This window comes from Actinokineospora sp. UTMC 2448 (assembly GCF_024760565.1).
Taxonomy (GTDB): domain Bacteria; phylum Actinomycetota; class Actinomycetes; order Mycobacteriales; family Pseudonocardiaceae; genus Actinokineospora; species Actinokineospora fastidiosa.
Map to the genome: position 1 here is coordinate 5,255,823 of NZ_CP031087.1, position 913,671 is coordinate 6,169,493.

The 913,671-nt window shown below is 72.4% G+C and carries 863 protein-coding genes, 6 tRNA genes and 6 pseudogenes (2 of these 875 running past the window's edge); 369 read left to right on the forward strand and 506 right to left on the reverse strand.

Annotation, left to right across the window (positions count from 1 at the left end; all coding sequences use genetic code 11):
- Together Actkin_RS23930 and Actkin_RS23935 are read left to right on the forward strand one after the other, a co-directional pair.
- On the forward strand, nt 1-999 hold the 3' portion of the coding sequence (locus tag Actkin_RS23930) for an argininosuccinate synthase (protein WP_258904340.1). The gene continues 195 nt to the left of window position 1, outside the view; only the last 999 of its 1,194 coding nucleotides appear in the window; the start codon falls outside the window, past its left edge; it ends in the stop codon at nt 997-999.
- Between the two features lie 109 nt (nt 1,000-1,108).
- A complete protein-coding gene (locus Actkin_RS23935; protein ID WP_258904341.1) occupies nt 1,109-1,495 on the forward strand; it encodes a RidA family protein in 387 nt (128 codons plus the stop codon).
- A gap of 133 nt (nt 1,496-1,628) precedes the next feature.
- Here Actkin_RS23935 and Actkin_RS23940 read toward each other — a convergent pair whose 3' ends face one another.
- The 11 genes from Actkin_RS23940 to Actkin_RS23990 form a co-directional block, all read right to left on the reverse strand.
- On the reverse strand, nt 1,629-2,066 hold the full coding sequence (locus Actkin_RS23940) for a hypothetical protein (RefSeq protein ID WP_189211645.1): 438 nt from the start codon (nt 2,064-2,066) through the stop codon (nt 1,629-1,631).
- Nucleotides 2,067-2,813 carry a 4-hydroxy-tetrahydrodipicolinate reductase gene (dapB, locus tag Actkin_RS23945; RefSeq protein WP_258904342.1) on the reverse strand — a complete coding sequence of 249 codons (747 nt, stop codon included), beginning with the start codon at nt 2,811-2,813 and terminating at the stop codon, nt 2,067-2,069. It abuts the gene before it with no gap.
- Nucleotides 2,810-4,162, reverse strand: a complete 1,353-nt coding sequence (locus tag Actkin_RS23950; RefSeq protein WP_229787010.1) for a M16 family metallopeptidase — start codon at nt 4,160-4,162, stop codon at nt 2,810-2,812. Before Actkin_RS23950 ends, dapB begins: the two co-directional genes overlap by 4 nt.
- Nucleotides 4,163-4,239: 77 nt before the next feature.
- Nucleotides 4,240-6,486, reverse strand: coding sequence for a polyribonucleotide nucleotidyltransferase (locus Actkin_RS23955; protein WP_189211647.1), 2,247 nt, complete (start codon nt 6,484-6,486; stop codon nt 4,240-4,242).
- Between the two features lie 205 nt (nt 6,487-6,691).
- Complete coding sequence (gene rpsO, locus Actkin_RS23960) at nt 6,692-6,961, reverse strand: 30S ribosomal protein S15 (protein ID WP_189211648.1); 270 nt, start codon at nt 6,959-6,961, stop codon at nt 6,692-6,694.
- An 85-nt stretch (nt 6,962-7,046) separates the two neighbouring features.
- Nucleotides 7,047-7,529, reverse strand: a complete 483-nt coding sequence (locus tag Actkin_RS23965) for a 2'-5' RNA ligase family protein (protein ID WP_258904343.1) — start codon at nt 7,527-7,529, stop codon at nt 7,047-7,049.
- Nucleotides 7,526-7,999, reverse strand: coding sequence for an XRE family transcriptional regulator (locus tag Actkin_RS23970; protein WP_189211650.1), 474 nt, complete (start codon nt 7,997-7,999; stop codon nt 7,526-7,528). Before Actkin_RS23970 ends, Actkin_RS23965 begins: the two co-directional genes overlap by 4 nt.
- 71 nt (nt 8,000-8,070) lie before the next feature.
- The gene (locus Actkin_RS23975) at nt 8,071-9,000 is read right to left on the reverse strand and encodes a bifunctional riboflavin kinase/FAD synthetase (protein WP_189211651.1); all 930 of its coding nucleotides are present in this window, start codon (nt 8,998-9,000) and stop codon (nt 8,071-8,073) included.
- A gap of 58 nt (nt 9,001-9,058) precedes the next feature.
- Nucleotides 9,059-9,955, reverse strand: coding sequence for a tRNA pseudouridine(55) synthase TruB (gene truB / locus Actkin_RS23980; protein ID WP_258904344.1), 897 nt, complete (start codon nt 9,953-9,955; stop codon nt 9,059-9,061).
- Nucleotides 9,956-9,966: 11 nt separating this feature from the next.
- Nucleotides 9,967-11,229, reverse strand: coding sequence for an MFS transporter (locus Actkin_RS23985; protein ID WP_258907981.1), 1,263 nt, complete (start codon nt 11,227-11,229; stop codon nt 9,967-9,969).
- A gap of 142 nt (nt 11,230-11,371) precedes the next feature.
- Nucleotides 11,372-12,652, reverse strand: coding sequence for an MATE family efflux transporter (locus Actkin_RS23990; RefSeq protein ID WP_258904345.1), 1,281 nt, complete (start codon nt 12,650-12,652; stop codon nt 11,372-11,374).
- A 61-nt stretch (nt 12,653-12,713) separates the two neighbouring features.
- On the opposite strand from Actkin_RS23990, the gene Actkin_RS23995 reads away from it, so the two are divergent.
- The 3 genes from Actkin_RS23995 to Actkin_RS24005 all read left to right on the forward strand — a co-directional run bounded on the left by Actkin_RS23995 (nt 12,714) and on the right by Actkin_RS24005 (nt 16,054).
- Nucleotides 12,714-13,220: a CGNR zinc finger domain-containing protein gene (locus Actkin_RS23995; RefSeq protein WP_258904346.1), complete on the forward strand. Its 507-nt coding sequence runs from the start codon at nt 12,714-12,716 to the stop codon at nt 13,218-13,220.
- Between the two features lie 499 nt (nt 13,221-13,719).
- On the forward strand, nt 13,720-15,072 hold the full coding sequence (locus Actkin_RS24000; RefSeq protein WP_258904347.1) for a cytochrome ubiquinol oxidase subunit I: 1,353 nt from the start codon (nt 13,720-13,722) through the stop codon (nt 15,070-15,072).
- Nucleotides 15,062-16,054, forward strand: a complete 993-nt coding sequence (locus Actkin_RS24005) for a cytochrome d ubiquinol oxidase subunit II (RefSeq protein ID WP_258904348.1) — start codon at nt 15,062-15,064, stop codon at nt 16,052-16,054. Before Actkin_RS24000 ends, Actkin_RS24005 begins: the two co-directional genes overlap by 11 nt.
- A gap of 189 nt (nt 16,055-16,243) precedes the next feature.
- On the opposite strand, the gene Actkin_RS24010 is transcribed toward Actkin_RS24005, so the two are convergent.
- The 16 genes from Actkin_RS24010 to rimP form a co-directional block, all read right to left on the reverse strand.
- A complete protein-coding gene (locus Actkin_RS24010) occupies nt 16,244-16,528 on the reverse strand; it encodes an alpha/beta fold hydrolase (protein WP_258904349.1) in 285 nt (94 codons plus the stop codon).
- A complete protein-coding gene (locus Actkin_RS24015) occupies nt 16,528-17,637 on the reverse strand; it encodes an ABC transporter ATP-binding protein (RefSeq protein ID WP_189211658.1) in 1,110 nt (369 codons plus the stop codon). Before Actkin_RS24015 ends, Actkin_RS24010 begins: the two co-directional genes overlap by 1 nt.
- A gap of 22 nt (nt 17,638-17,659) precedes the next feature.
- Nucleotides 17,660-18,595, reverse strand: coding sequence for a carbohydrate ABC transporter permease (locus Actkin_RS24020; protein WP_189211659.1), 936 nt, complete (start codon nt 18,593-18,595; stop codon nt 17,660-17,662).
- Nucleotides 18,596-18,606: 11 nt separating this feature from the next.
- Nucleotides 18,607-19,578 (reverse strand): carbohydrate ABC transporter permease, encoded by a 972-nt coding sequence (locus Actkin_RS24025; RefSeq protein WP_258904350.1) that lies wholly within the window; start codon nt 19,576-19,578, stop codon nt 18,607-18,609.
- Nucleotides 19,578-20,984 carry an ABC transporter substrate-binding protein gene (locus Actkin_RS24030; RefSeq protein WP_258904351.1) on the reverse strand — a complete coding sequence of 469 codons (1,407 nt, stop codon included), beginning with the start codon at nt 20,982-20,984 and terminating at the stop codon, nt 19,578-19,580. Before Actkin_RS24030 ends, Actkin_RS24025 begins: the two co-directional genes overlap by 1 nt.
- A gap of 268 nt (nt 20,985-21,252) precedes the next feature.
- Complete coding sequence (locus tag Actkin_RS24035; RefSeq protein ID WP_258904352.1) at nt 21,253-21,678, reverse strand: hypothetical protein; 426 nt, start codon at nt 21,676-21,678, stop codon at nt 21,253-21,255.
- Between the two features lie 47 nt (nt 21,679-21,725).
- Nucleotides 21,726-22,517 carry an alpha/beta hydrolase gene (locus Actkin_RS24040; RefSeq protein ID WP_258904353.1) on the reverse strand — a complete coding sequence of 264 codons (792 nt, stop codon included), beginning with the start codon at nt 22,515-22,517 and terminating at the stop codon, nt 21,726-21,728.
- A 72-nt stretch (nt 22,518-22,589) separates the two neighbouring features.
- The gene (locus Actkin_RS24045) at nt 22,590-23,060 is read right to left on the reverse strand and encodes a nitroreductase family deazaflavin-dependent oxidoreductase (RefSeq protein WP_309569080.1); all 471 of its coding nucleotides are present in this window, start codon (nt 23,058-23,060) and stop codon (nt 22,590-22,592) included.
- Nucleotides 23,061-23,379: 319 nt separating this feature from the next.
- Complete coding sequence (locus Actkin_RS24050) at nt 23,380-24,372, reverse strand: NAD(P)-dependent alcohol dehydrogenase (protein ID WP_258904354.1); 993 nt, start codon at nt 24,370-24,372, stop codon at nt 23,380-23,382.
- Between the two features lie 94 nt (nt 24,373-24,466).
- Nucleotides 24,467-25,135, reverse strand: coding sequence for a TetR/AcrR family transcriptional regulator C-terminal domain-containing protein (locus Actkin_RS24055; protein ID WP_229787016.1), 669 nt, complete (start codon nt 25,133-25,135; stop codon nt 24,467-24,469).
- Nucleotides 25,132-25,587: a 30S ribosome-binding factor RbfA gene (rbfA, locus tag Actkin_RS24060; RefSeq protein ID WP_189211664.1), complete on the reverse strand. Its 456-nt coding sequence runs from the start codon at nt 25,585-25,587 to the stop codon at nt 25,132-25,134. The genes Actkin_RS24055 and rbfA overlap by 4 nt, the downstream gene beginning before the upstream one ends.
- Nucleotides 25,588-25,600: 13 nt before the next feature.
- Nucleotides 25,601-25,897 (reverse strand): DUF503 domain-containing protein, encoded by a 297-nt coding sequence (locus Actkin_RS24065; protein WP_189211665.1) that lies wholly within the window; start codon nt 25,895-25,897, stop codon nt 25,601-25,603.
- 60 nt (nt 25,898-25,957) lie between these two features.
- Complete coding sequence (gene infB, locus Actkin_RS24070; protein WP_258904355.1) at nt 25,958-28,981, reverse strand: translation initiation factor IF-2; 3,024 nt, start codon at nt 28,979-28,981, stop codon at nt 25,958-25,960.
- A 90-nt stretch (nt 28,982-29,071) separates the two neighbouring features.
- Nucleotides 29,072-29,428, reverse strand: coding sequence for a YlxR family protein (locus Actkin_RS24075; RefSeq protein WP_308425898.1), 357 nt, complete (start codon nt 29,426-29,428; stop codon nt 29,072-29,074).
- A gap of 21 nt (nt 29,429-29,449) precedes the next feature.
- Nucleotides 29,450-30,463 carry a transcription termination factor NusA gene (gene nusA / locus Actkin_RS24080; protein WP_258904356.1) on the reverse strand — a complete coding sequence of 338 codons (1,014 nt, stop codon included), beginning with the start codon at nt 30,461-30,463 and terminating at the stop codon, nt 29,450-29,452.
- Nucleotides 30,460-30,978 carry a ribosome maturation factor RimP gene (gene rimP, locus Actkin_RS24085; RefSeq protein ID WP_258904357.1) on the reverse strand — a complete coding sequence of 173 codons (519 nt, stop codon included), beginning with the start codon at nt 30,976-30,978 and terminating at the stop codon, nt 30,460-30,462. The genes nusA and rimP overlap by 4 nt, the downstream gene beginning before the upstream one ends.
- 203 nt (nt 30,979-31,181) lie before the next feature.
- Here rimP and Actkin_RS24090 point away from each other — a divergent pair, with 203 nt between their 5' ends.
- A complete protein-coding gene (locus Actkin_RS24090) occupies nt 31,182-31,613 on the forward strand; it encodes a hypothetical protein (protein ID WP_258904358.1) in 432 nt (143 codons plus the stop codon).
- Nucleotides 31,610-32,059 (forward strand): ferritin-like domain-containing protein, encoded by a 450-nt coding sequence (locus Actkin_RS24095; protein WP_258904359.1) that lies wholly within the window; start codon nt 31,610-31,612, stop codon nt 32,057-32,059. The genes Actkin_RS24090 and Actkin_RS24095 overlap by 4 nt, the downstream gene beginning before the upstream one ends.
- Here the strand turns inward: Actkin_RS24095 and Actkin_RS24100 are convergent.
- The gene (locus Actkin_RS24100; protein ID WP_258904360.1) at nt 32,050-32,820 is read right to left on the reverse strand and encodes a hypothetical protein; all 771 of its coding nucleotides are present in this window, start codon (nt 32,818-32,820) and stop codon (nt 32,050-32,052) included. The two genes, Actkin_RS24095 and Actkin_RS24100, sit on opposite strands and share 10 nt — an antisense overlap.
- Nucleotides 32,821-32,854: 34 nt before the next feature.
- The gene (locus Actkin_RS24105; protein WP_258904361.1) at nt 32,855-33,901 is read right to left on the reverse strand and encodes an aminotransferase class V-fold PLP-dependent enzyme; all 1,047 of its coding nucleotides are present in this window, start codon (nt 33,899-33,901) and stop codon (nt 32,855-32,857) included.
- A gap of 24 nt (nt 33,902-33,925) precedes the next feature.
- Between Actkin_RS24105 and Actkin_RS24110 the strand changes: the two genes are divergently transcribed.
- Nucleotides 33,926-34,330, forward strand: a complete 405-nt coding sequence (locus Actkin_RS24110) for a YjbQ family protein (RefSeq protein WP_189211889.1) — start codon at nt 33,926-33,928, stop codon at nt 34,328-34,330.
- Here Actkin_RS24110 and Actkin_RS24115 read toward each other — a convergent pair.
- A complete protein-coding gene (locus Actkin_RS24115) occupies nt 34,315-35,241 on the reverse strand; it encodes a YhgE/Pip domain-containing protein (RefSeq protein ID WP_258904362.1) in 927 nt (308 codons plus the stop codon). The two genes, Actkin_RS24110 and Actkin_RS24115, sit on opposite strands and share 16 nt — an antisense overlap.
- A 107-nt stretch (nt 35,242-35,348) precedes the next feature.
- On the opposite strand from Actkin_RS24115, the gene Actkin_RS24120 reads away from it, so the two are divergent.
- A complete protein-coding gene (locus Actkin_RS24120; RefSeq protein WP_396122819.1) occupies nt 35,349-36,089 on the forward strand; it encodes an HAD family hydrolase in 741 nt (246 codons plus the stop codon).
- Here Actkin_RS24120 and Actkin_RS24125 read toward each other — a convergent pair.
- Nucleotides 36,086-37,834: a proline--tRNA ligase gene (locus Actkin_RS24125; protein WP_258904364.1), complete on the reverse strand. Its 1,749-nt coding sequence runs from the start codon at nt 37,832-37,834 to the stop codon at nt 36,086-36,088. The genes Actkin_RS24120 and Actkin_RS24125 overlap by 4 nt on opposite strands.
- A 70-nt stretch (nt 37,835-37,904) precedes the next feature.
- Nucleotides 37,905-38,852, reverse strand: a complete 948-nt coding sequence (gene mtnA / locus Actkin_RS24130) for an S-methyl-5-thioribose-1-phosphate isomerase (RefSeq protein WP_258904365.1) — start codon at nt 38,850-38,852, stop codon at nt 37,905-37,907.
- A 39-nt stretch (nt 38,853-38,891) separates the two neighbouring features.
- Between mtnA and Actkin_RS24135 the strand changes: the two genes are divergently transcribed.
- The 4 genes from Actkin_RS24135 (at nt 38,892) to Actkin_RS24150 (ending at nt 43,613) form a co-directional block, all read left to right on the forward strand.
- A complete protein-coding gene (locus Actkin_RS24135; protein ID WP_258904366.1) occupies nt 38,892-39,254 on the forward strand; it encodes a VOC family protein in 363 nt (120 codons plus the stop codon).
- A gap of 208 nt (nt 39,255-39,462) precedes the next feature.
- Nucleotides 39,463-40,185: a YaaA family protein gene (locus Actkin_RS24140; protein WP_258904367.1), complete on the forward strand. Its 723-nt coding sequence runs from the start codon at nt 39,463-39,465 to the stop codon at nt 40,183-40,185.
- 248 nt (nt 40,186-40,433) lie between these two features.
- Nucleotides 40,434-41,393, forward strand: a complete 960-nt coding sequence (locus Actkin_RS24145) for a serine protein kinase RIO (protein WP_373292407.1) — start codon at nt 40,434-40,436, stop codon at nt 41,391-41,393.
- A 249-nt stretch (nt 41,394-41,642) separates the two neighbouring features.
- Nucleotides 41,643-43,613 (forward strand): DEAD/DEAH box helicase, encoded by a 1,971-nt coding sequence (locus tag Actkin_RS24150; protein ID WP_258904368.1) that lies wholly within the window; start codon nt 41,643-41,645, stop codon nt 43,611-43,613.
- A gap of 64 nt (nt 43,614-43,677) precedes the next feature.
- Here the strand turns inward: Actkin_RS24150 and Actkin_RS24155 are convergent, their stop codons facing one another.
- A complete protein-coding gene (locus Actkin_RS24155; protein ID WP_258904369.1) occupies nt 43,678-44,286 on the reverse strand; it encodes a hypothetical protein in 609 nt (202 codons plus the stop codon).
- A 52-nt stretch (nt 44,287-44,338) separates the two neighbouring features.
- Between Actkin_RS24155 and Actkin_RS24160 the strand changes: the two genes are divergently transcribed.
- Complete coding sequence (locus tag Actkin_RS24160) at nt 44,339-44,947, forward strand: TetR/AcrR family transcriptional regulator (RefSeq protein WP_229787023.1); 609 nt, start codon at nt 44,339-44,341, stop codon at nt 44,945-44,947.
- Here Actkin_RS24160 and cobA read toward each other — a convergent pair.
- The gene (gene cobA / locus Actkin_RS24165) at nt 44,921-46,144 is read right to left on the reverse strand and encodes a uroporphyrinogen-III C-methyltransferase (RefSeq protein ID WP_258904370.1); all 1,224 of its coding nucleotides are present in this window, start codon (nt 46,142-46,144) and stop codon (nt 44,921-44,923) included. The two genes, Actkin_RS24160 and cobA, sit on opposite strands and share 27 nt — an antisense overlap.
- A gap of 49 nt (nt 46,145-46,193) precedes the next feature.
- On the reverse strand, nt 46,194-46,673 hold the full coding sequence (locus tag Actkin_RS24170) for a winged helix-turn-helix domain-containing protein (RefSeq protein ID WP_189211679.1): 480 nt from the start codon (nt 46,671-46,673) through the stop codon (nt 46,194-46,196).
- Nucleotides 46,674-46,948: 275 nt separating this feature from the next.
- Here Actkin_RS24170 and Actkin_RS24175 point away from each other — a divergent pair, with 275 nt between their 5' ends.
- Nucleotides 46,949-50,458: a carboxypeptidase regulatory-like domain-containing protein gene (locus Actkin_RS24175; protein ID WP_258904371.1), complete on the forward strand. Its 3,510-nt coding sequence runs from the start codon at nt 46,949-46,951 to the stop codon at nt 50,456-50,458.
- A 118-nt stretch (nt 50,459-50,576) separates the two neighbouring features.
- A complete protein-coding gene (locus tag Actkin_RS24180; protein ID WP_258904372.1) occupies nt 50,577-51,512 on the forward strand; it encodes a sporulation protein in 936 nt (311 codons plus the stop codon).
- A gap of 1 nt (nt 51,513) precedes the next feature.
- Here the strand turns inward: Actkin_RS24180 and Actkin_RS24185 are convergent, their stop codons facing one another.
- The 4 genes from Actkin_RS24185 to Actkin_RS32660 form a co-directional block, all read right to left on the reverse strand.
- Nucleotides 51,514-52,314, reverse strand: a complete 801-nt coding sequence (locus Actkin_RS24185) for a hypothetical protein (protein WP_258904373.1) — start codon at nt 52,312-52,314, stop codon at nt 51,514-51,516.
- Nucleotides 52,315-53,160, reverse strand: coding sequence for an alpha/beta hydrolase-fold protein (locus Actkin_RS24190; protein WP_189211684.1), 846 nt, complete (start codon nt 53,158-53,160; stop codon nt 52,315-52,317).
- Between the two features lie 178 nt (nt 53,161-53,338).
- Complete coding sequence (locus Actkin_RS24195) at nt 53,339-54,256, reverse strand: bifunctional cobalt-precorrin-7 (C(5))-methyltransferase/cobalt-precorrin-6B (C(15))-methyltransferase (protein ID WP_258904374.1); 918 nt, start codon at nt 54,254-54,256, stop codon at nt 53,339-53,341.
- A gap of 182 nt (nt 54,257-54,438) precedes the next feature.
- Nucleotides 54,439-56,232 carry a cobalt-precorrin-4/precorrin-4 C(11)-methyltransferase gene (locus tag Actkin_RS32660; protein WP_309569081.1) on the reverse strand — a complete coding sequence of 598 codons (1,794 nt, stop codon included), beginning with the start codon at nt 56,230-56,232 and terminating at the stop codon, nt 54,439-54,441.
- 75 nt (nt 56,233-56,307) lie between these two features.
- Here Actkin_RS32660 and Actkin_RS24205 point away from each other — a divergent pair, with 75 nt between their 5' ends.
- Nucleotides 56,308-57,450 carry an 8-amino-7-oxononanoate synthase gene (locus Actkin_RS24205; RefSeq protein ID WP_258904375.1) on the forward strand — a complete coding sequence of 381 codons (1,143 nt, stop codon included), beginning with the start codon at nt 56,308-56,310 and terminating at the stop codon, nt 57,448-57,450.
- 133 nt (nt 57,451-57,583) lie between these two features.
- On the opposite strand, the gene Actkin_RS24210 is transcribed toward Actkin_RS24205, so the two are convergent.
- A complete protein-coding gene (locus Actkin_RS24210) occupies nt 57,584-58,009 on the reverse strand; it encodes a GNAT family N-acetyltransferase (RefSeq protein WP_258904376.1) in 426 nt (141 codons plus the stop codon).
- A 12-nt stretch (nt 58,010-58,021) separates the two neighbouring features.
- On the reverse strand, nt 58,022-58,819 hold the full coding sequence (locus Actkin_RS24215; protein ID WP_189211688.1) for a S1 family peptidase: 798 nt from the start codon (nt 58,817-58,819) through the stop codon (nt 58,022-58,024).
- 133 nt (nt 58,820-58,952) lie between these two features.
- On the opposite strand from Actkin_RS24215, the gene Actkin_RS24220 reads away from it, so the two are divergent.
- Nucleotides 58,953-59,846 carry a M15 family metallopeptidase gene (locus Actkin_RS24220; RefSeq protein ID WP_258904377.1) on the forward strand — a complete coding sequence of 298 codons (894 nt, stop codon included), beginning with the start codon at nt 58,953-58,955 and terminating at the stop codon, nt 59,844-59,846.
- 1,105 nt (nt 59,847-60,951) lie between these two features.
- Here Actkin_RS24220 and Actkin_RS24225 read toward each other — a convergent pair.
- Nucleotides 60,952-61,998, reverse strand: coding sequence for a M48 family metallopeptidase (locus Actkin_RS24225; protein WP_189211689.1), 1,047 nt, complete (start codon nt 61,996-61,998; stop codon nt 60,952-60,954).
- A 104-nt stretch (nt 61,999-62,102) separates the two neighbouring features.
- On the opposite strand from Actkin_RS24225, the gene Actkin_RS24230 reads away from it, so the two are divergent.
- From Actkin_RS24230 to Actkin_RS24245, 4 genes are all read left to right on the forward strand, one after another.
- A complete protein-coding gene (locus Actkin_RS24230; RefSeq protein ID WP_258904378.1) occupies nt 62,103-63,230 on the forward strand; it encodes a VanZ family protein in 1,128 nt (375 codons plus the stop codon).
- Entirely contained in the window at nt 63,227-63,763 is a 537-nt protein-coding gene (locus Actkin_RS24235; protein WP_258904379.1) for a YbhB/YbcL family Raf kinase inhibitor-like protein, read from the forward strand. Before Actkin_RS24230 ends, Actkin_RS24235 begins: the two co-directional genes overlap by 4 nt.
- A gap of 44 nt (nt 63,764-63,807) precedes the next feature.
- Nucleotides 63,808-65,175 carry a mycothione reductase gene (locus tag Actkin_RS24240; RefSeq protein WP_258904380.1) on the forward strand — a complete coding sequence of 456 codons (1,368 nt, stop codon included), beginning with the start codon at nt 63,808-63,810 and terminating at the stop codon, nt 65,173-65,175.
- Nucleotides 65,176-65,319: 144 nt separating this feature from the next.
- A complete protein-coding gene (locus tag Actkin_RS24245; protein ID WP_258904381.1) occupies nt 65,320-66,000 on the forward strand; it encodes a FadR/GntR family transcriptional regulator in 681 nt (226 codons plus the stop codon).
- A 3-nt stretch (nt 66,001-66,003) separates the two neighbouring features.
- On the opposite strand, the gene Actkin_RS24250 is transcribed toward Actkin_RS24245, so the two are convergent.
- A complete protein-coding gene (locus Actkin_RS24250) occupies nt 66,004-67,518 on the reverse strand; it encodes a cobyric acid synthase (RefSeq protein WP_258904382.1) in 1,515 nt (504 codons plus the stop codon).
- Nucleotides 67,519-67,568: 50 nt separating this feature from the next.
- Between Actkin_RS24250 and Actkin_RS24255 the strand changes: the two genes are divergently transcribed.
- Nucleotides 67,569-68,246, forward strand: coding sequence for an alpha/beta fold hydrolase (locus Actkin_RS24255; RefSeq protein WP_229787026.1), 678 nt, complete (start codon nt 67,569-67,571; stop codon nt 68,244-68,246).
- Here the strand turns inward: Actkin_RS24255 and map are convergent.
- The 6 genes from map to dxr are packed head-to-tail and all read right to left on the reverse strand — an operon-like array spanning nt 68,233 to nt 75,392.
- The gene (map, locus tag Actkin_RS24260) at nt 68,233-69,090 is read right to left on the reverse strand and encodes a type I methionyl aminopeptidase (RefSeq protein WP_189211695.1); all 858 of its coding nucleotides are present in this window, start codon (nt 69,088-69,090) and stop codon (nt 68,233-68,235) included. The genes Actkin_RS24255 and map overlap by 14 nt on opposite strands.
- Before the next feature lie 14 nt (nt 69,091-69,104).
- Nucleotides 69,105-70,901 carry a penicillin-binding transpeptidase domain-containing protein gene (locus Actkin_RS24265; RefSeq protein WP_189211696.1) on the reverse strand — a complete coding sequence of 599 codons (1,797 nt, stop codon included), beginning with the start codon at nt 70,899-70,901 and terminating at the stop codon, nt 69,105-69,107.
- Nucleotides 70,902-70,948: 47 nt separating this feature from the next.
- Entirely contained in the window at nt 70,949-71,797 is an 849-nt protein-coding gene (locus Actkin_RS24270) for a GNAT family N-acetyltransferase (RefSeq protein WP_258904383.1), read from the reverse strand.
- 57 nt (nt 71,798-71,854) lie between these two features.
- On the reverse strand, nt 71,855-72,979 hold the full coding sequence (gene ispG, locus Actkin_RS24275) for a flavodoxin-dependent (E)-4-hydroxy-3-methylbut-2-enyl-diphosphate synthase (RefSeq protein ID WP_258904384.1): 1,125 nt from the start codon (nt 72,977-72,979) through the stop codon (nt 71,855-71,857).
- Nucleotides 72,980-73,011: 32 nt separating this feature from the next.
- Complete coding sequence (locus tag Actkin_RS24280) at nt 73,012-74,229, reverse strand: M50 family metallopeptidase (protein WP_189214464.1); 1,218 nt, start codon at nt 74,227-74,229, stop codon at nt 73,012-73,014.
- A complete protein-coding gene (gene dxr, locus Actkin_RS24285; RefSeq protein WP_189214465.1) occupies nt 74,226-75,392 on the reverse strand; it encodes a 1-deoxy-D-xylulose-5-phosphate reductoisomerase in 1,167 nt (388 codons plus the stop codon). The genes Actkin_RS24280 and dxr overlap by 4 nt, the downstream gene beginning before the upstream one ends.
- A 177-nt stretch (nt 75,393-75,569) precedes the next feature.
- Between dxr and Actkin_RS24290 the strand changes: the two genes are divergently transcribed.
- Both Actkin_RS24290 and Actkin_RS24295 read left to right on the forward strand, forming a co-directional pair.
- Nucleotides 75,570-75,836 carry a GlsB/YeaQ/YmgE family stress response membrane protein gene (locus Actkin_RS24290; protein ID WP_189214466.1) on the forward strand — a complete coding sequence of 89 codons (267 nt, stop codon included), beginning with the start codon at nt 75,570-75,572 and terminating at the stop codon, nt 75,834-75,836.
- Nucleotides 75,837-75,934: 98 nt separating this feature from the next.
- The gene (locus Actkin_RS24295) at nt 75,935-76,210 is read left to right on the forward strand and encodes a DUF2631 domain-containing protein (RefSeq protein ID WP_229787852.1); all 276 of its coding nucleotides are present in this window, start codon (nt 75,935-75,937) and stop codon (nt 76,208-76,210) included.
- Nucleotides 76,211-76,214: 4 nt separating this feature from the next.
- Here Actkin_RS24295 and Actkin_RS24300 read toward each other — a convergent pair whose 3' ends face one another.
- From Actkin_RS24300 to rlmN, 3 genes are read right to left on the reverse strand one after another with little or no spacing between them, the layout of a single operon-like run.
- Nucleotides 76,215-76,565, reverse strand: coding sequence for a type II toxin-antitoxin system PemK/MazF family toxin (locus tag Actkin_RS24300; protein ID WP_309569082.1), 351 nt, complete (start codon nt 76,563-76,565; stop codon nt 76,215-76,217).
- Nucleotides 76,562-76,807, reverse strand: coding sequence for a ribbon-helix-helix domain-containing protein (locus Actkin_RS24305; RefSeq protein WP_258904387.1), 246 nt, complete (start codon nt 76,805-76,807; stop codon nt 76,562-76,564). The genes Actkin_RS24300 and Actkin_RS24305 overlap by 4 nt, the downstream gene beginning before the upstream one ends.
- A gap of 31 nt (nt 76,808-76,838) precedes the next feature.
- Nucleotides 76,839-77,942: a dual-specificity RNA methyltransferase RlmN gene (gene rlmN, locus Actkin_RS24310; RefSeq protein ID WP_189214470.1), complete on the reverse strand. Its 1,104-nt coding sequence runs from the start codon at nt 77,940-77,942 to the stop codon at nt 76,839-76,841.
- Between the two features lie 110 nt (nt 77,943-78,052).
- Between rlmN and Actkin_RS24315 the strand changes: the two genes are divergently transcribed.
- Nucleotides 78,053-78,697 carry a PadR family transcriptional regulator gene (locus Actkin_RS24315; protein WP_189214471.1) on the forward strand — a complete coding sequence of 215 codons (645 nt, stop codon included), beginning with the start codon at nt 78,053-78,055 and terminating at the stop codon, nt 78,695-78,697.
- On the opposite strand, the gene Actkin_RS24320 is transcribed toward Actkin_RS24315, so the two are convergent.
- The gene (locus Actkin_RS24320) at nt 78,694-79,431 is read right to left on the reverse strand and encodes a class I SAM-dependent methyltransferase (RefSeq protein WP_258907983.1); all 738 of its coding nucleotides are present in this window, start codon (nt 79,429-79,431) and stop codon (nt 78,694-78,696) included. The genes Actkin_RS24315 and Actkin_RS24320 overlap by 4 nt on opposite strands.
- A gap of 79 nt (nt 79,432-79,510) precedes the next feature.
- Between Actkin_RS24320 and Actkin_RS24325 the strand changes: the two genes are divergently transcribed.
- Nucleotides 79,511-80,356, forward strand: coding sequence for a VOC family protein (locus Actkin_RS24325; RefSeq protein ID WP_258904388.1), 846 nt, complete (start codon nt 79,511-79,513; stop codon nt 80,354-80,356).
- Here Actkin_RS24325 and Actkin_RS24330 read toward each other — a convergent pair.
- The 5 genes from Actkin_RS24330 to rpsB all read right to left on the reverse strand — a co-directional run bounded on the left by Actkin_RS24330 (nt 80,353) and on the right by rpsB (nt 84,323).
- Entirely contained in the window at nt 80,353-81,189 is an 837-nt protein-coding gene (locus Actkin_RS24330) for a phosphatidate cytidylyltransferase (protein ID WP_258904389.1), read from the reverse strand. The genes Actkin_RS24325 and Actkin_RS24330 overlap by 4 nt on opposite strands.
- A 25-nt stretch (nt 81,190-81,214) precedes the next feature.
- A complete protein-coding gene (frr, locus tag Actkin_RS24335; protein WP_189214474.1) occupies nt 81,215-81,772 on the reverse strand; it encodes a ribosome recycling factor in 558 nt (185 codons plus the stop codon).
- Nucleotides 81,773-81,798: 26 nt separating this feature from the next.
- A complete protein-coding gene (pyrH, locus tag Actkin_RS24340; protein WP_189214475.1) occupies nt 81,799-82,521 on the reverse strand; it encodes a UMP kinase in 723 nt (240 codons plus the stop codon).
- Between the two features lie 79 nt (nt 82,522-82,600).
- Nucleotides 82,601-83,416, reverse strand: a complete 816-nt coding sequence (gene tsf, locus Actkin_RS24345) for a translation elongation factor Ts (protein WP_189214476.1) — start codon at nt 83,414-83,416, stop codon at nt 82,601-82,603.
- A gap of 79 nt (nt 83,417-83,495) precedes the next feature.
- Nucleotides 83,496-84,323: a 30S ribosomal protein S2 gene (gene rpsB / locus Actkin_RS24350; RefSeq protein ID WP_189214477.1), complete on the reverse strand. Its 828-nt coding sequence runs from the start codon at nt 84,321-84,323 to the stop codon at nt 83,496-83,498.
- Between the two features lie 942 nt (nt 84,324-85,265).
- Between rpsB and Actkin_RS24355 the strand changes: the two genes are divergently transcribed.
- Complete coding sequence (locus Actkin_RS24355) at nt 85,266-85,739, forward strand: murein hydrolase activator EnvC family protein (protein ID WP_258904390.1); 474 nt, start codon at nt 85,266-85,268, stop codon at nt 85,737-85,739.
- Here Actkin_RS24355 and Actkin_RS24360 read toward each other — a convergent pair whose 3' ends face one another.
- From Actkin_RS24360 to ffh, 19 genes are all read right to left on the reverse strand, one after another.
- Nucleotides 85,740-86,591: a FliA/WhiG family RNA polymerase sigma factor gene (locus Actkin_RS24360; RefSeq protein WP_229787858.1), complete on the reverse strand. Its 852-nt coding sequence runs from the start codon at nt 86,589-86,591 to the stop codon at nt 85,740-85,742.
- A 13-nt stretch (nt 86,592-86,604) separates the two neighbouring features.
- A complete protein-coding gene (locus Actkin_RS24365) occupies nt 86,605-87,528 on the reverse strand; it encodes a tyrosine recombinase XerC (protein ID WP_258904391.1) in 924 nt (307 codons plus the stop codon).
- A 429-nt stretch (nt 87,529-87,957) separates the two neighbouring features.
- Nucleotides 87,958-89,082 (reverse strand): DNA-processing protein DprA, encoded by a 1,125-nt coding sequence (gene dprA, locus Actkin_RS24370; RefSeq protein WP_258904392.1) that lies wholly within the window; start codon nt 89,080-89,082, stop codon nt 87,958-87,960.
- A 546-nt stretch (nt 89,083-89,628) separates the two neighbouring features.
- Complete coding sequence (locus Actkin_RS24375; RefSeq protein ID WP_258904393.1) at nt 89,629-91,191, reverse strand: YifB family Mg chelatase-like AAA ATPase; 1,563 nt, start codon at nt 91,189-91,191, stop codon at nt 89,629-89,631.
- Nucleotides 91,191-91,547 carry a YraN family protein gene (locus tag Actkin_RS24380; RefSeq protein WP_189213319.1) on the reverse strand — a complete coding sequence of 119 codons (357 nt, stop codon included), beginning with the start codon at nt 91,545-91,547 and terminating at the stop codon, nt 91,191-91,193. The genes Actkin_RS24375 and Actkin_RS24380 overlap by 1 nt, the downstream gene beginning before the upstream one ends.
- A gap of 90 nt (nt 91,548-91,637) precedes the next feature.
- On the reverse strand, nt 91,638-91,961 hold the full coding sequence (locus Actkin_RS24385) for a DUF2469 domain-containing protein (protein ID WP_189213320.1): 324 nt from the start codon (nt 91,959-91,961) through the stop codon (nt 91,638-91,640).
- Between the two features lie 40 nt (nt 91,962-92,001).
- A complete protein-coding gene (locus tag Actkin_RS24390) occupies nt 92,002-92,739 on the reverse strand; it encodes a ribonuclease HII (protein WP_189213321.1) in 738 nt (245 codons plus the stop codon).
- Nucleotides 92,736-93,533: a signal peptidase I gene (gene lepB, locus Actkin_RS24395; protein ID WP_189213322.1), complete on the reverse strand. Its 798-nt coding sequence runs from the start codon at nt 93,531-93,533 to the stop codon at nt 92,736-92,738. Before lepB (Actkin_RS24395) ends, Actkin_RS24390 begins: the two co-directional genes overlap by 4 nt.
- A gap of 6 nt (nt 93,534-93,539) precedes the next feature.
- On the reverse strand, nt 93,540-94,334 hold the full coding sequence (gene lepB / locus Actkin_RS24400; protein WP_258907984.1) for a signal peptidase I: 795 nt from the start codon (nt 94,332-94,334) through the stop codon (nt 93,540-93,542).
- A gap of 51 nt (nt 94,335-94,385) precedes the next feature.
- On the reverse strand, nt 94,386-95,321 hold the full coding sequence (gene lepB / locus Actkin_RS24405) for a signal peptidase I (protein WP_396123006.1): 936 nt from the start codon (nt 95,319-95,321) through the stop codon (nt 94,386-94,388).
- A 1,512-nt stretch (nt 95,322-96,833) separates the two neighbouring features.
- Nucleotides 96,834-97,193: a 50S ribosomal protein L19 gene (rplS, locus tag Actkin_RS24410; protein ID WP_189213324.1), complete on the reverse strand. Its 360-nt coding sequence runs from the start codon at nt 97,191-97,193 to the stop codon at nt 96,834-96,836.
- 133 nt (nt 97,194-97,326) lie between these two features.
- Entirely contained in the window at nt 97,327-98,094 is a 768-nt protein-coding gene (trmD, locus tag Actkin_RS24415) for a tRNA (guanosine(37)-N1)-methyltransferase TrmD (RefSeq protein ID WP_258904394.1), read from the reverse strand.
- Nucleotides 98,095-98,096: 2 nt separating this feature from the next.
- Nucleotides 98,097-98,612, reverse strand: a complete 516-nt coding sequence (rimM, locus tag Actkin_RS24420) for a ribosome maturation factor RimM (protein WP_189213326.1) — start codon at nt 98,610-98,612, stop codon at nt 98,097-98,099.
- Nucleotide 98,613: 1 nt separating this feature from the next.
- Nucleotides 98,614-98,853, reverse strand: a complete 240-nt coding sequence (locus Actkin_RS24425) for an RNA-binding protein (RefSeq protein ID WP_054050002.1) — start codon at nt 98,851-98,853, stop codon at nt 98,614-98,616.
- Nucleotides 98,850-99,302 carry a 30S ribosomal protein S16 gene (gene rpsP / locus Actkin_RS24430; RefSeq protein ID WP_189213327.1) on the reverse strand — a complete coding sequence of 151 codons (453 nt, stop codon included), beginning with the start codon at nt 99,300-99,302 and terminating at the stop codon, nt 98,850-98,852. The genes Actkin_RS24425 and rpsP overlap by 4 nt, the downstream gene beginning before the upstream one ends.
- A gap of 145 nt (nt 99,303-99,447) precedes the next feature.
- Complete coding sequence (locus tag Actkin_RS24435; RefSeq protein WP_258904395.1) at nt 99,448-100,194, reverse strand: LamB/YcsF family protein; 747 nt, start codon at nt 100,192-100,194, stop codon at nt 99,448-99,450.
- Nucleotides 100,191-100,937: a CPBP family intramembrane glutamic endopeptidase gene (locus Actkin_RS24440; protein WP_189213329.1), complete on the reverse strand. Its 747-nt coding sequence runs from the start codon at nt 100,935-100,937 to the stop codon at nt 100,191-100,193. The genes Actkin_RS24435 and Actkin_RS24440 overlap by 4 nt, the downstream gene beginning before the upstream one ends.
- Nucleotides 100,938-100,985: 48 nt before the next feature.
- Nucleotides 100,986-102,068 carry an amidohydrolase family protein gene (locus tag Actkin_RS24445; protein ID WP_258904396.1) on the reverse strand — a complete coding sequence of 361 codons (1,083 nt, stop codon included), beginning with the start codon at nt 102,066-102,068 and terminating at the stop codon, nt 100,986-100,988.
- Entirely contained in the window at nt 102,065-103,597 is a 1,533-nt protein-coding gene (ffh, locus tag Actkin_RS24450) for a signal recognition particle protein (protein ID WP_189213331.1), read from the reverse strand. The genes Actkin_RS24445 and ffh overlap by 4 nt, the downstream gene beginning before the upstream one ends.
- Nucleotides 103,598-103,713: 116 nt before the next feature.
- Here ffh and Actkin_RS24455 point away from each other — a divergent pair, with 116 nt between their 5' ends.
- A complete protein-coding gene (locus Actkin_RS24455) occupies nt 103,714-104,298 on the forward strand; it encodes a dihydrofolate reductase family protein (RefSeq protein ID WP_258904397.1) in 585 nt (194 codons plus the stop codon).
- A 32-nt stretch (nt 104,299-104,330) separates the two neighbouring features.
- Nucleotides 104,331-105,824 carry a hypothetical protein gene (locus Actkin_RS24460; RefSeq protein ID WP_258904398.1) on the forward strand — a complete coding sequence of 498 codons (1,494 nt, stop codon included), beginning with the start codon at nt 104,331-104,333 and terminating at the stop codon, nt 105,822-105,824.
- 181 nt (nt 105,825-106,005) lie between these two features.
- Here Actkin_RS24460 and Actkin_RS24465 read toward each other — a convergent pair whose 3' ends face one another.
- Genes Actkin_RS24465 through Actkin_RS24475 form a run of 3 tightly spaced genes read right to left on the reverse strand, consistent with a single transcriptional unit; the run spans nt 106,006 to nt 110,036 of the window.
- The gene (locus Actkin_RS24465) at nt 106,006-108,369 is read right to left on the reverse strand and encodes a [protein-PII] uridylyltransferase (RefSeq protein WP_258904399.1); all 2,364 of its coding nucleotides are present in this window, start codon (nt 108,367-108,369) and stop codon (nt 106,006-106,008) included.
- A 3-nt stretch (nt 108,370-108,372) separates the two neighbouring features.
- On the reverse strand, nt 108,373-108,711 hold the full coding sequence (locus tag Actkin_RS24470; RefSeq protein ID WP_189213334.1) for a P-II family nitrogen regulator: 339 nt from the start codon (nt 108,709-108,711) through the stop codon (nt 108,373-108,375).
- 5 nt (nt 108,712-108,716) lie between these two features.
- Nucleotides 108,717-110,036, reverse strand: a complete 1,320-nt coding sequence (locus Actkin_RS24475) for an ammonium transporter (protein ID WP_229787512.1) — start codon at nt 110,034-110,036, stop codon at nt 108,717-108,719.
- A 164-nt stretch (nt 110,037-110,200) separates the two neighbouring features.
- Here Actkin_RS24475 and Actkin_RS24480 point away from each other — a divergent pair, with 164 nt between their 5' ends.
- Together Actkin_RS24480 and Actkin_RS24485 are read left to right on the forward strand one after the other, a co-directional pair.
- On the forward strand, nt 110,201-110,779 hold the full coding sequence (locus Actkin_RS24480) for a (2Fe-2S)-binding protein (RefSeq protein ID WP_258904400.1): 579 nt from the start codon (nt 110,201-110,203) through the stop codon (nt 110,777-110,779).
- Entirely contained in the window at nt 110,779-111,609 is an 831-nt protein-coding gene (locus Actkin_RS24485; RefSeq protein WP_258904401.1) for an NAD-dependent epimerase/dehydratase family protein, read from the forward strand. Before Actkin_RS24480 ends, Actkin_RS24485 begins: the two co-directional genes overlap by 1 nt.
- Here Actkin_RS24485 and Actkin_RS24490 read toward each other — a convergent pair.
- Complete coding sequence (locus Actkin_RS24490) at nt 111,567-112,352, reverse strand: inositol monophosphatase family protein (RefSeq protein WP_258904402.1); 786 nt, start codon at nt 112,350-112,352, stop codon at nt 111,567-111,569. The genes Actkin_RS24485 and Actkin_RS24490 overlap by 43 nt on opposite strands.
- Nucleotides 112,353-112,361: 9 nt before the next feature.
- Nucleotides 112,362-113,024, reverse strand: coding sequence for a helix-turn-helix transcriptional regulator (locus tag Actkin_RS24495; protein ID WP_189213338.1), 663 nt, complete (start codon nt 113,022-113,024; stop codon nt 112,362-112,364).
- A 77-nt stretch (nt 113,025-113,101) separates the two neighbouring features.
- Here Actkin_RS24495 and Actkin_RS24500 point away from each other — a divergent pair, with 77 nt between their 5' ends.
- Genes Actkin_RS24500 through Actkin_RS24510 form a run of 3 tightly spaced genes read left to right on the forward strand, consistent with a single transcriptional unit; the run spans nt 113,102 to nt 115,322 of the window.
- The gene (locus tag Actkin_RS24500; RefSeq protein WP_258904403.1) at nt 113,102-113,521 is read left to right on the forward strand and encodes a hypothetical protein; all 420 of its coding nucleotides are present in this window, start codon (nt 113,102-113,104) and stop codon (nt 113,519-113,521) included.
- Nucleotides 113,518-114,120 carry a GTP cyclohydrolase I FolE gene (folE, locus tag Actkin_RS24505; protein ID WP_258904404.1) on the forward strand — a complete coding sequence of 201 codons (603 nt, stop codon included), beginning with the start codon at nt 113,518-113,520 and terminating at the stop codon, nt 114,118-114,120. Before Actkin_RS24500 ends, folE begins: the two co-directional genes overlap by 4 nt.
- Nucleotides 114,121-114,131: 11 nt before the next feature.
- The gene (locus Actkin_RS24510; RefSeq protein WP_258904405.1) at nt 114,132-115,322 is read left to right on the forward strand and encodes an NAD(P)/FAD-dependent oxidoreductase; all 1,191 of its coding nucleotides are present in this window, start codon (nt 114,132-114,134) and stop codon (nt 115,320-115,322) included.
- A 191-nt stretch (nt 115,323-115,513) separates the two neighbouring features.
- Here Actkin_RS24510 and Actkin_RS24515 read toward each other — a convergent pair whose 3' ends face one another.
- The 9 genes from Actkin_RS24515 to ftsY form a co-directional block, all read right to left on the reverse strand.
- Nucleotides 115,514-115,948 carry a GreA/GreB family elongation factor gene (locus tag Actkin_RS24515; protein ID WP_258904406.1) on the reverse strand — a complete coding sequence of 145 codons (435 nt, stop codon included), beginning with the start codon at nt 115,946-115,948 and terminating at the stop codon, nt 115,514-115,516.
- A gap of 121 nt (nt 115,949-116,069) precedes the next feature.
- Nucleotides 116,070-117,323 carry an NAD(P)/FAD-dependent oxidoreductase gene (locus tag Actkin_RS24520; RefSeq protein ID WP_189213343.1) on the reverse strand — a complete coding sequence of 418 codons (1,254 nt, stop codon included), beginning with the start codon at nt 117,321-117,323 and terminating at the stop codon, nt 116,070-116,072.
- A gap of 675 nt (nt 117,324-117,998) precedes the next feature.
- Nucleotides 117,999-119,504: a PucR family transcriptional regulator gene (locus tag Actkin_RS24525; protein ID WP_189213344.1), complete on the reverse strand. Its 1,506-nt coding sequence runs from the start codon at nt 119,502-119,504 to the stop codon at nt 117,999-118,001.
- Nucleotides 119,505-119,544: 40 nt separating this feature from the next.
- Nucleotides 119,545-120,027 (reverse strand): carboxymuconolactone decarboxylase family protein, encoded by a 483-nt coding sequence (locus tag Actkin_RS24530; RefSeq protein WP_189213345.1) that lies wholly within the window; start codon nt 120,025-120,027, stop codon nt 119,545-119,547.
- An 88-nt stretch (nt 120,028-120,115) separates the two neighbouring features.
- Nucleotides 120,116-121,108 (reverse strand): allantoicase, encoded by a 993-nt coding sequence (gene alc, locus Actkin_RS24535; protein WP_258904407.1) that lies wholly within the window; start codon nt 121,106-121,108, stop codon nt 120,116-120,118.
- Complete coding sequence (allB, locus tag Actkin_RS24540) at nt 121,105-122,403, reverse strand: allantoinase AllB (RefSeq protein WP_258907986.1); 1,299 nt, start codon at nt 122,401-122,403, stop codon at nt 121,105-121,107. Before allB ends, alc begins: the two co-directional genes overlap by 4 nt.
- 2 nt (nt 122,404-122,405) lie before the next feature.
- Nucleotides 122,406-123,614, reverse strand: coding sequence for a DUF6986 family protein (locus Actkin_RS24545; protein ID WP_189213347.1), 1,209 nt, complete (start codon nt 123,612-123,614; stop codon nt 122,406-122,408).
- Between the two features lie 2 nt (nt 123,615-123,616).
- Entirely contained in the window at nt 123,617-125,134 is a 1,518-nt protein-coding gene (gene aceB / locus Actkin_RS24550; RefSeq protein WP_258904408.1) for a malate synthase A, read from the reverse strand.
- A 111-nt stretch (nt 125,135-125,245) separates the two neighbouring features.
- Nucleotides 125,246-126,622, reverse strand: coding sequence for a signal recognition particle-docking protein FtsY (gene ftsY, locus Actkin_RS24555; RefSeq protein WP_189213349.1), 1,377 nt, complete (start codon nt 126,620-126,622; stop codon nt 125,246-125,248).
- A 140-nt stretch (nt 126,623-126,762) separates the two neighbouring features.
- Between ftsY and Actkin_RS24560 the strand changes: the two genes are divergently transcribed.
- Together Actkin_RS24560 and Actkin_RS24565 are read left to right on the forward strand one after the other, a co-directional pair.
- Nucleotides 126,763-127,947 carry an anhydro-N-acetylmuramic acid kinase gene (locus Actkin_RS24560; protein ID WP_189213350.1) on the forward strand — a complete coding sequence of 395 codons (1,185 nt, stop codon included), beginning with the start codon at nt 126,763-126,765 and terminating at the stop codon, nt 127,945-127,947.
- Entirely contained in the window at nt 127,934-129,496 is a 1,563-nt protein-coding gene (locus Actkin_RS24565; RefSeq protein ID WP_258904409.1) for a sodium:solute symporter, read from the forward strand. Before Actkin_RS24560 ends, Actkin_RS24565 begins: the two co-directional genes overlap by 14 nt.
- On the opposite strand, the gene Actkin_RS24570 is transcribed toward Actkin_RS24565, so the two are convergent.
- Nucleotides 129,493-130,893 carry an FAD-binding protein gene (locus tag Actkin_RS24570; RefSeq protein WP_258904410.1) on the reverse strand — a complete coding sequence of 467 codons (1,401 nt, stop codon included), beginning with the start codon at nt 130,891-130,893 and terminating at the stop codon, nt 129,493-129,495. The two genes, Actkin_RS24565 and Actkin_RS24570, sit on opposite strands and share 4 nt — an antisense overlap.
- Before the next feature lie 43 nt (nt 130,894-130,936).
- Nucleotides 130,937-131,863, reverse strand: coding sequence for a GNAT family N-acetyltransferase (locus Actkin_RS24575; protein WP_258904411.1), 927 nt, complete (start codon nt 131,861-131,863; stop codon nt 130,937-130,939).
- Nucleotides 131,864-132,012: 149 nt separating this feature from the next.
- Here Actkin_RS24575 and Actkin_RS24580 point away from each other — a divergent pair, with 149 nt between their 5' ends.
- A complete protein-coding gene (locus Actkin_RS24580; RefSeq protein ID WP_189213354.1) occupies nt 132,013-132,417 on the forward strand; it encodes a hypothetical protein in 405 nt (134 codons plus the stop codon).
- Here the strand turns inward: Actkin_RS24580 and smc are convergent.
- The 4 genes from smc to Actkin_RS24600 form a co-directional block, all read right to left on the reverse strand.
- On the reverse strand, nt 132,414-136,019 hold the full coding sequence (smc, locus tag Actkin_RS24585; protein ID WP_258904412.1) for a chromosome segregation protein SMC: 3,606 nt from the start codon (nt 136,017-136,019) through the stop codon (nt 132,414-132,416). The two genes, Actkin_RS24580 and smc, sit on opposite strands and share 4 nt — an antisense overlap.
- A gap of 92 nt (nt 136,020-136,111) precedes the next feature.
- On the reverse strand, nt 136,112-136,726 hold the full coding sequence (locus Actkin_RS24590) for an anti-sigma factor family protein (RefSeq protein WP_189213356.1): 615 nt from the start codon (nt 136,724-136,726) through the stop codon (nt 136,112-136,114).
- A gap of 8 nt (nt 136,727-136,734) precedes the next feature.
- Nucleotides 136,735-137,226, reverse strand: coding sequence for a sigma-70 family RNA polymerase sigma factor (locus Actkin_RS24595; RefSeq protein WP_229787516.1), 492 nt, complete (start codon nt 137,224-137,226; stop codon nt 136,735-136,737).
- A gap of 89 nt (nt 137,227-137,315) precedes the next feature.
- Entirely contained in the window at nt 137,316-137,576 is a 261-nt protein-coding gene (locus Actkin_RS24600) for an acylphosphatase (protein ID WP_189213595.1), read from the reverse strand.
- Nucleotides 137,577-137,732: 156 nt separating this feature from the next.
- On the opposite strand from Actkin_RS24600, the gene Actkin_RS24605 reads away from it, so the two are divergent.
- Together Actkin_RS24605 and Actkin_RS24610 are read left to right on the forward strand one after the other, a co-directional pair.
- A complete protein-coding gene (locus Actkin_RS24605; protein WP_258904413.1) occupies nt 137,733-138,260 on the forward strand; it encodes a hypothetical protein in 528 nt (175 codons plus the stop codon).
- A 74-nt stretch (nt 138,261-138,334) separates the two neighbouring features.
- Complete coding sequence (locus tag Actkin_RS24610) at nt 138,335-139,021, forward strand: CAP domain-containing protein (protein WP_258904414.1); 687 nt, start codon at nt 138,335-138,337, stop codon at nt 139,019-139,021.
- Here the strand turns inward: Actkin_RS24610 and Actkin_RS24615 are convergent.
- The 6 genes from Actkin_RS24615 to Actkin_RS24640 all read right to left on the reverse strand — a co-directional run bounded on the left by Actkin_RS24615 (nt 139,018) and on the right by Actkin_RS24640 (nt 142,933).
- Nucleotides 139,018-139,698, reverse strand: coding sequence for a response regulator (locus tag Actkin_RS24615; protein ID WP_189213359.1), 681 nt, complete (start codon nt 139,696-139,698; stop codon nt 139,018-139,020). The two genes, Actkin_RS24610 and Actkin_RS24615, sit on opposite strands and share 4 nt — an antisense overlap.
- Before the next feature lie 34 nt (nt 139,699-139,732).
- Nucleotides 139,733-140,596 carry a bifunctional DNA-formamidopyrimidine glycosylase/DNA-(apurinic or apyrimidinic site) lyase gene (mutM, locus tag Actkin_RS24620; RefSeq protein ID WP_258904415.1) on the reverse strand — a complete coding sequence of 288 codons (864 nt, stop codon included), beginning with the start codon at nt 140,594-140,596 and terminating at the stop codon, nt 139,733-139,735.
- Nucleotides 140,580-141,326 carry a ribonuclease III gene (gene rnc, locus Actkin_RS24625; RefSeq protein ID WP_189213361.1) on the reverse strand — a complete coding sequence of 249 codons (747 nt, stop codon included), beginning with the start codon at nt 141,324-141,326 and terminating at the stop codon, nt 140,580-140,582. Before rnc ends, mutM begins: the two co-directional genes overlap by 17 nt.
- A gap of 3 nt (nt 141,327-141,329) precedes the next feature.
- Nucleotides 141,330-141,512: a 50S ribosomal protein L32 gene (rpmF, locus tag Actkin_RS24630; protein ID WP_189213362.1), complete on the reverse strand. Its 183-nt coding sequence runs from the start codon at nt 141,510-141,512 to the stop codon at nt 141,330-141,332.
- A 46-nt stretch (nt 141,513-141,558) separates the two neighbouring features.
- The gene (locus Actkin_RS24635) at nt 141,559-142,137 is read right to left on the reverse strand and encodes a YceD family protein (RefSeq protein WP_189213363.1); all 579 of its coding nucleotides are present in this window, start codon (nt 142,135-142,137) and stop codon (nt 141,559-141,561) included.
- 85 nt (nt 142,138-142,222) lie between these two features.
- Nucleotides 142,223-142,933, reverse strand: a complete 711-nt coding sequence (locus Actkin_RS24640) for a DivIVA domain-containing protein (RefSeq protein WP_189213364.1) — start codon at nt 142,931-142,933, stop codon at nt 142,223-142,225.
- A gap of 96 nt (nt 142,934-143,029) precedes the next feature.
- Between Actkin_RS24640 and Actkin_RS24645 the strand changes: the two genes are divergently transcribed.
- Nucleotides 143,030-143,488, forward strand: coding sequence for a GNAT family N-acetyltransferase (locus tag Actkin_RS24645; protein ID WP_258904416.1), 459 nt, complete (start codon nt 143,030-143,032; stop codon nt 143,486-143,488).
- On the opposite strand, the gene Actkin_RS24650 is transcribed toward Actkin_RS24645, so the two are convergent.
- Genes Actkin_RS24650 through rsmD form a run of 3 tightly spaced genes read right to left on the reverse strand, consistent with a single transcriptional unit; the run spans nt 143,463 to nt 145,720 of the window.
- Nucleotides 143,463-144,584, reverse strand: a complete 1,122-nt coding sequence (locus tag Actkin_RS24650; RefSeq protein WP_258904417.1) for a hypothetical protein — start codon at nt 144,582-144,584, stop codon at nt 143,463-143,465. The genes Actkin_RS24645 and Actkin_RS24650 overlap by 26 nt on opposite strands.
- A 59-nt stretch (nt 144,585-144,643) precedes the next feature.
- Nucleotides 144,644-145,126 carry a pantetheine-phosphate adenylyltransferase gene (coaD, locus tag Actkin_RS24655; RefSeq protein WP_189213367.1) on the reverse strand — a complete coding sequence of 161 codons (483 nt, stop codon included), beginning with the start codon at nt 145,124-145,126 and terminating at the stop codon, nt 144,644-144,646.
- A 30-nt stretch (nt 145,127-145,156) separates the two neighbouring features.
- The gene (rsmD, locus tag Actkin_RS24660; RefSeq protein ID WP_258904418.1) at nt 145,157-145,720 is read right to left on the reverse strand and encodes a 16S rRNA (guanine(966)-N(2))-methyltransferase RsmD; all 564 of its coding nucleotides are present in this window, start codon (nt 145,718-145,720) and stop codon (nt 145,157-145,159) included.
- Between the two features lie 140 nt (nt 145,721-145,860).
- Between rsmD and Actkin_RS24665 the strand changes: the two genes are divergently transcribed.
- Nucleotides 145,861-147,939 carry a HelD family protein gene (locus tag Actkin_RS24665; RefSeq protein WP_258904419.1) on the forward strand — a complete coding sequence of 693 codons (2,079 nt, stop codon included), beginning with the start codon at nt 145,861-145,863 and terminating at the stop codon, nt 147,937-147,939.
- 314 nt (nt 147,940-148,253) lie between these two features.
- Here Actkin_RS24665 and Actkin_RS24670 read toward each other — a convergent pair whose 3' ends face one another.
- A complete protein-coding gene (locus Actkin_RS24670) occupies nt 148,254-149,006 on the reverse strand; it encodes an ArsR/SmtB family transcription factor (protein WP_189213370.1) in 753 nt (250 codons plus the stop codon).
- Between the two features lie 59 nt (nt 149,007-149,065).
- Here Actkin_RS24670 and dinB point away from each other — a divergent pair, with 59 nt between their 5' ends.
- Nucleotides 149,066-150,259 (forward strand): DNA polymerase IV, encoded by a 1,194-nt coding sequence (dinB, locus tag Actkin_RS24675; protein ID WP_258904420.1) that lies wholly within the window; start codon nt 149,066-149,068, stop codon nt 150,257-150,259.
- A gap of 3 nt (nt 150,260-150,262) precedes the next feature.
- Here dinB and Actkin_RS24680 read toward each other — a convergent pair whose 3' ends face one another.
- The 4 genes from Actkin_RS24680 to Actkin_RS24695 all read right to left on the reverse strand — a co-directional run bounded on the left by Actkin_RS24680 (nt 150,263) and on the right by Actkin_RS24695 (nt 155,691).
- Nucleotides 150,263-150,706: a hypothetical protein gene (locus Actkin_RS24680; protein ID WP_258904421.1), complete on the reverse strand. Its 444-nt coding sequence runs from the start codon at nt 150,704-150,706 to the stop codon at nt 150,263-150,265.
- A 15-nt stretch (nt 150,707-150,721) separates the two neighbouring features.
- Nucleotides 150,722-151,321 carry a hypothetical protein gene (locus Actkin_RS24685; protein WP_258904422.1) on the reverse strand — a complete coding sequence of 200 codons (600 nt, stop codon included), beginning with the start codon at nt 151,319-151,321 and terminating at the stop codon, nt 150,722-150,724.
- A gap of 102 nt (nt 151,322-151,423) precedes the next feature.
- Complete coding sequence (locus tag Actkin_RS24690) at nt 151,424-154,801, reverse strand: pyruvate carboxylase (protein WP_258904423.1); 3,378 nt, start codon at nt 154,799-154,801, stop codon at nt 151,424-151,426.
- A gap of 134 nt (nt 154,802-154,935) precedes the next feature.
- A complete protein-coding gene (locus Actkin_RS24695) occupies nt 154,936-155,691 on the reverse strand; it encodes a discoidin domain-containing protein (protein WP_258904424.1) in 756 nt (251 codons plus the stop codon).
- A 270-nt stretch (nt 155,692-155,961) separates the two neighbouring features.
- On the opposite strand from Actkin_RS24695, the gene Actkin_RS24700 reads away from it, so the two are divergent.
- The gene (locus Actkin_RS24700) at nt 155,962-156,834 is read left to right on the forward strand and encodes a pentapeptide repeat-containing protein (protein WP_258907987.1); all 873 of its coding nucleotides are present in this window, start codon (nt 155,962-155,964) and stop codon (nt 156,832-156,834) included.
- A gap of 173 nt (nt 156,835-157,007) precedes the next feature.
- Here Actkin_RS24700 and Actkin_RS24705 read toward each other — a convergent pair whose 3' ends face one another.
- Nucleotides 157,008-158,126 (reverse strand): S8 family peptidase, encoded by a 1,119-nt coding sequence (locus Actkin_RS24705; protein ID WP_258904425.1) that lies wholly within the window; start codon nt 158,124-158,126, stop codon nt 157,008-157,010.
- 257 nt (nt 158,127-158,383) lie between these two features.
- Here Actkin_RS24705 and Actkin_RS24710 point away from each other — a divergent pair, with 257 nt between their 5' ends.
- Entirely contained in the window at nt 158,384-159,781 is a 1,398-nt protein-coding gene (locus Actkin_RS24710) for a coiled-coil domain-containing protein (protein ID WP_189213377.1), read from the forward strand.
- A 491-nt stretch (nt 159,782-160,272) separates the two neighbouring features.
- Here the strand turns inward: Actkin_RS24710 and Actkin_RS24715 are convergent, their stop codons facing one another.
- From Actkin_RS24715 to Actkin_RS24730, 4 genes are all read right to left on the reverse strand, one after another.
- Nucleotides 160,273-161,031 (reverse strand): S1 family serine peptidase, encoded by a 759-nt coding sequence (locus Actkin_RS24715; RefSeq protein WP_189213378.1) that lies wholly within the window; start codon nt 161,029-161,031, stop codon nt 160,273-160,275.
- 97 nt (nt 161,032-161,128) lie between these two features.
- Nucleotides 161,129-163,318, reverse strand: a complete 2,190-nt coding sequence (gene recG, locus Actkin_RS24720) for an ATP-dependent DNA helicase RecG (protein WP_258904426.1) — start codon at nt 163,316-163,318, stop codon at nt 161,129-161,131.
- Between the two features lie 52 nt (nt 163,319-163,370).
- Nucleotides 163,371-163,913, reverse strand: a complete 543-nt coding sequence (locus Actkin_RS24725; protein ID WP_189213380.1) for a DUF3515 domain-containing protein — start codon at nt 163,911-163,913, stop codon at nt 163,371-163,373.
- A gap of 19 nt (nt 163,914-163,932) precedes the next feature.
- Nucleotides 163,933-164,166 carry an Lrp/AsnC family transcriptional regulator gene (locus Actkin_RS24730; RefSeq protein ID WP_189213381.1) on the reverse strand — a complete coding sequence of 78 codons (234 nt, stop codon included), beginning with the start codon at nt 164,164-164,166 and terminating at the stop codon, nt 163,933-163,935.
- A gap of 103 nt (nt 164,167-164,269) precedes the next feature.
- Here Actkin_RS24730 and Actkin_RS24735 point away from each other — a divergent pair, with 103 nt between their 5' ends.
- The 4 genes from Actkin_RS24735 (at nt 164,270) to Actkin_RS24750 (ending at nt 167,786) form a co-directional block, all read left to right on the forward strand.
- Nucleotides 164,270-165,223, forward strand: coding sequence for a thiamine-phosphate kinase (locus Actkin_RS24735; protein WP_229787520.1), 954 nt, complete (start codon nt 164,270-164,272; stop codon nt 165,221-165,223).
- Between the two features lie 30 nt (nt 165,224-165,253).
- The gene (locus Actkin_RS24740) at nt 165,254-165,733 is read left to right on the forward strand and encodes a GNAT family N-acetyltransferase (RefSeq protein WP_258904427.1); all 480 of its coding nucleotides are present in this window, start codon (nt 165,254-165,256) and stop codon (nt 165,731-165,733) included.
- Between the two features lie 133 nt (nt 165,734-165,866).
- Nucleotides 165,867-166,538, forward strand: coding sequence for a uracil-DNA glycosylase (locus Actkin_RS24745; RefSeq protein ID WP_229787521.1), 672 nt, complete (start codon nt 165,867-165,869; stop codon nt 166,536-166,538).
- A 60-nt stretch (nt 166,539-166,598) separates the two neighbouring features.
- Nucleotides 166,599-167,786, forward strand: coding sequence for an MFS transporter (locus Actkin_RS24750; protein WP_258904428.1), 1,188 nt, complete (start codon nt 166,599-166,601; stop codon nt 167,784-167,786).
- Nucleotides 167,787-167,814: 28 nt separating this feature from the next.
- Here Actkin_RS24750 and rpmB read toward each other — a convergent pair whose 3' ends face one another.
- Nucleotides 167,815-168,006 carry a 50S ribosomal protein L28 gene (gene rpmB, locus Actkin_RS24755; protein ID WP_189213385.1) on the reverse strand — a complete coding sequence of 64 codons (192 nt, stop codon included), beginning with the start codon at nt 168,004-168,006 and terminating at the stop codon, nt 167,815-167,817.
- Nucleotides 168,007-168,137: 131 nt separating this feature from the next.
- On the opposite strand from rpmB, the gene Actkin_RS24760 reads away from it, so the two are divergent.
- Nucleotides 168,138-169,760, forward strand: a complete 1,623-nt coding sequence (locus Actkin_RS24760; protein WP_258907988.1) for a fatty acid kinase ATP-binding subunit FakA — start codon at nt 168,138-168,140, stop codon at nt 169,758-169,760.
- A 1-nt stretch (nt 169,761) separates the two neighbouring features.
- On the opposite strand, the gene Actkin_RS24765 is transcribed toward Actkin_RS24760, so the two are convergent.
- The gene (locus Actkin_RS24765; protein WP_258904429.1) at nt 169,762-170,838 is read right to left on the reverse strand and encodes a D-alanine--D-alanine ligase family protein; all 1,077 of its coding nucleotides are present in this window, start codon (nt 170,836-170,838) and stop codon (nt 169,762-169,764) included.
- Nucleotides 170,839-170,949: 111 nt separating this feature from the next.
- The gene (locus Actkin_RS24770) at nt 170,950-172,380 is read right to left on the reverse strand and encodes a MocR-like pyridoxine biosynthesis transcription factor PdxR (protein ID WP_258904430.1); all 1,431 of its coding nucleotides are present in this window, start codon (nt 172,378-172,380) and stop codon (nt 170,950-170,952) included.
- Nucleotides 172,381-172,449: 69 nt separating this feature from the next.
- Between Actkin_RS24770 and Actkin_RS24775 the strand changes: the two genes are divergently transcribed.
- The gene (locus tag Actkin_RS24775) at nt 172,450-173,088 is read left to right on the forward strand and encodes a pyridoxamine 5'-phosphate oxidase family protein (protein WP_258904431.1); all 639 of its coding nucleotides are present in this window, start codon (nt 172,450-172,452) and stop codon (nt 173,086-173,088) included.
- Here the strand turns inward: Actkin_RS24775 and Actkin_RS24780 are convergent.
- Nucleotides 173,075-173,503 (reverse strand): cysteine dioxygenase, encoded by a 429-nt coding sequence (locus tag Actkin_RS24780; RefSeq protein ID WP_258904432.1) that lies wholly within the window; start codon nt 173,501-173,503, stop codon nt 173,075-173,077. The genes Actkin_RS24775 and Actkin_RS24780 overlap by 14 nt on opposite strands.
- 251 nt (nt 173,504-173,754) lie before the next feature.
- On the opposite strand from Actkin_RS24780, the gene Actkin_RS24785 reads away from it, so the two are divergent.
- Both Actkin_RS24785 and Actkin_RS24790 read left to right on the forward strand, forming a co-directional pair.
- Complete coding sequence (locus Actkin_RS24785; protein WP_258904433.1) at nt 173,755-174,354, forward strand: sigma-70 family RNA polymerase sigma factor; 600 nt, start codon at nt 173,755-173,757, stop codon at nt 174,352-174,354.
- Nucleotides 174,351-175,088, forward strand: coding sequence for an anti-sigma factor (locus Actkin_RS24790; protein WP_258904434.1), 738 nt, complete (start codon nt 174,351-174,353; stop codon nt 175,086-175,088). Before Actkin_RS24785 ends, Actkin_RS24790 begins: the two co-directional genes overlap by 4 nt.
- Here the strand turns inward: Actkin_RS24790 and Actkin_RS24795 are convergent.
- Genes Actkin_RS24795 through Actkin_RS24805 form a run of 3 tightly spaced genes read right to left on the reverse strand, consistent with a single transcriptional unit; the run spans nt 175,085 to nt 177,896 of the window.
- A complete protein-coding gene (locus Actkin_RS24795; protein WP_396122825.1) occupies nt 175,085-176,182 on the reverse strand; it encodes a cystathionine gamma-lyase in 1,098 nt (365 codons plus the stop codon). The two genes, Actkin_RS24790 and Actkin_RS24795, sit on opposite strands and share 4 nt — an antisense overlap.
- The gene (locus tag Actkin_RS24800; protein ID WP_258904436.1) at nt 176,182-177,180 is read right to left on the reverse strand and encodes an NAD(P)H-dependent glycerol-3-phosphate dehydrogenase; all 999 of its coding nucleotides are present in this window, start codon (nt 177,178-177,180) and stop codon (nt 176,182-176,184) included. The genes Actkin_RS24795 and Actkin_RS24800 overlap by 1 nt, the downstream gene beginning before the upstream one ends.
- Nucleotides 177,177-177,896, reverse strand: a complete 720-nt coding sequence (locus Actkin_RS24805) for a lysophospholipid acyltransferase family protein (protein WP_189213393.1) — start codon at nt 177,894-177,896, stop codon at nt 177,177-177,179. Before Actkin_RS24805 ends, Actkin_RS24800 begins: the two co-directional genes overlap by 4 nt.
- A gap of 91 nt (nt 177,897-177,987) precedes the next feature.
- On the opposite strand from Actkin_RS24805, the gene cofC reads away from it, so the two are divergent.
- The 3 genes from cofC to Actkin_RS24820 are packed head-to-tail and all read left to right on the forward strand — an operon-like array spanning nt 177,988 to nt 181,658.
- Complete coding sequence (cofC, locus tag Actkin_RS24810) at nt 177,988-178,581, forward strand: 2-phospho-L-lactate guanylyltransferase (protein WP_189213394.1); 594 nt, start codon at nt 177,988-177,990, stop codon at nt 178,579-178,581.
- 49 nt (nt 178,582-178,630) lie between these two features.
- The gene (locus Actkin_RS24815; RefSeq protein WP_189213395.1) at nt 178,631-180,793 is read left to right on the forward strand and encodes an RNA degradosome polyphosphate kinase; all 2,163 of its coding nucleotides are present in this window, start codon (nt 178,631-178,633) and stop codon (nt 180,791-180,793) included.
- 4 nt (nt 180,794-180,797) lie between these two features.
- The gene (locus Actkin_RS24820) at nt 180,798-181,658 is read left to right on the forward strand and encodes an NUDIX hydrolase (RefSeq protein ID WP_258904437.1); all 861 of its coding nucleotides are present in this window, start codon (nt 180,798-180,800) and stop codon (nt 181,656-181,658) included.
- A 398-nt stretch (nt 181,659-182,056) separates the two neighbouring features.
- Here the strand turns inward: Actkin_RS24820 and Actkin_RS24825 are convergent, their stop codons facing one another.
- The 3 genes from Actkin_RS24825 to leuC all read right to left on the reverse strand — a co-directional run bounded on the left by Actkin_RS24825 (nt 182,057) and on the right by leuC (nt 184,987).
- On the reverse strand, nt 182,057-182,722 hold the full coding sequence (locus tag Actkin_RS24825) for an HU family DNA-binding protein (RefSeq protein WP_189213397.1): 666 nt from the start codon (nt 182,720-182,722) through the stop codon (nt 182,057-182,059).
- Nucleotides 182,723-182,969: 247 nt separating this feature from the next.
- Nucleotides 182,970-183,572 carry a 3-isopropylmalate dehydratase small subunit gene (gene leuD / locus Actkin_RS24830; RefSeq protein ID WP_258904438.1) on the reverse strand — a complete coding sequence of 201 codons (603 nt, stop codon included), beginning with the start codon at nt 183,570-183,572 and terminating at the stop codon, nt 182,970-182,972.
- 11 nt (nt 183,573-183,583) lie between these two features.
- Nucleotides 183,584-184,987 (reverse strand): 3-isopropylmalate dehydratase large subunit, encoded by a 1,404-nt coding sequence (gene leuC / locus Actkin_RS24835; RefSeq protein WP_258904439.1) that lies wholly within the window; start codon nt 184,985-184,987, stop codon nt 183,584-183,586.
- Nucleotides 184,988-185,051: 64 nt separating this feature from the next.
- Here leuC and Actkin_RS24840 point away from each other — a divergent pair, with 64 nt between their 5' ends.
- Nucleotides 185,052-185,753, forward strand: coding sequence for an IclR family transcriptional regulator (locus Actkin_RS24840; protein WP_189213400.1), 702 nt, complete (start codon nt 185,052-185,054; stop codon nt 185,751-185,753).
- A gap of 1,400 nt (nt 185,754-187,153) precedes the next feature.
- Here the strand turns inward: Actkin_RS24840 and Actkin_RS24845 are convergent.
- From Actkin_RS24845 to gltX, 4 genes are all read right to left on the reverse strand, one after another.
- A tRNA-Glu gene (locus Actkin_RS24845) sits at nt 187,154-187,226 on the reverse strand.
- A 73-nt stretch (nt 187,227-187,299) separates the two neighbouring features.
- A tRNA-Gln gene (locus Actkin_RS24850) sits at nt 187,300-187,371 on the reverse strand.
- Between the two features lie 98 nt (nt 187,372-187,469).
- Entirely contained in the window at nt 187,470-188,261 is a 792-nt protein-coding gene (locus Actkin_RS24855) for an HAD family hydrolase (protein ID WP_258904440.1), read from the reverse strand.
- Between the two features lie 135 nt (nt 188,262-188,396).
- Complete coding sequence (gene gltX, locus Actkin_RS24860; RefSeq protein WP_258904441.1) at nt 188,397-189,881, reverse strand: glutamate--tRNA ligase; 1,485 nt, start codon at nt 189,879-189,881, stop codon at nt 188,397-188,399.
- A 100-nt stretch (nt 189,882-189,981) separates the two neighbouring features.
- Here gltX and Actkin_RS24865 point away from each other — a divergent pair, with 100 nt between their 5' ends.
- The 5 genes and pseudogenes from Actkin_RS24865 (at nt 189,982) to Actkin_RS24885 (ending at nt 196,281) form a co-directional block, all read left to right on the forward strand.
- Complete coding sequence (locus tag Actkin_RS24865; protein WP_258904442.1) at nt 189,982-191,208, forward strand: FAD-dependent oxidoreductase; 1,227 nt, start codon at nt 189,982-189,984, stop codon at nt 191,206-191,208.
- Nucleotides 191,209-191,233: 25 nt separating this feature from the next.
- Nucleotides 191,234-192,286, forward strand: a pseudogene (locus Actkin_RS24870) (aminotransferase class V-fold PLP-dependent enzyme); the annotation flags it as partial.
- A 104-nt stretch (nt 192,287-192,390) separates the two neighbouring features.
- The gene (locus Actkin_RS24875; RefSeq protein WP_258904443.1) at nt 192,391-193,137 is read left to right on the forward strand and encodes a hypothetical protein; all 747 of its coding nucleotides are present in this window, start codon (nt 192,391-192,393) and stop codon (nt 193,135-193,137) included.
- The gene (locus Actkin_RS24880) at nt 193,134-194,069 is read left to right on the forward strand and encodes a hypothetical protein (protein WP_189213405.1); all 936 of its coding nucleotides are present in this window, start codon (nt 193,134-193,136) and stop codon (nt 194,067-194,069) included. Before Actkin_RS24875 ends, Actkin_RS24880 begins: the two co-directional genes overlap by 4 nt.
- A 22-nt stretch (nt 194,070-194,091) precedes the next feature.
- A complete protein-coding gene (locus Actkin_RS24885; protein ID WP_258904444.1) occupies nt 194,092-196,281 on the forward strand; it encodes a P-loop NTPase family protein in 2,190 nt (729 codons plus the stop codon).
- On the opposite strand, the gene Actkin_RS24890 is transcribed toward Actkin_RS24885, so the two are convergent.
- The 4 genes from Actkin_RS24890 to fxsA all read right to left on the reverse strand — a co-directional run bounded on the left by Actkin_RS24890 (nt 196,241) and on the right by fxsA (nt 202,309).
- Nucleotides 196,241-197,353 (reverse strand): cation:proton antiporter, encoded by a 1,113-nt coding sequence (locus tag Actkin_RS24890; RefSeq protein ID WP_258904445.1) that lies wholly within the window; start codon nt 197,351-197,353, stop codon nt 196,241-196,243. The genes Actkin_RS24885 and Actkin_RS24890 overlap by 41 nt on opposite strands.
- A 1-nt stretch (nt 197,354) precedes the next feature.
- The gene (locus tag Actkin_RS24895) at nt 197,355-198,305 is read right to left on the reverse strand and encodes a hypothetical protein (RefSeq protein ID WP_258904446.1); all 951 of its coding nucleotides are present in this window, start codon (nt 198,303-198,305) and stop codon (nt 197,355-197,357) included.
- Nucleotides 198,283-202,005, reverse strand: coding sequence for an FxSxx-COOH system tetratricopeptide repeat protein (gene fxsT, locus Actkin_RS24900; protein ID WP_258904447.1), 3,723 nt, complete (start codon nt 202,003-202,005; stop codon nt 198,283-198,285). Before fxsT ends, Actkin_RS24895 begins: the two co-directional genes overlap by 23 nt.
- A gap of 115 nt (nt 202,006-202,120) precedes the next feature.
- Nucleotides 202,121-202,309 (reverse strand): FxSxx-COOH cyclophane-containing RiPP peptide, encoded by a 189-nt coding sequence (gene fxsA / locus Actkin_RS24905; RefSeq protein ID WP_189213410.1) that lies wholly within the window; start codon nt 202,307-202,309, stop codon nt 202,121-202,123.
- Nucleotides 202,310-202,477: 168 nt separating this feature from the next.
- Here fxsA and Actkin_RS24910 point away from each other — a divergent pair, with 168 nt between their 5' ends.
- Together Actkin_RS24910 and Actkin_RS24915 are read left to right on the forward strand one after the other, a co-directional pair.
- Nucleotides 202,478-203,572 carry an FxsB family cyclophane-forming radical SAM/SPASM peptide maturase gene (locus Actkin_RS24910; RefSeq protein WP_229787529.1) on the forward strand — a complete coding sequence of 365 codons (1,095 nt, stop codon included), beginning with the start codon at nt 202,478-202,480 and terminating at the stop codon, nt 203,570-203,572.
- Nucleotides 203,569-204,735, forward strand: a complete 1,167-nt coding sequence (locus Actkin_RS24915) for an aKG-HExxH-type peptide beta-hydroxylase (protein ID WP_258904448.1) — start codon at nt 203,569-203,571, stop codon at nt 204,733-204,735. Before Actkin_RS24910 ends, Actkin_RS24915 begins: the two co-directional genes overlap by 4 nt.
- Before the next feature lie 326 nt (nt 204,736-205,061).
- On the opposite strand, the gene Actkin_RS24920 is transcribed toward Actkin_RS24915, so the two are convergent.
- Nucleotides 205,062-206,288 (reverse strand): helix-turn-helix domain-containing protein, encoded by a 1,227-nt coding sequence (locus Actkin_RS24920; protein WP_258904449.1) that lies wholly within the window; start codon nt 206,286-206,288, stop codon nt 205,062-205,064.
- 56 nt (nt 206,289-206,344) lie between these two features.
- On the opposite strand from Actkin_RS24920, the gene Actkin_RS24925 reads away from it, so the two are divergent.
- Nucleotides 206,345-206,920 carry an NUDIX domain-containing protein gene (locus Actkin_RS24925; protein WP_189213413.1) on the forward strand — a complete coding sequence of 192 codons (576 nt, stop codon included), beginning with the start codon at nt 206,345-206,347 and terminating at the stop codon, nt 206,918-206,920.
- 91 nt (nt 206,921-207,011) lie between these two features.
- On the opposite strand, the gene Actkin_RS24930 is transcribed toward Actkin_RS24925, so the two are convergent.
- From Actkin_RS24930 to Actkin_RS24945, 4 genes are all read right to left on the reverse strand, one after another.
- Nucleotides 207,012-207,263, reverse strand: coding sequence for a hypothetical protein (locus tag Actkin_RS24930; protein ID WP_189213414.1), 252 nt, complete (start codon nt 207,261-207,263; stop codon nt 207,012-207,014).
- 86 nt (nt 207,264-207,349) lie between these two features.
- The gene (locus Actkin_RS24935; RefSeq protein WP_258904450.1) at nt 207,350-208,126 is read right to left on the reverse strand and encodes a fumarylacetoacetate hydrolase family protein; all 777 of its coding nucleotides are present in this window, start codon (nt 208,124-208,126) and stop codon (nt 207,350-207,352) included.
- 9 nt (nt 208,127-208,135) lie between these two features.
- Complete coding sequence (gene cimA, locus Actkin_RS24940; RefSeq protein WP_258904451.1) at nt 208,136-209,755, reverse strand: citramalate synthase; 1,620 nt, start codon at nt 209,753-209,755, stop codon at nt 208,136-208,138.
- 274 nt (nt 209,756-210,029) lie between these two features.
- Nucleotides 210,030-210,767, reverse strand: a complete 738-nt coding sequence (locus tag Actkin_RS24945; protein ID WP_189213417.1) for a class I SAM-dependent methyltransferase — start codon at nt 210,765-210,767, stop codon at nt 210,030-210,032.
- Nucleotides 210,768-210,838: 71 nt separating this feature from the next.
- Here Actkin_RS24945 and Actkin_RS24950 point away from each other — a divergent pair, with 71 nt between their 5' ends.
- Nucleotides 210,839-211,417, forward strand: a complete 579-nt coding sequence (locus Actkin_RS24950) for a CGNR zinc finger domain-containing protein (protein WP_258904452.1) — start codon at nt 210,839-210,841, stop codon at nt 211,415-211,417.
- A gap of 53 nt (nt 211,418-211,470) precedes the next feature.
- Here the strand turns inward: Actkin_RS24950 and Actkin_RS24955 are convergent, their stop codons facing one another.
- The 4 genes from Actkin_RS24955 to Actkin_RS24970 all read right to left on the reverse strand — a co-directional run bounded on the left by Actkin_RS24955 (nt 211,471) and on the right by Actkin_RS24970 (nt 216,839).
- Nucleotides 211,471-212,508 carry a 3-isopropylmalate dehydrogenase gene (locus tag Actkin_RS24955; RefSeq protein WP_189213419.1) on the reverse strand — a complete coding sequence of 346 codons (1,038 nt, stop codon included), beginning with the start codon at nt 212,506-212,508 and terminating at the stop codon, nt 211,471-211,473.
- Between the two features lie 170 nt (nt 212,509-212,678).
- Nucleotides 212,679-214,274 carry a phosphoglycerate dehydrogenase gene (gene serA, locus Actkin_RS24960; RefSeq protein ID WP_189213420.1) on the reverse strand — a complete coding sequence of 532 codons (1,596 nt, stop codon included), beginning with the start codon at nt 214,272-214,274 and terminating at the stop codon, nt 212,679-212,681.
- A 131-nt stretch (nt 214,275-214,405) separates the two neighbouring features.
- Entirely contained in the window at nt 214,406-214,684 is a 279-nt protein-coding gene (locus tag Actkin_RS24965) for a hypothetical protein (protein WP_258904453.1), read from the reverse strand.
- A gap of 1,879 nt (nt 214,685-216,563) precedes the next feature.
- The gene (locus Actkin_RS24970; RefSeq protein WP_258904454.1) at nt 216,564-216,839 is read right to left on the reverse strand and encodes a DUF397 domain-containing protein; all 276 of its coding nucleotides are present in this window, start codon (nt 216,837-216,839) and stop codon (nt 216,564-216,566) included.
- A 98-nt stretch (nt 216,840-216,937) separates the two neighbouring features.
- Between Actkin_RS24970 and Actkin_RS24975 the strand changes: the two genes are divergently transcribed.
- The gene (locus Actkin_RS24975) at nt 216,938-217,648 is read left to right on the forward strand and encodes a hypothetical protein (RefSeq protein ID WP_258904455.1); all 711 of its coding nucleotides are present in this window, start codon (nt 216,938-216,940) and stop codon (nt 217,646-217,648) included.
- A gap of 124 nt (nt 217,649-217,772) precedes the next feature.
- A complete protein-coding gene (locus tag Actkin_RS24980; protein WP_258904456.1) occupies nt 217,773-219,248 on the forward strand; it encodes an alpha/beta hydrolase in 1,476 nt (491 codons plus the stop codon).
- A 42-nt stretch (nt 219,249-219,290) separates the two neighbouring features.
- Here the strand turns inward: Actkin_RS24980 and ilvD are convergent, their stop codons facing one another.
- Nucleotides 219,291-221,135 carry a dihydroxy-acid dehydratase gene (gene ilvD / locus Actkin_RS24985; RefSeq protein WP_258904457.1) on the reverse strand — a complete coding sequence of 615 codons (1,845 nt, stop codon included), beginning with the start codon at nt 221,133-221,135 and terminating at the stop codon, nt 219,291-219,293.
- 75 nt (nt 221,136-221,210) lie between these two features.
- Entirely contained in the window at nt 221,211-221,606 is a 396-nt protein-coding gene (locus Actkin_RS24990) for a PH domain-containing protein (RefSeq protein WP_258904458.1), read from the reverse strand.
- A 279-nt stretch (nt 221,607-221,885) separates the two neighbouring features.
- Between Actkin_RS24990 and Actkin_RS24995 the strand changes: the two genes are divergently transcribed.
- The 5 genes from Actkin_RS24995 to Actkin_RS25015 all read left to right on the forward strand — a co-directional run bounded on the left by Actkin_RS24995 (nt 221,886) and on the right by Actkin_RS25015 (nt 227,146).
- The gene (locus Actkin_RS24995; RefSeq protein ID WP_258904459.1) at nt 221,886-223,718 is read left to right on the forward strand and encodes an acetolactate synthase large subunit; all 1,833 of its coding nucleotides are present in this window, start codon (nt 221,886-221,888) and stop codon (nt 223,716-223,718) included.
- Between the two features lie 2 nt (nt 223,719-223,720).
- Nucleotides 223,721-224,227, forward strand: coding sequence for an acetolactate synthase small subunit (gene ilvN / locus Actkin_RS25000; protein ID WP_189213427.1), 507 nt, complete (start codon nt 223,721-223,723; stop codon nt 224,225-224,227).
- Between the two features lie 30 nt (nt 224,228-224,257).
- Nucleotides 224,258-225,271, forward strand: coding sequence for a ketol-acid reductoisomerase (gene ilvC / locus Actkin_RS25005; RefSeq protein ID WP_189213428.1), 1,014 nt, complete (start codon nt 224,258-224,260; stop codon nt 225,269-225,271).
- A 121-nt stretch (nt 225,272-225,392) separates the two neighbouring features.
- Nucleotides 225,393-226,298 (forward strand): DNA-processing protein DprA, encoded by a 906-nt coding sequence (locus tag Actkin_RS25010; RefSeq protein ID WP_258904460.1) that lies wholly within the window; start codon nt 225,393-225,395, stop codon nt 226,296-226,298.
- A 2-nt stretch (nt 226,299-226,300) separates the two neighbouring features.
- Complete coding sequence (locus Actkin_RS25015; protein WP_258904461.1) at nt 226,301-227,146, forward strand: ComF family protein; 846 nt, start codon at nt 226,301-226,303, stop codon at nt 227,144-227,146.
- Nucleotides 227,147-227,151: 5 nt separating this feature from the next.
- Here the strand turns inward: Actkin_RS25015 and Actkin_RS25020 are convergent, their stop codons facing one another.
- Complete coding sequence (locus Actkin_RS25020; RefSeq protein WP_189213429.1) at nt 227,152-227,772, reverse strand: DoxX family protein; 621 nt, start codon at nt 227,770-227,772, stop codon at nt 227,152-227,154.
- 17 nt (nt 227,773-227,789) lie between these two features.
- A complete protein-coding gene (locus Actkin_RS25025; RefSeq protein ID WP_189213430.1) occupies nt 227,790-228,701 on the reverse strand; it encodes a 2-hydroxyacid dehydrogenase in 912 nt (303 codons plus the stop codon).
- Nucleotides 228,702-228,795: 94 nt separating this feature from the next.
- Here Actkin_RS25025 and Actkin_RS25030 point away from each other — a divergent pair, with 94 nt between their 5' ends.
- Nucleotides 228,796-229,959, forward strand: coding sequence for a PQQ-dependent sugar dehydrogenase (locus Actkin_RS25030; RefSeq protein WP_189213431.1), 1,164 nt, complete (start codon nt 228,796-228,798; stop codon nt 229,957-229,959).
- A 211-nt stretch (nt 229,960-230,170) separates the two neighbouring features.
- Here the strand turns inward: Actkin_RS25030 and gatB are convergent, their stop codons facing one another.
- From gatB to gatC, 4 genes are read right to left on the reverse strand one after another with little or no spacing between them, the layout of a single operon-like run.
- On the reverse strand, nt 230,171-231,673 hold the full coding sequence (gatB, locus tag Actkin_RS25035) for an Asp-tRNA(Asn)/Glu-tRNA(Gln) amidotransferase subunit GatB (protein ID WP_189213432.1): 1,503 nt from the start codon (nt 231,671-231,673) through the stop codon (nt 230,171-230,173).
- Nucleotides 231,670-231,867, reverse strand: a complete 198-nt coding sequence (locus Actkin_RS25040; protein ID WP_189213433.1) for a hypothetical protein — start codon at nt 231,865-231,867, stop codon at nt 231,670-231,672. Before Actkin_RS25040 ends, gatB begins: the two co-directional genes overlap by 4 nt.
- Entirely contained in the window at nt 231,867-233,369 is a 1,503-nt protein-coding gene (gene gatA / locus Actkin_RS25045; RefSeq protein WP_258904462.1) for an Asp-tRNA(Asn)/Glu-tRNA(Gln) amidotransferase subunit GatA, read from the reverse strand. Before gatA ends, Actkin_RS25040 begins: the two co-directional genes overlap by 1 nt.
- On the reverse strand, nt 233,366-233,665 hold the full coding sequence (gatC, locus tag Actkin_RS25050) for an Asp-tRNA(Asn)/Glu-tRNA(Gln) amidotransferase subunit GatC (RefSeq protein ID WP_189213435.1): 300 nt from the start codon (nt 233,663-233,665) through the stop codon (nt 233,366-233,368). The genes gatA and gatC overlap by 4 nt, the downstream gene beginning before the upstream one ends.
- Before the next feature lie 206 nt (nt 233,666-233,871).
- Here gatC and Actkin_RS25055 point away from each other — a divergent pair, with 206 nt between their 5' ends.
- Complete coding sequence (locus Actkin_RS25055) at nt 233,872-234,513, forward strand: ACT domain-containing protein (protein ID WP_189213436.1); 642 nt, start codon at nt 233,872-233,874, stop codon at nt 234,511-234,513.
- Between the two features lie 65 nt (nt 234,514-234,578).
- On the opposite strand, the gene ligA is transcribed toward Actkin_RS25055, so the two are convergent.
- The 8 genes from ligA to Actkin_RS25095 form a co-directional block, all read right to left on the reverse strand.
- Nucleotides 234,579-236,702, reverse strand: a complete 2,124-nt coding sequence (gene ligA, locus Actkin_RS25060; protein ID WP_258904463.1) for an NAD-dependent DNA ligase LigA — start codon at nt 236,700-236,702, stop codon at nt 234,579-234,581.
- A 35-nt stretch (nt 236,703-236,737) separates the two neighbouring features.
- The gene (locus Actkin_RS25065) at nt 236,738-237,328 is read right to left on the reverse strand and encodes a hypothetical protein (protein WP_258904464.1); all 591 of its coding nucleotides are present in this window, start codon (nt 237,326-237,328) and stop codon (nt 236,738-236,740) included.
- Nucleotides 237,329-237,895: 567 nt separating this feature from the next.
- Nucleotides 237,896-238,180: a ubiquitin-like small modifier protein 1 gene (locus tag Actkin_RS25070; protein WP_189213439.1), complete on the reverse strand. Its 285-nt coding sequence runs from the start codon at nt 238,178-238,180 to the stop codon at nt 237,896-237,898.
- Nucleotides 238,181-239,260 carry a WD40/YVTN/BNR-like repeat-containing protein gene (locus Actkin_RS25075; protein WP_258904465.1) on the reverse strand — a complete coding sequence of 360 codons (1,080 nt, stop codon included), beginning with the start codon at nt 239,258-239,260 and terminating at the stop codon, nt 238,181-238,183. It lies immediately after the preceding gene.
- A 135-nt stretch (nt 239,261-239,395) separates the two neighbouring features.
- Nucleotides 239,396-239,794 carry a hypothetical protein gene (locus tag Actkin_RS25080; protein ID WP_258904466.1) on the reverse strand — a complete coding sequence of 133 codons (399 nt, stop codon included), beginning with the start codon at nt 239,792-239,794 and terminating at the stop codon, nt 239,396-239,398.
- 285 nt (nt 239,795-240,079) lie between these two features.
- Nucleotides 240,080-240,817, reverse strand: a complete 738-nt coding sequence (locus tag Actkin_RS25085; protein ID WP_258904467.1) for a succinate dehydrogenase/fumarate reductase iron-sulfur subunit — start codon at nt 240,815-240,817, stop codon at nt 240,080-240,082.
- Nucleotides 240,814-242,727: a fumarate reductase/succinate dehydrogenase flavoprotein subunit gene (locus Actkin_RS25090; RefSeq protein ID WP_258904468.1), complete on the reverse strand. Its 1,914-nt coding sequence runs from the start codon at nt 242,725-242,727 to the stop codon at nt 240,814-240,816. The genes Actkin_RS25085 and Actkin_RS25090 overlap by 4 nt, the downstream gene beginning before the upstream one ends.
- Nucleotides 242,724-243,326: a succinate dehydrogenase cytochrome b subunit gene (locus Actkin_RS25095; RefSeq protein ID WP_258904469.1), complete on the reverse strand. Its 603-nt coding sequence runs from the start codon at nt 243,324-243,326 to the stop codon at nt 242,724-242,726. The genes Actkin_RS25090 and Actkin_RS25095 overlap by 4 nt, the downstream gene beginning before the upstream one ends.
- Before the next feature lie 132 nt (nt 243,327-243,458).
- Here Actkin_RS25095 and Actkin_RS25100 point away from each other — a divergent pair, with 132 nt between their 5' ends.
- A complete protein-coding gene (locus Actkin_RS25100; RefSeq protein ID WP_258904470.1) occupies nt 243,459-244,370 on the forward strand; it encodes a LysR family transcriptional regulator in 912 nt (303 codons plus the stop codon).
- Here Actkin_RS25100 and Actkin_RS25105 read toward each other — a convergent pair whose 3' ends face one another.
- A complete protein-coding gene (locus Actkin_RS25105) occupies nt 244,371-245,246 on the reverse strand; it encodes a serine/threonine dehydratase (protein ID WP_258904471.1) in 876 nt (291 codons plus the stop codon).
- Nucleotides 245,247-245,271: 25 nt separating this feature from the next.
- Between Actkin_RS25105 and Actkin_RS25110 the strand changes: the two genes are divergently transcribed.
- Nucleotides 245,272-246,303 carry a methionine synthase gene (locus Actkin_RS25110; protein ID WP_258904472.1) on the forward strand — a complete coding sequence of 344 codons (1,032 nt, stop codon included), beginning with the start codon at nt 245,272-245,274 and terminating at the stop codon, nt 246,301-246,303.
- Nucleotides 246,304-246,308: 5 nt separating this feature from the next.
- Here Actkin_RS25110 and Actkin_RS25115 read toward each other — a convergent pair whose 3' ends face one another.
- The 4 genes from Actkin_RS25115 to Actkin_RS25130 all read right to left on the reverse strand — a co-directional run bounded on the left by Actkin_RS25115 (nt 246,309) and on the right by Actkin_RS25130 (nt 251,276).
- Nucleotides 246,309-247,682: a helix-turn-helix transcriptional regulator gene (locus Actkin_RS25115; protein ID WP_258904473.1), complete on the reverse strand. Its 1,374-nt coding sequence runs from the start codon at nt 247,680-247,682 to the stop codon at nt 246,309-246,311.
- A gap of 642 nt (nt 247,683-248,324) precedes the next feature.
- Nucleotides 248,325-249,608: an ABC transporter permease gene (locus tag Actkin_RS25120; protein WP_258904474.1), complete on the reverse strand. Its 1,284-nt coding sequence runs from the start codon at nt 249,606-249,608 to the stop codon at nt 248,325-248,327.
- Nucleotides 249,605-250,294, reverse strand: a complete 690-nt coding sequence (locus Actkin_RS25125; protein ID WP_258904475.1) for an ABC transporter ATP-binding protein — start codon at nt 250,292-250,294, stop codon at nt 249,605-249,607. The genes Actkin_RS25120 and Actkin_RS25125 overlap by 4 nt, the downstream gene beginning before the upstream one ends.
- Nucleotide 250,295: 1 nt before the next feature.
- Nucleotides 250,296-251,276, reverse strand: coding sequence for an efflux RND transporter periplasmic adaptor subunit (locus Actkin_RS25130; RefSeq protein WP_258904476.1), 981 nt, complete (start codon nt 251,274-251,276; stop codon nt 250,296-250,298).
- A gap of 95 nt (nt 251,277-251,371) precedes the next feature.
- Between Actkin_RS25130 and Actkin_RS25135 the strand changes: the two genes are divergently transcribed.
- Complete coding sequence (locus Actkin_RS25135) at nt 251,372-251,683, forward strand: hypothetical protein (RefSeq protein ID WP_189213452.1); 312 nt, start codon at nt 251,372-251,374, stop codon at nt 251,681-251,683.
- Here Actkin_RS25135 and Actkin_RS25140 read toward each other — a convergent pair.
- The 10 genes from Actkin_RS25140 to Actkin_RS25185 form a co-directional block, all read right to left on the reverse strand.
- Complete coding sequence (locus Actkin_RS25140; RefSeq protein ID WP_258904477.1) at nt 251,673-253,454, reverse strand: AMP-dependent synthetase/ligase; 1,782 nt, start codon at nt 253,452-253,454, stop codon at nt 251,673-251,675. The genes Actkin_RS25135 and Actkin_RS25140 overlap by 11 nt on opposite strands.
- A 230-nt stretch (nt 253,455-253,684) precedes the next feature.
- Nucleotides 253,685-256,258 carry a CHAT domain-containing protein gene (locus Actkin_RS25145; RefSeq protein ID WP_189213454.1) on the reverse strand — a complete coding sequence of 858 codons (2,574 nt, stop codon included), beginning with the start codon at nt 256,256-256,258 and terminating at the stop codon, nt 253,685-253,687.
- A 92-nt stretch (nt 256,259-256,350) separates the two neighbouring features.
- Nucleotides 256,351-258,054 carry a S8 family peptidase gene (locus Actkin_RS25150; RefSeq protein ID WP_258904478.1) on the reverse strand — a complete coding sequence of 568 codons (1,704 nt, stop codon included), beginning with the start codon at nt 258,052-258,054 and terminating at the stop codon, nt 256,351-256,353.
- A gap of 214 nt (nt 258,055-258,268) precedes the next feature.
- Nucleotides 258,269-259,348 carry a tRNA 2-thiouridine(34) synthase MnmA gene (gene mnmA, locus Actkin_RS25155; RefSeq protein ID WP_258904479.1) on the reverse strand — a complete coding sequence of 360 codons (1,080 nt, stop codon included), beginning with the start codon at nt 259,346-259,348 and terminating at the stop codon, nt 258,269-258,271.
- Nucleotides 259,348-260,538 carry a cysteine desulfurase family protein gene (locus Actkin_RS25160; protein WP_189213457.1) on the reverse strand — a complete coding sequence of 397 codons (1,191 nt, stop codon included), beginning with the start codon at nt 260,536-260,538 and terminating at the stop codon, nt 259,348-259,350. Before Actkin_RS25160 ends, mnmA begins: the two co-directional genes overlap by 1 nt.
- 113 nt (nt 260,539-260,651) lie before the next feature.
- The gene (locus Actkin_RS25165) at nt 260,652-261,998 is read right to left on the reverse strand and encodes an MFS transporter (RefSeq protein ID WP_189213458.1); all 1,347 of its coding nucleotides are present in this window, start codon (nt 261,996-261,998) and stop codon (nt 260,652-260,654) included.
- Nucleotides 261,979-262,866, reverse strand: coding sequence for a lysophospholipid acyltransferase family protein (locus Actkin_RS25170; RefSeq protein ID WP_258904480.1), 888 nt, complete (start codon nt 262,864-262,866; stop codon nt 261,979-261,981). The genes Actkin_RS25165 and Actkin_RS25170 overlap by 20 nt, the downstream gene beginning before the upstream one ends.
- A 2-nt stretch (nt 262,867-262,868) precedes the next feature.
- Entirely contained in the window at nt 262,869-263,633 is a 765-nt protein-coding gene (locus Actkin_RS25175) for a GNAT family N-acetyltransferase (protein WP_189213460.1), read from the reverse strand.
- A gap of 49 nt (nt 263,634-263,682) precedes the next feature.
- The gene (locus tag Actkin_RS25180; RefSeq protein WP_258904481.1) at nt 263,683-264,990 is read right to left on the reverse strand and encodes a sensor histidine kinase; all 1,308 of its coding nucleotides are present in this window, start codon (nt 264,988-264,990) and stop codon (nt 263,683-263,685) included.
- Nucleotides 264,987-265,658: a response regulator transcription factor gene (locus Actkin_RS25185; protein ID WP_258904482.1), complete on the reverse strand. Its 672-nt coding sequence runs from the start codon at nt 265,656-265,658 to the stop codon at nt 264,987-264,989. Before Actkin_RS25185 ends, Actkin_RS25180 begins: the two co-directional genes overlap by 4 nt.
- A gap of 103 nt (nt 265,659-265,761) precedes the next feature.
- Here Actkin_RS25185 and Actkin_RS25190 point away from each other — a divergent pair, with 103 nt between their 5' ends.
- Entirely contained in the window at nt 265,762-267,879 is a 2,118-nt protein-coding gene (locus Actkin_RS25190; protein ID WP_258904483.1) for an MMPL family transporter, read from the forward strand.
- Here the strand turns inward: Actkin_RS25190 and Actkin_RS25195 are convergent.
- Both Actkin_RS25195 and Actkin_RS25200 read right to left on the reverse strand, forming a co-directional pair.
- Nucleotides 267,762-268,463, reverse strand: a complete 702-nt coding sequence (locus Actkin_RS25195; protein ID WP_258907989.1) for a creatininase family protein — start codon at nt 268,461-268,463, stop codon at nt 267,762-267,764. The genes Actkin_RS25190 and Actkin_RS25195 overlap by 118 nt on opposite strands.
- Nucleotides 268,435-269,820, reverse strand: a complete 1,386-nt coding sequence (locus Actkin_RS25200) for a helix-turn-helix domain-containing protein (protein WP_258904484.1) — start codon at nt 269,818-269,820, stop codon at nt 268,435-268,437. The genes Actkin_RS25195 and Actkin_RS25200 overlap by 29 nt, the downstream gene beginning before the upstream one ends.
- Nucleotides 269,821-269,912: 92 nt before the next feature.
- On the opposite strand from Actkin_RS25200, the gene Actkin_RS25205 reads away from it, so the two are divergent.
- Entirely contained in the window at nt 269,913-270,524 is a 612-nt protein-coding gene (locus tag Actkin_RS25205; RefSeq protein ID WP_189213464.1) for a hypothetical protein, read from the forward strand.
- A gap of 54 nt (nt 270,525-270,578) precedes the next feature.
- Here the strand turns inward: Actkin_RS25205 and Actkin_RS25210 are convergent, their stop codons facing one another.
- The 5 genes from Actkin_RS25210 to Actkin_RS25230 form a co-directional block, all read right to left on the reverse strand.
- Nucleotides 270,579-271,547: an electron transfer flavoprotein subunit alpha/FixB family protein gene (locus tag Actkin_RS25210; RefSeq protein ID WP_189213465.1), complete on the reverse strand. Its 969-nt coding sequence runs from the start codon at nt 271,545-271,547 to the stop codon at nt 270,579-270,581.
- 27 nt (nt 271,548-271,574) lie between these two features.
- Complete coding sequence (locus tag Actkin_RS25215; RefSeq protein WP_189213466.1) at nt 271,575-272,360, reverse strand: electron transfer flavoprotein subunit beta/FixA family protein; 786 nt, start codon at nt 272,358-272,360, stop codon at nt 271,575-271,577.
- 282 nt (nt 272,361-272,642) lie between these two features.
- Nucleotides 272,643-273,020: a hypothetical protein gene (locus tag Actkin_RS25220; RefSeq protein WP_189213467.1), complete on the reverse strand. Its 378-nt coding sequence runs from the start codon at nt 273,018-273,020 to the stop codon at nt 272,643-272,645.
- Nucleotides 273,017-273,235: a DUF397 domain-containing protein gene (locus tag Actkin_RS25225; RefSeq protein ID WP_258904485.1), complete on the reverse strand. Its 219-nt coding sequence runs from the start codon at nt 273,233-273,235 to the stop codon at nt 273,017-273,019. The genes Actkin_RS25220 and Actkin_RS25225 overlap by 4 nt, the downstream gene beginning before the upstream one ends.
- A gap of 159 nt (nt 273,236-273,394) precedes the next feature.
- A complete protein-coding gene (locus Actkin_RS25230; protein WP_258904486.1) occupies nt 273,395-274,258 on the reverse strand; it encodes a Sco1979 family transcriptional regulator in 864 nt (287 codons plus the stop codon).
- A gap of 114 nt (nt 274,259-274,372) precedes the next feature.
- On the opposite strand from Actkin_RS25230, the gene Actkin_RS25235 reads away from it, so the two are divergent.
- The 6 genes from Actkin_RS25235 to Actkin_RS25260 are packed head-to-tail and all read left to right on the forward strand — an operon-like array spanning nt 274,373 to nt 280,203.
- Nucleotides 274,373-275,197: an SAM-dependent methyltransferase gene (locus Actkin_RS25235; RefSeq protein ID WP_189213469.1), complete on the forward strand. Its 825-nt coding sequence runs from the start codon at nt 274,373-274,375 to the stop codon at nt 275,195-275,197.
- 28 nt (nt 275,198-275,225) lie between these two features.
- Nucleotides 275,226-275,993, forward strand: a complete 768-nt coding sequence (locus tag Actkin_RS25240) for a class I SAM-dependent methyltransferase (protein WP_396122833.1) — start codon at nt 275,226-275,228, stop codon at nt 275,991-275,993.
- Nucleotides 275,990-277,498 (forward strand): 1,4-alpha-glucan branching protein domain-containing protein, encoded by a 1,509-nt coding sequence (locus Actkin_RS25245; RefSeq protein ID WP_189213471.1) that lies wholly within the window; start codon nt 275,990-275,992, stop codon nt 277,496-277,498. The genes Actkin_RS25240 and Actkin_RS25245 overlap by 4 nt, the downstream gene beginning before the upstream one ends.
- Before the next feature lie 10 nt (nt 277,499-277,508).
- Nucleotides 277,509-278,732, forward strand: a complete 1,224-nt coding sequence (locus tag Actkin_RS25250) for a glycosyltransferase family 4 protein (protein WP_258904488.1) — start codon at nt 277,509-277,511, stop codon at nt 278,730-278,732.
- A gap of 8 nt (nt 278,733-278,740) precedes the next feature.
- A complete protein-coding gene (locus Actkin_RS25255; RefSeq protein ID WP_258904489.1) occupies nt 278,741-279,595 on the forward strand; it encodes an NAD-dependent epimerase/dehydratase family protein in 855 nt (284 codons plus the stop codon).
- The gene (locus tag Actkin_RS25260; RefSeq protein ID WP_258904490.1) at nt 279,592-280,203 is read left to right on the forward strand and encodes a class I SAM-dependent DNA methyltransferase; all 612 of its coding nucleotides are present in this window, start codon (nt 279,592-279,594) and stop codon (nt 280,201-280,203) included. Before Actkin_RS25255 ends, Actkin_RS25260 begins: the two co-directional genes overlap by 4 nt.
- Here Actkin_RS25260 and Actkin_RS25265 read toward each other — a convergent pair.
- Nucleotides 280,200-280,943, reverse strand: coding sequence for an acyltransferase (locus Actkin_RS25265; protein ID WP_189213473.1), 744 nt, complete (start codon nt 280,941-280,943; stop codon nt 280,200-280,202). The two genes, Actkin_RS25260 and Actkin_RS25265, sit on opposite strands and share 4 nt — an antisense overlap.
- Before the next feature lie 294 nt (nt 280,944-281,237).
- On the opposite strand from Actkin_RS25265, the gene Actkin_RS25270 reads away from it, so the two are divergent.
- A complete protein-coding gene (locus tag Actkin_RS25270; RefSeq protein WP_258904491.1) occupies nt 281,238-282,185 on the forward strand; it encodes a nucleoside hydrolase in 948 nt (315 codons plus the stop codon).
- Here the strand turns inward: Actkin_RS25270 and Actkin_RS25275 are convergent.
- The 7 genes from Actkin_RS25275 to Actkin_RS25305 all read right to left on the reverse strand — a co-directional run bounded on the left by Actkin_RS25275 (nt 282,182) and on the right by Actkin_RS25305 (nt 299,328).
- Nucleotides 282,182-282,859: a hypothetical protein gene (locus tag Actkin_RS25275; protein ID WP_258904492.1), complete on the reverse strand. Its 678-nt coding sequence runs from the start codon at nt 282,857-282,859 to the stop codon at nt 282,182-282,184. The genes Actkin_RS25270 and Actkin_RS25275 overlap by 4 nt on opposite strands.
- A 10-nt stretch (nt 282,860-282,869) precedes the next feature.
- A complete protein-coding gene (locus Actkin_RS25280) occupies nt 282,870-288,581 on the reverse strand; it encodes an RHS repeat-associated core domain-containing protein (protein ID WP_258904493.1) in 5,712 nt (1,903 codons plus the stop codon).
- A gap of 8 nt (nt 288,582-288,589) precedes the next feature.
- The gene (locus tag Actkin_RS25285; protein ID WP_258904494.1) at nt 288,590-295,201 is read right to left on the reverse strand and encodes a LamG domain-containing protein; all 6,612 of its coding nucleotides are present in this window, start codon (nt 295,199-295,201) and stop codon (nt 288,590-288,592) included.
- A 381-nt stretch (nt 295,202-295,582) separates the two neighbouring features.
- The gene (locus Actkin_RS25290) at nt 295,583-296,737 is read right to left on the reverse strand and encodes a THUMP-like domain-containing protein (RefSeq protein WP_258904495.1); all 1,155 of its coding nucleotides are present in this window, start codon (nt 296,735-296,737) and stop codon (nt 295,583-295,585) included.
- Nucleotide 296,738: 1 nt separating this feature from the next.
- The gene (locus Actkin_RS25295; RefSeq protein ID WP_258904496.1) at nt 296,739-297,692 is read right to left on the reverse strand and encodes a class I SAM-dependent methyltransferase; all 954 of its coding nucleotides are present in this window, start codon (nt 297,690-297,692) and stop codon (nt 296,739-296,741) included.
- On the reverse strand, nt 297,682-298,461 hold the full coding sequence (locus Actkin_RS25300; protein ID WP_189213478.1) for an enoyl-CoA hydratase/isomerase family protein: 780 nt from the start codon (nt 298,459-298,461) through the stop codon (nt 297,682-297,684). The genes Actkin_RS25295 and Actkin_RS25300 overlap by 11 nt, the downstream gene beginning before the upstream one ends.
- A 51-nt stretch (nt 298,462-298,512) precedes the next feature.
- Nucleotides 298,513-299,328: an ABC transporter ATP-binding protein gene (locus tag Actkin_RS25305; protein ID WP_189213479.1), complete on the reverse strand. Its 816-nt coding sequence runs from the start codon at nt 299,326-299,328 to the stop codon at nt 298,513-298,515.
- A gap of 87 nt (nt 299,329-299,415) precedes the next feature.
- Between Actkin_RS25305 and glgX (Actkin_RS25310) the strand changes: the two genes are divergently transcribed.
- On the forward strand, nt 299,416-301,551 hold the full coding sequence (gene glgX / locus Actkin_RS25310; RefSeq protein WP_229787547.1) for a glycogen debranching protein GlgX: 2,136 nt from the start codon (nt 299,416-299,418) through the stop codon (nt 301,549-301,551).
- A 199-nt stretch (nt 301,552-301,750) separates the two neighbouring features.
- Here glgX (Actkin_RS25310) and Actkin_RS25315 read toward each other — a convergent pair whose 3' ends face one another.
- From Actkin_RS25315 to Actkin_RS25355, 9 genes are all read right to left on the reverse strand, one after another.
- Complete coding sequence (locus Actkin_RS25315) at nt 301,751-302,287, reverse strand: HAD domain-containing protein (protein WP_258904497.1); 537 nt, start codon at nt 302,285-302,287, stop codon at nt 301,751-301,753.
- The gene (locus Actkin_RS25320; protein ID WP_189213482.1) at nt 302,287-302,871 is read right to left on the reverse strand and encodes a phosphoribosylanthranilate isomerase; all 585 of its coding nucleotides are present in this window, start codon (nt 302,869-302,871) and stop codon (nt 302,287-302,289) included. The genes Actkin_RS25315 and Actkin_RS25320 overlap by 1 nt, the downstream gene beginning before the upstream one ends.
- A 73-nt stretch (nt 302,872-302,944) precedes the next feature.
- Entirely contained in the window at nt 302,945-304,408 is a 1,464-nt protein-coding gene (locus Actkin_RS25325; protein WP_258904498.1) for a neutral zinc metallopeptidase, read from the reverse strand.
- Between the two features lie 74 nt (nt 304,409-304,482).
- On the reverse strand, nt 304,483-305,859 hold the full coding sequence (locus Actkin_RS25330; protein WP_229787549.1) for a neutral zinc metallopeptidase: 1,377 nt from the start codon (nt 305,857-305,859) through the stop codon (nt 304,483-304,485).
- 36 nt (nt 305,860-305,895) lie between these two features.
- Nucleotides 305,896-308,067 carry a 1,4-alpha-glucan branching protein GlgB gene (gene glgB, locus Actkin_RS25335; protein ID WP_258904499.1) on the reverse strand — a complete coding sequence of 724 codons (2,172 nt, stop codon included), beginning with the start codon at nt 308,065-308,067 and terminating at the stop codon, nt 305,896-305,898.
- A gap of 6 nt (nt 308,068-308,073) precedes the next feature.
- Nucleotides 308,074-308,499 (reverse strand): CBS domain-containing protein, encoded by a 426-nt coding sequence (locus Actkin_RS25340; RefSeq protein WP_189213485.1) that lies wholly within the window; start codon nt 308,497-308,499, stop codon nt 308,074-308,076.
- Between the two features lie 107 nt (nt 308,500-308,606).
- Nucleotides 308,607-309,956 carry a maltokinase N-terminal cap-like domain-containing protein gene (locus Actkin_RS25345; RefSeq protein ID WP_189213486.1) on the reverse strand — a complete coding sequence of 450 codons (1,350 nt, stop codon included), beginning with the start codon at nt 309,954-309,956 and terminating at the stop codon, nt 308,607-308,609.
- Entirely contained in the window at nt 309,953-311,746 is a 1,794-nt protein-coding gene (gene treS / locus Actkin_RS25350; RefSeq protein ID WP_189213487.1) for a maltose alpha-D-glucosyltransferase, read from the reverse strand. Before treS ends, Actkin_RS25345 begins: the two co-directional genes overlap by 4 nt.
- Nucleotides 311,747-311,859: 113 nt before the next feature.
- The gene (locus tag Actkin_RS25355; protein ID WP_229787551.1) at nt 311,860-313,827 is read right to left on the reverse strand and encodes an alpha-1,4-glucan--maltose-1-phosphate maltosyltransferase; all 1,968 of its coding nucleotides are present in this window, start codon (nt 313,825-313,827) and stop codon (nt 311,860-311,862) included.
- A 268-nt stretch (nt 313,828-314,095) separates the two neighbouring features.
- Here Actkin_RS25355 and glgP point away from each other — a divergent pair, with 268 nt between their 5' ends.
- Nucleotides 314,096-316,639 (forward strand): alpha-glucan family phosphorylase, encoded by a 2,544-nt coding sequence (gene glgP / locus Actkin_RS25360; RefSeq protein WP_258904500.1) that lies wholly within the window; start codon nt 314,096-314,098, stop codon nt 316,637-316,639.
- Here glgP and Actkin_RS25365 read toward each other — a convergent pair whose 3' ends face one another.
- The 4 genes from Actkin_RS25365 to Actkin_RS25380 form a co-directional block, all read right to left on the reverse strand.
- Nucleotides 316,640-317,734 (reverse strand): hypothetical protein, encoded by a 1,095-nt coding sequence (locus tag Actkin_RS25365; RefSeq protein ID WP_258904501.1) that lies wholly within the window; start codon nt 317,732-317,734, stop codon nt 316,640-316,642.
- Between the two features lie 381 nt (nt 317,735-318,115).
- Nucleotides 318,116-319,081: a tetratricopeptide repeat protein gene (locus Actkin_RS25370; RefSeq protein WP_189213491.1), complete on the reverse strand. Its 966-nt coding sequence runs from the start codon at nt 319,079-319,081 to the stop codon at nt 318,116-318,118.
- Nucleotides 319,082-319,313: 232 nt separating this feature from the next.
- A complete protein-coding gene (locus Actkin_RS25375; RefSeq protein WP_258904502.1) occupies nt 319,314-320,192 on the reverse strand; it encodes an SCO6745 family protein in 879 nt (292 codons plus the stop codon).
- A gap of 10 nt (nt 320,193-320,202) precedes the next feature.
- A complete protein-coding gene (locus Actkin_RS25380) occupies nt 320,203-320,499 on the reverse strand; it encodes an MTH1187 family thiamine-binding protein (protein WP_189213493.1) in 297 nt (98 codons plus the stop codon).
- Nucleotides 320,500-320,544: 45 nt separating this feature from the next.
- Here Actkin_RS25380 and Actkin_RS25385 point away from each other — a divergent pair, with 45 nt between their 5' ends.
- The 4 genes from Actkin_RS25385 to Actkin_RS25400 are packed head-to-tail and all read left to right on the forward strand — an operon-like array spanning nt 320,545 to nt 323,641.
- Nucleotides 320,545-321,579, forward strand: a complete 1,035-nt coding sequence (locus tag Actkin_RS25385; RefSeq protein ID WP_189213494.1) for a DNA polymerase IV — start codon at nt 320,545-320,547, stop codon at nt 321,577-321,579.
- Nucleotides 321,580-321,606: 27 nt separating this feature from the next.
- Entirely contained in the window at nt 321,607-322,110 is a 504-nt protein-coding gene (locus Actkin_RS25390; RefSeq protein WP_189213495.1) for a MarR family winged helix-turn-helix transcriptional regulator, read from the forward strand.
- Nucleotides 322,110-322,871 carry a class I SAM-dependent methyltransferase gene (locus tag Actkin_RS25395; RefSeq protein ID WP_258904503.1) on the forward strand — a complete coding sequence of 254 codons (762 nt, stop codon included), beginning with the start codon at nt 322,110-322,112 and terminating at the stop codon, nt 322,869-322,871. The genes Actkin_RS25390 and Actkin_RS25395 overlap by 1 nt, the downstream gene beginning before the upstream one ends.
- Nucleotides 322,862-323,641, forward strand: coding sequence for an SDR family oxidoreductase (locus Actkin_RS25400; protein ID WP_258904504.1), 780 nt, complete (start codon nt 322,862-322,864; stop codon nt 323,639-323,641). Before Actkin_RS25395 ends, Actkin_RS25400 begins: the two co-directional genes overlap by 10 nt.
- Before the next feature lie 392 nt (nt 323,642-324,033).
- On the opposite strand, the gene Actkin_RS25405 is transcribed toward Actkin_RS25400, so the two are convergent.
- The 3 genes from Actkin_RS25405 to Actkin_RS25415 are packed head-to-tail and all read right to left on the reverse strand — an operon-like array spanning nt 324,034 to nt 326,347.
- Nucleotides 324,034-324,351: a DUF3817 domain-containing protein gene (locus tag Actkin_RS25405; protein ID WP_258904505.1), complete on the reverse strand. Its 318-nt coding sequence runs from the start codon at nt 324,349-324,351 to the stop codon at nt 324,034-324,036.
- Nucleotides 324,352-324,395: 44 nt separating this feature from the next.
- On the reverse strand, nt 324,396-325,439 hold the full coding sequence (locus Actkin_RS25410) for an ABC transporter permease (RefSeq protein ID WP_258904506.1): 1,044 nt from the start codon (nt 325,437-325,439) through the stop codon (nt 324,396-324,398).
- Nucleotides 325,436-326,347 carry an ABC transporter ATP-binding protein gene (locus Actkin_RS25415; RefSeq protein WP_189213500.1) on the reverse strand — a complete coding sequence of 304 codons (912 nt, stop codon included), beginning with the start codon at nt 326,345-326,347 and terminating at the stop codon, nt 325,436-325,438. Before Actkin_RS25415 ends, Actkin_RS25410 begins: the two co-directional genes overlap by 4 nt.
- 79 nt (nt 326,348-326,426) lie before the next feature.
- On the opposite strand from Actkin_RS25415, the gene Actkin_RS25420 reads away from it, so the two are divergent.
- Complete coding sequence (locus tag Actkin_RS25420) at nt 326,427-328,076, forward strand: hypothetical protein (protein ID WP_258904507.1); 1,650 nt, start codon at nt 326,427-326,429, stop codon at nt 328,074-328,076.
- Between the two features lie 13 nt (nt 328,077-328,089).
- On the opposite strand, the gene meaB (Actkin_RS25425) is transcribed toward Actkin_RS25420, so the two are convergent.
- The gene (gene meaB / locus Actkin_RS25425) at nt 328,090-329,049 is read right to left on the reverse strand and encodes a methylmalonyl Co-A mutase-associated GTPase MeaB (RefSeq protein WP_189213502.1); all 960 of its coding nucleotides are present in this window, start codon (nt 329,047-329,049) and stop codon (nt 328,090-328,092) included.
- 2 nt (nt 329,050-329,051) lie between these two features.
- On the reverse strand, nt 329,052-330,239 hold the full coding sequence (locus Actkin_RS25430) for an acetyl-CoA C-acetyltransferase (protein WP_189213503.1): 1,188 nt from the start codon (nt 330,237-330,239) through the stop codon (nt 329,052-329,054).
- Nucleotides 330,240-330,369: 130 nt separating this feature from the next.
- On the opposite strand from Actkin_RS25430, the gene mce reads away from it, so the two are divergent.
- Both mce and Actkin_RS25440 read left to right on the forward strand, forming a co-directional pair.
- Complete coding sequence (gene mce, locus Actkin_RS25435) at nt 330,370-330,816, forward strand: methylmalonyl-CoA epimerase (RefSeq protein ID WP_189213504.1); 447 nt, start codon at nt 330,370-330,372, stop codon at nt 330,814-330,816.
- On the forward strand, nt 330,813-331,118 hold the full coding sequence (locus Actkin_RS25440) for a hypothetical protein (protein ID WP_258904508.1): 306 nt from the start codon (nt 330,813-330,815) through the stop codon (nt 331,116-331,118). Before mce ends, Actkin_RS25440 begins: the two co-directional genes overlap by 4 nt.
- A 20-nt stretch (nt 331,119-331,138) precedes the next feature.
- On the opposite strand, the gene Actkin_RS25445 is transcribed toward Actkin_RS25440, so the two are convergent.
- Nucleotides 331,139-332,074, reverse strand: a complete 936-nt coding sequence (locus Actkin_RS25445) for a LysR family transcriptional regulator (RefSeq protein ID WP_258904509.1) — start codon at nt 332,072-332,074, stop codon at nt 331,139-331,141.
- Nucleotides 332,075-332,212: 138 nt separating this feature from the next.
- Between Actkin_RS25445 and Actkin_RS25450 the strand changes: the two genes are divergently transcribed.
- On the forward strand, nt 332,213-333,472 hold the full coding sequence (locus Actkin_RS25450) for a M64 family metallopeptidase (RefSeq protein WP_189213507.1): 1,260 nt from the start codon (nt 332,213-332,215) through the stop codon (nt 333,470-333,472).
- 51 nt (nt 333,473-333,523) lie between these two features.
- On the opposite strand, the gene Actkin_RS25455 is transcribed toward Actkin_RS25450, so the two are convergent.
- On the reverse strand, nt 333,524-334,987 hold the full coding sequence (locus tag Actkin_RS25455; RefSeq protein ID WP_258904510.1) for a peptide MFS transporter: 1,464 nt from the start codon (nt 334,985-334,987) through the stop codon (nt 333,524-333,526).
- A 69-nt stretch (nt 334,988-335,056) separates the two neighbouring features.
- Nucleotides 335,057-335,428 (reverse strand): SPW repeat protein, encoded by a 372-nt coding sequence (locus Actkin_RS25460; protein WP_189213509.1) that lies wholly within the window; start codon nt 335,426-335,428, stop codon nt 335,057-335,059.
- Nucleotides 335,429-335,627: 199 nt separating this feature from the next.
- Between Actkin_RS25460 and ccrA the strand changes: the two genes are divergently transcribed.
- Together ccrA and Actkin_RS25470 are read left to right on the forward strand one after the other, a co-directional pair.
- A complete protein-coding gene (gene ccrA / locus Actkin_RS25465; protein WP_258907990.1) occupies nt 335,628-336,935 on the forward strand; it encodes a crotonyl-CoA carboxylase/reductase in 1,308 nt (435 codons plus the stop codon).
- A 39-nt stretch (nt 336,936-336,974) separates the two neighbouring features.
- On the forward strand, nt 336,975-338,132 hold the full coding sequence (locus Actkin_RS25470) for a coiled-coil domain-containing protein (RefSeq protein ID WP_189213510.1): 1,158 nt from the start codon (nt 336,975-336,977) through the stop codon (nt 338,130-338,132).
- A 180-nt stretch (nt 338,133-338,312) separates the two neighbouring features.
- Here Actkin_RS25470 and Actkin_RS25475 read toward each other — a convergent pair whose 3' ends face one another.
- Entirely contained in the window at nt 338,313-338,747 is a 435-nt protein-coding gene (locus Actkin_RS25475) for a nucleoside deaminase (RefSeq protein ID WP_189213511.1), read from the reverse strand.
- 84 nt (nt 338,748-338,831) lie between these two features.
- Between Actkin_RS25475 and Actkin_RS25480 the strand changes: the two genes are divergently transcribed.
- Both Actkin_RS25480 and Actkin_RS25485 read left to right on the forward strand, forming a co-directional pair.
- Nucleotides 338,832-339,284 (forward strand): universal stress protein, encoded by a 453-nt coding sequence (locus Actkin_RS25480; RefSeq protein WP_189213512.1) that lies wholly within the window; start codon nt 338,832-338,834, stop codon nt 339,282-339,284.
- Nucleotides 339,281-340,360, forward strand: coding sequence for an adenylate/guanylate cyclase domain-containing protein (locus Actkin_RS25485; protein WP_189213513.1), 1,080 nt, complete (start codon nt 339,281-339,283; stop codon nt 340,358-340,360). Before Actkin_RS25480 ends, Actkin_RS25485 begins: the two co-directional genes overlap by 4 nt.
- A 45-nt stretch (nt 340,361-340,405) precedes the next feature.
- On the opposite strand, the gene Actkin_RS25490 is transcribed toward Actkin_RS25485, so the two are convergent.
- The 4 genes from Actkin_RS25490 to Actkin_RS25505 are packed head-to-tail and all read right to left on the reverse strand — an operon-like array spanning nt 340,406 to nt 342,862.
- Nucleotides 340,406-341,176, reverse strand: a complete 771-nt coding sequence (locus tag Actkin_RS25490; RefSeq protein WP_258904511.1) for a class I SAM-dependent methyltransferase — start codon at nt 341,174-341,176, stop codon at nt 340,406-340,408.
- Nucleotides 341,173-341,877, reverse strand: a complete 705-nt coding sequence (locus tag Actkin_RS25495) for an alpha/beta fold hydrolase (protein ID WP_258904512.1) — start codon at nt 341,875-341,877, stop codon at nt 341,173-341,175. The genes Actkin_RS25490 and Actkin_RS25495 overlap by 4 nt, the downstream gene beginning before the upstream one ends.
- Nucleotides 341,878-341,881: 4 nt before the next feature.
- The gene (locus Actkin_RS25500) at nt 341,882-342,565 is read right to left on the reverse strand and encodes a hypothetical protein (RefSeq protein WP_189213515.1); all 684 of its coding nucleotides are present in this window, start codon (nt 342,563-342,565) and stop codon (nt 341,882-341,884) included.
- A gap of 18 nt (nt 342,566-342,583) precedes the next feature.
- On the reverse strand, nt 342,584-342,862 hold the full coding sequence (locus Actkin_RS25505) for an Rv1322 family protein (protein ID WP_189213516.1): 279 nt from the start codon (nt 342,860-342,862) through the stop codon (nt 342,584-342,586).
- A 35-nt stretch (nt 342,863-342,897) separates the two neighbouring features.
- On the opposite strand from Actkin_RS25505, the gene Actkin_RS25510 reads away from it, so the two are divergent.
- Nucleotides 342,898-343,098, forward strand: a complete 201-nt coding sequence (locus Actkin_RS25510) for an FmdB family zinc ribbon protein (RefSeq protein WP_189213517.1) — start codon at nt 342,898-342,900, stop codon at nt 343,096-343,098.
- A gap of 4 nt (nt 343,099-343,102) precedes the next feature.
- Here Actkin_RS25510 and Actkin_RS25515 read toward each other — a convergent pair whose 3' ends face one another.
- From Actkin_RS25515 to nucS, 8 genes are all read right to left on the reverse strand, one after another.
- On the reverse strand, nt 343,103-344,881 hold the full coding sequence (locus Actkin_RS25515; protein WP_258904513.1) for a 3-hydroxyacyl-CoA dehydrogenase family protein: 1,779 nt from the start codon (nt 344,879-344,881) through the stop codon (nt 343,103-343,105).
- Nucleotides 344,882-344,978: 97 nt separating this feature from the next.
- Nucleotides 344,979-345,851 (reverse strand): aminoglycoside phosphotransferase family protein, encoded by an 873-nt coding sequence (locus tag Actkin_RS25520; RefSeq protein ID WP_258904514.1) that lies wholly within the window; start codon nt 345,849-345,851, stop codon nt 344,979-344,981.
- A 45-nt stretch (nt 345,852-345,896) separates the two neighbouring features.
- Nucleotides 345,897-346,559, reverse strand: coding sequence for a dihydroxyacetone kinase phosphoryl donor subunit DhaM (gene dhaM / locus Actkin_RS25525; RefSeq protein WP_258904515.1), 663 nt, complete (start codon nt 346,557-346,559; stop codon nt 345,897-345,899).
- Nucleotides 346,556-347,152, reverse strand: coding sequence for a dihydroxyacetone kinase subunit DhaL (gene dhaL / locus Actkin_RS25530; RefSeq protein ID WP_258904516.1), 597 nt, complete (start codon nt 347,150-347,152; stop codon nt 346,556-346,558). The genes dhaM and dhaL overlap by 4 nt, the downstream gene beginning before the upstream one ends.
- Nucleotides 347,152-348,153, reverse strand: coding sequence for a dihydroxyacetone kinase subunit DhaK (gene dhaK, locus Actkin_RS25535; RefSeq protein WP_258904517.1), 1,002 nt, complete (start codon nt 348,151-348,153; stop codon nt 347,152-347,154). The genes dhaL and dhaK overlap by 1 nt, the downstream gene beginning before the upstream one ends.
- Nucleotides 348,154-348,244: 91 nt before the next feature.
- The gene (locus Actkin_RS25540; protein WP_258904518.1) at nt 348,245-348,517 is read right to left on the reverse strand and encodes a hypothetical protein; all 273 of its coding nucleotides are present in this window, start codon (nt 348,515-348,517) and stop codon (nt 348,245-348,247) included.
- 10 nt (nt 348,518-348,527) lie between these two features.
- Nucleotides 348,528-350,201 carry a sodium:solute symporter family protein gene (locus tag Actkin_RS25545; protein WP_189213524.1) on the reverse strand — a complete coding sequence of 558 codons (1,674 nt, stop codon included), beginning with the start codon at nt 350,199-350,201 and terminating at the stop codon, nt 348,528-348,530.
- A 64-nt stretch (nt 350,202-350,265) separates the two neighbouring features.
- Nucleotides 350,266-350,925, reverse strand: coding sequence for an endonuclease NucS (gene nucS, locus Actkin_RS25550; RefSeq protein WP_258904519.1), 660 nt, complete (start codon nt 350,923-350,925; stop codon nt 350,266-350,268).
- 16 nt (nt 350,926-350,941) lie between these two features.
- Between nucS and Actkin_RS25555 the strand changes: the two genes are divergently transcribed.
- On the forward strand, nt 350,942-351,487 hold the full coding sequence (locus tag Actkin_RS25555; RefSeq protein ID WP_258904521.1) for an NUDIX domain-containing protein: 546 nt from the start codon (nt 350,942-350,944) through the stop codon (nt 351,485-351,487).
- A gap of 724 nt (nt 351,488-352,211) precedes the next feature.
- Nucleotides 352,212-353,984: a gamma-glutamyltransferase gene (gene ggt, locus Actkin_RS25560; protein ID WP_258904522.1), complete on the forward strand. Its 1,773-nt coding sequence runs from the start codon at nt 352,212-352,214 to the stop codon at nt 353,982-353,984.
- Between the two features lie 1,170 nt (nt 353,985-355,154).
- Here ggt and Actkin_RS25565 read toward each other — a convergent pair.
- A complete protein-coding gene (locus tag Actkin_RS25565) occupies nt 355,155-355,445 on the reverse strand; it encodes a hypothetical protein (protein ID WP_229787559.1) in 291 nt (96 codons plus the stop codon).
- 235 nt (nt 355,446-355,680) lie between these two features.
- On the opposite strand from Actkin_RS25565, the gene Actkin_RS25570 reads away from it, so the two are divergent.
- The 7 genes from Actkin_RS25570 (at nt 355,681) to Actkin_RS25600 (ending at nt 363,040) form a co-directional block, all read left to right on the forward strand.
- Nucleotides 355,681-357,705 (forward strand): ethylmalonyl-CoA mutase, encoded by a 2,025-nt coding sequence (locus Actkin_RS25570; RefSeq protein ID WP_189213529.1) that lies wholly within the window; start codon nt 355,681-355,683, stop codon nt 357,703-357,705.
- Between the two features lie 92 nt (nt 357,706-357,797).
- Nucleotides 357,798-358,679, forward strand: coding sequence for an ectoine/hydroxyectoine ABC transporter substrate-binding protein EhuB (gene ehuB / locus Actkin_RS25575; RefSeq protein ID WP_229787561.1), 882 nt, complete (start codon nt 357,798-357,800; stop codon nt 358,677-358,679).
- Nucleotides 358,680-358,683: 4 nt separating this feature from the next.
- A complete protein-coding gene (gene ehuC / locus Actkin_RS25580) occupies nt 358,684-359,370 on the forward strand; it encodes an ectoine/hydroxyectoine ABC transporter permease subunit EhuC (protein ID WP_258904523.1) in 687 nt (228 codons plus the stop codon).
- A complete protein-coding gene (gene ehuD / locus Actkin_RS25585; RefSeq protein WP_189213532.1) occupies nt 359,367-360,017 on the forward strand; it encodes an ectoine/hydroxyectoine ABC transporter permease subunit EhuD in 651 nt (216 codons plus the stop codon). The genes ehuC and ehuD overlap by 4 nt, the downstream gene beginning before the upstream one ends.
- A gap of 4 nt (nt 360,018-360,021) precedes the next feature.
- Entirely contained in the window at nt 360,022-360,786 is a 765-nt protein-coding gene (gene ehuA, locus Actkin_RS25590) for an ectoine/hydroxyectoine ABC transporter ATP-binding protein EhuA (RefSeq protein WP_258904524.1), read from the forward strand.
- A gap of 187 nt (nt 360,787-360,973) precedes the next feature.
- Entirely contained in the window at nt 360,974-362,170 is a 1,197-nt protein-coding gene (locus tag Actkin_RS25595; RefSeq protein ID WP_258904525.1) for a lipase family protein, read from the forward strand.
- 102 nt (nt 362,171-362,272) lie between these two features.
- On the forward strand, nt 362,273-363,040 hold the full coding sequence (locus Actkin_RS25600; RefSeq protein WP_189213535.1) for an enoyl-CoA hydratase-related protein: 768 nt from the start codon (nt 362,273-362,275) through the stop codon (nt 363,038-363,040).
- A 69-nt stretch (nt 363,041-363,109) separates the two neighbouring features.
- Here Actkin_RS25600 and Actkin_RS25605 read toward each other — a convergent pair whose 3' ends face one another.
- From Actkin_RS25605 to Actkin_RS25615, 3 genes are all read right to left on the reverse strand, one after another.
- Nucleotides 363,110-364,597, reverse strand: coding sequence for a chitinase (locus Actkin_RS25605; protein WP_258904526.1), 1,488 nt, complete (start codon nt 364,595-364,597; stop codon nt 363,110-363,112).
- A gap of 155 nt (nt 364,598-364,752) precedes the next feature.
- Nucleotides 364,753-364,944, reverse strand: coding sequence for a hypothetical protein (locus Actkin_RS25610; protein WP_189213537.1), 192 nt, complete (start codon nt 364,942-364,944; stop codon nt 364,753-364,755).
- Nucleotides 364,941-365,504 (reverse strand): hypothetical protein, encoded by a 564-nt coding sequence (locus Actkin_RS25615; RefSeq protein ID WP_258904527.1) that lies wholly within the window; start codon nt 365,502-365,504, stop codon nt 364,941-364,943. Before Actkin_RS25615 ends, Actkin_RS25610 begins: the two co-directional genes overlap by 4 nt.
- A 127-nt stretch (nt 365,505-365,631) precedes the next feature.
- Between Actkin_RS25615 and Actkin_RS25620 the strand changes: the two genes are divergently transcribed.
- Both Actkin_RS25620 and Actkin_RS25625 read left to right on the forward strand, forming a co-directional pair.
- On the forward strand, nt 365,632-366,777 hold the full coding sequence (locus tag Actkin_RS25620) for a sensor histidine kinase (protein ID WP_258904528.1): 1,146 nt from the start codon (nt 365,632-365,634) through the stop codon (nt 366,775-366,777).
- On the forward strand, nt 366,774-367,418 hold the full coding sequence (locus tag Actkin_RS25625; protein ID WP_258904529.1) for a response regulator: 645 nt from the start codon (nt 366,774-366,776) through the stop codon (nt 367,416-367,418). Before Actkin_RS25620 ends, Actkin_RS25625 begins: the two co-directional genes overlap by 4 nt.
- Here the strand turns inward: Actkin_RS25625 and murA are convergent.
- On the reverse strand, nt 367,397-368,683 hold the full coding sequence (gene murA / locus Actkin_RS25630) for a UDP-N-acetylglucosamine 1-carboxyvinyltransferase (protein WP_189213540.1): 1,287 nt from the start codon (nt 368,681-368,683) through the stop codon (nt 367,397-367,399). The genes Actkin_RS25625 and murA overlap by 22 nt on opposite strands.
- Before the next feature lie 43 nt (nt 368,684-368,726).
- Between murA and Actkin_RS25635 the strand changes: the two genes are divergently transcribed.
- From Actkin_RS25635 to Actkin_RS25650, 4 genes are all read left to right on the forward strand, one after another.
- Nucleotides 368,727-369,299: a cob(I)yrinic acid a,c-diamide adenosyltransferase gene (locus Actkin_RS25635; RefSeq protein WP_189213541.1), complete on the forward strand. Its 573-nt coding sequence runs from the start codon at nt 368,727-368,729 to the stop codon at nt 369,297-369,299.
- 184 nt (nt 369,300-369,483) lie between these two features.
- Nucleotides 369,484-370,476, forward strand: coding sequence for a toll/interleukin-1 receptor domain-containing protein (locus tag Actkin_RS25640; protein WP_258904530.1), 993 nt, complete (start codon nt 369,484-369,486; stop codon nt 370,474-370,476).
- A gap of 232 nt (nt 370,477-370,708) precedes the next feature.
- On the forward strand, nt 370,709-370,948 hold the full coding sequence (locus tag Actkin_RS25645) for a hypothetical protein (protein ID WP_258904531.1): 240 nt from the start codon (nt 370,709-370,711) through the stop codon (nt 370,946-370,948).
- A 1-nt stretch (nt 370,949) separates the two neighbouring features.
- Nucleotides 370,950-371,888 carry an ATP-grasp domain-containing protein gene (locus Actkin_RS25650; protein WP_258904532.1) on the forward strand — a complete coding sequence of 313 codons (939 nt, stop codon included), beginning with the start codon at nt 370,950-370,952 and terminating at the stop codon, nt 371,886-371,888.
- Between the two features lie 23 nt (nt 371,889-371,911).
- Here the strand turns inward: Actkin_RS25650 and Actkin_RS25655 are convergent, their stop codons facing one another.
- From Actkin_RS25655 to Actkin_RS25700, 10 genes are all read right to left on the reverse strand, one after another.
- On the reverse strand, nt 371,912-372,343 hold the full coding sequence (locus Actkin_RS25655) for a DUF2550 domain-containing protein (RefSeq protein WP_229787565.1): 432 nt from the start codon (nt 372,341-372,343) through the stop codon (nt 371,912-371,914).
- 30 nt (nt 372,344-372,373) lie between these two features.
- Entirely contained in the window at nt 372,374-372,739 is a 366-nt protein-coding gene (locus tag Actkin_RS25660; RefSeq protein ID WP_189213545.1) for a F0F1 ATP synthase subunit epsilon, read from the reverse strand.
- 149 nt (nt 372,740-372,888) lie between these two features.
- Nucleotides 372,889-374,322, reverse strand: a complete 1,434-nt coding sequence (gene atpD / locus Actkin_RS25665; protein WP_258904533.1) for a F0F1 ATP synthase subunit beta — start codon at nt 374,320-374,322, stop codon at nt 372,889-372,891.
- 3 nt (nt 374,323-374,325) lie between these two features.
- On the reverse strand, nt 374,326-375,276 hold the full coding sequence (locus Actkin_RS25670) for a F0F1 ATP synthase subunit gamma (RefSeq protein ID WP_189213547.1): 951 nt from the start codon (nt 375,274-375,276) through the stop codon (nt 374,326-374,328).
- A 6-nt stretch (nt 375,277-375,282) separates the two neighbouring features.
- Nucleotides 375,283-376,929, reverse strand: a complete 1,647-nt coding sequence (gene atpA, locus Actkin_RS25675) for a F0F1 ATP synthase subunit alpha (RefSeq protein ID WP_189213548.1) — start codon at nt 376,927-376,929, stop codon at nt 375,283-375,285.
- Nucleotides 376,930-376,970: 41 nt separating this feature from the next.
- Nucleotides 376,971-377,786 (reverse strand): F0F1 ATP synthase subunit delta, encoded by an 816-nt coding sequence (locus tag Actkin_RS25680; protein WP_189213549.1) that lies wholly within the window; start codon nt 377,784-377,786, stop codon nt 376,971-376,973.
- A gap of 15 nt (nt 377,787-377,801) precedes the next feature.
- Entirely contained in the window at nt 377,802-378,338 is a 537-nt protein-coding gene (locus Actkin_RS25685) for a F0F1 ATP synthase subunit B (protein WP_258907991.1), read from the reverse strand.
- A gap of 44 nt (nt 378,339-378,382) precedes the next feature.
- Entirely contained in the window at nt 378,383-378,634 is a 252-nt protein-coding gene (locus tag Actkin_RS25690) for an ATP synthase subunit C-like protein (RefSeq protein ID WP_258904534.1), read from the reverse strand.
- Nucleotides 378,635-378,701: 67 nt separating this feature from the next.
- Nucleotides 378,702-379,493 (reverse strand): F0F1 ATP synthase subunit A, encoded by a 792-nt coding sequence (atpB, locus tag Actkin_RS25695; protein ID WP_258904535.1) that lies wholly within the window; start codon nt 379,491-379,493, stop codon nt 378,702-378,704.
- Between the two features lie 359 nt (nt 379,494-379,852).
- Nucleotides 379,853-380,302 carry a helix-turn-helix transcriptional regulator gene (locus Actkin_RS25700; protein WP_258907992.1) on the reverse strand — a complete coding sequence of 150 codons (450 nt, stop codon included), beginning with the start codon at nt 380,300-380,302 and terminating at the stop codon, nt 379,853-379,855.
- Nucleotides 380,303-380,837: 535 nt separating this feature from the next.
- On the opposite strand from Actkin_RS25700, the gene Actkin_RS25705 reads away from it, so the two are divergent.
- From Actkin_RS25705 to Actkin_RS25735, 7 genes are all read left to right on the forward strand, one after another.
- A complete protein-coding gene (locus Actkin_RS25705) occupies nt 380,838-381,494 on the forward strand; it encodes a class I SAM-dependent methyltransferase (RefSeq protein WP_258904536.1) in 657 nt (218 codons plus the stop codon).
- Nucleotides 381,491-382,489, forward strand: a complete 999-nt coding sequence (gene lxmK / locus Actkin_RS25710) for a class V lanthionine synthetase subunit LxmK (RefSeq protein ID WP_258904537.1) — start codon at nt 381,491-381,493, stop codon at nt 382,487-382,489. Before Actkin_RS25705 ends, lxmK begins: the two co-directional genes overlap by 4 nt.
- Nucleotides 382,486-383,427: a T3SS effector HopA1 family protein gene (locus Actkin_RS25715; RefSeq protein ID WP_258904538.1), complete on the forward strand. Its 942-nt coding sequence runs from the start codon at nt 382,486-382,488 to the stop codon at nt 383,425-383,427. Before lxmK ends, Actkin_RS25715 begins: the two co-directional genes overlap by 4 nt.
- Nucleotides 383,424-383,597 (forward strand): LxmA leader domain family RiPP, encoded by a 174-nt coding sequence (locus Actkin_RS25720; protein ID WP_258904539.1) that lies wholly within the window; start codon nt 383,424-383,426, stop codon nt 383,595-383,597. Before Actkin_RS25715 ends, Actkin_RS25720 begins: the two co-directional genes overlap by 4 nt.
- 82 nt (nt 383,598-383,679) lie before the next feature.
- Nucleotides 383,680-384,564 carry a phosphotransferase family protein gene (locus Actkin_RS25725; protein WP_258904540.1) on the forward strand — a complete coding sequence of 295 codons (885 nt, stop codon included), beginning with the start codon at nt 383,680-383,682 and terminating at the stop codon, nt 384,562-384,564.
- Nucleotides 384,561-385,568, forward strand: a complete 1,008-nt coding sequence (locus tag Actkin_RS25730; protein ID WP_258904541.1) for an LLM class flavin-dependent oxidoreductase — start codon at nt 384,561-384,563, stop codon at nt 385,566-385,568. Before Actkin_RS25725 ends, Actkin_RS25730 begins: the two co-directional genes overlap by 4 nt.
- A 62-nt stretch (nt 385,569-385,630) precedes the next feature.
- Nucleotides 385,631-386,332 carry a class I SAM-dependent methyltransferase gene (locus tag Actkin_RS25735; protein WP_258904542.1) on the forward strand — a complete coding sequence of 234 codons (702 nt, stop codon included), beginning with the start codon at nt 385,631-385,633 and terminating at the stop codon, nt 386,330-386,332.
- A 278-nt stretch (nt 386,333-386,610) separates the two neighbouring features.
- Here the strand turns inward: Actkin_RS25735 and Actkin_RS25740 are convergent, their stop codons facing one another.
- Genes Actkin_RS25740 through Actkin_RS25755 form a run of 4 tightly spaced genes read right to left on the reverse strand, consistent with a single transcriptional unit; the run spans nt 386,611 to nt 389,736 of the window.
- The gene (locus Actkin_RS25740; protein WP_258904543.1) at nt 386,611-387,063 is read right to left on the reverse strand and encodes a Cg1360 family ATP-synthase-associated protein; all 453 of its coding nucleotides are present in this window, start codon (nt 387,061-387,063) and stop codon (nt 386,611-386,613) included.
- 20 nt (nt 387,064-387,083) lie between these two features.
- Nucleotides 387,084-388,229 (reverse strand): glycosyltransferase family 4 protein, encoded by a 1,146-nt coding sequence (locus Actkin_RS25745; protein ID WP_189213554.1) that lies wholly within the window; start codon nt 388,227-388,229, stop codon nt 387,084-387,086.
- A gap of 30 nt (nt 388,230-388,259) precedes the next feature.
- Nucleotides 388,260-388,910 carry an L-threonylcarbamoyladenylate synthase gene (locus Actkin_RS25750; protein ID WP_189213555.1) on the reverse strand — a complete coding sequence of 217 codons (651 nt, stop codon included), beginning with the start codon at nt 388,908-388,910 and terminating at the stop codon, nt 388,260-388,262.
- Between the two features lie 10 nt (nt 388,911-388,920).
- Complete coding sequence (locus Actkin_RS25755; protein WP_258904544.1) at nt 388,921-389,736, reverse strand: tetratricopeptide repeat protein; 816 nt, start codon at nt 389,734-389,736, stop codon at nt 388,921-388,923.
- Nucleotides 389,737-390,038: 302 nt separating this feature from the next.
- Between Actkin_RS25755 and Actkin_RS25760 the strand changes: the two genes are divergently transcribed.
- Complete coding sequence (locus Actkin_RS25760; protein WP_258904545.1) at nt 390,039-390,515, forward strand: serine/threonine kinase C-terminal domain-containing protein; 477 nt, start codon at nt 390,039-390,041, stop codon at nt 390,513-390,515.
- On the opposite strand, the gene prmC is transcribed toward Actkin_RS25760, so the two are convergent.
- From prmC to argS, 13 genes are all read right to left on the reverse strand, one after another.
- Nucleotides 390,512-391,375, reverse strand: coding sequence for a peptide chain release factor N(5)-glutamine methyltransferase (prmC, locus tag Actkin_RS25765; protein WP_258904546.1), 864 nt, complete (start codon nt 391,373-391,375; stop codon nt 390,512-390,514). The two genes, Actkin_RS25760 and prmC, sit on opposite strands and share 4 nt — an antisense overlap.
- Before the next feature lie 79 nt (nt 391,376-391,454).
- A complete protein-coding gene (locus Actkin_RS25770; protein ID WP_258904547.1) occupies nt 391,455-392,873 on the reverse strand; it encodes an alpha/beta hydrolase family protein in 1,419 nt (472 codons plus the stop codon).
- A gap of 95 nt (nt 392,874-392,968) precedes the next feature.
- Nucleotides 392,969-394,048 (reverse strand): peptide chain release factor 1, encoded by a 1,080-nt coding sequence (gene prfA / locus Actkin_RS25775; protein ID WP_189213559.1) that lies wholly within the window; start codon nt 394,046-394,048, stop codon nt 392,969-392,971.
- An 81-nt stretch (nt 394,049-394,129) separates the two neighbouring features.
- Entirely contained in the window at nt 394,130-394,351 is a 222-nt protein-coding gene (gene rpmE / locus Actkin_RS25780; RefSeq protein ID WP_189213560.1) for a 50S ribosomal protein L31, read from the reverse strand.
- A gap of 318 nt (nt 394,352-394,669) precedes the next feature.
- Complete coding sequence (locus tag Actkin_RS25785) at nt 394,670-395,998, reverse strand: glycosyltransferase 87 family protein (RefSeq protein WP_258904550.1); 1,329 nt, start codon at nt 395,996-395,998, stop codon at nt 394,670-394,672.
- Between the two features lie 77 nt (nt 395,999-396,075).
- Nucleotides 396,076-396,573 carry an SRPBCC family protein gene (locus Actkin_RS25790; protein WP_258904552.1) on the reverse strand — a complete coding sequence of 166 codons (498 nt, stop codon included), beginning with the start codon at nt 396,571-396,573 and terminating at the stop codon, nt 396,076-396,078.
- Nucleotides 396,557-396,901 carry an ArsR/SmtB family transcription factor gene (locus Actkin_RS25795; RefSeq protein ID WP_189213563.1) on the reverse strand — a complete coding sequence of 115 codons (345 nt, stop codon included), beginning with the start codon at nt 396,899-396,901 and terminating at the stop codon, nt 396,557-396,559. Before Actkin_RS25795 ends, Actkin_RS25790 begins: the two co-directional genes overlap by 17 nt.
- 91 nt (nt 396,902-396,992) lie before the next feature.
- On the reverse strand, nt 396,993-399,029 hold the full coding sequence (rho, locus tag Actkin_RS25800; RefSeq protein ID WP_258904554.1) for a transcription termination factor Rho: 2,037 nt from the start codon (nt 399,027-399,029) through the stop codon (nt 396,993-396,995).
- 413 nt (nt 399,030-399,442) lie between these two features.
- Nucleotides 399,443-400,315, reverse strand: coding sequence for a homoserine kinase (thrB, locus tag Actkin_RS25805; protein ID WP_189213565.1), 873 nt, complete (start codon nt 400,313-400,315; stop codon nt 399,443-399,445).
- On the reverse strand, nt 400,312-401,388 hold the full coding sequence (gene thrC / locus Actkin_RS25810) for a threonine synthase (protein ID WP_258904555.1): 1,077 nt from the start codon (nt 401,386-401,388) through the stop codon (nt 400,312-400,314). The genes thrB and thrC overlap by 4 nt, the downstream gene beginning before the upstream one ends.
- Complete coding sequence (locus Actkin_RS25815; RefSeq protein ID WP_258904556.1) at nt 401,385-402,701, reverse strand: homoserine dehydrogenase; 1,317 nt, start codon at nt 402,699-402,701, stop codon at nt 401,385-401,387. Before Actkin_RS25815 ends, thrC begins: the two co-directional genes overlap by 4 nt.
- Nucleotides 402,698-404,134 carry a diaminopimelate decarboxylase gene (gene lysA / locus Actkin_RS25820; RefSeq protein WP_189213568.1) on the reverse strand — a complete coding sequence of 479 codons (1,437 nt, stop codon included), beginning with the start codon at nt 404,132-404,134 and terminating at the stop codon, nt 402,698-402,700. The genes Actkin_RS25815 and lysA overlap by 4 nt, the downstream gene beginning before the upstream one ends.
- A gap of 12 nt (nt 404,135-404,146) precedes the next feature.
- Entirely contained in the window at nt 404,147-405,793 is a 1,647-nt protein-coding gene (argS, locus tag Actkin_RS25825) for an arginine--tRNA ligase (protein ID WP_258904557.1), read from the reverse strand.
- A gap of 59 nt (nt 405,794-405,852) precedes the next feature.
- Here argS and Actkin_RS25830 point away from each other — a divergent pair, with 59 nt between their 5' ends.
- The 3 genes from Actkin_RS25830 to Actkin_RS25840 all read left to right on the forward strand — a co-directional run bounded on the left by Actkin_RS25830 (nt 405,853) and on the right by Actkin_RS25840 (nt 408,092).
- Entirely contained in the window at nt 405,853-406,551 is a 699-nt protein-coding gene (locus tag Actkin_RS25830) for a thioredoxin-like domain-containing protein (protein WP_258904558.1), read from the forward strand.
- Nucleotides 406,552-406,617: 66 nt separating this feature from the next.
- Nucleotides 406,618-407,430 carry a thioredoxin-like domain-containing protein gene (locus Actkin_RS25835; protein ID WP_189213571.1) on the forward strand — a complete coding sequence of 271 codons (813 nt, stop codon included), beginning with the start codon at nt 406,618-406,620 and terminating at the stop codon, nt 407,428-407,430.
- Nucleotides 407,427-408,092, forward strand: coding sequence for a DUF305 domain-containing protein (locus tag Actkin_RS25840; protein ID WP_189213572.1), 666 nt, complete (start codon nt 407,427-407,429; stop codon nt 408,090-408,092). Before Actkin_RS25835 ends, Actkin_RS25840 begins: the two co-directional genes overlap by 4 nt.
- 1 nt (nt 408,093) lies before the next feature.
- Here the strand turns inward: Actkin_RS25840 and Actkin_RS25845 are convergent, their stop codons facing one another.
- Both Actkin_RS25845 and Actkin_RS25850 read right to left on the reverse strand, forming a co-directional pair.
- Nucleotides 408,094-408,987: a cation diffusion facilitator family transporter gene (locus Actkin_RS25845; protein WP_189213573.1), complete on the reverse strand. Its 894-nt coding sequence runs from the start codon at nt 408,985-408,987 to the stop codon at nt 408,094-408,096.
- 317 nt (nt 408,988-409,304) lie between these two features.
- Nucleotides 409,305-410,366, reverse strand: a complete 1,062-nt coding sequence (locus Actkin_RS25850; protein ID WP_258904560.1) for an alkene reductase — start codon at nt 410,364-410,366, stop codon at nt 409,305-409,307.
- A gap of 84 nt (nt 410,367-410,450) precedes the next feature.
- Between Actkin_RS25850 and Actkin_RS25855 the strand changes: the two genes are divergently transcribed.
- Complete coding sequence (locus Actkin_RS25855; RefSeq protein WP_258904561.1) at nt 410,451-410,966, forward strand: MarR family winged helix-turn-helix transcriptional regulator; 516 nt, start codon at nt 410,451-410,453, stop codon at nt 410,964-410,966.
- Nucleotides 410,967-411,842: 876 nt separating this feature from the next.
- Here the strand turns inward: Actkin_RS25855 and Actkin_RS25860 are convergent.
- A complete protein-coding gene (locus tag Actkin_RS25860) occupies nt 411,843-412,277 on the reverse strand; it encodes a nitroreductase family deazaflavin-dependent oxidoreductase (RefSeq protein WP_189213575.1) in 435 nt (144 codons plus the stop codon).
- A 205-nt stretch (nt 412,278-412,482) separates the two neighbouring features.
- Here Actkin_RS25860 and Actkin_RS25865 point away from each other — a divergent pair, with 205 nt between their 5' ends.
- The 7 genes from Actkin_RS25865 to Actkin_RS25895 all read left to right on the forward strand — a co-directional run bounded on the left by Actkin_RS25865 (nt 412,483) and on the right by Actkin_RS25895 (nt 422,062).
- Entirely contained in the window at nt 412,483-412,767 is a 285-nt protein-coding gene (locus tag Actkin_RS25865) for a hypothetical protein (protein ID WP_258904562.1), read from the forward strand.
- A 60-nt stretch (nt 412,768-412,827) separates the two neighbouring features.
- Entirely contained in the window at nt 412,828-414,375 is a 1,548-nt protein-coding gene (locus Actkin_RS25870) for a SulP family inorganic anion transporter (protein WP_258904563.1), read from the forward strand.
- Nucleotides 414,372-417,086, forward strand: coding sequence for a DUF2309 domain-containing protein (locus tag Actkin_RS25875; protein WP_258904564.1), 2,715 nt, complete (start codon nt 414,372-414,374; stop codon nt 417,084-417,086). The genes Actkin_RS25870 and Actkin_RS25875 overlap by 4 nt, the downstream gene beginning before the upstream one ends.
- 484 nt (nt 417,087-417,570) lie before the next feature.
- Entirely contained in the window at nt 417,571-418,653 is a 1,083-nt protein-coding gene (locus Actkin_RS25880) for a proton-conducting transporter transmembrane domain-containing protein (RefSeq protein ID WP_258904565.1), read from the forward strand.
- Nucleotides 418,650-419,723 (forward strand): hypothetical protein, encoded by a 1,074-nt coding sequence (locus Actkin_RS25885; protein ID WP_258904566.1) that lies wholly within the window; start codon nt 418,650-418,652, stop codon nt 419,721-419,723. Before Actkin_RS25880 ends, Actkin_RS25885 begins: the two co-directional genes overlap by 4 nt.
- A gap of 18 nt (nt 419,724-419,741) precedes the next feature.
- Nucleotides 419,742-421,667, forward strand: coding sequence for a glycogen debranching N-terminal domain-containing protein (locus Actkin_RS25890; protein ID WP_258904567.1), 1,926 nt, complete (start codon nt 419,742-419,744; stop codon nt 421,665-421,667).
- Nucleotides 421,668-421,750: 83 nt separating this feature from the next.
- On the forward strand, nt 421,751-422,062 hold the full coding sequence (locus Actkin_RS25895) for an STAS domain-containing protein (protein WP_189213582.1): 312 nt from the start codon (nt 421,751-421,753) through the stop codon (nt 422,060-422,062).
- Here Actkin_RS25895 and Actkin_RS25900 read toward each other — a convergent pair.
- The 3 genes from Actkin_RS25900 to Actkin_RS25910 form a co-directional block, all read right to left on the reverse strand.
- Entirely contained in the window at nt 422,051-422,521 is a 471-nt protein-coding gene (locus tag Actkin_RS25900; RefSeq protein WP_189213583.1) for an MSMEG_6728 family protein, read from the reverse strand. The genes Actkin_RS25895 and Actkin_RS25900 overlap by 12 nt on opposite strands.
- On the reverse strand, nt 422,521-423,000 hold the full coding sequence (locus tag Actkin_RS25905) for a TspO/MBR family protein (protein ID WP_258904568.1): 480 nt from the start codon (nt 422,998-423,000) through the stop codon (nt 422,521-422,523). The genes Actkin_RS25900 and Actkin_RS25905 overlap by 1 nt, the downstream gene beginning before the upstream one ends.
- Before the next feature lie 154 nt (nt 423,001-423,154).
- Complete coding sequence (locus Actkin_RS25910) at nt 423,155-423,796, reverse strand: HSP18 transcriptional regulator (RefSeq protein WP_258904569.1); 642 nt, start codon at nt 423,794-423,796, stop codon at nt 423,155-423,157.
- A 114-nt stretch (nt 423,797-423,910) separates the two neighbouring features.
- On the opposite strand from Actkin_RS25910, the gene Actkin_RS25915 reads away from it, so the two are divergent.
- Complete coding sequence (locus Actkin_RS25915) at nt 423,911-424,336, forward strand: Hsp20/alpha crystallin family protein (RefSeq protein ID WP_189213585.1); 426 nt, start codon at nt 423,911-423,913, stop codon at nt 424,334-424,336.
- A gap of 51 nt (nt 424,337-424,387) precedes the next feature.
- Nucleotides 424,388-424,792 carry a DUF6292 family protein gene (locus Actkin_RS25920; RefSeq protein WP_258904570.1) on the forward strand — a complete coding sequence of 135 codons (405 nt, stop codon included), beginning with the start codon at nt 424,388-424,390 and terminating at the stop codon, nt 424,790-424,792.
- Between the two features lie 46 nt (nt 424,793-424,838).
- Here Actkin_RS25920 and Actkin_RS25925 read toward each other — a convergent pair whose 3' ends face one another.
- The gene (locus Actkin_RS25925; protein ID WP_189213587.1) at nt 424,839-425,936 is read right to left on the reverse strand and encodes an ABC transporter ATP-binding protein; all 1,098 of its coding nucleotides are present in this window, start codon (nt 425,934-425,936) and stop codon (nt 424,839-424,841) included.
- A gap of 283 nt (nt 425,937-426,219) precedes the next feature.
- Between Actkin_RS25925 and Actkin_RS25930 the strand changes: the two genes are divergently transcribed.
- The 4 genes from Actkin_RS25930 to Actkin_RS25945 all read left to right on the forward strand — a co-directional run bounded on the left by Actkin_RS25930 (nt 426,220) and on the right by Actkin_RS25945 (nt 429,520).
- The gene (locus Actkin_RS25930; RefSeq protein ID WP_189213588.1) at nt 426,220-427,527 is read left to right on the forward strand and encodes an ABC transporter substrate-binding protein; all 1,308 of its coding nucleotides are present in this window, start codon (nt 426,220-426,222) and stop codon (nt 427,525-427,527) included.
- A gap of 60 nt (nt 427,528-427,587) precedes the next feature.
- On the forward strand, nt 427,588-428,559 hold the full coding sequence (locus tag Actkin_RS25935) for a carbohydrate ABC transporter permease (RefSeq protein ID WP_189213589.1): 972 nt from the start codon (nt 427,588-427,590) through the stop codon (nt 428,557-428,559).
- A complete protein-coding gene (locus tag Actkin_RS25940; RefSeq protein WP_189213590.1) occupies nt 428,556-429,380 on the forward strand; it encodes a carbohydrate ABC transporter permease in 825 nt (274 codons plus the stop codon). The genes Actkin_RS25935 and Actkin_RS25940 overlap by 4 nt, the downstream gene beginning before the upstream one ends.
- 68 nt (nt 429,381-429,448) lie before the next feature.
- Nucleotides 429,449-429,520 (forward strand) — tRNA-Arg (locus Actkin_RS25945).
- A 578-nt stretch (nt 429,521-430,098) separates the two neighbouring features.
- On the opposite strand, the pseudogene Actkin_RS25950 reads toward Actkin_RS25945, so the two are convergent.
- The 3 genes and pseudogenes from Actkin_RS25950 to Actkin_RS25960 form a co-directional block, all read right to left on the reverse strand.
- Nucleotides 430,099-431,376, reverse strand: a pseudogene (locus Actkin_RS25950) (recombinase family protein); the annotation flags it as partial.
- Nucleotides 431,377-431,891: 515 nt separating this feature from the next.
- Complete coding sequence (locus Actkin_RS25955; RefSeq protein ID WP_258904571.1) at nt 431,892-433,718, reverse strand: hypothetical protein; 1,827 nt, start codon at nt 433,716-433,718, stop codon at nt 431,892-431,894.
- Nucleotides 433,719-434,092: 374 nt separating this feature from the next.
- The gene (locus tag Actkin_RS25960; protein ID WP_258904572.1) at nt 434,093-434,419 is read right to left on the reverse strand and encodes a hypothetical protein; all 327 of its coding nucleotides are present in this window, start codon (nt 434,417-434,419) and stop codon (nt 434,093-434,095) included.
- Between the two features lie 104 nt (nt 434,420-434,523).
- On the opposite strand from Actkin_RS25960, the gene Actkin_RS25965 reads away from it, so the two are divergent.
- On the forward strand, nt 434,524-434,904 hold the full coding sequence (locus Actkin_RS25965) for a GntR family transcriptional regulator (RefSeq protein WP_258904573.1): 381 nt from the start codon (nt 434,524-434,526) through the stop codon (nt 434,902-434,904).
- Between the two features lie 221 nt (nt 434,905-435,125).
- Here Actkin_RS25965 and Actkin_RS25970 read toward each other — a convergent pair whose 3' ends face one another.
- Nucleotides 435,126-435,380 (reverse strand): hypothetical protein, encoded by a 255-nt coding sequence (locus Actkin_RS25970; RefSeq protein WP_258904574.1) that lies wholly within the window; start codon nt 435,378-435,380, stop codon nt 435,126-435,128.
- 107 nt (nt 435,381-435,487) lie between these two features.
- Here Actkin_RS25970 and Actkin_RS25975 point away from each other — a divergent pair, with 107 nt between their 5' ends.
- Complete coding sequence (locus tag Actkin_RS25975) at nt 435,488-436,417, forward strand: hypothetical protein (RefSeq protein WP_258904575.1); 930 nt, start codon at nt 435,488-435,490, stop codon at nt 436,415-436,417.
- A 6-nt stretch (nt 436,418-436,423) separates the two neighbouring features.
- Here the strand turns inward: Actkin_RS25975 and Actkin_RS25980 are convergent, their stop codons facing one another.
- From Actkin_RS25980 to Actkin_RS26010, 7 genes are all read right to left on the reverse strand, one after another.
- The gene (locus Actkin_RS25980) at nt 436,424-436,846 is read right to left on the reverse strand and encodes a hypothetical protein (protein WP_258904576.1); all 423 of its coding nucleotides are present in this window, start codon (nt 436,844-436,846) and stop codon (nt 436,424-436,426) included.
- A 1-nt stretch (nt 436,847) separates the two neighbouring features.
- The gene (locus tag Actkin_RS25985) at nt 436,848-438,680 is read right to left on the reverse strand and encodes an EndoU domain-containing protein (protein WP_258904577.1); all 1,833 of its coding nucleotides are present in this window, start codon (nt 438,678-438,680) and stop codon (nt 436,848-436,850) included.
- Between the two features lie 416 nt (nt 438,681-439,096).
- Nucleotides 439,097-439,414: a hypothetical protein gene (locus Actkin_RS25990; RefSeq protein WP_258904578.1), complete on the reverse strand. Its 318-nt coding sequence runs from the start codon at nt 439,412-439,414 to the stop codon at nt 439,097-439,099.
- Nucleotides 439,415-440,122 (reverse strand): hypothetical protein, encoded by a 708-nt coding sequence (locus Actkin_RS25995; protein WP_258904579.1) that lies wholly within the window; start codon nt 440,120-440,122, stop codon nt 439,415-439,417.
- Nucleotides 440,123-440,143: 21 nt separating this feature from the next.
- Nucleotides 440,144-440,404 (reverse strand): hypothetical protein, encoded by a 261-nt coding sequence (locus tag Actkin_RS26000; protein WP_258904580.1) that lies wholly within the window; start codon nt 440,402-440,404, stop codon nt 440,144-440,146.
- A gap of 98 nt (nt 440,405-440,502) precedes the next feature.
- A complete protein-coding gene (locus tag Actkin_RS26005) occupies nt 440,503-440,763 on the reverse strand; it encodes a hypothetical protein (protein WP_258904581.1) in 261 nt (86 codons plus the stop codon).
- Between the two features lie 12 nt (nt 440,764-440,775).
- Nucleotides 440,776-441,144 carry a hypothetical protein gene (locus Actkin_RS26010; protein ID WP_258904583.1) on the reverse strand — a complete coding sequence of 123 codons (369 nt, stop codon included), beginning with the start codon at nt 441,142-441,144 and terminating at the stop codon, nt 440,776-440,778.
- A gap of 234 nt (nt 441,145-441,378) precedes the next feature.
- On the opposite strand from Actkin_RS26010, the pseudogene Actkin_RS26015 reads away from it, so the two are divergent.
- Both Actkin_RS26015 and Actkin_RS26020 read left to right on the forward strand, forming a co-directional pair.
- Nucleotides 441,379-441,546, forward strand: a pseudogene (locus Actkin_RS26015) (helix-turn-helix transcriptional regulator); the annotation flags it as partial.
- 195 nt (nt 441,547-441,741) lie between these two features.
- Nucleotides 441,742-442,713: an NsdA family TPR-like regulatory protein gene (locus tag Actkin_RS26020; RefSeq protein WP_258907993.1), complete on the forward strand. Its 972-nt coding sequence runs from the start codon at nt 441,742-441,744 to the stop codon at nt 442,711-442,713.
- A 70-nt stretch (nt 442,714-442,783) separates the two neighbouring features.
- On the opposite strand, the gene Actkin_RS26025 is transcribed toward Actkin_RS26020, so the two are convergent.
- A complete protein-coding gene (locus Actkin_RS26025; protein WP_258904585.1) occupies nt 442,784-443,041 on the reverse strand; it encodes a helix-turn-helix domain-containing protein in 258 nt (85 codons plus the stop codon).
- Nucleotides 443,042-443,341: 300 nt separating this feature from the next.
- A complete protein-coding gene (locus Actkin_RS26030) occupies nt 443,342-444,427 on the reverse strand; it encodes a hypothetical protein (RefSeq protein ID WP_258904587.1) in 1,086 nt (361 codons plus the stop codon).
- A 632-nt stretch (nt 444,428-445,059) separates the two neighbouring features.
- Here Actkin_RS26030 and Actkin_RS26035 point away from each other — a divergent pair.
- Nucleotides 445,060-445,920, forward strand: a complete 861-nt coding sequence (locus Actkin_RS26035; protein ID WP_258904588.1) for a helix-turn-helix domain-containing protein — start codon at nt 445,060-445,062, stop codon at nt 445,918-445,920.
- Nucleotides 445,892-446,086 carry a DUF397 domain-containing protein gene (locus Actkin_RS26040; protein ID WP_258904589.1) on the forward strand — a complete coding sequence of 65 codons (195 nt, stop codon included), beginning with the start codon at nt 445,892-445,894 and terminating at the stop codon, nt 446,084-446,086. The genes Actkin_RS26035 and Actkin_RS26040 overlap by 29 nt, the downstream gene beginning before the upstream one ends.
- Before the next feature lie 80 nt (nt 446,087-446,166).
- Here the strand turns inward: Actkin_RS26040 and Actkin_RS26045 are convergent, their stop codons facing one another.
- The gene (locus Actkin_RS26045; RefSeq protein ID WP_258904590.1) at nt 446,167-447,360 is read right to left on the reverse strand and encodes a protein kinase family protein; all 1,194 of its coding nucleotides are present in this window, start codon (nt 447,358-447,360) and stop codon (nt 446,167-446,169) included.
- A 207-nt stretch (nt 447,361-447,567) separates the two neighbouring features.
- Here Actkin_RS26045 and Actkin_RS26050 point away from each other — a divergent pair, with 207 nt between their 5' ends.
- From Actkin_RS26050 to Actkin_RS26065, 4 genes are all read left to right on the forward strand, one after another.
- Complete coding sequence (locus tag Actkin_RS26050; protein ID WP_258904591.1) at nt 447,568-448,179, forward strand: DUF8453 domain-containing protein; 612 nt, start codon at nt 447,568-447,570, stop codon at nt 448,177-448,179.
- A 56-nt stretch (nt 448,180-448,235) separates the two neighbouring features.
- Entirely contained in the window at nt 448,236-449,345 is a 1,110-nt protein-coding gene (locus Actkin_RS26055) for a hypothetical protein (protein ID WP_258904592.1), read from the forward strand.
- Between the two features lie 886 nt (nt 449,346-450,231).
- Complete coding sequence (locus Actkin_RS26060) at nt 450,232-450,981, forward strand: hypothetical protein (RefSeq protein ID WP_258904593.1); 750 nt, start codon at nt 450,232-450,234, stop codon at nt 450,979-450,981.
- Nucleotides 450,971-452,275: a DUF4407 domain-containing protein gene (locus tag Actkin_RS26065; RefSeq protein WP_258904594.1), complete on the forward strand. Its 1,305-nt coding sequence runs from the start codon at nt 450,971-450,973 to the stop codon at nt 452,273-452,275. Before Actkin_RS26060 ends, Actkin_RS26065 begins: the two co-directional genes overlap by 11 nt.
- A gap of 194 nt (nt 452,276-452,469) precedes the next feature.
- Here the strand turns inward: Actkin_RS26065 and Actkin_RS26070 are convergent, their stop codons facing one another.
- From Actkin_RS26070 to metK, 5 genes are all read right to left on the reverse strand, one after another.
- The gene (locus Actkin_RS26070; RefSeq protein ID WP_258904595.1) at nt 452,470-452,898 is read right to left on the reverse strand and encodes a hypothetical protein; all 429 of its coding nucleotides are present in this window, start codon (nt 452,896-452,898) and stop codon (nt 452,470-452,472) included.
- 463 nt (nt 452,899-453,361) lie between these two features.
- Nucleotides 453,362-453,706 (reverse strand): Imm8 family immunity protein, encoded by a 345-nt coding sequence (locus Actkin_RS26075; RefSeq protein ID WP_258904596.1) that lies wholly within the window; start codon nt 453,704-453,706, stop codon nt 453,362-453,364.
- A 596-nt stretch (nt 453,707-454,302) separates the two neighbouring features.
- Nucleotides 454,303-456,483: an RNA polymerase recycling motor ATPase HelR gene (gene helR, locus Actkin_RS26080; protein WP_258904597.1), complete on the reverse strand. Its 2,181-nt coding sequence runs from the start codon at nt 456,481-456,483 to the stop codon at nt 454,303-454,305.
- A gap of 123 nt (nt 456,484-456,606) precedes the next feature.
- Entirely contained in the window at nt 456,607-457,587 is a 981-nt protein-coding gene (locus Actkin_RS26085; RefSeq protein WP_258904598.1) for a carbohydrate kinase family protein, read from the reverse strand.
- On the reverse strand, nt 457,584-458,765 hold the full coding sequence (gene metK / locus Actkin_RS26090; protein WP_189214124.1) for a methionine adenosyltransferase: 1,182 nt from the start codon (nt 458,763-458,765) through the stop codon (nt 457,584-457,586). The genes Actkin_RS26085 and metK overlap by 4 nt, the downstream gene beginning before the upstream one ends.
- 124 nt (nt 458,766-458,889) lie before the next feature.
- Here metK and Actkin_RS26095 point away from each other — a divergent pair, with 124 nt between their 5' ends.
- Nucleotides 458,890-459,504: an RNA polymerase sigma factor gene (locus Actkin_RS26095; RefSeq protein ID WP_189214104.1), complete on the forward strand. Its 615-nt coding sequence runs from the start codon at nt 458,890-458,892 to the stop codon at nt 459,502-459,504.
- Nucleotides 459,501-460,265 (forward strand): methylated-DNA--[protein]-cysteine S-methyltransferase, encoded by a 765-nt coding sequence (locus Actkin_RS26100; RefSeq protein WP_258904600.1) that lies wholly within the window; start codon nt 459,501-459,503, stop codon nt 460,263-460,265. Before Actkin_RS26095 ends, Actkin_RS26100 begins: the two co-directional genes overlap by 4 nt.
- Nucleotides 460,266-460,270: 5 nt before the next feature.
- Here Actkin_RS26100 and Actkin_RS26105 read toward each other — a convergent pair whose 3' ends face one another.
- Nucleotides 460,271-461,071, reverse strand: coding sequence for an AfsR/SARP family transcriptional regulator (locus Actkin_RS26105; RefSeq protein ID WP_309569083.1), 801 nt, complete (start codon nt 461,069-461,071; stop codon nt 460,271-460,273).
- Between the two features lie 314 nt (nt 461,072-461,385).
- Here Actkin_RS26105 and Actkin_RS26110 point away from each other — a divergent pair, with 314 nt between their 5' ends.
- Nucleotides 461,386-462,186 (forward strand): AfsR/SARP family transcriptional regulator, encoded by an 801-nt coding sequence (locus tag Actkin_RS26110; RefSeq protein ID WP_258904602.1) that lies wholly within the window; start codon nt 461,386-461,388, stop codon nt 462,184-462,186.
- Nucleotides 462,187-462,214: 28 nt separating this feature from the next.
- The gene (locus Actkin_RS26115) at nt 462,215-463,627 is read left to right on the forward strand and encodes an MFS transporter (RefSeq protein WP_258904603.1); all 1,413 of its coding nucleotides are present in this window, start codon (nt 462,215-462,217) and stop codon (nt 463,625-463,627) included.
- A gap of 46 nt (nt 463,628-463,673) precedes the next feature.
- Here the strand turns inward: Actkin_RS26115 and Actkin_RS26120 are convergent, their stop codons facing one another.
- From Actkin_RS26120 to Actkin_RS26185, 14 genes are all read right to left on the reverse strand, one after another.
- Nucleotides 463,674-464,309: a cupin domain-containing protein gene (locus Actkin_RS26120; RefSeq protein WP_189214099.1), complete on the reverse strand. Its 636-nt coding sequence runs from the start codon at nt 464,307-464,309 to the stop codon at nt 463,674-463,676.
- A gap of 38 nt (nt 464,310-464,347) precedes the next feature.
- Nucleotides 464,348-465,640: a class I adenylate-forming enzyme family protein gene (locus Actkin_RS26125; RefSeq protein WP_189214098.1), complete on the reverse strand. Its 1,293-nt coding sequence runs from the start codon at nt 465,638-465,640 to the stop codon at nt 464,348-464,350.
- Between the two features lie 16 nt (nt 465,641-465,656).
- A complete protein-coding gene (locus Actkin_RS26130) occupies nt 465,657-466,730 on the reverse strand; it encodes a 3-dehydroquinate synthase II family protein (RefSeq protein WP_258904604.1) in 1,074 nt (357 codons plus the stop codon).
- Nucleotides 466,727-467,539: a 2-amino-3,7-dideoxy-D-threo-hept-6-ulosonate synthase gene (locus Actkin_RS26135; protein ID WP_258904606.1), complete on the reverse strand. Its 813-nt coding sequence runs from the start codon at nt 467,537-467,539 to the stop codon at nt 466,727-466,729. The genes Actkin_RS26130 and Actkin_RS26135 overlap by 4 nt, the downstream gene beginning before the upstream one ends.
- Nucleotides 467,540-467,596: 57 nt before the next feature.
- Nucleotides 467,597-469,294 (reverse strand): class I adenylate-forming enzyme family protein, encoded by a 1,698-nt coding sequence (locus Actkin_RS26140; protein WP_258904607.1) that lies wholly within the window; start codon nt 469,292-469,294, stop codon nt 467,597-467,599.
- A gap of 26 nt (nt 469,295-469,320) precedes the next feature.
- The gene (locus Actkin_RS26145) at nt 469,321-472,176 is read right to left on the reverse strand and encodes an FAD-dependent monooxygenase (RefSeq protein ID WP_258904608.1); all 2,856 of its coding nucleotides are present in this window, start codon (nt 472,174-472,176) and stop codon (nt 469,321-469,323) included.
- Complete coding sequence (locus tag Actkin_RS26150) at nt 472,166-473,800, reverse strand: FAD-dependent monooxygenase (protein ID WP_258904609.1); 1,635 nt, start codon at nt 473,798-473,800, stop codon at nt 472,166-472,168. Before Actkin_RS26150 ends, Actkin_RS26145 begins: the two co-directional genes overlap by 11 nt.
- Nucleotides 473,801-473,804: 4 nt before the next feature.
- Nucleotides 473,805-474,800 (reverse strand): methyltransferase, encoded by a 996-nt coding sequence (locus Actkin_RS26155; protein ID WP_258904610.1) that lies wholly within the window; start codon nt 474,798-474,800, stop codon nt 473,805-473,807.
- A 124-nt stretch (nt 474,801-474,924) separates the two neighbouring features.
- Nucleotides 474,925-475,473: a flavin reductase family protein gene (locus Actkin_RS26160; RefSeq protein WP_396122845.1), complete on the reverse strand. Its 549-nt coding sequence runs from the start codon at nt 475,471-475,473 to the stop codon at nt 474,925-474,927.
- Nucleotides 475,474-475,476: 3 nt separating this feature from the next.
- Entirely contained in the window at nt 475,477-475,941 is a 465-nt protein-coding gene (locus Actkin_RS26165; RefSeq protein WP_189214090.1) for an acyl-CoA thioesterase, read from the reverse strand.
- A 10-nt stretch (nt 475,942-475,951) separates the two neighbouring features.
- A complete protein-coding gene (locus Actkin_RS26170) occupies nt 475,952-477,211 on the reverse strand; it encodes a polyketide synthase dehydratase domain-containing protein (protein WP_258904611.1) in 1,260 nt (419 codons plus the stop codon).
- Between the two features lie 174 nt (nt 477,212-477,385).
- On the reverse strand, nt 477,386-478,708 hold the full coding sequence (locus Actkin_RS26175) for a PQQ-dependent sugar dehydrogenase (protein WP_258904612.1): 1,323 nt from the start codon (nt 478,706-478,708) through the stop codon (nt 477,386-477,388).
- The gene (locus Actkin_RS26180) at nt 478,705-480,321 is read right to left on the reverse strand and encodes a BamB-related PQQ repeat family beta-propellar protein (RefSeq protein ID WP_258904613.1); all 1,617 of its coding nucleotides are present in this window, start codon (nt 480,319-480,321) and stop codon (nt 478,705-478,707) included. The genes Actkin_RS26175 and Actkin_RS26180 overlap by 4 nt, the downstream gene beginning before the upstream one ends.
- A 188-nt stretch (nt 480,322-480,509) precedes the next feature.
- Nucleotides 480,510-480,839 carry a YciI family protein gene (locus tag Actkin_RS26185; RefSeq protein WP_189214086.1) on the reverse strand — a complete coding sequence of 110 codons (330 nt, stop codon included), beginning with the start codon at nt 480,837-480,839 and terminating at the stop codon, nt 480,510-480,512.
- Between the two features lie 279 nt (nt 480,840-481,118).
- On the opposite strand from Actkin_RS26185, the gene Actkin_RS26190 reads away from it, so the two are divergent.
- Together Actkin_RS26190 and aroH are read left to right on the forward strand one after the other, a co-directional pair.
- Entirely contained in the window at nt 481,119-481,916 is a 798-nt protein-coding gene (locus Actkin_RS26190) for a TIGR03084 family metal-binding protein (protein ID WP_258904614.1), read from the forward strand.
- 56 nt (nt 481,917-481,972) lie between these two features.
- A complete protein-coding gene (aroH, locus tag Actkin_RS26195) occupies nt 481,973-482,374 on the forward strand; it encodes a chorismate mutase (RefSeq protein ID WP_258904615.1) in 402 nt (133 codons plus the stop codon).
- A 355-nt stretch (nt 482,375-482,729) separates the two neighbouring features.
- Here the strand turns inward: aroH and Actkin_RS26200 are convergent, their stop codons facing one another.
- Together Actkin_RS26200 and Actkin_RS26205 are read right to left on the reverse strand one after the other, a co-directional pair.
- Nucleotides 482,730-485,756, reverse strand: a complete 3,027-nt coding sequence (locus tag Actkin_RS26200) for a non-ribosomal peptide synthetase (protein ID WP_258904616.1) — start codon at nt 485,754-485,756, stop codon at nt 482,730-482,732.
- A 33-nt stretch (nt 485,757-485,789) separates the two neighbouring features.
- On the reverse strand, nt 485,790-487,043 hold the full coding sequence (locus tag Actkin_RS26205) for an acyl-CoA dehydrogenase family protein (RefSeq protein ID WP_189214083.1): 1,254 nt from the start codon (nt 487,041-487,043) through the stop codon (nt 485,790-485,792).
- A gap of 193 nt (nt 487,044-487,236) precedes the next feature.
- Between Actkin_RS26205 and Actkin_RS26210 the strand changes: the two genes are divergently transcribed.
- Nucleotides 487,237-488,577: an extracellular solute-binding protein gene (locus tag Actkin_RS26210; RefSeq protein WP_258904617.1), complete on the forward strand. Its 1,341-nt coding sequence runs from the start codon at nt 487,237-487,239 to the stop codon at nt 488,575-488,577.
- Nucleotides 488,578-488,647: 70 nt separating this feature from the next.
- On the opposite strand, the gene Actkin_RS26215 is transcribed toward Actkin_RS26210, so the two are convergent.
- Complete coding sequence (locus tag Actkin_RS26215) at nt 488,648-489,379, reverse strand: DUF2306 domain-containing protein (protein ID WP_258904618.1); 732 nt, start codon at nt 489,377-489,379, stop codon at nt 488,648-488,650.
- Between the two features lie 51 nt (nt 489,380-489,430).
- On the reverse strand, nt 489,431-490,504 hold the full coding sequence (locus Actkin_RS26220; protein ID WP_258904619.1) for a DUF2855 family protein: 1,074 nt from the start codon (nt 490,502-490,504) through the stop codon (nt 489,431-489,433).
- Between the two features lie 248 nt (nt 490,505-490,752).
- On the opposite strand from Actkin_RS26220, the gene Actkin_RS26225 reads away from it, so the two are divergent.
- On the forward strand, nt 490,753-492,336 hold the full coding sequence (locus Actkin_RS26225; protein ID WP_258904620.1) for a 4-hydroxyphenylacetate 3-hydroxylase family protein: 1,584 nt from the start codon (nt 490,753-490,755) through the stop codon (nt 492,334-492,336).
- Nucleotides 492,337-492,389: 53 nt separating this feature from the next.
- On the opposite strand, the gene Actkin_RS26230 is transcribed toward Actkin_RS26225, so the two are convergent.
- Nucleotides 492,390-493,256, reverse strand: a complete 867-nt coding sequence (locus Actkin_RS26230) for an LLM class F420-dependent oxidoreductase (protein ID WP_258904621.1) — start codon at nt 493,254-493,256, stop codon at nt 492,390-492,392.
- A 292-nt stretch (nt 493,257-493,548) separates the two neighbouring features.
- Between Actkin_RS26230 and Actkin_RS26235 the strand changes: the two genes are divergently transcribed.
- Nucleotides 493,549-495,111: an MFS transporter gene (locus Actkin_RS26235; protein ID WP_189214077.1), complete on the forward strand. Its 1,563-nt coding sequence runs from the start codon at nt 493,549-493,551 to the stop codon at nt 495,109-495,111.
- A 1,351-nt stretch (nt 495,112-496,462) separates the two neighbouring features.
- Here the strand turns inward: Actkin_RS26235 and Actkin_RS26240 are convergent.
- From Actkin_RS26240 to cmdF, 4 genes are all read right to left on the reverse strand, one after another.
- Nucleotides 496,463-497,845, reverse strand: a complete 1,383-nt coding sequence (locus Actkin_RS26240; RefSeq protein ID WP_258904622.1) for an FAD-binding oxidoreductase — start codon at nt 497,843-497,845, stop codon at nt 496,463-496,465.
- A gap of 210 nt (nt 497,846-498,055) precedes the next feature.
- Complete coding sequence (locus Actkin_RS26245; protein ID WP_258904623.1) at nt 498,056-499,567, reverse strand: FAD-binding oxidoreductase; 1,512 nt, start codon at nt 499,565-499,567, stop codon at nt 498,056-498,058.
- A gap of 20 nt (nt 499,568-499,587) precedes the next feature.
- A complete protein-coding gene (locus Actkin_RS26250; RefSeq protein ID WP_258904624.1) occupies nt 499,588-500,943 on the reverse strand; it encodes a condensation domain-containing protein in 1,356 nt (451 codons plus the stop codon).
- A 27-nt stretch (nt 500,944-500,970) separates the two neighbouring features.
- Nucleotides 500,971-502,572, reverse strand: coding sequence for a tyrosine 2,3-aminomutase (cmdF, locus tag Actkin_RS26255; RefSeq protein WP_258904625.1), 1,602 nt, complete (start codon nt 502,570-502,572; stop codon nt 500,971-500,973).
- Between the two features lie 278 nt (nt 502,573-502,850).
- Here cmdF and Actkin_RS26260 point away from each other — a divergent pair, with 278 nt between their 5' ends.
- Together Actkin_RS26260 and Actkin_RS26265 are read left to right on the forward strand one after the other, a co-directional pair.
- On the forward strand, nt 502,851-504,005 hold the full coding sequence (locus Actkin_RS26260; RefSeq protein ID WP_189214069.1) for an epoxide hydrolase family protein: 1,155 nt from the start codon (nt 502,851-502,853) through the stop codon (nt 504,003-504,005).
- A gap of 196 nt (nt 504,006-504,201) precedes the next feature.
- Entirely contained in the window at nt 504,202-505,401 is a 1,200-nt protein-coding gene (locus tag Actkin_RS26265) for an acyltransferase family protein (RefSeq protein ID WP_258904626.1), read from the forward strand.
- A 53-nt stretch (nt 505,402-505,454) separates the two neighbouring features.
- Here the strand turns inward: Actkin_RS26265 and Actkin_RS26270 are convergent, their stop codons facing one another.
- Nucleotides 505,455-506,219, reverse strand: a complete 765-nt coding sequence (locus Actkin_RS26270; RefSeq protein WP_258904627.1) for a TylF/MycF family methyltransferase — start codon at nt 506,217-506,219, stop codon at nt 505,455-505,457.
- 159 nt (nt 506,220-506,378) lie between these two features.
- Between Actkin_RS26270 and Actkin_RS26275 the strand changes: the two genes are divergently transcribed.
- Both Actkin_RS26275 and Actkin_RS26280 read left to right on the forward strand, forming a co-directional pair.
- Nucleotides 506,379-506,624 (forward strand): phosphopantetheine-binding protein, encoded by a 246-nt coding sequence (locus Actkin_RS26275; RefSeq protein ID WP_229787736.1) that lies wholly within the window; start codon nt 506,379-506,381, stop codon nt 506,622-506,624.
- A gap of 31 nt (nt 506,625-506,655) precedes the next feature.
- Complete coding sequence (locus tag Actkin_RS26280; protein ID WP_258904628.1) at nt 506,656-507,510, forward strand: phytanoyl-CoA dioxygenase family protein; 855 nt, start codon at nt 506,656-506,658, stop codon at nt 507,508-507,510.
- A gap of 487 nt (nt 507,511-507,997) precedes the next feature.
- Here the strand turns inward: Actkin_RS26280 and Actkin_RS26285 are convergent, their stop codons facing one another.
- The 15 genes from Actkin_RS26285 to Actkin_RS26355 all read right to left on the reverse strand — a co-directional run bounded on the left by Actkin_RS26285 (nt 507,998) and on the right by Actkin_RS26355 (nt 523,749).
- Complete coding sequence (locus tag Actkin_RS26285; RefSeq protein WP_189214064.1) at nt 507,998-508,804, reverse strand: alpha/beta fold hydrolase; 807 nt, start codon at nt 508,802-508,804, stop codon at nt 507,998-508,000.
- Nucleotides 508,805-508,940: 136 nt separating this feature from the next.
- The gene (locus tag Actkin_RS26290) at nt 508,941-510,179 is read right to left on the reverse strand and encodes a cytochrome P450 (RefSeq protein ID WP_189214063.1); all 1,239 of its coding nucleotides are present in this window, start codon (nt 510,177-510,179) and stop codon (nt 508,941-508,943) included.
- A 2-nt stretch (nt 510,180-510,181) separates the two neighbouring features.
- Nucleotides 510,182-511,183: a methyltransferase gene (locus Actkin_RS26295; RefSeq protein ID WP_189214062.1), complete on the reverse strand. Its 1,002-nt coding sequence runs from the start codon at nt 511,181-511,183 to the stop codon at nt 510,182-510,184.
- A 117-nt stretch (nt 511,184-511,300) separates the two neighbouring features.
- The gene (locus tag Actkin_RS26300; RefSeq protein WP_189214061.1) at nt 511,301-511,687 is read right to left on the reverse strand and encodes an acyl-CoA thioesterase; all 387 of its coding nucleotides are present in this window, start codon (nt 511,685-511,687) and stop codon (nt 511,301-511,303) included.
- Nucleotides 511,688-511,721: 34 nt separating this feature from the next.
- The gene (locus Actkin_RS26305; protein ID WP_258904629.1) at nt 511,722-513,017 is read right to left on the reverse strand and encodes an MFS transporter; all 1,296 of its coding nucleotides are present in this window, start codon (nt 513,015-513,017) and stop codon (nt 511,722-511,724) included.
- 85 nt (nt 513,018-513,102) lie between these two features.
- The gene (locus tag Actkin_RS26310; protein WP_189214059.1) at nt 513,103-513,528 is read right to left on the reverse strand and encodes a nitroreductase family deazaflavin-dependent oxidoreductase; all 426 of its coding nucleotides are present in this window, start codon (nt 513,526-513,528) and stop codon (nt 513,103-513,105) included.
- A gap of 83 nt (nt 513,529-513,611) precedes the next feature.
- Nucleotides 513,612-515,165, reverse strand: a complete 1,554-nt coding sequence (locus Actkin_RS26315; RefSeq protein WP_258904630.1) for a benzoate-CoA ligase family protein — start codon at nt 515,163-515,165, stop codon at nt 513,612-513,614.
- A gap of 15 nt (nt 515,166-515,180) precedes the next feature.
- The gene (locus Actkin_RS26320) at nt 515,181-515,381 is read right to left on the reverse strand and encodes a DUF6052 family protein (protein ID WP_189214058.1); all 201 of its coding nucleotides are present in this window, start codon (nt 515,379-515,381) and stop codon (nt 515,181-515,183) included.
- Nucleotides 515,368-516,666, reverse strand: coding sequence for a phenylacetate--CoA ligase family protein (locus tag Actkin_RS26325; RefSeq protein WP_258904631.1), 1,299 nt, complete (start codon nt 516,664-516,666; stop codon nt 515,368-515,370). The genes Actkin_RS26320 and Actkin_RS26325 overlap by 14 nt, the downstream gene beginning before the upstream one ends.
- Nucleotides 516,666-518,414: an FAD-dependent monooxygenase gene (locus Actkin_RS26330; protein WP_258904632.1), complete on the reverse strand. Its 1,749-nt coding sequence runs from the start codon at nt 518,412-518,414 to the stop codon at nt 516,666-516,668. The genes Actkin_RS26325 and Actkin_RS26330 overlap by 1 nt, the downstream gene beginning before the upstream one ends.
- Entirely contained in the window at nt 518,404-519,228 is an 825-nt protein-coding gene (locus Actkin_RS26335; protein ID WP_258904633.1) for a tryptophan synthase subunit alpha, read from the reverse strand. The genes Actkin_RS26330 and Actkin_RS26335 overlap by 11 nt, the downstream gene beginning before the upstream one ends.
- Nucleotides 519,210-519,923, reverse strand: a complete 714-nt coding sequence (locus Actkin_RS26340) for an alpha-hydroxy-acid oxidizing protein (protein ID WP_189214054.1) — start codon at nt 519,921-519,923, stop codon at nt 519,210-519,212. Before Actkin_RS26340 ends, Actkin_RS26335 begins: the two co-directional genes overlap by 19 nt.
- A 109-nt stretch (nt 519,924-520,032) precedes the next feature.
- Nucleotides 520,033-521,391 (reverse strand): FAD-binding oxidoreductase, encoded by a 1,359-nt coding sequence (locus Actkin_RS26345; protein WP_258904635.1) that lies wholly within the window; start codon nt 521,389-521,391, stop codon nt 520,033-520,035.
- A gap of 19 nt (nt 521,392-521,410) precedes the next feature.
- On the reverse strand, nt 521,411-522,799 hold the full coding sequence (locus Actkin_RS26350; protein WP_258904636.1) for an FAD-dependent oxidoreductase: 1,389 nt from the start codon (nt 522,797-522,799) through the stop codon (nt 521,411-521,413).
- 131 nt (nt 522,800-522,930) lie between these two features.
- Nucleotides 522,931-523,749: an SAM-dependent methyltransferase gene (locus Actkin_RS26355; RefSeq protein ID WP_258904637.1), complete on the reverse strand. Its 819-nt coding sequence runs from the start codon at nt 523,747-523,749 to the stop codon at nt 522,931-522,933.
- Nucleotides 523,750-523,977: 228 nt separating this feature from the next.
- Between Actkin_RS26355 and Actkin_RS26360 the strand changes: the two genes are divergently transcribed.
- A complete protein-coding gene (locus tag Actkin_RS26360; protein ID WP_258904638.1) occupies nt 523,978-525,531 on the forward strand; it encodes a class I SAM-dependent methyltransferase in 1,554 nt (517 codons plus the stop codon).
- A 43-nt stretch (nt 525,532-525,574) separates the two neighbouring features.
- Nucleotides 525,575-526,822 carry a cytochrome P450 family protein gene (locus Actkin_RS26365; protein ID WP_189214049.1) on the forward strand — a complete coding sequence of 416 codons (1,248 nt, stop codon included), beginning with the start codon at nt 525,575-525,577 and terminating at the stop codon, nt 526,820-526,822.
- Nucleotides 526,823-527,913: 1,091 nt separating this feature from the next.
- Here Actkin_RS26365 and Actkin_RS26370 read toward each other — a convergent pair.
- The 7 genes from Actkin_RS26370 to Actkin_RS26400 form a co-directional block, all read right to left on the reverse strand.
- Nucleotides 527,914-528,939, reverse strand: coding sequence for an alkylhydroperoxidase AhpD-related protein (locus tag Actkin_RS26370; protein ID WP_258904639.1), 1,026 nt, complete (start codon nt 528,937-528,939; stop codon nt 527,914-527,916).
- Nucleotides 528,940-528,949: 10 nt separating this feature from the next.
- Nucleotides 528,950-530,149, reverse strand: coding sequence for a class I SAM-dependent methyltransferase (locus tag Actkin_RS26375; RefSeq protein WP_258904640.1), 1,200 nt, complete (start codon nt 530,147-530,149; stop codon nt 528,950-528,952).
- 33 nt (nt 530,150-530,182) lie between these two features.
- Nucleotides 530,183-531,565: a cytochrome P450 gene (locus Actkin_RS26380; protein WP_189214045.1), complete on the reverse strand. Its 1,383-nt coding sequence runs from the start codon at nt 531,563-531,565 to the stop codon at nt 530,183-530,185.
- Complete coding sequence (locus tag Actkin_RS26385; RefSeq protein ID WP_229787747.1) at nt 531,562-532,587, reverse strand: enediyne biosynthesis protein; 1,026 nt, start codon at nt 532,585-532,587, stop codon at nt 531,562-531,564. Before Actkin_RS26385 ends, Actkin_RS26380 begins: the two co-directional genes overlap by 4 nt.
- Nucleotides 532,588-532,595: 8 nt before the next feature.
- The gene (locus Actkin_RS26390; RefSeq protein ID WP_258904641.1) at nt 532,596-534,560 is read right to left on the reverse strand and encodes a CRTAC1 family protein; all 1,965 of its coding nucleotides are present in this window, start codon (nt 534,558-534,560) and stop codon (nt 532,596-532,598) included.
- Nucleotides 534,557-535,540: a DUF1702 family protein gene (locus tag Actkin_RS26395; protein WP_258904642.1), complete on the reverse strand. Its 984-nt coding sequence runs from the start codon at nt 535,538-535,540 to the stop codon at nt 534,557-534,559. Before Actkin_RS26395 ends, Actkin_RS26390 begins: the two co-directional genes overlap by 4 nt.
- Nucleotides 535,541-535,608: 68 nt before the next feature.
- On the reverse strand, nt 535,609-536,628 hold the full coding sequence (locus Actkin_RS26400) for a DUF1702 family protein (protein WP_189214042.1): 1,020 nt from the start codon (nt 536,626-536,628) through the stop codon (nt 535,609-535,611).
- A 286-nt stretch (nt 536,629-536,914) separates the two neighbouring features.
- Between Actkin_RS26400 and Actkin_RS26405 the strand changes: the two genes are divergently transcribed.
- The 5 genes from Actkin_RS26405 to Actkin_RS26425 all read left to right on the forward strand — a co-directional run bounded on the left by Actkin_RS26405 (nt 536,915) and on the right by Actkin_RS26425 (nt 547,648).
- Nucleotides 536,915-542,671 carry a type I polyketide synthase gene (locus tag Actkin_RS26405; protein ID WP_258904643.1) on the forward strand — a complete coding sequence of 1,919 codons (5,757 nt, stop codon included), beginning with the start codon at nt 536,915-536,917 and terminating at the stop codon, nt 542,669-542,671.
- A complete protein-coding gene (locus tag Actkin_RS26410; protein WP_189214040.1) occupies nt 542,668-543,135 on the forward strand; it encodes an acyl-CoA thioesterase in 468 nt (155 codons plus the stop codon). The genes Actkin_RS26405 and Actkin_RS26410 overlap by 4 nt, the downstream gene beginning before the upstream one ends.
- A gap of 117 nt (nt 543,136-543,252) precedes the next feature.
- Complete coding sequence (locus Actkin_RS26415; RefSeq protein WP_258904644.1) at nt 543,253-544,374, forward strand: hypothetical protein; 1,122 nt, start codon at nt 543,253-543,255, stop codon at nt 544,372-544,374.
- Nucleotides 544,375-545,649: 1,275 nt separating this feature from the next.
- Nucleotides 545,650-546,990 carry a TrkH family potassium uptake protein gene (locus Actkin_RS26420; protein ID WP_258904645.1) on the forward strand — a complete coding sequence of 447 codons (1,341 nt, stop codon included), beginning with the start codon at nt 545,650-545,652 and terminating at the stop codon, nt 546,988-546,990.
- Nucleotides 546,983-547,648 carry a potassium channel family protein gene (locus Actkin_RS26425; protein WP_258904646.1) on the forward strand — a complete coding sequence of 222 codons (666 nt, stop codon included), beginning with the start codon at nt 546,983-546,985 and terminating at the stop codon, nt 547,646-547,648. The genes Actkin_RS26420 and Actkin_RS26425 overlap by 8 nt, the downstream gene beginning before the upstream one ends.
- Before the next feature lie 190 nt (nt 547,649-547,838).
- On the opposite strand, the gene Actkin_RS26430 is transcribed toward Actkin_RS26425, so the two are convergent.
- Both Actkin_RS26430 and Actkin_RS26435 read right to left on the reverse strand, forming a co-directional pair.
- Complete coding sequence (locus tag Actkin_RS26430) at nt 547,839-549,566, reverse strand: glycosyltransferase (protein WP_258904647.1); 1,728 nt, start codon at nt 549,564-549,566, stop codon at nt 547,839-547,841.
- Complete coding sequence (locus tag Actkin_RS26435; protein ID WP_229787732.1) at nt 549,563-549,973, reverse strand: DUF6653 family protein; 411 nt, start codon at nt 549,971-549,973, stop codon at nt 549,563-549,565. Before Actkin_RS26435 ends, Actkin_RS26430 begins: the two co-directional genes overlap by 4 nt.
- Nucleotides 549,974-550,044: 71 nt before the next feature.
- Here Actkin_RS26435 and Actkin_RS26440 point away from each other — a divergent pair, with 71 nt between their 5' ends.
- Together Actkin_RS26440 and Actkin_RS26445 are read left to right on the forward strand one after the other, a co-directional pair.
- Nucleotides 550,045-550,494, forward strand: coding sequence for a GbsR/MarR family transcriptional regulator (locus tag Actkin_RS26440; protein ID WP_258904648.1), 450 nt, complete (start codon nt 550,045-550,047; stop codon nt 550,492-550,494).
- Between the two features lie 49 nt (nt 550,495-550,543).
- Entirely contained in the window at nt 550,544-550,825 is a 282-nt protein-coding gene (locus Actkin_RS26445) for a hypothetical protein (protein ID WP_258904649.1), read from the forward strand.
- Here the strand turns inward: Actkin_RS26445 and Actkin_RS26450 are convergent.
- From Actkin_RS26450 to Actkin_RS26470, 5 genes are all read right to left on the reverse strand, one after another.
- Complete coding sequence (locus tag Actkin_RS26450; RefSeq protein WP_258904650.1) at nt 550,807-551,544, reverse strand: class I SAM-dependent DNA methyltransferase; 738 nt, start codon at nt 551,542-551,544, stop codon at nt 550,807-550,809. The genes Actkin_RS26445 and Actkin_RS26450 overlap by 19 nt on opposite strands.
- 145 nt (nt 551,545-551,689) lie before the next feature.
- Nucleotides 551,690-551,977, reverse strand: a complete 288-nt coding sequence (locus Actkin_RS26455; RefSeq protein WP_189214033.1) for a hypothetical protein — start codon at nt 551,975-551,977, stop codon at nt 551,690-551,692.
- A gap of 261 nt (nt 551,978-552,238) precedes the next feature.
- Nucleotides 552,239-552,553, reverse strand: a complete 315-nt coding sequence (locus Actkin_RS26460) for a DUF3040 domain-containing protein (protein WP_189214032.1) — start codon at nt 552,551-552,553, stop codon at nt 552,239-552,241.
- 54 nt (nt 552,554-552,607) lie between these two features.
- Nucleotides 552,608-555,106 (reverse strand): alpha/beta hydrolase domain-containing protein, encoded by a 2,499-nt coding sequence (locus Actkin_RS26465; protein ID WP_258904651.1) that lies wholly within the window; start codon nt 555,104-555,106, stop codon nt 552,608-552,610.
- Between the two features lie 86 nt (nt 555,107-555,192).
- Nucleotides 555,193-555,744, reverse strand: a complete 552-nt coding sequence (locus tag Actkin_RS26470) for a QsdR family transcriptional regulator (RefSeq protein ID WP_258904652.1) — start codon at nt 555,742-555,744, stop codon at nt 555,193-555,195.
- Between the two features lie 84 nt (nt 555,745-555,828).
- On the opposite strand from Actkin_RS26470, the gene Actkin_RS26475 reads away from it, so the two are divergent.
- Nucleotides 555,829-556,434 (forward strand): class F sortase, encoded by a 606-nt coding sequence (locus Actkin_RS26475; RefSeq protein WP_258904653.1) that lies wholly within the window; start codon nt 555,829-555,831, stop codon nt 556,432-556,434.
- Nucleotides 556,435-556,510: 76 nt separating this feature from the next.
- On the opposite strand, the gene Actkin_RS26480 is transcribed toward Actkin_RS26475, so the two are convergent.
- Nucleotides 556,511-556,831: a hypothetical protein gene (locus Actkin_RS26480; protein WP_189214126.1), complete on the reverse strand. Its 321-nt coding sequence runs from the start codon at nt 556,829-556,831 to the stop codon at nt 556,511-556,513.
- Between the two features lie 289 nt (nt 556,832-557,120).
- Nucleotides 557,121-558,059, reverse strand: a complete 939-nt coding sequence (locus tag Actkin_RS26485) for a hypothetical protein (protein ID WP_258904655.1) — start codon at nt 558,057-558,059, stop codon at nt 557,121-557,123.
- A 283-nt stretch (nt 558,060-558,342) separates the two neighbouring features.
- On the opposite strand from Actkin_RS26485, the gene Actkin_RS26490 reads away from it, so the two are divergent.
- The gene (locus tag Actkin_RS26490) at nt 558,343-559,305 is read left to right on the forward strand and encodes a DNA polymerase domain-containing protein (RefSeq protein WP_258904656.1); all 963 of its coding nucleotides are present in this window, start codon (nt 558,343-558,345) and stop codon (nt 559,303-559,305) included.
- Nucleotides 559,306-559,308: 3 nt separating this feature from the next.
- Here Actkin_RS26490 and Actkin_RS26495 read toward each other — a convergent pair whose 3' ends face one another.
- Nucleotides 559,309-560,508 (reverse strand): FAD-dependent monooxygenase, encoded by a 1,200-nt coding sequence (locus Actkin_RS26495; protein WP_258904657.1) that lies wholly within the window; start codon nt 560,506-560,508, stop codon nt 559,309-559,311.
- Nucleotides 560,509-560,586: 78 nt separating this feature from the next.
- On the opposite strand from Actkin_RS26495, the gene Actkin_RS26500 reads away from it, so the two are divergent.
- The gene (locus Actkin_RS26500) at nt 560,587-561,111 is read left to right on the forward strand and encodes a TetR/AcrR family transcriptional regulator (protein ID WP_189214026.1); all 525 of its coding nucleotides are present in this window, start codon (nt 560,587-560,589) and stop codon (nt 561,109-561,111) included.
- 653 nt (nt 561,112-561,764) lie between these two features.
- Here Actkin_RS26500 and Actkin_RS26505 read toward each other — a convergent pair.
- Nucleotides 561,765-562,190: a DUF6194 family protein gene (locus Actkin_RS26505; protein WP_258904658.1), complete on the reverse strand. Its 426-nt coding sequence runs from the start codon at nt 562,188-562,190 to the stop codon at nt 561,765-561,767.
- A gap of 98 nt (nt 562,191-562,288) precedes the next feature.
- Here Actkin_RS26505 and Actkin_RS26510 point away from each other — a divergent pair, with 98 nt between their 5' ends.
- The gene (locus Actkin_RS26510; protein WP_258904659.1) at nt 562,289-562,975 is read left to right on the forward strand and encodes a MerR family transcriptional regulator; all 687 of its coding nucleotides are present in this window, start codon (nt 562,289-562,291) and stop codon (nt 562,973-562,975) included.
- Nucleotides 562,976-563,030: 55 nt separating this feature from the next.
- Here Actkin_RS26510 and Actkin_RS26515 read toward each other — a convergent pair whose 3' ends face one another.
- The 5 genes from Actkin_RS26515 to Actkin_RS26535 all read right to left on the reverse strand — a co-directional run bounded on the left by Actkin_RS26515 (nt 563,031) and on the right by Actkin_RS26535 (nt 569,527).
- Nucleotides 563,031-564,494, reverse strand: a complete 1,464-nt coding sequence (locus tag Actkin_RS26515) for a S8 family serine peptidase (RefSeq protein ID WP_258904660.1) — start codon at nt 564,492-564,494, stop codon at nt 563,031-563,033.
- A 90-nt stretch (nt 564,495-564,584) separates the two neighbouring features.
- Nucleotides 564,585-565,568 carry a TIGR03842 family LLM class F420-dependent oxidoreductase gene (locus Actkin_RS26520; RefSeq protein WP_258904661.1) on the reverse strand — a complete coding sequence of 328 codons (984 nt, stop codon included), beginning with the start codon at nt 565,566-565,568 and terminating at the stop codon, nt 564,585-564,587.
- A 12-nt stretch (nt 565,569-565,580) separates the two neighbouring features.
- Nucleotides 565,581-566,966 carry a dihydropyrimidinase gene (hydA, locus tag Actkin_RS26525; protein WP_258904662.1) on the reverse strand — a complete coding sequence of 462 codons (1,386 nt, stop codon included), beginning with the start codon at nt 566,964-566,966 and terminating at the stop codon, nt 565,581-565,583.
- Nucleotides 566,966-567,817, reverse strand: a complete 852-nt coding sequence (locus tag Actkin_RS26530) for a nitrilase-related carbon-nitrogen hydrolase (protein ID WP_258904663.1) — start codon at nt 567,815-567,817, stop codon at nt 566,966-566,968. The genes hydA and Actkin_RS26530 overlap by 1 nt, the downstream gene beginning before the upstream one ends.
- Before the next feature lie 126 nt (nt 567,818-567,943).
- Nucleotides 567,944-569,527, reverse strand: a complete 1,584-nt coding sequence (locus Actkin_RS26535) for a PucR family transcriptional regulator (RefSeq protein ID WP_258904665.1) — start codon at nt 569,525-569,527, stop codon at nt 567,944-567,946.
- A 97-nt stretch (nt 569,528-569,624) separates the two neighbouring features.
- On the opposite strand from Actkin_RS26535, the gene Actkin_RS26540 reads away from it, so the two are divergent.
- Together Actkin_RS26540 and Actkin_RS26545 are read left to right on the forward strand one after the other, a co-directional pair.
- Nucleotides 569,625-570,896: an aspartate aminotransferase family protein gene (locus Actkin_RS26540; RefSeq protein WP_258904666.1), complete on the forward strand. Its 1,272-nt coding sequence runs from the start codon at nt 569,625-569,627 to the stop codon at nt 570,894-570,896.
- Entirely contained in the window at nt 570,893-572,359 is a 1,467-nt protein-coding gene (locus Actkin_RS26545; protein ID WP_258904667.1) for a CoA-acylating methylmalonate-semialdehyde dehydrogenase, read from the forward strand. The genes Actkin_RS26540 and Actkin_RS26545 overlap by 4 nt, the downstream gene beginning before the upstream one ends.
- On the opposite strand, the gene Actkin_RS26550 is transcribed toward Actkin_RS26545, so the two are convergent.
- Nucleotides 572,356-573,150: a hypothetical protein gene (locus Actkin_RS26550; protein WP_258904669.1), complete on the reverse strand. Its 795-nt coding sequence runs from the start codon at nt 573,148-573,150 to the stop codon at nt 572,356-572,358. The two genes, Actkin_RS26545 and Actkin_RS26550, sit on opposite strands and share 4 nt — an antisense overlap.
- Nucleotides 573,151-573,611: 461 nt before the next feature.
- Complete coding sequence (locus Actkin_RS26555) at nt 573,612-578,150, reverse strand: type I polyketide synthase (protein ID WP_258904670.1); 4,539 nt, start codon at nt 578,148-578,150, stop codon at nt 573,612-573,614.
- Between the two features lie 415 nt (nt 578,151-578,565).
- Between Actkin_RS26555 and Actkin_RS26560 the strand changes: the two genes are divergently transcribed.
- Nucleotides 578,566-579,243 (forward strand): ScbR family autoregulator-binding transcription factor, encoded by a 678-nt coding sequence (locus tag Actkin_RS26560; protein WP_189214014.1) that lies wholly within the window; start codon nt 578,566-578,568, stop codon nt 579,241-579,243.
- Nucleotides 579,203-579,889, forward strand: a complete 687-nt coding sequence (locus Actkin_RS26565; RefSeq protein WP_258904671.1) for an HAD family hydrolase — start codon at nt 579,203-579,205, stop codon at nt 579,887-579,889. The genes Actkin_RS26560 and Actkin_RS26565 overlap by 41 nt, the downstream gene beginning before the upstream one ends.
- On the opposite strand, the gene Actkin_RS26570 is transcribed toward Actkin_RS26565, so the two are convergent.
- Entirely contained in the window at nt 579,866-580,732 is an 867-nt protein-coding gene (locus Actkin_RS26570; protein ID WP_258904672.1) for an SDR family NAD(P)-dependent oxidoreductase, read from the reverse strand. The two genes, Actkin_RS26565 and Actkin_RS26570, sit on opposite strands and share 24 nt — an antisense overlap.
- 211 nt (nt 580,733-580,943) lie before the next feature.
- Between Actkin_RS26570 and Actkin_RS26575 the strand changes: the two genes are divergently transcribed.
- The gene (locus tag Actkin_RS26575; protein ID WP_258904673.1) at nt 580,944-581,327 is read left to right on the forward strand and encodes a bacteriophage spanin2 family protein; all 384 of its coding nucleotides are present in this window, start codon (nt 580,944-580,946) and stop codon (nt 581,325-581,327) included.
- Between the two features lie 62 nt (nt 581,328-581,389).
- Here the strand turns inward: Actkin_RS26575 and Actkin_RS26580 are convergent, their stop codons facing one another.
- The gene (locus tag Actkin_RS26580) at nt 581,390-581,929 is read right to left on the reverse strand and encodes an EF-hand domain-containing protein (RefSeq protein ID WP_189214010.1); all 540 of its coding nucleotides are present in this window, start codon (nt 581,927-581,929) and stop codon (nt 581,390-581,392) included.
- A 293-nt stretch (nt 581,930-582,222) separates the two neighbouring features.
- On the opposite strand from Actkin_RS26580, the gene Actkin_RS26585 reads away from it, so the two are divergent.
- The 8 genes from Actkin_RS26585 to Actkin_RS26620 all read left to right on the forward strand — a co-directional run bounded on the left by Actkin_RS26585 (nt 582,223) and on the right by Actkin_RS26620 (nt 592,015).
- Complete coding sequence (locus tag Actkin_RS26585) at nt 582,223-583,578, forward strand: glycoside hydrolase family 16 protein (protein ID WP_258904674.1); 1,356 nt, start codon at nt 582,223-582,225, stop codon at nt 583,576-583,578.
- A gap of 111 nt (nt 583,579-583,689) precedes the next feature.
- Nucleotides 583,690-584,985 carry an ABC transporter substrate-binding protein gene (locus tag Actkin_RS26590; protein ID WP_258904675.1) on the forward strand — a complete coding sequence of 432 codons (1,296 nt, stop codon included), beginning with the start codon at nt 583,690-583,692 and terminating at the stop codon, nt 584,983-584,985.
- Entirely contained in the window at nt 584,982-585,968 is a 987-nt protein-coding gene (locus tag Actkin_RS26595; RefSeq protein ID WP_189214007.1) for a carbohydrate ABC transporter permease, read from the forward strand. Before Actkin_RS26590 ends, Actkin_RS26595 begins: the two co-directional genes overlap by 4 nt.
- 7 nt (nt 585,969-585,975) lie before the next feature.
- Nucleotides 585,976-586,800, forward strand: coding sequence for a carbohydrate ABC transporter permease (locus tag Actkin_RS26600; protein WP_189214006.1), 825 nt, complete (start codon nt 585,976-585,978; stop codon nt 586,798-586,800).
- Nucleotides 586,797-588,116, forward strand: a complete 1,320-nt coding sequence (locus Actkin_RS26605) for a GH1 family beta-glucosidase (protein ID WP_258904676.1) — start codon at nt 586,797-586,799, stop codon at nt 588,114-588,116. The genes Actkin_RS26600 and Actkin_RS26605 overlap by 4 nt, the downstream gene beginning before the upstream one ends.
- Nucleotides 588,113-589,117, forward strand: a complete 1,005-nt coding sequence (locus Actkin_RS26610) for a LacI family DNA-binding transcriptional regulator (protein WP_189214004.1) — start codon at nt 588,113-588,115, stop codon at nt 589,115-589,117. Before Actkin_RS26605 ends, Actkin_RS26610 begins: the two co-directional genes overlap by 4 nt.
- A gap of 858 nt (nt 589,118-589,975) precedes the next feature.
- A complete protein-coding gene (locus tag Actkin_RS26615) occupies nt 589,976-590,917 on the forward strand; it encodes an acyl-CoA desaturase (protein ID WP_189214003.1) in 942 nt (313 codons plus the stop codon).
- 144 nt (nt 590,918-591,061) lie between these two features.
- Nucleotides 591,062-592,015, forward strand: a complete 954-nt coding sequence (locus Actkin_RS26620; protein ID WP_189214002.1) for a protein kinase domain-containing protein — start codon at nt 591,062-591,064, stop codon at nt 592,013-592,015.
- Here Actkin_RS26620 and Actkin_RS26625 read toward each other — a convergent pair.
- A complete protein-coding gene (locus tag Actkin_RS26625; RefSeq protein WP_189214001.1) occupies nt 591,997-592,962 on the reverse strand; it encodes a hypothetical protein in 966 nt (321 codons plus the stop codon). The genes Actkin_RS26620 and Actkin_RS26625 overlap by 19 nt on opposite strands.
- A gap of 174 nt (nt 592,963-593,136) precedes the next feature.
- Complete coding sequence (locus tag Actkin_RS26630) at nt 593,137-593,442, reverse strand: hypothetical protein (protein ID WP_189214000.1); 306 nt, start codon at nt 593,440-593,442, stop codon at nt 593,137-593,139.
- A 67-nt stretch (nt 593,443-593,509) separates the two neighbouring features.
- Between Actkin_RS26630 and Actkin_RS26635 the strand changes: the two genes are divergently transcribed.
- Complete coding sequence (locus tag Actkin_RS26635; protein WP_229787722.1) at nt 593,510-593,722, forward strand: helix-turn-helix domain-containing protein; 213 nt, start codon at nt 593,510-593,512, stop codon at nt 593,720-593,722.
- Between the two features lie 3 nt (nt 593,723-593,725).
- On the opposite strand, the gene Actkin_RS26640 is transcribed toward Actkin_RS26635, so the two are convergent.
- Together Actkin_RS26640 and Actkin_RS26645 are read right to left on the reverse strand one after the other, a co-directional pair.
- Entirely contained in the window at nt 593,726-594,265 is a 540-nt protein-coding gene (locus Actkin_RS26640) for a TetR/AcrR family transcriptional regulator (RefSeq protein ID WP_189213999.1), read from the reverse strand.
- Nucleotides 594,265-594,588 (reverse strand): DMT family transporter, encoded by a 324-nt coding sequence (locus Actkin_RS26645; RefSeq protein WP_189213998.1) that lies wholly within the window; start codon nt 594,586-594,588, stop codon nt 594,265-594,267. Before Actkin_RS26645 ends, Actkin_RS26640 begins: the two co-directional genes overlap by 1 nt.
- A 56-nt stretch (nt 594,589-594,644) precedes the next feature.
- On the opposite strand from Actkin_RS26645, the gene def reads away from it, so the two are divergent.
- Nucleotides 594,645-595,196: a peptide deformylase gene (gene def / locus Actkin_RS26650; RefSeq protein ID WP_258904677.1), complete on the forward strand. Its 552-nt coding sequence runs from the start codon at nt 594,645-594,647 to the stop codon at nt 595,194-595,196.
- Nucleotides 595,193-596,113 (forward strand): o-succinylbenzoate synthase, encoded by a 921-nt coding sequence (locus Actkin_RS26655; RefSeq protein WP_258904678.1) that lies wholly within the window; start codon nt 595,193-595,195, stop codon nt 596,111-596,113. Before def ends, Actkin_RS26655 begins: the two co-directional genes overlap by 4 nt.
- On the opposite strand, the gene Actkin_RS26660 is transcribed toward Actkin_RS26655, so the two are convergent.
- The gene (locus Actkin_RS26660) at nt 596,097-597,062 is read right to left on the reverse strand and encodes an ArsR/SmtB family transcription factor (RefSeq protein ID WP_258904679.1); all 966 of its coding nucleotides are present in this window, start codon (nt 597,060-597,062) and stop codon (nt 596,097-596,099) included. The genes Actkin_RS26655 and Actkin_RS26660 overlap by 17 nt on opposite strands.
- A gap of 64 nt (nt 597,063-597,126) precedes the next feature.
- On the opposite strand from Actkin_RS26660, the gene Actkin_RS26665 reads away from it, so the two are divergent.
- Nucleotides 597,127-597,915 (forward strand): aldo/keto reductase, encoded by a 789-nt coding sequence (locus tag Actkin_RS26665; protein ID WP_258904680.1) that lies wholly within the window; start codon nt 597,127-597,129, stop codon nt 597,913-597,915.
- Nucleotides 597,916-597,963: 48 nt separating this feature from the next.
- Here Actkin_RS26665 and Actkin_RS26670 read toward each other — a convergent pair whose 3' ends face one another.
- Nucleotides 597,964-598,152 carry a hypothetical protein gene (locus tag Actkin_RS26670; RefSeq protein ID WP_258904681.1) on the reverse strand — a complete coding sequence of 63 codons (189 nt, stop codon included), beginning with the start codon at nt 598,150-598,152 and terminating at the stop codon, nt 597,964-597,966.
- A gap of 6 nt (nt 598,153-598,158) precedes the next feature.
- Entirely contained in the window at nt 598,159-600,735 is a 2,577-nt protein-coding gene (locus tag Actkin_RS26675; RefSeq protein ID WP_258904682.1) for a type 2 lanthipeptide synthetase LanM family protein, read from the reverse strand.
- 632 nt (nt 600,736-601,367) lie between these two features.
- Between Actkin_RS26675 and Actkin_RS26680 the strand changes: the two genes are divergently transcribed.
- Nucleotides 601,368-602,663, forward strand: coding sequence for a helix-turn-helix domain-containing protein (locus Actkin_RS26680; RefSeq protein ID WP_189213991.1), 1,296 nt, complete (start codon nt 601,368-601,370; stop codon nt 602,661-602,663).
- On the opposite strand, the gene Actkin_RS26685 is transcribed toward Actkin_RS26680, so the two are convergent.
- Nucleotides 602,660-605,551 carry a helix-turn-helix transcriptional regulator gene (locus tag Actkin_RS26685; protein ID WP_258904683.1) on the reverse strand — a complete coding sequence of 964 codons (2,892 nt, stop codon included), beginning with the start codon at nt 605,549-605,551 and terminating at the stop codon, nt 602,660-602,662. The two genes, Actkin_RS26680 and Actkin_RS26685, sit on opposite strands and share 4 nt — an antisense overlap.
- A gap of 457 nt (nt 605,552-606,008) precedes the next feature.
- Between Actkin_RS26685 and Actkin_RS26690 the strand changes: the two genes are divergently transcribed.
- A complete protein-coding gene (locus Actkin_RS26690) occupies nt 606,009-606,473 on the forward strand; it encodes an acyl-CoA thioesterase (RefSeq protein ID WP_189213989.1) in 465 nt (154 codons plus the stop codon).
- A complete protein-coding gene (locus Actkin_RS26695; RefSeq protein ID WP_189213988.1) occupies nt 606,470-606,931 on the forward strand; it encodes an ester cyclase in 462 nt (153 codons plus the stop codon). Before Actkin_RS26690 ends, Actkin_RS26695 begins: the two co-directional genes overlap by 4 nt.
- A 34-nt stretch (nt 606,932-606,965) precedes the next feature.
- Here Actkin_RS26695 and Actkin_RS26700 read toward each other — a convergent pair whose 3' ends face one another.
- Nucleotides 606,966-607,160 (reverse strand): hypothetical protein, encoded by a 195-nt coding sequence (locus Actkin_RS26700; RefSeq protein ID WP_258904684.1) that lies wholly within the window; start codon nt 607,158-607,160, stop codon nt 606,966-606,968.
- A gap of 308 nt (nt 607,161-607,468) precedes the next feature.
- Between Actkin_RS26700 and Actkin_RS26705 the strand changes: the two genes are divergently transcribed.
- Entirely contained in the window at nt 607,469-608,227 is a 759-nt protein-coding gene (locus Actkin_RS26705) for a thioesterase II family protein (protein WP_258904685.1), read from the forward strand.
- Here the strand turns inward: Actkin_RS26705 and Actkin_RS26710 are convergent.
- On the reverse strand, nt 608,211-608,588 hold the full coding sequence (locus Actkin_RS26710; protein ID WP_258904686.1) for a hypothetical protein: 378 nt from the start codon (nt 608,586-608,588) through the stop codon (nt 608,211-608,213). The genes Actkin_RS26705 and Actkin_RS26710 overlap by 17 nt on opposite strands.
- Nucleotides 608,581-608,964 (reverse strand): hypothetical protein, encoded by a 384-nt coding sequence (locus Actkin_RS26715; RefSeq protein ID WP_258904687.1) that lies wholly within the window; start codon nt 608,962-608,964, stop codon nt 608,581-608,583. Before Actkin_RS26715 ends, Actkin_RS26710 begins: the two co-directional genes overlap by 8 nt.
- Nucleotides 608,965-609,041: 77 nt before the next feature.
- On the opposite strand from Actkin_RS26715, the gene Actkin_RS26720 reads away from it, so the two are divergent.
- The 3 genes from Actkin_RS26720 to Actkin_RS26730 all read left to right on the forward strand — a co-directional run bounded on the left by Actkin_RS26720 (nt 609,042) and on the right by Actkin_RS26730 (nt 613,550).
- Nucleotides 609,042-611,057, forward strand: a complete 2,016-nt coding sequence (locus tag Actkin_RS26720) for a CHAT domain-containing protein (protein WP_258904688.1) — start codon at nt 609,042-609,044, stop codon at nt 611,055-611,057.
- The gene (locus Actkin_RS26725; RefSeq protein WP_258904689.1) at nt 611,050-612,438 is read left to right on the forward strand and encodes an esterase/lipase family protein; all 1,389 of its coding nucleotides are present in this window, start codon (nt 611,050-611,052) and stop codon (nt 612,436-612,438) included. The genes Actkin_RS26720 and Actkin_RS26725 overlap by 8 nt, the downstream gene beginning before the upstream one ends.
- Nucleotides 612,439-612,563: 125 nt before the next feature.
- Nucleotides 612,564-613,550: a polyprenyl synthetase family protein gene (locus Actkin_RS26730; RefSeq protein WP_258907994.1), complete on the forward strand. Its 987-nt coding sequence runs from the start codon at nt 612,564-612,566 to the stop codon at nt 613,548-613,550.
- On the opposite strand, the gene Actkin_RS26735 is transcribed toward Actkin_RS26730, so the two are convergent.
- Nucleotides 613,551-614,213, reverse strand: a complete 663-nt coding sequence (locus Actkin_RS26735) for a YwaF family protein (protein WP_258904690.1) — start codon at nt 614,211-614,213, stop codon at nt 613,551-613,553.
- 109 nt (nt 614,214-614,322) lie between these two features.
- Between Actkin_RS26735 and Actkin_RS26740 the strand changes: the two genes are divergently transcribed.
- The 4 genes from Actkin_RS26740 to Actkin_RS26755 all read left to right on the forward strand — a co-directional run bounded on the left by Actkin_RS26740 (nt 614,323) and on the right by Actkin_RS26755 (nt 615,892).
- Nucleotides 614,323-615,552, forward strand: coding sequence for a hypothetical protein (locus Actkin_RS26740; RefSeq protein ID WP_258904691.1), 1,230 nt, complete (start codon nt 614,323-614,325; stop codon nt 615,550-615,552).
- 53 nt (nt 615,553-615,605) lie between these two features.
- A tRNA-OTHER gene (locus tag Actkin_RS26745) sits at nt 615,606-615,689 on the forward strand.
- A 16-nt stretch (nt 615,690-615,705) separates the two neighbouring features.
- Nucleotides 615,706-615,789, forward strand: a tRNA-OTHER gene (locus Actkin_RS26750).
- Between the two features lie 16 nt (nt 615,790-615,805).
- A tRNA-OTHER gene (locus tag Actkin_RS26755) sits at nt 615,806-615,892 on the forward strand.
- A gap of 8 nt (nt 615,893-615,900) precedes the next feature.
- Here Actkin_RS26755 and Actkin_RS26760 read toward each other — a convergent pair.
- Genes Actkin_RS26760 through Actkin_RS26785 form a run of 6 tightly spaced genes read right to left on the reverse strand, consistent with a single transcriptional unit; the run spans nt 615,901 to nt 622,799 of the window.
- Nucleotides 615,901-617,484 (reverse strand): class I adenylate-forming enzyme family protein, encoded by a 1,584-nt coding sequence (locus Actkin_RS26760; RefSeq protein ID WP_258904692.1) that lies wholly within the window; start codon nt 617,482-617,484, stop codon nt 615,901-615,903.
- Nucleotides 617,481-618,233: a class I SAM-dependent methyltransferase gene (locus Actkin_RS26765; RefSeq protein WP_189209941.1), complete on the reverse strand. Its 753-nt coding sequence runs from the start codon at nt 618,231-618,233 to the stop codon at nt 617,481-617,483. The genes Actkin_RS26760 and Actkin_RS26765 overlap by 4 nt, the downstream gene beginning before the upstream one ends.
- Nucleotides 618,226-619,542, reverse strand: a complete 1,317-nt coding sequence (locus Actkin_RS26770; protein ID WP_258904693.1) for a protoporphyrinogen/coproporphyrinogen oxidase — start codon at nt 619,540-619,542, stop codon at nt 618,226-618,228. The genes Actkin_RS26765 and Actkin_RS26770 overlap by 8 nt, the downstream gene beginning before the upstream one ends.
- Entirely contained in the window at nt 619,539-620,486 is a 948-nt protein-coding gene (locus Actkin_RS26775; RefSeq protein ID WP_258904696.1) for a UbiA family prenyltransferase, read from the reverse strand. Before Actkin_RS26775 ends, Actkin_RS26770 begins: the two co-directional genes overlap by 4 nt.
- A gap of 10 nt (nt 620,487-620,496) precedes the next feature.
- On the reverse strand, nt 620,497-621,609 hold the full coding sequence (locus Actkin_RS26780) for a DegT/DnrJ/EryC1/StrS family aminotransferase (protein ID WP_189209938.1): 1,113 nt from the start codon (nt 621,607-621,609) through the stop codon (nt 620,497-620,499).
- Nucleotides 621,606-622,799: a DegT/DnrJ/EryC1/StrS family aminotransferase gene (locus Actkin_RS26785; protein WP_258904697.1), complete on the reverse strand. Its 1,194-nt coding sequence runs from the start codon at nt 622,797-622,799 to the stop codon at nt 621,606-621,608. The genes Actkin_RS26780 and Actkin_RS26785 overlap by 4 nt, the downstream gene beginning before the upstream one ends.
- 196 nt (nt 622,800-622,995) lie before the next feature.
- Here Actkin_RS26785 and Actkin_RS26790 point away from each other — a divergent pair, with 196 nt between their 5' ends.
- From Actkin_RS26790 to Actkin_RS26820, 7 genes are read left to right on the forward strand one after another with little or no spacing between them, the layout of a single operon-like run.
- Entirely contained in the window at nt 622,996-623,967 is a 972-nt protein-coding gene (locus Actkin_RS26790) for a Gfo/Idh/MocA family oxidoreductase (protein WP_258904698.1), read from the forward strand.
- A complete protein-coding gene (locus Actkin_RS26795; protein ID WP_258904699.1) occupies nt 623,964-624,779 on the forward strand; it encodes a sugar phosphate isomerase/epimerase family protein in 816 nt (271 codons plus the stop codon). Before Actkin_RS26790 ends, Actkin_RS26795 begins: the two co-directional genes overlap by 4 nt.
- Nucleotides 624,780-625,988, forward strand: coding sequence for a M20/M25/M40 family metallo-hydrolase (locus Actkin_RS26800; RefSeq protein ID WP_258904700.1), 1,209 nt, complete (start codon nt 624,780-624,782; stop codon nt 625,986-625,988).
- Nucleotides 625,985-627,094, forward strand: coding sequence for an Ldh family oxidoreductase (locus tag Actkin_RS26805; RefSeq protein ID WP_258904701.1), 1,110 nt, complete (start codon nt 625,985-625,987; stop codon nt 627,092-627,094). Before Actkin_RS26800 ends, Actkin_RS26805 begins: the two co-directional genes overlap by 4 nt.
- The gene (locus Actkin_RS26810; protein WP_258904702.1) at nt 627,094-628,062 is read left to right on the forward strand and encodes a Gfo/Idh/MocA family protein; all 969 of its coding nucleotides are present in this window, start codon (nt 627,094-627,096) and stop codon (nt 628,060-628,062) included. The genes Actkin_RS26805 and Actkin_RS26810 overlap by 1 nt, the downstream gene beginning before the upstream one ends.
- Nucleotides 627,992-628,378: a DUF6917 domain-containing protein gene (locus Actkin_RS26815; RefSeq protein ID WP_258904703.1), complete on the forward strand. Its 387-nt coding sequence runs from the start codon at nt 627,992-627,994 to the stop codon at nt 628,376-628,378. The genes Actkin_RS26810 and Actkin_RS26815 overlap by 71 nt, the downstream gene beginning before the upstream one ends.
- Complete coding sequence (locus Actkin_RS26820; protein WP_258904704.1) at nt 628,375-629,664, forward strand: FAD-dependent oxidoreductase; 1,290 nt, start codon at nt 628,375-628,377, stop codon at nt 629,662-629,664. Before Actkin_RS26815 ends, Actkin_RS26820 begins: the two co-directional genes overlap by 4 nt.
- Nucleotides 629,665-629,723: 59 nt before the next feature.
- Here Actkin_RS26820 and Actkin_RS26825 read toward each other — a convergent pair whose 3' ends face one another.
- Nucleotides 629,724-630,260, reverse strand: a complete 537-nt coding sequence (locus Actkin_RS26825) for an EF-hand domain-containing protein (protein ID WP_189209929.1) — start codon at nt 630,258-630,260, stop codon at nt 629,724-629,726.
- A gap of 352 nt (nt 630,261-630,612) precedes the next feature.
- On the opposite strand from Actkin_RS26825, the gene Actkin_RS26830 reads away from it, so the two are divergent.
- Both Actkin_RS26830 and Actkin_RS26835 read left to right on the forward strand, forming a co-directional pair.
- Complete coding sequence (locus Actkin_RS26830; RefSeq protein ID WP_258904705.1) at nt 630,613-630,738, forward strand: hypothetical protein; 126 nt, start codon at nt 630,613-630,615, stop codon at nt 630,736-630,738.
- Nucleotides 630,739-630,741: 3 nt separating this feature from the next.
- Nucleotides 630,742-631,974 carry a nucleotide sugar dehydrogenase gene (locus Actkin_RS26835; RefSeq protein WP_258904706.1) on the forward strand — a complete coding sequence of 411 codons (1,233 nt, stop codon included), beginning with the start codon at nt 630,742-630,744 and terminating at the stop codon, nt 631,972-631,974.
- On the opposite strand, the gene Actkin_RS26840 is transcribed toward Actkin_RS26835, so the two are convergent.
- Nucleotides 631,971-632,672 (reverse strand): MerR family transcriptional regulator, encoded by a 702-nt coding sequence (locus Actkin_RS26840; protein WP_258904707.1) that lies wholly within the window; start codon nt 632,670-632,672, stop codon nt 631,971-631,973. The genes Actkin_RS26835 and Actkin_RS26840 overlap by 4 nt on opposite strands.
- 90 nt (nt 632,673-632,762) lie before the next feature.
- Here Actkin_RS26840 and Actkin_RS26845 point away from each other — a divergent pair, with 90 nt between their 5' ends.
- Nucleotides 632,763-633,881, forward strand: coding sequence for an erythromycin esterase family protein (locus Actkin_RS26845; protein ID WP_258904708.1), 1,119 nt, complete (start codon nt 632,763-632,765; stop codon nt 633,879-633,881).
- Here the strand turns inward: Actkin_RS26845 and Actkin_RS26850 are convergent.
- Nucleotides 633,830-634,348 (reverse strand): methylated-DNA--[protein]-cysteine S-methyltransferase, encoded by a 519-nt coding sequence (locus tag Actkin_RS26850; RefSeq protein ID WP_229786715.1) that lies wholly within the window; start codon nt 634,346-634,348, stop codon nt 633,830-633,832. The two genes, Actkin_RS26845 and Actkin_RS26850, sit on opposite strands and share 52 nt — an antisense overlap.
- Nucleotides 634,349-634,489: 141 nt before the next feature.
- Here Actkin_RS26850 and Actkin_RS26855 point away from each other — a divergent pair, with 141 nt between their 5' ends.
- Entirely contained in the window at nt 634,490-634,696 is a 207-nt protein-coding gene (locus Actkin_RS26855; RefSeq protein ID WP_189209924.1) for an antitoxin, read from the forward strand.
- Between the two features lie 340 nt (nt 634,697-635,036).
- On the opposite strand, the gene Actkin_RS26860 is transcribed toward Actkin_RS26855, so the two are convergent.
- The gene (locus Actkin_RS26860; protein ID WP_258904709.1) at nt 635,037-635,261 is read right to left on the reverse strand and encodes a hypothetical protein; all 225 of its coding nucleotides are present in this window, start codon (nt 635,259-635,261) and stop codon (nt 635,037-635,039) included.
- 244 nt (nt 635,262-635,505) lie between these two features.
- Between Actkin_RS26860 and Actkin_RS26865 the strand changes: the two genes are divergently transcribed.
- Both Actkin_RS26865 and Actkin_RS26870 read left to right on the forward strand, forming a co-directional pair.
- Nucleotides 635,506-636,591: a S1 family peptidase gene (locus tag Actkin_RS26865; protein ID WP_258904710.1), complete on the forward strand. Its 1,086-nt coding sequence runs from the start codon at nt 635,506-635,508 to the stop codon at nt 636,589-636,591.
- A gap of 65 nt (nt 636,592-636,656) precedes the next feature.
- Complete coding sequence (locus tag Actkin_RS26870) at nt 636,657-637,049, forward strand: DUF1707 SHOCT-like domain-containing protein (protein ID WP_258904711.1); 393 nt, start codon at nt 636,657-636,659, stop codon at nt 637,047-637,049.
- 1 nt (nt 637,050) lies between these two features.
- Here Actkin_RS26870 and Actkin_RS26875 read toward each other — a convergent pair whose 3' ends face one another.
- Nucleotides 637,051-639,648 carry a helix-turn-helix transcriptional regulator gene (locus Actkin_RS26875; protein WP_258904712.1) on the reverse strand — a complete coding sequence of 866 codons (2,598 nt, stop codon included), beginning with the start codon at nt 639,646-639,648 and terminating at the stop codon, nt 637,051-637,053.
- Nucleotides 639,645-641,264, reverse strand: a complete 1,620-nt coding sequence (locus tag Actkin_RS26880; RefSeq protein ID WP_258904713.1) for an Hsp70 family protein — start codon at nt 641,262-641,264, stop codon at nt 639,645-639,647. The genes Actkin_RS26875 and Actkin_RS26880 overlap by 4 nt, the downstream gene beginning before the upstream one ends.
- A gap of 269 nt (nt 641,265-641,533) precedes the next feature.
- Between Actkin_RS26880 and Actkin_RS26885 the strand changes: the two genes are divergently transcribed.
- The 4 genes from Actkin_RS26885 (at nt 641,534) to Actkin_RS26900 (ending at nt 647,680) form a co-directional block, all read left to right on the forward strand.
- Nucleotides 641,534-643,270, forward strand: coding sequence for an IniB N-terminal domain-containing protein (locus Actkin_RS26885; protein ID WP_258904714.1), 1,737 nt, complete (start codon nt 641,534-641,536; stop codon nt 643,268-643,270).
- Between the two features lie 105 nt (nt 643,271-643,375).
- A complete protein-coding gene (locus tag Actkin_RS26890; RefSeq protein ID WP_258904715.1) occupies nt 643,376-645,115 on the forward strand; it encodes a dynamin family protein in 1,740 nt (579 codons plus the stop codon).
- A complete protein-coding gene (locus Actkin_RS26895; RefSeq protein ID WP_258904716.1) occupies nt 645,112-646,245 on the forward strand; it encodes a hypothetical protein in 1,134 nt (377 codons plus the stop codon). The genes Actkin_RS26890 and Actkin_RS26895 overlap by 4 nt, the downstream gene beginning before the upstream one ends.
- Before the next feature lie 679 nt (nt 646,246-646,924).
- The gene (locus Actkin_RS26900; protein WP_258904717.1) at nt 646,925-647,680 is read left to right on the forward strand and encodes a class I SAM-dependent DNA methyltransferase; all 756 of its coding nucleotides are present in this window, start codon (nt 646,925-646,927) and stop codon (nt 647,678-647,680) included.
- Here Actkin_RS26900 and cutA read toward each other — a convergent pair.
- The gene (gene cutA, locus Actkin_RS26905) at nt 647,661-647,975 is read right to left on the reverse strand and encodes a divalent-cation tolerance protein CutA (protein ID WP_258904718.1); all 315 of its coding nucleotides are present in this window, start codon (nt 647,973-647,975) and stop codon (nt 647,661-647,663) included. The two genes, Actkin_RS26900 and cutA, sit on opposite strands and share 20 nt — an antisense overlap.
- A gap of 35 nt (nt 647,976-648,010) precedes the next feature.
- On the opposite strand from cutA, the gene Actkin_RS26910 reads away from it, so the two are divergent.
- On the forward strand, nt 648,011-648,454 hold the full coding sequence (locus Actkin_RS26910) for a DUF2867 domain-containing protein (protein ID WP_258904719.1): 444 nt from the start codon (nt 648,011-648,013) through the stop codon (nt 648,452-648,454).
- Here the strand turns inward: Actkin_RS26910 and Actkin_RS26915 are convergent.
- From Actkin_RS26915 to Actkin_RS26925, 3 genes are read right to left on the reverse strand one after another with little or no spacing between them, the layout of a single operon-like run.
- A complete protein-coding gene (locus Actkin_RS26915) occupies nt 648,420-649,286 on the reverse strand; it encodes a sucrase ferredoxin (protein ID WP_189209914.1) in 867 nt (288 codons plus the stop codon). The two genes, Actkin_RS26910 and Actkin_RS26915, sit on opposite strands and share 35 nt — an antisense overlap.
- Nucleotides 649,283-650,500, reverse strand: a complete 1,218-nt coding sequence (locus Actkin_RS26920) for a cupin domain-containing protein (RefSeq protein ID WP_189209913.1) — start codon at nt 650,498-650,500, stop codon at nt 649,283-649,285. Before Actkin_RS26920 ends, Actkin_RS26915 begins: the two co-directional genes overlap by 4 nt.
- Nucleotides 650,500-650,769 (reverse strand): hypothetical protein, encoded by a 270-nt coding sequence (locus tag Actkin_RS26925; protein WP_258904720.1) that lies wholly within the window; start codon nt 650,767-650,769, stop codon nt 650,500-650,502. Before Actkin_RS26925 ends, Actkin_RS26920 begins: the two co-directional genes overlap by 1 nt.
- Nucleotides 650,770-650,781: 12 nt before the next feature.
- On the opposite strand from Actkin_RS26925, the gene Actkin_RS26930 reads away from it, so the two are divergent.
- The 5 genes from Actkin_RS26930 (at nt 650,782) to treZ (ending at nt 658,646) form a co-directional block, all read left to right on the forward strand.
- Nucleotides 650,782-651,675, forward strand: coding sequence for a hypothetical protein (locus Actkin_RS26930; protein WP_258908095.1), 894 nt, complete (start codon nt 650,782-650,784; stop codon nt 651,673-651,675).
- An 18-nt stretch (nt 651,676-651,693) separates the two neighbouring features.
- On the forward strand, nt 651,694-652,551 hold the full coding sequence (locus Actkin_RS26935; protein WP_189209911.1) for a protein kinase domain-containing protein: 858 nt from the start codon (nt 651,694-651,696) through the stop codon (nt 652,549-652,551).
- Between the two features lie 82 nt (nt 652,552-652,633).
- A complete protein-coding gene (gene glgX, locus Actkin_RS26940) occupies nt 652,634-654,748 on the forward strand; it encodes a glycogen debranching protein GlgX (RefSeq protein WP_189209910.1) in 2,115 nt (704 codons plus the stop codon).
- On the forward strand, nt 654,745-656,937 hold the full coding sequence (gene treY / locus Actkin_RS26945) for a malto-oligosyltrehalose synthase (RefSeq protein WP_258904721.1): 2,193 nt from the start codon (nt 654,745-654,747) through the stop codon (nt 656,935-656,937). Before glgX (Actkin_RS26940) ends, treY begins: the two co-directional genes overlap by 4 nt.
- Nucleotides 656,937-658,646 (forward strand): malto-oligosyltrehalose trehalohydrolase, encoded by a 1,710-nt coding sequence (gene treZ / locus Actkin_RS26950; protein ID WP_258904722.1) that lies wholly within the window; start codon nt 656,937-656,939, stop codon nt 658,644-658,646. The genes treY and treZ overlap by 1 nt, the downstream gene beginning before the upstream one ends.
- On the opposite strand, the gene Actkin_RS26955 is transcribed toward treZ, so the two are convergent.
- The 6 genes from Actkin_RS26955 to Actkin_RS26980 all read right to left on the reverse strand — a co-directional run bounded on the left by Actkin_RS26955 (nt 658,621) and on the right by Actkin_RS26980 (nt 663,104).
- Nucleotides 658,621-659,043 (reverse strand): hypothetical protein, encoded by a 423-nt coding sequence (locus tag Actkin_RS26955; protein ID WP_189209907.1) that lies wholly within the window; start codon nt 659,041-659,043, stop codon nt 658,621-658,623. The two genes, treZ and Actkin_RS26955, sit on opposite strands and share 26 nt — an antisense overlap.
- A gap of 42 nt (nt 659,044-659,085) precedes the next feature.
- A complete protein-coding gene (locus tag Actkin_RS26960) occupies nt 659,086-659,523 on the reverse strand; it encodes an SRPBCC family protein (protein ID WP_309569146.1) in 438 nt (145 codons plus the stop codon).
- A gap of 795 nt (nt 659,524-660,318) precedes the next feature.
- On the reverse strand, nt 660,319-660,939 hold the full coding sequence (locus Actkin_RS26965) for a histidine phosphatase family protein (RefSeq protein WP_258907995.1): 621 nt from the start codon (nt 660,937-660,939) through the stop codon (nt 660,319-660,321).
- A gap of 53 nt (nt 660,940-660,992) precedes the next feature.
- On the reverse strand, nt 660,993-661,526 hold the full coding sequence (locus Actkin_RS26970; RefSeq protein WP_258904724.1) for a GNAT family N-acetyltransferase: 534 nt from the start codon (nt 661,524-661,526) through the stop codon (nt 660,993-660,995).
- A gap of 10 nt (nt 661,527-661,536) precedes the next feature.
- Entirely contained in the window at nt 661,537-662,610 is a 1,074-nt protein-coding gene (locus tag Actkin_RS26975; protein WP_258904725.1) for an MBL fold metallo-hydrolase, read from the reverse strand.
- A 35-nt stretch (nt 662,611-662,645) separates the two neighbouring features.
- The gene (locus Actkin_RS26980; protein WP_189209904.1) at nt 662,646-663,104 is read right to left on the reverse strand and encodes a hypothetical protein; all 459 of its coding nucleotides are present in this window, start codon (nt 663,102-663,104) and stop codon (nt 662,646-662,648) included.
- A gap of 255 nt (nt 663,105-663,359) precedes the next feature.
- Here Actkin_RS26980 and Actkin_RS26985 point away from each other — a divergent pair, with 255 nt between their 5' ends.
- Nucleotides 663,360-663,974, forward strand: a complete 615-nt coding sequence (locus Actkin_RS26985; RefSeq protein WP_189209903.1) for an LPXTG cell wall anchor domain-containing protein — start codon at nt 663,360-663,362, stop codon at nt 663,972-663,974.
- Nucleotides 663,975-664,022: 48 nt separating this feature from the next.
- Here Actkin_RS26985 and Actkin_RS26990 read toward each other — a convergent pair whose 3' ends face one another.
- From Actkin_RS26990 to Actkin_RS27000, 3 genes are all read right to left on the reverse strand, one after another.
- Nucleotides 664,023-664,496 carry an Lrp/AsnC family transcriptional regulator gene (locus tag Actkin_RS26990; RefSeq protein WP_189209902.1) on the reverse strand — a complete coding sequence of 158 codons (474 nt, stop codon included), beginning with the start codon at nt 664,494-664,496 and terminating at the stop codon, nt 664,023-664,025.
- A gap of 43 nt (nt 664,497-664,539) precedes the next feature.
- Nucleotides 664,540-665,691: a trans-sulfuration enzyme family protein gene (locus Actkin_RS26995; protein ID WP_258904726.1), complete on the reverse strand. Its 1,152-nt coding sequence runs from the start codon at nt 665,689-665,691 to the stop codon at nt 664,540-664,542.
- A 277-nt stretch (nt 665,692-665,968) separates the two neighbouring features.
- On the reverse strand, nt 665,969-666,592 hold the full coding sequence (locus Actkin_RS27000; protein ID WP_189209900.1) for a TetR/AcrR family transcriptional regulator: 624 nt from the start codon (nt 666,590-666,592) through the stop codon (nt 665,969-665,971).
- Nucleotides 666,593-666,633: 41 nt separating this feature from the next.
- Here Actkin_RS27000 and Actkin_RS27005 point away from each other — a divergent pair, with 41 nt between their 5' ends.
- The gene (locus Actkin_RS27005; RefSeq protein ID WP_258904727.1) at nt 666,634-667,068 is read left to right on the forward strand and encodes an HIT family protein; all 435 of its coding nucleotides are present in this window, start codon (nt 666,634-666,636) and stop codon (nt 667,066-667,068) included.
- 58 nt (nt 667,069-667,126) lie between these two features.
- Nucleotides 667,127-667,840 carry an SMP-30/gluconolactonase/LRE family protein gene (locus Actkin_RS27010; RefSeq protein WP_258904728.1) on the forward strand — a complete coding sequence of 238 codons (714 nt, stop codon included), beginning with the start codon at nt 667,127-667,129 and terminating at the stop codon, nt 667,838-667,840.
- A gap of 161 nt (nt 667,841-668,001) precedes the next feature.
- On the opposite strand, the gene Actkin_RS27015 is transcribed toward Actkin_RS27010, so the two are convergent.
- Genes Actkin_RS27015 through Actkin_RS27025 form a run of 3 tightly spaced genes read right to left on the reverse strand, consistent with a single transcriptional unit; the run spans nt 668,002 to nt 669,821 of the window.
- Nucleotides 668,002-668,562, reverse strand: a complete 561-nt coding sequence (locus tag Actkin_RS27015; RefSeq protein ID WP_258904729.1) for a DUF3558 family protein — start codon at nt 668,560-668,562, stop codon at nt 668,002-668,004.
- 20 nt (nt 668,563-668,582) lie between these two features.
- Entirely contained in the window at nt 668,583-669,524 is a 942-nt protein-coding gene (locus Actkin_RS27020) for a hypothetical protein (protein WP_258904730.1), read from the reverse strand.
- 6 nt (nt 669,525-669,530) lie between these two features.
- Complete coding sequence (locus tag Actkin_RS27025) at nt 669,531-669,821, reverse strand: hypothetical protein (RefSeq protein ID WP_258904731.1); 291 nt, start codon at nt 669,819-669,821, stop codon at nt 669,531-669,533.
- A 158-nt stretch (nt 669,822-669,979) separates the two neighbouring features.
- On the opposite strand from Actkin_RS27025, the gene Actkin_RS27030 reads away from it, so the two are divergent.
- Nucleotides 669,980-670,798 (forward strand): hypothetical protein, encoded by an 819-nt coding sequence (locus Actkin_RS27030; RefSeq protein WP_258904732.1) that lies wholly within the window; start codon nt 669,980-669,982, stop codon nt 670,796-670,798.
- Here the strand turns inward: Actkin_RS27030 and Actkin_RS27035 are convergent.
- The 5 genes from Actkin_RS27035 to Actkin_RS27055 form a co-directional block, all read right to left on the reverse strand.
- Nucleotides 670,795-671,955 carry a beta-1,3-glucanase family protein gene (locus Actkin_RS27035; RefSeq protein ID WP_229786709.1) on the reverse strand — a complete coding sequence of 387 codons (1,161 nt, stop codon included), beginning with the start codon at nt 671,953-671,955 and terminating at the stop codon, nt 670,795-670,797. The genes Actkin_RS27030 and Actkin_RS27035 overlap by 4 nt on opposite strands.
- A gap of 373 nt (nt 671,956-672,328) precedes the next feature.
- Complete coding sequence (locus Actkin_RS27040) at nt 672,329-672,997, reverse strand: XRE family transcriptional regulator (protein ID WP_189209897.1); 669 nt, start codon at nt 672,995-672,997, stop codon at nt 672,329-672,331.
- 56 nt (nt 672,998-673,053) lie between these two features.
- Entirely contained in the window at nt 673,054-674,013 is a 960-nt protein-coding gene (locus Actkin_RS27045; protein WP_189209896.1) for a LysR family transcriptional regulator, read from the reverse strand.
- A 64-nt stretch (nt 674,014-674,077) separates the two neighbouring features.
- A complete protein-coding gene (locus Actkin_RS27050) occupies nt 674,078-674,371 on the reverse strand; it encodes a hypothetical protein (protein ID WP_258904733.1) in 294 nt (97 codons plus the stop codon).
- A 46-nt stretch (nt 674,372-674,417) separates the two neighbouring features.
- Entirely contained in the window at nt 674,418-674,918 is a 501-nt protein-coding gene (locus tag Actkin_RS27055) for a hypothetical protein (protein ID WP_189209894.1), read from the reverse strand.
- Between the two features lie 73 nt (nt 674,919-674,991).
- Here Actkin_RS27055 and Actkin_RS27060 point away from each other — a divergent pair, with 73 nt between their 5' ends.
- Nucleotides 674,992-675,411 (forward strand): SRPBCC family protein, encoded by a 420-nt coding sequence (locus tag Actkin_RS27060; protein ID WP_258904734.1) that lies wholly within the window; start codon nt 674,992-674,994, stop codon nt 675,409-675,411.
- A gap of 66 nt (nt 675,412-675,477) precedes the next feature.
- Nucleotides 675,478-675,678: a DUF5302 domain-containing protein gene (locus Actkin_RS27065; RefSeq protein WP_189209892.1), complete on the forward strand. Its 201-nt coding sequence runs from the start codon at nt 675,478-675,480 to the stop codon at nt 675,676-675,678.
- Between the two features lie 51 nt (nt 675,679-675,729).
- Here the strand turns inward: Actkin_RS27065 and Actkin_RS27070 are convergent, their stop codons facing one another.
- Nucleotides 675,730-677,097: a WS/DGAT/MGAT family O-acyltransferase gene (locus Actkin_RS27070; RefSeq protein ID WP_189209891.1), complete on the reverse strand. Its 1,368-nt coding sequence runs from the start codon at nt 677,095-677,097 to the stop codon at nt 675,730-675,732.
- A 797-nt stretch (nt 677,098-677,894) separates the two neighbouring features.
- Complete coding sequence (locus Actkin_RS27075) at nt 677,895-679,307, reverse strand: serine/threonine-protein kinase (RefSeq protein WP_229786708.1); 1,413 nt, start codon at nt 679,305-679,307, stop codon at nt 677,895-677,897.
- Nucleotides 679,308-679,531: 224 nt separating this feature from the next.
- Between Actkin_RS27075 and Actkin_RS27080 the strand changes: the two genes are divergently transcribed.
- The 3 genes from Actkin_RS27080 to Actkin_RS27095 all read left to right on the forward strand — a co-directional run bounded on the left by Actkin_RS27080 (nt 679,532) and on the right by Actkin_RS27095 (nt 685,119).
- The gene (locus Actkin_RS27080) at nt 679,532-680,251 is read left to right on the forward strand and encodes an FAD-binding oxidoreductase (RefSeq protein WP_309569084.1); all 720 of its coding nucleotides are present in this window, start codon (nt 679,532-679,534) and stop codon (nt 680,249-680,251) included.
- A 91-nt stretch (nt 680,252-680,342) separates the two neighbouring features.
- Nucleotides 680,343-684,425: a LamG-like jellyroll fold domain-containing protein gene (locus Actkin_RS27085; protein ID WP_309569085.1), complete on the forward strand. Its 4,083-nt coding sequence runs from the start codon at nt 680,343-680,345 to the stop codon at nt 684,423-684,425.
- A gap of 82 nt (nt 684,426-684,507) precedes the next feature.
- Nucleotides 684,508-685,119 carry a class I SAM-dependent DNA methyltransferase gene (locus Actkin_RS27095; RefSeq protein ID WP_189209887.1) on the forward strand — a complete coding sequence of 204 codons (612 nt, stop codon included), beginning with the start codon at nt 684,508-684,510 and terminating at the stop codon, nt 685,117-685,119.
- A 1-nt stretch (nt 685,120) separates the two neighbouring features.
- On the opposite strand, the gene Actkin_RS32785 is transcribed toward Actkin_RS27095, so the two are convergent.
- Complete coding sequence (locus tag Actkin_RS32785; RefSeq protein WP_396122875.1) at nt 685,121-685,321, reverse strand: hypothetical protein; 201 nt, start codon at nt 685,319-685,321, stop codon at nt 685,121-685,123.
- A 136-nt stretch (nt 685,322-685,457) separates the two neighbouring features.
- Entirely contained in the window at nt 685,458-686,024 is a 567-nt protein-coding gene (shbA, locus tag Actkin_RS27100) for an RNA polymerase sigma factor ShbA (RefSeq protein ID WP_258907997.1), read from the reverse strand.
- 659 nt (nt 686,025-686,683) lie between these two features.
- Between shbA and Actkin_RS27105 the strand changes: the two genes are divergently transcribed.
- From Actkin_RS27105 to Actkin_RS27115, 3 genes are all read left to right on the forward strand, one after another.
- On the forward strand, nt 686,684-687,646 hold the full coding sequence (locus tag Actkin_RS27105) for a D-2-hydroxyacid dehydrogenase (RefSeq protein WP_258904735.1): 963 nt from the start codon (nt 686,684-686,686) through the stop codon (nt 687,644-687,646).
- Between the two features lie 102 nt (nt 687,647-687,748).
- Entirely contained in the window at nt 687,749-689,044 is a 1,296-nt protein-coding gene (locus Actkin_RS27110) for an acyl-CoA dehydrogenase family protein (RefSeq protein WP_189210172.1), read from the forward strand.
- 20 nt (nt 689,045-689,064) lie between these two features.
- Nucleotides 689,065-690,273 (forward strand): acyl-CoA dehydrogenase family protein, encoded by a 1,209-nt coding sequence (locus Actkin_RS27115; RefSeq protein ID WP_189209884.1) that lies wholly within the window; start codon nt 689,065-689,067, stop codon nt 690,271-690,273.
- Between the two features lie 52 nt (nt 690,274-690,325).
- Here the strand turns inward: Actkin_RS27115 and Actkin_RS27120 are convergent, their stop codons facing one another.
- Nucleotides 690,326-690,958 (reverse strand): TetR/AcrR family transcriptional regulator, encoded by a 633-nt coding sequence (locus tag Actkin_RS27120; RefSeq protein WP_258904736.1) that lies wholly within the window; start codon nt 690,956-690,958, stop codon nt 690,326-690,328.
- An 89-nt stretch (nt 690,959-691,047) separates the two neighbouring features.
- Between Actkin_RS27120 and Actkin_RS27125 the strand changes: the two genes are divergently transcribed.
- Complete coding sequence (locus Actkin_RS27125) at nt 691,048-692,523, forward strand: MFS transporter (RefSeq protein WP_189209882.1); 1,476 nt, start codon at nt 691,048-691,050, stop codon at nt 692,521-692,523.
- Nucleotides 692,524-692,632: 109 nt separating this feature from the next.
- Here the strand turns inward: Actkin_RS27125 and Actkin_RS27130 are convergent, their stop codons facing one another.
- Nucleotides 692,633-692,995, reverse strand: coding sequence for a PLD nuclease N-terminal domain-containing protein (locus tag Actkin_RS27130; protein WP_189209881.1), 363 nt, complete (start codon nt 692,993-692,995; stop codon nt 692,633-692,635).
- 73 nt (nt 692,996-693,068) lie between these two features.
- Between Actkin_RS27130 and Actkin_RS27135 the strand changes: the two genes are divergently transcribed.
- On the forward strand, nt 693,069-693,818 hold the full coding sequence (locus Actkin_RS27135; protein WP_258904737.1) for an SAM-dependent methyltransferase: 750 nt from the start codon (nt 693,069-693,071) through the stop codon (nt 693,816-693,818).
- 218 nt (nt 693,819-694,036) lie between these two features.
- Here Actkin_RS27135 and Actkin_RS27140 read toward each other — a convergent pair whose 3' ends face one another.
- From Actkin_RS27140 to Actkin_RS27155, 4 genes are all read right to left on the reverse strand, one after another.
- On the reverse strand, nt 694,037-695,194 hold the full coding sequence (locus Actkin_RS27140) for an acyl-CoA dehydrogenase family protein (RefSeq protein WP_189209879.1): 1,158 nt from the start codon (nt 695,192-695,194) through the stop codon (nt 694,037-694,039).
- Nucleotides 695,191-697,170 carry an acetyl/propionyl/methylcrotonyl-CoA carboxylase subunit alpha gene (locus Actkin_RS27145; protein WP_258904738.1) on the reverse strand — a complete coding sequence of 660 codons (1,980 nt, stop codon included), beginning with the start codon at nt 697,168-697,170 and terminating at the stop codon, nt 695,191-695,193. Before Actkin_RS27145 ends, Actkin_RS27140 begins: the two co-directional genes overlap by 4 nt.
- Nucleotides 697,171-697,172: 2 nt before the next feature.
- A complete protein-coding gene (locus tag Actkin_RS27150) occupies nt 697,173-698,777 on the reverse strand; it encodes a carboxyl transferase domain-containing protein (protein ID WP_258904739.1) in 1,605 nt (534 codons plus the stop codon).
- Nucleotides 698,778-698,898: 121 nt separating this feature from the next.
- Nucleotides 698,899-699,684, reverse strand: a complete 786-nt coding sequence (locus tag Actkin_RS27155) for an SGNH/GDSL hydrolase family protein (protein WP_189209876.1) — start codon at nt 699,682-699,684, stop codon at nt 698,899-698,901.
- Nucleotides 699,685-699,859: 175 nt separating this feature from the next.
- Here Actkin_RS27155 and Actkin_RS27160 point away from each other — a divergent pair, with 175 nt between their 5' ends.
- The 18 genes and pseudogenes from Actkin_RS27160 to Actkin_RS27245 all read left to right on the forward strand — a co-directional run bounded on the left by Actkin_RS27160 (nt 699,860) and on the right by Actkin_RS27245 (nt 722,623).
- Nucleotides 699,860-700,459 (forward strand): SACE_7040 family transcriptional regulator, encoded by a 600-nt coding sequence (locus Actkin_RS27160; RefSeq protein ID WP_189210171.1) that lies wholly within the window; start codon nt 699,860-699,862, stop codon nt 700,457-700,459.
- 90 nt (nt 700,460-700,549) lie between these two features.
- Nucleotides 700,550-701,320, forward strand: coding sequence for an SAM-dependent methyltransferase (locus Actkin_RS27165; RefSeq protein ID WP_229786776.1), 771 nt, complete (start codon nt 700,550-700,552; stop codon nt 701,318-701,320).
- The gene (locus Actkin_RS27170; protein WP_258904740.1) at nt 701,301-703,403 is read left to right on the forward strand and encodes a diguanylate cyclase domain-containing protein; all 2,103 of its coding nucleotides are present in this window, start codon (nt 701,301-701,303) and stop codon (nt 703,401-703,403) included. Before Actkin_RS27165 ends, Actkin_RS27170 begins: the two co-directional genes overlap by 20 nt.
- A gap of 57 nt (nt 703,404-703,460) precedes the next feature.
- Nucleotides 703,461-703,958, forward strand: a complete 498-nt coding sequence (locus tag Actkin_RS27175; protein WP_189209874.1) for a hypothetical protein — start codon at nt 703,461-703,463, stop codon at nt 703,956-703,958.
- Nucleotides 703,959-703,983: 25 nt separating this feature from the next.
- A complete protein-coding gene (locus Actkin_RS27180; protein ID WP_258904741.1) occupies nt 703,984-704,829 on the forward strand; it encodes an SGNH/GDSL hydrolase family protein in 846 nt (281 codons plus the stop codon).
- Nucleotides 704,830-705,078: 249 nt separating this feature from the next.
- Nucleotides 705,079-705,921 carry an SGNH/GDSL hydrolase family protein gene (locus Actkin_RS27185; RefSeq protein WP_258904742.1) on the forward strand — a complete coding sequence of 281 codons (843 nt, stop codon included), beginning with the start codon at nt 705,079-705,081 and terminating at the stop codon, nt 705,919-705,921.
- 11 nt (nt 705,922-705,932) lie between these two features.
- A complete protein-coding gene (locus Actkin_RS27190; RefSeq protein ID WP_189209872.1) occupies nt 705,933-707,396 on the forward strand; it encodes a PucR family transcriptional regulator in 1,464 nt (487 codons plus the stop codon).
- A 117-nt stretch (nt 707,397-707,513) separates the two neighbouring features.
- The gene (ald, locus tag Actkin_RS27195; RefSeq protein ID WP_258904743.1) at nt 707,514-708,629 is read left to right on the forward strand and encodes an alanine dehydrogenase; all 1,116 of its coding nucleotides are present in this window, start codon (nt 707,514-707,516) and stop codon (nt 708,627-708,629) included.
- A 403-nt stretch (nt 708,630-709,032) separates the two neighbouring features.
- Nucleotides 709,033-709,230: an LppA family lipoprotein gene (locus tag Actkin_RS27200; RefSeq protein ID WP_258904744.1), complete on the forward strand. Its 198-nt coding sequence runs from the start codon at nt 709,033-709,035 to the stop codon at nt 709,228-709,230.
- Nucleotides 709,230-709,520, forward strand: a complete 291-nt coding sequence (locus tag Actkin_RS27205) for a hypothetical protein (RefSeq protein WP_258904745.1) — start codon at nt 709,230-709,232, stop codon at nt 709,518-709,520. Before Actkin_RS27200 ends, Actkin_RS27205 begins: the two co-directional genes overlap by 1 nt.
- Nucleotides 709,521-709,598: 78 nt before the next feature.
- Nucleotides 709,599-710,861, forward strand: coding sequence for an ABC transporter ATP-binding protein (locus Actkin_RS27210; protein WP_258904746.1), 1,263 nt, complete (start codon nt 709,599-709,601; stop codon nt 710,859-710,861).
- Nucleotides 710,861-711,763, forward strand: coding sequence for an ABC transporter permease subunit (locus tag Actkin_RS27215; protein ID WP_189209867.1), 903 nt, complete (start codon nt 710,861-710,863; stop codon nt 711,761-711,763). Before Actkin_RS27210 ends, Actkin_RS27215 begins: the two co-directional genes overlap by 1 nt.
- 63 nt (nt 711,764-711,826) lie before the next feature.
- Nucleotides 711,827-713,643, forward strand: a pseudogene (locus Actkin_RS32790) (ABC transporter ATP-binding protein); the annotation flags it as partial.
- 888 nt (nt 713,644-714,531) lie between these two features.
- Nucleotides 714,532-716,421, forward strand: a pseudogene (locus Actkin_RS27225) (ABC transporter ATP-binding protein); the annotation flags it as partial.
- Nucleotides 716,422-716,978: 557 nt separating this feature from the next.
- On the forward strand, nt 716,979-718,292 hold the full coding sequence (locus tag Actkin_RS27230) for a PLL family lectin (RefSeq protein ID WP_258904749.1): 1,314 nt from the start codon (nt 716,979-716,981) through the stop codon (nt 718,290-718,292).
- Between the two features lie 166 nt (nt 718,293-718,458).
- Nucleotides 718,459-722,136 carry a multifunctional oxoglutarate decarboxylase/oxoglutarate dehydrogenase thiamine pyrophosphate-binding subunit/dihydrolipoyllysine-residue succinyltransferase subunit gene (locus Actkin_RS27235; RefSeq protein ID WP_258904750.1) on the forward strand — a complete coding sequence of 1,226 codons (3,678 nt, stop codon included), beginning with the start codon at nt 718,459-718,461 and terminating at the stop codon, nt 722,134-722,136.
- Nucleotides 722,137-722,169: 33 nt separating this feature from the next.
- Nucleotides 722,170-722,349 carry a DUF6104 family protein gene (locus Actkin_RS27240; protein ID WP_189209863.1) on the forward strand — a complete coding sequence of 60 codons (180 nt, stop codon included), beginning with the start codon at nt 722,170-722,172 and terminating at the stop codon, nt 722,347-722,349.
- 1 nt (nt 722,350) lies between these two features.
- Nucleotides 722,351-722,623, forward strand: a complete 273-nt coding sequence (locus tag Actkin_RS27245) for a hypothetical protein (protein ID WP_189209862.1) — start codon at nt 722,351-722,353, stop codon at nt 722,621-722,623.
- Here Actkin_RS27245 and Actkin_RS27250 read toward each other — a convergent pair.
- The 13 genes from Actkin_RS27250 to Actkin_RS27310 all read right to left on the reverse strand — a co-directional run bounded on the left by Actkin_RS27250 (nt 722,613) and on the right by Actkin_RS27310 (nt 735,406).
- Nucleotides 722,613-723,203 (reverse strand): class I SAM-dependent methyltransferase, encoded by a 591-nt coding sequence (locus Actkin_RS27250; protein WP_258904751.1) that lies wholly within the window; start codon nt 723,201-723,203, stop codon nt 722,613-722,615. The genes Actkin_RS27245 and Actkin_RS27250 overlap by 11 nt on opposite strands.
- Before the next feature lie 51 nt (nt 723,204-723,254).
- On the reverse strand, nt 723,255-723,983 hold the full coding sequence (locus Actkin_RS27255; protein ID WP_258907998.1) for an MBL fold metallo-hydrolase: 729 nt from the start codon (nt 723,981-723,983) through the stop codon (nt 723,255-723,257).
- Entirely contained in the window at nt 723,977-724,969 is a 993-nt protein-coding gene (locus Actkin_RS27260; protein ID WP_258904752.1) for an aldo/keto reductase, read from the reverse strand. The genes Actkin_RS27255 and Actkin_RS27260 overlap by 7 nt, the downstream gene beginning before the upstream one ends.
- A 35-nt stretch (nt 724,970-725,004) precedes the next feature.
- Entirely contained in the window at nt 725,005-725,439 is a 435-nt protein-coding gene (locus Actkin_RS27265; protein ID WP_258904753.1) for a hypothetical protein, read from the reverse strand.
- The gene (locus tag Actkin_RS27270; protein WP_258904754.1) at nt 725,436-726,662 is read right to left on the reverse strand and encodes a hypothetical protein; all 1,227 of its coding nucleotides are present in this window, start codon (nt 726,660-726,662) and stop codon (nt 725,436-725,438) included. The genes Actkin_RS27265 and Actkin_RS27270 overlap by 4 nt, the downstream gene beginning before the upstream one ends.
- On the reverse strand, nt 726,662-726,973 hold the full coding sequence (locus Actkin_RS27275; protein ID WP_258904755.1) for a hypothetical protein: 312 nt from the start codon (nt 726,971-726,973) through the stop codon (nt 726,662-726,664). The genes Actkin_RS27270 and Actkin_RS27275 overlap by 1 nt, the downstream gene beginning before the upstream one ends.
- Before the next feature lie 72 nt (nt 726,974-727,045).
- Entirely contained in the window at nt 727,046-728,206 is a 1,161-nt protein-coding gene (hutI, locus tag Actkin_RS27280; RefSeq protein WP_258904756.1) for an imidazolonepropionase, read from the reverse strand.
- A complete protein-coding gene (locus tag Actkin_RS27285; protein ID WP_258904757.1) occupies nt 728,203-729,480 on the reverse strand; it encodes a formimidoylglutamate deiminase in 1,278 nt (425 codons plus the stop codon). Before Actkin_RS27285 ends, hutI begins: the two co-directional genes overlap by 4 nt.
- Nucleotides 729,477-730,676, reverse strand: coding sequence for an allantoate amidohydrolase (locus tag Actkin_RS27290; RefSeq protein ID WP_258904758.1), 1,200 nt, complete (start codon nt 730,674-730,676; stop codon nt 729,477-729,479). The genes Actkin_RS27285 and Actkin_RS27290 overlap by 4 nt, the downstream gene beginning before the upstream one ends.
- Complete coding sequence (hutU, locus tag Actkin_RS27295) at nt 730,673-732,310, reverse strand: urocanate hydratase (RefSeq protein ID WP_258904759.1); 1,638 nt, start codon at nt 732,308-732,310, stop codon at nt 730,673-730,675. Before hutU ends, Actkin_RS27290 begins: the two co-directional genes overlap by 4 nt.
- Nucleotides 732,311-733,825 carry a histidine ammonia-lyase gene (hutH, locus tag Actkin_RS27300; protein WP_258904760.1) on the reverse strand — a complete coding sequence of 505 codons (1,515 nt, stop codon included), beginning with the start codon at nt 733,823-733,825 and terminating at the stop codon, nt 732,311-732,313. It lies immediately after the preceding gene.
- 70 nt (nt 733,826-733,895) lie between these two features.
- A complete protein-coding gene (locus Actkin_RS27305) occupies nt 733,896-734,918 on the reverse strand; it encodes a hypothetical protein (RefSeq protein ID WP_258904761.1) in 1,023 nt (340 codons plus the stop codon).
- Nucleotides 734,915-735,406 (reverse strand): SigE family RNA polymerase sigma factor, encoded by a 492-nt coding sequence (locus Actkin_RS27310; protein WP_189209851.1) that lies wholly within the window; start codon nt 735,404-735,406, stop codon nt 734,915-734,917. The genes Actkin_RS27305 and Actkin_RS27310 overlap by 4 nt, the downstream gene beginning before the upstream one ends.
- 67 nt (nt 735,407-735,473) lie before the next feature.
- Between Actkin_RS27310 and Actkin_RS27315 the strand changes: the two genes are divergently transcribed.
- Nucleotides 735,474-736,259, forward strand: coding sequence for an IclR family transcriptional regulator (locus Actkin_RS27315; RefSeq protein ID WP_258904762.1), 786 nt, complete (start codon nt 735,474-735,476; stop codon nt 736,257-736,259).
- An 81-nt stretch (nt 736,260-736,340) separates the two neighbouring features.
- On the forward strand, nt 736,341-738,245 hold the full coding sequence (locus Actkin_RS27320; protein WP_258904763.1) for a M28 family peptidase: 1,905 nt from the start codon (nt 736,341-736,343) through the stop codon (nt 738,243-738,245).
- Between the two features lie 50 nt (nt 738,246-738,295).
- On the opposite strand, the gene Actkin_RS27325 is transcribed toward Actkin_RS27320, so the two are convergent.
- From Actkin_RS27325 to Actkin_RS27350, 6 genes are all read right to left on the reverse strand, one after another.
- Entirely contained in the window at nt 738,296-739,363 is a 1,068-nt protein-coding gene (locus Actkin_RS27325) for a hypothetical protein (protein WP_258904764.1), read from the reverse strand.
- Nucleotides 739,364-739,489: 126 nt separating this feature from the next.
- Nucleotides 739,490-741,430, reverse strand: a complete 1,941-nt coding sequence (locus tag Actkin_RS27330; protein WP_258904765.1) for an NACHT domain-containing protein — start codon at nt 741,428-741,430, stop codon at nt 739,490-739,492.
- Nucleotides 741,431-741,565: 135 nt separating this feature from the next.
- Entirely contained in the window at nt 741,566-742,480 is a 915-nt protein-coding gene (locus Actkin_RS27335; protein WP_258904766.1) for an ABC transporter substrate-binding protein, read from the reverse strand.
- A 12-nt stretch (nt 742,481-742,492) separates the two neighbouring features.
- Complete coding sequence (locus tag Actkin_RS27340) at nt 742,493-743,179, reverse strand: ABC transporter permease (RefSeq protein WP_189209846.1); 687 nt, start codon at nt 743,177-743,179, stop codon at nt 742,493-742,495.
- Nucleotides 743,176-743,814: an ABC transporter permease gene (locus tag Actkin_RS27345; protein WP_189209845.1), complete on the reverse strand. Its 639-nt coding sequence runs from the start codon at nt 743,812-743,814 to the stop codon at nt 743,176-743,178. The genes Actkin_RS27340 and Actkin_RS27345 overlap by 4 nt, the downstream gene beginning before the upstream one ends.
- Entirely contained in the window at nt 743,811-744,950 is a 1,140-nt protein-coding gene (locus Actkin_RS27350; RefSeq protein WP_258904767.1) for an ABC transporter ATP-binding protein, read from the reverse strand. Before Actkin_RS27350 ends, Actkin_RS27345 begins: the two co-directional genes overlap by 4 nt.
- A gap of 144 nt (nt 744,951-745,094) precedes the next feature.
- Here Actkin_RS27350 and Actkin_RS27355 point away from each other — a divergent pair, with 144 nt between their 5' ends.
- Entirely contained in the window at nt 745,095-746,522 is a 1,428-nt protein-coding gene (locus Actkin_RS27355) for a bis-aminopropyl spermidine synthase family protein (protein ID WP_258904768.1), read from the forward strand.
- A gap of 153 nt (nt 746,523-746,675) precedes the next feature.
- Here the strand turns inward: Actkin_RS27355 and Actkin_RS27360 are convergent, their stop codons facing one another.
- From Actkin_RS27360 to Actkin_RS27370, 3 genes are all read right to left on the reverse strand, one after another.
- Complete coding sequence (locus Actkin_RS27360) at nt 746,676-747,161, reverse strand: SRPBCC family protein (RefSeq protein WP_189209842.1); 486 nt, start codon at nt 747,159-747,161, stop codon at nt 746,676-746,678.
- Nucleotides 747,162-747,234: 73 nt separating this feature from the next.
- Entirely contained in the window at nt 747,235-749,772 is a 2,538-nt protein-coding gene (locus tag Actkin_RS27365; RefSeq protein ID WP_189209841.1) for a bifunctional diguanylate cyclase/phosphodiesterase, read from the reverse strand.
- 63 nt (nt 749,773-749,835) lie between these two features.
- Nucleotides 749,836-751,020, reverse strand: coding sequence for an NAD(P)-dependent malic enzyme (locus Actkin_RS27370; RefSeq protein WP_258904769.1), 1,185 nt, complete (start codon nt 751,018-751,020; stop codon nt 749,836-749,838).
- A gap of 359 nt (nt 751,021-751,379) precedes the next feature.
- Between Actkin_RS27370 and Actkin_RS27375 the strand changes: the two genes are divergently transcribed.
- The gene (locus Actkin_RS27375; protein ID WP_258904770.1) at nt 751,380-751,973 is read left to right on the forward strand and encodes a dTDP-4-dehydrorhamnose 3,5-epimerase family protein; all 594 of its coding nucleotides are present in this window, start codon (nt 751,380-751,382) and stop codon (nt 751,971-751,973) included.
- On the opposite strand, the gene Actkin_RS27380 is transcribed toward Actkin_RS27375, so the two are convergent.
- On the reverse strand, nt 751,970-752,224 hold the full coding sequence (locus Actkin_RS27380) for a S26 family signal peptidase (protein WP_189209838.1): 255 nt from the start codon (nt 752,222-752,224) through the stop codon (nt 751,970-751,972). The genes Actkin_RS27375 and Actkin_RS27380 overlap by 4 nt on opposite strands.
- A gap of 144 nt (nt 752,225-752,368) precedes the next feature.
- Here Actkin_RS27380 and sodN point away from each other — a divergent pair, with 144 nt between their 5' ends.
- Nucleotides 752,369-752,770, forward strand: coding sequence for a superoxide dismutase, Ni (gene sodN, locus Actkin_RS27385; protein WP_229786774.1), 402 nt, complete (start codon nt 752,369-752,371; stop codon nt 752,768-752,770).
- Between the two features lie 805 nt (nt 752,771-753,575).
- Nucleotides 753,576-754,979, forward strand: coding sequence for an ATP-binding protein (locus tag Actkin_RS27390; RefSeq protein WP_258904771.1), 1,404 nt, complete (start codon nt 753,576-753,578; stop codon nt 754,977-754,979).
- Nucleotides 754,980-755,095: 116 nt separating this feature from the next.
- On the opposite strand, the gene Actkin_RS27395 is transcribed toward Actkin_RS27390, so the two are convergent.
- Nucleotides 755,096-755,533 (reverse strand): NUDIX hydrolase, encoded by a 438-nt coding sequence (locus Actkin_RS27395; protein ID WP_258904772.1) that lies wholly within the window; start codon nt 755,531-755,533, stop codon nt 755,096-755,098.
- Between the two features lie 69 nt (nt 755,534-755,602).
- On the opposite strand from Actkin_RS27395, the gene Actkin_RS27400 reads away from it, so the two are divergent.
- From Actkin_RS27400 to Actkin_RS27440, 9 genes are all read left to right on the forward strand, one after another.
- Entirely contained in the window at nt 755,603-756,382 is a 780-nt protein-coding gene (locus Actkin_RS27400) for a GntR family transcriptional regulator (protein ID WP_258904773.1), read from the forward strand.
- 120 nt (nt 756,383-756,502) lie between these two features.
- Nucleotides 756,503-756,970, forward strand: a complete 468-nt coding sequence (locus Actkin_RS27405; RefSeq protein ID WP_258904774.1) for a hypothetical protein — start codon at nt 756,503-756,505, stop codon at nt 756,968-756,970.
- A 403-nt stretch (nt 756,971-757,373) separates the two neighbouring features.
- Entirely contained in the window at nt 757,374-757,658 is a 285-nt protein-coding gene (locus tag Actkin_RS27410) for an AMED_5909 family protein (protein ID WP_258904775.1), read from the forward strand.
- A 362-nt stretch (nt 757,659-758,020) separates the two neighbouring features.
- Nucleotides 758,021-759,505: an FtsK/SpoIIIE domain-containing protein gene (locus Actkin_RS27415; protein WP_258904776.1), complete on the forward strand. Its 1,485-nt coding sequence runs from the start codon at nt 758,021-758,023 to the stop codon at nt 759,503-759,505.
- Nucleotides 759,502-759,933: an AIM24 family protein gene (locus Actkin_RS27420; RefSeq protein ID WP_258904777.1), complete on the forward strand. Its 432-nt coding sequence runs from the start codon at nt 759,502-759,504 to the stop codon at nt 759,931-759,933. The genes Actkin_RS27415 and Actkin_RS27420 overlap by 4 nt, the downstream gene beginning before the upstream one ends.
- Nucleotides 759,930-761,519 carry a replication initiator gene (locus Actkin_RS27425; RefSeq protein ID WP_258904778.1) on the forward strand — a complete coding sequence of 530 codons (1,590 nt, stop codon included), beginning with the start codon at nt 759,930-759,932 and terminating at the stop codon, nt 761,517-761,519. The genes Actkin_RS27420 and Actkin_RS27425 overlap by 4 nt, the downstream gene beginning before the upstream one ends.
- Nucleotides 761,520-761,577: 58 nt before the next feature.
- A complete protein-coding gene (locus Actkin_RS27430; RefSeq protein WP_396122886.1) occupies nt 761,578-761,733 on the forward strand; it encodes a helix-turn-helix transcriptional regulator in 156 nt (51 codons plus the stop codon).
- Nucleotides 761,733-762,989, forward strand: a complete 1,257-nt coding sequence (locus Actkin_RS27435; protein ID WP_258904780.1) for a tyrosine-type recombinase/integrase — start codon at nt 761,733-761,735, stop codon at nt 762,987-762,989. The genes Actkin_RS27430 and Actkin_RS27435 overlap by 1 nt, the downstream gene beginning before the upstream one ends.
- A gap of 154 nt (nt 762,990-763,143) precedes the next feature.
- The gene (locus tag Actkin_RS27440) at nt 763,144-763,404 is read left to right on the forward strand and encodes a hypothetical protein (protein ID WP_258904781.1); all 261 of its coding nucleotides are present in this window, start codon (nt 763,144-763,146) and stop codon (nt 763,402-763,404) included.
- On the opposite strand, the gene Actkin_RS27445 is transcribed toward Actkin_RS27440, so the two are convergent.
- Nucleotides 763,401-763,862 carry a hotdog fold domain-containing protein gene (locus Actkin_RS27445; protein ID WP_189209835.1) on the reverse strand — a complete coding sequence of 154 codons (462 nt, stop codon included), beginning with the start codon at nt 763,860-763,862 and terminating at the stop codon, nt 763,401-763,403. The two genes, Actkin_RS27440 and Actkin_RS27445, sit on opposite strands and share 4 nt — an antisense overlap.
- Before the next feature lie 38 nt (nt 763,863-763,900).
- Between Actkin_RS27445 and Actkin_RS27450 the strand changes: the two genes are divergently transcribed.
- Nucleotides 763,901-764,455 carry an acid phosphatase gene (locus Actkin_RS27450; protein WP_258904782.1) on the forward strand — a complete coding sequence of 185 codons (555 nt, stop codon included), beginning with the start codon at nt 763,901-763,903 and terminating at the stop codon, nt 764,453-764,455.
- 12 nt (nt 764,456-764,467) lie between these two features.
- A complete protein-coding gene (locus Actkin_RS27455; RefSeq protein ID WP_258904783.1) occupies nt 764,468-764,938 on the forward strand; it encodes a GNAT family N-acetyltransferase in 471 nt (156 codons plus the stop codon).
- Here the strand turns inward: Actkin_RS27455 and Actkin_RS27460 are convergent.
- Nucleotides 764,929-765,321 (reverse strand): hypothetical protein, encoded by a 393-nt coding sequence (locus Actkin_RS27460; RefSeq protein ID WP_229786702.1) that lies wholly within the window; start codon nt 765,319-765,321, stop codon nt 764,929-764,931. The two genes, Actkin_RS27455 and Actkin_RS27460, sit on opposite strands and share 10 nt — an antisense overlap.
- A 288-nt stretch (nt 765,322-765,609) precedes the next feature.
- Here Actkin_RS27460 and Actkin_RS27465 point away from each other — a divergent pair, with 288 nt between their 5' ends.
- Both Actkin_RS27465 and Actkin_RS27470 read left to right on the forward strand, forming a co-directional pair.
- Nucleotides 765,610-766,524, forward strand: a complete 915-nt coding sequence (locus Actkin_RS27465; protein ID WP_258904784.1) for a diacylglycerol/lipid kinase family protein — start codon at nt 765,610-765,612, stop codon at nt 766,522-766,524.
- 221 nt (nt 766,525-766,745) lie between these two features.
- Entirely contained in the window at nt 766,746-767,000 is a 255-nt protein-coding gene (locus Actkin_RS27470) for a WhiB family transcriptional regulator (protein WP_258904785.1), read from the forward strand.
- A gap of 80 nt (nt 767,001-767,080) precedes the next feature.
- Here the strand turns inward: Actkin_RS27470 and Actkin_RS27475 are convergent, their stop codons facing one another.
- Nucleotides 767,081-768,556 (reverse strand): sensor histidine kinase, encoded by a 1,476-nt coding sequence (locus tag Actkin_RS27475; RefSeq protein ID WP_189210166.1) that lies wholly within the window; start codon nt 768,554-768,556, stop codon nt 767,081-767,083.
- Between the two features lie 115 nt (nt 768,557-768,671).
- Here Actkin_RS27475 and Actkin_RS32795 point away from each other — a divergent pair, with 115 nt between their 5' ends.
- Nucleotides 768,672-768,746, forward strand: coding sequence for a 50S ribosomal protein bL37 (locus Actkin_RS32795; RefSeq protein WP_096498094.1), 75 nt, complete (start codon nt 768,672-768,674; stop codon nt 768,744-768,746).
- 41 nt (nt 768,747-768,787) lie between these two features.
- On the opposite strand, the gene rsrA is transcribed toward Actkin_RS32795, so the two are convergent.
- Entirely contained in the window at nt 768,788-769,072 is a 285-nt protein-coding gene (gene rsrA, locus Actkin_RS27480; protein WP_189209829.1) for a mycothiol system anti-sigma-R factor, read from the reverse strand.
- A complete protein-coding gene (locus Actkin_RS27485; protein ID WP_308425862.1) occupies nt 769,069-769,677 on the reverse strand; it encodes a sigma-70 family RNA polymerase sigma factor in 609 nt (202 codons plus the stop codon). The genes rsrA and Actkin_RS27485 overlap by 4 nt, the downstream gene beginning before the upstream one ends.
- Nucleotides 769,678-769,856: 179 nt before the next feature.
- On the opposite strand from Actkin_RS27485, the gene ybaK reads away from it, so the two are divergent.
- Complete coding sequence (gene ybaK, locus Actkin_RS27490) at nt 769,857-770,333, forward strand: Cys-tRNA(Pro) deacylase (protein ID WP_258904786.1); 477 nt, start codon at nt 769,857-769,859, stop codon at nt 770,331-770,333.
- 39 nt (nt 770,334-770,372) lie between these two features.
- Nucleotides 770,373-771,302, forward strand: coding sequence for a pentapeptide repeat-containing protein (locus Actkin_RS27495; RefSeq protein WP_258904787.1), 930 nt, complete (start codon nt 770,373-770,375; stop codon nt 771,300-771,302).
- 1 nt (nt 771,303) lies between these two features.
- On the opposite strand, the gene Actkin_RS27500 is transcribed toward Actkin_RS27495, so the two are convergent.
- On the reverse strand, nt 771,304-771,915 hold the full coding sequence (locus Actkin_RS27500) for an alpha/beta hydrolase family protein (RefSeq protein WP_258904788.1): 612 nt from the start codon (nt 771,913-771,915) through the stop codon (nt 771,304-771,306).
- The gene (locus tag Actkin_RS27505) at nt 771,912-772,670 is read right to left on the reverse strand and encodes an SOS response-associated peptidase (RefSeq protein ID WP_189209825.1); all 759 of its coding nucleotides are present in this window, start codon (nt 772,668-772,670) and stop codon (nt 771,912-771,914) included. The genes Actkin_RS27500 and Actkin_RS27505 overlap by 4 nt, the downstream gene beginning before the upstream one ends.
- Nucleotides 772,671-772,774: 104 nt before the next feature.
- Here Actkin_RS27505 and aroA point away from each other — a divergent pair, with 104 nt between their 5' ends.
- Complete coding sequence (gene aroA, locus Actkin_RS27510; protein WP_258904789.1) at nt 772,775-774,037, forward strand: 3-phosphoshikimate 1-carboxyvinyltransferase; 1,263 nt, start codon at nt 772,775-772,777, stop codon at nt 774,035-774,037.
- A 2-nt stretch (nt 774,038-774,039) separates the two neighbouring features.
- Nucleotides 774,040-775,074: a ribosome small subunit-dependent GTPase A gene (rsgA, locus tag Actkin_RS27515; RefSeq protein ID WP_258904790.1), complete on the forward strand. Its 1,035-nt coding sequence runs from the start codon at nt 774,040-774,042 to the stop codon at nt 775,072-775,074.
- 525 nt (nt 775,075-775,599) lie between these two features.
- Here rsgA and Actkin_RS27520 read toward each other — a convergent pair.
- Nucleotides 775,600-776,355: a helix-turn-helix domain-containing protein gene (locus tag Actkin_RS27520; protein WP_258904791.1), complete on the reverse strand. Its 756-nt coding sequence runs from the start codon at nt 776,353-776,355 to the stop codon at nt 775,600-775,602.
- A gap of 146 nt (nt 776,356-776,501) precedes the next feature.
- Here Actkin_RS27520 and Actkin_RS27525 point away from each other — a divergent pair, with 146 nt between their 5' ends.
- Nucleotides 776,502-777,347: an SCO4651 family lipoprotein gene (locus Actkin_RS27525; protein WP_258904792.1), complete on the forward strand. Its 846-nt coding sequence runs from the start codon at nt 776,502-776,504 to the stop codon at nt 777,345-777,347.
- 59 nt (nt 777,348-777,406) lie between these two features.
- Here Actkin_RS27525 and pruA read toward each other — a convergent pair whose 3' ends face one another.
- The 3 genes from pruA to Actkin_RS27540 are packed head-to-tail and all read right to left on the reverse strand — an operon-like array spanning nt 777,407 to nt 780,889.
- Nucleotides 777,407-779,035 (reverse strand): L-glutamate gamma-semialdehyde dehydrogenase, encoded by a 1,629-nt coding sequence (pruA, locus tag Actkin_RS27530; protein ID WP_258904793.1) that lies wholly within the window; start codon nt 779,033-779,035, stop codon nt 777,407-777,409.
- A gap of 56 nt (nt 779,036-779,091) precedes the next feature.
- Entirely contained in the window at nt 779,092-779,595 is a 504-nt protein-coding gene (locus Actkin_RS27535; RefSeq protein ID WP_189209819.1) for a DUF6912 family protein, read from the reverse strand.
- Between the two features lie 4 nt (nt 779,596-779,599).
- Complete coding sequence (locus Actkin_RS27540; RefSeq protein ID WP_258904794.1) at nt 779,600-780,889, reverse strand: wax ester/triacylglycerol synthase family O-acyltransferase; 1,290 nt, start codon at nt 780,887-780,889, stop codon at nt 779,600-779,602.
- Between the two features lie 34 nt (nt 780,890-780,923).
- On the opposite strand from Actkin_RS27540, the gene Actkin_RS27545 reads away from it, so the two are divergent.
- Nucleotides 780,924-781,682, forward strand: a complete 759-nt coding sequence (locus Actkin_RS27545; protein WP_229786701.1) for a TrmH family RNA methyltransferase — start codon at nt 780,924-780,926, stop codon at nt 781,680-781,682.
- On the opposite strand, the pseudogene Actkin_RS27550 reads toward Actkin_RS27545, so the two are convergent.
- Nucleotides 781,659-782,030, reverse strand: a pseudogene (locus Actkin_RS27550) (HAD-IA family hydrolase); the annotation flags it as partial. The gene Actkin_RS27545 and the pseudogene Actkin_RS27550 overlap by 24 nt on opposite strands.
- Before the next feature lie 70 nt (nt 782,031-782,100).
- On the reverse strand, nt 782,101-784,980 hold the full coding sequence (secA, locus tag Actkin_RS27555) for a preprotein translocase subunit SecA (RefSeq protein ID WP_258904795.1): 2,880 nt from the start codon (nt 784,978-784,980) through the stop codon (nt 782,101-782,103).
- 232 nt (nt 784,981-785,212) lie between these two features.
- Here secA and Actkin_RS27560 point away from each other — a divergent pair, with 232 nt between their 5' ends.
- Complete coding sequence (locus Actkin_RS27560) at nt 785,213-785,872, forward strand: ComF family protein (RefSeq protein ID WP_258904796.1); 660 nt, start codon at nt 785,213-785,215, stop codon at nt 785,870-785,872.
- A 1,522-nt stretch (nt 785,873-787,394) separates the two neighbouring features.
- On the forward strand, nt 787,395-788,018 hold the full coding sequence (hpf, locus tag Actkin_RS27565; protein ID WP_189209813.1) for a ribosome hibernation-promoting factor, HPF/YfiA family: 624 nt from the start codon (nt 787,395-787,397) through the stop codon (nt 788,016-788,018).
- Nucleotides 788,019-788,067: 49 nt separating this feature from the next.
- Here hpf and Actkin_RS27570 read toward each other — a convergent pair whose 3' ends face one another.
- From Actkin_RS27570 to ahcY, 6 genes are all read right to left on the reverse strand, one after another.
- Nucleotides 788,068-789,795: an LpqB family beta-propeller domain-containing protein gene (locus tag Actkin_RS27570; RefSeq protein WP_258904797.1), complete on the reverse strand. Its 1,728-nt coding sequence runs from the start codon at nt 789,793-789,795 to the stop codon at nt 788,068-788,070.
- On the reverse strand, nt 789,792-791,438 hold the full coding sequence (mtrB, locus tag Actkin_RS27575) for an MtrAB system histidine kinase MtrB (RefSeq protein ID WP_189209811.1): 1,647 nt from the start codon (nt 791,436-791,438) through the stop codon (nt 789,792-789,794). Before mtrB ends, Actkin_RS27570 begins: the two co-directional genes overlap by 4 nt.
- A gap of 7 nt (nt 791,439-791,445) precedes the next feature.
- Nucleotides 791,446-792,123: an MtrAB system response regulator MtrA gene (gene mtrA, locus Actkin_RS27580; protein ID WP_189209810.1), complete on the reverse strand. Its 678-nt coding sequence runs from the start codon at nt 792,121-792,123 to the stop codon at nt 791,446-791,448.
- A 50-nt stretch (nt 792,124-792,173) separates the two neighbouring features.
- Nucleotides 792,174-792,803 (reverse strand): dTMP kinase, encoded by a 630-nt coding sequence (locus tag Actkin_RS27585; RefSeq protein ID WP_189209809.1) that lies wholly within the window; start codon nt 792,801-792,803, stop codon nt 792,174-792,176.
- 42 nt (nt 792,804-792,845) lie between these two features.
- A complete protein-coding gene (locus tag Actkin_RS27590) occupies nt 792,846-793,601 on the reverse strand; it encodes a lantibiotic dehydratase C-terminal domain-containing protein (RefSeq protein ID WP_258904799.1) in 756 nt (251 codons plus the stop codon).
- 356 nt (nt 793,602-793,957) lie between these two features.
- Nucleotides 793,958-795,436, reverse strand: coding sequence for an adenosylhomocysteinase (gene ahcY / locus Actkin_RS27595; RefSeq protein WP_258904800.1), 1,479 nt, complete (start codon nt 795,434-795,436; stop codon nt 793,958-793,960).
- A gap of 108 nt (nt 795,437-795,544) precedes the next feature.
- Here ahcY and Actkin_RS27600 point away from each other — a divergent pair, with 108 nt between their 5' ends.
- The gene (locus Actkin_RS27600) at nt 795,545-797,863 is read left to right on the forward strand and encodes a hypothetical protein (RefSeq protein WP_258904801.1); all 2,319 of its coding nucleotides are present in this window, start codon (nt 795,545-795,547) and stop codon (nt 797,861-797,863) included.
- Here Actkin_RS27600 and Actkin_RS27605 read toward each other — a convergent pair.
- The 8 genes from Actkin_RS27605 to Actkin_RS27640 form a co-directional block, all read right to left on the reverse strand.
- Nucleotides 797,860-799,077, reverse strand: coding sequence for a glutamate mutase L (locus Actkin_RS27605; protein WP_396122896.1), 1,218 nt, complete (start codon nt 799,075-799,077; stop codon nt 797,860-797,862). The genes Actkin_RS27600 and Actkin_RS27605 overlap by 4 nt on opposite strands.
- A gap of 72 nt (nt 799,078-799,149) precedes the next feature.
- On the reverse strand, nt 799,150-799,365 hold the full coding sequence (locus Actkin_RS27610) for a hypothetical protein (protein ID WP_189209805.1): 216 nt from the start codon (nt 799,363-799,365) through the stop codon (nt 799,150-799,152).
- 53 nt (nt 799,366-799,418) lie between these two features.
- Nucleotides 799,419-800,345, reverse strand: a complete 927-nt coding sequence (locus Actkin_RS27615) for a cation diffusion facilitator family transporter (protein WP_189209804.1) — start codon at nt 800,343-800,345, stop codon at nt 799,419-799,421.
- 67 nt (nt 800,346-800,412) lie between these two features.
- Nucleotides 800,413-801,621, reverse strand: coding sequence for a mannose-6-phosphate isomerase, class I (manA, locus tag Actkin_RS27620; RefSeq protein ID WP_258904802.1), 1,209 nt, complete (start codon nt 801,619-801,621; stop codon nt 800,413-800,415).
- Between the two features lie 16 nt (nt 801,622-801,637).
- Entirely contained in the window at nt 801,638-802,735 is a 1,098-nt protein-coding gene (locus Actkin_RS27625) for an SIS domain-containing protein (RefSeq protein ID WP_189209802.1), read from the reverse strand.
- Entirely contained in the window at nt 802,732-802,929 is a 198-nt protein-coding gene (locus Actkin_RS27630) for a Trm112 family protein (protein ID WP_258904803.1), read from the reverse strand. Before Actkin_RS27630 ends, Actkin_RS27625 begins: the two co-directional genes overlap by 4 nt.
- 109 nt (nt 802,930-803,038) lie before the next feature.
- Nucleotides 803,039-804,388, reverse strand: coding sequence for a phosphomannomutase/phosphoglucomutase (locus Actkin_RS27635; protein ID WP_189209800.1), 1,350 nt, complete (start codon nt 804,386-804,388; stop codon nt 803,039-803,041).
- Nucleotides 804,389-804,446: 58 nt separating this feature from the next.
- Nucleotides 804,447-804,806: a DUF3499 domain-containing protein gene (locus Actkin_RS27640; protein WP_189209799.1), complete on the reverse strand. Its 360-nt coding sequence runs from the start codon at nt 804,804-804,806 to the stop codon at nt 804,447-804,449.
- A 108-nt stretch (nt 804,807-804,914) separates the two neighbouring features.
- Here Actkin_RS27640 and Actkin_RS27645 point away from each other — a divergent pair, with 108 nt between their 5' ends.
- A complete protein-coding gene (locus tag Actkin_RS27645; protein ID WP_189209798.1) occupies nt 804,915-805,379 on the forward strand; it encodes a metallopeptidase family protein in 465 nt (154 codons plus the stop codon).
- Here Actkin_RS27645 and Actkin_RS27650 read toward each other — a convergent pair.
- Both Actkin_RS27650 and Actkin_RS27655 read right to left on the reverse strand, forming a co-directional pair.
- On the reverse strand, nt 805,376-808,717 hold the full coding sequence (locus Actkin_RS27650; RefSeq protein WP_189209797.1) for a glycosyltransferase family 2 protein: 3,342 nt from the start codon (nt 808,715-808,717) through the stop codon (nt 805,376-805,378). The two genes, Actkin_RS27645 and Actkin_RS27650, sit on opposite strands and share 4 nt — an antisense overlap.
- An 85-nt stretch (nt 808,718-808,802) precedes the next feature.
- Complete coding sequence (locus Actkin_RS27655; RefSeq protein ID WP_373292345.1) at nt 808,803-809,186, reverse strand: WhiB family transcriptional regulator; 384 nt, start codon at nt 809,184-809,186, stop codon at nt 808,803-808,805.
- Nucleotides 809,187-809,342: 156 nt separating this feature from the next.
- Between Actkin_RS27655 and Actkin_RS27660 the strand changes: the two genes are divergently transcribed.
- The 6 genes from Actkin_RS27660 to Actkin_RS27685 all read left to right on the forward strand — a co-directional run bounded on the left by Actkin_RS27660 (nt 809,343) and on the right by Actkin_RS27685 (nt 813,750).
- The gene (locus Actkin_RS27660; protein ID WP_189209796.1) at nt 809,343-810,092 is read left to right on the forward strand and encodes a site-2 protease family protein; all 750 of its coding nucleotides are present in this window, start codon (nt 809,343-809,345) and stop codon (nt 810,090-810,092) included.
- 35 nt (nt 810,093-810,127) lie between these two features.
- Nucleotides 810,128-811,126, forward strand: a complete 999-nt coding sequence (cofD, locus tag Actkin_RS27665) for a 2-phospho-L-lactate transferase (protein WP_189209795.1) — start codon at nt 810,128-810,130, stop codon at nt 811,124-811,126.
- Nucleotides 811,119-812,447: a coenzyme F420-0:L-glutamate ligase gene (locus tag Actkin_RS27670; protein WP_258904804.1), complete on the forward strand. Its 1,329-nt coding sequence runs from the start codon at nt 811,119-811,121 to the stop codon at nt 812,445-812,447. Before cofD ends, Actkin_RS27670 begins: the two co-directional genes overlap by 8 nt.
- A complete protein-coding gene (locus Actkin_RS27675) occupies nt 812,444-812,980 on the forward strand; it encodes an NUDIX hydrolase (protein WP_189209793.1) in 537 nt (178 codons plus the stop codon). Before Actkin_RS27670 ends, Actkin_RS27675 begins: the two co-directional genes overlap by 4 nt.
- Nucleotides 812,977-813,339 (forward strand): GntR family transcriptional regulator, encoded by a 363-nt coding sequence (locus Actkin_RS27680; protein ID WP_258904805.1) that lies wholly within the window; start codon nt 812,977-812,979, stop codon nt 813,337-813,339. Before Actkin_RS27675 ends, Actkin_RS27680 begins: the two co-directional genes overlap by 4 nt.
- Nucleotides 813,340-813,429: 90 nt before the next feature.
- Nucleotides 813,430-813,750 (forward strand): hypothetical protein, encoded by a 321-nt coding sequence (locus Actkin_RS27685; RefSeq protein WP_258904806.1) that lies wholly within the window; start codon nt 813,430-813,432, stop codon nt 813,748-813,750.
- Nucleotide 813,751: 1 nt separating this feature from the next.
- On the opposite strand, the gene Actkin_RS27690 is transcribed toward Actkin_RS27685, so the two are convergent.
- A complete protein-coding gene (locus Actkin_RS27690) occupies nt 813,752-814,651 on the reverse strand; it encodes a DNA-3-methyladenine glycosylase family protein (protein WP_396123009.1) in 900 nt (299 codons plus the stop codon).
- A 54-nt stretch (nt 814,652-814,705) separates the two neighbouring features.
- Between Actkin_RS27690 and Actkin_RS27695 the strand changes: the two genes are divergently transcribed.
- Together Actkin_RS27695 and Actkin_RS27700 are read left to right on the forward strand one after the other, a co-directional pair.
- Entirely contained in the window at nt 814,706-815,800 is a 1,095-nt protein-coding gene (locus Actkin_RS27695) for a mannose-1-phosphate guanylyltransferase (protein ID WP_258904808.1), read from the forward strand.
- 82 nt (nt 815,801-815,882) lie between these two features.
- Entirely contained in the window at nt 815,883-816,245 is a 363-nt protein-coding gene (locus Actkin_RS27700; protein ID WP_189209788.1) for a hypothetical protein, read from the forward strand.
- On the opposite strand, the gene Actkin_RS27705 is transcribed toward Actkin_RS27700, so the two are convergent.
- From Actkin_RS27705 to Actkin_RS27715, 3 genes are all read right to left on the reverse strand, one after another.
- Nucleotides 816,242-817,099 (reverse strand): glycosyltransferase family 2 protein, encoded by an 858-nt coding sequence (locus Actkin_RS27705; protein WP_258904809.1) that lies wholly within the window; start codon nt 817,097-817,099, stop codon nt 816,242-816,244. The genes Actkin_RS27700 and Actkin_RS27705 overlap by 4 nt on opposite strands.
- 20 nt (nt 817,100-817,119) lie before the next feature.
- Entirely contained in the window at nt 817,120-818,271 is a 1,152-nt protein-coding gene (locus Actkin_RS27710) for a glycosyltransferase family 4 protein (protein ID WP_258904810.1), read from the reverse strand.
- Nucleotides 818,272-818,332: 61 nt separating this feature from the next.
- Entirely contained in the window at nt 818,333-819,361 is a 1,029-nt protein-coding gene (locus tag Actkin_RS27715) for a glycosyltransferase family 4 protein (RefSeq protein ID WP_258904811.1), read from the reverse strand.
- Nucleotides 819,362-819,384: 23 nt separating this feature from the next.
- Between Actkin_RS27715 and Actkin_RS27720 the strand changes: the two genes are divergently transcribed.
- Complete coding sequence (locus Actkin_RS27720) at nt 819,385-820,248, forward strand: glycosyltransferase family 2 protein (protein WP_189209784.1); 864 nt, start codon at nt 819,385-819,387, stop codon at nt 820,246-820,248.
- Here the strand turns inward: Actkin_RS27720 and Actkin_RS27725 are convergent.
- From Actkin_RS27725 to Actkin_RS27740, 4 genes are read right to left on the reverse strand one after another with little or no spacing between them, the layout of a single operon-like run.
- The gene (locus Actkin_RS27725; protein ID WP_189209783.1) at nt 820,245-821,126 is read right to left on the reverse strand and encodes a hypothetical protein; all 882 of its coding nucleotides are present in this window, start codon (nt 821,124-821,126) and stop codon (nt 820,245-820,247) included. The two genes, Actkin_RS27720 and Actkin_RS27725, sit on opposite strands and share 4 nt — an antisense overlap.
- 1 nt (nt 821,127) lies before the next feature.
- Nucleotides 821,128-821,454: a type VII secretion target gene (locus tag Actkin_RS27730; RefSeq protein ID WP_258904812.1), complete on the reverse strand. Its 327-nt coding sequence runs from the start codon at nt 821,452-821,454 to the stop codon at nt 821,128-821,130.
- A gap of 12 nt (nt 821,455-821,466) precedes the next feature.
- Nucleotides 821,467-821,892 carry a YbaB/EbfC family nucleoid-associated protein gene (locus Actkin_RS27735; RefSeq protein WP_189209781.1) on the reverse strand — a complete coding sequence of 142 codons (426 nt, stop codon included), beginning with the start codon at nt 821,890-821,892 and terminating at the stop codon, nt 821,467-821,469.
- A gap of 58 nt (nt 821,893-821,950) precedes the next feature.
- Nucleotides 821,951-822,406: a DUF6346 domain-containing protein gene (locus Actkin_RS27740; RefSeq protein WP_189209780.1), complete on the reverse strand. Its 456-nt coding sequence runs from the start codon at nt 822,404-822,406 to the stop codon at nt 821,951-821,953.
- A gap of 96 nt (nt 822,407-822,502) precedes the next feature.
- Here Actkin_RS27740 and Actkin_RS27745 point away from each other — a divergent pair, with 96 nt between their 5' ends.
- Both Actkin_RS27745 and Actkin_RS27750 read left to right on the forward strand, forming a co-directional pair.
- Nucleotides 822,503-824,992: a glycosyltransferase gene (locus Actkin_RS27745; protein WP_258904813.1), complete on the forward strand. Its 2,490-nt coding sequence runs from the start codon at nt 822,503-822,505 to the stop codon at nt 824,990-824,992.
- A 38-nt stretch (nt 824,993-825,030) separates the two neighbouring features.
- Nucleotides 825,031-826,110 (forward strand): glycosyltransferase family 4 protein, encoded by a 1,080-nt coding sequence (locus Actkin_RS27750; protein ID WP_189209778.1) that lies wholly within the window; start codon nt 825,031-825,033, stop codon nt 826,108-826,110.
- Here the strand turns inward: Actkin_RS27750 and rfbD are convergent.
- Both rfbD and rfbB read right to left on the reverse strand, forming a co-directional pair.
- The gene (rfbD, locus tag Actkin_RS27755) at nt 826,100-826,981 is read right to left on the reverse strand and encodes a dTDP-4-dehydrorhamnose reductase (protein WP_258904814.1); all 882 of its coding nucleotides are present in this window, start codon (nt 826,979-826,981) and stop codon (nt 826,100-826,102) included. The genes Actkin_RS27750 and rfbD overlap by 11 nt on opposite strands.
- The gene (gene rfbB / locus Actkin_RS27760; RefSeq protein ID WP_189209776.1) at nt 826,978-827,961 is read right to left on the reverse strand and encodes a dTDP-glucose 4,6-dehydratase; all 984 of its coding nucleotides are present in this window, start codon (nt 827,959-827,961) and stop codon (nt 826,978-826,980) included. The genes rfbD and rfbB overlap by 4 nt, the downstream gene beginning before the upstream one ends.
- 162 nt (nt 827,962-828,123) lie before the next feature.
- Between rfbB and Actkin_RS27765 the strand changes: the two genes are divergently transcribed.
- The 4 genes from Actkin_RS27765 to Actkin_RS27780 all read left to right on the forward strand — a co-directional run bounded on the left by Actkin_RS27765 (nt 828,124) and on the right by Actkin_RS27780 (nt 832,374).
- Nucleotides 828,124-829,647 carry an LCP family protein gene (locus Actkin_RS27765; protein WP_258904815.1) on the forward strand — a complete coding sequence of 508 codons (1,524 nt, stop codon included), beginning with the start codon at nt 828,124-828,126 and terminating at the stop codon, nt 829,645-829,647.
- Nucleotides 829,648-829,750: 103 nt separating this feature from the next.
- Nucleotides 829,751-830,926, forward strand: a complete 1,176-nt coding sequence (locus Actkin_RS27770; RefSeq protein WP_258904816.1) for an LCP family protein — start codon at nt 829,751-829,753, stop codon at nt 830,924-830,926.
- Nucleotides 830,927-830,935: 9 nt separating this feature from the next.
- Nucleotides 830,936-831,598, forward strand: a complete 663-nt coding sequence (locus Actkin_RS27775) for a TIGR03089 family protein (RefSeq protein WP_258904817.1) — start codon at nt 830,936-830,938, stop codon at nt 831,596-831,598.
- Nucleotides 831,595-832,374, forward strand: coding sequence for an SDR family NAD(P)-dependent oxidoreductase (locus tag Actkin_RS27780; protein ID WP_189209773.1), 780 nt, complete (start codon nt 831,595-831,597; stop codon nt 832,372-832,374). The genes Actkin_RS27775 and Actkin_RS27780 overlap by 4 nt, the downstream gene beginning before the upstream one ends.
- On the opposite strand, the gene Actkin_RS27785 is transcribed toward Actkin_RS27780, so the two are convergent.
- Complete coding sequence (locus Actkin_RS27785) at nt 832,315-832,542, reverse strand: hypothetical protein (protein WP_189209772.1); 228 nt, start codon at nt 832,540-832,542, stop codon at nt 832,315-832,317. The two genes, Actkin_RS27780 and Actkin_RS27785, sit on opposite strands and share 60 nt — an antisense overlap.
- Before the next feature lie 119 nt (nt 832,543-832,661).
- Nucleotides 832,662-833,171 carry a DinB family protein gene (locus tag Actkin_RS27790; RefSeq protein WP_189209771.1) on the reverse strand — a complete coding sequence of 170 codons (510 nt, stop codon included), beginning with the start codon at nt 833,169-833,171 and terminating at the stop codon, nt 832,662-832,664.
- Nucleotides 833,172-833,285: 114 nt separating this feature from the next.
- On the opposite strand from Actkin_RS27790, the gene Actkin_RS27795 reads away from it, so the two are divergent.
- The 3 genes from Actkin_RS27795 to Actkin_RS27805 are packed head-to-tail and all read left to right on the forward strand — an operon-like array spanning nt 833,286 to nt 835,527.
- Nucleotides 833,286-834,278 (forward strand): toll/interleukin-1 receptor domain-containing protein, encoded by a 993-nt coding sequence (locus tag Actkin_RS27795; protein WP_258904818.1) that lies wholly within the window; start codon nt 833,286-833,288, stop codon nt 834,276-834,278.
- Entirely contained in the window at nt 834,275-834,769 is a 495-nt protein-coding gene (locus Actkin_RS27800; protein ID WP_258904819.1) for a type II toxin-antitoxin system death-on-curing family toxin, read from the forward strand. The genes Actkin_RS27795 and Actkin_RS27800 overlap by 4 nt, the downstream gene beginning before the upstream one ends.
- Before the next feature lie 44 nt (nt 834,770-834,813).
- The gene (locus tag Actkin_RS27805; RefSeq protein ID WP_258907999.1) at nt 834,814-835,527 is read left to right on the forward strand and encodes an SAM-dependent methyltransferase; all 714 of its coding nucleotides are present in this window, start codon (nt 834,814-834,816) and stop codon (nt 835,525-835,527) included.
- Here Actkin_RS27805 and Actkin_RS27810 read toward each other — a convergent pair.
- A complete protein-coding gene (locus Actkin_RS27810) occupies nt 835,517-836,683 on the reverse strand; it encodes a right-handed parallel beta-helix repeat-containing protein (RefSeq protein WP_309569086.1) in 1,167 nt (388 codons plus the stop codon). The genes Actkin_RS27805 and Actkin_RS27810 overlap by 11 nt on opposite strands.
- A 385-nt stretch (nt 836,684-837,068) precedes the next feature.
- Here Actkin_RS27810 and Actkin_RS27815 point away from each other — a divergent pair, with 385 nt between their 5' ends.
- Both Actkin_RS27815 and Actkin_RS27820 read left to right on the forward strand, forming a co-directional pair.
- The gene (locus Actkin_RS27815) at nt 837,069-837,287 is read left to right on the forward strand and encodes a site-specific integrase (RefSeq protein WP_258904820.1); all 219 of its coding nucleotides are present in this window, start codon (nt 837,069-837,071) and stop codon (nt 837,285-837,287) included.
- Nucleotides 837,288-837,294: 7 nt separating this feature from the next.
- Nucleotides 837,295-838,029 carry a restriction endonuclease gene (locus Actkin_RS27820; protein WP_258904821.1) on the forward strand — a complete coding sequence of 245 codons (735 nt, stop codon included), beginning with the start codon at nt 837,295-837,297 and terminating at the stop codon, nt 838,027-838,029.
- An 89-nt stretch (nt 838,030-838,118) separates the two neighbouring features.
- Here Actkin_RS27820 and Actkin_RS27825 read toward each other — a convergent pair whose 3' ends face one another.
- Genes Actkin_RS27825 through Actkin_RS27840 form a run of 4 tightly spaced genes read right to left on the reverse strand, consistent with a single transcriptional unit; the run spans nt 838,119 to nt 841,861 of the window.
- Nucleotides 838,119-839,273 carry an acyl-CoA dehydrogenase family protein gene (locus Actkin_RS27825; RefSeq protein WP_258904822.1) on the reverse strand — a complete coding sequence of 385 codons (1,155 nt, stop codon included), beginning with the start codon at nt 839,271-839,273 and terminating at the stop codon, nt 838,119-838,121.
- A gap of 51 nt (nt 839,274-839,324) precedes the next feature.
- Entirely contained in the window at nt 839,325-839,813 is a 489-nt protein-coding gene (gene purE, locus Actkin_RS27830; RefSeq protein ID WP_189210159.1) for a 5-(carboxyamino)imidazole ribonucleotide mutase, read from the reverse strand.
- A 30-nt stretch (nt 839,814-839,843) separates the two neighbouring features.
- A complete protein-coding gene (locus Actkin_RS27835) occupies nt 839,844-841,022 on the reverse strand; it encodes a 5-(carboxyamino)imidazole ribonucleotide synthase (protein ID WP_258904823.1) in 1,179 nt (392 codons plus the stop codon).
- 17 nt (nt 841,023-841,039) lie between these two features.
- On the reverse strand, nt 841,040-841,861 hold the full coding sequence (locus Actkin_RS27840) for a GGDEF domain-containing protein (RefSeq protein WP_189209765.1): 822 nt from the start codon (nt 841,859-841,861) through the stop codon (nt 841,040-841,042).
- Nucleotides 841,862-842,018: 157 nt separating this feature from the next.
- Here Actkin_RS27840 and Actkin_RS27845 point away from each other — a divergent pair, with 157 nt between their 5' ends.
- The 3 genes from Actkin_RS27845 to Actkin_RS27855 are packed head-to-tail and all read left to right on the forward strand — an operon-like array spanning nt 842,019 to nt 845,436.
- Entirely contained in the window at nt 842,019-844,310 is a 2,292-nt protein-coding gene (locus Actkin_RS27845; protein WP_258904824.1) for a sigma-70 family RNA polymerase sigma factor, read from the forward strand.
- A 56-nt stretch (nt 844,311-844,366) separates the two neighbouring features.
- Nucleotides 844,367-844,903 carry a GtrA family protein gene (locus Actkin_RS27850; RefSeq protein WP_189209763.1) on the forward strand — a complete coding sequence of 179 codons (537 nt, stop codon included), beginning with the start codon at nt 844,367-844,369 and terminating at the stop codon, nt 844,901-844,903.
- A 26-nt stretch (nt 844,904-844,929) separates the two neighbouring features.
- Entirely contained in the window at nt 844,930-845,436 is a 507-nt protein-coding gene (locus Actkin_RS27855) for a GtrA family protein (protein WP_189209762.1), read from the forward strand.
- Here Actkin_RS27855 and Actkin_RS27860 read toward each other — a convergent pair.
- Together Actkin_RS27860 and Actkin_RS27865 are read right to left on the reverse strand one after the other, a co-directional pair.
- Entirely contained in the window at nt 845,433-846,710 is a 1,278-nt protein-coding gene (locus Actkin_RS27860) for a sensor histidine kinase (RefSeq protein ID WP_189209761.1), read from the reverse strand. The genes Actkin_RS27855 and Actkin_RS27860 overlap by 4 nt on opposite strands.
- Nucleotide 846,711: 1 nt before the next feature.
- Nucleotides 846,712-847,386: a response regulator transcription factor gene (locus Actkin_RS27865; RefSeq protein WP_189209760.1), complete on the reverse strand. Its 675-nt coding sequence runs from the start codon at nt 847,384-847,386 to the stop codon at nt 846,712-846,714.
- Between the two features lie 33 nt (nt 847,387-847,419).
- Between Actkin_RS27865 and hisN the strand changes: the two genes are divergently transcribed.
- Nucleotides 847,420-848,190: a histidinol-phosphatase gene (gene hisN / locus Actkin_RS27870; protein ID WP_258904826.1), complete on the forward strand. Its 771-nt coding sequence runs from the start codon at nt 847,420-847,422 to the stop codon at nt 848,188-848,190.
- Here hisN and Actkin_RS27875 read toward each other — a convergent pair.
- From Actkin_RS27875 to Actkin_RS27920, 10 genes are all read right to left on the reverse strand, one after another.
- Complete coding sequence (locus Actkin_RS27875) at nt 848,176-848,445, reverse strand: hypothetical protein (protein WP_189209758.1); 270 nt, start codon at nt 848,443-848,445, stop codon at nt 848,176-848,178. The two genes, hisN and Actkin_RS27875, sit on opposite strands and share 15 nt — an antisense overlap.
- Complete coding sequence (locus Actkin_RS27880) at nt 848,442-851,270, reverse strand: glycohydrolase toxin TNT-related protein (RefSeq protein WP_258904827.1); 2,829 nt, start codon at nt 851,268-851,270, stop codon at nt 848,442-848,444. The genes Actkin_RS27875 and Actkin_RS27880 overlap by 4 nt, the downstream gene beginning before the upstream one ends.
- 2 nt (nt 851,271-851,272) lie before the next feature.
- Complete coding sequence (locus Actkin_RS27885; protein WP_189209756.1) at nt 851,273-851,581, reverse strand: WXG100 family type VII secretion target; 309 nt, start codon at nt 851,579-851,581, stop codon at nt 851,273-851,275.
- On the reverse strand, nt 851,578-852,012 hold the full coding sequence (locus Actkin_RS27890) for a YbaB/EbfC family nucleoid-associated protein (protein WP_189209755.1): 435 nt from the start codon (nt 852,010-852,012) through the stop codon (nt 851,578-851,580). The genes Actkin_RS27885 and Actkin_RS27890 overlap by 4 nt, the downstream gene beginning before the upstream one ends.
- Nucleotides 852,013-852,091: 79 nt before the next feature.
- Nucleotides 852,092-853,411, reverse strand: a complete 1,320-nt coding sequence (locus Actkin_RS27895) for a M20 family metallopeptidase (RefSeq protein WP_189209754.1) — start codon at nt 853,409-853,411, stop codon at nt 852,092-852,094.
- Nucleotides 853,412-853,669: 258 nt separating this feature from the next.
- Nucleotides 853,670-853,918, reverse strand: a complete 249-nt coding sequence (locus Actkin_RS27900; protein ID WP_189209753.1) for a hypothetical protein — start codon at nt 853,916-853,918, stop codon at nt 853,670-853,672.
- Between the two features lie 89 nt (nt 853,919-854,007).
- Nucleotides 854,008-854,991, reverse strand: coding sequence for a methylmalonyl Co-A mutase-associated GTPase MeaB (gene meaB / locus Actkin_RS27905; RefSeq protein ID WP_189209752.1), 984 nt, complete (start codon nt 854,989-854,991; stop codon nt 854,008-854,010).
- The gene (gene scpA / locus Actkin_RS27910; RefSeq protein WP_258904828.1) at nt 854,984-857,167 is read right to left on the reverse strand and encodes a methylmalonyl-CoA mutase; all 2,184 of its coding nucleotides are present in this window, start codon (nt 857,165-857,167) and stop codon (nt 854,984-854,986) included. The genes meaB (Actkin_RS27905) and scpA overlap by 8 nt, the downstream gene beginning before the upstream one ends.
- A complete protein-coding gene (locus Actkin_RS27915) occupies nt 857,164-858,990 on the reverse strand; it encodes a methylmalonyl-CoA mutase subunit beta (RefSeq protein ID WP_258904829.1) in 1,827 nt (608 codons plus the stop codon). Before Actkin_RS27915 ends, scpA begins: the two co-directional genes overlap by 4 nt.
- 43 nt (nt 858,991-859,033) lie before the next feature.
- Complete coding sequence (locus Actkin_RS27920; RefSeq protein WP_258904830.1) at nt 859,034-859,324, reverse strand: helix-turn-helix domain-containing protein; 291 nt, start codon at nt 859,322-859,324, stop codon at nt 859,034-859,036.
- Between the two features lie 123 nt (nt 859,325-859,447).
- Between Actkin_RS27920 and Actkin_RS27925 the strand changes: the two genes are divergently transcribed.
- From Actkin_RS27925 to Actkin_RS28015, 19 genes are all read left to right on the forward strand, one after another.
- The gene (locus Actkin_RS27925; protein ID WP_258904831.1) at nt 859,448-859,684 is read left to right on the forward strand and encodes a hypothetical protein; all 237 of its coding nucleotides are present in this window, start codon (nt 859,448-859,450) and stop codon (nt 859,682-859,684) included.
- Between the two features lie 254 nt (nt 859,685-859,938).
- Nucleotides 859,939-860,382, forward strand: coding sequence for a hypothetical protein (locus Actkin_RS27930; protein ID WP_258904832.1), 444 nt, complete (start codon nt 859,939-859,941; stop codon nt 860,380-860,382).
- Nucleotides 860,379-860,771: a hypothetical protein gene (locus Actkin_RS27935; protein ID WP_258904833.1), complete on the forward strand. Its 393-nt coding sequence runs from the start codon at nt 860,379-860,381 to the stop codon at nt 860,769-860,771. Before Actkin_RS27930 ends, Actkin_RS27935 begins: the two co-directional genes overlap by 4 nt.
- Entirely contained in the window at nt 860,768-861,301 is a 534-nt protein-coding gene (locus tag Actkin_RS27940; RefSeq protein ID WP_258904834.1) for a hypothetical protein, read from the forward strand. The genes Actkin_RS27935 and Actkin_RS27940 overlap by 4 nt, the downstream gene beginning before the upstream one ends.
- Nucleotides 861,298-861,660: a hypothetical protein gene (locus Actkin_RS27945; protein WP_258904835.1), complete on the forward strand. Its 363-nt coding sequence runs from the start codon at nt 861,298-861,300 to the stop codon at nt 861,658-861,660. Before Actkin_RS27940 ends, Actkin_RS27945 begins: the two co-directional genes overlap by 4 nt.
- The gene (locus Actkin_RS27950) at nt 861,660-862,478 is read left to right on the forward strand and encodes a hypothetical protein (RefSeq protein ID WP_258904836.1); all 819 of its coding nucleotides are present in this window, start codon (nt 861,660-861,662) and stop codon (nt 862,476-862,478) included. Before Actkin_RS27945 ends, Actkin_RS27950 begins: the two co-directional genes overlap by 1 nt.
- Entirely contained in the window at nt 862,475-862,645 is a 171-nt protein-coding gene (locus Actkin_RS27955) for a hypothetical protein (RefSeq protein ID WP_258904837.1), read from the forward strand. Before Actkin_RS27950 ends, Actkin_RS27955 begins: the two co-directional genes overlap by 4 nt.
- Nucleotides 862,642-862,998 (forward strand): YfdP family phage-associated protein, encoded by a 357-nt coding sequence (locus tag Actkin_RS27960; RefSeq protein WP_258904838.1) that lies wholly within the window; start codon nt 862,642-862,644, stop codon nt 862,996-862,998. Before Actkin_RS27955 ends, Actkin_RS27960 begins: the two co-directional genes overlap by 4 nt.
- Nucleotides 862,999-863,079: 81 nt before the next feature.
- Nucleotides 863,080-864,027, forward strand: a complete 948-nt coding sequence (locus tag Actkin_RS27965) for a hypothetical protein (RefSeq protein WP_258904839.1) — start codon at nt 863,080-863,082, stop codon at nt 864,025-864,027.
- Nucleotides 864,028-864,341: 314 nt separating this feature from the next.
- Complete coding sequence (locus tag Actkin_RS27970) at nt 864,342-864,479, forward strand: hypothetical protein (RefSeq protein ID WP_258904840.1); 138 nt, start codon at nt 864,342-864,344, stop codon at nt 864,477-864,479.
- A 38-nt stretch (nt 864,480-864,517) separates the two neighbouring features.
- A complete protein-coding gene (locus tag Actkin_RS27975; protein ID WP_258904841.1) occupies nt 864,518-864,730 on the forward strand; it encodes a hypothetical protein in 213 nt (70 codons plus the stop codon).
- Nucleotides 864,731-865,937: 1,207 nt separating this feature from the next.
- The gene (locus tag Actkin_RS27980; RefSeq protein ID WP_258904842.1) at nt 865,938-866,288 is read left to right on the forward strand and encodes a PNPOx family protein; all 351 of its coding nucleotides are present in this window, start codon (nt 865,938-865,940) and stop codon (nt 866,286-866,288) included.
- Nucleotides 866,289-866,328: 40 nt separating this feature from the next.
- The gene (locus tag Actkin_RS27985; RefSeq protein ID WP_258904843.1) at nt 866,329-866,712 is read left to right on the forward strand and encodes a DUF7694 domain-containing protein; all 384 of its coding nucleotides are present in this window, start codon (nt 866,329-866,331) and stop codon (nt 866,710-866,712) included.
- A gap of 9 nt (nt 866,713-866,721) precedes the next feature.
- Nucleotides 866,722-866,913 (forward strand): hypothetical protein, encoded by a 192-nt coding sequence (locus tag Actkin_RS27990; protein ID WP_258904844.1) that lies wholly within the window; start codon nt 866,722-866,724, stop codon nt 866,911-866,913.
- Nucleotides 866,910-867,125 carry a hypothetical protein gene (locus Actkin_RS27995; protein ID WP_258904845.1) on the forward strand — a complete coding sequence of 72 codons (216 nt, stop codon included), beginning with the start codon at nt 866,910-866,912 and terminating at the stop codon, nt 867,123-867,125. The genes Actkin_RS27990 and Actkin_RS27995 overlap by 4 nt, the downstream gene beginning before the upstream one ends.
- A complete protein-coding gene (locus Actkin_RS28000; protein ID WP_258904846.1) occupies nt 867,122-867,511 on the forward strand; it encodes a hypothetical protein in 390 nt (129 codons plus the stop codon). Before Actkin_RS27995 ends, Actkin_RS28000 begins: the two co-directional genes overlap by 4 nt.
- Nucleotides 867,512-867,527: 16 nt before the next feature.
- On the forward strand, nt 867,528-868,475 hold the full coding sequence (locus Actkin_RS28005) for a hypothetical protein (RefSeq protein ID WP_258904847.1): 948 nt from the start codon (nt 867,528-867,530) through the stop codon (nt 868,473-868,475).
- A 122-nt stretch (nt 868,476-868,597) separates the two neighbouring features.
- Complete coding sequence (locus tag Actkin_RS28010) at nt 868,598-868,879, forward strand: helix-turn-helix domain-containing protein (RefSeq protein ID WP_258904848.1); 282 nt, start codon at nt 868,598-868,600, stop codon at nt 868,877-868,879.
- Between the two features lie 60 nt (nt 868,880-868,939).
- Nucleotides 868,940-869,542: an RNA polymerase sigma factor gene (locus Actkin_RS28015; RefSeq protein WP_258904849.1), complete on the forward strand. Its 603-nt coding sequence runs from the start codon at nt 868,940-868,942 to the stop codon at nt 869,540-869,542.
- 189 nt (nt 869,543-869,731) lie between these two features.
- Here Actkin_RS28015 and Actkin_RS28020 read toward each other — a convergent pair whose 3' ends face one another.
- Nucleotides 869,732-870,076 (reverse strand): hypothetical protein, encoded by a 345-nt coding sequence (locus Actkin_RS28020; RefSeq protein ID WP_258904850.1) that lies wholly within the window; start codon nt 870,074-870,076, stop codon nt 869,732-869,734.
- A 275-nt stretch (nt 870,077-870,351) separates the two neighbouring features.
- On the opposite strand from Actkin_RS28020, the gene Actkin_RS28025 reads away from it, so the two are divergent.
- The 30 genes from Actkin_RS28025 to Actkin_RS28170 all read left to right on the forward strand — a co-directional run bounded on the left by Actkin_RS28025 (nt 870,352) and on the right by Actkin_RS28170 (nt 892,526).
- Entirely contained in the window at nt 870,352-870,606 is a 255-nt protein-coding gene (locus Actkin_RS28025; protein ID WP_258904851.1) for a hypothetical protein, read from the forward strand.
- A gap of 35 nt (nt 870,607-870,641) precedes the next feature.
- Complete coding sequence (locus Actkin_RS28030) at nt 870,642-871,034, forward strand: hypothetical protein (protein WP_258904852.1); 393 nt, start codon at nt 870,642-870,644, stop codon at nt 871,032-871,034.
- Between the two features lie 7 nt (nt 871,035-871,041).
- Complete coding sequence (locus tag Actkin_RS28035; protein WP_258904853.1) at nt 871,042-871,500, forward strand: AAA family ATPase; 459 nt, start codon at nt 871,042-871,044, stop codon at nt 871,498-871,500.
- A 274-nt stretch (nt 871,501-871,774) separates the two neighbouring features.
- Complete coding sequence (locus Actkin_RS28040) at nt 871,775-872,167, forward strand: hypothetical protein (RefSeq protein WP_258904854.1); 393 nt, start codon at nt 871,775-871,777, stop codon at nt 872,165-872,167.
- A complete protein-coding gene (locus Actkin_RS28045) occupies nt 872,124-873,554 on the forward strand; it encodes a terminase large subunit domain-containing protein (protein ID WP_258904855.1) in 1,431 nt (476 codons plus the stop codon). Before Actkin_RS28040 ends, Actkin_RS28045 begins: the two co-directional genes overlap by 44 nt.
- 23 nt (nt 873,555-873,577) lie before the next feature.
- Nucleotides 873,578-873,796, forward strand: a complete 219-nt coding sequence (locus Actkin_RS28050) for a hypothetical protein (RefSeq protein ID WP_258904856.1) — start codon at nt 873,578-873,580, stop codon at nt 873,794-873,796.
- 1 nt (nt 873,797) lies between these two features.
- The gene (locus Actkin_RS28055; protein ID WP_258904857.1) at nt 873,798-875,240 is read left to right on the forward strand and encodes a phage portal protein; all 1,443 of its coding nucleotides are present in this window, start codon (nt 873,798-873,800) and stop codon (nt 875,238-875,240) included.
- Nucleotides 875,240-875,944 (forward strand): HK97 family phage prohead protease, encoded by a 705-nt coding sequence (locus Actkin_RS28060; RefSeq protein ID WP_258904858.1) that lies wholly within the window; start codon nt 875,240-875,242, stop codon nt 875,942-875,944. Before Actkin_RS28055 ends, Actkin_RS28060 begins: the two co-directional genes overlap by 1 nt.
- A 17-nt stretch (nt 875,945-875,961) precedes the next feature.
- Nucleotides 875,962-877,488 (forward strand): hypothetical protein, encoded by a 1,527-nt coding sequence (locus tag Actkin_RS28065; RefSeq protein ID WP_258904859.1) that lies wholly within the window; start codon nt 875,962-875,964, stop codon nt 877,486-877,488.
- 57 nt (nt 877,489-877,545) lie between these two features.
- On the forward strand, nt 877,546-877,986 hold the full coding sequence (locus tag Actkin_RS28070) for a hypothetical protein (RefSeq protein WP_258904860.1): 441 nt from the start codon (nt 877,546-877,548) through the stop codon (nt 877,984-877,986).
- 2 nt (nt 877,987-877,988) lie between these two features.
- The gene (locus Actkin_RS28075; RefSeq protein ID WP_258904861.1) at nt 877,989-878,222 is read left to right on the forward strand and encodes a hypothetical protein; all 234 of its coding nucleotides are present in this window, start codon (nt 877,989-877,991) and stop codon (nt 878,220-878,222) included.
- Nucleotides 878,222-878,611 (forward strand): SAP domain-containing protein, encoded by a 390-nt coding sequence (locus Actkin_RS28080; RefSeq protein WP_258904862.1) that lies wholly within the window; start codon nt 878,222-878,224, stop codon nt 878,609-878,611. Before Actkin_RS28075 ends, Actkin_RS28080 begins: the two co-directional genes overlap by 1 nt.
- Nucleotides 878,608-878,871, forward strand: a complete 264-nt coding sequence (locus Actkin_RS28085) for a hypothetical protein (protein WP_258904863.1) — start codon at nt 878,608-878,610, stop codon at nt 878,869-878,871. The genes Actkin_RS28080 and Actkin_RS28085 overlap by 4 nt, the downstream gene beginning before the upstream one ends.
- 6 nt (nt 878,872-878,877) lie before the next feature.
- Nucleotides 878,878-879,906, forward strand: coding sequence for a hypothetical protein (locus Actkin_RS28090; RefSeq protein WP_258904864.1), 1,029 nt, complete (start codon nt 878,878-878,880; stop codon nt 879,904-879,906).
- A gap of 5 nt (nt 879,907-879,911) precedes the next feature.
- Nucleotides 879,912-880,292 (forward strand): hypothetical protein, encoded by a 381-nt coding sequence (locus Actkin_RS28095; RefSeq protein ID WP_258904865.1) that lies wholly within the window; start codon nt 879,912-879,914, stop codon nt 880,290-880,292.
- Nucleotides 880,293-880,338: 46 nt separating this feature from the next.
- Entirely contained in the window at nt 880,339-880,689 is a 351-nt protein-coding gene (locus Actkin_RS28100; protein WP_258904866.1) for an SAP domain-containing protein, read from the forward strand.
- A 1-nt stretch (nt 880,690) separates the two neighbouring features.
- Nucleotides 880,691-881,158: a hypothetical protein gene (locus Actkin_RS28105; RefSeq protein ID WP_258904867.1), complete on the forward strand. Its 468-nt coding sequence runs from the start codon at nt 880,691-880,693 to the stop codon at nt 881,156-881,158.
- 22 nt (nt 881,159-881,180) lie between these two features.
- A complete protein-coding gene (locus Actkin_RS28110) occupies nt 881,181-881,927 on the forward strand; it encodes a hypothetical protein (protein ID WP_258904869.1) in 747 nt (248 codons plus the stop codon).
- The gene (locus tag Actkin_RS28115) at nt 881,927-882,352 is read left to right on the forward strand and encodes a hypothetical protein (RefSeq protein WP_258904870.1); all 426 of its coding nucleotides are present in this window, start codon (nt 881,927-881,929) and stop codon (nt 882,350-882,352) included. Before Actkin_RS28110 ends, Actkin_RS28115 begins: the two co-directional genes overlap by 1 nt.
- Nucleotides 882,353-882,355: 3 nt before the next feature.
- Nucleotides 882,356-882,769, forward strand: a complete 414-nt coding sequence (locus Actkin_RS28120; protein WP_258904871.1) for a hypothetical protein — start codon at nt 882,356-882,358, stop codon at nt 882,767-882,769.
- Nucleotides 882,769-883,245 (forward strand): hypothetical protein, encoded by a 477-nt coding sequence (locus Actkin_RS28125; RefSeq protein WP_258904872.1) that lies wholly within the window; start codon nt 882,769-882,771, stop codon nt 883,243-883,245. The genes Actkin_RS28120 and Actkin_RS28125 overlap by 1 nt, the downstream gene beginning before the upstream one ends.
- A gap of 12 nt (nt 883,246-883,257) precedes the next feature.
- Nucleotides 883,258-885,537: a phage tail tape measure protein gene (locus Actkin_RS28130; RefSeq protein ID WP_258904873.1), complete on the forward strand. Its 2,280-nt coding sequence runs from the start codon at nt 883,258-883,260 to the stop codon at nt 885,535-885,537.
- A complete protein-coding gene (locus Actkin_RS28135; protein ID WP_258904874.1) occupies nt 885,537-888,257 on the forward strand; it encodes a hypothetical protein in 2,721 nt (906 codons plus the stop codon). Before Actkin_RS28130 ends, Actkin_RS28135 begins: the two co-directional genes overlap by 1 nt.
- A 13-nt stretch (nt 888,258-888,270) precedes the next feature.
- On the forward strand, nt 888,271-888,717 hold the full coding sequence (locus Actkin_RS28140) for a hypothetical protein (RefSeq protein WP_258904875.1): 447 nt from the start codon (nt 888,271-888,273) through the stop codon (nt 888,715-888,717).
- A gap of 43 nt (nt 888,718-888,760) precedes the next feature.
- Complete coding sequence (locus tag Actkin_RS28145; RefSeq protein ID WP_258904876.1) at nt 888,761-888,985, forward strand: hypothetical protein; 225 nt, start codon at nt 888,761-888,763, stop codon at nt 888,983-888,985.
- Between the two features lie 80 nt (nt 888,986-889,065).
- Entirely contained in the window at nt 889,066-889,623 is a 558-nt protein-coding gene (locus Actkin_RS28150; protein ID WP_258904877.1) for a collagen-like protein, read from the forward strand.
- Nucleotides 889,624-889,625: 2 nt separating this feature from the next.
- Entirely contained in the window at nt 889,626-890,525 is a 900-nt protein-coding gene (locus Actkin_RS28155) for a glycoside hydrolase family 25 protein (RefSeq protein WP_258904878.1), read from the forward strand.
- On the forward strand, nt 890,522-890,815 hold the full coding sequence (locus tag Actkin_RS28160) for a hypothetical protein (RefSeq protein WP_258904880.1): 294 nt from the start codon (nt 890,522-890,524) through the stop codon (nt 890,813-890,815). Before Actkin_RS28155 ends, Actkin_RS28160 begins: the two co-directional genes overlap by 4 nt.
- Nucleotides 890,812-892,041, forward strand: coding sequence for a right-handed parallel beta-helix repeat-containing protein (locus Actkin_RS28165; protein WP_258904881.1), 1,230 nt, complete (start codon nt 890,812-890,814; stop codon nt 892,039-892,041). Before Actkin_RS28160 ends, Actkin_RS28165 begins: the two co-directional genes overlap by 4 nt.
- A gap of 38 nt (nt 892,042-892,079) precedes the next feature.
- Entirely contained in the window at nt 892,080-892,526 is a 447-nt protein-coding gene (locus tag Actkin_RS28170; protein WP_258904882.1) for a hypothetical protein, read from the forward strand.
- Between the two features lie 81 nt (nt 892,527-892,607).
- Here the strand turns inward: Actkin_RS28170 and Actkin_RS28175 are convergent, their stop codons facing one another.
- From Actkin_RS28175 to Actkin_RS28195, 5 genes are all read right to left on the reverse strand, one after another.
- Nucleotides 892,608-893,057: a helix-turn-helix domain-containing protein gene (locus Actkin_RS28175; RefSeq protein WP_258904883.1), complete on the reverse strand. Its 450-nt coding sequence runs from the start codon at nt 893,055-893,057 to the stop codon at nt 892,608-892,610.
- Complete coding sequence (locus tag Actkin_RS28180) at nt 893,054-893,536, reverse strand: helix-turn-helix domain-containing protein (protein ID WP_258904884.1); 483 nt, start codon at nt 893,534-893,536, stop codon at nt 893,054-893,056. The genes Actkin_RS28175 and Actkin_RS28180 overlap by 4 nt, the downstream gene beginning before the upstream one ends.
- A 24-nt stretch (nt 893,537-893,560) precedes the next feature.
- The gene (locus Actkin_RS28185; protein ID WP_258904885.1) at nt 893,561-893,800 is read right to left on the reverse strand and encodes a hypothetical protein; all 240 of its coding nucleotides are present in this window, start codon (nt 893,798-893,800) and stop codon (nt 893,561-893,563) included.
- A gap of 175 nt (nt 893,801-893,975) precedes the next feature.
- Complete coding sequence (locus Actkin_RS28190; protein ID WP_258904886.1) at nt 893,976-894,194, reverse strand: hypothetical protein; 219 nt, start codon at nt 894,192-894,194, stop codon at nt 893,976-893,978.
- Between the two features lie 86 nt (nt 894,195-894,280).
- The gene (locus Actkin_RS28195; RefSeq protein WP_258904887.1) at nt 894,281-894,679 is read right to left on the reverse strand and encodes a hypothetical protein; all 399 of its coding nucleotides are present in this window, start codon (nt 894,677-894,679) and stop codon (nt 894,281-894,283) included.
- 195 nt (nt 894,680-894,874) lie between these two features.
- On the opposite strand from Actkin_RS28195, the gene Actkin_RS28200 reads away from it, so the two are divergent.
- Together Actkin_RS28200 and Actkin_RS32665 are read left to right on the forward strand one after the other, a co-directional pair.
- A complete protein-coding gene (locus Actkin_RS28200) occupies nt 894,875-895,777 on the forward strand; it encodes a helix-turn-helix domain-containing protein (protein ID WP_258904888.1) in 903 nt (300 codons plus the stop codon).
- A gap of 25 nt (nt 895,778-895,802) precedes the next feature.
- Nucleotides 895,803-895,913, forward strand: coding sequence for a hypothetical protein (locus Actkin_RS32665; RefSeq protein WP_309569087.1), 111 nt, complete (start codon nt 895,803-895,805; stop codon nt 895,911-895,913).
- A gap of 108 nt (nt 895,914-896,021) precedes the next feature.
- Here Actkin_RS32665 and Actkin_RS28210 read toward each other — a convergent pair whose 3' ends face one another.
- Together Actkin_RS28210 and Actkin_RS28215 are read right to left on the reverse strand one after the other, a co-directional pair.
- Nucleotides 896,022-896,900 (reverse strand): tyrosine-type recombinase/integrase, encoded by an 879-nt coding sequence (locus Actkin_RS28210; RefSeq protein ID WP_258904889.1) that lies wholly within the window; start codon nt 896,898-896,900, stop codon nt 896,022-896,024.
- 252 nt (nt 896,901-897,152) lie between these two features.
- Entirely contained in the window at nt 897,153-897,308 is a 156-nt protein-coding gene (locus Actkin_RS28215; RefSeq protein WP_258904890.1) for a hypothetical protein, read from the reverse strand.
- Nucleotides 897,309-897,584: 276 nt separating this feature from the next.
- Here Actkin_RS28215 and Actkin_RS28220 point away from each other — a divergent pair, with 276 nt between their 5' ends.
- Nucleotides 897,585-899,243, forward strand: coding sequence for a serine/threonine-protein kinase (locus Actkin_RS28220; protein ID WP_258904891.1), 1,659 nt, complete (start codon nt 897,585-897,587; stop codon nt 899,241-899,243).
- Nucleotides 899,244-899,426: 183 nt separating this feature from the next.
- On the opposite strand, the gene Actkin_RS28225 is transcribed toward Actkin_RS28220, so the two are convergent.
- The 4 genes from Actkin_RS28225 to Actkin_RS28240 all read right to left on the reverse strand — a co-directional run bounded on the left by Actkin_RS28225 (nt 899,427) and on the right by Actkin_RS28240 (nt 902,374).
- Nucleotides 899,427-900,188: an ESX secretion-associated protein EspG gene (locus tag Actkin_RS28225; RefSeq protein ID WP_189209747.1), complete on the reverse strand. Its 762-nt coding sequence runs from the start codon at nt 900,186-900,188 to the stop codon at nt 899,427-899,429.
- Between the two features lie 8 nt (nt 900,189-900,196).
- Nucleotides 900,197-901,396, reverse strand: coding sequence for a PPE domain-containing protein (locus tag Actkin_RS28230; RefSeq protein WP_258904892.1), 1,200 nt, complete (start codon nt 901,394-901,396; stop codon nt 900,197-900,199).
- Complete coding sequence (locus Actkin_RS28235; protein WP_258904893.1) at nt 901,393-901,731, reverse strand: transcriptional regulator; 339 nt, start codon at nt 901,729-901,731, stop codon at nt 901,393-901,395. The genes Actkin_RS28230 and Actkin_RS28235 overlap by 4 nt, the downstream gene beginning before the upstream one ends.
- Before the next feature lie 130 nt (nt 901,732-901,861).
- Nucleotides 901,862-902,374: a GNAT family N-acetyltransferase gene (locus tag Actkin_RS28240; RefSeq protein WP_189209744.1), complete on the reverse strand. Its 513-nt coding sequence runs from the start codon at nt 902,372-902,374 to the stop codon at nt 901,862-901,864.
- Between the two features lie 61 nt (nt 902,375-902,435).
- Here Actkin_RS28240 and Actkin_RS28245 point away from each other — a divergent pair, with 61 nt between their 5' ends.
- The gene (locus tag Actkin_RS28245) at nt 902,436-904,346 is read left to right on the forward strand and encodes a SpoIIE family protein phosphatase (RefSeq protein ID WP_258904894.1); all 1,911 of its coding nucleotides are present in this window, start codon (nt 902,436-902,438) and stop codon (nt 904,344-904,346) included.
- A gap of 3 nt (nt 904,347-904,349) precedes the next feature.
- Here Actkin_RS28245 and Actkin_RS28250 read toward each other — a convergent pair whose 3' ends face one another.
- Nucleotides 904,350-904,754: a DUF1707 SHOCT-like domain-containing protein gene (locus tag Actkin_RS28250; protein WP_258904895.1), complete on the reverse strand. Its 405-nt coding sequence runs from the start codon at nt 904,752-904,754 to the stop codon at nt 904,350-904,352.
- A gap of 37 nt (nt 904,755-904,791) precedes the next feature.
- Nucleotides 904,792-906,552, reverse strand: coding sequence for an acetyl/propionyl/methylcrotonyl-CoA carboxylase subunit alpha (locus Actkin_RS28255; RefSeq protein WP_189209741.1), 1,761 nt, complete (start codon nt 906,550-906,552; stop codon nt 904,792-904,794).
- Between the two features lie 136 nt (nt 906,553-906,688).
- Here Actkin_RS28255 and Actkin_RS28260 point away from each other — a divergent pair, with 136 nt between their 5' ends.
- Nucleotides 906,689-907,375 (forward strand): hypothetical protein, encoded by a 687-nt coding sequence (locus Actkin_RS28260; RefSeq protein ID WP_258904896.1) that lies wholly within the window; start codon nt 906,689-906,691, stop codon nt 907,373-907,375.
- A gap of 46 nt (nt 907,376-907,421) precedes the next feature.
- Here Actkin_RS28260 and Actkin_RS28265 read toward each other — a convergent pair whose 3' ends face one another.
- The 7 genes from Actkin_RS28265 to Actkin_RS28290 form a co-directional block, all read right to left on the reverse strand.
- Nucleotides 907,422-908,762 carry a dicarboxylate/amino acid:cation symporter gene (locus tag Actkin_RS28265; protein WP_189209739.1) on the reverse strand — a complete coding sequence of 447 codons (1,341 nt, stop codon included), beginning with the start codon at nt 908,760-908,762 and terminating at the stop codon, nt 907,422-907,424.
- Nucleotides 908,763-908,811: 49 nt separating this feature from the next.
- The gene (locus Actkin_RS32800; protein WP_396122897.1) at nt 908,812-908,904 is read right to left on the reverse strand and encodes a putative leader peptide; all 93 of its coding nucleotides are present in this window, start codon (nt 908,902-908,904) and stop codon (nt 908,812-908,814) included.
- Between the two features lie 96 nt (nt 908,905-909,000).
- The gene (locus Actkin_RS28270) at nt 909,001-909,612 is read right to left on the reverse strand and encodes a Maf family protein (RefSeq protein WP_258904897.1); all 612 of its coding nucleotides are present in this window, start codon (nt 909,610-909,612) and stop codon (nt 909,001-909,003) included.
- An 11-nt stretch (nt 909,613-909,623) separates the two neighbouring features.
- Nucleotides 909,624-911,180: a DHA2 family efflux MFS transporter permease subunit gene (locus Actkin_RS28275; protein WP_258904898.1), complete on the reverse strand. Its 1,557-nt coding sequence runs from the start codon at nt 911,178-911,180 to the stop codon at nt 909,624-909,626.
- Nucleotides 911,181-911,667: 487 nt separating this feature from the next.
- Nucleotides 911,668-911,874, reverse strand: a complete 207-nt coding sequence (locus tag Actkin_RS28280; RefSeq protein ID WP_258904899.1) for an acyl-CoA carboxylase subunit epsilon — start codon at nt 911,872-911,874, stop codon at nt 911,668-911,670.
- Nucleotides 911,871-913,508: an acyl-CoA carboxylase subunit beta gene (locus Actkin_RS28285; RefSeq protein ID WP_189209736.1), complete on the reverse strand. Its 1,638-nt coding sequence runs from the start codon at nt 913,506-913,508 to the stop codon at nt 911,871-911,873. Before Actkin_RS28285 ends, Actkin_RS28280 begins: the two co-directional genes overlap by 4 nt.
- A gap of 37 nt (nt 913,509-913,545) precedes the next feature.
- Nucleotides 913,546-913,671 carry the 3' portion of a hypothetical protein gene (locus Actkin_RS28290; RefSeq protein WP_258904900.1) on the reverse strand. 69 nt of this gene lie beyond the right edge of the window, so the window shows 126 of its 195 coding nt (coding positions 70-195); the start codon falls outside the window, past its right edge — the gene reads right to left on this strand; the stop codon is at nt 913,546-913,548.

The window sequence follows — 913,671 nt, forward strand, 5'->3', positions numbered from 1 at the left end:
CTGACCGACTACGCGTTCCGCGCCCTGCGCGCCGACGCGGTGTTCGAGACGCGCTACCACATGGCGGCGTCGCTGAGCAGGCCGCTGATCGCCAAGCGGCTGGTAGAGATCGCCAAGGCGGAGAACGCCCACGCCGTCGCCCACGGCGCGACGGGCAAGGGCAACGACCAGGTCCGGTTCTTCGCGGGCATCGCCGCGCTCGCCCCGGAGCTGCGGGTGATCGCGCCGGTCATGGAGTGGGACCTCACCACCCGGGCCCGGCAGATCGCCTTCGCCGAGGAGAACGCGGTGTCCATCCCGGCGTTCAAGTCCAGCCCGTACAGCCGCGACACCAACATCTGGGGCACCAGCGTCGAATGCGGCCCGCTGGACGACATCGCGCTGGCTCCGCCGGAGGAGGTCTACACCATCACCCGGTCGCCGGAGTCGGCGCCCGACCGCCCGCTGCTGGTGCGGATCGGGTTCGAGAACGGCGTGCCCTGCCTGGTGGACGGCGAGCGGCTCGACCCGGTCACCCTGGTGCGGCACCTCAACCAGGTCGCGGGCGAGCACGGGGTCGGGCGCATCGACATCATGGAGAACCGGCTGGTGGGCATCAAGGTGCGCGGGGTGTACGAGGCGCCCGCGGCCGCCGTGCTCTACGAGGCCCACCGCGAGCTGGAGAACCTGGTCCTCGAACGGGACCTGTTCCAGTACAAGGCTCTGCTGTCGAAGAAGTACGCCGAGCTGGTGTACGACGCCAAGTGGTTCTCGGCGCTGCGCGGCTCCCTCGACGCGTTCTTCGACGACGTGCGCAGGCGGGTGACGGGCGAGGTGACGGTCAAGCTCTACAAGGGATCGGCGACGGTCGTGGCGCGCCAGTCGGAGAACTCGCTGTACCACCTGGACTTCGCCTCGTACGAGTCCGAGGCGGCGTTCGACCACAGCGCGGGCACCGGGTTCTCCTACATCTGGTCCATGCCCGGCCGCGTCTCGGGCCTGCGCGGCGCGATCGGCTGACCGGGCCGTCACCTTCGGGTGACACGACGGCGTGGGAGGGCGGTCTCGACGAGCTCGGGTGTCGATCCTGGGCGGGTATCCCAGGATCGACACCCGAGGAGTCCCGGTCATGCGCACCATCCAGCACAGCCCGACCGACGGCATCTACCCCGCCACCCCGGACTACGTCCACGCCATGGAGGTCCGCGGCGCCGAGCGCCTGCTGTTCATCGCGGGCACGATGGGCCTGGACCCCCAGGGCACACCGGGCGCGACCCTGGAGACGCAGCTGGACCTGATCTGGTCGAACATCCGGCGCGTGCTGGCGGACGCGGACATGACGGTGGCCAACATCGTCCGCATCACCAGCTACCTCCGCGACGCCTCCTACGCCGAAGCCAACGCCGCGGCCCGCACCAAGGCCCTCGATGGCCGCGTCGTACCGACCACGGCCATCGTCGCCCAGACCCTCTCGGAGGACTGGCTGGTCGAGGTGGAGGTCATCGCCGCGGGCTGAGCGCGCGGAAGCAGACCGATGTGATCGGTCAGAGCGCGGGCAAGGGGGCCAGGCCAAGAACTGCCGTCGTGGTCGCGCTGATGGGGCCACCAGCCACCACACGGACCGGCTGACCTGACCGGACCAGGTGGAGTCAGCCTGCCAGGTCGATGGCCCTGCGCATGGCCTGGCGGCCGCGGCCGCGGTCGCCTGCGATGTCGTAGGCGACTGCCAGGCGGTACCAGGCGCGCCAGTCGTCGGGGGTGGCCTCGACCTCGGCGCGGCGTTCGTCGAACCAGGCGTCCGCGGCGGCGCGGTCTACTCGGCCGGAGGGGAGGCGGGGCAGGGTCGAGGTGTCGGGTAGGCCGTCTTCGGCCGCCAACCGGCGGCCGAGTTCCTGGGTGCGGATGCCGAAGCGCAGCGTCGACCACAGGACCCACGCGCCGACCAGCGGCAGCAGCAGGACGCCGACGCCGAAGACGACCGCCACCGGCCTGCCGTCGCGGAACAGTTCGAGCGCGCGGCCGCCGAGCAGCACGAAGTAGACCACGACCACCGCGGCCAGGACCCACGACACCGTGCGCGCGGACACCTACAGCTCCAGCACGTTCTCCAGGCCCACGACCAGGCCCGACAGGTCCTGCACCGCCCGCACGCCGTGCAGCACGCCGGGCATGAACGACGTGCGGTCCAGCGAGTCGTGGCGCAGGGTCAGCGTCTCCCCCGAGCCGCCGAACAGCACCTCCTGGTGGGCGACCAGGCCGCTCAGGCGCACCGAGTGCACCCGGACGTCATCGACCGACGCGCCGCGCGCGCCGTCCACTTCGGACGTCGTCGCGTCCGGGACCGGGCCGAGGCCCGCCGCGGCGCGCGCCTCGGAGACCAGCCGCGCGGTGTGCGCCGCCGTGCCCGACGGCGCGTCCGCCTTGCGGTTGTGGTGCAGCTCGATGATCTCGACGGTCTCGTAGTAGCGCGCCGCGATCTGGGCGAACTTCATCGACAGCACCGCGCCGAGCGCGAAGTTGGGGGCGATCAGCACGCCCAGCCCTGGCTTGTCCGCCAGCCACCCGCGCAGCGTGGCGACCTTGTCGTCGCCGAAGCCCGAGGTGCCGACGACCGCGCGGATGCCGTGCTCGACGCAGAAGCGCAGGTTGTCCATCACCGCGTCCGGGTGGGTGAAGTCGACCACGACCTCGGCGCCCACCTCGGTGAGGTCGGACAGCTCGTCGCCAGCGTCGACCTTGGCCACGACCTCCATGTCCGGCGCGGCCTCGACCGCCCGGCACACCTCCGCGCCCATGCGGCCCCGGGCGCCCAGCACCCCCACCCGAATCGTCACCTGGTCACCTCATGCAGTTCGAGCGGCACGTCGTCGGTGTGAGCGTAGGGCCCGACCACGGCGGCGGCGAGGGGACGGGTCAGGATCTCGCGGGCGAGCCGCGCCACATCCTCCGGCGTCACCGCCGCGATGCGGTTCAGGGTCTCCTCGACGGAGAGGTAGTCGCCGTAGGCCAGCTCGCCCTTGCCGATGCGCGACATCCGCGAGCCGGTGTCCTCCATGCCCAGCACGAGCCCGCCGCGCAGCTGGCCCTTGCCGCGGGCCACCTCGGCGTCGGTCAGGCCCTCGCGGGCGACCTGTCCGAGCACCTCGCGCACGACCCCGGCGACCTCGCCGAGCCGGTCGGGCTGGCATCCGGTGTAGACGGACAGGTGGCCGGTGTCGGCGTACGAGGCCACCGACGAGTACACCTGGTAGGCCAGCCCGCGCCGCTCCCGCACCTCCTGGAACAGCCGGGAGCTCATCCCGCCGCCCAGCGCCGCATTGAGCACGCCCAGGGTGAACCGGCGCTCGTCGTGCCGGTCGAGCGCGCGCACGCCCAGCATGAGGTGCGCCTGCTCGGTGTCGTCGGTGTGCAGCACCAGCCGGGGCTGGTTGCCGACCCGCGCCCGGCCCGCGCGCGGCGCGACCGGGGTCTTGTCCCCCGCCAACCGGTCGCGCAAACCCTTGCGCACCAGCGAGAGCACCTGCCGGTGCTCGATGTTGCCCGCGACCGCCAGCACCATGCGCGGCATGGTGTAGCGGCGGCGGTAGAAGCCGTTGAGCGCGCCGCGGGTCATCGCGGTGATCGACTGCTCGGTGCCCAGGACCGGCCTGCCCAGCGGGTGGTCGGCCAGCAGCGCGCCGCAGAACGCGTCGTGCAGCAGGTCCTCGGGGTCGTCGTCGCGCATGGCGATCTCTTCCAGCACGACGCCGCGCTCGGTCTCCACATCGGACTCCGCGCACAGCGCGTCGAAGACCACGTCGGAGACTAGGTCCATCGCCAGCGGCAGGTCCTCGTCGAGGACGTGCGCGTAGTAGCAGGTGTGCTCCTTGGCGGTGAACGCGTTCAGCTCGCCGCCGACGGCGTCGATCTCCTCGGCGATCTGCGCCGCGGAGCGCTTGGCCGTGCCCTTGAACAGCAGGTGCTCGAGGTAGTGCGCAGCGCCCGCGACCGACAGCGGCTCGTCGCGCGAGCCGACGGCGACCCAGATGCCGATGGCCGCCGAGCGCACGCCGGGCATGCGCTCGGTGATCACCCGCATGCCGCCGGGCAGCAGGGTCCGCTTGACCTCGGAGCCCTCCGCGGTCCGGTCGAGCAGGACGGTGCTGCCGACGCGCTGCTTGTGGCCTGGCGTCGAGATCCCCACCGGACCTCGGGCGCCGGTGCTGCGTGGAGAACGGCCGCGGACACCGCCGGTGTCCGCGGCCGTCGACGTGCGCGATGTCACGACTGGGTGGTCGCCTCTGCTGAGTCGTCGGTGGTGGACCCGGCGGCCTCGGCGGACTCGGCGTTCTCCTCGTCCTTGACCAACACCAGGCTGATCTTGCCGCGCTGGTCGATGTCGGCGATCTCCACGCGGAGCTTGTCGCCGACCTTGACCACGTCCTCGACCTTGTTGATCCGCTTGCCCCCGCCGAGCTTGGAGATGTGGATCAGGCCGTCCTTGCCGGGCAGCAGCGAGACGAAGGCGCCGAACGCTGCCGTCTTCACCACGGTGCCGAGGAACCGCTCGCCGACCTTGGGCAGCTGCGGGTTCGCGATGGCGTTGATCAGGCCGATGGCCGCCTCGGCCGAGGGGCCGTCCGCCGCGCCGACGTAGATCGTGCCGTCGTCCTCGATGGAGATGTCGGCGCCGGTCTGCTCGGTGATCGAGTTGATCATCTTGCCCTTGGGGCCGATCACCTCGCCGATCTTGTCGACCGGGATCTTCACCGAGGTCACGCGCGGGGCGTAGGCGCTCATCTCGTCCGGGCGGTCGATGGCCTCGGCCATGACCTCCAGCAGCGTCAGCCGGGCGTCGCGGGCCTGGCCGAGCGCGCCTGCCAGCACCGCGGACGGGATGCCGTCGAGCTTGGTGTCCAGCTGCAGCGCGGTGACGAACTCCTTGGTGCCCGCGACCTTGAAGTCCATGTCGCCGAAGGCGTCCTCGGCGCCGAGGATGTCGGTCAGCGCGACGTACTCGGTCTTGCCGTCGACCTCGTCGGAGACCAGGCCCATGGCGATGCCCGAGACCATGGCCTTCAGCGGGACACCGGCGTTGAGCAGCGACATCGTGGACGCGCAGACCGAGCCCATCGAGGTCGAGCCGTTGGAGCCCAGCGCCTCGGAGACCTGGCGGATGGCGTAGGGGAACTCGTCGCGCTTGGGCAGCACGGGGATGAGCGCCCGCTCGGCCAGCGCGCCGTGGCCGATCTCGCGCCGCTTGGGCGAGCCGACCCGGCCGGTCTCACCGGTGGAGTACGGCGGGAAGTTGTAGTGGTGCAGGTACCGCTTCGTCGTCTCCGGGGAGAGCGAGTCGATGGTCTGCTCCATGCGCAGCATGTTCAGCGTGGTGACGCCCATGATCTGGGTCTCGCCGCGCTCGAACAGCGCCGAGCCGTGCGCCCGGGGCACCACGGCCACCTCGGCGCCGAGCTGGCGGATGTCGGTCAGGCCGCGGCCGTCGATGCGGACCTTCTCGCGCAGGATGCGCTGGCGCACCAGCTTCTTGTTCAGCGCCCGGAACGCGGCGCCGATCTCCTTCTCCCGGCCGGAGAACGCGTCGTTGGTGGCCAGCTTCTCCAGGCACAGCGCCTTGACCTCGTCGAGGCGGCTCTCCCGCTCCTGCTTGCCCGCGATGGTCAGCGCCTGGGCCAGCTCGTCGCTGACGGCGGCGGCGACGGCCTCGAAGGCGTCGGGCTGGTAGGCGGGGAACACCGGGAACTCGGCGGTCTCCTTGGCGGCCAGGGAGGCCAGCTCGGCCTGGGCCTCGCACAGCACCTTGATGAACGGCTTGGCGGCCTCCAGACCGGCGGCCACGACCTCCTCGGTGGGCGCCTGCGCGCCCGCGCCGATCAGGTCGATCACGTTGTCGGTGGCCTCGGCCTCGACCATCATGATCGCCACGTCGTCGCCGACCACGCGCCCGGCGACGACCATGTCGAACACGGCCTTCTCGAGCTGCTCGTGGGTCGGGAACGCCACCCACTGGCCCTCGATCAGCGCGACGCGCACGCCGCCGACCGGGCCGGAGAACGGCAGGCCCGCGAGCTGGGTGGAGGCGGAGGCGGCGTTGATGGCCACCACGTCGTAGAGGTCCTGCGGGTGCAGGCTCATCACGGTGACGACGACCTGGATCTCGTTGCGCAGACCGTCGACGAAGGACGGGCGCAGCGGCCGGTCGATCAGGCGGCAGGCCAGGATCGCGTCGGTGGAGGGACGGCCCTCGCGGCGGAAGAACGCGCCGGGGATGCGGCCCGCGGCGTACATGCGCTCCTCGACGTCCACCGTCAGCGGGAAGAAGTCGAACTGCTCCTTCGGGTGCTTCGACGCGGTGGTCGCCGAGAGGAGCATGGTCTCCTCGTCGAGGTAGGCGACGACGCTGCCCGCGGCCTGGCGGGCCAGCCTGCCGGTCTCGAAGCGGACGGTGCGGGTGCCGTAGGCGCCGTTGTCGATGGTCGCCGTGGTCTCGTGCACGGTGGGTTCGGTCATGATTCTCCTCATCCTGTGGGCGCGCGGGGGCACATGCAGGTGCGCGGTTCGGACGAGGCCGGTCATCGATCGAAGCCACCGGGTTTCCCCACCCGGAAGCCACTACCGAGGACCGGCGAACCTGTCCTGAAGTGCGCGAGCCCGTTTTCTCGTTGTCGTTGTGGACGGGGGGAGCGACCGGTGTCGGTCACCCCCCCCTGATGGCCTAGCGGCGCAGGCCGAGCCGCTGGATCAGCGACCGGTAGCGCTCGATGTCCACCTTGGTCAGGTAGTTCAGCAGCCGCCGACGGCGGCCCACCAGCAGCAGCAGACCGCGCCGCGAGTGGTGGTCGTGCTTGTGCGTGCGCAGGTGCTCGGTGAGGTCGCGGATACGCTTCGTCAGCAGCGCGACCTGCGCCTCGGGGGATCCGGTGTCCGAGTCGTGCACGCCGTACTCGGTCAGGATCGACTTCTTCTCAGCGGTGGACAGCGCCACTCGTGTGCTCCTTGATCAGGTGTGCCGTGCGATTGGTACGTCGGTACCGGCCGCCACGGACCGCAGCCGGACCCAAAACGCAAGGTTAGCAGGTGGGGGCGGACCGGAGCCGCACGCCACCCACCCGGGTGTAGCGCCCCTGCTCACTGGAGTACAACACCACTTCGGGGGCGATCCATTCCGGGCCGCGGTAGTCGGCCAGGTCGGGCGCCCATTCTTCGGGGCGCGGCTGCCTGCCGATGGTGACATGCGGGACGTACGGGCGCGACTCCTTTTTCGCCGTCGCCGCCTCGGCGATGGCGTCGAGGTCGGCGTCCACGCCCATCCAGGTCACGCCGGGGAAGCCGCCGACGCCGCTCAGCCGCACGCGGGGCGCGGGGTGGTCATGAACACGCTCCGTGAGCCAGGTCAGGCGGGCGTCGGGGTCGTCGGGGCCGTAGTAGGCGAGGGTGATGTGCCAGTGGTGGCGGGGCTCGGGCCGGACCGCGGCGGGGAACGGCGGCAGGGCGGCCGCGAGGTGGTCGGCGACGGGGTCGGGCAGCGGGAACGCGGCGAAGTACCTCGTCACACGCGGTGCCTTCCGGCCCGGCGGAGCAGGTCGGCCAACTCGGGGAAGCGCGGGTCCAGCAGGTCGGCGGCCTGGGTGAGGTCGTCGGCGGCGATGAGCCTGCGCAGGGCCATGATCGCGCTGCGGCCGACGTCGACCGGGAGGCTGTCGCGGGTCACGGCGGGCTTGGAGACGCGCACGTCCTCCAGGGCCTTCTGCAGGTGCTCCTTGGCGCCGGAGGCGACCTCCGGGGTGAGGATCTTGCGCTCCAGCATGATCAGCCTGGCCAGCACTGCCGGGTTGCCGATCTTGGCCCGGCGGCCGCTCATCACCTGGCTCAGCATCGGCGCGCTGATCCCCAGCACGTCGGCCAGGTTCGCCTGCGAGGTGTCGAAGGCCACCACCAGCCTGCGCACCCGATCGCCCAACGGCTCCCCATACCATTCGCGCTGCAGCGCGATGTTGCGCTGGACGATCTTGTGGTCCTCCACTTGATGGCCTCTCTCCCTACGACCCGGCCGTATCTTGCCAGGTCTTGGTCACCTTCCGTAGGGATTCGCCGCTATTCGGCGTCGAGGAGTTCGCGGGTGCGGGCCACGTCGCGGTGCATCTGCTCGACGAGCGCCTCGGTGGAGTCGAACTTCTCCATGGCGCGCAGGCGCTCGTGGAAGTCCAGGGCGACGCGCTGGCCGTAGAAGTCCTCGTCGACGTCGAGGACGAAGGCCTCCACGCGGCGCTCGCGGCCGGAGAAGGTGGGGTTGGTGCCCACCGAGACCGCGGCCGTCATCGGGGCGCGGTTGGGCAGGTGGAACTTGCAGGCGTAGACGCCGTCGGCGGGGATGGCGGTGTAGCGGGGGGTGGAGAGGTTGGCGGTCGGGAAGCCGAGCTGGTGGCCGCGCCGGTCCCCGCGCACGACGATGCCCTCGATCCGGTGCGGCCGCCCCAGCGCCGCCTCGGCCGCCCGCACGTCCCCGGCGTCGATGCAGGCGCGGATGTAGGTGGAGGAGAAGGTGATCTCCCCGCCCACCAGGCTCGCCCCCTCGGTGGCGAACCCGAACCGCTTGCCGTACTTGGTGAGCAGCTCGACGTTGCCCAGCGCGCGGTGGCCGAAGGTGAAGTTCTCCCCCACCACCACGGCGGCCACGTGCAGCCGCTCGACGAGGAACTCGTGCACGAACTCGTCAGCGGGCACTTTGGACAGCTCGGGGGTGAACGGCAGGACGCAGAACACGTCCACGCCCAACTGCTCGACCAACTCGGCCTTGCGCGCGAGCGTGGTCAACTGCGCAGGGTGACTACCCGGCCGCACGACCTCGGCCGGGTGCGGGTCGAACGTCACGACCACACTCGGCACGTTCTTCTCGGCGGCGAGCTTCACCGCCCTGCTGATCAGCGCCTGGTGCCCCCGGTGCACCCCGTCGAACACCCCGATGGTGGCGACACAGCGCCCCCACCCGCCGGGCAGGTCGTCAAGCCCACGCCATCGCTGCACGGGGTCGAGCCTAGTCCGCCCTTCCGCGGCGTTCATCGCGCATGGGACGTAGTCCGGCCTAGACCGCCAGGGCGACCAGGGCCTTGGCGGTCTTCCCCTCGTCCACCCCCAGCGCCAGCGCCTTGCCCGTGGGGTCGAACATGCCGTACGTGCCGGTGATGCCTGCCGCGGGGAGGCGTTTGCCGTGGGAGAGGGCCGCCGACTCGACGCGGTCTAGGTCGCGGCGGGGGAAGGCGGTGGCTACGGCGGCGTCGAGGTCCAGGGAGAGGCCGGGGGCGTCCTGGAGGGCCTCCAGCGTGCGGGCGACGCGCAGGTCGAAGGGGCCGACGCGGGTGCGGCGGAGTTCGGCGAGGTGGCCGCCGGTGCCCAGGGCGATGCCGAGGTCGCGGGCCAGGGCGCGGACGTAGGTGCCCGATGAGCACTCGACCATGACGTCGAGGTCGATGGCCTTGTCGTCGCGGCGGGTGCCGAGGATGTCGAAGCGGTACACCGTGACCGGGCGGGCGGGGATGACGACGTCCTCGCCCGCTCGGACGCGGGCGTAGGCGCGCTTGCCGTCGATCTTGACGGCGCTGACGGAGCTGGGAACCTGCTCGATCGGGCCGGTCAGGGCGGCGACCCTGGCGGCGATGGCCGCATCGGTGACCGCGGCCAGCACGGCGGGGTCGGGCTCGGAGAGGTGCTCGCCCTCGGCGTCGTCGGTCGTCGTGGCCGTGCCCAGGCGGATGGTGGCCAGGTAGACCTTGCGGTCGAGGGCCAGGTGGCCGAGGAGCTTGGTGGCGCGCTCGATCCCCAGGACGAGGACGCCGGTGGCCATCGGGTCCAGGGTTCCGGCGTGGCCGACCTTGCGGGTGCCGAGGATGCGGCGGACCCGGGCGACGACGTCGTGGGAGGTCATGCCGGGCGCCTTGTCGACGACGACAAGCCCCGGCGGCACAACAGGGCGAGAGGACACGACGGTGAATATTACGCCGCGCGGGTGATGTCCCAGGCACGGCGGCGGATCTGCACCGGCACGGTCTCCCCCGCCTCCACCTTGGCCAGCACGACGGCCCGGGCGCGCAGCCACCACACCGTCGTGCGCCACGCGCCCGCGACGAGCATGGCGAGCACGGCAGCGAAGGCAAGGCGGAAGTCGTCGGCGCCCGCCGCGGCGGCGTCCCCGCCGATGAGCACGCCGACGGCCAGCGAGGCGACCGTCGTCGCGCCGAAGCCGCCGACGTTGGCGATGCCGCTGGCCGTGCCGACCCTCCGCAGCGGGTTGTAGTCGCGGACCAGGGCGAACGCGATGCCCGACATCGGCCCGCCAGCGGCGAGCACGGCGATGGCGGTGACGGTGACCGGCGTGGGCAGCGAGCCGGACCACGCGACGATGACGGTCCAGATGACCGTCGCCATCCCGAGGTAGCCGAGCACGATGGGCATCCGCGCGGCCGGGTGGCGGCCGATGAGCTCGCCGACCGCGGGGCCGCAGACCATGGCGACGATGACCATCAGGCTCAGCACGACGCCCGCCTGCGGCTCGGTGAGGCCCTGCACCTGGACCAGGTACGGCAGGCCCCACAGCAGCCCGAGGACGTTCGGGGCGAAGCAGGTGGACATGTGCACCCAGAACCGGAGCCGGGTGCCGGGCACCCGCCAGGCCTGGCGGACCTGGTCGAGGGTCTGGCGCACGCCGACGGCGTCGCTGCGCTGCGGCTCCTCGCCGTGCGGCGCGTCGCGGACCCGCCACACGACGATCCCGGCGTAGGCGGCGGTGAGCAGGCCGACGACGGCGAAGGCCGTGGTCCAGCCCGCGTCCGCGAGCAGGAGCGTCAGGGGGACGGTGGCGGCGAAGTTGCCGACGGACCCGAGCGCGGCCGTCGCGGCGGTCAGGGTCGGATAGCGCCGGGGCGAGTAGTGGGCGGCGACCAGCCGCAGGACGCTCACGAAGGCGAGCGCGTCGCCCAGGCCGAGCACGCCTCGGGCGAGGAGCGCGGGGACGTAGCTCTCGGCGTAGGCGAAGAGGAGCTGGCCCGATCCCATGAGCAGCGCGGCGCAGCTGAGCGTCACCCTCGGGCCGAACCGGTCGACGAGGAGCCCGGTGGGGATCTGCATCGCGGCGTAGACGCCGATCTGCAGCACGGTGAACCCGGCGAGCGCGGCCGCGCCGATGTCGAACCGCTGCGCGGCCTCCAACCCGGCCACCCCGAGGGTCGTGCGGTGGAAGACGGCGAGCAGGTACACCATCACCGCCGTACCCCACACCGCCAGCGCACGACGCTGGGCGGGACTCACAGGGACCACTCCACTCCGCGACGGGGACTCACCTATTACAGCGGCCGAGCGCCGAGATAGTTAGCCATGCTCAGGGTGCGGTTGCTCACAGCGGTCACACACTGGCTCCGGTGACCGCCCAGGTCGAGGTGCGGGCGCGGATCAGGAGGGCGGCCAGGCGCAGGACCATGAACGCGGACAGGCCCGTCCAGATCCCGACGAGGCCCCAGCCGAGGACGTGGGAGATCCAGATCAGGGGGAGGAAGCCGACGATGGCGGACAGGAGCGTCGTGGTGCGCAGGTAGCGGGTGTCGCCCGCGCCGAGGAAGACGCCGTCCAGGGCGAAGACGACGCCCGCGATCGGTTGCAGCGCCACGAAGAACCACCAGGCGTTCGGGATCTCGGCGAGCACGGCGGGATCGGCGGTGAACACGCGCGGCAGCACGCCCGCGACGGCGGCGAACGCGACGCCCGAGACCACCCCGCACAGCAGGCCGTAGCCGGTCAGGCCCCGCGCCAGGACCCGGGCGCGCCGGGCGTCGCCCGCGCCGAGGGCCGCGCCGACCAGCGACTGGGCGGCGATGGCGAGCGAGTCCAGCACCATCGCCAGGAACGTCCACAGTTGCAGGACGACCTGGTGCGCCCCCGCCGCGGGGATCGAGTGGCGGGCGGCGACGGTGATCGCGGAGACGAAGCAGGCCTGGAAGGCCAAGCTGCGCAGGACGAGGTCGCGGCCGAGGACGATCTGCCTGCGCATGATGTCCCACCGGGGACGCAGCGGGGCCGTGCGGATCGCGCGCAGGAACAGGGCAGCGGCCACCGCCTGCCCGGCGACGTTGGCGTAGGCCGAGCCGTTGAGGCCCCATCCGGCGCCGTGCACCAGGATCGGGCAGAGCGCCGCGGAGACGCCGTTGCCCGCGAGCACGTACCGCAGGGGCGATCGGGTGTCCTGGACGCCGCGCATCCAGCCGTTGCCCGCCAGCGTGACCATGATCAGCGGGGCGCCGCAGATGGCGATGCGGACCCAGGACGCGGCCGCGTCGGCCAGGTCGCCGGGGCCCGCCATGGCGCGGACGATGGGACCGGCAGTCAACTGTCCGATAAGGACGATCAGGAGGCCGAGCCCGAGCGCGAGCCAGGTGGCCTGGACGCCCTCGACGACGGCGTCCTCGCGGCGGCCCGCGCCGTACAGGCGGGCCGCGCGGGCGGTGGTGCCGTAGGACAGGAACGTGAACTGGGTCGACAGCTGCGCCAGGATGATCGCGCCGATGCCGAGCGCGCCGAGTTCGAGGCCGCCGAGCCTGCCGACGACGGCGGTGTCGACGAGCAGGTACAGCGGCTCGGCGGCCAGCACCGGCAGCGCGGGCACGGCCAGCGCGAGCACCTGACGCCGCACGGCGACCCCCGTAAGATACGAACGACAACTTTGCCCCTTACCGTACGCGTAAGGACCGGGAATGGACAACGCCGATTACCTCGACGTCGCGCTCCGGCTCGCCAACGCCGACCTGACCGACCTCCCGGCCCTGCGCGCCGCCCTCCACGACGAGCCGTGGTGGGCCGACCGCACGACCGAGGCCGACCTGCTCGCGCTGCGCTCCGTCGCCGACGGCCTCCGCCACGCCCTGGACGCCGCCACCGACCGCGACGCCGACGCCGTGCTCGCGCGCGTCAACGCCCTGCTGAGCGCGCATCCGCCCCGCCCTCGGCTGTCCGGGCACACCGGCACCTGGCACGTCCACGTCGCCGACGTCAACGCCCCACCGGCCACCGAGGTCGCCGCCGCGGCGGCATGGGGCCTGGCCCAGGCCATCGTCCGCCACGGCGTGGACCGCTGGGGCCGGTGTCCGTGCGGCAACCACTTCCTCGACGCCTCCACCAACCGCGCCAAGCGCTTCTGCTCCACCCGCTGCGCCAACCGCGCCAACGTCGCCGCCTTCCGCGCCCGCCGCACCCGCGCGTGAGAGCCGACGGGACGGGTTGAAGGGCTAGGGCGCCGAGGTGGGCGGTGCCGGACAGGCCGAACCGCTGTGCGTCTGAAGCACCGCGGCTGAGGCGGGCAGAACTGCCGCCCGCCGACGTGCACTCAGCGCGCCGCCCGGACCGACTCGCGGGGCCGGAGGGATGGTCGTGCGCGAGGCCGAGCGCGCCGAGCGTCGCGGTGTGTGGGACCGATGTGCCTGAAGCAGCGCAGCCGAAAGCAGGCAGAACCACCGCCAGCCGCCCTGGCTCGGCGCGCCGCCAGACCGCCTTGCGGAGCCCGAGCGGATAGGGACCCGCGGAGCCAAGCGCCCACGCGTCGCCGTGTCGGAGGAGTAGGAGCGGTGTGGGTGGGGTACTGCGGCTCCCTGGCGGGCGGGATCGTGGCCGCTGTGTGGGCTCGGGGCGCTGTCGGGCCGACTGGCGGGGGTGCGGGGCCGCGCGCACGATGGGTGGGCAGCCGAGCGTGGAGGGGGCGTCAGCGTGCTGGTCGAGGTGTTGGCCGACGCGGCGACGCCGGGGGATCTGGTCGCGGCGCGGACGCAGATGGCGTTCTCCCTCGGGTGGCACATCATCATCGCCTGCTTCGGCGTCGGGATGCCGGGGCTCGTGGTGTTCATGGAGTGGCGGGCCCTGCGCACCGGCGACGCGGCGTTCGAGGTGCTGGCGAGGACCTGGGCGCGGGCCATGGGCGTGCTGTTCGCCGTCGGCGCGGTGTCCGGGACGATCCTCAGCTTCGAGATGGGGCTGCTGTGGCCGGGGCTGATGGGCAGCTACGGCGAGGTCATCGGGCTGCCCTTCACGCTGGAGGGCTTCGCGTTCTTCATCGAGGCGATCTTCGTCGGGATCTACCTCTACGCCTGGGACCGGCTGCCGCCGAGGACGCACCTGCTCACCGGGCTGCCGATCGTGGTGGCGGGGGTCGCCTCGGCGTTCTTCGTCGTCACCGCGAACGCCTGGATGAACCAGCCGCGCGGGTTCGACCTCGTCGACGGCGAGGTCACCGACGTGCGGCCGTGGGAGGCGATGTTCAACCCCGCCACCCCGCCGCAGACCGTGCACATGATCGTCGCGGCGTTCATGGTCGCCGGGTTCGGCATCGCCGCGGTGTACGCGGTGGGGATGCTGCGCGGCAGGCGGGACCGGCACCACCGGCTGGGTTTCCTGGTCCCCTTCACCGTCGCCGCCGTCCTGGCCCCGGTGCAGGTCGTGGTGGGCGACTGGGCGGCGCACTTCCTCGCCGACTACCAGCCGCTCAAGCTCGCCGCGATCGAGGGCCTCGCGGAGACGACCGCGGGCGCGCCGCTGTCCCTGGGCGGCGTCTACATCGACGGTGAGCTGCGGTACGCGCTGGAGATCCCGAACGCCCTGTCGCTGCTGGCCCACTGGGACCCCGACGCCGTCGTCCTGGGCCTGAACGAGGCGCCCGCGCACCTGCGGCCGCCGGTCAACGTCGTGCACCTGAGCTTCCAGCTGATGGTGGCCATCGGGTTCGGGCTCGTCGCCCTCGGCGCCTGGCTCGCCGTCGCCTGGCTGCGCCGCCGCGACCTGCCGCGCGCCCGCCTGTTCCTCTGGGCCGCCGCGCTCGCGGGCCCGGCCGCGGTCCTGGCGATGGAGGCCGGGTGGGTCGTCACCGAGGTCGGCCGCCAGCCCTGGATCGTCTACGGCCACATGCTGACCCGCGACGCTGTCAACCCGCAGCCGGGGCTGCTGGTCGGCCTGGGGATCGTGCTCGCGGTCTACGCCGTGCTGACGGTGGCCACCGTCTACGTCCTGCGGCTGCTGGCCCGCCGGGGCCCGGTGCGCGCCCCGCAGGAGGAGAGCCATGAGCGCTGACATCCTGCTCGCGGTGCTCTGGATCGGCCTGACCCTGTACGCGCTGTTCGGCGGCGCGGACTTCGGCGGCGGCCTGTGGGACCTGCTCGCGGGCGGCAGCGAGCGCGGACGCCCGCAGCGCGAGCTGATCGAGCACTCGATCGGCCCGGTCTGGGAGGCCAACCACGTCTGGCTGATCTTCGTGATCACCCTGTTCTGGACGGCGTTCCCGGCAGCGTTCGCGCCCTTCGCCGCCACGCTCTACATCCCGCTGACGCTGGCCGCCCTGGGGATCATCGCCCGCGGCGCGGCGTTCGCGTTCCGCAAGGTCAGCGACCGGCTGTGGCAGCGGCGGCTGTTCGGCGCGGCGTTCGCGTTCTCCTCGGTGGTCACGCCGTTCTTCCTCGGGGCCACGCTCGGCGCCGTGGCCTCCGGCCGGGTGCCGGTCGGGATCGACGCGGGGGACATCTGGACCAGCTGGTGGAACCCGACCTCGGTGACGACCGGGCTGATCGCGGTCGGCGCGTGCGCGTACCTGGCCGCGGTGTACCTGACCGCCGACGCCCGGCGCGCGGGCTCGACCGCGCTCGCGGAGGCGTTCCGCCTGCGGGCCCTGATCACCGGCCTCGCGCTGGGCGCGTTGACGCTGGCCGGTTTCCCGGTGCTGCGGGCCGACGCGCCGGCGCTGTTCGACGGGCTGGTGGGGACCGCGCTGCCGTTGGCGATCACCAGCGTCGCGGCGGGCGTGCTGTCGCTGGGCCTGCTCGTGGCGCGGCGGTACCTGCTGGTGCGGCTCACCGCCGCGATCGCGGTGACGGCGGTGCTGTGGGCGTGGGGCGTGGCGCAGTACCCGGTGATGCTTCCGGGGCTGACCGTGGACGGCGCCGCGGCGTCGTCCAGCGTGCTGACCCCGGTGCTGTGGGTGCTGGGGATCGGCTCGGTGCTGCTGGTCCCGTCGCTGGTGTACCTGTACTCGGTCTTCCAGCGGTCACCTCAACGGTAGGAACTGCGCCGCGGTCCGGGCGCGTCGAGGTCAGGCCAGGAACCGACTCAACGCCCCCAGCCACGCGCCCGGCTGGTTGATCGGGCCTCGGCGTCCGGCACGCGGACCGGGGGCAGGGCGCCTGCCTCCCCAGGCGCGGCCCCAGCCGCCGGACGCGGTGGGGGGCCGTCAGGGTCAGGCGCTGGGCGATCAGGCCGCCGGTCGAGAAGCCGAGGACGTGCGCCCGAGGGACCGCCAGGGCGTCGAGCACGGCCAGCAGGTCGGGCACCACCCCGTCGACCGCAGGCCCCGGGTTGAGCGGCCGCGCAGGTCGGGCAGCAGGACGCGGCGGTCGAGGTCGTGGAGCGGGGTGCGCAGGTACGTGTGGTCCCAGTCGGGGCCGCCGTGGATGACCAGCAGGGGCGAGTGCCCGGGTCTGCCGGCGACGAACAGTTCGACGCCGTCGGACACCCGCACCCGCCGGTCGGTCCACATCAGTCGGGCAGGCGGTCGCCCGTGGCGGCGTCGAAGAAGTGCACGGCGCCCGCCTGCGGGGTCAGGGCGAGCTTGTCGCCCCGGTGCCAGCCGGACATGCCGGGGGCGCGCACGGTGAACGCGTGCGGCGCCTCGCGCTCCTCGGCGCTCTCGGCCACCTCGACGTGCGGGATGTCGGCCGAGCAGTACAGGTACTGGTCGCTGCCCAGCTCCTCGACGACCTCCACCACGGCGGAGACGCCCGACGAGCCGATCGACCAGCCCTCCGGCCGGATGCCGACGACGACGCGGTCCGAGGTCAGCGCCGCGCGCTGCGCCGGGGTCAGCGGGATGGACATGCCGCCGACGGTCGCCGACTCCCCCGACACCGCCGCCGGGATCAGGTTCATGCCCGGCGAGCCGATGAACCCGGCCACGAACACGTTGGCGGGCCGGGAGAACAGGCCGATCGGGGTGTCGCACTGCTGCAGGATGCCGTCGCGCAGCACCGCGACCCGGTCGCCCATCGTCATCGCCTCGGTCTGGTCGTGGGTCACGTAGATCGTGGTCACGCCCAGCCGCCGCTGCAGCGACGCGATCTGCGTGCGGGTCTGCACCCGCAGCTTCGCGTCCAGGTTGGACAGCGGCTCGTCCATGCAGAACACCTGCGGGCGGCGCACGATCGCCCGGCCCATCGCCACCCGCTGGCGCTGGCCGCCGGACAGCTTCGCGGGCTTGCGCTCCAGGTACTGCTCCAGGTCCAGCAGCGCGGCCGCCTCGCGCACGCGCTTGACCCGCTCCTCCTTCGGCATCTTGGCGATCTTCAGGTGGAAGCCGATGTTGTCGGCCACCGTCATGTGCGGGTACAGCGCGTAGTTCTGGAACACCATCGCGATGTCCCGCTCCTTCGGCGGCAGGTTCGTCACGTCCCGCTCGCCGATGCGGATCGCGCCGCCGTCGATGCCCTCCAGGCCCGCCAGCATGCGCAGGGTGGTCGACTTGCCGCAGCCGGACGGGCCGACCAGCACCAGGAACTCGCCGTCGGCGACCTCGAGGTCGAGGGTGTCCACGGCCGGGGTCGGGTTGCCCGCGTAGTAGCGGGTGGTCCCGTCGAAGGTGACCGTTGCCATCAGTTCTCCCCTTCCGCCACGGTCACTTGCCCGCGCCGAGGGTCAGGCCGGTGATGATCCGGCGGGCCAGCAGGATGTACATGACCAGCATCGGGAGCACGACGATCGCCACGCCCGCGATCAGGCCGCCGTACTCGGACTGGTAGCTCGCCGCGCCGTAGAGCGTGAACAGCGCGCGGGCGAGGGTGAAGTTGGCGTTGTCGGTGAGGAACACGATCGCCAGCAGCGTCTCGTTCCACAGCCCGATCGCGTTGAGGATCAGCGCGGTGATCAGGCCGCCGCGGGCCAGCGGCAGCATCACCGTGAAGAACGTGCGGAACGGCGAGGCGCCGTCGATGGCGGCGGCCTCCTCCAGCTCGTCGGGCAGCGACTTGAAGAAGCCCGTCAGCAGGAACACGGTGAACGGCAGCGACAGCGCCACGTACACCAGGAACATGCCGAACAGGTTGTTCGTCAGCCCCAGGTCGGCCATCCCGATGAACAGCGGGATCACCAGCGTCTGGAACGGGATGCCCATGCCGATGGCGAAGAAGTTCGTCATCGGGTTGCTGCCGCGCACGCCCAGCCTGGTCAGCGCGTACGCCGCGGGCGCCGCCACCGCCACGATGACCACCGACGACACCGCCACCAGCGCCACCGTCACCAGGAACGCGTTGCCGAAGCCCGCGTTCTCCCAGGCGTAGCGCAGGTTGCGGAACGGGTCGCCCCGCTCGAACCAGGTGTAGGGCAGGTGGAACGGCTTGTTGAAGATCTCGATCGGCGTCTTGAACGCCGCCGTCACCAGCCAGTACAGGATCACCACGTTCAGCGCGGTGAACAGCCACACGAACGCCATGCCGACGATGCGCAGCGGGCTGAACCCGCGCGCGGTCGGGGCCGGGCGCGGCTTGCGCGGCGGTGTGCGGTGCTCCCGGCGGACCCGGGTCTCGGGCGCGGACTCCGGCGCGGACACGGTCATGTCCTCCCCCTTTAGAACTGGATGGTCTCGCGGCGCATGAGCCTGCGCAGCGCGACGACGAGGACGGACACCAACGCGATCATCATCACGGCCGCCGCGCACGCCATGCCGTACTCCGGCGAGCCCGCGGTGCCGAAGGACCGGTCGAACACGTAGAGGCCCAGCGTCCACGACTCGATCGGCGGCGAGTAGGTGCCCGGCCCGGCCAGGACGAACACCAGCTCGAAGATCTTGATCGCGCCGATCGTCCAGAGCACGCCTGCCACGCCGATGACGTCCCAGGTCAGCGGCAGGGTGACGTTGCGGAACTTCTGCCACGGCGTCGCGCCCGCGATGTCGGCGTCCTCGTAGAGGTACGGCGGGATGCGGTCGACCGCGGCCATCAGGATGGTGATGTAGAAGCCCGCGCTGGCCCAGATCAGGCAGCCGATCACGACCCAGGTCACGTTCTCCGGGGCCAGGAACTTCACCGCGTCGACGCCGATGCTCTCCAGCAGGTAGTTGACCAGGCCCTGCCGGTTCGGCCGGTAGATCATGATGATGCTGAAGAACATGCCCAGCGCGACCGGCGCGACGATGTTCGGGAAGAACAGGATCGCCCGCACGAGCTTCCCGCCGCGCATCTCGCGCAGCACCATCGTGAACAGGAACGCCAGCAGGAACGTGCCCACGCCCGCCACGAAGATGTAGAGCAGCGTGTTCAGGAACGAGTAGAGGAACGCGTCGGAGGCGAACAGCTCGGTGAAGTTGCCGACGCCGTTGAACTCCGGGGTGTCGCCCGCGCCCTGCCACGACGTGAAGCCCAGCACGACCGTCGCCACCGTGGGCACGACCATGAACAGCACGTACAGCCCGATCGCGGGCAGCAGGAACGGCCAGAACAACCGCTTCTTGCGGACCAGGTGCGCCCCGGAGGCGGACGTGACGTCCGCCTCCGGGGAGGTGACCGGCGCCGGACGTGACGTCTGCGGCGAAGCCGCCATCAGCCCGCTGCCTTCCAGAACTCGGCCTGCTTGGCGGCCAGGCCGTCGATGAACTGCTGGGCGCTGATGTTGCCCTTCAGCAGGTCGTTGTTGAGCGGGTAGAACACGTTGTCGACCCACTTGCCAGCGGCCAGGCCGTCGAGGCCGTCCATGAAGATCGCCCGCTCGGCGCTGTCGTCCTCCAGGGCGGCCTTGACGTCCTTGAGCGAGTCCGGGACCGCCAGGTCGGGGCGCGGGGTCAGGTTGTCGGCCACGGCCGGGATGCCGGAGAGGATGTCCTTGTTGAGCACGTAGGCGATGAACGCCTTGGCGGCCTCGGGGTGCGCTGCCTTCTTGGTGACCGAGAACCCGATGGGCAGCTGCTCGACGATCTTGTGCGGGGCGTCCGACGGCGTCGGGAACTGGAACGAGCCGTAGCTGATGCCCTTGTCGCCGCCCTGCTTGTTCAGGTACTCGCGGGTCTCGCTCGGACCCCAGGAGCCGACGAACAGGAAGGCCGCCTCGCCGTCCGCCCAGCGCTGCTGGACCTGCGGGAACTTGGAGGCGTCCCAGCCGTCGATGAAGTAGCCGCCGTCGCCCATGCGCTCGACCAGCGCGGCGGCCTTGGCGAAGCCGGGCTCGGTCTTCCACGCCTGGCCGGTCTTGTCCTGCGCGGCCTCGGACAGGCCGCCGGGGCCGACGTAGCGGGCGGCGATCTGGGTGAAGAAGTAGGCGTTGTAGAAGTTGATGTCGCCGTCCTGGGCGATGGCGGCCATGCCGTCGGCCTTCGCCTTGTCGAACAGGGCGAACAGGTCGTCCATGGTCTGCGGCGGCTTCAGGTCCGGGAACAGGTCCTTGTTGTACCACCAGGCGTTGCCCAGGATCTCGTACGGCACCGAGAAGAGGGCGCCGTCGTCCTGCTTGGCCTGGGGCATGTCGTAGAAGCTCGCGGGCACGACGTCGCGGACGGTCTTGTCGCCCTCGCCGACCTTGTAGTCCAGCACGTCCTGCACCGACTGGGTCCCGCCCGCGGCGACGACGGCGGCGCGCACCTGGCTGATGTCCTGGTCGAACAGGTCGGGCACGGTGTCGGTGTTCAGCGACGGCGCCACGTTCTGGGTCAGCAGCTTGCGGCCGAGCCACTGGACGTTGACCTTGACGCCGGTCTTGTCCTGGAAGCAGCGGATCGCCTTGCTGAGGACCTTGCCCTGGGGCTCGTCCTCGGTCCACATCGACCAGTAGGTGAACTCCTTGTCGGTGGCGGGCTTGGTGCCGACCTCCGGACACGGGGCGTTGAGGTAGTCGTCGACACCGGGAAGGGTGAGCGGTGCTTCCCCGCCGCCGCCACCCGCATCGGACCCACCGCCGCATCCCGCGAGCGTCAGCACGGCTGCCGCCGCCATGACCGTCAACCTGGTCGAACGCATGATCACCACCTGATCGAGGATGCCAATCTGCGACCTGGGCCACACACCGGCTGCATGTTTTTGCGCAGTTTGGTCTCGTTTAGAGCATCTGTCAACACTCAAGCGCGCATCATTCGACACACGGGCGAGTAACGATTGGTTTATACCACTGCCGATCGCCCCGACCTAACCCCCGAATCGGTCGAGATACCCGACGAGGGTGGGAAATTTCCGGACATGACGACAGGACGGCATCACCGAGATGATGCCGTCATTCAAGCGCGAACGCTCAGCAGCCGTCGACGGCGTCGGGGTGCAGGTAGGCGTCGATGAGCCAGCCCTCGGGGGCCGACAGCGCCTTCATCGCGCCGACGCCGCAGCCGCTCATCTCCACCACGGTCTCGCTGTCGCGGATCGTCGAGTCGGGCGCCTTCGCCGCGAACGCGGCCGGGTCGCCGACACCGCCCGCCGCCTCGGTCACCCCGAGGTCGCACTGGGCGACGCCCCACTCGTCCTGGAACGCGACCCGGCCGGACGGGGTGAACAGGGCGCACACGCCCGGGCCGTCGGCCCGCGCGAGCCGGGCGACGAACTCGCCGTAGAGGCGCTCGGGGGACTCCTGCGGCGCCGGGCCGTCCGCCTTCATCGGCGGCGCCTCCGGCGACGTGCACGCCGTCAGCGACAGCAGGAGCAGGGCGGCCAGGACGCGGGTCACAGGGAAGAACCTAGCCCCGCGGACCGTCTTGATCGATCCGTTGCCGGTTAACCGATGGACTTCCCGATGTGGCGGAGCACGTCGGGCATCACCGACGCCCAGTACTCCTCGGTGTGGCCCGCGCCCGGGGCGAAGAACGACTCGGCGTCCGTGCGGGCCGCCAGCGCGCGGGCGGCGTCGGCCAGCTCGTCGTCCTCGCCGCACCAGACGGCGATGGGGACGCTGGAGGTGCCCGTCAGCGGGTTGGTCTCGGCCCAGCGGACCTCGTCGCGCAGGCCGAAGTCGGAGGCGGCCGCCCAGTCGGGGAACACCGCGGGGCTCACCATCGCGACCACGGTGGGGCCGGGCTCCTGGGCGTAGGTGTAGGCGGCGACCGCGCCGGTGGAGATGCCCATGACGGCGAACGGCGTGGGCGCGAGCCCGGCCGCGACCAGCCAGCCCGGCAGCTCATCGACCAGCATCCTCTGGGCCTCCGCCGTCCACTCGCCGCCGTCGACGGCCACCACCGCGAACGGCGGCAGGCCCGCCCGGTCGGTGGCGGTGAGCAGCGGCGGCAGCCCCAGCTCGACGAACTGCCGGGCGTCCGCGCCGAAGCCGTGCAGCGCCAGGCACACCGGCAGCTCGCCCGCCACGTCGCGCGGGCGCATGATCACCACCTGCACGTCGCCGATGGACGACCGGTACACCAATTCGCTCAGCGACGGGGTCGCCAGGGTCGGCGGGGTGACGGTGAGCTCGGCGGCCGGGGTGACCGGCGCCGCGGGCGCAGGCCGCTTGCCACACGCCGCCAGCAGTGCCAACGCGCCGAACCCGAGCAATCTTCGTCTGCTGAAGTCCACAATGGTCCTCTCGCCTCGCCGACCGGGCGGCCGAGTATAGGTCTGGACCATTACGGTGCGGCACCGGTTCGATCACGCTCGCCGCATGCGCAGGAAGTCGGTCACGCCGAACAGCCGGTGGGCCCGCCGTTCGCCTGGGTCGAACAGGTCCTCGACCTCGGGCCCCGACACCAGCTCCGGCCGCGTGACCTGGAACGACTCGCCGTCGTGGTCGACGGTCGCCCCGCCAGCGGCGAGCACGTTGCGCACCCAGTCGGCCCGAGGACCGTACGGGAGGGCGACCACGAGCCCCTGCCCGTGCGCCACCGCCACGACCGGCGTCCGGTAGGCGGCGCCGCTGCTCCGCCCGGTGTGGTGGACGACGGAGGCGTAGGCGCCGACAGAGCCCGCCGTCCGCAGTTGGCGGGGGTTGAGCACCCTGCGGTTCATCCGACGGACCAGGTCCTGGACAAGCCGGACCTTGGTCCGCATGGTCACCAGGAACGCCAGGCCGAGCACCGCCACCACGCCCACGACCCAGGCCACGATCACCAGGACCGTCACCGCTCACCCCTCCCCAACCACAACGGAACCTTGCCCCGCACCGCCACCCCAAGCGCCGCCATCGCGCCAAGGACCCAGACCCCAATCACCAGGACCATCACCACTCACCCCTCCCCGACCCGACGACAACCTCGCCCCGCACCGCCACCCCAAGCGCCCCCACCACGCCAAGGACCCAGACCCCAATCACCAGGACCATCACCACTCACCCCTCCCCGACCGCGACGACGACGTTGACCCACAGCGCCGCCAGGAACGCCAGGCCCAGCACCGCCATCGCGCCAAGGACCCAGGCCGCAATCACCAGGACCGTCACCACTCAGCCCTCCTCAACCGCGACGACGACCTTGCCCCGTGCCGTCCCGCCCGCCAGGTGTGCCACGGCGGCCGGGGTGTCCGCCAACGGGAACACCCGGTCGACCGCGGGCCGGACGTGGCCGTCCTCGATCAGCCTCGTCAGCGCGTCGAGGTCGGCGCCGCTCGGCTTCGCCACCAGCGGCGCCAGCCGCTGGTTCACCACCAGGTTGAGCGCCATCATCCGCAGCAGCCGCCCGAGCGGGCCGAGCCAGACGTCCTGGCGGCGGCCGAACGAGGCCAGGTAGGTCGCCCCCGGCAGCAGCACCCGCCGCCACGCGCTCGGCGAGTGGTCGCCGCCGTTGTCGAGCACCAGGTGGAAGCCCGGCCGCAGGCGGGTCGCGTCCTCCGCGGCGCGGTCCACCACCTCGTCCGCGCCGAGCGAGCGGACCATCGCGACCTTGTCGCGGCCGCACACGCCCGTCACCCACGCTCCCCGCGCCTTGGCGATCTGCACGGCGAAGCTGCCCACCCCGCCCGCCGCCCCGTTCACCAGGACGCGCTGGCCCTCCCGCACGTCGCGCATCGCCTGCAGCGCGGTCGCCCCCGCCAGCGGGACAGCGGCGGCCTCCACGGCGGACAGCCCGGCGGGCCTCAACCGCACGGAGTCCGCGGAGACCCGCACGTACTCGGCCACCGCCCCCATCGCGGGCAGGATCCCGCGCTGGTCCACCCGCCCGTAGACCTCGTCGCCCGGCCTGACCGCGGTCACCCCCCGCCCGACGGCCTCGACCTGGCCCGCGAAATCGCTGCCGACACCGCCCACCCGGGGCCGCATGCCCAACTGGAACGGCCGCATCACGTACGGCACGCCGTTGAGGATGTGCAGGTCCGCGGCGTTGAGGCCGGCCGCGCGCACCCGGACCAGCACCTCGCCCTCGTCCTCCCCCGGCACCGGCACCTCGGCTAATCGCAGCACCTCGGCCGCGCCGTACCGGTCGAATCTGATCGCTTTCATCGCTCCCCCTCCATCAGGCTTACGCCGTAAGGCTAGTCTTACGCTGTAAGGCCGTCAATGGGCGCGCGGCGGCCCGGCGGGAGCGAAGCGGGAATCAGCCCTCGGCGCGCAGGCGCTCCAGGCCGGAGAGGATCAGGTCGAGGCCGAACTCGAACTCCGCCTGGTGGTCGCACCAGCCCAGCGCGCTGTCCGGGTCGTCGTGCGCGATCTCGGCCACCATCGCGGCCAGGTGCGGGAAGTGCTCGGCCAGCTCCTGCACCATCGCCTCGGCCTCGGCGTCGGCCGCCGGGTCGGAGAGGTCGAACAGCTCCTGGGAGAAGCCCAGCGCCCGGCTGCCGAGCGCGTGCAGCGCGCGGTGGGCCAGGTCGTAGGAGAAGCCGCCAGCGCGGAAGATCGCCAGGACCCCGTCGTAGTACGCGATCACCCCGGGGCTGATCGACGTGCGGGTCTCCAGCACGCGCGCGGCCCAGGGGTGGCGCAGGAACACCTGGCGGGCGGTGAGGACGCGGGCGCGCATCGCCGCCTGCCAGTCCTCGACCACGGGCTCGCCCACCGCCTCGGCGATCTCGGCCATGACGACCTCGATGACGCCGTCCAGCAGGGCTTCCTTGTTGGCGACGTGGTGGTACAGCGACATCGCCTCGACACCCAGGTCCTGGGCGAGACGGCGCATGGTGAGGGCGGCGATACCGTCCCGGTCGGCGATGGCGACGGCCGCGCCCAGCACGCGCGCGCGGCTCAGCGGGACGCGCTCGGCCGTCACTGGTCGTCTTCTGGCTCGGCTTCCCGCGGCGCCTTGTACGGGTCCGCCTCGCCCGCCGGGGTCGCGCCGGAGGCCAGGGCGGCCACCTCGGCGTCGGCCGCGCGGGCCTGGGCGAGCAGGTCGTCGATGCGGCGGGAGTCCTCGGGGATGGTGTCCGCGATGAACTGCAGGGTCGGGGTGAACCGCACCCCGGTCTGCTGGCCGACCTTGCTGCGCAGCACGCCGCGCGCGCTGTTCAGGGCGGCCGCCGCGCCCGCCATGTCCGGCTCGGTGTCGATGCGGTCGCCGAGGACGGTGTAGTAGACCGTCGCCTCGCGCAGGTCGGCGGTCACCCGGGCGTCGGTGATGGTGACCCGGGCCAGGCGCGGGTCCTTGACCTCGTGCTCCAGGGCCGAGGCCACGATCTGGGTGATGCGCTTCGCCAGTTTGCGAGCGCGCGGTGCGTCGGCCACGACAGCGTTCCTTCTAGTCGTCGTCCGGCCCGAGCAACCGGTGCCGGGCGGACAGGAGTTCCAATTCGGGGCGGCCCGCGACCAGGCGCTCGCACGCGTCCATGATGTCGCGGACGTGCCCGGCGTCCGCGGCCGCGACCGCCACGCCGATGAGGGCCCGCCGGTGCAGGTCCAGGTGGCCCGCCTCGGCGGCGGAGACCTCGAACCGGCGGCGCAGCTCGGCGATCACGGGCCGCACGGCGGACCGCTTCTGCTTCAGGGAGTGGACGTCGCCGAGCAACACGTCCAACTCAAGAGCACCTACATACATGGGTGAGGGTGTTGGTCGGACCGGGGGCGCTCCACGGGTGGAGCGCCCCCGGTCGGCTGACTACGACCGCGGCTTCTCGCGCATCTCGTAGGTCTCGATCACGTCGTCGACCCGCAGGTCGCCGTACGAGCCGAGGGTGAGACCGCACTCGAAGCCCTCGCGGACCTCGGTCACGTCGTCCTTGAACCGCCGCAGCGTGCCGACGGTCAGGTTCTCCTGGATGACGACGTTGTCGCGCAGCAGGCGGGCCTTGGAGTTGCGCCGGATCTCCCCGGACATCACCAGGCAGCCCGCGATCGTGCCGACCTTCGAGGACTTGAAGACCTCGCGGATCTCGGCGCGGCCGAGCGCGACCTCCTCGTAGATGGGCTTCAGCATGCCCTTGAGGGCCTGCTCGATCTCGTCGATCGCCTGGTAGATGACCGAGTAGTAGCGCACGTCGATGCCCTCGCGGTTGGCCAGCTCGGTGGCCTTCCCCTCGGCGCGGACGTTGAAGCCGATCACGATGACGTTGTCGGCGATCGCGAGGTTGATGTCGCCCTCGGTGATGCCGCCGACGCCGCGGTGGATGACCCGCAGCTCGACCTCGTCGCCCACGTCGATCTTGGTGAGCGCGTCCTCAAGGGCCTCGACCGTACCGGAGTTGTCGCCCTTGATGATCAGGTTGAGCTGGCTGGTCTCCTTCAGCGCGGAGTCCAGGTCCTCCAGGCTGATCCGCTTGCGCTTCTGCGCGTTCTGCGCCGCCCGGGTGCGGGCCGCGCGCCGCTCGGCGATCTGCCGGGCGATGCGGTCCTCCTCGACGACGAGGAACGTGTCGCCAGCGCCGGGCACCGACGTGAAGCCGATGACCTGGACCGGCCGCGACGGGTACGCCTCGGTGACGTCCTCGTTGTGCTCGTCGACCATGCGCCGGACGCGGCCGTAGGCGTCGCCCGCCACGATCGAGTCGCCGACGCGCAGCGTGCCGCGCTGGACCAGCACCGTGGCCACCGGACCGCGACCGCGGTCGAGGTGGGCCTCGATCGCCACGCCCTGGGCCTCCATCTCCGGGTTGGCCCGCAGGTCGAGGGTGGCGTCGGCGGTCAGCAGGATCGCCTCGAGCAGACCGTCGATGTTGATCGCCTGCTTGGCCGAGATGTCGACGAACATCGTGTCGCCGCCGTACTCCTCGGCGATCAGGTTGTAGTCGGTCAGCTGCTGGCGGATCTTCTGCGGGCTCGCGCCCTCCTTGTCGATCTTGTTCACCGCGACCACGATCGGCACGTTCGCCGCCTGGGCGTGGTTGATCGCCTCCACCGTCTGCGGCATGACGCCGTCGTCGGCCGCCACCACGATGACCGCGATGTCGGTCGCCTTGGCGCCGCGGGCACGCATGGCGGTGAACGCCTCGTGACCCGGGGTGTCGATGAACGTGATCGCCCGCTCGTTGCCGTCGAGCTCGGTGACGACCTGGTAGGCGCCGATGTGCTGGGTGATGCCGCCCGCCTCGCGCTCGTGCACGTTGGAGGAGCGGATCGTGTCCAGCAGTCGGGTCTTGCCGTGGTCGACGTGGCCCATGACGGTCACGACCGGCGGCCGCGCCTGCAGGTCGTCCTCGTCACCGGCGTCCTCGCCGTAGGTGATGTCGAACGAGTCGAGCAGCTCGCGGTCCTCCTCCTCGGGGGAGACGACCTGCACGTTGTAGTTCATCTCGGAGCCGAGCAGCTCCAGGATCTCGTCGGAGACCGACTGCGTCGCGGTGACCATCTCGCCGAGGTGGAACAGCACCTGCACCAGCGACGCCGGGTTGGCGTTGATCTTGTCGGCGAAGTCGGTCAGCGAGGCGCCTCGGGCCAGCCGGATCGTCTCGCCGCTGCCCTTGGGCAGGCGGACGCCGCCGACGCTGGGCGCCTGCATGTTCTCCATGTACTCCTGGCGCTTCTGCCGCTTCGACTTGCGGCCGCGCTTGGAGGGTCCGCCGGGACGGCCGAAGGCGCCAGCCGCGCCGCCGCGGCCACCGGGGCCGCCACCGCCGGGACGGCCGCGGAACCCGCCGCCACCACCGGCCGGGGCGCCAGCGCCACCGCCGCCACCGCCGCCACCGGGACGGAAGCCACCGCCGCCGCCACCGCCGGGACGGAAGCCGCCACCGCCGCCACCGCCGCCGCGGAAGCCGCCGCCACCGCCGCCGCCGGGGCCGCCACGGCCACCCGGGCCGCCACGACCGCCGCCGGGGCCGCCGCCAGGACCGCCGCGACCGGCGCCCGCGGGACGCGGGGGCCGGGGCGGCATCATGCCGGGGTTGGGCCGGGGCGGCATCATGCCCGGGTTCGGGCCGCCGGGACGCGGACCGGCGGGCCGGTCGCCGCGCGCGGCGGCCGGACGCTCGCCGCCGGGACGCGGGCCGCGCTCCTGCCGGTCGCCGCCACCCGGGCCAGCCGGGCCGGGACGGGGGCCGGAGGGACGCGGCGCGGGCGCACCGGCGCCGACGCCGAAGGGGTTGTTGCCGGGCCGCGGCGCGCGCGGACCGGGCTTGGGCGACTGCGGCCTCGGCGGCACGACGGCGCCGCCGGGACCGGTCTGCGCCGGGGGCTGCTGCTTCGGGCCGGGCCGGGGGCCGGGCGCCGGAGCGGGCTTGGTCGGGCTCGCCGGACCGGCGGCCGCGGCGGGCCGCTGCTCGCGGGCGGGCTCGCGGACCGGGGCCTGCTGCTGCGGCTCGGGCCGGGGACCGGCCTTGACCCCGGGCTTGGGGCCCTGGTTGGCCGGGCCCTGGCTCGCCGGACGCGGTCCGGGCGCGGGCGCGGGCTTGCTCGCCGCGGGCGCCGGGGCCGAGGCCGCTGCCTGCGGCTGCGGGGCCGGGGGTCGGGGGCCGGGCTTGACGCCCGGGCGGGGGCCGGGCTTCACGGCGGGCTTGGCCTCGCCGCTCGCGCCGCCCTTGTCGCCCTTGCCCTGGTAGGTGTCGCGCAGCCTGCGCGCGACGGGCGCCTCCACGGTGGAGGACGCCGACTTCACGAACTCGCCCATGTCCTTAAGACGGGCGAGAAGATCCTTGCTTGTGACGCCGAACTCCTTGGCGAGTTCGTGCACGCGGGCCTTGCCTGCCACTGCTCTCCTCATCTGGTGAGGTCGGCGGGCATGGGTCCCGTCGACCTCGTCCTAACGTCGCGCGTTCATGTCTTCAGCTTCACGGCTGACTCATGACGGGTCGACCTGCCTTCTGTCCTTCACAGCGGCGCGGGAAGATCCCGCGCCTGCACGGCCTGCGATCCGGTCGATCTCCGACCGGAGGCCCTCGACGCCGACCGCCCCCGGGGCCCGGAGGGCCCTGGGGAACGCGCGCCGCTTCTCGGCCTTGGCCAGACACTCGGGCTGGGGGTGTATCCACGCCCCCCGACCGGGCATCCGCCGCCGCGGGTCGGGGATGGCCTCCCCGTCCGCGAGCACCACTCGCAGCAGTTCCGTGTCCACCGCCCGGGTGCGGCATCCGACGCAGGTCCGCACCCGCTGGGCTGGACCGGGACGCGCGGAAACCGGTTCCGGACGATGAACCACGGGAAGTCTATCTCGTTTCGTTCAGTCAGCCGAACCGGATACCGGCCCGGCCTGGGCGCCCGCCGCCGCGTCGCTGCGGATGTCGATGCGCCAGCCGGTCAGCCGGGCCGCCAGCCTGGCGTTCTGACCTTCTTTCCCGATGGCCAGGGACAGCTGGTAGTCCGGCACGACGACCCGCGCGGTCTTCGCGCGCTCGTCGACGACCGTGACAGAGACAACCTTCGCGGGCGACAGGGCATTCCCGACGAAGGTCGCCGGGTCGTCGGACCAGTCGATGATGTCGATCTTCTCACCGGCCAGCTCGCTCATGACGTTGCGCACGCGCGCGCCCATCGGGCCGATGCACGCGCCCTTGGCGTTGACGCCGGAGACCGTCGACCGCACGGCGATCTTCGAGCGGTGCCCGGCCTCGCGGGCGACCGCGGGGATCTCCACGGTGCCGTCGGCGATCTCGGGCACCTCCAGCGCGAACAGCCTGCGCACGAGGTTGGGGTGCGTGCGGGAGAGGGTGATCTGCGGGCCGCGCGCGGTGCGCGAGACGCCGACGACGTAGCACTTGAGCCGCGCGCCGTGGGTGTAGGACTCGCCGGGGACCTGCTCGACGGCGGGCAGCACGCCCTCGGTGTCGCCGACCTGGACCACGACCATGCCGCGGGAGTTGGCCCGGGTGTCACGCTGCACCACGCCCGCGACGATCTCGCCCTCCTTGGCGGCGAACTCGCCGTAGGTGCGCTCGTGCTCGGCGTCGCGCAGCCGCTGCAGGATGACCTGGCGGGCGGTGGTCGCGGCGATGCGGCCGAAGCCCTCGGGGGTGTCGTCCCACTCCTCGACGACCTCGCCGTCGGGACCGGGGGTGAAGGCCAGCACCCGGACCACGCCGGTGCGCCGGTCGATGTCGATGCGGGCGTGCGGCTGGTGGCCGTCGGTGTGCTTGTACGCGGTGAGCAGGGCGGTCTCGATCGCCTCGATCACCGTCTCGAACGGGATGTCCTTGTCGCGCTCGATGGCCCGCAGCGCCGCGATGTCGACGTTCACCGCGCGTCCTCCTCCGTCCCGGACGCCCGACCCTCGAGCATCGCCATTTCCGCCACCGGCGGCTGTTTGAACTCCACCTCGACGACGGCCTTGGCCACGTCGGCGTAGCGCACCGCGCGCAGCGCGCCGTCGACCAGCATCTCGACCTCGTCCTCGCCCGCCGCGCCGACCCGCCCCACGAACTCGGGCCCCTCGTGCGGTCGGACCTTCACCAGGCGCAGCCGTGCGCGCCGCCAGTGGCGCGGCCTGGTGAGCGGGCGGTCGGTGCCGGGCGAGGTGACTTCCAGGGTGTACGGGCCGCCGAGCACCGCGTCGTGCTCGTCGAGCACCGCGGAGACCGCGCGGCTGACCTCGGCGACCTCGTCGAGGCCGACGCCGTCGTCGCCGTCCACCACGACCTTGACCAGCCGCCTGCGGCCCGCCTGCTGCACGTCGAGCTGCTCGAGCTCGAAACCGGCTGTGGCGACGGCCTGGGCGACTATCGGCTCCAAGTCGCGTTCTTGCTGGTTGCCCACGTGGACGGCGCCCCCTGTTTCTGGTCGGCCTTGCGGTTGTCGGCCGGTCGGCGGTACCGCACGCCGACCGTGGTCGCCTAGCGTATCTCGCCCGCGCGGAGAGGGCCGCCGCAGGCGATCAACTCGTCTCCGGCATGGTCGGACTCGGCGACCTGGCAGGATGACTTTCCGTGAGGATCAACTCCGGCGTACCCCGGCGGACTGTGCTAGTGGGCGTCGCGCTCGGCGCGGCCGCGGGCTGCACGGACCCCGGCCCGCCGCCCCCGCCCGACCCGCTGGCCGCCCTGGCCGACCGCGCCCGCGCCGACGCGGCGCAGGCCGCCGCGATCGCCTCGGCCGTGCCGTCGCTGGCCGAGGGCGCCGGGGAGGTGGCCAGGGTGCGCGGCGAGCACGCGACCGCGTTGAAGGCCGAGGTGGAGCGCGAGCGGCCGCCGGTGTCGACGACCGCGTCCGCGCCGCCCACCACGCCGCCTACTGCGCCCAAGGACGAGAAGGCCGCGCTGAAGGCGCTCACCGACGGGCTGACCGCGGCGCAGAAGGAGGCCGCAGGCCTGGTGCCCGCGCTGCCGAGGTACCGGGCCGGGCTGGTGGGATCGGTCACGGCGGCGTGCGCGAGTCTGCGGGAGGTGCTGTGAGCCAGCCGGGGATGCCCCAGGAGACGGTGGCGGCCGTGCAGGCCGCGCTGGGGGCCGAGCACGCGGCGTTGTGGGTGTACGGGCTGGTGAGCGCGTTCCTGCCCGCCGCGTACGACAAGGCGCTGCGCGAGGGGGTCACCGAGCACCGCGAGCGGCGGGACGCCACGGCCGAACTGCTGGCCGCGGCCGGGATCACCCCCGCGCCCGCCGAGGCCGCCTACGTCCCCCCGGAGCCGGTGGAGGACGAGGCGTCGGCCGCGAAGCTGGTCGCCACCGCCGAGACGGACGCCACAGTCGCGTGGCGCGCCGTGCTGGAGCGCTGCGACGACAAGGCGCTGCGCGAGTCCGCGCTGGCCGCGCTGACCGGCTCCTCGGTCAGGACGACCCGCTGGCGGACGGCGGCCGGGGTGGACCCCGCCGTGCCGTCGTTCCCGGGTCAGCCCTGAGCGAACTCCACGCCGAAGCGGACCGCGTCGGCGCTGACCTCGGTGAGGAACTTGTCCTCCTCGGCGGTCCGCTTACCAGCAGGCGCCCAGTCGGACTCCACGATGATCACGTGCGGGCCGTTGCGCTGGGAGAAGTACCCGCCCCGGCCCAGCGACTCGAGTCCCTTCACGGTGACAATCTCCGCGCGCAGCGGGTCGTTGACGTTCCCCGTGTTGTCCGTCTCGGCCAGCGCGTGGAGTTCGCTGGCCAGTTCCTCGGTGGGCATCTCCACGACGGCGACCCAGGTGTAGATGGTCTTGTCCTGACCGGGCGGCTTGCTCGTGTAGAGCGCCCTGGTCAGGTCGACGCAGGCGTTCTTCCTGAGGAACTTCTGCACGTCGTCGTAGGCGTTGGCCGCGCAGTCCTTGTCGTGCCGGGGGTCGGCCATGTCCTCGTGCGGGGTGAACGCGAAGCGCCCTGCGGGCGCCTCGGTCGTGGTGTCGCCGCCCGCGGTCGGGTCCGACGCCGGGGCGTCGCCCTGCAGCAGCGCCCAGACGAAACCGGAGACCACGGCGACGGTGACCAGGCCGACGATCCGCAGCGCCCAGGTCGCGCCCGGGTTGGGCGGGCGCTCCCCGGGGGGCGGCTCCTCGAACCGGATCGGCTCGTCGCGGCGGGGCTGCTGGACGCGGGGGATCCACTCCGTCGCGCCCGGGCCGCCGTGTCGGGGCGGCGGTGGCGGCCAGGGGGGCGGGGAGCCGGGGCGCTGGGGGGCGGACACGGGCAACCACGGTAATCGGTGTCCCCCGACCGTGTCAGATCGACTCGGAGATTTGTCCGTTTCCCCTGGTCAGCGCGCTGATCGCGCGGTCGAGGTCGTTCTCGTCGGAGTACAGGTGGAAGGCCAGCCTGGCCCGGCCCGCCCGCAGGGCGCAGCGGATCCCGGCCTCGGCGAGGCGCTCCGCGACGCCCTCGCCCGCGATCGAGACGATGGCCGAGCCGCGCGGTGGCAGGCCGAGGGCGGCGAGCAGGGCGTCGGCGAGGCCGACGGCGTGGTCGCGGACGGCGGCCAGGTCCAGGCCCGCGATCCAGGGCAGCGCGGCGGCCGCGCCCGCCTGGGCCAGCCAGCCGGGCGAGAGGTCGTAGGCGCGGGCGTCGGGGGCCAGGCGCAGCGGGAGGTCGTAGACGGTCTTCCACGGGTCGTCCCCGGCGTACCAGTTGGCCGCGACGGGCAGCGTCCAGTCGGCGGCCTCCGGGCGCACCGCCAGCCACGCCGAGCCGCGCGGGGCGAGCAGCCACTTGTAGCCCGCGCCGACCACCCAGTCCGCCCAGGCCAGGTCCTGCGGGAACCAGCCGAGGGACTGGGAGACGTCCAGCAGGACGCGCGCGCCGCTCGCGCGCAGGCCGTCGAGGTCCACCACCGCGCCGTCGGCGGACTGGACCACCGCGACGGCCACGAGGTCGAAGTCCGCGGCGCGCTCGGCCAGCCGGTCCAGCGGCGCGGCCGTGACCGTGACCCCACGCGCGGCCTGGGCGGCGAACGGGAAGGACACGCTGGTGAACTCGCCCTCGGCGACGAGCACCCTGGCGCCGTCCGGCACGCCCGCGGCGACCTGCGCGACCAGCGGCGAGACGCCCGACCCGCTGGCCACCCGCTCGACCGGGACGCCGATCAGCTCGGCGAAGGCCGTCCGGGCCTGGCGGACCGGGAGGTCGTAGTCGGGAGCGTCGGCCTGGCCCGCCGCCCACCGGCTGACGGACGCGGCGACGGCGTTGGCCGTGGTGACGGTCGGGATGCCGAGGGAGGCGGTGTTGAGGTAGCCGGGCGGGACGTCGAACTTCTCTCCGAAGGCGGTGCGCACGCCACCCACCCTAGGCTGGGCGGCGTGCGAAGCGAGGAGATCGAGATCCGCACCGGCGCGGCCGAGGTGGTGCGCGACCTGACCGACGAGTGCGCCCGGTTCGTCGACGGCGAGGGCGACGGCCTGCTGCACGTCTGGGTGCCGCACGCCACCGCCGGTCTCGCGATCGTCGAGACCGGCGCGGGCAGCGACGACGACCTGCTGGCGGCCCTGCGCGACCTGCTGCCGAAGGACGACCGCTGGCGGCACCGGCACGGCTCGCCCGGACACGGCCGCGACCACGTGCTGCCCGCCTTCCTGCCGCCGTACGCGACGATCCCGGTGCTGGGCGGACGGCTCGCGCTGGGCACCTGGCAGTCGGTGTGCCTGGTCGACACCAACGTCGACAACCCCGTGCGCAAGGTCCGGCTGAGCTACCTGGCGGGCTGACGCGCCGGGATCGCGAGCGCGGCGAGCCCGGCGACGGCGATGCCGCCGAGGACGAGCACGCCGTGGAGCACGTCCGGCGCGTCCGGCGTGCCCTGCAGGAGGCTGCGCAGCCCTTCGGTGGAGAACCGGAACGGCGTCCACGACCACAGCAGAGCGCGGTAGACCGGGTCGAGCAGTTCGGGCACCGTGCCCGCGACCGCGGGCGCGATCAGGTAGAGCGGGCCGAGGACGCCCAGCGCCCGGATGCCCAGGAACTTGAGCAGCGCGCCCTGGGCGGCGGCGAAGGCGACCCCGATCAGCAGCAGATAGCCCAGGACGTCCCAGCCGAGCGGCACCGTCGAGTCCCACAGCGCGGTCAGGCCGACGACCGCGCCCGAGGCGACGACGGCGACCCCGCCCACGAGCGCCATCCGGTGACCGGTCGTCGGCTCGACGCCTTCCCGCCTGCCCAGCAGGAACAGCCCGGCGGACGCGGCGAGTCCGCCGATCCACAGCAGCGCGCTCGCCGCCAGCGGGATCGTCCGGCCCGCGGCCGTGGCCGGGTGCAGCGTCTCGACGGTGAACGGCACGCCCGCCGCCTGGGCGACCCCGGTCATGACCTGCTGGGCGAGCTGCGCGCCCGCCGGGTTGACCGCGCCGGAGACGACGACCGTGGCGGGGTGGCCGAGTTCGAGGACGCCGTAGACCTCCTTGTCGAGCAGGAGCTCCCGGGCCTCCTCCGGGCCCGCGACCCGCCACCGGACCGCCTCCGCGCCGCGGGCCGCGATCTGCTCGGCGCCGGGCCCGGACACGGCCAGCGGCACGCCGTCGGGCCGGACGCTCGCCTGAGCGCCGAAGGTGAGCAGGCCCAACACGGTGGCGACGACGCCGCCGAGCAGGGCGACGGCCGCGACCAGGCGGCTTGGGGACATGGCATCCTCCCGTTGTTCATCAGTCGTTGAATTACGGTAGGCGGCCGGGACGGATAAATCAACAGGCGTTGAAAACGCAGTGCGGGCAGACGTCCGGTCATGCCACGATGGGCAGCGTGACCGATCCTCGTGTTCCCGGCCCCGACCTGCTCGTCCTGTGGGACATCGACCTGACCCTGGTCGACTACAGCGGCATCGGCCGCGACTGGTACGGCCAGGCGATGACCGCTGCCCACGGCCTGCCCATCCGGCACGTGCCGACGTTCCCCGGGCGCACCGAGCGCGCGATCACCGCCGAGCTGCTGGAGGCGCACGGGATCGCGGTGACCGAGGAGACCGTGCAGGCGCTGTTCGCCGAGCTGGTCGCCATCGCCGACGCCGCCCGCGCCGACATGCCGACCCTGGGCCGCGCGCTGCCCGGCGCCGCCGCCCTGCTCGCCGCGCTGGCCGAGCACCCGGGCGTCGTGCAGTCACTGGTGACCGGCAACCTGCCGGAGCTGGCGGCGTGCAAGCTGGAGGCGTTCGACCTGCACCACCACCTCGACTTCGAGGTCGGCGGCTACGGCGGCGTCTCGCCCGACCGGCACGAGCTGGTCAAGACCGCCATGCAGGCGGCGAGCGCGAAGTACGGGACCGACTTCGAGCCGGGCCGCGTCGTCGTCATCGGCGACACGCCCCACGACGTCGCCGCCGCCCTGCACCACGGCGCGATCGGCGTCGGCGTGGCGACCGGGCGCTCGTCGGTGTCCGAGCTGCGGGACAGCGGCGCGCACCTGGTCCTCGAGGACCTGTCCGACACCCCGGCGGTGCTGGCCGCGCTGGTGGGCGCGGCCAGCCGCACGGCCTAGCCGCGGACGAGGCCCAGCAGCGTCGGGACGACCTCGTCCACCGGGACGTCCTGGCGCTCGCCGGTGCGGCGGTCCTTGACCTCGATGACGCCGTCGGCCAGCCCGCGGCCGACGACCACGATGGTCGGCACGCCGATCAGCTCCGCGTCGGCGAACTTGACGCCCGGGGACGCGGCGCGGTCGTCGAAGAGGACGTCGAGGCCCGCGGCGGACAGCTCGGCGGCCAGCTTCTCCGCGGCGGCCTTCTGGGTCTCGTCCTTGCCCGCGACCGCGAGGTGCACGTCGTACGGCGAGACGTTGCGGGGCCAGATGATGCCGCGCTCGTCGTGGCTCTGCTCGGCGATCACCGCGACCAGGCGGGAGACGCCGATGCCGTAGGAGCCCATGGTGACGCGGACGGGCTTGCCGTCCTTGCCCAGGGCGTCGAGGGAAAACGCGTCGGCGTACTTGCGGCCGAGCTGGAAGATGTGGCCGATCTCGATGCCGCGCGCGGCCTCCAGGATGCCGGAGCCGTCGGGGGCGGGGTCGCCAGCGCGCACCTCGGCTGCCTCGATCGTGCCGTCCGGGGTGAAGTCGCGGCCCGCGACCAGGTCGATCACGTGGTGGTCGACCTTGTCCGCGCCGGTGACCCACGCCGTGCCCTCGACCACGCGGGGGTCGACGAGGTAGCGGACACCGTTGTCGAGCAGCGCCTTGGGGCCGATGTAGCCCTTCACCAGGAACGGGTGCCGGGCGAAGTCGGACTCCTCCAGCATCGCGAACTCCGCGGGCGACAGCGCCGCCTCCAGCCGCTTCACGTCGACCTCGCGGTCGCCGGGCAGGCCGATGGCCAGCAGCTCCCACTCCGCAGCGCCCGGCATCCTGGTCTTGACCAGGACGTTCTTGAGCGTGTCGGCCGCGGTGAAGGTGCGGCCGAGCCCGGCGGCGTTGAGGAAGTCGACCAGGGTCTCGATGGTCGGGGTGTCGGGCGTGTGGTGCACCTGCGCCTCGGGCAGCCCGGCCAGCGGGATCGCCGGGGGCGCGGGCGTCACGACGGCCTCGACGTTGGCCGCGTAGTCCGACCCGGTGCTGCGCACGAAGGTGTCCTCGCCGGTCGGCGCCTCGGCGAGGAACTCCTCCGACGCCGAGCCGCCCATCGCGCCCGAGGTCGCCTTGACGACGACGTACTGGAGGCCGAGGCGGTCGAAGATCCGGATGTAGGCAGCGCGGTGGGCCTGGTAGCTGGCCTCCAGGCCCTCGTCGTCGAGGTCGAAGGAGTAGGAGTCCTTCATCAGGAACTCGCGGCCCCGGAGGATGCCCGCGCGCGGGCGCGCCTCGTCGCGGTACTTCGTCTGGATCTGGTACAGCGTGACCGGGTAGTCCTTGTACGAGGTGTACTCGCCCTTGACGGTGAGGGTGAACAGCTCCTCGTGCGTGGGCCCGAGCAGGTAGTCGCCGCCCTTGCGGTCCTTGAGGCGGAACAGGTTCGGGCCGTACTCCGTCCAGCGGTTCGTCGCCTCGTAGGGCTCGCGGGGCAGCAGCGCGGGGAACTGGATCTCCTGCGCGCCCATCGCGTCCATCTCCTCGCGGACGATGGCCTCGATGTTGCGCAGCACGCGCATGCCGAGCGGCAGCCAGGAGTACCCGCCCGGGGCGACGCGGCGGACGTACCCGGCGCGGACCAGCAGCTTGTGGCTGGGCACCTCGGCGTCCGCCGGGTCCTCGCGCAGGGTGCGCAGGAACAGCGACGACATCCTGGTGATCACGGCATGGCTCCTCGGCGGCAGCGGTTGTGCCTGGCAGCGTAGTGACACCGCCGCGGCCAGCGCATTCGGGTTAGAACACGCGCGCCTCGGTCACGATCGCGCTCACCAGGTCGCGCGGGGTGACGTCGAAGGCGTAGTTGAGCGCCCTTGTCCCCTCCGGCGCGACCCTGACCCCGGCGAACGCGGTCACCTCCGCGTCGGCGCGCACCTCGATCGGCACGTCCGCCCCCGTCGCCGTCGCCATGTCCACTGTGGACTCCGGGGCGGCGACCACGAACGGGATCCCGGCCCGGTGCGCGGCCAGCGCCAGCGGGTAGGTGCCCACCTTGTTGACCACGTCGCCGTTGGCGGCGATCCGGTCCGCGCCCACGACCACGGCGTGCACGAGCCCGTTGGCGATCACCGACGGTCCGGCGGAGTCGGCGACGAGCGTGTGCGCCGCGCCCATCTCGGCCAGCTCCCACACCGTCAGCCGCGCGCCCTGCAGCAGCGGGCGGGTCTCGTCGGCGTAGACGTGGCCGAGCGCGTCGCGCTCGTGGAGCGCGCGGACGACCCCGAGCGCGGTGCCCCACTCCACGCACGCCAGGGCGCCCGCGTTGCAGTGCGTGTGGATGTTGAGCGGGCCGTCCACGCGGTCCAGCAGCCACTCCGCTCCCCTGGCGCCCAGGGCGCGGGAGGAGGCGATGTCGTCGTCGCGGATGCGCAGCGCGGCGGCGAGCATCGCGTCGGCGCCGCGGTGCCGGAGGACCTGGTCGACGCCCCAGGCGAGGTTGACCGCCGTCGGTCGGGCGGCGCGCAGGCGGGCGGCCGCGGCGGGGACGTCGTCGGTCGTCCGCGCCGCCAGGGCGACGCCGAGCGCGCCCGCGACGCCCAGCGCGGGCGCGCCGCGCACCGCGAGCGTGCGGATGGCGTCGATCAGCTCGTCGACGGTCCGCAGGTCGAGCAGCACGACGTCGTGCGGGAGACGGGTCTGGTCCAGTGCCACGATCCGGTCGTCTACCCAGTCCAAGGTGCGCACGGGTCCATATTGTCGGTCCCCCTGGCTACCGTCGACCGCATGAGCATCGAGTTGGGCGGCGTGACGATCGATTGCGCCAATCCGCGCAAGCTGGCGGAGTTCTGGACCGCCGCGCTGGACTTCGAGGTCGGCGCCGACTACGACGGCGAGTTCCTGTTCCTCACCCCCCGGGGCACCAAGCTCGGGGAGTCGACCGCCGTGGCGCTGCAGCGCGTCGACGAGCCCAAGTCGGGCAAGAACCGGGTCCACATGGACTTCCACGGCGAGGACCGCCGGGCCGAGGTCGACCGGCTGGTCGGACTGGGCGCGACGGTGCTGGACGAGCACACCGTCGAGGGCATGGCGTGGACGGTCCTGGCCGACCCGGAGGGCAACGAGTTCTGCGTCACGGCTGACCACTGACGGCTGAACCGCCGGACGGCTGAACCACTGGACGGCTCAGCCGCCCGGCTGGACCGCCGTACGGCCGACCGCCGCCCCGCTGGACCGGCGGTCGACAGACCGCCGGCCGGCCGGATCGCCGGTCGGCCGGATCGCCGGTCGGCCGGATCGCCGGTCGGCCGGATCGCCGGTCGGACGGGTCGTTCGTCGGCTGAATTACGCTGTCCGGGTGCTCGTGCTGCTTCCCCCGTCGGAGACCAAGGCCGACGGCGGCTCCGGCGCGCCCCTGGACCTGGCCGCGCTGTCCTTCCCCGAGCTGAACCCGGTCCGCGACCGGCTGGCGAGCGCGCTGGCCGGTCTCGACCCGGCGCGCGCGATGGCCGCGCTCGGCCTGTCCGAGCGCCAGGCCGACGAGGTCGAGCGCAACGCCCGGCTGCGGGAAACGCCGACCATGCCCGCGATCGAGCGCTACACCGGCGTCTTGTACGACGCGCTGGGCTACGGGTCCTTCACCCGGGCCCAGCGCGCGCGGGCCGGACGGCGGCTGGCGGTGGCGTCGGCGCTGTTCGGCGTGGTCCGCGCGGACGACCCGATCCCGGCCTACCGGCTCTCCGGCGGCACCGTGCTGCCCGGGGTCGGCGGCCTGCGCGGGGTGTGGCGGGCGGATCTGGAGAAGACGCTGTCCGCCGCGGACGAGCTGGTGATCGACCTGCGCTCGGGTCCGTACGCCGCGCTCGCGGCGATCCCGCACGCGATCACCGTCAAGGTGGTCACCGGGAGCGGCGCGGCGGTCAGCCACTTCAACAAGGCGCACAAGGGCAGGCTCGCGGCGGCCCTGGCGTGCGCGCCGCGCGAGCCGGGGACGGTCCGCGGCGTGGTGTCGATCGCCGCGGCGGCCGGGTTGCGGCTGGTCCCGGCCGGTCGGACGGCGCTGGAGCTGGTGGTCGGATAAATCGGTTGCCCGGGGTCTCGCCGCCCCGGCAGACTGCGCTCGTGTCCCAGCGGAGTGCTGGGTGGACAAGAGGAGGTGCCGTCATGGGTATTGCCGCCCGGGTGGTCGAGGCACCGGCCCTTCCACCAGCCTCGTCGCGCTGACCTCTTTCCCGGCACGCACAGCCCCGGCGGTCATGGACCGCCGAGGAGGCTGTTCGCCATCACAGCGCGGTGGGGCTCCCCAGACTCAGCTTGGAGAACCCACCAGTGCGAGAGCACGACTTCGCCTCTGCCCACGACGCAGAGGATTTCCCTGACACCCGCCGTCCCCAGCGCATGCGCAGGCGGCGCTTCGACGACGAGGTCCAGCCCACCCGCTCCGGCAGGCTGACCGAGGCCGAGAAGGAACGGCTCGCCCGGGTCCGCGAGGACACCGGCCCCGAGCTGCCCGACGGCGCCGACCGCTGGTCGACCTGGCTGGACGCCGACCAGGGGCCGCACCCCCGGCCGTCCTGGCTGGTCACCGACGGGGCCGCGGCCGACACCGACCTCGGCATCCTCAAGACCGGCAAGGAGGCCGACGTCTTCGTCGTCGAACGGGCAGTGCCCGGCGGCGCGGCCTGCCTCATGGCGGCCAAGCGGTACCGCAGCAGCGAGCACCGCATGTTCCACCGGGACGCCGGATACCTCGAGGGCAGGCGGATGCGCCGCTCCCGCGAGATGCGGGCGATGGCCAACCGCAGTTCCTTCGGCCGCAACCTGATCGCCGAGCAGTGGGCGGTCGCGGAGTTCGCCGCGCTGTCGCGGCTGTGGTCGGTCGGCGCCCCGGTGCCGTACCCGGTCCAGCGCGACGGCACCGAGCTGCTGCTGGAGTTCCTCGGCGACGCCGACGGCCAGGCCGCGCCCCGGCTGGCCCAGCTGCGTCCGGAGCCCGACGAGGCGCTGGACCTGTGGGAGCAGCTGGTCACCGCGATGGAGATCATGGCGGGCCAGGGCCTCACCCACGGCGACCTGTCGGCGTACAACCTGCTGGTGCACGACGGCCACCTCATGCTGATCGACCTGCCGCAGGTCGTCGACCTGGTGGCCAACCCGGCGGGGGCGGGGTACCTGACCCGGGATGTGACTTCCGTCGCAGCGTGGTTCCGCTCCCGCGGCGTGCCGGATTCCCTGGTCGACCCGCAGATCGTGAGCGAGCGGCTGCTCGCCGCCGCGGGGCTGGGCTAGGGTGTGGGCGGCGCCCGCGGGTGGTCTGTCCGACCTGGTCGGGTAGGCTTGACCGAGCACCACGAGCGGCGGGCGCCGCTCCCTGCCCGGCCACACCGGCCGCGCAGCGAAAACCATCGCCGCGGATCGCGGCCCGACGACAGTGACCATTGGCGCGACGAATGCGCCGGGCCCGTCCGTGTTCTTTCCGAGGGTTTCACCCGCTCGGGAGTCCTGACGCGACGTGCCACGCGTCCCCGAGAGGACCCCGTGCTTAACCCTGAACTGACGTTCGCTTCCCTCGGCCTGCCCACCGAACTGGTGGACGCCCTCGCGACGGCGGGCATCGACAGCCCGTTCCCCGTGCAGGCCGTGACCATCCCCGACGCCCTCGCCGGGCGCGACGTGCTGGGCCGTGCCCGCACCGGCTCCGGCAAGACGCTGGCGTTCGGCCTTCCCCTGCTGACCCGGCTCGCCGAGGGCGGCCCCGTGCGGCCCAAGCGGCCCCGCGCCCTCGTGCTGGTGCCGACCCGCGAGCTGGCCCTGCAGGTCGTCGACGCGCTGACCCCGCTGGCCCGGCCGCTGGGCCTGTGGTGCCGCGCCGCCGTCGGCGGCATGTCCTTCGTCAAGCAGGTCGAGGCCCTGCGCCGCGGGGTCGACCTGCTGGTCGCCACCCCGGGCAGGCTCTCCGACCACGTCCGCCAGGGCACCTGCGAGCTCGGCGACATCGCGCACGTGGCCATCGACGAGGCCGACCAGATGGCCGACATGGGCTTCCTGCCGCAGGTCCGGGACATCCTGGACCTCGTCGACCGCTCCGCCCAGGTGCTGCTGTTCTCGGCGACCCTGGACGGCGACGTCGACACGCTGGTCAAGTCCTACCTGACCGACCCGGTGACCCACTCGGTCGTCTCCGACGACAGCGACGTCGCCGCGATGGAGCACCACCTGCTGTTCGTGTCCAAGCAGGACAAGCCCGACGTGGTGGCCGAGATGGCCGCCCGCGAGGGCCGCACGATCATGTTCGTCCGCACGAAGCACCACGTCGACCGGCTGGCCGACAAGCTCCGCTCGGTCGGGGTGTCCGCGGGCGCGCTGCACGGCGGCAAGACCCAGGGCGCGCGCAACCGCGTGCTGAGCCGCTTCCGCGACGGCGACCTGCCCGTGCTGGTGGCCACCGACGTGGCCGCGCGCGGCATCCACGTCGACGGCGTCGACCTGGTCGTGCACGTCGACCCGCCCGCGGACTCCAAGGACTACCTGCACCGCGCCGGTCGCACGGCCCGTGCGGGCGAGTCGGGCACGGTGGTGACCGTGGTGACCCACGACCAGCGCCGCACCGTCCTGCGGCTGACCGACCGCGCTGGCGTGTCCCCCAGCACCGCGAAGGTCCGCCCGGGCGACGACGAGCTGGTCCGCATCACCGGCGCGCGCACCCCGTCGGGTGTGCCGCTGGGCCCGGACATCGCCCCCGCCCCGGCGCGCTCCCGCCGCTCGGACGGCGACCGCCCGCGGCGTTTCGACGGCGACCGCCCGCGCCGCTTCGACGGCGGTGACCGTCCCCGCCGGTTCGAGGACCGCCCGCGACGCTTCGACGACCGCAGCGGCGCCCCGCGCCGGTTCGAGGACCGCCCGCGCTTCGAGGACCGGCCGCGCCGCGACGACCGCCCGCGCTTCGACGCCGACCGTCCGCGCCGGTTCGAGGACCGCACCACCACCCCGCGCCGCGCCGAGGACGGCGACCGCCCCCGCCGCTTCGACAGCGGTGACCGACCCCGTCGGTTCGAGGACGGCGACCGGCCGCGCCGCTTCGACGGCGACCGCCCCCGCCGGTTCGAGGACAGCGACCGCCCGCGCCGTTTCGAGGACCGCACCGCGGCCCCGCGCCGGTTCGAGGACGGCGACCGTCCCCGCCGTTTCGAGGACCGCACCGCGGCCCCGCGCCGGTTCGACGACCGCCCCCGCCGCGACGACCGGCCGCGCCTCGACGGCGACGACCGCCGGTTCGGCAACCGCCCGCAGAGCGGCCGGTTCGAGGACCGCGCCCGCCGCGACACCCCGCGTGAGGGCGGCTTCCACGCCAAGCCCTTCCGGGACGACCACCGCGTGGACGACCGCCCGCGCAAGCCGCGGCACAGCCAGGCCCGGCACGACCGCCCGGCCGACACCCAGCACAGCGACCGCCGCACCCCGCGCGGCTGGCGCGAGGGCGACCGCCGGTCGAAGACCAAGCGCTTCTGAGCCGACGTGACCGGAAGGGGCCTGCCGCAGCGACGGCAGGCCCCTTCCGGCGTCTCCGGGACGGCTAGGCCACCGTCTCGTTCGCGGCGTACGTGTCCCGACACCCCACAGCGCAGAAGCCCACGGTCTTCCCGTCGCGCTCCAAGGTGATCGCGCTCGGGCCCAACCGCACCCGCATGCCGCAGATCGGGTCCCGGACGACGCCGTCCGGCAGGTCCTCATCGGGCCGCTCGGCAGCGCGGTACTCCTCGGTCATGTAGTTGACGACATCCCGGGCGGTCGCGGGTGAGCCGTTCAGCCCGATGTCGCCGTCGGCGATCCCCACCACGGTGATCCACACGTCGCCACCCGCCCGGACGTGGCCCCGCGCCTCGTCATGGCGCCTGAGTGCCGCGCGGACGATGCCCATGCACGGGCGGGACACGTCGGCGCGCCAGGCCTCCGGGACGGTGATCGTCACCAGGAAGGGCGGCGGGTCGTCGACCGGGCCGTCCCCGGTGGACCAGGACGCCGCCTCATGGAACAGCACATGGGTCATGCGACGCGCCCGGCGCAGGGTCTCCGGCGGGATCTCGTCGGTGCCCAGCAGGCCGGTGGCGATCCGCTCCGCGATCGCCGTGCGGGCCGCCGGTTCCAGTGCCCCCTGCGGGTAGGTGATTTCGATCAGGTTCACTCGACCACCTCCATTTACGTACACTTGTACCTAAATAGTAGCGTCCCCGCCGGTGGGACGACGAGCGAAGTTCAGCCGCGCCGAGATCGAGGACGCGGCCATCGCGGTGGTCGACGAGCACGGGCTCGGCGGCCTCACCATGCGCGCCGTCGCCACGCGCGTCGGCACCGGGCCGATGACGCTCTACAACTACGTCGACGACCGCACCGGGCTCGACGCGCTGGTGGTCGACGGCGTCCTCCGCGACATCACGATCCCCCCGGCCACCGACGACTGGCGCGCGGACCTGCGCGCCATCGCCACCGAGGTCTGGCAGGCCGTGCGCCGCCACCCCAACGCGATCCCCCTGGTCCTGGCCCGGCGCAGCCATTCGCCGGTCTTCCTGGACGTCGCCGAGGCGCTGGTGGCCGCGCTCGCCCGGTCCGGGCGGACGGGAGCGTCCCTGCTCGCCGCCTTCCGCGCCGTCACGACACTGGCGACGGCCTTCGCCCAGACCGAGCTCGGCGCGGACAGGGACTCGACGATCGGCCGGTTCCGGGCGCTGCCCGCCGACCGCTACCCGCGCCTGCTGGATCTCGCTGGCGCCGCCCAGGCCAGCACCCCGGAGGCCGAGTTCGACGCGGCCGTGACCGCGCTACTCGACGGGCTGGGGCAGCTCTGAGGCCAGGCCCGCCACCGGTCCGATCACCGTGACGGCGGGCGGCCGGATGCCAGCCGTCACGACGTCGTCGGCCACCTTGTCCAGAGTGGACCGCAGGACCCGCTCGGTGCGCATGGTGCCCTCCTGGATCACCGCGACCGGCGTGTCCGGCGACCGTCCATTGCGGACCAGGGTGGCGGCGAACAGTGGAAGCTTCTCCACACCCATCATCAGCACGATCGTGCCGTGCAGCCGGGCCAGCGCGGACCAGTCGGTCAGCGACGCCGAGTCGTCGGGGGCCACGTGGCCGGACACGACGACCACCTCATGGGCCACGCCGCGGTGGGTGACGGGCACGTCCGCCAGGGCGGGGACGGCGAAGGCCGAGGTCACGCCGGGCACCACCGTGACCGGGACGCCCGCCTCCGCCAGCGCGATCAGCTCCTCGAAGCCGCGGCCGAACACGTAGTTGTCGCCGCCCTTGAGCCGCACCACGAACTTCCCGGCCCGCGCGTGGGTGATCAGGGCGTCGTTGATCGCCCGCTGGGTCGCCGCGCGGCCGTAGGGGATCTTGGCCGCGTCGATCACCTCGACGTGCGGGGGCAGTTCGTCGAGCAGGTCGCGCGGGCCCAGCCGGTCGGCCACCACGACGTCGGCCTGGGCCAGCAGCCTGCGGCCGCGCACGGTGATCAGCTCCGGGTCGCCGGGTCCGCCGCCGACCAGCGCGACGCCCGCGGGCGGCGCGGCGGCGCGGTCGTCGATCGCGCCCGACCGCAGCGCCGTCAGCAGGCCGTCGCGCACCGCAGCCGAGCGGGAGTGCTCCCCGCCCGCGAGCACCCCGACCAACAGGCCCTCGTACGACCCCGTCGCGGGCGTGACCGCCGAGCCCTCCGACCCGGCGTCCGCGCGCACGCAGAACACCCTGGCGCGGTCCGCGGCCGCGGCGACCTCGGCGTTGACCGCCGAATCCGAGGTGCAGGTCAGCACGTACCACGCGGCGTCGAGATCGCCGTCGGCGTAGCGCCGGGGCACCCAGGTGATCTCCCCCGCGTCGGCCATGGCCTGCACGGACGGGGTCACCGACGGCGAGATGACCTCGACCCGCGCGCCTGCGGCGATGAGCTTGGGCAGCCTGCGCTGCGCCACCGTGCCGCCGCCGACCACGACCACGCGCTTGCCCGCGAGGTCGAGCCCGACCAGGTAGTGCTGTTCAGCCATGCGGGTAAGCATGCCGGGTGAACGCGGAAAGACCGCAGCGCGACACCGGTCAGTGTGACGGAGCAGGCACCGCGAGCCGATAGCCGACGCCGCGCACCGACTCCACCCGGATGCCCGGCGTGCTCGCGCGCAGCGAGCGTCGCAAACGTTTGATCGCCGACACCACGGCCTGGCTGTCGCCCACGTACGTGCGGCCCCAGACGTGCTGGGTCAGCTCGGCGAAGGACCACACCCGGCCCGGCTCCCCCGCGAGGGTGACCAGCAGGTCGAAATCCCGGGCGGACAGCGGCAGCGGCGCGCCCGCCCAGGTGGCTTCCCGCAGCGCGGCGTCGAGCCGCAGCGCGCCGCACTCGACGATCCGGTTGATCCGGCCCTCGATGGCCGAGCGCAGCGCGTGCGCGTCCGGGACGTAGAGCAGGGCGACGCCGCCGCCCCCGGCGGCGGCGATGGCGGCGAGTTGGTCGGCGGAGGTGCCGACGCAGACCACCAGGGGTAACTCGGAGCCGTCCAGCGAGCGGAGAACCGTCACGCGCCACCCCCAGTGCCGACCGAACGTGAGTCCTTCACAACAACCGTCGCTCCCGCCGTCATTCCGTTACAAAGATCAGGGCCGTCCGACCGCGAATCGACCCGATACCGCCCCGGACGACACCTTCACCGCACCCGCGCTTTCCGGCAGCGTCGAGAGAACCGGCAGTCATCGCACGGCTACCGGAGGTAGACGCGCGCTACCCCCTGCAGCGCGCGGGATGGGAGCCACCCGCTTTGTCTCCACGACCCCACCGCGTCAGAGGGCGGACCTGGTTGGCCGCGGTTACCACCGCGCTCACCGCGTCCGCGCTGCTGACGACCCCGGCGCTCGCGGCGCCGACCGACGACAAGATCGAGCCCCAGCTGCTGCAGGCGCTCGACGCCAAGGACAGCACCGACTTCTGGGTGCTGTTCGGCGAGCAGGCCGACCTGGCGCCCGCCACCAAGATCACCGACTGGACCGCGCGCGGGCAGGCCGTGCTCGACGCCTTGCGCGGCACCGCCGACCGCGCGCAGGCGGCCGTGCGCGCCGACCTCGACGCGGGCAAGGTCGACTACGACTCGTACTTCATCGCCAACGCGCTGCACGTCAAGGGCGGGTCGCAGGCGCTGGCCGAGTCGCTGGCCAAGCGCGCCGAGGTCGCCGAGATCCTGGCCCCGCGCGCGTACTCGCTGCCGGAACTGACGCCCGGCGAGGTCCAGGCGACCGTGGACGCTGTCGAATGGGGCGTCGCGGCCATCAACGCCGACGACGCCTGGGCCGACTTCGGCGCCCGGGGCGAGGGCATCGTCGTGGGCAACATCGACTCCGGGGTGCAGTTCGACCACCCCGCGCTGGTCGGGAAGTACCGCGGGAACAACGGCGGCGCGTTCGACCACCAGTACAACTGGTTCGACCCGAGCGAGGTGTGCCCGACCGCCGCGCCGTGCGACAACAACGGCCACGGCACGCACACCATGGGCACGATGGTCGGCGGCGACGGCGCCAACCAGATCGGCGTCGCGCCCGGGGCCAGGTGGATCGCGGCCAAGGGCTGCGAGAGCAACGGCTGCTCGGAGGCCGCGCTGCTGGCCTCCGGCCAGTGGATGCTGGCGCCGACCGATCTCGCGGGCCAGAACCCGCGGCCGGACCTGCGCCCGCACATCGTCAACAACTCCTGGGGCGCGTCCAACGGCTCCGCGGTGGACCCGTGGTACCGGGCGACCGTGCAGGCGTGGCGGGCGGCGGGCATCTTCCCGTCGTTCTCCAACGGCAACTCCGGCCCGAGCTGCAACACCTCCGGCTCCCCCGGCGACAACGTCGAGTCCTACGCGTCCGGCGCGTTCGACATCAACGGCGCGATCGCGTCGTTCTCCAGCCGGGGACCGGGCGAGAACGGCGACATCAAGCCGAACCTGGCCGCCCCGGGCGTCAACGTCCGCAGCGCCCTGCCCGGCGGGGCCTACGGCGCGAACAGCGGCACGTCGATGGCCGCGCCGCACACCTCGGCGACCGTCGCCCTGATGTGGTCGGCGGCCCCGACGCTGGTCGGCGACATCGCCCGCACCGCGGAACTGCTCGATGACACCGCCGTCGACGTAGATGCCCTGACCTGCGGCGGAACCGTCGATGACAACCACGTCTTCGGCGAGGGCAAGCTGGACGCCCACGCCGCGGTCGACCGCTCCCCGCGCGGCCCGGTCGGCACGCTGGCGGGCACCGTGACCGACGCCGCGACCGGCACCCCGGTCTCCGGCGCGAGTGTCACCGTGACGGGCCCGAGCAACCGCACCCTGGCCACCGGGACCGACGGCGCGTACACCTCGACGCTCCCGGTGGGCGAGTACGCGGTGGCGGCCACGGCGTTCGGCTACGGCCAGGCGACCGGGACGGCCACGGTCACCGAGGCGCAGACGGTCACCGTCGACCTCGCGCTGACCCCGGCCGCCCGCGACACCGTCTCCGGCGTGGTCCGCAACGCCCAGGGCGGCGTGGTGGCGAACGCGACCGTGCAGATCCTCGGCACGCCGCTGGCCGCGGTCACCACCAATGGCGAGGGCGCGTACTCCATCGCCGACGTCCCGCACGGCACCTACCAGATCCGGGCCACCGCGGGCGGCTGCAACGACCCGCGGCAGGTGGAGCTGGTGGTCGACGGCGCCGAGGCGCTGGACTTCGAGCTGCCCGCGCGCGGCGACTCGTTCGGCCACCACTGCGTGCTGGAGCCCTCGTCCTATGTGGAGGGCGACACGCCGCTGGCGCTGACCGGCGACGACCAGGCGACCGCGGTCGACCTGCCGTTCGGCTTCTTCTACTACGGGGCCACCTACCGGCAGGCGCACGTGGCGACCAACGGCCACGTGAACTTCCTGGCCCGCAGCACCTCCTTCGGCAACACCGGCATCCCGGGGACGGCCGCGCCGAACGCGGCGGTCTACCCGTTCTGGGACGACCTGCTCATCGACGCCCAGAGCCAGGTGCTGACCAAGACCGCGGGCACGGCGCCCAACCGGTCGTTCACGGTGGAATGGCGCAACGCCACCATCTACCAGCAGACGACGACCAGGCTGGACATCTCGCTGACGCTGTCGGAGAACGGCGAGATCGCGATGAGCTACCGCAACCTCGACGCGGCGAACCCGCGCGAGACCGGCAACTCCGCCACCGTCGGCATCGAGAACGCGACGGGAACGGTGGCGCTGCAGTACTCGCTCAACACGCCCACCCTGTCCAACGACACCACGGTCCGGTTCAAGCCCCCGGCGTCGGGCACGGTCGCGGGCGAGGTCACCGACGCCAACGACCGGGGCGCGATCGAGGGCGCCACCGTCAAGATCCTCAGCGGCGGGGCCACCGTGGCGACGGCGACGACCGGGGCGGACGGCCGGTACTCGATGCGCCTGCTCGCGGGCGACTACACCGTGGAGGTGTCCAAGCAGCACTACGTCTCCGCCACGGAGACCGTCGCGGTCGACGGCGACGAGTCGGCCGACTTCGCGCTGCGGACCCCGGGCGCGGAGCTGACCGGCGGCCCGCTGACCTTCCTCGGCGAGGCGGGCCAGCTCCGCTCGTCGACGGTCAGCCTGGCCAGCACCAGCGACCTCACGCTGGACTACACGCTGTCCAGCGGCGCGTCGTGGCTGTGGGCGGTGCCGGGGACGGCCGCGGTGAAGCCGGGCGGCACGCAGGCGATCACCGTGCGCGTGGACCCGGTCGGCCTGACCCCCGGCGTGCACGAGAGCACGGTGACCGTCACGACCAACGCGGGCCGCACCCCGACCATCACCATCCCGGTGAAGCTCGTGGTCCCGGCCTACCGCAAGGGCCTGGACGTGGGCGGCGGCGGGCTGACCGACCGCAACGCCGACGTCTGGGTCGGCGACCAGGCGTGGCAGCCGGGCGGCTTCGGCTACCTCAGCGGCGGCCCGGTGGTCAAGAGCGGGAAGGCCATCGCGGGCACCGAGGACGACACGCTGTTCCAGACCCAGCGGGAGAGCCCGGGCGGCTACCGGTTCGACGGCCTGCCCGCGGGCACCTACCAGGTCGAGCTGGGCTTCGCCGAGCTGCGGGCCGGTTTCGTCCCCGGACGCCGCGTGTTCGACGTGTCGGTCAACGGGACGAAGGTGCTGCCGCGCTATGACATCGCGGCGAGCGTCGGCGTCCTGACCGCGGACACCCACGAGTTCTGGGTGACCGTGCCCGAGGGCGGATCGATCTCGGTGGAGCTGGCCGCGCTGCGCGGCAAGTCCGTGCCGGTGATCAACACCCTGCGGGTGACGCACCGTCCGGATCGGACGAGCTGATGGACCGGCGGCCCCCGACCCTGACCCGGTCGGGGGCCGCCGTCACCCGGACGGGGGTGATCTTCGCTGGTACCGTCGATTCCGCGACCTTCCCCCGGCCCGTGGAGGACACATCCCGATGTTCAAGCGCATGCTCGCCGCCTTCGGGGTCGGCGGGCCCTCGGTCGACACCGTGCTCGGCACGCCCTCGGTCATGCCGGGTCAGCCCGTCGCGGGCACGGTCCGCATCCAGGGCGGCAGCGCGGACGTCACCATCGACCAGGTGGCGCTGTCGCTGGTCACCCGCGCCGAGCTGGAGCACGGCGACCACGAAGCCACCGGGCGCGCCGAGTTCCACCGCGTCGTCGTCGGGGCGGACGTGCGGGTGAGCGCCAACCAGCCGCTGGACATCCCGTTCCGGTTCGACGTGCCGTGGGAGACCCCGATCACCGCCGTCGGCCCGACGCCGCTGCCCGGCATGGTGGTCGGCGTGCGCACCGACCTGGTGATCTCCGGCGCTCCCGACAAGGGCGACCTGGACGCGCTCACGGTGCACCCGCTGCCGTCGCAGGACGCGGTGCTGGACGCGTTCGGCAGGCTGGGCTTCCAGTTCCGCTCCGCCGACGTCGAGGTCGGCAGGCTGCGCGGCGTGCCGCAGGCGCTGCCGTTCTACCAGGAGATCGAGTTCTTCCCGCCCCCGGCGTACCACGGCAGGATCACCGAGGTCGAGCTGACGTTCGTGGCCACGCCGCACGAGCTGCACGTCGTCCTGGAGGCCGACAAGCGCGGCGGTTTCCTGCGCGCGGCCACGGACGTGATCGGCAGCTTCCGCATGGCGCACCAGGAGTCCGAGCGCACGGACTGGACGCCGGTGATCGACCGCTGGCTCGCCCAGATCGCCGCGAGCGCGGCGAACCCGGCCTTCGGCGGGCACCACGACCCGCGCCACCACCACCGGCGCGGTCCCGGCATGGGCGCCGTCGTCGGCGGCGCGGCCGCAGGCCTGGTCGGCGGCATGATCCTCGGTGACATGCTGGGCGACATGGGCGAGGACGGCGGCGACTTCGAGGAGTGAGTCAGCCCGCGGTCCGCCACAGCCCGTCGATGCCCTCCACCCCGGAGCGGGCGTCGATGTAGAGCAGCGCGTGCAGGGCCATCGTCCACGGCGAGACGACGGTGGCCACCAGCACCGACCCCAGCGACTCGGCGAGCGCGGACCCGCCGCTGATCGCCTCGAACAGCATCAGCGTCGGCGCGCGCAGCGCGACCCCGGCGACGCTGGCGATGAGCGCGACGACGAACACCCGCCACCAGCCGCCGGTGCCCTCGTGCACGAGCGCCTGCGACCGGCGCAGCGCCGCGACCGGCGACACCCGCTCGATCACGGCCGCGGACGGCGCGAGCATCAGCGCCACGCTCAGATACAGCACGCCCACCAGCAGGGGCAGGGCGAGCACGAGCCCCAGGGGGCCGAGCTTCGTCGTCAGCAGGCCGAGTGCGCCGAGGCCGCCGATCAGCAGGCCGGTCAGCACGGTCACGCCGACGAGCGCGGGCAGCGCGGACGCCCCGGTGCGCAGCGCGAGCCGCGCGCTGGTGGCGTGGCCGAAGACCGCGCGTGGGACCACCACGTTCACCACGGCCGCGAGGACGATGCCGACCAGGCCAGCGACGCCGAGCCGGACCAGGTTCTCCAGCAGGGGTGACGGTTCGGCGACGGCGAGCAGCGCCCAGGCCGCGAGCTCGGCGGACACCGCGACGCCGAAACCGACGCCCAGCAGCGCGCCCGGGTGGCGGCGCACGGCGTCGACCGATCCGCGCAGCAGGTCGGGGATGGTCAGCGGGCGCAGCGGGACGATGCCCAGGCGCACCTCGGTCATCTAGAGGTGCTCGCCGACGTACTTCAGCGCCTCGGGCAGTGCCTTCTTCCAGTACGCGGCGTTGTGGCCGCCCGGAGCCCAGTGGCCCTTGGCGCCGACCTTGCCCGCGAAGTCCTTGGCGGTGTCCAGGAACGCCTCGTCCTCGGTGCCGCACCAGACGGCGACCTTGAGGTTGGCGAACTCCCTCGGGTGCCGCAGCGGCTCCTTGGCCTCCCACTGGGCGCGGCTCTCGAAGTCCTTGGACTGCTCGGCGAACGCCCAGCTCTCGTACAGCGTCGGGCTGATCGCGGCGACGACCTCGATGCCGGTGCTCTTGCGGCCGTGGTTGAGCGCGCCCACCGCGCCCTCGCCGATGCCGACGGCGGCGAACGGGGTGGTGGCCAGGTCGTGGTACTCCAGCCACTCGGGGAGGTCCTCCTCCAGCATCCGCATCGGCTCGTCGTCCTTGTCGCCGATCCAGTTGCCGCCGTCGGCAGCGGCGATCGCGAACGGCACGCTGCTGTAGCGCACCAGCTCGGTCAGCACGTCGGGCACGCCGAGGTCGAGGAAGGAGCGCGCGCCGCCGACCTTGTCGTGCAGCGCCACACACACGGGGATGGGGCCCGGCGGGATGCCCGCGGGGCGGATCAGCACGATGTCGACGTCGCGGTAGCGGCCTGCTGCGATCTTGCGGTCGATCGTGACCGGCTGGGATGTCGAGGTCGGCGGCTTCGTCAGGGCCAGCTCGTTGCGCGGATCGACCTCCGGGGTCTTGGCCTGACAGCCGGTCAGCAGACCCGCGCCGACGCCCAGCCCGCCCAGCAGGGCGGCCCGGCGGGACAGCCGAACATTTCGCACAGTGTTCACAAGTTCTCCGCTCGTCACGGACCCCTCGGGCGATCTTATGGGGCTACCGCCCGCCCCCGACCAGTACCACGGACAAACCTCACTAATCGGGAGCGCTCTCTCATCCGTCTGCCACAAGGAGCGCACATTACCTGCTCGCATAGCGAACAGAATGTGCCGTTTGGACCAATCGCGTACGTCATTCGGCGGCTTCCGGGTCGATTCGCGCGCCCCAAACCAGGAAGGAGGACTCCGCAGGGCGCACCATCGTTCCCCCATCCGGCCCATCCCCGAACCCGGCAGCGCTGAGCTGACACCCGTCGACGGCGTACCCGGCCCCGGCCAGCGTCGTGCGCACCATGCCCAAGTGGTCTAGTTCCGACACCATCACGACGACCCGGTCCGCACCCGCGCCCGCGCAGGCGCGCACGAGATCGGGGGTGGAGCGGGCGAGGAAGACGGCGTCCGGCTTGGGCAGCGCGCGCAGCGCCCGCGGCAGCTCACCGTCCTCCAGCCGGACGTCGACACCGTGCGCGTTGGCGTTGGCCACGATCCGCACACACAACGCGGCGTCCCGCTCGACCGCGACCACGGCGGCGCCGAGCATCCCGGCCTCGACGCCGAGCGCACCCGAACCCGCGCAGACATCCCACACGAGCACCCCGGGACGCGGGGCGAGGCGGGCGAGCGCGAGGGCGCGGACGTGCTCGGGGATCCAGTGCCCCTCGCGGGTGGCGAACGCGGTCATCGGCAGCGCCCACCCCCTGCCGTCGCCGTTCGGCTCGCCGGCGATCCAGCGGTGGGTCTCGCGGGTTTCGAGGGAACTGAGGCAGAGCACGAGATTGGGCGTGCGCCAGGCTTTCCGCTCAGCCTCGGTGGCGTCCACAATGGAGAGTTGTTCGGTCTTTCCGCCGACGTTCTCCAGCACCGCCAGATACCGATGCCAGCCGACCAGCTCGCGCGCCAACTCCGCGGGCCCCGCCCCCGGCGCCGTCCGCACCATGACGGCAGACCGCGCCCGACAGACGTTGACCGCCCGGCGGAAGTCCCGCCCCTCGGCCTCCACGACGGTGATCTCAGCCCACGGCCGCTTGACCATCTCGGCCAACCTGGACATATCGGACACGGATCCCGCCATGGCCCATTCGACCACGCCACCCGCCCCCAGGGAAACCGGCCAATCCCCATTCCGAAACGATTGCGCCGATTTCCCCAGATGATGCCATCATCCGAATGGTCGCGTCATATGTTCGGATCATTCGAACGATCATTCAGATGACGAGATCATCCACTCCAGCCTCAGGACTTCTTAACCCCCCGCTTAGCCCCAGCCCGAGCAGTCCGCTTCCCCTGCCCCCGCACCGCCTTGGCCCCCCGCGAGCCCGCGTCCCCCGCAGCCTCCCCGACCCCAACCTCGGCCTTCCCAACCCCGACGCCACCGGCCCCGGCGTCTCCGATTCCGAGTCCACCAACCCCGGCCTCTCCAACCCCGCCCCCACCAACCACCCGCTCCTCCGCGGACGCGCCCGCGCCCTGCAGGTCGCCCTGCCGCCCAGAAGCCTTCTCCTCGGCCCCCTGCCCGGAGGAACGATCAGCCGCCCCACCCTGCGCACCCGCGCCACCCGCCGCCCCCTGAGCGGACACCCCACTTCGCCCGGACAAGCCCCCGCCCGAACCTCCTTGACCGGAACCGCCTCCCGCCGCTCCCGCGGCGGCCGAGCCCTCGCCCTGGCCTGACACCCCCTCACCGGAACCACCCGGCGCGGACACCGTCCCAGCAGAGCCGTTCTGCGCCGACAGCCCCGCGCCAGAACCACCCTGAGCGGCCCACCTACCCCCAACCCCCTGGCCCGACGCCTTCCCAGCGCCCCCATTCCGCCCCGCCGAAGCACCCTGAGCGGCCGACCCACGCCCAAGCCCCTGCTCCGACGCCTTACCGGCAACGCCATTGCGCCCCGCCGACCCATCCCCAGCGGCAGGCTCCTGCTCCGAGGCGGTGCCAACAGCACCCGACCTCGACAATCCTGCACCCGAGTCGCCTTTCGCGGCCCACCTGCCCGCGCGGGTCTGCTCCGATGCCTTCCCAGCAGCACTGTCCCGTCCCGACAGCCGTCCCGCCGAAGCACCGTGAGCGGCCCACCTGGCCGCAGGTTCCTGCTCCGACGCCTCCCCGCCGCCACCCCGTCCAGAAGATCGGGCGGCGGAGGCGCCTTGGGTCCACCTGCCAGCCCGCACCTTCTCAGCAGCGCCGTTCCGCCCCGAAAGCCGTGCCGTGGAAGCGGGCTCCGGTTCCTCCCGCACCGGCTCGGCGGCCTCGGCGCGGCGTTCGGCCCAGGTCTTGCGGGGTTCGTCGGTGGGCCTGCGCCAGGAGCGGGCGGTCCAGCGGGGGGCGGGGTCGTCGGTGCGGGGTTTGCCGGTGGTGCGCAGCGTGTCGCCGATGAGGAAGAGGGTGGTGCGCCACAGGTTGTGCTTCTTCACCTCGGCGACCAGGTCGGCGACGGTGGTGTGGATGATCGTCTCGTCCGGCCTGCTGACCTTGTCCGCCACCACGGCCGGAGTGTCGTCGGGGACGCCCGCCGCGGAGAGGGCTTCCACCAGGTCGGCGGTGCGGGCGGCGGGCGCGCGGACGGCGAGGGTCCGGTCGACCGCAGCCAGGGCGCGGATGGGGGCGAAGTCGGTTTCCACCGTCGTGATCGACACCGAGTCGATCGCGCCCGCCTCGAGCAGGGCGGTTCCCGTCGCCGAGATCGGGGAGACGCCGGGGACGACCTCGACGTCCAGGCCCAGTCGGGCGCACAGGTCCAGTTGCTCGCGCAGCCGCGGCGACAGCGCCGGGTCCCCGCTCACCAGCCGGACGGCCGTACCGCGCCTGCTGGCCAGTCGGCGGTAGTGCTCGGCGATCTCGTCAGGGCCGAGACGGGCGCAATCGATCAGTTCCGCGTCAGGTCCGGTGTGCTCGCGCAGCCAGGTGGGATCGGTCACCCCCGAGGCGTACAGCACGAGGTCCGCGTCGGCGATCCGCTTGGCCCCGCGCAGGGTCAGCAGGTCGGCAGCGCCCGGTCCGGCTCCCACGAAACTCACCGTGCCACGCATGCGCCGACCGTATCGTTCCGCGCGCGGCCGACCCGGACGCGGGTCCGGCCTCCCCGCGGTGCGAGACTCGCGGGCGTGAGCGACACCGTGTTCGACTGGCTCGACGCCCACGCCGAGGATCGGCGCAAGGCGGGTCTGGCCAGGCAGCTGCGCCCGCGCACGCCCGACAACGGCGTGCTGGACCTCGCGGGCAACGACTACCTCGGCCTCGCGCGCGACAAGCGCGTCACCGGCGCGGCGGCCGCGGCGGCGCTGCGCTGGGGCGCGGGATCGACCGGGTCGCGGCTGGTCACCGGCAGCACCGAGCTGCACGCGGAGCTGGAGTTCGAGCTGGCCCGCTTCTGCGGCACGCAGGCCGCGCTGGTGTTCTCCTCCGGCTTCGCCGCCAACCTCGGCGCGGTCACCGCGCTGTCCGGTCGCAACTGCTCGATCGTCACCGACTCGGCCATCCACGCGTCGCTGATCGACGGCTGCAGGCTCTCCCGCGCCGAGATCGCCGTCGTCGGCCACAAGGACCCGGTCGCAGCCGAGCGCGCCCTGGCCACCCGCCGCACCGAGCGCGCCGTCGTCGTGACCGACACCGTCTTCTCCGTCGACGGCGACCTCGCCCCGCTCCCGGACCTCATCGCCGCCTGCCGCGCCCACAACGCCGCCCTGATCGCCGACGACGCCCACGGCCTCGGCGTCCTCGGCGACGGCGGCCGCGGCGCCGTGCACGCCGCGGGCCTGGCGGGCGCGCCGGACGTGGTCACCACGATCACCCTGTCGAAGTCCCTGGGCGCGCAGGGCGGCGCGGTCCTCGGCCCGCGCCGCGTGATCCGTCACCTGGTGGACAACGCCCGCAGCTTCATCTTCGACACCGGCCTCGCCCCCTCCAGCGCCGCCGCCGCGCTGACCGCGCTGTCGATCCTCAAAGAGGAACCAGACCGCGCCGAACGAGTGCGCACGGTCGCCATCGACCTCGCCAACCGCCTCCGCGCCGCGGGCCTGCACGCCAGCGAACCGGAAGCCGCGGTCGTGTCGGTCCGCGCCCCCTCCCCGGAAGCCGCCCTGCGCTGGTCCGACGACTGCCGCGCCGCCGGGATCTGGGTCGGCTGCTTCCGCCCCCCGTCGGTCCCCGACCAGATCTCCCGCCTCCGCCTGACCGCCCGCGCCGACCTCACCGAATCCGACATCACCCGCGCGGTCCAGGTGATCACCGACCACGCCCCCCGCTGACACCACGCCCACCCAACCAGCCATTGGTGGCAAATACCGCTCGAATCCGCGCCCACGAGGTTGTCCACACCCGACCAATCGCAGCGGCACTCCCTCTCCCCCACTGGATAACCTGGCGGCGGGGGGCCGGACGTCACCTGCGGCGGCGCATGGCGATGTGCGGGATGCCGTCCTCCAGATAGGACTCGCCCTCGGGGGTGTAGCCGAAGCGGGCGTAGAGGCCCTGGGCCTGGACTTGGGCGCCCAGGACGCTTTCGCGGTCGCCGATCCGGTCGACGGCGGCGGCCATCAGTTTCGCGCCGACGCCGGTGCCGCGGGCGGACGCGGCCGTGCAGACCCTGCCGACCCGGACGACGTCGCCCTCGTCGAGGAGGCGCAGGCAGCCCAGGACCTCCGTCTCCGGGCGCCACCACAGGTGGATGGTGCTCTCCAGCAGGTCGCGGCCGTCCAGTTCGGGGTAGGGGCACTCCTGCTCCACGACGAACACGTCGACCCGGAGGCGGAGCAGGTCGTAGAGGTCAACGGTCGTCAGCGACGTTCCGGAGGCGGCGTACAGCACGCCCCCGGTCTATCACGGCGCGGGCGTTGTCGGCGGCGCGGGTTCGAGGGCGGCGGCGATGTCGGCGGCGTAGGTGGACACGCGGGTGTAGACGCCGGGGTTGCCCGGCTCCGCGCAGCCCTCGCCCCACGACGAGATGCCGACCAGGGTGTCGTCGACCACGAGCGGGCCGCCGGAATCGCCCTGGCAGGTGTCGACGCCGCCCTCGGGCAGGCCCGCGCACACCATCGGCTCGGGGGCGAAGTCGGCGTAGGCGGCGGCGCAGTCGTCGTCGGCGTAGAGCGGGACCTCGGCCTTGAGCAGGAACTGCGAGGACTCGCCGCCCGCCGACGTCCGGCCCCAGCCGAGGATCGTCGCCATCTCGCCCGCGGCGTACAGCGGGTCGGAGTCGGCGCCCGCGATGGGCAGCAGGCGGTAGGGCAGCGGGTCGGCGAGGGTCAGGACGGCGACGTCGTAGCCCTCGGTCACGCTCCGGTACTCGGGGTGGACCCAGGCCTCCGTCACCGGGCGCACCTCGCCCGCGGTGGCCTCCTTGTCCTCCCGACCGCCGACGACCTTGATGTCGGTGACGGCGAAGGGCGTGACGCAGTGCGCGGCGGTGACGACCTTGTCCGGCGCCACCAGGGTGCCGCCGCAGTACTGGCGGCCGTCCGGGTCGGCGAGGAACACGACGTAGGGGTGCTTCGCGATGGAGGCGCGGGACCCGCCGACGATGTCCTCGCCGGCGTCGGCGACGAACTGCGCGAACATCGCGGCCAGCACGGCCAACGCGGCGGCGACGCCCAGGATGCGGCGGCTCTTTCCGCCCATGGCTGCTCTCCTGTCGGGGGATCGACAACGGTCCGTGCTTCTCGGGACACGCTATGTCAACCCGTCGGTCCGCTGGTAGCGACGCCATGTCGCTCGAACGGGTGGACCTTGGGCGGTGCGGCATGCTGGAGCTGTGCGCTCCCACCGCCTAGCCGCGCTCGCTGTCGCGCTCATCGCGCTGGCAGGCTGCACGACGCCCGCCGAGCAGCGCGCCCAGCGCAGTTCGGCGTCTCCCACTTCCCCTTCGGCGGCTTCCACTTCGCGGCCCGCGCCGGTCTCGACGTCCTCGTCAGCCGCGTCGACCTCGTCGCCGGTCCCCACGACGACCCGCCCGGTGTGGGTGGTCGGCGCCAAGCCCCTCCCCCTGCGCCCGGACGGCTTCGGCCAGATCCTGCCCACCCCGCCCGTCCTCGCCAACCGCGCCTTGCCCACCACCGACATCCTGCCCCCGCCCCGGGACGACAGGTACGCCTCGACGATCGCCGCCGTGCCGCCGGATGTGCTGGCCCGCAGCACCTGGCAGCCGGAGTGCCCGGTGGCGGCGGCGGACCTGCGCTACCTGACGATGACGTTCTGGGGCTTCGACGGCCGCCACCACACAGGCGAGATGATCGTCCACAAGCGCGTCGCCGAGGGCGTGACCCAGGCCTTCGCCAGCCTCCACGCCGTCCGCTTCCCACTCGAGGAGATGCGCGTCACCACCCGCCCCGAACTAGACCTCCACCCGACGGGCGACGGCAACAACACCACGGCGTTCGTCTGCAGGCCCGCGGTCAACCTCAAGACCTGGTCAGCACACGCGTCCGGGCTGGCCATCGACGTCAATCCGTTCTGCAACCCCTACATCCGGGGCGACTTGGTCCTGCCGGAGCTGGCGTCGTCCTATGTGGATCGGGGATGGCGGCGGCCGGGCATGCTGTACGCCGGTGACGAGGCCGTGCGCGCCTTCACCGCAATCGGCTGGTCGTGGGGCGGAAACTGGACATCACCGGTAGACATCCAACACTTCACCGCCACCGGCCGCTGAACGTTCCGGAGCACGGTTGCCAGTAGCGGCGGGCAGTCCGGCGGTTTAACGGGCTGGGCGGACGTCCTCGTCGGTGACTCGGGCAGCTAACGCAAGTCGCTGGGGGTGAGGGTTGGCGGTCGGCGGTCGGACCCTGGGGTTGGGAGGATGGGGGTCTGGGCCGAGCGCTGGGGGTGGGTTGGCGGCTGGCCGCTGGAGTGGGTTGGCGGCCGAACGTTCGGGTCGAGGAGTCAGCGGACTGAGCACCGGGGTGTGTAGGCGGTCGGGCCACTGGCGCTGGTGGTGGCGCCAGCGCCGAGCACCGGAGTTACGAGCGGTCGGCGGCCGAACGCACGAGTCGAGAAGTCAGCGGACCGAGCACCAGAGTGGGTCGGCGGCCGGGCCACTGGCGCTGGTGGTGGCGCCAGCGCCGAGCACCGGAGTTACGAGCGGTCGGCGGCCGAACACTCGAGTCGAGAAGTCAGCGGACCGAGCACCAGAGTGGGTCGGCGGCCGGGCCACTGGCGCTGGTGGTGGCGCCAGCGCCGAGCACCGGAGTTACGAGCGGTCGGCGGCCGAACACTCGAGTCGAGAAGTCAGCGGACCGAGCACCAGAGTGGGCTGGCGGCCGGGCACTGGCGCTACGGGGTGGGTCAGCAGTCGGCCGCTGGGGTGGGTCAGCGGTGGGGCGCTGGAGTGGATCAGCGGTCGGGCGGTGGAGTTGGAGGGCTGGGTCAGCGGTCGGGGGCTGGGCTTGGGCGGCGGCCGAGCGCTGAGCTTGGGCGGCGCCGAGCGCGGGCGTTGGGGTTGGGGTCAGCGGTCCGGCGTTGGGGTGCGGTTGGCGGTGAGGGTGGGTGGGGCGGTGAGGTGGAGTGGAGTGGGCGGTGGGGCAATGGTGCGGGAGGGTCGCGGCTGGCCGTTGGCGTTGGTGGGGTGGCACCGACGCCTGCGGCCCTGCCGCGACCCTGTAGGACGAGGGCGCCTTGGGCGGGTGTGGCCGCTTGCGGCGGTGGCTCCGTCGTGGGTCGTTAAGGGTGGTTGTGGACGGGGCTCGGCCCGATGGGTGGGACATCGGGCCTGCGCTCTTGCCGCATCCGTGCGGGGAGCTTGCTCCCCGAGCGGGTGGTCAGGTGCCGTTGGAGTCCCGGGAGGTGCCGAACCTGCTGAAGACCTTGCCTGCGGCGTCGGTTACGGCGCCGCCTACGTCGCTGAGGATCTTCATGAGGGGGTCGGTGGAGTTGGCCATGGAGTCCTTGTAGGACTTGGCCGCCGAGCGGAGGTCGTCGGTGAAGTTGGCGGAGCCGCTGTCGTCGTCGCGGCGTTGGTAGGTGCCGGTGAGGATCTCGCGGTACTCCTCGCTCGCGGCCCAGCGCTGGAGTTGGGCGGCGCGGACGACGGCGAAGGGGTGGCCCATGGTCTCGACGTTGCGCAGCTTGTGGATGCTGTCGCGGACGTCGTCCACGTTCTCGTACTCGCTGGCCTGCTGCAGGAACGACGGGATGTCGATCTGCGACAGGTCGGTGCCGCCCGCCAGGTACACGTGGGTGCGCAGGGCCGCGGCCGGGTCCTGGCCGCAGAGCAGGCCCGCCCGGTCGCAGGTGAGCTCCGCCTTGCGGAACCACTCGCGCAGGGCGGCGATGACCGCGCGCAGGCCCAGCGCGCCCATGGGCACGAACGCCACCGTCTGCTGCAGGTTGAGCAGGCGGATCAGCAGCGTGCGCAGCACCGCATGGCCGGACAGCACGTGACCCATCTCGTGCCCGATGACGAACCGCAGGCTCTCGGTGTCCAGGGCCTCCACCAGGCCCGTGGTCAGCACGATGAACGGCTCGTCGATGCCGATCGTCATCGCGTTGGCCACCGGGTCGCGGGCGACGAAGACGTTGGGCACCCGCTCGATGTCCAGCGTCTCGGCGCACTCGACGCGCATCTGGTTGATCCTCGGGTACTGCTTCTCGCCCACCCGGATCGCCGAGGCCAGCGCCATCAGCCGCTCGCCGCGCTCGGGGAACAGGCCCGCCACGCCCTTGAGCACGTCGCCCACGCCCGGCACTGCCCGCAGCGTGGCCATGGCGCCGCGGTCGGCCGGGTGCTCGTAGGCCCTCGGGCTGATCCGCGGGAAGCGGACCCTGGTGGAGCGCGACACCTCGTCGGCGCCCTGGTTCTCGGTCATCGTTCCTCCTCGTCCTGAATCCCACAGTAGGCGGATTCGCCGGGACGGGTGGTCGTTTATCCACAACCCGGCCGGACGCCCTGGACGCTCGTAGATTGCGTTCCGTGAGCGATCCGGGCGTATCCGCACTGTTGGCGTTCATCGGCGGGACCGCGCTGGCCGCGCTGCTGGTCGTGCCCTACATCGCCTGGAGCTACCGCAAGCGCGGGCGATTCGGGCCCGGCCACGCGGTCCTTGCCTTCGGCATGCTGGTCTACGCGCTCGCCCTCTGGACCTACACGCTGCTGCCCGTGCCGGACACGACGCCCGAGTGGTGCGCCCGGAACGCGGTCCGGGTTCCGCAGCTGGACCCGCTGCGCTTCATCGCCGACTTCCAGGAGGAGCGCATCGGCAGCGGGCTGGGCGCGACCCTGCGCAACCCCGCCCTCCAGCAGGTGGTGTTCAACGTGGCGCTGTTCGTGCCGATGGGCATGTTCGGCAGGCACATGCTCCACCGCGGCCTGCCCACCGTCGTCGCGATGGGCGCGCTGACCTCGCTGTTCATCGAGTTCACGCAGCTCACCGCCGTCTGGGGCCTGTTCGCCTGCCCATACCGGCTGTTCGATGTGGACGATCTGATCGCCAACACCGCGGGCGCGGCCATCGGCTACGCGCTGGCCCCGCTGCTGCGCGTCGTCCCCGGCCAGCGCGTCGAGGCGCCGCCGGGCGAGCCGCGCCCGGTCACCACCGGACGCCGCCTGCTCGGGATGGCCGTCGACGTCGTGTCGGTGACGTTGCTGGGCGGCCTGCTGTCGGTCGCGGCCAACGCGCTGTGGATCTACGGCTTCGGCGCCGTCACCGCACCGCAGCAGCTGCACTGGCTCCTCAACTACGCCCTGCCCGTCAGCCTGCTGCTCCTCGTCGTCCCGCTCGCGGGCAACGGCGCCACGTTCGGCCAGCGCGTCGTCCTGATCAACCCGGTCGGACCCGACGGCGGCAAGCCCGGGATCGGCCGGATGCTGGTCCGGTTCGCGGTCGGCTCCGGCGGCTACTTCACCCTCGACGCGCTCGGCCTCGGCCTCCCGGCCGTCGCACTGCTGCTGGTCAGCGCGGTCGCGGCAGGCTGGACGCGCGGGCACCGCGGCCTCTCCGGCGCGGCAGCGGGCCTGCGGCTGGTCGACACGCGGGCCGCGAACGCCCGGACTAGCCTGGTCGCCGAAGATCGCAGGCCAGCCCCGGAGGAATCCCCATGAGCCTCGACCGCCCGGTCGCGCCCGACCCGTACGCGCTGCTGCCGAAGGTCGGCACGTTCACCGTGACCTCGACCGACGTCCGCGACGGCGAGCTGACGGACATGAAGCACGTGCACACCTCCGCGGGCGGGGAGAACGTGTCCCCGCAGCTGTCGTGGAGCGGCGCGCCGGAGGGCACGCGCAGCTACGTCGTCACCTGCTTCGACCCGGACGCGCCGATCCCGGGCGGGTTCTGGCACTGGATCGCGGTCAACCTCCCCGCCGACTGCAAAGAACTGCCCTCGGGCGCGGGCAAGGACGACGCCTCGCTGCCCGGCGACGCCTTCCACGTCCGCAACGACATGTCCTCCCGCGACTACGTCGGCGCCGCGCCGCCGCAGAACGACCAGGACCACCGCTACTACTTCGTCGTGCACGCCGTGGACGTGGACAAGCTCGACGTCGACGAGAACGCCAGCGCCGCCGTGGTGAGCTTCAACCTGGCGTTCCACACCCTGGCCCGGGCGATCATCACGCCGGTCTTCCGGCACTGACCCTCGGGAATGCCGGGGCCCGGGCGCCGGGGTTGGATGGGGTTGTGCGCCACTTCGACCTGGTGATCGTCGGCACCGGCTCCGGCAACTCCCTGCTCGACTCCCGCTTCGCCGACTGGGAGGTCGCGCTCGTCGAGCGCGGGACCTTCGGCGGGACCTGCCTGAACGTCGGCTGCATCCCGACCAAGATGTACGTCCACGCCGCGGACCTGGCGGCCACGCCGGAGCACGCCGGACGCCTCGGCGTCGACCTGACCCTGGACGGCGTGCGCTGGCCGGAGATCCGCGACCGGATCTACGGCCGCATCGACCCCATCGCCGCCAACGGCGAGCGGTACCGCCGCGACCACCCCGACAACGCCCACGTCAGCGTCTACACCGGGACCGCGCGGTTCACCGGCGAGCGCAGGCTGGAGATCGACGGCGAGACGATCACCGCGGACCGGGTCGTGCTGGCCGCGGGCAGCAGGCCGATGGTCCCCGCCGTCCCCGGCCTGGCCGACGTCCCGTTCCACACCAGCGACACGATCATGCGCCTGGCTGCCCTGCCCCGGCGGCTGGCCATCCTCGGCGGCGGGTTCATCGCCGCGGAGTTCGCGCACGTCTTCTCGTCCTTCGGCGTCGAGGTGTCGCTGGTCGTGCGCTCGGACGGGCTGCTGCGGCGCGAGGACCGCGACATCAGCATGCAGTTCACCAAGCTGGCCGCCCAGCGCTGGGACGTGCGCCTCGGCCGCGAGCCCGAGCGCGTGGAGCGGCGCGGCGACGGCGTGCGGCTGCACCTCGACGACGGCGCGACCGTGGACGCCGACGCGCTGCTGGTCGCCATCGGCCGCACGCCCAACTCCGACCTGGTCAACGCCGCCGCTGGCGGGATCGAGCTGAGCCCGTACGGGTACGTGATGGTCGACGCCGAGCAGCGCACGACCGCCGAGGGCGTCTGGGCGCTGGGCGACATCAGCTCGCCCTGGCAGCTCAAGCACGTGGCCAACCACGAGGCGCGGGTCGTCCAGCACAACCTGCTGCACCCAAACGACCCGATCGAGTCCGACCACCGGTTCGTCCCGCACGCGGTGTTCACCGCGCCGCAGATCGCGTCGGTGGGGCTGACCGAGCAGGAGGCGCAGGAGCGCGGGGTGGCCTACGTGACGGCGACCCAGGCGTACTCGGGCATCGCCTACGGCTGGGCGATGGAGGACGGCACCGGCTTCGCCAAGCTCCTGGCCGACCCGCGGACCGGCCTGCTGCTGGGCGCGCACGTGATCGGCCCGCAGGCGGCGACGGTGATCCAGCCGGTCATCCAGGCGATGAGCTTCGGCCTGGACGCGCGCAGCATGGCGCGCGGGCAGTACTGGATCCACCCGGCCGTGCCGGAGGTGATCGAGAACGCCCTGCTGAACCTCCCACTGCCCTGACCTCGATCTTTGCCAACTCCCTGCTTGCGCCGGGACCGGGCATGGCACTCTGGACTCCCGCCACGTCCGCCGCGGCGGCGCCGGAGCCGCGGCAGCACGGACGTGGATGCCGTGTGGCGAACGCCTGAGTGAAGGGATTCTGACGTGCCGCTGGCCACTACCCGCCGGACCGGCCTGGTCGACCAGGTGATCGAGCAGATGCGGTCGGCCATCGCGACCGCGGAGTGGAAGGTCGGCGAGCGCATCCCGACCGAACCCGAACTGGTCACCGCCCTGGGCGTCGGCCGCAACACCGTCCGCGAGGCCGTGCGCGCCCTCGCCCACGCTGGCCTGCTGGAGGTCCGCCAGGGCGACGGGACGTTCGTCCGCGCCACGAGCGAGTTCTCCGGGGCCCTGCGCAGGCTCGTCGGCTCGGAGCTGCGCGAGGTCCTCCAGGTGCGCCGCATCCTGGAGGTCGAGGGCGCGCGCCTGGCCGCGGTGAACCGCACCGAGGAGGAGCTGCGCGAGCTGACCGAGGTGCTGAGCGCGCGCGAGAAGTCCATGGAGGCGCGCGACTACACCGTCGGCGTCGACAAGGACGCGGAGTTCCACGGCGCGGTCATGCGCTGCTCGCACAACACGCTCCTGACCGAGCTCTATCAGGGCCTCACCGAGGTAGTACGCGCCTCGGTCGCCACGACGGTGCGGGAGGCCCCGCACAAGGCGAACGTCGACCACCGCGGCCTGCTGCGCGCGATCACCGAACGCGACCCCGACCGCGCCGCCGCCGAGGCCGCGGGCTTCCTGGACGAACTCCTCGCCGAGCTCGCCGACTCCGACGTCTAGCGCTCACGGACTCCCCGGAGGGAGGAACGGCAGGCCAGCGGGGGCGCCGTCGTCGATCAGGGCGCGGAGGGCCCGGGTGTCGAGATGGTCGGCGACCAGGTCGGCCAGCAGGTCCACCTGGGCGGCGCGCGTCTCGGCGAAGGACACCTCGCCCGGGGTGAACGACCGGCCCGCCAGGTCAGCGGCCCAGCGCAGGGCCTGCCGACGGACGGCGTCGTTCTCCAGCAGGCCGTGCCAGTGCGTCCCCAGCACGGGGCCCGACACCGCGCCCTCACCCGTCCCGTCGGCCGTGGTCACCAGGGGCGATTCCGCGTTCCGGCGCACCCGGCCGTGATGGATCTCGTAGCCCGTCGCGGGGTGGCCGAAGGCGTGCCCGCTGGGACGGCCCAGGGTCTTCTCGGGGGCGAACTCCACCTCGACGTCCAACAGGCCCAGACCGGGCGCCTCGCCCGAGCCGGACTCGACATCGTCGACGATCACCCGCCCCAGCATCTGGAAACCGCCGCAGATCCCCATGACCGGCCTGCCCCGGCGCGCGTGCGCCACGACCGCGTCCGCCAGGCCGCGCGAGCGCAGCCACGCCAGGTCCGCGACGGTCGACTTCGAGCCGGGCAGCACCACCAGGTCCGCGTCCGCCAGGCCCGCAGGCGAGGTCACGAACCGCACCGAGACGCCGGGCTCGCAGGCCAGCGCCTCGACGTCGGTGGCGTTGGAGATCCGGGGAAGGCGCACGACGGCCACCCGCAGCCACTCCGCGCCCACCGGCTCGCTCGGGCGGCCGACCACGCCGTCGGCGGCGTAGGACAGCGAGTCCTCCGCGTCCAGCCACAGCTCCTCCCGCCACGGCAGCACGCCGAGCACGTCGCGGCCCGTCAGGCCGCGCAGCTGGCGCAGCCCTGGCTCCAGCAGCGCCGGGTCACCGCGGAACTTGTTGATCACGAACCCGGAGATCAGCGCCTGGTCGGCCGGGTCCAGCAGCGCGACCGTGCCGAACAGGTGCGCGAAGACCCCGCCGCGGTCGATGTCGCCGACCACGATCACCGGAAGCCCGGCCGCACGCGCGAGGCCCATGTTCGCGATGTCCGTCGCCCGCAGGTTGATCTCCGTCGGCGACCCCGCCCCCTCGCACACCACCACGTCGTACTCCGAGCGCAGCGACGCCAGGGACGACAGCACCACGTCGAACAGCTCGGCCTTGCGCTCCCGGTACGACAGCGCCGAGACCGTGCCCACCGGCTTCCCCAGCACCACCACCTGCGACGACCGGTCCGACCCCGGCTTCAGCAGCACGGGGTTGAACCGCACCGACGGCTCCACCCCGCACGCGTGGGCCTGCAGCGCCTGCGCCCGCCCGATCTCGCCGCCGTCGAGGGTGACGAACGAGTTGTTGGACATGTTCTGCGCCTTGAACGGGGCCACCCGCACACCCGAGCGTGCCAGCCAGCGGCACAGGCCCGCGACGAGCACGCTCTTGCCCGCGTCCGATGTCGTCCCCGCGACCAGCAGCGCCCCGGCCATCCGCTCCATCCTCTCCCCGGCTGTCGGCCGGGACTGCCATCATCGCCCCCATGCCCATCACCGCCGTCCTGGTGCACAGCCCGTTCCTCGGCCCGGCCAGCCTGCGCCCGCTGGCCGACGCGCTGGCCGCGCTCGGGCACCCGGCGGTGCTGCCCGACCTGCGCCCCAGCGTGGTCACCCCGCCGGTGCACCAGCGGCTCATCGGCGCGTTCGCCGACGTGATGTCCGACGCGCTCCCGCTCGGCCCGGTCGCCCTGGTCGGCCACAGCGGCGCTGGCCCGCTGCTGCCCGCCTTCGCCGAGGAGATCGACGACGCGGGCGGGCAGGTCCGCGGCCTGGTCTACCTCGACGCCGGGCTGCCGACGCCGGGCCGCAGCTGGCGCGACACCGTGCCCGCCGAGCTGTACGCGCGGTTCCGCTCCGTCAGCCCCGACGGCCTGCTCCCCCGCTGGCCCGACTGGTTCCCCGAGATCACCGTGGACCCCGCCATCGCCGAGGAGGCGCCGGAGGTGCCCATCGCCTTCCTCAAGGAGCCGCGCCCGTCGGTGGACTGGGAGGGCCCCTCCGGGTACGTCCTGCTCTCCCCCGCCTACGCCGACGACCTCGCCGACGCCCGCGCCCGCGGCTGGCCGACCCGGGCGCTGGACCTGCACCACCTGGCCGCCGCGACCGACCCGGAGCCGACCGCGGCCGCCGTACTCGAGGTCCTGCTCGCTACGGCAGGGTGAGGATCTCCGCGCCGGTCTCGGTGACCACGATCGTGTGCTCGAACTGGGCGGTCCAGCTCTTGTCCTTGGTGGTGACCGTCCAGTCGTCGGCCCAGATGTCGTAGTCGATGCCGCCCAGGGTGATCATCGGCTCGATGGTGAAGGTCATCCCGACCTCCAGCTCGGTGGTGACGCTGGGCTCCTCGTAGTGCAGGATCACGAGTCCACTGTGGAAGGACTCGCCGATGCCGTGCCCGGTGAAGTCGCGCACCACGCCGTAGCCGAAGCGCTTGGCGTAGCTCTCGATGACCCGCCCGATGACGTTGAGCGCGCGGCCCGGCCGGACCGCCTTGATCGCGCGCATCGTCGCCTCGTGCGTGCGCTCGACCAGCAGCCGGGCCTCCTCCCGGACGTCGCCCGCGAGGAAGGTGGCGTTGGTGTCGCCGTGCACGCCGCCGATGAACGCGGTCACGTCGATGTTGACGATGTCGCCGTCCTCGATCACCGTCGAGTCCGGGATGCCGTGGCAGATGACCTCGTTGAGCGACACGCAGCACGACTTGGGGAACCGCCGGTAGCCCAGCGTCGAGGGGTAGGCGCCGTGGTCGAGCAGGAACTCGTGCACGACGGCGTCGATGTCGTCGGTGGTCGCGCCGGGCTTGACGGCCTCGCCGCCCGCGGCGAGCGCCTGCGCGGCGATCCGCCCGGCGACCCGCATCGCCTCGATGGTCTCCGGCGTCTGCACATACGAGCCGGTGTGGCGCTTGGGCGCGGGCTTGTCCACGTACTCCGGCCGCGGGATCGCGGGGGGCACGGGGCGGCGCGGCGACTGGACGCCGGGGGTCAACGGGGCACGAACGGACATGCCCTCCACCTTAATCAGCCCAGGCCGCCGAGGAATCGCCCACTGGCAGCGACCGCCGGGCCCGAGGTGCCCGCGTCGGTGACCAGGACCGCGAACGCCAGGTCGCCTCGGTAGCCGACGAACCACCCGTGCGAGTGGGTGCCGTCACCGAACTGGGCGGTCCCGGTCTTGCCGTGGGTGTCGGGGAAGCGGTTGAGCGCCGTCGCGGTACCGCCGGTGACCACCTCGCGCATCATCTGCCGGATCGGGGTCAGTACGGCGGCGGGCAGCGGCTCGGGCGTCATGTTCGCCTGGGTGGTGGCGCCCTCCATCAGCGTCGGCGGCGTCAGCCGCCCGGACACCACGGTCGCGGTGACCACCGCCATGCCGAATGGGCTGGCCACGACCTTGCCCTGGCCGAAGCCATCCTCGGCGCGCTCGACGATGTCGGTCGCGGGCGGCACCGAGCCGGTGATGGTGGTGATGCCCGGGACCACGAAGTCCACGCCCAGGCCCAGCCGCGTGGCCATGTCGGTCAGCGTCGACGGCTGCATCTTCACCGCGAGGTCGGCGAAGGTCGTGTTGCAGGAGAACGCGAACGCCGAGTGCAGCGGCACCGTGCCCTTGTCGAAGCGGTCGCTGTTGGGCACCACGCGGCCGTTGATCGTCGTGGTCGGCGGGCAGGGCAGCGGGGTGTCGGCCTTGGCCAGGCCGCTCTCGATCGCCGCCGCGGCGGTCACGATCTTGAACGTGGACCCGGGCGGGTAGCGGCCCATCAGCGCGACCGGGCCCTCCTTGTCCGCCGCGGGGTTCTGCGCCACGGCCAGCACGTGCCCGGTCGACGGCTGGATGGCCACCAGCATCGCGGGCTTCTGCTCCGCCGCCAGCGCGCGCTCGGCCGCCCGCTGCGTCTTGGCGCTGAGCACGGTGCGCACGGCGTCGGCGGGCTCGGCGTCCTCGGCGAACAGCTCGGTCACCTCGGCGCCGTTGCTGTCGACGGTGTGCACCCGCCAGCCTGCCTTGCCCTCGACGACGGCCTCCACCTGGTCGCGGATCGCGGGCACCAGCGCGGGCGCGAACGACTTGTCCGGGGCCAGCAGCCGGGTCTCGCTGGTGAACCGCACCCCGGGCAGCTCGTAGATCGCCGGGCGCACCTTCTGGTAGTCGGTCTCCCGCAGCACGACGACGGTGTAGGTCGCGGCCTCCGCCGCGCCGTCGAGGATCGACTGCTTGGTGATCGACCGGTCGATGCCCGACAGCGCGCGGGCCAGGCTCGCGGCCACCGCGTCCGGATCGCCCGCCTTCGCCTTCTCGAACAGCACCGAGATCACCCGGATGGGCGACAGCACGGCCGTGCCGTCCCGGTCGAGCACGGGCGCCAGCGGGGACTCCAGCGTCTCCACGGCGAGCGACTGGCCCGCCGACAGCCTCGGGTGCAGCACGTTCGGCGCCCAGTGCACCTTCCACGCCTCGTCGCCCCGGCGCAGCTCGAAGGTCGAGTCGTAGGTCCAGAGCCTGCCTTTGCCCAGGTCCCACGTGATGGTGTACCGGGCGTCGCTCACCTCGCCGTCGCCCTCGGTCACCTCGACGACCGACGCGCGCACGGTCGACGGCTTGAGCTTGTCGCGGACCTGGTCCATCAGCGCCCTGGCCGACTCCGGGGAGTCGGTGTGCGCGGCCGCGGTGCCCGCGTCGCCGCCCGCGAAGGCGGCGAGGAACTGGGCGGCCACGTCCCTCGGCCCGGAATCCCCGCCGAAGAGGGTGCACGCGGTCAGCGGGAGCACGGCGATCAGGGCGGCGGCCAGCGCGGCGGGACGGCGGAGTGAGCGCACGTCCCGCAGTATGCCCGTTTCGCCGGGGGCGACGCGCCGCCGGACCGTCAGAACAACACGGTCGCGTACTGCCCGACCTGGACGAACCCGATCCGGTTGTAGACCGCCCGCGCGGGCGTGTTGTAGGAGTTGACGTACAGGCTCGCCGTTCGGCCCAGGCCCTCGACCAGCCTGCGGACCACCGCAGCGGTGCCCGTCGCGCCGTAACCGTGGCCGCGCTTGTCCGGGTGCACCCACACGCCCTGGATCTGGCCGACCGTGCGCGACATCGACCCGATCTCGGCCTTGTAGACGACCTCGCCGTTCTCGAACCGGGCGAACGCCCGGCCCGCGGCGATCAGCTCGGCCACCCGGGCGCGGTAGCCCGCGCCGCCGTCGCCGAGCCGGGGGTCGACGCCGACCTCCTCGATGAACATCGCGATCGCGGCGGGCAGGTAGCGCTCGATCTCGTCGGGCCGCACCGGGCGCACCTTGGGGTCCGGCTTGACCCTGGTCGGGCCGTTGATGGCCAGCAGCGGCTGGTCCTCGCGCACGTCGCGGGCCGGTCCCCACTCCGGGGCCAGCTCCGACCACATGCCCATGACCTGCTCGGCGGGCCCGACCAGCGACGAGCACAGCCTGCGCCTGCGGATCGCCCGCTCGGCGAAGGCGCGCACGGCCGACGGCCGCCCGGCCAGCGGCACCAGGTTGGGCCCGGCGAAGCAGAGCGAGTCCAGCCTGCTGCCCGCCCGGATGCCGCAGCCCCACAGCTCGCCGCCGAGGCGCCACGGATCAACCCCCGCCGCCTCCACCCGGGAGGCGACCATGCAGGACGCGATGTGATCGGCGGCCAACACGGCCTTGACCGCCTGATTGTCCCGCTCGTCGAGCAGTCGAGCTCCCGCGAGGCGCAACATTCTTCAAGCGTGCCAGATTCACCCCGTTTGCGGGGAACGGCAATCGGGGAGAATCGATCAGGACACGGATACGGTAGGGGCCTCTCCCGGCTCCATGGTCTCCGCGAGGCGCATGGCCTCCTCGATCAGCGTCTCCACGATCTGGTGTTCGGGCACGGTCTTGATGACCTCGCCCTTGACGAAGATCTGGCCCTTGCCGTTGCCGGAGGCGACGCCGAGGTCGGCCTCGCGGGCCTCGCCGGGCCCGTTGACCACGCAGCCCATGACCGCCACGCGCAGGGGCACCTCCATGCCCTCCAGACCGGCGGTGACCTCGTCGGCGAGCTTGTAGACGTCCACCTGCGCGCGCCCGCACGACGGGCAGGACACGATCTCCAGCTTGCGCGGGCGCAGGTTGAGCGACTGCAGGATCTGCTGGCCGACCTTGACCTCCTCCACCGGCGGCGCCGAGAGCGAGACCCGGATCGTGTCGCCGATGCCCTGGCGCAGCAGCGCCCCGAAGGCCACCGCCGACTTGATCGTCCCCTGGAAGGCGGGCCCGGCCTCGGTGACGCCCAGGTGCAGCGGGTAGTCGCAGGACTCGGCCAGCAGCTCGTAGGCGCGCACCATCACGACCGGGTCGTTGTGCTTGACCGAGATCTTGATGTCGTGGAAGTCGTGCTCGGCGAACAGCGAGGCCTCCCACAGCGCCGACTCCACCAGCGCCTCCGGCGTGGCCTTGCCGTGCTTGGCCAGCAGCCGCGGGTCCAGCGACCCGGCGTTGACCCCGATCCGGATCGGCGTGCCGTGATCGCGCGCGGCGGCGGCGATCTCCTTGACCTTGTCGTCGAACTTCCTGATGTTGCCCGGGTTCACCCGCACCGCGGCACACCCGGCCTCGATCGCGGCGAAGACGTATTTCGGCTGGAAGTGGATGTCGGCGATCACCGGGATCTGCGACTTGCGCGCGATCGCGGGCAGCGCCTCCGCGTCATCCTGCGACGGACACGCCACCCGCACGATGTCACACCCGGCCGCGGTCAACTCCGCGATCTGCTGCAACGTGGCATTCACATCCGCGGTGAGCGTGGTCGTCATCGACTGCACGGAGATGGGGAACTCGCTGCCCACCCCCACGGTCCCGACCTGGAGCTGCCGGGTCTTCCGCCGCTCGGCGAGCACGGGCGGCGGGAGGGTGGGCATACCTAGCAGCACGTCGTTGGACACGGGGCCTCTCACTCGGGTAGTCGGATGGGGTTGACGATGTCCGCGGTGACCGTGAGCAGGACGATCGCGCCGCCGATGAAGACCAGCACCATCGTCACGCCCGCGAGCTTGTTGTAGTCCACCGGGCCGCCCGGCGCCTTCCCGCGCACCCGGCGCAGGGCGTCGCGGACCTTCTCGTAGAGCGTGACCGCGATGTGGCCGCCGTCGAGCGGGAGCAGGGGCAGCAGGTTGAACACGCCGACGAAGAAGTTCAGCGCGGCGAGCATGAGGATGAAGATCTCCCAGATGCCCTGCTCGGCGGCGTCGGCGCCGATGATGCTCGCGCCGACCACGCTGACCGGGCGCTCCGGGTCGTCCTCGCCGCCGATGGCCCGCACGACCGCGGGGATCTTCTCCGGGAACTTCATCAGGCCTTCCCAGGTCCTGACGAACATGTCGCCGGTGAAGTCGACGGTCGCGCCGATCGCGGGGACGAAGCCGTACTCGACCGTGGGGCTCTTGGCGATGCCCACCGCGCCGACCTGCTCGAGCGCGGTGGTCTTGCCCGGCTCCGCCCCGACGGGCACGCGCTGGACGGTGGCGATGTCGACGGTGATCGTGCGCTGCTCGCCGTCGCGCTCGATGAGGAACTCGGTCGGGCCGCTCAGGTCGCGCACGCGCGCGACCAGCTCGCGCCAGCCCGCGACCGGCGTGCCGTTGACGGCCAGGATCTCGTCGTCCTCGACGATGCCCGCGCTCGCCGCGGGCGACGGGTCGCCGGGGCCGCAGGCGGGGAGCTCGTGGGTCGTGGGGTCCTGGGTCGGCGCGGCGCATCCCGTCGCCCCGACGACCGCGCGGCCGTCGCCGTCGGGCAGGCCCAGGGTCGTGGCCATGGCCAGCAGGATCAGGAAGCCGAGGATGAAGTGCGTGATGGAGCCCGCGGACAGCACGACGACGCGCTTCCACACCGGGAACTTCCACATCGCCCGCGGCGCCTCGTCGGGGGTGACGGGGTCCAGCGCGGTCATGCCCGCGATGTCGCAGAAGCCGCCTGCGGGGATGGCCTTGAGCCCGTACTCGGTCTCGCCGCGGCGGAAGGAGAAGATCTTCGGACCGAAGCCGATGAAGTAGCGGCGCACCTTCATGCCGAAGGCCTTGGCGGTGAGCATGTGCCCGGCCTCGTGCAGCGCGATGGACGCGCAGATGCCCAGCGCGAAGAGGACGAGGCCAAACAGCCACGCGATCACGGTCGGTTCCCTCCCTGGTCGGCAGGGGTGCCCAGCAGCCCGCGCGCCCGCGTCCGCGCCCACTCCTCGGCGGCGAGCACGTCCGCGACGTCGCGCGGCGGACCGGTCCAACCGTGCGCGGCGTCGAGCACCCTGCCGACAGTGTCCACAATGTCTGTGAAAGCAGCGTGGCCTTCGCGGAAGGCGGCGACCGCCTCCTCGTTGGCCGCGTTGTAGACCGCGGGCAGGCAGCCGCCGGTCGTGCCCGCGGCGCGGGCGAGCCGGATCGCGGGGAAGGTCTCGTCGTCGACCGGCTCGAAGGTCCAGGTCGACGCGGTGCTCCAGTCGCACGGCCGGGCCGCGCCGGGCACCCGGTCCGGCCAGGCCAGGGCGAGCGCGATGGGCAGGCGCATGTCCGGCGGGCTCGCCTGGGCGAGGGTGGAACCGTCAACGAATGACACCATCGAGTGAACGATGGACTGCGGGTGCACGACGACGTCGATGCGGTCGTAGGGCACGCCGAACAGCAGGTGCGCCTCCATCAGCTCCAGCGCCTTGTTGACCAGGGTCGCGGAGTTGATGGTGATGACCGGGCCCATCGCCCAGGTCGGGTGCGCCATCGCCTGCTCGGCGGTCACGGCGGCCAGCTCGGCGCGCGTGCGGCCGCGGAACGGGCCACCGGACGCGGTCAGGATCAGCCGGTCGACCTCGTCCTCCCGGCCGCCGCGCAGCGCCTGGGCCATGGCCGAGTGCTCGGAGTCCACCGGCACGATCTGCCCGGGCCTGGCCGAGGACAGCACCAGCGGGCCGCCCGCGATCAGCGACTCCTTGTTGGCCAGGGCCAGCGTCGCCCCGGTCTCCAGGGCCTTGAGCGTGGCGGGCAGGCCGACCGAGCCGGTGATGCCGTTGAGCACGACGTCGGCGCCCGCGGCGTCGATGAGGTCGGAGACGGCGTTCGGGCCGCTGAACACCTTGGCGTCGGTGCCGGGCACGTCGCCGCCGGGCACGGCCACGTACGGGACGCCGTGCGCGGCGGCCTGCTCGGCCAGCAGCGCGCGGTTGCCCCCGCCCGCGGCGAGCCCGACCACGCGGAAGCGGTCGGGGTTGGCGGCCACCACGTCGAGGGCCTGCGTGCCGACGGACCCCGTGGAGCCGAGCACGAGAAGGGAGCGCTGCGCAGTCATCTCCTCCATTGTCCCTGACCCCGATGGCGCATCCGCGCGCCGGGGCGTGTCACCGGTCATACCGCCGTTCGGCGCAATCCACCCGAATCGGTGATTGAAGCGGGCGGGGACAGGGCACTTCCGCGACAGGAACAACGCGCTCGCCGCGATGCGGTGGCGCACCTGGAAGGAGTACCGATGGGCATTCTCGGCTGGATCGTTCTCGGCCTGCTGGCCGGACTCATCGCCAAGGCCATCATGCCTGGTAGGGACCCTGGCGGCATCATCATCACGATCCTGATCGGCGTGGTCGGCGCCATTCTCGGCGGCTTCATCGGCAGCGCGATCTTCGGCCGCGGCATCGGGGAGTTCTTCGACCTCGGCACCTGGCTGCTCGCCATCGGCGGCGCCCTGATCCTGCTGGCGATCTACCGCGTCGTGGTCGGGAACCGAGCCAGGACCTGACGCGCGACCGGGCTCACACCGGGCACGGCGGCCCCCGCCGTGCCCGGTGTGCCACTATGTCGGCGATCGAACCCGGACTTGATTCAGGAGGCCCCACCGTGGGAAGCACCGCACTGGAGAAGCGGAAGTCGACCGCCGTCTCCGGCCACACGGTGAGCCCGGCCGACGAGCCGTCGGCCGAGTGGGGCTGGCACGGCACCTTCCGCGTGGGCACCCCGGCCGCGGGCATCTTCGTCGGCTTGGCCATGTTCGCCATGCTGATCGGCAACCACGAGGGCTGGACCGAGAACCTCTGGCTCATCGGTATGGGCGCGGGCCTGCTCGCGGGCGTCGCCTGGATGATCCACAAGCGCCGCACGTCCTGGCGGCGCTAGCCCGTCAGTCCGACCGCAGGCCCATGACGCGGCGCAGTCCCGCGTCGACCTCGCGCATCAGGCTGGGCGGAAGCGTGGCCACGGCATCGCTCAGGTCGTCCTTGTCGAGGGTGACCACCGCGGTCACGTTGACCACCGAGTCACGGGGCAGACCCGTCGCCGCGGCGGAGAGGAAGACGTTCCCCGGCGCGGTCGCCAGCTTCGTATTGGACGTGATCACGGCGACCAGGACGGTCGCCAGTCTGCTGCGGTTGTAGGGGTCGGCCTGGACGACCAGCACCGGGCGCCGCTTGGCTGGCCGGGACCCCTGGGCGTCACCGAGGTCGGCCCAGTGGACGCCGCCTCGTCTGATCACCACTCATCGTCCGACATGGCCAGCGCGCGCCTGCCCGCCGCGGCCGCCACCGCGCCGGAGTCGTCGTCGCCCGCGAGGTCGAGCGCGGCGTCGATCTCGTCGGTCAGGGACTGTTCTTCCAGATGGGCCAGGTAGTGCCGGGCCGCGCGCACGTAGAACTCCGAGCGGGTGAGGCCCAGGTTGCGCACCTTGTCCTCCACCTCGGCGAACGTGTCGTCGGGCACGGAAATCGCGGTCTTCACGCCACCGAGTATAACCCGGTATAACCGCTTGTCAGCCCTCCGCGGCGAGCTGGCCGCAGGCGGCGGCGATCTCCTGGCCGCGGGTGTCGCGGACCGTGCACGACACGCCCGCGGCGTTGACGCGGCGGACGAACTCGCGCTCCACCGGCTTCGGTGAGGCGTCCCACTTGCTGCCCGGGGTCGGGTTCAGCGGGATGACGTTGACGTGGGCCAGCTGCCCCAGGTGCCTGCGCAGCAGCTTGCCCAGCAGGTCGGCGCGCCACGGGTGGTCGTTGATGTCGCGGATCAGCGCGTACTCGATGGACACGCGCCTGCCCGTGCGGTCGGCGTAGAGGCGGGCGGCGTCGAGCACCTCGGCCACCTTCCAGCGGGTGTTCACCGGCACCAGGGTGTCGCGCAGCTCGTCGTCCGGGGTGTGCAGCGACACCGCCAGCCGCACGCTCAGGCCCTCCTCGGCCAGCTTCCGGATCGCGGGCACCAGGCCGACCGTGGAGACCGTCACCGAGCGCTGGGAGATGCCCAGGCCGTCGGGGGCCGGGTCGCAGATGCGGTGCACGGCGTCGATCACGCGCCGGTAGTTCGCCAGCGGCTCGCCCATGCCCATGAAGACGATGTTGCTGAGGCGTCCCGGCTCGCCCAGCTCGCCGTCGCGCATGGCGGCGGCGGCCGCGCGGACCTGGTCGACGATCTCGGCCGTCGACAGGTTGCGCTGCAGGCCGCCCTGGCCGGTGGCGCAGAACGGGCAGGCCATCCCGCAGCCCGCCTGCGACGACACGCACAGCGTGGTGCGGTCGTGGTAGCGCATCAGGACGCTCTCCAGCAGCGTTCCGTCGTGCGCGCGCCACAGCGTCTTGCGGGTGTCGCCGTCGTCGCAGGTCACGTGGCGGACCGGGGACAGCAGCGGGGGCAGCAGGGCCGAGGCGAGGCGGTCGCGGGCGGCGGCGGGGATGTCCGTCATCGCCGCCGGGTCGGCGGTCAGCCTGCCGAAGTAGTGCGTGGAGAGCTGCGCGGCCCGGAACGGCTTCTCGCCCAGCTCGGCCACCGCGTCGCGGCGCTGCGCGGTGGAGAGGTCGGCGAGGTGGCGCGGCGGCAGGCCGCGCTTGGGCGCGTCGAAGACGAGGGGAAGAGAGGTCATGGCCGCTCCATTGTCCCATGCCGGGGAGACCAGCCTCACCGTTGCATCGGCGATAGGTTCCGATATATCGTTGAGCTATCGCGAAGCAACGCGACCCATCAGGAGGAAGAATGCGTACCCGACACCACCACCGCCGCGGCCCCTGGCACAGGCACGAGCACCACTTCGCCGCGGAGCACCACTTCGACCCGGAGGACCACCCCATGACCCCGCCGTTCCCCCCGATCATTCCGCCGGGGCCGCCAGCGCCGCCGCCCTTCGGCGGGTTCGGCCCCTTCGGCCGGGGCCACCGCGGCCCGCACGGCCGCAAGCGCCGGGGTGACGTGCGCGCCGCCGTCCTCGCCCTGCTCGCCGACCGGCCCATGCACGGCTACGAGATGATCCAGGAGATCGCCGCCCGCAGCGGCGGGTACTGGAAGCCCTCCCCCGGCTCGGTGTACCCGACGCTGCAGCTGCTCGCCGACGAGGGCCTGGTCCGCGGCGTGGACGGCGACGGCGGCAAGCGGCTCTTCGAGCTGACCGACGACGGCCGCGCCGCCGCGGCCGCGCTCGGCGACAGCCCGCCGTGGGAGCAGGCCGCCGAGGGCGTCGACCCGGTCGACCGCTCGCTGCGCGAGGCGCTCGGCGGGCTGGCGACGGCGGTCATGGGCGTCGCGCAGGCGGCCAGCAGCGACCAGAAGTCGCGCGCGGTGGACGTCCTCGACCAGGCCCGCCGCCAGCTCTACGCCATCCTCGGCGAGGACACGCCCCGTTAGAGGATCAGCCCGGCGGGCTTGGTGCGCGCGAGCACGCGGTAGCCGACGGTGAACTCCAAGCCGTCCACCTCGGCCGCCGCGCGCGCGGCCACCGCCGCCGAGAACTCGATCCGCAGCACCGACACCAGCGTCTCCCGGTCGGGGAACCGCCACACGGTCGCCACCCGGTGCCGCTGGAAGCCCTGGGCCTCGAAGAAGGCGTCGACCGCCGGGGCGTCGTAGGACGGGATGTCCGCGCGCAGCCAGCGTCCGTAGGGCGGGCGCGCGGCGTCGAGGTCCACGATCACCAGCGACCCGCCGGGCCGCAGCACGCGGTCGGCCTCGCGCAGGCCGGGCTCGCAGCCCGGGCCGAAGAAGTACGCCGTGCGCGCGTGCACGACGTCCGCGCTGCCGTCGGCCAGCGGCAGCGCCTGCGCGGAGCCGGGCAGCACCGTGATCGGCAGGCCCGCGACCCGGGCGCGGGCCTGCTCCACGAGCGGCCCGTGCGGCTCGACGCCGACGACCGAGCGCGCCCGCTCGGCGAAGCGCGGCAGGTGGAAGCCGCTGCCGCAGCCGACGTCGACCACGTCGCCGGTCCAGTCGGCCAGCGGCTCCAGCACGCGCCAGACCGCGCCGTGGACGTCCTGGGCGCGGTTCTCCGCCTCGTACACCGCGGGCCAGTGCCAGATGTTCGGACTCGGCACGATGTGCGGCGCGCGCAACGCCGAGACCAGCTCCCGAGCCCGCGCGACCATGCCCACGCCCCCAGGAAAGCACAGATCGGCAACGCCGCGCGGCGTGCGGAACTTCACCCGATCTAGCTAATGTCACGACATGGTCACCGACGCGATCAGTGCCGCTGAGGACTTACCCGAGGGCACCCCCGGAAAGCCGTGCTGGGTGGAGGTCGCCACGCGCGACCCCGCGGGCTCCGCGGCCTTCTACGGGGCGCTGTTCGGCTGGGAGTTCCGCATCGGCGACGACGGCTACCGGGTCGCGCTCGTCGACGGCGTCCCGGTCGCGGGCCTCTACACCCCGCAGGGCGACCAGCCCGGCGAATGGACCCTCTACCTCACGATCCACGACACCCACAACACCGAGGAACGGGTGCGGCTGCTCGGCGGGGAGATCCTGGCCGCGCCCCGGGAGATCCCCGGCCAGGGCGGGCTGCTCGTGGCCACCGACCCCAGCGGCGGGCCGATCGGCTTCTGGCGCCAGGACCGCGGGTGGGCCCTGGGCACCGGCTTCCCCGGGGCCTTCACCTGGGCCGAGCTCTACACCTGGGACGGCGCGGCAGCCGACGCGTTCTACACCGCCCTGTTCGGCTTCGAGACCACCCAGATCGGTGACGGCACGGTCTACGACTACACCACGTGGTCCATGAACGGCGAGGACGTCCTGGGCAGGCTGCGCATGGGCAAGGAGTTCCCCCGCGAGCGCCCGCCGTACTGGATGGTGTTCTTCGAGGCCGCGCCCGAGATCGGCGTGGACGCGCTGGCCGAGAAGGCCGCCGCGCTCGGCGGCACCGTGGCCGTCCCGCCGTTCGACTCCCCGTACGGCCGCACAGCGGTCCTGCGCGACCCGCGCGGCGCGGAGTTCAGCGTGCTGGACCGGGCGGTCACCATCGAGGCCGACGAGAGCGAGATCGGCGCCGAGGTCGACGACCCGTACGCCGACTAGACCGGCACGAACAGCTGCAGCAGCAGCCAGGACACCACGGCCGACGGGAGCAGCGAGTCCATCCGGTCCATGAGCCCGCCGTGGCCGGGCAGCAGCGTGCCCATGTCCTTGATGCCCATGTCCCGCTTGATCACCGACTCGACGAGGTCGCCCAGCGTCGCCACCGCGACCAGGGCGACGCCGAAGAGGACGCCCTGCCACACCTCGCCGCCGAGCAGGAAGCGCACGCTCAGCGCCCCGGCGACGATGCCCGCGACCATCGAGCCCGCGAAGCCCTCCCAGGACTTCTTGGGGCTGATCGTCGGCGACATGGGGTGCTTGCCGAACAGCACGCCCGCGATGTACCCGCCGGTGTCGGAGGACACCACCAGGATCATGAAGCACAGGACGCGCGCGGCGCCGTCCTCCGGGATCACCAGCATCGCGGCGAAGGCGGCGAACAGCGGCACGTACGCGGCGGTGAAGGCCGACGCGGTCACGTCCCGCACGTAGCCCTGCACGCCGCCGCGGAACCGCCAGAGCAGCACCGCCAGGATCGTCACCACGAACGCGGCCAGCACGCCGTTGCGGCCGAACGGCCAGGACAGCCACACCATCGCCTGGCCGCCCACCAGCACCGGCCAGAGCGCCACGCGGATGCCCGCCGCCCGCTCCAGCGCCCCGGCCAGCTCCCAGGTGGCCACCGCGACCGCGGCGGCGACGATGCCGACGAAGACGTGCCGCACCGTCAGCAGGGCCAGCAGGATCCCCCCGCCGAGCAGCACCCCGACCGCTATCGCGGCGGGCAGGTTGCGTCCGGCCCGTGAGCCCGCGCCCACCGCGTCCGTGGTCACTGTCGTTCTCCCCCTCAAGGCCCGATCAGACCTCGAGCAGCTCGGCTTCCTTGTGCTTGACCAGGTCGTCGACGGAGTGGACGTACTTGTCGGTCAGGTTCTGCAGTTCCTTCTCGGCGCGCACGACGTCGTCCTCGCCGGACTCGCCGTCCTTCACCAGGCGGTCGAGCTCCTCCTTGGCCTTGCGGCGCACGTTGCGGATGGAGATCTTGGCGTCCTCGCCCTTGGACTTGGCCAGCTTCACCATCTCCCGGCGGCGCTCCTCGGACAGCTGCGGGAACACCACGCGGATGATCGAGCCGTCGTTGGACGGGTTGACGCCGAGGTCGGAGTCCCGGATCGCCTTCTCGACCGCGTTGAGCTGGTTGGGCTCGAAGGGCTTGACGACGGCCATCCGCGCCTCCGGGATGGAGATGCTGGCCACCTGGTTCAGCGGGGTGGGCGAACCGTAGTAGTCGAGGTGGATGCGGGAGAACATGGCGGGCGTGGCGCGGCCGGTGCGGATGGTGGACAGCTCGTCCTTGGCGACCGTCACCGCCTTCTCCATCTTCTCCTCGGCGTCGAACAGGGTCTCCTCGATCAAGTCAGGCTCCTCGGCTCTCGGCGGGCTCATGCGGCGGGGGTGCTCACCACGGTGCCGATCCTCTCACCACGCACCGCTCGGGCGATGTTGCCCTCGGTCAGCAGGTTGAACACGATGATCGGCATGTTGTTGTCCATGCACAGGCTGAACGCGGTCGCGTCGGCGACCTTGAGGCCGCGCTCCAGGACCTCGCGGTGGGTGATCTCGGTGAACATCTTGGCGTCGGGGACCACGCGCGGGTCGGCGTCGTAGACCCCGTCGACGGCCTTGGCCATCAGCACCACGTCGCAGCCGATCTCCAGCGCGCGCTGGGCGGCGGCGGTGTCGGTGGAGAAGTAGGGCATGCCGACGCCGCAGCCGAAGATCACCACGCGGCCCTTCTCCAGGTGCCGCTCCGCGCGCCTGGGGATGTAGGGCTCGGCGACCTGGCCCATCGTGATCGCCGTCTGCACGCGCGTGTCGATGCCTTCCTTCTCCAGGAAGTCCTGCAGCGCCAGGCAGTTCATGACCGTGCCGAGCATGGCCATGTAGTCGGCCCGGTCGCGGTCCATGCCGCGCTGGCTCAACTCGGCGCCGCGGAAGAAGTTGCCGCCGCCGATGACCACGGAGGTCTGCACCCCGCTGCGCACGACGTCGGCGATCTGGCGGGCCACGGCGTAGACCACGTCGGGGTCGACCCCGACCTCGCCGCCGCCGAACATCTCCCCGCCCAGCTTGAGCAGCACCCGGCGGAATCCGCTCTGCGCCACGTAAGACCCTCCTTCGTGACTATGCCCCGCCCTCGGCGTCGCCGTGGGCGGGGCACAACCCTAATCCGCGGCCGGAACCTCAGGCCTGGCCGACCTCGAACCGGGCGAACCGGGTCACGGTCACGCCAGCCTCGTCGAGGATGGCCTTGACGGTCTTCTTCGAGTCCTGGACCGAGGACTGCTCCAGCAGGACGACGTCCTTGTAGAAGCCGTTCACCCGGCCCTCGACGATCTTGGGCAGCGCGCCTTCCGGCTTGCCCTCCTCGCGGGCGGTCTCCTCGGCGATGCGGCGCTCGTTGGCCACGACGTCCTCGGGGACCTCGTCGCGGGTGACGTAGCGCGGGCGCATCGCGGCGATCTGCATGGCCGCAGCGCGGGCCGCGTCCTCGCTGTCGCCGGTGTACTCGACCAGCACGCCCACGGCGGGGGGCAGGTCGGAGGAGCGGCGGTGCAGGTAGGTGCTGACGGCGCCGTCGAAGACGGCGACCCGGCGCAGCTCCAGCTTCTCGCCGATCTTGGCCGAGAGCGCCTGCACGGCGTCGCCGACGGTGGCGCCGTCGAGCTCGGTGGCCCTGAGGGTGTCCAGGTCGCCCGCCTTCGCGGCCTTGGCGGCCTCGACGATCCGGGCGGCCAGCTGCTGGAACTCGTCGTTCTTGGCGACGAAGTCGGTCTCGCAGTTCAGCTCGACCATGACACCGTCCGCGGCGGCGACGAGGCCCTGGGCGGTGGCCCGCTCGGCGCGCTTGCCCACGTCCTTGGCGCCCTTGATGCGCAGCAGCTCGACGGCCTTCTCGAAGTCGCCCGCGGACTCCTCGAGCGCCTTCTTGCAGTCCATCATGCCTGCGCCGGTCATGTCCCGGAGCCGCTTCACGTCGGCCGCGGTGAAGTTCGACATCGTGCGTTGTTCCTTACGCGCGTTGATGTGGTCGTGTGGCGGCCGTCCGGGGCCCGTGCGGGCCCCGGACGGTCGTGGCTCAGCTCTCGGCGGGGGCGGCGGGCGGGGTCGCCGGGGCCTCGGCGGCGCTCTCGGCGCCCGCCAGCAGCTCCTGCTCCCACTCCGGCAGCGGCTCGCTGCCCGCGACCTCGGGCTTCTCCGCGCCGTTGCTGCGCGCGCCGGAGCGGGCCATCAGACCGGCGGCGACGGCCTCGGCGACGACCTTGGTCAGCAGCGCGGCGGAGCGGATCGCGTCGTCGTTGCCCGGGATCGGGTAGTCGACCTCGTCCGGGTCGCAGTTGGTGTCCAGGATCGCCACGATCGGGATGTTGAGCTTGCGGGCCTCGCCGACGGCGATGTGCTCCTTCTTGGTGTCCACGATCCACACGGCGGAGGGGACCTTCGCCATGTCGCGGATACCGCCGAGGGTGCGCTCCAGCTTGTCCTTCTCGCGGGTGAGCATCAGGATCTCCTTCTTGGTGAGACCCTGGAAGCCACCGGTCTGCTCCATCGACTCCAGCTCCTTGAGCCGCTGGAGGCGCTTGTGCACGGTGGAGAAGTTGGTGAGCATGCCGCCCAGCCAGCGCTGGTTCACGAACGGCATCCCGACCCGGCGCGCCTCGTTGGCGATCGCCTCCTGCGCCTGCTTCTTGGTGCCGACGAACAGGATGCTGCCGCCGTGGGCGACGGTCTCCTTGACGAACTCGAAGGCCCGGTCGATGTAGGTCAGCGTCTGGCGCAGATCGATGATGTAGATGCCGTTGCGGTCGGTGAGGATGTACCGCTTCATCTTCGGGTTCCAGCGGCGGGTCTGGTGCCCGAAGTGCACGCCGGAATCCAGCAGCTGCTTCATGGTGACGACGGCCATGGCCGAAATCGCACCTCTCACTTGGGCGCGTCGGCCCGGTGCTGGCCCGACGCGCGAACTCGGTTGCCGCGACGGCCCCGGTGGGACCGCCGCCCTGGTGCCGCGCGGGTCCCCGGACCCACCGGTGTCACCACCCGCAGGACCGCCGGGCACCCTGCTCGCCATCTAGACAGACGCACGGCACGCGAAGTCACCCCGATCGGGGTGCGCTGAGAAGTGTACGCCGCCCCCGAAGCGAAGGTGAACCGCGCCTCGCAGGCCGAGTTATCCACAGACCGCCGGTTTCGGTGGCGGGCCTGCGGTGACCTTCCGGATCCTGGTCATATGACCACTGACCAGCTAGAACACCACCCCACCGCGCCGCTCGCCCACCCCCAGCCGCACCTCGCTCACCCCCAGCCGCACCTCGCTCACCTTCAGCCGAACCTCGCCGACCCCCAAGCGCAGTTCACCGACTCCCCATCACAGCCCGCCCACTCCCAACCGCACCTCACCCAGCCCCGATCACACCCTGCTCACTCCCACCCGCACCTCACCGACCCCCAGCCACACCCCGCCCAACCCCAACCGCACCCCGCTCACTCCCACCCGCACCTCACCGACCCCCGACCGCACCACGCCAACCCCCAACCGCATCTCCACCAATCCCAACATCAACCCGCCGAACCCCAGCCGCGCCTCATCCACGCCCTCCGCCACTCCTCCCGCTCGACCCACCACGACGATCTCGGCCCTCTCCCCTCGAACCCGGAGCACCACGGCCCAACTCGAGACTCGCCTGATCAAGCCCCAGCCTCTGCCTCCCCGCCCCGCCCGGACCACTCGCCCCAAGCGCCCGGCGCCCGCCATCCCTCCGCTCATCCACCCCAGCCGCTGGCTGACGTTCGTCGGCTTTCTGCTGGCCGCGCCCTCCGGCTGCGGGTTCTCGCCATCCTCGTCGCCGTGACGACGCTGCTGCTCGTGCTCCCCGGCGGGGCTCGGGTCAGCGCCGACGCTCGGGACGGGCCGGGGCGGTTCGTGTGGCCGCTTGAGCCTGTTCCGGTCGTCTCGCGGCCGTTCGAGGCGCCGCCGGGGCCGTATGCGGCGGGGCATCGGGGTGTGGACCTGGTGGCGTCGCCGGGTGCCGTGGTGCGGGCGGCGGGCGACGGGGTCGTGGTGTTCGCGGGGCGCGTTGTGGACCGGGAGGTGGTGTCGGTGGCGCACCGGGGTGGGTTGCGGACGACGTATGAGCCGGTGTCGCCGTCGGTCGAGGTGGGGGCGCGGGTGCGGGCGGGTGACCGGTTGGGAGTGCTCGTCGACGGGCATCGAGGGTGTCCGGCGGCGGCGTGCCTGCACTGGGGCTTACGCCGGGAAGGGGTGTACCTCGATCCGCTGCAACTGCTCGTGCCGCTGCGCGTGCGGTTGTTGCCGCACTGACTAGACGTCCACGGTTTCCATCAGCTTCGCGCGGAGGCGCAGGACCGCGCGTGTGTGCAGTTGGCACACGCGGGACTCCGTCACGCCCAGGACGCGGCCGATCTCGGCGAGAGTGAGGTTCTCGAAGTAGTACAACGTGACCACGATGCGATCGCGCTCGGAGAGCCTGCCGATCGCGGCGGCGAGTTGGCGGCGGTTGTCCTGGTCGACCAGGGTGGCCACCGGGTCGTCGGCGCGCTCGTCCTCCAGGATGTCGGCGAGCGAGGTGGTGCCCCGGCCAGCGGCGGCCAGCTCGTCGAGGGCGATGACGCTGGTGAGCTGCAGCTGCGCGTAGACGTCACGCAGTTCGGACAGCGACAGGCCCAGCTCGTCGGCGAGTTCGGCGTCGGTCGGGGTGCGCTGGAGCTTGCCGCCGAGGCGTTCCATGGCGCGCTCGATCTCACGGGCACGCCCCCGGACGGTGCGCGGCACCCAGTCCTGGGCGCGCAGGTCGTCGAGGATGGCGCCGCGGATGCGCTGCATGGCGTAGGTCTCGAACTTGAGGCCGCGCTCGGGCTCGAACTTCTCGATCGCGTCGACCAGGCCGAAGATGCCGGACTGGATCAGGTCGGCGACGTCGACGTGCGCGGGAAGGCCGGTGCCCACCCGTCCGGCGACGTACTTGACCAGCGGCGCGTAGTGCAGCACGAGCCGGTCCCGCAGGCCCTGCTCGCGGTGGCCGCCGTACTGGCGCCAGAGCGCGACGATGCCCGCTTCCACGTCGTCGGCGGTCCGCTGGTCGCCGGGCAGGACGCCTGCGTGGGCGTGGCCGTTCACCCGGCCCACGGGCTCCGGGCGTACCGGTGTCCGCATACCTTCCCCGGGGTCATCGGGAGCGGGGATGGGTTCGGTCATGGATCGCCTTCAGCCGGTCGACGGTCACGTGAGTGTAAAGCTGGGTCGTTGACAGCGTAGCGTGACCGAGTAACTCCTGGACGCTACGAAGGTCAGCTCCCCTCTCCAGCAGGTGCGTGGCCGCGGAATGCCGCATCCCGTGCGGCCCGACCCCCGGCACCCCGGACACCGCATCGACAGCGTCCCGCACGATCCGCCGCACGCTTGCAGGCTGCAATCTGCCGCCGCGAGCCCCCAGCCACACTGCCGGCGGAGAGTAGTCCCGGGCAAGGGTCTGCCTGCCCTTATCGAGCCAGAGCCCGACCGCCTCGGCCGCGGGCGCGCCGAACGGGACGACCCGTTCCTTGTTCCCCTTGCCCACCACGCGGACCAGCCGTTTAGCGCGATCGACGTCGTCGATGTCGAGTCCGCACAGCTCAGCCACCCGCACCCCGGTCGCGTACAGCATCTCCACGATGGCGTGGTCACGCAGAGCCACCGGATCAAGTTGCTCGGCCCCGGCCGCCGACGCCGCCATCACCTCCCGCGCCTGGTCCTCTCTGAGCACGATCGGAAGCTTCCGGTCGCGCTTCGGCGCGACCAGCCGCAGCCCCGGATCGGTCGCCAGGTGCTCCCGCCGGTGGGCCCACGCGGTGAACGTCCGCACCGCGGCCGCCCGGCGGCCGAGGGATGTCCGCTGGGCGCCGTCCTCCCGCTGCCGCGCGAGCCAGCTGCGCAGGATCCCCAGGTCGACACCCGCGACGCCGACGCCGGACTGCTGGGCGTGCCCCAGCATCGAGACGACGTCACCGACGTAGGCCCGGACGGTGTGCTCGGAGAGCCCGCGCTCCAACCCGAGGTGCCGCTCGAACTCGTCGACCACCCGCCGGTCCGCCTCCGGCAAACCGGCCCGCACCGCGCGAAGCTCCCCCCGCGCCGCCCCAGTACCCACCCCTCCGACGCTGCGCCACCAACGTCCCCAGGTCAAGTACCGCCACGCCCGCAAGATCGGATTCACGCCGCCCGCCCGGTCATCGCCCCAGGTCGCAGCCCAGCACAACCGCACCGTCCCCGCACCCGGCCGAATCCCGGCACACCCGCACGGTCGTCGCTCGCACCGTCCTCGCTCGCATGGTCGCTCGCTCACACGTCGTCGCTGGCATGTCGTCGCTGGCATGTCGTCGCTCGCACGCCGTCGCTGCAGGCCGAGTCTCGGCACGCCCGCCCGGTCACCGCACCTGGCCGGTTCGCTACACCCACACGGTCGCCGCTCCAAGTCGGGTCCCGGCACTCGCGCGGGTGACCACACCAGGTCGAAGCCCGGCACGCCCGCACCGTCACCACATCACGCCCTCCTCCATCCGGAATCGCCGCGGATCGCCAATCCGGTGATCTCCAGGTCGGTCAGGAGGGCGCGGGTGCGGTCGAGGGGAACGCCTGCGTCGGCGGCCACGGCGGTCTCGCCCAACTCCTTCCGCGCCCGCAGAGCGTCGTGCACGCGCAACGCCTCGTCGCCCAGGCCGTCGGTGGCCCGCTTCGGGGACGATGCCGGTTCGGCGGCGAACTCACCGACCGCGCCCACGGCCTCCAACACGTCGGCGGTGGACTCGACAAGGTCGGCCGCCTGTGTGCGGAGCAACGCGTGACACCCCACTGACTGCGCCGAAGTCACCGGCCCGGGGACGACAAGGACCCGCTTGCCCAGTGAGCCCGCAGTCGACGCGGTGTTCCGCGACCCACTGCGCCGCCCCGCCTCCACGACCACCGTCCCGGCCGTGAGAGCGGCGATGAGACGGTTGCGCACCAGGAACCGGTGCTTCGCCGCGCTCACGCCGGGCGGATACTCGCTCACCACGAGCCCCCGGTCGGCGATGTGCTCCAACAGCCGCGCATGAGCCATCGGATAGGCGATGTCGATGCCGCACCCGAGAACGGCGATCGTCCGCCCCCGAGCACTCAACGCCCCCCGATGCGCCGCCGCGTCGATCCCGAAGGCGGCCCCGGAGACAACCGTCATCCCCGCCAACGCGATCCCCTGCCCGAAGTCGCTCGCGACGTGCTCGCCATACGCCGTAGCCGCCCGCGCACCGACGATCGCCACCGACCGATCGAGGCTGTCCCCCAATGAAGGACTCCCCCGAACCCACAACGCGAGCGGAGGCGCGGCCCACCGCAATCCCCGGTTGAACGCGTTGCTCAGCGAGAGCAACGGCCATGACGGCCACTCCTCGTCCTCCGGAATCACCAGCCGCGCCCCGACCGCCGCTGCGGCCTCGAGATCAGCCGCAGCCATGTCCTTCTCCCGTCTGGCACTGGTTTCGGCCGCGACATCGGGCTGCACTTCCCCAAGCCGCACGCGCCGAGCGGCTTCCAGCGGACCGACCCGATCAACCAACGCCGCCAACCCGGGAGCAGGCGGCTCGGCGACTCGGCTGAGGTAGGCGCGGGCAAGACGGAGTTCGTTGTTCATGGTGATTCCTTTCTTGGGCAGACAGGGTTGATGGAGTTGGGCAAGCACCAGCAGGGACGACGAGGGCAGAGGCGGGACGATCGGCGAGGGGGCAAGGACGGCGAGGGCGAAGGGCGGCGGGAACGTTAAGGACGGGGCGGCGAATGCGGGATCAACGGAACAGTGACGGCAGGGGCGACGAAGGGCGGGATGGGGGCGGGGCGGCAGTGTGGGTTGAGGGCGGCGGGGCCGGGGTGGGGTTGGGCGCGGCGGGGGTAGGGCGCGGCGAAGACAGGGCTGAGGTTGAGGGGGCGGCTGGTTGGCGGGCTAGCGGGGTTGGCGGAACGGGACGGCATGTGACGGGGTGGAGGCGGCAGTGACGGGGCAGGTTTGGGGACGGCGAGGCAGGTGTGGGGACAGCAGGGCGGGATGGGGACGGCAGGACAGGTTGGGGGCGGGGCGGCAGGGTGGGTTGGGGGACGGCGGGGCAGGTTGGGGGCGGCGGGTTGGGGCGGCGAGGTTGGGTGGGGTACTGGGCTTGGATTGGAATTCGGGTGGGAATAGGGGTTAGCCAAAGCGGGCTCTTGATTTGGGGTGGGTGGGGCGGGAGGGGGTGGGTTGGAGGGTTAGGCGGTCGCGGAAGTGGAGGGCGGCGGCTATGTGGTCGGCGATGGGGGTGGGGGCTTCGGCTAGGTCGGCGAGGGTCCAGGCGACTCGGATGCAGCGGTCGGCGCCTCGGGCGGTTAGGGCGCCGGTGGCTAGGGCTCGGTCGAGCATGACCATGGCTTCGGGTGGGGGTGGGAACTCGCGGCGGAGGGCGGGGCCGGGGACTTCGGCGTTGGTGTGCCAGCCGTTCTCGCGCCAGCGGTGGGTGGCGCGGGCGCGGGCGGCTCGGACTCGGGCGGCTACGGTTGCGGACGTTTCGGGGGTGTCCTCGTGGGGGGCCATGGCGGTGATGGCGGGGATGCGGATCTGGAGGTCCACTCGGTCCAGTAGTGGGCCGGAAAGCCTTGTCAGGTAACGCCTTCTGGCTACCGCCGTGCACATGCAGTCGCGGTCCTTGATGGGCGCGCACGGGCACGGGTTGGTGGCCATGACCACCTGGCAGGCGGCGGGATAGCGGACGATGCCGTCTCGGCGGGCTAGGCGGACTTCGCCTTCCTCCAAGGCCGTTCGCAGGCATTCGAGGCGGTCGGCGGCGAACTCGCAGACCTCGTCGAGGAACAGGATTCCCCGGTGGGCCTTGCTCATCGCGCCGGGTTTGGCTAGGCCTACGCCGCCGCCGGTTAGGGCGGCTACCGAGGTGGTGTGGTGGGGGGCGATGAACGGGGGGACGGTGATCAGGGGGTTGTCCGTCGACAGGCCGCCGACGATGGAGTGGACCGCGGTGACCTCCAGGGCCTGTTCGGGAGTCAGGTCGGGCAGGATGCCGGGGAGGCGGCGGGCGAGCATCGACTTGCCCGCGCCGGGTGGGCCGATGAACAGCAGGTTGTGGCCACCGGCCGCGGCGACTTCCAGGGCCCATTTGCCTTCCTGTTGACCGACCACGTCGGACAGGTCCGGCACGGCGGGGGCCGGACGGGGCGCGGATTCGGTGGGGTGGTGCAGCGTGTCCTCGGCGCCGCGGATCCAGCGGAGGACCTCGGTGAGCTGGTCGGCGCCCAGGACGGCCATATCCCGCACGAGTGCGGCTTCCGGGAGGACCGAGCGCGGCACGACGGCTCGGGTTATGCCGGATCGGCGGGCCGCCATCAGGCACGGCAGGACGCCGCGGACCGCGCGGAGGCGGCCGTCCAACGCCAGTTCGCCGATGAAGACCGTGTCGGACAGCGGTCGGCATTCGGCGGGGTTGTCGGCTATCTGGACCGCGACGGCCAAGGCCAGGTCGTAGCCGGAGCCGCCCTTGGGCAGCGCGGCCGGGGACAGGGCCAGGGTGATCGCCTGATCGGGCCAGAGCAGGCCGGAGTTGCGGGTCGCGGCGCGCACCCGGTCCTTGGCCTCGTTGAGTGCGGCGTCGGGCAGGCCGACGATCTGGGTCCGGGGTTTGCCGCCGCCGATGTCGGCCTCGATCTCCACCGGGACGCCGTCGACGCCCACGAGCGCGACGGACCACACGCGGGTCAGGCCCATCAGAACGCCCCGATCAGGTGGCGGACGGACGGGAGCCCGCCGCGCGGCCAGAGGATCGCGACGATGTCGAATCTCGTCGGGCACGGCGGTATGCCGTGATCCCGCCGCCACCGCAGGGCGAGCGCGCGGATACGGCTCGCCTTCTCCGCGCTCACCGATTCAGCAGGCGTGCCATAAGCGGTCGAGCGGCGCGTTTTCACCTCGCAGACGACCAATTGCGCGCCGTCCGCGGCGATGATGTCCAGTTCGCCGAGTGGACAGCGCCAATTGCGGCCGAGGATGCGCATGCCGAGCCGCTGCAGATAGCGGGCGGCGACGGACTCCCCGGCGGCGCCGAGTTCGCGGTGATCGCTCATCATCAGTTCCCTTCATCGCGGGATCACTGATTTCGAGCGTGCCGAACCCCGGGTCACCCGCGCACGGGCAACTCCGGGGCTGTGGATAACTCAGCCGTTGAAGGGGCCGTCCTCCGGGAGGCGCAGGTCCGGCTTGTCGAGTTCCTCGACGTTGACGTCCTTGAAGGTGATCACCCGGACGTTCTTGACGAAGCGCGCCGGGCGGTACATGTCCCACACCCAGGCGTCGGACATCCGCACCTCGAAGTAGACCTCGCCCTCGGCGTCGCGGACCTGCACATCCACGCCGTTGGCCAGGTAGAAGCGCCGCTCGGTCTCCACGACATAGGCGAACTGGCCGACGATGTCCCGGTACTCCCGGTAGAGCTGCAGCTCCATCTCGGTCTCGTACTTCTCGAGATCCTCCGCGCTCATGTGCCGCGCGCCCCTCCTGGTCGTACTCCGGGACCGCCGCTCACTGCGGCGACGTCCCATTCTGGACCACGGCCGCCGCCGCGACACTCAGCGCCACCCGGTGTGGCGCGCGAAGCCCGTGCTTGCGCCCGGCGGACGCGACGTTGACGAACGACCAGCGGTGCTCCGGGGTGGGCCCGTGCTCGTCGAGCGCCCGCGCGTGCAGCGGCGTGCAGTAGCCCTTGTGCACGTCGAAGTGGTACTCGGGCAGCCGGGAGTGCAGGTCTTCCATGATCCGGTCGCGGGTCACCTTGGCCAGCACCGACGCCGCGGCGACGCAGGCGGCGGCCTGGTCTCCCTTGACCACCGGCATGTGCGGGGCCGTCAGCCCCGGCACGCGGAAACCGTCGACCAGCACGTACCCCGGGTGCACCGTCAGCCGGGCGACCGCCCGGCGCATGCCCTCGATGTTGGCCGCGTGCACGCCGCGACCGTCGACCTCCGCAGGCGGGATGACCACGACGGCGTAGTCGACGGCACGCGCCTTGACCAGGTCGAACATCCGGTCGCGGGCGGCCGCCGTCATCAGCTTGGAGTCGGTGAGCCCGTCGAGGCGGGCGGCATCTCCTGGGCGCAGCACGCAGGACGCGACCACCAGCGGCCCGGCGCACGCGCCCCGCCCGGCCTCGTCCACGCCCGCGACGGGCCCGAGCCCGCGGCGGTGCAGAGCGGTCTGCAGGCCCCAGTTCCCCGCGTCGCGCCGGAGAATGGCGCGGGGCGGACGGAACGCCGTGGTCACCCGAGCCCTCCTCTCCTGCGCAGCAGCCACCACACCGGCACGGCGGCCACCAGGCCGATGCCCGCGGGCAGCAGACCCGCCGCCTGCGGGTTGTCGTCGCCGACGCCGCCCCAGCGGGACGGCGGGAGAATGATCGCACGCGCCTTCCCGATGACATTCTCCACCGGCACGAGCCCGTTGCGCCCGCCCCCGCCCTGGGTCCGCGAGTCGCCGGAGTTGTTGCGGTTGTCGCCCATCACGAACAGCATGCCCTCGGGCACCGACACCGGCGCGAACTCGGCCTGGCGGGCGCTGCCGCGGTCGGCGTCCCAGAAGATGTAGGGCTCGTTCAACGGCTTGCCGTCGACCAGGACGCGGTTGCGGTCGTCGCAGCACTCGACGGTCTGACCGCCGACCGCGATCACGCGCTTGACCACGTCGTCGTCGTCCGGCTCGGCGAGCCCGAACGGGGCGAACATGTCCTGCAGCCAGTCGACGAACGCGTTCTGCGACTCGTCCGACCCCCGCGTCCAGGTGGCGGGCCGCTCGAACACTACAACCTCGCCCGGCGTCGGCTCGCCGAACCAGTACACGACCTTGTCGACCAGCACGCGGTCGCCGTAGCAGCCCGGACAGCCGTGCAGGGTCCGCTCCATCGACTCCGACGGGATCAGGAACACCCGGGCGAAGAACGTCTGGATGACGATCGTCAGGACCAGCGCGATGCCCAGCAGGATCGGCAGCTCGATCCAGAACGGCCGCTTCTTCCTGACCCGGCCCGCAGGCGGCTCCTCCGGTGCGGATTCCTCCGACACGGCCGCCTACCTGCGCAAGCGGCGTCCCAGCGCCACCACCGGGAAGGCCAGCGCGAGCCCGATGCCCGCCGGGATGCCCGCCTGCCACGCCGGGGCGGACAGCGCCTGCGGGTCGTGGTCGCCCACGCCCTGCCAGCGCGACGGCGGCAGGATGATCGTGCGCGCCTTCCCGATGACGCTGTCGATCGGGACCATGCCGTTGAGCCCGCCACCGCCCTGCGAGCGCGAGTCGCGGGAGTTGTTGCGGTTGTCGCCCATCACGAACAGCATCCCCTCGGGGACGGTGATCGGCTCGAACTGCGACTGCTCCATGCCCGGGTCCGGCAGGTACACGTACGGCTCGTCCAGCGGCTTGCCGTTGACCAGGACGCGGTTGCGCTCGTCGCAGCACTCGACGGTCTGGCCGCCGACGGCGATCACGCGCTTGACGATGTCGTCCTCGCTGGGCTCGGCGAGACCGAACTGGGCGCCGAAGTCCTGGAACCATGACACGATCGGGTTATCCGAGCGGGACGCGCCACCGAAGTGGTCCCAGGTCCCCGGGCGCTCGAACACCACGACGTCGCCGGGACTGGGGTCGCGAAACAAGTAAGTGATCTTGTCGACGAGCACGCGGTCGCCCGTGCAGCCGGGGCAGCCGTGCAGGGTCCGCTCCATCGACTCCGACGGGATCACGAAGACGCGCGCGATGAACGTCTGGATCAGGATGGTCAGCACCAGCGCCACGCCGAGCAGGATCGGCAACTCCACCCAGAAGGGGCGCTTCTTCTTCGCTTTCTTCTCCGGCTCGGCGACATCCACCTGCTCGGCGCCGTGGTCGGAGTCTTCCCCGGCACCGGTTGCGTCCGACACCTATTCCGCCTTCCTGCTGGTCAGGGACTTCTTGACGCGGCGGCCGAGCCACAGCACCGGCCACGCCGCGGCGAACCCGAGCCCGGCGGGCAGCCCCTGCTGCCATGCGGGCGCGGCGATCGCCGGGGGCGCCTGCGGGTTGTGGTCGCCGACGCCCTGCCAGCGCGATGGCGGCAGAACGATGGCCCGGACCTTCCCGATGACCTTGGTGATCGGGACGACGCCGCGGATGCCGCCGCCGCCCTGGATGCGCGAGTCGGCCGAGTTGGCCCGGTTGTCCCCCATGACCCACAGGGTTCCCTCCGGCACCGTAACGGGTGCGAAGCGCTGGCGCTCGTCGGGGCCGCCGCTCTCCCAGTAGATGTAGGGCTCGTCGAGCGGCTTCCCGTCGACCATGACGCGCATCTTGTCGTCGCAGCACTCGACGGTCTGGCCGCCGATCGCGATGACCCGCTTGACGAAGTCCCGCTCGTCCGGCGGGGCGATGCCGATCAGCGAGCCCATGTACTGCAGGCCCTTCACGATCGGGTTGTCCTCGTCGCCGGTGGCGTCGACCTGCTCGCCGGTCCAGGAGTTCGGGCCCTGGAAGACGACGACGTCGCCGGGCAGCGGGTCGCGGAAGTCGTAGATCATCTTGTCGACGAAGACGCGGTCGCCGGTGCAACCGGGGCAGCCGTGCAGGGTCTGCTCCATTGAGCCGGAGGGGATGGAGTAGACGCGGCCGACGAAGTGCTGGATGAGGAAGGTCAGCAGGAGGGCGACGCCGACCAGGGTGACCAGCTCGCGCCACAGGGGCTGCTTCTTGTGCTTGCGGTGCTTGCCGTGGCGGGGTTGGTCGTCGTCCTGCTCGGAGGGCTCCGGCTCGGGTTCGGGGGTCGCGCGGCGGGGGGTGTAGGCGGTGGGGTCGGCGGGCTCGGGGCGGGGGACGGTGGGGATGACGGCGGTGTTCTCGTCATCGGGGGTCTTGCGGGCGACGGGCTCGGTGCGGTGGTCGAGGGGGGAGAACCGCAGGGAGGGCGAGTCGGCTGGGGTGGGCCAGCGTGGGGGGTCGTCGGGGTCGGGCTGGTCTGTGGGGGTCGATGGGGTGAGGAACGCGGACGGGGGTCCTGGGTCTTCGGGGTCGGGTGCGGTGAAGAACGCGGAGGGTGGTCCGGCTTCGGTGGGGGCGGGTGGGGTGAAGAACGCGGACGGAGGTCCGGCGTCGTCAGGGTGGCTCGCCGGGTCGGGCTGGGCGAAGAACGCGGACGGAGGTCCGGCGTCGTCAGGGTGGGTCGCCGCGTCGGGCTGGGCGAAGAACGCGGAGGGTGGTCCAGCGTCGCCCGGACGGGTCGCCGCGTCGGGCTGGGCGAAGAACGCGGACGGAGGTCCGCCTTCGGTGGGGTGGGTCGCCGCGTTGGGCTGGGTGAAGAGCGCGGAGGGTGGTCCGGTGGGGGCGCCGGTGTCGTCGTGGTCTGCCGGGTCTACCGGGGTGAAGAAGGCTGAGGGCGGGCCCGCGTCGGTGGGACGGCCGTTGCCCCGGTGGGTGGGGGCGAAGAAGGCGGTCGGATCGGCCGGGTGGAAGGCGGAGGGGCCTGGGTCGGACGGGTCCGGGTGGAAGGCAGCCGGATCGACAGGGCCACCGGGGGGGCGGTGGAGGGCGGACGGGCCCACATCGGCCGGGTCCCGGTGGAAGGCGGCCGGGCCAGTGGGACCGGCCTGGTCAGGGCGGGAAGCCAGCGCACCGGTGTCGGCCGGGTCCCGGTGGAGGGCGGCTGGGCCAGTGGGGCTGACCTGGTCACGGCGGGAAGCCAGCGCACCGGTGTCGGCTGAGTTCCGGTGGAAGGCGGCTGGGCCAGTGGGGCCTGCGTGGTCGCGGCGGAGAGCGGGTGGGCCTGCGGCCGGGGTCCGGTTGTCCTGGTGGAAAGCGGCTGGGCTGGCGTCGACCGTGGCTCGACTGTCCGGGCGGAAGGGGGCTCCGGAGTCGGTGGGGGCGCTTCGGGCCGGGGTGGTGCCGTTGGGGTGGAAGGGGGCCGGGGGCGCGCCGTTGGGTGGGTCTACCGGGGTGAAGAAGACCGAGGGCTTGCCCAGGTCGGCCGGGCCGCGGCGGCCTCGGTCGCCGGGGGCGCCGGTGTCGGGGCGGGGTGGGGCCGGGGGTGGGTAGCGGGTGTCCGCAGGGGTGGGGGGCAGCATGCCCTGCGGGACCGGGTGGCCGTTGCGGGGCTTGTCCAGCGGGGGGAGGGAGTCCTCCGGCAGCGGGTCGCCGAACCAAAAGGTGGCGTCTGCCGGGGGACGGCGAAAGCCCGAGGCGCCGTTCACCGGTGTCCCGTTGTGGGGTGGTGTGTGGGCCTCGGGCTTACGGTCGTCCGGGCCTCCCGGGCGCTCCTGGGGTGAGCGGGCACCCGGGGGCACACGACGAGAGGGACGGTCGACCACGCACGTCAGGGTACGTGAGCCGATGTGCTCCCCGTGTCAGGAAGTGCGCTGCGGCTCGCGCTTCTCCTTGATCTTGGCGGCCTTGCCGCGCAGCTCGCGCAGGTAGTACAGCTTGGCGCGGCGCACGTCGCCTCGGGTGACGACCTCGATCTGGGCGATGTTCGGCGTGTGCACCGGGAAGGTGCGCTCGACGCCGACGCCGAAGGAGATCTTGCGGACCGTGAAGGTCTCGCGGACGCCGCCGCCGTGGCGGCGGATGACCACGCCCTGGAACACCTGGACGCGCTCGCGCGTGCCCTCGATGACGCGGACGTGAACCTTGAGGGTGTCACCCGGGCGGAAGTCCGGGACGTCGGAACGCAGCGATTTGGCGTCCAGGGCATCCAGGGTGTTCATGGGGTAATCCGTCCTTAAGCAACTGGGTCGTCTGCCAGACCGACCGCGGGACGGCGTGCAACCGAACAGCCGGCCATGGGGTGGTCTGCGGCGCGCATCGGCTGGTGCCGGGCGCGGCAACCCGGAAAGTATGTCAGACGGACTCACCGGATTCGAAATCGACCCCCGTCAGCGACTGCAGCAGCGCGCGATCCCGCTGGTCGAGGGCGCCTTCCGGCAGCGCGGCGAGCAGGTCCGGCCGCCGGTCCAGGGTCCGTTCCAGCGCCCGGTCGCGCCGCCAGCGGTCGATGGCGGCGTGGTTGCCCGAGCGCAGGACGTCGGGCACGGACAGGCCGCGCCAGACCTCCGGGCGGGTGTAGCTGGGGCCTTCGAGCAGCCCGTCGGAGAACGAGTCCTGCTCCGCCGACTGCGGGTTGCCCAGCACGCCGGGCAGCAGCCGGGCGACGGCCTCGACGATCACCATGACCGCGACCTCGCCGCCGACCAGCACGTAGTCGCCGATGGACACCTCGTCGACCGGCATGCGCCGGGCGGCGTCCTCGATGACCCGCTGGTCGATGCCCTCGTACCGGCCGCAGGCGAACACCAGGCGCGGGACCTGGGCGTACTCGCGGGCCATCGCCTGGGTGAACGGGCGCCCGGCCGGGGTCGGCACGACCAGCCTCGGCGGCTCGCCAGCGCAGACCTCGTCCAGCGCCTCGCCCCAGACCTGGGGCTTCATGACCATGCCCGGGCCGCCGCCGTACGGGCTGTCGTCCACGGCGCGGTGCACGTCGTGGGTCCACTTGCGCAGGTCGTGGACCTCGATGCTGAACAGGCCGCGCTCGATGGCGCGGCCCAGCAGCGCCGCGCGCAGCGGCTCCAGGTACTCGGGGAAGATCGTCAGGACGTCGACGCGCACGGCTACTCGATCAATCCCTCTGGCGGGTCGAGCACGATCCGCCCGCCCGCGACGTCCACCTCGGGGACGATCGCGGACACGAACGGGACGAGCACGTCGTCGGCGCCGTCGCGGGCCACGACGAGCAGGTCGCCGCCGGGGCCGTGCTGGATGTCGGAGACCCGGCCCACGACCGCGCCGTCGGCCAGCACGGCGGCCAGGCCGATCAGGTCGTGGTCGTGGAACTCGTCGGGGTCCTCCGGCGCGGGCAGCGCCGCGGGGTCGGCGAGCAGCAGCGCGCCGCGCAGGGTCTCCGCGGTGTCGCGGTCGGGCACCTGGTCGAAACGCACCAGCAGCCGCCCGGTGTGCCACCGGGCGGCCGCGATGGTCAGTGCGCGGACGGTGCCGTCCTTGAGCCGGGCGTCGACGGGGGCGCCTTCGGCGAAGCGGACCTCGGGCGAGTCCGTGTGCACGTCCACGGAGAGCTCCCCGCGGATGCCGTGCGCCTTGGCGACCCGGCCGACGACGACCTCGGCCATATCAGTGGTCGGTGTCGACCACGTCGACGCGGATGCCGCGCCCGCCGACCCCGGCCATCACCGTGCGCAGCGCGGTCGCGGTGCGCCCGCCCCTGCCGATGACCTTGCCCAGGTCCTCGGGGTTGACGTGCACCTCAAGCGTGCGGCCGCGACGGGTCGTGACCAGCTCCACCTGGACGTCGTCGGGGTGATCGACGATGCCTCGGACCAGGTGCTCCAGGGCGTCCGCGAGGGCGCTCACTCGGCCGCGGCCTCGGTCTCAGCGGCGGGCTCGGCCTGCTCGGCCTTCTCCGCCTTCTTCGGGGCGGACTTCTTCTTCGGGCTGATCGCCTCGGTGGTGGGCTCCTCGCCCGCCGCCTTCAGCGCGGCCTCGAACAGCTCCTGCTTGGTCGGCTTCGGCTCGGCGACGCGCAGCGTGCCCTCGGCGCCCGGCAGGCCCTTGAACTTCTGCCAGTCGCCGGTCACCTCCAGCAGGTGCTTCACCGCGTCGGTCGGCTGCGCGCCGACACCCAGCCAGTACTGGGCGCGGTCGGAGTCGACCTCGATCAGGCTCGGCTCGGTCTTGGGGTTGTAGCGGCCGATCGTCTCGATGGCCTTCCCGTCGCGGCGGGTACGGGCGTCGGCGACGATGATGCGGTAGAACGGCGCGCGGATCTTGCCGAGGCGCTGCAGCTTGATCTTGACAGCCACGGGTCTGCTTGCTCCTGTGTTTCGACGTCGGGTCTGGACGCGGGTGGCCCCGTGGGGTCGAGCCGTCACATCCGGTGGTGCGTGGGCGCCGCGGCACGGTGAGAGGGTCCGGCCGCCGCGGACAGCCGCCAATTGTGCCAGACGACTACCCGGCGAACGGAATCACCTCCACCCCAGCGCCGTTCAGGGCGCTGCGGACGGCTCGGGCGTGGGCGACCGCGCCGGGCGTGTCGCCGTGCAGGCAGAGGGAGCGGGCTGCCACTCGCAGCACAGTCCCGTCGACGGCGACCAGCTCGCCGCGGGTGGCCAGGCGCACCGCGCGCTCGACGACCCCGGCCGTCTCGGTGATCAGCGCACCCGGCTGCGACCTGGGGACGAGCGTGCCCTCGGGGGTGTAGCCGCGATCGGCGAACGCCTCGGGCACGGCGGCGTCCCCGGCGGCGGCGAGCAGTCGCGACCCGGGCAGGCCGAGCACCGGGAGGTCGCCGTACGCGCGCGCACCGGCCACGACGGCGTCTGCCTGGGCCTGGTGGTGCACGGTCGCGTTGTAGAGCGCGCCGTGCGGCTTGACGTACGCCACCCGCGTGCCCACCGCCCTGGCGAACGCGTCCAGCGCCCCGATCTGGTAGAGCACCTCGTCGGCGAGCGTGACGGGGTCCACATCGATGAACCGGCGGCCGAAACCCGCGAGATCGCGGTAGGAGACCTGCGCGCCGACCGCCACGCCCCGGCGCGCGGCGGACGCGCAGACCGCGCGCATCGTGGACGCGTCGCCCGCGTGGAAGCCGCAGGCGACGTTCGCCGACGTGACGACGTCGAGCAGGGCGTCGTCGTCGCCGAGGCGCCAGACGCCGAAGCCCTCGCCGAGGTCGGCGTTGAGGTCGATCGTCACGGGGTCATCACCCCGAGGGAGATCAGCAGGACGGCCAGCGCTGGCAGGAAGTTGTTGACCTGGTGGGCCACGATGCTCGCGCCGAGGCGGCCGGTCCAGAGCCGGGCCAGGCCGATCGGGATGCCGATGACGAGCAGCAGCGAGGTGCGCAGCGGTTCGAGGTGGCTGATGGCGAAGATCACGGTGGTGAGGCCGAACACGGCCCAGCGGCCCCAGTGCAGCCGTTCGAGCGCGCCCCAGAGCAGGCCGCGGTAGATGATCTCCTCGCAGAGCGGGCCGACCAGCCAGACGTAGAGGAACAGGGTGACCGCGGCGATGACCGGCATGCGCTGGTCGTCGACCAGGCTGCCCAGCGACGACGTCGCGTTGTCCTCGCCGACGACGCGGGTCCACACCGCGGCGGCGGCCGTGGTCACGACCAGCCCGATGACGCCGAACTTGAACCCCGCCCTGAGGTCGTCGCGGCGGAACGACCAGCGCAGGTCGGCTCTTGGCCCGTTGCCGCGCAGCTTGGTGACCAGCAGCGCGGTGCCCGTCGCGAGCAGGGTGGGCACGATCGTGCCGACCAGGATGACGGTGATCGAGTCCTCCGCGCCGGGCCTCGGGTTGCCGATCAGCACGCCGATGACGACCGCGGACATCACGAAGACCGCGTACACCGCGAGGAAGGCCCCGAAGCCCCAGCGGTGGTCCCGGGCGGGCGGCGGCGGGGCCGCCGACGCGGCGTCCGGCAGCGACACCATCACACCTCCGACAGTCCGGCTCCCCCGGGCGGTCCGAGGCCAACGGGATCACCGTACGGTTTGGCGGACCACCCGTCCCCGCAACACGACGAGAGCGGGGTTGCGCAATGTCTCCAAGTCTTCCCGGGGGTCGTCGGCGAACGCCAGCAGGTCCGCTGCGGCGCCCTCGGTCAGTCCCGAGTACCCCAGCCAGGCGCGCGCACTCCACGAACCGGCCGCGATCGCCTGCTCCGCGCTCATCCCGGCCCGGTGCAGGGCGATGACCTCGTCGACGATCCGGCCGTGGGCGATGCCGCCGCCTGCGTCCGTGCCCGCGTAGACCGGCACGCCCGCCTCGATGGCGTGGGCGACGGTGCGGGTGACGTTCTCGTAGAGGTCGAGCATGTGGCGGGCGTAGGACGGGAACCGCTCGGCGCCCGCGGCGATGCCGGGGAAGTTCTCGATGTTGATCAGGGTCGGGACCAGCGCGGTGCCGCGGCGGGCCATCTCGGCCGTGGTCTCCGGGGTGAGGCCGGTGCCGTGCTCGATGCAGTCGATGCCCGCCTCGATCAGGCCGGGCAGGGCGTCCTCGCCGAAGACGTGCGCGGTGACCCTGGCGCCCGCGTCGTGGGCGACCCTGATGGCCTCGGCCAGCACGTCGTCGGACCACAGCGGGGCGAGGTCGCCCTTCTCCCGGTCGATCCAGTCGCCGACCAGCTTGACCCAGCCGTCGCCCGCCGCCGCCTGCCTGGCGACCTGGTCGGGCAGGTCGTCGGGCTCGATCTCGACGCCGAGGTGGCGGATGTAGCGGCGGGGGCGGGCGATGTGCCTGCCCGCGCGGATGATCCTGGGCAGGTCCAGGCGCTCCTGCAGCGGCGTGGTGTCGATCGGCGAGCCGCAGTCGCGGATGAGCAGCGTGCCCGCGTCCCGGTCGATCTCGGCCTGCCCGGCCGCGGTGTCGAGGTCGACCGGCCCCCCGGGGCCGATGCCGACGTGGCAGTGCGCGTCGACGAACCCGGGGATCAGGTAGCCGCCGTCGAGGACCGTGGTCGCGCCCGGGACCTCGGTCGTGCGGACCCGGCCGTTGACGACCCACAGGTCCCGCTCGCCGCCGTCGGGCAGGACGGCGCCGCGCAGGTGCAGCGCGGTCACTTCTTCGGGAACTTGAGCTTCGACGGGTCGAAGCCGGGCGGGAGCTGGTCCATGCCGCCGAAGCCGGGCGGCAGCTGCTGCAGGCTCGGCGGCATGCCGGACAGGTCGGGCATGCCCGCGGGGAAGCCGCCGCGCACCCTCGGCTGGGTCGGGCCCTTGCCCTTGCCCTTCTTGCCCTTGCGGCCCTTGGGCTGCTTCTTGGTGGCGCTGCGCCCGCCGGGCATGCCGAAGCGGCCCGCCATCTGCTGCATCATCTTGCGGGCCTCGTAGAACCGGTTGACCAGGTCGTTGACGTCGCGGACCTGCACGCCGGAGCCGTTGGCGATGCGCACGCGGCGGGAGGCGTTGATGATCTTCGGGTCCTGCCGCTCCGCCGGGGTCATGCCGCGGATGATCGCCTGCAGGCGGTCGATGTGCTTCTCGTCGACCTGGGCGAGCGCGTCCTTCATCTGGCCCGCGCCGGGCAGCATGCCCAGCAGGTTGGCGATCGGGCCCATTTTGCGGACGGCGAGCATCTGCTCGAGGAAGTCCTCCAGCGTGAGCTCGCCGGTGCCGATCTTGGCCGCGGCCTTCTCCGCCTGCGCCTGGTCGAAGTGCTGCTCGGCCTGCTCGATCAGGGTCAGCAGGTCGCCCATCCCGAGGATGCGGCTGGCCATCCGGTCGGGGTGGAAGGCGTCGAAGTCCTCCAGCTTCTCGCCGTTGGAGGCGAAGAGGATGGGGACGCCGGTGACCTCGCGGACCGACAGCGCCGCGCCACCGCGGGCGTCGCCGTCGAGCTTGGTGAGGACCACGCCGGTGAAGCCGACGCCGTCGCGGAACGCCTCGGCGGTGGTGACCGCGTCCTGGCCGATCATGGCGTCGACGACGAAGAGGACCTCGTCGGGGTTCGTGGCTGCCCGGATGTCGGCGGCCTGGCGCATCATCTCCTCGTCGACACCGAGACGTCCCGCGGTGTCGACGACGACGACGTCGTAGTGGGAGCGCTTGGCCTCATCGATGGAGCGGCGCGCGACCTCGACCGGGTCGCCGACGCCGTTGCCGGGCTCGGGCGCGAAGACGGTGACGCCCGCCCGCTCGCCGACGACCTGCAGCTGGGTGACGGCGTTGGGGCGCTGGAGGTCGCAGGCGACCAGCAGCGGGGCGTGGCCCTGGGCCTTGAGCCAGCGGGCCAGCTTGCCTGCCAGGGTCGTCTTGCCTGCGCCCTGGAGACCGGCCAGCATGATCACGCTCGGCGGGGTCTTGGCCAGGTTGAGCCGCCGGGTCTCGCCGCCGAGGATGGCGATCAGCTCGTCGTTGACGATCTTGACGACCTGCTGCGCCGGGTTGAGCGCGGCGGACACCTCCGCGCCCTTCGCCCGTTCCTTGACCTTGGCGATGAAGGCGCGCACCACCGGCAGGGCGACATCGGCCTCCAGCAGCGCGATGCGGATCTCGCGGGCGGTGGTGTCGATGTCGGCGTCGCTCAGCCTGCCTTTGCCACGCAGGTTCTGCAGGACCGATGAGAGCCGGTCGGAGAGGGTGTCGAACACGGGTGCGGCACTCCATAGCTGTTGCGGGACGTCCCCCGAGCGTACCGGGGGTCAGCGGGACGGCACTCACGTAGACCGAACGCTGTCGATTCCGCTCGCTCCCGTTCGTCGGCCCGGTGACGGATCGAATGAAGGAGACCGTGGTGGGCAAGCTGGTGGTCACGCAGTTCATCTCCCTCGACGGGGTCATCGAGGACCCGGCGGGCGTGGAGGGGTCGCCGCACGGGGCGTGGAGCTTCCGGGCCGACGCCCCCGACGGCCTGCGGTTCAAGCTCGACGAGCTGATGGCGGCGGACGCGCAGCTGCTCGGCCGGGCGACCTACGAGACGTTCGCGGCGTCGTGGCCCCAGCGGCGGGACGCGGCGGGGTTCGCCGAGCGGATGAACTCGATGCCGAAATACGTCGTGTCGTCGACGCTCAAGGCGGCGACGTGGAACAACACCGAGGTGATCTCGCTCGATAAGGTCGCGGCGGTCAAGGAGTGGCACGCCCGGGACATCATCGTCCCGGGCAGCGCGCGGTTGGTGCACGCGCTGCGGGAGCGGGGGCTGGTCGACGAGTACCGGTTGATCGTGCACCCGGTCGTCCTCGGCTCCGGGAGGCGGCTGTGGGAGGGCGGGACGACCGAGCTCGAGCTGGTCGAGTGCCGGGCGGTCGGGCCGCACGTCGTACTGCAGGTCTACCGGCCCGCCCAGTGGTAGCTTCCGGCCCTTGATCCACAAGGGGGCCCGGGATGCTGGACGCGAAGGCGGCCGCGGCCGCGCTGCTGGGGATGGTCGCCGTCGCGGGGTACGCCCTGCTGCCCGACCTGCGGGTGGCCGTCGCCGCCGTGTTCGTGGTCGTCGGGCTGCTCGTCCGGCCGGTCAGCAGGGACGGCGTGGAGCACGGGGCCGCCACGGCCGCCGTGCTGATCGGGGCCGGGCTGCTGGGGCAGGTGCTCGTCGTCGCCGTTGACCCGGCGCCGCGGTTCGCGGTGGCGCTGGTGCTCGCTCCCCTGGCCGTGGCGCTGCTGGTGCTGTGGGACACCGTGGGCTGGGTCGGGTTGGGCCTGGTCGTGCCGGTGATCGTGGCGGCGCTCAGCGGGGAGTGGGCGGCGGCGCTGCTGGCCGGGCTGGCGGTGGTGGCCGCGCTGATGGCCGTCACCGGGACGTTCTGGACCGTCCTGGGCGCGACGGCCGCGGCGCACGCCGTCGGCGGTGGCGCCGCGCCGGTCGTCGCGCTGACCGGGCTCGCGGGCGCGCCGCTCCCCGTCCACCCGGTCACGGCCGCCGTGGGTGTGCTCGTGCCGGTGGTGGTGGGGCTGGTCGCGGCGGTGCGGCGCGATCTGCCCGGCGGGCTGGCCGCGGCGGCGGCGCTCGCGGCGCCCGCGCCCGGGGCGGGTCCCGTGCCGCTGGTCGTCCTGCTCGCGGTCGGCGCCGCGGCGGCGCTGGCGCTGGGTCCGCTGCGCGGCCTCGCGGACCGGGTGGCCTGCTGGGCGCGCGGCGCGGGCGGGATCTCCCGGGAGGCGTTGATCGCCGCGTTGGGCGGGGTGGCCGTCCTGCTCGCGGGGTACGGGGTGCCTGCGTTAGGGCTGGATCAGGCGGCTCGGGGCGGGATCGGGCTGGTGTTGCTCCTCGGGGCGGCGGGGGTGGCGTACTGGTTGCCCACGCGGCTCGGTGGCGCGCTCGGGGGGTTGGTGCTGGCCGGGTTCGCGGTCACTGGGCCTTGGCAGCGGTTGGGGTTGGTCAGCACCGACTCATCCCTGCTGGAGTTGGCGTTGGTCCTCTTCTCCGCGATCGGGATGGTGGTGACGGCCGCTGTCGTGGCGGCGCTGTGGCTGCGGCACCGGCATGCGGGGGTTGTGGCGGGGGGCGCGCTGCTGGTGCTGCACGACCTCGCCTGGTTGCTCTCCGCTGACCTTTCGGCCCCGCCGGGTCCGTTGGCCGTGGTCGGACCGTTGATCGCCCTTGGGGTGGTTGCCATCGGGGTGCGGGCGGCGCGGGGGGTCGTGCTCGGGGCGGCCGGGTTCACGCTGGCGGCGATGACCGCTCGGACGTTCAGCGGCCAGGGTGTGGAGTTGCCGCGGATCGCGCCGCTCACGCCGACCGATGTCCTGCTGAACGCGCAGTTGCCGGACAACCCGGCCTGGATCGTCCCCCTGCTGCTGATCGCCCTGCTCTGCGCGCGCAGCGCGGCCGTGCCGCTGGTCGTCGTGTTCGGGACGCAGGCCCTGCTGGTGGCGCTCTAGGTCACCGGGATGGGGCCCGACCCCTCGACGGGCCCCTTCCCGGCTGCGTCCGCCCCCTCCAGCCGTCCCGGTCCCCCAACCGGTCCGGCGTGGCCGCTCTCGCTCGGACACCGCAAAGCCTGCCCTTATTCCCGGCCCGGCCCCAGCGTGGACGCCCGCGTATGCGGCTGAGTAACACTACTCATCCGCATGCCCGCAAGACCGCGTTCTCGATCGCCCGCCGCCACCCCGGTCCGGCGCCCTTGGGGATGCCGAAGGAGTCGACGACCGACCCGCCCAGGGTCGCCACCCTGGCCCAGCGCACGTCCACCCCGCGGCCCTCCAGCGCGTCGGCGACGCTGTGCAGCAGGCCGATCCGGTCCGCGCAGCGCAGTTCCATGACCACGACGTCCGGGCTGCCCGCCTCGTGGTCGAACCACAGAACCCTCGGCTCGGGCGGGTCGGCCGCGACGCCGCCGTAGTCGCGCTCCTTGGCGGCCAGCTGCTCGGCCAGCGGGAGCGTGCCGGCCACGGCGCGGGCGAACTGCTCGCGCAGCAGCGACGGGTCGGGCATGGAGCCGAACCGCGGCGTCACGGTGAACACGCCGACGGCGACCCCGGCGTGCGCGCCCATCGTGGCCGCGTGCACCTCCAGCGAGTTCAGCGCGAGCACGCCCGCCGCGCGCGACAGCACGCCCGGGCGGTCGACGGTGGCGATGGTGACGGTCGCCGGGCGCGTCCCCGCCACGAGCACGTCCGGCTTCCCGGACGCCGCCGTCGACTCGGCCAGCGCCCGCTTGTCCGCAGCCAACGGCACACCGTCGGGCAGCGGTTCACCGGCCATGGCAGCGCGGGTCTTGCGCACGAGGTCGCCGACGAGCGCCGCCTTCCAGTCCGTCCACACGCCCGGCCCGGTGGCGAGGGAATCGGCCTCCGCCAGCGCGTGCAGGATGTCCAGCAGGACGGGATCGCGGTCCAGGGTCTCGGCCATCCGCTCGGCCGTCGCGGGGTCGTCGATGTCGCGGCGGGTCGCGGTGTGCGGCAGCAGGAGGTGGTGGCGCACCACGGCGGCGAGCGTGTCGACGTCCTGTTTGGACAGCCCGAGCCGGTGGCCGACCTGCGTGGCCAGCGCCGCGCCGACGACGGAGTGGTCGGCGTCGCGGCCCTTGCCGATGTCGTGCAGCAGCGCGCCGAGCAGCAGCAGGTCGGGGCGCGAGACCGAGGTGACCCGCCGGGCGGCGTTGACGGTCGTGCGCACGAGGTGCCGGTCGACGGTCCAGATGTGCGCCATGTCGCGGGGCGGCAGGTCGCGCACGGCGCCCCACTCCGGGAACAGCCTGGCCCACAGGCCGGTGCGGTCCAGCGCCTCGACCACGTCGGTCAGCCCCTCCCCCGCGCCCAGCAGCGCCACGAGGTCCTGGCGGACCTCGGCGGGCCACGGGGCGCGCAGTTCGGGGGCCGTCTCGCCCAGCCGCGACAGCGCCGCGGGCGCGATCGGGTGCCCGGTGCGGACGGCGGCCGCGGCGACGCGCAGCAGCAGGCCGGGGTCCTTGCCGGGCTCGGCGTCGCGGGCGAGCACCACCTCGCCGGCGTGCAGGACGACGCCGTCGGCCAGCGGACGGCGTTCCGGCGCGCGGCGCAGCACCCCGAGCACCCGCCGCTGCGGCTGGGCCGACGACACCGCGCGCAGCGCGACGTCCACCGCGTACGCCACGGTTCGGCCCGCGCCGGACAGCGCGCGCACCAGGGTGAACCGGTCGCCCAGCCCCAGCGCGGACGCGACCTCGTCGCCGTCCTGCGGGCGCAGGACGTCCCGGGGACGGCCCACCACGCGGCGCAGTTCGGTGCGGGTGTCCAGCAGCAGGGTCCGGGCCGCCTGGACGTCCTCGCCCGGCCGGTCCACCAGCTGCGCGACGGCCAGCGCGTCGAGGACGCCGAGGTCGCGCAGCCCGCCGCGGCCGTGCTTGAGATCCGGCTCGACCCAGTGCGCGACCTCCCCCGCCCGCGCCCAGCGCTTGCGCACGGACTCCAGCAGCTCGCCCAGGCGCTTGCGCGCGCCCGCCCGCCAGGAGTCGCGGGCCGCGCGTGCGAGCCGCACGCCGATCTCGGCGTCGCCTGCCATGTGCCGGGCGTCCAGCAGGCCGAGCGCGACCCGCAGGTCCGTCCCCGCCACCTCCAGCGCCTCGCCGACGGTGCGCACCGAGTGGTCCAGCCCGACCCCGGCGTTCCACAGCGGGTACCAGAGCCGTTCGGCCACGTCGGCGACCGGTTTGCGCCCGTCGTGCACCAGGACCAGGTCGAGGTCGGCGTACGGGACCAGTTCGCGCCTGCCGAGGCCGCCGACGGCGAGCAGCGCGACGCCCTCGCCGCGCCCGCCGATCCCGGCCTGCGCCGCGTGCGCGGTGAGCCAGAACTCGTGCAGGTCGGCGAGGGCCTCGCGGAGCGCGGGCGGGCTCAGCCGGTGTCCCCCGGACGCGCCGACGGACCCGGCGCGCCCGCGACCGAGCAACCGGTCGCGGGCGAGCACCAGGTCCGCGGCGTTCGGGGCGTGCTCCCCCTGGGTCATGGGCTAGATCGCGTCCGTGCCGCGTTCCCCGGTGCGCACGCGCACGACGGTCTCGACCGGGGTGACCCAGACCTTGCCGTCGCCGATCTTGCCGGTGCGCGCTGCCTCGACCACGGCGTCGACGACCTTGTCGCCCATGACGTCGTCGACGAGGACCTCGACGCGGATCTTGGGCACGAAGTCCACCGAGTACTCCGCGCCGCGGTAGACCTCGGTGTGGCCCTTCTGCCTGCCGTAGCCCTGGACCTCGCTGACGGTCATGCCGAGCACGCCGATCTGCTCCAGCGCGGCCTTCACGTCGTCGAGGGTGAAGGGCTTGATGATCGCGGTGACCAGCTTCATGTCGCTCAGCCTTCCTTGCCTGCGGAGACCTTCTGGGCCAGCATGTCCGCGGTCTTGCCGAGGGACGACCCGCCGCCGCGCAGGCTGGAGAACTCGTAGCCGGACTCGGCGTGCTCGGACTCGTCGATGCCGGTGGCCTCGGCCTCTGCGGAGATCCGGAAGCCGATCGTCTTGTTGAGGATGAAGCCGATGATGAAGGTCAGCACGAAGCTGTAGGCCATCACCACGGCCGCGGCGAGCGCCTGCTTGCCCAGCAGGGTCGCGCCGCCGCCGTAGAACAGGCCGTCCTGGCCCGCGGCGTTGACGCCGGTCGTGGCGAGCAGGCCGATCATCAGCGTGCCGACGAGGCCGCCGACGAGGTGCACGCCGACCACGTCGAGGGAGTCGTCGTAGCCGAGCTTGTACTTGAGGCTGACGGCGAGCGCGCAGAGGACGCCCGCGACGAGGCCGATGGCGATGGCGCCCAGCGGGCTGACGAACCCGGCGGCCGGGGTGATGGCGACCAGGCCCGCGATCGCGCCGGACGCCGCGCCCAGCGTGGTGGGCTTGCCGTCGCGGACCTGCTCGACGATGAGCCAGCCGAGCACGGCCGCGCCTGTGGCGACGGTGGTGGTGACGAAGGCGACGCCCGCGAGCTCGTTCGCGCCGACGGCGGACCCGGCGTTGAAGCCGTACCAGCCGAACCAGAGCAGACCCGCGCCGAGCAGGACGAACGGCAGGTTGTGCGGGCGCATGGGCTCGCGCGGCCAGCCCTTGCGCTTGCCGAGGACCAGGGCCAGCGCGAGGGCGGCGGCGCCCGCGTTGATGTGCACGGCGGTGCCGCCCGCGAAGTCCAGCGCGCCGAGGGTGTTGGCGATCCAGCCGCCGACCTCGCCGGTGAGGCCGTCGAAGTCGAAGACCCAGTGCGCGACGGGGAAGTACACCACGGTGGCCCAGATCGCGATGAAGATCGTCCAGGTCCAGAACTTGGCGCGGTCGGCGATCGCGCCGGAGATCAGCGCCGCGGTGATGATGGCGAACATCAGCTGGAACACGACGAAGACCACGTGCGGCAGGGTCCCGGTCGCCGTGCCGAGCACGCCGTCGAGGCCGAGGAAGTCCCCGCCGCCGAGCAGGCCGCCGCCGACGTCCTCGCCGAAGGCGAGCGAGTATCCGTAGAGCACCCACAGCACGCTGACCACGGCCAGCGAGATGAAGCTCATCATCAGCATGTTGAGCACGCTCTTGGCCCGCACCATGCCGCCGTAGAAGAACGCGAGTCCCGGCGTCATGAGCATGACCAGGGCGGCGCTGGCCAGCACCCAGGCCGTGTCTCCTGTGTCCACACTGTCCTCCATCACCGATCGATTGCCCGGAATCATTGGAGTGGCCTGTTTCGCCGGATGACGCGCGAGGTTTCGCCGCCGTGAACTGTCGGTCCCGTCGTGTTACGGCCACGTTGCGTGCGTGCTCCGCCACGGTGGGCGCGGCTGTAACGTGATCCATCGAGATGAGCGACGTGGCGGCGGTGGGCGACCCGGAGTGGGTGGCCGGGCGGATCGGGTCGTCCCGGTCGCGCTACCCGGGGGCCGACGCCCGGGTCCTGGGCACGCTGTGGTGGTACGAGGCGAGTTCGGCGCTGGTGGGGCCGGTCGTGGAGAGCGCGGTCGCAGGCGGTCCGGTCGCCGACGCCTGCTCGATGGTGCTGTCGGTGACGCCCGACGGGCGGGTGGCGGACGCGCGGGCGCGGGCGGTCCGGGCCGATCCGGGGCCCGCGCTGCGGGAGGTGCTGGCGGCGGGGATCGCGGCGGTGTCGGCGGTCAGCGGCGCGGCGGCGCGGTCGCTGTGGGCGATCGCGACGGACTCCGTGGGCAACCGGACGCTGTGGGCGGGCGGGACCCCCGCGCACGCGGTGGCGGTCGCCGCTGCCGTCGGCCCGGACCTGCCGGTGCCGCGGTTCGCGGTCGCGGGCGGGCGGCTGGTGGTGCGGCGGGCGTCGTGCTGCCTGATCTACCGGGCGGGCGAGCCGAAGTGCGTCAGCTGCCCCAGGCAGACTCCCGAGGTGCGCGCACGGCGGCTGGAGGGCTGATGGGCAGGGTGGTGATCACGGGGTCGTCCGGGATCGTGGGCTCGGCCGTCGCGGCGGAGCTGCACGCCTCGGGGTGGACGGTCCTGGGGTGGGACGCCCGGCCGGGGCGGTGGACCGACCACGTCGGCGATCTGCGCGACCCGGCCTTGCGCGCCCGTGCCCTGGCGGGGGCGGACGCCGTGGTGCACGCGGCCGCGCTGCACGCCCCGCACGTCGGGCGGGTGCCGGACGAGGACTTCCGGTCGGTCAACGTCGAGGCCACGGCGGCTCTGCTGGACCAGGCCGTCCGCTGCGGGGTCCGGCGGTTCGTCTACACGAGCAGCACGTCGGTCTACGGGCACGCACTGGTCCCCCGCGACCGCGCGGTGTGGGTCGACGAGACGCTGGACCCGCTGCCGCGCGATATCTACGACGAGACCAAGCTCGCGGCCGAGACCCTTGTCCGCGCCCATGAGGCCCTGTCGCCTGTCGTCCTGCGGATAGCCCGCTGCTTCCCGGAGCCGCGGCCGATCCGCGCGGCGCACCGGCTGCACCGCGGCGTCGATCCGCGGGATGTGGCTCAGGCGCACCGGATGGCGGTGGATCGCACCGGGGTCGACGGCGTGTTCACCATCGCCGGACCGGTCGTGTTCACACGGTCGGATGTCGAGGAGCTGTGGCGCGACGCCGCCGCCGTCCTCGGCCGCCGCGCGCCGGAACTCGTCGCGGTGTTCGAGCGCAACGGGTGGCCGGTGCCCGAGCGGATCGACCGCGTCTACGACTCGTCCGCCGCTACGGCGAAATTGGGCTATCGGCCGGTGCACGGCGCCGCGTCGGTCGCTGCGGCCTGATCGGCGGCGATCACCGCGACCAGGTCGGCGTGGGTGCGGGCGTCGGCGGCGGCCACCAGGCCTTGGACGCCGGTGTGCAGCGGTCCGCCCACAAGGTTGGAGACGACGCACCCGGCCGCCTGGCAGAGCGCGATGGCCGCGCTGAAGTGCACGCTGTCGCGGAGGTGGCCGTCGGTGACGTAGCCTGCGCGCTTGCCAGCCGCGACCCAGGCCAGCGCCAGGGACGTCGACAGCACCCGGGGCCGGAAGCGGGCGGTGAACGCCGGGTCGGCGAGCAGCCGGGCCGCGCTGAACCAGTCCCGGTTGGGGAACGGCGGATCGATGTCGACGTCCACGATCCGGCTGGCCGGGTCCGGGGCGAGGGCGCCGTCGGTCCGGAAGACCTCGCCGGAGAAGGGGTCGGCGACGGCGGCTGCGGTGATCTCGCCGTGGACGCGCAGGGCGACGTTGACCGCCACCAGCGGCGTTCCGACGGCGTAGTTGTGGGTGCCGCACAGCGGGTCGACCAGCCAGGTGCGGTCGGCCTGGCCGGTGGCGCCCAGTTCCTCCCCGACGACAGCGTCATCCGGGCGGGCGGCGCGCAGGACCGCGAGGATGGCGCGTTCCGCCGCCACGTCCGCCTCGGTGGCGAAGTCGTCGGCGTCCTTGGCGAACCGCCGCAGGGCGCGCCCGCGCAGCGACCGGACGACCTCGGCGCCCGCCTCGGCCGCCCTGGCCGCCAGTTCGGCGTCGGTCTCCCCCATGCGGGCAGCCTAGGCGGGGGCGATGCGCACGCAGCAGTGGCCGGGGGCCGGGTCGAGGCGGGCGGTCAGGCCGGACTCGGCCATCCCGTCGAGCAGGCCGTCGAGCAGGCAGAGGTTCATGCCGCAGACGAGTTCGGTGTGCTGCTGGGCCAGGCTGTGGAAGGGGCAGTTGGCCATGACGATCTCGCCGCCCGCGGTGCGCGGCTCGAAGCCGAAGGCCTCCAGCGCGCCCAGCACGTCCCGGTCGTCGGTGCGCGCGGCCTCGCCGATGTCGCGGCCGAGCGCGCGGGCGCGGCGGTCGAGGACGGCGCGCGGCGGCTCGCCGGACGCCTGGGCCTCCTGGAGGGCGTCGGCGAGCAGGTGTCCGGCCAGTTCGTAGCGGCGGTCGGGCAGGGACACCGCGATCTGCCGCGGTGAGCGCCGGTACAGCTTGGCCGGGCGGCCCGCGCCCGGACCCGTGCGGCCGGTGCGGCGTTCGTGGACGACCTCGAGCAGGCCCTCGCCGACCAGGCGGTCGAGGTGGAACGCGACGGTGGTGCGGGGCGCGCCCACGGCGTCGGCGGCTTCGTCGCGGCTCACCGGGGCGGGGCTGCGCACGACGAAGTCGTACAGCCTGCGCCGGGTCGGCTCGTCGAGCGCGGCGACGGCGGAGACGTGGGACGGGTCGCCCATTCTAAAAACCACTCCTATTGACGAAATTCGGCCTGCGGTTCTAACGTTAGCCCATCTTGTCGTTAGAAGGAGGAGTCATGGCCACCGACGTGTCCGGCATCCGCTCCGCGCTGCGGTCCGACCCAAGCCACCAGGCGTTCCTGCTGCTGCGGACGGTGTTCACCGTCGCGCCGGTGCTGTTCGGCCTGGACAAGTTCTTCAACGTGATGGTCGAGTGGCCGGTCTACCTCGCCGGGTGGATCGACGGGCTGCTGCCGGGCACGGCGCAGCAGGCGATGTACGGCATCGGCGTCGTCGAGATCGTCGCGGGCCTGGTCGTCGCCGTCGCGCCGCGCTTCGGCGGGCTGCTCGTGGCCGCGTGGCTGACCGGGATCATCGTCAACCTGCTGACCCTCCCCGGCTTCCACGACGTCGCGCTGCGCGACTTCGGCCTGCTGGTGGCCGCGCTGGCGCTGGCCAGGCTGGCCGTGGAGCGCGCCCCGGGGAAGACGGCATGACCGAGGCGCTCACCCGCCACCTCCAGGTGGTGCCCGGCCGCAACGGCGTCGACATGGCGGCCGCGGAGCGGGCGGTGGCCGACCTGCTCGTCGCCCTCGGCCGCGACCCGGACACCGAGCACCTGGCCGACACGCCCCGCCGGGTCGCCCACGCCTACGCGGAGATGCTGACGCCGCGGGAGTTCGACCTGACGACGTTCCCCAACGACGAGGGCTACGACGAGCTGGTCCTCGCCCGCGACATCCCCGTGCAGTCGCTGTGCGAGCACCACATGCTGCCCTTCCACGGCGTGGCGCACGTGGGATACCTGCCCGGGGCGCGGATCCTGGGGCTGTCGAAGCTGGCGCGCGTGGTCGAGCTGTTCGCCCGCGATCTGCAGGTGCAGGAACGCCTCACCAAGCAGGTGGCCGAATGGCTGCAGCGCCACCTCGCCCCGCACGGCGTGGGCGTGGTGATCGAGGCGGAGCACCTGTGCATGTCGCTGCGCGGCGTGCGGGCGGCGGGGACGCGCACCGTGACCTCGGCGCTGCAGGGCCTGTTGCGCGAGGATCCGAGGTCGCGGCAGGAGTTCTTCGCCCTGGCCGGGGTCAACGCGTGAAGGAGGAGGACATGGACGAGGTGTTCGTGATCGTCGGGGCGGGGCTCGCCGCGGCGAAGGCAGCGCAGGCGCTGCGCGACGAGGGCTTCGCCGGACGCGTGGTGGTGATCGGCGACGAGGCCGACCGGCCCTACGAGCGCCCGCCGCTGTCGAAGGGCTACCTGCTCGGCGACCAGGAGCGCGCCGCGGTGTTCGTGCACGGCGAGGACTGGTACGGGCAGAACTCGGTCGAACTGCGCCTCGGCAGCCCGGCGGTCGGGCTGGACCGGGCGGCGCGGGTGGTCGAGCTGGCCGACGGCTCGCGGATCGGCTACACGAAGCTGCTGCTGGCCACCGGGTCGACGGCCAAGCGCGCGCCGGGGCTGTCCGGCGTGCACTACCTGCGCAGGCTTGAGGACTCCGACCGGCTGCGCGCGGCGCTGGAGACCGGCGGCCCGGTCGTCATCGCGGGCGCGGGGTGGATCGGGCTGGAGGTCGCCGCGGCCGCCCGCACGCGCGGCTGCCCCGTCACCGTCGTCGAGCCCGCGCCGACGCCGCTGCACGCGGTGCTCGGGCCGGAGCTCGGCGGCTTCTTCGCCGACGTGCACCGCGGGCACGGGGTCGAGTTCCGCTTCGGCGCTCAGCTCTCCGCTGTCCGGGACGGGGTGGCGGTGACCTCCGACGGGGAGGAGATCGCGGCGACGACGGTGGTCGTGGGGATCGGGGCGCGGCCCAACACGGAGTTGGCTGAGAAGGCCGGGCTCGCTGTGGACAACGGCGTTGTCGTGGACTCGGGGCTGCGTACTGAGGATCCCTATATCTACGCTGCCGGTGATGTGGCCAGTGTGCCGAACGCCTTGTACGGCAAGCGTTTGCGGGTGGAGCACTGGGGCAACGCTCTTGCTGGTGGTGAGGCCGCGGCCAAGGCGATGGTGGGGCAGGACGTTGTGTACGACGAGCTGCCGTACTTCTTCTCTGATCAGTACGACGTGGGGATGGAGTTCGCCGGGTTCGTGGCGCCTGGGTCGTACGACCGGGTGGTGCGGCGTGGGGAGGGGACGGAGTTCCACGCGTTCTGGCTGGCCGGGGATCGGGTGGTCGCGGGGATGCACGTCAATCGGTGGGATGAGGGGATCGGGGATGTGCAGGCGTTGATCCGGTCTCGGCGGGCGGTGGATGTCTCTCGGTTGGGGGATGTGTCTGTGCCGTTGTCGGCGCATTAATCGCTGGGGGTGCTGCTCCCTCGGCCTCAAGTGTTTAACCCTGGGAGGGCGGAGTAAAGGGCGCCTTCGGCGTCGCTGCGCGACAGGCTTCGCCTGCCCTTGACACCGCCCTCCCAGGGTTAAAGACGGCCAGGACGAGGGAGCAGGGGGGAGTCCGGTCGACTGGGGCCTGGCAGTGGGGTGTTGGGTGCTCAGTCCTGTGGAGTTGGCTGGCGGTAGGGGACTGCGTCTACGAGGGTGATCTTGACTGTGCTGCCGTTGGGGACCTGGTATTCGCACTGGTCGCCCTTGCGGGTGCCGGTTAGGGCGCGGCCCAAGGGAGAGTCTGGGGAGTAGACCTCCAGGTCCCCGTGTTCGGCGTGGCGGACGCCCAGCAGGAAGGTCTCGGTCTCGCCGGTGTCGTCGTAGCGGACGGTGAGGACCATGCCGGGTTCGGCGATGCCGTCGTCTGCGGGGGCTTCGCCCACCACGGCGTTGTTCAGCAGGTCGCGGATTTCGCGGATGCGTTGGTGGCGGGTGCCGTGCTCGTCGTCGGTGGCGGTGGGTGGGGTCAGCAGGTCGGCCAGTTCGGCGCGGAGGCGGTCGTGGGCCTCGGGGGTCAGCCAGGTGCGGTGGGTGCTCGTCATCGGTGTTCTCCAGGTGCTGAGGCGCCGTCAGGGCGGTGGGGTAAGGCCGCCCTGACGGCGATGTGCCCGTGCGGTCCGGGCTCTCGGCGCCGGACCGCACGGACTGGGAGGTGGTTCGGGGTCAGCGCAGCGGGTCGAACTCGCGCAGCGCGGCGGGCTGTTTGCCGGTGGTGACCTGTTCGGCCAGCAGGCGGCCGGTGATCGGGCCGTGGGCGAGGCCCCACATGCCGTGGCCGCTCGCGACGTAGACGTTCGGCGCGCGCACGGCCCCGATCAGCGCCCGTCCGTCCGGGGTGACCGGGCGGGGGCCCACCCAGACGTCGGTGCGCTCGTCCCAGCGCACGCCGTCCAGCAGCGGGCGGGCGGAGGCGATGATCGCGTCCAGCCTGGCGGGCACGCCGGGGGCGTCCGGGTCGCGGAACTCCATCGTGCCCGCGACGCGCAGCGCGCCCTGGTAGGGCGTGCACGCGACCCGCACGTCGGGGAGGTAGACCGGGCCGGGGACGGGGTGGTCGACGGGCACGGTGAACGAGTACCCGCGCCCCGCGCGGACCGGCACCCGCACGCCCCACTCGCGGGCCATCCGGGACAGCCACGCGCCGGTCGCCACGACGGCGACGTCAGCGGACACCGCCGGGCCGGTGCGCGGGTACACGGTGACGCCCTGGCTGTGCGTGCGCACGCCCGCCGCCTCGAACAGCCGGATCGTCGCGCCGCGGGCGACGACCGCCCGCCCGAGCGCCTGGACGAACGCGCCGGGGTCGAGGTAGCGCTGGCCCTCCACGCGCACGCCGGTCGTGAGCGCCGAGGAGGCGAGCGGCACGTGCTCGCGCAGCTGGTCGACCGTCAGCTCGGTGTGCGCGATGGGCTGGCCCGCGTCGGCCATCCTGCGCAGCTCCCGCAGCAGGCCCTGCGCCTGCCGCTGGGTCCGGAAGGCGGCGGTGATCGGGGCGTCGATGGTGGGCGCGTCCACGCCGTTGGCGGTGAGAACGTCGAAGGCCTCGATGCACTCCTCGTTGAACGGCAGGTTCGCCCGGACCGCGCGCGTCCAGGACGACCACCGGCAGTTCGCGGCGAAGCGGGTGAGGAACGCCCACAGGCCCGGGTCAGCGGTCACCGGGATGTGCAGGGGCGCGGTCGGGCTGAACAGCGACCGCAGCCCGTACCGCAACACCGACGGCTCGTTGAGCGGGATCGCCAGCCCCGGCGCGATCCACCCGGCGTTGCCCCAGGAGGCCCCCGCGGCCACCGAGGCCCGGTCGACGACGGTCACCTCGACCCCGCGCTCCTGCAGGAACCAGGCCGTGGACAACCCCACGATGCCCGCGCCGACCACGACCGCCGACCGCGGACCGCCATCGATGCGCCCGACCATGACCAACCTCCAGAAATCGCCCGTCCAGACCAGCATGGATCGCCAAGCGCACCGGACCGTTGTCCGTTCCCTACAGTCCGGAAGGGGTCTGCTGTCGGTTCCCTACAGCTGGGGTGGGGGCGGAGCGAGGCTGGAGAGGGGGCGGTGGGTTGCCATCGCCGCCGCCGGGCCGGGCGGGACGGGAGGACAAGGGCAGGTCTGCGCCCGACTGGACAGGCCGGGGTAGGCAATAAGGGCACGCTGGGCCGTGGCGAGCCGCGCCCGGCCCGCCGCCTCGGGGCGAAGAGTGGATATGGCACGGCTCGCCGATGAGCGACGTCAGCCAGCACCCGACCGGGCAGACCGGGGTAGGCAATGAAGGCCCGTTGGGCCGTGGCGGTCCACGTCCGACCCGCCGCCCTGGGGCAATGAGCGGGTTTCGGGCACGCTCGCCGATGAGCAAGGTCAGCCTGCACCCGACCGGGCAGGCCGGGAGGCGCGTTGCACCGATGAGCAGGTTTCTGCGCGACTTGACGATGAGCGAGGTCGGTCTGCGCCCGTCCTGTCGCCGACGGATGGGTGGGGCGACGGGTCGGTGTGGGCACGGCGCTTGCCGGTCAGCGTGCCCAGGCTGCGACATGCCTGCGCTGGTGGGGGCGGCGGGGGTCGGGCGGGCGCGCCGCATCCGGTGGGCGGTTACAGCTCGCCGGTGGCGGCTAGGTCGATGATCATGCCTAGGCGTTTGCGGGGGTCGGCTAGGTCGAGGGTCGTCACCTCGGACATCTTGCGGAGGCGGTAGCGGACGGTGTTCTGGTGGATGCCGAGGAGGTCGCCCGCCTCGGCCAGGTCGCCCTGGGCCTCCAGCCAGGCTCGGAGGGTGGCGGCGTACTGGGTGCCGTGTTCGCGGTCGTGTCTGCGGAGTTCGGCCACCGGGCCTCGGGCGGGGGTGCGGCCGGTGCGGGCGGCGGCGCGGAGGCGTTGGAGGAGGATGTCGTCCCACGACTCGTCGTAGGCCGGGGGTGGGGAGGCGGGGTCGCGGGCCTCGTGGAGGGCCAGGCACTCGTCGGCCTCCTGGCGGCAGGCGGGGAGTTCGGCCGCCGACGCCGAGCCGCCGATCCCGGCCCAGACGGCCAGCTCCGCGTGCAGCGCGGCCACCCACTCGCGGGCGGCGGCCACGTCCTCCCCGGGCAGGACCGTGTAGAGCGTCGTCCCGGACAGGGCGCTGCGACCGGGGCGCGACCAGCCGAAGCCGGTGGTGGCGCGCTCGAAGGCCAGCAGCAGCGCGGCGTGGCGCTCCTCGTGCGGGCGCAGCGCGATCACCCGCAGCGGGCCCGGCGGCAGGCCCAGCCTGCTGACCACCGTCGCCGCGTCCGCCGTGCCCTCCAGCAGGCGGATGACCAGGTCCGACTCCACCTGCCGCTCCAGGTCCGCGCTCGCCCGGGAGCGCAGCAGGTGCAGGGCGACGGTGCGCGCGCCGTCGGTCAGCGCGGTGCGGTGGGCTCCGGTCAGGGGCTCGCCGCAGGTCACCCAGACCGAGCCCAGCACCTCGCGGCCCGCGCGCACGGCCACGACCATCCGGCCGGTCAGGCCGTGCTCGGCGGCGCGGTCGACGAACAGCGGCTCGGTGGACGCTGCCAGGTGCGCGGTCACGCCCCGGGCGTCGAACAGCGCGCGCAGCCGTTCGGGCGCCCGGCGGCCCAGGATCGTCTCCGAGCGCGCGGCGTCGGCGCGCTGCTGGGAACGCGAGTACGCCAGCACCCGGGAGGACCGGTCCTCGATGGTGACCGCCCCGCCGACGGCGTCGGCGAGGCTGTCGGCGAGGGCGAACAGGTCCGTCGGCCCCCGCCCCGACTCGGTCTCCCTGCCCTCCAGGACGAGCCCGTAGACCACGCCCGCGAGCTGGCTCCAGGAGACGGCGGGATCGACGACCAGCACGGCGATCCCGGCGGCGGCCCCGACCACCGCGGCCTCCCGCTCGGCCTCGACGCCGCCGTGGACGAGCACCGCGCTCGCGCCCGCCGCCCACGCCACGGCCTGGCCGACGGATTCCGCGCCGATGGCCAGGAAGACGTCGCCGCCGACATCGCCTGCGTCCTCGCGCATGGCGACGCTGCGCAGCTCGACCGAGCGCGAGACCGGACAGCACGCCAGCCGGACGCCGTAGCCGCCCAGCACGTTCACCAGGCGGTCCAACCGCACCATGGCCTCTCCCGTCCTCGGGGAGAGTCCACAGTAAGCGGTTCTACTTCAGGTGGTCGTACTGGCCGGGCTGGTAGTCGCCCGCTGGCTGGCGGGTCATGACGTTCACCCGGTTGAAGGCGTTGATGAGGGCGATGGTGAGCACGATCGAGGCGAGCTGCTCGTCGTCGAAGTGCTTGGCGGCGTTCGCCCACACCTCGTCGCTGACCCCGCCAGCGGCGTCGGCGATCCGGGTGCCCTCCTCCGCCAGCTCCAGGGCGGCGCGCTCGGCCTCGGTGTAGACGGTGGCCTCGCGCCAGGTGGCGACCAGGTTGAGGCGCACCGCGGTCTCCCCGGCGTGCGCGGCGTCCTTGGTGTGCATGTCGATGCAGCCCGCGCAGCCGTTGATCTGGCTGGCGCGGATCTTCACCAGCTCCAGCGTCGCGTGCGGCACCGTCGAGTCCTCCACGGCCCGGCCCGCGGCGATGATGTGCTTCATCGCCTTCAGCACGATCGGGTTGGCCATGAGGTTCAGACGCGCGTCCACGGTGATCTCCCTTGCCGTTGTCGATGGGTACGCCCTTACGACCACGCAGACCCGGGATTTGTGACAGCCGTGGATGTGAGGCCCGTCGCTACGCGCCGCGGAACGTCTCGATCAGGTCGAGCCCCGCAGGGGTGAGGGAGCCGAACAGCCGCAGCCGGGCCATGCCGCCGTCGGGATAGATGTCCAGGCGGACGTGCGTGGCCGGGACCGCGTCGGTGATGCGGAAGCGGTGGCGCGTGTCGGGTTGCAGGCGCGTGCGCGGCAGGAGATGGGCCCAGTCCGCGGAGTCGGACTCCTCCGGGTGGCCCGCCGACAGCGCCGCCCACCCGGGCGCGTTCCCCTTGAAATGCGTGGTGTCCAGCTCCGCGAAGCGGATGACGCCTTCCGCGGCGAGGCGGACGACGGCCCAGTCGTTGCCGTGGTCGCGCCTGCGGCGGGTCTCCCAGCCCTCGCCCATGGAGACCGCCATGCCCGGGGCGATGAGGTTGCTCGGCGAGGAGTAGAACATGTCGCTGCACGCGATCACGCGGGCGCCGTTCTCCAGCGCGGCGAGGTCGAGCGCGGCCGGGTCGAGCAGCGCCGGGTCGGGGACGGGGTGGCCGTGCACGCGCAGCCGGGCGATGCCGCCGTCGGGGTGCATGGTGAGGCGGACGTGGGTGAACCGACGCGGGTTGTCGACCTCGAACTCCGTGCGGCTGTCGCCGGTCAGCGGCACCCGGGTGAGCAGTGGTTCCCACGGCCCGAGTTCGGCCGGGTCGGGGTAGCCGGAGGCGGCGCACGCGGCGACGGAGCAGGCGGGCGGGTAGTTGCCGGTGAAGAACGACGTGTCCACCACGACGCCGCGGATCACCCCGGGCATGCCGAGCCGGATGACCGCGCTGTCGTCGCCGTGGACGCGCCTGCGCCGGGTCTCCCAGCCGTCGTAGATCTGGCCCCGGTGGCCGAAGGTGTGGGGCTGGTAGCCGGGCGGGGCCGTGGTGATCAGGTTCTCCTTCTCGGCGAAGGTCTCGTCGTCGGCCCAGACGACGGAGCCGCCGAAGCGGCGGACGGCGAGGTCGGGCAGGGCCAGCCAGTCGGTCATGCGGTTCCCCGTTCCAGCAGTTCGCCGCGCGGGCGCTCGGCCGCCGGTTCGCCGCGCAGCCAGGTTGTCCGCACGACGCCGCGCAGGCGCAGACCGTGGTAGGCGCTGACGGGGTTGCGGTGCAAGAGGGTCCGGGCGTCCACAACGGACTCCTCGTCCGGCGCGAACGCGACCAGGTCAGCGTCGCACCCCTCGGCGATCCGCCCCTTGCGGCGCAGGCCGACGAACTCGGCGGGAGCGGTCGCCATCCACCGGACGACGGTGGTCAACGGGATGCCGCGCGCGTGCGCGGCGGTCCAGACCGCGGACAATCCCACCTGCAGCCCGGCGATCCCGCCCCACGCCGCGCCGAAGTCGGGCCGCTTCAGCTCGGGTGTGCACGGCGAGTGGTCGCTGACCACCATGGAGATCGTGCCGTCGAGCAGGCCCTGCCAGAGCGCGTCGCGGTTGGCGGCGTCGCGGATGGGCGGGCAGCACTTGAACGCGGTCGCGCCGTCGGGGATGTCGTCGGCGTGGAAGACCAGGTAGTGGGGGCAGGTCTCGGCGGTGACGCGCACGCCGGACGCCTGGGCGGCGGCCAGCAGCGGCAGCGACCCCGCGGCCGACAGGTGCACGACGTGCGCGCGGGCCGAGGTCCGGCGGGCCGCGGCGATGACCAGCTCCACCGCGTTGGTCTCCGCCTCGGCGGGCCGGGAGGCGAGGAAGCCGGGGTAGTCGCGGCCTCGGGCGCGGCCGATCACCGCGCCGTCCTCGGCGTGGCAGAGCATCGTGCTGTCGAGGTCGGCGATCACCGCCAGGTGCTCCTCCAGTTCGGCCGGGCGCAGGCAGCCGAACTCGGCGACGCCGGAGTCGAGCAGGAAGCACTTGAACCCGAACACGCCCGCCCGGTGCAGCGCGGGCAGTTCGCGGGCGTTGCCCGGCACCGCCCCGCCCCAGAAGCCGACGTCGACGTGGCAGCGGCCGCGCGCGGCGGCCCGCTTGATCTCCAGCGCCCGCGCGTCGGTGGTCGGCGGGAGGCTGTTGAGCGGCATGTCGATCAGCGTCGTCACCCCGCCCGCGGCGGCCGCGCGGGTCGCGGTGGGGAAGCCCTCCCACTCGGCGCGGCCGGGGTCGTTGACGTGGACGTGCGTGTCGACCAGGCCGGGGAGCAGCACCTCGTCGTCGGCGAGGTCGACCACGTCGTCCGCGCCCGCGTCGGCGTCGAACGGCTCGACCGCGGCGATCCGGCCCGCGCGCACGCGCACCGCCGCCGGGACCTCGCCCGCCGGGGTGACGCAGCGGCGCGCCCGGATCAGGGTCACGGGCGCACCAGCGCGGCCAGGTCCTCGGCCGCGAGGCCGGTGTGCGCGCCGACCTCCTCCGCGGTCAGCGCCCCGCAGTCCACCGCGCGGCGCAGCGATCCGGCCAGCGCCGCCGCGGTGGCGGGCTCGTCCTGCACCGGGCCCGACCCCGAGCCCAGGTACGCCGCCAGCCGCCGCCCGTCGGCCTCGGCCGTCTCCAGGTGGTGGGTGTAGACGGCGGCGTAGCGGGTGACCAGCTGGGCCGGGTGCAGGTCCCAGCCCTGGAAGAACCCGTGCGACAACGCGCGGCGCACCAGCCGGTAGTGCGTCTGCCAGCCGTGCCGGACCGAGGCGAGGTCGCCGACCGGCAGGACGTTGGTCGAGCCGTCGGACAGCCGCACGCCCGTCCCCGCCGCGGAGACCTGCATGACGTTGCGCGCGAAGTCGCACGCCGCGTGCGCTAAGTGCTGGTCGGCCGCGGACAGCCCGCAGGCCGCGGTGTAGTCGTAGGTGCCGAAGTGCAGGCCGGACACCCGGCCGCGGCCCGCGGCGATCATCGCGGGCACGGCGAGGCGCCCGTCGGCGGACACCACCGAGCGGGGCGTCTCGACCTGGATCTCGAACCGCAGCACCCCGCGGGGCAGGTCCAGCCGCTCCTCCAGCACGTCGAGCACCTCGGCCAGCGCCGCCACCTGGTCGGCCGACGTCACCTTCGGGAAGGTGACCGCGAACCCGGCGGGCGGGCGGCCGAGCCGGGTCAGCACCAGGTCCAGGGTCCGCATGGACCGCATCAGCAGCGCCGTGGTGTCGAAGGACTTCACCCGCAGGCCCGCCGACGCCAGGCCCCACCCGGCGAGCAGGTCGGCGGCGCGCGCGGCGTGCGCGTCCTCGACGGAGTCGTCCCGGACGCCGTAGCCGTCCTCGAAGTCCAGGCGCAGGTCCTCCACCGGCTCGGTCTCCAGCTTGGCGCGCACCCGCTCGTACACCGTGGGCGCCAGGTCCGGCGGCAGGCCGACGATCGCGGCCAGCGCGGCGGCGTCCGGCGCGTGCTCGGCCAGCGCGGCCAGCGCGGCGGCGCCCCAGCGGGCGGGCAGGTCGGCGTCGGCCCGGTCGGCGGGCACGTAACAGGTGTGCACGGGCTGACGGCCCGCCGCCGTCTTCTGCTCCGGTGTGGACAGTCGGGAGGCGATGCCGGTCAGCAGCGCCCCGTCGAGCGTGGTGCGCATGGTCAGATCCGTTCGTAGGCGGGCACGGTGAGGAAGTCCGGATAGCGCTCGGCCATGGCGACCTCGGCGAACAGCTCGACGGCCGCCGCGCTGCCGGGCAGCGCGGCGCCGACCTCGGCCAGCACATGGCGCACCACGTCCGCGGTGACGCGCTGGCCGGTGTCGAGCACGACGCCGTTGCGCAGCCACTGCCAGACCTGGGAGCGGGCGATCTCGGCGGTGGCGGCGTCCTCCATGAGGTTGTGGATGGCCGCCGCGCCCGTCCCGCCGAGCCAGGACATCAGGTAGCGCACGCCGACGTCGACGGCCGAGCGCAGGCCCGCCGCCGTCGCCTTGCCGGGGGTCGAGGCGACGTCGAGCAGGTCGGCCGCGGTGACGGTCCCGTCGGGCACGACGTGACGCTGGTCGGAGGCGTCGCCGAGGACGCGGTCGAAGACCTCCCGGCAGACCGGCACCAGGTCAGGGTGGGCCACCCAGGACCCGTCGAAGCCCGCGCCCGCCTCCCGTTCCTTGTCCGCGCGCACCTTCGCCAGGGCCCGCTCGGTGACCTCCGGGTCGCGCCGGTTCGGGATGAACGCCGCCATGCCGCCGATCGCGTGCGCGCCGCGGCGGTGGCAGGTGCGGACGAGCAGCTCGGTGTAGGCGCGCATCATCGGCGCGGTCATGGTCACGCTGTCGCGGTCGGGCAGCACGTAGTCCGGACCGGCGTCGCGGAAGAACTTGATGACGCTGAACAGGTAGTCCCAGCGGCCCGCGTTCAGGCCCGCGGCGTGCTCGCGCAGCTCGAAGAGGATCTCGTCCATCTCGAAGGCCGCCGGGATGGTCTCGATCAGCACGGTCGCCCGGATGGTGCCGTGCGGGACGCCGAGGTCGGCCTGCGCCTTGGTGAACACGTCGTTCCACAGCCGGGCCTCGAGGTGGCTCTCCAGCTTCGGCAGGTAGTAGTACGGGCCGCGGTTGTGGAAGAAGTGCAGGCCGAAGTCGACCAGCGCGGCGGGCACGCGCCGCCCGTCGACCTCGATGTGCTTGTCGTCCAGGTGCCATCCGCGCGGCCGCACGACGATCACCGCGGGCCTCTCGGCCGTCACCGCGTAGTGCTTGCCCTCCGGCGAGGTGTGTTCGAGCACGCCGAGGGCGGCGTCGCGCAGGACGACCTGGCCGCCGACGACGTTGTGCCAGTGCGGGGTGTTGGCGTCCTCCAGGTCGGCCAGCCAGACCCGGGCGCCGGAGTTGAGGGCGTTGACGGCCATCTTCGGCTCGGTCGGCCCGGTGATCTCGACCCGCCGGTCCCGCAGCGGCCCGGGGACGGGCGCGACGGTCCAGTCGTCCTCCCGGACCGCCCGGGTGTCGGCCCGGAAGTCGAGCACCCCCAGCGCGCGCCGCCTTGCCCGTTCGGCCAGCAGTTCGTCCCGCCTGCCCGCGAACTCACGATGCAGCCCGGCGACGAACCCCAGCGCCTCGGGGGTCAGGATCTCCGTCCCCCGCCGGACCGGTCCGCCGAGCACCTGGATGTCGGCCATTAGGACATAGTGACCCGCCGATGGCCGAACGGGTACCCACCACGCGGTCGCACTCCGTTCCGACATCCGAACGGCCCACCCCCGTCCAGGGGCGGGCCGTGACGGTCAGGGTCAGCCGAGCAGGGCGTCGACGAAGGCGGACGGGTCGAAGGGGGCCAGGTCGTCGGCGCCCTCGCCGAGGCCGACCAGCTTCACCGGGACGCCCAGCTCGCGCTGGACCTGGAAGACGATGCCGCCCTTGGCGGTGCCGTCGAGCTTGGTCAGCACGATGCCGGTCACGTCGACGACCTCGCCGAACACGCGGGCCTGGGTGAGGCCGTTCTGGCCGGTCGTGGCGTCCAGGACCAGCAGCACCTCGTCGACCGGGCCCTGCTTCTCCACCACGCGCTTGACCTTGCCCAGCTCGTCCATCAGGCCGGTCTTGGTGTGCAGGCGGCCCGCGGTGTCGATCAGCACCGTGTCGACGCCGGACTCGCGGCCGCGCTTGACCGCGTCGAAGGCGACGGCGGCGGGGTCGGCGCCCTCCGGCCCGCGGACGACCTCGGCGCCGACCCGCTCGGCCCAGGTCTGCAGCTGGTCGGCGGCGGCGGCGCGGAAGGTGTCGGCCGCGCCCAGCACCACCGTGCGGCCGTCGGCGACCAGGACGCGGGCCAGCTTGCCGGTCGTGGTGGTCTTGCCGGTGCCGTTGACGCCCGCGATGAGCACCACGGCCGGGGTGCGGGTGTCGCCGTCGCCGTGGGGCAGGGCGCGCACGGCGCGGGTCATCTCCGGGTGCAGCGCCTCGATGAGCACGGAGCGCAGCACGGCGCGGGCCTGCTCGGGGGTGCGGACGGCACGCTTGGAGAGCTCGGTGCGCAGCCGCTCGACGATCTCCATCGTGGTGGCCGCGCCCAGGTCGGCCATCAGCAGGGTGTCCTCGACCTCGGTCCAGGAGTCCTCGTCGAGGTCGCCCGCGCCGAGCAGGCCCAGCAGGCCCTGGCCGAAGACCGAGCGCGACCGCGAGAGCCGCCCGCGCAGGCGCTCCAGCCTGCCCTCGGTCGGGGCGATCTCCTCGGCGGCGCGGGCCTCGGGGATGGCCACCGGGGGCGCGCCCTGGGCCGGGACCTCCGGCTCATCGACGACCGGGCCCGGCTGCGCCGGGATGCGGTCGGTGGGCGGGGCGTCCTGCACGGGGATGCGGTCGGTGGCCGGGGTGTCCTGCTCGGGCAGGTCGACGTCGACGAAGCCGCGCTTGACGGAGTCGCGCGGGACGGCGGCGTCGTCGCCGACGCCGGGCTGGCCGTCGACCTCGGTGCGCTCGCCCGCCGGGTGCCCGCCCGGGGCCAGCGAGATCCCGCCGGTGGCCTGGTACCCCTTCGGCCTCTCCTCGACCTGCGGCTTCGTCTGGCCCAGGTCGATGCGCCTGCGGCGGGCCAGCAGCACGCCCGCGACCACGGCGGCCACCAGCACGACGACGGCGACGATAATGATGATCTGGGTGCTCGACACGCGGCCATCCTCGCATCCGCGCCCCGGACCGGCCGGGATGGGCACGACGACTGTCACTAATGCACCGTTTGGACGCAAGTTCAGTAAATTTCCAACTCACCTCTTGCGCTTCCGCTGAGTGTGGAATAGACCACAGTTCCATGTGGCTTCGCGTGGTCGGCCTGATCTCCGGGACGTCGATGGACGGCATCGACGTGGCGGTCGGCGACTTCGCCCGCGACGACGACGGCGCGATCCGGCTGCGCCCGGTCCGCCACGCCGCCGTCGAGTACCCCGCCGACCTGCGCTCGGCCCTGGTCGACGCGCTGCCGCCCAACGGCTGCACCGCCGAGCGGCTGTGCGTGCTCGACACCGGCGTCGGCCAGGCGTTCGCGCGCGCGGCGGCGGGCATGGCCGAGGGCGCCGACCTCGTGGCGTCGCTCGGGCAGACGATCTACCACTGGGTCGAGGGCGCCCGCTGCCGCGGCACGCTCCAACTGGGCCGGTCGGCGTGGATCGCCGAGGCGACGGGCCTGCCGGTGGTGAGCGACCTGCGCGCCCGCGACGTCGCCGCAGGCGGCCACGGCGCTCCCCTGGCCCCGGTGCTCGACCGGCTCCTGCTCGGCGCCCCGGACGTGCCGACGGCGGCGCTGAACCTCGGCGGCATCGCCAACGTGACGATCCTGCGGCCGGACGCGCCCGCCGTCGCCTTCGACACCGGCCCGGCGAACGCCCTGCTGGACGCCGCCGCCCGCGCGCTGCTCGGGACCGACCAGGACAGCGGCGGGGCGCTGGCCGCCCGCGGCCGGGTCCGCGACGACCTGCTCGCCGTGCTGCGCGCCGACCCGTACTACGCCGCCGACCCGCCGAAGTCGACCGGCAAGGAGCACTACAACGCCGGGTACCTCGGCGAGACGCTGGGGCGCCTTCCGGTCGTGGCCGACGCCGACGTGATGGCCACGCTCGTCGCGCTGACCGCGACCACGGTCGCCGACGCCTGCCGCCGCTTCGGCGTGCGCCGGGTCCTGGCCTCCGGCGGCGGCGTGCGCAACCCGGTGCTCATGGCGGCGCTGGCCGACGCGCTCGCCCCCGCGACGCTCACCACCACCGACGAGCTGGGCATGCCGACGGACGCCAAGGAGGCCTACCTGGCCGCGCTGCTGGGCTACCTCGCCTGGCACGGGATGCCCGTCGACCCGGGCACCGGCGCGGCAGGCCCCCGGGTGCACGGCACGATCACCCCCGGCGCCGGGCCGCTGCGGCTGCCCGAGCCTGCCGCCCGAGCGGCGACCGGACTGCGGATCACCGTCCCCGAACCGACAGGAGGCCCCCGTGCGCGCCGTTGACCTGCTGATCATCGCGGTTTTCCTGGTCGGCATGCCGCTGCTGGGCATCCTCATCGGGGGCAGGCAGAAGTCGGCGAACGACTACTTCGTCGGCGACGGCAAGATCAAGTGGTGGGTGGCCTGCCTGTCGGTGGTCTCCGCGGAGACGTCGACGCTGACGGTGCTGAGCGTGCCGACGGTGGCGTACCTGGGCGCGTTCACCTACCTGCAGCTGGCGATCGGCTACATCATCGGGCGGATCGTGGTCGCGTTCGTCCTGCTGCCGCGCTATGTCGCGGGCAACATGACCACGGCGTACAACTTCCTGGGCAAGCGGTTCGGCCCCGGGCTGCAGGGCACCGCGTCGGTGACGTTCCTGCTGACCCGCCTGCTGGCCGACGGCGTGCGGCTGTTCGCCACCGCGATCCCGATCAAGGTCGTGCTCGACGCGTACGGGGTCGACGCCGCCTACTGGCAGATCGTCGCCGTGCTGGGCGTGGCGATGGTGGTCTACACCTTCTTCGGCGGCGTGCGCGCGGTCGTCTGGGTCGACGCCATCCAGATGCTCTGGTACGTCGTCGGCGGGGTCGCGGTGATCGTGGTCCTGTCGGGCAAACTCCCGGACGGCTGGTTCGGCGCCGCGGTCGACGCGGGCAAGACGCAGCTGCTGGACTTCGGCTCGGCACCGGTCAGCAACGCCTACGCGTTCATCACGGCGGTCCTGGGCGGCGCGGTCCTGTCGATGGCATCGCACGGCGCCGACCAGCTGATCGTGCAGCGGCTGATGGCGTGCAACGACGTCCGCGCGTCGCAGAAGGCGCTCATCGCCTCGGGCGTGGTGGTGTTCCTGCAGTTCGCGCTGTTCCTGTTCATCGGGACCATGCTGTGGTCGTTCTACAAGGGACTCGACCCGGTCTCCGAGCTGGGCCTGGCTGCCAACGACGAGCTGTTCGCCACGTTCATCGTGACCGAGCTGCCCTCGGGGCTGTCCGGCTTCGTGATCGCGGGCATCCTCGCCGCCGCTTTGAGCTCGTCGCTGGGCGCGCTCGCCTCCTCGACGGTGACCGACGTCTACCAGCGGATCAGCAAGCGCAAGCTCAGCGACGCGGACCTGCTGCGCCAGGGCCGCATCTGGACGGTGGTCTGGGCGGGCGCGCTCGTGGTGTTCGCGTCGATGTTCACCACGACGAAGAACCCGATCGTGGAGACCGCCCTGGCGATCACCGGCTACACCTACGGCGCGCTGCTGGGCGCGTTCCTGCTGGGCCTGCTGTTCCGCCGCGCCCGCCAGTCCGACGCCATCGTGGCGTTCGTGACGACCGTGGCGGTGATGGCGTTCGTCATCCTCGGCCTGAAGTTCAGCGCGCAGACCGGCACGTTCCTCGGCGTGGACTTCGGCAAGCCGGACCCGGGCCTCGTCGCCGCCCCCGACAAGGCCGTCGCCCTCGCCTTCCCCTGGTACACCCCGATCGGCGTGCTGATCACGCTGGTGGTGGGCGGTCTGCTGGCGCTGCGCCGCCGCAGTCCCGAGGAGACCGCCCCCGTCCCCGAGCGGGCGCCCGCCGCCTAGTCGAAGACGTGCTGGCCGGGGGTGAGGACGCGGCGCGGGTCGTACGTCGCCTTGTCGGCCAGCACGCGGCGGTACCGGGCGCCGTAGTGCCGCTGCCAGTCGGCCGGGGTGACCGGGATCGAGCCGATGGGGTACTGCGTGCCGCCGATCCGGACGGCGTCGTCGTACATCGCGCGGTTGTCGGCGAGCAGGGCGTCGACGGTGGCGTCGTCGGCCGGGAGCGCGCGCAGGATGGACAGCAGGAACACCAGGTCGGTGTCCGGGAGGCGGACCATGGGGCGGGTCATGCGGGCGCGGTGGAACGGGTACAGCAGGATCGGGCCGCCACCGACCTCGGCCGGGGTCAGCCGGGACAGCACGTCCGCGACGAAGCCGTCGGTCCCGGCGTCGGGGAGGAACAGGTTGACCCACGGGTTGGGCAGCCGCAGCGGGCGGATCTGGTCGACCACGTCGGTGATCCGGTTCAGCCAGGCGCGGTAGGGCAGGTCGGTGATCTCGGCGTCGGCGGGCGGCAGACCGGCCAGCAGCTTCGCGTCGTCGGGCTCGGTGTCGTGGTAGGACGCCGCCTCCAGCACATACGCCCAGCCGCCCTCCGCTGGCACGATCTGGCCCTCCACATAGGAGAAGCGGCCGTCGCGGACCGCGATGCGCTGGGCGGCGGTCAGGTCGGTCAGGTGGTCGTAGGTCAGCTTGTAGACGCGGGCCGTCGCGGCGGCGGGGACCAGGTCGAGCCAGGCGCGCACGATCAGGCCGTACTGGCCGAGTCCACCGAGGACGGCGTCGAACAGCCGGTCGCCGGGCGCGCAGCGGACGAGGTCCCCGGTGCCGGTGACGACCTCGAGCGACCGGACGGTGTCCACCTGCAACCCGTGGTGCTGGCTCGCCCCGCCGATCCCGCCGACGGACAGCGTTCCGCCGATGGACAGGCCCAGGTAGTCCGTCGCCACGGGCGGGGTCATGCCGTGCGCGAGCGCGGCGTCCACCAGCGATCCCCACGTCGCCCCGGCGCCGACGACGGCCGTCGTGCCGCGGACGGCGATCTCCGACAGCGGGCGCGAGTCGATGACCACGCCCGCCGACTGCGCCTGCCCGAACGTCGAGTGCCCCTGGCCGCGCATGGCGACGGCGATCCGGTGCCGGTTGGCGAACCGCACCATCCTGACGACGTCCCGGGTGGACCCGGGCCGCAGCACCGCGCGCGGGGACCGGTGGACGAGCTGGCCGTAGTCCTCGGCCGCCTCGGCGAGCGCCGCCGGGTCCGTCAGCAGCTCGCCGTCGAGGTCGGGGACCGCGACGGTCCCCGGCGTCGCCTGCGCCACCCACCGCAGCCCCAGCGGATCGAACGCGACCACCGCGGCCGCCCCGGTGACCAGGAATCGACGCCGACCCACTCTCATGCGGACACTCCAGGTGCAGAAGGGTCCCCCAGGCAGATTCACCCTATCCGGTGATCGCGCGCCGCCGGTAACCCACCAACTCCAAGTGCAGCTCGAACCCGAGCGCGGTGAACATCCGCTCGGACGCGTCGTTGCCCAGCATGATCACCGCGGCGGCGCGCTGGTTGGGACCATTCGCGACGGCCAACTCGCGCAGCAGCCCGCGCACAACGGCCCGGCCCGCCCCCGCCGAGCGCATGCCGGGGACGACACCCACATAGTCCACATAGAACTCGCCCGGCTGGGTGAAGCCCGCGGCGTAGCCGATGAGGCCGTCCGCGCCCGACAGCGCGACCACGGTGTGCCCCCGGTCGCCGTCGACCAACTGGCGTCCGGTCGCGGTGCGGTTGGGGAAGCACCGCTCGTGCAGGTCGATCACCTCGGCGCGCAGCGGATCGCCCGGCTCCAGCCTGCGCGGCCCGTCCGGGTCCGCCTCGCTGACCAGCACCGCGCGCAGCGCGGGCCCCGACAGGGTGAACACCCGACTCGTCTCGCCCGAGGCGAACCCGTGCCGGGCGGCGAAGTCGGCGAGCAGGCGGTGCTGGCGGTGCCCGTACAGCTCCAGGTCGGCGAACCCGTCCAGGCGCGGCAGGGCCGTGACGGCGTCCAGCAGTTCGTCGGCGGTGCGGTGCCACAGCTGCCTGCGCACCGGGTGGTCCTCCGGCACCGCGACGTACGGGCCGAACAGCCAGGCCCGGCCGACCTCCGCGTCGGCGTCGGCGGTCAGCACCGCGCCGATCTCGCCAGCGGCGTTCACCCCCACGACGGCGCCGCTCGCCCAGTCGGGCTTGAGCCCGTCGAGTTCGTCGGCCACTTCCTCGGCCGTGACGCCGTGGTAGCCGATGTGCTGCTCGGGGTCGGCCTGCAGCCGGACCACGAGGTCGATGACCTGGTCCCGGTCGCCTGCCGATGCTGGGCGGATCGCGTACATGGGTGCATCGTGCGCGTCGCGCCGCCGGGAAGCGAGCGGTTTACCCGTCACGCTATTCCGCCCGGGGACGATCAGGTTCATACTTGCCGCGCGCGCGTGCCCTCCGGACGGCACGCTTCGTCATACCCCCAGTTCAGAGAGGTCCACTCATGGCCAACTTCGACCCCAAGACCGTCACGCCGATCGAGTGGACCGGTATCGGCGCGGGGGCGGCGGCGTTCCTGTTCAGCTTCTTCCCGTGGATCTCGCTCGGCTTCCTCGGCGGCTTCTCGGCGTGGAACGCTGGCTTCCTCGCCTGGTTCCCCGTGCTGCTGCTGATCGGCGCGGGCGTCGTGGTGCTGCTGCCCCACCTGGGGACCGAGGTGCGCAACCGCACCATGCTGTGGCTGGGCCTGTCCGGCGCGGCCGCGGTGCTCATCCTGCTGCGCTGGCTGACCTACGGCGAGTTCATGGGCGCGGCGGGCATCGGCCTGTTCCTGACCCTGCTCGCCGCCGGGGTGTCGGTCGCGGGCGCGTACCTGTCGTTCAAGGCAGCCAAGCGCCCGGCCGCCTAGTCCTCGATCGGAACGGGTTCCTCCCGGCGCTGTTGCAGGCGCTGGGAGATGACCTGGGTGATGCCGTCGCCGCGCATGGAGACGCCGTAAAGCGCGTCGGCGATCTCCATGGTCGGCTTCTGGTGGGTGATGATGATCAGCTGCGAGCTGGCCCGCAGCTGCTCGAGCAGGCCGATCAGGCGGCGCATGTTGGTGTCGTCCAGCGCCGCCTCGACCTCGTCCATCACGTAGAACGGCGAGGGGCGGGCGCGGAAGATCGCCACCAGCATGGCCACCGCCACCAGCGACTTCTCGCCGCCGGAGAGCAGCGACAGGCGCTTGACCTTCTTGCCGGGCGGGCGGGCCTCGACGTCCACGCCGGTGGTCAGCATGTCGTCGGGCTCGGTCAGGACCATCCGGCCCTCGCCGCCGGGGAACAGCACGTCGAAGACGACCTCGAACTCGCGCGCCACGTCGTGGTAGGCCGAGGTGAAGACCTCCAGGATCTTCTCGTCGACCTCCTTGACCACGGTGAGCAGGTCGCGGCGGGTGTCCTTGAGGTCCTCCAGCTGGGTGGACAGGAACTTGTAGCGCTCCTCCAGCGCGGCGAACTCCTCCAGCGCCAGCGGGTTGACCTTGCCCAGGGTGGCCATGTCGCGCTCGGCGCGCTTGGCGCGGCGGGCCTGGGTGTCGCGGTCGTACGGCAGCGGCGGGGGCGCGCTGACGTCCTCGCCGCGCTCGCGGGCGGCCTCGTACTCGGCCAGCTCCGCAGGCGAGGGCGGCACCGGCTGGTCCGGCCCGTACTCGGCGACCAGGTCGTCGAGGCCGATGCCGAACGTCTCGGCGATGCGGGTCTCCAGCTGCTCCAGCCGCAGCCGCTGCTCGGCGCGCAGGACCTCGTCGCGGTGCACCGCGTCGGTCAGCTTCTCCAGCTCGACGGACAGCTCGCGCACCTTGGCGCGCACCTCGGCCAGCACGCGCTCGCGGTCGGCGCGGCGGGCCTGCACGATGTCGCGCTCCTCGGCGGCGCGGGCCAGCGACAGCGCGATCCGCTCCAGCGCCAGCTCGCCGCCGTCCACCACGGCCTGGGCGACCGCGGCGCCGCGCTTGCGGGCGGCCATCGCCCGGGCGGCGCGCTCGCGGGCCTCCCGCTCGGCGCGGGCGGCGCGGCGCAGCTGCTCGGCCTTGCCCTGCAGCGCGCGGTGGCGCTCCTCCGCGGTGCGCAGCGACAGCCGCGCCTCCATCTCCTCCTGCCGGGCGGACGCCAGGGCGGCGGTGTACTCGTCGCGCTCGCTGGAGTCGGGCTCGTCGTCGACCGGCTGCTCGGAGACGACCGCCAGGCGCTCCTCCAGGTCGGCGAGCTTGGCCAGGGCCTCCTCGCGGGCCTGCTCGACCTTGGCCCGCTGCCGCTCGGCCCGCTCGACCTCGGCCTCGGCCGAGCGCAGGGCCTGGCGCATCCGGTTGAGCCGCTCGGCGGAGCGGGCCGCGCGCACCTTGGCCTCGCCCATCTCGTCCTTGATCGCGCCGACCTCGGCGCGCCTGGCCTGCTGCTCGGCGCGGGCCCCGGCCAGCGCCGCCGACGCCGACTCCACCGCCCGCTCGGCCGCGTCCAGCCGGGCCCTGGCCTCGTCGACGGCGGCCTGCACCTCGATGACGCTCTGCGCGCGCTCCGAGCCGCCGATCGCCCACTCCGCGCCGAGCACGTCGCCGTCGGCGGTCACCGCCCGCACGTCCGGGTGAGCCAGCACGAGGTCCTGCGCGCGCCGCAGATCGGGCACGACGGCCATGCGGTCCAGCGCGCGGTGCACGGCGGGGCGCAGCGCGTCGGGGGCGTGCACGAGATCGATCGCCCAGCGCGCGCCGGAGGGCAGCGCGGGCCACGACGAGCGGTCCACCTCGGTCCTCGACCCGCCGACCAGCAGGCCCGCGCGCCCGGCATCCCCGGCGCGCAGCGTCTCCAGCGCCGCGACGGCGCCATACGGGTCGGCGACGGCGACCGCGTCGGCGATCGGGCCCAGCGCGGCGGCCAGCGCGGCCTCCGCGCCCGGCTCGACGGTCAGCAGCGCCGCGACCGAGCCCAGCAGCCCGGGCAGCCGGTCGGCGGCGGCGAGCAGCGCGCCCGCGCCGTCCTTGCGGGAGAGCCCCAGCGACAGCGCGTCGACCCGCGCCTTCCAGGACGCGATCTCCCGCTCGGCGGTCCGCTCCGCGCGCACCAGCTCCTCGACGCGCGCCTTGGCGGCCTCGTTGGCCTCGGTGGCCTGGGCCAGCCGCTCGCGCAGGTCGGCGTCGTCGCCCTCCTCGACCCCGGTCTCCTCCTGGGCCTCGGCCAGCTCGCCCGCGGCGACCTCGGCGCGCTCGCGGGCCTCGGCGAGGGCGACCGAGAGCCGCTCGATCTCCTCGGCCGTGGCGTTGGTCTTGCTGCGCAGCGCCTCGACCTGCCCGGCCAGCCTGGCCAGGCCCTCGCGGCGGTCGGCGATGGCCCGCACCGCGGCGATGTGCGCCTTCTCCGCGGCCTGCACCATCCGCTCCAGCTCGGCGCGCCGCTCGGTCGACTCGGCCAGCACGTAGCGGGCCTCGGTGACGGCCTCGCCCAGCTCGGCCTCGCGCACCGCGGTGTGCTCGGCCTCGGCGTCGAGCTCGTCGGGGTCGCGGCCGCCGCGCGGGGCCTCGACCGACGCCGACAGGTGCCGGGCGCGCTCGACGGCCAGCCGGACCGTGCCGCGCAGCCGCTCCTCCAGCGCCGAGAGCCGGTACCAGGTCTCCTGGGCCTGGGCCAGCAGCGGCGCGTCGGTGGCCAGGTCCTCCTCCAGCTCGTTCTGCCGGGCCTGGCAGATCTCCAGCGCCTGCTCGACCTCGGCGCGCTTGCGCCGGGCGGTGGCCTCGTCGGCCTCCTCGCGGGCGATCTCGGCGCGCTGGGTGACCAGGTCGTCGGCGTGCAGGCGCAGCCGGGCGTCGCGCAGCTCGGCCTGGATGACCTGGGCGCGGCGGGCCACCTCGGCCTGCTTGCCCAGCGGCTTGAGCTGGCGGCGCAGCTCGGCGGTGAGGTCGGTGAGCCGGGTCAGGTTGGCCTGCATCGCGTCGAGCTTCCGCAGCGCCTTCTCCTTGCGCTTGCGGTGCTTCAGCACGCCCGCGGCCTCCTCGATGAAGGCGCGGCGCTCGTCGGGCTTGGACTCCAGGATCGCGCTGAGCTGGCCCTGCCCGACGATGACGTGCATCTCCCGGCCGATGCCGGAGTCCGACAGCAGCTCCTGCACGTCCAGCAGCCTGCAGGAACTGCCGTTGATCTCGTACTCGCTCGCGCCGTCGCGGAACATCCGACGGGTGATGGAGACCTCGGTGTACTCGATCGGCAGCGCGCCGTCGGTGTTGTCGATGGTCAGCGTCACCTCGGCGCGGCCGAGCGGGGCGCGGCCCGCGGTGCCCGCGAAGATGACGTCCTCCATCTTTCCGCCGCGCAGGCCCTTGGCGCTGCCCTCGCCCATGACCCAGCGCAGCGCGTCGAGGACGTTGGACTTGCCCGAGCCGTTGGGGCCGACCACGCAGGTGATGCCCGGCTCGAAGCGCAGCGTCGTCGCCGAGGCGAAGGACTTGAAGCCCTTCAGCGTCAGGCTCTTGAGGTGCACTGGCCGAATCCTGTCCGTGCGGGTGCGTTCGGGCGAGCGTACCCGCGTCGCCGGGCCCGCCCGGGGAGGCGCCCTCGGCGCGTGGCGATCGACTAATCGGGTGGCGTGATGTCTATCACGATGTTGTCGCCGCTGATGACCTCGACCTTCGCGATCGCGGACAGGTCGAACGACGTGCTGCCCGGGATCTCCTCCTCGGCGGTGGTCCCGGCCGCCCACCAGCCCGCGGTCTCCCGGCTGCCGTCCCTGGCCCGCACCACGAGCTTGCACGGCTTGCCCGGCGGCACGTCGCGCATGCGGATGCTCAGCTCGGTGCCCCACGGCCGCTGCGTCAGGTCGACGTAGGCCCGGATGCCGCTGGCCGGGTCGTGCGCCGACCAGGTCACCATGTCGGACTTCCTGCCGAGGGTCTGCGCAGCCACGATCCCGGCGAGGGCGATCACGACGGCGACCGCGGCCACCAGCACGGGCAGCCTGGCCCGCCGCGCGGGCGCGGCGGGCGCCACCGGGACCGGCTCGGTGATCGGCGCGTCCGGCTCCGGCTCGGCGAAGTCCGCCTCCTGCACGCGCTGCAGGAGGCCGGGCAGCGGCGCCATCCGCAGCAGCTCGGACTCGCAGACCGGACAGCCCGCCAGGTGCGCCTGGACCACCGCGCGGTCGGCCGGGTCGAGCGCACCGAGCAGGTAGGCGCCGACATTGGTGATCATGGGACAGCTCACGGCTCGGTCACCCCCCGTTCCTCCAGCGCGTCGCGCAGGGCGCGCAGGGCGTAAAAGGATCTGGACTTGACCGTGCCCGCGGGCACCCCGAGCACGGCGGCGGCCTCGGAGACCGTGCGGCGCCGGTAGAACAGCTCGACGATGACGCTGCGGTGGTCCCGGGAGAGGCTGCGCATGGCCTCGGCGATCTGCCAGCCCTGCAGCACGCGGTCGAACTCGTCGGGGTGCTCGACGCGCAGCGCGTCGGAGCCCTCCATGGGGATCTCCGTGGCGCGGGCGCTCTGCCTGCGGTACCCGGAGATGACCAGGTTCTTGGCCACGGTGTAGAGCCACGGGCCCGCGTGGTCCGGGTGCAGCGTGTCGGCGTTGCGCCACGCCCGCAGCAAGGTCTCCTGCACGATGTCCTCCGCGCGCTGGTGGTCCCCGCCCACGGCGCGCATCGCGTACGCGAGCAGCGGCCGCCGGTACCGGCGGTACAGCTCGCGCACGAGATCCTCTTCGCCTGCGGGCGGTCCCACGCGCGGTTCTACGCCGCGCCGGGCGCGGCGGTTCACCATCCGGTCGAATATGCCCCAGGTCACCGTTCGCGGAACCCGGCCAGGTCGCCCTTGGCGTCGGCCCACTGCTCCACGACGCCGTCGACGCGGCCCGGCGTGCGGCCCGAGGTGAGCGCGGCCAGCATCCGGTCGCACGCCTCCCTCGGCCCCTCGGCGACCACCTCGACGCGCCCGTCCTCGGTGTTGCGGGCCCAGCCGGTGAGCCCGAACTCGAGCGCGCGCGACCGCGTCCACCAGCGGAAACCGACGCCCTGCACGTGCCCGCGGACGAAGGCGGTCATGCGCACGGGCGCGGCGTGGTCGGTCGACACAGGACATATGGTGCCCTAAACGGAGCGTGAGACCGTGTGACACCCGAATGGATGTGCCCAGGTCGGGTGATACCGTCCGGCGCCGAGACGGGCCGCACCCCGGCCCGCGGATGGGAGTCCGCCTGCATGTCCGAGCCTGACGCCCGGGACGAACTCGCCCCGCCCGCCACCGGACGCCTCCGCCACGCCCCGTACGCCGTCCTCGGCGTGTCCGGCGTCGTCGTCTCCACCGTCTTCGCCGCCGTGGCCGCCTTCGCCTCGGGCGGCTCCGACGAGACGGCCCCCGAGACCCCGCGGATCACCCCCGGCGGCGAGGTGCAGGTGACCACGACCGCCACCTTCGGCGAGACCACCTCGGTCACCACCACGCCCACGTCCTCCAGCACCACCACCGGCACGTCGACCACGACGTCCACCACCACCGAGGACTCCGCGGACCCGGTCGACCCGCCGCCCGGCGGCGGCAACGAGCCCCCGCCCGGCGGCGGCGGCGGAGGCGGCGGTGGAGGCGGCCAGCCGCCCACCACGAACCCGACCACGCGGCCCACCACCACGAAGTCGACGACGAAGACGACCACCCCGGACCCGACCACCGACCCGACGACGACCGACCCCACCGCGACCGAGCCGACCAACCCCCCGCCGGGCGACTGACGCCCCCACGGAACGTGACGGGCGTCGCACCCCCAAGGTAGGCGTTACACCCGATCGTGGTACGTTGCCGAACCGTGACCAAAAGTCGTGGCCGCTTAGTCCCGGCGGTGCTGTTCGCCCTGGCAACGGGCGCGGGCACCGCGGGCGTGACGACCGTCCTCGCCGCACCCTCGGTCGAGGACACCACGCCCAGTCCCGTCGCGATGAACCTGACCTCCCCGGCAGGCACCCAGACAGCCCCGCCCTCCACCGCGGCGCCGTCCCCGACCACGGCGGCGACCTCGGCCAAGCCGTCGGGCACCACGACCGTCAAGGCCACGACCACGACGTCGGCCAAGCCGACGACGACCACCACTGCCGCCGAGTCGACCGAGCCGACCACCGAGCCCGCGCTCACCGTCGACGCCGAGGTCCTCGCCATCGTCAACGACGAGCGCGCCGAGAACGGCTGCGCCCCGGTGAAGCTGGACGCCCGCCTGGCCGCCGCAGGGCAGGGCCACAGCGAGGACATGGCGGAGAAGGACTACTTCTCGCACACCAGCCTCGACGGCCGCACCTTCGTGGACCGGGCCAAGGCCGAGGGCTACCGCAGCCCGGGCGCGGAGAACATCGCCCGCGGCCAGCGCACGCCCGAGCAGGTCATGGACGCGTGGATGAACTCCCCCGGCCACCGGGCCAACATCCTCAACTGCGACCTCAAGACGATGGGCATCGGGCTGGAGACCGACGGCTACTACTGGACCCAGGTGTTCGGCTACTAGCCCTCGAACCGGTAGCCCATGCCCGGCTCGGTGATCAGGTGCCGGGGCCGCGACGGCTGGCGCTCCAGCTTGCGCCGCAGCTGGGCGAGGTACACCCGCAGGTAGTGCGTCTCGGTCGCGTACGCCGGGCCCCAGACGTCCCGCAGGATCTGCTTCTGCGCCACCAGCCGCCCCCGGTTGCGGACCAGGATCTCCAGGATCCCCCACTCCGTGGGCGTCAGGTGGACCTCGGCGCCGTCGCGGCGCACCTTCTTCGCCGCCAGGTCCACGGTGAACGTCTCGGTCTCCACGACCGGCGACTGGTCCGCGGCGGCGACCGCCGAGCGGCGGACGGCGGCGCGCAGGCGGGCCAGGAACTCGTCCATGCCGAAGGGCTTGGTGACGTAGTCGTCGGCCCCGGCGTCGAGCGCGGTGACCTTGTCGCCGCTGTCGACGCGGGCGGAGAGCACCAGGATGGGCACGCTCGACCAGCCGCGCAGGCCCGCGATGACGTCGTTGCCGTCCATGTCGGGCAGGCCCAGGTCCAGCACGACGACGTCGGGGTGGGTGTCGGCGGCGGCGCGCAGGGCGCCCGCGCCGTCCGCGGCGGTGACGACGTCGTAGCCGCGGGCGCTGAGGTTGATGCGCAGCGCCCGCACGATCTGCGGCTCGTCGTCGACAACCAGCACCTTGGTCACGACGCCACTATCCCGCCTCCGCCGCGCGCCCGCGCTACCGGGCGGCGCGCGGCCGGGGCTGGCAGCGGGGGCAGGAGAAGGACGAGCGGTTCATGAACGGCTCGCGGCGGATCGCCGTGCCGCAGCGCGGGCAGGGCCTGCCCTCCTGGCCGTAGGCGGCCAGCGAGCGGTCGAAGTAGCCGGACTGGCCGTTGACGTTGACGTACAGCGCGTCGAACGACGTGCCGCCGACGGCCAGCGCGGCGGCCATCACGTCGGTGGCCGCGGTCAGCAGGCGGCCGACGGCGGGGCCGGTCAGCCGGTCGGTCGGGCGCGCCCAGTGCAGTGAGCAGCGCCATAGCGCCTCGTCGGCGTAGATGTTCCCGATGCCGGAGACCACGGTCTGGTCCAGCAGCGCCCGCTTGATCTCCGTCCGCTTGCGCCGCACGGCCCGCACGGCGTCGTCGAGGTCGAAGGCGGGGTCCATCGGGTCCCGGGCGATGTGGGCGACCGGTACGGGCAGCAGCGCGCCGTCGACGGTCGTCATCTCCTCCACCGACAGCCCGCCGAACGTGCGCTGGTCGACGAAGCGCAGCTCGGGGCCGCCGTCGGCGAAGGTGAACCGCACCCGCAGGTGCTTCTCCGCGGGCGCCTCGGCGCTGCTGACCAGCATCTGGCCACTCATGCCCAGGTGGGCGAGCACGGCCTCGCCGGAGTCCAGCTCCAGCCACAGGTACTTGCCGCGCCTGCGCGCGGCCGTGAGGGTCTGGCCGATCAGGCGGCCGACGAAGTCGAACGCGCCGGGCAGGTGGCGCCGGACGGCGCGCGGGTGGAAGACCTCGACGCCCGCGACCGTGCGCCCCGCGACGTGCCCGTCGAGGCCGCGCCGGACGACCTCGACCTCAGGCAGTTCCGGCATCGTCGGGGCGCGGCGGGGTCTCGGAGATCTCCCGCCAGGCCGCCTCCGCGGCCTTCTGCTCGGCTTCCTTCTTGGTGCGGCCGTCGCCGTTGCCGTAGCCCTGGCCGTTCACCACGACGGTGGCGGTGAACTCCTTGCGGTGGTCCGGGCCTTCCTCGCGCACCTTGTACTCGGGCACGCCCAGGCCGCGCGCGGCCGTCAGCTCCTGGAGGCTGGTCTTCCAGTCCAGGCCCGCCCCGCGCAGGGGGGCCTCCGCGAGCAGGCGGTCGAAGTGCTTGTGCACGACCTCGCGGGCGACCTCGATGCCGTGGCTGAGGTAGACCGCGCCGATGATGGCCTCCATGCCGTCGGCCAGGATCGACGCCTTGTCCCGGCCGCCCGTCAGCTCCTCGCCCTTGCCGAGGAGCAGATGCGCGCCGAGCCCACCCTCGCCGAGGGTGCGTGCCACGCCCGCGAGGGCGTGCATGTTGACGACGCTGGCCCGCAGCTTGGCGAGCTGCCCCTCGGGCAGGTCCGGGTGCGTGCGGTACAGGTGGTCGGTGACGACCAGGCCGAGCACCGCGTCGCCGAGGAACTCCAGCCGCTCGTTCGGCGGGAGCCCACCGTTCTCGTAGGCGTAGGAACGGTGGGTCAGGGCGAGGCGCAGCAGCTCGGCGTCGAGTTCGACGCCGAGCGCGGCCAGCAGCGTCTGCGGGTCCTGCGACGGACCGCGGGACGGCTTAGTGCCCACGGGTCACGCGGGCTGGGTGACCTGACGACCGTCGTACTGACCGCACGTCGGGCAGGCGATGTGCTGCGGCTTGGGCGCCTTGCACGCGCGGTTGCTGCAGGTCACCAGGTGCACAGCGGTGGTCTTCCACTGCGAGCGGCGGGAGCGGGTGTTCGAACGCGACATCTTCCGCTTGGGGACGGCCACGACTGCATCTCCTCTGACGTGCTAAAACCTGAAGCTTTCCGATGGGCTAGTGGCCCTGATCCCGCGGGAACCGCTCCTGGAGCGCCGCCCACCGAGGATCTATGGTCTCATGCGCGTGATCCGGCCCGAGTTCGGCCCACTTGCCACCGCAGTCCGGGCACAGCCCGGGGCAGTCCGGCGTGCACAGCGGCGCCGAGGGCACCGCGAGGACGACGGCGTCGCGGACCACCGGCTCGAGGTCGATGAGGTCGTCGACCAGGCGGGCGACCTCGTCGTCGTCGGTGGTCTCGTCGGTGGCGCTGTCCGGGTAGGCGAACAGCTCGGTCACCTCGATCGTCACCTCGTCGGTGATCGGGTCGAGGCAGCGCGAGCACTCGCCAGCCAGCGGGCCGGAGGCGGTGCCGGAGACCAGCACGCCCTCCACCACCGACTCCAACAGCAGGTCGAGCTCGACGGACGCCCCCGTCGGGATGGCGATGACCCCCTCGAGGCCGATGTCGTGGGCCGCGGTCGCCGTGCGCCGGACGGCGCGGCTGGAGCCCGGCCTGCGGCCCAGGTCGCGGGTGTCGATCACCCAGGAACTGGACACCTCGGGCCGGGTGTGGCTCTTGCGGTACTCGGACATGGCTGTGTGAGTCACGGCTTTCGGACGCGGGACAGTGCCGGATACGGCCTGCCCAGGGTACGCGACGGACGCCCGGAGGCGAAATTCAGCGGGTGTAGTCGTACGGGACGGCCGCCACGGGCGCGCCGCGCAGGTGCGTGCGGCCCTTGGACACGGTGCGCAGGGTGTGGGTGAGCAGGTCCTCGAACTCGGCGAGCTTGGTGTCGACGTACTCGTCGCACTCGGCGCGCTGGCGGGCGGCCTCGTCGGCAGCGGCGTCGACCGTGCGCTGGGCCTCGGCCTGCGCGGCGGCGACGACCTCGGTCTGGGAGACCAGCCGCTGCTGCTCGTAGCGGCCCTCCTCGACGGCGCGCTCGTAGGACTCCCGGCCCGCCTGCAGCATCCGGTCGGCCTCGGCCTGGGAGCGGCCGACCAGGTTGTCGTACTCGGCGCGCCCGGCGGCCACCGTGCGGTCGGCCTCGGCGCGGGCGTCGGCGACGAGCCGCTCGGCGTGCGCGGTGGCCTCGGCGACCAGGCGCTCGGCCTCGGCGCGGGCGTCGGCGACCATCCGCTCGGCCTCCATGGCCGCCTTGCTCAGCTTCTGCTCGGCCTCGTGCTCGGCCCCGCCGACGATCTCCTCCTTGCGGTCGAGCACGTCCTGGGCGTCGTCGAGCTCGGCGGGGATGGCGTCGCGGACCTCGTCGAGCAGTTCGAGCACGTCGCCTCGGGGCACGACGCAGCCGGAGGTCATCGGCACGCCCCTGGCCTCCTCCAGGATGGTGACCAGCTCGTCGATGGCCTCGAAGACCTTGTACATCGACTCCTCCTCGCCGCGACGGACTCCCGCCGTCGATTCTGCCGTGGTCGCGGGGCCGGGGCGGGGAGATCGCCGGGGTGTGTCAGGCTCGGTCCCGTGATCCGCACCGCCGGCGCCGCCGACGTCCCCGCCATCGTGGCCCTGCTCGCCGACGACCCGCTGGGCGCGGCCAGGGAACGCCCCGGCGACCCGCGCTACGCCGCCGCCTTCGCCGAGATCGCCGCCGATCCCAACCAGGTGCTGGTGGTGGCCGAGCGCGGCGGCGAGGTCGTCGGCACGCTGCAGCTGACCTTCACCCCGGGGCTGTCCCGGCTCGCCGCGCTGCGCGCGACCATCGAGGGCGTGCGGGTGCGGTCCGACCAGCGCGGGGCCGGGCTGGGCCAGGAGCTGGTCGAGTGGGCCGTCGAGCGCGCGCGGGAGCGGTCGGCGGCGCTGGTGCAGCTGACCACCGACCGGTCCCGCCCCGACGCGCACCGCTTCTACGAGCGGCTGGGCTTCGTCCCGAGCCACGTCGGGATGAAGCTGGACCTCAACCCAGCAGCCACGGACCGGTGAAGCTCAGCTCGTAGGGCGTGTCGACCGGGACGCCCGCCGCGTCGTGGCAGCGGACCTTGATCCCGCCCGCGCCCCAGTGGCCGACCGTGCAGAACTCGGCGTCCCAGCTGCTCGACTGGACGTGGACGGTCCCCCCGCCGAGGTTCACGTTCGTGAGCCGCATCGTGTAGTCGCCCGTGCCCTGGCGCGTGCCGGTCGCGGTGCCGCCCTGCGTGACGTGCAGGTAGGACGCGGCCGGGGTGTACGACGCGGCGTCCTCGTCGTGGGCGAGCAGGTGCGCGGACTGGTGGCCGTTCGGGTTGCAGCAGCTTTCCAGGCCCAGGATGTTCGTGCGGTCGGTGAAGGTGAGCGTGAACCGGGTATCGACAGGCTCGCCCGCCGCGGTGAAGCAGCGGACGCCGACGGTGATCTCGGAGCGGGAACCCTCGTCCCAGCCGAAGCCCGGGACCTTGCACCGCTCGGACCCCGAGCCGTACGCGGTGGCGACGGCGTGCCCGCCGCGCACCTCCCAGCCGATCTCCGGCAGGTGCACCTTGTACGTGCCACGACCGAGCCGGGTGATGCGGTTGGCGAAGCCCTCGGAGTTGTGTTGGTAGGTGCGGGTCGGCGTGTAGTCCGCCGCGGTCGGGTTGTCGGCCCAGACGTAGGCGCCGGGGTAGGTGCGGCCGTGATCGAAGCCCGCCCAGGACGTGCGGTTGGTGTAGCTCGCGGTGAACCGGGTGTCGGCGGGCGCGCCCGCGAGGGTGAAGCACCGGACGGTCACCAGCTGGTCGGACCCGGACACGTGCCATCCGCTGACCTTGCAGTGGTTGGTCCCCGTGCCGTACGCGGTGGCGTGGGCGATGCCGCCGGTCACGCCGAGGGCGGTGAAGCGGACCTCGTAGACGCCGGTCCCCGCTCTCCTGATGGTGTTCCGCACCGCGGGCCCGGTGCTGTTCATCTGGTACCCGGCCGACGGCGTGTACGAGGCGGCGGTCGGCTGGTCGGCCCACACGTAACCCGCGCCCCGCGCGCCCGCCGCCTGGGCCGTCCCCGCGGGGACCACGGTTCCGACGAGCACGGCGGCCACCACGGCGGCGCGTGTGGAAATGCGCATGTTCTCCCCTTTGTCTCGGTCGGTCGGGAAGATCGACGCGCACCGGGCGGGGAAGGTTGTCAGGCGTTCTCGGCGAGCCTACGCAGCAGTCGCTTGTGGACGAGCTCGGGCAGCAGGTGGGAGACGTCGCCGCCGTGCGCGGCGACCTCCTTGACCAGCGAGCTCGACAGGAAGCTGTTGACCGGGCTGGTGGGCATGAACAGCGTCTCCACGCCGGTGAGGCCCTTGTTCATCTGGGCCATCTGCAGCTCGTAGTCGAAGTCGCCCGCGACCCGCACGCCCTTGACGATCGCCTGGACGTCGTGGGTGGCGCAGTAGTCGACCAGCAGGCCGTGCCAGGAGTCGACGCGGACGTTGTCGAGGTGGCCGGTGATGTCGGCGAGCAGGCCCATGCGCTCGTCGACGGTGAACAGGCCGCGCTTGTTCTTGTTGATCGCGACCACGACCACGACCTCGTCGAACAGGCTCGCGGCGCGCTCGAAGACGTCCAGGTGACCGTTGGTGGGCGGGTCGTATGAGCCGGGGCACACAGCGCGGGTCATGTCGCGGACGGTAGCAGCCGGACACCCCCGTCACCGGGTGGCGGTGATCACCGCCCAGTGCAGTTCGGTGTCGCCGTACGCGCGCGTTCTGGTCGACTCGAAGCCGGGCGGCCACGCGGGCTCGCCGGAGCGGCGGTCGCGTTCGATCACGACGGTCGCGCCGTCGGCCGCCCAGCCGTTCCCGACCAGCGCGGTCAGCACGGCGGCCAGCTCGGCCTGGCCGAGCGCGTACGGCGGGTCGGCGAACACCAGGTCGTAGGGCGCGGGCGGGGGCTCGGCCAGCACGGTGGCCACCTTGCCCGGCCGCACGTCCGCCCCCGGCAGGCCGAGCGCGGCGGCGTTGTCCCGCAGCACCTTGACCGCGGTGCGGTCGGACTCGACCAGCGTGGCCAGCGCGGCGCCGCGGGACAGCGCCTCGAAGCCGAGCGCGCCGGAGCCCGCGTAGAGGTCGAGCACGCGCGCGCCGTCGAGGTCGAGCGCGGCCTCCAGCGCGCTGAAAAGCGCCTCGCGCACCCGGTCGGCGGTGGGCCGGGTGCCCTTGGGCGGCACCGCGAGCCTGCGTCCACCCGCCACACCCGCGACGATCCTGGTCACGGCCCCATCGTGCCGGATGCTCCACGTGGACCAGCCGCGCGGGTGACACGGGGCACAGTCGGCCACGCGGCCGATTCATCGGGCGCGGGGACCGCGTAGTCTCGCTTGTCCGGTCGGAATCGAGCAGGGGGGACAGCGGGGTGTCGGAGACCTCTGTCAGAGAGGCCGAGATCGCCGTAGAGCAGAAGCACTTGGACGTCGTCTACGCACGGGTCGCCGAGATCCGCGACGACGCCGAGGACATGCGCACCAAGGGCGACCAACTCGCGCACGGGGCGCGCAACGAGGCGGTGTTCGAGCAGGCGGCGATGCTGTTCGAGCGGGACGTGATGGTGCGCCACGCCACCCAGATCCTGCGCACGCTCGACGCCGAGCACGAGGGACTGGTGTTCGGCAGGCTGGACTCGACGACCGGCGAGACCCAGTACGTCGGCCGCCTCGGCGTGCGCGACGGCAACTTCGACAACCTCGTCACCGACTGGCGCGCCCCCGCGGCGGCGCCGTTCTACCAGGCCACCGCCGAGCACCCGATGGACGTGGTGCGCCGCAGGGTCATCCGCTCGACCGGCAAGCAGGTCGTGGACATCGACGACGACCTGCTCATGCCCGACGCCCGCGCGGAGAGCATGGCGGTGGTGGGCGAGGGCGCGCTGATGGCCAGCCTCACCCGCGCGCGCGGGGAGAACATGCGCGACATCATCGCCACCATCCAGAAGGAGCAGGACGTGGCGATCCGCGCGCCGTGGCGCGGGGTCACCGAGATCACCGGCGGACCGGGCACCGGGAAGACCGCGGTGGCGCTGCACCGGGTGGCGTACCTGCTGTACCGGGACCGCAGGCGGATGGGCGGCAGCGGCGTGCTCGTCGTCGGGCCGTCGCCCGCGTTCACCTCCTACATCTCCCGCGTGCTCCCGTCGATGGGCGAGGACAGCGTGGAGCTGCGCTCGCTCGGCGAGGTGCTCGACGGCGTCAAGGCGGTCCGCAACGACAGCGCCGAGGTCGCCGCGATCAAGGGCTCGCTGCGGATGCGCCGCGTGCTCAAGCGCGCCATCCGCGACGCGCCCGCCGACGCGCCGGACGAGCTCCGGATCGTCTACAAAGGCCAGGTCCTCAAGCTGGACGCGCGCGAGCTCGCCGTCGTCCGCCGCGCTGTCCACAACGGACGCCGCCCGCCGAACCAGTCCCGGGTCGACGCCGCCGAGGCCCTGCTGGAGGCCCTGTGGCGCAAGGCCGACTCCTTCGGCGACTTCCCGGCCACCCGCGCCGAACTGCTCACCGACCTCGGCGAACGCCTCGACTTCCACCGCTTCGTGGTCGTCTGGTGGCAGCTGCTGACCCCGATGGACGTGCTGCGCTCCCTCGGCGAGCGCCGCAGGCTGGCCGCGGCGGCGGGGAAGGTCCTGACCAAGCGCGAGGTCGACCTGCTCGCCGCGTCCTGGTCGGACCTCTCGGCAGGCCCGTCGGTCGCCGACGTCGCCCTCCTGGACGAGCTGCGCATCCTCCTCGGCAGGCCCCCGCGCCGCCGCCGCAAGCACGCCGACCCCGAACCCCCGCGCGGCACGAACTACGACGAGTACGCGCACATCGTGGTCGACGAGGCCCAGGACCTGTCCCCCATGCAGTGGCGCATGGTGGGCCGCCGAGGCCGCTACGCCAGCTGGACGGTCGTCGGCGACCCGGTCCAGAGCTCCTGGCCGGACCCGGAGGAGGCCCGCCGGGCCCGCACGGCCGCCCTCGGCGGCCCCACCACCGAACACCGCCGCTTCGCGCTGCGCACGAACTACCGCAACTCCGCGGAGATCTTCGCCCTGGCCCACAAGGTGGTCGCGGACATCGCCACCCCGGAGGAGCTGCCGCACGCGGTGCGCAGCACGGGCCAGGAGCCCCAGGTCACCGTGGTCCCCCAGGACACCTTGATGTCCGCGGTGGTCGACTCAGTCCGAACCCTCCTCGCTGAGGTACAGGGCACCGTAGGCGTCATCACGTCAACGTCCCGCGTAGAGGCCGCACGAGCCGCGGTAGCAGGCGTGGACGACGACCGAGTCAAGGTAGCCGACGGCCTGGAGTCCAAGGGCCTCGAATACGACGCAGTGGTCCTGGCCGAACCCAACGAACTCATCACAGAGTCCTTAACAGGCCCCAGAACCCTCTACGTGGCCCTGACCCGAGCCACCCAACGCCTAACCGTGGTGACCACAAACCCAACCTGGCCAGCGTAACCAGCAGCCCAGCTCAAATCCGAAAGCAGCGCAACCACCCACGAACGCAACACGCCCCACGAGCACTGTCCGATGGGGTGGACCCGCATTCGTGGGGAGCGAAGCGTCGCTACCCTCGCTCGGGCGCGGACGGCTTCGCCGCTCCGCCGCTTCTCCGCGCCCGCGACGCTTCGCTTAGGGGCCCCGCGAATGCGGGTCCACCCCATCGGACACCACGAAGCAAATCGCGAAAGCGCGTCACCCCCAAGGGAGCGCCTACCCCGGCAAGCGGCTGACCGCGACGCCAGAAACCAAGGGCAAGGAAGGCGAACCCCTCACCCGCCGTACATCAACGACCCCGGCGTAGTCAGCGTCTCCCCCGTCTCCAGCCACGTCTTCAACCCCGACAGGATCATCGGCCACCCGCCGTAGAGCTCGTCGTTCGCCCCCTCCCGCAGCTCCGAGTGGGTCACCGTCAACCGGCACGAGTCCTCGACCTGCCCGATGTCCCACGTCACCTTCGAGGTCCCCTCCGACTTCACCTCATCGCTCCACAACGCCCGCAAGGTGTGCACCAGCTGCGCGGGCGGGTCGGCCGAGATGACCTCGCCCTCCCCCAGCAGCCCCGCCCCCGGGTGGCTCATCTCGATGCGCGCCCCCGGCGACCAGTCCTCGGTGATGCGCACGCCGAACTGGTACTTCGCGCGGATGTCACTGGTCGTGATCGCCTCCCACAGGCGCTCGGGCGTGGTGCGGATGTAGATCTCGAAGACTCGTTCCATGGTGCGCTCCAGGGATTCCTTGAGACCCGTGAGCCCGGCGGCCCAGGGTTCGGCGTACTTGCTGACCCAGCGGTCGTGGATCAGGCGGATGGGGATGGGGTTGAGGTAGTGGACCTTCTCCCGGCCTCGGCGTCTCGTCACGACGAGCCCGGCCTCCTCCAGCAGCTTCAGGTGCTTCATCACCCCGAAGCGGGTCATCGGCACCCGGGCCTCCAGCGCGCTGAGCGTCTGGCCGTCCTCCCGGAACAGCTCGTCCAGCAGGCCGCGGCGGGTCGGGTCGGCCAGCGCCTTGAACACCTCGTCCACGCTATCGAGCTTAGGTGACTAAAAGGTCACGTGTCAATCCGGTCACCGGATGCGAACATATGTTCGTGTCGACCGACGGCCCGATCCTGCACGCCGACCTGGACGCGTTCTACGCCTCCGTCGAGCAGCGCGACGACCCGCGCCTGCGCGGCAGGCCGGTGATCGTCGGCGGCGGTGTGGTGCTGGCGGCGTCCTACGAGGCCAAGGCGCGCGGCGTCCGCACGGCGATGGGCGGCCGCCAGGCCCGGGCGCTGTGCCCGGACGCGATCGTCGTGCCGCCGAGGATGTCGGCCTACTCGGCGGCGTCCAAGGCGGTGTTCGAGGTCTTCGCCGCCACGACCCCGCTGGTCGAGGGCATCTCCATCGACGAGGCGTTCCTCGACGTCGGCGGCCTGCGCCGGATCGCGGGGTCGGCGGCGGTCATCGCCGCCCGCCTGCGCGCCGAGGTCGCCGCCGCCGTCGGGCTGCCCATCACGGTCGGGGTGGCGCGGACGAAGTTCCTGGCCAAGGTGGCCTCCGGCGTCGCCAAGCCCGACGGCCTGCTGGTCGTCCCGCACGACGGCGAGCTGGCGTTCCTGCACCCGCTTCCCGTGGAGCGCCTCTGGGGCGTCGGCGCGGTGACGTCGGCGAAGCTGCGCGACCACGGCATCGGCACCGTGGGCCAGGTCGCCGCCCTGTGCGAGGCCGAGCTGGTCGGGATGCTCGGCCGCGCGGCCGGACGCCACCTGCACGCCCTCGCCCACAACCGCGACCCGCGCCCGGTGGAGGTGGGCCGCCGCCGCCGGTCCATCGGCGCGCAGCGGGCACTGGGCTCGCGGCAGCGCGGCCACGACGAGCTGGACGCGACCCTGGCCGCGCTGGCCGACCGGCTCGCGCGCCGCCTGCGCCGGGCCGACCGGGCCTGCCGCACCGTGACCCTGCGGATGCGCTTCCGGGACTACACCCGCGCCACCCGCTCCCACACGATCGCCGAGGCGACCACCGACACCGCCGTCATCCTGGCCGCTGCCCGCGACCTCTTCGCCGCGGCGTGGCCGAGGATCGCCGCCGACGGCCTCACGCTGATCGGGCTCGCCCTGTCGAACCTGGAGAACTCCGACGCCGTCCAGCTGGCGCTGCCGTTCGACCGCGGCGGCCCCGTGCTGGACTCCGCCGTCGACACCGTCCGGGACCGCTTCGGCACGACGGCGATCACCCGGGCGGCCCTGCTCGGCCGGGACCCGGGGATCTCGGTGCCGCTGCTGCCCGACTGAGCCTCAGATGTAGCGGCAGGCCTCGTACATCGTGTCGAACAGCTTGTCCAGCTCCGGCTCGGGCAGGTCCTCGGGCGCGTCGACGTAGCGCTTGGCCGCCGCTGTGCAGGCGGCCACCTCGTCCTTCTCGGTCTCCAGGCTGGACAGCTTGCCCTCCTGGGACTCCAGCTCGTCGAGGGCGGCCCTGGCCTGATCCTCGGCGTCGCCGAGGCCGTCCTTGGCCGCGGCGACCTCGCGCTCCTTGTCGGCGACCGCGGCGGCCACGCGGTCGGACTCGGCCTTCTCGCCGAAGTAGAACACCGTGAACACGCCCGCCGCGATGGCGAACAACGCGGCCAGCACGGCCAGCACGACGACCGGCGCCTTGCTCCTGGCCTGCGGCGGCTGCGCCGGGGGCTGCTGGGCCGCGCCCCATCCGGCGACCTGGTCGGGTCCGGGGAAACTCATCGCAGGGCTCCTGGCTCAGCAGTTCTGGAACATGGTCTGGACGGCGGCGCGCAGCTCGGCGTCGGTGCCGGACTCGGCCACGATGAGCGTCTCGCGCACCCGGTCGGCGCACCGGCGCAGGCCGCTGATCTCGCGCTCCAGCGCGGCGATGTCCTTGCCGGCGTCGTCGGCCTTCGCCTGGGAGCTGGCCGCGGACTCCGTCGCCTCCTCGGTCTTGCGCTGCGTCGAGGACAGCTCGCTCGTCAGCGCGGTGAGCTTGTCGTTGTGCGCCTTGGTGTCGTCGGAGGCGCCCAGCCACAGGAAGACCATCACGCCCGCCGCGGCCAGGAACACGACCATCGCGACGGCGAGCAGCGGCACCGCGGCGCCGCCCTTGCGCCTGGGCGCCTGCTGCTGCGGGAACCCGCCGGTCTGGGCGGGGAACGAGCCCGAGCCCGGGTATCCGGGCTGGGCGGGCAGCGGTCCCGACGCCGGGTAGCCCGGCTGCGCGGGCATCGGCCCCGACGCGGGGAACCCCTGGTACGGCGCGGCGCGGAAGCCACCCGGCGGCGTGGGCTCCCCGGCGGGGGAAGGCTGGTATCCCGGCGGCTGGTGGCCGGGCGGCTGGTCGGTCATGTCTCCCCCACCGTGGTGGCTTGTCGGGCACCGGAGTCTAACGACCCGGCGCCCGACCCAACCCCGGAAGCAGCCAACAGCGACCAGACCGCCCACCAACCGTTACGACGAAAGCTCCACCAGGAGATCGCCGCCCTCGACCTGCTGGACCTTGCCGATGGCCACGCGCGACACCGTGCCAGCGCGCGGGGAGGTGATCGCGGCCTCCATCTTCATCGCCTCGATCGTGGCGATGGTGGCGCCCGCCTCCACCGCGTCGCCCTCGGCGACCGACAGCGTGACCACGCCCGCGAACGGCGCGGCGACGTGGTTGGCGTTGCCGCGGTCGGCCTTCTCGGCGGCGGGGGCGTTCGACGCCACGGACCGGTCGCGCACCTGCACGGGCCGCAGCTGCCCGTTCAGCTTCGCCATGACCGTGCGCATGCCGCGCTCGTCCGGGTCCGACACCGCCTCGATCTCGATCAGCAGCGTGACGCCCCGGTCGAGCGGGACGGCGTACTCCTTGCCGTGCTCCAGCCCGTAGAAGAAGTCCTTGCTGGCCAGCACGCTGGTGTCGCCGAACTGCTCGCGATGGGCCAGGAACTCCTTGGTCGGCCCGGCGAACAGCAGCCGGTTCAGCGTCGCGCGCCGGTTCTCGGCAAGGCCCGCGCGGTCCTCGTCGGTCAGCGCGACCATGCCCTTGGGCGCGGGCCGCCCGGCCAGCGCCTTGGTGCGGAACGGCTCGGGCCAGCCCCCGGCCGGGTCGCCGAGCTCGCCGTGCAGGAAGCCGACGACGGAGGCCGGGATGTCGAAGCGGCCGGGCTCGTTCTCGAACTCCTTGGGGTCCACGCCCGCGCCGACGAGGTGCAGGGCCAGGTCGCCGACGACCTTCGACGACGGCGTCACCTTCACCAGCCTGCCGAGCATGCGGTCGGCGGCGGCGTACATGGTCTCGATCTCCTCGAACCGGTCGCCCAGCCCGAGCGCGACCGCCTGGGTGCGCAGGTTCGACAGCTGGCCGCCGGGGATCTCGTGGTGGTACACCCGCCCGGTCGGCGAGGGCAGGCCTGCCTCGAACGGCTTGTAGACCTTCCGCACGATCTCCCAGTACGGCTCCATGTCGCCCACGGCCTGCAGCGACAGCCCGGTCTCCCGGTCGCTGTGGTCGGTGGCGGCCACGATCGCCGACAGCGACGGCTGCGACGTCGTGCCCGACATCGACGCCACCGCGCCGTCCACGGCGTCCACACCGGACTGGATGGCCGCCAGGTAGGTCGCCAGCTGCCCGCCCGCGGTGTCGTGGGTGTGCAGGTGCACCGGCAGGTCGAACTCCTTGCGCAGCGCGGTGATCAGCCGGGCGGCGGCGGGCGGGCGCAGCAGGCCCGCCATGTCCTTGACGGCCAGCACGTGCGCGCCCGCGCCCACGATCTGCTCGGCGAGCTTGAGGTAGTAGTCCAGTGTGTACAGCTGCTCGGCCGGGTCGGACAGGTCGGCGGTGTAGCACAGGGCCACCTCGGCGACCGCGGTCCCGGTCTCGCGCACGGCCTCGATCGCGGGCCGCATCTGCTCGACGTCGTTGAGCGCGTCGAAGATGCGGAAGATGTCGATGCCGGTCCTGGTGGCCTCCTCGACGAACGCGGAGGTCACCTCGGTCGGGTACGGGGTGTAGCCGACGGTGTTGCGCCCGCGCAGCAGCATCTGCAGGCACAGGTTCGGCACGGCCTCGCGCAGCGCGGCCAGCCGCTCCCACGGGTCCTCGGCGAGGAACCGCAGCGCCACGTCGTAGGTCGCCCCGCCCCAGCACTCCAGCGACAGCAGCTCGGGCATCGACCGCGCCACGTAGGGCGCGACGGCCAGCAGGTCGCGGGTCCGCACCCGGGTCGCCAGCAGCGACTGGTGCGCGTCGCGGAAGGTCGTGTCGGTGACCCCGACGGCCCGCGACTCGCGCAGCCAGCGGGCGAAGCCCTCCGGGCCCAGCTCGACCAGCCGCTGCTTGGAGCCCGCGGGCGGGTCCGCAGACAGGTCGACGGCGGGCAACTTCTCCCGGGGGTCGATCACCTTGGGCCGCTCGCCGTGCGGGCGGTTGACCGTCACGTCGGCCAGGTAGGTCAGCAGGCGGGTGCCCCGGTCGGCGGAGTGCCGGGCGGTCAGCAGGTGCGGGCGCTGCTCGATGAACGCCGTGGTGACCCGGCCTGCCTGGAAGTCGTCGTCGTCCAGCACGGCCTGCAGGAACGGGATGTTGGTCGCCACGCCGCGGATGCGGAACTCGGCGATGGCCCGCTTGGCCCTGCGCACCGCGGCGCCGAAGTCGCGGCCGCGGCAGGTGAGCTTGACCAGCATGGAGTCGAAGTGGGCGCTGACCTCGGCGCCGACGGCGGTGCCGCCGTCGAGCCGGATGCCGCCGCCGCCCGGGGAGCGGTAGGCGGAGATCTTGCCGGTGTCCGGGCGGAAGCCGTTGGCCGGGTCCTCGGTGGTGATGCGGCACTGCAGCGCAGCGCCGCGCAGGTAGACGACGTCCTGGGACAGCCCGAGGTCGGCCAGCGTCTCGCCGGAGGCGATGCGCAGCTGCGACTGCACGAGGTCGATGTCGGTGACCTCCTCGGTCACCGTGTGCTCGACCTGGATGCGCGGGTTCATCTCGATGAACACGTGCTCGCCGCGGGTGTCGAGCAGGAACTCGACGGTGCCCGCGTTCTTGTAGCCGATGTGCCTGGCGAACCTCACCGCGTCGGCGCAGATGCGGTCGCGCAGCTCCGGGGCCAGGTTGGGCGCGGGCGCGATCTCGATGACCTTCTGGTGGCGGCGCTGCATCGAGCAGTCGCGCTCGTAGAGGTGGATCACGTTGCCCTCGCCGTCGGCGAGGATCTGCACCTCGATGTGCCGCGGGTCGACCACGGCCTGCTCCAGGAACACGGTGGCGTCGCCGAAGGCCGACTCGGCCTCGCGCATCGCCGCCTCCAGCGACTCGCGCAGCGCCTTGGGGTCCTCGACCCGGCGCATGCCCCGGCCGCCGCCGCCCGCGACGGCCTTGACGAAGACCGGGAAGCCGATCTCCTCGGCCTTGGTCAGCAGCGCGTCGACGTCGGTGGACGGCTCCGACGAGCGCAGCACCGGCAGCCCGGCCTCGCGCGCGGCGGCGATGGCCCGCGCCTTGTTGCCGGTCAGCTCCAGCACGTCGGCGTCGGGGCCGACGAAGGTGATCCCGGCGTTGGCGCACGCGCGCGCGAGGTCGGGGTTCTCGGAGAGGAAGCCGTAACCGGGGTAGACGGCGTCGGCCCCGGCCTTCTTGGCGGCGTCGATGATCGCCTCGACGGACAGGTAGGCGCGCACGGGATGGCCGGGCTCGCCGATCAGGTACGCCTCGTCGGCCTTCATCCGATGCGGCGAGTTGCGGTCCTCATGGGGGAAGACCGCCACGGTCCCGGCCCCGAGTTCGTACCCGGCCCGGAACGCCCGGATGGCGATCTCACCGCGGTTGGCGACGAGCACCTTGCGGAACATGCCCGACTACCTCCAGCTCCCTAGGGGTTCGGTCGGAGGAGGTTACCGCGATTGTCCCGCCCATCGGGAGGATCGTCCCACGTGACGGGCACGACCTCACACAGCGGTTGACACCCCGGTGAGGCTGTTCCCGCTCAGCCTGCCGGACGGACGGTGACCTCGTGCACCCCCAGGGGGGTCGCACCGGGCACGATCCGCACCCGCGTCGCCCGCCCTCGGGGCAGCGGCAACTCGGTGTACGGCCCGGCCAGCGCGCCCACCGTGCGCCAGCCGCCCCCCATTCTCACCTGAACCTTCCCCCCGCGCTCGGTGTCGGCCCCCGCCCGCACCACGATCGCCGACGCCGTCGGCCCGGGGGTCAGCGGGAGCTCGACGGGGGCGGCTGTGACAGTGAACACGGTAGCCGGGTCCCCGTCGGCCGCCTTGCCGACCGGACACCCGATAACGCTCAAATCCCGCACGACGAGCCACTGCGCCTGATCGGCGGTCGACCGCAGCCGCAGGTACCGGATGTCGGCACGCACCCGAACCTCATGCAGCGGCCCGTCAAGCCGGGCGACGGTGTACCAGTGGCGTCCGTCGACGGAGAACTCCAGAACCCCGCGATGCAGATAGTCATTCGGCCGATCCGACTTCCCGAGCGCGAGCCGCACCCCGTGCACCCGCCGAACCCGCCCGAGATCCACCACAACGGCCGCGCCTTTCACGGCAGGCCCCGCGCTCCAGTAATAGGTGCCGGGATCCCCATCGGCCATCCGATCGGGGATGTGATCGCCATGGTGACCGAAAGTGCTCGACACCGTACTGGGCGAGACTGCATAAGCGGAGTCATAGGCCAGCACCGCCGCCCTGACAAACGCACCCTGCCCTTCCGGCACCTCAACCCCCATAAGCGCCAACCGAGCCCCCCAAGCCCGCCCCGGCGGCCCCACCACCAACCGCACAGCCGCCCGAACAGCCTCCCCCCGCTCCCCCAACTCCACCCGCACAACCTGATCAACCCGAGCCGCCACCTTCGCCAACTCCCGATCGCCACGCCGGTAAGCCGCCCATAACTCCCCCAACGCCGCCGCCACCCGCACACCCTCCACCGCACCTACCCGCCCGGCGCCACCCTGCCCGGCGCCACCCGGCGCGGCCGCGGCCTGCACCACGCTCACCTGCGCAGCACCGATCTGCACCTCACCAGCCCGAGTGCCACCAGGTTGCGGCGGGCCAGCCTGCGCCGCGCCAACCTGCGCCGCGCCAACCTGCGCCGCGCCAACCTGCGCCGCGCCAACCTGCGCCGCGCCAACCTGCGCCGCGCCAACCTGCGCCGCGCCAACCTGCGCCGCGCCAACCTGCGCCGCGCCAGCCTGTGCGGTGCCAACCTGCGCGGCACCAGTCTGCACCTCACCAGCCCGAGCCTCACCAGCCTGCGCGGGGCCATCCTGCGCACTGCCAACCTGCGCGGCGCCAGCCTGCGCGGCACCGATCTGCACCTCACCAGCCCGCGCACCGCCAGCTTGCGCGGCACCACCCTGCGCTTCACCGGCCTGCGACTCACCGGTCCGCGCGCCACCATCCCGCGCCGCGCCACCCTGCGCGCCGCCAGTCCGCTTCCCACTAACCGGCGCTCCACCGGCCTGAGCGCCACCAACCTGCGCCCCACCGACCTGCGCTCCACCGGACACGGCGACCCGCACCCCACTGACCTGCATGCCGCCGCCCCGCGACCCACCACCCCACGCCCCACCGGCCTGCGCCTCACCAGTCAGCGCCCCATCAACCCGAACCCCACCACTCCGCGCACCACCAGCCCGCGCCCCACTGCCCCCAACGTCGACAGACCCCGCCCCGACAGACCCCGCCCCGACAGACCCCGCCCCGACAGACCCCGCCCCGACCGGGGGTCTAACCGCCCTTTCCTTCCAGGGTACCGGCGGTTGGATCTTGTCAATAGGGCTCGCGGGCGGGCTGTGGATAACCGCGGCGGCGGGGCCCGCGAGGGCGGTGGGGATGGCGAGAGCGGCGGAGGCCAGGCACGCGGCTAATCGGCCAGGACCTTGGGGCACAGCGGTCCCTCCGGTATGCGACGCGCGTCCGACTACCGGACGCACGCCGCATCTTGGCAAGCCTTTCCAGGCTTGACCAGTTCCGTCACCCATTTGGACTCGTGTGCCGGTCACCACAGAGTGGATCAACGGCACGGTGGTCCGGGGGGTGGTCACCTCCAGAACGGGCCGGTGTAGAGGATCTTGTTCGGGGACTCCGCGGGCAGGTTGCAGACGCCGGGGCTGGCGTTGCGGACCAGGGCCGCCTGGACCTGGGCGGGGGTGGCGTCCGGGAACAGGCCGAGGACCAGGGCCGCGCCACCCGTGGTGTGCGCCGTCGCCAGCGAGGAGCCGGAGATCGTCGTCGTCGCCGTGTCGGACGTGTGCCACGGGCCGGGAATCGAGAGGCCGGGGGCGTACAGGTCGATCGCGGAACCGTAGTTGCCCTGGGGGGCAACGCAGTCGTCGCGGCCGATGGCGGCGCTGGTGATGGCCTCGGTGACGCGGGCAGGGGAGAAGTTCGCGGCGGGCTGGCGGGAGGAGCCCGACGTGACCGAGTACGTGATGCCCGCGGCGATCGAGCGGCGGACGGCGTCGTCGAGGGCCTGGTTGGCCGGGCCGCCCAGGCTGACGTTGACCACCGACGGGCCGGAGGCGTTGCGCGTGATCCAGTCGATGCCCGCGATGACCGTGGAGATCGAGCCGGAGCCGGAGTCGTTGAGGACGCGGACCGGGACGATCTTGACGCCCTTCGCCACGCCGTACGTCCTCGCGCCGACGAGGCCCGCCACGAAGGTGCCGTGGCCGTTGCCGTCGTTGGGGTCGGTGTCGTTGTCGACGAAGTCGTAGCCGCCGCTCACCCGGCCGCCGAACTCGGCGTGGGTGGCGCGGACGCCGGTGTCGAGGACGTAGGCGGTGACGGCGCTCGCGTCGGTGTTCCAGCGGTAGCGCCCGTCTAGCGGCAGCCTGCGCTGGTCGATGCGGTCGAGCCCCCACGGCGGGTTGGACTGCTCGCCGTAGGCGCGCACCGGGGTGTCGGCCACGACGTAGTCCACCGCCGCATCGGCGGCATACGCGCGGAGTTGTCGCGCGGTCAGTTCGGCGGCGAAGCCGTTGAGGACGGCGAAGCGGTGGTGGACGACACCGCCGTGGCTCTGCGCCGACACGGTTCCCGGCTTGAGCACGACGATGTAGTCGCCGGTCGGGGCGGCGTGACCGGGCTGGGCGAGCACGGCCGAGAAAGTGAGGACGCCTGCCGCGAGCACGGACAGGCGGTGCAGGGGTTTGGCCATGATCCCTGTCTAGGACGCGCCCGAGGATGGCGGCAATCATCCCCAGTTGCCGGCCCGGAACTCGACACGCCCTCAGTTGTGGGCAAGATCGATATTACCGGCAGAAATTAACCGTGACGTCGGATTAACTACTCCAGGTGACCCACTATGGTGAGCCAATGCCCTCTGATGACGTCGAATCCCCTGATCGTCTTCCGCACTTCGACACCGTTCTCCGGGGGTATAACCCCCGTCAGGTGAACGAGCGGGTCACTCGTTTGACGTACGACCTTCGGCACGCGACGAAAGACCGCGACGACGCCGCGGCGAAGGTCGCCGAACTGACCAAATCCCTCGGCTCGCTCCAGCAGCAGCTGCTGGAGACCACCACCCGGCTCAACCGCATCTCGGCCAACCCCAACAGCACGGAGGGCATGACCGAGCGGGTCCGGCTGATGATGCAGCTGGCCGAGGAGGAGATCGCCGAGTTCAAGCGCCAGGCCGACGAGTACGGCGCCAACACCCGCGCCGAGGCCGAGGCGTGGGGCGCCGCGCACCGGCAGGAGGCCGAGGCGGCCGCGACCCGCATCCGGACCACCGCCGAGGAGCAGGCCGCCGAGACCGGCCGCAGCGCCGAGGCGTACGCGGCCAACGCGCTGAAGAAGGCCGACGAGCAGGCCGCCGCGATGCGCGCCGCCGCCGAGAAGGACGCGGCCGAGCTGCGCGCGCGCCACGAGCGCATGCTGGCCGAGCTGGAGCAGCGCCGCGCCCAGCTGGAGGCCGACTACAAGCGCAACCACGAGCAGCTCGACGCCGAGTACGAGCAGATGCGCGCCACGCTGACGGCCGAGCACACCAAGCTGATGGCCGACTCGCGCGCCGAGATCGAGGCCCACACCAAGGCGAACGAGGCGCGCATCGCCCAGCTCGACGCCGACGCCGCCGCCGAGCGCAAGCGCCTCGACGACGAGGCCACCGAGCTGCGCAACCGCCTGAACAGCGAGGCCGAGGAGCTGCGCACCCGGCTGGAGCTGGAGTCCGAGCAGCGCCGCACCGAGGCGGAGGCCGCGTCGGCAGCGGAGATCGCCGCGACCCGCGCCGCCGCGGAGGAGTCCCTGGCCGCCCGCATCGCCGAGGTCGACGCCGACATCGCCGCGCGCCAGTCGGACGCGGACGCGCGCATCAGCGCCCAACTGGCCGACGCCGACCAGAAGGCGGCGGCTTTGGTCGCGGACGCGCGAAAGCAGAAGGCCGACACCGAGGAAATGCTCGCGGAACTACGAAAGACGACCGACGAGCAAATCACCGCGCAGTTGGCCGACGCCGACCAGAAGGCCGCCGCCCTGGTCGCCGACGCGGAGAAGCAGAAGGCCGAAACCGAGAAGGCCATCGCACTCGCCCGCGCCGAGGCCGACGCCGAAATCGCCGACAAGCGCGCCGAGGCCGACGCCTACGCCAGCCGCGTCACCGCCGAGGCCGACGCCAAACTCGCCGAGGCGACCGAACGCCACACCGCCGCCACCGACTTCCACGAGCGCGTGTCGGCCCAGGTGACCAGCGCGTTCTCGCTGCTGGAGGAGGCGAAGCGCCACTTCACCCCGGAGCAGGCGACACCGAAGCCCGCCAAGAGGAACGACCAGAACCGCAACGGCACACCCGCGCCGGCCAACCGCTGACCCACCGCGGAGGGGCGGGCCGTGGGCACACCCACGGCCCGCCCGCGCTGTTCCGGGCTGATGGTGCGGGGGACGACAGTGGGCGGCGACGGTCGAACGAGGGCGGCGGGCCGGTTGTCACACGGCGGCCAGGGCAGGCGCTGCGGCGGACAAGCAGCCACCGCACAGGGCTGCCGCGGGCGTCGGACACCATGAAGTGGTTGGTGTGGGCCTCGTTCTCGCTAGCCCCCTGCCGGGCGGCGACGGGACGCACTCGTGGTCGCCGTACGGGTGGCCGGGGCGGGGAGCCCGCGGATGGGGTTCGGTGTGGATGGTTGCCATCATCGCGCGTAGGGCGTGGATAAGCGGGGGCATCGGCGCAGGGTGAGGTCGGGCAGTGCAGGCGAGGTGGCCGGTCAGGACGACGGCGACTGTGCGGCGCCGAGCAGGAATGTGGCCGCGGGCCTCACATCGACCGTGGTCGGTGGCAAGTCCACCCGGTGCCCACCGGATCAGACGCCGGTCTCCTCCGTGATCCAGGCGCGGATTCCGGGGTGGGCGATGTTGGTGTAGATGCCGTAGAACCGGGGCCGCGCGCAGCCGTGGCCCCACGACACCAGGCCGACCAGGGTCGCATGGGCGGTCAGTGGGCCGCCGGAGTCGCCCTGGCAGGAGTCCTTGCCGCCCTCGGGGAGGCCCGCGCACAGCATTCGGCTGGAGATGGCCTCCTCGCCGTAGGAGTCCTGGCAGGTGGCCTCGTCGACGATCGGGACCTCGACGCCGCGGAGGTGGTCGGGGGAGTCGCCGAACTCGGAGATGGCGCCCCAGCCCACCACCAGCGCGGGGGTCATCGGGGACGGGGTCTGCGTGGCGACCTCGACGGCCTCGACCCCCGCCGTGCCCAGCGGCAGCGGCTCGGACAGGCGGACGATCGCCACGTCGAAGTCGTTGGCCTCCACGTCGTAGCGCGGGTGTTCGGCGACCTCGGCGACGGCGAGCACGTGGCCGCCCTCGGCGTGCAGGGAACTGCCCGCGCGCACCGTCAACTGCGCGGGGCGCACATCGATCGTGCAGTGCGCGGCCGTCAGGACCGCCGTCTCGGTGACGATCACGGCGCCGCAGCGGTGCTCGCCGTCGGACTGGAGGCTCACCGTCCACGGGACGTCCTCGATCGGGACCTCCTCGCCGCCGACGATGCGCTCGTCCGCCGCGGCCGCGGGCGCGACCAGGGCCAGCGCGGACGTCAGCAGAGCCACCCAGAACCGCCGCATGCGATCACCCTCCCCCACCGGACCTTTCCGCACCCGGTGGCGGCGCGCCAAGGGCATTCACCCGCTGATGCCGGGGGTGTCGCCCATCCGAGCGGCGTCAGGCCTTCTCCAGGTACTCCGCGCGATCGTCGGCGACCAGCTGCCCGGCCATCGCCGCCAGGCCGGGGAACTCCGAAAGCGCCGGGTCGGCCGACACCAGCGCCTGCGCGACCGTGCGCGCCTCCTCGATGATGTCGGCGTCCTGCAGCAGGGAGAGCATCTTCAGCGCGGACTTCGCCCCGGACTGGCTGGCGCCCAGGATGTCGCCCTCGCGGCGCATCTCCAGGTCCAGCTGGGCCAGCTCGAATCCGTCCAAAGTAGACGCGACGGCGGCCAGCCGCTCGCGGGTCGCGGTGCCCGCGGGCATGTCGGTGACCAGAAGGCACAATCCCGGCGCCGAGCCCCGGCCCACCCGGCCGCGCAGCTGGTGCAGCTGCGACACGCCGAACCGGTCGGCGTCCATGATCGCCATGACCGTCGCGTTGGGCACGTTGACGCCGACCTCGACGACGGTGGTCGCCACCAGCACGTCGATCTCCCCGGCGGCGAACGCGCGCATCACCGCGTCCTTCTCGTCGGCGGGCAGCCTGCCGTGCAGGATGCCCACGCTCAGCCCGGACAGCGGGCCGTCGGCCAGCATCGGCGCCACGTCCGACACCGCCAGCGGCGGGCGCTTGCCGGAGTCGCCGTCGGGATCGGACACGTCCTCGGCCGACTCGCCGTCGCCGATGCGCGGGCACACGACGTAGGCCTGGTGGCCCTTGCCGACCTCCTCGCGGATGCGCTCCCACGCCCGGTCCAGCCAGGCGGGCTTCTCCGACACCGGCACCACGCTGGTCGAGATCGGCGAGCGGCCCGCGGGCAGCTCGCGCAGCGCGGAGACCTCCAGGTCGCCGTAGACGGTCATGGCGACGGTGCGCGGGATCGGGGTCGCGGTCATGACGAGCACGTGCGGGCTGGTCTCCCCCGCGCGCCCGCGCAGCGCGTCGCGCTGTTCCACGCCGAAGCGGTGCTGCTCGTCCACCACGAGCAGGCCGAGGTCGGCGAAGGTCACCTTGTCCTGGATGATCGCGTGCGTCCCGACGACGATCCCGGCCTCGCCGGAGACGATGTCCAGCAGCGCCTGCTTGCGCGCGGCCGCGCCCATCGATCCGGTGAGCAGCACGACGCGGGTGGCGGTGTCGGCGGCGCCGAGCTGACCGGCCTGGGCGAGGTCGCCGAGCAGGTCGGTGAGCGAGCGGGCGTGCTGGGCGGCCAGCACCTCCGTCGGGGCGAGCAGCGCGGTCTGGCGGCCGGAGTCGACGACCTGCAGCATCGCGCGCAGCGCGACGACGGTCTTGCCCGAGCCCACCTCGCCCTGCAGCAGGCGGTTCATCGGGTGCCGCTCGGCCAGGTCCGCCGCGATCGCGGCGCCCACCTCCGCCTGGCCCGCGGTGAGGGTGAACGGCAGCCGCTCGTCGAAGGCGTCGAGGATGCCGCCGGACTTCACCGGGCACTCGGGCGCGGGGCGCGCGTGGGCCGCGGTGCGGCGGCGGGCCAGCGCCAGCTGCACGGCCAGCGCCTCGTCCCACTTGAGCCGGTGCTTGGCGACCTGGAGGGCGGCCTGGTCGGCCGGGCGGTGGACCGTGCGCACCGCGTCCTCGTAGCCGGACAGGCCCAGCCGCTCGCGCAACGGCTCGGGCATCGGGTCGTCGATGTCGGTGAGCATGTCCAGCGTCTGCCCGACGCACTTGGCGATCTGCCAGGACTGGATGCGCGCCGTCGCCGGGTAGACCGGGATCATGCCGCCCGCGAACTCCTCGACCACCTGCGCCGCCGGGATGTCGCCGCTGCCGTCCTCGGCCTCCAGCAGCTGATAGTCGGGGTTCGCGAGCTGCAGCTTGGTACGGAAGGCCGTCACCTTGCCCGCGAACAGCGCCATCATGCCCGGGCGCAGGCGGTCCATGTGCCACGGCTGGTTGAAGAACGCGCATTCCAGCGACCGCTTGCCGTCGGTGATGACGACCTCGACGATCGACCCGCGCTTGGTGCGCATCTGGCGCTTGTTGACGGACACGACCTGCGCCATGACCGTGACGTGCTCGCCGACCTCCAGGCCCGCGATGTCGGTGAGCTGCCCGCGCTCGGCGTAGCGGCGCGGATAGTGGCGCAGCAGGTCGCCCGCGGTGCGCAGCTCGAAGGCCGCGGCCAGCGCGTCGGCCGACTTCTTGCCCACCACCTTGTCGAGGCGCTCGTCCAGCGCGACCATCACGTCCCTCCCGTCGCGCCGAATTATGTCGGCCGAGGGCGACATTCCCCGGCTAGGGGTCGACCGGCTGCGCGGCCAGCTCCGTCCCCACGATGGTCGAGATCGTCTGAAGTGGACCGCTGCCCGCGCTGTCGGGCATGGTCAGCGCGACGTACACCGGCCGGTCGACGATGAACCACGTGGTGGACAGGTCGCCGCGCACCGGCAGCCACTTGACGCCGGAGACCTCCTGCAGCGCCGAGGTCGGCGTCAGCTCGGGCGGTTTGCGCAGCCCGCAGCGCAGGACCACCGGATCGAGGCGCTCGCCCCACGCCTTGGCGCCCGCGGGCGCGGGGTCGGCCAGCGGCAGGGCGGCCAGGACGCCGCCGTTGCTCGGCACCTCGGCGGGCAGCGCGGCCAGCAGGTCGGCGCAGTCCGGCGACGTCGACTGCGGCGCGTCCACCGGGACCAGGCCCAGCGGCCCGGTCTGGGCCATCGGCTGGTCGGCGTCGGGCGCGAACCGGCTCGCCACGATGACGCCCACGGCGAGCAGTCCCACCAGGACGGCGGCCGCGACGACCGCGGCGCGCGGCGGTGCGGTGCGGGGCTCGGTCACCCCTTAACTAGACCACGGGCTACAGGTGGACCACCGGGCAGGTGAGCGTCCGAGTGATGCCCTCCACAGCCTGGATGCGGGCCACGACGAGCTGGCCCAGCAGGTCGACGTTGTCGGCCTCGGCGCGCACGATCACGTCGTAGGGACCGGTGACGTCCTCCGCGGTGGTCACGCCGGGGATGCCGGAGATCTCGGCGGCCACGGCGGCGGCCTTGCCGACCTCGGTTTGGATCAGGATGTATGCATGGACCACGGCGCGCCCCTTCGCGGCTTGTAGTCGTCAACGGGTAGGAACGTGTCGTGAAACGTACCCCACTCGCCGCGTTTAGTGGGGATTCCGACAATTGGAGGACCATGTGGGCGATGTCGAGGAGACGGTGGCCGACGTGGGCGAGTTCGCCCTGATCCGGCGCATCACCGGCGGCCGCCCCAAGGGCGCGGCGACGCTGCTGGGCCCGGGTGACGACGCCGCCGTGCTCGCCGCGCCCGACGGGCGCGTGGTCGCCTGCACCGACGTGCTCGTCGAGGGCGTCCACTTCCGCTTCGACTGGTCCCCTCCCACGCAGGTGGGAAGCAAGGCCGCAGCGGTGAACCTCGCCGACATCGCGGCCATGGGCGCGACGCCGACGGGCCTGCTGGTCGGCCTGGCCTGCCCGTCCACCACGCCCGCGTCCGTCGTCGACGAACTGTCCGCCGGGCTGGCCGCCGAGGCCGCGCGCGCCCGCGTGGGCGTCGTGGGCGGCGATATGGCCCGTTCGGACACGTTTGTGATATCGGTCACCGCTTTAGGCTCGCTGGACGGGAGAGCCCCGGTCACCCGATCCGGCGCGATGCCCGGGGACGTCGTCGCGGTGGCGGGCAAACTCGGCTGGAGCGCGGCCGGTTTGGCCGTGCTGGGGCGGGGATTCCGGTCCCCGGTGACGGTGGTCGGCGCGCACCGCGTGCCCGCGCCGCCGTACGCCGCGGGTCCCTCGGCCGCGCTCGCGGGCGCGACGTCGATGATCGACGTGTCCGACGGCCTGCTCGCCGACCTCGCGCACATCGCCGAGGCCTCCACTGTGGCCATCGATCTGGTGGGCGGGCTGATCCCGGTGGACCAGCGGCTGATCGAGGTCGCCTCCGCGCTCGGCGCCGACGCCCGGCACTGGGTGCTGACCGGCGGGGAGGACCACGCCCTGGCCGCGACGTTCCCGTCGGCGTCCTCGGTGCCGCCGGAGTTCCGGGTGATCGGCTCGGTGACCCGGGGCGCAGGCGTCACCATCGACGGCAAGGCCTACACCGGCGACCCGGGCTGGCAGCACTGGCGCTGACCCCGGACCTGGGAGAATGGGCTCGTGCGCATGGAGATCCGAGCCTACGACCACGCCGACTCGCAGGCGTTGATCGCCGAGGTCCAGCAGGAGTACGTGGTCCGCTACGGCGGACCGGACGAGTCCCCCGTCGACCCCGCGGAGTTCGCCCCGCCGCTGGGCCTGTTCCTGGTCGGCTACGAGGACGGCGTCCCGGTCGCCACGGGCGGCTGGCGCAGCCACGGGACCGACGCCGAGATCAAGCGGATGTACGTCACCGGGAAGGCCCGCGGCCGCGGGTACGCCCGGCGCATGCTCGCCGAGTTGGAGGCCACCGCGCTCGCCGCCGGCCACGAGCGGCTGATCCTGGAGACCGGTTCGAAGCAGCCGGAGGCCGTCGCCCTCTACCGCAGCGCGGGTTACGTCGACATCCCCGCGTTCGGCCACTACGCCGACGCGCCGCTCTCGATCCACCTCGGCAAGGTCATCAAGGCGGACAGCCCGTGCCAGTCCGCGCCCTCGGCGACCTGACACCGACGCCCTCGGGTTCGGCGCCGGTGAACGGATCGGATCAGCCGAGGCGATGACGGCCGCGAACGTCCAGCGGCATATCGGGGTCTCCCTGCCGGGGCCGAGGTGGCCGGGCTGAGTAGGGTTCTCCGGCGTGACGAAGCCGTTGAGCGAGATCGTCGAGGCCGGGTGGGCCAAGGCGCTGCAGCCGGTCGAGGACCAGATCGCCGCCATGGGGCGGTTCCTGCGCGAGGAGATCGCGGCCGGGCGGCGGTACCTGCCCGCGGGCGAGCACGTGCTGCGCGCGTTCCAGCAGCCGTTCGACGCGGTGCGGGTCCTGATCGTCGGCCAGGACCCGTATCCGACGCCGGGCCACGCCGTCGGGCTGTCCTTCTCGGTGGCGCCCGGGGTCGCCCCGCCGAAGAGCCTCGTCAACATCTACAAGGAGTACTGCGCCGATCTGGGCCACCCGACCCCGTCGAGCGGCGATCTGACGCCGTGGGCCGACAACGGCGTGCTGCTGCTCAACCGGGCGCTGACCGTCGAGCCGCACAAGGCGAACTCCCACCAGGGCAAGGGCTGGGAGCAGGTGACCGAGCAGGCGATCCGCGCCCTCGCCGAGCGCGGCGGGCCGCTGGTGGCGATCCTCTGGGGCCGCAACGCCCGCAACCTGCGGCCGATGCTGGGCTCGGTGCCGGTCATCGAGTCCGCGCACCCGAGCCCGCTGTCGGCCAGCTCCGGCTTCTTCGGCTCGCGGCCGTTCAGCCGCGCCAACGCGCTGCTGGTGGAGCAGGGCGCCGAGCCGGTGGATTGGAAACTGCCCTGACTGCGGCTGTGCGAGTGAATCCCGCTCCCACGGGGGTTCCCGGGCGCTAGGTTGGCAGGGGTGCGGGGGACTCGGGATCTGGCGCTCGTGGCGAGCGGCGCCGCGGTGTCGCTGTTCGGGACCGCGGTCACCCTGATCGTCCTCCTGTTGCACGTCAAGGACTTCGGCAGCTACGCCGTCGTGGGCGTGCTGATCGCGGAGTTCGTGCCGGTGTCGCTGGCCGCGCCGCTGGCGGGCCTGCTGGTGGACCGGCTGCCGAACCGCAGGCTGATGATCGCGGGCCAGCTGCTGCAGGCGGGCGCGGTCATCGTCGTCACGACCGTGCTGCACAGCCTGCCGCTCATCCTGGTCACGCTGGTGGTGCTCGGCTGCGGCACCGCCGTGGTGAACCCGGCGGCCGCGGCGCTGATCCCGGCGATCTGCGGCGAGGACCGCTCCGCGCGCGGCTACTCCTGGCTGGCCTTCGGGCGCGGCACGGGCATGCTGGCCGGGTCGGCGGCGGGCGGCCTGCTGGTCGCCGCGCTGGGCACGCGCGACGCGCTGCTCGTCGACGCGGGGACCTATCTGGCGCAGGCGGCGCTGCTGTCGTTCGTCCGCACCGAGCGCGATCCGCGCGGGCGGGAGCGGCAAACCGGGCGCGACGCGGCCACGGCTGGCCTGCGCCTGCTGGCCGCCGACCCGGTGCTGCGCGTCGCGACGGTCTGCCTGGCGGTGGCGTGCGTCGGGGTGATGTTCGCCGACGTGGCCACCGTGTTCTACGTGACCGGGGTGCTCGGCGGCGGCGCGGCCACCCTGGGCCTGCTGCACGCCTGCTGGATGCTCGGCGTGCTGACGGGCGCGCGGGTCGCCGTGCGGCTGACCAGCCAGCGCGCGCTGCTGCTGGGCCTCGGCACGGCCTGCGCGGTGATGGGCGTCGGAATGCTGATCCCCGCCGCGCTGCCGTTCACCGCGCTGGCGGCGCTCGGGTACATCGTCGGCGGGGCGGCCAACGGCGTGCAGAGCGTCACCAACCAGGGCATCGTGCGGGCGCGCAGCCCGGAACACCTGCGCGGGCGCGCGTTCGCGGCCGCGGGCGCGGTGCTGGTGGGCGCGAATGTGCTGGGGACCGTGCTGGGCGGGGCCGTCGTGGCGCTGATGGGCCCGCGTCAGACGTTCGTGCTCGCCGGGATCGCCACCCTCGCCGCGGGCGTGGCCGCGCTGCTGGCGCTGCGCGCGGTGGACACGACGAAAACGGCGCCGGTGACCTGAGTCACCGGCGCCGCCTGAAAGTCTGGGTTCAGCCCCGGACGACCTTGCCCGCCTTGATGCACGAGGTGCACACGTTCATCCGCTTCCGCTGGGAGATGCCCAGCTTGGCGTGGACGGTCTGGATGTTCGGGTTCCACCGGCGGTTGGTGCGCCGGTGGGAGTGCGAGACCGACTTGCCGAAGCCTGGCCCCTTGCCACAGACGTCGCACACGGCAGCCACGTCAGACACTCCTTCAAGGTTGCAGTACACAGGCTCGGGCGTGGCCCGAGCGGTCGTCCCAGGGTAGCCGGTCGATATTCCCGACTCCAAACCGGGGCTAGTCTGCCCCGGACGGAAGGGAGTCGGCGGTGCTGGAGGCGCTGGACGCGGGCGAGGTGCGCCGGTGGGCGGCGGCCTGCGTGGAGTCGCTGGACGCGCACCGGGCGCTGATCGACCGCATCAACGTCTTCCCGGTCGCCGATGGTGACACGGGCTCGAACCTCCTGCACACCCTGCGCGCGGCCCTGGAGGCCCTGCTGCGCGCCCCGTCTGCGGACCGCTCGACCGCGGGCGCGGCGCTGACCGTGCTGGCCAAGGGCGCGGTGACCGGCGCGCGCGGCAATTCCGGGGTCATCGCCTCGCAGTTGCTGCGCGGGATGGCCGAGGCGGCGTGGTCGGCCCCGGTGGTGGACGCGGGGGTGCTCGCGGCGGCGCTGGCCCAGGGGTCCCGGCGCGCCCGCGCGGCGGTGTCCGAGCCCGCCCCGGGGACGATGCTGACCGTGCTGGCGGCAGCGGCGCGCGGGTCGGGCGACTCGCTGCACGACGTGGCGCTGAACGCGGCGCGGGCCGCGGCGGCCGCGCTGGACGAGACGCCCGCGCAGCTGCCCGTCCTGGCCGAGGCCGGGGTCGTCGACGCGGGCGGGCGCGGCGTGGTCGTGCTGCTCGACGCGTTGGTCGCGGTGATCGCCGGGGAGCCGGTGAGCACGACGGCGGCGCGCGTCGACGGCGTGCCCCGGCCGCCGGACACCGCGGTCGTCGCCGCCAGGGAGGGCGGGTCGGAGCTGTACGGGTACGAGGTGATGTACCTGCTGGAGGACGCGTCGGCCGAGAGCGCGGACCGGCTGCGGCGCGCGCTGGAGGACCTGGGCGACTCGGTGTCGGTGGCCGGGGACGGGGACGGGCTGTGGACCGTCCACGTGCACTGCAACGACATCGGCGGGGCCATCGAGGCGGGGATCGACGCGGGCAGGCCGAGGCGCATCCGGGTCGCGCGCTTCGCCGACGCGGTCCCCGACGGCCCGGCGCGGTACGTCCGGGAGCGGGCGGTGGTGGCGCCCGTGCGCGGGGACGACCTGGCGGACCTGTTCCTCGCCGAGGGGGTGGCGGTGCTGCGCGTCGACGACGGCCTGCCGCCGACGCCGTACGAGTTGTTGCAGGTCATCACCGGCACGGGCGCGGCGCACGTGACCGTGCTGCCCGGTCATCCCGACCTGACGGCGACGGCCGACGAGGCGGCGGCGCGGGCGGTGGCCGCCGGGCAGGACGTGGTCGTGGTGCCGTGCGCGTCCCCGGTGCAGGCGCTGGCCGCCCTGGCGGTGCACGACCCGAGGCGGCGCGCCGGGGACGACGTCGTGGCGATGGCCGAGGCCGCGGCGGCGACCCGGCGCGGCGAGGTCGTGGTGGCCGACGCGGACGCGATCACCTGGATCGGGCCGTGCGCGCAAGGGGACGTGCTGGGCTTTGCCGACGGCGAGGTCGTGCTCATCGAGCCCGGCCCGGCGACCCCCGACGCGGTCTCCCGCGCGGCGGTGGGCGTGGTGGACCGGATGCTGGCGGCGGGCGGGGAACTCGTCACCGCGCTGCTGGGCGCGTCCGCGCCGGACACGCTGGCGGACGCGCTGGCCGAGCACCTGCGGCTGACCCGCCCGGAGGCCGACCTGGCCGTGCACCGGGCAGGCCAGGGCGACGCGGTGCTCGTCCTGGGGTTGGAGTAGGTCAGCGCAGCCCGGCGCCGCGGGCGATCGCGGTGTCGATCAGCGTGGACACCAGCGTCCGGTAGTCCACGCCGGTGACCGCCCACATCTTCGGGTAGGCCGAGGTGGGGGTGAACCCGGGCATCGTGTTGACCTCGTTGATGATCAGCGAGCCGTCCTCGGCGACGAAGAAGTCGACCCGGGCCAGCCCCTGGCAGTCCAGCGCCCGGAACGCGGCGACGGCCGTCGCGCGCACCCGCTCGGTGACGGCGTCGTCGAGCTTGGCGGGGATGTCGAGGTCGCCGACGTCGAGGTACTTGGCCTCGAAGTCGTACCAGTCGACGCCGTCGTTCAGCCTGATCTCGGCGGGCTGGGACGCCTCCACGCGGCCGTCCGGGTACTCCAGGACGGCGCACTCGACCTCGCGGCCCGCGATCGCGGCCTCGACGAGCACCTTGGGGTCGATGGTCCGCGCGTGCTCGACGGCGGCGGGCAGCGCTGCCCACTCGGTCACCTTGGTGATGCCGGTGGACGAGCCCGCGCGGGAGGGCTTGACGAAGACGGGCAGGCCCAGGTGCGCGCGCTCGTCGTCGGTGAGGTCGGCGCGCCCGCGGGGCAGGTCCACGTACCGCCCGATGGGCAGCGACTCGGCGGCGAGGACCTTCTTGGTGAACCCCTTGTCCATGGCGACGGCGCTGGCGAGCACGCCAGCGCCGACGTAGGGGAGGCCGACCATCTCCAGCAGCCCCTGGATGGTCCCGTCCTCGCCGTACGCGCCGTGCAGCACGGGGAAGACGACGTCGACGGAGGAGAGCACCTCCCCCTCCCGTCCCGGCTCCAACAGCACCAGCGCGTCGGCCGCGGCGGGCAACGTCAACGCGGTCCCCTCGGACACGCTGGGCAGGGTCCGCCCGGAGATCCGCAGCCGCTCAGGATCGGACGGCCCGAGCACCCACCGACCCGCGGGCGTGATCCCCACGGGCACGGCCTCGAACCGCTCGGGGTCGAGGTGGGTCAGCACACTCGCCGCGGACACGCAGGAGACCGCGTGCTCGGTGCTCTGCCCGCCGAAAACCACCGCAACCCTGATTTTGCCCATGAATCGGGACCCTACCCGGATGGCCCAACCCCCTGCCGACGACCGGCCCAGCACGGAAGGCATGCGCCGAGCCCCGGGAACGCCGTCGGTTCGCGGGACAGGGCGTGCGGTTCAGAGAACCGCGGCGCGATCCGGGTTTTTCCCCGCACCCTTCCGCGCGGACTTCTCCGTCTCCCTGAACAGTTCCACCAGGACCGGCAGGGCCGCCTTCAGCTGCTCCCGCGAGCACGCCGCATAGCCCAGTGCGAGGCCGAAGCGGAGGGCGCGGGCGTTGTGGTGGCGGACCAGGCCGTCCAGGCGGAGGCCGCGGCGGGCGGCGCTGGCGATGAGGGCGCTCTCGGCGGCGGCCGTGGGCAACGGGATGACCAGGTGCGCGCCCGCGTCGTCGCCCAGGAAGGGGACTCCGCCCGCGGTGAGGGCGTCGACCAGCAGGGTGCGGCGCTCGGACATCTCGCGGCGGACCTTGCGCAGGTGGCGGCCCAGGTCGCCGTTGCGGGCGAGTTCGACCAGGACCAGCTGGCCCGCGGGCGACGGGCCGATGCCGGTGCGGTCGCGGTGTTCCAGGACGGCGGAGACGACCGGGGGCGGGGCAACCATCCAGCCCGCACCCAGGGTCGGGGTGAGGATCTTGCTGGTGGTTCCCAGGTGGACGACGACGTCCGAGGCCAGGGCCGCCAGCAGCGGCAGCGGCGCGACGTCGTAGCGCAGTTCGCCGTCGTAGTCGTCCTCGATCACCAGCCAGCCCGCCTGACGCGCGCGTTCCACCAGTTCCACGCGCCGCGCGGCGGACATGCGGCGGCCGAGCGGGTACTGGTGCGCAGGCGAGCAGTAGACCGCCCGCACCGCCGCGGGGAGCGCGTCGACCAGCAGGCCGTCGCCGTCGACCGGGGCCGGGATGACGCGCAGGCCCGCCGTGCGCATGGTCGCCACCGCGCGCTGGTAGCCGGGTTCCTCGACGGCCACCGTGTCGCCCCGGCGCAGGACGGCGGCGGCCAGTTCGGCGACCGCCGCGGTCGTGCCGCCGGTGGCCAGGACCGAGTCGCCGTCGTCCACGCGCAGACCGCGGTGGCGCAGCAGGTGTTCGGCCACGACCGCCCGGTACGCGGGCAGGCCCGCGCGTCGCGGGCCGGGCAGCGGGGCGGCCTCGGCGGCGCCGCGCCACGCCCGGCGCCAGGCCGCCCGGTCGATGCCGCCCGCCCACGGCGATCCCGGCGTCAGGTCCACGTCCGGCGCGGACAGCACGCCCACGCGCGGGCGACGCGGACGGGACCGGGGCGACCCCGGCGGCGCGGTGGTGACGTACGTCCCCGACCCGTGCCGCCCGGCGATCCAGCCCTCGGCGTGCAGCTGCTCGTACGCCGCCGCCGTCACCGTCCGGCTGACGTCCAACTGCGCGGCGAGCGCCCGGGTCGAGGGCAGCCGGTCGCCCGCGCGCAGCCGCCCGTCGGCGGCGGCGGCGCGCAGGGCGTCGGCCAGCTGGACGGCCAGCGGCGTGCCCGACGACCTGTCGACGCTCACCGGCAGCGCGGGGCTCTCCGCCACAAGTGGCCTCCTCGACTAATCCGGACGTGGCACTACCAGGATGCCACTCGACAGCACTACGGTCGACCCGTGACCGACCTGTCCCCCACCGACCGCAGCACGATCCGCCGCGGCAAGGCCCGCGCGGTGACCGACCGGGCCGTGCTCCACCGGATCCTGGACGCGGGCCTCGTCTGCCACCTCGCGGTGGTGCTCGACGGCGCCCCGCTGGTCCTGCCCACCGGATACGGCCGCGACGGCGACACCCTCTACCTGCACGGCTCGACCGGCGCCCGCAGCCTCCGCGAGGCCGACGAGGTCTGCGTCGCCGTCACCCTCCTCGACGGCGTCGTCTACTCCCGCTCGGTGTTCGACCACTCGATGAACTACCGCTCGGCGGTCATCCACGGCCGGGTCCGCGCGGTCACCGAGCCCGAGGCGAAGCTGCACGCGCTGCGCGTGCTCACCGAGCACCTCGCCCCCGGCTCCTGGGACCACGCCCGCCGTCCCACCGACAAGGAGCTGGCCGCGACCCGCGTCCTCGGGCTCGACCTCACCGAGGCCGCCGTCAAGGTGCGCGAGGGCGGCCCGATGGACGAGGACGACGACATCGCCGCCGACGCCGTCTGGGCGGGCGTCCTGCCGATCACTCAGCAGTGGGGCGAGCCGGTGCCGTCCCCGGACCTGCGCGGCGACCACGCGGTCCCCGAGCACGTCAGGAGACGGTGAACCCGCCGCGCGGGGGCCGCTCGCCCCGGTAGACGTGGATCGACACCGCCGGGTCCGCCGAGTCGTTGCGGACCTGGTGGGCGTACCCCGGGCCGAAGACGCGCGACTGACCGGCGGCCAGCGCGTGCTCGCCGGCCCCGACCCGCTCCGTCAGCGTCCCGGTGACGACGGTGAACGCGCCGCTGGCCCACCCGTGGTCGTGCAGGTCGGTGGCCTGCCCCGGCAGCCAGCTCAGCAGCCACACCTCCTGGTCGAGCGTCCGCTCGACCAGGGCGGCGAAGCGCTCGTCGGGGTCGTAGCGCAGCAGGTGCGCCCAGCGGGCGCGGTCGGCGGCCACCTGCCGGGCGATGAGCACCGGGTGCGCGGCGGCGGGGGTGCCGCCCAGGGCGACAGTGTTCGGGGGCACTGCGAACATGAGGGGTCTCTCTGGTGGTCGGATGAACGGACGCGGGGCGGTTCACCGACAGAGACAGAGCGCGCTGGCCGCCCGGCCGAGGTCGATGGGACCCCGCCGGTCGGAACCGATGCGCGTCAACACGGGTAGCAGGAAAGCAGACCCCGGGCGCGGTCGCAACGCGGTCCACCCGATGGGACACCAATCCGGGTGGGCCGCGCGGGCGAATGACAGAGTGCGACACATCCGCCGGACCTGACGGGAGCTGCACCATGGCCGAACGCGCGCGGAGGCTCTCCGGCGTGCCCGACACCCCCGCGGAGCCCGCGCCCGACCCCGCCGCCCTGCTGCACCGGGTGGCCAGGGGCGACGAGTCGGCGTTCGAGCGGCTCTACGACGCGGTGTCGGGCCCGGTGTTCGGCCTGGTGCGGCGGATCGTGCGGGACCCGGCGCAGTCGGAGGAGGTGACCCAGGAGGTGATGCTGGAGCTGTGGCGCACGGCCGCGCGCTACTCCCCCGACCGCGGCTCCGCGATGACCTGGGTGATGACGCTGGCGCACCGCCGCGCGGTCGACCGGGTGCGCTCGGCGCAGTCGGCCACCGACCGCGAGGACCGCGCCCACCGGCAGGAGGCCGCCCGCCCGTTCGACGAGGTCGCCGAGCAGGTGAGCACCCGCCTGGAGTACGAGCAGGTGCGCCGCTGCCTCGGCTCGCTGACTGAGTTGCAGCGCGAGTCCGTCGAGCTGGCGTACTACAAAGGACTGACCTACCGCGAGGTGTCCGAACTGCTGGGCACCCCGCTGGGAACCATCAAGACCCGCCTGCGCGACGGCCTCATCCGCATGCGCGACTGCCTGGGGGTGGCCCGATGACCAGCGCCGACATCCACGCGCTGACCGGCGCCTACGCCCTGAACGCGATCCCGGAGCCGGAGCGCGCGGCGTTCGAGCGCCATCTCGCCGAGTGCGGCGCCTGCGCGCAGGAGGTCGCCGAACTGCAGGCGACCGCCGCGCGGCTGGGCGAGGCCGTCGCCGAGTCGCCGCCCGCGGCCATGAAGGCGGCGGTGATGGCCCGCATCCGCGACATCCGCCAGCTGCCCCCGATCGGCTCGGACGGCGCTGGCGCCCCGCCCGCCCGCTCGCCGTGGCCGGTGCGCATCCTGGGCATGGCCGCCGCGGTGCTGTTGGTGGTGTCGGTGTCGTTGGGCGTCGTGCTCTACCAGACGCGCGCGGACCTCGCCGACACCCGCGCGCAGGCGGCCGTGATGTCGGAGATCCTGTCGGCGGGCGACGCCGAGCTGGTGACCGGCGCGGTGGACGGTCTGTCCGGCACGGTCGTCTACTCCCGGGAGCGCGGCGACATCCTGCTGCTCGCCGACGGCGTCCCGGCCGCGCCCGAGGGGAAGACGTACCAGGTCTGGCTGATGGGCGGGCGGACGCCGTTCCACTCCGTCGGCCTGGTCACCCCGGACGGCCGGGGCCGCGCGGCGATCGTCGACACCACCGGGGAGGTCGCGAGCGCCACCAACGTGGGCATCACGATCGAGCCGGAGGGCGGCTCGGCGGCGCCGTCGACCGAGCCGATCATGCAGATGGACCTGTCCTAGCCGAGCGCGGCGAGGACGTCGGCGACCAGGTCGTCGGGGTCCTCGCAGCCGCAGGAGATCCGCAGCAGGCCGGGCGGCACGGCGTCGCCCCAGCGCTCGCGGCGGTCGGCTGTGGTGTGCAGGCCGCCGAAGCTCGTGGCCGAAGCGATGAGCGCGGACCGCTCGACGAACTCGGCGGCGGCCTCGGCCGACTCCAGCTCGATGGTGAGCACGCCGCCGAAGCGGCGCATCTGCCGGACCGCGACGGCGTGCGCCGGGTCGTCGGGGCTGCCGGGCCAGCGCAGCCGCCTGACCCCTGGGTGGCCGCGCAGCGCGGCGTGCAGGGCGGCGGCGTTCTCGGCCTGGCGGGCCAGGCGCAGGTCGAGCGTGCCCAGCCCGCGCAACGCCAACCAGGTCTCGAAGGGGCCGGGGATCGCGCCGGAGGTGGTCCGCTCGGCCAGCAGGCGCGCCGCCCACTCCGGCGACGCCGCGGTGATGTGGCCGAGCACGACGTCACTGTGCCCGGCGAGCGCCTTGGTGTCGCTGGCGACGACGAAGTCCGCCCCGAACTCCAGCGGCCGCTGGCCCAGCGGGGTCGCGGTGGTGTTGTCCACCGCCACAAGCGCTCCCGCGGCATGCGCCCGCTCGACGACGGCGGCGATGTCGCAGACGTCGAGCCCGGGGTTGGAGGGGGTCTCGATGAGGACCAACCGCACCCCGGCGAAGTCCGCATCGGCGAGGTTCCCCCGCGCGTCAGGGGGAGTTGTCGGCAGTTCGCGGACTGTGAGGGTCAGGAAGTCGTGGGTGTAGCGGCGGGCTAGGTAATAGCCGTCCGACGGGACCACGACGGTGTCGCCGGGGGTCGTGACCGTGCGGAGCAAGGCCGAGATCGCGGCCATTCCGGAGGGGTAGACCAGGCAGGCGCCGCCGTCGAGGTCGCCGATGGCCGACTCCAGCGCGCGCCAGGTCGGGTTTCCGGCGCGGCCGTAGAAGTCCGCAGTGGGGTCGTCGGCCAGGTGGAACTGGGAGGCCATGACCAGTTGCGGCGGGACGGGGGCGCCGGGGGTCTCCTCGGGCAGCCCGGCCCGCACGCAGCGGGTGCCGTCTCCGGTCATCATCGCTCCGGTTTCGTCTTGCGGCCGATGAGCTCGCCCGCCATCTCGCCGGGGTGGAAGCCGTCGTGGCAGACGCGGTGGACGACCTCGGTGATCGGCATCTCGACGCCGTGGCGGGCGGCGAGCTCGCGGATCGGCGAGCACGACTTCACGCCCTCGGCGACCTGCCCGTGCTGGGCGGCCTGCGCCTGGGCCACCGTCTCGCCGCGGCCCAGCCGCTCGCCGAACGTGCGGTTGCGCGACAACGGCGACGAGCACGTCGCCACGAGGTCGCCCAGCCCGGCGAGGCCGCTGAGGGTCATCGGGTCGGCGCCGAGCGCCGCGCCGAGGCGGGCGGTCTCGGCCAGCCCCCGGGTGATCAGCGTGGCCAGGGTGTTCGCGCCGAACCCCAGCCCCGCCGCCATGCCGCAGGACAGCGCGATGACGTTCTTGCACGCCCCGCCGATCTCGCAGCCCACCACGTCGGTGATGGTGTACGGGCGGAAGTAGCCGTTGGTGCACATCCGCTGCAGCGCCACGGCCCGGTCGTGGTCCTCGCAGGCGATGACGGTCGCCGTCGGCTGCTCGGCGGCGATCTCCTTGGCCAGGTTCGGCCCCGACACCACCGCGATCCGGTCCTGGCCGACGCCCGCGACGTCGGCGACGACCTCGCTCATCCGGCGCAGCGTGCCCAGCTCGATCCCCTTGGCCAGGCTCACCAGCGTCGCGTCCGGGTGCAGCAGGCCCCGCCACGCCGTCAGGTTGTGCCGCAGCGACTGGCTGGGCACCGCGAGCACCACCGTCGTCGCGCCGTCCAGCGCCTCCCGGGGGTCCGATGTGGAGCGCAGCCGGTCGGGCAGCCGGACGCCGGGCAGGTACTCGGCGTTCTCCCGGTCCGCGGCGATGGCCTCGGCGAGGTCGCGGCGGCGGGCCCACAGCAGGACGTCCTGCCCGGAGTCGGCGAGCACCTTGGCGAAGGTCGTCCCCCACGACCCCGCGCCGAGCACGGTGACGGTCACTGCTCGGCCTCGCGGCGCGCCCCCGCGCTGTAGAACTCCGCGGGCGCCGGCTCGTCGCGGATGTCGGCCAGCAGGTCGCGCACGCGGGTCATCAGCAGGTCGGTGACCTCGCGCAGCACCTGGTTGGTCACCGGCTGCCCGCGGTAGGCCGAGAGGTCCACGGGGTCGCCGACGACGGTCCAGACCCGCTTGCGCGGGAACGGGCGGAACTTCTTGGAGTAGCCGTTCCAGATGTCGTTGGTCCCCCATCGGGCAGCGGGCAGCACCGGCACGTCGTTCTCCAGCGCCAGGCGGGCCACGCCGGTGCGGGCGCGCATCGGCCAGCCGGTCGGGTCCTTGGTGATGGTGCCCTCGGGGTAGATGACGACGAGCTTGCCCTCGCGCAGCGCGGCGTGCGCGGCCTTGAGGCTGTCGGCGGCGCTCGTGCTGCCCCGGTACACCGGGATGCCGCCGGACCCGGCCAGGATGCGGCCGAACACGGGCACCTTGAACAGGCTGTCCTTCGCCATGAACCGCGGCACCCGCCGGTTGCGGTGCACGAAGACGGCGTCGTTGGGCGGGTCCAGGTGGGACACGTGGTTCATCACCAGCAGCGCGCCGCCGGTCGCCGGGATCTTCTCCGCGCCCCGGTAGGTGCGCTTGCCCAGCCAGCTCAGCGGGTAGAAGATCGATGCGGCCGCCAACACCCAGAAGCCGCTCTTCTCGCGCTTGCCCACCCCGGTCCTCCTCTTCGTCGGTGCTGAGGTGAGAGTCTGGCTTGCGCCCGCGCTGGGGGTCCAGACGGGGGGGCTGGCAGGATCGCGAAGCATGGTCGACATCGTGATCCCGGTGAAGCACCTGGACCGGGCGAAGTCGCGGCTGCGGGGCGCGCACCCCGACCACCGCGCGCTCGTCCTCGCCGTGGTCAGGGACACGGTCACGGCCGCGGTCGCGGCGAGCGCCGTGCGCACCGTGCTGGTGGTGTGCGAGGACGAGCGGGTGGTCGAGGGGCTGGCGGGCACCGGGGCGGAGTGCGTCGACGAGCGCGGCCTGCCCGGCCTCAACGCCACGCTGCGCTTCGGCGCGCGACTGCTGCGGGAGCGCGACCCGGACTCCGTCGTGGCCGCGCTGCAGGCCGACCTGCCCGCGCTGCGCCCCGGGGACCTCGACGCCGCCATCGCCGAGGCGGCGGGCAGGCGCGCGTTCGTCCCCGATCACGAGGGCACCGGCACGGTGCTGCTCCTCTCGGCCCCCGGCGGTCCGCTGATGCCGCGATTCGGCGTCGGCTCGGCCGCCCGGCACGCCGAGACCGCCGTCGCGGTGGGCGTCCACCTGGCCGCGCTGCGCCACGACGTCGACACCCCCGCCGACCTCGCCGCGGCCGCCGCGCTGGGTGTCGGTCGCCACACCGCCGCCCTCTGACCTGAGAATTCACACTCTTGGTGGGCTTTCGCCGCGTTGGTGGCGCAGAATGCGAAACGTGAGCACGGATCGCACCGCCGCCCCAGGACCCGACGCGCCCGAACCCCGTGGCGTGCCCGCCGCGCCACCGGCCGCCACCCGCGCCCAGGTGCCCACCGACCTGCCGGACGACCGCTACCTCAACCGGGAACTGTCCTGGTTGGACTTCAACGCCCGGGTGCTGGCGCTGGCCGAGGACGCCTCCCAGCCGCTGCTCGAACGGGCGAAGTTCCTGGCGATCTTCGCATCCAACCTCGACGAGTTCTACATGGTGCGCGTCGCCGGGCTGAAGCGCCGGATGGAGACCGGGCTCTCGGTGCGCAGCGCCGACGGGATGACCCCGCGCGAGCAGCTGGCCTGGATCGCCAAGCGCAACCAGGAGCTGGTGGAGCAGCACGCCAGGGCCTTCGCCGAGCACGTGCGCCCGGAATTGGCCGCCCACGGCATCCGGATCGCCACCTGGGGCGAGCTGACCACCGAGCAGAGCACCCGCATGTCGGTGTACTTCCGGGACCAGGTCTTCCCGGTGCTCACCCCGCTGGCCTTCGACCCGGCCCACCCCTTCCCCTACATCTCCGGCCTGTCGCTGAACCTGGCCGTCACCGTGCGGAACCCGGACGAGGGCCCGCCGCGCTTCGCCAGGGTCAAGGTGCCCGACAACGTGCCCCGGCTGGTCCCGGTCGACCGCAGCCCCGACGAGCGCACCGCGGTGTTCCTGCCGCTGGAGGAGCTCATCGCCGCGCACCTCGGGATGCTGTTCACCGGCATGGAGATCATCGAGGTGCACGCCTTCCGGGTCACCCGCAACGCCGACCTCGAGGTGGAGGAGGACCGCGACGAGGACCTCCTCAAGGCGCTCGAACGCGAGCTGGCGCAGCGGCGGTTCGGCCCGCCGGTGCGGCTGGAGGTCGCCGACGACATGAGCGACCACATGCTGGAGCTGCTGCTGCGCGAGATGGACGTGCACGAGAACGACGTCGTCGTCGTGCGCGACCTGCTGGACCTGTCGTGCCTGTGGGGCATCTACGCCGTCGACCGCAAGGAGCTGAAGGACCCGCCGTTCGTCCCCGCGACGCACCCGGCCTTCGCCGAGGGCGAGACGCCCAAGAGCGTGTTCGCCCGGCTGCGCGAGGGCGACGTCCTCGTGCACCACCCGTACCACTCGTTCTCCACGAGCGTGCAGCGGTTCATCGAGCAGGCAGCCGCCGACCCGCACGTGCTGGCCATCAAGCAGACGCTCTACCGCACCTCCGGCGACTCGCCCATCGTGGACGCGCTCATCGACGCGGCGGGCGAGGGCAAGCAGGTGGTGGCGCTGGTGGAACTCAAGGCGCGCTTCGACGAGCAGGCCAACATCAAGTGGGCGCGGACGCTGGAGAAGGCTGGCGTGCACGTCGTCTACGGGCTCGTCGGGCTCAAGACGCACTGCAAGACCGCGCTGGTGGTGCGCCAGGAGGGCTCGACGATCCGGCGCTACTGCCACATCGGCACCGGCAACTACAACCCGAAGACGGCCCGGCTGTACGAGGACATCGGCCTGCTGACCGCGGAGCCCGCGATCGGCGCCGACCTCACCGACCTGTTCAACGTCCTCACCGGCTACGCCCGCCAGGACCACTACCGCAGCCTGCTCGTCGCCCCGCACGGCGTGCGGCGCGGCATCATCGAGCGCATCGACGCCGAGATCGAGCACGCCCGCGCCGGGCGGCCCGCCGGGGTGCGGATGAAGGTGAACTCCCTGGTGGACGAGCAGGTCATCGACGCGCTCTACCGGGCGTCGCAGCACGGCGTCCCGGTCGAGGTGGTCGTGCGCGGGATCTGCGCGCTGAAGCCGGGCATCCCGGGGCTGTCGGAGAACATCCGGGTGCGCTCGATCCTGGGCCGGTTCCTGGAGCACTCCCGCACGGTGTGGTTCGTCGGGGCGGACGAGCACTGGATCGGCAGCGCGGACATGATGCACCGCAACCTCGACCGGCGGGTGGAGGTGATGGTTAGGGTGACCGACCCGGCGCTGACCGCGCAGCTGGCGCGCGTCTTCGAGTCGGCGATGGACCCGGCCACCCGCTGCTGGGTGCTGTCGGGCAACGGCGACTGGACGGCCTCGCCCGCCGACAGCGAGAACGTGCGCGACCACCAGACCGAGATGCTGCTCCGCCTGCGGTCCAGGGACTGAGCCGATGGCGATCGCAGCGGCGGGCGCGGTGCTGTGGCGTCCGGCTCCCGGCGGCGTCGAGGTGGCGGTGGCGCACCGTCCGCGCTATGACGACTGGAGCTTGCCCAAGGGCAAACTCGACCCGGGCGAGACCATTCACCGCGCGGCGGTGCGGGAGGTGTTCGAGGAGACGGGTCACCGCGCAGTCCTGGGCCGCCACCTGGGTCAGGTCGCGTATCGGGTGGGGCGTTCGGACAAGACGGTGGACTACTTCGCCGCCCGCGCGGTCTCCGGCTCCTTCGTCAGCAACGAGGAGGTGGACGAGCTCGTCTGGTTGCCCATCGCCGACGCGGCGGGGCTGCTGACCTACCACCACGACCGCGACGTCCTCGCCGCGTTCGCCGTGGCGCCGCTGGCGACGACGCTGCTGCTCGTGCGCCACGCCCACGCGGGCGACCGCTCCGAGTGGGACGGGCCGGACGAACTGCGCCCGCTGTCGGCGAAGGGCCACGCCCAGGTCGCCGCCCTGATGGAGTTCCTCCCCCTCTTCGGGCCGACCCGCGTCCACTCGGTGCCGAACGTCCGCTGCGAGGACACGGTGCGCCCCCTGGCCGAGCGGCTGGGCTGTCCGGTGACGCCCGAGAAGGGCCTCGGCGAGGCGGGGTACCAGGCCACGCCGGAAGCCGCCCACAGCCGCCTGCTGACCATCGCGGCGGGCCCCGGCACGGCGGTGGTGTGCAGCCAGGGCGGCGTCATCCCCAGCCTCCTCGACGCGCTGGGGGCGGAGTCCGGAGTGGAGGGGCACCGGGCCCGCAAGGGCAGCGTCTGGGTGCTCAGCCTGGACGGCGACAAGCTGGTGGGGGCGGATTACGTGGCCCGCCCGTAGCCAGCGGCAAGGGTGGAATCGGGGGCGCGGCGAAAGCCAGGGCGCTGAGCGATAAAGGGGGCCGCGTCGCCCGCACCCGGACCGAGAGGCGCTCTCGGCCCGACACACAATGCCCACCGCGGTCGAATGGCCTCTATCGCGGCCGGGCGGGCCCGAGTGGTCCGATCCGGCGCCTAAGCACCTGACAGAGCAAGTCCCGAGACAATGCAGGCCGCTGCGGCACGCCCTCGGTAAGTGGTCCCGATCCGGCTTCCGCTTCCGCATTGAGCAAGCGCCGAGAGGACACCGGTCGCCGGTGCCCAAGCGCCGGTGAACGGCCGAGAGCCCCGCACGTGGCCTGCGTGCGGGGCTCTCGCGAACTGGCGTCCGGGGCTTGCCGGACCGACCACCTCGTGGGCTTACTTCTTCGCGGCAGAGGTCCGCTTGGTGGTCCGGGTGGTGGTCTTCGCCGCCGCGGACGTCTTCTTCGCAGGCGTCGCCTTGGCGGTGGTCGCCTTCGCCGTGGTCGCCTTGGCGCGGGCCGGGGCCTTGGCCGCCGTGGTGGCCTTCGTCGCCTTGGTGGCCGTGGTCTTCGCCGCCGTCGTCTTGGCGGGCGCCTTGGCCGCGGTGGAGCGGGTGGCGCGCGCCGTCGTCGTCTTGGCGGCGGCGGGCTTCGCGGCCGCGGCGCGGGTCCGCGTGGTGGTGCTGCGGGTGGTGGCGGCCTTGGTGGCCGTGCCCGCAGCGGCGCGGGTGCCGGTCGCGGCGGTGCCGCGGGCGCCGGTCTTGGTGGCGGCCACCTTGGGCAGCTTCTTCGCCCCGCTGACGACCTCCTTGAACATCGTGCCCGCGCGGAAGGCGGGAACGTTGGTCTTCTTCACCTTCACGGTCTCGCCCGTGCGGGGGTTGCGGGCGGTGCGAGCGGCGCGGGCGCGCTTCTCGAAGACGCCGAACCCGGTGATGTTGACCTTCTCGCCCTTGTTGACCGTGCGAACGATCACGTCGACGAGACCGTCGACCGCAGCGCCTGCGGCCTTCTTGTCGCCCAGCCGCTCCGTAAGCGCCTCGATGAGTTGGGCCTTGTTCACGCTTCAGTCCTCCGTTGAGACCACACTGCAGTTACGGCCCATGGGCCGACCTTCACGTCACCGTATTCCTTTGGACGCGCAATTTCCACGCGACGCGCCCTAATTTTTCCTTGAACCGCCCGAGGTTCGCCAACCGGGGGGGTGGTTCGGGGCTCTTAGGGGGTCGCGTGGAGCGGGTGTGGAGCTATTCGGGAGGGGGCGGGGGCCGGATTCCCCGGCGTGGCCGCGGGGTTCCGGCCCCCGGCGTTCAGGACGCCGAAAGCGGCGTCGTCACCGGCTTCCACTTGGGCCTGGCCTGCTCAAACGCGTCGACGGCCGCCTCGTGGCGCAGGGTCAGGGCGATGTCGTCGAGCCCTTCCAAGAGCCGCCAACGGGTGTAGTCGTCGATGCGGAAGCGCGCGGTGAAGTCCTTGGCCGTGACGGTCTTCTCCGCGAGGTCCACGGTGACCTCCGTCCCCGGCTCGGCCTCCAGCAGCTTCCACAACAGTTCGATGTCGGTCTGGTCGAGCTCGGCGGCCAGCAGGCCCGCCTTGCCCGCGTTCCCGCGGAAGATGTCGGCGAACCGGGCGGAGAGCACCACCCGGAAGCCGTAGTCCGACAGCGCCCACACGGCGTGCTCCCGGGAGGAGCCGGTGCCGAAGTCGGGCCCGGCGACGAGCACGCTGCCCGACCGGTAGGGCTCGGCGTTGAGCACGAAGTGCTCGTCGCCCCGCCACGCGGCGAACAGGCCGTCCTCGAAGCCGGTCCGGGTGACCCGCTTGAGGTAGACCGCCGGGATGATCTGGTCGGTGTCCACGTTGGACCGGCGCAGGGGCACGCCGACGCCGGTGTGGCTGGTGAACGGCTCCATGAGGGTCCCTCTCAGTTCAGGTCGGCCGGGGAGGACAGGGTGCCCCGGACCGCGGTCGCGGCGGCCACCAGCGGGGACACCAGGTGGGTGCGCCCGCCCTTGCCCTGCCTGCCCTCGAAGTTGCGGTTCGATGTGGACGCGCTGCGCTCGCCGGGGGCCAGCTGGTCGGGGTTCATGCCCAGACACATGGAGCAGCCCGCCTGCCGCCATTCGGCGCCCGCCTCGGTGAAGACCCGGTCCAGCCCCTCGGCCTCGGCCTGGGCGCGCACGCGCATGGACCCGGGCACGACCAGCATCCGCACGCCCTCGGCGACGCGATGGCCCCGCAGGACGTCGGCGGCGGCGCGGAGGTCCTCGATGCGCCCGTTGGTGCACGAGCCGAGGAAGACCGTGTCGACGGTCACCTCGCGCAGAGGGGTACCCGGTGTCAGTCCCATGTACGCCAGCGCCTTCTCCGCGGCGATCCGGTCGGTCTCCTCGGCGAAGGACTCCGGGTCCGGCACGGCGGCCGACAGCGGCAGCCCCTGGCCCGGGTTGGTGCCCCAGGTCACGAACGGCGCGAGCGCGGCGGCGTCGATGACGACCTCGGCGTCGAACTCGGCGTCGGGGTCCGTGCGCAGTTCCCGCCACGCCTCGACGGCGGCGTCCCAGTCGGCGCCCTTGGGCGCGTGCGGGCGGTCCTTGAGGTAGGCGAAGGTGGTCTCGTCGGGGGCGATCATCCCGGCGCGCGCGCCCGCCTCGATGGACATGTTGCAGATGGTCATCCGCGCTTCCATGGACAGCGCCTCGATGGCCTCGCCCCGGTACTCCAGCACGTAGCCCTGCCCGCCGCCGGTGCCGATGCGGGCGATGACGGCGAGGATGAGGTCCTTGGCCGTGACCCCGGCGGGCAGGTCGCCGACGACGGTGATCGCCATGGTCTTGAAAGGACGCAGCGGCAGCGTCTGGGTGGCGAGCACGTGCTCGACCTCGGAGGTGCCGATGCCGAACGCGAGCGCGCCGAACGCGCCGTGGGTCGAGGTGTGGCTGTCGCCGCAGACGACCGTCATGCCCGGCTGGGTGAGGCCGAGCTGCGGGCCCACGACGTGCACGATGCCCTGCTCGGCGTCGCCCATCGGGTGCAGCCGGACGCCGAACTCCGCGCAGTTGCGGCGCAGCGTCTCGACCTGCGTGCGGGAGACCGGGTCGGCGATCGGGAGGTCGATCCCGATGGTCGGGACGTTGTGGTCCTCGGTGGCGATGGTGAGGTCGGGCCTGCGCACCGGCCGGTTCGCCAGCCGCAGCCCGTCGAAGGCCTGCGGGCTGGTCACCTCGTGGATGAGGTGCAGGTCGATGTAGAGCAGGTCCGGCTCGGCGCCGTCGCCCCGGCGCACGACGTGCTGGTCCCAGACTTTCTCGGCGAGCGTCTTACCCATCGCTCATCACCATCAGCTTCCCACTTGCTGGACATCCCATATGACGGGAAAGTAGTATCGAGACGTGGGACAGCATAGCGGCATCGGCGTTCTGGACAAGGCGATGGCGGTTCTGCAGGCCGTGGCGAAGGAGCCGTGCGGCCTCGCGGAGCTGTGCAGCAAGACGGGCCTGCCCCGCGCGACGGCCCATCGCCTGGCGGTAGGACTGGAGGTCCACCGCCTGCTCCGCCGCGGCTCCGACGGCCGCTGGCGGCCGGGGACCGCGCTCGCGGAACTGGCGGGCGGGGCCACCGACCCCCTGCTCGACGCCGCCGCGGCCGTGCTGCCGAGGCTGCGCGACCGCACGGGCGAGAGCGTGCAGCTCTACCGCAGGGATGGTCTGTACCGCATCTGCATCAGCTCGGCGGAGCCGCCGAGCGGCCTGCGCGACACCGTCCCGGTGGGCGCCCGGCTGCCGATGACGGCGGGCTCGGGCGCGAAGGTCCTTGCCGCGTGGGCGGATCCGGCCACCCAGCGCAGCCTGCTGCAGGAGGCGGTGTTCGGAGAGCGGGCGCTGCTGGAGGTCCGCAGGCGCGGCTGGGCCCAGAGCGTCGCCGAACGCGAACCCGGCGTGGCCAGCGTCTCAGCCCCGGTCCGCGACACCGGGGGCGTCGTCGTGGCCGCGGTCTCGGTGTCCGGCCCCATCGACCGCATGGGCCGCCGCCCCGGCGCCCGCTGGGCAGCCGACCTCCTAGCCGCCGCAGACGCCCTACAGAACCGCCTCTGAGACCACCCCGCCACCCACGGCCCACAGCCATCGGCAAGGGACACAGAAATGGCGCGTGGGTGGCCCAGCCGGGGACCGATCGAGGAAGCGGACCGACGACCAGGTTCGCCGACGGCCAGCCCAGCGACGCCCCCCGCCTACCGACCCAGTCCGATGGGGAGCAGACGCAGCAGACGAGCCGAATGATTCGCACCACCCGGCCCGAACGAGGCGAACCCCCGCCACCAGCACGAGCCGGTGCGCCAGGAGCAAAGGCCCACCCGACCAGCAAACCCGGCCCGCTCCGAGCAACGCCCGACCCAAGAAGGGCCAGGCAAATCGCCTCCCTGGGGCAGGTGGGCTCGCCGCGCCCGCCCGGTTCGCCGGGATGACCCGTTCCGACACGGTCGCCCGGTTGGACAGGACGGCCGATTCCATCGGCTCGCCCGGTCGGGAGGAATCCGTCGGTTCGACGGGGTGAGCCCGGTCCCCTGGACGGCCCGGTTCGACAGCGGCAGGGCCCGTGGGATCAGTCCGTTCCGCGGGACAGGACGGTCCGGCACGATCGGACGGGCCCGGCGGCTGGGCTCGGTTCGGCAAGGCCAACGCTGCGGCGGCTGGCTGGGTCCGTGGGACCGGCCGGCCCCGTGGAACAAGCCGGTTCCGCCCGACAGGCCGATTCGTGAGATGGGCCGGTTCCGCAGGGCAGGCCGATTCGACGGGACCAGTCGGTTCGACGGGTGGTCCGGGCGGTGGGGTCAGTCGCCGGCCGACAATGGGGTGTCCAGGCCCTACCCCAGCCCATCGGTGAGGCTGTGGAGACGGACGGCGCGCAGGACGCGGTCGAGGCTGTTAGGCCCGTGAGGCGGTCGTTCCGCAGGGAGCGACCGGTTCCCCCGGGGCAGTCGTTTCGCGTAGAAGGACCAACCCACAGGACGAGCTCGGTTCGGTGCGACGGACCGTTGGTTGGAACAGGCCGGTCCGGTCGGGACAGTTCCTCGGCTCACCCACGGTCAGCCCGCTTCGGCAACGTCACCCGGGACAGTCCGCCGGGAACGATCCCGCCCGAGACCGACCACCGAATAGGCGCGGGGCCAGCAGGGAAGAGACCGGTGTGGGCGGGTTTGGGGAGTGTGGGCGGTGGTGGCAGGGTCGCTTTGCGGTGGCTGTGACTGTGGTGACGGGGTCAGCTCGCTGTCAGCTTCTAGGCCGGTTTGACAACCCGCCCGCACGCCGACCCGACCACACCCCAACACCCCAACCTGACCACGCTGGGTCGAGACCTACCGCACTCCCCCAACCCGACCACGCTGGGTCGAGACCTACCGCACCGTGGGGGTGTGGGGGCTCGGCCCCCACACGCAATAACGGAAAGATCCCTGTCACCGCTTTCCGGTGACAGGGATCTCCCAATCTTTACGTAGCCCCGACGGGATTTGAACCCGCGCTACCGCCTTGAGAGGGCGGCGTCCTAGGCCGCTAGACGACGGGGCCGTGGACTTTCATTCAGTTGGTCTTGCTCTCTTGCTGGCTGGAAGCTTACCAGAGGGCTTCTGGAGGCTTTCCGCTGGGGTACCAGGACTCGAACCTAGACTAACTGAACCAGAATCAGTCGTGCTGCCAATTACACCATACCCCAATGACCTCGCCCTGACCCGGCAGCTTGCGCTGTTCGGCCCGGCGCGTTGTCATGGAAGATGTTAGACCACGACCCGGCTGATCGAGAAATCAGGGGGTCTACCCGCGCTGCGCGGGCACTCCGCCGCTGGTCGTGACGGTGGGGGTGCGGAACTCGGTGACCAGCAGGGTGGGCAGGTCGGACAGGCTGTCGATCACGTGGATGCCGGGTTCGACCGGGCCGGGGTGGGCGGCGCGGTCCAGCCAGACGCCGTGGAGGCCCGCGTTGGCGGCTGCGCGGGCGTCGAGGTCGATGCGGTCGCCGACGTGCATGGTGTGCTCCGGCAGGACGTCCAGCTCGGCGCAGGCGGCGTGGAAGATGGCCGGGTCGGGCTTGGCCACGCCGAGGGCGCCCGCGCTGATCACGGCGTCGAAGAAGCGGGCGAGGCCGACGCGGGCCAGGCGGGCGTGCTGGTCGGGGTGTGAGGCGTTGGTCACAGCGGCGATCCGGAACCCGGCCGCGCGCAGCCAGTCCAGGGTGGGGGCGGCGTCGGGGAACGCGCGGTTGAGGCGGGTCATGCGGTCGCGGCGGCGGTCCTCCAGCACGGCGACGGTGGCCTCGTCGAAGTCGGCGCCCTGGGCGTCGAGGAACGCCTTCGTGCGGACCCGGCGCATGGTGTCGTGGTCGAACTCGCCGGCGATGGCGCGGGCGCTGTGGTCCTCGGTGATCTCCAGCCACGCAGGCCACAGGTCGTCGCGGCCGGTCAATTCCGACAGTGCCATTCTGGCCGAGCCGGTGAAATCGATCACCGTGTCGTCGACATCCAGGCAGATCGCGTGAATCGTTGGCGGGAGCGCGGCGGGCATGGACACGTGCGTGAGGGCAGCGAAAGACGACCGCGCAGAAGTCATTACGGCAGATTAGATCGCGGATCGGGCATTGCGACTCGTCTGCCCAGGTGATGTTTCGGGATCTTTTTCGGTCAAGCCGCGGCGGTCCGCGACAAAGGCCGTGAAAGGCCTATATCGCGGACCGTCGGCGTGTCGTTACGGCAGTGCCTTCCGCAGCCGGGTGAGGGTGCGCTCCCGGCCCAGCAGCTCCAGCGACTCGTACAGCGGCGGGGACACCGTGCGGCCGGTCGTGGCCACCCGCACGGGCGCGAACGCCTTGCGCGGCTTGAGCCCGAGGCCGTCGATGAGCGCTGCCCTGAGCGCGCCCTCGATCGCCGAGGTCGTCCACTCCCCCAGTGCCGCAAGGGCTTCGATGCTCGCGTCCACAACGGGCTTGGCGTCGGGTCCCAGCGCCTTGGCCGCCGAATCGGGTTCGGGGGCGAAATCGGCCTCGTCGGTGAAGAGGAAGCGGACCATGCCCGCGGTGTCTGACAGCACGATCACCCGCTCCTGCACCAGCGGCGCGACGGCGGTCAGCGTGGCCAGCTGCTCGGCCGTCGGCTCGGCGGGCAGCAGCCCCTCGGCGATCAGGTACGGCACGGACCGGCTGACGAATTCGGCGACCGGGAGCGCTCGCAGGTGTTCGGCGTTGATCGCCTCGGCCTTCTTGATGTCGAACCGCGCGGGGTTGGGGCTGACCTTGCCGATGTCGAATGCCGACACCATCTCGTCCATCGTGAAGATGTCCCGGTCGTCGGCAATGGACCAGCCGAGCAGCGCGAGATAGTTCAACATTCCCTCGGGGATGAATCCGCGGGTGCGGTAGCCGAACAGATCCGATTCCGGGTCGCGCTTGGACAGCTTCTTGTTGCCCTCGCCGCGCACCAGCGGCATGTGTCCGAAGTGCGGGGTGAACTCGGCAACGCCGACGCGCTGCAAAGCCTCGTAGAGGGCGATCTGCCTCGGCGTCGACGGCAGCAGGTCCTCCCCGCGCAGCACGTGGGTGATCCGCATCAGCGCGTCGTCGACCGGGTTGACCAGGGTGTAGAGCGGCTGGCCGTTGGCGCGGACGAGAACCGGGTCCGGGACGCTGCCCGCGGGGAAGGTGATCTCGCCTCGGATGAGGTCGGTGAAGGTGATGTCGCGGTCGGGCATCCGCAGCCGCAGCACGGCATCGCGGCCCTCGGCGCGGTACGCGGCGCGCTGCTCGTCGGTGGTGTCGCGGTCGGCGTTGTCGTAGCCGAGCTTGGGGTCCTGGCCCGCGGCGCGGCGGCGGGCCTCGACCTCGTCGGGCGTGGAGTACGACTCGTACAGCTCGCCGCCGTCGACCAGCTTGGCGATCACCTCGCGGTAGCGGTCCTTGCGCTGGCTCTGCCGGTACGGGCCGTAGTCGCCGCCGACCTCGGGGCCCTCGTCCCAATCGATGCCCAGCCACCGCAGCGCGTCGAGGATGGCGGCGTAGCTCTCCTCGGAGTCGCGGGCGGCGTCGGTGTCCTCGATGCGGAAGACGAGCTTGCCGCCCGTGTGCCGGGCGAAGGCCCAGTTGAACAGGGCGGTCCGGATGAGCCCGACGTGCGGGGTGCCCGTGGGTGACGGGCAGAAGCGGGCCCGGACTGGGGTGTCTGCGTTTGGCGTGGTCATGGCGTGGTGAGCGTATCGCCGCCCGGCCGCTTGACCACTTCGGCGTCCGGGTGCATCCTGTAGTTATTCAACCACCGTTGAAAAACTGAGGAGGGGGATCATGGACCGGACGACGGTGTGCGTGGTCGGGGGCGGACCGGCGGGGATGGTGCTCGGACTGCTGCTGGCGCGCGCGGGCATCGAGGTGACGGTGTTGGAGAAGCACGCGGACTTCCTGCGCGACTTCCGCGGCGACACCGTGCACCCGCCGACCCTCGACCTGCTCGACGACCTGGGCCTCGGCGAGGAGTTCGCGAAGATCCCGCAGCGGCACATCGACACGGTCGGGCTGCCGTACCAGGGCCAGATCGTGCAGATCGGCGATCTGTCGCAGCTGAAGGGCAGGCACCCGTACATCGCGATGGTGCCGCAGTGGGACTTCCTCGACCTGCTCAAGCGCGCCGCGGAGGACGAGCCTGCGTTCCGCCTGCGCATGGAGACCGAGGCGACGGGGCTGCTGCGCGAGGGCGGCCGCGTGGTCGGCGTGACGTACCGGACCGCGGCGGGGGACGCCGGCGAGATCCGGGCGGACCTGACGGTCGCCTGCGACGGCCGTTCGTCGCTGCTGCGCGCGTCCGCCGGGCTGACGCCGAAGGAGTGGGCGACCCCGATGGACGTCTGGTGGTTCCGGCTACCGCGCCACGAGACCGACCCGTCGGGGATCGTGGGCAACATCACCGCGGCCCGCGCGGCCGTGATGATCGACCGGGGCGAGTACTGGCAGTGCGCCGTGCTGATCGGCAAGGGCACCGACCGGGCCGCGCGCCGCGGCGAGGTGGCCGACATCGTCCGCCAGCTCGGCGTCGGCACGCCGTGGGTGCTCGACCGGGTCGACGCCCTGGACTCCTGGGACGACGTCAAGGTGCTCGACGTGAAGCTGAACCGGCTGCACCGGTGGCATGTGGACGGTCTGCTGTGCATCGGCGACGCCGCGCACGCGATGTCGCCGGTGGGCGGGATCGGCATCAACCTCGCCGTGCAGGACGCGATCGCGACGGCGGGCCTGCTGGCGGACAAGATCAAGCGGGGCTCGCTGACCGGGGACGACCTCGCCCTCGTGCGGCGGCGCAGGCTGCTGCCGACCGTGGTCCTGCAGGGCATGCAGCGGTTCCTGCACCGGGTCGCGATCGGCCCGGTGGTGCGCGGCGAGGTCGAGGTCGCGATGTCGGACCGGCTGCCGCTGCCGATGCGGGTGCTGCGCCGGTTCCCGCGCCTGCGCGGACTTCCCGCGACCGTCCTTGGCCGGGGCGTGCGCACGGAGCCGACGCCCCGCTTCGCCCGCCGCTGACCGACCGGGCGGTAGGAATGGAGCCATGGATGCCTACCTGTCCCAGTTCGCCGAGCCGACCGGTTACCTCGACTTCGCCCGGTTCGGGCCGCCGAGCCGGGCGGTGCTCGACACCACGGCCGAGCTGATGCGACAGGCGGCGCACGCGGGCCCGGGGACGGTGGACGCGCTCATGGCCGAGGACGGCCGGGCCCGCGACGCGGTCGCCCGGCTGGTGGGCGCCGACGCCGACCACGTCGTGGTGCTGCCCAACACCAGCCTCGGCCTGGTGCAGGCCGCGTTCGGCTGCTCCGGCCGCGTGCTCGTGCCCGCGACGGACTTCCCGGCCAACACCTATCCGTGGGTGAAGGCCGAGCAGGCCGGACTGGTCAAGGTGGACTGGCTGACCGGACCCGCGACCCCCGACGCCATCGCCGCCGCGCTCACCCCGGAGACGGCGGCGGTGACGGTGGCGGCGGTGGACTTCCGCACCGGCTACCGGATGGACCTCGCCGCGGTCAGGGAGATCGTCGGCGACCGGCTGCTCATCGTCGACGCCATCCAGGGGTTCGGCGCGGTCACGGCCGCGTGGGAGGCCGCCGACGTCCTCGTGGCGGGCGGGCAGAAGTGGCTGCGCGCGGGCTGGGGCACCGGCTTCGGCGTCCTCTCCGACGCCGCGCTGGAGCGGCTGCGGCCCCTGGTGGCCAGTTGGGCGGGCGCGCGGGACCCGATGGTGTTCGACAACGAGATCCGCGAGCCCGCGGACACGGCCGCACGCTGGAAGATCACCCACCTCAGCCCGTTCGCCGCTGGCGCGCTCGCCGCGGCGCTGGAACTCGTCGAGGGCGTCGGGGTGGCCGCGATCGAGGCCCGCATCGCCGAGCGGGTGGGCAGGCTCGGCGACGTGGTCCGGTCGGCGGGCGGACGGGTCCTGTCGCAGGCGACCACGGTCCTGTCGTTCGCGATGCCGGACATCCCGCGCGCGGGGGCCGCGCTCCGGGAGCACGGCGTCGCCGCGACGGTCCGGCCGGGGCACATCCGGCTCTCGCCGCACGCCTCCACGACGGTCGAGTCCATCGACGCCGTGCGGGTGGCGCTGGCCGGATGAGCTACGCCGATCGGGTGGCCGCCGTAACGATCGTGCCGGAACCCCGACCGTCGTATCGGTAGAGTTGATCGCCGTACGTCGGGGCAGCGGGGGTGATGGTGGACCGCGCAGAGGGCCGGTGGCCGCGCCGGGTCGCGGTGGCGGCGACCGTCGCGTCCCTCTGCCTGGCCGCTCCCCTGCCCGCGGCCGCCATCGACGACGCGCAGATCGTCTACTGCCTCGGCAAGGACCAGCGGGACGCGCTGCGCGAGGCCGCGGTCGCGCTGGGCAAGGCTGCCGACACCGCTGCGCTCGCTGACATCGCCGCATGGCGCGGGCGGGACGCGGCGGCGTTCGAGGAGACCTGCGAGGCGCTGTACGAGGCGGCGAAGCCGCAGCCGAGCGCGTTCGCCGACGCCCTCCCGTTCCTCACCGCGCTCGTCGGCGCGCTGCTGGCCTACTTCGCCGCGCTCGGCCAGGAGCGCCGGATGCTGCGCCGCAGGCAGGCCGACGCCCTGCGCGCGGCGCTGGCCGAGTTCGACGCGGCCGCCCGGCACTACACCCACGTGCTGGCCGGGGACCGGCCGGTCGAACGGCTGCGCGCGGCCCACGGCGCCCTGGTCGGCAGGCTCGCCGAGACCAGGGCCGAGTACCCGGACTGGCGGCTGGCCGCGGACTGCCACGAGCGGCTGACCGCGGGCGACCTCGGGATGGACGAGCTGACCTCGGGCTGGAACGCCGACAAGGACGCCCGCGCCAAGGCGGTGCGCGGGGTCGTCGCCGAGCTGCACGCCGGGGTCCAGCGGATCGCGGCGGGGCTGCTGCGGCCGAGGCGGCGCAACCCGGACCGGGTGAGCGCATGATCCGCGTGCCGATGAACCCGTTCGCGCTCCCCGGCGTCGAGTTCGGCCTGGTCAAGGTGCTGCGGCCGCACGAGGACCACAGCCAGGACGACTTGTACGTCGACGTGTGCGGCAGCCATGCCGCCTACCAGGCGTTCCGGACCGGGTTCGACGTCGCGGCGGTCACCGCCCGCGGTGGCTTCCTGCTCGTCGTCGGCGATTCCGGCTGCGGAAAGACGGCGGTGGTGAATCGCTGCGTCCACCACATGCTCAAGACGCTCGACGGCGTCGTCGAGCGGGTGGTCGTCGAGAACCTGGACCGGCTGCTGCCCTCGCCGTTCGACCAGGTCAACCAGCTCTCGATCCAAGAGCGCATCAAAACGGTCTGCAACGAGCTGTTCCACGTCCTCGACTCCCGAGGAGTGCTCTACAACGGCGAATTGGACGGCCTGGACAAAGCCGGGCGGGAAAAAGGGCATCTGTGGGCATTGCGCCGACTGCCCGAGTCGCTCAAGCCGAACACGGCCGTGATCGTGCACCTGCCGACCCCGGGCGACCTCGTCGACGAGATCACCAGCTACGCCTACTCCGCGACCAGCCCCGGCGTGGTCTTCGTGACCGAGACGAGTTCACTCCAACGTGAGCATCTCGACCACTTGCGGTACCGGATTCCCTCCGATTCCGCACCGCCGGTGATTGTCTCGGTGCAGCGAATCACCGCTGACGAGATCCGGGCGTTTATCGCCGATCGACTGACCAGATGCGCGGCGACCGGTATCTTCCCGAGCGTGGACAAGTCCGGCCTGGCGTACCTCGCCGACCACTCCAACTCCATCCGCCGGGTGCAGGAGTTGTGCTTCAGGGCGTATCAGGCCCGGCTGGACACGAACACGGACTACACCGAGGACGACGTCGTGACCGACGGCGATTTCGCGGGGGCACTGGGCCCATGATTCGACGGCGAGGGCGGTTGAGATGAGCACCGGCGGGCACGCGTTGCGCAGGAATCCGTTCCGCTCGACGGCGGTCGCGGACACCGCGCTCATCGGCCGCGACCCCAACGGCGTCGAGACCAACGTCGACACCGCCGCGCAGCAGCGCGTCCTCGCGCCCCTGCGCGCCTATCTCGCCGGGGAGGACGGCCACCGCGGCAACGGCACCACGATCGTGGTTTCCGGCGATTACGGCACCGGGAAGACGCACCTGCTCGTCCGGATGGTGGACGAGGCGCTCGCCGCGATCGGCGAGCCGGGCCGCGCGCTCTACGTCGTGGCGGGCGAGGACGGGTTCCTCGCGCTGTTCCGCAACTTCCTCAAGGCGGTGACCAAGGACGAGCTGGTCCGCCAGGTCAGCCAGTACTACGCCGACGCCGTGCAGGCCGAGCTCGCCGCCAACGACGTGCCGCACGCCGGGCTGGCGGGCCGCGCGGACACCAGCGAGGTCGAGCGCGAGTACGACGTGCTCTCCAGCGTGGTCAACCGGCGCGTGCACGAGAACCTGGCGCGGGTGACCGACAACGCCGACTTCACGACCGCGCTGTCCCTGCTGATGCGCGACAAGCGGCTGGCCGACCCGGTGTGGGAGTGGCTGAACGGCGCCGAGCCCCCGGTGGCGCTGCGCAACCGGCGCGTGCAGCACCGCATCGACAACGACCTCGCCGCGCTGGACGCCCTCGGCGTGCTCGCGCTGGTCCTCGGCGGCCGCGACCAGAAGTTCGTGCTGGCCGTCGACGAGATGAGCGACATCTTCGCCCGCAGCGACACTCCGCGCGAGCGGCTGATGGAGGCGTTCCGCGTCCTGCTGGAGACGGCGAAGCGGTCCGGCGCGTGCTTCATCCTGTGCGGGCTGCCGGACCTGATGGAGAGCCTGAGCCCGAAGGTGCGCGAGCGCGTCGGCGTGCACGTGGAGCTCGGCGGGTTCACCGAGAACGACATCATCGAGTTCATCCTGCGCTCGCACGAGCGGACCTTCGGCGAGCGGCGGTTCGCGCCGTTCGCCGAGCACGCCCAGCGCACCATCCGCGACTTCACCAGGGGCAACCCGCGCCAGGTCGTGCGGCTGCTGCACCGGGCGTTCGCGCTGGCGGGCGCTGGCCACCCGGACGCGGGCCCCACCGAGCTGCCCGAGATCACCCACGACGTGCTGTACCAGGCTGCCAGCCTGCTCACCCCGCCGACGTTCGACACCGTGGTCGACGAGATCAGGATGGTCGCCGCGCAGCACGGCTGGCCGATCCGGCAGGAGCAGACGCTGGCGCTGGACCCGCACGCGTGGGCGGAGTTCCGCGTCGAGTCCGGCCACCGCGACGGGGACTTCGCCGTGCTGGTGGCCCGTTCGCTGTTGTCGGACACGGAGATCCGGCGGTTCGTCGACTGGGTCGCCGCGGTGCGCGGGACCGAGGAGAACCGGCCCATCGCGCTGGTCACGGTCGGCACGCCGAGCAACTCCGCGCTCGTGGCCGTGCGGCAGGTGCTGCACGCCGAGCCGATCGTGCGCCGCACGACCTTCCAGGCCGACCTCACCGCCGCGCTGTCGGCTGGCCCCGTGCCGGTGCACCCGGGGCAGGGCGCGCTGGCGCACGTGTCCCGCACGCTCGACGAGATCAAGGCGATGCTGGCCACCGGGGCGCACGGCCGCGAGCTGAACCCCAGGGCCATCGCCCAGGAGATCGCCGCCTACCTCGCGCCCGCGCGGCCCGAGCCGCGCGCGGACGAGCTGCCCGACCCGGTGGCCGACCTGTTCACCCTGGCCGAGGACCGGCTGTCCGCGCTGCTGGCGATCGAGCCGAGGGTGCGCGCGGCGTTCGACCGCGGCGGCTACGACTCGGCCGCGGCGTTCCGGTCCCGGTTCTTCGAGCCCGCGGCCCGGCAGGCCATCGGCGCGGCTGCGGTGATGGGCGTGTTCCTGCACGGGTTCCGCGTCCGGCTGGCCCGGTGGTTCCACGAGTCCGGCGACGACCATGCGCTGGCCGCGATCTGCGAGACCTACCAGGCGATGGAGGACTGGGTGCCGCTGTCGGACCTCGCGCCGCTGGCCGCGGTGGCCGACGCGCCGGTGCCTGCCATCGGCGCGAGCACCGCGGTCGAGCAGGCGATCGGCACGCTGACCGGGTTCGCTGCCAAGGTCAGGGACGCGGCTCTGGACGCGGCAAGCGAACGGGCCTGACCGGCTCGTCCTCCGCGCGGCGGACCGCGTTCGCCACCCCGTGCAGCACGTTGATGACGACGACGGCGAAGGCGATGGTCCCGGCCGCGCCCGGGTAGAGCGGTTCGAGCAGCAGGGCCAGCACGATCGCGGTCAACCCGTTCTGCTGCGCGAAGGCCAGGCCCATCCGGTCGGCGGCGGAGAGCCCGCGCGCGGGCAGCAGCAGGGCTATCAGGAACTGCGCGAAGAAGGCGGCGGCGCCCAACACGATGCCCGCGAGCGCCGTCGGCCGGTCGACCACGACCACCATGCCGATCGCGAACGTGGCGGCGTACAGCGCGGCGGTCGCGATCCGGTCGATGGCCGAGGCGATCCTCGGGCGGACGAACAGGCCGATGAACGCCAGCGAGAGCAGCAGCGCGTACGACACCGCGACCGTGGCCAGGGCCAGCACGACGACGACCGCGGCGACGACCGCCCACCGCCGCCGCACCGCGGTCTTGGGGACCCGCGCGCGCCAGCGGGACTCGTAGGCGCGCCACAGGACGAAGGCCAGCGCGGCGAACAGCAGGTTGAGGCCCAGGTTGGCCAGGAACGGCAGGAGCCCGGTGTCGAGCGCGCCCAGCCCGGCGTCGCCCTCGCCCTGCAGGACGAACGCTGCCAGGTAGGCCGTCAGCAGCACGGTGATCGGGTCGTCGAAGGACGCCCACGCGGACAGCAGCGACGACGCCGCGGGCGAGAGCTTGCTGCGGTGGCGCAGCGCGGCCACGGACAGCGGATCGATCTGCGCGACGGCGACGGCCAGCAGGATCATCCGCGAGTCGCCGAAGAACACCACCATGACGGTGGCGATCACGGCGACCTTCGCCATGACGCCGACGGTGACGGCGAGGATGACCGTGCGCAGGTGGGTGCGCGCCTCCTGCAGATCGATGCCGTACGCGGCGGCGTAGAGGCCGGTGCCGAGCAGTGCGGTGATCAGCCAGGCGTAGACGGCGGAGCCGGTGACGTCGTGCAGCCCGAACCAGTCCGCGATGAACCAGCCAGCGGCGGCGGTGGTCAGCAGCAGGGCTGCGCGCAGGGCCCCGTTCATGTCACCCGTTGTCCCCGTTCGGCTCCCACAGGGTCTGGGCGAGGCGGACGACGATGTCGTCGGCCAGGGACACCATGGACTGGTCGAGGGTCACCGCGGTGAGGTAGCGCTGGGCGGGCAGGCGCGCGTAGAACACCGCGCCCGCCTCCACATCGAGCACGATGCGGTTGAGCCTGCCCTTCAACGCGCCGCCGGAGGTCAGTTTGAGGTCGGTGGCGAGGGATTTGAGCCTGCGCGCGAAGGCGAGGTGGAAGTCGAGGCGCTGCCGGGGGCTGATCTCGGCGTCGGCGTCCACGACGACGGGCGCGGTGAGCCCGGGGTGGGAGAAGCAGTGCTCGATCTCCTCGCGCCTGCCGTTGACCCAATAGGACGCGAAGTGCAGGCCGTCGGGGCGCACGACCGCGCGGAGCCGGTCCTGGACGGTGCCGTCGGCGGGCACCTCGGGCGGCGGCCCGGGGTGGGGGCAGGCGAAGGAGCCGTAGTTGGCCGAGGTGAGCCGGGCCCTGGCGCGGAAGGCGCCCGCCAGCTCGGCGACGGCCTCGTCGCCGGCGCGCACCGCGTCGGGCTGTTCGACCACGCCGAGGAACTCCTCGCCGGGGCGGACCATGTCGTAGAAGAGGGCGTGCGCGTCGGTGTGCAGGACCGTGCGGATGAGCCTGCCCGTGCGGGCCTTCTGCAGGTCCTCGTCGAGGGTGCGGACGTGGTAGGCCATCTGCCTGGCCAGCACGGTGAACGCGCTCGCCATGCCGGTCCCGCCGCTGACGTCGCCCGCCTCGCCCCGGCCGAGCCGGACCAGCGGGACGCCGTTGCGCAGGTACGCCAGGTAGCACAGCGCGGGCAGCCGGGACGCGGTCTCCTCGCACGCCTCGCGCACCGACGCCAGGTAGGCGTCGTCGGCGTCCACCCTCGGGCTGACCCAGGTCTCCCGGTCAGGTGTGCGGGATGTCGACATCGATCTCCCTCCAGGTCCGCTGCGCGCCCTCCCTGGCCAGACCGAGGTTGTGCCCGGCGATGGCGACGTACGGGTGGGTGGGGCCGACCGTGTCCAGCAGGTCCTCCAACGCTTCCTCGGTCAGCGACGCCGCGGTCGCCAGGTCGCCCGCCGACGCGTGCAGCACGGCGAGGTCGATGGCCGCGGCCAGGGACCACGGGTGGGCGCGGTCGAAGCGCGAGAGCAGGGAATCGTAGGCGCGGGCGACCGCCTCCGTGCCCGCGGCGTGGTCGCCCGCGGCCGCGGTGGCCAGGCCGAGGCCGAGCCCGGCCAGGGCGCGGATCGGGTGCGCCTCGTCGAAGTCGCGGTGGTCGAGGCGGGCGACCGCGGCCTGCGCCATCTCCTCGGCCTGCCCCGGCAGGTGCCCGGACCGGCGGGTGATGGACGCGCTGGTCAGCATCGCGGCGGTGATGTCGGGGTGCCCGTCCGGCAGCAGCGCGCGGAACCCGTCCAGCGCCTCGGTGATGATGGTCGTCGCGGTGCGCAGCTCGCCGGTGTCGCGCAGCTCTATGCTCCACTGCCACTGCGCGATCAGCGTCAGCCGCTCGCGGCCCGGCCTGCCCCGCAGCGCGGAGACCAGGTTCGCCAGCCGCGCGCGGGAGTCGCCGAGGCCGAGGTCGCGCTGGTAGGTGGCGATCCGCACGGCGGACCAGTCGGTGCGCTCGTGGTGCTCGCCGAAGAGGCGCACCACCCGGCTGTGGTTCTGCCGCTCGACGGCGAGCGCGCGCTGCGTGTTGCCCGACAGGTACAGCGACGTGGCGAGATTGTTGGCCGCGCTGCGGGTCTGCGGGTGGTCCTCGCCCAGCTCCCTGACCTTGCCCGCCCACACGAGCTGGTCGGTGGCCAGCGCGTCGAGGTAGCGGCCGAGGCCGCGGTCGTCGCCGCCGAGGCCGCGCGCTGCGGCGAGCGCGGCGGGCGTGGGGGCCTGGTGGACGTCGCTCTGGAGGTCGAGCGCCTCGACGTCCAGCTTGCGCGCCCGGTCGCGGTCGCCGAGCGCCCTGGCCAGGTTGGCCAGCTGCACGATCAGCCGCAGCCGCAGCGGGTCGTCGGCCGGGATGCCCGCCTGCTCCCACGCGGCGAGCAGCCGCTCGCCGTGGACCAGCGTCTCCTCGGAGATGGCCTTGATGTCCTGCTCGTAGAGGTAGCGGACCTGGTTGACCAGCCAGCGGCGGACCTGGTCGTCGGTGCTGTGCAGCGCCCCCGACGGCTCGACGTGCCAGATGAGCAGCCGGAACCGCTGGCGCAGCGACTCCGGCGCGCTCTCGGTGGGCGCGAACTCGGCCAGCGCGGACAGGACCATCGCGGCGATCGCGGCCGCCTCCTCCGGCTCGGCCAGCGCGATCAGCGCCGCGGTGATCGCGCGGTTGACGCGCACCACGCCGCTCAGGCCCCAGTCGACCGTCAGCAGGCCGTACCGCTCGCCCAGGCGCAGCGCGCGGTCGATGTCGGCGGTGTCGACCAGCAGCCGCGGCGCGGCGCGGCCCAGCCTGCCCGCGAGCGCCCCGACCAGTTCCCGGGACTGGATGAACTCCAGGCCGATCCCGTTGGAGGCCAACGCGGTGAAGCACCGGGCCAGCAGCACGGTGACCTCGCCGAGGCCGGTGCCGCCGGTCGCGGCGTCGAGTTCCGGGGAGAGCAGGGTGTCGACGACGACCGCGACGATGGCGCTGACCGGGTCGTCGCCGTCCCGCTCGGCCAGCGCGGCGAGCAGTTCGGCCTGCGCGGTCCTGGCGGCGCTCACCGCGTCGTGGCCTGCTTCGCGCAGCCGCGCGCCTGCCTCGTCCAGCCAGGCGCCCGCCAGCCGCACGGCCAGCGGCCTGTGGCCCAGCGCGGCGCCGACCTCGGCAGCGGCGGCGGGATTGAGGTCGGGCACGCGCTCGGTGAGCCGGGCGACCGACTGCTCCGGGCGCAGCGCGGTGAGCTCGATCTGGTGGTCGATGGGCACCGAGCCGCTGGGCGCGCGCGAGGTGACCAGCACGTGGACGTCGCCGTCCTCGGCGGGCAGCAGCCCGTCGGCGAGCACGTCGAGGTCGTCGCAGCCGTCGTAGACCAGCAGGAACCGGCAGTTGCGCGGCGCGGTCACCGCGGTGAGCGACCGCGTGCTGCCGTACTGGCGGGCCACGCTGTCGCCGGGCAGCACCACCTCGGCGAGCGCGGCCACCGACTGCAGCAGCGACCGGCGGTCCCTTGAGGACAGCCACCAGACGCCCTGGTAGTCCCAGGCGTAGTGCTCGGCGTAGGCGCGGGCGAGCGTGCTCTTGCCGGTGCCCGCGCCGCCGTGCACGAGCGCGATGGTGCGGCGGCCGGTGGGCAGCACGAGGGCGGCCCGCAGCGCGGCGAGGTCCGGGTCGTCGACCCCCGGCAGGTCGCCGGTCACCGGCAGGTGCCGGTTCATCGGGGTGGACCACGGGAAGCGGGTGGGCGCGCGCTCGGGGAACCGGCTCGGGCCGACGAAGCCGAGCGCGGACAGCAGCCGGGTGCGGAAGGCCTCGGCCTGGCTCGCCGCGCCCGCGAACGCGTCCGGCCCGCCGTCGTCGTCGCGGTCGGGGACGGCCACCGGGACCAGCGTCGCCTCCGGCGCGCCCGCCTCGGCGGGCACGGCGAACTCGTCCTCGTCGTCGCGGTGCAGCAGCAGCACCGGCACGCCCGCCGGGGCGTCGGCCGCGTCGACGACCGTCCCGCCCGCGCGGATGATCTGCGTGCGCACCCAGGGCACCCACTCGCGGGTGCCGGGCAGGTCGGCGATGACCACCGGGCGCGTGTCCGGGTCGCTGTCCAGCCCGCACGACCACCGGTACCCGGCGCGGATGTGCGGGGCCATAGCCAGCCAGCCGACGCGGCCGGTGAGCCAGGTGGCGAGCCGGGCGTACTCGCGCCACAGCGGCGTCCCGGCGTCCTCGGCGACGACCGAGAGGATCGGCGACGACTCGGCGTAGGCCATGAGCGGCAGTTCGGCGCAGGACTGGTTCGGCACGCGCTCGGCCTGCTCGGCGAACAGCACGGCGAACATGCCGTTGGCGTCGGAGCGCACGCGGGCGATCAGCGGCGACGACCGGTCGGTCGCGGGCACCCTGGCCAGCACCGGCAGCACGTCCACCTGGATCGGGGTGGCCTTGCGGATGCGGGCGGCGACGTCGACGGCCCTGGCCACGGCGCGCTCGCTGGGGCCGAAGGCGAGCAGGACCGCGTCGGCGAGGATGCCCGCCATCGTCTCGGCGCGGGCGCCCGCGTCGGTCTCGGGCAGCACGACGAGCACGTCGTCGTAGCCGCTGTCGAGCAGGCGGCTGCGCAGCGCGGCGACGGCCTCGGGGTCGGCGCGCGCGAGGTCGAGCCGTTGCTGGGTGGCGCCGACGTTCAGCGACGAGACCGCGCCGACCTGGTCGCCCGGCAGGTCGAACCGGCGCACCTCGCCGAGCACGGCGGACCGGTCGGCGGTGATCTCGCGGACCGCGATGCGCAGCCGGTCCGGGCACGCGGTCACCTCGGCGGGGAACACCGAGAGGTAGTCGCGGACCCGGCGGTCGCCGCCCGCGAAGTCGACCACCAGCACCCGCCTGCCGCCGCAGGCCAGGACGGCGGCGAGGTTGGCGGCGATGTCGACGTGGTCGCTGCGGGCGGACGCGGGGAAAACGACGGAAACTCTCGTTTGACCGGTTGCCATCGGCCGACCGCCCATCTCGCTCACCATCACCCCGTCGTGCCTCCCACTTCCTATCGCGCCGCCTCCCGAATCGTGCGGAGGGGGCCTGGTGAATCACTCGATCGGCGCAAGCGGCCTAGAGGGAGCTCTGGAATGCGGCGAAGCGGTCCGGCAGGGCGGCCCGGCTCGCCAGCACGCGGCGCAGAGCGTTGCGCAGCACCGGATCCGGCAGCGCGGCGATGGCGTCGAGATCGATGCCGCTCACGTCGAGCAGGCCCCCGACATCGCCGGGTTCGGGGGGCGGTGTCGCGTTCTTCGACGTCATCTGTCCTCTTTTTGTCCAATAGCTTGAACACGCGCGTAATCCGATTCTAGCGCTTTCCGCGAGTCGGGCGTCAAATACCCCGTTCGGCCGACTGCGGGTTCGGTGTCGGCGCTGTTTCATGGAAGAGGCAGGCGCGGAATTGTCCAGCCGCGCCGCGGAGGGGACACGGTGACCGGCGCGCTGCGGCAGTTCGTCATGAAGGTGCACGGCCGCTGCGATCTGGCCTGCGACTACTGCTACGTCTTCACCGGGGCCGACCAGCGCTGGCGCGGGCGGCCCCCGGCGATGTCGGCCGAGACGGCAGCGGCCGCCGTCACCCGCATCGCCGAGCACGTGCGCGCCCACGCGCTCGACTCCGTGGAAATCGTGCTCCACGGCGGGGAACCGCTATTGGCCGGACCGGCATTCATCGACTTCCTGGCCGCCGATGCCCGCGCGCGGATCCCGGCGGCCGTCCGGATCACCGCGCAGACGAACGGGATGCGGCTCGACCGCGCGTTTCTCGAACTATTCGGCGAGCACGGCATCCGGGTCGGGATCAGCGTGGACGGCGACGCGGCCGCGCACGACCGGCACCGCAGGACCGCGCGCGGGCGGGGCAGCCACGACCGGGTGCGCGCGGCCGTCGACCTGGTGTCCGGCCCGGAGTTCCGCGACCTGTTCGCCGGGCTGCTGTGCGTGGTCGACCTGGCCAACGACCCGGTCGACACCTACAGGGCGCTGGCCGCGTTCGACCCGCCCGCGATCGATTTCCTGCTGCCGCACGGGACCTGGGCCGCGCCGCCGCCGGGGCGCGCGGGCGGCGGCACCCCCTACGCCGACTGGCTGATCGCCGTGTTCGACCACTGGTACGCCGATCCTGGTCCGGGCGTGCGGTTCTTCGACGCGGTCACCGCGCTCTGGCTGGGCGGCGGCTCCCTGGTCGAGGGCCTGGGCACGGACGCGTCGCCGCAGGTGGTGATCGAGACCGACGGCACGCTGGAACGCTCGGACATCCTGGCGGTGGCGTATCCCGGCGCGGGGGCGACCGGGTTGAGCGTGCACACCGACCCGCTGGACGCCGTCCTGCCGCTGCCCGTGAGCCCGCCGTCGTCGACCTGTGTCGCCTGCCCGGTCTTCGCGGTCTGCGGCGGCGGTCAGCCCGCGCACCGGTACGCGCCGGGCACCGGGTTCGACAACCCGTCGGTGTACTGCCCGGACCTGTTGCGGTTCACCACGCACGTGCGCTCCCGCATCGCCGCGGGCCTGGGCGGACCGCGGTGACCATCCCGCTGATCGCGCTCGGCCCCGACGACCTCGACGCGCTCGCCCGCGGCGGGGGCGGCCCGGACCTGGCGCGCCTGCTGGTCCGCGCGCGGCGCAGCACGACGCTGATGTTCATCGCCGACGTCCTCGGCCGCGATCCGCGCGCTGATCGCGCGTGGCGGACGCTGGCCGCGTTGCGCCGCCGTGCCCCGGCGGCGGTCGACCGGGTGCTCGACGACCCGGCGGTGGGCGCGTGGGCGGCGGCGGTCGCGGGCCGTCGCTCGGGGCGGCCCGCCGACCTGGCGTTCGTGGCCGCCGCGGCCGCCATCCGGGCGGGTGTCTCGGTCACCGTGGACTTCCCCCGGACTCCCACCGGGTTCCTGCCGTCGCTGGGGTGGCTCACCGCGCCTGTCGTCGGGCCGGTCAGCACCGATCGGTTGGCGTGGGAGCGCGCGCCGGTGGTCTCGCTGGACGGGGTGGAGTTCACCATCACCCGGCTGCCGCCGTCGTTGTTGCCCGCGTTGGAGCAGTCCCCGACTGTCGATGTGGCCGCGTGGACACCACTGCTCCGCGCGGCGTGGCGGGTACTGCGGCGCACCGATCCCGGCGCGGCGGCCGAACTCGGCGCGATGATCACCACGCTGGCGCCCATGGCGGCCCACGACGACAAGGCCAACAGCTCCACCGTCACGGACGCGCTGGGGTGCGTCTTCCTGACGTTCAACACCGATCCCGAGACCCTGGCTGCCACCCTCGTCCACGAACTCCAGCACGCCAAACTCGCCGCGGTGATGGACATGCACCCGCTGACGACCACGAGCCGGACGCGCTACTACGCCCCATGGCGCGAGGACCCCCGCCCGGTCGCGGGGCTGCTCCACGGCGTCTACGCCTTCCTCGGCGTCACGGGCTTCTGGCGGCGGAGGCGGGCACTGGGGGGTGGCACGCGCGCGGAGAACGAGTACGCCCGATGGCGCTCAGCGGCCCTGTCGGCCGCCTGCACCCTCCTGTCCGGCACCGACCTCACCCCCCACGGCCGCCACTTCGTCGACGGCGTCGCCAGAACTTTGTGGGAGTGGGCCGCCGACCCTGTCGCCCCAACCGCCATCACCCACGCCGCCGAGGCAAACACCGCCCACCGCCGCAGATGGCACCGCCAAGAACCGTCCACACCGAACTAGCCGCACGCGTCCCACGCTCCAGCACCAGACCGCACGCCCGCCTTCTCACAACCACTGACGCCCAGCCACGCCAGACCCGCACGGCACCCGCCTCGCGACCAGCCACGCCAACACCGCACCCACTCCCCCACCGGGCACACCGCATCCCTCTCACGACCGCCCACGCCGAACCCCACACCCACGCGTCCCCCTCCATCCCACCCCAACGCCCCACCCCACGCGACCAACAACGCGCCCATGCGGGCACCCGCCCCACACCCCCTCCGGTGCCAGACGCGAGCGGCATCCCATCCCCCCAACGCCGTGCTCCAGCCACCCCCACCGCCCTAGCGTCGTACGCGGAGTAGTTCTCCCAGTTCCGGGCGTAGGTCGCGCACCATCGGGTTGGTGTTGTGCTTGGCCAGCACCCCCACCAGGCTGCGCAGGTCGACCCGTACGGTGGCGCTGTCGGTGCGTTTGAGGTCGCGGAGCATTGCCGCTACCTGGGTGCACGCGCCCTCGATGTCGCCGCGTTCGGCGTTGGTGAGGGCGAGGCGGACGCCGAAGCGGACGCGGGACCGCACCGAGCCGGTGGGGATGCGCGCCAGTTCGGCGGTCAGCAGCTCCGCCGACTCGTCGTTGCGGGCGAGGCTGTGCATGGACCAGCCGCGCGCTATGGCGATCGGGTTCGGCAGGCTCGTGGTGCCGAAGTGCGGGCCCGACTCGGCCGCCGCCTCCTCCTCCCAGCGCTCGGCGGCATCCAAAGCGGACAGACACGCCGTCAGGTCGCCGACCAGCGCGTGGCCCTGCGCCTCCCGCTGGGCGGCCAGGGACCGCACGGCCGCCGTGGCGTCGGGGGCGGCGGCGGCCCGGCGGGCCAGGTCGACCATGGTGTAGCCGTCGCCGTCGTAGAGGGCGATCTCGCTGGCGCGGACCAGGGCGTAGCCCGCCAGGCCCGCGTCGCCGACCCGCGCGGCCATGCCGACCGCCTTGGTCGTCCAGCCGTGCGCCATGTCGGTCTTCCCGGCCTCCTGGAACATCCACCCCGCGTACTCGGCGAACCGGTAGGCCAGCCGGATGAGCTCGGGCGCGGCCTCGACGCGCAGCAGCGCGCGCAGCTTGGTGAAGTTGGTGACCAGGTCGGGGAGCACGAACGCCGGGCTGGCCCGGTGGCCCACCATCCGCAGGTGCTCGAACTGCGCCTCGAACAGCGCCAGCGTGTCGTCGTCGACGACGTAGCTGTTCGGGGCGAACGTCGTCGCGCCTGCACCGTCGTGCCCGGCGGGCGCGTAGCGCACCCGGCCGGTGGGTTCGAGGACGAGGCTCCACGGCCCGTCGTCGGTGTCCGGCAGGGGTTCGGGCTCCGGCGGACGCGGCGTCACGGCCCTGACCAGCACGCCGTCCGTTTCCAGAATGCGGTCGAGGTGGCGGGCCTTGTCGGCGCCGAGCGGGCGCTCGCCGTTCTCGATCTTGCTGAGATATCCCTTGTTGTAGTTGGCTTCCCGAGCCAGCCTCGTCAGCGAGTAGCCCTTCCGCTCACGCAGCACGCGGAGCAGGTCGCCCGCTTCGCTCATGACAATCCACCCCCCGCATCTATGCCAGACGGTCCCACGGCTGGTTCGATTGCGGAATGGCATCCACGCGCGAGAACGCCGCCGAGCGCAGACCCTGGCGGCTGCTGAAGACCCGGGAACTGGTGCGGGGGCCGTACTTCGCCGTGCGCAGGGACGACGTCATCCGCCCGGACGGCGCGCAGGACACCTACGACCACGTGGTCGCCCCCGGCTCGGCGACCGTGCTCGCCATCGACGACGAGGACCGCGTCGTGCTGACGCGGCAGTACATCTACACCTGGGGCACCCGGCAGTGGCGGCTGCCCGGCGGCGGGGTCGACGTCACCGACACCACCCCGCTGGCGGCCGCGCGCCGCGAACTGGCCGAGGAGACCGGGCTGTCGGCGTCCCACTGGGAGACGCTGGGCCAGGTGCACGGCGCGGACAGCCTGAGCAACCACGTCGACCACGTGTTCCTGGCGACCGGGCTGAGCACGTCCGGGCCGCAGGCGCTGGAGCCGGGCGAGGCCGACCTCGACGTCGTCCGCCTGCCCTTCGCCGAGGCGGTGGCGCTCGTGGAGAAGGACCAGGTGCCGCACGCGGCCAGCGCCTATGCCCTGCTGCGCGCCGCGCTCCGGCGCAACCGTCGTTGAAGCCATCCCGCTCCTCACCCCTGGCGCGGACGCTCAAACCGTCACGCTATCCAACGGGCGCGGGCGGACAAGGACAAAAGGCCGACAGTTCCTAGTCGCTCAGCCAGACGAGCTCCGCGTCGCAGATGACGGAGATCGAGCGCAGCAGGCCCTCCGCGGTGTCGCCGCTCCACATGGCGCCGTCGGAGGACCAGGCCAGCACCTTGGTGGGCCGCGCGAACTCCATCCCCCACACGATGAGCGCGCCGCTGGTCTTCCGGAACGGGCCGTAGACGGCGAACAGGCGCGGGGCGAACACCCGCGCCCGTTCGGCGATGCCCGCCATCATCTCGGGAGAGGTCACGACCGGCACGCTATCCACAGGACCGGGGCACGAACGATTCCCTGAACGGTGCGGAAACCGGCCCGGTCGCCACTGAGCGTGACCGCTCAGCGGTTGGCGACGGAGTTGGTCAGCGTGCCGATGCCCTCGACGGTCACCGAGACCTGCTGGCCCGCGCGCATCGGCCCGACGCCAGCGGGGGTGCCGGTGAGGATGACGTCGCCGGGCAGCAGCGTCATCACCCGGGAGATCCACTCGATCAGCTTCGGCACGTCGTGGATGAGCGCCGAGGTGCGCCCGTCCTGCCTGACCTCGCCGTCCAGCTCGGTGCGGACGGCCAGGTCGGCCGGGTCGAGCTCGGTCTCGATCCACGGGCCGAGCGGGCAGAACGTGTCGTGGCCCTTGGCCCTGGTCCACTGGCCGTCGGCCTGCTGCTGGTCGCGCGCGGTGACGTCGTTGGCGATCGTGTAGCCGAGGATGTAGTCCCTGGCCCGCGAGGCCGGGACGTCGCGCATGGGCCGCGGACCCCACACGACGGCCAGCTCGCCCTCGAAGTCCACCCGCGCGGAGTCGGCGGGCAGCTTGATCGCCGCGCCCGGCCCGACCACCGCCGTGGACGGCTTCATGAAGATGACCGGGTCGGCGGGCGCCTCCCCGCCCATCTCCGCGGCGTGGTCGGCGTAGTTCTTGCCGACGCAGACGATCTTCGGGGGCAGCATGGGGGCCAGCAGCCGCACGTCAGCCAGCGGCCAGCGCCTGCCGGTGAACGTGTGCGGCCCGAACGGGTGCTGGTCGCCGATCTCGGCGGCGGTGAGATCATCACCGCTGCCCTCGACGGCCACGAACGCGACACCTTCGGGATGGGCAATACGAGCGATACGCACCTGACCACCCTAAACGGTCGCGGTCACCCGCATCGCCTTGTGGGCCAGCGCGTCGCAGAGCGCCAGCCAGCTGGCCTCGACGATGTTGCCGTGCACGCCCACCGTCGTCCACTCGTGCTCGTGGTCGGAGGACTCCACCAGCACGCGGGTGACGGCGTCGGTGCCGTGCGCCGCGCCGCGGTTGATGATGCGCACCTTGTAGTCGGTCAGCTCGACCTCGTCCAGCCACGGCAGGTGCGGCGCGAGCGCCCGGCGCAGCGCGGCGTCGAGGGCGTGCACGGGGCCGGTGCCCTCCGCGGTGGCGATGACCCGCTGACCGGCGACGTGGACCTTGACCGTGGCCTCCGACACGACCGTGCCGTCCATCGAGTGGTCGAGGATGACGCGGTAGGACTCCAGCGAGAACGGCGCCTGCGCGCGCTCGTCCAACTCGGCGCGCAGCAGCAGTTCCAGGGAGGCGTCGGCGGCCTCGAAGGACCAGCCGCGCGCCTCCATCTCCTTCACCCGGCGCAGGGCGCTGCCCAGCGCCTCGGGCCTGGCGGCCAGGTCGAGCCCGAACTCGTGTCCCTTGAGTTCGAGGCTCGCCCGGCCCGCCATCTCGGTGACCAGCACCCGCATGTCGTTGCCGACGACGCCCGGATCGATGTGGTTGTACAGCTCCGGGTCGACTTTGATCGCGCTCGCGTGCAGGCCCGCCTTGTGGGCGAAGGCCGACGACCCGACGTAGGCCTGGTGGGAGTCGGGTGCGATGTTGGCGATCTCGGCGACGGCGTGGGAGACCCGGGTCAGCTCGGCCAGCGCCCCGGTCGGGAGCACGTCCTTGCCGAGCTTGGTCACGAGATTGCCGATCACGGGGAACAGGTCGGCGTTGCCCGCCCGCTCGCCGTAACCGTTCGCGGTGCACTGGACGTGGGTGGCCCCCGCCTGCACGGCCGCGATGCTGTTGGCCACCGCGCAGGACGTGTCGTCCTGGCAGTGGATGCCCACCCGGAAGCCGGTGCGGGCGACGACCTCGCCGACGGTGTCGGCGATGCCGAGCGGGAGCTGCCCGCCGTTGGTGTCGCAGAGGACGACGACGTCGGCGCCCGCGGTCGCGGCGGCGTCGAGCACGCGCAGCGCGGTGTCGGGGTCGAAGGCGTAGCCGTCGAAGAAGTGCTCGGCGTCGAGGAAGACGCGGCGGCCCTCCCCGGTGAGGAAGGCGACGGTGTCGGCCACCATGGCGGCTGCCTCGTCGACGTCGGTGCGCAGGGCCAGCTCGATGTGGCGGCGGTCGGACTTGGCGACCAGCGTGACCACCGGAGCCTGGCTGTCCAGCAGGGCCCTGACCTGCGGGTCCTCGTGCGCCTTGGTGTTGGCCCTCCGGGTGGACCCGAACGCGACGAGCGCGGCGTGCTTGAGGTCGAGCTCGCCTGCGGCCGCCCTGGCGAAGAACTCGGTGTCGGTCGGCAGCGCCCCCGGCCAGCCGCCCTCGATGAACCCGACGCCGAGCCCGTCGAGCAGCCGCGCGACCTTGAGCTTGTCGGCCACGGAGTAGGAGATGCCCTCCCGCTGGGCCCCGTCGCGCAGCGTGGTGTCGTACACGTGGAAGGCGTCACCGAGCGGTGTGCCTGCGGGCGTCGTGCGGGTCACGGGGGCTCCTAGGTGAGGGACTTTGCCGACCAAACAAAAAGACCCCCCGCGATGGATGCGAGAGGTCTGCGCGCTGGTGCCGTGATGCTTCGGCTATCCAGCGCGCTCGTCAATAATGATCACGACGAAGTCGGCCACGGCGACGATGGTGCCACACCCGCCCGCGCGCGTCCAACGCACGGGCGGGTGCTCCCACTCAGTGGACGTCCACTTGGCACGGTTCAGCGCACGGCGCCTCCTGGTGCGCTCAGCGAACGGTGCCCCATTGGTGCGCTCAGCGCACGGCGACCAGGACGTGGTCGTCGCCGAACTGCCAGACCGGGCCCGCGGCGGTGAAGCCCGCCTTGCGGAGCAGCTCGGTGTACTGGTCGACGGTCAGGTCGCTGGAGGAGTCGTGGGAGATGGCGAGGGCGCTGTGCTCGCGGGCGGTCTCGTCGTCGACGTCGGCGAGGATGGCCTCCCACCAGGCGCGCCAGTCCTCGTTGTCGGTCACGCCCACGCGCGCGGCGCGGGCCTTGCGGACGAGGTTGCCGTACTCGCGCAGGGGTTCGGGCAGGTGCATGTTGTCGGCGTTGACCAGGACGCCGCCGGGGCGCAGGCGCTCGGCCGCGGTCGCGAAGACGTCGGCCAGCTGCGAGTGCTCCAGCCAGTGCAGCGCGGTGCTCGACACCACGGCGTCCCACGGGCCGTCCAGGCAGGAGTCCCAGCCGGGCTCGTTGAGGAGCCCGCGCACGAACCGCACGCCGGACCCGCCTGCGGAGGCGGCCAGGTCCAGCAGCAGCGGGTCGGCGTCGATGCCGACGATCTCCGCGTGCGGGAGCGCGGCGGCCAGGCGCGTGGCCAGCGACCCGGGGCCGCAGCCCAGGTCGACGATCCTCGGCCGCGCCACCCCTGCGACCGCCGCGGCCACGACGTCGATGACCACCCGGAATCGCTCCTCGCGGTCGGGGACGTAGCGTTCCTGCTGGACGTCCCAGCGGTCGAGCCAGGCGCGGGCGGCAGCGGTCTCCATGAACCCCTCCAGTAACTGTCTAAGATGACATCGACAGTGACAACCTACGAGCCGAGGACGTGACTGGTCAAGTGGACTTCGACAGTCACTCAAGCGTGGTGCTGGACGCCGCCCTCGGCCTGATCAACGAGGTCACGCCCGGCCACCGCCGCGGCCGCCCCTATCGACCGCCCACGGGGAGCGCGCTGGTCACGGCCATCACGGACGTCATCAGGCAGCGGGACCGGACGTGGTCGGCGCCGCCGAGCCCGGAGGCGGCCGAGAGCCTGGCCGCGTACGGCGTCCGGATGCACGCCGTCATCGCGGCAGTCGCCGAGGACATCGACACCGCGTGCGAGGAGGTCAACCGGATCATGCGGGAGACCGACGCCACGCCGGTCCTCGCCCGCCACGACAACGAGCCGTGGCACCTGCACTTCCACGCCCCGGACGCCCCGTGGGACATCAGTTGGGCCGCGTCCATGGCCACCGGCCTGGCCGTCGTGCTGGGCAACGCCACCGTCGAGCGGTTGGGCATCTGCACCGCGCCCGCCTGCGACCGCGCCTACCTCGACGTCTCGCGCAACGGGACGCGGCGGTTCTGCTCGACGGCCTGCCAGAACCGGGTGAAGACCGCCGCCTTCCGCGCGCGCAAGGGCGCGGGCGGCTGAGAACACGAGTGCCGCCCTCCTGCGCGCAGGAGGGCGGCACTCGGGGTGGGACTCTAGAACGCCTTGGCGTTGGACGACACCAGCGCGGCCAGCCGGTCGCCGATGGCGTACGTGCCGCCGGGCGAGGCGTGGTCGCGGGTGGCCAGGTCGAAGGCGACGGAGGCCTCGATGCGGCGGGCCGCCTCGGTCTCGCCGAGGTGGTCGAGCATCAGGGCCACCGAGAGGACCGCGGCCGTCGGGTCGGCGATGCCCTGCCCGGCGATGTCCGGCGCGCTGCCGTGCACCGGCTCGAACATGCTCGGGTTGCGGCGGGTGATGTCGAGGTTGCCGCTGGCCGCGAGGCCGATGCCGCCGGTCACCGCCGCCGCGAGGTCGGTCAGGATGTCGCCGAAGAGGTTGTCGGTGACGATCACGTCGAACCGCTGCGGGTCGGTGACCATGTGGATGGTCGTGGCGTCCACATGCTGGTACGCGACGGTCACGTCCGGGTGCTGGAGCGAGACCTCCTCCACCACGCGCGACCACAGCGAGCCCGCGTGGGTCAGCACGTTGGTCTTGTGCACCAGCGTGAGGTGCTTGCGCGGACGCGCGGCCGCCCTGGCGAAGGCGTCGCGCACGACGCGCTCCACCCCGAAGGAGGTGTTGACGCTGACCTCGGTCGCGATCTCGTGCGGAGTGTCCTTACGCAACAGACCGCCGTTGCCCGCGTAGAGGCCCTCGGTGCCCTCCCGCACGACGATCATGTCGATCTCGCCGGGCTCGGCGATCGGGCTCTTGACGCCCGGGTAGAGCCGCGCCGGGCGCAGGTTGACGTGGTGGTCCAGCTCGAACCGCAGGCGCAGCAGCAGGCCGCGCTCCAGGATCCCGCTGGGCACCGACGGGTCGCCGACCGCGCCGAGCAGGATCGCGTCGTGCTCGCGCAGTTCGCCGAGCACCGATTCGGGAAGCAGTTCCCCGGTGGCGTGCCAGCGTGCCGCGCCGAGGTCGTAGCGCGTCGTCTCGGCGGACGGAACGACCTCCTCGAGCACCTTCAGCGCCTCGGCGATCACTTCCGGCCCGATCCCGTCACCTGGGATCACCGCGAGCCGCATGCACACACCTCCCGGGGTATCGGCCCGAAGGGGCCTGGTAGTCGATCGAAGGCTACCGGTTTGCGGTCCGACCTCCGCACCTCGCCACCCCTAGGGGTGGTTTTCGCAGGCGCGGATGCACACGAACGGTGCCCGGGGCACGCCGACCCGGGCACCGTCCGCGAAGGGGTCTAGTGGAAATCGATGCGCCGCACGACGCGCGCGCCGACGGAGGCGCCGATCGACTCCAGCACGGCGGCGTCCACCGCGCGGTCGACGCGCAGCAGCATGACGGCGTCGGCGCCGTCCTTGGTCTGGCTGATCTGGGCGGCGTCGATGTTGACGCCCGCCTCGCCGAGCAGCGTGCCGACGGTGCCCATGACGCCCGTGCGCTCCGGGTACTCCAGCAGCAGGACGCTGCCCTCGGCGCGCAGGTCGAAGTGGCGGCCGTTGACCTCGACCAGCTTCTCCACCTGCGCCAGGCCGGAGAGCGTTCCGCTGACCGTGATCACCGAGCCGTCGGCGTAGACGGCGCGGAGCGTGACCAGGCTGCGGTGGTTGGCGCTCTCGGTCTCCGTGCTCAGCTCGACGGCCACGCCGAGCTCGTCGGCCAGCCGGGGCGCGTTCACGAACGTCACCTGGTCGGCGACGATGCCGGAGAAGACGCCGCGCAGCGCGGCCAGCGGCAGGATGCTCACGTCCTCAGAGGACAGTTCACCGCGGACGATGACCTGCAGCGCCGACGGGGCCTTGCCGTCCAGCGCCGACACGACCGCGCCCAGCTTCTGGGTCAGCGGCAGGTACGGGCGCACCTCCTCGCCGACGACCCCGCCCGCGGCCACGTTCACCGCGTCCGGCACGAAGTCCCCGCGCAGCGCCAGCAGGACGGAGCGGGCGACGTCGGTGCCCGCGCGGTCCTGCGCCTCGGCGGTGGACGCGCCCAGGTGCGGGGTCACGATGACGCCCGGCACGCCGAACAGCGGGTTGTCGGTCGTGGGCTCCTTGGAGAAGACGTCGACTCCCGCGCCGCGCACCTGCCCGGAGCGCACCGCGTCGGCCAGCGCCTGCTCGTCGATCAGACCGCCGCGGGCGGCGTTGACGATGATGACGCCCTTCTTCGTCTTGGCCAGCGCCTCGGCGTTGATGAGGCCCGCGGTCTCCTTCGTCTTGGGCAGGTGCACCGAGATGATGTCGGCGCGGGTGAGCAGCTCGTCGAGGGAGACCAGCTCGGTGCCCAGCTGCGCGGCCCTGGCGGGCGACGCGTACGGGTCGTAGGCGATCAGCGTGGTCTCGAAGGCGGCCAGGCGCTGGGCGAACAGCTGCCCGATCTTGCCGAGGCCGACGACGCCGACGGTCTTGCCGCGCAGTTCGATGCCGGAGAACGCGCTGCGCTTCCACTCGTGGTCCTGCAGGGTGGCGTGCGCGTCGGGGATCTGGCGGGCCACGGCCAGCAGCAGCGCCACGGCGTGCTCGGCGGCGCTGACGATGTTCGAGGTCGGCGCGTTGACCACGAGCACACCGCGCTCGGTGGCGGCGGGCACCTCGACGTTGTCCAGCCCGACGCCCGCGCGGGCGACGACCTTGAGCCGGTCGCTCGCCTTCAGCACCTCGGCGTCGACCTGGGTGGCCGAGCGCACGAGCAGCGCGTCGGCGTCGGCGACGGCGGCGAGCAGCGCGGCCCGGTCGGTGCCGTCGACGTGCCGGATCTCCACTTCGGAACCGAACACGTCGAGCACGGACGGCGCGAGCTTCTCGGCGATCAGGACGACGGGACGGTTCGGTGTCACGCTACGACTCCCGGGGTGCGTGGGATTGGGGATGCGGTTACGCCGCTGTAACCCGGACCCGAGTCTATGACCGCCGCTGAACCGTTCCACCCGGAGGGTGAGACTTGTGACATGTCAGGTTCTGGTCAGACTTACTCACCGATGACCGGGGGCGCGGTGAACTCGTCGTTGCCGAACATCTCGTCATCGTCCCCTTCGACGAGGTAGGACGGCCGCTTGACCGGCGGCGGAGACGGCGGCGCCTCCGGCTCGGGCTCGTGGTGCCGCACGGGAACCGCCGTCTGCCCGGTGACACTGCCGGACCCGGTCGGCCCGAACCCGTCGGCCGGGAGCACGGGCAGCGGCCTGCGCGGGGGTGGGGGTGGAGCGGGCGGGAGGTAGCTGCCGGAGGGCCCGAAACCGGTGTGCACCGACGGGTTCGACCAGCTCGGGGCGGACGGGCGTGGTCCCGGACTGTGGGATGAGATGGGGGCTGGCCGGTTCGCCGGAGCAGACGGGCGAGGCGGGGGCGGCGGCAGGGGCGCGGATGCAGGCGGAACCTGCCGGGATGCAGCGGGGGCATGTCCGGACGCGGCGGGGACTTGCGCGGAGGCTGACGAGACCTGCCCGGTCGCGAGCTGGGCCGGTCCGGGAGTGGGCGGGGTCTGCCCGATCGCGGACTGGACCTGCCCGGCAGTGGGCGGGGTCTGCCCGATCGCGGACTGGACCTGCCCGGGAGCGGGCGGGGTCTGCCCGATCGCGGACTGGACCTGCCCGGCAGTGGGCGGGGTCTGCCCGATCGCGGACTGGACCTGCCCGGCAGTGGGCGGGGTCTGCCCGATCGCGGACTGGACCTGCCCGGAGGCGGGCGAGGCGTGCCCGGGAGCGGGCGGAGTTTGCCCGGCAGTGGGCGGGGCCTGCCCGGGAGCGGGCGGGAACTGGCCGGACGCAGCCGAAACGGACGCGTGGGCTGGGGCCTGAGCGGGGGTGGGCCGAATCTGACCAGGGGCGGCCGGAACCAGCCCCGCTGCGCCCGGAAGCTGCGCGGACGCCGCCGAGGACTGCCCGGGCGCGGGCGAAGTCTGTCGGAAGGCAGGCGAATGCTGCCCGGACAAGGCAAGAGCCTGCGCAGACGCGGGCGATACCTGTCCCGAGGCGGGCGCGGTCTGGCGGCCTGGCGGCGAAAACTGCCCGGATACATCCGAAACCTGCGCGGACGGAGCGGGTGCAGGCGAGGTCTGCAGGGAGGCAGGCGGGCTCTGCCGAGACGCGGACGAAACCTGCTGAGAAGCAAGCGGGCTCTGCCGGGGCCCGGACGGAGCAGGCCCGGACGAAGGCTGAGACGCAGACGAGCTCTGCCGGGACGCGGACGGAGCGGACGCGGGCGAAGGCTGCTGAGAACCAGGCAGGCTCTGCCGGGGCGCAGGCGAAATCGTCGACGGCCCGGGCGAAACCTGCTGAGAAGCAGACGGACTCTGCCGGGACGCGGACGGAGCGGACGCGGGCGAAGCGGGTGCGGGCGAAGCGGGCGCGGACGGAGCCTGTGCGGACGGGAGCTGTCCGGCTGGGGGTGGCGCTTGTCCGGCCTGAGGGTGGGTCTGGCGAGGTTCGAGCGGCGGTTGCCCCGGTCCGGGTGAGAAGTGTCCGGTGGAATGCGGCGAAGTCGGGCCATTGCCCGGGCTGCGGGAGGGCGCCGGTGGTGTCGAGCCGGTGCCGGGAGTGCGGGAGGGCGCCGGTGCTGTCGAGCCGGTGCCCGGAGTGTGAGAGGGCGGCGGTGGTGGGGTCGGGCGGTCGCCCGGAATGCGGGTGGGTGCCGGGGGTCGTCCCTGCGCGTCCGGTCGGGTGTGGGGGCCGGGTGGGTGTGGGGGCAGGGCGTCCTGGCGGGGGTGTGACGTGTCTGGGCGCGCAGGGGTGGAGGGTGCGGGCGCGGAGGCGCGCTGCGGCGTCGGTGAATCCGGCCCGGCGGTTCCCGGGTGGCGTCCGGGTGGGCTCGGCGGGAAGGGCCGGTTCTGTCCGCGTGGTCCCTGCCCGCCTGGGTGCGCGCCAGCTGTTCCGTTCGGTCCTGCCCAGCCCGGCGCCTGTGTGCTGGGAAGGGCGTGGCCGGGCCCATCCGCCGGGTGTGGCGAGCGCGTCCCCGGATGCGGGCCTGCTTGCGGTGGGGCGTCAGGGCGGGTTCCGTCGGCGGAGTGGCCGCTCGTACCGGCAGGCGCGCCCGGTCGCGGTGGGTGGAGGGCGCGGGTGGGGGCGGGTTCCTCGGTCCACGGCTGGGCGTTCTCCGGGGGGATCCAGACCGGGCCGTCGGTCACCGGGTCACCATGGTTCGTCGAATTCGCCTGCCTTGGCGCCTTCCACGAAGGCGTCCCACTCGGACATCGTGAAGACGAGGACGGTGTCCTCCGGGCCGGTGTACTTGCTGTTGCGCATGGCCACGTAGGTGTTGCCGTCGGTGTGCGGGACGAACGCGATCTCGACGTACTCGCCGTCGGGGTCGGCGTCGGGTTCGGCGGCGCGCTGCCAGTCCGCGTTGGTGAGGTCGAGGTTGCCGCGGACCTCGGCCTTATCGTCGTAGATGGGGGCGCTGTCCATAAGCAGGGTCTCCCTCGCTAGTTCGGCAGGGACCAGGTATACCGCAGCCGGTCGTGTCGATCCCGCACCAGCCCGGTCGCGCTCAGTAGCGTAGCGGGGTGACCTCGTACTACCGGCGGTACCTGCGCGGCGACCGCGAGGCCGTCTGGGCCGAACTGCGCGCCCTCGGCCCCGTGCCGGACGCCCTGGTCGAGGACGCCGCCGCCGTCGCCGACGAGACGATGATCCGCGTCGCCCAGCACGTGGCCCGCATCGCCGCGGCGCTGCCGGAGCTGGGGTGGGTCCCCGCCGACCCGCTGGTGCCCCCGCACGAGCCCCCCGACGACGACGCCCTGATCGACACCCTCACGGAGAAGATCGGCGGCCTCCCGCTCGCCCTCGACGCCTGCCTGCGCCGCGTCGGCCAGGTGTGGTTCGCGGGCGACTGCCCCGTCCTCGACCTCACCTACCACTCCGAGCCCGCCCCCCGCTCCCTCCCGCCGGGCCCGGAGTTCCCCGACCCGCTGTGCCTGGGCAACGCCTACTCCCTGGCCTACGAGTGGGAGCAGTGCGAGGACCCCGCCGACTTCGCCTTCCCCATCGCCCCCGACGAACTGGGCAAGGCCAACCTCGACGGCGGCGACCACAGCGTCGCCCTGCCCAGCGACCATGCCGACCCGCCGCTGCTGGGCGTCGCGGGCAAGCCCGGCGCCACCCTCGTCGAGTACCTGCGCGACTCGGTCCGCTGGGGCGGGTTCGCGGGCTGGAGCCTGCACCCCGACCTGGCCCCGCACGCCCTCATCACCCTCCGCGCCGACCCCGACTTCTGACCCCCGCGAGCGGAACGCGGTCCGCCGGTGATGACCTCGGCGGATCCGTTTTGTCGGTTCCTCCCGAGGCGCCGCCGGCCATACTCGGGACCACGGATGATCCACATCCCGTGGGGAGGGACACATGCGAGTCTCCACCGGCCCGCGCGTCGCGTTGGCCGTTGTGTTGGTGGCGGGGATCGGATTGGCGGGCGCGGGCACGGCCGCGGCCGACAGCGGCATCGAGTGGGCGCCGTGCCCGGAGAACGCCGCCGTCGAGTGCGGCGAGGTGACCGTGCCGATCGACTGGGCCCGGCCGGGGAAGGGCACGATCGACATCGCCGTGGCGCGGCGCAAGGCGACCGACCCGGACGCCCGGATCGGCACGCTCCTGTTCCTGCCCGGCGGCCCGGGCGGGTCCGGGGTGAACACCGTGCTGGCTGGCGGCAGGCTGCCCGCCGACATCGCCGCCCGGTTCGACATCGTCGGCTTCGACCCGCGCGGCACCAACCGCAGCCACCCCGTGGTGTGCGACGCGGCGCTGGTCGCGAACCCGCCGGAGCAGGTGCCCGACCTGGGCGCGCGGCTGTCGGAGATGACCGCCTACAGCAAGCGGCTCGGCCGCAGCTGCCGCGAGCACACCGGGCCGCTGATCGATCACGTCGACACCGCCAGCGTCGCCCGCGACATGGACGCGCTGCGGGCCGCGCTCGGCGAGCGGCAGGTCAGCCTGTACGGGATCTCCTACGGCACGCTGACCGGCCAGATGTACGCCGAGCGGTTCCCGCACCGGGTGCGCGCGATGGTCCTGGACAGCGTGTTCGACCACAGCCTCTCCACCACCCGCTTCCTGGCGAGCGAGGCCCGCGCCGCGGAGGACGGATTCGGCCAGTTCGTCGCCTGGTGCGAGCAGGACGCCTCGTGCGCGCTGCACGGCAGGGACGCCGCCGAGGTCTACGCGGGCCTGTACGAGAAGGCGCTGGCGGGCGAGCTGCACGTGCCCGGCGACCCGACGCGCCCGGTCGGCCCGTTGGACCTGATCGGCGTCGCGGTCAACCACCTCTACGGCCCGCACTGGGCGGAGCTGGCCGTGCTGCTCGACGAGCTGGACAGCCAGCGGCCGCAGGTCGGCGCGCAGGTCGCGCCCGAGCTGACGCCGATGCCGCTCGCCTCGTTCTGCGGCGACCACGACTTCGACTTCCGGTCGCAGCGCGAATGGACCAAGGCGTGGCGCATGATGAACCGCGAGGCGCCCACCGTGCGCGGGCACTTCGCGTGGACGCTGGTGACGTTGTGCGCCGAGTGGCCAGCGCGGACCGGCAACCCGCAGCACCGCACCGACATCGACGGCGGCCCCACGGTCCTGCTGATGAACGCCCAGTACGACCCGGCCACCCCGCACGAGTGGGCCACGAGCGTCGCCCGCCAGATCGACGACAGCGTCCTGCTCACCTACGACGGCTGGGGCCACGGCGTGCACAACCGCAGCGAGTGCACCCTCGGCGCGCTCAACCGGTACCTGATCGACGGGATCGCCCCGGCGCCGGACACCCACTGCGCCGCCGTGCCGCCCGCGCAGCTGACCGCCGCGGGCAGCCCGCCGACCACGATCGGCTGGTGACCGCCGCGGCGGGCGTCCCCGGGTGGGGACGCCCGCCGTCGGTCAGCGGGAGGGGTCGCGGACCGCGCCGGTCGAGGCGTCGGTCGTCAGGCGGGCGTACGCGCGCAGCGCTGCCGTGATCGGGCGGACCCGCTCGCGGGGCTGCCACGGGCGCTCGCTCGCCACCATCTTCGCCCGGCGCTCGGCCAGGACGTCGGCGTCGACCAGCAGTTCCAGTCGGCGCTCGTGGACGTCGATGAGGATCTGGTCGCCGTCCTCGACCAGGGCGATCGTGCCGCCGCCCGCGGCCTCCGGGGAGATGTGGCCCACCGACAGGCCCGACGAGCCGCCGGAGAAGCGGCCGTCGGTGATCAGCGCGCACTTCTTGCCCAGGCCCGAGCCCTTGAGGAACGCCGTGGGGTGCAGCATCTCCTGCATGCCCGGCCCGCCAGCGGGGCCCTCGTACCGCACGACCAGGACCTCGCCGGGCTGGATCTTCCTGCCGAGGATGACCGACACGGCCTCCTCCTGGCTGTCCACGACGCGGGCCGGGCCCTGGAAGCGGAACAGGTCCTCGTCGATGCCCGCGGACTTGATGATCGCCCCGGACTCGGCCAGGTTCCCGCGCAGCACGGCCAGCCCGCCCTCGACGGTGTAGGCGTGTTCGACCGACCGGATGCAGCCGCCCTCGGCGTCGGTGTCCAGCGACGACCAGCGGTTGGTTGTGGAGAACGCCTGCGTGGTGCGGACCCCGCCGGGCGCGGCGTGGAACAGCTCGACGGCCTCCGCCGACGGCGACCCGGAGCGGATGTCCCAGGTGGACAGCCACTCCGCCATCGTGGGGCTGTGGACGGTGGTGACGTCGGTGTTCAGCAGCCCGCCCCGGTACAGCTCGCCGAGGATGGCCGGGATGCCGCCCGCCCGGTGCACGTCCTCCATGTGGTAGTCGGAGTTCGGCGACACCTTGCTCAGGCACGGGACCCGCCGCGACACCGCGTCGATGTCGGCGAGGGTGAAGTCGATCTCGCCCTCCTGCGCGGCGGCCAGGATGTGCAGGACCGTGTTGGTCGAGCCGCCCATCGCCACGTCCAGGGCCATCGCGTTCTCGAACGCCGCGCGGGTGGCGATCGAGCGCGGCAGCGCGGTGGCGTCGTCCTCGCCGTACCAGCGCCTGCACAGCTCCATCACGGTCGTGCCCGCGCGGGTGAACAGGTCGCGGCGGGCGGCGTGGGTGGCCAGCGTGGAGCCGTTGCCGGGCAGCGCGAGGCCGAGGGCCTCGGTGAGGCAGTTCATGGAGTTCGCGGTGAACATGCCCGAGCACGACCCGCACGTCGGGCAGGCCGAGCGCTCGACCTCCGACAGGCCAGCCTCGTCGACCTCGGAGTTCGCCGACGCCGCGATCGTGGTGATGAGGTCGCTGGACGGGTGCGCGACCCCGCCGACGACGACCGCCTTGCCCGCCTCCATCGGCCCGCCGGAGACGAACACCGTGGGCACGTTGAGCCGCATCGCGGCGTTCAGCATGCCCGGGGTGATCTTGTCGCAGTTGGAGATGCACACCAGCGCGTCGGCCTGGTGGGCGTTGACCATGTACTCCACGGAGTCGGCGATGATCTCCCGCGACGGCAGCGAGTAGAGCATCCCGCCGTGGCCCATGGCGATGCCGTCGTCGACGGCGATGGTGTGGAACTCCCGCGCGACGCCCCCCGCGGCCTTGATCGCCTCGGCGACGATGTCGCCGAGGTCGCGCAGGTGCACGTGGCCCGGCACGAACTGGGTGTAGGAGTTGGCGATGGCCACGATCGGCTTGCCGAAGTCGTCGTCGGTCATGCCGGTGGCGCGCCACAGCGAGCGGGCGCCCGCGGCGTTGCGGCCGTGGGTGGTGGTGCGGGAGCGCAGCGCTGGCACGGCTCCTCCAGGGTTTCGGGATGGTCTTGAACAGGCAGGCCTGGTGGGCCGCGGTGGAGGACGGTGCCGTCCAGGCTACTCCGGTGCGACCGTCGGGTCCTTGATGCGCCCGCCACTGATCAGCGACAGCGCGGGCAGGTGGCGCGGGCGCACCGAGGGCAGCGGCACGCGCGAGTCGTCGGTCCGCACGGCGACGACCTTGCCCTTGGGCATGAGCAGCAGGCCCTTGAGCTCGTCCCACGGCAGCGACGCGCCGCCCGCGACCCGGCGCACGGTCAGGCCGGTGGCGTCGGCCACGGTGCGCGTGCGCGCGATCCAGACGATGGCAGCGACCGGGAACACGTACAGCAGCGCCAGCACCGGCAGGGCGATGGCCATGGGGGTGACGCAGACGGCCACCAGCAGGGCGGCCAGGATGGAGACCTGCGGCACACGGAAGACCAGCCGGGACGGTATCTGCTGCTCGGACACGCCTAAATGGTGCACTCCGCGCCCGGTCGGCCCGCGTCCGGGTCCCCCAGTCGTGTCCATCATGCGAGAGGACCGTCCCGCAGAGTTGACGCCGCGAGACCGGACGCTCTACCGTCACGATCGTGCCGACGCAGTTCATTCTCGTACTTCCGCCGCGCGTTCGACGCTGACGGAAGCCACAACTCCTGCGTCGAACGCGCGGACCCTCGTACGACCCATCGGCGGTCGACGGGGGTTTTTTCGTGTCCGGCCCCGACTCCTTCTACCCACGAGGCAGAGATGACCAGCGCAACTTCGCGGCCCACCCCGGCCGCAGGCAATCCTGGCGCCGCGCCTGCGCGTCCCAAGCCCGCCCCGCCAGCGGGCGCGCCCATCCGCGTGACCGGCGCGCAGTCGCTCGTCCGGTCGCTGGAAGCCGTCGGCGTCGAGGTCGTGTTCGGGATTCCGGGCGGGACGATCCTCCCGGCCTACGACCCGCTGCTGGACTCGACGAAGGTGCGCCACGTGCTGGTCAGGCACGAGCAGGGCGCAGGACACGCCGCGACGGGGTACGCGCAGGCCACCGGCCAGGTCGGGGTGTGCATGGCCACATCGGGGCCGGGCGCGACCAACCTGGTGACCCCGCTGGCCGACGCGAACATGGACTCGGTCCCGGTCGTGGCCATCACCGGCCAGCAGACCCGCGCGCTGATCGGCACCGACGCCTTCCAGGAAGCCGACATCTGCGGCATCACGCTGCCGGTCACCAAGCACAACTTCCTGGTCACCGACCCGGCCGAGATCCCGCGCACGATCGCCGAGGCGTTCCACCTGGCCAAGACCGGCCGCCCCGGCCCGGTGCTGGTGGACATCCCCAAGGACGTCCTGCAGGAGATGACCTCGTTCTCCTGGCCGCCGGAGCTGCGCCTGCCCGGCTACCGCCCGACCACCCGCCCGCACGGCAAGCAGGTCCGCGAGGCCGCCCGGCTGATCAACGCGGCCCGGCGCCCGGTCCTCTACGTCGGCGGCGGCGTGATCAAGGCCCAGGCCTCCGCCGAGCTGCTGGAGCTGGCCGAGCTGACCGGCATCCCGGTCGTCACCACGCTGATGGCGCGCGGCGCGTTCCCCGACTCGCACGCCCAGCACCTCGGCATGCCCGGCATGCACGGCACCGTGCCCGCCGTCGGCGCGCTCCAGCGCGCCGACCTGCTGGTCGCCCTCGGCGCGCGGTTCGACGACCGGGTCACCGGCAAGCTGGACACCTTCGCCCCGGACGCGGCCGTCGTGCACGCCGACATCGATCCGGCGGAGATCTCCAAGAACCGCCGCGCGGACGTGCCGATCGTGGGCGACTGCAAGGAGATCCTGGTCGAGCTGATCGCCGCGGTGCGGGCCGAGCGGGCGCAGAGCCCGGCCGCCGACCTGGCGCCGTGGTGGCAGACGCTCGACGCGTGGCGGGAGAAGTTCCCGCTGGGCTACGAGTGGCCCGCCGACGGCACGCTGTCCCCGCAGTACGTCATCGAGCGCATCGGCGCGATCGCCGGTCCGGACGCGATCTACACCGCGGGCGTCGGCCAGCACCAGATGTGGGCCGCGCAGTTCATCAAGTACGAGAAGCCCGCCACCTGGCTGAACTCCGGCGGCCTCGGCACCATGGGCTACGCCGTCCCGGCCGCGATGGGCGCGAAGTTCGGCCGCCCGGACAAGGTCGTGTGGGCCATCGACGGCGACGGCTGCTTCCAGATGACCAACCAGGAGCTGGCCACCTGCGCCATCGAGGGCGCGCCGATCAAGGTCGCGGTCATCAACAACGGCAACCTGGGCATGGTCCGCCAGTGGCAGAACCTGTTCTACGCCGAGCGCTACTCCCAGACCGACCTGGGCACGCACAAGCACCGCATCCCCGACTTCACCCTGCTCGCCGAGGCGCTGGGCTGCGCGGGACTGCGCTGCGAGACCCGCGAGGACGTCGACACCGTCATCCAGCGCGCCATGGAGATCAACGACCGGCCGGTCGTCATCGACTTCGTGGTCGGCAAGGACGCCCAGGTGTGGCCGATGGTCGCCGCGGGCACCGGCAACAACGAGATCATGGCCGCGCGCGGCATCCGGCCCCTGTTCGACGAGGACTGACGATGAGCACCCACACCCTGAGCGTCCTGGTGGAGAACAAGCCCGGCGTGCTGGCCCGGGTCGCGGGCCTGTTCTCCCGGCGCGGGTTCAACATCGACTCGCTGGCCGTCGGCCCGACCGAGCATCCGGAGGTGTCCCGGATGACGATCGTGGTCGCGGTCGAGGAACTGCCGCTGGAGCAGGTCACCAAGCAGCTGAACAAGCTGGTCAACGTGATCAAGATCGTGGAGCTGGAACCGGCCGCCGCCGTGCAGCGCGAGCTGCTGCTGGTCAAGGTGCGCGCCGACGCCACCGTCCGCAGCCAGGTGCTGGAGACGGTGCAGCTGTTCCGCGCGAAGGTCGTCGACGTCTCGCCCGAGGCCCTGACCGTGGAGGCCACCGGCACCGCGGACAAGCTGGAGGCGCTGCTGCGCATGCTGGAGCCCTACGGGGTGCGCGAGATGGTCCAGTCCGGCATGGTCGCCATCGGCCGCGGACCGCGGTCCATCACCGCGACCGCCGTCCGCTAGATCCATTACCGAAGGGAAGTATCCGTCCCCATGTCCGTCGAGATCTTCTACGACGCCGATGCCGACCTGAGCGTCATCCAGGGCCGCAAGGTCGCCGTCATCGGCTACGGCAGCCAGGGCCACGCGCACGCGCTGAGCCTGCGCGACTCCGGTGTGGACGTCCGCATCGGACTGCCGGAGGGCTCCAAGAGCCGGGCCAAGGCCGAGGAGCAGGGCCTGCGCGTGCTCACCCCGGCCGAGGCGTCCGCCGAGGCCGACCTGATCATGGTGCTCGCCCCGGACACCAAGCAGCGCTTCATCTACGCGGAGGACATCGAGCCGAACCTCAAGGACGGCGACGCGCTCTTCTTCGGCCACGGCTTCAACATCCGCTACGACCTCATCAAGCCGCCCGCGAACGTGGACGTGGCGATGGTCGCGCCCAAGGGCCCCGGCCACCTCGTGCGCCGCCAGTTCGTCGACGGCAAGGGCGTGCCCTGCCTGATCGCGGTGCACCAGGACGCGACCGGCGGCGCCCAGGCGTTGGCCCTGTCCTACGCCGCGGCCATCGGCGGCGCGCGGGCGGGCGTCATCAAGACGACGTTCACCGAGGAGACCGAGACCGACCTCTTCGGCGAGCAGGCCGTGCTGTGCGGCGGCGCGTCCGCGCTGGTCCAGGCCGGTTTCGAGGTGCTCACCGAGGCGGGCTACGCCCCGGAGATCGCCTACTTCGAGGTCCTGCACGAGCTCAAGCTCATCGTGGACCTGATGTACGAGGGCGGCATCGCCCGCCAGCGCTACTCGGTGTCGGACACCGCCGAGTACGGCGACCTCACCCGCGGTCCGCGCGTCATCACGCCCGCGGTGAAGGCGGAGATGAAGAAGATCCTCGGCGAGATCCAGGACGGCACCTTCGCCCGCGAGTGGGTCGCCGAGGACGAGGCGGGCCGCCCGAACTACACCAAGCTCCAGCAGCAGGGCGCCGAGCACCCCATCGAGGAGACCGGCCGCAAGCTCCGCGGCCTGATGTCCTGGGTGGACCGCCCCATCACCGAGACCGCGTGACCGGAAAGGCGGGGAGGGCCCACGCCCCTCCCCGCCTTTCACCTGGTCGGACCTGTCCACGAGCCGAAATACCAGCTCAGTGGATAGCGCGGCCGTCAGACCTAGCCGATACTGTGGCCCCATGACCAGCCGGAAGGAACGGGGCGCGCTCGTCGCGCTCCTGCAGGACCGGCCAGGAGGTGCGACCTGGCGCCGAATCACCGACCAGGTCGCCGATCGCGGCAGTGCCGTCGCGGTCTTCGACGAACTGTGCCCTGGAGATCTGTTCTCCACGACCACCGCGAACGAGACCCGTTTCGAGGAAGCCGCCCAGGCGATCGACGCATGGGAGGCGGCTGGCTTCGGGGTGTACACGATCCTGGACGAGAGCTACCCGAACCAACTGCGCGACGTTCTGCACATGCCGCCGATCGTCTTCACGCGCGGCGCCCTCGCCGACGACGCGCGCGCGGTTGCGATCGTCGGTTCCAGGAAAGCCTCTGAACGTGGTCTCGAGATCGCGGCCCGGCTCGCGAGCGGCCTCGGTGAACGCGGTTTCACCATCGTCAGCGGGGGTGCGGCGGGCATCGATTCCGCGGCCCACACCGCGGCCCTGGATGTCGGTGCGAGGACAGTCGCGGTAATCGGGACAGGTATTCGCCACTACTACCCGGCGGAGAACCGCAGGCTCCACGATCGGATCGCTCAACGCGGGATGGTGCTGTCCCAATTCTGGCCGGACGCACGACCCAACAGGGCAAGTTTTCCCATGCGGAACGCGGTGATGTCGGGCTATGTGAATGCGACGATCGTGGTCGAGGCGGGCGAGCGGAGCGGCACACGCATCCAAGCGCGCAACGCCGTCGAGCACGGTAGGCCAATACTCCTGACGGATCGCGTGGTGGATGCCAATTCGTGGGCGAAAGCAATGGTCGGCCAACCAGGGGTTCACGTCGTCGCGGGACTTTCCGACGTCCTTCGCGTGCTGGAACTCTCGCAGGACGACGATGAGGCTGTGAACCGCCTCTTGCGGGCCGCGAGCATCTGAGAATGCCTGACGTCAGCCCGCTGTCGCCACAGGTCGTACAGGGCGTGCGCCAGGCCGTTCGAAACCGGGTGGGCGCGTTCTTCAGGAACTCCGTCTGGATCCGCAACCGCACTTGCGCCGTATGCGCTATCCCCATCGAATCGAAGTACACACTCTGCTATCAATGCAATGAAGCGTATTCGACGTGGGGCAGCCAGATCGCGGACCAGGTCCTGGTGGTCGCCTACGCATACCGGCGGTGCGGCGAACACCGGTCAACCAGGGGGAGGCACCAGTCTGAGCAGCACATGTGGTCGTACAAGGCCAACTACCCTGGACCCGGATGTGTCACTGACCTGACGACGATGCTCGCAGTGGCGCTCCGCTGGCACCGGGGATGCGCGGAGGCTGGTGTCGGCAGCCCTTGGACGGCATGGACCTGCGTCCCGTCCGGCAGGCACAGCCGTGTCGGGGAGCATCCACTGCTGCGGCTCTGCCTGAAGGCTGGTCTGGGATCGTCCTCGTTCTCAAATCCACCGCTTCCGTACGTCGGCCTCACTGCCCGTTCGTCCATCTTTGATCGGCGGGTGCTGCAGGGGATGTTCAGCGTCGACGCCCCGCACTTGGTGGCTGGCAGGCATGTGCTCGTCGTGGAAGACACGTGGGTGACCGGCAGCTCCGCCCAGTCAGCGGCCTTGGCGCTCAAACAAGCAGGAGCGGCTGCCGTCACCATTGTCTGCCTGGCGCGCTGGCTGCGCGAAGACGGCCCAGCCAGCGCGGCAGAGTTCTTCGTAGCACTTCTCGACCCGTACGACCCTTTGCGGTGTCCGGTGAATTCGAGCCGATGTTTCGCTCAGCAACCTCGGTAGTGCTGCTACCGCATGACGAACAGCGCCACCGCGGACAGGCCCAGGGCCAGGATCAGGAAGATGAAGCCGAACGCAGGCGCCCGGCGGAACCACGGCGACCTGCGGTCGAGGGAGATGTGGCCCGCCCCGGTGAACAGCAGGGCGAAGGCGGCGGCCAGGTAGATCGTCTCCAGTTCGACGCCGCCGGCGAAGAGGTTGACGTCGACGCGGACCCAGATCGCGCTGATGAGGATGCCGACCACGGCGGAGGCCGCTGCCGGGGTGAACAGGCCGATGATCAGCAGCAGGCCCGCCACCAGCTCGGTGACGCCGGTGATCCAGGCCAGCAGGGTCGCCTGCTGGAAGCCGAACGCGGTCAGGACCGTGGCGAAGCCCTCGATCCCGGGTCCTTCCAGGATCCCGAAGACCTTCTGCAGGCCGTGCGCGAGCACGAGCGCGCCGAGCACCACCCGCAGCACGAGGAGGCCGAGGTCGGCCCCCACGTGCCAGCGGTGCGGGTCGGGGCGGCGGTCGGCCTCGGTGTCCGGCCTGGTGAGGACGGTCGTGTCGTTGGTGTCGTACGGGCTGTCGTAGGCGGCGGTACTCTGCGCCTCCGAGGGCCGGAAGTAATCGCTCTCGCTACTCACGCGCGCAGACTAGGCGATCAGTACTCCCCGCGCACGAGGTTGGCGGGCCGCTCCCCCGCGACGAACCGCGCCACCTGCTCGGCGACCACGCGGTACGCCCGGTCCCGGTGGCCCGCGCACGCCCCGCCGACGTGCGGGGTGAGCAGCAGTCCCGGGGCCGACCACAGTGGATGGTCCGACGGCAGCGGCTCCGGGTCGGTGACGTCCAGCGCGGCGCGCAGCCGCCCGGACCGGAGTTCGGCCAGCAGCGCGTCGGTGTCCACCACGGCCCCGCGCGCGGCGTTGACCAGGATCGCGCCGTCGGGCATCCGGGCGAGGAACCTCGCGTCGACCATGCCGCGGGTGGCCGAGGTCAGCGGCACGACCAGCACGACGGCGTCGTGCTCGGGGATCAGCGCGTCCAGTTCGTCCAGGCCGTGGACGCCGTCGCGGGCGCGGGTACCCACGAGGGTGGCGTGCGCGTCGAAGGCGTCGAGCTTGCGGCGCAGGTCCTGGCCCAGGTCGCCCGCGCCGAGGACCAGCACGCGCTTGCCCTGCAGGGTCTCGGTGACGTGCGACGCCCACCGCCGCTCGATCCGGGCGGCCTCGAACTCGCGGAACTCGCGGTAGACGGTGAGCAGGGCCGTCATCGCCCACTCGGCCGTGCTCGCGCCGTGCGCGCCGCGGCCGGTGGAGAGCATGACGCCCTCCGGCACCGTCCCGGTCCAGTGCTCCACGCCCGCCGTCAGGAGTTGCACCAGTCGCAACGCGGGCAGGCGGGAGTACACGTCCGGGCCGGGCGGGACGCCGATGCCGGGCACGAGCACCTGCGCCTCGGCGGCCTCGGCGGGCAGCTCGTCCAGGGAGGGGTACCGCACCGCGCGCACGCCGTCGAGGTCGGACAGCGCCGCGACGCCGTGCTCATCGGGAACCAGAACCGTAACCGTCACGGCTCCCGACCCTAATCCGCAACGCAGCGTAGGGCGTCCGTCACCGGCACCCGCCCTAACCAGCGGTTCACGACCCGGCGCCTAGCCTGGACCCATGGGACGCCGGAACCTCGCAGCGCTGGCCACCGGCGTGGTCATGACCGTGACCGGGTGCGCCACGTTCACCGCGCAGCCGCCGCCCCAGAGCTGGCAGCCGCAGGTCCCGCTGACCCCGCAGGCCGGTCCCCAGCCCCGCGAGCAGGGCGGCGGCTCCGGAGGCGGCGGCGGCCAGGGCGGGAACCAGCCGCCGCAGTCCATCCCCCCGCCGGACGGCTGCACCGACTTCAACCCCGCGGTGCTCGCCACCTGCCTGGACTCGCCGGTGGCCGTGGCCGCGCTGCCCGGCGACGGCAGCGACCCGTCCGCGCTGGTCGGCGAGCGCACCACCGGCCGCATCCTGCTGGTCCGCAAGGACACCGAGCCGAAGGTCGTGGCCACCGTCGCGGTCGACGCCGCTGGCGACGGCGGGCTCACCGGCCTGGCCCTGTCCCCGTCGTACGTCGAGGACCAGCTGATCTTCGCCTACGTCACCACGAAGACCGACAACCGGCTGGTCCGCATCGCCCCGGGCGACGTGGCCAAGCCGGTGCTCACCGGCATCCCGCGCGGCCCGTCCGGCAACCGGGGCGCGCTGGCGCTCGACCACACCGGCGCCCTGCTGCTGGCCACCGGCAACGCGGGCAAGCCCGCTGGCCCGAAGTCGCTCGCGGGCAAGCTGCTGCGCATCACCGCGGGCGGCAAACCGCACCCGGAGAACCCGGACCCGGCCTCGGCGATCGTCGCCAGCGGCCTGACCAGCCCGGGCGGCGTCTGCGCCTCCCTGGACGGCTCGCGCACGTGGGTCACCGACCGCACGGCGAAGGCCGACGTCGTCCACCGCGTCGAGTACGGCAGGCCGCTGGGCACCCCGGCGTGGTCGTGGAAGGACAAGCCGGGCGTCGCGGGCTGCGCGTCGACGTCGCAGGCGCTGTGGATCGCCATGTCGAGCGCGGGCCACCTGCAGAACCTCCCGCAGGCCCCGGACGGGACCTTCACCGGGAAACCCCAGGTCACCATGGACGGCGACGAGGGCTTCGGCAGGCTCGCGGGCCTGGACCTGGTCAACGACTCCATGGCGGTCGCCACGACCGCCAACAAGCACGGCGGCAAACCCGCGACCAGCGACGACCGCGCCATCGCCATCATCCCGACCCACGGCGACGGCGGCGGGGCGGACTGACGGCAAGGGCCCTCACCAGGTCACCAACGCCGGTCGAGCACGCAACTCCCGGACCACAAGGGCCGCCTTCACCACCACACGGGCCCGCCACAGCAGCCTCACCGCGGCAAACCCCTGCCACCACACCCGGCTAGCCAGACCAGCGGCAGGCGGACTGACAGCAAGGGGTCCCGGCCACCGGTCGGGACCCCTTCACCGCGTCGCTAAAGCGTCACTGGCAGCGTTCGAGCACCAGTTCCCGGACACGCTTGGCGTCCGCCTGGCCCTTGGTCGCCTTCATCACCGCGCCGACGATGGCGCCTGCGGCGGCGACCTTGCCGTCGCGGATCTTGGCGGCCACGTCCGGTTGGGCGGCCAGCGCCTCGTCCACCGCCGCGTACAGCGCGGAGTCGTCGGAGACGACCTTCAGGCCGCGCTTCTCCACGACCTCGGCGGGCTCGCCCTCGCCCGCCAGCACGCCGTCGACGACCTCGCGGGCGAGCGCCTTGGTCAGCGTGCCGTCGGCGACCAGCGCGATCACCGCGGCCACCTGGGCGGGCGTGATGGGCAACTCGGCCAGCTCGACGCCGCGCGTGTTCGCCTGCTGGGCCAGGTACGACACCCACCACGAGCGCGCCTCGGCGGCGGGCGCGCCCGCGTCGGCGGTGGCCGCGATCAGGTCGACCGCGCCGACGTTCACCAGGTCGCGCAGCTCGGCGTCGGACAGGCCCCACTCGGCCTGGATGCGCCTGCGGCGCTCCCACGGCAGCTCCGGCAGCGTCCCGCGCAGCTCGTCGACCCACTCCCGGGACGGCGCGATCGGCACCAGGTCCGGCTCGGGGAAGTAGCGGTAGTCCTCGGAGGTCTCCTTGCGGCGGCCCGCGCTGGTGTGCCCGGTGGCCTCGTCGAAGTGGCGGGTCTCCTGCAGGATCGAGCCGCCGGCGGCCAGCACGGCCGCCTGCCTGGTCATCTCGTGGCGCACCGCCCGCTCGACGCTGCGCAGCGAGTTGACGTTCTTGGTCTCGGTGCGGGTGCCGAACTCGGTGGCGTCCTTGGCCATGAGCGAGACGTTGGCGTCGCAGCGCAGCGAGCCCTGGTCCATCCGGACATCGGACACGTCCAGCGCCTTGAGCAGGTCGCGCAGCGCGGTCACGTACGCGCGGGCGACCTCGGGAGCGCGTTCGCCGGTGCCGGTTATCGGCTTGGTGACGATCTCGATCAGCGGCACGCCCGCGCGGTTGTAGTCCAGCAGCGAGTAGTCCGCGCCGTGGATGCGGCCGGTGGCGCCGCCGACGTGCAGGGACTTGCCGGTGTCCTCCTCCATGTGGGCGCGCTCGATGCCCACCCGCACGACCTCGCCGTCCTCCAGCGTGACGTCGAGGTAGCCGTCGAAGGCGATCGGCTCGTCGTACTGCGAGGTCTGGAAGTTCTTCGGCATGTCCGGGTAGAAGTAGTTCTTCCGCGCGAAGCGGCACCACTCGGCGATCTCGCAGTTCAGCGCGAGGCCGATGCGGATGGCCGCCTCCACCGCCTTGCCGTTCAGCGCGGGCAGCGAGCCGGGCAGGCCGAGGCAGGTCGGGCAGACCTGGGTGTTGGGCTCGGCGCCGAAGGCCGTCGGGCAGCCGCAGAACATCTTCGTGTTCGTGGACAGCTCGACGTGCACCTCCAGCCCGAGCACCGGGTCGAACCGCGCGACGACGTCGGCGTAGTCCATCAGCTCCACAGTGGACGTCACTTGGCCGCCTTCCGCAGGTTCCGGACGGCCAGCAGGATCGCGGTGATGGCGACCACGACGCTGGCGATCGCGTTGACCAGGGCGAGCTGGTCCTTCTCCTCGCGCGCCGTCTTGAACGTCCGCACCGCGTTGGTGGTGGAGGCCACCGAGCTGGCGAGGCGGATCGCGCCGCGGATCTTGTTCTCGTCGGCCATCAGTGTGCGACCTCCAGTTCGGGAACGCGGTGGATGAGCGCGCCGCCCTGCGCGGCGTCGCGGGCCGCCTCGTAGGCGGCGGCGACCCGGTAGCCGCGGTGGTCCTGCAGCGCGGGCGACATGATCTGCAGGCCGACCGGCAGCCCGTCGGCCAGTCCACACGGGACGCTCAGCGCGGCGTTGCCCGCCATGTTCGCCGGGATGGTGCACAGGTCCGCCCGGTACATCGCCATCGGGTCGTCGACCCGCTCGCCGATGCGGAACGCCGTGGTCGGCGTGGTCGGCGAGATGAGCACGTCGACCTTGTCGAAGGCGGCGGCGAAGTCGCGGGTGATGAGGGTGCGGACCTTCTGCGCGGAGCCGTAGTAGGCGTCGTAGTAGCCCGCGGAGAGCGCGTAGGTGCCGAGCATGATCCGGCGCTTGACCTCGGCGCCGAACCCGGCCTCGCGGGTCAGCGACATGACGTCCTCGGCGCTGCGGGTGCTGTCGTCCCCGGTGCGCAGGCCGTAGCGCATCGCGTCGAAGCGGGCCAGGTTGGACGAGGCCTCGCTGGGCGCGATGAGGTAGTAGGCGGGCAGCGCGAGGTCGAAGCTCGGGCAGGAGACCTCGACGATCTCCGCCCCGAGCGCGCGCAGCTGCTCGACGGCGTCGTGGAAGGCCGCGAGCACGCCGTCCTGGTAGCCATCGCCGCCCAGCTCGGTGACGATGCCGACGCGCACGCCGGTCAGGTCGCCGCCCTGCCCCTCGCGCACGGCCGCGACGACCGGCGGGACGGGCGCGTCGATGGAGGTGGAGTCCATCGGGTCGTGCCCGGCGATGACCTCGTGCAGCAGGGCGGCGTCGAGCACCGTCCGCGCGCACGGCCCGGCCTGGTCGAGGGAGGAGGAGAAGGCGACGAGCCCGTAGCGGGAGACCGTGCCGTAGGTGGGCTTCACGCCGACCGTGCCGGTGACCGCGCCGGGCTGGCGGATGGAGCCGCCGGTGTCGGTGCCGATGGCCAGCGGCGCCTCGAAGGCGGCCAGCGCGGCCGACGAGCCGCCGCCGGAGCCGCCGGGGATGCGGTCGAGGTCCCACGGGTTGCGGGTGACGCCGTAGGCGGAGTTCTCGGTGGAGGAGCCCATCGCGAACTCGTCCATGTTGGTCTTGCCGAGGATCACCATGCCCGCGGCCAGCAGCTTGCGCACGACCGTGGCGTCGTACGGCGGGTGCCAGCCCTCCAGGATGCGCGATCCGCAGGTCGTGGGCGCGCCCTGCATGGTGAGGACGTCCTTGACCGCGATCGGGACACCGGCCAGCGGGGAGGCGAGCTCGCGCCCGGCGGCGACGTCCTCGTCGACGGCCTTGGCGGCGTTGAGCGCGCGCTCGGTGTCGACGTGGAGGAACGCGTGCACGGCCGGGTCGACCTCGGCGATGCGGTCGAGGTGCGCCTGCGCGACCTCGACGGCGGAGACCTCGCGGGTGCGGATCAGGTCGGCCAGCTCTGCGGCCGTCTTGCGGATCATGCCTCTTCCCCCAGGATGCGCGGCACGCGGAAGCGGCCGTCCTCGGCGGCTGGCGCGGCGGCCAGCGCCTGCGCCTGGGTCAGACCGGGCCGGACCTGGTCGGCGCGGAACACGTTGGTCAGCGGCACCGCGTGCGACGTCGGCGGGATGTCCTGGTCGGCGACGGAGCCGACGGCGGCGACCGCGCCCACGATCTGGTCGAGCTGGCCTGCGAAGAGGTCCAGTTCGGCGTCGGTGACGGCCAACCGGGCCAGGCGGGCGAGGTGGGCCACCTCGTCGCGGGAAATGCTGGGCACTGGGCGCGAACCCCCCGGGGTCTCGTTGTCCGGTCTTCCGGCCGAGTCTATTTGCCGGGGCGGCGCGGGCTCGAACCGGTTCTCGTCCCGGCATCCGGTCCGTGGTGGACGCCCGCCATGCCCGGTCTGCGACAATCGGCGATCGGCATGGCGACTGGCCGGGAGTCCGGGCGCCCAACACCGATTAGCAGCGGGAGGCGTTCGAGGTGTCCTTCCTGATCCGGGTCCAGCTCCCGGACAGCCCTGGCACGCTGGGCGCGGTCGCGACCGCCCTCGGCGCCATCGGGGCCGACATCCTCAGTGTCGACGTGGTGGAGCGCGTCGGCGGCCTGGCGATCGACGACCTGGTGGTCGAGTTGCCCGGCGGCCGCCTCCCCGACGTGCTGATCACCGCGGCGGAGTCGGTGACCGGGGTCGAGGTGGACGCCGTGCGCCCCTACGCGGGCGTCCTGGACACCCACCGCGAGCTGGAACTGGTCGAGGAGGTGGCCGCCGACCCCGCGCACGGCCTGTCGATCTTCACCGAGGGCGTGCCGAAGATCATCCGAGCTGGCTGGGCACTGATGGTGGGCCCCTCCGGCCGCCTCGCTGCCTCCACGGCGGCCCCTGAGCTGCAGGAACTCGACCTGCCGTGGATGCCCCTCGCCCGGGCGACGGTCCTCGACGGCGAGGAGGGCTGGGTCCCGCCGACGTGGCGCGAGCTGGGCACCGAACTGGCCGCGACCCCGGTGGGCAAGCCGGAGCGCGTCCTGCTGGTCGGCCGCCCCGGCGGGCCCATGTTCCGCGCGGCGGAGGTGGCCCGGCTGGCCCACCTGGCGGGCATCGTGTCGGTGGTCCTGCCGGACTAGCGGTTCCGCCGGGCAGGCACCGCCCGACCAGGCAGGCGCCCGTCCCGCGCCTCCTGCCAGGGCGGTTACTCGGTCGCTTCCGGCTCGGCCGCGCCGTCGCCGACGGTCGCCACCTCGCGGGCGGCGTCGGGGCCGTCGTCCAGCAGGACGGTGAAGCCCTGCTCGTCCAGGACCGGGACCTTGAGCTGGACGGCCTTGTCGTACTTCGACCCGGGGGCGTCGCCCACCACGACGAACGCGGTCTTCTTCGACACCGAGCCCGACGCCTTGCCGCCGCGGGCCATGATGGCCTCCTTGGCCTCGTCGCGGCTGTACGTCGCCAGGCTGCCGGTCACGACGATCGACAGGCCCTCCAGCGTGCGCGGGACCGAGTCGTCGCGGTCCTCGGCCATGCGGACGCCCGCGGCGCGCCACTTCTCCACCACGTCGACGTGCCAGTCGACGGTGAACCAGTCCTTGACCGCGGCGGCGATGGTGGGGCCGACGCCCTCCGTGGCCGCGAGGCGCTCCTCGTCGGCGTCGCGGATGGCGTCGATGGAGCCGAACTCGCGGGCCAGGGCCTGGGCCGCGGTCGGGCCGACGTGGCGGATCGACAGGGCCACCAGGACCTTCCACAGTGGACGATCCTTCACCAGCTCCAGGTTCGCCAGCAGCTTGCGGCCGTTGGCCGACAGCTCCCCCGCCTTGGTGCGGAACAGGTCCACCCGCCCGAGCCTGTCCTCGTCGAGGTAGAAGACGTCGCCCTCGTCGGTGATCACACCCGAGGACAGCAACGCCGCGGCGGCCTCGTAGCCCAGGCCCTCGATGTCCAGCGCCGCCCGGCTGGACAGGTAGAACAGCCGCTCCCGCAGCTGCGCCGGGCACGAGCGCGCGTTCGGGCAGCGGATGTCGGCGTCGCCCTCCTTCTCGTGCCGCAGCGTCGTGCCGCACACCGGGCACTCCGTCGGCATGACGAACTCGCGGGCGTCGGCGGGCCGGACGTCGATCACCGGGCCCAGCACCTCGGGGATGACGTCGCCCGCCTTGCGGATGACCACGCGGTCGCCGATCAGCACGCCCTTGCGCTTGACCTCGGAGGCGTTGTGCAGGGTCGCCATCGCGACCGTGGAACCGGCGATCTTCACCGGCTCCATCACCGCGAACGGCGTCACCCGGCCCGTGCGGCCGACGTTGACCTCGATGTTCAGCAGGGTCGTCGTCGCCTCCTCCGGCGGGTACTTGTACGCGATCGCCCAGCGCGGCGCCCGGGAGGTGGTGCCCAGGCGGCGCTGCAGCGCGACCTGGTCGACCTTGATGACGATGCCGTCGATCTCGTACGGGTTGTCGTGGCGGTGCTCGCCCCAGTGCTTGACGTGCTCGGCGAGCTGGTCGGGGTCGTCCAGCACGACCGTGTGCTCGGAGACCGGCAGGCCCCACGCGGCCAGCGCGCGGTACGCCTCGGACTGGGCGGTCGGCTCGAAGCCCTCGCGCCTGCCGAGGCCGTGGCAGATGAGCCGGAGGTTGCGCGAGGCGGTGACCCGGGGGTCCTTCTGCCGCAGCGAGCCCGCCGCGGTGTTGCGCGGGTTGGCAAAGGGCGGTTTGCCGGATTCGACGAGCCGGGCGTTGAGCGCGAGGAAGTCCTCGACCTCGAAGAACACCTCGCCGCGCACCTCGACCAGCCGGGGGACGGGGAACTCGTCGGTGCCGGTCAGCCGCTCGGGGACGCCGCGCATGGTGCGCACGTTGAGCGTCACGTCCTCGCCGGTGCGGCCGTCACCCCTGGTCAGGGCGCGGGTGAGCCTGCCGTCCTCGTAGAGGAGGTTGACGGCCAGGCCGTCGATCTTCAGCTCGCACAGGTAGCGGGCGTCGGCGGCCTCGCGGCGCACCCGGTCGACCCAGGCGCCGAGCTCGTCGAGGTCGAAGGCGTTGTCGAGGCTGAGCATGCGCTCGAGGTGGTCGTGCGCGGCGAACTCCGTGGAGAACGTCCCGCCGACGCGCTGGGTGGGCGACTCGGGGGTGACCAGGCTCGGGTAGCGCTCCTCCAGGTCGGCCAGCTCGCGCAGCAGGGCGTCGAACTCGCCGTCGGAGATGGTGGGGGCGTCGAGGACGTAGTAGCGGAACTGGTGGCCCAGCAGCTCGTCGGCCAGCACGGCGTGGCGGTCGCGGACGTCGGCCGGTACGTCGGTGCTTTCCGTGTTCTCACTGGTCACCGGCCTAGAGTAGCCAGGACGACCGACACTCGCCGCTACTGAGGGAGGCCGAGGACGAGGTCGCGGAGCTCCAGCAGGCCGATGCTGTCGGCGGGCTCCTGCTCGGCCGTCTCGACCCGCCGCAGCCGCTCCCCCGCCACCCGCTCCCCGAGCGTCGCGTCCAGCGGGAGGAAGGTCATGGCCTGCCGCATGTCGGGGGCCAGCTCGGACAGCAGCGGGTGGTGCACGGCGACGTCGACGACGTCCCCGTCGACCTGCGCGTGCACCCGCACGTCGGCCAGGGCGAGCCGGTGGGCGCCGATGTTGACGGTGACCTGGGTGGGGTCGGGCACCGGCGGCACGGAGTCGTGGAACTCCCAGATGGCGTCATCGGGCGGAGCGGCGGCCTTCCAGGCGTCGGTGAGCGGCCGCAGCTCCGGGTCCTCCTGCCCGGACACGACCAACGCGTAGATGGCCCGCTCCCCCCGTTCGAGCGCGAAGTGCAGATCGGGATGCAACTCGGCGACCAGCTCACACAACAACGCCTCGACCCGCTGCGGCTCACCATCCCCGAGGGCGGCGGCGATTGTGGGCAAATGGTGGTGCCAGGCGGCCCAGAAGGCGGCAGCGCGGTCGGCGGGAGTCACCCGGCCATCCTGCCAAACGGACGCGGCCGGGCCGGGTGGTTCAGGGAAAGGCGCACCCGCCTGGCACGGTCACCGCGGGCTCGCCCGGCCACCGCAAGCTGGCCCAGTCACCGCAGGCAGACCCAGTCACCGCAAGCTGGCCCAGTCACCGCAAGCTGGCCCGGTCACCGCAAGCTGGCCCAGTCACCGCAAGCTGGCCCGGTCACCGCAAGCCAGCCCAGTCACCCCAAGCCAGCCCGACCACCCCAAGCCAGCCCGACCACCCCAAGCCAGCCCGACCACCCCAAGCCAGCCCAGTCACCCCAAGCCAGCCCGACCACCCCAAGCCAGCCCGCTCGCCGCAGGCTGGCGCGGCGCGGCTGGGCAGCGGGTCCTGCCAACGGTCCGCGCGGGCGTCGCCGCCACCGGCTGACCGTTGGCCCGGGGCAGGCAGGACAACTGGGCGCGCTCAGCGGACGTGGCCCGTGAAGGCGCGCCCAACGGCAGCCCTCACCCGCCCGTCCGGCCGGACGGGTCTCATCCGGGAAGCCTGCACCTGCGCGCCCACCGGCCCGTTCGGCAACTCCCCTATCCGCCTGCCACCGACGGGATTATCTGGATCTCCGCGCCCGCCCGCAGCCTGGTGTCCTTGCCCTGGAGTTGGCGGCACTCCTCACCGTCGATGAAGAAGTTGACGTAGCGGCGGAGGGCGCCCTGTTCGTCGCGGAGGCGGCGTTCGAGGGCGGGGTGTCGGTGGGCCAGCACGTCGAGGAGGTCGGTGAGAGTGGCGTCGGGAGCGAGGTCGACGTCGAGCTTGGGCTGGTCGCCCGCGCGTGGGCGGAGGACATTGGGCAGGCGGACGGTGACGGTCATCTAGACCACCGCCGCCCGGATGGAGAGCACGTCCGGCAGGTTCTCGGCGATGCGGACCCACGTGTCGCCGCCGTCGCGGCTGCCGTAGACGTCGCCGGAGCGGGAGCCGAAGTAGACGCCCGCGGGGTCCGCGTTGTCCACGCACATGGCGTCGCGCAGGATCGTGGTCCAGTACGGGGTCTTCGGCAGTCCGTTGTCGAGCGCCTCCCAGGTCTCGCCCGCGTCGCGGCTGCGGTAGACGCGGCAGCGGCCGTCCGGCGGGAAGCGGTGGCCGTCGGCGACCAGCGGGAACGTGTAGACCGTGTCCGGGTCGTGCGGGTGGACCACGATCGGGAAGCCGAAGTCGGACGGCAGGCCGTCGGCGATGGACTTCCACGTCGTGCCGCCGTCGTCGCTGCGGTAGACGCCGTGGTGGTTCTGCGCGTAGAAGCGGTCCGGGCGGGACGGGTGCTGGGCGATCTTGTGGACGCACTGCCCGTACTCGGGGAACGGGTCGGGCAGGAAGTACGCCTTGATGCCGGAGTTGCTGGGGTGGAAAGTGGCCCCGCCATCGGTGGTGCGGTAGACGCCGCCGGTGGACATGGCGACGGTGACGTGGTCGGCGTCGGTCGGGTGCGGGATCACCGAGTGCACGGCCTGGCCGCCGAACCCGGGGAACCAGTCCTTGCGGTGCGGGTGGTCCCACAGGCCGCGCACCAGCTCGAACGTGCGCCCGCCGTCGGTGGAGCGGAACAGCGCCGACGGCTCGGTGCCCGCGTAGACGACGTCCGGCTGGTCCGCCGGACCGGGCGCGAGCTGCCAGACCCGCCCCAGCGTCGCCCCGGTGTCCTCCGGGAAGGCGACGGGCGCGTGGTCCGGCTCCTCCCAGGTCTGCCCCAGGTCGTCGCTCACCGCCACGCTCGGGCCCCAGTGCTCCGAGGTCACCCCGGCCAACACCCTGGGCTTCTCCCCGCGCGTATCAATGGCCACGGCGTACACATCGGTCATCGGATGATGTGGCCCCGTCACCTTCCACCCGTCGCTGGACGCCAGGAACAGCCCCTTGCGCGTCCCGATCGCCACCAGCACTTCCTGCGTCATCGCCCCTCCTCGAATGTGGTGCGCGCCACGCTACGCCGGGGCACCGACAACGGCACCGTGGTTGGCTGGCGGCACGGACCTGCGACGGAAGTGGGGTGCACGCAGATCAACTGATCAACGAACTGACGAAGCAGCTCAGAACGGGCCACGCCGCTCGTACACCTCGATGTCGTCCCGCGCGGCTTCGACCAACCCCGCGTAGATCGGGTCCTTCGCGTACTCGTCCAACTTCCTCCGCAGCCGGGAGTCGACCAACTCCCCGTGCAACCGGACGATATGACCGACACAGGTCACGGCCAACTGCCGAACAGCCTCCGTCTTCCCCGCTTCGAGGCACTCGAGCACCACCTGCTCGACCCACCTGTTGTCAGGTTCGTTCAGGACTATGCACAGCAGCGCATCCGTGGCCGAGACCACCTCACCACGGCGCACGATGCCGAGTAGTTCGGCGCGGCTCTTATCGCCCATCAAGATTTCGTTGTCCCCTCCCGCCATCGCCAACGCGGAGCACCCCCGGACTTCGTCGGCCAGCAACCTCGAACATTAACGTCCCGAGGACGTCGATCGGTGCGCCGAGAACGGCTGCGGACGTGATGAGGAAGGGGATCGGGGTTCCCGGGGTGGGCGCAACCACCCTGCCGTTGCGCAGCGGGCAACGGCAGGACGCGACGGAGCAGCAGTGGGAGTTCGCGGCTCGCGGCATGGTCGAGAAGCAGCGTTTCGTCGAGCAAGCGCATCCGCTTCCGGACGCCCCGTCACCGCCGCCCCCGCACACCTTCCCGTCCAACCCGACCAGGACAAGTAACTCGCCCTAGGTCATCAATCGACCTTCCACAGCACGTCGCGGTTGAGGAGGGCGATCACGTCCGTGCCGATCTCCTTCGGACAGGCCGTCGCGCACTCGCCTGCCTGGGTGCAGCCGCCGAAGCCGAGGTCGTCCTGGGTCTGGACCATGGTCAGCGCGCGGGTGCCGCGCTCGGGCTGGCCCGGCGGCAGGGCGGCCAGGTGGACGGCCTTCGCGGCGGTGAACAGCATCGCCGAGCCGTTGGGGCAGGCGGCCACGCACGCGCCGCAGCCGATGCAGGCCGCGGCGGCGAAGGCGCGGTCGGCGTCCGGCTTGGGCACCGGCACGGCGTGGGCGTCCGGGGCGGCGCCGGCGTGGACGCCCACGTGCCCGCCCGACTCGATGACGCGGTCCAGCGCCGACCGGTCCACAACGAGGTCGCGGACAACCGGGAACGGTCGGGCCCGCCACGGTTCGATGGTGATCGGCTTGCGGGGGTCGAACTCGCGCATGTGCAGCTGGCAGGTGGTCGTCGCCTTCTGCGGCCCGTGGGCGGTGCCGTTGATCATCAGCCCGCACATGCCGCAGATGCCCTCGCGGCAGTCGTGGTCGAAGGCGATCGGCTCGTCGCCGTCGAGCAGCAGGCGTTCGTTGAGGACGTCGAGCATCTCCAGGAACGACATGTCGGGCGTGATCCCGTCGACGGTGTACTCGACGAGGCGGCCGCGGTCGTCGGGGCCGTTCTGGCGCCAGACGCGCAGGGTGTACTTCACCGGTAGCTCCGCTCGCTCGGCCGGACCGCGGTGAAGGCCAGCTCCTCGCGGTGCAGGACAGGGGTTCCCCCGGTGTGCTCCCACGCCGCGACGTAGGCGAAGCGCTCGTCGTCGCGGCGGGCCTCGCCGTCGGGGGTCTGGCTCTCGGCGCGGAAGTGGCCGCCGCAGGACTCGGCGCGGTGCAGGGCGTCCAGGCACATCAGCTCGGCCAGTTCGAGGAAGTCGGCGACGCGGCCCGCGTGTTCGAGGGTCTGGTTCAGCGCCGATCCCGAGCCGGTCACCTTCACCCGACGCCAGAAGTCGGCGCGCAGGTCGGGGATGCGCTTGAGCGCCTCGGCCAGGCCGTCGGCGGAGCGCTCCATGCCGCAGTGGTCCCACATGACGCGGCCCAGCTCGCGGTGGAAGGACTCCGGGGTGCGGTCGCCGTTCACCGCCAGCAGGGCGGCGACGGTGGCGTGCACGGAGTCCTCCGCCTCGTCGACCGCCTCCGGGGAGACCGCGCCGAACGGGCCGTCGGCCAGGTAGTCGCCGATGACCGCGGGCAGGACGAAGTACCCGTCGGCCAGGCCCTGCATCAGCGCGCTCGCCCCAAGGCGGTTCGCGCCGTGGTCGGAGAAGTTGGCCTCCCCGACGACGAACAAACCCGGGATGGTCGACCGCAGGTCGTAGTCCACCCACAGGCCGCCCATCGTGTAGTGCACGGCGGGGTAGATGCGCATGGGCGTGGAGTACGGGTCCTCCGCGGTGATCCGCTGGTACATCTCGAACAGGTTCCCGTAGCGCTCGGCGATCACGTCGCGGCCGAGCCGGGCGATGGCGTCGGCGAAGTCCAGGTACACCCCGCGCCCGACGCCCTTGCCCTCGTCGCACACCGCCTTGGTGGCGCGGGCGGCGATGTCGCGCGGGACGAGGTTGCCGAAGCGCGGGTAGCGGCGTTCGAGGAAGTAGTCGCGTTCGGACTCCGGGATCTCCGCTGGCCTGCGCGGGTCGCCCGGGCGGGCGGGGACCCAGACCCGGCCGTCGTTGCGCAGCGACTCGCTCATCAGGGTCAGCTTCGACTGGTGGTCGCCGCCGACCGGGATGCACGTCGGGTGGATCTGGGTGAAGCACGGGTTGGCGAACCACGCGCCGCGCTTGTGGGCGCGCCAGATCGCGGTGGCGTTGCTGCCCTTGGCGTTCGTGGACAGGTGGAAGACGTTGCCGTAGCCGCCGGTGGCGAGCACGACGGCGTCGGCGGTGTGCGTGGTGATCTCCCCGGTGACCAGGTCGCGCACCACGACGCCGCGCGCGCGGCCGTCCGACACGACGAGGTCCAGCATCTCCGTGCGCGGCCTGCTGACCACCCGCCCGGCGTGGATCTGCCGCGCAAGCGCTTGATACGCCCCCAGCAGGAGTTGCTGACCGGTCTGCCCACGCGCGTAGAACGTCCGGGAGACCTGCGCGCCGCCGAAGGAGCGGGTGTCGAGCAGGCCGCCGTACTCGCGGGCGAACGGGACGCCCTGGGCCACGCAGTGGTCGATGATCGCGCCGCTGACCTCGGCCAGCCGGTACACGTTGGACTCCCGCGCGCGGAAGTCGCCGCCCTTGATGGTGTCGTGGAACAGCCGGGCGGTGCTGTCGCCGTCGCCCGCGTAGTTCTTGGCAGCGTTGATCCCGCCCTGCGCGGCGACGCTGTGCGCGCGGCGCGGGCTGTCCTGGTAGCAGAAGGACAGGACCTGATAGCCGAGTTCGGCCAGGGTCGCCGCGGCCGAGGCGCCCGCGAGGCCGGTGCCGACGACGATCACGCTCATCCGCCGCCGGTTGGCCGGGCTGACCAGGCGCGCGGCCAGCCTGCGCCGCTCCCAGCGGGTCTCCAGCGGACCGTCCGGGGCGCGGGTGTCGCGCAGCGGTGCGCCCTCGGTGTAGTTCATCGGATGACCCCCAACAGGACGGCGTAGGGCACGGAGAGGAACCCGACGGTGATGGCGACGGCGACCGCGAGCGCGGCGGGCTGGGCCGCGGTCCTGGCGCCGAGGCTGCGCAGCGCGCTCCACATGCCGTGCCGGATGTGGAAGCCGAGCGAGACGACGGCGAGGGTGTAGAAGGCGACGACGTACCAGCGGCTGAAGCCCGCGACGACGCTGGCGTGGATCTCGCCGGGGACGCCGTGCGGGTTGAGCACGCCCGCGGTGAGGTCGAGGATGTGGTAGACGACGAACAGGGCGATGATCACGCCGCCCCACCGCATCGTGCGCGCGGCATACCCGCCCTGCTTGACCGCGTACGGGATCGGACGCGCTTTGCGGGCCTGCCGGGTGAGCGACACGGCGGCCGCGATGTGCAGCACGACGGCGGCGAGCAGGACCACGCGGACGATCCAGACGAAGCCGCCGTAGCCGAACACGGGCTCCAGGAACTCCCGCAGGAAGTGGCCGTAGCCGTCGATGGACTCCTGGCCTGCGAACGCCTTGAGGTTGGCGGCCATGTGCACCAGGACGTAGGCCAGGAGCACGATTCCGGTGACGGCCATCACGGCTTTGCGGCCAACTGTGGTCCAAATCCGTTGCCGCACCGGTGATTCCGTGAGCATGCCGCCCACGCTATGCGCGCGTTCGATCAGTCGTCCAATACATGAACCCGCTCGACTCGATAGCCTGGGGCTATGACGCTCCAGCAGCTGGCGTACTTCCTGGCCGTGGCCGAGACCCGCAACTTCACCCGGGCGGCGCGGCGGTCGCATGTGGCGCAGCCCTCACTGAGCAAGCAGATCCACGCGCTGGAGTCGGAACTGGGGACGCCGCTGTTCACCCGCACGCCCGCGGTCGCCATGACCCCGGCTGGCGAGGCGCTGCTGCCGATCGCCAAGCGCATCCTGTCCGATGTGGACTCGGCCAGGCTGGAGGTGGCCGAGTTGGCCGGTCTGCGCCGCGGCCGCATCCGGCTGGGCGCGACGCCGAGCGTGTGCGTCGGCGTGCTGGCCGACGTCCTGCGCCGGTTCCACGACGAGCACCCCGGGGTCCGGCTGCTGGTGGAGGAGGGCGGCTCCCGCGACCTGACCCGGGCGCTGGTGGCGGGCGACCTCGACCTCGCGCTGGTGATCGTCCCGCCGCAGGGCGTCGACCCCGCGCTGCACGCCACGCCGGTGCTCAGGGAGGACCTGATGGTGGCCGCGGCCACGGAGCTGCCCGCGCGGGTGCGGCTGACCGACCTGCGCGACCGCCCGATGGTGATGTACCGGCGCGGCTACGACCTGCGGGAGACCACGCTGCGGGCGTGCCTGGCCGCGGGCTTCGAGCCCGCGCTGGCCGTCGAGGGCGGCGAGATGGACGCCGTCCTGCGGTTCGTGGAGGCGGGGCTGGGCGTGGCCGTCGTGCCGAGCCTGGTGCTGGTCGACCGGCCGCGCCTGCACTCGGCGCCGCTGGTCGGCCCGGGGCTGCGCCGCACGGTCGCCCTCGCCCACCGCAGCGACGCGCCGCCCACGATCGCCGCGCGCGCGTTCCGGTCCGTGCTGCGGGCGCACGTGGACGCGCTCGTCGCCAGCGACGCCCTGCCCGCGGGGGTCACGCCCGCGTGATCAGGCAGGCGTCCAGTCGGAGTTGGCGCCGCAAAGGATCACGCAGGTCAATGCCTCGCCGGGGCTGTTCAGCCAGGCGGCGAAGGGGACGGCGGCCGCGGGCTCGACGGCCAGCCGGAACTCCTCCCAGAGCCGGTCGCGCGCGGCCAGGGTCTCGGCGTCGGTCACCAGCTCCGAGCGGGCGCCCCGGAGGATGCCGAACGGCACGTCGCCGACCCGGGTCGCGCCCAGCGCGGACGCCGAGACGGAGTCGACCGGTGAGTCGACCGGGTGGCCCGCGTCCAACGCGCGGCGCAGGGCGCAGCAGCCGTCCGGCTCGACCGCGATCACCGGCCGCCCGCCGCCCAGGACGGTCCCGGCGGCCAGCCCGCCGCCGCCCACGGCGACCGCGAACGCCGCGATGTCGGGGGCGTCGGCGACGGCCTCGGCGGCGCAGGTGCCCTGGCCCGCGACGACCAGCGGGTCGTCGTAGGCGGAGACGTAGCGGGCGCCGGACCCCTCGGCTTCGACGCGGGCGGCGGTGTTGGCCTCGGCGTAGGAGGAGCCGACGCGGACCAGCTTCGCGCCTGCCGCCTCGATGCGGCGGGCCTTGGCGGCGGGGGCGGTCTCCGGGACGTAGACCGTGGCGGGCAGGCCGAGGAGCTTCGCCGCGGTGGCGACGGCGACGCCGTGGTTGCCGCCGGACGCGGTCACGACGTGTTCGGGCGCGGGCCCGCCGAGGAGCGCGTTGAGCGCACCGCGCAGTTTGAAGGAGCCGGTGCGCTGCAGGTGCTCCAGCTTGAACACCACCGGCCTGCCGTCGACCTCGGCGCGCAGGATCGGGGTGCGGCGGATGTACGGGGCGATGCGCTCGGCTGCGGCCGCGACCTGGTCCATGCCGCCACTCTGCCAAACTGCGGCAATGAGCACCGCACCCTGGGCCCCGGGGGCGGCGACCGGAATCGGGTCGCTGCCCGGGCGTGAACCGGTCGAGGCCGCCGCCGTCGTGCTCGGCGAGCTGCCCGAGTTCCCGCACATCCCCGAACTGCCCGCGCGCGGACTCGGGGCCGACATCCTCGGCAGAGGCGCGGCCCTGCTGGTCGACATCGCCGTCGAGCTTGTGCCCAGCGGCTACCGCATCACCGCCCGCCCTGGCGGCGACCACCGCCGCGCGGTCGACCTCCTGCGCCGCGACCTCGACGCCGTCGAGGAGGCCATCGGCCGGGCGGGCGCGGCACCGCCGGTGCTCAAGCTCCAACTGCCCGGCCCGTGGACCCTCACGGCGGGCATCGAACTCCCCCGAGGCCACCGCGTCATCACCGACCACGGCGCCCTCCGCGATGTCACGGCCTCCCTCGCCGAGGGCGTGACCCAGCACGTCGCCGACGCCCGCAGGCGCACGGGCGCGGAGATCGTCGTCCAGTTCGACGAGCCCGGCCTCCCCGCCGTCCTCAACGGCACGGTCCCGACCCCCTCCGGCTACGGCACGGTGCCCGCGGTCGCGGAGCCGGACGCCCGGGAGGTCCTGTCGACCCTGGTGGAGACGGCCCGGGAAGCCACCGGCCAACCGGTGATCGTCCACTGCTGCGCCCCCCGCCCCCCGGTCTCCCTACTGCGCTCGGCGGGCGCGGACGCAATCGCTTTCGACGCGACCCTGGCGATGGACGCGGCAGCGCTGGACGAAATCGGGGAGGCTTGGGAGGACGGGACGGTCCTGTTCCTGGGCGTGATCCCCGGAGTCGAACCCGCCCAGGCGCCCACCCTGCGCGCTGCCGCCGACCCGGCACTTCGGTTGGTGGACCGGCTCGGATTCCCGAGGACGATCCTGGCGGAGCGGGCGGTGCCGACGCCGTCCTGCGGTCTCGCGGGCGCCACACCGGACTGGGCCCGACGCGCCATGACACTGGTCCGGGACGTCGGCAAGGCTTTCGTAGAGCCACCGGAGTCTTGGTGAAGTAGCTACTTGCCGCGCTTCACTTCGGCCAGCATCGCCCGGAACTCTGTGCCCACACCTCCGCCATACGACTCCAACTCCTGCGCGAGCTCCGTCGCCACCATCAGCAGGGATGGGCGGCTCTGACGGCCGTTCTGGAGGGCGCGGACGCCTATCGCGACTGCCTCGTCCGTGTCACCTTGACGCGCGGCGACGACGGCGAGTGTCAGTTGGGCCTCGGCGTTCCGCATCGGAGCGAGGAGAACGCCCTCGGGAGTGACGCTCCGCCGGATCACTTCTTCGGCATTTCTCCTTGCCAGCTGGTCTTGGCCGACGATGCGATAGGTGTCCATCGCGTAGAAGTCCCACTTGTCGGGATCGACTACGAAATGGTTCCCCGGGTTGTCCGGGTAGGGAAGCCGATCGAGCAGGGCTCGGCCCAACTCAAGGGACTTGTGCACTTCCTCGACCATCCCGAGCCGGGCGTACGCTTTAGCCTGCTGCCCGTAGAGTTGGACCGCGACAGAATGCGAAGGAGCCGCCAGGACTCCCGAATCCGCGACTGGAATCACCGCCCGGTAGTTTCCGGTCGTGAGGTGGAACCAGGCGAGCATCTCATGAGCCCAACCGATGATGGCCGGGTCGCCGCATTCCTTGCCTAGTTCCAACGCCATGCGCCGGGTAGCCTCAGCAGCCCGGGCGTCACCGATATCGTATTCCAAGCATCCCACCAGCAGGGCCAGCATTCCGGCGTTGTGCAGAATCTTCCGGTGCTGGGATAGCGTCAAGCGGTTGCCGAGCAGTTCCGTCATACTGCTGAGCCAATTCCGGGCAGTCGACATCAGAGTGTTGGCGTCGGCGTGCGAATAGTCGCAACACAACTGCTCGATGGTGATATCAAGCGCATCCGTGGTTGACGAACTGACAGCCGACGCGCGGACGCGCCTGAGCAGTTCGAGGGTATCCATCCCGGTGCTGGCCACCAGAAGGTCGCCACGACTCGCTGGTTCACTACGCGGCCCTGTCAGCCTGCTCTGACCGGGAAGGTCGAACCACAACAGGTGTTGCGGTAGATGCAGTATTCTGGCGTAGTTCCTCAGCGTTTCGAGGTTCTGTTCCGGTTTCCCGTTTTCAAGCTTGCTCACCTGCGCTTGCGTGAGCCCCAGCCAGCGCCCCAGAAGTTCTTGATTCAACGCCTTGCCGAACAGTTGACGATGGCGTGGATGGTTGCGATATGCCTTGAGAACTTTCCCGATGTGTTGACTCCGAAAGGCGTCCTGGAACTCCTCTGTCTCAAAGAACTCACGCCGCAGCTGGGCGGGCGGGGTACGGAGCTGGTCGCGCTGCTCGCGGTGGCACCTGCTGCACAAACTCGCCGGGTTGTCGGAGGCGAGCACCATCCCGCAGCCACCACAGTGGCGACCAGGGGAAGCGGCCGAACCCTTGTGCCGTGGACCGGATGCGCCCATCCTTATCCCCGCCCAGTTCCCGAACGTCGAGCCGTCTCGGTTCAGGGTACTCAGCGTGGCTGGCTCCCACCACTGGGTGACGTTTATGCGCAGCATTTTGGCGCCGATGGCTCGCGATGCAGTTCGGGCGAGGGCTCTGTTGACTTGCTGCTGGGGACCCATATCGAGGGTGTCGAGCTGGTTCTCACCCCGACTGCGCTTGATCGGGCTGGTGGCCTCGGGAGCGGCTCTCGCTCAGGCGCAATCTGTATTGAGCTGACTGCGGTGGAAGCGGCCTCGGGGGATCGCGGTTGCCTCTTCGGCAGACACGCAGGTGGCGTAGGGCGGCAAGGCGGTGGCCTGGGTGGTTCGCGATTTGCTTTGGAATGTCCGATGGAGTGGACTCGCATTCGCGGGGCCCCTAAGAGAAGCGGCGCGGCGCGGAAAGAAGGGCGGAGCGGCGAAGCCGTTCCGCGCCGAGCGAGGGTAGCACCGCTTTTCTCCCCACGAATGCGAGTCCACTCCATCAGACAGTTGTTTGGGGCGTGTTGCGATTGTTGGTGGTTGTGCTGCTTCAGAAGTTCATTCTATGGGCTATGCGCGCATTACTGTTGCGATGGGGATCTTTGCCGCTCTGATCGCTGGTATCAGGCCGCCCAGTACGCCTGCCGCCACTCCTGCGATGACGCCTGCCAATCCTGCTTCCCACGGGAAGGCGACCTCCGTCAGCAATGGCTCCCGGTCTCCCAGCACCCGCCGCGCGACTTCCAAGCCCAGCACGCCCACCCCGATCGCGGCTCCCGCTGTCAGGAGGCCGACGATCATGGTCTCCGCCAACACGATGCCCGCCAGCAGCAGGCGGGGCGTTCCTACCGCTCTCCGGAGGGCGAATTCCTCGATGCGTTCGCCCACCGTCGCCAGGCCGACGTTGAGGATGCCTGCTGCGCCGATCAGGAGGACCAGGGCGGCCATGCCCAGGAAGATCAGGCGCAGGAGCATCAGCTGGTCGCCCACGAACTCCTCGGAGTCGATGACCTGGGAGTACCACTGGTCCATCGGGGCGCCCGCCGCTGTCAGGCGGGTTTTCAGGACCTGGGCCACCGGCTCGGCGTCCGAGGACAGGTAGAGCTGGGCTACTCGGTCGGGTGGGGACCAGGTGCGGAGTTCGTCGGAGCGGGCGTAGGCGGTCGGCATGCTGTTGCCGTCGTCGACCACGCCGATGATGCGGGGGGTGGCGTTGGTCGTCGCGCCCGCCAGGCGGAGTTCGGCGGGGACCTGGTAGCGGTTGAGGCCCTTGGCCAGTTCCTCGTTCACCACCAGGCCCGGCGACATCAGGGGGCCGCCGGTGAAGTCCAGCCACGTGCCGCTCACCACGTGGAACGGGCGGAACTCGCGGATGTCGCCGGTCAGCCCGTACAGGCTGAACTCGACGGCCTGGCCCGGCGGCTTGGCGGTGTCGGCCTCCATCGCCATGCAGTTGCCGTACCGGTCGCAGGTGTAGCCGCCGCCGTAGTTCTCGCCGAGGTGGTCGAAGGACATCCCGCCCGCGTTGACCGGTGTCACGCCCGGCTCGCCGACCACGGCCCGGTAGGAGGTGAGGGCCGCGGTCCCGGCCGCGCCGCTCAGCGTGTCCAGGGTGATGTCGACGGTCTCGGCGTGGTCGGGCAGGTAGACCTGCACGGTGCCGTCGCGGCCCATGGTCATCTCGAGGTCGATGCGGGCGGCGCGCTCGGCGATCACGGCGCCCGCCTGGACGGTGACGACCGCGAGCACGCCGAGGAACAGGCTGACCATGGACAGGAACGTGCGCAGCTTGCGCGCCCTGATCCCCTGGCCGCCGATCACCAGGGCCGAGCGCAGCTTCCCGGACAGCCTCATCGCCGGACCTCCTGCACCAGCGCGCCGTCGACCAGCCGCAGGACGCGGCCCATGCGCGCGGCGTGGGCCTGGTCGTGGGTGACCAGCACCAGGCCGCAGCCCCGCTCGGTGGCCGCGTGCAGCGCATCGATCACCAGCGAGCCGGTCTCGGTGTCCAGCGCGCCGGTCGGCTCGTCGGCCAGCAGGACCTGCGGTCGCCGCACCAGCGCCCGCGCGATGGCGACGCGCTGCTGTTCGCCGCCGGACAGGCGGGTGGGCTTGTGCTTGGCCAGGTGCGCGATGCCCATCTGGTCCAGCGCGGCCATCACCGTGGCCCGTCGGCTGCGCCGTGGCAGCCACCCCTGGCCGTTGACCAGCGCCATCGCCACGTTCTGCGCGGCAGTGAGGTGCTTGAGCAGGAAGAACCGCTGGAACACGAACCCGAACCGCTCGCTGCGCAGCCGCGCGGCCCGGCGCTCGGACACGGTGGTGATGTCCTCGCCCGCCAGCAGGTAGCGGCCGCCGTCGGGCCGGTCGAACAGCCCGATGAGGCTCAGCAGCGTGCTCTTGCCCGACCCGGACCGGCCGAGGATGGCCACGCTCTGCCCACTGTGGACGGTGAGGTCGACGCCGGTCAGGATCGGCCGGGGCTGCCCCTGCCCGGTCAGGACCTTCGCGATGCCGGAAAGCTCCAGGAGCGCGGTCATGTCAGGGACCCCCCGGCCCGAACTCGCCGGTCGGCTCGGGCGCCGCCAGCGTCGGCCCCGGCACGGCGAGGGTCTCGTCGCCCTCCAGCCCGGACTTGATCTCCACCACCTTGCCGTCGGTGAGCCCCAGCTGCACGGGGGTGGTGACCCGCTCCCCGTCCGGCCCGATCACGTCGACCTGGCCCTTGCCCTGCGTGCCCGCCACGGCCTCGACCGGGGCGACGAGCACGTTCTTGGCCTCCGCGGTGACGACCTCGACGGTCGCGGGAGCGCCGTTGATCAGCGTGGTGCCCGACGGCGCGGTGCAGACCAGGCGCATGCCGGTGGGCTCCGAGGGCTCCGGCTGCGGCTCGACGTCCTTCGGCGGCCCGGCCATCGTCGGCGGCGCGGTCGGGTCCACCGGCGGGGCCGTGGGCTCCGGCGGCTCGGGGACGGTCCCCGGCGGCAGCGCGGCGATCGTGCCGAGCGTGGCGCAGGCGAACGGGCCGGGCCCGCCCTCGATCTGCGCGCGCACGGCCTTGAGGCCGTTGGCGATCGCGTAGGCCTGCTTGCCGTCGATGTCGGCGGCGACGGCGTACCCGCCGTGGCGCACGGAGACGATGGGCGTGCCCTTGACGACGACGGCCCTGTCGGCCACCAGCCTGCCCGCGAACTCCGCCCCCGCGGGGATGACGATGCGCGTGGGCTCGCCGTCCGACCACACGGTGGCGACCCGCGTCTCGCGCGCGACCGGCCCGGCGTCCGGCGCGGTCAGGTACCGGACCTCGCCGTCGACGGGCGCGGCGATGCCGTAGACCGGGTTGAGCTCGACCTTGCCGGTGAGGCTGACCTTCGCGGTCAGGTCCTGCTTGGTGACGGTCGCCTTGGTGAAGGTCGTGCCCCGCTCGGCGAGTCCGGGCGGCGGCCCGGGCGGGTCGGCCGCGGTGCAACCGGCGGTGAGGACGAACGCGGCGACTACGGCCGCACGAAGTGGGTTGAGCACTGGCCACCCCCAGGTATGAATGTGACCGGGAGTGTATACATCTAATGAATAGTGATGTTGAACCGGGTCACGCCGCGGCCGGCATGCTGGACGCCATGCGCTCGCACACGCGGTTCGCCGTCATCGTCGCGCTGCTGACGATCGCCGTGACCGCATTGGTCGACGCGGACGCCCTGGTCTGGGCAGCGCCCGTGCTGCCGGTGCTCGCCCTGCTGCTCAACCGCACGCGCTGGACCGAGCTGGCCAGGCTGCGGGTCGTGCAGGTGGCGGCCGTCGGCCAGGTCCTCGCGGTCGCGCCCGTGCTGACCGACGCGCCGCTGCCGGTGGCGGTCCCCGGCCTGGCGGTGGTCTGCCTCGCCGCGGCCGCCACCGGATACGGGGTGGTCCGGTTCCCCGTCAGACGCTGATCGTGGCCGGGCTCGGCGACTCGGCGTAGAGGTCGTCGATCTCGTGGGCGTACTTGCGGGCGATGGGCTTGCGGCGCAGCTTCAGCGTCGGGGTGAGCTCGTCGCCGCCGGGCTCCCACGCCGCCGACAGGATGCGGAACCGCTTGACCTGCTCGACGCGCGCGAGCCGGGCGTTGCCCGCGCGGACGGCCTCGGCCACCAGCTCGCGGACCTGCTCGTGCTCGGCGATCGCGCTCGGGGAGGCCGCCACGCCGAGCTTGGCCGCCAGGCCCGCGGCCGCGTCGACGTCGAGCACGACCAGGGCGGTGACGTACGGGCGGTCGTCGCCGATGGCCACCACCTGGCCGATCACCGAGCTGGCCGCCTTGATCGCGTTCTCGATGTTCGTCGGCGACATGTTCTTGCCGCCGGAGTTGATGATCAGCTCCTTCTTGCGGTCCACGATGGACACGAAGCCGTCGGCATCGATGACGCCGATGTCGCCGGTGTGCACCCAGCCGTCCATGTCGATGGTCTCGGCCGTGCGCTGCGGGTCGCCGCGGTAGCCGCGCATGGTGGACGGCGAGCGGACCAGCAGCTCGCCGTCGTCGGCCAGCCCGACCTCCGCGCCGTGCACCGCCATCCCGACGCTGCCGAGCTTGACCTGGCCCGGGCGGCACGACGTGCCCAGGCCCGCGGTCTCGGACATGCCCCACACCTCGTACACCGGGATGCCCAGGCCCCAGAAGTACTCCAGGGTGTCCACCGGGATCGCGGCGGCGCCGGAGACGGCGACGCGGCACTCGTCGAGGCCGAGCTTGTGGCGCAGCTTGGACAGCACGAGCTTGTCGGCCAGCTTGTGCTGGATGTTCAGCAGGGCGGGGACGGGTTTGCCCGCGACAGAGAGCCTGGCGTGCTTGACGCCGGTCTGGATCGCCCAGGTGGCGATCTTGCGCTTCTTCTCCGGCTCGCCAGCCAGCGCGGTGTCGATGGCGAGCTTGAACTTCTGCCACACCCTCGGCACGGCGAAGAAGACGGTGGGGTGGCAGTCCGCCAGCCCGGCGGCGAGCTGCTTGGGGTCGGCCACCGACGTCACGACCGACCCGAACAGGATCGAGGTGTAGTGCGCCACCACCCGGTCGGCGATGTGCGCCGAGGGCAGGAACGACAGCACCCGGTCCCCGTGGCGGACCTGGAACGCCTGCTTGACCGCGTCCGCCACGGCGAGCACGTTGCGGTGGGTCAGCTCGACGCCCTTGGGCGGGCCGGTGGTGCCGGAGGTGTAGATGATCGTGGCCAGGTCGTCGGGGCCGACCGCGCGCCACGCGGCGTCGAAGTCGAAGTCCGGGGCGCCGGACTCCTCCAGCTCCCGCAGCGACATCGTCCCCTCGACGCCCTCCTCCAGGCAGACGACCCGCACGTCCGCCCCGGAGGCGCGGACCACGGGCAGGAACTGCTCCTCGGTGACGACCACGGAGTTGCCCGCGTTGGCCAGCACGTAGGCCAACTGCTCGGCGGCGAGGGTGTTGTAGACGCTGAACGGCACGGCGCCCAGGTGCAGCGCGCCCGCGTCGACGACGTGGAACTCCGGCCGGTTGGCCAGCATGATCCCCACGGTGTCCCCGCGGCCGACCCCCAGCGCCGCCAGCCCGGCGGCCACCCCCCGCACCCGCTCGGCGTAGTCCCGCCACCGCAGCGACACGACGTCGCCGGGCGCGCGCAACGCGACCACATCGGGCTGCCTCCCCGCGATGTCCTGGAACGCCGAGCAGAGGGTCTCGGGAGAACTCATCACGCCGCCTCTCGCGGAGGTGTGGGTCAGAACACAGTGGCGTGATCGTAGGTACGGCCTTGACGCCTGTCTACGGTCCTTGCGCCCGGATTGGGTGGTTCAGGTCAGGTAGTCAGGGGGATTGCCGTCGGTGGAGGCGGGGGCAGCAGGCGTCATCGCCGAATCCCGGCGACGATGCTTACCAGTAGATGCTGGTCACCCGCGCGAGTCGGAGGGTCACGGGCATTCGGTCAGCCCGAGCCCAGGCAGACGAACGGGCGGCGGTACGGGTCGACGGCCACCGCCTCGGCGAGGGCGCGGGCGGGGGGATGGCCCGCGCGCAGGCGCTGGTGGTAGTCGACCATGGCCGTGGCGGCGGCCTCGTCGCCGACGCGGCTGGTGGCGGCGATGACGGTGGGGACGCCCGCGGCCAGCAGGGCGCCCGCGTAGCCCAGGGCCTCGTCGCCGGGGCGGACGTAGCTCAGCGCCAGCTCGCAGGCCGCCAGGACCACCTGGCGGGGTGGGCGGGGCAGGCGGGCTACCTCGTAGGCGAACAGCGGGCCGTCGGCGAGTTCGAGTTGGGAGAACAGGGCGTTGGTGGACTCGTGCTCGCCGTGCGCGGCGACGTGGGCAAGCGCGGCTCCGTCCAATGCGGACAGGACCTCGGCGACCGTGGCGTGCTCGTCGTCGAGGTCGATCGCGTCGGGGTAGATGCCGCGCAGGGACACGCCCTCGGTCACCCGGCCGGTCAGGTTCGGGCCGCGGGCCAGCAGGACTCGGTCGGACGGCGCGCCCGGCGAGGTCGCCGCGGTGTGCCACGCCGTGGCCGACGGGGCCACCACGACCGGCCGCCCCACCAGCGACGGCAGGCTGCCCCACTGCACCGCGTACAGCTCCCCGGTGGGCACCACGACCAGATCCCGGTCCCCGATGACGGGCAGCAGCGGCCGCACCAGCAGTTCGTCCAGCCTGCCCGCGCTGCGGACCGCGCAGTCGCGCACCACGGCGGCGATCGGCGGCGGCAGCACGTCGGGGGCCAGCGCGTTGAGGTCGTTGTAGAGCCGCGCCGCCCACTCGGCGGCCTCGGCCATCGAGCCCAGCCGGACCAGCCGGGTCACCCCGTCGGCGACGACCACCGCCACCAGGTCCCCGCCCGAGGACGCGTACTCCACCAGGGCCGTCGACCCCAGCGCGGCCGCCACCGCGTCGAGCGGGGCCACCGGGCGCGGCCTGCCCCACGGGCTGGCGTACCAGCCCAGCCGCACGACCTCGCGCTCCAGCGCGGCCGTCTGCTTCTCCAGCGGCGCCACCGGCCTGCCGGACAGCCGGGCCAGCTGCGCCTCCCGCCGCGAGCGCCGCAGCTCCGCGGCCGTCTGGGCGATGCGCGGGTCGTCGATCTCCGGCAGCGGCTCGTAGCGGTAGACCTGGGCGCGGGTGCGCTCCAGCCAGTCGTACAGCGCCCTCGGCCGACCGCGCAGGGTCAGCCGGACGGCCAGCTCGCCGAGCTGGCGGCCGTGCACCGCGGTCCCGCACACCAGGTCCAGCCCGCCCATCCGGTCGCGGGCCGTGCCCAGCTCGGTCAGCCCGGACCGGGCCTCGGCCAGCGCGCGCCTGCGGTTGCCGTCGGCGACGGCGAGTTCGGCCCGGCACAGCCGCAGCAGCATCCGGTGGTCGACCGGCGTGGTGGGCCGCGGCCTCGGCACCTGCGCCAGCAGCGAGCGCGCCGCCTCCCGGTCGCCGCGGCGCAGTTCCAGCCGCACGGCCAGCATGAGCGCCAGGGCGGTCTCGTCGACCAGCCCCAGCCCGCGCAGCTCCTCGGCCAGCTTCACCGCCACCGCGGGCAGCGACCCGGGCACCCGCCCGGCGCTCAGCGCGCCCGCGGTCTCCGCGCGCAGCCCGGCCAGCGCCGCGACGGCCGCCCACCGCTGGTTGCCCCGGCGGATGAACCGCCGCTCCGCCGACCGCGCCCACCTGCGCGCGTCGCGCACCCGGTCGTCGAGCAGCGCGGAGGCGGCCAGGGTCACCTCGACCTCGGCGGCGTCCTGGCCCGCGCGTTGCTTGCGCAGCAGCGGAAGCGCGTCCTCCAGGTGCCGGGCGGCGTCCTGCGGCAGCCCGGCGGCGAGCAGCGCGCGGGCCTGGTCCAGCCGCACTACCGGCACCAGGCTGGGCGCGTGGGCGAGGCACTCGCGCGCCGCGCGCTCGAAGTCGCGCAGCGCGGTCGGCAGGTCGCCGCTCATGTAGGCGATGTAGCCGATGTTGTGCCGGGCCTTGATCCCCACGAGGTTGAGGTCGTAGCGCTCGGCGAGGTCGACGCTGCGCCGCAGCTCTGCGACGGCCCCGGCGGTGTCGGCCCGCTCGATGAACACCAGGCTGCGGTTGATGTGCAGGCCCGCGAGCACGTCCGGGTCGCCGACCCCCAGCTCCAGCACGGTCTCCAGGTGGTGGACCGCGGAGTCGAGCAGCCGCATGCCCTCGTCGCCGCGGCCCGCCCGGATCAGCAGGAACCCGCGCTGCTGCTCGACGAGCCCCTGCAGCTCACGCCGCCGGGGCCCGGCCGGGATCTGCGGGAGCAGGCGCTCGGCCGCGTCGAGCGCGTCGAGCCCCTTGCCCGCCCCCTCCGCGTCGGAGTAGGCGAGGCTGACGAGCACCCGGACCCGCATGGTGACGAGGTCGGCGTCCCCGGTGTGGTCGACGGTGTCGAGCGCGGCGAGCGCCGACCTCAGCGCGGTGCGCGCGTCGGCGAACCGGTAGGCGTAGACGGCCTGCCGAGCCCGCTCCTGGAACCGCCCGGCCCGGCGCAGAACCCGCTCACGGTCGCTGGCCACAGATCATTACAGTACGGACTCCCGCTCAGTATCCCTAAGCTGCCTGCCCGTTCCGCACTCCCTTGCCGTTGCCGGTTTCGCCGCGTCCGCCGTCAGCGCTTCCAGCCCAGCGTCTTGAGGTAGTCGTCGACCTCGGCGAGCGCCGCCGCGGCCCGGTGCGGCCGCTCGGCGACCTCGTCCGGGTCCGGCCGGTCGGCGAGGCGGTCGGCGAGCATGCCCGCGATCACCGGCGTGGCGAAGGACGTGCCCGCCCAGACCGCGAAGCCGGTGGTGAGGTCGTCGCCGTCGGGGCCGGAGCGGACCTGGCCCGCGCTCTCCAGTTCGAGCGATCCCGTGCCCGAGCCCTGCCAGAGCGGGACCGTGGACACCAGCGCGTTGCCGGGCGCCCAGCGGGTCACCCAGTCGCCCTCGTTGCTGAACGCCGCCACGGTCTTGCCGGAGGCGTTCAGCGCGCCCACGGCCACGAGCAGCTCGTTGCCGTTGTTGCTGCCGTCGGCGTTCAGCGCGTGCGCGGCCGGGACGAACGGGCGCGCGGTGGCGTCGTTGCCCGCGGCGGCCACGACCGTGACGCCCAGGTCGGTCAGCTTCCGCACGGCCTCGGCGAGCAGGTACCCGGTCTGGGTGTCGTCGGCCTCGGGGTAGAAGCCCAGCGACAGCGACACCACGTCGACCAGCTTCTCCGGCGTGCCGTCGGCCAGCGCCGCGACGACGCGCAGGCGCAGCCACTCCAGGGCCAGCAGGACGATCCGGTCGGTGGTGACGCCGTCGGTGTGCAGCACCCGCAGCGACAGGATGCGCGCGTCGGGGCAGTTCTGGTGGACCAAGCCGGTCACGAACGTCCCATGGCCGCTGTGCGAGTCCGTCAGCCCCAGCAGGGGCTGCACGACGTCGCGCTGGTCGTTCGGCGAGGCCAGGGACGGCCCGGGCTGGTGCCCGCTCGCGGCGGCCAGCGCGGCCTCGGCGTCGGCCAGCAGCTGCTGGAAGTCCGGCGCGATCTCGACCACCGGGTCGTCGCAGGGGTCGCCGACCGGCAGCCAGGGGTGTTCGCCGATGCCGGTGTCGAGCACCGCGACCACCGGCCGCCTGCCCGCGCCGATGTCGTCGACGTCGCGCCTGCGCGGGCGGGGCATGAACAGCCGGACGGGGTTGCGGCTGCCGGTCGCCAGCGGCAGACCGGCGGGCCCCTGGCCGTGCCCGAACGGCTGGCCGTGGCCGAAGGGCTGCCCGTGGCCGAAGGGCTGGCCGTGGCCGAAGGGCTGGCCGTGGCCGAACGGCTGGCCGTGTCCGAAGGGCGTCCCGTGCAGTTCCACCGATGCCGCTCCCGCCAGGTGCTCCAGTCCGATCCCCTGGGTCTCCGCCGTGCCGAGCTTGCGGCGCAGCCGCACCAGCAGGGCCCACGGGTCGGGCAGCTGGTCGAGGCAGGAGTCCTCGGTCAGCCGGACCAGGGTGGAGACCGGCAGGTCGTCGGAGAGCCGGGGCAGGACCTCCTGCCAGCGCTTGGTCGCGGGCACGACCGCCTCGAGGACGGCGCCCATCGGCGCGATCACCTCGTTGAGGCGGGCGAACGCCTCCGCGTCGCGCACCAGGCGCAGCGGCACCAGCAGGGTGTCGCCCCGGTACAGGGTGGACGCGGGTTTGGCGCCGTCCGGGGTGGCCAGGGCGGACGCCGGGTCGAGGATCCTGGCCCGGTGGCGCTCCAGCAGCGCCACGGCGGGACCGACGGGGAGTCTGGTCCCGCCGCCCGGCGGGCAGTCCTCATCGACGGTCGATCCGGCGTGCGGTCCCATCGTCACCATCGCCCCACCCTTCGTGACGGTCCGTGTTGCTCAAGAGGTGGTGTCTGCCGTTGGTAGTAGAGCATCCCGCGCTCCCCCAGATACGTCGCTCTACATAATTCCTGCGTAACGGGCCGCGGCGAAGTCACAGTGGGGTGAGGGCGGTGACGCAGAGTAGAACTGCTGAGCAGCACTCACTCAATCAGCCGTGTCGGACAGTGATCATGAACCGGGCTCAGGCGCTGGTGGCGCGGATGGTGGCGCTGCCGAGCACGACGTCCCCGTCGGCGTCCGGTCGGTACAGGACCACGGCCTGTCCAGGCGCGACACCGCGCAACTGGGCCTGCGGGCGCACCGTCAGCGTCCCGTCGCGGAACTCCGCGGTCGCCGGGCTGGTGCCGCCGTGCGCCCGCACCTGGGCGACGCACTCGACGACGCCGTCCAACGGCCGGTTGTGCGGCCACACCGCCCGATCGGCCACGATCTCCCGCACGGAGAGGCGGTCGGCCGGTCCCACCCGGACGGTCCCGTCGACCGGCTCCAGCGACAGCACGTACCTCGGCCGCCCGTCCGGCGCAGGCCGGTCGATGCCCAGCCCGTGCCGCTGTCCGACCGTGAACCCGTGCACGCCGGTGTGGACGCCCAGCACCGCACCGGACTCGGCGTCGACCAGCTGGCCGGGCCTGCTGCCGATCCGCGACTCCAGGAACGCGCGGGTGTCCCCGTCGGGGATGAAGCAGATGTCGTAGCTGTCCGGTTTGTCCGCGACGGCGAGGTCGCGGGCGGCGGCCTCGGCGCGGATGTCGTCCTTGGTCGTGTCGCCGACCGGGAACATGGCGTGGCGCAGCTGCTCCGGCGTCAGCGAGGCGAGCACATAGGACTGGTCCTTGCCCACGTCCTTGGCCCGGCGCAGGGTCCCGTCCGCCAGGCGGGCGTAGTGGCCGGTGCAGACGGCGTCGAAGCCCAGCGCGATCGCCTTGTCCAGCAACGCCTCGAACTTGATGCGCTCGTTGCACTTCAGGCACGGGTTGGGCGTGCGGCCCGCGGCGTACTCGGCGACGAAGTCCTCGATGACCTCCTCGGTGAACCGCTCGGCGAAGTCCCACACGTAGAACGGGATGCCGAGGATGTCGGCCGCGCGGCGGGCGTCGTGGGCGTCCTCGACCGTGCAGCAGCCGCGGGAGCCCGTGCGCAGCGTGCCGGGCTTGGCCGACAGCGCCAGGTGCACCCCGGTGACGTCGTGCCCGGCGTCGACCGCCCGCGCGGCGGCGACCGCGGAGTCCACTCCCCCGCTCATGGCGGCCAGCACGCGCATCAGCCGCGCCGCAATCCGGCCAGGCCCGCGGACTGGGCGCGCTCGACCACCGGCCCGATGGCCGCGACGAGCGCGTCGACGTCCTGCCGGGTCGAGGTGTGCCCGAGGGAGAACCGCAGCGAGCCGCGGGCGAGCTTGGGGTCGACGCCCATGCCGAGCAGCACGTGGCTGGGCTGGGCGACGCCCGCGGTGCACGCCGACCCGGTCGAGCACTCGATGCCGCGCGCGTCGAGCAGCATGAGCAGGCTGTCGCCCTCGCAGCCGGGGAAGGTGAAGTGCGCGTTGCCGGGCAGCCGCGACGGGCCGCCGTCCATGGCGGTGTGCCCGGGGTCGCCGTTGTAGATCGCCGACGGGACCGCGGCCCTGACCCGGCGGACGAGGTCGTCGCGCAGGTCGGCGAGCTTGCGGGCGCGCGCCTCGCGCTCGTCGACGGCGACCCGCACGGCCTCGGCCATGGCGATGATGGCGGGCACGTCGAGGGTGCCGGAGCGCACCTCGCGCTCCTGGCCGCCGCCGTGGGCCAGCGGCACGCACGGGACGTCGCGGCCGAGCAGCAGCGCGCCCACGCCGTAGGGGCCGCCGACCTTGTGCCCGGACACCGTCATCGCGTTCGGGCCCGCGGCGGCGAAGTCGACCGGGAGCGCGCCGACGGCCTGGACGGCGTCGGTGTGGAAGGGGACGCCGAACTCGGCGCAGGTCTCGGCCAGCTCGCGGACCGGGTTGACCGTGCCGACCTCGTTGTTGGCCCACATCACGCTGACCAGCGACACCGCGTCGGGGTCCTCGGCGATGGCGGCGCGCAGCGTGTCGGCGTGCACGCGGCCGAAGTCGTCGACCTCGAGGAACGTGACGTCCGCGCCCGCGTGCTCGCGCAGCCAGTCGGCGGCGTCGAGCACGGCGTGGTGCTCGATCGCGCTGACCAGCACGCGGTTGCGGCCCTTGCGGGCCCAGTGGACGCCCTTGACGGCGAGGTTGTCGGCCTCGGTGCCGCCGGAGGTGAAGACGACCTCGCTGGGCCGCGCGCCGAGCGAGGCGGCGATGGACTCCCTGGCCTCCTCGACGGCCCTGCGGGCGCGTCTGCCGGAGGTGTGCAGCGAGGACGCGTTGCCGACGGTGGACAACGCGTTCGTGAGCGCCGTCACCGCCTCGGGGAGCATCGGCGTGGTGGCCGCGTGGTCGAGGTAGGTCATCGCGCCACCAGCGTAACCAGGGCCGTCGCGGGCATCAGGCTCAGCACCCTCCTTCCAACACCGCGGTGGCGGGGAATGTTCCACGCACCGCGATGCCGCACTCACTCAGCGCGTCAGTCGCGCACCCGGGCGAACAGCAGCGCGCCGAGCGCGGCCACCCCGGCCATGGCCAGGTTGAGCACCAGCACGGCCTGCGTGGGGGCCGCGGTGGAGGCCAGCGCGGCCAGCAGGACGCCGCCGGTGCCGACCATCACAGCGGAGAAGACCATGTCCGAGACCTGCAGGGCCGAGGAGGCGAAGCCGCGCTCGCTCTCGGCGGCGTAGTCCAGGGCGAGCACGCTCACCGCGGGGAAGGCCATGCCCATGCCCGCGCCCGCGATCGCCCACCACAGCGACGCCGTCCAGGCCAGCGGCCAGTCCGGGGCGACGAGCGCCATCCCGGCCAGGCCCACCGCCAGGATGGTGAAGCCGATCCGCACCAGGACCGACCGCGGGAGCTCCACCCGACCCTGCCACCACGACGCCGCGGACCAGCCCAGGGCGCCGACGGTGAGCGGCAAGCCCGCCAGCGCGGGCGAGTACCCGTGGACCGCCGTCAGCGTCAGCGGCACAAAAGCCTCCACGCCGAAGAACGCGCCCGCGAACAGACCACGGCCCAACACGACCCTGGGCAACCCAGGGCGCCCGCGCAGGGTCCCGGCGGGCAGCAGGACGCGCAGGGCGGGGGCGAGCAGCACGAGGCCGAGCAGGCCGAGCCACAGCGTCTTGTGCTGGACCGCCCAGGTCAGCGCCGCGATGCCGGTGCCAGCAGCGACAGCGGCAAGCGGCAGTCCCCGGCGCGCCGGTCCGGACGACTCCGTCGACGGCAGGTCGCGCAGCGTCGGGATGAGCAGCAGCACGCCCAGCAGGGCGAGCGGGGCGAGGCCGAGGAACACCCACCGCCAGCCCACCAGCTCGGTGACCACGCCCGCGGCCGTCGGGCCGAGGATCGACGGGACCACCCACGCCGCCGCCAGCAGGCCGAACATCCTCGGCCGCAGGTTCTCCGGGTACACCATCGCGATCAGCACGTAGATCGCGACCGCCTCGGCGCCCAGCCCGAGGCCCTGCAGGAAGCGGGCGGCCAACAGCGTCGGCATCGCCGTCGCCGTGCCCGCCACGACCAGGCCCACCAGGAACAGCGCCGGACCGACCAGCAGCACCGGGCGCGGGCCGATCCGGTCGGCGACGCGGCCAGCCAGCACGGTCGAGATCACGCTCGCGGCGAGGAACGCGGTGAACGGCCACGAGTACAGGTGCCCGCCGTCGAGTTCGGCGAGCATCCGGGGCATCGCGGTGCTGACGCCCAGGTGCTCGAACGCGCCGATGGTGATGAGCAGCAGGATGCCGACGGTCGTCGCGCGGTTCTGCCTGCCCCACAGGGGATTGCCGGTCGGCGCCTCAGCCGGAGTGGTGGTCACCGGCCAATCGTGCACTCTCGACCGCACTGGAGGTCCAGACCGTTCTCGGTGCCGGGATGGTCACGCGCAGTCCCAGCGCGGTGTTCATCGCGGCCTCGGTCAGCGCGGCCAGCGAGCGCCGGTCGTCGGCGCGGCCGGGGGCGATCTCGGCGCAGACCCGCAGCTCCACGTGCAGGCCGCGGAGCCGGGCCACCCGCATCATCGACTCCAGGATCGTCTCGGTGCCGATGAACGCGGGCGCGGGCGTCTCCCGGCCGGACGCCAGGTGGTAGCGCACGGCGACCGGGCGCACCGGCACGCCCGCGTCCAACGCGGACTGGAACAGCGCGGGGCGGAACCGGCCCATCCCCTTGCCGCACCAGGTGGTCCCCTCCGGGCACACGTAGATCATCGAGCCGTCGCACAGCACCCGGGCCAGCTCGTCCACCGCGCCGGGCAGCGCGCGCAGGCTCTCCCGGTCGAGGAACACCGTGCCCGCGCGGGCGATCAGCGTGCCCAGCACCGGCCAGGACCGCAGGTCGGTCTTGGCCATCGCCCGCATCGGGCGCACGGCGTTGAGCGCGGCGACGTCGAGCCAGGAGATGTGGTTGGTCACCACGAGCACGCCGCGCCCGTCCGAGCGGGGCAGGTCGCCGGTGACGGTGAGCCGCACCCCGAAGGCGCCCAGCAGGCCCCGGAAGATCAGCTTGGCCGCCAGCTCCCGGCCGCGCCGCCCGATCAGCGCCAGGAACGGCAGCACCAGGAACGCGCCGAGCACGACGCCGACCGCGGCGGCGAGCCGCAGGACGACCCGGGCGCGGCCGACCGTCGGCTCGTCGCCGTCGAGGCAGTGCGGGCCGCACGGCGAGAGCGGCATGTACGGGTGCATCGCTACTCCCCCAGGAAGAACTTCAGGTAGCGCTGGTCGACGTGCTTGAGGCCGAGCAGCACGAAGAAGTCGGCCACGCCGAAGTCTGCGTCGAGCGCGGGCCGCCCGCACACCCACGCGCCCAGCCGCAGGTAGCCCTTGAGCAGCGGCGGCAGGACGGTGCGCGCGGGCGGCGCCACCGACTCCGGGTGCCACGGCGTCAGCGGCTCCACGCCGTAGCGCTCGTCGGCGAAGTGCTTGGCGCGCACGGTCTGCCAGACGCCGGAGGCGAGCGTGCCGCCGTCGGTCAGCGGGACGGACGCGCACCCGGCCAGCCACTGGTGGCCGGACAGCAGCATGTAGCGCGCGATCCCGGCCCACACGAGGCTCACGACCGCGCCCGTGCGGTGGTCCGGGTGGACGCACGAGCGTCCGGTCTCGACGAGTTCCCCGCGCAGTCCGGACAGCCGGGAAAGATCGAATTCGGTCTCCGAATACAACCCGCCCGCCGCGGCCGCCCGTTCCGGCGGCAGCATGCGGTAGGTGCCCACGATCTGACCGGTCTGGTCGTGCCGGACGACGAGGTGGTCGCAGTGCTCGTCGAACCGGTCCACATCCAGCCCGGCCACCGGCGAGTGGAGGGTGGCCCCCATCTCACCTGCGAAAACGTCGTACCGCAGCCGCTGCGCCGCCTCGACCTCCGCGGAGTCGTTGGCGACGAGGAGCGAGTACTGCGGCGCGTCCGTTCCCGCCTTCGCCGTGCTCAGCAGGACCTGTGAGTGGGTCATGGAATAGGTGTATACGTCCCCGCGCGGGTCCGCCACGGGCTCATTACATTTACTTTTGGATGGAACTTCCGTGAATTGCCGGTTCGGCCGGTATCCGCACCGTGAATTGCGCGCCGCCGCCGGGTGGGTTGTCCGCTGATACCGACCCGCCGTGGGCCCGCGCGATGGCCGCGACGATGGCCAGCCCGAGGCCGGTCCCGGCGCCGCGGCCGTGGAACCGCTCGAAGACCCGTGCCTGGTCAGCGGGGTCGAGACCGGGTCCGTGATCGCGGACGGTCAGCACCGCTTCCGGCCCGTCTCCGGTGACGGTGACCCGTGCCGGTGTCCCCGGCGGGGTGTGCCGGGCGACATTGCCGAGCAGATTGTCGACAATCTGCCGCAGCCGGTCCGGGTCGCCGCGGACCGGGGTCGGTTTGCGGTCCAGTTCCCAGACCCGGTCCGGGTGCACGAGGCGGACAGCGGCGACGGCGTCGGCGCACACAGTGGACAGATCGACCGTTCGGGTGGCGAGAGGACGGAGTTCATCCAATCGGGCCAACAGCAGCAGATCGTCGACGAGCCTGCCCATCCTGGCTGCCTCGGCCTCGATCCGGGCGAGCACCTTGGCCAGGTCGTCCGGCCGCTCCGCGGCGCCGCGGCGGAACAGCTCGGCGTAGCCGCGGATGGCCGCGACCGGGGTCCGCAGCTCGTGCGAGGCGTCGGCGACGAACCGCCGCAGCCGGTCGTTGGCCTCGTCGCGGTCGCGCAGGGCCGCGTCGATCCGGGCGCTGGTGGCGTCGAGCGCGCGGGCGAGGCGCGCGACCTCGGTGCCGCCGCTGACGGGCTTGTCCGTGCCCCCGCCGATCGCGGACGCGGTGTCGACGAGGTCGTCGAGGGGCCGCAGCGCGCGGCGGACGACGAACGGCGCGAGCACCGCGACGCCGAGCAGCGCCGACAGCGCGGAGACGGCCGCGACGCCGGTCGCCCGGCCGTGCAGCGCGTCGGAGGTGTCGGTGCGCATCGCGACGACCAGGGTGTTCTCACCGGAAGGGACGGCACGCACGAGCCAGTCGCCGACGGTGCTGAACCCGAGCGGCACGTCGCCGAGCACCGGTCCGTCGCCCACGGTCGCGATGGGCCCGTCCGGGCCGCGCAGTTGGACGTAGGAGGGCGCGTCGGACTCGGCGAGCACGGCTTTCCAGACGGTGTCCTCGTCGATCCCCTCGGCGGCGAGCCGGTCGCCCACGGCGATGAGGACGTCGTCGGTGCGGTCGGACGCCCAGTCCTGGATGGCCCCGAACAGCGCGCCCACCGCGACGCCGACCCCGGCGGCCACCAGCGCGAGCAGCGTCGCGACGAGCCGGAACCGCAGGCTCACAGCGGGCCTCTCACCACGTAGCCGACGCGCGGGATGGTGTGGATCAGCCGCGGCTCGACCGTGTCCACCTTGCGCCGCAGGTAGGAGATGTAGGTCTGGACCACGCCGTCGTTGCCGCCGAAGTCGTACTGCCAGACGTGGTCGAGGATCTGCTTCTTCGACAGCACGCGGCCGGTGTTGGCCACCAGGAAGCGCAGCAGGGCGAACTCGGTGGGCGTGAGGTCGACCGGGACCCCGGCCCGGCGCACGGTGTGGGCGTCCTCGTCGATCTCCAGGTCGTGGACGGACAACCGGCGGCGCGGCTTGGTGCGGCGCAGGATCGCGCGGACCCGGGCGACCAGCTCGTCGAGGCTGAACGGCTTGGCGAGGTAGTCGTCGCCGCCCGCGGTCAGGCCGGTGACCTTGTCGGCGGGGCTGTCCAACGCGGTCAGGAACAGCACGGGCGTGTCGACGCCGCGCCCGCGCAGGGCCCGGCACGCGTCGAACCCGGACCCGTCGGGCAGCCGGACGTCCAGCACGACGAGGTCGGGGGCGAACGCGCCGACCTTGCTCAGCGCCTCCCGCGCGGTCCCGGCGGTCGTGGTGTCGAAACCGTCGTAGCGCAGCGCGGTCGCCACCAGGTCGGCCAGGTGCGGTTCGTCGTCCACCACGAGGATGCGCGGGTTCACGGGGCACAGTGTGCCCGGCGGTCACCGCCGCGCGGCCGCCTTCACAGGGAACTCCCAGAACGGGCGCAGAGCCGGTGAAGATCGGACGACTGTGCTGGTGCCCATGGAGAGACTGTCGAGATTCGTGCTGCGGCGGGCCCGGCCGGTCGGGCTGGTGATCGCCGCCGCGGTGCTGGCGGGCGGCGCCGCGCTCGCGCTGCTGCTGCCGAGGGTCACCGAGGCGAACGAGTTCCCCGGGCTGCCCGGGTATGCGGCGAACCAGCGGATCACGGCCGAGTTCGGCACCGGCGGCGAGGCGCGGCCCGTGGTGCCGGTGGTCGAGCTGAGCGGGCCCGCGGACCTGACCGCCGCGTTCGCCGCCGTCTCGGCGATGGGCGCGCGCGTGGCGTACGAGGAGCCGGTTTTCGCCGAGGGGAACACGCGCTACGCGCTGGTCTACGGGGGTCCGGTGCAGGCGGGCGGGCTGCCGGGCAGCGCGCTCGGCGAGGGCACCGACCTGGCCGAGCGGGTGCGCGCGGCGATGGCGCCGCACCTCCCCTCCGACGCGCGCCTGCACGTCACCGGCCTGGACGAGCTGGCGACGGGCATAGACGGCGGCGGCGTGGATATGGCGGTGAAGCTGTCGGTCACCATCGCCGCCGCGCTCATCGTGCTGATCCGGGCGTTCCGCTCGCGGCTCGCCCTGGTGCCGCTGCTGACCGCTGCGGTGGCGGTCCCGGTGTCCTTCCTGGGCCTGCTCGCCGCGAGCCTGGTCGTGGACATCCACGACACCACGATGATGATGGCGCCGCTGTTCGGCGTCGGGCTCGCGGTCGACTACGGGCTCCTGGTGGTGAGCCGCTGGCGCGAGGAACGCGCGGGCGGCGCGTCCCCGGTCGACGCCGTCCACACCGCCATGGCGACCGCGGGCCACGCCGTCGGGTTCAGCGCGGCCGTGGTCGCCGTCGGGCTGGTGACCATGGTCGTGCTGCCCATCCCGCTGCTGCGCAGCCTCGGTGTCGGCGGGATGCTGGTGACGGCCGCCAGCGCCGCGGTGTCGCTGACCCTGCTGCCGCTGGTCCTCGCCCGCGCTGGCGCGGTCAAGGCGGAGCGGCGCAGCGCACGGTGGCCGCGCTGGGCGGCGCTGATCGTCCGGCACAAGGTGGCGGCGCTGTCGATGTCCGGCGCGCTGCTGCTGGGGCTGTCGGCGATCGCGCTGACGATCAACCTGCACGTCCCGCGGTCGGCGGACCTGGCCGACTCCGGCCCCGGCCGGGAGGGCCTGACCGCGCTCACGGACGCGGGCGTGCCCAGCGGCGTCCTGACGTCCTTCGACGTCTATGTGCCCGACGCGGGCGCGGTTCCGGCGCTGGTGCGCACCCTGGAGGCGGTGCCGGGCGTCCACGCCGTCGTCTCCCCGGACTCGTGGCGCTCCGGCGACGCGGCCCTGCTGGGCGTCCTGCCCGCGGCGGAGGGCGAACCGGGCCTGGCGACCCTGGACCGCGTCCGGGAGGCCGTCCCGGACGGCGTGCTCGTGGGCGGCAACATCACCCAGCAGGAGGATTTCCTGGACGCGGCGTACGACGCTTTCCCGTGGATGCTGGCGATCCTGTCGGTGGCCACGTTCCTCCTGCTGGCCCGGGCGTTCCGGTCGCTGGTGCTGCCGCTGAAGGCGATCCTGCTCAACCTGCTGTCCCTCGGCGCCGTCCTCGGCGCGACGGTCGTCCTGTGGCAGTGGGGCTGGGGAACCGAGACCCTGCTCGGCATTCAACCGGACGGCGCAGTGGGCACTTTCGTGCCGATCACGGTGTTCGCGTTCCTCTTCGGACTGTCCATGGACTACGAGGTGTTCCTGGTCTCCCGCATGCGCGAGGAGTACGACCACACCGGCTCGACCCGCGCGGCCGTCGTCAACGGACTGGGCAGCACGGGCAGGCTCATCACGAGGGCCGCGCTGATCCTGTTCTGCTCCTTCGCCGCGATGTCCCTCGGCGGCGAACTCGACGTGGCCGTCTTCGGCTCCGCCGTCGCCATCGGCATCCTCCTGGACGCCACTCTGATCCGCGCCATCCTGGTCCCCGCCGCTGTCGCCGTCATGGACCGCTGGAACTGGTGGTGGCCGGGCTACTCGCGGAGGAGGCCGAGCAGGCGGGCGAAGGACTCGGTCAGCGACTCCACCGCCGCCCGCCCCTTCTCCGCCGAGCCGAGCGACGGCCGCCCGATCACCCCGGATTCGGTGTAGCCCTTCATCCCGAGCAAGTGCAGGTACGGCCGCGCCGTCGCCTCGTGATCGGCGTCGGCGCGGCCGTCCCCGACCGAGTCCGGGTGGGTGTGGAGGAGGATGGAGGTCTCCCACTCACCGCCATGCATGTCCTCGCTGGCGCAAGTCGCCATGCCAGCGTCCTCACGTGCCTTGGCGATGTCGTCACGCCCGGGGAACAGCGCGACCTTCCGCCCGGTGACGTTGGCCTCCTGAGCGATGTTCGACAGCACGTAGTTCCCACCGTGCCCGTTGACCATCACCAGCCGATCGATGCCCGATCGCGACAACGAGGCCCGGATATCGCCGATCATCGCGATCAGCGTCCCCGCCCCGATACTCACGGTGCCCGGATAACCCTCGTGTTCGTGCGAGCAGGAGATGGTGATCGGCGGCAGGCAGAACAGCCCGTGCCGCTCCGCGATCCTTCCTGCGATCGCACAGGCCACCAGAGTGTCGGTGGCCAAGGGAAGATGACCACCGTGTTGCTCAAAGCTCCCCACCGGGAGGACTGCGACCTCTGCTCCCCGCGTAGCCTCATCGACGGACGTCGCCATGGTGATCATGGACACCTCGCTCACCAGTTCCCAACCTGAGGGGCCGCAGCAGCGTCTCCATAGTCCGGATGTGCTCACCGGCCCTCATCGTCCGAAGCCGATCCCCCACCCGCGTCAGCAGCGCGATGACGCGGTGAGAACGGGTTTCCGCCGCGAGAGCGACACAACTCCGCGCGACCTCGACGGCGTGCTCCGGCTGCGATCCGGCCGCGTGCGCGAGGGACAGCCTGGCCAGGCACACCCCGAGATCACGCCGGTACTGAGGTTCCCACCGGGCCAGACTCCCGCGCAATGCGCCGATCGCGACCTCGGGGCGACCGAGTTCTATCCAGCAGTCCGCGGCTTCCATCTGCAGGTACGCGGGCGTGCAGTAGCTCCCGAGAGCGCCGGACGGTTCAGGGGCCCGCTCCGCCAGATCGAAGGCGAAGGCCAACGCACGCTCGCAACTGCCTGCGTCACGTCTCCTCGCGTGCACGTGCGCCTGCTGACGAAGCGCCAAGGCGCGGAGCGTGGGCGAGATGCGATCGGAGTACGCGAGAGCCGATTCCGCCAGCCGGAGAGCGAGTTGATGCCGACCCGCTTCACCGGCGATGTTGCTCCGGCGCATGAGGATGTAGGACGACAGCGAAGCGTCGCCTACCTCCCGCGCGTAATCGGAGGCTTCGTGCGACGACCGCATGGCGTCGTCCAAAGCGCCCGAGTCCTGGTAGACCCATCCCTCGAACTCCGCGTACCGGGCCGCCACTCGAAGCAGCGCGGCGCGGTCGGCGCCCCGGGCACTGCTCAACCGCTCCTCGACATACCGGCGCTGGTGCGGGATCAGCGCCAGAAGCGCGCGAGGACCAGCCAGGTTGTCCGTGACCGCGTGGAGGTCGAGCGCTCTCAACAGCGAATCGGCGAGCAGCGAGGAGGTGCTTGAGCTGCCAGCAGGCACGAGTGGTCCGCCGGGCAGGGCCACGACCTCACCCTCGCGGGGGAATCGAGGCGCTTCCTCGGGCAGGTCGAACCAGAGCAGGTCCGCGGGAATTCTCAACACTCGTGCGTAGTGGACCAGCTTGCTCAAGGTGTCGACCCGGTTCCGCCCGGACTCGACGCGGCTGAGTTGCGACTGGGAGATCCCCAGCCACCGAGCCACCGTTTCCTGGGGCAGAGCCCTATGTCCGTGCACCGGGTGGTAGCGGTAGGCGCGAACGAGGGCGCCCATATCGCGGTCGGCGAACGCGTGCGCCAACGGAGGGGCGATCCAGAAGTCACGGGGACGCAAGGGAGCACGCATCTCACCCTCCTGCTCGCACTCCGCGCAGAACTGGTCACCACGCGTCAGCTCCACGGTATCGGCCGGTCTCGCCAGCGCTATGCGCGCCACGCATACAACTCATGCCTTCGACGTGCGTCCGGCCCGCCGACGGCCGCCTAGGTTCCGATCCGGAACGACCGGCACTCCAGATCGGATGGCGAATGATCGAGGTCAGCGACGGCCGGGTACCGTACGTCGCCGCATGGAGCGGAGAGCGGCGGCTGGCGGCCCGCGTGGTCCGGTCGCCCTGCGGCAACGGGATCGGGTACTGGGACGAGACCCTCGTCGACCGGGACACCAAGGGCGTCCTCTGGGCACGGGTCGAATCGCGTCCGGGCGCAGGAAGACCGCTGTTCGGCGAGGTTCATTCACTACGCCAGCGACGGGTCATGAAGCGGCTGCTGTGCCAGGTCTGCGCCGGGCTCCCGGACCGTGGCCCGGACGGCGTGCTGTGGGTGATGCCGGACTTCCGCGGGGACTGGCCGAGGTGGCCGGACGGCATGGCCACCTATGACGCTCCGGTCTGCATGCCCTGCGCTCGAACCGCGGCCAGGCTCTGCCCCGGCCTGCGCGGTGGACTGGTCCACGTCCGGTCGAGGTCCCACCCGATCGTCGGCGTCCGGGGAGTGCGTTACCGGCCGACGCCGACGGGTCCGGTGGCGATCGGCAACGCCGTCGTCGCCCACGACGATCCCGCGATCCGGTGGACCGTCGCCCATCAACTCGTCCGGCAGTTGAACCAGTGCCGCGTCGTGGAGCCGATCACCCGGTGAAACGCCGAAGGGGCGGCTCCCCACCGGGAGAGCCGCCCCATCGACAACGCACCATCAGCCCTTGCGCTTGGTGACTTCCTCGGTCAGCTGCGGGGCCACGGCGAACAGGTCGCCGACGACGCCGAAGTCGGCGATCTCGAAGATCGGGGCCTCGGCGTCCTTGTTGACCGCCACGATCGTCTTCGAGGTCTGCATGCCCGCCCGGTGCTGGATGGCGCCGGAGATGCCCAGGGCGATGTAGAGCTGCGGGGACACCGTCTTGCCGGTCTGGCCGACCTGGAACTGGGCCGGGTAGTAGCCCGAGTCGACCGCGGCGCGGGAGGCGCCGACGGCCGCGCCGAGGGCGTCTGCCAGCTTCTCGACGACGTCGAACTTCTCCGCGGAGCCGACGCCGCGGCCGCCGGAGACGACGACCGACGCCTCGGTCAGCTCGGGGCGGTCGCCGCCGATGATGGGCTCGGTGCCGGTGACGCGGGTCGCCTTGGCGGCGTCCGCTGCGGGGACCTCGACGGTCTCCTCGGCGGCCGCGCCGTCGGCGGCCTCGGCCTCGACGCCGCCGGGGCGCACGGTGACGATCGGCGTGCCCTGGGTGGACTTCGACTTGACGGTGAACGCGCCGCCGAAGATGCCCTGCACGGCCACCACGTCGTCGCCGGACTTCTCGACGCCGACGGCCTCGATCAGCAGGCCGGAGTCGGTGCGGACGGCCAGGCGGCCCGCGATCTCCTTGCCCTCGGCCGTGGCCGGGATCAGCACCGCGGCGGGGGACTTGGCGGCGACCAGCGCGGCCAGCACGTCCACCTTGGGCGTCACCAGGTAGGTGTCGACGTCGGCCGACTCGGCGACGTACACCTTGGCCGCGCCGTAACCGGCCAGCGCGTCCTTCACCTTCCCGGCGGTGCCGGGCGCGGCGACCACGACGGCGGCGGGCTCGCCGAGCCCGCGGGCCGCGGTCAGCAGCTCGAAGGTGACCTTCTTGACCTCGCCGTCCACCTGGTCGACGAGGACGAGGACCTCGGACATGTCTCGTTCTCCTTTAGTGGACGGGAATCAGATGAGCTTCTGGCCGACGAGGAACTCGGCGATCTTCGCGCCGCCGTCGCCCTCGTCCTGCACCCGGGTGCCCGCCGCGCGCGGGGGCTTCGGGGCGGCCTCCAGCACCGCGGTGCTCGCCGCGGCCAGGCCGACCGAGCCCGCGTCGATGCCGAGGTCGGCCACGGTCAGGGTCTCGACCGGCTTCTTCTTGGCCGCCATGATCCCCTTGAACGACGGGTAGCGCGGCTCGTTGATCTTCTCGCCGACGCTGACCACGGCGGGCAGCGACGCCTCCAGGTGCTGCAGGCCCGCGTCGGTCTCCCTGGTCACCTTGATGGCGGAGCCGTCGATCTCGACCTTGCGGGCGTGCGTGAGCTGCGGGAAGCCGAGGACCTCGGCGAGCATCGCCGGGATCGCGCCGCCGCGACCGTCGGTCGCCTCGTTGCCCGCGATCACCAGGTCGACGCCATCGACCCGGCCGATCGCCGCGGCCAGGACCTTGGTGGTCTGCAGCAGGCAGGCGCCGTGCAGGGCCTCGTCGGAGACGTGGATGGCCTTGTCGGCGCCCATGGACAGGGCCTTGCGGATGGCCTCGGTGGCCCGGTCCGGGCCGACGCACAGCACCGTCACCTCGCCGCCCTGGGCCTCCTTGATCAGCAGCGCCTCCTCGACGGCGCGCTCGTTGATCTCGTCGAGCACCGCGTCGGCGGACTCGCGGTCGAGCGTGTGGTCGCTGTCGGAGAGTTTGCGCTCCGAGTAGGTGTCTGGCACCTGCTTGACCAGGACAACGATGTTTGGCATGGGTCTTCTTCGACCTCCCGGGTACGAGCAGCCGACCGAAGCGGCGCGACGTGCCGATTGTCGTGCGGTTCGGCCGACCTTGCCATGAGGCGCGGCCGCACGGCACGGTGGCCTTTGCCACGGCCGATGTTACTAGCCAGTAGGAGGCGGGCAACCCGGGGGTCGAGGTGACGGTACTTACAGAAACGGAGGCCACCCCGGGGCGGGGATGGCCTCCGTCGTGCGAGCGTTCCCATCGGGCGCGGTGATGGGACGCGATGGGCGCTGAACGGTTCCTCGCGACTACGCCGTCGCGGGCAGCCACTTCGCCCGACCCGGGGCGGTGGGCACCCAGCAGCCGCTCACCGGCTTCGATGAGCGGGGCCGGTCCTCCCCGGGAATGTGGTCCTCCGGCAGCGCGAGCAGGGCGCCCAGCACCTCGCTGGCCGATCCCTCCCGCCTCCAGAGAGTCCTAGCGGGCCGGGTGATGTCGATCGTCTCGCCCGGCATCCTCGACGCGAGGGCGTCGTCCTCGGCGCGCAGCCGGACGACGTCGATCACGCCGTGGTGCACCCGGACCCCGACGACGGCGGTCAGCTCGCCGTTGGCGTCGCGCGGGTGCAGGAACTCGAAGCCGCGCCCCACCAGCGCGCGCAGTTGCGACTCCGTGTCCGATTTCACCGCGTGAAACCCCTGATCACCTCGGCGACGGAGCCGGGGAACACCAGGGCGGGACCGGTGGGGCACTTCGAGTCGCGCACGGCGGTGCCGCCGTCGAGCGGGGCCAGCTCGACGCAGTTGCCCACCGCGCCGCTGCGGCTGCTCTTGCGCCAGTCGGCGCCGATCAGGGACGCGGCCGGGACACCGTTGCGGATCACGAGGAACCACCTTCCCACTCTGCTCACGGTAAGTGCAGATGCACGTGCATTCGGTTGTGATGACGCTAACACGTGCAAGGGGTCGGGAAAATGCACGTGCATCCGCACAAACCAAGTGCACCCGAACGCAGTAGTTGCGTAGTTGATCACTTCACCGTGATCTACGCAGAGTGATCCTTACAGCTCAGCGCGGCGCTTGCTCAGCAGCTGCCGCGTGCGGTTCGGCGTCTCCGCGTCGACCGTCAGCCGGTCCACGACCCGGCTGTACTGCTCGATCTCCTCCAGCCGGTCGAGGTAGAGCGCGCCGGTGAGGTGCTCGATGTAGACGAGGTCGGGCAGCTCCGGCTCGGCGAAGCGCATCATCGTGAACGCGCCCTCGGCGGCGTACCCGCTCAGGCCGTAGGGCACGACCTGCAAGGTGATGTTGGGCAGGCGGGTGATCTCCAGCAGGTAGTCGATCTGCTCGCGCAGCACCTTCGGCCCGCCGATGGGCCGGTGCAGCACGGACTCGTCGACGACCGCCCACAGCTTCGGCGCGTCCGCGCGGTGCAGGACCTTCTGCCGGTCCATGCGCAGCTTGACCCGGCGCTCCTGTTCGGCGGTGCGGATGTCGGGGCGGCCGTGGCTGACAATCGCGCGGACGTAGTCCTCGGTCTGCATGAGGCCGGGGACGAACTGCAGCTCGTAGGTCTGGATGCGGGAGGCGGACTCCTCCAATCCGACGAAGTCCTGCAGCCAGTTGGGCATCAGGTCGCCGTAGCGGTGCCACCAGCCCGGGTTGTTGGACTCCTTGACCATCTGCAGGTACTCGCCGACCTCCTCGGGGTCGGTGACGCCGTACATCGCCAGCAGGTCGGCGACGTCGCGCTCCTTGAACCCGACCCGGCCCAGCTCCATCCGGCTGATCTTCGACTCCGAGCCGCGGATGCGGTAGCCCGCCTCGCCCCTGGTGATCTCGGCGGCCTCGCGCAGCCTGCGCAGCTGCGAGCCGAGCACGATCCGACGCGCCGTCGGCCTGCCTTCCGGGCGTCGCTCAACCACGGGCGCCTCTCCCCTTGATCGAAAAAATGAGCCTCTTGCCGCCAGCGCTGAAGGGAGGATACTCCTTCACTGCACATCGTCCATGATCGACGACGCTCTGTGAGGACTCCCCGCATGACCACCCACCAAGACGTCCCCGTTTACATAGACACGTCCAAGGCCAGCATCGCCCGGGTGTACGACGCTTTCCTTGGCGGCAAGGACAACTACGAGATCGACCGCGAGGTCTTCCACCGCGTGCAGCGGGTCGCGCCCGAGGCGGCGACCCTGGCCTTCGACAACCGGCAGTTTCTGATCAGGGTCGCCCGGTTCGTCGCCGCGCAGACCGGCATCAAGCAGTACCTCGACTGCGGGTCGGGCCTGCCGACCGCGGAGAACACCCACCAGGTGGTGCAGCGGCTGGAGCCGGACTCGACGGTCGTCTATGTGGACAACGACCCCGTCGTGCTGGCGCACGGACGCGCGCTGCTGGAGGAGAACGAGCTCACCCACTTCATCGCCGAGGACATCTTCGAGCCGGAACGGCTGCTGGAGAACGAGACCCTGCGGCGGCACCTGGACTTCGACGAGCCGATCGCGCTGTTCCAGATGGGCACGATCCACCATTACAACGGGGATCGCTCGCCCGTCGACATCATGCAGACCTACATCGACGCGCTGCCGTCGGGCTCGGTCGTGGCGATCAGCCACTTCTACGACCCCGAGGACGGCGGCGAGCTGTCCACTCTGGCCCGCCGCATGGAGGACGTGTTCCTGCACAGCCCGATGGGCTCGGGCCTGTTCCGCACCCAGTCGGAGATCGAGGCGATGTTCCCGGGCCTGGAGATGATCGATCCCGGCGTCGTGCTGTGCGCGTCGTGGTGGCCGGACGGCCCCCAGCTCAAGGAACTGGACCCGGTGTCGCGGTGCATCGCGGGCGGGGTCGCCCGCAAGCCCTGAGGCTACCGACGGGTAGTTCCCGGGGGCCATGGGTTACCGTGCCCCAGTGGCCACGGACACGACCCCGCTCCCGCTGACCGGTGAACGCACCGTCCCGGGCATCGTCGAGGAAAACTACTGGTTCCGCCGCCACGAGGTCGCGTATGCGCACCTTGCCCACCACTGCGCCGACGCCGTGGTGCTGGAGGCCGGGTGCGGCGAAGGCTACGGCGCCGACCTCCTGGCCGGGACCGCGCGCCGCGTGCTCGCCCTCGACTACGACGCCCACACGGTCGCCCACGTCGCCAAGGCGTACCCGCGCGTCGCGGTGGCGCGCGGCAACCTCGCCGGTCTCCCGCTGCGCGACGGCGCGGTGGACGTGGTGGCGAACCTGCAGGTCATCGAGCACCTGTGGGACCAGGAGGGCTTCCTCGCCGAGTGTCGGCGCGTGCTGGCGCCCGGCGGGGCCCTCCTGGTCACCACGCCCAACCGGATCACCTTCTCCCCGGGCCGCGACACCCCGCTCAACCCGTTCCACACCCGCGAGCTGGCCGGGCACGAGCTGCGCGACCTGCTCGTCGACGCGGGCTTCACCGTGGAGTTCCTCGGCGGCGTCCACCACGGGCTCCGGCTGCGCGAGCTGGACGAGCGGTTCGGCGGGTCGATCATCGACGCGCAGATCGACGTCGCGCTCGCGGGCGGGGCGTGGCCCGCCGAGCTGCTCGAGGCCGTCGCGTCCGTGCGCGCCGAGGACTTCGTGATCGGCGAGGACGACATCGACGCCTCCCTCGACCTCGTCGCGGTCGCACGGGCATGAGCGAGCCGATCGGCGGGTTCGCCCTCGTCCTGCACAGCCACCTGCCCTGGCTGCCGCACCACGGCGGCTGGCCGGTCGGCGAGGAGTGGCTCTACCAGGCGTGGGCGCACTCGTACCTGCCGGTGGTCGACCTGGTGCGCCGCTTCGCCGCCGAGGGCCGCACGGACGTGCTGACGCTGGGCGTCACCCCGGTCCTGGCCGCCCAGCTCGACGACCCGTACGCGCTGCGTGCCATGCACGACTGGCTCGGCAACTGGCACGTGCGCGCCCAGTACGCCGCGGTGAACTGGCGCTCCGCCGACCACCGCCTGCGCGAGCTGGCCGCCGCGGAGTTCCGCGCGTCGGCGTCGGCGCTGGCCGACTTCGAGGCGAACTGGCGGCACGGCTTCTCCCCCGTGCTGCGGCCGCTGGTGGACGCGGGCGTGATCGAGCTGATCGGCGGCCCGGCGACGCATCCCTTCCAGCCGCTGCTGGACCCCCGCGTCCGCGGTTTCGCGTTGCGCGCGGGGTTGGCCGACACCGCGCGCCGGATCGGGCGCCGTCCGCGCGGCATCTGGGCACCCGAGTGCGGGTACGCGCCGGGAATGGAGCACGGGTACGCGAAAGCGGGCGTCGAACGGTTCCTTGTGGACGGTCCCGGCCTGCACGGCGACACCGCCTTCGCCCGCCCGGTAGGCGATTCCGGCGTCGTCTGCTTCGGACGCGACCTCGAGGTGACGTATCGCGTGTGGTCGCCGAAGGCGGGCTATCCCGGCGATCCGGCCTACCGGGACTTCCACACGTACGACCATCCGTCGGGGTTGAAGCCCTCGCGGGTGACCGGCCGATCGGTCGCCCCGGAGCACAAGAAGCCGTACGAGCCGGAGCTGGCCGCCGAGGCGGTCCGGCGGCACGCGCGCGATTTCGTCGACACCGTCGTCGCACGGCTGCGGGAGCTGCGCGACCGCCACGGCAGGCCCGCGCTCGTGGTGTCGGCGTACGACACGGAGCTGTACGGGCACTGGTGGCACGAGGGCCCGGCGTGGCTGGAGGCGGTGCTGCGGGCGCTGCCGGCGGCCGGGGTCGAGGTCACCACCCTGGGCCGGGCGCTGGACCGCTACCTGGGCGAGCCGGTGGAGCTGCCCGCGTCGTCGTGGGGCTCGGGCAAGGACTGGCGGGTGTGGGACGGCGCGCAGGTCGCCGACCTGGTCGAGGCTAACGCCGCGCTCCAGGCGGACCTGCTCGACCTCGCCGCGCCCGGCCGGACCCGCGACGCCGCGCGGGACCAGGCGGCGCGGGAGGCGCTGCTGGCGCTGTCCAGCGACTGGGCGTTCATGGTGACCAAGGATTCGGCGGCGGACTACGCCCGCCGCCGCGCGAAGGTCCACGGCGAGCGGTACGCCGAGCTGGCCTCGCTGGTGCGCGCGGGCGCGACCGAGCGGGCGCGGGCCCGCGCGGGCGAGCTGTGGGCCGAGGACGGCGTGTTCGGCGCGCTCGATGCGCGCGACCTGCTTACTGCCGAGTAGGGTGTCCGGGATGCGCGTGCTGATGCTGTCGTGGGAGTACCCGCCGGTCGTGGTCGGCGGGCTCGGCAGGCATGTGCACGCCATCGCCCGGCACATCGCCGCCCACGGCCACGAGGTGGTCGTGCTGTGCAGGCACGAGGCGGGCACCGACGCGTCGACGCACCCGACCGAGGACGCGGTGCACGAGGGCGTGCGGGTGGTCCGGGTCGCCGAGGACCCGACGCACCTGGTGTTCGAGAAGGACCTGGTGGCGTGGACGCTGGCCATGGGCCACGCGATGATCCGCGCCGGGCTGCGGCTGCTCGACGGCTGGCGCTCGGACGTCGTGCACGCCCACGACTGGCTGGTCACCCACCCGGCGATCACGCTGGCCGAGCAGGCGGGCGTGCCGCTGGTGGCCACGCTGCACGCCACCGAGGCGGGCAGGCACTCCGGCTGGCTGTCGCAGCCGCTCAACCAGCAGGTCCACTCCGCGGAGTGGTGGCTGGCCAACCGCGCGGACGCGCTGATCACGTGCTCGTCGGCGATGCGCGCGGAGGCGGCGCACCTCTTCGAGGTCGACCCGGCCTCGATCGAGGTCATCCACAACGGGATCGAGCCGCGCGGCTGGAAGGTCACGCCGGTGCGCTCGGCCGCCCCGCAGCTGCTGTTCTTCGGCCGCCTGGAGTGGGAGAAGGGCGTCCACGACCTGATCGCGGCGCTGCCCAGGGTGCGGCGGACCCATCCGGGGACGCGGCTGGTGGTGGCGGGACGCGGCTCGCAGGTGCACAACCTGATCGAGCTGGCGCGCAAGCACCGGGTGCGCCGCGCGGTGGACTTCGTGGGGCACCTGACGGACGAGGCGCTGTCGGCCGCGCTGGGGGCGTCCGACGCGGTCGTGCTGCCGAGCCGGTACGAGCCGTTCGGCATCGTCGCGCTGGAGGCGGCCGCCGCGGGCGCGCCGCTGGTGGCGTCGACCGCGGGCGGGCTGGGCGAGGTGGTGATCGACGGCAGCACCGGCCTGTCGTTCGCGCCGGGCGACGTGGACGGCCTGACCCGCGCGGTGCGGGCGGTGCTGGACGACCCGGCGGCGGCGCGCAGGCGGGCGCGTGCGGCCAAGGCGCGGCTGTCGGTGGACTTCGACTGGAGCCGCATCGCCGCGCAGACGGTCGAGGTGTACGCGCGGGCGTCCGTGGGCGCCCACCCGCCGCTGGGGCGGCCCAAGATCGCGTCGGGGAACGCCTTCGGGCCATAGTGGTCCCCATGCGGGTTCTCGTCTTGGGGGGCACGGCCTTCGTCGGCCGCGCGATCGTGGACGCCATGCTGGCGTCGGGGTTGTCGCCGACGTTGTTCAACCGGGGGACGTCGGCGTTGTTCCCTGAGGTGCCGCGGTTGGTCGGCGATCGGTCCACGGGTGACTACTCGGCCTTGTCGTCCGATTCGTGGGATGCCGTGGTCGACGTCAGCGGGTATGTGCCACGCCATGTGGGGCAGGCGATGGCGGCGCTGGACGGGCGGGTCGGCCGGTACCTGTTCATCTCCAGCCACGTCGTGTACGCGCCGTGCGGGCCGGGTGCCGACGAGGACACTCCCCGGCGAGAGCCGGTGCGCGACACCGAGGTGCTGACCAACGAGACGTACGGCCCGTGCAAGGTCGCCTGCGAGGACGACGTGCTGGCCCGCTTCGGCGACCGGGCGACGATCGTGCGGCCGAGCAAGGTGGCGGGGCCGTTCGACCCCCAGGAGGGCTTCACCCACTGGCTGCGCCTGGCTGCGGCGGGCGGCCGGGTCGAGGTCCCCGGCGATCCCGCGCAGCCGGTGCAGCTGATCGATTCCCGCGACCTCGCCCAGCTCGTGGTGCGCCTGCTGGTCGACGACCGCCCCGGCGCCTACAACGCCGTCGGCCCGATCACGACCCTGGCGGACCTGATCACGACGTGCGCGTCGGCGGCGGGGACGTCCGTGGAGATCGCGCGCGTGCCACCTGCCCCCGCACCCCTCATCCGCGCCGACTGGACGACACAGCAACGCAGCTCCGCTCGCGCGCGGGCGGCGGGCATGCCGGTGACCCCGCTCGCCGCCACCGCGACCGATGTGCTGGCCTGGGACCGCGCGTGAACGACGTCCGCGCGTCCTACGACAAGGTGGCGGCCGACTACGCTGCCCTGCTCCACGACGAGCTGGCGGGCAAGCCGTTCGACCGCGCCATGCTCGCCACGTTCGCCGAGCTGGTGGACGGCCCGGTGGTGGAGGTGGGCTGCGGGCCGGGCCGGATCGCCGCCCACCTGCACGGCCTGGGCGTGGACGTCTCCGGGATCGACCTGTCACCGGGCATGGTCGCCGTGGCCAGGCGGACGTATCCGGGCCTGCGCTTCGCGGTGGGCACGATGACCGCCCTGGACATCCCCGACACCGCCCTCCGCGGCGTCGTGGCCTGGTACTCGATCTGCCACACGCCCCTCGACGACCTGCCCGCGGTGTTCGTCGAGCTCCACCGCGTCCTGGCTCCCGGCGGGCTGCTCCTGCTCGCGTTCAAGGCGGGCGACCGGAAGGGGCGCCTCAGCCACGCGTACGGCCACGACCTGTCCCTCGACGTGCACTGGCACCCGCCGGAGCGCGTCGCGGCGATGGCGGCGGACGCGGGCTTCACCGAGTCCGCCCGCCTGGTCCGCGCGGCGGACGGCGCGGAGAAGGGCCCGCAGGCGTACTACCTGGGACGGCGCTAGGCCGACTCCAGCGTCTCCCGCAGGGCGCGGTCGGCCTTGCGGCCCATGTCGGCGATGGCCTCGCGGCGGGCGGCGTCGGCCTCGTAGGCGGCGCGGCGGTCGCGCACGACCCGGGCCGGGATGCCCGCGGCGACGGCGTAGTCGGGGATGTCGCCGCGGACGACGGCGTGCGCGCCGAGGACGCAGCCGCGGCCGATCCGCGTGCCCTTGGTGACGGTGACCTTGGTGCAGATCCAGGTGTCCGGCCCGATGCGGACCGGGGACTTGACGATGCCCTGGTCCTTGATCGGCTGGTGGATGTCGTCGGTGACGTGGTCGAAGTCGCAGATGTAGACCCAGTCGGCGACCAGGGCTGCGGCGCCGAACTCGATGTCGAGGTAGCAGTTGACGACGTTCTGCCTGCCGAAGACGACCTTGTCGCCGATGCGCAGCGAGCCCTCGTGGCAGCGGATGGCGTTGCCGTCGCCGATGTGCACCCAGCGCCCGATCTCCAGCCGCCCGAACCCGGGCCGCGCGTGGATCTCGACGTCCTTGCCGAGGAACACCATGCCCCGCAGCACGACGTGCGGGTTGGCCAGGCGGAACTTGAGCAGCCGCCAGTAGCGGACCAGATACCACGGCGTGAAGGCGCGGTGCCGGATGACCCAGCGCAGCGAGTCCAGGGTGAGGAACCGCGCCTGCGCCGGATCCCGCCGCTGCCGCATCCGAGAGGTGAACGGCGAACCCCACATGGACGTCATGCGCAGAAAGGTAACCCAGCCACCCCACCACCGACCCAGCCCCTCCTTCCACCTCACCCGCGACCCCCGGACCAGCGCCGAGCCACCCTCGGCCCGCCCGCGACCAACCAACCAACACCGAGCCACCCCTCGGCCCCACCCGCGACCACTAGCCAACGCCAAGCCGCTCCTCGGTCCGCCCGCGACCACCAAGGCAAAGCTGAGCTGCCCACCAGCCCATCCTCGACCACACCGCCGCGCCAGGAGCCTCGCCAACGAAGGCATGGGGCGAGCCGGTCCTGGCAGGCTGGAGCCATGCCCCGACTCGTCATCGACACCGACCCCGGCGTGGACGACGCCTTCGCCCTGGCCCTGGCCGCCCGTTCCCCCGACATCGACCTGGCCGCCGTGACCACGGTGTTCGGCAACGTCGGCCTGGACAGGACGACGGCCAACGCCCTGGGCCTGCTCGCGCTGGCGGGCCGCCCGGACGTCCCCGTCGCCGCGGGCGCCGCCCGCCCCCTGGTCTACCCCGCGCCGCACGAGGCCGACTACGCCCACGGCCAGGACGGCCTCTCCGGCGGCGCCGCCCGCCTCCCGGCCCACCCGCACGGCCTCCACCGACTCGGCGCGATCGACCTGCTCGCCCAGACCCTCCGCGACTCCCCCACCCCGGTCACCCTCGCCCCGATCGGCCCCCTGACCAACATCGCCCTGCTCATGGCCACCCACCCGGACCTACGATCCAAGATCGACCGCCTGGTGATCATGGGCGGCGCCCTGACCGGCGGCAACACCACAGCCGCCGCCGAGTTCAACATCTGGGCAGACCCCGAGGCCGCGTACCGCGTCCTAGTCGAGGAAGACGTCCCGACCGTCCTGGTCCCCATAGACCTGACCTACCGCTGCGCCGTAGACGGCGCCTGGCTGACCACCCTCCGCGAGACGGGCCCGCTCGGCGAGATCCTGGAGTCCTTCACCCCGTCCTACCGAGCCCACTACACAGAACTACTAGGCCACGACTGCACCATCCTCCACGACGCAGTCGCCGTAGCCGAGGCAATCAACCCGGGCCTGCTGACCACCAAACGCATGCCGGTAACTGTCCAGACCACCGGCCCAGGCCGGGGCGCAGTGATCGCAGACCAACGCCTGAACGTCCCCCTGTCCCCCGGCTACCGCGAAATCGACGTCGCCGTCGACACGGACCTGGACGGGTTGCGTAACTGGTTCCTTACCCTCCTGGGACGGACTGAGAGCTAGGAAGACTGCATTCGCTGCGCCAACCGCTGGCGCCACCACGCGATCCAGCGGACGGCTTTGCTCGGCGGGTCGGGGTTCTCAAGGTACTTCGCCTCGACCTCACGAAGCATTCCGTCCAGTTCATCCGGATCACCATCGTCGATGAACATGCCGAGGTAGGGAAGCGGCCAAGAAAGGGGGATCGTGAAAGACTGCCTGCGGTCGAGCAGCCCATCCCTGCACTGTTGGGCAACATAGTCCCGGTCACACAACGCCCGCCACCGGTCCAGCCATCCCCCATCGGTGAGTTGGCGTACCAGAGCCTCACCGCCACGGTGGTAGCCATCGGGGAGCGGAAGCTCCCACATCCCGGCGTCGTACTTGTTGTGCTCATTGGCCACTTCATCAGGCACGAGCAGCCGGTCTAGGTACAGCGCACCATCGAACGACGGTGCGCGCTTCTTTCCCGACCGATCACTCACATAAGCCATCATCGCGTCTGGGATAATTGCGTACTCAAGGTAGAAGCGCAGCATATCAGGATCACCCGCGCGCGACTCGAACTTGGCAAAGACAACGTTGTCCGGAGCCTTTCCTATACTGAACCGACGGCCAGATTTCCTGAAACCGGCTGCCTTGAACGGCTCAGCAGCGTATTCCTTGATGTACAAATCGAGCAGATGGGGTTCCGCCATGGCGATGATCCTACCGCCGCCCCACTGGCACAGGAAGTCGACCGACGACCGAGGGGATCGGGTTGAACCAATTGAGAACCTCTTCGAGGATGGACGGCGCTTGGCTAGTGACCGGAACAGGGGCTGGCTCAGGAGGCGCAGGAGGAGTCGGCGGCGTTTGCACGTACCTCTCCCACCGCGTGTTCTCGATATCGAACTCCTCTACCAGCCCAACCTGCTTCCATTGGTCCATCTTCATACGCCGGTCGCCGTCATCGGCATAGGCGACCTCCCCGTCAACGATACCCCAGTAGTTGGTTTTCGGATACTTGAGTACATCCTTATACGGACCACCGATAACCCAACCAGGAGAGGCGCTTATGTTTTCTTTCCAGTTGATGAGATTATCGGCATACCATTGAGCCTCGACCTGCGCCACCGACCCCTTCTTATTGGCGCCGATCGCCTTCACTTCCCATACGTAGTAGTGGTCGTAGCACGCGTTCACCTCTGGACATATTGTGACAGCGAGAACGATGTCGGCGTAGCCGAAGTTTGGAGTACAGCCAGCTTTTCGAACCAAGCTCGCCATGTCGAGACACCGCTTGCTAGCGTCGTCGATTTTCATTCCCTCGTACACCCGGACGTTCTGAAAGCCGAACATGTTCGCCTGCCAAGTAATCTGACGAGCAGCCGCCTTTTGTACCGCATTGTGTTTACTGGTACGATTGTAGGGATTACCGGAACCGGTCGCAGCGAGCGAATCCGATATCGATTCTGCGAGATCCTTGACGTCCTGGATGACATCAAGCCACCCCCATATCAATCCGGTTGGGTCACTCCACGTTATCGGGCTGTTGCCCGCGTACGCGTACGGATTCCACTGGTTCGGGTTAGCATCATCGAGAATCGGGTCGACGCTGAGGAACCTGCCGGTGGAGGGGTCGTATTGGCGGGCGCCTACCTGAAGCAGGCCGGTGGGGTCGACGGCGCCGCCGACGAAGCCCTTGTCGCCTGGCCAGATCGGGGGTGGGGTTCCTCGGGTGCCGCCGAAGGGCAGCTGGCTGCGGCGGGTCACCGCCAAGGTGCTCGCGTTGATGGTGATGTGCCCCGTCGCCTGGTGGTCGGAGAACATCCAGGTGAGGGTGGCGCCTTGGCGAACCGCGATCGTGCGGTCGCCGTAGGTGTAATAGCGGGTGCAGGTGGGAGTGGTGGAACCGGCGTTGAGACGGATCTCCTGCCCCATCAGGTACAACGTGGTACCGCTGGGATCCTTGCGTAGTAGTCGTTCACCGTCGGCGCCGTAGACGAACCTGGTGGTCTTGCCGTCCTTGGTGATCGTGCTGACCCGGCCCTCGGCGTCCCAGGTCAGGGTCTCGCCCACTCCTGCGATGGTGCGGTTCGTGGTGTTCCCCGCGTCGTCGTACTCATAGGTCGTCGTCGAGGGGGACGCGCCCGTGGTCGTGACGCTTTGCAGGCTGTGGGGCTGCGGCTGCCCGGCGGGCGGATAGGTGTAGGTGTGCGTGGTGTCGCCCGATGCTTTGTGCTGAACCTCGCTAACCCTGTTGCCCGCCAGGTCATAGGTGTACGAGTGCCAGTAGGGCGCTGGCCCGCCCAGAGCCGTAGCGGACGGCGCCGAGTCGCAGCCTGCTGTCGGGGTCCACGCCTCGGTCAGCCTGCGTTGGTGGTCATAGCGGAAGCACTGCTTGTCCCCCGTCACCGCTTCAGCGATGGACATGACGTTGCCTACCGCGTTGTAGGCGTAGCTCACGTCCGACTGCTTCGGGTTGGGCACCTCGGCGTCCACGATCGTCCGGGCGAGCCTGCGGGTGTCGGTCTCGTAGTAGTAGGACGCCCATGCCCGCTTGGCTCCCGTGCCGAGTTGCATAGTCTCCAACTCGCCATAGCGGGTGTACGTAGTCGCGGTGACCAGTTCGACCGTGCCGTTGTAGCTGCCCGAGCTCGACAGCAGCAGGCCGTTGTCGTCGTGGACGTAGTTGACCGTTTCGGCATTGAGGTCGCCCGATTTCGGGTACGACATCCCGGACACGCTGCCGTCCGGACCGTAACTCGTATACGCCTTGTAGGTGTTCGCCAACGCGCCCTCGGCGGCGGGGATCGTGGTCCACACGCCAATAGGCCGGTACATCGGGTCGTAGGATGAGATCTTTGTGGTGTAGGGACTGCCATCCGTCCACCGGGTCGACGTGGCGGGATGGCCCTTCGCGTTCGGCACGGTGTCGAAGGTCCACTCGGCGAGCTTGGTCCCGGTCGGACTGCCAAGCCGGGTGGAGGTCCTGCGCCCGAGCTCGTCGTAGGTCATCGCCACGATCGCCCCGCGGGAGTCGGTGCTGGTGACCACCCGGTCCATCACGTCGTGGGTGAACTCGACGACCCCCTTGTCCGGGTCCTGTGACCGCACCACGCGGCCACGCAGGTCGTATTCATACGTCCAGCGGTTTCCCGCCGGGTCCCGCATCTGCGACAGCTGCCCCGCCGCGGTGTACTGGTAGGTGGTCGAGTCGAACGCCCCGGTGGGCGCTGGCCCGTGGTACTGGCGCAGTTCGACGGTCTGCCCCCGGGCATCGCTGATGGTCGTCGTCGGCGTGCCGCCCGGGGGTGGAGTCACGTGCACGCGATCGCCCTCGTAAGCGGTGGTGGTTCGCCATTTCTCGATCGCACCGGATTGGAAGACCGCCGCGACGGCCCTGCCCGCACCGTCGTAGAGGACGCGGTTGAGACCGGGAACGTCGACGTCCGATGCCTCAAACAGCTCCAGGTCTATCGGCGCGTCGTTGAAGTACGGTTGGGTCTTCTTGTACGGCCTGCCGTGCGAGTCGTACCGGGTATCGACGATGGTTCGGCCGCCCCCGACCGCGGGAGTCTGGATCTGCCGCGGACGCAGCAATCCGTCGTACAAGGTGTGGCTGCTGGTGTAGTTGCCGTTCGGCCCGACCTTCGTCGCCACGATCACGCTGGGCTGGTCTTTGCGGATGTGGTAGGCCCACTTCTGCGTGCCGTTGGGGAACTCCGCCTTGGGCCGGTCCGGCAGCCAGGTCTCGGTACGCCTGCCGAGTGGGTCATACGTGGATTCGCTGAAGCGCCCGTTCGCGTCGGTCAGCTTCGTCACCAGGCCCCAAGCGGGCTCGAGGTGGGTGACGGTCACCAGCCCCGCGGGCAACGACAGGGTTGTCGGGCTCGTCTCCGCAGTGCTCGTCAGCGGACCACCGACAGCGGGCGTATAGGCCGTCTTCGTCGTCTGGCCTGCCGCGTCGGTCGACTCCACCACCCGGCCGTGCTGGTCGTACCTGCCCGTCCATTTGGTCAGGTAGACCGCGCCGCTCGCGGGTCTGGACGTCGCGATCTCCATCCGGGTGAGGTTTCCGCTCGTCGGCGCGGCACCTGCGGCCTGGCCGTCGTAGGACATCCGGCTGGCATTGATCACGTCTTGGGGGTAGACGGGCGTGGCATCGCACTTGACCGCGACCGTCTCGACTGTGGATGGCAGGTTCAGCAGCCACTTTCCCGTACCGCGGACATATCCGGTCCGGGTGCACCGGTCATCGGAGGCGCTGCCCAGGTCACCGAGGTCGTCGGTGGTGGTGGGGATACCACGGTCGTCATACGCGGTTTCGATCGCGGTCGTCCGCCAGCCTCCGGACGCCAGCGCCGTATAAGTCCGTTGTGTCCCCTGTCGGACTATGTGGGCCTTGAACGGCCCTCTGGTCGCCGTCGGTCCCGCGACCCACGGCGTGGTGATCGTCTTGCTCACCACCCCGCCGCCAGCTCCGTTGTAGGCAGTCGACTCGTACCCGAACCCCGCCAGCCAGTCCGAGTCGGCGCGCGACCCGCCCTCGGAATCGGTCACGGTCACCGACCGCGCTCCTGACGGCAACCGGTCCTTGTCCATGCCCCGGTGGAATCTGCTTTCGGTGAGCGTGACGGGTCCCGAGGGGTCACGGGAATCACCGGTCCTGACCCGTACGCGAGCGAACCCGCGGAACTCGTTCCAGGTCTTGTCCTCGTCATCGACGAACTCCGAGGTGTCCCAGTGCCACGCCGCGCCGTCGAGGTACTCGTAGGAGGTCACCTGTTGGGTGCTCGTCGACAGGCGGTCCGAGTTGGTGACGCTCTCCACCACGTACTTGTGGAAGTAGTCGGTCCGCTCGGCGAAGTCCTTCTTCGTCCACTTCTGGGGGAAGCAGCGCAGGGTGTTCGTCTCGGGATTCGCGGGCATGGAGGACCCCGCGACGCAGTTGGGGCCGGCGTAGCTGATCGACGTCACCCCGCCCGACTCCGACACGATCCCGACGAGCCGGTAGCGGTTCAGCGGCGCGACGCCGTCGACCTTCTCGACTCGGTTCGCCAGCGCTTTGCCCTCGAAGGTCACCTCCGGCAGAGACGCCTCGCCGCCGACCATGCCCTTGTGCTGGACCCCACTCAGCCAGAGCGCGGCGGGCTCGTCATCGCTAGGCGTCGGGAAGTCCTGCCGCAGCGTCCACCGGTCCACGGCCTCGAAGCCTGTGCCGCGGCGGACGTAGGTGGTCACGGAAGAGAGCCGCTTGGTCGTCCAGAACGTCGGCGAGTGCCGGTCCGGGCACGTCGCGGTGTCGCACCGATCGTCCAGCGGCGTGTCCGGCCAGTTCGCCTTTCGGTCGAGTGTGCAGGTGCTGCCCTTGACACACCGGTCGGAGACGGCGAACTCCACTCTGCCTGAGGGCGGAATCGCGGCGTCGTTCTCGCGGAGGCCGTACTCGATGCGTTCGAGGGTTCCACCGCGGATGTAGGACACCGCGGTGTCCTCCATATTCAGCCCATACGCATTGGTCTCGGTTCGGTAGTAGTAGCGAATGACGTTGCCGTTCCGGTCGATGATCTTGTCGAGGTTCCACCGCCACGCCTGCGTGCAGCGGGACGCCTCGAAGGTGGCGGCGTGACAGGGCTCGTTCTCGTCATCGCCGAACACCGGGACCGTCCAGGTGGAGCCTGAACTCGCCTGCGATCCGAACAGGTACTGCGTCCCGTCGACCGTGGTGATGCTCCAGTACTCACCGTCTCGCGCTCCGTTGGCCGCACCGGTCCGCCGTTCCACGCGGGAACCGTCATCGGTTCGGGTCCGCCACTCCCCGGTGTGGTCGTCCCGGATGAGCATCCCGCCTCCACCGGGGAACGCTGCCGTCGCGTTGTCGCTGCGCCAGCAGAGGTCGCCGGTCTTCGGCGGGACGGTGCCGCCCATGTCGTCGTTCGCGCACGCCCCGTAGGACCGCTCGATGAAGCCGGACGAGAGGTCCCAGCCGTCTCCCACCCAGGATGGCTGGTTGTTGGTGGCGCTCGTGCGCCCATCCACGGCGGAGGACCGGTAGTTCAAGGCGATGGCGGGCTCGAGGCCGCCCGGCGCGGGTGGCACGCGCATGGGGTAGGACCAGGTGAAGTCCCCCGTTTGCAGGCTCACCTCCCACGACGACGACGGCGCCAGCGAGGTGGCGGTGTTCATTCCGCCACCGTCTTTGGCCGCGCTGGCGGGCTGGTCCCCCGACAGCGCCCGCTGGCTGGCCTGGTCGATCGGGCGCGGGGCCATCAGAGTGGTGGTTCCGCCCACCGAGGGGATTTCCGGCCCCGGCACCGACGGTCCGGCCACCGCGGCCGCAGCACCGGGCGCCAGCAGTTGAGGGACCGTCGCGAGCAGTGACGCGGCGGCGACCAGGGTGACCGCGCGCAGCGGTCCTCTCCGAAGCGACAACATGATTCCCCCTAGTTGCTCGCCTGGTCGGGCGGTGCGGTGAGCAGGTGACCGAGCAGTCCTTCGACCGTCCGGCCGTCGCACGTCGGGCTTCGCGAAACCCAGCGCTGTCCGGACACTGAGCAGTTGTAGACAGGGGCGGTTGGCAGACCTGCGGGCGGCTGCGGCCAGATGTGGCCGAAAGTCCCCATCTTCTGCGCTCCGCCGCAGTTCGCGTCCAATGACAGGAAATGATCGGCGCCGCTGCGACAGCCGTACAGCGGTTGGGTTCCCGGCTCCGCAGTCTGCGGCAGCCAGCCGAGGACCCCGTCGAACCGGTACTCAGCGGGCGCGCCGTGCACGGTCATCGTGTGGTCGGTCCGCTCGACGCTGTAGTACCGGCTCAGTGGGGCGTAGGCGATGGTGTAGCCGAGAGGCCCGTCCACGGTCGCGCCACCACAAGTCGGGTCGGTGGAGTCGAAGTGGTCCGGCCCCCTCCGACACCGGTACACGCGCGTTGACGGAACACTCGGCGCCGCCGAATACACGCGGCCCGCCTCGCCCAGAGTCGTCTGCCCCTCGCAGCCTGGATCCGGTGAGGTGAACGCGTCTGTGCCGTAGAGGCAGGCGTACAAGGGGATGGTGCCAGCTTCGCCGGCCGCGGGCATCAGTCCGAGGGTGGCCGAGAAGTGGTACCCCTCCGGGGCAGGGGACGACGTGCTCGCGGTGTAGCTGTCGCCCTTCCCGTTGGTGTAGACGCCGAGCTGGCCCGCAGGAGGCGCGGGGAAGGTGGCCCGGCGCAGGATCTCCGCGTCGGATGCCATGCCCATGTCGATGGTGACCTCGTCGATGTCACCGGCGAAGAACTGGCCGGGAGCCCCGTTGACCTTGCCGCGACCGATCGCGAACCCGCCCCAAGCGGGCCAGAGCGCCACGTTGTTGCGCACGCCCGCGAGCTTGCCGTCGACGTAGACCCGGATCTGCTGCCCGGGGTAGTCGTAGACGCCGGTGACGTGGGTCCAACGGTTCAGCGTCGCCGGTTGGCTCGACTGCGCCTGCACCCACCCCGCGCTGTCAGTATCGGAGGCAGCGGCGCCGAACGACCACCGGTTGGACTCGGGCCGGTACTGCAGGGCGAACGCGCTCATCCGGTCGCCCTCCTGGGCGAGAATGGTGCGCACGGAGCCGCCACTGGTCGCCCTCGCCCACGCCGACACGGTGAAGCTGCCCACCATCGGGACGCCGACGCGCTCGCTGACAGCACTGCCGGAAGCGCCGTCGAACCGCGCAGCCTTGCCCGCGATGCCCTCGACGTAGGTGATCCCGGCGGTAGCGGTCATGGGGTTCGCCCGCCAGGACCAGTCACGGACGGAGTCGTCGTCGAACCACCACTGACCGTGCACGGCGAGGTAGGCCTTGTCGTAGATCTTGCGCACCTCACCTGCTGATATCGGCCGGTGGAACGCCTGGACGTCGTCGATGGCCCCCAGGAACAGATCCGCCGTGAGACTCTTGCCGCGTCCGATCGCGAAGGGGCCTGCCGAGTCCCAGGTGCCGGCCACCCTCCCGACAGCCGACAGCAACCCGTTCACATACAGGGACACGCGGTCGGCCGCGGCGTCATAGGCCACGGTGAGGTGAGTCCAGTGGCCGACCGGCACCGTTTCAGCCGACGTGATGACCGTGGTAGGGGCGCCTGCGGCATCAGACGCCGGGACCTCGACCACCCACCGGTTGCCCGGCCCGTCCTGCCGCAGGACGAATGCGCTCCTAGTGGCGCCGTCCTGGCTGAGGATCGCCTGTGTCGCGCTCCTCCTCGGATATACCCACGTCGAGACCGAGAAGCTGGCCGAGGTCGTCAGCACCGGTCCCGCGGTCGCCGCGTATCCGGTCGACCCATCCAGCCAGCTGGTCGATCCGATCCGGCCGCCGTGCCAGAGTGCCCCGCCGTGCATGGTGGCGGTCCGTCCGTTGGCGGTCGAGTCAGCCGCCGTGGTTCCGGAGCCCTCGTCGAACTTCCAGTGGCCGGCGTCGGGCACGGGCAGCATGGGCGCCGGAACCGGAGCCGGATAGCTCGTGAACAGCGACCACACCCGATCCGCGTCGAGAACCCCGGTGTAGAGCCGAACGTCGTCGACGAGCCCGGACCAGTGCCAGGTGGGCTGACCGGCGGTCCTGGCCCTGCCGACCACCAACGGGCCGGTCCCCTGCCACGGTTGTTCCAGAGTGCCGTCGTCGATCCTGGACCCATCGACGTACAACCAGAGCTTGCCCGCTGGGGCGTCGTAGACGCCCACGAGGTGCACCCAGGTGTTGATCTCGCTGGGGATGACCGTCACCGCGGCTTCGGCGACGACGCCGTCCTCGCCAGGCATCTCGAACACCCACGCACCCTCAGGGTGCGTCCTGGTGCTGTGGCCCAGCCGGAACTTGCTGTGGTCGCCGGAGTCCATGCTCACAGCCGTGACAGGGTGGCCGCCGCCATCGAGGTACACCCAGGCCCCTACCGCGAAGCTCTTGTCCGTCCGCAGGTCGATGCCGCTGACAGCGGCCGAGTCGTCGGTCCCGTCGAATCGGGCGGCGTTGCCGACGCGGCCTGGTGCGAAACTCGCACCCCCGACCAGTTCGCCGTCGCGCACGCCTACGGAGTCCGCGGCGTAGGCGCCACCCGCCTCGTCGAACCGCCAGTTGTGCACCAGGGTCAGATCGCGCCCCGCGAGGGTCACCACTTCGGCCGCGTTCAGCGGGCGGTTGTAGATCGAGACGTCATCGATCGTGCCGGAGAAGTAGTCAGTGGCCGTGCCGTTCCATTTCGACCGACCGATGACCAGCGGTCCCGTGGCGTCGAATCCGCCGGTGTGCGCCGTGCCACCCGCATGCACGCCGTTGACGTAGAGGTCGACCCGCTGGCGCTGTTTGCTGTAAACAGCCGTCAGATGGGTCCACACGCCGTACTGGACAGCACCGCCCACCACCCGGGCCCCGGAGGCGTTGTCCGAGTCCGCTGAGGGGAGGAACAGGTTCCACCGTCCGTCCCCAGCCGTGCCGAGGACGAACCCGCTGGTCCGGGCTCCGTCCTGGGAGACGACACCCGCCCAGCCGATCCCCCGGTCCGGGCGGACCCACGCGGTCACGGAGAAGCTCTCCGTCGTGGTGACCACCTTCGGAGTCGACAGGTGGCCGCCTCCACCGAGCTTCATCCCGAGGTCCGCCGGGTCCGGGTGGTCGGCCCGGCCCGCGGCCCACTGCACGTCGCCGATCTTCTCGGTGGGCCGCCCGGACGTGGCCTCGACGGTGTCGCCGTCAAGCGCCCAAGCCGCGATCCGCACGTTGTTCTGCCCCACGATCCCGGCGATCTCGTCCTCGTTCAGCGCGCGGCTGTACACACGCACCTCGTCGACCAACCCGGACCACGCGTCGACCAGGTTGCCCTGCCACAGTGTCTGGCCGATCCGGAAGGCGCCGCCCGCGTTCCACACCGGTGTGCCGCGCTGCGCGGTGGCGGCCAGTTCGCCGCCGACGTAGAGCCGCAGCTGGCCGGTGGGGGCGTCGTACACGCCCATCACGTGAACCCACTCGTTCAGCGTCGCGTCGGCGTTCTGCGGCGCGGTGGCCGCATCCCAACCGGTGGATGTATCGCTGTCTGCGTGCGGCAGGGCGAAAACCCATTTGCCGTCCCGATACCACAGGGCGAAGCCCGCGTTGCGCTGTCCGTCCTGGCTGGCGATCGCTCTGGCCCCACCGGTCTGGGCCAGCTTGACGTAGGCGCCCACGGTGAAGCTGTGGTCGGTCCGCACCGCGTTCCGGCTCGTGGTGAGGTGGTCATCCACGCCGTCGAGGCTCACCGAACCGTGTCCTGTGCCCGCCACCGCGCTGTCGGCCGTGAAGACCGCTCCGCCCGCGAGGGTGGCCGCGTCCCCGCCTTCGACGGTGTTCCGCGCGGTCTGGTTCGGCTGACCGTCCACCACTCGCTCGTCATCGAAGCGCCAGTGCCCGACCTGGACGTTCGATCGCGCGACGGCCGCGCGCACCTCGCTGTCGGACAGAACTCGATCGAAAACCTGCACCTCATCGATCGCGCCGAGCCACGGGTTGGTCTGGATTCCGTTCCACTTCTCCTTGCCGATGAGCACCCGACCAGGGGCGTGCCAGGGAACAAAGCCCTGGGGAAGCGCCTCGGTATCGACGAGTTCGCCGTTGACGTAGAGCAGGACTCGCTGGTTGTCCTTGTCGAACACACCAGTCAGATGAGTCCAAACCCCCTCTTGCGGGGCGTGCTGGGACACCGCAAGGGTGCCTGTCGCGTCGGCGCGGTCGGAGTCGGCGAGCATGAAACTCCACCGCTTGCCGACCGCGGTGTCGCGGTAGTTCAAGAACCAGCCGCTGGCCTGATCGCCCTGCTGGGCCGCCACAGCCCGGCCCCCGGCCGTGATGTTCTCCGGCCGCACCCAGGCCGAGACGGAGAAGCCGGTGTCCGTACGCACCGCATTCGGGGCGACCACCGCGGACGCGCCGTCGAACCGCGCCCCGGTGCCGGTAGCGCCCGGCACGTACGCCACCGATCCCTCAACTGTGCCATGTCGGTCGCCGAGGAAAGCGCTGTCGTCGGCATTGCCCTCGAAGGACCACTGGGCGTAGGCGCCATTCCCTGCCCGGACGTAGATCCGGTAGGAGACTACGTCGCTCTTGTGGCCTGCGCGGTCGACGCTCTGCACGTACAGCGTCCGAGGCCCGTCCCCGGGTGGAGCGATCGAGGGGTAGGCGGGGCCGCCGAGGCTGGTTGCTTCCACCTTCTGTGATGGCGGTGTCGACCAGCCATACAGGTAGTGGTCGATGTCGCTGACACCGCCTGACCGGAAGGTGAAGACGTCGGCGATGCCCGGTCCGCCGTGCCAGCGGTCATCCTGCGGATAGAGCGCGCTCGCCACCGTGGGCACCGACCCGGGTGCTTGGCGGTCGACGATGAACGCCCTAGGTCCAGCCGCCGCGGGACTGGAATCCGTGCCATCCGTGCCATGGACCCACCAGGTGATCCGCTTCCCGTGCTTGTCGCCGATGTGGATATTGGCGTCGTGTGTCGCACCGGAAGCCTGTGACGCACCATCCCAGGAAGCGATTTCCACGCCGTCGGCGGCGACCCTCCACTGCGCGCGCAACGTGTCGTTGTCATCGTCGGTCAGGTTGGCGCGCAGCCGCATATCGGCATCACCGAGGTACGCGGTGCCTCCACACCACTTGCAGGGGTTGGGGATCGGCGGGTCGGTGCTGAGGCTGGTCGGCTTGTCGGGAACAGTGTTGTAGTTGACCGACAATTTCGTTTGCGCAGGGTCCAGCTTGCGCCAGGCGATCTGATCGGCGCTGTCTTTGGCCTTGATAAAGTAGGTGGAGATCGCGCCAATGCCGTTGTTGCCTACGGCGAAGCCTGCGGGTTTGTACCCCGTGCAACTCGACCAGACCCCACCCATGCTGGCTTCGCTCAGCTTGCCGCCTTGGCGGCGCGTGTTCCAGGTCATCCCGTTGTAGACCTGGTCAGTGGCGATGTACAACTCGTGGGTGCGAGCACTGCAGTTGGGGCTATGCACGATGACCGTGTTGAGGGACGCCCCGAGAATGTGCTTGCCGCTTAGATCGCGGGTGTCGAACTGGAAGTAGGCCCACGCCTCGCCGATCCCGTCACACCCGCCGCTGGCGGTGTAGCACTGACCGACTTGGGCGTGGGGAGGTTCTCCGCTGGTCCACCAGTAGGCGGTCGTCGGCCGACCGGACAGGACGTTCGCCCAGTTCATCCGGGTCCGCACGAGCGTGTTGGGATCGATGAACACCGGGTAGGTGACGTCCGGATCGGTCAGGAAGTCCCGATCCGGCACCAACGTCATGGCGCCATCGGCGACCTCCACACCGACCGGCGCCGAACGAGCCGAGTCGGCGCCTTGGCCTGTGGAATCCCACATCACCGACGGGGGCGCCTCGAAAACCACCTCTCCCGCCGTGTCGGCCGCGGTCAACACGCCTCGTTTGTCCACGGCGAGGCGCAGCCCAGGCGTGACGACTCGGAGATCGAGGCGGGCCAACGCCGGGTTCCGCCCCGCCGCGGGCGTCTTGACCACGAGGTGCTGGCGGTATCCGCTCCGCTCCGCGTGGATGACGAGGTCGACGCCCGGAAACACCTCGGCGTAGGTCGCGCTGCTGCCGTCCAACTTCGGTGCGGGAAGAGGTGTCGGCCAATGCAGCGCAAATGAATGGCGGCCGCTTCGGAGTTGCAACAGCGGCGCATCGCCGCCCGGCGACAGGGCCAGGTCTCCGACGGCGGCCTTGGGGCCGACCAAGCCGTCCGGCCGGGCGGACATCGTCGTGTCGACCGCGATCCAGTCACCGTTCCGCTGAACCCGGGTCGGCACGGCGCTGATCTCCGCGGTGAAGGTTCCACCCGGATTCGCGTACACCTCTTTGTTGGGAGTCCGCTGGTCCGCGACAGCGACCCGGGTTCCCTGACGCGCCGCCGCAGCGAGTGCAGTGGTGGCATCCGGGGCTTCCGCGACGGCGATGGACGCCCGCTGGGAAACCGGTTCGCCGACACCGACGAGAACCAGGGTGCTGCCGAGCAGCCCAGCCAGGGCGGCCATGACAAAAATGTGCGTGCGCATGCCAAAGCGCGTCATCATATGACGATTCAACGGTTCCCCAGTCAGGTCAGCGCACGTCACCGTCTGCGTGCGACCCGGTACTGCTCATGCAGTCTCGCCAACCGAGCCTGAACCTGTCTACAGGCCGAACGGACGAGTGACGCTAAGTGAAGCCGCTTAGGCGGCAACGATTAGACTTGACACGACAGCGAGGTGGACCCGGCATTGTCCCGCCGTTTCTCACCGAGAATCTTCAGTCCGCGGTCGACGTCGGACAGGACCGGGAAGAGACCCTTCTCAATCTGCGACATCCGTCAATAAACAGAATGGGTAGATGGTGACGAACACCACCGGCGAGCCCGCTTGGATGCTCTTACGACCGTCCTCGCCAGTGATCAGTGATTACGAGCGGCTCGCTCGGCAGATGATGGCTGTGGGGGTTCGGCCGATTCGGGTGAGGATTACGGAAGCCTCCTCCGGCCCCCGCAGCTTCAACCTCGGCCGCAACGCGTTCGGGTCGATGTCCAAGCCGCGGACCAGGATCTCCGCGCGGCCGACGGAAAGCCGGGACAACGCCGCGCGCAGGGACTTCTCCGTGTACTTGCCGTGTTCCAGCACCTGGAAAGCGCGGATGCCCGGGGGCGGGACCGGGCCCGTCAGGTAGGCGATGTGTTCGTCCAGTTGGGACAGGCCGTGCCGGGCGGCGTAGTGGCGGACCAGGCCTGCGCGGACGACCGCGCCATCCGGGTCGATGATCCAAGCGTCGATCGGGGTTACCGGGCAGGTGTCGTCGGAGGCGTCGGTGAGGGTCCAGGAGGAGCCGTCGGAGCGCAGGACGGTGGCTCGGCGGTGGGCTGTGGCGAGGGTTCCGGTCCACAGGCAGGCTTCGCGGACGGCGCCGTCGAGGGAGACCAGTTCGATCTCGTCCGCCCAGGGCACGTCGGCCGGGTCTACGCCGGGGGCGCACTTCACGGACAGGTCCCGGCCGGTGTAGGCGGCCGCGAGGGCGTCCAGGGGCGGGGTGAAGTCGGCGGGGCGCCAGCGTCTGCGGCCGGAGGCGTCGCGGCGGGCCGGGTCGGCCAGGACCACGGTGTCCCGGGTCGCGGGGTGGAGGGCGTCGGCGCGCACGAACGCTGCCGACGGGACGTTGCCGCGCGCCATCGCCAGCCGGACCGGGTCGATGTCCGACCCGACGACACGGCGGGCGACCTCGGCGGCAGCGGCCACGTCGACGCCCACCGAGCACGTCACGTCGTGCACGTCGCGACCGGCCAGCCGGGCCGCCCGGGACACCGCGACCGGCCACGGGGTCGCCTGCTGCAAGGCGTCGGCGGTGAACAGCCAGTCCGACCACGGCACCTTCGCGGACGCCTTCCGCCGCAACAGGACCGTCTCCACCAACGCCCCCGCCCGCGCGCCGAACAGCGAGCGGGCGGTGGTCACGTCCGCCAGGTGGGACGCCGGGGTCAGCGGCAGGCGGTCGACCTCGGCCGCCGCCGCCTCCCCTTCGGGCGCACGCAGGTACGCCACGTCGTCCAGGGTGAACGGGTAGCCCAACTCAGCCCGGCTTACGCCCGGTCACCAGCACGTTGTAGAACAGCTCGCGCGGCAGCACGCGGCGCATGACCTTCTCGTCCAGCCAGGTCAGGCGCTGCCACGTCTTGTAGGCGAACATCGCCCAGCCGAAGCCCAGCTTCTCCCTCGGCACCGCCGCCTCGAACGTGCGCACCGGCCAGCCGAACAGCGCCGCGGTGAACTCCTCGGTCACCGCGCGCACCTCGACCAGGCCAGCCGAGCGGCACACATCCTCCAAAGAGGACGGATCGAAGGTGTGCAGGTCGACCACGGCCTCCAGCGCCGCCGCGCGCGAGGACTCGTCCAGCTCCTCCTGCGGCTTCCGCCACGCCCGCAGGGGGCCGAAGCGGGTCACGTTGGTCGTCAGCCACCAGGTCGCCTGGCCCAGCTTGCGGGCGTAGCGGTCGCCGACGCGGGTCGGCTCGCCAGCGAAGACGAACCGGCCGCCGGGCTTGAGCACCCGCCGGACCTCGCGCATCGCGGCGGGCACGTCCGGGATGTGGTGCAGCACGGCGTGCCCGATGACGAGGTCGAAGGACTCGTCCGGGTACGGGATGCCCTCGGCGTCGGCCACCCGGCCGTCGACGTCGAGACCGAGGCCGCGGGCGTTGCGCAGCGCGACCTCGACCATGCCCGGGGACAGGTCGGTGACGTGCCCCTTCTTGATCACGCCGCCCTGCATGAGGTTCAGCAGGAAGAAGCCGGTGCCGCTGCCCAGCTCCATCGCGTTCTCGTACGGCCCGAGATCGCCAGCGACCGCCTTGAACCGCTCGGTGGCGTAGCTGATGCAGCGCTCGTCGTACGAGATCGACCACTTCTCGTCGTACGTGCCCGCTTCCCAGTCGTGGTAGAGGACGTTGGCGAGCTTCGGGTCCGCGTACGCCGCCTGGACCTCCTCGGCCGTGGCGTGCGGGTTCGGGGTCGGGTCAGCGGCCATGGAACTCGGCCTTCCCCGGGCCGTTCTCGATGAACGACGCCATGCCGGTCTTCTGGTCCTCGGTCGCCCACAGCGCCGCGAACAGGTGCGACTCCAGCTTCAGGCCGCTGGTCAGGTCCCCGTCCAGACCGCCGTCGATGGCGGCCTTGGCCGCGGCCAGCGCCAGCCCGGGGGCGTTGACGAACTGCGCGGCCCAGCGGCGCGCCGCCTCGTACACGTCGTCCGGCGCGACGACCTCGTCGACCATGCCGATCGACAGCGCCTCCTCCGCCTTGACGAAGCGGCCGGTGTAGATCAGGTCCTTGGCCCGGGACGGGCCGACCAGCCGCGCCAGCCGCTGCGTGCCGCCCGCGCCGGGGATGATGCCCAGCAGGATCTCCGGCTGCCCGACCTTGGCGTTGTCGCCCGCGATCCGCCGGTCGCAGCACAGCGCCAGCTCGTAGCCGCCGCCCAGCGCGTACCCGGTGATCGCGGCGACGGTCGGCTTGGGCAGCTCGGCCAGCACGCTCAGCGACCCGCTCAGCTCCGGCCCGTACGCGGCGATGTCCGGGTAGGACATCGTGGCGAACTCCTTGACGTCGGCGCCCGCGGCGAACACCTTCGGCCCGCCGTAGACGATCACGGCCTTGACCTCGGCGTTCTCCCGCGCCTCGATCGCCGCGGCGCGCAGCTCGGCCTGCAGCTGCCGGTCGATCACGTTCATCGGCGGCCGGTCAAGCCGGATGGTGCCGATCCCGTCCGCCACTTCGAGCCGCACGAACTCACCCACGGCGCTGTCCCTCCTGCTCGGTTGCTCCCGCGAAGGCTACCTGCCAGTAGCTCACGTCCGCCTGCGGGCGAAGAACCGCTCGTCCGCCCGCGTCAACTCCAACTGCTGCCCGAACGCCGCCGACAGGTTCTCGCTGGTCAGGACGTCCTCGATCGGGCCCTGCGCGACCACGCCACCGCCGCTGAGCAGCATGAGGTGGGTGTAGCCGGGCGGGATCTCCTCCACGTGGTGGGTGACCAGGATCGACGTCGGCGCGTCCGGGTCGTCGGCGAGGTCGGTCAGCCGGGCCACCAGGTCCTCGCGGCCGCCGAGGTCGAGGCCCGCGGCGGGCTCGTCGAGCAGCAGCAGCTCCGGGTCGGTCATCAGCGCGCGGGAGATCAGCGTGCGCTTGCGCTCGCCCTCCGACAGCGTGCCGAAGGTGCGGTCGGCGAGGTGGCCGATGCCCAGCGCCTTGAGCAGGTCCTCGGCGCGGCCGGTGTCGAGCCGGTCGTACTCCTCGCGCCAGCGGCCCAGCACGGCGTATCCCGCGCTGACCACGACGTCGAGCACCTTCTCGTCCGGCGGCACCCGGTTGGCCAGCGCGGCCGAGCAGAAGCCGAGCCGGGTGCGCAGCTCGAAGACGTCGACCTTGCCCAGCTGCTCGCCCAGCACCCGCACGGTCCCGGTCGTGGGGTGCAGCTCCGCGCCAGCAAGGCGCAGCAGGGTGGTCTTGCCCGCGCCGTTCGGGCCGAGCACCACCCAGCGCTCGTCCACCTCGACCTGCCAGTTCACGCCGGTCAGCAGGTGGGTGGTCCCGCGGCGGACACCCACGTCCGCCATGTGCACAACGAGGTCGTCAGGATCAGTCTGCGCCGTCACGCCGACCATTCTTTACTGCCGCCCGCACCCGGGCGGAACCGGCCACTCGGGTGCGGGGAATCGATCACGCCGCCCGGTTGAGACAGGATGGGGGGCGTGGCTTATTCGGACTCGCGCCTGCTGCCCGGTCACCCGTTCCCGCTCGGGGCCCACCCGGAGGCGGGCGGCGTGCGCTTCGCCGTCGCCTCGTCGGTGGCCGACGCCGTCGAGGTGTGCCTGATCGGCCAGGACGACGACGGCAACCCGGTCGAGCAGCGCGTCGAGCTGACCGAGCGCACGTTCGGCATCTGGCACGGCGTCGTCGCGGGCATCACCCCTGGTCAGCGCTATGGATTCCGCGTGCACGGGCCGTATGAGCCCGCGCGCGGGCTGCGCTGCAACCCCGCCAAGCTGCTGGTCGACCCGTACGCGCGGCGGATCACCGGGTCGGTGCGCGACCTCGGCGCGACCCGCAGCCACCGCGGCGACCCGATGACCGGGCCGCCGTCGCGGATCGACTCGCTGGGGTCGGTGCCGCTGTCGGTCGTCACCTCCCCCGGCGGGCCGCACACCGGGCTGGCGCCGGAGGTGCCGTACGAGGAGTCGGTGATCTGCGAGCTGCACGTGCGCGGGTTCACCCGGCTGCACCCGGACGTGCCCAAGAACCTGCGCGGCACGTACCTGGGCCTGGCGCACCCCGCGGTCGTGGAGTACCTGCAGCGGCTCGGGGTGACGGCGGTGGAGCTGCTGCCCGTGCACTCCTACGCCGACGAGCCGCTGCTGCTGCGCTCCGGCAGGCACAACTACTGGGGTTACTCGACGCTGGGCTACCTCGCCCCGCACGCGGGGTACGCCAGCAGGCCGGGGCACGAGGTCGAGGAGTTCCGCACGATGGTCGCCGCCCTGCACGCGGCGGGCATCGAGGTGATCCTCGACGTGGTGTTCAACCACACCTGCGAGGGCGGGGTCGCCGGGCCGACGCTGTCGTACCGGGGGCTGGACGCGCCCGCGTACTACCTGCTGGACGACCAGGGCCGCGACATCGACCTCACCGGCTGCGGCAACACCCTCGACCCGGGCTCGCCCACGGTCGTGCGGCTGGTGCTGGACTCGCTGCGCTACTTCGCGGGCGAGATGGGCGTCGACGGGTTCCGGTTCGACCTGGCCTCGGCGATGGGCCGCCCGCGCGGGGGCGGGTTCGACCCGCACTCCGCGCTGCTCACCGCGATCGCCACCGACCCGCTGCTGTCGCGGCGCAAGCTGATCGCCGAGCCGTGGGACGCCACCGGCGAGGGCTACCGGGTCGGCGGGTTCGGCGTGCAGTGGGCGGAGTGGAACGGCCGCTTCCGCGACGGCGTGCGCGACTTCTGGCGCGGCGCGACCGGGGTGCGCGACCTGGCGTACCGGCTGTCGGGCTCGTCGGACCTCTACGCCGCGAACGGGCGGCGGCCGTGGGCGTCGGTCAACTTCGTCACCGCCCACGACGGCTTCACCCTGCGCGACCTCGTGTCGTACGACCACAAGCACAACCACGAGAACGGCGAGCACAACGCCGACGGCACGAACGACAACCGCTCGTGGAACTGCGGGGCGGAGGGCGAGACGCAGGACCCGGCCGTGCTGGCCCTGCGCGACCGGCAGGCCCGCAACCTGCTGGGGACGCTGCTGCTGTCTACCGGCATCCCGATGCTGGTGGCGGGCGATGAGCGCTGGCGCACCCAGCACGGCAACAACAACCCGTACTGCCTGGACAACCAGACGTCGTGGGTGGACTGGAGCCATTCGGAGCGCTCGGCGGGCATGCTGGCGTTCACCCGGCGGCTGACGGCCCTGCGCGCTGCCTCACCCGCGCTGCGCCAGCCGGAGTTCTTCGACGGCCGCCCGACCCGCTCCGGCGAGCCCGACCTGGTCTGGTTCCGCGACGACGGCACCCCGATGACCGACGCCGACTGGTTCGACGACTCCCGCCGCACCCTGGGCATGTGGATCGACGGCTCGGAGTGCCTCTCCCGCGACCGCGAAGGCGAACTCGTCGCCGACGACTCGTGGCTGCTGATCCTGCACTCGGGCCCGGAACCGGTGAAGTTCACCCTGCCCGCGGACCGCTACGGCCGCTGCTTCGTCCCCGAACTCGACAGCACCACCCCGTCCGGCCTGCCGAGGAACACCGACCCCCTGGCCCCCGCCACCGTCCTCAAACTGGGCCCCCACACCCTCCACCTACTCCGCGCCCCCCGAGTCGACCCGTCCTGATCCCAGATGATCAGACCATCTGGGTTGCGAGCCTCAGATGATCAGACCATCTGACCCGCCAGTTCCAGATGATCAGCCCATCCGAGCGGCCATTTCAGATGATCAGATCATCCGTGCGGCCAGTTCCGGATGCTCTCGTCATCTGACCGGTCGTTTCAGATGGCGTCGCCATCCGGGCGCGCGGTCTCGGATGAGCTGATCATCTGAAGCGCCAGCTCAGATGATCAGCGCATATGATGCGATCATGTGAGTGGCCAGCCTTGACGGCGGCTACCCACCGCGCGAGGTGGGCGAGGTCCCCCGTGGTGAGCCCGCAGGCCGGGTCGACGCGGTGGAGCAGCGCGGGGCTCCGGTGGTGCTCGGCGACCCAGGCGCGGTCGGCGTCGGTGATCTCGTCGTCGACCCAGATGAAGGGCCGTCCGGCCGACCGCTCCACGAGCGGGCGGGTCTTCCAGTGCAACCCGAACCAGGCGTCGACGCCGTCCCGGCGCGGGTCGGGCCAGTCCACCACCGCAAGGTCGGGCAGGCCGAGCACCGGGGCGACGCGTTCGTTCGCGTCCGCCATCCAGGTGGTCGCCCACACCAGGGTGCACCCGAGCGCCAGCAGCGGCGGGCCGAGGCCGGGGTCGATCCGGTTCAGGAGCGGGTTCGCGGCGTCGGCGGGGCCGTGCTCCACCGAATCGCCGCCGAACGGGATGAGCGGGCCGTCGACGTCGAGGTACAGCAGGGGGCGCATCAGCCCTTGGCGGCGGCGACGAAGTCCCTGATCATGGCCGGGTCCTTGACGCCCCGACGGGCCTCGACGCCGCTGGAGACGTCGACACCCCAGGGGTGGGCCTCGGCGATGGCGGTGGCGACGTTGGCGGGGGTGAGCCCGCCCGCGAGGAGCCAGTCGCCGGTGGGGAGGTCCATGCCGGTGAGGTCCCAGCGCTCGCCGGAGCCGGGGATGGCCGAGTCGAGCAGGAGCATGTGCTCGCCGAACGCGCCGACCTTGATGTCGGTGTCGCGGGACAGGGCGGTGGCCCGGATCAGGCGGTGGTCCGGGAAGTGGGCGAACGCCTCGCGCGGGTAGTCGCCGTGCAACTGCACGGCGCGCACCCCCGCCTCCGCCGCCACCTCGGCCGCGCGCTCGGCGGGCAGGTCGCGGAACACGCCCACGGTGAGCACCGAGTCCGGGATCGCCTCGGCCAGCGCGCGGGCCGCGGCGGGCTCGACCTGCCGGGGACTGCGCGCGAACACGAAGCCGATCGCGTCGGCCCCCGCGGACACGGCGGCCTCGACGTCGGCGGCGGTCTTCAAGCCGCACACCTTCACGAACACGCCGTCAAGACTAGCCGGTGACGCCCGTGCGGCCTTCTCCCCACCGACCCCGGAAAGGCGACCCGCGCGCGTCCTAGGCGGAGAAGGCCCGTGCGCAGCCGTCGTCGCCCTCGAAGTAGCCGATGCGGAACGCCTCGACCCGGGCGAAGCCGGACGGCACCTGCTTGCCGGTCACGTCGGCGGCGATCAGGCTGTTGTCCTGCAGCAGCTCGGCCACGGCCTCGTCGAGGTCGCCGACCGCGATGTGCAGTCCACCGTCGCCCTCATCCGGGGTCTTGTCGACCCTGAGCTGGGCCCACGCGCCCACCAGGCACGCCGTCCGCAGCCCGGCCTTCTCACCCTCCAGCGGGGCACCCACACCCTTCTGGACCGCCAGCGCGTACCGCGACACGATCTCGGCGAACGCCGCGAAGTCACCGATCCCGTTGCCGTCGACACCCGGCTCCTCACCACGCTTCGGCGGCGAGGCGATCTTGACCAGCTCAGGGATGTCGGCAGCGACCGTATTGGTGTCCGGGCAGTAGCTCACCGGCGGCGTCCCCGCCGAGCCGCCGCAGCTCGCACCGTCCTGGCTGATCGTCGGCAGGTCCACCTCCGTGCCCTGGAAGGCGCTGGTGAGCGACTCCTCGAACAGCTCGAAGATCTTCGGGTCGGTGATGTCGGCCTCGCCGCTCACGTCCTGGTCGCTGACGCTGCGCTCCTGGGCGGCGATGCGGCCCTCGATCTCCGGCACGTCCATCCGCGCGCAGCGCTTCGGGCCCTCGGTGAAGCCCTCCTGGAAGGCGAACACCCGGTCGAAGGCCAGGCCGTGGGCGCCCTGCTCCTTGGCCGACAGGCCCGCGGGGTCGCGGATGAAGAACATCGTGGCCAGAGCCTGGTTCAGCCCGGTGCCGGTGTTCATCGTGAAGTGCTTGGCCTTGCCCTCGGCGACGTACCGGAAGAAGCCGCCCGCGTAGCAGTCGGCCTGCTGCTCCTTGACGATCGTCGGCGTGGCCTGGTTGATGTTGGACTTCTCGCCGAGCCGGAACTGGACCGCGTGGCCCATCTCGTGGGCCAGGACCGCGACCACCGACATCGGGCCGAACTGCTTGTCCAGCATCGGCAGCAGCTTGCCCCGGTCCCAGGCGATGCTGTCGTCCGCGCCGCAGTAGAAGGCGTTGACCAGGCCCTTGGTGCTGGTCCCGCACAGCTCGACCGGCTTGCCCGCCGAGTCGTAGGAGGCCAGCCGGGCGATCGGCTCGAACTTCTGCCCGTCGAAGTCGGCGGGCATGCGCTCGTTCCAGTAGTCGTAGAGGTCGGCGACGACGTTGACGGCCAGCCGGTCCATCTCGCCGCTGTCGGCGTTCTCGACCGCCAGCTCCGCGTCGGCAACGCCCTCGCGCGGGCCGGTCGGCGCGGAGTTGTCGATGGGCAGGCCGCCCGCCGTGCCCGCGTCCACGGCGCCCGCCGCGCGTGGCTGACCGGGCACGGCCTGGCCGCATCCGGCGATCACGGCCACCGCGAGCGCGGCGGCCACGGCCACCCTGTTCACCCTCATCCGGACACCTCGAACCCCTGCGATCAACACGAACGCCAGCACCCTACTGGTCGGTCGGCCGCGCCGGGGGCGGTTCAGCAGTCCCGGGCCCCGGAGACGAACCCCTTGCGGAAGAGCGTGACCCGGTCGAACCCCGTCTCGACGGACGCGCCGTCGACGTCGCGGGCCACGTAGTCGTAGTGCAGGAGCACCTGGATCGCCTCGTCCATGTCGCCCGGGGAGAGGAACTGCTGCTCGCGCTGGAACAGCGACCCGGTGAACGCCCCGGTCAGGCACACGGCGGCGCGCTGGGCCTCCGGCCCGGCCACCGGCTTGCCCGCCGCGGCCAGCGACGCCAGGGCGTAGCGGCTGGTGATCAGGGTGCCGGTGGCGTAGTCGCCGATCTCGTCGTGGATCTCCGGCAGCTCCTCGGCCACGTCGAGCTCGACGGCGGCGCCGTCGGGGCAGAACGCCACCGGGCCCTGCCTGTCGGGCGTGCAGGCGGGCTGGCCCTCGGTCTCGCGCACCTGCGGCTGCCGCCAGCCCGAGCCCGCGACCTCGGCGAAGTAGGTGTTGAGGCTCAGGGTGATCGATTCCACGATCTGCCCGAACTCCAGGTTGCCGCCGCGCGCGGCGTCACCGGCGTCGATGAAGCCGGAGAGGGTGAAGGTGCGGTTGTCGACGGTCATCTCCGAGCACAGCTTCACCCCGGACTCGTACCCGTCCAGGAACGCCGAGACCCGGTCGAACGCGTCGCCGTGCGCGCCGCGGTCGGTGGCCTCGGTGCCGATCGGGTCGCGGAAGCTGACCACCGCGGTCAGCGCGGAGTCGAGCTGGTCGTGCCCGAACTGCAGGTGCTCGGCGTTGCCGTCGACCACCCAGCGGATGAACGCGCCCGCGTAGCAGTCGGCCATCGCCTCGATGAGGATGGTCGGGAACCGCTCCGGGTCCGCCCGCCGCTCGGACAGGCCCGCGCCGGTGCGGTTCTGCACGGCGTGGCCCATCTCGTGGGCGAGCACGAGCATGACCGCCGCCTCGCCGAAGCGGTCCTTGAGCACGGGCAGCAGCGCCGCGCGGTCCCAGGCGATGATGTCGGCGGTCGGGCAGTAGAAGGCGTTGCCCTCGACCTCGACCGCGGAGTCGGTGCACGGCGGCTCGGGCGCGTCGGCGTCGGCGGTGTCGACGGAGTAGTAGCCGCCGCCGAGGTCGGTGAACTCCTTGCCGAACGTCTCCGGGAACCGCTCACCCCAGTACGTGCGCAGGTCCGCCACGACGGTCGCGGCCAGCCGGTCGATCTCCCCGCCGTCGGTGTTCTCCACGACCGACTTCGGGTCGACCCCGCCGGGCTGGTCCCGCGAGATCACCCGTCCCTGCGACACCGGCTCGCCGGGGACCGTCGTCGTGCACGCCACCACGGCCGCCGACAGCAGCAGCGGAACGGCCAGCCTGATCCCCCGTAAACGCCCTCGCACGTGCCCAGTGTGCCCGATGGGCGTATGCCGGATGGCCTATTCCTCCGGGACCAGCCACACCACGCCCTGCGGCGGGACGTTGAGCAGGGCCGACGCCGGGCGGCCGTGCCAGCTGATCTCCTGGGCCACGACCTCGCCGCCGTTGCCCACGCCCGAGCCGCCGTAGTCCGGGGAGTCGGTGTTGAGGACCTCGCGCCACCGGCCCGCGGTCGGCAGGCCGACCCGGTAGTCCCGGTACGGGATGCCCGCGAAGTTGGCCACGCAGGCGAGGGTGCCCCCGTCGCCGCAGCGCAGGAAGGTCACCACGTTGTTGCCGGAGTCGTTGGCGTCGATCCAGGAGAAGCCCTCGGGGCTGGTGTCGCAGGCGAACAGGGCGGGCTGCGCCCGGTACACCGCGTTCAGGTCGCGGACCAGCAGCTGGATGCCCGCGTGCAGGCGCTCCTCGGTCAGGTGCCAGTCCAGCGACCGGCTCTCCGACCACTCGCCGACCTGGCCGAACTCGCCGCCCATGAACAGCAGCTGCTTGCCGGGGTGGGCCCACATGTAGGCCAGGAGCGCGCGCAGGCCCGCGGCCTTGTTCCAGTCGTCGCCGGGCATGCGGTTCCACAGCGAGCCCTTGCCGTGCACGACCTCGTCGTGGGACAGCGGCAGCACGTAGTTCTCGCTCCAGGCGTACATCAGGGAGAACGTCAGCTCGTTGTGGTGGTACGAGCGGTGCACCGGGTCATGGCCGACGTAGCGGAGCGTGTCGTGCATCCAGCCCATGTTCCACTTGAAGCCGAAGCCGAGCCCGCCCAGGTGCGTCGGCCGGGTGACCCCGGGCCAGGCCGTGGACTCCTCGGCGATCATCATGACGCCGGGGTGGTGCTTGTAGACGGTGGCGTTGAGCTCCTGCAGGAACCGCACCGCGTCCAGGTTCTCCCGGCCGCCGTGCGCGTTGGGCAGCCACTCGCCCTCGTTGCGGGAGTAGTCCAGGTACAGCATCGAGGCGACCGCGTCCACCCGCAGGCCGTCGATGTGGAACTCCTCCAGCCAGAACAGCGCGTTGGCGACGAGGAAGTTGCGGACCTCGGTGCGGCCGAAGTCGAACACCAGCGTGCCCCAGTCCGGGTGCTCGCCGCGGCGCGGGTCGCCGTGCTCGTACAGCGGGGTGCCGTCGAAGCGGGCCAGCGCCCAGCTGTCGCGGGGGAAGTGCGCGGGCACCCAGTCGACCAGCACCCCGATGCCGCGCTGGTGCAGGTGGTCGACGAAGTGGCGGAAGTCGTCGGGCGAGCCGAACCGCGAGGTCGGCGCGTAGTAGGAGGTCACCTGGTAGCCCCACGACCCGCCGAACGGGTGCTCGGCGATCGGCAGCAGCTCGACGTGGGTGAAGTTGTGCTCGACGAGGTAGTCGGCCAGCTCGGTGGCCAGCTCGCGGTACCCGAGGCCCGGCCGCCACGAGCCGAGGTGCACCTCGTAGACGCTGACCGGCGCGGCGCTCCAGTCGGTGGCCGAGCGCAGCGCCATCCAGTCGGCGTCGCCCCAGACGTGCTCCGAAGTGGACACCACGGACGCGGTCGCGGGCGGGTGCTCGGTGGCGAAGGCCATCGGGTCGGCCTTCTCGTGCCACGACCCGTCGGCGGCGTGGATGCGGAACTTGTACCTGGTCCCCGGGGTCACCCCGGGCAGGAACAGCTCCCAGACCCCCGACGAGCCGAGCGAGCGCATCGGGTTGCCGCGCCCGTCCCAGCCGTCGAAGTCCCCGCACACCCTGACCCCGCGCGCGGTCGGCGCCCAGACCGCGAACGAGGTGCCCTCGACCCGCCCGGACGGGGTGTCGTAGGCGCGCACGTGCGCGCCGAGCACGTCCCACAGCCGCTCGTGCCTGCCCTCGCCGAACAGGTGCAGGTCCAGCTCACCGAGGGTGGGCAGCCAGCGGTAGGGGTCGTCGACGAGCACGACCTCGCCGGTGCCGTAGTCGACCTCGAAGAGGTACTCGGTGGGCGCCTCGGCCAGCACGGCCTCGAACAGCCCGTCGGCCACCTCGTCCATCTCGTGGCGACTGCCCTCGCCCGCCGTGCCGCCGACCAGGACCGCGACCGCCTTGGCGTGGGGGCGCAGGGCCCGGACGGCCACCCGGCCCGGTTGACCGGGCAGCGGGTGGACGCCGAGCAGCGAGTGCGGGTCGTGGTGGGCTCCGGCCAGCAGCCGGGCGAAGTCGTCACGCAACGGTGTTCACCCTTGTATATAGGAAGTCAACTGGTCGCGGTCGCTCTCCAACTGGCTGATGCGGCTCTTGACCACATCGCCGATGCTGACGATGCCGACCAGCGCGCCGCCGGAGAGCACCGGCATGTGCCGGATGCGGCGCTCGGTCATCACGCCCGCCAGCGAGTCGACGGTGTCACCCGGTTCGCAGGTGAACACCTCCGCGGTCATGATCTCGGCGACGGGCACGTCCAGCAGCCCGCCCCCGCGCTCGGCGAGCCCGCGCACGACGTCGCGCTCGGACACGATCCCCACCACCGTATCCCCGTCGACGACGACCAGCGCGCCGACGTTGTGCCGGGCCAGCTCGGCCAGCATGCCCGCCACCGTCAGCCCGGGGTCGACCGTGGCGACCGTCGAACCCTTGCTCCGCAGCACATCCGAGATCCGCATACGAGTTACCCCGATCCCGTCCGACGACACGTGAACGATCAGGTTAGCCACGTTCGGGCGGTCCGAGAACTCCCCGTCACCCACTTGCAGGCCTCCGACCTGCGGCATTATCCGGCCCTGCGCAATGCGGCGAGCGGGATGTCGAGCCAGTCCGGGCGGTGGCCCGCCTCGTACACGACCTCGTACACGGCCTTGTCCAGTTCCAACGCGCGCAGCAGCGCGGACTGCTCGCGGGGGTCGCCCGCGACCGCGGCGTAGCCGTCGCAGAAGGCCTCGCGGTTGCGGTCGGCCCACTCCAGCGCCCGGGTGAGCTGCTGGCGGTCCGGCTCGGTCCCGGCGAGCAGGTGCAGGGCGGCGTAGTCGAAGGAGCGCAGCATCCCGGCCACGTCGCGCAGCGGGGAGCGGGTGCGCAGCCGGTCGGCGGGGCTGGCCGCGGGCTCGCCCTCGAAGTCGATCAGCACCCAGCCCGTCGTGGTGCGCAGGGTCTGGCCGAGGTGCAGGTCGCCGTGCACCTGCTGGACGTCGACGCCGTCGAGCCCGCGCAGGGCGTCGAACGCCGCGCGCACCATCGGCTCGTGCTCGCCCAGCTCGGGCACCCGCGCCAGCGCGCGGTCGAGGCGCGCGTGCAGCTCGTCGACGGCGGCGCCGACCGCATCGGCGGGCATGCGCTCGGCGCCCAGCACCCTGGCCAGGTCGAGGTGCACCGTGGCCAGCGCCTCGCCGAGGCGTCCGGCCTCGCCCGCGAAGTCCCCGCCCACCTCGGCGGCGAACAGGTCGCCCTCGGCGAGCAGGTCGCGCACGCTGGCGGTGGCCGCTGCCCAGCCCTCGACCGAGTCGGCGAGGTAGCGCTGGGCGAAGCCGAGCACGAGCCCGTCCCAGCGCACCTCGGCGACCGGCTCGGCGACCTGCTCGCTGCCCGCGCGGAACAGCGCCCGGTGCAGCTCGACGTCGCGGTTGGGGCCCGGGGTCGGCCTGCGGAACAGCTTGAGGATGTAGTGGTAGCCGAAGATGATCGAGGTGTTGGACTGCTCCACCCCGATCGGCCGCGCCCGCAGCCCGGTGACCAGCCGGATGCCGGGCTCGGGCTGCCAGCTGATGCCCTCGGTCTCCCGGCCCGCGGCCATCAGGTCCAGCAGCAGGGCCATCAGCTCGGGGTCCTGGGTCGCCTCGTAGGCGTAGTCCCCGCCGACCCGCCCGATCCCGGCGTGCGCCAGGTGCTCGGGCAGCTCCGAGCGCAGCCCGATCAGCAGCTGGTAGGGCTCGGTCCCGCTGCCCTCGGCCGTGACGTCGACCAGCGCCTGGATGAGCGCGGGGTCGCCCGCGCCGAGCTGCGCCGCCGCGCGCACGTCGATCCGGGCGGGCCGCGACCCCTTGGCCGCGTACCAGCGCTGCCGGGGCAGCCACTCGGCCAGGTCGTCGGCCAGCGCGGCGACGACGTGCCGCGGGCGGGTCGTCATACGGGTTCGACCTCCTCTGTCCGGGTGCTGATCTGGAACCAGTAGAAGCCGTGGCCCGGCAGGGTCAGCAGATAAGGCAGTTCCCCGATCGCCGGGAAACGAACCCCGCCGGTCAGCTCCATCGGCACCCGGCCCCGGTACGGCGCCAGGTCCAGCTCCACCGGCTGGGGGAACCGCGAGAGGTTGTTGACGCAGAGGATGACGTCGTCGCCGTGGCGGCGCAGGTAGGCGAGCACGCTCGGGTTGGACGAGCCCAGCTCGGCGAAGTCGCCCAGGCCGAACGCCGTGTGCTGGGTGCGCACCTGCAGCATGCGGCGCGTCCAGTGCAGCAGCGACGAGGTGTTGTTCATCTGCGCCTCGACGTTGACCGCCTGGAACCCGTAGATCGGGTCCATGATCACCGGCAGGTACAGCCGCCCCGGGTCGGTGCGGGAGAACCCGGCGTTGCGGTCGGGCGACCACTGCATGGGCGTGCGGACGGCGTCGCGGTCGCCGAGCCAGATGTTGTCGCCCATCCCGATCTCGTCGCCGTAGTAGAGCACCGGGGAGCCGGGCAGGCTCAGCAGCAGCGCGGTGAACAGCTCCTGCTGGTTGCGGTCGTTGTCCAGCAGCGGGGCCAGCCGCCGCCGGATGCCGATGTTCGCCTTCATCCTCGGGTCCTTGGCGTACTCGGCGTACATGTAGTCGCGCTCCTCGTCGGTGACCATCTCCAGGGTCAGCTCGTCGTGGTTGCGCAGGAAGATCCCCCACTGGGCGTTGCGGGGGATGGCGGGGGTCTGGGCCAGGATCTCCGAGATCGGGAACCGCGACTCCCGGCGCACGGCCATGAAGATGCGCGGCATCAGCGGGAAGTGGAACGCCATGTGGCACTCGTCGCCGCCGGTGGCCGGGTCGCCGAAGTACTCGACCACGTCGGCGGGCCACTGGTTGGCCTCGGCCAGCAGCACGCGGCCGGGGTACTCGTCGTCGACGACCTTGCGGCAGCGGCGCAGGAACTCGTGCGTGCGCGGCAGGTTCTCGCAGTTGGTGCCCTCCTCCTCGAACAGGTAGGGCACCGCGTCCAGCCGGAACCCGTCGATGCCCAGGTCCAGCCAGAACCGCAGCACGTCCAGCATCGCCTCCTGGACCTCGGGGTTCTCGTAGTTGAGGTCGGGCTGGTGGGCGAAGAACCGGTGCCAGTAGAACTGCCCGCGCACCGGGTCGAAGGTCCAGTTCGACGTCTCGGTGTCGACGAAGATGATCCGCGCGTCGGCGTACTGCTCGTCGTTGTCGCTCCAGACGTAGAAGTCGCCGTAGGGCCCCTCGGGGTTGTTGCGCGACTCCTGGAACCACGGGTGGGCGTCGGAGGTGTGGTTGAGCACCAGGTCGGTGATCACCCGGATGCCCCGCTTGTGCGCCTGGTCGAGCAGGTACACGAAGTCCTCGACGGTGCCGAACTCGGGCAGGATCGCCCGGAAGTCGCTGATGTCGTAGCCGCCGTCGCGCAGCGGGGAGGCGTAGAACGGCGGCAGCCACAGGCAGTCCACGCCGAGCCATTGCAGGTAGTCCAGTTTGTCGGCGAGGCCGCGCAGGTCTCCGGTGCCGTTGCCGTCGGAGTCGTTGAACGCGCGGACCAGCACCTCGTAGAAGACGGCCGTCTTATACCAGTGCGGGTCCTCCGGCGCTTGTCGGGCGTGGTCGAAGTCCTCCGACTGGGGCTCGGTGAGGTGACCGTCGGCGGTCAGGCCCTCTCCGGTGTGCGGGATTCCTTCCAGGCCCAGGGCAGCGTCCGGGGCAGCGGGGTGCGTCATGTGTCGCCTTTTGTCACCGTCGTCGTTGGCCGGTGGTGTGTCCGATGGGGTGGTATCCCCCCATTGTCAGGCAGGGGGCGCTTCCCCGCAGTCTTGATCGCCCGCGACCGCCGCTAGCGTCGGATGTGGACGATGTGCGCCACCGACCGCCACGGCTCCAGCCGCACGTAGTTGGCCCCGCCCCAGTCCCAGGTCTGCCCGCTGACCTCGTCGTAGGCGGGGTGCAGGCGGTTCGGGTCGAGGTCCAGCGCGGCCAGGTCGAGCCAGAGCGTGCCCTCCTGCGGCACGTGCGGGTCCAGGGTGACCACGGTGACGACCGTGTCCCCGCTGGCCGGGTCGACCTTGGAGTAGGCGATCAGCGCGTCGTTGTCGATGTGGTGGAAGTGCAGCGTGCGCAACTGCTGCAGCGCGGGGTGCACCCGGCGGATGGCGTTGAGCCGGGTGATCCACGGCTGCAGCGAGCGGCCCTGGGCCAGCGCCGCGGCGTAGTCCCTCGGGCGGAGCTGGTACTTCTCCGAGTCCAGGTACTCCTCGCTGCCCTCGCGGACCGCCTGGCCCTCGAACAGCTCGAAGCCGGAGTACACACCCCAGGTCGGCGACATCGTGGCGGCCAGCGCCGCCCGGATGGCGAACATCGCGGGCCCGCCGTGCTGCAGCGAGGCGTGCAGGATGTCCGGGGTGTTGACGAACAGGTTCGGCCGGGCCTCGTCGAGGTGCCCGACGACCTCCATGCCGAAGTCGATCAGCTCCTGCTTGGTCGTCCGCCAGGTGAAGTACGTGTAGGACTGGGTGAACCCGAGCCTGGCCAGCCCGTAGAGCCGGGCGGGCCGGGTGAACGCCTCGGACAGGAACAGCACGTCGGAGGCGACCGCCTTCACCTCGCGGATCAGCCACTCCCAGAAGTCCGGCGGCTTGGTGTGCGGGTTGTCGACCCGGAAGATCCGCACCCCGTGCTCGACCCACAGCAGCACGACCCGCAGCACCTCGGCGTAGAGCCCGGCGGGGTCGTTGTCGAAGTTGAGCGGGTAGATGTCCTGGTACTTCTTCGGCGGGTTCTCCGCGTAGGCGATGGACCCGTCGGGGCGGGTGGTGAACCACTCCGGGTGCTCGGTGACCCACGGGTGGTCGGGCGCGCACTGCAGGGCCAGGTCGAGCGCGACCTCCAGGTCCAGCTCCTTGGCCCGGGCGACGAAGGCGTCGAAGTCGGCGAAGGTGCCCAGCTCCGGGTGGATCGCGTCGTGCCCGCCCTCGGCCGCGCCGATGGCCCACACCGAGCCGACGTCCTCGGGCACGGAGACCACGCTGTTGTTGGGGCCCTTGCGGTTGACTCGGCCGATCGGGTGGATCGGCGGCAGGTACACCACGTCGAAGCCCATGTCGGCGATGCGGTCGAGCTCGCCGATCGCGGTCCGGAAGGTGCCGTGCACGGCCTTTCCGGACTCGTCGACCCCGCCGGTCGAGCGCGGGAAGAACTCGTACCACGACCCGTACAGCGCGGTCTTGCGGTCGACCCAGACCTGGTGGACCTTGCCCTTGGTGATCAGCTCGCGGACCGGGTAGGCGGTCATGACCCGGTGCGTGGCCTCGGAGAGCGCCTCGGCGATGCGCGCGGCCAGCGGCATCGAGTCGTCGCGCAGGGCGCGGGCGGCGGAGATCAGCAGCTTGCGGTCGCCGTTGCGGTCCGGGCGCCTGCCCACCCGCTCGACGAGCCGGGCGCCGGTCTCCAGGTCGTTGGCCAGCTCGTCGGCGCCCTGCCCGGCGCCGACCTTCGCCTCCACCGCGTGCCGCCACGTCGACCACGGGTCGCTCCAGGCGTCCACGCGGAACGTCCACAGGCCCTCGCAGTCGGGGACGATCTCCGCCGCCCACCGGTCGAGCCCGACGCCGACGGGCTTCATGCGCGTGCTGCGCGAGACGGGATCCTGCGGGCCCCGCCACGAGACGGTGGCCGCCACGGCGTCGTGGCCTTCGCGCCATACCGTGGCCTGGATGGGGATGTGCTCGCCCACGACCGCCTTCGCGGGGTAACGGCCGCACGACACGACCGGGGAGACGTCATCGATGCCAAGCCGACCGCTCACTGAGCCGCCTCCCCGCAGTTGATCATGGTCGTCGTGCTGCGCAGGCCCGGTCCGGTCCGGAGCGTCGTTCCCCTGAGGTGCGGTCGGGAGGGCTGCCATTCCGCCGAGGTTGACAGAAGGTGTCTCACCGGTGCGCTCCTTAACTGGCTTGCACGGATCCCTGCCCCCTAGTCTGCCTTGCTCGATCCAGGCTCACACGACAACCCACCGCTCCTCGGCGCGCCCGGTGGGCTTGCCCGGGGCCGCTCTCGCGCTAGGGTCGTGTCGCGTGAGAGCCGTACGCCGATTCACCGTCCGTGCCGGACTGCCCGAGCCGCTGGCCGATCTCGGCATGCTCGCGACCAACCTGCGCTGGACGTGGCACCCGCCGACCCAGGACCTGTTCGCCGCGGTGGATCCCGACATCTGGGCCAGAGTGGGCGGCGACCCCCTGCACCTGCTCGCCCAGGTCCCCGCCGAGCGGCTGGAGTCGCTGGCCACCGACCCCGACTTCCTCGGCAGGGTGCGCGCGCTGTCCGACGAGCTGCGCGAGTACCTGACCGGCCCGCGCTGGTACCAGGAGCGCGCCCGCCGCGCGGCCGACGGCGCCAACGGCACCCGGCTGCCGAGGGCCATCGCGTACTTCTCCATGGAGTTCGGCGTCACCGAGGCGCTGCCCAACTACTCCGGCGGCCTCGGCGTGCTGGCGGGCGACCACCTGAAGGCGGCGTCCGACCTCGGCGTGCCGCTGATCGGCGTCGGCCTGCTCTACCGCTCCGGCTACTTCCGCCAGTCGCTCTCGCTCGACGGCTGGCAGATCGAGCACTACCCGGTGATCGACCCCAACGGCCTGCCGCTCGAGCCGCTGACCGAGCCCAGCGGCGCGCCGATCCTGGTGCACGTGGCCATGCCCGGCGGGCGGGTGCTGCGGGCGCGGATCTGGAAGGCGCAGGTCGGCCGGGTCCCGCTGCTGCTGCTGGACTCCGACATCGAGGAGAACCCCGACGACCTGCGCAACGTCACCGACCGGCTGTACGGCGGCGACCAGGACCACCGCATCCGGCAGGAGATCCTGGCCGGGATCGGCGGCGTGCGGGCCGTGCGCGCGTACTGCGAGCTGAGCGGCACCCCGCAGCCGGAGGTGTTCCACACCAACGAGGGCCACGCGGGCTTCCTCGGCCTGGAGCGGCTGCGCGAGCTGGTGTCCGGCCGCGGGCTGGACTTCGACCAGGCGCTCTCCGCGGTGCGCGCGGGCACGGTGTTCACCACGCACACCCCGGTCCCGGCGGGCATCGACCGCTTCCCGGTCGACCTGGTGCAGTACTACTTCGGCGACGAGGCGCTGCTGCCCGGCATCGAGGTGCGGCGGGTGCTGGCGCTGGGCGCCGAGGACAACGCGGGCATGTTCAACATGGCGCACATGGGGCTGCGGCTGGCCCAGCGCGCCAACGGCGTGTCGAAGCTGCACGGCGCCGTCAGCCGGGAGATGTTCGGCGCGCTGTGGCCGGGTTTCGACACCGACGAGGTGCCGATCAGCTCGGTGACCAACGGCGTGCACGGGCCGACCTGGGCCGCCCGGGAGATCACCGCGCTGGCCGACTGGACCGACCCGACGGCGGGCCTGTCCGGGGTGAGCGACGCGGAGCTGTGGCAGATCCGCGGCACCCTGCGCGCCCGGCTGGTCGCCGAGGTGCGCCGCCGGGTCCGCGCCGCGTGGCTGCAGCGCGGTGCGTCGGCGCTGGAGCTGAACTGGACCGAGACCGTCTTCGACCCGGACGTGCTGACCGTCGGCTTCGCCCGGCGGGTACCGACCTACAAGCGCCTGACGCTCATGCTGCGCGACCCCGAGCGGCTGCGGTCGCTGCTGCTCAACCCCGACCGGCCGGTGCAGCTGGTCGTCGCGGGCAAGTCGCACCCGGCCGACGACGGCGGCAAGGCGCTGATCCAGCAGATCGTCCGGTTCGCCGACGACCCGAGGGTCCGGCACCGGATCGTCTTCCTGCCCGACTACGACATGTCGATGGCGCGGTTCCTCTACTGGGGCTGCGACGTGTGGCTGAACAACCCGATGCGCCCGCTGGAGGCGTGCGGCACGTCCGGCATGAAGGCCGCGCTCAACGGCGGGCTCAACCTGTCCATCCGGGACGGTTGGTGGGACGAGTTCTACGACGGCAGCAACGGCTGGGCGATCCCCACCGCCGACGGCGTCACCGACCCGGTCCGCCGCGACGACCTGGAGGCGGCCGCGCTGTACGAGCTGATGGGCTCGCAGGTGGCGCCGCTGTTCTACGACCGCGACGCCGCGGGCGTGCCGAGCCGCTGGCTGGCGATGGTCCGGCACACCCTCGACACGCTGGGGCCGAGGGTGCAGGCGTCCCGGATGGTCGGCGAGTACGTCGACAGCTACTACGGGCCCGCCGCGACCGCCGGGGTGCTGGCCGAGGCCGAGGACTTCCGCATGGCCCGCGACCTGGCCGACTACCGGCGCAGGCTCGCCGGGGCGTGGTCCTACGTGCGGGTCACGGGCTGCGAGCTGGGCATGGACGACGGGCACACGCCGGTGATCGGCGACCCGGTCGAGGTGCACGCGGTCGTGGACCTCGCCGGGCTGTCGCCGTCCGATGTGGAGGTGCAGGCGGTGATCGGCCGGGTCGGCGACACCGACGACCTGACCGACGTCGTCACCGCGCCGATGCGCCCGGCCGAGCACGGGCGGTACGTGACCGAGCTGCCGCTCCCGCACGCGGGCGCGCTCGGCGTCACCGTGCGGGTCCTGCCCAAGCACGACCTGCTGGCCACGCCCGCGGAGCTGGGCAAGGTCGTGCTGGCCTGATCAGGCCACCTCGAGCCGCGCCCTGGTGGCCCTGACCCTGGGCCACCACGGCGCGGTCCGCTCGGCCTCGTCGATGGCCTCGCGCGCGCCGCGGTTGTCGTGGTCGGCCATCCGGGCGCGGGCGAGGGTGACGAGGTCGTCGACGCGGCCGAGGCGGTCGTCGTTGGTCTCCAGCGACCGGCGGGCGAGGGTGATGGCCTGCCGGATGTCGCCGGTGAGCAGGGCGTGGTGGGCCTTGGTGCCGGTGAGCCTGTAGGCGGGGTAGCCGAGGGCCTCGGCGGCCTCGATCGCGTTCTGGGCGGTGGGCAGGCCGACGGCGGCGTCGAGCACCCCGGCCTCGACGGTGTCGCAGGCCAGCCCGGCCAGCGCGGCGAAGAACGGGGCGGCGTCGGCGGGCGACTGCTCGTCGATCATCGCCATGGCGAGCGCCAGCCCCTCGGCGTACCGCCCGCGCGCCTGGTGCACGAGCACGCGTGCGGCCCGCGCGGTCTTGAGTGTCGGGTACTGGTCCCTGAGCTGCTCGCACAGCCGGTCGGCGGTGTCGAGGTCACCGTCCATTGTGGCGTCCACGGCCTGCTTGACGACGGGCGCGGCCGCCAGCTGGGCGGCCTGGTCGCCGGTGAGGCGCAGCAGGTTGGCCAGCAGCCAGCCGGTGGAGGTCGCGGCGGGAGTCTTCCTGGGCACGAGCGCGTGCGCGACCGTCAGTCCACTGGCGACGGCGAGCACGACGCCCACCGCCGCCAGCCCCGCGGTCGCGGCGATCCCGGCGAGCGCGGAGCACAGCGCCGCACCCCACATCCGCCCCCGCACCGGCGCCCGCCCGGGCGCGATGGAGACGGACAGGAACACGGGCACCGCCCGCAGCACGACCACCCGCCGCGCGGACGACCAATCGGCCACCCGCGGCCCAACCCCGACCACGACGGTCCGCACGGACACCCCGAGCACGACGGCCCCGACCAGCATCCCGACCTGGAGCGCCAACAGCCCCGCCAGATACCCGCCGAGCGTGGCGAGCAGCCCCCACGCCACCTCCCCGGCGGAATCCGCGACAGCAACCGACACCACGAGACCCGCGACCAGGAGCCCCGTCATCGGGTGCAGCAGAACCCGCTTCACACGCCCGCCCTTCGCCCACACCGCGACCGCCCCGAGAGTAGCGATCAGCAGGCCGGGGGCGAGGCGCTTCCGCCGAACCCCGGGCTGTCGCAGGCGACCCGGACTCGACGGGGGCGCTGGTCAGCTCCGGCGGGCCTTCGCGTCGCGAGTCACCGGGGCCAGGCCGCGACCAACACGACCAAGAGCCCGCCCCCCAACAGCCGACCCGACCCGGACTCAGAAGGACGCCCTGCCCAGGCCCTGCCACCGATGCGCAGACAGCGATCAGCAACCAAGGCCAATCGGCAACCGAGGCTAGGGGCCTCCGATCGACCGACGCGCAGGCGGCTGGTCCGAGCCTTGGCAGGCTCGGACGGCTCAGAAGAGGGCGCTGGCCAGGTCGCGGCGGGCCTTGGCGACGCGGGGGTCGTCCGGGGCGAAGAGGTCGAACAGGCCGACCAGGTGGCCGCGGACCTTGTCGCGGTCGTCGCCCGAGGCTCGGCGGACGGCGGCGATGAGGCGGGTGAAGGCCTTCTCCACCTGATGGCCCGCCACCTCGAGGTCGGCCGCGGCCAGCTGCGCCTCGAAGTCGTCCGGCGAGGTGTCGGCGCGCACGATGACCGAGGGGTCGGTGGCCTGGGTGCGGGCCATGAAGCGGACCTGCGTCAGCGCGGCCGCGGCGTGCTCGTTGGCGGGCTCGGAGTCGAGGATGGCCTGGTAGGCGGCCTCGGCGGCGGCGTAGTCGCCGCGGTCGAGGGCGTCCTCGGCCGCGGTCAGCCTGGGGTCGTCGGGCTCGGGCTCGGCGGCCTCCTGGCCGCCCCCGGCGGCCTCGGCCTCGCGGATGCCGGGCAGGCGGTCGCGCAGCGCGTCGACGAGGCTGCCCAGCCACTGGCGCAGCTGCGGCTCCGGCGGGATGTCGCCGAACGCCTCGATCGGCTGGCCCGCGGCGACCGCGACGGTCATCGGGACCGCTTGGACCCCGAACAGCTGGGCCACGCGCGGGCTGGTCTCGATGTCGACCTTGGCCAGCCGCCACGCGCCGCCGAACTCGGCGGCCAGCTTCTCCAGCAGGGCGACCAGCTGCTGCGCCTGCCCCGACCAGCTCGCCCCCAACGCGACGATCACCGGCACCTGCATCGACGCCTCGACGACCTCGGCCTGGAACGTGGCCTCGGTCACATCGACGACGTGATCGCCTGCGGGCGCCTGCTGCTGCTTGCCCCCCGCGGGGGTCGTGCGGGCGGCGTCGGCACGGGCTTTGAGCGCGGAAAGGTCAACCGCCCTGGACAAAGCGGCGGAGAGCGCTGCGGTGTTGCGTGGGTCGGGCCTGGTCACGGTTTTCATCTTGGCATGCCGCAGTCCCGAAGGGGCTGCGGACTCCCACACCCACCGAACGCCGCCGCACGATCAGGCAACCACCGCCTGACCCACGACGACACCGGCCCCGACCCCGCGGGCGACGGCCACGCATCCACAGAACGTCCGCCCAACCTGCCGACCAGCGCGGCGCCACGCCGGGCGACCACCGGGAAACGCCACCGCCCGACGACCACCGCGGACCCGGCGGCCCCCCGGGCTATGTCTCGGCGACCAGGCGTTCGAGTTCGGTCTCCGGGGCCAGCGCCATCGGGTTGACGCGCATGGCCTCGTTGCCCCTGGCGATCCGCAGGGACAGCGGGGCCAGCAGGCGGACAAGGCGGGTGGTGGCCTCCGGGCCCAGGTGGTCCCACGGGGCCGCGGCCGCCTCGTCGGTCAGGACCTCGACCGTCTCGCGGACGGCGGCGCCGTCGGGGGTCAGGCCGGAGTCGTCCAGCAGGCCGCGTTCGGTGAGGCGGGTGCGGGCCGCCGTCCACTCCTCGACCGGCCAGTTGCGGGCCTGCTGCATGTACTCGGGTGTCAGGCCGTGCTCGGCGGCGAACAGCACCAGGGTCTCGCACGGGTCCAGCCCGGCAGTGACCAGCGCGGCGATGTGCCCGTCCCCGCGGGACTCGCGGAGGGTGGTCGCGGCCTGCCACAGCGTCAGGTGCGGCTCGGCCGGGAGCGGCAGGGCCGCGTTGGCCGCGCCCAGCGGGCGGCCCGCCGTCGGGGCCGCGCCCGCCGCCGCGACGACCAGTTCGGCCGCCTCGGCGAGGTCGTCGCCGGTCACCTCGTCGCCGAGCAGCCTGCGCAGGGCGCCGTCGACGCCGCTGAGCCGGGCGTCGAGGAACTGCGCGGGCGTGGCGATGTCCCACACCTCCGGCACCGCCCTGGCGACCCGCGACGGGTGGAAGTTGTAGAAGACGCTGGTGATCAGCCATTCCGGGGCCGCGCCGAGCGGGGCGGCGCGCATGCCGAAGTAGCCCATCCAGCCGCCCTTGCAGCCGAGCGCGTCGGCGGCGGCGCGGCTCTCCGGGGTGAAGTAGACGACGTCGTGGTAGGGCTCGAAGCACAGCCAGAGTTCGCGCGGCGTGGTCACCGCGCCGACATTACTCCGCCAGGTACTCCTCGACCCTGGCCACTTTCGCGGTCAGCTGGCCGGTGTGCCCCGGCCGGATGTCGGCCTTGAGCACGAGCGACACCCTCGGGTACTTGGCCAGCAGCACGTCGGTGGCCCGCCGCACCACGGCCATCACCTCGTCCCACTCGCCCTCGATCGTGGTGTACATGCTGGACAGCTCGTGCGGCAGACCGGACTCGCGGACGACCCGCACGGCCTCGGCCACCGCGCGGCCGACGTTCTCCGATTCCCCGCCGAGCGGGCTGACGCTGAACGCGACGAGCACGGGCACCTCCTGTCGGGATACGGCTGACGGGCGCACACTAGCCCGGTGGGGTCCTGGATTCTGCACGTCGACCTCGACCAGTTCATCGCCGCGGTCGAGCTGCTGCGGCGCCCGGAGCTGGCGGGCAGGCCGGTCGTCGTCGGCGGCGCGGGCGATCCCACCCTGCGGTCGGTGGTCGCGACGGCGTCCTATGAGGCCCGCGAGTACGGCATCAGGTCCGGCATGCCGATGCGCACGGCCGCCAAGCGCTGCCCGGACGCCGTCTTCCTGCCCTCCGACCCGGCCGCCTACGACGACGCCTCGGCCGAGGTGATGGCCACCCTGCGGGAGTTCGACGTCGTCGTCGAGGTCCTCGGCTGGGACGAGGCGTTCGTCGGCGCCGAGACCGACGACCCGGAGGACCTCGCGGGCCGCATCCAGGACGCGGTGTGGAACCGCACCCACCTCAGCTGCTCGGTCGGCGTCGGCGACACGAAGCTGCGCGCCAAGCTCGCCACCGGCTTCGCCAAGCCCGCCGGGATCTACCGGCTGACCAGGGACAACTGGTTCGAGGTCATGGCCGAGCGGCCGACGACGGCGCTCTGGGGCATCGGCACCCGCACCGCCCGCAAGCTCGCCGACCTCGGCTACACCACCGTCGCCGAGCTGGCCAGGGCCGATCCGGACGACCTGCTCGTCCTGGGCCCGCGCATGGGCCCCTGGTACCGCACGCTCGCCCTGGGCGCGGGCTCCACCGAGGTCAGCGCCACGCCGTGGGTGCCGCGCTCGCACAGCCGCGAGACGACCTTCCAGCACGACCTGACCGACCCCGACGACCTGCGCCGCGAGCTGGCCGCGCTCGCCGAACGGGTCGCCGGGGACGTCGCGGCCGAGGGCCGCCCGGCGGTCCGGGTGGGCGTGAAGGCCCGGTTCGCGCCGTTCCTGACCCGCACGCGCAGCCTCACCCTGCCCGGCCCGACCTCGGACGGCGCGGCGATCGCGGCCGCGGCGCTGACCGCGTTCGAGCGCTTCGACCTGGTCAGACCGGTCCGCCTGCTGGGCGTGTGGGCGGAGTTCGAGCCGCCGCCCGGGGGCTACTGATCGGTTCGCGCTGGTAGGTTCAGGCGCATGAGGCCGCGCACGTTGCCGTTCGACCCCATCGCCCGCGCCGCGGAGCTGTGGGCCGAGCGCATCGGCGATTCCACCGCCATGGCCGCGGTCACCAGCATCATGCGGGTCCAGCAGATCGTGCAGTCCGCTGTGGACGCCGCGCTGAAGCCGCACGGGCTGACCTTCGCCCGGTACGAGGCGCTGGTGCTGCTCACCTTCGCCCGCCGGGGCAGCCTGCCGATGCGGGTCATGGGCGAGCGGCTGCAGCTGCACCCGACCAGCGTGACCAACATCGTCGACCGGCTGGAGGCCGACGGCCTAGTGCGGCGGCTCCCGCACCCCACCGACCGGCGCACCACGCTGGCCGAGATCACCGAGGCGGGCCGCGAGCGGCGGGCCGAGGCGACGGCGGCGGTCACCGCGATCGACTTCGGCCTGCGCGGCCTGACCGACCGGCAGACCACCCAGCTGACCGACCTGCTGGCCAAGGTCCGCAAGGCGACCGGCGACTTCCAGGACTGATGGACCAGCGCGCGAGGTCGCTGCGGCAGTACGCGGCCCGGGACAACCTCGCCGCCCGCCAGGGCGTCTACCGCTGGCAGGAGGACCCCGTCGACCTGCCCGCCGTGGCCGCCGACCTGCTGCGCGACGTGCGCGGCGCCGTCCTCGACATCGGCTGCGGCCCCGGCCGCCACACCGCCCACCTGCGCGCGCACCGCCCCGACCTGCGGGTGATCCCGATGGACCTCTCCGCGAGCATGGCGGGCGAGGCTCGCGCGGACGTCTGCGCCCTGCCGCTGCGCACCGCGTCGGTCGACGCCGCGCTGGCCATGCACATGCTCTACCACGCCCCCGACATCCCGGCCGCGATCGCCGAGCTGCGGCGGGTGATCCGCCCCGGCGGCGTGCTCGTCGCGGCCACCAACGGGCACGACGACAAGCCCGAGCTGGACGCGCTGTGGGCCGACTCGGTCCGCGAGCTGACCGGCGCGCCCCCGCCGCCCCTGTTCCGCGAGCCCCGACGGTTCACTGTGGACGACGGGCCGGTCCTGCGCGCGGCGTTCGCCGAGGTCGAGGTGGTCCGCTACGAGCGGCCCGTGCTGATCCCGGACGCCGACGCGGTGATCGCCTACGTCGACAGCGTCCGCGACGGCATGGACCTGCCCGCGGGCCTGGATTGGTCAGCGTTTATTGAGGTGGCCGCCGCGCGTGTGCGCCATACGATCGCCCGCGACGGGGTGTTCCGCCTGACCGGACGATTCGGGGTGTTCGCATGTCGGTGAACCTGCACGGCAGGGTCGCGCTGGTGACCGGCGTGAGCAGGCGGGCGGGCATCGGCCACGCCACCGCGCGCAGGCTGGCGGGGCTGGGCGCGGACCTGTTCCTGCACCACTACTCCCCGCACGACCGCGCGCAGCCCTGGGGAGCGGACCCCGCGGGCCCGCAGGCGATCGCCGCCGACATGGGGGGTGTGCGCGTCGAGCACGCGGAGTTCGACCTGGCCGACCCGGACGCCCCGCGACGCCTGTTCGACGCCGCGCTCACCGCGTTCGGCCATATCGACATCCTCGTCTGCAACCACGCCCGCAGCGGCGGCGACGGCGCGCTCGGCGAGCTGACCCCGGCGATGCTGGACGGCCACTGGGCGGTCAACGCCCGCTCGTCGATCCTGCTGGCCCAGGCCTTCGCCGCCCAGCACGACGGGCGCGCGGGCGGCCGGATCGTCTTCATGACGTCCGGCCAGGACCTGGGCCCCATGCCCGGCGAGGTCGCCTACGCGGCCAGCAAGGGCGCGCTGGCGTCGATCACCTGCACCCTGTCCGACCAGCTCGCCGAGGCGAACATCACGGTCAACTGCGTCAATCCCGGCCCGGTCGACACCGGCTACGCCTCCGCCGAGGCCCGCGAGTCCGTCCGCCGCCGCTTCCCCGCGGGCCGCTGGGGCGAGCCGGACGACCCGGCCCGCCTCATCGCCTGGCTGTCCACCGACGACGCCGCCTGGATCACCGGCCAGGTCATCAACACCGAGGGCGGCTTCCGCCGCTGGGGCTGACCCCGCGTGCACCGGCCCGAGGGGCCGGTGTGATCCACACCGGCCCCCGGCTCCACGCGGTCAGTCGCCGCAGATCCAGAGGTATCCGCGCCTGCGGGGGACCTCTTCGAGGAGTCCTGCAGGCTCGACGGAGCCGCGGCGCTGAGGATCCGGGCGAACCTCCGATTGACGTCGGCGCCCGCGAGCGACCGCTCATGGTTCTGGTTCTCGACGTAGACGTCCACAGCGGACCCTCCCCTCAAGAACCCGGCTTGCTGATCGGATGCATGGTCCACATCGCGTTCGAGGTTTCCCTGCGGGTTCGGGCCCTTGCACGCGCAGCGGTCACCGTCGATCTGGCGGACCACAGTGGACGCGCTGTTCTGCGCCCCGGGGTCCGTCAGTGGCGGTGGTCAGAACCGGCGGCGCAGGGCGACCGGGTCGAGCTTGCCCGTGCGCAGGGCCCAGCGCTCGAAGAGGAGGGTCGCCAGGGGCGGGACGCTGGACGCGAACGCCCACAGCGTCGCCCTGCGGTCCCAGTCCAGCTTGCGCGCCGTGAACCACGCCACAGCGACGTACGCCACGAAGACCGCGCCGTGGATCGGGCCGAAGACCTTCACCCCGAGCGCGCCGGTCTCCGTGACGTACTTGAAGAACATGCCGGTGAGCAGCCCCAGCCAGGAGACGGCCTCGGCCAGGGACACGATCCGGAACAGTGCGGCAGCCTGCATGGACCCCAGTGTGCGGCGTGAGCGCCCTCACGCCGGGGTCGGGGTCAGCTGTCCTCCCAGGTGAAGACCTTGGCGGCTATGGCGGACACCACAACGGTGAACGCGAGCAGCACACCGCACGGCAGCAGCAGCGCCTCCGCGCCCTGGCCCCGGACGAGGAACGCGAGCATGCCGTCGTTCATGTGCCGCAACGGGAACGCCAGCGACACCGCCTGCACCCAGCCGGGCGCGACGTCCACGGGGAAGAACGTGCCGGACAGGAACGCCATGGGCAGCACGACGATGTTCGCCGCGCCCGACGCCGCCTCCTCCGTCTTGCAGAACGCCCCGACGAGCATGCCGATCGCGAAGAAGGCGAGGATTCCACTGAGGAACACCGGGATCGCCAGCCACCACGTCCCGGACAGCCGCAACCCGAACACCGGCAGCAGCGCGACGGCGACGAACAGCAGCGCCTGCAGCGCCGCGACCGCGATCGTCACCACGATCCGCGCCGAGAGCACCGTGCCGACCGTCACCGGCGCCAGCCGCAGCCGCCGCAGCACCTGCTTCCTGCGCCAGCTCACCAGCGACAGCGACGCGCCGAACACCGCGGTGATCGCGATGCCCCAGCTGAGGATGCCGGGCGTCAGGTACTGGATGGGCTTGAGCGAGGAGTCCTCGACCTGCGCGGCGGAGTAGGCGAACGCGGGCGGCTGCCCGGTCGCCTGGACGTTGACGTGCTGCGTGACGCCGGACACCAGACCCTGCACGAGCCCGGCGCGGGCCTGGTCGCTGGCGGCGTAGTGCAGTTCGACGCTGTCGCCGTCGACCTCGACCAGGCCGGGCAGGTCGCCCTCGCGGACCTGCTTCAGCCCCTCGTCCAGCCCCGGCCTGACGATCTCCACCGCGCCGGTGTTCTCCAGCGCGACCACGACCGGGCCGTCGCCGACGACGCCGAGCTTGATCTTCTCGTCCCCGCCGTCGCGGAACAGCAGGCCGAAGATGACCAGGAACATCAGCGGGAAGACGAACGCGAAGAACAGCGTGGCCTTGTCCCGGTAGTAGCCCTTGGCCATCGCCCTGGACAGGCTCTTGAAGGCGGTCACGCGCGGTACTCCCGTCCGGTCAGGCTGAGGAACACGTCCTCCAGGGTCGCCGTGCGCACCTGCAGTCCGTCGAGGGTCCCGCGCTCGGCCAGCGCGGACAGCAGCGGCGCCGGGGTGCGGGTGGTGATGGTCAGCGACTGCTCGTCCTCGTGCGCGTCGTCGGCGCCCGCGAGCACGCGGGCGTCATCGATCCCGAGCGTGCCCCGCTCCAGGGACACCCGGGTCGGCGCGTCGAGGCCGCGGATGAGCGAGGCGGGCGGGTCCAGCGCCAGGACGCGGCCGTGGTCCATGATCGCCACGCGGTCGCAGAGGATCTCGGCCTCGTCGAGGTAGTGGGTGGTGTAGACGATGGTCTTGCCGCGTTCCTGGATCGCGCGCAGCACGTCCCAGAGGTTGCGCCGCGCCTGCGGGTCCAGCGCCGCGGTCGGCTCGTCGAGGAACAGGATGTCCGGGTCGTGCACCAGCGCGCAGGCGATCGACAGCCGCTGGCGCTGGCCGCCGGAGAGCTTCTCCTCGCGGGTGTCGGCCTTCTCGGCCAGGCCGACCAGGTCCAGCATCTCCCTGGCGCGCTCGCCGTCCACGCCGTACAGCGCGGCGAAGGTCTCCAGCTGCTCGCGGGCGGTGAGCTTCTCGAAGAACGCCGACGCCTGCAGCTGCACGCCGATGCGCGGCAGCAGCCCGGGGTTGCGCGGGAACGGGTTCTCGCCCAGCAGTCGCACGTGACCGGAGTCCGGTTCGCGCAGTCCCTCGATGATCTCCAACGTCGTCGTCTTGCCCGCGCCGTTGGGCCCGAGGATGCCGAAGAACTCGCCCTCGGCCACGCTGAACGAGACGCCGTCGACAGCCCTGAGGTCGCCGTAGGACTTGCGGATGTCCTCGACCTCGATGGCGGCGGTGGTGTCGGTCATGCCGGCGAGGCTAGTGCCAGAACAAGATCGCATTACCCGAATCGGGTGAACGATTCAGTCACCCTCTAGAGTTGCCCGGGTGTTGCCACCCCGAGTCAGGGCAGGCATCGCCGTCCTGATCCCGACAACCGTCCTCGGGCTGCACGGACTCGCCTACGGTCGGTGGATCGTCGACGACGCGGCCATCACGTTCGCCTACGCCCGGTCGATCACCTCCGGGGCCGGACCGGTCCTGCAGGCGGGCGTCGACCCGGTCGAGGGCTACTCCAACCCGGCCTGGCTGGGACTGCTGTCGCTGGGCCGCCTGGTTGGGCTGTTCGACTCCGGCGCCTGGTTCGGCGTCCCCGACTACGCGCTGTTCCCCAAGGCGCTGGCCCTGCTGCTGGCGGCGGGCGCCTTCGCCGCGTTCCACGTCGCGGCGTCGGCGCTGACCAGCAGACCGGCGGTGGTCACGATCGCCGCGGGCACGGTCACCGCGCTGGTGCCGTCGTTCGCCATCTGGACGTTCTCCGGGCTGGAGAACTCGCTGCTGGCGTTCAGCGCCGTCGCGATCGCCGCGGTGCTCGCCCGTGCCGTCACGCGCGACGAGCTGTTGCGGCCGCGCACGGCGGTCATCACCGGCCTGCTCGCCGCCATCGCGGCGCTGACCCGTCCGGACGGGCTCATCTACGCGGGCACGTACGCGCTGGTCGTGCTCATCCTGTTGCGGCGGGACACGCTGCGCGAGGTGGTCAAGCGCGTGCTGCTCGGGCTGGCCGTGTTCGCCGTGCCCGTCGGCCTCTACCTGGTCTGGCGCTGGCTGACGTTCGGCGCGCTGCTGCCCAACACGGCGCTGGCGAAGTCGCAGGGCGTGCCGACCGTGGAGGACCTGGCCAAGCCCGCCGACATGCTCGGGTACGTGGGCTGGCTGACGCTGCTGGCGGGCGTCGTGCTCGTCGGCGCGGCCCTGCTGCGGCCGTCACCGCACCGCAACGGCCTCATCGCGCTGGCCGTCCCGCTCGGCCTTGCGGTGACCGCGTACGGCGTGCTGGCCCAGGACTGGATGGCGCAGTTCCGCTTCGCCACCCCCGTCTGGCCCCTGGCCGCGCTGACCGTCGCGGTGGCGGGCGCGCACGTGCTGTCGGGGCTCGCTGTGCGCGGGCGGGTCGTGGTGGCGGTGGTGGGCGTGCTCGGCCTGGCCCAGTCGGTGACGCTGTGGTGGGACGCGATGGACCGCTTCCGCACCGGCCCGACGGTGCCCACGTGCGTCATCGCCCAGATCGACGGCTGGGAGTTCAACACCTACGCCCGCCTGCTCGACGTCCGCGACGGCTCCCTGCTCGTCCCCGACATCGGCGGCGCGGCGCTGACCAGCGAACTGGAGATCATCGACCTCGCAGGCCTCGCCCACCGCCGCATCGCCGAGCTCTGGTCGGCCGAGGACATGGCGGGCCTGCGCGACTACGTCTTCACCGAGGCCAAGCCCACGTTCATCACCGCCCACGGCACCTGGGCGAAGGCCACCGGCCTCTTCACCGACCCCCGCATGACCGCCGACTACGAACTGATCATGCAGGGCCGGGGCAACCGCGAGAAGTGGGTCCGCCGCGACGCCGTCCCCGACCCGGCGCGCCTCGCCGCCGTCCGCGCGGCGGCCCAGACGGCCGCAGGCCACTGGAACGCCGCCGCGAGCATGCCCCGCGGCTCCTGCGGCCCGGTGCTCCGAGCGGACGCGCCGTACTGGCAGTGACCGAACCGGCGGGCTAGATGCCGTCCACCAGCGCGTCCGCGGCGGTGTACGGGTCGAGGTCGCCGGTCATGACGCGCTTGGCGAGGGCGTCGATGGCGTCGCCGCCGTGCAGGTCGCCGAGGCGGGTGCGGACGGCGGCGACGGCGATGGCCTCGATCTCGGTGCGGGCGCGGGCGGCGCGGCGGTCGTGCCACTCGCCGTGGGCGCGGGTCCAGTCGCGGTGGTGGTCGATCGCGGTGATGACCTCGTCGACGCCCTCGCCTCGGGAGGCGACGGTCTTGACGATCGGCTGCCGCCAGCTGGCGCCCCTGATCTCGCGGCGGCCCAGCGAGATCATGTACTTCAGCTCGCGGGCGGTGGTGTCCGCGCCGTCGCGGTCGGCCTTGTTCACCACGAACACGTCGGCGATCTCCAGGATGCCCGCCTTGGCGGCCTGGATGCCGTCGCCCATCCCCGGCGCCAGCAGCACCAGCGTGGTGTCCGCCAGCCCGACGACGTCCACTTCGGACTGTCCAACGCCGACGGTCTCGATGAGCACGACGTCGAACCCGGCAGCGTCGAGCACGCGCAGCGCCTGCGGGGTCGCCCAGCTCAGCCCACCGAGGTGGCCGCGGGTGGCCATCGAGCGGATGAACACGCCCGGGTCGGTGGCGTGGTCCTGCATGCGGATGCGGTCGCCGAGCAGCGCCCCGCCGGAGAACGGCGACGACGGGTCCACGGCCAGCACCCCGACCCGCTTCCCGGCCGCGCGCAGCGCGCTGACCAGGGCGGAGGTGGTGGTGGATTTGCCGACGCCGGGCGGCCCGGTCAGCCCGACGACCTGCGCGCGGCCGGTCAGCGGGGCCAGCGCGGCAGCGACCTCGCGCAGCTGCGGGCTGGCGTCCTCGACCAGCGAGATCAGCCGGGCGACCGCGCGCGGCTCCTGCCGCCGCGCGCGGTCGACCAGGTCAGCGACGTCGACCTGGCGGGCCAAGCTCAGCCCTTCGGGACGGTGATGATCAGCGCGTCGCCCTGGCCGCCACCGCCGCACAGCGCGGCCGCGCCCACGCCGCCGCCGCGGCGCTTGAGCTCGTAGGCCAGGTGCACCAGGACCCGCGCGCCGGACGCGCCGATCGGGTGGCCGAGCGCGATCGCGCCGCCGTTGACGTTGACGATGTCCGGGCTGACGCCCAGCTCGCGGGTCGAGACGACGCCGACCGCGGCGAACGCCTCGTTGATCTCGACCAGGTCCAGGTCGGCGGCCTGCAGGCCCTGCTTGGCCAGCGCCGCCTTGATCGCGTTGGACGGCTGCTCGTGCAGGCTCGCGTCCGGACCGGCCACGACGCCGTGCGCGCCGATCTCGGCGATCCAGGTCAGGCCCAGCTCCTCGGCCTTGGCCTTGCTCATCACGACCACGGCGGCCGCGCCGTCGGAGATCTGCGACGCCGAGCCCGCGGTGATGGTGCCGTCGGCGGCGAACGCCGGGCGCAGCTTGGCCAGGCCCTCGGCGGTGGTGTCGGCGCGCACGCCCTCGTCGGTGTCGAACACGACCGGGTCGCCCTTGCGCTGCGGGATGCTGACCGGCGCCAGCTCCTCGGCGAAGCGGCCCTCCTTGATGGCCGCGGCGGCGCGCTGGTGCGACGCGGCGGCGAAGGCGTCCTGCTCCTCGCGGGTCAGGCCGTAGCGGGCGTTGACCTTCTCCGTGGACGCGCCCATGGCGACCTGGTCGAACGCGCAGAACAGGCCGTCGTACGCCATGTGGTCCAGCATCGTGACGTCGCCGTACTTGAAGCCGGAGCGGGACTTGGGCAACAGGTGCGGCGCCTGGGTCATCGACTCCTGACCGCCCGCGACGATGATGTCGAACTCGCCCGCGCGGATGAGCTGGTCGGCCAGCGCGACGGCGTCGAGGCCGGAGAGGCAGACCTTGTTGATGGTCAGGGCGGGCACGGTCATCGGGATGCCCGCGGCCACGGCCGCCTGCCGGGCCGGGATCTGGCCCGCGCCCGCGGTGAGCACCTGGCCCATGATCGTGTACTGGACCTGCTCGGGCTTGACGCCCGCCTTCTCCAGGGCCGCCTTGATGGCGATGCCACCGAGCTGCGCGCCGGTGAAGTCCTTCAGGGAGCCGAGCAGACGGCCAATGGGGGTGCGGGCCCCCGCGACGATGACGCTTCCGGACACAGCGGTCTCCTAGGCGACGAGAGCGAACGAGCGTTAACCGGCACCATACTCGCGCGTGACCGCCTCGACACGGGGCTGTGTGAGTAGCCGCACAGGAAAAGTTACCGGCGAGTAGTCGTATCGTCTTCTTATGCCGGAAGCGCTGAAGCAGTTCGTGACCGCGGTGGACCACGTCGGCATCGCCGTGCCCGACCTGGACGTGGCCATCTCCTTCTACCGTGACAACTTCGGCCTCGTCTGCGCGCACGAGGAGACGAACGAGGAGCAGGGCGTCCGCGAGGCCATGATGCGCGCCCCCGGCGACGACGGCGCCGGGACCGCCGTCCAGCTGCTGGCCCCGCTCACGCCGGAGTCGACGATCGCCAAGTTCATCGGCCGAAGCGGCCCGGGGTTGCAGCAGCTGGCCTACCGGGTAACCGACGTGGAAGCCGCAGCCGACGCCCTGCGCGCCAACGGCCTGCGCCTGCTGTACGAGAAGGCGAGGCGCGGGACCGCGGGCAGCAAGGTGAACTTCGTGCACCCGAAGGACGCCGGTGGCGTCCTGGTCGAGTTGGTCGAGCCCGGGGAGGCGCATTGAGCACCGCCGTCATGAACACCGCCGACATCACCCTCACCCGCGACGGCAGGCCGGTCCGCGCCACCCTCACCTGGTGGCACCACGGCTGGCTGGAGTACGCCCTGCGCCTGGACGGCCCGACCGGCGTCGTCGAGGCCGTCGAGGACTCCTGGTTCGCCGCCATCACCGAGATCGCCCGCGATCTGGCGGCCGCGGGCTACGAGCTGCCCGAGCCCCCGCAGGAGGGCCCCGCCACCAACCCCGACGAGCACCGCGCCCGCTGGGTGTCCTGGCTGGGCGAGGGTTTCCCTAAGCCCCGATAGCGCCGCGGCCGCCCGGACGATCAGTTCCCCAACCAGGACAGGTAGTCCGGGCGGCGCTGGGCGTAGGCCCAATACGCGTCGCAGGCCAGGCGGAGGACGACGTCGAAGTTCTCCGCCAGTGGGCTGTCGGCGCGGCAGGCGAGGATGTGGCGCATCCGCACCGGGTCGCCCTCCAGGGGTTTGACCAGGACGCCGTTGCCGCAGGCGAAGACGGCCTGGCACGGGGTGACCGCGCGGCCCGTGGCGACGAGTTCGCGGATCGGGGTGCCGTCGGAGACGGTGTAGAGCACGCGCGGGGTGAAGCCCGCTTCCCCGCACACCGCGTAGAAGCAGTCCGGCCAGCCCGCGCCGTCGTACGGGGTCAGCGCCCACGGCTCGTCGGCCAGGTCGGACAGGGCCACCGACGCGCGGTCGGCCAGCCGGTGCCGCTCGGACATCGCCACGAACACCGGCTCCACCGCGATCACCTGCGACAGCACGGTCGCGGGCGGGCGCAGCGCGAAACCGGGGTAGTCCACCAGCGCGGCGGCGTCCAGCCGGCTCGCCATCAGCAGGTCCCACAGCACCCGGGGCGAGTACTCCGTCCGCAGGTGCACCTCGGCGTCGGGCAGCTGGTCGCTGAGCCGGTCGGCCAGGCCCACCGACACCGCGCCCGCGATCCCGCCCAGCCGCACGACCGGACCGGCGGCGAGGCCGCGGCGGTCGGAGTCGCGGCGCAGCTCGTCCATCGCCAGCAGGACGCCGCGGGCGCGGGTGAGCAGGGACTGGCCCAGCGGGGTCGGGGTGACGCCCTTGCGGTCGCGGACGAAGACCTGGGCGCCCAGCTCCCGCTCGACGCGCTGCAGCTGGGCGGTCAGCGCTGGCTGGGACACGCCGAGCAGCGCGGCCGCCCGGGACACGCTGCCCGCGTCGGCGATCGCGCACAGGGACGTGAGATGACGCAGTTCCAGCTCCATCGACCCGCAGGATAGGACGCACGGGCGCGGTCCCGACAGATCCATAGCGCCCCAGTTATCCCCACTGGGATTTTCCGGCGACGCCGCGACTGGGAACGGTAGGGCTCTACCCTGCCCCTTACCCCCGGAGGCGTTCCCATGCGCATCCTCTACCCGGCCCTGGCGCTGGCAGCCGCCGTCGGCCTGACACCCCTGCCCGCGGTGTCTCAGCCCGTCGCGACGGAATGGCGGGAGGTGTTCTCCCCCGACGGCGCCATCACCCGGGTGCGCGTCCCCGTCGAGGTCGACCCGCCGCTCACCCCGCAGGACACCGTCCAGGCGCAGGCCGCCGACGTCATCCCGATCCAGGACACCGGCCCGTCCGACTCGCGCTTCGACATGGTGATCGTCGGCGACGGCTACACCTCGTCGCAGCTGGGCCTGCTGCGCCAGCACGCGGAGTCGAAGTGGGCCGAGATCGCCGCGACCGCGCCGTGGAACAAGTACCGAGGCTCGGTCAACGTGTGGCTGGTCAACGTCGTGTCCAACCAGTCCGGTGTGGACAACGACCCGCAACAGGGCGTCTACCGCGACACCGCGCTGGACATGCACTTCTGGTGCGGCGGCATCGAGCGGCTGCTGTGCCTGAGCGAGTCCAAGGCCCAGGCGTACGCAGCGCAGGCGCCCGGCGTCGACGCCATCGTGGCGGTGGGCAACACCACCAAGTACGGCGGCGCGGGCTATCCGAGCCTGGCGACGGTCTCCGGCGGCAACGAGCAGGCGGGCCGCATCGCCATCCACGAGCTGGGCCACTCCGTCGGCGGCCTCGCCGACGAGTACTACACGCCCGGCACCACCTACCGGGGCGGCGAGCCGAGGGAGCCCAACGTCACCACCGACCCGCGCGGCGGCAAGTGGGCGTCCTACCTGGGCCGCACGACCCCCGACGGCGGCACGATCGGGGCGTACCAGGGCGGGCACCAGTACGAGTACGGCATCTACCGGCCGTCCCAGGACTCGTTGATGCGCAACATCACCAAGCCGTTCAACTCGGTGAGCCTGGACGTGATGGACCGGGCGATCGCCGCGAGGATCAGCGGCGGTGGCGGCGGCTGCACCGCCTTCCCTGCCACCCGCACCGGCTCGCTGTCGGCAGGCGGCTCCGCCTACCAGCCCGACGGCTCGTACTTCCAGGCCGCGTCCGGCGCCCACCGCGCCTGCCTGGACGGCCCGTCGGGCGCGAACTTCGACCTCGAACTGCTGAAGTGGAGCGGCTCGGCCTGGCAGACGGTCGCCTCCGCGCGGACGTCGAGCGCCGACGAGACCCTGGCCTACACGGGCACGTCCGGCTACTACGTCTACCGGATCACCTCGGCCACGGGCTCCGGCTCCTACACCGTGGGCTACAGCGCCCCGTGACGGCCAGCGGGGTGGCGGCGGCCCGCGCCCGCCGCCACCCCGTGGTTCGAGCTATCGCACGCCGTTCATCAGGCGCTTGACCACCGGGGAGAGCGCGAACATGATCGCGCCGATGACCAGCGCGCCCAGGCCCAGCAGGCCGAAGTAGGCCGGTTCGCTGTCCTTGGTGTAGTACTCCGCCAGCGCGCCCGCCACCGAGGAACCGAGCGCGATGGACAAGTAGAACAGCGCGACCATCTGCGCGCCGAACGCGCGCGGGGCCAGCTTCGTCGACAGGGACAGGCCCACCGGGGACAGGCACAGCTCGCCCAGCACGAAGATCACCAGGACGAGCACCAGCAGCAGCGGGTTGACCACGCCGTCGCCCTTGGTGAAGCCCATCAGCGCCATCACCAGGAACGCCACGCCCATCGCGGCGACGCCCATGCCGAACTTGATCGGCGTCGACGGCTGGCGGTCGCCCAGGCGCACCCACAGCGCCGCGAACACCGGCGCCAGCAGCACCACGAACAGCGGCTCCACCGAGTTGAACCACGCGGGCGGGATGCTGAAGAAGCCGAGCGCGTCGAGGTCCAGCCGCTGCTCGGCGTAGATGGCCAGCACGGTGAACTGCTGCTGGAACAGCGACCAGAACCCGAAGCTGACCAGGAACATCGGGATGAACGCCACCACCCGCTGCCGCTCGACCCGGTCCACCCGCTTGCTCGTCAGCAGCATCGCGAACAGCATCACGGCCGCCACCGAGATGACCCAGGTGACCACGGTCGCCAGGTTGTCCGGCCCGACCACGCCGGTCACGACCAGCACGACGATGCCGGCCGCGCCCAGGGCGATGACCGCGAACGCCCGCACGCGCTCGGCGCCCGCGATCGGGTTGGGCACCTCGCGGCCCGCGGGCGGCAGGTTGCGCCGCTGCAGGATGTACTGGCCCAGCCCGAACGCCATGCCGACCGCGGCCAGGCCGAAGCCCCAGTGGAAGCCGACCTTGTCCTGCAGGAGCCCGGTCAGCAGCGGCCCGGCGAGCGCGCCGATGTTGACGCCCATGTAGAAGATCGAGAACCCGGCGTCGCGGCGGTCGTCGCCCTCGGCGTAGAGCAGGCCGACGAGGACCGTCGCCGTGGCCTTGAGCCCGCCGGAGCCCAGCGCCACGCAGATCAGGCCGATGGCCACGCCCGCGACGCCCGGCACGACGGCCAGCGCGATGTGGCCGCAGAGGATCAGGACGGCGCTGTAGAGCAGGGTGCGCTCGGGTCCGAACAGGCGGTCGGCGACCCACGAGCCGGCGATCGTCGCCAGGTAGACCGATCCGCCGTACGCGCCGACGATGCCGGCCGCCACGGCCTCATCGAGGCCGAGACCGCCCTCGTTGACGCTGAAGTACAGGTAGTACAGCAGGATCGCTTGCATCCCGTAGTAGGAGAAGCGCTCCCACATCTCGGTGCCGAAGAGGTTCGCCAGCCCTCGTGGGTGTCCGAAAAAACCTTTCGGCTTCGTTTCCTCGGTAGAGGTTGCCATGGAGGTGACCGTACGACACACGGCAACCCGCGACCGGGGCGCGCCCCGGTCGCGGTTGTCCTACCTCACCTAGTGCGAGCCCGCCATCCGGTGCGCGGCCTGGGCCATCGGCAGGGCCGCGGCGCCGACGATGAAGGTCAGCGCGCCGAGGATCCACGACGTCCAGGCGATGCCCTCCAGGTCGGAGTAGCCCATCACCCACGGCGAGATGAACAGCAGGACGCCGAGGACCATCTGCATCGCCTCACCGGCCACCATGCCCGGCCGGGCCAGCGACACCAGCCCGTCCAGGGCGATGAGGGCGCCGAGGATCACCATGGTCCAGGTCGCGGCGGTGTCCGTGGCCATCCACAGCGGCGACAGCAGCGCCACCAGGCCCAACACCACCTCCGCCCAGTCGTGCGGGCGGGTCCACGGGCGAGCGTGCACGGGTGTGCTCATCGAGACCACCTCCACCGAGACAGGAGATCCCGCTCAAATCCTCCGCCGCTCCCGACACGGGGTCAACCGGCGGATCCCGTCCCACCGATCGGGTGCCATCGCTCACATCGTGCGCTTCTGAATCGCTACTCGACAGTAACCTCCACCAAACCCGTGCCGTCACTGGAGGAGCGCCGTGCAGAAGATCCTCGACGCCATCATGGCCGATGAGCTGGACACGATCGGCGAGTTGCCGGTCCCCGACACCTATCGCGGGGTCACGGTCCACGCCGACGAGGTCGAGATGTTCGCCGGGGTGCCGTCCCGCGACAAGGACCCGCGCAAGTCGCTGCACCTCGACGAGGTGGCGACCCCCGAGCTGGGCCCCGGTGAGGCGCTCGTGGCCGTGATGGCCAGCGCCATCAACTACAACACCGTGTGGACCTCGATCTTCGAGCCCGTGTCCACCTTCAAGTTCCTGCAGCGCTACGGCAAGGTCTCGCCGCTGGCCAAGCGGCACGACCTGCCCTACCACGTGGTCGGGTCCGACCTCGCGGGCGTCGTGCTGCGCACCGGCCCCGGCGTGCACAACTGGAAGCCCGGCGACGAGGTCGTCGCGCACTGCCTCAACGTCGAGTTGGAGAGCCCCGACGGGCACAACGACACGATGATGGACAGCGAGCAGCGCATCTGGGGCTTCGAGACCAACTTCGGCGGCCTCGCCGAGATCGCGCTGGTCAAGGCCAACCAGCTGATGCCGAAGCCGGACCACCTGACCTGGGAGGAGGCCGCCTCCCCCGGGCTGGTCAACTCCACGGCGTACCGGCAGCTCGTCTCGACCAACGGCGCCAACATGAAGCAGGGCGACGTCGTGCTGATCTGGGGCGCCTCCGGCGGCCTCGGCTCCTACGCCACCCAGTTCGCGCTCAACGGCGGCGCGATCCCGGTGTGCGTGGTGTCCAGCCCGGAGAAGGCCGAGATCTGCCGCGCGATGGGCGCGGAGCTGATCATCGACCGCAACGCCGAGGGCTACCGGTTCTGGAAGGACGAGGAGACCCAGGACCCGAAGGAGTGGCAGCGCTTCGGGGCCCGGATCCGCGAGCTGACCGGCGGCGAGGACCCCGACATCGTCTTCGAGCACCCGGGCCGGGAGACCTTCGGCGCGTCGGTGTACGTCACCCGCCGCGGCGGCACGATCGTGACGTGCGCGTCGACCTCGGGGTTCATGCACCAGTACGACAACCGGTACCTGTGGATGAACCTCAAGCGCATCATCGGCTCGCACTTCGCGAACTACCGCGAGTCGTGGGAGGCCAACCGGCTCATCGCCAAGGGCCTGATCCACCCGACGCTGTCGAAGACCTACGAGCTGGCCGAGACCGGGCAGGCGACGCTGGACGTCCACCGCAACGCCCACCAGGGCAAGGTCGGCGTGCTGTGCCTGGCTCCGGAGGAGGGCCTCGGGGTCCGCGACCACGAGCTGCGGGCGCGCCACCTGGACAAGATCAACCGGTTCCGGGGCGTGTAGGGAGCGTAGGGCGCAGGCCTTCCGGGTAGCGTAGTGGGTATGGGTCTGGGCGAGGAACGCGAGCTGGTGCCTCTGGGCCCCGGGTTCGACATCACCAAGCGCGGCTACCACACCGCGCAGGTGAACGAGCACCTGGAGCGCATGGAGGCCGAACTGCAGCTGCTGCACGCCGACCGCAACGCGGCGGTGGCGCAGGCGGCCGACCTGGCCAAGCAGCTCGAACACAGCCGCACGGAGATCGGCGACCTGCGCAAGCAGGTCGACCGCCTCTCCCTGCCCCCCACCACGCTGGAAGGCCTGAGCGAGCGCCTGCAGCGCATGCTGCGCCTGGCCCAGGAGGAGGCCGCCGAGACCAAGGCCCGCGCCGAGGCCGAGGCGGGCCACATCCGGGCCAAGGCCGAGGCCGACGGCGCCGAGCTGCGCCAGCGCTACGAGCGCATGCTCGCCGACCTGGAGAAGCGCCGCGCCGAGATGGAGGCCGAGCACCGCGAGGTGCTGGCCAAGGCCCGCGCCGAGGCCGAGCACACCGTCGCCGAGGCGCGGGCGGAGGCCGAGCGGCTCGACGCCGCCGCCCAGCGCCGCCGCGAGCAGGTGGAGGAGGACTTCGAGATCGCGATGTCCGGCCGCCGCACCGAGGCCATGCGCGCGCTGGCCGAGCAGGAGGCCACCAGCAAGTCCGAGGCCGAGCGCCGCGTGCGGGAGGCCACCGAGGAGGCCAACCGCCGCCGCCACGAGGCCATCACCGAGGCGAAGGCGCGGCTGGAGGAGGCCACCTCGGAGGCCCACCGCCGCGTCCGCGAGGCGACGGACGAGTCCAACCGCCGCATCTCCCACGCCGCCCAGCGCGTGGCCGCCCTGCGGCAGCTGCGGGCCCGCGTTGCCGACCAGCTGAACGCCGCCCGCAACCTCATCGCCGACGCGCACGTGCAGCTGGCCGACGCCGCCCCCGCGCTGGACCCCCTGCCCGAGGAACGCGTCCCCACCACCGTCGACGGCTCCCCCGCCGACAACTCCCCCACGCGCACCATGCTGACCCCGGTGAAGCCCGCCTCGGAGACCTCCGGCCCCCCTCGCGAGTCCTGGGAGCCCAAGGACCCCGACGGCGGCCAGACCCAGGTGATGGCGGTGCCGGACGCGGCCAAGGACGACGGGGAGAAGACCAAGAAGTCGGCCCCGGTGAAATCGCCCCGCCGCTAGCCGACGGCCGCGACCGCCTGCTCCGTCCGCCGTGTGGAGCGCGTCCTGGCGCCCGCGTGGCCCTTTCCATCCGCGCCTCCAGCCGACATCTTCCGTCGGCCGGTCGTCGGCAACCCTGCCGGGACGAGGGGCGGCGGCCTCCGGCTCTCCCGAACACCGGTGACCGGGTGGTCGTGTCCGCTACTCGCCGATGTCCTCGAACCACAGCTCCGGACGGGCCGCGATGAAGTCGGTCATCAGGGAGACGCATTCCGGGTCGTCGAGGATGCGCACGGAGACGCCGTTCTCGGCGAGCCAGTCGTGGCCGCCGCTGAAGGTGCGGCATTCGCCGATCAGGACCGACGTGATGCCGAACTGGCGGATCAGGCCGCTGCAGTACCAGCACGGCGACAGGGTCGTCACCATCGTCGTCCCCCGATAGGACCGGCGGCGTCCGGCGGCGCGGAAGGCCGAGGTCTCGCCGTGCGCGGACGGGTCGCCGTCCTGGACGCGGCGGTTGTGGCCGCGTCCCCACACCGAGCCGTCCGGCCCGACCAGCGCGGCCCCGATGGGGATGCCCCCGCTGGCCAGCCCGGCCCTGGCCTCGGCGACGGCCACGGCGAGCAGTGCGTCCATGGCTCGGGATTGTGGCGCGTCCCGCAGTCCCGTGTCTCGTTGTGCTGGGTACCTTTACCCACAAGTAGCTACCGAGGGAGGACCATGGGCGCCTACCAGACCGTCGTCGTCGGGACCGACGGATCGGATTCCTCGTACCGCGCGGTCGACCGGGCCGCGGGCATCGCCGCGGACACCGGGGCCACGCTGGTCATCGCCTGCGCCTACCACCCGGCCAGCGAGCGCGACGTGCGCAAGGCGCAGGACGACCTCGGCGACGACGTCGCCTACCAGGTCGTCGGCTCCAACCCGGCCGACGAGGCCGTGCGCTCGGCCGCCGAGCGGGCGCGGAGGGCCGGTGCGACGTCGATCGAGACCGTCGTCGTCGACGGCGAGCCCGTGCCCGCGCTGGCCAAGGTCGTCCACGACCACCGGGCCGACCTGCTGGTCGTCGGCAACCGGGGGCTCAACACGCTCGCGGGCCGCATCCTGGGCTCGGTGCCGTCGGAGGCCGCCCGCAAGGCCGACGTCGACGTGTTGATCGTCCACACGACGTGAGCGACCAGGCGGCGCGGGTCGAGGAGCTGCTGCTCGGCGGGGAGCGCAAGTACACCCGTGCGCAGGTGTGCGAGAAGGCGGGCGTGCCGCAGGAGCGGGCGACCGCGCTGTGGCGCTCGCTCGGCTTCGCCACCGTCGGCGAGGACGCCGTCGTGTTCACCGACGCCGACGCCGACGCGCTGCGCGCGACGCACGACCTGATGTACCAGGGCCTGCTCGACCCGGACACGGCCACCGCGACGGCGAGGATGCTGGGCCAGCACCTGTCCCGGCTGGCCGAGTGGCAGGTCGACGTCCTGCGCGAGGTGCTGACCGCCAACCCGGAGCTGCTCACCGACGAGCGCCACGTCACCGCCCTCATCGAGCGGCTGGTGCCCGAGCTGGAGCGGCTGCAGGACTACGCGTGGCGCCGCCACCTGTCCGCCCACGCGGGCCGCGCCCTGGCCCGGCCCGGCGAGATCCAGGAGAACCGCACCGCCGTCGTCGGGTTCGCCGACATGGTCGGCTTCACCACCCTGACCCGCCGCACCGACGACGCGGGCCTGGTCGACATCGTCGACCGGTTCGATGCGATCACCGCCGAGGTGGTGGCCGACAACCGCGGCCGCATCGTCAAGATGCTCGGCGACGAGGTCCTGTTCGTCGCCGACACCCCGCGCGACGCCGCCGAGATCGCCCTCGGCCTGCTCGCCGCCGCCGACGCCGACCCCGACCTCCCGGCCCTGCGCGCGGGCCTGGCCTACGGCCGAGTCCTCAGCCGCTTCGGGGACGTCTACGGCTCGGTGGTCAACATCGCCGCCCGCCTGACCTCGGTAGCCCGCCCCGGCACCGTCCTGATCGACCGCGCCCTGGCCGACGAGCTCAAGCCACTGGACGAGTACCTCATCCGCCACCGCCGCCCCGTCTCGGTCCGCGGCTACAGCCGCCTACGCCTAGCCGTCCTCCGCCGAGCCACCGACCCCACCCTGATCGACACCGTCCACCGCGCCACCAAACTCCTCACCCGCGACGAGGACGACTCCCTACCCGCGATCCCCCTACAACCAGACCGCCACCGCCGCAGACGCAAACGCTGACACCCGACAGCACCAGACCACCGCACCCGCAGATGGCCAGGGACGTTACTCCGCGCCTGTGGACAACTCGCGGCGGGCGAGGAGGAGGCGGGCTTGGGGGTGGTGTCGCCACTCGCCCTGGGGGGTGTCGCGGAGGAAGTGCGTTCGGATTCGCTCGACGAAGGCTTCGCCTTCGGTCAGGGCTCGGGCTCGCATGGGGCCGGAGGTGGTGTAGGCGTCGATGAACTCCTCGGCGCTCGGGTGGGTCATCGGGAAGGTGATGGTCTCGTCGCGCTCGATGGTGGTGGGGGTGTTCGTCAGCAGGCGGGTTTCCCATGTCCTGTCCGACGTCTTCCCGCCCAGCACCGCGCGGACGCGGGCGAAGGGGCCGTCCTCTTCGGTCTGTTCCGGCCAGTACACGATCGACAGCCAGCCCGACGGCCGCAGCACCGACGCCCACGAGCGGGCCGCCCGCTCCGGGTCGGGCATCTGCTGCAAGCCGAACACCGACACCACGGCGGCACATCCGGACCACGCGGCGAGGTCGGTGGCGTCGCCCTGGACCACGCGCGCGGACGGCCAGCGCCGCGCCCGCTCCCGCGCCCGGCTCACCATGCCCTCCGACAGGTCGACCCCGACGATCTCCCGACCGGGGAACCGGGCCCCGAGCAGGTCGAGTTCCGGGAACGGGCCGCAGCACGGGACCAGGATCGGGCCGTCGGGGAGGGCAGCCGGGAGCGCGTCGACAGCGGCGGCCACCCACGGGGCGAAGCGAGGCACGAAGTAGTCCAGGTAGCCGTCCGCGGCCTCGTCCCAGCCGCGCGCGATGGCGTTCACAGGCCCGCCAGCCACGGGCGCACGGCGGCGGCGAACGCCTCGGGCGCCTCGATCGGCGGCAGGTGGCCGACGCCGGGCAGGACGGTCAGGGTGCCGGAGGTGAGGTCGGCCAGCTCCTCCGCCAGCGCCACCGGCATCATCCGGTCCTCCGCGCCGTGCACGACCAGTGTCGGCACGCTCGTGCGCAGCACGTCGTGGGACGCCGGGCGGGCCGCCATCGCGCGCTGGGCCCAGGCGACGGCGGCGGGGTCCTGGGACTCCATCAGCTCGCGGACGACGCCCGCGTGCGCCGGGTCGGCCACCAGCGAGGGCAGCATCGCGTCGGCCAGCCAGGGCGTGATGCCCTCGCGCTCGGCCCGCTCGGCCACCGCGAGCCGGTTCGCCGCCGCCTCCTGGGCGTCCGCGGTGGCCTTGGTGTCGACGAGGAGCAGGCCCGACACCCGCGCCGGGGCCTTGCGCAGCAGCGCCATCGCCACGTAGCCGCCCATCGAGCAGCCGCCGACGACCGCGCGCTCCACGCCCTCGTCGTCCATGCTGGCGATGACGGCGTCGGCCATCGCGCCGAGGTCCGGTTCGGAGGCGGGCAGCGGGGCGGAGCCGAAGCCGGGCAGGTCCGGGGTGATCAGGCCGGGCAGCGACCGCACCCCGTCCCACATCCGCGAGTCCATGGGGAAGGCGTGCAGCAGAACGAGAGTCGTCACGGCGTCATTCTGCGTCGTGCAGCCGCGCCTCGCGCACCCGCAGCACCGCGGCGTCGCCCGCCAGCTCGGCGCGGGCCTCCGGGTGGTCGCGGTAGAACTCCAGGGTGTGCAGCACGACCAGCTGGTCGACGTTCAGCGACCCCACCGGCACCGCGCACGCCACGTCCGGCCCGAACCGCACCGCCACCTTCCGCATCCGCTCGCCCACGTCGGGCTTGCCGCGCGAGACCAGGCCGAGGTAGTTGCGGCTCGGCGCGTCCGGGGACCGGCCCATGCGCAGCGCCAGCGGACGGATCTCGCTGATCACGTCCCACGGCAACCGGACCACGGGCCGCAGCCAGGTGAGCACGACGGCGTCCGGGGTGAGCATGAAGCCGGTGGCGACCGGCCGGTGCTTGAGCGCGAACAGCCCCGCGGCGATCAGCAGGACGCCGAGCAGCCCGAGCACGACCCCGCCCGCGACCGCGATCACCGGGCTGGCCGTCACCAGGAACCCGGACAGCACCGCCAGCGCGAGTCCCACGCCCACCAGCACGAACGCGGCCGTGCGGCTGGTCCCCCTGCTGGGGAGCAGCAGCCCCGTCTCGCCGTCGACGGCCACGGTGCACGCCGCGCCGGTCGGGATGGTGTCCTGCCGGGGCGTCCCGTCGGGGCGGCGCCACGGCTTGGGGCAGGGAAGGGTGCGCATACCCTCCATGATCGTCCATTACCAGCGCCGACGCGACCGAGCCGACCAACATCCGGTGTGCCAATGCCGACGGTCGGCCACGGTCCCGCCGTCCTCGGCCGACCACGCCACGACGTGCGCGGTGCCCGGCCGGATCTCGTGGTCGCAGCCGGGGCAGCGGTAGGTCTTGGTCGCGTGGGTGCCGGGCACGTTGCGCACCAACCACTCGCCGTCGGGTCCGGACTCGCGGCGCTGGTCGGCGAGGGCGCCGCTGAGCGGGCGGGGACCGGTCGGCTGGCTGCGGTTGCGACGGGGCACGGGTCTGTAGGTTATGCGTGAGGCAGAATGGGTGCGTGCCCACCTACGAGTTCCGGTGCCGCGAGTGCGGCGCCACCTTCGATGTGAAGCGGCCGATGAGCGAGTCCGCCGCGCCCGCGTCGTGTCCGGACGGGCACGACGACACCGTGAAGCTGCTCACCATGGCCGGGCTCTCCGGCGGGGCCGCGGCGCCCGCCCCCGGCGGCGGCTGCTGCGGGGGCGGGTGCTGCGGCTAGCCGCTCAGCTGTAGTCGCGGAAGCCCTTGCCGGTCTTGCGGCCGAGGCGCCCCGCGGTGACGAGGTGCTCCAGCAGCGGGGCGGGCGCGAAGCCCGCCTCGCGGAACTCGTTGTAGAGCGTGCGCTGGATGGCCAGCGAGACGTCGAGGCCGACCACGTCCAGCAGCTCGAACGGGCCCATCGGCAGCCCGCACCCGACCTTCATCGCGGTGTCAATGTCGTCGGCGTCGGCGTAGTGCGCCTCCAGCATCTTCACCGCGTCGTTGAGGTACGGGAACAGCAGCGCGTTGACGATGAAGCCCGCGCGGTCGCCGCAGTGCACGGGGTGCTTGCCGACCTGCTGGCACAGCGCGTGCGCGGTGGCCACGACGTCGGCCGAGGTGGAGATGGTCTCGACGATCTCGACCAGCTTCATGATCGGGGCCGGGTTGAAGAAGTGCAGGCCCACGACGTCGGCCGGGCGCGAGGTCGCCGCAGCGCACTCGATCACCGGCAGCGAGGAGGTCGTGGTGGCCAGGATCGCGCCCGGCTTGACCACCTCGTCCAGCGCGCCGAAGACGGCCTGCTTGACGGCCAGGTCCTCGGCCACGGCCTCGATGACGAGGTCGCAGTCGGCCAGCTCCTCGAACTCCACCGCCGGGGTGACCCTGGCCAGGATCTCGTCGCGCGCGTCCTCGGCGAGCCTGCCCTTGGCGACCTGGCGGTCCAGGGACTTGCGGACCTTGCCGAGCGCGGCCTGGGCCTTGTCGGCGGTGCGGGCGCGCAGGATGACGTCGAACCCCTTGCGGGCGAAGACCTCCACGATGCCCGTGGCCATCGTGCCGGTGCCCACGACGCCGACCCGCCGGACCTCGCGCAGGGCGACGTCGCCGTCCGCGGCGGCGGCCGGGGTCTGGGCGTCGGCGACGACGGTGGGCGAGTCGGGGGCGTCGTAGGTGTAGAAGCCGCGGCCGGTCTTGCGGCCGAGCAGGCCCGCGGTGATCATCTGCTTGAGGATCGGGGACGGCGCGTGCAGGCGGTTGCGCGACTGCGCGTACATCGTCTCCAGGATCTCGTACGCGGTGTCGAGGCCGATCAGGTCCAGCAGCGCCAGCGGGCCCATCGGGTAGCCGCAGCCGAAGCGCATGGCCGCGTCGAGGTCCTCGCGGGTGGCGTACTTCTGCTCGTACATCGACACGGCGTGGTTGAGGTAGCCGAACAGCAGCGCGTTGGCGATGAAGCCCGCCCGGTCGCCCATCACGACCGGCTCCTTGCCCAGCCGCTTGGCGAACTCGACCACGTCGGCGACCACGTCGGGCTCGGTGACGACGGTGCGCACGATCTCGGTCAGCTTGAGGACCGGGGCCGGGTTGAAGAAGTGCAGGCCGACGACCTTGCCCGGGCGTCCCGTGTGGACACCGATCTCGGTGATCGACAGCGAGCTGGTGTTGGAGGCCAGGATCGCCTCCGGCTTGACGATCTTGTCGAGTTCGGCGAAGAGCGCCGCCTTGTCGGCCAGGCTCTCCGGGATGGCCTCGATCACCAGGTCGGCGTCGGCCAGGTCGGCCAGCTCGGTGGTGTAGCTGATGCGGGAGTGCACCTCGGCGTGCGCGGCCTCGTCGAGCTTGCCCTTGGCCAGCGCGCGGGCCGTGGAGTGCGTGATGTGGCCCTTGCCGCGCTCGATCCCGGCCTCGTCGACCTCGACCGCGACGACGGTGAGCCCGGTGCGCGCGAGTACCTCGGCGATGCCCGCGCCCATGGTCCCCAGGCCGACAACACCGATGGTGGAGAACTCTCGCGCCACAACGACCTCCGATTGCTACCTGCGGGTAACTTTCGGTCGATCCTGCCACGCGTTCGCGGGCGTGACGGGTGAACTCCGCCACTGGACCGGTACCGAATCAGCCCGCCGCGTCGGCCAGCACCCGTCGGATGTCCCGGCGCGGCAGCGTGCCCTCCTCGCCGCGCTCCAGGGCCTCGACCAGGGTGATCAGGGCTTTCCACAGCGCCCACCCCCGGCCGCGGGCCCAGGTGGCGGCGTCGACGTCCAGCGCGCGGCGGAAGGCGTCGCGGCTGCCGCCGGTGAGCAGGGTCCAGGCGATGACCACGTCGCAGGCGGGGTCGCCGACCCCGCTGGTGCCGAAGTCGATCACCGCGCTCAGCCTGCCGTCGCGCACCAGGAGGTTGCCCACGGCGACGTCGCCGTGGAACCACACCGGCGCGCCCGTCCACCGGCTGGCCACGGCGTCGTCCCACACCGCGCGCACGGCGTCGCGCGGGATCTCCGCGCCCAGCGCGTCGATCGCCCGCAGCGTCTCCTCCGCGTACACCTCGACGGGCGCGCCGCGGAAGAAGTTGTGCTTGCCCGGCTCGAGCCCGCCGGTGGCGTCGATCCGGCGCAGTGCTGCCAGGAACCCGGCGAGGTCGGTGGCGAAGCGGGTGTGGTCGACGATCGGCGCGGTGTTGGCGCTGCGGCCGTCGAGCCAGCGGTAGACCGACCACGGGTACGGGTAGCCGAGCGCGGGCCGCCCCAGCGCGACCGGGGTCGGGATGGGCAGCGGGAGGCCCTTCGCCAGCACCGGCAGCCAGCGCTGCTCCTTGGCCACCTGCAGCGCGTACCACTCCCCGCTGGGTAGGCGCACGCTCAGTTCGTCGCCGAGTCGGAAGGTCCGGTTGTCCCAGCCGCCGACCTCGACCGGGGTCACCGGCAGGTCGGCCCACGCCGGGAACTGGTCACGCACCAGCCGCCGGGCGAGCAGTTCGTCGAGTTCCATCGCCGACAGCGTCGCCGTCCGAGCCCGTCCGCCGCACCCGGTTTTTCAGCTCGCGAAGCGGCGGGCGGCCAGGTCCTCGACCCGGCCCAGGGCCTCCGACGCGTCGGGGCCGTCCGCGGTGACGCTCACCCGGGCGCCGCCGGGGGCGCCGAGGCCCAGCAGGCCCAGGACGCTGCGGGCGTCGGCGGTGCGGCCCTGGTACTCGACCGTCACCTCGGCGTCGAGGTCGGCGAGGGCGCGGACCAGCAGGCCCGCGGGGCGCGCGTGCAGGCCGACGTCGTTGGTCAGCTCGATCTCCACCCGGTTGCCCGAGGCGGTCGGGCCGTCCGCGCCCGCGCTCAGCGCGGACGCCGCGGCCGACAGCACCGCGTCGAGGTCCGCGCCGGACTGGGCGGCCGCGGCCGCCGCGATCGCGCCCTCGACCAGCGGCGCGTCGACCACCGCCGCGCTCGTCGGGTCGCCCAGCATCTCCACGGCGATGTCGGCGACGAGCTTGGCGCTGCCCAGGTCGTACAGCAGCACCACGCCCGCGCCGGACTGCGCCCGGGACAGGGCGTCGGAGACCAGGTCGAAGTCCGTGCCCAGCTCGCCGTCGGACCCGCCTGCGGGGATGATCGCCACGTCCGGGGCCATCTGCGCGGCCAGCTCGGCCAGGCCGTCGGCCAGCCGGGCGCTGTGCGAGACCAGCACCAGGCCGACGCGCGTCACGAGCCGCCCCCGGCGAACGCGCGGAGCATGATCGCCGTCGAGCGGGCGCCCGGGTCCAGGTGCCCGGCGCTGCGCTGGCCCAGGTACGACGCGCGGCCCTTGCGCGCCACCAGCGCGACGGTGGACGCGGCGCCCTCGTCGGCGGCGTCGGCGATCCCGGCCAGCGTCGCCCCGCCGAGCCCGGCCTCGACGGCGGGCGCGAGCGCGTCCACGATCGTCTTGTCGCCGACCACGGCCTTGCCCCGGTCGACGATCCCGCCGAGCGCGGCCTGCAGCGCCGCGACGAGGTCGATCTCCGGCGCCTCGCCTGCCAGCGTCGCCGCGCGCAGGAACGCCGTCCCGTACAGCGGGCCCGAGGCGCCGCCGACCTTGGAGATCAGCGTCGTGGCCACCATCTTGAGCACCGCGCCGGGTGTGTCGAAAGTGGACGAGTCGAGCGCGTCGACGACGAACCCGAAGCCGCGCTTGAGGTTCTCGCCGTGGTCGCCGTCGCCGATGGCCTTGTCCAGGTCGACCAGCTCGTCGCGGTGCGCGGCGACGGCCTCGGCCGCCCGCCGCACGCCAGCGATGACCCCGGCGGTGTCACAGCGCATCAGCACCCCCAGCGCAGCGCCGCCGTGCGCACCGGGGCGTCCCAGTACTCCAGCAGCTCGTCGGTCATGCGCAGCAGCGTCAGGCTCACGCCCTGCATTTCCAGGCTGGTGATGTACGGCCCCACCAGCCGCCGCCTGACCTCGATGCCGCGCGCGGCCAGCAGGTCCTCGGCGATGCCGTGCGCCAGGTACAGCTCCAGCAGCGGCGTGCCGCCCATGGAGTTGGTGAACAGCAGGACGTCGTCGCCCTCGGCGAACGGCAGGTCCTCCAGGATCGGGTCCAGCAGCCCGGTGACGATCCCCTCGGCGCCCACCAGCGGTGTCCGCGCGCGTCCCGGCTCGCCGTGGATGCCGATGCCGACCTCCATCTCGTCCGCGCCCAGCTCGAAGCTCGGCGAGCCGACGTGCGGGACGGTCGGCGCGGTCAGCGCCATGCCCATCGACCGGACCTCGGCGACGACGGCGCGCGCGACGCGCTCGCAGGTGTCGAGGTCGGCGCCGGACTCCGCGGCCGCCCCGACGATCTTCTCCAGCAGCACCGTCCCGCCGACGCCGCGCCGCCCCGCGGTGAAGGTCGAGTCGCGCACGGCCACGTCGTCGTCGATGACCACCGTCCGCACGTCGATGCCGTCGGCGGCGGCCAGCTCGGCGGCCGTCTCGAAGTTCAGCACGTCGCCGGTGTAGTTCTTGACCAGCAGCAGCACGCCCGCGCCGCCGTGGACCGCGGTGACCGCCGCGTGCACCTGGTCGGGCGTCGGGGAGGTGAACACCGCGCCGGGGCAGGCGGCGTCGAGCATGCCCGGGCCGACGAACCCGCCGTGCAGGGGCTCGTGCCCCGACCCGCCGCCGGATACCAGCGCGACCTTGCCGCGCACGGGCGCGTCGGCGCGCAGCACCTGGGCCGGGTCGGCGATCACGCGCAGCAGGTCCGCGTGCGCGGCGGCCAGGCCGCGCAGGCTGTCGACGACCACCGTGTCCGGCCGGTTGATGATCTTCTTCATCGGGTCGCCTCCTTGAGTCCCGGCTTCGTTCCTACACCCGGGGCCCGGCGTGGCGGTAGCGCCCGATTCAGCGTGCAAGCTATCGACCGGATCACCCGGTCGGCTCCGCGGGCTCTGCGGACTCGGTGGGTTCGGCGGGCTCGGTGGGGATCGCCAGCGGGCGCAGCCACTGCCACAGCGCGAACAGCGCCGCGGCGACCAGCATCCCCAGACCGACCCACAGGTTCACGTTGATCCCGCCCGCCTTGCGCAGGTCCTCCGCCGAGGTCGAGAACAGCCCCATGATCGTGAGGACCACTCCGTAGACGGCGAAGAGCAGGGCCAGGATGCCCCGCAGGTCGAACAGTCCGGCTTTCTTGGCCATGGGGTCCCCCTCACCAGAAGATGACGTTGAGCGCGGCGGTCAGGGCGAGCACGCCCACCGCGAGCACGGCGGGCCGCCGGTACCAGCCGCTCGCGTCGCCGTGGGTCTCCTTCCACTGGTCGCGCGGGGTCAGCGACCACACCAGGCCGACCAGTTCGCGGTCCGGTTTCGGCCGGGTCGCCAGCGAGACCGCCACGCTGACGGCGATGTCGACGACGAACGCGGTGATCGCGGCGATGAAGCTCGCGCCCTGCCCGGCGAGGTCCAGCACGCCCGCCCGGTTCAGCACGTCGATGGTGATCGCGGCCAGCGTGCCCGCGATCAGGCCGAGGCCGCCCGCGAGCGGCGTCATCCGCTTCCAGAACATGCCCAGGATGAACGTGGCGAACAGCGGGGCGTTGAAGAAGCTGAACAACGCCTGCAGGTAGTTCATGATGTTGTTGTAGCCGGCGGCGATGAACGCGGTGCCGATCGCGGCCAGGCAGCCGACGACGGTGACGATGCGGCCGACGCGCAGGTAGTAGTCGTCCGGCCTGTCCTTGCGGATGTAGGACTGCCAGATGTCGTAGGTGAAGACGGTGTTGAACGAGCTGACGTTGGCCGCCATGCCCGCCATGAACGAGGCCAGCAGGCCGGTGATCGCGATGCCGAGCATGCCGTTGGGCAGCAGGTCGCGGATCAGCAGCATGATCGCGTCGTTGTAGTCGACGCCGGTGTTCTCCCCGGCCTTGTACGCGGCCAGTTCGGGGGAGAGCACCGCGGCGATCATGCCCGGGATGATGATGATCAGCGCGATCAGCGTCTTCGGGTAGGCGCCGATCAGCGGCGTGCGCCGGGCCGCCGACATGGACTTGGCCGACATGGCCCGCTGCACCTCGGCGAAGTTCGTCGTCCAGTAGCCGAAGCTGAGCACGAAGCCGAGGCCGAAGACGATGCCGAGCACCGACAGCGTCGCGTCGCCGATGCCGGTCAGGTTCGTCGCGGGCCAGCTGCTGACCTGCGCCCCGGCGTCCCCGGCGATCTTGTCCACCAGCCCGTCCCACCCGCCGACGCGGTGCAGGCCGATGAACGTCAGCGGCAGCAGCATCGCCACGATGACGAAGAACTGCATGACCTCGTTGTAGACGGCCGCGCTCAGCCCGCCCAGCGACGTGTAGGCCAGCACGATCGCCGCGGCGACCACGACCGACAGCCACAGCGGCCAGCCGAGCAGCAGGTTGACCACCGTGCCGAGGGCGAAGAGGTTGATGCCCGCGATCAGCACCTGCGCCGTGGCGAAGCTGATCCCGTTGACCAGGTGGGCGAGGCGGCCGAACCGGCGCAGCAGGAACTCCGGGACGCTGCGCACCTTGGAGCCGTAGTAGAACGGCATCATCACCAGGCCGAGGAACACCATGGCCGGGATCGCGCCGATCCAGTAGTAGTGCACGGTCGGTATGCCGTACTGCGCGCCGTTGGCCGTCATCCCGAAGATCTCGACGGCGCCCAGGTTGGCCGAGATGAACGCCAGTCCGGTCACCCAGGCGGGCAGCGACCGTCCCGACAGGAAGAAGTCCAGGCTGCTCGACACCGACCGCCGCGCCATGTACCCGATCCCGAGCACGACGACGAAGTAGACCGCGAGCAGGGCGTAGTCCACCCAGCCCGCGTCCAGCCGCAGATCCGCCTGCGCGAGGACATCCATGCCCACCCTCCCGTGATCGGGCCAAGCATGGCGCGGTGGGCGCGCTCCCGCACGATGAGCGGGCTCAGAACAGCCGGAACTCGTCGGGCTCGATGCCGCGGAGGGCGTCGTAGTCGAGGGTGACGCAGCGGATGCCCCGGTCCTCGGCCAGCGTGCGGGCCTGGGGCTTGATCTGCTGGGCGGCGAACACCCCGCGGACGGGGGACAGCAGGGGGTCTCGGTTGAGCAGCTCCAGGTACCGGGTCAGCTGCTCGACGCCGTCGATCTCGCCCCGGCGTTTGATCTCGACGGCGACGGAGGTGCCGGACTGGTCGCGGCAGAGGATGTCGACCGGGCCGATCGCCGTCGGGTACTCGCGGCGGACGAGGGTGTAGCCGTCGCCGAGGGTGGTGATGTGCTCGGCGAGCAGTTCCTGCAGGTGGGCCTCGACACCGTCCTTGACCAGGCCGGGCTCGGGGCCGAGCTCGTGGGCGGAGTCGTGGCGGATCTCCTCGATGGTGATCACCAGCTTCTCCCCCGCCTTGTTCTGCACCGTCCACACGCCGCGGTCCTCGATGAGCCAGCACGGCGGCGTCATCCAGTTCAGCGGCTTGTAGGCGCGGTCGTCGGAGTGGACCGAGACGGAGCCGTCGGCCTTCACGAGGAGGAGTCGGTTGGCCATCGGCAGGTGGGCGGTCAGCCTGCCGACGTAGTCGACCTGGCACCGGGCGATCACGAGACGCACGCGGAGCAGGTTAACAATGAGCCCCGTGGAGTCTCTGGGCACTCGGCAGGTGTACGCGAATCAGTGGATGACGGTGCGGGAGGACGATGTGCGCCGCGCCGACGGCAGCGCGGGCATCTACGGCGTGGTCGACAAGCCCGACTACGCCCTGATCATCCCCCTCGACGGCGACCGCCTCATGTTGGTCGAGCAGTACCGCTACCCGCTGGGCGAGCGCCGCTGGGAGTTCCCCCAGGGCACCGCCCCGGACCGCGCGGACAGCCCGCCGGAGGAACTGGCCGCCCGCGAACTGCGCGAGGAGACCGGCCTGCGCGCGGGCGCGATCACCCGCATCGGCGGCCTCGACTGCGCCCCCGGCATGTCCAGCCAGCGCGGCCACGTCTTCCTGGCCACCGACCTGACCGAGGGCCCGCACGAACGCGAACCCGAGGAACAGGACATGCGCTGCGCCTGGTTCCCCCGCACGGACTTCGAGACCATGGTCCGCACAGGCACGATCACCGACGCCCAGTCACTGGCCGCTTATGCGCTCCTGCTCCTGACCGAAGCCCAGCGGCGGTGAGGAGGCGGAACGCACTGGGGCGGCCATGTCCGGCGTCGGCCTGGCCGCCCGCGCACTCCTGCGCCTCACCGATCGAGCGGCCGCGGGGAACTTGATTCGGCACCCCACCCAGCCGGGCAATCAGGTCACCGCCGCCTGAGGCATAACCGGCGGCACAGCAGGCGAGCCACGCCACCCTGGCTGCCCCTCCTGCCCCACCGACTCGGCGGCCGCGAGGACCGCCATCGACACCTCCACCCGCCTTCGCGCCACCCCCGGGACGCGCAGAACCCCGGCACAGCAGGCGAGCTGGCCACCCTCCTACTCCCCACCGAAAATTCCGCGGCGCGTGAAGCCTCACCCGGAAGCCCCGGTGCAGCGGGTGAACCTGTGCCCAGCGCAGCCGCTGCTTCTCAGCGAAGCTCGGCGGCCGTGAGGAGTCGGGTCGACGCGTCGCCCCAGGCGGTGGGGCGTCTGTGCCGCCCCAGGCTCGGCGGGCTCGGCGGCAGTGCGCTGGGTTTCGGTGCGCCGGCCTTCTGTGCGCCCGGTTGCGGTTGCTGCTGCGTCACCCCGTCGGTGGTCGTCCGGTAGCCCTTGCGGGTCTTCTCGGCGACCTGTTTTGTCCAGGAACGACTGTCACCGACAGGCGTGGAGTTATCCACAGGCCCGCGCCTTCCTGTGGCCCGAGCCACACGCGCCGGTCCAGGATGGAGGCACCGATACCGGACCAGGGAAGAGGCAAGAGATGCGAAAACCTCGCTCCACAGCGCTCGTGACGACCCTGCTCGTCGGCTGCGGGCTGGTCGCCGCGCCCGTGCAGGCGGCCGCGTCGACCCACTACGCCGTCGGGACCGGCGGGGCGGTCGTGTCCGACACCGCGGAGGCCACCGAGGCCGGGCTGCGCGTGCTGCGCGCGGGCGGCACCGCTGCCGACGCGGCCGTCGCCGTGGCCGCCACGCTCGGCGTCACCGACCCGATGATGGCGGGCCTGGGCGGCGGCGGGTACTGGGTGCACTACGACGCCCGCACCGGCCGCGTCTCCACCATCGATGGGCGGGAGACGACCCCGCGCGCCGGGCACGAACGCATGTTCGTCGATCCGGCGACGGGCCGGGCGTACCCGTTCTGGGACGCGGTGACCAGCGGGCTGTCCGTCGGCACGCCCGGCATGCTGGCCACCTGGGAGCGCGCCCTGCGCAAGTGGGGCCGGTTCGGCCTCGACGACGCGCTCCAGCCCGCCATCGAGGTCGCCGAGCGCGGCTGGCCGCTGACGCCCGTGCTGCGCCAGGAGATCGTGGACAACGAGCCCCGGTTCCGCCAGTTCAGCTCGACCGCGGAGCTGTTCCTGCCCGGCGGCAAGGTGCCGGCGGTGGGCACGATCATGCGCAACCCCGACCTGGCCGCCACCTACCGCGAGATCGCCCGCCACGGCACGCGCGCGTTCTACGGCGGCGCCATCGGCCGCGACGTAGTCGACGCCGTGCAGAACCCGCCGCTGGCCCGCGACGCCACCATCGACCCGCCAGCGGGCCTGATGACGCTGAGCGACCTGCGGCACTACCGCACGATCGACCGCAAGCCGACGCACGTGAACTACCGCGGGTACGACGTGTACGGGATGGCTCCGTCGTCCAGCGGCGGCATGACGGTGGGCATGGCGCTGAACACCCTGGAGCCGTTCGACCTCGGCTCGCTCGACCGGTCGCAGGCGCTGCACTACTACTTGGAGGCCAGCAAGCTCGCCTACGCCGACCGCAACCGCTACATCGGCGACCCGGCGTACGTCGCCGTGCCCCAGCGGGCGCTGCTGTCGGAGTCCTACGGCAAGTCCCGCTCGTGCCTGATCGACCCCATCCGCGTGCTCCCGGCCCCGGCCGCCCCCGGCAACCCGTACGGCGACCACGAGTGCGTCCCGCCGCCGCCCGGCACCGCGTCCAGCGAGAACGAGGCCCACACCAACCACTTCGTGGTGTCCGACGCCCGCGGCAACATCGTCTCCTACACGAACACGATCGAGCAGGTGGGCGGCAGCGGCATCGTCGTCCCCGGCCGCGGCTTTCTGCTCAACAACGAGCTGACCGACTTCAACTTCACCCCCACCCAGGGCGACGCCCCCGACCCCAACCTGGCCGCCCCCGGCAAGCGCCCCCGCTCCAGCATGTCCCCCACCATCGTCCTGCGCGACGGCAAGCCGTTCCTGGCCCTGGGCTCCCCCGGCGGCTCCACGATCATCACCACGGTCCTGCAGATCCTGGTCAACCGCATCGACTTCGGCATGCCCCTGCGCGACGCCGTGGCCGCCCCCCGGGCCTCCCAACGCAACACCCCCACCACCGTCGCCGAGCCCGCCTTCATCGCCACCGCAGGCGACCTCACCGCCCTAGGCCACGTCTTCACCGCACAACCCACCATCGGCGCAGCCGCAGCCCTGGAGTTCACCCCCACCCAAACCCAAGCAGTAGGCGAACCCACCCGCCGAGGCGGAACCCATGCAGGAGTGGTAACCCCCCACCCCTAACCCCAACTCCGGTGGTGGTCCGCCCTCCCCCACGGACCACCACCGGCCCACCCCACGCCCACCAGCCCACTCGCACCCCAGGAGGCCACCGCCAGCCCATACCCCGACCGCGGCCCGCAACACCCCCAAGCACTCCGCCCCACACCTCGGGCACTCGCCCCCACACCCCCCGGCCCACCATGGCCGCGGCATTCCACTCCCCGACCCCCAGCACCCCAATCCCCGGCCCACCACGGCCCCGGCATCCCATTCCCCCTGCCCGCCACGGCCGGCGTCCCACTCCCCGGCCCACCACGGCCCCGGCATCCCATTCCCCCTGCCCGCCACGGCGGGCATCCCACTCCCTGGCCCCCAGCACCCCACTCCCCGGCTCACCACGGCACCCAGCACCCCGCCCACACACCCCGGCCAATCCAGCCCAAGCCCATCCGCCGCAGCTCTCTCCCACCCTGGGCTCACCGCCCCACCGCCCCCTCGGCCTCACCAGCCCACCCACTTCCCCAGGCCCCAGCAGCGGAGACGATCTCAGGGGTGCAAGTGGGCCGATGGGGGCGTGGCCTGGCGGTGGTCTCCCGGGGTGCGAGTAGGCCGGGACGCGCACCAGCCCGTTGGCTCGCGGTCCCATGGGTACGAGAGGGCTGGCGGCACTCGCCGGGAGTACAAGTGGGCCCGTGGGACGCGGCTGGCAGCACACGCCGGGAGTGCAAGTGGGCCCGTAGGGCGCGGCTGGCGGCACTCGCCGGAGCTGGTGCAGACGTGGGCGGGCGGCGGTTTCCTGGGGTGCGAGGTGGGCGGGAGACGTGCGTCGGCCGCCTGGCTGGTCCGGGTGCCCGCGCGCGTCCTGGCTGGCCCGTTGGCGGGCAGTCCCATGGGTGCGAGAGAGCTGGCGGTAGTCGTCGGGGGTGAGGGTGGGCCGGTGGCTCTCGGGCCGAGAGGGCGGGGTCCTGGCGCTAAATCGCTCTCGTCGGTGTGCTGGTCCGGGGTAGTCGTGTCGGGGCGCTGGCGGGGGTTCCGGATCTGCACGGGGACTGGCAGCGGTTTCTGGAGTGGGAGTTGCCCCACTCACCCCTGCGGCCAACGCCAGTTCTCTCGCATCCCTGGGATCACCGGCGACCTGCTGACTCGGTCGTCGAGCGTCGGCGCACCCACCACGGCTCGCCCGAGTCATGGCTACGGCGTGTCGTCGAGCAGGGTGGTGATGGCGCGGTGTTCGTCGGCGGGGAAGACCATGATGCTGAGCGACTCGCCGTCCGGGGAGGGGACGGTGGTGGTTCGGACGCCTGCTAGGCGGAGGCGTTCGGAGACGACCTCGGCGGCGCGTTGGCTGGGGACCTTCGCCACCTCGCGCAGCATCCCGTAGTCGCGGTTGCGGTCTCCGGCGAACGCCCAGCGCAGGACCAGACCCAGTAGGCCGATGACGAGCAGCGACACCAGGGTCAGATACGGGCCGGGCAGGTTCACAGACCCCATGATGCGCGTTCCGACCCCGGGAAGGGAGAGGGCGCCACCCGTCCGACTGGGGGGTCGCTCGCCCAGAGCACCTCACCGGGCGCGATCCGACGAGCGAACTGGCGAGGCGGGGGGTGAGCGCCGATGCTGGAGGCGTCTCGACCGATCCTGTGAGCAATTGCACCGCTGGAGTCGCGTTACTGGCCAGTACGCTTCGCCGAAAGGGCGCGTAAACGGAGGTTAACCGGTGCCGTACCCCACTGATCGCGAGCGAGACCGTCCGTGGGTCATGCGGACCTATGCGGGCCACTCGTCGGCGCGGAAGTCCAACGAGCTGTACCGGCGGAACCTGGCCAAGGGGCAGACGGGGCTCTCCGTGGCCTTCGACCTGCCCACCCAGACCGGCTACGACCCGGACCACGAACTCGCCCGGGGTGAGGTCGGCAAGGTCGGGGTGCCGGTCAGCCACATCGGCGACATGCGGACGCTGTTCGACGGCATCCCGCTGAACAGCGCCAACACCTCGATGACGATCAACGCGACCGCCATGTGGCTGTTGTCGCTCTACGTGACCGTCGCGCAGGAGCAGGCCGAGGCGGAGGGGCGCGACTGGCACGAGGTCGTCGCCACGCTCGCGGGCACCACCCAGAACGACATCATCAAGGAGTACCTGTCCCGGGGCACCTACGTCTTCCCGCCCGGCCCCAGCCTGCGGCTGATCACCGACATGGTGGCCTGGACCGTGGCGAACGTGCCCAAGTGGAACCCGATCAACATCTGCAGCTACCACCTGCAGGAGGTCGGCGCGACCCCGGTCCAGGAGGTCGCCTACTCCATGTGCACGGCCATCGCCGTGCTCGACGCTGTCAAGAACTCCGGGCAGGTGCCCGAGGAGCGCTTCGGCGAGGTCGTCGCGCGCATCTCCTTCTTCGTCAACGCGGGCGTCCGCTTCGTCGAGGAGATGTGCAAGATGCGGGCGTTCACCGAGCTGTGGGACGAGATCACCCGCGACCGCTACGGCATCGCCGACCCCAAGCAGCGCCGGTTCCGCTACGGCGTCCAGGTGAACTCCCTCGGCCTGACCGAGGCCCAGCCCGAGAACAACGTCCAGCGCATCGTGCTGGAGATGCTGGCCGTCTCGCTGTCGCGCAAGGCGCGCGCCCGCGCCATCCAGCTGCCCGCGTGGAACGAGGCGCTCGGCCTGCCCCGCCCGTGGGACCAGCAGTGGGCGCTGCGCATGCAGCAGGTCCTCGCCTACGAGACCGACCTGCTGGAGTACGAGGACATCTTCGACGGCTCGCCGGTCATCCAGGCCAAAGTGGACGAGATCGTGCAGGGCGCCAAGGCCGAGATCGACCGCGTGCAGGCGATGGGCGGCGCGGTGGTCGCCGTCGAGAACGGCTACATGAAGACCCAGATGGTGTCCTCCCTCGCCGACCGCCGCAGGCGGATCGAGGCGGGCGAGGAGGTCATCGTCGGGGTCAACCGGTTCGAGAACACCGAGCCCAGCCCGCTGCAGTCCGGCGGCGTCAAGGCGATCGAGACCGTCGACCCGGTCGCCGAGCGCGAGGCCGTCGACGCGATCGCCGCGTGGCGGTCCGAAAGGGACGGTAACGCCGTCGCCGAATCCCTTGCCGCGCTGCGCGACGCCGCCAAGACCGACGCCAACCTGATGGACGCCACGCTGGCCTGCGCCCGCGCGGGCGTGACCACCGGCGAGTGGTCGGCCGCCCTGCGCGAGGTGTTCGGCGAGTACCGCGCCCCCACGGGCGTCTCCGGGGTTTCGGCCTCCGGCGAGGCGGGCGCCGCGCTCGGCGAGGTGCGGGAGCGGGTCAAGGCCACCGGCGAGGAACTGGGCGAGCGGCTGCGCATGCTCGTCGGAAAGCCCGGCCTCGACGGGCACTCCAACGGCGCCGAGCAGATCGCGGTGCGCGCTCGGGACACCGGGTTCGAGGTCGTGTACCAGGGAATCCGGCTCACCGCCGACCAGATCGTGGCCGCCGCCGTGCAGGAAGGCGTGCACGTGGTGGGACTCTCGATCCTCTCCGGCTCGCACCTGGAGGCCGTTCCCGCGGTCGTCGAGGGGCTGCGCGCCGCGGGCGCGGGCGACATCCCCGTGGTGGTCGGCGGAATCGTGCCGCCGGACGACGCGAAGGTGTTGCTCGATCAGGGTGTCGCGCGCGTCTTCACGCCCAAGGACTACGAGATGACGCAGATCATGGCCGAGATCGTGACCGTCATCCGGGAGGCGAACGGCCTGGTCAACGCCTGATTTGTGCCAATTCGGTTGACCCGATCGGAGTATGCCGTTACGTTCGGTGCCCTCACACGGAACTGGCAGGCATGCACGAAAAGGGGCGAACGGTGGTCGATCAGGGCTGGACGCGGCGGGACTTCTTCCGGAGAACGGCGTTGGCGGGGGCCCTGACGGTACCGGCGCTCGCGGCGTGCAGCCAGGTCGCCGAGCCCGGCAACACGCTGGAGACCGCCCGCCAGAACGGGAAGATCCGGATCGGCATCGCCAACGAGGCGCCCTACGGCTACACCGACGCCAGCGGCCGGGTCACCGGCGAGGCGCCGGAGGTGGCCCGCGCGGTGTTCAAGGCGTTGGGGATTCCCGAGGTCGAGGCCGTCGCCAGCAAGTTCGACGGCCTGATCCCGGGGATCAACGCGCGCCAGTTCGACATGGTCGCCGCGGGCATGAACATCACGCCCGAGCGCTGCGGCCAGGTCGCGTTCTCCATCCCGGACTACACCGCGCTGACCGCGCTGCTCGTGCCGAAGGGCAACCCCAAGGGCGTCACCGACTTCGCGAGCGTCAAGGCCGAGGGCGTGTCCCTCGCGGTCCTCTCCGCCGCGGTGGAGAAGGGCTACGCCGAGGAGGCCGGGGTCACCGACATCCAGACCCTCGACAGCCAGGACACCCTGCTGCGCGCGGTCGCCGACGGCCGTGTCTACGCCGCCGCGCTGACCGACATCTCGCTGAAGGACCTGGTCAAGAAGAACGAGGGCGTAGCGGTCGAGGTCACCCCGGGCTTCGTGCCCACAAAGGACGGCCAGGAGGTCGTCTCGGCGGGCGGGTTCGTCTTCCGCAGCGGCGACACCGCGCTGCGCGACGCGTTCAACGCCGAGCTGAGGAAGCTGCACGAGAACGGCGAGTGGCTGCGCATCGTCGAGCCCTTCGGCTTCGGGGCGGACAACCTGCCCGGCCCCGAGCTGACGACCGAGAAGCTGTGCGCCGCCTGATCTCGTGTCCGACAACCACTCGCGCATAGTCGAGGTCCTGTTCCAGGGGCTGCCGTTCACGGTGGTGGCCACGCTGGGCGGTATCGCGCTGACGATCGTGCTGTCGCTGATCGCCGGGCTGGCGATGCTGTCGCGCTCGCGCGTGGTGCGCGGGATCAGCCGCACCTACGTCGAGATCTTCCGCGGCACTTCCGAGGTCGTCCAGCTGTTCTGGCTGTTCTACGCGCTGCCGATCCTGCTCGGCTTCCAGCTGGTGCCGCTGTTCGCAGGCGTGCTGGTGCTGGGGCTCAACCATGGCGCCTACGGCGCGGAGATCGTCCGCGGCGCCGTGCAGTCGGTGCCGAAGGCGCAGGTCGAGGGCGCGGTGGCGCTCAACTTCAGCCCTGCCCAGCGCATGCGCCGGGTGGTGCTGCCGCAAGCGCTTGTGGAGATGGTGCCGCCGTTCAACAACCTGTTCATCCAGCTGTTGAAGGGCAGCGCCCTGCTGTCGTTCATCCAGGTCCAGGAGATCACCCAGCGCGGCCAGTCGCTGGTGCCGAACTTCGGCCCGGACCTGGCCTTCATCTACGGCGTCGAGCTGGTCATGTACCTGGTGCTGGCCCTGGTGATCACCCTGGTCATGCGGCTGCTGGAGCGGCTGACCGCCCGCCGGGTGGGCCGGACCCCGATGAAGGTGGGGACCACGGCATGAACTGGGACTGGGAGTTCGTCGCGGGCGCGATGCCCGGGATCCTGCGCGGCCTGCTGACCACGCTGGAGATCACCGTCCTCGGTTCGCTGGTGGCCTACGCGCTGGGCCTGGTGTTCGCGCTGGTCCGCCGCGTGCCCAAGGTGGGCGTGGTGATGCAGGCGTTCATCGAGTTCGTCCGCAGCACGCCGCTGCTGGTGCAGATCTTCGCGGTCTACTTCCTGTTCCCGTCGGCGATCGGCGTGCGGATGTCGCCGTTCGTCACGGGCGTCGTGGTCATCGGCATCCACTACGCCTGCTACACCGCCGAGGTGTACCGGGCGGGCATCGACGCGGTCCCGAAGGGACAGTGGGAGGCGGCGACGGCGCTGAGCCTGCCCAAGCGTCGCGTGTGGACGTCGGTGGTGCTGCCGCAGGCGGTGCCGCGCGTGGTGCCCGCGCTGGGCAACTACACGATCTCGATGTTCAAGGAGACGCCGCTGCTGCTGGCGATCGGCGTGTTCGACCTGGTCAACGCGGCCAAGGAGGAAGGCGCGTACGCCTACAAGTACGTCGAGGTCTACACCATCGCGGGCCTGCTGTTCCTGCTGCTGAGCTACCCCGCGTCCCTGCTGGTGAGGAAACTGGAGCGCCGTGTCGCACACACCTGAGCCGATGGTCCGTTTCGACGGCGTGGTCAAGCGCTTCGGCGACAACGTCGTGCTGGACCAGCTGGACTTCACCGTCGCCCCCGGCGAGTTCGTGACGCTGATCGGGCCGAGCGGGTCGGGGAAGACGACGATCCTGCGGCTGCTGATGACGCTGGAGCGGGTCAGCGAGGGCGTCATCACCGTCGGCGGGGAGCCGCTGTCGCACATGCGGCGCGGCGACCGGCTCGTGCCCGCCCACGACAAGCACCTGGCCGCCGCCCGGCGGCGGATCGGCATGGTGTTCCAGCAGTTCAACCTGTTCCCGAACATGAGCGTGCTGCGCAACATCACCGAGGCCCCGGTGCACGTGCTGGGCCTGTCCCCCGCCGAGGCCGAGGCCCGCGCGCGGGACCTGCTGGAGCTGGTCGGCCTCGGCGACCGCTGCGACGAGCACCCCTCCCGGCTCTCCGGCGGCCAGCAGCAGCGCGTGGCGATCGCGCGGGCGCTGGCGATGCGCCCGGACGTGCTGCTGCTCGACGAGGTGACCTCGGCGCTGGACCCGGAGCTGGTGGCGGGCGTGCTCGACCTGCTCGGCGACATCGCGCGCACCACCGACATCACCTTCCTGTGCGTGACCCACGAGATGGGCTTCGCCCGGCAGGTGTCCGACCGGGTGATGATGTTCGACCACGGCCGGGTCATCGAGGACGCCCCGCCCGAGCAGCTGTTCACCGACCCGCGCGAGCCGAGGACCCGGGAGTTCCTGCAGGCGGTCCTCGACCGGTCCTGAGCGACAACCGCGGTTGTCCCCGGCGACAACCGGCATTGACACCGGCGGGTGGGACAGGTCACTGTGACCGAGCTAATGCTACTGCTCGGTAGCCTTCGGTACCGTAACCAGGGAGTTCACAGTGGCGCTTCCTCGGGCACACCACGCTCGCGCACACCACGCTCGGGCACACCGCGCTCGGCTGGGCATGCTCGCGCTGGCCACGGCCGTCGCCGCGGGCGTCGTGGCCGCGCCCGTCGCCGCGGCCGGCTCGTTCTACGACCCGCCCGCGACCCTGCCCGCCCGCGACGGCGACGTCATCCGCGCCGAGCCCGCCGACTTCTACCTCGACCCGCTGAAGCTGCTGAAGGTCGACGCCGAGGTCAACCGGGTCATGTACCGCACCACCGACCGCGACGGCTCCCCGATCGCGGTCACCGGCACGGTGATCACCCCGCGCGGGGAGTGGAAGGGCGCGGGCGAGCGCCCGGTCATCGGCTACGCCGTCGGCACCCAGGGCCTCGGCGACCACTGCGCGCCGTCGCGGCAGCTGGCGATGGGCAGCGAGTACGAGGGCCCCTTCCTGCAGGGCCTGCTCCTGCGCGGCTACGGCGTGGCGATCACCGACTACGAGGGCCTGGGCACGCCCGGCGTCCACACCTACGTCAACCGCGTCGTCTCCGGCCGCGCCGTCCTGGACTCGATCCGCGCCGCGCAGCGCCTGCCCGATGCGGACCTGCCCGACAACGGTCCGGTCGCCATCGCGGGCTACTCCCAGGGCGGCGGCGCCGCGGCCGCAGCGGCCGAGCTGGCCGCCGACTACGCCCCGGAGCTCAAGCTCAAGGGGGTCGCCGCCAGCGCCATCCCCGCCGACCTGCAGAAGGTCGGCGTCAACCTCGACGGCGGGCTGTACGCGGCCTTCCTCGGCTACGCGGCGGTCGGGCTGTCGGCTGGCTACGGCATCGACATGGACCCGTTCCTCAACGACCGGGGCCGGGCCGTGTTCGCCGAACTCGAGGACCACTGCACGATCCAGGCCGTCGGCAGGTACGCCTTCACCCGCTCGGCGTCGCTGACCGCCGACGGCGAGCCGCTGACCGACCTCCTCGAGGACAACCCTCAGTTCAAGGCGATGGTCGACGAGCAGCTGATGGGCCGCGTCAAGCCGTCGGTCCCGGTGTTCGTCTCCCACAGCAGGCTCGACGACGTCATCCCGTACGGCGTGGGCAAGAAGGTCGTCCTCGACTGGTGCGGCAAGGGCGCGCGGGTCAAGTTCGACCCGAACCTCGCGCCCACCCACGTCGGCGGCGCCGTCGCCGCCTACCCGGCCACCTTCGCCTGGCTGGAGGGCCGCTTCGCCGGTCTCCCGGCTCCGAACAACTGCTGGGCCGCCCCGATCCTCTAGCGGCCGTCCGGGCGGAGGAGTGGTTCGCCGATGGCGATCACTCCTCCCCCATGCGTACGCAGGTGATGGGCGATTCGCCGATCAAGCGATACGGTCGAGCGCATGTACCAGCACATCCTGGTCGACCGCACCGACGACACCGTCCGCATCACCATGAACCGGCCGTCGCGGCGCAACGCGTTGTCCGCCGACCACCTCGCCGAGTTGCTCGACGCCTTCCAGCAGGCGGGCGAGTCCGACGCCACCGGAGTCGTCGTCGGCGGCGCAGGGCCGGTCTTCTCCGCGGGGCACGACTTCGCCGACGTGGCCGCGCGCGACCAGGTCGGCGTCCGCGACCTCCTGCGGCTGTGCACCGAGGTCATGCGGACCATCCAGGACATCCCGCAGATCGTCATCGCGCGGGTCCACGGCCTGGCCACGGCCGCGGGCTGCCAGCTCGTCGCGTCCTGCGACCTGGCCGTCGCCGCGCGGAGCGCCGGGTTCGCGCTGCCCGGCGGCAAGGGCGGCTGGTTCTGCCACACCCCCGCCGTCCCCGTGGCCCGCGCCGTGGGGCGCAAGCGCCTGATGGAGCTCGCCCTCACCGGCGACCCGATCGACGCCGCCACCGCCGCCGACTGGGGCCTGGTCAACCGGGTCGTCCCGGACGCCGACCTCGACGCCGCCGTCGACGAGCTGCTGCGCCGCGCCACCCGGGGCAGCCGGGCCAGCAAGGCGCTCGGCAAGCGCACCCTCTACGCCCAGCTCGACCGGCCCGAGGACGACGCCTACGACATCGCGCTCGACGTCATGGCCGAGGCCGCCCAGCTGCCGGGCGCCAAGGAGGGCATGGCCGCCTTCCTGGAGAAGCGCGCGCCGGTCTGGCCGGACTAGAACACCCAGGGACGTGCGCGGCGGACGCCCTCGCACCGCCGCGCACGTCCCCCGGGACCGCCTCTTCTCTTACGGCAGGGTGTCCAGGTGCGCGGCCACCGAGTTGGCGAACGCGTACCCGTTGGAGGCGTCCCAGTTGATCGACCACGTCATCGCCCCGCGCAGCGAGGGATAGGTGGTCGATGGGCGGAAGGCGCCGCAGTTGGTGCCCTTGGTCAGGCAGTCCAGCGCGCGGTTGACGTTGGCGGGCGACTGGTAGCCCCCGCCCGCGGCGCGCGTCGAGGACGGCAGGCCGAGGCCGACCTGGTCGGGGCGCAGGCCGTTCTGCAGCTGGATGCAGGCCAGCGCGGTCAGGAAGTCGACCGAGCCCTGGGCGTAGACGCCCTGGTCGCAGCCCATCATCGTGCCCGAGTTGTAGTACTGCATGTTCACGATCGTCAGGATGTCCTTGACCGCGAGCGCGAGCTGGAAGTAGCCGCCCTGGGTGGACTGCATGTCGATCGTCTGCGGGGCCATCGTGATGATCCGGCCGCCAGCGGCGTGGATCTGGCGCAGCGCCGGGGCCATGTAGGTCGGCTGGATGCCGTTCTCCAGGTCGATGTCGACGCCGTCGAAGCCGTACTCGTTGATCAGCGCGATGACGGAGTTGGCGAACGCCGTGGCCGCCGAGGACGAGCCGACCCAGATCGTGCCCTTCTCGCCGCCGACGGAGATGATCACCTTCTGCCCGCGCGCCTGGGCGGCGCGGATGTCGGCCTTGAACTGGGCGTCGGTGTAGCCGCCGAGCTTGCTCGCCAGGGTGGGGTCGAGGGTGAAGTCGACCGCGCCCTGCACGCCGGGCACGGCGTCGGCGAAGGACACGGCGATGATGTCGTAGGTCGTCGGCACGTCGGAGATCTTCAGCACCCGCGCGCCGTTGTCGAAGTTGTGCCAGTAGCCGGTGAGCACGTGCCGGGGCAGGCCGGTCGGCGGCACGGGGGTGGTCGTCGTCGTGGTGGTCGTCGTGGTTGTGGTGGTCGTCGTCGACGTGGTCGGCGTCGTCGGCGTGGTGGTGGGCGGGTTGCCGGGGCCGTCGAGGCTGATGTCGTCGGCGAGGTAGGCGGGCTGGCCGTACCAGCCGTGCACGTACACGGTCACCTGGCGGGTCGACGCGCCCGCGGTGAACGAGGTCGTCAGCTGGGTCCAGGCCGTCGACGCCGTCCAGGTGCTGACGTCGGTCGTGCCGGTGCCGGACGCGCCGAGGTAGGTGTAGGAGCCCTTGACCCACGCGGTCAGGGTGTAGCGCTGGCCGGGCTGGACGGTGACGGACTGGGAGCAGCGGGCGTTGTCCTGCCCGCCGGGGGCCGCGCTGACCGCGTAGCTCCCGCTCTTCTTGTCCGCCGAGGTGGCCGACGCCGAGCCCGAACAGGTCCATCCGGTGAGGTTCCCGGTCTCGAACCCGGGGTTGACGAGCAGGTTGGCCGCGGCGGCGCTGCCGGAGAACGACAGCACCAGCCCGGCGCACACCGTCAGCGCGGCGACCAGTGCGGCGAGCGCCCGCTTGGCTTGGGACGTCATGGCTTGCCTCCAGAGGGCATGCAGGGTGCCCTCAAAATGGACTAGACCATTGCGCGGTGTCAAGCCATCCGGGCGAATCGCCCCAACCCGGTCCCGGGTCGATTACCTCGAGGAACGAGGCAACGGCGCGGTCCGCCGCCCTGGACCACCCCCGGTCACGACGCGCGCTTGCGGCTGGACCAAAGCAGGGCGAGCCCCACGACGAGCATCGCCACGCTCACCGGCACCTGCAGCGCCTCGGGCACCACGTGCCGCTGGATGAACCAGCTGCGCGAGCCGTCGAGCACCGCGGAGACACCCCCGCCCACCGCCTGGACGCACACCAGGATCCCGAGCACTTCCCTCACGCGGACACCTTCCTCCGGTCGAGCAGCTTCCACAGTGGACCGAGAACGAACCACGCCCCGATGAGCAACTCCAGCCGGGGCAGGCAGTCGCGCCAGAGCGCCTCCGTGCGGTCCGGCGTGCCGACGACGTAGGACAGGAACAGGATCGCCGCGGCGGCGATCGCGCACGCCGCAACGCACTTCCCCCACTCGCGCCACTCGTGGGCCAGCCGCACCGGGCCGGACTTGGGCACCTTCCTCGGCGGCGGCCCGCCTGCGAAGCGGTGCGCCACCCGCGCGTCCGCCCAGCGGATCAGGCCGGGTCCGAACACGACGCTGAACCCGAGGTAGATCGTGCCCAGCGCGTGCTGGAGCCCCGCCTCGCCGCCCCCGCCGATGTCGACGGCCGCGGCCACGAGCAGCACGACGTCGAGCACCGGCGTACAGAGCAGCAGCACGACGCTGGTCCTGCGCCACTTGAGCACGTACCGGGCGAGCAGGCCCGCGCCCAGCACCACCCAGAAGCCGACCTCGCACGCCGCGATGAGCGCGACCATGCGGTTCTCCGCGATCCATTCCACGCTCCCAGCGTGCTGGCGCTCCCCTTTCCTCGCGTCGGACGACCTGGCGATCCCGGGGTCATCACTTCGACGGACGTCCGACCAACGACGGACGCCCGCGCCGCCGCCGCTGTGCTGTGATAGCCGGGTGGAGCGCAGGAGACGACCGTGGCAGCTGCCGGTGTGGCACGCCGTCATCTGGTTCGGGTTCGGCAGCGTCCTGCTGGCAGTGGACGTGCCGCTGGTGCTCGACGCGGCGGTCCTGCCCGCCCCGCACTGGGCCCGGCTGCTGGTGCTCGCCGCGCTCTGCGCCCTGCACCTGGCCAGGGACACCCACCCCGTGCCCGCGCTGATCGCGGGCCAGCCCCTGCTGCTGCTCGACGCCGCGATGGGACTGTCCCTGCCCGCGCTGCTGGCCGCGGGCGACCTGCTCTACTCCGCCGTCCTCAACGGACCCCGGCGGGCCAGCCGGGTGCTGCTCGGCGCGGCCTTCGCCTGCGTCGCGGCCGCCGCGGCGGTGTCGCTGACCATCGGCAAGGACCTGCGCGACTCCACGCTGTACTTCCTCACCTTCGCGCCCATCCCGATGCTGCCCGTGTGGTGGGCGACCAACGTGCGCCGCCAGCGCGAGGCCGCCGAGGCCGAGCGCGCCCGCGCCGACCAGCTCGCCCACATCGTCGAACTCGACCGGGCCGCGGCCGTCCAGCGCGAGCGCGCCGCCATGGCCCGCGACCTGCACGACGTCATCGCCGGGCACGTCTCCGCGGTCGCCATCCAGTCCGAGGCCCTGCTGAGCAGGGCGGACGGCGACGCGACCGCGCGCGCGGTCCTGCGCTCGGTCAGGGAGAACAGCGTCGCGGCGCTGACCGAGATGCGCGCCATGATCGGCCTGCTGCGCTCGGAGTCCCCGGACGCGCTGACCGCGCCCGCCCGGCTGCGCGACCTGGCCCAGCTGGTCGGGTCCGCGCGCGCGGCGGGACTCGACGTGGCGGCCTCCGCCGAGGTGGGCGAGCTGCCCGCGGCGGTGGACCTCTCGGCGTACCGGATCGTGCAGGAGGCGCTGACCAACGCGGTCAAGCACGGCGGCTCGCGCGCGGAGGTGAACGTCCGGCAGGCCGACGGCAGGCTGGTCGTCGAGGTGGTCAACGACGTCCCCGCGGCCCGCGAGCGCGGCGACGGCACCGGGCTGCTGTCCATGACCGAGCGCGCCGCCGCGGTCGGCGGCGCGCTGTCCGCCGGTCCGCGCGGCGGGCGCTGGCACGTGCGCGCCGACCTGCCGCTGGAGGAGTCGTGAGCATCCGCGTCCTGGTCGCCGACGACCACGCCGCCATCCGGGCGGGCCTGTGCCTGATCCTCGACGGCGCCGACGGCATCGAGGTCGTCGCCGAGGCGGGCGACGGGGCCGCTGCCGTCCGCAAGGCCCGCGCGCTGCGCCCCGACGTGGTGCTCATGGACGTGCGCATGCCCGAGGTCGACGGCATCGAGGCGACCCGGCGGCTGGTCGGCGATGGCGTCTGCGCCGTGCTCGTGCTCACGACGTTCGACATGGACGAGTACGTCTACGGCGCGCTGCGCGCGGGCGCGGCGGGCTTCCTGCTCAAGTCCGTGGACTCCGCCCGCCTGATCGAGTCGGTGCGGCTGGTGGCGGGCGGCGACGGCGTCATCGAGCCGAGCGTCACCCGCCGCCTCATCCGCGCCTTCGCCGAGGCCGCGCCGCGCGTGCCCGAGCCGCCGCCGGGCCTCGACCTGCTGACCGACCGCGAGCGCGACGTCCTGGTCGGCCTCGGCGAGGGCCTGTCGAACCAGCAGATCGGCCGCAAGCTGGGGATCGGCGAGGCGACGGTGAAGACGCACGTCTCCCGAGTGCTGACCAAGCTCGACCTGCGCTCACGGGTGCAGGCCGCGGTGCTGGCTCAGGAGGCCGGGCTGGTGTGACGGTCCGGGTCGGTCTCCACCCGCCGGACGTCCGCGCCGAGGCGCACCATGTTCTCCACGAACCGCGGGTAGCCGCGGTCGATGTGGAAGACGTCCCACACCTCGGTGACGCCGTCCGCGCACAGGCCCGCGAGCACCAGCCCGACGCCCGCGCGGATGTCCGAGGCCCAGACCGGCGCGCTGGACAGCATCGGCACGCCCCGCACCACGGCGTGGTGGCCGTCGGTGCGCGCGTCCGCGCCCAGGCGGACCATCTCCTCGACGAAGCGGAACCGCGCCTCGAAGAGGTTCTCGGTGATCATCGACGTGCCGTCGGAGATGGCGCTCAGCGCGATGGCGAAGGGCTGCAGGTCGGTGGCGAAGCCCGGGTAGGGCAGCGTCACGAAATCCACCGCCGTCGGCCGGTCGTTCTGCACCACGCGGAAGCCGTGGTCGAGCAGCGTCACCTCCGCGCCCGCCGTGCGCAGCTTCTCCAGCACCAGGTCGAGGTGGTGCGGGTCGACCCCGCGCACGGTGATGTCGCCGCGCGTCATGGCCGCGGCGAACGCCCAGGTCGCGCCCACGATCCGGTCGCCGACCACGCGGTGCTCGGTGGGCCGCAGCGACGGGACGCCGTGCACGGTCAGCGTGGACGTGCCCGCGCCCTCGATCTTGGCGCCCATCTGCTGCAGCATCACGCACAGGTCGACGATCTCCGGCTCGCGCGCGGCGTTGTCGATCACCGTGGTGCCGTCGGCCAGCACGGCGGCCATGAGGATGTTCTCGGTGGCGCCGACGCTCGGGAAGTCCAGCCAGATCTGCGCGCCGTGCAGGCCCTCGGCCTCGGCGACGACGCAGCCGTGCTCGATCTCGGTGCGCGCGCCGAGCTGGCGCAGCCCGTTCTGGTGCATGTCCAGCGGACGCGACCCGATCGCGTCCCCGCCCGGCAGCGCCACCACGGCCCGCTTGCACCGGCCGACCAGCGGCCCCAGCACGCACACGCTGGCCCGCAGCTTGCCCATCGACGGCGAGTCCGCGCGGTGGTCGAGCTCGGCCGGGGTGGTGATGGCCACGGTGTCCCCGCTGATGGACACCTCGCAGCCGAGGCTGCGCAGCACGTCGGCCATCAGGGGGACGTCGAGGATCTCCGGGCAGTTGGTCACCGTCGTGGTGCCCTCGGCGAGCAGCGCGGCGGCCATCAGCTTCAGCACGCTGTTCTTCGCCCCGACGACCTCGACCTCGCCGACGAGCCGGGCGCCGCCGTGCACCTGGAAATGCTCAGTCACGCGAGCATCATGCCTTGACCGCTCCAGACCCTAGGCTGTGGGTATGTCCGTCCACATCACCCGCGTCTACACCAAGGTCGGCGACAACGGCACCACCGCGCTCGGCGACGGCACCCGCGTCCCCAAGACGTCCCCCCGCCTGGCCGCGTACGCCGACGTCGACGAGGCGAACGCCGCGATCGGCCTGGTGTTGGCGGTCGGCTCGCCCGCCGACGACGTCGCGGCCGTCCTGGGCGCGGTGCAGAACGACATGTTCGACGTCGGGGCGGACCTGTGCACGCCGGTGGTCCCCGACCCGCCGTACGAGCCGCTGCGGATCACCGAGGCCTACATCGCCCGGTTGGAGGGGTGGATCGACGAGTTCAACGGGCGGTTGCCGAAGCTGAACTCGTTCATCCTGCCCGGGGGCACGGCCGCCGCCGCTTTCCTCCACCAGGCGCGGACGGTGACCCGCCGAGCCGAGCGCGGCGCCTGGGCGCTGGTGGAGGCCGAGCCGGACACGACGAACGTGCTGGCGGCGAAGTACCTGAACCGGCTGTCCGACCTGCTGTTCGTGCTGGGACGCGTGGCCAATCCGGACGGGGACGTGCTGTGGAAGCCGGGTGCGGGGCGGTAGCGCGGGCCTAGTGGTCGTCGCCGCCACACCCGGCCGGTCGTGACCGCGAGGCGACCGCACCGCCTGTAACAGGACCCGAGATCCCGCGATACCCAAGTGGATCTTGGCCGCACGGAGCCGGTCCGTGGCGAGCAGCCTGCCCGGCGTTCCATCTGTGGCTCCCCGACCGCGACCGGAGGGTGACGTGCAGGAGGAGTTCGAAGCAGCCGAGGTCCCGGGAAACCGAGCCCGGTCGTCTTTCGGCATCTTCGTGTCCTACCGCCAGACCGACTCCACCCCTTGGGTCGGGCGGCTGGTCGAAGACCTCCGCGACTACTTCGGGCCCGACCGCGTCTACCGCTACACGGACTCGAACCGCTCGGCGCAGGACTACGTCCGGCAGATCATCGAAGCACTCTCGTCGGCAGACGCTGTCATCGCCGTTCTGGGCAGGCAGTGGCTTCACGCGGTTGATGAGAAGGGCCGACGCCGTCTGGATGACCCGGACGACCTCGTCCGGCTGGAGTTGGAGACCGCCCTCAGGAAAGGGACCACGCTGGTTCCGGTCCTGGTCGACGGCGCCACGATGCCCGCCGAGCACGAACTGCCCGAGAGCCTGCGGTCGCTCTCGCGTTCGCAGGGCATCTCGCTCACCGACCGGCACTGGAAGCACGACTTCCACCAACTACTGCACGCGCTCGACAACCACGGCGTGCTTCCCTCCCGGAGCCCGAGGGTCGAGGAGCCCACAGCCCTCAAGAAGCAGCTCACCGACGTCCGCAGGTTCGAGCGGACGCTCCCCGCCCTGCCTCGGCAGACCTTCTCCAAGCTGGTCAGCGCAGTCCAACAACTGCGGTATCCCCAGCTCAGAGTGGACCGCGAGGCGGCGGAAGTCGTGTTCACGGTCCTCGGCAAAGAGGTGCGGGCGGCGGTAGTCGACGGCACCGCGGGCAACTCGACCCTCAAAGTCAGCTTCACCTCGGTGCGGGGCAGGTTCTTCGCCGCGGGCACCGCGCTCGCGCTCGCCACGAACCCGATGCTCGGCCTCACCTGGCCCGCGATCCGCGCGTGGGAGCGCCGCTTCGCCACCGGGTTCATCGACAACGTCGAGAGACTGCTGGACGGCCGGGGGATCGGGCCGGATTCGGCCCTGCCGCCCGGCGTGCAGTCGTGGCGCGAGAGAAGATGGAAGGTCTAGCTACGACGCCCAGGGCAGTCGTCGCCCGGGCGGAGCGCTTTCCAGCCAGGACGGGACCCCGGTGCTGTGGAAGCCCGGGGCCGGAGCGGTAGTCCAGTCGGGGCGAAGTGCCGCCCCGATCGGCTGATCTCGCGACCCGGTGGGACCTTCGGCCCTGGCTACCGCCTGCGCTCAGGCGCTTCATGGCGGAAGGCGGGCGCGTCGGGCGCCCCCCGAGGAAAGGGGACACACCATGACGTTCACGCTCGGCGACCCGGTTCCGGACAAGCGCGAGGTCAAGCAGATGGCGCCGCCGGTGGTCCTCCGCGCGCAGCCCGACTCGTTCATCCCGCTGGAGAGCCCCGAGGACCTGCGGGCGTGGGAGAACGCCGTCCGCCAGACCACCGGGGTCAAGATCGACGCCGCCAACCTGCGCGGCACCGCGTGCGAGACGTGTTCGGCCGGGTGCACCGACGACTGCGGCATGATGTGACGTGATCTTGACGATCACGATCCGGGACGACCTGCACACCATCGCCGTCCAGCACGCGGCGCGGAGCCGGGGGATCACCGACTTCCACATCGTCGAGTGCGACCACCTCAGTGGGCGGGCGAGTGTGACCTGGCGCTCCCACGGCACGCCGTCGGCGATCGTGCGGACCGCCGACGGCGTGTCGCTGCCCCTGGACGAGGTGTCCGTCCTGTGGTGGCGCAGGGTTCGCGCCGATCAGCGGGCGAGCGTGCACGCCGCCGACGACCACCAGCGCGCGCTCGTCAACAACGACTGCCGAGGCGCGCTCGCCGGGGCGCTGGCCGCGGGCTTCCACGGCCGTTGGGTGTCAGCGCCGGAAGCCACTGACCGCGCCGCCGACAAGCTCTACCAGCTCACCGTCGCCGCACGAGCGGGTTTCCGGGTTCCGCAGACCCTGGTGTCCCAGTCCCGCGACGAGGTGGTGGCCTTCGTCCGCGAGGTGGGACGCGTGATCGTCAAACCGGTGGTGGGCGCGAGCGGCCCCCTGGTGTTCACCCAGCACATCGACGACCCGGCGGCCATCCCCGACGCGTCGTTCGGCGTGTGCCCTGCCATCTACCAGGAATACATCCCCGGAACCCGCCACATCCGCCTCAACTGCTTCGGCGAGCGCATGCACGCTGCCCTCATCGAGACCGGCGATCTGGACTGGCGGCCCAACCTCAACGTCCCGATCTCCCGGTGGCCGGTGCCCGACGACATCGCCGACCTCGTCCTCCGCGTCCTGCGCCACCTCGGGCTGCGCATGGGCATCATCGACCTCAAACTCACGCCGCAGGGCGAAGCCGTGTGGCTGGAGGTCAACCCGCAGGGTCAGTTCCTCTTCCTGGAGCCTCTCATCGGCGAACCGCTCACCCAGCACTTCCTTGATTTCCTCATCGCCGAACACGCCGCGGCCTGAACACCGCCGGAGGCAAGGGACGTCTACGAAGCCCAGGGCAGCCGTCGTCCGGGCGGGGCGCTTTCCAGCCAGGACAGGAAGCCGGTCAGGGTGTCCGGGCCCATCGCGATCTCGTAGCGGGTCTCGCCCAGCGCCACGTGGAGGACTCGGGCGCCCAGGGGCATCAGGGGGATCTCGGCGCGCTGCGGGTCGCGGCGGTCGGCGATCTCCAGGCGATCCCTGCGGATCACCAGGTTGGGGCCCGCGCGGAGGCTGAAGGCGCGGAACCAGGCGAACTCGTCGCCCTGGTAGCGGCCCACGCCGAGGTGCCAGCCCTTGCCGGTGTCGTCCACGCGGGTGCGGACCGAGACGTGGACGCCGCCCATGCGGAGCAGGCGGACGCGGCGGAAGACGAGCAGGAGGAGGGCGAGCATGACCGCGGCCAGGGCCAGGACCACCACGTCGCTGACGTTCACCGGCCGCTCCCCCCGCTCGTCAGCGTCGCATCAGGCCGCTGAGTCCGCGGCGCGGAGGCGGGCGGCGGCTCGGGCGCGTTCGTCGGCGTCCTCGGCCTGCAGGTCGCGGCGGGCGGCGGCGACGTCGATCTCGCCGGACAGCTCGGCCGACTCGGCCAGGATGCTGACGTTGTCGGCGTTGACCGACAGGAAGCCGCCGTGCACGGCCGCGATGACGGTCTCGCCCGCGGTGGTCGTGATCTTGACGACGCCACCCTCGACCAGCTGGCCCAGCACCGGCTCGTGCCCGGCCATCAGGCCGATCTCGCCCTCGGTGGTCTGCGCGACGACGAACGACGCGGAGCCCGACCACAGGCGGCGTTCCACGGCGACCAGCTGGACGGACATCTCAGCCACGCGTCTCTCCTTCGGCTCGCGGTTAACGCGGAGTCTAGTCGGCGCCCGGACACCCGTCCGAGGCCACCCGGGTCGGTCCCGGGCCGTGCACTCTCAGTGACCAGGGGCCGGTGTCCACAACGGACACCGGCCCCCAGACGGCGAGAGTCTTACTTCTTGCCGGTCAGCTGCTGGTACTTGCGCTCCAGGTCGTCCAGCCCACCGATGGACAGGAACGCCTGCTCCGGCACGTGGTCGTAGTCGCCCTTGGCGACCTTGTCGAAGGCCTCGATGGTGTCGGCGACCTTGACGAACGAGCCCTCCTCGCCGGTGAACTTCTGCGCGACGAAGAAGTTCTGCGACAGGAAGCGCTCGATGCGCCGCGCCCGGTTGACCGTCACCTTGTCCTCTTCGGACAGCTCGTCCATACCGAGGATCGCGATGATGTCCTGCAGCTCCTTGTACTTCTGCAGGATCCGCTTGACCTCCTGGGCCACCCGGTAGTGCTCGTCGCCGACCACGGCCGGGTCGAGGATGCGGGAGGACGAGGACAGCGGGTCGACCGCCGGGTAGATGCCCTTCTGCGAGATCGGACGCGAGAGCTCGGTCGTGGCGTCCAGGTGCGCAAAGGTCGTCGCCGGGGCCGGGTCGGTGTAGTCGTCGGCGGGCACGTAGATCGCCTGCATCGACGTGATGGACCGGCCACGGGTCGAGGTGATGCGCTCCTGCAGCTCGCCCATCTCGTCGGCCAGCGTCGGCTGGTAACCGACGGCCGACGGCATGCGGCCCAGCAGGGTCGACACCTCGGAACCGGCCTGGGTGAACCGGAAGATGTTGTCGATGAACAGCAGCACGTCCTGGTTCTGCACATCGCGGAAGTACTCCGCCATGGTCAGCGCGGACAGGGCGACGCGCATACGCGTGCCCGGCGGCTCGTCCATCTGGCCGAACACCAGCGCGGTGTCCGGGAGAACGCCCATCTCCTCCATCTCCAGGAAGAGGTCGGTGCCCTCACGGGTGCGCTCGCCGACCCCGGCGAACACCGAGGTGCCACCGAAGTTGCGGGCGATACGGGTGATCATCTCCTGGATGAGCACCGTCTTGCCGACGCCAGCGCCGCCGAACAGGCCGATCTTGCCGCCCTCGACGTACGGGGTGAGCAGGTCGATGACCTTGATGCCGGTCTCCAGCATCTTGGTCTTGCCCTCGAGCTGGTCGAACGCCGGGGGCTTGCGGTGGATGGCCCAGCGCTCGGCGTCCGCGGCGTGGCCCGGCTTGTCCAGGCACTCGCCCAGGGCGTTGAACACGTGGCCCTTGACCGCGTCGCCGACCGGCACCGAGATGGCCTCGCCGGTGTCGACCACCGGCGCGCCGCGCACGAGGCCGTCCTGCGGCTGCATGCAGATGGTGCGGACCATGTTGTCACCCAGGTGCTGGGCGACCTCCAGGGTCAGCGTCTTCTTCAGCGCCTCGAAGGTGACCTCGGCCTTGAGGGCGTTGAAGAGCTCGGGGACGGAGTCCCGGGGGAACTCCACGTCGACGACGGGGCCGATCACCCGCACGACTCGCCCGACGGCGTTCTTGGTTTCCTGAATGGCAGTCATGGCTTAGTCATCACTTCCTGCGGCAGCGGCAAGAGCCTCCACACCGCCGACGATCTCGCTGATCTCCTGGGTGATCTGCGCCTGGCGAACCTGGTTTGCCACGCGGGTGAAGCTGCGCACCAGCTCGTCGGCGTTGTCCGTCGCGGCCTTCATCGCCGTCCGCCGCGCCGCCGACTCCGACGCCGCCGACTCCAGCAGCGCCGCGTAGATGCGGGTGTTGATGTACTTCGGGAGCAGGTCGTCCAGCAGCTTCTCCGGACCCGGCTCGAACGAGTACGCCGACCTCAGCTCGGCGCGCGCGGCCGCGGCCTCCTCCTCGGAGGAGTACTCCAGCGCCAGCGGCGCGATCCGCTTGGCGATCGGCTTCTGCGACAGCATCGACACGAACTCGGTGTAGACGATGTGCAGCTCGTCGACACCCAGCACGCCGTCGGGACCCGGGTTCTCGCCGTCATCGTCGGCGCCCGCGAGGAACGCCTCCACGACGGTGCGTCCGGCCTCGGCCGCCTCGGCGTAGGACGGCTTCTCGGAGAAGCCCGTCCACGACGCGGCCACCTTGCGCTGCCGGAACTTGTAGAAGTTCAGGCCCTTGCGGCCGACGACGTAGACCACCGGGGTCTTGCCCTGCTCGCGCAGCAGCGACTGCAGCTCCTCGGCGGCACGCAGCACGTTGGCGTTGTAGCCGCCGCAGAGGCCGCGGTCGCTGGTGACCACGATGACGCCCGCCCGCTTGGGCTGCGCGCGCTCGGTCAGCAGCGGCGTGTCCACGTTGGCCACGCCGCTCGCGAGCAGGCTCAGCACCTTGGTGATCTCGTCGGCGTAGGGCTTGGACTGCTCCACCCGCGCCTGCGCCTTGCCGATCCGCGAGGTGGCGATCAGCTCCTGCGCCTTGAAGATCTTCTTGAACGACTGCGCGGACTTGATCCGCGCGCGGAGTTCACGGAGTTGGGCCATATCGGGTCACTTCTTCGGCGCGGTCTTGGCGACCTTGACGGTCTCCTGGCCGACCGCGCCCGCGTCCATGGCCTCGGCCTCCGCCTCGTTCACCACGACGGACGAGCCGTCGGAGGCGCGGAAGCCCTTCTTGAACTCCTCGATCGCGGCCACCATGCGCTCCTCGTTCTCCGAGGTCAGCTTGCCGGTGGTCTTGATCTCGTCGAGGATGCCCGCGTTGCGGTGCCGCAGGTTCTCCAGCAGCTCCGCCTCGAACCGGCGCACGTCGGCGACCGGGACCGAGTCCAGGTAGCCCTTGGTGCCGACGTAGATGGAGACGACCTGCTCCTCGACCGGCATCGGCTGGTACTGGCCCTGCTTCAGCAGCTCCATCATGCGGGTGCCGCGCTCCAGCTGGGCCTTGGAGGTGGCGTCCAGGTCGGAGGCGAAGGCGGCGAACGCCTCCAGCTCGCGGTACTGGGCCAGCTCGAGGCGCAGCGTGCCGGAGATGCTCTTCATCGCCTTGGTCTGCGCGGCGCCGCCGACTCGCGACACCGAGGTGCCGACGTTGACGGCCGGGCGCTGACCGGCGTTGAACAGGTCCGACTCCAGGAAGCACTGGCCGTCGGTGATGGAGATGACGTTGGTGGGGATGTAGGCCGAGATGTCGTTGGCCTTGGTCTCGATGATCGGCAGACCGGTCATCGAGCCCGCGCCCTCCTCGTCGGAGAGCTTCGCGCAGCGCTCCAGCAGGCGCGAGTGCAGGTAGAAGACGTCACCGGGGTAGGCCTCGCGGCCCGGCGGGCGGCGCAGCAGCAGCGAGATCGCGCGGTAGGCCTCGGCCTGCTTGGTGAGGTCGTCGAAGATGATCAGGACGTGCTTGCCCTGGTACATCCAGTGCTGGCCGATGGCCGAGCCGGTGTAGGGGGCCAGCCACTTGAAGCCGGCGGAGTCCGACGCCGGGGCGGCGACGATGGTGGTGTACTCCATCGCGCCCGCGTCCTCCAGCGCGGACTTGACGCCCGCGATGGTGGAGCCCTTCTGGCCGACCGCGACGTAGATGCAGCGCACCTGCTGCTTCGGGTCGCCGGTGGCCCACGCCTTCTTCTGGTTGATGATCGTGTCGACGCAGACCGCGGTCTTGCCGGTCTTGCGGTCGCCGATGATCAGCTGGCGCTGGCCGCGGCCGATCGGGGTCATCGAGTCGATGGCCTTGATGCCGGTCTGCATCGGCTCGCCGACCGGCTGGCGCTGCACCACGGTGGGCGCCTGCAGCTCCAGGGCGCGGCTGGCCTCCGCGGTGATCTCGCCGAGCCCGTCGATCGGGTTGCCCAGCGGGTCCACCACGCGGCCGAGGAAGCCGTCGCCGACCGGGACCGAGAGGACCCGGCCGGTGCGCTTGACCTCCTGGCCCTCCTCGATCTTGTCGTAGTCACCGAGGATGGCGGCGCCGATCTCGCGCGCGTCGAGGTTCAGCGCGACACCGAGCACGCCGCCGGGGAACTCCAGCAGCTCGTTGGCCATGGCCGAGGGCAGGCCCTCCACGTGGGCGATGCCGTCGCCGGTGTCGGCTACGACGCCGACTTCCTCCCGGTTGACATCCGGGGAGTAGCTGGAGACGTAGTTTTCGATCGCATTGCGGATCTCGTCCGACGAGATCGTCAGCTCCGCCATTGAGGATTCCTGCTCTCGCTTCGTATCTGGGTGGAAAGTTCTTAGGCGGCGAACCGGCGCCGCAGTGCGTCGAGCCTGCCCGCAACGCTGCCGTCGATGACCTCGTCGCCGACCCGCACGACCATCCCGCCCTGCAGGCCGGGGTCGACCTCGAGGTGCAGCGCGATGGGCCGGGCGTAGATCCGCTGCAGCGCGGTGGAGAGCCGGTCCTGCTGCTCCGCCGACAGCACCGTGGCCGAGACGACGTGCGCGACCGAGCGCTCGCGCCGCTTGGCCGCCTCGGCGGCCAGCGCCTCGAGCCCGGACACGACGTCCCGCCCGCGCGGCTGGCCGATCAGGTTGTCCACCAGCGCCACCGTGGTGGCGTCGGTCTTCCCCTCGATCAGCCCGTGGATCAGGGCGAGCTTGCCCGCCTTGTCCGCGCCCCGGTCCGAGAGCACCTGCTCCAGCTCCGTCTGGCCCGCGATGATGCGGCCGAGCCGGAACAGCTCGTCCTCGACGGCGTCCAGGCGCCCCGCGCGCTCGGCGCGGACCAGCAGCGCGGTGGTGCCCAGCGCCTCCAGCCCGTCGACCAGGCCCCGGGGGCTCGACCAGCGCGCGACCACCGCGGCGACCACGACGTCGAGCGCGCCGTCGCCGATCTTGCCGCCCAGCAGCCCGCGGACCAGCCGCTCCCGGTCCGCGGGGTCGGTGGAGTGGTCGGCCAGCGCCCTGCGCAGGCCGATCTCCCGGTCGAGCAGGCCGACGACCGCGAACAGCTGCTCGCCGAGGTCGTCGACGGCGGCGCCCTCAAGGGTGTCGAGCAGCTTCAGCTCGACGGCGGCCAGGGCTTCCCGGCTCGCAGCTTGCAGTGCCATCGGTGTGTGCCCCTCTTACTTGTTCGCGGGAGCGGAGACCGAGTCCAGCTCGGACAGGAAGCGGTCGACGGTGCCCCGGCGCCGCGCCTCGTCCTCCAGGGACTCGCCGACGATCCGACCGGCCAGCGCGACGGCCTGCCGCCCGAGGTCGGCCCGCAGCTCGGCGACGATCTGCGCGCGCTGCGCTGCCAGCCGCGCCTCGCCCTGGGCGACGATGCGCGCCGCCTCTTCCTGGGCCTGCGCGCGCAGCTCTTCCTTGATCTGCTCGGCCTCGGCCCGCGCGTCGTCGCGGATGCGCGCCGACTCCGCCCGGGCCTCGGCCAGCTGCGCCTGGTACTGCTGCAGCGCGGCCTCGGCATCGGCCTGGGCCTGCTCCGCCTTCTTGATGCCGCCCTCGATCTTCTCGGTCCGCTCGGCGTAGAGCTTCTCGAAGCGCGGGGCGACGAACTTGGAGATGACCCAGAGGAGCAGCAGGAACGAGATCAGTCCGAGGATGATCTCGGAGATGTGCGGCATGACCGGGTTCGGCGCGCCTTCCGCCGCAAGGATCATGGTGTCGAGCACCGTCGACTCCTCCCTTCGCTCGAAGGCGAGAATCAGCCGCCGGACGCGATGAAGTAGATGACGATGCCGAACAGCGCGAGCACCTCGACCAGGGCGAAGGTGGTCCACGCGATGTTCATGAGCTTGCCCTGGGCCTCAGGCTGGCGCGCGGTGCCGTTGATGACCGCTGCCCAGATCAGGCCGACGCCGATACCGGGGCCGATGGCGCCGAGGCCGTAGCCGATGGCGGCGAGACCGGGGTTGATGCCAGCCGCGGCTTCCTGGGCGAGAACAACTGCGCTCACTTGTGGTTCCCTTTCAAACTCGGTCCGCGGGAGTCCCGCGGATCGGGGGTCTTGGTAGTGCGTCCCGCTAGTGGTCCGCCGACAGGGCGGCACCGATGTAGTTGGCGGCCAGCAGGGCGAAGATGTATGCCTGCAGGACCTGGATCAGGGCTTCGAGGAACGTCAGCGCGATGGCGAAGACGAAGCTGACCAGCGACACCGGCTTGAGCAGCCCGCCAGCCTCCAGCAGCAGGTACTCACCGGCCAGGGTGAAGACCAGCAGCAGCAGGTGGCCCGCGAACATCGCGGCGAACACCCGCAGCGCGAGCGTGACCGGGTTGATCACGAACTTCTGCAGGAACTCGATGGGGATCAGCAGCGGCAGGATGAAGCCTGGCGCGCCGGAGGGCACGCACTGGTTCTTCATGTACTTGACGAAGCCGTGCCTGCGGAGGCCGACGAAGTGGTAGACCGGGTAGACCACGAACAACGACAGCGCCAGCGGGAATCCGATGTGCGACATCGTCGGGAACTGGATGACCGGGATGATGCCGTAGATGTTGTTCACCAGGATGAAGGTGAACAGCGACAGCAGCAGCGGCACGAACGGCTTGTAGTCGTGCGACCCGATCTGCTCGCGGGCGATGTTGTTGCGACCGAAATCGAAGATCGATTCGGCGGCGAACTGGAGTTTTCCGGGAACGACCGACATCTTCCGGGTGGCGATCAGGAAGAATCCCGCGATGATGACCACCGAAAGCACGACGAGCAACATCGGCTTGGTGACGAAAGTACCCTCGCCGAAGATCGGACCCAGGTCGAAGTCCTTTGCGCCGGGGGCGACGAACTCGCCTCCCTGTGCTACCGACAGCGCGCCCACTGGGCTCCTTCCGGTTCCCCCGGGCAGGCAGGTGCGCGCCGGGGAATCGTCACGATCGTGCTCAACCTACCCGACGCGAACCGGACACCCGCAGGGCCCGCTCACCCTGTCGAGCCACCCGAGGTCCACCGCTCCCGCAGACGTTCGCGGATGGGCCGTGGACTGGCCGGAAGTCGAGCTTCGGCGGACTCCCGATACTGGCAGCGCCGCCTCTTGGCGCGGACCTTACCAGCCCGTCACCGGCAGCCGTACGGGCGTCCCGGTTGGGGGTCCTCCGTATGCGGACCACTACCGGATGAAAGCGAATGCGGCGGGTGACGGATGGGCGGGCGGCCGCTCGCCCATCCGTCTCAGAGCCATCACACCGCGGCCTCCGCCGCCTTGGTGGTGGCCTCCGCGCGGGTCCGCACATCCAGTTTCCGCAGGATGTTCCCGACGTGGAACTGGACGGTGTGCCTACTGATGGCCAGTGCCGCCGCGATGGAGCTGTTGGACTCACCCCGGCTGATCAGGGCCAGCACCTCGAGCTCACGGGCAGACAGAGCGGCGAGGGCGCCGGACCAATGAGCGGGGCCGCAGCCGTCGACGACCTTGGCATTCACGGCCTCGCTCACGGCCATCAACTCGGCGAGCCGGTCCGGCGTCGTGTCCAGCGGGGCGACCACCCGGACGCCCGGCAGGAACAACCGCTCGTTCACACCCGCTTCCATCCCGGCGAGCACGGCGAGAGCCAGGTTCGGCAGGATCTGCTTGACCTCGTCGACGGCGGTCCGCACCGTCCCGAAGTCCTCCCCGGCGCAGACGACCATCCACACCCGCTCGGAACCGTCCGGGTGGAGGCGACTGGACCGCCATTGGGCCAGGCGAGTGACGCGCAGGCGGGAACTGTGAGACGAGAGCAGCGCGGGCCACTCGCCGACGACGATCGCGATCTGAACATTCGTCGTCCGCTGCCGGTCATCTGGCGAACGCGCAGGTAACGAACAGGACATACCACCCCCATGTGACTTTCGGCACGTCAACGGTCAACCCGGCGCACTACCTCCCACGCGCACGGCCCAAGCTAACCGAAAGATCCGACGAGAATGACCCACTCACAATAGCGCGCCAAATCGTCACCTGAATGGACCTATGCGGGGTTATAGGTTCCATTGGCCCATCGACTCGGGCTGCAACAATTGGCAGTTGCCCGCGTGCCGTCGAACGCGGTGAACTCGAACTGGACGGCCAACCACGACACAAACCAGCCAGGGAGTCGATTTGATCGCGTCGAATATGCCCCGCGCCAGGGGCATGGCTGATATCTACGACCGCATTCATCGGTCCGGCGCGCAGGTGGCCGGGATGATTGATTTCCTGGTCGACCTGTGTCCGGCGGGTGGCCGCGTGCTGGACCTGGGTGTCGGCACGGGCCGGGTCGCCCTGCGGCTGGCCGAGCGAGGGCTGCGGGTGTACGGCATGGACTCGGACCCCGAGATGCTCGCGGTGCTGGCGCGGCAGCGGGGTGGTGACGCCATCACGGCGATGGTCGGCGACTTCACCACCGACACCGTCGGACACGAAGTCGACCTGGTGGTTCTCGCGATGAACACCTTGTTCGCCGTGCCGACGCAGGAGGGCCAGATCGCGGCGCTCACCCGCGCGCGCGAGCAGCTTGCCGACACGGGGCACGTCGTGCTGGAGACATTCGACCCGAATGTGCTCTACAAGCAGTCATTTCCCGCTACGGCGATGCGGCCGTTGTCGGCCACCGCCGTGGCGTTCTCCACGACGTACGCGCACTTCCCCACGCAGTCCGCCGCGGCGGCTTTCGCCGTTCTCGACGAGGACGGGGTGCGGACCGCGTCGGAGTCCGGCCGCTACGTGTGGCCGTCGGAACTGGATCTTATGGCCCGGCTGGCTGGCCTGCGGCGGGTTGAGCGGTTCGGCGGCTGGCGACGCGAGCCGGTCGGCGACGACGCCATGGTCCTGGTGTCCGTCTACGTCAAGGACCACCGATGACCGCAGGCCTGGACACCGATCCCGACCTGCTCGACCTGCTCGGACAGACCGGACTGGGCCGCCCGGAGACCGCGGTGCCCCTCACCCACGAAGGGCGCAACGCCGCGTGGTGCGGCATCACGTCGACGGGCGCGCGGATCTTCGCCAAACGCGTGGCGGGCCGCGCCGCTGTTGAGCGGTCGGTGCGCTTCGAGCAACTGGCGCCCGCCCGCCCGCTCACTCCCCCGTTGCTCGCGCACGCCGATGACCTGCTCGTGTTCGCACTGGTCGACGCGGAGAACGCGAACGGGCTAGCAGGCGACGACGGCCTCGAGACCGCCCATGCCGAGCGCATGGGCGCCGCGGTCGCCGAACTCCACCGGCTGGGCTCGGGCACGCCGGAGGCACCGCTCCTGCCGACGTCGGCGGACCTGCGGCGCCTCCCCCTGGCCTCCTTCGTCGCGGCGAGCGCGGGTGAACTCGCGTTCTGGAGCCTCGTCCAACCCGACACCGAGATGCACGCGGCCGTCGACGTCCTGCGACGCCACCCCGCTGGCGTGCCCGCCCGACCCATTCACGGCGACCTGCGGCTGGACCAGTTTCTGGTCGGCGGCGACCAGGTGTGGCTGACGGACTGGGAGGAGTTTCGGTTCGGCGACCCTGCCCGCGACATCGGAGCCTTCGTCGGTGACTGGGTTCTGCGAGCGGCGCTCGCGGTGTCGAACGGGGTCGACGAACTCGGCCACGACCGCTTTCTCGAGCGCTTCACCGGCGAGATGGACCGCGTGCGGCCCTTCTTGCATGCCTTCCGCGCCGGGTACCGGCAGGTGCGCGAGTGGGACGAGCACCAGTGCGTGCGAGCCGCCGCCTACGCGGGCTGGCACATGTTCGAGCGGCTGAACGCGACCGCGGCGGCGTCGGTGTTCCTCACCGCGCTCCATCGGGCGGCGGCGGGCATCGGCCGTGCCGCACTCCTGCGACCTGAGCGATTCCTCACCGTATTGGGGCTGCGATGAACCAGCACACCGGTCTGGCCGCACGGCTGACCGACGCGGTCAGCGCGGTGTCGGTGGACTTGCCCACGCTGACCGCGCAGATCGGCGTTCGCTCGGTGAACGCGCCGACTGAGCGGGCCTTGGCAGCCCGGCTCGGTGTGGTCCTCTACGACGAGCTGCACCGCGGCGGTCAAGCCGCACGGACCCTGCCTCGGGTCTCGCCGCTCGAAGGCGAGCTGGGCGCGGCCGTCCCGCACCGGCACACCATGGCCCGGGTCAGGGTCCTCGACCCCCGGACCGTCTCGATGGCGGGAGTCGTCGTACGCCTGCCCGACGACAGTCGGCTCGACGTGGGTACGACGGTGATTCCGCTGCCCGCCGCGCGGCCGCGCCTGTCCCCGGGCTACTTCCTGGTCGACGGGTCGCTGGGTGCCGCGCTGGGTGGCTCCCAGGTGCTCCGAATGTACCTGCACGTGGACGGCGAGAGCAGGGTCGACACCTGGGCGCGCGTGCTGCGGTTGCTTGAGAGCCTGGCTGTGCCCTACCGGGCGAAGGTGGCGTCCGCCGGGCCGCCCCGGCGGGACGGCATGGTCGTCTACCTCGGCCCCGCCGCGTTCGGCCGGGTCGCCGACTTCCTCGACGCCGCCGTGGACCTTCCCGGCCTGACTGACCCGACGTCGGTGTTCGCCCGCCGGATCGGGCCCGGAGTGGCGCTCGCCTGGGAGCCCGACGACCGGCGGCCGGGCCGCCGGGACGGCAGCTTCGGCCAGCACCGCGGCGCCGCCCTGGCCGACGGGCTGATCGCCCACGCCCGCACCGGCGCGCCCGACGCCGTCGCCGCCGCCCTGCGCGCCGCGAACATCGACCCCGCGGCGCCCGAACGCAATCTCTCCAGCCCCACCGATTTCCCGAGCGAACCCGCTGGGGGAAGCACAACCGAGGAAAGGACACCACTGTGACCACGATCCAGGTCGAGAGCCAGGAACTGGCCGCCGGTTACACCGCCTACACCGACGCCGAGGAGCTCACCCTCGCGGTGCGTCGCGCCGACGAGGAGCTGGTGGCGTGGACCAGCTCGATCGGCCTCACCATCACCGTCACCACGCTGATCGCGGGCTGTGGCGACTAAGAGTGCCGAGTAGCCGGTGAACCTCGCGCGGGCGTCCGAGTGCGGACGCCCGCGCGAGTCGTCCCTTGGACAGGAGGACCGCATGGCGGAGGAAACGCTGCTCGTCTACGCGACGGCCAATCTGCGCACGGAGATCCGCGAGATCGGGGGCGGATACCGTTGGTTGCACTCCAGTGGCTGGCAGAACCCGAATAACCTTCCCGAACCACCCGCCTACGTGCACCGCGCGGTGTCCACTATCAACGTGCCACGTGCTCGCTTCGTTCTCCCCACGTACACCGACGGTGTGCTGGCGTTCGACCTGCCTGGCCCGGTCAGCTTGGGGTGGCGGCTGCTCAGCGGCGCGGTAGAGCCCTCGTCCGCGGTCGACGCGCTCCGGGCGGTCGGCTCTGCGCTGCACGCGCTCCACCGATCGGTTCCCGAGGAACTCGGCCCGGTTCCCCGCCTGGCGGGTCTACGGAGGTGGCTGGCGGACGGCGACGGCCCGCAGGACGCGCCGTTCCTGCACACCGTCGTCGCCGAGGCCTTGGGAGACAGACGGATGGCCGACCTGCTTACCTGGTGTGAGGATCTCGTGGCACAAGGTCCGCGCGCGCGGCTGGTCCACGGCGGCATGAGCCTCAACCACGTCGTCATCGATCCGGAATCCGAGCAGGCTCATATCCCCATCGGCCTTGGCGTGGGCGCCGGATCACCCGTCATCGATCTGGCCAGGATCGTCGCCGAGGTACCCGCGTACCGGCAGGTCGGGGCTTTGGTCGGCAGGAGCGAGCTGGACCTGCGGGCGCTGACGGAGGCGTTTCTCGATGGCTACGGCACGTCGGTCGACGACGTCGAACTGGCGAAGGCGGTGGCCGTGACGACCGTGCTGGGACTGCACTCGATCGCCGCGCACATCGGGTGGAAGGAACTGATCCATGGGCGCGTCGACGAGTTGGCGCAGCTGGTGGACGGAGCTCTGCGGTGAGCCGCTTGTCGCTGCTGTATCCGACTAGTCCGCCCGTGCTGGAGCCGCTGCTGCGAGCCGCGCGCGCGGTCGACGGACTCAACCTGGACCGGCTCTGGTTCGGACAGCTGCAGACGTTCGAACTGCACCAGGTCGCCGCCTATCTCGCGGGCGCGGGCATCCGGACGCCCGTCGGCGCGGCAGTGACGCTGGCCCCGCTGCGTGCGCCGTACGAGGCGGCCGTGGCGGCGCGTTCGGTGGCGGCATTGACCGGGCTGCCCTTCGTCGCGGGATACGGTCCCGGCGCGCCGGAGGTCGCGCGCGGGCTGATTCGCGGTGGCTACCGCAGACCGCGGGTGGCGATGGTGGAGTACCTGCGCTCGGTTCGGGATCTGCTGGCCGGCGGCCATGTTGACCACGAAGGCGAGTACCACGCGACGTGCGCCCAGCTCCTGCCGCTGGCCGCGCCACCGATCGAGTTGGGCGCGGGCGTGCTGCGGCCCGCGATGGCCGAGGCGATGGGCGAGGTCGCCGACGTCGCGATCACGCTGCTCACTCCGCCGTCCTACGTGGCGGAGCGGATCGCCCCTGGTCTGCTCGCCGGGGCTACCGCGGTGGGCCGGGCCGCGCCGCGGATCGCGACGATCGTGCACGCGGCGGTCGAGCACGTCGGGCGCGATCCCTACCTGTTGGCGGAGCGGGCCGCGTCAGCGCACCTGGCCAAGCGGCACTACGCGGACATGTTGTGCCGGGCGGGGGTGCCAGTGGACCCCGCCGATCCGCTGTCCGGCGCGCGGGCGATCGTCGACTCCGCGGTGTTCGTCTACGGCACCAGAGGCGACATCGCGGACGAAATCCGCAGGTATCACGCCGCCGGAGTGGACGAGGTGGTGCTGAACCTGTGCGGCGTCCTCGCCACCGAGGGAGTCGCGTCGATGCTGCGCGACCTCGCGGCAATCACCGCCGCGCTGCGACAGCAGACGGCAATTCCGTCAGTTGCGGTTGCCTTCGCTCACTCGCGGTGAGGAGGATCGATCACGTTCTTCCTCACCGATCGGGAGTCCCCGTGTCCGAGCACGAGTCCGCCATGGCCCGCATCTACGACCGCCTCTACCCGGCCGAACCCAAGCTAGACAGCATGATCGAGTTTTTGGTCGGCCTGTGCCCGCCTGGCGGCCGGGTGCTGGAGCTGGGGGTGGGCACGGGCCGGGTCGCCGTGCCGCTGGCCGCCTGCGGGATACGCGTGTCGGGGATCGACCTCGACCCCGACATGCTCGCGGTGATGAAGAGCAAGCCCGGCGGGGACGCGGTTGAAGCCGTGCAGGGCGATTTCACCACCGATGTCGTCGGCCACGACTTCGACCTCGTGGTACTGGCGATGAACACCCTGTTCGCCGTCCCCACGCAGGACGCCCAGTGCGCGGCGCTGACTCGGGTCGCGGAGCAACTGGCCGACACCGGGCGGCTGGTGCTGGAACACTTCGACCCGAACGTCCTCTACCGGCGGCAGAACCCGCTGATGACGATGCGCGCCCTCTCGGCCACGTCGGTCCTCTATTTCACGACCTCGGCGGATTTCGCCAAGCAGGGCATCTCGGCGGAGTTCGCGGTGCACGACGAGCACGGGGTACACACGGCGAGCGAATCCGGACGATACATCTGGCCATCCGAACTGGATGTGCTGGCCCGGCTCGCCGGTTTGCGCCTCGTCGAGCGCCACGGCGGCTGGGAGCGCCAGCCCGTGCCCGACGAGCCGGTGGTCCTGGTCTCGGTCTACGCCAAGGGCTAGCCGATCGCCCTTCTCACCGCCCGCACCAGGCAGCACGCCCGCAAGCTCATCGTGACCCGCCGCGCGGCAGGCTGGTCCGTGTCCTGCATCGCCGGGCAGCTGGGGTCTCCCAGGCCAGCGTGCACAAGTGGTTGGACCGGCACCGGCGCGAGGGCGATGCAGCCCGCGACTCCGCGGGCCAAGCGCGCACCCAGGCGCTCGACACCCTGCACGCGGTGATCGTCACCGCCCCTGACGAAGGGCACTGCCGGGACAACCGACCAAGGCCACTAGCACACCTAGGGCCGGTCTTCCCCCTCCGACACGATCAGTGTCGGGGTCTTGGTCTTCTTGAACGCCCGCATCTCGGCTCCCGCAGCGACCAGGATGACCGCCATCATGGTGACGGCCACCGACATGGTGTGCAGTCCGTCGACACCCTTGAGCAGCGTCATCACCACAAACAAGATGATGATCTTACCAACGTAGCCTGCCAGGGCGATCACCATGACCATCATCGGCTCCAGCGCGCGCGTGCGGCGCATCAGCACGACGGTGCCCATCGCCGACGCGGTGGCGATCGCGCCGCCGACCAGCGCTCCGACGAGACCAGGCAGGCCCTCCCAGAGCACCGCGACCAGCACCGCGACGCCGACGGTCACACCGCAGGCGATCGCGATGTCCTTGGCCATCCGGTCGGCGAGCTTGCGCACCGACTCGGCGTGGCTGGTCGGGTAGGTCTCAGTGGCCATGGCCCCAGTCTATGGGGCCCTCACTTCGAGCGGCGCACGGACGGCAGGAACGACACGGCCGCGGCCACCACGACCGCGCCGATCAGGCCCAGCGTCACGGCCAGCACGTCGAACACCGTGACCGCCACCGCGCCGAAGGCGATGACGCCCACCCACAGGTAGATGAGCAGGACGGCGCGGCGCTGGGAGTGGCCGAAGGCGATGAGCCGGTGGTGCAGGTGCATCTTGTCCGGCGCGAACGGGCTCTCCCCGCGCCAGGTGCGCCGGACGATGGCCATCAGCAGGTCCAGGATCGGCACGAACAGCACCGCGGCGACGATGACCAGCGGGGAGAGCACGGCCAGGGTCTCGGTCGCGCCCCACAGCGACGGGTTCGCCCGGCCGGACGCCGAGGTGGACGCCGCGGCGAGCAGCAGGCCGATGAGCATGGACCCGGTGTCGCCCATGAAGATCCGGGCTGGCTGGAAGTTGTGCGGCAGGAAGCCCAGGCACGCGCCCGCGAGCGTGGCCGCGATGATGGCGGGCGGGTAGTTGTTGACGTCGCCGCCGGACTGGTCGAGCAGGTGGAGGCTGAACGCCAGGGTCGCGGCCGCGGCGATCATGCCGATGCCCGCGGCCAGACCGTCCAGGCCGTCGACGAAGTTCATCGCGTTGACCAGGGTGACGGCCAGCAGGATGGTCAGCAGGCCGCCCTGGTTCTGGTCGAGCACCAGCACCGAGCCCTCGGCTCCGCCCCACGGCACCCAGAAGATGAACCACTGGATGCCGAACAGGACCAGGATGCCCGCGCAGGTGGTCTGCCCGGCCAGCTTGGTCAGCGAGTCCAGCTCGAAGCGGTCGTCGAGCATGCCGAGCAGGACGATGATGCCGCCGCCGACGAGCACCGCGACGGGATCGAGGGTGAAGTCGAACGCGCGGCGCAGCAGGGGGAGCTGGTGGGCCAGCAGCATGCCGCCGCAGACGCCCAGGTACATGGCCAGCCCGCCCATGCGCGGGATCGGCACGACGTGCACGTCGCGGGAGCGGGGGTAGGCCACCGCGCCGATGCGGATGGCGAAGACGCGCACGAGGCCCGTCGACAGGAAAGTGATCACCGCGCTGATCAGCGCGACCAGCAGGTACTCCCGGACCGGCAGGCCTGCGGCTGCGTAGCCACTGGGCGGCATGTCAGGCTCGCTTCTCCAGCTCGGGCGTGGTCAGCGCGCGGTCCGCACCTCGGTGCCGAGCGCGTCGGCGACCTCGGCGACGCTGACCGCGCCCTCGCGCAGGATCACCGGCTCGTCCCCGGTGAGGTCGACGATGGTGGACGGCACCGGGTCCCCGCACGGCCCGCCGTCGAGGTAGACGGTGACGGCCCCGCCCAGCTGGTCGAGCGCGTCCTGGGCGTTGTTGGGCGCCGGGTGGCCGGTGCGGTTGGCGCTGGAGACGGCCATCGGGCCGACCTCGCGCAGCAGTTCGAGCGCGACCGGGTGCAGCGGCATCCGCAGCATCACCGTGCCGCCGGTGCGGCCGAGGTCCCAGGACAGCGACGGCGCGTGCGGCAGCACGATGGACAGGTCGCCCGGCCAGAACGCCTCGACCAGGGTCCTGGCCTGCGGGGGCACGGAGAGCACGAGCCCGTCGAGGGTCGACCACGACCCGACGAGCACGCCGACCGGCATGTCCGGGCCGCGGCCCTTCGCGCCGAGCAGCGACACCACGGAGTCGGCTGAGAAGGCGTCGCAGCCGATGCCGTAGACGGTGTCGGTGGGGATCACGACCAGTTGTCCCGCGCGCACCGCGCTGGCGGCCGCGGCGAGCCCGTCCGCACGCTCGTCGGCGACCGAACAGTCGAAGACCATGCTCACGGCGATGACCCTATCCCTCCGCCGGTCCGGTGATCCGCCGCCCCTTGGCGTGGCGCTCGGCCAGGACGCGCCAGTTCTGGCGGCGGAAGCGCAGCACGATCGCGCCCAGCAGGACCGCGCCGACGAGCACCCCGGCCACGACCACCGCCGGGTTGCCCGACAGGCCGCCCATGGCGACCAGGAGCAGGCCGAGCGACACCGCGAGCACGGCCAGGCTCACCGCGATGCCCTCCGGCTCCCACCGCCACCGGCGGGCCGCGACGACCTCGGCGTGCAGCCGCCGCGCGCCGCGGCGCAGCTCCGGGTCGTCGACGTCGAGGTCGAGCATGCGCCGGGCGGCGCGCTCGCACTCGGTCAGCTGCTCGGCGCTGGTGAAGACCAGGACGTCGTCCGCGGTGCGGGTGCGGGCCTGGTCGGCGACCGAGCACCAGGTGCTGGCCAGGTAGTAGCGCAGGACCGGGTCGTCGGTGCCTGCGAAGCGCGCCTCCAGCTCGCTGGCCGCCTCCCGCGCCAGGCCCGCGGCGACGAGGGCCTGGGAGCGGCCCAACAGGACCAGCGGGTCGTCCGGCGCGACCCTTGCGGCGCGCTGGTAGCGGCGCAGCGCGGCACGCCAGCGGCCGCGCGCGAGCAGGACGTCGCCGACGCCCACCTCGTCGTGCGGGTGCACGCGCAGCTCGCCCGCGCCGCGGAACTCCCGCAGCGCCTCGTCCAGCTCGCCCGCGAGCAGCGCGGCGCGGCCCCGGGCGGCGTGGCCGTCGGCCGCCGCCGGGTCGGCGGCGGGCGCCAGCCGCCACTTCTCGATCACGTCCTGCCAAGTCCGTAGCATTGGATCACCCGGGTCGGCACGCTACTCTCGGTAGGCCTCGCCGCCTGCAACGACATCCGATGACAGGAGACCTCACGAGCCCCCGATCGCCGCGCACCGGATTCCAGCTCAGCTCACGCAGGCTGGCATCCGTCCTAGTCACGGCCTACATCGCGGTGAGCGCGGTGCTCGGCGCCATGCTGCTGGCCGCGCCGCCCGTGCCGGAGGCGACGGGGCAGCCGCGCACGACGTACTCCTACCGGCCGGGGCCGCCGTCACCCTCCGGCCCGACCGGTCGGTCTAGCGGGGAGTTCCCCAGACCGATGCTGTCCACACCCAGCCCGTCGATGGTGGCGCTGCCGATCCCGGCGGGGTACCAGCGGGTGGTGGGCCCCGGCGGGCTGGTGACCACGGTCCCGCAGGGCTGGACCATCACCCGGTCCACCGGCCCCGGCTCGGTGCAGGCCACCGACCCGGCCGACCCCGGCCGCTTCGTGCGCTACGGCGGCGCGCCGCCGCCGTCCGCGTCGCTGAACGAGTCCCATGTGGACTACGCGCGCGCGTTCGGCGCTGCCAAGCCGGGCTACCGCGCCATCCGGCTCGACGCGGTGACCTACCGGGGGATGGCCGCGGTGGAGTGGGAGTTCGCGCACGCGATCGATGGCGGCACGCGGCACGCGAAGTCGCTGTACTGGCGGGTCGACGGGATCGAGTTCTTCATCTACGCGGCGGCTCCTGCGGAGCGCTGGGCCGAGACGGAGCCCATCTACCGCACGATGATGGCCAACAGCACGCCCTAGGCCCGCACGGCGGTGGCGAACCGGGGCCTGCCCGCGAGATCGCGGTGCTCGGCGACGTCGTGGAGCACCGAGCGCGCCGCGAGCAGGGCGGGCACCTGCTCGGCGTGGCTGTCGTCGTGCTCGATCGCCACGCCGCCGCCGGGGGCGAGCAGGCGCGCGGCCAGGGCGACCACCGGGCGGATGACGTCGAGGCCGTCGGCGCCGGAGAAGACGGCGTCGTGCGGGTCGTGGTCGGCGACCTCGGGCGGGACCTCGGTGCCCTCCGGCACGTAGGGCGGGTTGCACAGGACCAGGTCGACGCGCCCGTCGAGGTCGGTGAGCAGGTCGGGGTCGGTGACGTCGGCGGCGATCAGCCGGATCGGCGTGTCCCCGGCCGCCACCCGCGCGTCGGCGTTGCGGCGGGCCCAGGAGAGGGCCGCCGGGTCGCGCTCGACGGCGTGGACGGTCGCGTCGGGGCGGGCGGCGGCGTAGGAGAGCGCCAGCGCCCCGGACCCGGTGCACAGGTCGACGACGACGGGCGCCTGCCTGCCCGCCGTGGCCTTCAGCCCCCACTCCAGCAGCAGCTCGGTCTCCGGCCGGGGCACGAACACGCCCGGCCCCACCGCCAGGTCGACGGCCCCCATCGCCGCGCTCCCGATGAGGTGCTGCAGCGGCTCCCGCCGCGCCCGCCGCGCGACCAGCCTGCCGATCGCCTCGACCACCGCCCGGTCGACCAGCGGCACGAGCGGCAGCCTGCCGCGCTCGACCCCCAGCACATGGGCGGCCAACAACTCGGCGTCGACCCGAGGCGACCCCACCCCCGCCTGCGCCAGAATCCGCTCGGCGTCGAGGATCGCCAGACGAAGCGGCTGGCGGTTCATGCGCTCAGCTTCGCACGACCGCCGGGCGGCACGCCGTCGACGTGCCCGCCGGGTGCGGGCACGACCGGGCGTCCCGCGGTCAGCTGAAGATCAGGGCGAGCGCCCGCGGGGTGGGCCCGCTGGTGTTGCCCGCGGCGTCGCTGGCCGTGGCGGTTACCGCGTGGAGGCCGCGCAGGCCGGTCGTCGGGGTCGTCCAGGTGGCGCAGGCGTCGGCGCAGGTGGCCTGGCGGGTGCTCTGGCGGCCGGTGACCAGGTCGGTGAAGGTGAGGGTGACGGCGGTGACGGCGCGGTCGTCGGCGGCGGTGCCGGTGACCGGGGCGCCGCCGACGAGGAACAGCGGGACGCGGTCGAGCGTCGCGGTGGGCGCGGTGGTGTCGGCGGGCGGTTCGACGTCCTCGAACAGGGTCTCGGCGAAGGCGAGGGAGTCCGCCAGGGCGGCGGTGAGGCTCGCGCCGTGGCCCGCGGGGTAGGTCTTGTAGGTCACCGGCTGGGCGTTGTCGCGCAGGTCCCGCACCAGCTGCTCGGTCAGCGACTGCGGCACCGTCTGGTCCTCGGTCCCCTGGGCGATCAGCAGGGGCCGGTCGTAGCCGGTGACGGGGACGTCGAAGACCGCGCCCCACGCCTGCGCGAACGGCGCGCCCAGGTCCTTGGTGAGCATGTCGGCGAGGCTCACCGACGCCATCCGCTCGCCCATCGCCGCGCCGCACAGCTCGCCCGCGTCGGCGACGACCTCGCGGCCCAGCGGGGTCAGGTAGGAGTCGAGATCGAAGGCCGGGTCGGCCACGCGCAGCCCGGCGAGGATGTACGCGACGAGGACCTTGGTGCCGCCGGAGATCAGCGACGGCGGGAACGTCGGCCCGATGAGCGAGACGAACCCGCTGAGGTTCGACGGCACCCCGACGCCGACCGCGCCCCGGTAGTCCAGCTCGGGCGCGTAGCGGGTGGCCAGGTGGGCGGTGTGCACGGCGGCGTGCCCGCCCTGCGACAGGCCGACCGCCAGCCAGTGCGGCGACAGCTCCGGCGTCACCGACCGCGCGGCCCGCACGATGTCGACCACGCCGTAGGCCTGGGCCTTGCCGTCGAGGTACGGGTGTCCGCCCGGCGTGCCGAGGCCGGTGTAGTCGGTCGCCGTGACCGCGTAGCCCGCGTCCAGCCACGCCGACAGGTAGGCGTCCATGCCGCCCAGCGGCCGCGCCGACGGCGCGCAGGCGTCGCCGAGCCCAGTGGTCCCGTGCGCCCACGACATGACCGGCCAGCCGCCCGCGGGCGCGCTCCCCTCCGGCAGGTAGACCGTGCCGGTGACGGCGACCGGGGCGCCGACGGCGCCAGTGGAGGTGTACTCGATGAAGTAGCCGCTCGCCGCGGCGGCGGGCAGCCGGTCGGCGGCCAGCGGCGCGGTCCGGACGACGGTGCCGGGCGCGTCGGCCGCCGCGGCCTGCGCGGGCACGAGCGCCGTCACGAGCGGGACGAGCGCGGCGATGACGCGGGCACGGATCACGGGACAGCCTCCTGGGTCGAGGCCGACCGTATTGATCAGCGTTCCCGCAGTTCAAGGCCGGTGTCGGAACTTGTCACCGCCCGCACAAGGCGGGCCTAGCCGCTTTGTTGCGCGGCCATGCGTTCGGCGCGGTCGGCGGCGATCAGCGCGTCCAGGACGCCGTCGAGGTCGCCTTCCAGCACCGCGTCGAGGTTGTGGGCCTTGTAGCCGACCCGGTGGTCGGAAATGCGGTTCTCCGGGAAGTTGTAGGTGCGCACGCGCTCGGAGCGGTCCACGGTGCGGATCTGGCTGCGGCGCGCGTCGCTGGCGCGGGCGGCGGCCTCCTCCTCGGCCAGGGCGAGCAGCCGGGCGCGCAGCACCTGCATGGCCCGGGCCTTGTTCTGCAGCTGCGAGCGCTCGTTCTGGCAGGAGACGACGATCCCCGTGGGCAGGTGCGTGATGCGCACGGCGGAATCGGTCGTGTTGACGCTCTGACCGCCCTTGCCGGAGGACCGGTAGACGTCGACGCGCAGGTCCTTGTCCGGGATCTCGCCCAGCTCGGCGGCCTCCTCGGCCTCCGGGTACACGAGCACGCCCGCGGCCGAGGTGTGGATGCGGCCCTGGGACTCGGTGACCGGCACGCGCTGGACGCGGTGCACGCCGCCCTCCCACTTCAGGCGCGCCCACACGCCGTCGGGGTCGCTGCCGGTGCTCTTGATGACGACCGTGGCGTCCTTGACCCCGCCGAGGTCGGAGTCGGTGGCGTCGAGGATCTCCGACTTCCAGCCGTGGCGCTCGGCGTAGCGCAGGTACATGCGCAGCAGGTCGCCCGCGAACAGCGCGGACTCCTCGCCGCCCTCGCCGGACTTGACCTCAAGGACCACGTCGGCGCCGTCGTGCGGGTCGCGGGGCAGCAGCAGCTCGGTGAGCCGGGCCTGCAGCTCGGGGATGCGCCGGGCCAGCTCGTCGGCCTCCGCGGCGAAGGTCTCGTCCTCGCGGGCCAGCTCGCGCGCGGCCTCCAGGTCCTCGCGGGCGGTGTCCAGCTCGCGCATCGTGCGGATGACCGGGGTCAGCTCGGCGTAGCGGCGGCCCAGCTTGCGCACGCGGTCCTGGTCGGCGTGGATGCCGGGGTCGGCGAGGGCCGCCTCCAGCTCCTCGTACTCCCGCACCCGCTCGGCCAGCTGTGACGCGTCCACTGTGCTCCCCTCTGGGCGTACCGGCTCCGGAACATGACGACGGCGCCCGTCCCCGACCCGGGGAGGGCGCCGTCGGCGAAGCTACTTCGCGGCCTTGCTCCGCTTGCCGTAGCGCGCCTCGAAGCGCGCGACGCGGCCGCCGGTGTCCAGGATCTTCTGCTTGCCCGTGTAGAACGGGTGGCAAGCCGAGCAGACCTCGACGGTGATGTTGCCCGACTTCTTGGTGCTGCGCGTGGTGAAGCTGTTCCCGCAGCCGCAGTGCACCTCGGTCGTGACGTAATCGGGGTGGATGCCGTTCTTCATTGGTCGCCTTCCTCGGGTGGCCGCCGGGTCCTCGCGTGCAGGTGAACCGGTGCCGGACTCGACCTGACAGTCTGCCAGACGCCTCCCGTGCAACGCGTGCCCGGGTGCGCGTATTCCGCCGCCGCCGCTCACCGCGCGCCGATGACCACTGGCCGACGGTGATCGCCCGCTCACCGACCGTGCTGCGACTGCGCCGTTCGGCCGTCGCAGACTGTCCGGGTGCTCTGCGCCGTGGACAGACCGCTCTCGGTTACCGCGTGGCTGGCGGCGCCGCTGGTGTTCGCGGCGGCCGTGCTGGGCATCACCGCCGCCTGCGGCCTACTCGTCGACGCGCCCTGGACCGTCAGCGTGTCCAGCGGGCTCGCGGGCGCCACCACCGCGATCGCCGCCGTCCTCGCCGAGGCGGTGGCCTGGCGCTCCCGCCGCCAGCGGCTCGTGCTGTCGGCGGCGTACCCGGTCGGGCTGCTGGCGACCGGGCTGGCCGCCGACGGGACGCCGCTGCCGACCTGGCTGGCGCTCGCCCTCGGCCTGGCCGCGACGACGGCCCTGCTTCGCCTGGTATGGCAGCGAAGCCAGGAAGAGTAGGAGGTAGAGGTTGCCCGCCACCGGTCCGCCCAGCGCGGCGGCGCTCGTCTCCGGGATGAGCCCGCTCTCCGGCGGGTAGACCCGGACGAACCAGGCGAACGTCAGCGCCACCACGACCCCCGCGAAGGCCCTGCGGTGGACGACGGCGAGGACGAGCGGCGCGAACCACACCCAGTGGTGCGTCCAGGAGAACGGCGAGACGGCCGTCGCGCACAGCCCCGTGACGGCCATGCCCAGCACCTCGTCCCCCCGCCGCCGTGCCCGCACCGCCACGGCGAGCGACACCGCGGCGAGGAGGGCCGCGCCGACGAGCCACAGCCCCGTCTCGTGGTCCATCGCCCTGGCCAGCGCCCCGCGCAGCGAGTGGTTCGTCGCCGCGTCGACCGGGTTGATCCGGCCGACCTCGGCGAACGCCCCGTCCAGCCAGAACGCCGCGGCGTCGGCCGGGAGCAGGGCGAACCCGGCCGCCACCGTCGCGGCCACGGTCGCGACCGCGACGCCCGCCGCGCGGAACCGCCTGGTCAGCAGCAGGTAGACGACGAACAGCAGCGGTGTCAGCTTGATCGCCGCCGCGATGCCGATCCCGACGCCCTGCCACCGCCTCCCGCCGTTGCGCAGCAGGTCCCATGCGACGAGGGCGAGCAGGATCCAGTTGACCTGCCCCAGGTAGACGGTCGTGCGGACCGGGTCGAGCCAGCAGATGACGCCCGCGAGGGCCGCGACGACCCCCGGCCGGGCCGTCGGCGCCGCCCACCGCACGACCATCACGACGAGCACGAGGTTCCCGACCGCCCAGAGCACGCGGAGCACGTCGAGGGACACCATCGCCAGCGGCGTGAACAGGAGCGCGGCGAACGGCGGGTAGACGAACTTCAGGGACGCGGTGACGCCCTGCTCGTAGAGCCGTCCACCGTCGAGCACCACCGCACCGGCGGCGCGGTAGACCTCCAGGTCGATCATGCTCCAGTGCGCCGCAGGCCAGATCAGCACCGTGACGCCGTGGGCGAGAACGGCCGCCGCGAGGACGAACAGCCCGTGCCTGCGGGCGAGAAGGGGGATCACCCTCCCCGAACGCCCGCGCGGCGGGGCCCGTTGAGCCGCTGGCGGAATCCAACGGCGGCTTCACGCGAGCGAGTGCGTCACCCCAGGCCGACGGCGATCTCCTCCAGCATGTCCATCGCGTCCTGCATGCCGTGCTCCATTCCGGACTCGATGTGGAAGTCGCGGTGCTCGGGCTTGGTGTGCTCGACGAGGATGGCGACCGTCGTGCGGCCGTCCTTCTCCCGCAGCTCCACGGTGTTGAGCGCGGCGTCGTCCTCGCCCGCGTCCGGGGCCCCCTCGTACACCTCGGTGTAGACCAGCCGGGAGTTCGGCACGACCTCCCGGTACGTGCCGTGGAAGCCGACGTCGAAGCCGCCGGTGGCCACCATCGCGTAGCGCCAGGCGCCGCCGACGCGCAGGTCCACCTCGCAGACGGTCATCGTGCCTCGGTTGGCGTGCCACCAGCGGCGGATGAGCTCGGGTTCGGTGTAGGCGCGGTAGACCAGCTCCGCCGGGGCGTTGAACTCCCGGGTGATGAGGATCTGGTTGTCGGCCGGAAGGGTCACCACCGCGGTGCCCTTAGTCGTCGCTGTCATGACGCTCCTTCAGTTCCTCGATGACGGTTTCCATCAGGTCGAAGCGGCGGGTCCAGGTCCGCTCGTAGGCCCTGACCCAGTCGTAGATGGCCCGCAACGGCTCGCCGTTGAGGCGGTAGAGCCGCTGCCTGCCCACCTCGCGCACGTCCACGAGACCGACCTCGCGCAGGACGCGCAGGTGCTTGGAGACCAGCGGCTGGACGATCCCCATGGCGGCGACCAGGTCGGTGACGGACCGCTCCCCCTCGGCCAGCAGGTCCAGGATCTGCCGCCGCCGGGGTTCGGCCACCGCGTTGAACGCGTCCGCCGTGGTCGCCGCCCTCGCCATGCCGGGAACGATACATACCCATATCGGTATGCGTCAAGCCGAGAGAAAGGCCGCCCCGGCGTGCCGGGGCGGCCTGTCGTTCTCCCAAGCGTCAGTCTTCGTGCTGCGAAGGCGTCGTCTTGGCCACCTGCATCAGGAACTCGATGTTGGTGCGGGACTTGCGCAGCCGGTCGAGCAGCAGCTCGATGGCGGCCTGGCTGTCCAGGGCGTGCAGCACCCGGCGCAGCTTGACGGTGACCGCCAGCTCGTCGGGCGAGAGCAGCAGCTCCTCCTTGCGGGTGCTGGACTGGTCGACGTCCACGGCCGGGAAGGTCCGCTTGTCGGCGATCTTGCGGTCCAGCTTGAGCTCGGCGTTGCCGGTGCCCTTGAACTCCTCGAAGATCACCGTGTCGGCCGCGGAGCCGGTCTCCACCAGCGCGGTCGCGATGATCGTCAGGGAGCCGCCGTTCTCGATGTTGCGCGCCGCGCCCAGGAACCGCTTCGGCGGGTACAGCGCTGTCGAGTCGACACCACCGGACAGGATGCGCCCGGACGCCGGGGCGGCCAGGTTGTACGCCCGGCCGAGGCGGGTGATCGAGTCCAGCAGCACGACCACGTCGTGGCCCATCTCCACCAGGCGCTTGGCGCGCTCGATGGACAGCTCGGCCACGGTGGTGTGGTCGCCCGGCGGGCGGTCGAAGGTCGAGGCGATGACCTCGCCCTTCACCGAGCGCTGCATGTCGGTGACTTCCTCGGGCCGCTCGTCGACGAGGACGACCATCAGGTAGCACTCGGGGTTGTTGGTCGTGATCGCGTTGGCGATCGACTGCAACACCGAGGTCTTACCGGCCTTCGGCGGCGACACGATGAGCGCGCGCTGCCCCTTGCCCAGCGGCATCACCAGGTCGATGACGCGCGTGGTGAGGATGTGCGGCTCGGTCTCCAGGCGCAGCCGCTCGTTCGGGTAGAGCGCCGTCAGCTTGGTGAACTCCGGGCGGTTGCGCGCGCCGTCGGGCTCCAGGCCGTTGATCGTCTCCACCCGCACCAGCGGGTTGAACTTCTGCCGCTGCTGCTCGCCCTCACGCGGCTGGCGGACCAGGCCGGTGATGGCGTCGCCGCGGCGCAGACCGTACTTGCGGACCAGCGACAGCGACACGTAGACGTCGTTGGGGCCGGACAGGTAGCCGGACGTGCGCACGAAGGCGTAGTTCTCCAGCACGTCGAGCACACCGGCGACCGGCAGCAGCACGTCGTCCTCGCGGACCTCGGTGTCGTTCTGCCCACCGCCGCCGCCGGTCTCGCCGCGGCCGCCGCGCCTGCGGCGGTCCCGGAACCGGCGACCGCGACGGCCGCCGCGCTCGTCGTCGTCGTCATCGTCGTCGACCCGGTGGCCCTGCTGCTGGCCGCGGTTGTCCTGGCGGCCGCGGTCGCGGTCGCGCTCCTGGCGCTCGCCGCGGTCCTGCCGGTCGGCCCGGTCCTGCCGGTCACCCCGGTCGGGCCGCTCGCCGCGGTCCTGGCCCCGGTCCTGCCGGTCGCCCCGGTCCTGCCGGTCAGCACGGTCCTGGCGGTCGCCGCGCTCGGCGCGGTCACCCCGCTCGGCGCGGTCACCCCGGTCGGCGCGGTCGCCCCGGTCGCGCTGCCGCTCGCGGCGGCCCTGGCCGTCGCCCTGCGGCCGCTCGACGCGCGGCTGCTCCTCGACCGGCGCGGACGCGGCCGGGGCGTCGGCGGTGCGCGGCTGCTCCGGGGCCTCAGCCGGGGCCGCGGCCTCGGCCTTGTCCGGGCTGCCCGCGGGCCGCACGACGGCGCGCCGACGGCGGCTCTCCCGGCGTGGCGCCTCCTCCGCCGCGGGCGCCTCCTTGGCCGGGGCCTCCGCCTTCGCCGGGGCGTCGGCCGCCCCGTTGAGCGGAAGCTCCTGGGCGGTCGGGGCGGACGACGAGCCACCCTGCCGCTCCTTGATGGCAGCGATCAGGTCGCCCTTGCGCATTCCCGCAATTCCGGTGATCCCCAGCTGGCCCGCGAGGGCCCGCAGCTCGGGCAGCACCATCCCGGACAGGCCTGCCCGCTTGCGCGGCGCCCCGCCGTTGCGCTTGGCGCCGGACTCCGGGGTCTCCGCAGCGCTGTCACTGCTCAATAGATCGGTATTGCTCACACATGTCCTTCCTGACCGGCCCCCGCCTCCTACGTGGACCAGCGGACCGCCGCCCGACGGAACGCGAAGCGGCCGTTCTCCCCATCAGGCGCGCACCCGACACGACGCTGGCCAGTTTCTCCGGCCAATCGCGCGACTGAGCCGCTGATTGGGAGCATCTGGTCACCACGGTCGTCGGGTACCTGCCATCCCCGATCCGGCGTAGGCAGAACCGAGATCTTCGGCAGATGATGCGGCCCGGAGCAAATTTCCCGGGAACGACACCGGGCGCCCGTGCGCGCGGTGACTGAACGCCCCCGAGGGTAGACGCCCGTCACGCAAGGTGCAACAACCGCCTTACAGCGCGTCGCACGAATCGTGACTTTGACCGGTGATGTGCGTCACCGCTGGATTGCGAGCAGATGACAACACCGTCACATGGTCTCAACAACGACGCCCGCGCGGTCTATTCCCAACGGCCACACCGTGAAACCCCCGAGTTCCAGCCCGTCGGGCAGGGAGTCGGAGGTGCACAGCGCGAGCACCGTCGGACCCGCCCCGGACACCGCCGCGGCGACCCCCCGCGCGCGCAGATCGCGCACCAGGCCGAGCGTCGCCGGGTAGGCCGACTCCCGGTAGTCCTGGTGCAGGCGGTCCGCGGTGGCGGGCAGCAGCAGTTCCGGCGCCGCCGTCACCGCGTGCACGGCCAGGGCGGCCCGGCCAGCGGCGAAGGCGGCGTCGGCGTGCGGGACGCGTTCGGGCAGCAGTCCCCTGGTCACGTGCGTGTCGGAGCGCGTGTCCGGGACGATCGCGAACGCGCGCAGGTCCGGGTGCGGCTCCAGCCGGGCGGCCCGGAAGCCGTCGGCGTCGTGCCAGGCCACCACGAGCCCGCCCAGCAGGCTCGCGGCGACGTTGTCGGCGTGGCCCTCGAACTCCGCGGCCAGGTGCAGCGCGTCGTCGTCCAGCGGCCGCCCCGCCAGCCCGTACGCGGCCGCGATCCCGGCGACGATCGCCGCGGCCGACGACCCCAGCCCGCGCGCGTGCGGGATGGTGTTCTCGCAGACCAGCTCCACCGGCCCCGGGTCGCTGCCGAGCTTGGCCGCCGCCGCGCGCATGGCCCGCAGCACCAGGTGCCGCTCGTCCAGCGCGACCTCGCCCGCGCCCTCGCCCACGACCCGCACGGCGGTGGCGGGCGCGGGCCGCACGACGACCTCGTCGTAGCGGCCCAGCGCCATGCCGAGCGCGTCGAAGCCCGAGCCGAGGTTGGCGGTCGAGGCCGGGACGCGGACGCGGACCCCCGCGCTCACGTCAGTTCCAGCGCCGCCGCCACCGCGGTCGCGTCCACCGGCACCGGCTCGACCTCGGCGACACCGGACAGCGCCGTGTCCGGGTCCTTGAGCCCGTGGCCGGTCACCGTGCAGACCACGGTCGCCCCGCGCGGGAGCCGCCCGTCGGCGGCGGTCTTGAGCAGGCCCGCGACCGAAGCGGCCGAGGCGGGCTCGACGAACACGCCCTCCCGCGTGGACAGCAGCCGGTAGGCGGCGATGATCTCCTCGTCGGTCACCGCGTCGATGAGCCCCCGGGACTCCTCGCGCGCGGCCACCGCGCCCGCCCAGGACGCCGGGCTGCCGACGCGGATCGCGGTCGCGATCGTCTCCGGGTTGGGCACCGGCTCCCCGCGCACGATGGGCGCGGCGCCCGCGGCCTGGAAGCCGAACATCCTCGGCAGCGCGTCGATGACGCCGTCCTGCGAGTAGCCCTTGTAGCCCTGCCAGGCCGCGGTGATGTTGCCCGCGTTGCCCACGGGCAGGCAGTGCACGTCGGGCGCGCGGCCCAGCACGTCGCAGATCTCCCACGCGACCGTGCGCTGCCCGATGAGCCGCACCGGGTTGACGGAGTTGACCAGCTCGATCGGGTACTCGGCCGCGGTCTTGCGGGCCAGTTCGAGGCAGTCGTCGAAGTTGCCCTGGATCTGCAGGATGCGCGCGCCGTAGGCCACGGCCTGCGCCAGCTTGCCGAGCGCGATCTTCCCGGTCGGCACGAGGACCGCGCAGGTCAGGCCCGCGCGGGCGGCGTAGGCCGCCGCCGACGCGGAGGTGTTGCCGGTGGAGGCGCAGATGACGGCCTCGCGCCCGATCGCCTTCGCGTGGGTCACCGCCACGGTCATGCCGCGGTCCTTGAACGACCCGGTGGGGTTGACGCCCTCGGTCTTCAGGTAGACCGTGGCGCCGGTCAGCTCGGACAGGTGCGGGGCGGGCAGCAGCGGGGTGTTGCCCTCCCCCAGGGTGACGACCTCGGCGCCCGGCGGCACCGCGATCCGGCCTGCGTAGGCCCGGATAATTCCCGGCCAGCCGGGACGGACATCGGTAGGGACGGTCACAGTTCCTCGCCTTCGACCCGCATCACGCTCACCACGTCGTGGACGAAGGGCAGTCCGGCGATCTTGTCCACAGTGGACCGCAGGGCCGCGTCCGGCGCGGAGTGGGTGACGATGACCAGGCTCGCGTCGCTGGAGCGCCCTTCCTGGCGCACCGCGGCGATGCTCACCTCGTGCTGGGCGAACACGGCGGCCACGGCCGCCAGCACGCCCGCGCGGTCGGCCACGTCCAGGCTGATGTGGTACCTGGTCGCTGCCTGCGCGATGGGTCGGACCGGCAGGTCGGCGTAGGCCGACTCGCGCGGACCCCGCCCGCCGACGACCCGGTTGCGGGCTACCGCCACCAGGTCGCCGAGGACTGCGCTGGCGGTGGGTGCACCGCCAGCGCCCTGTCCGTAGAACATCAGCTGGCCCGCGGCGTCCGCCTCGACGAACACCGCGTTGAACGCGCCGTTCACCCCGGCCAGCGGGTGCGAGCGCGGGATCATCGCCGGGTGGACGCGCACCGCGACGGCCTCGCCCGGCCGGTCGCCGCCCGCCTCGACGCGCTCGCAGATGGCCAGCAGCTTGATGGTGCGGCCGAGGGCGCGCGCGGCGGCCACGTCGGCGGCGGTGACCCCGGTGATGCCCTCGCGGTGCACCTGGCCCGCGGTGACGCGGGTGTGGAAGGCGATGGAGGCCAGGATCGCGGCCTTGGACGCGGCGTCGTAGCCCTCGACGTCGGCGGTCGGGTCTGCCTCGGCGTAGCCGAGGCGGGACGCCTCGTCCAGCGCCTCGGCGTACCCGGCCCCGGTCTCGTCCATGGCCGAGAGGATGAAGTTGGTCGTGCCGTTGACGATGCCCATGACGCGGGTGATCCGGTCGCCCGCCATGGACTCGCGCAGCGGCCGCAGCAGCGGGATCGCGCCCGCGACCGCGGCCTCGAAGTACAGGTCCGCCCCGGTGGCGTCGGCAGCGGCGAACAGGTCGCCCGCGTGCTCGGCCAGCAGCGCCTTGTTGGCGGTGACGACCGATTTGCCCGCCTTGAGCGCGGTCAGCAGCCAGTCCCTGGTCGGCTCGATGCCGCCGATGACCTCGACCACCACGTCCACGTCGTCGCGGGTGACCAGTCCGGCGGCGTCGGTGGTCAGCAGCCCGGCAGGCACGCCCGGCCGGGGCTTGTTCGCCCGGCGGACGGCGATGCCCGCCAGCTCAACCGGCGCTCCCACCCTGGCGGCGAGGTCGTCGGCCTGCTCTGTCAGCAGGCGGACGATCTGCGTGCCCACCGTCCCACAACCGAGCAGTGCGACGCGGATGGGTTTAGCGGCCTCGGTCACGGCACCTCCAGGCGCAGCAAGTCGTCAACGGTCTCCCGGCGCAGCAGCAGCCGCGCCGCGCCGTCGCGCACCGCGACCACCGCGGGCCTGGGCAACCGGTTGTAGTTGCTGGCCATGGAGTAGCAGTACGCACCGGTCGCGGCCACGGCGAGCAGGTCGCCGGGGGCCAGATTGTCCGGCAGCCAGCAGTCTCGCACCACCACGTCACCGGACTCACAGTGTTTGCCCACTACTCGGGACAGGGTTGCGCCCGCGCCCTGACCGCCCTCGCCGGAGGAGCGGGAGACCAGGCGGGTGTCGTAGACGGCGTCGTACAGGGCAGTGCGGATGTTGTCGCTCATCCCGCCGTCGACGCTGACGTACCGGCGGACGGCGCCGTGGCCGACGGTCACGTCCTTGGTGGTGCCGACCTCGTAGAGGGTGACCGTGCCCGGCCCGACGATGGCGCGGCCCGGCTCGACGGCCACCCTCGGCACCGCCAGCCCCTCCTGCTCGCACTCCTTGCCCACGATGGTGCGCAGCTGCTCGGCCAGCCACGCGGGCGGCGGCGGGTCGTCGGCGGCGGTGTAGGCGATGCCCAGGCCGCCGCCGAGGTCGACGGTGGTCAGCTCGGCCAGCGCCGCTGCCCCGTGCGCGCGGTGCAGCTCGGCGAGCAGACCGATGACCCGGTGCGCGGCCACCTCGAAGCCGTCGGCGTCGAAGATCTGCGAGCCGATGTGGCTGTGCAGGCCGGTCAGCGCGAGGCCGTCGCACTTGAGCACCATCGCGCACGCCTCGGCGGCCGCGCCGCCCGCCAGCGAGAAGCCGAACTTCTGGTCCTCGTGCGCGGTGGCGATGAACTCGTGGGTGTGCGCCTCGACCCCGACGGTCACCCGCACCAGGACGGGCGCGCGGACGCCGCGGTCGCGGGCGAGCTTGTCCAGGCGGGCGATCTCCAGGAACGAGTCGACCACGATGCTGCCCACGCCCGCGTCGAGCGCCGCGGCGAGCTCGTCGACGGACTTGTTGTTGCCGTGGAAGGTGATCCGCTCCGGCGGGAAGTCCGCGCGCAGCGCCACGGCCAGCTCGCCGCCGCTCGCGACGTCCAGGCTCAGCCCCTCGTCGGCCACCCAGCGGGCGATCTCGACGCTGAGGAACGCCTTGCCCGCGTAGTGCACGTTGGCGGGGTCGCCGAAGGCGCGGGCGTGGTCGCGGCAGCGGGAGCGGAAGTCGTCCTCGTCGACGACGAACAGCGGCGTGCCGTAGGTCTCGGCCAGCTCGCGCACGTCGACGCCCGCGATGCGGACGGCGCCGTCGTCGCCTCGGGAGGCGTTGCGCGGCCACACCTGCGGGTGCAGCTCGTCGAGTGCGGCGGGCCCGTCGGGGCGGGCCACGGCGATGGTGCTGGGCGGCAGGATCTCGGCGTGGCGGGGTCCGGCCGGGTGTGCCCTCATGTCAGCTCCAGGTCACATGCGCTCGGGGGCGGCGACGCCGAGCAGGCCCAGGCCGTTGGCCAGCACCTGCCGCGCCGCCGCGCACAGCGCCAGTCGGGCGGCGTGCAGCGGGCCGGGGTCCTCGTCGCCCTGCGGCAGGACCCGGCACGAGTCGTAGAACTTGTGGTACGCCCCGGCCAGCTCCTCGAGGTAGCGGGCGACCCGGTGCGGCTCGCGCAGCTCGGCGGCGGTGGCCACCACGCGCGGGAACTCCCCGATGGTGCGGATCAGGTCGCCCTCGCGCTCGTGGGTGAGCAGTCCGAGGTCGACGGCGTCCGCGGTGACGCCGAGGTCGTCGGCGTTGCGCATCAGCGAGGCGAGGCGGGCGTGCGCGTACTGCACGTAGTAGACCGGGTTGTCGCTGCTGCGCTTGGCCCACAGGTCCAGGTCGATGTCCACTGTGGAGTCCACGGAGGACCGGATCAGCGCGTAGCGCGCCGCGTCGACGCCGACGGCGTCGACCAGGTCCTCCATCGTGATCACGGTGCCTGCGCGCTTGCTCATCCGCAGCGGTTTGCCCGCGCTGACAAGGTTCACCAGCTGTCCGATGAGGACTTCCACGGTGTCCGGGCTGTCGCCGAGCGCCGCTGCGGCGGCCTTGAGCCGGGCGACGTAGCCGTGGTGGTCGGCGCCGAGCAGGTACAGGCACAGGTCGAAGCCGCGGGCGCGCTTGTCCTGGAAGTAGGCGATGTCCCCGGCGATGTAGGCGGGCTCGCCGTCGCTCTTGATGACGACGCGGTCCTTGTCGTCGCCGTACTCGGTGGAGCGCAGCCACCAGGCGTCGTCCTCCAGGTACAGCGCGCCCGAGGCCTTCAGCTTCTCCACGGCCTCGGCGACCGCGCCGGAGGCGTGCAGCGAGTCCTCGTGGAAGTAGACGTCGAAGTCGGTCTTGAACGCGTGCAGGCTGGCCTTGATCTGCTCGAACATCATCCCCACGCCGACGCGGCGGAACACCTCGGCGGGGTCGTCGGCGGCCAGGGCGTTCGGCTCGGCGCGCAGCACGGCCGCGGCGATGTCGCCGATGTAGGCGCCCGCGTAGCCGTCCTTGGGGGTCGGCTCGCCGCGGGCGGCGGCCAGCAGCGAGCGCACGAAGCGGTCGATCTGCGCGCCCGCGTCGTTGAAGTAGTACTCGCGGGTCACGTCCGCGCCCTGGAAGGCCAGCACCCGGCCCAGGGCGTCGCCGACGGCGGCCCAGCGGGTGCCGCCGAGGTGCAGCGGGCCGGTGGGGTTGGCGCTGACGAACTCCAGGTTGACCCGGCGCCCGGCCATGGCGTCGCCGCGGCCGTAGTCCGCGCCCGCGGCCAGCACCTGGGCGGCGATGGCGCCCTGCGCGTCGGCGGCGAGCCGGATGTTGATGAAGCCCGGCCCCGCGGTCTCGGCCGAGGCCACGCCCGCCTCGTCGGCCAGCGCCTCGGCCAGCCAACCCGCGAGCTCGCGGGGCGCGACGCCCGCCTTCTTGGCGACCTGCATGGCGATGTTGGTGGCGTAGTCGCCGTGCTCGGGATTGCGGGGGCGCTCGACGGTGACGGCCCGGGGGACCACGTCCGGGTCGACGCCTCGGTCGCCGAGCACCCGGACGGCGGCGGCGCGGACGGCGTCGGCGAGGGCAGCGGGGGTCACGGCCGCCAAGTCTAGGGAGCCGTCACCAGCGCGTTCACGTGACCCTAGACTCTGCGGCCATGGTCTTGTTCTCGCGGACGCGGCTGGTCCCGACGGCGCTCGGGGCGCTGCTGCTGACGGCGTGCGGGACGGCGGTCCCCGGCACCCCGGTCGGCCTGCCCGGCCAGGGCGGCCCAGGTCAGACGCGGGACTCCGACGCCGCCCCGTCGGACCCCACCGACGGCATCGAGGGCGTCCTCCGGATCGACTACGCGCACGGCAGCATGCACGTGGACGCGCCCCAGCGGGTGGCATACGACCACCTGCCGCCGCTTGGCGGCGCGCACGACTCGTTCTGGGCGCCGTGCATGGGCAGCGTCTTCACCGTGCCCGTGCGCACCGAGCACTTCGTCCACTCGATGGAGCACGGCGCCGTCTGGATCACCTACGACCCGGAGCGGGTCGAGGGCGCCGACCTCGACGCGCTCGCCGACCGGGTGGACGGCAAGCCCTATCTGGTGATGTCGCCGTTCCCCGGCCAGGAGACGGCCGTGTCCGTGCAGTCCTGGGGCAGGCAGCTGCGGGTGGACTCGGTCGACGACGAGCGCATCGACCGGTTCGTCGCGGCCGTGCGCGGCAACCCCGACCTCGCCCCGGAACCGGGCGCGAGCTGCGACGGGCTGGGCCCCGACCACTTCGACGAGGACAACCCGCCGCCGTTCGTGGCGGAGCCGCCCGGACCGGACGCCGTGCCGGTCACGGCCGTGCAAGGCGGTTGACGGGGACAAAACACCCGGACCTTAAACTGACCGACGCAACAGGTGTCCCGAGACCCGAGGACGGGCATGGCCAACAAGACCAAGAACAAAGGCGGCAAGGCCGCGCTCAAGGCCGCTCGCGCCTCCGTCGTCTCCAAAAAGGGACTGCCCTGGGGCACGATCGCCGCGGTGGCGGCCGTGGTGCTCATCGCCGCGGGCGTGTTCGGCTACGCGTACGTCCAGATCGACTCGGTGAAGGAGTTCACCGTCTCCGAGGAGAACAAGGACCCGTCGGAGAACATCGACGGCGTGGTCAGGGCCGAGTACGCGGGCAGCCAGCACGTCAACGCCGACCAGCGGGTCGCCTACGACCAGAGCCCGCCGTTCGGCGGTCCGCACGACAACTACTGGGCCGACTGCTCCGGCATCGTCTACCCGGTCGCGGTGCGCAACGAGAACATGGTCCACTCGCTGGAGCACGGCGCGGTGTGGATCGCGTACAACCCCGACCAGGTGTCCGGCGCGGCGCTCGACACGCTCAAGGCCAAGGTCGAGGGCCAGCCGCACATGATGATGTCGCCGTACCCCGGCCTGGACTCGCCGATCTCGCTGCAGTCGTGGGGCCACCAGCTCAAGCTCTCCGACGCCAACGACGAGCGCATCGACCAGTTCATCCGCTCGCTGCGCGCCAACCGCTTCCAGAACCCCGAGCCCGGCGGCCGCTGCGACACCGGCGGGACCGGCTTCGATCCGGCCAACCCGCCGCCGTTCGTGGCCGAGGCGCCCGGGCCGGACGCGGTGAAGATGGACGGCTCCGGCATCGTCCCGCAGGAGGAGTCCGAGATGACGACGACCGGCGCGCCGACGCCGACCACGACGGCAGCCCAGCCGACCCAATGAGCCGGGCCCGCGGCCGCGCGGCGGTCTACTCGATCGCCGCGCTCGCGGTGCTCCTGGTCGGCGCCGCCGTCGGCATGCTGGTGACCCTGAGCGTCGTGCGCCCGGAGTCGACCCCGGGCGCGGGCTCGGTGGACGTCGGGTTCGCCCAGGACATGCGGGTGCACCACCTGCAGGCGATCACCATGGCCGGGCAGGCCCGCGACCGAGGCGCCGACCGGAAGGTGCGCGCGCTCGCCTTCGACATCGAGTCCACCCAGCTCGACCAGAGCGGTCGTCTGGCGGGCTGGCTGGCCGTCTGGGACCAGCCGGAGCTGCCGCCGCCGGGCGAGCCGCACATGCGGTGGATGCCCGCCGAGGGCCACGGCGGGCACGGCGCGGGCGCGGCCGGGGCGGGCGTGACCCGGATGCCCGGCATGGCGACCTCGGAGGAACTGGCCAAGCTGCGCTCGCTGTCCGGGGCCGACCTGGACGTGTACTTCCTTCAGCTGATGCTGCGCCACCACCAGGGCGGGCTCGACATGGCCACGTTCGCCGCCGCCAACGCGCAGACCGAGCACGTCCGGGTGCTGGCGGAGAAGATCGCCGCCGGTCAGGACGCCGAGACCCGGCTCATGCGCTCGATGCTGGCCGAGCGCGGCGCCGAGCCGCTGCCGTTCCCCTGAGTCACCACTCGGGGCTGCACTTGTAGGCGGGCCCCTCGACCTGCAGGGTCGCGTGGTCGATGCCGTACTCGGTGGCCAGCAGGTCGCGGGCGGCGACCAGCACGGCCTCCGGGTCGCCGGTGGTCGTCAGGTGCGCCGAGGCGACCTCCATGCCGCTGGTCAGCGTCCAGACGTGCAGGTCGTGCACCTCGGAGACGGTCGGCAGGGCGCACAGCCTCGCGGTCATCTCGGCGATGTCGATGCGCTCCGGGGCGTGCTGGAACAGGATGCGCAGGGCGCGCCGGGCGAGGGCGTACGTGCGCGGGAGCACCCACACGCCGATGGCCACGCCCACGATGGCGTCGGCGTGGCGCCAGCCGAACGCGAGGGTCACGGTGGCGCTGAGCAGCACGCCGAGGGAGCCGATGAGGTCGGCCAGGACCTCAAGGTAGGCGCCGCGGACGTTGATGCTCTCCTTGGCGCCGTCGCGCAGCAGGAAGAAGGCGATGACGTTGGCGAGCAGGCCGCCCGCCGCGGTCAGCAGCACCGGCAGGCCGGGCACCGCGGGCGGGTCGGTGATCCGGTCGACGGCCTCGACCAGCACGTACCCGGCGACGCCGAAGAGCAGGACGGCGTTGGCGAGCGCGGCGAGGACCTCGGCCCGGTAGAGGCCGAAGGTGCGGTCCGGCTTCCCGGCGGCGCGCCGGGCGGCCATGATCGCCGCCAGCGCGAGGCCGACGCCGATGACGTCGGTGAGCATGTGGGCGGCATCGGAGAGCAGCGCCAGCGACGAGGTCGCCACCCCCACGGCGAACTCCCCGGCCATGACCACCGCGGCGATGCCGAACGCCCACCACAACCGCCCCACCATCCGGCCCGACGCGCTCCGCGGCGCGTGCCCGTGGCCGTGTCCCATGTCCGCTCCTCCCGTGGCTCGACCCCGCCAACATATTGTCACATGCGCATGTGTGCAATACGCGATCGTGCCCGGGAAACGCGACGACCCCGCCCTCTGGTCGGGGCGGGGCCGTTCACGGTGAGCGGTCAAGGTTTCAGGCGGCCGACGAAATCGGACCGTGCCCGCTTGAGGTGGGACCGCCGAGGCTGCTTACAGGGCGTCGGCGGTGGGGTTAGTCGGCCCCGCCCCTGGCTGGGGCGGGGGCCGCGAGACCGCCGGTCAGTCGGTGTCGGCCTGCCCCGCCCCCAACTCGGGGCAGGCCGTCGAGGCCGGGGTCAGAGGGTCGGGTAGTCGGTGTAGCCGCGGTGGTCGCCGCCGTAGTAGGTGGTCGGGTCGGGCTCGTTGAACGGGCCGCCCGCGGCCAGGCGGGCGGGCAGGTCCGGGTTGGCCAGGTACAGCGCGCCGAAGGAGACGATGTCGGCGACGCCGTCGGCGACCACGTCCAGCTCGGCGTGGCCGGTCGGGCGCGACCCGGTGTGCGGGTTGAGGATCAGGGCGCCGGCGAACTGCTTGCGCAGCCGCAGCGTCAGGTCCCGGTCGTACTCCACCACGTGCAGGTAGGCCAAGCCCACCGGCTGCAGGGCGTCGACGAGGGCGGTGTAGGTGGCCTCCGGGTCGACCTCGGCGATGTCGTTGTACGTCCCGCCCGGGGAGACCCGCAGCCCGACCCGGTGCGCGCCGATCGCGTCGGCCACGGCGCGCGTCACCTCGACGGCGAAGCGGATGCGGTTGGCCACCGAGCCGCCCCACGCGTCGGTGCGCAGGTTGGTGTTCTCGGCGAGGAACTGCTGGATGAGGTAGCCGTTCGCGCCGTGCAGCTCGACGCCGTCGAAGCCCGCGTCGATCGCGTTGCGGGCGGCGGCGGCGAAGTCGGCGATGGTGGTGGCGATGTCGTCCTCGGTCAGCTCCTTGGGCGTGACGAAGTCCTTCATCCCCTCCTTGGTGTAGACGGCGCCGTCGGCCTTCACCGGGGAGGGCGCCACGGGCCGCAGGCCGTCGGGCAGCAGGACCGGGTGGCCGATGCGGCCGGAGTGCATGAGCTGGACGAAGATCCGGCCGCCCTCGGCGTGCACGGCGTCGGTCACCGCGCGCCAGCCGCGCACCTGCTCGGCGGAGTGCAGGCCCGGCGTGTCCGGATATCCCTGTCCGACCACCGAAGGCTGCGTCGCTTCGGTGATGATGAGCCCGGCGCCCGCCCGCTGCGCGTAGTACTCCGCCATCTGGGGAGTTGGGACTCCACCGGCACCATATGCGCGGCTTCGGGTCATGGGAGCCATGGCGATGCGGTTGGCGAGCGGCAGCCCGGCGAGGTCGACCGAGTCGAAGGCGGTAGTCATGCCTGTCCGAACAGGTAAATCCGGCCGACACTTCCCGATCTTCACGATTGTGACACAGACCACATGTAAGTGCGGATCCGTAGGATGATTGCGCAGAGGGAGGACGGCATGGGCGACGGGACGTACTGCGAGCCGCACGAGCGCAAGCCGACCGTGCCCGTGCCCGCCACGGCGAGCGGCGGCCCGGTCAGCCACGCGATCTTCCGGCTGACCCGGCTGCACCGGATGGTCGCCGCCCAGCTTCTGCGCAGGCTGGGCCTGCACCCTGGTCAGGAACTGCTGATGATGCACCTGTGGGAGTGCGGCCCCCAGCGCCAGGCCGACCTCGCCGCCCTCCTCGGCTCCGACTCGGCCACCATCACCCGCACCGTCCACCGCCTGGAACGCGGCGGCTTCGTCCGCCGCACCCCCAGCCCCACCGACGGCCGCTCGGTCATCGTCTCCCCCACCACCGCAGGCAACGCCCTCCGCGCCGAAGTAACCACCATGTGGGACGAACTCGAGAAGCGCACCACAGCAGGCCTGGACGAGCAGGGCATCCAAGCAACCCTCGACGCCCTCCTCCACATGGAATGCAACCTCCGCGAGGCCGACAACTAACGCCGAGCAGCCAGAACCGCCCGGCCCGCGTTGCCCACACAACAGCCGCCAGCCGGGCCACCTCCCGACTCTTTGCCCCACGGACAACCGCTGGCCTCCCCGGCTCGCCCGTCCCAGGCGGCCGCGCCTGCACTCACCCAGCCGCCAACCGCAGGCGAGCTTCCGGCCCGCCTTGCCCCACGGGCAACTATCGGCCTCCCCAGCTCGCCCATCCCAGGCCACCGCCCCGCCGACCGCAGGCAGCATCCGGCCCTCTGTTCCACGGACAATCACCGGCCTCCCCGCCTCTCCCCGGCCTCCGCGAACCAGCCCACCGCCCCTGCACCCACCCCACCGCCAGCCGCAGGCAGGCTTTCGGTCCGCCTTGCCCCACGGGCAACGATTGACCTTCCAGGCGCGTCCTAAGCCGCCGCGCCCCGCCGAGCGTGGGTGGCTTCCGGCCAACTGCCCCACGGGCAACCAATAGCCTTCCCCATTCGCGCGTCTAAAGGCACCGCTTCCGACCGCAGGCGGCTTCCCCTGTCCCACGGCAACCGCTGGCCTTCCCCGGACTCAGCGAACCAGCCCGCCGCGCTCTGCACCCACCCGCCACTAGCCGAGTGCGGACTTCCGGGCCGCCTTGCCCCACGGGCAACCAGGCCCGCCTCGGCCCGCCCAGGGTCGCCCACCACGCTTCCCCGGCCCGCCCCTTGCCCGCACGGGCAAGCACCGCCGGCCTTTCCATCCCCCGCCCCCAAGGAGAGCCGCCGCTCGGCGGGGGTGCAGCTTCCGGGTAGCGCCTTCTGCCCGCTGCGCTCGTTGGCCCGCCCGCATGCCAGCCAGGCGACCGTCCACTCTGGAGCCGCGCGGATCGGGGCTGATCCGCGCGGCCTGGTCTTAGAGTGGCTCGAGGACGAAGACCGGGATCTCGCGGTCGGTGTTGCGTTGGTAGTCGGCGTAGTCCGGGTACGCCTCGACGGCCTTGTCCCACCAGAAGGCCTTCTCGTCGCCGGTCACCTCGCGGGCGCGCATGTCCTGGCGGCGTGGGCCGTCCTGGAGTTCGACGACCGGGTCGGCCTTGACGTTGTGGTACCAGACCGGGTGTTGGGGGGCGCCGCCCAGGGAGGCGACGACGGCGTACTTCCCGTCGTGTTCGACGCGCATCAGCGGGGTCTTGCGGATCTTGCCGGACTTGGCGCCCCGGGTGGTCAGGATGACGACGGGCATGCCGCGCATCGTCGTCCCCTCCGTGCCCCCGGAGCTCTCATACAGCTCGACCTGCTCCCGCACGTGCTTCTCGGGGCTGGGCTCGTACTCGCCTTGCAGCGGCATCCGGCGTCGTCCTTCCCTCGGTGGTGATCCGCTCCGATCGTCGCCCACGGGCCCGCGCCCCGCCAACCGGGACGGAATCGAGGCGTGGTGGTGATCACAGTTTTTCGATGACGCCGACAATGGGAATGGGCAAACCTTGACGAATTCAACCGCCATGCCATGATCGATTGAAAGCGGGTCTCGACCGCGGAGGGGGGCGGGAAGAATGCTGGTCGCAATCGTCGCCGCCATTGTCATCCTCCTCTCCGGCCCGGCCGTGAACACCCCGGTCGCGGGCGCCGACGCCTGCGCTGCACACGCGGTGGCGACCGCGCACGTCGAGCTGGAGTCCTTGCAGGACGCCGAGAAAGCCGTGCCGCCCTTGGGCGACTCGACCGGCCTGCCACCTCGGCCGCACCCCGGGCGCGAGACCGCGCGACAGGCCCGGTCCGTCGCGCCGCTGTGCCCGCCCGTGCGCGGTTCACCGGACGGAATGTCCATTTCCGCCTGAGCCGCCCGATATACGCGCGCGCCCTTTTCCGGCGCGCGTCTTCACCCCCGAGGAATATTCATGAATAGCCACTCGCGCCCCGAAACGGCGGCGCGGGGCTTCACGTTCGCCGATGTGAAGTCCGGTTTCCTGGTCTGCCTGATCGCCCTGCCGCTGTCCCTCGGGATCGCGTTGGCCAGCGGTTTCCCGCCGATCGCAGGCGTGATGACCGCGATCGTGGGCGGGGTGCTGGTGACCCTGTTCGGCAGCGCCCGGCTGACCATCAAGGGACCGGCGGCCGGGCTGATCGTCATCGCCGTCGGCGCCGTGCACGACCTCGGCGGCGGCGACATGGTCGCCGGCTACCGCAAAGCCATCGCCGCAGGCGTGGTCGCCGCGGCGCTGCAGATCCTATTCGCCCTGTTCCGGGTGGCCACGATCGGGATGATCCTCTCGCCGTCGATCGTGCACGGGATGCTCGCGGCCATCGGCGTGATCATCATCGCCAAGCAGGTCCACGTGCTCGCGGGCGTCGAGCCGGAGGCCGAGACGCCGGTCGGGCTGATCGCCGAGATCCCGCACAGCCTGCTGCACCCCGACCCGACGGTGCTGCTCATCGGCGCGACCGCGCTGGTCATGATGGTCGTCCTCCCGATGGTGCGCGGCCTGCGCCTGGTGCCCGCGCCGCTGGCCGTGCTGGCGGTGGCCGTGCCCGCCGCCCTGCTCACGCACCTGGCCGACGACAAGCTGGTGAACCTGCCCGGCTCGCTGGCCGACGCGGTCGTCCTCCCGGACTTCAGCCAGGTCCTCAGCGGCACCTCGATCCAGTACATTCTGATGTTCGCGCTGATCGGCACGGTCGAGTCCACGCTGACGGTGATCGCCGTCGACGGGATGGACCCGCTGCGGCGCGCGTCCGACCTCAACCGGGACCTGCTCGCCCTCGGCGGCGGCAACCTGGTCTGCGCGCTCATCGGCGGCCTGCCGATGATCTCGGAGATCGTGCGCAGCAAGGCCAACGTCGACGCGGGCGCGACCTCGCGCTGGGCCAACTTCTCCCATGGCGCGTTCCTGCTGCTGTTCGTCGCGCTCATCCCGGGCGTGCTGCAGCTGATCCCGCTGACCGCGCTGGCCGCGATGCTCGTCTACACCGGGTTCCGCCTGGCGTCGCCGAGCGCGTTCCGGCACGCCGCGGCCACCGGCCGGGACCAGCTGGCGCTGTTCCTCACGACGTTCGCGGTCACCCTGCTCACCGACCTGCTGGTCGGCGTGGGCGCGGGCCTGCTGCTCAAGCTCGTGCTGCACCTGGCGCGCGGCGTCCCGCCCTCGGCCATCGTGCGGCCGAGGGTCGACCAGACCAGGTCCGGGCCGGTGCTGCGGCTGAGGGTGCGCGGCGCGGCCGTGTTCCCCGCCTTGCTGCCGATCCGGCGCGCGGTCGCCGCGGCCGGTCCGGGCGTCACCGAGGTGGTCGTGGACCTGAGCGACGCGCGCCTGGTCGACCACACCTTCCTCGACCGGCTGGAGACGCTGGCCAAGGAGTGGCCCACCGCGACGCTGACCATCGAGGGACGCGCCGGGCTCGCCCCGGTCGCCGACCACCCGCACGCGACCCACCGGCGGCGGCCGTGATCGGGAAGCTGATCGACCACGCGGCCGCGCTGCTGCCTGCGCAGGGTCCGCTGCAGACGTTCATCCACCACAACCCGCTGCACGCGTTCGAGGACATGGAGTTCACCGACGCGGTCGCCGCCGCGGCCCGGCTCCACGGGACCGAGCCCTACCAGAGCGAACGCTCCTTCCACGACCTGCTGCGCCAGGGCCGCGTCCAGACCGCCGACATCGACGCCGTCGTCGCCGAGGAGGTCGACGACGGCGGACGCGTGATCATTCCCGGCGGGCCGAACCGCGCGGTGTTCCACTGCGAGCGCCTGCACCACTGGGTCGACGTGCCCGCCAGCGAGCGCGTGCCGTGGCTGCTGGCCGAGACCGACGCGCTGACCGCGGTGACCCCGCTGGCCTCGCCGGGGCGCCGCGCCGCGCTCGCCGGAACGAACCTCGGCGCGCTGTGGCGCCACCTGGCCGCCCTCGCGCCGCAGAAGGTGGCCGAGCCCCCGGGCGTGCGGCCGAGGGACCGGCTGCTGGCCACCACCGGGGCGGACGCCGACCACCTCGCCCATCCCGTGCTGATCCGCGTCACCGCCGCGTTCCTCGACCAGGGCGTGGCCCACTGGCCGATGCCCGCGCGCGACCACGGCCTGCTCGCGGCGTTCCGCGCGCTTTATGGGCGGAGACTGCCCGACCAGGGGGGCTGGGACGCCGAGACCACGATCCGGTGGGCGCTCGGCGAACTCGGCGTGGCCGAGGCGGACTGGGCCGAGGTCATCCAGGACACGCTGCTGTCCCTGCCGGGCTGGGCGGGCATGGTGCGCCACCTCGAACACCGGCCCGACAGCGCGCCGGTCGCCGCGCCGCCCGCCCGGCTCGCCGACTACCTCGCGGTGCAGCTGGTCCTCGACGTGGTCGCCGCGCGGTCGGTCGCGGCGCTGCCCCGGCGCGCGGTCCCGGAGCCGGGACCGGACCTCGCGCTGGTGTACGAGGCGTTCGTGCTGGCCCAGGTCATGCCGGTCGCGGTGGACGCGCTCGCCGACCCCCGGCACGCCGCTGCCTGGCTCGGCGCGGTCGCCGAGTGCGACGACCGGCGCAGGCGGCGGCTGCTGCACCTGGCCTACGAGCGCCGCCACCGCGAGGACGTCCTGGGCTCGCTCGTCGCCCACCAGCGGCTCGCCCGGCCCGCGCCCGCGCCCGCGTGGCAGGCGGTGTTCTGCCTGGACGAGCGCGAGGAGTCGCTGCGCAGGCACCTGGAGGAGACGGACCCGCAGGTGGCGACGTTCGGCGCGGCGGGCTTCTTCGGCGTCGCCATGCGCTATCGGGGCCATCGCGATGTGCGGGAGCGTCCACTGTGCCCGGTCGTGGTCACGCCCACGAAGACGGTCACGGAGGTGGCCGACACGCGGCATCGCCCGACCCTGCGGGCGCGGTGGCGCAGGCACCTGCACGTGGGGTCGCGCACCCTGGGTCGTGGCGGGCTTCTGGCTCTGATGCTCGGGATCGGACATGCCCTTGTCCTTGTTGGACGGTGCTTGTTCCCGAGCGTGGCGCATCGGGTGTTCGACCGGTCCGCTCCGGCGCGGAACACCAGACTCGTCCTGGAGCCGGAGTTCAGCGTCACGGAGATGGCGGACGTGGTCGCCGGGATCACGCGGGCGACCGGGCTGGCGGCGGGCTTCGCGCCGCTCGTGCTCGTGGTGGGGCACGGGTCGACCAGCATGAACAACCCGCACGAGTCCGCGCACGACTGCGGCGCGACCGGGGGCGGGCGCGGCGGGCCGAACGCGCGCGCCTTCGCCGCGATGGCCAACCACCCGGGCGTGCGCGCGCGGCTGCGGGAATCGGGCGTGGACATCCCGGAGGGGACCTGGTTCGTCGGTGCGTACCACAACACCGCCGACGACACGGTGGCGTACTTCGACACCGACCTGGTGCCCGCGCCGCGCGCCGCCGACCTCGACCGGGCGCGCGCGGCCCTGGCGGCGGCGTGCGCGGCGGACGCGCACGAGCGCTGCAGGCGGTTCGGGTCGGCCCCGGCCGACCTGCCCGCGCACCGCGCGCTCGGCCACGTGCTGCGCCACTCCGTCGACCTCTCCCAGCCGCGCCCGGAGTACGGCCACGCGACGAACGCCGTCTGCCTCATCGGCGAACGCTCCCTCACCCGCGGCCTGTTCCTGGACCGACGCGCGTTCCTGGTGTCGTACGACCGCGACCTCGACCCCGACCAGACCCTCCTGGACGCCTTGCTGCGCGCGGCGGGCCCGGTGTGCGCCGGGATCAACCTGGAGTACTACTTCAGCTTCGTCGATCCGGTGGGCTACGGGTGCGGGACGAAGCTCCCGCACAACATCGTGGGCCTGCTCGGCGTGATGGACGGACACGCATCCGACCTGCGCACCGGGCTGCCGTGGCAGATGGTCGAGATCCACGAGCCGGTCCGCCTCCTGCTGGTCGTCCGCGCCGCCCCCCGCCCCCTCCTCGACCTCTGCCTCCGCGACCCCGCCCTCGCCCGCCTGGTGGGCAACGGCTGGATCCGCCTGGTCGCCTGGAACCCCGAGGACGACACACTCCACCTCTTCACCGACGGCGCCTTCGACCCGTACACCCCGGCCGACGTCCCGCTGCCGGTCGTCACCACCTCCCAGGCCGCCTACGCAGGCCAACGCGGCCCGGCCCCCTACGCCCACGTCCGATCCCCCCACCCCGCCCCCGTCCTGGACGGCACTCCATGACCGGCTGTTCAGCGGCGGACAGGACAACCACAGCCGCCCGGCACGGCCAGGACAGCACCCACGCCCAACCCGATGCGGCGAAAGTCCCACTGGCTGCCCTAGCCGGCAGGGCGAAGACCCCGACGGATGGGATGGTCGGTCGGGCAAAGAGCCCCACGGACGCGCTGGCCTGCCGCGCGAAGACGCCCACGGACGGGTTGGCTGGCGGGGCGAGGGTTCCCAAGCTGGCCGAGGGAGCGAAGCCCCTGTCCGGCGGTGGGGCGAAAGCCGCGGCGGGCGACCCTGCCGATGCGATGAAGGTCGCGGCGAGTGGTCTGCCCGGCTGGGCGAAGGTCCCGTCGGGTGTTCCAGGCGGCTGGGCGAAGGCCGCGTCCCGACAGAGCGGGAAGCGCAAGCGTTTGCGGTCGAAGGTTCTTCGTGGCGCCCACACCACGCCGCAGAACCTCCGCGCTCCCCTCCCACCGAACACCCCCGGTGGTGCGCGATGACCGGCTGGTACCTGGCACCACTCGCCCCGTTCGTCGGGTTCGCCGGTATGGGCGTGGCGGCGTGGTTCGGCGCGCGACTGCCCGAACGGCTGGTCTCCTGGGTCACCGTCAGCGGCTGCATGGCGGCCGTGCCGGGCGCGTGGTTCGCCGAAGGCTGGCTGGAGCGGTCGTTCGTCGTGCTCGTCGGGGTGCTCGGCGCCCTGATCGGGATGTTCTCGCGGCGGTATCTGCATCGGGAGCCGGGGTTCCTGCGGTTCCACCTCCTGCTCTGCCTGTTCGTCGCCGCGGCCGAGGTGGTCGTGGTGGCGCACGACCTCCGCCAGACGCTGGTCGGGTGGGAGGTGTGCGGGCTCGCCTCCGCCCTGTTGATCGCCTTCTTCCACCAGCGGCGCGGACCGCTCGACCACGGGCTGCGGGCGTTCTGCGTCTACCGGCTGTGCGACATCGGGCTCGTCCTGCTGGTCACACTCCCCCACGCGCCCGCACCGGTCGCGGGTGGGCTGGTGCTGCTCGCGGCCATCGGCAAGTCCGCGCAGTTCCCCCTCGGCGGGTGGCTGCCGCGCGCGATGGAGGGGCCGACGCCGTCCAGCGCGATCTTCTACGGCGCCATCTCGGTCAGCCTCGGCCCCTATCTCCTCCTGCACACCCGACCCCTCTGGGACGCCTCGACCCTCGCGCACGCCGCGATCATCACCGTCGGTGTCCTCACCGCCCTCCACGCCACCGTCATCGCGCGCGTCCAGACCGACATCAAGAGCGCCCTCGCCTACGCATCGATGACCCAGGTTGCGCTGGTCTTCATCGAGGTCGGACTCGGCTGGACCGTGCTGGCCGCGGTCCACCTCGCCGCGCACGCCGTGCTGCGCACCGGGCAGTTCCTGCGCTCCCCCAGCCTGCTCCACGACCACCACCTGCTCGAACAGGACCTCGCGGGCCCCCTTCCCCCCACCGGCCGGTTCTTCACCGCCCTTCCGGAGCCCGCGCGCATCCACCTCTACCGCTACGGCATCGCCCGCGGCCACACCGACACCCTGCCGCGCGCCATCACGCACCTGCTCCGCAAGGCGGCCAGGCGATGATCTCCCTGACCGCGCTCGCGATCTCGGTCCTCTGGGCCGTCGCCGCGCTCTCCTCGGGCACCCGGGCGACACCCGCCGCCGCCCGACGGACCGCCGCCTGCTGGGCGACCGGCCTGCTCGCCGTGTCCCTGATCCCCGCCGTCGCCAGGCCCGCGGACCCGCTCGGCGCCTGGCTGGGACTGCCCATCGCCCCATGGGCGCCGGGCACGGCGCTGGCCGCGGTCTGCGTCTGCGGCCTGCTCGCCACCGCGCTGGCCCCCGCGGCCGACCACCCGCCGCGCACAGTGGCGCTGGTCTGCCTGCTGTTCGCGGCGGCCACGGGCCATCTCGCCGTCCGGCACCCGGTGGCCGACGCGCTGCTCTGGGCCTGCTCGATCGCGCTGGCCTGGCCGTTCCTGCGCGGCCCCGGCTACCTCATCGCCCAGGCCGCGGGCATGGCCTGCGCCGGCTGGGGCGTCCCGCTCGGCGCGCTGGCCCGCTCGGTCGCCTGGACGACCCGCGCGCCGATGGCCGTGCTCGTCGCGGTGACCGCCGTCCCGGTGCACGCCACGGCCTTGCCCACCCCGGTGCGCACCGCGGCGGCGGCGTTCGCGGCCGTGGCCGCCGCCTACGCCCTCGCCCAGGTCGACGTCCGGCGCCTGCTCGCCGGGCTGGCGCTGTCGCTCAACGGCTTCCTGCTCGCGGGCGTCGCCTGGCAGGCGCTGGCCATCGCCGTCTCCGGCCTGGCGATGACCACCGCCGCCCTGGAGGCCCGCCGCGGCGGCCTGTCGCTGGCGATCCCGAACGGCAGCCTGACCGAGACACCCCGGCTGGCGGTCGCGTTCCTCGTGTTCGGCATGGCCGCCGTGGGCTTCCCGCCCCTGCTCGGGTTCGCGGGCGTCCACCACGCCATCGAGGCGACACCGCTGCTGGCGCTGGCCGCGGCCGTCAACGGGATCACCGTGCTGCGCGCGTTCCTGCGCCTGTTCGGCGGCGTGGTCCACCGCACCGGCGAGCACGACCTGACCCGCATGGAGCACTACGCCGTCACGATCGCGGCGGCCACCCTCGTCGCGGGGGTGCTGGTCTAGGCGCGGACACTGGTCGGCATGAGGCATCCACTCGTGCACGACCTGGTCGTCACCACGGCCGCGCCGTCGGTGCTGCTCTGCGGGCAGGACGGCCAGCTGCGCGGCACGGGCGCGCACGGCCTGCTGCACGGCGACCGCAGGGTCCTCTCCGGGGCCGTGCTGACCGTGGACGGCCGGGAGCCGGAGGTCATCGCGGGCCGGGACGGCTTCCTCGGCCTGCTCCGCGACCTCGACGCGGGCGCCGACCCGACGGCCAGGGTCTGGCGCAGGCGGACGCTGCGCCCCGGCGTCCTGACCGAGCGGCTGGAGCTGGAGCTGCCCGCCGGGGAGCACACCGTCGAGGTCGTGCTGTGGGCGGACCTCGCCGGGATCGAGCACGTCCGCTCCGGCGTCGAGGACCCCGCGGTGCCCGCGCTGGCCGACGGCTGGGCCGCGCGCGGCCTGCGCGCCCGGGTGAGCGCGCCCGGCGCCGACGTGCTCGCCCGCGGCGACGAGCTGGTGCTGCGCTGGACGCCCACCGGTCCGGCGAGTCTGGAGTGGACGCTCGAAGTGGACGACCCGGACGCGGTGTTCGCGGCCGCGGCCTCGGTCGTGCCCCGCCCGGAGGTCGTCTGCGACGACCCGCGCCTGGCGGCCGTGGTGAACCGTGCCGTCGACGACCTCGACTCGCTGCTGCTCGCCGACGGCCCCGACGCCTTCGCCGCCGCGGGAGCTCCCTGGTACCTGACCCTGTTCGGCCGCGACAGCCTGTGGACCGCCCGGCTGGGCCTGCCGTGGACGACGGCGCTCGCGGGCTCCACCCTGCGGGTCCTGGCCCGCGTGCAGGGCGTCAGGCACGACCCGGCGACCGGCGAGGCGCCCGGCAAGATCCCGCACGAGCGCCGCCGCGCCGGGTTCCGGCTGGGCGGGATGGTCCTGCCGCCGCTGTACTACGGCACCATCGACGCCACCGCGCTGTGGGTATGCCTGTTGAGCGACGCCCACCGCCACGGCCTGCCCGACGACGAGGTCCGCGCCCTGCTGCCCGCCCTGCGCCACGCCCTGGAGTGGATCGCCGAGTCCGGCGGCCGCTACGTCGACGAGACCGGGCAGGGCCTGGCCAACCAGGGCTGGAAGGACTCCGTCGACGCGGTCCGCTTCGCCGACGGCAGCTTCGCCGTGCCGCCGATCGCGCTGGCCGAGGTCCAGGGCTACAACCACGAGGCGCTGGTCGCGGGCGCGGCCCTGCTGGAGCGCTTCGGCGAGGACCCCGGCGGCCACCGCGCCGAGGCCGACCGCATAGCCGCCGACTTCCGGGCCCGGTTCTGGGTCGACGGCGTCCCCGCCATGGCCGTCGACGGCACGGGCGCGCCCGTCGACTCCCCGGCCAGCAACATGGCGCACCTGCTCGGCACCGGCATCCTCACCCCGGCCGAGTCGGCCGCCGTCGCCGCGCGGATCGCCGAGCCCGACCTGACCACCCCGTACGGCCTGCGCACCATGTCCGACCGGGTCGCGGCCTACAACCCGCTGAGCTACCACTGCGGCTCGATCTGGCCGCATGACACCGCGATCGCCATCCGGGCGCTGGCCGAGGACGGCTTCGGCGACCAGGCCGCCGACCTGGCCGCCCGGCTGGTCCGCGCGGGCGCGGCCATCGGCGAACTCCCCGAGCTGTACGCGGGCTACGCCGACGGGCCCGCGCCGATCCCGTACCCGGCGGCGTGCAGGCCGCAGGCGTGGTCGTCGGCCGCCGCGCTCACGGTCCTCACCGCGCTGCTGGGCCTGCGCGTCGACGGGCGCGAGATCACCCTCCGACCGCCGCGCCCGATGCCGCTGGGCGCGCTGGCGGTGTCCGGGATCCCGCTGCCCGGCGGCGAACTGGCCGTCGCGGTCGACCGGGACGGGACCGTCCTGAGCGCGACCGCGCCGGAGGCGTATCGGATCAGGCGGGCGGACCCGTAAGATCATCTGAGTACGATGGGCTCACCCGGGGTTGAACCACCAGCCCGGAGTCCGTCCGACACCGTGATGGCAGGCGGTCCCCGATGGCTGACGGCGCGGTCCAGGTCCTGGTGACGCTGCGCGCGCGAGGACCGGCGGCCCGGATCTGCGGCGCGCTCGACGCGACGACGACCGCGGCCGCGCTGGCCGAGCTGACGCCGCTGCTGCGGCTGCCCGGCTCCGCGCTGGAGCTCGACCTGTCCGAGGTCTCCTTCTGCGACTCCGCGGGCCTGCGCATGCTGATCGACCTGCAGACGACGGTGACCGCGGCGGGAAGGTCGCTGGTCATCGCCGACCGGGGCGCGGTCGTCGCCCGGGTGCTCGAGCTGACCGGGACCGAGAGCCTATTCGCCTGAGCGGTCCGAGGCGGGCCACACGTAGGGCAGGTCCGGCGGCACGTCCGGGAACAGCCGCCGGTAGTGGTCGGGGGCCTTGCGCACCAGCGCGGACTGGTGGCTCAGGTGGACCGACGCGTCCCCCAGCCACGGCGGCACCTCCCCCGCCGCGCACAGCTCCCACTGCCCGCGCACCTCGGCGATGTCCCTGGCCCGCCCCAGGTCAGCCCGCAGCGTCGCCGCGCACGTGTCGGCGTGGCCCGCGGCGCACCAGACGGCGCAGATCTCCAGCCCGTACCGGACCAGCGCCTCCTCGTACCCCGACCACATCCGCACGGCCGGGTGCCGCCGCCACCCGTACCCGGGCACAGTGAGCCCGCGCAGCACCTGGATCGCCTCGACCCGCTGCTTGCCGAGCCGCTTGGGGTCCAGCACCCGGGCGGTCGCGGCGAAGTCGGCGTAGGGCAGGAAGGTCTGCATCAGTTGAGCACCACGATCGCGGCGTTGAGCGCCGTGGCGTAGCCGACCCACAGCGCGTACGGCACCAGCAGCGCGCCCGCGACCCTGTGCAGGCGGAAGAACCACCCGGTCAGCACGACGACGGCGACCAGCAGCACGACGATGTCCACGAGGGCGAGCCCGTACTCGCGCGCGGCGAAGAACAGCGGCGTCCACGCGGCGTTGAGCAGGAGTTGGGCGGCGTACAGCACCATCGCGGGGCCCAGCCCCCTGCGCCGCCACACCAGCCAGCCGGACACGGCGATCAGCACGTACAGCGCGGTCCACACCGGCCCGAACAGCCAGGACGGCGGCGCCCACGGCGGCAGCCGCAGCTGCTGGTACTGCGCGCCCGCCGAGCCCGCGGCGATCGCGCCGACGACGGCGACCGCGGCCACCGCCGCGCCGAACACCAGCAGGCCCGCGACCGACGACCGGGGGCTCGTCGGGACAGCGGTCATTCCCCACCTCCGCCTGGGACATCCTCAGCACAGGTGGTACCCGCGATCGCCGACGGCTACACGCGCCCCGGACGCTCCACTCAGGACTTCGCCGGGCGCGGAGGGCCGTCCGGGCCGAGGTCGCTGTCCGGCCCGGCATCCCGGCGGGCGTTCCTCACCCGCTTCGCCGCGAGCCGCCGGGCGTGGCCGCGCGCTCGTCGCTGATCTCCCTGCGCACGCGCGCGGTCTGCTCGGCCACCTCGGCGATCCGGTCGGCGAGGCCGGGGTGGGTGCCGCGCAGGTGCGCGGCGGCGGCGGACAGCGGGTCGAGCAGGTCGCCGGGGTTGTCCGTGCCCAGCGCCTCGTGGATGCCCCGCCGCGCCTCGCCCGCCAGGCCGTCCACCGCGGCGACCTGGCCAGCGAGGCCGCGCAGCGCCGCGGAGTTGCGCCTCGCCCACTCGGCGACCGCGCGGTCGCCCGCGCGCCGGTCGCGCTCGGCGCGGACCCGGCCCTCGCCGGTGGCCTCCGCGTCGTCGGGCCGCAGCCGCAGGTAGCGCCGCTCGGCGGCCTGCCTGCTGGTGACGCCCAGCGCGGGGGCCAGCCGGGTCCAGCTCACGCCGAGTTCGCGCGCCGCGGCGATCAGCCTCGGCTCCAGCTCGCCGAGCTGGGAGCGCAGGTGGCGCAGCACGATCAGGGCGGACAGCACGTGCGCGGACTCGTCGGCGTCGCCCGCGACCTCGTGGATCAGCTCCAGCGGCGGGACGTCGCCGTAGCGCGCGCCGAGGTCGGCGCGTGCGGTCTCGTAGTCGTCCGACACCGCGGGCTCCTCTGTCATCAGATGGTTGACATCTCAGTTGTCGTCGTTCCGATGACATGCTACAACGGAGTCGTGCCGCATTGACACCCCGAACGACCAGGAGGTGGAGTACCGATGTTGATGCGCACCGACCCCTTCCGCGAGCTGGACCGCGTGGCGCAGCAGGTGTTCCAGGGGACGTGGACCCGGCCGTCGACCATGCCGATGGACGCCTACCGCCAGGGTGACGAGTTCGTGGTGGTGTTCGACCTGCCCGGTGTCGCGCCGGAGGCCATCGAGCTCGACGTCGAGCGCGACGTGCTGACCGTCAAGGCCGAGCGCAGGCCCACCGCCGTCGGCGAGGACGCGCAGACGCAGATCGCCGAGCGGACCCACGGTGTCTTCTCCCGCCAGCTGTTCCTGGGCGAGGCGCTCGACACCGACAACATCCGCGCCGAGCACGAGAACGGCGTGCTGACCCTGCGCATCCCGGTCGCCGAGCGCGCCAAGCCGCGCCGGATCGCCGTCAACGGCGCCGCGCCCAAGCAGATCGACGCCTGACCAGCCCCGGCGCCGGGCCCCGGCGGCCCGGCGCCCTCCCCGGACCCGGACATGATCCCCACGCTCTCCGCAGAAGCCATCGAACAGGGCCTGCGCGGCTACCTCGCCGCCGTCGGCGACCGGCTCGGCATCGGCCTGGAGTCCTGCGCCGTCGACCTCGGCCCGCCGCTGTCGGCCTACCTCGCCGTCGACCAGCGCCTTCCCGACCACCCCGACCGCGACGCCGCCCTGCTGTGGGACGAGCGCCACGGCTGGTCGGTGGCGGTGGAGACGCACTCCGGCGAGGACCTCATCGTCGTGGGCTACCTCGGCCCCGACCCGCTGCCGCGCCCGGACGCCGTGGCCCGGTTCCTCCGCGACGCCGCCCGAGGCGCGCGCTGCCGGACCGACCCGCCGGACGCCGACCCCGACGCCCTCGACCGGCTCGTCGACTACCGCGCCGTGGCGCTGACATAGCTGTGGCCCCGAACCGAACGGTCCGGGGCCACAGTCACGCTGAGACTCAGATGAGGCGGTCGCCGCTCTCCGGGTGGAACAGGTGCACTTCCTCGGGGTGGCGCAGGGCCACCCGCACGACCTGGCCGAGCGCGGGCGGCGTGCGCCCGTCGACCCGCATGACGACCCGCGAGCCGGGCTCGCCGGTGATCACGCCGTGCACCAGCGCGTCGGCGCCGAGCTCCTCGACCAGCTCCACGGTCAGGTCGAACGCCTGCGCGGTGTCGGCGGGGGCCAGGCTCAGCGACTCCGGCCGCACGCCCAGGGTCACCGACTGCAGGTTCTGCCGGGCGACGGCGTTGAACGCGTCGCGGCTCAGCGGCACGTTCATCCCGCCGAGCACCACGCCGTTGCCCGCGACCCGCGCCTCGCGCAGGTTCATCGCCGGGCTGCCCATGAAGCCTGCGACGAAGGCGTTGGCGGGGGTGTCGTAGAGCGCGCGCGGGGTGTCGCACTGCTGGAGCAGGCCGTCCTTGAGCACCGCGACCCTGTGCCCCATCGTCATCGCCTCGACCTGGTCGTGGGTGACGTAGATGGTGGTCGTGCCGAGCCGCCGCTGCAGGGCGGCGATGTTGGCGCGGGTCTCCACGCGCAGCTTGGCGTCGAGGTTGGACAGCGGCTCGTCCATGAGGAAGACCGCGGGGTCGCGCACGATGGCCCGGCCCATGGCCACGCGCTGGCGCTGGCCGCCGGAGAGGGCCTTGGGCTTGCGGGAGAGGTACTTCTCCAGGTCCAGCAGCTTGGCGGCCTCGGTGACCTTCTCGGTGATCTGCGCCTTCGGCATGCCCTGCAGCTTCAGCGCGAAGCCCATGTTCTGCCCGACGGTCATGTGCGGGTAGAGCGCGTAGGACTGGAACACCATGGCGATGTCGCGGCCCTTCGGCGGGACGTGCGTGACGTCGCGCTCGCCGATGCGGATCGTGCCCTCGTCGATGTCCTCCAGGCCGGCGAGCATGCGCAGCGCGGTCGACTTGCCGGAACCGGAAGGCCCGACCAGCACCAGGAATTCGCCGTCCTCCACGGACAGATCGAGCTGGTCGACAGCGCGGACCGGCGGTGAACCCGCGTACACCCGCGATGCCGACTCGTACCGGACCTCGGCCACCTCGTCCTCCTCGCAAAACTTGCGCCGTGAATGCATTCAGACGGCTTAGTCGCACAGCATGCCTCACGTTCGCGTCCAACACCAGAGCCTCGTGACAACGGATTGCTGGATCCGTCAAGAATCGGTAACGAACGCGTACCCGGCGGTACCGAGCGACTGCCGAGCGGTGCACAGTGCCTCACACCGCGACGGGGCGGGGCGCGCTTCCGCGCAACCGCTCCGTCTCTGAACCGATTCACATGGAGGCGCCGTGCCGACGCACCGGGCAGTAGGGACCACTCCCGTGCGCAAGACTCACCGTTCCACCGCGATCCGACTCGCTGCCATCGCCGCCGTCGCCGTGACCGCCGCGGCCTGCGGCTCCGGCGACCCCGCGCCCGCCCCGGGCGCCGGGAACGGGACTCCCGCCGCCCTCGAAGGCGTCGGCCCCATCACGCTGGCGTCGGGCAAGGACACGTCGGGCAACATGCAGAAGCAGGTTGACGAGTGGAACAAGCTGCACCCCGACCAGAAGGTCACCATCGTCGAGCTGCCGGAATCCGCCGACCAGCAGCGGCAGCAGATGGTGCAGAACGCCCAAGCCCAGTCCGACGCCTACGGCGTGCTGAACCTCGACGTCGTCTGGACGGCCGAGTTCGCCGCGAACCAGTGGATCGTCGCGCTGCCGGAGAACGAGTTCCCGCTGGACAAGCTGCTCCCGGCGACGGTGGAGACGGGCAAGTACTTCAACAAGCTCTACGCCGTCCCGACCACCTCTGACGGCGGCCTGCTCTACTACCGCAAGGACCTGCTCGACGCCGTCGGCGCGCAGCCGCCGAAGACCTGGGCCGAGATGCAGGAGATCTGCGAGAAGGTCAAGGCCGACAACGCCTCGCTGGACTGCTACGCGGGCCAGTTCGAGAAGTACGAGGGCCTGACGGTCAACTTCAGCGAGGCGGTCAACTCCGCGGGCGGCGTGGTCGTCGGCGAGGACGGCAAGCCCAACGTCAACACCCCCGAGGCGGCCAAGGGCCTGCAGTTCCTGGTCGACGGCGTCAAGTCGGGCATGATCCCGGCCGAGGCCCGCACGTACAAGGAGGAGGAGGGCCGCCGCGCGTTCCAGGCCGGTGAGCTGATCTTCCACCGCCAGTGGCCGTACCAGTACGCGCTGGCCAACGCCTCCGACGGCTCGTCGAAGGTCGCGGGCAAGTTCGCCGTCGCCCCGCTGCCCGGCCTCGACGGCCCCGGCGCCTCCACCCTCGGCGGCCACAACTACGCCGTCAGCGCGTTCACCCCGAACAAGAAGACCGCGCTGGACTTCATCAAGTTCATGGTCGACGAGAAGCAGCAGCGGGCGAACCTGATGGCCACCTCGCAGGCCCCCACCTGGGCCGCGCTGTACGACGACGCGGAGCTGGTCGAGCAGTTCCCGTACCTGCCGTTCCTCAAGGCGTCCATCGAGAACGCCCAGAAGCGGCCGTCGGTGGTCAAGTACCAGGAGGTCTCCACCGCGATCCAGGAAGCCGCCTACTCCGCCATGAGCGGCGAGGTCGCGCCCGCAGACGCCCTGGCGACCCTGCAGACCAAGCTGGAACAACTGACCGCGAGCTGATCGACGCGGACGGCCTCGGGGGTGTGCTGACCCCCGAGGCCGCCGCAGTTGGAGGACTTCATGACCACCATGGTCGGAGCTCCGGTCGATCCCAAGCCCGATGCGACACCCCCCGGCCCGGGCCGCCGGGCGGGTGTCGGCAGGCTGGCCGCGCTCCTCGTCTCGCCCACGCTCATCGTGCTGGCCCTCGTCGTCGCCTACCCGATCATCTCGGCGGTCCGCCTGGCGTTCTACCGCCAGAGCGACGGCATCGACCCCCAGACGGGCATCCTGATCAAGGGCGACGAATTCGTCGGCCTGGACAACTTCTTCGACATGTTCCGCGGCGACACCGGGGACCGGTTCCTCAACGCGCTGCTGAACACCACCACGTTCACCGTCGTCGCGGTGGGCCTGGAGATCATCGTCGGCGTCCTGATGGCGCTGGTGATGCACCGCGCGTTCCGCGGCCGGGCGCTCGTCCGGGCGAGCATCCTGGTCCCGTGGGCGGTCCCGACCGCCATCGCTGGCCTGCTCTGGCGCTGGATCTTCCAGGCCGACGGCGTGGCCAACGACCTCGTGCCCGGCGCGCCGATCCTGTGGACGGCCGACGGCCCGCCCGCGTGGCTGGCCGTCGTCATCGCCGACACCTGGAAGACCGCGCCGTTCATCGGCCTGCTCGTCCTGGCGGGCCTGCAGGTCATCTCGAACGAGGTCTACGAGGCGGCCAAGCTCGACGGGGCGACGCCGTGGAAGACCTTCTGGTCGATCACGCTGCCGCTGGTGAAGCCCGCGCTGCTGGTGGCGGTGCTGTTCCGGATCCTGGACACGCTGCGCATGTTCGACCTGCCGTACACATTGATCGGTCCGGGCAAGGACGCCACGGACACGGTCACCGTGCTCGCGTTCGAGGAAGCGGTGAAGTTCGGCAACTACGGCCAGGCATCGGCGTACTCGGTGGCGCTGTTCATCTACGTCGCCACGGTCGCCTTCGTCTTCGTCAAGCTGCTCGGCGCCGACGTCATCGGGGCGCAGCGGGGGAGGAAGCGATGACCCGAGCCCGCACCTGGCTGCCGTACCTCGGCATCGCCGTGATCGTGATCTACTGCCTGGCGCCGTTCTACTGGATGGTGGTGTCCAGCCTGCGGCGCACGTCGGACCTGTTCTCCGGCAGCCCCCTGCCCAACCCGCTGAGCCTGGAGAGCTACGCGGCCGCCTTCAGCCCCCAGAACGGCTTCCTCCGCTCCCTGGGCAACAGCTTCATCGTCGCTGGCGTCACCACGGTCGCCGTGCTGATCATCGGCATCCTGACCGCGTACGCGTTGGCGCGCCTGGACTTCCGCTTCAAGAACCTCGTCCTGGCCGTCATCATCACGACGTCGATGTTCCCCGGCATCTCGCTGCTGGTGCCCCTGCTGGAGCTGTTCAACGCCATCGGCTGGTTCAACACCTACCAGGCGATGATCGTGCCCAGCATGAGCTTCGCCCTGCCGCTGGCGGTGTGGAACCTGACGGCGTTCTTCCGCCAGATGCCCACGGAACTGGAGGAGGCCGCCCAGATCGACGGCTGCACCCCGGCCCAGGCGTTCCGCAAGGTCATCCTCCCCCTGGCGGCGCCGGGCGTCTTCACCACCGCGATCATCACCTTCATCGCGGCGTGGAACGAGTTCATCATCGCCCTGTCGGTGGTGAACAAACAGGAGCTGAAGACCGCCCCGGTCATCACCTCCCAGTTCACCGGCCAAGCCAACTTCGACGCCCCGTTCGGCACCCAGATGGCCGCAGGCGTGATCGTCACGATCCCCCTGGTCATCCTGGTCCTCCTCTTCCAACGCCGAATCGTGGCGGGCCTGACGGCCGGAGGCGTGAAGTAGCAGGTCAGCGTACGGGGCCAGGCCGATTTCGTAGCGCCGGGCCCCGTACGCTAGGCTTGCCGACGTTGGCCCCCGTAGCTCAGGGGATAGAGCACCGCCCTCCGGAGGCGGGAGCGCAGGTTCGAATCCTGCCGGGGGCACGTACAGCATCCGCACCAACCCCAGGTCGTCCCTGACCTGGGGTTTTGTGTGCCTGGGGTGTGTCCTGGGTGAGCGCGTGGGCGGCGTGGGTGGCTGCGTCGAGGTGGCTGGTGGGTAGGTCGATGGTGATGGTGGCGTGGTCGCCCTCGGGGTGCAGGCGCACGGTCAGGCCGGTGATCTCGAAGAGGGTGCGCAAGTGCTCTGGGGGTGCGCCTGGCAGGTTCAGGGCCAGGGTGGGTAGGGCGTCGAGTAGGTCGGGGTCGGGTGTGGGTTCGCTCGCGGTGGTGGCGTTGAGGGTGTGCAGGGCTTCTAGGGTGGCGATGCGTTCGGTGTCCAGGTCGTTGTAGCTCTGGCGCAGTGCGCGGGAGAAGGGGTCACCTAGATCGCTGTCTTGAACTTGTCGGATGAGGGCGTGTTGGCGGCGGGCGATATCCGCGAGGTGGCGTTGGAGGCGTTCGCGTTCGCGGTCTTGTTCCTCTAGCCTGGTGGTGTCTAGTGTGGACAGTTGGGCGGTGAGGATCGTGCGGCGCTCGGGTCCGAAGATGCGATCGGTGTAGAACGCGCCTACCGCGTCAAGGATGGAATCTTCGCGGATGTATTCGGCCCGGTGGTAGGCGGTGGGGTTACCGCGGTTGTTGTTTTTGGGCCAGCACATGTAGTAGGTGTCCGTGCCGCGGCGGACATTGCCGGACATGCGTCGCCCGCACGGGCAAAACACCATCCCGCGAAGTAGGTAGGTGCGGGTGGTTTGCGGGTGGGTGTTCTTCGTGTTGGCCCCGCGCGATCCTTGGCCGATCTTGCGGTGGGCGTTAAGCTCATCGAACATCCATTTTGGGATCAAGGGTTCGTGCACTGGGTCGGGGGACCATACCCATTTGCGGGGGTCGTTGATTTTTCCGCGCTTGGAGCGGGACGCGCGTTTGTTGAACACTTGGTAGCCGGTGTACTTGGGGTTGCGCAAGATGTCTGAGACGGTGGATTTACTCCAAGCCCCGCGGGCACGCAAACCGCCGGGCGGCTCAGGCGGTGGGTGGGCGGTGCGGTCTTCGTTGAGGCGGTCAGCGATTGCCCCGTATCCCAGGCGTTCGTGATAGCGCCACAGAGCGATCTGGGTCACGGTGAGCGCTTTCGCCCCGTCGGGGATGAGGCGGGTCTTTCTCTGTCCTTTGGCGGCTTTGGTGGGGTTGGGGTGGCGGAGGTGTTCGGCGGTGTAGCCGTAGGGTGGTTTGCCGATGTTGTAGCCCTCACGGGTGTGGGTGCACAACCCGCCCCAGGATTGTTCGAGAGTGTTGAGGACTTCGTACTCGGCCACGGATTGGTTGATCCGCCGCTGCAAGATCCGTTGCGCCCGGCTACCGGTCAAGGTGATGGGTTCGTTGGCGGCAAACAACGGCACGTCAGCATTTTCTAGGGTGCGTTCGATGCTGATGCCTTCGAAGGCGCGGCGGGCGACGCGGGAGATGGATTCACAGATCACCACATCGAAGCGGCGTCCGGGCTGGGCGGCTTCGGTGAGTAGGTCGGTGATGCCGCCGTCGCGGGCGATGGGGATGTTGAAGCGTTCGAATCCGGTGCCGTGGCCGCGTTCAGCCAATGTCTTGCGCCCGGACTCGACGTCGTAGAAGTGCGCCACGATCACCCACGTGTCCGGCACCGCGGCCTGGCTTGAGCCCAGCTGGCGTAGCAGGGACTGGCGGGGGTCTTGCTGGTCCTCGGTGGAGGTGCGCCCCAGAAACGCTGCCCGCACTGGCCCACCCAACAGGCTCACCGGCAACCCCAACGGGGACACCGCAAGGTCAGAGAGCCCTGATGGCCCTGATACCGGCACGGGCGGGTTAGTCGGTGGTGTGCTCATCGCTGCTGTCCTCCTGCCCGGCTGGTTCCTGTGGTGCCGGATTGTGGTGTGATGCTGCCCAGATCAGCAGTTCTCGCGTCACGGCCGCGAGTTCACGGCTGAGCCATTGCCCGCGAGAGCCGCTCACATAGCGGACCTCTCCGGTAAACCGCCACTGGCGACGCTGCCCAGATCGATAACAATACTCCCAGCCATCAGCGCCTGTCGAGGGTTTTTGATCGATGGGCCGGGCTAGGACATCTTGGTCCTGGCCAGGTGGGTTATCTGCACTATCATCTACAACCATCTACATGATCGACTCCTTTCTCTAGGGGCGGTAGCGGTGTGACTCAGCAACGGGTGCGCCAGGGCAGGATTCAGGCCGTTCTCCCGCGTGGACCCCTCACGGGAGCCGGTGCCGCTACCGGCAGGGTTTGTGCTGGTAGAGAGGGTTGGGGTGGGTGCTACGGGGGTGTTGCTGGCCGCTACTGTGGTAGCGGCAGCGGCGTGTGTGTAGCGCGCTGGTAGCGGGTTGGTCATGGTGTTTCGCCGCCTTGGTGGTGGGCGGTGGCGATGGGATAGCGGTAGTAGCCGCGTCGGTTGATGCCGCCGATTTTGATTTGCGTGGGGGTTACGCCTTTGGGCATGTGCGCGGCGAGATCTTCGGGCGTCCAGGTCCGGTAGCGGGCGTCGATTTCCGCGAGACCTAGGAGGATGGTTTCTGTCCAGAGCCGGGGCTGGTCACCAAACACGGTCAATATGTCTTCGACGGTTTGGTGGTCGATACCAGGTGCTGGCGTGCCCGCGGGAGCGCGGAGCGTGCGGGCGAGGTCACGGGTGCGCGAGTCAAGCATCTTCGGCCCACAGGGCCGTGGGGGGCGGCGTGCGGTGAGGGTGTCGCGGTCGAGGTGGTAGATCTTGGTGATGATGGGGTCGCGGTGCCCGGTAGCGGCCAGGTAGCAGCGTCCGGCGTCCTCGGGGGTGTCGCCGCTGGCGGGGTAGAGCCGGTCGGGCCGCCACCCGTCGGCGATCATGCCTGGGCCGAGGGTGAGGCGGACGTCGTTGTGGCGGCAGGGGTGGAGGATCTTGATGGCGACGGTTTCGGCGATGGTGGCTCCGAGGGCATCGGAGGTGGCTTCACTGGCAGCCAACACCGCTGTGATGCGGGCTTTGCGGCCGATGCGCAGCAGCCGGATCGCCAGATTCTTAGCTCGGTCGGTCAGGTGTGTGTACTCGTCGACGACCACCACCAACGCCGGAAGAGCGGGGCTTGGCCGCCAGGCGTCGCCCATCCCCAACGGGCCAAGCAGCCGCGGGCGCGCCGCGGCGTAGGCAACAGCGTCAGCCAGGGCGCGTTCGATGCCTGTGTGTTCGCGCTCGCGGCGGGCGATCGCCTCCCCGAGGGCGTCTAGGCCCATCCCGGCGGGGTCAAGATCCCACACGAGCGCATCAGCGCAGCGGGAGATCAGATCAGCGAGAGTGCGCAAGGTGACGCTTTTGCCCGAGCCCGGTACCCCGATCACGACCGCGTGCACACCCAGCAGACAAACCCGCGCGGGAGTGCCATCCATCCGCCACCCGATAGCGTGCGTGTCCGTTATGGACACAGCGGCGCCAGGGCGAGATTCGGGCAACGAGGGCAGCGCGGCGAACGGGTCACGCACAGCCGCCCGGAGCACGACGCGGGCACGGCGGGACCGGTCTGGGGCGATCAACAACCCGCCAGCGGGAAGATCCAACAGGGTCTCCAGCTCACCGACCTTGTCGATCACATCGGCAGGCTTCCCGCGAGCCAGCACCACGGAGATTTCCCACCCCCAGGGCTGCCGTCGCGCGTCAGCGCCGGAACGCAACACCACCCCTACCGCGTCCAATGCCCGCTTGGCGCACTCGATGGCCTCACCGCGGGTATGAGCGTCCGCGATGGGGAACGGATCACCGTCCGACTTAGCCTTCTCCTCGGGGGTCTTCTCGATCCGCCCCACGATGATCCGCCCAGCCACCCCCAAAGCGATCAAGGCTAGGAGGGTGGGGAGGGCGTAGGCGATCCACCCGAGGTGGGTGGCGGCGATGCGCAGACCGATCCAGGTGGCGAGCAGACATAGCAGGGTGGTTCCAATGCGGCGTTTAGCGGCTCGCCGCCACTGCTCGCGTAGGCGCTTTTCGCGCCGTGCGTCGCGTTCTTCGACCGCGAGGGCGACGACTTTGTGGTAGTCGACCCACCCGCATACATACGGGAAGAACCGGCGGATCAGCCAGGACGTACCGGTCCAGGTGTAGCGCGCCCACCGTGTGAGCCGCTGCCCGGTGCGCTTGGGGGCGTGGCGCAGCAGCTGCCAGGCCCGGCGGGCTGGGGCGAACACCAACCACCCGACAAGCCCACGGCCGGCCAGCAGCAGACGCGGGCGAGCCCACCGGCCGACGCGGGCGAGGCGTTGGTGGGTGCGGCCAGCTGCGCGGCAGAGCGTGGGCCAGGTGTGCTGGTGCCAGCAGTCCAAGCCACGACAGAGGGTGGTCACTGCGTCTGTCCAGAACAGGGCGTACCAGGTGCGTAGATCCTCCCCGAGCCCGGTGAGGTAGGCGATCAGCCACGCGCAGCCGTTCGCGGTGTCCGATGCCAGGGCGCGCAGTAGGGAACACGTTCGGGTGTGAACGCGGGCTAGGCCGCGGTGGCTGTGGTGGGAGTCGGAAAGGAGCCGATGCCGCCGCCGCTGGTGGGTGTGGGGTGGTGGGGGTTTCAGTGTTCATCACGCACCCGCCCCGCCCGAAAGGGCGCAAACAGAGGCGTGTCAGCTTGGGTGAGTTTGGCTAGCTCTGCGTGCCAGGCGTACTCGGTGGCGGTGCGGGCGATGATGAGGGTTTCGCGCAGGATTTCCCAATACAACCACGCCTGTATACGACCTGAGACGAAGTCGGGGAGGTCGTCGGCGAGATCAGCCAGGTGATAGAGGCGCTGTTGGAACTCGCGCCAGGGTTCTTGGGTGTGGGGAAGGGGGCTGGGGGTGTGGGTGTGGTGATCGTGTGATGGTGGGTTCCCCTTCCTGTTAGTGGTGTGGTTTTCCATGGTTCAACGGTAAAGGCACGCAAGCGTGTTGTGGGTACCTCGATCGGAGTAATACCAGCGATGACATCGACCTCATCAACCACATCAGATCTAGCATCGTGGGTATGGACAGAGAGATCGGAGACGTACGACCGGAGTATGTTCTCCTGGCCGAGATCCTGCGCGAAAAGATCACCAGCGGCCAGCTCGCCCTTGGGTCACTAGTGCCTTCCCACAAGATCCTCGCGGACACTTATGGCACCTCCCAAGCCACTGCCCAACGCGCTGTTGGGCTGCTGCGGGATGAAGGGTTTGTAGCCGGTGCCAGCGGGCGAGGCACGTTCGTGGTCGCCTCCACCCCGGTACACCAGCGCGGTGATGCAATGGTGATGCTCACCGAGGTCCATCAGCGCCTCGATGAGCTAGAGCAGATGGTGGCTTCGCTTAAGGCGGTCGTGGATACTCCCGGCGCAACACGTCGGCAACCACGCTCAAATCGCGCCTAAGCGCCTCAATGCGCTGCACTGCCCGCCAGGACAGAAACCAATCATCGGCGCCCGCGGTACCCGCACGCCCATTGCTGGGATCATGCGGGGTGTGGTGATCGTGGCTTGTCATCGTAAAGACCTCCCCCGATACGACCCAAGGGCCACACACAGCGTTCCCCCATTCGCCCACCCAGACCAACCACCGCGCGGAGGGCAGGCGAAGGGAGAACCCCAAGAGGTCAGCGCTTGGCAGCCGGGCGCTGGGAAATCTCCGACCGCCTGCGGTGGGCAGCGAGCCAGGTCGCGCGGTCGATTCCGAAGTCCCGCCCCAGGCGCGCCCAGATCGCGTTCAACACCGCGCGCTCACGCGCCCGGTCCCGGTCCCGGCGCTTGGTCAACGCCTGGCCCACCTGGTGAGCTGCGATCGCCCCGGCAGCAAAGGCGAACACAGCCACCAGCGGCAGCAACAGCGACCACAGGTCATTGATGGACACGACCCCTCCCGAGGTGACAGTTCGTGACGGTACGGTGACGCTGACCGTAGGAGACCAGGTCAATGGCGCAGCTACGGCGCACCAGTCAGACAGGGAGGTCACAACCGGTGAGTGAGGATCACTCGGGCATAGTTCGGGCCACAGCTCGCCTTCTGCGCGACCTGCTCACCACCGAACCCGCATACCGCCGCGCCTGGCAGGTGCACGTGAAGCGGGAGCGGGTTCGTGATCTCAGCCGGTCTGGTGTTGCCCAAGTCATCGCCCACTACCTGTGGGACTCAGGAGAACGACCTGACACAGACACCGACCTCGCGCGAAGCCTGCGCGACCGGGTGCGCCGAGCGCTCGCGGGCGAAAAACTCACCGCGGAAACAATCACCTGGTTTATCCGCGCGTTTGCCATGACTGAAGACCATGAGCACATGCTGTGGTCCACATTCGCAGGAGGAACCATGCACTACCCGGAAGGCATCACCGGAACATTACCCGCGACACTCCCGCAGATCTTCCCCAGCGGACACCACACAGTGAGCATGTTCGAGCGCTACACCATCGACGCTAACCGATGCTTAATCCACGATTCGATTCTTCGCGTTATCGCAGCGCGCGAAGACAACCTCAACTACTACACCTACTCCAACTATCGAATCCTAGACCGCTTTGAGTTGATCGCTGGCGGCCAGATCGACCAAGTGTACGAGGACGACGAACACAACCGCACTCTCTACAAGATTCGGCTCGATCAGCCACTTCGCAAAGGGCAAACAGCCGCCCTGCAATACCGCGCCCACTATAAGACCGGTTATCGGCCACGAGAAGTGCGCCGCGCATTCACTCTACGCTACGAAAACGTCGACATCGCCGTCCAATTCCACCCCACACAAACCCCCGCAAGCGTGCACTTTTGCATTTGGGACAGCTACACCGACCCCAACCCCATCCAGCAAGTCCCCATCACTCTCGATCAGGCCGGGACCGTCCACCGATTTGTACCCTACGTACAACAATCAGCAATCGGATACCAATGGACCTGGTAGGAAGCGCTACCACGGGATCTCGGGGTCGCGACCGTACTTCTCGCGAAAGTTGTTGATCTCCTCGGTAAAGGTAGGATCTTCAAAGACTTCAGGGTTCTCAAAGTAGTGCCAGTAGGTGCGCATCACACTGAGAGCGAACTCTGGCAGTACGGTGCACGCGAGTTCGGTGTACATGTTGTAGAACTCAACAGCGTCAGGGGCGATCTCCACGCGCCAAGCATTCCCGCGAGCTATGTAAGGCTCGCGCGCGTGCTCCTTTCGGAACTGCTGAAAGAGGTCAACCAGAAACACAAGGTACTCGGTGTTCCCTTGGACATCATCGAGCAGCCAGTCCCCGATAAAGTCTTCCGCGCTGTCTGATGCAGCGTTGTGAGCTGTCCCGTACTCGTCCTCTTCGAAGCTGATACCCGACGACAGCGGGATCGACATGCTAACTCCTTCGCCTCTTCTGTTGGACCTGCAAACCACTCTTCTTGGTGCCATAGCACGGCCAGGCGGTCATCAGCGCACCGGTCTCGGCATCGTAGTACCCTGCAATCTCGATTCCTCTGTACCTTCCTTTCCACTTCCCTCGCCACTTGCCATGTTTGTTTTTCTTGGGTTTGCCCAGCTTTCCCTTATGGTAAGCAGTTGTTACTGCATGTTTTATCTGGTCTTCTGACCAATCGTCGGGAAAGAAGGTGTTCTCCCTGCCAGTGTTCTCCTTCATTTTCCAGTTGCTGCGGTCTAGCTCTCGTCGATAGACTCTGCCTTGATATACGCCCTTCTTGTTGGGTCTGCTAATATCTGTAGTTAGCCAGTTAGGGTGATCTTTGCCGTCGGGTCGTCGATGGTAGCCTGATGGAAGTCGATCCTCAAGGTAGTGAGGGTCACCGTAAAGGATATGCCGCCAAGTAGATTCCGGGATATAACGCATCTTTCGAGAGGGGATTGGGGGCGGCTGATCTCCATCTGCACCATTCGTGGGCGGTAGTTGCCAATAAGCCTGTCCTTCCGGCCGTTCAAGTGTAGTGTTGGCTTGTGCCGCTGGGAGAAGTCGGTCCTTGAGGCGGTCGGCGCGCGCACGAAGAGTTCTGCTAGGCTGATGGTTTTCACCTGCGGTTTCTAGTGGCCCTTCAACGGTTTGTAGTCGCAGTGTGCCGGGTATTTGGGCTGTTCGTTGGATGGGTTTGCCGCAGTAGAACCCTGCCCAGCTCAAGAGAGCAACTATAATGATCTCGGGGAGTAGGTCGAGGTCTGCTTGGGTGAGGTAGCCGAGTACGCGGTGGTGGATTCCTGCGAGGATTGCCAAGAGGAAGATGGTGAAGGCGGTTGCGCCGATGGCGCGACCGATGCGGGGTAGAATGTCGGGTTTGAACACCGCCACGACCCCAATCACTGGTGCGCCGACCACGAGGAGTCGTAGGGCGAGGTGGGCGAACGCGATCGCGACCGCGGCCAGGAGTTGAAAGAGCGCGAACGCCAATGCGTGGAGGAGGGCGAGGACTCCGATACCGGTTCGCGAACCGGCGTCACCGGTGAAGGTGTCCGTGGTGGTGCCTAGTTCTTCGGCGATCTGTTCGTATTGGGCTTGCTTGGCTTCTCGGGGGGCTGGGTCGGTGTCGGCGCCGGTGTTGATTTCCTCGGCGCTGTAGGCTTGGGCGGCCAGCACCTTGGGGCCGTAGTCGGTGGCTGGTGTTTGTTCTGGGTCTCCGAGGGTGCCGCGGAGCCAGTTGTGGTAGATCACCTCAGTGTGCAGCCGTGTCGGAAGTTCGTGGCGGGCTACCGGGTGGTGTTCAGGCTCAGCGAACCCGAGCAAGAAGGCGTTGGTGGCGGTGGTGATCGCCCGGTCGATAGCGGGGAAGCTCGCTGCGGCGGCGACTCCGGTGGCGGCGAGCATCATCGCGGCGAGGGCTAGGGTGCCTTTGTGGGCGGTGGTGGCGAGGTTGCCGCGCCAGATGTGCCGGAACATCGACACTGCCAGGAGTAGGGCGGCTAGGCCAAAGAACTGGCCGTAGATGTTGTCGAAGACGTCTTGGGCGGCGTCGGCGATACCCGCGTTGACCCCAGCCAGGAGACCGCCTTCAGTGATGGTGTAGTACAAGCCGTTGGTCGCGCCGATGATGAGTTTGGCGGTGTTGAGGAGGGTGTTGCCGATGCCGGTGTCAATCCCGAAGGACAAGCAATCACCGGTGTAGTCATGCCAGATGAGCCCGGCATAGCCGTAGGCGGCGTAGATGCTCCCTGGCTCCCCATGCCCGTCTGGCTCATCGAGTGCCCCCACGATCCCGGCACCGGGGCGTTGGGGCTCGGGAGCTACAGCGCAGGCCCCGGTTTGCGCGACGGCAGGAGCCCCCAACCCGGCCGAGAGCGCCAGAACAGCGGCGGCGACCAACAGGGCACTCAGACGGCTCTTGGCGCGTCGGTCGCGGGTAGTGGGACTGGTTCTTCGACGGCGGCGGGCAGCTCGTCGCTGTGCCCACCAGCACACCGCCACGACTACGACAGTTGTGAGTAGTTCGGGTGCGCTCAACCGAGCGTGCCCCCTCGTCCTGTTGCACCACCAGGTCAAGGGTCACCGTAGCGTGACCAAGCCACTACAGGAATAAGGTTCCCTCGAACAGGAAACATCCCACGATACCGCTACCTGTCGTAACGGCGTGGCTTGAGTTGATGGGCTACCAAGGTGAGGCGCTGCGCCTAAAGGTGCGACTTGGCGATGTCAGCGAGCTTTTGGAGTTCGGTGATGGCTTGGTCGCGTTCGTGCATGTCGGTGGGGAGGTGAGCGTGGGCGTGGGGGACGAGCTGGTGGGCGAGCAGCCCGAGGATGTGCTCGCGCGCTGGCGAATCAAACTCGCTGGTGTCGATGAGGCCGAGGTTGTGGTCGCGGATTTCTTCGAGCGCGCTGCGGGTGCCTGGGTCGGGTGCGTGGTCGATGAGGAAGTCGAGCACGACGTGGTAGAGGGTGTTGCTGGTGGGGAATCGGTCTTGGTGGGTGATCCAAATATCGCCAGACATTTATTCTCCTACGGTGAACACTCTAGGGCCAAGCGGGGCGATGAACGCACGAACTTGCGCGCGCTGCTCGGGAGTGAATTGAGAGACATCGACGGGCACACAGTCGGCTTTGTCGAGGTGGTCGAGGATACGGATTTTGACTTGTTCCCATTGGCGGTCAAAGAACTTGGCGGGGAAGTTGCCGACTGCGTCGTAGGTTTTGCCTGTGTGGTCGATCCAGTCTGGTCCTTTCGGGTGTGGGGAGCGGGTCAAGCGGACTCCGGTGGCGTGTTCGATGCGTCGGGCGGTTTGGGTTTCGGTGGGCCGGTGTTTTTGGGTGGCTGGATCGTAGCCAAGGGCATACTCCCGCGGGCTGAGCCCACCAGGCGCTGTGCCTGCTGGCGCGCCGGTGGTTCCCGCCCTGGGTGTCGTGGCCGTGGCTGGTGGCGTGGTGCCGGTGGTGGGTGCGCCGATGTGGGTGATGTAGGCGCCCAACACCTCGCCCGCCCCACCAACAGCGGTGAACGCCTCCGCAGCGGTTTCCTTCCCAGCCTGGAGCGCCTGTAACGTCGCGGGCGCGTAAGGGTTGCTGCTTCCAACCGTGGCTGCGGCGATCTGGGTTTGAGCGGTGTCAAGGCTGGTGATCGCGGTGAGGATGCGCTGTTGAAGTCCCTCCGTGCGGGCCAGGACGCTGCGGAGTTGATTGAGGGTTTCTTCGAGCCCACCCACAACGAAACCTCTCCCCCTGGGTTAGGTGGTGGCGCAGAACCCGGCGGCGTGCTCGTGTGCCGCTACCGCGTGCCCGTGGGCGTGGCCGAGCAGTTCGATGGCGTGACGCAGCCGAGCGACCGCGGCTTCGCCTTCCGGGCGCGAAGACGAGCGCACCAACCCCGCCAACTCCCCTGTGAGCTGGTCGAGTTCGTCTTTGGTGGCGGCGAAGCTCGCGATAGCTTGCCCGGTCATCTCGTTCGCAGCCGTAACGGCTGCTCGGACCTGGTCAATCCCGCTCACATGTCCCCCATGTGCGTCGTCTCAGGCCGACAGTGACGGCCCTTGGTTACCGTACTAACCCACAACGCCCCACGCCCCGCTTCCGCATCGCCAACCCCTTACCGGTCATCAGCATCGGGGTCGCGGGTGGGCCAGTGCGGGCGCTGATGGGTCAGCAGGTCGGGGTTATGGCTGTAGAGAACGGCGTGGGTGTAGGAGCGCGGCCGAGGCCGCCTGGCGCGGCGAGCTGCCGCTGCCGCGAGGGCGACCCTTGTTCGTCGACGCTCGCGCCGCAGGTCAGCGATCAACCACCACACCAGCGCCACGAGCGCCGCAACCAGGATGGGGGCCGTGATGAACGCAACCAGGACGAGATCCACCAGCAGCACCGCCTAGCCGGGGCTGGTGGGTTGCTGGATCACTAGCGGGAGCTGGTGGCCGTGTGGGTTGGTGCGCTGGTAGGCGCGGTGTTCGATCCGCCGCGCCAAGCGCGCCAGGGCCAGTGCCAGCTCGTGCTCAGCCTCGATCGAGGGTGGGGGTTTGCGCCCGGCCTCGGCATCGAGGCAACGGAAGATCATGTCGCTGATGTGGCGGTTCGCGGTGGACAACTCCGCCACCAACCCCAGGTCAAAGACCCACTCGCTTGCGCTTTCGCTGCTTCCGTCGCGGGCGTCTGCGTTGCCGCTGCTGAAACCACTACCGCCGCTGGCGCTGCTGGTGGTGGGGGTGAGCTGGTGGGGGTTCACCGCGACCAGCCCCACAGGCGCAGGCACAGGCGGGTGGTGGTGATTGCCCCAGCAGCGGCGGTGAGCAGCACAACAGCCACGGGTGAACCCCTCTCGTGTTTGGCCTGGGGGTTCACCGTGCGGGGGACGGGCTGGTGTGGGCACGAGGGTGGCTGTGGTTGTCACACAAGAGGCCACAGCCGGTGACCGGTGGGCGGTTACGCTGGTGGTCACATGCCCGCACCCACGTCGCGGAGGGGCTGAGCCTGGATGGGCAGGGAACCGGACGCGCTGACCAGCCAGCGCCGCGAGCTAGGCCAACGCCTAGCCACATTCCGGCGCGCCGCAGGGCTCACCCAGGCCGACCTCGCGGCGGTCCTGTTTTGTGATCGCTCGACCCTCGCGCACGCAGAACGGGGCCGTGGCCCTAGCAGCGCGGAGTGGTGGGCTAGTGCGGACACAGCCGTGAGTGCTGGTGGGGCGTTGGTGGCGGCGTTTGGGCAGCTGCGTGCCGCGGTTGCTGCCTGTCATGGGGATGCCCAGGCGGGGGAGCTGGCGCGCGCGAGGGCGCAGGCTGACGCCTGGCGCACCCCCGCCAACGGCAGCGGAACTTCTAGCTGGCCGGTGGTGGGGGTGGAAGACGACACCGATCTGATGCTCGCCTTCGATCTTGCCCGCCGGGTCGCAGCTAGTGACGTTTCTGGGGCGGTGCTCGATCGGCTCGAAGCGGTGTTCGACGAGTTGGCGATGGCCTACCCCGTGAGCCCACCCACGGAGTTGTTGATCCGGGTGCGTCAATACCTCGGGTATGCGCTGTCCTTGATGGATGGACGCGCCACCTTGGCCGAACACCAACGCCTGATCACATTGGGCGGGTGGCTCTCACTGCTCGCGGCCACTGTCCACATTGACCTGCAACACCCCAGGGCGGCGGGCGCGCACCTGACTACGGCTGCGAGTCTTGCCAAGCACGCCAGCCGCCCGGAGATCACCGCCTGGTGCTACGAGACCGAAGCCTGGCGCGTCCTCACCGACGGACACCACGCCAAAGCCTTGGAACTCTCCAAGGCCGCAGAGCATCACGCCCCCCGCGGAACCTCGGTAGCGATCCAGGCCACCGCCCAGCAAGGCCGCGCCGCCGCTCGGCTCGGGGACCGGGCAGGAGCGGTCAAGGCCATCAGTAAGGTCCAACGGCTTGTGGCTCCACTTCCGGTGCCGAATGCCCCCGAGCATCACTACCGCTACGACCCCACCAAAGCCATCGCCTACACCGCGACCACCCTGGCCTGGGCCGGTGACCCCGCCGCCGAAACCCACGCCCGCGAGATCATCACCCGGCTACAGCCAGGCCCCGATGCTGCCCGCTGGCCCAGACGAGTGGCTTCCGCCCACCTGGACTTGGCGCTCGCCCTAGTGGCGACCGGCAGGCTCGATGAAGCGTGCGCTCATGCCACCAAGGCGATTGCCTCCGGGCGCGTGGTGCCCTCCAACCACTGGCGTGCTGGGGAAGTCGTCAACGCCGTCGCCGGCCGGGACGTACCCGAAGCCCGAGACCTCATCGAGGTCTACCACGACCTCACCAACCCGGAACAAACGAAGCGGTAGCGCAACGTCCGTTGTGGACGACAACTAGACACAGAGGACAGACCGGCGCCGGTGACCGCGGCAGTGCCTGTTAGTCGGCGTCGACGTCGGCTTGAGGTGCCCGCAAGCCCCCCACCAACACCGCCGGATCAAGGCGCAGGGCTTCGGCAATGCGCAGGATGCTGTGCAAGGTCACGTTGCGGGTACCGCGCTCGACTTGACCCAGAAAGGACCAGTGCAACCCCGAGCGGTCCGCCAACTTCTCTTGGCTCTCGCCCAACTCCTGGCGGCGAGCACGCACCCGCGCCCCAAAGGCCGCGGTCGCATCTGAGAGTGGTCCAGCAGGCACGGGTCATAGCTCATACGTCCCATGACCGACAGTCCAGAGACGAAACGTCCCATGACTATCCGTTGCATGACCATGCGTACTACTCTGATTGCTGCCCGCCGACCTGGACGGGCGAGGGTTCGCAGGTCAACCAGCAGGAGGTAGCGGTGATGGTTGTGCAGCGCACGGGCGGAACCACCGGCGGCGGGGGCGGCACCGGTGGCGGTGGTTCAACGCCGGTCAAGAAGTAGCACCGACCGCAGCAAGCGAGAAGCCAGGGCACCCCTGTGAGCGGGAGCTGGGCGTGGGGTGCTCTGGCTTCTACCTGGTGGGATTTGGGGTGGTGTATTCGCGGTCCAGGGTCCATACGAGCGCTAGTCCTGCTTTGGGCCAGACCCATTTGTCGAAGTCCAGGGTCGCTGTTTGAGTGGGTAGCGTGGCTGGGCTGTAGTAGATCAAGGGGTGGTTGGCGGTGGCGAGGAAATCCACAATCGCTGCCGTAGCGATCCCGGCCCGATGGTGGGATACCTGCATCCGCAGCCCCCGAGTCGGGGTGCGGGCGTTAAGGAAGAGGATGTGGCTGTGCTGGGGAACGAGGGTGCGGTAGGTGTAGGCGATCCGCGTAGGCTCCCCGTCGCTTCTGCCGGTGCCGGTGCCGGTGGTGGAGGCATCGACGGTGAAGACTTGCCCGAAACTCTCGACGCTGCGCTTAATCGGCATTCTCTGCCCGTTGACGCTGTAGTCCTCTAGGGAAAACACTGCCTGGTCCCTGGCATCGAGCCCTGTATCCGTGTTGATCATCCACACGTCGGTGTAGGTGGGATCACCCAGCGCTGATCGGAACGCGCCTGCGTCCCTGACGCAGGCGAACCGGGCTAGCCCGGTTCGTGGTTTCCTCACCGTGTACTCCCACCTGATCCCGGCGACAAACATCGATCCCGCCCCGGTCGCTGGTCCGCCTTCCCACGGGGTCAGGGTGATCGACACTCGTGTGTCATAGCGCAACTCAGAGGCGTGCGCTGTTTGCGCCAACAGATCCTGATACGCCTCGCGCGCCAGCTCCACATCGCCTAGGCGTTTGCCCAGGGTGTTTTCGGCGTTGCGGTCCATCACCTCATCCGAAGCCACCCGGTGCAGATCTTCAGGATCGAACGCGAACCCATCAGCCACCGCGGAACGGATCTGCAAAAGCATGTCCTCGGTAAAGAACCACTGCAAGGCCAACGTCACCAGACCGATCTCAAACAGGCTACTGCCGATGTCTTCCACCGGAAGGTAGCGAAACCCGGCCACCGCCGGGATCTGCGCGAGGACCAACAACCCCAGACCTATCGCAACAGCAACGACCGATAACAACGCCAACCGTGTCCGCATCAACCGTCGAGATAACCGCTTCCGAGAATCCACACGACCAAAGTACGGTCAGATCCACTAGCGCCCACATTGTGGCTACGGCATTTGGAGCAGTGCGCCCTAGTTCGGGGGTGGATTCTAGGGCGCGCTGATAAAGGACGGGCTAGCCGACGGGGACAGTGTGGCTGGTACCGGCCTGGTGAGGCGTTGGGCAGTGAAGCCAAGTGCCCAGCGCCTCCCACAGGGGTAATCCGATGGCGGGGTGCACTAGGAGATTCAGGGCCGTGGGGTTGAGCATTCCGCCGGGGTTGATGTCGAGTTCTAGTTGGCCGTCCTCGGTAGTGATTGCATTGACTCGACATCCGGGATGAAGGCTAACAAGGGCAGTGACAGTGACACTATCGTTCATGAGCTTTCTTTCCGCCTCGTAGGGGTTGTGCCCGTGGTAGGGCGTTTGGTTCCTCCCACGCCCTACCCCCGACCTGTGATCGGCACCGCGGTATCGGAATCAGAAACGAGTCCGCGGTGGGACCGTCTCCCGATATCGGATCGGGAGCAGCACAGTTAGTGTTCGCGTGATAACTACCTGTTTTGTTACTGCACATTATCGTGATGTGTTTTAACATTTCTGGCAATCACCCATATGGGTGATAGAAACCAACGCTCGGCCTATTAACATTTCGACCATGCCCGAAACATTGCGATCGATAGAGCTAGGTATTGCCCTACGTGATCTGCGGGCACATCGAAACCTGACCCAAGTCGAGCTGTCCACCCTGCTAGGCAAACGCAGCCACAGCGAGATCTCCCGATGGGAAAGCGGCAAACTCGCCCCCCATGAGCGCGACATCGACGCTCTCCTGGACGCGCTAGAAGCAACCGGTGCCGAGCGCTCGCATATTCGCAAGCTCATGCGCGAGAGCGCAGCCCGCAACTGGCTCTCGCCAGGCGTTGGCCAGGGGCTTGCCATGCTGCACGAGTACGAAGCACGCGCGACACACATCGTGGACGTTCAGCCGTTAATGATCCCGGGACCCTTGCAAACCAGGGACTACGCCATCGCGTTCATGATGGCAAGCGGGCGAACCCGTGAAGAAGCCGAAGAGCGCGCGGACTTTCGCATGTCACGCCGCGAAATTCTGACCAGAAACAGCGCTCTGGAGTACACCGCGATTATCGGAGAGGCGCCGCTGCGGTATCCGTTTTGCCGACCCAGCATCGCTATCGCCCAGCTACGTCAACTGATCCAGTTAAGCCGCCTAGAGACCGTCACTATCCAAGTCCTGCCCCTGACCCAGGGCTACCACGAAGCCCTCGAAGGCTCCTTCATTCTCCTGGAGTTCAACGAGATCGACCCAGCGGTCTACCTAGAGCACTATCGCTCAGCCACGACACTGACCGACCGTAAAGACGTACGGCATTACATGCTGGCGGCCACCAATGTCCGCCGCGCCGCGATGAGCCCTAGCTCCTCCCTAGAACTCATCGCGCACCTGATGAATCAGATGGAGAACACCTGTGACACCCCAGAAATGGATCAAATCTAGCCGCTCAGGCGACAACGGCAGCAGCGGCTGCATCGAAGTCGCCTTCACCCCAACCCACACTTGGATACAAGACACCAAAAACCGCGGCCCACACTGCACCATAACCCCCCAAGCCTGGACCAGTTTCCTCACCCACGCAACCCCCGACCGGAAGGCCCAGCAGTAGATTGATCTCAGCCCGTGTAGATGTCTGCCCCAGCGCGCACCTACACGGGAAACCACAAACCAAACCCGACCTACGTCGATCTAGCGACGATGTTTTGTGGGTTTCCAGTCGGCAGGGGTGAGTTTGTCAATGTCGGTAATCACGGCCCCTATCGATGGGTAGCGTTTGGTCCTGGTGTCGGTGTGGGTGCATCGGCTGATGATTGCCTGGATTTTCTCGGGCGCGGCGTTGATGGACTTTCGACCGGTGAAGATGAACGACAATACGTGGCCGATGGCGTAGATCTCGGCGAGGGTGTCGAAGTCTTTGAACCGGCCCAAGGTGGGATCGATGATCGTTCCCTTCATCGATGACCCTGTGTGGGTCAACTCTGAACGCGGGTCTTTGTAAAGACCAAAGTCGGAGAGTTTGACCATGACCGCGGGGTGCTCGTATTCTTTGAGCAGAATGTTGCGCTTGCTGATATCGCGGTGCAGAATCTGCTTGCTGTGCAGGTGGTTCAGTGCGTAGAGAAGTTGGAGAGCTATGCGCTTGCGCGTGGAGAACCCCAAGCTTGCATTGTGCTTTGTGATGAATGCGTCAAGGATCGAGTGGCAGTACTCCATCGTGTAGCACTCGGCCGCCTTATCGTAGCGGTAGGCTTGGACGATGTAGGGAAAGTTCAACGATTTGAGGACTTTGTACTCGTTCCTGAAACGCTCTAAGTCCTTCGCTGTGAGCCCGCTCTTGGCTTTCTTGCGGGCAAACCACAAGCCTGCTTCATCGTCGAAGAACTTGTGTACAACCGCATACGAGCCTTCACCAACCAGTTGGAGGTCGAACCGCTTTCCTGTGCTTGCGCGGCTAGCCATCGCTGAATCGGTGGTGATGAAGACCGGTTCGTAGCGTTCGACGGTGATTATTGGGAAGTCGTCGGGGATTGTGCTACCACCAGAGCGGACAAGGAATTCTTGGCACTGATCGAGCACTGCCTGATAGGTCGGTACAAGCGTAAAATCTAGGCCTACACTCTTGAGTGTTTCGCGCGCCTCGTCCATCTCAATGATTAGATCCAGTAGCTGGCGACTGTCCTCAGCGTTGTAATGCTTATTGACGCGATTCTTTTCGTTCATGAACGCAAACAGCGTGTTCAAGCGTTCATGAAATGAGGCAAGCATCGTCCGCATCCGAGAGTCTTCCCTCTCGTATACCCGCTTGAACGCGGGCGCGACGCTGGTCCAGACATCATCGTACTTATCACTGAGGTCAGCCATCACAAGGTCCACGCGCGCCATGCAGCGCAGTATCCCACCCCCTGCCCCAGACTGGACGCCCCGCGGCCACCGCACCGCGCGGGGGGCACCAGCCCCCTCTCCGCGCGCGTGAGGCTGTCGGAACCCGAGGCCCCTGGGGGTAGTCTTACTCCTCCCCTACCCGGCCCCAGACCCGGCGATCGCCGAGTCACCGAACCTGAAGGGTGCGAGTCATTGGAGCCTCAGTGGGTGGCCGCGGGTGCGGCCTGTGTCGCAGCGTTGTCGGCGGTGTGGGCTGCCTACAACGGGCGGCGCACCCTCGCCAACGCCGACCGCGACCGCACGGAGAAAAGCCGGCCGGTCTTGGCCGCAGAGTTCCGCCTCCACCAGTACTCAGACCGGACCCTCCTATTTTGCGTTAAGAATCACGGTCAAACGGTCGCGCGCAACGTCCGGGTAGAGTTCACCCCAAGCATCGAACCCGAAGATAGCAACTTCGGCGTACGCGCAACACTAATTCGCAAATTCGCAAAGCCCATCAGCGTTCTAGCCCCTGGTGCTGAACTAGATACCCTCTACTTCACTCCAGATTTCACCGGTGACGAGGTTGTCAACGCAGAAGGCTTGCCCGACGAGCTGCGCGTGACCATCTCCTACGACGGGCCTTCGATAAAACGGCGGTTCGGACCCGACCACATCCACCGCTACGAAGATACTTTCGATCTTGACACTATTCCAGTTCGGGCGCGAGTCTGGGCAAACAGCTCCACAGAACCATCCAGCCGACTCAAAGACATCAACAACAACCTTGCCAAACTCACTAAGGCTGTGCAGCGCCTCCACGTGGACAACGAGAGATAACCTTGAGCTGGCCGGGAACAACCGAACACGCAGCATTACTGCACTTTGCATATCAAATGATCGACGAGCTATCAGGCCTGCAACCAAGGCTGATGCATCGGAACGATACCTCACATGCCCAACACACAGACTTCGCTAACCGCGCCAAAAGTCTAGCCAATTATCTCGACGCGGGTCTGACGTTGACTAAGCAAGATCTCTACGGCCCGGCCTTTGCCACGTTGCGCACCGCCCTTGAGCACGTATCCGTGGACTATCTGGCATTTCTGGGCCAACGATACGTCCAACTGATCGACCAGGTAGACGAGGCAACCTGGGCTCAGTGGCAAGAGCGCCGCGCCACTGGCCAGTGGCCGCACGTGATCGGATGGACTCGCACAAAGAAGGGCCGAGTCACGATCACCTTCGAAGGGCTGCGCTCAGACTCCGACGACTACATCATCAGCATCTACTACTTCCTACTTAACCAGTACCAGCCAAACCTCGGGCCGCCCAGCATCCAGCAATGGTTCAATGATGGACTAAGTGACGCAGATAGTGCGCGCACTCACGCGGAAGAAAACGAGCTGATCTACCGCACCTACCTAACCTGGCGGAGCATCAAAGAAAACTTGCTTTCCAACGGATTCTACGACGAAGCCGGACTAAAGCAACTAGACGTGCACTATCGATTCCTCAGCATGTTCACCCACCCGCTCACGGACACCACGCGCACCATCTACGGCAGAAATACCTTCCGGGTACCCAGTTACGATCACTACAGCAGCGAACTATGCCTGCTCTACATCATCACCTTAGCCACCCTAGAGCTACGACGCTTCAAAGAGGCCACCGAACGGCCACCCCAAGTAGACATTGCAGGCTGGGCACACACAGAAAGTCTCTGCAACCAAGCATGGAACCATATCGTGTACCTGTGGTTCCCCGGTCATGAACCACACCACTACGACTACATACAGGCGGCAAACCACCACGTCTGGCGAAACTTTCGAAGCACAAGCACCCACGTTCCACCACAAGATCCAAGGTCCATACTGGCGGAAGACGTGAACTACTACCGCGACCCGCTCACCCGGCTCATCGCGCTACACCAAGATTTCCACGAACTCACCACAGGCCTCGCCTACCGCTCACCCTGGCCCCGCCCAGATGCGCGCTACCGATGAGCAACCACGACGAGTGACCCACACGCAGCCACCCCACAGGCCTACCCCCCGCGAGCCCGACGCCGACGAACCAACTCAACAGTCGCCGAAACCCGCAGCTCACGACGAGACAACTCCCGTGCGGATGCTGTCGGAACCAGGCCGGGGGCACATCACGCGAAGCCGATCTCGACAGGCGCTGAATGCGCAGGTCAGGTCGGCTTTCGTCGTTGAGTGCCGGGTCTGCGCGAGTCGCTTCCAGCCATCTTGAGAGATCGGTGAGATGGCGGCCGGGTCCGTGAGCTACACGGGAACATGGGGACGATCACCGAGGTCAACGGCTAAATCCGGGTGCGGGTGTACAAGGGTGTGAAAGTTTCACCGGGAAGACCATCAACCTGCCCGACGACCAGCGACGCGGTGGTAGCGCGGTCATTTTGGCCTAAGACACGGACACGCCACAGCTCCGGCGCTCCCCATCCCGCCTCCGCCGACATCCTCCACCTCACATCGGCGACCAGGGCGTCTGGAGACCCTCGCTGCCTGAGCCACCAAGCGTCCTGACCGCGGCGCAGATCTCCCTGGACACAGCTAAACCGTCGCCGAGGCCATTAGCGCACCACCTGCAGCCTCATCGTCAACGTCGCCGCCGTCAACTACTTCGATGGTGCCAGCCTGCCGTTCTGTTTATCCCTCACGAGCGAACCCGCGCCGACTTTCATCCCGCTCGGCACCCCTCGCGGCTGTTCACCGCCTACTTGAAAGTCCGTGGTGCCAGTCATCGGCCCACAGACGAGGGCGAGCTGAAGGATCTTCGGTTTCACGAGAAGACGTCACTCGACCCAGATGTTCAATGTTTTTTCGGCCACCCGCGCTCCACCATGCCCACTTGCCCCACAATGCCGTGGTGATCGTCCTCCGGCTGACGCGGGCCGCCCTGAGCATGCTTGCTGTCAGTGCGGTGACATTGGCGCAGTTGAACTTGCCGAGCAAGGCGACGTGGGACGACCTGTCGCTGGTGTTGTACTGCAGTGTGTTCCTCATCGCTGCGTTCCTGCTCCACGATGCCGTGTTCACCGTCGACTACATCGCCAAGGCTGCTCGAGCCCGCGAGTACGAGCTGCAGTTGCGGGCGTCCTTGAGCGCGACGATAGGCGAACTCGTGGATGAGTTCGGGGTGCGGTGGGACGAGGTGGGCGTATACCACTACCGGCTGAGCGGGTTCAGGTGGCGCCGACGTCTGACCAAGGTGGGAGGCATGTTGGCAGGTGTGCCTCCCAACGACATGCCCACCTCCTACGACATCGGCAAAGGCGTTCCGGGATTGGCTGTGCAGGAGCGGATGCTGGTCACGGAGTCATGGCGGCAGTTCGTCGAACGCTGGGAACAGTCTCGACCGCGCGATTGGGAGGACCAGCCGTCCGACCATCGGTACGGCCTCGACTGGGACGAGCTCATGTCCTCCGACCGCGTCGAGGCGATCGTCGCCAACCCGCAGTACAGCGCGGGCCGTCTGACCGGCTGCATCGTGGTGACGGGACCGTTCAAACCCCTGCAGATGTCGGGAAGTCCGATGCGGCGAATCATGTCCAACACCGCGACCCAGATCAAACACCTGGGGCCGCCGCCGCGAGGATGGCGCAACCATGCCTCCTGAGAACACTGGCCACCGCGCCGCCCCCGCGCCCGCCGACGGCATCTCCGCGCGGTACACGGCGATGCTGGCTAGGTACGGAGCGAACGCGAACCTACTTCGCAAGGCACGGGCGGCACGAGTCGACGGCGACACCCGCTACGAACCCCCGCCCGAGAAGCCCGATGACGACCACGACGTCGCTCCAGTGGAATTGGTCGACGACCGGCCGCCGGCCGCCGCCGTCGCACCAGGCCACCGCACTTGGGGTGACCGCTTGTGCACGCTGGCAGGCGCTGACCCTGACCTGTTGCGGGACCTTCCCGCCAGCCGGTCCCGCTTCATCATGCTGGGCACAGCCCTGATCCTGAGTGCGATGGTCATCGGGCTCTCGGTGATGGTCACAGTGAGCCTGACCGGCATGTCGCGAACAGTCGGGCTAGTAGTTGGGTTCCTTGTGGGTGCCGTCTTCCTCGCTGTCGAGCGGTGGACTGTCGTCGCGCTCACGATCGGCAAGCAGGAACTCTCGGGCCTCACCCGCCGGATTTCGGCGCTCGTCCCGCAGGTCGTACTCTCCCTCATGCTGTCGCTGACTGTGTCGACCCCACTCCAATTACCTGTATTCGAACAGGAGATAGCCGCCGAGCTTGCGCGGATGCGCGTTGAGAGCATCGCCGCGACTCAACAGGAAACCAGCGGCCCGGTCGCCTCCGCCAAGGAAGCGCGCGACAACGCCGTGCTCGCCCTCAACAAGGTCCGGGACCAAATCAGAATCACGTACAACAGTCCGGTGCCCGGGCCTCCCCCTCCTGAACTACGGGAGAGCCTCGCCCGGGAGCTGGCTTTCGCCGAAGAAGAGGTCAGAGCTGCTGACGAACGGCTGAGAGAATCCGAAGAGGCACGGGCACGAGCGGTGGCGATGAAGACTAGCGCGGCTGAAGACATGGACGGACTCTTCGTTCGGCTGACGGCTCTCAGCAGACTGATCGAGGCCGACGCTGGCATCAGGTGGACCAGCTACGCGCTACTCGGTCTCTTTACCCTGATCAACTTTCTACCGGTACTACTGGCGATGGCCGCTGGACCACAACGCATCGGCGCATACCAGCTGATTAAGCGCGCGGAGGAACGACAAGCCGCCTACGAACACGAACTGGCGCTGCTTCGATGGGGAAGTCATCGGGACGTGGGTGCCGAAGCACTCCTGGCCGCCTTGCATACGAGGATCACCGAACTCGAGGAGTCGATTGCACAGGAGCGCAACGATATCCGCGGCACAGTAAGCACCCTAGACTCCCGTCGTCGACGTGCGAGTTGACCCAATCTGCAACTCGCGTACAAGGCCGCACTCATCGTCCACCAGTTGTCCCGATTAGCGTTGGGCGGTGAGGGGGTCAGAGTCGCGTTCGTCGGGCAGGACGGTGAGCGTCGCTGAAGTTCAGGATGCATGGCGGCGCTTCCTTCGAGTGAACTACCCGCATCGAATCGGATGGGTGTGGCATCGCGGGGCCGTCACGTGGGAGGGAAGCGGCGCATGTTCTCGTCTTGTAGCCAACATCCGGCCTTGGGGTCGACGACCGCGGTGGGGGTGTAGACGCCTGGGCAGATCTCGTCCACGCCGATCACGTCGGCGCGGACCAGACGCCCAGCGTCGAGGTAGACGAACAGACCGCTGCCGGTGCTCGGGAACGAGAGGTCAGCGACGGGGAGCCGCTTCTCGATCTCCCAGCGGGGCGTGTCGTTGAGGTCGAAGACGTGGATTTCATCCCACTCCCAGTCGGTCATCTCCGAGAACGGCGTGACCGGGCCGTTCGTCTTCATCAGACCGTGCACCTCGTCCGACATGGCCTGGTTCAGCTCCGCGGCAGGGCCGCCGCCGCACGCGGACAGGACTGTGATCAGGTAAGCCGCAAGCGCCGCCCGCTTGACCCGAAACCTCATCCGCCACTCCAGCTCGATAGATGTCAGCGGGCGAAGCAGTGCCCGTTCCAGCTTCCCACGCAGGGCGTGTCGGCGGCACGACGCCTGGTTGGTTCGAGCGCGGCCTGGACCTTGAGTTCGAGCAAGGCGGACGCCTCTTCGAGAGGCATGTCATGGGTAAGGCGCAGATTCCCGCCCGGAGATGTCGTATAGACCAAGGACTCTTGGAGCAGGTAGTCCCCGGCCAGCGTCCGCGTGCGGTGGCGAGTTCGAACGAGAGGTCGATGCCGTGCATCAACGTCGTCGTGTGACTCCGGAGAATATTCATCGGCCTCAAACCCGGTGCCAACCCGAACGGCGCCTCAACGCCGACCGCTTCATCACCAAGGACCGCGAGCAACCTGTTGGGCGAGTTGTGCGGTGCGGTCGTATCTACCAGGCGACCGGCCATCCGTCGCGGCCGACAGTTGTCCGGTCGACCTCGTCAGTCCTCCCCCTCCATGTCCCCCAATCTGCTCAACCGCCGAGCCACGTCGGACCAGGCCTGTCCCTCAACGCGTTCGATCCGGGCGCGGATCAGGCCGAGCACCACGCCGACCCGCGCGTGATCGACGATTACCAAGCCCTGGCCGAACACGATCCGCAGGGCTTCTAATCGCCGGGCCAGGCCATTCGGCGTCATCACCTCGAACTGCAGCGACTCCTCACCCTCACCCCCTTTCGGACCAACGAGTGCCACGATCAGCACCGCACCGTCGTCGGGGAAGTCGGCCGTCGGGTCGGACAGATCAATGTCGGGTGAGATGAAGTGTTTGACCTCGGCGTGCACCTCTACGGCCCTTCCACGGTCAGCAGTTGACCGTTCCCCCATCACGGTTTACGACCTGTTGGGCATGTCTCGCCTCAAGGTTCGGGCTACGTCCCAGGCCACCATACTTGTCCGGGTTGCTCGGCTCATCGCTGTCCGGCCATCGCTGGTCGTCGTATCCCTCTTCGGTAGGCGTACGCCCCGGAGCCACGGAGCCAGATTGGACGGCCTCTTGCAGCCTGTTAGTCGAAGTCAGAGCGTGAGTGAACGTGCCGGCGACGTTGAACCTGGTGACCGGAGTGCTGCTCGCATAGACGATCACCGCTGACGTCGAACTGATCGCCAACGCTCCAGGTTCGACCATTCACCCCATACGCCACCAGCAAGCAGGGTTAGCGGCAGCCTGAAGGCCTGACCCGCCCTCCGGAAACCCGAGGACAGCGGGGTTGTCGAGGCCTAGAGCCGAGCAGTCGGGGGCTAGGACATCGGCCTGGATCGCGGCGGATCGGTGGTGCGGATCGCTGCTCTCGGGCGCGGGTCCTGGTGCCGGGTGCTCAGGTGAGGTGCGAGTTGGAGCCGCGCGGCCAGCCTCCGGGCGGAGGCTGGCCGGTTGGTCCCTAGCCGGAGTGGGTCACCGGTTCGGCCAGGCCGGACAGGGCTGCGGGCAACGGGTCCTGGTGGAGGACGCCTAGGCGTTGGGTGGCTCGGGTTAGGGCTACGTAGAGTTCGGCTGCTCCTCGGGGGTTTTCGGTGAGGATGCGGGCGGGCTCGACGACGAGGACGGCGTCGAATTCGAGGCCCTTGGTCTGGGAGGGGGGTACTGCGCCGGGGACGCCTGGGGGGCCGATGACGATGCTTGTGCCTTCTTGGGTGGACTCGGATTCGACGAAGGCGGCGATCTCCGCGGGGAGGTCGGCGGCGGTTACCTGCTTGGACCACGGGTGGACCCCGCAGGAGCGGACGGAGTCGGGGGGTTGGACGTCGGGGGCGAAGTCGGCCAGGACTCCGGCGGCCACTGCCATGATCTCGGCGGGGGTGCGGTAGTTGACCGTGAGCTTGCGGTACACCCAGCGGTCGGGGACGTAGGGGTTCAGCATCGCGGCCCAGGTCTTCGCGCCTGCTGGGGAGCGGCGTTGGGCCAGGTCGCCTACTACCGTGAAGGAGCGGTTGGGGCAGCGGCGCATCAGGACTCGCCAGTCCATTTCGGACAGCTCCTGGGCTTCGTCCACCACCACGTGGCGGTAGGTCCAGTCGCGGTCGGCTGAGGCGCGTTCCACCAGGGTGCGGGTGTCGCGTTCGAGGAAGCGGTCGGCCAGGTCCTCGGCGTAGAGGAGGTCGGTGGCGTAGAGGTGGTCCTCGTCGTCCATGGAGTCCTGGCGGTCGACCAGGAGGTCCAGGACGCCCGCCGCGTACTCGGCCTCGGCCTTGCGTTCGCGTTCCGCGGTCCGGTCGGCGGACTTGTCGCGGCCCAGGAGGTCGACCAGCTCGTCGAGGAGCGGCACGTCGGACACGGTCCACGCGGCGCCGTCGGCGCGGTGCAGGGACTCGTCGGCGCCCGCGGCGCGCAGGCGGGTCGGGGACTCGTACAGCTCGGCCAGCAGCGACTCCGGGGTCAGGATCGGCCAGAGCTGGTCGATCGCCGCGGTGAACTTCTCGTTCTCCGCCAGTTCCTTGAGCAGGTCAGCGCGCAGCTGCTCCCAGCCGTCGCGGTCGTCGCGGGTGAGCCAGCCCCGGCCGATCCTGGCGATCGCGCGTTCGGTGATGACGTAGGTGACGATGTCGGTGAACACGGTGCGGGCCTCGTTGTGGGGCAGGCCGCTGGCGCGGGCCTCCTCCCTGGCCCACTCGGCGGTCGGGGCGTCGATGCGGGCGGTGGTGTCCGCCAGATCGATCAGCAGCGGTTCCTCCGGCAGCCGCTGGCGGTCGGCGATGGCGGCCGCGAGCACGTCGAGGATCTTCAGCGAGCCCTTGATCCGCGCCGCCCGCTCGGTGTCCTCGGCGGTGACGCGCAGCCCGGGCACGAAGTCGCCGGTGGTCATGAACACCACGTCGGACTCGCCCAGCGACGGCAGGACGCGGCCGATGTGGTTCAGGAACGCCGGGTTCGGCCCGACCACGAGCACGCCGTGGCGCTCCATCCGCTCCCGCTGCGTGTAGAGCAGGTACGCGACGCGGTGCAGCGCCACCACCGTCTTGCCGGTGCCCGGGCCGCCCTCGATCACCAGCACGCCCGGGTGGTCGAGGCGGATGATCTCGTCCTGTTCGGCCTGGATCGTCGCGACGATGTCGCGCATGCCCTCGCCGCGCGGCGCGTTCACCGCCGCGAGCAGGGCAGCGTCCCCGCGCTCCTCGCCGCTGGGGCGGCCGAGCACCTCGTCGGTGAAGTCGAGCACGCGCCGCCCGCGCGTGTGGAACTGGCGGCGGCGCCGGGTGTTCTCCGGGTTGACCGCCGTGGCGACGTAGAACGCGCGCGACGCGGGCGCGCGCCAGTCCAGCAGCAGCGGCTCGTAGCCGTTCTCCTCGTCGAAGATCCCGATCCGGCCGATGTAGGACACCTCGCCGGAGAGGCTGTCGAGCCTGCCGAAGCACAGGCCGTTGTCCGCGACGTCCAGCCGCCGGACCTCCTTGGCCAGGGCGCGGACCTCGTCGTCGCGCTCCATGGCCGTTCCGCCGGTTCCCCCGAGCGCGGCGGCGTGCTTCGCCTTCATCCGCGCGCGCTGGGCGTCGAGCCGCGTGTAGAGCCCGGACACGTAGTCCTGCTCGGACCGCAGTTCCTCGTCGTACCCCTGAGTTGACACATGCCCCTCACAACGGCTAATCTGGCACCAGGTTCGGCGGGTTCTCCTGGTATTTCTGGAGAGCACGCCGATTTTCCATTCTCCGGACCGTGTCAAGTCCGGCTGTGCCGTCGACAGCCGCGATCAGGTGCGCAGCACGGCCTCGATGTCCCCGGCCGCGGTCGATCCGTAGGTGCTCGCGGCGCGTTTGGCGATGGCCGTGCGGTCGAGGGTGTACTCCTGGGTGCCGAGGGTCTCCAGCGCCGCCGTGGCCACGAGACAACCCAGCTGCGTCGCGCGTTCCAGGCCCAGGTTCCACGCCACGCCGTAGAGGAATCCGGCGCGGAAGGCGTCGCCCGCACCCGTCGGGTCCACTGTGTCCAGTGGTGGGGCGGCCGGGACCAGGATCGGGTCGGCGCCCGCGCGGTCCACCCGCGCGCCGCGGTCGCCGAGGGTGGTGATCCAGGTGTCGACCCGGGCCAGCACGTCGCGGTCGGTCCACCCCGTCTTCTCCAGCAGCAGGGTGCGCTCGTAGTCGTTGGTGAAGAGGTAGCGGGCGCCGGTGACCAGGGACTCGATCGCGGCGGCGGGCAGCCGGGCGAGCTGCTGGGACGGGTCGGCGGCGAAGGGCGCGCGGTGGTCCCGGCACTCGGCGGTGTGCCGGAGCATGGCGTCGGGGTCGTTCGGGGCGATGACGACCAGGTCGGCGCGGTCCGGGCCGGTGAGCACCGGGCGCAGGTCGATGTCGCGCGCCTCGCGCATCGCGCCCGCGTAGAACGAGGCGATCTGGTTCTGGTCGACGTCGGTGGTGCAGAGGAAGCGGGCGGTGTAGCGCTCGCGGGACACCCGCACGAACCCGATGTCGACGCCGTGGCGGCGCAGCCAGGCCGCGTAGTCGTCGAAGTCGCGGCCCACCGCGCCGACCAGCAGCGGGGCCATGCCCAGCGACGCCAGGCCGAAGGCGATGTTCGCGCCCACCCCGCCCCTGCGGATCGACAGCTCGTCCACCAGGAACGACAGGGACACCCGGGTCAGCTTGTCGGCGACCAGCTGGTCGGTGAACCGCGCGGGGAAGGTCGCCAGGTGGTCGGTGGCGATCGAGCCGGTGACGGCGATGCGCTTCACCCGCTCACCGCCAGTTTCAGGTCGTCGACCCGGTCGGTGCGCTCCCACGGCAGGTCGACATCGGTGCGCCCGAAGTGCCCGTAGGCGGCGGTCGGGGCGTAGATGGGCCGCAGCAGGTCCAGGTCGCGGATGATCGCGGCGGGGCGCAGGTCGAACACCTCGCGGATCGCCTCCTGGATCTTCACCGGGTCGGCGTTCTCGGTGCCGAAGGTCTCCACGAACAGCCCCACCGGCGCGGCCTTGCCGATCGCGTAGGCGACCTGGACCTCGACGCGGTCCGCCAGGCCAGCGGCCACGGCGTTCTTCGCCACCCAGCGCAGGGCGTAGGCGGCGGACCTGTCGACTTTGGACGGGTCCTTGCCGGAGAACGCGCCGCCGCCGTGGCGGGCCATGCCGCCGTAGGTGTCGACGATGATCTTGCGACCCGTCAGGCCCGCGTCACCCATCGGGCCGCCGATGACGAAGCGACCGGTCGGGTTCACCAGCAGCCGCACGCCCTCGGTGTCCAGCTCCAGGTTCGCCAGCTCGGGCAGCACGACCTGCTCCCGCACGTCGGCGCCCAGCAGGTTCTCCAGATCGATGCCCGCCGCGTGCTGCGACGACACCACCACCGTGTCCAGCCGCACCGGCCTGTCGCCCTCGTAGGCGATCGTCACCTGCGTCTTGCCGTCCGGGCGCAGGTAGGGCAGCGCGCCCTGCTTGCGCACCAGCGTCAGCCGCCGGGTCAGGCGGTGGGCCAGGGCGATGGGCAGCGGCATCAGCTCAGGGGTGTCGGTGCAGGCGTAGCCGAACATGAGGCCCTGGTCGCCCGCGCCCTGGCGGGCGATCTCGTCATCGGCGTGCTCGACCCTGGACTCGTAGGCGGTGTCCACGCCTTGGGCGATGTCCGGAGACTGCGCGCCGATGGCGACGTTGACGCCGCAGGAGTTGCCGTCGAAGCCCTTGGCCGAGGAGTCGTAGCCGACGCCGAGGACGACCTCGCGCACGATCGCGGGGATGTCGGCGTAGGCGCGGGTGGTGACCTCCCCCGCCACGTGCACCTGGCCGGTGGTCACCAGCGTCTCCACCGCGACGCGGGAGCGCGGGTCCTGGGCCAGCAGCGCGTCGAGGATCGAGTCGCTGATGGCGTCGCAGATCTTGTCCGGATGCCCCTCGGTCACGGACTCCGAGGTGAACAGGTGTGTCGACACCGCATTCCTCCCTGTGTGCGCGGGTGGTGACCGGTGCCAGCCTCGCGGGCGGGGCTAAAGTTCCCGTCCACCCGCGTGCAACGCTCCGCGCCGGTCTGGTGTTCTGTTGGGTATGGAGGACTCGCGCGCAGGCACGCGGCCGCGGTCGGACGACCCCCACGCCGACCCGACGCTGACCCGCCTCGTCGAGGACCTCGACGAGGGGTTCGCCGTGCTCGTGCGCCACGAGGAGCGCGTCGTGTACTCCGTGGCCCTGCGCGTCACCGGGGCGCACCAGGACGCCGAGGACCTGGCCGCCGAGACGTTCCTGCGGGCCTACCGCGCCCTGCTCGGCTACGACGGCGAGCGCATCAGGGCGCTGCGGCTGCGGCCGTGGCTGCTGACGATCGCCATCAACACCTGGCGCAACTCGCTGCGTTCCGCCAGCAGGCACCCGGCCGCGATCCCGACCGCGGAGCTGCCCGAGCCGCGCTCGGACGGCCGCGGCGTCGAGCAGGCGGCCGAGAGCGCCGAGACCCAGCGCGAGCTGGGCGCGCTGCTGGCCCGCCTGCCCGCGCCCCAGCGGGCCGCCGTGGTGCTGCGGCACGTCGCCGGGATGTCGATCGGCGAGGTCGCCGAGGTGCTCGGCTGCCCGGAGGGCACCGCCAAGTCGCACGTGTCCCGCGGCCTGGCGTCCCTGCGCACCATCCATCGCAACGCCAGCCCCGCCGGAAGGAGGGCGATATGACCACCGAGGACCCGTTCGCGTTCGGCGACCTGACCGAGGAGCCACCGCGCAGCCTGGTCGACCTGGTGTACGCGTCGTGGGTCGCCGTCCCCGGCCCGCTGGGCGAGGTGTTCCTCGCGTTCACCCGGCAGGGGGTCGAGTACGCCCGGCCCGCGGCCGCGCTGCCCGACGGCGACGCGGGGTTCCGCGCCGCGTACCGCGCCCGGTTCGGCCGCCCGCTGCGGCGCGCCGACGCCCCGCCCGCCGGCGTGCTGGCCGCGCTGAGCGGACGGCCGAGCCGGGCGCTGCGGCTGCACCTGCCCGGCCTCAGCGACTTCGAGCGGGCCGTGCTGGCCGCCACCCGGCGCATCCCCGCCGGCCAGACCCGGCCGTACAACTGGGTCGCCGCGCAGATCGGCAGGCCGAGGGCGGTGCGCGCGGTGGGCACGGCGCTGGGGAACAACCCGGTGCCGCTGCTCGTGCCCTGCCACCGGGTCACCAAGGCGACCGGGGAGCCCGGCGGCTACGTCTTCGGGCCCGCCATGAAGGAGCGGTTACTGCGCGCCGAGCGGGTCAACCTCGACGAGGTGGGCGACCTGGCCCGGCACCGGGTGTTCTTCATCGGCAGCGACACCACGCGCATCGTGTGCTACCCGACCTGCGCCAACGCCCGGCGGATCACCGAGCGCCACCGCAGGGGCTTCCGGACCGTCGAGGAGGCGCGGGCGCACGGCTACCGGCCGTGCAAGCACTGCGCCCCGGCAGCGGCGGCGCCCGCGTGAGCGGGTCAGTAGCCCGCGCACGGGAGCGCGGCGCGCCGGGTGCCGCCGAACCGCGCCGAGGACAGCACCGGCTCCTGGGAGAGCACGGCCTGCCGGAGCCTGCGCAGCCGCGGCGTCGGCTCGACGCCCAGGTTGTCGACCAGGACCGCGCGCAGCCGCTGGTACACCGCGAGGGCGCGCTCGGACTGGTCGCACCGGCAGAGGGCGACCATGTACTGGGCGTGGATGCTCTCGTGGGTCGGATAGGCGGCGGTGAGCGGCTCCAGCTCGTCGAGCAGCTCGCGGTGCCTGCCGAGCGCGAGGTCGGCCTCGATGCGCTGCTCCAGCACGACCTTGCGGGACTCCTCGAACTCGATGACCTTGGCCGCGCTGAGCGGGCCGGGGTTGACGTCGGCGAGCGCGGGGCCGCGCCAGAGCGCGAGCGCGTCGGACAGCCGGGCCGAGGCCTGCCGGTGGTCGCCAGCCGCCGCCGCGGCGCGTCCGGCCGAGGCGAGCCGCTGGAACTCGACCCAGTCGACGCGGCGGCCGTCGAGCTGGTAGCCGGGGTTGCGGGTGTGCAGCAGTCCGTCGCCGCCGCCCGCGGCGCGCAGTGTCCTGCGGATCTCCAGCACGTAGGTCTGCAGGGTGGACATGGCGCTCTTGGGCGGCGAGTGCGCCCAGAGCTCCTCGATGCATTCCGAGGACCGCACCACCGTGTCGGCGTTGAGCATGAGAAATGCCAATAGCTGGCGGACCTTGGGCGCCGTGGGCGCGCGATCGACGCCCCCGGCCGATATGACGACAGGGCCGAGCAAACTCATCCGCATGGATGTTCCCCCAACGTGAGCGACCTTCAATTCATCCCCAGCGGTCGGACTCTCGGCCTCGATATTAGTCCGCTCGGGCTACTCTTTTCGTGTGTTTTCCCCGATCGAGTGATCACGCTTCGTGCTCGTGATCAGCGGAGATACGCCAGCAAAGGTGGGTTGAATTCGGGACACTCCGCATGAAGACGGACTATTGTCGATTCGATCTGTGACCTGCATCACTCCCCTGCAACCGCCGCTTCCCGGCCGGTGTTTGCGCTCAATGGCGTGGTCTCACGCACGCATTTCGGAGAACGACGCATCGGGGGACGCTCGTGAGGTTTCTGATCCTTGGTCCGCTTACCGTCCTCAAGGACGGGGAGGACGTCACGCCGAGCGCGCCGAAACAGCGCGCTCTGCTGGCGCTGCTGCTGGCGAACGCGAATCGGCCCGTCTCCATGGCCCAGGTCGTGCGGGAGCTGTGGGACTACGACCCGCCCCCGCGCGCGGTCGCCGCCGTCCACACCTACGTCATGCAGGTGCGCAAGGCGCTGCGCGACGACGACCGGCTCGTCACCGTCGAGCAGGGGTACCTGCTGCGCGTGCGGCCGGGCGAGCTGGACCTCGACGCCTTCGCCGACGCCGCCGCGGCCGGGCGGGAGCGGCTGGCGGCGGGCGACCTCGCGGCGGCCCAACGGCGGCTGCGCGACGCGCTCGGCCTCTGGCGCGGCCGGGTGCTGGTCGACGTCGAGTCCGGCCCGCTGCTGCAGGAGGCCATCGACCGGGCCGAGCGCGACCGGCTGGACGCGGTCGCCGCGCGCATCGAGGCCGACCTGGGCCTGGGCCGCCACCTGGAGCTCATCGGCGAGCTGAGCGGGCTGGCGCACCTGCACCCCGACGACGAGCGCCTGGTCCGGCTGCTCATGCGGGCGCTGTACCGGGCGGGGCGGCAGGCCGACGCCATCGCCGCCTACGGCGACCTGCGCCGCGAGCTGGCCCGCGAGCACCGCGCGGCGCCCGCGCCGGAGACCGAGCGGCTCTACACCCACATCCTCACCGGCCACCCCGGCCTGGAGTGGACCGCCCCGCCGGTCCCCCGGCCGCGCAGCTCAGCCGACCACGGCGCCCTGCTGTGACCGGCCCGAACGACGAGGAAGGACTGCCATGAACGCGCACTCCGCAGCCCGGACGACCGGGGCGGCGACCTCGGCCGCCCGAGGTCCGGGGTTCGGACTGGTCCTGATGCTCTGCGCCCAGTTCATGGTGATGCTGGACGCCTCCATCGTGACCGTCGCGATCCCGGAGATCCAGCACGAGCTGGGCTTCTCCGCCACCACGGTGCAGTCGGTGATCACCGCGTACAACACCGCGTTCGGCGGCGCCCTCATCCTGTGCGGCCGCGTCGGCGACCTGCTCGGCAGGCGGCGGGTGTTCGTGATCGGCATGGTCGCCTTCGCCGTCACGTCGCTGCTGTGCGGGCTGGCCCAGGACGCGGTGACGCTGGTGATCGGCCGCGTGCTGCAGGGCTTCTCGGCCGCGCTGATCGCGCCGACCGCACTGGCGCTGCTGACCACGTCGGTGCCGGAGGGCCCCGCCAGGGCCAAGGCGATGAGCAAGTTCGGCATGGCCACCGTCGTCGGCTTCATCAGCGGTCTGGTCTTCAGCGGGCTGCTGGTGGAGGCATGGGGCTGGCAGGGCGTCTTCTACGCCACGGTCCCGGTCGGCGTGCTCGTCGCGGTGCTCGCGCCGCGGTTCATCCCGGACGTGCCCAGGCAGCCGCACCGGATCGACGTGCTGGGCGCCATCCTGATCACCCTCGGCGTGGCGCTGCTCGTCGCCGCGCCCGCGCAGAGCGTGTCCTCCGGGCCCACCTCGGGGGCGTTCCTGTGGCCGCTGGCCGCGGGCGTCGCGCTGCTCGGGGCGTTCCTGTGGCTGGAGAGCAGGCACCCGGAGCCGCTGGTGCGGCTGGGGCTGTTCCGCTCCCCGGTCGTGCGCGCTGCCAACCTGGTGTCGGTGGCGTCGGGCATCAGCTCCGGGTCGGCGTACCTGCTGGTCACGATGTACCTGCAGGAGGTGCTCGGGTACTCGGCGCTGCAGGCCGGGCTGATCGTCGCCCCGGTCGGCGTCCTGAACATCTCCTTCGGCTTCGTGCTCGGCAGGCTGATCACCCGGCTGGGCCTGCGGGTGTCGGTCACCGCGGCCACCGTCGGCTCCGGGCTGCTCATCGCGCTGGTGGCGTCGCAGGTCTCGCCGGAGACGAACATCTGGGTGTACGCGATCGCGCTGCTGCCGATGGGGATGGCGTTCATGGCGACCACGGTCACCTCGACGCTGGCGGCGACGTCCAATGTGGCCAACCACGAGCAGGGGCTGGCCGCGGGCGTGCGGCAGACCTCGTTCCAGCTCGGGATCGCCGTCGGCGTCGCCATCCTCATCCCGATCGCGTCCAGCGCGGGCGCCGGGCCCGTCGCGCTCGCCGACGGCATCCGCACGGCGTTGTTCCTGCTGGCGGCGATCGTGGTCGTGGTGGGCGTCGTGGCCTTCGCCGGGCTGCGGAGCCTGGCGCGCAAGGGCTGAGGACGCGACGGCCCCGACCCTGCGCGGGTCGGGGCCGTCGGGGTGGCTACGCGGCCGTGAGGTGGCGGGTCACCTCGGCGGGCAGGTCCTCCAGGTCGGCCCGCTCGCCCGACCAGCGGCCCAGGTACTCCGGGTTGCACCCCTGGTAGCCCAGCAGGCGCGCCAGCGGGGCGATGGCGCCGTAGACGGCGCGTTGCAGCGGCCACGGCCTGCTGGTGAACCGCAGGACGTCGGAGAACTCCAGCAGGGTCACCGAGCGCTGCAGCAGGCCGGGCACGCCGTGCTCGTCGGCCTTGCCGTCCTCGGCCAGGCAGAACAGCTGGCGCAGCAGCAGCGTCTCGAACCGGTCGGCGCGGTTGCGGAACTCGACCACGGCGAAGGTCTCCTCGTGGTCGCTGGCGCTGAAGAAGCGGTGCGTGACGCCGGGCGGCACGGCGACGTGCCGGCCGGGCTCGTCGAGGATCACGTCCCGGCCGTCGATGTGCACCCGCAGCCGACCGCGCACGAGCGTGAACCGCTCCTCGCTGAGCGGGTGGACGTGGTAGTCGGCGGCGAAGCCGCCCGGCGCGACGTAGAGGTCCATGAGCGATGCGGTCCCGCCGGTCTCGGCCGCCGGGGTCCGCACGACGATGCGCTGCCTGCACGGCGGGTTGCGGTAGACCTCACCGGCGCTCACGGGCATGGCTGCTCCTTCGCTGTCGGGTTCTCGCGCGGGGCGGGTCACGCCCCGCGCTGGTGGAGGATCTGTCGCCGGTCGCGCATGAGCTTCCCGTTCGCGGTGCGCGGGAGTTCGCCGACGACGTGGTAGCGCGCGGGCACCGTGCGATCGGCGCCCAGCAGGCGCAGGCACCACCGGCGCAACTCGCCGGGCTCGATGTCCTCGGTGGCGGCGACGTGCGCCTCGATCGGCTCGCCGTCGAACACCACGGCGTCGGTCACGTGCCGGTGGGCGCGCAGGGCGGCCTCGATCTCGGCGAGCGCGGGCGTGGTGGCCCGGCCGAGCAGCCGCAGGGCCCCGGTGGCCTGGTCGACCGCGACCAGGTCCTGGGTGGACATCCAGCCGCCGGTCCACGGCTCGTCCTGGTCCAGGTACGGCGACTGCGGCACGTGGACCTCCAGCACGCCGCCCACCACCCGGGTCCGCACGCCGGGCACCGGGACGCCCACGGTGGGCGGGCCGAAGACGCCCGCGAGGTCGGCGGCGATGACCCCGGTCTCGGTGGTGCCGTAGGCCTGGCCGACGCGGACGCCGAACCGGGCGAGGAACGCCGCGTGCGTGTCGGCGGGCAGCGGCTCGCCGCTGGAGACCGCCAGCCGCAGCCGGGGCAGGTCGGCGGCCAGGAGCCCGGCGAGCAGGCGCGGCGAGCCGAGCACGGCGTGCGCCGCCGACACCGGGCACGGCGGGAACATCACCGTCGCGCCCACGTCCAGCGCGTGCAGCAGCCCGCCGATGAGGCCGAAGGAGTGCGCGGTCGACTCCAGCACCGCGACGGTCTCCCCCTCGGCAGGCCCGCCTGCCAGCGCCCGCCAGCGGTCCAGCTCGACGAGCAGGGACTCCGAGGTGCGGCCGACCACCTTGGGCCGCCCGGTCGTGCCCGAGGAGAACTGGACCACGCAGTGGCTCGACCGGGCGGGCCGCCCGCCCGGCAGCCTGCGGACCAGCACGGAGCACTCCGCGACGAAGCCCGTGCCGGGCGCGCCGAAGGTGACCAGGTACTGCGGCGCGCACAGCGCCAGCAGCGCCCGCCGGTCGGCCGCGCCGACGCCCGGTTCGAGCTGGACCACCTGAGCGCCGAGCGACCACAGCGCGAACAGCGCCCAGAGCTGGGTGAGGCTGGGACGCCCGTGCAGGGCGACCGTGGTGCCCGCGCGGACGCCCTGCACCCGGAACAGCCGTGCCAGCGCCTGCGTCTCGGCGCGCAGCCTGCCGACGGTCACCGGGTGGTGCGCCACGGCCCAGACGGCGTCGTCCGGGCGGTGGTCGATCAGCTCGGCGCCCCACCAGGACCGCATCGGTTCCTCCCGGTGCTCACTTCTCGACGCAGAACTCGCCGACGGGCCAGCCCACGTGCCGCTTGTCGGTGGCCACGTAGCCGAGGAGGGCGTCGCCCGGCTTCAGCTCGGTCACGTTCAGCACCGCGCCGCCGGGGCCGAGCACCCGCACGTGCCAGTCGTCCTGCACGATCAGGTTGACCTTGACGCCGTCCTCCGACGTGGCGTCGATGCCCAGCAGCGGCCGGGACTCCAGCTTGATGCGGCCGACCACGATGCGCCGGGTCCGCCCGTCCGCGCCGACGGCCAGGACCGCGTCGCCGGACTTCAGCTCGCTGAGGTAGTTCGTGCGGTTGTCCTGGCCGAGCACGTAGGAGTGCAGCGCGCCCGCGTTGATCCGGAACGGGCGGGTCGGCATGTAGGGCAGCGGATGGGTCTCGCTGCAGCACAGCACGAACCCGTGCGCGTAGGACCCGACGAGCATGCCCTCGTCCTCGTCGAAGTGGCTGCAGGTGTCGATGCAGACGCGGTCGCCGAGGCCGAGGTGGGTGATCCGGTCGACGCTCAGCTTGGCCAGCGTCAGGTCCGGGGTGGTGGCGCGCAGCATCCGCACCAGCTCGAAGACGTCGCCCGCGGACCTCGGGGCCAGCAGCACGCCCTCGGAGCCCTTCTCCAGCACGTCGACGATGACCCGGGCCTCCTCGATGTCCTCGGCGCGGCAGACCAGGTTGCCCGCCGAGCGGTCGGCCGCGGCGATCACGATCTCCAGCGGGATCTTCGTCGGGTCGGCGAACTGCACCACGGTGTGCGGCATCGCGATCGCCGCGTCGCAGGCCAGCCGCAGGGTCCGGTCGTCGACGACGTCGACGAGGGCGGCGGCCTCCGGCGGGAGCGCGGCCAGCTCGGCGGCGTCGGCGACCGGCCGCAGGTCGATGGCCGACCCCGACGCGTCGCCGTCGACCAGGACGCGCTTGACGGTGTTGGGCAAGGTCTCCAGCACCGCCATGTCGCTGTCCACGATGGCGTCGACGCGGGCGTGGACAGCCGCGTCCACGACGGCCGCGCGCTGGTCGGACGGGACGGTGCGCAGATCGATCCAGGCGAGTTTCACAGCACTCCTGCCAATCGGGTTCGCGGTTCGGACTCGGTGGAGGGGGCGCGGCCGTGCACGATGGCGGCCAGTTCGGCGACGGTGAGCCGGGGCGACGCGCTGGTGAACACCCGGCGCCCGACGGCGAGGCCCCGGCAGCCCGCCGCCAAGGCCGATGCGGCCAGCCCGGCCGGGTCGCCGCCGCTGCCGCCGCCCGCGACGACCACCGGCAGCGGCGAGCTAGCCACCACGTCGGCCATCCGCTCGATCGGCTGCGCCATCACGGTCTTGACCATGTCGGCGCCGAGGTCGGCGGCGATGTTGGCAGCGTGCGCGATCAGCTCGGGCAGGCCGGGGTTGTCGATGCGCGGGCCGCGCGGGTAGATCATCGCCAGCAGCGGGACGCCCCAGCGGTCGCATTCGGACGCGACCATGCCCAGGTCGCCCAGCTGGGCGGCCTCGGTGTCCGAGCCGATGTTGACGTGCACGCTCACCGCGTCCGCCCCGAGCCGGACGGCCTCGTCGACCTCGCCGACGAGCACCTTGGCGTTGACGTCGGGGGCGTGCGCGGTGCTGGCGCTCAGGTGCACGATCAGCCCGCAGTCCGACAGCAGGCTGGCGGGGATCAACCGGGCGCGTCCCTTGTGGACCACCACGCCGTCGGCCCCGCCCGCGACGATGTCCTCGACGAGCCGGGGGAACCCCGCCACGTCGCCGATCGGCCCGTCGGACACGGAGTGGTCCAGCGGGACGAACAGGAACCGGCCGTCCCCCGAGCGCGACAGCCGGGCGAGGCGCAGCGACTTGCCGGTCAACGTGGTCGTGATCATCACACGGCTCCCCTCGTAGCTGGTTCCCACTCTGGCAGCGGGGTCTGGAGAATCGAGCTAGTTCGTCCCGCTCGCCGACCGCGCGCCCGCGTCGACGGCGACGGCCGGGGACCCGGGCGCGGAGAGCAGGTCGGCGTGGCGCTCGCGGAGGACCTTCTTGAGCACCTTGCCGGTCACGCCGACCGGCAGCTCCGCGCGGTCGCGGGCGACGACGAGCGCGGCCAGCCGCGCCAGCCCGGCCGCCGCGAGCGCGCCGTTGCACCGCGACAGCAGCTCCCGGGGGTCGTGCGGGGACGGTTCCTTGAACAGCACCACGGCGGCGGGTCTCGCCGCGCCCGCGCCGTCGTCGACGGCGATGACGGCGGTGTCGAACGCGGCCGTCGCGTTCAGCACGACCTCTTCCAGCGGCAGGCTGTAGACCGGGCCGTCGGCCGTGCGGATCACGTCCGGGGTGCGGTCCAGGTGGTACCAGTTGCCCTCCGCGTCGCGCCGCACCACGTCGCCGGTGAGGAAGTAGCCGTTGCGGATCGCGTCGCCGGTGAGGTCGGGGGCGTTGACGTAGCCGGGGGTGACGCTGGGCGTGCGCACGCCCAGCAGGCCCGCCTGCCCGACCGGCACCTCGGCGCCGCGCTCGTCCAGCGCGGCGGCGGACCGCACGACCCGGACGGGCCTGCCGATCATGCGGCCGTAGTTGTCCGTCTCCGGCGTGTGGACGTTCCGGAACAGCACCATGCCCATCTCGGAGGACCCGAGTCCGTCCACATAGGTCGAGCCGGGCAGCCATCCGCCGCGCGTGGGCCTGCGGCCCAGGCGCAGCAGCGGGCGGATGTGCCGCTCGTGCGACGCGTCGCCCATGCCCATCCAGGTGTGGACGCTCTGCTTGGCCCGGTCGGACAGCCGGTCGACCGGCAGGTCCGCCAGCGAGATCGGGAACCCGATCACGACGGTGGGCAGGAACGCGTTCATCGCCTCGGCGACCCCGGCGCCGGACGGGTCGTCGGTCATCAGCGTGGGCAGGCCGAGCATGATGGCCAGGCTCAGGTAGCTGATGCCCGCCGAATGGCTCTGCGGCAGCGCGGTCACCATGCGGTCGGAGCGCGCGGATGGGAACTTCCACAGCCGCTCCCGCTTGCCCGCGGCGAACGTGCGGTGGGCGAACGAGGTCGGCTTGGGCACGCCCGTCGTCCCCGAGGAGTGCGACACCAGGACGATGTCGTCGTCCGCGGTGCGGTAGGGGTGCCCCGGCGGGACGGACGCGTCGGTAGCCTCCCGGTCCACTTCGGCCACCGCCGCGGTCACCAGGCCGCCTGATCCGGCGGCCGGCCCGCTGCCGGGGTAGGCGGCGGCGATGAGGTCGGCGTCGGCGATCAGGAGGGTGGTGTCGGTGCGCTCGAAGTAGTGCTCGGCCACGGGCGGGGCCATGTTCGGGTTGGTCAGCACCGTGGCCGCGCCGAGGCTGGTGATCGCGATGTGGTGCAGCAGGCCCGCGAGGCCGTCGGTGGTGTAGACGCCGACGCGGGCGCCGGGGCGCACCCCGGCCGCGCGGTGCCAGTTGGCGTAGCGCAGGGCGCGGGTCCGCAGCTCGCGCAGCGAGTAGCCGCGCACCGCGCCGTTCTCGATCCGGTGCAGCAGCGGGCGGTCCGGGTCGTCGGCGATGTCCCAGACGTGCCAGAAGAAGGTGCCCGCGCCGAGGTCCCTCCGGGTGGCGAGGCGCAGCCGCCGCACCGGCGACCGGTGCGCGCCCAGCAGGTACATGGTTCCTCCCAGTGTCGGACGGGATGTCACTTCCTGGTCGCGCGCAGCAGGCCGTGCACGGGGACCATGTCGGGCGGCATCGTGGCGACGTCCTGGGAGAGGGCGGCGGTCACCTCGAACCCGGCCTCCTCCAGCCACCGGCTGTAGGTGGAGAGCTTCTGGGGGCCGCCCTCGCCCATGGTGCAGCCGAGGAAGTAGGCCGGGAAGAAGTCCACCGAGCTGGTGTCCTTGAGGTTCTCCGGGTGGATCGGCACGAGGATGTAGACCTGCCCGCCCGGTTCGAGCGCGGCGTGCACGTTGCGCATGATCCGCAGCACGTTCTCGTGGTCGAACATGTCCAGGAAGTGCTTGATCATCACCACGTCGAAGCCGGTGGGCAGGCCGAGGAAGACGTCACCGCCGATGAACGAGCAGTGCTCGGCGACGCCGTGCGCGCGGAAGTTGGCCAGCGCGTCGGCCTCCTTCTCCGGGAAGTCGAAGCAGGCGACCGTCAGGTCGGCCTCGGGCTTGAACTTGCGGGTGAGGATCGCGCCGAGCCCGGTGTTGCCCGCGACGTCGAGCACCCGCGCGCCCGGGGCGACGTCGAAGTGGGCGAAGAACCACTCGTCGATGAAGTCGGTGACCGAGTCCATCATCGCGCTCCACGAGGCGCGCAGGTCCGCGTTCTCGGCGGTGGCCGCGTAGAGCGTGCCGTCGAAGCCGTAGAACCGCTGGAGGCCGACGACCTTGCCGGTGCGCACGCTGTCGGACAGGTAGTACAGCTGGCGCAGGCAGATCACCTTGATCATGTCCATCCACGGCACGACCCGGTTGAGATCGGCCTCCGACGGCAGGGCCAGGCCGGACAGCGCGTAGCCGCCGGTGGTCTCGTCGTGGCTGATCAGGTCGTCCTTGACGGGCAGGAACAGCAGCTGCTCGATGGCCGACTCGGTGCCGCCGACGGTCTGGGCGATCTCCCGCGCGGTCAGGCCGGGCTTCTTCGCCAGCAGGTCCACGATGCCCAGCTCGAAGCAGCTCAGCACGTTCATGAACCGCATCGGGCCGAGCGCGTACTCCTTGAGTTTGGCCAGCACCTCGGTGGTGTCGGCGTCCCATGTGGTCATCGGTCGGTGTCCTTCCTCGGTGGGTGTTCGGTGGCCCCTGGCAACCGCCAGCGCGCGGGCGAGCCACGCGTGCGGGTCGTCGTGGGAGTGCTGTCTGGCGGCCACGAAGCCGTCGGGGCGGACCAGGACCGCGCCCCGCTCGCCGTGGCCGCGCAGGGACGTCCAGGTCCCGTCCGGGTCGCGCAGCTCGTGGCCGACGCGCAGCGCGTCGACGCCGTGCGCGGCGGCGGCGTCCAGCCACGGGCCGCCTTCCGCGCCTGCCAGCAGCAGGAACGCGCCCGGGCGCAGGAGCCCGTGCGTGCTCACCGCGCGGCCGTCGCGCTCCAGCCAGGCGTGCGGCAGCCGATGGCCGGGCCGCGCGGTCTGCACGCAGCGCAGGCCCAGCGGGTCGGTCTCGGGCGCGGGCGTGCCGTCGGGCAGGACGTAGGGGGAGCCGCTGTAGTCGTAGCCGATCTCCACGCCCAGGTGCCGGGAGGTGATCCGGTTGGTGGCGAAGTACTCGGCCATGACCGCCCGGCGGGCGCGGCCGTCCTCGGTGTCGGCGAACAGCGCGGTCAGCTGGGCGCGGTTCCACTCCGGCGTGGCGGCCGGGCTGACCCCGGTGCCCGCGGTGATCGCGAGCTGGTTGAACGCCGAGTACAGCGCCCGGTCGACCACCCGGCGGGCCACCGGGCGGCGCTCGGCCTCGTAGCTGTCCAGCAGCGCGGGGTCGGCCCGGCCCGCCAGCACCTCGGCCAGCTTCCACGCCAGGTTGTGCGCGTCCTGGATGCCGGTGTTCAGGCCGAGCGCGCCGGAGGGCGGGTGCCGGTGGGCGGCGTCGCCGACCAGGAAGACCCGGCCGTCGCGGAAGCGCTCGGCGACGGTGCCCTCGACCGGCCAGCGGCTGATCGAGAGCACCTCCATGGGGTGGCAGGCAGGCAGCTTCAGCGTGCGGCGGACCAGGTCCACGACGGCGCGGTCGTCCATCGCGGCGGCGGCTCCCGGCGGGCGGGCGACCATCAGCGTCCACTCCTCGCTGTGCCTGCCCCACCGGGTCGGGCCCATGGGGACGACGCCGCAGTGCTCGACCGTGCCGTCGTCGGTCAGCGAGGAGACCCGGTTGACCACGGCGTCGTCGTGCTCGATGAACGCGGAGAAGTCGGCGCGGACGTGCAGGTTGATCCAGTGGGTGAAGGTCGGCGCGCCCGCCATGCCGATCCCCAGGGCCGGGCCGACCGCCTTGCCGCCGTCCGCGGCGACCAGGTAGTCGGCGCGCACGCGCAGGGTCGTGCCCCGGCCGCGGTCGAGCACGGTGGCGGTCACGCCGGTCGCGTCCTGCTCGAAGCCGACGAGCTCGTGGTGGAACAGCACGCCGCCGGGGATGCGCCGCTCGGCGTGGCGCCGCAGCAGGGGCTCCAGCCACCGCTGGCCGAGGTTGGCGTGCCGCTGCGCGCACACCGCCGCGTACTCCTCGGCGAGGGCCCCGCCGCCGTAGGCGTCGGTGCGGTGCAGCACCTTCCTGTCGTACGGGGCGTCGCCGCCGAGGCTGGTGAGCCACACCATCGCCGAGGACTTCTCCGGCGGCGCGCCCTCGCGGTAGATGTCGTCGGCCAGCCCGTGCTGGGCCATGATCTCCATGGTGCGGCCGTTGAGGATGTGCGCCTTGGGGTAGCGCGACGTGGTGGCGTGCCGCTCCACGAGCAGCGACCGGACGCCGAGGTCGGCCAGGACGACCGACGCGGTGAGCCCGGAGCCGCCGCCGCCGACGATCAGCACGGGCACGGTCGTTTCAGCGGGCATCGCCCGTCCTCCCCTGGTGTCCGGTGACCGCGGCGATGACGGCCCGGGCGTCGTCCGGCGCGCGGTCGCCGCGCCACGCGATGTGGTGGTCGGGCCGGACCAGCGCGAGGTCCCGGCCGTAGAGGTCGCGGACGTCCGGGTCCGGCACCGCGAGCACGGTGAGCGGGACGCCCGCGGCGCGGGCCGCCGCGGTGAACGCGCCCGCCTCCGGCGGCCGGTCGCCCAGGCGCAGCAGGGTGAAGCCGTCGCCGAGGCGGTCGAACAGCGAGTCGCCCGGCCCGCGTCCGGCGGTGCACCAGGCGTGCGGTGCGCGCCCCCCGGGTACGCCGGACGGTGTGTAGTCCACAAGGGAGTCGGCGGGCGGGTCGCCGTCCGCGCACACCAGCGGCGAGCCGTCGTACCGCGCGCCCAGCTGGACGCCGATCGAGGCGAACTGCTCGCCGCGGGCCGCCAGCAGCGCGCCGACGCGGGCCCGCTCCCGCCTGCCCTCCGGGCTGTCGCTCTCCAGCTCGGCCGACGGCGCGAGGCCGGCCAGGCCGCGGTTCAGCTCCCGCGCCGCTGCCGTGTTGCGCAGCGCGACGGGCCGCCGTTCGCGCTCATAGGAGTCGAGCAGGGCGGGGCCGCCCCAGCCGGTCAGCGCGGCGGCGAGCTTCCACGCCAGGTTCGCCGCGTCGTCCACGCCGGTGTTCATGCCGAATCCGCCGGTCGGGGTGAACAGGTGCGCCGCGTCCCCGGCCAGCAGGACCCTGCGGTCGGCGAAGCGGTCGGCGACCAGCGCGACGCCGGGCGTCCAGCGCCGGTGGCCGAGCACGTCGACTTCGATGTCCGCGCCAGCGGCCCGGCGCACGAGCGCGGGCACGCCGCCTGCGTCGGCGGAGCTGGTCAGCAGGACGTACTCGTCAGCGCCGTCGAGGGAGATCAGGTTGGTCGCGAACCCCTCGGTGATCGCCCAGTACGCCCACGCCCGCCCGGCCCGCCCGACGCGGTGGCGCAGAGCGGGGACGCGCAGGTGCGCCGCGATCGCCCGGCCGCCGAGGACGGGCTGGTCGACGCCGCCCTCGCCGCGGTACTCCGCGCCGATCGCCGCCCGCACGACGCCACGGGCGCCGTCGCAGCCGACGACGTACCGGGACCGCAGGTCGCCCTGCTCGGTGCTGATGGTGACGGAGTCGGCGTCCTGGCGCACGGCCGTGACGCGGCAGCCGAACCGCAGCGTCACGCGCGGCCGCGCCTTGGCCCGGTCGAGCAGGACCCGCTCGACGTAGAGCTGGTTGGCGCGGTGCAGCGGCTCTGGGACCTGGTCGGTGGCCGCCGCCGTCCGGACCGCGGCCCGCTTCTGGGCCGTCGACGGCATCGGCAGGCGGGCCAGCTCGTGGCCGCCGTAGCGGGTGAAGTAGGCAACGTCGGTGGGGTGGTCGGCGGGCAGGCCGAGCGCGCGGACCTCCTCGGCCAGGCCCAGCCTGCGGTAGTGCTCCATGGTCCTGGCGTTGTGCGTGTTGCCCCTGGGAACGGCGCAGACCGTGGACTCGTCGTTGACCAGGGTGCAGGGAATCCCGTAGTGGTCGAGGTACAGCGCGAGCACGAGACCGACCGGTCCGGCTCCGACGATGACGACGGGGATCATCGCCTCACTCCGGCCCCACGACCAGCAGGCTGTTCTCCAGCGCCAGCCCGTGCACGGCCAGCAGGCGCAGCCCCGACGCGGCGAGCAGCGACCGGTAGCCGTCCAAGGTCCGCTGCCTGCCGCCCGCCATCATCAGCAGGTGCAGGTCGTAGAGCAGGGGCAGGACGCGGTCGCCCTCGATGATCCGGTCGACGATGACCAGCCGCGCCGAGTCCTCGCTCATGGCCCGCCGCACGTTGGTGAGCAGCGTGACGCACGAGTCGTCGTCCCAGTCCTGCAGGACGCGGGAGAGCAGGTAGGTGTCCGCGCCCTCGGGCACGGCGTCGAAGAAGTCGCCCGCCACCACCTCGAAGCGGCCCGGCTCCAGCGTCGAGGCCAGGTGCGCCCGCGCGGTCGCGAGCATGTGCTCGCGGTCGAACAGCACGCCCACGGCGTCCGGGTTCGCCTTGAGCACTGTGGACAGCAGCATCCCGCTGCCGCCCGCGATGTCGGCGATCACCCGGCTGCCCGCGAAGTCGTGGACCTCGGGCACGTCGGTGAAGAACACGCTGCCCGCGTTCATCGCGCGCAGGAACCGGGGGCCCGCATCGGGCTCGTCTGCCAGGTAGCCGTGCAGCGTCCGGCCGAAGGCGTGGGCGAACCCCGACCGGCCGGTCCGCACCGCCTCCGCCGTGGCGCCCCACGCCTGGTGGAACTCCGCGCCGTAGAGCAGGCACATGTCGCGCATGGAGCCGGGGACGTCGCGCAGCAGTTCGGAGACCGCGGTCGGGCGGTAGCCGGTCTCGTCGCCGTCGAACACGCCGATCGCGGTCAGCAGCCGCATCAGGCGCACGACGGCGTCGGTGTCGGCGTCGGCCTTCGCGGCGAGGTCGGGGCCGGTGTCGTGGCCCGCGGCGACGAGGTCGGGCAGGCGCAGCGTCACCGCGGCGTGCAGGGCCTGCGCCCGCCAGGTGCCTGTCACGATGTCGACCACCGTGCGGGCGGGGTCTGGGCTCGCCATCGCTGTCCTCCCGGTGCCTGCTTCCACACACCGGACGGTTCCAGGCAGGTCTAAAGACGGGAGCAAGCCCGGAACGCGCCTCGCCCGCGACCCCTGGCGGGGATCGCGGGCGAGGCGGAGCGGGTCAGGCGCTGTGCGGCGAGGGCAGACCCTGGTGGAAGCCGCCGCCGAAGAACAGCAGCGCGTCGCCGTTGCGCTTGGCGGCGTCCAGGACGGTGCCGAGGAAGATGGAGTGGTCGCCGCCGTGGTAGACCTCGGCCAGCTCGCACTCCAGCCAGGCCAGCGAGCCCTTCAGCAGCGGCGACCCGGTGTGCCGTCCGGGGAACCACTCGACGGTGGCGAACTGGGCGATGCCCCTCGGCCGGTCGCGGCTGGCGAAGTAGCGGGCGATGTGCTCCTGGTCGGCGCTGAGCACGTTCACCCCGAAGTGCCGGGTGCGCAGGATGGTCTCGTGCATGTGCGCGGTGCGGGCCACGCAGCACAGGACCATCGGCGGGTCGAGCGAGACCGAGCTGAAGGCGTTCGCCGTCATGCCGTTGCAGTGCTCCCCGCCCGCGGTCAGGACGGTGATCCCGGTCGCGAAATGGGACATGACGTCGCGCAGCACCTTCGGCGACGGGGTGGGCGGGCCGCCCTCGGACGGAACCGGCGCGAGGTGGCGGTCTTGTGCCATGTGTCAGCCTCCTGTCCGCTGGCCCGCGAGCGCGCGGCCGCTGGTGTACGGGGCCAGTGCCGCCTTGAGCTCGGCGGGCACCCGCGCGGGGACGGTGGCGTTGTTCGGGCCGCGCATGCACGCGATCCGCTGCCGCCCCTTGGCGATCAGGGTCTCCTGGCCGTCGTCGCCGAGCCGGACGAAGTCGAAGCCGAACTCGATCTGCGTCTGGGTCAGCTCCTCCAACCGCATCCTGATCGACAGGTTGTGGAACGCGGTGATCTCGGAGAAGAACTCGCAGTCCGCCTTGAGGGTGAACAGCTTCAGATCGTCGTGCATGATCTCGGCCAGCACCCCGGGCGCCTTCTCGGTGAGGAACCGCTCGCGGCAGTGGCCCTGCCACCTCAGGTAGTTGACGTAGTAGACGTTGCCGACGAAGTTCGTCTCCTCGAACCCGACGGTGTGGCGGATCTCGAAGTACCCGGCCATGGTGTCCAAATCACTCCTCTCCCGACAGGACGGCGAAGACCACCGGTGCGGTGAGATCGGCGATGGTGGTCACCCAGGTGGCGATGCGGGAATCCCCGGCGGACAGCACGACCCATCCCCCCGGCTCGACCCGGTCGACGGTGAGCGCCTGCGTGACCGACCCGGTCTTGCGCAGGCACTCCAGCGCGCTCCAGACCCGGGTGCTCGCCGCGGCGGCCGACTCGCCCGCCTCGGCGGCGACCAGGTCGCGCACCGGCACCTGGGCCCGGCCCAGCAGGTCGGCCCAGGTCCGGGCGTCGCGGTCGAGCACGGTCTCCACGTCGCAGCCGAGGCGTCCGGCTCCGACGGCGACCATGGTCACGCCCGCGCCGTGCGACGCGGTGATCGAGGCGCCGTCGATCTCCGGCTTGCCGTCCGGGCGGTGCCGGACGCGGACCGGGCGGCCGAGGGCGCGGCTGGCGGCGAGGTCGGTCTGCGCGCGCCGGTCCCCGACGGGCGGGTCGGGCTCGACGGCGATCGCGCGGCGGCCGCCCAGCCGCTTCTCCAGCGCCCGCTCCAGGTAGCCGCCGATCAGCAGGGGGTGCCAGGGCGCGGACGGGTCCCGGTCGCGCACGGCGCGCACCGTCAGTCCCTCCCAGCGCTCCACGACGGCGCCCGCCGGGTCGAGCAGGTCGACGTCGAAGAAGTGGGTGTCGCCGTCCTGGGACCGCTCGCGCGCGTCCACGACCAGGGGTCCGGTGTGGCGGGCGGCGGGATACAGGCGCTCGATCCGCAGCGGGACCAGGGTCGCGTCCGGGATGCAGCACCGGATCGCCCGCAGGACCGCGTCGCGGGTCTCCACGTCGGCGACGGCGTGCCGCGCGCCCGTCTTGCGGTAGGCCAGGCCCGCCTCGACGGGATAGGGCGGCAGCGCGAGGGCGTCGGTCGGCGGGCGCTCGGGGAGGTCGGGGCGCGGGAAGCGCGCCTGTGCGCGGATGAGGTCGCTGTCCCCGGCGCGGACGGCCAGGTCGACGGCTCCGTCCCGGACCTGGCCGGTGAGCCGGACGACGGTGGTTTCCAGCGGTCGGACGAAGTCGACGTCCGCCAGCAGCGGCACGCCGGGCCGCAGCGCGGACGCCGTGCGGGCCAGGGCGGCGACGGCCGGGCCGACCGGCAGGCCCGTCGGGAGTTCGGTCTCGACGACGCGTTCGACGCCCGGGCGGTGCACCAGCACGTGGTCCGCCGACCGGCTCGGCGGAACCGTCCGGGTGGCGATCAGATCGTTGCCCACACTCACCGCCCACGGAGGTTTCGGCCACGCGGAATCGTCCGCCCCTCGGCGGCGTCCCGTGCTCTGCGGATCAAGCATGCATCAGAACGCCCGGCCCGCCCCACTTCCACCGTGCGACACCGGAGGAAGCGGCGGTGGCGGGCATTCCGTTGCCCGCCACCGCCGTGCTCCCGGTCAGTCCTCCACTTCGGACATCGCGCCGGGCCAGTCCTCGACCCGCCACAGGCAGCCGGTCCCCGCGCGGGCCTGCACGCCCTCGTCGGACATCTCGAACTCGCCGAAGTCCAGCACGTACAGCGCGCCGCCGTCGGGGCCGAAGGCCACGTCGATCGGCCGGTGCAGCGGCATCCCGACCGTCATCCGGTGCGTCGACCAGTCGGTCGGGTCCACCCGCAGCAGGTACCGGCCCAGCTTCGGCCCGCCGGAGGGCAGGCACATCGGGGCCTCGTCGCCGAACAGCGGCACGACCAGCTGCCCGGCGAACCGCTCGGCCGCCGAGGGCACGACGGCGAACTTCGTGGCCGCCACGTGCGGCTCGAACTCCACCAGTGGGCGCTCCGGCGGCGGCAGCTCGTCGTGGTTGGCTAGCACGAACTCCAGCGCCGGGCCGCGCTCCGGGGCGAACCGGGGCGCGGTCACCGGCTCGCCGCCGACGAAGTCCGGCCAGCCGTACCAGGCGCCCTGCCGGATCTCCCACAGCAGGTCCGGCGCGTTGCCGATGGGCCTGCTGCCCCGGTCGTCCGCGCCCTGGTCCACCGCGAGCAGCCTGCCGTCGGGCAGGAAGCCGAGGCCGAAGGCGTTGCGCACGCCCCAGGCCACCAGCTCCAGCCCGCCGCCGTCGAGGTCGCAGCGCATCACGGCCGCGGTGCACGGCAGGGCGGCCGCGATCCGCTGCCCCGGCTCGGTCGGCGTGCCGAACTGGGCGAACGCGCCGGTGGTGGCCTGCTCGCCGGGCAGGTCCGGCAGCGGGTTGCGGGTCACCGCGGACGCGCCGGTGAGGACGATGTCCAGCCCGGGCACGTCGTTGGCGTGCGGCAGCCTGCGCAGCCAGCCCATCTCGTAGGCGTCGAGCCCGACCACGCCGAGGTTGGCCATCGCGCCCTGGCTGAAGTACAGCTTGCGGTCGGGCCCGACCACGGCCATGTTCGTGTGGTAGTTGCCCGGCCCCGGCATGCCGTCGACGAGCACCTTCCGGGTGCCGTCGGCGTCGATGCTGCTGATCCGGCCCGCGCCGCCCTCGGAGACGTACAGGACGTCCTCGTGCCAGGTGAGGCCGGTGACCGGACCCGCGAGGCCGTCGGCGACGAGGGTGCGCTGCCGGTCGGCGGCGGGGTCGAGCAGCCAGACGCGGCCGCCGCGCGGGGCGCCGCCGAAGGGCAGCCCGGACTCGGCCACGTAGACCCGGCCGTCGGCGGCGACGGCCACGCTGGTCGGGAAGTGCAGCCCGGCCGTGACCACGGTCGGCGCGGGCAGTGTCCATCCCGCGGTGAGGGTCATTGCGATCCACCTCTCGTGCTGGGGAGCCGGTAGGCGACGATCTCGGCCCGCTCCTCGGGGGTGAACGGCCATCCGCTGGCCGCGAGCAGGTACTCGCCGTGGACGGCCACCGGCGCGTTCACCGCGGCGGGCAGCTTCACCGACCAGACCTCCTCGCCGGTCCGGGTCCGCACGGCGTGGACGTAGCCGTCGAAGGTCGTGGTGAAGACGAGGTCGTTGGTGACGGTCGCGGCGCCGTAGGCCGACGACGGGTACTGGCGCGTCCACTTGATCCGACCCGTCACCAGGTCGATCGCGACGAGCTCGCCGGTGGCCTCGTTGAACGGGGCGATCTGCGGCGGCGGCTGCTGGGTCACCCAGGTCGCGCTGTGGTTGTTCACCGCGGCGTAGATCGTGGTGTCGTCCACGGCCAGCGGGGAGATCACGCCGCCGAGCACGCCCGGGGTCACCGTGACGGGCAGCGTGGGAAGCTTGTCGTACTCGCCGTTCAGCGCGTAGAGGTTGTCGTTGTCGTGTCCGTTGTGCACACCGACGGACGTCTTCCACAGCAGCTGGCCGGTCGCGCGGTCGAACTGGTAGACGTAGCCCATCTTGCCCGAGCCGATGACGACCTCACGGCCGTTGGCCGTGGTCAGGACCGGCGAGTTCTGCAGGTCCCAGTCGTAGAGGTCGTGCGGGAGCACCTGGTTGTGCCAGATGACGTCGCCGGTCAGGTGGTTGAGCTTCACCATGGAGTTGGTGTAGAGGTTGGGGCCGGGCCTGCTCGAGCCCCACGGGTACTGCTCGGTGCCGAGGAAGGGCGCCGGGTTGCCCACCGAGACGTAGAGGTCGCCGCTGGCGTCGAACGCGGGCGGGTACCAGATGCCGCCGCCGGAGTTGAGCTCGGTGTTGCCCCACAGGTCGAGCGGGACGGAGTTGAACGTCCACTTGGTCTGGCCGGTCCTGGCGTCCAGCGCCCACAGCACGCCCGCGCCGCCGCCGGTGAAGAACGCGTCGGCGTTGCCGGGGCCGGTGGAGACGTAGACCGTGCCGCGGTCGACACCGGGCGCCATGTTGATGCCCTCGGTCTCGGTGCGGATCAGGTTGCGGCTCCACAGCTCCGTGCCGGTGCGGGCGTCGAGCGCGAACGCGTTGGACGTCGTCGCGCCGTAGACCTTGCCGTCGACCACGTTGACGCCGTTGGGGCCGTTGATGGTCGAGTTGTACATCTTGACCCAGAGCACGCGGCCCGTGCGCAGCTCGATGGCGTAGACGTTGGAGTCGAGGTCCTGGGTGTAGACGATGCCGTTGACCACGACCGGTGTCGTGGCGTACACGCCGGGCCACCGGTTCGGCGGCGCGGGCACCCGGATCGGCACGGTCCAGGCGACCTCGAGCGAGGTGACGTTGTAGGAGTTGATCGGGCTGAGGATGCGGCGGGTGTTGGACTTGTCCGCGTTGGGCTGCGACCACTGCCAGGTGACGCAGTCCGAGGCCGTGCGGTGTTTCTGTGCGGCGCTCGACTCCGGCGCCGCGCCGTAATACCCGCCCAGGACGAGCAATCCGGCAACGGTGAGGATGCTGAACGATAATCGACCCGCGGACCGACCGCCGCGGTTTCTGCTCAGGCGCATGGCAAAACCCTTCTGTCCCTGGCGATTCGCCGAGCTTTCGCGGCTCGGGCGGCACAACCAGGGACCGTACCCACGCGCACCGGGCGGGCCTTCTTCCCGCTTGCTCACACACGAAAACAGCCGACAGCCCGGCAGGGGCCGTCCTCACGGCCCTGCCGGGCTGCCGCGTCGCGGTCCGCCCGCGGGGGTCACTCCTCGCCGAGCAGGGGGCGCACCTCGACGCCGCCGTCCATGATCGGGACGAACTTGGCGATCTCCACGGCGTGGTCGATGTCGCGCGCCTCGACCACGAAGAAGCCGGTGAGCTGCTGCTTGGTGTCGTTGAACGGGCCCTCGGCGACGTCGTCGCCGCGGACGGCGCGGGCCTGGGCGGTCGGCGCGGCCGCGTAACCGGCAACGATCTTGCCGCCGGTGCCCTCGACCTTGCCCTCGACCGCGCCGTGCGCCTCCAGGATCTCCGGCGGGATCTCCTCGAACGGGATCTCCTTGTCGAAAATCAACACCGCAAACTGGGGCATGGTTCGCACTCCTCTTGACTGTCGACCGACTCGTTATACGCGCCGAAGACACCTTACAACGATCCTTGGCGCACTCTCCGCGCACCCCGTGTGATTTCACCGGGATGGGCGTAGACAAATGCCAACGTATATCGGGGAATGCGCCATCTGCGCATCTTCTGGATTGCTCAGTCGCGGCGCACTCGGGAAGGAGACAGCGGGCGGGCGCGGCGGGCATCGTGTATTCCGGCGCCCTGACGCGACTCACGGGTGGACATCGTGGCGAAAGAGGACCGACACGTGACTGAGCAGCGAGACGTCTTTTCCGATCTGGCCGCCGAAGCCGACGAGGTGGACCGGCTGCTGTCCGAACTCGACGAAGCCGGGTGGGCGCTGCCCACCCCCGCGCCCGGCTGGACGGTCGCGCACCAGGTCGCCCATGTGGCGTTCGTCTTCCGGCTCGCGGGCCTGGCCGCCTCGGACCCGAAGACCTTCGCGGCGATGGCCGCCGCGGCGGGCGAGGACTTCGAGGGCGCGGTGAACGCCGCGCTCGGCCAGTACCTGTCCGACCCGCCGTCGGTGCTGTTCGCCCGGTGGCGCGACGAGCGCGACACCGCGATCAAGGCGCTCGCGGCGGTGCCCGGGAACCAGGTGGTGCCGTGGCTGGTGCGGCCGCTGCCGCCCGCGGTGCTGGCCTGCGCGGGGTTCATGGAGCTGTTCGCGCACGGGCAGGACATCGCCGACGCGCTCGGCGTCCGCAGGGAGCGCACCGACGGGCTCTGGCACGTCGCGCTGTTCACGACGCTGGTGTGGGACTTCGGCTACCAGTCGCGGGGGCTGACGCCGCCCGCCGAGCCGTTCCGCTTCGAGCTGACGGCGCCGTCGGGCGCGCTGTGGACGTTCGGCCCGGCGGACGCCGCGCACCGGATCTCCGGCCCGGCGGAGGACCTGTGCCTGCTGGCGACCCGGCGGCGGCACCGCGACGACCTCGCGCTCGTCGCCGACGGCGCGGACGCCGACCACTGGCTGGACATCGCGCAGGCCTACCGCGGCCCCGCCGGTCCCGGCCGCGCCCCCGGCCAGTTCGCGGACCGCTGAGCCCGTCCGGCGCCGCGGCGAGGAGGAGCCATGCACCCACGGACGGGAGCCCCCAGATGATCGCGGTGCGCGCCGTGCGCGGGGCGGTCCAGGTGGACCGCGACGACCCGGACGTGGTCTTCACCGAGACCCGGGCGCTGGTGCTGGAGGTCATCCGGCGCAACGGGCTGGCGACCGAGGACATCATCAGCATCTTCTTCACGGTGACGCCGGACATCAAGAGCGGCTTCCCGGCCGCGGCCGCCCGGGCCGTCGGCCTCACCGACGTGCCGATGCTGTGCGCCACCGAGATCGACGTGCCGAACTCGATGACCCGCGTCATCCGCCTCCTGGCCCACGTCCAGACCGACCGCACGACCCGCATCGAACACGTCTACCTCCGCGGCGCCGCCGCCCTACGCCCCGACCTGGCCGACCCCGGCACCTCCCCACCCCGCACGGGGACGGCGGGCAGCTGACCCACGGACACCAGCGCCCCGGCAGGCTTCCGACCTGCCGGGGCGCTGGTGGTTTTGGGGCTTGCCGGGCGCTGGTGTTCTTGGATGGGCTGGCCCGAGTCCGGGAACCAGGGATCCGGGGACGGGCGCGCGGGGTCAGCGGCCAGGGGCGCGGAGGTCGGGGGGTGCGGGGTCGGAGGCGCGGGGTCGGGGGCGCCAACCCGCCAGCACCGAACCCCACCGTGCGCGGTCGGCGCGGGCTCGCGCACCTCCACGCACCGAGACCCTGGCGTGAGGTCGGTGGGTGCTCGTGGGCGTCAGGGGTCACGGGTTTCCCGCGACCCCTTGGCCCTCGATGTCCCCGCTGTCGTACCCGTCAGGCGTCGTGGCCTGCGGCGGCGGTGTGGGGTTCGACCAGGGCTGCCAGGCCTGCGACGGTGGGGTTGGCGAAGTACTCCCACAGCGGGATCGCCACGCCGAAGCGGGCGTGGATCTCGTGGAGGAGGACGGGGACCAGGAGGGAGTGGCCGCCCACCGAGAAGAAGGCGTCGTCCACCGTGGTGGTCTCGGCGTCCAGTTCGGACCAGATCTCGGCGATCGCGCGTTCCACCACCGTCTCCGGGCCGCGGACGGTGCGGCGGGTGGTGGCGGCGGGGGCGGGGAGGCGGCGGCGGTCGACCTTGCCGCCGACGTTGCGGGGCATGCCGATCAGGGTCTGGAACGCCACCGGGGGCATCGCCTTGCCGAAGCGGGCGCGCAGGGCGGCGCGCCAGTCGGACGGGGCGCCGGTCGCCTTGCCGTCGGGGCCGCGCTGGGGCACGACGTACGCCACGAGGCGGGTCACCAGGCGGTCGGCGTCGGGGACGGCCACCACGGCGCACTCGGCCACCGACTCGTGCGCGGCCAGGGCGGCCTCGATGTCGCCGAGTTCCAGGCGGATGCCGCTGAACTTCACCTGGAAGTCCTTGCGGCCGCGGAACTCCAGCGCGCCGTCCCAGCGCAGCCTGCCGAGGTCGCCGGTCCGGTAGCACGGCCCGGAGTCGTCGAGCGGCCGGAACCGCGCCCGGTCCCCGCTGGCCGCGCCGAGATAGCCCGGCGTGACGTGCGGGCTGACGATGACGATCTCGCCGGTCACCCCGGTCGGACACGGCCGGTCCTGCGCGTCGACCACGACGACCCGCCTGCCGGGGATCGGCCGACCGACGGGGGCGGTGCCGTGCACGGGTCCGGTGATCTCGTGCCAGGTGGCCAGGATCAGCTCGGTCGGGCCGTAGAGGTTGACCAGCCGCACGGCGGGCAGGGTGGTGCGCAGCCCGTTGACCAGGTCCCCCGGCAGCCGCTCGCCCGCCAGCAGCAGGTGGTTGAGCGCCCCGAGCCGCTCGGGCGCGCCGCCCGCCACCCGCAGGACCTCCCGCGCGAAGCTGGGCACGGTCTGGAAGTGCGTGATCCGCTCGGCGGCCAGCCAGTCGACGATCTTCTCCGGGTTGGCCCTGATCCGGTCCGGCACCGGGCACACCGTCGCCCCGGCCACCAGCGCGGCGAACACCTCGCACAGGCTGGCGTCGTACCCGGGCGCCGCCCACTGCGCGACCCGCGACCCCGGCCCGACGCGGAACTCCTCGGCGAACCAGGTGACGAACTGCGCGAGCGTCCCGTGGCTCTGCGGGATCCCCTTGGGCTGCCCGGTGGACCCGGACGTGTACGCGACGTACGCGCGGTCGGAGGAGCCCGGGACGACAGGAGCGGGCTCGCCGGCGCCGTCGGCGGGCAGGTCCGCGACGTCGACCACGTGCCCGTCCAACTCCTCGGCGTACCACGCGGCCAAGGGGTCGTCGCCCGCCGCGCCGTCGACGACGAGGCAGGCCGGGCGGAGGTCCTCCAGGACCGTCCGACCGCGGTCGCCCGTGTCGCCGCCAGCCAGGCAGATCAGGTGGGCCCCGGTGTCGAGGACGGCGAGGGTCGCGGCGACCTGCCGCGGCCCCGTCGCCATCCGGACGACCACCGGGCTGCCCGCGAGGTCCCTGGGCAGGGCGGCGGTGATGCGGGCGGCGTCGGCGCGCAGGTCCGCGTAGCTCGTCGTCCCGCCCTGCCACGAGATCGCGGCCGCGTCCGGGGCGTCGGCGGCGGCGCGGTGGACCAGGGCGTTCGCGGGGGTGGACGCAGGCTGGCCGTCAGGGCGGCGGTCGGCGGCGCGGGCGGTCGCCGACAGGCGGTCCGGGGTGTCGAGCGGGAGGTCCGGGACCGGACGGTCGGGATCGGCCAGGGCGGCGTTGAGCAGCGTGTGCAGCTGGGCGAGGATCAGCTCGGCCGACGCGCGGTCGAACAGGCACGCGCGGTACTCCAGCGCCCCCGCGAGCACCGGCGCCGTCCGGTCGACGACTAGCGTGAGGTCGGCGCGGGCCGGGACCGTGTCGGCGGGCAGGGGTTCGACGGACGTCCCGGCCAGCGACAGCTCGGGCATCCCCCCGCCTGCCACGAACACCGCGTCGCACATCGGGACCCGGCGCGGGTCGCGGTCGTCGCAGACGGCCTGGACGACCTCCTGGAACGGGACCTCGCGGCGGGCCAGCGCCTCGCGCCTCACCGCCGACACCTGGCCGACCAGCGCGCGGAACGTCGGGGCGTCGGTGAGATCGGCGCACAGCACCACCGTGTTGCCGAACGTCCCGACCGCCCCCGCCAGCTCCGCCGGACGCACCGAGACCGCAGTCCCGACCGCGACGCGCTCCTCCCCGGTGTAGCGGTGCAGCAACGCCTGGAACGCCGCCAGCACCACGTCGACCGGCTCCACATCGGACAGCGCGTCGACCGCGGCGTCCCACGCGAAGCGCAGCACGTCCGCCTCCGACGACGGCGCGGGCGGGCGCTCGCGGTCCACCGGCAGGTCCAGGGCGGGCGGCGGGGGCGTCAGCGCCGCCCGCCACCAGTCCAGCGCGCCCTCGTCCGACCGCGGCGCGTGGTCCCCGTACTGCGGTGGCGTGCCGCCCAGGCCGGGACCGCCCGCCACGGCCGCCGCGTACGCCGAGGACAACTCGGCCAGCACGATCCCGGCGGACTCGTCGTCGCACACCAGCTCGTGCAGCTCGACCCGGACGACGTGCTCCCCCGGCCCCACCGGCTCCACGCGCAGCCGGGCGAGCGCCGCGTCCTCGGCCGCGGCGGCGACGCGCTGGACGGGCCTGCCCGCCCGCGTGCCGATCGTCGTCCGCAGCGCGTCGTGCCTGCCGACCACCGCGAGCCACGCCGCGCGCAGGGCGTCGACGTCCAGGTCGCCGCGGACCCGGTACGCCCGCGCCCGGCCGGACCCGGCCTCGGGGGCCAGCGCCGCCAGGAACCACGCCCCGTGCTGGGCCGCGGTCGCGGGGACCTCCCGGACACCGGATGGGACAGCTGCCTCGGTCACGTCCGTTCCCTCGTCTCGGTGGTCGACCCGGGGTCAGCCCGCGAGGCCGTCCGGGATGCCGAAGTGGGCCTTCGCCAGCTCGCGCTGGGCCTTCGCGGCGAGGAACACCGCGTACCCGGCGTGGGTGTGCAGCATCGACATGTCCCGCCAGGTGCGCTCCAGGCGCTCACCGCGGCGCACCGAGCTGGACCCGGCGGTCGGCAGCAGGTACCCCTCCACGGCGTGCCAGCACAGCTGGACCGACTGCCTGCTGATGCCCGCCAGGCGCATCTCCATCTCGGCGGTGAACGCCTCCGGGCCCACCGCGCAGGCCTCCTGCCACTGCCGGACCGCGCCCAGGATCGCCGCCTCGGCGGTGGCGATCATCCCGGCCGCCTCGCCGTACCAGTACTGGTAGTCCGGGTCGTGCACGCGCCCGACGACGGGCGGGAACAGCGTCGACCGGGTCCGCATCAGGTCGGAGTACGCGTCCAGCGCGCCCTTGGCGATGCCGACGGCGAGCACGGCGCTCTCCAGGTTCATGAAGCTCAGCGGCCCGCCGCCGTACTCCGGGTTGCCGTGCAGCCGCACGCCCGGGGTGCCGTCGGCGACGGAGTACTGGCTCATGTGCCCGGGGATCGTGTAGTGGTCCGGGATGAAGCCGTCCTCGATGGTGATGCTGTGCGACCCGCTGCCGCGCAGGCCGAGCTGCTGGCCCCAGTCGTCGAGCCTGCGCCACACCTCGCGCGGGGCGATGAACACCATCGGCTCCGGCGGCGCGCCCTCGGTCGGGGAGACCAGGGTGTGCCCCATGAAGTGCGTGGCGTACGGCGAGCCCGAGCAGTAGCTCCAGGTGCCGTTGACGATCCAGCCGCCCTCCACGCGCACGGCGGAGCCGCTCGGCATGATCGTCGCGGGCGCGATGAACTCGCCCGTCGCGAAGATCTCGTCCTGCGCCTCTTCCGGGAAGATGGTGGCCGCGGCCAGCGCGTGCGCGGCGCCGAGGGTGTACATCCAGCCGGTGGACGGGCAGCCGCGGGTCAGCGCGACGGCCACCCGCATGAACGTGTCCGCGCCGAACTCGTAGCCGCCGTACCGGCGGGGCACGAGGATCCGGTAGAAGCCCGCCTTGCGGAACGCCTCGTGCGTGTCCAGCGCGTAGAAGGTGCGGTCCTCGGTCTCGGCCTGGCGCTCGACCAGGGCCGGGGCCATGGCCTCCGCGCGAGCGACGACCTCCGCCGGGGTCAGTCCCGGTTCGGGCGGGGGCGGAAAGCCGTGCTCGGGAAAACTCGCCGCGACGGATGTCATGTGACAGCACGTCCTTTCCCTTAAATGGGCTGCCGTCCCAGAATCGCACCGGCGCTTCGCGGGCCGCATCTCCGCGGTTGCCGGGCGGCGGCGGGCATTCCCGGAGATGCGCCCGCGCCACGCCGGACCCGACGATGAAGAACCGCTACCGACGCGCGCCCGTTCCTGGCGCGCTCGCACGAGTGGAGGTCCCATGGGGTCCAGCGCAGCAGACCGATCGCCGCGCACCGAAATCGACGTGCTGTTGTCCGAGTACCCGTTCCCGGACTTCCTCGGACCGATCCGCGCACGGGCGGAGGAATTCGAGAAGGCACACCCGGAGTACCGCGTCACCATTCGCGGCTGCTATTACGAGGAACTGCCCGCGCAGGTGTCCGCCGAGGCGCTGGCGGGCAAACCGCCCACGATCGCGTCGTACTACTCCGGGGCCAGCCAGCAGGCGATGGACACCGTCACCCAGGACGGCAGGCCGCTCTTCGCCCCGATCGCGAGCCTGATCGGCGACCGGTCGGAGATCCTCGGCGAGCCGGTCATCCTCGACGACCTCATCGACGCCTGCCGCGACTTCTACACCATCGGCGGCCAGGTCGCCGCGGTCCCGCTGACGCTGTCGACCATGCTGCTCTACAGCAACAAGCCGATGCTGCGCGCCGCGGGCATCGAGGCGATCCCGTCCACTTGGGACGAGCTGACCGCCGCGTGCGCCGCGCTGTCCCGGCTCGACGGCGGCCCGGAGCACGCGGTCACCTGGCCGGTCGACGGCAAGCTGTTCCAGCAGGCGGTGGCCCAGCAGGGCGGGCTGTTCCTGGACAACGAGAACGGCAGGCTGGCCAGGGCCACCACCGTCGACCTCACCTCGCCGGAGGTCATGGCCTACGTCGAGTGGTGGCGGGCACTGGCCGAGCGCGGGGAGTACGTCTACACCGGCAAGTTCGAGGACTGGCTGGGCAACGCCACCACGTTCGCCGAGGGCCGCGTCGCGTTCCGCGTCGACTCGTCGTTCGCCATCAACTTCATGGCCGCCGACGACACCGACACCGCCGTGAGCCTGCTGCCCTACAACGGCGCGAAGACCCCGGCGGGCAACTGGATCGGCGGCGACGCGCTGTGGGTGGCCGACGGCCTGGACCCGGTGACCCGCGACGGCGCCCTGGCGTTCATCCAGTACCTGAACAACCCGCGCAACGCCGCCGAGTGGCACAAGGCGAGCGGGTCCACCCCGGCCACCAAGGGCGCGGTGGCGGTGCTGGAGAGCGAGGGCTGGTTCGACGCGCACCCGGTGCACCGGGTGGCCACCGAGCAGCTGGAGCGCACCACCCGCGCGCCCGGCTCCAGCGTCCCGGTCTTCCCGGGCTCGCACGGCATCCAGACCGCGATCATGGCGGCCATGGAGGACGTCCTGGTGCGCGGCGCCGACCCGCTGGCCCGGTTCACCCGCGCCACGGCCGAGGCGCAGAAGGCGCTGGACCACTACAACGCCACCTGCCTGGGCGACGGCCCGCGCGACCCCGAGTGGCTCGTCGTCGGCACCTGAGCCGCCCGACGACGAAGAACTCCTCCGGGACCACCGATCCCGGAGGAGTTCTTTTTCGTGGTGCGGGCGGCTACCGGATGGCCGCGGCCCGGCGGGCACGGCCCTCCACGGGCCTGCGGGCGGTGCGGTAGAGCCACCACTGCACGAGCATGAGGTTGACGATCCAGCCCACCCAGCGGGCGAACTCGGCGAGGTAGGTGAAGTCCATCTGGATCTGGTAGCCGATGATGATCTTCGCGGCGGCCAGGCCCCACACGTTGTTCATCACGAGCGCGAAGCTGTAGAGCATGAACCGGCGGTGCAGCGCGAAGCGGTTCGTGCGCGCCGCCCAGACCGCGACCACGGTCGTGGCGATCCACAGCGTGGTCGACATGGTGACGCCGACCTGGCCGACGACCGGGGCGAACGGCACGATGATCAGGCCGCACACGCCCGAGATCACGGTCGAGACCGCGTAGGCCCAGCCCGTGACCCGGTGCGCGCCGGGGTGCTTCTTGCGCAGCCAGGGCCACACCTGGAACGTCGCCGTCACCATCGCCACGGTGGCGAAGGAGATGTGGATGAGCAGCAGCGGGTAGTAGGCCGGGAAGCCGTCGTGCGGCGGGACCGGCGCCTCGGCCTCCGGCGTGCCGACGAACGGGCCTGCCTGCAGGTACAGGAAGGCGGCCGTGACCAGCCACAGTGGAATCATCCACGGGCGCCGCCAGAACGGCTTGGCCTGCTCCGTGGCCACCGGCCGCCGCGGGGGTAAGTCGTCCGGATCCGGGGCCTGCGTGCGGACCCTGTCCATCTCCTGCGTCACGATTGCTCCTACCGTGTGGGGGTTTGTGGGCGTCGGATCGTCCATGTCCGCCTACCGCGGACAGAACACCTCGGTGTCCGCGGGCGGCCGCGGGCCTGCCAGCAGGGCGCGGAACCCCGCCAGGATCGCCTCCGGCCCCCGGCGCGGCGCCACGCCGAGCCAGGACCGGGTGGCTGCGAGGAAGCGGTCCTCCTCGGCGTGGTAGCGGGCGAAGAACGCGTCCTCGCCCTCGGCGGCCAGGGTCTCCTCCTCCACCCCGGGGGCGAAGAAGAACTCCGGCTCGGGGTCGGCCAGCTCCGGCAGCGCCTGCACCGACTCCGGGTGGGTGTAGCCGACCAGCGTGACGGCCGCCAGCTCCCCGGCGAAGCGCTCGTGGGCGGCGCGGATGCGCCGGTGCGATCCGGTGAAGTCGACGAGCACCGCGGGCCCGGCGAGCGCGACCGAGGCGAGGTCGTCGTGCGCCGCCACCGCGTCGTAGAAGCCGAGGCCGCCGACGAACCCGAGGTTGGCGGGCGCGGTCAGCCCGACCACCGACAGGTCGGTCCGCCGGGAGAGCAGGTCGGCCAGCGCGATCGCCGACTTGCTCGACGCGCCCGCGACCAGCACCGACTTGACGCCCCGCTCGGCGTGCCCGGCGAGGAAGTCGGCAAGGTGGAACGACAGCGGGAAGATCGGGCGGAACACCGCCCGCCGGTCGTCGAGCGCGTCGGGCTCGGCGACGCGCTGGAACGTGCGGTACCAGGTGGGCAGGAACGCGCGCCCGGGTTCGGTGTCGAGCAGCCCGCGCGCGGTGGGCTCGACGGGCAGCACGTGGTGGGTGGAGATCGGCACGAAGCCGAAGTACCGCTCGCCCACGGCGACGCCGGGGTGGTTCGACTCCTCGACGCGCACGAACGCCCAGACCGGCACCCGGCCGTAGCCCTCCGGCGCGGGGAACGCGGCGAAGAACGGCATGTGGCCGTCGCCGAGCCGCGCGTAGGTGACGCTGTTCATCGTCAGGCCGAACTTCTCGACCGCGACCCGGATCTCGCCCGGGCGCGGGGCGCGCACGCGCGCGGGGCGCGGCTCGCCGACCGCCAGGTCGTCCTTCCTGGTCAGCAGGTCCCAGCAATCCACTGTGGTCACATCGGCTCCTCGAGGGACGTCCTGCGGCGGCAGCGGGCCGCGTCGGCGCGCGGTGCCGATGCGGTGTCGGCCAGGAGACACCCTGGTCAGGCGTTTTCCCAAACTCTCGCAACGGTGACCGGCCGCCGCATCTCGCGAATTGCGCAGACAGCACACGCCGCGAGAATCCCCCGGCCGTTTCCCGGTGGGACGATGGGACAGCCACGACCCGACATCTGCCGGAGCAGCGACGAGTAAGGAAGAATCCGATGACCGACGATCGGGACATCCCGAGCGGCGCGCCCGTCGCGCGACCGACCACCCGCCCGCTCACCGGTGCGGAGTACCTCGAGAGCCTGCGCGACGACCGCGAGATCTACCTCTACGGCGACCGGGTCAAGGATGTCACGACGCACCCGGCGTTCCACAACCCGGCGCGCATGGTCGCGCGGCTCTACGACGCGTTGCACGACCCGGAGCACAAGGACGTCCTCACCGCGCCGACCGACACCGGCAGCGACGGCTACACGCACCGGTTCTTCACCACCCCGCACAGCGCCGATGACCTCGTCGCCGACCAGCAGGCGATCGCCGCGTGGGCGCGGATGAGCTACGGCTGGCTGGGCCGCAGCCCCGACTACAAGGCCTCCTTCCTCGGCACGCTCGGGGCGAACTCGGAGTTCTACGCGCCGTACTCGGACAACGCGCGGCGCTGGTACAAGGAGTCGCAGGAGAAGGTCCTCTACTGGAACCACGCGATCGTGCACCCGCCGGTCGACCGCAACCTGCCGCCGGACCAGGTCGCCGACGTGTTCGTGCACGTCGAGAAGGAGACCGACGCCGGGCTCGTGGTGAGCGGGGCCAAGGTGGTCGCCACCGGCTCGGCGCTCACCCACTACAACTTCATCGCGCACTACGGCCTGCCCATCAAGGACCGCAAGTTCGCGCTCGTGGCCACCATCCCGATGAACGCGCCGGGGATGAAGCTGATCTGCCGCACGTCCTACACCGCGCAGGCCGCGGTGATGGGCAGCCCGTTCGACTACCCGCTGTCCTCCCGGATGGACGAGAACGACACCATCCTGGTGCTGGACAAGGTGCTCATCCCGTGGGAGAACGTGTTCATCTACGGCAACCTCGGGAAGGTGCAGCTGTTCACCGGCCGCTCCGGGTTCCCCGAGCGGTTCACCTTCCAGGGCTGCGTGCGGCTGGCCGTCAAGCTGGAGTTCATCGCCGGGCTGCTGGCCAAGGCGGTGGAGATCACCGGAGTGAAGGACTTCCGCGGCGTGCAGAGCAGGCTCGGCGAGGTGCTGGCCTGGCGCAACCTGTTCTGGGGCCTGTCGGACGCGGCCGCGCGCAACCCGGTGCCGTGGACCAACGGCGCGGTGCTGCCCAACCCGCAGTACATGCTGGCGTACCGGTGGTTCATGCAGATCGGGTACCCGAGGGTCAAGGAGATCGTCGAGCAGGACATCGCCAGCGGGCTGATCTACCTCAACTCCAGCGCGGAGGACTTCAAGAACCCCGAGATCCGGCCGTACCTCGACAAGTACGTGCGCGGCTCCAACGGCGTCGACGCGGTCGAGCGCGTCAAGGTCATGAAGCTGCTGTGGGACTCCGTGGGCACCGAGTTCGGCGGGCGCCACGAGCTCTACGAGCGCAACTACGCGGGCAACCACGAGAACACGCGCGTCGAGCTGTGGTCGTCGCAGCTGGCCAACGGCCAGGTCGACGGCTACAAGTCCTTCGTGGACCAGTGCCTGTCCGAGTACGACCTGGACGGCTGGACCGTGCCGGACCTCAGCTCGTTCGACAGCCTCCGCGCGCGCCGCGACGACCTGCTCAACGGGTGACGACACACGACCGCCCCCACCGGTTCCGGTGGGGGCGGTCGCGTGTCTCGGTCCTATCCGGTGACGGCCGGGATCACCTTGTCGCCGATGACGGAGACCTGCCGGACCGGGTTCGAGCCGGACACGATGCCGATGGCGGTGTCGATGCCCGCCGCCGACAGCCGGTGCAGCTCGTCGGTCAGCTCGCTCGCGCCCGCGCCGTCCTCGGCCACGGTGAACGGGAAGATGCAGGTCTTCTCGATCGCGTCGTAGTCGCGGCCCTCCTGGTCGCAGAGCTCGCGCAGCAGGTCGAGCTTCTCGGCCAGGTCCGGTCCCGGGTAGACGTTGCAGGCGTCGCCGTAGCGCGCGACCAGGCGCAGCGTCTTGCGGCCGCCGCCGCCGAGCATGATCGGCGGGTGCGGGCGCGACAGGCTCTTGGGCTCGGCGAGCGGGCGCGCGAGTCGATAGTGCTCCCCGTCGAAGGGCCGCTCGTCGCCGTGCCAGAGGCGCAGGCAGATCTGCAGCGCCTCCTCCAGCATGGCGAACCGCTGTGCCGTCGGCGGGAAGTCGATGCCCATGCCCGCGGCCTCGTCGGCGTCCCAGCCCGTGCCGATGCCCAGCACCGCCCGGCCGCCGGACAGGACGTCCAGGGTGGTCACGGTCTTGGCGAGCAGGGCGGGGGCGCGGAAGTGGACACCGGCAACGACCGGGGCGAGCCTGCACCGGCGGGTGTGCGCGGCGATGACGCCGAGCGTGGTGAAGCACTCCAGTTGCGGCATCCCCGGCCCGCCCGCGTGCGGCCCCTGCCACACGTGGTCGCCGACCCCGATCAGGTCATAGCCCGCGTCGTCGGCCACGGTGGCGATCTCGGCGACGGTGCGGCCCATCGCGGCGGGACCGCCGTCCCAGACGAACTCCCCGAGCTCCAAACCAACCTTCATGGCGCTGCCTCCCAGCAGAGTGAGCCGACGTCGATTGTGCCCGCCGACCACGGGTGCGGGCGTCTCCGTAAGTGCCTGCCGGGTGACTCCAAGTGAGCAAGACGAGAGATGTCCGGGGTGGTGGCGGGCGCGGAGAATCAGGTACGCGCACGTGCGAGACAGAACGCGTCGAGGAGTACCGATGGCCGCTCCCTTACCCCGCCCGCGGCACGCCGCGCCGCCGCCGGAGGACCAGCGCGGGCTCCAGCCCACCTGAGCCGCGCACCACGCAAGGACCGAAAGGACCCAGCACATGACTTCCGACGCTGTGCCAGCCCTGGCGGGCAGGCGGGAATGGACCGGCCTCGCGGTACTGGCCCTGACCGCGATGATGACGTCGTTCGACCTGTTCACCCTCCTGCTCGCGCTGCCGCACCTGAGCGCCGACCTGGGCGCGGACAGCATCGAGCAGCTGTGGATCGTCGACATCTACGGCTTCCTGGTGGGCGGCTTCCTCATCACGATGGGCGGCCTCGGCGACCGGATCGGCCGCAGGAAGCTGCTGCTCATCGGCGCGTCGGTGTTCGGCGTGGCCTCGGTGGTGTCGGCCTACGCGCCCACCCCCGAGCTGCTGATCCTGGCGCGCGCGCTGCTCGGCGTCGCGGGCGCGACGCTGACGCCGTCGACGCTGTCGCTGATCAGCAACATGTTCCACGACCAGAAGCAGCGGGGCCTGGCCATCGGCATCTGGGCCGGCGCGTTCACCGTGGGCGCGATCCTCGGCCCGATCGCGGGCGGCATCCTGCTGGAGCACTTCTGGTGGGGGTCGGTGTTCCTGCTCGGCGTGCCGGTCATGCTGCTGCTGCTCGTGCTGGGCCCCATCGTGCTGCCGGAGTACCGCAACCCCAACGCCGGGCGGCTCGACCTGGTCAGCGCGCTCATGTCGCTGGCGGCGATCCTGGCGCTCATCTACGGCATCAAGGAGGCGGCCAAGCACGGGTTCGGCCTGGTGCCCGTGGTCGCCGTCGCCGTCGGCCTGGTGATCGGCGCGCTGTTCGTGCGCAGGCAGAACCGCCTGGCCGACCCGCTGCTGGACCTGAAGCTGTTCGCCATCACCGAGTTCCGGGTGGGGCTGCTGGGGCTGTTCACCTACAGCGTGCTGACCGGCGCGGTGCTGCTGCTCATGACCCAGTGGTTCCAGACCGTCGGCGGGCTCTCGCCGCTGCAGGCGGGCCTGGCGCTGCTGCCCGGCATGGCCCTGTCCACCATCGGCACGACGGTGGCGCCCATCGTGGCCCGCCGGTTCCGGCCGTCGGTCATCATCGGCGTCGGCCTGCTGGTCGTCGTGGGCGCGCTGGTGTGGTTCACCCAGATCGGCCCGGGCACCTCGCCGCTGGTCCCGGTGATCGCGTTCGGCCTGTGGTGCGCGGGCGGCGCGCCGCTGCTGGCCCTGGGCATCGGCCTGGTGGTCAGCTCCAGCCCGCCGGAGAAGGCCGGGGCCGCCTCGGCGATGCCGCAGGTCAGCAACGAGATCGGCGCCGCGCTCGGGTTCGCGGTCCTGGGCGCGGGCGCCACCGCCATCTACCGGGGCCAGATGAGCGACGCCGTCCCCGCCGAGGTCCCGGCGGACGCCGCCGCGGCCGCCCGGGAGAGCGCCGCGGGCGCCACGACCGTCGCCGACGTCCTCCCCCCGGACGTACTGGCCACCGCCCGCGACGCCTTCACCAGCGGCATGCAGGTCGTCTCCGCCATCGCCGCCACCCTGGTCGCGGCGGCCGCGGTCATGATCATGGTCAAACTCCGCCACGTCCCCCCGCTCGGCGCCCCCGCCCCGACCGAGCAGCCCACCGAGGACCCCACCCCCGAAAAGGTCTGAGACGACGCCCCGGCGGGGACCCCACCCAGGCCCCGACCAGGAGGACGTCCTGCCGCCGACCCCGGCCGAGCCACCCGCTCGCCCGGGGTCGATGGCGTTTTGAAGCGGAAGTGGAACGGCAGGACCGAGGGGGCCGCCACGAGGGCAGGGTCCCTCCCGGCCACTTCGGCCAGTCGTCCGCGGCGCTGGCGGGCCACGACGGCAGCGCGAGCTCCGCCCGAGACCGATCAGCCTGGCGAGGCGACGCCAAGCCGTGTGGACGAGGCTGGCCGCGACGCAGGCAAGCCCCGCCCAAGACCCTCCGGCCAGCGAAGCGAACGGCGAGTCGTGTGGAGGCAGACCGGGCCACGACGGCAGCTGAGGCTCCGCCCGAAAGCCACTGGCGAGACGACAGCAAGTCGTGCGGAGGAGATGGGCGTACGACGGCAGCTGACGCTTCAGCCCCGGACCTACCAGGCTCGCAGGGCGAGCGGCACGCCGAGTCGAGGCGAGCAGTGGCGCGGGCAGCGCGAGCCCCGCCCGAAACCGCCAGACTGGCAGGGCGAGCGGCAAGTCGCGCGGAGGAGGCGGGCCCACGACGGAGGCGGACGCTCCAGCCGAAACCCACCAGGCTGGCAGGGCGAGCGGCACGCCGAGTCGAGGCGAGCAGTGGCGCGGGCAGCACGAGCCCCGCCCGACACCCACCTGGCAGGCCAGGTGACGACAAGCCGCGGGGAGGACAGGCCACCACGGCGGCGAACGCTCCAGCCCCCACCCACCAGGCCAGCAGGGCGAGCGGCACGCCGAGTCGAGGCGAGCAGCGGCACGGCCAGCACGAGCCCGCCCGACACCCACCAGGCAGGCCAGGCGACGACAAATCGCGCGGAGGAGACCGGCCACCACGGCGGCGAACGCTTCAGCCGAAATCCGCCAGACTGGCAGGGCGACCGGCACGCCAAGTCGAGGGGAGCAGCGGCGCGGCCAGCGCGAGCCCCGCCTGAACCCGCCAGGCAAGCGAAGCGACGGCAGTCGTGTGGAGGAGACGAGTCCACGACGGCGGCCGACGCTCCAGCCCCGACCCAGCAGGTTGGCAGGGCGAGCGGCACGTCGTCGAGGCGGCCAGTGGCGGGGGCCAGCGCGAGCCTCGCCAGGCTGGCAGGGCGAGCGGCAAGGCGCGTGGAGGCGGGCGGTGGTGCCGCCGGGGATCGCTTCGCCAGCTACCGCAAGGCAGACCGGCCCTGGCGGGGGCGAGCCGTCCCCTGCTCGCCACGCTGTCCGGGTCCGGGTCCGGTCTCGACAACCCCGCCATTTCTCCCCGCACGACGAAGCGGGCCCGGCCGGTAGGGCGGGCCCGCTTCGGGGTATGCGGTGGTCAGGCGTCGGCTGGGGGGATGTTGTTGTTCACGCGGAACACGTTCGTTGGGTCGTACGTGCGCTTGATGGCGCGCAGGCGCTCCCAGGTGCCATCCGGGTAGGCCTCGCGGATGCGGCCCTCGCGGCGGTTGTCGAGGAAGTTGACGTACATGGCGGGCTTGCCCTTGGCGAGGGCCGTGGTGAACTCGTCGACCCAGCGGTGCTGGTTGTCGGTGTCGGCGAGGTCGCTGTAGATGGCCGCGAGGTTGATCATGATGTCGCGGTCGCGGTGGGCATAGGCGGTGGCGTCGGCGGGGACGGCGCTCGCGGCGCCGTTGATGACGCGGATCTGGGTGGCCGCCATGTCGGCGGTGGCCGCGGCGATGCGGTCCAGGATCAGGGTCGCGTCGTCGAGGTCGACGGTGTCGGTGAAGAGGTTGCGGGACGCGGCGATCGGGTGCTCGTCCTCGTCCTCGGGCGGGTAGATGCCGGGCAGCGGCATCGTCTCGATCATGTCGGCGATCGGCGCGTCCAACTCGCGGAACGGGGCCAGGGCGCGCTCGGCGGCCTCGCCCTCCCCCGCGTAGACCATCATGGACATGATGATCGGCGTGCCGACCAGCTCGTCGGGGACGAACGGCATCGGCGGGGCGTTGAAGATGTTCATGATGCTGGTCAGCTCGGCGGGCGCCTCCTGGGCGAGCTTGACGAACCCGGAGATCGTCTCCGGCGTCGCCTTCTGCACCAGCAGGCCGCCGACGACCGTGCGCAGCTCCACCAGGTTGTAGCGCAGCCGGGTCACCACGCCGAAGTTGCCGCCGCCGCCGCGGATCGCCCAGAACAGGTCGGGCTCGTTCTCGGCGTCGACGCGGCGCAGCTCGCCGTCGGCGGTGACGATCTCCGCGGCCAGCAGGTGGTCGATGGTCAGGCCGTACTTGCGGACCAGGTAGCCGATGCCGCCGCCGATGGTGATGCCGCCCAGGCCGACGCTGCCGGTGTCGCCGAGGCCCAGCGCGAGGCCGTGCTCGTGGGCGGCGTTGGTGAACTCGCCCGCGGTCAGACCGGCCCCGGCCCACGCGGTGCGCGTCTCGGGGTCGATCTCCAGGTCGCGGATGGTGGACATGTCCAGCACGATGCCGCCGTCGCAGAGCGCGAACGGGCTGTGCCCGCCGCCCTTGACCGCCAGCGCCACCCCGGTCTCGCGCGCCACCGCGACGACCCGCGCCACGTCGGCGACGCCGTCGGGCCGCACGACGACCGCGGGCCGCTCGTCGAGCCCGCCGAGGTAGATCGTGCACGCCTTGTCGAAGTCCGGGTCGCCGGGCACGAGGACCGCGCCGCCGACCTCGGCGCGCAGCCGGGCGATCACCGGCTCGCCCGCCGGGTTCGTCTTCTCCGCCATGTGGGAAATCACCTCATGTCCTGTGGCAGCGGTTTTGTGGCAGGAGCCAGCCGGGCATGGTCACCGGCACGAACGCGTCCAGTCTGGAGCGGTCCGGACGCCGTTGTCCTCTTCCAACGTGCTCCGTCCTGATCAACACTGCCACCGAGGGGACGCGCGCGGCCGGCGGCCCGAGGAGATCTCGGACCCACCGGCCGCGCGCCCCTCGGGTCAGGGCAGCTCGACGGACAACCCGTGGTGGAACACGTCGCGCGGGTCGTACTTCGCCTTGACCTGCTGCAACCGCGGGTAGTTGTCCTTGTAGTACAGCGTGGACCACGGCACCCCCGAGGTGTTCCACTCCGGGTCGGCCAGGTCGATGTCCGGGTAGTTGATGTACGACCCGTCGCTGCGCTCGCCGGGCACCGGCACCCCGCCCGTCTCGGCGTACACGTCGCGGTAGAACTCGCGCAGGCGGCCGATGCGGTCGTGGTCGTCGGCCTCGTCGCCCCACACGGACATGAACGCCGCCTTGAGCACCGAGTCGCGCTGGGCGGTCGCGGTGGCGTCCGGGGCGACGGTGTTCACCTGGCCGCCGTAGCCGATCAGGATGAACTGGTTGTGCTCGGAGCCCTCGCGGGTCAGGTGCTCCCACACGGCGGCCAGCTGCGGGTCGGTGTACCCCTTGCGCAGGTACGCCGCCTTCAGCTTGGCCCGGCGGACGTCCGGTGTGCCCGGATCGCCCCAGTTCGGGTAGGCCGCGAAGAACAGCCACGGCTTCACCGACTGCGTGCGCGTCCCGGCCACGCCGACGCCCTCGGACACCGCGTCGAAGTACTCGTCGAGCAGCGCGGCGGCGTCGGGGACGTCGTCGTCCACCATGGCCTGCACCAGCAGCGCGCCGCCGGAGCGGTGCGACGCGTAGAACGACGCCGAGTGCTGGGCGTGCCGCGAGCCGGGCGCGCTGTTCTCCTCGAACCACGTGCCGACGTTGCGCAGCAGGGTCGTGAACGACTCCTCGGTCATCTCCGCCCACGGCCACATGCAGTAGCCGATCCGCCAGCGGCTCGGCGCCTTCGGCAGCAGCTCGGCCGGGTCGGTGGAGGTGGCCCCCGGCGCGCGGACCCAGTAGCGGGTCACCACGCCGAAGTTGCCGCCCCCGCCGCCCGTGTGCGCCCACCAGAGGTCGCGGTGCGGGTCGTCGGGCTCGTTGGTGGCGACCACCGCGCGAGCCGTGCCGTCCGCGTCGACCACCACGACCTCGACGGCGACCAGGTAGTCCACGACCGCGCCGAGCCTGCGCGACAGCGGCCCGTAGCCGCCGCCCGCGAAGTGCCCGCCGACGCCGACCTCGGTGCACTCGCCGCCGGGGATGGTCACGTTCCATCCCTTGAACAGCACCCGGTAGACGTGCCCGAGGGTGGCGCCGGGCTCGATGGCGAACGCGGCGCGGTCGGCGTCGAAGTAGACCGTGGCCATCTCCGACATGTCCAGCAGGACGCCGCCCTCGGCCGCGGTGAAGCCCTCGTACCCGTGCCCGCCGCTGCGCACCGTGACCCGCAGGCCGCCCGCGACGGCCTCGCCGACCACCCGCACGACCTGCTCGGTGGTCGTCACCACGCAGACCCGGTCCGGCTTGGCGACGAACCGGTGGTTCGCGCCCCGCAGCATGCTCTCGTACCTCGGGTCGTCCGCCTCGATGACGGCGGGCCCGAAGTCCGGCACGCGTGCCAACTCACTCACGTCTGAAACCCCGTTCTCCGTCAGAACCGCAGCGGCGCCTGCGGGTCGAGGACCGTCTCCTTGAGCACCTGGGCGAACTCGTCGGCCAGGGCCTGCATGGTGGCCTCGGTGAACTTGTGGGTGTTGTAGCCAAGGTAGGCGTGGATCTGCCCGCTCGGCGTGATGTCCAGCTGCCACAGCGCGCCGTCGGGGATCTCGGTGGCCCGCTCCTGCGACATCCGCCTCGGCACGGTGCGCAGCTCCAGGTCGCCGACGACCTCGCCGTCCATGGTGAACGGCAGCTGGAGCACCTGGAACGCCACGAGCGCCTGGTCGTCCTCGACCGCGCCCGCCATCAGCGTGGGCGCGGCGCCGATCACCTCGAGGAACGGGATCTCCCGGGAGTAGGCCTCCAGGAAGGTCGCGCGGGCCCTGGCCACCACGTCGGCGAAGGTCTCCGCGCCCGCCAGGTCCGTGCGCAGCGGGAGGAAGTTGGTCAGGTTGCCCACCGTGTCCTGGAAGCGCGCCTGCTTGCGGTGCGCGCCGATGGTCGGCACCGTGATGTCGGTCGCGCCGGTGCGCCGGGCCAGCAGCACGTAGTACGCCGCCAGCAGCACGATGAACGGCGTGCTGCGGCAGGACTTGCCCACCGCCCGCACCCCGGCGGCCAGCTCGTCGTCGACGGCGTAGCGCAGGACCGCGGTGTTCTTCGGCAGGTCGGCCGAGCGCGGGAAGTCCATGGTGACCGTGGCCATCCGCGCGCCGTCGAGCTTCTCCCGCCAGAACGCCACCGACTTCTCCGGCACGACCTCCTCCGGCGACTCGCGCTGCCAGACCGCGAACTCGCGGTACTGGACGGCCTCGGGGCGCTCGGGGATGTCGTGGCCGCGCCTGCGGGCGTAGGCCTCGGCGAGGTCCCTGGCGATGACCTGGGCGGACCAGCCGTCGATCGCGGCGTGGTGCATGATCAGCACCACCACGGAGTCCTCGTCGTCGAAGCGGCCGAGCACTGCCCGGATCAGCGGCAGCGGCTCCATGCCGAACCGGCCGCCCTCCAGCTCGATGACCAGCCGCTCGGCGCGCCGGTCGCGGTCGCCCGGCGCGGTGTCCGACAGATCCACTTCGGACACCCGCGCCGGGCTCGGCGGCGCGACGCTCTGGTACAGCTCGTCGCCGTCGCGGACGATCCTGGTGCGCAGCGCCTCGTGCCGGGTCACGACGTCGAGGAGCGCGTCGGCGAGGGTCGCGCTGTCGACGCTGCCGCGGATCCGCCAGCTCCAGGTGATGTTGTGGCGGGGGCCGAACGGGCCGGAGTCCTCCTCCCCCGCGTCGAACACACACAGCATCTGCTGGGCGTAGGACACCGGGAAGCGCTCCGCCGACGTCGGGTTGGTCATGTCGCGCACCTTTCGGTTCTCGGGCGGTCAGCGCAGCTGGACGCCCGCGCGGCGGACGGCGTCCAGGAACTCGCCGCGGCCCAGCGCCGCGGCCACGGCCTCGATGTCGTCGGCCATGTACCGGTCCTGCTCCAGCGTGGGCACCAGGGCGCGGACGGCGTCGTAGGTCGCCTTGCCCGCGGCGCTGAGCCCGGCGTAGCGGCCGGAGACGTCCACGGCCTGCGCGGCGGCCAGGTACTCGACGGCGAGGATGTAGTTGTTGTTGGACTCGACCCGCCGGGCGTTGCGCGCGGCGATCAGGCCCATGCTGACGACGTCCTGGTTGTCGCCGTTGGACGGGACGCTCTGCGTGCTGGCCGGGCCGATCGTGCGGTTCTCGGCGACCAGCGCGGTGGCCGGGTACTGCGCGCCTGCGAAGCCGCTGTGCAGGCCGGGCTCGCCGGAGCCGACCAGGAACTCGGGCAGGCCGGAGAGGTACCGGTTGAGCAGGCGGTTGGTCCGCCGCTCGGAGAACACGCCGAGCTGGGTCAGCGCGATGACGGTGAAGTCCATGACGAAGGCGACCGGCTGGCCGTGGAAGTTGGCCCCGTGGAAGACCTCCTTGCCCTCGAAGAACAGCGGGTTGTCGTTCGAGGAGTTGAGCTCGGTCTCCACCGTCGCGGTCGCGTGGTACAGCGAGTCCCGGACCGCGCCGACGACCTGCGGGATCGCGCGCAGCGTGTAGGCCTTCTGGATCCACACGTCGGTGCGCGAGACGTCACCGGTCTGCTGCTCCTTGGCCTGCTTGCGCAGGTCGGCGTGCTCGACGGCGAGCCGGGTGCCCGCCAGCAGCTCGCGCATGTTGGCGGCGTTGTCCATCTGGCCGCGGTGCGGCCGGGCGATGTCGTGGCCCTCGGCCTGGAACGGGCTCAGGGAGCCGTGCAGCGTCTCGACCACCAGCGCGGTGACGATCTCGGCCTGGCGGACCTGGTTGAGCGCGCGGTCGAGCACCAGGGAGCCGAGGCCGGTCATCGCGGAGGTGCCGTTGATGAGCGCCAGGCCCTCCTTGAACCGCAGCTGCAGCGGCTCGATGCCGTGCTCGCGCAGGACCGGCCCGGTCGGGGTCTTCCTGCCGTCCTTGAGGACGTAGCCCTCGCCGATGAGCGAGGAGGCGATGTGCGCCAGCGGGCCGAGGTCGCCGCTCGCGCCCAGCGAGCCGATCTCCGGGATGGCCGGGGTGATGCCCAGGTTGAGGTAGAGCGCCATGCGCTCCAGCAGCTCGGGGCGGACCGCGGAGTAGCCCTTGGCCAGCGCGTTCAGCCGGGCGGCCAGGATGGCGCGGGCCTCCTGCTCGTTGAACACCGGGCCGACGCCTGCGCTGTGGCTGCGCACCAGGTTGGTCTGCAGCTCGACCTCTTTGGAGGTGCCGACGAGCATGTAGATCATCTCGCCGTAGCCGGTCGTGACACCGTAGACGGGGACACCGTCGCGGACCGTGTCCTCGAACTGCTTCCGGCTGATCGCCGCTCGCTCCAGAGTGGACTCGTCCAGCGTCACCGGGGTCCGGTCAACGGCAACCCGCCGAACGCCCTCGATGTCCAGCTTCTCGCCGTTGAGGTCAACCGATCCCTCGTTCTCGACCAGCGTCACGTCTTCACCCCGTCAAGGTGTCCGTAGTGGCATTCAGGCAACCATTTCGGCGTCGACCTTTTTGTCACCGTGTCCGGTGAAAAGTCTTGGACTATTGGCTGCGAAAGAGGCGTCGAAGCCAATAGTGCACCGAGCAGGCCGGTTCTTCTTCTCTGCACGTGCGGAGCGAGGGGCGCAACGGCGGAGTTGAACGCGTTTGCGCCCGCGGAGATGATCGTCAAGATAATGGGCCGTCGCCGAGACGGCTCTGTTTCGGTTGCGCAGAAAAGGAACCCGCCATGGAGCCGTTCCGCATTGACATCCCCCAATCCCAGATCGACGACCTGCACCGCAGGCTCGACGCCACCCGCTGGCAGCCGGAGCTGGCCGGGTTCGGCTGGGAGCGGGGCGTCCCCCAGGACTACCTCAAGGAACTGGCGGCCTACTGGCGGACCTCGTTCGACTGGCGCGCCGTCGAGGCGGAGTTCAACCGGTACCCGCAGTTCACCACCGAGATCGACGGCGAGGACATCCACTTCCTGCACATCACCTCGCCGGAGCCGGGCGCGACGCCGATGCTGCTCTCGCACGGCTGGCCGGGCGGGTTCATCGAGTTCGCCGACGTCATCGGCCCGCTGACCGACCCGGCCGCGCACGGCGGCGACCCCGCCGACGCCTTCCACCTGGTCATCCCGTCGATCCCCGGCTACGGCTTCTCCACGCTGCGCCACACCGGCTGGGACGTGCCGCGCATCGCCTTCGCCTGGGCGGAGCTGATGCGCAGGCTGGGCTACGACCGCTACGTCGTGCAGGGCGGCGACGCGGGCTCGGTCATCTCGCTGGTGCACGGCCTGGTCAACCCCGAGCCGCTGATCGGCATCCACGTCAACATGCTGATGACCTTCCCCTCCGGCGACCCGGCCGAGCTGGCCGACCTGTCGGAGACCGACCAGCAGCGGCTGCAGAAGCTGGGCCAGTTCGACCTCGACCAGTCCGGCTACATGAAGATCCAGCAGACCCGCCCGCAGACGCTGGGCTACGGCCTCACCGACTCCCCGGTCGGCCAGCTGGCCTGGATCATCGAGAAGTTCCACGCCTGGACCGACGAGTCGGCGAAGGTGCCCGAGGACGCCATCTCCCGCGACCGCCTGCTCGCCCTGGTCTCGCTGTACTGGTTCACCGCGACCGCGGGCTCCTCGGCGCACTTCTACTACGAGGGCGCCGAGGCCGTCCGGGCCGCGGTGTCCGGCGCGGTGCCGCCGCCGCAGACCCGGCCGGTCGGCGTCGCCGTGTTCCCGCACGACGCGTTCCTGCCGATCCGGCGCATCGCCGACCGGGACATCCCGACCATCACGCACTGGACCGAGTTCGAGCGCGGCGGTCACTTCGCCGCGATGGAGGAACCGGAGCTGCTCGTCGAGGACATCCGGAAGTTCGTTCGCGGACTCCGCTGAGCAATTCGCCGATGGAGCATTCAGCGAGATGCCTCGGCGAGCGCGATGGTCTTGGATTCTGACAATCCCGGTCCCCGTTTCGTTGTGAAGGAGCACGTCGATGGTCGCCGAGTTAGTGGGCCCTCCGCCAACAGGAGCGCCGGAACCACCCAAGAACGCCGCCACGGCGGCTGAGCCGCGCCGGAAGCGGTTGCCGGTGCTCGACGGGATCCGCGGTTACATCGCGATCGGCGTCCTGTTCGCGCACACCGCGTACTTCGCGGGCATCATGGACGTCGGTCCGCTGAAGGGCATCCCGGTCCTCAACTGGCTGACCGTCGGCCTGACCATCATCCTGACGCCGTTCTTCCTGCTCTCCGGCATGCTGCTCTACAAGTCCTTCGCCAAGGCGACGTTCACCGGCGGCGACGCGCCCGCGCTGAAGCCGTTCTTCGTGCGCCGCATGCTGCGCATCGTGCCCACCTACTGGGTGGTCGTGGTCGCGGCGCTGCTGCTGATCAACCTCTCCGCGATCGACAGCGTCTGGTACGTGCTGGCGCCGCTGCTGGGCCTGCACTACTTCAAGGGCGGCGACTTCTCCGGCCTGGTCCCCGGTCTGGAGATCACCTGGAGCGTCGTCACCGAGGTCATCTTCTACCTGCTGCTGCCGCTGGCCGCCGCGCTGATCAACCGGTACGCGCGGTCCGCCGCGGGCGACCCCGACCGGCAGCTGCGCCGGATCATCTGGTCGCTGGCCCCGTTCGTGCTGCTGGGCCCGGCGTGGGAGGTCTACACGCACCTGCCGTCGATGGGCAAGTACCCCATCGAGATCTTCTGGCCGCCGATGTTCCTCGGCGTCATGGCGATCGGCATGATGCTGGGCGCGATGAACGCCTACCACGACGTCACCGGCCGGGTGCCCAGGCTCTACCAGTTGGCCGCCAAGTCGCCGATGTCGTGGTGGGTCGTCGCGTTCGGGCTCTACATCCTCAACTGCGTGCGGCCGTTCGACAAGGCGGGCAGCGGCGACTACCCGCCCATGAGCCAGGCGCTGCTCGACCACGTGCTCACGGTGATCTGGGGCGTGCTGGTCGTCGTCCCGCTGATCGCGCCCGGGGCCCGCTCGCGGTTCATGGACGCGGTGCTGGGCAACAAGGTGGCCGGGTTCCTCGGCCGGATCTCCTACGGCGTCTACCTGTGGCACTTCCCGGTGCTGTACTTCGTCATCGGCGCGGGCAGCCTGTTCGGCACGCCCGCGATGCTGATGCCGGGCACCGCGAACACGTGGGTGCTCATCGGCGAGGTGCTGGTCGGGACGATCATCCTGGCCACGCTGACGTACTACCTGGTCGAGCGGCCCGCGGGCAGGCTCGGCGGGCGGATCGTCAAGTCGGGCGCCCCGACGGCGGCGCTCTGAGGCGAAACCGGGCCTGGCGGGACCGCAGCGGTCCCGCCAGGCCCGGTCGCGTTCTACCTGCTGCGCCGCCAGAAGACGCTCCAGCGGTCGATGCGCTCGATCGGGTCATCGATGCCGTGCTCGGCGCGGAACTCGTCCACCGCGGCCCGGCAGCCGGGCACGAGGTAGTCGTCGATGATGACGTAACCGCCGACGGACAGCTTGGGGTACAGCGGGTTCAGCGCGTCCAGGGTGGACTCGTAGAGGTCGCCGTCGAGGCGCAGCACGGCCAGGCGCTCGATGGGCGCGGCGGGCAGCGTCTTGTTGAACCAGCCGGGCAGGAAGCGGACCTGGTCGTCGAGCAGGTCGTACCGCTCGAAGTTGCGGCGCACGGCGGCCTCGTCGACGCCGAGGACCTCGTTGTGCTCGTGCATGTTCAGCCGCTGGTCGATCGGGTGGCTGAGGTCGCCTGCGGTGGGCACGCCCTCGAAGGAGTCGGCCACCCACACCGTCCGGTCGGTGACGCCGTGCGCCTTGAGCACGCCGCGGGCCAGGATGCACACCCCGCCGCGCCACACGCCGGTCTCGATGAAGTCGCCGGGCACGCCGTCGGCGATGACCCGCTCCAGGCAGGCGCGCACGTTCTCCAGCCGCGCCATGCCCACCATGGTGTGCGCGACGCTCGGCCAGTCGCTGCCGGTGCTGCGCGCCCAGGCGTTGAATTCGGTCCGGTCGAACACCGGATTCGGTATCGCCGGGTCCTCGTAAATTGTATTCGCGATCACACGCTTCAGCAGATCGATATACAGATCCCGGGTCGCGTCCGTGATTTCACTCATGCCCTCGATGGTATGGGCGGGCAGCGGGAATGCGGAACGGTCGCCGGTCAAGGCAGCACAGCACGAGATGCAACCGCTCCCGGGCGCATTCACCATCGGTAATGGCGAATTCTTCGACCCCGGTCGACGCTATCCGCACGAGTAGTGGGAGGCAGTGCATTGAGCGACACCATCGCGCAGAAGGTCGAGGCGATCTGGCGGGACGTGCTCACCGTGCCGAGCGGGCAGGACGACGCGACGTTCTTCGAGCTCGGCGGCAACTCCGTCTCCGCCGTCCGGCTCGTCTCGCGGATCGAGGAGGAGCTCGCGGTCTGGATCGACGTGGGCGACATGTTCGAGGACCCGGACCTCGCCGAGCTCATCCGGACCGTGATCGCCAAGGCCGACGAGGCCTCAGCGGCCTGAGCCGCGGCTGATGGAGGGAGGTGAACGAGGGATGGCCGGTCTGCGGCGGGTTACTCCCGAGGCGAGCCTGGACGAGGTCGTCGAGATCCTCGAGCGGGACGGCGCCGTCATCGTCGAGGACTTCGTCGACGCGGCGACCCTGGACGCGCTCTGGGCCGACCTCGGCCCGGCGCTGGACGCCCAGGCCTACGGCGACGACTGGTACAACGGCACGAAGACGCGCCGGGTGTCCTCGGTGTTCGCCAGGACGACCCACCTGACGCCGGTGGTGACCCACCCGCTGTACCTGGGCTCGGCGCGGGCGATCATGCAGAAGCCGGTCACGATGCACATCGGGAAGAACCGGGTCGAGATGACGCCCAGCATCCAGATCAGCGGCACCCAGGTGGTCCAGATCCACCCGGGCCAGGGCCAGCAGCCCCTGCACCGCGACGACGCGCTGCACCTGCGCCCCCACCCCGGCCCGACCAGCCGCGTGCAGCTCATGCTGGCCATGAGCGAGTTCACCGCGGCCAACGGCGGCACCCTGGTCATCCCGGGCAGCCACCACTGGGACGACGAGCGCGCCCCGTCCACCCGCGAGGCGCACCCGACCGAGATGCCCCAGGGCGCCGCCCTGATCTGGCTGGGCGGCGTCTACCACAGCGGCGGCAAGAACAACAGCGACAAGCCCCGCACGGGCCTCACGATCGCCTTGGACCTGGGGAACCTCCGCCAGGAGGAGAACCAGTACCTGGCAGTCCCCCGCGAGGCCGTCATGGCCTACCCGGAGGAGGTCCGCCGCCTACTCGGCTACGACCGCTGCCCACCAGGCCTGGGCTGGGTGGAAATGGACGACCCCTACCACCTACTGGACTCAGACGGCGAACCGGAAATGGCAACATAAGAAAAAAGGAAAACGCCGCCGCCACCCCGCGGCGGCGTTTCCCTTTACGCCCCCAACCAGGGCTTGCCTGCCATCCCGTCGACCTGGCGAAGCCTTACCACACCCAGGGTGGGGGCGCGGCCCTCAACGAAACAGGACTTGCCAGGTTAGGGCCCCCAGGGCCCTAACCCGCGAAAACGCAAGCTCCGCGCCCCCACCCTGGGTGTGGTAACCCTCCGGGAGGTCGACGGGATGGCAGGCAAGCCCGACCCCATCCCGGAGACCAGCCCGTCCGGCGAGGACGCTCTTAAAGCGCGACAGTCCGAGGGATCATTGCGGTGGTAGGTGCCCCGCAAGCGGGAGCTGGCACAGCTCGAGACGAGAACCCTAGATCAGCAAGGGCACCGACAGGCCCCCGGATCGCAGACAAGCACCCCGAGTGAGACACCACCCGGCAAACACCCCAAGCCGGTCCACCGAAGCGGACCGGCGAGGGCGGGGGACCGTTTCAGTCCGCGAAGTACTTCGACAGCACCGGCGCGATCACGTCCGGGGACACGTCGTGGGTCTGGTCCGGCAGGGCCTGGATGTCCACCGCGGTCGGGAGGATCTTGTGGAGTTCCTTCGCCGCGTTGTGCATCCACTGCTCGCTGGCGCCGCCGTGGAGGATGAGGGTGGGGACGGTGGAGGAGGCCCAGCGGTCGGTGGGCAGGGGGTTGCCCGACATGAGGCCGTCCATGATCTCGCCGTCGTAGGGGACGGTGGGGCCGACGGCCTCCATGAGGGGCCAGAACGGCTGGCTGGCCATGCCCTCGACCATCTCCTCCGGGAGGAAGACGGTCTTGGTCAGGGCGTACTTGACCGCGTCGGTCTTGCGGCCCTCGGCGACCAGGGCGCGGGCCGCGGTGACGTAGTCGGCGGGGCGGGGCGGGTGGGTGTCGTCGACGATGAACGGGGGCTCGTAGACGGCCAGCTTCTTGATGGGCAGGCCCGCGGCGGCGGCGTCCAGGGACAGCACGGCGCCGGAGGAGAAGCCGATGACGTACGCCGAGCCGCCCGCCTCCTCGATGACCGCGGCGATGTCCTCGATCTCGCGCTGGATCGCGTAGGGCTGGGTGTCACCGCTCTTGCCCCGGCCGCGGCGCTCGAAGGTGTACACCGTGTGCGTTTCCCCGAGCTTGGCAGCGAACTGCGGCGTCCAGGGGTCGATGTCGGAGCGGTAGACGAAGGCGCCGTCGACGAGGACGACCGGCGGGCCCTGGCCGACCTTCTCGTACGCGATCGCGGTGCCGTCCTTCGAGGTGACTGTGCTCATGAGAAGTGTCCTTCTCTCTATTTCGGGTCGGATCGATTTCCCTCGGCGATCCATCTTGGTCGGCAGGCCGCGGCGGCCGCATCTTCCCCGTTGCTCCGGTGACGGAGCACAGTGTCCCGGTCGCGCGCTGTCATGGTCAGGACGCGATGGCCGCCGCTTCCGCGCCGGTCGTCACCGGCAGGGTCCGCAGGCCGCGGATGACCCACCGGTCACGATAGGTGGCCGTGCCCGCGAGCGCGATCCCCGGGAAGCGGCGGAACAGCATGGGCAGCGCGATGCGCGCCTCCAGCCTGGCCAACGCTGCGCCGAGGCAGAAGTGGATGCCGCCGCCGAAGCTCAGCGGCTGGCTGCGCACCCGCGACGGGTCGAAGCGGCCGGGGTCCGGGTAGCGCCGGGGGTCGCGGTTGCCGGCGGCCAGCACGACGACGACCCGCGCGCCCGCCGGGATGCGGGTGCCGAACATGACCAGGTCCTCCGTTGCCCACCTGCTGGTGACGTGCACCGGCGGCTCGACCCGGAGGACCTCCTCCACGTACCGCTCGGTGAAGGCGTCGTCGGTGCGCAGGCGGGCGGCGTACCCGGGGTTGGCGATGGCCATGAGCGCGCCGTCGCCGGTGAGGAACGCCGTCGTCTCGAACCCGGCGGTCAGCAGCAGCATCATGTTGCCGATGAGCTCCTGGTGGCTGAGCCGGGCCGAGTCGGCGTCGTGCAGGCCGACCAGCGAGCTGACGATGTCCCCCGCGGGGCAGCCGCGCTTGCGCGCGATGAGCCCCTCGAAGTGCTCGGCCAGCTCGTCCATGGCGGCGTCCGCGGTGGCCAGCGCGTCGGCGTCGCCGAAGCCGTCGGTGGCCACCGCGATCGCCGTGGCGAGGTCGCGGAACCAGGTCACCCGGTCCTCGTCGAAGCCGAGCATGGCGCTGACCACCGCGATGGGCAGCCGGGTGGCGAACTCGTCCATGAGGTCCACGGCGGACCCGCCCGCGCCCAGGTCGTCGACCCGGTCCAGCAGCCCGGCGACCGTCTCCACGATCACCGGGCGCAGCCGGGCCACCTGCTGCGGCGTGAACTCGGTGTTGACAGTGCCGCGCTGACGGCCGTGCACGGGCGGGTTGCTGTAGAGCATGGAGTCGGTGAACGCGCGCACCGACGAGTGCGCGCGCCAGTCCGGGTAGATCCGGTCGAACGCGGTGCCGTCCTGCACCTGGAGCCGGGGGTCGCGCAGGATCCGCGCGCACTCCCGGTAGCCGACCGCCACGAAGGTGCCCGGCTTGACGGGCACCAGGTCACCGTGCGCCCGGATCGCCTCGTAGAGGGGGTAGGGGTCCTGCCTGCCCTCCTCGGTGCCCAGCGCCCGGAACGCGGCGAGCGGCTCCATGGTCAGGCCGCCCGCAGCTCGATGATCGCCGACGGGCCCGCGCGGTGCACGTCGACGGTGCGCAGCCCCGCCTGCCGGGCCAGCTCGCTGAAGTCGGCGACGCCGCGCTCGCGGGCCGCGTACAGGGCCAGCATGCGCAGGTCCATCCCGGTGTGGGTCTCCTCGCCGTCGCCGATCGTCTCGATGATCAGCACGCGGCCGTCGGGACCGGCAGCGGCGGCGCAGTTGCGCAGGATCTTGACCGCGTCCTCGTCCGGCCAGTCGTGCAGGACGATGGACAGCATGTAGGCGTCCGAGCCCGAGGGAATGGTCTCGAAGAAGCTGCCGCTGATGGCCTCGGCGCGGTCGTCGATCCCGGCCTCGACGAAGGTCTGCTTGGCGGCGGGGGTGGCGTCGGGCATGTCGAACACCGCGCCGCGCAGGCCGGGGTTCGCCTTGAGGATCGCGGTCAGCAGCGAGCCGTCGCCGCCGCCGACGTCGGTGACCTTGCCCAGCGAGGCCCAGTCGAAGCCCGCGACGATGCCCGGGGCGCGGGCGGCGACGTCGGCGCCGTGCAGGGCGTGGAAGGACTCGGTGCGCACCTTGGAGGCGCGCATGTCGTCCCAGTACTCGCGGCCGTAGCGCTTGGGGAAGGCGGCCTCGCCGGTGCGCACGCTGTGCAGCAGCTCGACGAAGGACAGCTCGCCCCAGCCCATGCCGTCGATGTCGAACCAGGCGCGCGCCTTGGCCGGGTGGTCCTCGCGCAGCGGCTGGCCGAGCGGGGTCAGCGAGTAGCGGCCCTCGTCGTCGCGGGCGAACACGCCGCGCACGGAGAGGTAGCGCAGCAGGCGCTCGAGGGTGTCGGCGTGGGCGCCGCAGGCCTCCGCCAGCTCAGCCGCCGTCTGCTTGCCAGCGACGATGTGATCCGCCACGCGCAGCGTCGCCGCCACCCGGATCGCCATCGGCGTGCCCAAGCCGGCCATCGACCACAACTTCTTGGCATTGCCGTCCAGATCGCCGAACATGCCGGACCTCCTCATTTCGAGACCAAGGGATGACTATTCAGCACAGAGCGAGCACCCCTCACCTTCGATCGTGCGCAGGTGGGGGCGCTTTCGGTGCGGGACAACGGTTCCGGCGGATTACGCCGACGGCTCCCGCAGGTGCGACGCGAGCGCGGCGCGCAGGGCGTCGGGCACCGGGGTGGGCACGCCCGAGCCGTCGAGGTGCACGACGGTGTGGGAGCCCTCGGCGTGCACGGCGCCGCCGGAGACGACCCGCCACGAGTAGGTGATCGACGTGGAGCCGATCCGGTCGACGCCGATGTCGACGGTGTAGACATCCCCCGCGCGCAGCGGCTTGCGGTAGGACGAGCTGACGGCGCGGCGCGGGAACGCCCCCGGGTCGAAGCCCGCGGCGCGCACCAGGGCGTGCTCGGCGTCCTCGGCCCACCGCAGCGGCGCGGTGAAGTGGAAGCTCCCGGACGCGTCGGTCTCCGACCAGGTCACAACGGCGCTGAACGAGTTCATGAGGGAACGCTCCACTCTCTTCCACAGAGCCGGGTCATGCCGCCGCGTCCCCGGCGGAGCCGCGGTCGGCGGGGACGATCGATGCCACCTCCGGCGCGGGCGCGTCGGCGCGGTGGCGGGTGCTGGCGGGCACCAGCACGGTCGCGATCGCGCCGAGCAGCGCCGCGGCCGCGAAGATCTGGAAGTTCACCGCGAACCCGGCGCCGAGCTGGGCGAGGTACCCGCCGATCAGCGGGCCCATCATCGCCCCGAGGCGGCCGAACGCGGAGGTGAAGCCCACCGACGTCGCCCTGATGCCGGGCGCGAAGTGGTTCGCGATCTGTCCGAACAGGACGATCTGGGTGCCGACGCTGCTCGCGCCCGCGACGAAGATGAGGCAGTACAGGACCACCGCGGGCAGCTCGACGCTGAGCAGGAAGATCGACGCCGTGGCGACCAGGAACGCCGAGGGCACCACGTACTTGGGCCCCAGCCGGTCCGACAGCGTCGCGCCGAGCACCCCGCCGAGCGCCGCGCCCGCGTTGAGCACCAGCAGGAAGACCAGCGCGGGCCCGACCGAGTACCCGGCGGCCCGCATCAGCTGCGGCAGCCAGGTGTTCAGGCCGTAGGACACGAGCAGGCCAGCGAAGTTGGCCACGGCGAACAGCACCAGGGCCACCGCGATCCGGCTGCGCAGCGCCCGGCCCAGCGACACCAGCCTGCGCCGGGCCGCCCCCGCGCCGCCGGAGCGCTGGAACGCGGGCGACTCCGGCAGCAGCCACAGCGCCAGCGGCACGATCGTGACCAGCGGCAGCGCGCCGACGGCGAACATGAACCGGAAGCCGAGCGGTTCCAGGAAGAACAGCGCGAGCAGCGCCGCCAGCATCCCGCCGAGCGGGAAACCGGCGCACACCAGCGCGTTGTTCAGGTTGCGCCGGTGCGGCGGCGCGGACTCCACGGTCAGCGCGATCACCGTGGGGGCGATCCCGCCGAGGCCGATCCCCGCCACGAACCGGAGCACGCCGAACACCTCGGGGCCCGGGGCGACGGCGCAGCCCAGCATCGCGGCGGAGAACAGCGTCAGGCAGCCGATGACGGTGCGCCTGCGGCCGAACAGGTCGGTGATCGCGCCGACCGCGATCCCGCCGACCAGCATGCCCAGCAGGGCGTAGCTGCCCATCAGCCCGACCTCGGCTGGCGTGAGCCCCCAGTCCGGGTAGGCGAGCAGCTGCGGCACCACCGACCCGAACACGATGAGGTCGTAGCCGTCGAACACGATCGTGAGCAGGCACAGGCCGATGACCAGACCGGGACGGCGCGGTCGGGCGTGGACGGGCTGCCGGTCGGTCATCGTCACTCCCCTCGGGTGGCGCGCACGGGAGCGGCCTCGATTCCCACCTGCGCAGGATCGAGGCCACTGTGCCGGACTCCGACGATCAGGCGGCCTTGCGCTCCAGGGCGAGCACCGGGATCTGCCTGCTCGTCTTGGACTGGTACCGGCCCAGGCGGTGGTTGGAGGCCACCAGCTCGGCCCACAGCCGCTCGCGCTCCGGGCCCTCGGCGATCTCCACCGCGACCGCCTCGTACTTCTCGTCCCCCACCTCGACGGTCAGGGTCGGGTCGGCCTGCAGGTTGCGGTACCACTGGGGGTGGTAGTCCAGACCGGCGTTGGTCGCCGTGATGATCACGCGGTCGCCGTCCATGATGTAGGACACCGGGCTCACCCGGTCCTTGCCGGTCTTGGCCCCCTTGGTGGTGATCAGCGTGAGGGGGAAGCCCTCGTAGTCGCCGCCCACCACGCCCTTGTTGGCACGGAACTCTTCGATGATCGGCTTGTTGTACGACAGGAAGTCGATTGCCATGCTCACCACCCGGTAGAAGGGTTCTGGTCCAAGACCACCTTGGCCCAGCGGGATGTGTGCCGCATCTCCCCCGTTGCCTGCGCTCAGGCGACGGCGCGCAGCGTGTTGCGGTCGATCTTGCCCGTCGGCGTCTCCGGCAGCGCGGCCACGAACCGGATCTCCTTCGGACACTTGCGGGAGGCCAGGTGCGCCTTCACGTGCTCCTGGATCTCCTCGGCGCCCACGGGCGTGCGCGGCACGACGAACGCGCGCGTCGCCGTCAGCCCGTCGGCCGTCGTGTAGCCGACGACCGCGCACGCCACCACCCCGGGGTGGGTGGCGATGCAGTTCTCGATCTCCGTCGGCGCCACGTACAGGCCGCTGACCTTCAACAGGTCGTCCGCGCGGCCTCGGTAGTAGAAGAAGCCGTCGGCGTCCCGGCTGAACAGATCGCCGGTGCGCAGCGTGTTCGGCGCGGGGAAGCTCTGCGCGGTCTTCTCCGGCGCCTTCCAGTAGTCGACGCCGACCGGCTCGCCCCGCACCTGCAGGACGCCGACCTCGCCGTCGGGCAGCGGGGCGCCGCTGTCGTCGACGATCGTCGCCTCGTAGTGCGGGATCACCTGGCCGAGGCTGCCGACGCGAGCCCGGCCGGGCCGGTTGCAGATGACGGCGTTGAACGACTCGGTCGACCCGACGCAGTCGAGCAGGTCGACGCCGAAGGTGTCCAGCCACCGCCGGTGCAGCTCCGCGGGCAGCTGCTCGCCCGCCGACAGGCACATGCGCACCGAGCTCAGGTCGGCCGCCTCCGCGCCCGGGTGGGCCAGCATCGCCTTGATCATCGTCGGCACGTTGACGATGACGGTCGGCCGGTGCCGGGCGACCAGCTCGAAGATCCGCTCGGCCGTGGTGCGCTCGGGGAACAGCACCCCGGTCGCGCCCGCGCCCATCGCGTACAGGCCGACCAGGTCGCGGGCCCAGCCGGAGAACAGCTTCGGCACCGCGAGCACGACGTCGTCGGGCCCGAGGTCGAGCACGCCTCGGCCGAACCACTCGTGGCTCAGCCACGGGCTGCGCGCGTAGTGCCTGCACGCCTTGGGCTTGCCGGTGCTGCCGGTGGTGAGCTTCCACATCGCGATGTCGGTCGCGGCGACCGGCGTCGGCTCCAGCTCCGCCGACTGCGCCCCGACCAGCTCGGCGAAGTCGTGCTCGTCCTCGCGCAGCCCGTGCGGGTGCGGGCCCAGGACGATCGACCCCCGCGCCCCGGCGTACCGCATCGCCTCGACCACGTCGCCATCGGTGACCACAATGGACGGCCCGAGGTAGTCGACGTTGTACCGGTGCTCCTCCGGGGAGAGGAAGTTGTAGACGTCGACCGTGATCGCGCCGATCCGCTGCGCGCCGTACCACGCGGCGAGGTACTCCACCCCGTCGCGCATGGCGATCAGCACCCGGTCGCCCTTGCGCACGCCGAGGCCGCGCAGCGCGTTGCCAGCACGGTTGACCAGCGCCCGCAGCTCGGCGTACGAGGTCGCGCCGTCGGGGGTGATCAGCGCCGTGCGCTCACCGGGGTTGTGGTCGAGGAACCGCACCGCCAGGTTGTGGTCGAGGTCCTGCCCGACTAAGTGGGCCGCCGCGGCGGTGGTGCCCGACATGGTCATGCACTTCCCTTCTCGTTACCCCTCCGCGAGCCAGCGGTGGGTGTACATCTCGAAATCCAGCGCCTGCCCGTCCAGCGCCACGTGCACCTCGGCCACGGCGGCCCGCGCCGCCGTGCGCACCGAGGGCACCGAGCACGTCGCCGCGAGCTCGTGCAGCGCCGCGTAGCACTCGCGCAGCTGCCGCTCCTCGCGCGGGGTCAGCTCACCGCTCGTCATGGAATCGCACCGCCTTCGCCTCGAATCGGGGCAGCACCCCGGGCTCCACCAGCTCGACCCTCGGCAGCAGGCCGATGGTCCGCTTGATCTCGGCGGCGATCCGCTCGCCGAGTTCGGGCCGCGCCGAGGCCGGGTCGGTCGGCTCGACCCGCAGCACCATCACGTCCAGCCCCCGGTCGGCGCGCAGCACCGTCTGGAACTCGCGCACCTCGGGGAAGCCGCGGACCACGTCCTCCACCATCACCGGCGTCACCGAGATGCCGCGGATCTTGCGCATGTCGTCGGCGCGGCCGATGATGCCGCCCTCGTACCAGTCCCACGTGCGGCCGCACGGGCACTCGTGCCACGGCCGCTTGATCACGATGTCCTCGGTCCAGTACCGGAAGATCTGCCAGCCCTCGCGGCCCAGGCCGGTCATCACCCGCACGCCGCGCTCGCCGTAGCCGACCGGCTCACGCGTCTCCGGGTGCAGCACCTCCTCGATGGCGGCGGGCTCGATGATGTGGCTGATGCCGGGCCCGCCGGGGCACTCGAAGGTGAACACGGTGGCCAGCTCGGTCATCCCGGCCACGTCGAAGACCTTGGCGCCGAAGCCGCGCTCGATGGCCCGCACGGTGGCGGGCGGGCGCGGCTCAGCCCCGGTGATCACGGTCTTGAGGTTGCCGTCGGCCGCCAGGTCGATCCCCATGTCCGCGGCGGTCTCCAGCAGCCGCAGCGCGTAGGTCGGGGTGCAGCCGATGACCTCGATCTGGTAGTCGACGAGCAGCCGCACGCGGGTCGCGGAGTCCATCGAGCCGCTGGGCAGCACCGCGCAGCCCATGCGCATCAGCGCGTCCTGCATGCCCCAGAACCCGATGAACATGCCGTACCCGAAGGCGAGGATGGCGCGCTGGCCCGGCCGGACGCCGACGCCGTGCAGGATCGTGCACCACTGGTCGACCGCCCACGCCCAGTCGCGCGCGGTGTCGAACGTGCGCAGCGGGGTGTTGCCGCTGGTGCCGCTGGTCTGGTGGAACCGCACGGCGGCCGAGGGGTCGATCGAGGGCAGCAGGCCGAACGGCGGGGCGATCTCCTCGGCGGCCACCAGGTCCTTCTTGGTCACCAGCGGCACGCGGCGCACGTAGTCCTCGAAGGAGGTGATGTCCTCGGGGATGCGGTCGGCCCAGAACTTGGAGCCGCGCGCCTGGGCCATCGCCCTGCGCAGCTTGGTCCACTGCCACGCCCTGAGCTGCTCGCGCGGCATCGTCTCCGTGCGCGGGTTCCAGAACGGCTGGTCCGCTGTCATCACGCCTCCCCGGCTTCGGATTCGTCGAAACGCAGCACGCACAGGTCCGCCCGGCCCGCGGCGATCGCGGTGTCTGCCGCGTCGAGGGTGCGCATGCCGTCGTCGACGACGACGGCGAGGCCGGTCTCGTTGCGGACGGCGTCGGCGACCTGCAGCACCTGGCCCGCGCGCGGCGGTTCGTCCGTCGACGGCCGCAGCAGCACGACGGCGGCCCCGGCGGCCTCGACGGCGCGGGCGAGCGCGACGGCCTCCTCGGTCCCGGCCACCGTGTCGCAGCCCGATGACAGGGCGATCACCGCGCCGACCGGCTGGTCCTCGGGCCACTGCGCGCGCAGCGCGGGCAGCTCGGGCGGTGCGGCGAGCAGGTCGGCGACGGCGTGCGCGGACAGGTCGAGCAGGGCCAGCTGGTAGCCCGCGTCCCGGGCGGCGGCCAGCTCGGCGTCGAGCCGGTCGGCGGCCAGCACCGCGGCGGCGGGCGTGCCGGGCACGGGCGGCGTGCCGATCAGCAGCCCGGCTCCCTCGGTCGGGACGGTCGCGGCGACCCGGTTGGCCAGCCGCAGCCCGCCGACGACGGCGGGGGCGAAGACCGGCGGCGGCGCGATCGCCGTGGGCGTGCCGGTCGCGCGGCTGTGGAACCAGGCGTTGAACCGGCGGATGAAGTCCGGGTCGCGGCGGGCGATGTCGCCGTAGGAGATCCGCCACGACCGGGCGGTCAGCTGGTAGGCGAACTGAATGGGGTCGTAGTCGAGGTAGCGGCCGACGGTGTCGAAGTACCGCTCGGACAGCAGCGCAGCGTCCTGGAACTGCTCGACCCGCCCGCGCCGCACCTTCTCGTACATCGCCAGCGCGTCCGGGATGTTCGGCTCGGCGCGCAGCTGGGCGGCCAGGGCGATCGCGTCCTCGATGGCCAGGCGGGTGCCCGAGCCGATGGACCAGTGCGCGGTGTGCGCGGCGTCACCGATCAGCACGGTGTCGTCGGTGTGCCAGGTGTCGCAGCGCAGGTGCCGGAACTTCGTCCACGCCGGACCGCGGCGCAGGATCGGCCTGCCGTCGAGGTGGTCGGCGAAGACCCGCTCGCAGAACCGCAGCGACTCGTCGATGTCCATCCCCGCCATGCCGGAGCGCTGCCACGTCTCCTCGGAGGCGTAGATGATCAGCGAGCTCCACGACTGCCCGGACGGGTAGACGTAGCCCTGGAACAGGCCCCACTCGGTGTCGACGAAGATGTAGGCGAAGGTGGGCGCGGCGGCCTCGACGCCGAACCAGCCGTAGTAGAACGACCCGTGCTCGATCCTCGGGCCGAACGCGGCCTCCTTCTGCGAGCGGACGAACGAGTTCAGCCCGTCGGCGCCCACGACGAGGTCGGCGTCGGCGTGGTCGGCGAGGTCGGTGACCTGGTGCCCGTAGTGGAGGCCGACGCCGAGCGCGGTGGCGCGCTCGCGCAGGATGGTCAGCAGCGCGTCGCGGCCGATGCCGTGGAAGCGGTTGCCCTCGACCAGGTACCGCGAGTCCCGGCAGCGGATCTCGACCTTCGTCCAGCTCATGCCCGCGCGCTCGATGGCGGCGAAGGACTCCGCGTCCACCCCGGCCAACTGGTCGAGCGAGCCCTCCGGGAACACGACCGCCCAGCCCGCGCTGGCGCTGGGCTCGTTGCGCTCGTAGACCCGGACGTCCTCGACGCCGTCGCGGCGCAGCAGGGTCGACAGGAACAGCCCCGCGGGGCCCCCACCGATGATGTCAACGCGCATGCCCACCCCTCGCCAGTTCGGTTCCAGACAGGACGGTCGCGGCCTTCCAGCCGCGGACGGCCGCGGCCGCCCACGCGGCGCGGGCCGGGGGTTCGGCCGCGGCGACCCCGCGGCACAGCGCGCTGCCGATCACCACGCCCGCGGCGTGCGGCGCGACCGCGCGGATGTCGTGCTCGTCGCGGATGCCGAACCCGGCGAGGAACGGCGTCGTCGCCGTCGCCGCGGCGGCAGCGGCGAAGTCGCCGACCCGGTCCGGGTCGAGCCGCTCCCCGGTGCGCTCGGCGAGCGCCTGGTAGGTCAGGTGCCGCGCGGCGGACTCCAGCCCGCGCCGCCGGGCCGGGTCGGCGCCGGGCAGCAGCAGCGGGATCGCGCTCAGCCCGGTCGCGGCCACCCGCTCGGCGGATAACCCGCCATGCGGGTCGGTGAGGACCAGCCCGTCCACACCGGACTCCTGCGCGGTCGCGAGCAGCGCGTCCGCGCCGAGGTCGGCCACCGTGCTCGGGTACACCAGCGCCAGGACCGGCACGTCCGGCAGCCGCGTGCGCAGCGCCCGCGCCTGGTCCCAGGCCCGCTCGGGCGGGCACGACCGGGCGCGGTCGAACGACGCGGCGATGTCGGCGCCCCTGGGCCGGGTGCTCGGCGTCGGGATGCCGATCTCGATGACGTCCGCGCCCGCCTCGGCCACGGTGACGGCGAGGTCGACGGGGTCGGCCAGCGGGTCGCCGAGCGTCAGGTAGACGGCCAGCAGCCGGTCGCCGCGCAGGTCGGCGGCGCGCAGGCCCGCGCCGATGCGGTCTACCGGGGACACAGCCACGCCCCCTCCCGCAGCGTGCGCACGAACCGGGCGGGGTCGTCGCTCTTGGCCAGCGCGGTGCCGATGAGCACGCCCTCGGCGCCCGCGGCCGCAGCGCGGGCGACGTCGTCGGCGGTGAAGAAGGCGCTCTCGGAGAGGATGAGCACGTCCGAGGGCACCTCCGGGGCCAGCATCTCGGTGACGCGGACCGTGCCCGGGTCCAGTTCCAGCGCCACGATGTTGCGGTTGTTCACCGCCACGGCCACGGGGTCGAGCGCCAGCGCCGTGCGCAGCTGGCCCCGGGTGTGCACGCCGAGCAGGACCTCGAGGCCCAGCCGCTCGGCGTGCTCGCGCAGCCGCTCCAGCTGGTCGGGCGGGGTGGTGTTGATCGACAGCTGCACCGCGTCGAACCCGACGTCGACGGACTCGTCGAGCTGGCTGGTGGTGCAGAAGAACTCCTTGCGCATCAACGGCAGCTCGGTCCGCACGCGCAGCTTCGCGGCGAGGTCGACCCCGCCTGCGAAGTACACCGGGTCCGTCGGCATGGTCAGCGCCTCGACGCCGCCCTCCACCAGGGCGTCGAGGAACGCGTCGAGCCGGTCGAGGTCGATGAGGGCGCCGTCGCGGGGTGAGCGGAACTTCACGTCGGCCAGCACCGCGGGCTGACGGGTCCGTCGAGCGGACGCCAGGACGTCGAGCAGACTGCGGCCGTTCATGGTCCTCCTCTCGGCGCCCGGGCGACATCCGCGATCCTCACACCGCGTCACCGGCCCCGGCATCTTCCTCAGTGCCCCGTGCCGTGCCCCAGGCCCGAGGGCACGGTCGTCACCGCGCGGTCGCGCCGGGGGTGATGTCGGAGCCGAACAGGCCGGTGGGGTCGACCCTGGCGCGGACCCGGTCCACCGCCGCCACGTCCTCGGCCGACAGGTGGCCCTGCGGCTGCGCGCGGTTGTCCACGAACGTCGGCGCCGTGCGGCCGGTGTCCCACAGCGCGAGCGCCGCCCGCACCACCGCGCAGTGCCGGGTGATCTCCTCCTCGGTCAGCGGCGGGAACGGCGCGGCGGAGCCGGAGTAGGCGTAGTGGGCGTCGATCCGGTCGAGCACGCCGCCGCCCGGGCCGGGGTCGGCCAGCGCGCCGCCGAGCTGGCGCAGGCCCGCCATCACCAGCGGGGACCCCGAGCCCGCGCCGAGCACGCGGACGAACTCATCGATGCCGCTGTCGTCCAGCCTGCGCAGCAGCATGTGGTCGCCGACGAAGGGCAGCGGGTCGGCGGGGTCCATGTGGATGTCCAGCACCGCGCCGGGCGCGGCGACCTGCCAGGCGTCCAGCGCGGGCCGGGCGATCGCGCGCAGCGGGTCGAGCAGGTCGTCGGTCTGGCGCAGCGCCCGCTCGGCGCCGTCCGTGGCGAGGACGACGCCGTCGACGCCGATCATCGGCCCGTTCCGCAGCTCGGCCGGGACCTCGGGCACCGGAGGGAGGTTGAGCACGCGGAACGACGTCGCCGCCTCCCTCGGCGCGTCGAGCGTCCACTTCTGCCAGGCCCGCAGCAGCGCGCCCGCGTGCTCGGCTGGCCAGAAGGTCGACCCGGCGACGACGGTCATGGCCGGGAACAGCGCCACCTCGACGGCGGTCACCACGCCGAAGCCGCCCCCGCCGCCGCGCAGCGCCCAGAACAGCTCCGGGTCGTGCTCGGCGTCCACCCTGCGCAGCTCGCCGTCCGCAGTGACCAGCTCGATCGCGCGCACGCTGTTGGCGGCCACGCCCACCGCGCGGCCGTAGAAGCTGATGCCGCCGCGCAGCAGGTAGCCGACGACACCGACGGTCGCGGCGGAGCCGTGCGGCGGCACCAGCCCGTGCGGGGTCGTCGCCTTGACCACCGCACCCCACCGGGCGCCTGCGGGAATCCGCGCCACCCGGCCCGCGACGTCGACCTCCACCGGCCCGTCGAGCGCCGTGCGGATCAGCAGGGCGCCGTCCATCGGCGCGGCGCCGCCCGCGGCGTGGCCGGTGGTGTGCACCCGCACCGGGAGCCCGGCGGCCCGGGCGTGCCGGACCGCCGCGCGGACCTCCTCGACCGTCCGCGCCGTCACCGCGGCCGCGGGACGGGCGGGCGCGGCCAGGTTGAACACCGCGGCGGCGGCGTCGTAGGCCGGGTCCCCGGGCGGGGAGGCGGCGAAGCTCATCGGTGTCCTCCGCTGTCCGTCAGGCCGCGCGCGGGAGCTGGACGTCGCCGGGGCCGTCGGTGGGGCGCTGGTCGGCCGGGGCCGCGGCGGGCTTGCCGTTGCGGAGGATGCGCAGCAGCATGCCGGGGCGCATCAGCGAGGCAGGGGACTCGACCATGCCTGCCACCCGCATGAACGCGCCGGTCACCGCGCTGTCGCGGGTCATGGCGGCCTGGACCTTGGCCATGAACGCGTTGCCCATGCGGACCTTCAGCGTGCGCTCGCCCTCCACCTCGGGGTAGCCGAGGTCGCCGCTGACCGACATGTCCCACGCCCCGTCGATCACCTTGGCGATGTCGCGGTGGAAGCCCGCCGCCGACGGCACGCCGCGGCGCAGGTGGTCGCGCAGGGTCAGCGCCTCCAGCGCGGCGATCGTCATGCCCTGGCCGTAGACGGGGTTGAAGCTGCACGCCGCGTCGCCGATGACGATCATGCCGTCGGGGAAGCGGGTCATGCGCTCGTAGCGGCGCCGCACGCTGGCCGGGTAGCGGTGGATCACCGCGTCGGTCAGCGGCTCGGCGTCCTTGATGACGTCGTAGATGTCCGGCACGGGCAGGGACCGGGCGAACTCGACGAAGCCCTCGTTGTCCGTCGGCGCGCTGTCGCCCAGCACGCCGTAGAGCGAGAGCACGCACTTGCCGTCCTCGATGCGGGAGAAGAACCCGCCGCGGCGGGTCGCGGGCGAGGCGACCGGGTTGATCGACAGGTCGCCGCGCAGGACGGACTCGTCGCTGAGCCGGTAGGTGCGCGTGGTGTAGCAGATGTTGACCTTGACCCGGTCCTCGTCCGGGCGCCCGTAGCCCAGCTCCTCGAGCCAGGCGGGCGTGCGCGAGCCGCGCCCGGTCGCGTCGACCACGAGGTCGGCCTCCAGGACCTCCTCCGGCCCGCCGTCGTGCGGCTGGACGCGCGCGCCGGTCACCCGGGCGTTGTCGGTGGTGGTGGTCAGGCCGACGATGTCGGTCTTCTCCACGAGCGTCACGTTGGGCAGGGCGGCGACCCTGGCCCGCACGTGCGACTCCAGCACCGGGCGGGTCGCCGACAGGCAGACCAGGCCGGTGGTGCTGGGCTTGAGCGGCAGGCCGTTGAAGAACCAGCGCAGCTCGCCGAGGTCGCCGGTAGGCACGCCCGCGGCCATCACGCCCGCGGTGAAGCTGGGGAACAGCTCCTCCAGGATCTGCTGTCCGCGCGCGAGCAGGCCGTGCACGTGCCTGCCCTGCGGGACGCCGCGGCGGGCCGTGGTGACGTCGGTCAGCTCGTCGCGGTCGACGACCAGCACCTCGGCGAAGGACTCGGCGAGGACCCGGGCCGCGAGCAGCCCGGCCATGCTCCCGCCCAGCACGATCGCGCGGCGGCCTACGTCGTGTCCCATCGCGGGACCTCCTCCAAGTCGTCGGATGCGCACCGCCACCATTTCGTCCACTCAGGACGTCGAGGTGACGCGCGTCCAGTCTCGTCGAAACGCGCGGGCGCCCGCATCTCCCGAGTTGCCCGCGCCGCCGCTCACCGGCCGGGCTTGCGGGCGGCGACGATCACGTAGCCGATCTGGTCCTTGCGCGGCACGAAGAAGCCGTGGTGCAGGCGGGCGAACTCCGCCACCGCCTCCGTGCCGAACTTCGCCGTCACGTCGTTCTGCACCCGCATGGCCGCCTCCAGGTACTTGGCCTTGCGGCCGAAGACGCGCGGCCCGCACTCGGTGTGCTCCTCCACCTCGAAGCCCGCGGCCCTGGCGAGGTCGAGCCACTGCGGCAGCGTGGGCAGCCTCGGCAGCTTGAGGGTGTCCATGAAGGTCGCCACCCGCTTCGGGTCGCCCTGGCCCGCCAGGCTGAAGTCGGAGAACGTGATCCGCCCGCCCGGGCGCAGCACCCGGTACAGCTCGGCGAACACCTGGTCGATGTCGGGCGCGTTCTGCAGCGACTCCAGCGCCAGCACGGCGTCGAACGTGCCGTCCGGATAGGACAGGTCCATGAAGTCGCCGTACTCATAGGACACCACGTCGCCGACGCCCGCCGCGCGGGCCCGCTTGCGCGCGCGGTCGATCTCGAAGCGGCTCACCGTGATCCCGGTGACCCGAACGCCGAACCGGTTGGCCAGGTGGATCGCCGTCTCGCCGGGGCCGCAGCCCGCGTCGAGCACGTGCTCGCCCGCGCGCAGGCCGAGGGTGTCGGTCACCTTGCGGGTCATCCGGTGGACGGCCTCGGTGAGCGACGCGTCGTCATCGCGGTCGTACCAGTACCACATGTGCAGTTGGCCGTCGCGCAGTTCGTCGCCGATGGGCGAGCGCTTGTCGTAATGCTCGCCGATCTCCGCTGGCTCACTCATGTGCCCGCCCCGGTCGGTGGTGTGATCGCCACAGCGTGGTCGCCCCATCGTGGCCGCCCGCGCGGGGCGGCCACATCTCGCGGAATGCGATACGGCGGCGGGCGCGCACGCCGCGAGATGCCCCCGGTCCCCCCGAGCACAGGGGGAGATGTCCGGATATCCCTTGCGGTGGCACGGTTCTCGTCGGGCCCAGTCTGCCTATTCGCCTTCCCTGGGAGGAAACGCCGAATGAGTGCCTCCGACGCCTACCCCCCGTTCGCCGCACTGGTGCGTTCGTTCATCGCGGCGCCTCCCGACGGTCTGGACGCCGAGTACCAGCGGCTCGTCGCCGCGCTGTGGAGCGAGGGGAAGCTGACCGACCTCGCGCTCGACGCCGTGCCCTCGGTGATCGCCGCGCTCGACGAGGCCGGTCCGGACCGCCAGGGGCACATCGCCGTCCTGCTCGGCCTGCTGGCCGAGGCCGAGTACCCGCGGCTGGACGGCCCGGTGGCCACCGCCGTGCGCGCGGGCCTCGACCGCTACCTCGAGCTGGTGCGCGGCGGCGCGAGCGGGCAGCCGCTGACGCTGGCTCTGCTCTACCTGCTCGCCCACTTCCCCGCCGACCGCGACCGCGTCCTCGCCGTCACCGGCGGGCTCGCCCTCGACGACGAGGAGCGGACCCGGCTGGAGCGCGGCCTGGCCGAGCTCGACCCGGCCGACCCCGACCTGGGCAAGGTGTGGCCCGCGCCCTCGGCGTGGGACATGGACGAGGAGAACGCCGCGCACGCCAAGGCCGCGGTGCGCGCGCTCACCCCGGAGCAGATCCGCAAGAACTGGGAGAACGACACCCGCACGGTGTGGGCGTTCAGCGGCCACATCGCCTACTGGGCGCTGAGCAACGGCGCGCCCGCCCGGCTGCCGATCCCGGCCGTCCCGGACTGGACGTTCGAGCAGCGCGACCCGGGCCCGACCGACCGCCTGTTCGGCGAGCGCGCCGCGGTGCTGCGCTGCCCCACCTGCCACGGCCCGATCGAGGTGCACGAGACCGGCGCCCGCTGCGCGCCCTGCGCGACGAGCTACCTCAGCGCCAACGGCATCCTCGACCTGTCCAACGGCGTGCGGGACGGGCAGGGGTCGCACGAGGCGACCGCGGACCTGCTGCAGAAGCTCTCCGAGATGCCCAAGATGGGCCTCTACTACGAGACCTTCCTGCGCCCCAACTACCTGCGGCTCGCGGGCACCAACATCGGCTACGAGATCACCCCCGACGACGAGTACGCCTACATCCGCGAGCACCTGCGCGGCACCGAGGGCCCCGTCGTCGACGTGGCCGCGGGCGCGGGCCGGTGGACCGAGATCGTGGCCGAGGCCGTCGGAACCGAGCGGTTGACCGCGGTCGACCTGCTGCTGCCCATGCTGAACGTGTTGCGCGGCAAGCTGCCCGAGGTGCCCGCGGTCATGGGCAGCGCGCTCAACCTGCCGTTCGCCGACGGCTCGGTGGGCGCGGTCAACCTGTGGAACGCGCTGCAGGCGTTCCCGGACGACGCCGAGCAGGGCATCGCCGAGATCGGCCGGATCCTGCGCCCCGGCGGCGTCTTCACGATGATGACGTTCCGCTGGAGCGACGACCCGATCGCCCGCTACTTCCAGGCGTCGCACTTCTTCCCCAGCCGTCCCGAGGGCCACCTGCTCTTCGAGCTGGAGCAGCTGCGGCAGTGGCTCGCCGCGGCGGGCCTGACGGTGCGCGACGAGAAGGCGGACGTCGGCACCTTCGTGTTCATCACGGCCGAGCGCACGGCCTGACCGGTTCGCAAAACGACAAGCAGGAAACAGTGGGAGACCTCTGATGGAGAAGCGCTGCCCCGCCCTGGACCCGACCGGCCAGGACATCCACGCCCAGGCCGACGAGTTGCGCGCGAAGGGTTCCGCCGTGCAGGTGGAGCTGCCCGGCGGCGTCCTCGTCTGGTCGGTCAACAGCCACGCCGTCATCAAGCAGCTGCTGACCAACCCGAACGTCACCAAGAGCGCCCGCAACCACTGGCCCGCCTTCATCAACGGCGAGATCCGGCCGGACTGGGAGCTGATCAGCTGGGTGGCGATGGACAACGTGTCCACCACCTTCGGCCGCGACCACCATCGGCTGCGCAGGCTGATCGGCAAGGCGTTCACCGCGCGGCGGACCGAGGAGATCCGCCCGCACGTCGTCGGGCTGACGAACATGCTGCTGGACGCGCTCTCCGCCGTCCCGGCTGGCGAGGTGGTGGACCTCAAGGAGCGCTTCGCCTACCCGCTGCCCGGCATGCTGGTGGCCGACCTGATCGGCATGTCGGAGGAGGCCCGCGTCGCGACCGCGAAGGTCCTCGACGTCATGCTGGACACCACCATCAGCCCCGAGCAGGCCCAGGAGGTCCTGCTGGGCTGGCGGACCGCCATCGCCGACCTGGTCGCCCTCAAGCGCGCCGAGCCCGGCGCCGACATCACCAGCGACCTGATCGCCGCCCGCGACGAGGACGGCTCCCGGCTGTCGGAGCAGGAACTGGCCGACACCATCTTCGCCATCCTCGGCGCCGGTTCGGAGACCACGATCAACTTCTTCGACAAGGCGATCACGGCCCTGCTCAGCAACCCCGAGCAGCTGGAGCTGGTCAAGACGGGCCAGGCCAGCTGGGACGACGTGATCGACGAGGTCCTGCGCCTGGAGTCCCCGATCGCCAACCTCCCCCTGAGGTACGCGGTGGAGGACATCGACCTCGGCGACGTGGTCATCCCCAAGGGCGACCCGATCCTGGTCAACTACGCCGCCATCGGCCGCGACCCCGCCCTCCACGGCGACACCCGCTGCACCTTCGACCTCACCCGAACCGACAAGGAACACCTCTCCTTCGGCTACGGCCCCCACTACTGCCTCGGCGCGGGCATCGCCAGGATGGTCGCGAAGGTGGGCCTCTCGGCCCTCTTCGAGCGCTACCCCGACCTGACCCTGGCGGTGCCGGTGGAGGAGCTGCAGCCCCTGCCCACGTTCATCATGAACGGCCACCGCGGCCTCCCGGTCCGCCTGACCGCCGTCGAGAGCAAGGCCAGCCAGGCCGCCTGACCGCTCCAGCCGAACCCGCCCGGACCATCCCACGATGCCCCGGGCGGGTTTCGCTTTGTGGGGGAGGAGGCAGGGACCGAGGGCGCAAGGCCCGGAGGCCGAAGGCAAGGGCCGAGCGCACGGCCCGGAGGCGGGGCCGGAGCCGGGGACCCGGAGCAGGGAGACCGGGGCAGGAGCAGAGGGCGAGGGACGGGGGCACAAGGCCGGAGCACGAGGGCAGAAGACAGAGGCAGGAGCAGAGATCGAGGGCGCAGAGCACGGAGGCAGGCCGGGGCCGGAGGCCGAGGGCCCAAGGCCAGGCAGAGGGCCAGGCCGAAGACAGGGGCCAGGCCGAAGACAGGGGCCAGGCCGAAGACAGGGGGCCGAGAGAGCGCAAGGCCAGGCAGGAGGCAGGGCCGAAGGCAGAGGGCCGAGAGCGCAAGGGGCAGAGGCCGAGGGCAGGAGGCAGCGGCCGAAGGCGCGAGCCCGGGTGCCGGGCGAGGGCGCCGAGCGGAGGCGCCGAGCGGAGGCGGGGGCGCCGAGCGGAGGCGGCGAGCGGGGGCGGGGGCGCCGAGCGGGGGCGAGGGCGAGGGCGAGGGCGAGGGCGAGGGCGAGGGCGAGGGCGAGGGCGAGGGCGAGGGCGAGGGCGAGGGCGAGGGCGAGGGCGAGGGCGAGGGCGAGGGCGAACAGTAGTCGGCAGCCGCTTGGTAAACCAGCTGGCACTCTCCGCCGCCTACCCCCCAAAGCAGGGCTTGCCTGCCATCCCGTCGACCTGGCGAAGCCTTACCACAGCCAGGGTGGGGGCGCGGCCCTCGACGAAACCGCAGCTTGCAACGTCAGAGCCCCCAGGGCTCTGACAAGCGAACACCCAAAGCTCCGCGCCCCCACCCTGGCTGTGGTAACCCACCGGGAGGTCGACGGGGTGGCAGGCAAGCCCGACCCCATCCCGGAGACCAGCCCGTCCGGCGAGGACGCTCTTAAACCACGAGCAACGCCGGGAACCGGCGAGCCGATCCCCCGGGAACGCACACCCCGAAACGCCGAGCCGACCCCGCAGAAAGGGGCCGCCCCCGGGACAGGAGGGACGGCCCCTTTCAACGCCCCACGACCACTCAAGCGGCCGCCGGACGAGCACCCGACATCCACGAGCTGATCCGCCGAGCCGCAGCCATACTCGCCCAGGCCGTCAGCTCGATCAGCGCCCCATCACCCGGCTGAGAAGCCCGATAAGCCTCCACCAGCTCCTCATCCACCTGATACGACGCCATAGCCGTCAACAACGCCAGCTTCCCCGCCGCCTGGTTCTCGGGACGCAGTGACGCCACCGCCGAGGTCACCCACGACCGGCTGAGCCCCGGCGCCTGTCCGTCCCATGACGACAGTCGACCCAGCACCAGCGCCCGCACCTCCGGGGCCACCGACCGCACCCCCGCCGCCTCCACCGCCGCGTACGCGCGAGCGAAAGCGTCGGCCACCACGGGGTTCCCCCCAGCCCACCCCAGGTCGTCCGGCAAGGGCGCAGAAGGCAACAACTCGACGGAATCACCCGGTCGGGCGGCGTCGGCCGCGGACGCGCGCAGCACCCCGCCGAGGACCTGGCGGGCCCGGGGCTTCGCCGACTCCGGGACGTGCGCCGGGAACGGGGAGTCCCGCAGGAACACGTTGACCATGCGGTTGTAGTAGTGGAACGCCACCGCCACCCCGATCAGCTCCGGCGACCACGCCGGGTCCGACGGCGGGGCGCCCGCTCCTGGCGCGGTCGCGGTGGCGCGGGCCCACTCCGTCAGCGCCGAGCGGTCGCCCTCCACCGGCAGCGCGGCCAGCGTCATGCCGTGGACGTCGGCGCAGTACGGGCAGCTGTTCGCCTCCGAGACGCCCGTCGCCACGGCCTCCTTGGCGGCGCGGTCGGCGGCGCCGTCGGCGATCAGGGTCTCGCGCAGGATCGCCCAGGACGCGGCGAGGACGTCCGGGGCGGCCGAGTGCAGCGCGACCGGCGGGGCCAGCATGCCGAACTCGCGCTCCACCTGGCGGTACACGTCCGCGACCAGACCCTCCGCGCGGCGGCGCGGGACGACCCGGACGTGCCGGGTGTCGCGCAGCGACCGGCGGACCGCCATGCGGACCAACCTGGCTACCATCCGACGGCTCCTATCCCTCGGCGCGGGCGATGACCGCGCCGACCACGAAGTCCGGGTACTTCTCGGCGATCGCGTCGACGTCGGGCAGGACCGTGACGTCGCCCAGCCCGGCGGCCTCGAAGGTGGCCCGCCACGCAGCGGGGGTGAGGAAGCCGTGCGTCGGGCGCTTCACCGGGTCGGTCATGACGTCGGTGAAGCTGTCCAGGAAGTCGAAGATGATCTCGGCGTGGATGGGCCGGGCCAGCTTCGTCGGCCGCACGCACTCCGACACCACGACCGCCCCGCCCGGCTTGAGCGCCTTCGCCGCCTCGGCGATGACGAAGTCGAGGTCCGGCGCCACGTGGAAGCAGTTCACCGAGTACACCGCGTCGAAGGTGCCCGGCTCGACGCCCTGCGCCTCCCACGAGGTCGTCATGTCCAGCCGCGCCGACTCCACGACCGTCGACGGCGACGCCGCCGCCCGCGCCGCGCGCTCGCCGTGGCGGGCGAAGGTCTCGGCCACCTCGGTGAACCGGTAGCGCGTCACGCTCGACCCGAGCCTGCGCAGCGCCTGGTCCGCCGCGCTGCCGCAGCCGCCGCCGATCTCCAGGATCTCGAACGGGCCGTCGGCGGGCACGAGCCGCGACAGCGCCTCGGCGCCGACGGTGTTGTTGATCGCGTAGAGCGGGTTGTCGTTGGAGAAGTACTTCAGCCAGAGCGGCAGCTTCTGCGGGGAGAACAGGATCTCGTCGCCCGTGGCGCGGCCGCTGAAGAACGTGCCCGCCTCGTCGACCAGCGTCCGCAGGATCTCCGCGGCCACCGCCGCGCCCGGCTCCCGCTCGGCCAGCTCGGCGGCGACGGTGTCGAAGTCCTCCACCGGGGCCAGACCCGGGAAGTAGCGGCCGTCGTTGCGGGCCAGGATGCCGCTGTCGTACAGCTTCTCGTAGAGGAACTTCAGCGGGATCGTGCGCTTCCACGGCATCGACAGGGTCTTCTTGGCCATCGGGACCGTGATGCCCGTCGCGGGCGGCAGCGCGCCGATCGAGTCCAGGATGCGGTACGCGGTCGCGTCGACGAGGCGGGCGAAGGTCTCGTTCGCCGCCAGGAACCGGAACGGGAAGAGTTCGCGGACCCCCGGGTCGGCGATGGCGGCGCGCAGCTTGGCGAACTCGACCGTCCTCGGGTGCCGCTCGGGGTGGCCGTACAGGTCTTCCGCGAGGTTGCTGCTCATGGTGTTCTCCGGCTTTCCGTGGTGGTGAGCGGGTCAGGCCGCGGACCGGCGGGCGGCGCGCGTCCAGTCGCGCACGAACAGCTTCAGCCCGCCGCCGAGGCGCAGCGACATCATCGGCTCCGGGGTGACCCGGAAGCCGGGCACTTCGTCCAGCCGCAGCTCGCGCATCAGCGTGGAGATGATGAAGGTGGCCTCCATCAGCCCGAGGTGGTTGCCGACGCAGAACCGCGGGCCCGCGCCGAACGGGATGTGCGCGTAGCGCGGCCTGCCCGACGGCTTGTCCGGGTCGAACCGCTCGGGGTCGAACCGGGTCGGCTCCGGCCAGTAGGCCGGGTGCCGGTGCAGGGTGTACGGGCAGATCAGCACCTCCGCGCCCGCGGGCACGTGGTAGCCGCCGACCTCGTCGTCCTCCAGCGCCCGCCGGGGCAGGATCCACACCGGCGGGAACAGGCGCATGGCCTCCTCCAGCACCATGTGCGTGTAGCGCAGTCTGGCCAGGTCGGCGTACTCCGGGCGGCGGTCGCCGTAGACGGCCACGGCCTCGTCGTGCAGCCGCTGCCGCACCTCGGGGTGCTGGCTGACCAGGTGCAGCGTCCAGCCGACGGTGCTCGCCGTCGTCTCGTGCCCGGCCAGCAGCAGCGTGACGAGCTCGTCGCGCATGCGCCGGTCGCCGACGCGCCGGTCGGCCTCCTTGGCGGTGGAGGCGATGAGCCGGGTGAGCACGTCGTCGCCGGACTCGATGGGGTTCGCCGTGCGCTGGGCGACCAGGGTCCCCACCATCCGCTGCAGGTCGGCGCGGGCGGCGCGGAACTCGCGCTGGCCGCGCAGCGGCAGCCACTGCGGCACCAGGCCCAGGGTCTCCATCTCGAACATGGCCTGGTCCTGCACCGCGTCGAAGGAGTGCCCGACGGAGTCGAACGCGCCGAGGTCGGCCTCCAGCAGGGTCCGCCCGAGCACGCCGAGGGTGAGCGCGGTGACCTCGGACAGCACGTCCGCGGGCCGATCCGCGCCCGCGTGCGCGCGCAGCCGCCGGACCAGGTCCAGCGCCTCCTCCACGATCACGTCGGCGCGCGCGGCGATCCGCTTGTGCTGGAACACCGGCTGGATGGTGCGCCGCTGCTCCTTCCACAGCGCGCCCTCGCTGGTCAGCAGACCGTCGCCGAGCGCGCGCTTGGCCTCGGTGTAGCCGATGCCCTTGTGGTAGTTGGCGGCGTTGTCCGCGAGCACGTGCTTGGCGTGGTCGGGGTGGTTGAAGATGTAGAGCTTCTTCGGGCCGATCGCCACCCGCACCGCGTCGCCGTACGTGCCGACCGCCTCGCTCATCAGGCCGAGGCGGTCGGCGCGCAGCTTCCGCAGGACCCCCAGGGCCGCCCGGCGGGGCGGCCCTGGGGGCACTCGACCGTGCGAGGCGGTCATGCCGCCGCCGGACGGGCAGCGGGCCCGCCCTCGTCGGGGACGACCGCGATCGGCGGGGCCTGCTTCGCCGCCTCGGCCTTGGCGCGCTGCTCGGCCTCGAACTGCACGCGGGCCTTGTTGACGAAGTGCAGACCCCACAGGAACATCCCGCGGATCAGGCAGACGATCGCCGTGGCGAAGAACAGGCCGTAGGCGATGTTGGCCACCATGAACAACCCGTAGAACGTCGCCACGCCTGCGCCGAAGGCGAACTGCGCCCCCGGCTTGGACGGCGTCGTGCCGGGGTCGGTCACCATGTAGTTGGTGTAGAGCACGAACGCCACACCGGTCATCACCGACAGCGCGCCGGGGATCGAGGTGCCGAACAGCAGGCCGCGGAGGACCGCCTGCAGCGCGAAGAAGCTCAGCCAGCCGAGGATCAGCCACATGCGGCCGGTCAGCTTGGCGTTGAGCATCGTGCCGGTGACCAGGATCGCGCCGACGATGATCCAGCCGACGACGTCGTTGACGTTCTCGGTGAAGTGGTACGGCGGCGCGATGCTGCCCCACGGGAACAGGATCAGCACCATGAGGATGCCGAAGTTCGAGGGGTTCATGTAGTGCCGCAGGTTGCCGCGCACCGGGGCGCGCAGGATCCACTTCGTGGCCACCGCGAGGGTGACCGCGAACATCATGACCCAGATGCGGTCGTTGACGTAGATCAGCATGTTCAGCGCGAGGCTGGTGATGTGCGCCGGGAACAGGAACTCGACCAGGCCGCGCAGGCCGTTGCCCGCGTAGCGGGGCGCGCGGCCCTCGACCCGGGCGCCGATCTTCTCGAACACCAGCTCCACGGTGTAGCCGGTGGCCACGGCCACGAACGGCCAGATCCACGGCTGCTCGAAGCCGAGCACGACGAAGCCTGCGATGTTGAAGATCGTGATCGAGATGGCGAACCGGCGCAGGGCCTTGATGACCTTGGGGTTCTTCGGCGGACCGCCAGCAGGCGGCTTGCCGCCGGGCTTCACTTCCTGGACGACCATTTCCCTGCTCACCTCTCCTCGACGCTGTCGCCGAGCTCAAGGGCGTGCTTGCCCTGGCTGAGCTGGAGCTCCTGCTCGTGCACCTGCCCCTGGCGGTCCCGCCACCTCAGCTGCACGGTCACCGGGCCCTGCGCGTCACCGAGTCCGATGTGGACCTCGCTGCTGCGCCTGCCCGCGTGGCCGCTGCTGCCGTCGACGCGCTGGATGTACTTCTTGCCGTCCGCGGTGGTCACGACCACCTGCGCGCCGATGACCGGGGAGCCTGTCACGGGCGCGGTGCCCACGGTGGACTCCTGCTCGTGCGTCAGCGACAGGTTGAGGTAGCCGCCGGGCGCGGGCGCCTGGTTGTGGTAGAACACCGGCTCGGCGAACTGGCGGGCCACCGCGAAGTCGAGCAGGCCGTCGCCGTCGGCGTCGCCGGTGGCGATGCCCCGGGTCGGGACCGGCACGGCCAGGCCCAGCTCGGGGGCCAGGTCGACGTAGCGGCCGTCCTCGCCCTTGACGAAGAACTTCATCGTGTCGCCGCCCGCGAGGTCGTCGCCCTCGTTGGCGTTGGGCCACGTCGCCGGGCTGGAGACCAGCGAGTCGTGGGCCATGGCCAGCTCCTGCAGCTGCGGCCAGCGGTTGGTGTCGCCGCGGACGAAGCCGTTGGCCTGGGCGATCTGCAGCTCGCCCGAGTTGGCGAAGTCGGCGATCTTGACGTCCCACGCCCAGCCCGACCACGCGGTGCCCTGCTCGCCGCTGACGTCGGCGAACGGCGCCTCGCCGTCGAGGAACTGCGCGCGCAGGTCGGCCACGTCGGCCGCGGTGTTCATGTAGTGGAAGTTGCTCTCCACGATGCCCCACGACACGGTCAGGTTGGAGACGAAGGCGTCGTAGAGCCCGTCGTGGTCGAAGTCGCCGAAGTCGACGCCCATGCCCTTGAACGAGTCGTCGCCGATCCGCTTGGACTTCGGGGTGCCCGGCGTGCGGCTGGTCTCGACCGCGGCGAACTTCGGGTTGCCCGGCGTCGACCGGTTGTGCAGCAGGCGGTCGGGGCCGAAGTCGTTGGCGATGTAGATCTCCGGCAGCAGGTCGCCGTCGAGGTCGTTGGCGCTGACGCCCAGCGTCCAGCCGTTCCTGGCCTCCTCGGGCAGCGCGTCGGCCGGGGCGCGCATGAAGGTCGCCGTCGGGTCGTTGCCCGCCGTGGCGCCCTTCCAGCACAGGATGACCTTCTCGCCGCCGTTCTGCGCGTGCGACATCGAGTGGTTCATCTCGACCCCGCCGTCCTTGCTGGCGTCCAGGACGGGGCTGTCGGGGAAGTAGTTGCCGATGAAGATGTCGTCGTGGCCGTCACCGTCGAAGTCGCCGATGGTGGCCGCGTTGGTGTTCCACTGCGGACCGGTGTAGACGCCGCCGGTGGTCACGCCGGGCAGCACCTCGACGGGCTCGTAGGTCTCGGCCGTCATGCCGTGGTGGTCGGCCCTGGTCAGGTACAGGATCGGCGTGCGGCCCCACATGTAGACCAGCAGGTCGAGCCTGCCGTCCTCGTTGAGGTCGGCGGGGACGCAGCCCATCGGCGCCATCACGTCGGTGACGGGCAGCGGGGACGGGTCCAGCTCGAACGGGGCGTAGCGCTCCCCGCCCGCGCCCGGCGTCGGCGTGACGATCACCTGGTCGGTGCGCGGGTCCACCAGGCACAGGTCGTTGGGCAGGCTGTCGCCGTCGAGGTCGTTCATCGCCACGGCCGCGCCGACCGAGGAGATCCAGGCGTCGATGTGCTTGTAGGCCTGGTTGACCTCGCGGATGGACTGCTGCTTGTCGGACGCGGGCAGCGCGATGCTGTGGCCAGCGAACGCGTACCGGCTCGCCAGGTGGTTCCTCTCCTCGGCCGAGCTTTGCGGCAGGGCGACCGCGAAAAAGAAGCCGACGACGACCACGAGCGCGATGACACCGGTCAGCTGCCTGCGCAGCATGCCTAGTATCGCGGTCATGTGTTGACACCTCCAAGGGAAATGAACTCGTTGGCGAGTCGCTGCCGCCACACCTCGTAGGCGGGCAGTTCGTGCTCGTCCTGGCGGACCGGGCGCAGTTCGGTGGTGAGCCGCGCCGCCTCCTCCGGCGTCGTGCCGCAGAAGACCTGGGTGGCCATGGCGGAGTGTGCGGGCACGATGCCCGCGCTGACCCTGGCGAAGGCGGCGAAGGCGCTCCCCTGCGCCACGTCGGCCCGGTGCGCGCCAGCGCGGCGGGCGAGCGTGCGCAGCTCGTCCTCGGTGACGCCGCCCGCGTAGGTCGCGGCGAGGCCGGTTCCGGCGTAGAGGTCGCCTCGGCGCTCGGCGGGGAACGCCTCGATCCGGTCGGCGACCCGCTCCGGGTCGGTGCCGCAGACGAACCACAGCGCGCGGCCGATGCCCTGGTCGATGGCCCGGTTGGCGTAGGAGCCGTGCGCGCCGCCCGGCCAGGGGAAGGCCGGGTCGCGGTACTGGCCGTCGACGTAGCGGGCGGTGTGGAAGTAGGCCTGGTGGAAGCCGTACCCGTCGAGCACGAGCGGCGCCAGCACCGGGTCGAGCGTCCGGGCCTTGGGCCAGCGGAACCGGGGCAGCCGGGCCATGGCCCAGCCGATCCCGACGTAGATCAGGGTCTGGTAGGCCGCGCCCACGGGGCGCGCCAGCAGCCTGGCGACGTTGTCCGAGCGGCCGAACGGGAGGCCGTCGAGGATCGCAAGGCCCATGCCCGCGCCCTCGTAGGCGAACCCGCGCAGCCAGTCGGGCAGCCGCTCGATCGCCTGCTCGGCGTCGGCGGCCGTGCGCGCCTCCACCGCGTGGGCGTAACCGTCGAGAAAGGTCTTCCCGACGGTTTCCAGGCGTTCGGTGGCGGCGGGCGACTTCTGGTGGAAGCCGCGCTTCTCGACGCTCGTCTCGGCGACGCCCGGTGTCAGAACGCGACGACGCAGCGCGCGCCATGAACTGCTCAAGTCAGCCCCCTAATCGTCGACCACAAAATGGCTTCCCTCATTCATGAACAATCGTCACACGCGGTCGGTCAGGCCGCGTCTTCCCGCGTGCCTGGCGACTGTGACGCGTTATCCGTGAAATGCGCACGAATTCGACTGCGCCACTTCTCGTACAGCGGGACCGAGTCCTCGCCCGCGTCGTCAGAACTCGCCTCCGTGCTATCGGAGATGGCCACCGCATCGGCGACCGACAGCCCGGCGAGCATTTGCGCGCCGAGCGCGGAGTGGTCGGGGACGTGCCCGGCGAACGTGCGCGCCTTGACCGCGAAGACCACGCCGACGCCCAGTTGGTCGCGGTGCTCGCCCGCGGCCTCGCGCACCCGCGCCAGGCCGTCGGCCGGGCAGCCGCCCGCGAACGTCGCGGCCAGCCCCACGCCCGCCCACAGGTCCGGCCTGCGCTCAGCGGGGAACCGGCCGACCGCGGCGACCACGGCCTCGGGGTCGGCGCCGTGGATGAACCACAGCGCCCGGCCGATGCCCTGGTCGACCGCGCGGGGGAAGTACTCGGGCGCGCCCTCCCACGGGTAGGGCGCGGGCACCCGCTGCTCGTCGACGTAGCGGCGGGTGTGGAAATAGGCCAGGTCGAAGCCGTAGCCGTCGACCGCGAGCCAGGTCATCGTCGGGTAGTACGGCGACCCGCCGAGGTCGGGGACGATGCTGCGCCAGAGCGGGCGGGGCAGCCGCGCCATGGCGAACCCGATGCCGATGTAGGTGAGGAACACGTGCGGCGCGCCCGGCCCGAGCAGCAGCTCGCGGGTCAGCTTGCCGCTGCCGCCCGCCATGGCGTCGCGGACGGCGAAGGCCATCGCGGCGCCCTCGTAGGCGAACCCGCGCTGCTCCGGCACGACGAGCTCCAGCCGCCGCCGCACCTCCCACAGGTCGCGGGCGGCGATGCCCCATTCGAACCCGCACACGACCGACTGCGGGATGGCCTCCAGGTGCTCGGCGGCGGGTGAGGCCGCGCCGGGGAAACCCCGCTCCGCGAATGTGACGGCCGACAGCTTGGGCGCCAGCACGTACTGGCGCAGCGAGCCGAGAAACGATGGCATCGATTCCTCCAGCGATGGACGCATTGCCAGAGTCGGCCCGCGCCCATGGCGCCGCATCTCCGGCAGTGCGGCGGCCTGGCAAGGCACTATTGCGGCAATACGGGAGAACTGCCGGTGCACAGCACATGAGGAGACGTCATTTGCCCTGCCCTGGTGCACCCTTGACCGAGTAGCTGAAAGCGTGTGTCGAGGACTGCGCCGGACTCGGCTGGTTCGCCGCGTAATGCGGCAGGCGTATAGGCAACGCCGATTCCGGTCGGGCGGCACCGAGAATAGGCGGTATAGATTGAACACCGTGCGGATCGCGATCGTCGGCATCGGACTTCGTTATCCCGACGCCGCCAGCACAGAGGATCTCTGGGAGAACATCCTGGCCGGCCGCCGCGCTTTCCGCAGGCTGCCCGACCAGCGGATGAACCAGGCTGACTACTACTCACCGGACCCGGACGCGCCCGACCGCTTCTACGCGAGCAAGGCCGCCGTGCTCCGCGACTTCGAGTTCGACCGGCTCGCGTACAAGGTCGCGGGCAGCACCTACCGGTCGACCGACCTGACGCACTGGCTGGCCCTGGACACGGCCGCGACGGCCCTGGCCGACGCGGGCTTCCCCAACGCGGAGGGCCTGCCCCGCGAGGCCACCGGCGTGGTCGTGGGCAACAGCCTCACCGGTGAGTTCTCCCGAGCCAACCTCATGCGGCTGCGCTGGCCCTACGTCCGGCGCACGCTGGCCGCGGCGCTGGGCGCCAAGGGATGGGACGACGAGGAGACCAGCGCCTTCCTCCGCGAACTCGAACCGGTCTACAAGGCGCCGTTCCCGCCGATCGACGAGGACACCCTCGCGGGCGGGCTGGCCAACACCATCGCGGGCCGCATCTGCAACTACTTCGACCTCGGCGGCGGCGGCTACACCGTCGACGGCGCCTGCTCGTCCTCGCTGCTCTCCATCGCCACGGCGGCCAAGGCGCTGGCCGACGGCGACCTCGACGTCTGCATCGCAGGCGGCGTCGACCTCTCGATCGACCCGTTCGAGGTGATCGGCTTCGCCAAGACCGGCGCGCTGGCCAGCGGCGAGATGAAGGTCTACGACCGCGACTCCAACGGCTTCTGGCCCGGCGAGGGCTGCGGCGTCGTCGTGCTGATGCGCGAGGAGGACGCGATCGCGCGCGGCCTGCGGATCTACGCATCGATCACCGGCTGGGGCATCTCCTCCGACGGCAAGGGCGGCATCACCCGCCCCGAGGCCGCTGGCCACCAGCTGGCGATCAGCCGCGCCTACAACCGCGCGGGCTACGGCGTGGAGACGGTGTCCTACTTCGAGGGCCACGGCACCGGCACCGCGCTGGGCGACGCCACCGAGCTGGAGGCCATCGGCCAGGCCCGGCGCGCGGTCGACCCGGACGTGCGCCCCGCCGCCATCAGCTCGATCAAGGGCAACTTCGGCCACACCAAGGCGGCCGCGGGCGTCGGCGGCCTGATCAAGGCCGCGCTGGCGGTGCACCACCAGGTGATCCCGCCCGCCACCGGCCACTACGAGGCGCACCCGAAGCTGACCGGCGACTCCCCTGCGCTGTACGTGCCGAGCGAGCCGGGCCTGTGGCCCGCCGACGTCCCGGTCCGCGCGGGCGTGTCCGCGATGGGCTTCGGCGGCATCAACACCCACATCGCCCTGGAGCAGGCGCCCGGCGCCACCCGCAGGGTCGAGCTGCCCAAGCGCGCCACCACGCTGGTCGGCGGCAGGCAGGACGCCGAGCTGCTGCTGCTCGACGGCGCCGACGACGCCGCGCTGCGCGAGCGGATCACCGGGCTGCTGGAGCTGGTGCCCAAACTGTCCTTCGCCGAGCTCGCCGACCTCGCGGGCACGCTGGCCAAGGAGCTGTCGGGCGGGCGCGTGCGCGCGTCGGTCGTGACCAACAGCCCCGACGACGCGGTGCGCAAGCTCGAGCGGCTGCTCGCGGCGATCGACGCGGGCGAGCAGAGCGTGTTCGGCGCGGACGGGGTCTACCTCAACCGCGGCGCGACCACGCCGCGCATCGCCTACCTGTTCCCGGGCCAGGGCTCCGGCCGCGGCGCGGTCGGCGCGATCCGCCGCCGGTTCGCCGCCGCGGACGCCGTGTTCACCGAGGCCGAGCTGCCCACCGGCGGCGACCAGACGGCCACCGAGGTGGCCCAGCCGCGCATCGTGGCCGGGTCCGTCGCGGCCCTGCGGGTGCTGCACACCCTGGGCGTCGAGGCCGACGTCGCCGTCGGGCACAGCCTCGGCGAGCTGACCGCGCTGGCCTGGGCGGGCGCCATGGGCGCCAAGGACGTGCTGCGCCTGGCCAAGGCGCGCGGCCAGGTCATGGCCAAGGCCAGCCAGGGCGGCGGCGCGATGGCGGGTCTGGCGGCCACGCCGGACCGCGTGACGCGGCTGTGCGGCGACGAGCCGGTGGTGATCGCGGGCTACAACGGCCCCACCCAGACCGTCATCGCCGGTGACGCGGCCGCGGTGGACCGGGTGTGCGAGCGGGCCAGGGCCGAGGGCGTGACCGCCACGCGGCTCAACGTCTCGCACGCGTTCCACTCGCCGCTGGTCGCCCCCGCGGCCGAGGCGATGACCGAGCGGCTGGCCGAGTTCTCCTTCGGCAGGCCCGCCCGCCGGTTCGTGTCCTCGGTGACCGGCGACTGGCTGGACGCCGACACCGACCTGCCCGCGCTGCTGCGCGACCAGATCGTGTTCCCGGTCCGCTTCCACGAGGCGGCGGCCAAGGCCGTCGAGGGCGCGGACCTCGCCGTCGAGGTCGGCCCCGGCCGCGTGCTCTCCGGGCTGCTGCGCGACATCGCGCCGCAGACGCCGGTGCTGGCCATCGACACCGACAGCCAGTCGCTGACCGCGCTGCTGTCCGTCGTCGGCGCCGCGTTCGCGCTGGGGTCCACCGTGGACACCGACGCGCTGTTCGCCGACCGGGTGCTGCGCCCGCTGCCGCTGGACGCCGAGCTGAGCTTCCTGGCCAGCCCGTGCGAGGCCGCCCCCGACCTGTCCGTAGGGCTGCCCCAGCCCGGCGACGAGGTCGCCGCGGCCGCCCCCGAGGCGGCGGCGCGGGCCGAGGGCGAGGACGGTCCGTCCACCCTGGACCTGTTGCGCCAGCTCGCCGCCGAGCGCGTCGAACTGCCGCTGGACACCGTCACCGCGGCCACGCACCCGCTCGATGACCTGCACCTGAGTTCGATCACGGTCGGCCAGATCGTCAACGACGTCACCCGCACGCTCGGCATGCCGACGCTGGAGCTGTCCACCAGCTTCGCCACGGTGTCGCTCGGCGAGCTGGCGGAGATGATCGACGAGCTGGCCGCCAGCGCCGGGGACGGCGACGGCAACCGCGGCGCGAGCGTCGAGGTGCCGGGCGTGGCGCCGTGGGTGCGGCCGTTCGCGGTCGAATACCGGCCCGCCCCCGCGCCGGTCGTCACCGTCGGCACCGGCCCGGTCGGCACCTGGCAGGTGTTCGCCCCCGCCGGTCACCCGCTGGCCGAGCGGCTGCAGGTCGCGCTCGCCGAGGCGGGCATCGGCGACGGCGTGCTGCTGTGCCTGCCGGACAACGGCGAGGACCACGTCGGGCTGTTCCTGGCCGCGGGCAAGGCCGCCGTGGCCGCGCCGCCCGGCAGCCGGTTCGTCGTGGTGCAGAACAAGTACGGCGCGTCCGGCCTGGCCAGGACCGCGTTCCTGGAGGCGTCGGACGTGGCGACCACGCTGGTCGGCCTGCCCGACCTCGCGCCGTCGACCGCGGACGGGGTGGACGACGCCGTCCGCAGGGTGATCACCGAGGCCGCCGCCACCACCACGTTCAGCGAGGTCCGCTACGACGCCGACGGCGTGCGCACGGCCCCGGTGCTGAGCGTGCTGCAGCAGCCCGCGGTGGCGAGCACGGCGACCCCGCTGGACGCCTCGGACGTCCTGCTGGTCACCGGCGGCGGCAAGGGCATCACCGCCGAGTGCGCGCTCGCCATGGCCAAGGACTCCGGCGCCAAGCTCGCCCTCGTCGGCCGCGACCAGGCCGACGGCGACGAGGAGCTGGTGGAGAACCTGGCCCGCATGGCGGCGGCGGGCGTGACCTACCAGTACGAGCGCGCCGACGTCACCGACCCCGAGCAGGTCGCCGCCGCCGTCGCCGCGTTCGAGGCCAACCTCGGCCCGGTCACCGCCGTCATGCACGGCGCGGGCCGCAACGTGCCCGGCGCGCTGTCCAACCTGACCGAGGAGGAGTTCCACAAGACCCTCGCCCCCAAGGTCGCCGGTCTGCGCACGGTGCTCGACGCGGTGGACCAGGACAAGGTCAAGCTGCTGGTCACCTTCGGCAGCATCATCGGCAGGGCCGGGCTGAAGGGCGAGGCGCACTACTCCACGGCCAACGACTGGATGACCGAGCTGACCGTCGACTTCCAGCGCGCCCACCCGGACGCGCGGGCGCTGGCCCTGGAGTGGTCGGTCTGGTCGGGCGCGGGCATGGGCGAGAAGCTGGGCGTGGTCCAGACGCTGGTGCGCGACGGCATCACCCCGATCTCGCTGGAGAACGGCCTCGGCGTGCTGCGCCAGGTGCTGGCCGACCCGTCGGCCGGGCCGGTGCTGACCGTGGGCGGCCGGATGGGCGGCCTGCCGACGCTGCCGCTGGACGCTGGCGATGAGCTGCCGCTGACCCGGTTCGTCGACCGGGTGCTGGTGCACTACCCGAACGTCGAGCTGATCACCGAGGTCGAGCTGTCCACCGGCAGCGACCCCTACCTGTCCGACCACCAGCTGGACGGCGACCTGCTGTTCCCCGCCGTGGTCGGCATGGAGGCGATGACCCAGGTCGCCACGGCCGCGATCGGCCGGACCGGCGTGCCGCTGCTGGAGGACATGGAGTTCCTGCGGCCGATCGTGGTGCGCCCCGGCGGCTCGACGGCCGTGCGGCTGGCCGCGCTGGTCCGCGACGAGGAGACGGTCTCGGTGGCCATCCGCGCAGAGGACACCGGCTTCAGCGCGGACCACTTCCGGGCCACGCTGCGGCTGCCCCGGCCCGAGCTGCCTGGCGACGGGCCGTCCCGAGAGGCCGTCCGGCTCGCGCCGGTGCCCGGCGACCCGATCACCGAGCTGTACGGCGGCGTCCTGTTCCAGGGCAAGCGGTTCCAGCGCCTGCTCGGCTACCGCAGGGCGAGCGCCCGGCACGCGGTGGCGGAGCTGTCCACCACCACGCCCGCGCCGTGGTTCGCCCCGTACCTGCCGCAGGAGCAGGTGCTGGCCGACCCGGGCACCCGGGACGCGGTGATGCACGCGATCCAGTGCTGCGTGCCGGACGCGACCCTGCTGCCGCAGGGCGTGGAGAAGCTGTGGCTCGCCGAGCGCCAGGACACCGAGTTCGTGCTGATGGACGCGCGCGAGCGGTCCCAGGACGGCGACAGCTACACCTACGACGTCGACGTCCTCGCCCCGGACGGCGCGCTCGTCGAGCGCTGGCAGGGCCTGACTCTGCGGGCGGTGCGCAAGAAGGAGGCCACCGGCCCGTGGGTGCCCGCCATGCTCAGCGGCTACCTGGAGCGCGCGCTGGAGCGGGTCATCGGCGGCGAGCGCGCGGTCGTCGTCGAGCCGGACCCGGCGGACGGGCAGGCCGACCCGCGGGCGCAGGCCGAGCTGGCCGCCGGGCGCGCCCTGGGCGCTCCGGTCAGCCTGCCGGTCGACGGCGTGACGGTGGACTCCGCGCACGGCGCCGGGGTCAGCCTGGTCGTGGCCGGGTCGGGCGCGCTGGCCTGCGCGGTCGCGACGGTCGAGCCGGTCGAGGCGCCGGGCGCCCTGCGCGACCTGGTGGCCGCCCGCACCGGCGAGGACCCGGTCACCGCGGCGGCCCGGGTGGCCAGCGCGCTGGAGTGCCTGGCCAAGGCGGGCGTGACCGGCGAGCCGACGGTGGGCGAGGTCCACCCCGGCGGCTGGGTGGTGCTGTCGGCCGGTTCGGCGAAGGTGGCCACCTGGGTGACCACGCTCAACGACCGGGCGGAGCCGGTGGTCTTCGCGGTGCTCGCGGGAGGTTCGGCATGAGCCACTACTACGAGCTGCGCCACAAGGTGGGCTTCGAGGAGACCAACTTCGTCGGCAACGTGTACTACGTGAACTACCTGCGGTGGCAGGGCCACTGCCGGGAGAAGTTCCTCCGGGAGATGGCGCCGGAGGTGCTGGCGGAGATCATGCACGACGACCTGAAGCTGTTCACGCTGAAGGCCGACTGCGAGTTCTTCGCCGAGATCACCGCGTTCGACGAGCTGTCGGTGCGGATGCGGCTGGACGAGCTGACCCAGACGCAGATCCAGTTCACCTTCGACTACGTCCACCTCCGGGACGGGGCGGAGACCCTGGTGGCCAGGGGCACGCAGCGCATCGCCTGCATGCGCGGCCCCAACAACGCCACGGTCCCCGCCCGGGTCCCGCCTGGCCTCCGCGAGGCACTGGCCCCCTTCGACGCGCGGTCCGCGTCGGGGAAGAAGCTGGTGCAGACGGCGGGCTGAGTTGAGCGGAGGCGCCCTGGTCCCGGTACTGCCGGGAGCAGGGCGCCTTCGTCCTGTGTGGACGTGCGTCCGTCCGGCGGATCACCGGGGGGCTGGGTTCGGTGGATACTGGCCGTCATGCGGATGGCGCGTGCGCTGGTGGTCGCCGCGGTGGTCGTCGGCGGGTGCGGGACCCCGCTCACGTCCCCGTTCAGCCGGGTCGACCTGCCGCCGGGGCTGACCCCGGTCGTCCTGGCCGCCGACGGCGACTCCCTGCTGGTGGGCGGGCAGTGGGCCGACCGCCCGGTGGTCCCGGGTCTGCTGCGGTTGGGCGCGGACCGGCGGCCTGTCGAGGTCCCGTTGACCCCGGCGACCCCGTACGGCGGGTTGGCGGAATGGACCTCCCTGACAGCCGATGACGGCCGCATCCTCGCCATAGGCGGCAAACGCGGCGGCGCGCACGGCAACGTGCGCTGGAGCGTGTGGACCGGGACGGCCGCCGGGGTGGCCGAACGCAAGCAGGCGGCGGGCGCCTTCGGCAGCTACGGCGCGGGCGACCTGATCGGCGGCGCCCTGCCCGACGGCGGCCCGGTCGTCATAGGCACCTGGGAGAACGCCCGCACGGCCATGGACGTCGCGGCGTGGACGATCGACGAGGCACACACGGCCACCCGCCTCCCGTCGGCGGGCACGGCCCTCGAGAGCACCGCCGCGGAGATCGTCTTCCCCACCGGCGTGTCGGCCACCGACCGGTCCGTCATCGTCTCCGGCTGGCAGGTCGACACCGCCTCCGGCGCCCAGACCCCCGTGATCTGGCACTCCGAGGCAGGCGCGACCGGCTGGACGAAAACCCCACTCCCCGACTCCGGCGCCACCGCCATAGCCGACGCCGTCACCTGCCACCCCACCTGCACCACCACCGGCCGCACAGACCACACCGCCGCGGTCTGGCTCCGCAACGGGACCACATGGACCCGCCTCCCGGACATGCCCGCCACTCCCACCACCGACCAAACCCCCCTCCCCGCCCCCATGTGGCTCGACGACCGCCTACTCGTAGCCGTCCCCCACGAGACCGGCATCCGCCTGCTGTCATGGCGCGCCGGAACCTGGACCACCCACGAAACGGGCCTACCGGGCACCCCCACAGCCCTGGCCCGAGCAGGCGACCACCTGTACCTACTCACCACCGACAACGAAACCCGAACCCTCTGGCACACCCCGACCACCACCCTCACCAGCGACACAGAACCCCGCTAACCACCCACCCCACCGCTGACCAGCCGACCAACCACCCACCTGCAGACCAGCCCCCTGACCAACCACCCACCCGCGGACCAGCCGCCCGACCAACCACCCACCCACAGACCAGCCCCCTGACCGACCACCCACCCACAGACCAGCCGCCCGACCACACCCCGCCCACCGCCCTGCCCCACGCCGCACCCACCAGAACACCAGCCACCGCTGGAGCCCAGACGCCCCGACCACCACCGTTCGTCCCCACACCTCCGCCCCGACCCGGACCCAACTCCGCCCGCCTCCGGCCCCACCTCCGACGCCGACCCTCGACCCGAACCCCCAACCCGCCCCGTCGCCAGCTCCCGACTCGTGCCCCCATCCTCAACCCAACTTCCAGCGCCGGGACCGGCTCTCGCTCCGGCCCCCGACTCAGGGCCCACTCCCGCCCCAACTCCGGCTCCCGCCCCAGCCCTGCCCGGCCCCCGCCCTAACCCGGGCTCTCGCTCCGGCTCCCGACTCGCGCCCCATCCCCACCAACTCCGGCCCCGAACTCCGCCCCGGCTCCCGACTCGGGCCCCATTTCCACCCCAACTCTGGCTCGGGTCCCTGCCCGGCCACGTCTCCGGCCGTCGCCCCGGGCCCTCTCCCTGGTCCCGGCCTGGGCCCACCCCCATCCCTCCCCAAGTCCGGCCTCGGTCCCCGACTCGGGACGCCCGTCCCCGCCCCAACTCCGGCTCAGGCCCCTGCCCGGCCACGACTCCGGACGTCGCCCCCGGGGCAATGCCCCCGCTCGTCCCCCCAAATGGGCCCATCCTCGCCTTGATCCCCGCCCCCGCGCCCACCCCTGCCCGGCGGTGCACCACCACAGCCCCCACACCTCCGCACTCCGGCGCCCCCGCGCCACACGCGACCTCCACCCGCCGAAGCACAGCGCGGCAATCCCCACAGGCCGTGCGGCCCACCAGCCACCGCTCCGCGCGTCCCGCCATCGTCGGAACGTCGCCAGCGATCTTCCGCAGCCGCCCCTTCAACGACGCCGTCCCGCGTTAAGAATCCGCCGCCACGGTCCCGGCCTTCTCCGCGCGCGCAGCCACAATCCCCACGGCACACCGCCCCACCACGCGTTAAGGACGTGTCAATCACACCCTCATCAGGGAGACGTCCTCCGTGGACTCGTGTGACCCTGTGACGCCCCCGTCGTGCTGCGGTGGGGTGGGGGTGCTGGTGCAATGGTCCCGCCTGCGGGACGGATCGGGTGGGACGGGTGGGGTACGGGCAGTCGGGAGCTCGGCGATGAACAGGCGGGCGGGGATCGGGCATCCGGCGCGGCTGGTGGTGGTCGGGTTCGGGGTGGCCGTGGTGGTGGGGACGGCGCTGTTGGCGCTGCCCGTCGCCACCGAGTCCGGGGAGTCCGCCGGGCTGGTCACCGCGCTGTTCACCGCCACCTCCGCCGTCTGCGTCACCGGGCTGGTCGTGGTCGACACGGAGAGCCACTGGTCCACCTTCGGCGAGGTGGTCGTGCTCGGCCTCATCCAGGCGGGCGGGCTCGGCATCATGACGCTCGCCTCGCTGCTCGGCCTGCTCGTCGCGCGGCGGATGGGGTTGCGGTTGCAGTTGACGGCGCAGGCGGAGACCAAGACGATCGGGCTGGGCGAGGTCCGCGCGGTCGTGCGGCGGGTACTGGCGATCAGCGCCGTCGTCGAGCTGCTGACCGCGGTCGTGCTCACCACCCGCTTCGCCACCGGCTACGACATGCCCTGGGGCCGCGCGGTCTACGAGGGGGTCTTCCACGCCATCTCCGCGTTCAACAACGCGGGCTTCGCGCTCTACGCCACCAGCCTCACGCCCTTCGCCACCGATCCGTGGGTCAACGTCCCGGTCATGCTCGCGCTGATCACCGGCGGCCTCGGCTTCCCGGTGCTGTTCGAGATCGGCCGCAGGCTGCGCGGCCGGACGCGCCGCTGGTCCCTGCACGCCCGCATCACGCTGACGACCTACGCCGCGCTCGTGGTCGTCGGCGTCGTCGGGATCACCGTCATCGAATGGTCCAACCCGGACACCCTCGGCCCGCTGGGCGTCGGCGGCAAGCTGCTGGTCGGCGCGTTCCAGGGGGTCACCCCGCGCACCGCGGGGTTCAACACCGTCGACATCGGACAGCTGAACTCCGGCTCGCTGCTGCTCACCGACTTCCTGATGTTCATCGGCGGCGGCAGCGCGGGCACGGCGGGCGGGATCAAGGTCACGACGTTCGCGCTGCTCGCGTTCGTCATCTACACCGAGGTCCGCGGCGAGCCCAGCGTGCACGTGGCGGGCCGCAGGATCGCCGCGGACGTGCAGCGCCAGGCCGTCACGATCGCCCTGCTCGCCGTGGGCGCTGTGGCGGCCGCGACCCTGACCCTGCTGCTGATGACCGACTTCACCCTCGACGCCGTGCTGTTCGAGGCGGTGTCGGCGTTCGCCACGGTGGGGCTGTCGACCGGCATCACCGCGTCCATCCCGCCCGCGGGCCAGCTGCTGCTGGTCGGGCTGATGTTCCTGGGCCGGGTCGGCCCGATCACCCTGGCGGCCGCGCTGGCCCTGCGCGAGCGCGCCCGCCGCTACGAACTACCCGAGGAGCGACCGATCGTTGGCTGAGAAGAAATCCGCCGCCCGGGTCGTCGTCGTCGGCCTCGGCCGCTTCGGCGGCTCGCTGGCCCGCGAGCTGACCGCGCACGGCGCCGAGGTGCTGGGCATCGACACCCGCCCGGACACCGTCCAGCGCTACGCCGACGCCCTCACCCACAGCGCCGTCGCCGACACCACCGACGAGACCGCCCTGCGCCAACTCGGCGTCCCGGACTTCCGGCGGGCGGTCGTGGCCATCGGCAGCGACATGGAGGCCAGCATCCTGACCACGGCGCTGCTGGCCGACTTCGCCATCCCGCACATCTGGGCGAAGGCCACCAGCCGCCAACACGGCCGCATCCTCGAACGCGTCGGCGCCCACCACGTCGTGCTGCCCGAGCACGACATGGGCGAGCGCGTCGCCCACCTGGTGACCGGCCGCATGCTGGACTACATCGAGTTCGAGGACGACTACGCCATGGTCAAGACCCTCGCCCCGGCCCAGGCGGTCGGCGTCCCCCTGGGCCACAGCCGCCTGCGCACCCACCACGGCGTCACGGTCGTCGCGGTCAAGCGCCCCGGCCAGGACTTCACCTACGCCACCGCCGAGACCGTCGTCGAACACGGCGACGTGCTGATCGTCGCGGGCCGCACCCACCAGGTGGAGACCTTCGCCGACCTGACCTGACCCGGTGGTTCCGGACGAACGCCGGACGCGGCACAAGCGGCCCCACATCGCGCGGCCGCGGACGATCGCCTCCAGACGAGGCCACAGGTCGTCCGTGATCAGCGATGGCGTTTGGGGCCGCGGGCGGAATCGCTGGTTACTCGTAGGCGGCCCCGGCGACCTCGCACGCCGCCACATCGCAGCCGCCCACTCAGCGCCGGACGATCGCCTCCAGCCGGGCCACGGCCGTCTCGACGCCGCGCTCGGCGCGCACCCGCGCGCCCAGTTCGGCCGCTCGGTCCGCGACCTCCGCTGACAGGGCGTGCTCGATCGCGGCGGCGAGGCGGTCGGCGTCGAGCGCGCGCTGATCGATCGGGGCGGGCGCGACGCCGAGCCGGTGCAGTCGCCTGCCCCAGAACGGCTGGTCGCCGACGAACGGGCAGACCACCTGCGGCCGCCCCGCCGCGGCCGCCGCGGCGACCGTGCCCGCCCCGCCGTGGTGCACCACCGCCGCGACCCGGGGGAACAACCGGTCGAACGGCGCCTCGGCCACCGCGAACACATCCGGCCCCTGCTCGGCGGCGAGCCCGCCCCACCCCGTGCCCAACACCACCCGGACACCGACGGCCCGAGCCGCCCGCACCACCGTCGCCGTGGTGGCCGCCGGATCCGGCCCGGACATGCTCCCGAACCCGACGAACACCGGCGGCGCCCCCGCGTCCAGGAACGCCGCCAACTCCGCCGACAACCCCCTCCCCGACGACGCCACCCCAGGCGGCAACGCACCCCCCAACGGCAACGCCCCGCCCGGCCCCTGCCCCACCTCCGACGACAACCCCGCCCCAACCTGCGAACCACCCTCGGACGACCGCTCCACCTCCGACGACGACCCGGCCCCGACCTGCGCCCCGGACAACCGCCCCGCCTCCGACGGCGACGCCCCTCCACCCTGCGACCCAGCCCCGGGCGACTCCCCCGCCTCCGACGACAACCCCGCCCCAACCGGCCACCCACCCTCGGACGACCGCTCCACCTCCGACGGCAACCCAGCCCCGACCTGCGACCCAGCCCCGGGCAACCGCTCCACCTCCGACGGCAACCCGGCCCCGGCCAGCGGCACACCCCCGGATGACCGCCCCGCCTCGGGCGGCAACCCCGCCCCGACCTGCGACCCACCGCCGGACGACAGCCCCACCTCCGGCGGCACCCCCGCCGCCGCCGACCCGTCCCTCCCCGACGGCGAATCCAGGAACCAGTACCCCGTGACCTCCGCACTCTGCGGCCAGTCGGCGGGGCGGGGCAGGATGTGGCGGCTGACGGCGTGCAGCACCGGGGTGGGCGCACCGTCCGGGGCGCGCAGCGGGTCGTGCCTGCCTGGGCGGCGGGACAGGCCGATGGCTGCCCGCCACCGGTCCACCGTGCGGGCGAAGGCCAGCGCCGGGCCCTTCATCCCCAGGTACGACGCCCGGTTGAGCGAGCCCGGCAACCAGGCGGGCAGCGCCTGCCCCGGCCACGGGAACTCCCGCGTCGGCACGAACATCGGGATCGGCAGGCCCAGCACGGCGGGCCTGCCCAGCCGTTCGGCCACGTGCTGGCCCGCGATCACCTGCCCGTTGTGCACCACCACGTCCGCGCCCTGCGACGCGACCGTCCAGCAGTCGTCCAGCACCTGGCCGAACAGCGCGGGCAGCCGCCGGGCGAGGGCGATCCGCGCCCGGAGGCCGCCCGAGGCGACCTCGCCGAGCACGCCGGCGTCCAGCAGCCGCAGCGGCCCGTCGTCGATGCCCGCGAACGCCACGCCCGCCCCGCCCACGAGGTCGGCGAAACGGCGCGGCGCGGCGACCACCGCGTCGTGCCCCGCCTCGGCCAGCCCCCGCGCCAACGCCACGAACGGCTGGACGTCGCCGCGCGTGCCCAGGGTCATGATCAGCGCCTTCACCGGGTCACCGCCTCGTGATGGCGGACCATGAGCTCCCAGTACGCCATCAGCAAACCCATCTGGACGGCCATCGCCCCCGCCGCGAGCGCGGGACGCCTGCGCCACGCGCCCGCCGCGGCCAGCACGCCCGCGAGGGTCGCCGCCGCGTTGACCGCCATGGCCGCGTCCCGGGGCCGTTCGCCGATCCAGTGCTCCTCGCCCAGCATCGCCCGCGACGCCCACGCCGTGGTGTCGCGGGGCTTGCCGAACACGACCGGGTTCAGCGCGAACCAGGCCCCCACGACCGCTGCGTCGCGCCACCGCCGGGTCCAGAACGGAAGCAGCGTCAACGGCGTGGTCGCCCACCTGGACCACGCGCTCAGCGGATGGCAGTGCCGGGCGAACACCCACCTCTTCACCGACGTCATGCCGCCCACCCTACGAAATCTTCTGAAAGTTCCGAAGATTCGGACGAGTTAGGATTCCGTCAAGGAGGACGATGAGCGAGCACACCGAGGCCGCCGAGCGGCTGGCCCTCACCCTGACCCGCGGCGGGCTGCAGCGGATGACCGCGCGCACGCTGGCGATGCTGCTGTTCAGCGAGAACGAGACGACCACCGCGGGCGAGCTCGCCGACGCGCTCGGCGCCAGCCCCGGCTCGGTGTCGACCGCGATCAAGGCGCTCGCCTCCGTGGGCCTCATCGAACGCGTTCCCCGGCCCGGCAGCCGCCGCGAGCACTTCCGGTTCCCGGACGAGGGCTGGGCGCGGCTCATGTCCGCGCAGAACACGGTGGTCCAACAGATGTGGGAGGCCGCCGAGACGGGCATCCGCACCGCGGGCGCGGACAGCCCGGCGGGCAGGCGGCTGGCCGACATGCGCGACTTCTACGCCCACCTGATGCGCGAGCTGCCCGCCGTCATCGACCGCTGGCGCGCGACACGCGCATAACCCCTCGCTCCCGGGTAACCACCACCACCCGTCCCGACGAGGAGGTCCGATGACCGACCGCATCCGCTCCGAGCAGCAGGAGTCCCTCGACCCCGCCCCGAGCCCGAGGCGTGAGGACCGCACCGGCCCGTCCCCGCAGTTCACCGACCCGGACGGCGGCGGCGCGCCGTCGGACACCGAGGCCACCGAGATCGCCGAGGACGCGGGCAGCGAGGAGTCCGCGGGCCCGGAGGACCAGGCGATGCGGATCGAGGAGGACCCCGACGCCAGCGGCCGCACCGGCGACGCGTCCTCCGGCTACCTGGACGACGGTCAGGCGTCGAGCTCGTAGACGCTGACGTGCCGCCAGCTGTCGGCGGTGAACGGCTCGCGGTTCCACCCGCCCCAGCGGTGGCGCAGCCGCAGGCCCGCGATCCGGGCCATCAGGTCGAACTCCGGCGGGTGGGCCAGGCGCAGCCGGATCGGGCTGAATCGGGGCCCGTCGGTGTCCAGATGGACGTGGTTGACATCGAGGATCTGCGAGACCGGGTCGTAGCGGCAGACGCCGAACTGGATGTGGTCGACGTCGAAGTCCTCCACGTCGATGAACTGCCGCTCGCGCCGGGCAGGCGCGGTCGGCACCCGGCACTCCAGGACGAACACGCCGTCCGGGTCCAGGTGGCGCGCGGCGTTGGCGAAGCAGCGGACCTGCCCGTCCTGGGTGAGCAGGTTCCCGATCGTGTTGAACACGAGGTACACCAGGCCGTACCGCTTGCTGGTGCCGACCTCGGACATGTCGCCCATGGTGACCTCGACGGCGTCGCCGCCCGGCTTCGCGCGCATCCGCGCGACCATCGCCGAGGACTGCTCGATGCCGTCGACCCGCACGCCCGCGGCCCGCAGCGGCAGGGCGATCCGCCCGGTGCCGACGGCGAATTCGAGCGCGTCGCGCCCAGCCGCCATTCCGGCGAGGAACCGCACCGTTTCCGCCTCGTCGCCGCGCACGCTGCTCGCGTCGTACCCGACGGCGTCCTTCTCCCCGAAACTCGTCCTCGGATCGAAACCGCGCACTCGTCGTCCCCTTTCGGCGGGTGATCGACTCCGACCCTAGGCACACCGCGGACGGCGCTGCCACCGAGTTAATTCCGCCAGCACGCCGAGCACCCCGCGGACCTGCTGGTCCACGGGGTGCTCGGTCGCCGATCGGAGGATGAGATCAGTCGCTGATCTCGTCACCGGTCCAGATGGTGCCCTCGACACAGCGGTCGAACTCAGTCGGGTTGAGGATGTTCGCCGCCACGGCGACCAGGCCCACCGCGATGTTGTTGTTCGTCAGGCAGATCGGGACGTTGACGTTCTCCAGGACCTCGGTGTCGTCGACGTTGATCAGACCGACCTGCTCGGCGTCGTCCCCGTTGTCGTCGTGGCCACCGGCGGACGCGATGCCGCCGATCATCATCAGGCCAGCCACGGCCGATGTGACGAATCCAGCCTTCTTCAGCACTGCACTAGCTCCTTACACTTCTATGATGATCACCAACGGAGCACCTTGACAGATCACGATGTCCGCAGCGGAAAGCTACTCGATGACGGCCGGACATTTCCGTCCACAATCGCCAATCGGGTGAGAATGTCACCTGTACGAGTCAATAGCGCCTTTTATGGCGAACCGAGCGGAATCAGAACCGCGTGCGGATCACCCGATCGCGTCGGCCAGGCGACTTGCGCGGCGGGGCGATCGGGGTCGACTGAGCACAGTGGACGGTCAGGCCACGGGCGGGGCCGCGCCCCACGACTGGCCCGCGCTCGCCACGCCCGAGCGCGGGCGCGGGGACGGGGCGAGCAGGGCCGTCGTCGCGCCCGCCATCGAGCACACCACCAGCAGCGGGGCGTCGGCGAACAGCCCGACGACGGCCATCAGGGCCGCGAGCACCACCAGCACCATCCGGCTGCCGTGGTCGGGTGAGGGCACGGGGGCGGTCTGGAACGCGGCGACGACCTCGGGAGCCTCCTCGAGCAGGTGCCGCTCGATGTCGTCCAGCCTGCGCTGTTCGTGCCTGTTCAGTCCTCGGAAGTCCACGGCACACCACCTTCGCCCACCGGTCTATCCGGTTATTGACGTGCCCGCTGGGCGTCAGGGCGAAACCACCCTCGCGTGGTCGCTGAACTGCACGGTGACGCCGTGGGCGTCCGACGGCCAGGTGGGGACGTTGACCGTCCGCGTCCGGGCCTCCCCGCGCGGGGTCTGGGCGACCGCGACCGTGCCGTCGGCCTGCGGCGACGCGGGGACGTGCAGGTCGGCGGCGGTGAGGAAGGGCAGCGAGCCGAACGGGTGCGGCGGGGCGGCCAGGTCGGTGACGCCGTCGCAGCCGTCGTCGAAGGCGAAGGCCGCGATGACCTGCCGCACGGGCGGCGCATGTGCAGGGGTCAGCACGTCCACCCCGCCGATCCGCAGCCGGTCAGCGCCCGCCCACCACTCCCGGTTGCGGGTGACGGTGACGGCGGTGTGGCCCGCGCAGCGGTCCACGTGGTCGCCGATCCCGCCGGGGCCGGACACCGGCAGCCGCACGAACCGGTCGTCGCGCTCGAACGGCTCGAAGTAGAAGTGGTGGACCGGCAGTCCCGGGCGCACGAGCGCCAGCTCGTAGTGTTCGCGCCCGTTGACCCGCAGCGGCCCGAACGACCCGTCCGCCGCCAGCGCGACGGCGTGGCGCCGGTGCTCGCGCGCGCCGGTGCGCGGGTCGACCCGCCACACCTCCAGCGTCCCGGCGACCCCGCTGTTCTGCGGGAACAGCACCGCCCGGCCCGCGATCACGACCCGTCCCGGCGGCTCGGGCAGCACGGCGGTGGTGACGGGCGCGCGACCGGTCAGGAAGGCGTGGATGTGCCCGAAGCTCTCCGCCGACGTCGTCGTCTCGGTGTGCCCGAGGTGGGTCAGGCGCACGTTGACCGCACCGCCGATCGAGCCGCCGGGCTGGAGGTTGCCCCACAGAGCCAGCGTCGGGACGTCGCCCGGCGGCGCCGCGCTCGACCGGCCGTCGACGTTGACGTACCGGCGCACGGTCGCGGCGCGGGCGGGGTCGGCGAGGTAGGCGTGCATGACCGTCGTGCCCCGGGAGTGCGCGACGACGTCCACCTTCTCCGCCCCGGTCCGGGCGAGCACGTCGGCGATGTGCGCCCGCAGGCCGGACACGGCGTGGTCGTTCGTCGGGACGGTCGTGTCGTACTCGAACGCGGACAGCAGGTCGGGGTCGTGGCCGTTGACGGCGAACCGCTTGGCCTGGGACTGCCACTGCTGCGCCGACCCCTGCTGCCCGTGCACGAACACCACCGGAGCCTCCCGGTTCGCCCAGGCGTCCTCGGGCAGCAGGTACCCGGCCCGGATGTTCGCCCGGTCGGCGGCGACGACGGCCGCCGCGTAGCGGCCGGGGCTCGGGTAGAGGCGGGCCAGCAGGTCGTCGTCGAAGGGCTCGTGCGAGCCGAAGAGGAAGCAGAACGACTCGCCGCTGTTGTCCCCGGTGTTCAGGGCCGTCGGCGCCGCCACCTGGGACAGCCGGATGCCGCCCACGGCCAGTCCGAGCGCGTCGCGCCGCTTGGTCACCCCGTCGGCCTCGAACGCCAGCGGCGCGGCGACCGGCGGCCGGACGCCGCGCTCGACCCAGCGCCGCAGGTGGTCGTACGCGGCGGCGGTGACGTGGTGCATGGGCACGCGGCTGAACGGCGGCCGGTCGCAGTCGTACGTCGGCGCCCCGCCGAGGTCGCGCTCGGAGATCGGCGCCCGGTAGACCTGCCCCTCGTGGCCGGAGTGCGCCGCGCCCGCCACCTCCCAGCGGCGGAACCGGTCGGTGTCGGCCGGGCGGCGCGCCGAGCGGACGTCGGTCTCCGACAGCACCTGGAACACCGGCTCGGCGCCCCGCCGCGTCGGCGCGGGCCCGACCACGAACGCGTACCCGTCGAAGACCGGCTCCACCTGCGGGAGGACCTTGTCGTAGAGGACCGTCATGCGGGACGCGGACTGGGAGGCGCCCACGGCCAGCAGCGTCCGCGCGCCCAGCGCGTCGCCCACCGCGCGGCCCGCCTGGGCGAAGACGTCGTAGGACAGCTCGTCCCCGGTGAACCGGCCGCCGCCGGTCACGTCGAGGCCGCCGTAGCGGGCCGGGCTCCAGCCGCGCAGGTGGTCCACGCCCACGCGCTGGGCGGACACGCCGACCCAGGCGTGCCCGGCGCGGGTGACGGCCTCGGCGTTCCACAGCGCGTCCAGGTCGTACCCCGCGGTGACGTTCTGCCACTCGACCAGCGCGGTGCCGCTGAAGCGGCGCGGGTCCGCAGGCCTGCGCACGATGACCCGGGTCGTGAAGGGCACGTCGGTGGCCACCGGCGCGCCGTCGGTCGACCACCCGTCGGCGAGCCCGGAGAGGTGGAACTCCTCCTCGACGTATCCCGCCGCCCGCAGGTCGAACGGCGTGGAGAAGAACGGATACGTCTCGGCGATGTCGTCGGCGAGCCGGTCGCCGGGCACCGCGCCGGGCAGGGGCCCGCTCAGCCCGGGCGGGTCGGCCGCCGCGGCGGTCGCGGTGATCGGGAGCAGGACAAGGGCGCACACCGCGGCGGCCGCCCGTCGACACAGCGTCATGGGGTCTCCCTGGTTCGACGTGCGCCGAACGTAGCGACGGACGCGGGGCGGGGACCAGAACCCGGCGCGAGCGTGCGACGGCCGTCTCAGGGTGTCAGCAGGGCCCGCGCGGCGCGCTCGGCCAGCGCGAGGTCCACGCCGCGGCTGCCGAACAGCTCCGCGTACAGCGCGGACTCGACGATCCGGACGTAGAGGAAGGCCAGCTGGTCGAGCTGGTCGGCGGGCCACGCGCCCGCCTCGGCGAGGATCTCCCGCTGCGCGGCCACGGCGCGCGCGTGCACCCCGCCCGCCGCGTTGAACAGCACCCGCGCCGCGGTCTCCGGCTCGGCCAGCAGGAACGCCCGGAAGGGGCCCGCGGCGCGCAGCTGCGCGGTGAACAGCCGGGTCACCTCCAGGACCCCGTCGACCCCGCCGCGCAGGCGGGAGCGGCGGGCCGTGGTCAGCAGCCGGTCGCCGAGGCGCCAGAGCACGTCCCCGAGCAGGCCGTCGCGGGTGTGCACGACCCGGTAGAGGGTGGCCCTGCTGATCGCCAGGCTCGCCGCCAGCCGGTCCATCTCCACGGTCGCGTTCCGCAGGAAGAACCGGCAGGCGCCGACGACGACGCGCTCGTGGTCGACCACCCGGCGCGGCCCGGTCATCCTCGGTCCTCCTGCCTACTCGGTCGGGGCGCCCATGGTAGCGGTGATTTGCCGGTCGACCAGCGGATCCTTACCCTGGCTCCCGTGCTGCCGCGTCGAGTCTGCTGTGGAGCGTCGGTCATCGCCGTGCTGGTGGCCGCGACGGCATCGGGCGTCGCCCCGAGGCCGGAGCCGGTGGTGGCTGCGCCGGTCCCGTGGACCGAGCCCGCGCCCGCCATCGCGGTGAAGGCGCGCCCCGAGGTCGCCGTGCCCGCCGAGGTCCGCTTCCCGCGCCTGGGGATCAGCTCCTCGCTCGTCCACCTTGGACTGCAGCCGGACGGCCACGTCGAGGTGCCGCCGCTGCGGACCCCGGGCCAGGCGGGCTGGTACGCCCTCGGCGCGCGGCCCGGCGAGGTCGGCGCTGCGGTGATCCTCGGGCACGTGAACGCCTACCGGCGGGCGGGGGTGTTCCTGCGGCTCGCCGAGGCGCGGCCCGGCGACGAGATCGTGGTGACGACCGAGGAGCGCGAATCGCTGCGGTTCGTCGTCCGCGAGGTGGAGACGGTGGCGAAGGACCGGTTCCCGTCCACCCGCGTGTACGGGCCGACGAAACGGCCGGAACTGCGGCTGGTCACCTGCGGCGGGGCATTCGACCCGGCGAACGGCCGCTATCTGTCCAATGTGATCGTCTACGCGGTTCTGGCCCCCTGAAAAGGGAAAAGCCCCCCGGGCTCGGCGTGGCCACGAGCCCGGGGGGCGCTCACCCGCTTCCGCAGCGGGCGGGCGGTCAGTCGGAGACCTCGTCACCGGTCCAGATCGTGCCCTCGACACAGCGGTCGAACTCGGTCGGGTTGAGCAGGTTCGCCGCGACGGCGACCAGGCCCACCGCGATGTTGTTGTTGGTCGCGCAGATCGGGATGTTGACGTTCTCCAGGATGTCGACGTCGTCGACGTTCACCAGGCCGACCTGCTCGATGTTGTCGTCGCGGTCGATGGTGCTCGGGCCGTCCCAGTCGTCGTCGCACATGCCCGGGCAGGCGAACGCGGTCCCGCCGATCATCATGAGTCCCGCGACAGCGGACGTGACGATTCCAGCTTTCTTCAGCACTGCTCCAGCTCCTTAGCCTATGGATGATCATCAGCGAACCGGTTGACGCATGAGGGGTCCGCATGGGGAAACCTACTCGAATCCGACCGCGCTTCTCCGTCCACAATCGCCGATCGAGTGAGAACGTCACCCGGTCGAGTTGATCCCCGAGCCGATCCCTGCGCAGAGCGATCAACAACGGGCGTTGAACACCGTGTCGAGATCGAAAATCAACCAATCGTGGCGGCCAGTTGGCTTGCTCGGCCGGACCACCGGGGAAATCCGACACGCTGGCGAACGTTTCGAGGTGTCATGCGGCGACTGTCCGGTGTAGAACGTCCGCGTTGCGCTTGACGATGACAAAGTCCAGAACGCGACCGACCGAATCCGCTATCCACGAAAGGCGATACGTGAGAACTCGCCGACTTTTCGCCGCTCTCGGCGTTCTGGCCGCGCTCGCCATGGTCAGCACACTGCCCGCGTCCGCCACCGAGCCCGGCTGCGGCGTGGGGCCGTGTGACCCGCCATCGCAGTGCTCCGGACCGTGCGAGGCGGGCGATCCGCCGCAGCAGTGCTCGGGCCCGTGCGAGCCCGGCGACCCACCGGGGCAGTGCTCCGGGCCGTGCGAGCCCGGCGACCCGCCGGGGCAGTGCTCGGGACCGTGCGGGCCGCACGGGCCGTCGGAGCCGTGCGAGGGACAGTGCGAGAACCCCTCCCCGTGCGACCGGGAGTGCCAGCCGACCCCGTCGAACCCGCCCAACCCGTCGCAGCCGTGCCAGTGCACGACGACGACCACCCCCACCACGCACACCACGCCGGGGACCACCACGCCGGGAACGACGACTCCGGGCACCACCACGCACACGACGCCCGGCACCACCACCCACACCACGCCGGGCACCACCACGCACACCACCCCCAGCACGACCCACACGACGCCGGGCACCACGACGCCCAGCACGACGACGCACACCACTCCCAGCACGACCCACACCACCCCGAGCACGACCCACACCACTCCCAGCACGACGCACACCACCCCCAGCACGACGGTCTCGACGACGACGCCGTCGACCACCACGCCGGGGACCACGACTCCGGGGACCACCACCCCGGGAACCACCACTCCCGGCACCACCACGCCGGGCACGACCACCCCCGGCACCACGACCCCGGGCACCACCACCCCCGGGACGACCACGCCGGGCACGACCACGCCGGGGACCACCACCCCGGGCACGTCGACCACTGACACCACCCCGCCGGGAAACGGCAACGGCGGCAACGGCCACGGCAACGGGTCCATCGTCCCGCTCGGCGCGCCGGAGACCGGCGGCGGCGTGACGCCGTCCTCGTCGGCGCTCCCGTGGCTGGGCGTGCTCGCCCTGCTCGCGGGCATCGCGGGCGGCGGCATCTGGCTGGCCCGCATGCGGCGCGGCCAGGCCTAAGCGGCCGGTGAACGGGGGGAAGGGTGAGCCGCCCTTCCCCCCGTTCCGCGTGTCGGAGGGGTCCCGGGCGGGTAGCCCGCCTGCGTGGGAACCGGCGTCAGGGCCTGGTCGGAAGCCGACGCGGACGAACTCGCCGCGCTCGACCGGCTCGGCGCGACCGGGACGTGGGCCATCGGCGGGCGGCGGCTGCGCCTGACCAACCTGGACAAGCAGTTGTTCCCCGGCGATCCACCGGTCACCAAGCGCGATTTCATCCGCTATCACGCGGTCGTCGCCCCGTATCTGCTGCCCTATGTGGAGGGCCGACCGGTCAACACCCACCGCTACCCCGACGGCGTTGACCGGCCCGGCTTCTGGCACAAGGAGGTCCCCGACCACGCGCCGGACTGGCTGACCCGCTGGCACAACACCGAGGCCGACGCGGACGAGACCCAGTGCTACGCCGTGCTCGACAGCGTCGCCGCCCTGGTCTGGATGGCCAACTTCGGCGCGATCGAGCTGCACCCGTGGACCTCCCGGCTGCCCGACGTCCACCAGCCGACCTGGGCGCTGATCGACATCGATCCGGGCGAGAGCACCACCTTCGCCGACATCCTCGACCTCGCCCGCCTCTACCGGGCCGGGCTGGCGCACCTGGGCGTCGACGGCATGCCGAAGGTCACCGGCCAGCGCGGCGTCCAGATCTGGGTCCCCATCCGCGCCGGTTACACCTTCGACGACACCCGCGAATGGGTCGGCAAGCTGTCCCGGGTGGTGGGGCGCGTCCGCCCGGAGCTGGTGAGCTGGCAGTGGTACCGCGACCGCCGCGGCGGCCTCGCCCGCCTCGACTACACGCAGAACGCGATCAACAAGACGCTCGTCGCCCCGTTCAGCGCCCGCCCGCGGCCGAACGCGCCGGTCTCGGTCCCGATCGCCTGGGACGAGCTCGACGACCCCGACCTGCGCCCCGACCGCTGGACCATCCGCACGGTCGTCGATCGGCTGCGCGAGACCGGAGACCCGCTGGCCCCGCTCGTCGGCCGGGCCCAGGATCTGCCCGAGCTCTGAGGCTCAGACGCCGCTGAAGTCCTTGACCTCCATCGTGTCGTGCAGCCGCACGCCCTTGGTGTTGAGCCTGGCCAGCGCCCTGGCGATCGGGGTCGGCAGCGCGGCGACCAGGCGGGAGCCGTTGACCAGGGCCCACACGCCGAACCGGGACGTCGGCACCAGGCTCCTGGCCGCGCCGCGGGCGAAGGCGCGGCTGGCCCGCACCGGGTCGGCCATGGCGCGCTCGTAGGCGGGGAAGGCGCGCTCGGGGTCGCCGCCCGCCGCGGCCAGCTCGCCCGCCAGGGTGTAGGCGCCGAGGACGGCCAGGCTGGTGCTGCCGCCGACCGCGGGGCCGGGGCAGTAGCCCGCGTCGCCGACGAGGGTGACGCGGCCGCGGCTCCAGGTGTCCATGCGCAGCTGGGTGATGGAGTCGAAGTAGAAGGCGCCGCCCGCGTCGAGTTCGCCGAGCCAGGCGTCGACCATGGGGTCCATGCCCGCGAAGGCCGCCCGCAGCAGCGCCTTCTGGCGGTCGGTGTCGCGGTAGTGGTACTCCAGCGGGTCGGAGCGGAACAGGAACACCGCGCGGGCGTCGCCGCCGTGCCGGTCGCCGTAGACGCCGACGACGCGGTCGGGCCGGAAGTGGCCGGTGAAGACGCCGGGGTCGGCGTGGCGGCCGGGCATCGACAGGACGGCGAGGTAGGCGCCGATGAAGTCGGTGAAGTCCTTCTCGGGGCCGAACACGAGCGAGCGGACGTTCGAGTGCAGGCCGTCGGCGCCGACGACGATGTCGAACCGGCGGGGCGCGCCGCGCTCGAAGGCGACCGTGCCGTCGGGGTCGATGGCGGTGATGGAGTCGCCGAAGACGTACTCGACGTCATCGCGGGCGGCCGTGTAGTAGATCTCGCTCAGCTCGTCGCGCATGACCTCGACGTGGCGGTCGCTGATCGCGGTGAACACCTTGCCGATGTCGACGCCCACCGGCCGCGCCGAGCCCGGGCGGTGCACGACCATCCGGTCGATGCCGGTCGCCTTGGCCTGGATCTCGTCGAGCACCCCCATCCGCTCGGAGATGTCGATGGCGGGCGTGAACAGGTCGACCGCGTGGCCGCCCGCCTTGCGCAGCCGCTGCGCCCGCTCCACGACGGTCACCTCGAACCCGTACCTGACCAGCCAGTACGCCACCACCGGCCCGGCGATGCTGGCGCCGGAGACAAGCACTCGCATGGTTCCCCCACTTACTTAACGGTCGGTAAGCTCTTGTCGTCAGCTTACCAACCGTTAAGTCGATTACGCTCCCCCGTGATGACCAGCGACACCCGAACCCGCATCCAGGACGCGGCCCGCGAGCTCTTCGCCCGCAAGGGCGTCCAGCGCACCAGCCTCCAGGAGATCGCCGACAGCCTGGGCATCACCAAGCCCGCGCTGTACTACCACTTCGCCTCCCGGGAGGCGCTGGTCCGCAGCATCGTCCAGCCCCTGATCGACGAGGGCGAGGAGTTCGTCCGCGCGCAGGAGGCGGACCCCCCGACCCCCCGCGGACTCCTGGAGGGCTACTTCGACCTCCACTACCGCCACCGCAACGAGACGATCCTGCTGCTGACCGAGTCCAGCACCCTGGTCGAACTCGACCTCATCGACACGGTCCTCACCTGGCGCGGCCGCCTCGCCACCCTGCTGGTGGGCAACCACGCCGACCTCCAGGCCGCCACGAGGGCGGTCGTCGCCCTGGGCGGCCTCCAGGACTGCACCATCCACTTCCGCGACGTCCCCGCCGACGACCTCCGCGAGGCCGCGGTGACCGCCGCCCTGGCCGCTCTGGGCCACTGACCCGCGCCAGCGGTCCACGGGACCGCCCCCGGTCGCCCCAGTACGGCCTTGTGCGTCGAGAAGCTAGGTGGCAGCGAGGCCGCCACCACCGCCGGGAACCCGACTCGGGACAAGGCGCCCGGGAGCCGGTTGCCGGTCCCCGTCTCTGATGGCGCTGGCCTGGCAGCCAGCGGAGCGGGACAGCCACGCCAGGCCCCAGCACAGCCGCCACGCCACCGACCAGCACCCACACCACCAGCACAACCCCCACACCACCAACCAGCACCCACACCACCAGCACAGCCGCCACGCGAACACGGCGACCTAGTCACCAGCGCGGCGGCCAGACCGCCAGCACGACGCCTAGATCCCTAGCGCGGGCGGCCCAGCTGCCAGCACAGCGCCCACACCCCTAGCGCGGGCGGCCCAGCTGCCAGCACAGCGCCCACACCCCTAGCGCGGGCGGCCCAGCTGCCAGCACAGCGCCACGCCCACAGCACGGCGGCCACACCCCCAGCGCAGCCGCCTGACTACCTAGGTGGCGGCCACACCCCCAGCACAGCCGGCTGACTACCTAGGTGGCGGCCTCACCACCAGCACAGCGGCCTGGCCGGCGGTGCGCGGTCTGGCCGCTGCCACTCCCCCAGGTGCTGGGCAGCGGGCCCGGCCGAGGGCTAGCGGTTCGGGGTCAGGCGGTTGCGGTGCTTGCGGGCGGCGAAGTCGTACGCCTCCTGGATCAACGGGCGCGCCTGCTCGAAGGTCTCCCTCGAAGGGTTCACCACGCAGACCCAGTGTTGGGGGGCGTAGACGGGATGCGGCATGACCTGGTCGTCCACCGTGTGGGTGACCGGGGCCGCTGCGGGGAACAGGGTGCGGAACGTCTGCTTGGTCAGGCCCAGGTTGAGGCGGAAGGCGCCTGGGCGGTCCAGATCGGACGCCTTGTCGTACCTGTCCCCGGTCACCACCGTGGCGAACGGGAAACGGCGGTTGTAGGGGACGTCGCCGTGGGGGTCGTAGATGAGGAACGTGTCGCCGGAGTTCTCCATCGCGATGACGCCGTCGAGGTCGAGGAGCTGCCTGATCACTTCCTGTTCGGTCACAGGTTCAATTGTCTCATTGACCTGCTGTTTGAGACTTTTCTCCGCACTGACCACGTCCACATCCCGGCAAACCCTCAAGTGACCGTAGAATCCCGCCCGTGCCCCGTCTCGTCGAGTTGGCCCGCATCGCGGGGGTCACGCCGCAGCAGGTCCGCAACTACCTCGACCAGGGGTTCCTGCCCCCGGCCGAGCGGGCGCCCAACGGCTACCGGGTCTTCACGCAGGCCCACGCCGACGCCCTCGTCACCACCCGCGCCCTCGCCGCGGGGCACGGCTGGGGCGCAGCGCGGGAGATCATGAACGCCGTCCACACCGGACAGACCGCCGTCGCGCTCGCCCTCGTCGACTCCGGTCACGCCGAACTCGCCCGCGAGCGCGCGCACATCGCCGCCGCCACCGCAGCCTTCGCCGAGGTGGCCGCCACCCCGACTCCGCCCACCCGGCCCGACGTGCGCATCGGCGACCTCGCCCGCGACATCGGCGTCAAGACCCCGGTCCTGCGCCAATGGGAGTCCCGCGGCCTCCTCGTCCCGGCCCGCGACCGCACCGGCTACCGCGTCTACGACCCCGCCGAGCAGCGCATCGCCCACCTCATCGCCGTCCTGCGCCGCGGCGACTACCCGTTCCCCATCATCGAGGCCGTCATCACGACCCTGCGCGCGACCGGCGACCCCACCCGCGCCCGCGCCGAACTCGCCCGCCGCGACCGCGACGTCCACCACCAGAGCCTCGCCCGCCTCCGCGGGTCGGCCGCGCTCCTGTCCTATCTGGACACCCGGGGATGAGAGGGCGGACGCCGTGGAAGCCCCGCCTCCCACGGCGTCCGCCAGGCAGCGGTCGTCAGCCCACCAGGGCGTTCACCGCCGCGACCGTGTCCACCAGGCCCGTGCCCTTGTCGAAGCTCGACGTGTACGCGCCCACCGGCTGGTAGGCCGCGCCGTCGGTGAACTTGTGGGCGGTGGACTTCAGGGCGGCCTCGACCTCCGCGGGGGTCGCGGTCGGGTCGGCCTGGAAGAGCTGGGCGACGATGCCCGCGATCTGCGGGGCCGCCATCGACGTCCCGCTGATCACGTTGTAGGTCCCGAGGTCCAGCAGCCCGGGCCCGTTCACCGGCTGCAGGCCGGTCGCGCAGATCGGCAGGTACAGCCTGCACGCCGACACGATGTCCTCCCCCGGCGCGGAGATGTCCGGCCAGGTCGAGGTGTCGTTCGCCGCGCCGCGGGAGGAGAAGTCGGAGACCGCGCCGTCGCGCGTGCCGGTGCCCTGGTCGTTGTACGACGCCACGGACAGCACGCCCGGGGTCGGGTCCTGGCCGGGCGGGTTGGACAGGCTGGCCGAGCCGTCGCCGCCGTCGTTGCCGTTGGCCCACACCACGACCACGCCCTCGGCGACCAACGCGCGCTGCAGCTTCACCGTCGCCGACTCGGGGTCGAACTGGCCGCCGCCGACCGGGCCGTAGGAGTTGTTGATGACCTTGATCGGCGGGCACACCGACGCCGGGACGCCCGCCCCGCACGGCGCGGCGTGGTTCTCCAGCACCCAGTTCAGCGCCGAGTCCGCGCCCACGATCAGGATGACCGCGCCCGTGGAGATCGACACGATCTTGGCGTCCGGCGCCGAGCCGCCCACCACCGTGCCGTCGCCCAGCGTGTAGTCGCGGCCCGCGGCGATGCCGCTGACGTGCGTGCCGTGGCCGCCGACCGCCAGTGTGTCGGTGTCGATGACCGTCGGCAGGTCGATCACGCACGACGTCCCCGCGGTCGACCCGTCCAGGCAGACGCTCTTGAGGTTGCGCACCACCCGGGTCCGGCCGTCGTCGCCGCGGAACGCCGGGTGGGTCGGGTCGATGCCGGAGTCGATGACGGCCACGGTGACGCCGCTTCCCGCGAGCCTGCGCCCGTTCGCGCCGGTGAGCGTCTGCTGGGCCTGGCGCGACGTCGTCGCCGCCGTGCCCGAGCTGGCGAAGAACTCGATCGGGTCGTTGTTCTCCACATAGGTCACCCCGGGCAGCGCGCGCACGGCCGCGACCTGGGCCGCGGTGCCCCGCGCGACCTCCACGCCGATGCGCTCGAACGCGGTCACCCTGGTCATCCCCGCCTGCCGCACGGCGTCGGCGGCTGCCGCCGCGGACGTGCCGTGGACCAGGACGGTCATCGCCTGGCCGGGCAGCGCGGCGTCGAGGACCCCGGCCAGCGAGGCGGACACGCGCGCCAGCGGCCCGTCGGCGGCGGCCGGTGTGGACACGGCCAGTGCGGGGATGAGGGCGAGCGCGGCGATTCCGACGCGCAGGCGTGGACCGGGCATGGGTGGGACCTCCAGCCGGGGAGCTGACTGTGACATCCCACTAACGAGTGACACTCATCCAGGTGACGAGAACGTGTCGGGTAAACCGATTCACACGATGCGTTCGCCGTAAGCGCGCAGCGTGGCCTCCTTGTCGTCGTGCATGAGGTACAGGGCGAACTGGTCGACGCCGAGGTCGGCGAGTTCGGCGATGCGGTCCTTGTGCGCGGCGGCCGGGCCGAGCAGGCAGAAGCGGTCGACGATCTCGTCCGGCACGAAGTCCGCGGACCGGTTGCCCGCCTTGCCGTGGTGGGAGTAGTCGTACCCGTCGCGGCCGCGGATGTAGTCGGTCAGCTCGCGGGGCACCGGGCCGGACTCGCCGTAGCGGGCCACCAGGTCGGCGACGTGGTTGCCCACCATCCCGCCGAACCACCGCAGCTGGTCGCGCTGGTGGGCCAGGTCGTCGCCGACGTACGCGGGCGCGGCCACGCACACCGTGATCCCGCCGGGGTCGCGCCCGACCGCCGCCGCGGCGGCGCGCACCGACTCGATGGTCCAGCGGGCGATCGCGGGATCGGCGCACTGCAGGATGAACCCGTCGGCCTGCTCCCCCACCAGCCGCAGCGCGCGCGGCCCGTACGCGGCCATCCAGACCTCCAGGCGGCCCTCCCGCACCCACGGGATCCGCACCGGCGCGCCGTGCAGCACCGCCTCCCGGCCCTCGGCCAGCTCGCGGATGACGTGCATCGCCTCGGCCAGCACCGCCAGCGACGCGGGCTTCTGCCCGATCACCCGCCGCGCGGAGTCGCCCCGGCCGATGCCGCAGACGGTCCGGTTGCCGTACATGTCGTTCAGGGTCGCGAACAGCGACGCCGTGACCGACCAGTCGCGCGTGCTCGGGTTGGTCACCATCGGCCCGACGACCAGGTCCGACGTCTGGGCGAGGATCTGGGAGTAGATGACGAACGGCTCCTGCCACAGCACGCACGAGTCGAACGTCCACCCGTAGCGGAAGCCGCGCTCCTCGGCCTCGGCCATCAGCCGCACGACGTCGCGCGCGGGCGGGTCGGTCTGCAGCACCACGCCGAACTCCATGGCGCACCCCTCTCAGCGCAGGTACTGGCAGAGATCGCGGTCCAGGAACCGGCCGTGCCCCTCGCGGCCGTGGAACGCGCCGTCGGCGACGACGACCGAGCCGCGCGAGAGCACCGTCTCCACCCGGCCGACCAGCTCCATCCCCTCGTAGGCGGAGTAGTCGACGTTCATGTGGTGGGTCGCCGCCGAGAGCACCTGGGTGGCGGTCGGGTCGTAGACGACGAGGTCGGCGTCCGACCCGGGCGCGACCACGCCCTTGCGCGGGTACAGCCCGAACATCCGCGCTGGCGTCGTCGCGCTGATCTCCACCCAGCGCGACAGCGAGATCTCGCCGCGGACGACGCCCTGGTGCAGCAGGTCCATCCGGTGCTCGACGCCGGGCATCCCGTTGGGGATCCTGGAGAAGTCGCCCCGGCCCAGCTCCTTCTGCCCGGCGAAGCAGAACGGGCAGTGGTCGGTCGAGACCACCGACAGGTCGTTCGTGCGCAGCCCGCGCCACAGGTCCAGCTGGTGGTCGGCCGGGCGCAGCGGCGGGGAGCAGACGAACTTGGCGCCCTCGAAGTCCGGCCGCGCCATGTCCTCGATGGACAGGAACAGGTACTGCGGGCACGTCTCGGCGAACACGTTCTGCCCGCTGTCGCGCGCGGCCGTCACCGCGTCCAGCGCGTGCCGGGACGACAGGTGCACGATGTAGAGCGGGGCGCCGGTCACCGCGGCGAGGGCGATCGCCCGGTGGGTGGCCTCGCCCTCCAGCTCCGGCGGGCGGGTCAGGCTGTGGTGCACGGGGTCGGTGCGCCCGTCGGCAAGCGCTTGCGCGACGAGCTGGTCGATGGCGATGCCGTTCTCCGCGTGCATCATGACCATGGCGCCGGTCTCCCGCGCCTTCGTCATCGCGCGCAGGATCTCCCCGTCGGTGGCGTAGAAGACGCCGGGGTAGGCCATGAACATCTTGAAGCTGTTCACGCCCGCGGCGACGCAGGACTCCATCTCCTTGAGCGAGGTGTCGTTGACGTCGGAGACGATCATGTGGAAGGAGTAGTCGACGGCGCAGTGCCCGCCCGCCTTCTCGTGCCACCTGTCCAGGGTGGCCAGCAGCGAGGCGCCCTTGGCCTGCACGGCGAAGTCGATGATCGTGGTCGTGCCGCCCCACGCGGCCGCCGCGGTGCCGGTGGCGAAGGTGTCCGACGACGACGTCCCGCCGAAGGGCATCTCCATGTGGGTGTGGGCGTCGATGCCGCCGGGCAGCACGTAGCGTCCGGTCGCGTCGATGACGGTGTCCGCGTCGGTGAACAGGCCGGGCGCGGCGACCGCGGCGATGGTCTCGCCGTCGACCAGCACGTCGGCGGGGAACGGGCCGCCGGAGTTGACCACGGTGCCGCCGCGGATCAGGGTGCGCATCACGCCTCCGTCAGCGGGGAGTAGGTCTCCGGCCTGCGGTCGCGGTAGAACGCCCACAGGTCGCGGACCGCGGCGAGCTGGTCCATGTCCAGGTCGCGGACCACGACCTCCTCCTCGGTGTCCGACGCCGCGGCGCCGACGAGCTGCCCGCGCGGGTCGGCGAAGTAGGACTGGCCGTAGAAGTCGTTGTCCCCCAGCGGCTCCACGCCGACGCGGTTGATCGTGCCGACGAAGTACTCGTTGGCGACCGCGGCGGCGGGCTGCTCCAGCCGCCACAGGTACTCCGAGAGCCCCCGGCTGGTCGCCGACGGGTTGAACACGATCGACGCCCCGGCCAGCCCGAGCGCCCGCCAGCCCTCCGGGAAGTGCCGCTCGTAGCAGATGTAGACCCCGATGCGGCCGACCGCGGTGTCGAACACCGGGTAGCCCAGGTTCCCCGGCCGGAAGTAGAACTTCTCCCAGAAGCCCTTCACCTGCGGGATGTGGTTCTTGCGGTGCTTGCCCAGGTACCGGCCGTCGGCGTCGATCACCGCGGCGGTGTTGTAGTAGACGCCAGGCTGCTCCTGCTCGTACATCGGCACGATGAGCACGACGCCGTGCCGCTCGGCCACCTCGCACATCAGCCGCGTGGTGGGGCCGTCCGGGATGGCCTCGGTGTAGGAGTAGTAGTCGGCGTCCTGGACCTGGCAGAAGTACGGGCCGTAGAACAGCTCCTGCAGGCACACCACCCGCGCGCCCTGGGACGCCGCCGTGGCGATGGCCGCGACCGCGTTGGCGATCATCGACTCCTTGTCGCCGGTCCACCGCTGTTGGACCAGCCCCGCTCGCACGATCAAGGTGTCTCCTCTCATCGGCCCGTCCAGGCATCGTGGGACGGCCGGGAACGCTGTGGCGAGCGTCACAGTGTTCGCCGTTGATCGCCAACCCGAACACTGTGTCAGTTGACGTCGGTTGACGGCCCCGGTGACCCCGTGACGTCAGTCGACGTCCATGGCGAGCAGGGCCACGTGCAGGGACAGCACCGACTCCGGGTCCTCCAGCGACACGCCCAGCACCTGCTCGACCCGGGCGAGCTGCTGGTAGTACGCCGTGCGGGACAGATGCGCGGCCGCCGCGGCGGCGGACTTGTTGCCGCCGTGGGCGCAGAAGTGCCGCAGCGCCTCGACCAGGCGGCTGCCGTGGGTGGCGTCGCGGGCCAGGAGCGGGCCGAGCTCGCGCTCGGCGAACGCGGTCACCCGCTCGTCCCCGGCCAGCAGGTACAGCAGGCCGCGCAGCCGCACGTCCTCAAGGCGGTGGTAGGTCTCGCCCGGGGCGCGGACGGCCTGCGCCACCTGGGCGGCCTCGACCAGGCTGCGGCGGGCGTCGGCGGCGGTGGCGACGGTGCAGCCGACGGCCACGACCACCGGCACGGCCGCGGCCTGGTGGGTCTCGGCGGCCAGCCGGGCGAGCACGGCGTCGGGGACGGCCTGCGGGGTCAGCGACAGCAGCGCCCGCACGCTGGTGTCGTCGACGATCCCGACCAGCGCGGCCACCCGGGCGCGGCGGGCGGCCAGCGCGGTGGCCTCGGCGAGGTCGCGCAGGACCTCGTGGGTGGCCATCGAGCGGCCGGTGGGCCGGGTGCGCGGGCGCACGGCCATGCCGACGAGCCTGCGGTGCTCCAGCGGCACGCCCAGCGCGGCGCTGTGGGCGGTGATCTCCGCGCCGGACTCGGAGAGCAGGTCGGCGAGCAGGGTCCGGTGGGCGTGCCGTTCCAGGGTCTCCTGGTCGCGCGCGACCAGCCGGTGCACGGCGAGCGCGGACGCCGCCCGCTCGGCGATCACCCGCTGGCTGTGCGCGGGCTCGCCCCGGCACAGCAGCACCAGACGGCCCCAGTGCTGGCCGCGGGCCCCGACGACCGTCACCAGCCACCCCGCCCCGGCGTGGTAGCCGGTGCGCTCGGCGACGGCGACCGCGCGGGAGCGGCGCGCCCAGTCGGCCAGCACGTCGCCAGGGTCGAGCCCGGCGGTGTCGTAGGCCAGCACGTCGTGGGCGAGGTTCTCCAGCACGACCGGCGCCCCGGACGCGCGGGCGGCCTCGCGCAGCACCTCCGCAGGCTCGGCGCCCGCGACGGTCAGCGCCGTGAACGTCTCGTGGATCTGCTCGGCGGCGCGCAGCTCGGCGGTCTGGGCGTCCAGGATCAGCCCGGCGACGGCCTCGGTGACCGCCACGAACCGGGTCTCCCTGGCCAGGGTGACCAGCGGGAGGCCGTGCCGCTCCGCGGCGGCGGTCAGCGCGGGCGGCAGCGCGCCGCGCCAGTGCCGGACCAGCTCGACGACCAGGCCTGCCACCCGGGCGGCGGCGAGGTCGTCGACGTAGCGGGTGAGCCCGTCCGGGTCGTCGGGCAGGGCGATGCCGGTGGTGAGGACGAGTTCCCCGCCGCGCAGCAGGGCGGCGATGTCGGCGACCTCGGCCACGTGCACCCAGCGCACCCGCCGGTCGAGGCCCGCGGCGCCCGCCACGACCTCGGGCCCGCCCGCCCGGACGACGGGCAGCGCGATGGCGTCCGAGACCGTCGGGTACACCCGACACAGTGTCGCACAAACTGTAAGGCGCACAGGGTGATCGGCGTGCAGTCTGTCCGTTGGCGCGCCCGTGCCCGGCCCAGCACACTCCGGGGGTATGACCCTCGTCGAGCGCCACCGCGCCGTGCTCCCGAACTGGCTGGCCCTCTACTACGCCGACCCGCTGGAGATCGTGAGCGGGCACGGGCGCCGGGTGACCGACTCGACCGGCCGCGGCTACCTGGACTTCTTCGCGGGCATCCTGACCAACGCGATCGGCTACGACGTCCCGGAGATCTCCGACGCCGTCCGCAAGCAGCTCGACAGCGGCATCCTGCACACCTCGACGCTCTACCTGATCCGCGCGCAGGTGGAGCTGGCGGAGCGGATCGCGGCGCTGTCGGGGATCCCGGACGCCAAGGTGTTCTTCACCAACTCCGGCACCGAGGCCAACGAGACGGCGCTGATGCTGGCCACCCAGTACCGGCGCAGCAACCAGGTGCTGGCGCTGCGCAACTCCTACCACGGGCGCGCCTTCGCCACCGTCGGCGTGACCGGCAACCGCGGCTGGTCGGCGAGTTCGCTGTCGCCGGTCCGGGTCGCGCACGTGCACGGCGGCTACCGGTACCGCGGCCCGTTCGCCGCGCTGTCCGACGCCGACTACATCAAGGCGTGCGTGGACGACCTGCGCGAGGTCATCCAGACCATGACCGCAGGCGACGTCGCGTGCCTGATCGTCGAGCCGATCCAGGGCGTCGGCGGGTTCACCGTGCCGCCGGACGGGCTGTACGGGGCGTTCGCCGAGGTCCTGGCCGAGCACGGCATCCTGCTGATCTCCGACGAGGTGCAGACCGGCTGGGGGCGCACCGGGGAGCACTTCTGGGGCATCGGCGCGCACGGCGTCGTGCCGGACATGATGACCTTCGCCAAGGGGCTGGGCAACGGCCTGGCCATCGGCGGCGTCGTGGCCCGCGCCGAGGTCATGGACTGCCTGACCGCCAACTCGATCTCCACCTTCGGCGGCAACCCGGTCGCGACCGTGGGCGCGATGGCCGTGCTCGACTACATCGCCGAGCACGACCTGCAGGCCAACGCCCGCGAGCAGGGCGCGCGGCTGCTGGCCGGGCTGCGGTCGGTGGCCTCGCCGTGGATCGGGGACGTGCGCGGCAAGGGCCTGATGGTGGGTGTGGAGCTGGTGCGGCCGGGCGGGACCGAGCCCGCGCCGGACGCGGCGGTCGCGGTGCTGGAGGGCTGCCGGTCCCGCGGGCTGCTGGTCGGCAAGGGCGGCCTGCACAACAACGTGATCCGGCTGGCGCCGCCGATGACGGTGACGGCCGACGAGGTCGACGAGGCGTTGGACGCGCTGAGGGGGGCGGTGGAGGCGCTGTGAGGATCACGCACTGGATCTCCGGCAAGCCGTGGACGGGGACCGCCGAGCGCTCCGGGGAGGTGTTCGACCCGGCGACCGGCGCGGTGAGCGGCCGCGTCGACTTCGCCGGGCAGTCCGAAGTGGACGAGGCGGTGGCCGCGGCGGCCGCCGCGTTCCCCGGCTGGCGGGACGCCTCGCTGGCCGCGCGCTCGGCGGTGCTGTTCGAGTTCCGGGCGCTGCTGCGGCGGCGCGGGGACGACCTGGCCGCGATCGTCTCCGCCGAGCACGGCAAGGTCGCCGACGACGCGCGCGGCGAGGTGGCGCGGGCGCTGGAGGCGGTGGAGTTCGCCTGCGGGATCCCGCACCTGCTCAAGGGCGGCTTCAGCGAGAACGCCTCGCGCGGGGTGGACGTGCACTCGATCCGGCAGCCGCTCGGCGTGGTCGCGGTGGTCTCGCCGTTCAACTTCCCGGCGATGGTGCCGCTGTGGTTCGTGCCCGCGGCGGTCGCGTGCGGGAACGCGGTAGTGCTCAAGCCGTCGGAGAAGGACCCGTCCGCGGCGAACTTCCTGGCCGGGCTGTGGGCCGAGGCCGGGCTGCCCGACGGCGTGCTTAACGTCCTGCACGGCGACAAGGCCGCGGTGGACGGCCTGCTGACGCACCCGGACGTGCGGGCAGTGTCGTTCGTCGGCTCCACCCCGGTGGCGCGGCACGTGTACGAGACGGGCACGCGCGCGGGCAAACGCGTCCAGGCGCTGGGCGGGGCGAAGAACCACATGGTCGTGCTCCCCGACGCCGACCTCGACCTGGCCGCCGACGCCGCGGTGTCCGCTGGCTTCGGCTCGGCGGGCGAGCGCTGCATGGCGATCTCGGTGGTCGTCGCGGTCGGCGGCATCGCCGACGACCTCGTCGGCCGCATCGCCACCCGGGTCGACGCGCTGCGGATGGGCGAGGACATGGGCCCGCTGGTGACCGCCGCCCACCGCGACCGGGTGGCGTCCTATGTGGACGCCGGTGTCGCTGAGGGCGCGGAGTTGGTGGTCGACGGCAGGCGGCGCGCGGTGGACGGCTCCGGCTTCTGGCTGGGGCCCACGCTGTTCGACCGGGTCCGGCCGGACATGTCGGTCTACACCGACGAGATCTTCGGCCCGGTGCTGTCGGTGGTGCGCGTGCCGTCGTACCCGGCGGCGGTGGACCTGGTGAACGCCAACCCCTACGGCAACGGCACGGCGGTCTTCACCGCCGACGGCGGCGCGGCCCGCCGGTTCCAGAACGAGATCGAGGTCGGCATGGTGGGCGTGAACGTCCCCATCCCGGTGCCCGTCGGGTACTACAGCTTCGGCGGCTGGAAGGACTCCCTGTTCGGCGACACCCACGCCTACGGCCCCGACGGCGTGCACTTCTTCACCCGCACGAAGGTCGTCACCACCCGCTGGCCCGATCCCAGCCACGGCGGGGTCGACCTGGGCTTCCCCCGCACCGTCTAGTCGGTGACCTCGACCCGGACGCGGTCGGTGTCGCGCAGCAGCGTCAGCGTGAGCCTGCCGCGCTCGGGGTCGCGGCCGGTGATGACGACCCAGCGGTCGTTGGCGTAGGACAGCAGGCGCAGTCCCGTGTAGCGGTACGTCGAGGGGCCGACGACGGTCTCGCCGGGCAGGGTGAGCCGCTCGGTGCTGTAGACGGTGAGGGCGGGCTGGGCGCCGGGGTTCCGGTCGATGTGCTCGGCGAGCGCCGTCCCGCCCCGGCCAGCGTGGACGGCGGCCGCCCAGAACACCGCGAACGCCACCACCGAGCCGACCAGGACGCGTCCCCGGAACGGCCGCTCGGTCCCGTGCAGCGGCGGACCGCCGAGCACGGCGGCGAGGGCCAGGGCGAGCGCGCCCGTCAGCGGTTCGGCGTGCCCGGCCAGCGCCGAGACCGCCCACACGAGCGCGATCACGGCGACGCCGATCCTGACCGCCTGCACCGCGGGGAGCCTGACCCCGCGCCCGAGCGGGACGGTCACGGCGTCGAGCCGACCGGCCACCCGCCGGACGGCGACGAGCAGCACCAGCACGCCCAGCACGACCGCGAGCGGCTTGAACACGACGCCGACGCTGCGCAGCAGGTAGTCCTGCGCGGAGAACCTCAGGACCGCGTGGTCGACGCCGAAGTAGCCGTAGATCGCGTTCTGCCGGTTCCACCCGAAGTACATGAGCACGGCGGTCACCGCGGTCACGGGCGCGACCACGAGCCCGACGAGTTCGAGCAGACCCCGCACGTCCTCCTTCTCGCTCACGGCGCCTCCGTGGCGTCGACCCCGGACGGGGCCGGGAGCGTGGGGACGACCGTCACCCCGGGGATCTCGTCAGGCGGCCGCTCCCCGGGCTCGGCGGCGTCCGGGTCGCCGCAGTATCGCGGGCATGACGGCGGAACAGACCTCGACGGAGGGTTCGGCACTCCCGGTATCTCCTCGGGTCCCGTTCCCGGCGGGCCGTCGATCCGCGTGGGCGCCGCTGGGACGACCCGCGTGGGCGCCGGTGGAGCGACGGTCGACGCGGGTGACGCGGGCGACGCGGGCGGCCGGAGCGTGGGCCCGTCGTCGAGGCCGGGGTGTCCCCGGCAGCCCGTCAGCAGCGCGACCGCGACCACCAGGCCCACCGACCGGGCTCGGTTCACCGGGACCACCCCCAACGTCCGTCCGCTGGGGATTTCGCGGGCGGCGGGCCGGGCCGTTAGCCGCCTCACCCGATCGTGTGGCTAACGGCCGGGGTGCAGCGACCGCAGCAGCGGCGGGGTCTCCGCGCCGCTGGGCATGTCCAGTTTGGCCGGTACCAGGTGGGTGTCCGCGCGGGCCAGCGCGGCGTCCAGGAGGCGGAGGGCCTCGGGCGTGGTGAGCGCGCCCTCGGTGGCCGCGCCGTCCGGGCCGGGCAGGGCCGACCAGTGGCCCCAGGCCAGGCTCGACCCGGCCAGGCCCCGGCCGCGCCGGTCCTCGGCGAGGGCGTCCAGGAACGTGTTCGCCGCCGAGTGCGCGGACCGGCCCGCCGCGCCCAGCACGCCGGACGCTGAGGAGAACAGGACGAACGCCGACAGGTCCATCCCCGAGGTCAGCGCGTCCAGGTGCAGCGCCCCGGCCACCTTCGGGGCCAGCACCCGGTCGATCCGCTCGGCCGTCTGGTCGGTCAGCGCCGCGTCCTCGCCGGTCGCCGCGAGGTGGAACACCCCGCGCAGCGGCAGCCTGCGGTCCACACCGGCCAGCACGCGCTCCAGGTCCGCGCGGTTGGCCACGTCGCACGCGGGCACCCGCACCGACTGCGCGCCCGCGTCCATCAGCTCCCGGATGACCTCGGCCGCCCCCGGCGAGAACGGGCCGCTGCGCGAGGTCAGCACGAGGTGCCGCACGCCGTACCGGCGCACCAGGTGCAGCGCCACCAGCCTGCCCAGCTTCGACGTGCCGCCGGTGATCAGGACCGTGCCCGCGGGCCCGAGCGGGCGCGGCGGGGCGTCGGGGGCGACCGCGCGGGCCAGCCGCACCGCCCGCACGACGCCGTCGCGGACGACCAGCTCCGGCTCGTCGGTCACCGCGAGCGCCGCCGTCACGTCCGCGCCCGGCGGCGCGTCGATCAGGCGCAGCCGGTTGCCGTGCTCGGCCCTGGCCGCGCGGATCAGCCCGCGGACGGGGGCGGCGGCGAGGTCGCCTCGGGTCACCCAGACCAGTTCGGTCGAGGCCAGCCGGGGATCGGCCAGCAGCGCCTGCAGGACGTCCAGCGCGCCCACGACGCTGGCCCGGACGGCGGCGGCCACGTCCGCCCCGCCCGCCCTCGGCACCTCGATCACCAGCCGCGACGGGGCCGGGGCCGAGGCGAGCGCGGGCAGGTCGGCCAGGGTCCAGGTGGCGCCGGGGGCCGACGGCGGCACGACGACCGGGACCGAGTCGACCCGGTACAGGTGCCGGGCCGGGTCGCCAGCGCGGACCTGCTCGGCGGTGACCGGACGCAGCCGCAGCTCGTCGACGTGCGCGACGGGCATGTCCTCGTCGTCGGTCACCCAGAGCCGGGCCACGCTGTGCTCGCCCCGGTCGACCAGGTCCAGCCGGAACCGCAGGTGCGAGCCCGACGAGCCGTAGAGCGTCACCCCGCGCCACGCGACCGGCATCAGCAGCCCGCCGGTCGGCCGCAGCGCGGCCAGCGCGTGCAGCACGGCGTCGAGCAGCGCCGGGTGGACGCCGTCGAAGTCGCCCTCCAGCTGCTCGGGCACCCGCACGACGCCATAGGCGCTGTCGCCCACCCGGCCGAGTTCGGTGAGCCCCCGGAACGCGGGCCCGCAGACCAGGCCCTGCGCCACCAGCCGCGCGTGCAGCCCGGACACCGACACCGGGTCGGCCATGGGCCAGGAGTCCCACCCCGGCTCGTGCTCGGCCCACTCGGTGACGACCGTGCCCACGGCGTGCAGGGTCCAGCCGTCCGAGGCGTCCTCGGGCTGGGAGTACAGCGCGATCGGGCGCAGCCCGGCCGCCTCCGCGCCCAGGGTGACCCGCAGCCGGACATAGCCGGTGGGCGGCAGCACCAGCGGGCGGGCCAGCGACAGCTCGCCGATCCCGGCCGCGCCCACCTGGTCGGCCGCCGCGGCGGCCAGCTCCACCAACCCGGTGCCCGGGACCACGATCGTCCCGAACAGCCGGTGGTCGGCCAGCCACGGGTGCGCCGCGACGGACAGGCGCCCGGTGAACAGGTGCCCCTCGCCGTCGGCGGTGCTGGTCACCGCGTCCAGCCACGGGTGCGGCAGCGCCTCCGGGCTGACCGGCCGCAGGTCGCCGCCGGAGCGGGCGACGGGCAGCCAGTAGCGCTCGCGCTGGAACCCGTACGGCGGCAGCGCCACCCGCCGCGCGCCGCGCCCGGCGAAGACGCTGGCCCAGTCGACCTCCTGCCCGGCCACGTGCAGCGCGCCCAGCGCGGCCAGCACGTCGCGGGTCTCGTCGTCGCCGGACAGGCTGGGCAGGAACCGGCTCGGCGAGTCGGCGGGCAGGCAGGCCAGCGCGGTCGCCGTCCACACCGGACCCGGGCCGCACTCCAGGTAGCCGCCGATCCCGGCGTCCTCGAGCACCCGGATGGCCTCGGCGAAGCGCACCGCGCCGCCGAGCTGGTCGATCCAGTAGCCCGGGGCGCGCACGCCGTCGCCGGGCGCGAGGTCCGGGCCCATCCACTCGGCGGTCATCGCGCTGACCAGCGGCAGTTCCGGCGCCTGCCAGGTGCACGAGCGCACGACCGCGCCGTACTCGGCGAGCAGGGCGCCCTGGCCCGGGTACGCCGAGGCCACCGTCAGCCGCCGCACCGGGACCCCCAGCGCCCTGACCCGGTCGACCGCCTCCAGCACCGCGTGCTCCGGCCCCGCGACGACCGTCTCGCCCGGGTCGCCCGACCCCACCACCGCAACGTCCACATCGGACACCGCGTCGATCGTGTCCGCCTCGGACAGCCCGACCGCCGCCATCGCCCCGCCGGGGCACGCCCCGGCCAGCCGCCCGCGGGCGACCGCGAGCCGGGCCGCGTCCGGCAGCGACAGCACGCCCGCGACGTGCGCGGCGGCCAGCTCGCCCACCGCGTGCCCGGTCACCGCCGACGGCAGCACGCCCCACGACACCCACAGCCGGAACAGCGCCACCTGCACGGCGAACAGCGCGGGCTGCGCGATCCCCGGGTCGTGCGCGACGGCGTCGCCGCCGCCGAGGACGGCAGCGCGGACGTCGGGGTCGAACTCCGCGCACACCGCGTCGAACGCCTCGGCGAACACGGGGAACGCCGCGCGCAGCGCGTGTCCGGTGTCCGGCCGCTGCACGCCCTGGCCGGTGAAGACCATGGCGAGCCCGCCGTCGGCGGCCCGCTCGGGCAGCACGATCCCGTCGGCGACGTCGCGCAGGCGGGAGATCAGCTCGGCGCGGCCGGAGGCGGTGACGCACGCCCGCACGCCGAAGGACGTGCGGTGCAGCGCCGCGGTCATGGCCACGTCGAGCACCCGCGCCTCCTCGCCCGCGAGGTGGTCGGCCCAGCTGCGCGCCTGCGCGCGGACGGCCGTCTCGTCGTGGCCGGACAGCACGACCGGGTACGCCGTCGCGTCCGGCTCGTCCCGCGCCACCGGCCGGGGGCGCGGCGCCTCCTCGACGATCAGGTGCGCGTTGGTCCCGCCGTGCCCGAACGCGGACACCCCCGCCCGCCTCGGCCGCGCGCCCCGCGGCCACGGCACCGGCCCGGTGAGCAGCGTCAGCTCGCCGGGCAGCCCGGCGGGCCGGGCGGAGTGCGCCGAGGGCGGGAGCACCTCGTGCCCCAGCGCCAGGACGGCCTTGATGACCCCGGTGACCCCCGCGGCCGCCTGGGTGTGCCCGACGTTCGACTTCGCCGAGCCGAGCCACAGCGGGCGGTCCCGGTCCCGGTGGACCGCGGCCAGCGCGGCGGCCTCCTCGGCGTCGCCGTCGGCGTCGCCCGCGCCGTGCGCCTCGACCGCGTCGATGTCGCCCGCGGACAGTCCCGCGTCGGCCAGTGCGGCGCGCAGCACGGACTCCTGGTCGTGCGGGCCCGCTGCCGACCCGCGCAGCAGGGCGAGGACGTCGTCGCCGTCGGCGAGCGCGGCGGCCAGGGGCTTGAGCACCAGGACGCCGCAGCCCTCGGCCCAGCCCGTGCCGTCCGCGTCCGACGAGAAGCTCTTGCACCGCCCGTCCGGGGCGTTGCCGGTGGGCGCGTCCACGTAGGCCGAGGGGGTCGTCATGACTGTGACCCCGCCCGCGACCGCGACCGCGCACTCCCCGGCCCGCAGCGCGGCCACGGCGAGGTCGATCGCGACCAGCGACGACGAGCACGCGGTGTCCACTGTGGTCTCCGGGCCGCGCAGGCCGATGGTGGCGGCGACGCGGGCGGCCAGTCCGCCAGGGTGCCTGCCGCGCACGACACCGCGGTCGAGGTAGTCGGTGGCGCCGAGGTAGAGGCCGATGTCGGCGTCGGGTCTGATCCCCGCGCGCTCCATCGCCTCCCACACCGCCTCCAGCGCGATGCGCCGCTCGGGCTCCATGGCCTGCGCGGCCAGCGGGGACAGCCCGAAGAAGGCGGCGTCGAAGCGGTCGGCGTCGTGCAGGAAACCGCCGTCGTGGACGGCGGCGTCGTGCAGGTCGAGGCCGTCCCAGCGGGCCGGGAACGGCTCGATGGCGTCGCCGCCGTCGGCCAGCAGGCGCCAGAAGGCGTCCGGGGTGTCGATCCCGCCGGGCAACCGGCAGGCCATGGCGACCACGGCGATCGGCTCGGAACCCGGCATGCGCCCACTCCCCACTGCAGGTCCTCCGACCAGCGGCCGCGCCCGCCTCCCCCGAGGCGGCTGGGACCGGCCCGTGCGGGTCGCTGGTCCAGCGATGTCCGAAAGATAAAACCGACCGGCCGGTTTGTCAACGGCCGGGTCACCCACCTGCGGAGTCCGCGGCAAAGGTCTGGTACCAAACCTGAGTGCTCGCTCGTAAATGTGCTGCCACCTGGGAAACTAGCAGGCATCAGCTAGTCATGGCGACCGTTTCGATCAAGATGACCGCAGGCTGCGAGCACCAGTCGAACAGGTGACCACCATCACAATCTCCGGAAACAAACCTACCAGGCGGTTTCTTTTCGGTCGGTTTGCTGTCAGGATCGGCCCCTGCGGGAACCTCTACCGCACCGCTCACGGAAGGGGCACAGCAGCAGTGGCACAACAGCAACGGGCGGAGCGGACCCGTACCCAGATCCTCGACGCCGCCGCCGAGGTCATCGACCAGCACGGCTTCCAGGGCGCCCGGCTCTCCGGGATCCTGGCGACGGCGGGGGTCACCAAGGGCGCGTTCTACTTCCACTTCTCCTCCAAGGAGGAGCTGGCGCACGCGCTGGTCGACGAGCAGTTCAGCGTCGACGACACGCCCACCGACCCGGAGTCGCTGGGCCTTCAGCAGATCATCGACCTCACCCACCAGCTCGCGCACGCGCTGCAGACCAACGTGCGCGTCCGCGCCAGTGTGCGGCTGACGGTGGAGACCGGCAGCTTCGTCGCTCCCCGGCCCGAGCCGTACCTGCGCTGGATCGGCGTGGCGCGCAGGCACGTCGAGGCCGCGCTGCACCGGGGCGACCTGCACAAGGGACTGGACCCCAACGTGGTGGCCACCTGGATCTCCGGGTCGTTCCTCGGCATCCAGATCCAGTCCGAGGTCCTCACCGGCCGCGCCGACGTGCACGAGCGGGTGACCGACATGTGGCGCATAGCGCTGCCCGGTCTGGTGCCGCCGTGGCGCCTGGCCGCCTTCTCCCCATCCGGCACGGTTCCGCCAGCCCAGCTCCCCGGAGGCCCCCATGCGGTTCCAGCAGTTGAAGTTGGTGTGTCTCAATCTTGACGGCGTCCTGCTGCCCGACACGTTCAGCCCGGTCATCCACCGGCTGCTGACCGCGCACGGCGTGGAGTACACCGCCGACCTCGAACGCCTGATCCTCTCGCAGCCGCGCGAGGTCGCGGGCGCGATCCTGGCCTCGGCCGTCCGGCGGCCGTGGACGTGGCGGCAGGCCGTCGAGGCGTTCTTCGCCGAGCGCGAGCGCTATCTGGCCGACCACCCGATGTTCCTGGCCAAGGGCGCGGGCGAGCTGATCGACCTGCTGCGCGAGAAGGGCGCCACGCTGATCTGCTACGGCGGCATGGACCGCGCCGCGTTCGACGACTTCCTCGGCCCGTGGCGGGACCGCTTCGCCCAGCCGGAGTACATCAGCACCAACGACTTCCGGCCCGGCATCGCCGAGATCGTCGACTACTACGGCGTCACGCCCGGCCAGGCCCTGTTCGTCGACGACGTCAACCGCTTCGCCGAGTTCGCCAAGGACATCGGCGTCGGGTTCATCGGCCTGCCCAACGACCACCCGCACAGCTTCCAGCGCGAGCACATGGTCGAGACCGGCGTGCGCCACCTGGTGTGGTCGCTGCCCGACATCGACGAGGCGCTGCTGGACCTGCTCGACGCCGAGGCGTCAGCGGGCGCGGTCTGGCAGTAGCCGCTCGGACAGCTCCCACAGCCGCGCCGCCCGCTCCGGGTCGGCCGCGTACGCCGCGTGGTGGCCGTCGGGCAGGTCGTGCCCGGTCGGCCACGGCTCGGTCGGCGCGCAGTCGGCCACGATCCGCCCGCCCAGACCGGGGGTGACCGCCGCCCAGACCGTGCTGGCCGCGGCCTGCGCCGCGGTCCGCCAGCCCGGTCCCCGCCCGTCCCACCCCTGCGCGCTCAGCTGCGCGGGGGTGAGGTCGCGGACGATGTCGGTGAGCACCAGCCCGGGCAGCACGGCGGTCGCGGTGTGCTCGGTGCGGCGGTCGAACTCCAGGGCGAACAGGGCGTTGGCCGTCTTGGACTGGCCGTAGGCGCGCCAGGGGTCGTAGGCGCGGCTGCGCCAGTCCGGGTCGTCGAAGTCGATGTCGGCCCTGCGGTGCGCGCGGGAGGAGAGCACGACGACCCGCGCCTCCCGCAGCGGGACGCGCGCGGCCAGGGCGAAGTGGCCGAGGTGGTTGACCCCGAAGTGCGGCTCGAAGCCCGCCTTGGTGCGGACGAGCGCGTTGGTGAGCAGGCCCGCGTTGAGGATGAGCATGGTGACCGGGCGGGGCACGGCGAAGGCGGCGATGGAGTCCGGGTCGGCGAGGTCGAGCCGGGCGAAGGCCACGCCCATGCTGGCCGCGGCGGCCGCGCCCTTGACCGGGTCGCGGCCGGTGATCAGCACGTCGGCGCCCGCCTTCGCGAGCGCCTTGGCGGTCTCCGCGCCGATGCCGCCGGTGCCCCCGGTGACGAGGGCGTGGTGGCCGGTCAGGTCGTGCCCCGCGAGGACGTCGTCCGCGGTCGGTGCGAGCGGCATGGTCTCCCCCTCGGCACCATTGTCGAGGATCGCTCGCGGACGGGGCAACGCTGGACAGCCGATCTTCGCGACCGGTATCCTGACCTCGCGAAGGGGAGTACCCGCCCGGTTCGTGGTCGTCACTACGTCAGGTCCGCACCTGTCCGGCCCGAACGCCGTCCTCGCAGGCGGTGGGGAGACCTTCGGTCGCTCTAGGCCGGAGGGTCGCACGATGCGTCGAGTTGGTTCCGTTGTCGCAGCTGTCGCCGGGTTGGCGCTGCTCACCGGGTGCGCGGAGATCCAGCAGGCCGCCGACACCGTCAACGCCGCCGATCGGGCGCTGACCACGGCCCAGGTGTGCGTGCAGGCGATCGGCGCCATCGATTTCATCCCGTCCACCGACCCGGCGACCGCGGTCGAGCAGAGCCGGGGCGCGGCGCGGGAGCTGTCCGCCCTGGCCGCCCAGGCCGGGGACGTCACCGTGAGCGAGGCCATCGACGGCGTCGCCACCATGCTGGGCAACGTCAGCCTCGACGACTTCGCCACTCCCGTCGAGTGGCTGCAGGAGCGCACTTCCCAGGCCGCGGCCGTGTTGAACGCCTGCGCCGGGTACTGAGCGAACACGGGAGGAGAGGGCCGCCGCGGCGCCTGCTGGCGCCGCGGCGGTTCGCATTCCGCTCAGGCGGGCAGGGCGAAGCGGCCGAAGACCCAGTTGCCGGGGGCGGTCGGGTCGTCACCCGCCCAGAACTGCGTCCACAGCTCGATGAACTCCTCGCGGCTGAGGTGGCCGTCGCCGTCCCCGTCGAGGATGTCGAAGACGGAGTCGGTGTCGGTGCGCCTGCCGTTCCAGATCTCGATGAGGGTGCGGTACTCGGCCGCGGAGATCAGGTCGTCGTGGTCGGCGTCCACCGCGTCGAACATGGCCGACGCGGTCGCGGCGACGGCGTCGAGCATGGCGGGCAGCCGGTCGACGACGGCCAGGACCTCGTCCACGGTCACCCGGTCGTCGCCGTCGGCGTCGTACCCGCTGGCCACGGTCGCCCACCAGCTCAACATGATCGCGGTGACCCGCTCCCGGTCCTGGGGCGCCGCGCCGCCCAACCGGCCCCACCGCTGGGCGATCGACCGGAAGTCGTACTCGGTGAGGCACCCGTCCCCGTCGGCGTCCATCGCCCGGAACACCGCGGACACCTTGCCCCGCTGCAACAGACTGGCCATCGCCGCTCCTTCCGCCGAATGGATCACCAGGTTCCCCCGGACGCCGCCGCCCGGGACAGCGCCAGTCGGGTTCCCCTGCCCACCACGACCGGATGACGCGCGACGACGGTCCGTGACCGCGCGGATCACCAGCGCAGCCAGGTCGTGATCCTTTCGTCCGAATCATTGACAAGTGTCCGTGAGAGCGCTTACATCGATTCTCAAGTTTGTTCCCCCGGACAACAAACCGTCGAAGGACTCGGGTCGACAAGGAGGTCACGCCCGTGCCCACCCTGCATCGCAAGCGTTTACCGGTGGCGATCGGCGCCGTCGTCGCGCTGGTCACCATCCCCGTCACCCTGACCGCCCAGGCCCAGGTGCCGCCCCCGCCCAGCGGGTGGTCACTGGCCTGGAGCGACGACTTCACCGGACCTGCCAACACCCTGCCGTCGGCGCAGAACTGGATCATCGACCTCGGCCACGGCTACCCCGGCGGCCCCGCCAACTGGGGCACCGGCGAGATCCAGAACTACACCGACAGCACGCAGAACCTCGCCCTCGACGGCGCGGGCAACCTGCGGATCACGCCCCGGCGCGACAGCGCGGGCAACTGGACGTCGGCGCGGATCGAGACCCAGCGGTCGGACTTCCGGCCGCCGTCCGGCGGCGTCATGGCCATCGAGGGCCGCATCCAGATGCCCAACGTGACCGGCCAGGCCGCGCTCGGGTACTGGCCCGCGTTCTGGGCACTGGGCGCGCCCTACCGCGGCAACTACTGGAACTGGCCGGGCATCGGCGAGTTCGACGTGATGGAGAACGTCAACGGCCTCAACACCGTGTGGGGCGTGCTGCACTGCGGCGTCGCGCCCGGCGGGCCGTGCAACGAGTTCTCCGGCCTCGGCGGCAGCCGCGCCTGCCCGGGCGCGACCTGCCAGAGCGCCTTCCACACCTACCGCTTCGAGTGGGACACCAGCGTCTCGCCGAACCAGCTGCGCTGGTACGTCGACGGCCAGGAGTACCACCGGGTGACGCAGAGCCAGATGGACGCGACGTCGTGGGCGAACATGACCAACCACGCCGGCTACTTCATCCTGCTCAACGTCGCCATGGGCGGCGCCTTCCCCGACGGCGTGCAGGGCAGCCCGACCCCGACCGCGGCGACCGTGCCCGGTCACCCGATGGTCGTCGACTACGTCGCGGTCTACACCCGCGGCGGCGGCACCCAGCCGCCCACGACGACCCCGCCGCCGGGTGACGGCGGCAGCGCGTACTCGACCATCCAGGCGGAGTCGTTCCAGCAGCAGAGCGGCGTCGAGGTCGAGACGACGAGCGACACCGGCGGCGGCCAGAACATCGGCTGGCTCGCCAACGGCGACTGGGCGCTCTACCGGGGCGTCGACTTCGGCTCGACCCCCGCCCGCCAGTTCAGCGCCCGGGTCGCCTCCGGCGCTGGCGGCGGGGTGTCCGGCCTGGTCGAGGTGCGGCTGGACAGCCGCACCAGCGCGCCGATCGGCAGCTTCGCCGTCGGCAACACCGGCGGCTGGCAGAGCTGGCGGACCATCCCGGCCAACATCGGCGGCGTCACCGGGGTGCACGACGTGTACCTGACGTTCACCAGCGGCCAGCCCGCCGACTTCGTCAACGTCAACTGGTTCACCTTCGCCCGCTGATCCCGGCGGGCCCCGCCGCCGGTCCCACGGCGGGGCCCGCCCCCCTTTCTCCCCAGTTTCACGATCAACCCAGCCGTGAGACCGCTCTCACGGCGCTTCAGGAGGCACGGAATGCGCAGAGCAGGACGCACGCGCGCCGCGGCCGGGCTGCTGATCGGCGGCCTGGTCCTCACGGCGTGCTCGGGCGGCGGGGACCAGGGGTCGGGCGGCGACCCCAACGCCCCCGTCACGCTGACCGTCAACGTCTTCGGGGACAACTTCTCGCTCCCCGACGACCGCTCCCTCTACGACGAGTACGAGCGGCTGCACCCCAACGTCAAGATCATTGAGAACCGCAGCGACTTCGGCACCCACCACCAGAACCTGCAGGCCCGCCTGACCGCGGGCACCGGGGCCGCCGACCTGGAGCTCATCGAGGTCGGCCAGGTCGCGGGCTATGTCGGGCAGACCGACAAGTTCGTCAACTTCCGCGACCAGGGCGTCGACACCGCGGCGTGGACCGACGCGACCCTGGCCAGGGCGTCCACCCCGGACGGCTCCGCGCTGATCGGCCTGCCGACCGACATCGGCGGCCTGGCCATGTGCTACCGCGCCGACCTGTTCAAGGCCGCCGGCCTGCCGACCGACCGCGACGAGGTCTCCCGGCTGTGGCCCACCTGGGAGGACTACGTCGCCACCGGCGACCGGTTCCTGAGCAAGGCGCCGGACAAGGCCAGGTGGTTCGACGCGGGCGGGCACGTGTTCACCGGCGTCCTGGGCAACGAGAAGGAGACCTTCTACAACGCCAACGGCGACCTGATCGTCGCTGAGAACCCGGCGGTCAAGGCCGCGTGGGACCTGACGGCCAGGGCGATCAAGTCCGGCCAGTCGGCAGCGCTGCCGGAGTTCACCCCCGAGTGGAACACCGGCTTCCAGCAGGGCCAGTTCGCCACGATCACCTGCCCGGCCTGGATGATGGGCTACATCAAGTCCAACGCCGCCGACACCGAGGGCAAGTGGGACATCGCCCGGATCCCCGGCGGGTCGGGCAACTGGGGCGGCTCCTACGTGACCGTCCCGAGCCAGGGCAGGAACACCGCGGCGGCCGTGGAGCTGGCCAAGTGGCTGACCGCGCCGGAGCAGGCGGTCAAGCTGTTCCAGAAGATCGGCAACTTCCCCAGCCAGCGCGGCACGTGGGAGCAGCCGGAGGTCAAGGACTTCAGCGCGCCGTTCTTCAACAACGCCCCCGCGGGCGAGATCTTCCCCGCGTCGCTGGCCGACGCGCCCGTCCAGGTCGTGGGGCCGCAGAGCGGCGTCATCGGCAGCACGTTCGCCGTCGCGCTCAACAGCGTCGAGCAGGGCGGCGACCCCGACGAGGCGTGGGCCAAGGCGATGTCGGACATCGAAGCGGCGGCAGGGACGGGATGAGTCGCACCGCGCTCCGCGAGCCGTCGTCGGTCGACCGGCGGCGGCTCGCGGAACCATCCGACCGCCGGGCGGTGTGGCGGTCCCGGCTGTACCGGTGGGACGTCAAGGGCTCGCCGTACGCGTACGTGGCGCCGTTCTTCCTGCTGTTCGGGGTCTTCGGGGTCCTCCCGCTGGCCTACACGGCGCTGATCTCCACCACGGCGTGGAACACGCGGCGGCCCGGCAGCGAGGACGTCTCGGTCGGCCTGGACAACTACAGCGCCCTGCTCGGCGACGACAACTTCTGGAACGCGCTGGTGAACACCCTGGGCATCGGGGTGTTCGCGACCGTCCCGCAGCTGCTGTTCGCCCTGGGCATCGCGCACCTGCTCAACTACAAGCTGCGCGGGCGTCTGGCGCTGCGGATGGGCGTGCTGGTGCCGTACGTGACCTCGGTCGCGGCGGTGGCGCTGATCTTCAACCAGATCTTCGCCCGCGACTTCGGCCTGCTGAACTGGCTGCTGTCGCCGTTCACCGACGCCCCGATCGACTGGCGGGCGAGCACGGCGGCGAGCTGGTTCGCGGTCTCTGCCATGGTGACCTGGCACTGGACCGGCTACAACGCGCTGATCTACCTGGCGGCCATGCAGACGATCCCGTACGAGCTGTACGAGTCGGCGGCCATCGACGGCGCGGGCAAGTGGCGGCAGTTCTGGTCGATCACCATCCCGAGCCTGCGGCCGACGATCATCTTCACGGTGATCGTGTCCACCGTGGGCGCGCTGCAGCTGTTCGCCGAGCCGTTCCTGTTCGACACGACGCGCAACCACAACGGCGGGTCGGAGCGGCAGTTCCAGACCGTGGTCCTCTACCTGTACCAGCAGTTCTGGACCAACGGCCGCTACGGCTACGGCGCGGCGATCGCGTGGACGCTGTTCGTGATCACCGTGGTGATCGTGCTGATCAACTTCCTGGTCGTCCGGCGCATCCGGTCGTCGGAGTGAGGTGGACATGAGGGCATCCGGAGCGCGCTGGCCGACGTACGCGCTGCTGATCGGGATCGTGCTGGTCTCGGTGTTCCCGCTCTACTGGTCCATCGTGGTCTCCTCGCGCGACCAGCAGTCGGTGGGCAGCTACCCGCCGCCGCTGGTGCCGGGCGGGAACCTGTGGGACAACGTCGTCGCCGCCTACGAGCAGGGCAACTTCGGGCTGGCGCTGCTGAACTCCACCATCGTCGCGGGCACGATCACGGTGTCGGTGGTGCTCACCTCGACGCTGGCCGGGTTCGCCTTCGCCAAGCTGCGCTTCCGCGGCCGCGACGCGCTGTTCGGCGCGGTGGTGGCGACCATGCTGGTGCCGACCCAGCTCGCGATCATCCCGCTCTACATCATGGTGACGCAGTGGTTCGGCTGGGCGAACGACCTGCGCGGGGTGATCGTGCCCGCGCTGGTGACCGCGTTCGGCGTGTTCTTCATGCGCCAGTACCTCTCAAGCGCGGTGTCGCACGAGTTGCTGGAGGCGGGCAGGCTCGACGGCGCCAGCACGTGGCGCATCTACTGGAACGTCGTGCTGCCGCTGGCCCGGCCGGGCGCGGCCGTGCTGGGGCTGCTGACGTTCATCACCTATTGGAACGACCTGTTCTGGCCGCTGATCCTGCTCAACACGCAGAACCCGACGGTGCAGGTGGCCATCGCCAACACCGCGGGCGGCATCGAGGTCGACTACTCGCTGGTGCTCGCGGGGACGGTGATCGCCACCTTCCCGATGGTGATCGTGTTCCTGCTGCTCGGGCGCCAGATCATCGGAGGGATCATGCAGGGAGCGGTGAAGGGATGAGGTTTCCGGAGGGGTTCCTGTGGGGCGCGGCCACGGCGGCCTACCAGGTCGAGGGGGCGGTCGAGGGGCGTGGTCCGTCCATCTGGGACACGTTCTCGCACACCCCGGGCAAGGTGGACAACGGCGACACCGGGGACGTGGCGGTCGACCACTACCGGCGGTTCCGCTCGGACGTGGCGCTCATGGCCGACATCGGGCTGAAGGCGTACCGGTTCTCGGTGTCCTGGCCGCGCGTGCTGGCAGGCGACCTGGACTTCTACGCGAGCCTGGTCGACGAGCTGCTCGGCCACGGCATCATGCCGGTGCTGACGCTCTACCACTGGGACCTGCCGCAGGAGCTGGAGGACGCGGGCGGGTGGACGGCCCGGGACACCGCGGCGCGCTTCGCCGACTACGCGGCGGTCGTGGCGGCTCGGCTCGGCGACCGCGTTCCACTGTGGACGACGTTGAACGAGCCGTGGTGCTCGGCGTTCCTCGGCTACGGCAGCGGCCTGCACGCCCCCGGCCGCACCGACGGCGCGGCCGCGCTCGCGGCGGCGCACCACCTCAACCTCGCCCACGGGTGGGGTGTGCAGGCGCTGCGGGCAGCGCTGCCCTCGGACGCGCAGGTGTCCATCGCGCTCAACCCGCACGCGGTCTCGCCCGCCGACGACTCCGCCGACGCGGTCGAGGCGGCCCGGCGCATCGACGCGGTCGGCAACCGGGTCTTCCTCGGCCCGCTGTTCCGCGGCGGCTACCCCGACGACCTGATGCTGGACACCCTGGCGGTCACCGACTGGTCGTTCGTCCGCGACGGCGACGAGGCCGCGATCGGCGCGCCGATCGACGTGCTGGGGATCAATTACTACTCGACCGCCGTGGTCGAGGGGTTCGGCCCGCGGGTCGAGCCGTCGCCGTGGCCGGGCAGCGAGCACGTGCGCTTCGCCCCGGTGACCGGGCCGGTGACGGAGATGGACTGGGGCATCGATCCCGGCGGGCTCACCGACCTGCTGGTCGGGGTGCACCGCGAGTACGAGGTGCCGCTCATGGTCACCGAGAACGGCGCGGCGTTCCCGGACACCGTCGTGGACGGAGCCGTGTCCGACCCGTCGCGGGTGGAGTACCTGCGCTCGCACGTCGGCGCGGTGCACGAGGCGATCACCGCGGGGGCGGACCTGCGCGGCTACTTCGTCTGGTCGCTCGTGGACAACTTCGAGTGGTCCTACGGCTATGCCAAGCGTTTCGGTATCGTTCACGTGGACTACGCGACCCAGCGGCGGGTCTGGAAGGACAGCGCGCACTGGTACCGCGAGGTGATCAAAGCGAACGGCACATGACGACCGAACGGCAGCCCACCCTGGACACCGTCGCCGCTGCGGCGGGGGTGTCCAGGGCGACCGTGTCCCGGGTGATCAACGGCTCGCCCCGGGTGTCGCCGGAGGCCCGGGACCTGGTCGAGGACACCATCGCCCGGCTGGGCTACGTGCCCAACCGGGCGGCCCGCAGCCTGGCGTCGCGGCGCACGGACTCGGTGGCGCTGGTGCTGCGCGAGGCCGACGCCACCGTGCTCGCCGACCCGTACCTGTCCGCGGTGATCATCGCGACGAGCCAGGCGCTGGTGGGCACGGGCGTGCAGCTGGTGCTGGTGAACGCCCAGAACGACGCCGAGCACCAGCGGGTCGGCGAGTACGTCCGCAGCGGCCACGTCGACGGGGTGCTGTTGGCGTCCATGCACGCCGACGACCCGCTGCCGCAGCTGCTCGTGCAGGCCCGCGTGCCGGTGGTGGTCGGGGGTCGGCCGGAGCGCCCGATCCCCGGGCTGGTGTACGTCGACACCGACAACGTGGGCGGCGCCCAACTGGCCACCGAGCGCTTGGTGGCGGCGGGCCGGTCGCGGATCGCGCACATCGCCGGTCCGCCGGACATGACGGCCGCCGCCGACCGCCTCACCGGCTACCACCGCGCCCTGGCCCGCGCAGGCCGCGACGCGGGCCCCGTCGCCTTCGGCGACTTCACCCGAGCCTCCGGCGAGGCAGCGATGGCGACCCTCCTCGACCACAACCCGGACGCCGTGTTCGCCGCGAACGACATGATGGCCATCGGCGCCCTCCGCACCCTCCGAGCCGCCGGTCGGCGCGTGCCGGAGGACGTCGCCCTGGTGGGCTACGACGACATCGAACTAGCCCAACACACCGAACCCGCCCTCACCACGATCCGCCAACCGGTCGTCGACCAGGCGCGCACCATGACGGAACTCCTCCTCCTCCAAATAGGCGGCCAACCCCCCGGCGACCCCGTGGTCCTCCCCACCGAACTGGTCCCCCGCGAATCCGCCTGACCCCCGTTCCAGATGATCAGCCCATCCGACCCCCAGATGACAACGTCATCTGACGCGCCACTCACATGCCCTGATCATGCGAGTCCCGCGACAGCCCAAATGATCACATCATCTGACCCGCCACCCAGATGATCGGATCATGCCGACCCACCGGCCGAACCGCGCAAGCGGGGCCGACGATGGAGTCGCGCGCAGTGCCCTCGTGCCCGAGCTTCGTGGGCAGCACCGGCGGCGTGGCGGTGCGGATGGGCCACTCGCGGTTGCCCACACCGCCCGGCCGCCCAGACTCCACACCGCCCGCCTGCCCGGGGTTCGCACCGCCCGGCCGCCCGGGGTTCACACCGGGACCCCACGGTTCGTACCGCCAGCCGCGCAGGGCCAGCCGTGCGAGCTGCGTGCGATTTCGGATGGCAGCATCATCTGGACGCTCTCCAGATGGTCTGATCATGTTAGCGGAGACGCCATTCTGGATGATGTCATCATCTGAGCGCGCCTCGGATGACCTGATCATCTCCGCTCGGGGCCACTTTCGGATGGCGACACCATCTGGCCAGTCGTTCAGATGGTGCGACTATGCCGGTCGGGGGCGAGTTTCGGATGGCGGGGTCATCTGAGCGGTCATTCAGATGGTGTGAGCATCTCAGACGCGGGCATATTCGGATGATCGCGTCATATGGTCGCATCATCTGACTGTGGCGGGATGTGACCTCGGCCCCACCGACCGGTATGGAGGGGGTTAATCGCGGTGGACGGTTCGGGCGGGAGGGGGGAGGGAACTTGGAGGCGGGGGCGGCGGCTGGTTTGCTTGCCCCGGTTCTGCCCGTTTTCCGACCCAATGTCCCCCGAGGGAGCCGCCTCATGTCCGTGTCCGTCGCCGATGACGGGTCCGCCCGCACCGGTCCCAAGCCGATTCTCGGCGCGCCGCGTGGGACGTGGCCGCAGGTCGGGACCTACCTGTTCATCCTGGTCCCGTTCGTCGCCCTGATCGCCGCCGTGCCGTTCGCCTGGGGGTGGGGGCTCGGGTGGGTGGACATCGGGCTGGCCGCGTTCTTCTACACCGTGACCTGCCTGGGCGTCACCGTCGGCTTCCACCGCTACTTCACCCACGGCGCGTTCAAGGCGCCGCGTGCGGTCCGGGTCGGGTTGGCGATCGTGGGGAGCATGGCGCTGCAGGGGCCGATCATGCACTGGGTCGCCGACCACCGCCGCCACCACGCCTTCGCCGACCGCGCGGGCGACCCGCACTCGCCGTGGGCGTTCGGCACCTCGCCCGCCGCGCTGGTCAAGGGCTTCTGGCACGCGCACATGGGCTGGGTCTTCGACCGCGACCTCACCAACGCCGAGCGCTTCGCCCCCGACCTCCTCGCCGACGACGACATCCGCCGCGTGCACCGCCAGTTCGGCCTCTGGACCGCGGTCACCCTGCTCGCCCCCGCCGTGCTCGGCGGCCTGCTGACCTGGTCGCTGTGGGGCGCGGTGACCGCGTTCTTCTGGGCGGGCCTGGTCCGCGTCTCGTTCCTGCACCACGTCACCTGGTCGGTGAACTCGATCTGCCACATGGTCGGCGAGCGCCCGTTCAAGTCGCGCGACAAGGCCACCAACTTCTGGCCGCTGGCCGTCCTCTCGATGGGCGAGGCCTGGCACAACCTCCACCACGCCGACCCCACCTGCGCCCGCCACGGCGTCCGCCGCTTCGAGATCGACATCTCCGCCCGCCTGATCTGGCTCATGGAGAAGCTCGGCTGGGTGACCGACGTCCGCTGGCCCACCCCCCAGCGCCTGGCCAAGCTCAAGGCCTGACCACCCGACGCCCCCGCACCCGACACCCGCTGAACACCCGACCGACTGTCACGTTTCTGTCCAACCGCTGACGTTCCCCGCACCCCCTCCCCCGCGCTGTGCTTGACGACAGTGCAGCGGGCGTTGGGAAATGGGGCACCAGCTATGCGGTGGCAGGACCGGTACCGGGTGACCGGGCGGCTGGGCGTGGGGCCGATGGGAGAGGTCGTCGGCGCGGTTCGCGGCGACGGCGTGCCCGCTGAGGTCGCGGTGAAGCTGTTGCGCCGCGACCTCGCCGCCCGGCCGGGGACCGGGCGCCTGCTGCGCGAGCTGGTCGGCCGGGTCCACGGGGTCGGCGGGGACCACCTGGTCGCCGTCTGGGACAGCTTCTGCGACGGGGAGGTCGCCGGGCTGGTCATGGACCTGGCCGAGGGGCAGTCCCTGCGCGGGCGGCTGGCGGTCCGGGGGCCGCTGCCGCCCGCGGGGGTGGCCGCGACCGGGGCGCGGATCGCCGCCGCGCTGAGCGACCTGCACCGCCGCCGGTTCGCGCACCTGGCCGTCAAACCGGAGAACGTGCTGGTCGACGGCGAGCGCGTCCGGCTGACCGGGCACTGCGTCGTGCCGCTCCTGCTGGCCGCCGACGGCCCGGACGCCGTGCTGCTCAACAGCCCGCAGTACACCGCGCCGGAGATACCGCTGCGCGCCCCCGTCGGCCCGCCCGCCGACCTCTACGCCTTGGGCGTCGTGCTCTACGAGCTCTGCTGCGGCGTGCCCCCGCTGGCCGGGCGCGGCGCCACGGACCTCGTCCACCTGCTGCCCTCGCGCCCCGGCGGCGTGCCCGACGCGCTGTGGTCGGTGATCGCCGCGCTGCTGGCCAGGAACCCCAGGCGAAGACCCACCGCCGCCGAGACCGCGCACCGGCTCGCGGCGATCACCGACAGCCTCGCGGGCCTGCCCGCCGGACCCCGGCTGCCCGAGCCGCCGCAGCCCGTCGACGCCCGCCGCGGCCGGATCGGCGGGGTGCTGGCCGCCGTGGCCGCGCTGGGCCTGCTCGCGCCCGGCCCCGCCGCGGTCCAGGCAGCGCCCCCGCCGCCGACCGGTCAGGCGCCGTCGTCGTGAGGGGCCCAGCCGAGGCCGTACGAGCGCTGCGTGGCCAGGTTGGTGAACACCGCCCGCGCCTGCCCGGCCGCGTCGGCCTCCACCAGCGGACGGCCCGGCACGTCCTCCCCGGCGTCGAGCGCGAACTCGTCGTCGATCAGCCAGATCCGCCCCGGGGCCCGCCCCGCGCCGAACCCGACGGTCAGCTCGAAGCGGTCGCAGGGGGCCATGGGCGTGCACACGTAGAACGGCGCGAGTCCCTGAGGAAGTCGGATGCGGAACGAGAACTCGTGGCCATCGCCCTGGCCGAGCGGCTGGGGCAGGCGCAGCCGCAGGCGCACGCGCGTCGCGGTGATCAGCTCGGGTGAGTGCAGCACGCCCCCGTACAGCAGGTCGACCCCGAGGTCGGCCAGCGACGGCGGGCCGGACGCGCCGGGCACCCTGGCCACCGACACCGAGTGGTCCACTTCGGACAGCCCGGCCCGGTGGCTGACCACCCGCCGGGTCTCGATCACCTCGGCGACCGGCAGGTGCAGCGCGACCACGACCTTGACGGAGGCGGTGTGCCAGTCCAGGTCGTCGCGGCGGGACTGGCGCGGCACCGCAGAGGCCGCCGACTCGGCGATCTGGGCGATCACGTCGTCCACGCGGCGCTGCGCGGTGCGGGCGTCGCGGTCGATCATGCCCGCGATGCGCGAGACGCGGTCGGTGTAGCGCTCATGGCCGCCACCGTCCAAACCGAACGCGATCCGGCCGATGGCCCGGGGCGAGTCGGGCAGCCGGTCGGTCAGCTCGGTGAGCGTGCTGATCACCTTGTGTCTGCGCAGACCCGGGGCGTCCGTCTCGGCGACGGCGCAGACCCGGGCGAGCGCGGGGCCGACCCGCGTCGCCAGATCCGGCGCGTGCACCCCGTATCCGCGGCGCACCGCCTTGAGGTCGTCGATCAGTCCCGCGATTCCAGCGTCCATCGCCCACCTCTCGAACCGGTGCCGGAGATTGTATCGCCGCCCACCGCGACGGCGTTTCCGCATCCGCGCACGTCCGCCGGGCGTTTCCCTGTTTCCATCCGCTCTGACAACGGGAAACATCTGCCGCGACATTTCGCGGCGAGTCATTCTTGTGGTGTCGGAATCACACCGACGTCATCGCCACAAAGGACTCGCGGCGAATTGAATCGACCAGTCAACGGGGGTCGCGGTGAAGGTCTTGTTCTCGTTCTCGTTCGCGGTGCGGCTTGGGTTCTGGATGCTGCTGGCAGGCTTCGCGGCCGGGCTGCTCACCGGGTACCAGGCCACCGCGGCCACCGCAACCGAGCTGCCCGTCGACCCGAGATCGATCGGCGCGGTCCACTGCCTCGACAGGAGCGGACCACCATGCACACCCACGTCATTCTCGTCCTGACCGGCCTGCTCGCCGTGCTGCTGGGCTGAAATGGCCGACCTGCCCACCGCTCCGGTCGCCGAGTCGACGCACCCGGCGACCGGAGCACAATTTCGACACGTACGGGGACCGCTGATGGAATTCGGAGAAGAACTGCGCCGCCTGCGCCAGTCGAAAGGAATGTCGCTGGCCTCGCTCGGCGCGGCCGTGTACTTCACCAAGGGCTACCTGAGCAAAGTCGAGAACGGCAGGGCCCGGCCGAATCCGGCGCTGGCCGCGCTCTGCGACCGCGCGCTCGGCGCCGACGGCGCGCTGACCGCCCTGCTGGAGCGGACGCGGACCGGGTGAGCCTCAGTCGAGTCCCATCAGCGCGGCCACGGCGCGGGCGAGGAAGTCCGCGTCCACGGGCGCGTCGCGGACGAGCGCGTCGAGCATGACGCCGTCCAGGAACACCGTCACGGCACGGGCGGCGGCCGGGCCCACGCGCGGGCTCAGCGCCGCCGTCGTCCCGTCGCTCCACGCGATGGCCATGGGCCGCAGTTCGGGGCGGTGCGCGGCGGCGACGTACAGCTCGTGCTCGATTAGGCTCCACGGCCGGTGGTCGGCGAGGTAGTCGGCGATCAGCGCGGCGACCGTCGCGGGCACGTCCTCGGCGGCGGCGATCGCCTCCTGCCAGAGGCGTGCCTCCCCGGCGGCCAGCTCGGCGGCGTGCGCGATCGCGGAGGTGGCCAGCTCGTCGAGCGTGGCGAAGTAGTACGTCGTCGCGCCGACCGGGACCCCGGCGCGGGCGGCGACGGCGCGGTGGGTCAGCGCGCCGACCCCGGTCTCGGCGATCAGCGCGCAGGCGGCCTCCAGGATGCGCAGCCGCCTGCCCTCCGGGTCGCGCGCCATCAGTGCGCCCCGCTCAGGTTCAGCACGACCACACCGGACACCACCAGGGCGATGCCCGCCAGCGTGGCGGGCGTCACCGGTTCCCGCAGCATCAGCGCGCCGATGATGACGATCAGCGTGGTGCCGAGGCCGGACCAGATCGCGTAGCCGACGCCGACCTGCAGGCCGCGCTGGATCGCCAGCGCCAACGCGAGGAACGCGACCGCGTACGCGGCCAGGCAGGACACCGTGGGCCACGGCCGGGAGAAGCCGTCGGTGGACTTGAGCAGGCTCGTCGCGAGCACCTCGAAGACGATCGCCACCCCGAGCAGGACGAAGGCCACGGACCACTCCTGTACGTATGTACTAGTACGAATGTCCCAGATGATAACTTGCCACCATGGCCCAGGTTCTGCGCATCACCGTCGTCGGGGAGGACGTCCTGCACCGGCCGTGCCGGGACGTCGTCGAGTTCGGCACGCCCGAGCTGGAGCGGCTCATCGACGACATGTTTGTCACCATGAAGGTCGCCGAGGGTGCCGGTCTCGCGGCCAACCAGGTCGACGTCGACCTGCGGCTGTTCGTCTACGACTGCCTCGACGAGACCGGCGCCCGCCACGTCGGGCACGTCTGCAACCCGGTGCTGGCCGAGACCGGGGCGCGCAGGCTGGTCGAGGAGCGGGAGGGCTGCCTGTCCGTGCCCGGCCCGTCCATCCCCGTCGCCCGGCCGGACCACGCCGTCGTGCACGGTCAGGACATGCACGGCAACCCGATCACGGTGGAGGGCCGCGGCTACTTCGCCCGGTGCCTGCAGCACGAGACCGACCACGTCAACGGGCACCTCTACCTCGACCGGCTGCCCGCGAAGGTCCGCCGCAGGGCGCTGCTGGAGATGGCCGAGAAGCGCGACGCGGTGTTCGCCAGGCGCGCCGAGCGCGCGGCCGCTCTGTGAAGGTCTACTCGATCCCGCTGCGCACCCGGTTCCGCCGCGTCGACGTGCGCGAGGGCGTGCTGCTGTCCGGGCCTGCCGGATGGGGCGAGTTCTGCCCCTTCCCCGAGTACGACGACCGGGAGTCCGCAGCGTGGTGGGCGGCCGCGGTGGAGGCCGCCGAGGTCGGCTGGCCGGAGCCGGTGCGCGAGCGGGTCCCGGTCAACTGCATCATCCCGGCGGTGTCGCCGGAGCGCGCCCACGAGCTGGCTGCGGCGTCCGGCTGCGGCACGGCGAAGGTGAAGGTGGCCGACCACCCCGACTCGGCGGCGGAGGACGTCGCCAGGGTGGAGGCGGTGCGGGACGCGGTGGCGCGGGTCCGGGTCGACGCCAACGCCGCGTGGGACGTCGACACCGCCGTTCGCCGCATCCGGGAGCTGGACCGGGCCGCGCGCGGGCTGGAGTACGTCGAGCAGCCCTGCCGCACGGTCGAGGAGCTGGCCGCCGTCCGCCGCCGGGTGGACGTGCGGATCGCCGCCGACGAGTCGATCCGCCGGGCCGAAGACCCGCTCCGGGTCGCCGTCGCCGGGGCGGCGGACGTGGCGGTGCTGAAGTGCGCGCCGCTGGGCGGCGTGCGACGGGCGCTGGCCGTCGCGGAGGCGTGCGGGCTGCCGTGCGTGGTGTCCTCGGCGCTGGAGACCAGCGTGGGGCTGGCCGCCGAGATCGCGCTCGCGGGCGCGCTGCCGTCACTGGACTTCGCCTGCGGCGTGGGAACCCTGGCACTGCTCACCGGCGATGTCGTGCCCGAGCCGCTGCGCCCGGTCGACGGCTTCGTCCCCGTCCTCCGCACGGCGCCTGCGCCCACCGTGGACTGGCCCGCCGCCGACGACCGCACCACATGGTGGCTGGACCGGGTCGCCCGGGTCAGCGCCCTCCACTGACCGCTTCGGCCGCAAGCAGGGCCTCCGCCGCCTCCGTGCGGGCGTAGCGGACGTGCCTGCCCGCTCGGTGGCCCGCCACCAGCCCGGCGTTGCGGAGCGCGGTCAGGTGCTGGGACACGGCGCCTGCCGTGATCCCGGTGCGGGCAGCCAAGTCTGTTGTGGATAGTGGTATGTCCAGTTCAGACAGGATCCGCGCGCGGGAGCGGCCGATGACGCCCGCGAGTCCGCGCCGGGGGCGGTCCTCACCGCGCTCCCACAGGGTCGCCACGCCGCGGGGCGGGTAGCGCAGGGTGGGCTGCCACGGCGGGGCGACCAGGGTGAACACCCTGGGCCAGACGAACACCGACGGCACCAGCAGCAGGCCGCGCCCGCGCAGCCGCAGCGAGCCGGACGCGGCCCGGTGGTCGACGGACAGCTCGTCGTCCGCCCAGCGCACGCTCGGGTCGATGTCGTTGAGCAGCGCCTGCGCGCCGCCCTCGGCGAGGAGGCGGGCGCGGCGCAGCACGTCGCCCTCGACCAGGGTGCGGATGCGCGGCCAGTAGGGGGCGAGCGCGGTGTCGAAGTACGCCTGAATCTGCGCGCACAGCCGGTCCAGCCCGGTGGGCGGGTCGTCGCGGACGGCGGCCAGCGCCGGGTCGTCGGGCAGGCCAGCGCGGACGACATCGGGCGGGGTGGCGCGCAGGCCGGCCAGTTCGACGGTCAGGTCGGGGACCGGCGTGGCCGGGGGCGGGGCGACGAAGCCGGGGATGCGCCGGTCGGGCACGAGCGCGGCCAGCAGCGACCAGTCCACGCCCGCCAGGCGGGGCGCGACGGCACGGGCCCACGGCCGGTGGACGGTGTGCACGTCCGGCCTGCGCAGCGCGCGGACGCTGGCCACGACCTCCCACAGCGGGGAGACCGCGAAGCGGGTCAGTGCCACGTCGCGGGCGGTGAAGGACAGCCGGAGCACGCGCGAGAGTTTAGTCGTGACTAAATTTGTGGAGGTCCCGTCGAGGGCGCGCGAGGCTGGCGGCATGACATCGAGACTGGGATTCGGCGCGCTGCACCTCACCGACCGCGGCTGGGGCCCGCCGCGGGACCGCGACGCCGCCGTGGCCCTGCTCCGGCTGGCGGTGGACCTGGGCGTCGACCTGATCGACACCGCGGACTCCTACGGGCTGGGCGCGAACGAGGAGCTGATCGCCGACGCGCTGCACCCGTACGCGGGCGTCACGGTGGCGACGAAGGCGGGGCAGAGCAGGCCGGGACCGGGCGAGTGGGTGCCGCTCGGCAGGCCCGAGTACCTGCGCCAGCAGGCCGAGCTGAGCCTGCGCCGCCTGCGGGTCGAGCGGATCGATCTGTTCTACCTGCACCGCGTCGACCCGGCCGTCCCGCTGGCCGACCAGGTCGGCGCCCTGGCCCGCCTGCGCGAGGAAGGCAAGATCGACCGGATCGGACTGTCGGAAGTGGACGTCCCGACGCTGGAGGCGGCACGGGAGATCGTCGCGATCAGCGCCGTGCAGAACAAGTACAGCTCGGACGACCGCACGTGGCAGCCGGTGCTGGACCACTGCGCGGCCACCGGCGTCGATTTCGTCCCGTGGCGGCCGATCCCGCGCGCGGACGCCGCGGTGGCCAAGGTGGCCGCCGAGCTCGGCGTCGCGCCCGCGCCGGTGGCGCTGGCCTGGCTGCTCGCCCGCTCCCCCGTCGTCCGGCCGATCCCGGGCACGACCTCGCCCGCGCACCTGCGGGAGAACCTCGGCGCCGAGCACCTCGACCTGACGGCCGGGCAGCTCGACCTGATCACCCGGGGGACGGCGTGAGCCAGCGGGTCGGCCGCCCCGCAGACGCGGGGCGGCCGACCGGCCGGATCAGGCGCTCGGGGCCGAGATCGTGGTGAAGACCCAGGAGAACTGGATTCCGCCCTGAGCGGGGGCGGACAGTCCGGCGAGCGCGCGCGTGCGGGCGCCGGGGACGGACTGCGCGGCGGAGGCGAACGGGTCGCCGCCGATGGCGGCGGCCGGGTCGGTCGCTGCGGAGTTCAGGTGGTCGAGGTCCATCTGTGGTCATCCTTCCTTCGCGGTGTGCCGATCCCGCTCCTCGGGGGCGAACAGCAGGACGGACGGCACGCTGGCCGGGAAGGCCAGGTGCAGCAGTCCGTGCCCGACGCCCGCCGCGCCGGTGAGCAGGCCGGGTGTGGCGATCCCCGATGGAGCGCCACCACGCGGGCCCGGTGGGGTCCGCGTGAGCAGGTGCGCGCCGCGGCGGGCGGCGACGGCCCGTCCGGCGAGCGCGGCGAGCGCGGTGAGGACACCGGTCTCGCCGTGGCAGGGCGACGCGTCGGCCGACGGGCCGGGCGCGGCGAAGGGGACGGGCCTGCCCGCGTGCGCGCAGGCCAGCGCGATGCCCGCGCGGCCAGCGCACCAGCCCGCGTCGGGCACGTCGGCAGCGGAGGCGGCGTCGAGGAAGCGGTGCCCGTCGGGCCGGCCCGCGGCCAGCAGGGCGTGGCCGACGCCCGCGGCGCCGTGCAGGAACCCGGGGGTCGCCGGCGCCAGCGCGGCGAGCCGGTCGGCCAGGGCGTCGGCCAGCGTCCGCGCCGCCTGCGTCCCGACCGCCAGGCAGGCCAGGAGCGCGCCCGCGACGCCGTCGTGGACCGAGGGCGTGTCCGGGTCGGTGGCCGAGGCGATCACCGGCACCGAGGCCGCGGCGGCCGCGCGCAGGTCGTCGGCGTCGAGCAGGGCGGCGAGCCGGGCCAGCGCGTAGCCGACGCCGCCCGCCCCCGCCATGCCCCCGCCCGCCATCCTGGCCAGGCCGGGGTCCGCTGCGAACCGGTCGAGCAGGGCGGCCGAGGGCGCGACCGCGTCGGCGGCGAGGGCGCGCAGGTCCGGCCGGTCGGCGAGCACGCCAGCCTGGGCCAGGAACAGCGCGACGCCGCAGTACCCGTGCAGCAGCCCGGCGCCCATCGGCAGGACCGTCCAGAACCGGTCGTCCATGGGCTCGACCCCGAGCCAGTTGACCCGGCCGGGGCCGTGCACGGCCCGCCGCGCGATGTCCTCGGCGATGGCCACCGCGGCGGCCAGGGCGGCATCGGCGGTGAACTCCCCGTCCTCCACCGCCTGGCCGGGAACGAACTCGTGCCGGACGGGCGCGCCCCGGGTGGCGAACGCCGCCCGGATCACCCACTCCTGCGCCCGCCGGTCGACCGGTCCCATCCGGGCCAGCTTGTCCGTGGCGGCGCGCAATCCCGTCCTGGGCAGGCGGTACGGCAGACAGGCGCCCGTCCCGGTCCAGATGTGCCTGCTGGAGGGCTTGGCGCGGAACGTCGGGACGTCGCCCGCGCGCAGTTCGGCGATCTCGTGCTCGACGACGTCGGGCACGCCCGCGGGCTCGGCGCGCAGCAGCGCGAACAGCCGGTCGCGGTCGGCGTGCGAGCGCAGCAGGTCCGGGTGCGTGGCGTCGGTGAGCAGGTCGGCGTAGCGGTGGGTGTGGCGCAGCACGACCCGGGTCTCGGCGTCGGCGCAGCGGGCCAGCAGCCCGGCGTACGGCGCGGCGTGGTCGGCGATCGCGTCGTAGGCCGCGCGGAATCCGCTCAGCAGCGCCGGGAGGTGGTCGGCCGGGTCGGCGGGACGGCCGTCGAGCACGGGCCGGTGGGCGCCGCCGGTGAACGGGACGCGGACCCGCTCCAGCCGCATGGCGTCGGTCCCCGCGTCCACCCACCGGGTCACCGGCACCGGGTACTCCCCGCCCGCGGCGCCGAGGCCGGAGACGTCCAGCGCGCCGCCCTCGCCGTAGGCCATGACCGGCACCAGCGCGGTGCGCGCGACGGAGGCGGCCAGGGCGGCCTCCGCCGGGTCCTGCCCGGTCGCCGACGGCGCCGGGAACGCCGGGTGGAACAGGGTCTCCACGTCCACGAGCACGGGCTGGGCGCCCACGGCGATCAGGTTCTCGTAGTGGATGTCGGTCGCGTCCAGGGCGTACAGCAGGGCCAGCAGCGCGCCCTGCCGCCGGTAGAACAGCTCGACCTCGCGCGCCGATGCGCACGGCGCGTGCTCGACGCGCTCGACCCAGCCGTACCCCGGGCGGACCACGCACGCGGCGGTGCGCAGGCCGAGGCCGACGTGCCCGTCCAGCCAGGCGACCAGGTCGCCGAAGCGGGCGTGCAGGTCCAGCGGCCGGGGCTGGTAGGCGACACCGCGGCCGTCGGCGAAGGCCAGCAGCGTCGCCGAGCGGCCGCCGCGGTGCCGGTCGCCCGCGCCCGCGCGCAGCCCGACCAGCGGGCCGGGGTCGCCGCCGACGAGCCCGACGACGGCGGCGCGGTCGGCGGCCAGCCGGGTGAGCAGTTCGACGGTCGCCTCGACCGTGGTCATGCAGGTCCGCGCGATCACCCTGGCCAGCACGGGGTAGCGGGCCAGCAGCGCGCGGAGGTCGACGCCGCGCAGGAACTCCGCGAACCGGTCAGCCCCGGTCAGCGCGGACTGACCGGAATGCATTTCATAAACGAAGGTCCGTGCAGAAATCGCGCCCAGCCTGCGCGTGAGATCGGCGGCGGTGTCGGCGAGAACGGCGGGGAGGTCGATCCCGGGCAGCATGTCGGTTTTGCCGCGGAGCAGTTCCACGGCCGCGCCGACGAACGGGGAAAGCACCCGGCCGAATGGCGCACAGGGGTCGTCGTCGCCCGTTTGGGTGACGGAAAACCCCTGAGAGAGCGCCGATTCGACGAATTGCACCCAATCGGGTGACAAACGAGGAGCGGGGTCGGCTCCGGTCCACCAGGCGGGCCGGGCCGAAATCGAGACTTCGCTCACGGCGACCGACCATGACACGGATCAGCCGCTCAGGGAATGGCCACAAGGCCCCAATTTGTGTGGACAGCCGAAATTCCCGGGCCGCCGCGGCGGTCCGGTCGGGGAGGGCGCGATCAGCCGGTCGTCGTCGCCTCCTCAGGCCGTGATCGGTCTCCTCTCGTCCCGGGGAGGTGGTCCACGCACGTCACCGGCTCCCCCGGACCCCGTGGGCGGCGCACGGGCGGAACGCGGCCGCTGTCAAGGGTCGATCCGGGCATGGGCACCTCCTTCCTCGCTCAGGACACCCCACGACGGCGCCCGCGACCAGGCATTACCCACCGGCAGTTTGCGAAGGTGCCGAATGTGGGGGCGGTTCCCCCATGTGCGGGTGGGGCCGGATGGGCGACCGTGGGAGTCGGCCCGGTCGGCTCGAGCCAGGGGGGCGGGCGGGCCGGGCCCACAGGCGGAACTGGGGAGGACGGGGACCGGTCATGATGCGGCTGCACTCGGTGGACACGCCGGAGGCTCCATTCGGCGCGGTGCTGCGCGGGCACCGGATCGCGCGCGGGATGACCCAGGAGGACCTGGCCTCGGCCTCCGGGCTCAGCGTCCGGGCGATCCGCAACCTGGAGATCGGCCGCACCCGCCAGCCGCACCCGCAGTCGGCCCGCCTGCTGGCGGGCGCGCTGGGGCTGGCCGACCAGGCGTGCGCCGACCTGCTGCGGGCGGCCCGCCAGGGCGGCCGGGCGGCCAAGGCCGCCGCCCCTGCGCCCCGCGCGGCAGCCGACACCCCGCGCGGGCGGTGCGAGCTGCCCGCCGACGTGCCGGACCTGGTCGGCCGCACGGAGGTGACCGAGCAGCTGGTGCGCGCGCTGACCGAGCGCACGCCCGCGTCGGTGGCCCGGCTGGCCGTGGTGACCGGCGGCCCCGGCTCCGGGCGCACCGCGCTCGTGGTCCGGGTCGCGCACCGGCTGCGCAGGCAGTTCCCCGACGGCCAGCTGCACGTGGACCTGCGCGGCGTGCCGTCGGGCCCGCAGCGCGCGGCGACGCTGCTCGGGCGCCTGCTGCGCTCGCTGGGGTCGGTCGCCCTCCCGGACTCCGCCGACGAGCGCGCCGCGCTGCTGCGCGCGGAGCTGGCGGTGCGGCGGGTGCTGGTCGTGCTCGACGACGTCGACGGCGAGTCCGACGTCCGCCCCCTGCTGACCGGCTCGTCGACCAGCGCGGTGCTGGTGGCCGCGCGCAGGCCGCTGGTGACGGTGAAGGCGGCGGCCACGGTGCGGCTCGGCCCGCTGTCCGAGCGGGCCGCGGTGCACCTGCTGGCCTCGGTGGTCGGCGACGGCCGGGCCGCTGCCGAGCCCGCCGCCGCGGTGGCCGTGGCGCGGGCCTGCTGGCGGCTGCCGCTGGCGCTGCGCATCGCCGGGTCGTGGCTGGTGGCCCGGCCGTACCGGCGGGTCTCGGACCTGGCCGCGCTGCTGCGCGACGAGCACAGCAGGCTGGACCACCTGACCGTCGGCGACCTGTCGCTGCGCGCGAGCGTGCTCGCCCATCTGTCCGGATTGGACGCGACGGAGCGCAACGCCCTGCGGTCGGTGGCAAGGCTCGGCAACGTCTACTTCGGCCTGTGCGACCTGGTGGGCCTGCCCGCGGCGGGCGACGGGGTCGAACGCCTGCTGCTGGCCAACCTGCTCACGCCCACCCCGGACGGGCGCTACCGCATGGAGAGCTACATCCGCTCCTGCGTCAGCGAGCGCGACACGCCGCTGGTGCCGGTGGCGGCGATCCGCTAGTCCCGGAAGCGGCGGGCGAAGTCGACGAGGGCGGCGCGGTCCGGGCAGCCGGTCTTGGCGATCAGGCTGGCCACGTGCTTCTCCACCGTGCGCGGGGAGATGTGCAGGCGGCCCGCCAGGCCCTTGTTGCCCAGGCGTTCGGGCAGCAGCTCGAACACCTCGTACTCGCGGATCGTCACGCCCAGCGCGCGCAGCCGGGCGGGCACCCGGTCGGTCCCGGTCCGCCGCTGCCGCACCGACTCGCCCACCGACCGCAGCAGGGCCCGGCACGCGCTGGCGACCGGGGCGACGCCCGCGCCGTGGAAGTGCTCCTCGGCCTCGCGCAGCCACGCCACGGGCTCGCCCCAGCCGTCGCGGCGGGCGGACTCGGCGACCAGCCGCAGGGCGAGGTTGCGGGCCATCGGGAACGGCTCGCCCGCGGCGCGGGCCGCGGCGGCCTTCGCCCCGGCCGCCGCCGGGTCGCCCGCCCTGCCGAGCGCGACCGCCTCGGCGAACAGCACGAACTGGCGGTTCCACCGCATCGCCGCCGACGGCCTGCCGCCCAGCGCGACCACATCGCCGACGCCGACCTCGCCGTCCACAGCGGACAGCAGGACGCGCAGGCCGTTGGTCCCGGAGAGGTGGAACGTCGTGGGGCTGCGCGCCTCGACCTCCGCGGCCACCGCCAGCTCGCGCCGGGCGGCCGCGCCGTCCTCCTCCAGCAGCGCGCAGATCGCGCCCGCCAGGCCGTGGGCGAGCGGGCGCTCCTGGGCGGCCTCGTCGCCCGCGGCCCGGAACGCTGCCAACGCGCGCTCCATGTCGGCCCGCTTGCCCTGGTGGGCGGCCAACGCCGCGCACACCACGTACAGGAACCGCTCGACGGCGACCAGCCGGAGCCTGCGCACGGCCGTGAGCGCCGCCTCGATCTGCGCCGACGCCAGGGCGAACTCCGCGCGCAGCACCGAGTCCATCGCGATCGACGCGGCCATGTTCTCCGCCAGCGTGATCGCGCCGACCCGCAGCGCGGCGTCGCGGGCCTTCTCCACGACGGTCACGTCGCTGTCCACCAGCCACGCGATCGACGCCTCGCCGATGACGCCGTAGACCTCCCAGATCGGCAGGTTCCCGGCCTTGGCCACCTCGCGCACGCGGTCGAAGCAGGCCCGCGCCTCGGCGAGGTCGCGGTCGCGGGCCACGATCCCGACCACCTGCCACGCCTGGCACAGCGCGGTCGGCGTGACCCGGTCGGCGGCCGCGATGACCGGACGGGCCAGCGCCTCGGCGTGGGCGTGCCGGTCCTCGCCGGGGCCGTCCATCGCCAGGTAGGCGGCGATGACGTCGACCGGGGCGGTCGCGGCGACGTCCGCGTCCTCGGGCAGCAGCGCCCGCGCCGCTGCCACCTGCGCCATCCCCTCGTCCCACCGCCCGGCGATGTGCCCGGCCCAGGCCAGCCGCACGTGCAGGGCGACCCGGCGCTCCGGCGGCAGGCCGGCGAGCGCGTCGGCCAGCGCGAAGGCGCGGTCGAACTGGCCGTGCTCGGCCAGCGCGTACAGCAGCTGCTCCAGGACGTCGGCGCGCTTGCCCGGCTCGCCCGCGTCGGCCAGCAGGCGCTCGGCCCGCTGCAGCAGCGCCACCGCCGACCCGGCAGCGCCGTCGGCCAGCGCCCGGCCGCCCGCCTCGGCGAACAGCGCGGCCGCCTCCACCGGCTGCTCGGCTCCGACCCGCAGCAGCGCGGCGAGCTGGCACCACTCGCCGGGCAGGCCGGGGTGCAGTTCGGCGACGGCGTCGGCGGCGCGCCGGGACAGGTCAGCGCTCTCCACCGGGGTCAGCCGCGACCGCAGCGCCTCGGCGGTGAGCGGATGCTGGAAGGTGTACCAATCGAGGCCGTGGTCGTCACGGGCGATCAACTGCGCCTCGACGCCCGCGTGCAGGTGCTCCAGCAGCGAGCGGTCGTCGATGCCGGTGACCCGCTGCACGACGGTCAGCGAGAACCGCCTGCCGACCACGGCGGCGGCCGAGCACAGCAGCCATCCCTTGGGGCCCAGGCGCTCCGCGCGGTCGACGATCGCGCGCGCCACCGTCGGTGGCACGGACGTGGCGTCGGTGTCGCGCAGCCGCCAGCCGTCCTCGCCGCGCACGAGCGTCCCGGCGTCGACCATGCCGTGCAGCAGTTCCTCCACCACGAACGGCACGCCCGCGCTGTCGCGCCACAGGCGTTCGGGCAGCCCGGCGGGCACGTCGGGCTCGCCGAGGCAGGAGGCGATGAACGCGGGCGCGTCGGCGATGCCGAGCCTGCCCAGCTCGACCGTCGTGCCGCTCTCCCGCCGCGACACCGAGCGCACGAGGTCGAACGCGGGCCCCGGCTCGCTGCGCGCGGTCGCGATCAGCGCGGTGGACTGGGTGTGCAGGTTGTCGCAGATGTACTCCACGACGGCCAGCGACTCCACGTCGGCGTCGTGCAGGTCGTCGAGGAAGAGGACGCAGCCGTGCCCGTCGGCGACGGCGGCGGTGAGCCGCAGGATGGCCTCGCCGAGCATGATCAGCGAGTCCGGGCTCGGCCCCGACTCGCCCGTGCTCCACTCCGGGACGAGCCTGCCGAGGATCGGCCGGTAGGGCCCCAGAGCGTCCGCGGGCAGCGGCACGCCCCTGCGCACCAGCGACAACAGGGCCTCGGTGAGCGGGCGGAACGGCACGGTCGGGCCGGTCGCGCTGGCCCGGCCGCGCAGCACGACCATGCCCGCGTCCTGGGCCCTGCGCACCGCCTCGGCCGCCAGCCGGGACTTGCCGATGCCCGGCTCGCCCACCACGAACGCGGCGCCGCCTCGGCCGGACCGGGCCTCGTCGAGGAGCCCGGCCAACCGGTCCGCCTCGCTGTCCCGGCCCACCAGCGTGGAGGCCCGTGTCCGCATGGTGCCCCATCCTATCCGCGCGAAAGTGCCGGTTCCGGCAGTTCCGCGACACCCGCGCCGCCGCGGTCGCCTCCGCCTGCTGGCCAATTATCTGATCAACCCTCACCAACAAGGCTTGATCAGCGTTTCTGATCACTCCAGTGTGGACGATCGAGGGGGCGACGACGCCCAGGCGCGCGACGGCGGCCCGCCCGCGGCGCGCCGCGAAAGACGCTCGGATGAACATATCCGCATCCCACAGTGGGATGTCACCGCAATGAGTTAATTCCGGGGCCAAACGTCGCGGCGAGTCGGCGCGGCGTCGGGTGATCGTTTACAGTCTGCTCAGCGCCGGTCCCCCCGTGGTTTGGTCCCATTTCCTTTCAACCCCAAGTGGAGCACTGCCCCGATGCCTTCTGTCGATGCCGCAATGGGCACACCGACGCGCGTTGTCGAATCCGATCCGCAGCCCAAGACGATGAATTCCTCGCGCTGCGAGCTTTCCCGTGTCGTATGGCGCGCCGACCAGAACATGTTCGGCTCCGGCCGTGGCACCCTGCTGCTCGAGCTGGTCGACGACGTCGCCTGGGCCACCGCCGCCCGGCACGCCAACGGCCACGCGGTGACCGTCACCGTCGAGCACATGATCTTCAAGAACCCGACGTGGGCCGGTGACGTCGTCACCGCGTTCGCCCAGGTCGAGGGCACCGGGAGGACGTCGATGGACATCGGCGTCTACGTCACAGCGCAGCGCGGGGCCAGCGAGCGGGTCCCGGTCGCCGAGGCGCACCTCGTCTTCGTCGCCGTCGACTCCGAGGGCAACCCGCGCACCGTGCCCGGGGTCTACCCGGAGACCGAGGCCGAGTACGCCGCCGCCCGCGCGGTGGAGATCCGGCGCGAACACCGCAAGACGTTGCGCGGCGCGCTGGAGCAGGCGAGGTGAACCGGACGTATTCGCGTCCGCCGCGCGTCATCGAGGCCGATGCCGAGCAGGCGGCGGCGAATGTGGAGATCACGGCCGCATTCGTGGCCGAAGCGGTGAACGAAGGCGACTTCACCGTATTGACCGATTTCGCGGAACCGCATATCCGCGATTTGTCAGAACCCCGCGTTTTTGTCGACGGGATCGGCGGACTGCGCACCCGGATCGCCGCGGCGCGGCGACGGATGCCCGATCTGTACGCCAGAATTCGCGACATCCGGCCCGCCGACATCGGATCGGTCCAACTGTGCCTGGCGTTCAGCGGCACCTACGTCGGCGACCCGATGGCGCCGACCGACCGTGACGGCCGGGTGCTGCACTGGCACCAACACCACCTGTGGTTCTTCAGCGGCGACCGGGCGTGCGCGCACCTCGGCCGGATCGACCGCGCCGCGATCGACGCGGCCCTGCACTGCTGACGCCCTGGCCGGGCCGCGGATCCCGCGGCCCGGCCTAGCGCACCCACAGCCTGCCCGGCGGGTGCGGCCACGCGATGGCGGGCGGCTCGCCGGGCGCCGGGGCGACCTCGGCGCGCTGCGCCTCGGGCGGCTCGCCGAGGATCGCGCGCAGTCGCGCCGCGGCGAGCCGCAGCCGCCATGCCGCGACCGCGACCACGACCCCGCAGACGAGCCAGAGGGAAAGGGACATCGGCACCCCCGTTCGACGCCGAGCGCCCCTCACGACCATCAGGCCGAATCGCATTCGGCCGTCCAGTGCAGCGCTCGGAGTTCATTCGATGGTCATGTTCCATTCCGACCATCGGCCGAACGCGCGCCCAGTTACACGTTGTGCCCCAAGTTGAACGATCTACTACCCAGTACCACCCATTCGGCCCAGTACGTTCCGACGATCTCGTAACCCTCCGCGCCTGCGGTTGGAACGACGCTCGCGCGTCAGCCCGCCCTGGAACGATTGGTGGCGACCGCCGTCCCCCGAGTCCCCGAGGTGATCCCCCGATGACCGCTCCCGCCGACACGACCGAGCTGTGGATCCGCCGGTTCCACCGGTCGCCGCGCGCGCGGGCCCGGCTGCTGGCGCTGCCGCACGCCGGTGGCGGCGCGAGCTACTACTTCCCGCTCTCGCGCGACCTCGCGCCGGACATCGAGGTGCTCGCCGTGCAGTACCCCGGCCGCCAGGACCGCCGCGACGAGCCCTGCGTCGAGACCGTCGAGGACCTCGCCGACCTGCTGGTCGACATCGTGGAGCCGTGGGCCGACCTCCCGCTGGCGCTCTTCGGCCACAGCATGGGCGCCTCGGTCGCCTTCGAGGTCGCCGTGCGGCTGCGCGAGTGCGGCGTCACCCCGGCCTGCCTGGTCGCCTCCGGCCGCCGCGCGCCGAGCGCGCCCCGCGACGAGCGGGTCCACCAGCGCGACGACGCGGGCCTGCTCGACGAGATCCGCACGCTCGACGGCACCCAGGGCCCGCTGCTGAGCGACCCGGAGATCGTCGCCATGGTGCTGCCCGCGATCCGCTCGGACTACCGCGCCGCGGAGACCTACCGCTTCACCCCGGGAACGCCTCGGCTGGACTGCCCGATCCACGTGCTGATCGGCGACAGCGACCCGAAGGTCTCCCGCCCCGAGGCCGACCGGTGGGCCGAGCACACGACCGCGGCCTGCACGGTCGAGGAGTTCCCCGGCGGCCACTTCTACCTGGCCGACCACCAGGCCGCCGTGAACGCGCGCATCGCCGCGCTCGTCACGCGCGCGCTCTAGCCAGCCACCAGAGCCCGAGCACCGGCAGCACTGCCGGGATGTAGCCGTAGCCCTGTCCGAAGCCCGACCACACCGTGGCGTCCGGGAACGCCGACGGCGCCAGCAGGCTCGCCGTGCCGACCGCGAGCACCCCGGCCAGCTCCACCAGGCACGCGATCACGGCGAGCCTGCGCGCGCCCTTGACCAGGGCGACGGTCGCCACCACGTAGACGGCGGCGGCGAGCGCGGAGAGCAGGTACGCCAGCGGGGCGCGGTCGAACCGGGTCGCCAGCTGCACCGCCGAGCGCGCGCACGCGGCCAGGGCGAACACCGCGTACACCGCGACCAGGAGCCTGCCCGGCCCCGAACGCAGCTCAGCCACCGGTCACCGACCAGATCTCGTTGAGCCGCACCACGACCACGGGGATCAACAGCGCGCCGACGACCACGACGGCCATGCCCCAGCGGCTGCGCTCCAGCATCGACCAGTAGACCGCCAGCGGGAGCAGCAGCAGCCCGCCCAGCAGGTACCCGCCGAAGGACACCCCGTCCACCTCGCGGTCGACGCCCGCGAGCCGGATGAAGCCGATCACGGCCTGGACGAGCAGGGCGAGTTCGATAATGAGCAGGAACACGACCAGCAGCCCGCTGGCGGGCCGGTCCAGCAGCAGGGGACGGTTGAGCACGACGAGCACGAGCGCCCACAGCGCGGCGGCCACCGCCGCCCAGGTGAGGACGGTGGACAACACGTCGATCATGCGAGGGCACCCCCGGGCTCCGAGCCGTTCGCGGCGGTGACAGCCTTGCATGGCGGCGCGAGGGGGGTGACAGGACGGTGCTGAGCGCGTGGGAGCGGGTCCGGCTCGTGGCCTGGCTCGGCGATCCCGCCGGGCTGGTGTACGCCCGCCACTTCCTCGCCGAGCGCGCCACCGCGCGCGGTCGGGCCGTGTGGCGGCTGCGCAGGCTGGCCCGCGCCTGGCTGGAGCGGGGCGCCCTGCCCACGGAGGTTCCGCCGGAACTGCTGGACTGCGCCGAGGCCGACCTGCTCTCCGCGCTGCGCGACCTGCTCTGGGACGAGCACCTCATGACCAGCGCCGCCGTCCTGCTGCACACCGCGCTGACCGAGCGGGCACCCGCTGGCCCCGGGCAGGTTGACTGGGGCGGCGTCCGGACACCGCCCGGCGGGTACGGCGCGGGCGACCACGACTGGATGGGCGACGAGTCCCCGCCGCTGGACCGCCCGTACACCAAGACCGGCGGCAGGCCCAGGTCCGACCGTGATCGGCTCGTCGACGACAAACCCAAGGGCCACGTCGGCGCCGCGCCCGCGGAGGAGGCGTGGCCGCTGCTGCGCGCGCCCGCGTCGGTGTCCGGCGGCGAGACGTTCACCCTGCGCGTCGGCCTGACCGACCGCCGCGACCCGGCGCTGCTGGGCACCGGCGCCATCCCGCTGCCGCTCGGCTCGGTGCGGCTGGAGATCGTGGTCGTCTACGACCCCGCCGCGTTCACCCCCGTCGGCTGGGCCAACCCGATCACCGTCGACTACCCGGACCAGCGCCACGTCGACCTGCGGATGACCGCCATCGACGGTCCGGACCTGCGCGCCCGCAGGCACATCGGCGCCGCGTACCACCACGGCGGCGGGCTGCGCGGCTTCGCCTCCCGGGAGATCGAGGTCGCCGCGACGCCGTCCGGGACGGTGCCGCTGTTCGACGGCCGGGTGCTCGACATCCGCCCGCTGCTCGACGCCGACCGGCCCGAGCTGGTGGTCGTCGTGGAGCGCGGCGAGGACGTGCGCGGGCAGACCCTGCTGTGGTCGGTGCGCTCGCCGCTGCCCGGGGTGGCCCCGGACGCGGGCCCGTTCCGCTGCGACCTCGGCGACGACCCGGCGGCCTTCGCCCGCGCCCTGCGCATCGACATCGGCGGCTACGGCGACGACGCGCGGGGCGCGGCGCTGCGGCTGATCGGCGTCGGCAGGCGCATCGGCGAGCTGATCCCGGAGCCCGTCGCCGACGCGGTCCGCGCGGTGCGCCGACGGGTCGGGGTGCCGACCGTGCTGCTGCTGAGCACCGAACCGTACGTGCCGTGGGAGTTGGCGGTGATCGACGGCGCGGAGGACGGCTCGCCGTTCCTCGGCGCGACGGCAGCGGTCGGCCGCTGGGTGCTGGCCAGGGGCAGGCCCGCGCCGACCCCGCCGGTCCGGGTCCGAGCGGGCTCGCACGCGGTGGTCACCGCCCGGTACGAGGGCGTGCCCGGCTGGGCGCGGCTGCCGCACGCCGAGGCCGAGGCTGCCCGCCTGGCCGAGCGCTACCCGCCGTGCGAGGAGATCGGCCCGCTGCACTCGGCGGTGCTGGACGCGCTGGACGCGGGCCCGCGCGCCGACGTGCTGCACTTCGCCCTGCACGGCCGCTACGACCCGGAGTCCGTCCAGGAGGGACTGGTGCTGCTGGCCGAGTCCGGCGGGCGGACCCGGCACCGGTTCCTGCACCCGGACCAGGTGGCCGCGCTGGACTTCACCGGCAGGCCGTTCGTGTTCCTCAACGCCTGCCAGGTCGGCGCGGGCGGCGAGGTGCTCGGCGACTACTCCGGGCTGGCGCGGGCGTTCCTGGCCGCCGGGGCCGCGGGCGTCGTCGCGCCGCTGTGGAACGTCCACGACGAGTCGGCGTCGGCCGCGGCGGACGAGTTCTACCGGCTGGCCTACTCCGGCGTGCCGCCCGCGGAGGTCCTGCGCCGCTGGCGCTCGCGGGTCTCCCGGCACACCAGGGACGGCAGGCCCGCGACCGCGCTGGCCTACCAGTTCTTCGGCCACCCCCGGCTGGCGATGGAGCGAACGGAGAGCACGCATGGCTGAGCGGCTGCGACCCGATGGCGCGCCCGTGCGCGTCGGCGACGTCGTGGTGACGGCGCCGGGCATGACCGGCGAGGTCGCGGTGCACCCGCCGGGGTCGCCCGGCCTGCGCGGCCACGACCGGCCGCTGCTGGCCGAGGCCCTGGACCGCGCCGACTACGACACCCAGCTGACCGTCGAGGTCACCACGCCGAACTCCGGCGAGCTGGTCGTGGAGGTGCCCGGCCCGGGCACCGGCCTCGGCCAGCTGGTGCTCGCCGCCGACGAGGACGGCGTGCTGCGCTGGCACCTGCCCGAGGCGGCGGAGGAGGCGACCGACCGCGGCGAGGACCGCAGGACGTACACGATCCCCGTCACGGCGGCGCCGCCGTCGGAGCCCGGGGAGCGCGGCCTGCTCGGCGCGGTCGGCTCGAAGCTGCTCAAGGTGCTGGTGTTCCCGCTCATCGACCCGGTGCTCGGGCGCGTGGGCGACTTCTTCGTGCGGCGGTGGGAGGAGCGCAACCGGCCCGAGGGGCTGGTCGGCGTCACCGCGGGCGTGCCCGACTGGTCGGCGTTGGCCGAGGGCCCGGCGCTGTTGTTCCTGCACGGCACGGGAAGCACGACCCGCACCGGGTTCGCCGGGCTGCCGACGTCCCTGCTCGGCGACCTCCACACCCGCTACGGCGGGCGCGTGGTCGCCTACGACCACCACACGCTGTCGGTGGACCCGCTGGCCAACGCCCGCGCGCTGGTGTCGATGGTGCCCCCGGCCGCGGGGCTGCGGCTGGACGTGGTCGCGCACTCCCGCGGCGGCCTGGTCGGCCGGGCGCTGTGCGAGCTGGGCGGCGAGCTCGGCCTGACCCCCGACCGCTTCGCCGTGCGCACGCTGGTGATGGTCGGCACGCCCAACGCGGGCACCGCGCTGGCCGACCCCGAGCACCTGGCGTCCTGGATGGACCGGCTGACGAACTGGCTGCAGCTGGTGCCGGACAACGGCGTCACCGATCTGATCGACATGGTGCTGACCGTCCTCAAGCAACTCGCCGTCGGCGCGTTCCGCGGCCTGGACGGCCTCATGTCGATGAACCCGTCCGGGGAGTTCCTGGCCAAGCTCAACGCGTGCGGCCCGGTCACCGCGACCTACCACGGCATCACCGCGGACTACGAGCCGCCGCCCGGGTCGCCGATGGCGCGCGGGCTGCGCGACGGGCTGATGGACGCGGTCTTCGGCGCCGCGCCCAACGACCTGGTGGTCCCGACCGAGGGCGTGCACTCGGCCAACGGCGCCGCCGCGTTCCCGCTCGCCGAGCCCGAGGTGTTCGAGAGCGCGCACGGCGTCGACCACATGACGTACTGGTCGCATCCGCGCGTGCACACCGCGCTGGACCGCTGGCTCCCGGGCTGACCACCGGTTCGGGTGGTTGCCCCGCGCTCACCGCACCGCGCGGGCGGCCCGGTGTTAGCGTCATCGCCGATCAGCCACGCTTGCAGTCCACAGTAGACATTGTGGGCCGGGACCTGGGGGACGCGGTGTCCGTACTCGATCTTGTCTGCGGCCACCGGGGCGCCCCCGACCTGCTGGCGCACGCGCGGGCGGTCATCGATCCCGGGCTGCGCGCCGCGGTGGACGCGCTGCCGTCGTCCACGCGTCACGTCGCCGGGTACCACCTGGGCTGGTGGGACGAGCACGGGCAGCCGAGGACCGCCGACGGCGGCAAGGGCGTGCGGCCCGCGCTCACCCTGGCCGCCGCGGCCGCGGTCGGCGCGGACGCCGTGCCCGCCGCGGTCGCCATCGAGCTGGCGCACAACTACACCCGGCTGCACGACGACATCGTCGACGGCGACCGCGCCCGGCGCGGCAGGCCCGCCGCGTGGGCGGTGTTCGGCCGCGGCGCGGCGATGCTGGCGGGCGACGCCCTGCTGGCGCTGGCCTACGACGTCATCGCCCCGGACGCCGCCGCCGTCCGGCTGCTGACCGCGGCGGTGACGGCCTGCCAGGACGGCCAGGCCGCCGACCTGTCCTTCGAGCGCCGGACCGACGTCACGCTGGCCGAGGGGCTGCGCACCGCGGAGCGCAAGACGGGCGCTCTGATCACGGCCGCGGTCGTGCTCGGCGCGCCCGGGCTGCGCCGCTTCGGCGAGCGGCTGGGGCTGGCCTACCAGCTCGTCGACGACGTGCTGGGCATCTGGGGCGACCCGGACGTGACCGGCAAGCCGGTGTACGCCGACCTGGACCGGCGCAAGAAGACCCTGCCCGTCCTGGCCGCCCTGGCCTCGGGCACCCCGGCGGGCCGCGAGCTGGCCGCGCTGTACCACGCGCCGCGCGCGCTCTCCGCCGCCGACGTGGTGCGCGCCGCCGAGCTGGTGGAGCGGGCGGGCGGCCGGGCGCACTGCCTGCGCCAGGCCGACGACCTGCTGGCAGCCGCCTTGGAGGACCTGCGCCGGGCCGACCTGCCGCCGCGCGGGTACGCCGAGCTGGCCGGGCTGGCGCACCACCTGGTGCACCGGGACCGCTGATCAGCGCCGCCGCGTCCACGGCCAGGTCATCAGCGCCCAGACGCCCAGGACCAGCGCGGTCTCCGGAATGAGGTACCACGGCCACGGGCCGAGCAGGTCGAGCAGCGAGTCGACCTCGGGCTTGCGGCTGAGGAAGCCGTAGTTGCCGCCGGTCGCCGCGTTGGCCGTCAGCGCGACGGCCGCCCAGGCGAGGCTCACCGCGACCGCCGTGCGGTAGTCGCGCCACGTGGGACGCATGCCCAGGCCCCAGGTCTGGTAGACCGCCACCCACACCACGAGCAGGTGCAGGCCCCAGAACACCAGGAACTCCGCGCTCGGGAAGTCGGGCCCGCGCAGGGCGGGCGAGACCAGCGCCTGCGTGCTCAGCACGAGACCCCAGTAGTAGGTCAGCGCGAACGCCCACTGCGCCCGCGACCACAGCGCGCAGATCGCCGAGACCGTCACCAGGTCCGACAGCTGCAGCGGCAGCGTGTGCGCGGGGTCGAACCGGCCGGGGACGTTCAGGTAGACCACCATGGCCACGAACAGGGCCGCCGTGCCGACCGCCGCCGCCCGCTCGGCGACCCGCGACGGGCGGCTGCGCCCGGCGAGCACCAGGGCGGCCGCCCCCGCGACGAAGAGGGCGATGACCACCCCGTGCGACGCGCCGTAGGCGGTGAACACACCTGCGACGGTAGTCGCCGAACTCAGCCCCGCTGACTGCCCCGTCGGGCATCGACCGGCCCGCGCGGGCGCGGACACGATGGCGGCAAGTCTGCGAAGGGATGACGCGATGGCATCGGTGACAGTGCACCAGGTCGGGGCGGGGCGCGCGGACGGCACGTCCGGCGTGCTGGACGAGCACACCGAGGTGCAGGTGTTCGCCCAGATCAGCAACGACGACGGCGAGCCGATCACGGTCGGTGTCAACTTCTCCGTCGCCAACCGCACCGAGGCCGTGGGCCTCAGCGTCGGCGCCGGGGAGAAGCAGTGGGCGCAGTTCGTCGTGGGCGCGCTGCCCGCGGGGACGCACCCGCTGGACGTGATGGTGTACGCCGAGGTGGACGGGATGTCCCAGGTGCTCGGCCAGGAGCGCGCCGAGTTCACCGTGAACGGCGCGGGCGCGGCGGGCGGGTACGTCCAGCCGCCGGAGCTGGAGATCACCGTCTTCGAGTTCGAGGCGGGCGCGGTCGAGGGCATGACGCCCCCGCGCGGCGAGGCGTTCGACACCGCGGGCGGCGTGCTGGAGGTCCAGGTGCGCAACCTCGGCCTGGAGCAGTCCGGCCGGGCGACGCTGACGATGGTGCTGGGGTCGGAGTTCGCCAACCACGAGATCGACCTGGCGGCCAGCGAGGAGGTGCGGTTCACCCTGCCCGCCGACACGCTGGAGCGCGGCCGGGTCCAGGCGTACGCGTACATCACGATGGAGATCAACAACTCCTCGCAGAGCCTGGACCAGAAGGAGATGACCATCGAGGTGCAGGAGGGCCCGGTCCGCGACGACCCCGAGCTGGGCACCGTCACCGTCGACTTCAGCCTCGCCATGCACACCACGGACGAGCGCGGCGCCAGCTACCTCGAGCACAGCTACGACCCGACGGTCAAGTTCATCGGCGACGACGGCAAGAAGTCCGAGCCGGACGAGACCGCTCACTGCGACACCCGGTACGGCCCGTTCACCTGCGACGGCATCGTCGTCCCCCGCTCCGGCCGGGTGCTGGTCGAGGCGGTCAACGACGACGGCGACCGCCTGACCGGCGACTGCTACTACAACCTCGGCGACAAGCGGGTCCTGGCCGTCAACGCGGTCCAGATGGTCCAGGAGATCGAGATGTCGGCGAGCAGCACCCAGGAGCTCACCGAGCAGGTGGAGACCGAGGTCCGCGCCAAGGTCTCCTACGCCTTCGTCGAGGCGGAGGGCGGCCGCACCTGGACCCGCGCCGACAGCGAGAGCTTCGGCGAGGAGGTCACCGGGAAGGTCCTGTACCCGCTGGACACGCTGCGGCTGGAGGTCATGGATTAGTCAGGGGTCCGTCAGGTCTTGTCGGCATAGTTGGTTCCAGCAAGGCAAGACCAGGAGAGGTGCCCGGAGCGGCTTATCGGGTTCCTGTTCACAGGAAGGGCCACAGGCCCGCGCAGGTTCGAATCCTGCCCTCTCCGCGCAACACCCCCACCAGGAGAGGTGCCCGGAGCGGCTCAACGGGTTCCTGCTCGCAGGAAGGGCCACAGGCCCGCGCAGGTTCGAATCCTGCCCTCTCCGCGCAACACCCCCACCAGGAGAGGTGCCCGGAGCGGCTCAACGGGTTCCTGCTCGCAGGAAGGGCCACAGGCCCGCGCAGGTTCGAATCCTGCCCTCTCCGCCACCGGCCGGTCAGGTCCAGTGGCCCGTGCCGAAGGTCGCCGGGCCCCGGTGCAGCAGGGCGCGCAGTTCCATGCGCCGCACCTTGCCCGTTCCCGTCCGCGGCACGCGGTCCCAGGTGAAGACCACCGGGTCGGCCAGCGCGGGCAGGTCGCGGACCGCGGCGGTCCACTCGGCGGGGTCCAGGGCGCCGGTCGTCGTCACCACCACCGGGACCGGCAGCTGGCCCGGCGTCCCCAGCACCACGCACTCCACCACCGACGGCACGCGGTCCTCGATCACGTCCTCCAGCTCCACGCAGCTCTGCCCCGGGATCACGTCGACCTCCCGGTCCAGCAGCAGGTACGACCCCGTCCGCGTGCGCACGCCCACGTCGCCGGAGTTCCACCACCCGCCCGAGAGCTTGGCCGTGTAGCGCTCCGACTCGCCCACGTAGTCCACGCACCGCGCCGAGGTGCGCACCAGCACCAGACCCGGGCGACCGGCGGGCACCTCCTGGAACGTCCGGGGGTCCACCACCTTCAGCCGCGTCCGTCCCGGCACCGGACGCCCCAGGTTGCGCGTCGTCGGATGGCGGTCGGCCCGCGAAGCCACCGAGCGCCGGGTCAGGAACCGGAACGTCATCGGCCCCGTCTCCGTCTGCCCCCACACCTGGACCCACAGCGGATGACGCCGCCGCGACGCCCCCAGGAACGCCCGGACCGTCGGCGGGTGCATCGCGTCGAACGTGCTCACGTACAGCCGCACATCCTCGAACGGGTTGCCCGGCACCCGCGTCAGCCCCTGCCACCGCACGTACACCGACGGCAGCGCCTCCACAGTGGTCGGACGGTGGGTGAACAGCGCCTCCGGCGACCCCGACCCGATCACCACCACCTTCTCCGGCGCCAGCCACAGCACGCTCATCGTCCACGGCACCGCGCGCCCGTGGCAGTACGCGATCGCCGAGGCGACCGTGTCGCAGGACCGGCTCGACAGCACCGGCACCCGCTGCGCCTCGCGCGCGGCCAGCTGGTGGATCAGCGTCTCCGCGGTGTGCAGCACCAGCTTCGGCGTGCCCGTCGTCCCCGACGTGTGGTTGATGATCAGCGGCGCGTCCGGGGCCCGGCGGACGAAACCCGGCGGACGCGTCCCGCGCAGCGCGGCCAGGTCGATCGCGCCCGGGTAGCGCCCGTCCAGCACCAGCGTCCGCCTGCCGAACCCCATCAGGTCGGTCTCGTCGTCGCGCGCGTTGTCCAGCACGCCGGTCGAGGTCACCAGCAGCGCCGGGTCCAGCCGCTTGAGCAGCACCTGCAGCGTCTGCGGTGGCAGGTGGTCCGACAGCAGCGCGGGCACCGCGCCCAGCCGGGCCGCGGCGGCGGCCAGCAGCACGTAGTCCCAGTGGTTCTCCTTGACCACCGCCACCCGGTCGCCGGGCCCGACGCCCGCGGCGTGCAGCCAGCCCGCCGCGTTGCGCACCAGGCCCGCCAGGTCCGCCATGGTGTACGTCGTGCCGAAGTCCGGCGCGATGTCCAGCGGCCGGTCCAGCTCGGCGACCGTGCGCACCCCCCGGTCGACCAGGTCCTCGAACAGCGTGCCCAGGTCCGACGGCTTCACGGCTCCACCTTCCGCCCGATGACGGTCACCATCACCTGCGACAGCCACGTGTGCCGCGGGTCGAGCAGGTCGGCCACCGCGCGGTCGACGTCGCCGGGCTCCACCCCGGTCAGCCGGGGGCGCAGGTGCTCCAGCCACAGCGCGAACCACCGCCCGCCCGCCGAGCCGCCCCGGACGACCTCGGCGCGGGCGTCGGCGCGCACGTCGGCCAGCCCGGCCGCCTCGGCCAGCTCGACGTCGAGCAGCCCGCACCTCGGGTGGTACCCCGACGCCCGCATCACCGCGTACGCGGCCCGCTTGACCTCGTCGTGGAACGGGCCGTCGGCATGGCTGAACAGCGCGGCCGTGTCGGTGTCCTCCAGCACGAGGTGGCCGCCGGGCCGCAGGGCGTCCGCCATCCGCCGCACCGCGTCCAGCCGGTTCGCCAGGTGCTGCACCAGCAGCCGCGCGTGCACCACGTCGTACCCGCCCCCGGGAAGCCCGTCGCGGATGTCCGCCGCCACGACCCTCCCGCCGGGCACGTCCAAATGCGACACGTCGCGGTCGACGGCGGTGACCTCGGCGCCGCGCGCGACCATCCAGCGGGCCACCGACCCGTGCCCGGCGCCCACCTCAAGGCAGCGGGCGCCCGGTCCGACCAGCGGCGCCAGCCGGGCGACCGTGCCCGGGTCCCACAGCGCCTCGCCCAGCGCCAGGCGCTCGGCCTCGCGGTCGAACCCGGTGTCGAAGCAGTACGCGGTCTCAGCCACCGCTCACCGCCAGGGTCGGCCTGCGGTCCAGCACGCGCGCGGCCACCAGCTCCGCGGAGCGGACCGCGCCCTCGCTGGACGGGCGCAGCGCGTACCAGTCGCCCGCGTACTCCACCGGGGACGGCGGCCGCCGCACGAAGTCCGGGCGCGCGGCCAGCGCGGCCGGGGTCGGCATCGGCAGCCCGTGCCGGAACTGCGAGACGACCGTGTCCCGGCAGCGCAGCCCGGGCAGGTACCGGTCGGCCTCCGCGGTCAGCACCTCGACCGCCCGCTCCGGCGGCCCGGCGGCCAGCTCGGCGGCCGCCCCCGGCCCGGCGACCAGCGTCACCAGGCCGCGGCCGGGCGGCACCCGGTCGGGATGCCTGCGCTCGTCGACCACCAGCCCGGCGAACATCGGGTTCTCCACCGGCGGCACGAACAGCCCGAACGTGCCCTCGACCGGCAGGACGGGGGTGTCGAGCAGGCAGGCGACCTTCACCATCGGCCGGTACGGGACCGCGCGCACGTAGGCGGGCACTGCCGGGTCCAGCGCGGCGGCGACCGGCGCGGGCACCGCCAGCACCACCTGCCGGGCGGTGACGTCGGCGTCGCCGATCCGCAGCCGGGCCCCGCCCGACAGCGCGGCCACCGACTCCACCGGCGTCCCCACCGTCACGTCGAGCCGTTCGGCCAGCAGGCGGGCGGGGGTGTCCATGCCGCCGCGGTAGGTGCGGAACGTGCTGGTCGGCCCGACGGCGTTCAGGTGCGCCAGCAGCGGGCCCGCGCACGCCAGCGTGGTGTCCCAGCCGTAGAACCCGGACGCGATCGGGGCGAACAGGTAGTCGTGCAGGTCGCGGGGGTGGCGGCGGAGCAGGTCCGCGACGGTCTGCGCGCGCAGCGGCGTCGCCTCCGGGTGGTCGGGGTCGAACCGCCTGCCGCGCAGCCGCAGCCCGGTCAGCAGCCTGCCCAGCGCGACCCGCGCGCCCACCGACAGCCCGGCCCCGGTGCGCAGGCCCCTCGGGTCGCCGACGTCCGGGTGCGCCCGGCCCTCCCGCCACATCGCGAGGCCCGCGCCGATCAGCGGCGCGTCCACATCGGACATCCCCAGCTCGCCGAGCAGCCGCCAGGTCGCCGGATAGCCGTGCGTGCCGATCATCTCCGCCCCGGTGTCCACCGTGTACCCGTCGCGGCGCAGGGTGCACATCCGCCCGCCCACGTGCTCGGCGGACTCGAAGACGCGCACCTCGCGGCCCGCGCGGCGCAGCCGGTGGGCGACGGTCAGCCCGGCGATGCCCGCGCCGACGACGGCGACGTCGAGGTCGGGGCTCACGACCAGCCGCCCAGCGCGGGCGTGAACAGGTTGACCACGATGAGCAGCGCGACGGTCGTGCGGTGCGCGTGCAGCCCGATCAGCCGCGCGCCCAGCACGTCGCCGAGGCCCAGACCGCGGTGCAGCTGCGCCACCCGCAGCCCCATCGCGGGCAGCATGGCCGGGGCGAACCACCACGGCGCCGCGCCCAGCCCGGACGACAGCACGATCAGCGCGATCTCGCCCACCGACAGCGCGGCGATGAACGCGATGTTGCCCCGCGTGCTCAGCAGCACCGCGGCGGTGGGCCTGCCCACCCGCGCGTCGCCCACCGCGTCGCGGGTGTTGGAGTACACCCCGAACAGCAGCGGGCCGAGTCCGAAGAGGATGGCCTGCACCAGGGTGAACGCGCTCATCTCCCCGGTGCACAGGCCGACGGCGGCGAGCACGAGCCCGATGCCGAACCCGGCGAGGAACACCTCCTGCCAGCCCCGGTAGCTGATCTTGAGCCCCCACGAGTACTGCACGGCGGAGATCAGGCACGCCGCGAGGAGCAGCAGCACCCACAGCGGCCGGAACGGCGCGAACGCCGCCGTCCACGTCCACACCAGCGTGCCGAACAGCGTGGCGCACCAGCCGAACACGATGGCCTCGCGCTCGGTCAGCTCGCCGGTCAGCAGGGGCTTGCGGGCCAGCCGCCGCGCGGGCGCGTCGGGCCCGTAGTTGGCCGCGTCGCTGCCGTCGCGGAAGCCGGTGACGTCGTCGAAGGCGACCGCGCCCGCGACCACGCCGACCGTGCCGAGCAGGAACAGCCCGAGCGTGACCAGCACGTCGGTCGAGCCCCACGCGGGCGGCCCACACAGGGCCCAGGCCAGGGGCACGGCCAGGTAGTAGTCCCAGACGTCGAGCTTGGCCAGCCGGGCGAACGCGCCGAGCCGGGTGGGCGCGGGGACCGCGATGCTCATGGCGCCCTCCTCAGAACGCGCAGACGCTGTCGGCGATGTGCTCGACCTGGGCGTCTGTCAGATGCGGGTAGATGGGCAGCGCGAGCATGCGGGCGCCCGCGAGCTCGGCGTGCGGCCAGAACCGCCTGCTGCGCGCGTACTGGGCGAACGCGGGCTGCGCGGGCAGCGGCGTCGGGTAGTAGACGTGCGTGCCGACGCCCCGGTGCGCCAGGTGCCGCCGCAGGTCCTCGCGGCGCTCGGCGAGCAGGCAGTACACGTAGTAGCAGCGGCCGTCGCGCCCGGGGGGCGGGGCCTGGATGCCGCGGTCGGCGAGGTCGGCGAAGCGCTCGGTGTAGTACTCGGCGATCCGCGCCCGCCGCTCCAGCCGCTCGGCCAGGCCGGACAGCCGGTGCAGCTGGTAGTCGGCGATGATCTCGTCGAAGCGGCTGTTGTAGCCGATCGCGTGGTGCACGAACCGGGTGCGGCCGTCCTGGCCGTGGTTGCGCAGCATGCGCACCAGCTGGCCGAGCGCGGCGTCGTCGGTGACGACCGCGCCGCCCTCGCCGATCGTGCCGAACGTCTTGACCTGGACGAAGGAATACACGCCCGCGTCGCCCCACCGGCCCGCGGGCAGCCCGCCGAGCACGCCGCCCTGGGCGACCGCGGAGTCCTCGACCAGCCGCACCCCGTGCCGCTCGGCCAGCGCGGACAGCGTCGGCATGTCGGCCATCACCGAGAACATGTGCGCGGGCATGATCGCCGCGGTCTGCTCGGTGATCGCCGTCTCGACCTCGTAGGGCTCGACGACCATCGTCCACGGGTGGACGTCGGCGAACACCGGCGTCGCGCCGACGTTGACCACGGAGGCGGCCAGCGGCGCGCAGCCCAGCGCGGGCACCACGACCTCGTCGCCGGGGCCGATGTCCATCGCGCGCAGCACCAGCATCAGCGCGCCGGTGCCGCTGCCGCAGGCGATCACGTCGGCCGCCCCGGTGTGCTCGCGCAGCGCGGCCTCGAAGGCGGCGGTGCGCTCGCCGAGGATGAACCGCTGCGCCGGGTCGGTGCCGATCCGGCGCACGGTCTCCAGCAGCAGGTCGCGGTCGTGGTCGAACAGGTCAGGAGGGAAGAACGGCAGCGTGGTCATAGGTCCGCCCGTCCCGCGTAGAAGCCGCCGATGAGGTCGCAGACGCGGTCGACGGCGGTGTCGGGCAGGTCCGGGTACAGCGGGAGGGCGAGCGTGTGCGCGCAGGCCGCCTCGGCGACCGGGAACTGGCCGGGGCGGTAGCCCAGTTCGGCGAAGCACGGCTGCAGGTGCAGCGGCACGGGGTAGTAGGTCTCGGTGCCGACGCCGTGGGCCGCCAGGTGCGCGGCCAGCTCGTCGCGGCGCTCGACCTCCACCAGGTAGACGTAGAACACCGGGTCGGTGGGCACGTCGCGCGCGACGACGGTGGGCGTCCGCAGCACGCCGGGGCGCTCGGCCAGGCGCTCGGTGTAGGCGCGGGCCAGCTCGGCGCGGCGGGCGATGTCCGCGTCGAGCCGGGTCAGCTTGGCCAGCAGGATCGCGGCCTGGAAGTCGTCCATCTTGCTGTTGATCCCCGGCAGCACCGTCTCGTTGGCGATGCCCGGGAAGTGCGCGAGCGTGCGGCCGAACCGGCCGTGGTGGCGCAGCGCGGCCGCGGCGTCGGCGACCCGGTCGTCGTCGGTGACCACCGCGCCCGCGTCGCCGAGGGCGCCGAGGGTCTTGGTGGGGAAGAACGACAGCACCCCGCCGCTGCCCAGCAGGCCCGCGTGGCGGCCGTCCCAGCGCATGCCGACGGCCTCGGCGCTGTCCTCGACCAGGCTCAGCGCGAACCGGTCGGCGACCGCGCTCAGCGCGCCGAGGTCGGCGAGCTGGTGGAACAGGTGCACGGGCATGAGCGCGCGCGTGTGGTCGGTGACCGCGTCGGCGGCCGCGGCCGGGTCGATCGCGTAGTCGTCCGGGCCGATGTCGGCGAAGGCCGGCCTGCCCCCGGCCAGCACGACCGAGGACGCGGTGGCGATGAAGCTGAACGCCGGGACGATCACCTCGTCGCCGGGCTCCAGCCCGATCGCGCGCAGCAGCAGCACCAGCGCGTCGGTGCCGGAGTTGACGCCCACGACGTGCGCCGCGCCGATGTGCTCGGCCAGCACGCGCTCGAACCGCTCGACCATGTGGCCGTGGGAGTACTTGCCGCGGGCGACGACCTCGGCCAGGTTCGCCTCGGCCAGCGGCCACACCGCGTCGAGGGTGGCGGCCTGGGTGAAGAACGGTACCGGCACGGCTGGCGCGCGGGTGAGCGCGGCGGCGTGCTCCATGCGTGTCCTTTCCGGACTGATCGGGGGGACGGGCGGACGCCGGTCCGCCACCCCACGCTAGCCAGGCTGATATGGCTTGCGCGGCAACACATCCAAAGATCACACGGTCGTGTGGCCCGCGTTGACAGCTCCCCTGGTCGGGGCCAGGGTTTGGGGCGTTCTCAATCCGTGGTCGGCGAGGGTGAGGTGGCGCTGCATGCCGGGCACGCTCGTCGTGGGCCTCGGCCACGCGGGCACGCGGCTGCACCTCCCGGTGCTCCGCGCGCTGCGCGGCCGCGAGGATCCCCCGATCGTGGTGTTCGATCCCGTTCGGAGTGTCCAGCCGGGACCGGACGTGGTCGCCGCGCGCGACCTGCCGCACGCCGCCGCGCTCACCGACCCGGCGACCTGCGTCGTGCACCTGTGCACGCCGCCGACCGCGCGGGTGGAGCCGATCACGGCGCTGGCCGGGCTGGGCTTCCGGCGGTTCCTGGTGGAGAAGCCGCTGGCCGCCGACCCGGCCGCGCTGATCGAGCTGCTGGACCTGGTCGACCTGGTCGGCCTCGACGTGGTCCCGATCGCGCAGTGGCGGCACAGCGAGCTGACCCGCAGGCTCATGGGCCTGCGCGCCGAGCTGGGGCGGCCGCTGTCGATCGCGGTGCGCCAGGCCAAGCCGCGGTTCACCCGCACGCTGGCGGGCGACGACCACCCGAGCGCGTTCGACGTCGAGGCCCCGCACTCGGTGGCCCTGGCCCTGCGGCTGGCCGGGCCCGCCGCCGTCACCGGGGCGGGCTGCGCGGACATGCTGCTGGGCTCGGCCGTGTTCCCCGGCCTCGGCGGGGCGTGGCTGAGCCTGGCCCACGAGGGCGGCGCGCGCACGGAGATCACCACCGAGCTGACGGCCCCGGTCCGCGAGCGGCGCGTGACCGTGGAGTTCGAGGGCGGCACGGCCGTCGGGCACTTCGCCGTCAGCGCCGCGGACGAGTTCGCGCAGCTGGAGGTCACCGCGCCGGGCAGGCGCTCGCACTCGGTGTTCCGCGACGACTCGCTGACCGCTTTCGTCGCGCGGGCCTACCGGCACTTCGACGGCGCGCGGATGCTCGGCGAGCTGACCGCGGGCGCGGCCGTCGTCTCGCTCATCGCCGAGGCCAAGCGCCTCGCGGGCGCGCGGGCCGGGGCGGTCCGGTGAGGACGCTGGCCGGGATCGGCGACGAGGCGGGCCCGTCGGCCGCCGAGCAGATCGCCGCGGTGACCGGGCTGGGCTGGACGGCGATCGAGCTGCGGACCGTGGACGGGACCGCGCTGGCCGACCTCGACGACGCGGCGTTCGACGCCGTGGCCGCCGCGGTGGCCGGGCACGGGCTGGACGTGGTGTGCGTGGACTCGCGCATCGGCGACTGGTCATCGGAGATCACCGACGACTTCAGCCGCGACCTCGACGAGCTGCGGGTGCTAGCCCGCCGCTGCGCGCTGCTGGGGACGCGCTACGTGCGGGTCATGTCGTACCCGAACGCCGGGCTGCCCCCGGCCGAGTGGGAGCGGCGGGTGCGGCGGCGGCTGCGCGAGCTGGCGGACCGGGCCGGGCAGGCCGACCTCGTCCTGCTGCACGAGAACTGCGCGGGCTGGGCGGGCGCGGACACCGAGCGCATGCTGACCCTGGTCGGCGACGGCCTCGGCCTGCTGTTCGACACCGGCAACGGCGTCGCGTACGGCTACTCCGGCGTCGACCTGCTGGCCGAGATCGTGGCGCACGTGCGGCACGTGCACGTCAAGGACGGCGTGCCGGGGCCGGTGTGGACGCTGCCCGGCGACGGCGCGGCCGACGTGGCCGGGGCGCTGGCGCTGCTGGCCGCGCACGGCTACACCGGGGCGCTGTCGCTGGAGCCGCACCTGAGCCTGCGCCCGCACGAGCGCGACGGCGTGCCCGGCGACGCCTCGGGCTTCCACGCCGCCGGGATCGCCCTGGAGGCGCTGCTCGCCGCGTGCCCGGCGGGGGCGTGAGTGCTCACCGCCGCCGACCACGCCCTGCTGCTCGACCTGCTCGCCCTGCCGACCGCCGGACCGCTGGAGAGCGACGGCCCGGTGCGGCTGTGGGAGGCGCAGAAGCGCTACGCCGACGCCTCCGGGCTCACCGTCGTGCACCACGCGCCCGCCGACCCGGCGGTGCTGGACCGGCCGGACGTCCCGTCGACCGTGCGCGGCCGGGGCGCGGACTTCCTGGCCTGCCAGCCGAACCTGGTGCTGCGCCTCGGCCCGCCGCTGCCGGTCGCGCGCACGGTGATGTTCAACGTCCACCTGGACACCGTCGCCGGGGTGGAGCCGGTGTCCTTCGACGGCGCGGTGTTCCGGGGCCGGGGCGCGATCGACGCCAAGGGGCCCGCGGTGGCGCTGCTCGCGGGCATCCGGGACGCCGCGGCGCGGCGGCAGGCGGTCGGGGCCGAGGTCGCCGTCGTCGTGCAGGCCGTCTCCGGCGAGGAGGGCGGCGCGATGGGCGTGTTCGGCACCCGGCCGCTGGTGGAGGCCGGGCACGTCGGCGCGCTCAACGTCTTCTGCGAGCCCACGTCCGGCCGCTACCAGCCGCGCGCGACCGCGTCCGCGACCGCCGAGATCCGCGTCGACGGCGACGACGCGATCGACGACTCCCCCGGCGACGGCCACAACGCCACCGTCCTGCTCGGCCACGTCGCCGCGTGGCTCGGCGAGCGGCTCGACGACGTGTGCGTGGCGGGCCTGCACACCGGCACCGCGCACAACCGGGTGTACGGGACGGGCACGCTGCTGGTCAACCTGCCGTACGCGACGGCGGAGGCGGGCGCGGCGCTCACGGCCGCCGTCGAGGCCCACCTGGCCGATGCCCTGGCCGACTTCGCCGCCCGGCACGCCCGCTCCCGGGCGCTGGCCCGCACGGCGGCCGACGCGCGCCGGGTCACCCGGCTGCACTGGCGCAAGCGCGGCCTGCCCACGCTCACCGACGCGGGCCCCGCGGTGGCCGACCTGATGGCCGCGGCGGGCGTCCCGCGCGGCGACGGCGCGTTCACCTGCGACGCCATCTGGCTGTCCGGCTCCCCGACCGCGGTGCTCGGCCCCGGCGACCTCGCCGCCAACCGCGCCCACGCCCCCGGCGAGCACGCCCTGCTCGCCGACCTGGACGCCTTCGCCGCCCAGGTGTCCCGACTGCTGTGCGCGTTCGCCGACCGGAGGACCTGTTGACCGATCTCGACATCGCGCCGGTCCCGACCGGCGTGCGCGTGCCCGTGGGCGCGCTGCTGGACTTCACCGCCGCCGTCTTCCTCGCCCACGGCGTCCCGCCCGCGCGCGCGGTCGCCGCGGCCGAGGCGCTGTGCCACGGCGACATCACCGGGATGACCTCGCACGGCCTGGCCAACCTCACCCGCATCTACCTCCCGCTGCTGGAGTCCGGGCGGGCCGACCCGGCGGGCGAGCCGAAGGTCGCCGCGGACCGCGGCGCCGCCGTGCTGCTCGACGGGGCCCGCTCGCTCGGCCTGTGGCTGGCGGGCGAGGCCATGGACCTGGCGTGCAGGCGCGCGGCGGAGTACGGGATCGGCATGGTGTCGGTGCGCGGCGGCACCCACTTCGGCTGCGCGGGCCACCCGGCGCTGCGGGCGGCGCGGCACGGCATGGTCGGGGTGGTCGCGGCCAACTGCGGCCACCAGCGCATCGCCCGCCCGCCGCACGGGTCCGCGCCGATGCTGGGCACCAACCCGCTGGCCGTGGCCGCGCCCGCGGGCGACCGCCCGCCGTTCCTGCTGGACATGAGCACCACCGCCGCGCCGACCGGCCGCGTTCGCGCCGCGGCCAGGGCGGGCGCGCCGGTCCCGCCGGGCTGGCTGGCCGACGACGCCGGACGCCCGGTCACCGACCCGTCCCGGTTCGACGCTGGCGAGGCCCACCTGAGCTGGCTGGGCGCGCCCGGCCCCGGGCAGTACAAGGGATTCGGCCTCGGCCTGATGGTCGAGGTGCTGGCCGCCCTGGTCCCCGGCGCTGGCCTCGGCCCGGTGGGCGGTCCGGCTGGCGGTCCCGCCGCGGACGACGACATCGGCTATCTGCTGCTCGCCATCGCGCCCGGCGCGCTGCGCGAGCCCGGGGCGTTCCACCGGGACGCCGGCGCGCTGTTCGGCGCCCTGCTGGACTGCCCGCCCGCCGACCCGGCCCGCCCGGTCACCTACCCCGGCTGCCCCGAGGCCGAGCGCGCCGCGGACGCCGAGGCCAACGGCGTCCCCCTGGCCGCGGCGCTGGTCGCCGAGCTGGCCGAGGTCGCCGACCGCGTCGGGCTGGCCATGCCGGAGGTCCGCTGATGCGCGTCGGGATCATCGGCCTCGGCGTGATCTCCCGGTTCTACCTCGCCGCCCTCGGCGACAACGGGCCGCTGCGGCTGGCCGCGGTGTGCGACCGAAGGCGCGCCGCGCTGGCCCCGTTCCGCGGCGAGGTGCGCTGCTACGCCGACCACCGCGACCTCATCGCCGACGGCAGGCTGGACGGTGTCGTGGTGACCGTGCCCAACGACGCGCACGCCGCCGTCTGCCGCGACCTGCTCGACGCGGGCATCCCGGTGTGCGTGGAGAAGCCGCTGGCGATCGACCTGGCCGACGGGCGCGAGCTGGTCGCGCTCGCCCAGGCGCGCGGCACGGTCCTGTTCACCTCCTTCCACCGCCGCTACAACGCCCGCGTCCGGGACCTGCTGCTCGGGCTGCCGCCGCGCTGGGCCATCGACTCGGTGCGCGTGCGCTACCTGGAGCGCATCGAGGAGCACGCGGGCCTCGACCAGTGGTACCTCGACCCGGCGCGGTGCGGCGGCGGCTGCGTCGCCGACAACGGGCCGAACGCCCTCGACCTGGTCCGGATGCTGCTCGGCCCGGTCGAGCTGACCGATGTGGACATCCGCAGGGACGAGCTGGGCGTCGACCGGTGGGCGCGGCTGCTGCTGTCGGCCGAGTGCGGGGCGACCGCGGAGGTCGAGCTGGACTGGTCGCACCCGGGCGAGACCAAGGACATCGAGGTCCGGCTCGCCGACGGCGGGGTGCGGCACGCGGACATGCTGGCCGGGTTCGCCGGGTTCAAGCAGTCGCTGTGGCACGAGTACGCCGGGGTGCTGCGCGCGTTCGCCCTGGCCGTGCACGACGGCGGCCCGGACACCGCGGGCCTGGCCGCCCTGGAGCTGGTGGACGCGGCGTATCGGGCGGAAGGAGCCAGGAGTGATCGAGGACGGCGAGAAGCGGACGGTGTCCGGCACGTTGGTGAAGGTGCTGGTGCACCGCCGGGATGACCGGGGGATGCGGCTGGAGGAGTTCGCCAGCCGCTGCGTGCGGCGGGGCGAGGTGCACGAGCTGGTGACCACCGATCACGGCGTCGCCGACGGGCGCATCGACCGGGTGGGGTTCCTGGGCTTCACCGAGATCGACCGAGGCGGCGTCATCGACCGGGGCGACGCCGTGCACATCGGCGGCACGTACGTGGGCACCGTGCTCGGCTTCGACGCCTGCCACTTCCCCAACCACTACAACATCCTCATCCACCGGGCGTCCCCGGTGACCGGCTCGGACATCGCGCTGAGCCCGGAGTCGCCGGTGCGGTTCGGATGAGGCGGGCCGTGGTGGCCGGGGCGGGCATGGCAGGCCTGCTCGCCGCCCGGGCGCTGCTCGGGCACGCCGACGAGGTCGTCGTCGTCGAGCCGGACGACCTGCCGGACGCACCCGGCACCCGGCCCGGCACCCCGCACGCCGAGCAGTTCCACATCCTGCACGCGCTGGCCCGCGGCTTGCTCGACCACTGGTTCCCGGACCTGGCCGCCGAGCTGGCGGCGCACGGCGTGGTCCCGTTGTCCACAGCGGACGGCCGGATGTGCGTGGACGGCCGCATGCGCCCGGTCATCCCGGATGACGAGCTGCTGCCCGTGCACCGGCCGATGGTGGAGTGGCATGTGCGCCGGGCCGTCCTGCCTCGGGTGAAGCTGGTCCGCGACCGCGTGGTCGGGCTCGCGGGCGACCGCCATCGGGTGTCCGGTGTCGTGCTGGCGGGCGGGCGCTGCGACGCCGACCTGGTGGTGGACGCCAGCGGGCGCGGCACGCGGCAGGGCGAGTGGCTGCGCGGGCTGGGCGTCACCCCGGCGCCGAAGCGGCGCGTGCACCTGGACCTCGGCTACGCGACCGCGCTGTACCACCGCGCGCCCGGCCAGCGCCTCGACGGCCTGCTCGCCGTGCACTCCCTGCGGTCGGCAGCCTGGCCGGACCCGGGCGTGAGCTGCGTGGCGGCCGTGTCGCCGGACCGCTGGCTGTGCACCGTCGCGGGCTACGGCGAGCGCCGCCCGGGCCGCGCGGCCGAGGCGTTCCGGGAGCGGCTCCTGGCCGAGCCCGCGCCCGCGTTCGCCGCGCTGGTGCGCACGTGCGCGCCCGCGACGCCGGTCGCCGTGCACCGCTTCCCGCACAGCGTGCGCCGCGACTTCCACCGTGCGGACGGTCAGCCGGAAGGCCTGGTGTCGGTGGGCGACGCGGTGGCGTCGTTCAACCCCGTGTACGGGCAGGGCGTGCCGTCCGCGGCCATGCACGTCTCGGCGATGAGCGCGTGGCTGACCGAGGGGTCCTCGGTGGAGGCCTACTTCGAGCGGCTGCGCGTGCTGGTCGACGCCGCGTGGCAGACCTCGGTCGTCGCCGACTTCCGGCTCCCGCACGTGCGCGGCGAGCGGCCGCGCGGGCACCGGGTCATGCAGGCGGTCGGCGCGGCGATCGACCGCGCGGCGATGGCCGACCCGGTGGTGGCGCGCCGGTTCCTCGACGTGGTCAACATGCGCGAGCACCCGCGCGAGCTGCTGCGGCCGGACATCCTCGGCCGCGCCCTGCGCAACGAGGCGCGGCTGCGGCTGACCCGCTAGCGCACGGCGAGGGCCCCGGGGGATCGCCCCGGGGCCCTCGCCGCGTCAACCGCGCCGGGTCAGCGACCCAGCAGGTTGATGTCGGACGTGCCCTGGTGGTAGGCCCGGACCGCGTCCACGAGCTCCTCGACGGACAGCGCGCCGCTGCCGTTGGTGTCCAGCTGCGCGAAGGCGTTGTCGGCCTGCATCGCGTCGACGCCGACAGCCTGCATCCAGCGCTTGAACTCCTGCTGGTTGACCTCGCCGTCGCCGTCGGTGTCGCAGATGTCGACGATGGCCTCGATGGTGGGGCGCAGGTTGCGGTCGAAGCCCGCGTCGCCGCCCTCCACCAGCTCCTTCTCCGAGACCTGCAGGAACTGGTCCATGGTGATCTTGCCCTGCGGCCCGACCTTGGCCTTGGTGGCGAGCTTGTCCCACATGCCGAGGTAGGCCGACATCAGCGCCCGGCCCTTGGGGTTGTTCTCCTGCTCGCCGAACGCCTGCAGGATGCGACGGGCCTCGGTCTCGTAGTCGGACTTGTCGATGGTCCCGTCGCCGTTGGAGTCCCACAGCTCGAAACGGCGCTTGAGGCGGCTGTCCTGGACGCTAGCGGTCACAACCATGCTCCTTCGGATTCTGTGGTGATTTCCCTTGTCCCGGGAGCGACCCGCGCATTCGGCGAAAGCTCCGCTGTCCCGACAGTAGTCCGGGATGGTCATTTCGGCAGCCATCGCCGAGCACCCTCTTCGAGTGTATTCAAACGTCCCCGATCGGTTAGTCGCGATCACGCTGCGGAAGCGGCAGCCATATTGCGACCGGCGCATACACGCAGGATGCGTACCGTAGGAGCAGAAACGATCAGTCGCATCGGACTATCGAGTGAAAACGCGTACACGAATTAGCGACTGCCCCGATCGGGCGTTCCGGTAAATAGTGGACGCGCCACCTCGATCGACCAGTGGAGGAATCATGGGATTCGCCCGTGCGGTCCGGATCGGCGCGCTCGCCCCGGCCGTGTCCGCCGCCGCGAGCGAAGGGGCCGTCGTCATCGATGCCGGGGCCGCGCAGGTCGCCGCCAGCCGTCGCAGCGCCTGAGCGATGGGACTCGATCTCGTCGTCTTCGGCCTCGGCTACGTCGGCCTGCCGCTGGCCCGGCGCGCGTGCGCGGCCGGGCTGTCCGTCACCGGCGTTGACGTCTCCCGCGATGTGGTCGCCGGGCTGCGGGCGGGCCGCTCGCACATCGGCGACATCCCCGACCGCGACATCGCGGCCATGCTCGACGTCGGGTTCACCGCCACGGTCAACCCGGCCCCGGTCGGCGCGGCGGACACGGTGGTGATCTGCGTGCCGACGGGCCTGGTCGACGGCGAGCCCGACCTGGGCGCGGTGCTGTCGGCGGCCAGCGCGGTGGCCCGGCACCTGCGGCCGGGGACGCTCGTCGTGCTGGAGTCCACCAGTTACCCGGGCACCACGGAGGAGGTGCTCGCGCCCGTGTTGGAGTCCGGCGGGCTGGTCGCGGGCGCGGACTTCCACCTGGCGTTCTCCCCCGAGCGCATCGATCCCGGCAACGCCGAGTTCTCCTTCGAGAACACGCCCAAGGTCGTCGGCGGGCTGACCCCGGTCTGCGCCAAGCGGTGCGCGGCGTTCTACGAGGACCTGGTCGACACCGTCGTCGTCGCGGCCGGGCTGCGCGAGGCGGAGACGGCCAAGCTGCTGGAGAACAGCTACCGCCTGGTCAACATCGCCCTGGTGGACGAGCTGGCGGTGTTCTGCGCGGGCATGGACGTCGACGTGTGGGACGTGCTGCGGTGCGCGGCCACCAAGCCGTTCGGGTTCCAGCCGTTCACCCCCGGCCCGGGCGTCGGCGGGCACTGCATCCCGGTCGACCCGCAGTACCTGGCCAGCCGGGCGCGCTCGGCCGGGCTGCCTGCGACGCTGATCTCCACGGCGCTGGCGGTGACCGCCGGGATGCCGGGGTACGTCGCGCGCCGGGCGCGGGACCTGCTGGCGCGCGTCGGCCCGGTGCCGGGAGCGCGCGTGGTGCTGGTGGGCGTGACCTACAAGGCGGATGTGGCGGACATGCGCCAGTCGCCCGCGGTCGGCGTGGTGCGGCACCTGCGCGCGATGGGCGTCCAGGTGTCCTATCACGACCCCTATGTGGATGAGTTCACTGTGGATGGTGTGCGTGTGCCGTCCTGGTCCGGTGACGCGGACCTGGCGGTGGTGCTGCAGGACCACCGGCGGGTCGACCTCGGCGCGGTCGTGCGCGCGGCGCGGGTCGTGCTGGACACCCGCGGGGTCGCCGTGGGCGATCACGTCGTGCGGCTCTAGCGGTCGATCACGGCCAGGTAGTGGCCGAGTCGGGCGGACGCGTCGAGCATGGCGACGCCCCGCGCGGTGAGCCTGCGCCGCCAGTCGCGCAGGGCGTCGGCCAGCGCGTCCGCGCCGCCCGCCGTGCGGAGCCGCCGGACCACGTCGGCGATGCGGTCGAGGGGGTAGCCGCCGCGCCTGAGCAGGTGGGCGAGTTCGGCGTCGCGGACGTCCTGGGCCCGGTAGACGCGGTAGCCGGTGGCGGGGTCGCGCTCGGGGGCCAGGATTCCCGCGGCCTCCCAGGCGCGCAGGGTCGCCGGGGTGAGGCGGAGCCTGCGCGCCAGTTCGCCGACGGTCCGGACGGCGGTGTCCGCCGGGCGGTCGGCCGGGGTGTCGGCGCTCGTCAGATGGATCACGGCTTCGTGGACCGCGTTGAGGGTGTCGCTGTCGTGGAGCGCTTGGGCGTGGCCGCGGTGGATGGCCGTCAGGGCGTCGTCGAGGTCGCCGTCGTGGATCGCGGTCATGATCCGGCCCGCCGTCCGGTGCCCGTAGGCCGGGATGAGGGCGAGGTAGGCGCGCAGGGCGGCGGCGTGCGCCTCGGTGTAGACGCGGTAACCGCTGGGGGTGCGGTCGGCGGGCGGGATGAACCCGTCGCGCTCGTAGTTGCGGACGGCCTGGGTCGAGATGCCGTGCTCGCGGGCGAGGTCCGTGGGTCGCATGGTTATCACCGGTTTGAGACTTTAGGCCCTTGGCCGGAGGTCAAAGCGGCTCAGGTTTCCACCGAGTCTTCAAAGATACGGTTAAGACCTATGAGTCAGGACATCATGGACGTCATCACCGCCGCGGACGAGCTGGTGGCGCTCGGCGAGCCGACGCACGCCGAGCCCGCGTTCGGGCTGATCCGCAACGAGCTGGTCGGCAGGCTGGCCGAGCACGGCTTCCGGTCGGTCGCCCTCGAGGTCGACCGGGTCGCGGCGCTCATCGTGAACGACTACGTCCAGGACGGCGTGGGCACGCTCGACGCGGTGCTGCGCGAGGGCTTCTCCCACGGCTGGGGCGAGTTCGACGCCAACCGGCGACTGGTCGCCTGGATGCGCGAGTACAACCGGGGCCGCCCGCCGGAGGGGCGGCTGGCCTTCCACGGCTTCGACACGCCGATGGAGACCATGAGCGCGCCCAGCCCGCGGTCCTATCTGGAGCACGCCCGCGACTACCTGGGGCTGGACACCGACATCGCGGCCCTCACCGGCGACGACGAGCGGTGGAGCCGGACGGAGGCGGTCATGGACCCGGAGGCCTCGCCCGGGGCCACCGCCGAGGCCGACCGGCTGCGCGTGCTGGCCGACGACATGCTCACCACGCTCCACGCGCGCGCACCCGAGCTGATCGCCGCGTCCTCGCGCGAGACGTGGTCCCGGGCCAGGACGCGCCTGACGGCGGGTCTCGACCTGTTGCGCTACCACGCGCAGGCGGCGCGGCGCGTCGAGCCCGCGGCGCGGCTGGCGGGCCTGACCGCGACCCGGGACGCGCTCATGGCCCGCAACCTCGTCGAGATCCGCGCCGCCGAGGCCCGCCGGGGCGGCACGCTCGTCTTCACCCACAACCTCCACCTGCGGCGCACGGTCAGCACCATGGCGATGGGCGGCACGGAGGTCAGCTGGTACTCCGCCGGGGCGATCCTGGAGGCCCTGGGCGAGCGGTGCACGGTCATCATGGGCAGCATCGGGCGCAGCGCGGCGCTGGGACTGGGCGAACCCGACCCCGACACCTTCGAGGGCCGGTTGAGCGGCCAGGTCACCGGATGGGGTCTGGTCCGGCCCGGCCCCGGGCGACCGAGGACCGACACCGCCAGCCAGCGGGGCTACTTCCCGCTCGATCAGGCGACGCTGGACGGCGCCGCCGCCGTGCTGCACATCGCAGGCGCGTAGCGGGTCTCGAAGTCCAGCAGGAAGCGCTTGCGCTCGACGCCGCCGCCGTAGCCGGTGAGGTCGCCGGTCGAGCCGACAACGCGGTGGCAGGGCACGATCACGCTGACCGGGTTGCGGCCGTTGGCCGCGCCGACCGCGCGCGAGGCCGTCGGGCGGGAGACGCGCAGGGCGAGTTCGCCGTAGGTGATCGTCTCGCCGTAGGGGATCTCGCACAGGGCGCGCCAGACCTCCTGCTGGAACGGCGTTCCGTGCAGGTTCAGCGGGACGTCGAAGTCGGTCAGCTCGCCAGCGAAGTAGGCGTCGAGCTGGGCCTTGACCTCCGGCAGGATGGTGTCGTCGCGGCCGCCGAACGTGCTGTCGGCCGGGCGGTGGCGCTGGTCGGTCATGTAGAGGCCGGAGAGGGTGCCGTCGGTGGCGACCAGGGTGAGCGGGCCGACCGGGCTGTCGATGACGGTGTGCGCACGCACTGTGGTTCCTCGCTTTCGGGTACCCGTCCAGGATGGCCTGCCGCCGGACGGGCGCGCTGGCGGGAATCGGTCATAGCGGTTCACCGGGAACCGATCGGGGTACCTGGGTCGTTGACAGGGTGAGCCGAGGAAAGGACCGCCATGCCGCTGTTGAAGCGACTCACCGCCCTCGCGGGCGCCGCGGCCGCCGCGAGCAAGTACGCGCGCAAACATCCGGACAAGGTGGACCGCTGGGCCGCCAAGGCAGGCCAGTTCGTCGACCGGCGCACCCACGGCAAGTACCACGACCGCATCGGCTCGCTGGTCCGCCGGGTCCAGGACTCCGCCCACGGCCGCCGCGCCCACTGACCCACCCCGCCCTCCCCCCAGACCGGATGCCCCGGCCGGACCCGCCCCTTGTCCGGCCGGGGCATCGCCACGCCCGGCCCCGACCACCGCAGGCCTTCGCTCCCATCAGTCGCTCGCCCTAGCGTCACCGCAGCGCGCACGACTACCGCAGCTCTCATCTTTCGCTCCATAGGGCGTCACTCGACTCCGCCCCCGACCACAACGCGCACCACCACCGCAGGTCTCACCATTCGCTCCACCAAGGCGTCACCCGCAACGGCCACCGCAGCTATCACCACTTACAGCCGGGCCGTCCCTCCACCCACGGTGTCAAGGCTCCCAGCCGGGAGCGCGCTCCGCGTCAGCCCGGTGGTAGTTCGTCGATGATGTCCCCGAGGGTGATCCAGTCCGGGGTGGCGGGCGCGTCCTCGTCCAGCGGCACGACCGGAAGGCGCCACCAGTCGCCGTGCGGGTGCCGCTCCGGGGGGCCCGAGATGACGCCGATGCCCACGAACTGGGGGTTTCCCGCGCGGAAGTCGCACATCCCGAAGGTGACGACCGTGCCGGGCTCTGGCCAGGTTTCCATCGCTCCCCCGCGTGCGCTGCTCCGTCCATACTGACACACCCCTCACCCGGTCGGCGCAGTGAGCGGGTGTCCACGGTGTCCACAAAGTCGGAAATCGGTTGGTGAATCCCTTCCGGAAACCGAGGGTCATCGGGTGTCCTGCCTGCTGCTTCGCCGAATAACGTCGGCTCGCCGGTTTTGCCGGGAACCCTGGTGCACCGGTCCGGGGCGGCAGCGTCCCGGTCCCTGCTGAACGGAGAGGTAGATGCGCAAAACCATAGGCATCGCAGGCGCCGCTGCCTGCCTGGCCGCGGGCCTGGCGGTGAGCCTGCCCGCGGGGGCGGCTCCGCAGGCGCTCGTGCCCGCGCTCGAACGCGACCTCGGGCTGACGACCGCGCAGGTCCACGAGTTGCTGAGCCGGGAGGACGCCGCCCGCGCGCTCGTTCCCGCCGTGTCGGAGGCGGCGGGAACGGCGTTCGGCGGCGCGTGGCTCGACCGCGGCACGCTGCGGGTCGGCGTCACCGACCCCGCGCTGGTCAACGAGGTGACCGCCGCGGGCGGCACGGCGGCCGTCGTCGAGCACTCGGCGGGCGCGCTGAACGCGGTGAAGTCGGCGCTGGACGCGAAGGCCGAGACCGCCCCCGAGGAGATCACCGGGTGGTACGTCGACGTGCCGTCGAACACCGTCGTGGTGAAGACGCTGTCCGACACGCAGGCGGTGAAGTCCTTTGTGGATGGCCTGACCCCCGTTCGGGTGACCGTGGTGGAGTCCCGGCCGCGCCTCTACACCGACGTGATCGGCGGCGACGCGTACTACATCAACGAGTCCGGCCGGTGCTCGGTCGGGTTCGCGGTGGAGGGCGGGTTCGTCACCGCGGGCCACTGCGGCGAGCCGGGCGCCACCATCACCGGCGTCGACAAGACGGAGATGGGCGTGGTCGAGGACTCGTCCTTCCCCGACAACGACTACGCCTGGGTGAGCGTCGTCGACTCGTGGACGCCCAGCCCCGTCGTCAACGGCTACGGCCACGGCGACGTGACCGTCACCGGCTCCGAGGCCGCGGCGGTGGGCGCGAGCATCTGCCGCTCCGGCTCGACGACCGGCTGGCAGTGCGGCACCGTGGAGGCGCTGGACGAGACCGTCCAGTACGCCGAGGGCACCGTCAGCGGCCTCACCAGGACCGACGCCTGCGCCGAGCCCGGCGACTCCGGCGGCTCGTGGGTCAGCGGGACGCAGGGCCAGGGCGTCACCTCCGGCGGTTCGGGTGACTGCGCCAGCGGCGGGACGACGTTCTTCCAGCCGCTCGGCGAGATCCTCGAGACCTACGGGCTGACCCTCGTCACGGGGTAGCGCGGACCGTGGGGCCCGCCTCGTCCCGGGGCGGGCCCCCGCCGTGTTCTCGTACAGTCGGTGCCATGGGGCGCGACGCTGACATCCGGGTCGGGACGACGGACCGCGAGCGGGCCGTGGCGGCGCTGTCGGACCACCTCGCCGAGGGGCGGATCGACATCGGCGAGTACGAGACCCGCTGCGCCGCGGCCACCGCCGCCCGCACCCGGGGCGACCTGCGCGCCGTCTTCGCCGACCTGCCCGCGCCGCACCCGCGGTTCGACCCGCCCGCGCCATCTCCCGAGCCGGTCCGGCCCGCGCCGCCGCCGGTGCGGCGGCGGAACACCAGCCTGGTGATCGGCGGGTTCCTGGTGGCCGGGATCGGCCTGATCGTCGCGGTGGCCGCGGTGACGAACTCGTGGTGGGCGCTGGCCCCGGCCCTGGTCGTCGCCGCGGTCCTGGTGATGGTCGTCTCCTGAGTCAGCCGACCAGGTCGCGCAGGCGGGCCAGCAGGTCCGCGCGGCTCGCCGCGCCCAGGCGCGAGCGCATGCGCGCCATGTGGTGCTCCACCGTCTTCGCCGAGATGAACAGCCGGTCGCCGATCTGCCGGTAGGTCATGCCCGCCAGGACCAGGCCCGCCACCTGCAGTTCGCGTTCGCTGAGCCGGGCGGGCTCGCCCGCGGCGTCCGGGGCGGGCGTCGTCGCGGGTCCCTGCAGGCCGCGGGCGCACTCCAGGAGTCCGACCATGGCGCCGCGGTCGTGGGTGCGGATGGCCGCCTGGCCCGCCAGCCGCGCGCCGTCCCAGCGCAGGCCCGCCGCGTGCAGGCCGCGGGCGGCGGACTCCACGGCGGCGCGGTCGACGTCGCCGGCGACCACCCGCAGCCACACCTGGGCCGCGGCGGCGATGGCGGCGGTCGCCGGTCCGGCGCCTGCCGCCGCGCGCAGGGCGTCGGCGTGCCGGGCGGCGGCGTCGGGGCGCTCGGCGAGGAGTTCGGCGTGCAGGGCGTGCCAGTGCGGCATCGTCGTCCACAGTGGAGGTTCACCGAGGTCGGCCAGCAGCGACCGGGCCGCGGCCAGGTGCGGGGCGATGCGGTCGCACTCGCCGAGCCGGGCCGCGGCGACGGCCAGCTCGCCCAGCGGCAGCAGGGTGAACAGGTCGACCGGCTGGCGGGCGACGGCCGCGCACGCGCGGTCCCAGCAGCGGCGCAGCGCGCCGAGGTCGCTGCCCCGGCGGGCCAGGCCGACCGCGAGGCCAGCGGCGAACACCGCGTCGCGGCCGGTGGGCTCGCCCTCCATGGCAGCGGTGGCGGTGGCGTCGTCCCCGGCCATCATGGCCGCCCAGCCGCGCAGCAGCCGGTGCCGGGCGGCCAGCGGAGCGCCGCCGACCCGGGCGGCGATGGCGCGGTCGAGCACGGGCACGGCGGCGGCGGGATCACCGCAGTGCAGCGCCATGAGCGCGGCGATGGCGGCCGGGCTGTCCGGCAGCAGCGCGCCCGCGCCGACCGGCTCCAGCGCCTCGGCGGCGTGCACCACAGTGGACAGAGCGGGGCCGGACAGCGAGTCGATGACGCCGCGCGCGGTGGCCGTCACCGCGCCCGCGAACACCGTGGGCGGGGCGTTCTCGGCCTCCTTGAGCGCGACGCGCGCCTCGTCGGGCCTGCCTGCGCCGACGTAGCCGATGGCGGCGAACGCGGCGGCGACGGCGGTGCCGCTCCACCGGTACAGCTCGGCGCTGCGGGCCAGTTGGCCACGGTGGGCGAGGGCGGCGCCCGCGACCGCGGCGGCCCGGGCGCGCGCGTCGTCGGGGCCGTGGGCGATCAGCGCGTCCGCGCGGCGCAGGGCGGCGGCCGGGCGGCCCGCGCGGGCCTCGGCCTCGGCCCACCCCGCCTGGTCGACGTCGTGGCCCGCGGCGGCGGCGGCCGCGTACAGCCGCACGGCCGCCTCGGGCGCGCACTCCTCGGCAGCGGCGGCGAACAGCTCGGCGACGGCCGGGCCGGACGCGCCCGCGTCGAGCAGCGCGGTCGCGGTGGCCGCCACCGGCCCACCCGCGGCGAGCCGGGCCGAGGCCAGCGCGGCGAACACGGCGGCGCGCTCCTCGGCGGGCACCAGCGCCCGCACGGCCGTCGCGGCGATGGGCAACAGGGCGCCGTCGGCCGCGGTCAGCCCGCCAGCCCGCACCTCGGCGACGACCTCGGCGGTCGGCCGGTCGAGCAGGCCCGGGGGCAGGTCGGCGACCCCGGCCGCCGCGGCGACCAGCACCCGCCGGGCGTCGGCGTCGAGCCGGTCGACGTCGAACCGGAACTCCTCGACGGCCGCAGCGCGCGCGGCGTCGACGGTCTTGCTCAGGCGGGCGATGTCCGGGCTCGTGTCTGCGGTCGCGCCTGCGGCGTGCGCCCTCGTGGTCAGGTGTGCCGCGTCCGCGGTCGAGGGCAGGCGGAAGGCGTCGGTGCTGGGCGAGTGGGCGGCTTCCGCCGTCGCGGCCCGGTGGGTGGCGTCCGCGGTCGTGGTCGGGTGGGTTGTGGTCGAGTGGGCGGTGTCCGTGAGCGTGGGCGAGTGGGGGGCGTCGGTGGGCGTGGTCAGGTGGGCGGCGAGGCGGTGGACGAGGCCCGGGACGCCGCCGGTGAGCCGGTGGACGTCGGCGGCGGCCCGCGGGTCGGCGCCGATGAGCCGCAGGCACGCGCGCAGCCGGTCGACGTCGAACGGCCGCAGCACGATCTGTCCGCGCAGCCGGGCGAGCACGGCGGCCAGCCCGGCGGGCCGCGGCCACGGCCGCGCGGCGACGACGAGGTCGAGCCGGTCGTCGGCGGCCAGGTCGGCCAGTTCGGCCAGCCCGGCGTCGCCGAGCAGGTGCGCGTCGTCGACCAGCAGCAGCCCGGACTCCGGCGCGACCCCGCGCCGGTGCCGGACCGCCCCGGGCACCTCGGCGAGCCGGTCGAGCAGCGCGGACTTGCCGTACCCGCCAGGGGCGATGACGGCCAGCCGGACCGGCCCCCGCCCCCCGGCCGCGATGTCGGCGCACAGCCGCCGCGTCGGCTCGTCCAGGATCAGGTCGGCGGGACGCAGGTGCCCCGGGATCACGTCGCCCCCCTGTCCCGCCGCCCGAACCGCCGCCGCGGCGCCACCAACGGCTTGATCTCCACAGGCGGCCGAGCAGGCGGCTCAGCGTCAACCGGCAGCCGCACAGGCGGAAACCCGGGATGCGACACCACGGTGTCCAGCGTGTCCAGCCCTCCGGGTCGCGAGGGCACGGCAGGCAGGTCCCGACGCCCCGCCGAGCCCCCAGCCTCCGCCCGAGCACCCCCCGCACCAAGCAGCGGGTCGGCAGGACCCGAGACGCCCATCCGCCCACCCCGAGCACCACCCTCCTTGACGGCAGGATCGCCCGCGTCCGACCGCGCCCCCGCACCGCCAGCGTCCCGCACCGGCCGAAACCCCGGATCGGAGCCATCCCGCAGCGCCTGGAAGGCAGGGTCGGCCCCCTCCCGCACCGGCCGAAACGCCGGGTCCGAACCCGCCAATCGATCGTGCCGATCACCACCGCCACCCACCGGCCGGAAGCCGGGGTCCGACCCATCCCGCACCGGGCGGAACGCCGGGTCCGAACCCGCCAATCGATCGTGCCGATCGCCACCGGCACCCACCGGCCGGAAGCCGGGGTCGGAACCCACCGACCGGTCGGGCCGATCACCACCGGCACTCACCGGCCGAAACGCCGGGTCCGAACCCACCGACCGATTGGAACGATCGCCACCAGCACTCACCGGCCGGAACCCGGGGTCCGAGCCATCCCGCACCGGGCGGAACGCCGGGTTTGAGCCGTCCGGGTGGCGGACCGGGGGGAAGGCCGGGTCGGAGGCGCTGGTGCGGGGGCCGGGGAGGGCGAGGCGGGGGCGGGCGGCCAGGGCGGCGCCGCGGGCGGGGAGGGTGGCGGGGTCGTCGGCGACTGCGGTGGGCATGGGGAGGGTGGCGGCTAGAGGGGCGACCAACGGCGAACGGGCGACCCCGCCCGCGATGACCGCGCGCGCGGGCGGGTCTGCGGACAGGTACGCGCGGAACGCGTCGATCGTGCGGGTCAGGGTCGGGCGGGCCGCGTCGTCGGGGTCCAGGTCGGCTCCGGCGGTGTCCGGGAGGACGGTGTGGCCCGCGAGGTCGAAGGCGGTCGGGCCGCGGTGGAGCAGGGCGTACTCCACGCGGCGGCCGCCCAGCAGGGCGACGCCCAGGGACTGGCCGGGGGACAGCGGGGACCGGAAGTGCTCGGCCTCCGCCGCGGCCACCACCGTCGGCAGCAGCAGCGCGCCCGGGTACCCCGCCGCCGCCAGCGCGTCGCGGAAGAGGCCCCTGCGGTACGTCCCCCATTCGGGTGGATGCGTCACCGCCACTCGATCAGGTGGCGCGCCCTCGCCGTCGACGACCCGGTCGGCGATGGCGGCGATGAGGGTCGCCAACAGGTCGTGGGCGGTGTACGCCACGCCGTCCAGCAGCACGGGGACGTCGTCGCCGACGTGGTCCAGCAGGTCGGCCGCGACCGACCCGACGGGCAGGGCCAACGCGGCCGCACCCGTCACGACCTCGCCGTCCGCCACCGCCAGCAGCGGCAGGACGTCGGCGTCGACCACCACGGGCGCCCCGTCGCGCCTGCACACGGCCGCCGCGCCCCGGGTACGGCCGACGTCGACGCCGAGCACGTACGGCATGACTGGACTCCTCCGGCGGGACGCGGCCACGTGCCCCTGTTCGTACCAGGCGACGGTCCCCGCATGGCAACCCCGGGTGGCCAAGCCGTCACCCCCTAATCCCCTAACGAGTGAAACGTCCTCCCCCGTTGGTGCGTTAGGAGTAGACCGGGAGTGATCCCCGATGTGGCGGTCCGCCGGGGGCCCATAGCGTGATCACCGCTGCCCGGGCCGATGCCCCGGCCGGGCCGCAGTCCCTCCTTTCACCTCCCTCTTTGGAGCCGGTCCCCGTGATCACCCCCGACCAGACCCTGCACGACTTCGTGCTCACCCTCCTCACCGACGACGCCGCCCGCACGGCCTTCGCCGCGGACCCGGGCTCCTGCCTGTCGGCCGCGGGTCTGGACGACATCACCGCCGCCGACGTCCAGGACGTCATCCCGCTGGTCGTCGACTACGCCCCCGCTGGCCTCGACCTGACCGCGCCCACCGCGGAGGCCACCGCCATCGGCCAGCTGCAGGCCTTCGCCGAGGCCGCCGGCGAGCTGTCGGCCTCCGCCGACGGCGTCTCCGGCGCCGTCGAGGGCACCTCCGACCTGGCCTCCGGCGGCGGGGACTTCGCGGTCTCCACCGACGGCGGCGCGGGCGACTTCCGCTTCTACTCCGAGGCCGTCAACGCCGAGGGCGAGCTCGCGGCCTCCACCGACGGCGTGGCCACCGGCTTCGGCGCCGACGCGGACATGGCCGTCGCCAGCGGTGACGCCGTCCTCACCACCGCAGGCGCCGCGGGCGAGTTCGCCGTCACCTCCGACTACGCCGCCGCCGCGGGCACCATCACCGCGTCGGCCGAGGGCGCCGCGGGCGCCGTCTACGGCGAGGCCGCCAGCGCCGCGTTCGCGGGCGAGTTCACCGCGACCGCCGACGGCGGCGCCGGCGGCTTCGCGCTCGGCACCGACTCCTTCTACACCGGCGGCGACGCCGCGCTGTCCACCGACGGCGCCGCGGGCGCGTTCGGCGTCGAGTCCGACCTGGCCTCCGGCGAGGGCGGCATCGCCGCCTCCACCGACGGCGTTGCCGCGGGCTTCACCAGCGCCTCCGACCTCGGCTCCCTGGGCGCCGAGACCGCGCTGAGCACCAACGGCGGCGCGGGCAGCGTGTCGGTCGACAGCGGCTTCGGCGCGGTCGGCGGCGGCGTGGCGGCCTCGGCCGACGGCGTGGGCGCGGGCTTCACCAGCGCGTCCGCCCTGGGCTCCTTCGGCGCCGACACCACCGTCTCCACCGAGGGCGGCGCGGGCAGCGTCTCCCTCGACAGCGGCTTCGGCGCGGTCGGCGGCGGCCTGGCCGCCTCCACCGACGGTGTCGACGCCGGTCTGGCGCTGGACTCCGACGCGCTCGCCCTCGGCGGCGACCTGGCCGTGGGCACCGGCGGGCTCTCCGCCGCCGCGGACGTCTCCCTCGGCGGCCTGGAGCTGCCCGAGCTGGCCACCCCGCAGCTGGGCGGGCTGGACGACGTGACCGGCCTGCTGGACGCCGACGCCCTGCGCGCCGGTGACGTGACCGTCGGCACGGTCGCCAACTACGTCACCGCGGGCGGCGACCTGTCCGCGGCGAACATCGCCGACCTGGGCGGCGTGCTGCCGACCGTCACCGAGGGCCTGCCGGTCGACGTGCCCGCGCTGGACGGCCTGCCCGTCGACGTGCCGGAGCTGGGCGACCTGCCCGCCGACCTGCCGGTCGAGCTCCCCGAGCTCGCCGACCTGCCGGTCGACGTCCCGGCCGTGCCCGCCGAGCTGCCCGTCGAGGTCCCCGAGCTGGGCGACCTGCCCGTCGACCTGCCGGTCGAGCTCCCCGAGCTGCCCGAGCTGCCCGTGGACCTGCCGGTGGCCAACCCGCTGCCGGAGCTGGGCTCCCTGCCGCAGACCGCGGGCGAGCTGGTCGGCGGCGAGTCGCCGCTGGGCGCCGTCACCGGCGACAACGGCCTGCTCGACGTGGGCGGCGTGACCGACACGCTGGGCCTGGACGGCTGATCGTCACCGCACCGAGGAAGCGGGGCCGGGTGATCCCGGCCCCGCTTCCGTGTTTCCGCCCACCGCTGTTTCCCCCGAGATCGCGCACACGGCACACTCGTCCGGGTGACGGCACCCTGGCTGGAGCTGTTGGACGACACGATCCGCGCCTGCGCCGAGTTCGACCGGCCCGACCTGGCGCAGCGGCTGCGCGCGCGCCGCGCCAGCCTGCTCGGGCCCGCCCGCAGAGTCGTCGTGTTCGGCTGCCCGGGCCAGGGCAAGAGCCAGCTGGTCAACGCCCTGCTGGGCGCTGCGGTCTGCGCGGTCGGCGACGACGTCACCACGGCCGTGCCCGCCGTCCTCAGGCACGCCGAGACCCCCACCGCCGCCGTGCTGGGCGCCGCGGACGCGGGCGGGCCGGTGGAGACGGCCACCGCGCGGGCCAACAAGCACCCCGAGGCCGTCGGCGCCGAGATCGGCCTGCCCCGCGCCCTGCTCGGCTCCGGCATGGAGCTCGTGGACGCGCCCCCGGTGGGCGAGCCGACCGGAAGGCGCACCGAGCTGGCGATGGCCGCGCTGGCCGAGGCCGACTGCGCGCTGCTGGTCAGCGACGCCACCGCCGCGCTCACCCCGCTGGAGCTGGACCTGCTCGGCCAGGTCGCCCGGCTGTGCCCGGCTGTCGCCGTCGTGCTGACGAAGATCGATATGGTGCCGCGCTGGCGGCACGTCGCCGAGGTCGACCGCAACCGGCTGGCCGACGCGGGCCTGGTCGCGCCGGTCGTGCCGGTGTCGTCGGTGCTGCGGCTGGCCGCGGCCAAGGCCAACGACCGGGGCCTCAACGCCGAGTCCGGGTTCACCGCGCTGGTGGAGTGCCTGCGCGCGGCGGTGCTGGCCGACCCGGCAGCGGCCGCGGGGCGAGCCGCGGCGGCGACCTGCGCGGTCGTCATCGAGGAGCTGATGGGCCCGGTGAAGGCGCGCGCCGCAGCGCTGCCGCCAGCGGTGTCCCAGGACGGCCTCGTTAAGGCGGCCAAGCGCGTCGAGCAGGTGCAGCGCGACGCCGCCCGAATGCAGACCCAGCTGGCCGACGACGTGGCCGACCTCAACTCCGACGTGGAGTACGACCTGCGCGACCGCACCCGCCGCGTGCTGCGCGAGGTCGACGACTACTTCGAGGAGGCCGACCCGCTCAAGGTCTGGCCGGAGTTCAGCGACTGGATGCGCGAGACGCTGACGACGGTCGCCGAGGCCAACGCCGACTGGCTGCTGCGCCGGTTCGAGTGGATCGCCGGTCGGCTGGCCGCCGAGGTGGACGACCTGCCCGCGCTGCTGGACTCCGCGGGCGTGGACGACCTGCGCACGCCCAGGGTGGAGCCGTTCACCCCGGTGCAGAAGATGTTCGTCGGCCTGCGCGGCTCCTACAGCGGTTTACTCATGTCCGGTCTGGCGACGACGTTGGCGGGGCTGCCGCTGATCAACCCCATCTCGATCGGCGCGGGCGTGGCCTTCGGCGCGCGCAGCGTGTTCGAGGAGCGCGGCGCCCGGCTCAAGCGCCGCCAGGCGGTGGCCAAGACGGCGGCGCAGCGGCACGTGGACGACTTCTTCCTCGCGTACGGGAAGCAGACGCGGGACGCGGTCCGGCTGATCCACCGGGCCCTGCGCGACCGGCTGGACGAGGTCGCCCGCCAGGTCCGCGCCGACGCGGCCGAGTCGGCGGGCCGGGTCAAGCGCGCGGTGGAGGCCGCGAACGCCCGCCGCACCGAGCTCATCACGGGCGTGCGGCGCGACCTGACCAAGCTGGGCACCCTGCGCGGCCGCGCCGAGGCCGCCCGCAGGCCGCTGACCGTCCCGCGGGGGCTCACGGCGTGACCACGGGCATGCTCGCCGCCGTCTGGTCCCTTGTGGACACCGCACTCGCCGCCTACCGCGGCGACCCGCGCGCGACCGCGTTCCTGGAGGCGCGCCGGGCCGCGCTGTCCGGACCGCTGCGCGTGGCGGCCGTCGGCGCGGCCGGGTCGGGCCGCTCGACGCTGCTGGACGCCATCGTCGGCGAGCCGTTCACCGCCCGCGCGTCCCGGCTGGTGGTGGACTGGCCGGGCGCGGTCGAGCTGATCGACGGCGACGGCGACCACGACGCGGCGCTGGTCCTGCTGCCGCGTCCGGCCGCCCCGTTCCCGGACGCGCTGGACCCGGTGGCGTCCATCGCGGTCCTCTCCCGCGCGGACGAGCTGGGCGGGGGCCGGGTGGACGCGATGGTGTCGGCCCGCCAGCTGGCCCGCAGGCACGCCCGGGGCGAGCTGGGCGCGCTCTGCCAGGACGTCGTCGCGGTGTCCGGCCTGACGGCGCTGGCGTCGGCCACGATGACCGCCGAGGAGGACGCCACGCTGCGCGCGCTGGCGGGGCTCCCGCGCGCGGAACTGGAGCCCGCGCTGCTGTCGGTGGACCGCTTCACCGGCTCGGCGCTGCCCGTGCCCGCCGCCGAGCGCGTGGCCCTGGTCGAACGCCTGGGCCTGTTCGGCGTCCGCCTGGCCCTGTCGGCGGCGCGTCGCTCGGCGGACCGGCGGGCGGAGCTGTCCCGCGCCAGCGGCGTCGGCGAGATCCGCACGGCCGTCGCCGAGTGCTTCGCCGACCGCGCCGACACCCTCCGCGCCCGCTCGGCCCTGACCGCCGTCGACTCCCTCGTCCGCGCCGACCCCCGCCCCGGCATGACCGCCGAGGTCGAACGCGTCACGGCCGGGGCGCACGAACTCCGCGAACTCCGCCTCCTGGCCTCCCTCCGCTCGGGCCGAGTCTCCCTGGACGACCTGGGCGACGACGCGGTGACGGAAGCCCGCTACCTCCTAGGCGCAGCAGGCCCCAACCGCCTCGCCTGCACCGACGACCCCTACACCGCCCTCCTCCGCTGGCGAGCCCGAGCCCTCGACACCACCCTCCCCGACGCACAACGCCGAGCGGCAGGCATCATCGCCCGCACCTGCGCCGCCCTCGCCACCCGCTGAGCCACCGGCACCGCTCTCCGGATGGAAGGGGTGGTCGTTCAGGGCCCGGTGGCGAGGCGAATCGGGCGACGCTGAACCGTCGGCCCGGCCGGAATGGCCCACCGTCGCACCAGCCGCCCACTGCCCAAGCAACCTGGGCGACGGCCGCACGCAGCAACCAGCCAGGATGGCGGTCCTTGCCCAGGGGAGCCACCGTCCACGCACCTACCCGGCGGCTCCAACGCACCGCGAGTCAACAAAGGCACCCACAGCACGAGTGCGAGGCCTGACCCCGAGAGACGAGTGCGAGGCCTAGCCCTACGACATGAGTGCGAGGTGCAGGTCGCGACTCCCGCCGCAGGCTGCCGCCCAAAGCCGCAGCCGGGAGACCAGCGCGAGGACCGCAACCCGCACCCAACCCGTAGCCGGGAGCCGGGAGCCGGGAGCCGGGAGCCGGGAGCCGGGAGCCGGGAGCCGGGAGCCGGGAGCCGGGAGCCGGGAGCCGGGAGCCGGGAGCCGGGAGCCGGGAGCCGGGAGCCGGGAGCCGGGAGCCACAGCCACACGCCCCGCCACACCGCCGACCCGCCCACCGCTACACCGCTGCCGGAAATCCGCTCGCCCCGCGCACACCGACCCGCCTAACGTCGCGGGCGTGGTCGACCCGTACGCACAGCCCCGCCCACCCGGGGGCGAACCCCCGGTGGTCAGTCTATCGGAACTGTCACTCCGGTTTCAAGAGGTTTTCGACGCCCCCGACCCCCTCTACGCCCACCCCAGGCTCGCCGCCATCTACGACGTGGTCGAAGGGGAGCGGGATGATCTGGGCACCTACCTCGACATCGTCGACGAGTTCGAGGCCGAGTTCGTGCTCGACGTCGGGTGTGGCACCGGGAGTCTGGCCGTGTTGCTCGCCGAGAGCGGGCGGACCGTCGTGGGGGTCGATCCCGCGGAGGCGTCCCTGGCGGTCGCGCGCGCGAAGCACAGCGGTGTCACCTGGGTGCACGGCGACGCCACGGTCGTGGGGGCGCTCGGGGTCGATCTCGCGACCATGACCGCCAACGTCGCGCAGGTCTTCCGGACCGACGCGGCCTGGGAGGCCACGCTCGCGGGCATCCGCGCCGCGCTGCGGCCGGGTGGGCATCTCGTGTTCGAGACGCGCAGGCCCGAGTGCCGGGCGTGGGAGCAGTGGGACGGCGTGACGACCGTCGACGTGCCGGGGATCGGCCGGGTCGAGCACCGGCGCGAGGTCACCGAGGTGCGCCTGCCGCTCGTGTCGTTCCGGGAGACCTTCCGGTTCGCCGACGGCGCGGTCGTCGCCTCGGAGTCGACGCTGCGGTTCCGGGACCGGGACGAGATCGAGGCGAGTCTGGTCGCGACGGGCTATGACCTGGTGGACGTGCGCGACGCCGCCGACCGGCCCGGGCGGGAGTTCGTCGTCATCGCACAGCGGCGCTGACCCAGTCCAGGTAGGCGGGGCTGCCGCCCACCACCGGCAGGGCGATCACCTCGGGCACGTCGTAGTCGTGGTGCTCGGTGATGAACGCCGTCAGCGGCTCCACCTGCTCCAGCGTCGTCTTCAGCCAGCACTGGTGCTCGGTGTCGTCCTGCACCGCGCCCTCCCAGCGGTAGATGCTGCGGATCGGCCCGACGACCTGCGCGCACGCGGCCAGGCCCCGGGTGACGGCCGCGCGGCCCAGGTCGGCGGCGGCGTCCGCGGTGGCCGTTGTGGTGATCACTACGACGTGGGTCACGAGCCGACCGTACCCGAGCGGGATACGGTCGCCTGGTGGAGAACGAGCTGTTCGGGCGGCCGGGCCGGTACGCGATGCGCGTGGACGTCCCGGCCAGGGGCGCGCGGCTCGACCTCGACGGGCTCGGCGGCGACCTGCGCTGGTACGGCCTGGCCTGGCTGTGGCGGCTGCGCATCCTCATCGGCAGGCTCTTCGGCGAACGCCTGCGCCTGCACCGGCCGGACGCCGTCACCGTGGGCTCCACAGTGGACTGGTGGACCGTAGCCAGCGTGGACGACACCCACCTCGTGCTCCACACCGACCAGTGGTTCACCGGAGAGGCGTGGCTGGGCTACCGCATCGAGGACGGCGTGCTCACCCAGGTCGGCGCGCTGCGGCCCAACGGCGTGATCGGGCGGGTGTACTGGTGGGCCGTCTACCCGATCCACTTCGTGGTGTTCCGGGTCATGGCGCGCAGGCAGGCGCGTCGGTCACGCTGACCAGCTCGAACGCCCGCACGGCGGCGGGGACGACGGCCGAGCAGGTCAACGGGGTGTCCGAGCGGTGGAAGACCGCCCGCACCCGCACGGTCGGGCCGTCGAAGCGCACGTCCCACGTCTCGTGCCCGACCCGGCGCACGGCGCGCGGCGGGAACGACGCCAGCGCCCGGTCACCGGACCGCGCGCGCAGGAAGTGCTGCGCTGCCTGCGCGGGCGCGGGGTGGATCGACCGGCCGCGCAGCAGCGACGGCTCGACCATGCCCTGGTCGTGGGTGTCGGCGAGGGCCCGGGCGTTCAGCGCGGTGACGTCGCCGTAGTACAGCCCGTCGGGCAGCACGACGACGTTGCCAGCGAACCGGTCGCCGCCCACGTGCGAGCACTCCCACACCTGTCCCGGCCGGGCCGCCGACAACGCCGCGGCGGCGGGACGGCCGCGGATCGCGCAGCAGGAGTCGTGCCCGCCGTGCGCGCACACCAGGTACACCGGCAGCGGGTCGGGCTCGCCTGACCCGGGCTCCAGCCGGGTCAGCGACCGCGGGTCGGTGAAGGACGTCCAGCGCAGCGTGCCCGCCACCGAGTCCGCCCAGCCCCAGCGGCGCGGCCCGTCCCCGGTGCGGCCGGGGCGGCGGATCAGCAGGAGCCGGGCGCCGAGCGCGGCGGCCCGCTCGACCAGCGCCGCGCGGACGGACGCCGGGAGCGCGGACTCGGGCACGGCCTGCGGCCCCCACGGCCCCGGCTGCTCGACCAGCAGCCAGGCGCGCACCGGCGGCGCGGTCGCCACCAGCGGGTCGCCGCGCCGGAGCCTGCCGTCGGCACAGCGCTCGCGGGTCATTCAGCGACCACCACGACGCCTTCCCTGAGCAGCCTGCGCACGAGGACGACCTGGTCGGCCGCGGGCAGCCCGGGCAGGTCGCCGATCACGCGCCTGCCGTCGAGCAGCGCGGCCAGCGCAGGCGCGGTCGAGGCGGGCAGGTCCAGCCGGTCACCGGGGATCTCCAGCCACACGCGCTCGTCGCCGACGCTCATCCGGTGCCGCAGGCCGGGCCGGACCACGACGGCCGTGCCGACGTCGGCGGTCGTCGCGGCCGCCGCCTGCGCCAGCGGGGCGAGCGGGGCGGGGCGGGCGCCCGACCAGACCCGCTCGCGCAGCAGCCGGGCGACGTCGCGCGGGTCGACCTCGCGCACCGCCTTGACCAGCGCGTCGACGACGCCGTCGACGTCCAGCTGGTCAGGGGAGGCCGCGTCCACGCCCAGCGGCAGGGAGGCGCGCAGGTCGGCGTTCTCGCCCGCGAGCGCCAGCAGCGTCTCGGCGACGGCGTACCGGGTCAGGACGTGCACACCGACCGTCAGGTGGGCGGACACCTCGCCCAGCGCGCGGGCCGAGTGCAGGTAGCCGCGCGGCAGGTACAGGGCGTCGCCGGGGTTGAGGGTGGCCTCGATGGCGGGCGTCTCCCGCGCCCGCCTGGCCACGGCGTCGGCGTGGCGGTCCCACGGCTGGCTGCGCAGCGGGTCGCGGTGGACGGGCTCGTGGACCAGCCAGTGCTTGCGCCCCGCCACTTGCAGCACGAACACGTCGTGGACGTCGTAGTGCGCGCTGAAGCCCTGCGACGACGGCGGCGTGATGTAGGCGTTGACCTGGGCGGGATGGCCCAGATCGGCGCTGAGCGCGCCAGCGAAGTCGATCAGCGGCGGCCACAGCCGGTGCAGGCCCTGCAGGACGATCGTCGAGCCCTCGGCGAACAGCCGGGCCACCCGCTCGTCGTGCACCTGGTCGCCGATCTCCGCGCCGACCCCGCCGCCGCCGGTGAACTGCCCGGAGCCGACCACGGAGCCGTTCCGCGCCATCCGGATGAACGGCGTGCGCAGCCCGCGCCGGGACAGCAGCTCGTCGACGTCGGCGAGGGTGAGCAGGTCGGCGAAGTCCGAGACGCCCGGGCTCAGCAGCGGCTCCCGGCCCCACACGCGCTCGGCGAACTCGGCGGGCGGGACGCCGACGCACCGGCGCAGCGCGTCCCGCCCGACCGCCACGCCGGGGACCACCGGCATCAGTGGTCGGCGCGCGGGTTGTACCCGCCGCCGCCGAGCGATCCACCACCACCGGACGCGCCGTAGCCGCCGAGGCCCTCGCGGCCCTCGCTGTCGGCCGCGCCGTCCGCGCCACCGTCCGCGCCGCCGTCCTGCAGGCTGTCCCGGCCCGCCGACCCGTCGGCCCCGCCGTCCTGCGTCGCGGGCGACCCACCGGCGCCGTGGTCGGCCACGCCGCCCGCGCCGGAGTCCGCGCCGCCGTCGGCGCCCCCGTCATGACCACCAGGCACACCACCCGCGCCGTGATCCGCAGTGCCCGCACCACCATCAGCACCACCGTCATGACCACCGGGAACCCCGCCCGCACCGTGATCGGCGGTACCCGCGCCACCATCAGCCCCGCCATCGTGACCGCCCGGCACGCCACCGGCCCCGTGATCGGCCGTGCCCGCGCCCGAGTCCGCGCCGCCGTCGGCGCCCCCGTCATGACCACCAGGCACACCACCCGCGCCGTGATCCGCAGTGCCCGCACCACCATCAGCACCACCGTCATGACCACCGGGAACCCCGCCCGCACCGTGATCGGCGGTACCCGCGCCACCATCAGCCCCGCCATCGTGACCGCCCGGCACGCCACCGGCCCCGTGATCGGCCGTGCCCGCGCCCGAGTCCGCGCCGCCGTCGGCGCCACCGTCATGACCACCCGGCACACCACCCGCGCCGTGATCCGCAGTGCCCGCGCCACCGTCCGCGCCGCCGTCGTGGCGGCCTGCGGTGCCGGACGCGCCGTGGTCCGCGGTGCCCACGCCGGAGCCCGTGCCGCTGGCGCCCTGTCCGCCGCCGGAGGTGAACGCGTCGCCGCCCGCGCCGCCGGAGCCGAAGCCGCCCGCGCCGGAGTCCGCGCCGCCGTCGGCGCCCCCGTCGCCGCCCGTGCCGCCGTCGGCCGTGCCGTCGGCGCCGCCGTCATGGCCGCCCGGGTTCCCGGTCGCGCCGTGGTCGGCCGTGCCCGGTCCACCCGCGCCCAGATGCCCGCTGCGGATGTCGTCGTCTTCCAAAGACATGGTGCCTCCCCGATTGACTGTCGAACGCCCCACCCAGATACCCCCGTTCGGGTTCGCACATGCGCGGGATCGATTGCGACTCACCCGTTCCGGGAGGCGTTTGCCTCGCTCCTCCGGGTGGTAGGTCGGGACTAGGAGCATTGGGAGGCGGTCATGGGCGAACTGCTCGACGGGCGCTACCGACTCGACGGGGTCATCGGTCGAGGCGGGATGGCGGACGTGCACCGGGCCACCGACGTCCGCCTCAACCGGGCGGTCGCGGTGAAGCTGTTCCACAGCGCCACCGAGCGTTCCACACTGGAGGCCCGGCTGCTCGCCGGGCTGAGCCATCCCGGCCTGGTGCGGGTGTACGACGCGGCCCCGGAGAACGATCGGCCGTATCTGGTCATGCAGCTCGTCGACGGCCCCACCCTGCGTCGGTGCCTCGACACGACCGGAGCGCTGGACCTGCGGTTCACCGCGCGCCTCGGCACCCGTCTCGCCGACGCGCTCGCCTACGTGCACGCGCACGGCGTGGTGCACCGGGACATGAAGCCCGCGAACGTCCTGCTCGACCGGGACGGCACCTGCTTCCTCACCGACTTCGGCATCGCCAGGGCGATGGGCTCGGCGCGGCTCACCAGCGCGGGCCACTGCATCGGCACCGCCGCCTACCTCGCGCCCGAGCAGCTGCGCGGGGAGAACGTCGGCCCCGCCGCCGACATCTACTCCCTCGGCCTCGTCCTGCTGGAGTGCCTGACCGGCAGCCCGGAGTACGACGGCTCGGACCTGGAGGCCGCCGTGGCGCGGCTGTCGCGCCCGCCGCGCCTGCCCGCGTGGCTGCCGCCGGTCTGGACCGCGACGCTGGCCGCGATGACCGCCCGTGATCCGCAGCACCGCCCCTCGGCGGCCGACTGCGCCCAACGCCTGGCCGCCGCGACCGTGCTCGGCACGCGCAGGGCCCCGGTGCGCCCGCCCTGGCGGCGCGCCGTGGAGACCCAGCGCATGCAGCCCGCCGCTGTCGGGTACTGAAGTTCAGCCCTCGGTGATCCCGCGCGACGCGTTGATCAGCCTTAGGGTTGGCCCCAGACAGCTACGGGTGTGAGGAGACGCGGTGCGGCCCTGGCCTGGTTCCCCCTATCCGCTCGGCGCCACCTATGACGGCGCGGGCACCAACTTCGCCCTGTTCTCCGAGGTAGCCACCCGCGTGGACCTGTGCCTGATCGACGACGACGGCGGCGAGGAGCGCATCCGGCTGCCGGAGATGGACGGCTACGTCTGGCACGGCTACCTGCCCGGGGTGCTGCCCGGCCAGCGCTACGGCTACCGGGTGACCGGCCCGCACGAGCCGGAGAACGGCAGGCGCTGCAACCCGAACAAGCTCCTGCTCGACCCCTACGCCAAGGCGGTCACCGGCACCGTCGACTGGGACGAGTCGGTGTTCGGCTACCAGTTCGACGCCCCCGACCAGCGCAACGACGCCGACTCCGCGGCGCACACGGTGAAGAGCGTGGTGATCAACCCGTTCTTCGACTGGGCCAACGACCGGCCGCCTCGGCACCCGTACAACGAGACCGTCATCTACGAGGCGCACGTGCGCGGGCTGACGATGCGCCACCCGGAGGTGCCCGAGGCGATGCGCGGGACGTACTCCGGGCTCGCCCACCCCGCGGTCGTCGAGCACCTGACGAAGCTGGGCGTGACCGCCATCGAGCTGATGCCCGTGCACCAGTTCCTGCACGACCACCGCCTGACCGAGCGCGGCCTGCGCAACTACTGGGGCTACAACACCATCGCATTCTTCGCCCCCCACGACGGTTACGCGGCCAACACCGCGCAGGGCGCGCAGGTGCAGGAGTTCAAGGCGATGGTCCGCACCCTGCACGAGGCCGACATCGAGGTCATCCTCGACGTCGTCTACAACCACACCGCCGAGGGCAACCACCTCGGCCCGACGCTGTCCATGCGGGGCATCGACAACGAGGCGTACTACCGGCTGGAGAAGGACGCCCGCTACTACACCGACTACACCGGTACCGGGAACTCGCTCAACGCCCGCAACCCGCACACCCTGCAGCTGATCATGGACTCGCTGCGGTACTGGGTGACGGAGATGCGGGTGGACGGCTTCCGCTTCGACCTCGCCGCGACCCTGGCCCGCGAGTTCTACGACGTGGACCGGCTGTCGGCGTTCTTCGACATCATCCAGCAGGACCCGGTGATCAGCCAGGTCAAGCTGATCGCCGAGCCGTGGGACGTCGGGCCCGGCGGCTACCAGGTCGGCAACTTCCCTCCCCTGTGGACGGAGTGGAACGGGCAGTACCGCGACACGGTGCGCGACTTCTGGCGCGGCGAGCCCGCCACGCTGGGCGAGTTCGCCTCGCGCATCACCGGCTCGTCGGACCTCTACCAGGACGACGGCCGCCGCCCGTTCGCCTCGATCAACTTCGTCACCGCGCACGACGGCTTCACCCTCAACGACCTGGTGTCCTACAACGACAAGCACAACGAGGCCAACGGCGAGGGCGGCCGCGACGGGCACTCCGACAACCGCTCGTGGAACTGCGGCGCCGAGGGCCCGACCGAGGACGAGAAGATCAACGACCTGCGCGCGCGGCAGCGCCGCAACATGATCGCCACGATGGCGCTGTCCCAGGGCGTGCCGATGCTGCTGCACGGCGACGAGATCGGCCGCACGCAGGGCGGCAACAACAACGCCTACTGCCAGGACAACGAGATCTCCTGGGTGGACTGGTCGCTGGCCGAGGACAACGCCGACCTGCTGGAGTTCACCAGCGGGGTGATCGCGCTGCGGCACGCGCACCCGGTGTTCCGCCGCCGCCGGTTCTTCGCCGGGCGGCCGATCCGCCGCGGCGACGAGCTGCGCGACATCGCCTGGTTCACCCCGTCCGGGCAGGAGATGACCGACGAGGACTGGGAGTCCGGGTTCGGCCGCTGCATCGTCACCTTCCTCAACGGCGAGGGCATCCCGGACATGGACCAGCGCGGCGAGCGGGTCACCGACGACTCGTTCCTGCTGTGCTTCAACGCCCACCACGAGGACATCGAGGCGACCGTCCCGGACGGGGAGTACGGCGCGGAGTGGGAGGTCGTGGTGGACACCGCCACCGGCGAGGTCTCGCCGCGCAACCCGGACCGGTACGCGGGCGGCGGGACGCTGACCCTGCCACCGCGCTCGCTGATCGTGCTGCGGCGGGTGAAGCCGTGACGCCGCGATCCACCTACCGGGTGCAGCTGCGACCCGGTTTCGGCTTCGCCGAGGCCGCCGACCTGGTGGACTACCTGGCCGAGCTGGGCGTCGACGCGCTCTACACCTCCCCCGTGCTGGCCGCGGCGCCCGGCTCGACGCACGGCTACGACGTGGTAGACCCCACCCGGGCGAACCCGGAGCTGGGCGGCGAGGAGGGCAGGCTGGCGCTGGTGGCGCGGCTGCGCGCGGCCGGGCTGCGCATGGTCGTGGACATCGTGCCCAACCACATGTCCGTCGAGACGCCGTCGGCGAACCCGTGGTGGTGGGACGTGCTGACCCACGGGCCGGACTCGCGGTACGCGCGGTACTTCGACATCGAGTCCTTCCCCGTGATGATCCCGGTGCTCGGCTCCGCCGACGACGAGCTGACCATCGAGGACGGCCAGCTGCGCTACCACGAGCACGCGTTCCCCATCGCGCCCGGGACCGAGGGCGGGACGGCCGCGGAGGTGCACGCCCGCCAGCACTACCGGGTCGTGGACTGGCGGCGGGCGTCGGCGGAGCTGAACTACCGCCGGTTCTTCGACATCACCACGCTGGCCGCGGTGCGCGTGGAGGACCCGGAGGTCTTCGAGGCCACGCACGCCGAGATCCTGCGCTGGGTGGCCGACGGCGACGTGGTCGGCCTGCGGGTGGACCACCCGGACGGGCTGACCGACCCCGGCGGGTACGCCGCCCGGCTGTCCGAGCGGGCGGGCTGCTGGATCGTGCTGGAGAAGATCCTGGAGGCCGACGAGGAGCTGCCGCCCTGGCCGGTCGCGGGCACGACGGGCTACGACGCCCTGCGCGAGGTGTGCGGGGTGTTCGTCGACCCGTCTGGCGAGGCGCCGATCACCGCGCTGGCGCTGGAGCAGGGCGTGGAGACCGACTTCGCCGCGGTGCGCGCCGAGTGCAGGCGGCTGATCACCCGGTCGTCGCTGGCCGCCGAGGTCCGCCGGATCGCCGAGTGCGCGCCCGGCGTCGAGCGGCGGGCCGTCGCCGAGCTGCTGGTGCACTTCCCGGTGTACCGGTCGTACCTGCCGGAGGGGGCCGACCACTGGGCGGCCGCGGTGGAGGCGGCCCGGGAGGCGAACCCGGACCTGGCCGAGGACCTCGCGGCGATCGACAAGCGGGTGCGCGCCGAGCCGACCGGCGAGCTGGCGGCGCGCATCCAGCAGACCTCCGGCATGGTGGTCGCCAAGGGCACCGAGGACACCGCCTTCTACCGCTACACCCGGTTCGCCGCGCTGACCGAGGTCGGCGGCGCGCCCGAGCGCTTCGGCGTCTCCGTGGCCGAGTTCCACGAGGCCCAGGCCCACCGGGAGGCGCGGCACCCCGCCGCGATGACGACGCTGTCCACCCACGACACGAAGCGCTCCGAGGACGTGCGCGCCCGGCTGGCCGTGCTGTCGGAGATCCCCGACGAGTGGGCATCGGCGGTGCGGGCGTGGACCCGCACGCACGGGCTGCCGGAGGAGACGCTGAACCTGCTGGCCTGGCAGACGCTGGTGGGGGCGTGGCCGATCTCGGCGAAGCGGCTGACCGACTACCTGCTCAAGGCCGCCCGCGAGGCCAAGGTGGCCACCAGCTGGACCGACCCGGACCCGGAGTTCGAGGCCGCGATCACCGCATGGCCCGACCAGGTGCTCGGCGACGCCGCGCTGATGGCGCGGGTGCGGGCGCTGGTCGACCGGATCACCCCGGCGGGCTGGTCCAACGCACTGGGCCAGAAGCTGCTGCAGCTGGCCGGGCCGGGCGTGCCGGACGTCTACCAGGGCACCGAGCTGTGGGACCTGTCCCTTGTGGACCCCGACAACCGCAGGCCGGTCGACTACGCCGAGCGCAGGAGGCTGCTGGACCGGCTCGCCGACGGCTGGGTCCCGCCCGTCGACGCCACCGGCGCGGCGAAGCTGCACGTCGTGCGGACCGTGCTGCGGCTGCGCCGGGACCGCCCCGAGCTGTTCACCGGGTACCGCCCCGTGCCCGCCGACGACCACCTGGTCGCCTTCGAGCGCAACGGCCTGATCGCCGTCGCCACCCGGTTGCCCCTGTCCGCGCCCGACGAGCTGCGGCTCGACCTGGCCGGGCGCTGGACCGACGCGCTGACCGGCCGCCGGTTCACCGGGGCGCTGTCCGGATACCCCGTGGCCCTGCTGGTGGAGGAATGATGGACGCCGAGGTCTTCACCGTGTGGGCGCCCGAGGCCGAGCGGGTGCGCCTGGCCATCGGCGAGACCAGCCACGAGATGGCCAGGGTCGGCGGCGGCTGGTGGCGGGCGGAGGTGCCCGGCTGCGGCGCGGGCACCGACTACGCCTTCCAGCTGGACGACGACGACACCCACCTGCCCGACCCGCGCTCGCAGTGGCAGCCCGAGGGCGTGCACGGCCCGTCGCGGCGCTACGAGCACCGCGCGTTCCCCTGGACGGACGCGGGCTGGACCGGGCGCGCGCTGCCCGGCTCGGTGATCTACGAGCTGCACATCGGCACGTTCACCGAGGAGGGCACGTTCAACCGCGCGATCGAGCACCTGGACCACCTCGTCGACCTCGGCGTCGACCTGGTGGAGGTGCTGCCGGTCAACGCCTTCGACGGCGACGCGGGCTGGGGCTACGACGGCGTGCTGTGGGGCGCGGTGCACCAGCCCTACGGCGGCCCGGACGCGTTCAAGCGGTTCGTCGACGCCTGCCACGCGCGCGGGCTCGGCGTGGTGCTCGACGTCGTCTACAACCACCTCGGCCCGTCCGGGGCGTACCTGGACCGCTTCGGGCCGTACTTCAAGGGCGAGACGATCTGGGGGCCGTCGTTGAACCTGGACGGCCCCGGCTCCGACGAGGTACGCCGCTACGTCATCGACAACGCCATGACGTGGTTCCGCGAGTTCCATGTGGACGGTCTGCGGCTGGACGCCGTGCACGCGCTGCACGACGAGCGCGCCACGCACCTGCTGGAGGAGCTGGCCGCCGAGACCGACGCGCTGTCGACCGCGCTGGGCAGGCCGCTGACCCTGATCGCCGAGTCCGACCTCAACGACCCCAAGCACACCCGCCCCCGCGCCGCGGGCGGCTTCGGCCTGCACGCGCAGTGGTGCGACGACGTCCACCACGCCCTGCACGTCGCCCTGACCGGCGAGACGGTCGGGTACTACGCCGACTTCGACGGCGCGCTCAAGCAGACCCTGGAGAACGCGTTCTTCCACGCGGGCACGTGGTCGTCGTTCCGCGAGCGCACCCACGGGCGCCCGCTGGACCGGACGGTCACCCCGGGGCACCGGTTCGTGGTGTGCCTGCAGAACCACGACCAGATCGGCAACCGCGCCGTCGGCGACCGGCTGACCGCGACGATCTCCCCCGCGCGCCTGCTGTGCGGGGCGGCGCTGCTGCTGTGCTCGCCGTACACGCCGATGCTGTTCATGGGCGAGGAATGGGCGGCGACGACGCCGTGGCAGTTCTTCGCCTCGTTCCCCGACCCCGACCTGGCCGAGGCGGTCCGCACCGGCCGCAGGCGCGAGTTCGCCGCGCACGGCTGGGGCGCTGGCGACATCCCGGACCCGGTCGACCCCGCGACGGTCCTGCGCTCCACCCTGCACTGGGGCGAACTGGCCGACCCCGACCACCGGGCGGTCTACGACACGTACAAGGCGCTGATCGCCCTGCGCAAGGCGCACCCCGCGCTGAGCGACCCCCGGCTGGACCGGTTCACGGTGGAGGTCACCGACGGCCTGGTCACCCTGCACCGCGGCCCGCTGCGGGTGCTCGCGAACCTCGGCAAGTCACCCGCCGCGGTGCCCGGCGAGATCCTGCTGGCCGCGCCGGGCGTGTCCGGTGAGCTGCCGCCGGACACCTTCGCCGTGGTCAGCGCACCGTCCGCCGGTAGCTGACGGTGCGGTTGGGGCCGGGCATGGCGAACTTGCGCACCAGGTACACCAGCGCGGTCCCGATCAGCAGCCACACGATGGCGGCGGCGCCGTAGTTGAACAGGACGGCGGCCTTCTCCGAGTCGGGGTTGAACAGCCCGTCGAAGCCGAGCGAGACAGCGCCAGCGAAGCCGCTGATGAACTCGGCGAAACCGTTGTCCGGGTTGGCCTCGGCGAGCACGAGGACGATGTGGATCGCCAACACCACCGCGAACAGCGCCGTGACGAACCGGATGACCGAGTTGACCACCCGGACGGCGCGCACCCGCCCGGCGTAGCTGTCCTCGGTCCGCTCGTGCACGACCTCCTCGCTGGGGTAGGCCGGGTCGTATCTGGTGGGGGGATCGGGTTCGGCGGTCATGACTCGATGGTGACACCCCGACCCCCACCTCGCCGGACAAGCTCAGGCGGGCGCCGGGAACATCTTGTCCAGCCGCTCCAGGGTGGCGCGGATGCTCTTGAGGTTCTTCCCCGGGAACCGCACCCACTCCAACAGCAACCCGATGCGCGCGGTGGACCAGTCGAAGGTCTCGGTCACCTCGGTGCGCCCGTCCCCGAGATCCTTGAGCTGCCACCGCCACCGGTGCCCGTAGAAGTGCCGCCACGCGATGAGCCGGTCCTCCTCGAACTCGACCACGGTGTTGCGGATCTTGTAGGGCAGCCCCATCTTCATGTCCATCCCGAACCGATCCCCCAACTTCAGCCGCCGCCCCTCCTCCCCCACAGCCGCAACCACCGTCCCGGACCCATCGATCACCGGATGCTTCGCCGGATCGGCAAGCAGATCGAAGATCACTCCGGGAGCCGCATTGATCACCCGCGTAGCGGAAACCTGACGCATACCCACACCCTACTCGCCAGTAACCACCCGAGTGAAGCCCAGACGAAGGTGGACACGGAGGCCGAGGGCGGGGGCCGAGGGCGGAGGGCGAAGGCGGAGGGCGAAGGCGGAGGGCGAAGGCGGAGGGCGGAGGGCGGAGGGCGAAGGCGGAGGGCGAAGGCGGAGGGCGGAGGGCGGAGGGCGAGGGGCGAGGGCGGAAGGCGAAAGCGGAAGGCGAAGGGCGGAGGGCGAGGGCGAGGGCGAAGGCGGAGGCAGAAGGCGGAGGCAGAAGGGGAAGGCGGAGGCCGAGGGGGAGACGGGGTGATGCAGATTGCGGCGTAAAACAGGCACTGAAGCAGCGCAACCACCCACCCCACGCAACACGCCCCACCAACACTGTCCGATGGGGTGGACCCGCATTCGTGGGGAGCGAAGCGTCGCTACCCTCGCTCGGGCGCGGACGGCTTCGCCGCTCCGCCGCTTCTCCGCGCCCGCGACGCTTCGCTTAGGGGCCCCGCGAATGCGGGTCCACCCCATCGGACCCACAAATCAACTCGCGAAGCGCGTCACCGCCCCACAACGGCTCACGCCGTCAACACGCCGGAAGACCGGACAACCACAACAGGACAGACCGACTGATCAGACTCACCAACCCCAGACCGACCAAGGCCACCAGGCAGTACCAGGGCCCACAGGCCAGCCAGGCACACCAGGCTAACCAGACCAGCCAGGCTAACCAGACCAGCCAGGCCCACCAAACCAGCCAGGCCCACCAAACCCCAGCCAAGGCCAGCCCGCCCCGTCAAGGCAGAAGCCTCAACCCCCCACCAAATCCGCCGTCAGATGCGCAGTGTCGTTGAACGACCGCACATGCCACATAGCCCCATCCACGACCACCCGCGTGATCGACCCGTTGTCAGAGCGCGAGAACGCCAGCCGGGAGCAGCCCGTCGCCAGTGACAGGACGCAGCCGATCACGCCGCTGTGGGTGAACACCGCCACCCGGCGACCGGGGTTGTCGGCGTGGATCCGGGAGATCCCGGCGCGCACCCGGGCGGCGAAGGCGTCGTCGGGTTCGGCGCCGGGGATCACGTCCCAGCGCTGTTCGGCGACCATGCGCAGGGTCAGCGGGTGCCCGGCGGCGACCTTGATGCGGAACACGCCGCCCTCCCACTCGCCGAGATGGACCTCGCGCAGATCCGGCTCCACCCGGGCCGTCAAGCCCAGCTTGCCCAGCAGGGGCGCCGCGGTCTCCGCCGTGCGCCGCAGCGGGGTCACGTAGACCGCGTCGATGCCCGCGTCCACCAGGCGGGACGCGACGCACTCGGCCTGCGCCAAGCCGTCGGGGGCCAGTGCGGGGTCGCCCTGGCCGTCGACGAGGTCGAAGGGGACGCCCGGCACCGCGGGGGCGGACTCCCCGTGCCGGACCAGGATCATCTCGGTCGCGCCCGGAGGCACCACGAACCGCGCCTGACGGTATTCCACGGCCGTCAGCCCATCGCTTGACCCGCACTTGCGTCAAGGGACTTGATCAGCGTCACGAACGCCAACCCGTCCTCCAGCGGCTTGCCGAAGCGCTCGTCGCCGTAGGGGAACGGGGTCTGCTCGCCGGTGACGGTGTAGCCCCGGCGCTCGTACCACGCGATCAGCTCGGCCCTGCGGTTGACGACCTTCATCCGGACCTCGGTCAGCCCCCACGCCCGGAACCTCCGCTCCGCCTCGGCCAGCACCGCCCGGCCGACACCCCCGCCCTGCAGTCCCGGCACGACGGCGAACATGCCGAAGTAGCCGTCCACGCCCGACAGGTGGCAGCAGGCGACCAGGCCGCCGTCGCGGAACGCCATCAGCACGACGCTCCTGGGCGCCGCGATCAGCGTCGCGATCTCCTCCGGGTCGGTGCGCTGGCCGTCGAGGAAGTCGGCCTCGGTGGTCCACCCCGCCCGGCTCGACTCGCCGCGGTAGGCGGACTCCACCAACGCGACCAGGGCGGGGATGTCGTCGATGGTTGCTGCGCGAAACTCCACGGCCCGCAGCCTAGGTCCTCAATAACTGCCACCAGGGGTCAACCGGGGCCGGAGAGGACACGTCGACGCGCTCGCCCGGCCGCGGCACGGCCAGCGTGACGCCGCGGGCCTTCGCCTCGGCCCACAGCCGGTCCACCGGCTCGGTCCAGTCGTGCAGCGCCAGGGTGAACGTCGCCCAGTGCACCGGGACCAGCACGCCGCCGCGCACGTCCAGGTGCGTGGCCACGCCCTCCTCCGGTGTCATGTGGATGTCGGGCCAGCCCGGGCTGTACGCGCCGATCTGCACCAGCGTGGCGTCGAACGGCCCGTGCTCCGCGCCGATCTCGGCGTAGCCGGGGAAGTAGCCGGAGTCCCCGGTGTAGAACACCCGGTGCTCCGGGCCGAGCAGCGCGAACGACGTCCACAGCGTCCCGTCCCTGCGGAATCCGCGCCCGGAGAAGTGCTGCGCGGGCGTCGCCACGATCCGCACGCCGCCCAGCGTGGTCGACTCCGCCCAGTCCAGCTCGATGATCCGGTCCTCGGGCACCCGCCACCGCCGCAGGTGCGCGCCCACGCCCAGCGGCACGACGAACGGCGCGGACTGCGTGCGCGTCAGCGCGCGCACGGTCGCCATGTCGAGGTGGTCGTAGTGGTCGTGGGAGATGACGACGGCGTCGAGCCGGGGCAGCGAGGCCAGCGGAGCGGGCGGCTCGTGCAGCCGCCGCGGCCCGGCGAACGGCAGCGGCGACACCCGCTCGCTCCACACCGGATCGACCAGCACCAGCGCGCCGTCCAGCTCGATCAGCGCGGTCGAGTGGCCGTACCAGGTCAGGTGCAGGCCGCCGCCCGCAGGCGCGGGCGGGACGACCAGCGGCACCGCCCCGACGGGCTTGCGCTGCTGCTTGCCGAACAGCAGTTCGCGCAGCAGCGTGCCGCCCTCGACCGGGGTGGACGAGGTGGCCGCGCGGTTGTGGAAGGCGCCGTCGCGGTACTGCGGCGACCGCGCCACGCGCTCGCCGCAGGCCCGGCCGCCGAGCTGGGCGGGCAGGTCGCGCAGCGCCCAGGCCAGGGCGGCCGCCAGGAGGCCGAGCAGGTAACGGGTCATGACCCCATGGTGCCCGGCGGAAGCTGTGTGGGTTCTCAGGCGGGGCGCAGCCGCATCGCCCGGCGGGCGACCAGCCCGGGGCGCGGGGTGCGGACCGACACCGAGCGCAGGAACTCCCCGGGCACGCGCAGCGCGGCGGGCGCGGCGTGGTCGTCGTCCGGGGCGTCGGGGTGTTCGGGGTGGTGCAGGTCGAGGATCGCGCGCAGGGCCCAGCGGGCGTGCCCGTGGTAGGACCAGATGACCCGCTCCGGGGCGAAGACGTCCCAGTCCGGCGTGCAGCGGGCGCGGGCGGCGGCGACGTCGTGCCGGTCCTTGATGACGACGAAGTCGACGTGGTCCGGCCAGGTGTACGTGGCCACTATCGCCTCGGGCTCGCGCTGGCCACCGCACAGGTACACGGTGAACCCGTCTGCGACAACGGCTCGTAACAGGTCGTCGACCTCGCCGAGATCACTGTCGGCGGCGCCGAGTGACTGCTCGCAGGGCTGAGTCATAGTCATCACCCGATCGGCCAGTGCCAACGCGACCGGGGACGCGGTCCCGATGACACACGGTGCTTCTCCTCCTGTGTACCTCACCCAATAGGGGGATGGCGAGTGATTCTGAGCAATGACACACAGGTGTCATCCACAGGTAGCCGGCAATTCGGTCCACCCTGATGAATTCTCACCCTCGCGGGTGACTATCCTCGCGATCCGTCACTGATCGCCTGCGCGCGGTCATCTGCGTCCCCACCGAAGGAGCCCGCCTTGGGCAAACTCACCCACCTGCTGGCGGCCGCGACCCTCGCGGCCACCGCCACCACCGTGTTCGCGGGCGTCGCCGCCGCGCACACGCCCTACATCACCGCCGAGTGCACCGCCGACGGCACCGTCCTGTCGGTGCGCCTGGAGGCCTACAGCGGCGGCGTCACCAATACGGTCAAGGTCACCGACGGCGACACCGTGCTGGCCGACGAGGAGTTCGGCACCCGCTTCGAGGACAAGTGGACGGTGTCCGCCGAGGTCGACCACACCTTCACCATCGCGGTCACCGCGGGCGACGACGCCTCCGGCAAGCGCGGCTGGACGTTCACCAGGACGGAGTCGGAGAAGGCGTGCGTGGTGCCGACCACCACGCCCACCACGACCACCGCCGAGGAGACGACCACCACGACGGTCGCCCCGACCACGGAGACCTCGCCGGAGACGACCTCGACCACCCGGCCCGCACCCTCCGCGGTCCCGACCACGCCCGCGCCGTCGGAGGACGAGCTGGCCGACACCGGCGCGAGCGTCGCCCTGCCGCTGGGCCTGGGCGCGCTGCTGCTCGTCGGCGGCGTCGCCGCCCTGGTCCTGGTGCGCCGCAGGGCGGGTCAGCAGTAGGAGCCGTGGGTCCCGCGCGGGAGACGCCGTCCCGCGCGGGACCACCGCTCACTGGATGGGGGTCTGCACCGGCTGCCCGATGGCCTCGAACACGAGCAGCGTGTTGACCGAGACGACCTCCGGCCTGCTCAGCAGCCTGCTGATCAGCAGTTGCTGCAGGTGCGTGGTGTCGGGCACCGCGACCTGGATCAGGTAGTCGTCGGGCCCGGCCACGTGCAGCAGCGAGACCGTCTCCGGTTGTTCGAGCACGAAGGACTTGAACGCCTCCACCACCCGCTGCCGGTGCGGGCGGACCCGCACGGATAACAGCGCGCTGATCGGCCTGCCCAGCGCCGCCAGGCTGACCGTGGCGTGGAAACCGGTCAGCACACCGCGCCTGCGCAGCGAGCGCACGCGTTCCAGCGCCGTGGACGGCGCGACTCCGACGATCGAGGCGAGCTCCTTGTTCTGCAGGCGGGCGTCGCGCTGCAGCTCGCGGAGGATCGCGATGTCGATGGAGTCGAGTTCGGCTGGTTGGCCCATTCTGCTCTCTTTCCGCCCCCGGACCCGTCCGGCCGAATCTACGTCAGACGTGAGCAACCTTCAGTGAGGCCTCCAGGTCTGCGCGTAGGTCCTGCTCATCTTCCAGGCCGACCGACATTCGCAACACCCCTGCTGCCGGTTTGGCGCAGTCGGCCACCGGCCGGTGGGTGAGCGACGCGGGGTGCTGGATCAGGGTGTCCACGCCCCCGAGGGAGACCGCGTGTGTGATCAGGCGCACGTGCTCCACCGTACGGGCTGCGGCCTCGAATCCGCCTGCCACGGTGAAGGCGACCATCGCGCCGGGGCCCGCCATCTGCGAGCCGACCAGCGGCCCCGAAGGGTAGTGCACGCGCTCGACCAGCGGGTGTTCGGCGAGCCATCCGGCCAGCGACGCCGCGACGCGCTGCTGCTCGCGCACCCGCAGCGGAAGCGTCTGCAGACCCCGGTGCAACAGGTAGGCCGCCAACGGGTGCAGTAGCCCTCCGGTCACGGCGCGTACGCGGCGCAGCCGAGCGGCCCAATCCTCGGACGTGGCGACCACTCCGCCGATCACATCGCCGTGCCCGCCCAGATACTTGGTGGCCGAATGGAGTACAAGCGCGGCGCCGTGCTCGATCGGGCGCTGCAGGACCGGCGTGGCGAAGGTGTTGTCGACCACCACCGGCACCGCGCCCGCCTGGGCGACGACGGCGGCGATGTCGACCAGCTCCAGCGTCGGGTTGGCCGGGGTCTCCAGCAGGACGAGGCCGGTGTCCGGGCGGATCGCGCCCGCGACGTCGTCGGCGCCGGTCCAGGTGACCTCGGTGCCGAGCAGTCCGGTGGCCAGCAGGTGGTCGGAGCCGCCGTAGAGCGGGCGGACGGCGACGACGTGCGGCGCGCCCTCGGCCCTGGCGGCCAGCAGGCAGGCGGCCAGCGCGGCCATGCCGGAGGAGAAGGCGACGGCGGCCTCGGCGCTCTCCAGGCGGGCCAGCGCGACCTCGAAGCGGGCGACCGTCGGGTTCCACAGCCGCTGGTAGACCAGACCGCCGTCGGCGGGCGGGACGCCGCCGGAGGCCAGCGCGTCGTACGCGGCAGCGCCCGAGGCCAGGTCGGGCACCGGGTTGGTGGTGGACAGGTCGATCGGGGGGACGTGCACACCCAGGCCAGCGAGGTCTTCGCGGCCCGCGTGCACGGCGAGCGTGGCGATCCGGCTCATCCGCGTCTCCAGTTGTCGTCGGGACGCCAGGATGGGGCCGGGAAACCGGCCGCGGCGGGGGCGCGGAACCGCGGTGCGGCCGTACCGTTCCCGAACCATCGCGAATTCGTTTCAGCACTCGCGGGGAGCGCTCCCATCGAAGGGAATTCGACTGCGGCCGAAAGGCGGTACGCCCGTCGCGCGCGGGGTGACTATTTTGTTGCTCGCGGAAACAAATCCGCCGGGCGTGGCGGCGTCGGAAATCGGCCGACCCTGCGGCGCCGCCCCGCCCGCCCCGCTATCCCGGCGCGTGTTCGGCGACGAGGTCGACGATGATCCGGTGCGTCTTGGCGAGGGTGTCCTGGTGGCCCGCGTTCGCCAGGCGGAAGGCCAGCCGGGTGAGCACGTCGCCGACCGTCACGCACTGCAGGAGCGCGGTGCGCAGGTCGACGGTGTCGGCGAAGCCGAACCGGTCGACCAGCAGGTCGGACAGCGTGTCGGCCAGCGGGTCGTCCGGGCCGCCGTTCTCGTCGAGCTCGGTGGCGGCCAGGCCCGCCTTGCTCACCGCGCGGAACCCGTCGTCGGTGCGGCACATGTCGACGTAGATCGCGAAGGACCGGTCGACGGCGGCGCGCCAGTCGGCGTCGGTGAGCTCCTTGGTCGCCTCGCGCACGAGTTCTCGGTACCGCACGGAGTTGCGCCCGTGCACCGCTTTCATGACCGCGAGCTTGTCGGGGAAGTAGCGGTAGACCGAGCCGATGGACACCTTGGCGGCTTTGGCGATGTCCGCGGTCGTGGTGCCCGAGAACCCCTTCTCCGCCGCCACGCGCGACGCGGCGTCGAGGATGCGCTCGATGCGTCGGCTGGCACGGTATTGGGTGGGCGTCCGGCGCACCTCGTACGGCGTGTCTGGAACGGTCACGGGCACCATTGTGCCCAGGTGGATTCGGATGGGAGTGCCAGGTGGCGAAACAAGTGTCGGACGCGTGCGCGTTCTGCCGAATCGTCGGCGGTGATCTGGGGGCCTCGGTCGTCCGTGAGGATGATCGGACGATCGCCTTCCTGGACCATCGGCCGCTCTTCCGAGGCCATACGCTGCTGGTTCCCAAAATCCACGTGGTCCGGATGAGTGATCTCCCGGCCGATCGGGTGGCCGACTTCTTCCTCACGGCACAGCGCCTGGAGCGGGCCATCGAAATCGCAACAAGTTCGGACGGCTCGATGGTGCTGCTCAATAATGTCGTTAGCCAGTCAGTTCCACACATGCACTTGCATGTGATCCCGCGCAACCGACGCGACGGACTGCGCTTCTGGCTCGGCCCGAGGGTCAAGTACGACGACGAGCACCCCGCCGAGGCCTACGCCGAGCGCATCCGGGCGGCGATCGCGGACCTTTGACCCCTTGCGCGCGGGCGCGCCATCCCCCAGATTGGTTTGGACCAGTTGGGGGTGGCCCATGACGACGACGGCGCGCTCGCTCGCCGGACCCGCCCGCGCGCCGGTGTGGTGCGGGCTGGAGCTCTGCTGGCTCGACCAGCCCGCCGAACGCCTCCGCGTCGGCCGCGTCGCCGCGGGGGCCGTCCGCCAGGTGGCGGCCTACGCCCTCGACGACCGCCCGCTGAGCGCCCTCCCCTGCCGCACGGGCTGGCTGGTCGCCACCCCGTCCCGCGTCGTGCACCTGCGCCGCGACGGCAGGCAGTCCCCCACCCCGTGGCCCGCGGCCGACCTGCTGACGTGCGACCCCGGCGGCCGCCTCTGGCTGGCCACCCCCGACGCCCTGCTCCGCGCCGACCTCTCCGGCCGCCTCCGCGTGGCCGCCACCGGCCCCACCCTCGCCCTGACCTGGCACCCCTCCGCCACCACCCTCTACCGCGCCACCCCGACGGGCATCGACGCGCACCCATACGACCTAGCCAACGGCCTACTGGGCGCTCCCACCCACCTGTCGGACGACGTCGCCACCGCCCTGGCCGTGGATCACACGGGTCAACTCTGGGCCGCCGTCCCGAACGGGGTCCGCTGCGTAGGCCCGACGTGCCTGACCATCCCGATCACCGAACCGACGGGCTGCTGCTTCACGACCACCACCCTCCTGGTGACCACCGCGTCCGGCTTGCACCCCTGCGACACAGGCACCGGCGGCCACCCGACGACCCGCTTCGCGGAGTGATCGCCCCCGCTGACCGCGAACCAGCGTCCGCATGACCCCTTCCCACACCCGGATCAGTCGCAGGCAGCGATCGGCGTCGAACGGCATCCGCGCCCGGGTCAGTCGAGGCCCTGCTTGGCGGTGACTGGAGTCGATCAGGAGGAATCCGAGCGGCTCAAGCTCTAACGGGTGCTCTTGACCAGCCGGTACATGGCCTCTTCCTGGACCTTCCGGTTGAGCAGGCAGCGGTCGTGGCTGCCTGGCGGCTGCATCGGCGTCTGCCGGAACTGCAGCCCCTGCTGGTCCGCGACGCCGATCGTCAGGCGACACAGGACGTCCGTCCGCACGTGCCCGATGGCGGGAAAGCCGTGGATACGCATGTCCGGGATCCAGCTGCGCAGATCGGTCGTCGCCTTCGCGTACTCCTCGCCCAGGATGTCCCTGTCGGTGAAGATCTCGACTTCGACCCGGTAGGACTCCCCCGGCCACGTCGCCACACAGAGGCCTCTCGACACCTGACTCAACTCGGCGGCGGGTGAATCCGAGCCGCTCACGGTGTCGAAGCGAATCGGCGACTGGAGCAGACCGCAGGGGTCGCCCGCCCACCTCTCCAGGCTGATCGGATCGTCGATCGGGGGGACTGTGGTCAGCGGCGCCGACGTCGACGTGCCGGTGGACTGCGGCGGCAGCGGCGCCGGTGGGATTTCCGCGCAGGCGACAGGGGACAACAGCAGACAGACCACCACAGCGACCCTGCCCCGGATCACGTGTCACCGCCTTCGAGTCGGCGCCCGATCAGCCCACCGCCGGACTCCTGCTTCTTGACATGGATCTCGTGCGCACGGTCGACTTCCGCGCCGAACGTCTCCGAGAAGTACGCCTGATGGTGAAAGTGCTCGTACCGGAAGTCCGGGCTGTCCACGTCCGTGAAGGTCGGAAGCGGCTCGAACAAGTCCGACACGGGGGTGAGTTCGCCCAGGTAGGCGCGGATCTCGTTCTTCAGGTACGCAACCCCGTCGTCATACCTCTCCACGAGCTTGCGCATCGCGCCGTCAGCCGAGGCGAGCACGTCCTCCTTGCTGGCGCCGCCCATTGGGGCGGTCACCACCTCAGCCGCACCCGCGGCCATCGCCGCTCCCACGGTAAGGCCCACGGCAAGGAGCGTTCCGCCGCTCGTGATGACCCCCACCGCGCCCGCGACCAGCGCGACACCGACCTTGATCCCCGTGGCCAGCGTCTTCGCCTCCTCGTCGGCACGGAACTGGCGCGAGACCGACATCCAGTGCTCCATCGCCGTCTTCATGTCCTCCCGCGCCTCGGTGGCGAGCGAGTAGGCGGCGAGGAAGAAGCGCAGCAGTTTGTCGACATGCGTGCGCTGGTTGTCGAGGAAGGTGCCTATGCGGCCGATGTGCCTGCGGAACGCGTCCGCCGCGGCGCCGTTCCAGTCCTCCAGGGAGAGGGTGATGTGGCTCAGGGTGTCGTTCAACTCGGTCACGTGTCCCTCGCGGAGCGGGAACGAGTATCTGGCGAAGGTGTCCCACACGACCGGCGGCGAGATGGACAGGACCTGCGAAGCGACGCCGTAGAGGCGCTGGTCCATCTCCATCCCGGCCGCGGGATCCTCCATCAACTCGCCCGCCTCCGCCGCCATCTGGGCGATCAGGTCGTAGATGGGCTGATCGCTCGGCCAGGCCGAGGCCTCCACCACCGTTCACCCCTGCCCGTCGGCGCGGCCGTAGAGGCTCACCACGTCCCGCAGGGCCTCCGCGGTCGCCGTCACGACCTCGATCGCGCGCCGGTTGCGGTCGCGCAACTCGCCGGTCAGATCCCAGAAGTCGGACTCCGCCAGCCCTGCGTACCCGCCGGGCGCACCCAGTCCCTCGTAGGAGCCGTACCGGCCCGCCTCCTGTTCCAGCAGGTGCGCCAGATACGGCAGGCTCCATCCGCCCACCATCCCCAGCTGCGCCAGGTCGGTCTCGAAGCTCTCCCTCGGGCTTGTCATGACGGCACCCCCTCCGTCGATCTTCGTAGTGGGTCAGCGCTCGTCGGCGGGTTCGTTCCGGGCGCGCGCACCCGATCGGATCAACGGGAGGCGACTGACTGAGGGAATGCGCCGGATGGGGCTACCTGTCCGGACCCGCAGCAGGTAATCAGGGCGGTGTGGATGACGCCGCTCGATGGTGGGCGCCCGCGGCCGTGGTGGCCGCCGCGCTCGTGGTGCCGTTTCTGGTGCGGCTGGTGCTCAGCGTTCCCGACTGGGTGACGCTGGTGGCGCTGGCCGTGTCCGTGGCGGGGGCGGTGGCCGTCGTGCGGCAGATCGGGTTTCAGCGGGAGCAGCGCGCGCTGCGGGTCGAGGCGGCGCGGGCGCAGCAGGTGAAGGCCGCCGAGACCGAGGCGCCGCCTCGGGAGGAGCACCACGTCCCGGCCATCCCGGTCGATAGCGCCGAGCCCTACTACCGGTTCACGCTCTCCTGCACCGTCTGCTGGCGCCCCCACGGCCCCCTCCCCCAGCACGCCAATCCGCGCGGGCTCGCCGTGCACGCCGTCCTGGAGCGCGCGCGGCAGGTGACCGTGCAGGGCTCGCCGACCGATCCCGACGGCGTCCAGGTCCGGTTGGCCGCCGAGCTCGGCGCGCAGCTCAGCGACCGGACCGGGCAGATCACCGCGTGGGCAGAGGACGTCGGGCTGACCGTGCCGCCGGAGGACGCCGAGCGGCTCAAGCGGCTGCAGGACGTGCGCAAGGAGAAGCAGATCCGCGACCACGAGCGCGAGTTGGAACAGGCCGCCCGGGCCTACCTCACCTCCGAGGTGTTGTCCGACCCGGGCAAGGCCGTCGTCTGGTGGCTGGCCCGCCACCCCGAGCAGGTGCGCGAGGCAGCCGAGCTGCTGCCGACCTTCGCCCAGCTCAGCGCGGCCGCGCACGGCACCGAGGTGTACCTCGAACGCCAGGCGCGGCCGCAGCTGGAGGAGAGCGACTAGAACCGGGTGAGCGCGATCCGGGCCGAGCGCGGGTCCGGGGCGTGCACCAGGGACTCGTGGCCGCCGACGTCGTCGAAGGCGAAGCCGTACGCGCGGCCGTCGACCATGTTGGCGTGCATGGCCTTCGAGTAGTGGTTGGTGATCGCGCGGGTGTAGTAGTCCGCGGCGGTCCAGACCGGTGACGTGGGGTGGTGCCCCAGCGTCGAGCGGTTCAGGTCCGCGCACAGCGACCGGGCGATCGGGCCGACCACCTGGTCGTTGGGCGCGTGCAGGACGCCGTCGCAGCCGAAGACGTCCTTCGACGGCGGCCGCCCGAACGACGCGACCCGCGCGCCCGAGCCGTCGGTGAAGTGCAGCACGCCGCCGGACACGCGCCCGGTGAACCGCACCGCCGGGTTGTGCTGGAACGGCGCGACCACCAGCGTCCGCCCCTCGGACCACACGCTGTCGACGTACGGCGCGAAGTACGACGCGGGGAACAGGCCCAGCTCGATCCCCTTGCGCGGCGCGATCGCGCGCAGCGGGAAGCCGTCGGAGCGCCGGTGGACGAGGCGGGCCCACTCGCCCTGCAGCGCCCCGAAGATCCGGGCGCGCCCGTCGGCCACGAGCGTCCCGGTGCGCCTGACCTGGCCGTTCGACGCCGTCACCTCGACGGCGTGCGGGACGGAGAACATGTCGACCTGGGAGCTGTTGAGCCACAGGCCGGAGCCGTTGTAGGTGAACTCGCTCCAGTCGAACAGGATGTCGCGGTTCGGATCGCCCGGCGCCCACGGCGCGGGCTCGACCAGGCCGGTCGGGGTGAGGAAGAACCGCAGCTTGGCGCCGAAGGACATGTACATCCGCCCGGAGAAGTGCAGCGGCACCCGCAGCGTGGTGGCCGCGCCCGGCCCGGGCCCCGGGATGGCGACGTCGGGGGCGGGCGACGGCGGGATCGAGCCGGAGGGCCACGGCGTGAACACGCCGGCGGCGGTCACGTAGCCCAGCCTCCCGGTCTGGGTGTTGACGCCGGTCAGGTAGAGGTGGACGGCCTCGGACCGGCCGGAATCGTTGGACACGACCATCGGCAGCACGGCCGGTGGCGCGGCCGACGCGACCGGGACGGTGATCGCGCCGAGCAGGGTCAACAGGACAGCGGCTATGCGCAGGGTGAGCGACACGGTGACTCCCTTGTCGGTGTGAGCGCGCTCTCACACCATGGTGAAGAAACGACCACGAATTTGTCAACGGTCACAACAAACTCGGTCGCCGAGCATGAGAAAGGGCCCCGGGTTCGGCGTGAAGCCGACCCGGGGCCCGAACGCTCACCGTGCGAGGGCGCTGTCCGCGGTGTCCCGGCCGCGGACGCGTTGCGGTGAGACCGGACGGTGTTGTCCCCGCGGCCGACCCTGCACGGCCTGAGGCACCATCCGGCACCCATATTCCCCGCAACTCACGCACTCCGGCAACCGCTTCGGCAATAACAACTGTTAACTGCCTCGAATACGCCGCCCGACCAGGCCGGGAAGTGCCGGGCCAATCCGTGAACGGCGCTCAGTTCGCGGCGCCCCAGCGGAACCCGTAGCTGCCCGGCCCGAAGTTCAGCGCGACCCCGTGCACCGAGCAGCCCCGGTCCAGCGCGACCGGCCTGCTGTCCTCGATCCCCCGGTCGTCGCGCGTGTACTGCTCGCAGAACTCCGGCGGGTGCTCGGGGTCGAACCCGACCTCGAGCACGAACTCGCGGACGGGCAGCCTGAACTTGCGCTCGTAGGTGCCGTCCAGCACGGGCACGTTCACCAGCTCGTGCTCGGTGATGACCGTCTCGCCCCGGGCCAGCGGGCGGTCGAACAGCAGCTCGACGACCACCAGCCCGGCCGAGGCGTCCTCGGCGACGCGGCCGAGCACGCAGTTGCGCAGCGGCCGCACCTGCGGCGCCGCGCGGTCGGGATCGCCGGACTGGATGATGAGCACCCACCGGTCGGGGCCGTCGGCCTCGGCGCGCAGCACCTGCCGTGACACCGCGGACAGCGAGGGGCCCACGGCCACCCGGTCGTGCTGGCTGAGCCGGGTGAGGCGCTCGTCCCAGGTGGTGTCGACCTGGCTCAGCACGTCGTCTGGCGCGGCCTGGTCCGGCCCGGACGCGCCGATCGTGGGCAGACCTGCCGCGGTCCGCGCCCACCGCCGCCGGTCGAGCGGTGTGCTCGGGTCGGACTCGGCTCCCATGCGGACTCCCGGTTCGCGAAACCGTCCATCGTGGATTGGTCAGCTGTGCGTTCGCCTCAGGTGAGCGTAACGCCGTTCTCCGCCCACCACCGGGCGTAACTCGGGTTGCGCACCGTCAGTGCCAGGTACGACTCGGCGATGAGCCTGCGCAGCAGGGCGGGCTCGACCGGCGGGGGCGGCCGCCGCCACGCCAGGTCCACGCGCGCGGTGATGGGGTCCCCGCGCATCGGCCGCACGACCAGGCCGCGCCCCTCCGACGAGGTCGGCTGCGCCATGCTGACGCACTGCCCGGTGATGATGAACTCGCGCGCCGAGCTGGCGTCGCTGATCTCGTGGGTGATCCGCGGCTCGAACCCGGCCTCGCCGCACGCCCAGCGCAGCGCCGCGATGAGGCCCGCGTCGACATGCGGGTCGACGACCCAGTTCTCGTCGGCCAGCGCGGCGAGGTCGACCTCCTCCTCCGCGGCCAGCGGGTGGTCCTCGCACAGCGCGACGAACTTCGGCTCGACCGGCACGACGACCTCGCGCAGCAGCCCGTCGGGCGGGGTCACCTCGAACCCGACCGGCTCCACCACGATCGCCGCGTCCAGCCTGCCCGCCCGCACCCTGGCGAGCAGGTCCGCCGCGCTGGGGTCGCTGTGCACGTGCACGCGCAGCGGCTCGTCGTGCGCCTCCACCAGCCGCGGGACCACGGCCGACGCCAGCGCCCCCGGGTAGCACCCCAGGTGCAGTTCCACCCCGCCCGTCGAGCCCGCCCCGGGCGGTGCGACGCTCTGCAGGCCCGCCATCTCGCTCACCACGGACCGGGCCTTGGACAGCACCGTGCGGCCGAACCCGGTCGGGACGACGCCCGCCCGCCCGCGCTCGAACAGCGGCGCCCCCAGCGCGCGCTCGATGCGCTGCACCTGCGCGGTCAGCGAGGGCTGCGACATCCCGAGCGCGGCGGCGGCCCGGGTGATGCTGCCCTCGTCCGCCACCGCGATCAGGACGCGCAGATGTCGGAACTCCAGTTCCATGCGGCACATGTTATGGACCGGCTCTATGGACCAAGATCCAGCCCGGCTACCGTCCGGTAAGCGGTCACTCGGTGACGATCAGCTTGGCGGTGCCGTCGGTCACCGAGCCCACCTCGACGCGCACGCCGTCGACCAGCGCCGCCTCACCGGGGTTCAGCGTCACGTCGACGCCCGCGCCGGAGATCCGCACCGCGCCGCCCGCGACGACCGCCTTGATCCGCCGGTCCAGCACCTCCAGCGTCGGCGAGCCCGAGACGGTGATCTCGCACCGGTGCTCCGTGCACTTCCCCGCGTCCCGGGCCTCGCCCGCGCAGGACACCGCCAGCGCCAGCACCAGGAACAGCGATCTTCGCGCCATGCGCTGCACATCGCGGCGGCCTGGTCGCTCGTAACACCGTCAAGGACTAGTGGGCCGTTCGGGGGCGGGCCGGTCGGGGGACCCTGGTCAGCGCCCGCACGCGGCGGGTCCTGCCGTGCTCGGCCAGCAGCACCAGCAGGTCGCCGTCGACCACGGCGGCCAGTTTGCGCTGGGCCCAGTCGGACGCGGCGAGCACGGCGGCGGAGTCGACGGGTCTGCCCGCGAACGCGTCGAGCAGCAGCCGCCACTCGGCGAGCCTGCGGCGGATGAAGTCGACGTGCGCGCAGGCGGGCGCGATCCGGTCGGCCCAGGCGTGGAAGTCCACGCTGGACCGGGCGCGCTCATCGATGCGGGCGACCACCGCGGCGATCGCCATCTCCTGGTCGGGGTCGGCCAGGACCAGCCGGAGGAAGGCGGTCTCGTCCCGCGGCACCGCGTCGCGGTACCACTCGAAGCGCAGGTGCTCGTCGGCCGCCAACGCGGCGTGATCGTGCCAGGGGCGCCCCGCCAGCGCCGCCACGGATGCGATGTGGTCGAGCAGGTTCACCGTAAGTCCTCCGCGCAGGGAGGATAGTGGTTGTCCTCCGGAGACGATCATCGCGGTCCCTATGCTGTGGGCCATGGAGTTCACCGCTGACGTCCTGATCGATGCCGATCCGGCCCACGTCTGGTCCGTCTTCACCCGGGTGGCGCAGTGGCCGGACTGGACCAATTCGGTGACCTCGGCGACCCCGCTCGACCCGCCGCCGCTCGGCGTCGGCAAGCGCGTGCGCATCAAGCAGCCGAAACTCCCGACCACGGTGTGGACCCTGACCGAGCTCACCGAGGGCCGGTCCTGGACCTGGGTGGCGACCGGCCCCGGCGTCCGCACGACCGCCGAGCACGTCGTGGAGCCGCACGGCGACGGCACCAGGGTGTCGTTGCGGCTGCGGCAGGAGGGCTGGCTGGGCACGCTCGTCGGCAGGCTGACCGCGGGCCTGACCGACCGGTACCTGGCCATGGAGTGCGAGGGACTCAAGTCACGCGCGGAACAGGGCTAAACGAGTCGACCGATTCCGCCGTCCGTGCCAGGCTGGGGCGACAGCCGCGACTCTCGGGAGGTCCCTATGGCCGACACACCGGAACCCACCGCCGAAACCGAGGTCGACGCCCAGCCCGCCGACGTGCGTGAGCAGTTCAAGGCGGCCCTGGCCCGCAAGAACGCGAAGGCGAGCGAGGGCGAGAAGCACCTCAACACCGGCTCCAAGGTCCACGACGCGCACGGCAAGGTCGGGGGCAAGCGCCAGTTCCGCCGCAAGAGCGGCTGACCGTCGGGCGGGCGGGGCTCGGTCGAGCCGCGCCCGCCGTGACGCGATCGTCTACAGGACCGCCTTCTCCAGGTCGGTCAGCGCCGTGTCGAGGTGGCCCAGCAGCCGTTGCAGGTGGGGGACGCTGCGCCTGCAGCCGGTGAGGCCGAACTCCAGACTGCCCGCGTAGCTGGTGACGGTGATGTTCAGCGCCTGTCCCTCGTAGGGGATCGACAGCGGGTACACGCCGACGAGCTTCGCGCCGTTCCAGTACAGCGGCTGCTTGGGGCCGGGCACGTTCGAGATCAGCAGGTTGAACGACGGCGGGGTCAGCCGCAGCGCGCCCGGCAGCAGCGCGATGGCCAGCGGGGCGAACGGGATCGCGCTGAGCGCGGTGATCTGCAGCTGGCTCATGCCGCGGTAGAAGTCCTTGCCGCGTTGCATGGAGTCCGAGATGGCGACCAGCCGCTCCCCCGCGTCGGCGAGGTCGGTGGCCAGGGTGCACAGGATCAGGCCGATCGCGTTGCCGCCGTCGGCGGTCTCGTCGGCGCGCAGGGAGATCGGCACGGCGGCGACCAGCGGCCGGTCCGGCAGCGCGCCCTGCTCGCCGAGGTACTCGCGCAGCGCGCCCGCGCACATGGCGAGCATGACGTCGTTGACCGTGGCGTCGGCGGCCTCGCCGACCGCGCGCACGCGCTCCAGCGGCCAGCCCTGCGCGGCGAAGCGGCGCGCGCCGGTGATCGGCCCGTTGAGCATCGAGCGCGGCGCCTCGAACGGCAGCGTGGCGGCCTGCTCGGCGAAGGCCTGGTTGAGGTAGCGCACGACGGCCGGGCCCAGCCCGACGACGTCCCGCACGATCCGCGCGGCGTTGGCCAGCCCGGCCAGCGGGTCCGGCTCGGCGCGGCGGCCGGTGGCGTCGGTGCGCGGGGCCGCGGCCCAGGGCGGGCGCATGCCGCGCTCGTCCGGGTCCGTCGAGAGCGCGTCGCGCATCAGGCGCAGCGCGGAGACGCCGTCGAGCAGCGCGTGGTGGACCTTGGTGTAGACGGCGAAGCGCCCGCCCTCCACCCCCTCGATCAGGTGCGACTCCCACAGCGGCCGGTGCCGGTCCAGCAGCGAGCCGTGCAGCCGCGACACCAGCTCCAACAGTTCCCGCACCCGCCCCGGCGACGGCAGCCCGGACAGCCGGACGTGGTACTCCAGGTCCAGCAGGTCGTCATTGGTCCACACCATCTGCCCGACCGAGTTCACCGGCCCGCGCGGCCGACGCCGGAACAGCGGATGGAGGTCCCCGACCTCGATTAACGACTTGTGCACGTCGTTGACGTAGGACGGCTCGGCCCCGGGCGGCAGCTCGAACAACTGCAACCCACCCACATGCAACGGATGCTCCCGCGACTCGCCCAGCAGGAACATCGAGTCGGTCACAGGCATCAACGGCATGGCGTCCACGCTCTCACCGCAGCCCGCCGAACGCAATCGATCAGACGCGCGGGTCGAGTCGATCGAGTGCCGGGGACATCGCAGGACACCGCGGGATCGCCCCCGCGCCCAGGGTCGGGGTCTTCCCGTGGTTCAAGCCCGGCCGCCTTCTCTTCCCTCGAACGGCGGTGCACACCATAGGAAAGAAACGCGACGATGATCATGAACTTCGCTGAAAGCAGGGGGAAATGACCAGTTTTCGATCGATGCTCCAAAGATCGCTGGGGGTAACGGCGACGACCGTCGCGCTCATTGTCACGGCCGCGCCCGCGATGTCGGCGTCACCGACACAGGGAAGTGCTGGATCGTCATCAGCCGCAGCCAATCCGTGCTATCCCGGACTGGACTTCGGTGGCACCAACATCGCGATTCGGTCCGCGAGAAGTGTCACGAATTCCCAGGTCATAGGCAGGGGCAACGACGGGGACTGCTGGACGCAGGTGTTCCAGATCACCGGTGAGCGCCACCTCTGCACGCGTACCGGGACCTATTTCGACCAATGGTCGTACGGCGCCAACCGGCGGACCAGGGTGAACGGCTATGTCAGTTGGTGCTGGCTTACGGTCGAGGGACCTGTGACGGCCGCTGGCGGGAAGTAGGATTCCTGACCCGCCGATCGTGGGTGCGCAGTCATGCACGATTCCGGCAGGCCGGTCGGGATACCTTCCGGCCTGCCGGTGTTGCTTCTCTGCGGCTTCCCGCGCTGTTCAGACGCCGGGCAATCCTCGGCGGGGCAGATTCGTGCGCGGGGGCGCCGTTCAGACGCGCGGGTCCGAATCGATCATGTGCTTGCCCGCTACGTTGACGACCCGGACCGTGAACCGGTCGGACGACTCCTGGTCGTCCTTGGTCAGGATGACGGTGACGGGGACGTTCGCCGAGCCGTCGTCGTTGACGGTGACCTGGTTGGCGTCCTCGGATGCGACATAGTCGTACTGCGCCCAGTACGTGTCGAACTCCGCCTTGCTGCCGAAGTACGCCTGGGCGTTCGGTGTCAGCAGCGCCCAGCGCTGGGCGGCCGGAGTGCTGCTGAGGTAGAAGGCGATCACCGCCTCGCCCGCGGCGGAGAAGTTGGTCACGCGCGCCGCGCCTGCGTTCGGGGTGGAGGGCGGGGTCGTCGACGTCTCGGTCGGTGGGTTGCTGACCGTGACCGTGCGGGTTTCCGTGTTCGGGTTGGCTGTGGTCTTGTCGCCCTGGGTGGTGAGGACCAGGACGACCGAGGCGGCTAGGACGGCGACTGCCGCGGCTGCGCCGATGAGGACGCCGCGGCGGGGCGGGGGCGGCGCGGCCGGGGTGGGGGCCGGGGCGGGTGGGGTGGGCTGGCGGACCGGCGACGCGGGGCGCTGTTGGACCGGGGGCGCCGGGCGGCGGGCCGGGACCGTGCGCTCCAGGAGGGTCGGCGACGGGACCGCCATGGGGGCGGTCGGGGCGGCGAGGGTGGTCGCGGCCTCGTCCATCGTCGGACGTTCGGCCGGGTCCGTGCGCAGCAGGGTCATGAGGGCCGAGGTGAGCTGCCCGCCGTTGCGCGGGGGTTTCACGTCACCGTTGGCCACTGCGTGTAACAGCGCCAGCGGGTTCGGGTTGAGGCCGAACGGCGGGGTGCCCTCCAGCGCGTGGTACAGGGTCGAGCCGAGGGAGAACACGTCCGACGCCGTCGTGGGCTGCTGGCCGCGGGCGAGTTCGGGGGCGAGATAGGCGGGGGTGCCCGCCAGGACGCCGGTGTCGGTGGTGATCGTGTGGTCGCCGGTGGCCTTGGAGATGCCGAAGTCGGTGATCTTCACCGTGCCCTGGTCGTCGAGCAGGATGTTGCCCGGCTTGACGTCGCGGTGGACGATCCCGGCCGCGTGCGCGGCGGCGAGGGCGGCGGCGACCTGCGAGCCGATCGCGGCGACCTGCTCGGGCGGCAGCGTGCCGCGCTCGGCGATCACCGCGGACAGGCTGCGGGCGTTGACGAACTCCATCACCAGGCACGGGTCGCCGTCGTGCTCGGCGACGTCGAGCAGGGCGACGGCGTTGCGGTGGTGCAGGCGCGCGGCGATGCGCGCCTCGCGCATGGCACGCCTGCGCGCCTCCTCGGTCTTGGCCGGGGTGAGGCCGGGGCGGATGATCAGCTGCTTGATCGCGATCACGCGCTCCAGCCGCTCGTCGCGGGCGCGCCAGACCACGCCCATGGCGCCGCTGCCTATGGTCTCCAACAGGCGGTATCTGCCGGCGACCAGCTGACCCGTTTCGATGACCAGGCACCTCTCGTGATAGCGGTTCCCCAGGGCCCGACCTGGCCCTCCCGACATTATCGAACGCGCGTGCCAACGACTAACGAGGGCACTGGCACGGACGTGAAGGCTGGACGCGCACGGCACACTGGGGGTTGTCCGATCACGGGGGGTGTGCCGAGATGACCGCGCTGCGACTGCCGGTGGCCGAGGTGGTGACCGAGACCGCGCAGGCGAGCTCCATCGTCTTCGACGCCGAACTCGACTACCTGCCGGGCCAGTACCTGACTCTACGCGTGCCCAGCGAGCTCACCGGATCGGTGGCGCGCTGCTACTCGCTGTCGAGTTCGCCGCTGCTCGGCGAGCGCCCCCAGGTGACGGTGAAGCGCGCCCCGGACGGCTACGCCTCGAACCTGCTGTGCGACACCGCGTGCGCGGGCGCGGTCATCGAGGCGCTGCCGCCGATGGGCGTGTTCACCCCGAAGTCGCTCGACGCCGACCTGCTGCTGTTCGCGGGCGGCAGCGGCATCACGCCGATCCTGTCGATCGTCAAGTCCGCGCTGCACGCCGGGACCGGGCGGATCACCCTCGTCTACGCCAACCGCGACGCCGAGTCGGTGATCTTCGCCGACGCGCTCGCCGCGCTGGCGGCCGGAAACGCGCGGCTGTCGGTGACGCACTGGCTGGAGAGCGAGCGCGGCCTGCCCTCCGTCGAGCAGTTGGCCGACCTGGCCGCGCCGCACGCCGACGCGGACGCGTTCACCTGCGGGCCCGCGCCGTTCATGGCCGCGGTCACCGACGCGCTCAAGGAGCTGGACTTCCCGCGATCGCGCCGTCACGTGGAGCGGTTCGCCTCCCTGGCGGCGAATCCGTTCGACCGCCTCGATTCCCGGGCAGGCTAGGCCGAACGGCGCACGACGGTAACGCGCGCCCGCGCCCGCGCGAGTCTCCGCTTGTCGCGGCTCGGCGTGTCGAGCCGCCGAGGGGAGAAGAATGCGCCGGTCCCTTGCGGCTCTTGCCGTCCAACTCACCGTGGCGGGCCTGTTACCCGTCGCCGCTGTCACGTTCGCCGCGACGCCCGCGGCGGCCCTGCCAGCCGGATTCACCCAGCAGACCGTGCTCTCCGGGCTGACCCAGCCGATGGCCGTGGAGTTCGGCGCGGACGGGCGGGTGTTCGTGGCCGAGAAGTCGGGCCTGGTCAAGGTCTTCGACGGCCTGTCCGACCCGACCCCGTCGGTGTTCGCCGACCTGCGGACCAACGTCTACAACCAGCACGACCGCGGCCTCATGGGCCTGGCGCTGGCCCCGGACTTCCCCGCCGACCCGTCGGTGTACGTGCTGTACTCCCACGACGCCGCGATCGGCGGGACCGCGCCGCGCTGGGGCGCGCCCGGCGCGAGCAACGACTCCTGCCCCAACCCGCCCGGGGAGACTGGGGACGGCTGCGTGATCTCCGGCAGGCTGTCCGTTCTGGACGCGGCGGGCGCCGAGCGGGTGCTGGTCGAGGACTGGTGCCAGCAGTACCCGAGCCACTCGGTGGGCGAGCTGGCCTTCGGCCCGGACGGCTACCTCTACGCCAGCGCGGGCGACGGCGCCTCGTACGTCTTCGCCGACTACGGCCAGGACGGCAGCCCGCGCAACCCGTGCGGCGACCCGCCGACCGGCGTGGGCGGCACGCAGACGGTGCCCAGCGCCGAGGGCGGGGCGCTGCGCGCGCAGGACGTGCAGACCATGGGCGACCCGATGGGCCTCGACGGCACCATCATCCGCATCGACCCGGCCACCGGCGCGGGCGCGCCCGGCAACCCGATGGCGGGCAGCGCCGACGCCAACGCCCGCCGCGTGGTCGCCGCGGGCCTGCGCAACCCGTTCCGGTTCGACTTCCGCCCGGGCACCGGCGAGCTGTGGCTGGGCGACGTCGGCTGGAGCACCTGGGAGGAGGTCAACCGGCTGGCCAACCCGGCCGACGGCACGGTGGACAACTTCGGGTGGCCCTGCAAGGAGGGCACGGCCGCGCAGTCCGGGTACAACATCGGGCTGACGATGTGCCAGCGGATCAGCACGGGCACGGTGCCGACCGTCAACCCGCACTACGCCTACCGGCACGGCCAGTCGGTCGTCACCGGCGACGGCTGCTCCACCGGCAGCGGCTCCTCGATCTCCGCCGCCGCGTTCTACCGGGGCGGGGCGTACCCGGACACCTACGACGGCGCGTTCTTCTTCGGCGACTACAGCCGCCGCTGCATCTGGACGATGCGCGCGGGCGCGGGCGGCGTGCCGGACCCGGCGACCCGGCAGGTGTTCCAGCAGGAGGTCTTCCCGGTCGACCTGACCGCGGGCCCCAACGGCGACCTGTACTACGTCGACATCGCCTTCGGCGAGGTGCGGCGGTTCCGCTACGGCACGGGCAACCAGGCGCCGATCGCCGCGGTCACCGCCACGCCCGCCCAGGGCGCGGTGCCGCTGACGGTGTCGTTCAGCGCGGCGGGCTCGTCGGACCCCAACGGCGACCCGCTCACCTACGCCTGGGACCTCGACGGCGACGGCGCGTTCGACGACGCGACCGGCGTCACCGCGTCGCGCACCTACACCGCCACCGGCACGTACGACGTGAGCGTCCAGGCGCGTGACCCGGGCGGGCTCACCGACGAAGCGGGCACCCGCGTGCTCGCGGGCTCGCACGCCCCGACCCCGGTGATCAGCACGCCGGACACGGGCTTCACCTGGGCCGTGGGCGACACGATCGCCTTCGCCGGGTCCGCCACCGACGCCGAGGACGGGCCGCTGCCCGCGTCGGCGCTGTCCTGGCGGGCGGTCCTGCACCACTGCGACTCCGGCGGCGGCTGCCACGAGCACGACCTCGTCGGCTTCGACGGCGTGGCCTCGGGCGCCTTCGACGGCCCCGACCACGACTATCCGTCCTATGTGGAGCTACGGCTGACCGCCCGCGACTCCTCCGGGGCCACGGCCACGGTGAGCAGGCGGCTGGACCCGAAGGTCGGCACGGTCGTGATCCGGTCCGACCCGCCGGGGCTGACCGCGACGCTGAGCGACACCAGCGGGCCGACGCCGCTGACCGTGCCCGCGATCGTGGGCTCGCGGATGAGCCTGTCGGTGCCGCAGGACCAGACGCTCGCGGGCGGCTCCTACGCGTTCCGGTCATGGTCGGACGGCGGCGCGCGGGCGCACGACATCATCGTCGGCGCGGGGACCACGACCCTCACCGCCGTCTTCGAGCGCACCGGCTCCGGGGACGACTCGCTGGTCGCCGCCTACGCTTTCGACGAGGGCGCGGGCGGGTCGCTGACCGACCGCAGCGGCCACGGGCACACCGGCACGCTGTCCGGCCCCGCATGGGCGGCGGGCCGCCACGGCGGCGGGCTGTCCTTCGACGGCGTGGACGACTGGGTGACGGTGGCGGACACGGCGGCGCTGGACCTGACCGACCGGATGACGCTGTCGGCGTGGCTGCGGCCCGCGTCGGCCTCCGGCTGGCGGACCGCGGTGATGAAGGAACGGCAGGGCGGGCTGGCGTACGCGCTGTACGGCGCGGGGCTCGACCGGCCGTCGGGATATCTGTCGATCGGCAACGACGTGACCGCGACCGGGCCGTCGGCGCTGCCGGTCGGCTCGTGGTCGCACGTGGCGTTCACCTACGACGGCGCGGCGATGCGGTTGTACGTCAACGGGAATCTGGTGGCGACGGTCGCGCAGACCGGATCGGCGGCGGTGTCGGCTGCGGCGCTGCGGTTGGGTGGCAACTCCGTGTGGGGCGAGTACTTCGCGGGCGTGATGGACGACGTCCGCGTCTACAACCGCGCGCTGTCGGCGGCGGAGATCGCGGCGGACCGGGACACCCCGGTGTCCTCGGACACGACGGCGCCGTCCGCGCCGGGCGCGCCGTCGGCGACCGGCGGGCTGGGCACGGTGGCGCTGTCCTGGACGGAGGCCACCGACGACGTCGGCGTGACCGGCTACGACGTGCACCGGGGCGCGCCCGGGTTCACGGTGTCGCCGTCCACCCGGATCGCCACGGTGACCGGGCTGACGCACACCGACACCGGGCTCGCCGCGGGCACGTACGCCTACCGCGTGGTCGCGCGCGACGGCGGGGGCAACGCGTCCGCGCCGTCGGCGGAGGCCACCGCCGTGGTGTCGGCCGACACGACCGCGCCGTCGGTGGCGGTGACCGGGCCGTCGGGGACGATCTCGGGCCTGGTGTCGGTGACCGCCACCGCGTCGGACTCCGGCAGCGGGGTGGCGGGCGTGCAGTTCCTGCTCAACGGCCAGCCGCTGGGCGGGGAGGACACGTCCGCGCCGTACACGGTCTCGTGGGACACCCGCACGGTGGCGAACGGCGCGTACACGCTGACCGCCCGCGCGCGGGACAACGCCGGCAACTCGGCGGTGTCGGCGGCAGTGTCGGTGACGGTGTCCAACACCGGCCCGGCCCCGGGCGCGCCGGTCGCGTCGTACAACTTCGACGAGGGCGCCGGGAGCGTGCTGGGCGACCGCTCGGGCAACGCCAACCACGGCGCCGTCGCCGGGGCGGCCTGGGTGGCGGGCCGCACGGGCGGCGCGCTGTCGTTCGACGGCGTCGACGACATGGTCACCGTGGCCGACACGCCCGCGCTGCGCGCGACCACGGCGCTGACGGTGTCGGCGTGGGTGCGGCCCACGGGTGGCGCGGACTGGCGGACGGTCGTGATGAAGGAGCGCGCGGGCGGGCTGTCGTACGCGCTGTACTCCGACAACGCGGCGGGCCGTCCGGCAGGCTACGGCCGGGTCGGCGCGGTCGACGTGGCCGTGACCGGCCCGTCGGCGCTGCCCACCGCCACGTGGACGCACCTGGCCATGACCTACGACGGGTCGGCCCTGCGCCTCTACGTCGACGGCGTCCTGGTGTCGACCGAGATCATCGGCGGCTCGCTGGCCACGTCGACCGGCGCCCTGCGCCTGGGCGGCAACGCGGTGTGGGGCGAGTACTTCGTGGGCGCGATGGACGACGTGCGCGTCTACAACCGGACGCTCACGGCCGCGGAGATCGCCGCGGACCGGTCCACCGCGGTGGCGTGAGCACGGCGGGGAGGGACGCCATTCCGGTGTCCCTCCCCGTGTCCACTGGACCGGCGTTGCCCTCCCCGGCATGCTGTGCCGCGTGAGCGACAACCAGGGCCCCGCCTTTGACCTCATCGGCCGCCGCTACGACGAGTCGTTCGTCGAGCGCGACACCCAGATCGCCGAGGTGGCCTGGCTCATCGAGCACCTGCCGCCGGGCGCGCGGGTGCTGGACCTGGGGTGCGGCAGCGGGCTGCCGACCGCCAAGCAGCTCATCGACGCGGGCATGTCCGTCGTCGGCGTCGACGAGTCCCCGGTGATGCTCGACCTGGCCCGCGAGCAGGCCCCCGGGGCCGACTACCGCCTCGGCGACCTGCGCGAGCTGTCCGACCTCGGCGAGTTCGACGCCGCGGTCGCCTTCTTCGCCCTGCTGATGCTGCCCAAGGCCGACATCGAGGCCACGCTGCGCTCCCTGCGCGCCCGCCTGACCGGCCCGGGCCTGCTGCTGATCAGCATGGTCCAGGGCGACTTCGACGCTTTCCCGGTCAACTTCCTCGGCGCCCCCACGACCGTCTCGGCGTACCCCCCAGAGGCCCTGCGCCAGACCGTCGAGGACGCGGGCTTCACCGTCGACCGCCTCCACGCCGTCGAGGCCGTCGCCGAGCCGGGGCGGGTGGAGGTCCAGCTGTACCTGCGCGCGAGCGCGGCCTGAGTCACGCCCCGCCCGAGACCAGTTCCAGCACAGGCCGTCGGTCGACCATCCCGAGCATCTCCCGGACCCGGGGAACGCCCCAGGCGAGTTCCCGGGCGAGTCGGGAAATCGTCAGGCCCGCCTCCGAGGCGAGCGCGTACGCCTCACGCTCTTGGACGGTGCCGCCCGGCGTCGCCTCGCTGTGCAGGACCAGGTGACCCAACTCGTGGGCGGCGCTGAACCGGTGCCGGTAGACGTCGCTGGCCCTGTTCGTCGCAGAACCACGACCGGACGGGGCAGCCGGGCGGTCGAGAACGCGGCGTCGGTCCGCAGATCCCCGTCACGCCGCGGTGACCGCGCTAGAGCCAGTCGGCCGCGGTCAGGGAGCCGCGGAGGCGGGTGAGGGCGCGGTGTTGGGCCACGCGGACCGCCGTGGCGGTGAGGCCGATGGCGACGGCCGTCTCCTGGGCGGACAGGCCGACCACCAGGCGCAGGACGAGGATCTCGCGCTGGCGCGGGGCCAGGCTGTCCAGCAGGGTGCCGAGCCGGGCGCGCATCTCCCCGCGCAGGGTGAGCTGTTCGGGGCCGAGGTTCGCGTCGGGCATCTCGGGCATGTCGGCGACCGGGTCGGAGCGGTCGCGGCCGGAGCGGCGGTAGAAGTCGGCGACCTTGTGGGCGGCGATCCCGTAGACGAACGGCAGGAAGGACTCGCGGTCGTCGGAGTAGCGGGGCAGCGCGCCGAGGATGGCGAGCATGATCTCCTGGGCCACGTCGTCCGCGGAGGAGTACGCCGAGCCCGTGCGGCCGATGCGGGCGCGGCAGTAGCGCACGATGGCCGGGTGGATCCAGGTGAAGAGGGTCTGCCGGGCCGCCTTGTCTCCGCGCATGGACGCCTCGACCAGCTCGTGGAAGGCCGCTGTCTTCAGGCGGGCGAACACGGCGTCGGTGCGTGCCGGTTCCACCGGGTCCGGGCCGGGCGTTGCGCTCACGTGAGCCCCCTGAAGGTCGGCTCGCGCGGGGCGGGCCGGAGTCTGGCTGTCGGCGCACCACGCCGCACCCGTGGACGGTCGGATGCGATGATGGCCTTGACGGAGAGTGATGGTAGCCGGGTGACCCACCCGACACCAGAGGAATCCCCGTGCGGTGATGCCGATGGTTTCGTATTCAACCTCACACCGGACAGGGCCGAACGACCCTAGAGAACACCCTCCGCACACGGTCGACCGATCGGGTCGAAGGGCCCGGAATTCCGCGAAACCACCGAGGATCCGCAGCTCGTCACCATCCAGCTTGATCCATTGTGGACGGCGACCGGCAGGATCGACGGCACCGGTCGAGTGATCGGACGTTACTCGCCGGTCACCTACCCGCCGAACGAGTGACGACCTTCCACGGATGGAGTAACGCAACTCTACGGAGACGGGAGACCGCTAGGATGCGCCAGCCCCCATACCGCCGTTCGGCCGCCCAGCGGGCTCCGTTCGCAGCGCCCCATTGTGCCGCGTTGACAGTGCCGGTTCACCATTCTTAGCGTGGCGGCGCACGCCGCCCGAGCAGCACGCCACCCGAACAGGGGAATCCCCACATGGACAGCAGCGGGCGACCCGTCGTCGTCGTCCTGCACGGAACCGACCGACCGCCCCCGATGACGGGGATCGAGCGCCGCGCCACCGTCCGCTACAGCACCGGGCCCCTCCTCAGCGCCACCCTCCCCGGCGCCGACGTGCTCTTCGTCTGGGACAGCCGCGCGAACGGGCTGTCCGACGCGCTCCCGGCCGCGACCGGCCTGCGCTGGGCGCACGCCGCGGGCGCCTCCGCCCGGCACCTGCCGATCCCCCGGCTGCACGCCGCGGGCGTCACGGTCACCAGCGCCCGCGGCGTGTTCGACGAGCCGATGGCCGAGTACGTGCTGAGCCTGGTCCTCGCCTTCGCCAAGGACCTGCCCGCGACCATGCGCCTGCAGCAGCGCCGGGTGTGGGCGCACCGGGAGACCGAGCGCCTGGCGGGCGCGCACGCGCTGGTCGTCGGGTCCGGCCCGATCGGGCGGGCCATCGGGCGCAAACTGCGGGCCGTCGGGGTGTCCGTGTCGGCGGTGGGCCGCGCCGCCCGGCCCCGGGACCCCGACCTCGGCGACGTCGTCGGGATGGCCGACCTGCGCCGCGCGCTGGCCGGGGCGGACTACGTGATCCTGGCCACCCCGCTCACCCCGGACACCGCCGGGCTGATCGACGAGAACGCGCTGCGCGCGATGAAGCCGACCGCCCGTCTGGTGAACATCAGCCGGGGCGGCCTCGTCGTGCTGCCGGACCTCATCGACGCCCTGGACAAGGGCGAGCTCGCGGGCGCGGCGCTCAACGTCTTCGCCGATGAGCCGCTGCCCAAGTCGTCGCCGCTGTGGGACCTGCCGGACGTCGTCATCTCCCCGCACATGGCCGGGGACGTCAAGGGCTGGCGCGACGAGCTGGTCCGCCTCTTCGCCGACAACCTCGACCGCTACCTCGCGGGCGAGCCGCTGATCAACGTGATCCCGCCGGGCGCCACGGGTTGAGCCCACTTGCTACTCTGGAGTAGGTTACGCCGGAGTCGGAAGCGATCGATCGAGGTGGGAGCACCCATGGCGGGCACCAACCCCAAGCCCAGGCGGGACGCGATGGGCACCGCGCTCGCGGTACTGAACAAGCTGGCGAGCGCCCCTGTGCTCGACCGGTTCAACCTGCGCAAGCCCGTCGAGAAGGGCCTCTACACCGCCACCCGCACCGGCTTCACCGCCGTCGGGGCGGCCACCAGGCAGTTCGCCGCGGCGCAGAAGCTGGCCAAGCCCGCCCGGCTGCCCTCGGCTGGCGAGCGCGGGCTGTTCGACATCACCCCGGACGACGAGCAGAAGATGATCGTCGAGACGGTCTCGGAGTTCGCCGCGGAGCGGCTGCGCCCGGCGGCGGCCGAGGCCGACGCCGACTGCGCGACCCCGGCCGACCTGCTGTCCACCGTCACCGAGCTCGGCGTGACCCTGGTGGGCGTGCCCGAGTCGCTGGGCGGCCTGGGCACCGAGCGCTCCGCGGTCACCGGCGTGCTGGTGGCCGAGGCGATGGCGCACGGCGACATGGGCCTGGCCGTGGCGCTGCTGGCGCCGTCGGCGGTCAGCTCGGCGCTGGTGCTGTGGGGCGACGAGACCCAGCAGGCGACCTACCTGCCCGCGTTCGTCGGCGACGACGTCCCCGCCGCGGCGCTGGCCGTGCAGGAGCCGCGGCCGCTGTTCGACCCGTTCGCGCTCAAGACCAAGGCCTACCGCTCCGGCGGCGGGTTCGTGCTGGAGGGCGTGAAGTCGCTCGTGCCGAGGGCCGCGCAGGCCGAGCTGTTCGTCGTGGCCGCCGACCTCGACGGGCGCGGCCCGGCGCTGTTCATCGTGGAGTCCGACAGCGAGGGCCTGACCGTGGAGTCCGAGCCCGCGATGGGGCTGCGCGCCGCGGGGATGGGCAAACTGCACCTGGACAAGGTGCGGGTCCCGGAGACCGCGCTGCTGGGCGAGGGCAAGTCGGCCGTCTACACCGAGTGCGTGCGGCTCTCCCGGATCGCCTGGTGCGCGCTGTCGTTGGGGACCTCGCAGGCGGTCCTGGACTACGTGATCCCGTACGTCAACGAGCGGGTGGCCTTCGGCGAGCCGGTCAGCCACCGGCAGGGCGTGGCTTTCAAGGTCGCGGACATGGGCATCGAGCTGGAGGGCATGCGGCTGCTCACCTACCGCGCGGCCAGCCGGGCCGAGCAGGGCAAGCCGTACGCCCGCGAGGCGGGCCTGGCGCGGCGGCTGTGCGCGGAGAAGGGCATGCAGATCGGCAACGACGGCGTGCAGCTGTTGGGCGGGCACGGCTTCGTCAAGGAGCACCCGGTGGAGCGCTGGTACCGCGATCTGCGCGCGGTCGGCCTGGTCGAGGGGATCGTCCTCGTCTAGAGGGCGGAAGGGAACAAGCCATGATCAACCTTGAGGTCCCGCGCAAGTTCGCGCAGCTGGTCGACCAGGCCCACCAGGCCGCGGCGGAGTTCTTCCGGCCCAACTCGCGCAAGTACGACCAGGCCGAGCACACCTATCCGAAGGAACTGGACATGCTGGCCGCCCTCCTGGACGGCCTGTCGGCCGCGGGCGGCGGCGCGGGCGCGGGCGGCGTGCGTCGGGGCGGCACGGAGAAGAAGGCCGACGGCAACCGCAACGGCAGCAACCTGCAGCTGCTGCTCGGCACCATCGAGATGTGCTGGGGCGACGTCGGCCTGCTGCTGTCGATGCCCCGCCAGGGCCTCGGCAACGCCGCGATCGCCTCGGTGGCCAACGACGAGCAGCTCAAGCGCTACGAGGGCAAGTGGGCCGCGATGGCCATCACCGAGCCCGACACCGGCTCGGACTCCGGCGCCATCCGCACCACCGCCGTCCGCGACGGCGACTACTACGTCCTCAACGGCGAGAAGATCTTCGTGACCTCCGGCGAGCGCGCCGACTGCGTGGTCGTCTGGGCCACTTTGGACCGATCGCTGGGCAAGGCGGCGATCAAGAGCTTCGTCGTCGACCGCGACACCCCCGGCTTCGAGCTGGTGCGGCTGGAGCACAAGCTGGGCATCCGCGCGTCCGACACCGCGCACTTCCGCCTCGACAACGTGCGCGTCCACAAGGACAACCTGCTCGGCAGCCCGGAGATCAACACCGAGCAGGGTTTCGCGGGCGTCATGCAGACCTTCGACAACACCCGCCCCCTGGTGGCCGCCATGGCCATCGGGGTGGCCCGCGCGTCCCTCGAGGAGACCCGGCGGCTGCTGGAGGAGGCGGGCGTGGACATCGACTACGACCGCCCGGCCTTCACCCAGTCCGCCGCGGCGGCGACGTACCTGCAGCTGGAGGCGGACTGGGAGGCGGCGTACCTGCTGGCCCTGGAAGCCGCCTGGATGGCCGACAACCGCAAGCCGAACTCCCTGCAGGCGTCGATGGCCAAGGCCAAGGCGGGCCGCTCCGGCAGCGACATCACCCTGCGCTGCGTGGAACTGGCCGGATCGGTGGGCTATGGCGAGGGGACGCTGCTGGAGAAGTGGGCGCGGGACTCGAAGATCCTGGACATCTTCGAGGGCACGCAGCAGATCCAGCAACTCATCGTGGCCCGGCGACTGTTGGGGAAGTCGTCGTCCGAGTTGAAGTGACGAACGTCTGACGAAGGCCGCGCGGACCACCGGGTCCGCGCGGCCTTCTCGTTCAACAGCCCTTGTCCTTCATCGCCTCGTGGATGTCGTCGTGGCTGGGGGAGGCGACGGGGAGGGGGGTCGGGGGGCCTAGGCGCAGGCCGTCGAGCAGCAGGGTGAAGTAGCGCCGCCACAGGTCCGGGGCGATGTGGCGGGTCAGGTCGAAGGACGCGCCCAGCATGGTCATCAGCGGACCGAGGTCCGCGCCCGTCACGTCCGGGCGGATGGTGCCCTGGGCCTGCGCGCGGGCGACCAGCGAGTCCACGGCGGGGACGAAGTGCGCGCCGATGCGCTCGGCGTGGCCGAGTTCGACGCGGTGGCAGATCTGGAAGAGGCCCCGGTCGGCTGCCTGGCGTTCGGCGACGGCGGTGAGCAGGCCGACCAGGCCGGTCCAGGCGTCCGGTTCGGCAGCCGCGGCGTCGATCAGGATGTTCACTTCGGACACCACCTCGTCGAACACCGCCTCCAGCAGCGCTTCCTTCGACGAGAATCGGCGGTAGACCGTCCCCACTCCCACGCCCGCCACCCGGGCGATCTCATCGAGGGTGACGTCGATGCCCCGGGTCGCGAAGACCTCGCGGGCGGCCGCGACGATGCGCGCGCGGTTGCGGCGGGCGTCGGCGCGGAGTGGCGTGTCCGAGGTCACGCTCTCAGCTTACCAGAAATCCGGAGACAGCGTCTCCGCTTCATTGGTAGCGTGATCGGCGAATCCACAGGAGAACCCGGGGGCTTTACATGACTGTGTCCGAAGTGGCGGCATCGCCGCCACCGAATATCGAGCAGCCGTCGAGCAGGCGGTGGCTGGTGCTGGCCGTGATCGCGCTGGCGCAGGTCATGGTGGTGCTCGACGCCACCGTGGTGAACATCGCGCTGCCGAGCGCCCAGCAGGACCTGCGGTTCGGGGACTCCCAGCGGCAGTGGCTGATCACCGGCTACGCGCTGAGCTTCGGCAGCCTGCTGCTCATCGGCGGCCGCATCGCCGACCTCTTCGGACGGCGGATGGCGTTCCTCGCGGGCGTCGTCGGCTTCGCCATCGCCTCGGCGGTCGGCGGCGCGGCGGCCAACTTCGAGGTGCTGGTGGCCGCGCGCGTCGGGCAGGGCGTGTTCGCCGCGCTGCTGGCGCCCGCCGCGCTGTCGCTGCTGACCACGACGTTCACCGACCCGGCCGAACGCGGCAAGGCGTTCGGCATCTTCGGGGCGATCTCCGGCGCCGGTGGCGCGATCGGCCTGCTGCTCGGCGGCGTGCTGACCGAGTACCTGGACTGGCGCTGGTGCATGTACATCAACCTGGTCTTCGCGGGCGTCGCGTTCGTCGGCGGCATCGGCCTGCTCGGCAAGAGCACCGCGACCGAGCGCCCGAAGCTGGACCTCATCGGCGTCACCACCGCGACCGCGGGCATGTTCGCCCTCGTCTACGGCCTGGCCAACGCCGAGCAGGACGGCTGGGACGCGGCGAGCACGCTCGGCTTCCTGGCCGCGGGCGTCGTGCTGCTGGGCGCGTTCGTGTTCTCCCAGACGCGTGTCGCGCACCCGCTGCTGCCGCTGCGCATCCTTGCCCACCGCAACCGGGGCGGCGCGTTCCTGGCGATGTTCCTGCTGGTCGCGGGCATGTTCGTGATCTTCCTGTTCCTGACCTTCTACATGCAGCAGAACCTGCGCTTCGGTCCGGTGCAGAGCGGTTTCGCGTTCCTGCCGATGATCGGCACGCTCATGCTGTCGGCCACGATGGCCACCACGGTCCTGCTGCCGCGCGTCGGCCCTCGGGTCATGATCCCGGTCGGCATGGTCGTGGCCGCGCTGGGCACCGCCCACATGGCGCTGCTCGACGAGACCAGCACCTACGCCTCCGGCGTGCTGCCCGGTCTGCTGGTCGCGGGCCTGGGCATCGGCCTGACGATGGCCTCCGGCATGAACGTGGCCATCGCGGGCGTCGACCCGCAGGACTCCGGCGCGGCCTCCGCCGCGGTCAACGCCATCCAGCAGGTCGGCGGCTCCATCGGCACGGCGCTGTTCAGCACCATCGCCGCCAACGCCTTCACCGCCGCCCTGATGGAGGGCAAGGACCAGGCCGCTGCCGCGATCGCCAGCTACGGCGCGGCGTTCGCCTGGTCCGCGGGCACCTTCGCGGTCGGCGGCGTGGTCTCGGCCCTGGTGCTGCGCTCCGGCGTCCCCGCCGAGCTCAAGTCGGCGGGCCCGGCCGTCCACATGTGACACCCAGGCCGGTGGGCGCCCTCCGCGCCCACCGGCCTGGTGCCCGGCAGGCCACACCACGCTCGCCGGGCGGTCGGGCCAGGCGGTAGCGGTCGGTGATCAGCGCGGGCTAGGCGCTCTCGCCCTCGGCTTCGCGGGCCTTGCGGCGCTGCTCCTCGGCGCGTTCGCGGCAGCGGCGGAGGAACTCCGCGTCGGACTCGGCGTCCGTGGCGGCGAAGCGGCCGGGGCGGTCGTACTCGGGGAAGGCGGGCATGCCCCGCTCATACGACCGCGGCCGCGCGGCGGCGCGCACCGGCCTGCCCGCCACCAGCCACACGATGGAGCCGACGAGCGGGAAGAACAGCACGATCAGCAGCCAGCCGAATTTCGGCAGGTGCCGTGCGTCGCCCTCGTCCGTGGTGATGACGTCGACAAGGCAGAACAGCCACAACGCCAGGGTGATGACACCGAAGAGGCCACCGAAGTAAAGCATCGCTCACAACCCCCAAAGTCGTCAGCAGAGGGTAGCGCAGCGCGCACGCGCGGGTAACCGGGACAATCGCGGCATGGGGACTCCCGACACCGACCAGCCGCACCCGGCGCGCATCTACGACTACCTGCTCGGCGGCGCGTTCAACTTCGCCGCCGACCGCGCGTTCGCCGAGCAGATCATCGCCACCATGCCCGGCGCGCCGCTGGCCGCCCGCATCAACCGGGACTTCCTGCGCAGAGCCGTCCAGGCGGCCGTTGCCGACGGCGTCGACCAGTTCCTCGACCTCGGCTCGGGCATCCCCACCGTCGGCAACACCCACGAGGTCGCCCCCGCCGCGCGCGTGGTCTACGTCGACCACGACGCCATCGCCGTCGCGCACAGCCGCGACGTGCTCGCCGGGCACCCCGACGCCACGATCGTCGCCGCCGACATCCGCGACGCCGACACCGTGCTGACCGCCGCCCGCGAGCTGATCGACTTCAGTCGCCCGGTCGCGGTCCTCGCCGTGGCGGTGCTGCACTTCGTCCCCGACGCCGAGGCCACCCTGGCCCCCTACCGCGCCGCGATCGGCCCGGGCAGCCTGATCGCGATCTCCCACGCCACCCACGACGCCGAACCGGGAGTCGAGCAGGCGAGGCGGATGTACGAGAGCCGCGGCATACCGGGCTTCGCCCGCACGAAGGCCGAGGTGACCGCCCTGCTCGACGGCCTCACCCTGCTCCCCCCTGGCGTGGTGTGGACGAGCCGCTGGCGCCCGGAGGCCGACGACGACATCGAGCCGACCGCCAGCCTGGCCTACGCCGCGGTCGGCCGCGTCCCCTAGTCGGGAGTCACCAGCGCGCGACAGTTGCCAGGATGCTGCCGCTCATCGCGAACGCCCCGTGTGCGTGCCGCTCGACCGGCCCGGCAGCTTCCCGTTCCCGACACTCCACAGCCGGGTCCCGGTGGCGGGCGCAGCCTGCCGAAAGGCCGGGTCGGCCTACGCCGCCGTGCCCACGACCAGGGCACGCCGTCCACTGATCGGCGCGGGCGGCGCGGTCACTACGCGGGCAGCCCCAGTTCCCTGGCGATCAGCATCTTCTGCACCTCGCTGGTGCCCTCGCCGATCTCCAGGATCTTCGCGTCCCGGTAGAAGCGGCCGACCGGGAACTCGTTCATGAAGCCGTAGCCGCCGAAGACCTGGGTGGCGTCGCGGGCGTTGTCCATCGCGGCGTTGGAGGCGACCAGCTTGGCGATGGCGGCCTCCTTCTTGAACCGCTCCCCGCGCAGCATCTTGGCCGCCGCGGCGTAGTAGGCCAGGCGGGCGGTGTGCGCGCGGGCCTCCATCTCGGCGATCTTGAACTGGATGGCCTGGTAGCTGCCGATGTGGCGGCCGAACGCCTCGCGCTCGCCCGCGTAACGCACGCTCTCGTCGACGCAGCCCTGGGCGAGACCCACCGACAGCGCGGCGATCGCCACCCGGCCCTCATCCAAAGTGGACAGGAACTGGGCGTAGCCCCTGCCCAGCTCGCCGACCAGGTTCTCGACGGGCACCCGGACGTCGGCGAAGCTCAGCTCGCGGGTGTCCGATGCGTTCCAGCCGACCTTGCTGTACTTCTTCGACACGGTGAACCCGGGCGTGCCCGAGGGCACCAGGATCGCCGAGATCTCCTTGCGCCCGTCCTCGCGCGTGCCGGTCACGGCGGTGACCACGACGTGCGAGGTGATGTCGGTGCCGGAGTTGGTGATGAACGCCTTGGTCCCGTTGATGACCCACTCGTCGCCGTCGCGGCGGGCGGTGGTGCGGGTGGCGCCCGCGTCGGAGCCGCCGCCGGGCTCGGTCAGGCCGAACGCGGCCAGCTTCTCCCCGGCCGCGACCGCGGGCAGCCAGCGCCGCTTCTGCTCCTCGGTGCCGAACCGGTAGAGCGGCATCGCGCCCAGCGAGACGCCCGCCTCCAGGGTGATCGCCACCGACGAGTCGACCCTGGCCAGCTCCTCCAGCGCCAGGCACAGCGCGAAGTAGTCCCCGCCCATGCCGCCGTACTCCTCGGAGATCGGCAGCCCGAACAGGCCCATCGCCCCCATCTTGGCGACGATCCCGTAGGGGAACTCCCCGCGCTCGTAGAAGTCCCCGATGACCGGCGCGACCTCGTCGCGGGCGAACTCCTGGACGGTCTTGCGGAGCGCCTCGTGCTCCTCGCTCAGACGGGTGTCGATCATGGCTGGTCCTCCGGTGGGGTCACCACGGCAAGGGTCTGGTTGAGCCCGACCTGTTGGCCCGGGCGCACGCTCAGTTCGGAGACCACACCGTCCGCGGTCGCGGTGATGGTGTGCTCCATCTTCATGGCCTCGACGACGAGCAGCGGCTGCCCCGCGGTCACGGCCTCTCCGACGCCGACCTTGACCACGAGCACGGTGCCGGGCATCGGGCTGGTGATCGGCCCGCCCGCGCCCGCCGCGCCCGCGCCGCCCTCCAGCAGCGAGTGCTCGGCCACGGCCCAGGCGTGCCCGTCGGCGGCCAGCCACAGGGTGTCGCCGTCCATCGCCCTGGCGTAGCGCAGGTTCCGCTCGCCGACGCGCACCCGCAGCTCACCGTCCACACGCGACGCCGTGGCGGGCACCGGCTCGGCGTCGCCCACGGTGACCGTGCCCAGGCTCGGGTCGACGACCACGGTCACGTCCCGGCCGCCGCAGGTGAGCCGGAACGGCACGCTCGCCGCCCTGCCGAGCCGCCAGCCCGACGGCACGTCCCACGGGTCCACGACCGGGCCGGCGGGCGCGAGGCCGAGCAGTTCGTCCAGCGCGGCGGCGGCGAAGACCTCGTCGGGGACCTCGGCGGCGCCGGTCAGCTCGGCCAGGTTGCGCTCGACGAGCTGGGTGTCCAGCCTGCCCGCGCGCACGTCCGGCTCGGCCAGCAGCCCGCGCAGGAACTCGACGTTGGTGCGCACGCCCAGCACGGCGGTGTCGGCCAGGGCGAGCGAGAGCCGGTCAAGCGCTTGCGCCCGGTCGTCGCCCCAGGCGATCACCTTGGCGAGCATGGGGTCGTAGTCCGAGCCGACGACCGCGCCCACCGCGAGCCCGGAGTCCACCCTGGACCACGGCGCGGACGGCAGGCGCAGGCCCAGCACGCGCCCGCCGGTCGGCAGGAACCCGGCAGCGGGGTCCTCGGCGTACACCCGGGCCTCCACGGCGTGCCCGGTCAGCCTGACGTCGGACTGCCCGAACGCCAGCGGCTGCCCGGCCGCCACCCTGATCTGCTGCTCGACCAGGTCCAGCCCGGTGACCAGCTCGGTGACCGGGTGCTCGACCTGCAGCCGGGTGTTCATCTCCATGAAGAAGAACTCGTCGGGCCGGTCGGCGGAGACGATGAACTCCACGGTCCCCGCGCCGGTGTAGTCGACCGCGCGCGCCGCGTCGACGGCGGCGGCGCCCATGCGCTCGCGGGTGGCGGCGTCGAGCAGCGGCGACGGCGCCTCCTCGATGATCTTCTGGTGCCTGCGCTGCAGGCTGCACTCGCGCTCGCCGAGGTGCACCGCGGCGCCGTGGGTGTCGGCGAGCACCTGGATCTCGATGTGCCGGGGGCGGGCGACGAACCGCTCGATGAGCAGCGTGTCGTCGCCGAAGGAGCCGAGCGCCTCGCGCCGGGCGGACTCGATGGCCGGGCGCAGACCGTCGGCGGACTCGACCAGCCGCATGCCCTTGCCGCCGCCGCCCGCCGACGGCTTGAGCAGCACCGGGAACCCGATCTCGGCGGCGGCGTCGACCAGGTCGTCGTCGCTCATCCCGGCCTCGGTGCGCCCCGGGACGACGGGCACGCCCGCGGCCATGACGGTCTGCTTGGCCCGGATCTTGTCGCCCATGGCGTCGATCGCGCCGACCGGCGGCCCGATGAACACCAGTCCGGCGTCGGCGCAGGCGCGGGCGAACGCCACGTTCTCGGCGAGGAACCCGTACCCGGGGTGCACGGCCTGCGCGCCCGAGTCGAGCGCGGCCCGCACGACCTTCTCGATCGACAGGTAGCTCTCGCGCGCGGCGGCGGGCCCGATGCGCACGGCGGTGTCGGCCTCGCGCACGTGCAGGGAGTCCGCGTCGGCGTCGCTGTAGACCGCGACCGAGCGGATGCCCATGCGGCGCAGGGTGGCGATGACGCGGACGGCGATCTCGCCGCGGTTGGCGATCAGAACGCTGGAGAACATGCTCACATCCGGAAGACGCCGTAGCCGACAGGGTCCAGTGGCGCGTTGGCCGCGGCCGACAGCGCCAGGCCGAGCACCTGGCGGGTGTCCGCCGGGTCGATGACGCCGTCGTCCCAGAGCCGCGCGGTCGAGTAGTACGGGTTGCCCTGCGTCTCGTACTGCTCGCGGATCGGGGCCTTGAACGCCTCCTCCTCCGCCTCGGTCCAGGTGTCGCCGAGCTGGTCGCGGCGCACGGTGGCCAGCACCGACGCGGCCTGCTCGCCGCCCATCACCGAGATCCGCGCGTTGGGCCACATCCACAGGAAGCGGGGCGAGTACGCCCGCCCGCACATGGAGTAGTTGCCCGCGCCGAACGAGCCGCCGATGACGACGGTGAACTTCGGCACCCGCGCGCACGCCACCGCGGTCACCATCTTCGCGCCGTGCTTGGCGATGCCGCCCGCCTCGTAGTCGCGGCCGACCATGAAGCCGGTGATGTTCTGCAGGAACACCAGCGGGATGGAGCGCTGGTCGCACAGCTCGATGAAGTGCGCGCCCTTGAGCGCCGACTCCCCGAAGAGGACCCCGTTGTTGGCGATGATCCCGACCGGGTGCCCGTGGATGCGGGCGAAGCCGGTGACCAGGGTGGTGCCGTACTCCTTCTTGAACTCGCGGAACCGGCTGCCGTCGACCACGCGGGCGATGACCTCGCGCACGTCGTAGGGGGTCCGCGGGTCGGTGGGGACGACGTTGTAGAGGGTGCCGGGGTCGACGGCCGGGGCCTCCACGGGCGCTACCTCCCACGGGCGCGGGGCGCGCGGGCCGAGGGTCGAGACGATGGACCGGACGATGCGCAGCGCGTGGGCGTCGTCGTCGGCGAGGTGGTCGGTGACGCCGGAGACGCGGGAGTGCACGTCGCCGCCGCCCAGCTCCTCCGCGGTGACGACCTCGCCGGTGGCGGCCTTCACCAGCGGCGGGCCGCCGAGGAAGATCGTGCCCTGCTCGCGGACGATGACGGCCTCGTCGCTCATCGCCGGGACGTAGGCGCCGCCCGCGGTGCAGGAGCCCAGCACGGCCGCGATCTGCGGGATGCCCTTGCCCGACATCGTGGCCTGGTTGTAGAAGATCCGCCCGAAGTGCTCGCGGTCGGGGAACACCTCGTCCTGGCGGGGCAGGAACGCGCCGCCGGAGTCCACCAGATAGACGCAGGGCAGGTGGTTCTGCAGCGCCACCTCCTGCGCGCGCAGGTGCTTCTTGACCGTCATCGGGTAGTAGGTGCCGCCCTTGACGGTGGCGTCGTTGGCGACGATGACGCACTCGCGCCCGGAGACGCGGCCGACGCCGGTGATGATGCCCGCGGCCGGGGCGTCGTCGTCGTACATGCCGGTCGCCGCCAGCGGGGACAGCTCCAGGAACGGCGAGCCCGGGTCGAGCAGCGCGTCCACCCGGTCGCGGGGCAGCAGCTTGCCGCGGGCCACATGGCGCTGCCGCGCCTTCTCCGGGCCGCCGAGCGCCGCCCGCGCCAGCCGGGCGCGCAGGTCGGCGACCAGTTCGGCGTGCTCCTTGGCGTGGCGCTGGCCGTCGTCGCCCGCCGGGTCGGCGGCGCCGCGCAGGACGGGGGCGTCCATCGCACTCCTCGCGGGGTTAGCAACCGTTAACAACGGTGCCAATGTTAGCGCTCGCTAACTCGCCCCGCAATGAACCGGGGCCGCTCCTTCGGCACGGGGAGCGGCCCCGGTCGCGCCCGGCTCAGCCGGTGATCGCCCGCAGCGAGGCGTAGTAACCGCCGTTCTGGCCCGCGCGGTTGGGGTGGTAGCTCTCCTCGATGGGCCACACCACGCTGTTGATCCAGCGGGTGCCGGAGGCGCAGATCTCGTGCCCGGCGAAGGCCGTCTGCCCGTTGAGGAAGGTGAAACCGTGCGCCGAGGCGCGTCCGGAAATCACCTGATGGAGTACATCGGAGGACTGGTTGATCGCCGTGCGCTTGCGCTCGCTGAGCCCGAGGGAGCAGGTCCCGTTGAGGTGGTAGATGCGGGGGTAGCCGACGACGATCACCCGGGCGGACGGCGCCCGGTCGCGGATCGCCTTGTACACCGCGTCGAGCCTGCCCGGCAGGGTGGTGCGGGCGAACTCCTGGGCCTCGCGGTTGCGGCTCTCGCAGTAGGAGTCCGAGCCGAGGTTGCAGTCGGTCATGACGTCGGCGAACCCGGCGTCGTTGCCGCCGATGGACACCGTGACGAGCGCGGTGTCCGAGGTGACGGCGGAGATCTGGCTGCTGAGCACGTTCGAGGTCTCCGCGCCGGAGCAGGCGGCGAAGGAGAACGCGGACGGGCGCAGGGCGTTCGCCCACAGCTGCGGATAGGCGTAGGCCGAGCGCCTGCAGGCGCTGTTCGTGTAGGAGCCCGCGCCCAGCCCGGAGGAGTACGAGTCGCCGAGCGCGACGTACTTCCCGGGCGCGGCCTGGGCGGGAACGGCCAACGCGATGAGGGAGCCGACCGCGAGCAGGGCCGCGGCCAGGAAACGAGGAACACGCATGTACTACCTCCGACCTTGGAGGAGCTGATCCCGACAAGTCATCACTACCAGCAACAAAGCGGATACGGAACTCGGCGGTAACCGATCAACAGTTGCCAGACTGTGACAAATGATCAAGAAACGCACGCGTTAGCCGTCGCTAACCTGGCTGCCATACGATGGCCGCGTGTCCGCCATCGCCGAAGCCAAGCCGCCGAGCCGCCGCGAGCAGATCCTCGCCGCGGCGGCCGAGCTGTTCGCCCGGCACGGGTTCCACGGAGTGGGCATCGACGACATCGGCTCGGCGGTCGGGATCTCCGGCCCCGCCCTCTACCGCCACTTCCGGTCCAAGGACGCGATGCTCGGCGAGATGCTCACCGCGATCTCGGAGGTGCTGCTCGCGGGCGGGCAGAACCGCGTCGCCCGGGCCGACCCGCTGGCCGAGCTGGTGCGCTTCCACGTCGACTTCGCCCTCGACAACCCCGCGCTCATCACCGTCCAGGAGCGCAACCTGGGCAACCTCACCGACCCCGACCGGCGGAAGGTGCGCGCGCTGCAGCGCCGCTACGTCGAGCTCTGGGTCGAGGTGATCCGCGCCGCCGTCCCCGGGCTGAGCGAGCCCAGCGCCCGCGCCGCGGCGCACGCGGTGTTCGGCCTGATCAACTCCACCCCGCACAGCAGGCACCTCGACCGCGACCAGATGGCGGACCTGCTGACCCGCATGGCGCTGGCCGCCCTCACCGACGTGCCGGGGTCGCCGGGAACGGCCCTGTCCGAGTCAGTACCTGATGAGTAGCCTGTCGGTCACGGATTGACACGACCGAAACGGGTGTGCGCGGTGGGTGAACTGCCCGGCCTGACGAGATGGGTCCCGGAGGGCATAGACATGGAGCGGCCGAGCGCCGCCCGGCTGTACGACTACCTGCTCGGCGGTGGGCACAACTTCGCCCACGACCGCGAGCTGGCGCACCGGTTCCTCAAGGCCCAGCCCAACGCGCGCGAGATCGCCCGGCACAACCGGTCGTTCCTGCGCCGCGCCGTGCTGCACATGGTCGCCCACGGCATCGACCAGTTCCTCGACCTGGGCTCGGGCATCCCGACGGTGGGCAACGTGCACGAGGTCGCCCAGGGCGCCGACCCGGACGCGCGCGTGGTCTACGTCGACTACGAGGAGGTCGCCTACGCGCACTCGACGCTGATGCTGGCCGACAACCCGCTGGCGACGATCGTGCAGGCCGACCTCACCCAGCCGAGGGCGATCCTCGGCCACGCCGAGACCCGGGGGCTGATCGACTTCGACCGGCCGGTGGGGCTGCTGATGGTCGGGGTGTTCCACTTCGTGCCGCCCGAGCGCGACCCCGCGGGCATCGTCGCGACCTACCGCGACGCGTGCGTGCCCGGCAGCATGATGGCGTTCTCGCAGTTCACCGCGGACCTGATGCCGGAGGAGATGGGCCGCGTCGTCGAGGTCATGAAGGGCAGCCGCGACCCGATGTACCCGCGCTCGCACGCCGAGATCGCCGCGCTGTTCGACGGCTTCGACCTTGCCGAGCCGGGGATCGTGCCGACCGCGCTGTGGCGGCCGGAGCCCGGTCTCGACGACGGCTCCGACCCGGCGATGGCGGGGATCTATGCCGGTGTCGGCAGCAAGCGCTGAGCCGGGCACGGACCGGGCGCGGAACCGCGAGCAGCGGGTCCGCGCCTGGCTGCGGGTCATCGCCAGGACGGTCTACGTCCCGCGCGCCGCCGAGGAGATCTCGGCGTTCCTCAACACCCAGCTCGACGTGCTGAACGCGGCGATCTCCGCGCCCGAGCTCGACCCGGACGTGGGCGCGGCCGTCGGCGCCGCCCTGGTCGACTTCGGCCTCACCGGCGAGGACACCCTGCAGCACAGCGTGTCCCTGCTGGTGGAGGAGATGCTGGGCGTCGGCGCGTCCGGCGACCGGGTGGCCCGGCTGTCCGCGGCGCTGTCGTGCGGCTACTCCGACGCGCTGCGCCGCCGCACGCTGGCCCAGCAGGAGACCATGAAGCTGGCCCTGCTCACGGCCAAGCAGCGCGCCGACCGCGACCGCAGGGCCAGCGAGAACCGCTTCCGCGAGGTGTTCGACCACGCCGCGATCGGCATCGCGATCACCGACCCGGACGGGCGGGTCGTGCAGGCGAACCCGGCGCTGGCGGAGATCATGGCCTGCGACGCCGCCGAGCTGACCGGACGCGCGCTCGGCGACTTCATCGCCGCGGAGGAGGCCGACCAGCCGCCGCTGGTCGGGCTGCTCGACCGGCGCCCGGACCGGCGGCTGGTGGAGCGCGCCAACGGCGAGACCGCCTGGGTGTACGTGGCGACGTCGGTGGTGCGCGAGGCGGGCGAGCCGATCTACCAGGTCGCGATGGTGCAGGACCTCAGCGAGCAGGAGCTGCTGCAGGGCAGGCTCAACCACCAGCTGCTGCACGACTCGCTGACCGGCCTGGCCAACCGCGTGCACTTCCTGTCGCGGCTGGAGACCGCGCACGGGCAGTGCTCCCCCGCCGACACGCTGACCCTGCTGTGCCTGGACCTCGACGCGTTCGGCCTGCTCAACCGCACGCACGGGCACGACGTCGGCGACCGGATGCTGCGGGTGGCCGCCGAGCGGCTCAAGCGGGTCTTCGCCGACGAGGACGCCGTGGTGGCCCGCGTCGGCGGCGACGAGTTCGCGGTGCTGGTGCGCGACCAGCCCGAGACCCCGGACCTCGCGGCGCTGGCCGCCGCGGTGCAGTCCGAGCTGGGCGAGCCGATCTACCACGGCGCGGCGGGCATCGCGGTCGGCGCGACCATCGGGGTCGTGCGGGCCGGGCCCGGCCGGTTGTCCAGTGTGGAGCTGTTCCGGGCCGCGGAGTCGGCGCTGCGGCGGGCGCGGGCGGTCGGGCCCCGGCAGTGGGCCGAGCACGACGACCGGCTGGACAAGCGCGACCGCGTGGTCGGCCAGGCCGCGACCGCGCTGCCGGGCGCGTGGGAGACCGGCGAGCTGGCCGTGGCGTACGTGCCGGTGGCGCGGTTGTCCGACCAGCGGGTGATCCGGGCGCGGGCGTTGCCGCACGCGCCGGGCGTGCGGCGGATGACCGGCATGCCGAGCGTGCCGGAGCTGGCCGAGATGACCGGGCTGTCCGCGGCGCTGGGGCCGTGGCTGCTCGACGACGCGGGCTCGCGGCTGCCGGTGTGGTGGCGGCTGTTCGCCCCGGTCGTGGGCGCCGACCGGCCCGTGCACCGGGTGCTGCTGACGGCGCTGCAGTCCGCCGACGAGGACCTGGCCGCGCGCGTCAACGCGACGGTGGCCGCGTCCGGGCTGCCGCCGGGGCTGCTGGAGATCGGCCTGGACACCGCGGCCGTGCTCGGCGGGCGCGGCGACGCGCAGGACAACCTGCGGACGCTGTCGGACATCGGCGTGGCCACCGCGCTGCACGGGTTCGCGGGCACCCCTCGGGAGATCGCCGCCGTCGAGCGCTTCGGGGTGCGGTCGGTGCTGCTGGCCGACCCGTTCGACGGGTGGCGGCCGGACTGGCTGCCCGCCGGGAGCGTGCCCGTGGCCGCGGTGCGCGACGTGGTGGCCCGGCTGGCCGGGATGGGCGTCGAGGTCGGCGTGCTCGGCGTGCGGGACGCTGCCGAGGCCCGGTGGTGGGCCGACGCGGGCGCGGCCACCGGCGAGGGCCCGGCCTTCGGTGAGCCTGCGGGCTTCGACGACGTGGTCGCTGCCGCCAAGTGAGCGATTCACCCGGTGCCGATCTCCCCGCGCGGCGGCCCGCTATTGCAGGATGGGGGCGTGGAGCCCGAACGCGACCCGGACCCGCAGCGCCGAGCGCGGCTGATCGCCGCGGCGTCGACGGCGCTGTCGGCCATGCGCGCAGGCCACGACGACGGCGCGCTGGACGCGGTGGCCGACGCGGTCGACGCCGCGCCCAACAGCCACAGCGACGCCCGGGAGCTGATGCTGCTGCTGTTCGGCGAGTGCAGTTCGATGGTGTCCGCCCTGGGCTCGGGCGGCGCGGCGCCGGTGAAGATGCAGGTCTTCGACGACGAGGGCCGCGAGGTGCCCATCGACGAGGCCGACCCGCCGGTGCGCACCGCCGTGCGCACCCTGCTGGCCGAGGTCCACGGCGACACCGACGCCGCGGCCGCGCAGATCGAGATCGCGCTGGCCAACGCCGACCCCGAGGAGATGGCGCTGCTGGTGGCGCAGGCGCTGCGCTGGACGCTGCGGCTGTCGGAGGAGTGCGTCAACCGGGACCTGCCGGTCCCGGAGTGGATCCTGGCGTCCTGAATCGTCCACATTGGAGGTATCGCGGGTGCTCTCGCGCATCGCAGTCCTGCTGGTGGCGCTGTTCGGCCTCGCGGCCGCCCCGGCGTCGGCCGCCCCCGCCCGCGACTACGTCGCGCTGGGCGACTCCTACGCGTCCGGGCCGGGGATCCCGGTGCAGAGCGGCGGCTGCGGGCGCTCGTCGCGCAACTACCCGTCGGTGCTGGCCCGCTGGATCCGCGCGACGACCTTCACCGACGCGAGCTGCGGCGGCGCGACCACGCGCGACATGTTCTCCCCGCAGCCGATCTCCGGCGGGGCGAACCCGCCCCAGCTGGACGCGGTGACCCGCCGGGCGACGCTGGTGACGCTGTCCATCGGCGGCAACGACATCGGCTTCGGCGAGATCCTCACGATCTGCGGCCGCCTCGCCGCCGCCGACCCGACCGGCGCGCCCTGCAAGGCCCACTACACCGCGGGCGGCGAGGACGTCCTCGCCAAGCGCATCGAGGCCACCGCGGCCGACGTCGCCGCGGTCCTGGACGAGATCCACCGCCGCGCGCCCCGCGCGAAGGTCGTCCTGGTCGGCTACCTGCGCATCCTCCCCGACGGCCCCGGCTGCTGGCCCAGCGTCCCCTTCGCCGCGGGCGACACCGCGTACTTCGACGCCACCGAGCGCCTCCTCAACACCACCCTGGCCCGGGTCGCCAAGGAGAACGACGCCCTCTTCGCCGACCCCTACCCCGCCTCCACCGGCCACGACGCCTGCGCCGCCCCCGACACCCGCTGGGTCGAACCCCTCCGCCCGGCCTCCCCCGCCGCCCCCATCCACCCCAACGCCCGAGGCATGGCAGTCACCGCCGCCGTCACCCTGGTCACAGCCCTACTCGGCTGACCCCACGCGAGCGAGAGAGACCAAGCCCCTCCCACCCGGGGGCATACCCCCACAGAGCAACGCTATCGAACGCGCGTTCGAGCGGTCAACCAAATATTTCACCGCGGCGAAACGACCCCCGCCCAGTCGGACGCCTCCCGCAAAGTCGACAAGGCGAACCGGTTTCACCCTTCCGGTGATTGACAGTGACCGGCGACACAACCCAGCATCGGCAGGCCACCTACCCACAAGTAGATATCGAGGTCGCCGATGCCGCGGATGTCCCGGGCCGTCCTGCCCGCCCTGCTCGCCACCGCCCTGTTGACCGCCCCGGCCGCCGCCGACAGCAGCTACCAGCGCTATGTCGCCCTCGGCGACTCCTTCGCCGCCGTCGGCACCCTGACCAACATCCGCACCGACCCCATCGGCTGCGCCCGCGCCACCGACAACTACCCCTCCGGCGTCGCGGCGCGCATCCAGCCCGAGCAGTTCGTCGACGTCACCTGCGGCGGCGCGCGCATCCCCGACCTCACCTCGCCGCAGGACGTCACCGGCGGGCCCAACCCCGCCCAGTTCGACGCCCTCACCCCGGACACCGACCTGGTCACCGTCTCCATCGGCGGCAACGACGTCGGCTTCGGCGAGATCATCTCCACCTGCGCCCGCCTCAGCCTCACCGACCCGTTCGGCGCCCCCTGCAAGGCGCACTACGACGGCGAGCTCGAACGGCGCATCGCCGCGCTCGGGCCGCGGATCACCGAGGTCGTGGAGCAGATCAGGGACCGCTCGCCGCGCGCGGACATCGTCGTCGTCGGCTATCTGCGCATCCTGCCCCCGCGCGGCGGCTGCTGGCCGGTCGTCCCGGTCGCCTACGGGGACGTGCCGCACTTCGCGGGCATCCAGGACCTGCTCAACGCCACCATCGGCCGCCACGCCACCGCGGCGGGCGCGGTGTTCGTCAACCCGGGCGTCACCACCGGGCATGACGTCTGCCAGCTCCCGCACCTCAAGTGGGTCGAGGGCTTCATCCCGACGTCGCTGTCGGTGCCGGTGCACCCCAACGCGCGCGGGCAGGCCCACGTAGCCTCGATCACCGCCGCCGCCATCGGCTGAGAGGTGAACGGATGATCAGTGTGCGGGGCGTGGTCGACCGGGTCGGGCCGACCCTGCTGCGGGTCGCCGTGCCCGCCGACCGCCAGGTCGCCGACGTGGTGATCGCCGAGCGGGGCAGGCCCGTCGCCGCGGGCGACCTCGTGCTCGGCGTCTCCGTCGCCGACCCCGTCGAGCTGGTCCGCGCGTGCGCCGAGGCCGCCGCGGTCCTGCTCAAGCCCCCGCACGCCACGCGCTCGGCGGTGCGGGCCGCCGCCGAGCGCGCGGGCGTCGCGCTGATCGAGGTCCACACCGGCACGTCGTGGGCGCAGCTGGTGTGGCTGCTGCGGTCGGTGCTCGACGCCGCGGCCGACGAGTCCGACGCCAGCCCGGAGTTCGGCGACCTGTTCCGCCTCGCCGACGCCGCCGCCGCGGTGGTCGACGCGCCGGTCACCATCGAGGACGCCAACTCGCGCGTGCTGGCCTACTCGGCCCGCCAGGACCGCACCGACCCCGCGCGGGTGTCGACGATCATGGGCCGCCGGGTCCCCGACGACGTGCTCGCCCGGTTCCGCTCGCGGGGCGTGTTCCGCGACCTCAGCCGAGGCCGCACGACGATCTTCGTCCCGGCGCAGAAGGACGGCACGCTGCCCCGGCTGATCGTGCCGATCCGGATGGGCGGGGAGCTGCTGGGCTCGATGTGGGCGGTCGTGCCGGGGCCGGTGCCGGAGGAGCGCTCGGCCGCGTTCGCCGACGCAGCGCCGGTCGTCGCCCTGCACCTGCTGCGCCGCCGCGCCCGCGAGGACGCCGAGCGCCGCCGCAGCGCCGAACTCGTGCGCGCGGCGTTGGAGGGCACCGGCAGCGGCAGGCTGGCCGCCGCCGAACTGGACCTCGCCGACGTGCCGCACCGCGTGGTCGCCGTGGACGTCCCCGCGGGCGAGGGCGGGCGGCTGGCCCTGCTGGAGCGGCTGACCGAGGGCGTCGGCCGCCGACCGGCCGTGGCCGACCTGCACGGCCTGCTCTACGCCGTCGTCCCCGACGCCGAGGGCTGGCCCGCGCTGCGGACGGCGCTGCCGGAGGGGGTGCTGGTCGCGGCCGGGACCCCGGTCGACGTGGCCGAGCTGGCCCGCTCGCGCGGCGAGGCCGACGAGGCGCTGGCGCTGCTGCGCGCCGGGCTCGTGCCGGGGCCGGTGGCCGTGCACGACGAGGTGTGGGCGGTGCTGGTGCTGCACCGCGCCGCCGTCGCCGCGGGCCCGGTGGCCGAGGTCGGGCCGCTGGCGCGGCTGCGCGCCGCCGACGACGGCTGGCTGGTCGACACCCTCTACGAGTGGCTGCGCCACCCCGGCGACCCGCGCGCGGCCGCGGCGGCCCTGTCCATCCACCCGAACACGCTGCGCTACCGCATGGCGAAGGTGTCCGAGCTGGTCGGGGCCGATCTGGCGGACCCGGATGTGCGGCTGGCGCTGCTGGTCCAGCTGGTCACTCTACGGTGGCGTTGACTGTGCTGCCAGCACTAACAAAAGGCGGAAATCTCGTTCTAGACGTACGATGACAGTCACTCCTCGCTGAGCGACCGTGGTTTACAACACCCGTCTGGCGCAGAGAGGTTGACCCCGGTGAAGATCGCCGTTCCCCGCGAGATCAAGAACCACGAGTACCGCGTGGCCCTCACCCCGGCGGGGGCGCACGAGCTGACCGCCCGCGGCCACGAGGTCGTCGTCGAGGCCGACGCGGGCGCGGGCTCGGCGATCCCGGACGAGGAGTACCTCGCCGCGGGCGCGAAGATCCTGCCCACCGCGGACGACGTGTGGGCCGAGGGCGAGCTCGTGCTCAAGGTCAAGGAGCCGATCGCCGAGGAGTACCCGAGGCTGCGCGCGGGCCAGACCCTGTTCACCTACCTGCACCTGGCCGCCGACGAGCCGCTGACCCGCGCGCTCATGGCCTCGGGCACGACCGCGATCGCGTACGAGACGGTGCAGACGGCCAACGGCACGCTGCCGCTGCTGGCGCCGATGTCGGAGGTCGCGGGCCGCCTTGCCCCGCAGGTGGGCGCGTTCGCGCTGATGCGCCCGTCCGGCGGCCGCGGTGTGCTGCCCGGCGGCGTGCCGGGCGTGCTGCCCGCGAAGGTCGTGGTGATCGGCGGCGGTGTCGCGGGCATCAACGCCGCGACGATCGCCCTGGGCATGGGCGCCGAGGTGCAGGTGCTCGACACGAACGTCGACCGGCTGCGCCAGATCGACGGCCAGTTCAACGGCCGCATCCGCACGGTCACGTCGAACCGCTACGCCGTCGAGCAGCTCGCCCGCGAGGCCGACCTGGTCATCGGCGCGGTGCTGGTGCCGGGCGCGAAGGCCCCGAAGCTGATCAGCAACGCGCTGGTGGCGCAGATGAAGCCGGGCTCCGTGCTGGTGGACATCGCCATCGACCAGGGCGGCTGCTTCGAGGACTCGCACGCCACCACGCACGCCGACCCGACCTACCGCGTGCACGACTCGGTCTTCTACTGCGTGGCGAACATGCCGGGCGCCGTCCCTCGCACCTCCACCTTCGCCCTGACCAACGTCACGCTCCCCTACGCCGTGGCCCTGGCCGACAAGGGCTGGCAGTCCGCCCTCCGCGCCGACCCCGCCCTGGCCCTGGGCCTCAACACCCACGCAGGCGCCCTGACCAACACCCCAGTAGCCGAAGCCCACAACATCGACTACACCCCCATCGAGACCGCCCTGGCCTGACCCAAGGCGACATCGACGGAACCCGGCCGCCCTCCCCCTGGCCTGACCCCTACCGAAGCCAGCCGCCCTCCCCCTGGCCTTCACGCTGTGTCGGAACAGCCCGCACCGTGGGGGTCCGGGGGCTCGGCCCCCGGGTAGACGTCCGAAACGCCCCGGCGAGCGCTCTCCGCGAGCAGGTGGGGGTGAGCGTGAGGGCGGCCCGCTCAACCAGCCTGGGGGTCACTGGGAGCGGGCCGCCGTCTATAGCTTAGGCATAAACCGACCCCGACGCTGCATCGGGGTCGGGGTTGCTTGAGATTAGTTTCCCACCCGTTGTCCCACCAACGGGTGAGAAGTTCGAGTAGCGAGGGAATTCACCCTGCTGCCGCTACGGATCGCGCCCGCCGGAGCCGATAACCAGGCGGTGACGGAGCCTCGGTGGAACATCGGTTGCCGCGACCCCTTCGGCCGCGACCGGGCGGTCACCGTGCTGGTCGAGGCCGACCAGGTGGTGCTGGTGCCGCCGCCGGGGGCGTCCGCGGTGCTGTCGGCGCAGCAGTCGCGGTCGTTGGCCGCCCTGCTCGGCGAGGCCGCCGTCCGCGTGCACCAGGACCGGGTCTGATGGAGGACATGCGCGCCGCCGTCATGCGCCGTCTGGCGATGCTCGACGAGGCCGCCGTCCGCGCCGACGAGCGCACCCTGCTGCCGCTGGCCCGCAGCGAGATCAGCCGCCTGGTCGACGGGTGGCGCCTGCTGCTCACAGTGCACCAGCCCGACGCCGACGGCCGCTGCCACGCGTGTCCCGCCGGTCTGCGCGCGCGACGCTGGCCGTGCCAGGTGTGGCGGATGGCCCACCACCATCTGATCGGCGACGCGCCGTCGTCCGGCCGCTTCCGCCGCCACCGGCGCTGATCCGACGGTCCGCCCACGCCGGGTGTATGTGATGGGGCAAGATGACCGCCACTACACGCCGGGCGATCGGGAGGGCGCGTGCAAGACGGTAGCGGTCGCATCGTGGTGCAGAACCTGACGAAGAATTTCGGCACGGTGGCCGCGGTGCAGAACCTGAGCTTCCACGTGGAGCCCGGCTCGGTGACGGGCTTCCTGGGTCCGAACGGGGCGGGCAAGACCACGACGCTGCGGATGCTGCTCGGCCTGGTCCGGCCGACCGCCGGGTACGCGACGATCAACGGTCAGCCGTTCTCCGGCCTGGGCAACCCGGGCCGCGTCGTCGGCGCCGTGCTGGAGGCCCAGGGCTTCCACCCGAAGCGCTCGGCGATCAACCACCTGCGGGTGTACTGCTCGGCGATGGGCCTGGCGGACCGCCGCGCCGACGAGGTGCTCGGCCTGGTCGGCCTCGCCGCCACCGCCGACCGCACGGTGGGCGGGTTCTCCCTGGGCATGAAGCAGCGGCTGGCGCTGGCGACCGCGCTGCTGGGCGACCCGCAGGTGCTGGTGCTCGACGAGCCCGCGAACGGCCTGGACCCGGAGGGCATCGCCTGGCTGCGCACGTTCCTGCGGTCCTTCGCCGCGTCCGGGCGCACGGTGCTGATCTCCAGCCACCTGCTGGCCGAGGTCGAGCAGACGATCGACCAGGTGGTCATCATCAGCCGAGGCCAGACGATGTACTACGGCATGCTCGACGACCTGCGCCGCTCGCAGCAGTCGCGGGTGATCGTGCAGCCCGCCGACGCGAACGCGCTGGTGACGGCGCTGCAGGAGGCGGGGATCAGCGGCATCCAGCCGACCGGCGACGGCAAGGTGGCCATCACCGACGCGACCGTCCAGCAGATCGGCGACGTCGCGGCCAAGGCCGGGGTGGCGCTGTACGGGGTGCAGGAGGAGCGGGTCGACCTCGAGCAGCTGTTCTTCCGGCTGACGAGCGGCCAGTACGCCGCGCCCGGGGCGGTCCAGTACGGAACGCCGCCGCAGGGCTACCAGCAGCCCGGCTACCAGCAGCCTGGGTACCAGCAGTCCGGGTACCACCAGCCGGTGCCGCCGCAGGGATCGGGCTACTACCAGCCGGTCCCGCCGCCGGGCGCGCACCAGTCGGGCTACCACCAGCCGGTCCCGCCGCCCGGTCCGCACCAGTCGGGCTACCACCAGCCCGTGCCGCCGCCGGGGTACCAGCAGTCCGGCTACCAGCAGGCGGAACCGTCGCCGTACCAGGCGCCGTCGGAACCCTCGCCGTACCAGGCGCCGTCCGCGCCGGAGTCGAAGCCGGAGTCCACCGACCAGGGGGGTAACGCCTGATGGGCAGGCTGATCAGCGCGGAGCTGCGCAAGATCCTCACCACGAAGCTGTGGTGGGCGCTGATGATCCCGGCGTTCGCGCTGGCGCTGGGCTGGGCGTGGATCTTCTCCGGCCTGACCACCGCCGTGGTCGACGAGGCGCTGCGCGACGACATCATCCAGGACCTGGACATCCGGGTCGACGAGATCTCCTGGTCGGCGATCGCGCTGACCCGCGGGTTCAACATCGCCTCGATCTTCCCGATGATCTTCGGCGCGCTGGGCGTCGCCAGCGAGCTGAGCCGCAAGACGATCACCACGACGTTCCTGACGGCGCCCTCGCGGCAGGCCGTGCTGGGCGCCAAGGCGGCCGTGTACGCGCTGTGGGGGTTGCTGTTCGGCCTGGTGATCGCGGTCGGCGTGAGCCTGGGCACGCTGCTGGGCGCCGAGGGCGGGCTGCTGCCGGACGGCCAGGCCTGGTTCCTGATCATCCTCGCCGGCCTGATCATGTGTGTCCTGTGGACGCTGGTGGGTCTCGGCGTGGGCGCGCTGCTCGGGTCGCCGACGGCCGCGCTGGTGGTGCTGCTGGTCTACACGCTGGTGTTCGGGTTCATCGAGCTGCTGCTGATGGGCGTGCTGGAGGTCGAGCACCTGGCGGGCGTGTTCCCCAACGGCGCGGCGAACGGCCTGACCAGCTCGACGGCGTCGGCGCTGCTCATCGACCAGATCCAGACGGTGGTGCTGGACCGGACCGGCACGTCGCTGAGCGACGACCGGCAGGACGTGTTCGAGGAAGTGATTCGCGCGGTCGCGGGCGGCGCGGGCTCGTTCTCGCTGTGGGTGAGCGGGCTGATCTTCCTCGGGTGGACTGCCCTGTTCATCGGCACAGGCATGGCCCGCAACGCCAAGCGCGACATCACCTGAGTTGTCCACAGCCCGGTAATTGACGTGGCGGGCCCCTCGGGGTCCCGGCCTAATGTGGACTGCGTGAGGGAAGACTCCGTTTCCACAGGCCGGGTCCCGACCGGCTGGGTCCGCAGGCTGGCGGGCGCGTGCTGGCACCACCGCGGGCTGGTCGTGCTGTCCGTGCTCGCCTCCGTGGTGGGCGTCGGGTTCGTCGCGGTCAGCCCGCTGCTGGTCAAGTTCGTCGTCGACGACGCGGTGGCGGGCACGACCGACCGGCTGCCGTGGCTGGTGGCCGCGCTGGCCGGGTTGGCGCTGCTGAGCTTCGGCAGCGCCTTCGTCCGCCGCTACCTGGGCGGCCGCCTCGCCCTGGACGTCCAGCACGACCTGCGCCAGGCCGTCTTCGGCGCGGTGCAGCGCCTCGACGGCGGCAAGCAGGACGCGCTGCGCACCGGGCAGGTGGTGTCGCGGTCGATCACCGACCTGCAGCTGGTGCAGGGCCTGCTGATGATGGTGCCGCTGTCCATCGGCACGGTGGTGTTCGCGCTGGTGGCGCTGGCGTCGATGGTGTGGCTCTCGCCGCTGTTGACGCTGGTCGCCCTGGTCGTGGCGCCCGTGGTGGCGCTGGTGGCGGTGCGCATGCGCCGCACCCTGTTCCCGGCGACGTGGTCGGCCCAGCAGCGCGCCGCCGACCTGGCCCAGCACGTCGAGGAGACGGTGACGGGCGTGCGCGTGGTCAAGGGCTTCGGCCGCGAGACCCGCGAGGTGGCGAGGCTGGAGGAGAGCGCGCGCACCCTGTTCGCCGAGCGCATGCGCGCCGCCCGGCTGACCTCCCGCCCGGCCGCCACGCTGGTCGCGGTGCCGATCGCCGGTCAGGTCGCGGTGCTGGCCCTGGGTGGCTTCCTGGCGTTGAAGGGCCAGGTCACGCTCGGCACCTTCCTGGCGTTCGCGGGGTATGTCGCCAACCTCGTCGGCCCGACGCGTCTGCTCGCGGGCCTGGTGGTCAACGCCCAGCTGGCCCGCGCGGGCGTGGAGCGCGTCTACGAGCTGATCGATTCCCAGCCGGACGTCGTCGACGCCCCCGACGCCCGCGACGTCCCCGACGGCCCGGTGGCGGTGGAGTTCACCGACGTCACCTTCGGCTACACCCGCAGCGAGCCGGTCCTCGACGGCGTCAGCTTCCGCGTGTCCCCCGGCGAGACCCTGGCCCTGGTGGGCACGGCGGGTTCAGGCAAGTCGACGGTGTCGCTGCTCCTGCCCCGCTTCTACGACGTCCACGAGGGGTCCGTCACGGTGGGCGGCGCCGATGTCCGCACCCTCCGCATGTCGTCCCTACGGCAGGCGGTGGGCGTCGTCTTCGAGGAGGCCTTCCTCTTCTCCGACACGGTCGCCGCCAACATCGCCTACGGCCGCCCCGACGCCACCCCCGACGACATCCGCGCCGCCGCCAAGTCCGCCCAGGCCCACGACTTCATCGAGGCCCTCCCCAACGGCTACGAGACCGTCGTAGGCGAACGCGGCCTAACCCTCTCCGGCGGCCAACGCCAACGCGTCGCCCTGGCCCGAGCCCTCCTCTCCGACCCCCGAGTCCTGGTCCTCGACGACGCCACTTCCGCCGTCGACGCAGGCACCGAATCCGCCATCCACGACACCCTCCGCGAAGTCACCGCCGACCGCACCACCCTCCTCATCGCCCACCGCCGCTCCACCCTCTCCCTGGCCGACCGAATCGCCGTCCTCGACGCAGGCCGCCTCGTCGACATCGGCACAGACCCCGAACTCCGCACCCGCTGCCCCCTCTACCAAGCCCTCCTCTCCACCCCCGGCGACGCCATCGAAGACCCCACCCCCACCCCCGACATCTCCCCCACCCCACCGGCACCACCCCCACCCTCTGGCCCACCCCAGACCCCATCGTCACCCCGGACCCCATCGCCACCCCGGACTCCATCGCCACCCCCAACACCTCCCCCGCCCCCATCGACACCACCACCCGGCCCACCCCACCCTCCACCCCCACTTTGGGCGCCTCCCCCACTCCCGACGGCACCACCGCCCAACCCACCGCAGACCCCACCGGCGTTCTCGGCACCTCCCCCACCGCCACCGGCATCGCCCCCGCCTCCAACGGCACCGACCCCACCGTCCGGCCCACCCCAGACCGAACCTCCACCGCCGACATCTCCCCCACCCCGATGGGCACCCCCCTCGGGTCCGCCCCAGACCCGACCCTCGCCCCCAACACCTCCCCCCTCTCACAACCCCGGCCCACCAGTTCCCCCACCTCTCACCCCACGTCGAGCTCCACTCCCGCCTCCCAGCCCACCTCCCTCACCGCCCCCGCCCCTCAACCACCCCCCGCCACGACTCCCGAACCCGAAGCCACCTCCCTCACCCCACCCACGACCTCCACCACACCGGTCTCTCCACCTGCCCCCATCCCCGACGCCGACTCCCCCCTTCCACCCGCCGCCCCAGCCACCCACCCCTCAGCGACCACCACGCCCCACCCGTCGGCAACCCCCGACACCTCCACCTCATCCCCCGACACCTCAGAACCGGCTCAAGCCGCCCCCCGCCCCGGCCGCACCAGCGCTGCCCGACGCACCTCCGCTGCCCGCACCTCGCGCCGGATCGACCAACCCGAGCCCGCACCTGCCGCTCAATCCACGACTGCCGAACAGCCCGCCCCGGACTCACCCACCCCCGCCACGGACGACTCCGATCTGGTCCACGTCCGCGCCCACACGCGCCGTCGACCAGGCACCGTCACCCCTCCACCTCCCATGCCGCGCCGGGCTGGTCGGTCGGGTGGCGGTCCGGCCGACACCATCGGCGCCCTCCCGCCGACCCTCGAACTCCTCGCCCAGGTCGAGGCGCTGCCTCCCGCCACGGAGCGGCCTGACCTCCGGGGTGTCGATCCGACCGCGCCCGATCCTGGGTTCCGCCTGCGCCGTCTCCTGCGACCTATGCGGGCCCCGCTTGCTCTCGTCGCATTGATGGTCATCGCCGACGCCCTCATCGCCATGGCCATGCCCGCTCTGATCCGCATCGGCGTCGACGACGGTGTCCTCACCGGGTCGACGGCGACGTTGTGGACGGTCACGGCGGCCGCGGCCACCCTGGCCGCGATCGCCTGGGTCAACACCGCGCTGACCACGATCCTCACCGCGAGGGTCGGGGAGCGGATGCTGTACCTGTTACGGGTCCGCAGCTACGCCCACCTGCAGCGGTTGGGCCTCGACTACTACGAGCGCGAACCCGCAGGTCGGATCATGACCCGGATGACTACCGACGTCGACGCGCTGTCCACGTTCCTCCAGACCGGGCTGGCCAGTGCCGTGTCCGGAGCGCTGACGGTCATCGCCGTGACGGTCGGGTTGCTCCTCACCGACCTGTCGCTGGCCGTGGTGGCGCTGGCGATCCTGCCGGTGTTGGCGATCGCGACGGTGATCTTCCAGCGGTTATCGTCGACCGCTTACACCGAGGCGCGCGAGCGGGTGAGCGCGGTCAACGCCGACATGCAGGAGAACGTCTCGGGGTTGCGGATCTCGCAGGCGTTCACGCGGGAGGGCCAGGCCGCGCGGCGGTTCGCGGAGCGGAGTGACGCTTATCGGCGGTCGCGGTTGCGGGCGCAGCGATACGTGGCCACGTACTTCCCGTTCGTCTCGCTGTTGGCCGATCTCGCACAGGCCGCGGTGCTGCTGGTGGGCGCGCAGCGGGTGGTGGCGGGGGACCTGCAGCCGGGCGTGCTGCTGGCGTTCATGCTGTACCTCGGGCTGTTCTTCGCGCCGATCCAGCAGTTGTCCAGTGTGTTCGACGGGTACCAGCAGGCGCGGGTGGGGTTGCGGCGGATCGGGGATCTGCTGCGGACGCCGACGACCGTGACGCCGCCGGAGCGGCCGGTGGCGGTGCCCGCGCATCTGGACGGGGAGATCGAGCTGCGGGGGGTGGGGTTCGCGTATCCGGGCACCGACGTGCCCGCGCTGCGGGATGTGTCGTTGCGGATCCTGCCGGGTGAGACGGTGGCGTTCGTGGGCGCGACCGGGGCCGGGAAGTCCACTGTGGTCAAGCTGCTGGCGCGGTTCTACGACCCGACCGAGGGGGCCGTGCTCGTCGACGGGGTGGATCTGCGGGAGTTGGACCTGGCCGGGTATCGGTCGCGGTTGGGGGTGGTGCCGCAGGAGGCGCACCTGTTCACCGGGGATGTCGCGCGCAACGTCGCCTATGGCGATGACGACGCGACGGAGGCGGAGGTCGAGGCGGCGGTTCGGGCGGTGGGGGCGCTGCCGATGGTGGCGTCGCTGCCCGGCGGGTTCCGGCACGAGGTCGGGGAGCGGGGGCAGGGGTTGTCGGCGGGACAGCGACAGTTGGTGGCGCTGGCCAGGGCTGAGTTGGTGGACCCCGACATCCTGCTGCTGGACGAGGCCACGGCCGCGCTGGACCCGGCGACGGAGGCGGCGGTGCTCGCGGCCGGGGACCGGCTCAGCGCGGGGCGGTCGCGCAGGCGGACCACGGTGGTGGTGGCGCACCGGCTGGCGACGGCGGCGCGGGCCGACCGGATCGTCGTGTTGGAGCACGGGCGGGTCGTGGAAGTGGGCACGCACGAGGAGTTGCTCGCGGCGGGTGGCCGGTACTCCGAGTTGTGGGCGCACTCGTCTGGTGCGGGGTCGCATTGAGCGGAACGGGTGTGTCGGCGGTCATGTTGGCCGGAATGGCGGCTCGGTGTATTCCGCGCGAATGGTGGGCGGATGCGCCTAATGCCAATCGCGGCGACCGGCGTGCGCACGTTCGGCCCAACCGGGTTCACCCGGGTCGGGAATACCGAATCCCTGCCGCTGAGGCCAAGCTGTACGGCGGAAGCGAGGAGGGCTCAACCGTGCGCGATCTTCCCCGGCTGGAATGTAGTTCAGCCGTCAATTCAATCGGCTGCGACGACCCGCGTGGGAGCGGGCCGTCGGTGGCCGAGTTCGACGGGCTGATCTACCTTTTCCACCGGGCCGGTGAATCCGCAACGATCCATTACCGTACTTCGCCGGATGGGCGCACGTGGTCGGATGACCGGTCGTTAGGTGAGCGAGCGGGGGCGCTGACTGGAGATCAACCAGTAGTTATCGCGTTCGGCGGGCGGCTGTTCGTCCTGTCGCGGGGGGCGGCGGATTCGGGGCACGTGAATGTGTGCTCGACGGACGGGTGGACCTGGGCGAAGTCGGTGCGGATCGGGCGTGGGGAATCGGTGCGGACATCGACTCGGCCCGCCGCCGTCGTGTTCGGCGGGCGGTTGCACGTGTTCTTCCGCGGCGAATGCGGCACGAACACGCTCTACGCCGTGTCCACCGCCAATGGGCGGGAGTGGAGCGACCCGGTCAACCTGACCGAGGCGACCCGGGGGGCGCGGACGGCGGGGCAGCCATTCCCGGTGGTGTTCGGGGATCGGCTCGTCGTCGTGACGCGGGATCCGGCGAACAGCCGAATCGGGGTGTGCCGCTCCGCGGACGGGGTGAATTGGTCGGCCTACGAGACGGTCGCGGGCACCGAAAACGAGGAGCACCCCGTGGCCGTGGTGCACGATTCGCGGCTTTTCGTCTTCTCCCACGGGCACGGCGGAATGGTGTGCGCGGTCTCCTGCTCGCCGGACGGCGCGTGGGGCGGGCACGAGGTGCTGCCGAGGACAGCGCACTGGCCGCCGGTGCCGGTGTCGATGGGCGACCGGCTCGTGCTGCTCGTGCGCGACTACCTCGACCCGCGCGCGCTGGTCGCCACCGACATCGAGACGGCCACCGTCACCCCGGTCGCCCAGGTCACGCGGACGCCCGCGGTGGTCGCCCGCGATCGCGGGGTCACCGTCGTCTATCGGTCCGACGGCGGGTTCGGCTCGGTCGACCTGCTCGGCGCCGACGCCTGGGGCGGGCAGGTGGTCGGGGACTGCGACGACCTGACCACCGTCCGCTACCGCGAGCACCGGCTCGTCTGCAGGCCGCTGCCGGGGCGGCCGCGGGTGCAGGTCGTGGGGCCGCGCACGTTCTCCTTCCCGACCGGCGACCGCGGGCCGCGGCGGTGCGGTGGGGGTCAGGTGATCGGGGACTACCTCGCCGTGGCTGTCGGCGACGACGTGGAGGGGGTGGTCCGGTTCTTCGACCTGCGGCCGCTGGCCCGGAGTGCGGCACCGGTGGCGGCGCCCGCGGTGGTTGACGCGCCTGGGCGGGCCGTGGCGGCGGGGGTCACCGCGATCAGCTCGGGCGCCGACCGGCGGTACGTGCTCGCCGTGCACGACGGGCGGGCGGTCTCGATCATGGAGTCCACGCCCGTGCCGCTGTGGTCGCCGGAGTGTCGGTTCACCACCCTGTTCAGCGCTCCGCATCGGGAGCCGGGTGGGCTCGCGCTGCTGACCGACGCGGCGGGCGAGGTCCACCTGCTCTGCGGGACCGGTGAGCGCCGCCGTGACCTGCGGGTCGACTTCGCCGGGGAGCGGCTGCGCGAGTGCGGGTACGGGGTGCGCATCCCCGACCAGTACCGGGTCGAGCGGCGGTCGCTGTCGCGGCGCGACTGAGCGGCGCTTACCAGCGGAACCGATCTCTCGACCGATTCAGTGCGCCAGCCCACTTCATGAGCTGCCTCACGGGTGTCCTGCTGATTTACCGCCCGGGCAGCGAGAGGACTAGCCTGAGAGGCGGGTTCCGTATGAGATCGAGTATGGATAGAGGCGAGAGCCAGCCGTGTCCAGCAGCAGTCCCGCGTCACAGTTCGGTGCGAACGAGTGGCTGGTCGAGGAGATGTACGAGCAGTTCCTCGCCGACCCGTCGTCGGTAGACCCGGCGTGGCACGACTTCTTCGCCGACTACAAGCCGACACAGCGGGCCGCCAGCCAGGGGGCGGCGCAGGCCAAGGCCTCCGGGACCGTGACCAAGGCGCCGGAGCGCAACGGGCAGGTCGAGCAGGCCCCCGGCAAGCAGCCGCAGGCCGCCCCGCCGTCGCGGCCCGAGCCGCCCAAGGCGGCCGCGCCCGCGCAGGCCCCGGCCAAGCCGGAGGTCAAGAAGGCCGAGCCGAAGGGCGACGGCGAGGAGCGCACCCCGCTGCGCGGCGCGGCGATGGCCATCGCCAAGAACATGAACGCCTCGCGGGAGCTGCCCACCGCGACGAGCGTGCGGGCGGTCCCGGCGAAGCTGCTCGCCGACAACCGCATCGTGATCAACAACCACCTCAAGCGGACCCGGGGCGGCAAGGTCTCCTTCACCCACCTCATCGGCTACGCGATGGTGCGGGCGCTCGAGACCTACCCGAACATGAACCGGCACTACGCCGAGGCCGACGGCAAGTTCTTCGCCGTCACCCCCGAGCACGTCAACCTGGGCCTGGCCATCGACCTGCCCGGCAAGGACGGCTCGCGCACCCTCGTGGTGGCCTCCATCAAGGGCTGCGAGGGCATGAGCTTCCAGCAGTTCTGGCAGGCCTACGAGGACCTGATCCGCAAGGCGCGCTCCGGCTCGCTGACCGCGGACGACTTCGCGGGCACCACGATCTCGCTGACCAACCCCGGCGGCATCGGCACCGTGCACTCCGTGCCGCGCCTGCAGGTCGGGCAGGGCGCGATCCTGGGCGTCGGCGCGATGGAGTACCCCGCGCCGTTCCAGGGGGCCTCCGAGAACACGCTGATCGACATGGGCATCAGCAAGATCATCACGCTGACGTCCACCTACGACCACCGCATCATCCAGGGCGCGGAGTCGGGCGAGTTCCTGCGCCGCATCCACCAGCTGCTGCTGGGTGAGGACGGCTTCTACGACGACATCTTCACCTCGCTGCGCATCCCGTACGAGCCGATCCGCTGGACCGAGGACATCACCGAGGGCCCGGTCGACAAGACCGCCCGCGTCATCGGCCTGATCGACGCCTACCGCACGCGCGGCCACCTGATGGCCGACACCGACCCGCTGAACTACCGGCAGCGCAAGCACGAGGACCTCGACGTGCGCAGCCACGGGCTCACGCTGTGGGACCTCGACCGCACCTTCCCGGTCGGCGGGTTCGGCGGCAAGGAGAAGATGCGGCTGCGCGACGTGCTGGGCGTGCTGCGCGACTCCTACTGCCGCACGGTCGGCGTCGAGTACACCTACATCCTGGACCCGGCCGAGCGCCGCTGGATCCAGGAGCGGGTGGAGGTGCCGCACGAGAAGCCCCCGGCTGCGGTGCAGAAGTACATCCTGAGCAAGCTCAACGCCGCCGAGGCGTTCGAGACGTTCCTGCAGACCAAGTACGTCGGCCAGAAGCGGTTCTCGCTGGAGGGCGGCGAGTCGGTCATCCCGCTGCTGGACACCCTGCTGGACAAGGCCGCCGAGTACGAGCTCGACGAGGTCGTCATCGGCATGCCGCACCGCGGCCGCCTGAACGTGCTGGCCAACATCGTGGGCAAGCCGATCTCGCAGATCTTCCAGGAGTTCGAGGGCAACCTCGACCCGGGCCAGGCGCACGGCTCCGGCGACGTGAAGTACCACCTGGGCGCGGAGGGCAAGTACTTCCGCATGTTCGGCGACGGCGAGACGAAGGTGTCGCTGACGGCGAACCCGTCGCACCTGGAGACCGTCGACCCGGTGCTGGAGGGCATCGTCCGCGCCAAGCAGGACCTGCTGGACAAGGGCGAGCAGGGCTTCACCGTGCTGCCGGTCGCGCTGCACGGCGACGCCGCGTTCGCCGGGCAGGGCGTGGTCGCCGAGACGCTGAACCTGGCGCTGCTGCGCGGCTACCGCACCGGCGGCACCGTGCACGTCATCATCAACAACCAGGTCGGGTTCACCACCGCGCCCGAGCACTCGCGGTCCAGCCAGTACGCCACGGACGTGGCGAAGATGATCCAGGCGCCGGTGTTCCACGTGAACGGCGACGACCCGGAGGCCTGCTACTGGGTGGCGCGCCTGGCGATGGACTACCGGCAGACGTTCAACAAGGACGTCGTGATCGACCTGGTGTGCTACCGCCGCCGCGGGCACAACGAGGGCGACGACCCGTCGATGACGCAGCCGGGCATGTACGACATCATCGACGCCAAGCGCAGCGTGCGTAAGGGCTACACCGAGGCGCTGATCGGCCGCGGCGACATCTCCGTCGAGGAGGCCGAGAAGGCGCTGCGCGACTTCTCAAGCCAGCTGGAGCACGTGTTCAACGAGGTCAGGGAGCTGGAGAAGCACCCGATCGCGCCGAGCCCGTCGGTCGAGTCCGACCAGCAGATGCCCGCGAAGCTGCCGACCGGCGTGTCCGCCGAGGTGCTGACGACCATCGGCGACGCGCACCTGAACCTGCCGGAGGGCTTCAGCCCGCACCCGAGGGTCAAGCCGGTGCTGGAGCGGCGGGTGAAGATGGCCCGCGAGGGCGGCATCGACTGGGCGTTCGCCGAATTGCTGGCGTTCGGCTCGCTGGTGCTGGAGGGCCGCACGATCCGGCTGGCGGGCCAGGACTCGCGGCGCGGCACGTTCGTGCAGCGGCACGCGGCGATCATCGACCGCAAGACCGGCAAGGAGTTCCTGCCGCTGCAGCACCTCGGCGCCGACCAGGGCAAGTTCATGGTCTACGACTCGGCGCTGTCGGAGTACGCGGCGCTGGGCTTCGAGTACGGCTACTCGGTGGCCGACCCGGAGGCGCTGGTGCTGTGGGAGGCGCAGTTCGGCGACTTCGTCAACGGCGCCCAGTCGGTGATCGACGAGTACATCTCCTCCAGCGAGGCCAAGTGGGGCCAGCGCTCGGACGTGGTGGTGCTGCTGCCGCACGGCCACGAGGGCCAGGGCCCCGACCACACCTCCGGCCGCATCGAGCGCTGGCTGCAGCTGTGCGCGGAGGGCTCGATGACGGTGTCGATGCCGTCGACCCCGGCGAACTACTTCCACCTGCTGCGCCGCCACGCGCTCGACGGCGTGCAGCGCCCGCTGATCGTGTTCACGCCGAAGTCCATGCTGCGCAACAAGGCCGCGGTCAGCGCGGTCGAGGACTTCACCGGCGAGTCGCGGTTCCAGACGGTGATCGACGACGCGACGGTGGACGCGGCCGCGGTGCGCAAGGTGCTGTTCGTGTCCGGCAAGCTCTACTACGAGCTGCTCGCCGAGCGGGACAAGCGCGGCGCGACGGACGTGGCGATCGTGCGGGTCGAGCAGCTGTACCCGGTGCCGGAGAAGAAGCTGGCCGCGGTGTTCGACAAGTACACCAACGCCACCGCGTGGCGCTGGGTGCAGGAAGAGCCCGCCAACCAGGGCAGCTGGCCGTTCTACGGCCTGCTCATCCCCGAGCTGTTCCCCGACGCCCCCCGGGTGTCGCGGGTGTCGCGGCGGCCGATGTCGGCGCCGTCGGCCGGGTCGAGCAAGGTCCACGAGCTGGAGCAGCGCGCGCTGATCGAGAAGGCCTTTGACTAGCGGTCGCCCGACCCCGGACCGAAACGACTAATCGTGTACTTCACCGATCGCGGTATCGAGGAGTTGGAGAGCCGACGCGGCGAGGAGGAGGTCACGCTGGCCTGGCTGGCGGACCGCCTCCGCGCCTTCGTCGACGCCAACCCGGATTTCGAGGTCGCCATCGAGCGCTTCGCCACGTTCCTGGCGCGCGACGACGAGGACTTCGAGGACTGACATGGGTATCGGCGTCATCCAGCTGCTGTTCCTGCTGCTGGTGCTGGGCGGGCTGATCACGGTGGTGGTCGTCCTGGTCAACAGCAACAAGCCCAAACAGCCGCCGTTCCCGCCTCCGGGTCCGTACGGCCCGCCGCCGGGTCCGTATGGCCCGCCCCCTGGGCCGTACGGGCCGCCGCCGCACGGCCAGTACCCGCCCGGCCCGCCGCCGGGGCAGTACCCGCCGGGCCAGTACCCGCCGCCGCAGCAGTGGGGTCCGCCGCCTAACGCCTGACAGCGACGAGCACGGCGTCGTGGATGGTGACGTCGTTGCCGTCGGGGTCGACCGCGACCCTCGGGCGGTCCTCGGCGACCTGGATGTCCCAGCCGTCGTCGACGACGCGGGTCAGCTCCTCGGCGGTGTGGAGCAGGTCGGGCAGGTTCGGCCTGCCGACGGTGGTCTCCAGGTCGCTGCGGTGGTGGCCGACGATCAGCAGCCGCCCGCCCGGCACGACGGCGCCCGCCAGCCGCGCGTACAGCGCGTACTGCTCGGGCATGTGCAGGAAATGGGCGGACACCAGGTCGTAGCGCTCGTCCGGGGTCCAGGTGGTGAGGTCGACGTGCCGCCAGCGCACCCGATCGCCGCCGGGGTGCTCGGCGGCGCGCCGCAGGGCCGTGGTGGCGAAGTCGGCGCCGGTGACCCGCCAGCCGCGCGCGGCCAGCCAGATGGCGTCGGCGCCCTCGCCGCAGCCCGCGTCGAGCGCCGTGCCGGGGGTCAGGTCGGCGGCCTCGGCCACCAGCTGCGGGTTGGGCCGCCCGCTCCAGACGGCGGTGTGGGAGCTGTACCGGTCTTCCCAAGAGGCTTCATCGAACATGCCGCCGACTATCCGCGCGTCCTCGCGGGCACGGCAAGGTTCGTTGCTGTTTCAGCAACACACGACGAGGTCCTCGTCGGCGGCCAGCACCTCGCCGGGGAACACCGCGCGGGCCGCGGCGACCGCGGCGGCGCGGTCGTTGCCGGGCCAGAAGTGGGTGAGCATCAGCGTGCGGGCTCCCGCCCGTGCGGCCCAGTGCGCGGCCTCGGTGGAGGTGAGGAGGTTGCGCGTGGCCTGCTCGGTCTCGCCCGGCCGGTCGGTGGCCTCGACGATGTAGAGGTCGGCGTCGCGGCCGAGGTCGGCCAGCAGCGGCGTGGGCCCGGTGTCGCCGGTGTAGGCGATGACGCTGTCGGCGGCCAGGCGCACGCCCGCGTTGGGCACGTGGTGCGGCAGGAGCATGCCGGTGAGCTCGAACGGGCCGACGCGGTACGCGCCCGGCAGCGGGTGGATGTCGAAGACGCGGTCCAGCGGCGCCTCCGGCTCCAGCCCCGTCAACCGCCGCACGACGCCCGGCGGGCAGTACAGCGGCAGCCGGTCCGTACGCCCGCCGTAGAGGTACATGCGGAACAGACCGTGCACATCGACGCAGTGGTCGGGGTGCTCGTGCGTGACGACCACGGCGTCGACGCCGTCGGGCGAGTGGCGCAGGAGCCGGGGCAGCGTGCCGTAGCCGAGGTCGAGCACGACGCGGAAGCCGTCGTGCTCGACCAGGAAGCCGCTGGCGGCGCGTCCCGGCTCCGGGTACGCGCCGCAGCTGCCGAGGACGGTGAGCCTCACCAGGCGTAGGCCTCCGGGGCGGGCTTGGCGCCGTTGGGGGCGGGCGCCGGGAACAGCTCGTCCAGCGCGGACAGCGTGTCCGCGTCCAGGGTGATCTCCAGCGCGCGCAGCGAGCCGTCGAGCTGGTCGACGGTGCGGGGGCCGATGATCGGGCCGGTGACGCCCTCCTGGTGCAGCAGCCAGGCCAGGCCGACGTTGGCCGGGTCCTCGCCGAGGTCGGCGCACAGCTTCTCGTAGGCCTCGATGGTGTCCCGGTGCTGCTCCAGCGCCTGCCCCGAGCGGCCCGACGTGCCGCGCGACGCGCCGCCCTCGCGCTGCTTGCGCAGGACGCCGCCGAGCAGCCCGCCGTGCAGCGGCGACCAGGGGATCACGCCGAGGCCGTAGTGCCGGGCCGCGGGCAGGACCTCCAGCTCGACCCAGCGGGTGAGCAGGTTGTAGATGGACTGCTCGCTGACCAGGCCGAGGAAGTGCCGCGCCCGGGCCGCCTCCTGCGCCTGGGCGATGTGCCAGCCCGCGAAGTTGGACGAGCCGAAGTAGAGCACCTTGCCCTGCTGGCGCAGCACGCCGAAGGCCTCCCAGATCTCCTCCCACGGCGTGTCCCGGTCGACGTGGTGCATCTGGTACAGGTCGATGTAGTCGGTCTGCATGCGCCGCAGCGAGCCCTCGACGGCGCGGCGGATGTTGAGCGCCGACAGGAACGTGTCGTTGGGCCAGTCGCTCATGCTGCCGTAGAGCTTGGTGGCGATGACCGTCTTGTCCCGCCTGCCGCCGCCCTGGGCGAACCAGCGGCCGATGATCTGCTCGGTGATCCCCTCGCCCTTCTGCCAGCCGTAGACGTTGGCCGTGTCGAAGAAGTTGATCCCGTGCTCGTGGGCGCGGTCCATGATCGCGTGGCTGTCGGCCTCGCTGGTCTCCGGGCCGAAGTTCATGGTGCCGAGCACCAGCCGGGACACGGACAGGCCGCTGCGGCCGAGGTGGGTGTACTCCATGACCCCAACCTAGCCCCGGAGCGGCTCCAGCCTCATCACGTCGTGAACAGCCACCAGTGCACGATCGGGCGAGCCGGGTCGGTGCGGTCGACCAGCACCTCGCGGATCACCCGGCCGCGGCGGTCCTGGGCGGAGGCGACGTCCGCGCCCGGCGCGTGGCCGTCGATGGGCGCCATGTGCACCTGCCTCCCGGGCTCCAGCGACGTGGCGAAGCCGGACTCCGCCAGCATGGTCGGCACGTCGGCCGCCTCGACGGCCACCGCCAGGATGTAGAGCTGGTCCACGCCCTTCTCGCCGCGCACGCCCAGCACGTCGGCGTCGGGCGGCAGGACGACGCCGCCGAAGGCGAGGGCCTCGGACGCGGTCACTGGGGGCACGGGTTCCTCCCGGTCGGCGGTGAACAGGACGGCGGCGACGGCCAGCACCGCCGCCGCGACAGCCGCGGCGGCGATGACGGGCCAGCGGGTCACCGCGGGCCCCGCCCGGGGTCTTCCCGGGTCCCGTCGCGGGACTCCGGCGGCTCGGGGAGCTGGTGGGGGCCGGGGACCTCGCCGGTGTAGGTCCTGGGGTCGCTGGACCCGCTGATGTCGTACTCCTGGGCCACGCCCGCCCTGTGCATCTCGGCCATGTCGCTGTCCTCGACGGTGATGGGGCCGATCTCGGTCGATTTCCCGCCGTCCCAGTTGTAGCGGTCGAAGACGTGCACCTGGTAGTCCATCTGCACGATCGGCTGACCGCCGGGCGTGGCGGGCGGCTGCACGGTGGCCACCCCGGTGACCGCGTACTGGACGCCGCCCATCGCGTAGAACCAGTCCTTGTTGTCCGACGCCTGGATGTAGTGGCCCTGCCAGCCGGTGCTGAACTGCACCGGCCGCCCATAGGTCCCGTTGGCGGCGGCGTCCGCGGCGATCCGGTTCACCTCTGCCGCCGTCGCGCTGTCCACAGTGGCCTGGAAGGTGGGGACGTCGCGCAGCATGTGGTCGGGGTCGACGGTCAGCGGGGCGCCGGAGTTGCCGAGGTAGTGGTTGAGGTGCGCGGCGGCGTTGGTCAGGCCGACGGCGTCGGCGAGTTCGGCGGCCCGACTGGCCAGCGTGTGCGTCGCGTGGTCGTCGACGGTGGTCCACCACGGGTCGACGCCGTGCGGGCCCGCGCCCGGGTCGGCAGGCGGGGGCGGCGGCGGGCCGGGGATCGTCGGGGCGGCGACCGCGGCCGCCTCGCCGCGCACGACCTTGACCAGCACGTCGGCCAGCGCGGTGTCGATCTCGTCGGCGCGGCGCAGGATGAGCCGCACGCGGTCCTCCAGTTCGGCGCGCACGCGCGCGCGGCCCGGGTCGGGGGCGATCGGCGGCAGATCGGCCACCGCGCCCGCCGCGTCGATGGTGAACCGGTGCCTGCGCGCCAACTCCTCGGCCTCGCCGACGACGTGGCGGAGCCCGATGACCTCGTCAGCCGCGGCCATCAACGCGCGCCGCACGGCCTGCACGGCGATGACGACGACGTCCAGGTCGTCGGTGAGGCGGTGGCGGAGCTCAGCGGCGGCGTCTGCCGCCGCGCCGGTCCAGCGCTCGGGACGAGCCGCGGTGGCCAGGTCGTCGGCGAGCCCCGCGAGCAGGTCGCCGCGCGTCCGGAGAACCTGCTCCGCGTCGTCGAGCGGTTCCGGGCGCCAGTCGCGGACCTGGCCGTAGACCGCCATCAGAGCGGCCCGAGTCGGCTCGCCGGGACGCGCAGGTCGCGCTCGGCGTCGGCGTCGCTGTCCGCGTAGGCGCGGGCGGCCTCGCGCATCTGCTCTCCCAGGGCGCGGGCCGCGTCACGCCACGCGGCGACCTGCCCCGCCCAGAGGTCCGCGACCTGCCCGATCGCCGCTGCCGACCGAGCTCCCGGCAGCGCCGACGGCACGTCGGCGACGGCTTCGGCGAGGTCGACACGCCCCGCCTGGTCCCCGGCGCCGACGGCGGCGTCGCCCGCCGCGGTCAGTTGGTCCAGCACCACCTCGTAGCCACTCATGTGCCTGCCCCTCACATGGAGTATCCCCGACGTGTCGTGGTGTGATCACGGTAGAGGATGTCCCGGGAAATGTCAGCGCTTTCCCAGTGTGGAAGGGTTTCCAGCCCGCCAGACCGCGTGCGTGAGCGGAATTCCCGGCCGGTAAGCCAGATGAGTGATCGACGGTGCGTCGATCAGGTGGACGTCGGCGCGCGCACCGACACCGAGGTGACCGATATCCGTGCGGTTGAGCGATTTCGCTGCGCCTATGGTGGCGGCCGCGACGGCTTCCGTTATGGAGAGGCGCATCTGCAGCACGGCTGTGGTCACGCAGTAGGCCATTGACGTGGTGTAGGACGACCCCGGGTTGCAGTTGGTCGCCAGCGCGATGGTGGCGCCTGCGTCGATCAGTCTGCGCGCGTCCGGGAGCGGTTGGCGGGTGGAGAGGTCGCAGGCGGGCAGGAGGGTGGCGACGGTGTCCGCGCCAGCCAGAGCGTCTACATCGGACTGCGACAGATAAGTGCAGTGGTCGACGCTCGCCGCGCCCAGGTCGACCGCCAGGGCTACGCCGGGGCCGGGGCCGAGCTGGTTGCCGTGCACGCGCAGGCCGAGGCCGTGCGCCGCGGCCGCCTGCAGGACCGCGCGGGACTGGTCGGCGTCGAACGCCCCCGTTTCGCAGAACACGTCCGCCCAGCCGACATAAGGCGCGACGGCGGGCAGCATCTCGGTGATGACGAGGTCCACATAGGAGTCCGGGTCGCTGCCCGGGGGGACCAGGTGGGCGCCGAGGAAGGTGACCTCGTCGGCGGCGGAGCCCGCGATGCGGGCCGAGCGCAGCTCGTCGGCGACCGTCAGGCCGTAGCCCGTCTTGGTCTCGATGTAGGTCGTGCCCTGGGCGACGGCCTCGGCGACGTGCCGCCGCAGGACGGCGGCGAGTTCGTCGTCGGTGGCGGCGCGGGTGGCCGCGACGGTCGTGGCGATGCCGCCCGCCGTGTACGGCTCGCCCGCCATCCGGGCGGCGAACTCGGCGGTGCGGTCGCCCGCGAACACGAGGTGCGTGTGGCTGTCCACCCAGCCCGGCAGGACGGCGCGGCCCTCGGCGTCGTGGCGGGTGTCGGCGGCGGGCGCCGAGGACGCGGGGCCGACCCACGCGACCCGGTCGCCGTCGATGACCAGCGCGGCGTCGCGCAGGGTGCCGTGTTCGGCGGTGTTGGTGGTGAGCTCGGCGATGTTGGTGATCAGCGTGGTGGTCACAGTGCCCCGATCGCGGTCGTGAGGAGGGCGGCGACGTCGCCGAGGACGTGGCGGCCCGCGCGGACGACCTCGCGCCCGTCGCGGACGACGGTGTCCACGTCGGACGCCGACGCGGCGAGGACGGCCTGGGCTGGCAGGCAGCCCGCGGTGCGGACGGTGTCCATGCGGACGGCGACGAGGTCGGCGGGCGCGCCGGGTTCGATGCGGCCCGAGTCCCAGCCCAGCGCGGCGTGGTTGGTCAGGGCCGACACCAGCTCGGACGGGCTGAACCGCCCGCGCTCGCCGGTGCTCAGCCGCTCCCCGTGTTCGAGGGCGCGCGCCTCCAGCAGCGGGTCGACGACGGCGTGCTGGTCGCTGCCCAGCGAGAGCGCCACGCCCGCGTCGGCCAGGGCGCGGGCGGGTCCGATGCCGTCGGCGAGGTCGGCCTCGGTCGTCGGGCACAGGCACACGCCGCTGCCGTTCAGCAGGCCGATGTCCCGTCCGGTGAGGTGGGTGGCGTGGACGGCGGTGAACCGGGGGCCGAGCACGCCCGCGTCGGCCAGCAGCTCCACGGGGGTGCGCCCGTACGCCGCCAGGCACGCGCTGTTCTCCAGCGGCTGCTCGGACACGTGTGCGTGCACCGGCCCGTCGAACGCGCCCACCACCGGCAGGTCCGCCGGTTCCACGGCGCGCACGGAGTGGATCGCGGCGCCCACCAGGAAGCCCGGGCCGGGCCGCAGCGCCGCGACCCGCTCGGCCCACACGTCCGCGGTGCCGTCGGAGAAGCGCAGCTGCGGCTCCGACAGGTCCTGCCCGATGCCGCCGCGCAGGTAGCAGGTGTCCAGCAGGGTCAGCCGCACACCCGCCTCCGCGGCCGCCTCGCGCAGTGCGGACGCCATCGCGTTCGGGTCGGCGTAGCGGACGCCGCCGGGCGCGTGGTGCAGGTAGTGGAACTCGCCGACCGAGGTCACCCCCGCCAGCGCCATCTCCGCGTACGCGGCCCGCGCCAGGTGGAAGTAGGAGTCCGGGTCCAGCCGCGACGCCACCGCGTACATCGCCTCCCGCCACGTCCAGAACGTGCCGCCGCCGTCGTGCGTGCGGCCGCGCAGCGCGCGGTGGAAGGCGTGGGAGTGGGCGTTGGCGAACCCGGGGAACACCACGCCCGGCAGCCGGGTGGCCGTGCCGGGCGCGGCGCCTGCCTCGACCGAGGCGAACACGCCGTCGGCCACGGTGACCAGCACGTCGTCGGCGATGCCGTCCGGCAGCCAGGCGTGCGGGGCCCAGTAGGCGGTCATCGCGCCAGGTGGGCGAGGACGTCGGCCAACGCGCGCGCACCGGCCTCGCAGTCGGCGTCGGAGGCGAACTCCTCCGGCGCGTGGCTCACCCCGGTCGGGTTGCGCACGAACAGCATCGCCGTGGGCACGTGCGCGGCGAGGATGCCCGCGTCGTGGCCCGCCCCGGTCGGCAGGTCCGGCACGCCGCCGAGCACGCCGGACAGTTCCTCGCGCAGGGCGGCGTCGAAGACGACGGCGTCGCCGTAGGACTCCTCGGTGACGGTCACCGCGCAGCCCTCGTCGGCGGCCAGCTCCCGCGCCGCGGCCTCGATCTCGGCCACCACGGCGCGGGTCCGCAGGTCGTCGCCCGCCCGCGCGTCCAGCCACAGGTCCACTGTGGATGGGATGACGTTGGTGCCGCCGGGCACGGGCACGATCCGCCCGACGGTGGCGCGCGAGCCCGCGATCGCGGTGGCCGCCCGGCGCGCGGCGAGGACGAGCCCGGCCGCGGGCACCATCGGGTCGCGGCGGTCGGCCATCAGCGTCGCGCCCGCGTGGTTGCCCTCGCCGGTGAACCGCAGCCGCCAGCGGCCGTGCGCGAGGATGGAGTGCGCGACGCCGACCGGCGCGTCGAGGTCGACCAGTCCCCTGCCCTGCTCGACGTGCAGTTCGACGAACACCCCGATGCGGCTCAGCGCCCGCTCGTCACGGCCCACGTGTGCCGGGTCGAGACCGGCCGACGCCAGCGCGTCGGCCAGCGTGACCCCGTCCGGGTCGGACAGCCGCAGCGCCGCGGCGGTGCCCACGGCCCCGGTCATCAGCCGCGATCCGAGGCAGGCCAGTCCGAACCGGCCGCCCTCCTCCTCCGGGAACACGGTCACCGCCAGCGGGCGGTTCGGCGTGAAGCCGCGCTCGCGCAGCAGGTCCACGGCGACCAGCGCCGCGGCCACCCCCAGCGGCCCGTCGTACGCGCCGCCGCCGGGCACGGAGTCCAGGTGGCTGCCGGTGACGACGGCGTCGTCGCCCGGCTCCCCCCACCAGGCCCACAGCGCGCCGTTGCGGTCGGTCTCCACCGCCAGCCCGCGCCGCGCCGCCTCCTCGGTGAACCAGGCGCGCAGCTCCATGTCGGCGCTGTCGAAGCCGTGCCGGGAGAAGCCGCCGCGCCTGCCGTCCGCGCCGACGGCGGAGATCGCGCCCAGCAGCGCCGCGACGCTCACCGCGCCATCGGGACGACGACGCCCCGCTCCTCGGCGACCGCCGCCGCCTCCGGGTACCCGGCGTCCACGTGCCGGATGACGCCCATCGCCGGGTCGTTGGTCAGCACCCGCTCGATCTTCTGCCCGGCCAGCGGCGTGCCGTCGGCGACGGTCACCTGGCCAGCGTGGATCGAGCGGCCGATGCCGACGCCGCCGCCGTGGTGGATCGACACCCACGACGCGCCGGATGCGGTGTTGACCAGGGCGTTGAGCAGCGGCCAGTCGGCGATGGCGTCGGAGCCGTCGGCCATCGCCTCGGTCTCCCGGTACGGCGAGGCGACCGAGCCGCAGTCGAGGTGGTCGCGGCCGATGACGACCGGCGCGGACAGCTCGCCGGAGGCCACCATCTCGTTGAACCGCACGCCCGCGAGGTGGCGCTCGCCGTAGCCGAGCCAGCAGATGCGCGCGGGCAGGCCCTGGAACTCCACCCGCTCGCCCGCCAGCCTGATCCAGCGGGCCAGGGACTCGTTCTCCGGGAACAGCTCCAGGATCGCCCGGTCGGTGGCGGCGATGTCGGCCGGGTCGCCGGACAGCGCCGCCCAGCGGAACGGGCCCTTGCCCTCGCAGAACAGCGGGCGGATGTAGGCGGGCACGAAGCCGGGGAAGTCGAAGGCGCGCTCGCAGCCGCCGAGCTTGGCCTCCCCGCGCAGCGAGTTGCCGTAGTCGAACACCTCGGCGCCGCGGTCGAGGAAGCCGAGCATGGCGTCGACGTGCTCGGCCATGGACTCCCGCGACCGGTCGGTGAACTCGTCGGGCTTCTTGGCGGCGTAGTCGTGCCAGTCGGCGAGGTCGACCCCGCGCGGCAGGTAGGCCAGCGGGTCGTGGGCGGAGGTCTGGTCGGTGACGATGTCGACCTCGACGCCGCGGCGCAGCAGCTCGGGCAGCACCTCGGCGGCGTTGCCGATGACGCCGACCGACAGCGCCTCGCCCTCGCGCTTGGCCCGCTCGACCCGCGCGACGGCGTCGTCGAGGTCCAGGGCGAGCTCATCGAGGTAGCGGGTCTCCACGCGGCGGCGGGCCCGGTCGGGGTCGACCTCGACGACCAGCGCGACTCCGCCGTTCATGGTGACCGCAAGCGGTTGCGCGCCGCCCATGCCGCCGAGCCCGGCGGTGAGGGTGAGCGTGCCGCGCAGGGTCCCGCCGAAGCGCTTGGCGGCGACGGCGGCGAAGGTCTCGTAGGTGCCCTGCAGGATGCCCTGGGTGCCGATGTAGATCCACGACCCGGCGGTCATCTGCCCGTACATCGTCAGGCCCTGCGCCTCCAGCCTGCGGAACTCCGGCCAGGTGGCCCAGTCGCCGACGAGGTTGGAGTTGGCGATGAGCACGCGCGGCGCCCACTCGTGGGTGCGCATGACGCCGACCGGCTTGCCCGACTGCACGAGCAGCGTCTCGTCGAGCGCCAGGTCGGTCAGCTCGCGGGTGATGGCGTGGAAGCTGGGCCAGTCGCGGGCGGCCTTGCCGGTGCCGCCGTAGACGACGAGGTCGTCCGGGCGTTCGGCGACGTCGGGGTCGAGGTTGTTGTGGAACATGCGCAGCGCGGCCTCGGTCTGCCAGCTGCGCGCGGTCAGCGCTGTCCCACGGGCGGCGCGGATCATTCAGTTCCTCCTCAGCAGGGCGCCGGAGCGGACGAGGTCCTCGGCCGCGGCGATCTCGGGGGCCAGGTGCCGGTCGGGCCCGGGTCCGGGGACGCGGCCGCGCAGGGCGGCGACGGCGGCCGCGGTCGCCGGCGCCGGGGTCAGCGGGGCGCGCAGGTCCAGCGCGCGGGCCGCAGTGAGCAGTTCGACGGCCAGGACGGTGGCCAGCCCGTCCACGGCCTTGCGCAGCTTGCGGGCGGCGGACCAGCCCATGGAGACGTGGTCCTCCTGCATGGCGCTGCTCGGGATGGAGTCGACGGAGGCGGGCACGGCCAGGCGCTTGAGCTCGGAGACGATCCCGGCCTGGGTGTACTGGGCGATCATGTGGCCGGAGTCGACGCCGGGGTCGTGGGCCAGGAACGGCGGCAGGCCGTGCGAGCGGGCCACGTCGAGCATCCGGTCGGTGCGCCGCTCGGCCATGCTCGCCACGTCGGCGACCGGGATGGCGAGGAAGTCCAGCACGTAGGCCACGGGCGCGCCGTGGAAGTTGCCGTTGGACTCCACGCGGCCGTCGGGCAGCACCACCGGGTTGTCGATGGCGGCGGCGAGCTCGCGGTCGGCGACCATCTCGGCGTGGGTGACGGTGTCACGGGCCGCGCCGTGCACCTGCGGGGTGCAGCGCAGCGAGTAGGCGTCCTGCACGCGCGTGCAGTCCGGGCCGCGGTGGCTGGCCACGATCGGCGAGTCCCGCAGGTACTCCAGGATGCGCGCGGCCGACACGGCCTGCCCGGGGTGCGGGCGCAGGGCGTGCAGTTCGGGGGCGAAGACCCGGTCGGTGCCCAGCAGCGCCTCGACGCTCATCGCCGCGGTGAGGTCGGCGGTGTCGAGCAGGATGTTCAGGTCGTGCAGGGCCAGGGCGAGCATGCCGAGCATGCCGTCGGTGCCGTTGATGAGGGCCAGGCCCTCCTTCTCGGCGAGGACGACCGGCTCGATGCCCGCCTCCCGCAGCGCCTGCGCTGCCGGGACGACGCCCCCCTTGGTCTCGACCTCGCCCTCCCCCATCAGCGCCAGCGCGGCGGCGGAGAGCGGCGCGAGATCCCCGGAGCAGCCGAGGGAGCCGTACTCGGGGACCACCGGGGTGATCCCGGCGTCGAGCATCGCGGCCATCGCCTCGACGGTCGAGGCCCGCACCCCCGTCCGCGCGGTGGCCAGGGTGCGCAGGCGCAGCAGCATGAGCGCCCGCACGACCTCGGTCTCGACCCTCGGCCCGGCGCCCGCGGCGTGCGAGCGGATCAGCGACCGCTGCAGCGCGGTACGCCGGTCGGCGGGGATGTGCCGCACGGCGAGCGCCCCGAACCCCGTGGAGACGCCGTAGGTGGGGGTGGTCGCGTCGGCAAGGCGCTCGACGTGCGCCCGCGTCGCCGCGACCGCGGCCAGCGCGTCGGCGGTGACCCCGACCCCCGCCCCGTGCCGAGCGACGGCGACGACCTGGTCCCGACTCAGCGGACCGCCGTCGAGGAGAACTCGTTCCTGCATGCCCCCATCCCAGTCGGGATGGAGGCGCGGCACGAGTCGGGAACGGGTGAAGCTGTCTCGAATCCCAGACTCAGCGGGTGCCGATCCACTCGTTGGCGGGGTCGGGGCCGATGATGACGGTCTCGGCGATCTCCACGGCGTAGCGGATGCCCGCGGCGTTCGGCCGCACACCGAAGTTGCGGACCACGAGCCACCGATCACCCACCGGAACAACCACCATCTCGCTCGGCAGGTGGGTCGTGGCTTCGGGCCGGGTGACCAGTCGCCCGATCGTGCCCCGGACCCGGATCTCCGTGCCACCCTCGACGAGCGGCTCGACCGGGGTCAACTCGACCCGCACCGGCACGAAGATCTCGGCCTGCTCCGAGTAGGTCCGGCTTCCCGTTGCCACGTCGGCGGTGTAGGCAGGCCGTCCTGTCGGTGTCCCGAGCACCCCGTATCCCGCACCGCGGTGGTGGACCTCCGCGGCGAACCGCAGAGTGGTCCGCAGGAATGACGTTGCTCCGACGCGCAGGCCGCGTGCGACCCGCACGACCGTGGCCTGGTCGAACCGGTCCGCCGCGTCGACGATGATCATCTTGTCATCGAAGTTCCAGATGACGCCGTTGCGGCCCGGGTTCTCGTAGTACCGCCCGGTTCCCATGGCGCCGAGGTCCACCGCCGCTCCCGCGTTGGTCGGGACCACCGGGTTGGAGTGATCGACGTGGAGGAGCAGTGCCGCCTGATCTTCCTCATCGACCGGGCCGGTGTCCCACACACGCGTGTCCCGCGAGGGCATGACCGACGCCGTCCTGCTCTGTTCGGTGAGACCGTCGGGCAGCCACGTCGGGTTGAGGTCGAACGCGTGCTCCCAGACGGCCGGGTCGGCCTGGATCGGCAACACACCCCCAGGCGTGCTGTCGACCCGGGACACCGGGACCATCGCCACGGCGAGAACCGCCGCGGCGGCCACCGTCACGGCGACCAGCACGGCGAGCGGGCGCCGCGCGCGACGGGACCGGTCGAGAGCGGCGCGGACCCCCGTCGGGTCCGGAGCCCGGTCCGCCATGCCCTTCAGGGTGTCCTGGAGGAGGGTGTCGAAGTCGGTGCTCATCGGTGTAGCTCCTGCTCGGTCTGGATGGCGGCGCGCAGGGTGGCGACGGCTCGGGAGATGTGGCTGCGGACGGTGCCCGTCGAGCAGCCCAGTTCGGTGGCGATCTCCTCGTCCGTGCAGCCGTCGTAGTAGCGCAGGACGACCGCGGCGCGTTGTTTGCGCGGGAGGCGGGCGATGCCCGCCAGCAGGGCGGCGCGCTGGTCGATGACGATGGTCGGGTCGCTGACCGGGGGGCTCAGCGCGTCGATCGTGGCGAACGGGACCGCGACGTCGGTGCGGCGGCGGCGCCAGGAGAGGAACTCGTTGGTCACCATCCGCTTCACGTAGGCGGCGGGCAGTTCCATGCGGCCGATGCGCGACCAGCGTTGCTGGGCGCGGACCAGCACGTCCTGCACGATGTCCTGGGCCTGCACCGGGTCGCAGGTCAGGACGGTCGCGTAGCGCAGCAGCGATGCCAGCCGCTGGTTGAGGAAGTCCTCGAAGGTCACGGCGCTCCCCTCGTCGGACCTCCAACGCCGCGCGCGGTCGTTCTGTTGAGTCGTACTCTGCCCTTTCGTGGGAGCCAGCAGCGACGTGCCCGCCCTGCGCCGGGGTCTGGCGGTGCTGCGCCTGCTCGCGGGCAAGGCCGGACCGGTGGCGGCGGCCACCGTGGCCAGGGACCTCGGTCTGCCCCGCTCGACGACCTACCACCTGCTGTCCGAGCTGGTGGACGCCGGTTTCGTGACGCACCTGCCCGAGGAGCGCCGGTACGCGCTGGGCCTGGGCGCGTTCGAGCTGGGCTCGGCCTACCTGCGCCACGACCCGCTGGAACGGCTCGCCCGCCCGGTGCTGGCCCGGCTGATCGCGCGCACCGGCCACACCGCCCACCTGGGCGTCCTGCACGGCCGGGAGGCCCTGTACCTGCTGCGCGAGCAGCCCCCGCACGCCGGGACGGTGGTGACGGACGTCGGGGTGCGGCTGCCCGCGCACCTGCCCGCGTCCGGGCGCGCGATCCTCGCCCGGCTGCCGGTGCCGCAGGTGCGGGCGCTGTTCCCGAACCGCGCGGCGTTCGTCGACCGCACCGGGCGCGGCCCCCGGCACCTGCCCGCGCTGCGCACGCTGCTCGCCGAGGAGCGCCGCCGGGGCTGGGCGGTCGAGGACGGCTTCGTCACCCCCGGCTTCGCCTCCGTCGCCGCGCCCGTGCTCGACCACGCCGACCACCCGATCGCCGCGATCAGCACCACGTTCCGCCACGAGTGCGCCGAGCAGTGCGGCGAGCTGTGGCCCGAGCTGGCGGCCGAGACGATCCGCGCGGCCGCCGAGCTGTCAGGCCGCGTGGGCGGGCGGCCATTGATTAAGTAGCGCTACGCACCGCCCTACGGATTGCTGCACGCGCATACGAGCACGACTGTGGCGTCACACCCTGCTCAGGAGACACCCGACATGAGAATGCGCACCACGCTGGCCGCGCTCGCGGCCACGGCGGTCCCCCTGGCGCTGGTGGCCGCGCCGTCCCACGCGGCCACCGCCCCGGACATCCCCGTCGCCGACGTCAAGGCCCACCTGGCCCAGTTCCAGGCGATCGCCCAGAACAACGGCGGCAACCGCGCCCACGGCCGCCCCGGCTACCGGGCGTCGGTGGACTACGTCAAGGGCAAGCTGGACGCGGCGGGCTACCAGACGCAGGTCCTGCAGTTCACCTCGAACGGCGCGACCGGCTACAACCTCATCGCCGACTGGCCCGGCGGCGACCCGAACGCCGTCATCATGGCAGGCGGGCACCTCGACAGCGTGTCCTCCGGCCCCGGCATCAACGACAACGGCTCCGGGTCGGCGGGCCTGCTGGAGATCGCGCTGACGATCGCCGAGCAGGACCTGAAGCCCCAGAAGCACCTGCGGTTCGGCTGGTGGGGCGCGGAGGAGCTGGGCCTGGTCGGCTCGACCAACTACGTCAACGGCCTGTCGTCGGCGGAGAAGGCGAAGATCGACGCCTACCTCAACTTCGACATGACCGGCTCGCCCAACCCGGCGTACTTCGTGTACTCGGCGTCCGGGCAGCCCACCGGGTCCCTGGAACTGCAGCGACTGCTGGAGCAGGGCTTCGCCGACGAGGGCGTCGACGCGGACCTGACCAGCATCGGCGGCCGCTCCGACCACGCCGCCTTCGCCCGCGCGGGCATCCCCGTCGGCGGCACGTTCTCCGGCGCGGAGGGCACCAAGACCAGCGCCCAGGCCCAGAAGTGGGGCGGCACGGCCGGTCAGCCGTACGACCGCTGCTACCACAGCTCCTGCGACACCACGAGCAACATCAACGACACCTCGCTCGACCGGCACACCGACGTCGCCGCGTACGCGATCTACACGCTGGCGGGCACCGCCCAGCAGACCGACTTCGGCGTGAGCGTCGAACCCGCGTCGCTCGACGTCGCCGTGGGCACCTCGCGCAGCGCGACGGTCCGCACCACGGCGGGCTCCGGCGGCAGCGAGCGGATCACCCTGTCGGCGACGGGCCTGCCGTCCGGCGCGACCGCGGCGTTCTCACCATCCTCAGTGGACACCGGAGCGGACGCGACGCTGACGGTCTCGGCGACCCCGGACACCGCCACCGGCAGCTACCCGGTGCGCGTCACGGGCACCAACGCGGCGGGCAAGGCGGTGTCCGCCGACCTCACCCTCACCATCCGCCCCGACGACCCGCCGCCCGCGGACTTCCGCCTCGCGGTCAACCCGAGCGGCCTCACCGTGGCCGCGGGCGCCGACGCCTCGACCCAGGTGCTGGTGACCGGCAACGGCGGGATGATCGGCCTGTCGGCGTCCAGCCTGCCCTCGGGCGTCCAGGCGACCTTCCAGCCGACGTCGGTCGCGGTCGGCTCGGAGGCCAAGCTCACCTTCGTCGCCTCCACCTCGGCGGTGCCGGGCACGCACACCGTCACGGTGACCGGCACCGACCACACCGGCAAGCAGGTCAACGCCCAGGTGTCGCTGACGGTCGAAGGCGACGACCCGCCCACCGACGACGTGCAGGTGAGCGCGTCCCCCTCCACCGGCACGGTCTCGCAGGGCCAACTCGCCCAGACCCGCGTCACCGCGACGGGCGGCACCGGCGCCCTGACCCTGTCCGCGAGCGGTGTCCCCGCGGGCACCCAGGTCTACTGGAACCCCCGCACCATCGCCCAGGGCGGCGCCAGCGACGTCTGGCTGTTCACCAACTTCCAGACGCCGACCGGCACCCACCGCGTCACCATCACGGCCACCGCCGCCGATGGCGCCACCGGCACCACCACCTACACCCTGACCGTGACCCGGTTCGGGTACTTCTCGGCAAGCACGACGCCGAGGGCCTGGTAGGCGTGGGCTGAGACGGTGGGCCCGGACAACAAGTCCGGGCCCACCGTCGTTCAGCGGCGCACCCGACGAACCCGGACGTCTGGCCCCAGGTTCTCCACGCCCACGGCGCTGTCAGGTCCGTGAAGGGTGACTGTGACGTTCATGTCGGCGATCGGCGTCAGGTCGATCTTGGAACGTCCATCGATCCTGATGTCTCGCACCGTCGGATGCGCGGCGAGGGCGCGTAGGTCCACATGACCGCAGTGGTCGAAACTCACTCCCTCCAAGGGCAATGCCCGCAGCGGGCGAAGGTCGCGCAGCGCCTCGGCGTGGTAGAGCACCAGATCGTGGAGATTGCCGAACCGCTCGGTCGCCCTGGCCAACTCGCTGCTGTCGCTGACCAGCCCCAGAGCCGCCGCGTCGAGGTTCCCCGGCTCGGCGACCTGCTCCACCCACCGGGACCAGACGCCGTGCGTGATCCAGATCGTCCTGAGCTCCGAGAGCGCCCGGAGGAACGAGAAGTCCTCCACGCCGCGGGTCTGCGCCAGCCCGAGAAACCTCAACCGAGGAAGCTCGGCAAGAAAGGGCAGCTCTGATGGCCAGCCCCGGAACATGCTTATCCACAAGGTCTCCAGGTTCTGCAACGAGACCAGTTCCGCGAGCGTCCCCGGCGCCGAGTTGCCCACCAACTGAAGTTCCCTCAGCCGGGTCAGCGCGCTGAGCGAACGCACGCTACCGGCGGCGTCATCGTCCATCCACAGATCCACGCTGCACCTGCGCAGGTTCCGCAGCAGGTGCAGGTGGGGAACCGCCCCTGTATGCACCTCCGCGCGGTGAGCGGCGAGGGGCGCGTCGGCCAAGACCTGGCGCGCGTAGGACTCCGGGTCGAAGTACTGCCAGGCACGGACCAGTTCAGCCAGGACCTCCGGGCGCGGATCGTCCGCGTACCCGCGCAACACCTCGACGGCCCGCGGACCGTTGACGAGCGCCGCCGTCCGGGCGCAGGCCGCCGCTTGGGCCGCGGTCAGTTCGAACACGGTGTCCGGGAGGTAGGCGAGGACCGACTCGCCGACGGCGGCCAGGGAACGGCTCTCGCGGACATTGCGCGGCGGGATCACCCGCTGGACGCGGTCGGACACCCGGGCCAGCACCTCCGGCGGCGCCAGGATCGCGGTCTCCTTGCACGCTGCCGCCACCAGGACGAGCTGGCGGGCCTTCCGCTTGTCCGCCGCGTCGATGATGCCGGCGAGCAGGCGGCCCCGCTGCTAGGCGCTGCCCTGCGCGCACGCCATGATCACGGTCTCGCGCCAAAGGTCCGAGGACGCGTGGCGGACGAGCAGGTCGATGCTGTCGCGGTGGACGGCCTCGCGCGCGGCCAGGTACTCCTGGAACGTCCGGTGGATGAAGTCGATCCGGCCCTCCGCGGGCTGCCGGATCACCCCGCTGCGCTCGACGAGGTGGACGAGCAGCGTCTCGGCGTCGTCCTGCAGGTTCGGCATCCCGGGCAGCCGCTCCGCCAGCCGCGCAAGCGCTTGCTCCCGGCTCATCTCGGCGCGGCCGTTCTCGTTGAGCCACCAGGCCAGCACCTGCAGCAGCTCCAGCTTCTCGTTCACCGACGCCTGGATCTCGCCGACCACGCTGCGGTCGGCGTCCCGGCGCTCCAGCAGCATCTCCAGCGCCGCCGAGTACAGGGCGACCCGATCGCGCGGCAGCCTCGACCGCCGGTCCAGGTTGAGCGCGCACAACATCGCGCACAGCAGCGGGCTCCGCGCCAGCGCCCGCAGGTGCGCGTGGGTCTGCAACTGCGACAGCAACGCGCGCTCGTACTGCGGCACCTCCTCGCGGCGGCACGGCAGCAGTTCGGCGTCGGGCGTCGAGTCCAGCAGCGCCGAGTGCCACCTCCGCAGGAAGATCCGCACGTCCCCGGGCGTCATCGGTTCCAGGACGATGGACCGGAATCCCTCGTGGACCAGCCACTTCGGCGTCACCGCCGTCGGCCGCGACGTCACCACGACCCGCACGTCCGGGTAGCTGGCCAGCAGCTCGCCCAGCCAGGCGCGGACGGCTGGGCGGCGCTTGGCCACCAGCTCGTCGACGCCGTCGACCAGCAGCAGCGCCTTGCCCGACTCGAACTGGCGGTGCACCCACCCCGCAGGCACGGGACCGCACTGGGGCGAACTCGGCTGGTCGAGCAGTTCGTCACCGCGCGGGAGCCGGTCGGTGGAGAAGTCGCGCAGCTTCACGAGGAACGGCACGCACTCGTTCCACTCCTGCAACTGCCCGGTGAACCCCGACCGCGCGGCGTTGACCGCGAGCCACCGGAGCAGCGTCGACTTGCCCGCCCCGGCTTCTCCGCGGACAACGGTCAACCTGCTGTCCTCCAGTGCGGCCTCGACGCGAAGATTCTCGCCCGGGTGGTGCTGGACGGTGTCGCGGTGGAACCACCGCTCCTCGTACTGCGCCCGCCGAGGACGCTTGTTGTCGGTCGTGGCCGACAGGCTGAGGTAGGCCACGCTCAACGTTGTCCGAGGCTGGAACGAGTGCGTGGTCAGCCCGATGACGTCGAGCTTGTTGTACGAGCGGACGACCCGATCCAGGTAGCGGGACCGGAACTCGTCGTCGAGCGCCTGCCCGCGTGGCGCCGACGGCGCGGGCACCCGCTCCAGCAGCTCTTCCACGCCCTCCAGCACGGTCCGGAGCCTGCCCAGCGTCTCCACCGCCACCGCGGCGTCGAACTCGGGCAGCTCGCGGGTCAGGTGCACCAGGACGATGCACGCCCGGTCGAGGGCGGCGTCGGAGAACCGCTGCGCCCTCGCCGACAGGCCCGCCCGGTCGACCGGCTGCTGCTCCCGCACCGCCCGCGCCAGCGCGCCCGCGTCGAGGTCGACCGCGAACAGCGCGGCGTCGGAGAGGTCGGCGTCCTCCAGCGCGTCGGAGACCGCCAGCAGCGCGGCCTCCCTCTCGTTCTCCGGCAGGCCATGGCCGAGGCGGGCGAGCTCGGGCGCGAGCCGCTCGGCGACGTCATCCTCGATGCGCAGGAGCGAGTCGAGCACGTCGCGTTCCTGCCTGCGGACCGGGAAGCGGGCGCGGATCAGCCGCGTCAGGTCCCGACCGCGCCTGCTGTCGGCTTTCCGCTCCGCGAACCAGTGCAGGGCGAGCTGCTTGGCCACCGACTGGCCGATCTTCAACGCACCTTCGGCGATCACCCGTCAGATGATCCACCATGCGCCCGGCCCCGCGCCCCAGACGGGACGCGGGGCCGGTTTCGCGAAACCTCGAAGACCGACCGAGGTCAACCACTCCCGGGCCACCTCGACGACCTCGCGCTTGCCTGGAAACCCTCAGAGACCGACCGAGGTCAGCCACTCCCGGGCCACCTTGGCGGCGTCGGGCTTGTCGGGGGCGTTGAGCTTGCTGTTCAGCTCGATCAGCGTCTCGGTGGTGAGCTTGGCCGAGATGGCGTTCAGCACCTCGGTCACCTCCGGCGTCGCCTTGGACTTGTTGATCAGTGGGACGACGTTCTGGGCGGCGAAGTTGGCCTCCGGGTCCTCCAGCACCACGAAGTCGTTGGCCTCGATGGCCGGGTCCGTGGTGAACAGGTCGGCCGCGGTCACCGCGCCGGTCTTGAGGGCGTCGACGGTCAGCGGGCCGCCGACGTCGAGGGACTTGTACTCCTTGATCTTCAGGCCGTACTTCTCCTGCAGCCCGGGGATGCCGTCCGGGCGCTGCTGGAACTCCGGCGGGCCGCCGAAGACGACGTCGTCGGACTTGGCCAGGTCGGCGATCGACTTGAGGCCGCGCTCGTCGGCGGTGGCGCGGGTGACGACCACGGCGTCCTTGTTCTCCGCCGCCGACTTCTCCAGCACCGTCAGCTCCGGCGGCAGCGCGGACTGCAGCGCGGTGTAGACCGCCTCGGACTCCGTCGCGCCCGCGGCCGCGCTGACGTGGTTGAGCAGGACGCCGGTGTACTCCGGGATCAGGTCGATCGACCCGTCCTGCAGGCCCGGGTAGTAGGTCTCGCGGCTGCCGATGTTGAGCTTGCGGTTGACCGTGACGCCCTTGTCCTCCAGCGCCAGCGCGTAGATCTCGGCGAGCAGCGTGCTCTCCGGGAAGTTCGCCGACCCGACGGTGATCGTGCCCGCCGGGGCGGGCGTGCCGGTGGTGGTGGACGCGTTCGACAGCGGGTCCGCCGAGCCTCCGCAGGCGGTCAGGGTCATGGCGGTCACCGCCGCCAGGCCCGCGAGTGCGCGCTTCATTGGGGGATCTCCTCACTTGGTTCTGGTGCGCAGCCCCGGTGAGACCACCAGCCACTGCACGCCGGTCAAGGCAAGTTCGACGGCCACGGCCAGCAGCGCGATGAGGACGGCGCCACCGGCCATCTGCTCGAACTCGCGGAAGGCCAGGCCGTCGATGACGTAGCGGCCGAGACCGCCGAGGGACACGAACGCCGCGATGCTGGCGGTGGCGATCACCTGCAGCGTCGCGGTGCGCAGCGCGCCGAACACCAGCGGCAGCGCGTTGGGCAGCTCCACCTTCCGCAGCACGTCCCACTCGCGCATGCCCATCCCGCGCGCGGCGTCCACAACGGACCGGTCGACGTTGCGGACGCCCGCGTACGTCCCCGCCAGCAGCGGCGGCACGGCGACGAGCACCAGGGCGATCGTCAGCGCCTCCACCGCGAGCAGCACGCCCATCGACAGCACCAGCAGGATGAGCAGGCCCAGTTCGGGCAGCGCGCGGAAGGAGTTGACCAGGCCGACGACCACGGTCACGCCGCGGTTGGTGTGCCCGATGTACGCGCCCAGCGGGACGGCGATCAGCGCGGCGATGGCGACCGCCACGACGGTGTACTGCAGGTGCTCGGCCAGCCGCTGCGGGATGCCGGGCGTGCCGAACGTGGTGGTCCAGTTCGCCGGGTCGGTCAGCCAGGCCCAGACCTGCTGGAAGATGTTCACGCGCGCTCCCTTGCCCACGGGGCGAGCACCCGGCCGAGCACGGCGAGCAGGGCGTCGACGATCAGCGCCAGCAGCACGATCAGCACGATCCCGGCGATGATCTCGGCGTAGTTGTCGCGCTGGTAGCCCTCGGTGAGGAACGCGCCCAGCCCGCCGACGCCGATCAGCGCGCCCACGCTGACCAGGCTGATGTTCGACACCGCCGCGACCCGCACCCCCGCCACCAGCACCGGCACCGCCAGGGGCAGTTCGACGGCGAAGAACCGCCCGACCCCGCGGTAGCCCATCGCCGTCGCCGCCGCTGTCACCGACTCCGGCACCGCCGTCAGCGCGTCGGAGACCGCGCGCACCAGCAGGGCCACGGTGTAGATGGTGAGCGCGACCTGCACGTTGAGCGGGTCGAGGATCTGCGTGCCGATGATCAGCGGCATCATCACGAACAGCGCCAGCGACGGGATCGTGTAGAGCAGCCCCGCCGCGGGCACCAGGACCGCCCGCGCGGCCCGCCACCGGGCGGCGGCCCACCCCAGCGGCAGCGAGATCAGCAGCCCGACGGCGACCGGGACCAACGCCAGCCACAGGTGCCGGAGGCTGACCCGCCCCAGGTCGCCGAGGTGGTCGACCACCCAGGTCACGTCGGGACCTCGCCCGAGCGGCGCGCCTTGGCCAGCGCGTCGATGACGCTCGCCGCGTCCACCCCGCCCACCACGGCGCCGCTCTTGTCGACCGCGATGCCCCACGCCGACGGCGAGCTGAGCGCGGCGTCGAGCGCGTTGCGCAGCGAGCCCGCCGTGCCAGCTGAGTCAGAGTCCACTTCGTACAGCGAGCCGCCGGAGACCAGGCCGTCCGGCCCGATCTCAGCGTCCATTGTGGCGAGAAGGTCGGCGGAAACCCAGCCGAGCGGGCGGTTCTCGCCGTCGACCACCACCGCCCAGCCCGCCTGCGAGAGCATCCCCCGCGCCTCGGCGACGGCGGTGCCGACCGGGACGGTGGACACCGGGCCGAGGGGAATCTCCGCCGCGTCGAGGAAGCCGAGCCCCCGGTAGCCGCGGTCGCGGCCGACGAACGAGCTGACGAAGTCGTCGACCGGCGCGGCCAGCAGCGCGGCGGGCGTGTCGAACTGGGCCAGCCGACCGCCCACCCGCATCACCGCGACCTTGTCGCCGAGCTTGACCGCCTCGTCGATGTCGTGGGTGACGAACACGATGGTCTTGCCCAGCTCGGACTGCAGCCGCAGCAGCTCGTCCTGCAGGTCCTCGCGCACGATCGGGTCGACGGCGCTGAACGGCTCGTCCATCAGCAGCACCGGCGGGTCCGCGGCCAGCGCGCGGGCGACGCCGACGCGCTGCTGCTGCCCGCCGGAGAGCTGCTTGGGGTAGCGGCGGCCCAGTTCGGCGGGCAGTCCGACGGTGGTGAGCAGGTCCTCGGCCCGCTTGCGCGCGGCGCGGCGGGTCGCGCCGGTCAGCACCGGGACGGTGGCGATGTTGTCGATCACCGTGCGGTGCGGGAACAGCCCCGCGTGCTGGATGACGTAGCCGATGCCGCGGCGCAGCAGGGCCGGGTCCTTCTCGCGGATGTCCTCGCCCATCAGCCGGATCGTGCCGGAGGTGGCCTCGATCATCCGGTTGATCATGCGCAGGGAGGTGGTCTTGCCACACCCGGACGGTCCGACCAAGATGGTCACCCGGCCGTCCTCGGCCGTCAGGGTCAGCTCGTCCACCGCGACCGTGCCGTCCGGATAGCGTTTGGACACGGCTTGGAACTCGATCACCCGGGCCCCTCGGGTCGGGACGGCACCTTGCCGGCCGTGCACGCGACGCCCGACCCTAACGCGTGGGGATGACAGAGGCAGGCCATCCCGCAGTCCGGTAGGCCATGATCGGCCAACCGGCGCAATCTCCGTAAGCTCGGCGGGGTGTCCCTGACCTCCTTCCTGGCCGCGCGCGGTGTCCACGCGCGTGCGCTGCGTCCCGCCGTCGACCTGCTGGCGGCGGGCTGGCAGCCGCTGGACGCCCTGGTCCGCGCGACCGGCGTGCCCCGGCGCACGATCGAGGACCTGCTGGCCACCGACGACGTCGAGCGCCGGGAGCAGACCTGGCGGCTGCGCCCCGGGGTGACGCCGCCCACCCGCGAGCCCGCCGGGGACCTCGACGGCCTGGCGGACGTGCTGGCGGGCGTGCCCCGGCCGCTGCGCGCCCTCGACCACGTCCAGGCCGACCTCGCCACGATGCGGCAGCGGGCCCGGTGGCTGGACGAGACCTACGAGCTGGCGGGCGCGCACCTGGTGTGCGTCGGCGACCACGACCTGACGGCGCTGGCGGCATGCATGGTCCGTCCGTCGCTCACCGCGACCGTCGTCGACGTGGACGAGCGGCTGCTGGCGTACGTCGACGAGGTCGCCCGCGCGCGGAACCTGTCCGTGCGCTGCCTGCACGCCGACTTCCGCTTCGGCGTCCCGGCCCTCGACGCCGACCTGGTGTTCACCGACCCGCCGTACACCCCTGAGGGCATGCGCCTGTTCCTGGCCCGCGCGATCCAGTCCCTGCGCGCCGACGGCCGGATCATCGCCGCGTACGGCTACAGCCCCCTCGCGCCCGCGCTGGGGTTGAAGGTGCAGAAGGAGATCCTGGGGCTGGGCCTGGTCGCCGAGGCCGTCCTGCCCGGCTTCAACCGCTACCACGGCGCGCAGGCGGTGGGCAGCGCCGCCGACCTGTACGTCCTGCAGCCCACCAGCGGCTCGGCGAACCAGGCCGCCGCGGCCGTCCGCGGCGCGGCGACCGCGATCTACACCCACGGCCCCCAGTCGGTCGAGTCCGCGGGCGCCCCGCCCGAGGCCGTCGCCGCCCTGCTCGACCTCTCCGACGCAGGCTCGCTGACCCCGCCCGACTGGACCGCGCCCTACCCCGGCCGCGGCCCGCTCGCCTTCGACCTGACCGCCGACCCCGGACCGTGGCTGGCCCGCGTCCTCATCGCCGCCCCCCGCACGCCGGTGGCCGCGCTGGTGGTGAACAACCACCCGGACATCGCCGACCAGGCGGGTCAGCGGGCGCTGTCGTCCCTGGTCGAGGCCAAGTTCCGGCTGACGTTCCGCCGCAGCGTCGCCGACGGCAGGCACGCCGTCGTGACCGCCACCCCGGTCGACGGCCGGGGCGTCGCGGGCGCCCTGCTGGACCGCCCGCACGGCAAGCTCGCCAACATCTGGCGGGAAGCGCTGATCCAGGACTCGGCGGGCGCGCTCACCAAGCGCGAGGCGCGCGCCCGGGTCGCCGAGCTGGCCCCGGACCTGCGGGACGAGCGGCTGATCGATCTTCCGCGCCACCGCGTGGCGGCACTGCTGGGCTGAGAACGAGAAGGCAAGTGGAGTCATGACTCCATATTGCCCAGTCGAACGCCCGTTCGACAGGACACGATGGAGTGAAGAGCGGTCACGGGGAGTGGAAACATCCCTGCCTGACCGCGTGAGCGCTCCCCCGGCCGGGCCGGGGGACGCCCGCCATCACAGTCGGCCCAGCTCCAGGTGCAGCTTGAGGTTCTGCAGCGTCGTGGCGATGTTGGCCATGTTCAGGCCCACCCGGTCCGGCTCGCCGGTGATCATGATGGCGAACGGGATGAACCACTGGGGCACCAGCAGCCAGTTGGACTCCGTGACGCGGCAGCCGCGCTCGGTCTCCTCGATCTCGTACTCCCAGCGCGAGATCGGGGTCTTGAACGGGGTGTGGACCTCGTAGGCGAAACGGCGGCCCGGCTCGACCTCCGTGACGCTGCAGATGGTCGTCCAGCGCCGCCAGCCGTTGCGGTTGGCGCCCGCGAAGCGGCTGCCGACCTCCGCCCTCGTGGTGCCGTCCAGCCAGCGGCAGCTCACCAGCTCCGCGGCGAAGTCGGCCATGCGGACGGGGTCGCTGATGTAGTCCCAGACCTCTTCCGCGGTGGCATCGATCGTCACCTGTCCGCGGGCGGTCGGCTCAACTGCGATAGCGGTCATGTAGTAGATCACACCAGCGCGCAAGGCCGGGAACAACATCCGAACGTGCGAGCGGGCAAGTCCGGAAGAAAGCTCATGCCCCGTTAGGAATTCTTACCGGTCCCTGCTTGAGGAGATCACGAAAACGGTCCGCGGGCAGCGGCCGCGACATCAGCCAGCCCTGGTAGGCGTCCACGCCCACGCCGCGCAGGACGTGGAACTGGGTCGCGTTCTCCACGCCCTCGGCCACGCACCGCCTGCCCATCGCGCGGGCCATGTCGACCAGGGCGCGGGCGACGGCGAAGTCCGAGGCGTCCGTGGCCACGCCGGAGACGAACCGGCGGTCGATCTTGATGATCTGCGCGGGCAGCTCCTTGAGCCGCGCCAGCGACGAGTAGCCGGTCCCGAAGTCGTCCACCGCGAACCGCACGCCGCGCTCGACCAGCTCGTCCATGGCCTCGCGGCTGCGCGAGGGCAGGTCGATCAGGCTGGTCTCGACCAGCTCCAGCACCACCCGGTCCCAGGCCAGCCCGGTCGTGGCCACCGCGTTCGCCACCGTGTCGACGAACTCTGGGTCGCCGGGCACCAGGCCGCCGAGGTTGACCGCGATCCCGACGCCGCCGCCGAGCGTGCCGCCCGCGAGCTGGGGCCAGTCGGACGCCTCGGCGAACGCCGTGCGCAGCACCCAGCGGTCCAGCTCGCCCAGCAGGTCGCCCTGCTCGGCGACGGGCAGGAAGTCCCCGGGCATCAGCAGGCCGCGCTCGGGGTGCGGCCAGCGCACCAGCGCCTCGGCGCTGAGCACCGTGCCGTCCGACCCGACGACCGGCTGGTAGTGCAGGACCAGCTGGTCGTTGGCAATGGCCTCGCGCAGCTGGCCCTCCAGCAGCATCTGGCTGTTGGCCGAGGCGATCAGCGCCGCGCTGGCCAGCGAGACCCGCCCGGTGCCGCGCTCCTTGGCCGCGAACATCGCCGCGTCGGCGTAGCGCAGCAGGTCGGCGCCGGTCGTCTCCGGGCCGCTGGGCACTGCCGCGCCGATGCAGGCGGACACGCGCAGCAGCTGCCCGCGCACCGGCACCGCCGTGCGCAGCAGCCCCGCCGCGGTGTTCGCCAGCGCCTCCACCCCGCCCGCCTCGGTGACGTCGGAGCAGATGACCACGTACTCGTCGCCGGACATGCGCGCGACCGTGCACGACGGCGGCAGACCGCGCTCCAGCCGCCTGGCCAGCGCGGTGATGAGCTCGTCGCCCACGTCGTGGCCGAGCGAGTCGTTGACCCGCTTGAAGTTGTCGACGTCGCAGAACAGCAGGGCGATGCGGTCGAAGTCGGGGCCGCCGAGCAGCTTGCCCAGCAGCTCCTTGACCGCCGCGCGCCCCGGCAGGCCGGTCAGCTCGTCGTGGGTGGCCTGGTAGCGCAGCCGCTCGGCGGCCCTGCGCCGGTCGGTGACGTCGGCGAAGACCACCAGCCAGTAGCGCTGGCCGTCGTCGGACACCGAGACCGTCGAGGTCAGCTCGCAGTACACCGGCTTGCCCGCCGCTGCCATCAGCACGCACTGGCCGCTCTGGAACGGCCGTCCCCGGCGCGGCTCGCGGTCATCCGGATGGGTGAGCTGGTCGGCGGTCAGCCCGCGCAGGCGGTCCAGGTCGGTGCCCAGCAGCGTGCACAGCGCCTCGTTGGCGTCGACCAGCCTGCCCTCGTCGTCGAACAGGCCGATGCCGACCGGGGTGATGGCCACCAGGTCGGTGAAGCGCTTGCTGGAGCGCTGCATGCGCGTCTCGGTCGAGCGCTGCTCGGTGACGTCCTGCGCGGTGCCGATCATGACCCTCGGGTCGCCGTCCGGCCCGGCCGCCTCGCCGCGGATGCGGAACACCCGGCGCTTGCCGTCCGGGCGGATGACCCGGTGCTCGCACTCGACCGGGCGGTGCGTCGTCGCCAGCTCCTGCCAGCGCTGGTCGACCCAGCCGCGGTCGTCGGGGTGCACCAGCCGCAGGTAGTCCGCGTAATGGATGGGCGTGCCCGGCTCGATCCCGCCCAGCTCGTAGAGCATGGACGACCACAGGCACTCGTTGGTCTCGGTGTTCCACTCCCACGTGCCCAGCCGGGCCACCCGCTGCGCCTCGCGGAACAGCCTGCTCTCCTGGCTCAGCAGCCGCTCCAGGTGCCGCACCTTGGTGACGTCCTGGACCGTGCCGTGGATGCGCTCGTGCTCGTCGCGCACCATGCGGGCCCGCACGAGGTAGACGCGCTCGCCGGTGATGTCGCGCAGCTCGACCTCGATGGGCTGGGTGGAGCGGTGCCCGGCCAGCTTGGCCCGGAAGTCGGCCAGCCGCTCCCGGTCGTCGGCGAAGACCATGTCGACCAGCTGGGCGATCGTGGCGTCCCCGGTCAGCCCGGCGAGCGTGCGCAGTCCCTCGGACAGGTACAGCTCGCCGGACTCCAGGTCGAGCATCCAGGAGCCGAGCTTGGCGATGCGCTGGGCCTCGAGCAGCAGGGCGCGCTCGGCCCCGGGATCGTCGTCGAGGTCGACGACGGCGGGCTGGACGACCTCCGGGGTCTGGGCCGGGCCACCGCCGTCATACCCGGTGGCCGGGACCGCGACCCGGGGCAGTCCGCCGCGCACGACATGCTCGGCCACGGCGCGTTCCCTCCACCCTCGAGTAGGCGGGTGGGGCACCGCTGCCGAGCATCCCGCCGGCCCTCAGGCTACCCCGTCTTCCTTCGCCGCCCGCGCGACCGCCGCCGCCACCTCGGGGGCGACGCGCGGGTCGAGGGCGCTCGGGACGATCCTGTCGGCCGCCAGGTCCTCTTCGGCAACTCCCAGGATGGCGTCCGCGGCGGCGAGCTTCATGCGCTCGGTGATGCGCCGGGCGCCGGAGTCCAGCGCGCCCCGGAAGATGCCCGGGAAGGCGAGCACGTTGTTGATCTGGTTGGGGAAGTCGCTGCGGCCGGTGGCGACGATGGCCGCGTGCCGGGCGGCGACCTCGGGGTGGATCTCCGGGTCGGGGTTGGACAGGGCGAACACGATCGGGTCCTTGGCCATGGCGCCGACCAGCTCGACGGGCAGCTTGCCCGCGGACAGCCCGACGAACACGTCGGCGCCGTCGAGCGCCTCGGCCTGGCCGCCGCGCAGCCCGGCCTTGTTGGTGACCTTGGCCATCTCCTGCTTGATGGAGTTCAGCCCGTCGCGGTCGGCGTGCACGATGCCTTTGGAATCCAGCAGCGTGATGTCGCCCACGCCCGCGGCGAGCAGGATCTTGGCGCACGCCACACCGGCAGCGCCCGCGCCCGCGATGACCACCCGCTGGTTGCCCAGATCGCGGTTGAGGACCAGGTTGGCGCCGCGCAGGGCGGCGAGCAGCACGATGGCGGTGCCGTGCTGGTCGTCGTGCATCACCGGGCAGTCCAGCGCCTCGATGAGCTTGGCCTCCAGCTCGAAGCAGCGGGGCGCGGCGACGTCCTCGAGGTTGACCGCGCCGAAGGAGGGGCGCAGGCGCACGAGCGTCTCGACGATCTCGTCGACGTCGGTGGTGTTCAGCACCAGCGGGATGGAGTCGAGCTCGCCGAAGGTCTTGAACAGCGCGGCCTTGCCCTCCATGACCGGCAGCGAGGCGGCCGCGCCGATGTCGCCGAGACCGAGGACCGCGGTGCCGTCGGAGACCACGGCGACCAGGCGCGACGCCCAGGTGTAGCGCGCGGCCAGCCGGGGGTCGCGGGCGATCGCGCTGCTCACCTTGGCCACCCCGGGGGTGTAGGCGATCGCCAGCGAACGCGGGTCGGCGAGGGGCTTGGTCACCGCCACACCGAGCTTGCCGCCCTCGTGCGCGGTGAAGATCTCCTCGTCGGTGACGGGTGCGGTCACGGTGTCCTCGTTCAGTGCGGTCATTGGCGTCCCTCCTGTCGCGCGCCGTGGTCCCTGACTGCGTGGCGCGGAAACGGGGTGTCGCCGGAAAGTAGCCCTGGGTGCTGACATCAGCCTGGCGTTTCTCAGGGCGCGTTCACGGCTTTGGGGGTGCGAAGGACCCTGGGGTGTGGGCCCGTGAGGGTGGCGCCCTCGGGGCGCCGCGGTCTGCACAGTGTGGCAGTCCGGTCCGGCCTTGTCTGCGGCGGGGATCACAAATGGGAGAGCTTTTTCGCAGGTCAGAGGCCGTTTCGCAAGACGTCCGTCCGGTTTGCGAGTGCTGGTTAACGTGTTCGGAGCGTGACTGATCAGCTCTTTCGCGGTTGCCGACTACCCTGCTCGGCGTGCACGCACGCGAACTTGCCATCGCCGGGGCCTTCGAGTTCACCCCGCGCACCTTCCCCGACGACCGCGGGATGTTCGTCTCCCCGTACCAGAGCGACGCCGTCTTCGAGGCCGTCGGCCACCGGATGACCGTCGCGCAGACGAACCACAGCGTGTCCCGGCGCGGCACCATCCGCGGCGTGCACTTCGCGGACGTGCCGCCCTCGCAGGCGAAGTACGTGTACTGCCCGCGCGGCGCGCTGCTGGACGTGGTCGTCGACATCCGCGTGGGCTCGCCCACGTTCGGCCAGTGGGAGGCCGTGCGCCTGGACGCGGTGGAGTGCAAGGCGGTGTACGTGCCCGAGGGGCTCGGGCACGCGTTCATCGCCTTGGAGGACGACACTGCGATGAATTACCTCTGCTCGACGCCGTACAACCCGACCGGCGAGCACGGCATCAACCCGATGGACCCGGCGCTGGGGCTGCCGTGGCCCGCGTCCATCGAGCCCGTGCTCTCCCCCAAGGACCTCGCCGCGCCGACGCTGGCCGAGGCGACCGACATCCTGCCGACGTACTCGGACTGCCTGGCGTTCTACGAGAAGCTGCGCTCCTAGAGCCTGCGCGGCCTGGGCCACAGCCGCCACCGCACCACGGCGTGGACGGTGGCGGGCCCGAGTTCGCGGGAGTCGGTGGAGCCGAACCGGTTGTCCCCCCGCACGTGCCAGCCGCCCGGCTCCGGCCGCACGGCACGCTTGACGCTGAGCTGACGCGGCCGCGACGCCCAGGACACCAGCACGACGTCGCCCTCCCTCGGCGCTCCCCGCACCGCGATCACGGTGTCCCCGTGCTGAAGCGTGGGTGACATCGAGGGCCCCCGCACCAGCACCCGGCGCGCGGGCCAGCGGCCCAGCGGTTGCAATCGATCACCTCCACCTGCCCCACCAGCATGCCCGGAGTAGGGTCGACCGCGTCGGAGCATCCCTCGTTTGACCCTGGAGGAACAATGCGACTGCTGTCGCGCCTCTTCTCCCCCCGCCTGGAGGCGACCGCGCACTGCGACCTCCCCTGCGGCGTCTACGACCCGGCCCAGGCCCGCATCGAGGCCGAGTCCGTGAAGGCGATCCAGGAGAAGTACCAGCAGAACGAGGACCCGGAGTTCCGCACCCGGGCCGTCCTCATCTGCGAACAGCGCAGCGACCTGGTCAAGCACCACCTGTGGGTGCTCTGGACCGACTACTTCAAGCCCCCGCACTTCGAGAAGTACCCCCAGCTCCACGACCTGTTCAACCGCGCCACCAAGGCCGCGGGCGCCTCCGGCACCAAGGGTTCGATGGACCCCGCCACCGGCGCGACCCTGCTGGAGCTGATCGCGGAGATCGACAAGATCTTCTGGGAGACCAAGCAGGCGTGAGCTAGACGCCATTGAAACGGCGCTGACCAGCGGTTTTACCTTCCGTTGGTTGGCGTCGTTTCTCGTCTGTTGGCACCCTCTGACGGCCCAGAGACGGCCCAGATCTGGGGCTAGAGATCCACAGTGGATGGCTGCGTGAACGTCTGACAACGCTCATGGCGGGTGCCTCGGCGGGCTCGACGACGTGCGGGAGCGGTGTCGGCATACTTGCGCGGAGCGGGCCTCGGCTTGGTCCGCTTGGCTCCCGTTCTGGGCTTGGCGGGCTCCTGGTAGGTGGTGCGGTCCTCAGTGAGGGCGTAGCGGGTCCACATGACCATCTGGTTGGGGCCTGGGGCGCGGCGGCTGGCGCATCGGTGCTTCCTGGGTGAGACGACCGGCTGAGGTGCGAACCGCGGGGCTTACTCGCCCCCGCTTCTTCGCACAGGCCGCCCCTAGCGCTGGGAGTGCGGTGTCAAGGGTGGAGCTGTGCTCCATCGCGTAGCGACGCCGCAGGCGCCCTTGATGCCGTGCTCACGGCGTTAGACGATCGCGGCAACGGGGGAAGCGCCTACCTGCTCATGGCTCTTGCCGCGCCGTCCGTGCGGTGCGGCGCGCCCTGACCCGAGCACGGAGGCTGTGCCGCGCGCCCGCGCGGGCGGAGCGAAGCGGGAGCCCGCGCCGTGGCGCGATGGATACGGGTAGCGGCGCCAACGGGACAGGCCCACCAGCGCCGCGCCGCGCGGGCGGCGCGGCCTTGATCCCATAGAGCCAAGTTCAGCATCGTGTCGATACAATGAACAATTGTCGCGGCGCGCGGGAGGCAGTCATGTCACCAACTGCAGAGGGTGCGAAGCTTTCTGTGTATGATGTTTTCACCCCAACCAGCCCAGCTAAGGCGAACTTCGTTGCGCGAGATGCGGAACTTGAAAATCGTCTAGTCGACTGCCTCAGAACGCCAGGAAAGCAAGTGATCGTGTATGGCGAAACAGGCTCGGGAAAATCCAGCTTGCTGGAGCATAAGTTGGCACAACTCTATCCCCAACACGTCACAACTCGCTGCACCGCTGGCTCCACCTTCGACTCCATAATGTTGGACGCCTTCGACCAGATGGACTCTTGGTATGTGGAGTCCTATTCCAAGACGACGCCCGATAGCCGAAAAGGAAAGATCGAGGCAACCCTCGGTTTCGTTAAGGCTGGCCTTGAAGGTATGGGCGGACAGAGTCAAACGAACTCCAAGCGACTGCTGCCACCCCAACTCACTGTCCAACGACTTGGCGAGATCATGGGAGAAATGGGGTTCTGCTGGCTACTAGAGGACTTTCATAAGGTGCCAGCAGCGGAGAAACTTCACATCTCCCAGATGTTCAAGGTCTTCAGTGATTTGAGTTCTTCATATCGTTCTCTAAAAGTGATCGCCGTCGGCGCAACCGACACTGCGCGAGAGGTTGTAGAGTACGACCGCGAAATGAAGAATCGAGTCGCAGAGGTTCTTGTCCCATTAATGAGAGATGACGAACTCAGAGCGATCTTGTCCCACGGAGGCAACCTATTGAACGTTTCGTTCGACATGATCTCGACCGATATCGTTCGGTTCTCTGCAGGACTCCCCAGCGTCTGTCACAATTTCGCATTGAGTTCGTGCGTCTCGAGAGGTGTATACGATCTCCAGTCGTCCACTATCGCCATGAATCAAAATGACTGTGATAAGGCGATCAAGAGGTATGTCGAAGAGAGCTCGGACACCTTGAAGGCAAGTTTTGAGAAGGCTCTCAAGCGGCATAGAACCAGGAAGTTCGACAACTGCCGACTCATCCTCGTTGCACTTTCCGAGCTGGAACCTGAAGGTGCAACCCATGCCGAGATACTTGGCGTGATAAGGCAAAGTCATCCAGACTACCCGGCAAGTAACTTGGCAAACTATTTACATGCACTAACTACAGAAGCTCGCGGTTCCATCATTCGCAAATCAGCGGCTGGAACGTACCGCTTCTCTGAACCGATTTTCCGGTCTTATGCCCAGGCGCGTCTTGTACCACAGGCCGCTCATCAACGAATCTTCGGTGGACACCTGAGCAAGGCATTTAGCAGAAGTCTCTATGAGAGCGTCATCGAGTTTACGCGGGCTTTGAAGACAGAGCCGCTCCCGGGAACAACGTTAGCCTCGGGCATGGGACTTGTTATCAATCCAGGAGAGCCCGTTAGGAGGCTCAGTTCGGCCGATGATTGAACGCTGGAATATCCGCGACCACACCTGAACACCACACACCTCCGGATCGCACCACAGTCACGGCATGGTGTGACAACAGATGCACAACGCCCATCAGATCGGCCACGATCATTTGGTTAGATAACCGGAGGACTTTCAAGCACGTCCACACCGTCATGTTCACGAAGCATCACGCGTGGCGAAAACGCGTCAGCAACGCGCACGAAGTATGCAGGCGACATGACGGACCGCGCCTGATCGAGCGACATCCACTCAACATTTACTGCTTCAGCAGTCGACGATTTACGTCCCGACTCGACACGGCAGCGAAAGACTAGCGCAATGATGCCACGGGTCATATTTTTGTACACACCAGTAAGACACTCAACGTTGGCGCGTATACCCGTTTCCTCTTCGATCTCCCGACGTACACCCTGCTCGAAGGTTTCGTTCAGTTCCAGCACGCCCCCTGGTGGTTCCCAGTGGCCGTTGTCGCGGCGTTGGATAAGGAGGACGCGGTTGTCCTCGTCTATGACTATTCCGGCGACGCTTACGGAGTGTTTGGGTGTGGACATCCTTCGGCTTTCGCTGGGGCGGGTGGTGTGGGAGGATGTAGCTCCTCTAGTCGTCTACAGGAGTGGCCCATGCTTGACCTAGGTTCGATCGATAGGGCCGACGACAGACCACCCTATCGGCAGATTGCGGCGGCGTTGCGACGGCTCATCTCGACGGGTCGCCTGCCTGCCGGGGAGAAGTTGCCCTCGGAAGCGGAGTTGATCGCGCACTACGGCGTTGCCCGGATGACGGTCCGCCAGGCGCTTCAGGAGCTCCGCGGTGAGGGTCTGGTGGTGGCCGAACACGGCAAGGGTGTCTTCGTGCGGTCGACTCCCCCGGTGCGACGGCTGGCGTCGGATCGGTTCGCGCGGGCGCATCGGAAGCAGGGGAAGGCAGCGTTCCTGGCTGAGGCTGAGGTCAGTGGGCACAAGCCGGGTGTTGATCAGATCTCGGTGACTACCGAGCAGGCCCCGCCGGAGATCGCGGAGCGGTTGCGGTTGACGGAGGGGGCTCGCGTGGTGATGCGGTCTCGGCGGTACCTGGCGAACGGGACGCCGATCGAGACGGCCGTGTCGTACATCCCGGAGTCCATCGCGGCGGGGACGGCGATCGTCAGCACGGACACCGGGCCTGGTGGCATCTATGCGCGGATCGAGGAGCAGGGGCACCAGCTCGGGCGGTTCACCGAGGAGGTGTCGGCGCGGATGCCGACTCCGGAGGAGCGCAGGGCCTTGCAGATCGGGGCCGGGGTTCCGGTGATCACCCTGGTTCGCACGGCCTATGACCTCGATGACCAGCCGGTCGAGGTGTGCGAGACGGTGAAGGTCTCGCATGCGTTCGTGCTTGAGTACGACTTCCCAGCACGCTAGGCCCTTCGCTAAAGCGAAGGATCATCCTTCCCGATTGAACTCCTCTAGACGACTATGTAGCTTCGAACTTGTCTAGAGGAGACAGCGGCCCGGTGAGGCCATCTACGGAGAGGCATAAAAGTGGCGATCAGCAAGGGGCACCGGTTCCCCATCAACTTTGAAGACGCGTTCCCGCACGGCCTGGTCATGACGGGGGCGGTGGCACCGGACAACGAGTTCCAGAGCAGGGAGGACAAGGCGCGCAACAAGCCGGTTGTGCAGCGCACGGACGAGAGGACCGGGCTGCGTCAGTGGAAGGTCGTGGTGACGGACCCGGGTGAGCCGAACGCCAAGCGGGCCTCGTTCGAGGTGACGTTGCTGGCTGAGGTTCAGCCGGTGCCGACGACGGCGGAAGTGCTGCCGGGCATGCGGCCGATCGAACTGGAGGGACTGACGGCGGAACCGCGCGTCGCTGGCAACGGCGAGTACAAGTACCAGTCGTACGTGTTCCGGGCTACCGGCTTCCGGGCTGCGGGCTCGGCGGCCTCGGGCGGCTCGTCGCGACGTGGCGGCGGGGACCGGGCGGATAACTCGGAGAAGGCGGCATAGCCGTGGACTCGGGGACGCCGGAGGACTCGACCAGGCCGTTCCGTCTGGTCGGGTCTTCCCTCGCCAGGGAAGCCGTCACGGTTCCCGCCGCGCTGCGGGAGCGTTGGGAAGCTGCGTATCGGCTGTACTCGCACACGGTGGACGCGGAGGGATACGGCGGCGACTTCGTGGAGTTGGCGCGTGCGAAGGCGTCGGCGTCGTGGGAGGTGGCGCAGGCCTGGCGGGACATCACACAGCACGCGGTAAACCTGCCGTGGTGGGTGGTCGCGGCGCTGGAAGCGGCTGCTGAGGCGTACGAGGACCAGGCGCGGGACTGCAACGCTCGCGCTGAGGGGGCGCGTCGGCCTGCCAGTTCCGCGGGGCATCCTCGTCGGCCTAGCCCACCCCAAGGGGGCGCTTGGCGGTGAGCGAGTCCAGCACCCGACCGGTGATCGCGGTGGGCATCGGAGAGGTCTGCACCCTGGCTGGCGCCCATGAGGCGCTGCGGGCGCTACTGCCCAAACGAACCGCTCCGGCGTCGGAATGGGAGCACTTCTACCGCCAGTCCTCGCGGGTCTATGCGGCGGTGGCTGAGGTGGACAAGGCGCACCACCATGAGGCGCTGGGCTACTGGTCCAACCGCACGCGGGAGATCGCCGACGAGATCAGCCGTACCGGCCAAGTCCCCACGTTCAGATTCGAGTTCTAACCGAATAGTCCCTATCGGACAGTCCTAACGAGATCACGTGAGCTTGCGTGCTCTCTTGATCTCGCGCGTCCATTTCTTGGAATGCAAGAGAAGTAGGTGGGAGCGGCCGGATGGTTGGTCGCCGGTTGGCCGCTCCGCCTGCCCGACTCGGAAGCGAATCAGACAATGCCTAGCGTAGGACACAACGGGGTGGTACCCACAAGAGGGGCGACCCGGACTGGAAACTCCCGCTGTGCCGAGTGCAAGCGGTTCGCTCGGCTACTGCCGGGTGAGAGCAAGTGTGCGGCCTGCTCCGGTGCTCTCGGGCTGGAGTTCGGCACGATCGCCACGCCTTCGGACGCCAACGTTCGGGGTGGTTGGTGATGGGCGGGGTGAAGGGCAGTCGGTGGGTTGATCCGGCTCCGCTTGAGGTGGCGCGACCTCGGCTGCCGTGGTGGACGCTGCTGCCCTGGAAGGCGAAGCTGCTGCTCTCGCCCATCGCGGCGGTGTGGGTGCTGGTCTGGTTGACGGCCAAGGCCGCACGGTCGGTTTGGTACTACCCGGCCTCGACGGTCCTCGGCTTGGTCGGCTTGGCGCTCTACGGGCTCGTCGGCGGTTGGTGGCTCGGCGGCCTGGTGCTCGTGCTCGCGGCCGGAACGTTCGTGTGGTGGCGGCAAGACCCCCACGGGTTCTACCGGCGGGTGCGGTGGATGCGCACCGAGCTACGGCGGGCCTCGCTGTACGCCTGGCAGTGGCGGACGGTGACCCGGCTGGCCGGGCTGTGCGGTGAGGCCAAGGGGCGGGAGTGGCGTCCGAAGCTCAAGCGCACCCGCTCGGAGTGGTGGCGCGACCGGGTACGGGTCCGCATGATCCCGGGGCAGGCACCGGAGCAATGGGAGCTACGGGCCTCCGGGCTGGCGCACTCGTTCCGGGCTCGCTCGTGCCGGGTGCGGGCGGTCAAGCCCGGCGTGATCGAGCTGGACCTGGTGCACGCCGACCCGTTGGCCGCGCCCCTGCCGGTTCCGGAGATGGCCGAATCCGCGGTTGACCTGCGGCGGGTGGTGATCGGCTGCACCGAGACCGGCAAGCCGTGGGCGCTGCGGTTGCTGGGTGGCCAGTACCTGACGGTCGGGGTTCAGGGCGCGGGTAAGGCGTCCGTGCTCTGGTCGGTGCTGTGGGCTCTGGCACCGCTGATCAAGTCCGGTGCGGTACGTGTTCTCGGCATCGACCCCAAGGGCGGGATGGAGCTGGGGCAGGCCCCGGAACTGTTTCACGGCGGTCCGGTCTACAGCAACGGGGCGAAGGCTGTTGAGCTGCTGGAGTCGGTGGCTGAGCAGGTGCGGGAGCGGGCGGCACGGTTCCGCGGCATTCGGCGGGGTTGGTCGGCTGACAGTGGAGAGCCGTTCCTGCTCCTGGTCCTCGACGAGCTTGCGGACGTGATCGCCTACCAGACCGACAAGCGGCTGAAAGAGCGGGCGACGGCGGCTCTCCAGACGATCACCTCGCAGGGCCGCGCTCCCGGCGTCGCCGTGCTGGCGCTGGTCCAGGACCCGCGCAAGGAGATCGTTCCGTTCCGGAACCTGTTCACCACCCGCATAGCCATGCGGCTCGATGAGGCGGCCCAGGTCGACATGGTTCTCGGCGACGGGGTGCGGGCTCGGGGCGGCAACGCGCACGAGATTCCGGAAGCGACACCCGGCGTGGCCTGGGTGAAGGAAGACGGCAAGCGCGATCCGGTCCGGGCGCGGGCGTTCCACGTGACAGACACCAACATCACCGAACTACGCCACTACGTGGCCGGTACCTCGGCGACGGTGTTCGCCTTCCCGGACGCCTCGTCGGTTGGGGATGGGGGTACGGCGGCATGACCAAAGCTGACGTGATGAACGAGACCGCGCTCGGCGGCCTGGTGGACATCCTCGACTCGGTGCGGGAGCACCTGACCGTGTTCACCGGCCTGGCCGTGCCGGTCCAGGTGTCCCTGGCGCCCAAGACCCTTGGGACTGTCGTCGCCATCCAGCTCAGCGGCGGCGGTGAGCTGGGGCGGCTGGCGGGCCTATTGCTCGACTGGGCGGACACCCTCACGGACGTCACTGTCCGGGCCTGGTACGCCTCCCCCACGAGCCTGCACGTCTACGTGTTCGGACGGCTCACCGACGGACTGATGATCCAGGTCTGGGGCGGGGCCGACCTCGCCGACGGTGTTCGACCGGTGCGCGGCTGTCAGAGCTGGCGGGATGAGATCGACCGCTCCTTCCTGCGACGCTGGGCTGCCGTGCCGGGGGTGGCCGCATGACCAGCGAACAGGTCACGAAGGTACGGGCTCCGCTGGCGCTGGAGGTCGTCACCGCCACCGCCGAACAGCACGGCGTGTGCGTGCGGCCGTTCACGATGGAGGTCAGCGACCCGGACACCGGGGCACTGCGCTACGTCGGTGTCCCCTGCGGCTCGACGGTGGAGAGCGTGTGCGGGCCGTGTGCCAGGAAGGCGCGGGCGCTGCGGATGACTCAGTGCCGGGAAGGCTGGCACCTGGCAGAGGAACCGCAGGACACCCGCCGCGCACCCTCGGCCGACGAGAAGGCGTTGCTTGAGCTGCGGGCCGACCTCGTGGCCCAGTACCGGCGGGCCGACGCTGCCGGGGACGTCGACGCCGACGAACTCCGCGAGGACATCCGGGCGGTGGATGAGGAACTACGCGCCAGCGGGGTTCGCGGGCGGTTGCCCAACCCGGACGGGCCTGGGCCGAAGACCCCCAAGCGGTCGACCAGGCGGCGACAAGACGCCCCGAACCTGCCTCGGCGGCGGGTGGAGAAACGCACGCTCGGGCGGGAGTACGCGGGCGGGTATCGGCCTTCGATGTTCGTCACGCTCACCTGCGACACCTACGGCCCCGTGCTCGCCGACGGCACCCCGCGCAATCCGGGGACGTATGACTATCGGCGGGCGGCCCGGGACGCGGTGCACTTCGCCTCCCTGGTCGACCGCTGGTGGCAGAACCTCCGCCGCGTCGTCGGCTGGGACGTCCAATACTTCGCCACCGTCGAACCGCAGAAGCGCACCGCCCCACACCTGCACACCGCGATCCGCGGTTCGATCCCGCACGAGGTCATCCGCCAGGTCGCCGCAGCCACCTACCTCCAAGTCTGGTGGCCACAGCATGACCAGCTCGTCTACGGCGGCGAGCACGTGCCGGTGTGGGACAGCGGCCGGTTCGTGGACCCGGATTCCCGGCGCCCTCTGACGGCCTGGGCTGAGGCCCTGGAAGCGGTGGAGGAACCGGCGCACGTGGCCACCTTCGGGCCGCAGGTGCACTCCAAGGGCATCCTCGGCGGCACCGAGGAAGCTGGACGGCATATCGGCTACCTGACCAAGTACCTCACGAAGTCGACCGGTGAGGTCGTCACCGCGACCACGGACCGGCAGCGGGAGCACCACGAACGCCTCCATGCCGAACTGGCGGTAACGCCGTGTTCGCCTCGGTGCGCGGTTTGGCTGCTCTACGGGGTCCAGCCGCTTGGGGTCACGTCCAAGACGGTGCCGGGGCACTGCAAGGGGCGGGCACACCGGCGCTCCACCCTCGGCCTGCCAGGGCGGCGGGTGCTGGTCTCGCGCAAGTGGTCCGGCAAGACCGTCGCGGAGCACAAGGCCGACCGGCGCGTCTTCGTGCTGGCCATGCTCGAAGGCGTCGGCATCCGCCCACCCGAGCAGGACACCTCGCGGCTGATCTGGCGCAAGCTCGCCCCCGGCGACACCCATGCCCCGCCACGGGCGCATCTGCTCATGCACGCCATCTCCGAACGCATCCGATGGCGTGCTGAGTACGACAAAGCCCTACTCGCAGCGGGCACAGATGTTTCAGCAACTCAACCGATAGCGGCCTGATCTGGGGGAACAAGGAATGAGTGGGAAGCCAACAGATCATCTTTGGACCGTGGGTGACGTGTCCGAGTACCTGCGCGTACCTGTCCAGACGCTCTATCAGTGGCGGACGAAGAACTACGGTCCGTGCGCCCTGCGGGTCGGGAAGTACCTCCGGTACCGGGAGGATGACGTGCGGCGCTGGGTTGCGGGCCTCGGGGAAGCGGAGGCCGCCTGATGGGCCACATCCAAGACCGCTGGTTCCGCAAGGTGCCCGATCCGACCAATCCGAAGAAGGTCCTCCGCATCCCGACCGATCGAAACGGCATCGGGAAGCGGTATCGGGCTCGGTTCATCGACCCGGAGGGCAACGAACGCTCCGAATCGTTCTCAGACGGCCAGTACAAGCTGGCCCAAAGTTGGCTGGCCAAGCAGGAAGTTGACGTTGCCCTCGGCACGTTCGTCGACCCGGCGGCGGGCAAGATCAGCGTTGAGGACTTCGGCACGCGATGGCTAGCTGACCTCGACATCGACGAGCTGTCGCGGCAGAACATGGAGATGCGATTCCGGAAGCGCGTGTTCCCGTACCTCGGCCGCCATGCTCTGGGCGGTGTGAAGCCCTCTGCGGTCCGAACCTGGGATCGCATGCTGCGTGAGGACGGGCTTTCCGACCGCTACCGCTACGTCCTGTTCGGCAACGTCTCCGCGATGTTCACGGCCGCGCTGGATGACGAACTGATCGCCAAACACCCGATGGCGGGCAAGTCGGTCAAGGCACCGAAGGCGGCTCAAAAGAAGATCATTCCGTGGCCGGACGAACAGGTCTGGAACGTCCAACACGCGCTGGCGGAGCGCTACCGAATCGCGGTCGACCTCGGCGCGGGCCTCGGGCTCCGGCAAGGTGAGTGCTTCGGCCTGGCCGTGGATGACCTCGACTTCGGGCGGAAGGTGGCCGTCATTTGCCGTCAGGTCAAGATCGTCCGCTATCGACCGGTCTTCGCGCTGCCCAAATACGACAAGATCCGGGAGATTCCGCTCTCCGACCCGGTGATGGCGGCCCTCAAAGCGCACATGGAGGCGTTTCCGCCGGTTGAGGTCACGCTGCCCTGGGACACGGCAGAAGGGAAGCCGACGACCGTGCGCCTGGTGATGACCTCGATCCAGCGCAAGGCCATCCGCAACAACGACTTCAACCGGGAGTACTGGAAGCCCGCGCTCAAGGCTGCGGGCGTGCCCTACGGCCGGTACGAGAACGGCATGCACGAGCTGCGGCACTTCTTCGCCTCGGCCCTGCTCGACGGCGGCGAGTCGATCAAGGCGGTGGCTGAGTGGCTGGGGCACGCCGACGCCTCGTTCACGCTCAAGATCTACACCCACCTCATGCCTAGCAGCTCCGACCGGACACGCAAGATCATCGGCGCGGTCTACGGCAAGCGACACCGGGACGGCCCGGACGGCCCATCCACGGCCCAGTACTCCCCGGAGGCGGCTTAGGCCCAGGTCAACGGCCCTATGAGAGGATATCGACAAGATCTTCTGGGAGACCAAGCAGGCCTGAGCTAGACGCCTCTGAGACGGCGCTGACCAGCGGGTTCATCTTCCGTTGGGCAGCGCCGTTTCTGCGCGTCGGGAAGGTAGCGTGGAGGGGGTGGCGGGCGTGCTGGAGGACCTGCTCGCCGTGGTCAGCGGGTCCGAACAGGACACGGGGTGGAGCGGGTGGGGTGGTGGGGACGAGATGGTGGCCGAGTTGCGGGGGCATCTCGCGCGGCTGCGGGTGGGGGACGCGTCCGGGTTGCCTGCGCTGAAGCGGTTGTTCGCGCCCACCGGGGCGCTGCAGGAAGTGGCGTTGAGCAGTGGTTGGGGTGGGCGGTACCTCGACCTCGCCCGGCGCTTCGACGCTGCCTGCTAGGCCGGGGACACCCGGATCGTGATGGTCGCGGTGACGACCTCGATGCCGGACTTGTCCCTGATCGAGACCGGCACCGGGACGTCGAGGGGCTCGGGTGGGAAGTCGGGGATGCCGTCCAGGCGGGCTACCGCGTAGAGGCCCGTGCGGGCCTTCGACAGGTACGAGACCGTCATCCCCTTCGGGATCCACCGGTGGGTGGGCGGCACCGTCGCCTCCGCCAGCATCCCCATGGCGATTTCCGCGAGGTTGCACGCGGCGATGGCGTGGAAGGTCTTGATGTGGTTGTGCACGCCCCACCACTTCGGGGCCGACACCTCGCAGTGGCCCGGGCGCAGCGCGGTCACCGTCGGCAGGATCGTGCCGAAGTACGGCACGCGGAGGACCATGCCGAGGGAGAACAGGCGGTTGCCGAACGGCAGGCCGGTCAGGCGCTGCCAGAGGCGGTACGTCGGGGTCACGGCCGGAAGCTACCCGTCGGTAACAAGAAAGGCAACAGATGGTCCTCTACCTGCTCCGACACGGCGAGACCGAGTGGTCGGCGACCGGGCGGCACACCTCGCGCACGGACGTCCCGCTCACCGAGGCCGGTGAGGCGGGGGCGCGGCGGGCGGGCGCCCGGCTCAAGGAACTCCTCGACGACACCCCGTACGTCATCAGCAGCCCGAGGCGGCGCGCCACGCACACCGCCGAACTCGCGGGCCTGGCCATCGACGAGGTCACCGAGGACGTCCGCGAGTGGGACTACGGCGACTACGAGGGCCTCACCACGCCGCAGATCCGCGAGACCGTCCCCGGCTGGACCGTCTGGACCCACCCCTGCCCGAACGGGGAGACCGCCGAGGAGGTCGGGGAGCGGGCCAGGGACGTGCTCGGGCGCATAGCCGCGACCACGGTGATCATCGGGCACGGGCACTTCAGCCGGGTGCTCACCGCCGCGTGGATCGGGCAGCCCGCCGCGTTCGGGGTGCGCTTCGCGCTGGCCGCCGGGGCGGTTACCGTGCTCGCTGACGAACGGGGCGTCCCGCAGATCAGGGCGCTCAACCTGAGCTAACCGGGGAGCAGCATGATCAGGCGGGTCGCCGAGTCCGATGTGGCCGCGGTCGTGAAGCTGGTGCACGAGCTGGCCGAGTACGAGCGCTCCGCCCACGAGTGCCGCCTCACCGACGAGCAGTTGCGCGCCGCGCTGTTCGCCGAGCACCCGGCGCTGTTCGGCCATGTGGCCGAAGTGGACGGTGAGGTCGTCGGGTTCGCCCTGTGGTTCCTCAACTTCTCCACCTGGCGCGGCACGCACGGCATCTACCTGGAAGACCTCTACGTGCGTCCGGAGATGCGCGGCTCCGGCCTGGGCAAGGCGCTGCTGACCGAGCTGGCGCGCGAGTGCGTCGAGCGCGGCTACCACCGGCTGGAGTGGTGGGTGCTGGACTGGAACGAGCCGAGCATCGGCTTCTACAAGTCCCTCGGCGCCGTCCCGATGGACGAGTGGACCGTCTTCCGCATGACCGACGACGCGCTGGCCGCGCTCGGTCAGTCCTGATCCTGCCCCTGCCCCTGCGCCCACGCCACCGACGACGGCAGGAACAGCAGCACCAGCGCGACGACGCACAGCACGGCGATCGGGATGCCGTAGGCCGCCTGCCCGGACGGGCCGATCACGTACCAGGAGACGCCCAGCAGGAGCAGCTGGAGCACGATGGCGGGCCCGCGCGCCCAGTGCCGTCCCAGCACGAGCCCGATCCCGCAGGCGAGCACGCCCCCGGCCAGCACGGCGAAGTAGGCCGCCTGCCCGTAGACGTTGTTCCCCGCCGACGACGTGCCGCCGAGCGCCCTGACCAGCGCCAGCACCGCGAACACCAGGCCGGACACGCCCTGCAGGGACACCAGCAGCCCCGCGCCGAGGACGGTCCGGGGAGACTCCACACGCACGACCGATGGCCTTCCCGAAGCGTTTTCGTGCACGTGATGACGTTCCGTGCACGGGACCCGATCGTATGCCACCCGGACGGCCGGTCCCGCTGCGGCAACTGGCAGTGAATGATCGAACCGTCAACTTCCTCGTGATCGACGGGTTCAGACGGTCGTCTGGGTGCGGCTCGCCGATCGGGGATTCGGCGACCGGAGGGAGCGGGTAAGCCCAACTGCATGGATCGTCCCCGTTCCGGTGGGTCAACGGCGTGGCAACTGGACCAGGTGGCATACGCTGCGGTAATGCGCGCTGTCCTCGTGGTGAACCCGCAGGCGACCGCCACCTCCCCGGCGGGTCGCGACGTGCTGGCGCACGCCCTGGCCAGCCAGGTCAAGCTCGACGTGGTCGAGACCGACTACCGGGGCCACGCGCTGATCGCGGCCGCGCAGGCCCGCACCGACGGCGTCGACCTCGTCGTCGCGCACGGCGGCGACGGGACGGTCAACGAGGTCGTCAACGGCCTGCTCCAGGACGGTCCCGGCGGCCCGATGCTGGGCGTGGTGCCCGGCGGGTCGGCCAACGTCTTCGCGCGCGCCCTCGGTCTGCCCAGGGACCCCGTGGAGGCCACCCACCGGCTGCTGACCGCGCTGGAGGAGGGCCGCGGCCGCGACGTCGGCCTCGGCCGGGTGGAGACCGAGGCGGGCGGGCGCTGGTTCACGTTCAACGCGGGCATGGGCTGGGACGCGGACGTCGTGGCCGACGTCGACCGCAAGCGCGGCAAGCGCACCGGTCCGGGCCTGTACGCGCGCACAGCGCTGGCGCGCTACCTCAAGGGCGAGCACCACCGGCTGACCGTCGAGTTCCCCGGCGACGAGCCGATCGAGGACCTGCGGCTGGTCTTCGTCTCCAACACCGACCCGTGGACCTATCTCGGCCCCCGCCCGGTCCGGCTCAACCCGGCCGCGACCTTCGACGACGGTCTGGGCGTCTTCGCCCTGCGCAGGCTCGGCATGGGCACCGTGCTGCGGCACGCCACCCAGGCGCTCAGCGCGTCCGGGGTGCGCTCCGGACGCCACCTCGTCCGCCGCGACGACGTCGACACCCTGCTGGTCAGCGCCCAGGAACCGGTCAAGCTCCAATGTGACGGAGATCTCATCGGGGAGTTTTCCACCGTGCGTTTCCGGGGCGTGGAGAAGGCGGTAACCGTCGTGGTGTGACGGTTGTGCCTGCTGCGGTCGAAGACCCGGCCGTCGAGACCCGATCGTTGCAGTGCGCAGCGGATACATCCGGACGTCGATCTAACGGGTGAGTTCACTCACCGGGTCGGGGTGAACCCTTGACATCCCGCCAGTTCGTGAAACCATTCACAAGCACCCCGACGACCGGATGACGAACTAGTGGCGCGTCTGCACGCGCCCGTAGCGAGGAGCAATCAGCAATGGACTGGCGCCACCGCGCGGCCTGCCGAGACGAGGACCCCGAGCTGTTCTTCCCCGTGGGAACAAGCGGTCCCGCCCTGTCGCAGGTCGAACAGGCGAAGGCCGTTTGCACCCGCTGCCCCGTCGCCGCCTCGTGCCTGGCCTGGGCGCTGGAAAGCGGTCAGGACGCAGGTGTCTGGGGCGGGATGAGCGAAGACGAGCGCCGCGCACTCAAGCGCCGCAACGCTCGCACGAGGGCACGCAGCAACGCCTGAGCTCGGAGCACCGCAGAGACGCACGGAAGCCCGACGCCGAATTACGGCGCCGGGCTTCTGCGCGTTTATCACGGCAATTCTCATCGCCGATGTGACAAAGGAACGCGGAGAACGGCTTCGGTGCCGTTCGAACGACTCCGCAGCGACAGTGAGCCGCGCAACTCCGACTCGACGAGCGTGCGCACGATCTGCAATCCGAGCCCGTTAGCGCGCTCCAGCGAGAACCCGCGCGGCAGGCCGCGGCCGTCGTCGGAGACGACCACGTCCAGCCAGCGCGCCGAGCGGTCCGCGGAGACGACGACCTCGCCGGAGCGACCCGTCGGATAGGCGTGCTCGACGGCGTTCTGCACCAGCTCTGTGAGCACCATCACCAGCGGGGTGGCGACCTCGGCCTGCACGACGCCGAACTGGCCGGTCTTGCGCACCTTGACGTGGTTCTCGGCAACGGCGACGTCGCCGACCACCGGGATGACCCGGTCGACCAGCGCGTCGAGGTCCACCCGCTCGTCCACCGACGTCGACAGCGTCTCGTGCACCAGGGCGATGGCCGCCACCCGGCGCACGGACTCCGCCAGCGCCTCCCTGGCCTCCGGGCTGCTCGTGCGCCGGGACTGCAGCCGCAGCAGGGCCGCCACCGTCTGCAGGTTGTTCTTCACGCGGTGGTGGATCTCGCGGATCGTGGCGTCCTTGGACATCAGCGCCCGGTCGCGGCGGCGCACCTCCGTCACGTCGCGGCAGAGCACGAGCGCGCCCGCCGCCTTGCCGCCGGGGCGCAGCGGCAGGGCCCGGAACAGCACCGCGGCGCCGCGCCGGGACTCGGCCTCGGCGCGCATGCTGGGCTTGCCGTCGAGGGCGAGCAGGATGCGCTGGGCGATCTCGGTGGCGTCGAACGGGTCGGAGATCAGCGAGCGGGTCAGCGGGGCGAGCCGGGTGCCGACGAGGTCGGCCGCGTGGCCCATGCGGTGGTAGGCGCTCAGCGCGTTCGGGCTGGCGAAGACGACCGCGCCCGCGGTGTCCAGCCGGATCAGCCCGTCGCCGACGCGGGGGCTGGTGTGCACGTCGGGGGACGGCTCCGGGGTCGGGAACGAGCCGTCGGCGACCATCTGGCACAGGTCGCCCGCGATGCCGAGGTAGGCGATCTCCAGGCCGCTGGGCACGCGCGGCACGGCGAGGTTGGTCTCCCGGGACAGCACGGCGATGACGTCGCCGCGGAAGGACACCGGGATGGCCTCGCGGCGCACCGGCACCCCGAGGTACCAGCGCGGGTCCTCCTCGCGGCAGATGCGCCGCTCGACGGCGGCGCGGCGCAGCTGCGGGTGCTCGGCGCGCTCGATGAACGAGGACACCACGTCGTCGGGGTGCGCGGTCGGCGCGGTCGTCGGGCGGGCCTGGGCGACGCAGACGAAGCGGGTGTCGTCCACCGGCACCCAGAGCAGGAAGTCGGCGAAGGAGAGGTCGGAGAGCAGCTGCCACTCGGCGACGACCAACTGCAGGTGGTCGACGGCCGCGCCGGGCAGGTTGGTGTGCTCGGCGAGCAGGTCGGAGAGGGTGGACAGGGTGTCCTCCTCGGGTGGCTGGGGTGCTCCCCGCCAATCCAACCATGGCAGAATCGGGCCGGACATGCGTTGCCGTCTGTGCCAACGCGCCCCCGACGCAGCAAGAGGAGATCCGATGTCGAAGCGCGCTCGCAAGCGTCGTGACCGCAAGAAGGGCGGCGCCAACCACGGCAAGCGCCCCAACGCCTGACGTGACGACGAAGGCCCCCGCTCGCCAGCGGGGGCCTTCGTTCACTCCTGGACCGGTGGTCCGCCCTTGTACTCGATCACCGTCGCCCGGATGGAGGCGCGCAGCCGCTCCTTGAACTCCATCGTCGCGGAGTCGCCGCCGCACTTGCGGGCCAGCAGGAGCTTGAGGTGCTCCTCCAGGCCGTACTCCTCCAGGCAGGGGCTGCACTCGTCGAGGTGCTGCTGCAGCGCGGCGCGGCGCTTGGGGTCGCACTCGGCGTCGAGGAACAGCCAGACCTCGTTGAGCACGTCAGAGCAGGGCGTCTCGTGATGGTTTCCGCAGCTCACGGCCCCGCCACCTCCTGTTTCGCCGTACGAAGGAACCCGCGCTCGCGCGCGACGTCGGCCAGCAGCTCGCGCAGCTGGCGGCGTCCGCGGTGCAGGCGGGACATCACCGTACCGATCGGCGTGCCCATGATCTCGGCGATCTCCTTGTACGCGAACCCCTCGACGTCGGCCAGGTACACCGCGAGCCGGAACTCCTCGGGCAGCTGCTGGAGCGCGGACTTGACGTCACTGTCCGGCAGCTGGTCGAGCGCGTCCATCTCGGCGCTGCGCAGTCCGGTCGAGGTGTGCTGCTCTGCGCGGGCGAGCTGCCAGTCCGCGATCTCGTCGGTGGGCGACTGCGCGGGCTGACGCTGCTTCTTGCGGTAGCTGTTGATGTAGGTGTTGGTCAGGATGCGGTACATCCACGCCTTGAGGTTGGTCCCCTCGCGGAACGAGCCGAACGCCGAGTACGCCTTGAGGAACGTCTCCTGGACGAGGTCCTCGGCGTCGGCGGGGTTGCGGGTCATCCGCAGGGCGGCCGAGTACAGCTGGTCGAGCAGCGGCATGGCGTCGCGCTCGAAGCGTTCGCCCAGCTCGGCCGCGGTCTCTGCCTGCGTGCGGGACACCGCGCTCCCTTCGGTGTTCAGGTGCGCATGGGGCGCCCCCGAGGTTACCCGGAGCCGCCCTGCGCGGCTGTGAGCCGAGCCACCCGCGCGACGTGACGTGGGGCGCTCGACAAGCAGTTCGGTGGACACGTCGTCAGCAACGCCGTGGCGGGCGCGCGCATTCCCTAGGGTGGTACCCCGTGGCAGGACGAGGCACACCGGCGACGGCTCTGCTGGTCAAACGCAAGATTCCGCACACCGTGCACGCCTACGAGCACGACCCGCGCCAGCCGTTCGGCATGGAGGCGGCGGCGGCGATGGGCGTGTCCCCGGAGCGGGTGTTCAAGACGCTGCTCGCCGAGGTCGACGGCGCGCTGGCGGTGGGGGTGGTGCCGGTGGCCGCGCAGCTGGACCTGAAGGCGCTGGCCGCGGCGGTGGGCGGCAAGAAGGCGCGGATGGCCGAGGTCGCCGTGGCCGAGCGGGTCACCGGGTATGTCGCGGGCGGGATCTCGCCGTTGGGGCAGAAGAAGCGGCTGCCGACGGTGCTGGACTCCTCCGCGCTGGGGTTCCCGACGATGTTCTGCTCGGGCGGGCGGCGGGGCCTGGAGATCGAGGTGGCGGCGACCGACCTGGTGGCGCTGCTCTCGGCGACCGTGGCGGCGATCGCGGCGCGGTGACGGCCTAACCGAGGGCCCGGGTCGGGCGATACAGCCGGTATGAGACCACGGGTGGTCGTCATCGCGCTGGTGTCGGCCGGGCTGGCGCTGCTGGCGTATCAGGTCGTCGTGCGCGTGGACCTGGGCTGGCTGGCGGACTGGTGGCCGGCGGTCGCGGGCGTGCTCGCGGTGGCCGCCGCCGTGGTCCTGGCGGCGCGCGGGGGTCGGGAGCGGGCCGGGACGCATGACTGGAACCGCACGACGGGGCTGATCACCGCGCTCACCGCGGTGGGCGCGCTGGTCTTCACGGGCCTGTCCCTGCAGGCGACGCGCCAGCAGACCATGGTCGGCGAGCAGACCCAGGTCACCGACCGCTTCCTGCGCGCCGTCGAGCAGCTGGCCAGCCCGGGCGATGACCAGGTCCACCTGCGCATCGGCGGGATCTTCGCCCTGGAACGGGTCGCGGTCGACTCCGCGCGGGACCGGCCGACGGTCGAGGAACTGCTCGCCGCCTTCATCCGCGACCGCAGCCGCAGACCCGCCGACGGCGCCTGCCCGCCGACCCCGATGGACGTCGACGCCGCGTTCCGGGTCCTGGCCCGCCGCCCGCCCAGCGAATCGGTGCACCCCATCGACCTGCGGGAGACCTGCCTGGTCGGGGTCAGCGCCCCGAGGGCGGACCTGCGCAGGGTGTCGCTCGTGCGCTCGGACCTGACGGGCGCGAACCTCTACCAGGCGACCCTCGGGCTCACCTCGTTCGCGGACGCGACCCTGGTGGGCGTCCGGTTCGCGGACGTGTCGTTCGCCTCGTTCGCCTTCGTCCACGGGGCCGACCTCAGCCGGGCCGACCTCACCCGCGCGGATCTGTCGGGGCTCGACCTGTCGGGGGTGAACCTCTCCGGCGCCGACCTCACCGGCGCCAAGCACAGCCCCGGCACGAAGGTCTCCACCGCGGTGAAGGACTCCACGACGGTCGGCGCGTGGTGGTGAGTTAGTCCAGCGGGCGCAGGATGCGGTGCAGCCACTCCTCGACCGCGCGGGAGATCGTGCCCAGCTCGCGCTTGAGGGAGTGGTCGCCGGGCACCGGGACGATCTCGCGGTGGTGGGCGGGGGCGGGTTGGCCGAACGGATCGCTCTCGCCCTGGATGACCAGGGTGGGGATGCGGACGGCGTCCAGCTCGGGCTGGCGGGTCTTCTCCGGCTTGCCCGGCGGGTGCACGGGGAAGGCCAGGCAGACGACGCCGACGGCGTCCCCGGCCTCGCACGTGCGGCAGGCCACCCGGGCGCCGGACGAGCGGCCGCCGAAGAGGAGCGGCAGGTCGGCGAACCAGATTTTGGACAGGTGGTCGGACACGGCCAGCCACGCGGTGTCGAGCTGGGCGGCGGGCGCGGGGGCGCGGCGGCCCGCGACGCGGTAGGGCTGCTCGACCAGGGCGACGTGCACGCCTGCTGCCGTGGCGCCCCGGGTGGCGGCGACGAGGTCGGGGGCGCCGATGCCGCCGCCCGCGCCGTGGCCGAGCAGCAGGGCGGCGCGGCCCTCCGCGGCGCAGTGCAGCTCGGCCCTGGCCGGGCCGTGCGGGGTGGCGATCTTCGCGCTGGTCATCGCGGCGCGCCGAACAGGTCGATGTCGACCGCCGGGGGGTCGACGCGCTCCAGCAGTTCCGGGCCGTTGTTGCGGACGCTGTTGACCGCGTCGGAGATGGGCCGCAGCTCCAGGCCTGCCACCACGTCCTCCGCGACCGGGCGAAGCAGCGTGGAGACGTCGGTGCGGTCGGGGTCCAGCCAGGTGTTCCACTCGTCGGGGGTGAGCAGCAGCGGCATCCGGTGGTGGATCTCGGCGAGCGGGCCGACGGCGTCGGTGGTCAGCACCGAGCAGGTGATGAGGACGCCCGCGTCCGGGTCGGACTTGTCGTGCCAGGTGGACCAGAGCCCGGCCATCGCCAGGCTGGAGCCGTCCTTGGGGGTGGTGTAGAAGGGCTGCTTGACCTTGCCCTCGCGCTTCCACTCGTACCAGCCGTCGGCGGGGATGATGCAGCGGCGGCGGGCCAGGGACTGCTTGAACGCGGGCTTCTCGGCAGCGCTCTCCGACCTGGTGTTGATCATCTTGGCGCCGCCGGACGCGTCCTTCGCCCAGTGCGGGACCAGGCCCCACTTCATCAGGCGCAGCGTGCGCTCGGTGGTGGACTCGTCGACGGTGCCGTCGGCGTCGCGCGGGTGGCGCTGCACCACGGCGACGATGTTCTTGGTCGGGGCGACGTTGTAGTCGGCGCCGGGCGCGTCGGCGCCGATGGCGTCGATCGCGTCGAACTCGGCCGCCAGCGCGGCCGGGTCCTTCGTGGCCGCGTACCTCCCGCACACTCCTGCTGCCCACCTTCCGCCTCGCCAGCCCGCATCGTGACACGGCCCGCCGACAGTGGCGAGCCGATGACCTCGTCGGGCGCCGGATACGCGAGGATGGACCCATGCCGCAGCCCTGGTCAGCACCGCTCGCCGCGACGCCCGTCCACGCCACGGTAGCGATTCCCGGCTCCAAGTCGATCACCAACCGCGCCCTGGTCCTGGCCGCGCTCAGCGGCGGCCCGTCGCGCGTCACCAACGCCCTGCGCGGGCGCGACGCCGACCTGATGACCGGCGCGCTGCGCGCGCTGGGCGTCCCGGTGGAGGTCGACGGCGACACGGTCGTGCTGGGCGCGCACGAGGGGCTGCGCGGCCCGGCCGTGGTCGACTGCGGCCTGGCGGGCACGGTGATGCGGTTCGTCCCGCCCGCGGCGGCGCTGGCCGACGGCGAGGTGCGCTTCGACGGCGACCCGCGGGCCAGGGAGCGGCCGATGGGCACGATCCTGGACGCGCTGCGCGCGCTCGGCGCGACCGTCGACGGCGACTCCCTGCCGTTCACCCTGGCAGGCACGGGCGCGCTGCCCGGCGGCACGGTGACCATCGACGCGTCGGCGTCGTCGCAGTTCGTCAGCGGCCTGCTGCTCTCCGGCGCCCGCTATGACAAGGGCCTGACGGTCCACCACGACGGCGAGCCGGTGCCCTCGATGCCGCACATCGACATGACCGTGGCCATGCTGCGCGAGGCCGGGGTCGCCGTGGACGACAGCGAGCCGAACACCTGGCGCGTGGAGCCCGGCCCGATCGCGGTGCGCGACTGGGCCGTGGAGCCGGACCTGTCCAACGCGACGCCGTTCCTCGCCGCCGCCGCGGTGACCGGCGGGTCCGTCACCGTGACGGGCTGGCCCGCCACGACCACGCAACCCGGCGACGCGATCCGCCGCATCCTGACCGACATGGGCGCGGAGGTGACACTGGAGGGAGACGCGCTGACCGTGCGCGGGCCCGCCGCGCTCGCCGGGATCGACATCGACCTGCGCGACGAGGGCGAGCTGACCCCGACCGTGGCCGCGCTGGCCGCGCTGGCGGAGGGGCCGTCGCGGCTGCGCGGCATCGCGCACCTGCGCGGCCACGAGACCGACCGGCTGGCCGCGCTGGCCGCCGAGATCAACGGCCTGGGCGGCGACGCTGCCGAGACCGACGACGGCCTGGTCATCCGGCCGGTCCCGCTGCGCGGCGGCCAGTGGCGCGCCTACGCCGACCACCGGATGGCGACCGCGGGCGCGATCGTCGGCCTGCGCGTGGAAGGGGTGACGGTGGACGACATCGGCACCACGGCGAAGACCCTGCCCGACTTCCCGGAGATGTGGGCCCGGATGCTGGGCGCGTAACCGTGGCCCGCGACTGGCGCAAGCTCGACGAGAGCGACGTGCGGGTACGTCCCGGCAAGGGCACCCGCCCTCGGTCCAAGCGCAGGCCCGCGCACTCCGACGCGGTCACCGCGATGGTCGTCGGCAAGGACCGCGGCCGGTGGACGTGCGCGGTGGAGGCCGACCCCGACCGGATCGTGGTGGCGATGCGCGCCCGCGAACTGGGCCGCACCCCCGTGGTGGTCGGGGACACCGTCGACCTGGTCGGCGACACCACGGGCGCGGTGGACACCCTCGCCAGGATCGTGCGCGTCGCCGACCGCACGAGCGTGCTGCGGCGCACGGCCGACGACACCGACCCGTTCGAGCGGGTCGTCGTGGCCAACGCCGCGCAGCTGCTTATCGTGTGCGCGCTGGCCGACCCGCCGCCTCGGTCGGGGTTCATCGACCGGTGCCTGGTGGCGGCGTACGCGGGCGGGCTGGAGCCGGTGCTGTGCCTGACGAAGGCCGACCTGGCCCACCCGGCCCCGCTGCTGGCGGGGTACGCCGACCTGGACCTGCCGGTGGTGGTCACCCGGCACGACGCCGACCCGGCCGAGCTGCGGGAGCGGCTGACCGACCGCGTGTCGGCGCTGGTGGGCCACTCGGGCGTGGGCAAATCGACCCTGGTCAACCGCCTCGTGCCGGACGCGTTCCGCCGCACGGGCGAGGTGAGCGCGGTCGGGAAGGGCAAGCACACGTCGGTGACGGCCGTGGCCCTGCCGCTGCCCGACGGCGGCTGGGTGGTGGACACCCCGGGCATCCGCTCGTTCGGCCTTGCCCACATCGAGCCGGACGACATCGTGGCGGCCTTCGGCGAGTTCGTCGCCGCCGCCGAGGAGTGCCCACCCGGCTGCGGCCACCGCGGTGCCCCCGATGACCCCGACTGCTACCTCGACACGGTCGTGGAGTCCGGCGACGCCCGCCCCGGCCGCCTCGCCTCCCTACGCCGCCTCCTCGCCTCCCGCGCAGGCGCCGACGACGCCCCCGACCGCAACTCAGATGATCAGACCATATGATCAGAACATCCAGATGTTCACATCATATGACGGCATCATTTGGATAATGAGGCCATCCAGCTGACCATCTCCCAGATGCGTCCACCATCCGAATGCCTCCCGGGCCCAGATGATCTCGCCATCTCCCGCCGCCCTCCGCCGCTCGCTGCCACCCTCCGCCACTCCCTGCCGCCCTGCCGCTCCCTGCCACCCTCCACTGCTCCCGGCCGTCCCCGCCGCTCCCCGCCCCCCTTCGCCACTCCCCGCCGCCCCCGCCACTCCCTGCCGCCCTCCGCCGACCTCTGCCGCGCGGCAGCGGCTGCCGGAAGTCGGGCACGCTCCCAGATGATCTGACCATCCGAAGCGGCGGCCCCTTTCATTCAAATGATCAGATCATCTGGATGACCGTCGCGCGCAGATGATCGCATCATCCAGATGGTGACAACATCCGGCTGCTCGCCCGGTTCGCATGATGACAACATTCGGATGATCGCATCATCTGGATGTTGAGATCATCTGGATGGTCGCGTCATCTGAGTGGTCGCGTCAGCTGCGGGGGACGGTGATGGCGGCGGCGCAGTCGTCGAAGGTCAGGAGGCGGGGGATGCGGTCGGGGGTGGTGGGGGGCCAGGTGACGACGAGGTTGAGTCGGCGTCGGGACTGGCGGACCAGGCGGGCGACGAAGTCCGCGACCGCCTCGGCCGAGCGGGGGTCGCCTGCCAGGAACGACAGGGCCCCTCGGTTGGACACCGCCTGCAGGACGGGGGTGCGCGGCGCGTCCGGGCACCAGGTGGGGACGCCGTGGCCGACCCACACCACCTCCGCGCCCGGCAGCCACGGCGACTCCATCGGGCCGCACGCGGCGGCGCGGAGGGCGCGCAGGAGGTCCTGGGGCAGGGGGAAGCCCCACCGCACCAGGTAGTTGCCCACGGTGGTCATGCCCAGCGGCATGGCGAAGCGGGTGTGGACCAGGTCGGTCACCGCCTGGCGGTTCCACACGAGACTGTCCAGACCGGTCGCTTCCGGGGGGCCGGATTGGACGGCGCGGGCGATGTCCAGCTGCTGGGCGTCGGTCAGCGCCAGGCGCTCCCCCGGCTTGCGGCCGCGGCGGTTCGGGCGGAACGCGCCCTCGCCGCGGTTGCGGTAGTCGCGCACCCACACGCCGACGGTCTGGCGGGACACGCCGAAGCGGCGGGCCGCCTCGACCTGGGCCAGGCCGGACTCCACCGACGCGACGACCCGTCTTCGCAGGTCACCCAGGGAGTCGACGGGCAATCCCCGGGCATCGCCAGCAGGTGTCATCGGCACCGCCCTTCCCCAGGACCAACGAGCGGCGAGGGCTGCGGGCATTCGGCCGAATGGGGTTACGTAAAGTCCCCGTCAGTGGAACCGGCACGCCCCGGACGGCGTCCTGGTTTCGATACACCGAAATGAACCGAGGGGATCCCATGGGCAAGACGAAGCTGCTCGTCGCCGGACTGGCGCTGGCAGGTCTGACACTGGCGGGCTGTGGCGGCGGGGAGACGCCGGGCGTTGCGGGCACGCCCAACCCGGGCAACGCGACCACCACCGCGGCGGGTGACGCGGGGACGGGCGCGTTCGACAGCATCAAGGCGCTCAGCGACGCGGTCACCGCGAAGAGCTCCGACGCGCAGAGCGCGAAGATGACGATGAAGACGTCCGCGGCGGGCCAGAACATCAACGCCGAGGGCGAGTTCCGGTTCGCGGGCGCCGACACCGTCATGAACATGACCATGGAGGTCCCCGGCTTCGGCGAGATGGAGATGCGCCTGGTCGAGGGCATCATGTACATCAAGATGCCCGCCGGTTCCGCGCCGGACTCGACCAAGCCGTGGCTGAAGATCGACCCGAGCGACTCCAGCAACCCGATGGCCGCGCAGATGGGCAGCCTGCTGGACACGGCCGAGAAGGCCGACCCGCGCAACATGCTGGAGGAGTTCGCCAAGGTCGGCGAGATCAAGGACGTCAAGTCCGACACGATCGACGGCCAGGACACCCAGAAGTACACCATCGAGCTCGAGCTGGCCAAGCTCGCCGAGGACAACAACCTCGGCATCGACAAGGCGACCGCGGCCGAGCTGGAGAAGGCCGGGATGAAGACCATCGTCTACGACGTGTGGGTCAACGACGACAACCTGCCGGTCCGCATCGTCTCCGAGATGACCGTGCAGAACCAGGACGTCAAGGTCCAGGTCGACTACAGCGACTGGGGCGTCCCGGTCGACGTCGAGGCCCCCGCCGCCAGCGAGATCGGCGAGTTCCCGGGCAACTGACACCCCGCTGAACGGCGAAACGCCCCGCACTCGGTTCGAGTGCGGGGCGTTTTCACTGCTCAGCCCATGTGCGGGTAGCGGTGGTCCGTCGGCGGGACGAACGTCTCCTTGACCGAGCGCGGGCTCACCCAGCGCTGCAGGTTGTAGATGGAGCCCGCCTTGTCGTTGGTGCCCGACGCGCGGGAGCCGCCGAAGGGCTGCTGGCCGACGACGGCGCCGGTCGGCTTGTCGTTGACGTAGAAGTTGCCCGCGCTGAACCGCAGCGCCTGGTGGGCCTGCTCGACGGCCGCGCGGTCGGTGGCGAACACCGCGCCGGTGAGCGCGTACGGGCTGGACGTGTCGACCAGCTCCAGCACCTTGGCGTACTCGGCGTCGTCGTAGACGTGCACGGCGAGGATGGGGCCGAAGTACTCGGTGGTGAACGGCTCCTGCAGCGGGTCGCTGCCCAGCAGGACCGTGGGCTGCACGAAGTAGCCGACCGAGTCGTCCGCGGCGCCGCCCGCCAGCACCTCGATGGAGCTGTTCGCCGCGGCGGCGTCCAGGGCCTTCTTGTGCTTGGCGAACGCGCGCGCGTCGATGACCGCGCCGCCGAAGTGCGAGAAGTCGGTGACGTCGCCGTAGGACAGGGTCTTGACCGTGTCGACCAGCTGCTCGCGCAGGCCGCCGTCCCACAGCGAGCGGGCGATGTAGGCGCGCGAGGCCGCGGAGCACTTCTGGCCCTGGTACTCGAACGCGCCGCGCACGAGCCCGGTGACGACCGCGGCCGGGTCCGCCGACGGGTGGGCGACGACGAAGTCCTTGCCGCCGGTCTCCCCGACGATCCTCGGGTAGGAGCGGTAGGTGTCGAGGTTCTCGGCGATCATCCGCCACAGGTGCTTGAACGTCGCCGTCGAGCCCGTGAAGTGCAGGCCGGCGAACTCGGGGTCGGTCATGGCGACCTCGCTGACGGCCTTGCCGTCGCCGGTGACCAGGTTGACCACGCCGGGGGGCAGGCCCGCGGCCTCCAGCAGGCGCATCGTGTAGTGCGCGGCCAGGCCCTGCGTGGGCGACGGCTTCCACACGACGGTGTTGCCCATCAGCGCGGGCGCGGTCGGGAGGTTGCCCGCGATGGCGGTGAAGTTGAACGGCGTGATCGCGGTGACGAACCCGTCGAGCGGGCGGTGGTCGAACCGGTTCCAGAAGCCCGGGGAGGACTGCGGCTGCTCCTCCAGGATCCGGCGGGCGAAGGCGACGTTGAACCGCCAGAAGTCGATCAGCTCGCAGGCGCTGTCGATCTCGGCCTGCTGCACGGTCTTGGACTGGCCGAGCATCGTCGCGGCGTTGAGGGTGTCGCGCCAGGGGCCCGCGAGCAGGTCGGCGGCGCGCAGCAGGATGGCGGCGCGCTCGTCGAAGGGCAGGGCGCGCCAGGCGGGGGCGGCCTTCTTGGCCGCGGCGACCGCGTCGGCCACGTCGGCGTGGGTGGACTGCGCGGTGACGCCCAGGACGTGCGCGTGGTTGTGCGGCTGCACGACGTCGACGCGGTCACCGCCCGCCATCCGCTGCTCGCCGCCGATGGTCATGGTCAACTCGGCCCGCTCGCCTGCCAGCTCGGCGACGCGCCTGCTCAGCGACTCGCGGCGGGCGCTGCCGGGGAGGTAGGGGTCGACCGGCTCGTTGGCCGGGGCGGGAACGGACGAAACGGCGTCCATGTGTGGGTCGCCTCCTTATCGCGGGTGTGCGGCAGCTACATCCTGTCATGGGATGTCTACATCAGTTCCAGCAGGAACGGCAGCTCCTGCGGGGCGTACCAGGCCAGTTCGTGGTCCTCGGCATCGCCCAGGGTGAACTCGGCGTCGGGATCGCCGAGGTCGGCGGCGTCGACGACGGCCGCGGCGGCCCGCACGGCGTCCTCGGCGTCCGGGGTGTCCAGGTGGACGGCGGCCACGACCTTGAGCGGCACCGGCCCGGCCAGCTTGACCACGGCGTGGTCCAGGTCGGGGCGCAGCTCGGCGCCGTCGACGTCGGCGGAGACGACGGCCCGCCGGACCGCGGTCTCCGGGTCGGCCTCCAGCTCGGCGTTGAGCAGGCGCAGTGACGCGCGGGCGGCGTCGAGCATCGCCGCGTACTCCAGCTCCTCGTCGCCGCCGCTGGCGTACGACTCGCGCAGCGCCGGGGTCAGCGCGAACGCGGTGTTGCCGACCGCGGTCAGCTCGCCGTCGGCGTTGAGCGCCTTGAGCATGGCCACCGTCGCCGGGATGTAGACCCTCACCTGATCACGCTTTCACTAGTTCCGCCACGGATTCCCCCAGTTCCCCGGCCAGCACGTCCACATCGGACACCGAGGCCCGGTCGGCGGTGAGGCCGAAGTAGACCCCGCCGTCGTAGGAGGTGACCCCGACGGCAAGGGCGTGCCCCCTGGTCAGGGGCATGACCGGGAACACCTCGGTCATACGCGCCCGTCCCGCGTACAGCGGGGCCTGCGGACCGGGCACGTTGGTCACCACGAGGCCAGCGCCGCGTCCCCACGCCGCCGTCCTCGCGCCCAGCGAGTGCAGCCCGCCCATGCCGCGCAGCACCGCGGCGGGCACGCCGCCGCGGCCGCGCATGGCCGCGCTGACCCGTCGGAGCCGGGCGAGCGGGTCGGGCTCGGCCACCGGCAGGTCGACCAGGCGCGCGTCAGCGCTCGGGGTGTCGCTGACCGCGACCGGCACCAGGGCGCGCACGGCGGTCAGCGGCTCGCCGCGGGTCCGCAACCAGCCCCGCAGCGCCCCGGCGACCACCGCGAGCACCACGTCGTTGACGGTACCGCCGTGGGCGGCGCGGATGTCGCGCAAGTCGCCCAGCCGAGCCCGCGCGACGGCGAAGCGGCGCGCCCGGCCGCCGCTCGCCCGCAGCGGGCCGCTCGGGCGCAGGCCCAGCGCGTCGGCCACCCGGGCGCCCGCGGCGACCACGTCGGTGACGGTCGCGCGGGCGTTCTCCACCAGCTCGGCGGGGCTGCGCAGGGTGTCGGTGACGGCGTCGGTCAGCAGCCGCACGGCGCCGGGGGGCGTGCGCGGGGTCCACGGCTCGTCGGGCTCCTCGACCGCGCCGGGCGTGCCGTCGAGCAGGACGGTGGCGAAGTCGACGGTGCGCACGCCGTCGACCAGGGCCTGGTGGGACTTGGTGACCAGCGCGACGCGCCCGCCGGCCAGGCCCTCGACCAGGTAGGCCTCCCACAGCGGCCGGGAGCGGTCCAGCGGGCGGGCCATGAGCCGGGCGACGAGGTCGAACAGCTGCTCGTCGCCGCCCGGGCGGGGCAGCGCGGAGCGGCGCACGTGGTGGGTGACGTCGAAGTCGGGGTCGTCCACCCAGACCGGCCTGGCCAGCCGCCCCGGGACCGCGGCGACGCGCTGCCGGTAGTGCGGCGCCAGCGGCAGGCGGCGCTCGACGAGCGCGACGAGCCCCGGGTAGTCGAACCCGGACCTGGGCCGCCGGAACACCGCGACCGACCCGACGTGCCGCGGCGTCGCCGGGTCCTCCAGCGCGAGGAGCGCGGCGTCGGCTGCGGACAGGCGGTCGGGCATGCGCCGATCCTGGCACATGCGATCCTTGTCGGCTGTGGCCTCCGACACCGCATCGCCGAAAGATCGTTTCCTGACCGTGTACGGGCGCAAGCCCGTGCTGGAAGCGCTCGCCGACCCGTCGCTGACGATCGACAAGGTGCTGCTCGCCGACAACGCCCGCGCTCCCGAGATCCTGCGCGCCGCCCGCGACCGCGGGGTGGCTGTGCACCGGGCGACGGCGCAGCGGGTGAAGGTGCTGGCGGGCAACGGCAAGCAGGACCAGGGCGTGCTGGCCGACGTCGTGGCCCCGAGGATGCGGTCGCTGTCCTCGGCGCTGGGCTCGCTGCCGCGCACCGTGCTGCTGCTGGACGGCATCACCACGCCCGCCAACGTCGGCATGATCCTGCGCACGGCCACGGCGGCGGGCGTGGGCGGCATCGTCGTGCCCCGGCGCGGGGTGGCGGGCCTGGACCCGCTGGTGGTGAAGGCGTCGGCGGGCGTGGCGTTCACCGCGCCGGTGCTGCGCTGCTACACGGCCGTCGAGGCGGCGACGTCGTTGCGCTCGGCGGGCTATCCGCTGGTGGGCCTGGCCGCCGACGCGCGCAGGACGGTGTTCGCCGCGGACCTGCCGTCCCGGTGCGCGTACGTGCTGGGCGGGGAGACCCACGGCGTGTCCCCCGAGGTCCGCGACCTGGTGACCGACTGGGTGTCGATCCCCATGGCGGGCGGGGTGGAGTCGCTGAACGTGGCCAGCGCCGCGGCGGTCCTGTGCTTCGAGCTGGTGCGGCGGTCACAGGTCGAGCAGGACCGCTAGCTCCTCCACAGTGGACTCGACCGCGGTGTGGTGCACGCCCGTCATGCCCACGGCGACGGCTCCGCGCACGTACGCGGCCACGTCATCGACGTACACGCATCTGCTGGGGGCTACTCGAATCCGGTTAGCGGCAAGCTCGTAGATGCGCGGGTCGGGCTTGCCGAACCCGACCTCGCCGGACACGACCACGGCGTCGAACACCGCCGGAAGCCCCCGGGGAACATAGTCCGCATTGGACAGCAACGCCACACGCAGGCCATTGGCGCGCACCACATCCACGACTGCGGCGACCCCGGGATCGGTGTACGTGCCCGCGTAGTCGACCACCAACGCCTCGTACATCAGCTGACCTTCCGGGGCGTGAACCGAGACCGGGTGGACGGCGTGTCCCGCCGTCCACCCGGTCCGCCGACGTCGGTCAGCGGCGCTTCTTGCCGCCCTTCTTGGCCTGCTCGCGGGCGGCCTGACGGCGCTCGCGGCGGGTGCCCGCCGCCGAGGCCGCTGCCGCGCCGTTGCCCTCGCTGTGGGAGACCACGCCGCCGCCCTCGGCCGGGCCGGAGTAGCTCAGCCGCTGGGGGGCCTGCGGGGCGCCGCCGAGGTTGCGCAGGGCCGCGGGCACCTGGTCGGTGTTGGTCGACGCCGCGGCGCGCTGGGCGGCAGCGGCCTCGGCGGCGGCCTGGGCGCGGGCCTGGCGGGCGGCCAGCTCGGCCTGCCTTGCCGCGGCAGCCGGGTCCTGGCGGACCTGCGGCAGGGCGCTCGGGGCGGTCGTGAGCTGCACGTTCGGCGGCGGCGCTGGCTCCTGGGCCTCCACCTTCACGTTGAACAGGAAGGTGACCGTCTCCTCCTTGAGGGCCTCCAGCATCGTCCCGAACATCTCGTAGCCCTCGCGCTGGTACTCGATGAGCGGGTCGCGCTGGGCCATCGCGCGCAGGCCGATGCCCTCCTTGAGGTAGTCCATCTCGTAGAGGTGCTCGCGCCACTTGCGGTCCAGCACCGAGAGCATGACCCGGCGCTCCAGCTCGCGCATGGCGCCGGGGCCGACGCGGCCGTCGATGTCGGCCTCGCGGGCCCGGTAGGCCTCCAGCGCGTCCTTGGTGAGGACCTCGTGCAGGTACTCGTGGTCGAGGTCGCGGCCGTCGCTCTCGGCCTGGTCGACCAGGCCCTCCCAGGTGAGGGTGATCGGGTAGAGGGCCTTGAGCGCGGTCCACAGCTTGCCGTGGTCCCAGTCCTCGGCGTAGCCCTCCGCGGTCGCGCCCGTGACGTACGCGCCGACCACGTCGGTGATCATGTGCTCGACCTGGTCGTGCATGTCCTCGCCCTTGAGGATCCGCAGGCGCTCGGCGTAGATCACCTTGCGCTGCTTGTTCATGACCTCGTCGTACTTGAGGACGTTCTTGCGGATCTCGTAGTTCTGCTGCTCGACCTGGGTCTGCGCGCTCTTGATCGCGCGGGTGACCATCTTGGCCTCGATGGGCTGGTCGTCGGGCACGTTGAGCATGGTCATGACCCGCTCGACCATGGCGGCGTTGAACCGGCGCATGAGCTCGTCGCCCAGGGACAGGTAGAACCGGGACTCGCCCGGGTCGCCCTGGCGGCCGGAGCGGCCGCGCAGCTGGTTGTCGATGCGGCGCGACTCGTGGCGCTCGGTGCCCAGCACGTAGAGCCCGCCCGCCTCGCGGACCGCCTCGCGCTCGGCCTCGACCTCCTTCTCCGCCTTCTCCAGCGCGGCGGGCAGCGCGGCGCGCCACTCCTCGGAGTCCGGCTCGAGGCCGCGGTTGCGCAGCTCCTCCTCGGCCAGGTGCTGCGGGTTGCCGCCGAGCATGATGTCGGTGCCTCGACCGGCCATGTTGGTGGCGACGGTGACCGCGCCCTTGTGGCCTGCCAGCGCGACGATCGACGACTCCCGCGCGTGGTGCTTGGCGTTGAGGACGTTGTGCGGGATGGACATCTTCGTCAGCAGCTTGGACAGGTACTCCGAGCGCTCGACGCTGGTGGTGCCGACCAGGACCGGCTGGCCCTTCTCGTGCCGCTCGGCGATGTCCTCGGCGACCGCGAGGAACTTGGCCTCCTCGGTCTTGTAGATCAGGTCGGCCTGGTCGACGCGGATCATCGGCTTGTTGGTGGGGATGGGCACCACGCCGAGCTTGTAGGTGTTGTGGAACTCCGCGGCCTCGGTCTCGGCGGTGCCGGTCATGCCCGCGAGCTTGTTGTAGAGGCGGAAGTAGTTCTGCAGGGTGATCGTGGCCAGCGTCTGGTTCTCGGCCTTGATCTCCACCTTCTCCTTGGCCTCGATAGCCTGGTGCATGCCCTCGTTGTAGCGGCGGCCCGCGAGGATGCGGCCGGTGAACTCGTCGACGATGAGGACCTCGCCGTCGCGGACGACGTAGTCCTTGTCGCGCTTGTAGAGCTCTTTGGCCTTGAGGGCGTTGTTCAGGTAGCCGACCAGCGGGGTGTTGGAGGCGTCGTAGAGGTTCTCGATGCCGAGCTGGTCCTCGATGAAGGCGACGCCCTTCTCGCTGACGCCGACCGTGCGCTTGCGCTCGTCGACCTCGTAGTGGACGTCGCGCTTCATCATCGGGATCAGCCGGGCGAACTCCTGGTACCAGCGGCTGGACTGGTCGGCCGGGCCGGAGATGATCAGCGGCGTGCGGGCCTCGTCGATGAGGATGGAGTCGACCTCGTCGACGATGGCGAAGTTGTGCTCGCGCTGGACCATGTCGTCCAGGTTGTGCGCCATGTTGTCGCGCAGGTAGTCGAAGCCGAACTCGTTGTTGGTGCCGTAGGTGACGTCGCAGTTGTACGCGGCCCGGCGCTGGTCGGGCGTCATGTCGTTGAGGATGACGCCGACCTTGAGGCCGAGGAACCGGTGCACGCGGCCCATCCACTCGGCGTCACGGCGGGCGAGGTAGTCGTTGGTCGTGACGACGTGCACGCCCTTGCCGGAGATGGCGTTGAGGTAGGCGGGCAGGACACAGGTCAGGGTCTTGCCCTCACCGGTCTTCATCTCGGCGACCTGGCCGAGGTGGAGCGCGGCCCCGCCCATGAGCTGGACCTCGAACGGGCGCTGGTTGAGCACGCGCCTGGCCGCCTCGCGCGCCGTGGCGAACGCCTCGGGCAGCAGGTCGTCGAGGTCCTCGCCCGCCTCGTGGCGCTGGCGGAACTCCTCGGTCTTGGCGGCCAGCTCCTCGTCGGTCAGGCCGACGAAGTCGTCCTCCAGCGAGTTGATGTGCGCTGCGATGGTGCGCAGCCGCTTGAGCATCTTGCCCTCGCCAGCGCGCAGGATTCGGGACAGCACCATCCGGTCGACCTCGCTCGTAGTTCGTTTCGTGCGCCCGCTCACACGGAGCGCTCCTGTCCGCCATCGTAGGCAACCCGCAGCTCGACGCGCAGGCCGCTCTCCTGGGACCAACGGTCCGAGCACGCACATGGTTCCGCGGTCCGTTTACCACTCGGGTTCCAACACTGTGGATAAGGGCCTGACCTGTGGATAACTTGCTCGGGCGGGTCGCGGGCGGGGGCAATCTGGAGCCATGAACATCGTGCTCCTGGTGCTTGACCTGCTGTTTCCCCGCCGCTGCGCGGGCTGCTCCCGCCGCGGGACGGCGTGGTGCCCGACCTGCCATGCCGGGACGGCCGGGCTGGTGGCTGTCCACCGGACGCTCCTGGCGGGCACCCGCGCCTACGCGGCGACGGCGTACACGGGCCCGGCCCGCAGGCTGGTGGTGGCGTACAAGGAGCGCCGCCGCCGCGAGCTGGCCAGACCCATCGGCCTGATCCTGGCCGACGCCGTCCCCCGCGTCCTGGCCCGCGAGGGCCTGGGCGCCCGCTGCTGGCTGGTCCCGGCCCCCTCCCGCCCGGCCGCCCTGCGCAAACGCGGCGGCAACCACGTCACCCTGGCGGCGGCCCATACGGCGCGCGTCCTCCGCACCCGCGGCCTGTCCGTCGAGGTGGCCCCGGTCCTCCACCTCCGCCGAGGCACCCGCGACTCGGTGGGCCTGACCCCGGAGGCCCGCCTGTCCAACCTCCGCCACCGCGTCCGGGTCCGCGGCCCCCTCCCACCCCCGGACACCCCCGTCCTGTTCATCGACGACGTCATCACCACCGGCGCAACCGCCGCCACCTGCGTCTCCGCCCTACGCGCCGCAGGAGCCCAGGTAGCCGCCACCCTCGCCCTCACCGCCACCGTCTAACCACGCCCGTGAGCCCACCCCGCTAGCCCCACCCGCCCACCAACCCCTAGCCCCAATCTCCACACGAAAGGAGGCACCCTCGACGAACCCACCGCCCAGCGAAAGCGGGCACAACAGAAAACAGGCGCATGCGACGCCACCCGGAGCGGCCCAGGGCCCAAACGGCACGGCCAGCGAGCCATTGGGTCACGGCAGCCGGTCGGCCAGCGGTCACCGCGGCCAGCGGGCCGGCGGACCGGCGCGGGCGGCCAGCGGGGCCAGCGCGGCCAGCGGACCAGCGCAGGCGGCCAGCGCGGCCAGCAGGGCCAGCGCGGTTGACTGGCCGACCTGAGCGGCCCGGATGGCCCGGCGCCCGCCGGGCCAGGGCCAGGGCCAGGGCCAGGGCCAGGGCCAGCCTGGCCGCCGCCCGAGTTGCTGGCGACCCGGGAGGTCCGACTGGCTGGGTTCCCGAACGGCCCAGGCGGTGCCCGGGCGGCCAAAGGTCCACGACCTTGCGACCCCGAGCGACCTCCCCACCTCGGGTTTGCTGGCGACGCCAGCCGACCTCGCGACGCCAAGTTGCGTGGCGACCTCGAGCTGCGTGGCGACCTCGAGCTGCGCGGTGTCGTCGGGCTGCCTGGTGCCTCGGGCTGCCTGGTGCCCTCGGGCTGCTTGGTGCCCTCGGGCTGCCTGGTGCCCCCGGGCTGCCTGGAGGGCGGCTGCGGGCCGGGCTGCCACGTGAGCGGGTCTGCCATGCGGCTGGCTGGGCTGCCACGTGAGCGGGCTGCCAGCGGGGGCGTGGGCTGCGTGCTGCAGGGCTGGGCGCGGACATGAGCTGCGGGCTGGTGTGGCCTCGTCTGGCTCGGCTGGACAGTCGTGGGTGGTGCTGGGTGGAGGCGAGGGCGGGGCTCCTTCCGCACGGTGCCGGGCGGGCGGTCTGAGGTAGGCGTGGGGCGGGTTGTGGTGTGAAACCGGTGCGAAAAGGGGAAAGGCGGGCGGATTCGCCCACTCCACTTCGGTCCGTCCGTATCTGCAATGCGGGAGGCTGCTCCCACATGCCGGGAATCGGCCATGCACCCACAAGAGTGAACCCAGGGCGGGAACCTTCCGGGCGTGCCGTCCGTTGGCCGGTTATGAGCCGCCGAATGGGTTTGGGCGTGGGGCCGGTGGATGGGCCGCGCGGATCGTTCGGGGGTGGGTGGTACTACATCGGGGCGCGCTGTGCCAGGGGCCATCGTGGTGAACGGGGATACACCCGTCCGGCGTCGTCGCTGGCGGGAGGGCCTTGGGGAGCTGCGGGGTTGTTGCGGCGCGTGACTTTTCGGTTTCCGGGGATGTCCCCCGCCGAGGGGGCTGTTGCTGAACCGAAACCCGGGCTACCGTCGTGCGCTATCAGCGTTCCCGGTTGGCGGGGAGGAGGCGAGGAGCCCATGACCCTGGCGCCGGAGGTGGTGTGACCGCCCGTCTGGAGTCCGATCCAGAACATGTCCGGCGCCGCTTCACGACAATCGGCTCTGATCAATCCCAGCGAGGGAGGTCGTGTATGGACATCGTGGTTAAAGGTCGTAACGTCGAGGTGCCCGATCACTACCGGGTGCACGTCGAGGACAAGCTCAGCCGGATGGAACGGTATGACCGCAAGGTCATCCGCTTCGATGTCGAGCTGTACCACGAGCCCAACCGCAGGCAGCACAAGAACTGCCAGCGCGTCGAGATCACCGGCAAGGGCAGGGGCCCTGCCGTCCGGGCCGAGGCCTGCGCGGGCGATTTCTACGCCGCGCTGGACATGGCCGTCACCAAGCTGGAGAACCGGATGCGACGCCTGCACGACCGCAGGCGCGTGCACTACGGGCGCCGCAGCCCGGCCTCGGTGGCCGAGGCGACGTCCGAGATCAACGGCAAGCGCGTCGCCGTGCTCGACGCGCCGACCTACGAGAGCGCCGCCGACGTGCCCGAGCAGCGCTTCGACGAGGCGAATGAGAACCTCCCCGGGCGGGTGGTGCGGGAGAAGGAGCACCCCGCCAAGCCCATGACCGTTGACCAGGCCCTCTACGAGATGGAACTCGTGGGCCACGACTTCTACCTCTTCGCCGACGCCGACTCCGGCCAGCCCTGCGTCGTGTACCGCCGCAAGGGCTTCGACTACGGCGTCATCAAGCTGGTCTGACCTCCGCGAGCGCGGGTCCCGGGGTCGGCGCCCGACCCCGGGATCCGCGCTACCCGGGATAGAACGGCCGCGAGTCCGGCCCGCCCGCCCGATCGCTGAGCCAGACCTTGCCCGGGTCGGCCGTCGACCAGATGCCCGCCTTGTCGGTGACGATGACCGGGCGGCTCGGCGCGGCGGTGATCGAGGTGACCGGCGGCGACAGCGTCGAGCTCATGTACGGCGTGTAGTCGAAGCCGTCCAGCGGCATCGACACCACCGGCAGCGACGGCAGGTGGGTGACCGCGACCAGGACGGTGCGCTCGCTCCAGTCCAGCCCGACGACGCTGCGGACGGTGCCGAGCTGCAGGGTGCGGGGCGCGCGGATCGTCACCGACTCCTCCGAGCGGACGATGGACGCCACCTTGACCTCGCCGTTGACGACCGCGGCCAGCCGGACGCCGTCGCGGGACAGCCGCAGCTCGGTGATGCGGCCGCGGTCCCTGGTCAGGTCGGAGGCGTCGACGGCGAACACGGTCCAGCGGTTGTCGGCCGCGCGGACGGCGCGGACCACCAGGGTCTCGTTCACCACCGTCCACACCTCGTTGCCGCTCTCGTCGCGCGAGTTGCCGGGCATCCAGGTCGGACGGGTGAGCGAGGTGGCGTCGTCCAGCGGGATCTCCTGCAGCTCCCGGTTGATCGGCCCGATCCGCAGCCGCGCCCCGCCGGGCACGTGCTCCACCACCGCGAGGTGGCTGCCGTCGAGCGACTGCGCGCCGCTGACCAGGTTGTAGGCGCCCGCCCCCGCCGGGCCCTCGATGGGCCGCCCGTCGGCCAGGGTGATCACCCTGCGGTTGTCCACGGCCAGGCCGGTCAGCTCGGGCTTGGGGCTGGCGAGCCCGTCATAGGTGGGCACGTCCGCGGCCTGCCAGTCCTGCCGGTCCGGGATGAGCGCGCTGCCGGTGTCGAGGATCCGCAGCTTGTTGAGGGTGACGCCGCTGAGCGAGTTGACGATCTGGGCGACCATCTGCTTGTGCTCCTCCGGCGATCTCTCCTCCACATTGGTCAGGTTGATCCGGATCGCGCCGTCGCTGTCCTGCACGACGTTGGTGTGCAGCTGCACGCCCTCCAGCGTGGACACCACCGCGTCCTTCAGGCCGTCCGACGGGCCCGCGAGCAGCAGCTCGACGACCCGGGCCTCCATGCTCTCGCTCGGCTCGTTGGCCACCCACCTCGGGTCCGGCACGAGCACCCGCCGCGCCGGGTCGAAGAACTGCAGGTTGACCCGCCGGTACGCGGCCTCGAACCGGATCTTGGTGAGCAGCTGGTACGGCGGCGGCTGGGCGATGCGCCACTGCTGGTCGGCCTGGCGCCGCACGACCAGCTTGTCCTCGCGCGGCTGCACCTGCGGGTAGAAGCTGCCGTCGGGCTTCAGCTCGCCGATCTGAGTGGTGCCCAGGGTCAGGTGCAGGACGTCGGGGTTGGGGCCGTCCGGGGAGGGCCCCCGGTCGATCTCCGGGCGGTAGGTGGGGTTGTTCTGGACGATGATGGGCTGGTCGTGGCTCGGCCAGGTGGCCGCGGCCTCCTCGGTGAGGTAGGTCTTGGCCGCGGCGATGTTGTCGGCCGCGTCCAGGAAGTCCTGCACCAGGGTGAACGGGTCCACGCCCGCGCGCGGGCCGCTGATGCGGTCGGGCGCCTCGCCCGGGTTCTCCAGCATCACCCTCGGCGGGGTGTCGGCGGGGATGGTCGCGCAGCTCGCGAGCGACGCGAGGACGAGCAGGGCCAGCACGGCGCGGGTCACGGCAGCGCCTCCTCAACGACGGGGGCCTCGGCGGGCGGCAGCGGCAGCGGGCTCCGCGCATACTCCCCGCCCTGGCGTCGGGGGACGGTGAGGCGGAAGCAGGCGCCCTCGCCCGGCTCGCCCCACGCGTCCAGCCCGCCGCCGTGCAGCCGGGCGTCCTCCAGGCTGATGGCCAGGCCCAGCCCGGTGCCGCCGGTCTGCCGGTTGCGCGAGGCGTCGGCGCGCCAGAACCGGTTGAACACCAGCTCGGCCTCGCCCGGCCGCAGGCCGACGCCGTGGTCGCGCACGGTCACGGCCACCGCGTCGTCGTCGGCGGCCATGCGCAGCTCGACGGGCTTGCCGTCGGCGTGGTCGACGGCGTTGCCGAGCAGGTTGCGCAGGATGCGCTCGATGCGCCGCGGCTCGACCTCGGCGACGACGCGCTCGTCGGGCAGGTCGAGGACCAGCTCGGTGCCGGTGTTGCGGGCGATGACGCGGACGGAGTCGACCGCCCGGCGGACGATGTCGCGCAGGTCGGTCTCGTCGGCGACGAGTTCCTCGACGCCCGCGTCGAGCCGGGAGATCTCCAGCAGGTCGGCCAGCAGCGTCTCGAACCGGTCCAGCTCGTCGACCAGCAGCTCGGTGGAGCGGGCCAGGCCCGCGGGGAACTGCTTGCGCGAGGCGTGGAGCACGTCGGCGGCCATCCGCACGGTGGTCAGCGGGGTGCGCAGCTCGTGGGAGACGTCGGAGGTGAACCGGCGCTGCAGCTGGCCGAACTCCTCCAGCTGGCGGATCTGGCGCTCGATGCTCTCGGCCATCTCGTTGTAGGACTGCGCCAGCCGGGCCACGTCGTCCTCGCCGACGACGACCATGCGCTCGTCCAGCTCGCCGTCGGCGAAGCGCTCGGCGGCCCTGGCCGCGCGCCGCACCGGCATGACGACCTGGCGGGTGACCAGGTTGGTGATGCCCGCCAGCAGCGCCAGCAGCACGAGCCCGCCGACGATCAGCGTGTTCTGCACGACGTTGACCGTGCTCTGCTCGCTGTCGAGCGGGTAGAGCATGTAGAGCTGCACGGACGGCGGCGACGACGTGACGGTCGTGCCCATGATCAGGTAGGTGACCGGGGCGCCGTCGCGCATGACGGTGTGGTTCTGCCCGATGATCTGGCCCTGCGCGTTGCGCACGAACCGGCGCATCTCCTCGGGCACGTCCTCGTAGGTGCCCGCCTTCGCGACCGTCCCGTCGGCGGCGTGGCTGGCCAGGACCGGCTCGAACGCGCCCGCGGAGCCCGTGCTGCCGCCGGACTCGTCCGGCGCGGAGCTGGTGAGCTTGTTCAGCGCGCTCTGCAGCTTGCTGCCCAGGTCCGAGGTGGTGGGGGTGAGCCCGGCCAGCTCGCGCTCCGCGGTCTGGGCCAGGTTGCGGGTCTGCTGCGAGGCCGCGCTCTCCTTGACCGCGACGAGCTGCAGGGTGATCTGGCTCTGCAGGACCATGCCGAGCACGAAGATCACCGCCGAGCCCAGCGCGAGCGTGCTGACCACCACCCGCAGTTGCAGCGACCGGCGCCAGAGCAGGCCGAAGGTGACCGAACGCCGCCTGGCAGCGGCGACGAGCCGGGCCACAGCCGCGACCGAGGCCCGCGCCCGCCGCTCCAGGAAAGCGGTCACCGCCCCATCACGGCGGGCCCGCCTTGTACCCGACCCCGCGGACCGTCAGCACCACCTCGGGGTGCTCGGGGTCGCGCTCGACCTTGGACCGCAGCCGCTGCACGTGCACGTTGACCAGCCGGGTGTCGGCCGCGTGGCGGTAGCCCCAGACCTGCTCCAGCAGCACCTCGCGGGTGAACACCTGGCGCGGCTTGCGGGCCAGCGCGACCAGCAGGTCGAACTCCAGCGGGGTGAGCTGGATGGCCTTGCCGTCGCGGGTGACCTCGTGCCCGGGCACGTCGATGGTGAGGTCGCCGATGGCCAGCACCTCGGCGGGCTCGGACTCGGTGCGGCGCAGCCGGGCGCGCACGCGGGCGACGAGCTCCTTGGGCTTGAACGGCTTGACCACGTAGTCGTCCGCGCCGGACTCCAGGCCCAGCACGATGTCGACGGTGTCGCTCTTGGCCGTCAGCATGACGATCGGCACGCCGGACTCGCCCCGGATGGCCTTGCAGACGTCGATGCCGTTCATCCCGGGCAGCATCAGGTCCAGCAGGACCAGATCCGGTTTCAGCTCGCGCAGCGCGGGCAGCGCCCGGGAGCCGTCGCCCACCACCGCGGTGTCGAAGCCTTCGCCGCGCAGCACGATGGTCAGCATCTCGGCCAGGGCGGGGTCGTCGTCCACAACCAGCACACGTGCCTTCATGGAGACATATTCGCACTGGTGGGCGCGGGCGTGTCGACCGCCCGTGCGGATCAGCCCAGCAGGGCCGCGGCGAGCGCGACGGCGTCGGCCCCGTCCACCGCGTGCCACGGCGACAGCCAGTGCTCGGCCGCGAGCTGGTCGTAGACGGCCGCGCAGCGGGCCTGCAGGCCGCCGTCGACCTCCCAGGTGTCCCGGGTCTGCGCCTCGGTGCTCTCCCGGCCCTGGGTGCGCTCGGCGGCCACCTCGGGGGCCACGCGCAGCAGCACCTGGGCGGTCGGCACGGGCAGGCCGAACCGCTCGATCTCGATGGCGCGGACCCACTCGACGAAGGCGCCGTGGGCGTCCTCGTGCAGGCGGGCGGCTCCGTAGGCGGCGTTGGAGGCGACGTAGCGGTCGAGCAGGACGACGTCGTGGGCCCCGAGGTCGGCCAGCAGGTCGTCGCGGGCGCCGAGGCGGTCGAGGGCGTAGAGCACGCCCATGCCGTAGACCTCGTCGCCGAGGCCGCCGAGCCTGCCGTAGAGGCCGTCGCGCACCAGGTCGGCGGTCACCGAGCGGCCGTACCGGGGGAAGGCGTGCACCACGACGCTCGCGCCGTGGTCGGCGAACGCGGCGACGAGCTTGTCCGACAGCGTGCGCTTGCCCGCGCCGTCCAGCCCCTCGATCACGATGAGTCGACCCACGCCGCAACCCTAGTGTCCCGGCACGGGCGTGTTCCTCGGCGGCTAGACCGCCGTCGCCAGGTCCAGGTACAGCGGGTCGGCGGCGAACGGGTCGCGGACGGCCAGGGCGCCCGCGGTGCGGGCGCACAGGGCGCGGATCTCGGCGGGCGTGAGGCCGAGTCGGTTGAGCAGGCGGGCCAGCTGCTCGCGCCACACGCCGAGCCAGTCGCCGGTGGGCGCGGCCTCGGCCTGCCCCTCGGCCGCGCGCCGGGCGCGGCGCACCGCGTTGGTCCAGCGGACGATGGCGTGGTCGCGGGTGCGGGCCAGGCGGTCCCAGCGCACGTCCAGCGCGGCCCCGGCGGGCGGGCCGCCGCCGAGCCACGCCGCGGTGGCCGGGCGGTCCATGCGCAGGGCGTGCGCGGTCGCCATGATCAGCTCGGTCGCGGCGGTGAGCTTGGCGTCGCCTGCGGCCAGGGTGGTCACGGCCAGCTCGGTGCCACGGCAGAACACGTCCTCGGCGGGGGCGGCAGGCCCGAGCCGGTCCTGGTCGACGCCGTGCTCGGCCTCGGCGACGTCGGCGGCCACCCGGGCGAGGTCGGCGCGCAGCGACTGGACGGTGCACCAGTCGGCCCCGCGCAGGCCCACGACCAGGACGTCGTCGGCGCGCTGGTAGTACCAGTCGGCGAGGTGGCCCGCCATGCGCCTGCCGTCGAGCAGGGGACGGGCGTGGTCGACGATGAAGCGGTCGAGGTCGTCGGCGCGGCACTGCACGGCGGACCATGACCGGGTGCGCGGCAGGGGTGCTGCGGTGCGGGTCATCCGATCTCCTCCTTCACCGTCCGTCCAGTTGGGACGGACGCACGGAGCGGTACCCCAGCCATGATGTCCCCCCGGGCTGACGGGCACCTGACTCACGCCGGGACAGGACCGAACCATCACATCGATGTGCCCGCGGTCACATCTCCCGGCATGCGCAAGCCCGCCGCGGGCGGCGGCTCCCCCAACCGTCGCCCGCGGCGGCAGCCCACCCCCCGGGGCGGTCCGCGGTCCGGCACGCCCCTGCGCGCACCGGAACTATGCAAGTTCGTCCATAAGACCGATCTTGTTACCACTATGAGACGTACATCACAAACAAAACGGCCCCGCCGAAGCGGGGCCGTCTCGGGTCGTGCGGGTCAGTACCGGTAGTGCTCCGGCTTGAACGGACCCTCCGGGTCCACGCCGATGTACTCCGCCTGGTCCTTGCTCAGCTTGGTGATCGTGCCGCCGAGCGCCTCCACGTGGATGCGGGCGACCTTCTCGTCCAGCTTCTTGGGCAGGCGGTAGACCTCGTTGTCGTACTCCTCGTGCTTGGTGAACAGCTCCACCTGGGCGATGACCTGGTTGGAGAAGCTGTTCGACATCACGAACGACGGGTGGCCGGTGGCGTTGCCCAGGTTCATCAGGCGGCCCTCGGACAGCACGATGATCGAGTGCCCGTCCGGGAACACCCACTCGTCGACCTGCGGCTTGATGTTGATCCGCCGGATGCCGGGCACGCGGGCCAGGCCCGCCATGTCCAGCTCGTTGTCGAAGTGGCCGACGTTGCCCAGGATCGCCTGGTGCTTCATGCGGGCCATGTGGTCGGCGGTCACCACGTCCTTGTTGCCCGTGGTGGTGATGACGATGTCGGCCTGCTCGATGATCTCGTCGAGCGAGCGCACCTCGTAGCCGTCCATCTGGGCCTGCAGCGCGCAGATCGGGTCGATCTCGGTGACGACGACGCGCCCGCCCTGCCCGCGCAGCGACTCAGCCGAGCCCTTGCCGACGTCGCCGTAGCCGCACACCACCGCGACCTTGCCCGCGATGAGCACGTCGGTGCCCCGGTTGATGCCGTCGATGAGCGAGTGCCGGATCCCGTAGCGGTTGTCGAACTTCGACTTGGTGACCGAGTCGTTGACGTTGATCGCCGGGAACAGCAGCTCGCCTGCGGCGGCGAGCTGGTACAGCCGCAGCACGCCGGTCGTGGTCTCCTCGGTGACGCCGCGGATGTTGTCGGCGACCTTGGTCCACTTGCCCGAATCGGCGGCGAGCGAGGCCCGCAGCGTCTCCAGGATGATCTTCCACTCCTCGGAGTCGTTGTCCTCCGGCGACGGCACGACACCGGCCTTCTCGTACTGCACGCCCTTGTGGACCAGCAGCGTGGCGTCACCGCCGTCGTCGAGGATCATGTTCGGGCCCGCGCCGTCGGGCCAGGTCATCATCTGCTCGGTGGCCCACCAGTACTCCTCGAGCGTCTCGCCCTTCCACGCGAACACCGGGACGCCCTTGGGCTCCTCCTCGGTGCCGTGCGGGCCCACGACCACGGCGGCGGCCGCGTGGTCCTGGGTGGAGAAGATGTTGCAGGAACACCAGCGCACCTCGGCGCCGAGCGCGACCAGGGTCTCGATCAGCACCGCGGTCTGCACGGTCATGTGCAGCGATCCGGAGATGCGCGCGCCCTTGAGCGGGTAGACCTCGGCGTACTCGCGGCGCAGCGCCATCAGACCCGGCATCTCGTGCTCGGCCAGCCGGATCTCCTTGCGGCCGAACTCGGCCAGGGTCAGGTCCGCCACCGCGAAATCGATGCCATTGCGGGTCTGCTTGAAGCGCTCCCGCGTGTCTTCAGCGGTCATCAGGTGATTCCTCCAGACTGTGGTTCCCTGGGAGACAGTACCGCCGCGGATGCCCGACGGACCTCGCCGAACGGGCGGATTCGCCGAGGGGACACGATCGGAGATGCCGTGCTGCCCACCGGTTCGGACACGCGCGTGGTCGAGCTGCGCGTGCACGGGATGATGGGCACGACCCCCGAGTCGCTGGTCTCCGCGGTGGCCGCGGTGGATGTCGCGGGCGACGGCCTGGGGCGCGTGGTGCGGCCCGCCGACCGGCTGCTGCGGCCCGCTCCCGGGCCCGTGCTGCGCGCGGAGGGCCGCTCGGTGCCGCGCGTGGTCGAGGGCTACGTGTGGGGCGCGATGACCTCCGGCGGCTGGGCGAAGGCGACCTGGGCGCTGCTGTTCCCGTTCGCCCTGGCCAACATGGCGCACTGGATGCTGCCGCCGGCCCCCCGGGGGCACCGGCCCGCGCGGCTGCTCGGCGGCGTGCTGCGCGCGCTGCTGCGGCTGGCGGCGCTGCTGTTGACCGTGTTGTTCGTGGTGCAGGCGACGGTCGTAACCTATGACCTGCTGGCCGTGCAGTGCCTCGCGCCCGGGGCGGACTGCCTCGGCTGGGTGCCGGACTGGCTGCGCCGGGCGTACCCGTTCCGGCAGGCGGTGTCCGTGGTGCCGGTGCTGCTGCTGGTCCTGGTGTTGCACCGGGTGTCGTGCGTGGCGTGGGAGACGCCGTCGGTGCCGAACCCGCCGGAGGCGCCGCCGAACGTCCGGGTCGACCTGCCCGGGCGCAACCTCGTCGCCGACCCGGACACCCCGGCGCTGCGCACGCTGCACCTGGTCGCGGCGCTGGCGGCGGTGGCGCTCGCGCTGGGCGGGCCGTTCGCCGCCCCGGACCCGGTGCGCGCGTTCGTGCCGTGGGTGGTCGCGTTGGCGCTGTTGGGCGTGTGCGTGGCGGGGACGCTGCTGCTCGACGACCCGCGCGGGGTGACGCCCGGCCGCGGCGGGCGGTGGCTGCGCGCGGCGTTCGGGCACGTGCCCGGGCGCGTGCTCGAAGTGCTCGGCGTGCTCGCGGTGCTGGCCGCCGCGGGCGCGGTGGACCCCGTGCCCGCCGTGCCGAGGGGCACCGGCATCACCGTGGACACGGTCGCGGCGGCGTTGATCGTGGTGATCGTGCTGTTCGGGGTGCTGCTGGCGCCCGCGGCGCTGTTCGCCCGGCGCACCTGGCGGGAGCTGCCGCGCGGGCTGCGGCCGTGGGCGGGCGGGTGGATGGCCGCGCCCGTGATCGCGGTCGCAGGCCTGCTGGGCGGCGGCTTCGGCGCCGGCCTGGCGATCACGCTGCGGACGGTGATCGGGTTCGACGCGATGAACCTGCCGCCGGGGTACACGTCGGTGACCCTGCTGTGGGGCGCGGGCGGGGTGCTGGCCATCGCCGTCGCGATCCCGAGCCTGGCCGTCGCCGCCGTGCGGCTGCTGCGCGGCGGGCACACCGCGGAGGCCGACCTGCTCGGCGCGGACGACGAGGCGCGCCGGGCGTGGCGGCTGGCCGACTGGCAGCGCCGCAACCTGCACCGGATCGTGCTGGCCTCGGCGGCGTTCCTGGCCGCGGGCACGGTGGTCGCGGTCACGATGCGCCTGCTCGGCCGGGAGTTCGCGCCGTGGCTGGCGCCGTTCAGCGCCATGGGCGTGCTCGCACTGGGCCTGCTGGCGGGCTCGCTGCTGCGGGCGGTGCAGAACGCCGCGCGCGAACCGGAGGCAGGCAGGCGGCTGGGGATCCTGGCGGACCTGGCGTGCTTCTGGCCGCGCGAGGCGCATCCGGCGGTGCCGCCGTGCTACGCGCTGAAGGTCGTCCCGGAGCTGGCGACGCGCGCCGCGGAGCACCTGCGCGACCCGCAGACGCGCGTCGTGCTGACCGGGCACAGCCAGGGCAGCCTGCTGGTCGTCGTGGCCGCGGCGCGGATGCTGGACTCGGTGAACGAGCCGGAGCGGCTGCGGCTGGGCCTGGTGACCGTGGGCTCGCAGGTCCAGTGGGCGTACCTGCGCGCGTTCCCGTCGGTGGTGCCGTTCCCGGCCCTGGCCGCGACGGCGGCGGGCTTCGGCACCCGCTGGCGCTCGCTCTGCCGGGGCACGGACCCGATGGGCGGCGCGGTCCTCACCTGGAACCGGCAGGCGGTTGACGGCAAACTGCTGGGCACCGGCCTGCGCCCGGACGGCACCGTCGGCCCGCTGCCCGCCGCCGTCCGCTCCCCCACCGACGCCCTGGTCCTCGGCGCCGACCACTGGCTCCCCGACCCGATGCACGGGCCCTTCCCCGGCCGCCGCTGGTCGCCGGGGGTGCAGGCGGGCAAGAACTACACCGCCGACCCGGAATGGGACCGCGCCGTGGCCATGGCCGCTGGCCTCGACCCGGACGACGTCGGCGGCCTCCCCTGGCCGACCCGCAGGCTCGTCTAGCCCGCCACCCGCCCGACCAGGGCGTCCGCCGCGGCGACGTGGCCCGCGTCGGCCAGCAGGCCCGCGGGGGCGAGGACGTAGTCGCGGTCGACCGTCACCGTGGCGTTGCGCAGCACCGGGCGCACCACCGGGTCGTCGCGGAGGGCGGCCTCGACCGGGGCCAGGTCGGGCGCGTGCCGGAAGACGCCGCCGGAGAGGACCAGGACGCCGACGCCTCGGGGACCGAAGTCGTTGTCGACCAGGCGCAGATGGCGGCGGACGGCCAGGATCGCGGCCAGGGACGCCAGGCGCAGGTCGGCCTCGGCCTCGGCTGGCGCGTCCGGGACGTAGTCCACATCGGACGCGCACCGCCGGGCGTACGCCTCCAGGTCGCCGACGGGAAGCCGCTCCGCCAGCGCCTCGGCGACCACGCCGGGTGCCGACCACCGCATGCCGATGTCGCCCTCCACCGTGCGCCGGTCGGACGGCAGGGCCACCGTGCGCCCCGAGCCGTCCACATCGGACACCGCCGAGTACACGTCCGTTGTCGCCCCGCCCACGTCCACCACGACGACCGCGCCCGCCTCCTCCGAGGCGCGGACGGCGGCCAGCCGGGTCACCCCGGCCAGGACCGCGTCGGGGGTGACCGTGCGGACCAGCCTGCGGAAGCGCGGACCCCGGGAGAGGCCCTTGCCGCCGATGACGTGATCGAGGAACACCGACCGGATCGCCGCGCGGGCCGGGGCCGGGGCCAGTTCGCCGACGTCGGGCAGGACGTTGGCCGTCGGGACGACCACCCGGCCCGCCAGCAGGTCCAGCGCGGACGGACGGGCAGCGCTGTTGCCCGCCAGCACGATCGGCACCCGGATGCGGTTGGCCCCGAGCCTGCGGGCGTTGTGCAGCAGCACGCGCTCGTCGCCGCCGTCGGTGCCGCCGACCAGCAGCACGACATCCGGCCGGGCCGCGCGCAGGTCGCGCACCCCGGACCCGTCGAGCATCCCGGACGAGACGTGCACGACCTTCGCCCCGGCCGACAGCGCCACCCGGTGGCCCGCCTCCGCGCTCACCAGCCGTTCGTGGCCGACCACGGCAAGGCGGAGGCCGCCGCCCGCCGACGAGCAGGCCAGGATCGGGGCGTCGCCCAGCGCGGCCGCGACCGCGCCGATGCCGTCGAGCACCTCCGGCGGGGTCGTGCGGTGCTGCGCCGTGCCCAGCAGGACGCCGTCGGACGACACCAAGGCGCCCTTCGTCCATGTAGACCCGACGTCAACGCACAGCCACGACACGCAGCAGAGGCTAGCGCCCGCTCACGCTGTCACGTACGGGCGCACCAGCGACGGCGGGAACTCGAGCTCGTCGGAGAAGCGGATCTCGTCGGAGAACCCGCACCACCGGCAGCGGTGCGGGGCTGGCTTGGGAACGGGCCTGGGCACGTCGTCGGCCATCGCCCGGGAGTAGCGCATCAGGTGCGCGATGGCGAAGACGATGGACAGGACGCCGAAGGAGACCATCAGGGGGATCATGGCCGAAGTCTGTCGAACTGCTGTCCATCGAACAATTCATCGATAAGGTGACCCTAATCGGTGACGACCGATGACTCCCGGTACAGGTCCGGCTCCAGGTAGATCAGCCGCGCGGCGGGAACGGCCGCGCGCACCCGCGCCTCGGCGTCGTCGATCGCCTCGGCCACCCCGCCCACGTCCAAACCGGACACCAGCTCGACCTTCGCCGCGACCAGCAGCTCCTCCGGGCCGACGTACTGCGTGCGGATGTGGATGACCCGCTGCACCTTGCCGGTGGCCAGCTTGTCGGTGATGGTGCGCAGCTCGGCCTCGGTCGCGCCCTCGCCGATCAGCAGCGACTTCATCTCGATGATGAGGATGATCGCGATGATGCCCAGCAGCACGCCGATGGCCAGGGTGCCGATCGAGTCCCACACCGGGTCGCCGGTGATCGTGGCCAGTCCGACGCCCACGAGGGCGAAGACCAGGCCGAACAGCGCGCCCGCGTCCTCCAGCAGCACGACCGGCAGCTCCGGGGTGCGCGAGTGGCGGATGAAGCCCCACCAGGTGGCGTCGCCCTTGACCTTCCTCGACTCGATGATGGCGGTGCGGAAGGAGAAGGTCTCCAGCACGATCGCCACCACCAGGATGACGACCGCCACCAGCGGGGACTTCAGGTCCTCCGGGTGGGTGAGCTTGTGGATGCCCTCGTACAGCGCGAAGACCGAGCCGAGGCTGAACAGCAGCAGCGCGACGACGAACGACCAGAAGTACCGGTCGCGGCCGAAGCCGAACGGGTGCTCCTTGGTGGCCTTGCGCTGCGAGGTCTTCTGGCCCAGCAGCAGCAGCCCCTGGTTCGACGTGTCGGCCACCGAGTGCACCGACTCGGCCAGCATCGACGACGACCCGGTGATCAGGAAGCCGATGAACTTGGACACGGCGATGCCGGCGTTGGCGAACAACGCGGCGAGGATCGCCTTGGTGCTTCCCCCTGCGGCCACGGCTACTCCTAAGGGACTGGAGCCGACTTATCGGACGGAAGCCTAGAGGTTCACGGCCCGCCGCGTGCTACGAACCTACGGTCGCGACGAACACCTGGCAGGCCGTGCCCGACACCGGGCGCGCGAGCGGCGCGGGGTCGGCGGCGCACAGCCAGGCCGACGAGCCGCGGGTGACGATGAGCGTGGTCCCGCCGCACTCGACCTCGACGGCTCCGTCGGTGCACACCAGGATGCGCGGCGCGGGCCCGCCCAGGGCCACGGTCTCGTCCTCGCCCTCGGCCCAGTCCACGCGGGACAGCTCGAACTCGGGCGCGTCCGTGCGGTACACCCGCACGCGCCCGGACTCCGTGCCGGAGTTCACCGGCATGGGGCCGCAGCGGAAGTCGAGCACGCGCAGCAGCTCCGGCACGTCCACGTGCTTGGGGGTGAGCCCGCCGCGCAGGATGTTGTCGGAGTTGGCCAGGATCTCCACTGCCGTGCCGTGCAGGTAGGCGTGCAGATTGCCCGCGGGCAGGTAGATCGCCTCGCCGGGGCCGAGGACCAGCCGGTTGAGCAGCAGCGCGGCCAGCACGCCAGCGTCCCCGGGGTAGCGCTCGGCCAGCTCCAGGACCGTGCGGCACTCCAGGCTGAACTCGCCGTGGTCCTTGACGTGCAGCACGCACGCCTCGAGCAGGTCGGGCATGAGCGCCTGCAGCGCCGTGGACGGCAGCGTGATCCAGGTGGTGAACAGCGCGCGGAGGCCGTCGCTGTCCGGCTGGCCCGCGAGCAGGTCGATGTGCGGGGACAGGCCGGGCGTGCGCACGGCGTCGAGCAGCTCGACCGTGCGGTGCGGGTCGCGGAACCCGGCCAGCGCGTGGAACTCCGTCAGGGCGCAGACCAGCTCGGGCTTGGCCGTGGGGTCCGGGTAGTTGCGGTGCGCGGCGTCGCGCGGGATGCCCAGCGCCTCCTCGCGCGCCCAGCCCTCGGCTGCCTGCTCGGCCGACGGGTGGGCCTGCATGCTCAGCGGCTCCTCGGCGGCGAGGATCTTGAGCAGGAACGGCAGGCGGTTGCCCCAGCGCCGCGCGGTCGGGGCGCCGAGCTGGCCCTCGGGGTCGGCGTCGATGCGCTCCAGGAGCGTGCACCCGGCGTCGATCAGCACCGACGGGTCGCCGGGGTGGCTGCCCATCCACAGCTCCGCCTGCGGGTGCGGGGCGGGCACGGGCAGGCCGAGCAGCTCGGCGATGGTCGTGCGCGACCCCCAGGCATACGGGCGCACCGCATTGCGCAACAACTCCACTTGCCTACTCCCTAACTCACGCGTTCGCCGGGGCGTAGCGCCCCGAGCCCCCCGTGGTGCCCGCTGCCAACCCCAGGTACAGGGCGGCCAGTTCAAAGCGCAGCGCCAGCACCGCGGCCCCGATCGGCTCGGGGACGCCGAGCTCCTGCCCGGGAGCGAGCACGTCGACGGCGGGCAGCACCTGGGCGGCCTGGTGGCGCACCGGGTCGCCGGGGGTGCTGCGCACCGCCAACAGCAGTGTGCGCGGCGCGACGACGGCGGGGAAGCCGTCGCCGTCGTCGGGGTCGGCGAAGATGTCGCGGCCCGCCGCGGCGCGCACGGCGGCGCGGTGCAGCGCTGTGCGGCTGGCCGCCTGCTGGTAGTCGGCCACGTCGCAGGGCAGGTCGGTGTGCGTGGACAGCACCTGCGCGGCGTGCCGGGCGACGCCGGTGGCGACCTCGTCCAGCCCCCACAGCAGCGGGATGTGCTCGGCCACCCGCAGCGCCAGCGACTTGGCCGGGTTGACGAACGTCTCGTGCTGCATGTGGCAGCGCTCGGCCTCGCGGTCGAGTTCGTCGGCCAGCGCGTCGGTGTCGACCTGGAGCAGGCCGAGCGCGCGCAGGGCGAGCAGGCCCGCGGTGTAGGCGGCGGCGAAGGAGAAGCCGGGCGGCACGGTCACCCTGGGCCGCAGGTGCACGGCCTGGCCCGCGGCGGCGGCGGCCACCGGCCCGTCGGCGGGCGCGGTCAGCACGACGGTCGCGCCGCGGCGGCAGGCGCGGTCGACGGACTCGGCCAGCACGGTGTCGCCCGGGTCGTCGGTGTGCGCGATGACGACGTCCAGCGCGTTCACCCAGACCGGGACGCGCTCGGCCACCACGAGGGGGACCGGGCACGCGGGGCCGGTCAGCGCGCTCAGCAGCTCGCACACCGCGGGCGACAGGCCGGGCCTGCAGATCAGCACGACGGCGCGCGGGCGCTCGCCCTCCAGCCGGGACAGCCCGGCGTCGGCGGCCGCCTCGACGGTCGCGCGCACCTGGGCGCCCGCGCGGGCGGCGGCGCGCAGCAGCCCGTCGGGGTCGGCATCACCGAGCCGGACCGCGTCGTCCAGCAGGGTGTCGTCCGGGAGGGAGGTCACCGGTCTGCGGGCTGCTCTGCCGCGTCGAGCAGCAGCACCGGCACCCCGTCGTCGACGGGGTAGATCCGGCCGCACTCGGTGCAGGTCAGCGCGTCGGCGTCGGGGTCGTCCGGGCGCCCGACGACCAGCGCGGCGTGGTCGTCGGACGGGCACGCCAGGATGTCCAGCAGCTGCGGGTCAAGTTCGACTGCCATCGCGGTCTCCTCCTCGATGTCCAGTGTCTCAGGCACGGCGTTCTCGGCGCGGTGTCGATCAGCGGGTGCGGATCGGCGGGTGCGGATCCGCGCGGTGTCGTCCCCCGCCTCAGGCGCGGACGATCGCGAGCACCTCGTCGCGCAGCGCGGCGACCGCGGCGTCGTCCCCGGCCTCGACGTTGAGCCGCAGCAGCGGCTCGGTGTTGGAGGCCCGCAGGTTGAACCACGACCCGTCCGGCAGCGCGACGGTGAGCCCGTCCAGCTCGTCGAGCTCGACGCCGTCGCGGGAGCCGAACTCGGCCTTGATCGCGTCGATGCGGTCCTGCTGGTCGGCCACCGTGGAGTTGATCTCGCCGGAGGCGGCGTAGCGGGCGTAGTCGCGGGTCAGCTCGGACAGCGGCCCGTCCTGCTCGCCGAGGGCGGCCAGCACGTGCAGCGCGGCGAGCATGCCGGTGTCGGCGCGCCAGAAGTCGCGGAAGTAGTAGTGCGCGGAGTGCTCGCCGCCGAAGATCGCGCCGGTGCGGGCCATCTCCTCCTTGATGAAGGAGTGCCCGACGCGGGTGCGGACCGGGACGCCACCGTGCTCGCGGACGATCTCGGGCACCGCGCGGGAGGTGATCAGGTTGTGGATGATCGTGCCGCCGGGGTCCTTGGCCAGCTCGCGCACGGCGACCAGGGCGGTGATCGCGCTGGGCGAGACGGCCTCGCCGCGCTCGTCGATGATGAAGCAGCGGTCGGCGTCGCCGTCGAAGGCCACGCCCGCGTCCGCGCCGGTCTCGCGGACCTTGGCCTGCAGGTCGACGAGGTTCTTCGGGTCCAGCGGGTTGGCCTCGTGGTTGGGGAACGTGCCGTCGAGCTCGAAGTACATCGGGGTGACGTCGATGGGCAGGCCGTCGAACACCGACGGGACCGTGTGGCCGCCCATGCCGTTGCCCGCGTCGACCACGATCCGCAGCGGCCGCGAGCCGGAGAGGTCGACGAGGGTGCGCAGGTAGGCGGCGTAGTCGGCGAGCATGTCCTGCTCGGTGACCTTGCCCTGCGGGCCGTCGGCGTCGGGGGTGCCCGCCTCGACGTCGGCGCGGACCTGGGCCAGGCCGGAGTCCTGGCCGACCGGGGCAGCGCCAGCGCGGCAGAGCTTGATGCCGTTGTACTTGGCCGGGTTGTGGCTGGCGGTGAACATCGCGCCGGGCAGGTCGAGCTTGCCGGAGGCGAAGTAGAGCATGTCGGTGCTGGCCAGGCCGATCGCCACGACGTCGACGCCCTGAGCGGTCACGCCCTCGGCGAAGGCGGCGGCCAGGCCGGGCGATGAGTCGCGCATGTCGTGGCCGATGACGACGGCGGGGCCGCCGACCAGTCGGGCGAAGGCCGCGCCGGTGGCCCGCACCAGCTCGGCGTCGATCTGCTCACCCACCACACCGCGGACGTCGTATGCCTTGAAGACGCCGGACAGGTCGCGCACGTGGTTCTCCCATGGTCGGCTGCGTGTGCCGCATGGAGCCTACCGATTTCGCTACCCGTCAGTCCGATACCGGGTCGGGGAGCACCCGCAAGTGGCCCCGGCGCGGCCCGCTGGGGCCCGGTTCCGGCTCCGGCACCGGGCGGTCGACCCGGCCCGCCTCGCGCACGGCCTCGGCCAGCGCGGTCAGGTCGTCGACGCTGGGCTCGGGCATCGCGAACTCGCCGTCGTGGCGCACGACCTCCCAGCCGCGCGGCACGGTGAGCCGCAGGGCGTGTTCCTCGCAGAGGTCGTAGCTGTGCGGCTCGGCGTAGGTGGCCAGCGGGCCGACGACGGCGGTCGAGTCGGCGTAGGCATAGGTCAACGTCGCGACGGCCGGGTTGATACACCCGGTTCGCGAACACCGACGCACGCTCCGCACGATCGCTGACGATAGCGCTTCGGGGGTGCGCCGCGCCGCAATAGCTCCCGCGACACGCCCCGATGCGGCCATCCGGGGCAGTCGGGGGCGGCCGCTACCCTTCTCGACGTGGTCACCGCCCGACGTTCCCGCCGCTCCCGCGGCCGCCGACACCGCGATCGGCACGGGCGCGGCCTGCGCGGCCCGCTGATCCCGTCCTCGCTGCCCGCGGCGAGCACGCGCGCGGAGAAGTTCGACACGGTGGTGCTGGAGGCCCTGGAGCCGATCGAGGCCCGCTGGCGCACCGAGCTGACGAAACTCGACGTCGCCGTGGACGACGTGCCGGAGGTCCCCGCCGGGGAGACCCCGGACGGCGTGATCGCCGACGCGGGCGTCCCGCTGTCCCGCCTGGTGCGCGCGGGCGTCGACCGCAGGGGCCAGCCCACCAGGGCGCGCGTGGTGCTCTACCGCCGCCCGCTGGAGGCCCGCGCCAAGGACGGCGCCGACCTCGCCGACCTGGTCCACGACGTCCTGGTCGAGCAGATCGCGGCGTACCTGGGCCTTGACCCCGGGGTGGTCGAGGGCGGGGACTAGTCCGGCCGTCGCCCCGGGATCGACGTCAGGACGGTGAACAGGACCATCGCGCCCTGGACCAGGAGCAGGACGCCGCGCAGGGCGGTGGGCTGCTCGACGCGGACCTCGGCGGCGCGGGTGGGCAGGGAGACGGCGACCTGGTGGTCCCAGGCGCGGACCACCGGGACCTGCCTGCCGTCGACGGTGGCGGTCCAGCCGGGTTCCTCGTTGGCGCCCACCACCAGCAGCCTGCCCTCCGGGCCGTCGGAGACGCGGGCGGCGGCCGCGGGCGGGGTGGCGTCGACCGGGACGACGCCCTCGGCGGCGAGCGAGGTCGGCGGGACGCCGCCGGTCACGGCGGTGCGGGCCAGCTCGGGCGACAGCAGCGTCGACGGCCCGGCGGTGAGCTGGACGCGGAAGACCGGCAGCCCGTCGGTGGTCGGCGGGGCGGCGGCCACGAGGTCGCCCGCGGCGGCGGCGAACCCGGCGTCCTCGGGGAGAACGATGAACAGCACGCCAGCGGCCGCCGCCCTGGCGACGGCGGGGCGCACCCGGGCGCCGTCGCCGCTGCGCAGGTCGTCGGCCCAGCGCGCGAGCCGGTCCACGGCGGCGGCGGGCGGCGCGAGGTCGTCGTCACCCAGGGCGGGGAGCCTGCCCGCGGTCAGCCTGGGGTGGCCGTCGAGGGTCAGCACCCAGCGGCGGGTCTGGGCGAGTTCGGCGGTGAGCGAACTCGCCAGGCGGGGCCCGCCGTCGTCGTCCAGCGGTCCGACGGGTCCGGCGACGACGACCCCGGCGGCGAGCGCGCCCAGCGCCGCGACGCCCGCGACGGCCACCGGGCGCACCAGCGAAACGCGTCCCCCGGTGCGGCACAGGCCCATCAGCGCCCACACCAGGCCCCAGCCGACGATCAGCAGCGGCGTGCCCGCCCAGCCGTGCGACGGGGTCAGCCCGCCCAGCGGGGTCATCGGCACCAGCTGGACGAACGCCACGGCGAGCGCGCCCAGCAGGGCGAAGCCCAGCCCCGGCAGCACGCCCCGGTAGGGCCGGAGCACCACGCCGACCAGCACCGCGATGACGAGCAGCGCGCCCAGGTACGGCCACGCGCCCGGCCCGCCCGCGTCCAGCGCCAGCAGCTCGGGCACGCCCACCGGGGGCGTCGGGAGCGGGGCGCCGAGGCCGTGCACGACCACGCCCGGGTGCTGGATGACCACCGCTGGCCACGGCAGCAGCAGCGCGAGCGGCATCAGCACGAGCATGAACAGCGCCGCGCCCCGGCGGCGCCCGTCGCCGGGCACGAGGACGAACCCGCCCAGCGCGACGATGACCAGCACCACGTGCGCCAGCGGCGCGAACGCGCCGATCACGGCCAGCCCGAAGGCAGTCCCGGCCGCGGTCGACAGCCAGCGGCGGGTCGCCCCGGTCCGGGCGAGCAGCGCGATCACCCCGGCGGTGACCAGCGGCAGCAGGATGTGCACGACGACGGCGTCGAGCCTGCCCTGGGCGACCGCGGCCGACGCGGTGGGCAGCAGCGCGTAGCCGGTGGCCAGCAGGGCCCGCACCCAGCGGCGCACGGGCGCGCGCCGGGTGGCCAGGTAGGCCGAGAGCCCGGCCAGCGGCAGGTCGGCGAGCAGCAGCAGCGCCACCGCGGCCTGGGTGCCGCCGACGGGCGCGAGGACCAGGCCGAGCGTGCCGATCACGGCCATGGCCGCAGGCGTGGGCGCGGCGGTCCCGCCCGCGACGCCGTGCCAGGCCGCCAGGTACTCCGCCCACACCGCGCCCAGGTCGCCGACCGGGAGCAGCCGCCCGCCCGCCAAGGCCAGGCCCGCGCGGTCGATGTTGACCACGACGGCGAGCGCGAGCAGCCCGACGGCGAGCAGCAGCGGCGGGGACAGCAGCAGCTGGCGGACGACCCGGCCCCGGTCGACCGACACCAGCACCAGGTCCGGCTCCGGCGGGGGCCCGCTGCCGTCGCGGGGCACCGGGGACGGCCTCGGCTGCGGGCTCGGCCGCAGCCCGGGCGTCTCCTCGACCGGGATGGAGACGGCGACGGCGCTGCTCGGCCGCCGCAGCCCGGCCCGCCGCGGGCGTCCGGCCGCGCCCGCGGGCAGCGCCTCCGGGCCCGCGAGCGGCCTGCGCGTCCCGGGCGTCGGCGGCAGCCAGACGGTGGCGGGGTCGTACTCGACGGGTAGCCTGCCCAGCGCGGCGTCGGCGGCCACGCGCCTGCGCACGAGCGCGGAGACCGCGCCCCGCACCACGTTGCGCAGCCTGGTCGTGCGGCTGGTGAACAGCCCGCGCACCGGCCCGGGCCCGCCGCTGACGGCCCGCGCCCTGCGGCCCGCCCACAGTCCGGCGCGTCCGCTCAGCACATAGGACAGCGCGCGCAGTTCGGCGGCGCTCTCGGTCAGCCGTCGCTGCATGGCGAAGCCGAGCGAGCGCAGCAGGCACAGCGCCGCCAGCCGGGGCACGCCGAGCAGGAACGAGACCAGCCCGCAGTTGACCAGGAACGTGCGCAGGCCCATCGCCCGGTCCAGCGCGGCCTGCCCGGCCAGCCCGTCCACCGCGACGTCGACGCCGCGCAGCTCGGTGGTCATCGCGCGGGCGTGCCGCACGCGCGCGGATGGGACACAGAGGACGATCCGCCCGGACCGGTTGACCCGCCAGCCGAAGTCGATGTCCTCGCGCAGCACCGGCACCGCGCGGTCGAACCCGCCGAGCTCCTGCCAGACGGCGCGCCGCACGAGCATCCCGGCCGAGGACACCGCGAGCACCTCGGTGCTCTGCTCGAACTCCCGGCCCAGCCGCGTCCAGTCCAGTTCGGATGGTCCGATGCCGGTCTGCCGGTGGCCGGAGGCGTCGGTGGACAGGCCCGCGCCGACGACCATCCTCGGGTCGCGCCAGTCGACGGCCAGCGGGCCGAGCACGGCGGCGGACGGGGCGAGGTCGGCTGCGTTGAGCAGGTTGGCCAGGCAGTCCGGGTCGGGCGCGGAATCGTCGTGCAGCAGCCAGATCCAGCCGCCGGGGTCGCCCCAGCGCTCGACGGCGTGGTCGACGGCGGCGTGCACCGCGTCGGTGTAGCCGGTGGACCGGTCCAGGGTGAGCACGCCGTCGAGCACCCGGTCGTCGCCGGTGGCCGCGGCGGCCAGCAGGCCGGGGGTGTCGTCGGCGGACCCGGTGTCGACGGCGATGACGTGCCGGGGCCGGGGGGTGGCGTGGCGCAGCGCCGAGAGCGCCAGCCGCAGCCACTCCGCGCCGTCGTGGCAGACGAGCACGGCCAGCACGGGCACGGTCGTCAGATTCCGAGGATGGGCAGCGCCCGCGGACTCCCTGGTCCTCCCGACCGCACCACGACCGCTCGCCATCGCGGGAACTCTAGATGCCGCCGCGCGCCCGTGGCGATGCGAGGTGCGCGATCCGGGCCGCCACCCCGATCGCGTTAACCACCAGTTAAACTGCGCGCTTCTTGAGCTTGCGGCGCTCCCGTTCGGACAGCCCGCCCCAGATGCCGAAGCGCTCGTCGTGCGCCAGGGCGTACTCAAGGCACTCGGCACGCACCTCGCAGCCGAGGCAGATCCGCTTGGCCTCGCGGGTCGAGCCGCCCTTCTCCGGGAAAAACGCCTCCGGATCGGTCTGCGCGCACAGGGCGCGCTCCTGCCACTCCTGTTCTTCGGCCTCGTCGCCGAAGCCGGGCAGTCCGGCCTCCGGGCGTTCCCACTCCGCCGGCTGCACGACGTTGCCCCTGTCTTCGAATCCCTGCATATCGCCCGCCTCCTCGCCTTCCGCACTCCCCGGCTGGCGGATGCCATAGGCCGTCCCCGTGGCGAATGACATCGATGTGATTACACCCGTGTCGCGGCGGCGGGTCAAGCGAAGCCCCCAGCCGGGTGATGATGTATGCGCGGGCTACACCCATTCGGGTACCAGCGGAAACACGCCCAGATACCAGGCGGGCGGCCCCAGTTTCGCGAAACTTGCCACACTGGAGCCGTGCAGAGATCAGCAATTCGTCCCTCGCCCGTGTTCCTCGGCCTACTCGCGGTCACCGTCGGGGGCGGGCTGCTCACGCTCATCGACGACGACACCGCGCGCAGCGCGGGCGTCTTCCTGCTCGTCCTGGGCGGCTGGGCGGTGTCGCTGTGCCTGCACGAGTTCGGCCACGCGATCGTCGCCTTCCGCGGCGGCGACCGCGAGGTCTACTTCAAGGGCTACCTGACGCTGGACCCGCGCCGCTACACCGACCCGGTGCTGAGCCTGCTCCTGCCGCTGCTCCTGCTCGCCATCGGCGGCATCCCGCTGCCCGGCGGCGCCGTCTGGATCAACCACTACGCGCTGCGCTCCCGAGCGGTGGAATCACGCGTCTCGCTCGCCGGGCCGTTCGCCAACCTCGTCCTCGCGATCCTGCTGGCCGTCGTCGTCGCGGTGCTCCAGCCGCCCGCCGCGCTCGCGGCCGGGCTGTCGTTCCTCGCGCTGCTGCAGATGGCCGCGTTCGTGCTCAACATGCTGCCCGTCCCCGGCCTCGACGGCTGGGGCGCGCTGGAGCCGTACCTGTCCCACGACGCGCGCCGGATCGGCGCCAAGGCCCGGCCGTGGGCGCCGTTGATCCTGTTCGCCGTGCTCATCGGCATCCCGGGGGCGGCGGCCGTGTTCTTCGACGTCGTCTATTCGGTGTACGGGCTGGTCGGCGGGGACGAGTACGCCGCGGCGCTCGGCTCCGGCCTGTTCTTCTTCTGGCGCTGACCGGGGTTTCACCCCATCGTGGAAGGATCGCGCGCGTGAAGGTTGTCGCAGTCGTCGGCGGGGTCGGCGGAGCCCGGTTCCTGCTCGGCGTCAAACACCTGTTGGGGCTGCCCGCCGTCGGCGAGCCGCCGGAGCCGTCCGCGCACGAGATCACCGCGATCGTGAACACCGCGGACGATATGTGGCTGCACGGGCTGCGCGTCTGCCCCGACCTGGACAGTTGCATGTACACCCTCGGCGGCGGCATCGACACCGAGCGCGGGTGGGGCCGGGCCGCCGAGACGTGGACCGTGGGCGCCGAGCTGGCCGCGTACGGCACCGAGGGCACCTGGTTCAACCTCGGTGACCGCGACATCGCGACCCACCTCGTGCGCACCCGGATGATGCGGGCGGGCTACGACCTCTCCGACATCACCGCGGCGCTGTGCCAGCGCTGGAAGCCGGGCGTGCGGCTGCTGCCGATGACCGACGACCGGGTCGAGACGCACGTGGTGATCGACGAGCCGGAGACCGGCGAGCGCAAGGCCGTGCACTTCCAGGAGTGGTGGGTGCGCTACCGGGCCGAGCCGCACGCGGAGTCGATCGTGCCGGTCGGCGCGGACGAGGCGACCGCGGGCCCCGGCGTGGTCGAGGCGATCGCCGAGGCCGACATCGTGCTGATCGCGCCGTCGAACCCGGTGGTCAGCATCGGCTCGGTGCTGGCGGTGCCGGGCGTGCGCTCGGCGCTGCGCAAGACCGAGGCCCCGGTGATCGGCCTGTCGCCGATCGTGCGGGACAAGGCCGTGCGCGGCATGGCGGAGGCGTGCCTGACCGCGATCGGCGTGCCCACGACCGCCGAGGCCGTCGGCCGCCACTACGGCTCGCGCGCCTGCTCGGACCAGGGCATCCTGGACGGTTGGCTGGTGCACTCCGGGGACGCTGCCGACGTGCCGAACGTCGCCGTGCGCGCCGTCCCGCTGATGATGTCCGATGTGGACGCCACGGCCGCGATGGCGCGGGCGGCGTTCGACCTGGGAGGAGTCGACATTGGCTGAGCACGGCGCGCGCGGGAAGGTCGAGGTCATCCCGGTGCCCGGGCTGCCGGAGTTCCGCCCCGGCGACGACCTGACCGGGGCGATCGCCTCGGCAGCTCCGTGGCTGCGCTCCGGCGACGTCGTGGTGGTCACCAGCAAGGTCGTGTCCAAGGTGGAGGGTCAGCTGGTGGCCGTGCCCGCCGACCCCTCGGCCCGGGAGCTGCGCAGGCGCGAGCTGGTCATGAGCGAGGCGCGGCGGGTGGTGGCCAGGGTGAAGAACACCGTGATCACCGAGAACCGGCTGGGCATCGTGCAGGCGGCCTCGGGCGTGGACAACTCGAACGTGGCGCGCGGCGAGGTCGCGCTGCTGCCCGCCGACCCGGACGCCAGCGCCGATGCCCTGCGCGGCGGGCTGCGCGAGCGGCTGGGCGTCGAGGTCGGCGTCGTGGTGACCGACACGATGGGCCGGGCCTGGCGGATGGGCCAGACCGACGCGGCGATCGGCGTGGCCGGGCTCGCCCCGCTGACCCCGTACGCCGGCGAGGTCGACAGCCAGGGCAACGAGCTGGCGGTGACGCTGATCGCGGTGGCCGACGAGATCGCCGCGGCCGCCGACCTGGTCAAGGGCAAGCTGGGCGGCATCCCGGTCGCGGTGGTGCGCGGGCTGGAGATCGGCGGCGCGGGCTCGGCCCGCGACCTGCTGCGCCCGATCGACCACGACCTCTTCCGGCTGGGCACGGACCTGGCCGTCGAGCAGGGCCGCAGGGAGGCCGTGCTGGTGCGCCGGTCGGTGCGCGCGTTCGCCGACGAGCCGGTCGACCACGCCGTCCTGCGGCGGGCCGCGGCCGTCGGGCTGACCGCGCCCGCCCCGCACCACACCCGCCCGGTGCGGTTCGCGCACGTGACGACCAAGCGCGAACTCCTCCTGGACGCCATGCGCTCGGCGTGGCGGGCCGACCTCGCCGCCGACGGCTGGACGCCGGAGCGGATCGACCGCAGGGTGGCGCGCGGCGACCTGCTGTACCACGCGCCGGAGATCGTGGTGCCGTTCCTCGTGCGCGAGGGCGCGCACAGCTACCCCGACGAGCGGCGCTCCTCGGCCGAGCGGTCGATGTTCATGGTCGCTGGCGGGGCCGCCGTGCAGGGGTTCCTCGTCGCGCTGGCGGCCGAGGGCCTGGCGTCGTGCTGGGTGTCGTCGACGATGTTCTGCGCCGACGTGGTCCGCGACGTGCTGGACGTGCCGTCGGACTGGGAGCCGCTGGGCGCGGTGGCCGTCGGCCACCCGCCGGAGCCGCTGAGCCCGCGCGAGCCGCGCACCGACTCCGGCTGGGTCGAGCTGTGACGCTGCACGCCGACGCGGTGTCCACGTTGGACTCGTGGACGCCAGCGGACCCCGCGCAGGAGTCGCTGCGGCAGGCGTACCTGGGATACCTGGCCGGGCTGCCGGACGCGTGCTCGCGCTCGTGCGCGTCCGGGCACATCACCGCGTCGGCGCTGGTGTTCGACCACACGGGGACGGAGGTGCTGCTGACGCTGCACCCCAGGGTGGGCCGGTGGCTGCAGCTCGGCGGCCACTGCGAGCCGACCGACACGTCCCTGGTGGGCGCTGCGCTGCGGGAGGCCGAGGAGGAGTCGGGCATCATCGGCCTGACGATCGACCCGGTGCCGCTGCACCTCGACGTGCACCCGATCACGTGCTCGCTCGGCGTGCCGACCCGGCACTTCGATGTGCGGTTCGTGGTGCACGCGCCCGCGGGCGCGGCGGCCGTGCAATCCGCGGAGTCGGTGGACCTGCGCTGGTGGCCGGTCGACGGCCTGCCCGACGACCCGGACGGCGTCGCGGGCATCGGCCGGATGCTCGCGGCGCTGCGGTGATCCCCGTCGACCCCGCCTCGCCGGTCCCGCCGTTCGAGCAGGTGCGGGCGGGTCTGGCGCAGCGCATCACGGAGCGGACGCTGGCCGTGGGCACGAAGCTGCCGACCGTGCGGGCGCTCGCGGCCGACCTCGGGCTGGCGGCGAACACGGTCGCGCGGGCCTACCGCGAACTGGAGGAAGCGGGACTGGTGGAGACCCGGGGCCGCGCGGGCACGTTCGTCGCGTCGGCGGGCGACCGGCCCAGGGAGCTGGTGCGCGAGGCCGCCGAGGCCTACGCCGTCGTCTGCCGCCGCTACACGATCCCGCCCGACGAGGCGATCGCCATCGTCCGGGCGGCGCTGGACGCGAACCGGCCCTGATCGTCTTCGCCGGTTCGGGTGGTTTGGGTATGCGATCGGGTCGGGGGTGCAACCCCCGACGGGTTCAGCAGCCGGACCCGAGGAGCCCTTATGCGTACCGCTGCCAGCGCGATGCTCGCCGCCATCTCCTTCGCCGCTCTGTCGGCGAGCCCTGCCGTCGCCGAGCCCGACCGGCTCACCCTGATCACCGCGGCGGGCGAGGTGACCGTCGAGGCCGAGCCTGGCGAGTGCGCGCCGGTCGACGGCCCCCTGGACGGCGCCCACCTCGTGCTGGCGGCCGAGAACCCGTCCCAGCGGGAGGCCGGTTTCTTCGGCGACGAGGGGTGCGAGGGCGAGCCGGACGCCGTCGTGGCGGCGGGTTCCGAGGGGACGGTCACCGAACTGGTCAGGTTCGTGAAGTTCGCGGCCTAGCTCAGATCGCCCGGTAGTCGCGCGGTGAGAACCGCGGCCCGTAGCGGGGTTTGCCGAGACCGGCGGCGGTGATGTAGCAGACGGCGCGGTGGCGCTGGGGCGCGTAGGGGGCCAGGACCTCCAGCATCGCCGCGTCGTCGAGCCTGCGGTCGACCAGCGCGTGGCCGACGATGCCCGGCAGGTGGAAGTCGCCGATGCTGACCGCGTCCGGGTCGCCCCAGGCGCGCTGGGCGGTCTCGGCAGCGGTCCAGACGCCGATGCCGGGGACCTTGCGCAGCCACAGCCTGCCCTCGGCGCCGCCCAGTTCCGCAGCGCGCTCCAGCCTGCCCGCCACCTGGGCGGCGGCGATGATCGCGCGCCTTCGCCCGCCGTCGACGCCCGCCTTGTGCCACTGCCAGTCCGCGATGCCCAGCACCGCGGCGGGCGTCGGCGGCACGGCCATCCCGTCCGGAACCGGACCTGGGGCCGCGACCCCGTGCCGCCGGGCCAGGTGCCGCCACGAGCGGTGCGCCTCGGTCCCGGTGACCTTCTGCTCCAGGATGGCCGCCAGCAGCACGTCCCACACCCGGCCGGTCGACCCCAGCCGCAGGCCGGGACGGCGGCGGCGCACCTCGGCGACGATCGGGTGGTGCGCGACGAACCCGGCGTCGTCGTCCCGCGCGCCGAGCAGCGCGGGAACGCCGTCCAGCAGGACGTCCGCGCCGGGTCCCCACGCCGAGGCCAGCACCTCGCCCGCGGCCACGCGCAGGCACAGCGTCCCGGGGCCCGCGGCGGTGTTGCCCGCCAGCCACGTGCCCCGCGCGTCCACCTGGAACGCCGGATCGCCGGGTCCCCTGCGCAGCGGACGCACGAGCGCGGGGAGGTCCAGCGCGCCTTCCGGCGTCCACCGGCGTTCGAGGATGGCGGTCACCAGCCGGAGGCTACCCGTTAGAGTTGCCCGCACAGCACCGAGAGGATGGCCGTGACCGACCTGCACGTCGTCGTGCCCGCCGGAGGGAGCGGCACCCGCCTGTGGCCGCTGTCGCGCGCCGGGCACCCGAAGTTCCTGCACCCGCTCACCGGCACCGACCGCTCGCTGCTGCAGGCGACCTTCGACCGGCTCGCCCCCATCGCCGCGCCCGAGCGGCTCTACGTCGTCACCGGGACCGCGCACGCCGCCGCCGTCTCCCGGCAGCTGCCCGCGCTGCCCGAGCGCAACATCCTGGTCGAGCCGCTGGCCCGCGACTCGTGCGCGGCGATCGCGCTGGCCGCGGCCGTGATCGAGCGGCGCAGCCCGGGCGGGGTCATGGCCTCCTTCGCCGCCGACCACCTCATCGCCGACACCGAGGAGTTCGCCCACACCGTCGGGCGGGCCGTGGACGGCGCCCGCGACGGCCTGCTCATGACCATCGGCATCACGCCCACCCGCCCGGAGACCGGCTACGGCTACCTCCGGTGCAGCGAGCAGGCGCGGCGGTCGGTGATCCAGCGGGTGCTGGAGTTCAAGGAGAAGCCCGCGCTGGACGTGGCCACCCGCTACGTCGAGTCGGGCAGCTACCTGTGGAACGCCAGCATGTTCGTCTGGCGGACCGACGTCTTCCTCGACCAGCTGCGCGCCCGCCGCCCGGACGTGGCCGCGCCGATCGACGCGATCGCCGCGGCGTGGGACACCGACGCCCAGGACGCGGTGCTCGGCGAGCTGTGGCCGACCATCCCGAAGGTGGCCGTCGAGTACGCGGTGATGGAGCCCGCTGCCGAGGAGGGCCTGGTGGCCACCGTGCCCGGCGACTTCGGCTGGAGCGACATCGGCGACTTCGACACCCTCGGCGACCTGCTCGGCGAGGACGTCGACGGCGCGAGCGTGGTGGGCGACACCGCGCGGGTCGTCGCTGTCGACAGCGCGCGGACGGTCATCGTCCCGTCCGACCGGCTCGTGGCGACGCTGGGCGTGGAGGACGTGATCGTGGTCGACACCGAGGACGCCGTGCTGGTGTGCCGCCGCGACCGCGCGCAGGACATCAAGCGCCTGACCGAGCTCCTGCGCGCCCGCGGAGACAGCGATTTCCTCTGATTTCCCGGGAAGTCCCGCTGACGCCGCGTGGCGATCGGGCTACCCTGACAGCAGCACTCCCGGTCGGCAGGAAGGGCGGCGCATGGACCCCCGCGAGCGAGCCGAAGCCATCCTGGCGAGGGCCCGCGCACGCGGCGCGTACGTCGTCACCCCCGACAGCGCCACCAGCCCGATGGACGCCGCCGCCACGGTGCAGATCCCGAGGATGGTCGTGCGCAACGCCGACAACGACCCCGAGGTGACCTCGGTCTTCCCGGTGGCCGACGAGCTGCCCGCGATCGCGCAGGAGGCGGCGACCCAGTCGCTGGCCTCCCCGCCGCGCCCGACCGAGCGGCTGCCGAGGCAGGCCCCGCCGCCGGAGGAGCTCGACGGGATCCTGCCCACCACCAAGCAGCCGGGCGCCGACCGCTCCACCCTCAGCCGCCGCCTCGACGGCGGCCTCTAGCGCGACTGCGCCTTCAGCCGCAGGGCCAGGCCCGCGCGCACCGCGCCGCGGACCGGGGCCCACAGCGGGCCGCGGTGGCGGTCGGCGATGAACCGGTAGGCGCTCTCGTGGTGGGCGGCCAGCATGCGCGCGGACGCCTTCGCCGTGGAGACGCCCTGGATGTGCATGACCTCGGCGGAGGGCACGTACACGTTCTGCCAGCCCGCGCGGGACAGGCGCTCGCCGAGGTCGACGTCCTCGAAGTACATGAAGTAGCGGGAATCGAAGCCGTCGACGGAGTCCCACGCCGTGCGCCGCAGCAGCAGGCAGGAGCCGGACAGCCAGCCCGCCTCCCGCTCGCGCGGGGCCCTGCCGAGCTGCTTGTACTCCCGCGTCCACGGGTTCGACGGCCACACCATGCCCAGCAGGCCGTGCCCGATCCCGCGGCCCAGCGACGGGACCTCGCGCGCTGACGGGTAGACCTCGCCGGACTGGCCGGTGATCAGCGGCCCGAACGAGCCGCCCCTCGGCCAGCGCTTCGCCGCGGCGAGCAGTTCGTCGAGCGATCCCGGCCGCCACTCCAGGTCCGGGTTGCACACCACGATCCAGCCGTACTCATCCGGCAGCGCGGCGACCCCGCGGTTCGCGCCGCCGCCGTAGCCGAGGTTGCCGCCGGTGCGCACCAGCTCGACGTTGTCCCACTCGGCCGCGGCGGCCTCGGGCGCGCCGTCGGTGGAACCGTTGTCCGCCAACACCACGTGCACGGGACGGGTGGTCGCCTTGGTCAGCGTCTCCAGGAACCTCGGCAGCGTCGGGCCGGGCGAGTACGTCACGGTGACCACGGCGAGCGCGTCCCCGTAGCTGGTCTCGGTCACAGTCGGACATCCTGCCAGGCTCAGCGCGAGCGGCGGTGCGCGGCGTACGCGCGCCCGTAGACCTCCCGGTGCCGCTCGGCGGACGCGCCCCAGCTGAACTCCTTGGCCCGCTCCTGCGCCGCGGCCGAGAGCACCGCGCGCCGGGTGGGGTCGTCGAGCAGGTCGGTGATGGCGGCGGCGATGTCGCCCGCGCCGACCCCGCAGTACGCGACCGCGTCCCCGCCGACCTCGGGCAGCGACAACCGGCGCGTGGTGAGCACGCACGCCCCGCACGCCATCGCCTCCAGCACCGGCAGCCCGAACCCCTCGCCCAGCGACGGATAGGCCACCAGCGCCGCCCCGCCGAGGAACCCGGCCAGGCTGTCGAAGGGCAGGTACCCGGCGCGGATCACGCGCAGCCGGTGCGGCACGGCGTCCAGGGCGCGCTCGATCTGGTGGTCCCAGCCGGGCTGCCCGGCCAGCACCAGCGCGGGCGGGTCCACGCGGCCCCGGCACGCGGCGGCGAAGCCGCGGATCAGCGCTGGCACGTTCTTGCGCGGCTCCAGCGCGCCCAGGAACGCCACGTACTCCTGGTCCCCCAGGCCGATCGCGGCGCGCGCGGCGGCCACCTCCGACGGCGACGGCGGGTGGAAGCGGTCGGTGTCGACGCCGTGCTGGATGATCTCCATGCGCTCGCGGGACGCGCCCGCGACGCGGGTCAGCTCGTCGGCCGTCGCCACGCTCGGCACGACGCAGCGGCCCGCGCGCAGCAGCGCGGCCTTGGTCCACGCGCGGAAGAACCGGGCCTTGATCGAGTGGTGCAGCACCGGGTCGGTGAAGAACGTGGCGTCGTGCAAGGTGACCACGGACGCGGCCGGACCGGCGAGCGGCATCGTGTAGTGCGGGGAGTGCAGCACCTGCGCGCCGAGCCTGCGGGCCAGCCGGGGCAGGGTCGTCTGCTCCCAGGTGAGCCGCGCGGTGCGGGCGGTGACCGCCTCGGCGGCGGGCACGATCCGGGAGTGCGGGGCCAGTTTGCTGTAGAGGACGGCGTCGCGGGGCTGGCAGACGATGCTCAGCGCGGCACCGTCGGCGTCCAGGGCGGCGGCGAGGGAGTCGACGTAACGGCCCACGCCGCCCCGGTCGGCGGGCACGGCGGTCGCGTCGATGAGGACACGCGGGTCGGCCGTAGACACGCGGGCTAGCGTACGGCGTGACCGGGCGGGGATCTCCCGAACGGGGGAATTGGTCCCCATGTCACTCCAGGTGGACCGCCCACACCCGGGCCGCGGCGCGCGCCCAGGTGAACTCAGCTGCCCGCGCCCGCGCCCTGGTCACGCGCTCGTCGGGGGACTCCAGCGCGGCGCGCACCGCGCGGGCCAGGTCGTGCGGGTCGTCACGGCGGGCGACGACGCCGGTACCGGCGGCCACCTCGACCAGCGCGGGGGCGTCGGAGTGCACGACCGGCACGCCCTCGGCCATCGCCTCCAGCAGCGGCAGCCCGAACCCCTCGGCCCGGCTGGGCACGGCGAGGACCGCGGCGCCGCGCAGCGCGGCGCCCAGTTCGGCGTCGGTGACCCGGCCGAGCACGTGGACCTCCGCGCCGCTGCGGGCGGCCAGCGCGCGCAGGTCGACGTTCCCCCAGCCCGGCGGGCCCGCGACCACGAGGGGCAGGCCGACCGCGGGCATGGCCTCGACCAGGACGTCGAGCCCCTTGCGCGGTTCGACGGTGCCGACGGCCAGCACGTACTCGCGCGGCAGGCCGAGATCGACGTCGGCGGTGGGCAGCGCGGTGACGCCGTGCCCGATCACGTGGACCGGGGCGGGCCCGGGGGCGAAGCGGGCCAGTTCCTCCGCGACGGCATGCGTGGGCACGACGACCGCGCGGGCGCGTGTCACGGCCCGCTCGATCATGCGGCGGTGCCAGACCACGCCGCGCGGGGTCAGCGTCTCGGGATGGGTGTAGGGCACGGTGTCGTGGACGGTGACGACCGCGCCGTCCGGGGCCAGCGGGGTGGGGGCGTGCAGGCTGTCCGCGCGCGGGCGGGGCGGGAGGCCGCGCTCCCAGGCCAGCGTGAGCGCCCGGCGGGGCAGGGGGAGCCTGCGGGTGCGGATACCGGGGATGGCGGCGGGCCCGGTGTCGCGGCGCCACGCGGTGCGGCCCTCGACGCGCCAGCCCTCGGGGGCGGCGGCGGCGAGCGCGGCGGTCAGCTCGCGGGTGTAGCGGCCGGTTCCGCCGGGCACGGGGGCGACGAGCTGCTCGGTGAGCACGGCGAGCGCGGGCACCGGCCCAGGGTACGGTCGTCGCCGTGGATGCCCGCACGACGGTCGTCGTGGTCACCTGGCGGGGCCGCGACCACATCGCCGCCTGCCTGGCCGCGCTGGCGGCCCAGACCCGTCCACACCGGACGGTCGTGGTGGACAACGCCTCCGACGACGGCACCGCCGAGATCCTGGCGGACGCGGGGGTCGAGGTGCTGCGGCTGCCGGTCAACGCGGGTTACGCGGGCGGACTGGCCGCGGTGCGCCCCACGACGCCGTACACCGCCTGGCTGAACGACGACGCCGTCCCCGAGCCGGACTGGCTGGCCCGGCTGGAGGACGCCCTCGACGCGCGCCCCGACGCGGCGGCGGCGAGCGCGCACCTGCTGCGGCCGGACGGCGCCACCCAGTCGCTGGGCGTGCGCCTGACCGCCGACGGCCACGGCTACGACAGCGACGAGACCCCCGTCTTCGGCTTCTGCGGCGGCGCGGCCCTGCTGCGCACCGAGGCCGTGGGCGAGATCCCGGCGGACTACTTCTGCTACTACGAGGACACCGACACCGCGTGGCGCATGCGCCTGGCGGGCTGGGACGTCATCAGCGTCCCCGAGGCGCGGGTGACCCACGCCCACGGCGCGAGCACCGCGATCGGGTCGGAGCGCTTCCACCTGTGGAACGAACGCAACCGCCTCCGCACCCTCTTCCGGTGCGCCCCCCGCCGCGTCGCGTGGACCCAGCTCGCCCGCTTCGCCGCGCTGACCGCCGTGCTTCCCCTGCGCCGCGCCAAGCCGGACGCCCCGAACTTCCGGTTCCGTCTGCGGGTGCGGGTCCTGGCCGAGGTGCTGGCCAGGGTGCCCCGCCCGCGCGCGGACCGCGCGAGCCGGGCCAGGGTGTGGCGGGAGTGGACCTAGGTCCGGGCGAACTCCTGGTCGTCGTAGGTGCTGCCGGTGACCGCGGTGTTGCGGATGATCTTCTGGGTCTGGGTCAGGTTGGCGATCGGCAGGTCCCCGACCCGGTCGGAGATCCGCTTGATCGGCTCCATCGTGGTCTTGACCTTCTCCAGCACCGGCTTCACCCGGCTGACGATGTCGGCCAGCTTCTTCATGGTGTTGACGATCTTCTGCAGCCAGTCCGAGACCCGCTTCGACCACTTGGCCACGATCCGGATGATGTCGGCGACCAGCGCGGGGGTGGCCAGCCCGACCGTGACGACCGCGGCGAGCGCGGCCTTGGCCAGCCACTTGACGATTTCCGCGCACGCGTCGGCGATCAGGTCGCGCACCGTGGTGCGCACGACGGAGACCGCGATGCCCGCGCCGGACACCGCAGCGGAGACGGCGTCGGCGGCGACCGCGGCGGCCTCGATCAGCTTGGCCTCGCCGAGGGCGACCGGGGTGTAGGCGTCGACCGCAGGCCCGCGCCAGGGCGCGGTGTCCTCGGTGACGACCCTGGTCATGTCCGCCCCGGTGGTGCGCAGGTGGTTGGCCACGTTGGCCCAGGTCGTGGCGTTGGACTGCACGATGTCGGGGTTGCCAGCGAGGCTGTTCAGCATCTCCGGCAGCGGATCGACGTGCTCCATCGCCCAGGCGAACGCCCCGGAGAGCAGCGCGCCGAACGGGTCGGCGATCACCGCGAGGGCGTCCAGCGCGGCCGCCCCGCCCGCGATCCCGGCCTCGAGGTAGTCGCCGTTGTCGATGGCCTTCTTGGCGTCGACCGCGAAGTCGTAGACGACCATGCCGTCTTCCGGGCTGGTCAGCGGGGTCACAGGGGCGACGAGCGGATTGGTCATGTCAGTTCCCCAGCAGGTCGTCGATCGCGTCGAACATGTCCTTCGCCGCCTGTTCGGCGAAGTCGTAGGAGTCGGCCATCGCCCGGACGCCGCCCGCGGTGGCGCCCACGGCGCCCTGGGTGGTGGCGATCGCGCCCATGCCCAGCACCTCGATGGCCCCGATCAGCGGGGTGAGGATGGGGCTGCACAGGATGCCGTAGGCGTCGGTGCCGTTCAGCGAGACCTGGCTCGCGGCGTCCTGCGCGGTGGCCAGCTGGCCGCTGATCCCGTCCAGCCTGCCCGCGTGGGCGCGCATGGCGTCGGTGTGGACGTCGTACCCGTCGGGCATGTCCCTGTCCCCTCAGTCGAGCCAGCTGTCGCGCTGGTCGAAGTCGTCGTCGTCGCGGGGGCGCGCGGGCGGGGTCTGCGGCTCGGCCCGCCCGAACCGGTCGTCGTACCCGGCCATGAGCATCCCCATCGTCTCGGAGTCGCCGCCGATCAGCGGGGCGACCGACTCGCGGACCCGATCGCCGACCTTGGCCTGCGCGGTCCTGAGCACGGTCAGGATCGACGCGGCGACCTCGTCGGGGGCCTTGTCCAGCGCGGCGTGGGTCAGCCGCAGGTCGGCCACGTTGCCCGTCGCGTCCACCACCACCGTCACCGACGAGTCGGCGCTCGTCTCGGTCACGCGCAGCCGCTCGGTCACCGCCCGCAGTTCGTCGGCCTGGCGCAGCTTCGCCTCGATCTGCGCCTGGAACCCGGCCAGCATCGACTCGGGAGAACTCATCCCGCACCTCCGTCTCCACCGGCTCCGACGGGAGCCGGTTGCGTCCGGTTCCGCCCGATCACGATTTCCTCGCGATGGGCGAGAGGGCCACCAGTGCCCCGAGCACGCCCAGACCCCCGCCGACCAGCGCGATCAGCCACAGCGGCCGGGGCTCGAAGTCGGCCCGGTAGACCTGCGCGGCGCGCGCCCCCGTCCGGTTGCCCTGCGGCACCGCCCGCTCGACCACGGCGACCTGCCCGTCCTCCGGGCCGAACTGCAGCGGGTCGTCGGGCCGCACCCGCTCCACCCGACCGCTGTCCCAGCGCACGTCCAGGTCGCACCGCCAGAGGTCGCCGACGGTGAGCCCGTCGATCACGCCCTCGTCCTGGCAGCCCAGGACGGTCGCGACGCCCCGGTCGGTGATCTCGGTGCCCAGCACGAACGCGCCCATCCGGTCGGCCGCGTTCAGCCCGGCGAGCGCGATCGCCAGTCCGACCGGTGTCGTGATCAGTGCCGCGAGCTTCCCCATACCCATGCCGACAGCCAACCAGAGGCGTCGGCACGCCATCACTGCCTGCGATGAGGCACGCTGTGCCTAGCAAAGCGTGGGTGAGGCGTGAGGAGGCAGGCGTTGGCTCAGGGGGTGCTGCCCGAACTGTCGGTGGTGGTGGTCAACTACCGGGGGGCCGAGGACACCGTCGCGTGTCTGCGGGCGCTGCGGTCCGACCTCGACTACCCGGCCGATCGGCTGCAGGTGATCTGCGTCGACAACGCCTCCGGGGGCGATGACGCCGACCGGATCGCGGCTGTCGACGGGGTCGAGCTGGTGCGCAGTGACGAGAACCTGGGGTTCGCGGGGGGCTGCAACCTCGGCGCCGCGCACGCCCGCGGCCAAGTGCTCGCCTTCCTCAACAACGACGCCCGCCCGCACGAGGACTGGGCGAAGGCGGCCGTGCGCACGCTGGCCGAGCACCCCGACGTCGCGTGCGTGGCCAGCAAGGTGCTGGACTGGGACGGCGAGCGCATCGACTTCGTCGACGGGGGCATGACCTGGTTCGGCATGGGCTACAAGCGCCACGCCGGTCAGCCCGACGACGGCAGGCACGACGCTCCCCGGGACGTGTTGTTCGCCACCGGCTCGGCCATGTTCGTGCGCACGAGCGTCTTCGCCGAGCTGGGCGGGTTCGACGAGCGGTTCTTCATGTTCTACGAGGACGTCGACCTCGGCTGGCGGCTGAACCTGCGCGGCTGGCGGGTGCGCTACCAGCCCGACTCCCTGGCCTTCCACCGCCACCACGCCTCGATGTCCAAAGTGGAGGACGCTGAGGCGCGCGAGCTGTACCTGTTGGAGCGCAACGCCCTCGCCGCGCTCTACAAGAACCTCTCCGACGACACGCTCGCCAAGGCGCTGCCCGCCGCGATGGCGCTGGCCATCCGCAGGGCGACCGCGCGCGGGGAGGTCGACCCGACCCAGCTGGAGATCCGCGACCAGCCGATCCAGACGTCCATCCCGGCGGCCACGCTGGCCGGGGTGCTCGCCATCGACCAGTTCGTGGAGCTGCTGCCGTCGCTGAGCGCGTCGCGGGAGGCCGAGCAGGCAGCGCGGGTGCGGTCGGACGCCGACCTGGTCCCGCTGATGCGCAAGGCGATGGAGCCCGCCTACCCGCTGCCGCGCTACCTGGCCGCGCACGACATCCTCGTCGAGGCATTCGGGCTGGAGGCGGCCTTCGGCGGCAGGCGCAGGGTGCTCGTCGTCACCGGCGACACGATCTCCGAGCGGATGGCCGGTCCGGCGATCCGCGCCTGGAACATGGCCGACGTCCTGGCCGCCGAGCACGACGTGCGGCTGGTCACCGTCAACCCGGTCTGCGCTCCCCCGGAGGCGGCCTTCCCCGTGCTGGGCGTGCGCCGCCGCGAGCTGCCCGCGCAGGTCGACTGGGCCGACATCGTGGTGCTGCAGGGGCACGCGCTGGAGCTGGCCCCCGAGCTGAAGAAGACCAGCTCGACCAAGATCGTGGTCTGCGACGTCTACGACCCGATGCACCTGGAACTGCTGGAGCAGGGCAAGGACACCGTCGCCGAGCAGCGCGAGCTGGACCTCATCGGCGTGACGAAGGTGCTCAACGCCCAGCTGGAGCGCGGCGACTTCTTCATCTGCGCCAGCGAGCGCCAGCGGCACTTCTGGCTCGGCCACCTGATGGCGCTGGGCAGGCTCACCCCCGACATCTACGACACCGACCCGACCCTGCGCTCGCTGCTGGACGTGGTGCCCTTCGGCCTGTCCGGCAAGCCGCCGCAGCAGACCAGCTCGCCGATCAAGGGCAGGCTGGTGGGCGGGTCTGACCGGGTCGTGCTGTGGGCGGGCGGGGTCTACTCGTGGTTCGACCCGCTGACCCTGGTCGAGGCGATGGGCGAGCTGGCGACCCGCCGCAAGGACGCGCGGCTGGTGTTCCTGGGGATGAAGCACCCGAACCCCGAGGTGCCGGAGATGGACATCGGCGCGCGGGTGCGGGCGCTGTCGGCGCGGCTGGGGCTGACCGGCTCGTCGGTGTTCTTCAACGAGACGTGGGTGCCCTACGAGGAGCGGCAGAACTGGCTGCTCGACGCCGACTGCGGGGTGACCACCCACTTCGAGCACGTCGAGACGACCTTCGCGTTCCGGACCCGGGTCCTGGACTACCTGTGGGCGGGCCTGCCGATCGTCACCACCGACGGCGACTCCTTCGCCTCGCTGGTGCGGCGGGAGGGCCTGGGCGTGGTCGTCCCCTCCGAGGACCCGCACGCGCTGGCCGACGCGCTGGAGAAGGTGCTGTACGACACCGATTTCGCCACCGCGTGCCGGGACCGGATCGCCGCGGTCCGGGAGAGCTTCACCTGGGAGAACGTCCTGGCCCCGCTGACCGCCTTCTGCCGCGACCCGCGCCCGGCCGCCGACCGGCTGCCCGGCGCGTCGCCGCTGGTCACCCGGCCCGCCATGGGCGTGGCCGACCGCGTGCGCCGCGACCTGGGGCTGGTCCGCGAGTACCTGGACGCGGGCGGCGCGGGGGAACTGGCCCGCCGCGCCGCGGGCCGGGTCCGCAGGGTGGCCAGGGAGCGGTTGGGGGGCCGGACCGATGGCTGACCGCGGACCCGTCGCGCTCATCATGCTGGGAAGGGCCCATGGCTGACCTGCGGGTACTCATCGACGGCACGCCCCTGCTCGGCGCGCGGACCGGCGTCGGGCGCTACACCGCCGCGCTGGCCGAGGAGCTGGCCGCCGCGGCCGGGGTGTCCATGCGCGCGGTGGCGTTCACCCTGCGCGGGTGGCGGGCGCTGCGGCGCGTCCTCCCGCACGGCTCGCAGGCGCGCGGCATGCCCGTCCCCGCCCGGCTGCTGCGCAAGGCGTGGCTGCGCGCGCCGTTCCCGCCGGTCGAGCTGTTCGCCGGGCTCGCCGACATCGTGCACGGGACCAACTTCGTCCTGCCCGCCGCCCTCCGCGCGCGCGGCGTGCTCACCATCCACGACCTGGCCTTCCTCGACGCGCCCGACGAGCTGCCGCCCAGCGACGCCACGCTGCCGGAGCTGGTGGCGATCTCGGCCCGCCGCGCGCGGATGATCTGCGTGCCGACCCAGGCCGTCGCCGACCGGGTCACCGAGCGCCTCGCCGTCCCGGCGGAGCGGATCGCGGTGACCCCGCTGGGCGTCGACCTGGCCTGGTTCACCGCCCGGCCGCCGAACGACGCGCTCACCGAGCGGCTCGGCCTGCCGTCGGAGTACCTGCTGTTCGTCGGCGGCGCGGGCCCGCGCAAGGCGCTGCACTGGCTGCTCGACGCCCACGCCGCCACCCCGTCGCTGCCGCCGCTGGTGCTGGCCGGGCCGGGCCACGAGACCGCGTCCGCGCGCGTGCTGTCCACCGGCTACCTGTCCGAAGTGGACCTGCGCGCTGTGGTCGCCGGGGCCTCGGCGCTGGTCCTGCCCTCCCGGGACGAGGGCTTCGGGCTCCCGGTGCTGGAGGCCATGGCCTGCGACGTGCCGGTGGTGTGCACGGACGTGCCCGCGCTGCGCGAGGTCGCTGGCGGGCACGCCACGCTCGTGCCGTACGAGGACACCGAGGCCATGGCCACGGCCCTGACCGCGGCCCTGGAGAACCCGCCGTCACCGGCGACCCTGGCGACCCGGCGCACGCACGCGGCCAGCCACACCTGGCGGCGCTGCGCCGAGCTCACCATCGCCGCCTACCGCAAGGCGCTCACGAACTGACCCGGAAGTCGTGCGCGGCGAACGCCGCCGACAGGGCCTCCCGCCACGGCCGCAGCGGGGTCAGGCCCGCCTCGACCCACGAGGCGTTCGACAGCACGGAGTACGCCGGGCGCTTCGCGGGCGTGGGGTAGTCCGCCGTGGTGCAGGGCGATACGCGGTCCGGGTCCGCGCCCAGCTCGGTGAAGACGGCCCGGGCGAACTCGAACCACGTCGTCTCGCCACCGCCCGTGCAGTGCAGGATCCGGGACGCGGGCGCCGCGCCCCCGGCGATCCGGTTCGCCAGCTCCACCAGCCCGGCGGCCAGGTCGGCCGCCCAGGTCGGCGCGCCGCGCTGGTCGTCCACAACGGACAGCGTCTCCCGCGAGGACTCCAGTCGCGCCATGGTCTTCACGAAGTTCGACCCGTAGGCGCTGTAGACCCACGACGTCCGCACGATCCATGAGCGGGCCCCGGAGCCGAGCACGGCGTCCTCGCCCGCCAGCTTCGTCACCCCGTAGGTCCCCTGTGGACCGACCGGTGAGTCCACGTCGTACGGCGTGGTGGCGTCGCCCGCGAAGACGTAGTCCGTCGACACGTGGATCAGCGGCACATTGCGCGACGAGCAGGCAGCGGCGAGCACCCGGGGCGCGTCGGCGTTGACCGCGAACGCCCTGGCGGGCTCGGACTCGGCCTTGTCCACCGCGGTGTACGCCGCCGCGTTGATCACCACCGCGGGGGCGGCCAGCGAGGACACCGCCTCGATGACCGCGCCCGCCGAGGTCACGTCCAGCTCGGCCGAGGTGGGCGCGTGGACGGCCACGCCGGGCACCTCGGCCAGGGAGCGGCCGAGCTGCCCGCCGCCCCCGGTCACCAGCAGGTTCAGCACGGTCACACCCCGGCCCGCGCGCGCAGCGGCTCCCACCACGCCCGGTTGTCCCGGTACCAGGCCACGGTCTCGGCCAGACCGGTCTCGAACGGCACGCGCGGGGCGTAGCCGAGCTCGGTGGAGATCTTGGTGATGTCGACGGAGTAGCGCCGGTCGTGGGCCTTGCGGTCGATCACCGGCTGCACCATGGACTCGTCCGCGCCCGTCGCCTCCAGCAGCAGCGAGGTCAGCTCGCGGTTGGTCAGCTCGGTGCCGCCGCCGATGTTGTAGACCTCCCCCGGCCTGCCGCCGTCGGCGACCAGCTGGATGCCGTGGCAGTGGTCGTCGACGTGCAGCCAGTCGCGCACGTTCAGCCCGTCGCCGTAGAGCGGGACCTTCTTGCCGTCCAACAGGTTGGTGGTGAACAGCGGGATGACCTTCTCGGGGAACTGGTACGGACCGTAGTTGTTCGAGCACCGCGTGACACAGACGGGGAGTCCGTGGGTGCGGTAGTACGAGCGGGCGATCAGGTCCGAGGACGCCTTGGACGCGCTGTACGGCGAGTTCGGCTCCAGCGGGTGGGTCTCCGGCCACGACCCGACCTCGATCGAGCCGTACACCTCGTCGGTCGAGACGTGCACGAACTTGCGCACGTCGGCGTCGAGGGCGGCCTGCAGCAGCGTCTGCGTGCCCAGCACGTTGGTGCGGATGAACTCGGCCGACCCGGCGATCGAGCGGTCGACATGGGACTCCGCGGCGAAGTGCACGACCAGGTCGGTGCCCGCCATCAGCGAGGACACCAGCTCCGCGTCGCAGATGTCGCCCTGCACGAAGCGCAGCCGGGGGCTGTCGGCGACCGGGTCGAGGTTGGCCCGGTTGCCCGCGTAGGTGAGCAGGTCGAGCACCACGACCTCGGCGTCGGCCAGGCTCGGGTACGCCCCGCCGACGGCCTGCCGCACGTAGTGCGAGCCGATGAAGCCCGCACCGCCAGTGACCAAAACCCGCATGTCCGTCCCATCGATCGTCGTCCTGGGCGCACCGATCCTCGCACGCGAGGCAACCGGGAGCCCTGTCACTGCGTGTTATCGATACCGGCGAGCGAACACTTACGGGTGGAGTCTCGGTAAATTGGCGGTGGACGGGCCGGTGGGGGAACGGGGAGGACGCGCGTGGACGAGCGTGCCCAGGAGGCGTGGTTACGCGGAGGCCGGGCGCTGGTGCGCAGCGTGGCCGCCCTCGCCTCGGTCAGCGTCCTGGCCGCCGCCGCGTACGGGTGGGTGACCTTCGGCGACGTCGACGCCGACACCGTCACCACCGACGTCATCCCGGTCGAGGTGGCCGAGTCCGGTCCCGAGCCCCTCGACGGCGCGGTCGACCTGCTGCTGGTCGGCATCGACAGCCGCACCGACGCCTACGGCAACCCGCTGCCGCGCGAGGTGCTGGACATGCTCAACGCCGGGGAGGCCGAGGGCGAGCGCAACACCGACACCATGATCCTGGTGCACATCCCGGTCGACGGCAGGCGCGCGGTGGCCTTCTCCTTCCCCCGCGACTCCTGGGTCGACATCGGCGAGGGCTTCGGCAAGGCCCGGCTCAACTCCGCGTTCGCCCACGCCTACAACGACACCCGCGCCACCCTGCTGGACGAGGGCGTCGACGAACCCGACGAGCTGGACCGGCGGGCCACGGTCGCGGGCCGCAAGAACCTCATCGCCGCCATCGAGCGGCTGGTCGGCCCCGAACTGACCATCGAGCGCTACGCCGAGGTCAACCTGGCCAGCTTCTACGAGGTCACCAAGGCCATCGGCGGGGTCGAGGTGTGCCTGAACGAGCCGGTGGACGACTGGCGCTCCGGCGCGCGGTTCCGGGCGGGCAGGCAGACGATCTCCGGGCGGGAGGCGCTGGCGTTCGTGCGCCAGCGCTACGGCCTGCCCAACGGCGACCTCGACCGGATCGTGCGCCAGCAGGTGTTCCTCGGCGCGCTGGCCGACAAGGTGCTCTCCGCGGAGATGCTGACCAGCCCGACGAAGGCCCGCGAGCTCATCTCGGCGGTGCAGCGCTCGGTCGTGCTGTCCAACGGCTGGAACCTCTCGCGGTTCGCCGCGCAGATGTCGGGGCTGGTCAGCGGCAACATCGAGTTCCACACGATCCCCACCCAGGGCGACGCCACCATCGGCGGCGCCGCCGTGCTGCAGGTCGACCCGGACGAGGTGCGCGCCTACGTCGAGCAGGTCACCGGCGTCGTCGACCAGGCGGCCACCGGCACTGTCAGCCCGACGACGACCTCGACGACCGGCGCCTCCACGACCGCGCCCACCACCACCGCGGTCGAGGACATCACCGTCGAGGTGCGCAACGCCTCCAACACGATCGGCCTCGCCGGTGACGTGCTGAAGGCCCTGACCGCCCTGGGCTACCTGCCCGGCGGCGTCGGCGACGAGCGCGTCCAGTCCGGGTCGGTGATCCGCCACGCCGAGGACGAGCAGGACAAGGCCAGGACAGTGGCGGCGTCACTGGGCGGGGACTTCACCTTCGTCGCCGACGCGTCCGTGGCCACCGGGCACGTCCGGGTCGTGCTGGGCACCAGCTTCCAGACCAGTGGGCTCGGCGGCCGGGAGATCCTGCGCATGCAGCCCCCCACCGCGCCGACCCGGCCGACGGTCGCCGCGGGCTCGGTCCCCTGCGTGAACTGACGCCCCTGATCACGATCGGTGATCGGTGGGCGCGAGCGGCCGGGAACGCGCGCGTCCACCGTCCCCGGTTGTCTAGGCTTCACCGGGGGCGAGGGAGGGGATCGTGACGGAGAAGACGGGGGTGCGCCGCGGCCTGCTGTGGACCGGGCGCGGCGTGGTCACGCTGGTGTCGGCCGCCGTGGTCGCGGCCATGGCGGTGGTGTGGGCGCGGATCGACACCTTCCAGGAGAAGGTGACCACGACCGACGCGCTCGTCGTCGCCCAGGAGGGCCCGGACGCCCCGCCGGCGGACGACGGCGCCAACGACATCCTCCTCGTCGGCAGCGACACCCGCACCGACCTGCAGGGCAGGCCGCTGTCGGCCGAGGTGCTGCGCCAACTGCGCACCGAGGCCACCGACACGGTCAACACCGACACGCTCATCCTGCTGCGCCTGCCCAAGAGCGGCGGCAAGGGCTACGCGGTGTCCATCCCGCGCGACACCTACGTGACCGTCCCCGGGCACCGCGACGAGAAGATCAACGGCGCGTTCGGCGTGGTGAAGGCGCTCAAGGCGCAGGCCATGGTCGACGCCGGGGAGGCCGACCGGGAGCGGATCGAGCGCGAGTCCGACAGCGCGGGCCGCACGGCGCTCATCCAGGCCGTGCAGGGCCTGACCGGCGTGCGCGTCGACCACTACGCCGAGATCACCCTGTACGGGTTCTATCTGCTCACCGAGGCCATCGACGGCGTGGACGTCTGCCTCAACCACGGCACCAGCGACCCCGACTCCGGGGCCAGCTTCCGCGCCGGCCCGCAGACGGTGCGCGGCGGCGACGCCGTGGCGTTCGTGCGCCAGCGCAAGGGCCTGCCGCGCGGGGACCTCGACCGGATCGTGCGCCAGCAGACGTTCCTGGCCTCGGCGATGAACAAGGTGCTCAGCGGCGGCACGCTGACCGACCCCCGCCGGCTGGGCGCGCTGGAGGACGCGGTGTCCAGGACCGTCGTGATGGACCCGGGCCTGCACTTCCTCGACCTGGTCAACCAGGCGCGGGCGCTGGCGTCGGGGCAGGTCGAGTTCGTCACCATCCCGGTGACCGGCGTCGGCGCGCGCAACGACCGGGGGCAGAGCATCATCACCGTCGACGTGCCCGCCGTGCGCGCGTACGTGGCCGCGCTGGTCTCCGACGCGCCGCCGCCGAAGCCCGCGCCGCCGCCCGTGGTGGGCGACGGCCTGATGGGCGGCAGGCTGTTGACCCTCAACGCGCGCGCCCGCGCCGCCGTCCCCTGCGTCGACTGAGGAAGCCCCGTGAGCCTGACCGAGCACCTGCTGAGCCCCCTGCCGCCCGCGCGGCCCGCCGTCACCCACTACGACGACGCCGCGGGCACCCGCGTCGAGCTGTCGGCGGCGACGCTGGCGAACTGGGCGGCCAAGACCGCGAACTGGCTGGTCGACGAGCACGACATCGAGCCGGGCGACCCGGTGGCGGTGCGGCTGCCCGCGCACTGGCAAACCGCCGGGGTGCTGCTGGGCGCCTGGTGGTGCGGCGCGCACGTGGTCGCCGACGGCGACGCGCGGGTGACCTTCGTGGTCCCCGGCGAGACCGGCCCCGGCGTGCTCGCCGCGGTGTCGCTGGACCCGATGGGCCGCGACCTCGGCGGCCCGGTCGACGGCGCGGCGGACTTCGTCGGCGAGGCGCGGCTGTGCGGCGACGACTTCCTGGGCGGCCCGCTGCCCGGCGACACGCCCGCGCTGGCCGGGATGACGGTCGACGAGGTGCTGGCCGCCGCCCGCGCCCTCGATCTGCCGCGTGGCGCCCGCGTGCTGTCCACACGGGACTGGACGGTGCCGGACGGCGTGCTGGCCGCACTGGTCGCGCCGCTGGCCGCGGGCGGGTCCGTGGTGCAGGTGAGCAACCCCGCGCGGCTGGACGCGCACCGGGCCGCCGAGCGCACTACCGTCGACCTGTGACCCGATCGTTCGCCGACAAGGTGGCCGTGGTGACGGGCGCGGCGTCGGGCATCGGCGCGGCGCTCGTGCGGCGGCTGCTCGCCGAGGGCGCGCGGGTGGCCGCGTCCGACATCGACGAGCTCCCCGAGACCGGCGCTCGCCGCTACCGGCTCGACGTCGCCGACCGCGACGCGGTCCACGCCCACGCCGCGGCGGTCGCCGCCGAGTTCGGCCGGGTCGACCTGGTGGTCAACAACGCGGGCGTGGCGCTGAAGGGCACCGTGGCGCAGATGTCCGACGAGGAGCTGCGCTGGGTCATGGACGTCAACTTCTGGGGCGTCGTGCACGGCACCCGGGCGTTCCTGCCGCACCTGGTCGCCGCGCGCGGGTCGGTGGTCAACATCTCCAGCGCGTTCGGGCTGATCGCCGTGCCGTCGCTGAGCGCGTACAACGCCTCGAAGTTCGCGGTGCGCGGGTTCACCGAGGCGCTACGCCAGGAGATGGCGGGCACCGGGGTCGGGGTGACGTGCGTGCACCCGGGCGGGATCAAGACCAACATCGCGCGCAAGGGCCGCACGTCCGACCCCAGCGAGAAGGCGGACTTCAACCGCTCCCTCGACAAGGTCGCCATCACGTCCCCGGACGCAGCGGCCCGAAGGATCCTCGACGGGGCGCGGAAGGACAAGGCGCGGGTGCTCGTCGGGCCGGACGCCTACGCGATCGACCTGCTGCCCCGGCTACTCGGGTCGCTCTACCAACCGCTCGTGAACCGGCTCTTCCGCGCCGGGCAGTCCTAAGTCGATCACCAGGTCGGCCTCGGCGGCGGGATGCCGCCAGTGCCCGCCGCAGCCCTTGGGGCAGGGGTGCTCCATCTCGCGCAGCACGAACCCGTCCTCGGTGGGGATCGCCTGCTGCCACCGCAACAGGCCCAGGCCCTCGCAGTGCGGGCAGGTGCGATCGGTCACACCCGTCAGGGTCACAGTGGATCACCCGCCCCGCAAGGGCGTCCCGCCAGGCGGACGGGGTGAGCGGCGAACGGGCGGCCACCGGCGTCGGACGGCGGGACGCCGGTGGTCCACATGGGTCAGCCCATGGACTTCTGGCCGTCGAGGGACTCGCGGATGATGTCGGCGTGGCCCGCGTGCTGCGCGGTCTCGGCGACGATGTGCAGCAGGGCGCGGCGGGCCGTCCAGCTCACGTCCGCCTCGAACCAGGGCGCCGTGGGCAGCGGGTGGGCGAGGTCGAGGTCGACGGTCTTGACCAGCTCGTCGGTCTCGCTGGCGACCTCGGCGTAGCTGTCGAGGACCTCCTCCAGCGTGCCGGTGAGCCGGAAGTTGTCCAGCCAGCCCTCGACGGCGTCGCTGGAGAAGTCCATGGCCCTGGGTCCGTCGGTGATGAACCGGCGCCACTGCAGCTCGGTGGCGGCCACGTGCTTGATGAGACCGCCGAGGGTCAGCTCGCTCTCGGTGGTGCGGGCGCGCGCCTGCTCGTCGGTCAGGCCGCGGACGGTGTGGCGCAGGAAGTGGCGGGCCTTGGCCAGCGACTCCAGGATGTCGGCCCGCTCGCCGGTCAGGACGGTCTCGGTGGTGGTCATCGTGGTTCCCCTCTCGGTGTCTGGGGCCACTGTATGGCGGGTTCCGGACAGGTTCGGTCCTCAACGACGAACCCGGTAGCCTCTTTTCCCGATCACCGCGCTTGGAGGAGCCGCATGGTCCGCGCCTTCTGGTCGTACCGGATCGACGACGACCGCCACGACCGCGGCATGCTCACCACCCTCGCCCAGGCCGTGCGCGACGAGTTCGCGATGATCGCCGGGGCCGAGCTGGAGCTGTTCATCGACACCGACCTGGCCTGGGGCGACGACTGGCGCGACCGGATCGAGGCTGCGGTGGCCTCGGCGGCGTTCTTCATCCCGGTGCTGACGCCGCGGTACTTCCAGAGCACGTTCTGCCGGGAGGAGTTCCTGGCGTTCGTGTCCAAGGCCAAGCGGAGCGGGCTGGCCGACCGCGTGCTGTCCCTGCTGTACGTCCCGGTCCCGGACCTCTCGTGCGACGCCCCGGACGCGCTGATGGCGCTGGCGGCGCGCTACCAGCACCAGGACATCACCGCCCTGCGCGCCGCCGAGCCGCACGACCGCGAGTTCCGCGCCACGGTCCGCGCGCTGGCCCGGTCCCTGCTGGACCTCAGCCGCGCCGCGGCGCCCTCCGCGGCGGACCCGGGCGCGTACGACGCCCTCATCCGGTCGGCGTCGGCGGCGGTGCCGAGGCTGGCGTCGAGCCTGGCGGGCTTCCACACCGAGCTGGTGGCGCTGCAGGCGCCGATCACGTCCAGCCTGCTGGTCACCACCGTGCCCGGTCCGCCGACCGACCTCATCCCCCTGACGGCCCGCCTGGACACCCACGCCACCCGCTTCGCCGAGGACGTCGTCCGGGTGGACACCGACGTGCGGGCCGTGCTGGGCTGGCCGGATTCCGGTTTGGACACCGCCGCCCTGTCCGGGCGGCAGCGCTTCCGCGAGCGCGTCACCGAGATCGCCGCGGAGACTGCCGCCCTGTCCTCGGCGATCACCCGCCTGACCACCACCCTGGGCGACATCCGGGCCCGAACCCCCACCCTCCGCGACGTCCTCACCCGAGCCGAGGGCGCCCTCATGAAGTTCACCGACGCCGAACGCGTCTTCGCGGGCTGGGTGACCCCATGACCGACGACCTCGCCGACGCGTTCGGCTCCCTCGGCGAACACCTGCGCGCGCTGCGCGGGCGGATCGAGGAGACGGACCAGTCCCTCCTGGCCCACCTCCGCCCGAACGCGACGCGCTATCTGGACGCCGACGACCTGCTGGTGCTCGCGTCGGCCGTGGTGTCGGAGGACTTGGTGGTCGACGACCTGGGTGTGATCTACACAGCCGTCCTCCGCCCCCAGGCCGTCGTGATGGGCATGCCCGCTTACGACACCCTGTGGCTGAAGGCGGCGGCACTGCTGGAGGCGATCGTCCGCGGAAAGCCCCTGCGCGAGGGCAACTGGCGCTTGGCCTGGGTCGCCGCAGTCACCTTCTGCGATCTGAACGGCCACCGCCTGGACACACCGATGGACGAGGCACTGGACCTCGTGCGGGAGGTGGCGGCCGGAATGGTGGACATCCGCACCCTTGCCGAGCGACTCCAGGACTGGGCGGGCGTTGAGCGGGGGTAATTCGATTGCCTCGGCAGCGGCGGCGGACCACCCTGCCAACGGTGATGCCACCTCTCTTCGAAGACCTCGACTTCAACGGTCCGCTGTCCTCCGCGCGGGCCGATCATCTGCTCACGACGCTCGGGCCGTTGGAGGGGCGGCGGGTCGTCGATCTGGGGTGTGGGTGGGGGGAACTGCTTCTGCGCGCGGTGGCTCGCGGGGCTGTCGGGCACGGGGTCGACCTGGACGCGGTGGCGATCGAGCATGGGCGGGCCACCGCCGAGGCGCGGGGGCTGGCGGTGACCCTGGAGGTCGGCGACGCCGGGGCGTGGACGGGCAGTGCGGACGTCGTGATCGTCAACGGCGCGACCCACGTCTGGGGCGGCGATCCGGTCGACCACACGGCGAACGCGTTGCGGGCCGTGCATGGGCTGTTGCGGCCCGGCGGTCGGCTCCTGCTGGGCGAGGGCTTCTGGCAGGTCCCGCCGTCCGCCGAGCGCCTTGCCGTGATGCCCATGGCGCGCGAGGAGTACCGGAGCATGGCCGAGTTGGTCGACCTCGCCCTCGACCACGGCTACCAGCTGCTGCACCTCTCCCAGGCCACCCTGGACGAGTGGGACGACTTCGAGTCCCGTCACGCGCTGGGCAGGCAGCGCTGGCTCCAGGCCAACCCCGACGCGACGGACGTCGCCGCCCGAGCCGCCGCACACCGCACCGCCTGGCTGCGCGGCTGGCGCGAGGTGCTGGGCATGGCCTACCTGACCCTCCTCAAGCCCTGACCCGCCACGTGCCCACGACGGGCAGAACGTCCTCTTCGGACACCCGCACAGCGCCATCCGGGAACACGACGAGCGTGTCCGACACCCGGGTGGCCACCAACGGCCTACCGTGCGGCGACGGGATGCGCCCGACATGAGAGCCCTCGCCGACCACCGCGCCCCGAAGCCGGGCCTCGCCGCCGTCGACCATGTACCGCAGCGGGTCACGCGGGTCCTCGCTGAAGTCGCTGCCGGTCAGGTCGAGTCCGGACCAGGGGATCATCGGGTGGTTGTTGCCGCTGACGACGATCTCGCCGATGTAGTCGCCCCAGAGGTAAGGCCGCCGGTAACCGTCGATCCGATTCCCGCTGACCACCGCACTCGCCGCCCGCCGGGGAAGTCCACCCAGGACAATCCCCTCCCGCTGCGCGACCCGCATGCCGCGAGCGCTGATGCTGTTCCCGGTCACGGTGCACCGGGTGGGCGCGGTGGTCCGGGTCTCGTTGCCCACCACCAACGCAACACCCCGCGGACACCCCTGCACGGTGTTGCCCGCGACCAGAATCCCGTCCCCACCGTGCGTGTCGATCCCCTCCCAGTCGATCAGGCTGACGGTGTTGCCCACAACCGCACAATCCCGCGACCGCGCCTGCTCGGTGTTGGCGTAATCGGTGACCGCGATGCCGTAGGTGTTGACCACCCCGGGACTCAGCGGGGCGTCCGTGACTGTGCAGCCCTCGACGACCACCCGCTCCCCGGAGATCACCATCACCCCGGCGTAGAGCAGCCCACGCGCGACCACCCCCCGCACCTGCGAGTCGACACACCACTCCAACCTGACCGCGTCCCCCCGCGACTCCCCGATCCGACAGTCCCGAACCACAACCCCGGCGAGCCGTGCGGCCTCAGTCCCCACCAGATGGATGAGCCGCTGCGCCTTGTCGTATACCGGCGAACCCCGCCGCCCACCGCCGACCCACATCCCCGCCAGCTCGACCTCGGACACCCACCCAACCCACGCAGGCCCGGAATCGACCCGGTACCGCCCACCGCGCACCCGTGTCCCCGCGACCCCCAACTCCAACGGCTCGGACAACTCGACAGCCAGATCCGCCGTGATGTCACCTCCGTCCCGCAGCGCCGCCCGGAGATCCGCCTCAGTGGTGACCGTCGTCATCCGCCCGAGAGTGGCCCAAGACCACGCCACCCCCACCCACCACCCCGACAGTGGGCGTGTCGCCGATCAGCAAGCCACCGCGGTAGTCCCGCGCCTCTCTGACAACTCCCGGGCCGCTAACGACCCGGGGACGGCCCTGACACAAGATCAGACCGTCCCCAGGGGCCGCGCTACAAGATTCGGACTAACCCTTCAGCAGGGCCCGGGCCATCACCATGCGCTGGATCTGGTTGGTGCCCTCGTAGATCTGGGTGATTGCTCTCCTGGCCTTTCCGACCTCGGCGTCTTCCCACGTGGATAGCCCCTGAGCTGCGAAGACGTTCTCGACACTTCTCGCCGGTTTCCACTGCTGCCCGACCTCTGACGGCCTGGAGACGGCCTGATCTTGAACCGCCCGCCGTGGTGCGCTCCTGCTCTCGGCGGGCTGCTGCGGCACTTCTACGCCTCGATGCTGCTGGCGCAAGGCGTCTCGATCAAGGAGCTGTCGGCCTACCTCGGCCACGCTGACGCCGGGTTCACCCTCCGCGTCTACACCCGCATGGTGCCGTCCAGTCACGACCGGGCGCGGCTGGCTGTCGACTTGCTGTTCCACGAACAGCAATAATGGACCAATGAGCGACTGGCAGGACTACCAAGAAGAAGTAGCAGCGTTTTTTCGCGAGATTGGCATGTCCGCCGAGACAGATGCCACTATCCAAGGAGTGCGGACTTCACACGACATCGATGTCGCCGTGTTTACAGAAAAGGCCGGATTCAAGGTCCTTTGGGTCGTTGAATGCAAGAATTGGAAGCGTTCGGTTTCTAAGCTCCACGTGCTTGCATTGCGTGAGATTGTGGCAGATTTAGGGGCCGATCGGGGAATCTTGATGGCGGAGAATGGTTTTCAAAGCGGAGCTTTCGAGGCTGCCACCTTGACGAATGTCCAGCTCACCTCTTTACGCGAACTGCGAAAATCGGCCATAGACGAACTGTCCATGGTTGAACTTACTCGCCTTCAAGAGCGAATCGAGGAATGCGAACGCCGTTATTGGGACCTAAAGAAAGAGTTACGAATCAATGCCGGCTTACGCCCACCTGTCGGCATGCACGGTCCATACAGAGGAACAGTCGTGATTAGCACAGTAAAGTATGCTATAGGGGAGGCGCTCCTAGGGCGCTTCCCGATCCGTTATGATCAAACAATCCCAAGTCAAAGCCTCCTAATGAAACCATCCGAAGAACTAGACGTCCACGGGTCTAACCCAAGCGAACTAGCAGCCAGCCTGGTCCCGGTGATGGAAGAGTTGGAGTCGAAGCTCCAAGAAGCTGAAACGATAGCGGAACGACCCACCTCGCCTGATGCATAACCCAGCAGACAGCCAACTCGCACCACACGGCCTAGAGACGGCCTGATCTTGAAACCAGACCGCCCCCGGGGCCGGGTTACAAGATCAATCTAGCCCTTGAGCAGCGCTCGGGCCATGACCATGCGCTGGATTTGGTTGGTGCCCTCGTAGATCTGGGTGATCTTCGCGTCCCGCATCATGCGCTCGACTGGGAAGTCACGCGTATAGCCGGCCCCACCAAACAACTGGACCGCGTTGGTGGTGACCTCCATTGCCGTGTCGGAGGCGAAGGTCTTGGCGGCGCTGGAGACGAAGCTGGCGTCCTTCTCGCCGCGTTCGACCTTGGCGGCGGCGGCGTAGACCAGGTGGCGGGCGGCCTCGATCTTCATGGCCATGTCCGCCAGCATGAACTGGATGCCCTGGAAGTCGGCGATCGCGCGGCCGAACTGCTTGCGTTCCTTCACGTACGCCACCGACGCGTCCAGGGCGCCCTGGGCGATGCCGAGGGCCTGGGCGCCGATGGAGTGGCGGGTGTGGTCGAGGGTCTTGAACGCCAGGCGCAGGCCCTGGCCGGGCTCGCCGATGACGCGGTCGGCCGGGATCGTGCAGTCCTCGAAGTAGATCTCCCTGGTCGGGGAGCCCTTGATGCCGAGCTTGCGCTCCTTGGGGCCCACCACGAACCCGGGGTCGTCCTTGTGGACCATGAACGCCGAGATGCCGTCCGCTGGCTTGGCGGCCGTCGGGTCGGACACCGCCATGACCGTGTACCAGGACGACTCGCCCGCGTTGGTGATCCAGCATTTGGTGCCGTTCAGCACCCAGGATGAGCCGTCCAGGCGGGCGCGGGTGCGCATGGACGCCGTGTCGGAGCCCGCCTCGCGCTCGGACAGCGCGTAGGAGGCCATCTCACCGGCGGCGATGGCCGGGAGGACCTGCTTCTTCAGCGCCTCCGACCCGCCGAGGATCAGGTTCATGGTGCCGAGCTTGTTGACCGCCGGGATCAGCGACGAGGACGCGCAGACCCGCGCCACCTCCTCGATGACGATGTTGGTCGCCACCGAGTCGGCGCCCTGGCCGTCGTAGGCCTCGGGGATGTGCGGGGCAGCGAAGCCCGCCTTGGCCAGGGCGGCGGACGCCTCGACCGGGTAGCGCTCCTGCTCGTCGACGTCGGCGGCGTGCGGGGCGATCTCCTTCTCGGCGAGGTCGCGCACGGCCTCGCGCAGCGCGTTGTGCTCGTCGCTGAGCTGGTAGAGACCGGCGTCCACAGTTACCTCCCGGTAGGCACAAAGTCTGCCCACCAGGTTAGCAACCGTTTACTAGGATGTCCTTGTGTTCTGACGCACCGACGCCCGCAAGGCCGCGTCCTTGTCGAGCACCATCCGCTCCAGCGACGACTGGAACTCCGCCACCCGGGCCGCCAGGCCCTCGTCGAACGCCGCCAGCATCCGCACCGCCAGCAGGCCCGCGTTGCGCGCCCCGCCGATCGACACCGTGGCCACCGGGATGCCCGCGGGCATCTGCACGATCGACAGCAGCGAGTCCATCCCGTCGAGGTACTTCAGCGGCACCGGCACCCCGATCACCGGCAGCGTGGTCGCCGAGGCGACCATCCCGGGCAGGTGGGCCGCCCCGCCCGCCCCGGCGATGATCGCGCGCAGGCCGCGCCCGGCCGCCGACTCGGCGTAGTCCATCATCCGCCGCGGCGTCCGGTGCGCGGAGTACACGCCGACCTCGTAGGCCACCCCGAACTCGTCCAGCGCCTCGGCGGCGGCCGACATGACCGGCCAGTCCGAGTCGCTGCCCATGATGATCCCGACGACAGTCACCGCGCGCTCCTAGTGGATCTCGTAGCCGTCGAGCCAGACGGCGTGGGACAGCCAGTGGGCGGCGAGCCGGGCCCGGGAGCGCACGTCCGCCAGGTCGGCGCCGAGCAGCGTCACGTGCCCGATCTTGCGCCCGGGCCGCTCCTGCTTGCCGTAGTAGTGCACGTGGGCGTCGCGGAAGCGGGCGAACAGGTGGTGGATGCGCTCGTCCATGCCCATCGACGGCGTCGACGGCGCGCCCAGCACGTTCGCCATGACGACGGCGGGCGCGACCAGGTCGGTGGCGCCCAGCGGGTAGTCCAGCACCGCCCGCAGGTGCTGCTCGAACTGCGAGGTCCGCGCGCCCTCGATGGTCCAGTGCCCGGAGTTGTGGGCGCGCATCGCCAGCTCGTTGACGACGATGCCGTCCTCGGTCTCGAACAGCTCGACGGCCAGCACGCCGACCACGTCCAGCTCGCGGGCCACCCGCAGGGCCAGCTCCTGGGCCTGCTGCTCCAGCTCGTCGGAGAGCCCCGGCGCGGGGGCGAGGGTCTCCACGCAGATGCCGTCCACCTGCACGGTCTCCACCACCGGCCAGCACGCGCCCTGGCCGAACGGGGACCGGGCCACCAGCGCCGACAGCTCCCGGCGCATGGCCACCTTCGCCTCGACCAGCAGCGGCCTGCCCGCCAGCGACGCCACGACCTCGGCGGCGGCCTCCGGCGAGTCCAGCATCCACACGCCGCGCCCGTCGTACCCGCCGCGGGCGGTCTTCAGCACGACCGGCCACCCGTGCGCGTCGCCGAACCTGACCACGTCCTCGACGGCGGCGACCTCGGCGAACTCCGGGACCGGCGCGCCCATGTCGGCCAGCCTGCGCCGCATGACCAGCTTGTCCTGCGCGTGGACCAGGGCGCCGGGGCCCGGCCGGACGGCGACGCCCTCGGCGGCCAGCGTCCGCAGGTGCTCGGTCGGCACGTGCTCGTGGTCGAAGGTCAGCACGTCGCACCCGGCCGCGAACGAGCGCAGCGCGGCGAGGTCGGTGTGGTGGCCCAGCGTGATCGCCGGGGAGACCAGGGCGGCGGGGTCGTCGGCCGAGACGGCCAACACGTGCAGGGTCTGGCCGAGGGCGACCGCGGCCTGGTGCGTCATCCGCGCCAGCTGACCGCCGCCGACCATCCCGACAACGGGCAATCCGGTGCGTGCGTCCACGGTCCGGGGAGCCTACGTCACGCCCGGCCGAGCCCGTCCACCATGGCCTGTGCCGCGTCCTCGGAGCAGGGCAGCCGCTCGACCCGCAGCTCGGGTCTGCGCAGCACGCGCAGGGCGCTGTCCACCTCGAACCGCTCGGCGATGAGCGCCCTGGTGCGGGCCGCCCGCTCGGCCAGGCCGCGCCCGCGCTCGGCCAGCACCGCCGCGACCGACGGCCCCAGCACGGCCAGGCTCTCCCCGCCGTCGAACACCTCCCGCAGCACGTCCCCGACCAGCGCCATCGCCATGAGCCGGGGCCAGCCCGCGGTCCGCGACAGGTCGACGGTGACCACGATCAGCACGTGGGTGTCGGCGGGCGCGGTCCCCGAGCGCCGCCCCGCCCGGTACACCTCGCCGAGGCGCACCCGCAGGTACTCCGGCGTCGCCAGCCCGGTCAGGTTCTCCGTGGCCGCGACCGCGCCGAACTCGCCCATGGCGGCGTCCGCCCACGCCAGGGCGACCGCGCGGAGCAGCGGCGCGGGCGTGGCGTCGACGGCGGCCCGACGGCCAGTGGTCCCCTCCAGCACGGCGTGCAGGGCGGCCAGGTCCGTCAGGGTCTCGTCCAGCCCGGCGCCCGAGCGCGCCCGCGCCCGGCCGAGGCCGTCGAGCGCGGTGGTCGGATCGGCCCCCGACACCACGCTGAGGCACACCTCGTCGACCTCCGGCAGTCCCCAGTCGCTGGGGAACCGCCAGCCCGCCGCCAGGCTCGCGGAGCGCCAGCGCGCCCGCAGCTCACGCAGCAGGCGATCGGCCCCCTCGGCGTCACCGCGCCATAAGGAGCCCGCCTCACGTACGGCCACGCGCTCTGTCCTCTCGTCGGACGCCCGGAAGGGTGACGGCGGCAGGAGGCAGTCGTGACGCGGCTCCCCCGGGAAAACGTGACGGCTCCACACCGATCCGTCACACTAAGCATCCGTGCGCGGCCAGGCGGGGAAGTCCCGGCCGGAGGGGAGGATCGTGTCGACCGTTCCGGCGGACGTCGAGGGCCCCAGCGACGCCGAACTGATCGTGTCGGTGCGCGGTGGCGCCGTCGCCGATTACGGCACCCTGTACGAGCGGCACGTCGCCGCGGCGTACAACCTCGCCAGACAGCTCACGCGCTCCCCCGCCGAGGCCGACGACCTGGTCTCCGAGGCGTTCGCCAAGGTGCTCGACACGCTCCGCCAGGGCCGCGGCCCCGACTCCGCCTTCCGCGCCTACCTGCTGACCGCGCTGCGCCACACCGCGTACGACAAGACCCGCCGCGACCGCCGCGTGGAGTTCTCCGACGACGTCAGCCAGGTCAGCGGCGTCGACCCGGCCGCGGTGAGCGTGCCGTTCACCGACACCGCGGTCGCGGGCCTCGACCGCACGCTGGCCGCGCGCGCGTTCGCCAAGCTGCCCGAGCGCTGGCAGGCCGTGCTCTGGCACACCGAGATCGAGGGCCAGTCCCCCGCCCAGGTCGCCCCGCTGCTCGGCCTGACGCCCAACGGGGTGTCCGCGCTGGCCTACCGGGCGCGCGAGGGCCTGCGCCAGGCGTACCTGCAGGTGCACCTGGCCGAGACCGACGCGCAGAACTGCCGCGCCGCCGCCGAGCGGCTCGGCGCGTGGGTGCGCGGCGGGCTGGCCAAGCGGGAGACCGCGCAGGTGGAGTCCCACCTCGACCAGTGCGACCGCTGCCGCGCGCTGGCCGCCGAGCTGGCCGACATCAACGGCGGGCTGCGGGTGTTCATCGCGCCGCTGGTGCTCGGCTCGGGCGCCGTCGCGGCCTACCTGGCCGCGGCCAAGGCGACCGCGGCGGGCACGGCGGCCGCCGCCGGGACCGCGGCGGGGGTGTCCGCCGGCGGGGTCGCCGGGGCCATCGCCGACGCGCCCCGGCAGTTCCTCGGCGTGGCCGCGTCCGGCGTCGCGCTGGCCGCGGTGATCGCGGTCGGGGTGTCGTCGGGGCCGCAGGAGCGCATGCCCGCGGCGGCGCCCCCGCCCCCGTCGACGGTGTCCACGCAGGACCCGCCCGCGTCGCCGATGTCCCAACCGCCCAGGCCGTCGTCGTCCCCACCCCCTGCCGCTGAGCCGCCCGCGCAGAGCTCGCCCGAGCCGCCTGCGCAGCCCCCGCCCGCGCCCGCCCCGGTGCAGCCGCCGCCGGAGCCCGCGCCGGAGCCGACGCCCGGCCCGCCGAGCCTGGCGGCCGACCCGCTGGACCCGGTGGCGCTCGTCGTCGACGGCGGGCCGGCCGAACTGCCGATCACCGTGCGCAACACCGGCGGCAGCGTGTCCGAGCCCGTGGTGGCGACGCTGGCCCTGCCGCGCGGCGTGCGCGCGGTCGAGTCCCAGCGGCTCGCCACCCCGCCGGGGCTGCTGCTCAACGGGGCGGCCCCGCAGACCGGCACGGTGGCCTGCCCCGGCGGCACGGGCACCGTCACCTGCACCAGCGGCGAGGGCCTGCGCCCCGGCGAGTCGGTCACGCTGGTGTTCCGACTGGTCGCCACTCCCGGCTCGGCGGGCAGCACGATCACCGGATCGGTCACCGCCGGGTCCTCCATCCGGGTGAATATCTCGGTGCCGATCGACGTGCGGGAGAAGCCGGACGGCCTCCGCCTGCACGCCGAGGCCCACGGGATCGGCTGGTTCGACACGCTCTGGCCGTGGGAGCGCGACGTGCTGCTCACGGTGACGGTCCGCAACACCGGCGAGAGCACCAAGCCGATCGCGATCACCGTGGACGAGCCGGGCAGGCAGACGGCGGGAGCGGGCAAGGTCGGCTGCACCGCCGACCGCGGCCGCACGACCTGCCGCACCCACAAGTCCGTCGCGCCCGGCGAGACCGTGGCGCTGGAACTCCGGGTCACGCGCCACCGCGACCACCCGCACGACATCAGGTGGCGCAAGATCACCGTGACGGCGACGCTCGGCAAGGCGGTGGAGAGCGTCAAGGTCAAGGTCCCCGCGTTCGGCCCGTGGTGGCCGGGGCTGCAGCCGCCGGAGCCGCCGTCGATCCCGACCGAGCCGGTCGAGCCGACGCCGACCGCGCCGCAGGTGATCGAGTCCCCCACCGCGCCGACCCCGCCGCCCGTCACGTCCGCGCCGCCGCCCCCGGCCGACGACCCGGACGCGGAGTCGACCACGGCGCCCACGCCAGCGCCCACCACCACACCAGCGCCCACCACCACGACAGCCACGACCACCACCCAGACGACGGAACAGCGGTCCGTTCGGCCCGCCCGCGACTGCAGAGGGCGGCAGGGCGGCGGCCGTTCGGGGCCGCCCTGCTGACCCTGGGGCGGCCCTCGATCACGAGCGGTGATCGGCAGTAGTTAGACTCCGGCCACATGGCCGTCGTCGAGACCGTGCTGGCCCGCTTGCCGGAGCCGGTCCGGGCCGCTCTGACCAAGCACCGCGAGCTGTTGCGCTTCGCCACGGTCGGGGCCGTGTGCTTCGTGGTGACCAACGCGGTGAACTACACCCTCAAGCTGACGGTGCTCACCGACAACCCGGTGACCGCGCTGGCGATCGCGGTGATCATCGCGACCATCGTGTCCTACGTGCTCAACCGCGAGTGGTCGTTCAGCACCAGGGGCGGCCGCGAGCGCCCGCACGAGGCGGCGCTGTTCTTCCTGATCAGCGGTATCGGCGTGGCGATCAACTCCGCGCCGCTGGCGGTGTCGCGGTACCTGCTGCACCTCCAAGTGCCCGAGGTGTCGCGGCTGACCCAGGAGGTCGCCGACTTCGTCTCCGGCATCGTGCTGGGCACGCTGGTGGCGATGGTGTTCCGCTGGTGGGCGTTCAAGAAGTGGGTGTTCCCGCAGGCCGACGCCCGGGTGCGCAGGCTGCGCGCGGTGACCGGGCCCACGGAGCGCGCCGCCTGACAAGCGGTTTTCCGTAGACTGCGGCGGTGTCCGTAGTCGAATCCGTGCTCGCGAGGGTGCCCGAGCCGCTGCGCCGGGTCCTGCTCAAGCACCGCGAGCTGCTCAAGTTCGGGATTGTCGGCGGCACGACGTTCGTCATCGACAACGCCATCTGGTACCTGCTGAAGTTCACGGTGCTGGAGGCCAAGCCGGTCACCGCGAAGGCGATCGCCGTCATCATCGCCACGATCGTGTCCTACGTGCTCAACCGCGAGTGGTCCTTCCGCTCCCGGGGCGGCCGCGAGCGCCACCACGAGGCCGCGCTGTTCTTCCTGATCAGCGGCTGCGGCGTGGTCATCAACCTGATCCCGCCCTACGTCTCCCGCTATGTGCTGGACCTGGAGACCCCGCACGTGAGCCTGCTGGTGCAGGAGACGGCGGACTTCGTCAGCGGCTCCATCATCGGCATGCTGCTGGCCACCGGCTTCCGGTTCTGGGGCTTCCGCAAGTGGGTCTTCCCCGACCAACTGCGCGAGCACCGCAGCTACGACTAGCGCGGGGACTTCTCCGCGGGCCAGCGCACGCCGGTGACATCGCCCGCGCGCGGCATCCGCAGGAACACCGAGAACGTCGCGGGCTTGGCAGTGGACAGCTCCATCCGGCCGCCGTCGGAGTCGACCAGGGCGCGGGCCAGCGCGAGGCCGAGACCGGTCGACCCGGCCCCGGAGACGCCCCGGTCGAAGATGTGCGGGGCCAGCTCGTCGGGCACGCCGGGACCGTTGTCGGCCACCTCCACCACCACCGTCTCCCCGCTGACCCGCGCGGTCAGGGTGACCGTGCCGCCGCCGTGGCGGTGCGCGTTGTCCAGCAGCACGCCGATGGCCTCGCGGAGCCTGCCCGGCGTGGCGCGGACGATGAGGTTGGGCTGCAGCCGCAGGCGCAGCGTGCGGCCGTCGGCGCGCAGCGGCTTGCGCCACTCCTCGGCGATGGCGGTCAGCTCGCGGGCCAGGTCGACCGGCTCCGCGCCGCCAGCGCGGGCGACCCGGGCGGCGGCGAGGAGCTCGTCGAGCACCTCGGCCAGCCGGTCGGCCTGGGCCAGGCCCGCCCTGGCCTCGGACGCGGTCTCCTCGTCCGGCACGCTCGCCAGCGTCTCCAGGCGCAGTTGCAGCGCCGTCAGCCTGCTGCGCAGCTGGTGGGACACGTCGCCGACCAGGTCGCGCTCGCGCTGGATGAGGTGGGCGAGCGCGGTGGCCGAGGCGTCGAGCGCCTCGGCGACGGAGTCCAGCTCGGCGAGGTCGTAGCGGGTGCTGTCGAGCCGGAAGTCGCCAGCGCCGAGCCTGCTGGCCCGGTCGGCCACGTGCCGCAGCGGCCGGGCGATGCGCCGCGCGGTGACCATCGCCACGACCGCGCCGATGCCCACGGTGGTGATGATGACCAGCGCGACCAGCAGCGCGACCTGGGTCTGCCGGGTGCGCATGGGCCCCGCGGGCACGGACAGCCGCACGGTGCCCTGCTGCACCATCGGCACCTCCTCGGTGACGGCCTCCTCGGTGATCTCCGTGCCGATGGTCCGCACCGGCTGGCTCGGCAGGGTCACCTCGAGCAGCCCGTCGACGGGCACCGCGACGGCGACCCGGCGCAGTTCGACCTGGCGGCCGTTGGCGATCTCGTCGTCCAGCCGCGCGGCGATGCCCTGCGCGCGGGCGGCCAGGTCGTCGCGGGTGATCTGCTCGACGATCTGCAGCGCGGTGTAGCCGAGCGGGATGCCGAGGGAGCACGCGGTCACCAGCACCGCGAGCATGATCGCCAGGAGGATGCGGCGGCGCACGTCAGTCCGCGTTGAACCGGAAGCCGACGCCGCGCACGGTCGCGATCCGCCGCTCCGCGGCGCGCGGGCCCACGTCGCCGAGCTTGCGGCGCAGCCACGACATGTGCATGTCCAGCGTCTTGCTGCCCTTGAGCTCGGGGTCGCTCCACACCTCGGAGAGGATCTCCTCGCGGGTGACGACCTGGCCCGCCCGCTGGATCAGCACGCGCAGCAGCTCGAACTCCTTGTTGGCCAGGTTGATCTCCACGCCGTCCACGGTGACCACCCGCGCGGCGAGGTCCATCCGCACGCCGTTCACCTCGACCGCGCCCGGGGCCTGGCGGCGCAGCAGCGCGCGGATGCGGGCCAGCAGCTCGGCCAGCCGGAACGGCTTGGCGACGTAGTCGTCGGCGCCCGCGTCCAGGCCGACGACGAAGTCCACCTCGTCGGCGCGGGCGGTCAGCATCAGCACCGGGATGCTCCGGCCCGCCGCGCGCAGCCGTCTGCACACGTCGAGGCCGTCGAGTCCGGGCAGGCCGAGGTCGAGCACCAACAGGTCGGGGCCGCCCGCGCTGGCCAGGTCCAGCGCGCGGTGGCCGTCGCCGACCACCACCACGTCATAGCCCTCCCGGTGCAGCGCGCGGGACAGCGGTTCGGCGATGGCCGAGTCGTCCTCGGCCAGTAGCACCACGCTCACGCCCCTCAGCGTAGGCGTGACACGATCTCCGGCGTGTCCCGCGACCTCAACTTCGCCATCCGACTGGCCGACGCGGCCGACGAGATCACCGTGAACCGCTTCCAGGCGCGCGATCTGGTCGTCACCAGGAAGCCGGACCGCACCCCGGTCACCGACGCCGACACCGCCGTCGAGGACGCCGTCCGCGCCCTGATCGCCGCCGAGTTCCCCGACGACACGGTCGCTGGCGAGGAGCGCGGCGGCTCGGTGGGCGCGGGCCGCACCTGGGTGCTCGACCCGATCGACGGGACCAAGAACTTCCTGCGCGGCGTGCCCGCGTGGGCAACGCTCATCGCGCTGGTCGAGGACGGCGTGCCGACGGTGGGCGTGGTGAGCGCGCCCGCGCTGGGCCGCCGCTGGTTCGCCGCGCGCGACCACGGCGCCTGGGTGGCGGCGGGCGGCGAGGCCGTGCGGATGTCGGTGTCGGGCGTGGCGTCGCTGTCGGACGCCTACCTGTCAACCACGCACCTGGGCACGTGGGTCGAGTACCACTCGCGCGAGCGGTACCTCGACCTGGTGGACGCCTGCTGGGAGAACCGGGCCTTCGGCGACTTCTGGTCGCACTGCCTGGTCGCCGAGGGCGCCATCGACGTCGCCGCGGAGGCCGTCGTCAACCCGTGGGACGTCGCCGCCATCCAGGTCGTCGTCGAGGAGGCGGGCGGGCGCTTCACCGACCTGGGCGGGGCGGCCCGCTTCGACGGCGGCTCGGCGCTGTCGACGAACGGGCTGCTGCACGACGCCGTGCTGGGCCTACTTCGCCGCTGACGGCAGCACGCCGACCGCGCCGCGCACGACCTGCGACCACACCAGGCGGCCGAACAGGTAGTGGCAGGCGACCTGCTCGCTGCTGAACCGCGCCCAGTCGTAGCGGTTGCCCTGCTCGCGCCAGAACACCTCCCAGGCGTCGCCCGCCGGGTCGCGCAGCAGGCACCAGGTGTTGTCCACCTCCGCGCCGATCGAGACGACCTGCTCGGGCACGCCGACCGCGCGCAGCCACTCGGCGATGGATTCGGCGTTCACTGCCCGTCCTCCGTGATCTCGACCAGATAGCCCAGCGCCACGAGCTCGACCGCCGAACGGGTGGCCCGCAGCCGGATCCCGCCGCCGTGCTGGGCGAACCAGGGCGCCGACGCCGCCCGCCACACCGGCAGGGGCCGCACGACCCGGTAGCGGCGCAGCGCCCGCAGGTGGTCCGGCGGCAGCGAGCGCGCGGCGAAGGGGGTGCCGTCAGGGGCGAAGACGCGGCCTTCGGGGGTGCCGAGCCGGTCGATGGTCGTGCCCGGCTTGAGCACGTCGGGCTCGCCCTCGGCAGCGCCGCCCTCGGGGTACTGCTCGCCGGGCGGCCACGCGTACTCGGCCCTGCTGGTGCCGTCGGCGGGCTTGACCAGGAACCGGCGGTCCCAGTCGCGCTCGTGCAGGCCGCCGAGCGGGTCGTAGCCCTGGGCGAGGTGGTCGGCGCTCACGCCGTCGGTGCGGGTGACCGGGGCGGGCGTGGTGGCGTCGACGAGGTGGGCCTCGGGGTGGTCGTCCGGCGGGAAGCGCAGGCCGGCGGCGTAGTCGACCTCGGCCTGCGGCGCGGGCAACTGTGTCTCCGGCTCATCGGCGACCTGCGGGAGGTACCCGATGGGGAACAGGTGCAGCAGGAACAGCGACAACGCGTCCCGGTCGGCCTCGCCGATGGAGGCGCCCGCGAACACACCCGGCAGCCGCGCGAGCTGCGTCCCCGGCTCACTCGGCTGGGCGAGCGGGAAGCCGAGGACCGGCCCGCCGTCGGGCCGCCTGCCGGTGGGGAGGTGGCCGGGCACCGGGGCCTGGCCGGGAGCCTGCTGACCGGCGCCGGGGACCTGCTGCCCGGGGGCCTGGCCCGGGGGCTGCTGGCCGAGGGCCTGGTGACCGGGGGCAGGCCGGGGGGCGACGGCGGTTCCGCCCGCGAACCCGAGGAGCGCGCCGCCGATGGGCGCGATGAACCCGGACTCGGGAGTGTCGGCGCTCGGCTCGTCCACTTCGGACTTCGCCGCCTCGGCGTCAGCGGACCCGGCCCGCTCGCCCGAGCGCTGGTCGCGGGTGTCGCCCGCGCGCTGGTCGCGGGTGTCGCCCGCGCGCTGGTCGCGCTGCTCGCTTGCGCGCTGGTCGCGTTGGTCGCGGGTGTCGCCTGCCCGCTGGTCGCCTGCGCGGTGGTCGCGGGTGTCGCCTGTGCGGGTGTCGGTGTGCGGCAGGTCGGCGCGGATGGGGGCGCCGCCGCCCGCCTGGGCGCGGGGCCCGGGCAGCACGGGACCGGCCGCTCCGCCCGCCGATGGTCCGCCGACCGGCGCGGGCCCGCCCGGGGACCCGCCGAACGGCGCTCCGCCGACGGGGGCCTGCCCCGGCGCGGCAGCGCCGGGCGGCGCCGCCTGGGCGATCGGGTTCTGCGCGGCCCCGGCCGCCTGCGGCGCGTCGAGGACGGCCGCCGCGGAGGCGTGCACGGTGTCGACCACCGGCATCCCGGCGGGCGGGGTGGGCAGGTCCATGGCCCACTCGTCGTTGGGCCCCAGCACGACACCCCGGCCGTCCCCGAACCCGCCCCCGGCGTTCCCGACGCCCTCGGCCACTCCCCGCGCCGCGCCGACGGTGTCAGCGACCCCGCCGCCGGGCCCCGCGGCCACGCTCCCGACGGTGTCGCTCACCCCACGGGCCGTCTCCCCCACGGCCCCGGTCACGCCGCCGACGACGTCGGACGCCCCGCGCACCGTGGTGCCCACAGCATCGGTCAGCCCACCAGGGCCCGCCGCCGCGTTGCCCACAGCATCGGTGAATCCCCGCGCCGCACCACCGACCGCCTCGGTCAACCCACCCGCCGTGTTGCCCACGGCGTTGATCAGCCCGCTCGGGCCCGCCCCGGCGTTGCCCACGGCATCGGTGAAACCCCGAGTCGCACCGCCGACCGCCTCGGTCAGCCCGCTGGAACCGGCGGCCGCGTTGCCCACCGCGTCGGTGAACCCGCGGGCCGCGCCGCCGACGGCGTCGGTCAGCCCGCCTGTCGCGTCGCCCACGGCGTTGGTCAACCCGCTGGCGCCGGGCACGGCAGTGCCCACCGCGTCCGTGAATCCGCGCGTCGCGCCGCCCACGGCGGCGGTCAGGCCGTCGGGGCCCGCCACCGCGTTCCCGACGGCGTCGGTGAAGCCGCGGGTCGTGCCGCCGACGAGGTCCGTCACGCCGCCCGGGCCCGCGACCGCGTTGCCCACCGCCGTCGTGACGCCGCCGGTGATGCCGCCGACGACGTCCAGCAGGCCGCGACCGGGGGTCGAGGTGCCCACCACGCCGGTCAGTCGGGCGCCCGGGTTGGCGTTGGCGACCTGGCGGACCGAGGTCATGTCCGGGCCGTTGGGCGCGACCGCGTTCACCAGGGTCTCGGTCACCGCCGAGAGGTTGGCCGACGTGGCGGCGACCGCCGTGTCGATGCCCAGCAGGGCCGTCGGGCTGCCCGCAGCGGTCGCGGCCTCGGTGTTGCGGGCCAGGTCGACGAGGTGGCGGACGATCTCGACCTTCGCGGCGCCGACCTGGTCGGCAGCGCGCTCCAGGCGGTCGGCGGCGGCCAGGCAGCCGCGCGCGGTCACCGTCAGGTGCCCCGAGTCGGCCCCGACGAAGCCGGACCACTGCGCACGGGCGGCGTCGGCCGCCTCGCCGGAGAACGTGCCCAGGGCGGCGCTGGCGGCGGCGTCGGCCTCGCCGGTGAGCGTGGTCATCCGGGTCGCCGCCTCGCGCCAGGCCGCGGCGGCCTCGCGCATGCGGTCCTCGTCGGCCTCCGGCCACGCGACACCGGTCGCGGCGGCCACCTCGGCGAGTTCGGGGGGCAGTTCGATACCCATCGCTACTCCCCGAGCGCCTGGACGTTGTCGGACTCCGTGGCGGCGTACCCCGAGGCGGTGTCGGCGAACCGACCGCCCACCTCGTCGAGCCTGCCGGGCAGCGCGCCCAGGTCGCCCAGGGTGGCATCGGCGCCCGGCGCGTGCGCGGCGGCGAAGCTCGCGCCGACGGCGTCGCCGCCCCAGCACCCGCCCAGGGCGCTGAGCCGGTCGGCGAGGTCGCGGTGGATCGCCCCGGCGCGGGCGGCGAGGTCGCCGAACTCGCCAGCGCGCCGGGCGAGGGCGTCGGTGTCCGCGCGGAAGCCGTCGGTCATCGCTGGTCCCCCCGCTCGTCGGACTCCAGCCAGGTGGCGCGCTCGAAGTCGAACTCATCGGCCTGCGGGGCCACCTCGGCCGGGGTGAGGTCGGCGGTGCCGAGGCGCAGCGCGGCCGGGTCGGTCCCGGCGGGCAGCACGGGCGCCATGATCTCGTCGGCCGCGCGGGCGGCGAGCCCGGCGGCGGCCTCGACCACGCCCACGACGACGCCGCCCAGCGCGGAGGGCTGGTGCACGCGGTAGGCGTCCGGACGGATGTCCAACGCGACCAGGGCCCCGTACGCCGACACGGTGGCGGTCACCGTCCCGCACGCGCTGGTCGCCGACTTCGCGACCGCGCCCAGGGCCCGGTGCACCTCGGCCAACTGGTCGCGGCTGCGCCGGTAGCCCGCGAGCAGCTCGTCGACCTGGGCCCGGTGATCGGTACCCATCGCCACCTCCGCGGATCAGCCGGACAGACTCCGGTCGCCCGTTCGACGGGTCGCGGGGCGCGCCGGTTCCGCGGGTTTTTCAGTCCGCCTGCGGGGTCCAGTTCAGCGCGGTGATCGCGGTGTGGGTCATGACCCGGATGCCGGTCAGCAGCGCCCGCTCGTCGAGCTGGAAGGTGGGCTGGTGCAGGTCGCGCATGGGGCCCTCGCCGTCCCAGACGCCCAGGCGCATGAAGCTGCCGGGGACGTGTTCGAGGTACCAGCCGAAGTCCTCGCCGCCGGAGGACTGCTTGGTCCCGGCGAGCGCGTCCTCCCCGAGCGCGGTCTCGATGGCCGCGCGGAGCATCTGGGTGCTCTCGCGCTCGTTGATGACCGGCGGGACGCCGCGGCGGTGCTGCAGCTCGAAGCCGACGCCGGTGGGCGCGAGCAGCGCCTGCACCAGGCCCGCGACCAGCGGCTCCAGGTCCACCCAGACGTCGTGGTTGGCGGTGCGCAGCGTGCCGCGCAGCACACCCTCCTGCGGCACGGCGTTGGGCGCCTCGCCCGCGTGCACCGCGCCCCACACCAGGACGGTGCCCGAGCGCGGGTCGACGCGGCGGGACAGCAGCGCGGGCAGGCCGGTGATGACGCTGCCGAGCGCGTGCACCAGGTCGGCGGTCAGGTGCGGGCGCGAGGTGTGCCCGCCGGGCGAGGTGAGCCGCAGCTCCAGCAGGTCGGCGGCCGAGGTGATGGCGCCCACCCGGGTGCCGACCCGGCCGACCTCGACCCGCGGGTCGCAGTGCAGGCCGAAGATGCGCTCGACGCCGTCGAGGCCGCCCGCGTCGATGACCTCCAGCGCGCCGCCGGGCATGACCTCCTCGGCGGGCTGGAAGATCAGCCGGATGCGGCCGGGCAGCGGCGGGCCGGAGGCCAGCGCGATGCCGGTGGCCAGCAGGATCGCGGTGTGCGCGTCGTGGCCGCAGGAGTGCGCGGCGCCGGGGGCGGTCGAGGCGTAGGGCAGGCCGGTGTCCTCGGTCATCGGCAGCGCGTCGAGGTCGGCGCGCAGCGCCACGCAGCGGTCGCCCTCGCCGATGTCGCAGATCAGGCCGGTGTTGCCCGGCATCAGGCGGGGCTCGAGGCCGTAGGACTTCAGCAGGCCCGCGACCAGCTCGGTGGTGGCGAACTCGCGGCGGGACAGCTCGGGGTGGGCGTGGATGTGCCGGAACCAGGCGAGCACGTCGGCGGTGTTGGCCGTCAGCCAGTCGTCCAGCCACACGGGTCCGCGCCCAGCACCGAGATCGTCCACACCGGGCATACTGACGCCCGTCGGCGTGATCAGCACGGTGGATTGACCGCCCCGGGCCCCTCGGGGTCCCCGCCCGGGCTCGGCGGGCATGTCGGGCCGCGAATCCAACACTGTCACGCGACCCCTCCACTGACCTGCTGAAACTTGCTTCCGGTGCTCATTTGCGGTCAATAGTGCACCATGAGCCGCTGACACCGCCGCCGGTTTGCACGATCGCAGGCTAGACGGCACCGCCGAAGCGGTGAACGGCGACGGTCACTTCGCCCCGACTGGTCTGATGATCAAGACGATCGGTCCCGGCCCCGGGACGAGCCGGGGACCGGACGAAGGGGACACTCCGCTCCGCGGCGGTCCACCTGCCCGGCGAGACCCCGGCTACTTCTTCTTGACCCGCTTGCGGCGGACGCGGTTGCCGTAGACCACGAGCCCCAGCAGGACGAGCGCGGTCACCGTGATGACGAGCTTCTGCCTGCTGTCGGCCGCCTCCTCCTCGGTCGGCGGGTTCAGCGTCGGCCCCGACGGCGCGGTCGTCTCCTGGGCGAACGCGGCGGGCGCGCTCGGGCCGAGCGCGATGGCGCCGAGCAGGGTGACGCCGAGAAGCACTCCGGTCAGCAGCCGGGACACGCGACCTCCAGGTGACGGCGGTGATCACGCCAAGCCTAGCCGGGACACCACGGCCACGCGGGTAGGCCGACCGCATGATCTGCTGCCGCTCACGTGCCGAACAGGTCCAGGATCCGCTCGGCTGCCAGGGTGGCGGTCAGCTCGCCAGCGCGGACGCGGCGCTCCAGGTCGGGGGCCTCGGCGCGGACGGCGGGGTGCTCGCGCAGGCGGGTCAGCAGGGTGTCCTTGACCATCGCCCAGGTCCAGTCGACCTGCTGGCGGCGGCGCTTCTCGGCCAGCTCGCCGGACTCCGACAGCGTGCGGTGGTGGAGCTCGACCTGCTCCCAGAGGGTGTCCAGGCCCAGGTTCTCCGCCCCGCTGCAGGTCAGCACCGGGGCGTGCCACGACGCGGCGGGGTCGCGCATCAGGCGCAGGGCGGAGGCCAGTTCGCGGGCCGCGCGCTGGGCCTCGCGCTTGTGGTCGCCGTCGGCCTTGTTCACCGCGATGACGTCGGCCAGCTCCAGCACGCCCTTCTTGATGCCCTGCAGCTGGTCGCCGGTGCGGGCGAGGGTGAGGAACAGGAAGCAGTCGACCATGTTCGCCACGGTCGTCTCCGACTGCCCGACGCCAACCGTCTCGACCAGCACGGTGTCGTACCCGGCCGCCTCCATCAGGACGATGGTCTCCCGGGTCGCCTTGGCGACGCCGCCGAGCGTGCCGGAGGTCGGCGACGGGCGGATGAACGCGGCCGGGTCCACCGCGAGCCGCGCCATCCGCGTCTTGTCGCCCAGGATCGAGCCGCCGGTCCTGGTCGACGACGGGTCCACCGCCAGCACGGCGACGCGGCGGCCCGCTGCCGTCAGGTTCGAGCCCAGGGTGTCGATGAACGTCGACTTGCCCACCCCGGGCACGCCGGTGATCCCGACCCGGTGCGCGCCGCCCGCGTGCGGCAGGAGCTCCACCAGCAGCCGCTGCGCCAGCGCCCTGTGGTCGGGCCTGCGGGACTCGACCAGGGTGATCGCCCGCGACAGCAGGCCGCGGTCGCCAGCGAGCACGCCCTCGGCGTACTCGCCGACGTCCACCGTCCTAGCCAAGCGAGTGCCCGTGCTGCTCGGCGAGCTTCTCCAGCAGCTCGGCGGCCGCGTCGGCGATCACGGTGCCGGGCGGGAAGATCGCCGAGGCGCCCGCGGCGCGCAGGTCGTCGTAGTCCTGGGGCGGGATGACGCCGCCGACGACGATCATGATGTCGTCGCGCCCCAGCTCCGCCAGCTCCGACCGCAGCGCGGGCACCAGCGTGAGGTGACCGGCGGCCAGCGAGTTGACCCCGACGATGTGCACGTCGGCCTCGACCGCCTGCCGCGCCACCTCGGCGGGCGTGGAGAACAGCGGGCCCACGTCGACGTCGAAGCCGAGGTCGGCGAACGCGGTGGCGATGACCTTCTGGCCGCGGTCGTGGCCGTCCTGGCCCATCTTGGCCACCAGGATGCGCGGGCGGCGCCCCTCGGCCTCGGCGAAGGCGTCCACGACGGCGCGCGCGGAGTCCACAGTGGAGGAGCGGCCGACCTCGTCCCGGTACACCCCGGAGATGGTACGGATCTGCGCGGAGTGCCGCCCCCACACCTTGCCGAGCGCGTCGGAGATCTCGCCGACGGTCGCCTTGGCGCGCGCGGCGTCGATCGCGAGCTCCAGCAGGTTGCCGTCGCCGTCCGCGGCCCTGGTCAGCGCGTGCAGGGCGGACTCGACGGCAGCGGGGTCCCGTTCCGCGCGCAGCCGCTCCAGCTTGGCGATCTGCTGCGCGCGCACGCCGGCGTTGTCGACCTTGAGCACGTCGATCTGCTCGTCCTCGGCCAACCGGTACTTGTTGACCCCGATGACCGGCTGCCGCCCGGAGTCGATCCGGGCCTGGGTGCGGGCCGCGGCCTCCTCGATGCGCAGCTTGGGGATGCCCGCGTCGATCGCCTGCGCCATGCCGCCCGCGGCCTCGACCTCGGTGATGTGCGCCCACGCCTTGGCAGCGAGGTCGGCGGTCAGCCGCTCGACGAACGCGCTGCCGCCCCACGGGTCGATCACCCGCGTGGTGCCGGATTCCTGCTGCAGCACCAGCTGGGTGTTGCGGGCGATGCGCGCGGAGAAGTCCGTGGGCAGCGCCAGCGCCTCGTCGAGGGCGTTGGTGTGCAGGGACTGCGTGTGGCCCTGGGTGGCGGCCATCGCCTCCACGCACGTCCTGATGACGTTGTTGTAGACGTCCTGCGCGGTCAGCGACCAGCCGGAGGTCTGGCAGTGCGTGCGCAGCGACAGCGACTTCGCCGACTTCGGCTCGAAGCCCTTGACCAGCTTGGCCCACAGCAGGCGGGCCGCGCGCATCTTGGCGACCTCCATGAAGAAGTTCATCCCGATCGCCCAGAAGAACGACAGCCGGGGCGCGAACCGGTCCACGTCCAGCCCCGCGCCGCGGCCTGCCCGGATGTACTCCACGCCGTCGGCCAGCGTGTAGGCCAGCTCCAGGTCGGCGGTCGCCCCGGCCTCCTGCATGTGGTAGCCGGAGATCGAGATGGAGTTGTACTTGGGCATGTGCTGCGAGGTGTAGGCGAAGATGTCGGAGATGATCCGCATCGACGGCCGCGGCGGGTAGATGTAGGTGTTGCGGACCATGAACTCCTTGAGGATGTCGTTCTGGATGGTCCCGGCCAGCTGCTCGGGCGCCACCCCCTGCTCCTCGGCCGCCACGACGTAGAGCGCCAGCACCGGCAGCACGGCGCCGTTCATGGTCATCGACACGCTCATCCGGTCGAGCGGGATGCCGTCGAAGAGGGTGCGCATGTCGTAGATGGAGTCGATGGCCACGCCCGCCATGCCGACGTCACCGGCCACCCTCGGGTGGTCGGAGTCGTAGCCGCGGTGGGTCGCCAGGTCGAAGGCGACCGACAGGCCCTTCTGGCCCGCGGCGAGGTTGCGGCGGTAGAAGGCGTTGGACTCCTCGGCGGTGGAGAACCCGGCGTACTGCCGGATGGTCCACGGCTGGTTGACGTACATCGTCGGGTACGGGCCGCGCAGGAACGGCGCGATGCCCGGGTAGGTGTCCAGGAAGTCCAGGCCAGCGAGGTCCTCCGCGGTGTAGACGGGCTTGACCGGGATGCCCTCGGGGGTCTCCCAGGCCAGCGCGTCCGCGCCCTTGCCGGTGGCCTCCTGCAGCGCGGCCGCCCACGCTGCCGGGTCGACCGGGCCGGGCTCGCCGAGCTCGACGGCGCCGAAGTCGGGGATGCTCGTCATGCCGACACTCCCAGGTCGTCGTGGATCCGCCGGAGGACGCCGAGCGCGTCGCAGCCCGTGAACACGAAACCGTCCACTTCGTACTCGTCCGACGGTTTGCCCGCGAGCAGGACCGTGCTCGCCCCCGCCGCGCGCAACGCGGCGATCGCGTCGGCGGCGTGCTCGGCGTAGATCCTGTCGGACGCGCACAGGCAGGCGATCCGCGCGCCGCTGGCGGCGAACCGCTCGGCGGCGGTCGCGGCGTCGGCGGCCCCGGCGTCCGGGGTCTCGATGCCGCCCGCCTGGAACAGGTTGGCCGCGAAGGTGGCGCGCGCGGTGTGCGCGGCGACCGGGCCGAGGGTGGCGAGGAAGACCCTCGGGCGCGCGCCCGTCGCGGCCAGCGCGCGGTCGGCGCGGTCGCGCAGGTCCTCGAAGTCCTCGGCGTAGCGGTGCACGGGCAGCCCGCCGCTCGGCGCGGCGGGCGCGGGGGCGCGCTCGACCGGCTTCTCGGCCAGGTTCGGGAACTCGCTGACGCCGGTCAGCGCGTCCCTGCGGTGGGCGAGGTTGTCCTGCCGCGCGGCCCAGGTGGCGGCGAGCCGGTCGGCGACCAGCCCGGAGCGCAGCGCGGACACGATGCCGCCCGCGCGCTCGATCTCGGTGAACCACGCCCACGCGGCGCGCGCGAGGTCGTCGGTGAGGCGCTCGACGTACCAGGAGCCGCCCGCCGGGTCGATCACCCCGGCCAGCCGCGACTCCTCCAGCAGCACCGACTGGGTGTTGCGGGCGATGCGCCTGGCGAAGGCGTCGGGCAGGCCGATGGCGGCGTCGAAGGGCAGCACGGTGACCGCGTCCGCGCCGCCGACCCCGGCGCCGAAGCAGCCCAGGGTCGCGCGCAGCATGTTCACCCACGGGTCGCGGCGGCTGAGCATGGCCGTGGCGGTGACGGCGTGCTGGCGCTGCGGCACGGCGAACCCGCTGACCTCGGCCACGCGCGCCCACAGCCTGCGCGCGGCGCGCAGCTTGGCGATGGTGAGGAACTGGTCGGCCGTGGCGGCGAAGCGGAACTCCAGCAGCCGCGCGGCGTGCGCGGCGTCCAGCCCGGCGTCGGTGAGCACGCGCAGGTAGGCGACACCCGCGGCGACGGCGGCGCCCAGCTCCTGGGCGTCGGACCCGCCTGCGTCGTGGTACGGCAGGCCGTCCACGGTGATCACGCGCAGGTTGGGGTACTCGGCGGCGTCGGCGGCCAGCGCGGCGACGGCGGCGAGGTCGGGGTCCGCCGCGGTGCGCGCCTGGTGGCCGATCGGGTCCGCGCCCAGGCTGCCTCGGGTCTCGGCGGCGGGGACGCCCTTCTCGGCGTGCACGCGCAGCAGTTCGGCGGCGGCGTCGGCGAACTCCGCGCCCGCGTCGAGGGTGACCGGGGCGAGGTCGAGGTGGACGTCGGCGAGGACGTCGGCGATGCGGCCCACCGGGATGCCGGACGCGCCCGCGACCAGCCACAGCGAGGTGACGCCGTTCTCCAGGTCGGCCAGCACGGCGGCGCCGGTCGTCGCGGGGTCGGCGTGCCGCTGGCGCACGTCCCATCCGCCGCGGACGTGCCCGTCGGGCCGGGCTCCGCGGGTATAGGGCGGCAGCCCGGGCAGCCCGGCGCCGGGCGCGGCGTCGTCGGCGGTGTAGAGCGGCGCGATCTCGATGCCGTCATAGGTCCGGCTCGCGAGCAGCGCCTCGACCGCCTGGTCGTCGGGGACCGCGCCGGACTTGCGCAGCACGCCCGCGACCAGCTCCCGCCACTGCTCCCGGGTCGCCGCCGGATGCTCACCGGCGAGGACGAGGCCATCGGATGTCATGCCCCGCAATGCTACGGAAACCAGCGGGATCCGGGCTGTGACGCTAATCCCGATTAACGTCGGTCACTTTTGCTAGCGGCGGCCTCTTCGACGCCGGGAAGAAATCCGTCACGGGCACCTGGAATAGGGCAGCGAGCTGCGCCAGGTCCTCGACGTCGAACGGGGTCGTGCCGTTCATGCGACGGCTGATGTAGGACTGCGTCCAGCCCAGCTGCTGCCGCACCTTGTTCGCCGTGGTCCGGCGGCGGGCGAGCAGCGCGCGTACCTCTTCGGCGACCTGGGCGCTGAGCGAGTCGGCTGGCGGCCGGTCCGGCAGGGGAAGTACCGATGTCATGCGCTGAGCGTAGGTCTTAGTCTCCCAGCGACTCAACCGGTCGGGGAGAGGTTCAGCCGTTCGGTCGGGGATGATAGTCGAGAGGTCTTGCAGCTTAGTCGCTGAGCGACTACCTTACTCGCCATGTCCGACACCCTCAGCCGCTACGCCGCCGCGGAGATCCGTGCCGAGCTGGGCCGCCAGCGCCTCAGCGGCCTGGCGCTCGCTCGGCGGCTGGGTCGCTCGCAGTCCTGGATGGCGCGTCGCATGACCTGCGTCGTCCCGATGACCCTCGCAGACCTGGCCGACATCGCCGAGGCCCTCGACCGCCCCGTCAGCCAGTTCGTCGACGCGGCCGACAGCACCCCGGCCGCATCTTGACCAGCCTGCGGAAGGACCGGCGAACCGCGCGCGGGGGCTCCTGGCCGTGCGCGGTCGTCCTTGCCATCCCGGCCGCGGCCGCCGCCCTGCTGCTCCGACCGCGCTACCTGCGCACCGTCGCGGACCTCCGCCAGGAGGTGGAGCGCCTGCGCAGGCGGTCCACCTGGCGATGCGTTCTCCGAACGTCCACATAGGACGGCGGGCCGTCGATGCCCCGACCGGCCCGCCCGCCACGAAACTCTGAAAGGAACCTCGTGGACACCACTCAGTCTCCCATCACCCCCGAGCAGCTCGCTGGCGCACTCCGCGCGCAGGCCGCGGGCGTCAACTCGCTGGAGGCCGCCGTCGGCCTGCTGATCGAACACGGCACCTGGCTGCACCACCCCGACTTCCGCGCCTTCGTGACCTACCACCCGGACAGCGGCCTGGCCTCGATCGACTGGGCCAACGTCGCCCATGCGCTCGCCCGCGGCACCGTGCTCGGCTCGTCCAACTCCGCCCTCCAGGTCCTCGGCATCGCCTGCGAGCTCGCAGGGCACAGCCTGCCCTTCGGCCAGCGCTGGACCCTGGCCGAGCTGACCGCGGGCCTGGGCCGCGTCAACGCGGCCCTCGTGCTGCAGGCCATCGCCCGCAGGATGGGCTGGCACGTGCTGGGTCTGACGGTCGCGATCAACGGCGAGATCGGCGGCATGCAGTGACGACCGCAAAGCGGAGGCCGCGCACGGCCACGGCGCAGCCGCGGTACACCCGGCTGCAGTCGTCCCTGTACGACCGGCTCCGCGACGCCATCACGGCCGAGTTCGCGGCCCGCGAGCAGCTGCGTGCGACTGGCGAGGAGCAGTACGCCGCGAAAGCGGCTCAGGTCCAGGCCCTGGCCTCGATCTACGTCATCTACGCGACGCTCCACGCCACGTTCCCCGCCGAGTCAGTCGAGAGGATGGCCGCCGACCACGCCCGGTCGATGGTCTGGTTCAGGGGCTGCGACCTCAGCCCTGGTAATGGCGTCATCGAGCAAAACGCAAACTGGGACAAGGCGCTCGAGCGCGCCCAAGACGACCTAAGCCGCGAGCTTGGTGGCAACCGGTGAGCCAGCCGACCACGACCACGCTGCGCGCGGCCGTCGACGTCGTCCTCGCGCTGGCCGACGGCACGACGCCGGACCAGGCCGCCGCCGACCTCGTCGCCGACCTCGCGGTCACCGCCACCCTGGGGCCCGGCGACGAGATCCACCGCGACGGTCTGCCGCCGACCGGGGCGCACGTCGCCGCCACGGTGGTCGGCGCCAGCTGGTGGTCGGCCGAGGTCGTGCCCGCGGGCACCGGCCGACCCGACCACCGCTGGTTCACCCCCATCCTCGACGCGCCGCAGTCCGCATGCCCGCCGTTCGACCTGCTCGACATCGAGGAGCAGCCGCAGCCGGGCCAGCCGCCCGGGGACGTCGCCCGCAGGCTACGCGCCTACCGGCTCGACGTGCTCTACGCCGCACTCGGCGGGCTGCCGCTGTCCGCCTACGAGCGTCGGCTGCTCGTCTGGTTGGCCGACCAGCCGTCGGCCGCGGCCACGGCGGTGGTCGCCAGCCTCGTGCACCGGGCCCGCGCCTCTGGGGGTGCGCGGTGACCGGACGCGCGGCGCTGGTGTTCCTGGCGGCGGCCGCCGCCACCGTGGCGGTCGCCCACGCCGCCCAGGTCACCACCGAGACGCACGGCTATCGCGCTGGCCACCTGGTGCTGGTCGTCGGTCTGCTGCTGGTGGCCACCGGCGGGTCGTGCTGGCTGGCGCTGGAGCTCTCCGGGACCCGGGCTGGCGACCAGGTTCACCAGCCCGGCGACCCGGCCGCCCCCACCCCTCCCGGCCCGCAGAACCGCCGGGCCCCGCTCGGCGAGCGAGCCCTGCTCGTCGCCTGGCTGCTTATCGCATCTGTCGTGACGCCGCTGCTGACCAGCGACGCCGTCCGTATCGCCCTGGGAGGAGCTTGATGTCCACCCCAACCCTGGTCCTCGACCGAGAGACCACCGAGCCCCCGGCCGCGGGAGCGTCCCCTGCGGCCGGGCCCACCAGACCAGTCCTGGAACTGGTGCGCACCGAACTGCGGGCCGCCGACGCGGAGGGGCGCCGCCGACCCGGCCGTCCGACGTTGGTGAAGAAGTTGGGCGTGACGGACCACCAGGTGAAGCGGGCGCTGGAGGAACTGGCCACCAGCGAGCCCGCCAGCCCGCCGCCCGCCGCGCCGTTGGTGGCGGCCGCGCCCGTCGTCGCCACCAGCGAGCCCGCCAGCCCGCCGCCCGCCGCGCCGTTGGTGGCGGCCGCGCCCGTCGTCGCCACCAGCGAGCCGCCTGCGGCCGCCAGCTCGCGGAACCGGCCGTGGCCGCTGGTGGTGATCGGCGCGGCGGCTGCGGTGGCGGTCTGGGGCGGGTGGGTGGACCTCGGCGCGATGACCGGCTTCGGCAAGGTCCACCCGCTCCCCGGCCTGTGGGACGACCTCACGATCAACAGCGCGATCGTGCTGCCGCTCGGGATCGAGGCGTACGGGGGCTACGCCCTGCGCACGTGGCTGTCCAGCGCCAGCCTGTCCGGCCGTACCCGCATGTTCGCGGCGGTGTCGGCCGTGATCAGCCTGGTCGTCGGCGCCGGGGCGCAGGTCGCCAGCCACCTCATGCGCGCGGCTGGCGTCACCACCGCGCCGACGCTGGTGACCGTGCTGGTGGCCTGTGTGCCGGTCGCCGTGCTGGGGCTGGCGACGTGCCTGGCGACGCTGGTGCGCCGGGACGCCCACCTGGCGACGGAGGAACGATGACCGCGCTCGCCCTGCTGGCGTCGCTGGTGATCCCGCTGGCGGTCGGCCTGATGGTGCGCACCTGGAGCCGCCGGATGTCCGCGAGGTCGTACACGCGCCTGCACCAGGCGATCGAGCGGTCTCGCCAGCGTGGCGACTGGCCGTTCGAGCTGGGCCGCCAGTCGTGAGCGGGCGGTCGGGCGAGGCGGACCAGGCCGCCGAGGAGGAGCTGCTGCGGGTGCTCCGCCAGCTGGCTGGTGGCCGCACGGTGCGCGAGCTGGCGATCGAGCTACGCGACCTGGTGGCCGCAGTCCATCAAACCGCACGCCAGGGGCACCTCACCCTCCGGCTGTACGTCCGCCCGGCCGCCAAGCACCAGGTGCCGAGCCAGGGCGGCGGCGTCCTGGTGACCGACGAGATCACCGTCAGCGCTCCGCGCCCGGACCGGCCGCAGACCTTGTTCTACCGGACGCCGGACAACGGGCTGTCCACGCACAACCCCGCCCGCCACAACCCGACGGGCGACCCACAGCTGTGGTGACCGCGCGGCCCTTCCCCGCCGCGCGGTCACCACCCCTAACCCACCACCATCCGATGATCGGAGACCACCTACATCATGACCATGACCCAAGAAGACTGGGCCGGTGTCGGCACCGCCATCGGGCGCGCCATGCTCGCCTTCGCCGACAACCACGCCGACAACCGCGACGACGACACCGTGCTCATCTCCGAGGTCCGCGAGGCGGTCGGCATCGCAGGCGACCCCCTCGACCGCGAACAGCTGCTGGCCGTCCTGCGCATGGACCGCCAGAACCGCGACCAGCTCCTGCAGCGCCTCAGCGAAGCCACCCACGACAGCGCGGCCGCCGCTGGCACGACCCTCCGCGAGGTGATCGACGCCGTCAACGCGCAGGCCGATTGGTACGACCTGCAGGAGGCATTGGGGCTGCCGGAGGGCACGAAACGCGACGAGGTCGTCACCCGGGTGCGCCACCTGCTCGACGACCTGCGTACGTACGGCACCGCGCTGCGCTCCAAGGGGGCGGAGGCCGACAAGCACCGCCTCGCCGCCGAGACTGCCAGCGCCTCGCTGACGGCACTACAGGGCTTCGTCGGCCGCGCTCTGGGCGTCGACCCGAACCAGATCAGCAGCGGCGCCGTGCATCCGGAACGTGGCCTCGAACAGCTGCAGCTGATGGCCTCCCAGTGGACCAACCTGGCCCGGTTCACCGAGCAGCACATGCACTACGCCCTCGGCCGCCTGTCCGACGGCGACGTCGAGCGGTTCGAGGACGCCTGCCGCTACGCCGAGAGCCGCAACCTCGGCTCGCGCTCGGAGGACGAGGCCCACAGCCCGGCCTGGATCGCCGACTGGACGCGCGCATGGCACGGCGACCCGGAGTCGTGGACCCTCGCCCTGCCTAACCCGATGCCCACCGCCCAGGCCGACGACAGCGCCAGCGCACCCGAGGACAGCGCCCCGCAGGCCTCGACCGAGCAGGCCGAGACCGGCGAGCAGGCGCCGCAGGACCCCACGCCGGACAACGGGCTGGTCCATGACCGGAGGTAGCGCCGGGACTCGGTCCCGCCGGGACTGCCCCTGCGGGTGCGGCTCGACTGTGTCACCCGGCTTCACCTCGTGCCAGGCGTCCTGGGCTCGTCTGCCGGACTACCTGCGGCACGCCATTACCCACGCCCCGACCGGCTCGGTGCGCCGCATGCGCGCGTCGCAGCGCGCCGCCGCCTGGCTGCGCGATCACCCCGCCACCTCCTGAACCGCGGGCGCGGACCTGCTCCCCAAGCCCAGGTCCGCGCCCGCCCCTATCCCGCGAGGAGCACGCCCCTATGCCTGGACGTCACCGCCGCGACCGCCGCGGAAGACCCATGCGCGGCCGTCACCGCCTCGACCGCCGCGCCGCCGCCGATCTCGCCGAGCACCAGGGCGCCGATCACGCGTGGGCCCTGACCCTGCGCGAGATCCGCACCGCGCTGCAGACGCCCGCGCCACCCGCAACCCCCTGAACAGCCACCGACCCCACCCGTCCGCCAGGAGGACCGCCATGCGAGAGATCACCCGTCGCCCCGCGATAGCCCTCGCCCCGCTCCGACCTGGTGACCAGGACCCCGTCGACGCCGTCCGCCTGCGGCTGGCCGCCGCCGCGCTCGAGGCAGGACGTGGCCTGGCCCGACCGCAGCGCGACCGCCTGCGCACCGTCATCGCCGAGACGCTCGACGCGTTGGCCGCGACCGCCACCCCGACATCCGGGCGCTGAGCATGGTCGAGCAGGACTCCGACCGACACCGGGAGTTAGTGCCCGTAGACCGCTTCCAGTGGGAGAAGATCGTCCGACGCATCCGCGGCATGAGCGATCCGGACGCGCGCCTAGCGTTCCTCCTGCCCTCCTACGGCAACCGGGACGGCACGTCGATCCGCCCCGGGCATCCCGAGCTCATGGCGGCCACCGGGTGGTCGCAGAGCAAGCTGGTGCGCGTCTTCCGGTCGCTGCGCGAGCGCTACGGGCTGCTCCAGGAGGTCGCCCACGGCGGCGGCAAGGGGTCGGGCGCGCGGGCCAGCGAGTTCCGTCTCACCCTCCCCGCCGACCTCTACGACCGCTTCGACGTCCGCGACCCGGGCAATCCCACCCCCCCAACTCCGGTCACTCAGATGACCGGAGATCGGCCAGGATCCTCTGTGGACAAGCCCCGAACTCAGGTCGTCCAGGATGACCTGAGTTCCGATGGCGGGACAGCCGAACTCAGGTCATCTGGAGGCCAACCGGACCGCAACTCAGGTCATCTGCGGCTGAACTCGGGTCACCCAGGTGACCACCCACCATCCAGACCAACAAGAGATGACCAAGGGTTTGGTCCGGTACCAGCACAACCACAGACCGCGCGCGCAACGAACCGACCCCAACCCCATCCGCCCGCCGTCTACCGGAACACCGAGCGCCAGGTCGACGCGCTCGCCGCCGCGCGGCGCGCCGCCTTCGAGCGCCAGGCCGCCATCCAGGCCTGCGTCCTCTGCGACGACCGCGGCTACGTGCTGCCCGCCGGACGAGCCCTGTGCCACCACGACCCGGACGCCGCAACGCGCTACCGCCGCGGACGCTCAGCCGCCCAAGCCGCACTCGACGCGATCGCCCGCAGGAGGAGGAGCCCGTGTCCCGACGACGGCGATGGCCAGCCCGCTTCGTCCGACGCGAGCGCAAGCCGCGACGGCCAGGCCTCTGGGAGGACTTCCCCACCGACGACAACCCCCTCCGACGGCCCTGTCCGAAATCCGACGGCGGATGCGGCGCCCCCGCTGGCGTCCGCTGCGTCGCCCGAGGCAGCGGACGCACCCTCCTCACCGACTTCCACGACGCCCGCAAGCGCGCCGTCCGCGGCCGCGGACACGACACCCCTGGAGGCTGACTGCCCATGGCCCACGCCGAGAACCCCCGACCAGACGAGACTCCTGGCGCTAGCCGCAAGCCCATGACCGACGCCGCGCATACCGCGAGGACCAGGAGTTCGCGCTGCCCCGACATCGTCTCGCTGAGCATGGCCAGCGGCGTCAGCGCGTTCACCGGCGAGCCGTTCGTCAACCTGATGGTCAACTTCGCCGACGGATCGCGCAAGACCGCTGGCCAGCTGACCCCGCAGCAGACCCGAGAGCACGCCCTGGCGCTGCTCGAGGCCGCCGAGGCGGCCGTGCACGATGCCGCGATGGCCCGTTGGATGCGTTCCCAGGGAGCCACGCAGGAGGTCGCGGGCAGCGCCGTGGCCGCGATTCGCGCATACCGCGAGGACCAGGAGTCCGAAGGAGACCCAGATGCGCGCTCGTAGGACCGTGCCCGAGTTCGGCAACGTACAGCCTGGAGAGCCGATGACCCGCCGACCGACCACAGTCAACGGCCTGCGGCTGCGTCACATCCTCGGCCGCCAGGACTGGTCAGTTCCCCAGCCCTACGGCGAGGACGGCTGGCGCCTGCGCGCCATCGACGGCAACGGCATGGTCATCGTCTCCGCCGCACCGTGGGACGACGGTGTCATGTGGATCCACGCGAGTATGGCCCGCGCCGCCAGCGTGCCCAGCTACGCCGACCTGCAGCTGCTCCACCGCGCCGCCTTCGGTGAACACGGCTTCTCCTACCAGGTGTTCCCGCCCCGGGACGCCCACATCAACATCCACGACCGGGTCCTGCACCTCTGGGGGCGCGCCGACGGCCAGCCCGTACTACCGGACTTCGGCCGCTGGGGAACGATCTAAGGAGCGCTCATGCCCACGCGATGGCGAATCGTGTTCACCGACGGCACCGAGGAACTCACCCCGGAGACCGCCGACCGCCTGACCACCCTCGTCGACCAGACCCGGCTGGTCGCGCTCAGCACCCGCAGCTACGGCCCGGACGTGGTCGTCAGGACGTACGTGATCGCGAACCTCCGCTACTGGGAACCGGTCGACGGATGAGCCCCATACGCGTCCGCATCAGCCCCGACGGCACCCGGGCCGGGGTGTACCTGCCGCGCCTGCGCTGGTCGGGAATGGACCGCATCGGCGCGTGGATCGAGGTATCGGCGAGCCCCCACGGCATCCTCACGATCGGCCTCCTCACCCCTGACGAACTCGCGACGTGGACACCGTGCCCACCCGCCCCGCCCCGCGAAGGGAACCCCCGATGACCACCAACGACACCACCACGGCTGCCGGTCCACGCCTGCTCACGCGGCTAGGGACGACCCCCGCCGCCAAGGACCGCACCGCTGTGGCGAACGAGATCGCCCGCCTCCTCCTCGCCTACGCCGCACCCAACCTCCTCGCGTTCGACCTCCGCTACCAGGCCGCTGACCTCGCCCTCGCGATCGTCGACAAGCACCTGTGCCGGAACACCGTGCCGGACGCGTGCCCCGCCGGGCCGGTGTGCCCCCACGCACCCAGTACAACCGTCATGCTGGAGACCGTGACCACACCGCCGCCCACCGCCGACGAGGCGCCGCCGCTCCTCGTCGACGACCCGATGCCGCGACCGGGCTGGCTGGCCCGCGCCCGCGCCTGGACGCTCCGATGACCCGCGGGGCAGGACCATGAGCTCCTGCGCCGCCTGCCAGCGGCCCGCGGTCGCCGTGCTGTGCCGCGGCTGCGTCCGGCAGATGATCGTCGCCCTGGCCCGGCTCGCGGACGGGCCAGTGCGGCGCACCCGCGCCCGCCGCCGCCCGCTCCGGCACCGCGCCTGCGGTCCCTGCCCCGTAGTCGCCGAGGTCTACCGCCAGGGCGTGGCCGTGGACGTCATCGTCGAGCGACACCCGGGACTCCTGGCGGACCTGGAGGACGTCGTCGTCCAGCGCACGCGGGTGCCCGTCGGCATCGACCGCCTGGGCGACGACGAGAGCCGGCTGCCGTGGCACGAGGAGGCCTCGGACCTGGCCCAGCACGCCCGGACGGTGCTCACCGGCTGGGTGCGCGTGCTGCTCGACGACCACCCGGCGATCGCCTCGACCCTGGCGGACACCAGCACGTCGGGCGTCGCCCGGTGGCTGGCCCGCCGAGGGCGCACCCTGGCGATGCTGCCCGCGGCCGCGGAAGCGGCGCAGGACATCGTCGACCTGCACCGCCGCGTCGCCCACATGGTCGACCGCGCGCTGGAACGCCTGTTCCTCGGCCCGTGTGGCGCCCTCCGCATCCAGCAGGACCGGGTCGTGCGGTGCGAGTACGACCTGTATGGCCGCCCCGACCGCGCCACCGTGCTGTGCCAGGCCTGCCACACCGAGCACGACATCGAGGAGCGGCGCGAGCAGCTGCGCGAGCGGCTACGGGGCCTACTGGCCACCGCCGCGGAGATCAGCCGGGCCATGCCCTCGCTGATCGGCGGCGACGTGGCCTCGTCCACCATCCGCCGATGGGTACGCGAACGCGGCCTCACCCAGTACCCGCCCGACCCGCGCGACGCCAGGCGCGCCGTGCGCTACCGCGTCGACGACGTGCTGCGGCTCGCAGGCTACCCACTGCCCGAGCACGAGGAGCCCGCCAGCTAGACCTGTTGAGCGCCAACGGGAATAGCTGACCGAACCTCACTCAAGTCCCGATTGTCAATGCAACCACTCGGCTACAAAAGCACACTTTTGTAGCCGAGAAGAACTCGAAAGGATCAAGCCAGATGCTGCGCAACAACCGCCTGCCGAGTGGTTCCACGGAGATCCTTCGCGCCCTCCTTCGCGAGCCTCACCGCGAGTTCAAGGGCCTCGAGATCTGCGACGCCGCCAGCATCCCGACCGGCACCCACCACCCCGCCCTGGCCCGGCTGAGCGCACTCGGCTGGATCTCGAACCGCTGGGATCAGCCCGCCAGCGGCCTTCCGAGGCAGCGCCGCTACCGGCTCAACCCCGACGCCATCGACGCGATCAACACCGCCATCCAGCGGAAGGGATCACTCCGCTGAACCGACTGCCGGGTCACCGTCCGCAGGCGGCACTCGGCACCCAGCAGGGAGAGGCCCGCCATGGCCAGACAGGCACCACACAACCTCCCAGCCGTCTACGCGGCCCTCACAACAGACAGCTTTCTCGGCGCCGTCGCTGGTGCCCGCCTTGGCGACTCGCAGGCACTAACCGCGATGGTCAACCTGTTGGCACCCGCTATTCGTGCCTACTGCCAGACCCGCCTCCGCTACGTCGAGATCGACGACCTCGTTCAAGACGTCCTCATCGACGCGATCGCCGCGCTACCACGGTTCACTGGCAGTGATGAGATGTTCCGCAAGTACGTGTACGCCATCGCCTCGAACAAGATCATCGATATCTATCGCGACGCCCGAAGATCCCGGGAAATCAGTACCTCCCCAGCCGATCTCCCGGATCGCCCCGATGCGACTAATCCGACTCCCGAGGATGCCGCACTAGGCCACGAGAACCGTCGGCACCTTGCCGCGCTCATCGAGCACGCGAAACTCTCACCGGCAGAGCGTCAGGTCATCGCGCTCCGCAGCCGCGGACTAGCGCTGGTGGAAATCGCACAGCAGCTCGACAAGTCAGCGGTATATGTCCGCGTTGCGTCCCACCGAGCGATGCGGAAGCTGCGGTCCACCCACGACAGGCGGAGCTGAGATCGGGGGCCGCGGAGCCCTACACTTAGCCTGCTCGCGCGGGATCCGTCGAGCTGGGGAGAGCTAGGCGGAGCTGAGCATCCTGCGCGAGCTCGTTCTACCGATGGGGCAGGACCCTCGACCGCTATGCCCCAGAGCCGGGTCCGGGCGACCAGTCGAGGGGTCGCCCGGACCTCCTAATCGCCTTCCCTATAGCCAGTGGGATGGCCACTCCCCGTACAGCGTGACTCCCAAGGCGGCGACAGCCTCAGCCACCGAGCTCCCCTCGGGCGGGGTACCGGCGAGCGTCCAGGAGACTGAACCTCGCGAAAGCGCCGCTTCCGCCACAACCAGCCCCACGAGGGCTGGGAGCTGGTAGTCCTTGCCGTACTCCTCGTACTGGGCGTCTGCGCTCCACCCCCACGTCACCGTCCAGAGCGCCGGAGTCAACTCCTCCGGCGGCAGGTCCGGCTGCTCGAGCGCCTTCTCCGCCAGGTAATCAGCGTCCAAGACCTCCCGACTCAGCTCCGCCTTCACCACGTTGCGCGTCGTCATGGGCAACACCATGGCATCCGCGCCGAACGGCCAACCCATACTCGACCCACACTCGGGCGCCGTTCAGCAGACCGTGGACCTGCCGTAGTCGCCCGGCGACACTGCGACGTCGACTGCGGCGCTTCTGGACAACGGAACGAGCGAACAGCTACTTTGGTCACGCTCGGTGCATAGGGTTCCTCACCCCCGCCGAGCACCCTCGGCAATCCATCGCGTGGATGCCCCCGGTCGGGCCTTGTTCGAGCAGGGCCCGGCCACCTCCTCCCGGATCCCCCATGGCCTCTGACTCTGACCCCTACGGGTGGGACCACCAGCAGTACCGGGCCGCGCACCGCGACGCCGCCTACGGGCAGCCCTGCAGCCGCTGCCGCCAGGTGATGGACCGGGACGGCGAGCCGATCGAGCTGGACCACTGGGACGACCGCCCCGGCTACCGCGGCTTCAGCCACCGCTCCTGCAATCGACGGGCCGGAGCACTCAAGCGCATGGGCCGCCTGCCACCGGAGGGCACCACCTCGCGCGATTGGTGACGGGGACTGAGCAGGCCCGGAGTGAAGGAGGCGTGATGGCCACCGGAACTGGCTGGCGCCAGCGCCGCGCGACCTGGCCCTCGCAGCAGCCGAGGGACTGGATGTGGTGGGCACTGTACGCGTGCCTCGCCCCGCGCGAGTTTCCGATCGTCGCCGCCGGGCGCATCGCCTGCCGCACGTTCGGCTTCCACAACACCACCTGCCGCGGCAAGCGCGACCACGGCCCACGAGGTCGCTACTGGTCGTTCAGCGAGTGGCACAGCCGCTGGACCTACCCGCCCCGCGCCCGGCTCGGCGTCGCCTTCAAGCGGCTCGGCTGTCGCCTGATCCACGGCCATCACCTGTGGCGCGCCATTGCCGTCCCGGACGGGTACGAACCGCGCGAGCAGTGCTGGTCGTGCGGCGAACTGCGGATCTCGCAGGCGTGATGCGCCGGTGCATCAGGAGACGCTGCCCGCTCGGGTCGTCCTGCTCTGCGGGCCACCGTGCGCGGGCAAGACCACTCGGGCCAGCGAGCTCGCGCGGGACCCGGACGACGTCGTCGTCGACTTCGACCAGATCGCCCGGGACCTCGGGTCGCCTGCCCGCTGGCTGCACCCCGAGCCCTATCGCTGGCAGGCGGAGCAGGAGGTCCGCCGCATCCTCGCTCGGCTCCCGGGCACAGCGCCGGGCACGGCGTACGTCATCCGCAGCCTGCCCGGAGCGCAGCAGCGCGCCATCGCCGCCCGGACCATCCGGGCCTGCGAGACCTGGGTGATCAGCCCGGGTCGTGACGTCTGCGTTTGCCGGGCGGAGGCCGACCACAGACCCGCGGGGACGGTCGAGCAGATCGACTCCTGGTACGCCCGGTACCGGCCGTGGTCCGGCGACCACCGTGCCAGCCGGGCCTGGTGAGCGGCCGGGGACGCCACCGCGATCACTGAGCGCGACGGTCACCGTGGGTAGGGACAGGGGGTAGGGGCCTCCGAATCACGACCGTTGGGCCGCTCACCTCACTGGTCCGAGCCTGTATCTCCCCCCGCGAAAATTCGGGGCACACGGCCCGCGTTTCCGCAGGTCAGAGCGCTGCATGACCGCTCTCACCGTCGACAGTGGACTCGACCCCCGGGGGCGGCGGACCTGATCATCCAGTGTGGACACTGTCGAGGCGGAGGGAGGTGCGGCGGACGTGGCAGCACCGGAGCCGACCGTGCTCCTCGGACCGCGTGGCCTTCGGCTGTGGGAGGCGCTGCACCCGGATGGCGCGCGGCTGTCGACCGCGGACGCGATGGTCGCCGAGGAGGCATGCCGCCTGGTCGACCGCCTCGACAGGTTCGACGAGCAGATGAGCCAGGGCGCGTTCCTGGAGCTCGACGTCGTCGACGACGACACCGGCGCGGTCACCCACGTGCGGGTCGTGGTGGACCGGGTCGTCACCGAGGCCCGGCTGCACGCGCTCGCGCTCGCGAAGCTGCTCCACGAGCTCCGCCGGATCGGGACTCCGGCGAGCGAGGACGACGGGGACGAGGTGGACGAAGTTGCTGCGCGGCGCGCGCGTCGGCTCGCAGCTCCCGCGGGTTAGGTCGGTCCCGGCCTACCTCAGCTCATCCGGCCCCGAGGCGATCGATCTCGCCGCCAAGGCCGGCCTGCACCTGGACCCCTGGCAGAAGACCGTCCTGACCGACGCCCTGGGCGAGACCGATGACCACCGGTGGTCGGCGTTCGAGGTGTGCTGCTTCGTCCCTCGGCAGAACGGCAAGGGCGGCGTCCTCGAGGCCCGCGTCCTGGCGGGCCTGTTCCTCTTCGGCGAGAAGTTGATCCTGTGGTCGGCTCACGAGGTCAAGACGACCGACGAGGCATACCTCCGGATCAAGCAGCTGATCGAGGAGAACCCGTCCTTCCACCGCCGGGTGAAGCGGTACTGGCAGGCACACGGCGAGAAGGGGATCGAGCTCAAGAGCGGCGCCCGCCTGCGGTTCGTCGCCCGCACTGGTCGATCCGGGCGAGGCTTCAGCGGCGACGTGATCATCCTCGACGAGGCGCAGGAGCTCACCGCCTCGCAGATCAAGGCGATCTTCTCGACCATGTCGACCAGGCCGAACCCGCAGGTCTGGTACACCGGCACCCCGCCGGAGAACCCGGGGGCCTGGATCTACGGGGTCAAGGCCGACGGCGAGCGCGGCAAGGCGCGCCTCGCCTACTTCGACTGGGGCCTGGAACTCGACCTCGCCGACAAGGACCTCCTCACCCGGATGGCGGACCGGGACCTCTGGTACCAGGCGAACCCCGCGCTCGGCATCCGGATCACCGAGCAGTTCTGCGAGGACGAGCTGTCGCGGCTCAAGGACGGGTTCGCGCCCGAGCGGCTCGGCGTGTGGTTGCCGCGGGTCGAGGACGTCAAGCTGTGGCAGGTCATCACCGAAGCGGCCTGGTCCGCCGTGCTCGACGTCCAGTCGACGCCTCTCGATCCGGTGGCGTTCTCCCTCGACGTCAGCCCGGACCGCGACCTCGGCGCCATCGGACTGGCTGCCCGCCGCGACGACGGCCTTCGGCACGTCGAGATCACCGACCAGCGCGACGGCGTCGGCTGGATGCTCGGCCGGGCCGTGGAGCTGCACGACAGGTGGAATCCGGTGACCTTCGCCGTCGACGAGGGCGGGCCCGCCGGGTCGCTGATCGAGCCGATGCGCCAGGCCGGTCTGCCGGTCACCACGATGTCAGGCCGCGAGGTCGCGCAGGCCTACGGCCAGTTCCACGACGCGGTGAAGAACCGCACGCTCCGGCAGCGCGGGCAGCGGGAACTGTACGACGCCCTGGCCGGAGCGGAGACCCGCGACATCGGCGACGGCATGCGGGCGTGGGGCCGCCGCTCATCCGACGTGCCACTCCCGGCGCTGGTCACCGCGACCAACGCGCTGTGGGCGCTGGAGACCGCGGCCGTGTGGCTCGACGGCTCGCTGATGGCGTGATCAGGAACAAGGGAGGGACGGCGATGGCCACCTTGGAGGCGACGCTGGCGCAGGTGCGCACGCGTCGACGAGAAGTCGACTGGACCCGCGTCGCCCTGGCGCTCGCGTTCGCGCTGCCCTGGCTCATCGGCTGGACCGTGCGCAAGACCGTGGTCGTGCTCGGCGTGATCGCCTCGTTCGTGTGGGCGGCCGCCGATGTCGGCTGGCGGGCGGCGGCGCCCAAGGACAAGGGCGGCGACTGACGTGCCCGGCCTCGTCGACCAGGTCCTGGCCACGCAGCGCCGCCGCCAGGAGCAGCGCCGCGGCGAGCTGGCCTGGCCTGTCGGCACGGTCGCTGTCGAGCCGTTCGACACCGCCTACGGCCACGACACCAGCCAGTTCGCGCCCGACGAGTACGGCGACTACCTCGCCACCTCGAACGAGATCTTCGCCGCGGCGAACCTGCGGGCGCGGCTCGCGTCCTCGATCGAGATGCGGCTGTATCGCGGCCGCCGCGAGCGCAAGCGGGAGATGCCCAACTCTCCGGCGGCCGCCCTGCTGGAGTACGTCAATCCGCACTGGACTCCGGCGCGCCTGGCGCGCATGGACGAGCTCGCGATGTGCATCTTCGGCGAGACGATGTGGGGCCTGCATTACCAGGGCGGGCAGCCCGCCGAGATCTGGTGGCTGAAGCCGAGCCGCATGACGCCGGTGCCCGACGAGCACGACTACCTCAGCGGCTGGTGGTACGAGTCGAGCGTCCGTGGCCAGCGCATCTGGCTGGAGCCGCACGAGGTGGTCTGGCACCGGTACCCGAACCTGATCGACGAGTTCAGTCCGCTCTCGCCGCTGGCCGCCGCGCGCCTGGCGGCCGACACCGGCAAGAGCATGATGAAGGCGAACCGCAACCTGCACGACCAGGGCGTCCAGATCGCCGGTCTCGTCTCGCCCGTCGGGGATCGGGTCCGTTTCACCAAGGACCAGGCGGAGCAGCTGGAGGACGACATCGCCCGCCGGTTCTCCGGCACCCGGAACGCGCACAAGTGGGGCGTGTTGCGGTACGAGGCGAAGTTCATGCCGGTGACGATGTCGCCGAAGGACGCCGAGTTCGTGCTGGGGCTCGGCCTGACCCTGCGCCAGGTGGCCAACGCGTACGGCATCCCGAGTCCTCTGCTGAACGACCTGGAGCACGCCACTCTCGCGAACTTGAGGGAGTTCCAGAAGGCGATCTGGGAGCACGCCCTGGTGCCGGATCTGGAGATGAAGGCGCAGGAGATCCGCGAGCAGCTCCTGCCCCGCTTCCCCGGCCGTGGACCCGACCAGGTCGAGCCCGACTTCTCGCGCGTCGCCGCGCTGCAGGAGTCGCGGACCGCGGCCTGGGACCGCGAGCGCCAGGCGATCGAGGTCGGCGCGCTCACGATCAACGAATGGCGGCTCGCGAGGGGCATGCCGCCGGTGCCGTGGGGCGATGCGTTCTGGGCGCCGGTGAACAAGGCGCCGGTGAACGACGCGAACGGCCTGCCGGGAGTGGTGGAACCGGCGGATGAGTCGGGCGGTGCGCCGGGCAGGGACGGCGCGCCGCCCGACGAGGGCCAGGGCGACGACGAGGCCCTGACTCGCCGCGGCTGGATGAGCCTGCTGGACGCGCTGGGGACGGACCTCGACGGCGACCGGCAGCTGGTGACCAACGGATACGGAGGAGCGTGATGGGCGAGCACAAGCTGGCTTACGGGCGGGCGACGCTGGCCGCGCCGCCAGCGGACGGCGAGGAGCCGCTGACCTTCGTCGCCAGCACCACGAACATGAACCGCAAGGGGTTCGCGCTGCGCAACGAGGGGTGGCGGCTGGACAACTACAACGCCAACCCCGTGGTGCTGTGGATGCACAACCCGTTCACGCCGCCGATCGGCACCGGGCGCGCGTTGTCGAAGACCAGCACGATCGTGCTCGACGGCGTCCGGTTCGACCGGGACGACGAGCTCGCGCGCATGGTCGAGAGCAAGTACCGCCGTGGCTTCCTCAACGCGGTCAGCGTCGGCTGGGACTTCGTCCGCGAGGACGGCACGGCGGTGCTCGACTGGTGGCGGCTGCGACCGGAGGAGATCCGCGACGAGCTGTGGTACGACCTCGCCGAGGTCTCCGCCGTCAGCGTCCCGGGCGATCCCGGCGCTCTGCGCAAGCAGTCCCGCTCGGCGCTGTCGGGGTTGGGCCGCGAGCTGGTCGACCTCTTCGACGACCAGGAGTCCCCGACCGGTGTGCTCACCCGCGAGCAGGTCGGCGAGGCCGTCCGCGCGGAGCTCGCGCGCCTGGGCATCCCGCTGCCCGACAAGGACAAGGACATGACACCGGTCACGTCCACAGTGGATCAGGGTGCGGCGGCCGCGGTGCTCGCCGCCTTCGACCTCCAGTAGGGAAAGGATCAACCGCGATGAGTGACACTCTCACGCTGGAGACGTTGGCGGCGGACATCCGTCAGCGGCTCGACGCGATCGCCGAGGACGTCTCCGAGAAGACCAGCGACACCAAGCTGGAGCTCCTGGTGAAGCAGGTCCTGCAGGGGATGCCGGAGGAGGAGGCCCGCAAGTTCAAGTTCGGCGGCGGCCCGGACAAGGAGCTGGTGGGCACGAAGTACGCCCGCTGGGGCCTGAGCATCAGCGACGTCGAGTTCCTTCACGACCTGCAGACCAGCCTGGCCGGCCAGAAGAAGACCAACGCCCAGGGGGTCTACGAGGGCCCGTCGACGTCGCTCGCCCAGACCTTCGAGGCGATCAGCGACGCCTACTACCTGTCGGCCGACCGGGTCCGCGAAATGGACCGCAAGGCGCTCGACGGCCTGTTCCCGCGCATCCCGCTGTCCGAGTTCCACGGCGACGACCGGCGCCTGGCCCGCCAGGGAAAGTACGAGTTGACCGCGGCGTACCAGCGCGCCGTGCTCGCGATGGACACCGCGGAGTCCGGGTTCGGCTCGCAGCTCGTCGGCGCTCAGTACGTCGGCGAGCTGTGGGACGCGCCCCGCCGCCTGGGCAGGGTGTTCCCGCTGATCGACTCGTTCGAGATGACCGACCCGACGGCGTACCTGCCGGTCGAGGTGGACATTCCCGAGATGCTGTTCGTGAGCGAGTCGACGGCGAACAACTCCGCGGCCTACTCCACGGTGAAGACCGGCTCGCAGCGTGTGCAGGTCGACGCGCGCAAGTTCGTCATCCACCAGATGTGGAGCGGCGAGATGGAAGAGGACGCCATCATCGCCTACATCCCGTTCCTCCGGCGCCAGGCCGGATACTCGGTCGCGCACTACTGCGACAGCCTCGTCCTCAACGGCGACACCACGAACGCCGCGACCGGGAACATCAACCTCGACGACGCCGACCCGGCCGACACCAAGCACTACCTCGCGTTCGACGGCATCCGGCACGCCGCCCTGGTCGACAACACGGCCAACGCGGTGAACGCGGGCGGCGCACTGACGCTGGGGATGCTCAGCGGGCAGCGCGGCCTGATGATCGACAGCACCCGCCTGGTCGACTGGGGGCACCCGATCGACCCGTCCGACCTGGTGCACGTCGCCGACCCGGAGACCGCGGATCAGGCGTCGATGCTCGACGAGGTCCTGACCGTCGACAAGTACGGCCAGGGCGCGACCATCCTCAACGGCGAGCTGCTGCGCGTGATGGGCAACCCGCTCGTCTCCAGCATCGCCATGTCCAAGACGGAGGCCGACGGCAAGGTCTCGACCACCGCCGCGAACAACATCTACGGCCAGGTCGCGACGTTCAACCGCCGGGGCTACAAGGCGGGATGGCGGCGCCGGGTGATGATCGAGACCGAGCGGATTCCCGCCAGCGACCAGACCCGCATCGTCTACAGCATGCGCTTGGGGCTGGGCCGGTTCACGCCGACCGGCGCCGCGTCCGGGATCGAGTCCGCCGCGGTGGCCTACAACATCGCCCTCTGACCGCCGAACCCAGCAGGCCCGGACCCGAACGGTCCGGGCCTGCGGATTGGAGCGCCTGTGTCACGCGCCAGCCAGATCGAGCGGATCATCGCCAAGGGCCAGCTGGTCCCGCTCGTGTTCATGCAGGACGCCGTCGCCGCGTCGCAGACCGACGCGCAGCTCCTGGTCGCCGAGGTCGCCTCGGCCGCGGCGAACAGCGTCGACGGCTACGTCATGCCGTTCGAGGGCGAGGTCGTCGCGGTCACCGCGCGCCTGTCCGCGGCCGCGACCGCGGGCAGCCTCACCGTCGGCGCGACCGTCGGCGGCACCGAGGAGACCAGCCCGGCCCTGTCGATCACCACCGAGCAGTCCGCCTCGGAAACCACGCTGCGCGGCACCGCCACCTTCTCCGCCGGCGACGTGATCGGCGCGGAGATCACCACGGACGCCAGCTGGGACGCCACGACGGCCGACCTCGTCGTGGTCGTATGGGTGCTGCTGCACCTGGACGGGATCTAGCCATGCCCGTGGAGCAGGGACCGGTCGAGGTACACCGCCACGACGACGGCCGTGTGGAGATCGTCAGCGCGCCGCCGTGGACGCTGATCAGCCTGGAGCTGCTGGCCGCCGCAGACCCGGTGGTGTTCCAGGTGGCCGGGCGCCGGATCTCCCTGGCCGGTCAGGTCACCTACGAGGTCACGGGGTGGGACGAGACGCAGGCGTGCCTGGTGGCGCGCCGGATCGGAGAGCAGTGATGCGCTACACCATTCAGCACCCCTACAAGGCGTATCGAGACGGCAGGCTGTTCGGGCCGTGGGACCAGGGCGACGTCGTCGACCTCGACGACGCCGACGCCGCATGGATCGAGCGCGACTCCCCCGGCGTCTTCGCCGAGGACGTCGACGAGACCGCCGACCAGCAGCCCGCGCCGTCCGGCCCGCCGATCCCCGAGCGGCAGGGCGAACCGATCGTCGACCAGGGCGACCGCGAACCGCCCGCCCCGGACTACGAGGCCATGGACTACCGCGAGCTCCAGGCGCTGGCGAAGCAGCGGGAGCTGCCCGCGTCGGGCAGCAAGGACGACCTGGTCGCCCGGCTCCAGAAGGCGGACAAGGCCGCGGCCGCCGACGGAGCGCGGACGTGACGTCCGACATCAAGGAGCTCACCGCCACCGGCAACGTCACCACCAGGGACGCCTATCTGGCCCTGGTGGTGCTCACCGCCGGGGCGGACGCGGCGTCGGCGGTCCTGCGCGCCGGTGGGTCGGGTGGCACGGTCGAGCTGAGCGTGAAGGCGACCGCCGGCGCGACGACCGTCGTCCCGGTCCCGAGCGCCTTCTTCGGCGGCGGGATCCACGCGACCCTCACCGGCACGTCGCCGACGCTCTCGGTCTGCTGGGAGTAGCCGGAGATGGCGGCCGCACCGTGGTACTGCACGCGCGAGACCGTCAAGGCCGCCCTGGAGTCCGCGTCGACGGCGAGGTCCAACGGCCAGGTCGACCGGGCCATCAGCGCGGCCTGCCGCAGCGTCGACGAGCAGATGCGGCGCGTCTTCTACCCGACCGTCGACACGCGCCGCTTCACCTGGCCGGCTGACAACACCGTGACCGGGAATCGGCTGTGGCTAGAGGACTCCGAGGTCATCTCCGTGACCTCGGTGTCCATCGACGACGTCGCCGTGTCCACCGACGACTACACCCTGGAGCCGGTGAACGAGGGTCCGCCGTACTCGCGCATCGAGCTCGACCTGACGGGCACGACCACCTCGTGGTCCGAAGGTGACATCGCCGTCGTGGGCCTCTTCGGGTTCCGCGACGACGAGGACGACGACAGCGTCACGATCACCGGCGACATCACCGCCTCGGCCCGGACGGTGGCGCTGTCCGCCGCGCCGGACGTCGGAGTCGGCTCGCTGCTGCGGGTGGGATCCGAGCGCATGATCGTGCGGCGGAGGTCCATGGCCTCGACGGGGCAGACGCTGCAGACCGCCCTGACCGCCACCTCCAGCGAGCGCACCGTCGCCGTGGTCGACGGCGGCGAGTTCGTCGAGGGCGACGTGCTCCTGGTCGACGCCGAGCGGATGCTCGTCACCGACATCGCCGGGAACAACCTCGTCGTGCGGCGGTCCTGGGACGGATCCGCCCTGGCCGCCCACACCCTCGGCGCGACGGTGTGGGCGCTGCGCTCCTGCACCGTCGACCGGGGCGTGCTGGGCACCACGGCGGCCGCGCACACCTCCGGCGACACGGTGTACCGCGCCCGCTTCCCGGGCCTCATCGAGCAGCTCGCCGTCGCCGAGGCGATGGTGCTGCTGCTGCAGGAGCAGTCCGGGTACGGGCGCGTCGTGGGCCAGGGCGAGACGCAGCGGGAGCAGGCCGGCGACGGGCTCGCGGACCTGCGGAACCGCGCCTACGCCGCGTACGCCCGCAAGGTCGTGTAGCCGCGGTGTTCACCGCCACCGCCAACGTCACGGGGCCGATGTTCGACAGCCGCGGCGTCCAGGTGGTCGAGGACTACACCGCGGCCGTGGAGCTCGCCGTCGCCGACGACGCGGCGCAGCGCTGGCGCGCAGGCCTGCGCGGCCGGGTCCGCAGCGGCACCGGCTACTACGTCGACCACATCACCGTCGACCTGACCACCGGCGACCCCGCGGTGACCGACGGCGGGGTGGTGTACGGGCCGTGGCTGGAGGGCGTCGGCGACCGCAACGCCAGCACCGGCTGGCCCGGCTACGGGCAGCGGCGGCAAGCCGCGCAGCAGAGCGAGGCGCGCGCGGTCGACATCGGGGAACGGCAGTGGCCGCGGTTCGCGGCGAGATTGGAGTGACGGACAGATGCTGTGGGTTTGCAGGCAATGCAGGGCGTCCTACGCGGTGGGGGTGAAGGCCTGCCCGCAGTGCGGCGCGAACGACCACGTCGACCAGGGCGACGAGCACCTGCTGGACGCGGCGCTGCCGATGGACGTCACCGTCCAAGTCGACGGGGTCGACCAGGGCGGCGGCGAGGTCGGCGAGCTGCCGCCCGGGCGCCCGTTCAAGCCGCTGCCCGAGGCCGTCGAGGGCGAGCAGGGCTCGGTCGTGTCCGAGCCGGACTACGACCGGTGGGACCTGCAGCAGCTGCGCGCCGAGGCGAAGGAGCGCGGCCTGTCGACCAAGGGAACGCGGCCGGAGCTCGCCGCGCGCCTGCGCGAGCACGACGCCGCCACCCCGTCTGCGGACGCCTGACGTGGCGGGACTGCCGATCGACGACGTGCTGAACGCGGTCGTCTCCCACGCCGAGTCCCTGGGCGCGTTCGAGCGCGTCAACGGGTTCGAGCCAGGAGCCCCGCCCGGACCCGGGCTGCACGCCGCGGTGTGGGTCCAGGACATCACCCCGGTACCGCGAGCGTCCGGCCTCGCAGCGACCTCTGTGCGCCTGGAGCTGGCGCTGCGCACCTACAGCCGGGTCGAGGTCGAACCACCGGACGAGGTCGACCCGACCATGACGCGCGCCATCGGCCAGCTGATGACCGCGCTCACCGCCGACTTCGACCTGGGCGGAACCGTCCGCAACGTCGACGTGCTCGGCGCGCACGGTCCCGCCCTCGGCGCCCAGGCCGGGTACTCGCGGTTTCCGGCGTCCGGCGAGCTGTACCGGGTCATGACCCTGACCATCCCGGTGATCATCAACGACGTCTTCCCCCAATCGCCCTGACCTGAAAGGACGGTGACGACCTGTGGGCAAGCGCGCCGGCCTCGGCGACAACCTGTACGTCGGGGCCTACGACCTCTCCGGCGACACCGGGTCGGCCAGCGGCGGAGGAGGCCCCGCGCCGATGCCCGTCACCGGCATCGACAAGTCCGCGCACGAGCGCATCGGCGGCGTCAAGGACGGCCGACTCGAGTGGCAGGCCTGGTTCAACGCCACCGCCGGCCGGGCGCATCCGGTCCTGTCCACGCTGCCGCGCACCGACGTCATCGCCACCTACGCCTTCGGCACCACGCTCGGGGCGCAGGCGGCGAGCATGGTCGCCAAGCAGGTCAACTACGACCCCACCCGCGCCCAGGACGGCACCCTCACGCTCGGCGTGTCCTGCCAGTCCAACGGCTATGGCCTGGACATGGGGCGGCTGCTCACCGCGGGCCAGCGCACCGACACCGCCGCCACGAACGGCAGCAGCGTCGACCACGCGGCGAGCTCCGCCCACGGTCTGCAGGCGTTCCTGCACGTGTTCGCCTTCACGGGCACTGACGCGACGGTGAAGATCCAGGAGTCCAGCGACGACGGTGCGACCGACGCGTGGGCCGACGTGACCGGCGGCTCCTTCACGCAGGTCACCGGGGCCACCTCGGAGCGGATTCAGACAGCGCGCGGCCTCACCGTGGAGCGGTATCTGCGCGTGGTCACCACCACCAGTGCGGGCTTCACCGAGCTGGTCTTCGCCGTCGCAGTCGCCAAGAACACCGTGGCGGTGACCTTCTGATGGCGCAGCCGGTCCGCCTTCCCGCGCACCTGGTGCGCCAGCACAGCTACCTCGCCCCGCCCGACACCCATTTCCGGCAGGCCAGCTGCGAGGAGGTCGACTGTCCGGCCTGGCGCGAGGGGTTCGTCGTCGATCTCGACGAGACCCGCGACCCCGGGATGGGGCAGGCCCAGTACCTCCGGGCGAACCGACGGCAGCGCGCGTTCGCCGAGGAGGTCCTGGCCGACGGGCGGACGCGGTTCCGGTTCCCGCCGGGCCAGCGGTGCCTGCGCTCCAGCCGTCACCGCGTGCGGATCGAGGACCGGCTAGGCCTGTTCGTGGTGCGCAACGGCGGCGGCGAACCGCGGTTGCTCAAGCCGGAGCAGTGGCGGGACGACCTCGGCGAGGCGCTCGACGACCACGCCATCCGAATCAGCAGGAGGTAGAAGATGGCCAAGGAGAACGGCCTCGGCCTCGTCGTCATCGTGGACGACGCCGCAGGCACGCCGCGCACGATCAGCAACGACATCACGAACTGCTCCTGGGCGACACCGCGTGGGGTGCAGGACGTCACCGGTGTCGACAAGAGCGCGATGGAGCGGCTGCTGCTCCACGCAGACCTCACCGTCGACTACGCGGGCGTCATCAACGACGCCTCGAACCAGAGCCACGACGTGTTCAAGACGGTGCCGTCGACGTCCGTGGCGCGCACCAACACCCTCCAGATCAGCGGCCAGGAGCTCGAGGCGGAGCTGCTGTTCACTGACTACGCGTTCACCCGCGCAACGTCCGGCGAACTCACCTTCTCCGCGCCGGGCGTGCTGGCCGACGGCACCGTGCCGACCTGGGGCCTGGCCGCCTGATGACGGGCTATGACCGGCGGGGACACCTGCCGGTCCTCCGGTTCGACTTCGACGGCTCCGCCCTCGCGGGCTTCTGGTTCAAGGCCTACGCCCCCAGCTACGAGGGCGCGGTCGCCGCGATCCTGCTCGATCACGCCGAGCGCACACGCGCCTCGGTGCCGCGCTGGCTGCTCGCACTGAGGCCGGTGCTCCTGGACCTCGGCGACGCACTGACCGAGTGGAACCTGGTCCGCGGCGGTGTGCCGGTCCCGCCGTCGACGGCGGCCCTACTGCGGCTGGACCGCCCGATGCTGGTGGAGATGGTGCGCGCCTGGTCGGCCGCCCCGACCGCCGTCCTCAACGCGACCGCCCCGGACCAGCTCCGCGACCAGGCCGACGACGTCGACGACGACGTCGACGAGGACGACCTGTTCGAGCTCGCCATCCCCCAGTCCGTGGAGCCGGAGACCACCGACCCGGTCCCGGCCACCGCCTAGGGAGGCGCGCGCATGACGAACGAAATCTCGATCCGGGTCACCGGCGAGGGCGCCAGCGCGGTGCGCACCGTCCAGCAGGTACGCCGCGAGGGCGAGGCCGCGGGCAAGGCGATCGGCACCTCGCTCACCAAGGGCGCCAAGGACGCCGAGACGGCCGTCTCGCAGACCATGAAGAAGGCCGCCGCCGCGACCAAACGGGTAGGGCAGGCAGGCAAGGACGCCGGGCAGGAACTCGCCGAGGGCGTGGAGCGCGGCGCCCAGCAGGCCAAGGACGCCGTCGACGAGGTCGGCGACCAGGCCGAGAAGTCCGCGAGCCGGTTCGACGCCGCGTGGTCCCGCGCGGAAGGCCTCGCCGGTCCGGCCGGAGCCGCGATCGGCGGGGCGCTCATGGCGTCGGTGGTGACCGCGATCGAGCACGAGCGCATCGACGTGCTGCTGCGCAACCAGGTGCGGCCACAGCAGGCGGCCGCCGCCGGTGCGCTCGCCGGACAGCTGTGGGCGTCGGGGTTCAGCGAGTCGCTGGAGGAGGCGGCCGACGCCTCGGCGGCCCTGTTCCAGGCGGGCATCGTCAACGAGAAGATGGCCATCGAGGACCTGCGGGCGATCGGCGAGGAGGCGATCGCCACCGCGCGGATCACCGGCGAGCGGGTGCAGGACATCGGCCGCGCCGTGTCGCAGATGCTGCGCACCGGCATGGTGCGAGACGCCCGGCAGGGGTTCGCTCTCATCTCGCAGGCGCAGCAGCTGGGCCTGAACAAGTCCGAAGACCTCGTGGACACCCTCAACGAGTACAGCACGCAGTTCCGCAAGCTGGGCCTGGAGGGGCCGCAGGCGCTGGGCCTGATCTCGCAGGCGATGGAAGCCGGCGCGCGAGACTCGGACATCGCCGCCGACTCGCTGAAGGAGTTCAGCATCCGCGCGGTCGACGGCTCGGCCCTGACCGCGAAGGCGTTCGAGGACCTGGGGCTCGACGTGCAGGCGACCGTCGCGCGGATCGCTGCCGGCGGGCCGACCGCCGCGAGCGCGCTGAACGACGTCCTGATCAAGTTGCGGCAGGTGAAGGACCCTGCCGAACGCGCCCGCCTGGCGGTCGCCCTCTTTGGCACCCAGGCCGAGGACCTCGGCGACGCCTTGTTCGAGATGGACCTGTCGTCGGCCGCGCTGGAGATGGGCGACTACGCCGACGCCACCCGGCGCGCGGCCGAGGAGATGGCCAATGCCGACGGCGCCCGTCTGCAGGAGGCGCTGCGGAAAATCGAGAGCGCCGCGGTCAAGGTCGGCGACGCCATGGCCGGAGCCACCGATATCAGCGCGGACTGGGCAGGCACCCTCACCGGGCTCGAGGTGAACAGCGAGGACCTGCGCACCGCCCAGTACGAGCAGGCCGCAGCCACGGAGGAACAAGCCGCTGCCGCGGAGGAGACGACCGGCGCGTTCCAGGCCCAAGCCACCGCACTGGGCGACCTCATCGACAAGAACTCGGAGTTCTACGGCATCCAGCGCGGCGCGGTCGAAGCGGAGATCGCCTACCAGGAGGCCATCGACGCGGGCACCAGCGCGCTGAAAACGAACGGCGCCACGCTCGACACGAACACGGAGAAGGGCCGCGCCAACATGACCGCGCTGCTCGAGCTGGCCGAGTCCACAGAGGAACTGACCGGCGCGATGGCCGACCAGGGGGCTTCCGCCAGCGAGCTGAACGCGGCCCACGACCGCGGCCGGGCGTCGATCATCGCCCTGGCGACCCAGATGGGGCTCAGCGAGGGCGCGGCGATCAAGCTGGCCAATCAGCTGCTTGGCATGGCCAAGCCGTACAAGGCCTCGTTCGCGGTCGACGCATCCGCCGCGTACTCGGCCCTGTTCGGGCTGGAGCGGGAGCTGATCAACGCGACCCGGCCCCGGTCGGTGAAGGTCAACGTCAACTATCGGACTGGTGCGAGCAACGCCGCCCTAGCGCACGGCGGCGTGGTGGGCGCGCCAGTGCCATCCGCAGCGGAGGGTATGCCGCACCGCGCGGCTGGCGGCCCCACCGGCGGCCCCACCGCAGTCCATGAGCGCGGCTTCGAGATCATCGACCTCGCCCCGGGTTCGCGAGTCAACACGCACGCGGATTCCGAGCGGATGCTGCTGGAGGCCGCGCGCGGTGGTGCCGCGATGGCGGGCGGCGGCGGACGGAACTACATGGAGTTCCTGGGCAACGTCGACACAGCGTTCGCATCCGCGTTCCTGGGGTTGGTCCGCAAGGGCGCGATCAAGCTCGTGGTCGGCGGCCAGCGGGTGCAGGTGGCCTGATGGCGTTCCCGCAGGATCCGCAGGACCTGATTGTGGAGGCCCACCTGGGCGGGGACTGGGTGGACCTGGTCACGCCCGGGTACGTGCGCGACGCGCAGGGGATCACGATCGAGCGCGGGTTGTCAGCGGAGGGCGGCTCGGCCACGCCGTCGACGTGCTCGCTCACCCTGAACAACCGCGGCGGGCACTTCACCCCGCGCAACCCGGCGGGTGCCTACTTCGGCCAGCTCGGCCGGAACACCCCGCTACGGGTCGCGCTCGGCTTGACCGAGGACGATTTCGATCGGACCGTAGCGTCCGGGTGGGGAACCAGCGCCGACGGAATCCAGTGGCTCACCACCGGCATCGGCACCGGCAGCGCGGCCGTCGGCAGCGGGGCCGCCACCCACGTCCAGTCGACCACCACCGGGTACCGGCTCACCTACCAGGGCGCCGTCACCTACGGGACGGTCGACGTCGCGGTCACCGTCTCGCTCGCCGGGGTCAGCAACGTCACCGGGGGCAACCTGGAGCCCGCGAACCTCGTACTCCGAGCCACAGGCGTGAGCGACTACACGTTCGTGCGGCTGGTGATCGACACCGCTGAGGCGGTGACCATCAGCATCCACAACTTCGACACCGGCCAGCTGGTCGCCCCGGTCACCGTGACAGGGCTGACACACACAGCCGCACAGGCGCTACGCGTGCGCGCGGTAGCCGAGGGCAGCACCGTGCGCGCCAAGGTGTGGGCGGCTGACCAGCCCGAGCCCGCCGACTGGCACGTCTCCGCGGTCGACCCCGACATGGCCGCCACCGGCTGGGTCGGCGTCCGATCCGGCGTGGCCGGCGGCAACACCAACATCCCGGTCAGCATGGCCTATGACGACTGGGCGGTCCGCAGCCCACGCTGGGCAGGCGAGGTGTCCGAATGGCCGGTGGAGTCCGACACCTCCGGCGAGGACGTCACGACCAGCATCACCGGCTCCGGCCTGCTGCGCAGACTCGGCCAGGGACGGGCACCACTGCGGTCGGTGATGTACCGGGCCCAGCTCGCGCCGAGTCGGTCGACCCCGGTCGCCTATTGGCCGATGGAAGACGGGCGCGACGCGACCGAGTTCGGGTCGGCGGTGGGTGGTCCGTCGATGGCGCTGGTCGGCGCCATCACCCCGGCCTCCGACGACTCGACGTTCGCGGCGTCGGCCGCTCTGCCGTCCTTCGGGACCGGGATCGCGCGCGGCGCGGTGCCCTCCTACACCACGACGGGCACCATGGTGCTCTACCTGCTCGTGTCCGTCCCGTCCGGCGGAGTTCCCGCCGAGCGGCGCCTAGCGACCGTGAACGTCACCGGGTCGAGGGTGAGCTACTGGTCGATCCTCTTGGACACCGCTGGCGACCTGAGGGTGATCGCCTTCGATTCAGCGGACACGATCATCGACGACTCCGGCTACTTCGGGTTCGGCATCAACGGGTCTCCCCGACTATTCCGGCTCCTGTGGACCCAGGACGGGTCCGACGTGGACTACACCCTGGCCACCGCGAACATCGGCAGCGGCCTCGTGTCCGGCATGAGCGACACCGTCACCGGCGCCTCCCTCGGGCGGGCCACCACCATCACCCTCAACCCCGCAGGCAACGACATGGGCGGCGTGATCATGGGCCACGTCGCGCTGAAGTCCGTCGAGGACTACAGCCTCTGGGACGTAGCCACCCAGGCCCACGCGGGCGAGAGCGCAGGGGACCGGCTCGTCCGCTTGTGCGAGGAAGAGGACCTACCGCTCGTCGTGCACGGCGATCCTGCCGACACCGAGCCCATGGGTGCCCAGACCGCGCGAACCATCCTCGACCTCATCGAGGAGTGCGCCCAGGTCGACGGCGGCATGCTGGTCGAGCCGGCGGGGTCGATCGGGATCGCCTACCGCACCCGAGTCAGCCTCTACAGTCAGGCCGCCGCGGTCACGATCGACCAGACCACGGGGCAGGTACAGCCGCCGCTGGTCCCGGTGGACGACGACCGCTACGTCCGCAACCAGGTCACGGTCTCGCGGGAGAGCGGCGCGTCGGCCACGCACGCGCGCGAGACTGGACCGCTCTCGGTGTCCGAGCCTCCCGAAGGGGTGGGCCGCTACGACGACGCCATCACCCTCAACGTCGCGACGGACAGTCAGCTGGCCGACCAGGCGGCGTGGCGGGTGCACCTCGGCACCATCGACCAGCCCCGCTATCCAGCGGTCGCGGTGAACTTGGCCAAGACCACCGCGCTGCGGAACGACGTGCTCGCCGCGGGGATCGGTGACCGGCTCGTCATCACCCACAACAAGCCTGGCCGGTACGGGCAGGGCGACATCGACGGCCTGATCCAGGGCTACGTGGAGTTCCTGAGCCGCTTCGAGCATACGATCACCTGGACGACGTCGCCCGCCACCGCCTACGCGGTCGGGGTGTACGCCGAGGACACCGGCGACACCGGCGAGCACGTGATGCGCTACGACGCCGACGACTCCGAGCTGGCGTCCGGCGTGGCGGCCGGGGCCACGTCGATGAGCGTGCAGACGAACTCCGGTCCGTTGTGGACCACGATCGCGGACGATTGCCCGATGGAAGTCGACGTGGGCGGGATCCAGGTGACGGTGACCGCGATCAGCGGAGCCAGCTCGCCGCAGACCTTCACCATCGAGGCCGCCCCCTACGCACTCGAGGCGGGCGCGGCGGTGTCGGTCGTGTCGCCGGTGTACGGACTATGAGGGAGGGCCGCTGATGGCTGGCGTGGCAGCGGGCTCGAAGGCGCGCGCGTCGCAGGTCGGGCTCGCCGGGAGCGAGTCGGTGCGCACCTCCGCGTCCGGCACCTTCACCACCACCGAGACGCAGCTCGACACGATCACGGTGCCTGTCGTGTCCGGGCGCCGCTACAAGATCGTGTGGAACGGCCAGGTGCAGTCCTCCGTGGCCGACGGCTACGTGCGGTGCCGCATCCGCGAGACCAGCGTCACCGGCACCGTCCTCCAGATCCGCAATGTAGGCACCACGATGGCCGCAGGCCAGTCCGTCCCCCTGCACGCGGAAGCGTTCTGGACCGCCTCGAGCACCGGAGATGCGGTCTTCCTCTTCACCGCCGTACGGCAGGCGGGCACCGGCAACATCAGTTCGTTCGCCGCGGGCGACTCGCCCGTCAGCTTCTACGTCCAAAACATCTCCGGCAGCTGATCAAAGGTGAAGCGCCTACGCCCCAGGGGGTGCTGTGAATGACATGGCCGCGCTGCTCACCGCGATCGGGGGCCTGGTCTCAGCCCTCTCGGGCGCGTTCGCCGTGGTGTGGACCACCGTCCGCACCTCACGACGCGAACGGGAGGACGCCGCTCCCACCGTCCTATCGGAACTGGCCGACGCGGCAGCAGATGGCGAGATCACGGCTGAAGAACTCGATGCGATCGCCCGCGCGCTGCGCGAACGCCATGACGACGGGGGCGAGTAATGCACGTCGATGACACCGCCGACCGACTCGCAACCACCCCCGCACGGCTGAAGTACGAACCCGGCCACCGCCTCCTGTGGGTGGCTGTGGCCGTGGCTGTCGCCGGGGCGATGCTGCTGACGATCGCGTTCTTCGCCGCCCGGGACACCGCTGCCCGGCGGGACAGCGAGCAGGACCGAACGATCAGCCAGCTCCAACAGCTCGCGCACACGAACGCGGTAGCCGCACGGGAGTTGGCCAACCAGGTCCGCGACCTCGGCGGGATACCCGTCGCGCAGCCAGTCGTCGGCGCCCAAGGGCCTGCCGGAGAGCAGGGACCGCAGGGCCTGCCCGGCGAGCCCGGTCCTACCGGCCCGCCGGGCAAGGACGGGCGGGACGGCACTCCGGGCAGGGACGGCGCCCCTGGCAAGGACGGCGCCCCTGGCACGGACGGCGCCCCTGGAGAACCAGGCGTGGCTGGACCACAGGGCCCGGCAGGCCCTCCTGGACCCGCCTGCCCCGAGGGATACGAACAGCGCGAGTCGATCGAGACCGGCGCGGACGGCGCCACCTACCCCGGCGTCGCGTGCGTGCGCGCGGACGCGCCCCCCACCACGACCACCAGCACAACGCAGCCGCTGCTGCCAACAGGGAGGTGACCATGGTCGGCGCTGACATCTACGACCGCTACCAGGACGTGACCGACTGGTCCGCGCTCAGCCGCGCTGTGGACTGGCTGTGGGTCAAGGGGACTGACGGCGGCGGCCGCGCCCCCACCCGCGCGGACGGCTTCGTCCTGGGCGCGCGACGGCACGCCATCCCCGTCGGGCTCTATCACTACGCCCAGCTGGTGCCTTCCCCGGAGGCGCAGGCCGACGTCCTGGCCGCCGAGGTGCGCAGGCTCGGCGCGACCCAGGTCGCGCCTGCGTTGGACATCGAGGCCCCGCACAGACCCGGCGCGTTCGCCCGCGAGTTCGCGCGCAGATTCCTCCGCAGGCTCGTCGATCACCACGGGTTCCGGCGCGTGGCCATCTACGGCAACAGCACGATGCTCGCGGCGATCCAGCCGCACACCCTGGGCATTCCCGGGCTCGTCATCTGGTGCGCCGACTACGGCCTCAACGACGGCAAGCGATACCCGGACGTGCGCCCGTACACCGGGCGTGTCGACGTGCACCAGTACACCTCCCGCGGCCGCCTCCCCGGCATCCGCGGCGATGTCGACCTCAACCACGCCTTGACCGGCATCCCTCTACTGACCGAGGAGGACGTCTTGTCCGCGCTCACCGATGGCGAACAGCGGGAGATCTACGACCGCGTGCACGCCTATTTGAACAGTCAGAACGTCGAAACGCTGACGATTGTCCGGCGGATCGAGGCGAAGGTCGGCGCTCTCTCCGACGACGAGGCGAACATCATCGCCGCCCTCCGCGCCAAGAGCGACAACCTGACGCCTGAGGAGCAGGCCGCGATCATCCGCGACCAGCTCGACGGCAGCGTTCTGCGCGCCCTGCGCACCCTGCTCACCGAGGACCAGGCCCCCGAGGAGGCGCAGGCATGACGAGGTACGCCAACCGGCCCCGTCCGCTGCGGACCGTGGCCCAGAAGGTCAGCGCGATTGCCGCCGTGATCGGCGGCGCCGTGTCGTCGGCGGCCACGATCGGCGCGATCAGCATGGACCAGCACGACGCCGTGCAGGGCGTCCTGGCCGGTGTCGCGGGCCTGGCCACCGCGGTGACCGCTGCGCTGGCCGCGTTCGGTGTCGTCCGCCAGGGCGAGCCGAAGGTCACGCCGCTGGACGACCCGCGCAACGCCGCCGGCGTGTCGCTGGTGCCCGGGGGCCGCCGGTGACCGCGGTCGCCACCGAGGCCGACCTGAGGGCGGCCCTGCTGGACGGGGGTGACATCACCGCCGCTGTCGCCCTCGACCTCACCGCGCCGCTGGAGATCACCGTCCCCGGAACCCGCGTGCACGGTGGCCGCTACCACGCCGAGTCCGGGCCAGTGTGGCTCGGTAGCGTGCCCGACATCGAGCTGTCCGGCATGCACCTCCACGGCGGCCGCGACACCACGCCGAGCCACGACCAGGCGCAGCGGCTGATCCACATCATCGGCTCGCAGGCCTCCCCGCTGCCCGGGGTCGTGGTGCGCGACTGCCGGATCCGCGAGTCGCGCGGCGATGCCGTGCGGCTGGAGTGGTGCGTCGACTCTCAGGTCCACGGGGTGACCGCACGCGGCCTCCTCTACGCGGGGGTGATGGTCATCTCCGGCGAGCGGGTCACCGTGGCCGGGTGCACCATCGTCGATGCGCCGCTGAGTCCCGGCGTGGTGAACACCTACGGTGTCGCCGTCACCGACTACGACAACACCGAGCAGGCACGCTCGCGGGACTGCGCCGTCATCGGCAACACCGTCTTCCAGGTGGACTGGGAGGGCATCGACACGCACGGCGGAGACGGTGTCCTCGTCGCTGGCAACACCGTGCAGGGGTGTCCGCGGGGCGTGGCGCTGGTGGTGGGCAACGCGACCCGGACCACGGTGCCGACCCGGTGCACGGTGACCGGCAACAGCATCACCGCCCGTGGCATGCGCGTCGCGCCCAGGGAGGGCGTCCTCCTCGGCGGCCTGCCCGGCAAGGGGGCCTCGGCGACCATCACCGGCAACCGCATCGACGGCTACCAGAGGCCCTACCTCTGGGGCGAGTACATCGACCGCGCCGAGACGATCGTCGCTGGCAACAGCCAGCCGATGATCCCCTGGTGCAGGCTGGACATGACCGCCAGCGATTTCGTGCTCAACACGACGTATCCGCTGGAGATCATGATCGACGGCGACACCGGCTACATGCGCGGCGGTGTCATCCGCAAGGGCGGCGCCGGGTCCGGCACCTACGTCGGACGTCTCCCCGTCCACGGCTGGCCCTCAGCCCTGACCTGGGTGTCGCACACCAAGGGCAGCTCCGCCAACGCCAGCAACGCGCGCATGACCATCTACCCCGACGGCCGGGTCTACCTGCTCTACCCCGACGGTGCGGACGGCTTCACCCTGCCCGGCATCGGCACCTGGCGCACGGCGTAGGCGGGTAACGACCGGCGGCTGGCCGCGATTACCTGATCGTGAGCCAGCCAGATCCTGCTCGACGCCTGCGGAACCGGTCGATCGCCATCTCCCTGGTGGGCCTGGTCGTCGCTGCTGGCATCGTCTTCGGCGTGCCTCGCCTGTTCACGCCCGCCAGTAGGGATGGCCAGCCGAGCCGATCGCCGTCGTCGCCACCGGCGCCCACCATCGTGCCCCTGGCCAGTCGGCCGAGCCCGCAGATCCAGTTCGTCGCGGCGCTCGGCAACTACTACCCGGCGCTGACGTCCGGGGACCGGTGGGACCGGGCACTGACCGCCGCGGAGAACACCTGCCGCGTCCGTGACGAGCTCGGCGAGGCGCAGCTGGCGGACGCCACCGCCCAGCGGTTCGCCCGCGCCGACCAACCCCTGGACCTCGGCGACGGAACCCGCATCCTCGCGCTATTGACGGAGCACCGGGTGTGCGCCAGCTTCGGGCTGGCGTAGCCCCACCCAATCGAAGAAGCCCCTCGTGTACGCCTTCTGGCTGCACGAGGGGCTTCTTCGCGTTGTCCCGGCAATGGCCGCTCATGATGGCCAGAAGTCGGCGAGCGTCCGCGTCAGCTCCGCTGGCGGCATCCCGCACAGCACCGCCATCTCGCGCAGCGTCGACGTGTCGATGACGACGACGCCGTCCTGGTCCGTTTCCAACCGGAAGCGCGCCCACTGGCGCAGCACCGCTCGGTCCGCACCTTCGGCGCGGGCTAGCGCCTGCAGGTCGACCACGGTCCCCACCCCCGCCTTCGCGCGCCGGAGCGCAGCAAGGATGACGACAGCGGGGTTCCTCCCCAGCGACGCGCAGATCTCGACGAACCGGCCGACGGTGAACGACCTGTGCCCGGTCTCGTAACCAGCCAGCGTGGGCACCTGAATTCGTGATGGCAGACGGTCGCACAGCTGGGCGAGCGTGAGACCCGCGTCGATACGAGCCTTCCGTAGCTCCAATCCGGCTGCTCGGGTGACGTCCTCCGCGTTCATGCCCTCTCCGTAATGTCTTGCTGCAGGGGTCGGTGTTTGTCCAGTTCAGCCGCCATCGAGGGCGTCGTCAGCCCGCAGAAAGCTGCCATGTCCCGAATCATCTTCGGGTCGACGGTCACCACGGCATCGGCGCCGTTCGCCAGCTGAGTGCGTGCCCACTGGCGCAGCGGAACCAGGTGCTCCGTGGTCGTGTCGATCACCGATCGCAGGTCGATCGTTGCTCCCACAGCTGCGATCCCCAGGCCGACGCGATGCAGAGCGGCATCCAGGACGGCGGGCGCGGACACCCCGATCACGTCGCAGATCTCGACCAGTCGACTGACGGTGATCGTCTTGGTGCCGGTCTCGTAGCCCGAGAGGGTCGGCACCCGGATACCCGACGGTAGGTTCGCGGCGAGCTGCGCCAAGGTCATTCCTCGGCGCTGCCTGGCGTCGCGCACTTCCCTGCCGACAGCTTGCGTCACCGCATCGAGATTCATGCCAGGCCCCACTCGGTGATGCTGCTAGCGGTCGCCACGTGCGGTCTCCTCGCTGACCACCTGCTGCACAGGGTCGTCCTCGCAGGGCGCGGCGGTCACCTGCAGCATGATGGCGACGACGTCCTCCGTCGACGACGCCCAGTGGACGAGGGCCTGTCGGGTCGCCAGCCCTGCGATCACCAGGGCGCGTAGCGCCTTCGACGCCCGGATGTGGTCGTCCAGGAGCTCCTGGGCGCGGTCGGCGACCGGGTCGTGAGTGCTCATGGTCGAGGTGTCCAGTTGACGGTGATCACGCGGGTCGAGCGGGATCGCACGATGACCACCCCGCTCAGCGGCACCACGTTGACCCGAGGCAGCGGCGGGCGCGCGGCGAGCTCCGCCGCACGGACCCGGTCCCGCCATCGGTGGCAGCGAATCCGCCGCAACGCGCGCACCGGGCTCATCGCCGGCCTCCTGGACCCCGCCGGCGCGCGTCCTCGATGTCGGCCAGGCCCAGCAGGACCGCGGCGCCGGCGGCAAGTCCGGCACCGCCCGCAGCCACGATCTGGACCCCGCTGCCCCACGTCAGCAGGGCGGTCACGACGCACGCGACCGCCAGAGCGACGGTGCCGTAGGTGACGCCGGTGAACCGTCGCCGGGCGGTGGTGCGGGGCGGCATGGGGCGAGACTCACCCACGCCGCCCCGCGGCTCCGTGTCCCACACCGGCTGCGGCCGACCAGCGGGCCACACCCCGCGCTGGCCGTTCACCGCGCCACCCATCGCGGCAGCACCCATCGGGCGTGGGTGATGAACGCCTCGGCGACGTGGGCCGCGCCGCGCACGTCGAAGGCGAGGGTGATGCCGCCGGGCCCGTCCCGGAGGACCAGGACGTGCGTGTCGCTGCTCTCGATGTGCATGAGCTGCGGTACCGCGTCGTGGGAGGTGCAGTCGATGCTCCAGCGCAGCGGCTGCCGCTCGCTGCCGCGGCCGCCGAGAAGCCACTGGGCGTGAAGCGCGACGGCGGAGGCGAGCTGAAGCGCGCGGCGAGGGGTGAACCCGACCGACAGGCCCGTGCCGCCGCGCTTGGCCCAGACCAGGTCGTCTCGGCCTCCGGAGTCGATCGTGACGCTCTGCGCGCGGCCCTCGATGTCGGTGCAACGCACGAGGACGGTGCGTGGTCTACTCTGGCCCATCGGCTTCCTCCGCCCACTGGTGACAAACTGGTGCCAGGTGGTGCCAATGAGTGTCACCACTGTCACCACCGGGCGCAATGCCCCAACCGGGCGATCACTCGTCACGTTCGCGGCGGAGTCCCCCTCTCGTGCTAGGGGCTCGATATCGCGCGTACGCTGTGGTGCATGGCCGGCACCAGTCACGTCACGCCGCGAGCCCGCGCCCTCGGCGAAGCACTTCGTCAGGCCAGAGAGGCAGCAGGCCTCGGCCTTCGCGAGCTCGCTCGACGCCTCGGGATGGAGCACAGCCAGCTCTCGCGCTTCGAGAACGGCCAGCGCACACCGCACCCTGAGGACGTCGCCTCGATCCTGACCGCGCTCAACGTCAACGGCCCCGCGCGCGAGGAGCTCCTGGCCCTCGCGCGGGAGCCGGAGCGGGCTCAGTGGTTGAGCATCGGCATGACCGAGCAGCAGCGGCAGCTGGCGACGCTGCTCGACTACGAGCGCCAGGCCGCGAGCATCGTCGACATCGCGCCGCTGCTGATGCCCGGCCTACTCCAGACCGGCGACTACGCGCGGGCCATCATGCGCGCCGCGCGCGTACCGGAACAGGAGATCGAGACCCGCGTCGCGGTACGGCTCGGCCGCCGCGACGTGCTGACGCGACGGACGCCCGCGCGCCTGCTGGCGCTGATCGGCGAGCAGGTCCTGCACCAGCGCATCGGCGACGCGACGGTCATGGCCGAGCAGCTGCGTCACTTGGAGAGCGTCGCGCAGCGGCGGAACGTCGAGATCCGCCTGCTACCCCTGGCCGGTCCCTGGCATCCAGGCCTGGAGGGTCCGTGGGTGCTCGTCGACCCGCAGCCGGGCAGCGACCTCGGTTCCGTGGTGCACCTCGAGAGTCGTCGGAGCGGCGTGTTCCTGCACCGCGCCGACGATGTCGACGCCTATCGCGAGGGCGTCGAGATGGTGCTGAGCGTCGCGATGACCGCAGCCGAGTCTGCCCAGGTCATCGCGCGCTCGGCAGAACGATGGGAGATGGAGAGTGGATCGGATAGTCCCCCCCACCTGGAGAAAGAGCACCCGTAGTGCCAACACGAACAGCTGCGTCGAGGTGCGCGGCGACCTAGCCGCCGTTCGGGACAGCAAGAACCCTGTTGCTGGCCTGATCGAAGTCCCTACCAGCAGCCTGGCCGCCCTCGTGACCCTGGCGGCCAGCCAGTAACCCACCGAGATGACAGGGCCCCCGCCATTGCTGCTGGCGGGGGCCCTGTCGATTCTGCCGGGTCTACCCTAGTGGTCCCGGCTTGCCGGGGAGCCGGAGTCCGCGCAGCTACGCACTGCGCGGACTCCGGTCGACCCGCGTCGGAGTGATCCTCCGCAGCGGTGTCGAGACCTGCTGCACGCCGACCGCCGCCGCGGTCCGCGCGCCCTCCGTGTAGAGCTCCGTCGACGTGACGCTGCCGTGCCCGAGGATCTCCTGCGTGGCCCGCAGGTCGCCGGTCGCCAGGTAGAACGAACGGCCGAAACGGTGCCGAGCGTGGTGCGCGGTGTAGCGCAGATTCAGAGCGGCGAGGGCCGCGCTGAGCTCGTGAGAGACCCAGTCTCCGTCGACCTGGCCCCCGCGCGGCCTGCTCCACAGCGAACCGCGGACCACGTAGGGCTGCAGCCACCGCCAGAGCTCCGGGGCGAGCGGCACCCGCCGGTCGCGGTCGCCCTTCCCGTGGACGATGAGCGCGACCGGGTCCTCGTGGTCGTCGATGTCCTCGCCGCGCATCGCGGCGATCTCGCCCACGCGCAGACCCGCCACGGCGGCCAGGGCGAGCCACACGCGGTGGACACCGCGCAGGCCCGCCAGGGCGGTCACGAGGGAGCGCTCGTCCATGGCCCGCGGCAGCCTCCGGCGCTTCTTCGGCGGGCGCAGGCGCAGCGCCGGGTTGGGATGGCCCTCGAGCGCCCGCCAAAGGTAGAACTCGCGGACGTGGCTGATGTACGCGCGTCGAGTCGCGATCGACGCGGTGGCGCCGGAGGACGTCCGCAGGATCGCCTCCGACCACCCGGCTAACTGCTCCGCGGTGGCCTCCTCCAGGGTGGAGTCGTGGGTCGTCTCCAGCCACCATGCGAGCCGCCGCAGGACGCCCTCGCGGTCGCGCCGGGTCCTGGGGGTGAGCCCGGCGACATCGACTGCCATGGACAGGTGGCGGTCGATCATCTGCTGATCTTCGGGCTTGAGATCTACGTTCCGTAGTCTCAGCGCTGCTCTGTTTTGTCCCATATCCCCCGCTTATGTCATTCGGTGGCCGAAGTCAGCCAATCGAGGCAAGCTGACACGACCGGCCGCCACCCACTCGAGTGACGGCTGCCTTGCTGTGCGTAAGCTGCGGAAACAGCAAGATCTGCGCCTCGTGACGCTGCGGATAATCCCGATTAACGAGGACGGTTGTGGCCGCCGCCACGGCGTCGATCAGAACCCGGTGCAACTGGCCGCCGCACTCTTGCCGCTGGCCCTGGCGGTCTGGGGAGCGGCGCCGTCAACGGTCACCGAGCACTGCACGTCGCCGCCCTCCATCGGGGTGATCACCGTGAGACTGCCGCCCTTGGCGAAGCCCTCGACGGTCACCTCTTTGCGCTACCACAGATCACACACGACGCGAACGCGATCACGATCAGCACGAGGGCTGCGCCGAGCACCCAGGGCCACTTCCTCCGCTTCGGGCGCTCCTTCGCGACCGGCTGGGCCTGTTGCGACATGTCCGCCTCCCAACGGGGGGGAAAGGCTGTGCACCTACCTCCGAAGGGTCGAGACATGGCGGGTGACCGTTTCCAGGCTCATCCGTTCGGAGTAACCGGACAGAGGTGGTGGCGACTCCCCGTCAAGGTGGTCCCATCAGGGACAATGGCGGCCGTGTCGACCTCGGAACAGCGCCTCATCGCCGGGCGGTACCGCGTGCGCGGGCTGATCGGGCAAGGGGCGATGGGTGTGGTGTGGTCGGCCTACGACGAGCACCTGCGCCGTCCGGTCGCGGTCAAGGAGGTGCGGCGGCAGCCGGGGGTGACCGACGCCGAGGCCGCCGAGCTGCGGGAGCGGACGCTGCGCGAGGCCCGCGCCATCGCCGTGCTGGCCCACCCGAACGTCGTCACGCTGCACGACGTCGTCAGCGACGGCGACGAGCCGTTCGTGGTCATGGAGTACGTGCAGGCGCCGAGTCTGGCGCAGCTGCTGCGGCTCAACGGCGCGTGCACGGACGTGCAGGCCGCGGTCATCGGGTCGGCCGTGGCCGCCGGGCTGCTGGCCGCGCACGCCGCCGGGATCACCCACCGCGACGTGAAGCCGGGGAACGTGCTGGTCGGGACGGACGGCACGGTCAAGCTCACCGACTTCGGGATCGCCCGCAACGTCTCCGAGCGCACCCTGACCCGCAGCGGCGTGATGCTCGGCTCCCCCGCCTACATCGCCCCCGAGGTCGTCTCCGGCGGACGGGTCACCCCGGCCGCCGACCTCTGGGGCCTCGGCGCGACCCTCTTCGCCGCCGTCGACGGCCGCGCGCCGTATGACCCGGACGCGCCCGTGCTGGAGACCCTGCACCGCGTCGTCGACGGCGAGGTCCCGGTCCCCGAGCACGACGGCCCGCTGCGCGCGGTGATCACCGGGCTGATGGTCAAGGACCCCGAGGCGCGGATGTCGCTGCAGGAGGTCCGCGAGCTGCTGCACCCCCTGCTCCCCGCGCCCGGCCGGTCGGTGTTCGCCGACCTGAAGACCTCGGCCGAGGACGCCGCCACCGTCGTCACCCGGCCCGCGCCCGCCCCGGAGCCCGCGCCCGAGCCGCCGGGCGAGACGAGCGCGCCGCTCGCGCTCGCCCCCGGCCCGCTGCCCTTCGCCCCCGCCGTGCGGACGCGGGGGGCGGTCGCGGCCGCCGTGCTGACCCTGGTGGCCGCGCTGCTGTTCGCAGGCGGCGCGGCGGGCGGCTTCGCCCTGGCCAGGGTGGTCGGCGGCGAGCCGGTGCTGCCCCGGACCACGACGACGACCGTGCCCGTCCCCGACTCGCCGGTCACCGAGCTGGTCGTCCGCAGCGCCGACGCGTCCACCCTCGCGGGCGAGCAGGGCGGCGCGTTCTCCGTCCCGGTGCCCGAGGACTGGGTGAAGTTCGTCGAACAGCGCACCCCGGAGACCCTGCCCAACAGCACCCGGGTGCACTGGGTCGCGCCCACGGGCACCGCGGAACTGGTCGTCGAGCGGTTCCCGGAGTACACCGCGAAGCACACGATCGAGGACTATCTGTCCTATCTGGCCTCGCGGGTGCCCGCGTACCGCCCGGTCGGCGAGACTCCCCTGGACGACGGCGGCCTCCGCCTGACCTACCGCACGGTCGAGTCCTTCCCGAACGCCCCCGGCGGCCCCGCCCCAGACCTGACCAGGGTCACCTTCGCCGACGTCCACCCCCGCGGCGCCGACCTGTGGGTGGTCTCGCTGACGGTCCCGATCGAGCAGGAGGACTCGGCCCGCTCCGGCCTCTTCGCCGACGTCGTCGCGGGCTTCCAGGTCGGCTCGGCCTGACCGGCGCCGCACCCACCCGGATGACCGCGGCATCCGGACCGCCGCGCCCGCCCAGATCACAGATGATGCCATCATCTGACCCGCCATTCAGATGGCCACATCATCTGCGATCGAGATGATCGCATCATCTGAGCTGCGGCGTCTCACTGTCCCCCAGCAAGGAGACCGCGGTCGGCGGCGGGGTCAGGGGCGGAAGCCGGGTGGGCGGGCGGTGAAGAGCTCGTCGAGGTGGCGCAGGAGGGCGCGGTGGTCGGCGGGGCTGACCGTCGTCCAGTGCTCGCCGTCGGGGTTGGGGGTGCGGAGCTGGAGGTAGCGGCCCGCCGCGGTGTCGAAGAAGCTGACGGTGCACGGGGTGCGGTGGCGTTTGCCGTAGCGGTCGCGGTGGGCCGCGCCGAACTGGCCCTGAGCCGTCAGGGGAGCGATCATCTCGGCCAGGTGGGTGGCGTCGTCGGCGCGGACGCCTCGGGCGCGCAGGGCGGCGGCCAGGTCGGGAGCGGGAGCGGCGGCCGCCAGATCGGCGGAGGGCAGGGTGACCGAGCGGCCCGGGCCCGCGGGGAGTCTGGGCAGCACCGACAGGGCGTGCCGAGGCAGGCCGTCGTCGATCGCGGACAGGGTGAGCGTGGTGCCCGCCAGGACGGCCAGCACCGCTGTGCCGTCGGCGATCGCCGCCAGCGCGCGGGCGGCACCCTCGCCCCACACCCGGACGTCCACAGAGGACTGCGGACGCGCGAGCACGGCCAGCATCGCCGCCAACCGGGGATCGACCTCGGGGTAGTCCGCCACCCCACGCCGGGACAGGGTCGCCCAGGCCGCGCGCACCAGGCGGGCGCGCTCGGCCTCCGTGCGGCCCGGCGACGGGACCCGCAGCACGACGGGGAACTCCTCCACGCCGAGGTGCTCGCGGAGGACGTCGAACTCCACAGCGGACAACTCCACAGTGGACACCGCGCCGACTAGCCCCCGATGACCGGCGGCGGGAGCTGGTGGTCCTCGCCGTCCACGCTGACGTTCTCGGTCACGGTGTCCGTCGAGCCGAGGTCGCGCCTGCGCCCGCTGACCGCGCGCGCCGGGGCGACCTCGCCGTCGGCGAACCACTGGCTGGAGCCGATGACCTCCGGCCCGAACCGGCGCACCGCCACCTTGTCCGCCGAGCCGACGGGCGCGCCCGCGCCGCCGACCGGGGCGCCCGCGGCGCCGGGGTTCGGCGACAGCGGCGCGGGGGGCACCGAGGACGACGACGACGCCGGGGCGTGCGACTCCGGCGGCGCCGCGCCGATGGCGGCGGCGACGGCGGGCGCGCGGCGCTCGCGGGGCCGGTCCTCCTCGGGCCGCGCGCCCGTGGAGATCGGCGCTGCCACCAGGGGCGTCGGCTGCTGCGCGGGGGCCGAGGCGGCCAGCGGCGCGGCGACCGGCGGCAGCGGGCGGGGCGGCGCTGCCGACGCGGCACCCGAGCTGTGGGTGAACGGCGCGCTGAAGTCGCGGTGCGGCCCGGACGGCCGGTGGTGGTGCTGGTGGTCGCCGCCGCCCCGGCCCCCGTCCGGGCCGCCGCCGACGGCGAGCGACGCCGTCGTGCCCGTCCGGACGCCGTGGCCCTGGCCGCGGTGGACCTTGCCGTCGCGCAGCAGCGGCCCCGGCCCGACGAACGGGGTCAGCGGCGCGAGGTTCTCCTTGGTGGCCGTCTCGTAGGCGGCCATGACCTCGACCGCGCGCTGTTCGCCCGCCGCCTTGGCGGTCTCCGCGGGCTCGGCGTCGTCCTGCACGCCCACGACCTGCACCGCGGGCGGGACGCTCGGGTCCGGCGCCATCGCGGGCGTCTCCGAGGGCACCGGCATGTCCGCGCGGGCCTTCGCGATCAGGCTGCCCTGGGTCTCCACGGCCGTCCGCATCGCGGCCGCACCCTCGGACGTGGTCTTCGCCCATCCGGCCAGCGGCGCGAGCCGGTCGTGGGCAGCGCCCGCCGCGCGCCCGGTCCACGCCGTGCCCGCCGCGCCGAGCGCGCTCTCCAGCTGGTGGCCGACCTCGTCGAGGGCCGAGGTCAGCTCGGCCCAGCGCCGGGACGGTCCCGCGGACGCCGACGGGCCCGGCCCGTCGTGCAGCATCCGGTACAGCTCCTCGTGCGTGAAGCCCCGCCAGCGGGCCGGGTCCTCGCTCATGCTCCGCCCCCGGTGTTGTGGGTCACCCTCGCCCGGTTGTCGTCTTCCAGGCCCTGGTACTGCTCCGCGGTCTTGTCGAGGTTCTCGACCGCGGCGTCCAACTGCTCGCGGTAGGCCAGCAGCGCCTCCAGCGCCGCGCCGTCAACCTCGGCCGAGAGGGCGTTGACCGCGCGCGCCGCGTCCGCGCTCACCGGGTCGGCCGCCCACGGCGTCGTCCGGATCTCGGCCCGCACCAGCTCGATCTGCCGGTCGAGCGCCGTCAACGCGGACAGGAACGCGCGGCGCAGCTCGGGCACCGCGCCCGGCTCGACCGACAGCAGGTGGTGCTCTGGCATGCCGCCTCCCCCGTCACCTTCCGTGGTGTCGTCACTCTATCGAGTGGCGACGCTCGGATTCGACCGTTGGCCCACTGTTTTCCTGACGCTTGCCCGTCGGCCCCGGCTCCCTCTTGATCGCGGCCGTGGCTCAGTCGTTACGCAGCACCAGCGTCGTGGTCCCGTCGATCGCGTCGACCTGCGTGAACCCGAGTTTGGCCGCCACCCTGGCCGAGGCGGTGTTGGCAGTCTCGTGCCGGTAGAGGATCCGGGTGAGGCCCAGCGCGCCGAAGCCGAACCGGATCACCGCGGCCAGCGCGTCGGTCGCCAGGCCCTGCCCGCGCGCGTCCGGGTGCGTCCAGCAGCCCGCCTCGGCCACCCCCGCGGCCAGGTCGACCTCCTTGAGCAGGACTTCGCCGAGCAGCGCGCCGGTCAGCTGGTCGGCGACGGCCCAGGAGAACCGGGTCTCGTTCTCCCAGTCGCGGGCGCGCTGGGCGATGTAGGCGCCCGCGGTCGCCAGGTCGTGGACCGCGATGTGGGACAGCCAGCGCCTGCTGATCGGGTCGGTGAAGCCCGCCAGCACGGCGGGCCGGTCGTCGATGCGGTCGTCGGCGCGCAGCGCGCGCAGGTAGTACTTCCCCGCGTTGATCTCCACCGGTTCCACCCGGCCAACCTACCGGCGCTGGGGGAGGATGTTCGCGATCCCCGGCCGGGTTGGAGGACATGTGGCCGACGACCTGGTTTCCCGCGTCGGCGACACCGACACGGTGGTGCGGACCTTCGACGAGATGCCGGTCATGGTCATCGGCCTCGACGGGCCGGACCACGTGGTCACCGCGGCGTCCGGGCTGTACCGGCGGTTCATCGGCGTGGACGACCCGATCGGCAGGCCCGTCCGCGACGTGCTCCCTGAGCTGCGCGGCCAGCACCTGGTCGAGCTGCTGGACCGGGTCCGCGAGACCGGCATCGCCGAGGCGGGCGGCGAGTGGCGGGTCCTGCTGCGGCGCGGCCGGGACGCCGCGCCGGAGGAGGTCTTCCTGGACTTCGCGGTCGAGCCCCGGCGCGGCCGGGACGGTGCGGTCGCCGGGCTCATCGCCTCCGCCGTCGACGTCACCGCCCGGGTGCGCGAGCGGCGGGCCGCCATGGCGGCACCGGCCGAGCGCGAGCCTGCCCACGACCTGGTCCGGTCGCTGCAGCGGCACCTCCTGCCCGCCGGTCTGCCGGTGCTGCCGACCGTGCAGGTCGCCGCCAGCTACCTGCTCGCCGACGCGGCGGACGCCGCGGGCGGGGACTGGTTCGACGCCGTGCCGCTGTTCGACGGCCGGGTGGCGCTGGTCGTCGGCGACGTCGTGGGCCACGGGATGGCCGCGTCGGCGACCATGGGCCAGCTGCGCGCGGTCCTGCTGGACCGGCTGGACGGCACGGGCGACGCGGGCCTGGCGCTGGCCGCGCTCGACCGGACGGCCCGCCGCCTCTCCGACGCCCGCGCGGCGACGGTGTGCGTGGCCGTGCTCGACCCGGCCGACGGCTCGCTCGTCTACTGCACCGCGGGCCACCCGCCGCCGCTGCTGATCGCCCCGGACGGCAGCACGCGGTACCTGCCGATGACGGGGGCGGGCCCGCTGGGCGCGGGCGCGGGCTTCCCGATGCGTCGCGACCGCGTCGAGGTCGGCGAGGTCCTGCTGCTCTACAGCGACGGCATCGTCGAGCGCCCCGGCCGCGCGCCCGCCGCGGCGACCGTCGAGCTGACCCAGGTCGCGGGCGCGGCGGTGGCCGACTGGGAGCGGCTGGGCTCGGTGCTCTCCGCTGCGGAGCGGGCGTGCGCGCACCCGGTGGAGCTGCTGGTGCGCGCCACCGGGCACACCGACGACATCACGCTCCTGGCCGCCCAGCGCGTCGCGCCCGCCGAGGACGTGCGCGTGGAGCTGCCCGCCGAGCCGGCCACGCTGCGCGCGGTCCGGCAGGCGCTGGCGGGCTGGCTCGCCCGGGTGGGCGCGGGCTCGGCCGCCGCCTCCGCCGTGCAGCACGCGGTCGGGGAACTGGTGACCAATGCCGTCGAGCACTCCGGGACCGGCCCGGTGCGGGTGCGGACCGGGCTCGGCGGCGACGGCGTCGCCGAGATCGAGGTCGCCGACGCGGGCCGCTGGCGCGACCGGCCGCCGGAGGGCGCCCGGGGCCTCGGCCTGACCATGACCGCCGAGCTGGTCGACGAGCTGCGCGTCGAGCGGACCGAGACCGGGACCACGGCCACCGTCCGGCACCGGCTCACCCGCCCGGCCCGGCTGCTGACCGCCGACGAGGTCGCCTCCGGCGTGCCCCGGCGCCCGCCCCCGTCCGACCGGCTGGGCCTGGCCCGCCACGACGGCCGGGTCGTCGTCACCGGCCCTGTGGACGCGCGCACGGCAGCGGAACTGGATGTGGGACTGCGCAGGCACACCAGCGGCGGCACGCGCTCGGTCACCGTCGACCTGTCCGGGGTGACGCACCTGGCGAGCGCCGGGGTGTCGGTGCTGCACGTGGCCGTCGCCCGCAACGCGGCCAACGACGTGCCGCTGCGGATCTACGCGCCCGCGGGCAGCGTCGCCCAGCACGTCCTCGCCGTGGTCGCGCTCGACCACAGCACGTCCGAGGGCTGAGCGTCAGCGCCAGCGCTGGCTGCGCCCGCGCGCGACCAGGAAGATGACCAGCGGGATCAGCAGGAACGGCGGGAAGAACCGGAACACGAGCGCGCCGACGAGCACCAGCCCCACCGCGACGACCGGCAGCACGAGGTCGGACGCCCGCCGCGCGGGCGGCGGCGGGGGCGGCGCGAGCGGGGCCGGGGCCGGGGCCGGGGCCTGGCCGAACAGCGGCCGGGGCTCGGGCAGGTCGGCGAACAGCGCGGCGATGTCGCCCCGGGTCCTGGCCGTGGCCACGTGCGCGGAGCGCTCGCCGTACTCGTCGACGGAGAGCCTGCCCGCGGCCATGTGGTCGCCCAGCGAGCGCAGCGCGGACTCGCGCTCGGCGTCGCCGACGCGCAGGTCCTGCCACGGAGTGGGGCTCACGTCCCCGATCGTACGGAACCGGACGCTGAGATCCCTCTCAGTCCTTGATCTCGCAGATCACGGTTCCGGTGGTCACCGAGTCGCCCGCGGCGACTCCGAGGCCGGTCACGGTGCCCGCCTTGTGCGCGGTGACGGGGTTCTCCATCTTCATCGCCTCCAGCACGACGATCAGGTCGCCCTGGGCCACCTGCGCGCCGTCCTCCACCGCGACCTTGACGATGGTGCCCTGCATCGGCGCGGCCACCGCGTCGCCGGACGCCGCGACGCCGCCCTTGCCGCCCGCGCGCCTGCGCGGCTTGGCCTTGGCCGCGGCGCCGCCGCCGGAGCCGCCCAGGGAGAGCGTGCCCGGCAGGCTGACCTCCAGCCGCCTGCCGCCGACCTCGACGACGATGTTCTGCCTCGGCTCGGCCTCGGCAGCGTCAGCGCCGCCGGTGAACGGCTCGACGGTGTTGTCCCACTCGGTCTCGATCCACCGGGTGTGGACGGTGAAGTCCTCGGCGAAGGCCGGGTCGCGCACGATCGCCCGGTGGAACGGGGTGACCGTGGCCATGCCCTCGACCACCAGCTCGTCCAGCGCGCGCCGGGCCCGCGCCAGCGCCTCGTCCCGGTCGGCCCCGGTGACGATCAGCTTGGCCAGCAGCGAGTCGAACTGCCCGCCGATGACGGTGCCGGACTCCACCCCGGAGTCCACCCGCACGCCGGGGCCCTCGGGCGCGACCCACCGGGTCACGGTGCCGGGCGCGGGCAGGAAGCCGCGACCGGCGTCCTCGCCGTTGATCCGGAACTCGATGGAGTGCCCGCGCGGCGTCGGGTCCTCGGTGAAGCGCAGCTTCTCGCCTGCGGCGATGCGGAACTGCTCGCGGACGAGGTCGATGCCGGTGGTCTCCTCCGAGACCGGGTGCTCGACCTGCAGCCGGGTGTTGACCTCCAGGAACGAGATCGTCCCGTCGAGGCCCACGAGGTACTCGACGGTGCCCGCGCCGGAGTACCCGGCCTCCTTGCAGATCGCCTTGGCGGAGGCGTGGATCGAGGCGCGCTGCTCGTCGGTGAGGAACGGCGCGGGGGCCTCCTCGACCAGCTTCTGGTGACGGCGCTGCAGGGAGCAGTCGCGGGTGCCGACGACGATCACGTTGCCGTGCTTGTCGGCCAGCACCTGCGCCTCGACGTGGCGCGGCTTGTCCAGGTACCGCTCGACGAAGCACTCGCCCCGGCCGAACGCGGTGACCGCCTCGCGCACCGCGGAGTCGAACAGCTCCGGGATCTCCTCGATCGTGCGGGCGACCTTGAGCCCGCGCCCGCCGCCGCCGAACGCCGCCTTGATCGCCACCGGCAGCCCGTGCTCCTGGGCGAAGGCGATGATCTCGTCGGCGCCACCGACCGGCTCCTTGGTGCCGGGCACCAGCGGCGCGCCCGCGCGCGTCGCGATGTGCCGCGCGGTCACCTTGTCGCCGAGGTCGCGGATGGCCTGCGGGTCGGGACCGACCCACACCAGCCCGGCGTCGATCACGGCCTGGGCGAACTCGGCGTTCTCGGAGAGGAAGCCGTAGCCGGGGTGGACGGCGTCGGCCCCGGACTGCTTGGCGGCGGCGAGCACCTTGTCGATGGACAGGTAGCTCTCGCCCGGCGTGCTGCCGCCCAGGGCGAACGCCTCGTCGGCCAGCCGCACGAACACCGCGTCGCGGTCGGGGTCGGCGTAGACGGCGACACTGGTCAGCCCGGCGTCCCGGCAGGCCCGGATGACCCGGACGGCGATCTCGCCCCGGTTCGCGATGAGGACCTTGGTCAGGGCCTTGGACACGCCGTTCCTCCTAGATGTCGCGCGGGCTGTGGGGCAGTTTACGGACCTGCGCCCTTCCGGGAACCGAGAGCAACCCCACACTCGGCAAGTAATGTCCCTCTTACGGAGTAGTGCCCCGAGGGGAGGTGACCCGGCTGTGGCGAGGCGCACGCCCCGGACCGTCCTGGTGACGGCGACGCTCGGCGCGCTCGTCTTCGCGGGCGCGGTGGCGGGCGCCGCCCTGACCCGGACGGACCCCGCGCCCACGCCCCCGCCCTCGGCCGCGGGGACCACCGCGCCCGCGACGACGTCCGATCCGAGGGCCGACGGCTGTCTGCGCGAACCGTGCCGCGTGTTGGGAACGGCGACGTTGGGCGACACCCGCGTCGAGCTGGTCGCCGACTCCGGGGCCAAGACGGGGCGGCTGCGCATCGGCGGGCCGGGGACGAGCCGGGTGATCGAGATCGGCGAGATCGGCGTGCTGCTGCCCGAGGGAGCGCTGCAGTGCTATCCGGCGTCGATCTCGGCATGTCTGGTGCGCGCGGAGGGCACCCGGGGTCAGACGGGCAAAGTCGTGGTGGGACGGTCCGGCAAGTGGAGCCCGTTGGAGCGCGCCTATCTGTCGACCGCGGGATACATCGTGCTGAACAACATCGTGGCCGACTCGGGGCCGGAGGTCGTCACGGCGCAGTGCTCGTCGGAGTCGTGCGGCACGGTGCACGCGCAGGTGTTCACGTTGGTCGGGTCGACGGTGGGCTGCACTCGGGGGTACTCGTCGGTGGAGGCGCTGCCGGGGTACCCGGCGGTCGAGGTCGCGGCGAGCAGGCTGCGGCCCTGCGCGTGAGAACGGCCGCCCCTCCCGTGGAGAAGGGGCGGCCGTCGCGATCAGGTCAGGCCGGGACCGGGGTCCGCGCCTGGTGCTCCTCCAGCAGCGGCGGCTCGCTCGGCTCGTTGAGCACGTCGTCGTCGAGCATCCCCTCGCCCCTGGCGACCAGGACCGGGACGGTGATCTGCCCGGCGACGTTGGTCGCGGTGCGGATCATGTCCAGGATCGGGTCGATGCCGAAGACGATCGCCACGCCGGTCGCGATCAGCTCCGGCGGCAGGCCGATCGTGCTCAGGGTGAGCGTCAGCATGGTGAACCAGCCGGTGGTGCCCGCCGTGGCGAAGGCGCCGAACACGGCGACGGCGACGATGCCGACGTACTGCCAGAAGCTCAGCGAGTACCCGAAGATGTTGGCGATGAAGATGGTCGCGATGGCCGGGTACAGCGCGGCGCAACCGTCCATCTTGGTCGTCGTGCCCAGCGGGACCGCGAAACCGGCGTAGCCCGGCTCGACGCCGAGGTTGACGGCGGTCTGGCGGCTCAGCGGCAGCGTCGCGCCCGATGACCGGGACACGAACGCGAACTGCAGCGCCGTCCACGCCTTGCCGTAGAAGGCGAGCGGGCTCACCCGGCCGACGAACTTCAGCAGGATCGGGTACACGACGAAGAGGATCACCGCGCAGCCGATGTAGATGACCGCGATCAGCGACAGCAGCGGCTTGACGAACTCGTTGCCGTAGGTGGCGAACGCGTTGCCGATCAGGCCGAGGACGCCGATGGGCGCCAGCCGGATGATCCAGCCCAGCAGCTTCTGGATGATGTCGAACACCGCGCGGTTGACCGAGACGAACGGCGCGGCGCGGTCGCCGAGCGCGAAGGTCGCCATGCCCACCAGCACGGCGACGAACACCACCTGGAGCACCTCGCCCTCGGAGAACGCGGCGAAGATGTTGCTCGGCACGAGTCCGTTGAGGATGGTCAGCCAGTCGCCCTGGTCGCGCGCGGCCAGCTTCTCCACCGCCTCGGCGCTGGGAGTGACGGTCACGCCGCTGCCCGCGCCGGAGATCAGCCCGATGGCGATGCCCAGGAGCACCGCGATCAGCGAGGTGATCCCGAACCACATCAGCGTCTTGCCGCCCAGCCGCGTCGCCGTCCGCGCCCCGCCGAGCCCGCGCAGGCTGGTGAAGCCGACCACGATGGCGGTGAAGACCAGCGGGATGACGGTGAACTGCAGCAGGGACGTGAAGACCGAGCCGATGGTGTCGAGCGTGGTGACCAGCCACTCGGCCTCGGTCGCCTTGGCGACGACGCCGAGCACGGCGCCGATGACGAGACCGGCCAGCACGGCCAGGCCGAAGTACAGGGTGCGCCGGTTGCCGGATCGCGGCGGGGCGGCTGTGGACATGTCGATACTCCAGGGGATGCGCGAGGGCCGGTGCGGTTGTGGGCAGGGCTCAGCGCCGACACAGCGAGCTGGCCTGCCGCCGCAGATCGACGTGCAGGCGCTCGGTCAGCGCGGTGACACGAATGGACCTCATCACCTGCATCCAACCAGCGACCTGCGCGAATCCTTCCCCGCCGAACGGGTGACCGGGGTTACCCGGCCGGGTGTCCACATGCCGGGAGCAGCGGGGTGAGCCCGCTCACCTGGCTGTCCACAGGGACGTGACGGAGATGCCGAGGTCGGCGAGCAGGCGGCGGACCAGGGGCAGGCTGATGCCGACCACGCTGGAGGGGTCGCCGTCGATGCCGTCGACGAACCAGCCGCCGAGCGCGTCGAGGGTGAAGGCGCCCGCGACCTTGAGCGGCTCGCCGGTGGCGATGTAGGCGTCGATCTCGTCCTGGGTCGGGCGGCCGAAGCGGATCAGGGTGCGCTCGGCGCCGGTGGCGGTCGCGGTCACCGCGCCGTCGCGGACGCGGAGCAGGGCGTGGCCGGTGAGCAGGTCGCCGGTGCCGCCCGCCATCCTGGCCCAGCGCTGCCGGGCGATCTCGGCGGTGCCGGGCTTGCCGACCAGCTCGCCGTCGAAGTGCAGCATCGAGTCGCAGCCGATGACCAGCGCGTCGGCGAACTCCCCCGCGACCTCGCGGGCCTTCGCCTCGGCCAGCGCGGTCACCACGGTGTCGGGCTTGGCGTCGCCGAGGCTGGCGATGATCGCGTCCTCGTCCACCCCGGAGACGCGCACCTCGGGATCGGCGCCCGCGGCGCGCAGGACGCCGAGGCGGGCGGGGGACTGGGAGGCGAGTACGAGCAGCACGGTCGGCAATCCTATGGCCTGCGGCTCAGCACGGGCGTCCGCAGGCCCGACGCGGCGACCATGCCCAGGACCAGCACGACGACCGGCAGCACCAGCGTCGCCTTCGCCGCGTTGGTGAACCCGAGGTTGAACGCGTCGGTCGCCAGGTCGCGCACGCGCTCGGCGATCGAGGGCGACCAGTCGGCCGGGACCGGCGGGCCCTCCCCGCCGAACTGGCTGGCGGTGTTGGCCGCCTCGCTGATCCGCCGGACGAACTCGTCGGCGTAGCTGCTGGGCAGCAGCTCGGCGTACTCGCGCGCCGCCGCGGGCACCGTGAGGCTCAGGCCCAGCTGCAGCAGCACCCCGGTCGACGCGGACCCGAGCACGCCGCCGACCTGGCGGGAGGTGTTGAACACCCCGGAGGCCGCGCCCGCCAGCTCGGGCGAGAGCCCGAACGTCGCGGCGGCGGTCAGCGGCGAGAACACCAGCCCGATGCCTGTCCCGGCCACGACCAGCCCGGGGACCAGCGCGAGCGGGGCGGTGTCCGGCTCGGCCTGGATCGCCAGCACGACGACCCCGGCGGCGAGCGCGGCCAGCCCGGACGTCACCAGCGGCCGGGCGCCCACCCGGGCGACCAGCTTCCCCGCCGCGATCGCCGCGAGGCCCGCGCCGACGGCCATCGGCGCGCACAGCAGGCTGGAGGCCAGCGGGTCCATGCCGAGCACGGTCTGCACGTAGATGACCAGCGGCAGGAACATGCCGGTGGTGGCGAACCCCAGCGCGGCGTGCGTCAGGTTGGCAGCGCCGAAGACGCGGTTGTCGAACAGCCGCATCGGCACCAGCGGCGCGGGCGCCCGCCGCTGGTGGATGAGGAACCCGCCGAGCAGCAGCAGCCCGATCGCGATGACGTACACGATGCCGCTGGCCCACTGGTAGTGCTGGCCGTTCTGCACGCCGAACACGAGGGCGGCGAGCCCGGCTGAGGCGAGCACGGCGCCGAGGGTGTCGAACCGCATCCGGCTGTCGGGCCGCCAGTCGGGCAGCATCAGCGCGCCGACCAGCAGTCCGGCGACGCCGATGGGCAGGTTGAGCAGGAAGATCCACTCCCAGCCCGCGTGCTGCACCAGCAGCCCGCCCGCGACCGGCCCGGCGATCGTGGCGACCCCGGACACCGCGCCCCACACCGCGATCGGCACCGCGCGCCGCTCGGGCGGGAACAGCCGGGTGATGAACGCCAGCGTCTGCGGCGTCATCAGCGCGGCCCCGAGCCCCTGCACCGCCCGCGCCGCGATAAGCGAACCCGCCGACGTCGCCAGCCCGCACCACAGCGACGCGGCCAGGAACAGCCCGAGCCCGACGAGCAGGACCCGCTTGGGCCCATACCGATCCCCCAGGCGGCCGGTGATCAGCAGGGGGACGGTGTTGGCCAGCAGGTAGACGCTGTTGACCCAGATGACCTGGTTCAACGTCGCGTCCAACCCGGTCAGGATCGCCGGGACCGCGACGGTGACGATGGTGGAGTCCAGCATCACCAGGAAGAAGCAGGCGCACAACGCCGCCAACCCCACCCACGGCCGCTCCCGCGCCATCACCGCTGACCAGCGCCTTTCGTGGCGGTGGAATATTCGGTGGACGCCCCGAACGCGTGTTCGATAGCGTTGTGTTGTGGGGGCTCGCCCCCGGGTGGGCGGGGTTGTGTCTTGGGGTCTGTCTCGGGGTCTGTCCGCGGTGGACGCACGGCTGGGAGGGTACGGGGCGCGGCGGTCGGCTGTGGGGTGACCAGGGGATGTGGTGCCCGTTGGTATCCGGCTTGATCTAGGCCCTCGGGGCGTTGCGTTGCTGGCGGGGGTGCGCTCCCCTCGGCCTCGATTGTTTAACCCTGGGAGGGCGGTGTAAAGGGCGCCTTCGGCGTCGCTGCGCGACAGGCTTCGCCTGCCCTTGACACCGCCCTCCCAGGGTTAAAGACGGCCAGGACGAGGGGGCAAGGGGGAAGAGCGGTCGACTGGAGGGGGGAGCATGGTGTTCGCGCTCCAGCGGACCCCTGCGTCCCTTAACACCATCCCGTCAGTCGCCGGGTTAGTGCGGTAGGCCGGAGGCGCGCCAGGCGCCGGGGCCTGGGTCGAGGGGGCGGCGGGTTTGGGTGACGCGGGCCGACCACGGGGAGGTCGGGGTGGGCGCCGAGTCGCCGTCTTCGGAGGCGGCCGCCAGGATGACGGCGGTCAGGGCGGCCAGTTCCTCCGGGGACGGGGTGCCGCGCACCACCCGGAACAGGGGTTCGGTCACAGCGGGATGTTCCCATGCTTCTTGGGCGGCAGGTTCTCGCGCTTGTCGCTGAGCATGCGCAGGGCGCGGGCGACGTAGCCGCGGGTGTGGGACGGGGGGATGACCGAGTCCACGTAACCGCGCTCGGCGGCGACGTACGGGTTGAGCAGTGTCTCCTCGTACTCGCGGTCGAGCTTCGCGCGCAGGGCGTCGACGTCCTCGCCCGCTTCCATGGCCGCCTGCAGGGTCCTGCGGTGCAGGATGTTCGACGCGCCCGACGCGCCCATGACCGCGATCTGGGCGGTCGGCCAGGCCAGGTTGACGTCGGCTCCGAGGTGCTTGGAGCCCATCACGTCGTACGCGCCGCCGTAGGCCTTGCGGGTGATGACGGTGACCAGGGGGACGGTCGCCTCGGCGTAGGCGTAGATCAGCTTGGCGCCGCGCCGGATGATGCCGCCGAACTCCTGGTCGGTGCCGGGCAGGAAGCCGGGCACGTCCACGAAGGTCAGGACCGGGATGTTGAACGCGTCGCAGGTGCGCACGAACCGCGCTGCCTTCTCCGAGGCGTCGATGTCCAGGCAGCCCGCGAACTGGGTCGGCTGGTTGGCCACGACGCCCACGCTGCGGCCCTCGACCCGGCCGAAGCCGACGACGATGTTCGGCGCGAACAGCGGGTGCACCTCGAGGAACTCGCCCTCGTCGACGACGCGGGTGATGACCTCGTGCATGTCGTAGGGCTGGTTGGCCGAATCCGGGATGAGCGCGTCGAGTTCGAGGTCGGTCGCCTGCACGTTCTCCGCGACCGAGCCCTCCTCGGCGAACCCGGGGAAGACCGGGGCCTCGGAGAGGTTGTTCGACGGCAGGAAGGACAGCAGCTCCTTGACGTAGGAGATCGCGTCCTCCTCGTCGGCGCCCATGTAGTGCGCGACGCCGGACTTGGTGTTGTGCGTGCGCGCGCCGCCCAGCTCCTCCAGCGTCACCTCCTCGCCCGTCACCGTCTTCACGACGTCGGGCCCGGTGATGAACATCTGCGAGGTCTTGTCGACCATCACGATGAAATCCGTGAGCGCGGGTGAGTAAACGTGCCCGCCCGCGTTGGCGCCCATGATCAAGGAGATCTGCGGCACCACACCGGAGGCGCGCACGTTGCGGGTGAAGATCTCGCCGTAGAGGCCGAGGGAGACCACGCCCTCCTGGATGCGCGCGCCGCCGCCCTCGTTGATGCCGATGATCGGGCGGCCGGTCTTGATGGCCAGGTCCATGACCTTGACGATCTTCTCGCCGTAGACCTGGCCCAGCGAGCCGCCGAACACGGTGACGTCCTGGCTGAACACGCACACCGGGCGCCCGTCGACCGTGCCGTAGCCGGTCACGACGCCGTCGCCGTAGGGCCGGTTCTTCTCCAGCCCGAAGTTGGTCGACCGGTGGCGCGCGAGCTCGTCGAGCTCGACGAACGACCCGGGGTCGAGCAGCAGGTCGATCCGCTCGCGTGCGGTCATCTTGCCCTTGGCGTGCTGCTTCTCCACCGCACGCGCGGAACCTGCGTGCACGGCCTCGTCGTAGCGGCGGTACAGGTCCGCCAGCTTTCCCGCCGTGGTGTGGAGGTCCGGCTCCTCGGCCTGCACCCGCCCAATCGGCTCGGTCGCGCTGCTCATGGGTGGACACCCTAGCGACGCGACGCCGATCAGGGGCTTAGGCGTAGCTCACATCACCGGGTGAAACAGCGGTGATGTCGGCGCGCCCGAACGTCACGAGGAACGGCCCGTCGACGCCGTCGACCTCCAGGTCCACCGTGATCCCGTCGGCGACGCGGACGAC

Excerpts from the sequence above, each read along its gene's own strand:
- Actkin_RS23935 (WP_258904341.1), top strand. The coding sequence starts at position 1,109 with ATGCGCACCATCCAGCACAGCCCGACCGACGGCATCTACCCCGCCACC.
- Actkin_RS23955 (WP_189211647.1), bottom strand. The coding sequence starts at position 6,486 with ATGACCGAACCCACCGTGCACGAGACCACGGCGACCATCGACAACGGC.
- Actkin_RS23985 (WP_258907981.1), bottom strand. The coding sequence starts at position 11,229 with ATGGTGTACCTGCTCGCCGTCTTCCACCGCACGACCCTCGGGGTGGCC.
- Actkin_RS23995 (WP_258904346.1), top strand. The coding sequence starts at position 12,714 with ATGGACAACGCCGATTACCTCGACGTCGCGCTCCGGCTCGCCAACGCC.
- Actkin_RS24005 (WP_258904348.1), top strand. The coding sequence starts at position 15,062 with ATGAGCGCTGACATCCTGCTCGCGGTGCTCTGGATCGGCCTGACCCTG.
- Actkin_RS24010 (WP_258904349.1), bottom strand. The coding sequence starts at position 16,528 with ATGTGGACCGACCGGCGGGTGCGGGTGTCCGACGGCGTCGAACTGTTC.
- Actkin_RS24015 (WP_189211658.1), bottom strand. The coding sequence starts at position 17,637 with ATGGCAACGGTCACCTTCGACGGGACCACCCGCTACTACGCGGGCAAC.
- Actkin_RS24020 (WP_189211659.1), bottom strand. The coding sequence starts at position 18,595 with ATGACCGTGTCCGCGCCGGAGTCCGCGCCCGAGACCCGGGTCCGCCGG.
- Actkin_RS24025 (WP_258904350.1), bottom strand. The coding sequence starts at position 19,578 with ATGGCGGCTTCGCCGCAGACGTCACGTCCGGCGCCGGTCACCTCCCCG.
- Actkin_RS24030 (WP_258904351.1), bottom strand. The coding sequence starts at position 20,984 with ATGCGTTCGACCAGGTTGACGGTCATGGCGGCGGCAGCCGTGCTGACG.
- Actkin_RS24050 (WP_258904354.1), bottom strand. The coding sequence starts at position 24,372 with ATGAAAGCGATCAGATTCGACCGGTACGGCGCGGCCGAGGTGCTGCGA.
- Actkin_RS24065 (WP_189211665.1), bottom strand. The coding sequence starts at position 25,897 with ATGTATGTAGGTGCTCTTGAGTTGGACGTGTTGCTCGGCGACGTCCAC.
- Actkin_RS24115 (WP_258904362.1), bottom strand. The coding sequence starts at position 35,241 with ATGTCCCCAAGCCGCCTGGTCGCGGCCGTCGCCCTGCTCGGCGGCGTC.
- Actkin_RS24120 (WP_396122819.1), top strand. The coding sequence starts at position 35,349 with ATGGGCAGCGTGACCGATCCTCGTGTTCCCGGCCCCGACCTGCTCGTC.
- Actkin_RS24135 (WP_258904366.1), top strand. The coding sequence starts at position 38,892 with ATGAGCATCGAGTTGGGCGGCGTGACGATCGATTGCGCCAATCCGCGC.
- cobA (WP_258904370.1), bottom strand. The coding sequence starts at position 46,144 with ATGGCTGAACAGCACTACCTGGTCGGGCTCGACCTCGCGGGCAAGCGC.
- Actkin_RS24180 (WP_258904372.1), top strand. The coding sequence starts at position 50,577 with ATGTTCAAGCGCATGCTCGCCGCCTTCGGGGTCGGCGGGCCCTCGGTC.
- Actkin_RS24185 (WP_258904373.1), bottom strand. The coding sequence starts at position 52,314 with ATGACCGAGGTGCGCCTGGGCATCGTCCCGCTGCGCCCGCTGACCATC.
- Actkin_RS24195 (WP_258904374.1), bottom strand. The coding sequence starts at position 54,256 with ATGTCCAGGTTGGCCGAGATGGTCAAGCGGCCGTGGGCTGAGATCACC.
- Actkin_RS32660 (WP_309569081.1), bottom strand. The coding sequence starts at position 56,232 with ATGCGTGGCACGGTGAGTTTCGTGGGAGCCGGACCGGGCGCTGCCGAC.
- Actkin_RS24215 (WP_189211688.1), bottom strand. The coding sequence starts at position 58,819 with ATGGGCGGAAAGAGCCGCCGCATCCTGGGCGTCGCCGCCGCGTTGGCC.
- Actkin_RS24225 (WP_189211689.1), bottom strand. The coding sequence starts at position 61,998 with ATGACCGAGAACCAGGGCGCCGACGAGGTGTCGCGCTCCACCAGGGTC.
- Actkin_RS24235 (WP_258904379.1), top strand. The coding sequence starts at position 63,227 with ATGAGCCTCGACCGCCCGGTCGCGCCCGACCCGTACGCGCTGCTGCCG.
- Actkin_RS24250 (WP_258904382.1), bottom strand. The coding sequence starts at position 67,518 with ATGGCCGGGGCGCTGCTGGTCGCGGGGACGACATCGGACGCGGGCAAG.
- Actkin_RS24255 (WP_229787026.1), top strand. The coding sequence starts at position 67,569 with ATGCCCATCACCGCCGTCCTGGTGCACAGCCCGTTCCTCGGCCCGGCC.
- map (WP_189211695.1), bottom strand. The coding sequence starts at position 69,090 with ATGTCCGTTCGTGCCCCGTTGACCCCCGGCGTCCAGTCGCCGCGCCGC.
- Actkin_RS24270 (WP_258904383.1), bottom strand. The coding sequence starts at position 71,797 with ATGTTGCGCCTCGCGGGAGCTCGACTGCTCGACGAGCGGGACAATCAG.
- ispG (WP_258904384.1), bottom strand. The coding sequence starts at position 72,979 with ATGCCCACCCTCCCGCCGCCCGTGCTCGCCGAGCGGCGGAAGACCCGG.
- dxr (WP_189214465.1), bottom strand. The coding sequence starts at position 75,392 with ATGACTGCGCAGCGCTCCCTTCTCGTGCTCGGCTCCACGGGGTCCGTC.
- Actkin_RS24290 (WP_189214466.1), top strand. The coding sequence starts at position 75,570 with ATGGGCATTCTCGGCTGGATCGTTCTCGGCCTGCTGGCCGGACTCATC.
- rlmN (WP_189214470.1), bottom strand. The coding sequence starts at position 77,942 with ATGACCTCTCTTCCCCTCGTCTTCGACGCGCCCAAGCGCGGCCTGCCG.
- Actkin_RS24315 (WP_189214471.1), top strand. The coding sequence starts at position 78,053 with ATGCGTACCCGACACCACCACCGCCGCGGCCCCTGGCACAGGCACGAG.
- Actkin_RS24320 (WP_258907983.1), bottom strand. The coding sequence starts at position 79,431 with ATGGTCGCGCGGGCTCGGGAGCTGGTCTCGGCGTTGCGCGCGCCGCAC.
- Actkin_RS24325 (WP_258904388.1), top strand. The coding sequence starts at position 79,511 with ATGGTCACCGACGCGATCAGTGCCGCTGAGGACTTACCCGAGGGCACC.
- tsf (WP_189214476.1), bottom strand. The coding sequence starts at position 83,416 with ATGTCGAACTTCACCGCGGCCGACGTGAAGCGGCTCCGGGACATGACC.
- rpsB (WP_189214477.1), bottom strand. The coding sequence starts at position 84,323 with ATGGCCGTCGTCACCATGAAGCAGCTGCTGGATTCCGGCGTGCACTTC.
- Actkin_RS24360 (WP_229787858.1), bottom strand. The coding sequence starts at position 86,591 with ATGCGGACACCGGTACGCCCGGAGCCCGTGGGCCGGGTGAACGGCCAC.
- dprA (WP_258904392.1), bottom strand. The coding sequence starts at position 89,082 with ATGAACAACGAACTCCGTCTTGCCCGCGCCTACCTCAGCCGAGTCGCC.
- Actkin_RS24375 (WP_258904393.1), bottom strand. The coding sequence starts at position 91,191 with ATGGGCCTGACCCGCGTGTGGTCCGTCGCGCTCGTGGGCGTCGACGGC.
- Actkin_RS24380 (WP_189213319.1), bottom strand. The coding sequence starts at position 91,547 with ATGAGCGATCACCGCGAACTCGGCGCCGCCGGGGAGTCCGTCGCCGCC.
- Actkin_RS24385 (WP_189213320.1), bottom strand. The coding sequence starts at position 91,961 with ATGAGCGCGGAGGATCTCGAGAAGTACGAGACCGAGATGGAGCTGCAG.
- rplS (WP_189213324.1), bottom strand. The coding sequence starts at position 97,193 with ATGAACACCCTGGATGCCCTGGACGCCAAATCGCTGCGTTCCGACGTC.
- rimM (WP_189213326.1), bottom strand. The coding sequence starts at position 98,612 with ATGGCCGAGGTCGTCGTCGGCCGGGTCGCCAAGGCGCACGGCATCCGC.
- Actkin_RS24440 (WP_189213329.1), bottom strand. The coding sequence starts at position 100,937 with ATGGTGTCGCTGCCGGACGCCGCGTCGGCGGCCCCGCCGCCGCCCGCC.
- Actkin_RS24460 (WP_258904398.1), top strand. The coding sequence starts at position 104,331 with ATGCTGGACGCGAAGGCGGCCGCGGCCGCGCTGCTGGGGATGGTCGCC.
- Actkin_RS24465 (WP_258904399.1), bottom strand. The coding sequence starts at position 108,369 with ATGACCCAGGGGGAGCACGCCCCGAACGCCGCGGACCTGGTGCTCGCC.
- Actkin_RS24470 (WP_189213334.1), bottom strand. The coding sequence starts at position 108,711 with ATGAAGCTGGTCACCGCGATCATCAAGCCCTTCACCCTCGACGACGTG.
- Actkin_RS24480 (WP_258904400.1), top strand. The coding sequence starts at position 110,201 with ATGAGCGACGTGGCGGCGGTGGGCGACCCGGAGTGGGTGGCCGGGCGG.
- Actkin_RS24485 (WP_258904401.1), top strand. The coding sequence starts at position 110,779 with ATGGGCAGGGTGGTGATCACGGGGTCGTCCGGGATCGTGGGCTCGGCC.
- Actkin_RS24490 (WP_258904402.1), bottom strand. The coding sequence starts at position 112,352 with ATGGGGGAGACCGACGCCGAACTGGCGGCCAGGGCGGCCGAGGCGGGC.
- Actkin_RS24495 (WP_189213338.1), bottom strand. The coding sequence starts at position 113,024 with ATGGGCGACCCGTCCCACGTCTCCGCCGTCGCCGCGCTCGACGAGCCG.
- Actkin_RS24500 (WP_258904403.1), top strand. The coding sequence starts at position 113,102 with ATGGCCACCGACGTGTCCGGCATCCGCTCCGCGCTGCGGTCCGACCCA.
- folE (WP_258904404.1), top strand. The coding sequence starts at position 113,518 with ATGACCGAGGCGCTCACCCGCCACCTCCAGGTGGTGCCCGGCCGCAAC.
- Actkin_RS24510 (WP_258904405.1), top strand. The coding sequence starts at position 114,132 with ATGGACGAGGTGTTCGTGATCGTCGGGGCGGGGCTCGCCGCGGCGAAG.
- Actkin_RS24515 (WP_258904406.1), bottom strand. The coding sequence starts at position 115,948 with ATGACGAGCACCCACCGCACCTGGCTGACCCCCGAGGCCCACGACCGC.
- Actkin_RS24520 (WP_189213343.1), bottom strand. The coding sequence starts at position 117,323 with ATGGTCGGGCGCATCGATGGCGGTCCGCGGTCGGCGGTCGTGGTCGGC.
- Actkin_RS24525 (WP_189213344.1), bottom strand. The coding sequence starts at position 119,504 with ATGGTGCGGTTGGACCGCCTGGTGAACGTGCTGGGCGGCTACGGCGTC.
- alc (WP_258904407.1), bottom strand. The coding sequence starts at position 121,108 with ATGACCGACTGGCTGGCCCTGCCCGACCTCGCCGTCCGCCGCTTCGGC.
- Actkin_RS24545 (WP_189213347.1), bottom strand. The coding sequence starts at position 123,614 with ATGCGCACCACGCTCGACGGGGCGCTGCTGACCGGCATCGCCTCCCGA.
- aceB (WP_258904408.1), bottom strand. The coding sequence starts at position 125,134 with ATGGCCGACATCCAGGTGCTCGGCGGACCGGTCCGGCGGGGGACGGAG.
- Actkin_RS24560 (WP_189213350.1), top strand. The coding sequence starts at position 126,763 with ATGTGGCTTCGCGTGGTCGGCCTGATCTCCGGGACGTCGATGGACGGC.
- Actkin_RS24570 (WP_258904410.1), bottom strand. The coding sequence starts at position 130,893 with ATGAGAGTGGGTCGGCGTCGATTCCTGGTCACCGGGGCGGCCGCGGTG.
- Actkin_RS24575 (WP_258904411.1), bottom strand. The coding sequence starts at position 131,863 with ATGTACGCGATCCGCCCAGCATCGGCAGGCGACCGGGACCAGGTCATC.
- Actkin_RS24580 (WP_189213354.1), top strand. The coding sequence starts at position 132,013 with ATGGCCAACTTCGACCCCAAGACCGTCACGCCGATCGAGTGGACCGGT.
- Actkin_RS24590 (WP_189213356.1), bottom strand. The coding sequence starts at position 136,726 with ATGATCACCAATGTCGGCGCCTACCTGCTCGGTGCGCTCGACCCGGCC.
- Actkin_RS24600 (WP_189213595.1), bottom strand. The coding sequence starts at position 137,576 with ATGACCGCCTTCGTCCGCGGGCACGTGCAGGGCGTCGGTTTCCGCTGG.
- Actkin_RS24605 (WP_258904413.1), top strand. The coding sequence starts at position 137,733 with ATGTCCGAGCCTGACGCCCGGGACGAACTCGCCCCGCCCGCCACCGGA.
- mutM (WP_258904415.1), bottom strand. The coding sequence starts at position 140,596 with ATGCCGGAACTGCCTGAGGTCGAGGTCGTCCGGCGCGGCCTCGACGGG.
- Actkin_RS24635 (WP_189213363.1), bottom strand. The coding sequence starts at position 142,137 with ATGTCCGAGTACCGCAAGAGCCACACCCGGCCCGAGGTGTCCAGTTCC.
- Actkin_RS24640 (WP_189213364.1), bottom strand. The coding sequence starts at position 142,933 with ATGTACAAGGTCTTCGAGGCCATCGACGAGCTGGTCACCATCCTGGAG.
- Actkin_RS24650 (WP_258904417.1), bottom strand. The coding sequence starts at position 144,584 with ATGCGCATTTCCACACGCGCCGCCGTGGTGGCCGCCGTGCTCGTCGGA.
- coaD (WP_189213367.1), bottom strand. The coding sequence starts at position 145,126 with ATGACCCGCGCTGTGTGCCCCGGCTCATACGACCCGCCCACCAACGGT.
- dinB (WP_258904420.1), top strand. The coding sequence starts at position 149,066 with ATGTTCGTGTCGACCGACGGCCCGATCCTGCACGCCGACCTGGACGCG.
- Actkin_RS24680 (WP_258904421.1), bottom strand. The coding sequence starts at position 150,706 with ATGAGTTTCCCCGGACCCGACCAGGTCGCCGGATGGGGCGCGGCCCAG.
- Actkin_RS24685 (WP_258904422.1), bottom strand. The coding sequence starts at position 151,321 with ATGACCGACCAGCCGCCCGGCCACCAGCCGCCGGGATACCAGCCTTCC.
- Actkin_RS24690 (WP_258904423.1), bottom strand. The coding sequence starts at position 154,801 with ATGTTCCGCAAGGTGCTCGTCGCCAACCGCGGTGAGATCGCCATCCGG.
- Actkin_RS24695 (WP_258904424.1), bottom strand. The coding sequence starts at position 155,691 with ATGGGGGTTGAGGTGCCGGAAGGGCAGGGTGCGTTTGTCAGGGCGGCG.
- Actkin_RS24705 (WP_258904425.1), bottom strand. The coding sequence starts at position 158,126 with ATGGCCAAACCCCTGCACCGCCTGTCCGTGCTCGCGGCAGGCGTCCTC.
- Actkin_RS24715 (WP_189213378.1), bottom strand. The coding sequence starts at position 161,031 with ATGCGGCGGTTCTGGGTGGCTCTGCTGACGTCCGCGCTGGCCCTGGTC.
- recG (WP_258904426.1), bottom strand. The coding sequence starts at position 163,318 with ATGGTCGCGCTGGACGAGCGCCTCGACAAGGTGGTGGGCAAGAAGTCG.
- Actkin_RS24740 (WP_258904427.1), top strand. The coding sequence starts at position 165,254 with ATGGAGATCCGAGCCTACGACCACGCCGACTCGCAGGCGTTGATCGCC.
- Actkin_RS24765 (WP_258904429.1), bottom strand. The coding sequence starts at position 170,838 with ATGGGCAAAATCAGGGTTGCGGTGGTTTTCGGCGGGCAGAGCACCGAG.
- Actkin_RS24780 (WP_258904432.1), bottom strand. The coding sequence starts at position 173,503 with ATGTTCGCAGTGCCCCCGAACACTGTCGCCCTGGGCGGCACCCCCGCC.
- Actkin_RS24785 (WP_258904433.1), top strand. The coding sequence starts at position 173,755 with ATGGCCGAACGCGCGCGGAGGCTCTCCGGCGTGCCCGACACCCCCGCG.
- Actkin_RS24790 (WP_258904434.1), top strand. The coding sequence starts at position 174,351 with ATGACCAGCGCCGACATCCACGCGCTGACCGGCGCCTACGCCCTGAAC.
- Actkin_RS24795 (WP_396122825.1), bottom strand. The coding sequence starts at position 176,182 with ATGACCGGAGACGGCACCCGCTGCGTGCGGGCCGGGCTGCCCGAGGAG.
- cofC (WP_189213394.1), top strand. The coding sequence starts at position 177,988 with ATGGTCGACATCGTGATCCCGGTGAAGCACCTGGACCGGGCGAAGTCG.
- Actkin_RS24815 (WP_189213395.1), top strand. The coding sequence starts at position 178,631 with ATGCGAAACGTGAGCACGGATCGCACCGCCGCCCCAGGACCCGACGCG.
- Actkin_RS24820 (WP_258904437.1), top strand. The coding sequence starts at position 180,798 with ATGGCGATCGCAGCGGCGGGCGCGGTGCTGTGGCGTCCGGCTCCCGGC.
- leuD (WP_258904438.1), bottom strand. The coding sequence starts at position 183,572 with ATGGAGCCGTTCACCAGCCACACCGGCGTCGGCGTGCCCCTGCGCCGG.
- leuC (WP_258904439.1), bottom strand. The coding sequence starts at position 184,987 with ATGGGTAAGACGCTCGCCGAGAAAGTCTGGGACCAGCACGTCGTGCGC.
- Actkin_RS24855 (WP_258904440.1), bottom strand. The coding sequence starts at position 188,261 with ATGACTTCTGCGCGGTCGTCTTTCGCTGCCCTCACGCACGTGTCCATG.
- gltX (WP_258904441.1), bottom strand. The coding sequence starts at position 189,881 with ATGACCACGCCAAACGCAGACACCCCAGTCCGGGCCCGCTTCTGCCCG.
- Actkin_RS24865 (WP_258904442.1), top strand. The coding sequence starts at position 189,982 with ATGGACCGGACGACGGTGTGCGTGGTCGGGGGCGGACCGGCGGGGATG.
- Actkin_RS24875 (WP_258904443.1), top strand. The coding sequence starts at position 192,391 with ATGGTGGACCGCGCAGAGGGCCGGTGGCCGCGCCGGGTCGCGGTGGCG.
- Actkin_RS24880 (WP_189213405.1), top strand. The coding sequence starts at position 193,134 with ATGATCCGCGTGCCGATGAACCCGTTCGCGCTCCCCGGCGTCGAGTTC.
- Actkin_RS24885 (WP_258904444.1), top strand. The coding sequence starts at position 194,092 with ATGAGCACCGGCGGGCACGCGTTGCGCAGGAATCCGTTCCGCTCGACG.
- Actkin_RS24890 (WP_258904445.1), bottom strand. The coding sequence starts at position 197,353 with ATGAACGGGGCCCTGCGCGCAGCCCTGCTGCTGACCACCGCCGCCGCT.
- Actkin_RS24895 (WP_258904446.1), bottom strand. The coding sequence starts at position 198,305 with ATGTCGACATCCCGCACACCTGACCGGGAGACCTGGGTCAGCCCGAGG.
- fxsT (WP_258904447.1), bottom strand. The coding sequence starts at position 202,005 with ATGGCAACCGGTCAAACGAGAGTTTCCGTCGTTTTCCCCGCGTCCGCC.
- fxsA (WP_189213410.1), bottom strand. The coding sequence starts at position 202,309 with ATGACGTCGAAGAACGCGACACCGCCCCCCGAACCCGGCGATGTCGGG.
- Actkin_RS24920 (WP_258904449.1), bottom strand. The coding sequence starts at position 206,288 with ATGAGCGAAGCGGGCGACCTGCTCCGCGTGCTGCGTGAGCGGAAGGGC.
- Actkin_RS24925 (WP_189213413.1), top strand. The coding sequence starts at position 206,345 with ATGGCATCCACGCGCGAGAACGCCGCCGAGCGCAGACCCTGGCGGCTG.
- Actkin_RS24945 (WP_189213417.1), bottom strand. The coding sequence starts at position 210,767 with ATGGAGACCGCTGCCGCCCGCGCCTGGCTCGACCGCTGGGACGTCCAG.
- Actkin_RS24955 (WP_189213419.1), bottom strand. The coding sequence starts at position 212,508 with ATGCGGCTCGCGGTGATCCCAGGTGACGGGATCGGGCCGGAAGTGATC.
- Actkin_RS24970 (WP_258904454.1), bottom strand. The coding sequence starts at position 216,839 with ATGGACAGCGCCCCCATCTACGACGATAAGGCCGAGGTCCGCGGCAAC.
- Actkin_RS24980 (WP_258904456.1), top strand. The coding sequence starts at position 217,773 with ATGCGAGTCTCCACCGGCCCGCGCGTCGCGTTGGCCGTTGTGTTGGTG.
- Actkin_RS24995 (WP_258904459.1), top strand. The coding sequence starts at position 221,886 with ATGACCAGCGCAACTTCGCGGCCCACCCCGGCCGCAGGCAATCCTGGC.
- ilvN (WP_189213427.1), top strand. The coding sequence starts at position 223,721 with ATGAGCACCCACACCCTGAGCGTCCTGGTGGAGAACAAGCCCGGCGTG.
- ilvC (WP_189213428.1), top strand. The coding sequence starts at position 224,258 with ATGTCCGTCGAGATCTTCTACGACGCCGATGCCGACCTGAGCGTCATC.
- Actkin_RS25010 (WP_258904460.1), top strand. The coding sequence starts at position 225,393 with ATGACCAGCCGGAAGGAACGGGGCGCGCTCGTCGCGCTCCTGCAGGAC.
- Actkin_RS25015 (WP_258904461.1), top strand. The coding sequence starts at position 226,301 with ATGCCTGACGTCAGCCCGCTGTCGCCACAGGTCGTACAGGGCGTGCGC.
- Actkin_RS25030 (WP_189213431.1), top strand. The coding sequence starts at position 228,796 with ATGGGACGCCGGAACCTCGCAGCGCTGGCCACCGGCGTGGTCATGACC.
- Actkin_RS25040 (WP_189213433.1), bottom strand. The coding sequence starts at position 231,867 with ATGGCCGACGAGAACAAGATCCGCGGCGCGATCCGCCTCGCCAGCTCG.
- gatA (WP_258904462.1), bottom strand. The coding sequence starts at position 233,369 with ATGATCCGCAAGACGGCCGCAGAGCTGGCCGACCTGATCCGCACCCGC.
- Actkin_RS25070 (WP_189213439.1), bottom strand. The coding sequence starts at position 238,180 with ATGACCGTCACCGTCCGCCTGCCCAATGTCCTCCGCCCACGCGCGGGC.
- Actkin_RS25075 (WP_258904465.1), bottom strand. The coding sequence starts at position 239,260 with ATGACGCAGGAAGTGCTGGTGGCGATCGGGACGCGCAAGGGGCTGTTC.
- Actkin_RS25090 (WP_258904468.1), bottom strand. The coding sequence starts at position 242,727 with ATGAACTACACCGAGGGCGCACCGCTGCGCGACACCCGCGCCCCGGAC.
- Actkin_RS25095 (WP_258904469.1), bottom strand. The coding sequence starts at position 243,326 with ATGGCCGTCACCGGAATCGTGCTCCTGGCCTACGTCCTGGTGCACATG.
- Actkin_RS25100 (WP_258904470.1), top strand. The coding sequence starts at position 243,459 with ATGACGCTCCAGCAGCTGGCGTACTTCCTGGCCGTGGCCGAGACCCGC.
- Actkin_RS25105 (WP_258904471.1), bottom strand. The coding sequence starts at position 245,246 with ATGGACCAGGTCGCGGCCGCAGCCGAGCGCATCGCCCCGTACATCCGC.
- Actkin_RS25110 (WP_258904472.1), top strand. The coding sequence starts at position 245,272 with ATGAGCACCGCACCCTGGGCCCCGGGGGCGGCGACCGGAATCGGGTCG.
- Actkin_RS25115 (WP_258904473.1), bottom strand. The coding sequence starts at position 247,682 with ATGGTGCTCGCCTCCGACAACCCGGCGAGTTTGTGCAGCAGGTGCCAC.
- Actkin_RS25120 (WP_258904474.1), bottom strand. The coding sequence starts at position 249,608 with ATGAGGCTGTCCGGGAAGCTGCGCTCGGCCCTGGTGATCGGCGGCCAG.
- Actkin_RS25125 (WP_258904475.1), bottom strand. The coding sequence starts at position 250,294 with ATGACCGCGCTCCTGGAGCTTTCCGGCATCGCGAAGGTCCTGACCGGG.
- Actkin_RS25135 (WP_189213452.1), top strand. The coding sequence starts at position 251,372 with ATGCGCTCGCACACGCGGTTCGCCGTCATCGTCGCGCTGCTGACGATC.
- Actkin_RS25140 (WP_258904477.1), bottom strand. The coding sequence starts at position 253,454 with ATGAGTTCTCCCGAGACCCTCTGCTCGGCGTTCCAGGACATCGCGGGG.
- Actkin_RS25150 (WP_258904478.1), bottom strand. The coding sequence starts at position 258,054 with ATGGTGACGATGGGACCGCACGCCGGATCGACCGTCGATGAGGACTGC.
- mnmA (WP_258904479.1), bottom strand. The coding sequence starts at position 259,348 with ATGCGCGTGCTGGCCGCCATGAGCGGGGGAGTGGACTCCGCGGTCGCC.
- Actkin_RS25160 (WP_189213457.1), bottom strand. The coding sequence starts at position 260,538 with ATGACCTACCTCGACCACGCGGCCACCACGCCGATGCTCCCCGAGGCG.
- Actkin_RS25170 (WP_258904480.1), bottom strand. The coding sequence starts at position 262,866 with ATGCACCCGTACATGCCGCTCTCGCCGTGCGGCCCGCACTGCCTCGAC.
- Actkin_RS25175 (WP_189213460.1), bottom strand. The coding sequence starts at position 263,633 with ATGACCCACTCACAGGTCCTGCTGAGCACGGCGAAGGCGGGAACGGAC.
- Actkin_RS25190 (WP_258904483.1), top strand. The coding sequence starts at position 265,762 with ATGGAGAGACTGTCGAGATTCGTGCTGCGGCGGGCCCGGCCGGTCGGG.
- Actkin_RS25195 (WP_258907989.1), bottom strand. The coding sequence starts at position 268,463 with ATGATCACCATGGCGACGTCCGTCGATGAGGCTACGCGGGGAGCAGAG.
- Actkin_RS25205 (WP_189213464.1), top strand. The coding sequence starts at position 269,913 with ATGATCGAGGTCAGCGACGGCCGGGTACCGTACGTCGCCGCATGGAGC.
- Actkin_RS25210 (WP_189213465.1), bottom strand. The coding sequence starts at position 271,547 with ATGTCCGAGGTCCTCGTCCTCGTCGACCAGGTGGACGGCGAGGTCAAG.
- Actkin_RS25215 (WP_189213466.1), bottom strand. The coding sequence starts at position 272,360 with ATGCCAAACATCGTTGTCCTGGTCAAGCAGGTGCCAGACACCTACTCG.
- Actkin_RS25235 (WP_189213469.1), top strand. The coding sequence starts at position 274,373 with ATGACCACCCACCAAGACGTCCCCGTTTACATAGACACGTCCAAGGCC.
- Actkin_RS25240 (WP_396122833.1), top strand. The coding sequence starts at position 275,226 with ATGGGTTACCGTGCCCCAGTGGCCACGGACACGACCCCGCTCCCGCTG.
- Actkin_RS25245 (WP_189213471.1), top strand. The coding sequence starts at position 275,990 with ATGAGCGAGCCGATCGGCGGGTTCGCCCTCGTCCTGCACAGCCACCTG.
- Actkin_RS25250 (WP_258904488.1), top strand. The coding sequence starts at position 277,509 with ATGCGCGTGCTGATGCTGTCGTGGGAGTACCCGCCGGTCGTGGTCGGC.
- Actkin_RS25255 (WP_258904489.1), top strand. The coding sequence starts at position 278,741 with ATGCGGGTTCTCGTCTTGGGGGGCACGGCCTTCGTCGGCCGCGCGATC.
- Actkin_RS25265 (WP_189213473.1), bottom strand. The coding sequence starts at position 280,943 with ATGACGTCCATGTGGGGTTCGCCGTTCACCTCTCGGATGCGGCAGCGG.
- Actkin_RS25270 (WP_258904491.1), top strand. The coding sequence starts at position 281,238 with ATGCCCCGACTCGTCATCGACACCGACCCCGGCGTGGACGACGCCTTC.
- Actkin_RS25275 (WP_258904492.1), bottom strand. The coding sequence starts at position 282,859 with ATGGCGGAACCCCATCTGCTCGATTTGTACATCAAGGAATACGCTGCT.
- Actkin_RS25280 (WP_258904493.1), bottom strand. The coding sequence starts at position 288,581 with ATGTTGTCGCTTCGGAGAGGACCGCTGCGCGCGGTCACCCTGGTCGCC.
- Actkin_RS25285 (WP_258904494.1), bottom strand. The coding sequence starts at position 295,201 with ATGCGCACGCACATTTTTGTCATGGCCGCCCTGGCTGGGCTGCTCGGC.
- Actkin_RS25295 (WP_258904496.1), bottom strand. The coding sequence starts at position 297,692 with ATGGCCGCTGACCCGACCCCGAACCCGCACGCCACGGCCGAGGAGGTC.
- Actkin_RS25305 (WP_189213479.1), bottom strand. The coding sequence starts at position 299,328 with ATGGTCGGCGTGACGGCGCAGACTGATCCTGACGACCTCGTTGTGCAC.
- Actkin_RS25315 (WP_258904497.1), bottom strand. The coding sequence starts at position 302,287 with ATGCGCCCCCTGCTGTACCTCGACGTCGACGGCCCGCTCATCCCGTTC.
- Actkin_RS25325 (WP_258904498.1), bottom strand. The coding sequence starts at position 304,408 with ATGAGGGTGAACAGGGTGGCCGTGGCCGCCGCGCTCGCGGTGGCCGTG.
- Actkin_RS25340 (WP_189213485.1), bottom strand. The coding sequence starts at position 308,499 with ATGCGGATCTCGGATGTGCTGCGGAGCAAGGGTTCGACGGTCGCCACG.
- Actkin_RS25345 (WP_189213486.1), bottom strand. The coding sequence starts at position 309,956 with ATGACGACCCGCCCGCGGCACGTCGTCGCCGCGCTGGCCGACGACCTG.
- treS (WP_189213487.1), bottom strand. The coding sequence starts at position 311,746 with ATGACGCACCCCGCTGCCCCGGACGCTGCCCTGGGCCTGGAAGGAATC.
- Actkin_RS25365 (WP_258904501.1), bottom strand. The coding sequence starts at position 317,734 with ATGACGGGGCTCCTGGTCGCGGGTCTCGTGGTGTCGGTTGCTGTCGCG.
- Actkin_RS25370 (WP_189213491.1), bottom strand. The coding sequence starts at position 319,081 with ATGAAAACCGTGACCAGGCCCGACCCACGCAACACCGCAGCGCTCTCC.
- Actkin_RS25390 (WP_189213495.1), top strand. The coding sequence starts at position 321,607 with ATGAGGCCGCGCACGTTGCCGTTCGACCCCATCGCCCGCGCCGCGGAG.
- Actkin_RS25395 (WP_258904503.1), top strand. The coding sequence starts at position 322,110 with ATGGACCAGCGCGCGAGGTCGCTGCGGCAGTACGCGGCCCGGGACAAC.
- Actkin_RS25400 (WP_258904504.1), top strand. The coding sequence starts at position 322,862 with ATGTCGGTGAACCTGCACGGCAGGGTCGCGCTGGTGACCGGCGTGAGC.
- Actkin_RS25405 (WP_258904505.1), bottom strand. The coding sequence starts at position 324,351 with ATGCAGGCTGCCGCACTGTTCCGGATCGTGTCCCTGGCCGAGGCCGTC.
- Actkin_RS25415 (WP_189213500.1), bottom strand. The coding sequence starts at position 326,347 with ATGACCGACACCACCGCCGCCATCGAGGTCGAGGACATCCGCAAGTCC.
- mce (WP_189213504.1), top strand. The coding sequence starts at position 330,370 with ATGCCGGAAGCGCTGAAGCAGTTCGTGACCGCGGTGGACCACGTCGGC.
- Actkin_RS25445 (WP_258904509.1), bottom strand. The coding sequence starts at position 332,074 with ATGGAGCTGGAACTGCGTCATCTCACGTCCCTGTGCGCGATCGCCGAC.
- Actkin_RS25450 (WP_189213507.1), top strand. The coding sequence starts at position 332,213 with ATGCGCATCCTCTACCCGGCCCTGGCGCTGGCAGCCGCCGTCGGCCTG.
- Actkin_RS25455 (WP_258904510.1), bottom strand. The coding sequence starts at position 334,987 with ATGGCAACCTCTACCGAGGAAACGAAGCCGAAAGGTTTTTTCGGACAC.
- Actkin_RS25460 (WP_189213509.1), bottom strand. The coding sequence starts at position 335,428 with ATGAGCACACCCGTGCACGCTCGCCCGTGGACCCGCCCGCACGACTGG.
- ccrA (WP_258907990.1), top strand. The coding sequence starts at position 335,628 with ATGGCCGATGAGCTGGACACGATCGGCGAGTTGCCGGTCCCCGACACC.
- Actkin_RS25470 (WP_189213510.1), top strand. The coding sequence starts at position 336,975 with ATGGGTCTGGGCGAGGAACGCGAGCTGGTGCCTCTGGGCCCCGGGTTC.
- Actkin_RS25475 (WP_189213511.1), bottom strand. The coding sequence starts at position 338,747 with ATGGACGCACTGCTCGCCGTGGCCGTCGCCGAGGCCAGGGCCGGGCTG.
- Actkin_RS25480 (WP_189213512.1), top strand. The coding sequence starts at position 338,832 with ATGGGCGCCTACCAGACCGTCGTCGTCGGGACCGACGGATCGGATTCC.
- Actkin_RS25500 (WP_189213515.1), bottom strand. The coding sequence starts at position 342,565 with ATGCGCACCCTTCCCTGCCCCAAGCCGTGGCGCCGCCCCGACGGGACG.
- Actkin_RS25520 (WP_258904514.1), bottom strand. The coding sequence starts at position 345,851 with ATGGAACTCGACGAACTGCTCGCCCGGCGGCTGGTGCGTGACCAGTTC.
- dhaL (WP_258904516.1), bottom strand. The coding sequence starts at position 347,152 with ATGCGCTGTGACACCGCCGGGGTCATCGCTGGCGTGCGGCGGGCGGCC.
- dhaK (WP_258904517.1), bottom strand. The coding sequence starts at position 348,153 with ATGAAGAAGATCATCAACCGGCCGGACACGGTGGTCGTCGACAGCCTG.
- Actkin_RS25540 (WP_258904518.1), bottom strand. The coding sequence starts at position 348,517 with ATGGCCAAGAAAGCCGGACTGTTCGACCTGCGGGGCATCCTGGCCCTG.
- Actkin_RS25545 (WP_189213524.1), bottom strand. The coding sequence starts at position 350,201 with ATGGATGTCCTCGCGCAGGCGGATCTGCGGCTGGACGCGGGCTGGGTG.
- Actkin_RS25555 (WP_258904521.1), top strand. The coding sequence starts at position 350,942 with ATGAGCCCCGTGGAGTCTCTGGGCACTCGGCAGGTGTACGCGAATCAG.
- ggt (WP_258904522.1), top strand. The coding sequence starts at position 352,212 with ATGCGAAAACCTCGCTCCACAGCGCTCGTGACGACCCTGCTCGTCGGC.
- ehuD (WP_189213532.1), top strand. The coding sequence starts at position 359,367 with ATGAACTGGGACTGGGAGTTCGTCGCGGGCGCGATGCCCGGGATCCTG.
- ehuA (WP_258904524.1), top strand. The coding sequence starts at position 360,022 with ATGGTCCGTTTCGACGGCGTGGTCAAGCGCTTCGGCGACAACGTCGTG.
- Actkin_RS25595 (WP_258904525.1), top strand. The coding sequence starts at position 360,974 with ATGCTCGCGCTGGCCACGGCCGTCGCCGCGGGCGTCGTGGCCGCGCCC.
- Actkin_RS25600 (WP_189213535.1), top strand. The coding sequence starts at position 362,273 with ATGTACCAGCACATCCTGGTCGACCGCACCGACGACACCGTCCGCATC.
- Actkin_RS25605 (WP_258904526.1), bottom strand. The coding sequence starts at position 364,597 with ATGACGTCCCAAGCCAAGCGGGCGCTCGCCGCACTGGTCGCCGCGCTG.
- Actkin_RS25635 (WP_189213541.1), top strand. The coding sequence starts at position 368,727 with ATGTCCGTCCACATCACCCGCGTCTACACCAAGGTCGGCGACAACGGC.
- Actkin_RS25645 (WP_258904531.1), top strand. The coding sequence starts at position 370,709 with ATGACGTTCACGCTCGGCGACCCGGTTCCGGACAAGCGCGAGGTCAAG.
- atpD (WP_258904533.1), bottom strand. The coding sequence starts at position 374,322 with ATGACTGCCATTCAGGAAACCAAGAACGCCGTCGGGCGAGTCGTGCGG.
- Actkin_RS25670 (WP_189213547.1), bottom strand. The coding sequence starts at position 375,276 with ATGGCCCAACTCCGTGAACTCCGCGCGCGGATCAAGTCCGCGCAGTCG.
- atpA (WP_189213548.1), bottom strand. The coding sequence starts at position 376,929 with ATGGCGGAGCTGACGATCTCGTCGGACGAGATCCGCAATGCGATCGAA.
- Actkin_RS25680 (WP_189213549.1), bottom strand. The coding sequence starts at position 377,786 with ATGGCACTGCAAGCTGCGAGCCGGGAAGCCCTGGCCGCCGTCGAGCTG.
- Actkin_RS25685 (WP_258907991.1), bottom strand. The coding sequence starts at position 378,338 with ATGATCCTTGCGGCGGAAGGCGCGCCGAACCCGGTCATGCCGCACATC.
- Actkin_RS25700 (WP_258907992.1), bottom strand. The coding sequence starts at position 380,302 with ATGGTCGTCTGCGCCGGGGAGGACTTCGGGACGGTGCGGACCGCCGTC.
- Actkin_RS25705 (WP_258904536.1), top strand. The coding sequence starts at position 380,838 with ATGATTGATTTCCTGGTCGACCTGTGTCCGGCGGGTGGCCGCGTGCTG.
- lxmK (WP_258904537.1), top strand. The coding sequence starts at position 381,491 with ATGACCGCAGGCCTGGACACCGATCCCGACCTGCTCGACCTGCTCGGA.
- Actkin_RS25715 (WP_258904538.1), top strand. The coding sequence starts at position 382,486 with ATGAACCAGCACACCGGTCTGGCCGCACGGCTGACCGACGCGGTCAGC.
- Actkin_RS25725 (WP_258904540.1), top strand. The coding sequence starts at position 383,680 with ATGGCGGAGGAAACGCTGCTCGTCTACGCGACGGCCAATCTGCGCACG.
- Actkin_RS25735 (WP_258904542.1), top strand. The coding sequence starts at position 385,631 with ATGGCCCGCATCTACGACCGCCTCTACCCGGCCGAACCCAAGCTAGAC.
- Actkin_RS25740 (WP_258904543.1), bottom strand. The coding sequence starts at position 387,063 with ATGGCCACTGAGACCTACCCGACCAGCCACGCCGAGTCGGTGCGCAAG.
- Actkin_RS25745 (WP_189213554.1), bottom strand. The coding sequence starts at position 388,229 with ATGCCGCCCAGTGGCTACGCAGCCGCAGGCCTGCCGGTCCGGGAGTAC.
- Actkin_RS25755 (WP_258904544.1), bottom strand. The coding sequence starts at position 389,736 with ATGCTACGGACTTGGCAGGACGTGATCGAGAAGTGGCGGCTGGCGCCC.
- Actkin_RS25760 (WP_258904545.1), top strand. The coding sequence starts at position 390,039 with ATGCTGTCCACACCCAGCCCGTCGATGGTGGCGCTGCCGATCCCGGCG.
- prmC (WP_258904546.1), bottom strand. The coding sequence starts at position 391,375 with ATGAACCGCCAGCCGCTTCGTCTGGCGATCCTCGACGCCGAGCGGATT.
- rpmE (WP_189213560.1), bottom strand. The coding sequence starts at position 394,351 with ATGAAGAACGGCATCCACCCCGATTACGTCACGACCGAGGTGCACTGC.
- Actkin_RS25790 (WP_258904552.1), bottom strand. The coding sequence starts at position 396,573 with ATGACAGCGACGACTAAGGGCACCGCGGTGGTGACCCTTCCGGCCGAC.
- Actkin_RS25795 (WP_189213563.1), bottom strand. The coding sequence starts at position 396,901 with ATGGCGAGGGCGGCGACCACGGCGGACGCGTTCAACGCGGTGGCCGAA.
- lysA (WP_189213568.1), bottom strand. The coding sequence starts at position 404,134 with ATGAGGGCACACCCGGCCGGACCCCGCCACGCCGAGATCCTGCCGCCC.
- Actkin_RS25830 (WP_258904558.1), top strand. The coding sequence starts at position 405,853 with ATGGTCTTGTTCTCGCGGACGCGGCTGGTCCCGACGGCGCTCGGGGCG.
- Actkin_RS25835 (WP_189213571.1), top strand. The coding sequence starts at position 406,618 with ATGGCCAACAAGACCAAGAACAAAGGCGGCAAGGCCGCGCTCAAGGCC.
- Actkin_RS25840 (WP_189213572.1), top strand. The coding sequence starts at position 407,427 with ATGAGCCGGGCCCGCGGCCGCGCGGCGGTCTACTCGATCGCCGCGCTC.
- Actkin_RS25845 (WP_189213573.1), bottom strand. The coding sequence starts at position 408,987 with ATGGGACACGGCCACGGGCACGCGCCGCGGAGCGCGTCGGGCCGGATG.
- Actkin_RS25850 (WP_258904560.1), bottom strand. The coding sequence starts at position 410,366 with ATGACTACCGCCTTCGACTCGGTCGACCTCGCCGGGCTGCCGCTCGCC.
- Actkin_RS25855 (WP_258904561.1), top strand. The coding sequence starts at position 410,451 with ATGATTGCGCAGAGGGAGGACGGCATGGGCGACGGGACGTACTGCGAG.
- Actkin_RS25860 (WP_189213575.1), bottom strand. The coding sequence starts at position 412,277 with ATGCCGCTGCAAGGCGAGTACGAGCCCAGCCCCGAGAAGCACGTGCGG.
- Actkin_RS25865 (WP_258904562.1), top strand. The coding sequence starts at position 412,483 with ATGCTGGTCGCAATCGTCGCCGCCATTGTCATCCTCCTCTCCGGCCCG.
- Actkin_RS25870 (WP_258904563.1), top strand. The coding sequence starts at position 412,828 with ATGAATAGCCACTCGCGCCCCGAAACGGCGGCGCGGGGCTTCACGTTC.
- Actkin_RS25880 (WP_258904565.1), top strand. The coding sequence starts at position 417,571 with ATGACCGGCTGGTACCTGGCACCACTCGCCCCGTTCGTCGGGTTCGCC.
- Actkin_RS25885 (WP_258904566.1), top strand. The coding sequence starts at position 418,650 with ATGATCTCCCTGACCGCGCTCGCGATCTCGGTCCTCTGGGCCGTCGCC.
- Actkin_RS25890 (WP_258904567.1), top strand. The coding sequence starts at position 419,742 with ATGAGGCATCCACTCGTGCACGACCTGGTCGTCACCACGGCCGCGCCG.
- Actkin_RS25895 (WP_189213582.1), top strand. The coding sequence starts at position 421,751 with ATGGCTGACGGCGCGGTCCAGGTCCTGGTGACGCTGCGCGCGCGAGGA.
- Actkin_RS25900 (WP_189213583.1), bottom strand. The coding sequence starts at position 422,521 with ATGCAGACCTTCCTGCCCTACGCCGACTTCGCCGCGACCGCCCGGGTG.
- Actkin_RS25905 (WP_258904568.1), bottom strand. The coding sequence starts at position 423,000 with ATGACCGCTGTCCCGACGAGCCCCCGGTCGTCGGTCGCGGGCCTGCTG.
- Actkin_RS25915 (WP_189213585.1), top strand. The coding sequence starts at position 423,911 with ATGTTGATGCGCACCGACCCCTTCCGCGAGCTGGACCGCGTGGCGCAG.
- Actkin_RS25920 (WP_258904570.1), top strand. The coding sequence starts at position 424,388 with ATGATCCCCACGCTCTCCGCAGAAGCCATCGAACAGGGCCTGCGCGGC.
- Actkin_RS25935 (WP_189213589.1), top strand. The coding sequence starts at position 427,588 with ATGACCACCATGGTCGGAGCTCCGGTCGATCCCAAGCCCGATGCGACA.
- Actkin_RS25940 (WP_189213590.1), top strand. The coding sequence starts at position 428,556 with ATGACCCGAGCCCGCACCTGGCTGCCGTACCTCGGCATCGCCGTGATC.
- Actkin_RS25960 (WP_258904572.1), bottom strand. The coding sequence starts at position 434,419 with ATGGAAAACCACACCACTAACAGGAAGGGGAACCCACCATCACACGAT.
- Actkin_RS25965 (WP_258904573.1), top strand. The coding sequence starts at position 434,524 with ATGGACAGAGAGATCGGAGACGTACGACCGGAGTATGTTCTCCTGGCC.
- Actkin_RS25980 (WP_258904576.1), bottom strand. The coding sequence starts at position 436,846 with ATGTCGATCCCGCTGTCGTCGGGTATCAGCTTCGAAGAGGACGAGTAC.
- Actkin_RS25990 (WP_258904578.1), bottom strand. The coding sequence starts at position 439,414 with ATGTCTGGCGATATTTGGATCACCCACCAAGACCGATTCCCCACCAGC.
- Actkin_RS26035 (WP_258904588.1), top strand. The coding sequence starts at position 445,060 with ATGCCCGAAACATTGCGATCGATAGAGCTAGGTATTGCCCTACGTGAT.
- Actkin_RS26045 (WP_258904590.1), bottom strand. The coding sequence starts at position 447,360 with ATGGCGCGCGTGGACCTTGTGATGGCTGACCTCAGTGATAAGTACGAT.
- Actkin_RS26055 (WP_258904592.1), top strand. The coding sequence starts at position 448,236 with ATGATCGACGAGCTATCAGGCCTGCAACCAAGGCTGATGCATCGGAAC.
- Actkin_RS26065 (WP_258904594.1), top strand. The coding sequence starts at position 450,971 with ATGCCTCCTGAGAACACTGGCCACCGCGCCGCCCCCGCGCCCGCCGAC.
- Actkin_RS26070 (WP_258904595.1), bottom strand. The coding sequence starts at position 452,898 with ATGAGGTTTCGGGTCAAGCGGGCGGCGCTTGCGGCTTACCTGATCACA.
- Actkin_RS26095 (WP_189214104.1), top strand. The coding sequence starts at position 458,890 with ATGGAGGACTCGCGCGCAGGCACGCGGCCGCGGTCGGACGACCCCCAC.
- Actkin_RS26100 (WP_258904600.1), top strand. The coding sequence starts at position 459,501 with ATGACCACCGAGGACCCGTTCGCGTTCGGCGACCTGACCGAGGAGCCA.
- Actkin_RS26105 (WP_309569083.1), bottom strand. The coding sequence starts at position 461,071 with ATGCGGATGAGTTTGCTCGGCCCTGTCGTCATATCGGCCGGGGGCGTC.
- Actkin_RS26115 (WP_258904603.1), top strand. The coding sequence starts at position 462,215 with ATGAACGCGCACTCCGCAGCCCGGACGACCGGGGCGGCGACCTCGGCC.
- Actkin_RS26120 (WP_189214099.1), bottom strand. The coding sequence starts at position 464,309 with ATGCCCGTGAGCGCCGGTGAGGTCTACCGCAACCCGCCGTGCAGGCAG.
- Actkin_RS26125 (WP_189214098.1), bottom strand. The coding sequence starts at position 465,640 with ATGCGGTCCTGGTGGGGCGCCGAGCTGATCGACCACCGCCCGGACGAC.
- Actkin_RS26135 (WP_258904606.1), bottom strand. The coding sequence starts at position 467,539 with ATGATCACGACCACGTTGACCGGCAAGTCGCTGCGCCTCGCCCGGCTG.
- Actkin_RS26140 (WP_258904607.1), bottom strand. The coding sequence starts at position 469,294 with ATGTACCTGCTGGGCGCGCACCGGTCGCCGGTGCGGCGGCTGCGCCTC.
- Actkin_RS26145 (WP_258904608.1), bottom strand. The coding sequence starts at position 472,176 with ATGCCCGCTGAAACGACCGTGCCCGTGCTGATCGTCGGCGGCGGCGGC.
- Actkin_RS26150 (WP_258904609.1), bottom strand. The coding sequence starts at position 473,800 with ATGATCCCCGTCGTCATCGTCGGAGCCGGACCGGTCGGTCTCGTGCTC.
- Actkin_RS26155 (WP_258904610.1), bottom strand. The coding sequence starts at position 474,800 with ATGGCGAGCCCAGACCCCGCCCGCACGGTGGTCGACATCGTGACAGGC.
- Actkin_RS26160 (WP_396122845.1), bottom strand. The coding sequence starts at position 475,473 with ATGGCACAAGACCGCCACCTCGCGCCGGTTCCGTCCGAGGGCGGCCCG.
- Actkin_RS26165 (WP_189214090.1), bottom strand. The coding sequence starts at position 475,941 with ATGGCCGGGTACTTCGAGATCCGCCACACCGTCGGGTTCGAGGAGACG.
- Actkin_RS26175 (WP_258904612.1), bottom strand. The coding sequence starts at position 478,708 with ATGACCCTCACCGCGGGATGGACACTGCCCGCGCCGACCGTGGTCACG.
- Actkin_RS26180 (WP_258904613.1), bottom strand. The coding sequence starts at position 480,321 with ATGCGCCTGAGCAGAAACCGCGGCGGTCGGTCCGCGGGTCGATTATCG.
- Actkin_RS26185 (WP_189214086.1), bottom strand. The coding sequence starts at position 480,839 with ATGCCCCAGTTTGCGGTGTTGATTTTCGACAAGGAGATCCCGTTCGAG.
- aroH (WP_258904615.1), top strand. The coding sequence starts at position 481,973 with ATGATCGCGGTGCGCGCCGTGCGCGGGGCGGTCCAGGTGGACCGCGAC.
- Actkin_RS26205 (WP_189214083.1), bottom strand. The coding sequence starts at position 487,043 with ATGACATCCGTCGCGGCGAGTTTTCCCGAGCACGGCTTTCCGCCCCCG.
- Actkin_RS26210 (WP_258904617.1), top strand. The coding sequence starts at position 487,237 with ATGGGGTCCAGCGCAGCAGACCGATCGCCGCGCACCGAAATCGACGTG.
- Actkin_RS26225 (WP_258904620.1), top strand. The coding sequence starts at position 490,753 with ATGACCGACGATCGGGACATCCCGAGCGGCGCGCCCGTCGCGCGACCG.
- Actkin_RS26230 (WP_258904621.1), bottom strand. The coding sequence starts at position 493,256 with ATGAAGGTTGGTTTGGAGCTCGGGGAGTTCGTCTGGGACGGCGGTCCC.
- Actkin_RS26235 (WP_189214077.1), top strand. The coding sequence starts at position 493,549 with ATGACTTCCGACGCTGTGCCAGCCCTGGCGGGCAGGCGGGAATGGACC.
- Actkin_RS26240 (WP_258904622.1), bottom strand. The coding sequence starts at position 497,845 with ATGGCGGAGAAGACGAACCCGGCGGGCGAGCCGGTGATCGCCCGGCTG.
- Actkin_RS26250 (WP_258904624.1), bottom strand. The coding sequence starts at position 500,943 with ATGACCAACCCGACGTCGGCGGAGCGCTTCCCGGTGTCCTACGCCCAG.
- Actkin_RS26260 (WP_189214069.1), top strand. The coding sequence starts at position 502,851 with ATGGAGCCGTTCCGCATTGACATCCCCCAATCCCAGATCGACGACCTG.
- Actkin_RS26270 (WP_258904627.1), bottom strand. The coding sequence starts at position 506,219 with ATGAGTGAAATCACGGACGCGACCCGGGATCTGTATATCGATCTGCTG.
- Actkin_RS26280 (WP_258904628.1), top strand. The coding sequence starts at position 506,656 with ATGGCCGGTCTGCGGCGGGTTACTCCCGAGGCGAGCCTGGACGAGGTC.
- Actkin_RS26285 (WP_189214064.1), bottom strand. The coding sequence starts at position 508,804 with ATGAGCACAGTCACCTCGAAGGACGGCACCGCGATCGCGTACGAGAAG.
- Actkin_RS26290 (WP_189214063.1), bottom strand. The coding sequence starts at position 510,179 with ATGGAGCCGCTCGCCGCGTTCCGGGCGCTGGGCACCGAGGAGGGCAGG.
- Actkin_RS26295 (WP_189214062.1), bottom strand. The coding sequence starts at position 511,183 with ATGTTCGGCGATCTGGACGGCAATGCCAAGAAGTTGTGGTCGATGGCC.
- Actkin_RS26300 (WP_189214061.1), bottom strand. The coding sequence starts at position 511,687 with ATGAACTCGTTCAGCGCCGTTGTGACCTGGTCGGAGACCGACGCGTCC.
- Actkin_RS26305 (WP_258904629.1), bottom strand. The coding sequence starts at position 513,017 with ATGACCGACCGGCAGCCCGTCCACGCCCGACCGCGCCGTCCCGGTCTG.
- Actkin_RS26310 (WP_189214059.1), bottom strand. The coding sequence starts at position 513,528 with ATGGCAATCGACTTCCTGTCGTACAACAAGCCGATCATCGAAGAGTTC.
- Actkin_RS26315 (WP_258904630.1), bottom strand. The coding sequence starts at position 515,165 with ATGACCATGTCGGGCACCACCGCCGCGGCGGCCCACTTAGTCGGGCAG.
- Actkin_RS26320 (WP_189214058.1), bottom strand. The coding sequence starts at position 515,381 with ATGACGAGCGGTGAGCTGACCCCGCGCGAGGAGCGGCAGCTGCGCGAG.
- Actkin_RS26325 (WP_258904631.1), bottom strand. The coding sequence starts at position 516,666 with ATGACAGCGGACCAGCCGTTCTGGAACCCGCGCACGGAGACGATGCCG.
- Actkin_RS26330 (WP_258904632.1), bottom strand. The coding sequence starts at position 518,414 with ATGCGCGTTGACATCATCGGTGGGGGCCCCGCGGGGCTGTTCCTGTCG.
- Actkin_RS26340 (WP_189214054.1), bottom strand. The coding sequence starts at position 519,923 with ATGAACGGCCGCAGTCTGCTCGACGTCCTGGCGTCCGCTCGACGGACC.
- Actkin_RS26345 (WP_258904635.1), bottom strand. The coding sequence starts at position 521,391 with ATGAGCTTCGCCGCCTCCCCGCCCGGGGACCCGGCCTACGACGCCGCC.
- Actkin_RS26350 (WP_258904636.1), bottom strand. The coding sequence starts at position 522,799 with ATGGGACACGACGTAGGCCGCCGCGCGATCGTGCTGGGCGGGAGCATG.
- Actkin_RS26355 (WP_258904637.1), bottom strand. The coding sequence starts at position 523,749 with ATGAGTGAGCCAGCGGAGATCGGCGAGCATTACGACAAGCGCTCGCCC.
- Actkin_RS26360 (WP_258904638.1), top strand. The coding sequence starts at position 523,978 with ATGAGTGCCTCCGACGCCTACCCCCCGTTCGCCGCACTGGTGCGTTCG.
- Actkin_RS26365 (WP_189214049.1), top strand. The coding sequence starts at position 525,575 with ATGGAGAAGCGCTGCCCCGCCCTGGACCCGACCGGCCAGGACATCCAC.
- Actkin_RS26370 (WP_258904639.1), bottom strand. The coding sequence starts at position 528,939 with ATGGTAGCCAGGTTGGTCCGCATGGCGGTCCGCCGGTCGCTGCGCGAC.
- Actkin_RS26375 (WP_258904640.1), bottom strand. The coding sequence starts at position 530,149 with ATGAGCAGCAACCTCGCGGAAGACCTGTACGGCCACCCCGAGCGGCAC.
- Actkin_RS26380 (WP_189214045.1), bottom strand. The coding sequence starts at position 531,565 with ATGACCGCCTCGCACGGTCGAGTGCCCCCAGGGCCGCCCCGCCGGGCG.
- Actkin_RS26385 (WP_229787747.1), bottom strand. The coding sequence starts at position 532,587 with ATGGTCGTCCAGGAAGTGAAGCCCGGCGGCAAGCCGCCTGCTGGCGGT.
- Actkin_RS26390 (WP_258904641.1), bottom strand. The coding sequence starts at position 534,560 with ATGACCGCGATACTAGGCATGCTGCGCAGGCAGCTGACCGGTGTCATC.
- Actkin_RS26400 (WP_189214042.1), bottom strand. The coding sequence starts at position 536,628 with ATGCCATCGTTTCTCGGCTCGCTGCGCCAGTACGTGCTGGCGCCCAAG.
- Actkin_RS26410 (WP_189214040.1), top strand. The coding sequence starts at position 542,668 with ATGAGCCACTACTACGAGCTGCGCCACAAGGTGGGCTTCGAGGAGACC.
- Actkin_RS26415 (WP_258904644.1), top strand. The coding sequence starts at position 543,253 with ATGCGGATGGCGCGTGCGCTGGTGGTCGCCGCGGTGGTCGTCGGCGGG.
- Actkin_RS26420 (WP_258904645.1), top strand. The coding sequence starts at position 545,650 with ATGAACAGGCGGGCGGGGATCGGGCATCCGGCGCGGCTGGTGGTGGTC.
- Actkin_RS26435 (WP_229787732.1), bottom strand. The coding sequence starts at position 549,973 with ATGACGTCGGTGAAGAGGTGGGTGTTCGCCCGGCACTGCCATCCGCTG.
- Actkin_RS26440 (WP_258904648.1), top strand. The coding sequence starts at position 550,045 with ATGAGCGAGCACACCGAGGCCGCCGAGCGGCTGGCCCTCACCCTGACC.
- Actkin_RS26445 (WP_258904649.1), top strand. The coding sequence starts at position 550,544 with ATGACCGACCGCATCCGCTCCGAGCAGCAGGAGTCCCTCGACCCCGCC.
- Actkin_RS26465 (WP_258904651.1), bottom strand. The coding sequence starts at position 555,106 with ATGACGCTGTGTCGACGGGCGGCCGCCGCGGTGTGCGCCCTTGTCCTG.
- Actkin_RS26470 (WP_258904652.1), bottom strand. The coding sequence starts at position 555,744 with ATGACCGGGCCGCGCCGGGTGGTCGACCACGAGCGCGTCGTCGTCGGC.
- Actkin_RS26495 (WP_258904657.1), bottom strand. The coding sequence starts at position 560,508 with ATGCGAGTGCTTGTCTCCGGCGCCAGCATCGCCGGGCCGGTGGTGGCG.
- Actkin_RS26500 (WP_189214026.1), top strand. The coding sequence starts at position 560,587 with ATGACCAGCGACACCCGAACCCGCATCCAGGACGCGGCCCGCGAGCTC.
- Actkin_RS26515 (WP_258904660.1), bottom strand. The coding sequence starts at position 564,494 with ATGCCCGGTCCACGCCTGCGCGTCGGAATCGCCGCGCTCGCCCTCATC.
- Actkin_RS26520 (WP_258904661.1), bottom strand. The coding sequence starts at position 565,568 with ATGGAGTTCGGCGTGGTGCTGCAGACCGACCCGCCCGCGCGCGACGTC.
- hydA (WP_258904662.1), bottom strand. The coding sequence starts at position 566,966 with ATGCGCACCCTGATCCGCGGCGGCACCGTGGTCAACTCCGGCGGCCCG.
- Actkin_RS26530 (WP_258904663.1), bottom strand. The coding sequence starts at position 567,817 with ATGAGAGGAGACACCTTGATCGTGCGAGCGGGGCTGGTCCAACAGCGG.
- Actkin_RS26540 (WP_258904666.1), top strand. The coding sequence starts at position 569,625 with ATGACCCTCGTCGAGCGCCACCGCGCCGTGCTCCCGAACTGGCTGGCC.
- Actkin_RS26555 (WP_258904670.1), bottom strand. The coding sequence starts at position 578,150 with ATGCCGGGTTCCGAGCCGATCGCCGTGGTCGCCATGGCCTGCCGGTTG.
- Actkin_RS26565 (WP_258904671.1), top strand. The coding sequence starts at position 579,203 with ATGCGGTTCCAGCAGTTGAAGTTGGTGTGTCTCAATCTTGACGGCGTC.
- Actkin_RS26570 (WP_258904672.1), bottom strand. The coding sequence starts at position 580,732 with ATGCCGCTCGCACCGACCGCGGACGACGTCCTCGCGGGGCACGACCTG.
- Actkin_RS26575 (WP_258904673.1), top strand. The coding sequence starts at position 580,944 with ATGCGTCGAGTTGGTTCCGTTGTCGCAGCTGTCGCCGGGTTGGCGCTG.
- Actkin_RS26580 (WP_189214010.1), bottom strand. The coding sequence starts at position 581,929 with ATGGCCAGTCTGTTGCAGCGGGGCAAGGTGTCCGCGGTGTTCCGGGCG.
- Actkin_RS26590 (WP_258904675.1), top strand. The coding sequence starts at position 583,690 with ATGCGCAGAGCAGGACGCACGCGCGCCGCGGCCGGGCTGCTGATCGGC.
- Actkin_RS26595 (WP_189214007.1), top strand. The coding sequence starts at position 584,982 with ATGAGTCGCACCGCGCTCCGCGAGCCGTCGTCGGTCGACCGGCGGCGG.
- Actkin_RS26600 (WP_189214006.1), top strand. The coding sequence starts at position 585,976 with ATGAGGGCATCCGGAGCGCGCTGGCCGACGTACGCGCTGCTGATCGGG.
- Actkin_RS26605 (WP_258904676.1), top strand. The coding sequence starts at position 586,797 with ATGAGGTTTCCGGAGGGGTTCCTGTGGGGCGCGGCCACGGCGGCCTAC.
- Actkin_RS26610 (WP_189214004.1), top strand. The coding sequence starts at position 588,113 with ATGACGACCGAACGGCAGCCCACCCTGGACACCGTCGCCGCTGCGGCG.
- Actkin_RS26615 (WP_189214003.1), top strand. The coding sequence starts at position 589,976 with ATGTCCGTGTCCGTCGCCGATGACGGGTCCGCCCGCACCGGTCCCAAG.
- Actkin_RS26620 (WP_189214002.1), top strand. The coding sequence starts at position 591,062 with ATGCGGTGGCAGGACCGGTACCGGGTGACCGGGCGGCTGGGCGTGGGG.
- Actkin_RS26625 (WP_189214001.1), bottom strand. The coding sequence starts at position 592,962 with ATGGACGCTGGAATCGCGGGACTGATCGACGACCTCAAGGCGGTGCGC.
- Actkin_RS26635 (WP_229787722.1), top strand. The coding sequence starts at position 593,510 with ATGGAATTCGGAGAAGAACTGCGCCGCCTGCGCCAGTCGAAAGGAATG.
- Actkin_RS26640 (WP_189213999.1), bottom strand. The coding sequence starts at position 594,265 with ATGGCGCGCGACCCGGAGGGCAGGCGGCTGCGCATCCTGGAGGCCGCC.
- def (WP_258904677.1), top strand. The coding sequence starts at position 594,645 with ATGGCCCAGGTTCTGCGCATCACCGTCGTCGGGGAGGACGTCCTGCAC.
- Actkin_RS26665 (WP_258904680.1), top strand. The coding sequence starts at position 597,127 with ATGACATCGAGACTGGGATTCGGCGCGCTGCACCTCACCGACCGCGGC.
- Actkin_RS26670 (WP_258904681.1), bottom strand. The coding sequence starts at position 598,152 with ATGGACCTCGACCACCTGAACTCCGCAGCGACCGACCCGGCCGCCGCC.
- Actkin_RS26680 (WP_189213991.1), top strand. The coding sequence starts at position 601,368 with ATGATGCGGCTGCACTCGGTGGACACGCCGGAGGCTCCATTCGGCGCG.
- Actkin_RS26685 (WP_258904683.1), bottom strand. The coding sequence starts at position 605,551 with ATGCGGACACGGGCCTCCACGCTGGTGGGCCGGGACAGCGAGGCGGAC.
- Actkin_RS26690 (WP_189213989.1), top strand. The coding sequence starts at position 606,009 with ATGAATTCCTCGCGCTGCGAGCTTTCCCGTGTCGTATGGCGCGCCGAC.
- Actkin_RS26700 (WP_258904684.1), bottom strand. The coding sequence starts at position 607,160 with ATGTCCCTTTCCCTCTGGCTCGTCTGCGGGGTCGTGGTCGCGGTCGCG.
- Actkin_RS26705 (WP_258904685.1), top strand. The coding sequence starts at position 607,469 with ATGACCGCTCCCGCCGACACGACCGAGCTGTGGATCCGCCGGTTCCAC.
- Actkin_RS26715 (WP_258904687.1), bottom strand. The coding sequence starts at position 608,964 with ATGATCGACGTGTTGTCCACCGTCCTCACCTGGGCGGCGGTGGCCGCC.
- Actkin_RS26725 (WP_258904689.1), top strand. The coding sequence starts at position 611,050 with ATGGCTGAGCGGCTGCGACCCGATGGCGCGCCCGTGCGCGTCGGCGAC.
- Actkin_RS26740 (WP_258904691.1), top strand. The coding sequence starts at position 614,323 with ATGGCATCGGTGACAGTGCACCAGGTCGGGGCGGGGCGCGCGGACGGC.
- Actkin_RS26775 (WP_258904696.1), bottom strand. The coding sequence starts at position 620,486 with ATGAGCATCGCGGTCCCCGCGCCCACCCGGCTCGGCGCGTTCGCCCGG.
- Actkin_RS26780 (WP_189209938.1), bottom strand. The coding sequence starts at position 621,609 with ATGACCACGCTGCCGTTCTTCCCTCCTGACCTGTTCGACCACGACCGC.
- Actkin_RS26785 (WP_258904697.1), bottom strand. The coding sequence starts at position 622,799 with ATGGAGCACGCCGCCGCGCTCACCCGCGCGCCAGCCGTGCCGGTACCG.
- Actkin_RS26790 (WP_258904698.1), top strand. The coding sequence starts at position 622,996 with ATGCCGGGCACGCTCGTCGTGGGCCTCGGCCACGCGGGCACGCGGCTG.
- Actkin_RS26810 (WP_258904702.1), top strand. The coding sequence starts at position 627,094 with ATGCGCGTCGGGATCATCGGCCTCGGCGTGATCTCCCGGTTCTACCTC.
- Actkin_RS26820 (WP_258904704.1), top strand. The coding sequence starts at position 628,375 with ATGAGGCGGGCCGTGGTGGCCGGGGCGGGCATGGCAGGCCTGCTCGCC.
- Actkin_RS26830 (WP_258904705.1), top strand. The coding sequence starts at position 630,613 with ATGGGATTCGCCCGTGCGGTCCGGATCGGCGCGCTCGCCCCGGCCGTG.
- Actkin_RS26835 (WP_258904706.1), top strand. The coding sequence starts at position 630,742 with ATGGGACTCGATCTCGTCGTCTTCGGCCTCGGCTACGTCGGCCTGCCG.
- Actkin_RS26840 (WP_258904707.1), bottom strand. The coding sequence starts at position 632,672 with ATGCGACCCACGGACCTCGCCCGCGAGCACGGCATCTCGACCCAGGCC.
- Actkin_RS26845 (WP_258904708.1), top strand. The coding sequence starts at position 632,763 with ATGAGTCAGGACATCATGGACGTCATCACCGCCGCGGACGAGCTGGTG.
- Actkin_RS26855 (WP_189209924.1), top strand. The coding sequence starts at position 634,490 with ATGCCGCTGTTGAAGCGACTCACCGCCCTCGCGGGCGCCGCGGCCGCC.
- Actkin_RS26860 (WP_258904709.1), bottom strand. The coding sequence starts at position 635,261 with ATGGAAACCTGGCCAGAGCCCGGCACGGTCGTCACCTTCGGGATGTGC.
- Actkin_RS26865 (WP_258904710.1), top strand. The coding sequence starts at position 635,506 with ATGCGCAAAACCATAGGCATCGCAGGCGCCGCTGCCTGCCTGGCCGCG.
- Actkin_RS26870 (WP_258904711.1), top strand. The coding sequence starts at position 636,657 with ATGGGGCGCGACGCTGACATCCGGGTCGGGACGACGGACCGCGAGCGG.
- Actkin_RS26880 (WP_258904713.1), bottom strand. The coding sequence starts at position 641,264 with ATGCCGTACGTGCTCGGCGTCGACGTCGGCCGTACCCGGGGCGCGGCG.
- Actkin_RS26915 (WP_189209914.1), bottom strand. The coding sequence starts at position 649,286 with ATGACCCGCGAGCGCTGTGCCGACGGCAGGCTCCGGCGCGGCGACCCG.
- Actkin_RS26920 (WP_189209913.1), bottom strand. The coding sequence starts at position 650,500 with ATGCCGGTGGTCCCCGGCGTGGCGGTCGGGCGGGACGCGCTGCGCCGG.
- Actkin_RS26935 (WP_189209911.1), top strand. The coding sequence starts at position 651,694 with ATGGGCGAACTGCTCGACGGGCGCTACCGACTCGACGGGGTCATCGGT.
- treZ (WP_258904722.1), top strand. The coding sequence starts at position 656,937 with ATGGACGCCGAGGTCTTCACCGTGTGGGCGCCCGAGGCCGAGCGGGTG.
- Actkin_RS26955 (WP_189209907.1), bottom strand. The coding sequence starts at position 659,043 with ATGACCGCCGAACCCGATCCCCCCACCAGATACGACCCGGCCTACCCC.
- Actkin_RS26960 (WP_309569146.1), bottom strand. The coding sequence starts at position 659,523 with ATGCGTCAGGTTTCCGCTACGCGGGTGATCAATGCGGCTCCCGGAGTG.
- Actkin_RS26965 (WP_258907995.1), bottom strand. The coding sequence starts at position 660,939 with ATGATCCTGGTCCGGCACGGGGAGTCCGCCCCCGCGGTGCCGGGCGTC.
- Actkin_RS26975 (WP_258904725.1), bottom strand. The coding sequence starts at position 662,610 with ATGACCCGTTACCTGCTCGGCCTCCTGGCGGCCGCCCTGGCCTGGGCG.
- Actkin_RS26980 (WP_189209904.1), bottom strand. The coding sequence starts at position 663,104 with ATGACTCAGCCCTGCGAGCAGTCACTCGGCGCCGCCGACAGTGATCTC.
- Actkin_RS26990 (WP_189209902.1), bottom strand. The coding sequence starts at position 664,496 with ATGGGCCAACCAGCCGAACTCGACTCCATCGACATCGCGATCCTCCGC.
- Actkin_RS26995 (WP_258904726.1), bottom strand. The coding sequence starts at position 665,691 with ATGAGCCGGATCGCCACGCTCGCCGTGCACGCGGGCCGCGAAGACCTC.
- Actkin_RS27010 (WP_258904728.1), top strand. The coding sequence starts at position 667,127 with ATGACGACGACGGCGCGCTCGCTCGCCGGACCCGCCCGCGCGCCGGTG.
- Actkin_RS27025 (WP_258904731.1), bottom strand. The coding sequence starts at position 669,821 with ATGACAAGCCCGAGGGAGAGCTTCGAGACCGACCTGGCGCAGCTGGGG.
- Actkin_RS27040 (WP_189209897.1), bottom strand. The coding sequence starts at position 672,997 with ATGGGAGCCGAGTCCGACCCGAGCACACCGCTCGACCGGCGGCGGTGG.
- Actkin_RS27045 (WP_189209896.1), bottom strand. The coding sequence starts at position 674,013 with ATGGAACTGGAGTTCCGACATCTGCGCGTCCTGATCGCGGTGGCGGAC.
- Actkin_RS27050 (WP_258904733.1), bottom strand. The coding sequence starts at position 674,371 with ATGGCGCGAAGATCGCTGTTCCTGGTGCTGGCGCTGGCGGTGTCCTGC.
- Actkin_RS27060 (WP_258904734.1), top strand. The coding sequence starts at position 674,992 with ATGGAGTTCACCGCTGACGTCCTGATCGATGCCGATCCGGCCCACGTC.
- Actkin_RS27065 (WP_189209892.1), top strand. The coding sequence starts at position 675,478 with ATGGCCGACACACCGGAACCCACCGCCGAAACCGAGGTCGACGCCCAG.
- Actkin_RS27070 (WP_189209891.1), bottom strand. The coding sequence starts at position 677,097 with ATGCCGTTGATGCCTGTGACCGACTCGATGTTCCTGCTGGGCGAGTCG.
- Actkin_RS27075 (WP_229786708.1), bottom strand. The coding sequence starts at position 679,307 with ATGGGCGTGGTCTGGCGCGCCCGCGACGAGCGGCTGGAGCGCGTGATC.
- Actkin_RS27080 (WP_309569084.1), top strand. The coding sequence starts at position 679,532 with ATGACCGCGCTGCGACTGCCGGTGGCCGAGGTGGTGACCGAGACCGCG.
- Actkin_RS27085 (WP_309569085.1), top strand. The coding sequence starts at position 680,343 with ATGCGCCGGTCCCTTGCGGCTCTTGCCGTCCAACTCACCGTGGCGGGC.
- Actkin_RS27105 (WP_258904735.1), top strand. The coding sequence starts at position 686,684 with ATGGACAGCAGCGGGCGACCCGTCGTCGTCGTCCTGCACGGAACCGAC.
- Actkin_RS27110 (WP_189210172.1), top strand. The coding sequence starts at position 687,749 with ATGGGCACCGCGCTCGCGGTACTGAACAAGCTGGCGAGCGCCCCTGTG.
- Actkin_RS27115 (WP_189209884.1), top strand. The coding sequence starts at position 689,065 with ATGATCAACCTTGAGGTCCCGCGCAAGTTCGCGCAGCTGGTCGACCAG.
- Actkin_RS27125 (WP_189209882.1), top strand. The coding sequence starts at position 691,048 with ATGACTGTGTCCGAAGTGGCGGCATCGCCGCCACCGAATATCGAGCAG.
- Actkin_RS27130 (WP_189209881.1), bottom strand. The coding sequence starts at position 692,995 with ATGCTTTACTTCGGTGGCCTCTTCGGTGTCATCACCCTGGCGTTGTGG.
- Actkin_RS27135 (WP_258904737.1), top strand. The coding sequence starts at position 693,069 with ATGGGGACTCCCGACACCGACCAGCCGCACCCGGCGCGCATCTACGAC.
- Actkin_RS27140 (WP_189209879.1), bottom strand. The coding sequence starts at position 695,194 with ATGATCGACACCCGTCTGAGCGAGGAGCACGAGGCGCTCCGCAAGACC.
- Actkin_RS27145 (WP_258904738.1), bottom strand. The coding sequence starts at position 697,170 with ATGTTCTCCAGCGTTCTGATCGCCAACCGCGGCGAGATCGCCGTCCGC.
- Actkin_RS27150 (WP_258904739.1), bottom strand. The coding sequence starts at position 698,777 with ATGGACGCCCCCGTCCTGCGCGGCGCCGCCGACCCGGCGGGCGACGAC.
- Actkin_RS27155 (WP_189209876.1), bottom strand. The coding sequence starts at position 699,684 with ATGCGTGTTCCTCGTTTCCTGGCCGCGGCCCTGCTCGCGGTCGGCTCC.
- Actkin_RS27165 (WP_229786776.1), top strand. The coding sequence starts at position 700,550 with ATGGAGCGGCCGAGCGCCGCCCGGCTGTACGACTACCTGCTCGGCGGT.
- Actkin_RS27185 (WP_258904742.1), top strand. The coding sequence starts at position 705,079 with ATGCCGCGGATGTCCCGGGCCGTCCTGCCCGCCCTGCTCGCCACCGCC.
- Actkin_RS27190 (WP_189209872.1), top strand. The coding sequence starts at position 705,933 with ATGATCAGTGTGCGGGGCGTGGTCGACCGGGTCGGGCCGACCCTGCTG.
- Actkin_RS27205 (WP_258904745.1), top strand. The coding sequence starts at position 709,230 with ATGGAGGACATGCGCGCCGCCGTCATGCGCCGTCTGGCGATGCTCGAC.
- Actkin_RS27215 (WP_189209867.1), top strand. The coding sequence starts at position 710,861 with ATGGGCAGGCTGATCAGCGCGGAGCTGCGCAAGATCCTCACCACGAAG.
- Actkin_RS27245 (WP_189209862.1), top strand. The coding sequence starts at position 722,351 with ATGGGTATCGGCGTCATCCAGCTGCTGTTCCTGCTGCTGGTGCTGGGC.
- Actkin_RS27250 (WP_258904751.1), bottom strand. The coding sequence starts at position 723,203 with ATGTTCGATGAAGCCTCTTGGGAAGACCGGTACAGCTCCCACACCGCC.
- Actkin_RS27260 (WP_258904752.1), bottom strand. The coding sequence starts at position 724,969 with ATGGAGTACACCCACCTCGGCCGCAGCGGCCTGTCCGTGTCCCGGCTG.
- Actkin_RS27270 (WP_258904754.1), bottom strand. The coding sequence starts at position 726,662 with ATGGCGGTCTACGGCCAGGTCCGCGACTGGCGCCCGGAACCGCTCGAC.
- Actkin_RS27275 (WP_258904755.1), bottom strand. The coding sequence starts at position 726,973 with ATGAGTGGCTACGAGGTGGTGCTGGACCAACTGACCGCGGCGGGCGAC.
- Actkin_RS27285 (WP_258904757.1), bottom strand. The coding sequence starts at position 729,480 with ATGACCGCCTACTGGGCCCCGCACGCCTGGCTGCCGGACGGCATCGCC.
- hutU (WP_258904759.1), bottom strand. The coding sequence starts at position 732,310 with ATGATCCGCGCCGCCCGTGGGACAGCGCTGACCGCGCGCAGCTGGCAG.
- hutH (WP_258904760.1), bottom strand. The coding sequence starts at position 733,825 with ATGCAGGAACGAGTTCTCCTCGACGGCGGTCCGCTGAGTCGGGACCAG.
- Actkin_RS27305 (WP_258904761.1), bottom strand. The coding sequence starts at position 734,918 with ATGAGCACCGACTTCGACACCCTCCTCCAGGACACCCTGAAGGGCATG.
- Actkin_RS27320 (WP_258904763.1), top strand. The coding sequence starts at position 736,341 with ATGAGAATGCGCACCACGCTGGCCGCGCTCGCGGCCACGGCGGTCCCC.
- Actkin_RS27335 (WP_258904766.1), bottom strand. The coding sequence starts at position 742,480 with ATGAAGCGCGCACTCGCGGGCCTGGCGGCGGTGACCGCCATGACCCTG.
- Actkin_RS27360 (WP_189209842.1), bottom strand. The coding sequence starts at position 747,161 with ATGACCGCTATCGCAGTTGAGCCGACCGCCCGCGGACAGGTGACGATC.
- Actkin_RS27370 (WP_258904769.1), bottom strand. The coding sequence starts at position 751,020 with ATGACCGCACTGAACGAGGACACCGTGACCGCACCCGTCACCGACGAG.
- Actkin_RS27380 (WP_189209838.1), bottom strand. The coding sequence starts at position 752,224 with ATGTCACCCACGCTTCAGCACGGGGACACCGTGATCGCGGTGCGGGGA.
- Actkin_RS27390 (WP_258904771.1), top strand. The coding sequence starts at position 753,576 with ATGTCACCAACTGCAGAGGGTGCGAAGCTTTCTGTGTATGATGTTTTC.
- Actkin_RS27395 (WP_258904772.1), bottom strand. The coding sequence starts at position 755,533 with ATGTCCACACCCAAACACTCCGTAAGCGTCGCCGGAATAGTCATAGAC.
- Actkin_RS27400 (WP_258904773.1), top strand. The coding sequence starts at position 755,603 with ATGCTTGACCTAGGTTCGATCGATAGGGCCGACGACAGACCACCCTAT.
- Actkin_RS27415 (WP_258904776.1), top strand. The coding sequence starts at position 758,021 with ATGGGCGGGGTGAAGGGCAGTCGGTGGGTTGATCCGGCTCCGCTTGAG.
- Actkin_RS27420 (WP_258904777.1), top strand. The coding sequence starts at position 759,502 with ATGACCAAAGCTGACGTGATGAACGAGACCGCGCTCGGCGGCCTGGTG.
- Actkin_RS27425 (WP_258904778.1), top strand. The coding sequence starts at position 759,930 with ATGACCAGCGAACAGGTCACGAAGGTACGGGCTCCGCTGGCGCTGGAG.
- Actkin_RS27435 (WP_258904780.1), top strand. The coding sequence starts at position 761,733 with ATGGGCCACATCCAAGACCGCTGGTTCCGCAAGGTGCCCGATCCGACC.
- Actkin_RS27450 (WP_258904782.1), top strand. The coding sequence starts at position 763,901 with ATGGTCCTCTACCTGCTCCGACACGGCGAGACCGAGTGGTCGGCGACC.
- Actkin_RS27455 (WP_258904783.1), top strand. The coding sequence starts at position 764,468 with ATGATCAGGCGGGTCGCCGAGTCCGATGTGGCCGCGGTCGTGAAGCTG.
- Actkin_RS27465 (WP_258904784.1), top strand. The coding sequence starts at position 765,610 with ATGCGCGCTGTCCTCGTGGTGAACCCGCAGGCGACCGCCACCTCCCCG.
- Actkin_RS27470 (WP_258904785.1), top strand. The coding sequence starts at position 766,746 with ATGGACTGGCGCCACCGCGCGGCCTGCCGAGACGAGGACCCCGAGCTG.
- Actkin_RS27495 (WP_258904787.1), top strand. The coding sequence starts at position 770,373 with ATGAGACCACGGGTGGTCGTCATCGCGCTGGTGTCGGCCGGGCTGGCG.
- Actkin_RS27500 (WP_258904788.1), bottom strand. The coding sequence starts at position 771,915 with ATGACCAGCGCGAAGATCGCCACCCCGCACGGCCCGGCCAGGGCCGAG.
- aroA (WP_258904789.1), top strand. The coding sequence starts at position 772,775 with ATGCCGCAGCCCTGGTCAGCACCGCTCGCCGCGACGCCCGTCCACGCC.
- Actkin_RS27520 (WP_258904791.1), bottom strand. The coding sequence starts at position 776,355 with ATGACACCTGCTGGCGATGCCCGGGGATTGCCCGTCGACTCCCTGGGT.
- Actkin_RS27525 (WP_258904792.1), top strand. The coding sequence starts at position 776,502 with ATGGGCAAGACGAAGCTGCTCGTCGCCGGACTGGCGCTGGCAGGTCTG.
- pruA (WP_258904793.1), bottom strand. The coding sequence starts at position 779,035 with ATGGACGCCGTTTCGTCCGTTCCCGCCCCGGCCAACGAGCCGGTCGAC.
- Actkin_RS27540 (WP_258904794.1), bottom strand. The coding sequence starts at position 780,889 with ATGCCCGACCGCCTGTCCGCAGCCGACGCCGCGCTCCTCGCGCTGGAG.
- secA (WP_258904795.1), bottom strand. The coding sequence starts at position 784,980 with ATGGTGCTGTCCCGAATCCTGCGCGCTGGCGAGGGCAAGATGCTCAAG.
- Actkin_RS27560 (WP_258904796.1), top strand. The coding sequence starts at position 785,213 with ATGAACATCGTGCTCCTGGTGCTTGACCTGCTGTTTCCCCGCCGCTGC.
- hpf (WP_189209813.1), top strand. The coding sequence starts at position 787,395 with ATGGACATCGTGGTTAAAGGTCGTAACGTCGAGGTGCCCGATCACTAC.
- mtrA (WP_189209810.1), bottom strand. The coding sequence starts at position 792,123 with ATGAAGGCACGTGTGCTGGTTGTGGACGACGACCCCGCCCTGGCCGAG.
- Actkin_RS27590 (WP_258904799.1), bottom strand. The coding sequence starts at position 793,601 with ATGACCCGCACCGCAGCACCCCTGCCGCGCACCCGGTCATGGTCCGCC.
- ahcY (WP_258904800.1), bottom strand. The coding sequence starts at position 795,436 with ATGACCGCTGAAGACACGCGGGAGCGCTTCAAGCAGACCCGCAATGGC.
- Actkin_RS27610 (WP_189209805.1), bottom strand. The coding sequence starts at position 799,365 with ATGATCCCCCTGATGGTCTCCTTCGGCGTCCTGTCCATCGTCTTCGCC.
- Actkin_RS27630 (WP_258904803.1), bottom strand. The coding sequence starts at position 802,929 with ATGGCAGTCGAACTTGACCCGCAGCTGCTGGACATCCTGGCGTGCCCG.
- Actkin_RS27650 (WP_189209797.1), bottom strand. The coding sequence starts at position 808,717 with ATGGCGAGCGGTCGTGGTGCGGTCGGGAGGACCAGGGAGTCCGCGGGC.
- Actkin_RS27655 (WP_373292345.1), bottom strand. The coding sequence starts at position 809,186 with ATGTCATTCGCCACGGGGACGGCCTATGGCATCCGCCAGCCGGGGAGT.
- Actkin_RS27685 (WP_258904806.1), top strand. The coding sequence starts at position 813,430 with ATGCGTACCGCTGCCAGCGCGATGCTCGCCGCCATCTCCTTCGCCGCT.
- Actkin_RS27695 (WP_258904808.1), top strand. The coding sequence starts at position 814,706 with ATGGCCGTGACCGACCTGCACGTCGTCGTGCCCGCCGGAGGGAGCGGC.
- Actkin_RS27700 (WP_189209788.1), top strand. The coding sequence starts at position 815,883 with ATGGACCCCCGCGAGCGAGCCGAAGCCATCCTGGCGAGGGCCCGCGCA.
- Actkin_RS27725 (WP_189209783.1), bottom strand. The coding sequence starts at position 821,126 with ATGACCAATCCGCTCGTCGCCCCTGTGACCCCGCTGACCAGCCCGGAA.
- Actkin_RS27730 (WP_258904812.1), bottom strand. The coding sequence starts at position 821,454 with ATGCCCGACGGGTACGACGTCCACACCGACGCCATGCGCGCCCACGCG.
- Actkin_RS27735 (WP_189209781.1), bottom strand. The coding sequence starts at position 821,892 with ATGAGTTCTCCCGAGTCGATGCTGGCCGGGTTCCAGGCGCAGATCGAG.
- Actkin_RS27740 (WP_189209780.1), bottom strand. The coding sequence starts at position 822,406 with ATGGGTATGGGGAAGCTCGCGGCACTGATCACGACACCGGTCGGACTG.
- Actkin_RS27750 (WP_189209778.1), top strand. The coding sequence starts at position 825,031 with ATGGCTGACCTGCGGGTACTCATCGACGGCACGCCCCTGCTCGGCGCG.
- rfbB (WP_189209776.1), bottom strand. The coding sequence starts at position 827,961 with ATGCGGGTTTTGGTCACTGGCGGTGCGGGCTTCATCGGCTCGCACTAC.
- Actkin_RS27790 (WP_189209771.1), bottom strand. The coding sequence starts at position 833,171 with ATGACCACCACCGAGACCGTCCTGACCGGCGAGCGGGCCGACATCCTG.
- Actkin_RS27795 (WP_258904818.1), top strand. The coding sequence starts at position 833,286 with ATGGTCCGCGCCTTCTGGTCGTACCGGATCGACGACGACCGCCACGAC.
- Actkin_RS27800 (WP_258904819.1), top strand. The coding sequence starts at position 834,275 with ATGACCGACGACCTCGCCGACGCGTTCGGCTCCCTCGGCGAACACCTG.
- Actkin_RS27805 (WP_258907999.1), top strand. The coding sequence starts at position 834,814 with ATGCCACCTCTCTTCGAAGACCTCGACTTCAACGGTCCGCTGTCCTCC.
- Actkin_RS27810 (WP_309569086.1), bottom strand. The coding sequence starts at position 836,683 with ATGACGACGGTCACCACTGAGGCGGATCTCCGGGCGGCGCTGCGGGAC.
- Actkin_RS27820 (WP_258904821.1), top strand. The coding sequence starts at position 837,295 with ATGAGCGACTGGCAGGACTACCAAGAAGAAGTAGCAGCGTTTTTTCGC.
- purE (WP_189210159.1), bottom strand. The coding sequence starts at position 839,813 with ATGGGCAGCGACTCGGACTGGCCGGTCATGTCGGCCGCCGCCGAGGCG.
- Actkin_RS27850 (WP_189209763.1), top strand. The coding sequence starts at position 844,367 with ATGGCCGTCGTCGAGACCGTGCTGGCCCGCTTGCCGGAGCCGGTCCGG.
- Actkin_RS27880 (WP_258904827.1), bottom strand. The coding sequence starts at position 851,270 with ATGGGTATCGAACTGCCCCCCGAACTCGCCGAGGTGGCCGCCGCGACC.
- Actkin_RS27885 (WP_189209756.1), bottom strand. The coding sequence starts at position 851,581 with ATGACCGACGGCTTCCGCGCGGACACCGACGCCCTCGCCCGGCGCGCT.
- Actkin_RS27890 (WP_189209755.1), bottom strand. The coding sequence starts at position 852,012 with ATGGGTACCGATCACCGGGCCCAGGTCGACGAGCTGCTCGCGGGCTAC.
- scpA (WP_258904828.1), bottom strand. The coding sequence starts at position 857,167 with ATGACGAGCATCCCCGACTTCGGCGCCGTCGAGCTCGGCGAGCCCGGC.
- Actkin_RS27915 (WP_258904829.1), bottom strand. The coding sequence starts at position 858,990 with ATGACATCCGATGGCCTCGTCCTCGCCGGTGAGCATCCGGCGGCGACC.
- Actkin_RS27920 (WP_258904830.1), bottom strand. The coding sequence starts at position 859,324 with ATGACATCGGTACTTCCCCTGCCGGACCGGCCGCCAGCCGACTCGCTC.
- Actkin_RS27925 (WP_258904831.1), top strand. The coding sequence starts at position 859,448 with ATGTCCGACACCCTCAGCCGCTACGCCGCCGCGGAGATCCGTGCCGAG.
- Actkin_RS27950 (WP_258904836.1), top strand. The coding sequence starts at position 861,660 with ATGTCCACCCCAACCCTGGTCCTCGACCGAGAGACCACCGAGCCCCCG.
- Actkin_RS27955 (WP_258904837.1), top strand. The coding sequence starts at position 862,475 with ATGACCGCGCTCGCCCTGCTGGCGTCGCTGGTGATCCCGCTGGCGGTC.
- Actkin_RS27965 (WP_258904839.1), top strand. The coding sequence starts at position 863,080 with ATGACCCAAGAAGACTGGGCCGGTGTCGGCACCGCCATCGGGCGCGCC.
- Actkin_RS27970 (WP_258904840.1), top strand. The coding sequence starts at position 864,342 with ATGCGCGGCCGTCACCGCCTCGACCGCCGCGCCGCCGCCGATCTCGCC.
- Actkin_RS27975 (WP_258904841.1), top strand. The coding sequence starts at position 864,518 with ATGCGAGAGATCACCCGTCGCCCCGCGATAGCCCTCGCCCCGCTCCGA.
- Actkin_RS27980 (WP_258904842.1), top strand. The coding sequence starts at position 865,938 with ATGACCGACGCCGCGCATACCGCGAGGACCAGGAGTTCGCGCTGCCCC.
- Actkin_RS27985 (WP_258904843.1), top strand. The coding sequence starts at position 866,329 with ATGACCCGCCGACCGACCACAGTCAACGGCCTGCGGCTGCGTCACATC.
- Actkin_RS27990 (WP_258904844.1), top strand. The coding sequence starts at position 866,722 with ATGCCCACGCGATGGCGAATCGTGTTCACCGACGGCACCGAGGAACTC.
- Actkin_RS27995 (WP_258904845.1), top strand. The coding sequence starts at position 866,910 with ATGAGCCCCATACGCGTCCGCATCAGCCCCGACGGCACCCGGGCCGGG.
- Actkin_RS28000 (WP_258904846.1), top strand. The coding sequence starts at position 867,122 with ATGACCACCAACGACACCACCACGGCTGCCGGTCCACGCCTGCTCACG.
- Actkin_RS28005 (WP_258904847.1), top strand. The coding sequence starts at position 867,528 with ATGAGCTCCTGCGCCGCCTGCCAGCGGCCCGCGGTCGCCGTGCTGTGC.
- Actkin_RS28010 (WP_258904848.1), top strand. The coding sequence starts at position 868,598 with ATGCTGCGCAACAACCGCCTGCCGAGTGGTTCCACGGAGATCCTTCGC.
- Actkin_RS28015 (WP_258904849.1), top strand. The coding sequence starts at position 868,940 with ATGGCCAGACAGGCACCACACAACCTCCCAGCCGTCTACGCGGCCCTC.
- Actkin_RS28020 (WP_258904850.1), bottom strand. The coding sequence starts at position 870,076 with ATGACGACGCGCAACGTGGTGAAGGCGGAGCTGAGTCGGGAGGTCTTG.
- Actkin_RS28025 (WP_258904851.1), top strand. The coding sequence starts at position 870,352 with ATGGCCTCTGACTCTGACCCCTACGGGTGGGACCACCAGCAGTACCGG.
- Actkin_RS28030 (WP_258904852.1), top strand. The coding sequence starts at position 870,642 with ATGGCCACCGGAACTGGCTGGCGCCAGCGCCGCGCGACCTGGCCCTCG.
- Actkin_RS28050 (WP_258904856.1), top strand. The coding sequence starts at position 873,578 with ATGGCCACCTTGGAGGCGACGCTGGCGCAGGTGCGCACGCGTCGACGA.
- Actkin_RS28060 (WP_258904858.1), top strand. The coding sequence starts at position 875,240 with ATGGGCGAGCACAAGCTGGCTTACGGGCGGGCGACGCTGGCCGCGCCG.
- Actkin_RS28065 (WP_258904859.1), top strand. The coding sequence starts at position 875,962 with ATGAGTGACACTCTCACGCTGGAGACGTTGGCGGCGGACATCCGTCAG.
- Actkin_RS28075 (WP_258904861.1), top strand. The coding sequence starts at position 877,989 with ATGCCCGTGGAGCAGGGACCGGTCGAGGTACACCGCCACGACGACGGC.
- Actkin_RS28080 (WP_258904862.1), top strand. The coding sequence starts at position 878,222 with ATGCGCTACACCATTCAGCACCCCTACAAGGCGTATCGAGACGGCAGG.
- Actkin_RS28090 (WP_258904864.1), top strand. The coding sequence starts at position 878,878 with ATGGCGGCCGCACCGTGGTACTGCACGCGCGAGACCGTCAAGGCCGCC.
- Actkin_RS28115 (WP_258904870.1), top strand. The coding sequence starts at position 881,927 with ATGGCGCAGCCGGTCCGCCTTCCCGCGCACCTGGTGCGCCAGCACAGC.
- Actkin_RS28120 (WP_258904871.1), top strand. The coding sequence starts at position 882,356 with ATGGCCAAGGAGAACGGCCTCGGCCTCGTCGTCATCGTGGACGACGCC.
- Actkin_RS28125 (WP_258904872.1), top strand. The coding sequence starts at position 882,769 with ATGACGGGCTATGACCGGCGGGGACACCTGCCGGTCCTCCGGTTCGAC.
- Actkin_RS28130 (WP_258904873.1), top strand. The coding sequence starts at position 883,258 with ATGACGAACGAAATCTCGATCCGGGTCACCGGCGAGGGCGCCAGCGCG.
- Actkin_RS28135 (WP_258904874.1), top strand. The coding sequence starts at position 885,537 with ATGGCGTTCCCGCAGGATCCGCAGGACCTGATTGTGGAGGCCCACCTG.
- Actkin_RS28140 (WP_258904875.1), top strand. The coding sequence starts at position 888,271 with ATGGCTGGCGTGGCAGCGGGCTCGAAGGCGCGCGCGTCGCAGGTCGGG.
- Actkin_RS28145 (WP_258904876.1), top strand. The coding sequence starts at position 888,761 with ATGGCCGCGCTGCTCACCGCGATCGGGGGCCTGGTCTCAGCCCTCTCG.
- Actkin_RS28155 (WP_258904878.1), top strand. The coding sequence starts at position 889,626 with ATGGTCGGCGCTGACATCTACGACCGCTACCAGGACGTGACCGACTGG.
- Actkin_RS28160 (WP_258904880.1), top strand. The coding sequence starts at position 890,522 with ATGACGAGGTACGCCAACCGGCCCCGTCCGCTGCGGACCGTGGCCCAG.
- Actkin_RS28175 (WP_258904883.1), bottom strand. The coding sequence starts at position 893,057 with ATGAACGCGGAGGACGTCACCCGAGCAGCCGGATTGGAGCTACGGAAG.
- Actkin_RS28180 (WP_258904884.1), bottom strand. The coding sequence starts at position 893,536 with ATGAATCTCGATGCGGTGACGCAAGCTGTCGGCAGGGAAGTGCGCGAC.
- Actkin_RS28185 (WP_258904885.1), bottom strand. The coding sequence starts at position 893,800 with ATGAGCACTCACGACCCGGTCGCCGACCGCGCCCAGGAGCTCCTGGAC.
- Actkin_RS28190 (WP_258904886.1), bottom strand. The coding sequence starts at position 894,194 with ATGCCGCCCCGCACCACCGCCCGGCGACGGTTCACCGGCGTCACCTAC.
- Actkin_RS28200 (WP_258904888.1), top strand. The coding sequence starts at position 894,875 with ATGGCCGGCACCAGTCACGTCACGCCGCGAGCCCGCGCCCTCGGCGAA.
- Actkin_RS28210 (WP_258904889.1), bottom strand. The coding sequence starts at position 896,900 with ATGATCGACCGCCACCTGTCCATGGCAGTCGATGTCGCCGGGCTCACC.
- Actkin_RS28220 (WP_258904891.1), top strand. The coding sequence starts at position 897,585 with ATGGCGGCCGTGTCGACCTCGGAACAGCGCCTCATCGCCGGGCGGTAC.
- Actkin_RS28230 (WP_258904892.1), bottom strand. The coding sequence starts at position 901,396 with ATGAGCGAGGACCCGGCCCGCTGGCGGGGCTTCACGCACGAGGAGCTG.
- Actkin_RS28235 (WP_258904893.1), bottom strand. The coding sequence starts at position 901,731 with ATGCCAGAGCACCACCTGCTGTCGGTCGAGCCGGGCGCGGTGCCCGAG.
- Actkin_RS28265 (WP_189209739.1), bottom strand. The coding sequence starts at position 908,762 with ATGTCCACAGCCGCCCCGCCGCGATCCGGCAACCGGCGCACCCTGTAC.
- Actkin_RS32800 (WP_396122897.1), bottom strand. The coding sequence starts at position 908,904 with ATGCAGGTGATGAGGTCCATTCGTGTCACCGCGCTGACCGAGCGCCTG.
- Actkin_RS28275 (WP_258904898.1), bottom strand. The coding sequence starts at position 911,180 with ATGGCGCGGGAGCGGCCGTGGGTGGGGTTGGCGGCGTTGTGCGCCTGC.
- Actkin_RS28285 (WP_189209736.1), bottom strand. The coding sequence starts at position 913,508 with ATGAGCAGCGCGACCGAGCCGATTGGGCGGGTGCAGGCCGAGGAGCCG.